Source organism: Cytobacillus oceanisediminis 2691 (assembly GCF_000294775.2).
Classification (GTDB): domain Bacteria; phylum Bacillota; class Bacilli; order Bacillales; family Cytobacillaceae; genus Cytobacillus; species Cytobacillus pseudoceanisediminis.
Genome location: NZ_CP015506.1, coordinates 2,744,010 through 3,666,755, shown reverse-complemented (window position 1 = coordinate 3,666,755; position 922,746 = coordinate 2,744,010). Strand labels below are relative to the sequence as shown.

At 40.8% G+C, this 922,746-nt stretch carries 905 protein-coding genes, 3 rRNA genes, 2 other RNA genes, 21 pseudogenes, 7 riboswitches and 4 other annotated features (1 of these 942 cut by a window edge); of the genes and pseudogenes, 717 read left to right on the top strand and 214 right to left on the bottom strand.

Annotation, left to right across the window (positions count from 1 at the left end):
- Positions 1-397: the 3' portion of a diaminopimelate epimerase gene (dapF, locus tag A361_RS18415; protein ID WP_009332519.1), read on the top strand. Its footprint begins 587 nt before the window's first position; 397 of the gene's 984 nt are visible here — the last part of the coding sequence; the start codon falls outside the window, past its left edge; the stop codon is at positions 395-397.
- Positions 398-412: 15 nt separating this feature from the next.
- On the opposite strand, the gene A361_RS18410 is transcribed toward dapF, so the two are convergent.
- Complete coding sequence (locus A361_RS18410) at positions 413-2,251, bottom strand: DNA ligase D (protein ID WP_019379661.1); 1,839 nt, start codon at positions 2,249-2,251, stop codon at positions 413-415.
- Between the two features lie 144 nt (positions 2,252-2,395).
- Here A361_RS18410 and A361_RS18405 point away from each other — a divergent pair, with 144 nt between their 5' ends.
- From A361_RS18405 to A361_RS18345, 13 genes are all read left to right on the top strand, one after another.
- Positions 2,396-3,250: a Ku protein gene (locus tag A361_RS18405; RefSeq protein ID WP_009332517.1), complete on the top strand. Its 855-nt coding sequence runs from the start codon at positions 2,396-2,398 to the stop codon at positions 3,248-3,250.
- A gap of 132 nt (positions 3,251-3,382) precedes the next feature.
- Positions 3,383-4,042, top strand: coding sequence for a phosphatase PAP2 family protein (locus tag A361_RS18400; RefSeq protein WP_019379660.1), 660 nt, complete (start codon positions 3,383-3,385; stop codon positions 4,040-4,042).
- 65 nt (positions 4,043-4,107) lie between these two features.
- Positions 4,108-4,653 (top strand): glycerol-3-phosphate responsive antiterminator, encoded by a 546-nt coding sequence (locus A361_RS18395; RefSeq protein ID WP_019379659.1) that lies wholly within the window; start codon positions 4,108-4,110, stop codon positions 4,651-4,653.
- A gap of 173 nt (positions 4,654-4,826) precedes the next feature.
- On the top strand, positions 4,827-5,651 hold the full coding sequence (locus A361_RS18390; RefSeq protein WP_019379658.1) for an MIP/aquaporin family protein: 825 nt from the start codon (positions 4,827-4,829) through the stop codon (positions 5,649-5,651).
- A gap of 34 nt (positions 5,652-5,685) precedes the next feature.
- Positions 5,686-7,176: a glycerol kinase GlpK gene (glpK, locus tag A361_RS18385; RefSeq protein WP_019379657.1), complete on the top strand. Its 1,491-nt coding sequence runs from the start codon at positions 5,686-5,688 to the stop codon at positions 7,174-7,176.
- Positions 7,177-7,368: 192 nt separating this feature from the next.
- Positions 7,369-9,033 (top strand): glycerol-3-phosphate dehydrogenase/oxidase, encoded by a 1,665-nt coding sequence (locus A361_RS18380; RefSeq protein ID WP_019379656.1) that lies wholly within the window; start codon positions 7,369-7,371, stop codon positions 9,031-9,033.
- Between the two features lie 102 nt (positions 9,034-9,135).
- Positions 9,136-10,095, top strand: a complete 960-nt coding sequence (locus A361_RS18375; protein WP_019379655.1) for a nucleoside hydrolase — start codon at positions 9,136-9,138, stop codon at positions 10,093-10,095.
- Positions 10,096-10,277: 182 nt separating this feature from the next.
- Positions 10,278-10,766: a hypothetical protein gene (locus A361_RS18370; RefSeq protein ID WP_009332510.1), complete on the top strand. Its 489-nt coding sequence runs from the start codon at positions 10,278-10,280 to the stop codon at positions 10,764-10,766.
- A 574-nt stretch (positions 10,767-11,340) separates the two neighbouring features.
- Positions 11,341-11,423: riboswitch (ZMP/ZTP riboswitch) on the top strand.
- 84 nt (positions 11,424-11,507) lie between these two features.
- Positions 11,508-12,368, top strand: coding sequence for a bifunctional 5,10-methylenetetrahydrofolate dehydrogenase/5,10-methenyltetrahydrofolate cyclohydrolase (locus tag A361_RS18365; protein WP_019379654.1), 861 nt, complete (start codon positions 11,508-11,510; stop codon positions 12,366-12,368).
- 232 nt (positions 12,369-12,600) lie between these two features.
- A complete protein-coding gene (locus A361_RS18360; protein ID WP_009332508.1) occupies positions 12,601-12,801 on the top strand; it encodes a cold-shock protein in 201 nt (66 codons plus the stop codon).
- A gap of 300 nt (positions 12,802-13,101) precedes the next feature.
- Positions 13,102-14,550: a DEAD/DEAH box helicase gene (locus A361_RS18355; RefSeq protein WP_019379653.1), complete on the top strand. Its 1,449-nt coding sequence runs from the start codon at positions 13,102-13,104 to the stop codon at positions 14,548-14,550.
- Positions 14,551-14,702: 152 nt separating this feature from the next.
- Complete coding sequence (locus A361_RS18350) at positions 14,703-14,903, top strand: cold-shock protein (RefSeq protein WP_009332506.1); 201 nt, start codon at positions 14,703-14,705, stop codon at positions 14,901-14,903.
- Between the two features lie 78 nt (positions 14,904-14,981).
- A complete protein-coding gene (locus A361_RS18345; protein ID WP_009332505.1) occupies positions 14,982-15,488 on the top strand; it encodes a metallophosphoesterase family protein in 507 nt (168 codons plus the stop codon).
- An 8-nt stretch (positions 15,489-15,496) separates the two neighbouring features.
- Here the strand turns inward: A361_RS18345 and A361_RS18340 are convergent, their stop codons facing one another.
- Complete coding sequence (locus tag A361_RS18340) at positions 15,497-16,339, bottom strand: GNAT family N-acetyltransferase (RefSeq protein WP_009332504.1); 843 nt, start codon at positions 16,337-16,339, stop codon at positions 15,497-15,499.
- 156 nt (positions 16,340-16,495) lie between these two features.
- Between A361_RS18340 and A361_RS18335 the strand changes: the two genes are divergently transcribed.
- Positions 16,496-16,894 carry a hypothetical protein gene (locus A361_RS18335; RefSeq protein ID WP_019379651.1) on the top strand — a complete coding sequence of 133 codons (399 nt, stop codon included), beginning with the start codon at positions 16,496-16,498 and terminating at the stop codon, positions 16,892-16,894.
- A gap of 28 nt (positions 16,895-16,922) precedes the next feature.
- Here A361_RS18335 and A361_RS18330 read toward each other — a convergent pair whose 3' ends face one another.
- A complete protein-coding gene (locus A361_RS18330; protein WP_019379650.1) occupies positions 16,923-17,252 on the bottom strand; it encodes a DUF6509 family protein in 330 nt (109 codons plus the stop codon).
- 239 nt (positions 17,253-17,491) lie between these two features.
- Here A361_RS18330 and A361_RS18325 point away from each other — a divergent pair, with 239 nt between their 5' ends.
- Positions 17,492-17,701: a cold-shock protein gene (locus A361_RS18325; protein WP_009332501.1), complete on the top strand. Its 210-nt coding sequence runs from the start codon at positions 17,492-17,494 to the stop codon at positions 17,699-17,701.
- On the opposite strand, the gene A361_RS30290 is transcribed toward A361_RS18325, so the two are convergent.
- The 4 genes and pseudogenes from A361_RS30290 to A361_RS31525 all read right to left on the bottom strand — a co-directional run.
- Positions 17,694-17,846, bottom strand: a complete 153-nt coding sequence (locus tag A361_RS30290) for a hypothetical protein (protein ID WP_009332500.1) — start codon at positions 17,844-17,846, stop codon at positions 17,694-17,696. The two genes, A361_RS18325 and A361_RS30290, sit on opposite strands and share 8 nt — an antisense overlap.
- A complete protein-coding gene (locus tag A361_RS31530) occupies positions 17,782-17,931 on the bottom strand; it encodes a DUF3898 domain-containing protein (RefSeq protein WP_157380201.1) in 150 nt (49 codons plus the stop codon). Before A361_RS31530 ends, A361_RS30290 begins: the two co-directional genes overlap by 65 nt.
- Before the next feature lie 21 nt (positions 17,932-17,952).
- Positions 17,953-18,141 carry a hypothetical protein gene (locus tag A361_RS18320; protein ID WP_226280755.1) on the bottom strand — a complete coding sequence of 63 codons (189 nt, stop codon included), beginning with the start codon at positions 18,139-18,141 and terminating at the stop codon, positions 17,953-17,955.
- Positions 18,142-18,145: 4 nt separating this feature from the next.
- A pseudogene (locus A361_RS31525) lies at positions 18,146-18,279 on the bottom strand (DUF3900 domain-containing protein); the annotation flags it as partial.
- A 131-nt stretch (positions 18,280-18,410) separates the two neighbouring features.
- Here A361_RS31525 and A361_RS18315 point away from each other — a divergent pair.
- The 5 genes from A361_RS18315 to A361_RS18295 all read left to right on the top strand — a co-directional run bounded on the left by A361_RS18315 (position 18,411) and on the right by A361_RS18295 (position 26,064).
- A complete protein-coding gene (locus A361_RS18315) occupies positions 18,411-19,238 on the top strand; it encodes a hypothetical protein (protein ID WP_009332498.1) in 828 nt (275 codons plus the stop codon).
- A 304-nt stretch (positions 19,239-19,542) separates the two neighbouring features.
- A 16S ribosomal RNA gene (locus tag A361_RS18310) occupies positions 19,543-21,092 on the top strand.
- Positions 21,093-21,399: 307 nt separating this feature from the next.
- A 23S ribosomal RNA gene (locus tag A361_RS18305) occupies positions 21,400-24,335 on the top strand.
- A gap of 135 nt (positions 24,336-24,470) precedes the next feature.
- A 5S ribosomal RNA gene (gene rrf / locus A361_RS18300) occupies positions 24,471-24,587 on the top strand.
- Together the 16S, 23S and 5S rRNA genes form the textbook arrangement of a ribosomal RNA operon.
- Before the next feature lie 118 nt (positions 24,588-24,705).
- Positions 24,706-26,064, top strand: a complete 1,359-nt coding sequence (locus A361_RS18295) for an IS1182 family transposase (protein WP_009336809.1) — start codon at positions 24,706-24,708, stop codon at positions 26,062-26,064.
- Positions 26,065-26,598: 534 nt separating this feature from the next.
- On the opposite strand, the gene A361_RS18290 is transcribed toward A361_RS18295, so the two are convergent.
- A complete protein-coding gene (locus A361_RS18290) occupies positions 26,599-27,222 on the bottom strand; it encodes a LysE family transporter (protein WP_019380473.1) in 624 nt (207 codons plus the stop codon).
- A 240-nt stretch (positions 27,223-27,462) separates the two neighbouring features.
- Between A361_RS18290 and A361_RS18285 the strand changes: the two genes are divergently transcribed.
- A complete protein-coding gene (locus A361_RS18285; protein ID WP_009336786.1) occupies positions 27,463-27,642 on the top strand; it encodes an H-type small acid-soluble spore protein in 180 nt (59 codons plus the stop codon).
- Between the two features lie 37 nt (positions 27,643-27,679).
- Here A361_RS18285 and A361_RS30555 read toward each other — a convergent pair whose 3' ends face one another.
- Positions 27,680-27,829 carry a hypothetical protein gene (locus tag A361_RS30555; RefSeq protein ID WP_009336785.1) on the bottom strand — a complete coding sequence of 50 codons (150 nt, stop codon included), beginning with the start codon at positions 27,827-27,829 and terminating at the stop codon, positions 27,680-27,682.
- A 166-nt stretch (positions 27,830-27,995) separates the two neighbouring features.
- Between A361_RS30555 and A361_RS18280 the strand changes: the two genes are divergently transcribed.
- The 5 genes from A361_RS18280 to A361_RS18260 all read left to right on the top strand — a co-directional run bounded on the left by A361_RS18280 (position 27,996) and on the right by A361_RS18260 (position 35,094).
- Entirely contained in the window at positions 27,996-28,337 is a 342-nt protein-coding gene (locus tag A361_RS18280; RefSeq protein ID WP_019380472.1) for a metal-sensitive transcriptional regulator, read from the top strand.
- A 17-nt stretch (positions 28,338-28,354) separates the two neighbouring features.
- Positions 28,355-28,561, top strand: a complete 207-nt coding sequence (gene copZ / locus A361_RS18275) for a copper chaperone CopZ (protein ID WP_009336783.1) — start codon at positions 28,355-28,357, stop codon at positions 28,559-28,561.
- Between the two features lie 154 nt (positions 28,562-28,715).
- The gene (locus A361_RS18270; RefSeq protein ID WP_019380471.1) at positions 28,716-31,139 is read left to right on the top strand and encodes a heavy metal translocating P-type ATPase; all 2,424 of its coding nucleotides are present in this window, start codon (positions 28,716-28,718) and stop codon (positions 31,137-31,139) included.
- A 355-nt stretch (positions 31,140-31,494) separates the two neighbouring features.
- Positions 31,495-31,690, top strand: a riboswitch (cobalamin riboswitch).
- Positions 31,691-31,822: 132 nt separating this feature from the next.
- Entirely contained in the window at positions 31,823-34,045 is a 2,223-nt protein-coding gene (locus tag A361_RS18265) for a ribonucleoside-diphosphate reductase subunit alpha (protein WP_009336780.1), read from the top strand.
- 11 nt (positions 34,046-34,056) lie between these two features.
- Entirely contained in the window at positions 34,057-35,094 is a 1,038-nt protein-coding gene (locus tag A361_RS18260; protein ID WP_019380470.1) for a ribonucleotide-diphosphate reductase subunit beta, read from the top strand.
- 53 nt (positions 35,095-35,147) lie between these two features.
- Here the strand turns inward: A361_RS18260 and bioB are convergent, their stop codons facing one another.
- The 3 genes from bioB to A361_RS18245 all read right to left on the bottom strand — a co-directional run bounded on the left by bioB (position 35,148) and on the right by A361_RS18245 (position 38,370).
- A complete protein-coding gene (bioB, locus tag A361_RS18255; protein WP_019380469.1) occupies positions 35,148-36,140 on the bottom strand; it encodes a biotin synthase BioB in 993 nt (330 codons plus the stop codon).
- A 24-nt stretch (positions 36,141-36,164) separates the two neighbouring features.
- Positions 36,165-36,761 (bottom strand): biotin transporter BioY, encoded by a 597-nt coding sequence (locus A361_RS18250; RefSeq protein WP_019380468.1) that lies wholly within the window; start codon positions 36,759-36,761, stop codon positions 36,165-36,167.
- A 232-nt stretch (positions 36,762-36,993) separates the two neighbouring features.
- Positions 36,994-38,370 carry a M28 family metallopeptidase gene (locus tag A361_RS18245; protein ID WP_019380467.1) on the bottom strand — a complete coding sequence of 459 codons (1,377 nt, stop codon included), beginning with the start codon at positions 38,368-38,370 and terminating at the stop codon, positions 36,994-36,996.
- A 269-nt stretch (positions 38,371-38,639) separates the two neighbouring features.
- Here A361_RS18245 and A361_RS18240 point away from each other — a divergent pair, with 269 nt between their 5' ends.
- The 11 genes from A361_RS18240 to A361_RS18200 all read left to right on the top strand — a co-directional run bounded on the left by A361_RS18240 (position 38,640) and on the right by A361_RS18200 (position 48,401).
- Entirely contained in the window at positions 38,640-38,915 is a 276-nt protein-coding gene (locus A361_RS18240; protein WP_019380466.1) for a DUF2188 domain-containing protein, read from the top strand.
- Positions 38,916-39,339: 424 nt separating this feature from the next.
- Positions 39,340-40,092: a DeoR/GlpR family DNA-binding transcription regulator gene (locus A361_RS18235; protein WP_009333455.1), complete on the top strand. Its 753-nt coding sequence runs from the start codon at positions 39,340-39,342 to the stop codon at positions 40,090-40,092.
- On the top strand, positions 40,089-41,018 hold the full coding sequence (pfkB, locus tag A361_RS18230) for a 1-phosphofructokinase (protein WP_019380464.1): 930 nt from the start codon (positions 40,089-40,091) through the stop codon (positions 41,016-41,018). Before A361_RS18235 ends, pfkB begins: the two co-directional genes overlap by 4 nt.
- Position 41,019: 1 nt before the next feature.
- Positions 41,020-42,891: a PTS fructose transporter subunit IIABC gene (locus A361_RS18225; protein WP_019380463.1), complete on the top strand. Its 1,872-nt coding sequence runs from the start codon at positions 41,020-41,022 to the stop codon at positions 42,889-42,891.
- A gap of 125 nt (positions 42,892-43,016) precedes the next feature.
- Positions 43,017-44,375, top strand: coding sequence for an IS1182 family transposase (locus A361_RS18220; protein WP_064328220.1), 1,359 nt, complete (start codon positions 43,017-43,019; stop codon positions 44,373-44,375).
- A gap of 373 nt (positions 44,376-44,748) precedes the next feature.
- Positions 44,749-45,615, top strand: coding sequence for a GNAT family N-acetyltransferase (locus tag A361_RS18215; protein WP_019381154.1), 867 nt, complete (start codon positions 44,749-44,751; stop codon positions 45,613-45,615).
- Between the two features lie 121 nt (positions 45,616-45,736).
- Positions 45,737-46,552 carry a DUF2935 domain-containing protein gene (locus A361_RS18210; RefSeq protein WP_009333459.1) on the top strand — a complete coding sequence of 272 codons (816 nt, stop codon included), beginning with the start codon at positions 45,737-45,739 and terminating at the stop codon, positions 46,550-46,552.
- Positions 46,553-46,666: 114 nt separating this feature from the next.
- Positions 46,667-46,897, top strand: coding sequence for a hypothetical protein (locus A361_RS18205; RefSeq protein ID WP_019381156.1), 231 nt, complete (start codon positions 46,667-46,669; stop codon positions 46,895-46,897).
- Positions 46,898-47,036: 139 nt separating this feature from the next.
- Positions 47,037-47,120 carry a putative holin-like toxin gene (locus tag A361_RS31520; RefSeq protein ID WP_226280784.1) on the top strand — a complete coding sequence of 28 codons (84 nt, stop codon included), beginning with the start codon at positions 47,037-47,039 and terminating at the stop codon, positions 47,118-47,120.
- Positions 47,121-47,401: 281 nt separating this feature from the next.
- Positions 47,402-47,527 (top strand): hypothetical protein, encoded by a 126-nt coding sequence (locus tag A361_RS31290; protein ID WP_019381157.1) that lies wholly within the window; start codon positions 47,402-47,404, stop codon positions 47,525-47,527.
- 94 nt (positions 47,528-47,621) lie between these two features.
- A complete protein-coding gene (locus A361_RS18200; RefSeq protein ID WP_009333461.1) occupies positions 47,622-48,401 on the top strand; it encodes an alpha/beta fold hydrolase in 780 nt (259 codons plus the stop codon).
- A gap of 37 nt (positions 48,402-48,438) precedes the next feature.
- Here the strand turns inward: A361_RS18200 and A361_RS18195 are convergent, their stop codons facing one another.
- Positions 48,439-49,698 (bottom strand): MFS transporter, encoded by a 1,260-nt coding sequence (locus A361_RS18195; protein WP_019381158.1) that lies wholly within the window; start codon positions 49,696-49,698, stop codon positions 48,439-48,441.
- Positions 49,699-49,872: 174 nt separating this feature from the next.
- On the opposite strand from A361_RS18195, the gene A361_RS18190 reads away from it, so the two are divergent.
- The 13 genes from A361_RS18190 to A361_RS18130 all read left to right on the top strand — a co-directional run bounded on the left by A361_RS18190 (position 49,873) and on the right by A361_RS18130 (position 62,649).
- The gene (locus A361_RS18190) at positions 49,873-50,511 is read left to right on the top strand and encodes an MOSC domain-containing protein (protein WP_026041653.1); all 639 of its coding nucleotides are present in this window, start codon (positions 49,873-49,875) and stop codon (positions 50,509-50,511) included.
- Between the two features lie 60 nt (positions 50,512-50,571).
- Positions 50,572-50,823: a binding site (T-box leader), on the top strand.
- Positions 50,824-51,019: 196 nt separating this feature from the next.
- Positions 51,020-51,262, top strand: a binding site (T-box leader).
- A 166-nt stretch (positions 51,263-51,428) separates the two neighbouring features.
- Positions 51,429-52,823 carry an anthranilate synthase component I gene (trpE, locus tag A361_RS18185; RefSeq protein WP_019381160.1) on the top strand — a complete coding sequence of 465 codons (1,395 nt, stop codon included), beginning with the start codon at positions 51,429-51,431 and terminating at the stop codon, positions 52,821-52,823.
- Positions 52,820-53,431 carry an anthranilate synthase component II gene (locus A361_RS18180; RefSeq protein ID WP_019381161.1) on the top strand — a complete coding sequence of 204 codons (612 nt, stop codon included), beginning with the start codon at positions 52,820-52,822 and terminating at the stop codon, positions 53,429-53,431. The genes trpE and A361_RS18180 overlap by 4 nt, the downstream gene beginning before the upstream one ends.
- Positions 53,403-54,428, top strand: coding sequence for an anthranilate phosphoribosyltransferase (gene trpD / locus A361_RS18175; RefSeq protein ID WP_019381162.1), 1,026 nt, complete (start codon positions 53,403-53,405; stop codon positions 54,426-54,428). Before A361_RS18180 ends, trpD begins: the two co-directional genes overlap by 29 nt.
- Position 54,429: 1 nt before the next feature.
- Positions 54,430-55,224: an indole-3-glycerol phosphate synthase TrpC gene (trpC, locus tag A361_RS18170; RefSeq protein WP_009333468.1), complete on the top strand. Its 795-nt coding sequence runs from the start codon at positions 54,430-54,432 to the stop codon at positions 55,222-55,224.
- Positions 55,221-55,841: a phosphoribosylanthranilate isomerase gene (locus tag A361_RS18165; protein WP_019381163.1), complete on the top strand. Its 621-nt coding sequence runs from the start codon at positions 55,221-55,223 to the stop codon at positions 55,839-55,841. The genes trpC and A361_RS18165 overlap by 4 nt, the downstream gene beginning before the upstream one ends.
- A complete protein-coding gene (gene trpB, locus A361_RS18160) occupies positions 55,838-57,043 on the top strand; it encodes a tryptophan synthase subunit beta (RefSeq protein ID WP_009333470.1) in 1,206 nt (401 codons plus the stop codon). Before A361_RS18165 ends, trpB begins: the two co-directional genes overlap by 4 nt.
- Complete coding sequence (gene trpA, locus A361_RS18155; RefSeq protein ID WP_019381164.1) at positions 57,040-57,825, top strand: tryptophan synthase subunit alpha; 786 nt, start codon at positions 57,040-57,042, stop codon at positions 57,823-57,825. Before trpB ends, trpA begins: the two co-directional genes overlap by 4 nt.
- A 156-nt stretch (positions 57,826-57,981) precedes the next feature.
- Complete coding sequence (locus A361_RS18150; protein WP_019381165.1) at positions 57,982-58,770, top strand: ABC transporter ATP-binding protein; 789 nt, start codon at positions 57,982-57,984, stop codon at positions 58,768-58,770.
- Entirely contained in the window at positions 58,754-59,509 is a 756-nt protein-coding gene (locus A361_RS18145; RefSeq protein ID WP_009333473.1) for an ABC transporter permease, read from the top strand. The genes A361_RS18150 and A361_RS18145 overlap by 17 nt, the downstream gene beginning before the upstream one ends.
- A gap of 16 nt (positions 59,510-59,525) precedes the next feature.
- Positions 59,526-60,518 (top strand): aliphatic sulfonate ABC transporter substrate-binding protein, encoded by a 993-nt coding sequence (locus A361_RS18140; protein WP_019381166.1) that lies wholly within the window; start codon positions 59,526-59,528, stop codon positions 60,516-60,518.
- Positions 60,519-61,339: 821 nt separating this feature from the next.
- Entirely contained in the window at positions 61,340-61,918 is a 579-nt protein-coding gene (locus A361_RS18135; protein WP_019381167.1) for a LemA family protein, read from the top strand.
- The gene (locus tag A361_RS18130) at positions 61,915-62,649 is read left to right on the top strand and encodes a TPM domain-containing protein (RefSeq protein WP_019381168.1); all 735 of its coding nucleotides are present in this window, start codon (positions 61,915-61,917) and stop codon (positions 62,647-62,649) included. The genes A361_RS18135 and A361_RS18130 overlap by 4 nt, the downstream gene beginning before the upstream one ends.
- A 47-nt stretch (positions 62,650-62,696) precedes the next feature.
- On the opposite strand, the gene A361_RS18125 is transcribed toward A361_RS18130, so the two are convergent.
- On the bottom strand, positions 62,697-63,293 hold the full coding sequence (locus tag A361_RS18125; protein WP_009333477.1) for a class I SAM-dependent methyltransferase: 597 nt from the start codon (positions 63,291-63,293) through the stop codon (positions 62,697-62,699).
- 129 nt (positions 63,294-63,422) lie between these two features.
- On the opposite strand from A361_RS18125, the gene cdaS reads away from it, so the two are divergent.
- A complete protein-coding gene (gene cdaS, locus A361_RS18120; RefSeq protein WP_019381169.1) occupies positions 63,423-64,022 on the top strand; it encodes a sporulation-specific diadenylate cyclase CdaS in 600 nt (199 codons plus the stop codon).
- A 28-nt stretch (positions 64,023-64,050) separates the two neighbouring features.
- Here cdaS and A361_RS30550 read toward each other — a convergent pair whose 3' ends face one another.
- On the bottom strand, positions 64,051-64,209 hold the full coding sequence (locus A361_RS30550; protein ID WP_009333479.1) for a hypothetical protein: 159 nt from the start codon (positions 64,207-64,209) through the stop codon (positions 64,051-64,053).
- A gap of 101 nt (positions 64,210-64,310) precedes the next feature.
- On the opposite strand from A361_RS30550, the gene A361_RS18115 reads away from it, so the two are divergent.
- Positions 64,311-64,982, top strand: coding sequence for an SOS response-associated peptidase (locus A361_RS18115; protein WP_019381170.1), 672 nt, complete (start codon positions 64,311-64,313; stop codon positions 64,980-64,982).
- A 189-nt stretch (positions 64,983-65,171) separates the two neighbouring features.
- Here the strand turns inward: A361_RS18115 and A361_RS18110 are convergent, their stop codons facing one another.
- The gene (locus A361_RS18110; protein ID WP_009333481.1) at positions 65,172-65,633 is read right to left on the bottom strand and encodes a DinB family protein; all 462 of its coding nucleotides are present in this window, start codon (positions 65,631-65,633) and stop codon (positions 65,172-65,174) included.
- 188 nt (positions 65,634-65,821) lie between these two features.
- Between A361_RS18110 and A361_RS18105 the strand changes: the two genes are divergently transcribed.
- Positions 65,822-67,945, top strand: a complete 2,124-nt coding sequence (locus tag A361_RS18105) for a peptidoglycan D,D-transpeptidase FtsI family protein (RefSeq protein WP_019381171.1) — start codon at positions 65,822-65,824, stop codon at positions 67,943-67,945.
- Positions 67,946-67,991: 46 nt separating this feature from the next.
- Here A361_RS18105 and A361_RS18100 read toward each other — a convergent pair whose 3' ends face one another.
- Positions 67,992-68,171 carry a hypothetical protein gene (locus A361_RS18100; protein ID WP_009333483.1) on the bottom strand — a complete coding sequence of 60 codons (180 nt, stop codon included), beginning with the start codon at positions 68,169-68,171 and terminating at the stop codon, positions 67,992-67,994.
- A gap of 226 nt (positions 68,172-68,397) precedes the next feature.
- Between A361_RS18100 and A361_RS18095 the strand changes: the two genes are divergently transcribed.
- Positions 68,398-68,679 carry a hypothetical protein gene (locus A361_RS18095; RefSeq protein ID WP_019381172.1) on the top strand — a complete coding sequence of 94 codons (282 nt, stop codon included), beginning with the start codon at positions 68,398-68,400 and terminating at the stop codon, positions 68,677-68,679.
- Between the two features lie 67 nt (positions 68,680-68,746).
- Complete coding sequence (locus tag A361_RS31515; RefSeq protein ID WP_019381173.1) at positions 68,747-68,986, top strand: hypothetical protein; 240 nt, start codon at positions 68,747-68,749, stop codon at positions 68,984-68,986.
- Between the two features lie 285 nt (positions 68,987-69,271).
- Here the strand turns inward: A361_RS31515 and A361_RS18080 are convergent, their stop codons facing one another.
- Positions 69,272-69,784 carry a DUF3231 family protein gene (locus A361_RS18080; RefSeq protein ID WP_009333489.1) on the bottom strand — a complete coding sequence of 171 codons (513 nt, stop codon included), beginning with the start codon at positions 69,782-69,784 and terminating at the stop codon, positions 69,272-69,274.
- Between the two features lie 159 nt (positions 69,785-69,943).
- Between A361_RS18080 and A361_RS18075 the strand changes: the two genes are divergently transcribed.
- Positions 69,944-70,258: a hypothetical protein gene (locus tag A361_RS18075; protein WP_019381175.1), complete on the top strand. Its 315-nt coding sequence runs from the start codon at positions 69,944-69,946 to the stop codon at positions 70,256-70,258.
- Between the two features lie 20 nt (positions 70,259-70,278).
- On the opposite strand, the gene A361_RS18070 is transcribed toward A361_RS18075, so the two are convergent.
- Together A361_RS18070 and A361_RS18065 are read right to left on the bottom strand one after the other, a co-directional pair.
- A complete protein-coding gene (locus A361_RS18070; protein WP_009333492.1) occupies positions 70,279-70,509 on the bottom strand; it encodes a hypothetical protein in 231 nt (76 codons plus the stop codon).
- Positions 70,510-70,544: 35 nt separating this feature from the next.
- Positions 70,545-70,853: a hypothetical protein gene (locus A361_RS18065; protein WP_019381176.1), complete on the bottom strand. Its 309-nt coding sequence runs from the start codon at positions 70,851-70,853 to the stop codon at positions 70,545-70,547.
- 259 nt (positions 70,854-71,112) lie between these two features.
- On the opposite strand from A361_RS18065, the gene A361_RS18060 reads away from it, so the two are divergent.
- From A361_RS18060 to A361_RS18005, 12 genes are all read left to right on the top strand, one after another.
- A complete protein-coding gene (locus A361_RS18060) occupies positions 71,113-72,195 on the top strand; it encodes a hypothetical protein (RefSeq protein WP_019381177.1) in 1,083 nt (360 codons plus the stop codon).
- Positions 72,182-74,350 carry a molybdopterin oxidoreductase family protein gene (locus A361_RS18055; protein ID WP_019381178.1) on the top strand — a complete coding sequence of 723 codons (2,169 nt, stop codon included), beginning with the start codon at positions 72,182-72,184 and terminating at the stop codon, positions 74,348-74,350. The genes A361_RS18060 and A361_RS18055 overlap by 14 nt, the downstream gene beginning before the upstream one ends.
- On the top strand, positions 74,351-74,911 hold the full coding sequence (locus A361_RS18050) for a 4Fe-4S dicluster domain-containing protein (RefSeq protein ID WP_009333499.1): 561 nt from the start codon (positions 74,351-74,353) through the stop codon (positions 74,909-74,911). It begins immediately after the preceding gene.
- A 12-nt stretch (positions 74,912-74,923) separates the two neighbouring features.
- Positions 74,924-75,448: a Rieske (2Fe-2S) protein gene (locus tag A361_RS18045; protein WP_009333501.1), complete on the top strand. Its 525-nt coding sequence runs from the start codon at positions 74,924-74,926 to the stop codon at positions 75,446-75,448.
- Positions 75,438-75,629: a hypothetical protein gene (locus A361_RS18040; protein WP_009333503.1), complete on the top strand. Its 192-nt coding sequence runs from the start codon at positions 75,438-75,440 to the stop codon at positions 75,627-75,629. The genes A361_RS18045 and A361_RS18040 overlap by 11 nt, the downstream gene beginning before the upstream one ends.
- 5 nt (positions 75,630-75,634) lie before the next feature.
- Complete coding sequence (locus tag A361_RS18035; protein WP_009333504.1) at positions 75,635-75,946, top strand: hypothetical protein; 312 nt, start codon at positions 75,635-75,637, stop codon at positions 75,944-75,946.
- Positions 75,933-76,208: a hypothetical protein gene (locus A361_RS18030; protein WP_009333505.1), complete on the top strand. Its 276-nt coding sequence runs from the start codon at positions 75,933-75,935 to the stop codon at positions 76,206-76,208. Before A361_RS18035 ends, A361_RS18030 begins: the two co-directional genes overlap by 14 nt.
- Positions 76,209-76,213: 5 nt before the next feature.
- Complete coding sequence (locus A361_RS18025) at positions 76,214-77,722, top strand: MFS transporter (protein ID WP_019381179.1); 1,509 nt, start codon at positions 76,214-76,216, stop codon at positions 77,720-77,722.
- A 34-nt stretch (positions 77,723-77,756) separates the two neighbouring features.
- Positions 77,757-78,407: a sensor histidine kinase gene (locus A361_RS18020; protein ID WP_019381180.1), complete on the top strand. Its 651-nt coding sequence runs from the start codon at positions 77,757-77,759 to the stop codon at positions 78,405-78,407.
- A gap of 177 nt (positions 78,408-78,584) precedes the next feature.
- Complete coding sequence (locus A361_RS18015; RefSeq protein ID WP_009333508.1) at positions 78,585-79,238, top strand: response regulator; 654 nt, start codon at positions 78,585-78,587, stop codon at positions 79,236-79,238.
- Entirely contained in the window at positions 79,228-79,680 is a 453-nt protein-coding gene (locus A361_RS18010; RefSeq protein ID WP_009333509.1) for a GAF domain-containing protein, read from the top strand. Before A361_RS18015 ends, A361_RS18010 begins: the two co-directional genes overlap by 11 nt.
- 23 nt (positions 79,681-79,703) lie before the next feature.
- Complete coding sequence (locus tag A361_RS18005) at positions 79,704-81,431, top strand: PAS domain-containing sensor histidine kinase (protein ID WP_019381181.1); 1,728 nt, start codon at positions 79,704-79,706, stop codon at positions 81,429-81,431.
- Between the two features lie 45 nt (positions 81,432-81,476).
- Here the strand turns inward: A361_RS18005 and A361_RS18000 are convergent, their stop codons facing one another.
- The 4 genes from A361_RS18000 to fbpA form a co-directional block, all read right to left on the bottom strand.
- Complete coding sequence (locus A361_RS18000) at positions 81,477-82,667, bottom strand: chromate transporter (RefSeq protein WP_019381182.1); 1,191 nt, start codon at positions 82,665-82,667, stop codon at positions 81,477-81,479.
- Positions 82,668-82,678: 11 nt separating this feature from the next.
- Positions 82,679-82,987 (bottom strand): PadR family transcriptional regulator, encoded by a 309-nt coding sequence (locus A361_RS17995; RefSeq protein WP_019381183.1) that lies wholly within the window; start codon positions 82,985-82,987, stop codon positions 82,679-82,681.
- A gap of 150 nt (positions 82,988-83,137) precedes the next feature.
- Entirely contained in the window at positions 83,138-83,275 is a 138-nt protein-coding gene (locus A361_RS30540) for a hypothetical protein (protein ID WP_019381184.1), read from the bottom strand.
- Positions 83,276-83,288: 13 nt separating this feature from the next.
- On the bottom strand, positions 83,289-83,453 hold the full coding sequence (gene fbpA, locus A361_RS29500) for a Fur-regulated basic protein FbpA (protein WP_019381185.1): 165 nt from the start codon (positions 83,451-83,453) through the stop codon (positions 83,289-83,291).
- Positions 83,454-83,634: 181 nt separating this feature from the next.
- On the opposite strand from fbpA, the gene A361_RS17990 reads away from it, so the two are divergent.
- The 15 genes from A361_RS17990 (at position 83,635) to A361_RS17925 (ending at position 100,200) form a co-directional block, all read left to right on the top strand.
- Positions 83,635-83,958, top strand: coding sequence for a MerR family transcriptional regulator (locus A361_RS17990; RefSeq protein ID WP_009333514.1), 324 nt, complete (start codon positions 83,635-83,637; stop codon positions 83,956-83,958).
- Between the two features lie 200 nt (positions 83,959-84,158).
- Positions 84,159-84,911, top strand: coding sequence for a threonine/serine exporter family protein (locus A361_RS17985; RefSeq protein ID WP_009333515.1), 753 nt, complete (start codon positions 84,159-84,161; stop codon positions 84,909-84,911).
- 29 nt (positions 84,912-84,940) lie between these two features.
- The gene (locus A361_RS17980) at positions 84,941-85,384 is read left to right on the top strand and encodes a threonine/serine exporter family protein (protein ID WP_009333516.1); all 444 of its coding nucleotides are present in this window, start codon (positions 84,941-84,943) and stop codon (positions 85,382-85,384) included.
- Between the two features lie 172 nt (positions 85,385-85,556).
- Positions 85,557-87,272 carry an ABC transporter ATP-binding protein gene (locus tag A361_RS17975; RefSeq protein ID WP_019381186.1) on the top strand — a complete coding sequence of 572 codons (1,716 nt, stop codon included), beginning with the start codon at positions 85,557-85,559 and terminating at the stop codon, positions 87,270-87,272.
- A gap of 338 nt (positions 87,273-87,610) precedes the next feature.
- On the top strand, positions 87,611-89,350 hold the full coding sequence (locus A361_RS17970; RefSeq protein WP_019381187.1) for a serine hydrolase domain-containing protein: 1,740 nt from the start codon (positions 87,611-87,613) through the stop codon (positions 89,348-89,350).
- A gap of 69 nt (positions 89,351-89,419) precedes the next feature.
- Positions 89,420-91,534, top strand: coding sequence for a glycoside hydrolase family 3 protein (locus A361_RS17965; protein ID WP_019381188.1), 2,115 nt, complete (start codon positions 89,420-89,422; stop codon positions 91,532-91,534).
- 187 nt (positions 91,535-91,721) lie between these two features.
- Positions 91,722-92,981 carry an exo-beta-N-acetylmuramidase NamZ domain-containing protein gene (locus A361_RS17960; RefSeq protein WP_019381189.1) on the top strand — a complete coding sequence of 420 codons (1,260 nt, stop codon included), beginning with the start codon at positions 91,722-91,724 and terminating at the stop codon, positions 92,979-92,981.
- Positions 92,982-93,127: 146 nt separating this feature from the next.
- On the top strand, positions 93,128-94,504 hold the full coding sequence (gene nagE / locus A361_RS17955; protein WP_019381190.1) for an N-acetylglucosamine-specific PTS transporter subunit IIBC: 1,377 nt from the start codon (positions 93,128-93,130) through the stop codon (positions 94,502-94,504).
- Between the two features lie 332 nt (positions 94,505-94,836).
- Entirely contained in the window at positions 94,837-94,977 is a 141-nt protein-coding gene (locus A361_RS30000; protein ID WP_019381191.1) for a hypothetical protein, read from the top strand.
- Positions 94,978-95,119: 142 nt separating this feature from the next.
- Positions 95,120-95,575 (top strand): hypothetical protein, encoded by a 456-nt coding sequence (locus A361_RS17950; RefSeq protein WP_019381192.1) that lies wholly within the window; start codon positions 95,120-95,122, stop codon positions 95,573-95,575.
- 103 nt (positions 95,576-95,678) lie between these two features.
- Positions 95,679-96,029, top strand: a complete 351-nt coding sequence (locus tag A361_RS17945; protein WP_226280783.1) for a nuclear transport factor 2 family protein — start codon at positions 95,679-95,681, stop codon at positions 96,027-96,029.
- 126 nt (positions 96,030-96,155) lie between these two features.
- Entirely contained in the window at positions 96,156-97,031 is an 876-nt protein-coding gene (locus A361_RS17940; protein WP_009333526.1) for a carbon-nitrogen hydrolase family protein, read from the top strand.
- A gap of 3 nt (positions 97,032-97,034) precedes the next feature.
- Positions 97,035-97,703 carry a GNAT family N-acetyltransferase gene (locus A361_RS17935; RefSeq protein ID WP_009333527.1) on the top strand — a complete coding sequence of 223 codons (669 nt, stop codon included), beginning with the start codon at positions 97,035-97,037 and terminating at the stop codon, positions 97,701-97,703.
- 20 nt (positions 97,704-97,723) lie between these two features.
- Positions 97,724-98,395, top strand: coding sequence for a hypothetical protein (locus A361_RS17930; RefSeq protein WP_009333528.1), 672 nt, complete (start codon positions 97,724-97,726; stop codon positions 98,393-98,395).
- 446 nt (positions 98,396-98,841) lie between these two features.
- Positions 98,842-100,200 carry an LVIVD repeat-containing protein gene (locus A361_RS17925; RefSeq protein ID WP_019381195.1) on the top strand — a complete coding sequence of 453 codons (1,359 nt, stop codon included), beginning with the start codon at positions 98,842-98,844 and terminating at the stop codon, positions 100,198-100,200.
- Positions 100,201-100,310: 110 nt separating this feature from the next.
- On the opposite strand, the gene A361_RS17920 is transcribed toward A361_RS17925, so the two are convergent.
- The gene (locus tag A361_RS17920; protein WP_026041657.1) at positions 100,311-100,868 is read right to left on the bottom strand and encodes a membrane protein; all 558 of its coding nucleotides are present in this window, start codon (positions 100,866-100,868) and stop codon (positions 100,311-100,313) included.
- 89 nt (positions 100,869-100,957) lie between these two features.
- On the opposite strand from A361_RS17920, the gene A361_RS17915 reads away from it, so the two are divergent.
- The 5 genes from A361_RS17915 to A361_RS17895 all read left to right on the top strand — a co-directional run bounded on the left by A361_RS17915 (position 100,958) and on the right by A361_RS17895 (position 106,698).
- Complete coding sequence (locus A361_RS17915) at positions 100,958-101,551, top strand: TetR/AcrR family transcriptional regulator (RefSeq protein WP_019381197.1); 594 nt, start codon at positions 100,958-100,960, stop codon at positions 101,549-101,551.
- 158 nt (positions 101,552-101,709) lie between these two features.
- Positions 101,710-104,676: a formate dehydrogenase subunit alpha gene (gene fdhF / locus A361_RS17910; protein WP_009333532.1), complete on the top strand. Its 2,967-nt coding sequence runs from the start codon at positions 101,710-101,712 to the stop codon at positions 104,674-104,676.
- Positions 104,669-105,235 (top strand): DUF1641 domain-containing protein, encoded by a 567-nt coding sequence (locus tag A361_RS17905; protein WP_019381199.1) that lies wholly within the window; start codon positions 104,669-104,671, stop codon positions 105,233-105,235. Before fdhF ends, A361_RS17905 begins: the two co-directional genes overlap by 8 nt.
- 225 nt (positions 105,236-105,460) lie before the next feature.
- On the top strand, positions 105,461-106,357 hold the full coding sequence (locus A361_RS17900; protein WP_019381200.1) for an HD domain-containing phosphohydrolase: 897 nt from the start codon (positions 105,461-105,463) through the stop codon (positions 106,355-106,357).
- 17 nt (positions 106,358-106,374) lie between these two features.
- Positions 106,375-106,698 carry a hypothetical protein gene (locus tag A361_RS17895; RefSeq protein ID WP_019381201.1) on the top strand — a complete coding sequence of 108 codons (324 nt, stop codon included), beginning with the start codon at positions 106,375-106,377 and terminating at the stop codon, positions 106,696-106,698.
- Positions 106,699-106,836: 138 nt separating this feature from the next.
- Here the strand turns inward: A361_RS17895 and fdhD are convergent, their stop codons facing one another.
- The gene (gene fdhD / locus A361_RS17890; protein ID WP_019381202.1) at positions 106,837-107,634 is read right to left on the bottom strand and encodes a formate dehydrogenase accessory sulfurtransferase FdhD; all 798 of its coding nucleotides are present in this window, start codon (positions 107,632-107,634) and stop codon (positions 106,837-106,839) included.
- Between the two features lie 181 nt (positions 107,635-107,815).
- Here fdhD and A361_RS17885 point away from each other — a divergent pair, with 181 nt between their 5' ends.
- From A361_RS17885 to pssA, 20 genes are all read left to right on the top strand, one after another.
- Positions 107,816-108,175, top strand: a complete 360-nt coding sequence (locus A361_RS17885) for a DUF2294 domain-containing protein (RefSeq protein WP_009333537.1) — start codon at positions 107,816-107,818, stop codon at positions 108,173-108,175.
- A gap of 331 nt (positions 108,176-108,506) precedes the next feature.
- Complete coding sequence (locus A361_RS17880; protein ID WP_051005549.1) at positions 108,507-109,832, top strand: C40 family peptidase; 1,326 nt, start codon at positions 108,507-108,509, stop codon at positions 109,830-109,832.
- Between the two features lie 840 nt (positions 109,833-110,672).
- Positions 110,673-111,365 (top strand): FadR/GntR family transcriptional regulator, encoded by a 693-nt coding sequence (locus tag A361_RS17875; protein WP_019382478.1) that lies wholly within the window; start codon positions 110,673-110,675, stop codon positions 111,363-111,365.
- 61 nt (positions 111,366-111,426) lie between these two features.
- Complete coding sequence (locus A361_RS17870; protein ID WP_019382479.1) at positions 111,427-112,749, top strand: FAD-binding oxidoreductase; 1,323 nt, start codon at positions 111,427-111,429, stop codon at positions 112,747-112,749.
- Complete coding sequence (locus tag A361_RS17865) at positions 112,750-114,108, top strand: (Fe-S)-binding protein (RefSeq protein WP_019382480.1); 1,359 nt, start codon at positions 112,750-112,752, stop codon at positions 114,106-114,108. It abuts the gene before it with no gap.
- Positions 114,105-115,565, top strand: coding sequence for an FAD-linked oxidase C-terminal domain-containing protein (locus A361_RS17860; protein ID WP_019382481.1), 1,461 nt, complete (start codon positions 114,105-114,107; stop codon positions 115,563-115,565). Before A361_RS17865 ends, A361_RS17860 begins: the two co-directional genes overlap by 4 nt.
- 235 nt (positions 115,566-115,800) lie before the next feature.
- Positions 115,801-117,978, top strand: coding sequence for a malate synthase G (locus A361_RS17855; RefSeq protein ID WP_019382482.1), 2,178 nt, complete (start codon positions 115,801-115,803; stop codon positions 117,976-117,978).
- An 81-nt stretch (positions 117,979-118,059) separates the two neighbouring features.
- Entirely contained in the window at positions 118,060-118,839 is a 780-nt protein-coding gene (locus A361_RS17850) for a fumarylacetoacetate hydrolase family protein (RefSeq protein ID WP_019382483.1), read from the top strand.
- A gap of 44 nt (positions 118,840-118,883) precedes the next feature.
- Positions 118,884-119,660: an IclR family transcriptional regulator gene (locus A361_RS17845; protein ID WP_009333545.1), complete on the top strand. Its 777-nt coding sequence runs from the start codon at positions 118,884-118,886 to the stop codon at positions 119,658-119,660.
- Positions 119,661-119,915: 255 nt separating this feature from the next.
- Complete coding sequence (locus A361_RS17840; RefSeq protein ID WP_019382484.1) at positions 119,916-121,706, top strand: L-lactate permease; 1,791 nt, start codon at positions 119,916-119,918, stop codon at positions 121,704-121,706.
- A 156-nt stretch (positions 121,707-121,862) separates the two neighbouring features.
- Positions 121,863-122,261, top strand: coding sequence for a GntR family transcriptional regulator (locus A361_RS17835; protein WP_009333547.1), 399 nt, complete (start codon positions 121,863-121,865; stop codon positions 122,259-122,261).
- Positions 122,245-123,141 (top strand): ABC transporter ATP-binding protein, encoded by an 897-nt coding sequence (locus A361_RS17830; protein ID WP_009333548.1) that lies wholly within the window; start codon positions 122,245-122,247, stop codon positions 123,139-123,141. Before A361_RS17835 ends, A361_RS17830 begins: the two co-directional genes overlap by 17 nt.
- Entirely contained in the window at positions 123,095-125,071 is a 1,977-nt protein-coding gene (locus A361_RS17825; protein ID WP_019382485.1) for a DUF6449 domain-containing protein, read from the top strand. Before A361_RS17830 ends, A361_RS17825 begins: the two co-directional genes overlap by 47 nt.
- A gap of 33 nt (positions 125,072-125,104) precedes the next feature.
- A complete protein-coding gene (locus A361_RS17820) occupies positions 125,105-125,626 on the top strand; it encodes an RNA polymerase sigma factor (protein ID WP_019382486.1) in 522 nt (173 codons plus the stop codon).
- A 150-nt stretch (positions 125,627-125,776) separates the two neighbouring features.
- Positions 125,777-126,544, top strand: a complete 768-nt coding sequence (locus A361_RS17815) for a 3-hydroxyacyl-CoA dehydrogenase (RefSeq protein WP_026041760.1) — start codon at positions 125,777-125,779, stop codon at positions 126,542-126,544.
- Between the two features lie 169 nt (positions 126,545-126,713).
- Positions 126,714-127,859 (top strand): acyl-CoA dehydrogenase family protein, encoded by a 1,146-nt coding sequence (locus tag A361_RS17810; protein WP_019382488.1) that lies wholly within the window; start codon positions 126,714-126,716, stop codon positions 127,857-127,859.
- Between the two features lie 12 nt (positions 127,860-127,871).
- A complete protein-coding gene (locus tag A361_RS17805; protein WP_019382489.1) occupies positions 127,872-129,023 on the top strand; it encodes a thiolase family protein in 1,152 nt (383 codons plus the stop codon).
- Positions 129,024-129,042: 19 nt separating this feature from the next.
- Positions 129,043-130,611 carry a fatty acid--CoA ligase gene (locus A361_RS17800; RefSeq protein ID WP_019382490.1) on the top strand — a complete coding sequence of 523 codons (1,569 nt, stop codon included), beginning with the start codon at positions 129,043-129,045 and terminating at the stop codon, positions 130,609-130,611.
- Between the two features lie 20 nt (positions 130,612-130,631).
- Positions 130,632-131,750: a CaiB/BaiF CoA transferase family protein gene (locus tag A361_RS17795; RefSeq protein ID WP_019382491.1), complete on the top strand. Its 1,119-nt coding sequence runs from the start codon at positions 130,632-130,634 to the stop codon at positions 131,748-131,750.
- A 223-nt stretch (positions 131,751-131,973) separates the two neighbouring features.
- Positions 131,974-132,669 carry a CDP-diacylglycerol--serine O-phosphatidyltransferase gene (gene pssA, locus A361_RS17790; RefSeq protein ID WP_009333556.1) on the top strand — a complete coding sequence of 232 codons (696 nt, stop codon included), beginning with the start codon at positions 131,974-131,976 and terminating at the stop codon, positions 132,667-132,669.
- 201 nt (positions 132,670-132,870) lie between these two features.
- On the opposite strand, the gene A361_RS17785 is transcribed toward pssA, so the two are convergent.
- Positions 132,871-133,245, bottom strand: a complete 375-nt coding sequence (locus tag A361_RS17785; RefSeq protein ID WP_019382492.1) for a nucleotide excision repair endonuclease — start codon at positions 133,243-133,245, stop codon at positions 132,871-132,873.
- A gap of 99 nt (positions 133,246-133,344) precedes the next feature.
- Positions 133,345-133,809: a hypothetical protein gene (locus A361_RS17780; RefSeq protein ID WP_019382493.1), complete on the bottom strand. Its 465-nt coding sequence runs from the start codon at positions 133,807-133,809 to the stop codon at positions 133,345-133,347.
- Positions 133,810-134,482: 673 nt separating this feature from the next.
- Here A361_RS17780 and A361_RS17775 point away from each other — a divergent pair.
- The 7 genes from A361_RS17775 (at position 134,483) to A361_RS17745 (ending at position 142,625) form a co-directional block, all read left to right on the top strand.
- A complete protein-coding gene (locus A361_RS17775; protein ID WP_009333559.1) occupies positions 134,483-135,253 on the top strand; it encodes an ABC transporter ATP-binding protein in 771 nt (256 codons plus the stop codon).
- Between the two features lie 60 nt (positions 135,254-135,313).
- On the top strand, positions 135,314-137,215 hold the full coding sequence (locus tag A361_RS17770; protein WP_180321104.1) for an AMP-binding protein: 1,902 nt from the start codon (positions 135,314-135,316) through the stop codon (positions 137,213-137,215).
- The gene (locus tag A361_RS17765) at positions 137,215-138,099 is read left to right on the top strand and encodes a branched-chain amino acid ABC transporter permease (RefSeq protein WP_009333561.1); all 885 of its coding nucleotides are present in this window, start codon (positions 137,215-137,217) and stop codon (positions 138,097-138,099) included. Before A361_RS17770 ends, A361_RS17765 begins: the two co-directional genes overlap by 1 nt.
- A 4-nt stretch (positions 138,100-138,103) precedes the next feature.
- Positions 138,104-139,165, top strand: coding sequence for a branched-chain amino acid ABC transporter permease (locus A361_RS17760; RefSeq protein ID WP_019382495.1), 1,062 nt, complete (start codon positions 138,104-138,106; stop codon positions 139,163-139,165).
- 83 nt (positions 139,166-139,248) lie between these two features.
- Complete coding sequence (locus tag A361_RS17755) at positions 139,249-140,427, top strand: ABC transporter substrate-binding protein (protein WP_019382496.1); 1,179 nt, start codon at positions 139,249-139,251, stop codon at positions 140,425-140,427.
- A gap of 237 nt (positions 140,428-140,664) precedes the next feature.
- On the top strand, positions 140,665-141,453 hold the full coding sequence (locus tag A361_RS17750; RefSeq protein WP_019382497.1) for an ABC transporter ATP-binding protein: 789 nt from the start codon (positions 140,665-140,667) through the stop codon (positions 141,451-141,453).
- Positions 141,453-142,625, top strand: a complete 1,173-nt coding sequence (locus tag A361_RS17745; RefSeq protein WP_019382498.1) for a phenylacetate--CoA ligase family protein — start codon at positions 141,453-141,455, stop codon at positions 142,623-142,625. Before A361_RS17750 ends, A361_RS17745 begins: the two co-directional genes overlap by 1 nt.
- Before the next feature lie 740 nt (positions 142,626-143,365).
- On the opposite strand, the gene A361_RS17740 is transcribed toward A361_RS17745, so the two are convergent.
- Both A361_RS17740 and A361_RS17735 read right to left on the bottom strand, forming a co-directional pair.
- Positions 143,366-143,968, bottom strand: a complete 603-nt coding sequence (locus A361_RS17740) for a class I SAM-dependent methyltransferase (protein ID WP_019382499.1) — start codon at positions 143,966-143,968, stop codon at positions 143,366-143,368.
- A gap of 99 nt (positions 143,969-144,067) precedes the next feature.
- On the bottom strand, positions 144,068-144,868 hold the full coding sequence (locus A361_RS17735) for a DUF169 domain-containing protein (protein WP_033196598.1): 801 nt from the start codon (positions 144,866-144,868) through the stop codon (positions 144,068-144,070).
- A gap of 172 nt (positions 144,869-145,040) precedes the next feature.
- Here A361_RS17735 and A361_RS17730 point away from each other — a divergent pair, with 172 nt between their 5' ends.
- The 9 genes from A361_RS17730 (at position 145,041) to A361_RS30965 (ending at position 151,876) form a co-directional block, all read left to right on the top strand.
- The gene (locus A361_RS17730) at positions 145,041-145,457 is read left to right on the top strand and encodes an SRPBCC family protein (protein ID WP_019382501.1); all 417 of its coding nucleotides are present in this window, start codon (positions 145,041-145,043) and stop codon (positions 145,455-145,457) included.
- Complete coding sequence (locus tag A361_RS17725) at positions 145,457-145,783, top strand: ArsR/SmtB family transcription factor (protein ID WP_019382502.1); 327 nt, start codon at positions 145,457-145,459, stop codon at positions 145,781-145,783. The genes A361_RS17730 and A361_RS17725 overlap by 1 nt, the downstream gene beginning before the upstream one ends.
- Positions 145,784-145,901: 118 nt before the next feature.
- Positions 145,902-147,272 (top strand): MATE family efflux transporter, encoded by a 1,371-nt coding sequence (locus A361_RS17720; RefSeq protein ID WP_009333570.1) that lies wholly within the window; start codon positions 145,902-145,904, stop codon positions 147,270-147,272.
- Between the two features lie 142 nt (positions 147,273-147,414).
- Positions 147,415-147,978 (top strand): hypothetical protein, encoded by a 564-nt coding sequence (locus A361_RS17715; RefSeq protein WP_019382503.1) that lies wholly within the window; start codon positions 147,415-147,417, stop codon positions 147,976-147,978.
- 114 nt (positions 147,979-148,092) lie between these two features.
- Positions 148,093-148,428, top strand: coding sequence for a hypothetical protein (locus tag A361_RS17710; RefSeq protein WP_019382504.1), 336 nt, complete (start codon positions 148,093-148,095; stop codon positions 148,426-148,428).
- Positions 148,429-148,500: 72 nt separating this feature from the next.
- Positions 148,501-149,187 carry a response regulator transcription factor gene (locus A361_RS17705; protein ID WP_019382505.1) on the top strand — a complete coding sequence of 229 codons (687 nt, stop codon included), beginning with the start codon at positions 148,501-148,503 and terminating at the stop codon, positions 149,185-149,187.
- Positions 149,177-150,592 carry a sensor histidine kinase gene (locus A361_RS17700; protein WP_236887907.1) on the top strand — a complete coding sequence of 472 codons (1,416 nt, stop codon included), beginning with the start codon at positions 149,177-149,179 and terminating at the stop codon, positions 150,590-150,592. The genes A361_RS17705 and A361_RS17700 overlap by 11 nt, the downstream gene beginning before the upstream one ends.
- A 254-nt stretch (positions 150,593-150,846) precedes the next feature.
- Positions 150,847-151,203 (top strand): hypothetical protein, encoded by a 357-nt coding sequence (locus A361_RS30970; RefSeq protein WP_236887905.1) that lies wholly within the window; start codon positions 150,847-150,849, stop codon positions 151,201-151,203.
- 58 nt (positions 151,204-151,261) lie between these two features.
- The gene (locus A361_RS30965; protein WP_236887904.1) at positions 151,262-151,876 is read left to right on the top strand and encodes an STAS domain-containing protein; all 615 of its coding nucleotides are present in this window, start codon (positions 151,262-151,264) and stop codon (positions 151,874-151,876) included.
- A gap of 56 nt (positions 151,877-151,932) precedes the next feature.
- Here A361_RS30965 and A361_RS17690 read toward each other — a convergent pair whose 3' ends face one another.
- On the bottom strand, positions 151,933-152,562 hold the full coding sequence (locus tag A361_RS17690; protein WP_009333575.1) for a flavodoxin family protein: 630 nt from the start codon (positions 152,560-152,562) through the stop codon (positions 151,933-151,935).
- A 130-nt stretch (positions 152,563-152,692) separates the two neighbouring features.
- On the opposite strand from A361_RS17690, the gene A361_RS17685 reads away from it, so the two are divergent.
- The 11 genes from A361_RS17685 (at position 152,693) to A361_RS31285 (ending at position 161,151) form a co-directional block, all read left to right on the top strand.
- A complete protein-coding gene (locus A361_RS17685; RefSeq protein WP_019382508.1) occupies positions 152,693-153,094 on the top strand; it encodes a VOC family protein in 402 nt (133 codons plus the stop codon).
- Between the two features lie 5 nt (positions 153,095-153,099).
- On the top strand, positions 153,100-153,954 hold the full coding sequence (locus tag A361_RS17680) for an alpha/beta fold hydrolase (protein ID WP_009333577.1): 855 nt from the start codon (positions 153,100-153,102) through the stop codon (positions 153,952-153,954).
- Complete coding sequence (locus A361_RS17675) at positions 153,954-154,424, top strand: GNAT family N-acetyltransferase (protein ID WP_009333578.1); 471 nt, start codon at positions 153,954-153,956, stop codon at positions 154,422-154,424. Before A361_RS17680 ends, A361_RS17675 begins: the two co-directional genes overlap by 1 nt.
- Positions 154,425-154,528: 104 nt before the next feature.
- Positions 154,529-155,206 (top strand): NAD(P)H-dependent oxidoreductase, encoded by a 678-nt coding sequence (locus A361_RS17670; protein WP_019382509.1) that lies wholly within the window; start codon positions 154,529-154,531, stop codon positions 155,204-155,206.
- A 111-nt stretch (positions 155,207-155,317) separates the two neighbouring features.
- Positions 155,318-156,259 (top strand): hypothetical protein, encoded by a 942-nt coding sequence (locus A361_RS17665; protein WP_019382510.1) that lies wholly within the window; start codon positions 155,318-155,320, stop codon positions 156,257-156,259.
- A gap of 17 nt (positions 156,260-156,276) precedes the next feature.
- On the top strand, positions 156,277-157,086 hold the full coding sequence (locus A361_RS17660) for a GNAT family N-acetyltransferase (RefSeq protein ID WP_019382511.1): 810 nt from the start codon (positions 156,277-156,279) through the stop codon (positions 157,084-157,086).
- 27 nt (positions 157,087-157,113) lie between these two features.
- Positions 157,114-157,557, top strand: coding sequence for a GNAT family N-acetyltransferase (locus A361_RS17655; RefSeq protein ID WP_019382512.1), 444 nt, complete (start codon positions 157,114-157,116; stop codon positions 157,555-157,557).
- Between the two features lie 88 nt (positions 157,558-157,645).
- Positions 157,646-157,886 (bottom strand) — a binding site (T-box leader).
- 262 nt (positions 157,887-158,148) lie between these two features.
- Positions 158,149-159,105, top strand: coding sequence for a magnesium/cobalt transporter CorA (gene corA, locus A361_RS17650; protein WP_009333583.1), 957 nt, complete (start codon positions 158,149-158,151; stop codon positions 159,103-159,105).
- A 158-nt stretch (positions 159,106-159,263) separates the two neighbouring features.
- On the top strand, positions 159,264-159,791 hold the full coding sequence (locus A361_RS17645) for a GNAT family N-acetyltransferase (protein ID WP_009333584.1): 528 nt from the start codon (positions 159,264-159,266) through the stop codon (positions 159,789-159,791).
- A gap of 216 nt (positions 159,792-160,007) precedes the next feature.
- Positions 160,008-160,676 (top strand): molybdate ABC transporter permease subunit, encoded by a 669-nt coding sequence (modB, locus tag A361_RS17640; protein ID WP_009333585.1) that lies wholly within the window; start codon positions 160,008-160,010, stop codon positions 160,674-160,676.
- Positions 160,677-161,016: 340 nt separating this feature from the next.
- The gene (locus A361_RS31285) at positions 161,017-161,151 is read left to right on the top strand and encodes a hypothetical protein (RefSeq protein ID WP_019382515.1); all 135 of its coding nucleotides are present in this window, start codon (positions 161,017-161,019) and stop codon (positions 161,149-161,151) included.
- A gap of 55 nt (positions 161,152-161,206) precedes the next feature.
- Here A361_RS31285 and A361_RS17635 read toward each other — a convergent pair whose 3' ends face one another.
- Positions 161,207-162,406 carry an iron-containing alcohol dehydrogenase gene (locus tag A361_RS17635; protein WP_019382516.1) on the bottom strand — a complete coding sequence of 400 codons (1,200 nt, stop codon included), beginning with the start codon at positions 162,404-162,406 and terminating at the stop codon, positions 161,207-161,209.
- 279 nt (positions 162,407-162,685) lie between these two features.
- Between A361_RS17635 and A361_RS17630 the strand changes: the two genes are divergently transcribed.
- The 8 genes from A361_RS17630 (at position 162,686) to zupT (ending at position 169,503) form a co-directional block, all read left to right on the top strand.
- On the top strand, positions 162,686-163,114 hold the full coding sequence (locus tag A361_RS17630) for a MarR family winged helix-turn-helix transcriptional regulator (RefSeq protein ID WP_019382517.1): 429 nt from the start codon (positions 162,686-162,688) through the stop codon (positions 163,112-163,114).
- Positions 163,115-163,201: 87 nt separating this feature from the next.
- Positions 163,202-164,140, top strand: a complete 939-nt coding sequence (locus A361_RS17625; protein WP_019382518.1) for a ring-cleaving dioxygenase — start codon at positions 163,202-163,204, stop codon at positions 164,138-164,140.
- 20 nt (positions 164,141-164,160) lie between these two features.
- The gene (locus A361_RS17620; protein ID WP_019382519.1) at positions 164,161-164,763 is read left to right on the top strand and encodes an alpha/beta hydrolase; all 603 of its coding nucleotides are present in this window, start codon (positions 164,161-164,163) and stop codon (positions 164,761-164,763) included.
- A gap of 111 nt (positions 164,764-164,874) precedes the next feature.
- Positions 164,875-165,486 carry an NAD(P)H:quinone oxidoreductase gene (gene wrbA, locus A361_RS17615; protein ID WP_019382520.1) on the top strand — a complete coding sequence of 204 codons (612 nt, stop codon included), beginning with the start codon at positions 164,875-164,877 and terminating at the stop codon, positions 165,484-165,486.
- Positions 165,487-165,550: 64 nt separating this feature from the next.
- Positions 165,551-166,396, top strand: coding sequence for a pirin family protein (locus tag A361_RS17610; protein WP_019382521.1), 846 nt, complete (start codon positions 165,551-165,553; stop codon positions 166,394-166,396).
- 121 nt (positions 166,397-166,517) lie between these two features.
- Entirely contained in the window at positions 166,518-166,937 is a 420-nt protein-coding gene (locus A361_RS17605) for a DUF1801 domain-containing protein (protein WP_019382522.1), read from the top strand.
- Positions 166,938-167,083: 146 nt separating this feature from the next.
- Complete coding sequence (locus A361_RS17600; RefSeq protein ID WP_019382523.1) at positions 167,084-168,436, top strand: glycosyltransferase family 2 protein; 1,353 nt, start codon at positions 167,084-167,086, stop codon at positions 168,434-168,436.
- Positions 168,437-168,693: 257 nt separating this feature from the next.
- Complete coding sequence (zupT, locus tag A361_RS17595; RefSeq protein WP_009333594.1) at positions 168,694-169,503, top strand: zinc transporter ZupT; 810 nt, start codon at positions 168,694-168,696, stop codon at positions 169,501-169,503.
- Between the two features lie 51 nt (positions 169,504-169,554).
- Here zupT and A361_RS17590 read toward each other — a convergent pair whose 3' ends face one another.
- A complete protein-coding gene (locus tag A361_RS17590) occupies positions 169,555-170,415 on the bottom strand; it encodes a YitT family protein (protein ID WP_051005566.1) in 861 nt (286 codons plus the stop codon).
- A gap of 156 nt (positions 170,416-170,571) precedes the next feature.
- On the opposite strand from A361_RS17590, the gene A361_RS17585 reads away from it, so the two are divergent.
- Positions 170,572-171,075, top strand: coding sequence for an NUDIX hydrolase (locus A361_RS17585; protein ID WP_009333596.1), 504 nt, complete (start codon positions 170,572-170,574; stop codon positions 171,073-171,075).
- A gap of 37 nt (positions 171,076-171,112) precedes the next feature.
- On the opposite strand, the gene A361_RS17580 is transcribed toward A361_RS17585, so the two are convergent.
- Complete coding sequence (locus A361_RS17580; protein WP_019382526.1) at positions 171,113-172,132, bottom strand: DUF3231 family protein; 1,020 nt, start codon at positions 172,130-172,132, stop codon at positions 171,113-171,115.
- Between the two features lie 116 nt (positions 172,133-172,248).
- Between A361_RS17580 and A361_RS17575 the strand changes: the two genes are divergently transcribed.
- On the top strand, positions 172,249-172,782 hold the full coding sequence (locus tag A361_RS17575) for a DNA topology modulation protein (RefSeq protein ID WP_019382527.1): 534 nt from the start codon (positions 172,249-172,251) through the stop codon (positions 172,780-172,782).
- Positions 172,783-172,812: 30 nt separating this feature from the next.
- Here the strand turns inward: A361_RS17575 and A361_RS17570 are convergent, their stop codons facing one another.
- Entirely contained in the window at positions 172,813-174,861 is a 2,049-nt protein-coding gene (locus A361_RS17570) for a molybdopterin-containing oxidoreductase family protein (RefSeq protein ID WP_019382528.1), read from the bottom strand.
- 189 nt (positions 174,862-175,050) lie between these two features.
- Between A361_RS17570 and A361_RS17565 the strand changes: the two genes are divergently transcribed.
- From A361_RS17565 to A361_RS17555, 3 genes are all read left to right on the top strand, one after another.
- The gene (locus tag A361_RS17565) at positions 175,051-175,257 is read left to right on the top strand and encodes a response regulator (RefSeq protein ID WP_026041764.1); all 207 of its coding nucleotides are present in this window, start codon (positions 175,051-175,053) and stop codon (positions 175,255-175,257) included.
- Between the two features lie 255 nt (positions 175,258-175,512).
- A complete protein-coding gene (locus A361_RS17560; RefSeq protein WP_019382529.1) occupies positions 175,513-176,280 on the top strand; it encodes a hypothetical protein in 768 nt (255 codons plus the stop codon).
- A 145-nt stretch (positions 176,281-176,425) separates the two neighbouring features.
- A complete protein-coding gene (locus tag A361_RS17555; protein ID WP_019382531.1) occupies positions 176,426-177,487 on the top strand; it encodes an SDR family NAD(P)-dependent oxidoreductase in 1,062 nt (353 codons plus the stop codon).
- A gap of 44 nt (positions 177,488-177,531) precedes the next feature.
- On the opposite strand, the gene A361_RS17550 is transcribed toward A361_RS17555, so the two are convergent.
- Positions 177,532-178,635, bottom strand: coding sequence for an aromatic acid exporter family protein (locus A361_RS17550; RefSeq protein WP_019382532.1), 1,104 nt, complete (start codon positions 178,633-178,635; stop codon positions 177,532-177,534).
- A gap of 200 nt (positions 178,636-178,835) precedes the next feature.
- On the opposite strand from A361_RS17550, the gene A361_RS17545 reads away from it, so the two are divergent.
- Both A361_RS17545 and A361_RS17540 read left to right on the top strand, forming a co-directional pair.
- Positions 178,836-179,351, top strand: a complete 516-nt coding sequence (locus A361_RS17545; protein WP_019382533.1) for a YbaK/EbsC family protein — start codon at positions 178,836-178,838, stop codon at positions 179,349-179,351.
- A 97-nt stretch (positions 179,352-179,448) separates the two neighbouring features.
- Positions 179,449-180,627, top strand: a complete 1,179-nt coding sequence (locus A361_RS17540; RefSeq protein ID WP_019382534.1) for a M20 family metallopeptidase — start codon at positions 179,449-179,451, stop codon at positions 180,625-180,627.
- Between the two features lie 53 nt (positions 180,628-180,680).
- Here A361_RS17540 and A361_RS17535 read toward each other — a convergent pair whose 3' ends face one another.
- Positions 180,681-180,908 (bottom strand): methionine aminopeptidase, encoded by a 228-nt coding sequence (locus tag A361_RS17535; protein ID WP_236887902.1) that lies wholly within the window; start codon positions 180,906-180,908, stop codon positions 180,681-180,683.
- Positions 180,909-181,011: 103 nt separating this feature from the next.
- Complete coding sequence (locus A361_RS17530; protein WP_019382535.1) at positions 181,012-181,911, bottom strand: LysR family transcriptional regulator; 900 nt, start codon at positions 181,909-181,911, stop codon at positions 181,012-181,014.
- Between the two features lie 195 nt (positions 181,912-182,106).
- On the opposite strand from A361_RS17530, the gene A361_RS17525 reads away from it, so the two are divergent.
- The 12 genes from A361_RS17525 to A361_RS17475 all read left to right on the top strand — a co-directional run bounded on the left by A361_RS17525 (position 182,107) and on the right by A361_RS17475 (position 192,406).
- The gene (locus A361_RS17525; RefSeq protein WP_019382536.1) at positions 182,107-183,918 is read left to right on the top strand and encodes an assimilatory sulfite reductase (NADPH) flavoprotein subunit; all 1,812 of its coding nucleotides are present in this window, start codon (positions 182,107-182,109) and stop codon (positions 183,916-183,918) included.
- 25 nt (positions 183,919-183,943) lie between these two features.
- Entirely contained in the window at positions 183,944-185,665 is a 1,722-nt protein-coding gene (gene cysI / locus A361_RS17520) for an assimilatory sulfite reductase (NADPH) hemoprotein subunit (protein ID WP_019382537.1), read from the top strand.
- Positions 185,666-185,894: 229 nt separating this feature from the next.
- Entirely contained in the window at positions 185,895-186,899 is a 1,005-nt protein-coding gene (locus A361_RS17515) for a nuclease-related domain-containing protein (protein ID WP_009333611.1), read from the top strand.
- A 53-nt stretch (positions 186,900-186,952) separates the two neighbouring features.
- Positions 186,953-188,113: a pyridoxal-phosphate-dependent aminotransferase family protein gene (locus tag A361_RS17510; protein ID WP_019382538.1), complete on the top strand. Its 1,161-nt coding sequence runs from the start codon at positions 186,953-186,955 to the stop codon at positions 188,111-188,113.
- Between the two features lie 14 nt (positions 188,114-188,127).
- The gene (locus tag A361_RS17505) at positions 188,128-188,601 is read left to right on the top strand and encodes a GyrI-like domain-containing protein (protein WP_019382539.1); all 474 of its coding nucleotides are present in this window, start codon (positions 188,128-188,130) and stop codon (positions 188,599-188,601) included.
- Between the two features lie 62 nt (positions 188,602-188,663).
- Positions 188,664-189,185, top strand: a complete 522-nt coding sequence (locus tag A361_RS17500; protein ID WP_026041765.1) for a DinB family protein — start codon at positions 188,664-188,666, stop codon at positions 189,183-189,185.
- A 90-nt stretch (positions 189,186-189,275) separates the two neighbouring features.
- Positions 189,276-189,428: a hypothetical protein gene (locus A361_RS30535; RefSeq protein WP_019382541.1), complete on the top strand. Its 153-nt coding sequence runs from the start codon at positions 189,276-189,278 to the stop codon at positions 189,426-189,428.
- Positions 189,429-189,441: 13 nt separating this feature from the next.
- The gene (locus A361_RS17495) at positions 189,442-190,101 is read left to right on the top strand and encodes a hypothetical protein (RefSeq protein ID WP_009333615.1); all 660 of its coding nucleotides are present in this window, start codon (positions 189,442-189,444) and stop codon (positions 190,099-190,101) included.
- Between the two features lie 15 nt (positions 190,102-190,116).
- Complete coding sequence (locus A361_RS17490) at positions 190,117-190,593, top strand: GNAT family N-acetyltransferase (RefSeq protein WP_019382542.1); 477 nt, start codon at positions 190,117-190,119, stop codon at positions 190,591-190,593.
- Positions 190,586-191,332 (top strand): class I SAM-dependent methyltransferase, encoded by a 747-nt coding sequence (locus tag A361_RS17485; RefSeq protein WP_019382543.1) that lies wholly within the window; start codon positions 190,586-190,588, stop codon positions 191,330-191,332. The genes A361_RS17490 and A361_RS17485 overlap by 8 nt, the downstream gene beginning before the upstream one ends.
- A gap of 22 nt (positions 191,333-191,354) precedes the next feature.
- Complete coding sequence (locus A361_RS17480; RefSeq protein ID WP_019382544.1) at positions 191,355-191,843, top strand: NUDIX domain-containing protein; 489 nt, start codon at positions 191,355-191,357, stop codon at positions 191,841-191,843.
- On the top strand, positions 191,840-192,406 hold the full coding sequence (locus A361_RS17475) for a GNAT family N-acetyltransferase (RefSeq protein WP_019382545.1): 567 nt from the start codon (positions 191,840-191,842) through the stop codon (positions 192,404-192,406). The genes A361_RS17480 and A361_RS17475 overlap by 4 nt, the downstream gene beginning before the upstream one ends.
- A 57-nt stretch (positions 192,407-192,463) precedes the next feature.
- Here A361_RS17475 and A361_RS30285 read toward each other — a convergent pair whose 3' ends face one another.
- Entirely contained in the window at positions 192,464-192,604 is a 141-nt protein-coding gene (locus A361_RS30285; protein WP_019382546.1) for a hypothetical protein, read from the bottom strand.
- A 66-nt stretch (positions 192,605-192,670) separates the two neighbouring features.
- Between A361_RS30285 and A361_RS17470 the strand changes: the two genes are divergently transcribed.
- From A361_RS17470 to A361_RS17455, 4 genes are all read left to right on the top strand, one after another.
- Positions 192,671-193,234: a histidine phosphatase family protein gene (locus tag A361_RS17470; protein ID WP_019382547.1), complete on the top strand. Its 564-nt coding sequence runs from the start codon at positions 192,671-192,673 to the stop codon at positions 193,232-193,234.
- A gap of 15 nt (positions 193,235-193,249) precedes the next feature.
- Positions 193,250-194,275, top strand: a complete 1,026-nt coding sequence (locus A361_RS17465; RefSeq protein WP_009333623.1) for a DUF2332 domain-containing protein — start codon at positions 193,250-193,252, stop codon at positions 194,273-194,275.
- A gap of 134 nt (positions 194,276-194,409) precedes the next feature.
- Positions 194,410-195,360, top strand: coding sequence for a rhodanese-related sulfurtransferase (locus A361_RS17460; protein ID WP_019382548.1), 951 nt, complete (start codon positions 194,410-194,412; stop codon positions 195,358-195,360).
- A 100-nt stretch (positions 195,361-195,460) separates the two neighbouring features.
- On the top strand, positions 195,461-196,081 hold the full coding sequence (locus A361_RS17455) for a LysE family translocator (protein ID WP_009333625.1): 621 nt from the start codon (positions 195,461-195,463) through the stop codon (positions 196,079-196,081).
- 62 nt (positions 196,082-196,143) lie between these two features.
- Here A361_RS17455 and A361_RS17450 read toward each other — a convergent pair whose 3' ends face one another.
- The gene (locus A361_RS17450) at positions 196,144-196,890 is read right to left on the bottom strand and encodes a uracil-DNA glycosylase family protein (protein ID WP_009333626.1); all 747 of its coding nucleotides are present in this window, start codon (positions 196,888-196,890) and stop codon (positions 196,144-196,146) included.
- A 102-nt stretch (positions 196,891-196,992) separates the two neighbouring features.
- Here A361_RS17450 and A361_RS17445 point away from each other — a divergent pair, with 102 nt between their 5' ends.
- The 4 genes from A361_RS17445 (at position 196,993) to A361_RS17430 (ending at position 201,814) form a co-directional block, all read left to right on the top strand.
- Positions 196,993-197,457 carry a hypothetical protein gene (locus tag A361_RS17445; protein ID WP_009333627.1) on the top strand — a complete coding sequence of 155 codons (465 nt, stop codon included), beginning with the start codon at positions 196,993-196,995 and terminating at the stop codon, positions 197,455-197,457.
- Between the two features lie 119 nt (positions 197,458-197,576).
- Positions 197,577-200,795 carry a DEAD/DEAH box helicase gene (locus A361_RS17440; RefSeq protein WP_019382550.1) on the top strand — a complete coding sequence of 1,073 codons (3,219 nt, stop codon included), beginning with the start codon at positions 197,577-197,579 and terminating at the stop codon, positions 200,793-200,795.
- A gap of 13 nt (positions 200,796-200,808) precedes the next feature.
- Positions 200,809-201,018, top strand: coding sequence for a DNA-binding protein (locus A361_RS17435; RefSeq protein WP_009333629.1), 210 nt, complete (start codon positions 200,809-200,811; stop codon positions 201,016-201,018).
- A 349-nt stretch (positions 201,019-201,367) separates the two neighbouring features.
- Positions 201,368-201,814, top strand: coding sequence for a GyrI-like domain-containing protein (locus A361_RS17430; protein ID WP_009333630.1), 447 nt, complete (start codon positions 201,368-201,370; stop codon positions 201,812-201,814).
- A 28-nt stretch (positions 201,815-201,842) separates the two neighbouring features.
- Here A361_RS17430 and A361_RS17425 read toward each other — a convergent pair whose 3' ends face one another.
- Complete coding sequence (locus tag A361_RS17425) at positions 201,843-202,469, bottom strand: metal-dependent hydrolase (RefSeq protein WP_019382551.1); 627 nt, start codon at positions 202,467-202,469, stop codon at positions 201,843-201,845.
- A 223-nt stretch (positions 202,470-202,692) separates the two neighbouring features.
- On the opposite strand from A361_RS17425, the gene A361_RS17420 reads away from it, so the two are divergent.
- Complete coding sequence (locus tag A361_RS17420) at positions 202,693-203,859, top strand: TraB/GumN family protein (protein ID WP_019382552.1); 1,167 nt, start codon at positions 202,693-202,695, stop codon at positions 203,857-203,859.
- Between the two features lie 125 nt (positions 203,860-203,984).
- Here the strand turns inward: A361_RS17420 and A361_RS17415 are convergent, their stop codons facing one another.
- Positions 203,985-205,082, bottom strand: coding sequence for an ABC transporter permease (locus A361_RS17415; protein ID WP_033196599.1), 1,098 nt, complete (start codon positions 205,080-205,082; stop codon positions 203,985-203,987).
- Positions 205,083-205,107: 25 nt separating this feature from the next.
- On the bottom strand, positions 205,108-206,037 hold the full coding sequence (locus tag A361_RS17410; protein ID WP_009333634.1) for an ABC transporter ATP-binding protein: 930 nt from the start codon (positions 206,035-206,037) through the stop codon (positions 205,108-205,110).
- 224 nt (positions 206,038-206,261) lie between these two features.
- Between A361_RS17410 and A361_RS17405 the strand changes: the two genes are divergently transcribed.
- Positions 206,262-207,050: an aminoglycoside adenylyltransferase domain-containing protein gene (locus tag A361_RS17405; RefSeq protein WP_009333635.1), complete on the top strand. Its 789-nt coding sequence runs from the start codon at positions 206,262-206,264 to the stop codon at positions 207,048-207,050.
- Between the two features lie 37 nt (positions 207,051-207,087).
- On the opposite strand, the gene A361_RS17400 is transcribed toward A361_RS17405, so the two are convergent.
- Positions 207,088-207,429 (bottom strand): hypothetical protein, encoded by a 342-nt coding sequence (locus A361_RS17400; RefSeq protein WP_009333636.1) that lies wholly within the window; start codon positions 207,427-207,429, stop codon positions 207,088-207,090.
- A gap of 159 nt (positions 207,430-207,588) precedes the next feature.
- On the opposite strand from A361_RS17400, the gene A361_RS17395 reads away from it, so the two are divergent.
- The 17 genes and pseudogenes from A361_RS17395 (at position 207,589) to A361_RS17315 (ending at position 220,303) form a co-directional block, all read left to right on the top strand.
- Positions 207,589-208,401: a pentapeptide repeat-containing protein gene (locus A361_RS17395; protein WP_033196601.1), complete on the top strand. Its 813-nt coding sequence runs from the start codon at positions 207,589-207,591 to the stop codon at positions 208,399-208,401.
- 20 nt (positions 208,402-208,421) lie between these two features.
- Positions 208,422-208,577, top strand: a complete 156-nt coding sequence (locus tag A361_RS17390; protein WP_009333638.1) for an NUDIX hydrolase — start codon at positions 208,422-208,424, stop codon at positions 208,575-208,577.
- A 164-nt stretch (positions 208,578-208,741) separates the two neighbouring features.
- Complete coding sequence (locus tag A361_RS30280; RefSeq protein ID WP_162272008.1) at positions 208,742-208,924, top strand: hypothetical protein; 183 nt, start codon at positions 208,742-208,744, stop codon at positions 208,922-208,924.
- Positions 208,925-208,941: 17 nt separating this feature from the next.
- Complete coding sequence (dnaN, locus tag A361_RS17380; protein WP_019382557.1) at positions 208,942-210,069, top strand: DNA polymerase III subunit beta; 1,128 nt, start codon at positions 208,942-208,944, stop codon at positions 210,067-210,069.
- 266 nt (positions 210,070-210,335) lie between these two features.
- Entirely contained in the window at positions 210,336-211,028 is a 693-nt protein-coding gene (locus A361_RS17375; protein ID WP_009333640.1) for a response regulator transcription factor, read from the top strand.
- Positions 211,006-213,225 (top strand): sensor histidine kinase, encoded by a 2,220-nt coding sequence (locus A361_RS17370; protein WP_019382558.1) that lies wholly within the window; start codon positions 211,006-211,008, stop codon positions 213,223-213,225. The genes A361_RS17375 and A361_RS17370 overlap by 23 nt, the downstream gene beginning before the upstream one ends.
- 16 nt (positions 213,226-213,241) lie before the next feature.
- Complete coding sequence (locus A361_RS17365) at positions 213,242-213,742, top strand: RNA polymerase sigma factor (protein WP_019382559.1); 501 nt, start codon at positions 213,242-213,244, stop codon at positions 213,740-213,742.
- Positions 213,743-213,954: 212 nt separating this feature from the next.
- Positions 213,955-214,434 carry a hypothetical protein gene (locus tag A361_RS17360; RefSeq protein ID WP_019382560.1) on the top strand — a complete coding sequence of 160 codons (480 nt, stop codon included), beginning with the start codon at positions 213,955-213,957 and terminating at the stop codon, positions 214,432-214,434.
- Between the two features lie 771 nt (positions 214,435-215,205).
- Positions 215,206-215,571: a DUF805 domain-containing protein gene (locus A361_RS29495; protein WP_082919393.1), complete on the top strand. Its 366-nt coding sequence runs from the start codon at positions 215,206-215,208 to the stop codon at positions 215,569-215,571.
- A 105-nt stretch (positions 215,572-215,676) separates the two neighbouring features.
- Complete coding sequence (locus A361_RS17350; protein WP_050807812.1) at positions 215,677-216,222, top strand: hypothetical protein; 546 nt, start codon at positions 215,677-215,679, stop codon at positions 216,220-216,222.
- 20 nt (positions 216,223-216,242) lie between these two features.
- A pseudogene (locus A361_RS17345) lies at positions 216,243-216,628 on the top strand (cytidine deaminase).
- A 24-nt stretch (positions 216,629-216,652) separates the two neighbouring features.
- Positions 216,653-217,522 carry an aminoglycoside 6-adenylyltransferase gene (locus A361_RS17340; protein WP_009333646.1) on the top strand — a complete coding sequence of 290 codons (870 nt, stop codon included), beginning with the start codon at positions 216,653-216,655 and terminating at the stop codon, positions 217,520-217,522.
- Positions 217,510-217,863, top strand: coding sequence for a VOC family protein (locus tag A361_RS17335; RefSeq protein ID WP_009333647.1), 354 nt, complete (start codon positions 217,510-217,512; stop codon positions 217,861-217,863). Before A361_RS17340 ends, A361_RS17335 begins: the two co-directional genes overlap by 13 nt.
- 25 nt (positions 217,864-217,888) lie before the next feature.
- On the top strand, positions 217,889-218,074 hold the full coding sequence (locus A361_RS17330; RefSeq protein WP_009333648.1) for a hypothetical protein: 186 nt from the start codon (positions 217,889-217,891) through the stop codon (positions 218,072-218,074).
- A gap of 600 nt (positions 218,075-218,674) precedes the next feature.
- Complete coding sequence (locus tag A361_RS17325) at positions 218,675-219,217, top strand: DUF1572 family protein (RefSeq protein ID WP_009333649.1); 543 nt, start codon at positions 218,675-218,677, stop codon at positions 219,215-219,217.
- Between the two features lie 39 nt (positions 219,218-219,256).
- Positions 219,257-219,442, top strand: a complete 186-nt coding sequence (locus A361_RS17320; RefSeq protein WP_019382659.1) for a hypothetical protein — start codon at positions 219,257-219,259, stop codon at positions 219,440-219,442.
- 45 nt (positions 219,443-219,487) lie between these two features.
- Entirely contained in the window at positions 219,488-220,303 is an 816-nt protein-coding gene (locus A361_RS17315; protein WP_019382660.1) for a lipid II flippase Amj family protein, read from the top strand.
- Positions 220,304-220,352: 49 nt separating this feature from the next.
- Here the strand turns inward: A361_RS17315 and A361_RS17310 are convergent, their stop codons facing one another.
- From A361_RS17310 to A361_RS17285, 7 genes are all read right to left on the bottom strand, one after another.
- Positions 220,353-220,958: a DedA family protein gene (locus A361_RS17310; protein ID WP_009333652.1), complete on the bottom strand. Its 606-nt coding sequence runs from the start codon at positions 220,956-220,958 to the stop codon at positions 220,353-220,355.
- A gap of 338 nt (positions 220,959-221,296) precedes the next feature.
- Positions 221,297-222,607: a hemolysin family protein gene (locus tag A361_RS17305; protein ID WP_019382661.1), complete on the bottom strand. Its 1,311-nt coding sequence runs from the start codon at positions 222,605-222,607 to the stop codon at positions 221,297-221,299.
- Positions 222,608-222,741: 134 nt separating this feature from the next.
- A complete protein-coding gene (locus A361_RS17300; protein WP_009333654.1) occupies positions 222,742-223,113 on the bottom strand; it encodes a MerR family transcriptional regulator in 372 nt (123 codons plus the stop codon).
- A gap of 177 nt (positions 223,114-223,290) precedes the next feature.
- Positions 223,291-224,514, bottom strand: coding sequence for a dicarboxylate/amino acid:cation symporter (locus A361_RS17295; RefSeq protein ID WP_019382662.1), 1,224 nt, complete (start codon positions 224,512-224,514; stop codon positions 223,291-223,293).
- Positions 224,515-224,666: 152 nt separating this feature from the next.
- Positions 224,667-224,812: riboswitch (cyclic di-AMP (ydaO/yuaA leader) on the bottom strand.
- 133 nt (positions 224,813-224,945) lie between these two features.
- Complete coding sequence (locus tag A361_RS17290; RefSeq protein ID WP_009333656.1) at positions 224,946-225,131, bottom strand: hypothetical protein; 186 nt, start codon at positions 225,129-225,131, stop codon at positions 224,946-224,948.
- 247 nt (positions 225,132-225,378) lie between these two features.
- Complete coding sequence (locus A361_RS30960; RefSeq protein ID WP_236887901.1) at positions 225,379-225,528, bottom strand: hypothetical protein; 150 nt, start codon at positions 225,526-225,528, stop codon at positions 225,379-225,381.
- Positions 225,529-225,535: 7 nt separating this feature from the next.
- Positions 225,536-225,901: a hypothetical protein gene (locus A361_RS17285; RefSeq protein WP_226280748.1), complete on the bottom strand. Its 366-nt coding sequence runs from the start codon at positions 225,899-225,901 to the stop codon at positions 225,536-225,538.
- A gap of 115 nt (positions 225,902-226,016) precedes the next feature.
- Here A361_RS17285 and A361_RS17280 point away from each other — a divergent pair, with 115 nt between their 5' ends.
- The 9 genes from A361_RS17280 (at position 226,017) to A361_RS17240 (ending at position 234,097) form a co-directional block, all read left to right on the top strand.
- Entirely contained in the window at positions 226,017-226,466 is a 450-nt protein-coding gene (locus tag A361_RS17280) for a GNAT family N-acetyltransferase (RefSeq protein WP_009333659.1), read from the top strand.
- Positions 226,467-226,600: 134 nt separating this feature from the next.
- Positions 226,601-227,620, top strand: coding sequence for a serine hydrolase domain-containing protein (locus tag A361_RS17275; protein WP_019382663.1), 1,020 nt, complete (start codon positions 226,601-226,603; stop codon positions 227,618-227,620).
- Between the two features lie 64 nt (positions 227,621-227,684).
- A complete protein-coding gene (locus A361_RS17270; RefSeq protein ID WP_019382664.1) occupies positions 227,685-228,209 on the top strand; it encodes a DinB family protein in 525 nt (174 codons plus the stop codon).
- A 167-nt stretch (positions 228,210-228,376) separates the two neighbouring features.
- Positions 228,377-229,540, top strand: a complete 1,164-nt coding sequence (locus A361_RS31510; RefSeq protein WP_019382665.1) for an endonuclease — start codon at positions 228,377-228,379, stop codon at positions 229,538-229,540.
- 111 nt (positions 229,541-229,651) lie between these two features.
- A riboswitch (cyclic di-AMP (ydaO/yuaA leader) is annotated at positions 229,652-229,802 on the top strand.
- A gap of 78 nt (positions 229,803-229,880) precedes the next feature.
- Positions 229,881-230,537: a potassium channel family protein gene (locus A361_RS17260; RefSeq protein WP_026041776.1), complete on the top strand. Its 657-nt coding sequence runs from the start codon at positions 229,881-229,883 to the stop codon at positions 230,535-230,537.
- A gap of 42 nt (positions 230,538-230,579) precedes the next feature.
- On the top strand, positions 230,580-231,950 hold the full coding sequence (locus tag A361_RS17255; RefSeq protein ID WP_226280747.1) for a TrkH family potassium uptake protein: 1,371 nt from the start codon (positions 230,580-230,582) through the stop codon (positions 231,948-231,950).
- A gap of 84 nt (positions 231,951-232,034) precedes the next feature.
- A complete protein-coding gene (locus A361_RS17250) occupies positions 232,035-232,466 on the top strand; it encodes a MarR family winged helix-turn-helix transcriptional regulator (protein ID WP_009333665.1) in 432 nt (143 codons plus the stop codon).
- Positions 232,467-232,939: 473 nt separating this feature from the next.
- Positions 232,940-233,791, top strand: a complete 852-nt coding sequence (locus A361_RS17245) for a 2OG-Fe(II) oxygenase (protein ID WP_051005570.1) — start codon at positions 232,940-232,942, stop codon at positions 233,789-233,791.
- A gap of 36 nt (positions 233,792-233,827) precedes the next feature.
- A complete protein-coding gene (locus A361_RS17240; RefSeq protein ID WP_009333667.1) occupies positions 233,828-234,097 on the top strand; it encodes a DUF1450 domain-containing protein in 270 nt (89 codons plus the stop codon).
- A 132-nt stretch (positions 234,098-234,229) separates the two neighbouring features.
- Here the strand turns inward: A361_RS17240 and A361_RS17235 are convergent, their stop codons facing one another.
- Entirely contained in the window at positions 234,230-236,416 is a 2,187-nt protein-coding gene (locus tag A361_RS17235) for an FUSC family protein (RefSeq protein WP_051005571.1), read from the bottom strand.
- 142 nt (positions 236,417-236,558) lie between these two features.
- Here A361_RS17235 and A361_RS17230 point away from each other — a divergent pair, with 142 nt between their 5' ends.
- From A361_RS17230 to clpP, 9 genes are all read left to right on the top strand, one after another.
- A complete protein-coding gene (locus A361_RS17230; protein WP_019382671.1) occupies positions 236,559-236,897 on the top strand; it encodes a YolD-like family protein in 339 nt (112 codons plus the stop codon).
- A gap of 106 nt (positions 236,898-237,003) precedes the next feature.
- Positions 237,004-237,495, top strand: a complete 492-nt coding sequence (locus A361_RS17225; protein WP_019382672.1) for a tetratricopeptide repeat protein — start codon at positions 237,004-237,006, stop codon at positions 237,493-237,495.
- A 103-nt stretch (positions 237,496-237,598) separates the two neighbouring features.
- A complete protein-coding gene (locus A361_RS30275; protein ID WP_019382673.1) occupies positions 237,599-237,841 on the top strand; it encodes a hypothetical protein in 243 nt (80 codons plus the stop codon).
- A gap of 82 nt (positions 237,842-237,923) precedes the next feature.
- Positions 237,924-238,682 (top strand): GNAT family N-acetyltransferase, encoded by a 759-nt coding sequence (locus A361_RS17215; protein WP_019382674.1) that lies wholly within the window; start codon positions 237,924-237,926, stop codon positions 238,680-238,682.
- Positions 238,683-238,881: 199 nt separating this feature from the next.
- A complete protein-coding gene (locus tag A361_RS17210) occupies positions 238,882-239,505 on the top strand; it encodes a YhbD family protein (protein WP_009333673.1) in 624 nt (207 codons plus the stop codon).
- 19 nt (positions 239,506-239,524) lie between these two features.
- Positions 239,525-240,238 (top strand): polymer-forming cytoskeletal protein, encoded by a 714-nt coding sequence (locus A361_RS17205; RefSeq protein WP_026041778.1) that lies wholly within the window; start codon positions 239,525-239,527, stop codon positions 240,236-240,238.
- 282 nt (positions 240,239-240,520) lie between these two features.
- Positions 240,521-240,599, top strand: a riboswitch (ZMP/ZTP riboswitch).
- A gap of 67 nt (positions 240,600-240,666) precedes the next feature.
- Positions 240,667-241,866: a phosphoglycerate dehydrogenase gene (locus tag A361_RS17200; protein ID WP_019382676.1), complete on the top strand. Its 1,200-nt coding sequence runs from the start codon at positions 240,667-240,669 to the stop codon at positions 241,864-241,866.
- A 193-nt stretch (positions 241,867-242,059) separates the two neighbouring features.
- Positions 242,060-242,734, top strand: a complete 675-nt coding sequence (locus tag A361_RS17195) for a sigma-70 family RNA polymerase sigma factor (protein ID WP_019382677.1) — start codon at positions 242,060-242,062, stop codon at positions 242,732-242,734.
- A 26-nt stretch (positions 242,735-242,760) separates the two neighbouring features.
- Positions 242,761-243,342: an ATP-dependent Clp endopeptidase proteolytic subunit ClpP gene (gene clpP / locus A361_RS17190; RefSeq protein ID WP_019382678.1), complete on the top strand. Its 582-nt coding sequence runs from the start codon at positions 242,761-242,763 to the stop codon at positions 243,340-243,342.
- Positions 243,343-243,387: 45 nt separating this feature from the next.
- Here clpP and A361_RS17185 read toward each other — a convergent pair whose 3' ends face one another.
- Positions 243,388-244,047: a GntR family transcriptional regulator gene (locus tag A361_RS17185; protein WP_009333678.1), complete on the bottom strand. Its 660-nt coding sequence runs from the start codon at positions 244,045-244,047 to the stop codon at positions 243,388-243,390.
- Positions 244,048-244,341: 294 nt separating this feature from the next.
- On the opposite strand from A361_RS17185, the gene brnQ reads away from it, so the two are divergent.
- The gene (brnQ, locus tag A361_RS17180) at positions 244,342-245,694 is read left to right on the top strand and encodes a branched-chain amino acid transport system II carrier protein (RefSeq protein ID WP_009333679.1); all 1,353 of its coding nucleotides are present in this window, start codon (positions 244,342-244,344) and stop codon (positions 245,692-245,694) included.
- Positions 245,695-245,833: 139 nt separating this feature from the next.
- A riboswitch (purine riboswitch) is annotated at positions 245,834-245,937 on the top strand.
- Positions 245,938-246,066: 129 nt separating this feature from the next.
- Positions 246,067-246,936: a 5'-methylthioadenosine/S-adenosylhomocysteine nucleosidase gene (locus A361_RS17175; RefSeq protein WP_009333680.1), complete on the top strand. Its 870-nt coding sequence runs from the start codon at positions 246,067-246,069 to the stop codon at positions 246,934-246,936.
- A gap of 579 nt (positions 246,937-247,515) precedes the next feature.
- Here A361_RS17175 and A361_RS17170 read toward each other — a convergent pair.
- Positions 247,516-247,821 (bottom strand): winged helix-turn-helix transcriptional regulator, encoded by a 306-nt coding sequence (locus A361_RS17170; protein ID WP_019382679.1) that lies wholly within the window; start codon positions 247,819-247,821, stop codon positions 247,516-247,518.
- A gap of 147 nt (positions 247,822-247,968) precedes the next feature.
- On the opposite strand from A361_RS17170, the gene A361_RS17165 reads away from it, so the two are divergent.
- The 9 genes and pseudogenes from A361_RS17165 to A361_RS17130 all read left to right on the top strand — a co-directional run bounded on the left by A361_RS17165 (position 247,969) and on the right by A361_RS17130 (position 253,886).
- A complete protein-coding gene (locus A361_RS17165; RefSeq protein WP_019382680.1) occupies positions 247,969-248,373 on the top strand; it encodes a DoxX family protein in 405 nt (134 codons plus the stop codon).
- A gap of 17 nt (positions 248,374-248,390) precedes the next feature.
- On the top strand, positions 248,391-249,239 hold the full coding sequence (locus tag A361_RS17160; protein ID WP_019382681.1) for a VOC family protein: 849 nt from the start codon (positions 248,391-248,393) through the stop codon (positions 249,237-249,239).
- Between the two features lie 23 nt (positions 249,240-249,262).
- Complete coding sequence (locus tag A361_RS17155; RefSeq protein ID WP_019382682.1) at positions 249,263-249,853, top strand: NADPH-dependent FMN reductase; 591 nt, start codon at positions 249,263-249,265, stop codon at positions 249,851-249,853.
- A 119-nt stretch (positions 249,854-249,972) separates the two neighbouring features.
- A complete protein-coding gene (locus A361_RS17150; protein WP_019382683.1) occupies positions 249,973-250,701 on the top strand; it encodes a ZIP family metal transporter in 729 nt (242 codons plus the stop codon).
- Positions 250,702-250,777: 76 nt separating this feature from the next.
- Complete coding sequence (locus A361_RS17145) at positions 250,778-251,062, top strand: YrhK family protein (RefSeq protein ID WP_019382684.1); 285 nt, start codon at positions 250,778-250,780, stop codon at positions 251,060-251,062.
- 103 nt (positions 251,063-251,165) lie between these two features.
- Entirely contained in the window at positions 251,166-251,375 is a 210-nt protein-coding gene (locus A361_RS17140; RefSeq protein WP_009333687.1) for a DUF2187 family protein, read from the top strand.
- Positions 251,376-251,573: 198 nt separating this feature from the next.
- Positions 251,574-252,299 carry an MOSC domain-containing protein gene (locus A361_RS17135; protein WP_019382686.1) on the top strand — a complete coding sequence of 242 codons (726 nt, stop codon included), beginning with the start codon at positions 251,574-251,576 and terminating at the stop codon, positions 252,297-252,299.
- Between the two features lie 55 nt (positions 252,300-252,354).
- A pseudogene (locus tag A361_RS29490) lies at positions 252,355-252,756 on the top strand (hypothetical protein); the annotation flags it as partial.
- A gap of 218 nt (positions 252,757-252,974) precedes the next feature.
- The gene (locus A361_RS17130; protein WP_009333691.1) at positions 252,975-253,886 is read left to right on the top strand and encodes an SDR family oxidoreductase; all 912 of its coding nucleotides are present in this window, start codon (positions 252,975-252,977) and stop codon (positions 253,884-253,886) included.
- Positions 253,887-253,938: 52 nt separating this feature from the next.
- Here A361_RS17130 and A361_RS17125 read toward each other — a convergent pair whose 3' ends face one another.
- Positions 253,939-255,156, bottom strand: a complete 1,218-nt coding sequence (locus tag A361_RS17125) for an MFS transporter (RefSeq protein WP_019382689.1) — start codon at positions 255,154-255,156, stop codon at positions 253,939-253,941.
- Positions 255,157-255,360: 204 nt separating this feature from the next.
- Here A361_RS17125 and A361_RS17120 point away from each other — a divergent pair, with 204 nt between their 5' ends.
- From A361_RS17120 to A361_RS17105, 4 genes are all read left to right on the top strand, one after another.
- The gene (locus A361_RS17120) at positions 255,361-255,819 is read left to right on the top strand and encodes an NUDIX hydrolase (RefSeq protein ID WP_026041779.1); all 459 of its coding nucleotides are present in this window, start codon (positions 255,361-255,363) and stop codon (positions 255,817-255,819) included.
- Positions 255,816-256,556, top strand: coding sequence for a class I SAM-dependent methyltransferase (locus A361_RS17115; protein ID WP_019382691.1), 741 nt, complete (start codon positions 255,816-255,818; stop codon positions 256,554-256,556). The genes A361_RS17120 and A361_RS17115 overlap by 4 nt, the downstream gene beginning before the upstream one ends.
- A gap of 100 nt (positions 256,557-256,656) precedes the next feature.
- Positions 256,657-257,934: a hypothetical protein gene (locus A361_RS17110; RefSeq protein WP_019382692.1), complete on the top strand. Its 1,278-nt coding sequence runs from the start codon at positions 256,657-256,659 to the stop codon at positions 257,932-257,934.
- 51 nt (positions 257,935-257,985) lie between these two features.
- Complete coding sequence (locus tag A361_RS17105) at positions 257,986-258,447, top strand: GNAT family N-acetyltransferase (protein ID WP_026041780.1); 462 nt, start codon at positions 257,986-257,988, stop codon at positions 258,445-258,447.
- Positions 258,448-258,451: 4 nt separating this feature from the next.
- Here the strand turns inward: A361_RS17105 and A361_RS17100 are convergent, their stop codons facing one another.
- The 3 genes from A361_RS17100 to A361_RS29995 all read right to left on the bottom strand — a co-directional run bounded on the left by A361_RS17100 (position 258,452) and on the right by A361_RS29995 (position 259,962).
- Positions 258,452-258,940 carry a J domain-containing protein gene (locus A361_RS17100; protein WP_019382694.1) on the bottom strand — a complete coding sequence of 163 codons (489 nt, stop codon included), beginning with the start codon at positions 258,938-258,940 and terminating at the stop codon, positions 258,452-258,454.
- Positions 258,941-259,425: 485 nt separating this feature from the next.
- Positions 259,426-259,668: a DUF2164 domain-containing protein gene (locus A361_RS17095; RefSeq protein WP_019382696.1), complete on the bottom strand. Its 243-nt coding sequence runs from the start codon at positions 259,666-259,668 to the stop codon at positions 259,426-259,428.
- A 117-nt stretch (positions 259,669-259,785) separates the two neighbouring features.
- The gene (locus A361_RS29995; RefSeq protein WP_019382697.1) at positions 259,786-259,962 is read right to left on the bottom strand and encodes a hypothetical protein; all 177 of its coding nucleotides are present in this window, start codon (positions 259,960-259,962) and stop codon (positions 259,786-259,788) included.
- Between the two features lie 89 nt (positions 259,963-260,051).
- Here A361_RS29995 and A361_RS17090 point away from each other — a divergent pair, with 89 nt between their 5' ends.
- The 5 genes from A361_RS17090 to A361_RS17070 all read left to right on the top strand — a co-directional run bounded on the left by A361_RS17090 (position 260,052) and on the right by A361_RS17070 (position 263,135).
- Positions 260,052-261,014 carry a LacI family DNA-binding transcriptional regulator gene (locus A361_RS17090; RefSeq protein WP_019382698.1) on the top strand — a complete coding sequence of 321 codons (963 nt, stop codon included), beginning with the start codon at positions 260,052-260,054 and terminating at the stop codon, positions 261,012-261,014.
- 526 nt (positions 261,015-261,540) lie between these two features.
- On the top strand, positions 261,541-262,014 hold the full coding sequence (locus A361_RS17085) for a hypothetical protein (RefSeq protein ID WP_019382701.1): 474 nt from the start codon (positions 261,541-261,543) through the stop codon (positions 262,012-262,014).
- Complete coding sequence (locus tag A361_RS17080) at positions 262,011-262,520, top strand: hypothetical protein (protein ID WP_009333701.1); 510 nt, start codon at positions 262,011-262,013, stop codon at positions 262,518-262,520. The genes A361_RS17085 and A361_RS17080 overlap by 4 nt, the downstream gene beginning before the upstream one ends.
- A gap of 4 nt (positions 262,521-262,524) precedes the next feature.
- Positions 262,525-262,710, top strand: a complete 186-nt coding sequence (locus A361_RS30270; protein WP_019382702.1) for a hypothetical protein — start codon at positions 262,525-262,527, stop codon at positions 262,708-262,710.
- A 224-nt stretch (positions 262,711-262,934) separates the two neighbouring features.
- Positions 262,935-263,135 (top strand): hypothetical protein, encoded by a 201-nt coding sequence (locus A361_RS17070; RefSeq protein ID WP_009333702.1) that lies wholly within the window; start codon positions 262,935-262,937, stop codon positions 263,133-263,135.
- Positions 263,136-263,188: 53 nt separating this feature from the next.
- Here A361_RS17070 and A361_RS17065 read toward each other — a convergent pair whose 3' ends face one another.
- Both A361_RS17065 and A361_RS17060 read right to left on the bottom strand, forming a co-directional pair.
- The gene (locus tag A361_RS17065; RefSeq protein WP_009333703.1) at positions 263,189-264,145 is read right to left on the bottom strand and encodes a 3-oxoacyl-ACP synthase III family protein; all 957 of its coding nucleotides are present in this window, start codon (positions 264,143-264,145) and stop codon (positions 263,189-263,191) included.
- Positions 264,146-264,291: 146 nt separating this feature from the next.
- Complete coding sequence (locus tag A361_RS17060; protein ID WP_019382703.1) at positions 264,292-265,719, bottom strand: vWA domain-containing protein; 1,428 nt, start codon at positions 265,717-265,719, stop codon at positions 264,292-264,294.
- A 145-nt stretch (positions 265,720-265,864) separates the two neighbouring features.
- Between A361_RS17060 and A361_RS17055 the strand changes: the two genes are divergently transcribed.
- Both A361_RS17055 and A361_RS17050 read left to right on the top strand, forming a co-directional pair.
- Positions 265,865-266,407 (top strand): GNAT family N-acetyltransferase, encoded by a 543-nt coding sequence (locus A361_RS17055; RefSeq protein WP_009333705.1) that lies wholly within the window; start codon positions 265,865-265,867, stop codon positions 266,405-266,407.
- Positions 266,408-266,475: 68 nt separating this feature from the next.
- Entirely contained in the window at positions 266,476-266,817 is a 342-nt protein-coding gene (locus A361_RS17050; RefSeq protein WP_009333706.1) for a hypothetical protein, read from the top strand.
- Positions 266,818-266,849: 32 nt separating this feature from the next.
- Here the strand turns inward: A361_RS17050 and A361_RS17045 are convergent, their stop codons facing one another.
- The 3 genes from A361_RS17045 to A361_RS17035 all read right to left on the bottom strand — a co-directional run bounded on the left by A361_RS17045 (position 266,850) and on the right by A361_RS17035 (position 269,394).
- On the bottom strand, positions 266,850-268,085 hold the full coding sequence (locus A361_RS17045; RefSeq protein ID WP_019382704.1) for a Bcr/CflA family efflux MFS transporter: 1,236 nt from the start codon (positions 268,083-268,085) through the stop codon (positions 266,850-266,852).
- A 136-nt stretch (positions 268,086-268,221) separates the two neighbouring features.
- Positions 268,222-268,605, bottom strand: a complete 384-nt coding sequence (locus A361_RS17040; RefSeq protein WP_009333708.1) for a VOC family protein — start codon at positions 268,603-268,605, stop codon at positions 268,222-268,224.
- 63 nt (positions 268,606-268,668) lie between these two features.
- A complete protein-coding gene (locus A361_RS17035) occupies positions 268,669-269,394 on the bottom strand; it encodes a MurR/RpiR family transcriptional regulator (protein WP_009333709.1) in 726 nt (241 codons plus the stop codon).
- A gap of 231 nt (positions 269,395-269,625) precedes the next feature.
- Here A361_RS17035 and A361_RS17030 point away from each other — a divergent pair, with 231 nt between their 5' ends.
- From A361_RS17030 to A361_RS17020, 3 genes are all read left to right on the top strand, one after another.
- The gene (locus A361_RS17030; protein ID WP_009333710.1) at positions 269,626-271,062 is read left to right on the top strand and encodes a glycoside hydrolase family 1 protein; all 1,437 of its coding nucleotides are present in this window, start codon (positions 269,626-269,628) and stop codon (positions 271,060-271,062) included.
- Between the two features lie 184 nt (positions 271,063-271,246).
- Complete coding sequence (locus tag A361_RS17025; protein ID WP_009333711.1) at positions 271,247-271,774, top strand: DUF3189 family protein; 528 nt, start codon at positions 271,247-271,249, stop codon at positions 271,772-271,774.
- 270 nt (positions 271,775-272,044) lie between these two features.
- A complete protein-coding gene (locus A361_RS17020) occupies positions 272,045-272,662 on the top strand; it encodes a hypothetical protein (protein WP_009333712.1) in 618 nt (205 codons plus the stop codon).
- A gap of 100 nt (positions 272,663-272,762) precedes the next feature.
- Here the strand turns inward: A361_RS17020 and A361_RS17015 are convergent, their stop codons facing one another.
- Both A361_RS17015 and A361_RS17010 read right to left on the bottom strand, forming a co-directional pair.
- Positions 272,763-276,452, bottom strand: a complete 3,690-nt coding sequence (locus A361_RS17015; protein WP_019382705.1) for a polysaccharide deacetylase family protein — start codon at positions 276,450-276,452, stop codon at positions 272,763-272,765.
- Between the two features lie 230 nt (positions 276,453-276,682).
- Entirely contained in the window at positions 276,683-277,285 is a 603-nt protein-coding gene (locus A361_RS17010) for a TetR/AcrR family transcriptional regulator (protein ID WP_009333715.1), read from the bottom strand.
- Between the two features lie 182 nt (positions 277,286-277,467).
- Here A361_RS17010 and A361_RS17005 point away from each other — a divergent pair, with 182 nt between their 5' ends.
- Both A361_RS17005 and A361_RS17000 read left to right on the top strand, forming a co-directional pair.
- A complete protein-coding gene (locus A361_RS17005; protein ID WP_009333717.1) occupies positions 277,468-278,229 on the top strand; it encodes an SDR family oxidoreductase in 762 nt (253 codons plus the stop codon).
- Between the two features lie 200 nt (positions 278,230-278,429).
- Positions 278,430-279,908 carry a flavin monoamine oxidase family protein gene (locus tag A361_RS17000; RefSeq protein WP_009333719.1) on the top strand — a complete coding sequence of 493 codons (1,479 nt, stop codon included), beginning with the start codon at positions 278,430-278,432 and terminating at the stop codon, positions 279,906-279,908.
- A gap of 169 nt (positions 279,909-280,077) precedes the next feature.
- Here A361_RS17000 and A361_RS16995 read toward each other — a convergent pair whose 3' ends face one another.
- Both A361_RS16995 and A361_RS16990 read right to left on the bottom strand, forming a co-directional pair.
- Positions 280,078-280,353 carry a hypothetical protein gene (locus tag A361_RS16995; protein WP_019382706.1) on the bottom strand — a complete coding sequence of 92 codons (276 nt, stop codon included), beginning with the start codon at positions 280,351-280,353 and terminating at the stop codon, positions 280,078-280,080.
- Positions 280,329-280,973, bottom strand: coding sequence for a 2OG-Fe(II) oxygenase (locus A361_RS16990; RefSeq protein WP_019382707.1), 645 nt, complete (start codon positions 280,971-280,973; stop codon positions 280,329-280,331). Before A361_RS16990 ends, A361_RS16995 begins: the two co-directional genes overlap by 25 nt.
- Before the next feature lie 272 nt (positions 280,974-281,245).
- Here A361_RS16990 and A361_RS16980 point away from each other — a divergent pair, with 272 nt between their 5' ends.
- The 4 genes from A361_RS16980 to A361_RS16965 all read left to right on the top strand — a co-directional run bounded on the left by A361_RS16980 (position 281,246) and on the right by A361_RS16965 (position 283,364).
- On the top strand, positions 281,246-281,866 hold the full coding sequence (locus A361_RS16980) for a YitT family protein (RefSeq protein ID WP_019382709.1): 621 nt from the start codon (positions 281,246-281,248) through the stop codon (positions 281,864-281,866).
- Positions 281,867-281,932: 66 nt separating this feature from the next.
- Entirely contained in the window at positions 281,933-282,169 is a 237-nt protein-coding gene (locus A361_RS16975) for a hypothetical protein (protein ID WP_019382710.1), read from the top strand.
- Between the two features lie 98 nt (positions 282,170-282,267).
- Positions 282,268-282,759: a MarR family transcriptional regulator gene (locus A361_RS16970; RefSeq protein WP_019382711.1), complete on the top strand. Its 492-nt coding sequence runs from the start codon at positions 282,268-282,270 to the stop codon at positions 282,757-282,759.
- A gap of 38 nt (positions 282,760-282,797) precedes the next feature.
- Positions 282,798-283,364 carry a hypothetical protein gene (locus A361_RS16965; RefSeq protein ID WP_009333727.1) on the top strand — a complete coding sequence of 189 codons (567 nt, stop codon included), beginning with the start codon at positions 282,798-282,800 and terminating at the stop codon, positions 283,362-283,364.
- 44 nt (positions 283,365-283,408) lie between these two features.
- Here the strand turns inward: A361_RS16965 and A361_RS16960 are convergent, their stop codons facing one another.
- Entirely contained in the window at positions 283,409-283,861 is a 453-nt protein-coding gene (locus A361_RS16960) for a nucleoside deaminase (protein WP_019382712.1), read from the bottom strand.
- Between the two features lie 212 nt (positions 283,862-284,073).
- Between A361_RS16960 and A361_RS16955 the strand changes: the two genes are divergently transcribed.
- From A361_RS16955 to A361_RS16925, 8 genes are all read left to right on the top strand, one after another.
- A complete protein-coding gene (locus A361_RS16955) occupies positions 284,074-284,799 on the top strand; it encodes a GntR family transcriptional regulator (protein ID WP_009333729.1) in 726 nt (241 codons plus the stop codon).
- A gap of 192 nt (positions 284,800-284,991) precedes the next feature.
- Positions 284,992-286,125 (top strand): alanine dehydrogenase, encoded by a 1,134-nt coding sequence (gene ald, locus A361_RS16950; RefSeq protein WP_009333730.1) that lies wholly within the window; start codon positions 284,992-284,994, stop codon positions 286,123-286,125.
- A 63-nt stretch (positions 286,126-286,188) separates the two neighbouring features.
- Positions 286,189-287,550 carry an aspartate aminotransferase family protein gene (locus A361_RS16945; RefSeq protein ID WP_019382713.1) on the top strand — a complete coding sequence of 454 codons (1,362 nt, stop codon included), beginning with the start codon at positions 286,189-286,191 and terminating at the stop codon, positions 287,548-287,550.
- Positions 287,551-287,644: 94 nt separating this feature from the next.
- Positions 287,645-289,414: a sulfoacetaldehyde acetyltransferase gene (gene xsc, locus A361_RS16940; RefSeq protein WP_009333732.1), complete on the top strand. Its 1,770-nt coding sequence runs from the start codon at positions 287,645-287,647 to the stop codon at positions 289,412-289,414.
- A 277-nt stretch (positions 289,415-289,691) separates the two neighbouring features.
- Complete coding sequence (locus A361_RS16935; protein ID WP_019382714.1) at positions 289,692-291,152, top strand: sodium:solute symporter family protein; 1,461 nt, start codon at positions 289,692-289,694, stop codon at positions 291,150-291,152.
- A gap of 16 nt (positions 291,153-291,168) precedes the next feature.
- Complete coding sequence (locus tag A361_RS30940) at positions 291,169-291,483, top strand: amidohydrolase family protein (RefSeq protein WP_019382715.1); 315 nt, start codon at positions 291,169-291,171, stop codon at positions 291,481-291,483.
- The gene (locus A361_RS16930) at positions 291,410-292,441 is read left to right on the top strand and encodes an amidohydrolase (RefSeq protein ID WP_236887899.1); all 1,032 of its coding nucleotides are present in this window, start codon (positions 291,410-291,412) and stop codon (positions 292,439-292,441) included. The genes A361_RS30940 and A361_RS16930 overlap by 74 nt, the downstream gene beginning before the upstream one ends.
- A 143-nt stretch (positions 292,442-292,584) precedes the next feature.
- Positions 292,585-294,072 (top strand): APC family permease, encoded by a 1,488-nt coding sequence (locus A361_RS16925; RefSeq protein ID WP_019382717.1) that lies wholly within the window; start codon positions 292,585-292,587, stop codon positions 294,070-294,072.
- 656 nt (positions 294,073-294,728) lie between these two features.
- On the opposite strand, the gene A361_RS16920 is transcribed toward A361_RS16925, so the two are convergent.
- The 3 genes from A361_RS16920 to A361_RS16910 form a co-directional block, all read right to left on the bottom strand.
- A complete protein-coding gene (locus A361_RS16920) occupies positions 294,729-295,616 on the bottom strand; it encodes a selenium metabolism-associated LysR family transcriptional regulator (protein WP_019382365.1) in 888 nt (295 codons plus the stop codon).
- Positions 295,617-295,673: 57 nt separating this feature from the next.
- On the bottom strand, positions 295,674-296,717 hold the full coding sequence (locus A361_RS16915) for a YeiH family protein (RefSeq protein ID WP_019382364.1): 1,044 nt from the start codon (positions 296,715-296,717) through the stop codon (positions 295,674-295,676).
- Positions 296,718-296,833: 116 nt separating this feature from the next.
- A complete protein-coding gene (locus A361_RS16910; protein ID WP_009333738.1) occupies positions 296,834-297,763 on the bottom strand; it encodes a DMT family transporter in 930 nt (309 codons plus the stop codon).
- Between the two features lie 101 nt (positions 297,764-297,864).
- Here A361_RS16910 and A361_RS16905 point away from each other — a divergent pair, with 101 nt between their 5' ends.
- The 3 genes from A361_RS16905 (at position 297,865) to A361_RS16895 (ending at position 300,793) form a co-directional block, all read left to right on the top strand.
- Positions 297,865-299,256: a PLP-dependent aminotransferase family protein gene (locus A361_RS16905; RefSeq protein WP_019382363.1), complete on the top strand. Its 1,392-nt coding sequence runs from the start codon at positions 297,865-297,867 to the stop codon at positions 299,254-299,256.
- 183 nt (positions 299,257-299,439) lie between these two features.
- Positions 299,440-300,234, top strand: a complete 795-nt coding sequence (locus A361_RS16900) for an extracellular solute-binding protein (RefSeq protein WP_019382362.1) — start codon at positions 299,440-299,442, stop codon at positions 300,232-300,234.
- A gap of 115 nt (positions 300,235-300,349) precedes the next feature.
- Positions 300,350-300,793 carry a hypothetical protein gene (locus tag A361_RS16895; protein WP_019382361.1) on the top strand — a complete coding sequence of 148 codons (444 nt, stop codon included), beginning with the start codon at positions 300,350-300,352 and terminating at the stop codon, positions 300,791-300,793.
- A 49-nt stretch (positions 300,794-300,842) separates the two neighbouring features.
- Here the strand turns inward: A361_RS16895 and A361_RS16890 are convergent, their stop codons facing one another.
- The 5 genes from A361_RS16890 to A361_RS16870 all read right to left on the bottom strand — a co-directional run bounded on the left by A361_RS16890 (position 300,843) and on the right by A361_RS16870 (position 305,016).
- Entirely contained in the window at positions 300,843-301,592 is a 750-nt protein-coding gene (locus A361_RS16890) for an anti-sigma factor (protein ID WP_009333742.1), read from the bottom strand.
- Complete coding sequence (locus tag A361_RS16885) at positions 301,582-302,166, bottom strand: RNA polymerase sigma factor (protein ID WP_009333743.1); 585 nt, start codon at positions 302,164-302,166, stop codon at positions 301,582-301,584. The genes A361_RS16890 and A361_RS16885 overlap by 11 nt, the downstream gene beginning before the upstream one ends.
- Positions 302,167-302,295: 129 nt before the next feature.
- On the bottom strand, positions 302,296-302,805 hold the full coding sequence (locus A361_RS16880) for a hypothetical protein (RefSeq protein WP_019382360.1): 510 nt from the start codon (positions 302,803-302,805) through the stop codon (positions 302,296-302,298).
- A gap of 269 nt (positions 302,806-303,074) precedes the next feature.
- On the bottom strand, positions 303,075-304,265 hold the full coding sequence (locus A361_RS16875; RefSeq protein WP_051005563.1) for a CynX/NimT family MFS transporter: 1,191 nt from the start codon (positions 304,263-304,265) through the stop codon (positions 303,075-303,077).
- A gap of 244 nt (positions 304,266-304,509) precedes the next feature.
- Positions 304,510-305,016 carry a PadR family transcriptional regulator gene (locus tag A361_RS16870; protein ID WP_019382358.1) on the bottom strand — a complete coding sequence of 169 codons (507 nt, stop codon included), beginning with the start codon at positions 305,014-305,016 and terminating at the stop codon, positions 304,510-304,512.
- A gap of 75 nt (positions 305,017-305,091) precedes the next feature.
- On the opposite strand from A361_RS16870, the gene A361_RS16865 reads away from it, so the two are divergent.
- Positions 305,092-305,841 (top strand): SDR family NAD(P)-dependent oxidoreductase, encoded by a 750-nt coding sequence (locus A361_RS16865; RefSeq protein WP_009333747.1) that lies wholly within the window; start codon positions 305,092-305,094, stop codon positions 305,839-305,841.
- Between the two features lie 97 nt (positions 305,842-305,938).
- Here A361_RS16865 and A361_RS16860 read toward each other — a convergent pair whose 3' ends face one another.
- On the bottom strand, positions 305,939-306,673 hold the full coding sequence (locus A361_RS16860) for an SDR family NAD(P)-dependent oxidoreductase (RefSeq protein ID WP_009333748.1): 735 nt from the start codon (positions 306,671-306,673) through the stop codon (positions 305,939-305,941).
- 191 nt (positions 306,674-306,864) lie between these two features.
- Between A361_RS16860 and A361_RS16855 the strand changes: the two genes are divergently transcribed.
- The 12 genes from A361_RS16855 to A361_RS16800 all read left to right on the top strand — a co-directional run bounded on the left by A361_RS16855 (position 306,865) and on the right by A361_RS16800 (position 316,006).
- Positions 306,865-307,449: a TetR family transcriptional regulator gene (locus A361_RS16855; RefSeq protein WP_009333749.1), complete on the top strand. Its 585-nt coding sequence runs from the start codon at positions 306,865-306,867 to the stop codon at positions 307,447-307,449.
- Between the two features lie 75 nt (positions 307,450-307,524).
- A complete protein-coding gene (locus A361_RS16850) occupies positions 307,525-307,860 on the top strand; it encodes a DMT family transporter (protein WP_019382357.1) in 336 nt (111 codons plus the stop codon).
- Positions 307,860-308,174, top strand: a complete 315-nt coding sequence (locus A361_RS16845; RefSeq protein WP_009333751.1) for a DMT family transporter — start codon at positions 307,860-307,862, stop codon at positions 308,172-308,174. Before A361_RS16850 ends, A361_RS16845 begins: the two co-directional genes overlap by 1 nt.
- A gap of 121 nt (positions 308,175-308,295) precedes the next feature.
- Entirely contained in the window at positions 308,296-308,745 is a 450-nt protein-coding gene (locus tag A361_RS16840) for a MarR family winged helix-turn-helix transcriptional regulator (protein WP_019382356.1), read from the top strand.
- A gap of 72 nt (positions 308,746-308,817) precedes the next feature.
- A complete protein-coding gene (locus A361_RS16835) occupies positions 308,818-310,197 on the top strand; it encodes an FAD-dependent oxidoreductase (protein WP_019382355.1) in 1,380 nt (459 codons plus the stop codon).
- Positions 310,198-310,236: 39 nt separating this feature from the next.
- Positions 310,237-310,446, top strand: coding sequence for a hypothetical protein (locus A361_RS16830; RefSeq protein WP_019382354.1), 210 nt, complete (start codon positions 310,237-310,239; stop codon positions 310,444-310,446).
- Between the two features lie 23 nt (positions 310,447-310,469).
- Entirely contained in the window at positions 310,470-311,720 is a 1,251-nt protein-coding gene (locus A361_RS16825; protein ID WP_019382353.1) for an MFS transporter, read from the top strand.
- Between the two features lie 13 nt (positions 311,721-311,733).
- Positions 311,734-312,231, top strand: a complete 498-nt coding sequence (locus A361_RS16820; RefSeq protein ID WP_026041746.1) for an arsinothricin resistance N-acetyltransferase ArsN1 family A — start codon at positions 311,734-311,736, stop codon at positions 312,229-312,231.
- 368 nt (positions 312,232-312,599) lie between these two features.
- Positions 312,600-312,944 carry an ArsR/SmtB family transcription factor gene (locus A361_RS16815; RefSeq protein WP_019382351.1) on the top strand — a complete coding sequence of 115 codons (345 nt, stop codon included), beginning with the start codon at positions 312,600-312,602 and terminating at the stop codon, positions 312,942-312,944.
- 14 nt (positions 312,945-312,958) lie between these two features.
- A complete protein-coding gene (locus A361_RS16810) occupies positions 312,959-314,254 on the top strand; it encodes an arsenical efflux pump membrane protein ArsB (RefSeq protein ID WP_019382350.1) in 1,296 nt (431 codons plus the stop codon).
- A 28-nt stretch (positions 314,255-314,282) separates the two neighbouring features.
- Positions 314,283-314,702 carry an arsenate reductase (thioredoxin) gene (gene arsC, locus A361_RS16805; protein WP_019382349.1) on the top strand — a complete coding sequence of 140 codons (420 nt, stop codon included), beginning with the start codon at positions 314,283-314,285 and terminating at the stop codon, positions 314,700-314,702.
- 458 nt (positions 314,703-315,160) lie between these two features.
- Complete coding sequence (locus tag A361_RS16800; protein ID WP_019382347.1) at positions 315,161-316,006, top strand: class I SAM-dependent methyltransferase; 846 nt, start codon at positions 315,161-315,163, stop codon at positions 316,004-316,006.
- A gap of 51 nt (positions 316,007-316,057) precedes the next feature.
- On the opposite strand, the gene A361_RS16795 is transcribed toward A361_RS16800, so the two are convergent.
- Genes A361_RS16795 through A361_RS16780 form a run of 4 tightly spaced genes read right to left on the bottom strand, consistent with a single transcriptional unit; the run spans position 316,058 to position 320,694 of the window.
- Complete coding sequence (locus A361_RS16795) at positions 316,058-316,456, bottom strand: hypothetical protein (RefSeq protein ID WP_009333761.1); 399 nt, start codon at positions 316,454-316,456, stop codon at positions 316,058-316,060.
- A gap of 6 nt (positions 316,457-316,462) precedes the next feature.
- Positions 316,463-317,857 (bottom strand): sensor histidine kinase, encoded by a 1,395-nt coding sequence (locus tag A361_RS16790; RefSeq protein WP_019382346.1) that lies wholly within the window; start codon positions 317,855-317,857, stop codon positions 316,463-316,465.
- On the bottom strand, positions 317,854-318,525 hold the full coding sequence (locus tag A361_RS16785; protein WP_019382345.1) for a response regulator transcription factor: 672 nt from the start codon (positions 318,523-318,525) through the stop codon (positions 317,854-317,856). Before A361_RS16785 ends, A361_RS16790 begins: the two co-directional genes overlap by 4 nt.
- A 42-nt stretch (positions 318,526-318,567) precedes the next feature.
- On the bottom strand, positions 318,568-320,694 hold the full coding sequence (locus A361_RS16780) for an MMPL family transporter (protein WP_019382344.1): 2,127 nt from the start codon (positions 320,692-320,694) through the stop codon (positions 318,568-318,570).
- A 195-nt stretch (positions 320,695-320,889) separates the two neighbouring features.
- On the opposite strand from A361_RS16780, the gene A361_RS16775 reads away from it, so the two are divergent.
- From A361_RS16775 to A361_RS16765, 3 genes are all read left to right on the top strand, one after another.
- Complete coding sequence (locus A361_RS16775; protein ID WP_019382343.1) at positions 320,890-321,678, top strand: hypothetical protein; 789 nt, start codon at positions 320,890-320,892, stop codon at positions 321,676-321,678.
- Positions 321,679-322,131: a hypothetical protein gene (locus A361_RS16770; protein ID WP_019382342.1), complete on the top strand. Its 453-nt coding sequence runs from the start codon at positions 321,679-321,681 to the stop codon at positions 322,129-322,131.
- Positions 322,132-322,318: 187 nt separating this feature from the next.
- Positions 322,319-323,008 carry a YetF domain-containing protein gene (locus tag A361_RS16765; RefSeq protein WP_009333767.1) on the top strand — a complete coding sequence of 230 codons (690 nt, stop codon included), beginning with the start codon at positions 322,319-322,321 and terminating at the stop codon, positions 323,006-323,008.
- Between the two features lie 25 nt (positions 323,009-323,033).
- Here A361_RS16765 and A361_RS16760 read toward each other — a convergent pair whose 3' ends face one another.
- Positions 323,034-323,771 carry a YqcI/YcgG family protein gene (locus A361_RS16760; RefSeq protein WP_420480836.1) on the bottom strand — a complete coding sequence of 246 codons (738 nt, stop codon included), beginning with the start codon at positions 323,769-323,771 and terminating at the stop codon, positions 323,034-323,036.
- 965 nt (positions 323,772-324,736) lie between these two features.
- Between A361_RS16760 and A361_RS16750 the strand changes: the two genes are divergently transcribed.
- Positions 324,737-325,579 (top strand): STAS domain-containing protein, encoded by an 843-nt coding sequence (locus tag A361_RS16750; RefSeq protein WP_009333770.1) that lies wholly within the window; start codon positions 324,737-324,739, stop codon positions 325,577-325,579.
- Positions 325,580-326,024: 445 nt separating this feature from the next.
- On the opposite strand, the gene A361_RS29990 is transcribed toward A361_RS16750, so the two are convergent.
- Entirely contained in the window at positions 326,025-326,186 is a 162-nt protein-coding gene (locus A361_RS29990; protein WP_019382338.1) for a hypothetical protein, read from the bottom strand.
- Positions 326,187-326,343: 157 nt separating this feature from the next.
- Between A361_RS29990 and A361_RS16745 the strand changes: the two genes are divergently transcribed.
- Together A361_RS16745 and A361_RS16740 are read left to right on the top strand one after the other, a co-directional pair.
- Positions 326,344-327,060, top strand: a complete 717-nt coding sequence (locus A361_RS16745; protein WP_019382337.1) for a TIGR02206 family membrane protein — start codon at positions 326,344-326,346, stop codon at positions 327,058-327,060.
- Between the two features lie 82 nt (positions 327,061-327,142).
- On the top strand, positions 327,143-328,114 hold the full coding sequence (locus A361_RS16740) for an HD domain-containing protein (RefSeq protein ID WP_019382336.1): 972 nt from the start codon (positions 327,143-327,145) through the stop codon (positions 328,112-328,114).
- 51 nt (positions 328,115-328,165) lie between these two features.
- On the opposite strand, the gene A361_RS30265 is transcribed toward A361_RS16740, so the two are convergent.
- Together A361_RS30265 and A361_RS16730 are read right to left on the bottom strand one after the other, a co-directional pair.
- Entirely contained in the window at positions 328,166-328,324 is a 159-nt protein-coding gene (locus A361_RS30265; RefSeq protein ID WP_009333774.1) for a hypothetical protein, read from the bottom strand.
- Between the two features lie 369 nt (positions 328,325-328,693).
- The gene (locus tag A361_RS16730; protein ID WP_019382333.1) at positions 328,694-329,485 is read right to left on the bottom strand and encodes a DeoR/GlpR family DNA-binding transcription regulator; all 792 of its coding nucleotides are present in this window, start codon (positions 329,483-329,485) and stop codon (positions 328,694-328,696) included.
- Between the two features lie 309 nt (positions 329,486-329,794).
- On the opposite strand from A361_RS16730, the gene A361_RS16725 reads away from it, so the two are divergent.
- From A361_RS16725 to A361_RS16645, 17 genes are all read left to right on the top strand, one after another.
- Positions 329,795-330,997 carry a metallophosphoesterase family protein gene (locus tag A361_RS16725; protein WP_026041745.1) on the top strand — a complete coding sequence of 401 codons (1,203 nt, stop codon included), beginning with the start codon at positions 329,795-329,797 and terminating at the stop codon, positions 330,995-330,997.
- 78 nt (positions 330,998-331,075) lie between these two features.
- Positions 331,076-332,479 carry a metallophosphoesterase gene (locus tag A361_RS16720; RefSeq protein ID WP_019382331.1) on the top strand — a complete coding sequence of 468 codons (1,404 nt, stop codon included), beginning with the start codon at positions 331,076-331,078 and terminating at the stop codon, positions 332,477-332,479.
- A gap of 40 nt (positions 332,480-332,519) precedes the next feature.
- Positions 332,520-332,702, top strand: coding sequence for a twin-arginine translocase TatA/TatE family subunit (locus A361_RS16715; protein WP_009333778.1), 183 nt, complete (start codon positions 332,520-332,522; stop codon positions 332,700-332,702).
- A gap of 307 nt (positions 332,703-333,009) precedes the next feature.
- Positions 333,010-333,876 carry a PHP domain-containing protein gene (locus A361_RS16710; RefSeq protein ID WP_019382330.1) on the top strand — a complete coding sequence of 289 codons (867 nt, stop codon included), beginning with the start codon at positions 333,010-333,012 and terminating at the stop codon, positions 333,874-333,876.
- Positions 333,877-333,908: 32 nt separating this feature from the next.
- Complete coding sequence (locus tag A361_RS16705) at positions 333,909-334,544, top strand: DapH/DapD/GlmU-related protein (protein ID WP_019382329.1); 636 nt, start codon at positions 333,909-333,911, stop codon at positions 334,542-334,544.
- 140 nt (positions 334,545-334,684) lie between these two features.
- Positions 334,685-335,386 (top strand): GntR family transcriptional regulator, encoded by a 702-nt coding sequence (locus A361_RS16700; RefSeq protein WP_019382328.1) that lies wholly within the window; start codon positions 334,685-334,687, stop codon positions 335,384-335,386.
- Between the two features lie 122 nt (positions 335,387-335,508).
- The gene (phnG, locus tag A361_RS16695; RefSeq protein ID WP_009333782.1) at positions 335,509-335,931 is read left to right on the top strand and encodes a phosphonate C-P lyase system protein PhnG; all 423 of its coding nucleotides are present in this window, start codon (positions 335,509-335,511) and stop codon (positions 335,929-335,931) included.
- Between the two features lie 18 nt (positions 335,932-335,949).
- Positions 335,950-336,570: a phosphonate C-P lyase system protein PhnH gene (phnH, locus tag A361_RS16690; RefSeq protein WP_019382327.1), complete on the top strand. Its 621-nt coding sequence runs from the start codon at positions 335,950-335,952 to the stop codon at positions 336,568-336,570.
- Entirely contained in the window at positions 336,558-337,691 is a 1,134-nt protein-coding gene (locus A361_RS16685; protein WP_019382326.1) for a carbon-phosphorus lyase complex subunit PhnI, read from the top strand. The genes phnH and A361_RS16685 overlap by 13 nt, the downstream gene beginning before the upstream one ends.
- The gene (locus A361_RS16680) at positions 337,684-338,538 is read left to right on the top strand and encodes an alpha-D-ribose 1-methylphosphonate 5-phosphate C-P-lyase PhnJ (protein ID WP_019382325.1); all 855 of its coding nucleotides are present in this window, start codon (positions 337,684-337,686) and stop codon (positions 338,536-338,538) included. Before A361_RS16685 ends, A361_RS16680 begins: the two co-directional genes overlap by 8 nt.
- Complete coding sequence (locus A361_RS16675; protein WP_019382324.1) at positions 338,539-339,384, top strand: ATP-binding cassette domain-containing protein; 846 nt, start codon at positions 338,539-338,541, stop codon at positions 339,382-339,384.
- Positions 339,385-339,428: 44 nt separating this feature from the next.
- Entirely contained in the window at positions 339,429-340,607 is a 1,179-nt protein-coding gene (gene phnM / locus A361_RS16670; RefSeq protein WP_019382323.1) for a phosphonate metabolism protein PhnM, read from the top strand.
- A 29-nt stretch (positions 340,608-340,636) separates the two neighbouring features.
- The gene (locus A361_RS16665) at positions 340,637-341,341 is read left to right on the top strand and encodes a phosphonate C-P lyase system protein PhnL (protein ID WP_019382322.1); all 705 of its coding nucleotides are present in this window, start codon (positions 340,637-340,639) and stop codon (positions 341,339-341,341) included.
- Between the two features lie 117 nt (positions 341,342-341,458).
- Positions 341,459-342,493, top strand: a complete 1,035-nt coding sequence (gene phnD, locus A361_RS16660) for a phosphate/phosphite/phosphonate ABC transporter substrate-binding protein (RefSeq protein WP_019382321.1) — start codon at positions 341,459-341,461, stop codon at positions 342,491-342,493.
- A 239-nt stretch (positions 342,494-342,732) separates the two neighbouring features.
- Entirely contained in the window at positions 342,733-343,521 is a 789-nt protein-coding gene (gene phnC, locus A361_RS16655) for a phosphonate ABC transporter ATP-binding protein (protein WP_019382320.1), read from the top strand.
- On the top strand, positions 343,511-344,296 hold the full coding sequence (locus A361_RS16650; protein WP_019382319.1) for a PhnE/PtxC family ABC transporter permease: 786 nt from the start codon (positions 343,511-343,513) through the stop codon (positions 344,294-344,296). The genes phnC and A361_RS16650 overlap by 11 nt, the downstream gene beginning before the upstream one ends.
- Positions 344,296-345,153, top strand: coding sequence for a PhnE/PtxC family ABC transporter permease (locus tag A361_RS16645; RefSeq protein WP_009333793.1), 858 nt, complete (start codon positions 344,296-344,298; stop codon positions 345,151-345,153). The genes A361_RS16650 and A361_RS16645 overlap by 1 nt, the downstream gene beginning before the upstream one ends.
- 294 nt (positions 345,154-345,447) lie before the next feature.
- On the opposite strand, the gene A361_RS16635 is transcribed toward A361_RS16645, so the two are convergent.
- On the bottom strand, positions 345,448-345,951 hold the full coding sequence (locus tag A361_RS16635; protein ID WP_009333794.1) for a spore coat protein: 504 nt from the start codon (positions 345,949-345,951) through the stop codon (positions 345,448-345,450).
- A gap of 386 nt (positions 345,952-346,337) precedes the next feature.
- Here A361_RS16635 and A361_RS16630 point away from each other — a divergent pair, with 386 nt between their 5' ends.
- From A361_RS16630 to A361_RS16580, 11 genes are all read left to right on the top strand, one after another.
- Positions 346,338-347,918 carry a glutathione ABC transporter substrate-binding protein gene (locus A361_RS16630; protein ID WP_019382318.1) on the top strand — a complete coding sequence of 527 codons (1,581 nt, stop codon included), beginning with the start codon at positions 346,338-346,340 and terminating at the stop codon, positions 347,916-347,918.
- Positions 347,919-347,993: 75 nt separating this feature from the next.
- Positions 347,994-348,917, top strand: a complete 924-nt coding sequence (gsiC, locus tag A361_RS16625; RefSeq protein ID WP_019382317.1) for a glutathione ABC transporter permease GsiC — start codon at positions 347,994-347,996, stop codon at positions 348,915-348,917.
- A gap of 12 nt (positions 348,918-348,929) precedes the next feature.
- Complete coding sequence (locus A361_RS16620) at positions 348,930-349,826, top strand: ABC transporter permease (protein ID WP_019382316.1); 897 nt, start codon at positions 348,930-348,932, stop codon at positions 349,824-349,826.
- A gap of 13 nt (positions 349,827-349,839) precedes the next feature.
- Positions 349,840-350,829, top strand: a complete 990-nt coding sequence (locus A361_RS16615; protein ID WP_019382315.1) for an ABC transporter ATP-binding protein — start codon at positions 349,840-349,842, stop codon at positions 350,827-350,829.
- Positions 350,822-351,790, top strand: a complete 969-nt coding sequence (locus A361_RS16610) for an ABC transporter ATP-binding protein (protein ID WP_026041742.1) — start codon at positions 350,822-350,824, stop codon at positions 351,788-351,790. Before A361_RS16615 ends, A361_RS16610 begins: the two co-directional genes overlap by 8 nt.
- 189 nt (positions 351,791-351,979) lie before the next feature.
- Positions 351,980-352,888, top strand: coding sequence for a sugar phosphate isomerase/epimerase family protein (locus tag A361_RS16605; RefSeq protein ID WP_019382313.1), 909 nt, complete (start codon positions 351,980-351,982; stop codon positions 352,886-352,888).
- Between the two features lie 5 nt (positions 352,889-352,893).
- Complete coding sequence (locus A361_RS16600) at positions 352,894-353,955, top strand: Gfo/Idh/MocA family protein (RefSeq protein ID WP_019382312.1); 1,062 nt, start codon at positions 352,894-352,896, stop codon at positions 353,953-353,955.
- 1 nt (position 353,956) lies between these two features.
- Positions 353,957-354,844, top strand: a complete 888-nt coding sequence (locus tag A361_RS16595) for a sugar phosphate isomerase/epimerase family protein (protein WP_026041741.1) — start codon at positions 353,957-353,959, stop codon at positions 354,842-354,844.
- A 233-nt stretch (positions 354,845-355,077) separates the two neighbouring features.
- Positions 355,078-356,232: an ROK family transcriptional regulator gene (locus tag A361_RS16590; RefSeq protein ID WP_019382310.1), complete on the top strand. Its 1,155-nt coding sequence runs from the start codon at positions 355,078-355,080 to the stop codon at positions 356,230-356,232.
- A gap of 28 nt (positions 356,233-356,260) precedes the next feature.
- On the top strand, positions 356,261-357,277 hold the full coding sequence (locus tag A361_RS16585) for an asparaginase (RefSeq protein WP_019382309.1): 1,017 nt from the start codon (positions 356,261-356,263) through the stop codon (positions 357,275-357,277).
- A 32-nt stretch (positions 357,278-357,309) separates the two neighbouring features.
- Positions 357,310-357,996: a copper homeostasis protein CutC gene (locus A361_RS16580; protein ID WP_019382308.1), complete on the top strand. Its 687-nt coding sequence runs from the start codon at positions 357,310-357,312 to the stop codon at positions 357,994-357,996.
- 108 nt (positions 357,997-358,104) lie between these two features.
- Here A361_RS16580 and A361_RS16575 read toward each other — a convergent pair whose 3' ends face one another.
- Both A361_RS16575 and A361_RS16570 read right to left on the bottom strand, forming a co-directional pair.
- Positions 358,105-359,565 carry a serine hydrolase domain-containing protein gene (locus A361_RS16575; RefSeq protein ID WP_019382307.1) on the bottom strand — a complete coding sequence of 487 codons (1,461 nt, stop codon included), beginning with the start codon at positions 359,563-359,565 and terminating at the stop codon, positions 358,105-358,107.
- Between the two features lie 315 nt (positions 359,566-359,880).
- The gene (locus tag A361_RS16570; RefSeq protein WP_019382306.1) at positions 359,881-360,669 is read right to left on the bottom strand and encodes a Cof-type HAD-IIB family hydrolase; all 789 of its coding nucleotides are present in this window, start codon (positions 360,667-360,669) and stop codon (positions 359,881-359,883) included.
- A gap of 131 nt (positions 360,670-360,800) precedes the next feature.
- On the opposite strand from A361_RS16570, the gene A361_RS16565 reads away from it, so the two are divergent.
- The 5 genes from A361_RS16565 to A361_RS16550 all read left to right on the top strand — a co-directional run bounded on the left by A361_RS16565 (position 360,801) and on the right by A361_RS16550 (position 364,947).
- Positions 360,801-361,400 carry a GNAT family N-acetyltransferase gene (locus A361_RS16565; protein WP_009333808.1) on the top strand — a complete coding sequence of 200 codons (600 nt, stop codon included), beginning with the start codon at positions 360,801-360,803 and terminating at the stop codon, positions 361,398-361,400.
- A gap of 191 nt (positions 361,401-361,591) precedes the next feature.
- Entirely contained in the window at positions 361,592-361,729 is a 138-nt protein-coding gene (locus tag A361_RS29985) for a hypothetical protein (RefSeq protein ID WP_019382305.1), read from the top strand.
- A gap of 214 nt (positions 361,730-361,943) precedes the next feature.
- Positions 361,944-362,210: a hypothetical protein gene (locus A361_RS16560; RefSeq protein ID WP_009333810.1), complete on the top strand. Its 267-nt coding sequence runs from the start codon at positions 361,944-361,946 to the stop codon at positions 362,208-362,210.
- A 102-nt stretch (positions 362,211-362,312) separates the two neighbouring features.
- Positions 362,313-362,606 carry a hypothetical protein gene (locus tag A361_RS16555; protein WP_236887896.1) on the top strand — a complete coding sequence of 98 codons (294 nt, stop codon included), beginning with the start codon at positions 362,313-362,315 and terminating at the stop codon, positions 362,604-362,606.
- A 436-nt stretch (positions 362,607-363,042) separates the two neighbouring features.
- The gene (locus A361_RS16550) at positions 363,043-364,947 is read left to right on the top strand and encodes an endonuclease MutS2 (RefSeq protein WP_019382302.1); all 1,905 of its coding nucleotides are present in this window, start codon (positions 363,043-363,045) and stop codon (positions 364,945-364,947) included.
- 158 nt (positions 364,948-365,105) lie between these two features.
- Here the strand turns inward: A361_RS16550 and A361_RS16545 are convergent, their stop codons facing one another.
- Together A361_RS16545 and A361_RS16540 are read right to left on the bottom strand one after the other, a co-directional pair.
- Positions 365,106-366,560: a flavin monoamine oxidase family protein gene (locus A361_RS16545; protein WP_009333813.1), complete on the bottom strand. Its 1,455-nt coding sequence runs from the start codon at positions 366,558-366,560 to the stop codon at positions 365,106-365,108.
- Between the two features lie 111 nt (positions 366,561-366,671).
- The gene (locus A361_RS16540; RefSeq protein WP_019382301.1) at positions 366,672-368,096 is read right to left on the bottom strand and encodes a Na+/H+ antiporter NhaC family protein; all 1,425 of its coding nucleotides are present in this window, start codon (positions 368,094-368,096) and stop codon (positions 366,672-366,674) included.
- A gap of 168 nt (positions 368,097-368,264) precedes the next feature.
- On the opposite strand from A361_RS16540, the gene A361_RS31405 reads away from it, so the two are divergent.
- The 11 genes from A361_RS31405 (at position 368,265) to A361_RS16485 (ending at position 382,052) form a co-directional block, all read left to right on the top strand.
- Positions 368,265-368,645, top strand: coding sequence for a heterocycloanthracin/sonorensin family bacteriocin (locus A361_RS31405; RefSeq protein WP_309486486.1), 381 nt, complete (start codon positions 368,265-368,267; stop codon positions 368,643-368,645).
- A gap of 171 nt (positions 368,646-368,816) precedes the next feature.
- The gene (locus A361_RS16530; protein ID WP_019382299.1) at positions 368,817-370,772 is read left to right on the top strand and encodes a putative thiazole-containing bacteriocin maturation protein; all 1,956 of its coding nucleotides are present in this window, start codon (positions 368,817-368,819) and stop codon (positions 370,770-370,772) included.
- Positions 370,769-372,712: a TOMM precursor leader peptide-binding protein gene (locus tag A361_RS16525; RefSeq protein ID WP_009333816.1), complete on the top strand. Its 1,944-nt coding sequence runs from the start codon at positions 370,769-370,771 to the stop codon at positions 372,710-372,712. Before A361_RS16530 ends, A361_RS16525 begins: the two co-directional genes overlap by 4 nt.
- A 22-nt stretch (positions 372,713-372,734) precedes the next feature.
- On the top strand, positions 372,735-374,309 hold the full coding sequence (locus tag A361_RS16520) for a SagB family peptide dehydrogenase (protein WP_009333817.1): 1,575 nt from the start codon (positions 372,735-372,737) through the stop codon (positions 374,307-374,309).
- 378 nt (positions 374,310-374,687) lie between these two features.
- Complete coding sequence (locus A361_RS16515; RefSeq protein ID WP_009333818.1) at positions 374,688-375,536, top strand: helix-turn-helix domain-containing protein; 849 nt, start codon at positions 374,688-374,690, stop codon at positions 375,534-375,536.
- Between the two features lie 116 nt (positions 375,537-375,652).
- Entirely contained in the window at positions 375,653-376,681 is a 1,029-nt protein-coding gene (locus A361_RS16510) for a TRAP transporter substrate-binding protein (RefSeq protein ID WP_019382298.1), read from the top strand.
- Between the two features lie 64 nt (positions 376,682-376,745).
- Entirely contained in the window at positions 376,746-377,267 is a 522-nt protein-coding gene (locus A361_RS16505; RefSeq protein WP_009333820.1) for a TRAP transporter small permease, read from the top strand.
- Positions 377,264-378,532 carry a TRAP transporter large permease gene (locus tag A361_RS16500; protein WP_009333821.1) on the top strand — a complete coding sequence of 423 codons (1,269 nt, stop codon included), beginning with the start codon at positions 377,264-377,266 and terminating at the stop codon, positions 378,530-378,532. The genes A361_RS16505 and A361_RS16500 overlap by 4 nt, the downstream gene beginning before the upstream one ends.
- Positions 378,533-378,900: 368 nt before the next feature.
- On the top strand, positions 378,901-380,091 hold the full coding sequence (locus A361_RS16495) for a Gfo/Idh/MocA family protein (protein ID WP_019382297.1): 1,191 nt from the start codon (positions 378,901-378,903) through the stop codon (positions 380,089-380,091).
- Complete coding sequence (locus A361_RS16490; protein ID WP_009333823.1) at positions 380,063-381,253, top strand: dihydrodipicolinate synthase family protein; 1,191 nt, start codon at positions 380,063-380,065, stop codon at positions 381,251-381,253. Before A361_RS16495 ends, A361_RS16490 begins: the two co-directional genes overlap by 29 nt.
- Positions 381,240-382,052: a sugar phosphate isomerase/epimerase family protein gene (locus A361_RS16485; RefSeq protein WP_009333824.1), complete on the top strand. Its 813-nt coding sequence runs from the start codon at positions 381,240-381,242 to the stop codon at positions 382,050-382,052. Before A361_RS16490 ends, A361_RS16485 begins: the two co-directional genes overlap by 14 nt.
- 112 nt (positions 382,053-382,164) lie before the next feature.
- Here A361_RS16485 and shc read toward each other — a convergent pair whose 3' ends face one another.
- Entirely contained in the window at positions 382,165-384,036 is a 1,872-nt protein-coding gene (gene shc / locus A361_RS16480; protein WP_019382296.1) for a squalene--hopene cyclase, read from the bottom strand.
- An 80-nt stretch (positions 384,037-384,116) separates the two neighbouring features.
- Between shc and A361_RS16475 the strand changes: the two genes are divergently transcribed.
- From A361_RS16475 to A361_RS16455, 6 genes are all read left to right on the top strand, one after another.
- Complete coding sequence (locus tag A361_RS16475; RefSeq protein ID WP_019382295.1) at positions 384,117-385,244, top strand: DUF2515 family protein; 1,128 nt, start codon at positions 384,117-384,119, stop codon at positions 385,242-385,244.
- On the top strand, positions 385,177-385,626 hold the full coding sequence (locus A361_RS16470; RefSeq protein WP_009333827.1) for a CBO0543 family protein: 450 nt from the start codon (positions 385,177-385,179) through the stop codon (positions 385,624-385,626). Before A361_RS16475 ends, A361_RS16470 begins: the two co-directional genes overlap by 68 nt.
- Before the next feature lie 517 nt (positions 385,627-386,143).
- Positions 386,144-386,311, top strand: a complete 168-nt coding sequence (locus A361_RS30530; RefSeq protein WP_019382292.1) for a hypothetical protein — start codon at positions 386,144-386,146, stop codon at positions 386,309-386,311.
- A 224-nt stretch (positions 386,312-386,535) separates the two neighbouring features.
- Positions 386,536-387,291 (top strand): DUF2087 domain-containing protein, encoded by a 756-nt coding sequence (locus A361_RS16465; RefSeq protein WP_019382291.1) that lies wholly within the window; start codon positions 386,536-386,538, stop codon positions 387,289-387,291.
- 17 nt (positions 387,292-387,308) lie between these two features.
- The gene (locus tag A361_RS16460) at positions 387,309-387,668 is read left to right on the top strand and encodes a GIY-YIG nuclease family protein (RefSeq protein ID WP_019382290.1); all 360 of its coding nucleotides are present in this window, start codon (positions 387,309-387,311) and stop codon (positions 387,666-387,668) included.
- A gap of 360 nt (positions 387,669-388,028) precedes the next feature.
- Entirely contained in the window at positions 388,029-388,340 is a 312-nt protein-coding gene (locus A361_RS16455) for a DUF3574 domain-containing protein (protein WP_139266794.1), read from the top strand.
- A gap of 51 nt (positions 388,341-388,391) precedes the next feature.
- Here A361_RS16455 and A361_RS16450 read toward each other — a convergent pair whose 3' ends face one another.
- A complete protein-coding gene (locus A361_RS16450; protein WP_009333832.1) occupies positions 388,392-389,648 on the bottom strand; it encodes a dicarboxylate/amino acid:cation symporter in 1,257 nt (418 codons plus the stop codon).
- 686 nt (positions 389,649-390,334) lie between these two features.
- Here A361_RS16450 and A361_RS16440 point away from each other — a divergent pair.
- Together A361_RS16440 and A361_RS31280 are read left to right on the top strand one after the other, a co-directional pair.
- The gene (locus A361_RS16440; protein WP_019382286.1) at positions 390,335-391,225 is read left to right on the top strand and encodes a virginiamycin B lyase; all 891 of its coding nucleotides are present in this window, start codon (positions 390,335-390,337) and stop codon (positions 391,223-391,225) included.
- A gap of 209 nt (positions 391,226-391,434) precedes the next feature.
- Positions 391,435-391,623 carry a hypothetical protein gene (locus tag A361_RS31280; protein WP_019382285.1) on the top strand — a complete coding sequence of 63 codons (189 nt, stop codon included), beginning with the start codon at positions 391,435-391,437 and terminating at the stop codon, positions 391,621-391,623.
- 287 nt (positions 391,624-391,910) lie between these two features.
- Here A361_RS31280 and A361_RS16430 read toward each other — a convergent pair whose 3' ends face one another.
- Positions 391,911-392,405: an RrF2 family transcriptional regulator gene (locus tag A361_RS16430; protein ID WP_019382284.1), complete on the bottom strand. Its 495-nt coding sequence runs from the start codon at positions 392,403-392,405 to the stop codon at positions 391,911-391,913.
- 222 nt (positions 392,406-392,627) lie between these two features.
- On the opposite strand from A361_RS16430, the gene A361_RS16425 reads away from it, so the two are divergent.
- Entirely contained in the window at positions 392,628-393,071 is a 444-nt protein-coding gene (locus tag A361_RS16425) for a carboxymuconolactone decarboxylase family protein (protein WP_019382283.1), read from the top strand.
- A gap of 298 nt (positions 393,072-393,369) precedes the next feature.
- A complete protein-coding gene (locus A361_RS16420; protein ID WP_009333850.1) occupies positions 393,370-393,798 on the top strand; it encodes an organic hydroperoxide resistance protein in 429 nt (142 codons plus the stop codon).
- Between the two features lie 68 nt (positions 393,799-393,866).
- Here A361_RS16420 and A361_RS16415 read toward each other — a convergent pair whose 3' ends face one another.
- The 3 genes from A361_RS16415 to A361_RS16405 are packed head-to-tail and all read right to left on the bottom strand — an operon-like array spanning position 393,867 to position 397,560.
- Positions 393,867-394,976 (bottom strand): GerAB/ArcD/ProY family transporter, encoded by a 1,110-nt coding sequence (locus tag A361_RS16415; RefSeq protein WP_009333851.1) that lies wholly within the window; start codon positions 394,974-394,976, stop codon positions 393,867-393,869.
- Positions 394,977-396,056, bottom strand: a complete 1,080-nt coding sequence (locus A361_RS16410; protein WP_019382282.1) for a Ger(x)C family spore germination protein — start codon at positions 396,054-396,056, stop codon at positions 394,977-394,979.
- The gene (locus A361_RS16405) at positions 396,046-397,560 is read right to left on the bottom strand and encodes a spore germination protein (protein ID WP_019382281.1); all 1,515 of its coding nucleotides are present in this window, start codon (positions 397,558-397,560) and stop codon (positions 396,046-396,048) included. The genes A361_RS16410 and A361_RS16405 overlap by 11 nt, the downstream gene beginning before the upstream one ends.
- 189 nt (positions 397,561-397,749) lie before the next feature.
- Here A361_RS16405 and A361_RS16400 point away from each other — a divergent pair, with 189 nt between their 5' ends.
- The 4 genes from A361_RS16400 (at position 397,750) to A361_RS16385 (ending at position 401,381) form a co-directional block, all read left to right on the top strand.
- The gene (locus A361_RS16400) at positions 397,750-398,313 is read left to right on the top strand and encodes a TetR/AcrR family transcriptional regulator (protein ID WP_019382280.1); all 564 of its coding nucleotides are present in this window, start codon (positions 397,750-397,752) and stop codon (positions 398,311-398,313) included.
- A gap of 95 nt (positions 398,314-398,408) precedes the next feature.
- Positions 398,409-399,578 (top strand): MFS transporter, encoded by a 1,170-nt coding sequence (locus tag A361_RS16395; RefSeq protein ID WP_082919442.1) that lies wholly within the window; start codon positions 398,409-398,411, stop codon positions 399,576-399,578.
- Between the two features lie 242 nt (positions 399,579-399,820).
- Positions 399,821-400,285 (top strand): hypothetical protein, encoded by a 465-nt coding sequence (locus tag A361_RS16390; RefSeq protein WP_009333856.1) that lies wholly within the window; start codon positions 399,821-399,823, stop codon positions 400,283-400,285.
- Between the two features lie 133 nt (positions 400,286-400,418).
- Positions 400,419-401,381, top strand: coding sequence for a DUF3231 family protein (locus A361_RS16385; protein ID WP_009333857.1), 963 nt, complete (start codon positions 400,419-400,421; stop codon positions 401,379-401,381).
- Between the two features lie 104 nt (positions 401,382-401,485).
- Here A361_RS16385 and A361_RS16380 read toward each other — a convergent pair whose 3' ends face one another.
- Complete coding sequence (locus A361_RS16380; RefSeq protein WP_009333858.1) at positions 401,486-402,325, bottom strand: isocitrate lyase/PEP mutase family protein; 840 nt, start codon at positions 402,323-402,325, stop codon at positions 401,486-401,488.
- Positions 402,326-402,844: 519 nt separating this feature from the next.
- Between A361_RS16380 and A361_RS16375 the strand changes: the two genes are divergently transcribed.
- Entirely contained in the window at positions 402,845-404,662 is a 1,818-nt protein-coding gene (locus A361_RS16375; RefSeq protein ID WP_019382278.1) for a LysM peptidoglycan-binding domain-containing protein, read from the top strand.
- 316 nt (positions 404,663-404,978) lie between these two features.
- Here A361_RS16375 and A361_RS16370 read toward each other — a convergent pair whose 3' ends face one another.
- A complete protein-coding gene (locus A361_RS16370; RefSeq protein ID WP_019382277.1) occupies positions 404,979-405,482 on the bottom strand; it encodes a DinB family protein in 504 nt (167 codons plus the stop codon).
- A 261-nt stretch (positions 405,483-405,743) separates the two neighbouring features.
- On the opposite strand from A361_RS16370, the gene A361_RS16365 reads away from it, so the two are divergent.
- Positions 405,744-406,808 (top strand): tetratricopeptide repeat protein, encoded by a 1,065-nt coding sequence (locus A361_RS16365; protein ID WP_019382276.1) that lies wholly within the window; start codon positions 405,744-405,746, stop codon positions 406,806-406,808.
- 196 nt (positions 406,809-407,004) lie between these two features.
- Here A361_RS16365 and A361_RS16360 read toward each other — a convergent pair whose 3' ends face one another.
- Positions 407,005-407,964, bottom strand: a complete 960-nt coding sequence (locus A361_RS16360) for a GIY-YIG nuclease family protein (RefSeq protein ID WP_157888548.1) — start codon at positions 407,962-407,964, stop codon at positions 407,005-407,007.
- Between the two features lie 527 nt (positions 407,965-408,491).
- Here A361_RS16360 and A361_RS16355 point away from each other — a divergent pair.
- From A361_RS16355 to A361_RS16340, 4 genes are read left to right on the top strand one after another with little or no spacing between them, the layout of a single operon-like run.
- Positions 408,492-409,970 (top strand): ATP-binding protein, encoded by a 1,479-nt coding sequence (locus A361_RS16355; protein ID WP_019382275.1) that lies wholly within the window; start codon positions 408,492-408,494, stop codon positions 409,968-409,970.
- Positions 409,957-412,602 (top strand): Z1 domain-containing protein, encoded by a 2,646-nt coding sequence (locus A361_RS16350; RefSeq protein WP_019382274.1) that lies wholly within the window; start codon positions 409,957-409,959, stop codon positions 412,600-412,602. Before A361_RS16355 ends, A361_RS16350 begins: the two co-directional genes overlap by 14 nt.
- Before the next feature lie 24 nt (positions 412,603-412,626).
- The gene (locus A361_RS16345) at positions 412,627-413,649 is read left to right on the top strand and encodes a PD-(D/E)XK motif protein (RefSeq protein ID WP_026041736.1); all 1,023 of its coding nucleotides are present in this window, start codon (positions 412,627-412,629) and stop codon (positions 413,647-413,649) included.
- 3 nt (positions 413,650-413,652) lie between these two features.
- Entirely contained in the window at positions 413,653-415,464 is a 1,812-nt protein-coding gene (locus A361_RS16340) for an AIPR family protein (protein WP_019382272.1), read from the top strand.
- A 12-nt stretch (positions 415,465-415,476) separates the two neighbouring features.
- Here the strand turns inward: A361_RS16340 and A361_RS16335 are convergent, their stop codons facing one another.
- The 4 genes from A361_RS16335 to A361_RS16320 all read right to left on the bottom strand — a co-directional run bounded on the left by A361_RS16335 (position 415,477) and on the right by A361_RS16320 (position 417,916).
- The gene (locus A361_RS16335) at positions 415,477-415,923 is read right to left on the bottom strand and encodes a very short patch repair endonuclease (protein WP_019382271.1); all 447 of its coding nucleotides are present in this window, start codon (positions 415,921-415,923) and stop codon (positions 415,477-415,479) included.
- A 169-nt stretch (positions 415,924-416,092) separates the two neighbouring features.
- Positions 416,093-416,278: a hypothetical protein gene (locus A361_RS16330; RefSeq protein WP_019382270.1), complete on the bottom strand. Its 186-nt coding sequence runs from the start codon at positions 416,276-416,278 to the stop codon at positions 416,093-416,095.
- A gap of 781 nt (positions 416,279-417,059) precedes the next feature.
- Positions 417,060-417,533, bottom strand: a complete 474-nt coding sequence (locus A361_RS16325) for a hypothetical protein (RefSeq protein ID WP_019382269.1) — start codon at positions 417,531-417,533, stop codon at positions 417,060-417,062.
- A complete protein-coding gene (locus A361_RS16320) occupies positions 417,533-417,916 on the bottom strand; it encodes a hypothetical protein (RefSeq protein ID WP_019382268.1) in 384 nt (127 codons plus the stop codon). Before A361_RS16320 ends, A361_RS16325 begins: the two co-directional genes overlap by 1 nt.
- A 158-nt stretch (positions 417,917-418,074) precedes the next feature.
- On the opposite strand from A361_RS16320, the gene A361_RS16315 reads away from it, so the two are divergent.
- The 9 genes from A361_RS16315 (at position 418,075) to A361_RS16275 (ending at position 428,319) form a co-directional block, all read left to right on the top strand.
- Positions 418,075-418,548: a hypothetical protein gene (locus tag A361_RS16315; RefSeq protein WP_019382267.1), complete on the top strand. Its 474-nt coding sequence runs from the start codon at positions 418,075-418,077 to the stop codon at positions 418,546-418,548.
- On the top strand, positions 418,541-420,139 hold the full coding sequence (locus A361_RS16310; protein WP_019382266.1) for an AlwI family type II restriction endonuclease: 1,599 nt from the start codon (positions 418,541-418,543) through the stop codon (positions 420,137-420,139). The genes A361_RS16315 and A361_RS16310 overlap by 8 nt, the downstream gene beginning before the upstream one ends.
- Before the next feature lie 105 nt (positions 420,140-420,244).
- The gene (locus A361_RS16305; RefSeq protein ID WP_019382265.1) at positions 420,245-421,402 is read left to right on the top strand and encodes a DNA cytosine methyltransferase; all 1,158 of its coding nucleotides are present in this window, start codon (positions 420,245-420,247) and stop codon (positions 421,400-421,402) included.
- 400 nt (positions 421,403-421,802) lie between these two features.
- A complete protein-coding gene (locus tag A361_RS16300) occupies positions 421,803-422,591 on the top strand; it encodes an HNH endonuclease (protein ID WP_162272006.1) in 789 nt (262 codons plus the stop codon).
- 339 nt (positions 422,592-422,930) lie between these two features.
- Positions 422,931-424,559, top strand: a complete 1,629-nt coding sequence (locus A361_RS16295; RefSeq protein ID WP_019382263.1) for a DUF6119 family protein — start codon at positions 422,931-422,933, stop codon at positions 424,557-424,559.
- A gap of 509 nt (positions 424,560-425,068) precedes the next feature.
- Positions 425,069-425,917 carry a nuclease-related domain-containing protein gene (locus A361_RS16290; RefSeq protein ID WP_019382262.1) on the top strand — a complete coding sequence of 283 codons (849 nt, stop codon included), beginning with the start codon at positions 425,069-425,071 and terminating at the stop codon, positions 425,915-425,917.
- 20 nt (positions 425,918-425,937) lie between these two features.
- A complete protein-coding gene (locus A361_RS16285; RefSeq protein ID WP_019382261.1) occupies positions 425,938-426,261 on the top strand; it encodes a nucleoside triphosphate pyrophosphohydrolase in 324 nt (107 codons plus the stop codon).
- A 35-nt stretch (positions 426,262-426,296) separates the two neighbouring features.
- Positions 426,297-427,301, top strand: coding sequence for an HNH endonuclease (locus tag A361_RS16280; RefSeq protein ID WP_019382260.1), 1,005 nt, complete (start codon positions 426,297-426,299; stop codon positions 427,299-427,301).
- 541 nt (positions 427,302-427,842) lie between these two features.
- Positions 427,843-428,319: a carboxymuconolactone decarboxylase family protein gene (locus A361_RS16275; RefSeq protein WP_019382259.1), complete on the top strand. Its 477-nt coding sequence runs from the start codon at positions 427,843-427,845 to the stop codon at positions 428,317-428,319.
- A gap of 111 nt (positions 428,320-428,430) precedes the next feature.
- Here the strand turns inward: A361_RS16275 and sigJ are convergent, their stop codons facing one another.
- Positions 428,431-429,306: an RNA polymerase sigma factor SigJ gene (sigJ, locus tag A361_RS16270; protein ID WP_019382258.1), complete on the bottom strand. Its 876-nt coding sequence runs from the start codon at positions 429,304-429,306 to the stop codon at positions 428,431-428,433.
- Between the two features lie 386 nt (positions 429,307-429,692).
- Between sigJ and A361_RS16265 the strand changes: the two genes are divergently transcribed.
- The 14 genes and pseudogenes from A361_RS16265 (at position 429,693) to A361_RS16200 (ending at position 446,378) form a co-directional block, all read left to right on the top strand.
- The gene (locus A361_RS16265) at positions 429,693-430,814 is read left to right on the top strand and encodes a sensor histidine kinase (RefSeq protein ID WP_019382257.1); all 1,122 of its coding nucleotides are present in this window, start codon (positions 429,693-429,695) and stop codon (positions 430,812-430,814) included.
- Positions 430,815-431,028: 214 nt separating this feature from the next.
- Positions 431,029-431,661 carry a response regulator transcription factor gene (locus A361_RS16260; RefSeq protein ID WP_019382256.1) on the top strand — a complete coding sequence of 211 codons (633 nt, stop codon included), beginning with the start codon at positions 431,029-431,031 and terminating at the stop codon, positions 431,659-431,661.
- Between the two features lie 117 nt (positions 431,662-431,778).
- Positions 431,779-432,711, top strand: a complete 933-nt coding sequence (locus A361_RS16255; RefSeq protein ID WP_019382255.1) for an ABC transporter ATP-binding protein — start codon at positions 431,779-431,781, stop codon at positions 432,709-432,711.
- A gap of 13 nt (positions 432,712-432,724) precedes the next feature.
- A complete protein-coding gene (locus tag A361_RS16250; RefSeq protein WP_019382254.1) occupies positions 432,725-433,990 on the top strand; it encodes an ABC transporter permease in 1,266 nt (421 codons plus the stop codon).
- The gene (locus A361_RS16245) at positions 433,990-435,093 is read left to right on the top strand and encodes an ABC transporter permease (protein WP_019382253.1); all 1,104 of its coding nucleotides are present in this window, start codon (positions 433,990-433,992) and stop codon (positions 435,091-435,093) included. The genes A361_RS16250 and A361_RS16245 overlap by 1 nt, the downstream gene beginning before the upstream one ends.
- A 1,008-nt stretch (positions 435,094-436,101) precedes the next feature.
- Entirely contained in the window at positions 436,102-437,097 is a 996-nt protein-coding gene (locus A361_RS16235) for a thiamine pyrophosphate-dependent dehydrogenase E1 component subunit alpha (RefSeq protein ID WP_019382251.1), read from the top strand.
- A 64-nt stretch (positions 437,098-437,161) separates the two neighbouring features.
- Positions 437,162-438,190 (top strand): alpha-ketoacid dehydrogenase subunit beta, encoded by a 1,029-nt coding sequence (locus A361_RS16230; RefSeq protein ID WP_019382250.1) that lies wholly within the window; start codon positions 437,162-437,164, stop codon positions 438,188-438,190.
- 18 nt (positions 438,191-438,208) lie between these two features.
- A complete protein-coding gene (locus A361_RS16225) occupies positions 438,209-439,438 on the top strand; it encodes a dihydrolipoamide acetyltransferase family protein (protein WP_019382249.1) in 1,230 nt (409 codons plus the stop codon).
- Positions 439,439-439,453: 15 nt separating this feature from the next.
- Positions 439,454-440,833, top strand: a complete 1,380-nt coding sequence (gene lpdA, locus A361_RS16220) for a dihydrolipoyl dehydrogenase (RefSeq protein WP_019382248.1) — start codon at positions 439,454-439,456, stop codon at positions 440,831-440,833.
- Between the two features lie 14 nt (positions 440,834-440,847).
- Positions 440,848-441,906 (top strand): 2,3-butanediol dehydrogenase, encoded by a 1,059-nt coding sequence (locus A361_RS16215; protein WP_019382247.1) that lies wholly within the window; start codon positions 440,848-440,850, stop codon positions 441,904-441,906.
- Positions 441,907-442,096: 190 nt separating this feature from the next.
- Entirely contained in the window at positions 442,097-443,980 is a 1,884-nt protein-coding gene (locus A361_RS16210) for a sigma-54-dependent Fis family transcriptional regulator (RefSeq protein ID WP_019382246.1), read from the top strand.
- 592 nt (positions 443,981-444,572) lie between these two features.
- Positions 444,573-445,472: a formyltetrahydrofolate deformylase gene (purU, locus tag A361_RS16205; protein ID WP_019382245.1), complete on the top strand. Its 900-nt coding sequence runs from the start codon at positions 444,573-444,575 to the stop codon at positions 445,470-445,472.
- 276 nt (positions 445,473-445,748) lie between these two features.
- Positions 445,749-445,868 (top strand): annotated as a pseudogene (locus A361_RS30930) (DltD domain-containing protein); the annotation flags it as partial.
- A gap of 21 nt (positions 445,869-445,889) precedes the next feature.
- Positions 445,890-446,378 carry a DinB family protein gene (locus tag A361_RS16200; protein ID WP_019382244.1) on the top strand — a complete coding sequence of 163 codons (489 nt, stop codon included), beginning with the start codon at positions 445,890-445,892 and terminating at the stop codon, positions 446,376-446,378.
- 95 nt (positions 446,379-446,473) lie between these two features.
- Here the strand turns inward: A361_RS16200 and A361_RS16195 are convergent, their stop codons facing one another.
- Positions 446,474-446,944: a DinB family protein gene (locus tag A361_RS16195; RefSeq protein WP_019382243.1), complete on the bottom strand. Its 471-nt coding sequence runs from the start codon at positions 446,942-446,944 to the stop codon at positions 446,474-446,476.
- Positions 446,945-447,190: 246 nt separating this feature from the next.
- Between A361_RS16195 and A361_RS31505 the strand changes: the two are divergent.
- Positions 447,191-447,407: pseudogene (locus A361_RS31505) on the top strand (acetyl-CoA C-acyltransferase); the annotation flags it as partial.
- Between the two features lie 134 nt (positions 447,408-447,541).
- On the opposite strand, the gene A361_RS16190 reads toward A361_RS31505, so the two are convergent.
- Complete coding sequence (locus A361_RS16190; protein ID WP_019382242.1) at positions 447,542-448,099, bottom strand: helix-turn-helix domain-containing protein; 558 nt, start codon at positions 448,097-448,099, stop codon at positions 447,542-447,544.
- 113 nt (positions 448,100-448,212) lie between these two features.
- On the opposite strand from A361_RS16190, the gene A361_RS16185 reads away from it, so the two are divergent.
- From A361_RS16185 to A361_RS16145, 9 genes are all read left to right on the top strand, one after another.
- Positions 448,213-448,809 carry a LysE family transporter gene (locus A361_RS16185; protein ID WP_019382241.1) on the top strand — a complete coding sequence of 199 codons (597 nt, stop codon included), beginning with the start codon at positions 448,213-448,215 and terminating at the stop codon, positions 448,807-448,809.
- 166 nt (positions 448,810-448,975) lie between these two features.
- Positions 448,976-450,553: a helix-turn-helix domain-containing protein gene (locus A361_RS16180; RefSeq protein WP_019382240.1), complete on the top strand. Its 1,578-nt coding sequence runs from the start codon at positions 448,976-448,978 to the stop codon at positions 450,551-450,553.
- Positions 450,554-450,664: 111 nt separating this feature from the next.
- Entirely contained in the window at positions 450,665-451,849 is a 1,185-nt protein-coding gene (locus A361_RS16175) for a metal-dependent hydrolase family protein (protein ID WP_019382239.1), read from the top strand.
- A gap of 161 nt (positions 451,850-452,010) precedes the next feature.
- The gene (locus A361_RS16170; protein ID WP_019382238.1) at positions 452,011-453,417 is read left to right on the top strand and encodes a sodium:solute symporter family protein; all 1,407 of its coding nucleotides are present in this window, start codon (positions 452,011-452,013) and stop codon (positions 453,415-453,417) included.
- 26 nt (positions 453,418-453,443) lie between these two features.
- On the top strand, positions 453,444-454,574 hold the full coding sequence (locus A361_RS16165; protein ID WP_019382237.1) for a M24 family metallopeptidase: 1,131 nt from the start codon (positions 453,444-453,446) through the stop codon (positions 454,572-454,574).
- 69 nt (positions 454,575-454,643) lie between these two features.
- Positions 454,644-455,819: a metal-dependent hydrolase family protein gene (locus A361_RS16160; protein WP_019382236.1), complete on the top strand. Its 1,176-nt coding sequence runs from the start codon at positions 454,644-454,646 to the stop codon at positions 455,817-455,819.
- Positions 455,820-455,993: 174 nt separating this feature from the next.
- A complete protein-coding gene (locus tag A361_RS16155; RefSeq protein ID WP_019382235.1) occupies positions 455,994-456,356 on the top strand; it encodes a Na-translocating system protein MpsC family protein in 363 nt (120 codons plus the stop codon).
- 132 nt (positions 456,357-456,488) lie between these two features.
- Positions 456,489-457,511 (top strand): Nif3-like dinuclear metal center hexameric protein, encoded by a 1,023-nt coding sequence (locus tag A361_RS16150; RefSeq protein ID WP_019382234.1) that lies wholly within the window; start codon positions 456,489-456,491, stop codon positions 457,509-457,511.
- A gap of 18 nt (positions 457,512-457,529) precedes the next feature.
- Positions 457,530-458,651, top strand: coding sequence for a hypothetical protein (locus A361_RS16145; protein ID WP_019382233.1), 1,122 nt, complete (start codon positions 457,530-457,532; stop codon positions 458,649-458,651).
- A 45-nt stretch (positions 458,652-458,696) separates the two neighbouring features.
- Here A361_RS16145 and A361_RS16140 read toward each other — a convergent pair whose 3' ends face one another.
- Complete coding sequence (locus A361_RS16140) at positions 458,697-459,161, bottom strand: hypothetical protein (RefSeq protein WP_019382232.1); 465 nt, start codon at positions 459,159-459,161, stop codon at positions 458,697-458,699.
- Positions 459,162-459,365: 204 nt separating this feature from the next.
- Between A361_RS16140 and A361_RS29470 the strand changes: the two are divergent.
- From A361_RS29470 to A361_RS16035, 22 genes and pseudogenes are all read left to right on the top strand, one after another.
- A pseudogene (locus A361_RS29470) lies at positions 459,366-459,515 on the top strand (SAM-dependent methyltransferase); the annotation flags it as partial.
- A gap of 81 nt (positions 459,516-459,596) precedes the next feature.
- Positions 459,597-460,037, top strand: a complete 441-nt coding sequence (locus tag A361_RS16135; RefSeq protein WP_019382230.1) for an Hsp20/alpha crystallin family protein — start codon at positions 459,597-459,599, stop codon at positions 460,035-460,037.
- A 2-nt stretch (positions 460,038-460,039) separates the two neighbouring features.
- Complete coding sequence (locus A361_RS16130) at positions 460,040-460,225, top strand: hypothetical protein (protein WP_019382229.1); 186 nt, start codon at positions 460,040-460,042, stop codon at positions 460,223-460,225.
- A 524-nt stretch (positions 460,226-460,749) separates the two neighbouring features.
- Entirely contained in the window at positions 460,750-462,240 is a 1,491-nt protein-coding gene (locus tag A361_RS16125) for a M81 family metallopeptidase (RefSeq protein WP_019382228.1), read from the top strand.
- A 17-nt stretch (positions 462,241-462,257) separates the two neighbouring features.
- Positions 462,258-463,856: an ABC transporter substrate-binding protein gene (locus A361_RS16120; protein WP_019382227.1), complete on the top strand. Its 1,599-nt coding sequence runs from the start codon at positions 462,258-462,260 to the stop codon at positions 463,854-463,856.
- Between the two features lie 70 nt (positions 463,857-463,926).
- Positions 463,927-464,844: an ABC transporter permease gene (locus A361_RS16115; protein ID WP_019382226.1), complete on the top strand. Its 918-nt coding sequence runs from the start codon at positions 463,927-463,929 to the stop codon at positions 464,842-464,844.
- 17 nt (positions 464,845-464,861) lie between these two features.
- Positions 464,862-465,779, top strand: coding sequence for an ABC transporter permease (locus A361_RS16110; RefSeq protein ID WP_019382225.1), 918 nt, complete (start codon positions 464,862-464,864; stop codon positions 465,777-465,779).
- 19 nt (positions 465,780-465,798) lie between these two features.
- Positions 465,799-466,803, top strand: coding sequence for an ABC transporter ATP-binding protein (locus A361_RS16105; protein WP_019382224.1), 1,005 nt, complete (start codon positions 465,799-465,801; stop codon positions 466,801-466,803).
- Positions 466,800-467,804: an ABC transporter ATP-binding protein gene (locus tag A361_RS16100; protein ID WP_019382223.1), complete on the top strand. Its 1,005-nt coding sequence runs from the start codon at positions 466,800-466,802 to the stop codon at positions 467,802-467,804. The genes A361_RS16105 and A361_RS16100 overlap by 4 nt, the downstream gene beginning before the upstream one ends.
- 18 nt (positions 467,805-467,822) lie before the next feature.
- Complete coding sequence (menC, locus tag A361_RS16095) at positions 467,823-468,953, top strand: o-succinylbenzoate synthase (protein ID WP_019382222.1); 1,131 nt, start codon at positions 467,823-467,825, stop codon at positions 468,951-468,953.
- Between the two features lie 21 nt (positions 468,954-468,974).
- A complete protein-coding gene (locus A361_RS16090; RefSeq protein ID WP_236887894.1) occupies positions 468,975-469,847 on the top strand; it encodes a GNAT family N-acetyltransferase in 873 nt (290 codons plus the stop codon).
- 21 nt (positions 469,848-469,868) lie between these two features.
- Positions 469,869-471,968 (top strand): S9 family peptidase, encoded by a 2,100-nt coding sequence (locus A361_RS16085; RefSeq protein WP_019382220.1) that lies wholly within the window; start codon positions 469,869-469,871, stop codon positions 471,966-471,968.
- A gap of 53 nt (positions 471,969-472,021) precedes the next feature.
- Positions 472,022-473,458, top strand: a complete 1,437-nt coding sequence (locus A361_RS16080) for a serine hydrolase domain-containing protein (protein WP_019382219.1) — start codon at positions 472,022-472,024, stop codon at positions 473,456-473,458.
- Positions 473,459-473,496: 38 nt separating this feature from the next.
- Positions 473,497-474,393 (top strand): serine hydrolase, encoded by an 897-nt coding sequence (locus A361_RS16075; RefSeq protein WP_019382218.1) that lies wholly within the window; start codon positions 473,497-473,499, stop codon positions 474,391-474,393.
- A 202-nt stretch (positions 474,394-474,595) separates the two neighbouring features.
- The gene (locus A361_RS16070) at positions 474,596-475,459 is read left to right on the top strand and encodes a MurR/RpiR family transcriptional regulator (RefSeq protein ID WP_019382217.1); all 864 of its coding nucleotides are present in this window, start codon (positions 474,596-474,598) and stop codon (positions 475,457-475,459) included.
- A gap of 1,013 nt (positions 475,460-476,472) precedes the next feature.
- Positions 476,473-476,676, top strand: coding sequence for a DUF1657 domain-containing protein (locus tag A361_RS16065; RefSeq protein WP_019382215.1), 204 nt, complete (start codon positions 476,473-476,475; stop codon positions 476,674-476,676).
- Positions 476,677-476,757: 81 nt separating this feature from the next.
- Entirely contained in the window at positions 476,758-477,225 is a 468-nt protein-coding gene (locus A361_RS16060; RefSeq protein ID WP_019382214.1) for a YhcN/YlaJ family sporulation lipoprotein, read from the top strand.
- 16 nt (positions 477,226-477,241) lie between these two features.
- Positions 477,242-477,721: a stage V sporulation protein AC gene (spoVAC, locus tag A361_RS16055; RefSeq protein WP_019382213.1), complete on the top strand. Its 480-nt coding sequence runs from the start codon at positions 477,242-477,244 to the stop codon at positions 477,719-477,721.
- Positions 477,721-478,740 carry a stage V sporulation protein AD gene (gene spoVAD, locus A361_RS16050; protein ID WP_019382212.1) on the top strand — a complete coding sequence of 340 codons (1,020 nt, stop codon included), beginning with the start codon at positions 477,721-477,723 and terminating at the stop codon, positions 478,738-478,740. Before spoVAC ends, spoVAD begins: the two co-directional genes overlap by 1 nt.
- A complete protein-coding gene (gene spoVAE / locus A361_RS16045; RefSeq protein WP_019382211.1) occupies positions 478,737-479,087 on the top strand; it encodes a stage V sporulation protein AE in 351 nt (116 codons plus the stop codon). Before spoVAD ends, spoVAE begins: the two co-directional genes overlap by 4 nt.
- A gap of 12 nt (positions 479,088-479,099) precedes the next feature.
- The gene (locus A361_RS16040) at positions 479,100-479,306 is read left to right on the top strand and encodes a DUF1657 domain-containing protein (protein ID WP_019382210.1); all 207 of its coding nucleotides are present in this window, start codon (positions 479,100-479,102) and stop codon (positions 479,304-479,306) included.
- A 31-nt stretch (positions 479,307-479,337) separates the two neighbouring features.
- On the top strand, positions 479,338-480,198 hold the full coding sequence (locus A361_RS16035; RefSeq protein ID WP_019382209.1) for a DUF421 domain-containing protein: 861 nt from the start codon (positions 479,338-479,340) through the stop codon (positions 480,196-480,198).
- 103 nt (positions 480,199-480,301) lie between these two features.
- On the opposite strand, the gene A361_RS16030 is transcribed toward A361_RS16035, so the two are convergent.
- Entirely contained in the window at positions 480,302-481,666 is a 1,365-nt protein-coding gene (locus A361_RS16030; RefSeq protein ID WP_019382208.1) for a D-serine ammonia-lyase, read from the bottom strand.
- A gap of 479 nt (positions 481,667-482,145) precedes the next feature.
- Here A361_RS16030 and A361_RS16020 point away from each other — a divergent pair, with 479 nt between their 5' ends.
- The 13 genes and pseudogenes from A361_RS16020 to cyoE all read left to right on the top strand — a co-directional run bounded on the left by A361_RS16020 (position 482,146) and on the right by cyoE (position 497,624).
- Positions 482,146-482,430, top strand: a complete 285-nt coding sequence (locus A361_RS16020; protein ID WP_019382206.1) for a YhdT family protein — start codon at positions 482,146-482,148, stop codon at positions 482,428-482,430.
- A gap of 11 nt (positions 482,431-482,441) precedes the next feature.
- The gene (panF, locus tag A361_RS16015) at positions 482,442-483,938 is read left to right on the top strand and encodes a sodium/pantothenate symporter (protein WP_019382205.1); all 1,497 of its coding nucleotides are present in this window, start codon (positions 482,442-482,444) and stop codon (positions 483,936-483,938) included.
- A 54-nt stretch (positions 483,939-483,992) separates the two neighbouring features.
- Positions 483,993-485,600 (top strand): N-acyl-D-amino-acid deacylase family protein, encoded by a 1,608-nt coding sequence (locus A361_RS16010; protein WP_019382204.1) that lies wholly within the window; start codon positions 483,993-483,995, stop codon positions 485,598-485,600.
- 784 nt (positions 485,601-486,384) lie between these two features.
- On the top strand, positions 486,385-487,374 hold the full coding sequence (locus tag A361_RS16005; protein ID WP_019382202.1) for a LacI family DNA-binding transcriptional regulator: 990 nt from the start codon (positions 486,385-486,387) through the stop codon (positions 487,372-487,374).
- 220 nt (positions 487,375-487,594) lie between these two features.
- Positions 487,595-489,025 carry a PTS transporter subunit EIIC gene (locus A361_RS16000; protein WP_019382201.1) on the top strand — a complete coding sequence of 477 codons (1,431 nt, stop codon included), beginning with the start codon at positions 487,595-487,597 and terminating at the stop codon, positions 489,023-489,025.
- A gap of 55 nt (positions 489,026-489,080) precedes the next feature.
- Complete coding sequence (locus A361_RS15995) at positions 489,081-490,571, top strand: glycoside hydrolase family 32 protein (RefSeq protein ID WP_019382200.1); 1,491 nt, start codon at positions 489,081-489,083, stop codon at positions 490,569-490,571.
- A gap of 10 nt (positions 490,572-490,581) precedes the next feature.
- A complete protein-coding gene (locus tag A361_RS15990; protein ID WP_019382199.1) occupies positions 490,582-491,559 on the top strand; it encodes a carbohydrate kinase family protein in 978 nt (325 codons plus the stop codon).
- A 385-nt stretch (positions 491,560-491,944) separates the two neighbouring features.
- Complete coding sequence (locus A361_RS15985; RefSeq protein ID WP_236887892.1) at positions 491,945-493,069, top strand: DNA sulfur modification protein DndB; 1,125 nt, start codon at positions 491,945-491,947, stop codon at positions 493,067-493,069.
- Complete coding sequence (locus A361_RS15980; protein WP_019382197.1) at positions 493,066-494,100, top strand: DNA sulfur modification protein DndB; 1,035 nt, start codon at positions 493,066-493,068, stop codon at positions 494,098-494,100. Before A361_RS15985 ends, A361_RS15980 begins: the two co-directional genes overlap by 4 nt.
- A gap of 154 nt (positions 494,101-494,254) precedes the next feature.
- Positions 494,255-494,818, top strand: a pseudogene (locus A361_RS30920) (competence protein ComK).
- A gap of 192 nt (positions 494,819-495,010) precedes the next feature.
- Positions 495,011-495,538, top strand: coding sequence for a hypothetical protein (locus tag A361_RS15965; protein WP_019382194.1), 528 nt, complete (start codon positions 495,011-495,013; stop codon positions 495,536-495,538).
- Positions 495,539-495,734: 196 nt separating this feature from the next.
- Complete coding sequence (locus tag A361_RS15960; RefSeq protein ID WP_019382193.1) at positions 495,735-496,475, top strand: hypothetical protein; 741 nt, start codon at positions 495,735-495,737, stop codon at positions 496,473-496,475.
- Positions 496,476-496,706: 231 nt separating this feature from the next.
- Positions 496,707-497,624 carry a heme o synthase gene (gene cyoE, locus A361_RS15955; protein WP_019382192.1) on the top strand — a complete coding sequence of 306 codons (918 nt, stop codon included), beginning with the start codon at positions 496,707-496,709 and terminating at the stop codon, positions 497,622-497,624.
- Positions 497,625-497,664: 40 nt separating this feature from the next.
- On the opposite strand, the gene A361_RS15950 is transcribed toward cyoE, so the two are convergent.
- Both A361_RS15950 and A361_RS15945 read right to left on the bottom strand, forming a co-directional pair.
- The gene (locus A361_RS15950) at positions 497,665-498,666 is read right to left on the bottom strand and encodes an HAAS signaling domain-containing protein (RefSeq protein WP_019382191.1); all 1,002 of its coding nucleotides are present in this window, start codon (positions 498,664-498,666) and stop codon (positions 497,665-497,667) included.
- Positions 498,653-499,000 (bottom strand): PadR family transcriptional regulator, encoded by a 348-nt coding sequence (locus A361_RS15945; protein WP_019382190.1) that lies wholly within the window; start codon positions 498,998-499,000, stop codon positions 498,653-498,655. The genes A361_RS15950 and A361_RS15945 overlap by 14 nt, the downstream gene beginning before the upstream one ends.
- Before the next feature lie 787 nt (positions 499,001-499,787).
- Between A361_RS15945 and pruA the strand changes: the two genes are divergently transcribed.
- The 22 genes from pruA (at position 499,788) to A361_RS15835 (ending at position 528,811) form a co-directional block, all read left to right on the top strand.
- Positions 499,788-501,356, top strand: coding sequence for an L-glutamate gamma-semialdehyde dehydrogenase (gene pruA / locus A361_RS15940; protein WP_019382189.1), 1,569 nt, complete (start codon positions 499,788-499,790; stop codon positions 501,354-501,356).
- 63 nt (positions 501,357-501,419) lie between these two features.
- Positions 501,420-502,334, top strand: a complete 915-nt coding sequence (locus A361_RS15935; protein WP_019382188.1) for a proline dehydrogenase family protein — start codon at positions 501,420-501,422, stop codon at positions 502,332-502,334.
- A gap of 223 nt (positions 502,335-502,557) precedes the next feature.
- Positions 502,558-503,103 (top strand): helix-turn-helix domain-containing protein, encoded by a 546-nt coding sequence (locus tag A361_RS15930; protein ID WP_019382187.1) that lies wholly within the window; start codon positions 502,558-502,560, stop codon positions 503,101-503,103.
- Positions 503,104-503,152: 49 nt separating this feature from the next.
- On the top strand, positions 503,153-505,195 hold the full coding sequence (locus A361_RS15925) for a hydantoinase/oxoprolinase family protein (RefSeq protein WP_019382186.1): 2,043 nt from the start codon (positions 503,153-503,155) through the stop codon (positions 505,193-505,195).
- A gap of 4 nt (positions 505,196-505,199) precedes the next feature.
- Positions 505,200-506,954 (top strand): hydantoinase B/oxoprolinase family protein, encoded by a 1,755-nt coding sequence (locus A361_RS15920; RefSeq protein WP_019382185.1) that lies wholly within the window; start codon positions 505,200-505,202, stop codon positions 506,952-506,954.
- Complete coding sequence (locus A361_RS15915; RefSeq protein WP_019382184.1) at positions 506,955-507,290, top strand: cupin domain-containing protein; 336 nt, start codon at positions 506,955-506,957, stop codon at positions 507,288-507,290.
- A 227-nt stretch (positions 507,291-507,517) separates the two neighbouring features.
- Positions 507,518-508,627, top strand: coding sequence for a M24 family metallopeptidase (locus A361_RS15910; RefSeq protein WP_019382183.1), 1,110 nt, complete (start codon positions 507,518-507,520; stop codon positions 508,625-508,627).
- Positions 508,628-508,743: 116 nt separating this feature from the next.
- Positions 508,744-510,783 carry a hydantoinase/oxoprolinase family protein gene (locus A361_RS15905; protein ID WP_019382182.1) on the top strand — a complete coding sequence of 680 codons (2,040 nt, stop codon included), beginning with the start codon at positions 508,744-508,746 and terminating at the stop codon, positions 510,781-510,783.
- A gap of 2 nt (positions 510,784-510,785) precedes the next feature.
- Positions 510,786-512,546 carry a hydantoinase B/oxoprolinase family protein gene (locus tag A361_RS15900; protein WP_157888547.1) on the top strand — a complete coding sequence of 587 codons (1,761 nt, stop codon included), beginning with the start codon at positions 510,786-510,788 and terminating at the stop codon, positions 512,544-512,546.
- A gap of 20 nt (positions 512,547-512,566) precedes the next feature.
- Positions 512,567-513,013, top strand: a complete 447-nt coding sequence (locus A361_RS15895) for a DUF3830 family protein (protein ID WP_019382180.1) — start codon at positions 512,567-512,569, stop codon at positions 513,011-513,013.
- Positions 513,014-513,138: 125 nt separating this feature from the next.
- The gene (locus A361_RS15890; RefSeq protein WP_019382179.1) at positions 513,139-513,903 is read left to right on the top strand and encodes an aspartate/glutamate racemase family protein; all 765 of its coding nucleotides are present in this window, start codon (positions 513,139-513,141) and stop codon (positions 513,901-513,903) included.
- Between the two features lie 29 nt (positions 513,904-513,932).
- On the top strand, positions 513,933-515,273 hold the full coding sequence (locus A361_RS15885) for an MFS transporter (protein ID WP_019382178.1): 1,341 nt from the start codon (positions 513,933-513,935) through the stop codon (positions 515,271-515,273).
- A 199-nt stretch (positions 515,274-515,472) separates the two neighbouring features.
- Positions 515,473-517,071, top strand: coding sequence for a hydantoinase/oxoprolinase N-terminal domain-containing protein (locus A361_RS15880; protein WP_019382177.1), 1,599 nt, complete (start codon positions 515,473-515,475; stop codon positions 517,069-517,071).
- A gap of 20 nt (positions 517,072-517,091) precedes the next feature.
- Entirely contained in the window at positions 517,092-518,267 is a 1,176-nt protein-coding gene (locus A361_RS15875; protein WP_019382176.1) for a DUF917 domain-containing protein, read from the top strand.
- A complete protein-coding gene (locus A361_RS15870) occupies positions 518,267-518,542 on the top strand; it encodes a hypothetical protein (protein WP_019382175.1) in 276 nt (91 codons plus the stop codon). Before A361_RS15875 ends, A361_RS15870 begins: the two co-directional genes overlap by 1 nt.
- A gap of 92 nt (positions 518,543-518,634) precedes the next feature.
- The gene (locus A361_RS15865) at positions 518,635-519,732 is read left to right on the top strand and encodes a M24 family metallopeptidase (RefSeq protein ID WP_019382174.1); all 1,098 of its coding nucleotides are present in this window, start codon (positions 518,635-518,637) and stop codon (positions 519,730-519,732) included.
- Between the two features lie 35 nt (positions 519,733-519,767).
- The gene (locus A361_RS15860) at positions 519,768-520,907 is read left to right on the top strand and encodes a DUF917 domain-containing protein (RefSeq protein ID WP_019382173.1); all 1,140 of its coding nucleotides are present in this window, start codon (positions 519,768-519,770) and stop codon (positions 520,905-520,907) included.
- A 350-nt stretch (positions 520,908-521,257) separates the two neighbouring features.
- Complete coding sequence (locus A361_RS15855; RefSeq protein WP_019382171.1) at positions 521,258-523,309, top strand: hydantoinase/oxoprolinase family protein; 2,052 nt, start codon at positions 521,258-521,260, stop codon at positions 523,307-523,309.
- Entirely contained in the window at positions 523,306-525,081 is a 1,776-nt protein-coding gene (locus A361_RS15850; protein WP_019382170.1) for a hydantoinase B/oxoprolinase family protein, read from the top strand. The genes A361_RS15855 and A361_RS15850 overlap by 4 nt, the downstream gene beginning before the upstream one ends.
- A 2-nt stretch (positions 525,082-525,083) precedes the next feature.
- Positions 525,084-526,169 carry a dipeptidase gene (locus A361_RS15845; protein ID WP_026041733.1) on the top strand — a complete coding sequence of 362 codons (1,086 nt, stop codon included), beginning with the start codon at positions 525,084-525,086 and terminating at the stop codon, positions 526,167-526,169.
- A 237-nt stretch (positions 526,170-526,406) separates the two neighbouring features.
- On the top strand, positions 526,407-527,666 hold the full coding sequence (locus tag A361_RS15840; RefSeq protein WP_019382168.1) for an NAD(P)/FAD-dependent oxidoreductase: 1,260 nt from the start codon (positions 526,407-526,409) through the stop codon (positions 527,664-527,666).
- Between the two features lie 155 nt (positions 527,667-527,821).
- Entirely contained in the window at positions 527,822-528,811 is a 990-nt protein-coding gene (locus A361_RS15835) for an ornithine cyclodeaminase family protein (RefSeq protein ID WP_026041732.1), read from the top strand.
- A gap of 543 nt (positions 528,812-529,354) precedes the next feature.
- Here the strand turns inward: A361_RS15835 and A361_RS15830 are convergent.
- Both A361_RS15830 and A361_RS15825 read right to left on the bottom strand, forming a co-directional pair.
- The gene (locus A361_RS15830; RefSeq protein ID WP_019382165.1) at positions 529,355-529,732 is read right to left on the bottom strand and encodes a VOC family protein; all 378 of its coding nucleotides are present in this window, start codon (positions 529,730-529,732) and stop codon (positions 529,355-529,357) included.
- A 52-nt stretch (positions 529,733-529,784) separates the two neighbouring features.
- Entirely contained in the window at positions 529,785-530,648 is an 864-nt protein-coding gene (locus A361_RS15825) for a helix-turn-helix domain-containing protein (protein ID WP_019382164.1), read from the bottom strand.
- Positions 530,649-531,547: 899 nt separating this feature from the next.
- Between A361_RS15825 and A361_RS15820 the strand changes: the two genes are divergently transcribed.
- From A361_RS15820 to A361_RS15810, 3 genes are all read left to right on the top strand, one after another.
- Complete coding sequence (locus tag A361_RS15820) at positions 531,548-532,450, top strand: LysR family transcriptional regulator (protein WP_019382163.1); 903 nt, start codon at positions 531,548-531,550, stop codon at positions 532,448-532,450.
- Positions 532,451-532,672: 222 nt separating this feature from the next.
- Positions 532,673-533,188: an acyl-CoA thioesterase gene (locus tag A361_RS15815; protein WP_019382162.1), complete on the top strand. Its 516-nt coding sequence runs from the start codon at positions 532,673-532,675 to the stop codon at positions 533,186-533,188.
- Between the two features lie 24 nt (positions 533,189-533,212).
- Complete coding sequence (locus A361_RS15810; RefSeq protein WP_019382161.1) at positions 533,213-533,584, top strand: hypothetical protein; 372 nt, start codon at positions 533,213-533,215, stop codon at positions 533,582-533,584.
- Between the two features lie 294 nt (positions 533,585-533,878).
- On the opposite strand, the gene A361_RS15805 is transcribed toward A361_RS15810, so the two are convergent.
- The 3 genes and pseudogenes from A361_RS15805 to A361_RS29460 all read right to left on the bottom strand — a co-directional run.
- Positions 533,879-534,976: an L-dopachrome tautomerase-related protein gene (locus tag A361_RS15805; RefSeq protein WP_019382160.1), complete on the bottom strand. Its 1,098-nt coding sequence runs from the start codon at positions 534,974-534,976 to the stop codon at positions 533,879-533,881.
- A gap of 636 nt (positions 534,977-535,612) precedes the next feature.
- Positions 535,613-535,801: an SDR family oxidoreductase gene (locus A361_RS31500; protein ID WP_350338692.1), complete on the bottom strand. Its 189-nt coding sequence runs from the start codon at positions 535,799-535,801 to the stop codon at positions 535,613-535,615.
- Positions 535,802-535,803: 2 nt separating this feature from the next.
- A pseudogene (locus tag A361_RS29460) lies at positions 535,804-535,938 on the bottom strand (short-chain dehydrogenase); the annotation flags it as partial.
- 158 nt (positions 535,939-536,096) lie between these two features.
- Here A361_RS29460 and A361_RS15800 point away from each other — a divergent pair.
- The 3 genes from A361_RS15800 to A361_RS15790 all read left to right on the top strand — a co-directional run bounded on the left by A361_RS15800 (position 536,097) and on the right by A361_RS15790 (position 537,845).
- Entirely contained in the window at positions 536,097-536,525 is a 429-nt protein-coding gene (locus A361_RS15800) for a hypothetical protein (protein WP_019382159.1), read from the top strand.
- A gap of 328 nt (positions 536,526-536,853) precedes the next feature.
- Positions 536,854-537,336: a hypothetical protein gene (locus A361_RS15795; protein ID WP_019382157.1), complete on the top strand. Its 483-nt coding sequence runs from the start codon at positions 536,854-536,856 to the stop codon at positions 537,334-537,336.
- Positions 537,333-537,845 (top strand): CBO0543 family protein, encoded by a 513-nt coding sequence (locus A361_RS15790; RefSeq protein ID WP_019382156.1) that lies wholly within the window; start codon positions 537,333-537,335, stop codon positions 537,843-537,845. Before A361_RS15795 ends, A361_RS15790 begins: the two co-directional genes overlap by 4 nt.
- A 539-nt stretch (positions 537,846-538,384) precedes the next feature.
- Here A361_RS15790 and hxlB (A361_RS15785) read toward each other — a convergent pair.
- Positions 538,385-538,942 (bottom strand): annotated as a pseudogene (hxlB, locus tag A361_RS15785) (6-phospho-3-hexuloisomerase).
- Between the two features lie 7 nt (positions 538,943-538,949).
- Positions 538,950-539,582 (bottom strand): 3-hexulose-6-phosphate synthase, encoded by a 633-nt coding sequence (gene hxlA, locus A361_RS15780; protein WP_019382153.1) that lies wholly within the window; start codon positions 539,580-539,582, stop codon positions 538,950-538,952.
- A 205-nt stretch (positions 539,583-539,787) separates the two neighbouring features.
- Here hxlA (A361_RS15780) and A361_RS15775 point away from each other — a divergent pair, with 205 nt between their 5' ends.
- Positions 539,788-540,153 carry a winged helix-turn-helix transcriptional regulator gene (locus A361_RS15775; protein WP_019382151.1) on the top strand — a complete coding sequence of 122 codons (366 nt, stop codon included), beginning with the start codon at positions 539,788-539,790 and terminating at the stop codon, positions 540,151-540,153.
- Between the two features lie 527 nt (positions 540,154-540,680).
- Here the strand turns inward: A361_RS15775 and A361_RS15770 are convergent.
- Together A361_RS15770 and A361_RS15765 are read right to left on the bottom strand one after the other, a co-directional pair.
- Positions 540,681-540,980, bottom strand: a complete 300-nt coding sequence (locus A361_RS15770) for a spore coat protein (protein ID WP_019382150.1) — start codon at positions 540,978-540,980, stop codon at positions 540,681-540,683.
- A complete protein-coding gene (locus A361_RS15765; RefSeq protein ID WP_009330592.1) occupies positions 540,973-541,185 on the bottom strand; it encodes a hypothetical protein in 213 nt (70 codons plus the stop codon). The genes A361_RS15770 and A361_RS15765 overlap by 8 nt, the downstream gene beginning before the upstream one ends.
- Positions 541,186-541,329: 144 nt before the next feature.
- Between A361_RS15765 and A361_RS15760 the strand changes: the two genes are divergently transcribed.
- The 10 genes and pseudogenes from A361_RS15760 to A361_RS15715 all read left to right on the top strand — a co-directional run bounded on the left by A361_RS15760 (position 541,330) and on the right by A361_RS15715 (position 549,134).
- On the top strand, positions 541,330-541,545 hold the full coding sequence (locus tag A361_RS15760; RefSeq protein WP_019382149.1) for a hypothetical protein: 216 nt from the start codon (positions 541,330-541,332) through the stop codon (positions 541,543-541,545).
- Between the two features lie 11 nt (positions 541,546-541,556).
- Positions 541,557-541,919: a spore coat protein gene (locus tag A361_RS15755; protein ID WP_019382148.1), complete on the top strand. Its 363-nt coding sequence runs from the start codon at positions 541,557-541,559 to the stop codon at positions 541,917-541,919.
- 16 nt (positions 541,920-541,935) lie between these two features.
- Complete coding sequence (locus A361_RS15750) at positions 541,936-543,072, top strand: zinc-dependent alcohol dehydrogenase (RefSeq protein ID WP_019382147.1); 1,137 nt, start codon at positions 541,936-541,938, stop codon at positions 543,070-543,072.
- 49 nt (positions 543,073-543,121) lie between these two features.
- Entirely contained in the window at positions 543,122-543,268 is a 147-nt protein-coding gene (locus A361_RS29970) for a hypothetical protein (protein ID WP_019382146.1), read from the top strand.
- 723 nt (positions 543,269-543,991) lie between these two features.
- A complete protein-coding gene (locus tag A361_RS15740; RefSeq protein ID WP_019382144.1) occupies positions 543,992-544,852 on the top strand; it encodes a YitT family protein in 861 nt (286 codons plus the stop codon).
- 673 nt (positions 544,853-545,525) lie between these two features.
- Positions 545,526-545,831 (top strand): annotated as a pseudogene (locus A361_RS15735) (6-phosphogluconate dehydrogenase (decarboxylating)); the annotation flags it as partial.
- A 54-nt stretch (positions 545,832-545,885) separates the two neighbouring features.
- Positions 545,886-546,389, top strand: a complete 504-nt coding sequence (locus tag A361_RS15730; protein ID WP_019382142.1) for a hypothetical protein — start codon at positions 545,886-545,888, stop codon at positions 546,387-546,389.
- A 271-nt stretch (positions 546,390-546,660) separates the two neighbouring features.
- The gene (locus A361_RS15725; RefSeq protein WP_019382141.1) at positions 546,661-547,173 is read left to right on the top strand and encodes a type 1 glutamine amidotransferase domain-containing protein; all 513 of its coding nucleotides are present in this window, start codon (positions 546,661-546,663) and stop codon (positions 547,171-547,173) included.
- Positions 547,174-547,273: 100 nt separating this feature from the next.
- Positions 547,274-547,990, top strand: a complete 717-nt coding sequence (locus A361_RS15720; protein ID WP_019382140.1) for an SDR family oxidoreductase — start codon at positions 547,274-547,276, stop codon at positions 547,988-547,990.
- 253 nt (positions 547,991-548,243) lie between these two features.
- Complete coding sequence (locus A361_RS15715; RefSeq protein ID WP_019382139.1) at positions 548,244-549,134, top strand: aldo/keto reductase; 891 nt, start codon at positions 548,244-548,246, stop codon at positions 549,132-549,134.
- A gap of 308 nt (positions 549,135-549,442) precedes the next feature.
- Here A361_RS15715 and A361_RS31495 read toward each other — a convergent pair whose 3' ends face one another.
- Entirely contained in the window at positions 549,443-549,670 is a 228-nt protein-coding gene (locus A361_RS31495; RefSeq protein WP_019382138.1) for a GerAB/ArcD/ProY family transporter, read from the bottom strand.
- 230 nt (positions 549,671-549,900) lie between these two features.
- Here A361_RS31495 and A361_RS15705 point away from each other — a divergent pair, with 230 nt between their 5' ends.
- Entirely contained in the window at positions 549,901-551,439 is a 1,539-nt protein-coding gene (locus A361_RS15705) for an ATP-binding protein (RefSeq protein ID WP_019382137.1), read from the top strand.
- 100 nt (positions 551,440-551,539) lie between these two features.
- Positions 551,540-551,803 carry a hypothetical protein gene (locus A361_RS15700; RefSeq protein WP_026041730.1) on the top strand — a complete coding sequence of 88 codons (264 nt, stop codon included), beginning with the start codon at positions 551,540-551,542 and terminating at the stop codon, positions 551,801-551,803.
- A gap of 59 nt (positions 551,804-551,862) precedes the next feature.
- Here the strand turns inward: A361_RS15700 and A361_RS15695 are convergent, their stop codons facing one another.
- From A361_RS15695 to hxlA (A361_RS15685), 3 genes are all read right to left on the bottom strand, one after another.
- Positions 551,863-552,582 (bottom strand): 3-ketoacyl-ACP reductase, encoded by a 720-nt coding sequence (locus A361_RS15695; RefSeq protein WP_019382135.1) that lies wholly within the window; start codon positions 552,580-552,582, stop codon positions 551,863-551,865.
- Positions 552,583-552,694: 112 nt separating this feature from the next.
- Complete coding sequence (hxlB, locus tag A361_RS15690; protein ID WP_019382134.1) at positions 552,695-553,252, bottom strand: 6-phospho-3-hexuloisomerase; 558 nt, start codon at positions 553,250-553,252, stop codon at positions 552,695-552,697.
- An 8-nt stretch (positions 553,253-553,260) separates the two neighbouring features.
- Positions 553,261-553,893 (bottom strand): 3-hexulose-6-phosphate synthase, encoded by a 633-nt coding sequence (gene hxlA / locus A361_RS15685; RefSeq protein WP_019382133.1) that lies wholly within the window; start codon positions 553,891-553,893, stop codon positions 553,261-553,263.
- Positions 553,894-554,330: 437 nt separating this feature from the next.
- On the opposite strand from hxlA (A361_RS15685), the pseudogene A361_RS30915 reads away from it, so the two are divergent.
- The 6 genes and pseudogenes from A361_RS30915 to A361_RS29960 form a co-directional block, all read left to right on the top strand.
- Positions 554,331-554,853, top strand: a pseudogene (locus tag A361_RS30915) (YitT family protein); the annotation flags it as partial.
- Between the two features lie 531 nt (positions 554,854-555,384).
- The gene (gene zwf, locus A361_RS15680; RefSeq protein ID WP_019382132.1) at positions 555,385-556,839 is read left to right on the top strand and encodes a glucose-6-phosphate dehydrogenase; all 1,455 of its coding nucleotides are present in this window, start codon (positions 555,385-555,387) and stop codon (positions 556,837-556,839) included.
- A 46-nt stretch (positions 556,840-556,885) separates the two neighbouring features.
- The gene (gene gnd / locus A361_RS15675) at positions 556,886-557,779 is read left to right on the top strand and encodes a phosphogluconate dehydrogenase (NAD(+)-dependent, decarboxylating) (RefSeq protein WP_019382131.1); all 894 of its coding nucleotides are present in this window, start codon (positions 556,886-556,888) and stop codon (positions 557,777-557,779) included.
- A gap of 83 nt (positions 557,780-557,862) precedes the next feature.
- The gene (locus A361_RS15670; protein WP_180321082.1) at positions 557,863-558,312 is read left to right on the top strand and encodes a hypothetical protein; all 450 of its coding nucleotides are present in this window, start codon (positions 557,863-557,865) and stop codon (positions 558,310-558,312) included.
- A gap of 250 nt (positions 558,313-558,562) precedes the next feature.
- Positions 558,563-559,570: a DUF3231 family protein gene (locus tag A361_RS15665; protein WP_019382129.1), complete on the top strand. Its 1,008-nt coding sequence runs from the start codon at positions 558,563-558,565 to the stop codon at positions 559,568-559,570.
- Positions 559,571-559,910: 340 nt separating this feature from the next.
- Positions 559,911-560,093: a hypothetical protein gene (locus A361_RS29960; protein WP_019382127.1), complete on the top strand. Its 183-nt coding sequence runs from the start codon at positions 559,911-559,913 to the stop codon at positions 560,091-560,093.
- Between the two features lie 4 nt (positions 560,094-560,097).
- Here the strand turns inward: A361_RS29960 and A361_RS31400 are convergent.
- From A361_RS31400 to A361_RS30525, 4 genes and pseudogenes are all read right to left on the bottom strand, one after another.
- A pseudogene (locus A361_RS31400) lies at positions 560,098-560,223 on the bottom strand (cupin domain-containing protein); the annotation flags it as partial.
- Between the two features lie 104 nt (positions 560,224-560,327).
- On the bottom strand, positions 560,328-560,450 hold the full coding sequence (locus A361_RS31140; RefSeq protein ID WP_335582814.1) for a hypothetical protein: 123 nt from the start codon (positions 560,448-560,450) through the stop codon (positions 560,328-560,330).
- Between the two features lie 89 nt (positions 560,451-560,539).
- A complete protein-coding gene (locus tag A361_RS31135) occupies positions 560,540-560,749 on the bottom strand; it encodes a GlcG/HbpS family heme-binding protein (RefSeq protein ID WP_250637164.1) in 210 nt (69 codons plus the stop codon).
- A 277-nt stretch (positions 560,750-561,026) separates the two neighbouring features.
- On the bottom strand, positions 561,027-561,191 hold the full coding sequence (locus A361_RS30525) for a hypothetical protein (protein WP_019382125.1): 165 nt from the start codon (positions 561,189-561,191) through the stop codon (positions 561,027-561,029).
- 106 nt (positions 561,192-561,297) lie between these two features.
- Between A361_RS30525 and A361_RS29955 the strand changes: the two genes are divergently transcribed.
- Together A361_RS29955 and A361_RS15650 are read left to right on the top strand one after the other, a co-directional pair.
- The gene (locus A361_RS29955; protein ID WP_019382124.1) at positions 561,298-561,609 is read left to right on the top strand and encodes a hypothetical protein; all 312 of its coding nucleotides are present in this window, start codon (positions 561,298-561,300) and stop codon (positions 561,607-561,609) included.
- Positions 561,596-562,600, top strand: a complete 1,005-nt coding sequence (locus tag A361_RS15650; RefSeq protein ID WP_019382123.1) for an SDR family oxidoreductase — start codon at positions 561,596-561,598, stop codon at positions 562,598-562,600. The genes A361_RS29955 and A361_RS15650 overlap by 14 nt, the downstream gene beginning before the upstream one ends.
- Positions 562,601-563,151: 551 nt before the next feature.
- Here A361_RS15650 and A361_RS15645 read toward each other — a convergent pair.
- A pseudogene (locus A361_RS15645) lies at positions 563,152-563,671 on the bottom strand (transposase); the annotation flags it as partial.
- On the opposite strand from A361_RS15645, the gene A361_RS31490 reads away from it, so the two are divergent.
- The 3 genes from A361_RS31490 to A361_RS31480 are packed head-to-tail and all read left to right on the top strand — an operon-like array spanning position 563,668 to position 564,685.
- Complete coding sequence (locus tag A361_RS31490; protein WP_082919384.1) at positions 563,668-563,847, top strand: transposase; 180 nt, start codon at positions 563,668-563,670, stop codon at positions 563,845-563,847. The pseudogene A361_RS15645 and the gene A361_RS31490 sit on opposite strands and share 4 nt — an antisense overlap.
- Positions 563,840-564,253, top strand: coding sequence for a hypothetical protein (locus A361_RS31485; RefSeq protein ID WP_019382121.1), 414 nt, complete (start codon positions 563,840-563,842; stop codon positions 564,251-564,253). The genes A361_RS31490 and A361_RS31485 overlap by 8 nt, the downstream gene beginning before the upstream one ends.
- Positions 564,254-564,685: an IS110 family transposase gene (locus A361_RS31480; RefSeq protein ID WP_019382120.1), complete on the top strand. Its 432-nt coding sequence runs from the start codon at positions 564,254-564,256 to the stop codon at positions 564,683-564,685.
- Between the two features lie 459 nt (positions 564,686-565,144).
- On the opposite strand, the gene A361_RS15630 is transcribed toward A361_RS31480, so the two are convergent.
- A complete protein-coding gene (locus tag A361_RS15630; RefSeq protein ID WP_019382119.1) occupies positions 565,145-565,579 on the bottom strand; it encodes an Rrf2 family transcriptional regulator in 435 nt (144 codons plus the stop codon).
- 201 nt (positions 565,580-565,780) lie between these two features.
- Between A361_RS15630 and A361_RS15625 the strand changes: the two genes are divergently transcribed.
- The gene (locus tag A361_RS15625) at positions 565,781-566,644 is read left to right on the top strand and encodes an SDR family oxidoreductase (protein ID WP_019382118.1); all 864 of its coding nucleotides are present in this window, start codon (positions 565,781-565,783) and stop codon (positions 566,642-566,644) included.
- A 187-nt stretch (positions 566,645-566,831) separates the two neighbouring features.
- Here A361_RS15625 and A361_RS15620 read toward each other — a convergent pair whose 3' ends face one another.
- Positions 566,832-567,791, bottom strand: a complete 960-nt coding sequence (locus A361_RS15620) for an NAD(P)-dependent alcohol dehydrogenase (protein WP_019382117.1) — start codon at positions 567,789-567,791, stop codon at positions 566,832-566,834.
- A 295-nt stretch (positions 567,792-568,086) separates the two neighbouring features.
- Between A361_RS15620 and A361_RS15610 the strand changes: the two genes are divergently transcribed.
- Positions 568,087-568,413 (top strand): ArsR/SmtB family transcription factor, encoded by a 327-nt coding sequence (locus A361_RS15610; protein ID WP_019382114.1) that lies wholly within the window; start codon positions 568,087-568,089, stop codon positions 568,411-568,413.
- 86 nt (positions 568,414-568,499) lie between these two features.
- On the top strand, positions 568,500-569,015 hold the full coding sequence (locus A361_RS15605) for an SRPBCC domain-containing protein (protein ID WP_019382113.1): 516 nt from the start codon (positions 568,500-568,502) through the stop codon (positions 569,013-569,015).
- A gap of 876 nt (positions 569,016-569,891) precedes the next feature.
- On the opposite strand, the gene A361_RS15600 is transcribed toward A361_RS15605, so the two are convergent.
- A complete protein-coding gene (locus tag A361_RS15600; RefSeq protein ID WP_019382111.1) occupies positions 569,892-570,170 on the bottom strand; it encodes a hypothetical protein in 279 nt (92 codons plus the stop codon).
- Between the two features lie 789 nt (positions 570,171-570,959).
- On the opposite strand from A361_RS15600, the gene A361_RS15595 reads away from it, so the two are divergent.
- The 9 genes from A361_RS15595 (at position 570,960) to A361_RS15565 (ending at position 580,510) form a co-directional block, all read left to right on the top strand.
- Complete coding sequence (locus A361_RS15595) at positions 570,960-572,156, top strand: amidohydrolase family protein (RefSeq protein WP_019382110.1); 1,197 nt, start codon at positions 570,960-570,962, stop codon at positions 572,154-572,156.
- Positions 572,157-572,200: 44 nt separating this feature from the next.
- A complete protein-coding gene (locus tag A361_RS31275) occupies positions 572,201-572,323 on the top strand; it encodes a hypothetical protein (RefSeq protein WP_019382109.1) in 123 nt (40 codons plus the stop codon).
- A gap of 1 nt (position 572,324) precedes the next feature.
- Positions 572,325-573,749, top strand: coding sequence for a sodium:solute symporter family protein (locus tag A361_RS15590; RefSeq protein ID WP_019382108.1), 1,425 nt, complete (start codon positions 572,325-572,327; stop codon positions 573,747-573,749).
- A gap of 264 nt (positions 573,750-574,013) precedes the next feature.
- Positions 574,014-574,697, top strand: coding sequence for a FadR/GntR family transcriptional regulator (locus A361_RS15585; protein ID WP_019382107.1), 684 nt, complete (start codon positions 574,014-574,016; stop codon positions 574,695-574,697).
- 119 nt (positions 574,698-574,816) lie between these two features.
- Positions 574,817-575,500: an RraA family protein gene (locus A361_RS15580; RefSeq protein WP_019382106.1), complete on the top strand. Its 684-nt coding sequence runs from the start codon at positions 574,817-574,819 to the stop codon at positions 575,498-575,500.
- Between the two features lie 942 nt (positions 575,501-576,442).
- The gene (locus A361_RS31340) at positions 576,443-577,420 is read left to right on the top strand and encodes a sigma-54 interaction domain-containing protein (protein WP_269465760.1); all 978 of its coding nucleotides are present in this window, start codon (positions 576,443-576,445) and stop codon (positions 577,418-577,420) included.
- An 891-nt stretch (positions 577,421-578,311) separates the two neighbouring features.
- Positions 578,312-578,494 carry a hypothetical protein gene (locus tag A361_RS15570; RefSeq protein ID WP_019382102.1) on the top strand — a complete coding sequence of 61 codons (183 nt, stop codon included), beginning with the start codon at positions 578,312-578,314 and terminating at the stop codon, positions 578,492-578,494.
- Positions 578,491-578,619 carry a hypothetical protein gene (locus tag A361_RS31270; RefSeq protein ID WP_019382101.1) on the top strand — a complete coding sequence of 43 codons (129 nt, stop codon included), beginning with the start codon at positions 578,491-578,493 and terminating at the stop codon, positions 578,617-578,619. Before A361_RS15570 ends, A361_RS31270 begins: the two co-directional genes overlap by 4 nt.
- 127 nt (positions 578,620-578,746) lie before the next feature.
- On the top strand, positions 578,747-580,510 hold the full coding sequence (locus tag A361_RS15565; RefSeq protein ID WP_019382100.1) for a Rieske (2Fe-2S) protein: 1,764 nt from the start codon (positions 578,747-578,749) through the stop codon (positions 580,508-580,510).
- A 300-nt stretch (positions 580,511-580,810) separates the two neighbouring features.
- Here A361_RS15565 and A361_RS30905 read toward each other — a convergent pair.
- Positions 580,811-580,991: pseudogene (locus tag A361_RS30905) on the bottom strand (LysR family transcriptional regulator); the annotation flags it as partial.
- A gap of 702 nt (positions 580,992-581,693) precedes the next feature.
- Here A361_RS30905 and eutB point away from each other — a divergent pair.
- The 13 genes and pseudogenes from eutB to A361_RS15485 all read left to right on the top strand — a co-directional run bounded on the left by eutB (position 581,694) and on the right by A361_RS15485 (position 598,399).
- Positions 581,694-582,695 (top strand): hydroxyectoine utilization dehydratase EutB, encoded by a 1,002-nt coding sequence (gene eutB / locus A361_RS15555; RefSeq protein ID WP_033196584.1) that lies wholly within the window; start codon positions 581,694-581,696, stop codon positions 582,693-582,695.
- 397 nt (positions 582,696-583,092) lie between these two features.
- Positions 583,093-584,805, top strand: a complete 1,713-nt coding sequence (locus A361_RS15550) for a PucR family transcriptional regulator (RefSeq protein WP_019382097.1) — start codon at positions 583,093-583,095, stop codon at positions 584,803-584,805.
- Between the two features lie 371 nt (positions 584,806-585,176).
- On the top strand, positions 585,177-586,364 hold the full coding sequence (locus A361_RS15545; protein WP_009334016.1) for a M24 family metallopeptidase: 1,188 nt from the start codon (positions 585,177-585,179) through the stop codon (positions 586,362-586,364).
- A gap of 16 nt (positions 586,365-586,380) precedes the next feature.
- Positions 586,381-587,385, top strand: coding sequence for a cyclodeaminase (locus A361_RS15540; protein ID WP_019382096.1), 1,005 nt, complete (start codon positions 586,381-586,383; stop codon positions 587,383-587,385).
- Between the two features lie 14 nt (positions 587,386-587,399).
- Positions 587,400-588,602, top strand: a complete 1,203-nt coding sequence (locus A361_RS15535; protein WP_009334019.1) for a cystathionine gamma-synthase family protein — start codon at positions 587,400-587,402, stop codon at positions 588,600-588,602.
- Positions 588,603-588,631: 29 nt separating this feature from the next.
- Positions 588,632-589,879 (top strand): M20 metallopeptidase family protein, encoded by a 1,248-nt coding sequence (locus A361_RS15530; protein WP_019382095.1) that lies wholly within the window; start codon positions 588,632-588,634, stop codon positions 589,877-589,879.
- The gene (locus A361_RS15525) at positions 589,869-590,924 is read left to right on the top strand and encodes a homoserine dehydrogenase (RefSeq protein WP_019382094.1); all 1,056 of its coding nucleotides are present in this window, start codon (positions 589,869-589,871) and stop codon (positions 590,922-590,924) included. The genes A361_RS15530 and A361_RS15525 overlap by 11 nt, the downstream gene beginning before the upstream one ends.
- A gap of 21 nt (positions 590,925-590,945) precedes the next feature.
- The gene (locus A361_RS15520; RefSeq protein WP_019382093.1) at positions 590,946-592,388 is read left to right on the top strand and encodes an aldehyde dehydrogenase family protein; all 1,443 of its coding nucleotides are present in this window, start codon (positions 590,946-590,948) and stop codon (positions 592,386-592,388) included.
- A gap of 278 nt (positions 592,389-592,666) precedes the next feature.
- The gene (locus tag A361_RS15515; protein WP_009334027.1) at positions 592,667-594,211 is read left to right on the top strand and encodes a BCCT family transporter; all 1,545 of its coding nucleotides are present in this window, start codon (positions 592,667-592,669) and stop codon (positions 594,209-594,211) included.
- A 318-nt stretch (positions 594,212-594,529) separates the two neighbouring features.
- Positions 594,530-595,224 (top strand): annotated as a pseudogene (locus A361_RS30720) (TrmB family transcriptional regulator); the annotation flags it as partial.
- Positions 595,225-595,572: 348 nt separating this feature from the next.
- A complete protein-coding gene (locus tag A361_RS15500) occupies positions 595,573-595,911 on the top strand; it encodes a VOC family protein (protein WP_019382090.1) in 339 nt (112 codons plus the stop codon).
- 540 nt (positions 595,912-596,451) lie between these two features.
- Positions 596,452-597,201: an SAM-dependent methyltransferase gene (locus A361_RS15490; RefSeq protein WP_019382088.1), complete on the top strand. Its 750-nt coding sequence runs from the start codon at positions 596,452-596,454 to the stop codon at positions 597,199-597,201.
- 532 nt (positions 597,202-597,733) lie between these two features.
- Positions 597,734-598,399, top strand: a complete 666-nt coding sequence (locus A361_RS15485) for an HAD family hydrolase (protein WP_019382087.1) — start codon at positions 597,734-597,736, stop codon at positions 598,397-598,399.
- 376 nt (positions 598,400-598,775) lie between these two features.
- Here the strand turns inward: A361_RS15485 and A361_RS15480 are convergent, their stop codons facing one another.
- Positions 598,776-599,783 carry a DUF3231 family protein gene (locus A361_RS15480; RefSeq protein ID WP_009334031.1) on the bottom strand — a complete coding sequence of 336 codons (1,008 nt, stop codon included), beginning with the start codon at positions 599,781-599,783 and terminating at the stop codon, positions 598,776-598,778.
- A 335-nt stretch (positions 599,784-600,118) separates the two neighbouring features.
- On the opposite strand from A361_RS15480, the gene A361_RS15475 reads away from it, so the two are divergent.
- Entirely contained in the window at positions 600,119-601,747 is a 1,629-nt protein-coding gene (locus A361_RS15475) for a metal ABC transporter solute-binding protein, Zn/Mn family (RefSeq protein WP_019382086.1), read from the top strand.
- Between the two features lie 545 nt (positions 601,748-602,292).
- On the opposite strand, the gene A361_RS29435 is transcribed toward A361_RS15475, so the two are convergent.
- Complete coding sequence (locus A361_RS29435) at positions 602,293-602,529, bottom strand: LysR substrate-binding domain-containing protein (RefSeq protein WP_420480835.1); 237 nt, start codon at positions 602,527-602,529, stop codon at positions 602,293-602,295.
- A 336-nt stretch (positions 602,530-602,865) separates the two neighbouring features.
- Between A361_RS29435 and A361_RS15470 the strand changes: the two genes are divergently transcribed.
- The 6 genes from A361_RS15470 to A361_RS15445 all read left to right on the top strand — a co-directional run bounded on the left by A361_RS15470 (position 602,866) and on the right by A361_RS15445 (position 610,265).
- Positions 602,866-603,507, top strand: coding sequence for a TetR/AcrR family transcriptional regulator (locus A361_RS15470; RefSeq protein WP_009334034.1), 642 nt, complete (start codon positions 602,866-602,868; stop codon positions 603,505-603,507).
- A gap of 42 nt (positions 603,508-603,549) precedes the next feature.
- On the top strand, positions 603,550-605,859 hold the full coding sequence (locus A361_RS15465) for an ABC transporter permease (protein WP_019382085.1): 2,310 nt from the start codon (positions 603,550-603,552) through the stop codon (positions 605,857-605,859).
- Positions 605,860-605,872: 13 nt separating this feature from the next.
- On the top strand, positions 605,873-606,631 hold the full coding sequence (locus A361_RS15460) for an ABC transporter ATP-binding protein (RefSeq protein ID WP_019382084.1): 759 nt from the start codon (positions 605,873-605,875) through the stop codon (positions 606,629-606,631).
- Between the two features lie 495 nt (positions 606,632-607,126).
- A complete protein-coding gene (locus tag A361_RS15455) occupies positions 607,127-608,479 on the top strand; it encodes a UDP-glucose dehydrogenase family protein (RefSeq protein WP_019382083.1) in 1,353 nt (450 codons plus the stop codon).
- Complete coding sequence (locus A361_RS15450; protein ID WP_019382082.1) at positions 608,457-609,719, top strand: glycosyltransferase family 4 protein; 1,263 nt, start codon at positions 608,457-608,459, stop codon at positions 609,717-609,719. The genes A361_RS15455 and A361_RS15450 overlap by 23 nt, the downstream gene beginning before the upstream one ends.
- Positions 609,720-609,995: 276 nt before the next feature.
- Positions 609,996-610,265 (top strand): hypothetical protein, encoded by a 270-nt coding sequence (locus tag A361_RS15445; RefSeq protein ID WP_019382081.1) that lies wholly within the window; start codon positions 609,996-609,998, stop codon positions 610,263-610,265.
- Positions 610,266-610,425: 160 nt separating this feature from the next.
- Here A361_RS15445 and A361_RS15440 read toward each other — a convergent pair whose 3' ends face one another.
- Positions 610,426-611,295: a LysR family transcriptional regulator gene (locus tag A361_RS15440; protein WP_019382080.1), complete on the bottom strand. Its 870-nt coding sequence runs from the start codon at positions 611,293-611,295 to the stop codon at positions 610,426-610,428.
- 287 nt (positions 611,296-611,582) lie between these two features.
- On the opposite strand from A361_RS15440, the gene A361_RS15435 reads away from it, so the two are divergent.
- The 4 genes from A361_RS15435 (at position 611,583) to A361_RS15420 (ending at position 614,894) form a co-directional block, all read left to right on the top strand.
- Complete coding sequence (locus A361_RS15435; RefSeq protein WP_019382079.1) at positions 611,583-612,470, top strand: DMT family transporter; 888 nt, start codon at positions 611,583-611,585, stop codon at positions 612,468-612,470.
- 287 nt (positions 612,471-612,757) lie between these two features.
- Complete coding sequence (locus A361_RS15430; protein WP_019382078.1) at positions 612,758-613,081, top strand: hypothetical protein; 324 nt, start codon at positions 612,758-612,760, stop codon at positions 613,079-613,081.
- 19 nt (positions 613,082-613,100) lie between these two features.
- On the top strand, positions 613,101-614,048 hold the full coding sequence (locus tag A361_RS15425) for a LacI family DNA-binding transcriptional regulator (RefSeq protein WP_019382077.1): 948 nt from the start codon (positions 613,101-613,103) through the stop codon (positions 614,046-614,048).
- Between the two features lie 75 nt (positions 614,049-614,123).
- Positions 614,124-614,894, top strand: coding sequence for a Cof-type HAD-IIB family hydrolase (locus tag A361_RS15420; RefSeq protein ID WP_019382076.1), 771 nt, complete (start codon positions 614,124-614,126; stop codon positions 614,892-614,894).
- A gap of 554 nt (positions 614,895-615,448) precedes the next feature.
- Here the strand turns inward: A361_RS15420 and A361_RS15415 are convergent.
- Both A361_RS15415 and A361_RS15410 read right to left on the bottom strand, forming a co-directional pair.
- The gene (locus A361_RS15415; protein WP_009334044.1) at positions 615,449-616,696 is read right to left on the bottom strand and encodes a helix-turn-helix domain-containing protein; all 1,248 of its coding nucleotides are present in this window, start codon (positions 616,694-616,696) and stop codon (positions 615,449-615,451) included.
- Positions 616,697-616,926: 230 nt separating this feature from the next.
- Positions 616,927-618,621, bottom strand: a complete 1,695-nt coding sequence (locus tag A361_RS15410; protein WP_157888594.1) for a M4 family metallopeptidase — start codon at positions 618,619-618,621, stop codon at positions 616,927-616,929.
- Positions 618,622-618,892: 271 nt separating this feature from the next.
- On the opposite strand from A361_RS15410, the gene A361_RS15405 reads away from it, so the two are divergent.
- The 10 genes from A361_RS15405 (at position 618,893) to A361_RS15360 (ending at position 630,755) form a co-directional block, all read left to right on the top strand.
- Positions 618,893-619,705: a DUF4047 domain-containing protein gene (locus tag A361_RS15405; protein ID WP_019382074.1), complete on the top strand. Its 813-nt coding sequence runs from the start codon at positions 618,893-618,895 to the stop codon at positions 619,703-619,705.
- The gene (sipW, locus tag A361_RS15400; protein ID WP_009334047.1) at positions 619,674-620,222 is read left to right on the top strand and encodes a signal peptidase I SipW; all 549 of its coding nucleotides are present in this window, start codon (positions 619,674-619,676) and stop codon (positions 620,220-620,222) included. Before A361_RS15405 ends, sipW (A361_RS15400) begins: the two co-directional genes overlap by 32 nt.
- Before the next feature lie 79 nt (positions 620,223-620,301).
- The gene (locus A361_RS15395; protein ID WP_019382073.1) at positions 620,302-620,919 is read left to right on the top strand and encodes a TasA family protein; all 618 of its coding nucleotides are present in this window, start codon (positions 620,302-620,304) and stop codon (positions 620,917-620,919) included.
- Between the two features lie 237 nt (positions 620,920-621,156).
- Positions 621,157-621,393: an aspartyl-phosphate phosphatase Spo0E family protein gene (locus A361_RS15390; protein ID WP_167543173.1), complete on the top strand. Its 237-nt coding sequence runs from the start codon at positions 621,157-621,159 to the stop codon at positions 621,391-621,393.
- A 321-nt stretch (positions 621,394-621,714) separates the two neighbouring features.
- Positions 621,715-625,785, top strand: coding sequence for a S8 family serine peptidase (locus A361_RS15385; protein ID WP_236887890.1), 4,071 nt, complete (start codon positions 621,715-621,717; stop codon positions 625,783-625,785).
- Positions 625,786-626,173: 388 nt separating this feature from the next.
- The gene (locus A361_RS15380) at positions 626,174-626,593 is read left to right on the top strand and encodes a VOC family protein (RefSeq protein WP_009334051.1); all 420 of its coding nucleotides are present in this window, start codon (positions 626,174-626,176) and stop codon (positions 626,591-626,593) included.
- A gap of 495 nt (positions 626,594-627,088) precedes the next feature.
- Positions 627,089-627,586 carry a DinB family protein gene (locus A361_RS15375; RefSeq protein ID WP_009334052.1) on the top strand — a complete coding sequence of 166 codons (498 nt, stop codon included), beginning with the start codon at positions 627,089-627,091 and terminating at the stop codon, positions 627,584-627,586.
- Between the two features lie 422 nt (positions 627,587-628,008).
- A complete protein-coding gene (locus A361_RS15370; RefSeq protein WP_019382070.1) occupies positions 628,009-628,527 on the top strand; it encodes a YfiT family bacillithiol transferase in 519 nt (172 codons plus the stop codon).
- A 172-nt stretch (positions 628,528-628,699) separates the two neighbouring features.
- The gene (locus A361_RS15365; protein WP_019382069.1) at positions 628,700-629,398 is read left to right on the top strand and encodes an MBL fold metallo-hydrolase; all 699 of its coding nucleotides are present in this window, start codon (positions 628,700-628,702) and stop codon (positions 629,396-629,398) included.
- 184 nt (positions 629,399-629,582) lie between these two features.
- The gene (locus tag A361_RS15360; RefSeq protein ID WP_019382068.1) at positions 629,583-630,755 is read left to right on the top strand and encodes a cytochrome P450; all 1,173 of its coding nucleotides are present in this window, start codon (positions 629,583-629,585) and stop codon (positions 630,753-630,755) included.
- Between the two features lie 343 nt (positions 630,756-631,098).
- Here A361_RS15360 and A361_RS15355 read toward each other — a convergent pair whose 3' ends face one another.
- On the bottom strand, positions 631,099-631,878 hold the full coding sequence (locus tag A361_RS15355) for a protein kinase domain-containing protein (RefSeq protein ID WP_019382066.1): 780 nt from the start codon (positions 631,876-631,878) through the stop codon (positions 631,099-631,101).
- Between the two features lie 358 nt (positions 631,879-632,236).
- On the opposite strand from A361_RS15355, the gene A361_RS15350 reads away from it, so the two are divergent.
- The 8 genes and pseudogenes from A361_RS15350 to A361_RS15310 all read left to right on the top strand — a co-directional run bounded on the left by A361_RS15350 (position 632,237) and on the right by A361_RS15310 (position 641,001).
- Positions 632,237-632,908, top strand: coding sequence for a response regulator transcription factor (locus A361_RS15350; protein WP_019382065.1), 672 nt, complete (start codon positions 632,237-632,239; stop codon positions 632,906-632,908).
- Complete coding sequence (locus tag A361_RS15345) at positions 632,896-634,002, top strand: HAMP domain-containing sensor histidine kinase (protein WP_019382064.1); 1,107 nt, start codon at positions 632,896-632,898, stop codon at positions 634,000-634,002. Before A361_RS15350 ends, A361_RS15345 begins: the two co-directional genes overlap by 13 nt.
- Before the next feature lie 51 nt (positions 634,003-634,053).
- The gene (locus A361_RS15340) at positions 634,054-635,538 is read left to right on the top strand and encodes a serine hydrolase domain-containing protein (RefSeq protein WP_019382063.1); all 1,485 of its coding nucleotides are present in this window, start codon (positions 634,054-634,056) and stop codon (positions 635,536-635,538) included.
- A 568-nt stretch (positions 635,539-636,106) separates the two neighbouring features.
- Positions 636,107-636,905, top strand: a pseudogene (locus A361_RS15335) (phosphotransferase).
- Positions 636,906-637,110: 205 nt separating this feature from the next.
- A pseudogene (locus A361_RS15330) lies at positions 637,111-637,448 on the top strand (VOC family protein).
- Positions 637,449-637,840: 392 nt separating this feature from the next.
- The gene (locus tag A361_RS15325) at positions 637,841-638,050 is read left to right on the top strand and encodes a heavy-metal-associated domain-containing protein (RefSeq protein ID WP_009334062.1); all 210 of its coding nucleotides are present in this window, start codon (positions 637,841-637,843) and stop codon (positions 638,048-638,050) included.
- Positions 638,051-638,700: 650 nt separating this feature from the next.
- Positions 638,701-640,008 carry an erythromycin esterase family protein gene (locus tag A361_RS15315; protein WP_019380486.1) on the top strand — a complete coding sequence of 436 codons (1,308 nt, stop codon included), beginning with the start codon at positions 638,701-638,703 and terminating at the stop codon, positions 640,006-640,008.
- 360 nt (positions 640,009-640,368) lie between these two features.
- Positions 640,369-641,001 (top strand): type 1 glutamine amidotransferase family protein, encoded by a 633-nt coding sequence (locus A361_RS15310; RefSeq protein ID WP_019380485.1) that lies wholly within the window; start codon positions 640,369-640,371, stop codon positions 640,999-641,001.
- Positions 641,002-641,551: 550 nt separating this feature from the next.
- Here the strand turns inward: A361_RS15310 and A361_RS15305 are convergent.
- From A361_RS15305 to istA, 3 genes are all read right to left on the bottom strand, one after another.
- Positions 641,552-641,905: a DoxX family protein gene (locus tag A361_RS15305; RefSeq protein WP_009334066.1), complete on the bottom strand. Its 354-nt coding sequence runs from the start codon at positions 641,903-641,905 to the stop codon at positions 641,552-641,554.
- Positions 641,906-641,983: 78 nt separating this feature from the next.
- The gene (gene istB, locus A361_RS15300) at positions 641,984-642,706 is read right to left on the bottom strand and encodes an IS21-like element helper ATPase IstB (protein WP_019380289.1); all 723 of its coding nucleotides are present in this window, start codon (positions 642,704-642,706) and stop codon (positions 641,984-641,986) included.
- A gap of 17 nt (positions 642,707-642,723) precedes the next feature.
- Complete coding sequence (gene istA, locus A361_RS15295; RefSeq protein WP_019380290.1) at positions 642,724-644,232, bottom strand: IS21 family transposase; 1,509 nt, start codon at positions 644,230-644,232, stop codon at positions 642,724-642,726.
- 228 nt (positions 644,233-644,460) lie between these two features.
- Here istA and A361_RS15290 point away from each other — a divergent pair, with 228 nt between their 5' ends.
- Positions 644,461-645,168 carry a Crp/Fnr family transcriptional regulator gene (locus A361_RS15290; protein ID WP_009334067.1) on the top strand — a complete coding sequence of 236 codons (708 nt, stop codon included), beginning with the start codon at positions 644,461-644,463 and terminating at the stop codon, positions 645,166-645,168.
- 605 nt (positions 645,169-645,773) lie between these two features.
- Complete coding sequence (locus A361_RS15285; RefSeq protein WP_019383355.1) at positions 645,774-646,859, top strand: DUF3626 domain-containing protein; 1,086 nt, start codon at positions 645,774-645,776, stop codon at positions 646,857-646,859.
- Between the two features lie 1,160 nt (positions 646,860-648,019).
- On the opposite strand, the gene A361_RS15275 is transcribed toward A361_RS15285, so the two are convergent.
- On the bottom strand, positions 648,020-648,241 hold the full coding sequence (locus A361_RS15275; RefSeq protein WP_019383356.1) for a hypothetical protein: 222 nt from the start codon (positions 648,239-648,241) through the stop codon (positions 648,020-648,022).
- 187 nt (positions 648,242-648,428) lie between these two features.
- Here A361_RS15275 and A361_RS15270 point away from each other — a divergent pair, with 187 nt between their 5' ends.
- From A361_RS15270 to A361_RS15250, 5 genes are all read left to right on the top strand, one after another.
- Entirely contained in the window at positions 648,429-649,124 is a 696-nt protein-coding gene (locus A361_RS15270) for a response regulator transcription factor (RefSeq protein ID WP_009334070.1), read from the top strand.
- A gap of 3 nt (positions 649,125-649,127) precedes the next feature.
- Complete coding sequence (locus tag A361_RS15265; RefSeq protein ID WP_019383357.1) at positions 649,128-650,063, top strand: sensor histidine kinase; 936 nt, start codon at positions 649,128-649,130, stop codon at positions 650,061-650,063.
- A 206-nt stretch (positions 650,064-650,269) separates the two neighbouring features.
- Positions 650,270-651,193 carry an ABC transporter ATP-binding protein gene (locus A361_RS15260; protein WP_019383358.1) on the top strand — a complete coding sequence of 308 codons (924 nt, stop codon included), beginning with the start codon at positions 650,270-650,272 and terminating at the stop codon, positions 651,191-651,193.
- Positions 651,186-651,869, top strand: coding sequence for an ABC transporter permease (locus A361_RS15255; protein ID WP_019383359.1), 684 nt, complete (start codon positions 651,186-651,188; stop codon positions 651,867-651,869). The genes A361_RS15260 and A361_RS15255 overlap by 8 nt, the downstream gene beginning before the upstream one ends.
- A 273-nt stretch (positions 651,870-652,142) precedes the next feature.
- Positions 652,143-652,328 (top strand): hypothetical protein, encoded by a 186-nt coding sequence (locus A361_RS15250; RefSeq protein WP_236887889.1) that lies wholly within the window; start codon positions 652,143-652,145, stop codon positions 652,326-652,328.
- A 17-nt stretch (positions 652,329-652,345) separates the two neighbouring features.
- On the opposite strand, the gene ald (A361_RS15245) is transcribed toward A361_RS15250, so the two are convergent.
- The 5 genes from ald (A361_RS15245) to A361_RS15225 form a co-directional block, all read right to left on the bottom strand.
- Complete coding sequence (gene ald / locus A361_RS15245; protein WP_019383360.1) at positions 652,346-653,479, bottom strand: alanine dehydrogenase; 1,134 nt, start codon at positions 653,477-653,479, stop codon at positions 652,346-652,348.
- Between the two features lie 14 nt (positions 653,480-653,493).
- Positions 653,494-654,927 (bottom strand): aldehyde dehydrogenase family protein, encoded by a 1,434-nt coding sequence (locus A361_RS15240; RefSeq protein WP_019383361.1) that lies wholly within the window; start codon positions 654,925-654,927, stop codon positions 653,494-653,496.
- Between the two features lie 65 nt (positions 654,928-654,992).
- Positions 654,993-656,306, bottom strand: a complete 1,314-nt coding sequence (locus tag A361_RS15235) for an aspartate aminotransferase family protein (protein WP_019383362.1) — start codon at positions 656,304-656,306, stop codon at positions 654,993-654,995.
- A 233-nt stretch (positions 656,307-656,539) separates the two neighbouring features.
- Complete coding sequence (gene aguA / locus A361_RS15230; RefSeq protein WP_019383363.1) at positions 656,540-657,637, bottom strand: agmatine deiminase; 1,098 nt, start codon at positions 657,635-657,637, stop codon at positions 656,540-656,542.
- 253 nt (positions 657,638-657,890) lie between these two features.
- Complete coding sequence (locus tag A361_RS15225) at positions 657,891-659,282, bottom strand: sigma-54 interaction domain-containing protein (RefSeq protein ID WP_019383364.1); 1,392 nt, start codon at positions 659,280-659,282, stop codon at positions 657,891-657,893.
- Positions 659,283-659,466: 184 nt separating this feature from the next.
- Between A361_RS15225 and A361_RS15220 the strand changes: the two genes are divergently transcribed.
- The 6 genes and pseudogenes from A361_RS15220 to A361_RS29430 all read left to right on the top strand — a co-directional run.
- Positions 659,467-660,705, top strand: coding sequence for a M20 family metallo-hydrolase (locus A361_RS15220; RefSeq protein WP_019383365.1), 1,239 nt, complete (start codon positions 659,467-659,469; stop codon positions 660,703-660,705).
- 56 nt (positions 660,706-660,761) lie between these two features.
- The gene (locus A361_RS15215; RefSeq protein WP_019383366.1) at positions 660,762-662,162 is read left to right on the top strand and encodes an aspartate aminotransferase family protein; all 1,401 of its coding nucleotides are present in this window, start codon (positions 660,762-660,764) and stop codon (positions 662,160-662,162) included.
- A gap of 27 nt (positions 662,163-662,189) precedes the next feature.
- A complete protein-coding gene (locus tag A361_RS15210; RefSeq protein ID WP_019383367.1) occupies positions 662,190-663,671 on the top strand; it encodes an aldehyde dehydrogenase family protein in 1,482 nt (493 codons plus the stop codon).
- Between the two features lie 108 nt (positions 663,672-663,779).
- On the top strand, positions 663,780-665,117 hold the full coding sequence (locus A361_RS15205) for an APC family permease (RefSeq protein WP_019383368.1): 1,338 nt from the start codon (positions 663,780-663,782) through the stop codon (positions 665,115-665,117).
- A 69-nt stretch (positions 665,118-665,186) separates the two neighbouring features.
- Positions 665,187-666,998, top strand: a complete 1,812-nt coding sequence (locus tag A361_RS15200) for an amidohydrolase (protein ID WP_019383369.1) — start codon at positions 665,187-665,189, stop codon at positions 666,996-666,998.
- 84 nt (positions 666,999-667,082) lie between these two features.
- A pseudogene (locus A361_RS29430) lies at positions 667,083-667,187 on the top strand (N-acetyltransferase); the annotation flags it as partial.
- Positions 667,188-667,458: 271 nt separating this feature from the next.
- Here A361_RS29430 and A361_RS15195 read toward each other — a convergent pair.
- Positions 667,459-668,190 carry an IclR family transcriptional regulator gene (locus A361_RS15195; RefSeq protein WP_009334088.1) on the bottom strand — a complete coding sequence of 244 codons (732 nt, stop codon included), beginning with the start codon at positions 668,188-668,190 and terminating at the stop codon, positions 667,459-667,461.
- 177 nt (positions 668,191-668,367) lie between these two features.
- Between A361_RS15195 and A361_RS15190 the strand changes: the two genes are divergently transcribed.
- The 4 genes from A361_RS15190 (at position 668,368) to A361_RS15175 (ending at position 673,245) form a co-directional block, all read left to right on the top strand.
- Entirely contained in the window at positions 668,368-669,222 is an 855-nt protein-coding gene (locus tag A361_RS15190; RefSeq protein ID WP_033196637.1) for a dimethylarginine dimethylaminohydrolase family protein, read from the top strand.
- Positions 669,223-669,262: 40 nt separating this feature from the next.
- Entirely contained in the window at positions 669,263-670,066 is an 804-nt protein-coding gene (locus A361_RS15185) for a dimethylarginine dimethylaminohydrolase family protein (protein ID WP_019383371.1), read from the top strand.
- A 51-nt stretch (positions 670,067-670,117) separates the two neighbouring features.
- Positions 670,118-671,752 carry a M20 family metallopeptidase gene (locus A361_RS15180; protein WP_019383372.1) on the top strand — a complete coding sequence of 545 codons (1,635 nt, stop codon included), beginning with the start codon at positions 670,118-670,120 and terminating at the stop codon, positions 671,750-671,752.
- 86 nt (positions 671,753-671,838) lie between these two features.
- A complete protein-coding gene (locus A361_RS15175; protein WP_019383373.1) occupies positions 671,839-673,245 on the top strand; it encodes an amino acid permease in 1,407 nt (468 codons plus the stop codon).
- A gap of 304 nt (positions 673,246-673,549) precedes the next feature.
- Here A361_RS15175 and A361_RS15170 read toward each other — a convergent pair.
- Together A361_RS15170 and fdhA are read right to left on the bottom strand one after the other, a co-directional pair.
- A pseudogene (locus tag A361_RS15170) lies at positions 673,550-673,799 on the bottom strand (GlcG/HbpS family heme-binding protein).
- Positions 673,800-674,011: 212 nt separating this feature from the next.
- Complete coding sequence (fdhA, locus tag A361_RS15165) at positions 674,012-675,229, bottom strand: formaldehyde dehydrogenase, glutathione-independent (protein ID WP_019383375.1); 1,218 nt, start codon at positions 675,227-675,229, stop codon at positions 674,012-674,014.
- Positions 675,230-675,448: 219 nt separating this feature from the next.
- Between fdhA and A361_RS15160 the strand changes: the two genes are divergently transcribed.
- The 21 genes from A361_RS15160 to A361_RS15060 all read left to right on the top strand — a co-directional run bounded on the left by A361_RS15160 (position 675,449) and on the right by A361_RS15060 (position 695,379).
- The gene (locus A361_RS15160) at positions 675,449-675,808 is read left to right on the top strand and encodes a winged helix-turn-helix transcriptional regulator (protein WP_019383376.1); all 360 of its coding nucleotides are present in this window, start codon (positions 675,449-675,451) and stop codon (positions 675,806-675,808) included.
- A 157-nt stretch (positions 675,809-675,965) separates the two neighbouring features.
- The gene (locus tag A361_RS15155; RefSeq protein ID WP_009334104.1) at positions 675,966-677,183 is read left to right on the top strand and encodes an MFS transporter; all 1,218 of its coding nucleotides are present in this window, start codon (positions 675,966-675,968) and stop codon (positions 677,181-677,183) included.
- Positions 677,184-677,374: 191 nt separating this feature from the next.
- Positions 677,375-677,553: riboswitch (cobalamin riboswitch) on the top strand.
- 232 nt (positions 677,554-677,785) lie between these two features.
- Positions 677,786-679,408 carry a precorrin-3B C(17)-methyltransferase gene (gene cobJ / locus A361_RS15150; RefSeq protein WP_019383377.1) on the top strand — a complete coding sequence of 541 codons (1,623 nt, stop codon included), beginning with the start codon at positions 677,786-677,788 and terminating at the stop codon, positions 679,406-679,408.
- Between the two features lie 9 nt (positions 679,409-679,417).
- Positions 679,418-680,188 carry a precorrin-6A reductase gene (gene cobK / locus A361_RS15145; RefSeq protein ID WP_019383378.1) on the top strand — a complete coding sequence of 257 codons (771 nt, stop codon included), beginning with the start codon at positions 679,418-679,420 and terminating at the stop codon, positions 680,186-680,188.
- Positions 680,185-680,850, top strand: coding sequence for a precorrin-8X methylmutase (locus A361_RS15140; RefSeq protein WP_175502202.1), 666 nt, complete (start codon positions 680,185-680,187; stop codon positions 680,848-680,850). The genes cobK and A361_RS15140 overlap by 4 nt, the downstream gene beginning before the upstream one ends.
- Positions 680,825-681,961, top strand: a complete 1,137-nt coding sequence (locus tag A361_RS15135) for a cobalt-precorrin-5B (C(1))-methyltransferase (protein ID WP_019383379.1) — start codon at positions 680,825-680,827, stop codon at positions 681,959-681,961. Before A361_RS15140 ends, A361_RS15135 begins: the two co-directional genes overlap by 26 nt.
- Positions 681,936-683,129 (top strand): bifunctional cobalt-precorrin-7 (C(5))-methyltransferase/cobalt-precorrin-6B (C(15))-methyltransferase, encoded by a 1,194-nt coding sequence (locus A361_RS15130; protein WP_026041843.1) that lies wholly within the window; start codon positions 681,936-681,938, stop codon positions 683,127-683,129. Before A361_RS15135 ends, A361_RS15130 begins: the two co-directional genes overlap by 26 nt.
- Positions 683,130-683,834: a precorrin-2 C(20)-methyltransferase gene (gene cobI, locus A361_RS15125; protein WP_009334115.1), complete on the top strand. Its 705-nt coding sequence runs from the start codon at positions 683,130-683,132 to the stop codon at positions 683,832-683,834.
- On the top strand, positions 683,831-684,613 hold the full coding sequence (cobM, locus tag A361_RS15120; protein ID WP_019383381.1) for a precorrin-4 C(11)-methyltransferase: 783 nt from the start codon (positions 683,831-683,833) through the stop codon (positions 684,611-684,613). Before cobI ends, cobM begins: the two co-directional genes overlap by 4 nt.
- Positions 684,606-685,742 (top strand): cobalt-precorrin 5A hydrolase, encoded by a 1,137-nt coding sequence (locus tag A361_RS15115; RefSeq protein ID WP_019383382.1) that lies wholly within the window; start codon positions 684,606-684,608, stop codon positions 685,740-685,742. The genes cobM and A361_RS15115 overlap by 8 nt, the downstream gene beginning before the upstream one ends.
- Positions 685,739-687,124, top strand: a complete 1,386-nt coding sequence (locus A361_RS15110; protein WP_019383383.1) for a cobyrinate a,c-diamide synthase — start codon at positions 685,739-685,741, stop codon at positions 687,122-687,124. Before A361_RS15115 ends, A361_RS15110 begins: the two co-directional genes overlap by 4 nt.
- Positions 687,093-687,722, top strand: a complete 630-nt coding sequence (locus A361_RS15105) for a precorrin-2 dehydrogenase/sirohydrochlorin ferrochelatase family protein (protein ID WP_009334119.1) — start codon at positions 687,093-687,095, stop codon at positions 687,720-687,722. The genes A361_RS15110 and A361_RS15105 overlap by 32 nt, the downstream gene beginning before the upstream one ends.
- Complete coding sequence (gene cobA / locus A361_RS15100) at positions 687,719-688,480, top strand: uroporphyrinogen-III C-methyltransferase (protein WP_019383384.1); 762 nt, start codon at positions 687,719-687,721, stop codon at positions 688,478-688,480. The genes A361_RS15105 and cobA overlap by 4 nt, the downstream gene beginning before the upstream one ends.
- Positions 688,474-689,028 carry a nitroreductase family protein gene (locus A361_RS15095; protein WP_009334121.1) on the top strand — a complete coding sequence of 185 codons (555 nt, stop codon included), beginning with the start codon at positions 688,474-688,476 and terminating at the stop codon, positions 689,026-689,028. The genes cobA and A361_RS15095 overlap by 7 nt, the downstream gene beginning before the upstream one ends.
- Before the next feature lie 13 nt (positions 689,029-689,041).
- Positions 689,042-689,581, top strand: a complete 540-nt coding sequence (locus A361_RS15090) for a cob(I)yrinic acid a,c-diamide adenosyltransferase (RefSeq protein WP_009334122.1) — start codon at positions 689,042-689,044, stop codon at positions 689,579-689,581.
- Between the two features lie 64 nt (positions 689,582-689,645).
- Positions 689,646-690,482 carry a class I SAM-dependent methyltransferase gene (locus A361_RS15085; protein ID WP_009334123.1) on the top strand — a complete coding sequence of 279 codons (837 nt, stop codon included), beginning with the start codon at positions 689,646-689,648 and terminating at the stop codon, positions 690,480-690,482.
- Positions 690,479-691,519, top strand: coding sequence for a FecCD family ABC transporter permease (locus A361_RS15080; RefSeq protein WP_019383385.1), 1,041 nt, complete (start codon positions 690,479-690,481; stop codon positions 691,517-691,519). The genes A361_RS15085 and A361_RS15080 overlap by 4 nt, the downstream gene beginning before the upstream one ends.
- Before the next feature lie 2 nt (positions 691,520-691,521).
- A complete protein-coding gene (locus tag A361_RS15075) occupies positions 691,522-692,286 on the top strand; it encodes an ABC transporter ATP-binding protein (RefSeq protein WP_019383386.1) in 765 nt (254 codons plus the stop codon).
- A 23-nt stretch (positions 692,287-692,309) separates the two neighbouring features.
- Complete coding sequence (locus A361_RS15070) at positions 692,310-693,296, top strand: ABC transporter substrate-binding protein (protein WP_019383387.1); 987 nt, start codon at positions 692,310-692,312, stop codon at positions 693,294-693,296.
- A 239-nt stretch (positions 693,297-693,535) separates the two neighbouring features.
- The gene (locus A361_RS15065; RefSeq protein ID WP_019383388.1) at positions 693,536-694,738 is read left to right on the top strand and encodes a CbiX/SirB N-terminal domain-containing protein; all 1,203 of its coding nucleotides are present in this window, start codon (positions 693,536-693,538) and stop codon (positions 694,736-694,738) included.
- A gap of 146 nt (positions 694,739-694,884) precedes the next feature.
- Positions 694,885-695,379 (top strand): CBO0543 family protein, encoded by a 495-nt coding sequence (locus tag A361_RS15060; RefSeq protein WP_009334136.1) that lies wholly within the window; start codon positions 694,885-694,887, stop codon positions 695,377-695,379.
- Positions 695,380-695,548: 169 nt separating this feature from the next.
- Here A361_RS15060 and A361_RS15055 read toward each other — a convergent pair whose 3' ends face one another.
- Positions 695,549-696,127 carry a hypothetical protein gene (locus A361_RS15055; protein WP_019383390.1) on the bottom strand — a complete coding sequence of 193 codons (579 nt, stop codon included), beginning with the start codon at positions 696,125-696,127 and terminating at the stop codon, positions 695,549-695,551.
- A 224-nt stretch (positions 696,128-696,351) separates the two neighbouring features.
- Between A361_RS15055 and A361_RS15050 the strand changes: the two genes are divergently transcribed.
- Both A361_RS15050 and A361_RS15045 read left to right on the top strand, forming a co-directional pair.
- Positions 696,352-696,918, top strand: a complete 567-nt coding sequence (locus A361_RS15050) for an MOSC domain-containing protein (protein ID WP_019383391.1) — start codon at positions 696,352-696,354, stop codon at positions 696,916-696,918.
- Positions 696,919-696,970: 52 nt separating this feature from the next.
- Positions 696,971-697,651 carry a lysoplasmalogenase gene (locus A361_RS15045; RefSeq protein WP_019383392.1) on the top strand — a complete coding sequence of 227 codons (681 nt, stop codon included), beginning with the start codon at positions 696,971-696,973 and terminating at the stop codon, positions 697,649-697,651.
- 82 nt (positions 697,652-697,733) lie between these two features.
- On the opposite strand, the gene A361_RS15040 is transcribed toward A361_RS15045, so the two are convergent.
- A complete protein-coding gene (locus A361_RS15040) occupies positions 697,734-698,312 on the bottom strand; it encodes a CBO0543 family protein (protein ID WP_019383393.1) in 579 nt (192 codons plus the stop codon).
- Positions 698,313-698,518: 206 nt separating this feature from the next.
- On the opposite strand from A361_RS15040, the gene A361_RS15035 reads away from it, so the two are divergent.
- From A361_RS15035 to A361_RS15025, 3 genes are all read left to right on the top strand, one after another.
- A complete protein-coding gene (locus tag A361_RS15035; protein WP_009334146.1) occupies positions 698,519-699,073 on the top strand; it encodes a DUF3231 family protein in 555 nt (184 codons plus the stop codon).
- 119 nt (positions 699,074-699,192) lie between these two features.
- The gene (locus A361_RS15030) at positions 699,193-699,393 is read left to right on the top strand and encodes a M20/M25/M40 family metallo-hydrolase (RefSeq protein ID WP_226280733.1); all 201 of its coding nucleotides are present in this window, start codon (positions 699,193-699,195) and stop codon (positions 699,391-699,393) included.
- Between the two features lie 155 nt (positions 699,394-699,548).
- Positions 699,549-700,574, top strand: a complete 1,026-nt coding sequence (locus tag A361_RS15025; protein WP_019383394.1) for a DUF3231 family protein — start codon at positions 699,549-699,551, stop codon at positions 700,572-700,574.
- Positions 700,575-701,003: 429 nt separating this feature from the next.
- Here the strand turns inward: A361_RS15025 and A361_RS15020 are convergent, their stop codons facing one another.
- Positions 701,004-701,330 carry a hypothetical protein gene (locus A361_RS15020; RefSeq protein WP_162272005.1) on the bottom strand — a complete coding sequence of 109 codons (327 nt, stop codon included), beginning with the start codon at positions 701,328-701,330 and terminating at the stop codon, positions 701,004-701,006.
- 687 nt (positions 701,331-702,017) lie between these two features.
- Here A361_RS15020 and A361_RS15015 point away from each other — a divergent pair.
- The 3 genes from A361_RS15015 to A361_RS15005 are packed head-to-tail and all read left to right on the top strand — an operon-like array spanning position 702,018 to position 703,572.
- Positions 702,018-702,500, top strand: a complete 483-nt coding sequence (locus tag A361_RS15015) for a DUF2975 domain-containing protein (RefSeq protein WP_019383396.1) — start codon at positions 702,018-702,020, stop codon at positions 702,498-702,500.
- 9 nt (positions 702,501-702,509) lie between these two features.
- A complete protein-coding gene (locus tag A361_RS15010) occupies positions 702,510-702,725 on the top strand; it encodes a helix-turn-helix domain-containing protein (RefSeq protein ID WP_009334156.1) in 216 nt (71 codons plus the stop codon).
- Positions 702,726-702,783: 58 nt separating this feature from the next.
- Positions 702,784-703,572 (top strand): DUF817 domain-containing protein, encoded by a 789-nt coding sequence (locus A361_RS15005; RefSeq protein ID WP_026041845.1) that lies wholly within the window; start codon positions 702,784-702,786, stop codon positions 703,570-703,572.
- 62 nt (positions 703,573-703,634) lie between these two features.
- On the opposite strand, the gene A361_RS15000 is transcribed toward A361_RS15005, so the two are convergent.
- Positions 703,635-704,126, bottom strand: coding sequence for a CBO0543 family protein (locus A361_RS15000; protein WP_019383397.1), 492 nt, complete (start codon positions 704,124-704,126; stop codon positions 703,635-703,637).
- Between the two features lie 301 nt (positions 704,127-704,427).
- Here A361_RS15000 and A361_RS14995 point away from each other — a divergent pair, with 301 nt between their 5' ends.
- Positions 704,428-705,447 (top strand): DUF3231 family protein, encoded by a 1,020-nt coding sequence (locus tag A361_RS14995; RefSeq protein WP_009334159.1) that lies wholly within the window; start codon positions 704,428-704,430, stop codon positions 705,445-705,447.
- A gap of 70 nt (positions 705,448-705,517) precedes the next feature.
- Here A361_RS14995 and A361_RS14990 read toward each other — a convergent pair whose 3' ends face one another.
- The 3 genes from A361_RS14990 to A361_RS30895 all read right to left on the bottom strand — a co-directional run bounded on the left by A361_RS14990 (position 705,518) and on the right by A361_RS30895 (position 708,285).
- Positions 705,518-706,294, bottom strand: a complete 777-nt coding sequence (locus A361_RS14990) for a YibE/F family protein (RefSeq protein WP_019383398.1) — start codon at positions 706,292-706,294, stop codon at positions 705,518-705,520.
- The gene (locus A361_RS14985) at positions 706,291-707,409 is read right to left on the bottom strand and encodes a YibE/F family protein (RefSeq protein WP_019383399.1); all 1,119 of its coding nucleotides are present in this window, start codon (positions 707,407-707,409) and stop codon (positions 706,291-706,293) included. Before A361_RS14985 ends, A361_RS14990 begins: the two co-directional genes overlap by 4 nt.
- A 597-nt stretch (positions 707,410-708,006) precedes the next feature.
- Complete coding sequence (locus A361_RS30895; protein ID WP_019383401.1) at positions 708,007-708,285, bottom strand: DUF2383 domain-containing protein; 279 nt, start codon at positions 708,283-708,285, stop codon at positions 708,007-708,009.
- Between the two features lie 387 nt (positions 708,286-708,672).
- On the opposite strand from A361_RS30895, the gene A361_RS14975 reads away from it, so the two are divergent.
- Entirely contained in the window at positions 708,673-709,221 is a 549-nt protein-coding gene (locus A361_RS14975) for a DUF3231 family protein (protein WP_019383402.1), read from the top strand.
- Between the two features lie 421 nt (positions 709,222-709,642).
- Here the strand turns inward: A361_RS14975 and A361_RS31265 are convergent, their stop codons facing one another.
- The gene (locus A361_RS31265) at positions 709,643-709,765 is read right to left on the bottom strand and encodes a hypothetical protein (RefSeq protein WP_019383403.1); all 123 of its coding nucleotides are present in this window, start codon (positions 709,763-709,765) and stop codon (positions 709,643-709,645) included.
- A gap of 162 nt (positions 709,766-709,927) precedes the next feature.
- On the opposite strand from A361_RS31265, the gene A361_RS14970 reads away from it, so the two are divergent.
- The 16 genes from A361_RS14970 to A361_RS14895 all read left to right on the top strand — a co-directional run bounded on the left by A361_RS14970 (position 709,928) and on the right by A361_RS14895 (position 724,781).
- Positions 709,928-710,530, top strand: a complete 603-nt coding sequence (locus tag A361_RS14970) for a TetR/AcrR family transcriptional regulator (protein WP_019383404.1) — start codon at positions 709,928-709,930, stop codon at positions 710,528-710,530.
- 2 nt (positions 710,531-710,532) lie between these two features.
- Entirely contained in the window at positions 710,533-711,435 is a 903-nt protein-coding gene (locus A361_RS14965) for an ABC transporter ATP-binding protein (RefSeq protein WP_009334165.1), read from the top strand.
- Complete coding sequence (locus A361_RS14960; protein WP_009334166.1) at positions 711,435-713,036, top strand: ABC transporter permease; 1,602 nt, start codon at positions 711,435-711,437, stop codon at positions 713,034-713,036. The genes A361_RS14965 and A361_RS14960 overlap by 1 nt, the downstream gene beginning before the upstream one ends.
- Positions 713,037-713,203: 167 nt before the next feature.
- Positions 713,204-713,473: a 30S ribosomal protein S14 gene (rpsN, locus tag A361_RS14955; protein WP_019383405.1), complete on the top strand. Its 270-nt coding sequence runs from the start codon at positions 713,204-713,206 to the stop codon at positions 713,471-713,473.
- Positions 713,474-713,496: 23 nt separating this feature from the next.
- Positions 713,497-713,748 carry a type B 50S ribosomal protein L31 gene (locus A361_RS14950; RefSeq protein ID WP_019383406.1) on the top strand — a complete coding sequence of 84 codons (252 nt, stop codon included), beginning with the start codon at positions 713,497-713,499 and terminating at the stop codon, positions 713,746-713,748.
- A 35-nt stretch (positions 713,749-713,783) separates the two neighbouring features.
- Entirely contained in the window at positions 713,784-714,149 is a 366-nt protein-coding gene (locus A361_RS14945) for a hypothetical protein (protein WP_019383407.1), read from the top strand.
- 59 nt (positions 714,150-714,208) lie between these two features.
- The gene (locus tag A361_RS14940) at positions 714,209-715,375 is read left to right on the top strand and encodes an FAD/NAD(P)-binding protein (protein ID WP_019383408.1); all 1,167 of its coding nucleotides are present in this window, start codon (positions 714,209-714,211) and stop codon (positions 715,373-715,375) included.
- Between the two features lie 23 nt (positions 715,376-715,398).
- On the top strand, positions 715,399-715,548 hold the full coding sequence (gene rpmG / locus A361_RS14935; protein ID WP_009334171.1) for a 50S ribosomal protein L33: 150 nt from the start codon (positions 715,399-715,401) through the stop codon (positions 715,546-715,548).
- Between the two features lie 232 nt (positions 715,549-715,780).
- The gene (locus A361_RS14930; RefSeq protein WP_009334172.1) at positions 715,781-717,307 is read left to right on the top strand and encodes a spore germination protein; all 1,527 of its coding nucleotides are present in this window, start codon (positions 715,781-715,783) and stop codon (positions 717,305-717,307) included.
- Positions 717,308-717,343: 36 nt separating this feature from the next.
- Positions 717,344-718,432: a GerAB/ArcD/ProY family transporter gene (locus tag A361_RS14925; RefSeq protein ID WP_019383409.1), complete on the top strand. Its 1,089-nt coding sequence runs from the start codon at positions 717,344-717,346 to the stop codon at positions 718,430-718,432.
- Positions 718,429-719,508, top strand: coding sequence for a Ger(x)C family spore germination protein (locus tag A361_RS14920; RefSeq protein WP_019383410.1), 1,080 nt, complete (start codon positions 718,429-718,431; stop codon positions 719,506-719,508). Before A361_RS14925 ends, A361_RS14920 begins: the two co-directional genes overlap by 4 nt.
- 177 nt (positions 719,509-719,685) lie before the next feature.
- Positions 719,686-720,549, top strand: a complete 864-nt coding sequence (locus tag A361_RS14915) for a MurR/RpiR family transcriptional regulator (RefSeq protein WP_019383411.1) — start codon at positions 719,686-719,688, stop codon at positions 720,547-720,549.
- A complete protein-coding gene (locus A361_RS14910) occupies positions 720,546-721,673 on the top strand; it encodes a M20 peptidase aminoacylase family protein (RefSeq protein ID WP_019383412.1) in 1,128 nt (375 codons plus the stop codon). Before A361_RS14915 ends, A361_RS14910 begins: the two co-directional genes overlap by 4 nt.
- A gap of 2 nt (positions 721,674-721,675) precedes the next feature.
- Positions 721,676-722,494, top strand: coding sequence for a GNAT family N-acetyltransferase (locus A361_RS14905; RefSeq protein WP_019383413.1), 819 nt, complete (start codon positions 721,676-721,678; stop codon positions 722,492-722,494).
- Positions 722,495-722,515: 21 nt separating this feature from the next.
- Positions 722,516-723,622: an o-succinylbenzoate synthase gene (gene menC, locus A361_RS14900; protein WP_009334178.1), complete on the top strand. Its 1,107-nt coding sequence runs from the start codon at positions 722,516-722,518 to the stop codon at positions 723,620-723,622.
- A gap of 73 nt (positions 723,623-723,695) precedes the next feature.
- On the top strand, positions 723,696-724,781 hold the full coding sequence (locus tag A361_RS14895) for a membrane protein (protein ID WP_009334179.1): 1,086 nt from the start codon (positions 723,696-723,698) through the stop codon (positions 724,779-724,781).
- 110 nt (positions 724,782-724,891) lie between these two features.
- Here A361_RS14895 and A361_RS14890 read toward each other — a convergent pair whose 3' ends face one another.
- Positions 724,892-725,392: a hypothetical protein gene (locus A361_RS14890; protein WP_033196634.1), complete on the bottom strand. Its 501-nt coding sequence runs from the start codon at positions 725,390-725,392 to the stop codon at positions 724,892-724,894.
- Positions 725,393-725,474: 82 nt separating this feature from the next.
- Positions 725,475-726,932, bottom strand: coding sequence for a PLP-dependent aminotransferase family protein (locus A361_RS14885; protein WP_019383415.1), 1,458 nt, complete (start codon positions 726,930-726,932; stop codon positions 725,475-725,477).
- Between the two features lie 37 nt (positions 726,933-726,969).
- Here A361_RS14885 and blaOXA point away from each other — a divergent pair, with 37 nt between their 5' ends.
- Positions 726,970-727,767, top strand: a complete 798-nt coding sequence (blaOXA, locus tag A361_RS14880; protein ID WP_026041846.1) for a class D beta-lactamase — start codon at positions 726,970-726,972, stop codon at positions 727,765-727,767.
- A 41-nt stretch (positions 727,768-727,808) separates the two neighbouring features.
- Here the strand turns inward: blaOXA and A361_RS14875 are convergent, their stop codons facing one another.
- Entirely contained in the window at positions 727,809-728,249 is a 441-nt protein-coding gene (locus A361_RS14875; protein WP_236888070.1) for a hypothetical protein, read from the bottom strand.
- Positions 728,250-728,384: 135 nt separating this feature from the next.
- Between A361_RS14875 and A361_RS14870 the strand changes: the two genes are divergently transcribed.
- On the top strand, positions 728,385-728,792 hold the full coding sequence (locus A361_RS14870; RefSeq protein ID WP_019383418.1) for a RidA family protein: 408 nt from the start codon (positions 728,385-728,387) through the stop codon (positions 728,790-728,792).
- A 40-nt stretch (positions 728,793-728,832) separates the two neighbouring features.
- Here A361_RS14870 and A361_RS14865 read toward each other — a convergent pair whose 3' ends face one another.
- From A361_RS14865 to A361_RS31475, 4 genes are all read right to left on the bottom strand, one after another.
- The gene (locus tag A361_RS14865) at positions 728,833-729,834 is read right to left on the bottom strand and encodes a DUF3231 family protein (protein WP_019383419.1); all 1,002 of its coding nucleotides are present in this window, start codon (positions 729,832-729,834) and stop codon (positions 728,833-728,835) included.
- Between the two features lie 133 nt (positions 729,835-729,967).
- Complete coding sequence (locus A361_RS14860; RefSeq protein ID WP_019383420.1) at positions 729,968-731,437, bottom strand: Msr family ABC-F type ribosomal protection protein; 1,470 nt, start codon at positions 731,435-731,437, stop codon at positions 729,968-729,970.
- 16 nt (positions 731,438-731,453) lie between these two features.
- Positions 731,454-732,323: a putative RNA methyltransferase gene (locus A361_RS14855; protein ID WP_019383421.1), complete on the bottom strand. Its 870-nt coding sequence runs from the start codon at positions 732,321-732,323 to the stop codon at positions 731,454-731,456.
- A 314-nt stretch (positions 732,324-732,637) separates the two neighbouring features.
- Complete coding sequence (locus A361_RS31475; protein ID WP_108721263.1) at positions 732,638-732,682, bottom strand: erythromycin resistance leader peptide; 45 nt, start codon at positions 732,680-732,682, stop codon at positions 732,638-732,640.
- Positions 732,683-732,810: 128 nt separating this feature from the next.
- Between A361_RS31475 and A361_RS14845 the strand changes: the two genes are divergently transcribed.
- Entirely contained in the window at positions 732,811-733,302 is a 492-nt protein-coding gene (locus A361_RS14845; RefSeq protein ID WP_009334189.1) for a hypothetical protein, read from the top strand.
- Between the two features lie 71 nt (positions 733,303-733,373).
- Positions 733,374-734,225, top strand: a complete 852-nt coding sequence (locus A361_RS14840; RefSeq protein WP_019383423.1) for a GNAT family N-acetyltransferase — start codon at positions 733,374-733,376, stop codon at positions 734,223-734,225.
- Positions 734,226-734,477: 252 nt separating this feature from the next.
- Here A361_RS14840 and A361_RS14835 read toward each other — a convergent pair whose 3' ends face one another.
- The gene (locus tag A361_RS14835) at positions 734,478-735,347 is read right to left on the bottom strand and encodes an EamA family transporter (protein WP_019383424.1); all 870 of its coding nucleotides are present in this window, start codon (positions 735,345-735,347) and stop codon (positions 734,478-734,480) included.
- Positions 735,348-735,505: 158 nt separating this feature from the next.
- On the opposite strand from A361_RS14835, the gene A361_RS14830 reads away from it, so the two are divergent.
- Complete coding sequence (locus A361_RS14830) at positions 735,506-735,736, top strand: hypothetical protein (protein WP_019383425.1); 231 nt, start codon at positions 735,506-735,508, stop codon at positions 735,734-735,736.
- A 65-nt stretch (positions 735,737-735,801) separates the two neighbouring features.
- On the opposite strand, the gene A361_RS14825 is transcribed toward A361_RS14830, so the two are convergent.
- Entirely contained in the window at positions 735,802-736,173 is a 372-nt protein-coding gene (locus A361_RS14825; RefSeq protein WP_019383426.1) for a VOC family protein, read from the bottom strand.
- A 180-nt stretch (positions 736,174-736,353) separates the two neighbouring features.
- Here A361_RS14825 and A361_RS31395 point away from each other — a divergent pair, with 180 nt between their 5' ends.
- The 5 genes and pseudogenes from A361_RS31395 (at position 736,354) to A361_RS14800 (ending at position 739,617) form a co-directional block, all read left to right on the top strand.
- Positions 736,354-736,542, top strand: coding sequence for a hypothetical protein (locus A361_RS31395; RefSeq protein ID WP_033196635.1), 189 nt, complete (start codon positions 736,354-736,356; stop codon positions 736,540-736,542).
- A gap of 268 nt (positions 736,543-736,810) precedes the next feature.
- Entirely contained in the window at positions 736,811-737,035 is a 225-nt protein-coding gene (locus tag A361_RS14815; RefSeq protein ID WP_175502200.1) for a hypothetical protein, read from the top strand.
- 94 nt (positions 737,036-737,129) lie between these two features.
- Positions 737,130-737,510, top strand: coding sequence for a VOC family protein (locus A361_RS14810; RefSeq protein ID WP_009334195.1), 381 nt, complete (start codon positions 737,130-737,132; stop codon positions 737,508-737,510).
- 42 nt (positions 737,511-737,552) lie between these two features.
- Positions 737,553-738,247: pseudogene (locus A361_RS14805) on the top strand (Type 1 glutamine amidotransferase-like domain-containing protein).
- A 254-nt stretch (positions 738,248-738,501) separates the two neighbouring features.
- Positions 738,502-739,617, top strand: a complete 1,116-nt coding sequence (locus A361_RS14800; RefSeq protein WP_019383429.1) for a cysteine desulfurase family protein — start codon at positions 738,502-738,504, stop codon at positions 739,615-739,617.
- Between the two features lies 1 nt (position 739,618).
- Here the strand turns inward: A361_RS14800 and A361_RS14795 are convergent, their stop codons facing one another.
- On the bottom strand, positions 739,619-740,221 hold the full coding sequence (locus tag A361_RS14795; RefSeq protein ID WP_019383430.1) for a hypothetical protein: 603 nt from the start codon (positions 740,219-740,221) through the stop codon (positions 739,619-739,621).
- Positions 740,222-740,302: 81 nt separating this feature from the next.
- Here A361_RS14795 and A361_RS14790 point away from each other — a divergent pair, with 81 nt between their 5' ends.
- From A361_RS14790 to A361_RS14680, 23 genes are all read left to right on the top strand, one after another.
- On the top strand, positions 740,303-741,310 hold the full coding sequence (locus A361_RS14790) for a DUF3231 family protein (RefSeq protein ID WP_009334199.1): 1,008 nt from the start codon (positions 740,303-740,305) through the stop codon (positions 741,308-741,310).
- 1,320 nt (positions 741,311-742,630) lie between these two features.
- Entirely contained in the window at positions 742,631-743,287 is a 657-nt protein-coding gene (locus A361_RS14785; RefSeq protein WP_257781406.1) for a DsbA family oxidoreductase, read from the top strand.
- A 126-nt stretch (positions 743,288-743,413) separates the two neighbouring features.
- A protein-coding gene (locus tag A361_RS29420) for an IS3 family transposase (RefSeq protein ID WP_099049174.1) occupies positions 743,414-744,747 on the top strand; the annotation gives its coding sequence in 2 pieces (ribosomal slippage) (positions 743,414-743,786 and positions 743,786-744,747; 1,335 coding nt in all).
- Positions 744,748-744,898: 151 nt separating this feature from the next.
- Entirely contained in the window at positions 744,899-745,807 is a 909-nt protein-coding gene (locus A361_RS14770; RefSeq protein WP_019383432.1) for a cupin domain-containing protein, read from the top strand.
- Positions 745,808-745,944: 137 nt separating this feature from the next.
- A complete protein-coding gene (locus tag A361_RS14765; protein ID WP_009334204.1) occupies positions 745,945-747,078 on the top strand; it encodes an endospore germination permease in 1,134 nt (377 codons plus the stop codon).
- A complete protein-coding gene (locus A361_RS14760; protein WP_019383433.1) occupies positions 747,038-748,498 on the top strand; it encodes a spore germination protein in 1,461 nt (486 codons plus the stop codon). The genes A361_RS14765 and A361_RS14760 overlap by 41 nt, the downstream gene beginning before the upstream one ends.
- Positions 748,498-749,640: a Ger(x)C family spore germination protein gene (locus tag A361_RS14755; protein ID WP_019383434.1), complete on the top strand. Its 1,143-nt coding sequence runs from the start codon at positions 748,498-748,500 to the stop codon at positions 749,638-749,640. Before A361_RS14760 ends, A361_RS14755 begins: the two co-directional genes overlap by 1 nt.
- 310 nt (positions 749,641-749,950) lie before the next feature.
- The gene (locus tag A361_RS14750) at positions 749,951-751,864 is read left to right on the top strand and encodes a PTS mannitol transporter subunit IICBA (RefSeq protein WP_019383435.1); all 1,914 of its coding nucleotides are present in this window, start codon (positions 749,951-749,953) and stop codon (positions 751,862-751,864) included.
- An 88-nt stretch (positions 751,865-751,952) separates the two neighbouring features.
- Positions 751,953-754,043: a BglG family transcription antiterminator gene (locus A361_RS14745; protein ID WP_019383436.1), complete on the top strand. Its 2,091-nt coding sequence runs from the start codon at positions 751,953-751,955 to the stop codon at positions 754,041-754,043.
- 12 nt (positions 754,044-754,055) lie between these two features.
- On the top strand, positions 754,056-755,189 hold the full coding sequence (locus A361_RS14740; protein ID WP_009334209.1) for a mannitol-1-phosphate 5-dehydrogenase: 1,134 nt from the start codon (positions 754,056-754,058) through the stop codon (positions 755,187-755,189).
- A gap of 340 nt (positions 755,190-755,529) precedes the next feature.
- Positions 755,530-755,709, top strand: coding sequence for a hypothetical protein (locus A361_RS30245; RefSeq protein WP_019383437.1), 180 nt, complete (start codon positions 755,530-755,532; stop codon positions 755,707-755,709).
- Positions 755,710-756,160: 451 nt separating this feature from the next.
- Entirely contained in the window at positions 756,161-756,877 is a 717-nt protein-coding gene (locus tag A361_RS14730) for a GntR family transcriptional regulator (RefSeq protein ID WP_009334210.1), read from the top strand.
- A gap of 201 nt (positions 756,878-757,078) precedes the next feature.
- On the top strand, positions 757,079-758,164 hold the full coding sequence (locus A361_RS14725; protein WP_009334211.1) for an ABC transporter substrate-binding protein: 1,086 nt from the start codon (positions 757,079-757,081) through the stop codon (positions 758,162-758,164).
- A 16-nt stretch (positions 758,165-758,180) separates the two neighbouring features.
- A complete protein-coding gene (locus tag A361_RS14720; RefSeq protein ID WP_019383438.1) occupies positions 758,181-759,257 on the top strand; it encodes an ABC transporter ATP-binding protein in 1,077 nt (358 codons plus the stop codon).
- A 5-nt stretch (positions 759,258-759,262) separates the two neighbouring features.
- The gene (locus A361_RS14715; protein ID WP_009334213.1) at positions 759,263-760,180 is read left to right on the top strand and encodes an ABC transporter permease; all 918 of its coding nucleotides are present in this window, start codon (positions 759,263-759,265) and stop codon (positions 760,178-760,180) included.
- A complete protein-coding gene (locus A361_RS30885) occupies positions 760,177-760,494 on the top strand; it encodes an ABC transporter permease (protein WP_019383439.1) in 318 nt (105 codons plus the stop codon). The genes A361_RS14715 and A361_RS30885 overlap by 4 nt, the downstream gene beginning before the upstream one ends.
- Before the next feature lie 6 nt (positions 760,495-760,500).
- Entirely contained in the window at positions 760,501-760,977 is a 477-nt protein-coding gene (locus tag A361_RS30880; RefSeq protein ID WP_236887888.1) for an ABC transporter permease, read from the top strand.
- 15 nt (positions 760,978-760,992) lie between these two features.
- The gene (locus A361_RS14705; protein ID WP_019383441.1) at positions 760,993-761,316 is read left to right on the top strand and encodes a (2Fe-2S)-binding protein; all 324 of its coding nucleotides are present in this window, start codon (positions 760,993-760,995) and stop codon (positions 761,314-761,316) included.
- Positions 761,306-762,385: an NAD(P)/FAD-dependent oxidoreductase gene (locus A361_RS14700; RefSeq protein ID WP_019383442.1), complete on the top strand. Its 1,080-nt coding sequence runs from the start codon at positions 761,306-761,308 to the stop codon at positions 762,383-762,385. Before A361_RS14705 ends, A361_RS14700 begins: the two co-directional genes overlap by 11 nt.
- A 29-nt stretch (positions 762,386-762,414) precedes the next feature.
- Entirely contained in the window at positions 762,415-762,744 is a 330-nt protein-coding gene (locus A361_RS14695) for a (2Fe-2S)-binding protein (RefSeq protein ID WP_019383443.1), read from the top strand.
- Positions 762,745-763,818 carry an NAD(P)/FAD-dependent oxidoreductase gene (locus tag A361_RS14690; protein ID WP_019383444.1) on the top strand — a complete coding sequence of 358 codons (1,074 nt, stop codon included), beginning with the start codon at positions 762,745-762,747 and terminating at the stop codon, positions 763,816-763,818.
- Positions 763,819-763,905: 87 nt separating this feature from the next.
- Entirely contained in the window at positions 763,906-764,238 is a 333-nt protein-coding gene (locus tag A361_RS14685; protein WP_019383445.1) for a DUF1904 family protein, read from the top strand.
- A 16-nt stretch (positions 764,239-764,254) separates the two neighbouring features.
- A complete protein-coding gene (locus A361_RS14680; protein ID WP_019383446.1) occupies positions 764,255-765,382 on the top strand; it encodes an NAD(P)/FAD-dependent oxidoreductase in 1,128 nt (375 codons plus the stop codon).
- 53 nt (positions 765,383-765,435) lie between these two features.
- Here the strand turns inward: A361_RS14680 and A361_RS14675 are convergent, their stop codons facing one another.
- The 5 genes from A361_RS14675 to A361_RS14655 form a co-directional block, all read right to left on the bottom strand.
- The gene (locus A361_RS14675) at positions 765,436-765,573 is read right to left on the bottom strand and encodes a YvrJ family protein (RefSeq protein ID WP_019383447.1); all 138 of its coding nucleotides are present in this window, start codon (positions 765,571-765,573) and stop codon (positions 765,436-765,438) included.
- A gap of 78 nt (positions 765,574-765,651) precedes the next feature.
- Positions 765,652-765,870 (bottom strand): DUF2922 domain-containing protein, encoded by a 219-nt coding sequence (locus A361_RS14670; RefSeq protein WP_009334227.1) that lies wholly within the window; start codon positions 765,868-765,870, stop codon positions 765,652-765,654.
- Between the two features lie 43 nt (positions 765,871-765,913).
- The gene (locus tag A361_RS14665; RefSeq protein WP_009334228.1) at positions 765,914-766,132 is read right to left on the bottom strand and encodes a DUF1659 domain-containing protein; all 219 of its coding nucleotides are present in this window, start codon (positions 766,130-766,132) and stop codon (positions 765,914-765,916) included.
- A gap of 65 nt (positions 766,133-766,197) precedes the next feature.
- Positions 766,198-766,701, bottom strand: coding sequence for a sigma-70 family RNA polymerase sigma factor (locus A361_RS14660; RefSeq protein WP_019383448.1), 504 nt, complete (start codon positions 766,699-766,701; stop codon positions 766,198-766,200).
- A gap of 199 nt (positions 766,702-766,900) precedes the next feature.
- Positions 766,901-767,710 carry a hypothetical protein gene (locus A361_RS14655; protein ID WP_019383449.1) on the bottom strand — a complete coding sequence of 270 codons (810 nt, stop codon included), beginning with the start codon at positions 767,708-767,710 and terminating at the stop codon, positions 766,901-766,903.
- Positions 767,711-768,832: 1,122 nt separating this feature from the next.
- Between A361_RS14655 and A361_RS14650 the strand changes: the two genes are divergently transcribed.
- Positions 768,833-769,228, top strand: coding sequence for a hypothetical protein (locus tag A361_RS14650; RefSeq protein ID WP_009334231.1), 396 nt, complete (start codon positions 768,833-768,835; stop codon positions 769,226-769,228).
- 158 nt (positions 769,229-769,386) lie between these two features.
- Here A361_RS14650 and A361_RS14645 read toward each other — a convergent pair whose 3' ends face one another.
- A complete protein-coding gene (locus tag A361_RS14645; protein WP_236887887.1) occupies positions 769,387-770,073 on the bottom strand; it encodes a TIGR02206 family membrane protein in 687 nt (228 codons plus the stop codon).
- A 315-nt stretch (positions 770,074-770,388) separates the two neighbouring features.
- On the opposite strand from A361_RS14645, the gene A361_RS14640 reads away from it, so the two are divergent.
- The 10 genes from A361_RS14640 (at position 770,389) to A361_RS14605 (ending at position 777,912) form a co-directional block, all read left to right on the top strand.
- Positions 770,389-770,856, top strand: a complete 468-nt coding sequence (locus A361_RS14640; RefSeq protein ID WP_019381254.1) for a flavodoxin — start codon at positions 770,389-770,391, stop codon at positions 770,854-770,856.
- Entirely contained in the window at positions 770,849-771,172 is a 324-nt protein-coding gene (locus tag A361_RS14635; RefSeq protein WP_180321081.1) for a hypothetical protein, read from the top strand. Before A361_RS14640 ends, A361_RS14635 begins: the two co-directional genes overlap by 8 nt.
- Positions 771,173-771,359: 187 nt before the next feature.
- Positions 771,360-771,737, top strand: a complete 378-nt coding sequence (locus A361_RS30240; protein ID WP_162271989.1) for a hypothetical protein — start codon at positions 771,360-771,362, stop codon at positions 771,735-771,737.
- A 15-nt stretch (positions 771,738-771,752) separates the two neighbouring features.
- Positions 771,753-772,202: a flavodoxin gene (locus tag A361_RS14630; protein ID WP_019381255.1), complete on the top strand. Its 450-nt coding sequence runs from the start codon at positions 771,753-771,755 to the stop codon at positions 772,200-772,202.
- A gap of 32 nt (positions 772,203-772,234) precedes the next feature.
- Positions 772,235-772,375 carry an FbpB family small basic protein gene (locus A361_RS29415; RefSeq protein WP_157380234.1) on the top strand — a complete coding sequence of 47 codons (141 nt, stop codon included), beginning with the start codon at positions 772,235-772,237 and terminating at the stop codon, positions 772,373-772,375.
- A gap of 531 nt (positions 772,376-772,906) precedes the next feature.
- The gene (locus A361_RS14625; protein WP_009334237.1) at positions 772,907-773,383 is read left to right on the top strand and encodes a small multi-drug export protein; all 477 of its coding nucleotides are present in this window, start codon (positions 772,907-772,909) and stop codon (positions 773,381-773,383) included.
- Positions 773,384-773,510: 127 nt separating this feature from the next.
- A complete protein-coding gene (locus A361_RS14620; protein ID WP_019381258.1) occupies positions 773,511-774,308 on the top strand; it encodes a GNAT family N-acetyltransferase in 798 nt (265 codons plus the stop codon).
- 169 nt (positions 774,309-774,477) lie between these two features.
- Positions 774,478-776,718: an ATP-binding cassette domain-containing protein gene (locus A361_RS14615; RefSeq protein ID WP_019381259.1), complete on the top strand. Its 2,241-nt coding sequence runs from the start codon at positions 774,478-774,480 to the stop codon at positions 776,716-776,718.
- 81 nt (positions 776,719-776,799) lie between these two features.
- Positions 776,800-777,522: a GNAT family N-acetyltransferase gene (locus A361_RS14610; RefSeq protein WP_019381260.1), complete on the top strand. Its 723-nt coding sequence runs from the start codon at positions 776,800-776,802 to the stop codon at positions 777,520-777,522.
- Between the two features lie 6 nt (positions 777,523-777,528).
- Complete coding sequence (locus tag A361_RS14605) at positions 777,529-777,912, top strand: DUF3221 domain-containing protein (RefSeq protein WP_236887885.1); 384 nt, start codon at positions 777,529-777,531, stop codon at positions 777,910-777,912.
- A gap of 444 nt (positions 777,913-778,356) precedes the next feature.
- Here A361_RS14605 and A361_RS29945 read toward each other — a convergent pair whose 3' ends face one another.
- Positions 778,357-778,560 (bottom strand): hypothetical protein, encoded by a 204-nt coding sequence (locus tag A361_RS29945; protein ID WP_157888542.1) that lies wholly within the window; start codon positions 778,558-778,560, stop codon positions 778,357-778,359.
- A 233-nt stretch (positions 778,561-778,793) separates the two neighbouring features.
- On the opposite strand from A361_RS29945, the gene A361_RS14600 reads away from it, so the two are divergent.
- The 10 genes from A361_RS14600 (at position 778,794) to A361_RS14555 (ending at position 789,180) form a co-directional block, all read left to right on the top strand.
- Positions 778,794-779,969 carry an LL-diaminopimelate aminotransferase gene (locus A361_RS14600; RefSeq protein ID WP_019381263.1) on the top strand — a complete coding sequence of 392 codons (1,176 nt, stop codon included), beginning with the start codon at positions 778,794-778,796 and terminating at the stop codon, positions 779,967-779,969.
- Positions 779,970-779,994: 25 nt separating this feature from the next.
- Positions 779,995-781,476: an aldehyde dehydrogenase family protein gene (locus A361_RS14595; protein ID WP_019381264.1), complete on the top strand. Its 1,482-nt coding sequence runs from the start codon at positions 779,995-779,997 to the stop codon at positions 781,474-781,476.
- 114 nt (positions 781,477-781,590) lie between these two features.
- A complete protein-coding gene (locus A361_RS14590) occupies positions 781,591-782,439 on the top strand; it encodes a 3-hydroxyacyl-CoA dehydrogenase (protein WP_019381265.1) in 849 nt (282 codons plus the stop codon).
- A gap of 27 nt (positions 782,440-782,466) precedes the next feature.
- Positions 782,467-783,198, top strand: coding sequence for a CoA transferase subunit A (locus A361_RS14585; RefSeq protein ID WP_019381266.1), 732 nt, complete (start codon positions 782,467-782,469; stop codon positions 783,196-783,198).
- Complete coding sequence (locus tag A361_RS14580) at positions 783,164-783,841, top strand: 3-oxoacid CoA-transferase subunit B (RefSeq protein WP_019381267.1); 678 nt, start codon at positions 783,164-783,166, stop codon at positions 783,839-783,841. The genes A361_RS14585 and A361_RS14580 overlap by 35 nt, the downstream gene beginning before the upstream one ends.
- Before the next feature lie 16 nt (positions 783,842-783,857).
- A complete protein-coding gene (locus tag A361_RS14575) occupies positions 783,858-784,634 on the top strand; it encodes an enoyl-CoA hydratase/isomerase family protein (protein WP_019381268.1) in 777 nt (258 codons plus the stop codon).
- A 28-nt stretch (positions 784,635-784,662) separates the two neighbouring features.
- The gene (locus tag A361_RS14570) at positions 784,663-785,835 is read left to right on the top strand and encodes an acyl-CoA dehydrogenase family protein (protein ID WP_019381269.1); all 1,173 of its coding nucleotides are present in this window, start codon (positions 784,663-784,665) and stop codon (positions 785,833-785,835) included.
- A 45-nt stretch (positions 785,836-785,880) separates the two neighbouring features.
- On the top strand, positions 785,881-787,074 hold the full coding sequence (locus A361_RS14565) for a thiolase family protein (RefSeq protein WP_019381270.1): 1,194 nt from the start codon (positions 785,881-785,883) through the stop codon (positions 787,072-787,074).
- 20 nt (positions 787,075-787,094) lie between these two features.
- On the top strand, positions 787,095-788,090 hold the full coding sequence (locus A361_RS14560; RefSeq protein ID WP_019381271.1) for a hydroxyacid dehydrogenase: 996 nt from the start codon (positions 787,095-787,097) through the stop codon (positions 788,088-788,090).
- A 10-nt stretch (positions 788,091-788,100) separates the two neighbouring features.
- Positions 788,101-789,180: a tartrate dehydrogenase gene (locus A361_RS14555; protein ID WP_019381272.1), complete on the top strand. Its 1,080-nt coding sequence runs from the start codon at positions 788,101-788,103 to the stop codon at positions 789,178-789,180.
- A gap of 87 nt (positions 789,181-789,267) precedes the next feature.
- On the opposite strand, the gene A361_RS14550 is transcribed toward A361_RS14555, so the two are convergent.
- Positions 789,268-790,554, bottom strand: coding sequence for a CdaR family transcriptional regulator (locus tag A361_RS14550; protein WP_420480829.1), 1,287 nt, complete (start codon positions 790,552-790,554; stop codon positions 789,268-789,270).
- Positions 790,555-790,733: 179 nt separating this feature from the next.
- On the opposite strand from A361_RS14550, the gene A361_RS14545 reads away from it, so the two are divergent.
- A complete protein-coding gene (locus A361_RS14545) occupies positions 790,734-791,900 on the top strand; it encodes an NAD(P)/FAD-dependent oxidoreductase (protein ID WP_019381274.1) in 1,167 nt (388 codons plus the stop codon).
- Between the two features lie 54 nt (positions 791,901-791,954).
- Here the strand turns inward: A361_RS14545 and A361_RS14540 are convergent, their stop codons facing one another.
- Both A361_RS14540 and A361_RS14535 read right to left on the bottom strand, forming a co-directional pair.
- Complete coding sequence (locus A361_RS14540) at positions 791,955-793,154, bottom strand: CdaR family transcriptional regulator (protein ID WP_019381275.1); 1,200 nt, start codon at positions 793,152-793,154, stop codon at positions 791,955-791,957.
- Positions 793,155-793,228: 74 nt separating this feature from the next.
- Positions 793,229-793,888, bottom strand: coding sequence for a GntR family transcriptional regulator (locus A361_RS14535; protein WP_236887884.1), 660 nt, complete (start codon positions 793,886-793,888; stop codon positions 793,229-793,231).
- Between the two features lie 249 nt (positions 793,889-794,137).
- On the opposite strand from A361_RS14535, the gene A361_RS14530 reads away from it, so the two are divergent.
- From A361_RS14530 to A361_RS14500, 7 genes are all read left to right on the top strand, one after another.
- Positions 794,138-794,941, top strand: a complete 804-nt coding sequence (locus A361_RS14530; protein ID WP_019381277.1) for a transporter substrate-binding domain-containing protein — start codon at positions 794,138-794,140, stop codon at positions 794,939-794,941.
- A 107-nt stretch (positions 794,942-795,048) separates the two neighbouring features.
- Positions 795,049-796,203: a saccharopine dehydrogenase family protein gene (locus A361_RS14525; RefSeq protein WP_019381278.1), complete on the top strand. Its 1,155-nt coding sequence runs from the start codon at positions 795,049-795,051 to the stop codon at positions 796,201-796,203.
- A 54-nt stretch (positions 796,204-796,257) separates the two neighbouring features.
- Positions 796,258-796,914, top strand: a complete 657-nt coding sequence (locus tag A361_RS14520; RefSeq protein ID WP_019381279.1) for an amino acid ABC transporter permease — start codon at positions 796,258-796,260, stop codon at positions 796,912-796,914.
- Between the two features lie 101 nt (positions 796,915-797,015).
- Positions 797,016-797,768, top strand: a complete 753-nt coding sequence (locus A361_RS14515; RefSeq protein ID WP_019381280.1) for an amino acid ABC transporter ATP-binding protein — start codon at positions 797,016-797,018, stop codon at positions 797,766-797,768.
- Positions 797,769-797,961: 193 nt separating this feature from the next.
- Positions 797,962-799,053: an aromatic ring-hydroxylating oxygenase subunit alpha gene (locus tag A361_RS14510; RefSeq protein ID WP_019381281.1), complete on the top strand. Its 1,092-nt coding sequence runs from the start codon at positions 797,962-797,964 to the stop codon at positions 799,051-799,053.
- Between the two features lie 71 nt (positions 799,054-799,124).
- Positions 799,125-800,540 (top strand): amino acid permease, encoded by a 1,416-nt coding sequence (locus A361_RS14505; protein ID WP_019381282.1) that lies wholly within the window; start codon positions 799,125-799,127, stop codon positions 800,538-800,540.
- 72 nt (positions 800,541-800,612) lie between these two features.
- On the top strand, positions 800,613-801,932 hold the full coding sequence (locus A361_RS14500; RefSeq protein WP_019381283.1) for a flavin monoamine oxidase family protein: 1,320 nt from the start codon (positions 800,613-800,615) through the stop codon (positions 801,930-801,932).
- A 59-nt stretch (positions 801,933-801,991) separates the two neighbouring features.
- Here the strand turns inward: A361_RS14500 and A361_RS29940 are convergent, their stop codons facing one another.
- Together A361_RS29940 and A361_RS14495 are read right to left on the bottom strand one after the other, a co-directional pair.
- Positions 801,992-802,099 (bottom strand): MetS family NSS transporter small subunit, encoded by a 108-nt coding sequence (locus A361_RS29940; protein ID WP_019381284.1) that lies wholly within the window; start codon positions 802,097-802,099, stop codon positions 801,992-801,994.
- Complete coding sequence (locus A361_RS14495) at positions 802,099-803,616, bottom strand: sodium-dependent transporter (RefSeq protein WP_019381285.1); 1,518 nt, start codon at positions 803,614-803,616, stop codon at positions 802,099-802,101. Before A361_RS14495 ends, A361_RS29940 begins: the two co-directional genes overlap by 1 nt.
- Before the next feature lie 423 nt (positions 803,617-804,039).
- On the opposite strand from A361_RS14495, the gene A361_RS14490 reads away from it, so the two are divergent.
- Positions 804,040-805,323 (top strand): NAD(P)/FAD-dependent oxidoreductase, encoded by a 1,284-nt coding sequence (locus tag A361_RS14490; protein WP_019381286.1) that lies wholly within the window; start codon positions 804,040-804,042, stop codon positions 805,321-805,323.
- Between the two features lie 86 nt (positions 805,324-805,409).
- On the top strand, positions 805,410-806,399 hold the full coding sequence (locus A361_RS14485; RefSeq protein ID WP_019381287.1) for an ornithine cyclodeaminase family protein: 990 nt from the start codon (positions 805,410-805,412) through the stop codon (positions 806,397-806,399).
- A gap of 127 nt (positions 806,400-806,526) precedes the next feature.
- Here A361_RS14485 and A361_RS14480 read toward each other — a convergent pair whose 3' ends face one another.
- Complete coding sequence (locus A361_RS14480; protein ID WP_019381288.1) at positions 806,527-807,717, bottom strand: ROK family transcriptional regulator; 1,191 nt, start codon at positions 807,715-807,717, stop codon at positions 806,527-806,529.
- Between the two features lie 181 nt (positions 807,718-807,898).
- Between A361_RS14480 and xylA the strand changes: the two genes are divergently transcribed.
- From xylA to xylE, 4 genes are all read left to right on the top strand, one after another.
- A complete protein-coding gene (xylA, locus tag A361_RS14475) occupies positions 807,899-809,230 on the top strand; it encodes a xylose isomerase (RefSeq protein ID WP_019381289.1) in 1,332 nt (443 codons plus the stop codon).
- Between the two features lie 107 nt (positions 809,231-809,337).
- Positions 809,338-810,840, top strand: coding sequence for a xylulokinase (gene xylB, locus A361_RS14470; RefSeq protein WP_019381290.1), 1,503 nt, complete (start codon positions 809,338-809,340; stop codon positions 810,838-810,840).
- Positions 810,841-810,861: 21 nt separating this feature from the next.
- Positions 810,862-811,899 carry an aldose epimerase family protein gene (locus tag A361_RS14465; protein ID WP_019381291.1) on the top strand — a complete coding sequence of 346 codons (1,038 nt, stop codon included), beginning with the start codon at positions 810,862-810,864 and terminating at the stop codon, positions 811,897-811,899.
- A 93-nt stretch (positions 811,900-811,992) separates the two neighbouring features.
- Entirely contained in the window at positions 811,993-813,393 is a 1,401-nt protein-coding gene (gene xylE, locus A361_RS14460) for a D-xylose transporter XylE (RefSeq protein ID WP_026041671.1), read from the top strand.
- A gap of 246 nt (positions 813,394-813,639) precedes the next feature.
- Here the strand turns inward: xylE and A361_RS14455 are convergent, their stop codons facing one another.
- From A361_RS14455 to A361_RS14440, 4 genes are read right to left on the bottom strand one after another with little or no spacing between them, the layout of a single operon-like run.
- On the bottom strand, positions 813,640-814,014 hold the full coding sequence (locus tag A361_RS14455) for a metal-dependent transcriptional regulator (protein WP_019381293.1): 375 nt from the start codon (positions 814,012-814,014) through the stop codon (positions 813,640-813,642).
- 34 nt (positions 814,015-814,048) lie between these two features.
- Positions 814,049-814,990, bottom strand: coding sequence for a metal ABC transporter substrate-binding protein (locus tag A361_RS14450; protein ID WP_009334250.1), 942 nt, complete (start codon positions 814,988-814,990; stop codon positions 814,049-814,051).
- A gap of 37 nt (positions 814,991-815,027) precedes the next feature.
- Entirely contained in the window at positions 815,028-815,885 is an 858-nt protein-coding gene (locus A361_RS14445; RefSeq protein ID WP_009334251.1) for a metal ABC transporter permease, read from the bottom strand.
- Positions 815,885-816,631 carry a metal ABC transporter ATP-binding protein gene (locus A361_RS14440; RefSeq protein WP_019381294.1) on the bottom strand — a complete coding sequence of 249 codons (747 nt, stop codon included), beginning with the start codon at positions 816,629-816,631 and terminating at the stop codon, positions 815,885-815,887. Before A361_RS14440 ends, A361_RS14445 begins: the two co-directional genes overlap by 1 nt.
- Positions 816,632-816,981: 350 nt before the next feature.
- Between A361_RS14440 and A361_RS14435 the strand changes: the two genes are divergently transcribed.
- From A361_RS14435 to A361_RS14415, 5 genes are read left to right on the top strand one after another with little or no spacing between them, the layout of a single operon-like run.
- Entirely contained in the window at positions 816,982-817,560 is a 579-nt protein-coding gene (locus A361_RS14435) for a glycerol-3-phosphate acyltransferase (protein ID WP_019381295.1), read from the top strand.
- A gap of 3 nt (positions 817,561-817,563) precedes the next feature.
- Positions 817,564-819,174, top strand: a complete 1,611-nt coding sequence (locus A361_RS14430) for an aminotransferase class V-fold PLP-dependent enzyme (protein ID WP_019381296.1) — start codon at positions 817,564-817,566, stop codon at positions 819,172-819,174.
- On the top strand, positions 819,161-820,990 hold the full coding sequence (locus A361_RS14425; protein ID WP_009334255.1) for an LTA synthase family protein: 1,830 nt from the start codon (positions 819,161-819,163) through the stop codon (positions 820,988-820,990). The genes A361_RS14430 and A361_RS14425 overlap by 14 nt, the downstream gene beginning before the upstream one ends.
- A gap of 16 nt (positions 820,991-821,006) precedes the next feature.
- Positions 821,007-821,312: a hypothetical protein gene (locus A361_RS14420; protein WP_009334256.1), complete on the top strand. Its 306-nt coding sequence runs from the start codon at positions 821,007-821,009 to the stop codon at positions 821,310-821,312.
- 17 nt (positions 821,313-821,329) lie between these two features.
- Complete coding sequence (locus tag A361_RS14415) at positions 821,330-821,773, top strand: hypothetical protein (RefSeq protein WP_157888540.1); 444 nt, start codon at positions 821,330-821,332, stop codon at positions 821,771-821,773.
- A gap of 92 nt (positions 821,774-821,865) precedes the next feature.
- Here the strand turns inward: A361_RS14415 and A361_RS14410 are convergent, their stop codons facing one another.
- The gene (locus A361_RS14410; RefSeq protein WP_019381298.1) at positions 821,866-822,336 is read right to left on the bottom strand and encodes a DinB family protein; all 471 of its coding nucleotides are present in this window, start codon (positions 822,334-822,336) and stop codon (positions 821,866-821,868) included.
- A 218-nt stretch (positions 822,337-822,554) separates the two neighbouring features.
- Between A361_RS14410 and A361_RS14405 the strand changes: the two genes are divergently transcribed.
- On the top strand, positions 822,555-823,163 hold the full coding sequence (locus A361_RS14405) for a hypothetical protein (protein ID WP_019381299.1): 609 nt from the start codon (positions 822,555-822,557) through the stop codon (positions 823,161-823,163).
- Positions 823,164-823,173: 10 nt separating this feature from the next.
- Here A361_RS14405 and A361_RS14400 read toward each other — a convergent pair whose 3' ends face one another.
- Positions 823,174-824,052 carry an AraC family transcriptional regulator gene (locus A361_RS14400; protein WP_009334259.1) on the bottom strand — a complete coding sequence of 293 codons (879 nt, stop codon included), beginning with the start codon at positions 824,050-824,052 and terminating at the stop codon, positions 823,174-823,176.
- A 106-nt stretch (positions 824,053-824,158) separates the two neighbouring features.
- Here A361_RS14400 and A361_RS14395 point away from each other — a divergent pair, with 106 nt between their 5' ends.
- The 5 genes from A361_RS14395 to A361_RS14375 all read left to right on the top strand — a co-directional run bounded on the left by A361_RS14395 (position 824,159) and on the right by A361_RS14375 (position 830,631).
- Positions 824,159-825,112, top strand: coding sequence for an EamA family transporter (locus A361_RS14395; protein WP_009334260.1), 954 nt, complete (start codon positions 824,159-824,161; stop codon positions 825,110-825,112).
- A 167-nt stretch (positions 825,113-825,279) separates the two neighbouring features.
- Positions 825,280-826,281, top strand: coding sequence for an LLM class flavin-dependent oxidoreductase (locus A361_RS14390; RefSeq protein WP_009334261.1), 1,002 nt, complete (start codon positions 825,280-825,282; stop codon positions 826,279-826,281).
- A gap of 502 nt (positions 826,282-826,783) precedes the next feature.
- The gene (locus tag A361_RS14385; protein ID WP_009334262.1) at positions 826,784-828,346 is read left to right on the top strand and encodes a spore germination protein; all 1,563 of its coding nucleotides are present in this window, start codon (positions 826,784-826,786) and stop codon (positions 828,344-828,346) included.
- A 24-nt stretch (positions 828,347-828,370) separates the two neighbouring features.
- The gene (locus A361_RS14380) at positions 828,371-829,462 is read left to right on the top strand and encodes a spore germination protein (RefSeq protein WP_019381301.1); all 1,092 of its coding nucleotides are present in this window, start codon (positions 828,371-828,373) and stop codon (positions 829,460-829,462) included.
- Positions 829,459-830,631 (top strand): Ger(x)C family spore germination protein, encoded by a 1,173-nt coding sequence (locus A361_RS14375; protein ID WP_019381302.1) that lies wholly within the window; start codon positions 829,459-829,461, stop codon positions 830,629-830,631. The genes A361_RS14380 and A361_RS14375 overlap by 4 nt, the downstream gene beginning before the upstream one ends.
- A gap of 181 nt (positions 830,632-830,812) precedes the next feature.
- On the opposite strand, the gene A361_RS14370 is transcribed toward A361_RS14375, so the two are convergent.
- Together A361_RS14370 and A361_RS14365 are read right to left on the bottom strand one after the other, a co-directional pair.
- The gene (locus A361_RS14370; RefSeq protein ID WP_019381303.1) at positions 830,813-831,109 is read right to left on the bottom strand and encodes a hypothetical protein; all 297 of its coding nucleotides are present in this window, start codon (positions 831,107-831,109) and stop codon (positions 830,813-830,815) included.
- A complete protein-coding gene (locus tag A361_RS14365; protein WP_019381304.1) occupies positions 831,097-831,381 on the bottom strand; it encodes a hypothetical protein in 285 nt (94 codons plus the stop codon). Before A361_RS14365 ends, A361_RS14370 begins: the two co-directional genes overlap by 13 nt.
- A gap of 141 nt (positions 831,382-831,522) precedes the next feature.
- Here A361_RS14365 and A361_RS14360 point away from each other — a divergent pair, with 141 nt between their 5' ends.
- Positions 831,523-832,527 (top strand): LysM peptidoglycan-binding domain-containing protein, encoded by a 1,005-nt coding sequence (locus A361_RS14360; RefSeq protein ID WP_082919379.1) that lies wholly within the window; start codon positions 831,523-831,525, stop codon positions 832,525-832,527.
- A 32-nt stretch (positions 832,528-832,559) separates the two neighbouring features.
- Here A361_RS14360 and A361_RS14355 read toward each other — a convergent pair whose 3' ends face one another.
- Positions 832,560-832,784, bottom strand: coding sequence for a hypothetical protein (locus A361_RS14355; protein WP_009334268.1), 225 nt, complete (start codon positions 832,782-832,784; stop codon positions 832,560-832,562).
- 194 nt (positions 832,785-832,978) lie between these two features.
- On the opposite strand from A361_RS14355, the gene A361_RS14350 reads away from it, so the two are divergent.
- From A361_RS14350 to A361_RS14330, 5 genes are all read left to right on the top strand, one after another.
- Positions 832,979-833,404 carry a VOC family protein gene (locus A361_RS14350; protein WP_019381306.1) on the top strand — a complete coding sequence of 142 codons (426 nt, stop codon included), beginning with the start codon at positions 832,979-832,981 and terminating at the stop codon, positions 833,402-833,404.
- A gap of 43 nt (positions 833,405-833,447) precedes the next feature.
- Positions 833,448-833,867, top strand: a complete 420-nt coding sequence (locus A361_RS14345; RefSeq protein WP_019381307.1) for a hypothetical protein — start codon at positions 833,448-833,450, stop codon at positions 833,865-833,867.
- 119 nt (positions 833,868-833,986) lie between these two features.
- Positions 833,987-834,544 carry a GNAT family N-acetyltransferase gene (locus A361_RS14340; protein WP_019381308.1) on the top strand — a complete coding sequence of 186 codons (558 nt, stop codon included), beginning with the start codon at positions 833,987-833,989 and terminating at the stop codon, positions 834,542-834,544.
- Between the two features lie 215 nt (positions 834,545-834,759).
- Entirely contained in the window at positions 834,760-835,404 is a 645-nt protein-coding gene (locus A361_RS14335) for a DUF6944 family repetitive protein (RefSeq protein WP_019381309.1), read from the top strand.
- Between the two features lie 12 nt (positions 835,405-835,416).
- Positions 835,417-836,004 carry a DUF6944 family repetitive protein gene (locus tag A361_RS14330; RefSeq protein ID WP_009334272.1) on the top strand — a complete coding sequence of 196 codons (588 nt, stop codon included), beginning with the start codon at positions 835,417-835,419 and terminating at the stop codon, positions 836,002-836,004.
- A gap of 164 nt (positions 836,005-836,168) precedes the next feature.
- Here the strand turns inward: A361_RS14330 and A361_RS14325 are convergent, their stop codons facing one another.
- From A361_RS14325 to A361_RS14315, 3 genes are read right to left on the bottom strand one after another with little or no spacing between them, the layout of a single operon-like run.
- Positions 836,169-837,260: an acetyl-CoA C-acyltransferase gene (locus A361_RS14325; RefSeq protein ID WP_026041672.1), complete on the bottom strand. Its 1,092-nt coding sequence runs from the start codon at positions 837,258-837,260 to the stop codon at positions 836,169-836,171.
- Positions 837,256-838,707 carry an AMP-binding protein gene (locus A361_RS14320; protein WP_019381311.1) on the bottom strand — a complete coding sequence of 484 codons (1,452 nt, stop codon included), beginning with the start codon at positions 838,705-838,707 and terminating at the stop codon, positions 837,256-837,258. The genes A361_RS14325 and A361_RS14320 overlap by 5 nt, the downstream gene beginning before the upstream one ends.
- A 34-nt stretch (positions 838,708-838,741) precedes the next feature.
- Positions 838,742-839,305: a biotin transporter BioY gene (locus tag A361_RS14315; RefSeq protein ID WP_019381312.1), complete on the bottom strand. Its 564-nt coding sequence runs from the start codon at positions 839,303-839,305 to the stop codon at positions 838,742-838,744.
- Between the two features lie 236 nt (positions 839,306-839,541).
- On the opposite strand from A361_RS14315, the gene A361_RS30515 reads away from it, so the two are divergent.
- From A361_RS30515 to A361_RS14220, 20 genes are all read left to right on the top strand, one after another.
- Positions 839,542-839,682 (top strand): hypothetical protein, encoded by a 141-nt coding sequence (locus A361_RS30515; RefSeq protein ID WP_019381313.1) that lies wholly within the window; start codon positions 839,542-839,544, stop codon positions 839,680-839,682.
- 196 nt (positions 839,683-839,878) lie between these two features.
- Entirely contained in the window at positions 839,879-840,697 is an 819-nt protein-coding gene (locus tag A361_RS14310) for an alpha/beta fold hydrolase (RefSeq protein ID WP_009334276.1), read from the top strand.
- Between the two features lie 76 nt (positions 840,698-840,773).
- A complete protein-coding gene (locus A361_RS14305) occupies positions 840,774-841,556 on the top strand; it encodes an IclR family transcriptional regulator (protein WP_009334277.1) in 783 nt (260 codons plus the stop codon).
- A 288-nt stretch (positions 841,557-841,844) separates the two neighbouring features.
- Complete coding sequence (locus tag A361_RS14300) at positions 841,845-843,122, top strand: MFS transporter (protein ID WP_019381314.1); 1,278 nt, start codon at positions 841,845-841,847, stop codon at positions 843,120-843,122.
- Between the two features lie 147 nt (positions 843,123-843,269).
- Positions 843,270-843,806: a cupin domain-containing protein gene (locus A361_RS14295; RefSeq protein WP_019381315.1), complete on the top strand. Its 537-nt coding sequence runs from the start codon at positions 843,270-843,272 to the stop codon at positions 843,804-843,806.
- Between the two features lie 153 nt (positions 843,807-843,959).
- Complete coding sequence (locus A361_RS14290; RefSeq protein ID WP_019381316.1) at positions 843,960-844,874, top strand: VOC family protein; 915 nt, start codon at positions 843,960-843,962, stop codon at positions 844,872-844,874.
- A 23-nt stretch (positions 844,875-844,897) separates the two neighbouring features.
- Positions 844,898-845,689 (top strand): SDR family oxidoreductase, encoded by a 792-nt coding sequence (locus A361_RS14285; RefSeq protein WP_019381317.1) that lies wholly within the window; start codon positions 844,898-844,900, stop codon positions 845,687-845,689.
- A gap of 27 nt (positions 845,690-845,716) precedes the next feature.
- The gene (locus tag A361_RS14280; RefSeq protein WP_019381318.1) at positions 845,717-847,438 is read left to right on the top strand and encodes a thiamine pyrophosphate-binding protein; all 1,722 of its coding nucleotides are present in this window, start codon (positions 845,717-845,719) and stop codon (positions 847,436-847,438) included.
- 14 nt (positions 847,439-847,452) lie between these two features.
- On the top strand, positions 847,453-848,898 hold the full coding sequence (locus A361_RS14275; protein WP_019381319.1) for an aldehyde dehydrogenase family protein: 1,446 nt from the start codon (positions 847,453-847,455) through the stop codon (positions 848,896-848,898).
- A gap of 12 nt (positions 848,899-848,910) precedes the next feature.
- On the top strand, positions 848,911-849,693 hold the full coding sequence (nadX, locus tag A361_RS14270; protein WP_019381320.1) for an aspartate dehydrogenase: 783 nt from the start codon (positions 848,911-848,913) through the stop codon (positions 849,691-849,693).
- A 92-nt stretch (positions 849,694-849,785) separates the two neighbouring features.
- Positions 849,786-851,093: an aromatic ring-hydroxylating dioxygenase subunit alpha gene (locus tag A361_RS14265; protein WP_019381322.1), complete on the top strand. Its 1,308-nt coding sequence runs from the start codon at positions 849,786-849,788 to the stop codon at positions 851,091-851,093.
- A gap of 37 nt (positions 851,094-851,130) precedes the next feature.
- A complete protein-coding gene (locus tag A361_RS14260) occupies positions 851,131-851,640 on the top strand; it encodes an aromatic-ring-hydroxylating dioxygenase subunit beta (RefSeq protein ID WP_019381323.1) in 510 nt (169 codons plus the stop codon).
- Positions 851,641-851,655: 15 nt separating this feature from the next.
- Positions 851,656-852,441: a 3-(cis-5,6-dihydroxycyclohexa-1,3-dien-1-yl)propanoate dehydrogenase gene (locus tag A361_RS14255; RefSeq protein ID WP_009334287.1), complete on the top strand. Its 786-nt coding sequence runs from the start codon at positions 851,656-851,658 to the stop codon at positions 852,439-852,441.
- A gap of 31 nt (positions 852,442-852,472) precedes the next feature.
- Positions 852,473-853,435, top strand: a complete 963-nt coding sequence (locus A361_RS14250; RefSeq protein ID WP_019381324.1) for a VOC family protein — start codon at positions 852,473-852,475, stop codon at positions 853,433-853,435.
- Positions 853,436-853,535: 100 nt separating this feature from the next.
- Positions 853,536-853,862 (top strand): hypothetical protein, encoded by a 327-nt coding sequence (locus tag A361_RS14245; RefSeq protein WP_019381325.1) that lies wholly within the window; start codon positions 853,536-853,538, stop codon positions 853,860-853,862.
- A complete protein-coding gene (locus tag A361_RS14240; protein ID WP_019381326.1) occupies positions 853,859-854,419 on the top strand; it encodes a hypothetical protein in 561 nt (186 codons plus the stop codon). The genes A361_RS14245 and A361_RS14240 overlap by 4 nt, the downstream gene beginning before the upstream one ends.
- A 109-nt stretch (positions 854,420-854,528) precedes the next feature.
- The gene (locus tag A361_RS14235) at positions 854,529-855,293 is read left to right on the top strand and encodes an alpha/beta hydrolase (protein ID WP_019381327.1); all 765 of its coding nucleotides are present in this window, start codon (positions 854,529-854,531) and stop codon (positions 855,291-855,293) included.
- A gap of 148 nt (positions 855,294-855,441) precedes the next feature.
- Positions 855,442-857,031: an ABC1 kinase family protein gene (locus tag A361_RS14230; protein WP_236887881.1), complete on the top strand. Its 1,590-nt coding sequence runs from the start codon at positions 855,442-855,444 to the stop codon at positions 857,029-857,031.
- A 111-nt stretch (positions 857,032-857,142) separates the two neighbouring features.
- On the top strand, positions 857,143-858,105 hold the full coding sequence (locus tag A361_RS14225) for a bile acid:sodium symporter family protein (RefSeq protein ID WP_019381329.1): 963 nt from the start codon (positions 857,143-857,145) through the stop codon (positions 858,103-858,105).
- A gap of 349 nt (positions 858,106-858,454) precedes the next feature.
- Positions 858,455-858,907 carry a S1 domain-containing RNA-binding protein gene (locus tag A361_RS14220; protein WP_009334297.1) on the top strand — a complete coding sequence of 151 codons (453 nt, stop codon included), beginning with the start codon at positions 858,455-858,457 and terminating at the stop codon, positions 858,905-858,907.
- Positions 858,908-859,082: 175 nt separating this feature from the next.
- Here A361_RS14220 and A361_RS14215 read toward each other — a convergent pair whose 3' ends face one another.
- On the bottom strand, positions 859,083-860,756 hold the full coding sequence (locus tag A361_RS14215; RefSeq protein WP_019381330.1) for a ribonuclease J: 1,674 nt from the start codon (positions 860,754-860,756) through the stop codon (positions 859,083-859,085).
- Between the two features lie 176 nt (positions 860,757-860,932).
- Positions 860,933-861,157 (top strand) — a binding site (T-box leader).
- Between the two features lie 45 nt (positions 861,158-861,202).
- Between A361_RS14215 and proB the strand changes: the two genes are divergently transcribed.
- From proB to A361_RS31470, 9 genes are all read left to right on the top strand, one after another.
- The gene (gene proB, locus A361_RS14210) at positions 861,203-862,324 is read left to right on the top strand and encodes a glutamate 5-kinase (protein ID WP_009334300.1); all 1,122 of its coding nucleotides are present in this window, start codon (positions 861,203-861,205) and stop codon (positions 862,322-862,324) included.
- On the top strand, positions 862,324-863,556 hold the full coding sequence (locus A361_RS14205; protein ID WP_019381333.1) for a glutamate-5-semialdehyde dehydrogenase: 1,233 nt from the start codon (positions 862,324-862,326) through the stop codon (positions 863,554-863,556). Before proB ends, A361_RS14205 begins: the two co-directional genes overlap by 1 nt.
- A gap of 93 nt (positions 863,557-863,649) precedes the next feature.
- The gene (locus tag A361_RS14200; RefSeq protein ID WP_019381334.1) at positions 863,650-865,344 is read left to right on the top strand and encodes a sigma-54-dependent Fis family transcriptional regulator; all 1,695 of its coding nucleotides are present in this window, start codon (positions 863,650-863,652) and stop codon (positions 865,342-865,344) included.
- A gap of 186 nt (positions 865,345-865,530) precedes the next feature.
- Positions 865,531-866,523 carry a 2-keto-3-deoxygluconate permease gene (locus A361_RS14195; protein WP_009334303.1) on the top strand — a complete coding sequence of 331 codons (993 nt, stop codon included), beginning with the start codon at positions 865,531-865,533 and terminating at the stop codon, positions 866,521-866,523.
- 14 nt (positions 866,524-866,537) lie between these two features.
- Entirely contained in the window at positions 866,538-867,845 is a 1,308-nt protein-coding gene (locus A361_RS14190; protein WP_019381335.1) for a four-carbon acid sugar kinase family protein, read from the top strand.
- Positions 867,832-868,839: a 4-hydroxythreonine-4-phosphate dehydrogenase PdxA gene (gene pdxA / locus A361_RS14185; protein ID WP_009334305.1), complete on the top strand. Its 1,008-nt coding sequence runs from the start codon at positions 867,832-867,834 to the stop codon at positions 868,837-868,839. The genes A361_RS14190 and pdxA overlap by 14 nt, the downstream gene beginning before the upstream one ends.
- A gap of 133 nt (positions 868,840-868,972) precedes the next feature.
- Positions 868,973-870,232 carry an ATP-binding protein gene (locus tag A361_RS14180; RefSeq protein ID WP_009334306.1) on the top strand — a complete coding sequence of 420 codons (1,260 nt, stop codon included), beginning with the start codon at positions 868,973-868,975 and terminating at the stop codon, positions 870,230-870,232.
- Positions 870,233-870,333: 101 nt separating this feature from the next.
- On the top strand, positions 870,334-871,413 hold the full coding sequence (locus A361_RS14175; RefSeq protein ID WP_009334307.1) for a hypothetical protein: 1,080 nt from the start codon (positions 870,334-870,336) through the stop codon (positions 871,411-871,413).
- 350 nt (positions 871,414-871,763) lie between these two features.
- A complete protein-coding gene (locus tag A361_RS31470) occupies positions 871,764-871,856 on the top strand; it encodes a putative holin-like toxin (protein ID WP_019381338.1) in 93 nt (30 codons plus the stop codon).
- 31 nt (positions 871,857-871,887) lie between these two features.
- On the opposite strand, the gene A361_RS14170 is transcribed toward A361_RS31470, so the two are convergent.
- From A361_RS14170 to A361_RS29410, 3 genes are all read right to left on the bottom strand, one after another.
- Positions 871,888-872,214 (bottom strand): redoxin domain-containing protein, encoded by a 327-nt coding sequence (locus A361_RS14170; RefSeq protein ID WP_226280775.1) that lies wholly within the window; start codon positions 872,212-872,214, stop codon positions 871,888-871,890.
- An 18-nt stretch (positions 872,215-872,232) separates the two neighbouring features.
- Complete coding sequence (locus A361_RS30510) at positions 872,233-872,400, bottom strand: hypothetical protein (protein WP_009334309.1); 168 nt, start codon at positions 872,398-872,400, stop codon at positions 872,233-872,235.
- 192 nt (positions 872,401-872,592) lie between these two features.
- Positions 872,593-872,766 (bottom strand): aspartyl-phosphate phosphatase Spo0E family protein, encoded by a 174-nt coding sequence (locus A361_RS29410; RefSeq protein WP_009334310.1) that lies wholly within the window; start codon positions 872,764-872,766, stop codon positions 872,593-872,595.
- 276 nt (positions 872,767-873,042) lie between these two features.
- On the opposite strand from A361_RS29410, the gene A361_RS14165 reads away from it, so the two are divergent.
- The 5 genes from A361_RS14165 (at position 873,043) to A361_RS14145 (ending at position 880,590) form a co-directional block, all read left to right on the top strand.
- Positions 873,043-873,882, top strand: coding sequence for a glycerophosphodiester phosphodiesterase (locus A361_RS14165; RefSeq protein WP_372675461.1), 840 nt, complete (start codon positions 873,043-873,045; stop codon positions 873,880-873,882).
- Positions 873,883-874,248: 366 nt separating this feature from the next.
- Complete coding sequence (locus A361_RS14160) at positions 874,249-875,511, top strand: OFA family MFS transporter (RefSeq protein ID WP_019381339.1); 1,263 nt, start codon at positions 874,249-874,251, stop codon at positions 875,509-875,511.
- A gap of 260 nt (positions 875,512-875,771) precedes the next feature.
- The gene (locus A361_RS14155) at positions 875,772-878,132 is read left to right on the top strand and encodes an FdhF/YdeP family oxidoreductase (protein WP_009334313.1); all 2,361 of its coding nucleotides are present in this window, start codon (positions 875,772-875,774) and stop codon (positions 878,130-878,132) included.
- 959 nt (positions 878,133-879,091) lie between these two features.
- Positions 879,092-879,973, top strand: a complete 882-nt coding sequence (locus A361_RS14150) for a LysM peptidoglycan-binding domain-containing protein (protein ID WP_009334314.1) — start codon at positions 879,092-879,094, stop codon at positions 879,971-879,973.
- A 107-nt stretch (positions 879,974-880,080) separates the two neighbouring features.
- Positions 880,081-880,590: a hypothetical protein gene (locus A361_RS14145; protein WP_019381340.1), complete on the top strand. Its 510-nt coding sequence runs from the start codon at positions 880,081-880,083 to the stop codon at positions 880,588-880,590.
- Between the two features lie 45 nt (positions 880,591-880,635).
- On the opposite strand, the gene A361_RS14140 is transcribed toward A361_RS14145, so the two are convergent.
- Positions 880,636-881,112, bottom strand: coding sequence for a CBO0543 family protein (locus A361_RS14140; protein ID WP_019381341.1), 477 nt, complete (start codon positions 881,110-881,112; stop codon positions 880,636-880,638).
- Positions 881,113-881,304: 192 nt separating this feature from the next.
- Here A361_RS14140 and ssrS (A361_RS14135) point away from each other — a divergent pair.
- Positions 881,305-881,500: non-coding RNA, 6S RNA (gene ssrS, locus A361_RS14135), on the top strand.
- Between the two features lie 93 nt (positions 881,501-881,593).
- Positions 881,594-882,304, top strand: coding sequence for a polysaccharide deacetylase family protein (locus A361_RS14130; protein WP_019381343.1), 711 nt, complete (start codon positions 881,594-881,596; stop codon positions 882,302-882,304).
- A 30-nt stretch (positions 882,305-882,334) separates the two neighbouring features.
- Here the strand turns inward: A361_RS14130 and A361_RS14125 are convergent, their stop codons facing one another.
- The gene (locus A361_RS14125; RefSeq protein WP_009334318.1) at positions 882,335-882,610 is read right to left on the bottom strand and encodes a YqhV family protein; all 276 of its coding nucleotides are present in this window, start codon (positions 882,608-882,610) and stop codon (positions 882,335-882,337) included.
- Positions 882,611-882,954: 344 nt separating this feature from the next.
- On the opposite strand from A361_RS14125, the gene A361_RS14120 reads away from it, so the two are divergent.
- On the top strand, positions 882,955-883,653 hold the full coding sequence (locus tag A361_RS14120; protein ID WP_019381344.1) for a class I SAM-dependent methyltransferase: 699 nt from the start codon (positions 882,955-882,957) through the stop codon (positions 883,651-883,653).
- A gap of 24 nt (positions 883,654-883,677) precedes the next feature.
- Positions 883,678-884,199 (top strand): GrpB family protein, encoded by a 522-nt coding sequence (locus A361_RS14115; protein ID WP_009334320.1) that lies wholly within the window; start codon positions 883,678-883,680, stop codon positions 884,197-884,199.
- A gap of 9 nt (positions 884,200-884,208) precedes the next feature.
- Here A361_RS14115 and A361_RS30235 read toward each other — a convergent pair whose 3' ends face one another.
- Together A361_RS30235 and A361_RS14110 are read right to left on the bottom strand one after the other, a co-directional pair.
- On the bottom strand, positions 884,209-884,406 hold the full coding sequence (locus A361_RS30235; RefSeq protein WP_162272004.1) for a hypothetical protein: 198 nt from the start codon (positions 884,404-884,406) through the stop codon (positions 884,209-884,211).
- Between the two features lie 102 nt (positions 884,407-884,508).
- On the bottom strand, positions 884,509-885,240 hold the full coding sequence (locus A361_RS14110) for a GntR family transcriptional regulator (RefSeq protein ID WP_019381345.1): 732 nt from the start codon (positions 885,238-885,240) through the stop codon (positions 884,509-884,511).
- 285 nt (positions 885,241-885,525) lie between these two features.
- Between A361_RS14110 and A361_RS14105 the strand changes: the two genes are divergently transcribed.
- The 5 genes from A361_RS14105 to chbG all read left to right on the top strand — a co-directional run bounded on the left by A361_RS14105 (position 885,526) and on the right by chbG (position 890,516).
- Positions 885,526-885,831, top strand: coding sequence for a PTS sugar transporter subunit IIB (locus tag A361_RS14105; RefSeq protein ID WP_009334322.1), 306 nt, complete (start codon positions 885,526-885,528; stop codon positions 885,829-885,831).
- A 2-nt stretch (positions 885,832-885,833) separates the two neighbouring features.
- The gene (locus A361_RS14100; protein ID WP_019381346.1) at positions 885,834-887,168 is read left to right on the top strand and encodes a PTS sugar transporter subunit IIC; all 1,335 of its coding nucleotides are present in this window, start codon (positions 885,834-885,836) and stop codon (positions 887,166-887,168) included.
- A gap of 12 nt (positions 887,169-887,180) precedes the next feature.
- Positions 887,181-887,495, top strand: a complete 315-nt coding sequence (locus A361_RS14095) for a PTS lactose/cellobiose transporter subunit IIA (protein WP_009334324.1) — start codon at positions 887,181-887,183, stop codon at positions 887,493-887,495.
- Between the two features lie 13 nt (positions 887,496-887,508).
- On the top strand, positions 887,509-888,831 hold the full coding sequence (locus tag A361_RS14090; RefSeq protein ID WP_009334325.1) for a 6-phospho-beta-glucosidase: 1,323 nt from the start codon (positions 887,509-887,511) through the stop codon (positions 888,829-888,831).
- 986 nt (positions 888,832-889,817) lie between these two features.
- Entirely contained in the window at positions 889,818-890,516 is a 699-nt protein-coding gene (gene chbG, locus A361_RS14080; protein WP_019383151.1) for a chitin disaccharide deacetylase, read from the top strand.
- A gap of 39 nt (positions 890,517-890,555) precedes the next feature.
- Here the strand turns inward: chbG and nagE (A361_RS14075) are convergent, their stop codons facing one another.
- On the bottom strand, positions 890,556-891,932 hold the full coding sequence (gene nagE, locus A361_RS14075) for an N-acetylglucosamine-specific PTS transporter subunit IIBC (RefSeq protein WP_009334327.1): 1,377 nt from the start codon (positions 891,930-891,932) through the stop codon (positions 890,556-890,558).
- Positions 891,933-892,222: 290 nt separating this feature from the next.
- Between nagE (A361_RS14075) and nagB the strand changes: the two genes are divergently transcribed.
- The 3 genes from nagB to A361_RS14060 are packed head-to-tail and all read left to right on the top strand — an operon-like array spanning position 892,223 to position 893,923.
- On the top strand, positions 892,223-892,960 hold the full coding sequence (gene nagB, locus A361_RS14070; protein WP_026041826.1) for a glucosamine-6-phosphate deaminase: 738 nt from the start codon (positions 892,223-892,225) through the stop codon (positions 892,958-892,960).
- Between the two features lie 14 nt (positions 892,961-892,974).
- Positions 892,975-893,712, top strand: coding sequence for an SIS domain-containing protein (locus A361_RS14065; protein ID WP_009334329.1), 738 nt, complete (start codon positions 892,975-892,977; stop codon positions 893,710-893,712).
- Between the two features lie 4 nt (positions 893,713-893,716).
- A complete protein-coding gene (locus A361_RS14060; protein WP_009334330.1) occupies positions 893,717-893,923 on the top strand; it encodes an aspartyl-phosphate phosphatase Spo0E family protein in 207 nt (68 codons plus the stop codon).
- Between the two features lie 99 nt (positions 893,924-894,022).
- On the opposite strand, the gene A361_RS14055 is transcribed toward A361_RS14060, so the two are convergent.
- From A361_RS14055 to A361_RS14040, 4 genes are all read right to left on the bottom strand, one after another.
- Positions 894,023-895,963: an ABC transporter permease gene (locus A361_RS14055; RefSeq protein ID WP_019383150.1), complete on the bottom strand. Its 1,941-nt coding sequence runs from the start codon at positions 895,961-895,963 to the stop codon at positions 894,023-894,025.
- Positions 895,953-896,714 carry an ABC transporter ATP-binding protein gene (locus A361_RS14050; RefSeq protein ID WP_019383149.1) on the bottom strand — a complete coding sequence of 254 codons (762 nt, stop codon included), beginning with the start codon at positions 896,712-896,714 and terminating at the stop codon, positions 895,953-895,955. Before A361_RS14050 ends, A361_RS14055 begins: the two co-directional genes overlap by 11 nt.
- A 99-nt stretch (positions 896,715-896,813) precedes the next feature.
- The gene (locus tag A361_RS14045; RefSeq protein WP_019383148.1) at positions 896,814-897,818 is read right to left on the bottom strand and encodes a sensor histidine kinase; all 1,005 of its coding nucleotides are present in this window, start codon (positions 897,816-897,818) and stop codon (positions 896,814-896,816) included.
- A complete protein-coding gene (locus A361_RS14040; protein WP_009334335.1) occupies positions 897,811-898,506 on the bottom strand; it encodes a response regulator transcription factor in 696 nt (231 codons plus the stop codon). Before A361_RS14040 ends, A361_RS14045 begins: the two co-directional genes overlap by 8 nt.
- Positions 898,507-898,617: 111 nt before the next feature.
- On the opposite strand from A361_RS14040, the gene A361_RS14035 reads away from it, so the two are divergent.
- Together A361_RS14035 and A361_RS14030 are read left to right on the top strand one after the other, a co-directional pair.
- A complete protein-coding gene (locus tag A361_RS14035) occupies positions 898,618-899,334 on the top strand; it encodes a sulfite exporter TauE/SafE family protein (RefSeq protein ID WP_019383147.1) in 717 nt (238 codons plus the stop codon).
- An 80-nt stretch (positions 899,335-899,414) separates the two neighbouring features.
- A complete protein-coding gene (locus A361_RS14030; protein ID WP_019383146.1) occupies positions 899,415-899,882 on the top strand; it encodes a hypothetical protein in 468 nt (155 codons plus the stop codon).
- A gap of 50 nt (positions 899,883-899,932) precedes the next feature.
- Here A361_RS14030 and A361_RS14025 read toward each other — a convergent pair whose 3' ends face one another.
- Positions 899,933-901,714: a M4 family metallopeptidase gene (locus A361_RS14025; protein WP_019383145.1), complete on the bottom strand. Its 1,782-nt coding sequence runs from the start codon at positions 901,712-901,714 to the stop codon at positions 899,933-899,935.
- Positions 901,715-901,941: 227 nt separating this feature from the next.
- Here A361_RS14025 and A361_RS14020 point away from each other — a divergent pair, with 227 nt between their 5' ends.
- The 3 genes from A361_RS14020 (at position 901,942) to A361_RS14010 (ending at position 903,842) form a co-directional block, all read left to right on the top strand.
- Positions 901,942-902,658 (top strand): DUF4047 domain-containing protein, encoded by a 717-nt coding sequence (locus tag A361_RS14020; RefSeq protein WP_019383143.1) that lies wholly within the window; start codon positions 901,942-901,944, stop codon positions 902,656-902,658.
- Positions 902,630-903,166 carry a signal peptidase I SipW gene (gene sipW / locus A361_RS14015; protein ID WP_009334341.1) on the top strand — a complete coding sequence of 179 codons (537 nt, stop codon included), beginning with the start codon at positions 902,630-902,632 and terminating at the stop codon, positions 903,164-903,166. Before A361_RS14020 ends, sipW (A361_RS14015) begins: the two co-directional genes overlap by 29 nt.
- 76 nt (positions 903,167-903,242) lie before the next feature.
- Positions 903,243-903,842 carry a TasA family protein gene (locus A361_RS14010; protein ID WP_019383142.1) on the top strand — a complete coding sequence of 200 codons (600 nt, stop codon included), beginning with the start codon at positions 903,243-903,245 and terminating at the stop codon, positions 903,840-903,842.
- Between the two features lie 43 nt (positions 903,843-903,885).
- On the opposite strand, the gene A361_RS14005 is transcribed toward A361_RS14010, so the two are convergent.
- Together A361_RS14005 and A361_RS14000 are read right to left on the bottom strand one after the other, a co-directional pair.
- Complete coding sequence (locus tag A361_RS14005; protein ID WP_019383141.1) at positions 903,886-905,145, bottom strand: helix-turn-helix domain-containing protein; 1,260 nt, start codon at positions 905,143-905,145, stop codon at positions 903,886-903,888.
- Between the two features lie 244 nt (positions 905,146-905,389).
- Positions 905,390-906,634, bottom strand: a complete 1,245-nt coding sequence (locus tag A361_RS14000) for a helix-turn-helix domain-containing protein (RefSeq protein WP_009334346.1) — start codon at positions 906,632-906,634, stop codon at positions 905,390-905,392.
- Positions 906,635-907,020: 386 nt separating this feature from the next.
- Between A361_RS14000 and A361_RS13995 the strand changes: the two genes are divergently transcribed.
- Positions 907,021-910,536, top strand: a complete 3,516-nt coding sequence (locus A361_RS13995) for a S8 family serine peptidase (RefSeq protein ID WP_019383140.1) — start codon at positions 907,021-907,023, stop codon at positions 910,534-910,536.
- 63 nt (positions 910,537-910,599) lie between these two features.
- Here the strand turns inward: A361_RS13995 and A361_RS13990 are convergent, their stop codons facing one another.
- Positions 910,600-911,802 (bottom strand): MFS transporter, encoded by a 1,203-nt coding sequence (locus A361_RS13990; protein ID WP_019383139.1) that lies wholly within the window; start codon positions 911,800-911,802, stop codon positions 910,600-910,602.
- Between the two features lies 1 nt (position 911,803).
- Positions 911,804-912,199 (bottom strand): MarR family winged helix-turn-helix transcriptional regulator, encoded by a 396-nt coding sequence (locus A361_RS13985; RefSeq protein WP_009334349.1) that lies wholly within the window; start codon positions 912,197-912,199, stop codon positions 911,804-911,806.
- A gap of 383 nt (positions 912,200-912,582) precedes the next feature.
- On the opposite strand from A361_RS13985, the gene A361_RS13980 reads away from it, so the two are divergent.
- The 4 genes from A361_RS13980 (at position 912,583) to A361_RS13965 (ending at position 915,742) form a co-directional block, all read left to right on the top strand.
- Positions 912,583-913,302, top strand: coding sequence for a GTP pyrophosphokinase (locus A361_RS13980; protein WP_019383137.1), 720 nt, complete (start codon positions 912,583-912,585; stop codon positions 913,300-913,302).
- A 14-nt stretch (positions 913,303-913,316) separates the two neighbouring features.
- On the top strand, positions 913,317-913,745 hold the full coding sequence (locus tag A361_RS13975) for a DUF5392 family protein (RefSeq protein WP_019383136.1): 429 nt from the start codon (positions 913,317-913,319) through the stop codon (positions 913,743-913,745).
- A gap of 13 nt (positions 913,746-913,758) precedes the next feature.
- Positions 913,759-914,367, top strand: coding sequence for a TetR/AcrR family transcriptional regulator (locus A361_RS13970; RefSeq protein WP_019383135.1), 609 nt, complete (start codon positions 913,759-913,761; stop codon positions 914,365-914,367).
- Between the two features lie 106 nt (positions 914,368-914,473).
- Positions 914,474-915,742 carry an OFA family MFS transporter gene (locus A361_RS13965; RefSeq protein WP_019383134.1) on the top strand — a complete coding sequence of 423 codons (1,269 nt, stop codon included), beginning with the start codon at positions 914,474-914,476 and terminating at the stop codon, positions 915,740-915,742.
- 264 nt (positions 915,743-916,006) lie between these two features.
- Here the strand turns inward: A361_RS13965 and A361_RS13960 are convergent, their stop codons facing one another.
- Entirely contained in the window at positions 916,007-916,423 is a 417-nt protein-coding gene (locus A361_RS13960) for a hypothetical protein (protein ID WP_019383133.1), read from the bottom strand.
- Between the two features lie 141 nt (positions 916,424-916,564).
- Between A361_RS13960 and ssrS (A361_RS13955) the strand changes: the two genes are divergently transcribed.
- The 5 genes from ssrS (A361_RS13955) (at position 916,565) to A361_RS13940 (ending at position 919,964) form a co-directional block, all read left to right on the top strand.
- Positions 916,565-916,760, top strand: a non-coding RNA gene (gene ssrS / locus A361_RS13955) — 6S RNA.
- A gap of 106 nt (positions 916,761-916,866) precedes the next feature.
- Positions 916,867-917,007 (top strand): hypothetical protein, encoded by a 141-nt coding sequence (locus A361_RS30505; protein ID WP_019383132.1) that lies wholly within the window; start codon positions 916,867-916,869, stop codon positions 917,005-917,007.
- Between the two features lie 104 nt (positions 917,008-917,111).
- The gene (locus A361_RS13950; RefSeq protein ID WP_009334356.1) at positions 917,112-918,089 is read left to right on the top strand and encodes a ring-cleaving dioxygenase; all 978 of its coding nucleotides are present in this window, start codon (positions 917,112-917,114) and stop codon (positions 918,087-918,089) included.
- Between the two features lie 107 nt (positions 918,090-918,196).
- Complete coding sequence (locus A361_RS13945) at positions 918,197-919,435, top strand: MFS transporter (protein ID WP_009334357.1); 1,239 nt, start codon at positions 918,197-918,199, stop codon at positions 919,433-919,435.
- Positions 919,436-919,484: 49 nt separating this feature from the next.
- Positions 919,485-919,964: an SRPBCC family protein gene (locus tag A361_RS13940; RefSeq protein ID WP_019383131.1), complete on the top strand. Its 480-nt coding sequence runs from the start codon at positions 919,485-919,487 to the stop codon at positions 919,962-919,964.
- A gap of 178 nt (positions 919,965-920,142) precedes the next feature.
- On the opposite strand, the gene A361_RS13935 is transcribed toward A361_RS13940, so the two are convergent.
- Complete coding sequence (locus tag A361_RS13935) at positions 920,143-921,018, bottom strand: AraC family transcriptional regulator (protein WP_019383130.1); 876 nt, start codon at positions 921,016-921,018, stop codon at positions 920,143-920,145.
- A 308-nt stretch (positions 921,019-921,326) separates the two neighbouring features.
- Positions 921,327-922,434: pseudogene (locus tag A361_RS31465) on the bottom strand (M14 family zinc carboxypeptidase).
- Positions 922,435-922,746 lie beyond the last annotated feature (312 nt).

Sequence of the window (922,746 nt, the reverse complement as noted above, 5' to 3'; positions counted from 1 at the left end):
TCCTGATGGAGTAAATGTCAGCTTTGTAAAGCCGCTAAAAAAAGGGCATATTTATGTAAGGACATTTGAGCGGGGAGTAGGATTCACCAATGCCTGCGGTACAGCCATGTCCGCTTCAACACTTGTCACTTGCATGAATGGGCTGAATAAAATCGAAGAGCCTGTTGAAGTATACAATAATGGCGGAAAAGTGCGCTGTGTAGTTCATGAGAAGAATGGCAGGCAGTCCATTGATTTAATTGGGAATGCCAGCTATGTTTACCGCTGTGAAGCGGAAATCAATATGGAAAAACCGCAAGAGTTCACCCTATCCCAGAAAGAAGAACATACTGGAGAAATTAAGCAATATGCTAAACTTCAGGAATATGCCCAAGCGGTACTTAAAGAATGGATGTAGGATAAGGCATTGGCCTTATCCTTTTTTGTTTTCCTGTTTTAAAAAATCGAGCACTGGAGAAAAGGGCTGATTTTCCTTTGTCTGAAAATAAGAACTGAATGGATCGCCATCGCTGTTTACCCTTTTTATAAGATTGGTTATCTGAAACCGCTCCATTGTGAGTTTCTCATTGACTTCCTCCCAAAACAGAGGAGCAGCAACAGTTGCTGCTTTATTTCCTCTTGCTGAATAAGGGGCAATGATCGTCTTGCCTTCTGCATGCTGGATATAATCCACATAAAGCCGGCCTCCGCGATTTTTCTTTAATCTTTCTATTGTAAAAGAATCGGGATCTTTGGAAATTAGATACTGGGCAATAAATTCGGTGAACAGCCGAGTATCATCAAAGCTATAGGTATTTTCCTGCAGCGGGATATAGATTTGCAGACCTTTATTCCCGGATGTTTTGACAAAGCTGATTAATTTCAGCTGATCAAGCACCTCTTTAATCAATATTGCAGCTTTAATGGCAAGATGAAAAGCGTCCCTCGAAGGAGGATCTAAATCAAACACTATTTCGCTGGGATCATTGCTGTAAATGGTCTTAAATGGGATATGATATTCAAATGCAAGCTGGTTGCCAAGCCAGAGCAGTGTTTGAAGATTATTGCAGACAATATAATTGATGCCTTCAGACATTTCAGTTTCTACAAAATCCGGTGCGTAATCCGGGCAATTTTTCTGGTAGAAAGGCTCAGCAAAGATCCCATGCGGGTAGCGGATTACAGTTAAAAGCCTTTTCTTTAAAAATGGCAGCATATATGGAGCAATCTCTCTTAAAAAGTGAATGTAATCAATCTTTTGAATAGCTGGTGTTTCCCATAATGGCTTATCTGGATGGGTGATTTCTATTTCGGGAGGCAGGTTTTTCTGCTGTTGTATAAATTTCTCATAAGTGCAGGCATCAGGCTTCAAATCGAAACGAAACTGGTGAAAATGCGGTTCGCGCATTTGATCCTCATAAATCTCCAGATATTTAACTTCCACACATATTGCTGGTTCTACATAAATGAATTGGCTGTTTTCATCTGTTTTATTATCTTTGATGATTTGGAATAAGGCTTGTTTTTCATCGGGCTTCAACCCAAAAAGAAACTGTCCGATTGCTATGACAGCATCCCCCTGGAATACACCAGCATAAAAATAGCCATTTGATTTTTCATATGCGGTGATAAAGCAGTTAACGTATTTCCAATTCTTGAATTTAAGCCATAAAGATGATCTCTTTCCTTCTTCCCATTTATTCTTCAACTGCTTTGCCACGATTCCTTCACCATCATGCAGGACAATTTGTTCCCAAAGTTCATTAAAGCTGCGGTATGGAGGGATTAATTGTATCAATCTCGGATCCTTCTCATCAGGTTTTAAGGGCATATTACAATCCTTAAACAAAGCTTCCAGTTCTGCTTTTCTGGTAAAGTACTCTTTATCGGTCATTTTTTTGCCTTTTACCATCAAAATGTCAAAAATAAGAAGACGGCATGGCGCAGTTTTTGCCTTCTCTTGAATTTTCTTTTCAGACCTCATCCTGCCCCTGACCTGGATGGACCCAAAATGGGCTTTATAGGCATTCTCCAGAAAGACTAATTCTCCATCTAGTGTAAGTGGAAGGTATGGTTCGAATTTATCTTTGTTTTGCTCCAAAAAATCCTTAATTTCCGGGAAAATATGTAATAAAGGCTTATCATTCCTGCTTGTCAGTCTGGGTTCCTTGTCCAAGTGCAGGATTGCTCTAAAACCATCATACTTCGCTTCAAAGAGCCATTCCTTCTCTTCCGGAACATCAAAAGTTAAGGTTGGAAGCATTGGTCTCATTCAAATTGGCCTCCTTTACAATCGTTACTATAGTTTTGGCCATTGCCGCTAAAACTACTCAGTTTCCAAATGTTTTAGCGTATCTCCCTTTTTGTTAATACACAAGTTATGAGTACTACATCTAATAAGAATGGGAGTTTGACTATGCACACAATGTGGAAAGGAAGCATCAGTTTTGGGCTGGTGAATATACCAATTAAGCTGCACTCGGCTACAGAAGATAAGGATATAAAGCTGAGAAATCTTCATAAAGAATGTCATTCGCCAATTAAATATGAGAAAACATGTCCTGTTTGTGAAGTAGAAATTAAAAACGAAGATATTGTAAAAGCTTATGAATACACAAAAGGAAAGTTTGTCGTTTTAGAGGATGAGGATTTAGAAAAGCTTAAACAGGAAAATGAGGATAAAGCTGTCGAGATTGTGGACTTTGTAAAAATACAGGAGATTGATCCGATTTATTATAATCGCACATATTATATGTCTCCAGGGGACGGAGGAGGAAAAGCCTATTCCCTTTTAAGAAAAGCGCTGGAGACGTCAGAAAAGGTAGGTTTGGCAAAAATCATTATTCGATCCAAAGAACAGCTGGCTGTGGTCCGGGTATATGAAAACACTCTTGTAATGGAGACGATTCATTACCCTGATGAAGTGCGTAAGGCTGCGGATGTGCCAAATGTACCTGCAGAAGACAAAGTGACTGATAAGGAAATCGATACTGCCATTATGCTGATTGATCAATTAACCACTGAATTTAAACCCGAGAAATATAATGATGACTACCGGACAGCTCTTTTGGAGCTTATCGAAGCAAAACGTACTGGCAAAGATATAGTCACACCGGTCGAAAAAGAACCAGCAGCCAATGTAACCGACCTTATGGCTGCCCTGCAGGCATCAATTGATAAAACCAAGCCTGCTGATGCAGAAACAAAGAAAAAACCGGCAGCTAAAAAGAAACGTGCTCCTGCAAAAACAAAAGCAAAAAAGCAGGCTTAATAGAAATAAAACCGACTTTGCTTTTGCAAAATCGGTTTTTTACTGGAGCTATTTTTTTGAAGAAAAGTCTTCAAAAAATGTTCCGTTTATCAAAGTTAGTGGTAATCCTATAAATAAAAAGGATTTGTTTAAATGAAAAGGAAGAATTTAACATCAAAAAATATCATCTACTTAACGTTGGCAGCTGCAATTATTGGCGGATTTGTGCTGCTTTTTATTGAAATAGTGGACGAATTGAAGGAAAATGAGCTAATTCGATTCGATGAAGCTGTGATTCAGTATGTACAGGCCTTTATTTCTCCCCGGCTCACGGAGTATATGAGCGTGATTACTTTTTTGGGGTCGGTAAAATGGCTGGCTTTTTCTGTAATTATGGCGGTCGTGCTTTTGTTTATATTTAAAAAGAGTTCACTTGCATGGTTCATGGTTCTTTCATCCGGTCTTGGAGCACTTTTCAACTTGCTGCTGAAATGGATTTTCAAAAGAGAACGACCGGATATCAGACCTCTGATTGAGGAGCAGGGATTCAGTTTTCCGAGTGGCCATTCAATGGGATCTTTTATTTTTTATGGCTCGCTGGCCTATATGATCATCCATTTGGCAAAAAGAAAACGATGGAAGACTGCATGGACAGTGATGCTAGGCTGTTTTATCATCATGATTGGGTTAAGCCGCATCTATTTAGGCGTTCATTTTCCCAGTGATGTAATAGCTGGATTTGCAGCCGGAGGTGCCTGGCTGACAATAATGATAATTGGATTCCGCTATTATGAGTACCGCAAAAATGTATAATGGGTATTGAGAAATGCGCAGTTTCTTTATAACATAGGGAAATAACAGATACAGGAGTGGGAACAATGAATCAAAAAATTTTGCCGGCATCTTCAAACATGAAAGAATTTGAAAAGTTCCTGAAAAGCCCCTATGACATTGGTGTATTTCTCGATATGCACATTTCGCAGCTGAAGAATGTTTCGCAGATGGCAAAAGCACATAACAAAAAAATGATTTATCATGTTGATCTGATTCATGGCTTGAAAAGCGATGATTATGCCGCAGAATATATATGCCAGGAATTTAAGCCTTACGGGTTAATTTCTACTAAATCCAGCGTCATCCTAAAAGCAAAGCAAAAAGGAGTGATCGCTGTCCAGAGGATTTTCCTCATCGATTCTCACGCGCTTGAAAAAAGTTATAAATTAATCGAGAAAACCAGGCCGGACTACATAGAAGTTTTGCCGGGAGCCATGCCATGGATGATAAAAGAAGTAAATGAACGTTTGAACACCCCCATATTTGCTGGAGGACTCATCCGATCAGAAGAAGAAGTGAAGAATGCGCTTGGTGCAGGAGCAGCTGCCATTACAACTTCGAAAATAGAATTATGGGAAAGGTTTTCATAAAAAATGTTCAAGGAAAGTTTGACAACGTTTTCATAGACTTGTATACTCGGTTTAACAAGTTAATTTATGTGTCGGAGATTAGGAGATTCACACAGTTTAGCCATTAATGGCTTAATCTGTCGTGAATCTCCTTTTTTGTTTCCGATCACCCAAAACGGAAAGGGGATTTTCAGATGTCTGCTTTTATGGGAGAAATAATTGGAACGATGATCTTGATTGTTTTTGGAGGAGGCGTTGTTGCCGGAGCGAATTTAAAAAAGACTTTCTCTTTCAATGGAGGGTGGATTGTTATCACCATCGCCTGGGGACTAGCTGTAACGATGGGGATTTTTGCTGTAGGATCGATTAGCGGGGCACACTTGAATCCTGCTGTAACAATCGGGTTTGCGCTTAGCGGGGATTTCCCTTGGGCAGACGTGCCTGGCTATATTCTGGCTCAAGTCCTGGGAGGTTTTTTGGGAGGGGTTATTGTATTCCTTCACTATCTCCCGCATTGGAAAGAAACAGAAGACCAGGGTGCTAAACTTGCTGTTTTCTCAACCAGTCCTGCGATTCCCCATACATTTTCAAATTTATTAAGTGAAATGATTGGGACGTTTATTCTTGTACTGGGATTGATGTTTATTGGGGCAAATCAATTTACAGAAGGCTTAAATCCGATAGCTGCAGGCCTTCTGATTGTTGTAATCGGAATGTCGCTCGGAGGGACAACTGGCTATGCGATTAATCCGGCTCGAGACCTGGGACCGCGAATTGCTCATTTTCTTCTTCCGATTGCAGGAAAAGGGAAATCGAACTGGGGGTATGCATGGATACCGGTAGCTGGTCCAATCCTAGGGGGATTAATGGGTTCCGCATTCTATCAAGTGATGTTCGATGACAAAGCTTCAGGCATGTTATGGGCAGTGCTCGGTGTTAATATAATAGTATTAATTCTTTCATATATTTTTGGCAAAAAACAGCCAGGGGAAGTTGATTCTTCTAAAGTGGCTGCATAAATAAAATAATGAACAAGATTGGGAGGAGTCATTTGTGGACAAATATATTTTATCATTAGACCAGGGGACTACTAGTTCGCGTGCTATCCTATTTAATAAAAAAGGGGAAATTGTGCACACGGCGCAAAAAGAGTTCACACAGCATTTTCCAAAGCCTGGCTGGGTTGAACATAATGCAAATGAAATATGGGGTTCAATTTTATCGGTGATTGCAGGTGTTTTTTCGGAATCCGGGATTAAACCAGAGCAAATTGCCGGCATTGGCATAACAAATCAGAGGGAAACAACTGTTGTTTGGGATAAAGAAACGGGAGTCCCGATTTATAATGCGATTGTCTGGCAGTCAAGGCAGACAAGCGAAATTTGCGATGAATTGAAGGAAAAAGGCTATAACGATCTATTCAGAGAAAAAACCGGTCTTTTAATAGATGCCTATTTCTCAGGAACAAAAGTTAAGTGGATACTGGATCATGTGGAAGGGGCAAGGGAAAAAGCCCAACAGGGCAAATTATTATTTGGAACCATCGATACATGGCTAATCTGGAAGCTATCGGGAGGAAAAGCGCATGTGACCGATTACTCCAATGCGTCCCGCACTCTAATGTTTAATATCCACGAACTTAAATGGGATGAAGAGCTGCTGAACATACTCGGAATCCCGAAAGCGATGCTGCCTGAAGTGAAGCCATCTTCCGAAGTGTATGCTAAGACAATTGACTATCACTTTTTCGGCAAGGAAGTACCCATTGCCGGAGCAGCGGGTGATCAGCAGGCAGCGCTATTTGGACAGGCATGCTTCGAGAAAGGAATGGCTAAGAATACTTACGGAACCGGCTGTTTCATGCTAATGAATACAGGTGAAAAAGCGGTACAATCTGAACATGGACTTCTAACTACCATTGCCTGGGGACTTGAGGGGAAAATTGAATATGCATTGGAGGGCAGCATTTTTGTTGCGGGCTCTGCCATTCAATGGCTCCGTGATGGAATGAGGATGTTAAAGGATGCAAAGGACAGCGAAAGCTATGCAAAAAAAGTGGACTCGACAGATGGAGTGTATGTGGTTCCGGCTTTTGTAGGTCTAGGGACACCATATTGGGACAGTGATGTAAGGGGTGCAGTATTCGGAGTCACAAGGGGAACGTCCAAAGAGCATTTTATCCGTGCGACACTTGAGTCACTTGCGTATCAGACAAAAGATGTTCTATCTGCCATGGAAGCGGACTCAGGCATTAAGCTTAAGACGCTTAGGGTTGACGGAGGTGCCGTGAAAAATAACTTCTTGATGGAGTTCCAGTCAGATATTTTAGAGGTGCCGGTAGAAAGACCGACAATTAATGAAACTACTGCGCTTGGTGCAGCTTACCTTGCTGGATTGGCTGTCGGGTTCTGGAAATCCCAGGAGGAAATTGCTGAGCAGTGGGCAATTGATCAATCATTTCATCCATCGATGGAAGAAAAAGTCCGTGCAGGTCTTTATCAAGGCTGGAAAAAAGCAGTCAAGGCAGCAATTGCATTTAAATAGTCAGAAGAAAGTTTTATACACAAGTCATATCTTTTTATGTTATAATAAGATTAAGTTAATAGTTCGGCAGGAGATGCGGAGAGACCACAAAATCATTATCGGGTAAGCGATAATGTATTTTGTGGTCTCTTTTTTATTCCCTGCTTTTAAAGGGTAGTTATAACTAGCCCTTTCGACAAGGAGGAGACAACAATGATATTTTCTAATTTAAATCGTACTGAAATGATAAAAACACTGACAAAGGAAGAATTTGATGTTCTGATTATTGGCGGCGGCATAACGGGAGCGGGAATAGCTCTGGATGCAGCAGCACGGGGAATGAAAACAGCACTCGTCGAAATGCAGGATTTTGCAGCCGGAACTTCCAGCCGTTCAACAAAACTGGTTCACGGCGGATTAAGATATCTTAAACAATTTGAAGTTAAGGTGGTAGCGGAAGTCGGCAAGGAGCGGGCAATCGTATATGAAAATGGGCCACATGTGACTACACCGGAGTGGATGCTGCTTCCGATGCATAAAGGAGGCACATTTGGAAAGTTCTCAACTTCTATCGGACTTAGAGTTTACGACTATCTTGCAGGCGTCAGAAAGTCTGAACGCAGAAGTATGCTCAATGCCCAGGAAACATTATCAAAAGAGCCGCTTGTAAAAAAAGATGGACTTAAAGGCGGCGGTTATTATGTAGAATACCGCACAGATGATGCCCGTCTTACAATAGAGGTAATGAAAGCTGCGGCAGAAAAAGGCGCTATGCCTGTTAACTATTTGAAGGTCGAAAAACTTTTATATGATGAACAAGGAAATGTATGCGGAGCTGCAGCTGCAGATCAGCTGACAGGCAGGGTTCATGAAGTTAGAGCAAAAAAAGTCATCAACGCAGCAGGTCCCTGGGTTGATTCCATCCGCGAGAAAGACGGATCAAAGAAAGGAAAGACCCTGCGTTTGACTAAAGGTGTTCATTTGGTAATAGACCAATCCAAGTTTCCGTTAAAACAGGCTGTATACTTTGATACACCTGACAAACGGATGGTATTTGCCATACCGAGAGATGGTAAGACCTATGTAGGAACAACAGATACATTCTATAATTCTAATCCTGTAAATCCCAAAATGACTGCAGGTGACAGAACATACATCATTAATGCCATTAACTTTATGTTTCCTTCTGTGAAGATAGTGGAGGATGACATTGAATCCAGCTGGGCTGGTGTTCGTCCGCTTATTTGGGAAGAAGGAAAAGATCCTTCCGAAATATCACGCAAAGATGAAATTTGGGAGTCGGATACTGGTTTGCTGACGATTGCAGGTGGGAAACTGACCGGGTACCGGAAAATGGCCGAAACCATTGTTGATTTGCTTGCTGAAAAATTCAAACAGGAATCAAATAGAACATTTAGCGGAAGTATTACAAAAACATTGCCTATTTCAGGAGGAAATGTAGGAGGATCATCCAAATTTCAGGAATTCGTCAGGTTTCAGACTGAAAAAGGAACAAGTATTGGTTTATCAGCGGAACAGTCCAGGCACCTTGTTAAAATGTATGGATCTAACGTCGGTATCATTTTTAATATGATTGAGACGAAAAGGAGTGAAGCTGAGAATTATGGCTTGCCGATTGTATTATGGGCAAAGCTGAAATATGCAATTGAACATGAAATGGCTGCCACCCCTGTAGATTTTTTTAACCGCCGAACAGGAGCGCTGCTTTTTGATATTGAAACGGTAAGAAACTATCAAAAGCAAGTAATTTCATATATGGCTGATGCATTTAAGTGGGATATAGCTGCAGGAAATAATTTTGAAAACCAGCTGAACCAGGAACTCAGTTTTGCGGTAAAGCCGGCAGATCAGGACTAAAGCTCCCCAATTGGGGAGTTTTCATTTTTTAGGAGTATTTTCTTTAACAAAAGGGACATTCCATTGGCATATTATAGACTAGATAGGTAGCGGAGGTGGCTTATGTACAATGTTCTCATGTTTGTTGACTCGGGGGTTGATGATTCACTTGCCCTAATGTATGCCCTTCAGCATCCCGAGATTAATCTAGTAGGTGTAGTCAGCGCTTATGGCAACATAACCAAAGAAGAATCCATCAATAATACTGCATATTTACTGAAACTTGCAGGCAGAGAGGACATTCCCATTATAGCAGGGGCGAGCGGGCCATTATCCGGTGAGACCGCTGTCTTTTATCCTGAAATACACGGGGAGGAAGGCCTCGGGCCCATTCAGCCTCAGGAGAATTTCATCAGCAAAATAAAGGTATATGACATAAACAAAATTATAGAAATTGTAAATGAATACAAAAATGACCTTGTGATCGTTGGAGTTGGAAGGCAGACAGATTTGGCATTGCCGCTCATTCTGTATGGAAAGGATGCATATAAAGATGTAAATGCATTCTATTTAATGGGCGGTGCGTTTTTAGTTCCGGGAAATGTAACACCAGAGGCTGAGGCGAATTTTTACGCTGACCCCATTGCAGCGGATTCAGTGCTTGAAAAAGCAAAAAACATCTATATATTTCCCCTAAATGTAACAAATAAAGCGATTATCAGGCCTGAAACGATTGATTTTATTGCAGATAATACTCAATCGCCTTTTAAAGATCTAATCAAACCTGCTTATGATTATTATTATGAGGCTTATCAAAAGCTTGTCCCGGGAATTAAGGGTGCACCTCTTCATGATGTTCTTGTTTTAAGTGTTCTCACAAATCCTGATCTTGCCAAATATGTAAAACGAAGAGTGAGAATAGAGCAGTTTGGAAAGGCAAAGGGTAAAAGCATAGCTGACTTTAGGCCGGTGCCCGAAGTTGATCCGCCCGAAACACTTGATAATATAGCGATGGAGTTTGATCTGGAACGTTTTGTTATTGATTTTATCGAGGTTTTCCTTGCCCAGAAAAATCAGAAATAGCTTTTGACACTCAGTGTTAAAAGCTTTTTTATTTGGTGTTGAAGGGGAAAGGAAAGTTGGCATAGAATGTATTAACATGGAAAACATTTGCAGTCAGGGAAGGTTTCTTCAGACAAGGAAGAATGGCAATAATTCCATTTAGTTTCAGCATACATTATCAAAATCAAATGGAGGCTTTCAAATTGCTAAAAAACAAGAAATTAAACAGGTTTCTTTCAATTCTGGGAATGGTCATAGCTATTGCCATAGCATATAGTGTACTTGTCTTTTTAAATAAGGATGAATCCAAGGTTCAAAAAACCTCGGCAAATGCGGAGACATCTGAACAGGGATTAATGTACGATGATTTAGGGGACTTCATTGCCTCCAATCATACTTTTTATAATGAAACACTTGGATGGGGAAGAGATCGTAAAGTCAGCTGGCCAAAACAAAGAGATCAGGCTGAATTAATCGTAAATTCGCTTAAAAAAATATCAGCTGAGAATGAGGATTTGCAGACTGACCTGGGCACAATAACACGGCTGGCAGAAACTGTGCAGTCGGGCACTAAGGATAAGGAAGTTTTAATTAAATTGCACCGATATTTTCATGATCTGGATATTGGATTTAATGGCTATAAAGACACAACCGATTATTTTGATGTAACAGAGTATAAAGGAGAAGGCTAATAAGCGGGTGACAAGTTATTTTCTTGACACTTTACCGTAAATAAGATAACATAGTGATTGAAGTATTTGAGGTATATTGTTGAAGTCGTTAATTCACTTGGATTGTTCGGCAGCCGAACCTTCTTTTTTTTGTGAAACTGCGGCTTTTTATTATGTTTCATGCTCTTTAGGATTTTGAAAGAGTAAGCATGTGTTTGTAATTAAGAATAATTTGTGTGGACAGCTTAATGCTGAATTTTCTTCTTAATCATCTTCTATAAACCAGACACTTCTCCGTATTTTTACTTCAGTAAGTTTCTTACCATTTAATATTAAAATCTCAGAGAGCATCTAAGTCGGAAAGAATTCCGACCAACCTGATTCCCACTGGCGCGGTCTAGGAGCCGCAAGGATGGAAGAGAGGCAGGGCTTTCATTGTTTTAGGTAATAACTAATTAACTCAAATATATCATTTATAAGGACAGTATTTGCTGTCCTTTTTTATATATCTCGCAAAAAAACACGAACGTTTGAATAAGTTTCAGTTTAATTATTTGTGTTTTTGTGGTATGATGAATTCATTAGAATAGCTTTTCAAAATCGCAGTGACTGACGACAATGCGGAATGAACCGCTGGGGAGCTGCGTCTATGTATAGCCGGTCGTCTGGGCAGAGATAAGGGATACCCTTGTCTCTTTTTTTCATAACAAAATGGAAAAGCCCGTCAGCCGAATAGGTGCTTTTCCTATAGGAGGAATATGCATGAAAAAAAAGATTATTCTTGATGGAATTGTTGTGGCGAAACATGTGAAAGACCAATTAAAGGATCGAATTGAAGAATTGAAGGGGAAGGATATCGTCCCTTGCTTAGCCACAATTTTGGTGGGAGATGACCCTTCCTCTGAAACGTATGTACGGATGAAGGGGAATGCTTGTGAAAAACTTGGCATATTATCAAAACGTATTCATATGTCAAAGGATACAACAACACAAGAACTATTAGAGAAGATTGCAGAATTAAACAATGATCCTTCTGTACATGGAATCCTTCTACAGCATCCCGTACCAGGACATATAGATGAACGAAAAGCTTTCGAAGCTATTGCTATTGAAAAAGATGTAGACGGTGTTACAAGCCTTGGATATGGACAGACCGCATTCGGTTTTGGTGAATATCCGTCCTGTACGCCTGCAGCTATTTTGGAAATTATGGATTTTTATAAATTGAGTGCTGAAGGTATGCATGCTGTAGTCGTAGGCAGAAGCCCAATCCTTGGCAAGCCGGTCTCTGCCCTTTTACTCAATCGAAACGCAACAGTCACTACGTGCCATTCATATACCAAAAATCTGCCCCAAATTGTAAAGCAAGCTGATATTGTAGTAGCAGCTGTAGGGAAACCTAACTTTATCAAGGGTGAATGGATTAAAGAAGGAGCTATTGTCCTTGATGCCGGATATAATGAAGGAAATATTGGGGATGCAGAGTATGAAAGCTGTGCTGAAAAGGCGTTTGCCATTACCCCCGTACCTGGAGGAGTTGGACCTGTTACGATTTCCATGCTTTTGAAACATACTGTTCATGCTGCAGAAAAAATCGCTGAAATACAAGGGAAGCATAAATAGTTCATTTATCCCTAAATAAAAATTGATCTTTAAAAGGATTGACTTATAACTGGGTGTCGTTTATTATTAGGTTAACGCTGTAAAGTTCGTTATATACTTTTTGGATAAGTAGTCGTAGCTGCAAAGAAATGTAGGCGATCGTTCATCCTCATTTCTGCAAGCTGCGACTTTTTTATGTTTAAGTTTATATGGTACATTATAGTGAAAAACAATTTATTGGGAGGCAACACAAATGAACACAGGTAAAGTTAAATGGTTTAATGCAGAAAAAGGTTTCGGATTCATCGAATCTTCAGAAGGTCAAGATGTATTCGTACACTTCTCCGCTATCCAAACTGAAGGTTTCAAAACTTTAGAAGAAGGTCAAGACGTAACTTTCGAAATCGTTGAAGGTAACCGTGGACCTCAAGCTGCTAACGTAACAAAAGCATAATTTTGCTTAAAATGAGGTGATGCATGTCTAATCATGCATCACCTTTTTATGTTTGCTTATCCACTTTGTAGCCTTCAGCATTCCTCAAAACAGATCTTCTGTAATAACTGCTTTTAGGAATATGTATTTTTCATTTCACCCAATTAAAATACTTCACTTACAAAAAGTTTAAAAATAGTGCAAACGGAAATGTAAAAAAGAGATACAAACTGGAAAGCCTAGTAAAGTGTCCATGTCTTTATACAAAAAACAATCTTTCAGTACCTAATAAGATTTGCAATTCAAGGAGGAAATTATATTTTGACAACTTTTTCAGATTTTGGCTTAAGTAATGAAATAGTAAAAGCCCTTTCCAATATGGGCTTCGAGGAACCAACACCAATTCAGGCACAGGCAATTCCAATCGGAATGAAGGGGAAGGACATGATTGGCCAGGCGCAGACTGGAACTGGAAAAACCACTGCTTTTGGTGTGCCGCTGTTAGAGCAGATTGATTTAAACGAAGGTATTCAAGGTCTAGTCCTTGCGCCAACACGGGAGCTTGCTGTACAGGTGGCAGAAGAATTAAACCGTATAGGACAGGTAAAAGGAGTCCGGACACTTCCTGTTTACGGTGGTCAGGATATCACCCGCCAAATCCGTGCGCTTAAAAAGCACCCGCATATTATTGCTGCTACACCGGGAAGGTTAATTGATCACATTGAAAGAAAAACAATCCGTTTAAGCAACATCAAGATGGTAGTTCTGGATGAAGCGGATGAAATGCTTAATATGGGCTTCATCGAGGACATTGAAAGAATTTTAAGTGAAATTAAAGGTGAGCGCCAAACCCTTCTTTTCTCAGCAACAATGCCAAAAAGAATTCAGTCTCTTGCTGAAAAATTCATGCAGGAACCAGAAATGGTTAAAGTCAAAGCGAAAGAAATGACTGTTAAAAATATTGAGCAGTACTATATGGAAGTGCATGAAAAACAAAAATTTGATGTGCTTTGCAATCTGTTGGATATTCAGTCACCTGAACTGGCTATTGTGTTTGGAAGGACTAAAAAGCGTGTAGATGAAGTGGTGGAAGGTCTTATCAAGAGAGGCTATTCTGCTGAAGGAATTCATGGTGATATTCCCCAGGCGAAAAGAGATCAGGTTATCCGCCGTTTTAAAGAGCAGACAATCGACATAATGGTAGCCACTGACGTTGCTGCACGAGGTCTGGATATTTCAGGTGTTTCCCATGTTTATAACTTCGATATCCCGCAGGATCCTGAAAGCTACGTTCACCGGATTGGACGTACTGGGCGTGCCGGAAATAAAGGGCTGGCAATTACGTTCGTTTCTCCAAGAGAAATTGACCACCTAAAAATAATTGAAAGTGTTACAAAAAGCAAAATGGCGAAAAAGCCTGTTCCTTCCTTTAAGGATGTTGTTGCAGGCAATCAGCAGGCGACTATTAATAAACTTATGGAAGTTATTGAAAAAGAAGAACATGCAGACTTCAAGAGAGTGGCGGAAAGCCTTCTTGAAGATACAGATTCTGTTACTTTGCTTGCTGCAGCCATCAAATTGCTGACTAAAGGTCCTGATGTAACACCGGTTAAATTAACTGCGGTGGAACCTATCCGTGTCAGAAAACCTAAAGGCGATCGCGGCGGAAGAAGATTCAACGACAGGTCCAGAGGCGGCAGCCGTGATAGAAGAGATTTTAAAGGCGGCCGGGACAGACGCACTAAAAACCGCAGCAGCAATAAGGGATAATACGATTTAAAATCAAAAAGAGAAAATGGATATATTGATTTTTTTCGGTACTTTTTGAACATTTTATTATAAAATTAGAGGAATTTACCCATATTAGTAAATGCAGGGTAAAAAATCACTCTGTGAGTTATAGATATTAGGAGGAAATTTACATGGCAACAGGCAAAGTAAAATGGTTTAACTCAGAAAAAGGTTTTGGTTTTATCGAAGTTGAAGGCGGAGAAGATGTATTTGTTCATTACTCTGCAATCCAGACAGAAGGTTTCAAAACCCTTGATGAAGGCCAGGAAGTTAACTTTGACATAGAGCAGGGCCAGCGTGGACCTCAAGCTGTAAATGTAACAAAGTTATAATTAATTGATAAGAGGGTCCCTATTAAGGGGCTCTTTTATTTTTGGGGTAAAATAGGGTATAAAAGTAAGAAGGAAGGAATGATAGTGATTAAAATCCTTATTCTGTCTGATACCCACATGCCAAAGAAGTCAAAACAGCTCCCTGATATACTTCTGAATGAACTTCTCAGCTGTGAATTAATTATTCATGCAGGTGATTGGCAGAGCGTCGAACTGTATTATGAATTAAAACAATATGCACCTGTTGAGGGGGTATATGGGAATACCGACAGTGATGAAATTTGCTCCATTCTTAAGAAAAGAGTACTGCTTAAAATAGAAGGTTTTAAAATTGGGGTTGTCCATGGACATGGAAAGGGAAAAACAACTGAAAAAAGAAGTATAGAAGCATTTGATAAGGAAAATGTTGATGCTATTATTTTTGGGCATTCACATATACCGATAAAGAAACTCCATAATGGAATAATACTGTTTAATCCCGGGTCTCCGACAGATAAGCGCAGGCAGCCGAACTATTCGTTCGGCACCCTGGAAATTTCAGATGAGATGACATTCAATCATGTTTATTTTGATTCAAAGGAATAAAACGTGTTTCAAACCTTGAGTGTGTTCAGATCATATTCGTAATAATCTTGTGTGCCGTATGGTTCAAAGCCGCATGATTTGTACAATGAAAGTGCATGGTCATTTTCTGCAGCTACTTCAAGATGCACCCAGCTAACTCCCTTGCTGTGCTGCAGATTAACAACATTTGTAAGAGCGCCCCTGCCGATTCCTTTCCCCTGAAAAGAAGGATCGACAGCAAAGCCGTAAATCCACGCAGCATCTTTTTCTGTTTGAATTCTGATTTTGCCGGCTTTTTGGCTTTTGTATTCAATGATAAAAGTCCTCTCATTTTTGCAGGCAAAGATTTTTTTATTAAAAACCTCTGCTTCGTCTTTGGGGATATCAAAGCATGCAGTATCCAGATGATTAATGAATGCAAGGTCACTGCTGACTGCTTGCCGCATAGTTACTTCAGAATTTGCTGTTCCGATTTTTTTGGTTTTATGGCGCTTCATTTGATACTCGGAGAATGAATAGGTGCAGGGTAATGATTTAATATAACCTTCTGCTGATTGGGAAGAGGCTGGAGCATTAATAAGTAATTTGCGTGCTTGGGCCAATTGTTTTACTGCCTCATTGAACAAGCTGGAAAAGATGCCTTTTCGTCTATGATTAGGATGAACCATTCCGCATAATTCAACCGGACCTCCGAAATTATATAGAGCAAGGTAACCTAATAAATTCCCGCTATTATCATAATGGAAATAGTCATTTTCCTCGTCGGCCCTTGACTTCAAGGTATCCCAATTTAATTTTAATTTGATATTGCCCGTTTCTTCGCAAATTTGCTGTAGAGAATGAATATCGTTTAATTGTTTTTTTGTCAGCACTCAGGCGGCCTCCTAGATAAAAGAAATAATAAACCAATATTATAAGAAAACGGTTCATACGAATAGTCCTAAATTTCAATCTATTAGCTTTGGATTGAAATTATGTAAATAAATATAGCAATATGTTAGGATTGTATGGAAAAAGGGGGAGAATCAATGAAGAATTTCACAGTGATGTTCCATAAGGAAGATAATATACAGCCGATGGCTGTTCAAAAATTAAATGAAAATGACTTTGAAGTATACACAGAAGGCGGCACAAGGCATTTATTTGAATTGAACTCTAATGTTGGCTATTTTATATTTTTTGATGCTATTGATAAGGAAGGTAAGGAGTCTTACCTGGTTCTTCAATATGAAGGGGAGTCGGAAGAACCCAGTGCATGCTTTGCTTTTGAATTAAAAGATTTCTATCAATTCACCGCTCTTTATCTGAATGACCTTGATTTTAATGAAGGAAATAATGTGGATAGGGAAGAAGAAGCTTATACACCGATACAGCATTTGGCACATTTAATGTATCACATTATTGAAGAGGGTAAAAAAATTCAGTGATAAAATAAAAGAGCAGGTTCTCCTGCTCTTACTCTTGTGCTTGAGAAAGGTTCTCTCTGCAGAAAGCAGAAACTTTCTTTTCTTCCACTTCATCCAAAGCGAAATCCAATATGTTTCCTGAATGACTTTCGACAAAATGATAATTAAGAATCCTCTCATCTTCTCCATTTTTATAATAAAGGACCCTTAACTTAATGCCATTCTCTGAATATAATTCATCGTCTTCATCTACATCGATATCTAAAAAGTATTCGTAGCGGTCACCCGTTAAAATGCCGGTAGGATCCTGTATGTACTCAACAGTATAACTTGTAATATCCATGGTCTTCACCCTTTCTTTCGCTGCTGTACATGTCATTATACACTTTTCCCAGATTGGTTTAATAGTATTTATCAATTTTTTGCCGTGTTTCTAAGGCTGCAGTGTAAGTTTAGAACTTTTTGACAGCGCCCTTTAAATATGTTATACTAATTTTAGTTAAAAGAATATAATATTGCCCATAAACACTTGTTATATAGAGCCAGTGGTTCGTCACTTTATATAGCAAGTGATTTTTATTTTGGGTAAGGGTCTTACTCTTTGGGAGGTGCCTGATTATGGCAATGGGATTTGGCAGAAAAAATTTGGAAGAAATCAAGGTTGAAGAAGTGAAAATCTGGGAGTGTACATCTGAGTCTTGCAACTGCTGGGTAAGGGACAATTTCAAAAGCAGCCAGGTACCTATTTGTCCGATTTGCAAAAGTGAAATGGCAGAAACGACTAAAGAATTGCAAGTCGTTAACAATAACAGCATCTTTTCTAAATAATTGTAAGGGCGATGACATCGCCCTTTATTTTTTTGCTGATTTTTTCTATTACGCTTGCAAGCTCATCAGATCTTAGAAATTCAATAGTGGAAAGCTTTTTTAAACTTAATACTTCCAGATTCAATAAGCAGTACATAACGTCCATTTACTTTAGCTATAGGAATCGTTTCCCTGAAATCTGAAGGAGCCCGATCACGGATACGTTGTCCATCCTTTAACTTAAGCTCAATCTATGGAGAATGTTCGATAATTTATACGGAAGCTTCAATTACCTGGTCTGTTGAATCTCCCTTTTTGGACTGGCTGCCCCAATTTCCATGCTGCTTTCCGATTGTTCTCTTCTTCGCTATCAGACTGGAATGCTCTTCTATATGTTCTTGTACCACCGAGTCGTTTGCAATTTTAACAATTTCCGGCAGAGCTCTTTGCAAGCTCACCATCCTAAAAATCCTTTATTGCACTATTCTCATATTTCTCTGAATCGGGAGTCTGAAAGTGTTTAGAGTACTTCTCGGCATTTTCCCCTTTCCCTCGACCTGTACAACAAAAAATGACAAATAACTAATTTCAAAATCCATACATTTCCCCTTTTTCTTCATCTTTAACTTTATAATAAATCTTACATCTAATTGCCCTTCGTTCAATGTTGAGTATATGTTTTTCCATGATGAACAAAATAATGGAAACGCGCTAAACTGGATGTGGAAGAATGTCAAATTTGCTTTGGTTTCTTGGATTAGTGCTTATCAGCATAGGTCTTATTTATATAACTTATATTAGAACTGAATTTCGGCATAATCTGGCGGTTTATTTCTTTGTTATGGGACTTTCTTTTTTAATGGAATACATTGTATTAATTTTAGGTGACGCATACTCCTATTACCCGAAATTATTTTCTATCCAGTGGTATGATGATGTTTTTGGCTCCAGTATATCTCAGGCTTTTTTTATTCCTAGTGTACTAATGGCAATAGCTGCTTTTAGAATTCGCTTCAGATGGATTGCTTTCATAATCGCCGCGATATATGGAATAGAAGAGCTGTTTCTCTGGCTGGGCATCTATCAGCACAATTGGTGGAAATCTTGGTTTACCACGATTATCTTGTTTGCTTCAGTTTTTATTATAAAATGGTGGAGGAATAGAGTTGAAGATCCCACTTTTTTTATACAGTTTATAACCGTGTATATGGCCATCACCACAATTTTTCAGGGTATATCTTTTGGTTTGACGTCTATCCTGGGAACCCATCAGTATAACATTGGGTGGTTTGTATCACCTTATCAGGACCATATAGCTTTCAGTGTTCTGGTTTGGATTATCTATGCACTGCTGCTGACCATTATCATAATAAAATATTTTCGATTTAAATGGATGGCCTTGATATTTTTTGCCGATTTAGCTTTTCAGTGCTTTATGGTGAAAATGGACATTCTAGAAATAAGCACTTTTTGGAATCCTATTTACTTCAGTATGATACTTATGCTATTGCTGATGCTAATCAGGAAATTAAATAACTATATGTTTCCGTCAATCTGAAATCCATACTTTAAGAATTGTTATCTGATGATCCAAAGAAAAAAACTGGAATAAAATACCACGAATAAAGCGTTGACCTGAAGCACTGGCGGTGCTATTATTTAAGAACAGCTTTCACAAAATAACTGATTGAAATTATTTTTAAAATGTTGTTGACGATGAAGGTTGTAAGTGATATGATATAAAAGTTGCTTTAAGAGATGGCAACTTGAAAGATTGATCTTTGAAAACTGAACGAACAAAAACGTCAACGTTAATTCTTTAGTCTTTTTTGAAAAGACAACTTATGAGCTTAATCAACTCTTATATGGAGAGTTTGATCCTGGCTCAGGACGAACGCTGGCGGCGTGCCTAATACATGCAAGTCGAGCGGACAGATGGGAGCTTGCTCCCTGAAGTCAGCGGCGGACGGGTGAGTAACACGTGGGCAACCTGCCTGTAAGACTGGGATAACTCCGGGAAACCGGGGCTAATACCGGATAATTCTTTCCCTCACATGAGGGAAAGCTGAAAGATGGTTTCGGCTATCACTTACAGATGGGCCCGCGGCGCATTAGCTAGTTGGTGAGGTAACGGCTCACCAAGGCAACGATGCGTAGCCGACCTGAGAGGGTGATCGGCCACACTGGGACTGAGACACGGCCCAGACTCCTACGGGAGGCAGCAGTAGGGAATCTTCCGCAATGGACGAAAGTCTGACGGAGCAACGCCGCGTGAGTGATGAAGGTTTTCGGATCGTAAAACTCTGTTGTTAGGGAAGAACAAGTACCGGAGTAACTGCCGGTACCTTGACGGTACCTAATCAGAAAGCCACGGCTAACTACGTGCCAGCAGCCGCGGTAATACGTAGGTGGCAAGCGTTGTCCGGAATTATTGGGCGTAAAGCGCGCGCAGGCGGTTCCTTAAGTCTGATGTGAAAGCCCCCGGCTCAACCGGGGAGGGTCATTGGAAACTGGGGAACTTGAGTGCAGAAGAGAAGAGTGGAATTCCACGTGTAGCGGTGAAATGCGTAGAGATGTGGAGGAACACCAGTGGCGAAGGCGACTCTTTGGTCTGTAACTGACGCTGAGGCGCGAAAGCGTGGGGAGCAAACAGGATTAGATACCCTGGTAGTCCACGCCGTAAACGATGAGTGCTAAGTGTTAGAGGGTTTCCGCCCTTTAGTGCTGCAGCAAACGCATTAAGCACTCCGCCTGGGGAGTACGGCCGCAAGGCTGAAACTCAAAGGAATTGACGGGGGCCCGCACAAGCGGTGGAGCATGTGGTTTAATTCGAAGCAACGCGAAGAACCTTACCAGGTCTTGACATCTCCTGACAACCCTAGAGATAGGGCGTTCCCCTTCGGGGGACAGGATGACAGGTGGTGCATGGTTGTCGTCAGCTCGTGTCGTGAGATGTTGGGTTAAGTCCCGCAACGAGCGCAACCCTTGATCTTAGTTGCCAGCATTCAGTTGGGCACTCTAAGGTGACTGCCGGTGACAAACCGGAGGAAGGTGGGGATGACGTCAAATCATCATGCCCCTTATGACCTGGGCTACACACGTGCTACAATGGATGGTACAAAGGGCTGCGAGACCGCGAGGTTAAGCGAATCCCATAAAACCATTCTCAGTTCGGATTGCAGGCTGCAACTCGCCTGCATGAAGCCGGAATCGCTAGTAATCGCGGATCAGCATGCCGCGGTGAATACGTTCCCGGGCCTTGTACACACCGCCCGTCACACCACGAGAGTTTGTAACACCCGAAGTCGGTGGGGTAACCTTTTGGAGCCAGCCGCCTAAGGTGGGACAGATGATTGGGGTGAAGTCGTAACAAGGTAGCCGTATCGGAAGGTGCGGCTGGATCACCTCCTTTCTAAGGATATTTACATGAAACGTGACGTGTTTTGTTCGTTCAGTTTTGAGAGTTCAATCTCTCAATGAAAGATTCGTTCTTTGAAAACTAGATAATGATAATGAAGAAGCAATAACCGAGTAATCGCCATCTTAGTTTTTTTCTCTTATTTTTGTTTTAAAACGAAGTAAGAGCACAAACCATGAGGACGATGAGCGGCAAGGAGATCAAGGAAGCGACCGAGTGAGCACCGGAGCGTACTTCAGTACGTGAGGAGCGGAGCGAGAGAGCTGACGCAGAGATCCGCAGTCGATCAGCGGCCGAAGTAGGTTAAGTTAGAAAGGGCGCACGGTGAATGCCTTGGCACTAGGAGCCGATGAAGGACGGTACTAACACCGATATGCTTCGGGGAGCTGTAAGTAAGCTTTGATCCGGAGATTTCCGAATGGGGAAACCCCCTATCCGTAATGGGATAGGATCTTTACCTGAATACATAGGGTATAGAAGGCAGACCCGGGGAACTGAAACATCTAAGTACCCGGAGGAAGAGAAAGCAAACGCGATTCCCTGAGTAGCGGCGAGCGAAACGGGATTAGCCCAAACCAAGAGGCTTGCCTCTTGGGGTTGTAGGACACTCTACACGGAGTTACAAAGGAACGAGGTAAATGAACAGGTCTGGAAAGGCCGGCCAGAGAAGGTAAAAGCCCTGTAGTTGAAACTTCGTTCCCTCCAGAGTGGATCCTGAGTACGGCGGGACACGAGAAATCCCGTCGGAAGCAGGGAGGACCATCTCCCAAGGCTAAATACTCCCTAGTGACCGATAGTGAACCAGTACCGTGAGGGAAAGGTGAAAAGCACCCCGGAAGGGGAGTGAAAGAGATCCTGAAACCGTGTGCCTACAAGTAGTTAGAGCCCGTTAATGGGTGATAGCGTGCCTTTTGTAGAATGAACCGGCGAGTTACGATTACATGCGAGGTTAAGTTGATGAGACGGAGCCGCAGCGAAAGCGAGTCTGAATAGGGCGAATGAGTATGTGGTCGTAGACCCGAAACCAGGTGATCTACCCATGTCCAGGGTGAAGTCCAGGTAACACTGGATGGAGGCCCGAACCCACGCACGTTGAAAAGTGCGGGGATGAGGTGTGGGTAGCGGAGAAATTCCAATCGAACTTGGAGATAGCTGGTTCTCTCCGAAATAGCTTTAGGGCTAGCCTCATGTAGTAAGAGTCTTGGAGGTAGAGCACTGTTTGGACTAGGGGCCCCCATCGGGTTACCGAATTCAGACAAACTCCGAATGCCAAAGACTTATCCATGGGAGTCAGACTGCGAGTGATAAGATCCGTAGTCAAGAGGGAAACAGCCCAGACCACCAGCTAAGGTCCCAAAGTATACGTTAAGTGGAAAAGGATGTGGAGTTGCTTAGACAACCAGGATGTTGGCTTAGAAGCAGCCACCATTTAAAGAGTGCGTAATAGCTCACTGGTCGAGTGACTCCGCGCCGAAAATGTACCGGGGCTAAACGTATCACCGAAGCTGTGGATTGACATCTTCCGATGTCAGTGGTAGGAGAGCGTTCTAAGGGCGTTGAAGCGGGATCGCAAGGACCCGTGGAGCGCTTAGAAGTGAGAATGCCGGTATGAGTAGCGAAAGATGGGTGAGAATCCCATCCACCGAATGCCTAAGGTTTCCTGAGGAAGGCTCGTCCGCTCAGGGTTAGTCGGGACCTAAGCCGAGGCTGAAAAGCGTAGGCGATGGACAACAGGTTGATATTCCTGTACCACCTCTTTACCGTTTGAGCAATGGGGGGACGCAGGAGGATAGGGTAAGCGCGCTGCTGGATTAGCGCGTCCAAGCAGTTAGGCCGGTAACGAGGCAAATCCCGTTACCACACAGGCTGAGCTGTGACGGCGAGGGAAATTTAGTACCGAAGTTCCTGATTCCACACTGCCAAGAAAAGCCTCTAGCGAGGGAAAAGGTGCCCGTACCGCAAACCGACACAGGTAGGCGAGGAGAGAATCCTAAGGTGAGCGAGAGAACTCTCGTTAAGGAACTCGGCAAAATGACCCCGTAACTTCGGGAGAAGGGGTGCTCATTAGGGTGAATAGCCCTGATGAGCCGCAGTGAATAGGCCCAGGCGACTGTTTAGCAAAAACACAGGTCTCTGCGAAGCCGCAAGGCGAAGTATAGGGGCTGACGCCTGCCCGGTGCTGGAAGGTTAAGAGGAGAGGTTAGCGCAAGCGAAGCTTTGAATCGAAGCCCCAGTAAACGGCGGCCGTAACTATAACGGTCCTAAGGTAGCGAAATTCCTTGTCGGGTAAGTTCCGACCCGCACGAAAGGCGTAACGATCTGGGCACTGTCTCAACGAGAGACTCGGTGAAATTATAGTACCTGTGAAGATGCAGGTTACCCGCGACAGGACGGAAAGACCCCGTGGAGCTTTACTGTAGCCTGATATTGAATTTTGGTACAGCTTGTACAGGATAGGTAGGAGCCTGAGAAGCCGGAGCGCCAGCTTCGGTGGAGGCGTCGGTGGGATACTACCCTGGCTGTATTGAAATTCTAACCCGCGCCCCTTATCGGGGCGGGAGACAGTGTCAGGTGGGCAGTTTGACTGGGGCGGTCGCCTCCTAAAAAGTAACGGAGGCGCCCAAAGGTTCCCTCAGAATGGTTGGAAATCATTCGCAGAGTGTAAAGGCACAAGGGAGCTTGACTGCGAGACCTACAAGTCGAGCAGGGACGAAAGTCGGGCTTAGTGATCCGGTGGTTCCGCATGGAAGGGCCATCGCTCAACGGATAAAAGCTACCCCGGGGATAACAGGCTTATCTCCCCCAAGAGTCCACATCGACGGGGAGGTTTGGCACCTCGATGTCGGCTCATCGCATCCTGGGGCTGTAGTCGGTCCCAAGGGTTGGGCTGTTCGCCCATTAAAGCGGTACGCGAGCTGGGTTCAGAACGTCGTGAGACAGTTCGGTCCCTATCCGTCGTGGGCGCAGGAAATTTGAGAGGAGCTGTCCTTAGTACGAGAGGACCGGGATGGACGCACCGCTGGTGTACCAGTTGTCTTGCCAAAGGCATCGCTGGGTAGCTATGTGCGGAAGGGATAAGTGCTGAAAGCATCTAAGCATGAAGCCCCCCTCGAGATGAGATTTCCCATAGCGTCAAGCTAGTAAGATCCCTGAAAGATGATCAGGTTGATAGGTCAGAGGTGGAAGCGTGGCGACATGTGGAGCTGACTGATACTAATCGATCGAGGACTTAACCAAAACGAAAAGCGGAGGCGACTGTCAACTTCGAGAGAAGTTAGGAGCCGAAGCTAGACAAGTCATTGGTGAATACTCGGCAAATGCTTCTTCATACATTATCTATTTTGAGGGAACGAAGTTTCTTCAATTACATAGTCCGGTGGCGATAGCGAGAAGGTCACACCCGTTCCCATACCGAACACGGAAGTTAAGCTTCTCAGCGCCGATGGTAGTTGGGGGCTGTCCCCCTGTGAGAGTAGGACGCTGCCGGGCATATGAAAGAGCACCTGAAGGGTGCTCTCAGACTGTCGACAAACTCGATGAAAATCGTGCTTGTCTGCAGTCTTTTTTATTTTAAAATAGAAGTAATACAATGCTTGAGGTGATTTAAATGCTTTCAAAACATAATCCAATTCAACGGGATCAAATTGAAATGGTTGCTTTAGACGAACTTGTACCGGCGGACCATTTGGTCCGCAAAATTGAAGCGGCGATTAATTTCTCATTCATCTATGACTTGGTAAAAGATAAGTATTCAGAAAAAGGCCGCCCAAGTATTGACCCTGTAATATTAATTAAACTCACATTTATTCAATATACCTTCGGTATTCGCTCCATGCGTCAAACAATTGAAGAATTGAAAACGAATATGGCTTATCGATGGTTTTTAGGATATGGCTTTCACGATAAAGTTCCTCACTTCTCAACTTTCGGTAAAAATTATGAGCGCCGATTTAAAGACACCGATCTCTTTGAACAAATATTTTACCGAATCTTAAAAACCGCAGCTGAAAAGAATTTAATTAGTGCTGAACACGTTTTTGTAGATTCTACTCATGTAAAAGCGAGTGCAAATAAACGCAAATTTGAAAAGAAAGTTGTTCGAAAAGAAACCCGTGCTTATCAAGAACGCCTTCAAGAGGAGATTAACCAAGACCGCGAGGATCATGGAAAAAAGCCGTTTCCACCAGATAAGTTTGATAAAGAAGAATACAAAGAAATCAAGGAAAGTACAACAGATCCAGAGAGTGGCTACTATGTAAAAGATGAGCGTACAAAACAGTTCGCTTATTCTTTCCATGCGGCCGCAGACCGCAACGGCTTCGTGTTAGGCGCAATTGTAACCCCTGGTAACACGCATGATAGTCATATTTTAGAGCCATTGGTAGAACAAGTCATTGAGAAAGTTAGTAAACCAAAAGCTGTTGCGGCAGACGCAGCCTATAAAACACCTGCTATCACGAGCTACTTATTGAAAAACGACATCACACCTGCTTTACCTTACACACGACCTCGCACAAAAGAGGGTTTCTTCAGAAAACATGAGTATGTTTATGATGAGCATTTTGACTGTTACATTTGCCCAACTGGTGAGATATTAAAATATACTACAACTACAAAGGAAGGGTATCGTCAATATAAATCAGATCCTCGAATTTGTGCTGGATGCCCTTTCTTGTCTCAATGCACACAGAGTCAAGCACATCAAAAACTGATTCAACGTCATGTGTGGGAGGAACATGTGGAAGAAGCAGATCATCTTCGCCACCATCAAGACGTCAAACCGATCTATGAAAAACGCAAAGAAACAATTGAACGAGTATTCGCAGATGCAAAAGAAAAGCATGGCATGCGTTGGACAACCCTCAGGGGACTTAAAAAAATGTCGATGCAGGCGATGCTTACTTTCGCTGCCATGAATTTGAAGAAAATGGCCAACTGGACTTGGCAAGGTCCAGAAATGGCCTAAATGATAACCTCGGAGAGGTCTGCAATTCTCTGTAATTACTTGAAGTCCTACAAAAAATGACAAAAAGAGTTCGGAATGAGACTATTCCGAACTCTTTTTGTCTACAAACTGAGAGCACCTGAAGGGTGCTCTTTTTTTGTATGTTTGGATGATTTTCAGTTTATGCTTCACTTTGGCACATATATGCGTCACTTTCATTCGTATAAGCGCCAGAAATGAATTATATATGCTTCACTCCTAATTAACTTCCTGTTTTATGTGTTAAATTTGTTCTCAGCAAAGAAGTATTGTCCCAAATGTGAGATAAACACCAAAACATGTAAGATAAAAATGAAAACCAGTTAGGTCAACTCTTAGACATGCTAAATAAAACTTAATTCATGTCAGATAAATCCCCAAACTTGACAGACAACCATATTAACTGTAATGCAGCTTCAAAGAATTCATACCTTTGGCCATCCTGCAGCTCAGATTGATATTTCAGCACGTAATTATCTGTTTTTCTCCCCCTTGTCTGAATGGATGGAATATGTATTACAACAAAAGTTTATAAGCCTGTATCCCAAAATAAAACCCAAAGCCAATCAGCGATAAGCCAGATAATATGGAAATTAAAGCGAGAATTTTTCCGGTTAAAAATCTTCTAAAGCTGCTGGCGACGGCAGCCATCGTTATGTCCCAGAGGAGAAGCCCAGTGAAAATTGCACCGCTGTATAAAATGACATGAGCCTTGTCATACTCGGCTGCTGTTTTGGCCAGAATGGAACCATAGATGCCAAGCCAAAACAGTATAGTTAAAGGATTTGACAAAGACATGAGAAAACCCGACATAAAGGATTTAATTTTAGATTCATCTTTGGTTCTATAGCTTGAAACGACTTTGCCGGCACTTGTCAGGGTTTCAACTCCTGTGTATACAAGGACGAAAAATCCAAAGCACCATAAGAATGCTTTCATGAATGGTATCTCAAGAAAGTGTACAACCCCCAAATAAACAGCCCCCATATATATGGCATCTGCTGTCATAGCTCCCAGCCCCACCAGCCAGGCATGGAAAAATCCATTTTTTATTCCTTTATCCAACTGTGCAGCATTGATTGGACCGATTGGCGCTGCAAGCGACAGACCCAAGAAAACATAGCTTAGAAAAATGCTCATAAGTGTACAGCTCCTAACTCCAAAACCTATTTGTACAAAGTGTATTCAGTGTATTGGAAGGATAGGACAACTTTTAATCCAGAGCAAGTTATGAACAGCAGATTTTAATCAGATGCCATAGTCCATATAGACCTTGATCAAAAATCGAAGGCTTACTCACTTCACTTTTTGACAAAGCAAAGCATAAATTTCTCGACCATGCAAAAAATAAAATGAAAAATGCAGAGGAGAGTGTTACTTATGGATGCAAAACGTGTGAAGCAAATTCTTTCATCATCAGCAGATATCGAAGTAAAATACAATGGTGCTTCTGTGTGGATCGATAAGCTGAATGAGGATGGAAGAACAGCTACGGTACATTTGCGCGGTCCACTTGAAGAAAGATCCGAGGTAGAAATTGGAGAACTGACAGAATTGTAAAGATGATCTTAAGCCGCCATGTTGGCGGCTTTTAACTCTATATTTCCTGATTGGACTCAGTTTGTGTACGTTCATTTAAATATTGATTCTCAGCAGAAGCAAAATTTACTGACTGCAGGCTGATATCTTTATCGATCCCATATAAATCTTTGCCCGTGTCTTCTGGATTTTTATGCTTTCTTTCCACATTAGCTGCCTCCTTTAATAAAGTGTTTCCGTTAGTATAAACAGAGATTTTAAATATCATGAAAGGGAAATTGTACATAAAAATCCGTAATTTATTTCATTTTGAGCACAGGCCTTTACATAGGATACCGGGGTATAATATAATAAATATAAAGGAGGCTGATCAAATGGCTTTTGAATTGGAAAATGAGGATTTATTGTCTGAAAGCTGCTGTTCGATCGAATCGGAACGAAAAAGTCATCACTCAGAAAAAGTTAAAAAGAATTTGACAACCCGTTTAAATCGGATTGAAGGTCAAATACGCGGAATAAAAGGACTAATTGACAGAGACGTGTATTGTGACGATATAATAACACAAATTTCTGCAACCCAGTCCGCTTTGAATAGCGTAGCGAAGCTTTTGCTCGAAGGCCATTTGAAAAGCTGTGTAGTTGAAAGAATCCATGAAGGCGATCAAGAAGTGCTTGATGAATTTTTAGTCACTATTCAAAAACTAATGAAAAAATAATTGGAGGTTTAAATATTATGGAAAATGTCACTTTAAAAGTTAGCGGAATGTCATGCGGACATTGTGTAAAAGCGGTAGAAGGCAGTGTCGGCAAACTAAATGGTGTTGATAAAGTAGCAGTTGACCTTGATAATGGCCAGGTGCAGGTTCAATTTGACTCATCAGCAGTTACACTTGGGCAAATCAAAGAAACAATTGATGATCAAGGCTATGATGTAGAGTAATAGGATCGGGAAAGAACGTGTGAACAAAATACACGTTCTCTTTTTTTAGTAAATAAAATGAGTAATTTGTCTGGATTTATTTGGTTGACATATAGGGTAGATGGGTATAGTATACAAATTGTGAGGAACATCGTTTAATAAAGGAGTGGGAGTTATGGTTGATGCAGCCCTTAAAGAGGTTCACCTTCCAATATCAGGCATGACATGTGCTGCCTGTTCGTCTCGAATTGAGAAAGGATTAAATAAGCTGGACGGCGTCCAAGAAGCAAGTGTCAATCTTGCTTTAGAGAAAGCAGCAATTAAATATAATCCTGAAGTAACTTCTGTCGAAGCTTTTGAGAAAAAAATTGAGGATTTAGGTTATTCGGTCGTATCTGAGAAAGCAGAGTTCGAATTGCTGGGCATGACTTGCGCTGCTTGCTCTGGAAGGATTGAAAAGGGACTTAATAAGCTTCCAGGCGTCAAACAAGCTGTAGTCAATCTGGCTCTTGAAACGGGCACTGTGGAATATAATCCTGAACAAATCTCCATTCAGGACATGATAAAGAAAGTGGAGAATCTAGGGTATCAGGCGAAAGTGAAAATGGATAAAGACCAGGATATCGAGGGATATCGGGAAAAGGAAATTGAGAAACAAAAAGGCAAGTTTATTTTTTCTTTAATTCTTTCCATCCCTTTATTCTGGTCCATGGTTGGACATTTCGAGTTTACATCATTTATTTATGTTCCCGATATGTTTATGAATCCGTGGGTACAGTTGGCTCTTGCAGCACCGATACAATTTTTCATAGGAAAGCAATTTTATGTCGGGGCATATAAGGCATTAAAAAATAAGAGCGCCAATATGGATGTGCTGGTTGCACTCGGAACTTCTGCTGCTTTTTTCTATAGCTTATACCAATCAATTTTATCAATTGGCAGCAATGCACATTTGGTGGAACTTTATTACGAAACAAGTGCTATCCTTATAACATTAATAATCTTAGGCAAGCTGTTTGAAGCCCGGGCTAAGGGACGTTCTTCTGAAGCAATCAAAAAGCTTATGGGGCTGCAGGCAAAAACAGCAACTGTCTTAAGGGAAGGGGAAGAAATTGAAATTTCCCTTGAAGAAGTCATTGCTGGGGAAATCATATATGTAAAGCCAGGTGAAAAAGTTCCAGTTGATGGTGAGATTATCGAAGGACAGTCTGCTTTAGATGAATCCATGCTGACAGGGGAAAGTGTACCTGTTGATAAAACAGCAGGAGATACAGTTATTGGGTCCACCATTAATAAAAATGGCTTCCTGAAAATTAAAGCCACTAAAGTCGGCAAAGATACAGCATTGTCACAGATTATTAAAGTGGTTGAAGAAGCGCAAGGTTCAAAAGCCCCTATACAGCGAATGGCAGACAGAATCTCTGGGATATTCGTTCCCATTGTAGTGGCCATAGCAGTGGTTACATTCCTGGTGTGGTATATATGGGTAAGTCCTGGAAATTTTGCAGAAGCACTCGAAAAATTGATTGCTGTCCTGGTAATTGCATGTCCATGTGCTCTAGGTCTGGCGACGCCAACCTCTATAATGGCCGGCTCAGGCCGGGCAGCGGAATATGGGGTTCTCTTCAAAGGCGGAGAGCACTTGGAGCTCACGCATGAAATCACTGCAGTCGTTCTTGATAAAACTGGAACAGTTACACATGGCAAACCGGTATTAACAGATGTGATTATAGAACACAATGTTGAAGAAAAAACATTTCTCCAGCTTGTAGGGTCAGCGGAGAAACAGTCTGAGCATCCATTGGCTGAAGCGATAGTAAAGGGAATAAAGGATAAAGGAATCATGCTATTTAATCCAGTTGAATTTGAAGCTATTCCGGGGTATGGAATAAAAGCGAGAGTGGATGGAAAAGATCTCCTGATAGGTACAAGAAGATTAATGGACAAATACGACGTTAATGTCCAGTCAGCCAAACTTGATATGGAAACACTGGAGGAAAATGGAAAAACGGCAATGCTTGTCGCGGTTGATGGCAAATATGCAGGTATCGTGGCAGTTGCGGATACAATAAAGGAAACATCCAGAGATGCAATCAAACGCTTAAGGAAACTGGGCATTGAAGTCATTATGATTACGGGAGATAACAAACGTACGGCTCAGGCAATAGCTGATGAAGTGGGCATAGACTCTGCAATTGCAGAGGTTCTACCTGAAGGCAAGGCAGAAGAAGTAAAAAAACTTCAGAACCAGGGAAAAATAGTAGCTATGGTCGGCGATGGCATAAACGATGCACCTGCACTTGCTGTAGCTGATATTGGTATGGCGATCGGAACCGGTACAGACGTTGCGATGGAAGCAGCTGATATTACGCTAATGAGAGGTGATTTAAATAGTATTGCAGACGCCATCCTAATGAGCAAAAAAACCATTAGGAATATAAAACAAAATCTTTTCTGGGCATTTGCATACAATACCCTTGGCATCCCAGTAGCTGCAATAGGGTTCCTTGCACCTTGGCTTGCCGGCGCCGCAATGGCGTTCAGCTCCGTATCTGTCGTTTTAAACGCACTTCGTTTACAAAGAGTAAAAATAAAGTGAAACTTCAATCAGCGGGAATTCTTTTTCTCTGCTGATTGTTAGTTGAACAAATCGGGCCTCAATGGGCAGTTGACCCACTCATCCTCCATGGACTCCTCTGAGCCCTGTAGTGGGGTCATACTGTCCGTTAGACTGCGATAAATGAAAAAACGTTTAATTAAAAGGAGCAGATTTTGGGCTACCCCTGAGCCGGTATCTCATGATATTGAAATGGAAAATCATGAGTGAGAAATAAAGAACAGAGGGAATATCCCCCTGTTCTTTTTCGTCCATTAACGATTAAAAATTTGTAATCTATTTCTCCATATGATAGAATCATCTACAATATATAGTATATATTAAAAAGAATAAAAACTACATATAGATCGTGATTGGTGTCCTATGAGGACTTAATAGGGAATTCGGTGTAGAACCGAAGCTGTCCCCGCAACTGTAAGTGCAGACGAAAAGAGCATGCCACTGTACAAAACGCTTTATGGCGTTTGTATGGGAAGGGCTTTAAGTAGAGTGAAGCACAAGCCAGGAGACCTGCCAGGGCGATCGAAAGTTTCATATCTTCGGGGATTGAGATGATGAAACGATCGCGTAATGGCCGTTTATTCATCTTCTTCCAGCTATTATACTATCGTTTGATCCGCTCATTTTCCGGGCGGATTTTTATTTTGCCTTTAGGAGGAAGTAAGATGGTCCAAACCATACAACCGATAGAAATTTTAGAAGAACTTAAGACAGAATTTCCACAGCTCGGCATAGAGCACCTATTAAAAAGGTATGAAGAAATGAGCCAGCTGGGAGCGGAAGCAATGTATGACCAGTTTATACTGGATTGTTTATCTTTTATAAGTATTGATGAGCCTGATTGGACTTTTGCCGCGTCACGTCTGCTTCTTAAGAAGCTCTATACTGAGTCAGGAAAAAATAGAGAATGCCAGCCGGATGATTGCTACAAACATTTTTATACGTTAATTGAACGGCTGACGGCTTTAGGAATTTATGACCAGGATTTATTAGATGTGTATTCAAAGGATGAGATAAATGAACTTGCCCAATTCATAAAGAAAGAAAATGACCGCTTATTTACATATTTGGGGTTGAAAATGCTGGCTGACCGATATCTTGCCAGGGACAAACAGAAAAATCTTTATGAGCTTCCACAGGAACGGTTCATGATCATCAGCATGGTGCTGATGAAAAGGGAGCCGAAGGGTAAGCGGCTTGAACTCATTAAAGAAGCTTACTGGGCAATGAGTGGTTTGTATATGACTGTTGCCACGCCAACACTCGCTAATGCAGGGAAAAACTGGGGACAGCTTTCAAGCTGTTTCATTGAGACTGTTGATGACAGTCTTGATTCTATATATGACAGCAATACCGATATTGCATCACTGTCTAAAAATGGCGGGGGAATCGGAGTATATTTAGGGAAGATCCGCAGCAGAGGAAGTGATATTAAAGGATTTAAGGGGGCATCTTCAGGTGTGATTCCCTGGATGAAGCAGCTGAATAACACAGCAGTCAGTGTTGATCAGCTTGGACAGAGGCAGGGTGCTATAAGCGTCTATCTGGATGTCTGGCATAAAGATATCTTCTCGTTTCTTGATGCAAAGCTTAATAATGGAGATGAACGGCAACGGACACATGATTTATTCACAGGTGTCTGCATTCCGGATTTGTTTATGGAAAAAGTGGAAAGCCGGGGATATTGGTATTTATTTGATCCCCATGAAGTCCGCAAGGTAATGGGCTTTTCACTGGAGGATTTTTATGATGAAGGTGAAGGCGAAGGTTCATTCCGCCAGAAATATAAAGAGTGTATAGATAACCCGAATCTATCAAGGGAAAAAGTGCCTGCCATCGATATAATGAAATCCATCATGAGAAGCCAGCTTGAAACAGGGACACCATTTATGTTTTACCGGGATGAAGTAAATCGGAAAAATGCCAATTCACATTGCGGAATGATTTATTGTACAAACCTGTGCACTGAGATTGTACAAAACCAAAGTGTTACAAAGAGGGTTGAAGAATATACAAGGGATGGGAGAATTATTATCGAAAAACATCCAGGAGACTTCGTTGTCTGCAATCTTTCATCCATCAATCTTGCAAGGGCCATAAGTGAGGGAGTACTTGAAAGGCTTGTGCCAATTCAGGTGCGAATGCTTGATAATGTCATTGATATTAATAGTATTCCGGTGCCTCAGGGCCAGATCACAAACCAGAAGTACCGTGCGATTGGACTGGGGACTTTTGGATGGCACCACCTTCTTGCACTGAAAAAAATCACATGGGAAAGCGAAGAAGCAGAAAAATTCGCTGACATTCTATATGAGCAAATTGCTTTTTTAGCGATAAAAAGTTCTATGGATCTGGCTAAAGAAAAAGGAAGCTATTCAGCCTTTAAAGGTTCTGATTGGGAAACGGGTGCTTACTTTGAAAAGAGGGGATATCTGGAGGCAGAGTCAGACATGGACTGGGCTGCATTGAGCAAAGAGGTAAGTGAAAACGGTGTTCGAAATGCCTATTTGCTGGCGGTTGCACCTAATGCATCAACTGCTTTAATTGCAGGAAGCACTCCAAGTATTGATCCTATATTCAACAAGCAGTACTCCGAAGAGAAAAAGGATTATCGGATCCCTGTGACAGCTCCCGATATTAACAGTGAGACCATTTGGTATTACAAATCTGCCTATCATATTAACCAGGAGTGGAGCATCAGGCAGAATGCAAACAGACAAAAACATATAGATCAAGCTATTTCATTTAATTTCTATATACCGAACCATATTAAAGCAATCGATCTTTTAAATCTGCATCTTTCAGCATGGAAGAAAAAATTAAAAACAACGTATTATATCCGATCAACTTCATCTGAGATTGAAGACTGTGAATCTTGCTCAAGCTAAAGGAGGACGTTATGAATACTCTAGAAAAACGGCCAATTATTAATCAATCGGCGCCAAACAAATCAACATCAATCATCAATGGGGAATGCTCCAATATTCTTAATTGGGATGATGTACGCTTCTCCTGGGCCTATCCAAAGTATAAAAAAATGCTCGCTAACTTTTGGACGCCTTTTGAAATAAACATGTCACAGGACATTAAGCAATTTCCGGAATTAACGAAAAGTGAACAAGAGGCATTTTTGAAAATTATTGGCCTGCTTGCATTGCTCGACAGTATCCAGACGGATTATGCCGGAAAAGTTGCTGATTATATTACCGACTCAAGCATATCGGCACTCATGATCATACTTGCACAGCAGGAGGTGATTCATAATCACTCATATTCGTATGTTCTATCAAGCCTTGTTCCCAAACAAAAACAGGATGAGGTTTTTGAATTCTGGCGTACAGAACCTATATTAGCTGAAAGAAATGAATTTGTTGTGAACGGATATAAAGATTTTGCTGAGAATCCAAGTGCAGAGAACCTGCTTAAATCTATTGTGTTTGATGTCGTTCTGGAGGGGCTTTTCTTTTATTCAGGCTTTGCATTCTTTTATCACCTGGCCAGAAATCAGAAAATGGTAGCCACCTCAACGATGATTAATTACATCAACCGGGATGAACAAATTCATGTAGATTTGTTTGTTAAAATTTTTAAAGAAATTCTGCAGGAAAATCCGGAACTTAATACTAATGAATTAAGTAAATTCGTCCAGGAGACTTTTAAAAGAGCTGCTGAACTGGAGATTGAATGGGCCCGCGATGTGATCGGCAGCAAAACAGAAGGCATCCTGCTGTCTGACGTTGAAGCTTATATCAAATTTTATGCCAATATCCGCTGCAATCAGCTGGGATATGAACGGCCGTTTGAAGGCTACCGGACCAATCCGCTCCGCTGGATAGTAGCTTATGAGCAGGTTGACCATGGGAAGTCCGATTTCTTTGAACAAAAATCGCGGCAATATACAAAAGTTCAAATTGATAATGGCTTTGATGAATTATAAACCTTATCCGGATATAAAAAAAAAGATTCTGCTGTTGCGCAGAATCTTTTTTTTCATGAGAATACTGGTTCCCCAGATACAAAATCAATCTCAAAACCCAGATCCTTCAGCATTTGGTGATCCGCTGTGCTTTCCTGACCTGCTGTGGTTAAGTAATCTCCTACGAAAATAGAATTAGCAGGATAAAGCCCGAGCGGCTGAAGGCTCCTAAGATTCACCTCTCTGCCTCCGGATATTCTGATTTCCTTTGATGGATTGATAAAACGCATCAGGCAAAGCACCTTCAGACAATAGCGGGGATTCAAATCATCTGTCCCTTCTAAGGGCGTCCCATCAATTGCATGCAAAAAGTTAACCGGGATTGAGTCGGCATCCAGGGCTTTTAGGCTTTTGGCCATCGCTACGACGTCTTCCCTGGTTTCTTTCATGCCAATAATTACCCCGGAACACGGTGAAATACCTGCGTCCTTTATTAATTGGACCGTATTGACTCTGTCACGGTATGTATGGGAGGTAGTGATGCTCTCATGATGATTTTCAGAAGTGTTAATATTGTGATTATAGCGGTCGACCCCAGCCTCCTTGAGCTTTTCAGCCTGATCAGGCTTTAGAAGCCCGAGACAGGCGCAGACCTTCATGTTATAGTTATCCTTAATTTCTTTAACCGCTGAAATTACTTCATTTAGCTCCCTATTGCTCGGACCTCTTCCGCTTGCAACGATGCAATAGGTTCCAACATTTAGCTGATGTGCCTGTTTTGCACCCTGGATGATAGATTCCTTATCCATCATCCTGTATTTTTCAATAGGTGCTGTTGAGATGCTGGATTGTGAGCAATAGCCGCAGTTTTCAGGACATAGGCCTGATTTGGTATTAATAATCATATTTAATTTAACATGATTCCCATAATGATGATGGCGGATTTTATAGGCGCTGTGCAATAGATTCAGCAGCTCTTCATCTGGACAATTTAAAACATCCATTGCCTCCGAGTCTGTAAGTTCATGTCCTTCCAGTACGTCAAGTGCTAACTGTTGGAAATTCATATGTATCCTCCTTAGTAAAATTGTTTATGCTGCTCGGTTCATTTTTCTGAACTGACTGCTTGCAAATACTCTATGCTCCAGACGATGGGCCATTAACCCGGCAAAAACAGAGAGAATTATGTCTTTTGGAAGGGGGACCGCCATCCACAGCCATGCCAAATGATAGGTAAATCCCTCAGGTGCTGTAAACCAAAGTTTATAGGCCATATACATCCAATTCGTCCCAAAAACATAATTGATCACCATTCCGATTAAAGCTGCAGTAATATACACCGGAACAGATTTTTTCTTTTCTATCAATTTGCCGGTGACATAGGCTGTTACTATAAACGATAAGATAAAACCGAAAGTGGGGCTTAATAAGGAAGCAAAACCGCCGCCGAATTTTGAAAATACAGGGGCGCCTGCAAGCCCGGCAAAAGCATAGACAGCCATAGTAATAGCCCCTAATCGGCTACCTAAAATAGCCCCTGCCAGAATGGCAAAAAAAGTCTGCAAAGTAATAGGCACTCCCCCAATAACTAAAAATGGGACAAATGAAGTGATATTTGCTCCAACCGCCATTAGGCCAACAAACATGCCAGCCAATGTTAAATCAATCGTTCTTAAACCTGTCTTCATAAAATGCCTCCTGATAGATTTGTATTTATACAATTTAGAATAATAGCAGCAAACGTTTATTGTCAACTTAATTTTATAATAGGTTAACATATATATTTGGTTAAGGTGTGTAAACGTATGGTATGGCATATTGAATGGAGGTTAGGGAGAGAAGAAATCGGGGTTAGGCATGGAGTTTCTTTTTTGCTAATAAACCAGCCGCCGGCAATTGGCCAGCGGCTGGATAAAAGCATTAATTATTGCCTTGTGTTTTTTTTCGGACAACATCAAAAAGTCCGGAACCGATGATATCAAGTGCTGATTGCATTCTTTCTGCAGAGATATTATCTTCGATAGTATCCTGCGGTGTATGATAGACTTTTTCAATATGGTAAACAAGCGGATCCCAGCTGTCTATGCCCATCCAGATAAAAAGGGCCGCAGGAATGCCGGCATTATGGAAAGGAACATGGTCACTCGATCCGAATTTGCCTGGGAGAATATCCGAATTGCCCAAGCGTGCCCCAGCATGACCAGTTGAAGAAGTTACAATGTTTTGGCTGCCGTCTGGTGTCATGGCATATAGGTTTGTAGCCTTTTCATAATTTGTAGCAACCATATCAGGAACAAAAACAGCTTCTATTTGATCTTTTTGTGTCTCTGTTAACTGATCTACATAATATCTTGCTCCTAAAAGTCCGCGTTCCTCAGATCCAAATGCAATGAATTTAAGGGTTTTGTCTGTATTGTATCCTTTATAAACTCTGGCAAGTTCAAGCATTAACCCTACACCGGAAGCATTATCATTCGCACCTGGAGCACCCACCACACTATCATGATGGGCACCTAGTATAACCTCTTTTGTATCTTCATCTTTTGATTTAGCTTCCTTGGTTGCAATTACATTTACCGATTTAAGATCCTTATAATGTTTTGCTGACAGGGAGAGCTCAACTGCACCTTGCTCCATTTGTTCCTTGAGCCATTCTCCATGAATATAGGAAGCCCCAAAAACCGGGATATCATATTCCGATGTAAGGTTAGGATTAAAAGTTTGTCCGTAATTGCCGCGGCTTCCAACAAGGCTTTGGAGAATCACACCAGCTGCCCCTGCCTCAACTGCTTTGGCTACCTGCTCTCGGTATCCGGCTGTAGTATCTGCTCGAGCCAGAAGAACTATTTTACCTTCGGCTCCCTGGAAATTCTCATTTTCCACAAAGATGACTTCTGCATGAACTGGCGTATCGCTGATTGCTCCGTTTGGTGCAGCGCCCATTTCCCATACCGTCCCATCTTCAAATGCTGCACTGCCTATGAATTGATCTGCTACTGGAAAGTATTGAAATTCAACATCATAGCCATAACTTTTGAGTGTATTGGCAATATACTCTGCCGATTTTTTTTCATTTTCTAATCCGCCGGGTCTTGTCCCGATTTCTTCCGATAGATACCTCACGTGTTCGATAGCACGTTCAGCATTTACTCTGGCAATAATCTTCTGATCTTGCGAGTGGGATGAATTTCCATTTTCATTACTTAGCGGGGCAGCATACCCGATTGTGCCAAAAGCTAAAGAAGCTGCTAGAGCCGCTGCTAATATCTTGGGAGATTTTCGACTATTTCTTGACATAATACCCTCCTGAAATTTAGTGGTTTTTCGATTCCCTAACGATTCCTAGTTTAGTAGAAAATGGTATTTTTTGAATAGAGTACTAATTCCTATGGGGTAAGCCTATTTTTGCGACACTATGTGTCAAATTTATATAATAAAAGACAAAATCTATTGGGAAATTATTACTGTTTATGGCGAGAGACTTTGTGTTTTTTTACTCCCTAAAAGGGTAAAGTGATAGTACTCATCGATAGATGAAAGTTCATTTATATAAAGGAGGTATAAACATGGCAAATCGTAAAAGCAACATTCACAGTGATGAACAGGAACAATATTTTAAGGACAGAGCAGGTACAGATGAAGCAAGATTCCATGTAGTACCGCACGATGAGGAAGGATGGGCAGTCAAAAAGGAAGGGCAAAACGAGCCTGAGTATACTGCAGAGTCACAGTCAGAAGCGGTGGAGAAAGCGAAGAGCATGGCAGAAGAAGCGGGGACAATGGCAATACTGCATAATGAAGATGGAAAAATAGATGATCTCGTAAATTATGAAGATAAATAATCGGTCTTATAGAAGGGCACTGCCATTGAGCAGTGCTCTTTTCCTGTTCTGGAAGGCTAATGGAAAGAGATTCTATTTCCAAAACAAAAAAATTCCGCTTTCAAAAAGAAAGCGGATCAAAAAAGAGACCTTGGAACGAGTTAATTCTTAAATTAAAACAATATATAGTATCTGTGGTTGAACAAGAAACTATATATTGTTATTTTTGATTCTAGCATAATCAGACGGATAGAGCAAACTATTATTTTAATATATTTAAAATAATCCACTATTTTAATAATTATTGAGTTAATAATCGTAAAACAATCAAAAACGTTCGATATTTGAACGCTTTTGATTGTTTTTGAATGAAAATGATTGATTTTTGCAATCGGTTTCAGTATGATGTAATCAAGAGGAGCAACACATTCCAGGGGGTGATGTTTTGTTAACACCAGAGCGCCACAAATTGATTCTGCAGCTTTTAAAAGAAAAAGGTGTAGTGAAAATTCAGGATCTCGTTGATATGACAGAAACATCGGAATCAACAATCAGAAGGGACCTGACTCAGCTTGAGGAAGGAAAATACTTAAAAAGGATACATGGAGGGGCTGCCAGGCTTCAGGGAAAGCTCCAGGAACCCAGCATGTCTGAAAAATCCGCCAGAAACCTTCAGCAAAAGCGCCAAATCGCCCAATATGCTGCAAGTCTTGTTGAAGAAGGTGATTCCATCTATCTGGATGCAGGCTCGACAGTTACTGAAATGATTCCTTTCTTGCCTGCAAAAGAAATTGTAGTTGTAACGAACGGATTAATGCATATCAACGCATTGCTGGAACGAAATATAAAAACGTTTTTAATTGGCGGTTTTGCCAAGAGCCAGACAAAAGCCATCATTGGCAGGGGGGCATTGGAAAGCCTCGAAAATTATCGATTTGATAAATGTTTTATGGGGGTTAATGGCATCCATCCTCAATTCGGATACACCACACCGGATCAGGATGAGGCCATGATTAAGCAAATGGCCATTTCGCTTTCAAGGGAGGCATTCGTGCTTGCCGATGATACGAAGTTTTCAGAAATCGCATTTGCCAAGATTGCCGATTTGCATACAGCAGCAATTATTACTAATGAACTGAATGAGGATCAGCAAGAGCCTTATATCAGCAAAACTACAATAAAGGTCGTGACAGCATGATACACACATTGACGCTAAATCCGTCAGTGGACTACATCTTAGAATTGGATGAGATAATAGTCGGCGGTCTTAACCGCATGCAGCATGATACAAAGTTCCCTGGAGGAAAAGGGATAAATGTTTCCAGAGTGCTGAACAGAATGGATGTTAAAAGCAAGGCCCTTGGCTTTGCAGGCGGATTTACAGGAGAGTATATTGTTGATTGCTTAAACAAGGAGAATATTCAAACTGACTTTGTCCAAGTTGCTGGTGACACAAGAATCAATGTAAAGATCAAGACAAAGACGGAAACAGAAATCAATGCCAAAGGGCCGGCCATTTCAGGAAGGAATTTCGAGGATCTGAAAAATAAGATCCGCAGCCTGTCAGAAGAAGATTTGCTTGTTCTGGCTGGCAGCATTCCATCTACATTGCCGGAATCAACTTATGAAGAGCTGGTAAGAATTTGTTTAGAAAACGGGACGGCTTTTGTGGTGGATGCAGAGGGAGAATTACTGAAAAAGGTCCTTCCATACAAACCGTTTTTAATAAAGCCTAATCACCATGAATTAGGTGATTTATTCAAGACAGAATTTACTTCCGCAAAAGAAGTTATCCCATATGGACAGAAACTTGTAGAAATGGGCGCACAGAATGTAATTGTTTCATTAGCCGGCAAGGGAGCAGTCTTGATTTCTGATGAAGCAGCGTATATTTCAAGCGTTCCAAATGGGGAAGTGAAAAGTTCTGTAGGTGCAGGAGATTCCATGGTAGCCGGATTTCTTGCAGCTTATGAAAAAAACAAAAATATAGAAAAGGCTTTTCAATACAGTGTTGCTTCCGGAAGCGCTACGGCTTTTTCACTTGGTCTTTGCACAAAGGAAAAAGCAGAGGAATTGCTTTCTCAGGTTTCGATTGAAAAGGTCAGCCTAAAAGGGGAGATTTAGGATGAGAATAACAGAATTACTGACAAGAGATACGATTCTGCTCTCATTGAGCGGAACAGGCAAAATGGATGCCATAAATGGATTGGTAAACCAGCTTGATCAAGCAGGAAAGCTTCATGACAGTTCTGCCTTTAAGAATGCAATTTTAAAAAGGGAAGAACAAAGCACAACAGGTATCGGTGACGGAATAGCTATTCCGCATGCAAAAACTGGTGCGGTCAAGGAGCCTGCTATTGCATTCGGCAAATCAGAAGCAGGAGTGGATTATGAATCACTTGACGGTCAGCCCGCACATCTATTCTTTATGATTGCAGCCCCGGAAGGAGCAAACAATACACATCTGGAAGCTCTATCCAGGCTTTCATCAATACTAATGAACGAGGAAGCACGCAAAAAACTCCAAAATGCTGCTTCTGCAGACGAAGTTATTGGAATTATAGACAGCTATGACGAGACAGAAGAAGAGGAAGTCCAAAATATTGCAGACAGTAAACGATTTGTTGTTGCTGTAACAGCCTGCCCAACAGGAATTGCCCATACTTATATGGCGGCTGATTCCCTAAAAGCCAAGGCAGCTGAAATGGGCGTTGATATTAAAGTTGAAACAAATGGCTCCAGCGGTGCTAAAAATGTTCTGACACCAGAAGAAATCGCGAATGCGGCAGCAGTTATAGTCGCAGCAGATACAAAGGTTGAGATGGAGCGATTCAGCGGGAAGCATGTCCTTGAAACGGCAGTTGCTGATGGCATCCGAAAACCTCAGGAACTAATCGAAAAAGCGCTAAAGCAGGATGCGCCGGTATACAAGGGCGGAAGCGCGGACAGCAGCGGAAAAGCAGATAATAAAAAAGAACAAAAAGCAGGAATTTATAAGCATTTGATGAATGGGGTTTCCAACATGCTTCCATTTGTTGTTGGCGGCGGAATACTCATTGCCATTTCCTTTATGTTCGGATATAAAGCAGCAGATCCTAATGATCCGTCGTATCATCCTATCGCAGAAGCACTGATGACCATTGGGGGAGGAAATGCATTTGGATTGATTGTTCCAATACTTGCAGCGTTCATTGCCATGAGTATTGCTGACCGTCCCGGCTTTGCTGCAGGCGCAGTCGGCGGAATGATGGCAGCATCTGGAGGCGCTGGATTCCTTGGCGGCATCATAGCCGGCTTCCTTGCAGGTTATGTAGTAGTTGGGTTGAAAAAAGTCTTTGCTGGTCTGCCTTCATCACTTGAAGGAATTAAAACGATTTTGCTCTATCCGCTCTTTGGAATTGCGTTCACGGGATTGCTGATGCTTTATGTTGTCAACAAACCAGTTGGCGCATTAAATACTGCTATCACCGAGTGGCTTTCAGGTCTTGGTACTGGAAATGCTGTATTGCTTGGAGTAGTCCTTGGGCTGATGATGGCATTTGATATGGGCGGCCCGGTTAATAAATCGGCTTACGTATTTGGTACAGGGCTGCTTGCAAATGGAGTATATGAACCAATGGCAGCCATTATGGCGGCGGGGATGGTTCCGCCTCTTGCCATCGCGCTTGCTACTACTTTATTCAAAAATAGATTTTCAAAACAGGAACAGGATGCAGGAAAAGCAAATTACATCATGGGATTTTCGTTTATCACAGAAGGCGCAATCCCGTTCGCAGCAGCAGATCCATTGCGTGTCATCCCGTCCATCATGGCAGGATCAGCCGTGGCAGGTGCCATCTCAATGATGGCTGGAGTCGGATTAAGGGCACCGCACGGCGGAGTCTTTGTCGTCCCTCTCGTCGATGGCCCATGGGGAATTTACCTTGCAGGAATAATAGCAGGTGCTCTTTTGTCTGCGATCCTTATCGGGTTTCTGAAAAAACCTTTAAATAAATAATGAATAACTAAAGCCGGTACTTAATGTATCGGCTTCAGGCTGTCGACAAACTCGATGAAAATCGTGCTTGTCTGCAGTCTTTTTTATTTTAAAATAGAAGTAATACAATGCTTGAGGTGATTTAAATGCTTTCAAAACATAATCCAATTCAACGGGATCAAATTGAAATGGTTGCTTTAGACGAACTTGTACCGGCGGACCATTTGGTCCGCAAAATTGAAGCGGCGATTAATTTCTCATTCATCTATGACTTGGTAAAAGATAAGTATTCAGAAAAAGGCCGCCCAAGTATTGACCCTGTAATATTAATTAAACTCACATTTATTCAATATACCTTCGGTATTCGCTCCATGCGTCAAACAATTGAAGAATTGAAAACGAATATGGCTTATCGATGGTTTTTAGGATATGGCTTTCACGATAAAGTTCCTCACTTCTCAACTTTCGGTAAAAATTATGAGCGCCGATTTAAAGACAGCGATCTCTTTGAACAAATATTTTACCGAATCTTAAAAACCGCAGCTGAAAAGAATTTAATTAGTGCTGAACACGTTTTTGTAGATTCTACTCATGTAAAAGCGAGTGCAAATAAACGCAAATTTGAAAAGAAAGTTGTTCGAAAAGAAACCCGTGCTTATCAAGAACGCCTTCAAGAGGAGATTAACCAAGACCGCGAGGATCATGGAAAAAAGCCGATTCCACCAGATAAGTTTGATAAAGAAGAATACAAAGAAATCAAGGAAAGTACAACAGATCCAGAGAGTGGCTACTATGTAAAAGATGAGCGTACAAAACAGTTCGCTTATTCTTTCCATGCGGCCGCAGACCGCAACGGCTTCGTGTTAGGCGCAATTGTAACCCCTGGTAACACGCATGATAGTCATATTTTAGAGCCATTGGTAGAACAAGTCATTGAGAAAGTTAGTAAACCAAAAGCTGTTGCGGCAGACGCAGCCTATAAAACACCTGCTATCACGAGCTACTTATTGAAAAACGACATCACACCTGCTTTACCTTACACACGACCTCGCACAAAAGAGGGTTTCTTCAGAAAACATGAGTATGCTTATGATGAGCATTTTGACTGTTACATTTGCCCAACTGGTGAGATATTAAAATATACTACAACTACAAAGGAAGGGTATCGTCAATATAAATCAGATCCTCGAATTTGTGCTGGATGCCCTTTCTTGTCTCAATGCACACAGAGTCAAGCACATCAAAAAATGATTCAACGTCATGTGTGGGAGGAACATGTGGAAGAAGCAGATCATCTTCGCCACCATCAAGACGTCAAACCGATCTATGAAAAACGCAAAGAAACAATTGAACGAGTATTCGCAGATGCAAAAGAAAAGCATGGCATGCGTTGGACAACCCTCAGGGGACTTAAAAAAATGTCGATGCAGGCGATGCTTACTTTCGCTGCCATGAATTTGAAGAAAATGGCCAACTGGACTTGGCAAGGTCCAGAAATGGCCTAAATGATAACCTCGGAGAGGTCTGCAATTCTCTGTAATTACTTGAAGTCCTACAAAAAATCAAAAAAAGAGTTCGGAATGAGACTATTCCGAACTCTTTTTGTCTACAAACTGAAGCCGGTACTTAATGTATCGGCTTTTTTTTTTAGAAAATTCCTTTTAGAAAAGATTGAAAAAACAGAAAATAAATGATTAAATTAAAATAAACTAATCAGTCTATTTTATTATATGAATAAATAAACTACCCAGTCTGTATAATTGGAGGTGTGAAACCATGGCCATTATCATTGTTATTAGAAGAGGGAACAAACATAAATAACCAGCCATTAGATGCACACCAAGTAAAACATCAGAAAACACATGAAGGAGAGCGTTTATGAAAATAAAAAAACTTTCTCAAGTTACCCTGGAGGAGGCGCTGACTGCCTGGAATAAAGGCTTTGAAGGTTATATAGTTCCAATAAAAATGGATACCCAGGCCTTTGTTAATCGAATCGCATCTGAGGGACTTTCGCCTGAAAAATCCATTGTCGTTTTTATGCACGGCGAACCTTGCGGAATCATATTGAATGGGTTCCGTGAGATTAACGGCAGGAAAATTGCCTGGAACGGAGGCACCGGGATCGCACCACAATACAGGGGAAAAGGTCTTTCTGCAGCCATGATGTCAGAGGTGCTTAGCATATATAAAGCTGAAAATGTACACACTGCTGTTCTTGAAGCAATTGAAGAAAATGAGAGAGCGATTAAGCTGTACAAAAAAGCCGGCTATGCAATTACTGATCAATTGCTTTATCTAAACAAGAAGCTAACACATAAAGAAATAGGCTCATTGACGGAAAGCCATTTAGCAATAAAAAAGATATATCCTGAACAGCTTCAGTCAATCAGCTTTTATGACAGCGATGCTGCCTGGCAGTGCCAGTGGCAAAGTGCGAAACAAGGGGAAGCTGCTGTGCTTATGAGTGAAGATGGGAAAGAGGAAGGCTATATTTTATACAAAAGAGTGCTGGAAGCAGCAGGACGTACAGAACGCATTATTATTTATCAGCTAAATTTTACGGATGGCAGTGCATATGAGGCAATGACTGAAAGTATTCTGGGCCAGCTGTTCCTTGATCAGGATGATTCGATTGATTTCACTGCAGTTAATATTTCTGTTTCCAATCCCGCATCGAAAGCTTTGCTTAAAATGGGATTTGAAAAAAAGATTGGCCAGGTAATGATGAAAAAAACACTATAGGATGCATCATTCCTAGTTAAGATTCCCCCTTTCTGCAAAAAATTAAGTTACCAATTAATTTTTGAGATTCGTGCTTATAGGCATAAATTCTAATGGTTACTGATATGTTTTTATGAGTAAGATGGAAAGGGGAGATATTTTGGCTGCTGGATTTGAAAATGCTGCAAAATTTGAACATGGATTTTGGCTTCAGATTTTGGGTGATCATGCACGCTTCATACATGATTCACTATCACCAAAGGAAAAAGACAGCATTGAAAGAGCAAATTACTTTATACAAACCTTCGATCAGCTATTAGGAAGGGTTGAAGTGGATAACCTGGAGCAATTGAGCCGGAGGGCAGAACAGGAAGCTAAAAAGCTCAGGGAATTTAAATTGAACCTACTTGAACGTCATCTGATAGGGAAAATTTCCATTCATCTTGGTCCTGTTTTTATAAACCATATGGTCAATGAACTTGAAGAATATATGCTTGTCCTTCAATATTTAAAAAAAGGGGAAGTCCCGCCTGTATTTCATGAGCTTCACCACCATTTAATCTGGCTTCTGGATGCAGCTGGCCATGCTGGAGCCATATCAGATAATATGGAAAGTGTTGAGAAGAAAATAAAAAAAATCAGTGATGGCTATACTAAGGATTTTGAAGCATTCTATTTAAAGGCGGTTGAAATGTCCGGCTTCCTTCGGACGAATGTTGAGTCATTCCCGGCACTTCAAAAGTTCAACAGCGATGTTGCACTTGAAATATCTTTGTTTATGAACTTTCTCAATGAAATTGAGGAGCTTGAATTGAGCAAAGAGGCATTGGGGACATTTGCAGCTTTAATGGCTGATCACATGTACCGTGAAGAATGCTATTACCTGTCAAAGCTTGCTGAGTCCACTCAGTCTGAAAAACCGAAATGTGATCCGGCAAAGCCGAGGCTTAAAGAATAATTTCAATGCTGCCAATTTGGCAGTTTTTTTTTGCATTAAGAACATGCGTCAGTGTTTTCTGGGTAAAAAGAGTATAAAAAGGCTGATATCATGAAACTGGTAAGATGGAGTTACATGCGGAGAAATCAGGTAAAGGGATTGTTTGACTGTTTTCCTGAAGCGGTCATCATTTTTAAAAGAATAAAGAATTATTATTTTATCCACAGTGCTGAATGGACAGGCAGTCCGCAGTTAATTGCTAAGCAGCAGATGGAGGAAATGGAGTATTTGCTTAATAAAGAAATGGGTTTTCTTCGTGGATATCTACAAAGGAAATCTGCAGGCGATAAAGATAGTGAAACTTGAAAAAATAGGAAAGAAGAATCAATTTTCCTAAAATAGAACACGTGTTCGACTAAATGGACAAGGTTGTGTTATAATAAAGAAGCAATGGGAGTTTCTCAAGGGTGGTCGGCTAGCCCCGTATGAAAGGGGGTGATGCCTTTTGACAGTTTTCGAATCGATCATGATGATGATTTCCTTTTCTAGTCTGATCATTGCTGTCATGACTTTTAACCATAAAAAATAGACCTCCCTTGATCTGACAATTGAGGGAGAGGTCTATGTCTTTGACAGGCCGATCCCCTAAGGGAACGACTATTGCGAATGACCGTGGGTGCGGCAACACCTGCGGTCGTTTTTTTTATTCATATTCTTAATTCAAGAATATCATATACGGTTCAGAAAGTCACGGAAATAAGCATAATCGCATGATTACTTATAGTATATGCAGATTCCAGCTGAAAATCCATAATGATTCGAATCCTAATGTGCCATACTATAATGGCAGTACTTTAAAGGAGGATTAACATGACAAAACGCAATATTAAGACTAAATCCGGATTGCAGAGCACAAACAAGAGCATAAACGATATGGAGTTCTCAAAAGAGTTTGATCAGCAAAGCAAAAAAGCTAAGAAGACAAGACCTAACTGATGTTGGAAATAAAGAATTGACCGAGATGGGGCAGACTAAAACTGTCCCATTTTTATATGGAACAGGAGGCTTTTGAGCCATCTATGTTTTGTGAATGGAAAGGACGATTCTTGTGCCAGCATGTATTTATGAGGATACAAAGATATTTTATGAAACGATGGGAAAAGGGGTACCGATAATCTTTATACATCCGCCTGCCATGGGGAGAAAGGTATTTTATTATCAAGGCCTGCTGGCTGAGCATTTTCAGGTTGTTTTTCCTGATTTAAGCGGGAATGGAGATACCATCGGTCCCGAGAAAACAGTAACCATTCAGGGCTATGCAGAAGAGGTTAAAGCTGTATTAGACCACTTGGAAATTGAAAAAGCCGTTATCCTGGGTTATTCCTCTGGAGGCATAATTGCTCAGGAATTTGCTCTTTCTTTTCCTGAAAGGACACTTGGTGTCATACTATCTGGCGGATTTCCAGAGGTTTTATCAGAAACTTTCAAATATGAGCATATAATGGGAATGTATTTCGTGAAACATTTTCCTGGTTTTCTGCGGTATGTAATAGCAGCAAGTCACACAAATGATCCAAAAGTCAGAAAAGATATTCTGGAACACATGAAAAAGGCGAATCATACTATGTGGTTTCAATTTTACGATAGGTCGCTCCACTATTCATGCACGGATCGCCTGAGGAACTTGAGTGTCCCCCTTCTCCTGATATATGGATCAAGAGATTTTGTTAATCAGCATATTAGGAGCTATAGGAGATATGTCAGCTTTCAGGCGGCAATAATCAAAGGTGTTTCCCACCAGGCGCCAACCAAAAAGTGGCAGCTTTTCAACCAGGTTGTAACTGGTTTTGTACAGCAGCATTTTAAATAAAAAAATCCGTATCGTCATTGCACGATACGGATTTTTTTTAGCCCTCATTTGCGTCAGGTTTGATTGCTATAATGGCTGCTAGGGCAGCAAGAATGGTTATCCCGCTTAATATATAAAAAAGCCCTTGATCAGAATGCTTCATCAGAATGGCAATGGCCGGCGGGCCTCCGGCAACGCCTATAAACCTCATTGAACTGTATAAAGAAGTAATGGTTCCACGTTCTTCTTTTGCAATTCCTTCGGTAATCAGTGCATCCAACGAAGGCAATGCAACGCCTATGCCAATTCCGGCAAACAGGAACATGCTGATCATAAACCACATGTTGTTTGAAAAGCTTAAGATTGCAGTGGCAGCTGCCACAAGCACTGAGCCTAAAAATATGATCCACTTCATCAGTATTTTATTTTCTTTTATTTTTTTTCCTGTCAGATAGGAGGAAAGGCATAGTGCGCCAAGCGGGACAGCTAGGAGAAGCCCTTTTTTAACATCTTTAATATCGTATGTCTTTTCAAGCACATCAGATAAATAAAAAAGTATCCCAAAAAGCACAAACATAAGAATGGCACCTATTAAGAAAATAGCATATAGCCATTTTCCGTTGTTTTTAAAGGTATCCTTGATATTGCTCCAAAATTTCTTTAGAGGAAGCGGCTCTTCTCTTTTATTTGGCGTTTTTACAAGAAAGAAAACCAGCAGGATTGAAATCGTACAAAAAACCGGAAACGAAAAAAACGGTAAAAACCATATAAACCCTGCAAGAAATGCTCCAAGTATAGGCGATAGAACTTTTCCAAAAGTATTGGAAGTTTCAATAAGTCCAAGGGAACTGCTGACATCATCATCATTTTTAAACATATCCCCTACTAAAGGCATAACAATTGGTGCCGCACCAGCTGCCCCAACACCCTGCAATGCCCTCCCAGCTAATATGATCCAATAAGCATCCGCCATTTTCCATGCCGCCCATCCGGAGATCAGCCCGCCAATTCCTGCAATGAACAGACTTGGTATAATGACTTTTTTACGGCCGATATGATCCGATAAAAAGCCTGCGATTGGAATCAAAATAATGGCTACAATACTATAAACGGTAATAATCATGCTGGATTGGAATGCAGAAATATTTAGTTTATTTTCCATCGCCGGCAGTACAGGAATCAGCATGGAATTCCCAAGTGTCATAACGAGAGGAATTGAAGAAAGTGAAAGAATGGCCCATTTTTGGTTATGAACATCATCACCTGACTTCTTTTTAGCTTTGGAATTTACAGATTGTAAATTTTCAACATGCTCCATATTTCTGACCTTCCTTTTCGTTAATCAAACTAGTCTTAATATGAGCTAATTGCAGGAAAACTAACTAGAAAAACCTCTGTCTTTTTATGGGAAAATTCAAATTCTGGAAAAATATGTTTCGATTTACTAAAAGGAAAGCGTTAAAATATATAGAAAAGCGAATCTGGCGGGGGGATAAATGTGAAAGAAATTATTAGTTTAAGCATAGGGAAACCGAAAAAGCACAGCTGGAAAAACCGTGAGGAAATATCGGGAATAGGCAAAGAAAAAATTGAAAGTGCGTTCTTAACGAAGGATGGTTTCCTAGGGGATGGAGTGGCAAACACTGATTTTCATGGCGGCCCCGACCGGGCAGTTTGCCTATACCCGTTCGAACATTACGGGATGTGGGAAAAAGAATTTAAAAAGACATTCTGTCCCCCGGCATTTGGTGAAAATATTTGTGCGGGTAATATGCTGGAAAAGGATGTTTTTATAGGTGATACCTTTTCGCTTGGTGAATCTGTTATCCAAATAACACAGGGCCGCATTCCATGTTCAACCATATCAAAGCATAACGAAGAAGATCGGCTTTTAAGCAGAATTGTTGAAACATGCTTTACAGGCTACTTTTTCAGAGTGCTGAAGGAAGGAACTGTAACAGCAGGCAGCGTTCTTAAGCTCGAAGAAAGAAAGCAGGAAAAGGTATCGGTTCTGCAAGGAAATTTTATCATGTTCCATGACCGCAAAAACCGTAAAGCAATTGAAGAACTCCTGCAGATTGAGGCACTTGCAGCTGTCTGGAGAGAAAAGCTGGAAAAAGCTCTATTATAAAAAAGTGAAAAATATCCTTGACATTTTTCATTTATCGGAATAGTATAATAAGCAATATATCGATCGGCAATGACAAAGAGTAGTAGCTGCAGTGGAAGCTAAAGAGAGCTGATGGTTGGTGCAAATCAGTGTGGAAACAGCAGTGAATGGACTTTCGAGCCTCCAAACCGAACCTTTTTAAGCAGTAGGCTTTGGCGAACGGTCTCATCGTTACAAGGGACAGATATTCAAACGGTTTTTCGTTTTGATATCTGTTAAGTGAGCTGATGTATCAGCTAATGAAGGTGGCACCACGGGTCTCTCGTCCTTTTTAGACGGGAGGCCCTTTTTTATTTAGTTCAGAAAAAATATAGAATTTTTGAACTTAAATAACTGTCTAGCGCAAGCAGCCCACCCCCTCGAGTTCACAAGCCAATCCCCTAAAAAGGCAAAGAACGCCTTTCCGGGAGGCTCGTCTTGTGCTTGTCGGGGGTGGCAAGGCGCTTCCGCTTTTCTTTAACTTTATTACTTTAAATCGCTGAGCAAGAGGAGTAGATTGATGGAGTCCGTTCAAGAGAGCCGGGGTAAGGTGAGAGCCCGGTACGGTAAGTCATTCGAATGGACTTGCGAGAGGCTTCCTGAAAGATAGTAGGGAAGCACGGATTTCCACCGTTAAAAGGATAGGGTATCGATATGTTTCCGTACCCGAAAAAGGGAGCAGCATGCTGCTCTAAAAAGAGGTGGCACCACGTTCACAAGACACGTCCTCTATACCCGCAGATTCTGTCTGTGTGTATAGGGGACTTTTTTATTTATAGTTAAGTAAAAATTCTGAAGTCAGATACCTGTCTGGCTCCATCGCCTGCTCCCTCAAAGTGTCAGGGGTGATCAGGGCGCTTGCGCTTATCTGAATCCGAAAGAACTGGAGGAGAAATATATTGAAAACGATTTTGGAAGGTCCTTATATCATCGAAGAGCTTGAGGGGGACACATTAACACCTATTTTGATCTACCAGAGAATGAGCGGGAGAAAAAAATTTCTGCTTGAAAGCTCGCTAAAGCATGAAAAGTCGGGAAGGTATTCCTTTATTGGGGCGGACCCGGTGATGGAACTAAAAGGGGAAGCATCTCGGACGGCTGTTACTACGGAGGGGAAAATAGAAGTTTTTAATGAAAAGCCGCTTGATGTATTAAGAAGGCTGATGCCCGAGGAAAAGGCTCACCCCATTGAACAGTTCCCATTTTGTGGAGGAGCTGTTGGATATGCAGGCTATGATGTCATCAGGCAATACGAAGATATCGGGGTGATCCCTCATGATGAGCTGAATGTACCAGATGTTCACCTTATGTTTTTTGAGGAAGTGGCCGTTTTTGATCATCTGGAGCAAAAGGTATTTCTGGTAGCCATGTCTTTATTGGCAGCAACCGATGAATCTCAGCTACGTGAAAGATTGCAGAAAAGAAAGGCCGAAATCCAAAAGGGGGCTGCGGCATCCCAATCGGAAGAAGCATCGCTGTCGGCTTTCAAAGCTTCCATATCTAAAGAAGACTTCGTTGAAAAAGTAAAAAGGGCCAAGGCCTATATTGAAGAGGGAGACATTTTTCAGGTAGTGCTTTCTCAGCGGTTAAAAGCAGAATTGACTGGAGATCCTTTCGCATTTTACCGGAAGTTAAGAGTGCAAAATCCCTCCCCATACATGTACTATCTTGATTTTGAAGAATATGCGGTTGCAGGGGCATCGCCTGAAAGTCTTATAAAAGCAACTGGAAACAAAGTAATTACTAACCCTATTGCAGGAACAAGGCCAAGAGGCAAGACAGAAGAGGAAGACTTACAGCTTGAAAGGGACCTGATAGAAGATGAAAAGGAGCTTGCCGAACACAGGATGCTGCTCGATCTAGGCAGAAATGATCTCGGCCGTGTATGCGAATTTGGATCGGTAACTATAGAAAAAAACATGGTCATTGAGAGATATAAGCATGTCATGCACCTTGTATCCGAAGTGGGCGGCAAGCTGAAAAGTCCTCACAAAGCGATTGATGCCTTAATAGCGTGTCTCCCTGCCGGAACGGTTTCAGGTGCACCCAAAATTAGAGCAATGGAAATCATCAATGAACTGGAAGCAGTGAAAAGAGGAATTTACTCAGGGGCAGTCGGCTATTTTTCCGGAAACGGCAATATGGATTTCGCCCTGGCAATCAGAACCATGGTAATAAAAGATGGATTCGCTTATATACAAGCTGGGGCAGGCATCGTGCATGATTCGATTCCAGAAAAAGAGTACGACGAAACACTTCATAAATTAAAAGCATTTTTGGAGGACAAAAAATGATTCTGCTGATTGATAATTATGATTCATTTACATTTAACCTTTATCAGTATCTGGGTGAACTGGGACAAGAAATTAAAGTTGTAAGGAATGATCAAATAACAATCGAAGATATTGAAAAATTAAATCCTGAAGCCATTGTTCTATCACCTGGACCGGGACGGCCTGAACAAGCTGGAGTTATTGTTGATGTTATTCAGCAATTTTACAGGAAGCTCCCTATCCTGGGCATTTGCCTTGGCCATCAGGCAATCGGCTATGCCTTTGGGGCAAAGATTGAAAAAGCCAAGAGAATTATGCATGGCAAGGTGTCTAACCTGAAGCATAACGGATCACAGCTTTTTCAATACATGCCGCAGCCGATCCATATCATGCGTTATCATTCCTTAATAATTAAGTCGGGAACATTGCCTGGCAGTTTTAAGGTTTTGGCAAGATCAATGGATGATAATGAAATAATGGCAATCAAGCATGAAGATTATCCTTTATACGGTTTGCAATTCCATCCGGAGTCTGTAGGAACAGGCCTTGGAAAAAAGATTTTGGAAAACTTTTTACAAACTATCGGGAGGGAGAAAAACGATGAAAACTATACTGCAGAGGTTATCTGATCGCGAGTCATTAACAGAGGCAGAAATGAAGGAAGCGATGGACAATTTATTTGCCAATGATGTGACGGACAGTGAGATTGCGGCATTTATGGTGAGCCTTAAAACAAAAGGGGAAACAGTTGAAGAAATTGCAGGCATCGTAAAAGCAATGCGGGATAAATCCCTTACATTTAGCAAGAAAATTCCTAATGTTTTGGATAATTGCGGTACAGGAGGAGATGGCTCAAGCAGCTTTAATATCAGTTCTACTTCGGCCTTTGTGATTGCAGGAGCAGGAATTTCTGTTGCCAAGCATGGCAATAGAAGTGTATCCAGCAAAACAGGCAGTGCCGATGTACTGGAACATTTGGGAATAAACTTGGATTACTCGCCTGAGCGCACGGAGGAAATTCTGGAGGAAATTGGGATAGCCTTTCTATTCGCACCTCATGTCCATCCGAATATTAAAAGAATCATGAAAGTACGCAGGGACCTGAGAATACCTACAACTTTCAATTTAATAGGACCTTTAACCAATCCGGTTGAACTTGATCATCAGCTTCTCGGGATCTACCGGAGAGATTATATTGAAATGTTTGCAGAGGTGTTAAAAGCTTTGGGAAGAAAACGGGCAGTTGTTTTAAATGGTGCAGGGTTTATGGATGAAGCATCCTTACAGGGGGAAAATCACCTGGCCATTCTTAATAACGGCAAGGTAACGAAAAAGGTTCTTCATCCAGAGGAAGTTGGCCTATCGGTTAGCAGCAATGATGCGATCAGAGGCGGAGATTCCAGGGAAAATGCTGAAATACTCCTAAGTGTCCTAAAGGGGGAGAAGGGAGCAAGAAGAGACACGGTCCTTCTTAACGCCGGGATTGGCATCTTTACAGGAGGCAAGGCAGAAACAATTCATGGCGGGATAAATTTAGCCAAAGAAAGCATAGATTCAGGTGCTGCATTAGAAAAACTGCATAGGTTAATTGAAGCAAGTAAAAGCGTCCATAAAGAGGTGATATAAGATGGGAACAATTCTAGATCAAATACTGGCTGAAAAAAGAAAAGAAGTCATCGTACTGCAGAAGGAAAAGGAATATTTTCAAATAGGAGAAACCATGTATAAACGCTCCTTTATTAACAAGCTTGCATCAGGCAGTGAACTGGCTGTGATTGCGGAATTCAAAAGAGCCTCACCTTCAAAAGGTGATATAAATACCGGACAAAATCCGAAAGATCAGGCATTATTTTATAAAAAGTATGGTGCCGATGCCATTTCCGTTTTAACAGACAATAGGTTTTTTAAAGGCAGCTTCGCTGATCTGTCAGCTGTCAGAGAGACAGTCGACCTGCCTATCCTTTGCAAAGACTTCATTATAGACGAGGTGCAAGTATTAAAAGCAAAAGCATCAGGGGCAAACCTAATTTTACTCATTGCTGCTGCAATGGAAGCTGAACGGCTTCAAGAGCTTTTCGATTTTGCTGAAAGTGAAGGCCTTGAGGTATTAATGGAGGTTCATAATGAAGAAGAACTGGAAATAGCTCTAAGAACCGGTGCACAGCTGATCGGAGTCAACAACCGAAATTTAAAAACTTTCGAAGTAGACCTTGGTGTAACAGAAAAACTTGCCCCGCTAATAAAGAATGCGGGGAAATTCCTGATCAGTGAAAGCGGGATTAAGTCGGAAGACGATGTGCGGCGTGTAATTGCAGCAGGAGCAAACGCCATTCTTGTCGGAGAAGCATTCATGAAAGCAGATAATCTGGAAGGGCTTTTGAAGGCCATGAAGATTCCTTTGCAGGGGGCTGTCAGACAATGAAGGTGAAGATTTGCGGAATCAGGGATATCAGCACGGCACTTTTTGCTATTGAAAACGGGGCTGATGCCCTGGGATTTGTTTTTGCAGAAAGCAAAAGAAAAATTAATCCTGAGGCAGCAGGGGAGATAATCAGAGAGCTTCCCGGAGAAGTTTTAAAAGTCGGAGTGTTTGTAAATGAAACGAAAGCGACCATTGAAGAAATAGCAAATGTTTCAGGGATCAATGTCATTCAGCTGCACGGAGATGAAACGCCGGAATTTTGCAGCTCATTTTCTCTTCCGGTTATAAAAGCTTTGAGTGTAGGTTCACCAGATGATTTATCTCAATTAGATGAATTTTCATGCGAATACATTCTTCTTGATAGTCCGAAAGGAAAATATCGGGGGGGCAACGGGGTATCTTTTGATTGGTCGATTTTAAATAAACCATTGCAGGACAAAAAAATGATCCTTGCTGGGGGGCTCAATCCTGAAAATGTGGGGGAAGGAATTAAAGCAGCCAATCCTTATATGGTTGATGTAAGCAGCGGGGTTGAGACTGAAGGGAAGAAAGATCCGGAGAAAATAAAAAGATTCATAGAAAACGCTAAATGTGTGGAGAGGGAGGAAGTAAAATGAACACAGCTTATACATTGCCTGATGAACGAGGTCATTTCGGGGATTTTGGAGGAAGGTATGTGCCGGAGACACTTATGCAGGCCATTCTTGAATTGGAAGAGGAGTATAAGAAAGCTCAAGCCGATGAAAGTTTTCAGAAAGAACTGAAGGCTTTGCTGAAAGACTATGTCGGACGGGAAACTCCTCTTTATTTTGCTGAGAACCTCACAAATTATGCCGGCGGTGCGAAGGTCTATCTTAAAAGAGAAGATTTGAATCATACAGGTGCCCATAAAATAAACAACTCACTGGGCCAGGCTCTATTGGCGCTGCGAATGGGAAAAAGAAAAATAGTAGCTGAAACGGGTGCAGGGCAGCATGGAGTCGCAACAGCAACTGCATGTGCGCTTTTAAATCTTGAATGCATTATTTTTATGGGTGAAGAGGACATCAGGAGACAGCAGCTGAACGTATTCAGAATGGAACTGCTTGGAGCGAAGGTTGTAGGGGTACAATCGGGAAGTGCCACCTTAAAAGATGCAGTCAACGAAGCACTCCGCTACTGGGTGACAAATGTCGAGGATACACATTACATCCTTGGTTCTGTGATGGGACCACATCCTTTTCCTATGATTGTACGGGATTTTCAGAGTGTTATCGGAAATGAGACGAAGAAGCAATACCTTGAAAAAGAAGGTAAACTCCCTGATGCAGTTGTGGCTTGCATTGGAGGCGGAAGCAATTCAATGGGCATGTTTTATCCTTTCATTAAAGATGATACGGTCCGCATGGTTGGGGTTGAAGCAGCTGGTTTGGGTACAGATACAGATAAGCACGCTGCTTCTTTAACAAAAGGAACTCCTGGAGTTCTTCATGGAGCATTAATGTATTTGCTGCAGGACGAACACGGTCAAATTCAGGAGGCTCATTCCATCTCAGCTGGCCTTGATTATCCAGGAGTTGGGCCGGAACACAGCTATCTGAAAGACAGCGGAAGAGCCGAGTATGAATCCATTACAGACGATGAGGCGCTTGATGCATTAAAGCTTTTATGCAAACTGGAAGGCATTATCCCTGCGCTGGAAAGCTCCCATGCCGTAGCCTATGCATTAAAGCTTGCCCCGCAAATGAAAAAAGACGAAGGCCTTGTCATCTGTTTATCTGGCAGAGGCGATAAAGATGTAGAAACTGTAAGAGCAAGATTAGGAGGGAAAGGACAATGAACCGGGTTGAAAAAGTTTTTCAGAGCCTTAAGCAAAACAAAGAAAAAGCATTTGTGCCATATATAATGGCTGGGGACGGAGGCTTAGAGACACTGGCCGAGAAAATCACATTCCTTGAAAAAGCGGGAGCAACTGCCATTGAAATTGGGATTCCGTTTTCGGATCCGGTTGCAGATGGCCCAGTCATCCAGCAGGCTGGCATTCGAGCATTAGAAGCCGGAACAACCCTTAGAGGGGTCTTAGCTAAAATTGCGGAAATCCGGCCTATTGTTCACATCCCGCTGATCTTTATGACATACATGAATCCGATCATGGCCTATGGCATTGGCAACTTTATTTCTGATGCCTCCAGGTCAGGGGTAGACGGCTTAATAATCCCTGATCTTCCTGCAGAGGAAGAGGAGATCATTGCACCAATTGCAGAAAGATCTGGAATCGAAATTATCCGCCTTGTGACCTTAACCAGTCCATTGGAGCGCATAGAGGCGATTGCAGCTAAAGGGAAAGGCTTCCTATACGCTGTAACGGTTAATGGCATCACTGGGGCAAGAAAAGAATTTAAAGATGAGCTTGGAAAGCATTTGGAGAAGGTTAGAGATGTAAGTCCGATACCAGTATTGGCCGGCTTCGGAATTTCTGAACCAGAGCATGTAAAAGAAATGAATCAGCATTGTGACGGGGTAATCGTTGGAAGCAAGATCATAGAACTTTTTCAAAGCGGTGAGTTAGCAAAGATTGAAGAGCTGATCGCTTCATCTAAAATAGAAGAAATTAAATTGTGAAACAATAGCTTTCTCCTTGATGGAGGAGGCTTTTTATTTGATTAAGCCTAATTTTAAAAATATTTATTGTAATGGTTGACATGCAAGGTGAATACTTTATAATTACAAGTAATCCGAGTAAATTAATGAGATTTATAGGAATAGGTGATTTTTAAAATGTTCATTGAGATAAACGATGTGAATAAACAATATAGCGATAAAGAAAATCGTCCTGTTGACGTCTTGAAAGATATTAATTTATCCATTGAGAAAGGCCAGTTTGTTTCAATTTTAGGCCCTTCAGGATGCGGAAAGTCAACACTTCTTTCAATCGTCGCAGGGCTGACTAAAACAACTTCAGGCCACATTCAAATCGATGGCAAAGCCATAACAAAGCCCGGAAAAGACAGGGGAATGGTGTTCCAGCAGGCAGCCTTATTCCCTTGGCTGACAGTCATGGAAAATGTCACGTTTCCGCTGAAAAAAGAAATGAAGAAGAAAGATGCAGAGGAAACAGCACTTAAGTATCTGCAAATGGTTCAGCTGGGAAAATATATATCCCATTATCCTCATGAACTTTCTGGAGGAATGCAGCAGAGGGTGGCGATCGCGAGAGCACTTGCGATGAACCCGGAAACACTCTTAATGGATGAACCATTCGGAGCTCTTGATGAACAGACCCGTTCGCGTCTGCACGGACAGCTGGAAAACATTTGGACTGAGACGAAGAAAACCATTCTTTTTGTTACTCATAGCATCTCAGAATCTATTAAACTGTCAGATCGAATCATTGTTATGGGAACAAAGCCGGGAATCATTTTACAGGATATAACGGTTGATATACCCAGACCCCGTGAAGAACACAAAAAAGAAATGCTCGAGATTGAAGACCACATTATGAAATACCTGAAGAAGGAAATTGATAAAGTTATAAGTGAGGAACTCCAATATGCAAACAGCCATTAAAAGGATTATATTTTTTGCAGCCATCATTGCATTTTGGGAGATTGGGTCACGGCTTGAACTTTGGCATCCTCTGATTTTCCCTTCCCTTTCCAGTGTATTCAGTGCTCTTGTTGAAGGGTTTCAGGATAAAACTCTCATTTATGATTTAATCGCCAGTTTTAAGAGGCTCGCAGTCGGTCTGGCTATCAGCCTTGTCATTGGCACATTGATTGGCATTCTCCTTGGAAAATCCAAAACAGCTGATGAAACACTGGGTGCAGTCATCCTTGCCTTGCAAAGTGTTCCCAGCATCGTATGGCTGCCGATCGCGATTATGTGGTTTGGATTAAATGAAAAGGCTGTTATTTTTGTAACCATACTTGGCGGTACATTTGTAATGGCTCTGAACATGCGAACAGGCATAAAAAATGTTTCTCCATTATATATCAAGGCAGCTCAGACTATGGGAGCGAATGGAATTGACTTATTCACAAGAGTCATCTTTCCGGCATCCATTCCATACGTTGTCACTGGTTCACGACTTGCCTGGGCATTTGCCTGGCGTGCATTGATGGCGGGTGAGCTTTTAAGCACAGGACCAGGATTGGGCTACACACTTCGATATGCTTCAGACTTTGGAAGAATGGACATCGTAATCGGTGTCATGATTATTATTGGAGCTATCGGAATGATTGTTGACCAGTTTATATTCCAGCGCATTGAAAAATCAGTCATAAAAAAATGGGGACTTGAGTCTTAATTTTGGAGGGGTATAAATGAAAAAGGCTATTTTATGGGTTGCTATATTATTTACTTTCACCGGGCTGCTTGCCGGATGCGGATCATCTGAGAAGAGCAGCGGAGGAGAAGACAAGATTGTCATCGGCTATTTCCCGAATATCAATCATGTGCCAGCAATGGTTGCGAAAGATCAAGGCTATTTTGAGAAACAGCTTGGCGATGGTACTAAGGTAGAATATAAGACGTTTGCTGAAGGCGGTTCATTCATGACTGCCTTGAAAACAGGCGATATTGATGCAGGACTAGTAGGACCCGGACCAGCAATGAACAACTTCTCAACCGGAGCTGATGTTAAAATTATCGCCGGTGCCTCAACTGGCGGAACAGTTGTCCTTGCCAGAGAAGGAGTAAAAATTAACTCACTTGAAGACTTCCAGGGAAAAACGTTTATTACACCTGGCGTGGGCTGTACACATGATGTCCAGTATGAGACATATCTTGAAGAAGCCGGCATCACTTCAGCTCGCATTGGCGGTACCATGAAGCATTTGACAGGCAACCCTGCACAATATGCAAGTATGCTGAAAACAGGTAAAGTCGATATTGCAGTTGCTCCCGAACCATGGGCAGCAGTCATTGAACAGGAAACAAACGCTGAAGTCGTAATTGGCTGGGATGAAGTATCTTTCGGTGAAACACTTCCGGCATCAGTATTGGTTGCTACTGGTGATGCTGTGAAGAACAGCCCGGAAAAAGTACAGAAAATCGTTGATGCACATAAAGATGCAGTTAAATTTATCGAAGAAAATCCTGAAGAAGCAAAAGCAATTACTATCAAAGACATTAAAGAAGTGACTGGCCAGGAACTGGAAAAAGAAGTCGTAAACCGCGCCTGGGAAAGAATCGGGTTCACTTACGATGTAGATGCAGACACTATCCAGGAATTTGCAGATTCATCCTACACTTTAAAATTCCTGAAAGATAAACCTGAATTCAGTGAACTGATTGCGAACAATTTTATTAAATAATCATACTTGAACCGGGGCCCGAATGGGTTCCGGGTTTTTGTTGTATTATAAGGATTGTTTGGCGCAACTGTGATAAGGAGGCAGCGCGAAAAAGAGACACGGAGGCTCGAATAACCTGCTGGATGACGCGATTATGGGAAGTTAGACGCATTAACGTTGTGATAGCGCAAAAAATTAAAAGATCAGTGCAATAACCTGTCCTGAAGACGCAATATAAGTCAGACATGAAGCAATAATGAAAGATATTTACGCGATTACTCTTGATATTGTAAAAAGTCATATGCACGAAACCTACAAGAATTCGCGCTTTAAAGTAATGTATCCGCCCGAACCTGAAGCCTGCCGCGTATAAAACGTGCCCCCCGCGCAGAAAGAGCCTGGCCGCGCGTAAATCATCCAAATCCGCGCACAAAAGTATTAATCCCGCACAAAACAGAAGGAAGCCCGCGCAAAAAAACGTGCCCCCGCGCAGAAAAGGAGCCCACCCGCGCGTAAATCATCCAAATCCGCGCACAAAAGTAATAATCGCGCGCAAAACAGAAGCCAGCCCGCGCAAAAAAACGTGCCCCCGCGCAGAAGGAGCCCGGTCGCGCGTAAATCATGCAAATCCGCGCACAAAAGTAATAATCCCGCGCAAAACAAAAGGAAACCCGCGCAAAAAAACGTGCCCCCCGCGCAGAAGGAGCCCGGCCGCGCGTAAATCATCCAAATCCGCGCGAGCTTAACAACATCAGCAAACCAGTCTCCAGGTTTAACTTTCACCCCAAAAAGGAAAAATACCATGCAAGTGACAAAACAACTTAGAAACAGGAGTGACGCAAATGAAAAAAGGTATGGGAGTTTTAATTGCCGTTATTGCGGCAGTAGTCATAGCAGGCATGATGCTGATGTCCAGTTATAACAGGTTTGTAAGTGCTGAGGAAAATGTGGATCAGGCTTATTCTCAAATTGAGAACCAGCTGCAGAGAAGGCTGGATTTGATTCCCAATCTGGTAAATACAGTAAAGGGATATGCTGCTCACGAGAAGGAGACAATTCAGGCTATATCAGATGCTCGTGCGAGATTGGCGGGAGCGGGGTCCCCTGAAGAGGAAGCAGCTGCAAACGCCGAGCTGTCAAGCGCTTTGAGCCGTCTGCTTGTAGTGGTGGAGAACTATCCAAATTTAAAAGCGGATAAGCAGTTTACCCAATTAATGGACGAGCTTGCGGGCACAGAAAATCGGATTTCGGTTGCCCGAAAGGATTATAACGACCAGGTTGCCGTATATAACAAACAAGTAAAAAGGTTCCCGGGTGCAATTGTTGCAGGGATAACCGGCTTTGATGAAAAAGAGTATTTTAGGGCGGATCCGCTGGCGAACGAAGCACCTGATGTTGACTTTGGAGGCAATGGGGAATGATCATCCGCTGGGTCTCTTTGGCCCTTCTTTTCGCAAATTTAATAATGGGGGCAATCCCAGTCCATGCAGATGAATCCATACCGCAGCCTGCTGGAGATATTTATGTCCAGGATTTTGCGGAGGTTCTGAATGACCAGGAAAAAACTGAATTGAATAACCTGGGGAGGCAATTGGAAGATAAGACATCTGCACAGGTTGCAGTGTTAACTGTTGGAACTACTGGAGACAGACCGATTGAAGAATATGCTAATGAAGCTTTCCGGTCTTATGGCATAGGCAGTGCCGCAGAGAATAATGGTGTCCTCTTGGTTGTGGCCATGGAGGATCGGAAGGTGCGGATTGAGGTTGGTTATGGGCTTGAAGGCCAAATTCCCGATGGAAAAGCAGGCAGGATTCTGGATGACGTCACCCTTCCATATCTCCAGGATGGCCAGCCTAACAGAGCTGTAATTGAAACCTATAAGGTGCTTGTACAGGAAGCTGCCGGGGAAGAAGTGAATTTAGGCGGCGATTATGCTGATGCCGGAACACAGGATAGAGGCATTGGCATACCGTCCTGGCTGATAATTTTAATTGTTGTTGGATTATTATTTCTGGACATTAAATTTTTTGGAGGGGCCTTTTCTTACGCCATCCTTTCCATTCTCTCAAGAGGTGGAAGTGGCGGTGGAGGTCCCCGGGGAGGGGGAGGCGGTTCTTCCGGCGGAGGAGGAGCCAGCCGAGGCTGGTGATAAATTGAAAAAGAGCGGGAGCTGCAATCTCCCGCTCTTTTTTATTATTATTTAATTGCAGTTACACAAACGGTTAATACGGGGCGGGCTTCTTTATAAGAAATGGAAATAGAATGGAAACCTGCCGCTTCCATATCAGTTTTGATCACCTGTCCGAGATTTTTGGCAATGGTGTCATCTGCTCCTTCTTCTCTTGGCTGGACGGTGATGGCAATTATTCCGTCTTCCTCAAGCATCCCATAGAGATGCTGAAGAGACTCTCTTGGTTTTGTCCATAAAGGATAATTGTTTACTGAAAATATCTTATTATACGTTTTATCAGGGAAGTAATCGTGTATATCTTTTACGAACAATCTGACCTTTCCCTGACGAATATACTCATCATTCCGTTTGGCTGCTGAAGCCTTCATATCTTCGGATACATCAACTCCATCCGTTTCTGCATGACGGAAGTGATCCATTATATGCCTGATGCTGTAGCCAGGGCCAAAGCCTACTTCTAAAATAGAGTCCCTGCGATTAATCTTTAATTGCTGTATTGTCCATTTGTTAATCTTGCGGTTCTCAAAATACATGATTTTTCCAGCAAGCTTCCCAAGTAATCCTGCGGGTTTCTGAAATTGTTTTGCTAATATATCGAACATGTCCCTCACCTCGTTGCTTAATACTTATATTTAGTCCCTTTAAAGCGGTCCTAAACCTATTCCGTAAAATGGATAAATAATTTTTAACTGGAAAAGGTACTAATATGAATTAAGATTGGAGGAAGTCCGGTGATTTATGGCGAAGATCAATACCGAAAAGATTTAAACCGGTATATTGACAATATCGACAGTCAGATTCATTCTATTTCCAAAACGCTAGAGGACTTCAGCTGCTGTATTTTATCTGATTTCGAGAACTTGCAGAGGGCGGTAACGGAGGCTCACACAATTGCTTCGACATATTATCTTCAGTCATATTTATCGCCGTATACCAAGGAATTTTCGAGCTTATCATTGGCCGCCCAGCATTTATCGGAAAAAAGGCATGGCGGGCTTATTGTTGTGGAGAGAAGGCTGCCTATAGGCGATTACCTTCATAATGGGACTCCTATTGGAGCAAAAGTAAGCAGCACTTTGCTCGAAACCATTTTTTATCCTGGAAACCCATTGCATGACGGGGGTATTCTAATAAAAGAAGATACCATTATTTCTGCAGGCAACATCCTGCCTCTTGCCAATAAAACCATTGAGGGGAAAAAATTTGGGACAAGGCATAGAGCGGCAATGGGACTTACGGAAAAATCAGATGCTGTTGCTATTGTAGTTTCAGAGGAAACTGGCCGTATTTCTTTTGCAGTGGAAGGACAGCTGTATACAATCAGGACATGAAAATCCCCCTAAAATGGGGGATTTGTCATTATGACTTCTTATTAATTTGCTTTCCGCTTTTTTTCTGGCTTTGAGATTTATCATTTCCTGCCTGAAACTCGCTTCCCAGTTCAACATCGTTTCGTTTATCCTGTTTTTCAATTTGGGCTCTCGTTTGATTTGCATTTTGTCTGCCTTGTTTTGTCATATTTCATTCCTCCCTGTAAAAATAGCTGACAGTTTTAATATGCGCTATATCCGGGAATAGATGAACATTATATTGCTATTGACTTAAAAGAGGTGATTATATTGTGCGGCCGGTTTACACTAACAGAAACCATCGAAAAACTTCAGCTGCTGTTTGAATTTGAATATGCAGAGGGAGAGGTTTTACCCAGATATAATATCGCGCCAAGCCAGAATATCTTAACCATCATTGGAGATGGTAAACAGCGGATCGGCAGACAGATGAAATGGGGACTGGTCCCCTACTGGGCTAAAGACGAAAAAATTGCTTACAAAATGATAAACGCAAGAGCGGAAGGCATCGACTCGAAACCCAGCTTTAAAGCTCCTTTTAAAAGCAAAAGGTGCTTAATCCTTGCAGATGGCTTTTATGAATGGAAGAAAACCGAAGAAGGTAAACAGCCGTACCGGTTCATTATGAAAGATGATAAGCCGTTTGCCTTTGCAGGCATTTGGGATTCATGGCATAAAGGAGAAAATCCTCTAACGAGCTGTACAATTATTACAACGGGGCCAAATGAAGTAACCGAAGATGTTCATGACCGAATGCCGGTGATATTAAAGGAAAGCGATTTTGAGGACTGGCTTAATCCTCGTTTTAATGACACTGAATACCTGAAGTCATTGCTTGAACCTTATCCGGCTGAAAAAATGGATAAGTATCCGGTATCAAATAAAGTGAATTCACCAAAAAATGAGCTGGCAGAATTAATTTCTCCCCTTAATAGTTTTTAAAACGGACGCGGCGACGCGTCCGTTTTTTCAAAATGATAAGAAATTATAACTTTTAACTTTGAGAACTGTCTAGCTAAAGCGCCTACCTTCTCGAGGAGCCGGGGGTGAGCCCCAAGGGAAAGCTTCCTTGGATGTTCTTCGCAGGAACAAGCGCTTTGGCTTGTTTCGAAGGCGCTTCCGCTTTTCTTATCATCTGCTCACAAACATCGGAAGCTCCGTATGGCCCATTTCACGAACGTAGACAAACAAATTTCCTTTATGATGAATTTCATGATCCATTGCAAGCTGCAGCAGCTGGATGCCGGTAAATTCCATTCCAAATATCCGTGACATATCAATCGTTCTTTCTAACTCATCATTTGTTAATGATGAAATGATCTCAATGGTTTTTTCTGTGTAGTTTTCAGCGGCTTCAGAAAGGTTTGGGGCAATTTCTTCGAATTTCTCGCCAAACACTGCAGGGCTGCCTTCTTTTACTGTTTTGGAAAACATATAAAAAGAAGTAAGCATATGTGTTACAAGCTTGCCGGCCGCCATGCTTGTTTCAGTTGGTTTGTAGTCATAGTTATTTTCATCAATCTTCTTGATTAACTCATTAGTCACCTTTCTGTGAGATAAAAAATAGTTCAGAAATTTTTGTGCTCTTTCCATATTAAAGACCTCCTAAAAAAAATTATCAGATTAACATTTCCACTTAACCTCTTTAAATACCTTTATATTTCAAAATATGTTTTGGACTGGCAGGGATTTTACAAAAACCGTGGAATTATTTAACAGGGGAAGATTTGGAAGAATCTCTATTATACAGACATAATGTTCATAAGGGGGGAGATTCGTACATGGGGAAAAAGAAGAAAAAGAAAAGCCATGTGCCTTTTAGGGTCAATTTATTGTTTTTTGCTGTTTTTGTTTTGTTTTCAGTACTAATCTTAAGACTTGGCGTTGTCCAGATTGTAAATGGTGAGACATACAAAAAAGAAGTGGACAGGACGGAAGATGTCATCGTAGCTAATCCGGTTCCAAGGGGAAGGATGCTTGACAGGAACCATCAGGTTATTGTGGATAATATTCCAAAGAGTGCGATTACGTATACAAATCGGAATGCCAAACAGAAAGAAATGCTTCAGGTGGCAGAGCGGCTGGCCATTCTGATTGATAAAAAGACGGATAAAGTGACGGAACGAGATAAGAAGGATCATTGGATTCTAAAAAATCCTGATGCTGTCCGGGATAAAATAACTGATAAGGAATGGAAGCTGTTTAAAGAGAACAAATTGGATGATAAGCAAATTTATGAGATGCAGCTTAAGAGAATTACAGACGAAGATCTGAAACAGCTGAGCAAGCAGGATCTGGAAGTGCGGGCAATCTTCCGGGAATTTACGAGCGGTTATGCCATGACGCCGCAAATAGTCAAAAATGAGGATGTATCAAGTAAAGAATATGCTGCGGTAAGCGAGAACCTTCAATATCTTCCAGGGGTCAATACAACTACTGACTGGGATCGAACTTATGCTTTTGACAGTACGCTCCAGACAGTCCTGGGGAAGGTTACAGATACAAACGAAGGGCTGCCGCAGGAAAGGCTGGATTATTTTCTGGCCAGGGACTACAGCAGAAATGAACGCGTAGGTAAGAGCTATCTCGAAATGCAATATGAGGATGTTCTGCATGGCCAAAAATCAAAGGAAAAGCTTATTACTAAAAAAGGAGAAATTCTCGGAAGTGAACTGGTTTCTCAGGGCCAAAGAGGCAAGGATCTTGTTCTGACGATTGATATGGATCTGCAGAAGGCTGTGGAAAAAATATTGGAAGAGGAAATTTGGGCTGCAAAAAGGACTCGGGGAACATATTTAATGGATCGTGCGTTTGTCGTCCTAATGAATCCGCATACTGGCGAAGTTCTGACGATGGCAGGGAAAATGATAGACAAAGATGATGATGGCAAAACGGTTCTGCAGGATTATGCGCTGGGTACGATTGCCTCTTCTTATAATGTGGGATCCTCTGTAAAAGGGGCAACCGTTTTAACAGGATATAAAACCGGTGCAATTTCACCCGGGACTGCATTTTTAGATGCACCAATGAAAATTGCAGGTACACCACAGGTGAAAAAATCGTGGTTTAACTTTCAGGCAATCATGAACGAAACAAGGGCTTTGCGTATATCCTCAAACGTATATATGTTCAAAACAGCAATTGAAATTGCGGATGCGCGGTATGCATATGATCAGCCTCTGGGATTTAAAAACCCTAATGCATTTGAAGACATGAGAGAGTCATTCGGCCAATTTGGCCTCGGAGTCAGAACTGGCATCGATTTGCCGAATGAGGCGATAGGCTATGAAGGACCGCTTCGCTTGCCGGGATTTCTATTAGACCTTGCAATCGGACAGTATGATACCTACACTCCGATGCAAATGGCGCAATATATATCAACGATTGCAAATGGCGGCTATCGTATCCAGCCGCGCCTTGTAAAAGAAATCCGTGAGCCCGCCACAGAGCAGGAGGAGCTTGGCCGGATCTGGAAGGATATTCAGCCAACTGTCTTAAATACGATAGATGTAAGTGATAGAGAACTAAACACTGTCAAAGAAGGATTAAGACAGGTGATGCAGCATCCTGAAGGGACTGCATATCGAAGGTTCGCAGATGCGCCATATTCTCCAGCAGGAAAAACAGGTACAGCGGAAGCATTTTATGATGGCCCTCTCAAAAAAAAGGGAGATGCATTAATAGATGTTATGAACTTGAGCCTTGTTGCCTATGCACCCCATAATAATCCAGAAATCGCCATGTCTGTCATTGTTCCATGGGCATACCAGGGAAGAAGCGGACATACAGCCAATTATGAAATTGGCAGAAAAGTATTAGATGCCTATTTTGAGCTGAAAAAGAAGCGGATGTCCGGACAGGAACAGTCGGCAGAAGAAGATTCTGAAACAGAAGAATCTAATTAAATATGAGTTTTAGCGGCCAATACTTGCTGGACAAAAAAGCCTTTCCTTATTGGGAATGGCTTTTTTTATACTTGAATTTATTTTTTAAGTGATGCAGTTTTTGTTTAATTAAAACCGGTTTGCCGCTTTTTCCGAAGACCTTACGATTCACCGCAAATTGAATCGTTTCTTCCAAAATAGCGAGGATAATAATAGGGATGAAGATTACCAGAATCCAGAACCACATGCCTCTGCTCCTTTCGTCTGATCGGCATACAATTTATTTATATTCAGGATTGAAATGATAATGATATTTATGGGAAAATCAGCCATGTATTTTTTGGACCGAACAATGTCCTGGTTATTTTCTTAAATAACCTATTATTTCTGAAATAAACTTCTGCTTTTTTAAAGGTTCTGTGTAGTTTAATGAAAAGGCATTCGGGAAAATAGCTTAAAAAGGAGGTCCTGACATGAAAACAATAAATGTAGAGCTTCAGTATGATGATCAGGAAATGAATAATACTCAGACAAAGGTATTTGATCAATTGAAGAACCAGCTCGAAGGAACAGGATTTAAAGTGGTAACGATTATGGAAAATGATCAATATCTAAAGGAGCACTCAGGTCTACCCAATCAAAAGAAAAACAAAGTGCTGCCATCTCAGCCTGAAGGAGCAGAACCTGATATCAATTCCAGCGGTGCCGGCGGTATGGTCTCCCCTGATTCCAGTGAAAGCAAATACTCTGAGTAAGTTACATGAGCCTTAGTCATATTCCGGACTAAGGTTTTTTTATTTTTAAAAAGGAATTAATACGCGTTTGGATAGAATTTACAAAAATAGAGAATTTGTTTGGAGGAGGGGCATTTATGAGTCAAAAGCTCTTAAGAGTGGGAATAGTCACATACCTGTCAGAAATGTAATGGATTCTTTAAACTGGTACACAGAGAAGCTTGGAGCAGCAAAAAGTTATAGGGATGAAAAGGGAAAAATGGCCATAATCAATATGGCAAGCCAAAGCTTTTTCCTTTTGGAAACACCTCAAAGAGGAAAGTCTTAATTTTAGGGTTCTGACGGAAGATTGCGATTTTGTTTAACCTTTGAACTCAATGGAATAACAGAGCTCGAAAACTTGCATCGGGAACTTTCTGAGAAGGAAGTAAATACAGGAGCTATCGAAAATCGCGGGCATCCTGGCAGGAATTTTGTATTTTCTGACCCGGACGGCATCTTGTTTGATGTATGGAGTGAACTGAGCCCAAGTTTTAAGCAATAACTTTTAGGAAAGAGAGCAGACAATGGACTCTGCTCTCTTTTTACATATGGACATCTCTCCAGCAAATCCTTAGCAATTATCCGATTTGTGAAGATGTAGCGGCGGAGGAATAAGCCAGCCTTTTTCTTTATTCATTCGAAGAACCTTAACACCTAAAGCTGCTTTCTGAGTATGAAATTGGCCAAACATGCCTGCGATATCTTCACGGATACATTGGCCCATGATTGTACTGCAGCCAACCAATCCTGCTGCAAGGTCTCCTGCTAATTTTGCAGCTACTTCAGGATCCATGAATCGGGCACCTGGAGGGATATCATTTACACAAGCATCAGGTCTATCAGGTGGTGCGGGGGGAAGACCGATCCCGTTTTCCTTTAACATCGCCTCAATTTGTTCCTCTTCCTGCTTGCAGAGGCGGATGGCTTCTTCAAGCATTTTCTTCAAGTCCCCATCCCCAGAGTGGCTAAGCATCGTTTGGTAGGCAGAGGTCATTCCCTTTCCTGCCAGCAAGTAAGACCATGTGCTATAAACCTCGCCATAATGCAAAGGCTCGTCCTTTGGATTTCCGCTTAAAATACCCATTGTATACCTCCTGAAAAGATTCATTTTTTGTGCCACCTTCCTTATAATGCACAGCTATATCATGCCCAACAAGCGTCTTAAAATGTCATTGAATATTAAATGGTTAAACTTCCTCAGTATGTGGTAAATATCGTATAAAAGATAGAGGAGATGAAAAGCATGGACCAAACAAAAAAAACATATTATATAGATATTGAAAATGCGCAGATTTACACAGAACCAGTTGAAGCAGCCGAATGGCAGTTTAAAATTTTTGCAACAGATGAAGAATTAGCTCAGTTAAATGATTATATTAATGAGAATTATGATGCAGATCTTAAAACATTTGCCCGTGCACATGTCCCTTTCCTGGAATACCACAAAGAATCAAAAAATGATGAATATGATGCATCCATGGAAGGCATATATAAAATGATTTATGATCTGGGTGATGACAAAGCGCGGAGACATATAGAAGGGATGGGAATATTATAATCTAAAAATGCAGCTGGTCTTTAATCGGACTGGCTGCTTTTGAAAAGATAATACATAAAAAAAGAACCGTCTCTTCTGTTTTCATCAGAATAACGGTTCTTATATTTGCTCCTGTATAATTGTTCTTTTTTGGTTTTTGTTTTTCTTGTGCGCATGTCCGCATGTGCAAATGGGCTTCGATTGCATTCAGGGTTTCTTTTTCCCTCACGTACTGCTTTTTCCCTTAACTTTTTCGCAGCTGATTTAGCCATATGACCAACTCCTTTTCAAGATTGTACCATAATGCCTAAATTGGAGGAATAATATTTGTTAACAGTAAGATAAAGAAAACAAGACCAATAAGTAAAAAGATAACCGAACCGAGAACAGCATAATTCGGTCTGAAGCTGAATTCCTCCCTTTTAGATATGAATCCAGTCATGGCACTTGCGGTGCTGTCCATAAACCTTGTAACCATACCGCCGCTGCTCGAAAACCATACAGTTAAAGCTGTAAAAACCATACCTGAAAAAAACATGATTTCGATGAATCGGATTGAAAAGGCACGTGAAGCGAGCAGGGTAATTAAAGTTTCTGCTGCTAGTGTAATGAACATTATAAATATATTTTTTTTTATTATTCCGCCTCCTATTTAGAAATACGCATGAATTTGGAAAAAGTTTCAATATTTTCGCAAGACCTTTGAAAAGGTCTTTTTTTTGTGCATTGTCTTCAGCAACATGCTCATTTAATATCCTTTCTTAAAGATAGGGGAATTTCCCCCCCTCTAATAGGGAAGTTCCCCGATATTGAAAAAGTCCTCCCGCTTTTACAATAAGGTTAAGGTAATTGTTTGTGAATGAGGAGGAGTTAATATGCAGGCAAAAGCTGCAGTCAATCAAAAAACAGGAAACACATTAAACAATGCGTTTGCATCTCATTTTGCCAAGTCGATGTTTTTATCTGTTACAGCATTAGCAATTCTTTCTTTTATTGGCACTAGAATGTTTACACATGTGGATTTAAACCTGTACGGATATATGGTCGGAACGATTGTGTTTATTGGAGGGTTTTTCTATAGGTTTATTGCCTGGGGCGAAAGGCCGCCAACAAAGCTTATCCTGAAAAAAGGATTGAAGCTGCTATTTAGAAAGTCAACGCCAAAAACGTCTGTTGAGCATCTTGCAACCTACAATTTTATCTGGAATAGGGGAATTTACCGATGGACTCAGCACGTGCTTATCGGCTGGGGCTGCATTTTATCCTGCTTCGTTACATTCCCTCTAGTTTTCGGATGGATGTATTTTACGATGGATGACAATGGCCATTACAACATTATTGCAATGGGCATGAAGGTAATGACTGTCCCTGCAGATGGCATCATTGCCACCCTTTCTTATAACGCGCTGAATATTACAGCAGTAATGGTAATCGCTGGAGTTTGCATGGCGCTGTATCGCCGTCTGAAAAATATGCAGGCAAGAGCAGAGCAGAAATTCCTATATGATTTCATGCCTCTTTATATGCTGCTTCTAGTCAGCATCACAGGGTTGGCTTTAACCTTTATGAATCTCTTTTTACACGGTGCAGGACAGCCGGCAATGTCATTGATCCATCAGTGGTCAGTCATCATTACACTGATTTACCTGCCATTTGGAAAGCTTGCACATATTCCTTTCCGCCCAATGAGTGTTTTGGCAAGAAACTACAGAGAACATTATGCCGAACAGGGCATGAAGGAATGCAAGGTGTGCGGAGATCAGTTTGTTTCATCAGAACAATCAAAAGATGTCGTCGATGTACTCGGCGTGAACGATATTGAATTTAAAGCAAAGGAAGGACATCATCTTGCAGAAATGTGCCTCCCTTGCAGAAGGAAATACCGGATTGCACAATTTTCCGGATTCCCCACTCATGAAGTGAAGGTCAAGGAGGCAAACCAGAATGCAAAGGGATAAGTTTTTTAAAGAAATTGAGAATCTAAACCATCCGAATGAAAAATTGATCAAAACACATTGCAGCTATTGCGGCATGCAATGCGGAATGAACTTGAGGGTTAATACACAGACAAATAATATCATTGGGGTCGAGCCCCGGTATGACTGGCCGGTTACGGTCGGGAAAATGTGCCCTAAAGGGGTTACCGCCTACCAGCAGACCAACCACAAGGACCGCCTGCTGAAACCGCTGATCCGGGATGATGCTTCGTTGAAAGGAACCACAGAAGGGTTCCGTGAAGCAAGCTGGGATGAAGCATACGATTTAATTGCAAAAAAATTTAAAGAGCTTCAAACAGAATTCGGAAAAGATTCACTCTCCGTCTTCAGCGGGGTATCAATGACAAATGAAAAATGTTATTTGACAGGTAAATTTGCCCGTGTTGCTCTTGCAACGCGATATATTGACTATAACGGACGTTTCTGTATGTCAAGCGCTGCCGGCGGTTTCCTCCGTTCTTTCGGAGTTGATAGAGGGTCAACATTGCCTTGGACAGATATTCATGAAACAGATTGCCTGTTTATCGCTGGAAGCAATACGGCTGAATGCCATCCAACTTCCATGTTCCGCATTTGGAACGTTCAGGAAAGAGGCGGTTATATCATTGTAGTCGATCCACGGGAAACGCCAATTGCCAGAAGAGCTGACCTTCATCTCGACCTGCAGCCCGGAACAGACCTTGCACTTGCAAACGGAATTGTTAATCAATTGATTGAAATGGGCTATATAGATGAAGAGTTTATTAATAAACATACCAACGGATTTGAAGAAACAAAGGAACTTGTAAAGGATTTCACACCTGAATATACAAGTATGCTGACTGGTGTGGCGGAGGAAAAAATCATTCGTGCTGCAGAAATATACGGAAAAGCTCCAAATGCAGTTGTCATGTTTGCACGAGGTGTTGAACAGCAGCATAAGGGTGTTGATAATGTTTCCGCCTACACCAATATGGCGCTTGTTACTGGAAAGATTGGCCGTCCGAAAGCCGGCGTAGCCACATTCACCGGTCAGGGCAATGGACAGGGCGGAAGAGAGCATGGACAGAAATCGGATTTGCTTCCAGGCTACCGAAAAATTACTAACCCGAAACATGTTGAAGAAGTATGCAGTGTTTGGGGAATTACACCTGAAGAAATGCCGCAGCCTGGTGTATCTGCTTATGAAATGATTGAGCTGATGGAGCAAAAAACGATTCGCGGTTTATACCTTCTATGTTCCAATCCTGCTGTATCTGCACCAAATCAACATTTTGTCAGGAAAGCATTTAAGGCTCTGGATTTCATGGTATGCTCCGATTTCTACCTTTCTGAATCGGCAGAATTTGCAGATGTTGTTCTTCCTGCAGTCACATGGTCAGAAGATGAAGGAACAGTAACGAATATTGAAGGCCGCATTATTAAAATCAATAAAGCCCAGGAACCTGTTGGGGAATCGAAGCCGGACTGGCAAATACAAGTGGAGCTGGCTGAACGTTTAGGAAAAGGAAAATACTTTTCTCACCTAAAAACGGCACGAGATGTTGCAGATGAGTTCAGACTGGCTACCAAGGGCGGCTATGCTGATTACTATGGAGCTACCTGGGATAAAATCGACAAGCAGGATGGAGTTTTCTGGCCATGCAAAAATGAAAAGGATGAAGGGACACCACATATGTTCCTTGATAAGAAATTTTATCATCCGGACGGCAAAGCAAAAATATGCGCACTTCCATACCGTCCGCCAGCGGAAGAACCATGTGAAAAATATCCGCTCCGTTTAACAACTGGCCGGGTGGTTTACCATTACCTATCCGGTAATCAGACTAGAAGAATTCCATTCCTTCATGATATGTGCCCTGAACCATTTGTGGAGATCCATCCGGAAACAGCATCAAAATATAATATGGAACATGAAGAAAGGGTCCGTTTATTTACCAGAAGAGGCGAGGCCATCTATAAAGTCAAAATTACGGAAGCCATCCGCAAGGATACCGTCTTTGTTCCATACCATTTTGGACATGAGGATTCTATTAATCTATTAACAATTGCAGCATTAGATCCTATTTCCCGAATGCCTGAGTTCAAGGCATGTGCTGCACAGCTGGAAAAAGTCGAATTAAAGAAGGTGCAATAAATGAAGAAGAGGCTGTATTTAGAACTTGAAAACTGTATAGGATGCCGTTCTTGTCTGGCAGCATGTACACAATGCGGGGGGCATGAGGAGCGCAACAGAAATTATGTGTATGATGTAAATCCTCTTGTGAACCGGCAGACGATGCCTCTCATGTGCCTTCACTGTGAAAATCCGGCATGTGCCCGAAGCTGTCCGGCCCAGGCTATTCAAATTCATGAGACAGGCGCTGTGTTATCTGCACTGGTGGAAAAGTGTATTGGCTGCCAGAACTGCACAATTGCCTGCCCATATGGCATACCAAAATTTGATCAAGAGCAGAACTTAATGTACAAATGCGACCTATGTATTGACCGTACTAAAGATGGAATTCCTCCTATGTGTGCGAGTGTATGTCCATCCAACACGCTGCAATGGCTGACAGATGAAGAAATTGAAAACAAGAAGAAGCAATTTAACCTTGATAACGGCAAATGGGTAACAAGCATGCCATACCTAGAAGGCGAAACAAACGTTAAGGTAAATCTGCCGGGAATCCTGCAGGGGATTACAAAGCTGTTTTAGGAGGGATTAGGGATGTCTGATAAGAATAACAAGATTCCCTTTAATGAAGATAATTATACGCATAATATCGAACGGAATAACGAAAGAAAACTGGATAGGCGCGGGTTCATGAAAACTTTGGTTGGTGCCGCCGGTGTTTTTGCGGTTTCCTCCCTTCCCTGGGGGGCAGTTGCTGCCAAAGAATTAATGGGGCTTGGCGAAAAAGAATATCCTCATAAGAAAATAACTGAAGTAAGCAAGCTGCCAATCGGTGATGCAGTGGAGTTCAAGTTTCCTGGGGATCATGATGACGCCATTTTAATCCGCTTATCAGAGAACAAATATGTCGCCTATCAGAATGCGTGCACACATTTGCGCTGTCCGGTATTTTGGGTGAAGGAGCAAGGTGAAATGATCTGCCCTTGCCACCACGGCAAGTTCGATGTGGAGACTGGTTCGCCAACTGCGGGACCGCCAAGAAGGCCGCTTCCGGAAATCCAGGTTAAGGTGGAGAATGGAGCAATCTTTGCAGTGAGGGTGAAACGTTATGAAGCGTAGCTACCTGGGTGTCATCATTTTGGCAGCGATATTAATGATGAATATTGTCTTTACCCAATATATGGTCCACCAATACTATTACGAAAACTATGTAAATGTACTGATTTTCGGCGGACTGAATATTGTTCTTTTTCCCTTGGCTGTATTCGCTTATAAAAAGACGATTAACATGAGGGCGTGATTTTTATGAACAGTGAGACATATCTTGATTTTTGTTTTGTAAGAGAACAATCCGGGGATTTTGCTCCAGAAGTGGATCAGCTCCTTTCCGAACTATTCAAGGGAGTCCGCCTGAACTGGTATTTGGATGAGAAATCTCATGACGGCATGAACATTGTTGTAGCAGAGATAAAAGGGATGAGCAAATGGCAATCAGAAGAAGAAACCATTGAATTCATAGAAGAACATGCAAGTGAAACATTCTGGAAATATCTGCAGGGTTATCAAATGTATATTTACCCTGCAAAAAGAGGGTGCGGCAGCTGTGGAACTCATTAAAAAAGAAGATTTGGACCGCTTTGTCCGGCAAAATGTGCAGGTGGCAATTTTAGATGAAAAGGGAAATGACAAAGCCCCTTTTGTTCACAAAGAAATAATAAAAACCGGGCTCTGTCCGGATGGAACACATTTGCGTATTTATTTTGACCACATGAATTTTTTTGCAGTCCCGCTGACTTCCTCTGTGGAAGCATCTGATAGCAGGTGGGCTGCTTTTGATCAGGAAGCCGGATTAAAATATGTAATAAAGAAGAGAGTGTGAACACAATGATCAGAAAAATACAGCTGCCTTTGCAGACGTTAAACTTAGTAGCCGGGTTTATGGTTTGGGTGCTGATATCCTCCCTTATGCCGTTTATTAAGGAAGATATCAGTATTCCAGCCGACAAGCTAGCCCTTGTAACAGCAGTTCCGGTAATCCTTGGATCGCTGCTGCGCATTCCTCTGGGGTATTATGCTAATCAGTTTGGCGCAAGAATAATCTTTATGCTGAGCTTTATTCTATTATTATTTCCAGTCTATTATATCAGTATAGCTGATTCCATTACTGATTTACTGATCGGGGGATTATTCCTCGGTCTTGGAGGAGCGGTGTTTTCTGTCGGTGTTACATCTCTTCCAAAGTATTATCCAAAGGAGCGCCATGGGTTTGTAAATGGAATATACGGGGCAGGTAATCTTGGAACAGCCATAACCGCATTTGCGGCTCCGGTTGTTGCCACAAAGTTTGGATGGTCCCTAACCGTACAAATCTATCTTGTCCTGCTCGGAATCTTCATTGCAGCAAACTTCTTGCTTGGTGATAAAAAAGAAGTTAAAGTGCAGACTCCGCTTCTGGAACAGATTAAAGGCGTATATAAAAATGAAAAGCTGTGGCTCTTGAGCTTATTCTATTTCATTACTTTCGGATCATTTGTTGCGTTTACCATTTATCTTCCAAATTTCTTAGTTGCTCATTTTGAACTCGATAAAGTGGATGCGGGATTAAGGACAGCCGGATTCATCGTCCTTGCAACTGCCATGAGACCGATTGGCGGATGGCTTGCAGACCGTTTCCATTCTTTAATTCTTCTAATGTTTGTCTTTGGAGTATATACCATCTCTGCAGTAATTCTATCATTATCTCCGTCAATTACATGGTATACATTTGGATGCTTAAGCATTGCTCTATCAGCGGGAATTGGGAATGGTGTTATCTTTAAGCTGGTGCCTATGTACTTCCAGCAGCAGGCGGGTATCGTAAACGGAATTGTTTCCGCAATGGGCGGCCTGGGAGGGTTTTTTCCGCCGCTGATCCTGACCCTGTTATTTAATATCACCGGCCATTATGCGATTGGCTTTATGGCATTGTCAGAAGTGGCGCTTGCCAGCCTGATTCTGGTTGTCTGGATGTACTTCCAAGGTAAAATGGAAATTGCGAGCCAGGTGATTGATCATACAATTGAAGGAATTCTGGTAACGGATAAGGGCGGTAAAATAATCTCTGTAAACCCTGCTTTCACAGAAATAACCGGTTACAAGGAAGAAGAAGTAGTCGGCAAAAATCCGAATATCCTTAAATCAGGGAAGCAGACTAAGGGCTTTTACCAGGACTTATGGACTTCAATCGAAAAAAATGGATTCTGGCAAGGGGAAATATGGAATTGCCGCAAAGACGGAGAAGAATATCTCCAATGGCTTACCATTAGTGCTATTAAAAATGATGCTGGAGATGTAGTCCAATATGCGGGCATGTTTAGTGACATTTCCAGCCATCGGGTAAAAAAAGCAAAGTAAAAGCAAAAATAAAGTCGTAAGGAGGAGGGGTGAAATGGAGATCCAGCCAGCAAAGAAAAATATCAGTTCCTATATTATTCAATCTCAGGAAGATGAGATCAAGCGCATCGCCCTGGAGCTTCATGAAGGGGTCGGGCAGACGCTCTACAGCTTATATACAGGCATGCAGTTCATTCAAACTGCGGTCGATCAGCCCGAGATGAGAGGCTATATTGGAGATATGGCGCAAATGATGGAAAAAACGATTCAGGAAATCAGGCTACTGGCTGTGGAATTGCATCCCCCTGCTCTGGGAACCCTCGGCCTGCTGCCGGCGCTGAAAAGTTATCTGAAATTATACACTTCCACATATGGAATAACAGTGGATCTTCAAAATGAGGGGATGGAAGTCCAAATCAATGAAAGAGAAAGCATTACTTTGTTCCGAGTTTGCCAGGAAGCTCTGGCAAACATAGCCAGGTATGCTGACACAATGAGTGCAGCCATCTTCCTGCAATGGAAACCGGGACAGCTTTCTATAAACATTGAAGACAAGGGGAAGGGCTTTGATGTTAATGCTGGAATGCAAAAATCGTCTGGTCTTGCTGCCATGATTGAAAGAATGTGTTTAATCAGCGGCAAGTGCGTCATCAGCTCCAAAATCGGTGAAGGGACTACAATAGATATCAGCCTTCCGTTATACTAAGATTATACTTAACAAGGGGCCTCGCAAAGCGGCTCCCTTGTTGCCTATAAAAGATTTTTAGCACTGGAATTGTTGCTTTGTACTTCGAGAACTGTCCGGCGCAAGCAGCCTGCCCCCTCGGGCAGGCAAGGCGCTTGTGCTTTTCTCGTGCGGACAAATGGTAAAGGGGGAGCAAGGTTGATCAATATTTTACTTTGCGACGACCACGCGGTAGTCAGAATGGGTTTGAAAATGCTTTTAAATAACCATGAAGATATGCAGGTGGTCGGTGAAGCTTCGGAAGGCAACGAGGGGATTCAGCAGGCTCTTGAATTAAAGCCTGATGTGGTAGTAATGGATTTGAGCATGCCCCATGGAAAAGATGGCATGTCGGCAACGTCAGAATTGAAAAAATTAAAACCGGAAATACAGATCCTGATTTTGACCATGCATGATGATGAAGAGTACTTATTCAGAGCGATCCAAGCGGGTGCGTCCGGATGTATTTTAAAAAGTGCTCCTCATGATGAACTGCTCGCAGCAATCCGGTCTGTTGCAAGCGGGAATGCCTATTTGCATCCGTCTGCAACTAAAAGGCTGATGGAAGAATATATCGGAAGTGTAAAGCAGGGGAACACCGATACATTCAACCTGTTGTCTGACAGGGAGAAAGAGGTTCTTACTTTAATAGCCAAAGGGTTTTCCAATAAGGATATTGCTGAACAGCTTGTGATTAGTGTAAAGACAGTTGAAACCCATAAAGGTAATTTAATGGAAAAACTTCAGATGAAAACCAGGCCGGAACTAGTAGCGTATGCTTTAAAGAAAGGGCTGCTTGGTTATGGAATATAAGGGTTGCAGCCCGGGGGGAAGTGCACTTATTGATCAGGCTTGTGAAAAGGTGCTGACAGAGCTGGACTGTGATTTTGTCGGATTGGCACTGCAAAATACAGATGGCCCGGATGTAAGATGGCATTATGCAGCAGGAAATAGCAACGAAAAATATAAGCGGATTACAGTAAGGTACGGCAAAGGCATTGCAGGAAAGGTAATTTCAACCGGCAGGCCGATGTACGTAGAAAACTTCCCGGAATATGTTGCTGGAAAGGCATTGGAATACCCGATTATGCTTGCTGAAGCCCTGAAGTATGCATATGCTGTTCCCATTCATTTTAAAGGAATCCCTAAAGGGGTCTTCTTGATCGGGAACCGGTCAGGTCAGCCTATAAATGAAAACAAGCAAAACACTGCAAGGAATGCAGCGAGGACACTTGAACTCAAGCTGAATGGTTAAAAAATGCAACTGGAGGAACGTAAATGGACAGGAATAATCAGTTGCCGAAAAAGAGAGAGATTGCTCCTGATTCCAGTGATGCAACGATTCTTGTTAATAGATTTGGGGTCATCTCCTATGCGAATGAGCAGGCGCAAGAGCAATTTGGATATAGGGTAAATGAACTGCAGGGGAAGAGCCTGAAGGAACTGCTCCCTGAGATCACTCTGCATGAAACGGAAGAGGGCAAAGTGGTACACCAATATGGCCGGCATCGTAATGGTCAGGTATTTTCAATCTTTTATAGAATTAATTCTTTCATGCAAGGAGAAGAAACCTATTATTTAATCGTCTTTCATTCAGTCAAAGACCGTTCCCGATTAAAAAAGCAGCAATCATATTCATTAAAGGAATTGGTTGATCTGCAATTTGCCCTGGATGAATCAACAATTGTGGCCTTTACAGACAAAAAAGGAAAAATTACGTATGTGAATGAAAAGTTCTGTGAGGTGTCGAAATATTCTGCGTATGAGCTGGTTGGTAAAGATCATAGAATTATCAACTCATCCTACCATTCCAAAGACTTTATGCAGAACCTTTGGGAAACCATTTCGAGCGGTGAAGTCTGGCGCGGGGAAATTAAAAACAAAGCTAAAGACGGAACTTATTATTGGGTGGATACCACCATCGTTCCCTTCATTGATGACAAAGGAAAGCCATATAAATACCTGGCGATCCGGAATGAAATAACTGAATATAAGCGTGTTGTGGAGGAACTGAAAAATTCCGTAAACGAGCTGATTGATTTAAAATTTGCCCTGGATGCTTCATCCATTGTGGCAATTACAGATCAGAAAGGCACCATTACTTATGTAAATGATCAATTCTGCAGCATCTCAAAATATTCACGGGAAGAATTGCTTGGACAGGATCATAAAATTATCAACTCAGGTTACCATTCTAAAGAATATTTCAGAGATTTGTGGAAGACAATTTCTTCCGGACAGGTATGGAAAGGAGAGATCAAGAACAGAGCCAAGGATGGCACACATTATTGGGTGGATACCACCATCGTCCCATTCCTTAATGAAAAAGGGAAACCTTATCAGCATCTTGCCATTCGCCATGAAGTCACGCAAAGAAAAAATGCAGAAGAAGAGCTGCAAAAAATGATGACCAGGATCATAGAGGTTCAAGAGGATGAACGGAAAAGATTGTCTCGTGAGCTTCATGACGGAATAGGACAGAATTTGTACAGCCATCTGATTACCATTAATAGGCTTCAGGCGGAAATAAGCCACCCGCTGCTTGATCAGATGCAGGATGAGGCTGCTGAAGTCATTGAGGAGCTGAGAGACCTTTCATGGGAACTGCGTCCTTCTGTGCTTGATGATCTTGGTCTGATACCAGCGATTCGATCCTACCTGGTCCGATTTTCAGAACATCACAATATCAACGTCCATTTTGATTGCTACTTGGCTACCCGTCTTAGTTCTAATAAAGAAATCACCATCTACAGGATCATTCAGGAAGCCCTGACAAACATAAGGAAATATGCTGAAACAGATGAGGCAGCAGTCACAATCAGGCAGATGGAAGAAGAAATCCGTATAGTCATTGAAGATAAAGGCATAGGGTTCAATGTTAATGAAGTCTCCAGAGGAGTTGGTCTTTTTAGCATGGAAGAACGAGCAAAAGCTGCAGGCGGTTCCATAAATGTTTATTCAGCAGAAGCTAAAGGGACAAGAATTGTACTTGAAATACCGCTATAGAAAAAAGCTGCCTAATCCAGGCAGCTTTTCTCATTAGATGCGTTTCTAAAATATTGATCCTAATATCGTTCCGCCGATGGCACCTGTCACAACAATAATCCATGGCGGCAGCTTCCAATAAACAAGCATGCTGAATAGTACTGCTGCAAAGGCAAAATCAGCCGGCTCCAGGATGCTGCTGGTCCAAATTGGATGATAAAAGGCAGCGATTAAAATGCCGACAACTGCAGCATTTACACCCATTAATGCACCCTTTATGTTAGGATTGCGGCGAAGTGTGTCCCAAAATGGGAGGGTGCCTAATATCAGCAGAAAGGCAGGCAGGAAGATCGCGGCAGTTGCAAGCAAACCGCCTTGCCAGCCATTCATCACTGCCCCAAGATAGGCAGCAAAAGTAAATAACGGCCCTGGCACTGCTTGGGCTGCACCGTAGCCAGCCAGAAAAGCTTCTTCACTTAGCCAGCCTGTTGGGACAAATTCACGTTCCAGCAAAGGAAGGACAACATGGCCGCCCCCGAAAACCAGAGATCCGGAGCGATAAAAGCTGTCAAAAAGAGCAACCCAATCCAATGCGGTTAACTCCCTTAAAATTGGAAGAATTATTAAAAGGGCGAAAAACAACACTAAACAGCCAATCGCAAACCCTTTTGAAATGGGGAAATCCATACGGGCTTCGCTGTTATCTGCATGCTTCTTGTAGAGTAAAAATCCAATAAACCCAGAAATAAGGATGACCGCTATCTGAGTGATGGCTGTCTGCCATAAAAGTGTGACGATAATCGCGAACAGTGCCAGCGTTTTTCGCGGCAGGTCAGGTACAAGTTTTTGTGCCATTCCCAAAACCGCATGAGCCACTACAGCCACCGCGACAATTTTGAGTCCATGGATCCAGCCGGCTTCCGCAGGATTAATGCCTTGTAGAAGAATGGCAAAAATAATCAGAGCAATAACAGATGGCAATGTGAAACCAAGGAAAGCCATAATGCCGCCGGCTACTCCGGCCCTCATGACACCAACGCCAATGCCAACCTGGCTGCTTGCCGGTCCGGGCAGGAACTGACAAAGTGCAACTAAGTCTGCGTAGCTTTTCTCATCCATCCATTTTCTTCTGCGGACATACTCATCGTGAAAATAGCCGAGATGAGCTACAGGTCCCCCGAAAGAGGTAAGTCCAAGCCTTGTTGAAACCATTAATATTTCCAGTAAAGATTTTAAGCCAGTTCTGTTTTTGTTCATATGCATCTCCTTTAGTCTTTAATCTCTTTAAAAAGCTCATAAGCTTTTTTTCTGGCTTCCTCCAGCACCGAAATTCCTTTTTCTGTTGCAGTATAATATTTTCGGATTCGGCCATCTACATTTTTCTTCTCCTGATGAAGCAGCCCGTCTGATTCCATCGAATGCAGGATAGGATACAATGTTCCGGAACTGATGCTATATCCATGCTCTTTCAGCTCTTCCACCATCCAAGCGCCGAAAACAGGATGTTCCTTTGCATGGTGAAGTATATGGATTTGAATAAACCCCAGGAACAGCTTACGCAATATTTTATCTTCCAAGCAAATGCCTCCTTATTAATTTCGAAAACCGATATCGGAATTCGATAATAGGATGATACCAAAATAATGAGGACAAAAAAAGGGGGAATTATAAATTTACAAAACTTTAACATAGACATAAAAAAGAACGCTTTTCCAAGCGTTCCAGTATTAACTATTTTGTTCATTTCTTAAAATTTCATAAGCATAATCACCGGCTGCTGCCGTTAAACTTTCCCATAGCTGATCACGCAGTAAATCGAGTTCAATAATTCTTCTCGCCAAATCTATTGTATTTTTAGTTTCCATACGGGCCCCCTGATTAATAACGGTTTCGATTGCTGTGTTTTTTAAATATTACCTCAAGTTCTGTTAAGGTCAGCTTTTGCAGAGCCGGTTCAGAATGCTGATATTCGCTTCCAGAGTTGACCAGCAGGCCGATTAGATATTGCCGTTTTTTCTCAATCGCCTTCCGTAAATATTGCATTCATTATCTCCCCTTTCCTTTAATGTTTTTTTATTCTAAAAGAAATTTAGCTCATATTCATGTATTATGTTAAGTTTTCTTACATTGTTTTTGCTGTATTGTTAGATTTTCTGACAGGATTGATGAAAATGTTTGAAAGATTAGTATAATGAAAGAAAATGGTTAGATTGAGGTGACATGATTGGAAAGTGAATCATCCTACAAAACCAGAAAAGTCATTTCGATTGGGACGGTCAGCGAACTGACAGGACTTAGTGAACGGCAGATACGGTATTACGAAGAGAGGAAATTGATTTTCCCTGAAAGATCAGAACGCGGGAGCAGGAAGTATTCTTTTAGCGATGTAGAGACGCTCATCGACATAGCCAACAAAAGGGAGGAGGGAGTCCGAACGGAAGAAATCCGCTCGGAATTAAAGAGAAAAAAGAAAAAAGACGATCAGGCATCACGTTCAAAAATGATTCAGGGTCAGCTTAATGCGCAGTTTGGAATCCGGAAGAAATAATGGGAAAGTGATTATTCTGCAAGGGATAATCGCTTTTTTTATTCAGCTTTAATTCTGCCTTTTAGAATATGCTGCCGGAGTTTACGAAACATTTTTATATAAATTTTAGACAAAAGGTCTTTCTTTCGTTTACCATTTCCGTTAAGATGTAACCCTATATATGAAGGTTTTAAATTTTGATCTGTAAAGCAGGTGAAAGAATGGGGAAAGAATTTCCTCCAACAATAGAAGTAATAGAGATCTGCTTGCTTGCCGGGAAAATCATGCTTCAGGGCGGTGCAGAAACCTATCGGGTAGAGGACACAATGACCAGGATTGCAGCCTCCCTGGGTATACCGCACTCCCATAGCTATGTGACTCCAACCGGAATCATATTTTCAACGGATGGAACTGAACCGGCAAAGCTGATTCGGATTTCAGAACGGTCAACGGATTTGTATAAAGTAACATTAGTGAACGGAGTTTCACGCAGGATCAGCAGCGGTGAACTGGATGGAAAGGGAGCCTTGGCAAGGCTGAAGGAAATTGAAAGTGCCGACTATACTTTCCCTGTTTATCAGCAGATTCTTGCAGCCTCCATTGCAAGCGGGTGCTTTTTAATTATGTTCCTTGGAAGCTGGACAGATTTTATTCCAGCCATGATTGCAGGCGGTCTTGGTTTTGTTTCTTTTATATACGTACATAGAGTGGTCCAGATTAAATTTTTCTCTGAATTTATTGCTTCATTACTAATTGGCCTTATCGCCTATTTCTTTGTGTACACAGGAGCGGGAACAGAACTTGATAAGATCATCATCGGTTCAGTCATGCCGCTCGTTCCGGGGCTGCTGATAACAAATGCAGTCAGGGACTTAATGGCCGGGCACCTTGTTTCTGGTCTGTCAAAAGGGGCTGAGGCCTTTTTGACGGCATTTGCCATTGGAGCTGGGATTGCTCTTGTATTCACTTTCTAAATGAAATGCATTAGCGGAGGAATATGCGTATGTTTATGTTGACACATATGATTACAAGCTTTATTGCTTCAGCAGGGTTCGGAGTGCTTTTCAACGCTCCGAAAAAATCACTGTTGAAATGCGGGTTTGTCGGGATGGTCGGCTGGTTTGTTTATATTTGGCTTGTCAATTGGCAGTATGATGCTGTCATTTCATCATTAATCGCTGCTTTTACCATTGCAGTGATCAGCCAGATTTTTGCCAAAATGTATAAAACACCTATTATTATATTCAGTGTTGCCGGCATCATTCCATTGGTCCCAGGGGGGATTGCTTATAATGCAATGCGGAATTTTGTTGAAAATGATTATAATACGGCAATTCAGCTGGCTGCGAAAGCATTCATGATATCAGGGGCAATCGCAGTAGGACTTGTCATTTCAGAGGTAATCAATCAAATGATCCGTAAAGTTCAGTTTAAATCAAGAATCTAAAATAACTGCGAAGTACGATTACATCGGCCTTTCTTAGGAATAAAGCCGTAATATAACCTCTAACTATCAGACTCGTTTCAGGAAATAAATAGGGACGGGTTTTTCTTGTATTATATTCCTGGTGAATTTATAATCCTATTATGTTTGATTTTTTCAGAAAAAGGAGATTATGATGATCCGACGGTTTTTTAGCTACTATAGGCCACATAAGCGCCTATTCATTCTTGATTTTAGTTCGGCGGTATTCGTGGCAATTCTTGAATTGGGCTTTCCGCTTGCGGTTCAGTGGTTTATCGACAGCCTGCTTCCAAGCGGGAATTGGTCCATGATTGTTTCTGTAAGTGCCGGCCTGCTTGCTCTTTATTTGACCAGCACACTTCTGCAGTTTGTTGTTAACTATTGGGGCCACAAGCTGGGCATCAATATCGAAACAGATATGCGGCAGCAGCTTTTTCAGCACGTTCAAAGGCAGTCTTTCCGCTTCTTTGATAATACCAAAACAGGGCATATCATGAGCCGGGTGACAAATGATCTGATGGATATCGGAGAGCTTGCTCATCATGGCCCGGAGGATTTATTTATTGCGGTCATGACGTTTGCGGGTGCATTCTGGATTATGCTGACGATCAATGTAAAGCTCGCTCTTGTAACGATATTTGTTCTTCCTTTTCTTGTATGGCTGATTACATTCTGCAATATTAAAATGAACAAAGCATGGAAAAGGATGTACGGTGAAATTGCCGATGTGAACGCACAGGTTGAGGATAGTGTATCTGGAGTGCGTGTGGTTCAGTCTTTTACAAATGAAAGCTATGAGATTAAAAGATTTAGAGAAAACAATGGCAGATTCCGTCTTGCCAAGCTTGCAGCATATAAGATTATGAGCTTCAGTGCTTCCGGAGTCTATATGCTGACCAGATTAGTTACGCTGATTGTTCTTGTGTACGGTTCCTGGCTGAGCTTCAACGGGCAGCTATCATATGGAGAATTGGTCGGGTTTGTGCTTTATGTAAATGTACTCTTAAAACCGATTGATAAAATTAGCGCCCTGATGGAACTGTACCCAAAAGGAATGGCTGGTTTCAAACGCTTTTTGGAAATTATTGATACTGAGCCGGAGATTGAGGATGCAAAAGATGCCATTGAGGTTGAATCCTTAAGGGGTGATATCCGCTTTCAAGATGTAGCATTTAGTTATGACAAGCATAAATCGGTGCTTCAGGGGATTGACCTTCAAATAAAAGCAGGTGAAACAGTTGCTTTTGTTGGACCTTCAGGTGCAGGAAAGACAACGATTTGTTCTTTGATTCCACGCTTTTATGATGTAAATAGCGGAAGCATTAAGATCGATGGCATGGATATCAGGGACATGACAAAAAAATCACTGAGATCGCAAATCGGCATTGTTCAGCAGGATGTCTTCCTGTTTACCGGTACTCTGAAAGAAAATATAGCTTACGGAATGCTTGGGGCAACAGACAAGCAGATTGCGGACGCAGCTCAAAAAGCTCACCTGCAGGCCTTCATTGCATCTCTTCCGGATGGCTATGAAACTCAAATTGGGGAACGGGGACTAAAGCTGTCTGGCGGACAGAAACAAAGAATTGCCATTGCGAGAATGTTCCTGAAAAATCCGCCGATATTGATTTTGGATGAAGCAACTTCGGCATTGGATACAGAAACCGAACAGATTATTCAAACTGCGTTGAATGAGCTTGCCGTAAACCGCACTACACTTGTGATTGCCCACAGGCTTGCAACCATTCGAAATGCAGACAGAGTGGTGGTTGTTACAGAAGACGGCATAGCCGAAGAAGGTACACATGATGAGTTAATAGAACAGGGCGGGATCTTCGCAGGCCTCCATAATGTGCAATTTCAAAGATAAAGCAGAATCCGTAATGGATTCTGCTTTTTTGTCTAAATGGAGACTTATGCAAAAATACTGTTTCATCAAACAAACCTGGAAAAAATGTAAAGAATAGTAGAAAACTAGCAAACAAGCATTCATTTTTACAAATGAAATTTGGGAAATCTGCAAACAAATCATGGAGTCAATCAATGAAATGCATAATTTTCAGAATAGTCAAAAAGAACTATCGTTTTAATTAAATATATGGAAGTTTTTAACTAGAACAGGACTTATGTGGTATAGACAACTATACTCTAACTCTATTAATCTTACAGTATGTAAACCCTTTCAAACATAAAGGAGGTTATTGGCTGATGAAAGTTCATAAAATTAAAGGAGGCAGTATGAAACATAAAACAAAGCTTATTGCGCTATCAGCAGCACTTAGCACATCACTCTTTATTCCGGCAGCATATCCGGCATCTGCGCAGGGCGCGGAAGGAGTTAAGCCAACAATGGAAAGGAAGAATCATAAAGATGTGAAACACAAAATTCATCCGGTTTTTTCATGGGATCGCCCCGGGCCGATTTCTCCTATTCTTCATCCAGGTTCAGCGGCGGGAGCTGGAATGGTTCAGCAGCCGCTCAATGAAATCGATCCGCTGATGGAAGAGATGATATCAGAAGGTGTCATGCCTGGTGCTGTCACTTTTGTCGCAAGGCGGGGCCATATTGTCAAACATGATTCATACGGATATTCCTACCGCTATACGGATGATAAATTCACTGAAGCGCAGAATCCGATTGAAATGACGGAAGATACAATCTTTGATCTGGCTTCAATCAGTAAGATTTTTACAACGACTGCTGCGATGATATTGTATGATGATGGCCGTTTTCAGCTGGATGATCCTGTTGCGAAATATATCCCAGAGTTTGCTGAAAACGGCAAGGAAAATGTAACAATTCGCCAGCTGATGACACATACTTCAGGATTTACTGCATGGATTCCTTTATATTCACAAGGGAGCAGCAGAGACGATCGCATGCAAATCGTTTTTAAACATCCATTGGCCAATGAACCGGGTGAAGCGTATACATACAGCGATTTGAATATGATTACGCTCGGCGCAATAATCGAACGCCTGTCAGGACAAAGCCTGGATGAGTTTGTGAAAAAACGGATAACCAACCCCCTCGGTATGAAGGATACGATGTATAATCCTCCTGAATCTTTGAAACACCGGATTGCGGCAACGGAATACCAGCCTGCTATCGGCAGGGGAATTGTCTGGGGGGAAGTTCATGATGAAAATGCCTGGTCCCTTGATGGCGTTGCCGGACATGCAGGTGTCTTTTCCACTGCATCCGATCTTGCTAAACTTGCCCATATGTATGTGAATGACGGGCGTTATGGCGGCAAGCGGATTTTAAAGGAAGAGACGGTGAAAATGCTGATTCAAAACCAGATTCCTCAATTTCCTGGTAATGATCATGGCCTTGGCTGGGAGCTTGGTCAGGGATGGTTCATGGATGCCTTATCAGAGGGAACTTCGCTTGGGCATACAGGGTACACTGGTACATCCATTGTAATAAACCGGAATAATGGCACGATTGCGATTCTCTTAACAAATCGCGTCCATCCATCAAGAAATACGGTTACAACGAATATTGCAAGGCGGGCATTTGCAAGACAGGTAGCAGATTCCATTCCTCTTGCAATCCCTGGAAAAGGAGATGCCTGGTTCTCAGGATATGGAGATAAAATTCAGCACAATTTAACGGCTAAAGTGGATCTCACTGAAGAGGCGGTCCTGTCGTTTGATACCTGGTACAGAACTGAAACCAATGCGGATATGGCCTTTGTAGAGGTATCAGAGGATGGCGTCAATTGGACACAGGCGACACAGCCATTAACAGGCAGCAGCATCGATTGGAAAAACGAAAAATTAACGATTCCTGCAGGAACCTCCCACATTCGATTCCGATACCAGACAGACAGTACAGTAAACGGCAGAGGCTGGTATGTAGATAATGTAAAACTCAGACTTTCAGATGGCCAAAAAGTGACGCCTGCCTTCTCAGGAAACGGGTGGAAAAAAAGAAATTACTAGCATTCGATTTTTTAGTGAAAAGTAAGCTTAAGAGCATATGAAATTAATGCAGTAAGGACGGTGGAAGAAATGGTTAAAGCCCGTAAAATAATGTTCATTTCCCTTCTCGCAATTACACTTGCCGTTTCACAGTTATGGATCGGAGGAACCTTGAAACAAGCCTCTGCAGAAAGTGCAGCAAAGGATTTAATCATCCTTCAGAATGTGCCTGATGTCAGTACGGAAATTAGTGGAGAAGCATTTCAATTAAAGGCGCTTCATGTCTATAAAGAAGGCCATTTCATGGGGATTTCAGATGGTGTGAAATGGAAATCTTCAAATAAAAATGTTGCAGCAGTTGATCAGGCGGGGAATATCACCTTAATGGGGAAGCCAGGAAAAACCTTCATCAGTGTAACGGACGGAGTATATAAGGACCGTATTGCACTTCAAATAAAACCTGACGGCAAAAAGCACAGCAAGGGCAAGCCAGCTTTTAAAGTGAAAATCATTAAGGAGCATGGGAAACGGTATGATCTTATTAGCCGAGCAGTGAAAAACATGTCCATTGAAGAAAAGGTCGGCCAGATGCTGATGCCTGATTTCCGCACCTGGAAGGGGAAAAATGTCACTGAAATGCTGCCGGAAATTGAGAAGCTGGTAAAAGATTATCATCTTGGCGGGGTCATATTATTCCGTGAAAATGTGGTGACAACAGAACAGACAGCCTCACTGGTTTCAGACTATCAGAAAGCTGCCGATAAATTCGGCTTATTAATGACGATTGACCAGGAAGGCGGAATTGTTACACGTCTTCAATCAGGAACGGACATGCCTGGCAATATGGCGTTAGGAGCTGCCCGTTCTGAAGAAATTTCCCGAAAGGTCGGCAAGGCGATTGGAGAGGAACTGGCATCACTCGGCATAAATATGAACTTTGCGCCTGTCATGGATGTAAATAATAATCCCGACAATCCGGTAATTGGCGTTCGTTCATTTGGTGAGGACCCGCAGCTTGTCGCTGACATGGGTGTTGCTTATACCGAAGGATTGCAATCAGCAGGTGTTGCCGCTACAGCAAAGCACTTTCCCGGACATGGAGATACAGCAGTAGACTCCCATCTTGGATTGCCTGAAGTCCCACATGACAAAGAACGTCTAAAAGAAGTTGAATTGTATCCTTTCCAAAAGGGAATGGAAGCAGGGATTGATGCGATCATGACAGCACATGTTACCTTCCCTAAGATTGATGATACAAAAGCAATCTCGAAAAAAACTGGTGAGGAAATTGCAGTTCCGGCCACACTTTCCCATAAAGTGCTGACAGAACTTATGAGGGAAGAAATGGGCTATGATGGTGTTATTACAACAGACGCAATGAATATGAATGCCATTGCCGAACATTTTGGACCAGTTGACGCGGCCATTCGAGCAGTAAAAGCTGGAACAGATATTGTGCTAATGCCTGTTGGCCTTCAGGAAGTTGCGGAAGGGCTATTGAATGCTGTGGAGAATGGAGAAATATCAGAAAAACGCATTGAATCATCAGTTGAACGAATTTTAACTCTGAAAATAAAGCGGGGAATTATTAAAGAAGAGACACCACAGCCGATCGATGAAAAAATTGCAAACGCACTTGAGATTGTTGGATCAGAAGAACATAAACAAATAGAAAAAGAAGCAGCTGAACGTTCAGTCACATTGGTTAAAAATGAAAGAGATGCACTGCCGCTGCAATTATCTCCTGAAGATAATATAGTCGTTGTCGGCAATACGTATATTGCAGACTTAAAGAACGCAATCAGTAAGTTTCATGCAAACACAACGGTCATCCAAACCTCAAGCTATGCATTAACGGAAGAGCAGAAGCAGCAAATCAGGAATGCCAGTGCTGTTATTGTGGGCTCCTATACGTTTAATGTATCAGGCCGCTCACCGGACAGCGCTCAGATGAAAATGGTTAATTCCATCATTGCTGAATCAGAAGCTCCAGTCATTTCGGTTGGCATCCGTAACCCATATGACATCATGGCTTATCCGGAAGTTGATGCCTACATTGCGCAATACGGATTCAGGACGGCAAGCTTTGATGCATCTGCAGGTGTTGTTTTTGGCCAGGTTAATCCTTCAGGTAAATTGCCTGTAACAATTCCGGGTCCAGATGGCAGTGTTTTATTTGAATTTGGCCATGGATTGAGCTATTAAGCACACTGCTATTTTTAAATAGGAAGGGGTACAGGCAGCCTAGGGTTTTGCCTGTGCCTTCATTCTTAATATTAGTAGAATTTTTATCGTTGGAATTTTAGAAGCTTTCTAGCTCCACCCCCTTCCCCACCAAGATGTAGGGGATGGGCAAGGAGCTTCCGCTTTTCTGATCAAGGAGGGAAAATATATGAAGAAATGGTTTATGGGATTTTTGACAATGATTCTCGTACTCTCTTCATTGACTGTTGTGCTTGCAGATAACGGCAATGGCAAAGGAAAAGGCAAGAAAAAGAAATTCGAGCTGGGAGTTGAAGTTCTTTTAAATGATAAGAAGGATCTCATAGAAGGGAAAAGAGTGGGCTTAATTACAAACCCGACTGGGGTAGACCAGAATTTGAACAGCATTGTCGATATTCTGCACAATGATCCCGATGTGGAGTTAACAGCTTTATATGGTCCGGAACATGGAGTCCGCGGAAGTGCACAGGCGGGAGAATATGTTGAGTATTATATCGATGAAAAGACAGGGCTTCCTGTTTACAGCTTATACGGAAAAACCAAGAAGCCTACGCCTGAAATGCTGGAAAATATCGATGTGCTCCTGTTTGATATCCAGGATGTAGGAACACGTTTCTACACGTATATATACACAATGGCATATGCAATGGAAGCAGCAAAAGAAAACAATATCCCTTTCATCGTGCTGGACAGGCCAAATCCTCAAGGTGGAACAAAGGTTGAAGGACCTGTGCTTGATATGAAGTATTCCTCATTTGTGGGGAATTATTCGATCCCGCTCCGGCATGGGATGACTGTAGGTGAATTGGCCGAATTATTCAATGAAGAGTTCGAAATTGGTGCAGATTTAACTGTTGTCAAAATGAATGGCTGGAAGCGGGAAATGTATTATGATGACACCAGCCTTCCGTTTGTCATGCCGTCCCCTAATATGCCCACTTTAGAAACTGCTTTAGTATATCCGGGAGCTGCATTGATTGAAGGGACGAATGTTTCTGAGGGACGCGGAACAACGAAGCCGTTTGAATTAATTGGTGCTCCATTTATCAACGCTGATGATTTGGCTGGCCATTTGAACAGTCTTAATCTTCCGGGGGTAACCTTCAGAGCTGCTTCGTTTACACCAAGCTTCTCTAAGCATGCAGGACAGCTTTCACATGGGATTCAAATTCATGTTACACATCGCGATGCATTCAAGCCTGTCGAGACCGGACTTCATATCGTGAAGGCGATCCATGATATGTATCCGGAAGACTTCGAATTCCGTGCCGAGAACAGTGCAGGAATTTCATTCTTTGACAATCTGCTGGGCAATGGCTGGGTCCGTGAAGACATTGAGGAAGGGGAGCCAGTTGAAGAAATCTCCTCCAAATGGCAGAAAGAATTAAAACAATTCAATAAGACACGTGAAGAATATTTACTCTATTAAACTCGCAGGAAAGAACTTGGCGGCAAAATGCCCCGGGTTCTTTTTTTATTATATGGCGGGTCGGCATAATACTGATAGTGCCTGGTACTGAATTATAAAGCCTGTTCATATTATGTAATAATCCATGCAGAAAGAGGTGTGTAAAAATGTTGGGGTTTTTACAAAAGATTGGCAAGTCTTTAATGCTGCCGATTGCAGTCATGCCTGCTGCTGCACTTTTGCTTAGGCTGGGACAGGATGACCTTTTAGGCATTCCGTTTATATCTGCAGCCGGGAATGCTGTGTTTGGCCATTTGGCTCTCTTGTTTGCCATCGGGATTGCCATCGGTTTTTCTAAGGATGGCAGCGGGGCCGCTGCCCTCGCCGGTGCAGTGGGTTATTTTGTGCTGACTGAAGGTGCCGCAGCGATAAACGAAACGGTCAATATGGGTGTTTTTGGGGGAATCATTTCAGGTATTATTGCAGGGCTATTATACAATAAATATCATGATATTAGGCTGCCGGAATGGCTTGGTTTCTTTGGAGGAAAACGGTTCGTGCCCATTATCACATCACTTGTTATGATTGTCATTGCATTTTTGTTCGGGTATGTATGGCCGCCGGTCCAGGCAGGCATTAACGGTGTGGGCGATTGGATTATTGGTGCAGGTGCCGCAGGTGTTGGAGTCTTCGGATTCCTCAACCGATTATTAATTCCGGTTGGGCTCCATCATATATTGAACACGCTTGTCTGGTTTGAGTTTGGTGAGTTTACTAATGCAGCCGGGGATGTCATTAAAGGAGACTTATGGCGCTTCCTTGCAAAAGATCCATCTGCAGGAATTTTCATGACAGGATTCTTCCCGATCATGATGTTTGGTCTGCCGGGCGCTGCTTTTGCCATGGTTGCAGCTGCTAAAAAGGAAAGGAGGAAAGCGGTGGCAGGGGCGATGGCAGGCCTCGCATTTACTTCCTTCCTGACCGGTATTACAGAGCCGATTGAATTCTTATTTATGTTCTTATCACCGGTACTATATTTTATTCATGCTATTTTAACAGGTTTGGCTATGTCCATTTCCTATGCGCTGGATATTCATCATGGGTTCGGGTTCTCAGCAGGCGCCCTGGATTATATTCTAAACTTCGGCATTGCCCAGAAGCCAGTGCTGCTTGCGGGAATAGGGCTCCTTTATGGCCTTCTGTATTTTGTGGTTTTCTATTTCCTCATTAAGAAACTGGATTTGAAAACGCCGGGAAGGGAAGATGAAATTGAAGGTGAATTTGAAGGGAATACCGCTATTAAAGGCAACTATGCTGAAGCGGCAGATGCTTATCTGGAGGCTTTGGGCGGCAGAGAAAATCTTGAAGAAATCGATAATTGTGTAACCCGCCTTCGTTTAAAGGTGAAAGATATAGCTCTGGTTGATGAAGGGCATTTAAAACAGCTGGGGGCAAAAGGGGTAATAAAGCTCAGCAAAACCAGTCTGCAGGTTATTGTTGGAACGGATGTTGAATTTCTGGCAAATGAATTGAAAAAGAAGTAAATGAAAAGCTGGCTCTCTGTCACGGGGGCCAGCTTTTGTTACATATAGTTTTACAAGGGTGCCTTAAATTCCCCTTAGGAACTGATGAAATATATGCTTTCTCATATAGTAATTAAGTTTTAATGATCTCTGCAAATCATAATTTTAATAGCTTTACAGTAAAAAATTAAATTTATAGGATGGACATTTTTTCAAATTTAAGTGTTATCCCCCATGGACAAGCGCCCTTTTTTCTCAGTATAGGAAAGTAGTTTAAGCATGTCCAAATTTTAAACATAACATGTCTACGTAAGGGTTCCCTTGCTAATTGACTTTAAAGGGGGGATATCATCATGGTAGAACCATTAACGGTGTTAATTGTCATTCTTTTAGCCGTTGTATTACTTTTGGCAAGCATTCTTGTACCTTCAGCAGAAGGTGCCATCGTGGAGGCAATTTGCAGCCTTTTGGGATGCTCTGCAAATGACGCTTAAAGAAAAATTACAGAAACCCTGGTATATTTCCAGGGTTTTTCGTATGAAAAAATAAAATCTTTTAATCCTGTATGTTTGTCCATTCCAAATATACTGCAGTTTCATAGAATAGTGAGTGAAAACGAAGAAGGACGGGATAAAAATGGAGGAAAATAAACCAGAACAGCAGAATTCATCTGAAAAACCGGCAAGCAATAAGAATCGGTATAATTCCGAGGCTGTAGAAAAACTGGCAGCAAATTTACTGAAGGATGAAAATAATATCAATTTCGGATCTTTATTTAAAATGGCCAATAAGATATTGAAGGATGACTCCCTAATGGGACTGGTCGGGGAAATCTCTCAAAAGCCGCCTGAAGATAAAGATGGAGCAGCTATCGAAGAGATTCCAGACATCGAAAATAGAGAACTTGTTTCCTTGCAAAAAGAAATGGAGGCAATAAGATCCGAATTAAAAACAACTCGAAAAGAGGTAGCTGAATTAAAGAAACAAAACGCTTCCCTTTTAAGCCTATATTTAAAAGTACTTAATGCAGCAAACAATGATTTTAAAAAAGGTATTGGGCTTATATCAGGATTAAGCAAATTATTAAAATAGAGACTTAAGGCATTACTTTTACGGGTAATGCTTTTTTTATGGCACAAAACTAGACCGGCGTGCTATAAAACCTTAGGATAGAAAGAAAAACGATGGAAAGATGGTGTCCCAATTGGAAGAAAAAACAGGAAGGATTGCTCAGCAGCAGCTTGATGCTTATAACCGGCAGAACATTGATGAATTTTTAGCAGTATATAGTGATGATGTAACAGTTATGACATTCCCTGGGGACGAGGTTATGTATAAAGGAAAAGAAAAAATGAGGGAGAGGTACAGCCAGCTTTTTAAAAACAATCCAAATCAGCATGCTGAGCTGATTTCCAGAATGGCAAAAGGAAATATAGTTATTGATTATGAATATGTTACTGGAAGGGCAAACGGTCAGTCTATTTATGCAATAGCAATGTATGAAATTGAAGAAGATAAAATTCAAAAAGTCTGGTTTGTAAAATAAAATAGTGTTAATTAAAAAATTTCGTATTCCGATTAAAAAAGTATTGTGCTATGCAGGAAAATCATTGATAATTTTTAAAAGATAGAGTGATACTCATCTATACATTTTCTGATGAGGGGGAGTACATTGAAAATTCGTGTATCTGCTGTGCAGTATCATCTGCACACCATTCGTTCGTTTGAAGAGTTTGCCGGGCAATGTGAGCATTACATTAAAACTGCACAGGAGTTCGGATCGGAGTTTGTCTTATTTCCTGAATTTTTTACCACACAGCTTTTGTCCATTGGAAGCGAGCAGGGAACAAGTCTGACGATAAATGAATTGCCTGGTTTTACAGAACAGTATAAAATGCTATTTTCCAATTTTGCTAAAGATACAAAAATGCATATTATTGGCGGTACACACGTTATTAACAGAGATGGCCGCCTTTATAATGTGGCTCATTTATTTTATCCGGATGGGCGGATTGAAGAGCAGGCTAAACTGCATATCACTCCTACTGAAGTCCATGAGTGGAATATGTCACCTGGCGAAGGCCTCCGTGTATTTGATACAGATAAAGGCAGAATAGCCATCCTGACATGCTATGATATTGAGTTTCCGGAAATCGTCCGTATGGCAAAAGCAAAAGGAGCAGATGTTATTTTCTGTCCTTCCTGCACGGACGACCGGCATGGTTTCCACCGTGTCCGCTATACAAGCCATGCAAGAGCTATTGAGAATCAGGTATATGTTGTGGTCACAGGAACAATTGGTTCCCTGCCTACTGTCGACTTTATGCGTGCCAATTTCGGCCAGGCTGCTGTCATTACACCGAATGATATTCCTTTTCCGCCAAAAGGGATTATGGTGGAAGGCGAGTTGAATGACGATATGATTGTGACTGCCGACCTTGACCTTAGCCTTTTATATGAAGTCCGAGAACGCGGTTCTGTTACGACTTGGCGCGACCGCAGAACGGATTTGTATGTCGACTGGGAAAAAGAAAATATCGAAGGATGAAAAATGGCATATAGAAGCGAATTTTATGTGTTTGATGGGGATAAGCCGGTGCCTGCTGTAATCAGGAATTATACTAAAGCGGATTTTGATCAATTAATTGACATTCAGGCTGAATGCTTTCCGCCCCCTTTTCCTTCGGATTTATGGTGGAATAAGGAGCAATTAACTAACCATGTGGAGCTCTTTCAGGATGGTGCACTTTGCATCGAGATTGAAGGAATATTAGCAGGGTCTTTAACTGGGCTGATTGTTGATTTTGATCCTTCCCACCCGGAGCATACATGGGAAGAAATAACCGACAGCGGCTATATTCGCAATCATAATCCTCAAGGCAAAACATTATATATTGTTGATATTAGTGTCCGACCCAAGTTCCGAAAACTTGGGCTGGGCAAATTAATGATGCAGGCTATGTATCAGGTTGTCATTAGATTAGGTCTCGATCGCTTGCTTGGAGGGGGGCGGATGCCTGGCTACCATAAATTCGCCCATGAATTGACTGCCCAGGAATATCTTCAGCAATTGATCGATGGGAAGAAGAAAGATCCGGTTATCACATTTTTGCTGAGGTGCGGCCGAACTCCGCTTACTGTTGCAGAAAATTATTTAGAAGATGAGGAGTCACTTAATTACGGTGCCTTAATGGAGTGGAACAATCCATTTAAGGTATAAGCGGCAAAGGAGATAGTACATTGGAATATATCAGAATTACGAGTATTCATGATCCTCTTTTTGTTAAAATGCATGAGTTGATGAAAGAAGTCTTTCCTCCTGAAGAAGTACTGGAGTTTGAATTGTGGAAGGAACCTCTTGAAGATTCTGGAATTCGTGTGTTTGCGGCTGTTCATGAAGGTGATGTGGTCGGTGCTACCGAATATCGCTACTATCCGCAATGGAATATTGCCATGACTGATTTTACCATCATTGGCCGTCAGGGCCTAAGCCTTGGCCGTTTCCTTGCACGAAATCGATCCAAGGATCTTGACGAGCTTGCCGGCCAAAACGGTAAAGAGCTATTTGGCATGTTTGCAGAAATTTATGATCCTTATGGAATTGAAGACCATGAATTTGGCGGTGCCAAGCCAATGAACCCATTCGTCCGCCGGGAGGTTTTGTCTCATATGGGCTATAAGAAGCTTGATTTCCCATATCTTCATCCTTCTTGGAAAAATGATGGGGAAGCAGTTAAGGGACTTGATTTTTGCTTCATGCCAGCAGATGAAGAAATCACAGAGATTCCTTCTGGCTTGGTTATTAATTTCCTTTCAGAATATTACGCTGTTCTATCGGCTAAACCGCAGGAGTGGTATGGAATGATTGAACAGCTGAAAGAAAAAGAAAAAATATCCCTGCTTCCTTTATAATCAGCAGAAAGCCCTTGCCTCAAGGGCTTTTTTGCATTCAATGTTTAACGGACATACTAAAAAGGTAAAGAATATAAAGTAATGTTCAAACCGAAAAGAGGGATTCTTTCATGGCATTGAAAAGATTAATAAAAGCAGTCATTGTAAAAAACGGTGCTTCATTAGTGAAAAAATATGTTGTTCCGGCTGTAAAAAGAAAGCTGAAAAGCAGGAGATAAATTTATTCAGGCATCTTCCATTGGAAGGTGTTTTCTTTTTTTGGGGGGGGCAAAAGAAATACGCAAAGACTGGTTCAATTAGTGTAAATTCATATATTGTAGAAAATATAGGAAAATTTTCTGATATTAAAAATTCTGAATTTTCTTTAATATAAAAAATGCAGTATTTCGGGACACTTAAACTTAGCGTACCGACTACATAGCTAAATTATATTAGGGGGAATAAATTTGAAGAAGAAAATCTTAATTAAAACTGCTTTAGCCGGAGCTCTTGTCCTATCCGCTGGTGGCCCAACAGCATTTGCACATGATGAATTCAGCGGAGGTATTGAAAAAGGTGATAGTCTGGCAGGTGTTGAATTAGCTGTTCCATTGCTTGATGGCAGCAAAAATACAGGTAATCTTCAAGAAGTAGCGTCTGTTCCACTAAAAGAAGTAAAAGAGGGAGTACAAAATTCATCGGGTGATGTTTATGCGCATAAAGGCTTTGCCTATGTAGGCACACATACCAAAAATGGGGGTGAAGGCGGAGTGCGTGTATTTGATATGAAAAAGCCTTCAAATCCAGTAGAAGTGTCGTCATTTGCTCATATTCCAGGGACATGGCAGGAAAAAGTAATTGTAAAAACTGTTAATACGAAGCACTTTAAAGGTGATTTGGCTGCAGTCAGCGTTCAAAAGGTAGATCGAACCAACCCAAATGCAAAAGGAGGATTTGTATTATACGATGTAACAAACCCTCGGGAACCAAAGGAATTGGGATTTTGGGAAGATACATCGGGGGCACGGGGAACACATGAACTTTACCTAACCGTTCAAGGAAATAATGTTTATGTGCTGACTGCAAATTGCTATGCAGATCTGTATTCTCATGGTGATAAAATGGATGTTAATATTGTAGACGTTACTAATCCCTCAACGCCTGAAACAATTTATGAATTTAATCCGCGCAATTATATATCTGAAGTGAACGATGATAATTATGATGGATATAATTGGACTGATGAAGACGGAATTCAAAGGGCAGCGTTTGCTCATAGCGTCAAAACAGATGGAACTGGGAAAACAGCTTTCCTTTCGTACTGGGATTTAGGAACAATCATACTTGATATTAGCGATGCCAAAAATCCAGTTTATCTGGGCAGGACGGATTTCGCCAATGATGTTCAGGGAGCCGCCCATTCGATGGATTTAGCTAAAGGAGGAAATGTCCTTATAGAGACAAGGGAGGTATTTGGTCCAACCAGAGAAGGCTTTGAGAGTGCCTATGGCTACACAATGATTTATGATATCAAAGATAAGACAGATCCAAAGCTTCTAAGCACTTTTAGAACCGACTTCACTGAGAAGATTCCTGGAGGAGCGACTGTCCATGATCCAAAGGTTCAGGGGAACACATTGTATCTCTCACATTATGCAGGGGGTGTAAGGACAGTTGATATTACAGACCCGTCGAATCCGGAAGAAATTGGTGTCTATATTCCAAGCAAATCTAACATTTGGGGTGTATTCGTAGATCGCAATTATGTACTTGCATCCGATATGGGATCTGGATTGAAAGTCCTGCAGAAAAACGGCAGCCAATAATAATTAAAAAACAGGAGTCCCCGAAGAAGGCTCCTGTTTTTTGATATCTCCTAAAAAAGGACGGTTATAATGATAAACTTTTGACCTGACAAGAAGCAGGTTTTGTGAAACTACAGAGTTATTTTTGAGTTTTCAGCTTTCATTTTTCTCGGCCAAACAGTATAGCTGAAGCTGATGGCAAAATCGATTGCAAGAACCAATGTCCATATTCCTGCTAATCCTTTGAGACTCTCCGTTTGCTGGGGATTGTCAATAAAAAGGATCATAGCCATTAATAAAACCAAACCAATTATCCATGCGAGAAGATGCCTATACCATCCGTTTCTCTCTCTCCTTGCATGTTCTTTGCCGTATTTTGCTGGCTTTTCAGGTTTTGGTCCATTTCCGAACTTAAAGGCAAATCTTTCGTCTGCCCATTGAATCATAGGTTTTCCATAGGCTACGGTTACGCCAATATAAATTGCTGCAAAGCCATGGAAAATGGTTGCCTCTGTTCCACTGTGCAAATCAATGGTCGTTGCTGCAATTAGAATTAAATCAATTAGCGGGGTACAAAGCAGAAGGAAACCACCTAATGATTTTTTCTTTACTATATATCTTGCTGTTAAACCTGCAGCAACAAAAATCCAAAAACCAATTTCACATGCGATAATTAGCCAGCCAATCAGATTTTCCACATCCCTTTTTAACACAGTTGTACTATAAAAATATTGTAATACAACTGTGTTAAAAAAGCAATAGGTGGTATAATATAATTATGCCAAAAAAAGTTAACCATGAAGAGCAAAAGCATATTTTAGGAAAAGCAGCATGGCGGGTGATTAAAAAAGAGGGCATTGAAGGTGCTTCTGTTCGTAAAGTTGCGGAGGAAGCAGGTCTATCTGCTGGGTCTTTGCGCCATTATTTTTCAAATCAAAATGAACTGTTGGCGTATTCAATGAACTTAGTATCAGAAAGGGTGAAAACACGAATTCAGAATGCGGCTTTTACAGATGATCATTTCGAAAATATGATTCTCGTGCTGGGGGAATTACTTCCTCTAGATGAAGAACGGCGATTGGAAATGGAAGTCTGGATAGCATTTAATATAAAGGCTTTAGTAGACCCGCATCTTTCTGAACTTAGCAGCCGTGTATACGAAGAAATGAAGACAGGCATCAGAAACATCATTGAGGGACTAGTTAAATTAGGACTGTCCGGAACTGAAATGAAAATTGAGGAAGAAGCAGGTCGTCTGCATGCCCTTATTGATGGCCTCGCCCTCCATGCAGTAATGAAACCAGATCAATTTAATGAAGAAAAAATGAAAGCGATTCTTAGAAATCATTTGTTGTCATTGCTGGAAAAATAAATGTGTTAAAGGCGGCTGAATTTACAGCCGTTTTTTTTGTGTCCATTAAAATCTATTTTTGTTAGAATGCCTGGAGTTATCTGCCAATATCATTAACTAAACGTTTAACTTTTTCTTGCAAGGGTAGTGAAAACCTAAGAAACCGATTCATTGAAAGGATGATTGAGTTGCCAGCATCTCTCAATATAAAGATAAACGGTATAGAAATGAAGGCAAAGCAGGATCAAACCGTTTTGCAATTATTAAACGATAGTTCGATTGAAATTCCTCAGGTTTGCTTCCATCCGAGCCTTGGAGCAATAGAGACCTGTGATACCTGCATTGTTTCTGTCAATGGAGAACTTGTACGTTCGTGCTCCACAAAAATTAAAGATGGAGACGTAATTGATACTGTGGATCCTGATGTAAAACAGGCGCAGACCATTGCCATGGATAAGATTCTCTTTAATCATGAATTGTATTGTACGGTTTGTGATTATAACAACGGGGGATGTGAAATACATAATACGGTTAAGGCGATGAAAATCAATCACCAAAGCATCCCGTTTGATCAAAAACCTTATGAAAAGGATGAATCTCATCCATTTTACAGATACGATCCCGATCAGTGCATTCTTTGCGGAAGATGTGTGGAAGCCTGTCAGGACGTCCAGGTTACTGAAACCCTTACCATTGATTGGGAGCGGGAGAGACCAAGGGTTATCTGGGATAACGATGTGCCCATTAACGAGTCCTCCTGCGTATCCTGTGGACACTGTTCTACGGTTTGTCCATGTAATGCCATGATGGAAAAAGGAATGGAGGGGGAAGCCGGATTTCTGACTGGAATTGCCAAAGACACTCTTCGTCCAATGATTGAAATCACTAAAAATGTTGAAACAGGATATGGGTCCATTCTGGCTATATCTGATATGGAAGCAGCTATGCGGGAAGAGAAAATTAAAAAGACCAAAACAGTCTGTACATATTGCGGTGTCGGCTGCAGCTTTGATGTATGGACAAAGGGCCGTGAAATACTGAAGGTGGAGCCTCAGGCAGAAGCACCTGCCAATGGAATTTCTACATGTGTAAAAGGGAAATTTGGCTGGGACTTTGTGAATAGTGAGGAACGATTAACGAAGCCGCTAATCAGGGAAGGCGATTCATTCCGTGAAGCAGAATGGGACGAAGCATTGGAACTGATTACACGAAAATTCTCGGAAATTAAAGAACAGCATGGCCCAGATGCATTGAGCTTTATTACATCATCTAAATGTACCAATGAGGAATCGTATTTAATGCAGAAACTTGGCAGGGCAGTCATAGGGACAAATAATATCGATAACTGTTCAAGATATTGCCAGACCCCTGCAACTGTAGGGTTATTTCGAACTGTGGGATATGGAGGGGATGCTGGTTCAATCGAAGATATTAAAAACTCCGAATTAGTGCTGATTATTGGTTCCAATACGTCTGAATCCCATCCGGTTCTTTCTACCAGGGTGAAACGATCCCAGAAGCTTAACGGCCAAAAAGTAATTGTGGCTGACTTAAGGGAACATGAAATGGCAGAGCGGTCTGATCTGTTTGTGCGTCCTCGTGCAGGTACGGATATGGTCTGGCTTTCTGCCATTACCAAATACATTATCGACCAGGGATGGGCGGATGAGAAGTTTCTGCAGGAAAAAGTAAATGGACTTGAAGAATTTGTATCAAACCTGGAGAAATATACGCTGGAATTTGCAGAAGAAACGACCGGGATTTCCAAAGACAATTTAATCAAAATGGCGAAAATGATTCATGAAGCCAATAGTGTTTCTGCTTTATGGGCAATGGGTGTCACACAGCATCTTGGAGGCAGTGATACAAGTACAGCCATATCAAATCTGCTTCTTGTAACAGGAAATTACGCTAAACCTGGTGCAGGTGCGTATCCTTTAAGGGGCCACAACAATGTGCAGGGGGCAGGTGATTTTGGAAGCAGCCCCGATAATTTGCCTGGGTATCAGCAGGTTTCAGACCCTGATGTGAGAAAGAAGTTTGAAGATGCATGGGGAGTAAAGCTTCCGGAAAAGGCCGGACTGAATAATCACGAAATGGTAGAAGGGATTCATGAAGGCCAGCTGAAAGCGATGTATCTGAAGGGTGAAGATATGGGACTTGTGGATTCAAATATTAATTATGTGCAGGCTGCTTTTGAGAAGCTTGATTTCTTTGTGGTACAGGACATTTTCCTTTCCCGTACAGCTGAGTTTGCGGATGTGGTGCTTCCTGCAAGTCCAAGTTTGGAAAAGGAAGGAACATTTACTAACACAGAGAGGAGAATTCAGCGTCTTTACCAGGCGTTCGAGCCGCTTGGGGATTCGAAGCCGGATTGGCAGATTATCATTGAAGTTGCAAATCGGCTGGGAGCAGGCTGGACATATACGCACCCAAGCGAAGTAATGGACGAGGCAGCTGGACTTATGCCATTATACGCAGGAGTTACTTATGATAGATTGGAAGGATACAATAGTCTGCAATGGCCCGTGGCTGAAGATGGAACGGACAGTCCTCTCCTCTATACGGAAGGCTTTCCTTTCCCGGATGGCAAGGCAAGACTTTTTCCGGTAGATTGGACTCCTGCTCTTGAATACCCAATGGAATATGATATTCATGTCAATAATGGGCGTCTTCTGGAGCACTTCCATGAAGGTAATATGACCTACAAGTCAAAAGGAATTAGCTTGAAAACACCGGAAGTTTTCCTGGAGGTATCACCTGAATTAGCCGAAGAACGAGGGTTGAAGGATGGTACACTTGTTCGTTTGACATCGCCATATGGCAATGTGAAAGTAAAGTGCCATATAACGGATAGGGTTAAAGGAAAGGAAGTTTACCTTCCTATGAATGATAGGGGCGATGCCGCCATAAATTTATTAACAAGCAGCTATGCCGACAAGGATACCGATACACCAGCATATAAGGAAACGAAGGTAAAGCTTGAAATCCTGAGTGAAGAAGGAAGCAACCCGCTTCCAAGAATTAATCACCGCTATGGCAATCCGCAGCCGCAGATAGGTGTAAACGTGCAAAAGAAATGGGCAAGAAAAGATTATATTTTCCCGGGAGAAATGGTGAAAAAGGAGCGGAAGCAGCATGGCTAAAGCGATTAATAACATCAAGCGTTTTGAATTAAGCCCAGAGGATAAACGCAAAAAGGACCTGGAAGAAGTGGAGAATGCCCTGATAGATAATAAGGATTCCATTCTTGAGCTACTGAAAGCAGTAGGACATATGCATGATCGGGGAGTTCTTTCATTATTAAATGGCTTATTTGGACAGGGAGATAAAGTATTGAATGTCCTTGTTAAAGCAGTGGATAAACCGGAAGCTACCAATACAATCAAAAACCTGCTTCTCATGGTTGGAACTCTTGGCACCATTAATGTTCAGCAGCTTGAACCCTTGCTGTTAAAATTAAATTCCGGTATTGCCAGGGTGGCGGAACATAAAGAAACGGATGAAAAAACAAGCTACTTTGAACTGGTAAAGGCATTAAAAGATCCAGAAGTCAATCGTGCGGTTACACTTCTGATTACTTTCCTAAAAGGGATGGGAGAAGATACAAGCGCCATGGAAAGGAACACCCAGCTTCCAGAAGACCAGAAAATACACAAAATGGAGAAAAACGAAAGAGATGTTCCTCCTAACAAAAGAGAATGACAACAAGCCGGTGACCCCATTTAAGGTCACTGGTTTTTTATTGGAAATGATAAAATCAGGCAAATAGCCTTAAATATTGTCAATATTCTCTTTAATATCAATTTAATAGCAAAATTTTTGTGGAAAAATGGAAAATCATGTACTAGAATGGCAATATAGGAAAGTTTATTAATTTGCCACCCAATACATACATCATTTGCGAAGTATAAGAAAGAGGGTAATAAAGTGGGCATTATAAATGAAGATAGTTTCATTGAAACAGTCCACATGAAAGGCTTGCAAATCTCCCTGATTGCTTCGGGGGACGGGACAGAGGTTATTTATCATAAGCTTGATCCGGGCATAATGTGGGGGATTGAACCCCAAGAAGGCTGGGAAGCACTAGAATATTTATGTGTACTTTCAGGGGAATTAATTCTTAGAAATGGAAATGAAACCAAGAAAATAAAAACAGGGAGTTCTTTTTTTAGGGCACCAGTAGAAGAACATTATGTTTTTGAAGCAGCAGCTACCACTGAATTTCTTTATGTAACATCAAGGCCAGTTTTTTTTCATTATAGTAAAGTAACAAAGGAAATGATGGAGTTATCAATATCAATTGAAGAAAAAGATGGATATACCAGAGATCACTGCCAAAGAATTAATAAGCTTTCTATGCTGGTTGGAAAAACATTAGAGTTAGATTCTAAGCAACTAGTAAACTTGAATTTAGCTTCTTTTCTTCATGATGTGGGGAAGTTGCGCATACCCCTGGAAATATTGCAAAAGCCGAGTAAACTCACTCCAGAGGAATGGGAAATAATGAAGAAACATTCTGTTTTCGGAAGAGAAATACTTGAGGAAACAGGATTGCCGCTCTTGATAGATGCAGGAAAAGTAGTCGAACAGCACCATGAGAGATTTGATGGAAAAGGTTATCCTCTTGGATTGAAAGGCAGCGAGATTTCTATTGAAGCTTCGATCATTTCGATTATTGATTCTTATGATGCTATTACCACGGATAGAGTGTACAAAAAGGGCAGGAGTAAGGAAGAAGCTAAAAAAGAATTATTGAATTACCGTGGAACCATGTATCATCCTGAAATTCTGGATGTTTTCCTGGGGCTTATAGATCAAATTTAAATTTATGGGGGAAAAAAATGAAAAAGATAGGGTTTATTTTAATGGCAGTAATCTTGACTGCCGCATTAGGAATTAAAACCGCGGAGGCTGCATATTTACCGGAGTATGATAAATATGTCGAAGTTTCCTATGAAGATGCAAGGAAAATTGCTGATTTGCTGGGATTGAAAGATATACCATTAGGAGAGGAAACAGCAAGGTTATCATTTGAAATGCAAGAAAAGTTAATCGCTAAAATTGAAGTGATACTTAAAACAGAGATTGACCATTATTATGTATGGTTAACAGTCGATGGACAGCCTGTATTAGGAATTGATCCTCCCGTTCCATTGTATAATTAAATTATAAATTGATTTCAGTGTGAAAAGCCGATCAGAACTTGATTGGTTTTTTTGTCTGAAAAATTAAAATAAAATTGAAACCAAGGTGTGTACAAACACCTTGGTTTGCTAGCTAATAATAATTAGGTTCCTCTTTTATTAATCTTCCGCCCCTGAAACGATCCTTTCAGGATGAGAATAAACATTAAAAGACTGACCGCGTATAAAGCCAACGGCTGTGATATTAAGATCCTCTGCCAGTTTTATGGCCAGATCAGTCGGAGCTGATTTTGATAGAATTATGCCTACTCCGATTTTGGAGGCTTTTAGAAGAACTTCCGAAGAGATTCTGCCGCTGAATGCAATAACTTTATCTCTTACAGGAATCCTGTTTTCAATGCAATACCCAAGGATTTTATCTAGAGCATTATGCCGGCCAATATCTGTTCTGCTGACAATCACTTCATCTGCAGAAAATAAGGCGGCATTATGTACTCCTCCGGTTTCTTGAAAAGTCAGACTGCCTTCCTGCAGCTGTTTCATAAATGAGATGCATTGGCTGGGAGACAAGGTCAGCTTTGATGTAGAAGTTCTGGCTGTCCTGGCATCATTGTGAAAATAAAATTGCCTGCTTTTCCCGCAGCATGAACCAATAAACCGTTTGGAGTGGAACTCATGGCTTGCTGTTGAAGTTTGGGTATGTAACTCCACATATGCAAATCCTTTGCTTTCATCTATTTGTATATCCTTGATTTCGTCAATACTCCTGATGAAGCCTTCAGAAGCCAAAAAGCCGATTGTTAATTCCCGAATATTCTCTGGGCTGCAGACCATTGTTGCGAACTCTTCTCCATTTAGATGAATTGTGAGAGGGTGTTCGGAAACAATTGAATCTTCTGCATCCTGCAGAACTCCATTCTGAAATCTGACAATTTTTCTGCTGCTTAGAATATCCATAATTCTTCCTCCTAGAACCTTTCAACTAACAAAATAGTAGCATATAATTCAGTTAAACAAGAAATTTAGATTGTTTAGTTTGACAATAATTGTATTAATTGATTAACTTATTAAAGTGAAACCTGCATTGGACATGTATAATTGGGATTATACATGAAAATAGGTTAATGAGGGTTGGAATATGAACAAGTATGAAGCTGAATTCAGTAATTTAGTGCGCTCCTTCCGAAAAAAACATATGGGCAAAGGACCTAGCAAAGTTAGGACAACTTTCTGCAAACATTGGGCTATATGTGAAATGGAAGGTAATTTATCTCCTGTGGAAAAATTCATAGCTAGTGCAGACGAAGGGAAACAAATGCTTCGGGCTGCCAGAACAGAAATGGTCAAGGAGATGTATAAAAAGAACCGGCCGGCTGAAATGGAAGAATTTTTGCAGGCAAGACTAATTGACCTGTTTGTGGATATAGATATCGAACGGGATTTTGGAATGTCGGTATTTGTGTTCGATCAGGATATCCAAAGCAAGTTTATGGATTAAAAGTATTCATTAAAGACTGAAATCTGGAAGATAGAATCCGGATTCCAGTCTTTTTTTATTCTTTCCGGAATACAGCACACAACTGTTGTTGGATATCTTCTCTGAGTAAAATAGGGAATTATGTCATATAAGGATGGCGAAAAAAGGGGTTTAATGTCACGTTTGAAATATTTTTGTAATATTTCTATAACAAGTCTGTCAAATAAGGATGGTATAATCCTCCATGGAAAGACAAATTTACTAGAAACCAAAACTGGAAAATACATAGATAAAAAGTTTTATATATTCTAAGGCCGTTTAACAGACCAAGTACATATTAGAAAGCAGGGTAATGATTTTGAAAAAAAGACTCCTCGTTTTAAATACGACAATTATCCTAGGGCTTGGAAGTGCTTTTTCAATCCCTGGTGTGAATGCAGAATCGATCGATAAACTGGAAAGTCAAAAAAGCCAAATCCAGCAGGAGCGTTCAAGCCTGCAGGCCACACTGGCTGAAGCAGATAATGAATTGGTAAGTGTCCTTAAAGAGGTTGCTGAGCTAAATGCTAAAATCGCTAGAGTTAAAAAAGCAATTGAAGATAATAATAAATTAATAGCAGAAACGGAAACGAGTATTGTTAGCACTAAAGCCGAAGTCGATCAATTGAAGGCAGAAATGGCTATCATTGAGGAAAGAATCGAAAAGAGAAGCGCGATCTTAAAACAGCGTGCACAATCCTTTCAGGAAAGCGGCGGAACAGTGGCATATCTAGATGTTCTTCTTGGTGCATCCAGCTTTAGTGATTTCGTCGACCGTGTCGGAGCAGTAACTACATTTGTTCAGGCAGATAAACAGTTACTGGAAGAACAGGAACAGGATAAAAAGGCATTTGAAGAAAAGAAGGCTGCAGTGGAAGAAGAACTGGCGGGATTGAACAGCATGATGACCGAATTAAAAGGCATGCAAACTGCCATGGAGCAGCAAGAAAAGCAAAATAGTTCATTAATCCAGCAGTTAAAAGAAAAGGAAAATACGATTGCTGATAAAAAGGCGAAGCTGCAAAGTGAAGATGCTAAATACGCTTCTATGATTGCACAAATCGAACAAAGCATTGCGGCGCAGACAGCGCCAGTAGTACAGACAGCTGCATCGACTTCATCATCAGCAGGTTCGGCTTCAGTGACTTCTGCACCAACAGGTTCATCATCTGTCAAAGAGCAAAAAACTGCTGCACAGAAAACCAAAGGATCCAGCAACTCTGATCCTAAGCCAAGCGCCAAGGGCGGAAGCGCAATTAGCATTGTTACAACTGCAGGCAATAAATATATCGGTAATTCTGTTTATGTTTTTGGCGGCGGCAGAAACGCTTATGATATAGCCAATGGAAGATTTGATTGCTCAGGTTTTGTGCATTGGGCATTCTCCCAGGCTGGAATTAGTGTTGGAGCCAGCACAGACTCTCTTAAATTTGCAGGACGACAGGTTTCAGCAAGCGAAATGAGAGCTGGAGATCTAGTTTTCTTTAACACCTATAAAACAGACGGCCATGTAGGCATTTACCTTGGCGGCGGTAAGTTCATCGGTTCTCAAGACTCAACGGGTGTCGCGATTGCTAATATGTCCAGTGGCTATTGGAAAAACAAATTTAGTGGCCGTGTTGTACGCGTTATAGAATAGTAAAATTAACCTGACTTCCATGTTAAAACGTGGAAGTCAGGTTTTTTATGTTGAACTCACTTTTAGATTATTACCAAATCAGAGTTGGGGATTTATATTTTTTTGGGCCGTGCTGCTTGCAATAACTTGACTGGTTCGGACCCAAAATACGGGATAACCTCAACCAGAGTCCGAAGTTGCACTAGGTTCGGACTCAAATTCCAGGATGAGCTCAACCAAAGTCTGAAGTAGGCTCAGGTTTGGACCCAAAATACGTGATATCCTCAACCAGAGTCCGGAAGTTGTACTAGGTTCGGACTCACATTTCAGGATGAGCTCAACCAGATTCTGAAGTAGGCTCGGTTCGGACCCAAAATACGGGATAACCTCAACCAGAGTCCGAAGTTGCACTAGGTTCGGACTCAAATTCCAGGATGAGCTCAACCAAAGTCTGAAGTAGTCTCAGGTTTGGACCCAAAATACGTGATATCCTTAACCAGAGTCCGAAGTTGTACTAGGTTCGGACTCACATTTCAGGATGAGCTCAACCAGAATCTGAAGTAGACTCAGGTTCGGAGCCAAAAAACAGAATCCTCTCTACCAGAGTCCAAAGTGCCATCAAGTCCGGACCCAGTTTACTAAACTACCTCAAACTGAGTTTAAAGATACCTCAAGTTTGAGACTCCATCTCCTCAAAAATCCGAAGTTCTCCAGCAATCAAACTCATCCCGCCCATCAAGATAAAATAATTTTTATTAAATTCTAAATATTTTATTGATTATTACAATTAAGCGTGCTTAAATAGTAAATAACAATTAACTTATCAGATATGTGATGTCTGCAAAGGGAGGAGGCGTAAGAATGAATGTAAAAAAGATCTCAACGCGCAAAATTTCTGAGGTTGCTGCTGAGCAAATTCAAGACATGATTGCAAAAGGTTCCTTTAAACCTGGGGATAAGCTTCCTTCTGTAAGGGAGTTGTGTGAACTATTTGGTGTTGGACGGTCAGCTGTCAGAGACGCGCTAACCTCTTTGCAGGGCAAGGGGATTGTGCAGGTAAAGCAAGGAGAAGGCACTTACATAACCCGCTTTGATTCTTCTAAACTGTTTAATAATCCACATTTGCACCCGGATATAAAAGATATCCACGAGTTATTCCAGGCAAGAAAAATGGTTGAGACAGGTCTCGCTGAAATGGCAGCCGCAAATCGGTCTGAAGCGGATTTGGCGAAGATGAATAAGCTGATTTCCGATGCAGCCATCCATGGATGGGAGGAGGATTATCAGTTTCATATGGCGATTGCCCATGCAGCAGGCAATGATATACTTATCCAATTTGTGCAATTTATATCTGAAACACTGAAAAAATCCATGATCGATTTCCATCATTATCTTCAAACACGGGATGATATCGCAAAAAAGATTGAAGAGCAGCATCTGGGTATCTATTTGTCTATTAAAAATAAGCAGCCGGATCAGGCGCATAAGAATATGATTGAACATTTAGAGCTGGTTGAGAAACTTTTGCAAATGAGTATCCTGCAAGAACGTTAATGTTTTTTTGAAATTTATCAGAAACGTTGTTTGCTATTACGAAACAAACGGGGTGGATATGTTGATTGCAGCAGAATCGATAAGTGCTTTAAAAACTTATTTTAGAGAAGACCAGATAATTAAAAATGAAGTTTCAAGCCCATTTGGCAACTCAGGAGAAATGATTATATTACCGGAAACAGAAGATGAGATTGCAGCGGCAATTAAGCATGCAGATTTGAATGGTCTAACCATCAACATTATGGGCGGTGGCACAAAACGTGGATTCGGAGGGTTAAATGAAAAAGCGGATTTTCTTATATCACTTGAAAAATATACAGGGATTGTGGAACACACACCTGGTGATATGACAGTAACAGTAAGATCCGGAACTCGCTTTAAAGACCTTCAGGATTATCTGGCCAAACATAATCAAAAGATATCTCTCGATCCTTTTTGGCCCGAAAATGCCACAATAGGCGGAATCATTGCAGCAAATGAAAGCGGACCCAAAAGGTTGGGCTACGGTTCAGCCCGTGATGCAGTTATTGGATTAAGGACTGTTTATCCGGATGGAAAGGTAATACGTTCGGGTGGCAGAGTCGTAAAAAATGTTGCCGGCTATGATATGAATAAATTGTTTATAGGATCGATGGGCACACTTGGTGTGATTTCTGAAATTACCTTAAAGCTTCGCCCAATCCCTAAATGTGAGAGTCTGGTTCTCGTTTCGTTTCCAGCCGGAAATCTGGAGGATATAAAGGCGTTTGCAGTGAAGGTTTTGGATTCTATGATTGAACCAGTTTCGCTTGAACTGCTGAATCCGGCACTTTCAGATAGACTCAGCGGAATAAACTCTTACACGATAGCTATGAGTTTTGAAGATGTTGAAAGCTCTGTACGTTATCAGGAAATTTTTGTGGGAAATATGCTGCCGAAAGATGCGAAATTGAGTATAAACTCCAAGGAAAAAGCGGATTTGTTTTGGGATCGCTTTTACAGGCATATTCCGAATGGGGCAGACAAGGAATTGCTAATTCAAACAGAAGCCTCCTTTAAGGTTGGAACTGTTAATCTCGACGCGGTGAGAATATTAAAGGATACTGAACTGCTTCAAGATAAATTCAATGTGAAAGTCGAATCACACGGAGGTCTGGGCCATGGATTGAGCCAAGTGACCATTAGAGGAGCAGAGCCAGATGTCGCCGATGCCGCTTTACATGTAAGGCAGATCGCTGAAAGAGCAGGGGGATATGCGGTTGCAAAGCACCTGCCATTTGAGCTTCGGAAAAAAGTAGATGTTTGGGGAAATAAACCTTCTCATTTCTTTTTGCTTCAGGGGATTAAAACAAAAGTCGACCCAAATAAAACAGTAAGCCCAAACAGATTCATAGGAGGGATATAAATGAGTGTCCGTGAACTCGATTTAAAGCAAGAGCCGCCATGTACCTCGGGATTGGGAAACTATTTATGGAGCGATCCGCCAGATGAAAAGAAATGGGCTGACTGTGTCCATTGCGGCATGTGTCTGGAATCATGCCCGACATATGAACAGACAGGTCAGGAACAGCATTCTCCAAGGGGGCGTGTACACTTGATCAAATCTGTGGCTGAAGGGAAGCTTCAAGTAAATGAGCAATTCATGGACCCGGTATTTCAATGTCTGGATTGCCGTGCCTGTACAACTGCATGCCCAGCTGATGTCGATGTTGGCGGTTTGATTGAGGAAGCACGCGGCCAGATTCGGCAGGCAATGCCATTAACTGGAGTGAAAGGAGCCATCAGCAAGTTTTTTCTTCATGACCTTTTCCCTCACCAGAATCGCTTAAATACGCTGGGCGGCCTTCTGAAATTCTACCAAAAAAGCGGCATGCAAAAAGCAGTCCGGAAAACCAAATTAATCAATATTATGCCGCAGCACCTTGCCGATATGGAATCCATCATGCCTGAAGTGAAAGAGCCTGTAAAAAAGAAATATAAAGACGTAAAAGTAATCAAAGCAAAAGGGGAGACAAAGCAGGAAGTTGCGATGCTGACCGGCTGTGTAATGGATGTCATGTTCAGTGATATTAATGAATCCACCATAAATGTACTGACCCGAAATGGAAATGATGTTGTCATTCCCCAAAACCAAACATGCTGCGGAGCCCTGCATGTTCACGCGGGAGACCGTGATATGGGCAGGAAGCTGGCGAAGCAGAATATGGAAGCATTCAAAGACTTTGATAAAGTAATTGTTAATGCAGCCGGATGCGGGTGCATGATGAAGGAATACGCAGAATTATTTAAGGAAGACCCTGAAATGCATGCAAAAGCGGAAGAGTTCTCTGAAAAGGTAGAGGATATTTCAAAATTTCTTCATGAAACAGGCTATGAAAAACCAAAGGCAGAAATGAAAACCAGAATTACTTACCATGATGCCTGCCATTTAGCACATGGTCAGGGAATCCGGCAGCAGCCGCGTGATATTCTCCTTGATATTCCTGGTGTTGACATGGTACACATGCCTAATTCAGACCGCTGCTGCGGAAGTGCAGGAATATACAATATTACCAATCCGGAAATGGCCAATGCGGTCCTTGAAAGCAAGATGGAAAATGTTCCAGATGATGTGGAAATGATCTCAATGGGAAATCCCGGCTGTATGCTTCAAATGGCCATGGGAGTTCAAAAATACGGCAGGAATCAGAAAATTGTCCATACTGTCCAGCTTCTTGACTGGGCTTACCAAAAGGAAGACCGTGTGAAGGAGGGAAAAGAGTGAGAACGAAAGATCGGGTTAAATCACAGGACCAACACATCTTAAATTTGGCTGAAATTGTGGGAGGTTCCCGTTCCATTCTTTACCAGAAAGAAGATCTTGTTGCTTATGACTGTGACGGCTTTACGATCCATAAGCACTTGCCAAGAGCAGTCGTTTTTCCAAAGAATACACAAGAAGTGTCGGAGATTGTCACGTACTGCTCGGAAAACAATCTTCCCTTCCTGGCCAGGGGGGCAGGTACGGGGCTGAGCGGCGGAGCCATACCTCTTAATGGAGAAATAATAATCAGTATGGTTAGGATGAAAAAACTTATTAGCGTTGATCTTGAAAACCGCCGCGCCGTTGTGGAGCCTGGGTTTGTAAATCTGAAACTCACAAATTCAATATCCGATAAAGGCTATTATTACGCACCGGATCCATCCAGCCAATACTGCTGTACAATTGGCGGAAATGTTGCAGAAAATGCCGGCGGTGCACATTGTCTGAAGTACGGAGTTACTACAAACCACATTCTTGGACTTGAAGTGGTCATGCCTAATGGTAAGATAGTGGAAATTGGCAAGGACGGTATTCCCGATGCTCCCGGATATGATTTACTGGGTCTGATTACTGGTTCTGAAGGGACCCTTGGAATTGTAACAAAAATAACTGTGAGGGTACTGAAAAACCCTGAAGGAAAGCAGACTGTCCTCGCCTACTTCGATCGGGTTGAAGATGGGAGCCAGGCAGTATCAGATATAATATCTGCGGGTATTGTACCAGCAGCTCTTGAAATGATGGATAAGACTGCTATTGAAGGTGTGGAAGCTGCAGCTTTTCCGGTAGGCCATCCAAAAGATATAGAAGCAGTTCTTTTAATTGAAGTGGATGGAATTGCAGCGGGAATTGAGGAACAGATCGACCAAATCCTTGAGGTTTGCAGAAAGAGGAATGTCCGTGAAGTCCGTGCGGCAGGAAGTGAAGAGGAAAGAGCAAGATGGTGGGCGAACCGTAAGACAGGCTTTGGTGCCATGGGAGCCATTTCTCCCGATTATCTGGTTCAGGATGGGGTCATTCCTCGAAGCAAACTGCCTGAAGTTTTAAGCAGAATCAATCAGATTAGCAGTGAATCGGGATTAAGGATTGCTAATATTTTTCATGCGGGAGATGGAAACCTGCATCCTCTTGTCCTATTTGACGCAAGGATACCAGGAGAATCAGAGAAAGCACTTGAAGCTGGAAGCCAGTGCCTAAAAGTCTGCGCCGATGTTGGAGGGACCATAACTGGAGAACATGGAGTCGGCATTGAAAAGCGGGAAGAAATGCGATTTGTTTTCACAGAAGAAGAAATTGCTGCCCAGACAGATATCCGGGAAGTCTTTAATCCTCATAATCTGCTGAATGCTGGAAAACTGTTCCCATCGCCGAGCAGATGTGCTGAAATCAAAAAAGAGATGAAGGCCCAGGCAATTTCATAACAGAATACCCAGCCTTCAATAGAAGGCTGGGCAGTTACCGAATGTTGAAAAACTAAATTCAGCCTTATCAATTAGAAGAATAAAGTTGTGTGAAAATTATTGAAAATCCATTTGGAAACATGCTATTATTTTTTTAAGAGAAAGTTAGAAACGCCGTTTCGTAATAAGAAACAAGGATCGGCAGCCGCATTAAAATTAAAAATGGGAAAAGCAGCAACCAAAGGAGGAAATGAATATGGGAAACTATGTAAAAACAGGAAGCCTGCAAGTTGCAAGAGAGCTTTATGAATTTATCAATTCCGAGGCTCTGCCGGGAAGCGGAGTGGATCAGGAACAATTTTGGCCAGGTTTGGAAGCGCTTATAAATGATCTGACACCTAAAAATAAAGCATTGCTGGCGAAGCGGGATGAAATTCAGCATAAGCTGAACAATTGGCACAGAGAAAATCAAGATTTTGATTTTAATAGCTATAAGTCTTTTTTAGAAGAGATCGGCTATCTTGAGCCAAAGACCGAAGATTTTAAGATTACTACGGAAAACGTGGATGATGAAGTAGCTGTGAAGGCTGGACCGCAATTGGTCGTTCCAGTTAATAACGGGCGTTATGCGATTAATGCAGCAAATGCCCGGTGGGGAAGCTTATATGATGCACTTTACGGCACAGATGCAATCAGTGAAGAAAACGGGGCAAATAGAGATGGCGGATATAATCCTGTAAGGGGAGAAAAGGTTATTGCGTTTGCCAGGGAATTCCTTGATCAAACCGTTCCTTTGTCAAGAGGTTCTCACAAAGACGCTGTTCAATATAAAGTGGAAGACGATAAGCTGTCTGTTGTACTTAACAATGGCGAAACTGCAAATCTAAAAGAAGAAGCAAAGTTTGCCGGATACCAGGGAGAGCAGGATCAGCCTTCTGCGGTACTTCTAAAGAATAATGGCCTTTATTTTGAAATTCAAATTGACAGAAGCCACCCAATTGGAAAAACGGATGATGCCGGAGTAAAGGATGTTTTGCTTGAAGCTGCAATTACCACAATTATGGATTGTGAAGACTCAGTAACAGCAGTTGATGCTGAAGACAAGGTCCTTGTGTACCGCAACTGGCTTGGTTTAATGAAGGGAGACCTTTCCGCCGCCTTTACAAAGGGTGCTAAATCAATGACACGTACATTAAATCCCGACCGTTCGTATGTTTCTCCAGATGGAGAGAAGTTCTCATTATCTGGACGCTCATTAATGTTTGTCAGGAATGTCGGACATTTAATGTCCATTAATGCGATTTTAGATGCGGATGGAAATGAAGTACAGGAAGGTATTCTGGATACGGTAATTACCAGCCTGATTGGCAAGCATACATTGCTTGGAAATGGCCCATACCAAAACTCATCAGAAGGTTCCATTTATATCGTTAAGCCAAAGATGCACGGTTCCAAGGAAGTTGCTTTTGCAAACGAGTTGTTTGACCGGACAGAAGATCTGCTCGGACTTGAGCGGAATACACTTAAAATTGGTGTAATGGATGAAGAGCGCCGTACATCTTTGAACCTGGCAGCCTGCATTCGTGAAGTAAAGGAGCGCATCGTCTTCATAAACACTGGGTTCCTGGACCGGACTGGGGATGAGATGCATACTTCCATGGAAGCTGGCCCAATGATCCGCAAGAATGACATGAAGGCAACAGCTTGGCTAAAAGGCTATGAAAAATCCAATGTCAATACAGGCCTTGAAACAGGCTTCCAAGGCCGTGCGCAGATTGGAAAAGGTATGTGGGCTATGCCTGATATGATGGCTGATATGATGGAGCAGAAAATCGGCCATCTGAACGCTGGAGCCAATACAGCCTGGGTACCTTCTCCAACTGCTGCAACCCTTCATGCTTTACACTATCATCAGGTGGAAGTTCAAAAGGTGCAAAACCAGCTGCTGGAAGAAATTTCGGACCTTCGTGATGAAATCCTGCAGATTCCGGTTGCTGAAAATCCGCAATGGACTCCAGGGGAAGTTCAAGAAGAACTGGATAACAACGCACAGGGTATCCTGGGATATGTTGTCCGCTGGGTTGAGCAGGGCATCGGCTGTTCCAAAGTTCCTGATATCAATAATATTGGTTTAATGGAGGACCGTGCGACATTAAGAATATCAAGCCAGCATGTTGCGAATTGGCTGCACCATGGAATCTGCACGAAGGAGCAAGTGCTTGAGACACTTAAGAAAATGGCTAAAGTTGTGGATGAACAAAATAGTGGAGATCCAGCATACCGCCCAATGGCTGCTGACTTTGATCAATCAGTTGCATTCCAGGCAGCATGTGACCTCGTTTTTGAAGGTTATGATCAGCCAAATGGCTATACAGAACCTATTTTGCACCGCCGCCGTCTTGAAGCTAAGTCCAGGTATGCTGTTAAACAGTAATAGTTTTAGAACAGGGCATGCATGTGCCCTGTTTTTCTAAAGATCTGCAGACTTAAAGTAATTGAGGGGAGAGGGAAAAAGATGAAATTTACTAGATTTGAAGTTAAAGGGGCAGTACATACAGGAGTAGCAGAGGGGGGCATATTTAAAGAAATTAAAGGTGATATTTTCGGAGATTGGGAGTATACTGGCCAGAGCTTTTCGCAGGATGAAGTTAAGCAGCTTGCTCCGCTGGTTCCAAATCAGATTATTGGTATTGGAGCTAACTATGTGTCAGTGAAATCAGATTTGCCTGAGACACTCCCGGAAATCCCTGTATTCTTCTTTAAGCCTGTATCTTCTGTTATAGGGCCTGATGAGGATATTATCATTCCTGAAGGCATTGAAGAGGTGAAATTTGAATCAGAACTGGCAGTGGTCATTGGCAGGGAAGCTAAAAATGTAGCAGAGTCAGATGTGCTTGATTATGTTTTTGGCTACACAGTTGGGAATGATGTTACTGCACCGCAATTCTTCCATAATGATGGACATTGGACAATTGGCAAATCCTTTGACACATTTACTCCGCTTGGTCCGGTTATCGAAACAGACCTGGATCCATTTCAGGTTAAAGTTGAGGCTAAATTAAACGGCTCAGAGAAGCAGAGCAGCAGCACAGAATTAATGATTATCCCAATTCGAAAAATGATTTCCTACCTGACTAATGTCATGACGCTGATGCCAGGTGACGTAATCCTTACAGGAAGCCCTGTCGGGGCTGAAATGGTTAGGTCAGGCGATGTTATCGAATGTGAGATCAAAGAGATTGGAACGCTGCGGAATACCTTTGCAGTGGCACGTGAAAGCGCAAAAACGGTATAATCTATTTGTAATGGATTAAGGTTTTTGCTCCAGAGGTGAGTATTGTGGAAAGAGAAAACATGGTCAAGTCCGTCAGCAGGGCACTGGATATTATTACATTGATCAGCCTGAAAAAAAGCGGTCTTGGCGTAACGGAAATTGCCAATCAGATTGATATCAATAAAAGCTCTGTTTATCGTATCCTCTCTACTCTTGTTCAGTACGGATATATAGAGCAGGATAGCGAAACCGGCAAGTACAAATTAGGGTATAAATTCCTGGAGATCAGTTCAAAACTGCTTGAATCAATCGATTTGCGTGCAGAGGCAAGACCTTTTCTTCAGGAGCTGGAAAATGAAACAAATGAAGTCATTCATTTGGTCGTCTACGACCAGGGAGAGGTTGTGTACATCGAAAAGCTTGAGGGCAATGAGACTTTAAGGATGCATTCTAAAGTTGGCAAACGAGCTCCGATGCATTGCACTTCTGTCGGAAAAGCCATTCTGGCTCATCTGCCTTCAAGCGTTGTTTTTGATATCCTTGAAAGAAAAGGGATGCCGGTTCATACAAATAAAACCATAACGGATAAAGATGAATTTATGAAAGAATTGGGGCAGGTCAGGCAAAATGGATATGCCCTTGATCTGGAAGAAAATGAATATGGGATTACTTGTGTTGCCGTTCCTATTTTTGACCACCTCGGCAAAGTTATTGCTGCAGTCAGTATCTCAGGCCCGACAATGCGGATGACTAGTGATCGACTTGATGCATTAAAGTCTATAATGGTAAAAACCGGACAAGGGATTTCCGCCCGGCTCGGACATGTCAGCCGAATAAGTTAGGATTAGCCCAATATATCTTGATAAAAAGATATATTGGGCTAATTTTTTTGTATATACATACAAATATTTTTGTGTAAATGCATAGATTAAATTTTCCAAATATTATTGAAATTATGAAAAATGTTTGTATAATAAAAATAAGCTTGATTCATTGTTGTATAACAAAACAATTATAGTTATATAACATGTTTCGCAGTCCGCAACAAAGTGCAATTATTGTTCGCTATTACAAAACAAAAGGGGGAAAAGTAAGTAATGAGTACTGGAATGTTAGCTTTATTATCATTATTGCCAATTATTGCAGTTGCAGTATTCCTTGTCGGACTAAGATGGCCGGCAAGTAAGGCCATGCCCATCTCGTACCTTGTAGCTGTTGTCCTGGCGCTATTTGTCTGGAAGGTGTCGGGTGCAAAAGTGGCGGCTGCATCCATTAATGGCCTGGTTGTCGCCGGAACACTCCTATACATTATTTTTGGTGCAATACTGCTTCTGAATACTCTGCAGGAAAGCGGCGGCTTAAAGACCATCCGCCAGGGATTTACCGATATCTCTCCTGACCGCAGAATTCAAGTGATTATCATTGCCTGGCTATTCGGTTCTTTCATTGAAGGCGCATCCGGGTTTGGGACTCCTGCAGCAGTAGCTGTACCGCTATTAGTGGGTCTGGGCTTCCCGGCTATGGCAGCTGTAATTGCCGGGATGGTTATTCAAAGCACACCAGTTTCATTCGGTGCAGTAGGCACTCCGATGCTCGTTGGTGTGCAGTCCGGTTTATCTGGCAATGCGAGCCTTACAGATAATCTGCTTGGCCTGGTAACGCAAATTGCCGGACAAGTAGCTATTCTCCATATGATTGCAGGCACATTAATTCCTTTATTTGTAGTAGCTTTAATGACAAGATTCTTTGGCAAGAACAAATCGTTTACAGAAGGGATAAAGATTTGGAAGTTTGCCCTGTTCGCATCTTTTGCCATGACAATCCCTTATGTAATTGTTGCCAATGTTCTTGGACCTGAATTCCCGTCTATGATTGGAGGATTAACTGGTTTAGCAATTGTTGTTGTTGCGGCAAAAAAAGGATTTCTTATGCCTCCTAAGGATCAGGTTTGGGATTTTGAAGAGAAATCCAAGTGGGATCCGGAGTGGACTGGTAAACTTGAAATCAAAGCAGTTGCCCACAAAAGCGGAAGCATGAGCATGCTGCGTGCCTGGACTCCTTATGTTTTAGTTGGCCTGTTCTTAGTATTGTCCAGATTGAAATCGCTTCCATTCCTGGAGTGGCTCCAGGCCTGGACGGTTAAGTTTGAAAACATTTTCGATTCCGGCATCACCTCAAGTTTCCAGCCGCTGTATTTGCCGGGGACCATTTTTATTCTTGTATCCGTTATCACCTATTTTATTCATGGAATGAATTCTGGTTCATACAAAAAAGCCTGGGCAGATTCAGGAAAAACAACCGTTGCTGCTTCAACCGCATTAATTTTCACTGTTCCGATGGTACAGGTTTTCATCAATACCGGCGGGGGAGAGGCAGGCTATAATCAGATGCCGATCGAACTTGCAAACGGTGCTGCAGCACTTGCAGGGGAATTCTGGCCGTTCTTTGCAACGTTTATAGGAGGCATGGGTGCTTTTATCGCGGGAAGTAATACTGTCAGTAATATGATGTTTTCTCTATTCCAATATGATGTTGGTTCACAGATTGGAGTGGATGCAACCTGGATTGTAGCTCTTCAGGCAGTCGGCGGAGCAGCTGGAAACATGATTTGTGTCCATAACGTAGTTGCTGCATCAGCTGTTGTTGGTCTTGTCGGAAAAGAAGGCACTGTCATTCGGAAAACCCTTTTCCCATTCTTCTATTATGCCTTGCTGGCTGGGTCAGTGGGCTACTCGATTGTATGGTATTCGCAAAAAGGGATCTTCAATCTCGGATCCTTCATTGCGGTTGGCATCGCATTCGCAGCTGTTTATATTATCGCAACAAACAATAGACGTTCCAACATGATTTTGCCTCCGCCTCCGGTGAATGTGAAATCAGCTAAATAATTAATTATAACTGGTTTAGCCCTTTGGCTGAGCCAGTTTTTTCTTTTTATAAAAATTTAAATTTCCTCTTCTCTTTTCCAATTACTTGTAATATAATCTAACTGTATTAACTGTACTATGAATGATAGTACACTACGTACAGATGGGAGGGTAAACATGTTTGAATTGGACGTAAGGAGCCGAAAGCCTATATATGAACAGCTGGTTGAGCGGCTTAAAGAGCTGATCATCACCGAGGTCTTAACAGCAGATGAACAGCTGCCTTCCGTTCGAACGCTGGCCCATCAGCTGACAATCAATCCCAATACGATTCAAAAGGCATACAGGGAACTAGAATCTCAGGGCTATATTTATTCTATAAAGGGGAAGGGCAGTTTTGTCAGTCCAGCAACTCCCAATCTGAACAGAGAAAAAATAGAAAAAGTGAAAAGTGAACTTTCAAAGCTTTTATCAGAAGCTATATATCTTGGAATTACAAAAGATGAATTATTTAATATGATTCAGGAATTAGAAGCAGCTATAGGGGGAGGGATAGAAGATGATCAAAATCCGTAATGTACGTAAATCATTCGAGGAGATGGAGGCTGTTGAAAATGTCTCCATCGAAGTCAATAAAGGGTCCATATACGGCTTGCTTGGTTCCAATGGAGCCGGAAAAACAACGCTCTTGAAGCTTTTGGCAGGCATCTATGTGGAGGATGAGGGGTATGTTGCCATTGACGGCCAGCCGGTCTTCGAAAATCCGGTAATTAAGGAAAGGATCTTTTTTATTCAGGACCATCCCTATTTTCTGCCTCAATATACAGTTAAGCAAATGGCACAATTTTATCAAAATATTTACAGCAGATGGGATGACGGCCGCTTTGAAGAACTTGCTGCTATTTTTGAAATGGACATACATAAAAAGATTCATAGATTTTCAAAAGGCATTCAGAGGCAGGCTGCTTTTATCCTGGCTTTGTCTGCCAGGCCGGAAGTTTTAATTTTGGATGAGCCTATGGATGGGCTGGACCCGGTCATGAGAAAAAAAGTGAAAAGCCTGCTTATAGATGAGGTTGCCGAAAGAGAAATGACCATCCTTATTTCCTCTCATAACCTGCGTGAAGTGGAAGATTTATGTGATTTTATTGGCATCATGCATAAAGGGCGTATGATCCTGGAAAAAGATCTGGATGACCTTAAAACAGATACACATAAGATTCAAGTGGCTTTTAAAGGATCTGTACCAGCCATTTTCGATCCGCTGAAAATCCTTCATAAAGAAAAAAGAGGCAGCATTATGATCTGCATTGTAAAGGGAGATGCGAAGGAAATATCATCATATGTAGAACAATTTAAGCCTGTGATTTTCGATATGCTTCCCCTTACATTAGAGGAGATCTTCATCTATGAAATGGGGGATATTGGATATGCAGTCCAGAACATCCTTGGTTAAAAGGGAAATTTTAAAAACGATTTTCAGAAGTGTAGGCTGGGTTTCCATTGTATATTTTCTCGGTCTGTTCTTCGCTATTCCACTTGATATAATAATGAATTCTTCAGAGGAACAGCGGAAATTTCTGGACATTGACAATCTGTTTCAACACAACTTCCAAATCCAGTTTATTTTTAATATATCAGTGCCGGTGATCTTGTCAGTGTTCTTATTCAGATACACACAGGTAAAACAATATAGCGATTTAATGCACAGTCTCCCAGTCAAGCGGGCATCCATTTTTCATCAGTATGCTTTAACTGGCATCATGCTATTAATTTCGCCGGTTTTACTCATTGCTTTGATAGTTCTGATACTGTACCAGCCCATGAATTTGCAGGAGTTCTATTCAATTGGAGAGATATTCAATTGGGTGGGCATCACCCTTTTGTTTAATATTGTGATTTACCTGGCAGGAGTTTCTGTGGGAATGCTGACGGGATTATCCGCCGTTCAAGGTGCTTTAACGTATATTTTCCTCTTGCTCCCTGTAGGCCTGATCATTTTAGTTTCTATTAATTTGCCATTCTATTTATTTGGCTATCCAGACCAATATTATATGGCAAGCAAATTTGAGAAGTTTTCTCCCTTAATTGCACTAACTCAGATGAACATGCGCACTCCCTCAAGCGCAGAGGCTGTTATTTATCTCTTTCTTATTTTGTCTCTGTATTGTCTTGGTTTGCAGATCTATAAAAGGAGAAGGATGGAGGCTGTCTCCCATGCCCTGGTTTTTCCGATTACAAAACCCATCTTTAAATATGGTGTAACTTTTTGCACGATGCTTTTAGGGGGAGGGTATTTCGGTGAGATGCGCGGCGGCATGAGCTGGCTTATAGCTGGCTACGTGTTTGGAGCATTGATTGGATATGCGGCTGCCGAAATGGTTCTGCAAAAATCATGGCGTGTGACCATTAATATGAAAGGATTGCTTGCATACACAGCTTTAATGGCGGCTTTATTCGCCTTATTCCAATTTGACTTTACTCAATATGAAAAAAGCATACCACGGGGCAATGAGATTGAGCGGGTTCATTTTAGCGAGAGTTTTTACCTTTATAGTGATATCGATACTGAGGAACCCTTATATTTGAAAGAATACGAGAATATTGATTTGGTCAGAAGATTTCATGAGACGATTGTAAAGGATGAAAACAGGCTTGCGGAGATTCCGGGCCGCGATTCAGTTTTTATCGTGTATGAACTGAAGAATGGTGAAAAGCTAATCCGTGATTACAGGATTAATAAAAAGGAATACAAGCCATTTCTTAAGCTGATTTATGAATCAGATGAATATAAAAAGGCAACAAATGAAATTTATCAGGTTTCAGCAGATGCTGCAACGAAATTGACGATTACTCCAACTGGCCCAGTTACGAAGCGGGCGGTCATTACAGACGATAAAGATCTAAAAGAGGCTATTGAGATATTAACTGAAGAAGTTGATTCTGCTTCCTTTGAAGAACTCCAGGGAAGTGACGAGCCATATGCGCACATTGAGATTTTTTATAATGACAGCAATAAAGCTTATATGCCCTGGTATCCTTCTTATTCAAGATTTGAGAAATGGCTGGAAGAAAAGTCACTGCTGAATGAAGCAAGAGTGAACAGCAATGATATCTCTTATGCTTTGGCTGCAAAAGCGAAGGATATCGATATCAACTTTGCAGCAGGGTACTCGTATGAAGAAGTTTTTGAAGAAATGAGAGATAGCAAATCTGCCGTCAAATTAACGGATAAGGAACAAATTGAAAGCAGCTTGAAGAATTCAGAAGGATTCGTGGATGGAGACTATATTATTGCGTTCTATTTTGATGAGCAAAGGACAATTGATATTAAAAGCTTCACGGAAAAAACAGTTCCAGACTTTATAAAAGAACGGCTTCAATAAAAGGTTAGAAACCTATAGGAGAGGGGGATTAAAGTGATTAAACCTTCAATGGATATGAGAGAGATCTGCAGGCTCTACAATAAACGGCTCTATCATATTGCTTATAATATAACTCGGGATCATTATCTTGCACAGGATGTTGTGCAGGAATCCCTGCTCAAAGCATATAAAAAAATGGACAGCATTGATGATCAGGAAAAGCTGGGGGCCTGGTTATCCTCGATTGCAACTAGAACTGCGATTGATTTTGTCCGGAAAGAAAGAAGGACAAATGAGAGAATACAGGATTCTTTTGATTTTGAAAACTGCATGGAAAGTAAATTTATTGATGCTGGGCAGGAAGCAGAAGTTAATTTGCTTGAGGAGCAGATATACGCTTATGTGGATTCCCTCTCCTATGAACAGAAAAGGGTTTTCCTGCTTAAAACAAAGCACGGGCTGAAAGAGAAAGAAATAGCGGACATTCTCCATCTCAACCCAAATACTGTCAAAACTAAATTGTATCGGGTCAGGCAGCACCTTAGAGAAATTCTTGGCGATCGGTATTTGGCATAGAAAAACAGCTTCTGAAAAGGAGCTGTTTTTTTGTGCAATTACAAGGAATTGATAAATAATCAGCAGGGAATTCGGCCAGTCAGCAGGAAAATCTCCATTCTTAATGGAAATGTCTTCATAGAAAACCTGATTAATAAAAGGAGGTTCACTATGGAATTGAAAGATTGCAGGGCCATAATCACTGGCGGCGCCTCAGGGCTTGGCGAGGCGACTGTGAGAAAAATAGCCGGATGCGGCGGAAAAGTTCTTATTGCAGATTTGGCGGAAGATCGGGCAAGCCATCTTATCAAGGAACTGGGAGGGAATGTTTATTTTTTTAAAACGGATGTAACAAAAGAAGAAGACGTGCAGGGAGCAATTGCATTCGCTTCTGAAAAATTTGGCAGCTTTAATACTGCCGTTAACTGCGCCGGCATCGGAATTGCCGCCAAGCTGCTTGGCAGAAAGGGAGTCCACACACTGGATATGTTCCAAAAGGTCATAACGATTAATCTGGTCGGGACTTTTAATGTCATTCGCCTGGCTGCTGAACAAATGGCAAAGAATGATCCGAATGATCAAGATGAAAGAGGCGTCATTATTAACACTGCTTCCGTAGCAGCCTTTGAAGGACAAATTGGCCAGGCTGCATATAGTGCATCGAAAGGCGGTGTGGTTGCCATGACCTTGCCAATTGCCAGAGAGCTGGCGGATTATGGGATTCGTGTTATGACGATTGCCCCTGGATTGTTTAATACACCTATGTTTGATTCACTGCCTGATGAGGCAAGGGATTCATTGGGGAAAATGGTGCCCTTTCCTTCAAGACTGGGATATCCTGAGGAGTATGCCAGGCTGGCTGAGAGTATTTTAGTGAATCCGATGCTGAATGGAGAAACGATCCGTCTGGATGGCGGCATCCGTATGCAGCCTAAGTAAATAGAGAACCTGCCCTTTCTGCATAGAATAGGTTCTTTTTTTGAAAAATTATTTTAATGTTCTAAAAATATCGATAATTATTGTACAATATAAATGTAAGCCTTTTCAAAGGTGAGGAATAGTACTTTGTGTTATGTCAAAAAAAATTTTAGATTCGGAGGATCATAATATGGCTGCTTCATACATACAGGAAGAGCATGAAATTTTTCGGCAATCACTGCGTAAGTTTTTAGAGAAGGAAGCCTATCCGAATTATGACAAATGGGAAGAGGACAGGATCATTCCCCGGGATTTTTGGTGCAAGATGGGGGAGCAGGGTTTTTTATGCCCTGATATTGAAGAAAAATATGGCGGAAGCAGCGTTGATTGGGGCTTCTCAGTAGTCATCAATGAAGAACTTGAACGTGTTGGCTCAGGCATGGTGGGAATTGGGCTTCACAATGATATCGTTGTTCCGTATATTACTGCTTATGGAACAGATGAGCAAAAGGAAAGGTGGCTGCAAAAGTGTGCGGCAGGAGAAATCATTACTGCTATCGCAATGACTGAACCTGGCGCCGGATCTGATTTAGCCGGCATCAGAACGACAGCAAGACTTGAAGGGGACCATTACATAGTGAATGGCGAAAAGACCTTTATAACCAATGGAATTCATTCCGATTTAATCATCATTGCCTGTAAAACCAATCCCAATGCAGTTCCCCGGCATAAAGGAGTAAGCTTGCTTGCGGTCGAGAGGGAAACCAAGGGGTTTACAAGGGGAAGAAAATTAAACAAGGTCGGACTTCACTGTCAGGATACGGCAGAGTTAATTTTTGAAGATTGTAAGGTTCCGAAAGAAAATCTGATTGGAGAAGAAGGGAAAGGTTTTCTTTATTTGATGGAAAAGCTGCAGCAGGAAAGACTTGTCGTAGCAATCGCTGCACAGGTGGCTGCAGAGGAAATGCTTAATTTAACAATGAATTATGTTAAGAATCGCGAGGCATTCGGAAGACCGGTCAGCCAATTTCAAAACACTCAATTTAAGATTGCCGAAATGGCAACAGATATAGAGATGGGAAGGTCGTTCCTTGATCAATTGATCACAGAACATATGGCAGGCAAAGATGTAGTTACAAAAGTCTCCATGGCGAAATGGAAGCTTACAGAAAATGCCCGGAATATTGCCGCAGAATGCATGCAGCTTCATGGCGGCTATGGCTATATGGAAGAATACGAGATTGCAAGGAGATACAGGGATATACCGGTTGCCAGCATATATGCAGGTACAAATGAAATCATGAAAACCATTATTGCGAAGAACATGGGTTTATAAGGAGGAGTAAACATGCGTGAAGCTGTCATCGTCGAAGGTGTCAGAACGCCGGTAGGAAGAAAAAACGGCTTTTTAAAAGATATCAGGGCGGATGATCTGGCTGCTGAAGCACTAATGGCACTTGTCGAACGTGCAGGTATAGATCCGCAAATTATTGATGATGTCATTCTTGGATGTGTCTCGCAAATAGGCGAACAAACAGGGGATATTGCAAGGGTCGCAGCTTTGATCGCAGGGTTTCCGATTGAAGTGCCAGGTACCACCATTGACCGTCAATGCGGCTCCAGCCAGCAGGCTGTCCATTTTGCAGCTCAGGCGGTTTTGGCGGGAGATATGGAAATTGTTATCGCAGGCGGTGTCGAAAGCATGTCCCGTGTCCCAATCGGCTCCAGTTATCAGGGGGTAGGATTCAGTGAAAAACTGACAGACAAACATGAAATCATCCACCAGGGCTTATCAGCTGAACGCATTGCTGAAAAATATGGTTTTACAAGAGAAGAACTTGATCGCTATTCATTAGAGAGCCACCAAAAGGCTTTAAAAGCCCAGGACGAAGGACGTTTTGAGAGAGAGATTGCACCATTAAATGTGAAATTGCCTGATGGACAGCTCATGACGGTTTCGGAGGACTCTGGCCCCAGAAAGGAAACGTCGCTGGAAGCACTTGGAAGTTTAAGGGCTGTTTTTAAGGAGAATGGGGTCATTCATGCAGGAAATTCAAGTCAAATCAGTGATGGAGCCGCAGCACTATTAATTATGTCACGCGATAAAGCAGAGGAGCTTGGAATGAAGCCGAGATTCAGGATACTTTCCCGCACAGCAGTTGGCTCTGATCCTACTTTAATGCTGACTGGACCGATACCTGCAACCGAGAAAGTGTTAAAGAATGCTGGACTGGCTATTGAGGACATCGATGTGTTTGAAGTGAACGAAGCGTTCGCTCCTGTTCCGCTTGCCTGGCTGAAAGAAACTGGAGCCGACCCTGCAAAGCTTAACCCAAACGGCGGAGCCATTGCACTCGGCCATCCTTTGGGAGGCAGCGGTGCACGGCTGATGGTCACCATGATACATGAACTAGAAAGAACAGGGGGGCGCTATGGACTTCAGACCATGTGTGAAGGCCTTGGTATGGCAAATGCGACTATTATTGAACGTTTAGACTGAAGAATGGGGAGGAATGAAAATGACTACTACTATTGGAAGAATTTTCGATCTAACTGCCGGAAAATTTCCGAATAAAGAAGCCCTGTATGATGTCAGAAAAAATCTGCGTCTTACCTATAAGGAATGGAGCCTTGAGATCAATAAATTGGCGAATGCCTTAATGAATGAGGGAGTCAGGAAGGGTGACAGGGTTTCAACCTACCTTTTTAATACTGAGGAGCTTGCAACAGCATTTTTTGCATGTGCAAAAATCGGCGCCATTTTTAATCCGATCAACTTTAGGCTGATGTCAGAAGAAGTTGCTTATATCCTTCAGGATGCAGAGCCAAAAGTAGTGTTATTTGAACAAATGCTGGAATCCGGCATTACCCCAATTGCTAAACGTTTTCCGCATACAGCCTTTTGGTACATTGATGACAAGGCACCCGGATATGCTTCATCCTATCGGGAAAAAGTGGATGCAGCATCACACGATGAAATTGAAATAGAAATGGACGAAAATGACTTATACGCGATCATGTACACAAGCGGTACCACGGGAAGGCCAAAAGGAGTTGTCCACAGGCACCGGGATATGGCTGAACATAGTTTAATCGTAATAGGAGCCACCAAGCTTGAAAGCAGTGACAATGGTCTCGTGACTGCACCAATGTTCCACTGTGCAGAGCTTCACTGTGCCTTTTTGCCAAGGGTGCATGTGGGGGCAAAAAATACCATCCTCCATCACTTTGATGCAAAAGAAGTATTACAGTTAATCTCAGATGAGAAGATTACAAAGTTTTTTGCAGCACCTACCATGTGGAATATGCTGCTGCAGGAAAACTTAAGCCATTATAACCTGGAAAGCCTGAAGCTGGGACTGTATGGAGCAGCTCCAATGGCTCCGGCACTTGTTTATGCCTGCCGGGAAAAATTAGGCATATCCCTCGTACAGGCATATGGAATGACCGAGATGGGGCCAGCGATTACGTTTTTATCTGAAAATGATCAAATCCGGAAAGCAGGGTCTGCCGGGCAGGCATGTTTAAATCATGAGATTAGGATTGTAAGGCCGAATGAAAATGGTCCATCAGATCCTGAGGATGTGGTGCCGACAGGGGAAACAGGTGAAATCATCGTAAAAGGTCCATGCATGATGAGTGGTTATTTTAATCGGGATGAGGCAAACGATCTTGCCATGCATGGGGGCTGGTACCATTCAGGTGACATAGGATATCTGGATGACGAAGGCTACTTGTACGTTAAAGACAGAGTCGATGATATGATCATTAGCGGCGGTGAAAACATTTACCCTAGGGAAGTGGAAGATATTTTATATACGCATAATGGCGTACTGGATGTGGCAGTGATCGGCCAGCCTGATGACCGCTGGGGTGAGACGGTCACAGCATTTGTAGTTAAAAAAGATCCGGCACTATCTGAAAATGAGCTGGATGAACTGTGCAGGAATAGTGATGAACTTGCTAATTATAAGCGGCCGAGAAAATACGTATTCTGTGAAGCTCTGCCAAGGAATGCGAGCGGCAAGATTCAAAAGTTTATGCTCAGAAAGCAGCTGGAGGATCTGTTCGCTGACGGAAAAATTTAGCCGGAAGAAAGGGATGCATGATGTTAAAAGGCATTAGAGTAATTGATTTTTCCAATTATCTCCCCGGTCCGTTTGCTTCCCAGAGACTTGCAGAGCTTGGAGCTGAAGTGATTAAGGTTGAATCCTTGACTGGTGACCCCGCAAGGCAGCTGGATATTAAAATAGAGGGTACAGGAGCCGTGTTTGCCGCCAACAACCGCGGTAAAAAAAGCATTACACTCAATCTGAAGAGTGAGGATGGAAGAAATGCAGCCCTAAAGCTGATTTCTGAAAGTCATGCCGTGCTGGAAAGCTTTCGGCCAGGGGTCATGAAAAAGCTCGGACTTGATTATGAGACTGTAAAAAGACACAAGCCTGCTATCGTTTATTGCTCCCTTACAGGCTACGGGGGCAATGAAGACTATCAATATTTAGGCAGCCATGATTTAAACTATATGGCAGTAAGCGGCGCCCTTTCCCAGCTGAAGGACCCCAGCGGCCGTCCTGTTCACCCGTCCAATACAATAGCGGACTTTATGGGAGGAATGGCCGCGAGTGAAAGGATACTGGCAGCCCTGCTTTCCAGCAGGATTTCCGGAAATGGCGGGCATCACTGCATTTCCATTGCTGAAGTGATGGCTTCCATCATGGGAAACCATTTGCTGATTGAAAACGAAACGGGTTATTCAAATGGGCTATCGGTACTAAGCGGGGAGATCGTCGCCTACTCTATTTATGAAACAAAGGATGCGAGGTTTGCTGCTCTTGCTGCATTAGAGCCGAAGTTTTGGATTAACTTCTGCAAGAGTGCCGGCAGGGAGGATTGGATTGATTCCCATTTCTCCCGTGCTTCTGGCAATAATCCTGTATATTTGGAGATGACCGAATTATTTAAAAGCAGGACATTAAAAGAGTGGACTGAATTCGGGCAAAGAGTTGATTGCTGCCTGACTCCGGTATTGGAGACGGGTGAATTAAAAGACTTTCCACTTTTTAAGGAGATTTATGAACAAGACGGGAATTACCCTTTAGTTAAAATGCATGGAGGAATTGACTCAGCATTGACTGGCCCTCCAAAACTGGGAGAACATAATGAGGAAGTTTTAAGCAATATTGCTGGAATGTCAGCGGAGAATGTTAAAGCTCTGACAGCAAAATAAATATTCTAAATAAAAGTCGGCGAACTTGTCTTTCAGATAGCCGATCTGTAACTTATGAATTCATGAAGAGCCCTAAATCCATATGATGGATTATGGCTCTTTCTTTTTTGGCGGCGAATGTTTCTATGAAAGAGGAGGGCTTTAAAGAAGATTAAATGGTATAATGAAAGGGAATATATAATAAAATAAACTTTTTTCTATTTTTGGAGTGTGATGGTCACTAGTGCGTTTTATTAAAACAATTCCCAATATGGTCACTTTGGGTAACTTATATTGCGGTTTTCTTTCAATCGGAATGGCTGCCAATGGCGAATTTAAAAATGCAGCAATATTAATTTTAATCGGCATGATGCTTGATAGCATGGACGGCAGGCTGGCAAGAATGCTGAAAGCGGATAGTACGCTTGGAAAAGAACTTGATTCACTGGCAGATATTGTTACATTTGGGGTTGCCCCTTCATTTTTGGTCTTTTATACATACTTTTTTCAATTTGGAATCCTTGGATTAATCGTTTCAGGTCTTTTTCCTCTATTCGGGGCATATCGGCTTGCCCGATTCAATATCAGTCCCCCAAAGTCCTCATTAAATTATTTTATAGGAGTTCCAATAACAGCAGCAGGAGGGATAATGGCCATACTGACCCTTTTTGGTGACCGTATTCCCAATATCATTACAACTGTTGTGTTCACAGCACTATGCTTTCTGATGGTAAGCAGAATTCGGATTCCCAGCTTTAAGGAAGTTCCTCTTCCAAAATACGGGACGATTGTTACCATTTTTCTTGGAAGTGTTCTGTACGTTATTTATAAGGGCTCCTATGGACCATTTCCCGATTTAATTTATATTGCGATTCCGCTTTACATAGCGTATTTGACATACCGATTCATTAAAGGTAAAAACAAAAAAGAAATCGATTAATTAGAAATGCGGAAGCGCCTTGCCCGCGAAGGAACGCAGACTTAGACCGCCACCCTCCCAAAAGCTGTTGCTTTCGGTCGTGTGATGTTTATGCTGACGCCCTGGGGCCTCACCTCGAGGAGGCAGGCTGCTTGCGCAAACAGTTATCAGAGTTCAAAGTTATACTTTTTTACAAATAAAAAAAGGCCGGGATGGCCTTTTTTATTTGTAAAATACCTTGTCTATATTAAATTTTGCATGAAGGGTATTAATGATATAAGTTTCATAAATTTCGCGCTCCATGCTGTCTTCCACGTAAATGACCGCAATTTTATAGATATCATCGCGATGATTTTTTATTGGAGAAACATTATCTTCAAAATGTTTTTTCACGCGCTGCCTTAATTTTCGTGCCTTCCCTACAAATAGCAGATCTTCATTCGCATCGAAAAACAGAATCATGCCGCCCTTGTCTCTTGGTATTTTATGATAATCTGTGAAACCATAGACACTGCTAAGGTCACTTTCTCCTGCCTGTCCCGTTTGCCTGCTTCTTGTAATTACGAGATCAGGCTGAGGGATTTCAATTTTTATCAATATCATCACTTCCTATTCTAAGATTAAAGAGTACCATAAATTTCATATGTAATCTACATTAAAAAGTATCATTGGATCCTGCCTTGCCGCAGAAGCTCCTTATATGAAGTGTAATTGTTTTTGTCTTTCTTTTGTCATATTCAGCAGCACTTCATTATTAAGCGAGCGTGCCATTTTAAGGGTAAGATCCAAAATCTTTTTGATTCCTTCCTTCTGGCCGTAATCAATAGCAACCCGATCACATTGAACTTCAGTATCTGTACAAATTATATTCTTTCCAGCAGGATAGGTAATATGTCCAATTTCATGCCAGATTATCGCTTCTTTTATTTCTCTGTCTGAACAGAACTTTTCATAATCATAGACGACAATAAACCAGTCATAATGCGCATCCAGGGATTGATAAAACATAGTCAGGAGTCTGCAGTCAATATTCCACAAGTTCAGCCAGCTTCCATCGTTTAGACCAAAGTTTTTTAAAACAGTATGTTTATCTTCTAAAATGGCTATTTTTCCGTCTAGGCCGCAATAGGATAAGGAAAGCTCTTCACACAAACAGATCAAGTCAGATTCTCCTTTTATTTAACTTCGGTTTACTAGCATTGTTATGTAAGCGGCACTTTTTTAATCACCAGCCAATAAGAAAATAAAGAAATGAATGGATTTGTTTGCAAACTGCCATGCGGCAGTATGATGCAAAAACGTGGCAGCAGATACATTTCAAGAAAATCTGCAAGGTAATTAATTTAGGTGTGATTTAACTAGTAATCCAAAAGCGGGGCCTCAGCAGCCTTCATGGAGGGTAAAGGTTGCTCGAGACCAAACTTTCATATGCACAGCGGCTTTCCAGCACACTTTCAGCTAAGCCTGGTTAACGGCACTTTAAGAAGTTAATCGTGTTTTTTTCCTGATTATAGTAAACCAAAATGGGTATATTCTAATAAAAATTAACATTGAACGGGTGAATTCCTAAGCTGAGCACATCTGTGTTAGCTTTTTTTCGTTCTTTTTACATAAAGAGTTTCCCTCATAATTATTACTTAGCTTATAGTGAAAAATACTTACACATAAGGAAATTGTCATATCAATATTCCATTTCACATAAAAATGAAAAATAGCTAAGGGCTAAAAAATATTTTAAATATAAAAAGGAGAAAATAAATATGTAAAGAATATTAAAACTATTCATAATTTTATAAATAATATTTTGTGTTTCGAAATATAGGGGGTTAGCAAGTTGGGGATATTAGAGATTAAAGATGCTACTTTGAGGTTTGGAGGCGTAGTGGCGCTTGACAACGTCTCATATGAAGTGCAGGAAGGAGAGATTTTTTCACTTATTGGGCCAAATGGCGCAGGGAAGACAAGTATGCTGAATTGCATTAGCGGACTATACAAGCCTTCATCTGGTTCCATCCATTTCAAGGGGGAAGATATCACCCGCTATAAACCTCACAAAAGAGCCAGTATGGGCATTGCCAGGGCATTCCAGAACATCGAACTTTTTCCGCATTTATCTGTTTTGGACAATCTGATGCTTGGCAGGCATGTGAGAATGAAAACCGGACTCCTTGCAGGAGGATTTTATTGGGGAAAGGCGCAAAGAGAGGAAATTGAACATCGGAAAAAAGTTGAGCAGGTGATCGATTTTCTTGAAATTGAGGATATCCGCAATACTCCCGTGGGTACCCTTTCGTATGGATTGCAGAAAAGAGTCGAAACCGGCAGGGCTCTGGCACTGGAACCTGACATCCTTCTTCTGGATGAGCCGATGGCAGGCATGAATAGTGAGGAAAAAGAGGACATGGCCAGATACATTATCGACATTCATGAAGAAATGAATACAACTATTATATTAATTGAACACGACATGGGGGTTGTAATGGATTTATCCGATCACATTGCAGTTCTTGATTTTGGTAAGCTGATTGGTTACGGGACGCCTGAAGAGATTCAGAATAATCCTAGAGTCATAGAAGCTTATCTGGGAGAGGAGAATGCCGTATAAAAGATGATTCGTCTAAACGGTAGATTAATAGTTTTGTAGGGGGGAGAGATTCTTTTGAGCATGACATTTCCGCAGCTGCTTGTTGAAAGGGCTTACATAAATGGGTCACAAGTTGCTTTAAGAGAAAAAGAATTTGGAATTTGGAATGAGATAACGTATGAAGCGTTCTTGGAGAAAGTTAAGAATTTCAGCTTGGGATTGGCCTCTTTAGGACTAAAAAGGGAGGATAAGCTAGCCATTATCGGCGATAACAGACCTGAATGGGTAATCAGTGAGCTTGCTGTGCAAAGCTTGGGCGGCATTTCAGTTGGAATCTATCAGGAATCCTTATCTGCAGAACTTAGTTACATTATTGATAATTGTGACGCAACTATAATAGTTGCGGAAGATCAGGAGCAAGTGGATAAGCTGATGGAGATTAAAGACTCCATTCCTAAAGTCAGAACGATTATTTATTATGATTCACGGGGCATGAGAAGTTATCGGGAGGATTTCCTGTTTGAATTTGAAGAGGTTCTGCAAATGGGACAAAGCTGTCACTCAGAGCAGCCTGATTTATTTTCGCAGGAAGTTGATAAAGGCACTGCAGATGACGTGGCGATTTTATCATATACTTCAGGAACGACAGGCAATCCGAAAGGAACGATGCTTACCTACCGGAATCTGCTGGATATGGCTAAAAATTTGTCAGACATTGATCCGCTGACGGACAAAGATGAATATGTTTCATTCCTTCCGCTTGCCTGGATCGGGGAGCAGATGATGACCCTTGCGATGGGCTTATACAATGGAATGACAATTAATTTCCCTGAAGAGCCTGCAACCGTTTTGGAAGATCTGCGGGAAATTGGGCCACAGGTTATGTTTTCGCCGCCAAGAATCTATGAAGATATGGTGTCGCGCTTTCAGGTCAGAATTCAGGATAGCGGCTGGCTGAAAAGAAAGATATATAACTGGTGCAAGCCGATAGGCGAGAAGGTAGCTAAAGCCCATTTTGGGAATAAACCTGTCAGCGCAGGTACGAAGGCTCTTTATAAAATTGCTGATTATGTGATGTTCAGTGCAATTCGCGATCACTTTGGACTTTTGAAGATCAAGCGTGCTTATACCGGCGGTGCTCCTTTGGGTCCGGATGTATTTGAATTCTTTCACAGTATTGGAGTCAATGTAAAAAGCATTTACGGGCAGACAGAAGTTGCCGGCATATCCATTGTGCACAGGGATGGCGACATTAAGCTTGATAGTGTCGGAATTCCTATTCCGGGAACAGAAGTGAAAATTTCTGATGAAGGGGAAATTCTGATCAGGAGCTCGAGTGTGTGCAAAGGGTACTACAAAAACGAGAAAAGCACAATCGAAACCATACAGGAAGGCTGGCTGCATACAGGGGATGCAGGGAGGCTGGATAAGGAAGGGCATTTGTATATCATTGACAGGATTAAAGATGTCATCCGTCTTGATACAGGTGAGATGTTCTCCCCGCAATTTATCGAGAATAAGCTTAAATTCAGCTCGTTCATACAGGAAGCGGTAGCAATCGGGAAGGATCGCCCATATGTGGTTGCCATGATCAATATTGATATGAAAAATGTAGGGCGCTGGGCCGAGAAAAATCAAATCAGCTATACCACGTATACCGATTTATCTTCCAAACCTGAAGTGCTGGAATTAATCGAAAAACAGGTGCAGGAAATCAACCAGACCCTGCCTGAAAAAGCCCGGGTTAAGAAATTCGTACTTCTATATAAAGAACTGGATGCCGATGATGAAGAGCTTACAAGAACAAAGAAAGTCCGCAGGCAATTTGTTGCTAAAAAATATCAGGCATTGATCGACGGGCTTTATACAGAGGACAAAAAAATACGTGTAAATGGCACGATCAAATATCGTGACGGCATGGAACAAACCATCCAAACAACGCTTCAAGTCATTTTTATGGATGAAGGAGAGGGGGCAGCTTAATGACTTTTTTCTTGCAGATGCTTGTAACAGGAATCGTGGTAGGAAGTGTTTATGCACTTGTGGCATTGGGCTTTGTGCTTATTTATAAATCCAGTGACGCCATCAACTTTGCACAGGGTGAGTTCCTTTTAATTGGAACGTATGTATGTTTAACGCTTATTACAGCCTACAACATCCCGTTTATAGCAGCCCTTTTAATTGCGCTTATGTTCAGTGCCGTTTTGGGATTTGTCATTGAACGGATTGTTCTGAGGCCGTTTATCGGAGAGCCGGTCATATCCATGATAATGGCGACGATCGGTTTATCGAGTGTTCTTGCCGGGATTGTCCATATTATTTGGGGCCATGAAACACGTGTGTTTCCAAAAATCTTCTCAGAGCAGCCTGTTAATCTGGGTGAAATTGTCATTGCGCCCGTCTATTTATGGTCACTTTTAATCGTTGTGGCTATGCTAATCATTTTCACTCTATTTTTCAAATATTCGAAGCTGGGAATTGCGATGAGGGCAACCGCAGATGATCAGCAGGCAGCGATGTCGATGGGAATCAGCGTAAAAATGATTTTCGCAGTTGCCTGGGCGATTGCTGCCATTGTTTCAGCAGTTGGAGGCATCCTTCTCGGGAACATAAATGGTGTTAATGCATCCCTTTCAGCGATCGGGTTAAAGGTACTTCCGGTTGCCATCCTTGGGGGACTTGACAGTATCCCAGGGGCCATCATCGGCGGACTGATTATCGGCATTCTTGAGAGCCTGACCGGGGGATATCTGGATCCATTGGTTGGTGGCGGTCTGAAAGAGGTTATGCCGTTTGTCATCCTCGTATTTATCCTTATGTTCAAGCCATATGGTTTGTTCGGAAAAAAAGAAATCGAGAGGGTGTAGCCGAGTGAGAAATCCTTTTGTAATGGATTGTGGAGAATTCCATGTGAATTATAAACAAGATATGGCTATCTGGAAAATAACCAGAGTAAGGATGCGTGTCTTCATTCTTCTGGCTGTATTTGCAGTATTCCCGATGTTGGCATCCGATTATATTATTGGACTGGCTACGCTTTGCGGAATTGCCGCGATTGGTGCTATTGGTTTGAACATCCTGACGGGTTTTACCGGCCAGATTTCCATAGGGGTAGGCGCCTTTCTGGGGGTAGGCGGTTATACATCGGCCATTCTGACAGCAAAGCTGGGGTTAAGCTTCTGGATTGCTATGCCGACAGCCGGCATTGTGACGGCGATTGTAGGCGGACTATTCGGATTGCCTTCCTTAAGGCTAAAAGGATTATATCTAGCCATTGCCACCCTGGCAGCACAGGTAATCATCCTGTTTGTTATTTCCCGCTGGGATGCGCTGACTGGCGGAACAGCCGGAATGGTCCTATCCAGGCCTGAACTTGGCAGTTTTGTCTTTTACAGTGAGCGGAGCTATTATTATCTGATGTTTACGGTGCTGATTATTACAGCCGCCTTTACCTTAAACCTCTTCCGATCGCGGGTCGGCAGGGCATTCATAGCAGTCCGTGACCGTGATGTCGCTGCAGAAGTTATGGGAATCGATTTGTTTAAGTATAAGGTATTGGCATTTATTGTTAGTTCCTTTTTCGTCGGCATCGCCGGAGCTTTACTGGGTCACTATACGATGGTTGTAAGTCCCGAGCTTTACAGCATCACAGTGTCCATTGAATACTTGGCAATCATACTGGTAGGCGGTTTAGGGAGTGTATTCGGGTCGATTTACGGAGCCGTTTTTATTACACTGCTTCCGGTTGTCCTCAGGTCAGGTGTAGAAATGATGAGCGGGGTTTTCCCAGACTTATCTGCAGTCTTAATAGGAATGAAAGAGGTGGTATTTGGCCTCGTGATTATCTTATTCCTGATTTATGAACCGCAGGGGCTCGCAAAAATATGGAAGAATATTAAAGACTACTTTAAGCTGTGGCCGTTTTCTTATTAATTCCCGGGTAATAATTTCTGAAAATTTTGAAAGCAAAACTTTCAAATTTTTATAAAAAAGAGGTAAAAATGAGGGGGAACATTATGAAGAAGGTGTGGAAAGGTTTATTGGCAGCAACATTAATGGCTGGAATGCTTGCTGGCTGTTCAGGAGGCAGCGAGGGAGCATCCGGTGACAAGAAAGGCACTGTCAAAATCGGCGGTATCTTTGACCTAACGGGCGGTACCGGTGATGTAGGAACACCATATGCAGAAGGTGAAAAAGCATTTTTTGAATCCATTGCAGGTGAGGAGATCAATGGCTATAAGCTCGAATTAATCGGTGATGACTATGCTTATAAAATTCCTGAAGCTCAAAAACTTTATCAGAAATTAAAATCAAAGGATAAAGTATCGGCTATTTTAGGATGGGGAACAGGTGACACAGAAGCTCTTCGCCAGCAGGTGGCAGCCGACAAGCTTCCATTCATCTCGGCTTCATACTCAGAGAATCTAAAAAATATTGACGAAAGTCCATATAATTTCCTGGCCGCCGCTTCTTACTCCGACCAGGCAAGATCTGTACTGAATTGGATAAAAGACAATCACACTGGCGGCACACCTACTGTTGCCTTAATTTACAACGATACGGCTTTTGGAAAATCCCCAATTGAAGATGCCAAAAATTATGCACAGGAAAATGGCATTGAAATTGTTGATGAGCAAATAGTTGACCTGAAAACACTTGATGCAACCTCCCAATTACTGAACATGGAAAAGAAAAATCCTGATTATGCGATTATCAACCAAACTTGGGGGGCAACCGCAACGATTCTCAAAGATGCTAAAAAGCTTGGCCTTGATACAAAATTCATCGGTTTAAACTGGGCTACCGGAGAAGGCTTGCTTCCAATTGCGGGCGATGCGGCTGAAGGATTTATCGGGGTTGTCACACATGCATTCCCTTATGAAGATCTTCCTGGAATGGAAGAAATCAAGAAGTTCGTAGAAAGTAAGGGAGAAAAGCTGGAAGACAAAAACCAGAAATTTATCCAGGGATGGGTTTCCGCAAAAATTATGGTTGAAGGCCTAAAACTTGCTGAAGACCCGACTTCAGGCGAAGGGATCCGATCTGGCCTTGAGAAAATCTCAAATCTTGATCTTGGCGGTCTAGCTGCCCCAGTTACATTTTCACCTGACAATCATGCTGGTACAAACCAAATTCGATTGGCAGAAGTCAAAAACGGCCAGTTTGAAGTGTTCACTGATTATATCGGCTACTAAAATGGTGGGGGCGAGGTTTTATACCCGCCTCCTGTTAACTTTTAAAGGCTTGGATCATTACTAGATTGTGAACTTGGCAAATAAACTCGAAATTTGGCAAACAAACGATTTGAATCCGCAAACAAATCTCAGATTTTGCAAATAAACCGAGAAAACCAGCAAACAACAAATGATTCAGAACTTGACCTTGGGACGAATAAATAGAGAAAGAGTTTATAAAGCTGGGAGGACAGATGAATGCTGACAATAAACAATGTCGAAGTGATGTACGATAAGGTCTTCCTTGTACTAAAGGGGATGTCAATGGTGGTGCCCAAAGGGAAAATAGTTGCGTTGCTCGGCAGTAATGGCGCCGGGAAAACGACTACCCTTAAAGCCATTTCCGGACTGTTGAAAAGTGAGAATGGTGAAGTAACAGACGGATTTATCGAGCTTTATGGGGAGCGCATTGATGTAAGCGATGCTGAAACCATCGTAAAGAAAGGCATTTTTCAGTGCATGGAAGGAAGGCGCGTATTCAAGCACCTATCTGTGGAAGATAACCTGATTGCGGGTGCACATACCAGGAAAGACCGGAAGAATATTAAAAGTGATATTCAAAAAGTCTATCATTATTTTCCAAAGCTTGAAATGCTGAAGCACAGGCAGGCCGGCTATCTGTCAGGAGGAGAGCAGCAAATGCTGGCCATTGGCAGGGGGATCATGGCAAAGCCAAAGGTGCTGCTTCTTGATGAACCTTCATTAGGACTGGCCCCACTATTAGTAAAAGAGATTTTCGGGATCATAAAAAAAATCAATGAAGAAGAGGGGACCACGATATTGGTAGTTGAACAAAATGCCAATGTTGCCTTATCGATTGCCGATTATGGATACATCATGGAAAACGGCCGGATTGTGATGGATGGAACGGTGGACCGGCTCCTTTCCAATCAGGATGTGCGTGAATTTTACCTGGGAATGGGGGATAAGGGACGGAAAAGCTATAAAGATATTAAATCTTATAAAAGAAGAAAGAGGTGGCTGTAGTGGAAAAGCTGAAGGAAGTGATCCAGCATGCCTATGACAATGCAAGAGGCTTTAAAAGTCAGCTTGATGAGGCACATATTTCTCCAAGTGACATTCTATCTCTAAAGGATTTACAAAAAATTCCCGTGCTTAAAAAAGACCAATTGCCGGAACTGCAATCTGCAGATCAGCCCTTCGGAAGCCTTTCAGCTGTAAAGCCTAATGAGATGGCACGAATCTTTATGTCACCAGGACCAATTTATGATCCGCAAACCACCGAGAAGGATTTTTGGCGTTTCTCAGAAGCTCTCAGGGCAGCTGGTTTTAACAGTAATGATATTGTTCAGAATACATTTTCCTATCATCTTTCACCGGCAGGCTTTATGTTTGACTCGGCACTCCGAGAATTAGGAGCAACTGTCATCCCGGCAGGAACCGGGAATCGGGAACTGCAGATTCAGATCATGAAGGATACCAGGGTAACCGGCTATGTGGGAACTCCCAGCTTCTTTAGCCTTTTACTTGATGCCCTTGAAGAAAAGGGATGGAAGATGGGAAATGATGTTGTCTTGAACAAAGCTTTCTTTACTGCTGAAATGCTGACTGAACAAATGCGGAAAAGGTGTGAAGACAATGGAATTTCGGTATATGAAGGCTATGGGACTGCGGATTGCGGATGTATTGCTTTTGAAGACAAGCAGGGCCCGGGGTTGAGAATAACTGATTCTGCCATCGTGCAAATCTGTGACCCGCAGACTGGATGGGAGGTTTCAGATGGAGAAGGGGAAGTGGTTGTCACTCTATTTGATAAGAGCTACCCGCTCATCCGCTTTGGCACGGGCGACCTCTCCCGCTGGGTTAAAGGGTACGAAGGAAAAAGGATTGCAGGAGTGCTGGGGCGTGTTAGTGATGGTGTAAAGGTAAAAGGAATGTTTGTAAGAGAAAAACAGCTTGCAAAGATCTTGAATGAAGCAGGGTATTCGATTTTCCAGGCTGTTGTCACAAATGAGAACGGGCAGGATCAGCTTGCCATTTTCATAGAGTCTGAGGAAGGCTTGGAATCTGAGCTTTCAGCAAAAATTCAGGATGTGATCCGGGTCAAGCCAATCCTGAAATTAACAGCGGCAGGCTCAATTAAAAAGGATGATAAGAAGCTGGTGGATAACCGGAATTACGAATTAAAGAAGGTGTAGTCAAAGGAGGCTGATTGAATCGGCCTTCTTTTTTATAGAGAACTGAAAAGGATTTCTAATTTTGAACTATGAATAAAGGCGAAAGTGGATCATGAATAAGAGAATGGGAGTAAATCTTTCACATTAATGACGAAAATGCGCTAGGGGAGAAGAAAATGGTAGTTAACCAGCCGGATTAACGCCGAAAATGTGGTTGTGAAGAGGAAACTGGTAGTTAATCGACTGGATTAACGCCGAAAATGTGGAGGGGAGGAGGAAAAGGGTAGTTAATCGACTGGATTAACGCCGAAAATGTAGAGGGGAGGAGGAAAATGGTAATTAATCGACTAGATTAACGCCGAAAATGTAGAGGGGAGGAAGAAACAGATAGTTAACCAGCCGGATTAAGGCCGAAAATGTAGAGGGGAGGAAGAAACTGATAGTTAATCAGCCGGATTAAGGCCGAAAATGTGGTAGGGGAGAGGAAACTGGTAGTTAATCGACTGGATTAACGCCGAAAATGTGGAGGGGAGGAGGAAACTGGTAGTTAATCGACTGGATTAAGGCCGAAAATGTGGAGGGGAGGAGGAAACTGGTAGTTAATCGACTGGATTAACGCCGAAAATGTAGAGGGGAGGAAGAAACAGATAGTTAACCAGCCGGATTAAAGCCGAAAATGTTAAGAGGGAAAAAACGGTAGCTACTCAGCTGCCAACAACAAAGATAGAGTAGCAATCCCCAATGATGCCGCTAATTAAACATTAAAGGCTGCCATCGCTATTCTCACACTCCATTACCAGAAACAATCCTTTATAATAGGAAGCCACATTCGTAACCTTCATGCCGGATTTCTGAATAGACAGAAGTGTATCACGGTTTAGGTGGCAGCCGTCACAAATTCGTTTCCATAGAGGATTCAGGGCTTCCTGGGCAAATGCCAGAGCGGGCTGCTCCATTTTAACATGCTCAAAGAATAGTATTTTTGCCTTTGGCTTACATACTCGTCTGATCTCCGCTAGCGCTTTGTCAGGATTTGGTATCGTGCAGAAAACAAGAGTGGCAACTGCTGAATCAAAAGTTTTGTCCGCAAATTCAAGATCTTCAGCTGACTGCCGGTGGATATGGATAGGTACTGCGGCCGCATTTTTGCGAGAAATAGATTTTTCAATCATTGCCTGGTTTGGTTCAATGGCATCGACCTGATCCGCATTTTTGTACAAAGGGAAGTTAATGCCTGTGCCGGCACCAACTTCGAGTACCCGGCCGTCCACCATGGAAAGAATTTCACTTCTGATTTTCCGGAATTTTCTTTTTTCTAGAGGCTGCATGGCCAAATCATATAGGGGTGGGAATAAGCTGCTCAAAAAATTCACTCTTTTCATAATAGCTGTCTTTTTCTATTTTACTCTTATCCTAAAATGAAACAAGCCGGTACCTCTCTTAGGGGCACCAGCATCAAATAATCAGGGGAGGCTGTCGAACATCTCGTTAAGCTTCTCATACGTGTCCGGATACTTTGCCTCATACTGAAGGTAGGTTGGAACTGGGTAGCGCACACCGCCTTTGTGGGTTTGCTGTAATCCCTCAGCAAACTCATCTGCCATGGAAAAAGGAATGGTAAAGGCCATTTCGTGATCATGTGTCTGCCCGAAAACCCGATCTCCATAGCATGGCAGGATCACTTGCGGCTTACCGGTTTTTATGGTCTTAATAACGATATCGGCACAGTCAGCTCTAGCCGTAAAAGTGGATGTAATTTCACCGCCCGTATGATAGAGGGCAGCCGCAACCATTCTCATGACTTGGGCTGAATTACCATAAACAGTGATTACTTCCGGTTCAAATGCTGCTCTCCCCAGAGGAGCCATTAATACAGTTCCGGCTTCCTCTTTTGAAAATTTAGGAACTGCCGCTTCGGTTAAGGCGCCAAGGTCACAGGTTTTAGTATACATGCCATCTGTTAAGCTGCCTTTTGAGTAATAGTCGAGTTCCTCTTCAAATCCAAAAGCGATTTTGGCAATTGGGCATGATAAGTCTTCTTTGCCCATGGCAATGGACCAGCCATATCTTCTAGACATTGTCACACCCTGACAGATGCTGAATGTTTTGCCAAAGTCTCTTGCCGGACGTTTTACCCTGACAGGCAATTCCTCCTCTTTTTTCAAAACTCTTATAGCCAGCGGAAAAGTATCGGGTCTCACATATGTAAGAATCGCAGTTTCCAGATCAGAAAGTTTTTGGGCTTGAATCGTTTCCTGCATCATGATCCCTCCTTTAGATATTAGATTAATTCTGTAAATTATATGGATTAACCTGCATATTTAGGCTTTATTTTAGAAAACATCATAATATTCCAGTTGACATGAAACCAAAAGGTTGTATATGATTTAAATGAAACCAAAAGGTTGTATTTTATAATTAAAGGAGAGTATGTAAATGGAAACACTTCAGGATATTAAACAAACAGTTATACTTAATGCGCCGATTGAAAAAGTTTGGAAGACAGTCTCTACTTCGGAGGGGATCGAAGCGTGGTTTATGCCAAATGATTTTAAGGCTGAGCTGGGCTATGAATTTCATATTCAGTCCCCATTTGGTCCGTCCCCGTGTAAGGTCACAGAACTAGATGAGCCTAACCGGCTTTCTTTTAAATGGGATACAGATGGATGGTTTGTATCTTTCCTATTGAAAGATTTGGGCGGCAAAACTGAATTTACTCTTATACATGGCGGCTGGAAACAGTCAGATGAACTGGTTGAGAAGGCTCAAGCTGAGAGTGCGGTTATCCGTGAAAGAATGTCACATGGATGGACTGGAATTCTTGCGAAGCTTGGCAAGGTTGTTGAGGAATAATGGGTGCTTCTGCCAGGAAACATGATGTGTTTCAGGCAATCGCCGATCCCACTAGGAGAGAAGTATTGAGGCTGCTGGCTGAAAAAGAACGCCCGATCTCAGAGATAAGTGCTCATTTTCCCATAAGCCGGACCGCCATATCAAAACATCTTCAGATCCTTTCTGAAGCTGAGTTAGTAAAAGGGAAAAAGGCAGGCAGAGAAAGAATCTACCATCTCCAGCCTGAGCCGCTGACAGAATTGAAGCAATGGCTGTCCTATTATGAACAATTCTGGAATAATAAGCTGCAAAAACTCAAATATATAGTTGAAGAAGAAAATGAGTGATGTCCTGAAAAAAGAGCTTCTGCAGCTCTTTTTTCTTTTGTCTAAAAATAAGGTCTATATTCTTAAAGATATAATATAATGATATTTATGATTAATATTTTGAGAAGGAGTCCTTAGGATGTATCAGACATTTACTTTACAGGAGAAGATCAGGCAAATTACCATCATGTTAATTCCCATTTTAATCACGCAGCTTGGCATGTTTGCAATGGTCTTTTTTAATACGATCATGTCGGGAAGATATAATGCTTCCGACCTTGCTGGCGTAGCGATAGGCTCCTCCATTTGGAATCCTGTTTTTACCGGGCTAAGCGGAATTTTAATGGCTGTATCTCCAATTGCGGCTCAAGCGTTTGGAGAGAAAAAGAACAAGGAAGTAACTTCTATCGTAAAAAATGGAATATTTCTGGGCTTTGTTATTGCCTTTGCAGTCATTCTGTTGGGTTCATTTTTGCTTGACCCGCTGCTAGATAGCATGAATCTGACTAATGCTGTGGAAGCAACGGCTAGGGGCTATCTTGTGGGACTCAGCTTTGGAATCGTTCCTTTATTCATATTTAATGTTTTAAGATCTTTCATCTATGCACTCGGCAAAACGAGAGTTGTAATGGTGATTTTGTTTTGTTCGCTTCCAATCAATTTCTTTCTGAATTATGTCCTGATATTTGGCTATTGGGGATTTCCTGAACTGGGAGGAGCAGGTGGAGGGTATGCAACTTCTATTACTTATTGGTTCATCCTTGTCATGACTGCTTTTATTATAAAAACGAAGGAGCCTTTTTCAAACTATACGATATTCAGCGGTCTTAATGATTTTTCATGGGATAAATGCAAAGAAATCTTAAAGATTGGAGTACCCATGGGATTGTCAATCTTTTTTGAAACGAGTATGTTTGCAGTGGTGACCATCTTAATCAGTAAATTCAATGTGACAACTATTGCCGCTTATCAGTCTGCATTAAACATTGTTTCCTTCCTTTATATGATCCCGATCAGCATTTCCATGGCGCAGACAGTGTTAGTCGGATTTGAAGTGGGTGCAGGCAGGTATAAGGATGCAAAAGCCTACAGCTGGCTTGGCATCTATTTAGCCGTATTGATTGCCTTGTTTACTGGGCTGCTAGTCGTATTTTTCCGCTATGAAGTTGCAGGTTTTTATTCTACTGATAGTGCCGTTATTGCCTTAACTGCCCATTTTCTGATTTACGCCCTGTTTTTCCAGATTTCTGATGCCATCCAAGCTACTGCACAAGCTGCATTAAGAGGATATAAAGATGTGAATATTTCGTTTGTTATCACATTGATTGCTTATTGGCTGATTTGTCTGCCTGCTGGCTACGTTCTTGCACATCATACCAGCCTCGGGGCTACTGGATATTGGCTTGGCCTTACCTTCGGGCTTCTTGCTGCAGGTGTTTGTCTTTCAATGAGGCTTATCTTTATCCAGAAGAGGAAATTTATCAATGAAGAAATTCGGGAAGCAGGCTAAAAACCGTCTGGCCGTTTATTGCGGCATTGACGGTTTTTTTTATTTGTTAAGTTTTTTTTGACATCTACCTGACATATTGCCCGGATATAGTAAAGTCGAGGTTAAGAATGCTTGGCCTTGAAAATATTCAGGAGGTATAGGAATGAAAAAGACAATCATTGGTTTTAGCCTTGCAGGTTTATTATTGGCAGGTGGATATGCGACAACATCTTTTGCATCTGATACAGTAACTTCTGCAGAAAAAGGCGAGTTAAGCTGGAAATTTAAAAACAAGTGGTTTGGACATTATGGCAGGGGATTTACTAATGACTCTGAATCTGTCCTTCAAAGGGCTGAAGAGCTCGGCATTAAAACAGAAGGAAAAGATGCCGAAACTTTAATTGGTGAAATCAGGGAAGAAGAAATTCTGAAAGTAGCGAAGGAGCTTGGGATTAAAACGGATGGAAAAGATACTGAAGACCTTATGGAGGAAGTAATGCTTGCTAAGCTGAAAAAGGAAGCTGCAGAATTGGGCATCAAGACAGAAGGAAAAGATGCAGAAGCTCTTCATGAAGAAATCGGTACAGCAAAACTGAAAGAGGAGGCCAAAGAACTGGGAGTATCGACTGAAGACAAAGATTTGGATACTCTTAAAAAAGTAATACAGGCTGCTTCCTTAAATAAGAAGGCAAAAGAGCTTGGGATTTCTACTGATGGAAAAGACTAGCAGACCTTATCAGAAGAAATATACACAGCGTCCGTAAAAAAAGAGGCAGAAAAGCTGGGAATCTCCATAGAAGGCAAAGATATCAGGGAAGCTTGGCAAGAGGTGTTTTCCGTGATGGTCAAAATAGAAGCGAAGGAACTGGGCATATCAATAGATGGGAAATTTATTCAGCAAATTGCTCAAGAGGTCAGGGAGAAAAAAGTGACTGACCTCGCTAAGGACTTGGGTATTTCCACCAATAATAAATCAACAGCAGAACTTATCTCGGAAATAGAAGAGAAGGACAGTGCTAAATTACAGGATGTACTCGGAGAAAATTTTATGGATATTAAAGGGTTGGGCATGAAGGAAATGAGAGGCAGTCATGGGCATGGGAAAGATGGCAGCATGAAGCAGCGCGTATCTAAAGAAAGTCTAACTGAAACAGGTACAGACTCAGGCTCTTTGTAATAAGTTTTAAAAATCCCCGTGTACAAATCCGGGGATTTTTCTTGTATAGTTAACATATTGGAGGAAAGTAAAATGAAAAAGATCCTTGTGGCAGAAGATGAATTGGCTATTTCCAGGGTTTTAAGCGCCTATTTGCAGCGAGAAGGGTTTGAAGTTCTAACAGCATATGACGGCACCAGTGCTCTTGAGCAATTTTTCAGTCACTCACCACAGCTTGTGATCCTGGATATTATGATGCCTGGCATGGATGGCTGGAGTGTGCTTGAAAAAATTCGTGAAAAAAGCGCATGTCCTGTTATCATGCTTACAGCGCTGGGGGATATTGATTACAAGCTGAAGGGCTTGAATACAGGTGCAGATGATTATATTTCAAAGCCTTTTATCGGAGATGAGGTTATTGCACGTGTGAATGCCGTATTGAGGCGATCAGCAAATGTGTACACGGATGAACATATAAATCAATATGGAAGTTTAACGATAAATTTTAATGCGCATACCATTTTCCTGAATGGCAAGGAAGTAAGTTTGACTCCGCGAGATTTATCATTGCTTCTGTTTTTGGCTGAACGGCCTAACAGAACTTTCACCAGGGATCAGTTGATTGAACATGTCTGGGGAATGGATTATGACGGAAGCGACCGTGCTGTCGATTTGGCCGTAAAGAGGATACGGCAGGCATTAACAGACTGGCCGGAAACAGAAGGTGAAATAAGGACGCTCAGAGGAATGGGGTACCAATTCCATGTTTATGAAAAATAACAAAAGAACAACACTGCTCCGCTATTGGACAACCCGCTATCTTATTACACTTGTCATCGGACTTATCTTACTGGCAGCGGGATCTATGTGGTGGATCAGGCAGACAACACTTGAAAACCGGCTGAATTTGCTGCAGTACGTTGCTGTTGAAACAGCAGATCGTGTCGTACAGCAGGACGGCGGCATCGAATTTGATCCATTTTTTAATAGAATGCTGGAGGAAAGAGCGAAGCTGCTGGAATTTAAGTTTGATCCCCAGGTTTTTATAAGCGATTTAAATGGACAGATATTATATAAAAAATCTGGACGTATGCAGAGAAATAACCAGGCTGGTCCCAATCTCGGAACTTTGCCTGCAGATTTGCTTGAGAACCAAAAGAACGTCCAAAAACTGGAGACAGAGGATGGTCAGGCAGTGTATGCGGTTAAGTCGGAGATATCATTCGATAATAACCAGGTTGGATGGGTCGTGGTGGTCCAAAGCGCAGATGATTTGACGAATGTAAATCAGGAATATTCCTTGTTATTTATCATGCTCACAGGATTGGGTTTACTCGGATGGAGTGTCATTTATTTTCTTTCCAGGAAAATTTCGAGACCCATTCAGGAAGTGGCTCAAGCTGCCTCGAAGGTCAGCGAAGGTGACTATAAAATCGAACTGAAAGCCAGGGCCAATGAGGAAGAGATTCATAATTTAATCATATCGTTTAAAGAAATGACTGAGCGGCTTATGCACCTTGAAAAACTTAGGGCAGAATTGCTGGCTGGGGTCACACACGATTTGAAAACACCTGTCACATCTATAAGCGGTCTAATTCAGGCAGTGCGTGATGATGTTGTAAGCGGGGAAGAAAAAGAGGAATTTCTTGATATTTCTTTAAAAGAAGTCAGCCGTTTGCAGAAAATGATTGAGGACTTGCTCGATTTTAATTCTCTTTCGTCCGGTGCTTTTTCAATCAGGCCCGAAAACTGTGATATGAATAAGCTCGTGCAGGATATTGTAAGGCAATGGGCACTGGCTCAGAAAGGCCATTTTCACTATCGTGTAGAAGTGCCCTCTGAAACCATCTGCAGATCAACAGACCCGTACCGTCTGCAGCAGATTATGATTAATTTATTGAATAATGCTTATCATGCCATTGATGAAGATGGCAGCATTACTGTTATATTGAGTGAGAAATTTATTGAGGTTCATGATACTGGTTCAGGAGTAGCGGAAGAGGAGCAGCCTTATATTTTTGAGCGATTTTACAGGGGTGAACAGAAAAAGCTGAAAGTAAGAGGGCTTGGCTTGGGGCTTCCATTCAGCAAACTGCTGGCTGGTGCTTTGCACGCAAATTTATTTCTAAAAGAAAGTTCGGCAAAAGGCAGTACATTTACGATTATGTGGGAAGAAGAAGGGTAGGTATAAGCGGGAAGACTTGCTTGCCTATCTTTTTTTTGGAGGTGAATAAAAAGAAAGTGCGAAAAGTTGAATGGATTTTGACTCGCAGGCGGCAAATTTCAGCAGCTATATTTCAAAGGTTTTTTTCATATTTAATAAGGGTTTAACAGAAGCATATACATTTTTGACTCCGAAATAATCTTGAGGGTAGAATAATAATGTTCTTTAAATAGATGACTAGACAGCAACGAAAGTATAAAATGAGGGGGCATTCGATGGAGACTAAATCTTCCAAATATGAAATAAATGTAAATGGATCTTTATTCGATTGGGATTTGGATGATGCAACGTTTAGATTTGAGAACGACGATGTGGTAGTATTTTGGGTAAACACAGCTTTCAAGACACTGCTGGACTCCATTGAAGAAATCTCTGGTGAAGAGTCGGCCAAGCTTGTGCTAGAAACAGCAGGGTACCGTACAGGGAAAATTGTCAGCAAATTTTATTTGGAATCGAATAAAGAAAAAGAAGACATTATCAATCATCTGCCCAATATTTATCTAACTGGGTTGGGGAAAAACAGACATTGTTTCCTTCTGTCTCGAAGAAAAGAAAGCCATTGTACGTGTTAACAGCGGCTGGGAATATAAGATTAATATTGCTCAAAGGAAAAAAACAGAAGGCACTTTTTTGCCTGGACATTGGGCAGGGGTGTTAAGCGGCCTGTTTGAAACAAATATATGGTATAAAGTGAGGCAAAGCCAGGTCCAGGGGGACCAGTATTCCGAATACGAATTTTTCGAATCCGAAATTACACCTTCCCAGAATATTAGCGCAATGATAAAAGAGCGGACACAAAGCGCCCAGAAAGAGCTGGAAAAGGAAATTGCTGAGCAGACCAGAGTATTGTCTGAAATCATTAAAGAGATTTCTTCTCCTATTATACCTGTGATCGATTCCATTTTGGTCATCCCTTTGGTTGGAAGATATGAAGAGCTGCGGGCAGAGGAATTGCTGAACAGAACATTACTGAATCTTCCCCGATATAAAGCTGAGTATCTAATACTGGACTTAACTGCATTAAAAGGGGTAGATCAATATACTCTGGATTTCCTGAAGAAATTTGTCCGAGCCGCTTCCCTATTGGGCAGCAACTGCATATTTGTCGGGATTTCACCAGAACTTAGCCTCCAAATAGTAGAGAGCGGAAATAAAGAAACGCAAATTCCATGTTTCTCCATCCTGCAGCAGGGAATCACCTACGCACTGGATCAATTGGGATTGGAGATTTCTCCTAAGAGATAATGAGGAAAAACCAGCATTTAGGGCCAATGCTGGTTTTTTACTGCTTATTAATGCAACTAGACTTTAACGATATTTCCTTCTGCAGGTATCGGATGAGCTTTCAACATTCTAGCAAAATGGATTAAATTATAGGCCATTATTTTGGCATGCTGTCTTGTGAAGTCATTTTCATAGCCCTTTGCTTCAATGAAGGATGGGCCGGGACCAGCCTCTCCAACCCAATAAGTGTCAACATTTGGCGGTATGGTGAATCCCATATGGGAGAGTGAATATAGCACAGAACGCGAAACATGTTTGGCTCCATCTTCATTGCCAGTCACCACTACGCCGCCAACCTTATTGTAATAAATATACTGCCCTTTTTCATTGGTCAGACTGCTCCCTCCATATAATCTTTCGATCACTTTAGTGGTGATGCTGCTTTGCTCGCCAAGCCAGATGGGAGAACCAAGGATAAGGATATCTGCCTCTTCAACCTTCTTAAAAATATCCGGCCATTCATCCTCCTGATCCACAGCTTCAGAAGTAATGCCATATCCAATCTTAAAGTCTGCAGCTGTAATGACCTCTGTTTCCACTTCCGTTTCATCAAAAAATTTAATAACCTCATCTATAAGTGCATCGGTATTGGAGGGTTCACTGCTCTTTTTTAGCGTACAGTTTAATACTAAAGCATTAATTGTCATGGTTAATCAACTCCCTTTCTATTATCCAATACTCTTAATTCCCTTTACTTTGGTTCAAAAACAATAAAATAAAGGAAATGTGATGATTTTAACGAATTACATAAATTGGAATGGGATGGGAGGACTGAAAATGATCTATGAAATGACGATTCAATTCAGGGTGCTGGACATGAAAAAGGGACTGTGGTGGTACGAAACTTTACTTAATAAACAACCTGATTTCATTCCGCATGAAGGTTTTGCAGAGTGGGAACTCATCACAGGGTGCTGGCTTCAGATAGCTGAGGGAACTCCCAGTATAGGAAGCGGTCCAATTAGGCTGGGTGTGCCTGATCTTGAACAGGAACGTGAAAGGCTGATCACAGAATTAAAAATAACACCATTTGATATCCATTCGAGGAAAGAAGTCCCTGTTAAGTGGGCAACATTCTCGGATCCCTGGGGAAATAGAATTGGATATTTTGAATATATCGATAAGCATGAAAGGGAAACTCAAATAAAAAAGGTAATCAAAAATGAACGGGGGAGATGAAAGCTATGGATCATCATTTTATAGAAAGAGAGGAAGACTTTACCCTTCATTATCTGGAATGGATACCTGCATTCGAGAATGACAGCCTTCCTGTAATATGCATTCATGGGAACCTTTCAAATGGAAGAATGTTCAGGTGGATTGGGGAAAAACTATCTCAAGGAAAATGGGGAAAACCAAGACGGGTCATTTCAATTGATTTAAGAGGGTGCGGGGACAGCGGCCTTCCGAAGACCGGCTTTACAATCCGGCATCTGGCCAGTGATATTGAGGCGGTTCTCCAGCACGCCGGAATTGAGAAAGCACACTTTATTTCATTTTCCAGGGGAGTCCCGAATACTGTGCAGTTTGCAGTAGATTATCCTGGCAAAATTAAGGGCTTTGTGGTAGGGGACTTTCCTGCAAAAAGCTTTGTTATGAAAAAGGAATGGGTTGAAAACATAATCGCCAGATATAAAGTTCATCAGACATGGGAGGAGCTTTATCAGGCTATCTCCCCTAATCAGGAAATCAGCCCGGAAGAATTTGCAGAAAGAAAGGAAGAATTCTATGTGAAAAAAGAAGATGGAATTCACGCAAGGGTTCATAAAGATCTCCCCATGAAACTTCAGATGGATTCAGAGGATTTGGACTTAACCTATGGGCTGGATCAAATTGAAGGGCCGGTCCTTTTATTGCGCGGAGAGGAAAAAGGCACTCTGATAAAGGAAGAAGAGGTGCAGGAATTTAGAAGATATCACCCTTCATTAAAAGAAGAATTGATTGCAGGGGCAGGACATTCCGTTTTTGATCCGAAAGAACAAACAGAAAGTATTTTCAAAGATTATTTTGAAAGCCTTGACATAAAAAGGAGGACATAATGAAGATTCGAAGTATTGGCCATTCAGAGCCCCCTCCTATGAACCTGCTATTATTGGCAGATCCTTCAATTGAATTTATTGAGGATTATCTAAATCGAGGGGAAACATATATTGCTGAACTTAACGGAGCAGCAGTCGGCGTTTATATCCTTCTTGCCACAAGGCCAGGAACCTGTGAGATTGTTAATATTGCCGTTAGTGAAAAATATCAGGGAGAGGGCATCGGCAAAAAACTTCTTCAGCATGCAATAGAGCTTGCTTTTCAAGGTGGAAATAAAACCCTTGAAATTGGTACGGGGAATTCCAGTATCGGGCAGCTGGCTCTTTACCAAAAATGCGGTTTTAGAATCACTGGGGTCGATAGAGATTTTTTTGTGCGGCATTACAAAGAAGATATCCATGAAAATGGAATTCTTTGCCGGGATATGATCAGACTGTCTATGGATTTACAAAGACAGAGCCCAAAATGATTAGGGAGGGCAATGAAAAGGGCAAACTAAAAGCTGATTTCATGAATGTTATGCTGTAATGTGTTACGTTAAAATTAGAACAGTCAGAAAAGGAGTGTTTGGTTTTGCGTGAAAAGGAAAATTTAAAGGAAGACATTCTGAATGCCTATCAATTCAGGCATGCGACAAAGGAATTTGATCCAAATAAAGAAATTCCCGAAGAAGATTTTCGATTTATATTGGAGACAGGCCGTCTGTCACCAAGTTCATTTGGCTTTGAACCATGGCGTTTTGTGGTTGTTCAGAATCAGGAGCTCCGTGAGAAAATTAAGAATGCCTCCTGGGGAGCATTCGGTAAACTGCCTGAAGCAAGTCACTTTGTTTTAGTCCTGGCAAGAACGAAAAAAGATACTAAATATGATTCCCAGTATCTGCAGGATCATTTTAGAAATACTCTGGGGATGCCCGAAGAAATGATGGAAAAATATTTGCAGCGGATAGAGGAATTCCAGAAGTCAGATTTTGATCTTCTGGAAGGAGACCGCCCTCTCTTTGATTGGGCCTGTAAGCAAAGCTACATCGCACTGGGAAATATGATGACCGCTGCTGCACAAATTGGCATAGACTCCTGCCCAATTGAAGGTTTCGATATCGAGAAAATGAATAAGCTGCTGAATGAGGAAGGTTTGCTTGAAGAAGGAAGCTTCGGGCTGTCGGTAATGTGTGCATTTGGGTACAGAGTGAAAGACCCAAGGCCGAAAACACGCAGACCATTCGATGATATTGTAAAGTGGATTGATTAGGAAAAGAGCTTTGACTCTTTTCCTTTTTTATTGCTTAAGAAAGGAAATTGAAATTATAGCTAGAAAACTAATAAGAAATCAAATACGCCTAATTATGAAAGGAAATAATTTATGAAGATAACGAAAGAAAGATTTGAGAATACAGGCAGATGGATTAAAAGAAATGCAAGGCCGCTTGAATCAGCTTTATGGTCATACCATTTTGAGGATCGTAATGATGAAGGGGTAATAAAATGTATTGAAGCTTTTCAGAATGACGATGGAGGATTCGGCCATGGCATTGAACCTGATTTCTGGTCCCCTTACTCTTCCCCGATGGCTTCATGGGCGGCCGGACAAATTTTGATGGACATTGAAGCAAAACCCGAGTTAAATGTTGTACAAAAACTAGTCAATTATTTAGAACACAGCTATATGCATGAGAAGAAAATGTGGCCATCAGTTACGCCTTCAAACAACGAGTACCCACATGCTCCATGGTGGCATTGGACAGAGAATGTCCAGGAAAATTGGTCTTATAACCCAAGTGCGGAGCTTGCCGGGTTCTTATTGCATTGGTCATCGTCTGGAAGCCGTGCTGCTGAAATAGGGTGGAAAACAATTAAGAATGCATCTGATTACTTAATGGAAGCCGATGAGATGGATAGACATGAAATTAACAATTTTCAGCAGCTGGTAAAGCTAATGTCTAAGCAGGAAATTGAATTTGATTCCAGAATTAATTACTCTCTCAAGCATACGGCTGAGAAAGTGAATGCTCTTGCATACAAAGCTGCCGGGAAGAACAAAGGAGATTGGGGATTAGGCTATACAGCCACTCCCTTGGATTTTGCTGAGCATCCAGAAGATTCTCTTTCTATGAAATTTGGAACGTTAATTGATGATAATCTTGATTTCTATATTGAGCAGATCTCAAATGAAGGAACATGGGATATTTCCTGGAGCTGGGGACAATTTGATAATGAATTCCAAATTGCACGCAATCATTGGAAAGGAATACTTGCAGTTAAGCGATATAAAATATTGCATTCTTTTGGAAGGCTTGACGTTTAATAAATGAGGTGAAAATTATGAATCTAGTGATGAAAAGTGACTTAGCTGAGAGGCTGGACCAGGCAGAGACAGATGTGCTGCACTCCAGATTGACAGCTATTAAAAATCGGGATGAAAACCCAATGGGCGTTGAGATTAAAAGAATTGGCCAGACAACCGCTTTTTTTGCCAGGAATATTCCGGGTCCATCATTCAATCTCGTTAAAGGATTTAAGGAAGCCGATACAGAAGTTCTGGATCAAATAGTTGATTTCTACCAGGGAAAAGGAATCCCAATTCGATTGGAGATCACACCATCAAACGGATCATCAGATTTACTGAAGCTGCTTCATCAAAAAGGATTTTATCAATGTGATTTCCATACCACTTTGTTTGCGGAGCCTTCAGATCTTGTGGATCTTCCCATTCATGCTGGCATTGATATACGCAGGATGCAAAGAAAGGAATTTGATCTTTTCGGCGAGGTGTATACAAAGGGATTTGGCATGCCTGTTTTCCTTAGCCAGGGGATAGCTGAAAATAATGAGGTGCTTTATGGCAATGAAAACTGGGCCTTTTACCTAGCATTTGTAAACAACGAACCAGCTGGAATAGGTGTCATTTTTATGGAAGAAGGGGTGGCAAATCTTGCGGCCGCGGCTGTTTTGCCTTCTTTCAGAAACAGGGGAGTCCACAGCGCGCTTATTCAAGCCCGAATCTGCCAAGCGATTACAAATAATGCCGAGCTGCTGACTGGTCAGGCAAGGTTTGGTTCGGTAAGCCAGAATAATATGGAAAAAGCAGGTTTGAAAATTGGATATACAAAAGCAATTTGGATAAGGGAATAAAAGCGCTTGAAGGCAGGAAGGTGCAAAATGAAGCATAAGATACATATCAGGAAAACGGGTGTTGAGGATATTCCCAAGCTTGCCCGTTTAATGGGAGACTTGGGTTATCCTGTATCGCAAGAGCAAATGGAAACAAGGCTTAATAACATCGGCTCACATCCTGATTACTGCACATTAGTGGCATGTCTAATAGATAAGGTTATTGGCATGGCTGGATTCCATACAGGTCTTTTATACAATACTGACGGCATTCATATCCGGGTTATTGCTTTAGTTACTGATAGTAATTACAGAGGGATTGGTGCAGGCAAGAAGCTGATGCTGGCTGTGGAAGATTTTGCAGAACAATTGGGGGCTACCGGAATCGTACTAAATAGCGGAAACAGGACTGAGCGTGAAGACGCTCATCATTTTTATTTAAGTTTAGGGTATCAGGCAAAGAGTACTGGGTTTGTGAAAACTCTCAACTAGGCAGCGGGAATTGAGGTGAAGGAATAGGAAAACCAGGCTGTTTAAGAGCCTGGTTTTTCTTTATAAAGAAGCTTTTGCATCCATCCCAGAAAGGGACGAGTCTATACTCGCGATACCACTCTAATTCTGCAGTTCAAAACTGTAGCACTCAGCTACGTACAATCATACGCGTTCCAATGTAACGGTGGAAAACCCGTCAAAGCTTACTGTATTTCAGCTTTGCATCTCAGAGATGATCTTCGGATCAGGTACTGGACACCGGCTTTCACCATATGCCGGCTCTCTTTGGAAAAGCATTCCTGTCTTACTCTTCTCGTCAGCGACTTATTATTTGAAATTAATTAGTTGACAAGTAAATATTTTTTGTTAATTAAAATTACTTTTTTGGATAAAAGCGTTAAAGTAGACGGATATAGAGGTATTTACCGAATTATTACAGTAGACTGACTAGAATAAGAAAGTATTTTCTTGTTTAACAGTGCAAGGTGAAGAGGTAAATAATAAATATTCAATTGGAAGAGTGCTCATTAGGATATCGTTATCAAAAGTGGAAAAAATACGTTTACAGAATGGAAAGACTAGGAGACAATCATGATTAGAATACAAGCTGTAAATAAGAAAGATGAACTGCAGAAAGATATTACATTTGAGAGGCTGAAAGCAGAGTGGGAAAGTTATAAGTGGTTTTGGGTTGATTTTGATCAGCCAAACGAGGAGGAAACAGCTGAACTCGACAAGACTTTTCATTTTCATCCCCTGGCAATAGAGGATTGTGTTGTTAAACTCCAGCGTCCTAAAATGGATTATTATGAAGACTACAGCTTTTTTGTCACCCATAGCTTAAATCATATTAACGAAGATAAGCAGGAAATCAACTTTTTCATCGGTTCAAATTACATAGTATCGTACCACCATGAGCTCTCCAAAGAAATGAATGATGTTTGGGAAAGGCTGAGCCAGAGTAAGAAAATCAATAAATGGGACCCCTATTTGGTCATGTATCATATCATTGATAAAATAGTGGATAATTACTTTCCCATCGTTTATCACCTGGAAGATCGTTTGAGTCTCATTGAAGATAATCCAAATGATGAAACAATGGAAGAATTATTGGAGAAATTATTTGATATCCGTCATCATTTATTGCAGATAAGATATACAGTCATTCCAATGCGGGATTTAATATACCGTGTCATTAATTCTCATAGGCTTAAAGGCGTAAAGGAAAGATACGAATACTTTGCTGATATTCATGACCATTTGTTGAAATTGACTGAAATGATTGATGAAAACAGGGAATTGACGACCGATATCCGTGACAGTTATTTATCGATCAACTCCCATCAGACAAACCGGGTGATGAGAGTCCTTACCGTGATAACCACCATATTCATGCCATTAACCTTCATAGCGGGCATTTACGGAATGAATTTTGAAAACATGCCGGAATTAACATGGAAATATGGTTACTTTGAAACGCTGTTTTTAATGTTTATTATTGCCTTAGGCATGTTTTGGTGGTTTAAGAAGAAGGGCTGGTTTCGATAAAAGCATAATGAAAGCTTTGCCTGAAATTTTTGGCAGAGCTTTTTTTATTGGTTTTGTTTTGAGGAAGGGAGGAGAACTTTTTACTTATATGGAATGTTAATGTAATAGATTCGCCAGAGGCGGATTGGATAGAAAAATTAAGAAACGGGTGAACGGGTATGGATATTTTCGAGGTTAAATCCATTGAAGGATATAAAAAAGAGCTGTCCAAACTATTAATTGAGGTGGTAAATGAGGGAGCGTCAATAGGGTTTCTGCCTCCGCTTGATCAAGCTAAGGCAGAGGAATATTGGGAGGATTTATTAAAAAACAATGATGTGGTTTTGTTTTTAGCTGTAATGGATGGAAAAGCTGCCGGAACAATCCAGCTCCATTTATGCCAGAAAGAAAATGGAAGCCATCGTGCGGAGATTGCAAAATTAATGACTGACCCCTCCATCCGCAGAAAGGGTTTGGGACGATTGCTATTAAAAGCGGCAGAAGATAAAGCGAAACAGGAGGGCCGAAGCCTGCTTGTACTTGATACAAGAGAAGGTGATGTTTCCAATATCCTTTATCAATCAGCAGGATATGTTAAAGCAGGCATCATACCAGGCTTCGCACAGTCTGAACAAGGCAATCTGGAGGCGACAGTGATTTATTATAAAAATCTAAACGTGACTTATGACACAAAAACTTCAAGTTAATAGAATGCTTCACTAAATTTTTCATTTATAATGATAAGGTATATTATATTTACAGATGTATTTCTATTTACAAAGGAGTTTATATGATTATTTTCAATCAGCTGGGAGTATTAAAAGAGAGTAAAAACCGGGATACGGAACAGCTTTTCTACGTATTTATACAATCTGAACAAGGTATGTCTAAATGGAGCAATACGGTTTTTCTTACCTGCTGAAATGATTCAATCCGAATACTTTTGGTCACCGGTTAAACTCTCACTGGAAATTGCCTCTATATCGCTTCTCGCTGTTTTAGTGATAGGGGTTTTAGCTGCAAAACTGATGGCAAATCGGACGTTTAAAGGCCAGGCAATTATAGATACTTTGCTGCTTTTGCCATTGGTCCTTCCACCTTCCGTTGTAGGATTTCTGCTTATTGTGGTTTTTGGAAAGCAATCTTTCGTCGGACGAGGGATTGAATCGCTGTTTAACGGGCCAGTCATTTTTACGTGGTGGGCTGCTGTCATTGCCGCGGCCGTTGTAGCATTTCCACTGATGTATCAATCTGCCAGGGCTGGTTTTGAATCCATTGACAATGAGATTGAAGACGCCTCAAGAGTCGATGGTGCATCAGATTTAAAGGTTTTTCTGTATGTAACGATGCCGCTGGCTTCTAAAGCCATCATGACAGGAGCAATATTAAGCTTTGCCAGGGCAATAGGGGAATTCGGCGCCACATTAATGTTTGCAGGCAATATTCCCGGAAAGACACAAACACTTCCCACCGCGATCTACGTTGCTATGGATTCAGGGGATATGGAACTGGCTTGGATGTGGGTTTCAATTATATTACTTATTTCAACTTCCATGCTTGTGTTCATGAATTTTATTAAGAAACGTTTCTAGAAAGGCGGAATGCAGTCATGTGCAAACCGCCTTTTTTAGTGTGAGCAATTGGATTAATTCACATCAATAAGCGCCACTCGTTCATGAGTATTCTATCTGAAAAGCACTATTCCTAGTGATAAGCGCCATTGGCTGATGATGATTCAGTCCAAAAGGCATTATTCTCATTCATAAGCGTCATTGACTGCTGTTAATTCGGCCTGAAAGGGCGCTATTGGGAATAGATTAGCGCCATTCACACAAGCTGATTTTGCTTGAAAGGCAATATCTAATCATAAGAGAGCCATTCGTTCTTTATTGTTGAACCTTGAATCGTATAGCCAAGCTAAGGGAGAGAGAAATGCTTGCATACATATACGAAAGCATTATTATCACAGGGATAAGCCTGTTAACAGCCAATGTATTTTTTCAGAGCGAAGGTGCTCCTGGTGAGTGGCAGTTTATAAGAAGGTATATTGAAACTGGTATTTCTTAAATAAACTTTTAACAAATTGATTTTTAAATAAAGAAAGGCACAGGAATTTCCCTTTTTAATCTTTTATCAGCTGGTACAGTCTAAACATATCATCTCTGCTGAAGATTTTCGGAACAGGATACAGGGGATTGGCTTCCTTTAAGGCACGTTCAGCCATGATTGGAATGTCCCTGTCTTGAATTCCGCTTACTTTTGGCGGGATCCCCATTCTGCTGTTTAGGGATTTTATGCTAAGAATAAAATTTTTAGCATTTTCTTCAGCCGAATCTGACGCATTGCCGATACCTGCGGCCACTGCCAGCTCGGCCAAAGGGTCCCATACTGCCTCTCCATATTGCTCCAGGACATATGGAAGGATGACGGCATTTGCCAAACCGTGAGGGACCGAATAAAAACCTCCGAGTGTATGGGCAATAGCATGAACATTGCCAACATAGGCCCTGGTGAAAGCCAATCCTGCAAGATACGCAGCTTTCTGCATATTGGCTCTTGCCGTCAGGTTTTCGCCATTCTGGTATGTTTCATAAAGATTATCATAAATTAGGCGGACTGCATTTATGCTGAATTTTCTAGTCTCTGCTGTATTGCTTCTGCCAATGTAGGCTTCGATGGCATGGGTTAGTGCATCCATACCGGTTGCAGCTGTTATATGAGGAGGCATTTTTAATGTAATCAACGGGTCAAGAACTGCATAATGCGGGATTAAGTTCAAATCAATAATCGCATATTTCTCGTGTGAGCTGCTGTCAGTAATGACCGCTGCAACGGTGGCTTCACTTCCAGTACCTGCCGTGGTCGGGACTGCAAAAATGGGAGGGAGCTCTTTTCTAACCTTAAATTGGCCTTTCATTTGTGAAATGCTTTTCTCTGGCCTCATAACTCTTGCACCAACTCCTTTGGCGCAATCCATCGGAGAACCCCCGCCAAAAGCAATAATCCCCTGGCAGTCATTCTTTTTATATACCTCAAGTGCTTCTTCTATATTCGTAATTGTAGGATTTGGAATGGTTTTATCATATATATAAAACTCAATGTTCTTTTTCTGTAAATTTGAAAGCAAACCATCCATTAGGCCAAGACCACTGATGCCGCTGTCAGTTACAATCAGAGTTCTGCTGATCTCATTCTTCTTAATAACATCAGGAAGCTTGTCCAGGCTATTGGGACCTTCTAATAATTCCGGTTCCCGCCATGGCAGAAAAGGCGATCCCAGCTTGAAGGTTTTTTGAACCATTCGGCAGTATATTTTATACATTCCCTCACCCCTAAACTTATCGGAAAATTCTAATATTATAAATCATATATACCTTTATGTTAAAGAAGAAGTCAATATGCTGAATGATGTAAAATAATCAGTGATTAAAAATGAGTTAAAACACTTGGCTAAATTAATTCAGCTTTCTTCCCTGCCTTTCTCGTTTTCAATGCGGAATGATGAAAGAGTTCAATCCGGATGATTGACACAATCATAAATGTATTTTATAATTATCTCGAAATCGAGATAAATTAATTCGAAGTATTGGCAGGTGATAATATGAAAAGGCCTTGCCCTAACCCGGCATTCCTGATTCTCATGCAGACATCCAAATCCATTCATGAATGCATAAAGGACAGTATCACCAATTATAGCCTTAGCATGACCGAGTTTTCAGTGCTGGAAGCTCTATACCACAATGATATGCAGACGATACACGAAATTGGAAAGAGGATATTAATTACGAGCGGCTCGATGACTTATGTAATTGATAAGCTTGTGGAAAAGGGATATGCCAAAAGAATCGCATGTCCGAATGACCGCCGGGCGATTCATATTGGTTTAACTGACAAAGGAAATAAGTTATTGGAAGAGATTATGCCGAAACACCAGCAAAAGGTGAATACTTTTTTTGAAGAACTGATTTCAGATGAGCTGGATGATTTAATAAATTTACTTGAAAAAGTTAAAAAGCGGACAGAGATTTAAATTAATATCTTGAATTAAAAATATTTGAATTGAAATGAGTTTTATTGGCTGAATTTAGGATACATTAAATAGGAAGAGGTGTTTACAGTGGGCAGAAAAACTAGCGGGATCCATCATATCACTGCCATCGTCGGCCATCCGCAGGATAATGTCGATTTTTATGCAGGTGTACTAGGTTTGAGAATGGTCAAGCAGACCGTAAATTTTGATGACCCCGGCACTTACCATCTGTACTTTGGCAATCAAGAAGGAAAGCCGGGGACAATCATTACTTTCTTTCCATGGGCAAATGCTTTCCAGGGAGTTATAGGGGATGGCCAGGTTGGGGTCACCTCCTATGCCATTCCCAAAGGTGCCCTTGGATTTTGGCAAGACAGATTTAAGAAATTTAATATTTCTTACACAAGGGAAAAAAGATTCGGAGAAGAATTGATAAAGCTTCTTGATCCACATGGCCTTGTATTAGAGTTGGTAGAAAGAGATGAGGGAGAAATAAATACATGGTCTTTTGGAGGCATCACTCCAGATGCTGCAATAAAGGGATTTGCTGGGGCGACTCTTTATTCATCCCAGCCTGAACAAACGGCAAACCTGCTTGAAAGGGTAATGGGCCTTGAACGTATTGGGGAAGAGGAAGAAATGATCCGGTTCCAATCCACTGCCCAAATCGGCAATGTCATAGACCTGAAAAAGGTTTCCGGCAAGCGCGGCCAGATGGGTGTCGGTACAGTCCATCATATCGCCTGGCGGGCAGAAGATGATGAGGATCAATTGGAGTGGCAGGAGTATGTGAGGTCAAATGGATATAGTGTGACGCCAGTCAGGGATCGGAATTATTTTAATGCCATTTATTTTCGGGAGCAAGGGGAAATTCTGTTTGAGATTGCAACCGACCCTCCTGGATTTGCGCATGACGAATCACCTGGGAAAATGGGAGAGAAGCTGATGCTTCCTGAACAATATGAGGATATGAGAAATCGCATCGAGCGGAAATTAATCCCAATTGAAGTTAGGGAACTGGATTAAAACGAAGAGGGGAAGATACTATGAAACATATTTTTCAACAAGGAAAAGATCCTTCTAAACCTGTATTATTGCTGCTTCACGGAACAGGAGGTACAGAAACTGACCTGCTTCCGCTTGCAGGGCATATTGATCCGGAGGCCTCTGTTCTAAGTGTGCGCGGAAATGTGCTGGAAAATGGTATGCCGAGATTTTTCCGCAGACTGGCAGAAGGTGTCTTTGATGAAGAGGATTTGATTTTTCGCACTAAAGAATTAAACGGATATTTAGATGAAGCTGCACAGAAATACAAATTTAAGCGTGAAAACATAGTGGCAATTGGCTATTCCAATGGAGCTAATATTGCAGGAAGCTTATTATTCCATCATGAAAACTCCTTAAGAGCAGCGATTCTGCACCATCCGATGGTTCCAAGGCGTGGTGCTGAATTGCCTGATCTTAGCGGAACATCAGTATTTATCGCTGCAGGAACCAATGACCCGATTTGTCCCGCAGAAGAATCTACTGATTTACAGTCTTTATTGGAAAGTGCAGGAGCGAAAGTCGAGCTTCACTGGGAAAGTTTTGGACACCAATTAACCATGGGTGAGGTTCAAGCTGCAGCCCGCTGGTATAAACAAATATAAAATTAGTTAATGCAATGAATTAATAGGGAAGACTATGAAAGAATAGGCGGTGCTGATATGGGTATCCTATCAAGGTTATTTGGAAATTCAACTAAAAAGGAGACGATTAATATGGAAAATGTGAAATTGGCCGTAATTTTTTACAGCATGGGCGGAACAAACTATCAATTGTCTAAATGGGCGGAGGAAGGCGGCAAAGAAGCTGGTGCGGAAGTTAGGGTTTTTAAGGTTCCAGAATTGGCACCGCAATCTGCAATTGAAGGCAATCCTGTATGGAAAGCAACTGTCGAGGCAACAAAGGATGTGCCTGAAATCAAGCCGGACGATCTTGAATGGGCAGATGCCATTATATTCAGCGTGCCGACCCGTTTCGGCAATATGCCTTCCCAAATGAAGCAGTTCCTTGATACAACTGGCGGTCTTTGGGCGAAAGGAAAGCTTGCGAATAAGGCAGTAAGTGCAATGACATCAGCCCAAAATCCTCATGGGGGGCAGGAAGCAACAATTCTTTCCCTTTATACAACAATGTATCATTGGGGAGCGATTGTCGCTGCTCCTGGATATACAGATCCGGTTCTCTTCGGAGCAGGAGGCAATCCGTATGGAACTAGCGTAACAGTTGACCAGGATGGAAAAATGATTGAAGATGTGAAGGAAGCTGTTAAGCATCAGGCGAAAAGAACCGTCACAGTTGCCGGGTGGATAAAAAAAGGTAATCAGTAAACATAATAGATGGAGCAATTGTTATTCAATTGCTCCCTTTACATGTAAAGGGGAGAAATGGCGTATGGAAAATGAGGAGATTACTAAGCGGGAAATTGCTTCAATCAGGAAAGTATATCTGCAGGAGCATAGCCCCATTCATGCAGCAGGCCCTGTGATAGAACCAGGGAATTGGGAGAAGTTTGACCCATTCCTTCTGATGATGGAGGATAAATTTCAAAAAGGTGCGTTTGACATCCATCCCCATCGCGGTATAGAAACCGTAACTTATGTTATTGAAGGGGCTATTGAACATTTCGATAGTCATTCCGGTGAAGGAGGCGTGTTAGGGCCAGGAGATGTTCAATGGATGACAGCAGGCAGCGGTGTCGTTCATAACGAAGTGCCATCAGAAGGAATAACTGCCCATTCGCTGCAGCTGTGGATCAATCTGCCCAGCGGGAAGAAAATGACAGCGCCTAGATATCAAAATCTTAAAGGCAGTGAAGTTCCTGTCAGAGAGGAAGATGGCGTTATTTTTAAAGTCTTCTCCGGATCCTCAAAGGGGGTTGTATCTCCTGCCTTAAATCATGTGCCTGTAACGATGGTTGAAGCTAACATGAAAAAAGGAGCGGAAGCCTCGCAAGATCTGCCTGGAAGCTACAAGGGCTTCATCTATATTATAGAAGGCAGCGGGGTTTTTGGAGAAAATGAAGCATATGCAGCAAAAGGCCAGGTTCTTGAATTGGGAGATGGCGGGGACGCTGGAAGCGAAATTTTCATCAAAGCCGAAGAGCCTTTGCGCTTTTTACTATATGCAGGCGAGCCAGTCAAAGAACAGGTTGTTGCCCGTGGACCGTTTGTTATGAACACGGAAGAAGAAATACGAACCGCATATAAGGAGTATATGGAAGGTACCTTTCTAAAATAAGAAGAGGGTGAGGAGCAATCATATGGTTGCTCTTTTTTTGCCGGGAGTATTGGTTTTCAGAAGGACATTACCTGTATTTTAGAGAAGTACTAATCAAATCTAAATAAGGAGTTGGCCTATAATGTATGAAGTTAAAACCAAAGAGAACGATAACAGTGTATTTGAATTCATAGAAAAAGTTGAGAGTCCTAAAAAGAGGGAGGATGCATATAGGCTGCTGGATATCTTTACAGAAACGACAGGCTATCAGGCAAAAATGTGGGGACCAAGCATCATTGGCTTTGGTTCGTATCATTATAAATATGCAACTGGTCATGAAGGGGATGCACCACTTGTTGGCTTTTCGCCAAGAAAGGCAAAAATTAGCCTTTATTTTGCACCCGGGGATAGAAAAAGAGATGAATTGCTTGAAAGGTTTGGGAAACATACCACCGGAAAAGCTTGTGTGTACATAAATAAGATTGCAGATATCGATGTAGAAGTGCTAAAGGAATTAATTGTTCAATCAATTGATTTTTTAAGAGAGACTTACCCGGAGTAATAGGAAGTCCAGTATGTAAATACTCTCGGATCCATGAGGCAGAAACACTTATTCATCCGCCCGGAGATCTGGTGTTATTTACCAGGTTACTTGACTCTCAGAATGATATATTTTTTAATTAAGTATATCATTTTGAAGGTGAGCCTATGAAGCCAAGTCTAACACCCATCGAGCCGGCAGCAAGACACGGAAGAAAAAAATTATATGTCTCCATTAATAAAAAGTTTGTACTCAGCCACCTCTCTTCAGCAGTATGGCTGACTTTTTCTATATATCTATCGCTGCCATGGCTGAAGGACTTATCGGAAATTGTCACACTCCCGATCAGTATTCTTATTATTGGCGGTATTGCCTATTTACCTGGCTATATGAATGCCTTTCTGGTGATGAGCCTGCTTTTGGACAGGCAGCCTTCATTTAAAAATCCGGATCCTGATAAGGAAGTGACATTGCTGGTAGCTGCCTTCAATGAAGAGAATACAATCTTTCAGACGTTAAGCTATGTGGCAAGCCAGGATTATAAAGGCAAAATTAAAGCTATTGTCATAGACAATCGTTCCTCAGACAATACCTATTGTGAATTAGTAAGGGCTCAAAAAGAGCTTAACCTTGAAATCAAGGTTTTAAAGGAATCTAAGCCGGGAAAATTCCATGCGTTAAACAAAGGGCTGCAGCATGTGACAACAGAGTATGTTATCTCGCTTGATGCCGATACCCTGCTTCATCCTTCAGCGGTCCGCTTTTTAGTGGCACGCATGGAAAGCAGTCCTGAAGAAGTGTGTGCCGTAGCAGGCTCCATGCTTGTGCGCAATAGCCGTGAAAACCTATTGACTAAAATACAGGAGTGGGATTATTATCTGGGGATTGCTTCAATAAAGAGGCTGCAGGGGTTATATCAGGGAACACTGGTTGCTCAAGGGGCCTTCAGTTTGTACAAAACAAATTCCGTCCGCCAGGTAAATGGCTGGCCCGATGCCATTGGCGAAGATATTGTCTTGACATGGAGACTTCTTCAGAAAGAATGGAAAGTGTATTTTGAGCCGCTGGCTGCAGCATTTACGGATGTTCCTTCCAATCTATCACACTTTGCAAAGCAAAGGTCCAGGTGGGCAAGGGGAATGATTGAAGGCCTGAATGAAATTAAACCATGGAATCAGCCCCAAATTTACACAAAATATTTAACGGGCGTTAACCTTGTTATGCCATATCTGGACATGGTGTATACTTTCTTCTGGATCCCTGGATTAATGCTGGCATTCTTCGGTTATTTCTGGGTAGTTGGTCCAATGACCTTATTTGTCCTGCCGCTTACAATTCTAAGTTACGGTATCTTATATATGTATCAAAAGCATTATGTTTTTAAAAATCTTAATTTGAAAGTAAGAAAAAATATATTAGGTTTTTTTGCATTTATCCTTTTTTATCAAATGATTATGTCGCCCATATCTGTATGCGGATACTTTCAGGAACTTTTCAAGTTAAAGCGTGTCTGGGATTGATCTTCGCTGTGGCAAGTAGCGGAGGTTTTTTTGATTTTTTAATGCACATTTTCCTCAATCATTCTTATAATATTGAAGAAAAAAGAATTGCAGAGTCATTTTTATTGCTTTTGGTTTGCGTTGGAGATAAAATGTTTACCAAAGTAAACTTTTTAAGTTAGGCGCATATACTTTTAGTAATCTAGGATATATATTTTTTTAACGCAAAAGTTGCCCTAGTGAAACTTTTTGGCAACAGTGAAAAAGGAGAGAGTGAAATGTCGCAGGAAGTATTATTTGCATTAGGTCTCACATTGTTTGCCGGCTTAGCGACAGGTATTGGCAGTTTAATGGCTTTTTTTACTTCTAGAACGAATACGAAGTTTTTATCATTGGCACTTGGATTTTCGGCAGGTGTAATGATTTATGTCTCCATGATTGAAATATTTGTAAAAGCAAAAGATGCACTTGTAGGAGCATTAGGTCAAGTAAACGGCAATTGGGCAACAGTTGGAGGTTTTTTTGGGGGGATAGTCCTTATTGCACTAATAGATCGGTTTATTCCTAAAAAGGATAACCCGCATGAAGTAAGAACAGTTGAAGAGATGAATGATGCAGGCAAGGTTGTCGAAGATCCGGCCCTCTTAAAAATGGGGACCTTTGCCGCTTTGGCGATTGCGATTCATAACTTCCCGGAAGGAATTGCAACTTTTACATCTGCACTTCAGGACCCATCGCTTGGAATCGCCATTGCGGCGGCTATCGCGATCCATAATATCCCAGAGGGGATTGCTGTCTCAGTTCCTGTCTATTATGCCACTGGGAGCAAGAAGAAGGCTTTTAAGCTCTCATTTTTATCAGGGCTCTCAGAGCCAATTGGCGCATTTGTCGCATACTTGATTTTAATGCCATATTTAAACGATGTAATGTTTGGAGTCATTTTTGCTGCAGTTGCCGGAATAATGGTGTTCATTTCTCTAGATGAATTATTGCCGGCTGCCAAGAAGTATGATGAAGCCCATACTTCCATTTATGGACTTGTGGCAGGAATGGCCGTCATGGCGCTCAGCTTGCTGCTGTTTTTATAACAAAGAAAGCAGTCTCCTATTGTGCAGGAGGCTGCTTTCTTCATTTCACAATTAATGAGCTGTGCCTTTGTCAAAGTTGCTGCCGCTGACATCGGCAATATTTTCTATAGCCACTAATGCATTCGGATCGATATCTTCCACAATCGAACGGAGCGTAGATAATTCAATCCGTGTTACGATGGTATAAATGATTTTTTTCGGCTCCCCGGTAAAAACACCCTGGCCCTGAATATAGGTCATCCCCCGCCCTAATTGCTTCATAAGCTCTGCAGAGATTTCTTCAGGCATATCGGAAATGATCGTAACCGACTTCAGCTCTTCCATACCTTCCACAACGATATCAATCATTTTATATGCAATATAATAGGTGATAATGGAGTACATGGCAGTTTCCCAGCTGAAAACGAGGAAGGCCGCAAGAATAAATATAAATACGTTGACAATCATGATGAATTGGCCGACAGACACTGGGCGCTTCTTGCTGACTAGGATGGCGATAATTTCTGAACCGTCCAAAGCTCCGCCAGTCCTGATCACAAGGCCGACCCCTGTACCGAGAATGACAGCTCCAATGACCGTCGCTAAAAATAAATCATTGGTTACCGGCTCAAAATGATGCAGATAAGCGGTACTGGCAGATAAAACAATAACACCGTATAACGTATGTATCGTAAATTTCATTCCTATTTTACGGAAGCCAATATAGAGAAATGGCAGATTTAAAACAATCAGGAATATACTCATGGTTAACCCGGTCAGTTCAGCAGCGATAATGGAAAGACCGATAACCCCGCCATCGAGAATATTATTGGGAACAAGGAAAAACTCAAGTCCTGCCGCTGCAATCACCGCACCTAGCGTAATCATGATGAGCTGCCTTATCTCTTTTATTACCCGTTTTTTCTTTGTCATTGCCAATATGATCAAGCCCTTCTTTTTTAAATACTTTCATATTATAGCACTTATATAGAAAAATCTTTAAGCAGGAACCACTTAGCTGCAAAAAAGGAAATAATACGGGAAGCGTTGAATGTAATTAATTGGATTAAAAAAAAGCGAGGTAAATATATGACTGCTGCTTACGTGGATTGGGGCGGAGCAAGGATAAAATTAACCTGGAAGGAGGCAGCCTATCTTCCGGAGAGAGAATTTATTACGAGCGCTCATGGGTTTTGCTTTTTAGAGGGAAAGGTTTTATTAGTGAATTTGCAGAACCGGGGGTGGGATATTCCCGGCGGCCACATAGAAAAGGGTGAAAGCCCGAAGCAATGTTTTAAGAGAGAAGCCATGGAAGAAGGCTATGCCGAAGGGCAGTGCACACAATTGGGATATATTATCGTAGACCATAGCGAGAATCTGCAGTGGACTGAAAGCAGCGTATATCCCAAAATAGGCTATCAGGTTTTTTATCATATGGAAATAGAAAGAATGTATGACTTTGAAGCCCGGTATGAGTCATCAGAAAGGAAGCTGGTCGATCCTCTGCAAATAACTGAGTTTTGCAAGGGATGGCATGAAACACTTGCTGAGGCTTTAAACTCAGCAATGAAAAGGAGCTCCTCCATTTTATGAACCAAAACGAAATAGAGCATGACTGCTCCTTTTTCCATTATGATCCGTTTTTATTCTGGGCCAATTTTTTTCGGTCTTTTGTGCCGGGCGGCTTTTCCATCCAATGATGTTTAATCATAATGTCTGCTCCCGTTTTGGCATATTTGGCAATCTCAATGGACAAGCGTTCATAATTAATGGCCAGGTCGCTGCGCTGGCTGGCAGCTGCTGCCGTAGCATAATTTCCGGTTCCTGCTGCACTTATTAAACTCATATGGAACATGATCAGCTTATCTGAAAAAGTCTGTGTAACCGAATTGCTGACACTGACATCAGGCAGACGGGGTGTTGGAATATCATTTTGCAGCAGAATATCTGAGAAGATTTTAATATGTTTGTTGGCTATTTCTGCACCTCTAAGCATAAAATCTGAGACCTCTTTTGTCGATGAGGTCTGAGCAAAACTGAGGCTTAAGTTTACCCCCATGGCATTGGTCATGACATTCATATACAAATGAGATATTTCTATTGCATTTAACGGCCTTTTATTCGCCAAAGGATTCAGCCCGCTTAAATAATTTTTGCTATCTATATATTCAGTCACATCCGGAGTTTCAATATAAGGGTGCCTTGCAAGCAGGCCTTTGCTGAGGGCAATCCGGGTTGATTTATTATATAAAACGGAAGTTTCATGAAGCCCATTTGTAAAGTATTCACACATGTCTTCCCTTGAACTCATGGAAAGAAAGCCGCCATAAGAAATAAGACCTGTCCGAGCCATATGGTTAATATACGTTAAACAGAACATATCGGAAAAGAGCCATGGGGCAGACATAATGACGTCGTTATCAGAAAAACCATTAGGCACCGGCATCTCATTCTGCTGAAAAAACTTGACAAGTTTTTTTAAATGGGTGGTGGTCAAATTATATGCGTATTGGACCACTCCCTTAATTTCTTTGTCATCGAGATCTTTAAGCATAAACCCTAAAATGCACTTAGCCATGCTGTCATTCATATAGGAAGTCCACAAAGATGCAATTTCAGCGGCTGTGAGACGTGTCTTATTCTTTTGCATTGGATTGCCTCCATTATACGATTATTGACTATGGTTGATATTTTTTCCTTTAAAGTGGTTCTTATTCTTTTTCCGGATTAAGTCATCAATCAGCATTTTGAAAGGGGCCTGATTATTTGAGAAGAATTATGGTGATTGGGATTTCAGCGGGCGCAGGAAAATCAACCTTTGCCAGAAAGTTGGGAGAAAAAACAGGCATTGAGGTACATCATCTGGATGCTGTGTTCTGGAAGCCCGGCTGGGTGGAAAGCCGACTTTCGGAATTTTCGGATGCCCAGCGTGAACTTGTGAAAAAACAGCAGTGGATTATTGAAGGCAATTACAGCAATACTTTTGAAATCAGGGCAGCTGCTTGTGATACAGTTATATATCTGGAACTTCCCCTGTATCTCTGCCTGTACAGGGTATTAAAGAGGTGGCTGACCAATCTTGGTAAAACACGTCCGGATATGGCAGCCGGGTGCAAGGAGAAAATGGACTGGAAATTTATTAAATTCATACTGACAACATACAGAACCCGCAAAAAGAAAATGGCTGAACGGCTTGACAGATTTGCAGCAGAAGGTAAAAAAGTCATTGTACTGAAAAATAAACCGGATATTGATTCATTCATAGAAGATTTTGATGTTAAGACTAACAATGCTTCATAGAAACAAAAACCCCTGCATTTTTTGCAGGGGTTATTCTTTCCTGAATTTCGAAACATTTACCCGGCCTGAAAAGAACACGGCACCGCCGCCCATATCGGAAAGCCGGTCCGGAGTCAGCGAATTGACCAGATGTTTTGTTCCTGGGGCGTCAGCCCATAACCCCTGTGAAACAACTGTACCAGGAAGGACAAGTTCTCCGACAGCCGCTTTGAGTTCGCATTCTCCTCGTTCATTCCAAATACGAACCAAGTCACCATCTTTAATTTCAGCATTTGCAGCATCCCTTGTATTTATGTGAAGACGCGGTTCCTTCTCCATCGCTGCATGTTTTGTATTATTTGAAAAAGTTGAATTCAAAAAGTTATGGTTCGGTGCAGGCACAAACAGAAAAGGGAATTTATTTTCTTCCTTCAGCGGTATGTATGCCGGCAGAGGAGGATACCCATCATCTTTCATTCTCTGCGAGTATAATTCTATTTTTCCACTAGGCGTAGGCAGCCTGCCAGGAAAAAGCGGTTTTACCCTCGCTTTGATAAACTTGTTTTTCTTCAGAGATTCAGCATTGATTTCTTTGATTAGGGGGTTAGCTGGAAAATCTAGTGCGGCATCAATCATTTCTTCTTCTGTTTCTTTAAATACGGCATCATGAAAGCCCATTCCTTCTGCAAGAAGCCGAAACACTTCGACATTGGATTTTGACTCGCCGTATGGTTCTATGACTGGCTCCTGAATTTGCATGTAGTGGTGCCAATAGGATGAATAGATGTCCGTATTCTCAAAAGAAGAAGCTGCCGGCAGAACAATATCGGCATACTTGGCCGTTTCGGTTAAGAACAGATCATGGACAACAAGGAACAAATCCTCCCTCTGCAGCCCTTGACGGACTTTATTCCCCTCTGGTGCAACAACAGCAGGGTTGGTTCCATAGACATACATAGATTTAATCGGTTTTTCCAGTTCAAGGAGTGCCGAACCGATCTGATTCATATTAATGATGCGTGTATCCTTTTTGTGCAGGAGGTCAGGCCTTTGAAGGGCTCCATTATTAAAAGCAAGATAGCCGGAGTTTCCCTTGATGGCACCGCCGCCCTTTAAGAGCCAGTGTCCTGTAATTGCAGGAAGACATGAAATGGTGCGGATGCACATTCCGCCATTGTCGTGATGCTGTGGCCCGTTGCCGATTCGGATAAAAGCAGGGGAAGTCTTTCCATACATACGGGCTAATTTCAAAATATCATCTTTGGGCACACCTGTTATGCCGGCTACTGTTTCAGGATCATACTCCTTCACATGTTCACGAAGTTCCTGGTGGCCAACCGTATACTTTTTCAGAAAGTTCTCGTCCGCCAGATTTTCGGCAAACAAGACATGCATCATGCCAAGGGCCAGAGCAGCATCAGTGCCGGGAGTAATCGGTATAAACCAGTCGGCCATTTTTCCAGTCTGGTTTTTATGGACATCAATCACAACGATTTTCGCACCGCTCTTTCTTGCTTTTTGTGCGAGAATCATTTGATGCATGTTCGTGCTGACTGCATTAATGCCCCATAGAATAATGAGCTTTGAATGGATGGTATCTTCTGGATCTATTCCAAAGCTACCGCCCATTGTGTACGTATATCCAGCTGTACCGGCAGATTGGCAAATCGTCCTCTCAAGGCGTGATGCTCCGACTTTATGGAAGAAACGGCGGTCCATTCCTTCTGCGTTTAATCTGCCCATATTTCCGTAGAAACTATATGGCAGGATGCTTTCAGGGCCATTATTGACAATTAGCTCCTTCCATCTCGAGGTAATTGTGTCTATCGCCTCTTTCCACCCAATCCGTTCAAAATGACCATCACCTTTGGTGCCAGTACGCTTCATTGGATATTTTAGGCGATCCTTATCATAGATCCTTGAAGGCATGCTGCGGACCTTATTGCATATATTCCCCTGTGTTACGGGGTGATTGGGATCTCCTTCAACTTTTACGATTCTTCCTTCTTTTTTATGAATGAGAAGGCCGCATTGATCGGGGCAATCCAGGGAGCAAACGGATGGGAAAACACCATTTAATGTTTTGCTGTAAGAGTTCATGTCCACATACTCCTTCATCATAGTATTTCGATCATAACATAAAATTCAGATTATTTGATGGGTGTCTGGGGGCATCCATCAAATTTTTATAGTGAAACACCAAGCCTCATATTTGAAATTATTCTTTGTAAAAAATTTTATAAAATAGGTTGGTAGATTCAGAATACATCCGGGCAGGTGAACAGAGAAATGGCGATAAAAATTGCGATTGCAGATGATCATAAGCTCTTCAGAGAAGGGGTCAAACGGATACTGGAAATGGAAGAGGACCTTGAAGCAGCTGCTGAAGGGGAAAATGGCCGTGATGCTCTCATAATTGATAAGAATTATAGGCCTGACGTTATGATTATGAATATTCGATATGCCTATTATGAATGGAATCTAAGCAGTGGATAAGCTGAATGAATACAGTCATTAGTTTATTTTTTTATGATGATGAGAATTATGTCACGAGGGTGCCTGGATAAAGAGATGATCTCTCCTTATGAAAAGCAGGATGAGTCATACACATAAGGAGACGTCTTCAAGCTGGAGGTGTTTTTTATTTATTTTATAAAACATATTGATTTTGATAATCATTATCAATTAAAATGAAGATAGGTGATAATCGTTTTCAATCATACATAGTTTTGATTTTAAGGAGGCGAGGAGTTGATCAAAAACCCTCAAGTATCCGTCCGCACAATGACTGACCAGAATTTAACGGATTTTATCCGGTGTCCTTATAAATTTTATTACGCACATATTGAAAAGAAAAAACATCCTCTTGGCTGGCGTCAGGCCATTCAGCATATTATCAATAAAGTTGTTTCATCCTATTTTCAGCTGCCGCAAAGCCATCGTACCCCTGCAAACGTTTTGATGCTGATCGATCAATATTGGGGAAGGCTGGAGCTGCGTATGTTTGATTCCCAGCTCCAATATTATATGGCTGCAGCAGCTATAACTGATGGTTTAATGAGAAACTTAAGCAGTGAATCTGAAATAGCACAGCCGCTGTTTTTGTATGAAAAGTTCAGAATGAATCTTAAAGAACTGAATGCAGATCTTTCTTTAACTTTTGATGTCGCGGAATGGCAGCAGGATTCTTTTATAGTGAAGAAATTCCTGGTAGATGCTGATGAGCAAATGCTTGAGCTTTATTGTCACTTAACAGTGGTTTTTTCAGAAAAGGTATTTGGAATAAGTCCGGCCAGAATTGAGGTCGTGACATTAATGGATGGTGAGAGGCATGTATTCAATCCAAATAAAGAGAGCCTTGAAGCGGGATTAAACTATCTGCAGATGATGAAGACGCTTCTTGAAGACACAAAGCAGTTTTCGGGTTTGTACAATATGAATGAGTGTCCAGCCTGTCCTTTTCAGGGAGTCTGTGACAGGGATGAAAAGAATGAGAGAAAACCAAAATACTTATCTTAAAAAAGGCGCCTGGGGAAAACCAGGCGCTTTTGTTGTTTATGAATATGCAGAACCGATTTAGGGTGAATGTATTTCCATTGCTTTTAATTGAATTTCCCGCTAAAGTTTTTACAGGGATGTTAGATAGAAAGGTTGAGATTCTTCTTTGAATATACTAATTACAGGTGCAAACGGTTTTTTAGGGAAAAAGCTTTCATTAAAGCTTTTGGAACAGGGGCATGAACTTTATTTATTAGTCAGGAGCAGAAAGCGGCTGGATGCCTTCATGCAAGGCAAAGGAAGCGATTTTTCCAGACAGATTCATATATTGGAAGGCGATGTTACAGAAGAACATCTTGGATTAAATAGAGAACTTATGAATTCATTAAAAGGAAAGTTGGATGCCTTATACCATAGTGCAGCACTTCTATCATTTGATGAAAAGGATCGGGATAAGACCTATAAAGTGAATGTGGGAGGAACAGAAAATGTTCTGAATCTTGCTTTGGAAATAAATTGTCCAAAAGTTTTATATATCAGTACCGCCTATACGGTTGGGACAGATACTCAGGGGGCGGAGGCTCTTTACTCTGTGGACAGGCGTTTTGTAAATCCCTATGAAGCTTCCAAGTGCGAGGCAGAACACCTCGTATATACATTCCGGGATAAACTGGATATTGTTATTCTCCGTCCCGGTATTATCATCGGTGATTCCAGAACAGGTGAAGCTGATACAAACTTCGGCTTATATGGATTTCTAAAAGGCATCAAGATCTTGAAAAAACGGGCCATGCGAAGACAAGACGGCCAAACGTGCAGAATCTATTTGGATCCTGAAGTTGCCCAGAATTTTGTGCCGGTGAATTATGTTATAGATACACTGGATGCCGCCCTGATTCATGCAGAAAATGGCGGGATCTTCAACATTACAAACCCTAATCCGCCTCTGCAATCAGATGTATATGAAATAGTAAGAGAGGTACTGAATTTTCCGCAATTGGAGATGTGTATCCCAGGATCATCTGCAGAAATGACTAGTGAGGAAAAGGCTTTTCATAATTCAATGAGCATTTTCCACAGTTATTTCCAGCGGACCATTGATTTTCCATCAGACAATACGGAAAGGATGCTTGCAGATGCAGGAGTTCACATGCTGCAAATGGACCGTGATGTATTAACAAGAATAATAGCAGGATATTTGCTCGATGAAGCGGGTATACCTTCCTGACGAAAGAAAGACCGGGGATTGAATTCCCGGTCTTCCTTTATCATTCATGTCTGTTCCCCGTCTTTTTGGGCACCTGCTTCAAGGGGGGCTTTTAAAAGCTTCCTGTGCTTAATTTCCATAGTCTGAATTTGATTCAATTCCTCAATTAAGTCATGGATGGAGAGAACCTCATATAGAATGGCTGTTTCAGGCTGGACATGGTGGTGTGTGCGCGGTTTTAAGCCCCCCGCAGGGTTCAGCTGTTTTTGGTCAATAAACCACTGTGTTACCTCGCTGATTTTTTTATGATGGCTTTCTGTAATAAGAAAGACCGGGTCATATAGGCTGTTTTTTATATCCTCAAGAACAGCAGCGGCAGCCTTTTTCCTGTCTTCCTCCAGCTCCGGAAGGCCAGTTGGCAGAAAGATCAAGTTCCCCACGTGATAGGTAATCTGCCTTAAAATAGTCAATTTTTTATATTCATAATGAAAGTCGCGCATGTCTTCACGGCTAAATCGGTGATACCTATATTCAGCTTTTTGATAATGGCATAAAGTTTCCGTTTTATCGATATCTTTAATAAGTCTTTGAAAATCAGAACGGACAGTGCCGTCAGATCCCTGTGATTTGAAAATTTCAAGTCCTCTTTTATGTAAAATGTCACCGGATCGTCTGTAAAGGGCATGTATGTTTTTTATGATGGATGTTGAGTAATTGGGCGGCATGACAAAAAAGTTAACTGCTGTGGAAACGACAATTCCGGTAGTGGTAGTCCCCAATCGAATGAAAAAAGAGGACAGATAATGGTCCTGTACCGTTGATATCATAGCGACACCTGTTAATGTAGCCACCAGCATCCCATCATGAAGCTTCAGCTTATGGCAGACTATGATTGTCGCAAGCGAAACGGCAGCATAACTGTATGGGCTGTCCCCGAAAATGAACGTAAATAATACAGCAAAGCCCGCACCAATGGCTGCCGCAGGAAATCTGACATATGCTTTCCGAATGGAGTCCGCAACAGTAGGTTCAATCGTTACGATGGCCGTAATCACAGCAAACATGGCTGGCCAATCCAGCATATGGCAAATAAAAGCTGTTATAAAAACAGCCAGTCCGGTTTTGGCGATTCTTCCTCCAATAAAATTATATGGAATAGTCTGTTTCATACATAATCCTTCTTTAAATCCGTGGTTTCAATAGTAAATTTATATTAGTGCAAGAAACCAATAAGAGCAAATGCGAATCTTCTGATAAAAAGAAATTACCCCGGTGACATCATCTGATAGTATGTTAAAATAGACAACTATAAAGTATAAATACGGAATGTATATAAGATTTTACGGACTTAGAGGAAGGGTGAGTTTGAATGTCAATTGAAAGTGTGAAAGCCCATTTCAAAAAATGGGATCGGGAACAGGATGTAATGGAGTTTGATTCTTTAAGCGCAACAGTGGAACAGGCTGCTGAAACAATCGGTGTCAGCCCTGCACAAATTGCCAAGACTCTTTCCTTCAGGGGTGATGGGGATGAAGCAATTCTTGTGGTGGCAGCAGGCGACGCCAAAGTGGATAACAAGAAGTTCCGGAAAACGTTCGGTCTCAAAGCCCGGTTGCTTTCAGCTGAGGAAGTCCTCGAACAGACGGGCCATGCCGTAGGCGGAGTGTGTCCATTTGGACTGAAAAATAATCTGGATGTATATCTGGATGAATCTATGAAAAGATTCGAGACCCTTTTCCCTGCATGCGGAAGCAGCAATTCCGCCATTGAACTGACACCTGCTGAAATTAATACATATTCAGATGCAAAAGCCTGGGTGGATGTGTGCAAGGACTGGGAAGAGGCGCTGATCATTGAACGGCCACTGGAAAAAATAACGAAATAGAAGTGATATTTACGTGCCGAAATCAAAAATGTGTTGTATGATTATAATTATTAATGAATAAATATATAGATTTGCGGATTAGGAGAGCAGATAGTTCATGGGAAAGAATCTGATTATTAAACATATTGATGAACTTCAGGATGACTTTAATAGAATAAGCACTTATATCGGCGAGAATCCCGAATTGGGCCATGAAGAGTACAAGGCATGCAAAGTATTGACAGAGGAGCTTGAAAAGCATGGCTTTTCTGTAGAAATCGGCATATGCGGTTTACCGACTGCTTTTACCGGAACTTATGACAGCGGAAAAGAAGGTCCTGTGATTGGATACATGTCTGAATACGACGCACTGCCTGAAGTGGGGCATGCATGCGGTCATAATCTAATCGGGACAATGGGGATTGCTGCAGGAATAGGACTAAGTAAAGTGATTCATGAAACTGGAGGAAAGGTTATTGTCTTTGGCACGCCTGCAGAGGAGACGAAGGGCGGTAAGATGACCATGGCTGAAGCTGGTATTTTTGATGTTTTGGATGCAGCGATCATGGTTCATCCCCTTGACAATTTTGTGAAAAGCGGGGCATCACTGGCAATGGATGCTATACAGTTTGAGTTTTTTGGCAAATCAGCACATGCAGCTGCCAGCCCTCATTTAGGAATTAATGCGTTGGACGCTGTCCTGCAAACGTTCAACAGCATAAACGCTCTGCGTCAGCATATCAAACCTGATGCCAGAATCCATGGCATTATTACGGAAGGTGGCAAAGCCGCAAACGTGGTTCCGGACTATGCGGTTGCCCAATTTTATGTTCGTGCATCCAAACGTGAGTATGTGAATGAACTTGTAGAAAAGGTCAAGAAATGTGCAGAAGGGGCAGCTTTGCAGACTGGTGCCGAAATGAAGTGGTCATTTTATGAGTTTTCTTATGATGATATGGTTACGAACAGCCCTTTATCAGAAGCATTCAATAAAGAACTGCTTTCTCTTGGTGTGAATGAGGAGGAAATTCTGGAACAGAAGAATGGGTCAGGTTCTCTTGACATGGGGAATGTCAGCCAGGCAGCCCCTTCCATTCATCCTTATATTAAAATATGCAATGAGGCATATGCTTGCCACACCCATGAATTCAGGGAAGCTGCTATGAGTGAGCAGGCTAAAGAAGCCATGATCCTCGGGGCCAAGGCAATGGCACTTACGGGGTATGAAGTGTTAACCAATCAGGAGCTTTTAAAACAGATTAAAGAAGAATTCGAGTCAAACAAGGCATTAGCTTAAAATCCAAAATAAGGCCATGATCCATAAGAAACATACGGATCATGGCCATTATATTATGATAAACTATCCCATTCTGAATACAGTCCGGTTCCATTGCAGCCCTGGCAGTCAAATTGGTTGGCATGATAAGCGAATTCATTCCCCGGATAGAGTGAAAAACCCCTGCCGTAACAGTCAGGACACTTGTTTTCTTCCTTCATGCGATTGACATGATTTTGATATCTGCTTTCGCGCCATTCATTAAAGGCATTCAATAATCCCATCTTTTTCACCTCAGCCATTTTTTCCTTATTTTGAATAAAATGGGCAGATTTTATACACTTCGGTACTATAGTATATGAATAAAGTGGGACTAGTGTGAAAAAAAGCTTGTTCTAAAAATGACTATTTTCCCTTAGGGTGCTTCCATTTTTCGCCGAGTGCTTCGATAAAAATGCTGACATTCTTTTTTTCCTGCATGATGGGGGATAGAACATAGGAAAGAGTGCGTTTGAATTCCTGATTTTTCACTTTGATTATAGACAGGTTATTTTGTTTAACGTCCCTTTCGACGACGCTTCCGGAAAGAATGCTTATTCCCAGCCCGTTGATGAGTGTTTCTTTTATCCCCTGGTTGCTGCTGATCGTTAAAAGTGATTTCACCTTAAGGCCATTTGATCTGACTACATGGTTAAAATACTCACGTGTCCCTGACCCGTTTTCCCTCATGATCCATTGCTGATTTTGAAGGTCAGCAATGGTTGTTTCCTCTTTTTGTACCAATGGATGCTGGTTGGAAGTCACAATAAATAATTCATCCTCTAAAAAGGGAGTCACGATAAGCTCTCTTTCATTTGTCTGGCCTTCTATTAACCCTATATCCACATGATGGGACCGTGTTGACTGAACAACTTCCTCTGTGTTGGCAATCGTCACCTGGAGATTAAGCTCAGGATACTGATTCTGCAAATCAAGCAGGAGGGGAGGCAGGATGTACTCCCCTATAGTGAAACTGGCCGCAATTTTCAAGTCTCCTTTAATGGTGTTTTGCTGCTCTAAAATTTCCTGCCTGGTTTGCTCGTAAATGGTAATCATCTGCTTGGCCCGGTCATATAATATTTCACCGCTGGGCGTAATTTTCAAGTATTTTGGAGAGCGTTGAAATAGTTTGGTCTGAAATTCCTTTTCCAGATTTTTAATATGCAGGCTGACACTGGGCTGTGACATTAGAAGGAGCTCGGCCGTCTTCGTAAAATTTTTAACTTCAGCCAATGTGACGAATGTTTTTAACGCATCATAGTACAAAATATCACCCTTTCTATAATTAATAATATTAATAGCTGCGATAATTAATATTTATTTTACTAATGGAATATCATTCGGTAAAGTAATAGATATATATTTTTTGTGTATAAAACCGACTTTTTTTATAGGAAAAGAGGAAATTTAAAGAAATACTATAAAACCAGCCTTTTGCGCTGGTTTGCGAGGTGGATCATGTTGCAACTTCAGGTAATGAACAGTCCGTTTAATCAGGAGCAGACAGAGCTCCTTAATCGTCTTCTTCCGACTCTGACAGAGACACAATCTCTCTGGCTGAGCGGGTATCTTGCCGCAATACAGTCTTCATCATTACAGGCTGCCCCGGCAGTGGAAGAACGTCCCGCACCTGCAGCGGTAAGGGCAATTCAAAAAGAAGTGACCATCTTATTTGGATCACAAACCGGGAATGCGCAGAATCTGGCAAAGAAAGCTGGAAAAACGCTTGAGGAGAGAGGTTTTCAAGTAACGGTTTCAGCAATGAGTGACTTTAAGCCCAATAATCTTAAAAAGGTCAAAAACCTGTTAATTGTCGTAAGTACCCATGGTGAGGGAGATCCGCCTGACAACGCTTTGACATTCCATGAATTTGTTCACGGAAAAAGGGCGCCCAAACTGGAAGACTTCCGATACTCAGTTTTGGCACTTGGCGACAGCTCATATGAATTCTTCTGCCAAACGGGAAAAGATTTTGATAAACGTCTGGAGGAACTTGGCGGAACAAGAATAACGCCAAGAGTGGACTGTGATCTTGATTTCGAGGAGCCTGCAGCAGAGTGGACGGAAGCAGTTTTAGCCGGATTGAGCGAAGGGGAAAGCAGCAGTCCTTCTCCTGCAGCAGCAGCTTCAGTTTCAGCCTCAGCACCTGCTGAGTCAGTCTATTCCCGGTCCAATCCTTTCCGGGCAGAAGTTCTGGAAAATCTGAATCTCAATGGACGCGGCTCCAATAAAGAAACCCGCCATCTCGAGATTTCTTTAGAAGGTTCCGGTCTGACTTATCAGCCTGGTGACAGCCTTGGGGTATACCCTGAAAACGATCCTGAATTGGTTGACCTGCTTTTAGCTGAGATGAGCTGGGATCCAGAGGAAACAGTCAGAGTGAAGGAGGAAACAGTAACGTTAAAAGAAGCGCTTACGGCTCACTTTGAGATTACTGTCCTGACTAAACCGCTTGTTGAAAAGGCTGCAAAGTTTTCTGGAAATGAAGAACTGCAACAGCTAGTGTCAGACAGCAATCAACTGAAATCTTATATGGATGGGCGGGACTTAATTGATTTAGTCCGTGACTTTAAACCATGGAACAGTTCGGCACAGGAGTTTGTTTCTATACTGCGTAAGATGCCTGCGCGTCTTTATTCCATTTCCAGCAGCTTCGAGGCGAATCCCGATGAAGTCCATTTAACAATCGGTGCTGTCCGCTATGATGCCCATGGCCGTGAACGCAAAGGTGTCTGCTCCATATTATGCGCAGAGCGTCTCCAGCCTGGCGATACACTGCCAGTATTTATTCAGCACAACGAAAACTTTAAACTGCCTGAGAATCCGGACACACCAATCATTATGGTTGGTCCTGGAACCGGAATTGCACCGTTCCGATCATTTATGCAGGAGCGTGAAGAAAGCGGCGCTGATGGGAAATCATGGCTATTCTTTGGCGACCAGCATTTTGTGACTGATTTTCTTTATCAGACTGAATGGCAAAAGTGGCTCAAGGATGGAGTCTTGACGAAGCTGGATGTCGCTTTTTCCCGTGATGGTGATGAGAAGGTTTATGTTCAGCATAGAATGCAGGAAAATAGCAAGGAATTATTCCAGTGGCTTCAGGAAGGAGCAGCCGTCTATATCTGCGGCGATGAGAAAAACATGGCGCATGATGTCCATAATGCACTTATAGATATTATTGAAAAAGAAGGCGGTATAAGCCGCGACCAGGCTTCTGAATATCTTGCCGACATGCAGAAAAATAAACGCTACCAGCGCGACGTATATTGATTTGGAAGGAAAGGAGTTTTACAGCATGGTAAACCCAAACTTAAAAGCACCGGATGGCCCTCCGAGTGATGTTGAGGGAATTAAGGATCGAAGCAACTATTTGCGCGGAACGCTGGCGGAAGTTATGCAGGACAGGATCAGCGCCGGAATTCCCGATGATGATAATAGATTAATGAAGCACCACGGGAGCTATCTGCAGGATGACCGGGATCTGCGGAATGAACGCCAGAAACAAAAGCTTGAGCCTGCCTACCAGTTTATGCTCCGGCTGCGCCTTCCTGGAGGGGTCGCAACACCTGAACAATGGCTTGTGGTGGATGATTTAGCTGAAAAATATGGGAACGGCACATTAAAACTGACAACACGCCAGACCTTCCAGATGCATGGAATCTTAAAATGGAATATGAAAAAGACAATTCAGGCAATCCATTCGACGATGCTTGATACGATAGCGGCATGCGGCGATGTGAACCGTAATGTAATGTGTATCTCAAATCCCGATCAATCGGAAATTCATTCAGAAGTGTATGAGCTGGCAAAGATGCTAAGTGACGACCTCCTGCCCCGCACACGTGCCTATCATGAAATTTGGCTGGAAGAAGAAAAAGTAGCGGGCTCTCCTGAAGTGGATGAAGAGGTTGAGCCGATGTATGGCCCGCTTTATTTGCCCCGTAAATTTAAAATCGGGATTGCTGTACCGCCTTCCAATGACATAGATGTCTTTTCCCAGGATCTCGGCTTCATTGCCATTGTGGAAAACGGCAAGCTGGCAGGCTTTAACGTGGCAATCGGCGGCGGAATGGGCTTCTCCCATGGAGATAAGGCGACCTATCCGCAGCTTTCGAAAGTGATCGGCTTTGTGACACCTGATAAGATTTACGAAGTGGCTGAGAAGGTCATAACGATTCAGCGTGATTACGGCAACCGCTCAGTCCGGAAAAATGCCCGTTTTAAATATACGGTAGACCGCCTTGGTCTGGAAACAGTTATTGTAGAGCTGGAGAATCGTCTGGGCTGGAAGCTGGATGAAGCTCGGGGATTCAAGTTTGATTCCAACGGAGACCGCTACGGATGGGTAAAGGGTGTCCGCGGAAAATGGCATTTTACGATGTTCATAGAAGGCGGCCGTGTGGCAGACTTCGACGGATATAAATTGAAGACAGCATTGCGTGAGATTGCCAAAGTTCATAAAGGCGATTTCAGGCTGACCGCCAATCAGAACCTCATTATCGGAAGTGTATCAACTAAAGATAAGGCAAAGATCGAGGCGATAATTAATGAGTATGGCTTAACTGACGGAAGCCGCTACAGTGCATTGCGCCGCGGATCCATGGCCTGCGTGGCCCTTCCGACATGCGGTCTGGCGATGGCCGAGGCAGAACGCTATCTTCCTGTATTGGTCGATAAAATTGATGAGATTGTTGACGAAGCAGGATTGCGGAACGAAGAAATCACTATCCGCATGACGGGCTGCCCGAACGGCTGCGCCCGTCACGCGCTCGGCGAAATCGGCTTTATCGGCAAGGCGGTCGGCAAGTACAATATGTATCTCGGGGCAGCATTTGACGGAAGCCGCCTCAGCAAAATGTACCGCGAAAACATTGGCGAAGAAGAAATCCTGAACGAGCTGCGTGCCATTCTGCCGCGCTACGCCCGTGAACGTCAGGACGGCGAGCATTTTGGCGATTTCGTGGTCCGGGCAGGGATTATTGAAGCGACAACGGACGGGACTAATTTTCATGATTGAGCTGAAGAAAGATGGGGCGGGGGCCCTGTCTTTTTTTGTTTGTGTGCGGGGCCGAATGCACGTAAATATTTCTATCCGCACATATTTTCTGTCTATAAGCACACAAAATTGTCTATCCGCACATAAATTTTGGCTATCCGCACATAAACATTCCCTTCGGATTTTTTCTTAGAGGATTTGAAGGAGTATTGCAAAATTTTTTAGTATAAAACAAGAATGGAGTGAAAAAATGATCCTCAAAGAACGAAAAGTTCCTCTTTTAATCCGTAAAACAGAAGCTCTCCTCCGCAGGCTTCCAGCTCATCACCCAAAAATTCCTATCATTAACGAAGAACTGAATAAAAGACTTGCAGGCTATAAAGGAGAAGTTTCATTGGATTTTCCTCTTGATTTTCTAGATAATAAGGTATATTTTATCCTTCATGATCTCCGCCTGCCAGATAATGATCGATTTTTCCAAATCGATACTCTTATACTTACAAAAAAGTTTGCTCTAGTAATTGAAGTGAAAAATATAACAGGTATCCTGCATTTTGATACGGTATATAATCAATTGATTCGTATAAAGAATGGAAAAGAGCAAGTTTTTCCCTGCCCTTTAATTCAGGTGAATAGACAGGCATCGCAGCTTAGAAGTTGGATTAATGCCAATGTCAGTATTGAAAATTTACCGGTCTATTCATTTGTAGTCATAAGTAATCCGCATACAGGAATTAAAGTCATTCCTCCTCATATTGACCTCAGCCATAAAGTTATACACCGAAATACTCTTCCTATAAAAATTGAGCAAATAGAAAAATCCATTAATAGAGAAATCAGTGATAAACTCCTTAAAAAGGTCATTCGTTTATTTAAAAAGCAAAATACAGAACAGGAAAGTTCAATACTATCAAGATTCCAGATTAATCAATCTGAAATTCTTACGGGCGTATTCTGCCCTTCTTGCACCTATCTGCCTCTTGAAAGAGTGATTCGCACCTGGAGATGTCCTAAATGCAAGATAACCAGCAAAGAAGCGCATATCAAAGCATTGCATGACTATAGCCTTCTGCTGGGGGATACCATCACGAACAAGGAGCTCAGAAACTTTCTGCATATTCCTTCTTCCTATACCGCAACCCGACTCCTCCAATCCCTCAACCTCCCGCAAACCGGCGCTCATAAAAATAGAAGATATACACTGATTTTCTCCGAAGGAAACACCAATCAAAAGGTAATTAAAAGAGGTATTTGATAGTAAATGTCGAAACATTTAGATATCTATAAACCTATCAAGGAGGAATATTCATGCCAAACGAGGAAATGCTTTTGATTCCAGGGCCGACGCCTGTTGCGGATTCGATTTATGAAGCAATGGCACAAGAGACACGGGGGCATACGGATCCCAGGTTTGCTGCAATTTATAAAAGTGCGATTGAGAAGACCAGGGAGATGCTGAAGACGGATGGGGAAGTGTTTGTAATCTCTGGCTCAGGAACGATAGCAATGGAAATGGCTCTGGTCAACACGGTTGCAGCTGGAGAAAGGCTTTTGATTATAAGTCAGGGCTTCTTTGGTGATCGTTTTCAGCACTTAGCCAAGGCGTTCGGAATCCAGGCAGATATCATTCAGTCCGAATGGGGAAAGCAGGTGGATCCCGCAGCTGTTGAGGAAAAACTTGCGTCCCATTCCTATAAAGCTGTGACGATTACCCATGCTGATACTTCAACTGGTGTTGCGGCAGATTTGGATACATTAATGCCTATCATTAAAAAGCACGGGGCTCTTGTTATTTTGGATGGGGTCTGTGCGACAGCGGCAATGGAGGAGGATATGAGCAAATCGTATGGCGAAGGGAAAATTGATGTCGTTTTGACAGGTTCACAGAAGGCGATTGGTGTCCCGCCAGGTCTCGCTGTTGTGGCATTCAATGGGACTGCACTGGCTGCAAGGGAACAAATGGAACGGGTTCCTGCCTACTATTGCGATATCTATAATTGGATTCCCATTATGCATGACCCCCAAAAATACTTTGCTACACCGCCTGTTAATCTGATTTATGCCTATGATGAGGGCATGAAACTGGTCTTGGCTGAAGGAATGGACAATCGCTACAAGCGCCATGAAGCATATGGTAAAGCGGTCAGGGCTGCACTTGCTGAATATGGAATGAGGGCAATTGCCGATGAAAATGCAGCAGCAGCAACTCTCAGCTGTATCCTTTACCCTGAAGGAATGGATGATGCTGAATTCCGTGCATCTCTTGCGAAAAAAGGTGTGATTGTTGCGGGAGCACTGGCTCATCTGGCAGGAAAAGCGTTCCGAATTGGCCATATGGGGAATACGTCTGAAGATATGCTTGAAAAAGCCATTGTGCTGATCGGTGAAACAATGAACGAAGCGGGATTTGAAGCAGATATCCAAAAAGCAGTTGATAGGTTTAGAGAACTTGCATTGCCTGTTGCTTGATAAGGAGGGAAAAGATGTCTGATTTGACTTTGCGAGCGGCTGAGACAGAACTTGGAGAATTGAAACTTATAGGGATCCGCGTCTTATGCCCGCCGGATCAGTATCTAGCCGAAATTCCGCAGGCTATAAATCTATTATTGGGCTGCCTTACAGAAATTAAGGGAGCTGTAAATCCAAATCGGCTAGTTGGTGCCTTCAAAGTGGAGGAAGACTCTCCTGAAGAAGACGGATATTGGATTGGCATTGAGGTGAAGGAATTTATAAGTGTACCTGATGGTATGTTCTCATTAGAAATTCCACCGCAAAAATATGCTTCTGTCCGGCACAAAGGACCTAATGATGAGATTGGAAATACCTATAGGGAATTGCACAGCTGGATTGAAGAAAAGGGATACAAGCGGCTGAAAAATAAGTGGCACATAGAAATCCATCATAGCTGGGAGAGTATGGAGGATTTAGATATAGAGCTACTGGACACGATATCATAATGTTAAAAGACTGCCTTCCCGGCAGTCTTTTCCCTGAAAAAAGAAGAATGGAGAATTTAAAAGTGATAGATTATCGAATTAAGCATATGAAGGGCTACGATGAAAAAATAGGAAATCTTGTATCAATGCTTGAACATGCCAGGTCTGTGACTCTCAAAGATGTTGCTGGGTTGACACAGAAAGAGCTGGATTTTCTTCCCGATGAAAACATTAATTCAATAGGAGCACTTCTGAAGCATATTGCTTTTGTTGAATATGTTCACCAAATCATTACTTTTGAAAATAGAGATCTTAACGAAAAAGAACTTTCAAAATGGGCCGCCGCTTATGAATTAGGTGAGAAAGCAAGGAATGAAATTAATAATCATCCTCTTGAATTTTACTTGGAGGAACTGTCAGCAATTAGAGAGAAAACGCTAAAACTTTTAACATCTAAACAGGATAGCTGGCTATACCAAGAAGGAAAGTGGAGCAACGGATTAGCCTTTAATAATTATTGGTTCTGGTATCACGTCATGGAGGATGAAATTAGCCATCGCGGACAAATCCGGGTGATAAAAAGACAGCTGGCAACTCAGAGGTGATAAGCTGACCGTCTGGTTTTTCCAAAAATATGAAACTATAGTTCCTTTTATTCGTATATAAGGTAAAACATTTAAAGGCGGTTAAAAGTTATGAACAAAAAAAATTGGGCCCTTTCAACAAGCGGAATGGCATACGGTCTGTCGCTGGGACTAGTTTTTGGAATGCTATTTGAAAATTGGGCATTGGGTATTGCCGTGGGAGTCGCCTTTGGGGCATCCTTTGGATCCTCAGAAAAGAAGTAAAGGAGGATCTGCCTTGATTAAAAATAAAAAGCTCTTTCTGACTTCAATTGTGTTAATCGTTATTTCCATGGCATTAAACTTTCCTTTTCCACATGAAAATCGACTAGGTAATGCAGGGGTTATGATTTTAAATATTCCAATTAATTCAGCGGATGGATTTCATTATACAGGGATTTTTATTCTCCTTTTACTTCTGCTGGGTATGGTCTTGCTTCATCGTTCACTCGAAAAATATCATTTGCGATCATTTTTTGCCGTTATCATCATCGTTTCCCTTCTTCCTCCTTCTCTGGCAGAGGCTTATCAAAAAACGCTGGCAAATGGCATCAATGCCGTTTCCTATATAAAAGATGAAAGTCAATGTAAGTTTGTAATGATTGGTGAAGATACTTTGCAGGGAACTTGTGAGCTGCCATTTGAAAATTACAGCAATGATGAAGTGTCTTTTACTATCGGCTTTTATGACACATATTTATTTGAAGAGGATGTAAAGATGCTTTCACTGATGAACAGCGGTAAACCTAGTAACGTTAAATTGCTCCCAAACGAAGCTAAGGTTGTCCGGATTGAGAAAGAGATCGATGTGTCAAAAATCAAAAACCACGTTGAAAATGGAGAGGCCGCTTATGTAAGCATCATTATTAAGTCAGGTGATAAAAACAGGAAATTATAAGAAGGTGCTGAAGAAATGAACATAAGATTAAAACCCGTCACAAGAGACAACTGGGAAGAAGCCATTAAGATGAAGGTAAAAGAATCGCAGCGTGACTTCGTTCCTTCAGCGGCTGTTTCACTTGCAAAGGTATATATTAAACCAGATGGGGATGCAATAGAGTATATCCCATTTTCTATATATGACAATGAACAAATGGTCGGTTTTATCATGCATGCCTATGAACCGGACACGGCTAACATGTATTGGATTAACGGTTTTTTTATTGACAAAAATTATCAGGGCAGGGGATATGGACGGCCAGCATTAGCCGAGATGATCGGCTGGATAAAAACTAAATTTCCGCAATGCGAGGAAATCCGCTTGACTGTTCATAAAGATAATCATCACGCAAGGAATCTGTATAAAAACTTCGGATTTTCCCCGACTGGAGAGATTTGGGGAGAGGAAGAAGTTTACTATTTTTCTGTAAAAGGAGATATTTATGATTAATGAAACACTAAAAATAAATAAGCAAAGCTGGGATGAAGCGGCTGAAAGGTTTTATGGGCGCAATCCGCTGCCTGAATATGGACCGCTGGCACCAACTGAAGATGATCTTCAATTGTTCGGAGATGTGCGCAGCTTAAAGATGCTGGAGATTGGGTGCGGAAGCGGGCATTCCCTAAAATATTTGGACCAGCGCGGAGCGGGTGAATTATGGGGATTGGATCTGTCTTCCAGGCAAATCGAATCCGCAAAGGAACTTCTGGTAAATTCATCTTCACGAGTAAAGTTGTTTGAATCCCCGATGGAACAAAATCCGGGAATCCCTGCTGATTACTTCGATTTCGTTTTTTCCATTTATGCGATTGGCTGGACCACGAATTTAGACTGTACGCTTAAAAACATTCATCATTACCTTAAATCAGGCGGGGTGTTTATATTCAGCTGGGAACATCCGATGTATAACCGGATTAAGGCTGAAAATGGAGCATTAATTATGGATAAATCCTATCATGAGGAAGGCTCCTATCAGCATATAGCCTGGAACCAGCCTGCCATTATGCAGCAATATAAACTAAGTACATATATCAATTTATTAATAGAAAACGGGTTTGCGATTGAAAGGGTAATTGAAGATGCCAGCCTTACTGAAGAAGATGTTCAGCGGCATTCCAACCGGTGGTATTCCTATGAAAAAACGAAAGCTATACCCGCTGCTTTTATTATTAAATGCAGAAAGCTATAGAAGAAAAGGCGGATGAGACCGAATGACCTATCATATTAGAGTCAGAGCAGGTGCAGTCATTATAGAAAACAATTCGATTCTGCTGATTGAGTTTCAGGATGAAAGAGGCCTTCATTACAATTTGCCTGCAGGAGGGGTTGAACCCAAAGAATCTGTTATTGATGCAGTGAAAAGGGAAGTGAAAGAAGAGGCATCTGTAGATGTGACGGTCGGCCCATTGGCATTCGTTTATGAATATGCCCCTCACTTAAATGAATTCAGGTATGGGCAGATACATTCACTGGGCTTACTGTTTGAATGTCAGTTAAGGGAAGGCTCATTGCCTAAAATGCCTTCAGCCCCGGATCCTAACCAGACAGGAGTTAGATGGGTGCCGCTTTCTGAACTGGCCAATATAGTATTGTATCCTAATATGAAAGCTCACATCTTGGAATATGTTAAAGATAAAAGAAACATAGATTTGATCCAAGAACACACACTGGATGTGTACGCAATGGAGATGAAAAAATGAACGAAGAAATAATGATCGATTGCGGTGAGGTCATCCTTAGGGAATACAGGATGGAAGATGTGCCAGAGCTCTATGAAATTACTTTACAGCCGGAAGTATATAAGTTTATTCCGGGTGCACAGGCTACGCTTGAACAGCGTATGAACTGGATGGAGGATTATGAAATTCCTGCGAATAAAAAATTCAGGTCCTCGATGCCTGCCCTGAAAGATGCAGGATATTTGAATTTGGGAATCATACTAAAGGAAACTGGAAAGTTTATTGGTTTTTGCAATACAGGAATAAAAGATGAATTGCCTGAGCCGAACAGGGAAATTGGCTATGCCATCTCAAAACACTACCGAAATAAAGGATATTCCACGCTTGCTGCAAAAGGGCTAATGGGATTTCTTTTTGAAAAAACAGTTCTTGAAACACTGAATGCCGTTGCATTAACAAGCAATTCCAGTTCCATTCGCGTTCTGCAAAAGTGCGGATTTCAGCATGCTGGAGAAATGGAAATCGACGGAGAGCGATATTTCCATTACATCATCAGAAAAAAGGATTGGGCATCAAATTCTTAAAACAGCCGTAACTGCAAAGACACCCTCCATCCACTGTGAGGGTGTCCCGTCATTCCATTATCTATCTGATTTAGAGTTTGTATTAAATGTGCCATTTCTGTTTTCCTGTTCATGTCCACGGACCTGGTCTCCGCCATTTCCTTTTTCGTGTACCTTTTTGCCGCCGAGTTTTACGTTTGGATATTCTTGTTCCTGCATGGTATTCACCTCCATGTTAATTAAATTATCCATAAAGGAAAAAAATATAAATTTTGGGGTTTTTAAATGGAAATAACACTTATCAGACATGGCAGGTCATCGCAAATGGATAATCACCGCATGAATAGCCGTGAATTTAAAAAATGGGTTGAAATATACAACCGCTTAGGGATTCTTGAGGGTGAGACTTGTTCTTCTGACGCAATTGAAAAAGGGAGTTCAGCATCTTTTTTACTTACAAGTGATTTAAAAAGGTCAATCGAGTCGGCCAAAAGCATAAATCCTTCTGCAAAGATACAGACAGATCCATTATTCAGGGAAACTGAATTGCCCATACCTGCCGATAAATTTCCGGGTATGAGATTGAAGCCAAATACCTGGGCTGTGGTATTAAGGCTACTATGGTTATGCGGCTATTCACAGGGCTGTGAATCATACAGGGATGCAAAATTACGGGCAAAGCATGCATCATCAACATTAACCTCTATTGCAAAAGAACATCACTTTGCTGTTCTCGTAGGTCACGGTTTTTTCAACCATTTAATTGCGAGGGAACTTCAAGAAGCCGGGTGGATCGGGAAGAGAAAAACAGGTTCAAAGCATTGGAATGCGGATACTTACATCTTTTAACGGAGGGGAAGTAGAATGGTAAAACCTAATCTGGCAACCAGATTCAAAACATTTGGACAATATGAATGTCATGGATCCAGTGGGCTTTATGAGTTCTTGTCTTACAAGATTGCAGAGGATGAAGAATTGCTGGTTTTGGCATCTGAAGCGAGAGAAGGCCAGCCTGTGCCGAATTTATTTCTTGGAGCCATTCATTATCTGCTTTTAAGCGGGAAAGAGCATGAACTTAAGGAATATTATTCAAGCTTAGTGGAGAATCCAAGAAACCCTCTTGAATCTTTCCAAAGCTTTAAAGATTTCTGCAGGCTAAATTCACAGGAAATTAAAGAAATAGTAAAAGCAAAATTAGTCCAGACGAATGAAGTTAGGCGCTGTGCTTACTTATACCCTGTGTTTGCCTGGATCTTTCAGCAAACCGAAAAGCCCCTGGCCTTGATTGAAATAGGAACAAGCGCGGGCCTGCAGCTTCTTTGGGATAAATACTGCTACACATATGGTACAGAAGAAACTTTTGGAAATCCAGCCTCGAATGTTCAATTATCCTCTGAAATTAAAGGAGGCCATGTCCCGATTTTACCGCCAGAAATGCCGCCGGTAGCTTCAAGAACTGGAGTTGATTTGCATATAAATGACCTGAATAATGGGGAAGACTTTCTATGGCTGAAATCACTTATCTGGCCAGAACACCAGGAGAGAAGAACTTTATTCGAAAAAGCTGCCCAATGTGTGAAAGAAAATCCAATCAGCCTGTTTGAAGGAGATGGTGTTGAGCTTTTGCCCAGTCTGATTGAAGGTATACCTGATGAACACACAATCTGTGTTTTCCACACCCATGTGGCGAATCAAATGCCCGCTGATGTAAAGGAGAATCTGCTTGGAAAAATAAAAGCAAGCGGACAAAGCAGGGATATCTTTCATATTTATAACAATATCCAGGACCGGAATTTGCATCTGGATTATTATCTGGATTCCAAAGAATATAAGAAATTGGTCGGCCAAACCGAGGGGCATGGACACTGGTTCACATGGGAATTAAATTAAGCTTCCTTACTATTTCGCACCTCTAAAATTTTGAAACTTGACAGCATCTGTTATACTTATCTAGGTAAGTATATATTGTTTTAACCTATTAACAGATATATCTTGCAAATATTAAGTGATAGGTGGAAATACAAATGAGTCAAAAACCATACAGAGTTTTACTTTACTACATGTATGTTCCGATTGAGGACCCTGAGGAGTTCGCAGAGGAGCATAAAGCTTTTTGCAATGAGCTGGGCCTAAAGGGGCGTATTCTTGTTGCGAATGAAGGCATAAACGGGACTGTTTCCGGACCAGTGGAACAGACCGACAGGTATATGGAAGCAATGAAGCAGGATCCGCGCTTTGCGGAAATGGTTTTCAAAATAGATGAAGCAGATGGACATGCATTTCCTAAGATGAAGGTTCGTGCCCGTCCCGAGCTTGTAACTCTTCGCCTTGAAGACGATGTGAACCCGAACGAGGTTACAGGCAAATATCTGGAGCCAAAAGAGTTCTTCGAAAGACTTCAGGATGAAGACACAATTGTGTTAGATGCACGAAATGATTATGAATATGATCTTGGCCACTTTAGAGGTGCGATCAGGCCGGATATCAAAAATTTCCGCGATCTGCCGGAATGGGTCCGTGAAAATAAAGAATTGCTTGGTGATAAAAAGATCATTACGTATTGCACAGGCGGCATCCGCTGTGAAAAGTTCTCCGGATGGCTTGTAAAAGAAGGATTTGAAGATGTAGCCCAGCTTCACGGAGGAATTGTCACTTATGGAAAAGATCCTGAAGTACAGGGAGAGCTTTGGGACGGCCAGCTATATGTATTCGACGATCGCATTGGCATTCCGGTTAACCAAAAGGAGCATGTAATCGTAGGCAGGGACTACTTCACAGGCGAGCCATGTGAACGCTATGTCAACTGTGCAAATCCTGCATGCAATAAAAAAATCCTATGCTCTGAAGAAAATGAGCATAAATATATGCGCAGCTGTTCTGATGAATGCCGCACGCATCCTCGGAACCGTTATGTTGCTGAACACGGCCTTTCCGAGTCAGAAGTGGAAGAAAGATTAGAAGAAGTAAGAGCATAAATGTTTGGAGCAGATTTTCCTTTATGGAATCTGCTCTTTTTTTATTGGAAATTTCATGAAAACTGATATAATATTCTTAAAATTTTTAGGTGGGTGGGATATGGAGAATTTACTGTTATTTCTGTTTATGTCGTTTCTGCTTGTCATTTTGCCGGGACCTGATACTGGCATCCTAATTCAAAACACGATTTCGAGCGGGAAAAAAAGCGGCATTAAAACGATGTTCGGATCTGTCGCCGGGCTGATGGTCCATACAATGGCCGTTGTATTTGGCTTATCGGCATTAATTGTAAAGTCTGCTTACATTTTTTCTTTTATTAAGTATGCTGGTGCGATATATCTTATTTATTTGGGCATCGTTTCGTTAAAGTCTCTATCAAATAAACAAGAATCAGCGGACATGGTGAGAAAGCATAAGAAGAACAAGTCCCATTTTCTTCAAGGATTTTTCACTTGTGTGTCCAACCCAAAAGTAGCTGTATTCTTTTTAACATTTTTTCCTCAATTTTTAAGTACGGAAGGGAATCACTTTGCGCAGTTTCTTGCGATGGGCTTAATATATAGTCTTATCACAATTATCTGGTTCTTTTTCTACGTATATTTGATTGACTTCTTCAGGGCCTGGCTGAAAAAACCTTCTGTTAATAATGCCATCCAAGGCGTTTCTGGTGTGGTTTTAATGGGCTTTGGCATTAAATTGGCACTTGAGAAACAGCCTTAAGAAAGGGACTGCTTAACCTCTAATATAGGTTAAAGCAGTTTTTTTTATAATTATACCTTTGATTATAGCTGTTCTCCCCATCTTCTAATTAAATCTGTCATAGCATATTTGTTCTGTTCAAACTGCTTAGCCCGGTGCCCATTTGCGCCAGAAGGATGCGGAAAGCCGGATACTATGATATGTCCTGTAAGTTGTTTGGCTGTGTATAGATGACGGATGATCCTTTCGGCGGTTATTCCCAGCGGGATAATGAGTGCATGGCCATTGATTTGAGCCAGCTCTTCTGGGAATACTTCTGTTGCATACTCGGCAAGCATCGCTGTTTTTAAAAGATCAGGCTGGTGTCCGGTATAATTATTGCCACGGAAGAAAACCGGATATTTTAGAACAGATGTGGTGTGAAGGAGCGGTCTATTTCGCTCGAAAAGTGTATCAGAGCCATCAATGTGCAGTGCTTCATATAAACCGCATTGATCTAGCATGCTTATTAAATTTCTCCTCATCCCTCCTGAAAAGCTGGCTGCCTTTTTGGTCTCCTTCAGGATTGCATTAAGCTCTTTTTCAGCAGCCAGTCCTTTCATGAATGATTCAAAGGCAATCCTCATTTGGCTCCATCCAGGAGTAATCCCGACGATCACAATTTTTGCGTCTTTATTGATATATTCGTTGTGCGGAGCATAATATATGTCCAAATCCCCACCCTGACTTATTAAGAACTCTTCAGTCATTAATTGATCCTTTGTCAGCGGCTCGCCTTTTGGGAGCTTTTCAATGGCCGGAAGATACTTTGAAAGTAATGAACACTCCATCAAGATCTCCTTCTAATATGAATTGGTATATGAATAATGTTACCAAATCATGAATAATAAAAGCCATCTAAGAGACATTAACAAATAAAAAGGATTCTGCTCATGATTGGACTGATAATAGCTGCCATTCTTTTTAATTTCATTGCATTTACAACCAAAAAGCGTCTGACTAAAAATCAAATTTTACATATATGGACATTCACAATTTCAGCTCAGCTGATATTTGATGTCATGATTGAGTTTAAATATTGGGGATACTGGTACTTTGACAAGGAGCCAAACTGGGCAGGATTGATGGCGCATATTGTTCTGGTACCCCCGGTTAACATGATGTTTCTGAATTGGTATCCTTTCAGAGGGGATCTCATTAAACGATTTTCTTATATTATCTTTTGGGTAGTTGCCATTTTGCTGTATGAAGTCATCGCTTTATTGCCCGAGCCCTGGGGATATTTTAATTATGGCTGGTGGAGATTATGGCATGCAGCTTTACTTGATCCCATGCTGCTTTTATTGATGGTCAAATTCTATAAGCTGATTACGAGGTTTGAAGGGGAACTTAAATAACAGTATAAAGGATGATCTATAAGGGGGATGTGCTCTCCCTTTTTGTGTTAGATGAAATGATTTATGGCAGATGACTGTGATACAATTTAAGTATACATATTCCCGGAAGGAGAACATTTGTGGATATTAAATTGAGTCACAAATTGATAAAAGAAATGTGCGGTACTGTCTCCTTCAAAAGAGGGGACGCTTTTTTCCGTAATAAGAAGGTAACGATAAAGAAATACAATGATGATATTTGTGAAGCAACAGTATCTGCTGGTGAGGATTTTTTCGTCTCGGTCGAGAAAACATCCGGAAACAGTTTTAAGACATTGTGCAGCTGTCCAAATCTAGCTTCGTTTGATAAAGAATGCCAGCATGCAGCGGCTGTGCTGCTGGAAATTTATGATATGCAGCAGCACAGATCGCCCATGATAAAGGATTCAGCAGGCACCCTTGGGGTTTCTCCCGAACACGCCTTAACGGATGGTCTCATGACACTTTTCAGTGAACAGCCAAGAAGGTCAAGCGGACACCAGCTTCATTTTGAAAACAGGCAGGTGCTACATCCGGAATTCACATGTGTGCCTGTTCATTTGGGGAAGGGGCATTATTTGTTAGCAATAAAATGTACCATCGGCCCAACCGCTGTCCTCGATATCCGGCAATTTCTTCACTCCGTTAAAGAGGGTGAACCAAGCCTATTATCATTATCATTTACCTATGACCCCGCTTTGCATTGTTTCCCGCCAGAATCTGATGCAGTCCTTCACCAGCTGATACAGCTGATACACGATGAATCCATTTATATAAATGCTTTAATGGATGATTTCGATTATACTGCGACCAAGCATATGCTCTTAATCCCTCCATCATCGTGGGAACGTTTGAAGCCTGTTTTGGCGCTCGCTGAGAAAGTAAGGCTTGAGATAATGGGAAAAACATTTGAAAGGATGGCTTTTTCAAAGGAACGGCTGCCTTTAAGGTTTGAGCTTAGCGAAAAAGAAGAGAAATGTTATTTAAATGTTTTTGGCCTGGATCGAATGCTGATTCTGGATTCGTATTATGCTGTTCTATCTGGCGGCAAATTAATCACGCTCAATAAAGAAGATTGCCAGCGTTTATATGATTTAACACAAATGCTGGAGTCAGCCGGGAGAAGCCAGATTCCGGTTGCTGCTGAACAAATGGAACTGTTTCTGGAAAAAGTGGTCCCTGGACTGAGAAAGCTGGGGGATGTCCATATTTCTGAAGACATGTCACAAAAATTTATGAAAACACCTTTGGTTGCCAAGCTATACTTAGATCGCCTGCGGAACCGGCTTCTGGCAGGAATTGAGTTTCACTATGAAAATATCGTGATCAATCCGCTTGAAAGCAGAGAGCCGAAAGGCGGCACGCGGATTATCAGAGATGTGGAATTAGAGGATGAAATACTTCAGCTTATGGAGGAAAGCTCCTTTGCAAAGACGGATGGCGGCTACTTTCTGCAAAATGAAGAGCTGGAATATGAATTCCTTTATCATGTTGTCCCTAAACTGCAAAAACTGGTGCAAATATATGCCACTACGTCTGTCAGAAACCGTATTTTCAGGGAGAATGCCAAACCGAAGATACGGATAAAAATGAAAAAAGAGCGGACGAATTGGCTGGAATTCAAATTTGAATTGACCGGTATAGCTGATCAGGAGATACGGGATGTATTATTTGCACTTGAGGAGAAACGGAAATTCTATCGCCTGAAAAATGGCGCGCTCCTTTCTTTGGAAACAAAAGAATTTGAGGAAATCCAGCGTTTTCTGAATGCTGTGCCTGAACAGGCTGAGGATCTGGAGAGCGGTTTGAACATGCCGATTGTATCTGGTCTTAGAATGCTTGAGGCAGCTAGTGATCAGGAGATGTTCCGTCATGAGGAATCCTTCAGGGAGTTTTTAGAAGAGCTTCAGAATCCATCATGCCTCCAGACTCCTGTGCCGGAAATCCTGAATCCTATTTTGAGGGAATACCAGAAAAACGGCTTTAAATGGTTAAAGACAATGGCGCATTATGGATTTGGCGGCATTTTGGCTGATGATATGGGACTGGGGAAGACGCTGCAAAGCATTGCTTTTATTCAGTCTGACCTTAAGGAAATTCGGGAGTATGCCGGTCCAGCACTTATTGTGTGCCCTTCATCCTTAACATATAACTGGTTAAGCGAACTGACGAAGTTCACACCGGACATCCAGGCTATTGTCATCGATGGAACTCAAAATGAACGGGCTGAGCTTCAAACGGATTTATCTGGCATTGATGTGGTGATTACTTCCTACCCCTTGGTGCTTAAAGATATTAAATGGTATGAAATGCAGGATTTTTACACTGTTTTTTTCGACGAAGCACAGGCGTTTAAAAATCCGGTAACCCAAACAGCGAGGGCAGTAAAGAAAATTAAAGCCAAGTATCGCTTTGCTTTAACAGGCACACCCGTTGAAAATTCTGCGGAAGAACTGTGGTCTATTTTTCATGTTGTCTTCCCTGAATTGTTTGGCGGCTTAAAGGATTATGGAAATTTAACACGGAAGACGATTGCCAGAAGGGTTCGTCCCTTCATGCTCAGGAGGCTGAAAGAAGATGTTCTTTCAGAGCTGCCTGAAAAGATGGAGCTTATTGATTCTGCTGAATTGCTGCCGGATCAGAAGAAGCTTTATGCAGCTTACCTGGCAAAACTGAGAGAAGATACCTTAAAGCATTTAAATAAAGATACACTCAGAAAAAACCGCATAAGAATCCTTGCTGGTTTGACACGGCTCCGTCAAATTTGCTGCCACCCTGCTTTATTTGTGGATGGATATAAAGGGAGTTCAGCAAAATTTGAACAGCTCAAGAGAATTATCGAAGAATCCAGATTGTCTGGAAGAAGAGTACTTATTTTTTCGCAGTTCACTAAAATGCTTGATCTTATTGGCCGAGAACTTGCCCTTCTGGATCTGCCGTTTTTCTACCTTGATGGACAGATACCTTCCGCGGAAAGGGTGGAAATCTGCCGCCGATTTAATGAGGGAGAACGCGATTTTTTCCTGATTTCATTGAAGGCAGGCGGTACGGGACTAAATTTGACTGGTGCAGATACAGTCATCTTATATGATTTGTGGTGGAACCCCGCCGTTGAGGAACAGGCAGCCGATCGGGCTCATCGCATAGGACAGAAAAATACCGTCCAGGTAATAAAATTATTGTCGAGAGGCACCATCGAAGAGAAGATGAATGAACTTCAGGATAAAAAGAAAAATTTAATTGAAGAAATCATCGATTCGAATGAAAGTGCAGCCGGAAGACTGACGGAAGAAGATATACGCGAAATATTAATGATCTAAAAGGAGAGACCCCATGCCAGAAAATAATCTAAAGGGGAGCAGATTCCCTGAAAAGCTGGCAAAGCCAGCAGTACGTGCACTTGAAGGGGCAGGCTATTTTTCACTGGAACAGCTAGCCGCTGCCACTGAAGCAGGATTGCTGGAACTTCACGGAATGGGACCGGATGCCATGGAAAAACTTCGCAAGGCAATGGCGGACAATGGTTTGTCATTTAAAGGTTAGTATGGAAGACGCGACTCTTGAGGCGCGTCTTTTTTTTGGCTGTCGTATATTTGGGTTGTTTTTAATTACTTAGTTTAATTTGCTGAGTTGATCTTCGCTGTGGGCACTTGATCTCGAAAATGCTGATGCATTTCCTTCGTGCGGTGTTGATTCGAGGAGTTTATTCAATGTCCTGCGGGATCACCGCACGCCCTGCGGAAAGCAAGTGCCCCGTGCTGAAATCAACGGGCAGAATTCATAGACAACAACAACAATCTATGAGAAAAAGCCTTCTTAATCTATCAGATTAAAGGAGGAATTTTCCAATAGTTAGAGAAACTCTTAGTATTAAAAGTTTGGAGGGATTCCTATGTGTAAAGTTGTTTCAAAGGAGTTTAAAGCAGTAGTCATAAAGAACAAGGGTCTTTTTAAGGATTATGCCGGCTTGGTGCCTGAAGCAGCTCAGAGCTTCTTGAAGCATGGCCATCTTGTACAGCATAGCAGCGGACTGGAAGTGACCATTTATGAACCTAAAAGAGGGGAAGACCACTTAGAGGGAATATTTTTTGTCGGTTACTTAGTTCATGAGAAACCTGATACGCTGCCAGATGGGATGGAATATATAGAGGTACAGCATACTTATGCATCAATCAGAGGAAAGGGAGCTGACATGGGCGGCCTGTATGCGCGTCTTAACAATTGGATTAAGGAGCAGGGCAATACGCAGGATTCCGCTGATCATTATATTTTGGAAGTTTATTATCCGGTTGAAAATGAGGATGAGGATGTAGAAGTATACATTCCAGTCAAAAACTAACCGCTCAAATTCTGAGCGGTTGTCTGTCTTAGATCTCTTTCGACGAAATCGGGAGAAAGAGCTTTATGCCCCTTTTATTAAATGGAAGCAATTTAAAATCGGCTATCAAATGACTTATATAACCCGCAAGGCATGTATAGAATACACCCTCTATGCCAAGTGATGCTTCAAATTTCGCAGAGATGAATCCAAAAAAAATAACACCCAGGATGGAATGAGTATAACTGCGGTGGGAAACGAAGGAAGCTATTAATATATAAACCCCAAATAATATCAGCCAAAGTTCCTGCAAAGAGATGCCTCCCGCCAGGACGCCAATTCCGGTAATGGTCAGCATATGCTTTTGCCTGATTTTCGCAGAAATGGCAGTCATACTGATCCCTATAGCGATTCCCAGCCATTTCTCTTTCGGCGAGCCTTCATAGAAGCTATAGATGATCATTAAAATTCCTATGATTTGTGCAACTGTCCGAACGACTTCATGTGAAAGTGTAAGCCGGTCACGAAGTTTTCCATCAATGTCGAGGTCCGGAATTAATCCAGAAACGCTGCCGAGTCCTACTAATAATAGAGTTGTGGATGGGCTGGCATGAACAGTGTTCGCAACCACGTATCCTGCTGCTGCTCCAATAGCTGCATGGGCGGTACCATTCAATATAATTTCCACCTTTATAATATATTTGCATTTTTTTCATGCATTCTTATATTATATCAAAACATTTGTTCTGTTTAGGGGTTAATAGATTATTTTGTTATTTAGGGCTAAATTCCCCTCAGAGTTCATTATCCTGGGCATACTTAAAAAAGTTCATGGTATAATGAACAATACATTGAGCTATAAGCATACAAAATAGAATTTGTATCTAAGGAAGGTATTTATGTCAGAGGAAAACATAACGAGGATTCATTTAGACGGCAAGGAATACATACTGATAGGAACAGCACATGTTTCAAAGCACAGTGCGGAACAAGTGAAGGAAGTCATAGAGGCTGAACAGCCTGACTCTGTTTGTGTGGAATTGGATGAACAGAGATATCAATCGATTACAGAAGGCAGCAAGTGGAAGGAAATGGATATCATCCAGGTAATTAAGGAGAAGAAGGCATCACTGCTTTTAATGAATCTGGCGATTTCATCCTTTCAAAACCGCATGGCTGACCAATTCGGCATTAAAGCCGGCCAGGAAATGATTCAGGGAATTGAATCAGCAAAGGCTGCCGGGGCAAAGCTTGTTCTGGCCGACCGGAATATCCAGATTACCTTTGCAAGGATTTGGGGTAACCTCGGATTAAAAGGAAAATCCCTGCTTCTTAGTCAAGTAGTAGCAAGTATTTTCAGCAAGGATACGATAACTGAAGAAGAACTTGAGAAAATGAAAAATCAGGATACGATAAATGCGATTCTAAATGAATTTACAGATAGTTTTCCGCGATTAAAGAAACCGCTCATTGACGAACGGGATCAGTACCTGGCACAAAAAATTAAAGATGCACCAGGAGAAAAAATAGTAGCGGTGCTTGGGGCAGCCCATGTACCGGGGATCAAAGAGGAAATCAAAAAAGAACAGGACATGGCCAAATTGACTGAGCGCCCTCCAAAATCCAATGTTCCAAAGATAATTGGCTGGAGTATTCCGGTGTTCATTTTAGCCATAATCGCCTATACATTCTTCGCAAATCCTTCTGCGGGTCTTGCGCAGACTATCAGCTGGATTATTTGGAATGGCTCCTTGTCGGCGCTGGGGGCTGCCATTGCAATGGGACATCCGCTCACCATTTTAACTGCCTTTGTTGCAGCGCCAATTACATCATTGAATCCCCTTCTTGCAGCAGGCTGGTTTGCCGGACTGACTCAGGCTTATATAAGGCGTCCGAATGTAAGGGATTTTGAAACCTTATCTGAAGATGTCTTCAGTGTTAAAGGATTCTGGAGAAACAAAGTGAGCCGGATTTTATTGATTGTTGTCCTGTCCAATCTGGGCAGTTCGCTGGGAACCTTCATTGGGGGAGCCGATGTAATCAGAGTGTTTTTTGAAAATTTATAAGAAAGCTTTTCTGGGATGAAATCAAAATGATTTCATCCTTTTTCAATTTTAATGAATTTTTTATACTTCCAAAAAAATAATGAAGAAGGCCAGATGGCCGATTTTGGCAGCTGGCACTTCTTTCATTATCTGTCAGCAGCAATCGCTTTTCTCTTATAAAGCAAGGACCCCAAAAGAAAAGTAACGGCTCCCCATATCACCATCACGCCAATTCCTGCCCAAAGTGCTGCTGTAGCAATGCCGGTTTCATACACCATGCTTTCCCTTAAGCCTTCAGCAAAATAGGTTAGCGGCAGGATGCTGGATATTGGCTGGATCCATTCAGGCATCGTTTCAATAGGGAAGAACACTCCGCTTAAAAACATCATGAGAAAACTGCAGATATTGGCTACTCCCATATAAGCTTCTGTTGTTTTGCTGAAAGATGAGAAGAAGTAGCCAAGTGCATTAAAGGATAAAGCACCGATCAGGAATACGATAATCAAGGTAATAGGATTAATATAAAGATTGGCGCCAAATACGAGGACACCTATTAATGAAAGCAGGATGATCTGCACAATACTGAACAACAGCCTCATAACCATATCACTTAATCCGAAGATGCCCATATTGGCCGGTGTCATCCGCAGCCTTTTGATTAATCCCTTTCTGCGCATATCCACCAGGTCCACCATGCCAAACATCCCTCCCTGGGCAATGGATAAAGCAATCATCCCAGTTAATAGGAAATCTGTATAATCCAATTCATTGGTGCCGGAGGTTATCGATTCATATTGCAAATCATATTTCGGAGAAGCACCTGCAGCCATTAAATTGGCCTGCTGGACAAACTTATCCAGAATGCCGGATACTGCCTGGGCTGCGGCACCCTGTTCATTTTCTTTGTTTATTACAAGGAAAACAGAGGAAGCCTCTGCCGACTCCGGCAGGATGATGGCGGCATCCACTTCCTGATCTTTTACCCATTCCTCCGCTTTATCCCTCGTGACAGGCTTTCCTGATTTGACTTCCAAAACGGGAAGTCCGCTGATTTGAGAAAGCATCATCTCTGAAGCTGGATTCGGGCTTGGATCCACAACAGCCACTTCGGTTTTAAACTCTTCATCTGAATTTCCGCTGAAGATGACCATGAAGATAACCATTAGAATAACCGGGAAAAAGATGCCCCAGAACCATGCCTGTTTTTCGCGAAGAGTTAATTTCAGCTGTGCCAAAAACATCATTTTAAATTGATGGTATCTATTAATCTTAATCCCTCCATTCTTTGCCGGTAAACGCAATAAACACATCTTCCAGGCTCATTTCCCGTATAGAGACCTGTTCCACCCCGAATGATTTTTCTTTTGTAAACTTAAATAAGTCCAAAAGGGTTTCTTCAGGCTTTGCTGCCCATATTTTTAGAGTTGCCCCTTCCCGTTCCGTTTTGGATACAGATTCCAGATCCTTCGAGAACATATCAGCATCCTCTGCAGCACTTACGCCATCAAGAAAACTCAACCTTATTTCCCGTTCATCTGTAAGCTTCTCTATGAGTGCGGAAGGGGAGTCAAGTGTGATCACATTCCCCTGATCCACGATGCATACACGATCACTTAATTTCTCTGCTTCTTCCATGTAATGAGTGGTAAGAATGGTTGTTTTGCCTAGTTCTTTAAGGTGAAGAATGATATCCCAAATATTTCTTCTGGCCTGGGGATCAAGGCCGGTAGTCGGTTCATCCAGAAAAATGATTTCAGGGTCACTAATCAGCGCCAGTCCAATGGCAAGTCTTTGCCTCTGACCGCCTGAAAGTTTTTTTACATGATTGTTCCGGTGCTCCGTAAGATTGACTATTTCCAGGATTTCTTTGGCTGGCCGTGCATGGTCGTAAAAGGATGCAAAAAGGTTCAGGTTTTCTTCTGGTGTTAATAAATCAAACATGGCACTTGACTGTGGCTGGACGCCAATTTTCTTCTTTATTGAAACTGCATGCTTATTCCAATCGAGGTCGCCAAAATGGATTTCACCGTTATCGGGTGAAACAAGGCCCTCAATCATTTCCAGTGTAGTTGTTTTGCCAGCTCCGTTTGGACCGATAATAGTGAAGACTTCCCCGGCATTAACCGAGAAACTTATATCCTGGACAGCCTTTATTTGGCCAAAGGACTTTTGCAGATTTCTTACTTCTAACACAGTCATTCGTTTTCCTCGCTTTCATGACAAGTTGGATATCAGCATCATGCAAAATTCTAACCTTTTATTTAATACGTTACTTTTTTTGAAAAAATTCATTTTTTTAGTAAACTTAATAATATCGATACTGGTACCATAATGTGGGACAAACCGATATAGTAAAGATGAATGCTGAGTTTGAAAATGATATGAGAAGGCTTTTTCTATTAGAAGTTAGGGGAGAAGTGTGAATGCGAGAACTTCCAATAGTGGTTAATGATTTATTAAATGAGTACATAGATCTAGTAAATGAATATATGCCCAATCAGCTTGAAGGCCTTTATTTGCACGGGTCGCTTGCACTGAATGCTTTTGTGGAAGGATCAAGCGATATTGATTTTATTGCGGTTACACAAAGCGGTTTAACTGAATCAGAATTAAAAAAAGCTAAGGAAATCCATAGGATACTAGCAGACAAATATCAGTTTCCTGAGATGGATGGGGTTTATTTAACTCAAAATGACCTGGGAACGCTTTGTGAATGTTTCTACTATAATAACGGGATAATGAATTATGGGCATTTTCTGAATCCAGTCACCTGGTGGCTTTTAAAGAAGAATGGTATTGTCATTTATGGGGATGTTCCGGTTATAGAGATAAATGCCAATGATTTGGTTTCGTACACTTATGAGAACATGAATACATATTGGGCAAATCGAATCCAGTCATACGAGGAATCGATTGATGAACTTACACAAACAGCCGACTCTGCGATTGATAAAGAAGTTGAATGGACGGTGCTCGGCATTTTGCGTCAGTTTTACACATTGAGAGAGAAGGATATTATCTCTAAGCAAGGGGCTGGGGAGTACTCCTTAAAGCATTTGCCGGAAAAATGGCACCCAATCATAGTGGATGCCAACAATATTCGCAGAGGTGAGGAAAATAGACATTATACAAGTAAGCGTGATCGAATTGAGGAGACTATTAAACTGTCAAAATATCTTATAAGCCAATCGGCAGCAATTAAAAATAAGTGAGCTTCCCTTGATGTGAAGCTCACTTGACTGAAGGCCGTTACGTTATCCTCATTGGAGTATTCAAGTTATGGGAATCCCGATAAGATCGATAAGAGACAAATCTTTTTCCGTGTGAGGATCCATCCAATTGAAGAATCCTTTCATTAATTGTTTCCATATACAGAAAGTCATCATTCGCATTTAGACGATAGAAAGTGTAGGTGTTTCCAAGGAGTTCTTTCTTTGTTATTTGCGTATCGGGATGCTGCTGGATGAATTCTGACAGCTGCTTAACAGAAACTGAAGGAATCTCTGCCATTTCATAAAGCCTTCCTTTAAGGCTGGCTTTTAGCTTGCCTACGGCACTCATTGCCTTTTCTTTATATTTATTCCTGGACATGAAGTCACTCCTTTATAATGAGATATTAAGAATAATTTCCATTTGCAGAAAGAATAAACATTACCGGCAGGAAAGTCAAGAACAGTAACAACTGAAAAAATATTGCTGAAATCTTTCCTGTACTATGAACGATAGGAAGTGCGCGTTTTGCCTAAACAGATGAGTTATTTAATACCCGATTGTGAAAATTGTTTTGGGCTTTGCTGTGTGGCCCTCCCATATGCAAAATCTGCTGACTTTGCTTTTGATAAGGAAGCAGGTAATCCATGTCCCAATCTGCAAGCTGATTTTCGCTGTCAGATACATGCAGACCTAAGGGGAAAAGGCTTCAGAGGATGCACTTCATTTGAATGCTTTGGAGCAGGCCAAAAAGTATCCCAAAACACTTTTATGAATAGAGACTGGCGCACACATCCCGGACTTAAGAAAGAGATGTTTGATGTGTTTCCCATTATGCATCAGCTTCATGAAATGCTTTTCTACTTAACAGAAATTCTATATTTGGAAGCCGCTAGGCCTATTCATGGTGAAGTCAGAGAAATTTTGGACAAAACAGAGGATTTAACTAATATGGAACCGGGTGTGATTATGGGTACTGATGTCCAGTCACATAGGGGTGAAGTTAATAAGCTGCTTCTGAAAGCCAGTGAGCTTGTCAGGAAGAATTCAGGATTGAATCAAAAATCCGCGAAAAAATATAGCGGCCGGAGAGATTTTATCGGAGCCAGATTAAGCGGTGAGGTGTTGTGCGGAGCAAATTTAAGAGGTTCCCTGTTTATTGCTGCTGACCTGCGCAAAGCTGACTTGAGATATACGGATCTTATTGGTGCAGACTTGAGGGACGCGAATTTAAGCGGAGCTAATCTAATGGGAAGTATTTTTCTTACACAGGCTCAGGTTAATTCAGCAAAAGGGGACATGTATACGAAGCTGCCAAAGGGTTTACAGAGACCTCAGCACTGGGTGAATTAATAGGAAAGAAGAGATACCGAATGACACAGAACGAAATCGTGCTTGCTGCCAGCACATCAATTCTACAGGAAGGCAAAGTGCTGATGATAAAAGAGAATAAACCCATGGTAAAGAATAAATGGAATTTCCCGTCCGGCCGTGTTGAAAAAGGGGAAGATATCCTTGCGGCTGCCTGAAGAGAAGTAAAAGAAGAAACGGGCTTGGACGTAAACCTGACCCATACAACTGGTATCTATAACTTTACCAGCAGTACAAACCATCAGTCATCTTATTCCCTTTTATTGCTCAAATAAGAGGGGGCTTTTTAAACCTTCAGGAAGAGGAAATTGCCGATAGCTTGGTGAACCTGTCAAACCTTAATCGCTTAAAAGACGAGGCACTTCGCGATGCCAAAGTGATAAGGCAAATCCTCCATGCCGTAAAAGCTGATAAACTTATTCCCTTGGAGCTGTTCAAACAAAGTTATGCTGATAAGGTAAAAGGAATTTTCAGGAATTTTGTCGAAAGAATATCCTATCGATAAAATTAGGTGGGGTATGAATGGAGTTTAAAATTAAGAATGAATATTTTAATAAAGCCGTTGGAGAAGTAAGCAGTGCAATTTCTGCCAAGACACCTTTTCCGATTTTAACCGGGATAAAGCTGACTGCTTGTGAGAACCATTTAAGACTCACTGGAAGCAACTCTGATATTGTGATTGAAAAAGTCATTCCTGCTGCTGATGAAGGGGCTGAACTGGAAATAGTAAAGACTGGCAGTGTTGTAGTAACATCCAGATACCTGACAGAGCTAATTAAAAAGCTGCCGGGTGACATACATATCAAAGTGAATGAAAAGCATAACGTGACAATCATATCAGATGAAATTATCACATACATAAATGGTTTTCCAGCCGAACAGTATCCAAAACTTCCTGAATTTGATAATTCGCACGAGATCCAAATTTCTTCTGTAAAATTATCAGCAATAATAAAGCAGACCGTGTTTGCAGCTTCGAAGAATGATACAAGGCCGGTGCTCACAGGAGTGCATATGATTGTTAAAGAAAATCACTTTTCGTGTGCGGCAACTGACTCACATCGTTTAGCGTTTCTGCAGACAAGTATCGCTTCTGCCTCCAAAGGGTCTTTCATTGTTCCAGGCTCGAGCCTAAAGGAACTTTTAAAGCTATTGGCTCATCAGGAAGAAAGTGAAGTACAAATCTTCTCATCAGAGAGCTATTTAGTTTTCAAAACAAAATCGATCATGCTCTGTTCACGGCTTATTGAAGGCAAGTATCCTGATGTAACTGGACTCATCCCGAATGAAGCGAAAACAGTTATAAAACTGGACGCAAAAAAACTATTAAAGGGAATTGACCGTGCCTGCCTGTTTGCCCTCGAATGGAAGAATAACAATGTCCTCCTGGAGATAAAAGAAGGGGCATTAAAAATATCTTCAGTTTCCTCTGCCATTGGAAAAATTGAAGAAACACAGCCTCTGTTAGAAATCACCGGCGAGCGGGAACTATCCATATCACTTGATGGGAACTTTTTAATGGATGCCCTAAAAGCTATTCAGGAAGAGCATGTACTTTTAAGCTTCAGCGGTTCAATGAAGCCGGTTATAATCAAGCCTGTCAGCGGCGAATCTTATATTCAGCTTGTTTCGCCCGTCCGTTCGTATTGAGAGCAGTCTTCTTACAGAATAAATGACATTTCTAAATCACTTTTTGCACCATTCACCAGCTGGGACAGCTGGCGGATGGTGCTTTTTTATGACTTACCATTACAAGTCTATATTTCCATTTCCATCCATTATAAAATAGAAGGGATGTAAAACTTAAGAAATGCAGATTCAATCTTAAGAAATTCTTAAGATTTCTATTACATTAATGTTAAGATTTTGCGTTTAGTATAAAAATATGAAAAGAGCACCTTGAAAGCAGGGGGATTATGGATAACTATTATGTACTCGTTGTAGATGATGAAAAAGAGATAAGAGATGCTATAGAAATTTATCTTAAAAATGAAGGCATTACTGTATTAAAAGCGAAAGATGGAATCGAAGCTCTGGAGATATTGAATGAGAATCAGGTGCATCTGATTATTTTGGATGTCATGATGCCAAAGCTGGATGGCATTTCAGCTACATATAAAATTCGCGAAAAGAAAAACATCCCGATTATTATTCTGAGTGCCAAAACAGAGGATACAGATAAAATCCTGGGGCTGCAGGTTGGAGCTGATGATTATGTGACCAAGCCTTTCAATCCTATGGAATTGGTTGCCCGTGTGAAATCACAGCTGAGAAGATATGTGACATTCGGAACGTTTGAAGGAGTCAAAAAAGTGATTGATCTGAACGGTCTCATGCTGGATAAGGAAGCAAAAGAAGTGAGTGTTAATGGAGAGCCAGTGAAAATGACTCCGATCGAGTATAAAATTGTGGAACTTTTAATGACGAATGCCGGACGCGTTTTTTCCATTAATGAAATTTATGAACGGGTATGGAACGAGCCGTACTATAACGCAGAAAATACGGTGGCAGTCCATATTCGGAAAATCCGTGAAAAGATTGAAATCGACCCGAAAAATCCGAGATATTTAAAGGTGGTATGGGGAATTGGATACAAGATGGAAAAATAAATTCATCATTGCGATGATAACGGTTTTATTTGCTTACGGAGCGAGCGGCGTTTTGTCTGTTCTAATAAACGGAAGGGAATATGCAAACCCGGACTATTTTCACACAAATCAGTTTAGAAGTGATTTGGATCAATATGCCGGATACCTGGAAATGTTCGAACTGAATAACCTTACCCTCGAAAAAGCTAAGGAAGCCATCGAGGTGTCGGAAGAGGACATCCATGAACATCGCTATCGTTATGGGACTCTGCCTGAACAAATAGATAATATTAGAAGCCAATATGAATATAGAATCCAAGAGGCAAAGGACACTGAAAATAATGAATTTGCCAAGGCTTTAACCGATCAGATGAACAAAAGAATCGAGGATATTACGAAGAACTTTGAGAGCGATGAACACGTACGCCCCAAAGTGATAAAAGAAAAAGAAGAAAAAATAGAAGAGTTTTTCAAGGAAAAAGAACAATTGCGGGATCAGTATGACTTTTATGAGGATTCATTTACTTATTATTTTGAGGACACTTCCACTGGTGAAGTATACACCAATTTAACTTTGTCCAAAAATGAGTCTCCGGATGAAGTAATGAAAAAAGAGATGGTTTATCATACCGATTACACCATGGACAAAAATTACTTCCTTCATATTATTATGGGGGGGTATGAGGGGTTTGAACAGTCGCTGGTAGAATCGCAATCAGGCTACTTCAAAGGACAAATTGGCCTGGCTAAAAATCTTCCTGATTCAAATATGTTCATTGACCAAAATAATCTTTTCAAACAAAAGCAGATTGTATTATTAATCTATGGCGGCTCAGCGGTTTTGGCTGTTATCGCTGCATTGATTGCTGGCAGAAGGTCAAAGGCCCTGTCTGCTGAAATCAAAAGGTGGGAGCCTTTATATAATAAGCTCCCTATTGATTTAAGAATAATCTTCTTGGGATTGACAGTAATAGGGAGCAGTTTAGCTCTTTTTCTGATAAATGATTTTCTAATAGACTCCTACAATATCCTGCCGCGTGTTATTGAATTGATTATTGTGCTACTTGGAGCATCTGTTCTATGCGGTCTGACAATTGTTCAGCTCAAATATATCGCGGGTGAATTTAAGGACTTGGAAAACGCAAAGGCAGTTTTGAAAAAGAGTCTGGTTTATAGAACGGCTGGCGGTTTGAAAACCAGCCTGCAGGAAGCCTTTTTAAACCGGAGTACAGGAACGCAGCTGTTTGTTGTTCTAATAATCATCTTTGGAATGGGAATGGGTTCAATTGTCATGTTCTTCCATCCGCTATTTGCCCTGTTTTATGTAATGCTCTTAGCGTTTGCAGGTATTCCGCTGGTTATGGCACTAATCAGGCGCTTAGGCTATTTCAACCGAATTGTTGAGACCGCAAATGAATTGGCAACGGGTCACATGGGCCAGGACTTGCCGGTTAAAGGAAAAGGTGTTCTGGCTTCACTCGCAGGAAATATTAATGTATTGAAGCAGGGCGTCAAAACTTCCCTTAGCGAGCAGGCAAAAAGCGAAAGGCTGAAAACGGAGCTGATAACAAATGTCAGTCACGATCTAAGAACACCATTAACTTCCATTATTACGTACACGGAGCTGCTGAAGTCAGGTGAGGTTTCTGAGGACGATCGCTCTGCCTACCTTGAAATCATTGACCGGAAGTCTAAACGTCTAAAGGTTTTGATTGATGATTTATTCGAAGTCTCGAAAATGGCTAGCGGCAATATTGAGCTCCGGAAGGAAAGAGTGGATCTTATCCAGCTGCTGCAGCAGGCTCTCGCGGAGCATAATAACGCTATTAATGAATCCAATCTGCATTTCAGAGTAACCAAACCTGATCATCCGGCAATCGCATTCGTAGATGGCCAAAAGCTCTGGCGAGTCTTTGATAATTTAATTGGCAATATACTGAAATACTCATTGGAAAACTCAAGGGTCTATATTGCGATAGCGAAAGTGAAAGGCCAGGCAGTTATAACGTTTAAAAATGTTTCTAAATATGAATTGGACGATCAAAGCGAAGAACTGTTCGAGCGTTTCAAACGAGGAGATAAATCAAGGCATACAGATGGTTCAGGCCTGGGGCTTGCCATAGCCAAATCGATTATTGATCTTCATGATGGAAATCTTGAAATAGATACAGATGGTGACTTGTTCAAGGTGAGCATTTCACTGAATATAGAGGAGTAAGGGAAGAGGATGGATTATGGATATTACCGAGCTGTATACGTGTCATTATAAACGCCTTTATCATATATGTTTCTCAATGACAAGAGACGCTTATCTTGCGGAGGATATCGTTCAAGAAACTTTTATTAAAGCCATGAAGAAAGCGGAAACGATTATCGATGAAGAAAAAGCGGGGGCATGGCTGTCTGTCATTGCCCGAAGGACTGCCCTGGACGCTATTCGGAGAGAAAGGCGGAAGGCTGCTGTGCCGATGGAGCAGGACATGCTCGAATGTCTCGGTGTTGCTACAAAACAGAATGTCGAGCAGGAAGTTGAATCCGGCTTTGCTGCTGAGGAAATCACCGGGGCTGTAAAGAAGCTGACAGGCAGCTATAGAGATATTCTTTTGCTGAAAATAGACCGGGGATTAAAGGAAAGGGAAATAGCGGCTATGCTTAATTTAAATCCTTCAACTGTAAAAACCAGAATCTTCAGGGCTCGAAAGCAGCTGAAAATGATGGTGAAAATGGGGGCATAATAACGAAAAAGAGAGCAATTGGCCAATAAGATTGGCCGCTTGCTCTCTTTTACATTTATCCTTCCGGCATGGGTGTCGTAGCAGACTCGAATCCGATGGACTTGTACTTCTTCATATCAGGTCAATTGTCTTCGCCTCCTTTGCATAGCAGACGTCCGAATTAGTAAATAATAATAATATAAACTTTCGAGAAAGAGATATAAGGAATAACTATGATCTTACTTATAGCTTCAATAATCGCCTTTAATATGATTGCCTTCAAAATAAATAAAAAAATGACTCCCAGCCAAGTATTGCAAATCTGGACTTTTACAATAGCTTTTCAGATGTTATTTGATTTAGTTGTTGAATTTAAACATCATCATTATTGGTACTTTTCTCCAGGTGTTGAATGGGCAGGCTTGCTGCCGAGGTTATTTTTAATTCCGCCGGTAAACATCATTTTTTTGAACGGATACCCTTTTTCAAAAGGGATTATTAAAAAAATGGTTTATATGTTTTTCTTTGTTGCGGCAATTATCCTTTATGAAATGGCGGCTCTGCTTCCTGAACCCTGGGGTTACTTTAATTATGGTACATGGAAAATATGGTATTCGATTATGGTAGATCCATTTCTTCTGCTGTCTCTCGTTTTATTTTATAAATTTATGATTTTATTAGAGCAGAAAAGTTCTTTCCATCAAAAGTATTGAAACAATAAAAGGCGGTTCATTGTATGTATTGGTTTCCTTATCTTTCCTTGCCAAATAATCTGATAAAAGCTCTTATCGAAAATAGAAATTTACGTCAGCTGGGTTGTCATTGCTTTAATTAACTTAAGAACGGATGCAATGCTAAGTTTATATTTTCGCCTATATAAGCTAAAAAGCGGGGAAGCGTAGCTGGGAGTCCGTATCATTGAACTGACTCTTGAAAGCATCATTTGGGATTATTTTTTTAAATTTCATGCCAGAAAGCAAGCCTCTTTTTTCTTCTATACAGCAGCCTGGGTCATTTTTTCACTTCTTTTCGACTGGGTTACAGTCAAGAATTATTTCTCCTGTAAAAGTGGTATCATGCCCCCTATTTTTATGTGTTTGATTTGCATATTATTAGGTGAAATTAAAGCTTCCTGCTTGTGCCGGAAGCTCATTATCTGTTTGGGAGCCTATCTTTATGCCTGGCCATTCTGTTATCGAACAATTTTTTTGCCTCGTGCTTTATCAAACCTCGAAGTGTTGTCAGTATTTTCATGTTTATCACCACTATAGAAATATGCCGCAAAAATCATTCAGTGCAAGTCCTTATATCTGCTAAGGTGAGGAACAAAAGACTCCTGCTCCGTTAATTAGAGGCAGGAGTTTTTTATTTCATTTTTGGGGGAGAACATTCAATTTTCGATAAAATCCATATTTTCCCCTGCTGAAAAAGGGTTTTTATTATTGATATAATAGATGGATGTGTACAGCGGAGGTGAAAACAGCATGAATGCATTTATTAATGTGGTTAAAGAATCATTTAATTTCAGCGGAAGATCCAGACGAAGAGAATATTGGATGTTTATTTTGTTTACATTTCTCATCTCAATCATTTTAACTATTATTGAGATGATTTTTGGATGGGAGATTACAGAGGACATTGGAGTCCTTACAACTCTTTTCTCTCTGATTATGTTAATTCCGAGTCTTTCTGTAACTGTCAGAAGGCTGCACGACACCGGGAAAAGCGGCTGGTGGATTCTAATTTCTTTGATTCCTTTAATCAGGGGGATTATAATCCTCATCTTTACTCTAATGGATAGTGAACCTGGATCAAATAAATACGGGCCATATCCTAAAAAAGCAGTATAATAAAAATCTTCAGCCGCCTTGGCTGGAGTTTTTTTTTGAAACCTTTTTTTAGAAAATTCGTATTACTAATAAGTGGTACTCTTTACCCGGAAGTGAGGAATTTTGGTGAGGAATCGAATATTGAAGAGATTTTCCTATCTTTTTACTGGTGAAACAACGAGTCTCATAATGTTTGTTTTTGTTAGTTATATGGTGAATTATGCTTATCCTGATCTCCATTTATATTCACTTTTTTCTTTCTGGTCATCGTTTCTGCTGCTGGAATTTTTACTCCTTCAAGGCTCCATTTATTGGTTTGTAAAATGGAAGAGGTTAAAAAAAGAAAATACAGCTGCTGCACCGATAAGGCTGATTAAACAGTTAAGGGCCATAAAAAAATGGAACATTGCTATCATAATAATTATTCCTGCTGCCTTCATAGCAGATTATTATATGTGGCAACCATCAACACCTCAGGGACTGACTATTGCCGCCTTTATCTATATCTTTGCCATCCTCGAGTATGTTAACTATTTTCATATTCAGTTATCTTATGATAATCGCTCTGACATTAACAGCCTCAAGCAGTCAAAGCGCTTTAAACAATCATGCTTGAGCAAAGACTTTAAAAGACTGAAAAATTTAAAAGCAAAAAGCAGGAATTTAGGGTGAGCATACTGAACACACATGACATGGAAATGATAGAATCAGCAAATAAATTAATGAAGAAATTATACCAGGAAGGAAAACATCATGTTGCCGCACCAGTCAGAACCAATTCCGGCAAGGTCTATACTGCGGTGAATCTTGAAGCTTATGTTGGAAGAGCTGCTGTCTGTGCTGAAGCAATTGTACTTGGAAAAGCCATATCAGAAAGCGATCAGGAATTTGAGACTATTATTGCCGTACTATCAAAAAGTGAAGGGTCTGATTCCCGTGTGGTCTCCCCATGGGAATGTGCAGGGAACTGGTGAGCGATTATGGGGAAGATATACAAGTGATTCTGCCAGGTAAAGGCGATGTTTTTAGGAAATTTGGGGTAATGGAATTGCTGCCGGATAAGTCTAAAAGAATTTAGTATATTGGAGGCGGATTTGTATGAATGGGATTATATGCTAAATACAAAGGAAGAGATTCTGAACTTCCGCGACATAGAGAAAGAATCATGCATTCTATTGAAAAGGATTTGATACTTGATCAAAATGTATTATCTGTTTTTTATGGCGGTTCCATAGGAGAAAACAGTACGGATTTATTTTCAGACATTGATCTGCGGATTATCGTGAATGATAAGGTATTTGAGGAATATAGGCTTAATAAAAAGGAAAGGGCGAAAAAATGGGGAAATGTATTATTCTTCGAAGATAATCCCCGCGCATCACATACAGTTGCACACTATATTAATTTTATTAAAGTAGATGCATTTTATTATCGTTCCCAACAGCTCCAGCCATCTGTATGGCTTCAGAATATAAAGATTGTTCATGATATGGCTGGAGTAATGCTTGCATTATCGGAAAAGTCAAAAGGTTTAACTTACCAGCCCGCTCTTGAGGAAGTAGAAAGCTGGAGAAATAAATTTTTTGCCTATGTACATGAGATATACAGAAGAGTGAGCCGGGGGGAGATATATTATGCTCTGCACTGCCTGGACAATCTCCGGTTATCCATAGTAACAGCATGGCATATGGAAGCAGGGCTGCAGCCAAATACCTTTGGAGACTGGGCCAGATTGCAGGGAACAAGGAGCAAACTGGAAACCTGGCAGCTAAAACTACTGGAGGAATGGTTCAGCAGTCCGGAACCCTCTGAAATTATGAAGGTAATGACAAGCATGTTCCCGGAATTCAGAAGAGTTCATGCATGTCTTTGTCACAAGGTTGGGCTGGAAGAAAATGATGTTTTGGCGGAAAAGGTACTAGGAATGGTAAATTTAGACAAAGAAAGCAGGCGAGACCAATGGCGAAAGTAACCGGATTTGAATTAAACAGCCAGGAACCGGAAAAAGCAGCTGAGTTTTATTCCAATGTTTTCGGATGGGAGATTGAAGAACCGAATTGGGGATATTGGCCAGTCAAGACAGGGAATGACCAAAATCAAGCTGTAAATGGGGGCATCAGTAAAGGGCCAAAAGATTACCCTCATGGAACCCGTATTCAGATAGAAGTGGAATCGATTGACGAATCCATTTCTCTTGCAACGGAAAATGGGGCAACGGTGGTAAGGGACAAAATGGAATTTGATGATTTCTATCTTGCCTATCTGGTGGATCCGGTCGGGCTTGGGTTTGGGCTTATACAGAAAAAGGGATAAGAGTGATGTTTTAGTGGCGTCCCTCTTGCTTTCTGTCATGATAAAGGAGGATTTCAATATTCAGCCGCCTGGTAACGATTCCATGGGAATGGCGGAATACATGATTCAAGAACTAATAACGACGAAAAAGACGAAGGTCGAAGGAAAATGGGAGTTAATCGAGAAGAATAACGACGAAAAAGACGAGTGTCGAAGGAAAAATGGTAGTTAATCGAGAAAAATAACGACGAAAAAGACGAAGGTCGAAGGAAAATGGGAGTTAATCGAGAAGAATAACGACGAAAAAGACGAGTGTTGAAGGAAAATGGGAGTTAATCGAGAAGAATAACGACGAGAAAGACGAAGGTCGAAGGAAAATGGTAATTAATCGAGAGGAATAACGACGAAAAAGACGAAGGTCGGAGGAAAATGGTAGTTAATCGAGAGGAATAACGACGAAAAAGACGAAGGTCGGAGGAAAATGGTAGTTAATCGAGAGGAATAACGACGAAAAAGACGAAGGTCGGAGGAAAATGGGGGTTAATTAAGAATAATAACGACGAAAAAGACAAGGGTAGAAGGAAAATGGTAGTTAGTCGAGATGAATAATGCCCAAAACGACGAGGGCCGAAGGAAAATGGGAGGTAATAAGAAGAATAACGGCGAAAATCCGAGTGTCGAAGGAAAATGTAGTTAATCAAGAAGAATAATGACGAAAAAGACAAGGGTAGAAGGAAATGGTAGTTAATCCTGCGTCTCTTCAAAAAACGATTTCACAGGTATAGGTCCTAATGAGTCCCAATCTTACTGAAGTTAAAAAGGAGGCCATATTATGAGTATAGGTGCAAATTATCTAATGATCGTAAAGAAAAGATTCCAGGCAGTGAAGGAATTAGCGGATATAACCATTCAGCGGCTTTCCAATGAGGAATTGAATTGGGCTTGCAATGAAGAGTCCAATAGTACAGCGGTAATTATCAGGCATATGAGCGGCAATATGGTTTCACGGTGGACCAATTTTTTGACATCAGATGGAGAAAAGCCTTATCGAAACAGGGATGAGGAGTTTTCAACAGCCACAGCCACAAAGGATGAACTATTATTGATTTGGGAAAAAGGGTGGAAGGTACTGTTTTCCGCTTTAGATAGTTTAAAAGAGGAGGATCTGCTTAAAAATATCACTATTCGAGGCGAGAGCCATCTAGTTATGGATGCAATAGAAAGGCAGATGGCCCATTATTCTTACCATGTTGGACAGATTGTTTATATCGGCAAGCTATTAAAAAACGAAGAGTGGGAAAGTCTCAGTATTCCGAGAGGGAAATCCGATGAATTTCTTAAGGAAATGCTCGACAAGCACGATGCCGGAAAATAGGATAGGCAGTGCATTATTTGCAATTGAGGAGGGAAATCATTGAGTAAACTAAGAATATCGCTGGCGGCAGGCAACATTTTAATTTCCCTTTATATGTTAATCACCCAAAGCTTTGATTGGATTCCATTTAGTTCTTTTCTTTTAGGCATGTTAATGCTGGTGATAGGCTGGGAAGAGCTGAAGAAAGGCAAAAGGGGATTCTTTTTCATCAAGCTTCAAACATAATTAGCCTAATGGTATAATAAGGAAAAATCGAAAGAAGTGTTCTTTTTGGATCTTATGACGGGGAAAATCGTGTTTACTTCTTTATTTATTATCCTTATACATAGTATTGAAACACTGGCTTATGCAGTCCGATTATCGGGTGCCAGGGTCAAGCTGATAGCATCAGGGCTTTCTTTGTTCAGTACCATTGTCATTGTTTCACGAATGGCAAACATGGGGCAGCAGCCTTTGCTTGGCAGTATTATTGATACAGCGCCTGAACAAAACTTTCTCGTTTATGTGGAAAGCCAATTCAGGGTGTTAATAGGGGCATCCACAATAGGAACCATAATTGGAATTCTATTGCTCCCAACATTCATAGCCATTTTCTCAAGAGCGATTATCCGTCTTGCCGATGAGGAAGGGTCGGTTCCTTCATTACTGAAAATCGGGTTTAATTGGAAATCGGCAAAGAGAATGGTTAAACATTTTAAAATTCCGAGAATGTCCTATTTAAATGGGCTTAAACTTAGTGAAATTCCAAAACGGCTATTTTTATTCAATATGTTTGTAACAGCCATATATACAATTGGAGTACTGGCAGCCTTATATGCTTCCCTGCTTACAACGGCTAGCTCAAATACTGCTGTAATGGCATCCGGACTCATAAACGGTGTGGCAACGATTCTTCTATCCATTTTTGTGGACCCGAAAATTTCTGTTATGTCAGATAATGTGGTGCACGGGAAGGCCAAGTATTCGAATTTAAAAGGAATTTCGATTATGATGGTTACCTCCAGATTGATTGGAACAGTCCTTGCACAAATCATGTTTATACCCGGTGCATATTACATAGCCTGGGCTTCAAAGTTTTTTGTATAAAACATAAATAGAAACGGCACTGTCCATCCAGTGCCGTTTCCATTTAAATTTATATACTTTGGCTTTTTTTGCGCTTGTTTACATATTTGTAAGTGAACACTATAATGACTGCTGCAATGATGATCAGGGCTAGAGGCAGGGCATAGCTATTAAAAATTTCCTCTGCTTCTTTGTAGTGAGGGCCCAGTTTATATCCTAAATAAACATAGAATGCGGTAATCGGCAGCATTGCGAGGAATGTATAGATAGAGAACTTCCACACATTCATTTTGGCCATCCCGCATGGAATGGAAATCGCAGTACGGACAACTGGCATAAATCGGGCGAAGAAAGCTACCCCTGCGCCATATTTTTCAAAAAACTTGTCCGAAGCATCAATCTGTTTTTGAGAAACCAAGAAATATTTTCCGTATTTTAAAACCATTGGACGGCCGCCATATCTGCCCAATGCATATAAAGTCAGCGGTCCAATCGTTCCTCCCACTGTACCTGCTAATACGACTAAATAATAATTAAAGTCTCCCTGGAAGACCCAAAAGCCCGCCAAAGGAAGAACCACTTCTGCCGGGATAAATTCAAAGCATAATGAAAGCAAAATACCAAAGTAAGAAAACTGTTTTAAGAAATCAATAAAGCTGATGATAATTTCTGACATAGCCACACATCCTGTTGATTAATAAGAAAAGCGCTAGCGCCTTGCCCACGAATGAACGCAGACTAAGAACGCCACGTCCTGTGGCAACGTCTGCATGACCCACATCCTGTGGGCCTCAAGCACAAGACGAGCCTCACGGAAAGGCGTTCGCTTTGCCTTTTGGGGAGGATTGGCTTGTGACCTCGAGGGGGCATGCTGCTTGCGCTGGACAATTCACGAAATTAAAAGATATAAAACGTACATAAGTCAGTCTAACGGGTAATAGGAAAACAATCAAGTATTTATATAGACAGGCAAAAAAGAAACGGCAGCTGCCGTAACCGGAGCCGCCGTTTTTCCTAGCTTAATTGGGGCTTGCTTTTAAAAACTTCCAGATAATGCAGCTGGTGCCCATCTTTTTCGTGGACTTTAAATGTAAATCCATCTGCTTCAATCTCTGTTCCTATCTCTGCTTCCATATGCTGTGTCAGGAACCAGCCGCCGATTGTATCAACGTCTTCATGCTCAAAATCTGTGCCAAGCAGATTATTGACATCGTCTATAAGAAGCTTGGAATCCAGAATATAGTGGTTATCGTTAAGCTTTCTAATTTCAGGAACCTCATCTTCATCAAATTCATCACGGATTTCTCCGACAATTTCTTCAAGAATGTCTTCGACAGTCACCAATCCGGAAGTTCCGCCATATTCATCCATTAAAATGGCAATATGGATGCGTTCTTTTTGCATTTTGACTAGCAGGTCATGAATCGGAATGCTTTCAATTACATGGATAACCGGGTTAATAAACGAGTCAAGCTCAAGATTCTCCGGGGTGATCCTGTTTGTAAGACTGGCCGTCAGAAATTCTTTTACATTAATAAACCCTCGGATATTGTCCTTATCCCCATCTTCCACTGGATATCGTGTGTAATTCTCTCTCTGGATTGTTTGCATAATATCTTCTATTGTGTCATCAGAAGCAATCGTAATCATTTCAGTACGCGGAACCATGATTTCTTTTGCAATTCTTTCATCAAATTCAAAGATATTGTTCACGTACTTTAACTCATTTTTATTGATCTCACCGCTTTTATAACTCTCGGATAAAAGTATTCGCAGTTCTTCTTCGGAATGGGCGATCTCATGCTCAGAAGCCGGTTTTAAACCAAATATGCCAACCAGTACCCGAGCAGATCCGTTTAAGAACCAAATGAAAGGGAACATCAAACGGTAGAACCAAATAATCGGCGATGCGAACGCCATTGTAACAGCCTCAGCTTTTTGAATGGCAACGGTTTTTGGTGCAAGCTCACCTACAACCACATGCAGGAAGGTGACTAAAGCAAAGGCTATGCCGAAGGATAAAATATGGGTAAGCGATTCGGCAATCTCAAATCTTTCAAATACCGGGTGCAATAACTTTTCGACAGTAGGCTCACCAAGCCAGCCCAGCCCTAATGCGGTAATGGTTATTCCCAATTGACAGGCTGATAAATACTCATCAAGGTGAGTGACGACTCTCTTAGCTGAAATAGCCCTTTTATTGCCCTCAGCAATCAGCTGATCAATTCGGGAAACACGTACTTTTACAATCGCAAACTCAGTTGCTACGAAGAAGGCGGTTAATGCTATTAATAGTGCAATCAGTAATAAATTTATGGTTGTCAACGAGCAGTCTTACTAAAGTAAGACATACACCTCCTAAAATGGTTATAATCCTTATAAAGTTCACTACTTAAATTGTGCCCAAATAGATATCCATAATGCTCCAAAAACCCAAAAAAACGTTTTGGGACAGGATATCAGTTGAGCAATAAAAGCAATGTTTGAATTAATGATAAGCTTTCATGTGAAATATTCTTTTTGACATATTCGTATTTTTCGGGATCAGATTTTTTAAGCTGTGAAAGTGCTTTTGTCACATCTTCCTCCAGATCCTGAATTTTGAGCCTTAGTTCAAGAACATCTACCTCTTCAGAAAATCGGCCGATAACTTTTTTCTTTATTTCCTCCAGCGACAAACCATCCGCTTTACATTTTTCGATAAAAGCAATACGTTCGATGGCGGAATAATCATAATAGCGATAATTTGAAGGGGAACGTTCTGCTTTTAGCAGTCCGAGTGAAGTATAGTAATCAATCGTTCTCTTAGTAACCTTTGCTTTTTCAGCCAATTCTCCTATTCTTAACTTCTCAGCCCCATGAGGATTCCTCCAAACTGTTACGTGATGGTTATGAATCTAATTATACTAAAAAATAATAGAAAATCAATGAATTTGAATAATGAAACAAGCAGGGAGGAAGAGATTTCCACAAAAAAATAACACCGGATAACCGGTGCTATTTTGCATTCAGGCTTTAACGGCCTCTTTCTTTGCTTCCGTTTCCGCTACAATTACTGCACAGGCAGCATCACCTGTAATATTAACTGCTGTTCGCGTCATATCAAGCAGACGGTCAATCCCAATGATTAATGCGATACCTTCAACAGGAAGATTGACAGAGTTAAGAACCATCGCTAGCATAATCAAACCGACACCAGGCACACCAGCTGTACCAACGCTGGCAAGAACGGCAGTAAGGACAACCGTGATTAGCTGTGTCAATGTTAAATCAACATTATATACCTGGGCAATGAAAATAGTTGCAACTCCCTGCATGATGGCTGTTCCATCCATGTTGATGGTTGCACCGAGAGGCTGAACAAAGCTGCTGATTGATTCAGGAACTTTCAGATTTTTTTGGGCCGTATTCATGGAAATCGGCAGAGTCGCATTACTGCTTGATGTACTGAAAGCAACCCCCATGGCCGGCGCAAAGCCTTTAAAGAACCATAGCGGGTTTTTCTTTGCAAGTAAAGCAATAGAACCTCCATAGGTTAAAATCGCATGTATAAATAACGCAAGAAGAACTACGATCATATAAAGTCCCATAGCTTTAATGGCACTTAGACCCTGACTTCCTACAGCAGAAACGATAAGTCCAAACGTTCCATAAGGAGCGAACCTCATAACCAGGTTAACAAGGTACATCATCATGTCATTGCCTTGTTCAATAAGGTTTAATATGCCTTTTGTTTTATTGCCGAGCATGGTTAATGCAAATCCGACAAAAATAGAAAAAGTGATAATCTGAAGCATATTGCCTTCCGTGAAGGCTTTTACCGGATTGGTTGGAATAATATTTAATAGTGTCTCTGAGACAGGAGGAGCTTCCTTCGATTCGTACTCCACGTTTGTTACGTCGAATTCACCAACGTTTCCTGGCTGGAAAACAGCTGCCAAAGCAAGACCTATGACGATTGCAATGCTGGTGGTAACCAGGAAGTAGGAGATTGTCTTAATCCCAATTCTTCCCAACTTCTTAGGATCACCGAGGCCTGCTGTTCCAAGGGTGATGGAAAAGAAGACGATCGGAACAACCAGCATATTGATGAGATTTAAAAAGATTTTTCCCAGCGGAGTAAACAAAAACTTGTCAAGCTCGGGGAAAATGCCAGGTGCAAATAAATTAATCAACAGCCCTGTGATTCCCCCGGCGATCAAAGCAAGAATAATTTTAGTAGATAATTTCATACACGTTCCTCCAATGAAATAAATGATGTAAAAAAATGTAAATCTCGCACAAAAAATATTTTGCCTTTCCTATATTACCCCCAAAAAACATAAACCTAACTAAAAAAGGCAACAAAAAAACACAGAGGTAATAACCACTGTGCATTTATGCAGTGTTCCCTCTCAACACGCTTACGAGGTTAGCTGTCGGGTTCGGGTCTTGAGAGTACCCTACCTATAAAAGGATTCACCCCAGGTACTTTTATTAAAAAAGTACAGTTGGTTCCCCCGCTCAATTAAGATTAAGCGAAAATTATTAATGTTTTTTTAATATATTAACAATAATCATAAAAGTTGTAAATCATACGATTTTCTTATCTAGGTTTACTAAGGTTACTATCATTCAAATAGTAATTTAATAGGAAAGGTCAATTTGGTTTTTAGCAATAAGATTAGAAGTTAAGCCAGCTTAAAAGAGGATGTCTTTTTTTGTCTTTCACTTTTAGTTCCTTCTTATTCAGCTTGTCTTCATGTTCGGCCAGCCACTCTTTTAACTCTTCTTTGTCCTTGCATTGCGTATAATAAGTCTCGCCGTTTTTCCCAGTGGCACTTACAACATATCTGCATGTATTTCCCATAAAGCACCCTTTTCAAAGTAATTTCTTTTAGAATTATAACAAGATTTATGACAATGTCCACCATTATTTTTTAGGATTATGAGTATATTGGCTTTGGGGATATTGCTGATGAAAATATGCCTGAAAAAATCCAGCTAAGATATCCGCTGGATTAATGTCGCTTCTGCATTTATCCTATTGGTCCGGCAGCTTATTGATTACTGGGAAAGTTTTTTCCTGTTGTCAGCTCCAGTGGGAATGGCCTTTCTTATCTGCGCAAAACTGTAATAAAGCCGTCGAGAATCTCATGACTAACAGTAACCCCTTTGAGAGTATAAAATTCAAGAGCCTCTGTATTCCTATTTGATACATAGATAAAATAATCTTCCACATCTTTAAATTGGATTAACCATTCCATCGGCATGTTAAAAAGAACTGATCCAATTCCATATTGTCTGTAGCATTTTTATAAAGAATTGAGATAAGCAGCCAACATGCCTTTTCCCGACTGAAGTCAGATCAAAAAAAATGGCGAAATCATTGGAGCAGGCTTCCTTAGGAGAAACATTGGAATAGACATAGCCCGCGATTTCTTCATCGTCCTTAACGATCTCTATATAATTATGTAAAGATGATTTTACGGATGGAATCATTCTAGTTTCAAAATTCATGCTGTCAAAACGCTCAGGTGTTATATGTGCCTTAGATTTCTGAAAAGCCATCAGCTTATTGCATAAATCCCGGCAAAGTCTGATTTTCTCTTCTGTTATCACTTCATATTTTAAATTCATCCTATTCACCCCTAGTTAAATTTTAAATTGGAAGGTCTTCATTCGTCCAAAAAAGAGGGAATTTATCCTTGATAGAGAAGTTTATCTTAAAACTAATATAAAAAGAGGGACCATAATGATTAGGGAAATTGATATTAAAGATCGAAAAGCTGCTGTGCAAGTTCTAAGTGTCCAGCTTCCTGCGTATAAAATTGAGGCTGAAATCATTGGATGTCCTGATTTACCGCCTTTGAAGGATACGGCTGATGACTTGCGAATAACCGGAGAAACCTTCCTTGGGTATTTTATAGGTGAAAAATTATGCGGTGTGATTTCTTTTAAAGAGGAAAATAATGTTTTAGATATTCATAGACTGATTGTGCATCCTGAACATTTTAGAAAGGGAATTGCACAAAAGCTGCTGAACTTCATTGAACTGAGGCCGATGAATGAAAAAATGATTGTCACAACAGGCTCTAAGAATACCCCTGCTGTCACTTTTTATTTAAAGAATGGTTTTAAAGAGCTGAAGAAAATGGAAATAAATGAATCACTGACTATTACTGCTTTTGAAAAATATTTATAAAATACTAAAAGATTAAGCGACTCTTTCATTTGGAGGAATCATCCTCTTTAAATCCGTTATATGTTTTATAGAGTCTGCTATTACTGTCCCGCATTGCTTTAGGTCAATGGAATATTACTTAAAGGGGAATACTCATGTTATTTAGGGATTATGATAAAAGGTTAAGGTCTGTAATTAAAAATGTTGGTTTTTCCGGTGTCGTACTTGTTAAAGAAAAGGAGGAATTGATCCTTCAATTAGCAGAGGGGGATGCTGATCGAGCAAACAAAACCCAAAATAACCCAGGTACCAGGTTTGGCATCGCCTCCGGGTGTAAGATTTTTACGGCGGTTAGCATTTGTCAATTGGCCGAGAATGGATTCATATCATTCGAAACAAGACTTAATGATGTATTGAAGGATGTTTTTCCCTTATTTGATGAGACAATTACCATTCATCACCTGTTAACCCATACATCCGGAGTGCCCGACTATTTTGATGAGTCAATTATGGATGATTTTGAGGAGCTGTGGAAAGAAAGGCCAATGTATCTATTAAATCATCTGAGAGATTTTCTTCCTATGTTCCAGAATAAAAAGATGATGTTTAAGCCCGGGGAGAAATTTCATTATAATAATGCCGGATATATACTTTTGGGTTTAATTATAGAGAAGAAGACAGGACTGAGTTTCCAGGATTATATTCATTCCCAAATTTTTGAACCATGTGGAATGAAGGATTCAGGCTTTTTCCGATTTGACAATCTTCCTGAAAATACAGCAATTGGTTATATAGATAATGTAGAAGATGGGACATGGAGAACCAATATTTATTCATTGCCCATCAGAGGCGGTTCTGACGGAGGAGCCTATGTTACTGCTCAGGATATCATCTTATTTTGGGAAGCATTGTGTAATGATAAGCTCATGAGCGGGGAGTATACTGAAAAGCTGATGTCCCCGCATGCCAAAGCAGATGAGAATGAGTATTACGGCTACGGATTATGGATCAAAAAGAAAAACGAAGCCATCTTCAAATATCACCTCATGGGCTATGACCCGGGAGTCAGCTTTCATTCTGCCTATTACCCTGAAAGCGGGATAACCCTTGTGGTGCCATCAAATAAATCATATGGGCCATTTACTGTAATGAAAGAAATTGAAAAGGACTTTTAGATGAGCTATGTACAGGTGCTTATTTTTTGTATCTAATCGGGTCTGTTTATAAAGGAGCGGTTATATGAATTTTAATTTAAGAGAAGCTATTGAGATTCTTGAACGTACACCCCATACGCTGGATGCATTACTAAGCGGTCTATCTTCGGAATGGCTTAATGGCAATGAAGGGGAAGGCACGTGGAATGCTGCCGAAGTGGTTGATCATTTGATTGATGGCGAGGAGAAAAATTGGATTCCACGGCTGAAATTTATTCTGCAGGAAGGGGAAAGCAAGCCCTTCCCCCCATTTGACCGCTTTGCTCATTTAAATGTGTCAGAGAGTCTATCACTTGAAGAAAAGCTTGAAGTCTTTAAGACCCTTAGAATGAAAAATTTGGCCATGCTTAGGGGTATAACTGATCTGGAAATTCATTTCGAAAAGACAGGGCTTCATCCAGCATTTGGACCAGTCAGAGTCAGGGAATTGATTTCCACTTGGGCTGTGCATGACCTTACGCATATTTCACAGATTTCTCGAGTATTGGCAAATAGATACAGAACTGATGTTGGTCCTTGGATTGAGTATCTGGGCATTTTAAAAAAGTAAGCACTTTAAAAAAATTGCATCAAAGTTAAGTTTGTAAATTCTGTGTGAAAAGTAAACTTTTGGGACCAAAACCTCATGATATGGCCGAAGGTGTTCATTTATACTTGTGTGGAATTGTGACTTTTCAGATTATTTAAGTCCATTCAAAAAAATATGGAGGCGAATGAATGCTGAATCGTAAGAAAAAAGGCCTGCTGTTAACTTTTATTCTGGTTACTGTCATTCTGATCGTGATGCAGCCCATTCAAAATTCTATAACTAGGGCAGCTGCCGGGGATGGCTCCTGGACATCACCTTATTCCGTTTCACAGGGAATCAATACTCAAAACAACTCTTCCAAAACTGTTCAAGGCTATGTGGTTGGACAGCCGACTGCGGCAAATACGGTTATTTCAAGCCAGTTTCCTAATGACTATGCTTTGGCCCTGGCGGATAGTCCATCAGAGACCAGCACAGCTAAGATGCTTTATGTTCAAATTCCTTCCACGTTTCGCTCTGCTTTCGGCTTAAAATCCAATCCATCCTTGATTGGAGAAAAAATTAAGGTAACCGGAACACTTACCGCCTATTTCTCTCATCCCGGGCTAAAAGATGGGACGGCCTTCGAACAAGCTGGTGATGGAACAGTCATTCCCGGCCCTGAACCAGGAGGATATTATGATGCTGCAAACGGAAAAACAGGGGAGGCTTTAAAAACAGCCCTCCACACTATCATTGATGATCACACGGAAATTTCCTATTCGAATGTATGGGAAGCACTGCGTGAGACAGATGAAGATCCTGCCAATCCCAATAACGTCATTCTTTTGTATACTGGCCGCTCTCAGGGGAAATTCACCAATGGTTCTGGCGTCAATGATTGGAACAGGGAGCATGTTTGGGCTAAATCTCACGGGGACTTTGGAACAGCTATGGGTCCGGGAACAGACTTGCATCATTTGCGGCCAACAGATGCTTCAGTAAATAGCTCGAGAGGGAATCTTGACTTTGACGATGGGGGCACCCAGCATTCAGAGGCACTGGGAAACTACTATGATTCAGATTCCTGGGAACCCAGGGATACAGTAAAAGGCGATGTTGCGAGGATGCTTTTTTATATGGCTGTCCGTTATGAAGGAGACAGCGGAGAAGTGGATCTGGAGCTAAACAATCAGGTCAATAATGGCTCTGCTCCTTATCATGGCAAAATGTCTGTCCTGCTTGAGTGGCATAAGGAAGATCCGGTAGACGATAACGAGCGGAGAAGAAACGAAATCATCTATTCTGATTACCAGCATAACCGCAATCCATTTATAGATCATCCCGAGTGGGCATCAGCAATTTGGGAATAATCTTCAGGAAAGCACTTTCCGTTACTGGGAAGTGCTTTTTATTTTACTTACTTTGAAAAAAAGATTGACAAGAGATTTCCATGGGAGTAATTTATATTTATTAATTTCATAGTAACCTTTTTGCTGAATCATTATGAGCGGGGGAACCAATTTTGATAAACCTGGTTTATCTTGGGGTGAATCTTAGCATATTAAGGCTAAGAAGGGATACTCTCAATCCCTAATCCGACAGCTAACTCCGTAAGCCGAATCGAGGGAAGGGTTGATGGAAACCATTGGCCATTCTTTTTTTAAGAGTGGTTTTTTTGTGTTCATTTTCAAAAAGAAGGGAATTTCTTCAATGAAAAAACAGTATGCAGTATTTGGTTTAGGCCGCTTTGGCGGAAGTCTCGTAAAGGAATTTCATGAATTGGGAGTGGAAGTGCTCGCAATTGATGTAGACCAGGAGAAAGTAAATCAATACGCACAGTTTGTGACATATGCAGTTCAAATCAATGGCATTGATGAAGCTGCCATAAAGCAATCAGGGATAAAAAATATCGATCATGCATTTGTTTCATTTGGTGAAAACATTGAGTCCAGTATATTGACATCCTTGTTATTAAAAGAAATGGGGATTCCAAAGGTGTGGGCAAAGGCACATAATGAGTATCATGCCAGGGTGCTCGAAAAAATTGGCGTTGATCGTGTTATCCACCCGGAGCGGGATATGGCTAAGCGGATTGCCCACCATATTGTTTCGGAAAAAATGATTGATTATATTGAGCTGTCTGAAGATTACAGTATGGTTGAGATTGTGGCTACAGATAAAATTGCCGGAAAATCCCTTTCTGAATTGAATATTAGGGCAAAGTATGGCTGTAATATCGTGGGGATTCAGCGCGGGAAGGAAATAATCGTTACTCCATCAGCTGAAGAGGTTATTTTAAAGGGCGACGTCCTGATTGTAATGGGACACAATAAAGGGATTGGCAGATTTGAGAGGCATGGAGTATAAGCCTTGCCGATAAAAAAATACCAATAAGGGGTTAGCCTTATATTGTATAAGGAGCATAAAAGAATGAGGAGAATGGGACGATCCTATAACTGGATAAAAATGAATCCGGCACAAATGCTTTCGGTCGGTTTCTTAATCTTAATTGGTGTAGGCACACTGCTGCTGATGCTGCCTTTTGCTACGAAAGACAGACATCATTTATCGTTTATCGATGCACTTTTTGAGGCGACTTCTGCTGTATGTGTAACAGGTCTCGTGGTAGTGGATACCCAAACCACATTTACTGTTTTTGGCCAGATTGTACTGATGGTCCTCATACAGATTGGCGGCCTTGGATTTATGACATTTGGGGTTCTCATAGCTATCATGCTTGGAAAGAACATTGGTTTGAAAGGAAGGCTGATGATCCAGGAATCTTTAAATCAGCTTTCGATTGAAGGGATGGTCAGGCTGGTTAAATTCGTTGTCGGCTTTACATTAATCGCTGAAATGATCGGTGCATTGATATTGGCTATTCGCTGGTCGTCCGATTTTGGCTTTCCCCGCTCATTGTATTATGGCATTTTCCATTCGGTTTCTGCCTTTAATAATGCCGGATTCGATATAATGGGCCAATTCAGGAGCGTTACTGAATATGCTGGTGATTTTACTGTCATCATGACACTCAGCTTCCTGTTAATAATCGGAGGTATCGGCTATATCGTTGTACTTGATGTAAAAAGAAACAAGAGTTTGAAAAAGCTCTCTTTGCATACAAAATTGGTCCTCCTGATGACGCTGATTCTTAACATTCTCGGAACAGTATTTATCTTTGCGCTTGAATATGATAATCCTGGGACACTTGCCAATTTGCCTTTAAAAGATAAACTATTGGGGGCTTTTTTTCATGGTGTGGTCCCGAGAACGGCTGGATTTAATTCTTTGAATACTGGCGAATTAACTTTAGGTTCGCAGCTGGTAACAATGCTGCTCATGTTCATTGGAGGGGGATCAGGAGGTACCGCCGGCGGCATTAAAGTCACTACCTTTGTCTTGATTTTTCTTGCAGTCAGAGCGCTGATAAAGGAAGAAGATGAAGTGAGCCTGATGGGAAGGCGAATTCCAAAGGATCTTATTGTCAGAGCTTTTACAATAACCGTCTATTCAATAGGATTCATCTTCTTTATCTTATTTATTTTATCCATAACAGAAAATGCTCCATTGAACGTCCTTTTATTCGAGGTGATATCCGCTTTTGGCACGGTAGGCATGTCGATGGGGCTCACACCTGAATTAAGTGCAACAGGAAAAGGGGTAATTGCATTTATGATGTTTGCAGGAAGAGTAGGGCCAATCACAATCGCTTTTGCACTTGCCCGAAGAAAAGGAAAGGCCAAATATAAATTTGCAGAAGAGAAAATCATGATTGGATAAGTGAAGGAAAGTTATCTGGTGTATAGGACAGAATAATTTAGTTTCAATAAAATTTTCCACCATAAATAGGATAGGGGATTTTAAATGAAAACCAGATTTAATGACTATATAAGCATTAAGATCCATCAAATAGACCTGACCTTAACAAGCTATATTAAGACTAAATTAGCCCACTTAAATATTGCCCCGGAGCAGAACCTGATTCTAATGCTTCTCTGGGAAGAAGACGGATTAAGCCAAAATGAAATCGCCAGGCGGCTGGATAAAGATAAATCTAACATTGCCAGAATGCTGAGCAGTCTTGAAAAGAAAGGCTTTATCAAAAAAAGCATGAATAAAGAGGACAGCAGATCTCTGAATGTTTATCTAACCGAAAACGGCAAAAATCTCAGTGAACATGTATATCCCATCACAGAGGAGTTTCACTCGATCGTCACATCGGGTATTACGAAGGAAGAGCTGAGAATTGTTGACGATGTTTTAATGAAAATGAGAAGAAATATGGAGGGTAATTAGCGGTGCAGGATGGAGTGGGATGCTCTATCCTGTTTTTTTTGTGAAGGTCCTGAAGCCCAAAATGAGAACAGCGCTGAGAAACAGTCGCCATGAAGGCTCCATGAAGCCGAAAAGTCGTGAAGCGAGAAGAAAACAGTCGCCATGAAAGCTTCATGAAGCCGAAAAGTCGTGGAGCGAGAAGAAAACGATCGCCATGAGGCAGTCATGAAGCCGAAAAAGAGAGCAGCGGTAAGAAAACGGTCGCCATGAGGCAGTCATGAAGCCGAAAATGGGAGCAGCGCCGAGAAAACTGTTGCCATGAATCTATAAGAATTTAAAACGGCACTCTAAAGAGAATCAGTTTATATGCAAATTTGAACTATCTGAGTTACCAGGTAAATCGATTCAGTTCATTCATTAATAATAGTATAATAAAATACATATATTTCTATATCTGGCTAACGGATGTTTTCATTGAGTCATACAGGGGGAAGATGATGACGAAGATTATGCAGATATCAGATGAACTAAAGGATTGGATTGTGGGTGCGCTAAAAAGTGATGTGAGTCCGATTGCGCTTGCGAACGCTTTGATTAAGAAGGGTTTCGATAACCGGTTTGCATATGAGACTTTATTTAAAATTGTTGGAAATGAAGCAATTAAGACGACAGAAGGGCAGCAGATTCGATATACTTATGAAGTCCCCGAAATAGGCAGGAAGGGGAATATCCTTCATACGAGTGATAAGGACGTAATAGTGCTTTCCAGAAATGAAAAGCCATTTGTGCTCCATTTGGATCAGGTGCTCAGCTCAGAAGAATGTGATGAGCTTATCAGTCTTTCAAGGAGCCGGCTGCAGCCATCCCTGGTGGTGGATAGGGGTTCTGGAGAAGAACGGGCGGGTTCAGGAAGGACAAGCAAGAGCATGGCTTTCCGGCTTAAAGAAAATGAACTGGTCGAAAGAATCGAAACGAGGATTGCTGAATTGACCGGTTATCCTGCAGAAAATGGTGAAGGCCTTCAGATCTTAAACTATGGATTGGGTGAAGAATATAAGCCTCACTTTGATTTCTTTCCCCCCCACATGGCGGATGCCAGCAAAGGCGGACAGAGGGTTGGAACGTTCCTCATCTATTTGAATGATGTGGAGGATGGCGGTGAAACGGTCTTTTCTAAAGCTGGACTTTCATTTGTTCCCAAAAAGGGAGCGGCCATTTACTTCCATTATGGCAATGCTCAGGGTCAGCTGGACCGATTGTCAGTCCATAGCAGTGTGCCTGTAAGAAAGGGAGAAAAATGGGCTGCTACCAAATGGATTAGGGAAAGCAATATATATTGCCATTAGAGTTTTTAAAGAATAATCAGAAGGAAGTTTGATCAGGTGAAACTCATCAACAAACTATTCTCAAAGCAAAAAACGGCTTCGATTGAATTTTGTCAGCGGAATCTGGATGAATTTTTAAAAGAAGAGAGTTTGGCTGCATTTAATCAATTTCTGAGCCAGAAGAATATTAACTATAAAGAATACGAATGCCAGAGCAGATGCAAAGAATGCAGGCAATCACCTTATGCCCTGGTGGACGGGAAGCTGATTGCAGCGGAGAATTCGGATGAATTATTGATAAAATTGAAAGAAGAAGTAAAGAAATAAAAGGAATCGGAGCAATCCGATTCCTTTTTTCATACTCTTTTTTTTGATGTACATTGAGAATGTGAATGTGCAAATTAATCTAGTATTGATCCTGAAATAGCATCTCCCAATTCATATAAAAGAGAAGGAGGATTATTGCTCCTTCCCTGCACCAAGATCTTCTGCCAATTCCATAATCGCTTTATTGATTCTCCAGACGAAATAAAGGTGATGAATCAAATCACGCTGGGATTGCTGCCTTGCTGGTGCCAATCGTTCAATTTGTTCCCTTTCATTTTCAAGACTATACACAAGCATGCCGTCTCCGCTATCTTTAATCAAATCCATTAATGTCTCAATATTTAATTCAAGCTTTTCTTCAATCCTTATGAAAACATCGACCAGCTCATCGGGATAGTCGAATCCTTTTCGGTAGGAGGAAGCCACAAGGTGTCTTGCATAATAGTTGATGGCTGAAAATAGTGTAATCCATCTGTTAACGTCAGCATGGCGCGGGGATCCGGGTTTTTTTATCAGAGATTGTGCTTCAACGTTTATGGTTTTAAGTTTTTGATCCAATAAGAAGCCTTTGCCTGAAAGCTCCTTAACGTTCACATCTTCCCGGAAGCTTCTCACATACTCAGTGACATACGGTTTCAGTTCTTGTAAGTAGTCATTTAAGGTATCCGCCACTTTTTCCTTCGTTTTCTTTGGGAAAATAAATAAGGAAACTCCGAATGCAATGCCGGCACCGGCAATTGTATCGATTACCCTTGCACTGATAAGGGAAAATGTAATTCCTCCAAGTAAAAGGTCATACATAAAAGCAACCAGCATCGTTATAAACATGCTCATTAACGTATAGGAGACCTCAAACAAATAAAAGGCGAAAAAAACCGCTGCAAAAATCAGCGTTATTTCAAGGACGGAATGGCCGCTGACCACTCTTGCAAGTGTAAATCCAATTACTGCTCCAATAATTGTTCCAACCGACCGCTGAAAACCTTTCGTATAAATGCGCCCGATCGATTCGGTACCGAGCAAAACAATAAAAGCTGTTAAAAGAACCCAATAAGGCTGGTCAGGCGAAAGAATCTGGCCGGCAATGATGGAAATGATTGCAGCAGTCAATGCCTGAAAAGCTTTTTTGGTGGAAGGTTTGATGCCCTTATCTTCTTCAGATGGTTCATCTTCACTTTCGCCTTCAGCTGCCTCTTCAGATAATTTAATCTCATTGTCTTTCATTTTATGAAGTGCCTGCTGTATGGTTATGCCGCCCTCGATGACATGGTTCGCAATGGACTCGATCCGCCTGATCAGAAACAGCCATCCTGCAGGTTTGTCTTCCCGGCTGAACAAATCAATAATAAGCAGGCGGAGGGCCTGTACAGCAAGCTCTGCTTCACGCAGATTTTGTTCTTCATATTGTTGGGCAAGAACTTCAGCATCGCGAAGAGAACGGGTTACCCAAACCAGGAGTTTTCTCAGCTCATCAATTTCAAGGGCATTTGCTTTTTTTAAGCTTCTAATTGAGTCTGTCAGTGTTTCAATCAGCATACCTGCATCAAAAATATATAACCTTAGCTGAGTAGAGGTCAGCCCAGGCCATAATTTTTGAACATCTTCATCATTTATATACTCCGAAACCATGACAGCATAATCCCTGAGCTTCAGCACGTTTCTTCCCAATTCCTCCCGCTGCTGAGGAGTCATTTCCTTGGCTTGCATCCCCTCAATTAAGAGATTGAACGTAAAATTACTTTGGAAATGAAAGGAGCGAATGCTTCTTTTCAGGTTTTTCGCGGTGTCCTGAAAAAGGATGAAATTGAACAGGAAAGCATACGCGATCCCAATCCAAATGCCGAAGTAGAAGGATGGAAGCTGACTGCCTGATAGTTTTAAAATAGACGCGAAATAAAGTGTCATGAATGCAATCATGCATAGAGAAAAATACCGCACTCCAAAGCGGGTCAAATAAAAGCTTAAGAAGATTAACAGAACCATTGCAATATCGATAAAGACCGTGCTTTCCGCCAATAGGGAACCGATCGATACCCCTGCCATGGCTGAAAGTCCAAGCAGGCCAGTTGTGAGCATTTTACCTTTTTTGGAGTCATCCATGACAATCATGATGCCAAGCATGCCTGCCATTCCGGACACTATCGCCGGAGTGAGAGCGGCATCAGCATCAGCACCAGCCAATTGCATGATGAACAAAGTCGTAAAGACTGAAGCCATTAAACTTAAAGTGGCCCGTCCTGCTTTTTGAAATCGGATAAGCCCGGGATCGGATGCCAGCAAACGTCCGAGCCACCGGTGTTTTATAGGAAACTGCTTCATTGTTTCACCAATCTTTTCAGAGAGTTAAAGATTATTTTACCACTCGTACTTTTATTATCCAAATGAACCAGCTTGAGATTTTGTGCTTTACAGGTTTAAAAACAGAACAAATGTTCTATAATAGGGGATGGAGGGATTTACTATGCCGCTAAAAGACAGAGGGAAAATAAAATGGCAGCCAGCCCACTTCATGCCGGAACACCGGGCGATGCTAAGAAAATTGGAAACTGAACAAATGGCACAAGACAAGCCGCTTATAGATGAATATGAATTGGAGGACTATGAAAACAAAATTCACTATGCAATGGAATATGCCTTCTTTCTAATAGTAAAAGTCTGGCGGGAGGGATTATTCCACGAATATACAGGGAGGGTAAACAGGCTGGACGGCATCGGCAGAAAAATTTATCTGGAATTGGAAGATGGGTTTCTTGAGAAGGTCATGTTTGATGAAATAGCTTCGGTTGAAGTGAAAGAATAGTGCAGCGAGACATAATTCAATTTTTGCAGAAAAGTTAAAGCTTTACCATACCCATTATTTGCAATTTTTAGATATAATAGAAAGAAAGCGGTGATCGGAGGTACATATGAGCACGGACTTAGAAAAAGCGATTGTACTTCGCAATCTCGGTAAATACAAAGATTCCAGCCTTCTGCTTGTGAAATTGGCTGAAGAGTATCCCTTAAACCCAGTGATTCATTATCATTGTGCCTGGAGTTTTGACGTTCTAGGGGAGGAATCGAAAGCTGTTTCTCATTATGAAAAAGCGATCGAACTTGGGCTGCCTGAATCTGATCTGCCAGGTGCCATTTTGGGTCTTGGGAGCACATACCGGACTCTTGGGGAATATGAAAAATCAAAGATGGTGTTCGAGAAAGGAATCTCCCAGTTTCCGGCTAATCGTGCAATCCAGGTGTTTTATTCCATGACGCTCCATAATTTAGGCCAGCACAGCGAGGCAATGGAGATGCTCCTAAAGTGTGTGGCCGAAACTTCTGATGACCCGGAAGTTTTGCAATATAAAAAAGCAATTACTTTTTATGCAGACAAACTTGATGAAATATTTGATAAAGATTAGAAAAAGGATTTCCCAAAATACATGATATGACGGCGGAGAATAATTCAAACATCTCTGATTTATTAGAGGTAATTTTAATGAATATGGTTAATTGCTATAATAGATGATCTTAAAAGGTCAGACGGCGGCCGTATCCTTTATCCATTCGATGAAAGAGACTGCTATCTTCAAAATGCAGTCTCTTATATATCTGCAGGTGCCAAAAGCGGAAAATGACCGTAGTTTCCTCCAATTTGATAAGTGGAAGAGTATGAAAAGAAGGTTTCCAAGGTTATTTCTCAACATGGCCGGAATTTTCTATGTGCTTATGATAACAGCAGTACCCTTTGAATTAAAGAATAATTAATACGCTGCCATGATGTGCTTATTACAGATAAAGAATATAAATTTTTGCAAAACTAAAGTGTTTGCTATATTAGGAGAAGCCGATGGAAAAAATCACTTTTAATAATATCCATAAACCGGGACACACAGTACTGGAAAATGAACTTTTTATTCACAACCATAACCCTGACATGCTCCTTCAGTATGACAGCAACTTTATTGCTTTTAAAAGAATGCCTTCTGTTCAAGAGTTTGAGGAGGCACATCAATATTTAAGAACTTTTCATCAAAAATATGGCCAAAAGCATGTAAGATTTTATTTTCCTGATGACGAGGAGCTTACCGGAGAACTTCTGGCCAGCTTTGAGAAGGATGATGATTTTACGGTTGGTTATTTAGAGCTATTTGCGATTCATCCAGCTGATTTTCCTGAAGTTCAGGAAAAGGAAGAAATTACAGTCGAAAATGTTACGGATGAAACATGGAATGATTATCTGGAATTTCAGCATGAGCAGGATTCGGTTTACGGGATTAATTATGCCGAGAAAAAGAAAGATCAGCATTTAAGGAATTTTAACGATGAAAGGATTAAGCAGTTCATTGCATATTATAAAGGGAAAGCTGCCGGATCAGTAGATGTAATTATCAAGGAATACACAGCTGAAATTGATGGATTGATGGTCCATGAGGATTTTCAGAAAAAGGGCATCGGCAGGCGCCTGCAGAAATCGGTAATGGATCAGTTTAAGGATAAAACCATCATCCTTGTTGCAGATGGTGAAGATACTCCAAAGGAAATATACCGCAGGCAAAATTATCAGTATATTGGAAAGCAGTATAACCTTTTAAAAATATACGAATGAAGAGAAGCCTGGTTCTATAGAGAGCCAGGTCTTTTTGTTTAAATAGAACACTGTTTTATAAAGGGGAGTTCATCCTGGATTGATTTCATGGTGTAAAATCGGGATTTTGTCGAAAAACCTCGGGAAAAAATGAATAATACAATATTCTTAACGTAACAGTGTTATGTTACAATCATACCATCGGAAAGGAGACCTGGAATTGAGCGATGAATTAATTTCAAAAAAAGAAGTCCTTGATTTAACTGGAATTTCTTATGGGCAGCTTTATCGGTGGAAAAGGAAAAGCCTGATACCGGAGGATTGGTTTGTCAGAAAATCAACTTTTACAGGGCAGGAGACATTTTTCCCAAAGGAGAAAATTCTGGAGCGGGTCGATAAAATACAAAAGATGAAGGATAGCCTTTCACTGGATGAGCTGGCAGATTTGTTTTCATTGAATGCTTCAAATCTGAAGCTGACAAAGGAAAGCCTGATTGCTAAAGGGATAGCTTCTGAACCGGTTATGAATATCTTTCTCGAGACACAGGAAGAGCTTAACGAATTCAATTACCATGAGATTTTGAAGCTTTATATCCTTTCCATCCTGCTTGAATCCGGAGATATTCATATCGAGGAAGGGAAAATGCTTCTTCAGTTATTGAGTGATCATCAAAGTATCCTGCAGCAGCCAAAAGCTGTTATCTGCTTTATTCGCAAACTTGGAATGTCCAGCTGCCTGATTTCGGTAAACGGGGAACAAGTCCTGCTTGAAAAAGGAACAAAAGTGGCCGCCACTTTATCGTTAGAACATTGTGCAGAGGAATTAAAATCCAAATTGGTATAGGGGGAATTTTGCTGTGAATATGAAAACACTAGGGAACTTAATAATTAATGGAGTGGGATCGTCTAATGGAGGTTCTTTTGAAAAGGTTGGATTAAATGGCAAGGGAACGGTAAACAGTGATATTGAGTGCAAGAGATTCCATTGTAACGGTACGGCCACTATCCATGGAAACGTAAAAACTGAAAAGGGAAAGATCAGTGGTGCTGCAAAGATCCATGGAGCTGTTAAAGCTGAATCCTTTGTTATCAATGGCTCTGCCGACATTTCTGAAGCTGTCAGCTGTCAAAACCTTGAAGTCGCCGGAAGATCCACTATCGGAGGCTCTGTAAAATGCGAAGTAATCGTTGTGAATGGGAAAGTAACTATTGAAGGGGACTGTGAAGCGGAGGTCTTCCGTGCTGAAGGGACATTTTCAGTAGATGGTTTACTGAACGCAGAAACGATCGATATTAAGCTTTTTGGAGACAGTAAAGCGAAAGAAATCGGCGGCAGAAAAATTAAAGTGACACAGCATAGAGAAACCCTATTAAAATTAATCAAATCCATCTTTCCCTTGAAACTGGAGGCGGATTTAATAGAAGGCGATGACATCGAACTCGAAGGCACAGCAGCTCTTGTCGTAAGAGGGAAAAATGTAAAAATCGGCAAAAATTGCGAGATCGGACTTGTGGAATACTCTGGTGTTTATGAATGTGCAGCAGAAGCGGAAGTTAAAGAACTTCGCAAAATCTGATAAAAGGAGAGAGGTGCAGGGAAGCAGTTTTTTACATTTTCTTTCGGATAGTCAAATTTTATTTACAGATAAAATGTTATAAGCTGTTTTTATGACTGGATAACAGAAATTATTTGCGCACATTGCAGAAATGAAAATGTTATCCTAATAACTAACTTCGAAAAGCATAGTGTACAAAATAAGAAAAATATACTGTAGAAAAATAAAAAATAATTTTAATAATGTAAGCGCTTTAAAGGGTTGAAGTTTTCAGAAGACTTTGATAAGATTTAAAAAACCGAAAAGGCTATGTGTAACTGGCGAGACGCGGATCACCGCGAGGGAGCACATAGTGTCGAAGCCGTTCGCCTGGGCAGAGGTAAGGGATTCTACCCTTGCCTCTTTCTGTTTTAAAATCTGACAAAGTTAGTTGAAAAGGGGAGAATCCAGTGAGTACCATGACTTTAGACAGAGTGAAGACGATTAAAACGCTGAATGCGATTGCGCCAAGCGGTCTTGAGGTGTTTAACAAGGATCAATTTACAATCGATAATGAAAGCGGCAATCCGGATGCGATTGTCCTTCGGAGCTTTAATATGCATTCAATGGAATTGGGCGATCGATTAAAAGCAATTGCCCGTGCAGGCGCGGGTGTGAATAATATCCCGGTTGAGAAATGCACTGAACAGGGCATTGTTGTTTTTAATACACCTGGTGCCAATGCGAATGCAGTAAAAGAAATGGTGCTTACTTCCTTAATGGCTTCATCCCGCAATCTCTTTGCCGGCATCTCCTGGACCAAAACGCTGAAAGATGAAGGAGACCAAATTCCTAAGCTTGTAGAAGCAGGGAAAAAGCAATTTGTCGGAAAAGAAATTAAGGGGAAAACTCTCGGTGTGATCGGATTGGGGGCAATCGGGGCCCTTGTGGCCAATGATGCACTTGAACTTGATATGGATGTCGTAGGCTTTGACCCATTCATTTCGGTTGACACTGCCTGGAACTTGTCCCGTAATGTTCAGCGCGCCATGACCATTGAGCAGGTGTTTGCAGAATCTGACTATATCACTGTACATGTTCCATTAACCGATGATACAAGGGAAATGTTCAATGAAGATACATTCAGCATGATGAAGAATGGTGTTCATATTCTGAATTTCTCACGCGGGGAGCTAGTGAATGAATCAGATATGGCAGCCGCCCTTGAAAGCGGAAAAGTGGGCAAGTATATTACAGATTTCCCAAATGAAAATATCCTGAAAATGAAAAACGCAGTGGCAATTCCGCACCTTGGCGCTTCAACAAAAGAATCTGAGGAAAACTGCGCTGTCATGGCAGCACGACAGGTGAAGCACTTCCTTGAAACAGGCAATGTCAAAAACTCAGTTAACTTCCCAAATGCTGCTCTTCCTTACACAGGCAAGCGGCGTGTCACTGCTTTTCATAAAAACATTCCTAATATGGTCGGCCAAATCACACTTGCTATTTCAAGCTACCAGCTGAATATTGCGGACATGGTGAACCGCAGCCGCGGTGAATATGCGTATACCATGATCGATATCGATAATAAAGTTAATGGTGATGTCATCCCTGGACTGCTTGAACAGATTAATCAAATTGAAGGCATTATCAAGTCACGAATTATATAAAAATACAGCCTCAATTCCGCAGGGATTGGGGCTTTTTTTAACTGCACGAAGGAATGAAATCAAAAAAGGTATATGACAAGTATAAAATCAGCTATCCTTAGAATAAACTGATAAAAAATATTAATCACCCGTATCTTTTTGTTCTCTTATTCCGTTATAGAAGCAGAGATGTATTAAAGGAGTGAACAGGTTTATGAAGCAAGGGAAAGTTCAGGCTGAATCAAGGGATTCCATAAAGCAGAAGGAAAGCTGTATTGCAGATATCTATCCTTCACTGCAGCGTTATAGCCGGTTTCTTGCACAGAACCGCTGGGACGGGGACGATCTGGCCCATGAGGCAATCATCCGCGCTTATAGAAGCTATTCGCCTGAGAAAATTAATCAGGCTCTTTTAAAGAAGATTGTCTATAATTGCTGGATTGACACTCTTAGAAACAGAAAGCGGGAAAAGCTTCAAGAGGCGCCGGAACGGGAGATGAAGGAGTTCAGCCCTGATGGCACAGAAGCAATCACCCATCTCCTCAATAGGCTGACATTAAAGCAGGCTGTAGTTTTCACGCTGAAGGAAGGGTTTCAATATCAAACAAAAGAGATTGCTGATATACTTCGGACCACTGAGTTTGCAGTGAAGTCCTCGCTGAACCGTGCACGGAAGCAGCTTCAGCACCCAGTGGAAGATGAGGCTGAGGATTCTTTTGCAAATGAGGAAGAAGAAAAGTTATTTCAGCTGCTGCAGCAATCAGTGGCAGCGGAAGACCCGTCCATCCTGATAAAAACCATACCTTTTCTGCGATCCCTTGAAAGTCATGCCCAGAAGCCTGTACTGCGCGTTCCATCTTCTTCTAATACTCTCTGTATGGCGGCATAGATCCGCAATGAACAGGAGGGATACAGGTGACAGCAATACCATATGTCATTGAGCAGTCCAGCAAGGGAGAACGTTCTTATGATATTTATTCACGGCTGTTGAAAGACAGGATTATCATGATAGGAGAAGAGATTAATGATGTGGTTGCCAATAGTGTGATTGCCCAGCTGCTATTTCTTGCAGCTGAATCTCCTGAAAAGGATATCTCCCTTTATATTAATAGTCCAGGCGGTTCGACAACCGCAGGGTTTGCCATCTTTGACACGATTCAATATATAAAGCCTGATGTGAGAACGATTTGTACAGGAATGGCCGCATCATTTGGTGCGATGCTTCTTCTGGCAGGAAAAAAAGGAAAACGCTACAGCCTTCCGAACAGTGAAATCATGATTCATCAGCCTATTGGCGGAGCAAGAGGCCAGGCGACCGAAATCGAGATATCTGCAAAACGGATCATAAAGCTTAGGGAGCATATTAATGGAATTATTGCTGAACGAACTGGCCAGCCTATAGAAAAAGTAGCACGGGACACGGACCGCGATTATTTCATGACTGCCGAAGAAGCAAAGGAATACGGGATTATCGATGAAATTATCTATAAAAGCTAGAAAAAAAGAAAAAGCAGCCGATGAAGGCTGCTTTTTTCAGTTTGATCATTTTTCCTCGGAGTAGTACTCATCAATTGCCCGAAGCCAGTTGACGCGTGCAATGTGTCCGGCTTTTTCTCTGTCTTTTTGTTCAAAAGCTTTTAATATATCTTCATGTTCTTCTATTGAACGTTCTTTCAAAATAATTGTTTTATTGTAGTAAAGCCGCATGACATGAGCCTGAAGCATGGAAGCTGTATTCGAGATATAAGGATTCTGAGCAAGATCTATAATAATATTATGAAACTTCTCGTCCTGCTTCAAAGCTGTGAAGGTATCTCCTGCAATTAGAGCTTTAGCGAATTTATGATTAATATCCCTGAGTATATTAATCGTTTCCTGGCTGATAACAGGAGCAGCCAATTCTGCAGCAAGTGCCTGCAATACGCCTAAAGGGGGCAGGATTTTACTAATATCCTCAGGATTAACTGAAGTGACCTGCGTTCCAACTCCGGGAAACATTTCGACGAACCCCTGAACATTCAGCAGCTGAAGAGCTTCCCTGATGGGAGTTCGGCTGACGCCTAATGCTTTTGCTAGATCGGCATCATTCAATTTTTCTTTCGGCTGGAGTGTGCCGTCAATGATCCACTCCTGGATTTGGGAGAAGGCGCGATCCTTGGCTGACACACGGGTAGGCGATGAATAATTGGAGGGTATCGGCATAGCTGTAACCACCTTTTCATTTCATGCAATTTATCTGTGAAATTATAGTTATTTCCAATAGATTATAAATTTAGTATATAGAAGTATCTTGAAAAATTCAATATATCGCATGATTCGACAAAAAGTTTTGTGCGATATATTGCATAAGTATTTTGGATATGTTATCTTGAGTTATGCAATATATTACTAGCGTACAAAAATAATAATGTTACAGCGCAATAATTTTTCGGAAAATTTAAATTTAACAAAATAAGTAAATCTTTTAAGACAGACAGATTAATAGGAGGAATTGAAATGACAAGCAAAATACCACTCTCATATATTGTAACAGTTGGTTTTATGCTCTTTGCCTTGTTTTTTGGGGCAGGAAACTTAATTTTCCCTGCGATGCTTGGCCAATCGGCAGGAACGAATGTATGGTCAGCGAACGCTGGCTTCATCATCACAGGTGTAGGTTTGCCTCTTCTTGGTATACTGGCATTGGGCTTCTCGGGAAAAAGTGATCTGCAATCACTGGCGAGCCGCGTCAATCCATTGTTCGGACTAGCCTTCACAGTGGCCCTGTACTTATCAATTGGTCCGCTTTTTGCCATTCCGAGAACAGCTACAGTGTCTTACGAAATTGGAATTAAGCCATATCTATCCGAAGGAAGCGGTTCAATCGGCTTAATCGTATGTTCAGTTATTTTCTTTGGAATTACCGCATTTTTCTCTTTAAATTCTTCAAAGATTGTTGATATCGTGGGGAAATATTTAACACCAATTCTTCTAATTGTAATCGCAGTTTTAATCGGTGCTGCATTTTTCAATCCAATGGGGGCATTCCAGGCTCCGACTGAAGCTTATATAAATGGTGCGTTCTTTAAAGGGTTCCAGGAAGGCTACCTGACAATGGATGCACTGGCAGCATTTGTATTCGGTATTATCGTTGTAAATGCTGTGAAGGAAAAAGGCGCAGTAACTAAAAAGGATATCATGTTATCCATTGCGAAAGCAGGTGTGATTGCTTCTGGTCTATTAGCAGTCATTTATACATCGCTTTCCTTTATTGGGGCTTCAAGTGTCAGCGGTCTAGGAACATTGGATAATGGCGGTGCGGTTCTATCTGGTGCATCTTCCCATTACTTTGGCTCATTTGGTGCGCTGCTATTAAGTGTCATTGTTTTTGGAGCATGTTTGACAACCAGCATCGGTTTAATTACAGCTTGTTCTTCATACTTCAATAAACTGATGCCAAGAGTTTCTTACAAAATGTTCGTGATTGTTTTATCTTTATTCAGCGCAGTTTTTGCCAACTTTGGCTTAAGCCAGCTTATCGCCATTTCCGTGCCTGTCTTGGTGGGAATCTATCCATTGGCTATTGCACTGATGGCTCTTACTTTCCTGCACCCAATCTTTAAAGGCAAGAAAGAAGTTTATCAGGGAAGCATGCTTTTCACATTTGTGGTAAGTTTGTTTGATGGTTTGAATGCAGCAGGCATTTCGTTTGCGCCAATCAATGACCTATTCGGTGCGATCCTTCCTTTATATGATGTTGGGTTAGGCTGGATTGTCCCTGCTATCGCGGGCGGTCTGATCGGTCTCGTTGCTTCTGCCATAAAGAATGACAGCCAATCACCTTCGGCTGAAGCAAAAAAAGCAGCATAATGATCGCAGCCTCCAGTTTAATACTGGAGGTTTTTTTATGGATGAATATAGTGGAATTACGAATATTAAATAGTTAATATGAACTAAATGTTCGTATTTTAGTTGAAAACCCACGTGCTATTTGTTATATTGTCATTGTAATCTTACAAATTTCATCACTCGTATATGCTCGGTAATATGGTCTGAGTGTTTCTACCTGGTTCCCAATGAAAGAACCGGACTACGGGTTAAAGTATAGAAAAGGCTGCATTCTTTATGTCAGCTGCTTTAACTCTATGGTCTGGAAGGTAGATCTCATTCTGCTTTTACAGGCCTTTTTCTATGGTTAGAACTTCGGGTGTATCAGACAACAAGAAAAGGGGAGAACGTACAATGAAAAAGAAATTAGCTTCACTCGCTGCGATTGCAGCACTGTCTGCAGCAATGCTTGCAGGATGCTCTTCGGCTGCAAAATTAGAAACCGAGGCTGAAGGTGCCCAAAAGCCAATTCTTATCCAAGGGCCAATGCCGATCGAGGCCGAAAAGTTTGCTGAGCGATTAGATAAAGTTAAAGTAGAAAAATCAGGGAACTTTGTTTTTTATAAAGGAAAGCTGGACAAGTACCCAGTCATCGTTGCTAAAACCGGAAAAGGCATGGAAAATACGGCGGCTGCCACAGCAATAGCCATCGAAAAGTATGATCCAGCCGCAATCATCAATCAGGGGACTTCAGGCGGCCATGACCCAAGCCTGAATGTGTATGATATCGTTTTAGGAGAAAGAACAGTCAATATCGGATCATTGAAGACTGGTCATTTGGAAGAAGGGGAAGGGATTGAACCAACCAATTGGATCCCGATGGACCTGATGGCTTCTGAGGGAAGTGCCGGTGAAGACCCTGATGCAGAAAAGATTCGTTATTATGAGGGAAATGAAGACCTTCTTGCTGCTGCCAAAGCAGTAAAAGATAAGCACAAGAAGGGCAAAGTAGTCGAGGGGACAATCGGTTCAGCGGACCTATGGAATAATGAAGTTGACCGCATCAAATGGTTTCATGAAAACTACGGAACATCGGTTGAAGAAATGGAAGGCGCAGCAGCAGCGCAGATTGCCGGAGCATACGATGTTCCATTCCTGGGAATTCGTATTCTTTCTAATAACAAAACAAACGGAGGCCAATACGACCCCAACACTGCTGCTGCAAACCAGGATTACGTATATGAAGTCGTAAAACAGTATATTTCAGAGATAAAAGGAAAGTAAATTGGCTATTTACTTATTAGGACAGGAGAAGGACGAATCCGAGAGCATGAGTCCGAAGTCGGAACACCTTCGGACAGAATTAAGCAAGAATCCGAGGAATTGAGTCCGAAGTCGAGGCACCTTCGGACAGAAGAAGCAAGAACCCGAGGGAATGAGTCCGAACACGGCCCCCTTCGGACAGGATAAGGATAATTCCGAGGAGTTGAGTCCGAAGTCGGAGCATCTTCGGACAGAAAAAGCAAGAATCCGAGAGAATGAGTCCGAAGTCGGAGCACCTTCGGACAGAAGAAGCAAGAATCCGAGAGAATGAGTCCGAACACGGCCCCCCTTCGGACAGAAGAAGCAAGAATCCGAGGGAATGAGTCCGAACACGGCCCCCCTTCGGACAGAAGAAGCAAGAATCCGAGGGAATGAGTCCGAACACGGCCCACCTTCGGACAGAAGAAGAAAGATTCTGAGAGGATGAGTCCGAACTCGCTCGCCAGTCAAAATAGGAATAAACACGATCAAAGAGATAACACAAAAAAGAGTCTTCCAAATAGGGAAGACTCTTTTTTGATATTCATATATAAATTAAGCCTATAACCAGTTCTGCGACCATTTTTCTATTTCCTTCATCAGCGGCTCCATGGCCAGGCCTTTTTCTGTCAGGGAATATTCGATTCTAACAGGAGTTTCAGGGTAAACCTCGCGTTTTACGACCCCCTCATTCTCCAGGTCCTTTAACCGGTCTGAAAGAACTTTGCCGCTTATCCCGATAGAGGATTCTATACTGCAGAACCGCTGCGGCCCGTTAAGCAATTGATAAATGATCAATCCGGTCCAGCGCTGGCTCAATATGCCAATGGCTTTTTCAAATCTTGGACAAATTAGCGACTTTTCCATAATAATCACTCCTTGTTTCTTATTATAGTCATAAACTAGAAATAATTAAATCACTTTTTATAAAATGATTACTTGACGAAAATAAATATCAATATTATACTAACTTACATAAAGTAAGTAACTAACATATGATTCAAGGAGGAAAACATGAACAAAAACGAATTAGGTCATTTCATTCTGCGTGTGATTTTAGGATTTATTTTCTTTATTCATGGATTTTCAAAATTTCAGGGAGGAATAAGCAATACTGCCGGTTTCTTCGATAGTATCGGTATTCCTGGTTTTATGGCTTATGCCGTTGCTGTAATCGAGCTGGCAGGAGGCATAGCGCTTATTTTGGGCATTGGTACAAAAATGGTTTCTGTACTATTTGCTTTCATCATGCTGGGAGCTATCTTTACTGCTAAGCTGCCCGCTGGCCTGCTTGGGAACGGCCAAATGACAGGATATGAATTAGATTTAATCTTGCTTGCTGCATCGATCTATTTTGTATTAGCAAAGGAATCACCACTGTCTCTTGGGAGCAAATTAACACAATCAAAGGCAAACTAATGAGAGGAGAAATTTACATGAACTTTCATCAAAAACCGATTATCTTTGTAGCTCAGGTCAATCTGAAAGTACAGGATCTGGAACGGTCACTGGCCTTCTATCAAGAAGCAATTGGCTTTAAAGTGTTAACAAAGACTGACAGAACTGCCCAGCTTACTGCAGATGGCAATAGCACCTTACTGACCATCGAACAGCCGGAAAATGTTGAACCTGCATTGGGAAGAACAACAGGTTTGTATCATTTCGCCCTGCTCCTCCCAAAGCGTTCTGATTTGGCTAAGATCGTGCGTCATTTCGTCGAGATTGGGCTGCAATTTGGATCTTCCGACCATCTGGTCAGCGAAGCGCTCTATCTCTCGGATCCTGATGGCAATGGGATAGAAATCTATACTGACCGTAACCCTTCCGAATGGACATGGAAAAACGGGGAAGTAAATATGACTGTTGATCCCCTGGACTTCCCTGATCTGCTGTCAATTGGGCAGCAGCAGTCCTGGAGAGGACTGCCCGGCGGTACGGTCATGGGGCATATCCATTTGCATGTGGCTGAACTGGCGGATACCGAAACGTTTTACACAGAGGGGCTGGGATTTGAAGCAGTCTGCCGATATGGCAAACAGGCACTTTTCATTTCGAGCGGAAAATATCACCACCATATTGGTTTGAATACATGGAATGGAGTAGGAGCCCCGCAGCCTTCATCGAATAGTGTCGGGCTTCAATCCTTCAAACTCATTTTTGAAAATGAAGCAGCCAGGGATCAGGCCGTGGGAAATTTGAAAAAGATAGGTGCGGCTGCAGCAGTTGAAAATAATCAGGTGATTACCGAAGACCCTTCGGGGAATCGAATTGTTTTAGGATTTTAAATTGTCATCAGGTGGTGTGAGTAATGGGTTTTTTAAATCAATTATTTGGAAGAAAATCTAAGGAGGAACAAAAAATGAACGCGAAATTAAACATTGGGATTATCTTAGGAAGCACACGTCAGGGGAGAGTTAGCCCTCAGGTCGGATCATGGGTTAAAGAAATTGCCGATAAACGCGGGGATGCCAATTATGAGATTATAGATATCGCTGATTTCAAATTGCCATTCTTAGGTGAAGCGGATTCACCGGGAATTGCTGCATGGAATGAGAAGCTTAACAGTCTGGATGGATTTATATTCATCGTTCAAGAATACAACCACAGTATTACAGGGGCATTAAAGAATGCACTTGATCTAGCTCGTGAACCTTGGAACAATAAAGCTGCAGGAATTGTAAGCTATGGCTCAACCGGCGGTGCGAGAGCTGCTGAACATCTGCGCGGAATCATGGGTGAATTGATGATAGCTGATGTGCGCGTGCATCCAACATTGTCATTATTTACTGATTTTGAAAATGGCACAGTATTTAAACCTCAAGATCTTCATCTCGATAATGTGAACGCAATGATTGACCAGGTGATATCCTGGAGCGGTGCATTAAAAACCATTAGATAGAGATTATAAGCAGAACCTTCGAGGTTCTGCTTTTTTAATCTTATTCTGAATAGCGGTTTTTAGGAAGGATCAAAAGGAAATAACTAAAGAAACAAGAGAAAATGGAAGGGGTGATCATGATGTGGAATGCTGCACTATGGGGAGGGGTCTCTGGATCAGCTGTCCTTTTAGGCGCATTGGCAGCCATGTATTTGCCCATCCAAAACAAAATGATTGGTTACATTATGGCATTTGGAACAGGTGTCCTGATTGGTGCTGCTTCATATGAGCTTCTTGGGGAGTCAGTCCATAACGGCGGCTTACTGCCGACAGGCATTGGATTTGTGGCTGGAGCCATTGTCTTTACCCTGTTTGATATCATGATTTCAAACAGGGGAGCTAAGAACCGGAAAAGATCCGGCCATAAAGCAGCAGCCAGCAGCGGAATAGTCCTTTTTGCGGGGACCATCATGGATGCCATACCAGAATCAATCATGATCGGGACAAGTCTGCTTGAAGGAGGTAAGGTGAGTTTTCTATTGGTGACAGCCATTTTTATCAGCAACTTTCCAGAAGGCCTTTCCAGTACCTCGGGAATGAAAAAGAGCGGCTATTCAAAAAAGAAAATGATCCTCCTTTGGAGTTCGGTATTTGTCATTGCGGGAATTGCTTCGATGGCTGGATACATATTTTTGGATGGAGCTTCAATAGAGGTCATATCAGGAATTGCAGGATTTGCCGGTGGTGCAATTATTGCCATGGTTGCTTCCACGATGATGCCTGAAGCCTTTGAGGACAGTGGTCCGATGACCGGATTCATTGCAGCTATCGGTTTGCTGGCTTCATTGGTGCTTGATCATTTTTCTTGAAATTTTCCAGAAAACAACACCTATATCATGAATGTTTGACACCTTATGTGGAAAAGACAAAACAGAGGTGTTATTCATGAAGATTAGAAATATTGTAAAGGAACAGCAGGAAGATGTGCATATTGAGATAGGCGCCTACGAAATGATCATTGAAAAGCGATATAGGGTAGTATCATTTATTAATGATCTGCTTCTGGGTGTTTTATATTTTATCGGAAGTATATTATTTTTAACAGATGTCAGCCAGGCGGTTTCGATATCGTTTTTCCTTGCAGGAAGCATTATGATGATCATCAGGGCAGGCTTGAATATATTGAAGGACCTTCATGTTAAAAAGATAACAGGAACAAAGAGAGAGTAAATCCATTTGAACATGAATTGGGTTTTACGGAAGGGCGAAACGGCAATACTAGCGACATAGCGAAAACCAGCTAAAAAATAAAAGTTTTTAAAGGAGAATGGCGATGACTGAAGAAACAGAAAAGGTAAGCAAAGGAAAAAAAGCGGATGTCGGCGATACGATCAGCATTTTAAGCGGTTCTGAAAAAGGAAAAAAAGGCAGGGTAATCGTGGTACGGGATAACTCAGTCATTGTTGAGCTTGGAATTAATCCGAAAAAGGATGAGCCCATAAAAACGGTGATCAGCCACAAGCGCTATAAAGTCGTTAAATAAAAAGGGAGTGTTAAAGATGAAATCTGAGCCAAAAAGAACATCTGCGTCCATACCTCCTGACGTCCGTGAAAAGATTATTCAATCGGACAAGGATGAGAAAGCAAAGCGGCAAACAAAACGGCCGCAGTAAATGATATCCATGACAGCCCAACACGCTGTCATGGGTTTTTCTGTTGGCTGAAGGGAGTGGAGTGGAAGGTGCTAATAGGACATGTTAAAGAGATTGTCCGCTATCCGGTGAAAAGCTTTTACGGGGAAAGTGTGGAAAAAACAAAAGTAATGAATTATGGCCTGTATGGGGATCGCAGCCATGCCTACCTGGATGAATCAAGGCCGGGGAAGTATTTGACGATTACTCAGTTTCCGGAAATGGTCATGTATAAAGCAGGGTTTATGGGAGAGGAAAATGAGAACATGTTTCCTCCAGTAAGAATTACTACTCCGGACGGCAGACGGATTCCCTGGGATAATAAAGAATTGCTAAAAGAAATGGAAGAGCATTCTTCCAGAAAAATCACTCCAGTGAAATATAGTCCTGCCCATGTACCTGATGGGGCAATTGAAGAAGAAAATATTCTATTAGTGACAGACGCGTCTTTGCAAAGAATGAAGGAGCTGTGGGGCAAGGATAAGCTGGACTTCCAGCGGTTTCGCCCGAATTTAGTCATTTCCCTATTAAGAGATGAACCTTTTATTGAGGAAAGCTGGTTTGGGAAGACAATGAAGATTGGCAGCGTTGAGATTCAAGTTAAGCGGCATTGCGAACGGTGTATGATTATTACAGTAGATCCAGAGAGCGGAAAGAGGGATCCCAGTTTGCATAAAAAGGTTATCAGTGAAAGGGATAATCACTTCGGTGTGTATTCCTCAGTCAGGAAAACAGGTGAAATTTCGGCAGGGGATGAGGTTTATCTTTTTGATTAAGTACATGTAAACTGGAAGCAATAAATGTTTCCGGGAATGAAAATATGTACGGGCTGGTTTTGCAGAAATTGGCGGAGGCTATTTAATTTGGGAATGGATATGGGAAGTAAGCTTATTCCTGGTGAATCGGCAAAGCGGGTTCATCTTTGGCATCATAAGGCGATTCCTGGCCTTCCCGTTTTTTGGAAGAGTGTATGCCGCATGTAATGGGGTTTTTATAGTTCTATCCATCCTCAGGGGTAGGGGCATAGACAAGAAGGCACCGGATCTATATGACTGGAATGGTGCATTAGTTTGTCTGGCGGTGGCTTCCATGAACCTCTTCGCACCGAATCATCAAGGCTATTTTTTATACCTTTTTATTTTAAATGACAGGGTAGTATTGCTTATATGTGGGTTGACAATAGAAAGGAGGCCTCATCCCTATCACTGGCAATCGCAGACTCTGAGCATTTGAATTATACATAATCTTCACTTTTTCATCTGACTGGCTGACTAATAAAAATTTTACTTCCGGTGAGTAATAAAACGGCTCCATATCCTTCTCCTCCTCGGCATCTCTCCATTCACTTTATGCACTTCTGCCCGGTTTGATGCAAATTCCCGTATATCGGGAGAACAAATTGGGCATTTTCCGCATATTTTAGTCGGGAGTGGAATATTAGGAGGGTTTCTATGCCTGATCGGAAAAAAGAATATCCCATGCACCCTAATTATGGGAAAATAACCCGTTATGAAGAAGTGGCGATTACAGTACCGGAGCAGCGGCAATTTCGGCAGCCGGGGACAGAAGGACTAATGGTTCCGAGACCAATCATTGAGAATCCCAATTATATTGGTACAGGCAAACTTGCGGGAAAAGTGGCGCTCATCACGGGAGGAGATAGCGGCATTGGTGCTGCGGCGGCAATAGCTTTTGCAAAAGAAGGGGCAAATGTAGCAATTTCGTATTTGGATGAACATGAGGATGCGAATCGGACTAAATCAAGAATCGAAGAAATCGGGCAAAGCTGCTTATTGCTTCCGGGAGATGTGAGGGAAAAAGAGCATTGCGCCGACATTGTGGAAAAAACAATTCAAACCTTCGGGCAACTGGATATCCTTTGCAATCATGTCGGAATTCAGTTCCAGCAATTAAGCCTGCTCGATATTACGGATGAACAATTCGATGATACCTTTAAAGTGAATGTTTATTCTCATTTTTACACAACGCGGGCAGCTCTCAGATACTTAAAAGCCGGAAGTTCAATTATAAATACATCATCAGTAGTCGCATACTATGGGAATGAGCAATTAATCGACTATTCCGCGACAAAAGCAGCTAATGTTGGCTTTACCAGGGCACTTGCCAATAATTTGGCAGCAAAGGGGATTCGCGTAAACGCAGTGGCTCCAGGCCGTTTCTGGACGCCGCTTATTCCGTCCAGTTTCTCCGCGGACGAGGTCACATTAGCCGGCAACCCGATGGACCGGCAGGGACAGCCATTTGAGCTTGCGCCAACTTTTGTATACCTTGCATCAGATGATTCAAGATTTGTAACCGGGCAAACCCTACATGTTAATGGAGGACAGATTACATCCTCATAAAATGGGCCATTCCCCAGGATTAAGGGGAAGGCCCATTCTTAAATTCTCCTTCTTAAACATTTTGACCCATCTGTTCAGCCTTTACCGGCTTTCTCGAAAAGAAAATCACCAGAATGACTGTGGTAATCAGGGACCCATGGAATATCCATACCATCTTAGACAAAGATAAAGACTCCAATAAAACAGGAGCGACAGCGAATCCGAGGGCAAAACCTAGAGATTTTAAGAGCATGCCTACTCCAAAAATTCTCCCTCTAATATGATTATCTGTCTTTTGCAGGATTGTCGCATGCATAGTAGTAAAGCAGGCATCAAAAATACCAGTTAAAAAGGCAAACGGCAGGATAATCCATAAGCTGCTATTTGAGAGGAAGGTGATAAATCCTGCTGACATAAGCATCGCTGTAAAAAAACAAGCATAATATAAACGGCTCCCCTGCAGGCTTTTCAGCTTTGGCAGAATCATGGTTGCCAGTACGGAACCAATCCCCCAAACGCCCCAAATCAACCCGTAATAGAAACTTTGTTTGCTGCTGTCGATGTTTTCAGCGAGCAGCGGAATCCCTAAGTTATGTGAAGCTCCTGCAAATGCGCCTGAGAGGAAGACAATATTCACCAGAAGCAGCATCGGTTTAAGTAATATAAACGAATAAACTTCTTTCATATCCCTGCCAATGCTGGCCAGTTTTTCTTTAAGGCCGCTGCTGATTTTTTTATTCACAGCCGATTCCGACGTTTGCCATTTCATTTTTAATAAAACGAGTGCTGAAATGACGTATGTGGCGGCATCAATGATTAAAGTTATCTGGTATCCGAGGAAATCAGTTATGACTCCAGCCCCGATAAAACCAAACACCAGACTGACAGATGTTAATCGGGAAATTAACGCATTCGTCTCAAGTACCTTATCCTCGCCAAAAATCTGAGGGATTTCTGCGCTGTAGCTAACTGCAAAAAAGCTTGATGTCAATCCGATAAAGAAGCAGACAATGAGAATCATGAGTGGATTTGGAAAAGGTATTAAGCCTAAAATGATGACTGCCCGGAATACATCTGTCCAAATCATAATTTTTCGGCGGTCATAGCGATCGGCCAGAACCCCTGAGAAAAGACTTGATAAAACGCCGCCAAGTGTCCTGATGGCCATTGTCGCTGCAAGCCAGGCAGAGCTTCCGGTGGCCGCATACATGAGCACATTAATGGCAATCAGGTCCATGAACGTACCCAAATCGGAAAAGGCTTTTACATACAGAAAAATTTTACGGTTCATGCGTGTCTCCCTAGTTTTCAATGATGTTTTCTGTTTTATTTTAAAGATTTTGAATTTAATTCGCAATACGAAACTTCAGATCTTTAATTTGCTGATTTGGCATTCTTTATAAAGGATAATCACATAAGAATGTGGAATAAATGATTGGTCAAATTTGAAAGCAAGACTGAATTTAAAAGCACATTATACAAAGAAGGTAAGAGAATGAGCAATATATTCGGGAATCAAAAAAAAGGACTTGATTATAAAATACGCAAGGGTGCTTACGCTGTCATATTCAACCCGGAAAATGAAAAAGTATTAACTGTGCAAACTCAGTCTGGCCATTACTTTCTCCCAGGCGGAGGAATAGAAAAAGGTGAAGGGGAAATCGAATGTCTGAAAAGGGAAGTACTGGAGGAGACCGGCTATGAGATTTCAAATTTATTCTTTATCGGTAATGCAAAGAGCTATTTGCCGCAGACCAAGAAAAAGCCAATGCTAAGTGACGGGTATTTTTATCTGGCTGATCTGGCGGATAAAATACAAGAGCCGACTGAAGAAGACCATGCAATAAAGTGGATTGAAACTGAAAGAATAGCAGAATTGCTGGTTCACAGTCACCACATATGGGCGGTCCAGAAAGGGATAGGATATAAAAAGCAGGAGGGGGAAGATGAATGATTGCCTACTACGGGGAACTCTGCACTAAGATGTATGAAAGTTATAAATCAATGGCAGAGGGTCCAGAGTTGAGCTTTTATCTGTCATATGTAAAAGACAGGAAGATGAAAGTATTGGAGCCGATGTGCGGAAATGGAAGAATGCTCATACCTTTTATTCAGCATGGCATCGAGACTGATGGTTTTGATGTTTCACAAGACATGCTGAAAGTCTGTAAGGAAAAAGCTGAGAAATTAAACTTAAATCCTAATGTTTTTCAGGAAAAGATAGAAGAGTTTAAAAGTACTAACAAATACGATTTAATTATGATCCCGTATGGTTCTTTTTCACTTTTGCCTGACTCCCTGGTAAATATAAGTCTTCAAAATTTAAAGAATGCCCTAAATGAAGGAGGAAAAATGCTTCTTACCATTGTAGAAAAAGATAATGAAGTAGAAGAAGCTGCAGAATGGACAGAAACGAACAGGAAGGAATTAGTGGGGCAGACCATTATTGAAAATAGAAAAATAGCTTATGATAACGAAACGAAAATCCTGCATATCCAGCTGAAGTATGATGCTGTTGGAGAGGGAACCGCAGAAAGAACAGAATTGATGGATTTTCCTATCCGGCTCTATGATCCAGGTGAATTCAATAGAGTACTCAAAGATAACGGGTTTAGGCAAATCGCCGTTCATGAAGTTAGAGATGGGTACGGAGATGGACAATCTTTTCCTGTTTATGAATGTATGAAATAATAAGCTGTCTTCATGACGGCTTTTTTCAGCTTTGTTGGCGGGATAACGGGTTTTTTATCAAATTACTAAGTGCCAGCATTCATCAGAGAGGGGCGCTCATATGGAACTGGAAGAAAAAAGGGAGTCATCTGAACGTTTGAGGCTGAATAAAAAGATCATGTGGGGAATAACGATTATTTCGATCCTCTTAGCGATGTTCTATATAGATAAGCAAAAGGTATACAAGGAAGAAAAACCGCCAATGCCCACTGTACTATTAGGGGAGCAGGAGTTACATCCAATCTTAAGCACTTATACATGGAACGCAGGAAAAATTGAGAAGGAGATAAAAGATCTTACGCAATTGATTGAATATCAGCATGCTGAATTTCGAGAGAATCTTAACATAGAATTTCCTAAAAATCAGCAGCCAATCTTCATTGCAAGAGGAACCTACTATAATGGAGAAATTAAAGCAGAGCCCTATCAAACTCTGTATCTTGGATTTACACTTTTAGGAAACGAATCCCGCAAAGAAATATATTCTATAAAAGCCTACTGGAAGGATGGCAAGCGGGCTGAATATATCATACCTGTTAACATTAAAGAGGTTAGTCCGGAAAAGAACTATCTGGCAAGGAATAAAGGGTATCATTCACTTCTGATTGTTGGAGATACTGATAAAAATGTAATTGATGAACTCTATTCGGAACCATTGCACTTTCTTTTCGAAACAAGCAATTCATTAGGTCTAAAGGATGTAAATGATATTTATCCTGAATTACAAGTAAAGGAAGAGCCATGTTATATTTTATTTGATCATACGAAGGAAGTATTTCGCGCAGCTTCTCTAGAAGAGTTATTGAAATATATGAAAGAAAATACGTATTCTAAAAAAAGCACAATAGAGGGAAAAGTCACAAAGCTGGATCGAAATTTAGGAGTAATCCAAGTGGATGATAAAATTTTTACTGCTGCAGATATGGAAGAGGTTAAAGTTGGACAGAAAATCTCTTTAGAGGTGATTCAGCTAAATAAGGACATCCCTTACTATCGAGCAATCGAAAACATCAATGTGATAAAAGCTCCTGACACGGTCTTTTCCGCTGCTAAATGGCTAGCGAAGGATGCTGAAAAGGTTTCTATTCTTGCTATTGGACCATCTGCCTTTACTGAGCAGTTTAAATCTCCAAATAAGGAAGACTTCAAGCTGGTGGAAAATATAGAGATTCAAGAGACACTAACATTAAAAAATGGAGAGGCAATCACAGATGCTGCTGTTTATGTATTTAATGATAAGGAATTAGTTTTTCAGACGGACGAATTTGACCAGCTCCTGAACTATTTATTTGAGTTTGAAATGTTAATGCCTGCTAGAAAGGAAAGAAACGGTCTTTAGTGCAGCGAAAGGGGAATAAAGGGTGACTGCTCCTATTATCAAAACAGACAGATTAATAGCGATCTGTCTCATTTAATGGAAATTTTCTCTGACCCGGTGGCCATGAGATTTTATCGCTCAACAAAAACAAGAGAACAGGCCGAAGAATGGATCAGCTGGACCTTGCATAATTATCGGACGCATGGTGTGGGCTTTTGGGTTGCGGAAGAAAAAACATCCGGCAGGTTTTTGGGGCAGTGCGGAATTCCCCCCCAGGATACAGGCGGCGTTACAGAAATGGAGATTGGCTATTTGTTTGCCAGGCGTGAATGGGGAAAAGGCTATGCGGCGGAAGCGGCATTAGCCTGTAAGGAATATGGGTTTAAAAGCTTAAAATATAAAAAGCTGGTTTCCATTATAAATGTGAAAAATTTTGCTTCTATCCGTGTTGCGGAAAAAGCTGGCATGAAAAAGGAAAAAACATTTCTCAGAGCGGGAAATAAGATGTATGTATATTCCATATCAAACGGTTAGCATTTTAGATGATGTTTTTATAATGTTCATTAAATACCTTAAAAAGCCTTTCATCACCGCCTCGGTCTGGATGGAGGGCTTTTAGCAGTTTCTTGAATTCTTTACGGATCAATTGCATATCCTCATCAGGTTTCAAGCCCAGAAGCTTTCCAGGCTTGATTTCTTCATCAGCAATCATATTTTGGACTTGTATCATTTTCTTCAATGATCTAACTTTGGATTCCTCTATTTGGACTCTAGTATTCAGGATCTCTATTTGTCCTTTAAGGTCTTTAACTTGCACGAGGATCCCTTCTAGTTTTTGCTGATAAAGCTCTTCATGTTTTTTGATGATGAAATCATTGAGATCCTTCGTCTTAATTGTGTAGCTGATTTGCCTCCTGGGGCTTCGATCCGCTTTCATTTTTCCTTCTTCAATCCAGCGCTCAATGTCGGCCCCATTCGCCTTTATTCCAGCTTTATGTAATTGTGCCACAGCATCAGTAATGTTCATGCTTCATGCTCACTCTCTATAAAATCTATTTAGCATTCAAAAACATCATAACACTGAACACTTTCAGAAAAATAACAAGCAGATAACATAGTATTAAAGTTTATTTACACTGGTAACGCCATCATTTCGAAGAACTGGAATTATTAGAAAATTAGGTGGAATCTTGGTATAATGTAAAAAAATGGATGAGGAAGGATGGGGATAATATTGAAGAAAATGTTTAAATTTGCAGTATGGGTCGCTGCTTTACCGTTTATTCTGCTGTGGACAATCTTTTTTGATTCGAGCGGAAACTCTGCCATGTTTGTGAATGATGTATTAAATGATAAAAAATAGGTTGAAGAAATCCTATGTTTAAGTTTGATTGTTAGCTGAACCAATCGGACCGTATGGGCAGCTGGACTCCCGTACATCCTCAGTTGAACCTTTGAGTGAGGGAGTCTTATGCCCGTTAGACTGCTGTAAAGTGAAACTTCAACAAACAATTACTTTATAGGGCGCTCGAGAGTCAGGATTTCATCCTCCATTGAAGCATATTGCTGCTCCACTACATGCTTAACATCTGAAATTGCTGCATTGTAAAAATGCGGGGCCAATGACTCTTTAACAAAATCCAGCACCCTTTCTGCACCGAACTCAGATATTTCCTCATCTCTTTCTTCAGAGAAAAAAATCTGGATATCCTCGATCATCTTTTGCTGCTGCTCTTTTGTTATTTTTAAAAACATGCCATGCCTTCCTTTCGGTTTTGGATACATGTTACTATACACGGAAATTTTATCAAAAGGGAGGCTGTTATTTTTAAAAGAAATATGTACAGCAGGAAAATGGAGAGCTCCTGCCAACTACTTATGTGATGATTCATCGCCATAGACATCAAAGAGAAGGCTGTAATAATCATTTACATAAATGTCTTTGTTTGCAGCTTTCTTTTTCGGATAGAGAGAAATAGGGATAGATGACAAGGCAAGAATCGAGCTGCATAATAGAACCAGATATAATATTCCAGATAGAATGAACATTTAGGATACCTCCTTGAGTTGTTAAAAAAAGCTTAAATTATGAAACGCATTTCATAGCAAGAAAAAATGAAAAAAAATTAGGTGGTTTTATGGCAAATATAAAAGACATCGCTAAAAAGGCAGGAGTTTCAGTTACGACCGTATCCAGAGTGCTGAATAATCATCCTTATGTAAGTGAGGATAAAAGGGAAGCTGTCTTGCGGGTGATGGAGGAATTCAATTATCAGCGAAATATTAATGCAGTCCATTTAAGTAAAGGGGAAACACTTCTTATAGGGGTCGTAGTTCCTTTTACCAATCATCCTTATTTCGGCCAGCTGGTAGAAGGGATTGCAAATGAGGCCATGAAAAACAACTATAAATTAGTTCTTTTTCAAACAAATTACGAGGAAGACAGGGAGATTGAAGCTCTAAAAATGCTTCAGCATAAACAAATCGACTCTTTAATCATCTGTTCCAGAATCTGCGAATGGGATGTCATCAATCAGTTTACCGAGTATGGCCCCATTGTTCTCTGTGAAGATGCGAGGAATCGTAATGTATCATCTACTTTTATCGACCATTACATGAGTTTCTCTAATGCTTTAGAGTATCTGCATAACAAAGGGCATCAGAAAATCGGGTATTGCATTGGAAGAAAGACTGGTGCCAACAGCAGGCAGCGCGGAAAGGCTTATGCTGATTTTTTAAAACGAATTGACGAACCATATAAGGAAGAATTTATCTTCTATGAATGTCTGCATTTTGAGCATGGCGAAGAAGTGGTCCGGCGATTATCGAACATGGATAATCCCCCATCTGCTCTGCTGGTAACAAATGATTTTGCTGCTGCCGGAATAGTAACTTCCTGCAGGGAAAACGGCATCCATATTCCGGATGATCTGGCAATCATGGGATTTGATAACCAGCCAATAGCCAAAATCATGCACATTACAACACTTGAAATTCCGCTGGTTCAAATGGGAAGGCAGCTGCTTCTTCAAGCGATTGATGGTAAAAAGCACACACATCAGGAGATATCGGTGAAGCTGATCGAACGGCAAACCGTATAGCATTAAGTTGTTTGAAGCGGCTGCCCTCAGCCGTTTTTTTATTTATTTGTTTTTGCAATTTAAAGATATCAGAGGGTGTCCATTCTGACAGCTGAAAGAGAAGTCTTATGAAATGAGTCTGAACAATGCTTATCTTCGGACAGGAGAAGATGTAATCCGAGGGAACGAGTCCGAACATAGCACATCTTCAGACAGAAGGAGATGAAATCCATGGAATGAGTCCGAACAAGGCTCATCTTCGGACAGGAGAAGAAAAAACCCGTGGGAATGAGTCCGAACAAGGCTCATCTTCAGACAGAAGGAGAAGAAATCCGAGGGAGTGAGTCCGAAGATAGCACATCTTCAGACAGATGAAGAAGAAATCCCTGGGAGTGAGTCCGAAGAAGGCTCAATTTCGGACAGGGGAAGAAGAAATCCGAGGGAGAGAGAGAGAAATCCATAGAACGGGTCGAACCACAAAACAACCATCAGAATAATTGTCAATTTCCAAGCCAATACTAACAAAAAAGTATGGGACTGATGTTACATGGGATTTGTACTTATAGTTTTTCTAGCCTGGCTGGTGCTAATGCTGTTTACATCGATGAATAAAAATCTGACATTTATTGAAAATACCTTCGTCTATTTGGTGGCGTTAGTCATTAATATTAATTTTACATGGATTGTGTATGAAGAGTTGAATATGGCGAAGATTTCCCAGCAGATCTTAGATAATTCCGCGTTCTTAATACATAGAAGTATAACCCTTCCGCTCACAGTTGCTATCACACTGAATTTATTCAGGACAGCGCCTTCCTTTGGTTCAAAAATTTTTAAAACCATCCTGTCAGTGTTGTTCCTTGTTTTGGCAGTGGTGATTGCCCTTTATTTTGACATTGTGGATTATAGAAAGTGGAATATCGGTTATGAAATAATATATTTATTCCTCCTGCATTTAGTGGTTCAATCCCTGCTGAAGTATTTTGGACAGCTTAAAACTAAAGGGGTGAACGAAGCATGAAATTATGGGAGGATTTCGGCGGCAATGAGCTCTTTCTCTTATTAACTGCTGCTGCTGCCTATCTTGTATATTTTTTACTTATAAGAAGGCCGGATAAGCTGGCCAAACAAATCAGAATCCTGAGCCTGCTTTGGGGAATGTCCATTGGCATTCTATATGATTTCACAATAGGCGGAGGCAGGACTGATTTTTATAAGATAAACGATTTAAATAATTATGAAGTGACAGATGTTCTTTATTATTTATTATTCGCGCCATTCGGCTACTTCTTTTTTTATTTTTATGAAAAAATGAAGATCGGCAAAAAAACATTCATTATATATGTTTTGGTATGGGCGTTATCAGGTGTTTTCTTTCAATGGGTGTTAACTGCTGCAGGTATCATTACCCTGCAGAAAGAGTATCGGATCGCGCACTCTTTTCCTATCTTTCTGCTGACTCAAACACTGACAGGAGTTTATATCCAGGTGCTCAAATCCAAAGAACAGCTTTCAGCAGGAGAATAGACAAATGAAGGCGGCCACATCAGGGATGGCCGCATTTTCTGTTTTTCATGAAACCTTTTCCGGCTTCTGCTCGTATTTAATATTATCAGTAGCAGAATGGGAGAAAAAAAATGTCCTAAGTGCGGATCTAGTGAATTGGGGAAAGGGAACCATTCGGGTTATGGAGTTATGTTCCCTGTCAACAAGATGAGCATCGGTTCTGATATTGAATATCTTATTTGCACCAGCTGCGGTATTATCATTGAAGGGTACGTGAAGAAGCCGAGAAAATTTATAAGTTCAAAATTTTAAAAAGTCTTTTTAAATTATGAAAAATGCTTACCAGGAAAATTAAAATTCTAAGGTGTATAATAACTATTCTAGAGATTCAATCTCAATTAATCTGAAAAGCTATAGGAGCACCAAGATAAGATCATGAAAAAATATAAATTAAAGAACCATTTTAAAGGATTAAAGAAGGGAACGCACTTTTACCTGATTGCTGAATCTGAATTTATTGGCATTAAAGAGTATGTTTTGCGGACAAAAGACTTAGCGGTCAGGATTTCCATTAATGAAAGCGAGCTGAACAGGCATTTTACTTTAATGCACAGTTATGCATCCAAAGAGGATTAATTCCTCCACTTTATTGTGCTGTAACATAATAAAAAAGCCCCGTATAGGCGGCCTTAAATTAGTACTCTCGATGTTTGACCCCAGCGCATGACAATGGCTCCCCAGCCGAGACCTGCACCATATCCAGCCAGTACAACTACATCCCCGTCTTTTATTTTGCCTTCCTTCACTTCTTCATGAAGCCCAATAGCTATCGTAGGTGCAGAAGAGTTTCCGTAATATTGTATGGTTTTGGTATGAACTTTTTCCATAGGAAAGCCGAGGCGTGCTGTACCTGCTTCAATGATACGCAAGTTGGATTGGTGAGGGATGATGAAATCCACTTCTTGCAGGCTCAGGCCAGAGAGTTCCAAAACTTTATGAACCGCTTTGGGAAATCTGTCTACTGCAAATTCAAAAACGGCTCTTCCGTCCATCTTGATGTGCTTGTTTTCATCAAGATGAAGATATTTTCCCCCGCTTCCATCCATTTGCATATGGATGCCGAGAATACCATTGCTTTTATCCACCTGCCCTAAGACAACAGCAGCAGCTCCATCTGAAAACAGCAGCGCCGTCTTTTTATCCATCGGATTCAAGAGGGAGGAGCATTTGTCGACAGCAATGACTAATACGTTTTTATACAATCCTGTCTGAACAAATTGGGCCCCGGTTGCCAGGGCAGTGATAAAGCTGGAACAGCCTGAATGAAGGTCCAGCCCTGCACAATGTGCAGCACCGATTCTATCCTGAACCAGCGCAGCCGTAATGTGGGTGTCATGTGTGTTTGTTCCAATAATGACCATGTCAATATCCTTCGGGTTGACCCCTGCGTCTTCTATCGCACGTTTTCCAGCAATTTCGCACATATCTGTAAGTGATGAGTCTGGAGATTCGTAGCGTCTTTCCAGTATGCCCGTTTTTCTGCATATTTCTTCTTGTGTAATACCGAAACGTCTGGCAATCATCTCATTTGTTATAATATTTTCTGGAATGTTTACACCGATTCCTAAAACACCTGCACTGAACAAAGCAATGACCTCCTCGGATGAGTTAATTTTTACCATTACATTTTATCACATAATTGGACAAATTTTGCAATATTGAGAGTTTTATAATTTTATAAAAAAATGCTCAGAGCATTTCGCCCTGAGCAATCTTCATTTCATAAGTTCTTTTACCAGATGTCACCGCGCTCTTTTTTTAGAGCCTTCATTTTTTCAACCCATTCGTCGACTCTCAGCTTGATCTCATCACTTTCCGCCTCAGCTGTATTTCGGTTTTTTTCATAGAGTTCTAAATAGAGGTCCTTCATTTGCTCGCTTCGTTCATAGCCCCAATCACGCAGCTCTGATCGCTGCTCATCAGTGATCCAGCCATTGTCTCCCATGACTGTAACAGCATCAAGGATTCGATGTGCTTCACGCCTGCCGATCGTAAATAATTGGCGGGGATAAATTTCTCCGAGTTCATACTCATCCATCATTTCCCATGGGCTTGGCGACAGTGTAAATGCCCAAGCCAGGTCGCCGGCAGAAGGAAGCCACTCGTATTGGATCGTGTTTTTCAATTCATCCGGGTTATCCGCTTTTAAATATTCCCCATTGCCGGCTTCGGCTACTGCTTTTAATTGGTTCTCGGCTTTTCCATCTACACCAAACCCTATGATATTCACACTATTGCTGCTGTTGTTTTTTACAAGGTTTTTACTGGCCGAGACGGGGTCGCCATCACATGTTTCGGCACCGTCACTGACAATGTAGATCGTTGTGGATCCATCATAACCGCTGCTCATTTCTGCAGCCTTTTGAATGGCACCGGCAAGAGGTGTCCAGCCTTTGCTTTCAAATGAATCCACCGCTTCGTGGAACTCTTTCTTGGAATATTTCCCCATCGGGTAGACTTCCTCTACTCCTGAGCAGGAAATTTCTTTATCAGCGTCCGCTTCAGAGCCTTTATGGCCATATACAACTAGGGAAACTTCGCTGCTTTGGCCAATTGTCTGGGCGAAACTCTTTACGGCACTTTTAGCAATATCCATTTTCATTTTGCCGCCTGCCTGCAGCAGCATGCTTGAACTGGCATCAAGAAGAATAATAGCCTGTTCTGATGCCTTTTTTTCTTCCCCAGGTTCTGATTTAGTGGGATCCGGCAGGTAAGGCTCTTCAAAATCTGGTTTGTAGGAATTGGACTTTTCAATGATGTTTTTATAATTCGGACTCGCCAACAGGGAAAGAAGCCCTTTTTTAATCGAGTCTGTATCTTTGGCTTCTTTCGTCAGCTCCTCAAGTTTGGGGGTCATCTTGCTTATAAGCTCAGGATCAGTTTCAGGCACATTGAATTCAATGGCCTCAATGTCCTTCTCGTATGTGAGCCCTTCCATTAGTGTTCCAGGGGTCAATTTCAGCAGGCTTTCTTCTGAAACCTCCAAATTAATATTCTCAGATTCTGCTAAAATGCTTTCCTGCTTTTTTTCTTTCTTGTCTTCTTGTTTTTGTTCTTCTTTACCTGATGAATCAGCTTCCGCTTCCGCTTTCTCTTTGTCATTGCTGCATGCTGAAAGAATCAATGCGGCAAACAGCAGCCATAACGCATAACGTTTCACATAAATTCTCCTCTTTATTTAAGTTTTACTAATAATAGAGTTTAACATGGATAAAGCTGGGTTTGAAGTAATTTCCATATGATAGGATTTTTTTACAGCATTTTGGTATAGTTGAAGGAAGATATAATGCAAAGGAGGCAATCCGTTGGAAACAGTATTTCCGATCCTTGAAACAGAAAGATTAATTTTAAGAGAAGCAACTGAAGAAGATGCAAAAGATATGTTTGTATACCTGTCAGATCAACTGGTTGTAAAGCATATGGGAATCTCGGCCTGTGAATCTGTCGAAGAGGTGCTGGATGAAATAAAGTGGTATAAATCCATTTACAAAAATCGCACTGGAATGCGCTGGGGCATAACCCTAAAGGATTCCGGGAAGGTCATAGGGAGCTGCGGTTTCCTAAACAGGAATCCCAGACATTTCCGAAGTGAAGTCGGTTATGAATTAAGCAGAGAGCATTGGGGAAAAGGGATTGCCAATGAAGCTCTTGAGAGAGTTTTAAAATTCGGATTTGAACACCTTGAGCTTGAAAGGATTGAAGCCCTGATAGAACCTAAAAATCTCTCATCCCAGAAGCTGGTTGAAAGGCAGGGATTCACGAGAGAAGGTTTGCTGAGGCACTATGAATATACAAATGGAAAATTTGATGATTTGTATATGTACTCTATTTTAAAAGGGGATTTGTAGAAGGGCTGGAGTTAGGAATACATATTGAGTTTGAGTGAAAAAACCAATCTGCTGGGAGGATTATTTTTATGAACTACAATGGCCGTACCTTTGTTTCTGTTCAAAATACTGAGAATGGTGAAGTATCATCAAAAACCTTTTTTCAGTATAAACAGGAGGGAAACATTATATCTGCTGTTTATGGCGGGGGAGAGATTATTCAGGGGACACTTATTGGAATTGTAAATGAAGATGGCAGTTTAGAATTTAGATATAACCATGTGAATAACAAATATGAAATACGCGGAGGAAAATGTCATTCAAAACCTGAAAAGCTGCAAGACGGCCGCATCAGGCTATATGAAAAATGGCAGTGGCAGGATGATGAAGGGACGGAAGGTCATTCGATTATCGAGGAAGTAAAAAATTAAAGTTTAATAGGCGGCATGGGAGCCGGAGGGAATTATCCCTCCGCATGCAGCTTCAGGTTCTGTCTGCTTCTTTTTGTTTTTTCTTTCGTTAAAGTGAAGAAGAAAACAAAGCCGATGAATGATGTAATAAACAATATGGCACCCATTGGTACCGCAGTGGTTTCATCAATGCTCACCAAAGGGGAAACAGCAGAACCCAGCACTAAAGGAAGCATTCCAATAACGGCGCTGGCACTGCCGGCACGATGCCCCTGATTTTTCATGGCCAATGTAAACGAGCTGGTAATGATCATTCCCATTGAAGTCATATAGATAAAGATCGGAATGACAAGCATGAATAGCGGACCTTTAATGATGGTCATGATTAAAAGTAACGAAGTGGCACTGACGGCAAGGCAGACGGCTGTCCGGAGCAGGCTTCTTTCCGGAATGACACCTGCCAGGCGGCCAATTAGAAAACTCCCCGTAATGATGGCCAATCCATTAATGCCAAACAGGATGCTGAACACCTGAGGCGATACACCATAAATCCCCTGATAGACAAAAGGTGTCCCCGAAACATAAGCAAAGCTTCCACCATGTATAAATCCTACGATAAGGGCATACCCGATGAAGGAACGGTCCCTGAAAAGGCCCCCCATGCTTTTAACGGAATTTCCAATGGAGCTTGGGACCCTTTTTTCTGGAGGAAGGGTTTCTTTTAATCGGAAATAGATCACAATGGTAATAAATAATCCCAAAAAGCTTAGAAAATAAAATATGGTTTCCCAGCTTGCGAAAGGAATTAGAAGCAGGGCACCGCCTGTCATTGGTGCGTACATCGGAGCTGTTGCATTAATGACCATAAGCAAGGCAAAAAACTTCGTGAGCTCTTTACCGCTGAACACATCACGGACAACTGCCCGGGATAGGACTATTCCAGCAGAGGCGGTTAATCCCTGCAGAAATCGGGCTGCAATAAAGGCTCCGATATTTGGTGAAATGGCGCATAAAAGGGAAGATACGGCAAAGAGTGTGATCCCGATAAGAAGAGGCTTTCTTCTTCCATGGGAATCACTGAGCGGTCCGACAATAACCTGTCCAGCCGCAAGTCCAATCAAGCAGGCTGTTAAACTCATCTGAACAAGTGAAGCCCGGGCACTGAAATCATCAGCGATTTCTGGGAAGCCTGGCAAATACATATCAATATTAAATGGCCCCAATATTCCAAGCATGCTGAGGAGAAATGCCAGCGCAAGCCTCTCTTTTCCAGTAGGGTTGTGAATCATGTTAAACACCTTTCTTTCTATGAAGCTGTTAATCTTTTACATAAATATGGCTAGTATACGCCAGGTGCAGGGGGATGTCCAGCGGAGAATGCTGTAAATAAAAAAATCCATGGCGGAATAGCCACAGATTTAATCATTAACAATTGCAAATCATCAATACATTTCCATCCAAGTCCTGAAAGTTGAAATAGGCAAAATCTCCAATACGCTCAATTTCCTTTACAATGGTGATTCCCTGATCTTTAACAAACGTGTATGCCTCATCAATATCCTGGACGAAGAAATTAAATAAAACGTGACCGGAAGGATTTAAGGTAAAGGCTGGATCAAAGGTGTGGTCATCCAGTGTAAGACCGGTTTCAGAGGTGACAGGAATGTTGTATACCGGGGATTCTACTGAACCCTTATGAAAAGGCAATCCAAGCAGTGTGCTATACCATTCAGCCGACTTTTCCAGGTCGCTGACATGAATAAAAACATTGTTCACTTTGCCTGCAATCGGGGAAGCAATTGATTTCATATACTCACCGCTTTCATTGTGATTATTTTACCAATTCTCCATACACGGGAAAACTCCTTTAATTTAAGGGTTCAGCCTGTGTATTTCCCTGGCGACAGCTTCCAAAATGTACACAACTGGAACTTGAGTCGTAATATTGGACTGCTCAAACGTTTCCTCTGTCACATAATAGGCGATATTCAAATCTGAAACTTTCGCAATTGTTGAAAGCCGGCTGTTTGTGATGCTGATGATTTTACTGCCTTCCTGCTTCAGCTGGTTAAGATGGGTGACTGTAAAAGGAGTTTCCCCTGAGACAGATAAGGCAATCGTGACACTGCTGCTGCGGATGCTGGAATGGATCGGAAAATGGGGATCCTTGATATACAGTGAAAACTTGCCAAGACTCGAGAAATATCTGGCTCCGTATTCAGCCAGTATGCCTGAGCTTCCGATCCCTATAAATATAATGTTATCTGCCGTATTTATAAGTTCTGCTGCCTCGATGATTTTTTCGTCTAAATCACCTCTTAGCGTTCGCTCGAAAAACTCGACGATGGATTGCTTGGAACCTTTTATAGAGGTCTTTTTATTTTCCTGCAAATATAATTTAAACTTTATCTTAAATTCAGTGAAACCCTCACAATTCAGCTTCCTGCAGAACCGCAGGATGGTGGCCGTCGAAACATGGGTTTCATCTGCAAGTTCACGAATCCGCATATAAGGAATCTTTTCTTTGTTTTGACAGATGTAATGATATATGGATGTTTCTAAATCATTGAAAGATGCGATGATTTCATTTGAAAACATGATTCAGTAATCCTCCGTTGAAAAAATAGATAGGCTTATTTTATCACAAGGAGAAACAATACGTTACTTTTATGTAACAAATATCAAAATGCCGTTAAACAAGACTTAATTAACTCTATTTATTTACATACCCTTCGACTCGCTTTAAGCTTCTTCTATATCCCTTTTCGGGTAACATAAAAACTCCATTTAAACAAATATTAAAAAATAGCAGGTATTGGAGGTAATGAAATGAAAAAATACGATTTTCCTAAAGGTTTTTTGTGGGGCGGCGCCACTGCAGCGAACCAAATTGAAGGCGGATATAAGGAAGGGAATAAAGGCTTGAATATTGCGGATGTCCTTCCCGGAGGAAAAGAAAGATACAATATCTTAATGAAGCCTGGGTTTGACTTCGAAATTCATGAGGATCTTTTTTTTTATCCCAATCATGAAGCAATCGATTTCTATCATCGATATGAAGAAGATATTGCCTTATTTGCCGAAATGGGCTTCAAGGCATTCCGATTGTCGATAGCCTGGACCCGCATTTTTCCTAATGGTGATGAGTCGGAGCCAAATGAAGAAGGACTTGCTTTTTATGATCGTGTTTTTGATAAATTGCAGAAATATGGAATTGAGCCGGTTGTAACGATTTCCCATTATGAAATGCCTGTTCATTTAGTAAAAGAGTATGGTGGGTGGAGAAACCGCAAAGTTGTCAGTTTCTTTGAGAGGTATGCTAAAGCGATTTTGGGCCGGTATAAAGATAAAGTAAAGTACTGGATGACTTTTAATGAAATCAATAGCGGATTGGTCATGCCGATTAATGGGCTCGGCTTTTCCTATCAAACTGAAGAAGATAAATACCAGCCGACCTTCCAGGCCTATCACCATCAATTGGTCGCAAGCGCAATCGCGGTTAAGGCATGTCATGAGCTCATTCCTGAGTCAAAAATTGGCTGCATGCTTCTATTTGCGCCTGTGTATGCTTATGACAGCAACCCGGAAAATGTCATGTATGCCCTGCAGGAAGAGCAGCTTTTCAATTACTTTTGTGGTGATGTACAGGTTCGCGGGGAATATCCGGCTTTTATTAAAAGGTACTTTAAGGAACATCATATCAGCCTGGACATACAGGAAGGCGACCTGGATTTGTTGAAGGACGGCACTGTTGATTATATTGGCTTCAGCTATTATATGTCCCGCACCGAAAAGAAGGTTAAATCAGATGCAGACTCATCGGAAGGGAACATCATTGGCGGGGTTAGAAATCCCTTTCTTGAAACAAGTGACTGGGGCTGGGAAATCGACCCTGAAGGTTTGAGGATCAGCTTGAACAAGTTATATGATCGCTATCAGAAACCGCTATTTGTCGTAGAAAACGGACTTGGGGCCTATGACAAGGAAGAAGAGGACGGCAGCATCCATGACGACTATCGGATTGACTATCTTCGCGAGCATATAAAAGCAATGGGTGAAGCTATAGAGGATGGCGTCGAGCTAATGGGCTATACAAGCTGGGGCTGCATCGATATGGTCAGCATGTCAACAGGCGAATTTTCAAAACGCTATGGCTATATTTATGTGGACAAGCATGATGATGGCAGTGGAACATTGGAACGGAAAAAGAAGAAGTCTTTTTATTGGTATAAAGATGTGATCGAGTCAAACGGAGAAAAACTATAGAATATTTAAGCGGGCTGCCTGAGGGCAGTCTTTACTTGTTTAGAAAGTTAAATGTGCAGGTGTTATTATGAGAAATTTACACATGAACTAATGAAAAAATCTTTATGGAGTAAAATATGAATTAAGTCCAGGAAAATGATATTTCAGAGGAGCTAATAAATAATCCTGGTGTTCAGGAAGTCTAATGAATAGGGAGATGAAGCAGGTGATTTATATCTACCATGATTTTGGGGGAACTCATACAACATCTCTGGCAGCGGCATACCATCTAAAAATCATTCGTCACCGCAAACTCGAAAAAGAAGAAATAAGTGAGCTGCCGTATTTTAATAAATTGACAAAGAAAGATGCAGGAAAATTTATTTTTCATGGTGAAGATGAGGAAGGAAATCCGGTGTACACCCTTGGAAGAAGATCTTCTAAGCTGGCAGTTGAAACACTGCATCATTTTTGCCATTTATTAAATAGCCATAAAGGAATTAATGATAAAATCGTCCTCTCTGATACTTCACCTGCAGTACCGCTTTCTCTGACTATAGGTGGATTCATATCCAAAGGCTTAGGACTGGACAGATTAGGGACTCCACTGGTTATTAAAGGAGCACAGAAATGCAGCGGAAATATTCTGGAGCTGGTGAACGAAACGAAAAAAATTGCCGCCGGTTCTAATTCTGCTATAATTAAAATTGATAATAAGGAGTTTCAGGCATAGACAGTAAGAACCACCCTGATATTCAGATGGTTCTTTTCTTTTGCAGGTAACTATCCGGACAGAAAAAGCCTAGTTTCTTAATATAAATATAGTATCAGTCTGTCGGTCTTAAAATTTCCAGCAGTAGCTCTAACAGCTCTTAAAAACTTATGGAATGTTAGTTTTGCAGGAGTAAGCAAATAATAAAAAGTATTATTAAACCCCCATAATATAAAGAATCTCCTTCGTATTCTTTGAATATAATCAATCAAAAGTCTCGAGGGGAAAAATATGAAATCACCAGCTAAGGGGGCCCTTGCCATGGTATTTGCAGGGGCTATAACGTTTTCTGTTGCCAATGGCATGCTGAAAGCTACTAAACTTTTTTCAGAGGAACACTCTTCTGTTTTATCAGGTATTCAACAAAAATCTGAAGTAAACAGACAAATTGATGAAAAGTCAGAAGCAAACATACTGGCTGTGCAAGAGAATGCGAAACAAAAAACGGTTACAGAAGATGCTCCTGATTTTGAAGAATCATTAAAAAAGGAAAAGAATAGCGATAAGATGATTGTTGCTGTTCATACGAATACCGAAAAATCCAATCGGAAACCTGCTGTAAATCCTGTTTCAAAAGCTGTATCTGTCTCAAACGAAAAACCTTCGGCACCGGAGCCTGCCTCTGCACCTGCGGGAAGCAAGACAACAACTGAAGCATCAAAACCTGAGACCAGCACACAAGATCCAAACACACCTGCCTCTGGCACGGGAGGAGGAAGCATAATAAATCCTGCTGCAAAAACACTTAACCATGGCCAGCAGGTTTCCCAAGCCGCAAAAGAAAAAGCTGAGAGTAATCGGGTTAGCAAAGGAAAAGAAGACAAAGAAAACAATGGGAAAAATCATTAAACCTCAGGAAGGATCATCAGGAGACGGTGGTCCTTTTTCCTTTATAGGTATTAGATTATACAGCAAAAAGGCCTTCCCCAAATGGGAAAGGCTCTTGAATTCATTTAATATTCATAATGGAATTATCCTGAGTTACATTGCCTTTTCGTTTAAGTTTATTCCAGCCAACGGCTACTCCTTTTATAGCGGAGAAGATCGATTTTACCACAACATAAGTCATCAGCTGTTTATATAAAATTCGCTGCAGAAACAATGAGACTAGTGGTTTAGGGCTTTCTTTCTCCAGCCTGAACGCATAAAGGGAGGCGAAGAAATCCATCAAGTAGAATAGGACAAATCCAATGGCTGCTTTTTCAGGGTTTGGGCTGAAAAGGGCAAAGATGAACAATATATCTGCAATAGGAGAAATGGTTTGATAAACATATTGAAAAAGCCACATGTTAGGCAAGGCTACATATCCTAATGAATGATGTTTTTTGTTAAATAATGCCGCGCGATGTTTCCAAAGGCATTGGAGAGTGCCATATACCCATCGGTAGCGCTGCTTTGCCAGGCTTTTAATATCTTCAGGCACCTCTGTATAAGCATAAGCCTTTTCTTCGAACTCAATTTTCTTACCTTTGCGCAATAGTGCAAGTGTGATATCCGTATCTTCTGCAAGGGTATCCTCTCTAAAGTAACCAGCCTCTTCAACCGCAGACTTTTTCCATGCACCGATGGCACCTGGTACTACGGTAATGCAATTAAGAGCCGCAAAGGCTCTTCTTTCCAAATTAAAGCCTGTCACATATTCAATATGCTGCCAATTCGTCAGGAGATTCCCCTTATTCCCAACCTTTACATTACCTGAAACAGCAGCCACTTGATTATCTTTAAAATGGCTAACAAGTAAAGAGATGGCGTTTTCAGCAATGAGTGTATCGGCATCTAATGCAATTACTATTTCCCCCTTAGCTTCCTTAAATCCAAGGTTTACAGCCGAGGATTTTCCGCCATTGGGTTTTTTAATTAACCGGACGCAAGGAGTGTCCGCAAAAGTTTCTTCAACTGCACGAGCAGTATGATCCTTTGAGCCATCGTCGATTATCAGTATCTCTAAATCCGGATAGTCACTGGATAAAATAGAATCTACAGTTTTGCAAATTACTTTTTCTTCATTATAAGCTGCAATTACAACACTGACATAAGGAGTAAAGCCAGGGTCAATCCGGGTCTCTTTATACCTTTTGACCTGTTTCCAGGATAGGAAAACAAGAAATAGAATGCGCAAAACACCTAAGAGGATGGCTGAGTAAAACAAAAAGCTAAGTCCAGTGTTCCAGCTTTTAATGACCTTAAATACCGCCATATCATAAACAGAATAAGGGTTTTCCTGATCAGCAAAAGGCATGATTTCGGTATCTCTTTTCCCAATTAAACCGGCAGTTGTCGTAAATGTGTAGCCTCTATTTTTAAGAGTTTCAATAATTACCGGAAGGGCTTCCACTGTTTTGGAGCGGTCACCGCCAGCATCATGAAGCAAAATGACGTTACCTTCGGCCAGCTGATCCAATGTTCGATTTACAAGTTCATCTGCTGAAGATCCTTGCCAATCACCCGAGTCAATGGATTGGCCGACCATGGTATAGCCCAGATTCTGAGCTTCCATAATAGGAAGCTGTTCGTTTCTTGTGCCCAGTTCCGTATCTGCTATGTATGGAGGGCGAAAAAGAGTCATAGAATGACCTGTTATGCCTTGAATTAAGCGCTGTGTTGCATTCAATTCCATTCGTAAACGAGATGGTGTGATGGATGTAATATCAGGGTGTGTAAAGGTATGATTTCCGATTTCATGTCCCTCATCATAAATTCTGTTAACCAGCTGGGGATGCATCAATGCATTTTCTCCAACAATAAAAAAGGTGCCTTTTACCTCATACCTCTTCAATATATCCAATATTTTTGGTGTGTAGGCTGGATCAGGACCGTCATCAAAAGTAAGGACGATTTCTTTTTTGCTGGAGTTTCCATGGCGGATTACTTCAAAAGGCTTTGGATATTTAACATAGCTTTCCTTTTTTATCATTCCATTGGAATCCATCTCAAAGGTTCTTTTTCCTTTTTCAGCTTGTGAAGCGATTTTCAATATCTCTCCGTTACCTGTATGAAGTGCTGAGGAATGACTTTCAAAGGCACTTAGCATTTGAGATGGATTAATGATTTCCTTAGGCTTGTTAATAAAACTCCAGATAGAGGGATCCTCAGAACCGAGCCGCCATATTGCTATTCCGGTAGAGCCGCCATTAATCGCAAGGTTCATCTGGTTATAAAAAGTAGCAGCATCCAAAAACCAGACAGTATGATTTTTTCCATCTTCTTTATAGCGTAAGTAGGGGTTTCCAGCATTCATACTCCAATTAATATTAAGGTTCGCCTCGCTGCCCAGCTTCATGATATCTCCAAAAGTCATGTCAGCTGCGGGCTTATCCGAACCTTCTTCCCAGTCGTAACCGTATGTTCCTAAGCCTGCTACCAATTTTCCGGATGGAATATCAGCTTGATTCAAGTTCTCCTTAACCCAATCGGTTTGAGCGACAGGGCCTGGTGTGCTCATGGAATAATGCTGGTCATAGAGCATGACAATCACTCGGTCAGCGTATTTTGCTAAAGAAGTATAATCGTAGCTTTCGTCATTGGGCGGAACATCCAATGTCACCATAAAGCCTTCTTTGTGGAAGGCTTTATAAACTTTACTCATGAACTGAGTAAAATGATCCCTGTCGGCTGGTTTAATTGCTTCAAAGTCTATATTTATACCATCAAAGCCATTTGTTATCACATAAGAAAGCATTTCTTTAATAAAGAGATCGTCAGCACCTGGGGCAGTGAATAACCGGTGAAGAACATCTGAATCCCATTTGTTGTCTATAAAATTATTCACTAATGGCAGAATCTTAATTTCATGTTTATTTGCTTCTTTTACTATGGACCGGTCAATTGAAGACTTGAGCTTTAGATCTGGAGTAACCTGCATCCACTCAGGGACTAGAGTGGTTATGGACTCTTTATTTTTCTTGAAGGATGTTTTACTATTCTTGTCCCAATTGACATAGAATCCATACACTTCTTGCTTTCGTGCAATTTGTGCCATCTTTGGCTTTTCTGAAATAGCCGCTGAAGAAGTTGTCTTTTGAATCTGTGATGCCAATTCTTCTTCATTGAAGGGCTTATTTATCGGATTGATCCCGGAACTTGATACGCTTTGATCTAGATGCAGTTCAGGAAGCTTTGGAGCTGTATTTAAACTCTGTATGAAAAATGTCGATATAACAGCAATTAATAGGATGAAGCCAGCGCTCATTCGCTTAATCAGGGACCATCGCATTTTAGCAGGATCAAGAAATATATATTCCTGCTTTCCCTCGTTTTTTTTCAGACCCAGGTTATAAAACCAGTGGAAGAAAAAATAGCAGACTAGTCCAACCAAGCCTCCGAAGACTCCTGATGCAATTGATTCCGAGGTTACTATTTTGGTTTTAAGTGATGAAATGAACCAGTACTCTTCAAATGGGCCAAAATCCATGAAAGGCAGCTCGTGTATGTAGGGTATAAAAACAGTAATCAGAGTGCCCAGGAATAAGGCAATAATATTTAGGCGCAGCAGCAGTGAACAAACAAACAATAATGGAATACTAAAACTTTCCAAAGGTAAAAATGCCAGAAAAAACCCTAGAGTGCTTGCAATCGCTCCTGCATTTCCGGAGACAGGTGCAAACAAAGATCTGACAATCCACCTGAAAAAACGATCCACATTCATTCCCCCCAAAAGTAATGTCGAATTATCTATAATAATTTAATAGCTTTTGGAGTGTATGCTCCAAACATCCAATGGGTCAATTTTTCGACAAAAAATGACCATCAACAAAAATTTAGGTTGTGGTTCTATAATTTTGGGGGTGGGATAAAAAAATGTGTTTGCTTTTTTATGGTATTTAACGCGATTTACCATGGTTTAATGTAAGTAAGTGATAATTGTTTCAATTAAGTTAATTTGAACACCTTATCACCTTGTCTGCTCTGTAAGATTTCCAGCAGCTGTTCCGACATATAATTTGAGTCATATTCAAACCCATGATTTATCCATTCCGTAATCATTCCCAGCATGGCATGTACATAGAAGCTTGCCTGCAGTTCACGATTAATTTTGGGGTTAAACTGTACACCTTTAAGGTCTCTCAAAGTTACCTCTTTCAGTACATCGCACAATTTGCTCTGCAATCCAGATAATGCATTGGATTTTACCATTAGGGAATAGAATTCTTTTTTATGACTGACATGTTCAAAGATTTTAATGGCAGAAGAGGTAAGGGTCTTTAACTCGAAGGTTTCTGTGTCCTTATATGGTTCGCGATAGGAAGAGATTAGGTCTGCTATAACATCATCGACAATTTCATCAAGGAGATCTTCTTTGTATTCATAGTGCTTATAAAAGGTCCCCCTGTTGAGATTGGCTGTCTTCACGATATCTGTTACAGTTATTTTCTTGAATTCTTTCGTCTGCATTAAGGATAATAGGGCATCCATTAAGGCTTGTTTAGATTTAGTTATTCTTCGGTCAATAGGGAGATTTTGCTTATTGGACATAAATGGCCTCCATTGTAGAAATTGGATGAAAAAATGATCAAAATACAATGAATGTGTTCAATAGTAGACAAATTGCCGTTCATTTGCTGATTGAATGGAAGGTTTTATTACCATATTATAAAGGTGTAAGAGATAATCAACAAGTGTTCACTAAAACATTCAACCGAACGGAGGAAGTCTTTATGAAGCTTCAGGATAAAGTAGCGATTGTAACAGGTGCAGCATCAGGAATGGGAAAAGCGATTGCGGAGTTGTACGCAAGGGAAGGTGCAAGTGTCATTGCAGCTGACCTGAACCTGGAAGGGGCAGAGGCTGTGGCAAAGGGAATTACTGAGAATGGCGGAAAAGCCAAAGCTGTTCAGGTTAATGTTTCAAAACAAGCAGATATTGAAGGAATGATAGATGCAGCAGTACATGAATTTGGAACGCTGGATATCCTGGTGAATAACGCAGGGATTATGGACGGATTTGAACCCGTTGGAGACATCCAGGACGAACGATGGGATTTAATATTTGATATCAATACGAAGGGCGTCATGCGCGCCATGCGAAAAGCCATCCCGCTCTTTTTAGAAAAAGGGAAAGGGGTAATCATCAATACTGCTTCTACAGGCGGATTGAATGGTGCCCATGCGGGAGCTGCTTATGGGGCTTCAAAGCATGCAGTTATAGGGCTTACGAAAAACACTGCCTATATGTACGCAAACAGCGGCATCCGCTGTAACGCCATTGCACCAGGCGGAGTGGAAACAAACATCGCTGCTTCAATGAAAAACCTGAACGAATTTGGATTCGGCCGTACAAAAGCTGTTCAGGGTGTAATGCCAAGAGTCGGAAAGCCGGAGGAAATTGCACAGGTCGCATTATTCCTGGCATCTGATGATTCCAGCTTTGTTAATGGATCCGTGATTGTTGCTGATGGCGGGTGGACTGCAGCATTCTAAAGGGTAATCATATTTAAAAATGGTGAGGCATCAAATCATGATGATTTGGTGCCTTTTTTCGCGACATATAAGCTAACTGGTTTTGGCCGTGTCTTGATTCATGCATAGCTGCCAAATTCATAAAAGAATCATAATCTGAAGTTGTCCGGCAGTATGATAAAGTAATAACTTTTTGGCAGATCCCCAGGAGGAGAATAGGTATGGTCTTTTATCGGGATCCACAGGTAAATACAGAAGAAATGCTATCCATCATCAGAAACGGTCTCGGCATTTCTAAGGTCCAAAAAAAAATAATCGTTGTCGGAGCCGGTATGTCAGGTCTTGTTGCCGCTTCCCTGCTGAAGGCAGCAGGGCATGATGTGACGGTTTTAGAGGCAACACAAAGGGTTGGCGGCAGAATATTTACAATGAGAGAACCTTTTATGGACGGAATGTATCTGGATGTGGGAGCCATGCGCATTCCTCATACCCACCCTTTAGTTTTGGAATATATAAAAAAATTCCGCTTAAAGGTAAATGAATTCCGGAACACAACTCCCCAGGATCTTATCTTTGCCAATGGCATTAAAATAAATCGCACCATATATCAGCAAAACCCTGATATCCTGCGTTATCCTGTTGCTCCGCATGAAAAGGGGAAGACGGCGGAGGAGCTGCTTACGATGGCCATTAAGCCAGTAGCAGATTTTATTAATCAAAACCCTGCTCAAAATTGGAATATTATAGTAAGAGAATTTGACCGGTATCCGATGAGCTTCTTTCTCAGATACAACCCGGTTGGACCGAGTTTATCACCTGGTGCCCTTGAAAGCATTAAAGTTTTGCTTGGTCTGGAAGGCTTCCCGGAGTTGTCGTTTCCTGCGATTCTGCGGGAACTGCTTCCTTTATTTAGCCCGGACATTCATTTTTATGAAGTAGAAGGAGGGAATGACAAGCTTCCAAATGCATTTTTGCCCCAGTTAAAAGAAGACCTTTATTTCGGTTACCAAATGACAAAAATAGAACAGGATCCTCAGCAGGTTACAATCCATGCCAGACATACCTTGAGTCAAAAACCTTTGACGGTCAGTGGTGATCTTGCCATCTTAACTATACCTTTCTCCTTGCTGTCCTTCGTTGAAATCGTTCCCCGGCAATCATTTTCCCCTAATAAATGGAAAGCCATCAGGGAACTGCATTATGTTTCCTCCACGAAAATTGGGCTGCAGTTTAAACAGCGTTTTTGGGAACGCGAAGGTTTGCAGGGAGGAAAGCTGATGACAGATCTGCCCATTCGGTTCGCTGCCTATCCGAGCCATCTGATTGGATCTTCAGGTTCCGGCATCATTATGGCAAGCTATACATGGGAAGATGATACTTTATCCTGGGATAACCTTAAAGAAGGAGATCGGATTCGGAATGCCCTTGACAACTTGGCTGTCGTTCATGGCAATCAGGTGTACGAGTATTTCTTAACAGGCGCCTCCCATAGCTGGTCACAATATCCGTTTTCTGGCGGAGCCTTCTCCATGTTCAAACCGAACCAGGAAACTGAGCTATTCCCATTTATTCCTGTTCCGGAGGGAAGAGTCCATTTCGCCGGGGATCACACGTCCCTAGCCCCGGGATGGATTGAAGGGGCAATTCAATCAGGAATAAGGGTTGCACGTGAAGTAACCGATTTGCCCCGCAGCTATTAGGGGCGGCAAAAGCTAAAATGCGACAGGAATGTCTGTTTTTGACGTTAAAATGTGCCATTGGATAGGCACTTTTTAACGATTTTCCAACAAATTGTACAAGACAGCTGTAAACGCTTTCAATATAATTGAAATAACAGATAGGAAAGGGGGATGCGTTCAAATGGAACTTTTAATGGAAAAATGTGAACATGGCCAGCAGGAAGAACCTTGTGAAAAGTGTGCCCCTAATCCAGAAGGGGAAGAGAGTTACGATACCTGTGATTATGACTATCATAAGAGACTGTGGTTCTAAGAAAAGCGAAAGCGCCTTGCCCGCCCCCGTTTTGAGACCTCGGGGGGGCAGGCGCTGAAGCTGGGCAATTACAAATTGTTGTATGTTAAAAAACACTTGGAGAAAATTTTCCCCAAGTGTTTTTCTATCTATAATTTCTTTCTCCTCATCCATTGCGTAGCAGCCCATTTATCACCCATGACAACAGGTGCTCCTCCATGAAGTGTCAGGTCGTTTAAGTTCTGATCATTATAAAAGTATTCAAAATAAACAGCCATGCCTTTTTGTGGAGAAACGGAGAAGTTAAGCTTGGGAAAATACGTTTCCCCGCCCTGTTCCACATCATTCAGGTACATGACAAGCGTGCTGATTCTAGGATTGCTTGCTGCTCTGCTGGTCGAAGAGAAGAAGTCAAAATGAGCTTTATATTCCTGGCCTATTTTATAGTTAAGGATCTGCAGCCCTTCACCATGCTCAACTGGAATGTTCATGATTTGAGATATTCTTTTTTCGATTCTGGCGACAATTTCATTTTCCCCTTCATGGAAAAAAGTGCTGCTGCTGGTTCGCAGTTCATCAACTTCAAGGGAGTTGGCAACTTTTGAACGCTGCATGCGATCTTTTGATTGCTGAATCAGCTGGTCACATTCTTCATCGCTCAGCACATTTCCCAGAATCACGATCAATGGCTCTGCTAATTTGGCAATTATATGAATTTCCCGATCTTCTGTAATTATTTTATTTCCAACATGATCAAAAATCGTTTGTTCTTTATTAGATGCATCCATTGCCATGTACATCAACCTCTTTTTATTTAGTTTTCTGAAAATTCGATATATTAAGGGGCTGCTTGAAGTATTCCTATTTGTGCGTTCCTTCCTCCTAAATAAATGGATGTCTGCAGCAGTTTTTCAACTGGCTGAATTTATTTTACACTCTGATATGGAGGAATTCTATCTTTTTTTTACTGGTAAGCTATTAAAATAGAAAGGAGGCTTCTGCATTATATTGATTTTCCGGAATATATTTCAATACATAAGCCAGTCTGAACCAAAGGAGATGGCCAGTGTATAGAAATAGGGTTCAATACTATTTAAGCCAAAGACGAAAGGGCAATTTTTCCACCTTTAAAAATGGACTGATTATCATACTCGGAGCAACACTTGTGGCTGTTTCCCTGCAATTATTCCTTGTGAAAAATTATGTTATTGATGGAGGAGTTGTTGGATTGAGCATCATCCTTTCACATGTCTTTCATGTAGATGTGGGTGCCTTGATCCTGCTGATGAATCTCCCATTTTTAGTGGCAGGCTTTTTCTTTTTAGGGGGAAGATTTTTGGTGTTAAGCCTGTTTGCCAGTTCAGTGCTGGCAGGGGAGACATACATATTGGCCCCATTTGAGGAAGTGACTAACCATCCGCTGCTGATCATAATTCTGGGAGGCCTCTTGCTCGGAATGGGAGTGGGCCTCATTATCCGGTTTGGAGCCTGCCTGGATGGAACAGAAGTTTTGGCGATTTTATTCAGCGAACGTTTGCCCTTAACCATCGGACAATGCATTCTTATAATGAATACCTTTATCTTTGGAAGTTCTGTATTTTTATTCGGCATTACTGAAGCCGCATACTCCCTTGCAACATTTTTTGTTGCTTATAAAACCATAGATACCATTATAATGAAGACTTAAACATTTTCGAATAATTTGATGGGCCAGGTGCATCCTAAGTCGTAAAAAAGCTGAAGGAGATTTCCTGTGAATCCATACGAAATTACCAGCATGATTATTGATGATGAATTTGATGGAGAAGAATATGTCACAACAGAATTTCTCCAGGAAAATAATACTTTTAGCATAACATTTAAAAAAGCAGATCTTGAGGTGATCAACGCCTGGGTATTTAATGATGGCTCATCGATTCCCGCGAATTTGTCTGAGGAGATGATAGAGTCAATCAGAAACTCTGTGAAAAAAAGAATAGGACGAAAATAGAGGCAGGAAATTGAACCTCTATTTTTTTTGCATAAAATAAACCCTCTCTCAAACAATACTTGTAAATACAATTGTATCTGCAAGTGAGGGGGAAAAGGGTGAACATTCTATTGAAACAGCAGACATTGCTTGTCATAAGGGCACTATACTTCTGCAGGGAAAAGAAGTGGGCGGAGCTTGAAAAGAAGTTTAAACTGACGCCCGCTCAGCAGCATATTCTGTTTCTGCTTGGCACTCATAATCAAAAAATAACCCCGACCCAAATAAGTGTTCTGGGATGCTGGCATCCATCGACTGTAACCAGGCTTTTAAAGCCGTTAAAGGAAAAAGGGCTGGTCGAAATCACGGCCAATAAAGAGCATCTCCGCTATAAATTTGTCGCTATTTCTAAAAGCGGAAAGGAAGTATTGGATCAGATTATGGATGAGGTAAAAGAGATGGAACAATTTCCGCTGAATTTGAGTCATTTATCCGAAAACGAGCTTATGTCTTTCCTTGAATATGGTCAGATGATAGCAGGGGTTCAAAAAGGAGATGCCTTTAGAAAAATGCTGATTGATGCACGGGTAGAAAATTATGATTATGCATAATTCTTTTAGGCTGATGATGCATTTTGGGAGGTGATTCTATGAGTTATAGCGAATATTGGGAGCAAATATATTCACGAAGCGAAAAGATGAATGTCCTCATTTCTTCATACTGGAGAGAATATTCAGGTCTTGGAACCTGGCAGTTTTGGGCGGTGTTGGCACTAATGGTGCTGCCTCTTGTTATTGTATATCTATCAGTAGACCGGACCAGGATATTTGAGATTTTCTTTTTTGGATATACCGTGCACATTCTATGGACGTACGCTGATAGCTTTTTGGAGAGGTACAGTTATTTTGTCCACACCTATTTTATATTGCCCATGTTTCCCTATGCCATGAATATGACAGCCTCTGCTTTGCCGGTCGGTTTCCTTCTGATCTATCAGTACTGCACGAACCGCAATAAAAGCTTTCTTCTTTACACCATTTTAGCAAGTGCGGTTTTTGCCTTTGTTTTTGCCACGGTCGAAGAATGGGCTGGTATGGTCCATTTTAACAAAGGAATGAATCAATTTTATATTTTTCTGATTGATATCGCTATTGCTTATACAGCCTATTTTTTAACGATGTTTGTAAAAAGAATGAGTGATAATATCAAAGGGTGAAAAGAAACTAGCCTCCCATCTGCTTAGAGATGGGAGGCTAGTTGTTAAACGTTCTCTTTCCAAAGCTTCATTGGATTGTCTTGATCCTCCTGCAATGGCATTTGCACCAATTTGAGTCCCCTGTCATCTCTTGCGTTTTTCAAATCCTCATAAATCATTTTAGACTTGCCTAAGCCTGCATGAAAAGCGTCGTCTACTGATTGGCAATAGTATACCTTATCGATGCCAGCGAAATACATGGCAGTTAAACACAACGGGCAAGGTTCCCCGCTTGCATACATCGTAAAGCCGGCTAAATCATTCGTTTGAAACTGCTCCTGTGCCCGCCGGATAGCAAGCAGTTCCGCATGACCGCTGACATCATGCTTTTTATGCAATTCATTCACTCCTTCAGCAATGATGTCCTGTTCTTTCACCAGAACTGCACCGAAGGGCTGGCCGCCGTCTTTTACATTATTAATGGCCAGTTCTATAGCCCGTTTCATGAAGTGATCCATTATTAATCATCCTTTTTCAATTAATTGACTCTAATTAAATTAATATCATTTTTTCGTTGGTTATCCAAATAATCTGCTGACTTTACAGCCTGGCAATAGCAAAATTTTCAAATTCGCGCATCAGCATCTGCTGTAAAAGGATGGATATTCATTCAGGTAATCTATATAATTAATTATACATTTTACAGAAAAATAATAAGGAGGCATACATTATGACAGAGTTAGATTCCAATAGTCCTATTCCGCTTCACATACAGCTAAAGAATGAGCTGCAGGAGTTAATAGACAATCGTTCTTTCAATGAAAAAATACCAAGTGAAAGAGAGTTGATGGATACCTATAAAGTGAGCAGAAGCACTGTGAGAGAAGCGGTTTCCCATTTAGTAAACGAAGGTGTGCTAAAGAAAGTCCACGGAAAAGGCACTTTTATATCAAAAAAACCGATTGAGGAGTGGCTTGGGAATATTACCAGTACAACAGAAGTGATAAAAAAAATGGGTATGAAGCCGGATGCAAAATTATTGGATAATGGCATCGTTGTTCCGGCAAAAGAAATTGTGGAAGCCAGCGGACTTACAGAGGCATACTTTATAAAGCGAATTCGCTATGCTAACGATAAGCCATTGGCCCTTGAAAGTCAGTATTACCCTATTGAAATTGGTAAAAGCCTCGCCCAATATGATATTGAAAAGGGAACACTGTATGATCTGCTTGAGCAGAGTCTGAACTTAAAGTTTGCAGAAGCCGAACAGATAATTACAAGCACTTATTTATCTAAAGAAGAAGCCGATTTGCTTGGTGTTCCATGTTCCTTAAGTGTGCTTCACATTGAACGGTTATTATCAGACATTAATGGAAACTTAATAGAATACTATTCTGCTTATTTTCGTTCGGATATGTACTCATTTAGAATAAAACTATCAAAGAATTCTAGTTAAATACAGTGTTATGCAATTTTCCAATGATACCTATTGATAATTCCGATAATATAAAATTTTTAGAAAATATTGAAAAGAAATAATGGTTGTGTTTTAATTACAACTGAGGCTAGTCATACAACAACTGGTACGGACGACATGACGTCATGATGTGATGGGTACTATTTTTAAATTGCAGGATGGAGTGATGACATGATTATAGGTGTGCCAAAGGAAGTAAAGAATAATGAAAACCGGGTTTCTGTTGTACCGGCAAGTGTTTCTGCGTTTGCAGATGCCGGCCATACAGTACTGATTGAGAAAGGTGCAGGTGCAGGATGCGGGATCTCTGACCAGGAATATGAAAAAGCAGGTGCAGCAGTTGTTTCAAGTGCAGAAGAGGCCTGGTCTGCGGATATGGTCATGAAGGTGAAGGAGCCGCAGCCTGATGAATACCAATATTTTCGAAAAGGATTGATTCTCTTTACCTATTTGCATCTGGCTGCCGAACCTGAATTGACAAAGGCTTTGCTCGAAAAAGAAGTTACCTCGGTTGCTTATGAAACCATTCAGCTGGATAACAGATCATTGCCTCTCCTTACTCCTATGAGCGAAGTTGCGGGCAGGATGTCTGTCCAGCTTGGAGCCCAATTTCTTGAAAAGATTCATGGCGGGAAAGGAGTCCTTTTAGGCGGAGTTCCCGGTGTGAAGCCAGGAAAAGTGGTGATTATCGGCGGTGGAGTGGTTGGGACGAATGCCGCAAAAATGGCAGTTGGCCTCGGTGCAGAAGTTAGCATCATTGACATAAGTGCTGAAAGACTCCGCCAGCTGGACGATCTTTTTTCCGGCAGGGTAAGGACGGTCATGTCAAATCCGTTCAATATCGCCCAGGAAGTAAAACATGCCGATTTAGTGATAGGGGCTGTTCTCATCCCCGGTGCAAAAGCACCTCAGTTAGTAACCGAAGAAATGGTTAGGCAAATGGAAAAGAATTCGGTCATTATTGATGTTGCCATTGATCAGGGCGGTTCAATTGAAACCATCGATCATATTACCTCACACGATTCTCCAACATATGTAAAGCATGGTGTTTTGCATTATGCGGTTCCAAACATTCCGGGCGCTGTAGCAAGAACTTCCACTTATGCCCTCGCTAATACTACAGCACCATATGCCTTAATGCTCGCTAATACAGGGATTGAAAATTCTATTGTTAAGTATCCTTTTCTTGAAAAAGGGGTCAATACCATGAATGGAAAGGTCACTCATCAGAGAGTTGCAGAGGCGCATAACTACCCTTATACATCCACCCATGAGTTAATAAACAAAATTCCAGCCGCAACATGATTCCCCATTAGAAGAGACACAATGCATACCTGAATCTTTACTAAATAGAAGGAGGCAAGCAATATGTCTACAGTAGAACTGAATGATAACAAAAAGTTAACTGATAAGGATCAGGAACACTTATGGCATGCGATGAGCCGGCATACAGAAGGAAGCAGTCCGATGATAGCCAAATCAGGTGAAGGCTCATGGTTTACTGATATGGATGGCAATCGATATTTGGATGGTGTTTCCGGTCTTTGGTGTCTGAATCTGGGACACGGACGGAAAGAAATTGCAGAGGCCGCAGCAGAGCAAATGATGCAGCTGTCGTATTTCCCTCTCACATTAAGTCATGCGCCAGCCATTAAGTTATCTGCCAAAATTAGTGAATTGCTGGGGGATTCCTATAAAACATTTTTCTCAAATAGCGGTTCCGAAGCAAATGAAACCGCATTCAAAATAGCGAGGCAATACCATAATCAGAATGGCCATCCGGGTAAATATAAATTTATTTCGCGCTACCGTGCCTATCATGGTTCAACTTTAGGTGCATTAAGTGCTACTGCACAGGCCAACAGGAGAGTGAAATACGATCCTGGCATGCCGGGATTCCTGCATGTTCCGCCTCCTTACAGCTATCGCTGTCCATTTGGCGAAGATGTGAAGGATTGCGATAAAGTCGCAGCTGATATGATTGACCAGGTCATCCAATGGGAAGGGTCCGAAACCGTTGCTGCGGTCATAATGGAGCCATTCATTTCAGGCGGGGGAGTTATTATCCCATCTCCTGAATATCTGCAGAGAGTGGCACAAATCTGCAAAAAACATGATGTCCTCCTGATAATGGATGAGGTTGTATCCGGATTCGGGCGAACGGGTAAAATGTTTGGATTTATGCATTCGGCGGGGGTTCAGCCTGATATCGTAACGATGGCAAAAGGGTTGACAAGCGGCTATCTCCCGCTTGGTGCTACGGCAGTGCATTCCAGAATTTATGAGAAATTTAAAGAGCAAGGTACAGATAACCATTTCCGCCATGTCTCAACATATGGCGGACATCCGGCAAGCTGTGCGGTTGCATTGAAAAATATCGAAATAATCGAAAGAGAGAATATTGTCAGCAGGGTAGAGATTCTGGGTGAAAGCATTTTAGGCAGCTTAAAAGATTTGCAGACTCATAAAAATGTAGGCGAAGTCAGAAGCGCCGGTTTCTTGTATGGAATTGAAATGGTTGAAAATAAGGAAACAAAGCAGCCGGCATCAGATCAATTAATGGCAAAGGTCATTGCACTATGTAAAGAAAAAGGCCTGATCATTGGCAGAAATGGGGATACAGTGCCTGGTTTCAATAATGTCCTTATTATAGCTCCGCCACTTTCATCTACAGAAGAAGATTTAAAATTCGTTGTCAGGACGGTCGAAAGTGCATTTAAGGAGATTTAGACAAAAAGTTGTATCTGGATGAGAGCTCTTTTTTACAGGGCTTCTATCCATTTAAATATATGGAACTTTTAAAACCGGAAAGGGAGTGCTCGTAATGGCAAAAGCAGAAAAAGAATTAGCAGAAATCAAAACAAAAAAGGTGAAAATGACACCAAGTGAGGCTATTGTAGAAACTTTGGTCAAGGAAGGTGTCACACATATTTCCGGGATTTTGGGATCGGCATTTATGGATCTATTAGACTTGCTTCCAACTGCCGGGATCCGCTTCATCGGTGTGCGGCATGAGCAAAGCGCTGCCCACATGGAAGATGCCTATACTCGAGTTAGCGGAATTGCAGGAGTAGTGATTGGCCAAAATGGGCCAGGAATCACCAATATGGTAACATCTGTTGCCGCTGCGAATCAGGCACACACCCCTATGGTCGTTATTTCTCCATCAGCGGGAACACCTACAGTCGGATGGGACGGTTTCCAGGAGTGTGATCAGGTTTCAGTTTTTAAAGCAATTACAAAGGAAACCGTTCGGGTCACACATCCGGGGCGTGTGGCAGATTGCCTGAGGACTGCCTTTAGAATCGCTTACGCAGAGAGAGGTCCAGTGCTCTTTGATATTCCGCGGGACTATTTTTATGGGGAAGTAGAAGATGTCATTCTTGAACCGCATCAATATCGTGTTGATAATAGGGGCTGCGGATCATTAGAGCAGATTGATCAGGCTGTGGATTTGATTGCTTCTGCCAAGAACCCAGTCATCATTTCCGGCAGGGGAGTAGTGGATTCAGATGGAATAGAGGCAGTGAAGGAAATTGCCGATCACTTAACGATTCCTGTAGCTGTTTCATATATGCATAATGATGCTTTCCCGGCAAATGAACCTTTAGCGGTAGGACCTATTGGATATATGGGGTCAAAAGCAGCTATGAACACATTAAAGGATGCAGATGTGGTGCTGGCTATCGGTACTAGATTATCTGTATTTGGAACATTGCCATGCTATGACATTGATTATTTTCCGAAAAACGCAAAGATTATCCAAATTGATATCAATCCACGCAATATCGCCAGGACCCATCCAGTAGAAATTGGGATCATTGGAGATGCAAAAGCAGCTTCTGTTGAAATCGCAAAACGGCTAAAAGAAAAAGTACCAAGTAAGCAATTCAATTCTGAAAGAATGGCAAGAGTCACAAATGAAAAAGAGCAATGGGAAAAAGAACTTGTGGATCTGGCCATGGTGGAAGGAAATCCAATCAATCCGCGCAGGGCGCTCCTGGAGCTTACTAAGGTCCTTCCGGAAAACGCGATTGTTACTACAGATATCGGGAATGTATCTTCTACCGCAAATGCCTATTTAAAATTCAATTCCGGCCGCCAGCATGTGGCAGCCTTAACATTTGGGAATACAGGCTTTGCCTATCCTTCAGCATTAGGCGCTAAGCTTGCAAATCCGAATAGCCCTGTAGTGGCCATCGTAGGGGATGGCGCATGGGGAATGAGCCTGCATGAAGTAAGTACGGCTGTAGAGGAAAACATTCCAGTAGTGGCATGTGTTTTTAATAACAATGCCTGGTGTGCAGAAAAGAAGAACCAAGTAGATTTCTATAATAATCGCTTTGTAGGAGCAGATATCCAGAATCCCGACTTTGCAGAGGTAGCAAGGTCCATGGGGGCACAAGGAATTAGTGTAGATAAACCTGAGGATGTAGGGCCAGCCATTCTCCAGGCTATAAAATCCAATAAACCGACAGTCATTGATATTCAGGTGGATGGCACGCAATTGGCACCTCCATTCCGCAAAGATGCGTTAAAGATGCCGACTCGCCTTCTGCCGAAATATGCTCACCTGGATCATAAAAACTGGTAGGTAAAATGGAAGGAGCTTAATAGATTTTTGATTAAGCTCCTTTTTAAAGGAAAGCTTACGAGTTTGAAGAGATCGTTATTATGCTGATGTTAGAAAGTTCCTATGACGCGGACTGACCGATATATTAGAAAAGATGGCCGATTAAAATAAAAAATGACCGATAAATCCTAAATCTGACCTATAATCATAGGGAAGTGACCAATATAGTGGAATCCAAATAAAAGATATTACTGTCAATAATTTACAGAATATTAAGAAAAAATAAAGGGGGCAGTCGATGGGCTGGTATTTTGGATACATTTTGGCGTATTTCATATTCATGTTTGCAATTGGAATCTATTATTTTACAAAAATAAAAACCTCAGACAGTTATTTAATTGCAGGCTGGAATATGGGTTTTTGGAATATTGTCGGCACAATCATCAGCACGAATTGCGGCGCTGCTGTTTTTATTGGCTGGATTGGAATGGGATTCACAATGGGCGTATCGGGATTTTTTAAATTTGCTTTACCAGCCATGCTTGTCAGTATGCTCTTGATCTTCTTCTTTAGCCGTCCATTAAGAAGACAGAGATTATATACACTGGCGGACCTATTTAGTGAAAGATTTGGATCAAAAACCGGTATCATTCCATCAGTGTTATCTGCTTTCATTTACTCAGTACCCACTACTGCCCTGCAGATTGTAGGGATGAGTACCGTATTCAGCATTGCTTTTAATATGAATGTGAAAACTGGAATTGTGCTGTCTTTTATTTTGATTCTCGGCTTTACGATTTTGGGCGGCTTAGTAGCGACAATTGTAACGGATGCCATTCAAAGCGTAATTCTGATTGCAGGGATTGTTATGCTTGCATATGCCGCCTTGCAATTTGGCGGAGGAATGGAACACATTCTCAGTAACACGCCGAGAGATTTTTTGACTCCGCTTGGTGCGAATGGCCTTGGGGATGTACTGCTTTTTGCTCTTTCTGTGGCTCCGTTCTACTTGGTCTGGCAATCTACATGGCAGCGGATCTTTGCTTCTAAGACAGAAGATATCGCCATTAAAGCAGGCTTAACCGGTTATGCCATTACTTTATGTATTTCTGTGCTTCCTTATAGTATAGGAATTATGGCAAGGCAATTTGTGCCAGCCGATATTCACCCAGATTTAATTTTCTCCTATGTAACCGTGGAAATGCTTCCTCCGTATATTGGCGGCATTATTCTGATCGGACTCCTATCAGCACTTATGACAGGTGCAGACTCCTTCATTTTACAGGGAAGCTCTAATATTACTCAGGATTTGTATCACCGGCTATTAAATCCCAATGCAACAGAAAAGCAAATGATGTTTGTTTCCCGCTTGAGTGTAGTGATTATATCGGTATTATCACTGGCAGTTGCCTTTGCATTAACAGATATAGTCAGTATGTATCAATGGGCACTCAGGCTGTCAGCAACCACTCTGGTGTTTCCGTTTCTGGCTATTATGTTTTGGAAAAGGACAACCAACACCGCTGTCATTTCCAGCATGCTTCTTGCTTGTTTCACGACCATTCTATGGCCTCTTCTCCATACAGGAATAGATCAGACCATACCTGGCTTTATCATCTCTTTTTGTTCGCTTGTCATAATTAGTCTCTGGACAAAACATTCATCATCAGAAAATGTAATAGCTGTTTACTGGGAAGACCTTCCTTCAGCAAATAGAAAGATAGACGCTATCGATTCAGCAGAAAACAAAGCTGTCTAAATAAGGAGGGATAAGGGTGAGTATCCTTATCATAAAAAATGCAAATATCATCACGCTTGATCCACATAATACTAAGGCAAAATCACTGCTTGTCAGAAATGGCATCATCGAAAAAATTTGGAATAAAAACGAGCCGCATCGTACGGAAGTTCCAGACGGTCCTGATATTGAGATCCTGGATTTAAAAGGGGCTGCGCTGCTTCCTGGTTTTATAGACACTCATAGTCATTTATTAATGTACGGCCAAATGCTGAATTATGTTGATTGCAGATCCCCACGGAATAAAATCTCAGGGGATCACCACATGTACAGATGCCGGTGTGGGCCTTGACAGAGGAATAGAGGAATTAAATGCGCATATAGCGGCCATTAATTCAGGAAAGAATCCGATGAATATGCGGCTAATGATCTTGCATCATCTTTTAAGAGAGGGAAGTGCTTTTTCCGGTTATACTGCAGATCAGCTGGATCTTGAATTAAAAAGACGCACTAAAAACAGAGCTTCACTGGATAGTGCCAAATTATTTCAGGATGGATCCATCCAGGGACTTACAGGTGCACTCCGCAAACCCTATCATTGTGATGAATCTGTATATGGTGAGCTGCTGCATGATCAAAACAAATTTGCAGAAGAAATGCTGGATCTCCATAAGAGAGGATTTAGGATTGCGATTCATGGAAATGGAGATCGGGCAATCGGATCTATCCTTGAGGCTTTCGATTATGTTTTGTCAAAAAGTCCGATGGAAGACCACAGGCATCGGATTGAACATGTACAGACTGCCGGCAGTGAAGACCTTGATGCCATGCAAAGATTAGGTGTAGCAGCTTCGTTTTTCATCAATCATGTTTACTATTGGGGAGATCGGCACCGCAGAATATTCCTGGGTGAAAAGAGAGCGGCTAGAATTAATCCTTTGGCTGATGCGGTTGACCGCAATTTGCTGTTCACACTGCATTCTGATTGTCCTATTACCCCAATTTCGCCCCTGTTTTCCATATGGGCGGCTGTGAACCGCATCACTTTAGAAGGTGAAGTGCTTGGAGATGATCAAAAAATTGATGTTCTGGAAGCTTTAAAAGCGATGACATCTTACGGGGCAGCTCTGAACTTTGAAGAAGATTCTGCTGGCACCATTGAAAAAGGAAAAAGAGGAGATTTTGTTGTCCTGGAGGCCGATCCTCTAACTTGTCCAGCAATGGAATTAAAAGATATTCCTATCTTGGCGACGATTATTTCCGGTAAGGTTGTGTGGGAGAATACAGAAAAAGCTTATATTCATTCATAGATAACCACTATTGAAAAACTCCTTAATACTGAAGCAAAAGCCAGGGGTCAGCTTTTGCTCCGTTTAAGGATGAGGCATTAGCTCAACAAGATTACGCAGTCCTTAATAGATTTGAGAGAAGCCTTAATAATGGAGGGGAAAACATGGAAGAAAGGGTACAGCTGGAAAAAACGTTTAAGCCGCAATGGGTGTGGGCTATCGCGCTTGGTTCTGCCATTGGCTGGGGAGCATTTATTCTGCCAACTGAATGGATGGGGAAAGCAGGGCCGATTGGTGCGGTGATCGGGTTAACCATTGGTGCTTTATTAATGATGGTGATTGCTGTCAGTTATGGGGTTTTAATTGAAAAGTATCCTGTTTCCGGCGGAGAATTTGCTTATGCATATATCGGGTTTGGGAGGAATCATGCTTTTATTTGCGGATGGTTTCTGACTCTTGGCTATATTTGTATTGTCGCCCTGAATGCATCTGCATTGGCCTTGCTCGGAAAGTTTATGCTTCCCTCGTTTACAAATATCGGTTTGTTATATGAAATAGGCGGCTGGCAGGTTTATCTGGGTGAAGTAGCAATAGCGACAGCAGCACTCCTGATCTTTGCCTATTTTAATATAAAGGGTGCTTCCATATCTGGTAAACTCCAATATATATTCTGTATTATCCTTGTTGCCGGTGTGTTTCTGCTTACCTTAAGTATGTTATTAAGTCCATCTTCAGATCTGTCAAATCTTCAGCCTTTTTTTAAGCCCGAGATTCCTGCCCTAACTGGAATCATCGCAATCATCGCTATTGCTCCATGGGCATACGTTGGTTTTGATAACATTCCGCAGGCGGCTGAAGAGTTTAATTTTCCTCCTAAGAAGGCATTCATGCTTATCATATATTCGTTAATTGTAGCCTGTATCTTATACTCCTTTATGATTATTGCAACAGCAGTGGCAATGCCATGGCAAAACCTTGTTGCCGGAAAGCCGATTTGGGGGACAGGTGATGTCATCTCTGATACTTTAGGTGCCTTCGGAGTGCTTCTGCTCGCAATCTCCCTTTGTATGGGTGTATTCACAGGGCTTAACGGATTCTATGTATCTTCCAGCCGTTTATTGTTTGCGATGGGGAGAGCTAAAGTAGTTCCTAAAGTATTTTCCAGGCTTCATCCGAAGCATGGCACCCCATATGCAGGAGTTCTGTTCACATGTGCCGTGTGTCTGTTTGCCCCATGGTTTGGGCGTCCCGTCCTATTATGGATTGTTGACATGTCAGCAACAGGAGTAACCATTGCCTACTTTTATACTTGTTTCACAGCCTATAAGCTATTCAGCTGGACAGAAGCAGCCGATGGAAAAATGGTCTCACCCGGCAAAAAACTGGTTGCTCTGATAGGTGCACTAAGCGGTCTTTCATTTCTTGGATTGCTGCTCATTCCTGGGTCTCCATCAGCACTTGGAGCACCTTCACTGATCGCCTTACTTGTTTGGACAGTATTAGGATTAGCTTTCTATCTATATAAAAGGAAAGAATATAATCAAATACCTAAAAGTACACTTGATTATTATATTTTAGGGAGTACAGAGAAAATTGGGAAGGAGGATAAGACTGACACTGATACCCAGGTTAGTATCAAAATAGATGCTTAAGTGCTTAAGGTCAGCCGCTGATAAATCTATTAAACTGCCGTAAATTGGTCTGTCAATTAACAGGGTATGAAGTTTTGGGCAAGAGCTGGATTCCAATTCTAGTGCGAAGACGGGCGGATTAAGACAGGAGAGACCGGAAATAGCCTGTTTGTGTCCGAAGACGGGGCAGGTTCAGACAGGAAGAACGAGAAATAACCTGTTTGTGTCCGAAGACGGGGCAGGTTCAGACAGGAAGAACGAGAAATAGACTGTTTGTGTCCGAAGACGGGGCAGGTTCAGACAGGAAGAACGAGAAATAGACTGTTTGTGTCCGAAGACGGGGCAGGTTCAGACAGGAAGAACGAGAAATAGACTGCTTTTGTCCGAAGAAGAGGCAGGTTCAGACAAGGAGAACCGGAAATAGCCTGTTTGTGTCCGAAGACGGGGAAGGTTCAGACAGGAAGAACGAGAAATAGCCTGCTTTTGTCCGAAGAAGGGGCGAGTTCAGACAGGAAGAACCGGAAATAATCTGTTTGTGTCCGAAGAAAGAACAAGTTCATACAGGAATAAGTATAGCCCCAATCATTAAGTGATTGGGGCAAATTGTTATTTATAAAGTTTAATCACAAAAACTTAACTACCCAGCCTGCAGCTCTACTATAATCCTGCCAATGTCTTTATTGTCTTGATGATATAAATTCCATCAGCTTCCTGCTGGTATGTTTCAGGGCTTCCTCATGATAGATCATGTAAAAGTCCCGCTGCATTGTAATTCCGTCTATATTTAATTGCTTTAAAGTACCGAGCCGAAGTTCTTTTTTTACAGCAGATTTTGAGATGATGGAAATTCCTAATCCTGCTTCTACACAGGATTTTATGGCTTCGGTGTGTTTCAGTTCCATAATGACATTCAATTTAGATGCATCTACATGGCATCTTCTAAAGGAATCCTCCATCACTTGCCTTGTTCCTGATCCTTTTTCACGGATAATAATAGGAACTGAGAGCAGCTCCTCGATGGTTATATTGTCCGTCTTAATGAATTTATTTTCAGGAGAGGCTATGATAATCAACTCATCTTTGGCAAATGGAACTTGTTTAAAGGCTGGGTAGGAGAGCATGGATTCAATGAATCCTAAATTGATTTCATGATTTAACAGCTTCTCAACGATATGCCTGGAGTTGTATACATTTAAATGCAGGCTGACTTTTGGATAAAGACTCGAAAAGTCGGCTAATAAAAAGGGGAGGACATGCTCCCCGATGGTTAAGCTGGCTCCGACCTTTAAGTCCCCATGTACACTTCCCTTTAGTTCTTCAAGTTCATTTTCAGTTTCATTCATTAAAGCTATCAGCTTTTTGACTTTATGATAAAGGATTTCGCCTGCAGGAGTCAGCGAGATTTTTTTGGTTGTCCGTTCAAAGAGCTGACAATCCCACTGTTCTTCGAGTTGTTTGATTTGAAGGCTGACACTTGATTGAGAGAGGTGAAGATCCTTCGCAGTCTGGGAAAAGCTTTTATTATTTGCGGTGACATAAAATACTTTCAAATAGTCGAGGTTCATAAGTATTCTCCTTCAATCCTGTAACTTCCCTCTCTATTGTAATCGATAGAGGGACATTTAAAAAATTTTATATAGCAGGAGCAGCAGAGGGGTTATGGCAAGAAGACCCAGAAAGCCTGCTATGGCAACAGCCACTGGTTTAAAGCCTACTTTCACGAAGTCTTTCCATTTAATATTAAGCCCAAGCCCTGCCATTCCCATTGCGAGGAGGTAGGTGCTAAGCAATAAGAAGATGCTGATGATGCTGCCGGGGATGGAGAAAAGAGTATTGATCAGGCTGGTAAGCAGAAATCCAAAAATAAACCATGGGATTGGCAGCTTCCCTATATTCCGGCTTTTGCCGGTGTTTTTTCTGCTGTAAACAAAACTGATAATAAGGGCAACTGGTATCAGCAATAAGACTCTTCCGAGTTTAACCAGTATGGCAGAGTCACTGCTGGCATCTCCGCCTGGAACACCTGCCGCCACTACATGGGCAAGTTCGTGCAGTGTTGCGCCGGCTAATACACCATATTCCTGCTCGCTAATAGGCAGCAAGGGAAATAAAACAATATACAAAATGGCCCCAATGGTTCCTAAAACCGCTATGCATGAAACTGCAACTGCGGTTTGCTCTTCCTTACTTTTGACAATAGGCGCAATCGCAATAATGGCTGCCGCTCCGCAAATAGCAGTACCTGCAGCAAGCAAAGCTGACAATTTCTTATTGATTCTGAACGCTTTGCCCAAAAGCAGGATGAAACTCATGGTAAAGACGATGACCACAACATCGATGATCATGATTGAAAAACCTGCTGATATAATTTCCTGCAAATTCAGCCTAAAGCCCAGTAAAATAATCCCTGCACGAAGCAGTACCTTGCTTGAAAACTGAATACCTGAATGAGCGTCCGCAGGTACAGATAGCGTATTTCCCCAAATGCCTCCCATCAGAATGGAGAGGATCATGATTCCGAGAATGGAGAAAAAGGGAAGATTGGCAATTTGGCCAGCCAGAACCGCAAGGATGAGGGTCAGCAATAATCCTTTCGCAAACCCGATAGCCTTTTGTTTTTTTTTAGGTTCTTCTATTACATATTCTTGAATTTTTTGTGCTTCCACAGAAAGTTCCCCTTTCGTTCATTTGATACCTTAACCGTATCATAGGAAAGGAAAACCGCTTCACCGATTGTTTAATAAGGCTTATTGGATTTCTTAATGATTCAAAATGGTATCGCTTAAGCCCCTTTTTGCTGCAAAATCATGACTTCCTCTTCTTTTTCTTTCATTGATAGGAAAAGTACTCCAGCAATGATGAAAACACCGCCGAGCAGTTGATAGCTTCCGAAGGTTTCTTTTAGCCACAGGAAGGATATCAAAGCTGCCACAAGCGGCTCAATACTGGATAAAAGACTGGTTTCTGTGGGGGAAAGATACTTCAGACTTCCTATATAGAACAAAAAGGAGAGGGTGCTGATCACAATAATGGCAATCAACATAGATAATGTACCAATATTAAGGGCAACTGCCATGCTGGCAAAGCTGAATGATGGCATCAGTAAATATAGGACGATTCCGCCAAGCAGCATTCCCCAGCCTATGATTGTCATCGTTCCCCAGGTCTTAATGAGGGAAACAGGCTGCAATGTATAAAAGGCAAATCCCAGCGCAGTTAAAAATCCGATCCATAAAGCCTTATCTGTCAAGAGAATTTGGTCCAGAGATCCATTGGTAATAAGCAGAAAAATTCCTGATAAAGCGGTGACAATGGCCAGCAAATGGGTCTTGGATGGCCATCTTCTGGACTCGATTGCCACATAAATCGTGATCAGCACCGGACCAGCAAATTGAAACAGGGTGGCTGTAACGGCATTGCTCACCTGAATGGTTTCAATAAAAGCATATTGCCCTCCAAGCATCCCCAAAACAGCAAAAAGAAGTAGCTGTATCCAGTGGCGGGGATGTTTCCATATCGCAAATACATTTACTTTTCGGCATGATAAGAAAATGAGCGTGAAAATGCCTGCCGCAATCAATCTGATAACTAAATAATCGCTTGATGATAAGTGGGTCTCCTGAAAAAACCACTGGAGCATTGGACCAGATAATCCCCACAAAGAAGCACCGCTTATAATCATGGCCAGTCCCAGCCTGCGTGAATTGCTCATGTTGTATGTCTCCTTACTATATATGTAATTATCATGTATTATAGATAATAACTGGTGTTGTTAGAAGGGTCAGATTTTTATTATAGAAGGGGGCCAGATTAATGTCCGAGTTAACGCCAAATCTAAACTTTACAAGCGGTGAGCCACTATATGTGCAATTATATAAATATATTAAAAACGAAATTAAGACAGGCAATCTGGCGGTAAATGCAAAGCTCCCATCCAAAAGGAAATTTGCCCGTTATCTTCAGGTTAGTGAGAATACAATTGAATCTGCATATGAACAGCTTATGGCTGAAGGATACATCGAATCGAAGGCACGCAAAGGATATTTTGTGTGTGAAGTTGAACAATATCATTTTGCTTCAGAAAATGAAGAGCCTCTCGCTGAAGAAAAGCAGCATATAGAGGGTAAGTTCATGTATCATTTTACTCATTCCGGGGTGGATATCAGGACGTTCCCATTTTCTGTGTTCCGGAAATTAACAAATCAAGTCCTGACAAGGGATAATGGCGAGGTTCTAATGCTTGGCCATCCTCAAGGCGAGCAGGAGCTGCGGAACCAGATCGCGAAGTATCTCTATAAATCCAGGGGTGTAAATTGTTCCCCAAGCCATATCATTCTTGGATCTGGAACACAATATTTAATGAAAACGTTATTACAGCTGCTGGATGGAAGTACTTTTGCTGTTGAAAATCCGGGATATCACCGCAAGCTCATCATCTTTGAAAAAGGAATGGACAATGTGAGGGACATTCCTCTCGATCAAGATGGACTTGTTTTATCAAAGCTGAAAAAGTCAGGAGCAAACATCGTCTTTGTCACTCCATCTCACCAATTCCCTTGCGGAATGATTATGCCTATTGCCAGAAGGATGCAGCTTTTAAAATGGGCAAAGGAAAAACCTGGACGTTATATCATTGAAGATGACTATGACAGTGAATTCCGCTACACGGGCAAGCCGATTCCTGCCCTGCAGGGATTGGATAAGGATGAAAAAGTAATTTATATGGGCACATTCTCGAAAGCCCTGCTTCCCTCTCTAAGGATTAGTTATATGGTCCTTCCAAGACCTTTGCTGAAGATTTATCAGGAAGATTATTTCTTTTATGCGCAAACTGTTTCCCGGACAGATCAGGAGATTTTAATAAAATTTCTTCAGGAGGACTACTGGGATAAGCATATCCAGAAAATGAGGGTCGTTTATCGAAAGAAAAGAGATATCCTAATTGCTGCCATATCGAAGTATTTTCCACCAGGTTCTGAAGTAATCGGACAGGACTCAGGTTTGCACATATTACTTCGGCCGAATAATGAAATGAATGAACAACAGCTGATCAGGAAAGCCTTAGAGGCAGGAATAAAAATTTATCCTGTATCTCAATTTGGAGAAAATGACGGTCACACTGTATTGCTTGGTTTTGCCTTACTATCTGAAGAAGAGTTATTTGAAGCTATAAGGGTATTGGCCAGGGCATGGTTTGAATTGTAAAACCTGAAAAATGGTGATTTAGCATTCGTAGATTATCAAAACCCATAATGTGGAGAACAGTTGCAGGATTTTTAAAGTAGTTATTAATGCTCATTTTACCAAGTAAAGCGAACTGTTTGTCCATTCAGTACGTTTCCATTTATAACAGGCTTAGCCTGAAAAATTAGATGGAGGTTTTCTTGAATGAAAAAGTTTTCTTTCCTGATGGTTTGTCTATTTGTTATGGCAGGTGCAGCGGGTTTTACGGCATTTTCGAATTCCGCAGAGCCGGCAAATTCTTCAGTTGAAGCCGCACAGACTGAAGCTGTTCAAGTTTATGGTCCAGGTGGTCCTTTGGGCCCGATAAAGGAGGCTGCAGAAAAGTTTTCAGCTGAAACAGGTATCAGGGTGAACGTAACGGCTGGACCGGAATCCAATTGGATTCAGCAGGCAAAGGAGGATGCTGACCTGATTTACGGAGGTTCAGAGTATATGATGCAAAGCTTTGTTTTTAACCACCCTGGAATGATAGACGAAAAATCACGAACAGAGCTGTATACTCGTGCTGCTGGCATTCTGGTAAGAAAAGGAAATCCCAAAAAAATAGAATCCCTAGAGGATTTAACAAAGCCAGGAGTTAAAATAGTGGATGTTAACGGTGCAGGCCAGCTTGGTCTTTGGGAAGACCTGGCAGGAAGAAAGGGCCTGATCGCTGGTTTAAATCAAAACAAGGATATTTCAGTCAAAACCAGTGCTGAAGCCATTGATCTTTGGAAGACTAATTCAAAGCTGGATGCATGGATCACATATGAGTCCTGGCATTATCGCTTGAAAGAGGAAACAGAATTAATCCAAATGCCGGAAGATGAAAAGATTTACAGAGGAACACCTATTGCTATTGCCAAAGCTTCGCAGCATAAAAAAGAGGCTAAAAAATTCATAGAGTATCTGCAAACGGAATCAGCCCATAAGATTTTTCAAAAATGGGGATGGAACTAAGTGAGTAAGCTGCTATTAAACATGCCTATTTTTCTATCGAAAAACAACAGGCTGTGACCTCTTATCAAGTTTGATATGAATACAAGAGGGAATGAAATGGGCGAGGAGGGATCAAATGAAAAAAATACTTTCATTTATATCCATTTTGGTGATTATTATATTGGCAGCGGGCTGCAGTTCCAATGGAGAGAATGAGAAGCAGGAAAATGCAAACAGCGAAAAAGCAAACAACGCAGACGGACAAATGGCTGATGAGCTTTTAAATGGCAGTGATGAGGTAATGGCGGTTCTGGATGATTTACAAGCTAATTTGGAAAATAAGGCGGAAAACTCGGAACTGATACAAAAAAAGGGCAAAGACCTTGAGGAAAACTGGGATGAGATTGAGAAGAAAGTGGAGGAGAATTTTCCAGAAGACTACGAAAGTATTGAAAAGAGCTTATATCCGCTAATTAGTGAATCTCAGAAAGATCAGGGTGACTCAGCAAAAATGAAAGATCTGGTTACCGAAACAAAGGAAAAATTAGAGTCATTTAATGAGAAATTAGCTGAAAAATAATGAGTTTAAACCTGCCCTAAATTTTATTGGGCAGGTTTATTTCATTATATTAGGTTCCCAGCACTTTTTGTCCTTGCGGCTGAGTGTTAAACGGATTAGGTTCCAATGTAATCCCAATATCTTCAAACGAATATTCTGGAGGCAGGCGGTAGGTGATAAGTCCGCTGCCGTTTTGATCAGGTATCAAAGTGCCAGCACTTTGCCGGTTTCCGTTTTTTAACAGCCATACTTGGTAAACCTCATTACCCTTCGTAATAGGCATATTATTCAAGGCAATGACAAGACTTGTTTCCGTACCTTCCTGAAGAAGGTATGCGCTGCCGGTTGCAGAAGCAGCTAAGCTTTGCCCTGTTAAGGAATAAGTCGTAACAATTTGTGTCGGATCAGCAGCTTTATTCTCTAATGACTTAATAGTATCTTTCAATTGAAGGCTGTTCCAATAAAACCCAATTAAACAAATGATTAAAATAGCTGTTACAGCAGTGGATAGGGGTGAGAAATGCCTTTTGGTAACTGATAAAATTCGTTCTTTAAAGCTAATCGGTTCGGCTTCTATTTTTTCTTCGTGTTTAAGAAATTTATTTTCTTCAAAGACAAAATCCATCACTTGTGACTTCAATGATTCCGGTACCTCTGTTTCTTCTACATCATAAGAAAGCATTTGCCATGTTTCTTGTATAGATTTCAGTTCCTGCTGGCATTTTGCGCATTTTAGCAGATGGTCTTCGAACTGTTTTTTATCTTGGTTATTAAGTTCATTTATAATATATAAAGATAAATTATCACATTTATTCTCCATGCCGAACACCTCCTATTTTCCCGCTGAAATTATTCCGCAGTTTCTTTAAGGCCTGATGCAGGCGGCTTTTAATCGTACCCAGCGGCTTTTGTTCAAGTTCTGCAATTTCACTTAAGGAGTACCCTTCCCAATATAATAAGTTGATCAGGCGCTGCTGAGGTTCAGAGAGATGTCGTTTTGCTTCTTGAATCTGCTGTTTTAGCTGATTTCTGGTAACTTGCTGCTGTACATCATCAGCTGGTAGACCTTGCATTTGCTGCCAGTCCTCAAGCTCCAATTGGACCGTTCCTTTATATTTTTGTTCTTTACGGATGAGATCTATGGAAATGTTTCGAGTTATGGTGAGAAGCCAGTTCACAAACTGTCCTTGGGATGCATTATAGGTGCTTTTTGTCGTCCAAAGCCGAAGGAACACCTGCTGAACAATTTCTTTCGTTTTTTCCGTATCGCCTTTGGTTATTTTTATGGAGAAGCTATAAATAAGCTTTACATATCGGTCATATAGCTCTTCAAGTGCTGGCCGATGATTTTGAACAATTAATTCTATTAGTTCTTCATCTGACTTAGACTTCATTGACGGAAATCGCTCCCTTGTTAAACGAAATTATTTAGTATAGATGTTAACATAGATTGACGGGAAAATTTGATGGGGGAGGAAAAAAAGAACTGCCGATAAACCAGGCAGTTCCTTCGGCAGTATCCATTATTGTGCAAATGATGTTTCGCTGTTAACAATAAACCAAACATCTTTGACGCCTTGTCCCTTTACATCACCAGATGCTCCGTCCTTTACGAAGTAGTAAAGCGGATAGCCCTTGTAGGTCGTTTGTTTCTCACCAGTGTCAGCGCGAGTAATCGTTCCGAAGTCTTCTTTATTAAATCCTTCCGGAACGGCAAAATCTTCATAGTAGAAAGCAGGCCAGTTTTCAAGGCAATCTCCACTGCAATTTGATGTATTTGGCTGATCTGTTGCAAAGAAGTAAAGTGCCATACCTTTAGCATCTGTAAGATATTTACCAATTTTTTTGTTTTCCATCAGTTGAAGTTTCGCATCCGATTCTGCAAGATCTTTTTCTGACTCGTTGTTAACCGCTGTTGTTGTTTCTTGTGCTTGTTCTTTTGTACCTGTGCTTTCTGGTTTTTCCTGAGAGCTGCATCCTGCAAAAAGTATGCCAGCTAAAAGAATTGTCCAAAAATAAATTTTTGTTTTCATGTTTAATCCCTCCGTTATTTTTTCTTATCAAATACAGGTAACGCAGGGGAGGGGTAAACGGTTTTAAACAAAATTAAAATTTTTTAAGATTCCTTAAAACAGGGCGGAATCAACAACGCGTATTGTGGCATTGATAAATTTAACAATTTTATATTTGTATATAACTTTCTAATCTGACTAGCCTGATTTGAGTGCGCTGATGAATCAGGGGAAATAATACTAATGAAACAGCAGCCGGTCTTATGTGAACCGGCTGCTGTTTTTTTGCATTATGCAATAGTTGATGCAGTTTTATCCTGTTTATTGTGCTTATCCTGCAAAACAAATTGATTACGCCCTGCCCCAATTCCGGAAATAGTAAAGATGGCAGTAATGGCCATAAGGAAGATAAGTGGAACGGTCCAGGAGTGAAACAGGTCATACAGTGAGCCGATGAGTATCGGTCCTGCCGCAGCAAGCAGGTAGCCGACCGATTGTGCCATTCCTGAAAGACTGGCTGCCTGTTTGGCATTTTCAGCACGAAGGCCGATCAGGGTTAAGGAATGACTGATTGCAGCCCCAAGACCAATCCCGAGGAGAACAATACTGATGTTAGAGATGATGGCATTGACATTCATCAGGAGTCCCGTTATGCCGGCAAAAGTGAAAATGCCGATGCCAAGAGCAATCCCCTTTTGGTTAGGCAGCCGATCGGCAAGAACCGGAATAATAAAATTAACAGGGAGTCCTGAAAACTGGAAAACTGTTACCATCCATCCAGCAGCAGCGATTTCCCGCCCCTGGCTATGAAGAATTTCGGGGAGCCAGGTGGTGGTGCTGAAATAGACCATTGATTGCAATCCCATAAACAGTGTGACCTGCCAGGCGATGGGTGAGGACCAGATAGAACCCTTTGGTGCAGAACCTTTAGGTGCTTCCGTTTTTTTCTTTCGCAATCTGATCTGAGGAAGCCAGACAATAATGGCGATAAGGATTAAGATGGTCCATACACCAAGTGAAAGCCTCCATCCCAGGCCAAGATCTTCTGCAATCGGGATACTGAATCCTGGCGCAAGCCCTGCACAAATCCCCATTGAAAATGTATAAATGCCTGTAAGCAGGCCAACCTTCTGAGGAAACTTTTCCTTGACCATTCCAGGAAGAAGCACATTGCAAAGACCTACGCCTAAACCTATTAAAATAGTTCCTATGTACAGAGGCGGAAGCATCCCTACAGAACGTGCAGCAATGCCGGATCCCAAAATAGTCAAACCCAATAGAATGCTCCATTCACTTCCAAGTTTTTGGGCAATCCTCGGAACAAAAGGAGAGAGCAGGGCGAAGGCAACGAGCGGAAGGGTAGTCAGAAGGCCTGCTGCACCATTGGAAATTCCCGTTTCATCCCGGATTGCTCCGATCAATGGCCCAACTGATGTTATCGCAGGGCGTAAATTAAAAGCAACAAAAATAATGCCGGCCATCAGGAAAAAGGTTTTTGAATCAAATTTTGCTGAACTTCTCAACTAAAGACACTCCTTAAAGGTATTTCGAAAATCCTTCGCGTAACGAAAAGACAATATTCAGAATAGTATAATTGCTTTTGAGCTAAAAGTACATAGCTTTTAAGCAAAATGGCAATATTTTTACAGTTTATTAGATGGGGATAAATCTGAGGAAACAGCCGGATATATAAAAAGCAAGGGGAGGTACCCCTTACTTCTATTTTTATACTGATTCTAATGCATCAAGAATTTTAGAAAGCCAATTCATATAAAACTCATTTAACCCTTTATAATGCTCCTGGATCAGGTTCGGAATGACGTCTTGGTAATCATGCTTCACTTCACTTTCTGTCTTCAGATCGGAGATCCAGGATTTAATATGCTCTGCTGCTGCAGGGACTTCGGGTGATTCGATAAATAATAGGGCTGGATAAAGGGAACGAGGTTCAGGCATCCGTTTTTTAAACACCTCAATGATCTCTTCTGAAAGCTGATTTTTTCCTTCTTCAGTAATTTGATAGACAGTGCGGTTTGGCCGGTTATTCACCTGTTCCCGCTTTTCCGCCTGGATCCACTTATGTTTTTCGAGTTTGCGGATGGCATGATATAAATTGCCGTCCGTAACGGGGAATAGCTGATCCCATTTGTGTTCTAAAATAACTTTTTTCATTTCATATGGATGATATTCTTTCTCTTTTAAAAGACCGAGAATCACGATTTGCATGGACATAATAGCAGCTCCTTTTAAATAATTACTTTGTGCAAAGTAGTGAATGATTTATAATAAAGGTGAGGAGGAGATCATATGAATCTAAAGGACAAAGTTGCATTAATTACAGGCGGTGCCGGCGGAATTGGCAAGGGAATAGCTACAGCCATGCTGAAACATGGCGCTAACGTTGTGATTGCAGATATCAACCGGGAAGCCGGAGAAGCGGCTGTAAAGCAATTACGCCAGTTTGGATCGATTCTTTTTATTGAAAAAGACATATCCCGGAAGGAAAATGCCGTAGAGCTTGTGCAGGAGACTATCTCACAGTATGGAAAATTGGATATCCTTGTCAACAACGCGCATGTTTCCAGACAGATGCCATTTGTGAATACAACACTGGAAGACTTTGAATTATCCTTTAATACAGGATTTTACCCTACTGTCCATTTAATGCAAGCCTCATACGAACAGCTTAAGAAAAATAAAGGATTCGTGATTAACTTTGCTTCAGGTGCCGGTATTTCGGGCCAGGTTAACCAGGCTTCCTATGGATCTGCAAAAGAAGCGATTCGCGGTTTGACGCGAACCGTTGCAAATGAGTGGGCTAAGGATCAGATTAATGTGAATTTAATCTCACCAATCGCTTATACTGAAGGCGTGAAAAATTGGAGCGAGAACTTCCCTGATCAATATGAGCAGGTACTCAATGGAATTCCGCTTGGCCGCATGGGGGATCCGGAAAAGGATATTGGGGAAGCGGCTGTATTCTTAAGCAGCGAAAGCAGCTCTTATATTACCGGACAGACAATAATGGTAGACGGCGGAACGCAAAAGTTAACATAAACAAAGAAACTGTCTCCTTGGACAGTTTCTTTGTTTGAGATAGGCTTACCTGCTCTGAAGTTAGTTAATTGTCTGGCTTAAAGACCCTTCCGCTTTTCTATTGTGCAGAAAAGCCGCCGTCAATAACTAATTCTGCTCCTGTAATATATGAAGAATCATCTGAAGCAAGGAACAATACAGCGCGTGCCACGTCATCCGCTTCACCAAGTCTTTGGAGCGGAGTGGCCTGAATTAATCTTTGCAGCACTTCACTGGATTCTGACAGGTTTTCTGTCATTGGCGTTTTAATGACGCCAGGGAAGACGGCGTTAACCCTGATACCGAAACGGCCATACTGTGTGCTTGCCGCTCTGGAGATGGCTCTGACAGCACCTTTTGAAGCAGTGTACGTGTTTGTCCCCATCCCCACCATGGCTGTGTAGCTTGAAATATTCACAACTGCACCGCTTTGCTGTTTGACCATCTGCGGCAATACATGCTTCATTCCTGCAAATGGCCCGAAACCATTTATGCGCATCATAAGATCCCAATCTTCAATGGTCACATCATCCATATGCTTCTCGCTTGAAATGCCGGCATTATTAATAAGAACATCGATTCTTCCATGATCGGCAACGATTTCTTCCACTGCCTTTTTCCAATCATCCTCTGACATGACATTCAGCAATTTGCCTTCCACTGAAACATTTTGGCTGACAGCGTTCAAGAGCTCTTTATTAATGTCCGCTGCAATAACATAAGCGCCTTCTTCGACTAAAAGCTCAGTCATTCGTTTTCCCATTCCAGATGCTCCGCCAGTAACCAATACAATTTTATTATCAAATTTACCCATTACAATTCCCCCTTGATGTATCTTTTTAAAATGCGTTTGCAAATTAAGTATAATCGAAAATATACTTTGCGCAAAGTAATTAGTTCTGGGAAAATAACAAGTTTTAAGGGACATTTCATTATTCTTGATAGAAAGGGAAAGGATTGGTATAATGAATGACAGTCAGTCACTTTAACAAGGAGGATATATACATGCAGGATCGGCCGGATGATAAATACAGTAGAATACTGAACGCTTCTATTGAGGTTATTTCTGAAAAAGGCCTTGAAAAATCCTCGGTATCAGAGATCGTTAAGAAAGCAGGCATTGCTCAGGGAACGTTCTATTTATATTTTTCTTCAAAAAGTGATTTGGTTCCTGCGATCGCCAATTCACTTCTCACCAAAATACTGGATCGGATGAAGAGGAAGGTGCAGGGAGCAGAAAGCTTCTGGAGCACTTTAGATGCCGTCATTGATGAGACCTTTAAGGTTACAGATGAACATAAAGATATCATCGTACTTGTATACTCAGGGCTTGCTGTCAACCATTCCCTGGAAAAATGGGAAGAGGTATACCGGCCATATTACGAATGGCTTGAGGTTGAAATCAGCAAGGCGGTTCAAAAAGAAGAAATTTTACCAGACATTAATGTGAAGTGGACCTCAAGGACCATCATTAACCTTATCGAAAATGCTGCTGAAAGATATTATATTGGCGGCGAGCGGGATGAGTCCCTGACTGTTTATAAGGAAGAGCTTTTTAAATTTATCAGGAAATCATTAATCACGGACTAAAATTATTGGACTGCTTCCAATAATTTTTCTTTAAAGAAAAATGACTGACTGTCATTCATAAGGAGTTGAGAGCAAATGAAATGGATGTTAGTATATACAGCCGGCATCCTTGAAGTGATGTGGGCTTCAGGTTTAAAATATGCAGATTCATTTCTGGAATGGACGATTACCACTGTACTGATAGCAGCAAGCTTTATACTATTGATTCGCTCATATAAAGTAATTCCTGTTGCGGCAGCTTATACCGTATTTGTCGGGATTGGAACTGTAGGCACTTATATTTTAGGTGTGATCATGGGGGAGCCTTTTTCGGTAACTCAAGTATTTTTTCTAGTGATATTATTGGCAGGGATCATTGGCATGAAGACTTTTACGAAACAGGAAAACACTGAAGTGAGAGGTGAATTATAATGGCTTGGGGATTATTGATTCTGGCGGGCATAGAAGAAGTGGTCGCTACAATTGCCATGAAATACATGGATGGAACGAGAAAGAAATGGCCGATCGTTATAATGGCAGTTGGTTTCATTTTCTCTTTCTTCTGTTTATCTATGGCCATGCAAAGGATTCCAGCCGGTGTGGCCTATGCTATTTGGACAGGAGTGGGGAGCATTGGCATTACGCTGGCTGGTTTGTTTTGGTTTAAAGAAAAATTTGGTTATAAGCAATATTTATCCCTGGCATTCATCTTAGTTGGTGTTATTGGACTGGGGATGACATCTTAAGAACTCCTTAGGCTATTAATATCAGAAGCAGACCTTAAAAGTGATGGTCTGTTTTTTTGAAAAAGAAATTAGTTGCAAAATACAACTAAAAGAACTATACTGTAACCAAGAGGTGAAAATAATGGAAAATCTTCGCAGTTTGTTTCAAGTAATGACGCGCCGTTTTGGCTTACTCAATAAAAATTGCTGCAATGTCGGCGGTTGCGATATTTCCCTCATTCAAAGCCATATTCTTTATGAGATTGACAATCAGCATAACCCCTCCATGCAGCAGATTGCAGATACGTTAGGGACGGATATTACTACTTTCAGCAGGCAGGTTCAATCTTTAGTCAAGATGAACTTAGTTAAGAAAACACCGGATCCTGCTGATAAGAGAATCAGTATTCTTTCGCTGACTGCAGAAGGCAAATATATTGCAGGTTCAATAGATCAGGAGATGAATTCATTTTTACATGAGGTTTTTTCACAAATGAATGAGTTTGAAAAAGAAACAGTCATCCGCTCGATTCATTTGTTAAATAATGCAATGGCAAAGTCCAGTGCATGCTGTAAGCCAATACAGGGGTGAATCCCCTGGGTATAATACTTGTATATTGCAAGTAAAAGCAATCAATCCTAATTTGGAGAAAGAGGAGAGAGCATGACGAATCAGAATGATCTTTTTGTTGTCAAAGGGTGCTGCACGTCTAAGAAAGATGTATCAGAAAAGGCGTCGCTAAATAGGGATGATGGAAGAGAGTTGCCTGTGGCTATAATTGGCGCGGGGCCGGTTGGGCTGGCAGCAGCTGCACATCTGGCAAGCAGGGGGCAATCATTTATTTTGCTGGAGTCAGGGAAGCAAGCAGGAGCCAATATTAAAAGCTGGGGTCATATTCGGTTATTCTCACCATGGCGGTACAATATTGATAAAGCGGCTGCCAGGTTATTAAGCGCCAATGGCTGGGTACAGCCGCAGCTGGAAGCTTTGCCTACAGGGGAAGAGCTTGTTGAACACTATCTCAAGCCGCTGTCCAGGTTACCTGAAATAAAGCCTTTCATTCACCTAAATACGAAAGTTTTGTCAGTTGGCAGAAAAGACACCGATAAAATGAAAACCGCAAACCGGGAAAATATTCCCTTTGTTATCCATGCTGAGGAGAATGGAGAGTACAAAACATACGAATCAAAAGCAGTAATAGATGCTGCAGGCACCTGGGGAAATCCTAATCCAGCTTCGTCAAGCGGAATTTGGCTGGCAGAAGAACAGCAGCTGAAGGAGAAAATATATTATGGAATACCCGATATATTAGGGAGTGAGCAGCAGCGCTATAGGAATAAACGGATAGCAGTTGTCGGGGGTGGCCATTCAGCCATTAATGCCTTGCTGGATTTAGCCGAATTGAAAGAGACCTATCCTGAAACAGAGATTCTATGGATTATGAGAAGGAATCAGGTTGAGGATTCCTACGGAGGAGAAGAAAAAGATGCACTTGAAGCACGCGGCCGCCTCGGAAGCAGAATCCGCCAATTGGTTGATAACGGCCAAGTGGAGGCCATTACTCCATTTCGCATCCAGCTGGTCAAAAAGTCAGAAACGGGAATCGGGTTAATAGGCAGCCAAAACGGCAAGCCGGGCAGCCTGGAAGGAATCGATGAAATGATTGTCAATACAGGAAGCCGTCCGGATTTTGCAATGATAAACGAACTCCGTACTTCTATAGATTCTGCAACTGAAAGTGTAGAAGCTTTGGCACCATTAATTGATCCTAATATTCATAGCTGCGGTACAGTTCGCCCCCATGGAGAAAAGGAGTTAAGACAGCCTGAGAAGAATTTTTATATCGTGGGTTCAAAAAGCTATGGCCGTGCTCCAACCTTCTTGATGGCGACAGGCTATGAGCAGGTTAGGTCAGTGGCAGCTTATCTAAGCGGTGATTTCGCCGCTTCTGAAAAAGTGGAACTCGATTTGCCGGAAACGGGTGTTTGCAGCGTTAATCTAAAAAGTTCCTGTGATGAACCTGCTTCTACTTGCTGCAATTAAATAAAGGGGAGAATTAGTTCCCTAATAAAGGTGATGCCAATGACCATCAATCATGCTGGATCGCTCAAAAAAGAATATTTTATTTCATATATGAAATTACTCATGAATGCATTTGGATGTTCTGTTGAGGAAGCCAAAGATAGAACCTTTGAAAGGCTGTTTCGATTGCGCGAAAGTGAAATGGGGCAGGAAACGTATACACAATTTCTTTTGGCTTATCGGGATTTAATGAACCATCCCAATGATTAAGAAAACTCCGGAGAGGATGAATCATGGTGACTATTAAAGATCAATTATCTTCAAAGCCTATTATAATAGTCGCCGTCGTCACAGCTTTAAGTCTATTAGGAGATTCCATGCTTTATATTGCCTTGCCTGTCTATTGGGAAACTGCAGGCCTTGATTCAATTTGGCAAGTGGGTGTGCTCCTATCCATAAACCGTTTCATACGATTGCCTTTTAATCCAATTGCAGGCTGGATATATAAACATATTTCATTAAAGGCTGGCCTGATCGTTGCTGTTCTGTTAGGCGGATTCACAACGATTGGTTATGGTGTTTTCGAAGGATTTGCGGCATGGGTGATCCTCCGTGCATTATGGGGGATTGCCTGGTCATTTTTTCGAATAGGCGGATTATCAGCTGTTGCCGTATATGCGGATAACAATAAGCGGGGAAGTTCCATGGGGTTATATAACGGGCTTTACCGTACAGGAAGCCTGGTTGGAATGCTGATTGGGGGCTTGTTCGTTCCGGTTATAGGTTTGAGCACGGTTTCAATTGCATTTGGGTTTTTGTCCCTATTGGGGCTGCCTTTAATGCTGATTTCTAAAATAAATCAGGATGTGAAAACTCCTGAAAAGAAAGATAGAATGGCTAAAGAGACGCCTTTCATTGGAAAGGCCGGATATAAAGCATCGATAATTGTTTCAGGCTTTCTAATTGCCATGTTATATCAAGGAATAGTGACATCCACACTTAGTTCCTTGATTGAACATTTTTACGGAGAGAATATATCAATATGGAATGTGGTTGTCAGTGTTACATTATTATCAGGCATCATTCAAGCGGTAAGGTGGACATGGGAACCTTTTCTGGGAAGGACAGTGGGGCATTGGTCTGATGGAGCGCGTGGGAGGCTGCCGATTTTTATTGTGTCCCTGATTTTTGCAGGGGTTGTCTTTGGCATGGTATCCATTAGACTTCCATTAGAGCTGTGGATAGCCGTTACTCTTTTAGTAATGGCCGGTGCTACTATTTTATCTACCATTCTGGACACGATTGCACTGGACACAGCAAAGACTGCAAACATTGTATCTTTCCTTACGATATACTCAATCTCTCAAGATATGGGGGCAGCTTTAGGCCCGGCGCTTAGTTACATATTAATACAGTTAGAGGCGGGTTTTACATTTTTATATTGGGGCGGTTCGATCATACTGATTATTTTAGCAGCGATTTGGATGTTGTTAGCAAAGAGGTTAAACACATGTATAAAAAAAGAGATCTATGAATCTTATTAGCGGGGGACCAGAAATGATAAGTGAAACTGTTATTCGTGAAGCCAGAAAGACAGATTTAGAGGATATTCTGGAGATTTATAATCAGGGAATAGAAGATCGCATCGCTACATTGGAAACAGAGGCAAAAGATCTTTCCTATATGACAAACTGGTTTGAACAGCATCAAGGCCGATATAGTGTGCTTGCCGCTGAAGAAGGGGATCAAGTGATTGGCTGGGCTTCCTTGAATCCGTATAGCAGCCGCTGTGCTTATGATGGAGTGGCAGATCTATCAGTCTATATCTCCAGAGCATTCAGGGGCAAGGGAGCAGGCGGGAAGCTGCTTTCTGCTCTCGAAATGAAAGCAAGAGAAAACAAGTTTCATAAGCTGGTTTTGTTTACTTTTCCATTTAATGGACTTGGACAGGGACTGTACAAGAAAATGGGGTATCGTGAAGTAGGCATATTTCAAAACCAGGGTGTTTTGGATGGAGAGTTTGTCGATGTGATGGCTATGGAAAAACTGCTTTAATTAAAGGTGCGGCTATTGGTTTAGCCGTTTTTTTGTGGGCTTTTTCTTAAAAGTTCGGAGGGGGAAGAGGTTCAGACAGGGTTTCCCGGATTTCCTGTTTATCTGTCCGAAGGAACGGAGTGCTATCTATAGTCAGCTCTTCATAGTAAAATCCCCTTGTTCGAAAAAGCCTTAAGTAAGGCAACCGCACAAAAAAACGGCTCTGTTCCAATAAGCTCTTTTGTCAAAACCAGCAAACCAAAATGAATGCAGCTGAAGTAAAAAAAGCCAACTATATGTGTAAAGTTTTTGTAAATAAGAAAAAAAGCATTTACTTATATAAGTAAATTATTATATATTAATATGTGCAAAGCGGGGGTGAAAAGATCGTGAAAGTGTCCACAGTTGAAATCGACAAAGCATCATCCATTTTAAAATTATTAGGCGATAAAACACGGCTCACAATGGTCAAACTTTTAAAAAACCATGATTGCTGTGTGTGTGAGTTTGTGGAAATTTTTAAAATGAGCCAGCCGGCCATTAGCCAGCATCTCAGGAAACTAAAAGATGCAGGTGTGGTAAGGGAAACCAGAAGAGGTCAGTGGATTATTTATTCATTGAATCAGGATAGTGAATACTATACTTTGGTTCAGACTGTGCTCGATCACCTTCCAAGCCAAGATTATTTATTAGAAAAATTGAAAGAACAGGGTTTGCGAATTTCCTGTGAGTAAGAGGGGGGAACACATTGACTCAAATAATTTTAGCGTCGGTGATTTTCTTGGTCACCCTCATATTAGTCATTTGGCAGCCAAAAGGGCTATCCATCGGCTGGTCAGCATGCGGTGGAGCCATCCTGGCCTTAATTGCGGGTGTGGTTGACTTCCATGATGTTATAGATGTTACTTCAATTGTCTGGAATGCGACATTAACTTTTATTGCCATCATCATTATATCTCTTATTTTAGATGAAATCGGGTTTTTCGAGTGGGCCGCTTTACATATGGCGAGAGCGGCAAAGGGCAGCGGAGTGAAGATGTTCATTTACGTGTCCGTTTTGGGAGCGGTTGTCGCAGCATTCTTTGCGAATGATGGAGCGGCACTCATTCTCACGCCAATCGTCCTCGCAATGGTCCGGAACCTTCAATTTGAAGAAAAATTGGTTTTTCCGTTTATCATTGCGAGCGGATTTATTGCGGATACAACGTCCCTGCCATTGGTTGTCAGCAACCTTGTCAATATCGTCTCAGCTGACTTTTTTGGCATCGGCTTTGTGGAATATGCGTCCCGCATGATTATTCCGAACTTCTTTTCGCTGGCAGCCAGCATTTTAGTCTTATTCCTATACTTTAGAAAAAGCATACCAAAAAATTATGATTTATCTCATTTGAAGGAACCGGCGGAAGCAGTTCGGGACAGCAAAATGTTCCGATTGTCCTGGCTTGTTTTAGGCATCTTATTAATTGGTTATTTTGCAAGTGAATGGATTGGTGTCCCCGTTTCATTCATTGCAGGCATTATAACTATTTTCTTCCTGATTATGGCGCGAAGAAGCCCGGCTGTGAATACGCGTACTGTCATCAAGGGTGCTCCATGGGCGATCGTTTTCTTTTCAATTGGCATGTATGTTGTGGTTTACGGATTAAGAAATGCGGGTCTTACAAATATATTGGCAGACTTAATTCAAATGACAGCGGACCAGGGACTATTTGCAGCCACGATCGGAATGGGATTCATTGCGGCCATCCTTTCATCTGTCATGAACAATATGCCAACCGTTATGATTGATGCCCTGGCCATTGCTGATACGAATACAAGCGGACTCATGCGTGAAGCCCTTATTTATGCGAACGTGATTGGATCTGATTTAGGCCCGAAAATCACGCCGATTGGTTCCCTGGCAACCTTGCTATGGCTTCATGTATTGTCCCTAAAGGGAGTAAAAATCTCATGGGGAACGTATTTTAAAACAGGGATTGTATTAACCATTCCAACATTATTTATAACATTAGCCGGTCTATATATTTGGCTGCAGATCCTTTAAAAAACTTACCTAAAAGGAGAAATTCAACATGACTAAAAAAACAATCTACTTCCTATGCACAGGCAACTCATGCCGCAGCCAGATGGCAGAAGGATGGGCCAAGCAGCATCTAGGTGATGAATGGAAGGTTTATAGTGCGGGGATCGAAGCACATGGTTTGAATCCTAACGCTGTAAAAGCAATGAAAGAAGCAGGAATTGATATTTCCAATCAGACTTCTGATATCATAGATCCTGAGATTCTGAATCATGCTGATTTGGTTGTAACGCTTTGCGGAGACGCAGCTGATAAATGCCCGATGACACCTCCTTATGTGAAGCGGGAGCACTGGGGATTTGATGACCCTGCAAAAGCAGAAGGAACAGAAGCAGAAAAATGGGCTTTTTTCCAGCGTGTCCGTGATGAAATTGGCAGCCGCATTAAAACATTTGCCGAAACAGGAAAGTAAATAATATACTAAAAAACATTCAAGGGAGGGAACAAACATGATAATCACAGACAATGCGCGTGATGAATTAAGAAAAATGCTGGAAGAACAAAATGCCAGCAGCATTCGCATCTTTTTTGATGGCTATGGCTGAGGACAGCCAAGAATAGGACTGGCTCTGGATGAGCCGGCAGCAGATGATATTATTGTCACAATCAATGAAATCAAAGTAGCAATTGACCCTATTATTGAACCAAACACCGAAGACCTTGTTTTAGAGCGAAGCGGAAACGGAAGCGGGATTTCGATGATCGGGAATACGGGAAGATGCTGTTAGAAATAGGACCTTTAGGGTCCTTTTTTATTTTCTTTAAGAGATAGGTGAAATCGGATCAAAAACCCAAGCTGCAGGAGGAATTTAGCACATTCTTGCGGAACTTAGTCATAGCATCGAAGTAAAAGAAGGAGCAAATAAACCCATGAATAAAAATGAAATAAAGGCTATTGTTGACTGCATGGCTGCGGGCAAAATGGCATATGAAGTACAGATGGTTCAGACGAGGCATCGCATAAAGCTTGTGGATTTCTGGGGTATAAAAGCTGAAAGCCAAATTCTTGAAATCGGATGCGGACAGGGAGATACAACCGCGGTGCTGGCTGCCTATGCTGGTGAAAAGGGATTTGTACATGGGATTGATTCGGCTTCACCTGAATACGGGAGTCCGGTTTCACTCGGTGAATCGGCTGAATACCTGAACCAATCCAAAGTCGGCAAGCAGATCAAAATAGATTTTAATTTAGATATTTTAGCTGAGAATGTGGAATTTCAGGAAAACTTCTATGATTATATCGTATTCTCCCACTGTTCATGGTACACGAAATCTTCTGCCGAGCTTTTAAGGATCCTCGAAAAGGTGAAAAAATGGGGAAAGCAGCTTTGTTTTGCAGAATGGAACACCGATATAAACACAATCGAACAATATCCGCATTTATTATCGATCCTCATTCAGGCACAATATGAAGCCTTTAAACAAGAAAGTGATTCTAATGTGAGAACCCTGCTGACTCCTGGCGATTTGAGGGATATTGCTGAACAAGCAGGATGGCGAATCATTAAAGATTCTAACATAGATTCCCCTGATTTGCAGGACGGCCTTTGGGAAATAGATAAGGTGCTGACGGACTTTAACGATGAAATAAAGGGGATAAAGAATTTGCCTGAGAAATTAACAGATCTCCTGCAATCCGAGGTTTCGATGCTGAAAACGGTAGCAGAATCAACAGAAGTTAAGCCTCTATCTGTATATAGCTTTATAGCTGAATAGCTGACTAAAAAAGCCATGCAGCCCCAAAGAGGACTGCATGGCTCTTTTAACTCAGCGTTCCGAAGTTTTTTCAGTCAAAAAGGTAATCGCCACAAACAGTGCAAAGGCCAGCAGCAGCAAGGTTCCGCCAACGATGAAGAATACCAGAACAAAGGTATCCCCTAAATTAAACGGATTTAATGTGTACATCCACATTCCGATTGTCAATCCGAGTGCTCCTGCCATTCCAAGTATGCTGTGAATGGCAACGAGCTTTTTATATTTTACTCGGTATACTTTATAAAAGATTCCCCATGCAAATACGGAAAGCCATCCTACGAGCAGGATGTGGGCATGAATAGGCCTTAAAGAATAATCCATTTGCCCGGACATATGCGATCCAAGGTAGGTCCCGATAATGCCAAAGATGGCTGCAAATCTTATTAATCTGATGCTCCATTTTTGTTCCATAGTTTTTTATTCCTCCCGATGTTTCTCCCTGAAAAATGTAATGGTAAAGGTGGTTCCTTTGCCAGCCTGGCTGACTGCCCTGATTTCCCCAGTATGCAGTTCAATAATCTGTTTCACAATCGAAAGCCCGAGTCCTGTGCCATCTTTTTTTCTTGCTGAGTCCACCCGGTAAAATCGGTCGAAAATCTGGCTGATCGCATCCTCGGATATTCCGGTCCCGGTGTCTTTAAAAACAACTTCAATCGATGATTCAGTTTGAGACAGGCTGATTAAAATACTTCCGCCATGAGAGTTATATTTTATCGCATTCGTCAGCAGGTTGTCCCAGATATTCACCAAGAGCTCCGGATCTCCCTTGAAAATGACAGGCGCAAGCTTGTAGGAAACCTCAATCTCTTTTTCTTCCAGCCGCCATTGATGTCTGCGGATGGTTTCCTTGATCTGATCGTCCAATTTCACATCCGAAAGCTTCATCGGATACGATTTCTGGTCAAGAGAAGTCAAAAGCAAAAGCTGTTTGGTCAGATTGGAGAGCCGCTTCGACTCCTGATCGATAATCTGTACATATTCGAAGTGTTCTTCGGCAGACAATTTCTGTGTCTGCAGAAGTTCTGCATACCCTTGAATATTCATAAGAGGGGACTGAAAGTCATGAGATACATTGTTGATGAATGACTTGCGGGCCTCGTCATTGTGCTGCAGCTGTTCCTGCATGCGGCTGAAGCTTTCTGCCAGCTGTCCGATTTCATCCCTGCGGGCAATATTCAGCGGGAAGTTAAAATTCTCCCGTGTGATTTCCCTGGTGGCTTCCGTCAGTTTTGTTATCGGCTTAATGAGATGCTTGGCGAACCAAATTACTCCGGTGATGCTGACAACGGCAATGGCGACAAAGAACCATGCGAATATCATATGAATGTCCGAGAAAAGAAGCTTATTATTCGGGCGAAGGAATAGCCCGTAATTCTGATCGTTCATGGTAAAGGGGACACCGACGGTATTTTCAAGATCGTTTGAAAAATGCCCCATCAGCAGAAATTGGCCTGCAAAACTATCCATCCCATGATAAACTTCCTGATCGGTCAGCACTTTGGCAGCTTCCTCGGGCAATTCGGTCTTATTAAACGACTGCCCGAAGAATTCCCCTTCACCCGATTCCGTCACGATATAGAGCTGATAGCCGAGCTTGCTCATGGAATTTAAGTAAGTTTCATAAGCAGGACCAGAGGAATGCATATTTTCCAGGCCATGAGCAATTTCCTCTGCAATCACAACATTTTGCCGGTCGATTTTCCCCTTTGTCGAAGTCATATAGACCCAATTGGTTAAAATGAAGGAAAGCACGATGCTTATGGCTAGAATCACAATTGTGGCTACAATGAATTTCCGGTATAGGGTTTTCATTTTATTTCCTCAAGCTTATAACCGATACCGCGAACAGTCTGGATTTCAACGGTTGCGCCATATTTTTTCAAACGATCGCGAATTCGGTTGATATGGGTATTTAAAGTTTGTTCGCTGCCCTCGTAATCCGATCCCCAAGCCTGTTCGATCAATGCAGCCCGCTGTGTGATTTTACTTTTTCGTGCCGAAAGTAAGCTCAGCAGCTCAAATTCCTTTAATGGAAAAAGGATGGTCTCCTGATTGATTTCCACTTCAAAGCTTTTTCTGTCCATTAACAGGTTTCCGGCTTTGATGACTGTTTCCATTGCCCGCTCAGCCCTTCTTAACACCACGGCTACCCGGAAAAGGAGCTCCTTCACTTCAAACGGCTTTACAATATAATCTTCAGATCCGGATAAGAAGCCTTGTTCCTTATCACCCAGCTGCCCCTTCGCCGTTAAGAGTATAACAGGGATTCCGAAGTCATTAGTCAGAAGCCTGGTGAGTTCGAAACCGTCCATACCAGGCATCATGACATCGACAACTGCTAAATCTGCGGTTTGTTCTTCTAAAAGTGCTAGTGCTTCTTGTGCATTGTTTGCGCGCAGGACTTGATAGCCTTCACGATTTAGATGGATTGTGACGAGTTTCTGTATATTCACATCATCGTCTACGACAAGTATCTTCATATCAGGGCCACCTCACAGAGGAATAGGGAGGGGACCCTCTCTCTATTCCGATATTTTTTGCCGGGAAGTCTCCTTGTCTTTTTCAAAAAACAGAATTAATGCTGGAAGCAGCATCCCCCTAACAAGGAAGGTATCAATCAATATTCCCATGGCAACAATGAATCCAAAAACGAATAAGTCCGCTATCGGCATGGTCATCAGGGCAGCAAATGTAGCAGCCAGAATGAGGCCGGCAGAAGAAATGACGCCTCCGGTATTCCGGATGGCAATTTCAAGAGCGTTCTTGACTCTATGTGTCTTCCTTTCCTCGATAAACCTTGAAACAAGAATGATGTTATAGTCAATCCCCAATGCTACAAGGAAAATGAATGAATAGACAGGAACACGGGAACTGATGGATTCAAAGCCGAATAATACATCAACAAGGAATATCCCCAGTCCTAAAGCTGAGACAAATGAGAGCAGAATGGTTGCCATCATGTAGATCGGCATCTTTACAGATTTCGTAAGCGCAAATAACAGCGCAAGAATCAGAACCGTCTCAAGCAGAACAATTTTTATTATATCACCGTTGTTGATATCCTGTTCGTCCACTATTTTCGCAGTGACCCCGCTGTAGTAAGATTCAGCTTCCAAACCGGCTTCTTTCAGCAGCTCCGGTGTGTCGTCACGCAAATTTTCCATAAAGGCTATGGCTTCAGTCGAATAGGGATTAATGGATAAAGCGACACTCATTTTAGCTGCCTTGCCGTCTTCAGAAAGTGCTGACAGGCGGACAGAAGCAATTTCATCAAATCCCTGCAGCTTCTCAGTTATCGCACTGGCATCTGTTTCATCCAATTTTTGATTACTGACAACCAGAAGTGTCGAAGGAGCCAGTTCTCCTTTGTCAAATCTGGATTCTACTATTTCATAGCCGACACGGGATGGCAGGTCATCCGGAAATTTTTTAACCATATCAAATTCATAATCAAGGTTAAAGATATTAAGCGCTGTGATGAGCATAAAAATGCCGACCATTCCGCCTGAGAGGCCAGGCTTGTTCACCACGAATCTGGCAAGCGGTCCCCAGACTTTATGTTTAACTTCCGTTTCCGTTCCGTACTGAGGAACTTTCGGCCAAAAAGCCTTACGCCCGAACAGGGTGAATAAAGCAGGAACCAGCGTTACGGACGCGAGCATGATAAAAAACATGGCTGTTCCAAAAATAGGAGCAAAGTTCTGATAATCCCGGAAATCCGCGAAGAACAGAACCAGCATGGCAGCAAGAACGGTTCCGCCCGCAAAGAACACAGGCTCGCCTGTTGCGCGCATCGCATGCTTCATCGCTATATATTTGTTTTCGTAATGGTTGAGCTCCTCCCGATAACGGGAGAATACAAATAATGAATAATCAATGACAGCAGCAAACAGCAAAATACTCATAATCGAGGTTGTCTGGTTATTAACCTCAAGTCCGCCAGCACCCATCAAAGCTATACTCTGGTTTACGACCTGGTAGACAATCGCCGTTGCCAGAAGCGGTATGACTGCAAGCAATGGTGAGCGGTAAATCGCTATAAGCAAAACAAGAATGATAAGAACGGTGGCAATCAGGAGAACAAAGTCCGCCTGTTCAAAAAGTTTAACCGTGTCTCCCGCTATCCCCGCTGGGCCAGTGATATAAAATGCAGTACTCTCGAGATCCTCTGCAATGTTATTGCCAGCTTCAGAAGCAAGGTCGTTAATTTCGGCATACTGGTCATTGCCAAGCCCGTTCTCAAGCTCCATCGGCACAATCATCGTGGACTTATCTTTAGAAATGAAAGAACCTAAGGCTTGAGGGGGAAGCTTGCTGATATCGATAATCGTCTTGATTCCATCGATGTCCTCAAGCGTGATCCCTTCTAATATCTGTTTAGCTTCTTCGATATCAACCTCGCCATTTTCATTATGGAAAACCAGGATGCCCGGAGTTCCTTGTTTGTTTGGAAAATATTCCTCGGTTTTATTTTCGGCAATAATGGATTTCGCCTCATCAGGAAGTGACTGGAAATTATTTGTTTTATAATCGCCAAGCTTTGGACCTGCACTTAAGCCAATCATCAGCACAAGCCAGGCAATAATGGTAATCCACATCCCCCGTTTGGTGGAAACCCAATCTGTAATCGAATGCAGCAGTTTTTTCACATGAATGCCTCCTTAACTTATTTCAATGCCTATCTTACAAAAGGAAAATAAACTTAAGATCAACTTTTGTTTACAGTTGAATGGTGAAGGCACAAGGTGATGATTTAGCATTAACAAGCATATTGGATAAAGTATGAAAAAAATCTTTTTGCAGAAAATAGCCATAATGATTTTCGCTGTCTTGGGAGGAGAATTATGGCTCTTGTATTCAGGAAACAGAAAGAGGCTTCAAAGCTTTCCCATTTAAGTATCTTTGGCACAACACAAATCCATCTGCGGAATCCATATATTATAGCCATGTGGTCTGTGATGTTCCCAGGCTACGGGCATCTCCTGTTAAATAAATATTTAAGAGGGTTTTCATTGGTTATATGGGAATTGTTCATAAACCAATCGATCCATTTAAATTCGGCCATGGTTTACTCTTTTATTGGTGAAATTGAAAAAGCAAAGGAAGTATTGGATGTCAGGTATATGCACCTGTATATCCCTGTTTATATATTCGCAATCTGGGATAGTTACCGGACAACCGTGGATATGAATAAAATATATTTGCTTAATGAAAAGGACGCTTCTGCTGTGGAACGTTTAGTGATAAAGCCTTTTGAAATAAATTATCTTGATAAGAGAAATCCTTTATCCGCCATCATGTGGTCAGTGACTATCCCAAGCCTTGGCCAATTGTACATTCACCGAATATTTGCAGCTTTATTTACTTTGGTCATGACTGTCATACTTGTTCACTTTTCTCACTTTATCGAAGCCTTTCATTACCTCTTGGTGGGTGAACTTAAAAAATCCACTCAGGTATTGAATGCTCAGTGGTTAATGTATTTGCCCTCTTTCTACTTTTTTACGATTTATGATTCCTATATGAATGTGGTTGAAAATAATAAATTATATGATTCAGAGCAGAAAAGGCTATTAAGAAAGTTCTATCAATCCAAATCATTTATAGTAAAGAAAGGCATTAAGGTGAAGTAAATGCAGGTATTTGCAACATTTGATCATTCATCCTATCTGGAACTGGCAATTAAAAAGCTGGAGCAGCATGGAATAAAGGACATATACTCAGTTCCATTGGATAACCGGGCGGAGGATCCCGCGTTGTTTGACACCATTCACCAATCGGATGGAACATCTCTCATAAATAAAGGGATGATTCTGGCAGTAATGTTCTCGGTTGTTGGAGCCAGCAGAGGATTTATATTGGAATGGGGTCCAATTTATTGGGGCCTAATTGGAGCTGTTGCTGGTTTTCTGCTTGGATTTGCGATTGATTTCACTCTTTTAAAGCTAAGGTCCAGAAATAAGCGCCTGTTAAAAGGAGTAAAGTCAGAGGTTATTCTTATTATTGACTGCCAGGAGGAAGAAGGAAAAAAGGTTGAGGCAATCCTCTGGGAGCATCTTGCAAACGGAGTCGCCAGAGTAAATTAAATATCCTTTTTGGAGGACGAGTGATGAATTAATTTCCTAATGCACCAGCATTAATGGTATTAGATATGCAAAAAGGCTTTGATGATCCGTATTGGGGGAAGCGAAATAATCCCCGGGCTGAAAAATGATTTAAGGAGCTGGCAGCTGTTCTGAAGGCGCAGGCCCATAATGTGTAGGGGGAATTTTAATGACGGTAAACGAGACGATCCTTCGTGTAACTATCTCGTTTCTAGTACTTTTCTTATTAGCCAGACTGATGGGACGCAAGGAAATTGGACAAATGACCTTTTTCAACTGGGCTTCAGCCATTGGAATCGGGTCTATCGCCGGTAACCTTGCTGTGAATGAGAGTACCCTCATCAAAGATGGAGTTATATCACTGATTGTTTGGACACTTTTTACCATACTGATGGACATGCTTGACCTCAAGTCGAAACAGGGAAGGACAGTCACAACTGGTGAACCATTAATAGTCATAAAAGCTGGCAGGATAATGGAAAGGGCACTCAAAATATCGAGGGTGGATCTGGATGAGCTGCAGGCATTATTAAGGCAAAAGGACATATTTTCGCTTAACGATGTCGATTACGCAATCCTGGAAACAAACGGAGATCTGTCCGTTTTGAAAAAGGAAAGTCAACAGCCTGTTACGAAAAATGATTTAAATATTATGAGTCCAAAAAAAGATCTCATTCCTTTACCAACAGAAGTCATTGCAGATGGAAAGGTCAATTCAAAAAATCTTTCTAAATTAAAATTAGACAACAACTGGCTTGACAGGGAACTGCAAAAAGCGAAGATCCACTCAGCCGAAGATGTATTTTTTGCTCAAGTCCAGCAGGATGGCACTCTTTATATCGATAGAAAAAACAAATAGAGAACAGAAGCTGCTTCTGTCCTCCTTATTTATTCTTGAAAGTTCCCAGCAGACGATGAAAGGGGCATTTAGAGATCGTGGTGTCATCATCCCGCAGAAAATATTGTTTCCATTCGAAGTTATCATCGGCTCCATAACTGTTCAAATCAGGGTGTATCGCTATGCTGTCATATTTTTGAAGCCGTTTGCGGACCTGACTTTTAATTCGTGATGCTAAAGGTACTTTTTTCATAAACTCTTGCAAAACCCACCTCGGTGTGATGGCGAGCATCGTCGTATCAAAATGCCGGCTCTGCCGATTTTTATGCGCAGGGGTGGCACAATAGACAAAATACTTTTCTCCGTTAAAGCAAAACTCCCAAAGTGGATCATGCGGGTCCTTTGGGATTTCGTTTGGCCACTCAGCATTATCCATCTCAGATAACTCTGTGAGCTGCTCCCAAAAAAGCTGCTCATATTCCTCCACACTCAAATCATCCCTTGTTTTGTAAAAAATGATCAGCGAAGTGTAGCTTCCGAACTCTCTTGAATGTAGAGAGAATTCCCTCAGCATGACTGCGGTTTGCTGAATGGCGGCCGGATCCATTGGGTCGTCAGCAAACCCATAACGGAGCTGATTTTTGGCAAACCCTATAGTTGCTGGTATGCAGGGGAAAGGCCTTTCTTTATCGGTCATCTTTGTCTGGAATCTATCAAAAACAATCTGCTGCCAATCTTCTAAACTATGCATGCCGGAGGAGTTCGCAGTATATAGACTGTTGATCTTAGTCACCCCCTTCAGACTCCTACACTATATTCAAAATGGGATAAGGCAGGTGAGTGTCCATGGTGAAAATGGGCTGACAGAGGAGGTGGCGTTGTGGGTTTTGCAGGGGATGGCGACTAGAAATAGGAGAGTGGGCTGGGAAATGGTACCCATGGTGGGGACAAGGCGACGAAAAGGGGTGGAGAGGTGGGAGAGTGGCAGTCATGGACACAGCGATAAAGACGAAAAATCCAGGGATCAGGAAAAATGGTAGTTAATCAGAGTGAATAACGACGAAAAAGCGGAATGGTCAAGGGAACTGGTAGTTAATCAGAGCGAATAACGACGAAAAAGCGGATGGTCAACGAAACTGGTAGTTAATCAGAGCGAATAACGACGAAAAACGGAATGCTCAAGGAAACTGGTAGTTAATCAGAGCGAATAACGACGAAAAAGCGGAATGCTCAAGGAAACTGGTAGTTAATCAGAGCGAATAACGACGAAAAAGCGGAATGCTCAGCGAAACTGGTAGATAATCAGAGCGAATAACGACGAAAAAGCGGTATTCTCAAGGAAACTGGTAGTTAACCAGAGCGAATAACGACGAAAAAGCGGAATTCTCAAGGAAACTGGTAGTTAATCAGAGTGAATAACGACGAAAAACGGAATGGTCAGCGAAAGTGGAAGTTAATCAGAGTGAATAACGACGAAAAACGGAATTCTCAAGGAAACTGGTAGTTAATCAGAGCGAATAACGACGAAAAAGCGGAATTCTCAACGAAACTGGTAGTTAATCAGAGCGAATAACGACGAAAAACGGAATGGTCAACGAAACTGGCAGGTAATCACCATTCTTCCTCAATTAACTTAAATAATTTTAAATTCAGAGGTTTATTCCAAAACTCGCACGGGTATTGAGATATGTTTAGGATGAAGCGGCCCCATTCTTAATGGATTAAATCTAAGTACTAAAGGGGGAGAACATGAGTAAACAGATGTGTCTTTTAGGGGAAAAGATTTTAAGAGAGAAAGATATGATAGCCAAAAACCTGCATAAGGATCGAATGAGCGGTGTCGAGATGACGGAAATGGAGAGAATGCAGGCTGACAAAATGGAAGCGCAGATTATTCAGATTCGTGCTGAGTTTATTGGATTGTTCGGTGAAGCATTGCTGAACCATGATAATAAAGATAAAACGATGGAAAAGATAGAAAAATGGTGCAAGGAAACAGGGGGAAATTTATTTAAGCTTGGAATCCCTTTGGATGAAGCTTTAAAAGATGCGGGTTATTATCGGAAACATATCTGGAAATCTTTAGAGGAAGCTATGATGGAGCTTGAGATGCCGGCAGCAGAGGTTTTTAAGGTTATCTATTTTATAGATCCCCTGCTGGATCATTCCATCCATTGCTTCAGCATGTCTTATGTCAAATACCATCAGGTAACACTCGAAAATGCAAAGCAGGCTTTTCTTGAGTTATCCGTCCCTGTCGTTCCTCTTTCAAAAGGAGTTGGCATCCTGCCGCTAATTGGAAACATTGATACAGAGAGAGCGCAGCTTCTGATGGAAGAAACATTAAAACAGTCTGCGAACCTGAAGCTGTCGCATTTAATTTTAGACATTTCAGGCGTGATGATTGTTGATACGATGGTGGCAGATCAGCTGTTTAAAGTAATTGAGGCACTCTCGCTGATTGGAGTTAAAACGATTATTACCGGTATCCGTCCGGAAGTGGCCCAGACGATAGTCACGCTCGGCATTAAGCTGAATGGCATTCAGGTTAAAGCCAATGTGTATCAGGCTTTTGAAGAACTGCATGGGTGAGCATAGAAAAATAGCAGAGTAATTCAAAATGAATTTACTCTGCTATTTTTTGGTTTCATAAATTGGGTTTTCGTGCCCAATAATTGATATAAAGGTTTGAAAGAGTAATCTCAACAGTCTCTTCATTTTCGGAATCAACATCTGAAGCGTATAAATAGAAACTGAATTCATCCCCATCCTTGTATCCTTAAAGGGCCTGAGCACGCAGGAAATAGTTCAAATGTTATACCCTGATAAGCTGCACCTGCAGTATATCTGTATCTCCTTTATTTTGTCTGGCGTGTTCAATTCCGGAAACCAGTGTGGCCCCGCTGAAATTATAGCTGCCAATGGAGCTGAAAATCACTTGATAATTTGAATATGTGTCGATAAATACCTCTGAAACATAAATCTTATTGTTTTCTTCCTCATAAATAACTTTTCCCTCAGTTTTTTCAAAATTTATTTATACAACAGGATGAGCTTGAGCAAAAATATCCCCAGCATCTTCCGATATATCCTTTATTTCATGTTTCCAGATTCCGAAGAAGCCGGCTATCCAGAGGAAAAAGATTAAACCAAGTAAAGCAATGAGGTTAATGATAAAAAGAGGAGACTTAAAACTCATTCCATCCCCCTACCCCTTATACTAAAAGGTTAACATAATTTTCCTTTTGAGCGGGCGTAAAATCCGGTTTTTCCGCATATTAACCGTGTTTATTTTCCTCACTGTGAATAGAATGAATCAAACAGCACTTCACTGCCTATTGAGGGGGGATGACATCATGTTTTCGGTATCGGGTATGCAGGGATTTGAAATGTTTTCGGTTATGCACCTTGTTACACTGTTTCTTTTCTTTTTTACCGCCTGGTGGCTTGTGTATTACAGGCAGGCACTTAGGGCCTATCAGAAAATCATAAAATGGTCGCTGTTTGGTGCTTTGCTGGCTTGTGAAGTGACGCATCATATATGGCTGGTTCTTACAAATCAGTGGGATGTGGCAGATCTGCCGCTCCAGCTTTGCTCTTTGAGCACTTTCATTGCTCTTTACCTGTTTTTGAAGCCTGATAAAAAGGCTTTTTGGCTGCTTTATTTTATTGGTGCAATACCTCCAATTTTAAGCATGGTGACACCTGATATGGTTTACCAATTTCCTCATTACCGCTACATCAAATACTTTCTTCATCATTCAGCCATTCCGCTTGCCGTATTATATTTTATTTTGTTTGAAGGGTACAGGGTGCCAAAAAAAGCAGTGCTGAAAGGCTTTTTAACACTCAATGTCATTGCGGTTCCAGTCTTCTTTTTGAATATGATGCTTAGTACAAATTTCTTTTATTTGGCCAGCCCGACAGAAACTAAAACCCTGCTGTCGTTTTTCGGGAACGGTGTCTGGTACTATGCAGCACTTGAAGCTGCTGCGCTGATAGTCTTTGTTATTACCTATTTACCGATGCATTACTTGCAGTCAGCGGAACAAAAAAGGGTCCGCGGAAAATGAAAGCCTTATTCCTGCCGGGATTAAGGCTTTTCTCTTTGAAACATATATAATGTAGGTATAGATTATCTAAGCAGGAGGATTTATGCTGATTAAAGACGAGTTATATGGAGAATACAAGCTTGAACAAGTGCTGGAAGAATTAATCAACAGCAGGCCGGTGGAAAGGTTAAAGGGTGTACACCAGGGCGGAGCGGGCTATCTTGTCAATGAAAAATGGAATGTCACGAGGTACGAACATTCATTAGGCGTGATGCTGTTAATAAGGAAACTGGGCGGTTCTGTGGAAGAGCAGATTGCCGGTTTGCTTCATGATGTTTCTCATACTGCCTTTTCCCATGTGGTTGATGGGGTTTTGGAAAATGAAGCAGAAGATTATCATGAACATATTTATGAGCGTGTTGTCCTTGAATCTGAGATCCCGGCTATATTGAAAAGGCATCATCTTGATTATGAAAGTATTCTTTTTGAGGATTCACAATGGACATTATTAGAACAGCCCGCACCCGAACTTTGTGCGGACCGGCTGGACTACACGTTGAGGGACATGTACCGATACGGTTATATTTCTTTAAATGAGGCACACGGCTTTCTGAAGAATCTGATCGTTGTTGACGGCCAAATTTATATTTCTGACCTGCAGGCAGCTGAGTGGTTCGTAAAAACTTACTATAAAGAAGTCATTGATTTCTTCATGGAACCCTTAAATATTTATGCAAATGATTCTCTTGCAAAGGTCCTGAAAAGATCTCTGGAAAAAGAAATTCTTCATTTGGGTGATCTCCTTGCGAAAGATGAAGAGGTATTAGTTAAAATAAGGGAATCAGGGGATCAGGAAGTGAAGCGTCTGCTTGAGAAAATTGATCATAAGGTCACCGCAGAAGAAAACAGGTTAGACTACGATATTCATTTCAAAGGGAAAATCAGATTGATAGACCCTTCCGTTTTGATTAACAGCAAGCTCATCAGGTCATCCAGCCTGTCAGATGATGTTAAAAACAGTGGACAAAATGCATATGAAAAAGCCATGGAAGGTGTGTACATAAAAATTCAATAATGAAGGAAGCCTTATCACTGCATCCGGGCAGGAATAAGGCTTTTCCTATTTTTATCGTTTATTCTGTTCCTTTTCTTTTTCATACTGCCGCTGCGGAGTCATTTTGGAAATGGCATCTTCAACAACTTCCTGTGCTTTCTGCGCTTCCCGATCCTGCTTTTGAGCTTCTTCCTGAATACGGTTAACATCCTGTGGAGTTTTTTCACTCATATCATTTGCCTCCCTTTTCTCCTGTATGTTACTAATGTTTCCGTTTTAGAAGGAAATAAACAATCCGGATAGAGATGAAACCAACGTAAAATGATAGCGAAGGGGCTGATAAATGGCAGATTTCAATTGATGTTTATCTTATTTATTCCTGTATTCGGGGTGCAGATCTGGAGTTATTTCGATCCGGAAGAAAGCCTGCTGTGGGGAAAGTGGTAGATGTATAAGGAAGAGCCAGAGAAATCGGAAGGGGCCATTCGCTATACAAAAATGATGTGTATGATCGTTCTAACTGTTATCTTTGCATTTGGCCTCTTTTAAGAGAACTCTCAGTCACTCCGTCTAACAGTGGCCTGAGAGTTCTGTTTCATTTTATGTATAGACTTTTACCCATTTTAGCCCATTGAACTTGATTTCCTCCTCCGGCCAATTCTGCGGCAAATCCGCATCAGTAATGACAAAATCAATAGCCGAAAAAGGGCTGATATGGAAAAATGCCCTTTGATTCAGTTTTGAGGAATCGGCTGCCACATAAACCTGTTTAGATCTTTTTATCATGATAGCAGAGGCAGCAGCTTCATCAATATTATAATCGCATATCCCTTCGCGGTTCATTCCTCCACAGGAGATAAAGGCCTTGTCAAAATAAAAGTGTTCCAGCATCTGATTAGTTAGTGAACCTGAGGTTGAGCGCTGCAGAGGATTCACGGTCCCGCCAATCAGAATGACCCTGCCATTGAACAGTTTATTTTCCATTCTTGTATTTAATATTTCTGCGGCAGCCAGTGAATTGGTTACGATCGTTACGTTCTCAACATTTTCAATCGAACCGGCAATATGAAGAGTTGTGGAGCCGACATCCAAAACAATTGTTTCTCCATCGGAAATAAAGCTTGCTGCAGCTTCACCAATTTTCTTTTTGATGGGAAGGCTTACAACAATCCTTTTATTTAATTGCTGCTCCTTCTCTAAGCCAAAATAGCATATGGCTCCTCCATGAATTCTTCGCAATTTGTTTCCCTTCTCAAGCCGTCTCAAGTCACTCCGGATTGTTTCTGGCGTTACACTTAATTTTCTGGAGAGATCCGCTACACTCACTTTATTTTTTAATTCTAATTCCCTGATAATCCTCCTGTGCCTTTCCGCAACGAACCCTTTTTTCATTATTGGTCCCCCCGTTTTCATCTTATGGATCATTATAGGGCTGAAGTTTTAAAAATTGAGGTCAAAAATATTAATTTATATAAAAGTTTAAAAACAGAAATGAAAACAAAAGAATACAAAGAGAGGAAAGTCCCGAATTTCATTCTTCCTTCCTATTAATCTCAGATGAGAATTGAAAATCATATTTTTGTTTATCTTTTTGCCTTTGTTTTCTTTACTAAACAATCTATTGATATTAATACTTCTTTAATAGATTTACTCTAGGATTTTAACCGTAGGGGAATTTTTTATCAATTCATGGAGGTAAGGATGATGAAAGAAAATGAAAGCAAAGGAATGGACAGAAGGGCATTTATTAAAGCGGGAGGAGCAGGGACACTGGCTTTAACTATGGCAGCTGCAGGCTTGCCTGGAGACTTATTCGAAAGCAGGGTTCAAGCGGAAGAGATAAGTGAAAAGCTGGAAGGGCCAAGGCTTTCCTTCAATTCGAATGGGAAATTTAAAGTTGTCCAATTTAATGATACTCAGGATGATGAAAGGATCGACAGACGGACCATACAGCTGATGGAAAAGGTGCTTGATTCAGAGAAGCCTGATTTTGTCGTTTTAAATGGTGACAATATAACAGGCGGCTGTGATACAGAATTAGAAATGAAGCAAGCCATGAATAATGTCGTCCAGCCAATGGAAAAAAGGGGAATCCGCTGGGCGGCTACGTTTGGAAATCATGATGAGGACTCAACTCCAAAGAGCGGCATGGATGAGAGCGGTATGCTCAAGTTCTATATGAAATACAAGCATAATATGAACACACCTGGACAAAAAGGCCTTACAGGAACAGGAAATATGAATCTATTAATCAAAAAATCCAGAGGGAATAAGGCAGCATTTAATCTCTGGCTTTTAGACAGCGGCAGATATGCCCCTCAAACGATCGCCGGCCAGGATTTCAAGGGCTATCCAACATGGGATTGGCTGCGATTTAATCAGGTTAATTGGTATTATGAAAGATCCAAAGCAATAGAAAAGCGTTATGGCTATAAAGTGCCTTCTCTTGTATTCATTCATATTCCTCTATGGGAGCACCGTTTTATGTGGTGGGGCAGTGTGGACGGCAGAACACAGGCCGGGCATGATTTGGCTGTGGCCAGGCATCAAATCAATGGAGAGCGGAATGAAGATGAGTGCCCCGGCCCGATCAACAGCGGCTTGTTTACAGCCATGCTGGATAGAGGGGATGTGAAAGGCGTATTCTGCGGCCATGATCATATTAATACATATTGCGGCAACTATTATGGAATTCTGCTCGGATATGCCGGAAATACCGGCTTTGGCACTTACGGTCTTTCAGGGCCCGACAGAAACAGACTTCGGGGAGCGAGAGTGTTTAATTTAGATGAAAATCATGAAGGTGTTTTAGCAGATACCCATATGGTTTTTGCCAAAGACTTCGGTATTGATTTAACAGCCAACGACCAGAGCATTGATCCGCTGCCGCTGGAGATAGAATAGGCTAAAACAGGCCAACGAAGTTAATAAGGGACGGTGTTAAGAGGAGTATGGAAAAATTGGAGAAGGAGTTTATTAATCATGAATGATAATCGGACTGGACAAAGAGATGGAAATATATTTAAAAAAGAAATGGATCGCCGTGCTTTTTTGCAGAAGACTACCTTAGCTGCCAGTGCAACAATTGGATTATCTCTTGCTAACTCTCTTAATTTAATTACAGCAAGTGCTGCCTCTTCTGCTTCGATTATGAATTCTGCTGGCAAACCGGATTTAGTTTTCCCGGTTATTAGTGACATTCATATCCATAACAGCAGCAATAAAACACTTGAAAAGTTTATAACAACTTTAGAACAGCTAAATAAGGCTGTTCCGGAGCAGGATGCTTTTTTGGTTGTGGGAGATTTAACAGATTATGGATATGAAGCCGAATTCGATAAGTTTATGTCAGCTTATAATGCCCACAAACAGCCGGGTGCCGTCTCCATGTTTGCCATAGGGAATCATGACTATTGGAATGGCTTATCAGCAGCAGATGCACAGAAGCGATTCCTAACAAAAACAGGCATGGAATCTATCTGCTATCACAAGGTAATCAAAGGCTACCATTTTATTATTCTGGGAACAGAAGATGGATTAACAGAGGGCACATTCTCCGTTGAACAAATTAATTGGCTGGGTGAGCAGCTGAAGATTGCTCATGAAGATGATTGGAAAAAGCCAATTTTTGTCTTTCACCATCAGCCGATTAAAGGGACGGTCTATGGAAGCGAATGGGGCTTTACTCAAAATAGAGACCTTTTTTACAACACTTTAAAGGAATATCCGCAAGTCATCTCATTTTCCGGTCATACGCACTATCCTCTTGATGACCCGAGAATCATTCACCAGAAGGATTTTACTTCAATTGGAACCTCAACTGGCGCTTATTTGTGGCTGGATGCCGGCAGAATTCAAGGGGAAGTGCCTGAGGGTGCAGATGTCCTGAATCAGGCATTAATTGTAGAGGTACATAATAATAAGGTGCTGATCAGGCGACGCGATATTCATCATAATGATTGGACAGGTGAGCCATTTGAAATAAACTATCCGGCAAATAAGCGGAAATTTTCATACACAGAAGACAGAGATAAGCAGGCACCTTTTTTTACAAAAGATGCGATGCTTTCCATTAATCATGAAATGACATCAGCCACTGGCATGGCCATTATGTTTACCCAGGCCAAGGATGACCTGCTGGTTCATGACTACAAGGTAGTGGCAAGACATGCAAATTCAGAGAAAGTTGTGAAGGAATTTCTTGCTTTCTCGGAATTCTATAAAGATCCTGTGCCAAACCCCTTGACGTTAACAATTGAAGGATTAGAGGCCAATACAGCCTATCAAATTGAGGTGCATGCACTGGATGCTTATGGGAATGTATGTAAGAGGCCTTTAAAAGCTTTAGGGAAGACGAAAACATTGGCTGCCGCAGAAACCGTTTAATTAAGACGGTTAGTAACAATACTCAGCAGGAGGGATGAACATGCTGCAAAATATAGGTATACCTGGACTAATATTAGTATTAGTTATCGCACTTATCATTTTCGGTCCATCGAAGCTGCCGGAAATTGGCCGAGCATTCGGCTCGACATTGAGGGAATTTAAAAGCTCAACAAAAGAATTGCTGTCAGAGAACCAGGAAGACAGCAGCAAAACGAAATCATAAAGCAGAAATGGGCCGACTTTTTTGGAGTTGGCCCTTTTTCGTGAAGATTTTTATGAAAAAAGCTGTCTTCCAAATGGGAATATCGGCCACTTTCGGTAGATTATCGGTCAGAAATTGAATATATCGGTCACTTTTCCAATATATCGGTCAGTTGCTTTAATGCGGGGCTTTTACTAAGGCAGAAACCACTAAACTGAAAATCATAATAGGAATTACAAACTCTTAACAGAAATTTACATCCCGTTAACCTATCTGGCTTGGCACCAAGTTATTCTAGTAAAAAAGGCTGCAAATGGGAGGAATGGAGATGAAAGCAGAGCTGCATTGCCATACGAATATTTCTGATTGCCCGCTATCAATTGATGAGGTTTTGAATCTGGCCATTGCCAATGAGGTTTCACATTTGGCCATTACGAACCATGACACCACAAAAGGGCTGAGGGAAGCAATTGAGCGAGGTAAGAGGTATGGAGTGGAGGTGATCCCTGGTATTGAAATTTCTGCTTTTGATTTTGACAGGGCACGCCGGGTCCACATTCTGGGCTATTTTATCGAACCTGGGCATAAGTCAATTGAAACGCTGTGCCAGCCGATCATTGAGCGGAGGCATAAGCTTTCGTTCGAAATGGTTCAAAGGCTGATATCAGCAGGCTACAGCATTACATGGGACCGCTGTCTGGAGCTTTCTGCGGGTGGAACGGGAGTTTATAAGCAGCACATCATGGAAGCTCTTATTGAAACTGGATATGCAGATTCTATATATGGTTCCCAATACAAAAAATTATTTGGCCGCGGTCAAAATGGAGAATCGAAAGGAGTGGCTTTTATCCCGATGGAATATGTGGATGCGAGGCTTGCTGTTGAGGCAATTCTTGAAGCAGGCGGTGTGCCGGTACTTGCCCACCCTGGCCAATATGGAAATTTTGAAAAAGTGCCTGAGCTGGTTGAAGCCGGCCTGCAGGGGATAGAAGTCTGGCACCCCCTTCATAATAAACAGCATGAAGAAATGGCAAGGAAACTGGCCATACAATATGGATTAACCATGACTGGAGGCTCCGACTTTCATGGTGCTTATGGTGAGAAAGAGGTTGTGCTGGGCTGCATGTCTCCGGGGGTGGAGAGAGTGCATGAATTAGCTGCAAGACGGCAGAGACTGAAAAGCCAGCGATTATAGTCAGCACATTTAAAAAGGGGTGGGATTTGCACATGTCAATGATTTATAAACCAAAAAAGGATGAAAAGCTCTCTGTTTCACCTGCTGTACATCATTCCAGCTTCATCATTGACAGCTATGCGGGAGAATGGACGTCAATCGGAGAAAGAAACAAAATTATCGAATCAAAATTTGGCGACTACACTTATACAATGGATGATGTGACAGTCAACTATGCTGAAATCGGCAAGTTCTGTTCCATTGCTTCTCATGCATGCATTAATCCCGTTCAGCATCCGATGGACCGGGTGACGCAGCACCATATGACCTATCGGAAAGTCGATTATGGTTTTGACAATCAGGACGATCATGAATTTTTTGATTGGCGCCGAACCAATCGGGTCAAAATTGGCCATGATGTATGGATTGGACACGGTGCCATCATCATGAAGGGCGTTGAAATCGGCACGGGATCGGTCATCGGGTCCGGGGCAGTCGTTACAAAGGATGTTGACCCCTATACGATTGCAGCCGGCGTGCCCGCTAAGCCGTTGAAAAGAAGGTTCACTGAAAAAACAGCTGCAAAGCTGCTTGAGATTGCCTGGTGGGATTGGCCACGAGAAAAGCTGGAAGCCCATTTTGATGAATTAAACGATACGGAAGCTTTCATCAGGAAATTTGGGAGCTAAAATATAGCCTTACAAGACCCAGTCACTAAAAGGATTGGGTCATTTTCATTTTTTATAAAAACATTACATTCATGTAACTCTCCATATAAACTCTTTCTTTAGACTTAAATTGTTTCCGGATTCCGAAAGGGGCTGACTGTATGAGTGAAAAAATGCTGCTGGTAGACGAGCTGATTACCCAAATAAAGGAAGGGGTGTATAAACCAAATGAAAAACTTCCTTCTGAGAATGAGCTTGCAGATCAATATGGGATACCAAGGATGGTTGTACGGAAAGCATATGAACAATTACAGGATCTGGGGTTCATTTTTTCAAAGCAGGGAAGGGGCAGCTATGTCCAAAATAGGAAACAGCAGATTCCGCTGATTTTGACAGGAGATATCAGCTTTAGTGAAAAGATGAATGAGCATGGGTATGACTTCAGGTCGGAGAATGTTTGCTTTGAAAAGATCCCCTATGAATCTGATATCTATCATTCGTTAAAGGTCAATAAGCAGGATGAAGTCTATAAAATTTCCAGATTAAGAATCGTGGACGGCTGCCCGATTGCCTTGCATACATCTTATGCAGCCAAATCAGTTTTTCCGCAAATTGATAGGGATGGACCAGGAATTACCTCTATTTTTTATTATTACAAAACGCATGGCTATAAAGAATTCACTTCGGGCCAAAGTCAGCTGAGTGTGGTTTTCCCGAATGAATCTGAACGGAAAATCCTGCAATGCTCGAGTTTGATTCCGCTTCTGCTTCTGGAGTCCCTCTGTAAGGACAAGGAGACGGGAACAGTACTGGAAGCCTCAAGAATCAAATATAGGAGCGATTGCTTTACTTACTTAATTTAATTTGGCTTTGGAGATAGATCAGGTTAATAAAACTCTTACATAATTTACACTTCTTTAACATCCGCCAGCTTGGCAACAAGATAGATTTAAGATGCAGAACAAAAACAGATGGAGGCCAAAAGGTGAAAAGAAAACAGCGAACAGAAATTTTGATTGAAGGTTCACATGAATTGGCAAAATCTTTAGCGAAAGAAATTGAGCAAAAATATTCAGTTTCTGTTATACAGGAACCGGAAAATGGGCTTGTGATGTTAAAGGTACGGGAGACTTCCAGGAAAAGCCTGTTTTATTTAGGGGAAGTGCTGGTGACAGAATGCAAGGCAAAGGTGGAAGGAAAGATCGGCATAGGAATTGTGAAAGGCGATCACCCAGATCTGGCTTATCATCTTGCCGTGATTGACGCGGCATTTCTCGGGGATCTTCCCGAAACCAAACCATGGACCGGGATATTCGAAATTGAAAAGTATTATATAGAACAGAAAAGAAAAGCAAAGAATGAAGCCATTTTAAGAACAAAAGTCAGCTTTGAGACGATGGATGTTTAATAGAAGGAGGAACAGGCTTTGAAATTGGATGTTGTTCATGACCTGCAATCTGTATATAGAAAATTAGTCGATTCCACTTCAAGGCCAGGACTGATATCAGACCTGGGCAAGGAGGCAGCAATACTGGACGGAGAAAATGCTGCTGGCTGCTCCAGCTCAATTTTACTGCTGGCACTCACGCTGCTTGATCCTGAGGTTACGTTTAAGGTGTATGGCAGTAAGGCTGAAGCAGTTGAAAAAGAAATCAATCAATTAACATTCGCAAAAGCGGTACAAGCGGGTCAGGCAGATTATTTATTTCTCCTGAAGGATGCCGGGGCTGGGTCTCTGGAACATGCCATTGAAATAGCAAATCCGGGGACGTTCATAAACCCGCACAAATCCGCAGTGATTATAGCAGAAACAGGAGCGATCACGGTCGGTAATGACCTGCTTTTGAAAGGACCTGGCATTCAAACAAGCACCGGAATCAGTATAGATCTAACAGGAAATTGGATTGAAAGACGTAGTGAAAAAAATAAAGAGTATCCAACAGGGGTCGACCTGATATTCGTGGACCGATATCATCAGCTTTTATCACTGCCAAGAACGACTCAAATAACTGAAAGCAGGGAGGTGGAGAAAGAATGGGTTATGTAGCGGTAAAAGGCGGGACACAAGCCATTGAAGAATCGATAAAACGCTTGAAATATGAAAGGATTCATAAGGAACAAGTGCTGGAAACCGGACAGATTGAAGCAGGGATGAGAGGGTTAATCGATCAAGTGATGTCAGAAAGCAGCTTATATAATGAAAAGCTTGCAGCATTAGCGATCAAGCAGGCTGAAGGAAATCCGGAAGAAGCAGTATTCCTGCTTCGCGCATACCGCTCGACGATGCCGAGAAAGTACTGCTCGAAAACCATTGAAACCGGGGAAATGAAGGTTGAACGCCGGATTTCAGCAAGCTTCAAAGATATTCCCGGCGGCCAGATTTTAGGGGCGACAACGGATTATACCCACCGGCTCCTCGATTTCAATCTGATGAAGGAAACGGAAAAGACGGTAAAAGAATGGCTGTCATCTTATGCTTCAGAAAATAACCCATTTGGTGAATTGCAGCAGGAGCCCGATCTTATATTACCGAAGGTGCTGGATTATTTGAGGAAAGAAGGCTTAATTCCTTCACTTGAAAACAATGATGCTGAGCCGGATGATGTGACGAGGGAAAGCCTTGACTTTCCCTCAAGCCGCAGCCAGCGCCTGCAAATTCTGACAAGAGGAGAGACAGGAGCTGTTACTTCACTGGCTTATGCGGTTATCAGAGGCTATGGCGCTCTGCATCCGACTGTTGGGGAGCTAAGAGTTGGAAGCCTGCCAATATACGTGGGCCATCCGAATGACGAGGGCAGTGATGAAGATGACTATTACATTGGTGATATCAAAACAACAGAAGCGGAAATGCTGATGCCGTTCATGGCTGAAAAGGAAAAAGGCAAAAAGGAATTGGAGTTTGAAATCGGATACGGATTATGTTTCGGACAGAATGAGACGAAAGCGATCGCTATGGGCATTCTGGATAATTGTCTGGAGCATCCTGATAATAGCTTCCCAAGCCATAATGAGGAATTTGTCCTCTTTCATATTGATTCTGTAGAGTCAACCGGCTTTATATCGCACTTGAAAATGCCGCATTATGTAACGTTCCAGTCGAAGCTTGACAGTGTGAGAAAGACAAAAACTAAAGCAGACGAACGGGAAGAGGTGCAAGCATATGAATAACGCCTATAACTTTGCTTTCTTTGACGAAGGTTCGAAGCGGGAAATTAGAAGAGCTACATTAAAAGCGATTGCCATCCCGGGTTATCAGGTTCCATTTGCGTCAAGGGAAATGCCGATTGGAAGGGGCTGGGGGACAGGCGGCCTGCAGCTGACACTCTCATTGATCGGGAGAGAGGATGTATTGAAGGTAATTGATCAGGGTTCAGATGAATCTGTCAATGCGGTCAGTATTAAAAAGCTTGTATCAGATACAACAGGTGTTCAGATAACGGAATATACTTCTCAGGCGACCATTATTCAATCACGGCACAGAATCCCTGAGGTACCGCTGAAAAAGGAACAAATCCTTGTGCTGCAGGTACCGCTTCCTGAACCGCTCCGTTATTTTGAACCGAGTGAGCATGTGACGAAAAAGCTGCATGCAGAAAAAGAATACAGCGGTGCCTGGCTCATGCTCTTTGAACAGATCATGAAATACGGAAGCATGACAACAGGTGCAGATCATCCGGTCATGGTTCACGGCCGCTATGTAATGGCACCAAGCCCGATCCCTCGCTTTGATAATCCGAAAATGGATGAAAATGAAGCACTCATTTTATTGGGAGCAGGTCGCGAAAAGAAGATATATGCAGTTCCGCCATTTACGAGAATCGTTTCCCTTGATTTTGAAGATTATCCGTTTGAAGGGGAAAGTTTTGATGGGAAATGCTGCAGGTTGTGCGGCTCTGAGGGAGTATTCCTTGACGAACTGATCGATGAGGCAACAGGAGAGACATATTACCAATGCAATGATACAAGCTATTGCTATGAAATATTAAACGAAGTCGAAAAGGCAGGAGTGAATTAAATGACTGAATTTGAGGTTCCGGTCTTATCTATAAAAAACTTAAACAAGCAATTCGGTCCTGGCTGCGATCATTGCAGAAACCCGGAGCCTTTGACCCTGATCAAAAATTACTGCAGTGTGTGCGGAACGGTCTATGCGTGCAGAGATGTATCATTTGATGTCTACCCTGGAGAGGTGCTTGGAATTGTAGGGGAAAGCGGAAGCGGCAAGTCCACCTTAATGCAATGCCTGTACTTTGACCAGGAAACAACTTCAGGGGAAGCGTATATTTCTTCCTACCAGAATGGGCTGAATAATCTTTTTGAGGAGTCTTCCCAGCAAAAACGGTATATCCGCAACCACTTAATGGGGAAAGTCTATCAAAACCCTCTTTTGGGATTAAGAATCGACTTTTCTTCGATTGGAAATATTGCCGAAAAATTGATTGCAGCCGGCAGCAGGAATGTAGGAATGATGGAAGACAGGGGATCAGAGCTGCTCAGTAAGGTGAATATTCCCGTCCATCGCCGGAAAGAAGCACCAAAGAATTTTTCCGGAGGAATGCAGCAGCGTGTGCAAATTGCCAAGGCACTTTCTAATCAGCCTCCGATTCTGCTTTTGGATGAGGTTACGACCGGACTGGATCTATCTGTACAGGCAAGTGTTCTGGATTTAATTAAAAGCCTGCAGAGGGAGATGAATATTAGCATAGTGCTGGTTTCGCATGATTTGGGCGTTATCCGGATGCTTGCGGACAGAACATTGGTCATGCTGGAGGGACAGGTCATTGAACAGGGGCTGACAGATCAAATACTCGAAGATCCTCAAGCTCCATTTACTCAAAGCTTGGTTCATTCGCTTCTTTAAGGCTTAATCGGAATATATTTCATTTCAAATTAGGGGGAAGCACATTGTACGTCATTACGAACGGAAAACTTATTACAGAGGATACTATTCTGCAAGGCTATGACCTTCTGATTGAGAATGATAGGATCAGCAGAATTGCTCCAAAGGGAGAAATGAAATTTGAAGATTCCATGGAAGTGATAGATGCAGCGGGCGGCTATGTCACACCTGGATTTATCGATATCCACTCCGACTATATTGAGCATATGGCGGCACCGAGGCCAACCTCATTAATGAACTTTCATTTAAGTCTAAGGGAAGCAGAGAAGGAGCTCATATCCCATGGAATCACAACGATGTTCCACTCCCTTTCCCTATTTAAAGAAACAGAATATGCATACAAGCCGATCCGGGAACCGGAAAATGTCAGAAAGCTCATCGACCTGATTGATGAGACACACAGTACGAAGCATCTTGTCCGACATCGCTTCCATGCACGAATGGAAATTGATAATGTGGATGAAATCGAAAACCTCAAAAGCTATATAAGCGAAGATAAGGTGCACCTGATTTCGTTTATGGACCATACACCCGGACAAGGGCAATATCGCCATCTGGAAATTTACCGGAACACGGTTAAAAGCTATAACAGCATGAGCGATGCCGCTATAGACGTTTTAATCCGAAATCACCAAACGAAGGAAAAGCTTTCTGTCGAAGATATGAAGGAGATTGCAGAGCACGCACGGGCACATAATATAGCAGTTGCTTCACATGATGATGACAGTTTCGAAAAGCTGGAGCTGGTCAAAAGCTTTGGCACGACCATCAGTGAATTCCCGATTACCCAGGAGGTGGCGTACAAGGCGAAGGAGCTTGGCATGTATACAGTGGCCGGAGCCCCAAATGTGCTGCTCGGAGGCTCCCACAGTGGAAATCTGGGTGCTGCCGACGCGATTCAAAATGATTCAATTGATATCTTGTGCAGTGATTACTATCCGGCTGCCATGCTCCATGCCATTTTTGAACTGGTAAGGAAGTATGGGATGGATCTGGCAGACATGATCAGGCTTGTCACCATTAATCCTGCAAAAGCCGTGAATATGGATGAGGAAATCGGTTCGATCGAGGAAGGAAAAAAAGCAGACCTTTTGATCATTGAAAAATTGGCAGACGATTTTCCGGTAATCACGGGCGTATTCGTTGATGGGAAGCTGATCCAAAAAACGAATTACAGAATTTAATACTACTTTGAGAGAAAGCAGGTGGATTGGTGGAAAATCTATTGGAAATCAGGGAACTGTCCAAATCATTTACCCTTCATAATCTGGGGAAAAATATCCATGCAGTGAGCGGCATTGATATCAGATTAGGGGAAGGAGACTTTGTTGGAATTACTGGAAAAAGCGGAAGCGGAAAATCAACAATCCTGAAATGTATTTTTGGAACATACAGACTTCAACATGGAAGCATTTGGTACAATTCCAAAAAGTTCGGTCCTCTCAATATTGCAGAGGCAACAAATAGACAAATGATTTATTTGCGCAAGCATGAAATAGGCTATGTATCTCAATTTCTGAATGTTATGCCAAGAACCACTGCCAGGCAGCTTGTAATGCAGGCCCTTATTGAAATGGGACGGGACCAGGTTCATGCTGAGAAAGAGACAGAGCAGATCCTTTCGCATTTCGAGCTGGACCCAGAGCTATGGGACAGCTATCCTGCCACCTTTTCTGGCGGGGAAAAACTCAGACTCAACATTGCGCGGGCGATGGTCAAGAAGCCAAGACTGCTTCTTCTGGATGAACCGACCGCAAGCCTGGACTATGAATCTAAAATGAAGGTGAAAGTCTTAATAGAGCAACTAATGCAAGAAGGCACGACGATGCTGGGAATCTTTCATGATCTTGAATTTATGAACAACTTATGTGACAGGGAATACAACATGCAGAATGGTGTATTTACATTATCTCATTAATTCTTTACCAGTGCTTAACGATTTCTCATAATGCCTTATCAGTAGATTAATATTCTTTCGCTATAGTTAGGTCAATGGTATTATAAAAATTTTTCCAAATAAGAGGGGGAAAAAATTATGAAGAAAATGGCGCTATTTCTGCTTTCTATGGCTATGACAGTTGTATTTGCAGGCTGTTCGTTCACTGCAAACTCAGAGAAGGATGATACATTGACGATCGCTTGGCTTCCAAACGAATCAGGCGCTGATTTAGGTGAGGCACGTGACGAAATTGGGAAATTAATAGAAGAGAAAACAGGAAAGAAAGTGGAGCATCAAACAACGACTGACTATATTGTGGCAATTGAAGCGATTGCGAACGGCAATGCAGATATGGCGTTTCTTGGTGCACAAGGATACATAGAAGCCCATAAAAAGAATGAAAAGGTTCTTCCGCTGGTTGTTCCAAGCGGCGAGTCCGGCACTTTGGAGGACGCTGTGTATTACAGCTGGCTGGCTGTTCAGCAGGAAAATGCAGATGAATACAAAAACGGCGGGGAATTTGCCATAGACAATATTCAAGGAAAGAAATTCTCCTTTGTTTCAAACAGTTCCACATCAGGATTCAAGGTTCCATCTACAGGCATTACTGATTATTTCAGCGAAAAAGAAGAGTTTAAGAGTTTGACAGCTGAGGATTTACTTGAGGGCGGAGAGGACAAGTTCTTCAATGAAGTATTATTTGGCGGCTCCCACCAGGGTTCTGCTGTCAATCTATTAACCGGCAAAGCGGATGTAGCGGCATTCTGTGATACATGTGTGAACAATTATGTGGAGCTTGCAGAAGGTGATGCTAACAAGCCAGGCGCAGTTTATAAAGTGAAAGATGATGCTGCTGAACCATTGAACACGGTTGCCGGAAAAGAATTCTCCTTAATCTCAGTAACTCCTGTTTTAAATGCACCATTTGTAATTAATTCCGGTACATTGAGCGAAGAAGACCAAAAACAGCTGCTTGAAATCATGACATCAGATGAAGTGGCAAATAACGAAAAAATCTTTGTTCCGGAGGACTCCGAATTTTCCGGATTATTCAGCAAGAAATCTGGAAATGAGCGTCTGGTTGAAGTAGAGGATGAGTGGTTCAATCCGATCCGCGAGCTTGCAAAATAAAGTTAAGCATTCATCAGTGGGGGCTTCCATTCCCCGCTGATGACTTTTACTTAATTGTCTTTGGGGATAGATTAATTTATTTGCATAGAATAGAGAATTTTTTAGGTATATTTCTGATTTATTTTCGGATAAAATTATTAATTTGCTTACAGTCAAGATTTATTTGCAGTTAGAACAGAGTGATGAAATCTTCTGCCCGTTAAAGCAGGATAAAACAATTGGATAGGAGGGGTTAACTCATGACAGCATTATTGGAAGTTAATCACCTTACAAAGCAATTTGGCAAAGATTCGAAAGCATTAACTGATGTAAGCTTCTCAGTCCAGGAAGGGGAGTTCGTTTCCATTATCGGCCCATCAGGAGCAGGGAAATCAACTCTCCTCCGCTGCATCAACCGCATGATTGATGCGACAGGCGGAGAAATAAGGTTCCAGGATCTCCAGGTAATGGACTTGAAGAAAAAAGAATTAAAGCAGGTCCGCACCAAAATTGGCATGATCTTTCAGCACTATAACTTAGTGAATCGATTATCGGTAATCGAAAACACGCTGCATGGAAAATTGGGAACCAAATCAACACTGGCTGGAGTTCTTGGATATTACAGCAAAGAGGAAAAGCAGCAGGCCGCCCAGATTTTGAATGTGCTTGGACTGAACGAAATGATATATAAGCGTGCAGACCAATTAAGCGGCGGGCAAAAACAGCGAGTTGGCATTGCCCGTGCGCTTATCCAAAATCCGCGGATGCTTTTGTGCGACGAACCCATTGCGTCCCTGGATCCTAATTCGGCAAAAGTGATCATGGATCATTTGAAGAAGGTTTCAACAACAATGGGCATTACCGTTGTTGTCAATCTTCATCAGGTAGATGTAGCAATCAAATATTCAGACAGAATCATCGGCATTAACAAAGGGCAAGTAGTGTATAATGGATCGGCTAAAGGCTTGACTTCAGAAGACATTCAGAGAATATATGGATCGGAAGCAGAAGATTTAATCTTTGACATTGGAGGCATACATGCAGGCTGATATCTTTGCTAAGAAAAAGCGAAACACACTTGCCTTCCTATTACTCCTTGGAGCCGTGACCATCCTTGCCATGATTATTACGGAGTACAATGCTTTAAAGGGCTTTGCTTCAATCCCGAAAGCCATTCAATGGGGAATGGCGAACTTTTATCCAACCGCAAAATCCTTAGAAAAGCTGCCAGTTATTCTGGAAAAGCTGCAGGAAACACTCCTGGTTTCGATTGCGGCTACGACAGCAGCTGCTGTATTTGCCCTATTATTTTCCATTTTCGGTTCGAATACAACAAGAGTAAATCCCTTTTTTGGAGCGATTACAAGAGGAATTGCCACTGTCTTTCGAAACATCGATGTTGCCGCATGGGCGCTGATTTTGCTGTTTTCATTCGGCCAAAGTTCTTTAACTGGCTATTTTGCTTTATTCTTCGGGTCATTTGGCTTTTTAACAAGGGCTTTTACGGAAACGATCGATGAAGTGAGCAGGGGATCAGTAGAGGCGTTAAAAGCGACAGGTGCGGGCTACTTTTCGATCATTTTCCAATCAGTGATCCCATCAAGCATACCGCAATTAATCAGCTGGGTTTTGTTCATGATCGAAACGAATATCCGAAGTGCCACATTAATTGGACTGCTGACAGGATCTGGAATCGGCTTTACATTCAACTTATACTATAAGAGTTTGGCTTATGACACAGCAAGTCTGGTCGTTGTTGTCATCATTGCTGCTATCCTATTGATCGAATATGCATCCAATTATGTAAGGAAGGTGATATTGTAATGGAGGTAAAGGAACAGCTTAGTAATGTAACAGCACCAGCCGATCATCTGCTTGGCAAAAGAATGCCGGCTAAGCCTTTGAACAAAGCGGCCATTGTGACAAGATTAACCCTCTTTATTCTGGCTGCGGTGACAGTCTATGCATTTTACAGCTTTGATTATAAGGAACTGGACTTTATGGATGCGCTTCTTGGCACATTCGCCAATTTAAAAACCATCTTCCTTGAACCGCACTTGAAGCATTTCTCCTTTGGACATGCCCTTTACCAAGTTATGGTCACACTCGGGCTGGCTTTCCTGACAACCTTGTTTGGAGCCATAATTGCAGTACTATTCGGATTGCTGGCCGCTGAGAATCTGTCCTCGAAAAGGGTTTCAATAGTCATTAAAAGCATGGTAGCCTTTATAAGAGCTGTGCCGACCGTCCTGTGGGTGCTGATCTTCGCGGTTGCAGCTGGACTTGGAAGTACAGCTGCAGTTATTGGAATGACCTTCCACTCGATCGGTTATCTAATCAAAGCCTATTCGGAGTCCTTTGAAGAATTGGATAGGGGAGTGATTGAAGCGCTGCAGGCGAGCGGAGCCAATTGGTGGCAAATTGTCTTTCAAGCGGTTATCCCATCTTCCATCACTTATATGATTTCCTGGACATTTCTCCGCTTTGAGATTAACTTTGCAGTAGCTGTTGCCATGGGAGCAGCAGCAGGGGCCGGCGGAATCGGATTTGACATGTTCATGGCAAGCAGCTTTTACCTGGATATGAGGGAAATAGGGGCAATTACTTATTTTATCCTGGCCGTAGCGATTATCCTTGAAGTCTTTGCTGCCAGGATTAAAAGAAAGCTGAAAACAGCTTAATAAGCAAGAATTTGACCAGGTGCTGATATGCCTGGTCTATTAATTTTATAAGAAGAATTTCGAAGGTTATCAAATTTGATGTTTTCAATGGATTTGAGGAAAAGGGACGATTAGCCAGGCAACAAGATTGAAATGAATTGGTCTTATTGGCAAGTTCATTTAACGGGGGCCAAAAATCTGAAGTTAAGCCTGGAATCTGGGACATTGTTCCGATATGCTCATTCAACAGGTGACCCCGACATTGTCAAAAAGAATCAAATATCCATAAGTCAAAGCGGAAGCTGATTTAATGCGTTAAATAGGCTCAGAAAGAGCTTTATTTGCAAGGTTTACATCGTTTTTAAGTAATTTGTTTAAATTGTAAGAAGGATAAAAGCCTCTTTTATACATATACTGGTAAATTTTTGCGTGTAAATCAATTGCTCCCATAAGATGTTTAGTTAATACAAATCTTACTGAAACCGTCGCTGTTTCGGTAATGGCAATTGCATAATTCCTGACAGAAGTTTTGGCCAGGCCTAATAAATCTCCAGAGTAAAATGGCAGTTTATCCACTCTTTCCTCATCAAACCGATCCGATCCTGGAGCCATGGGATAAAACTGAAGAAGCTCGCTGATATTTTTACTTAGCGCATGAATGGACTGTCTGTATATTTCCTTTAATTCCGGGTCAGTTATTTCCCGGTATGCTTTTTTTAGTTTCATAAGTCCAATAGATTGAAAAGCGACTAATTCATGGATTTCCAATGTTTCGTGCCATGCGAGATGCTGCGGGGGACGGTTATAGCTTTGTTCCATTATCAAACCTCCAGTAAAGAATTTATATAACTGTATTCAAAAAAATGAATCTGGGACTTTGTCTATTGAATTTTAAATTTCCGGCTTATAAGTTCGATATTTCTCTGCCTTGTACGAAATTAAAAATAAAAGGGAAGAGATAAGAAGTACACCGTAAAAAATAAAAAAATATAAAATTTTCAGAATTTAATATTGAAATCACGAGAATATCAATCTATAATAAATTTAATTATTTTCATCAGTGGAGAAAATAATATGTAAAACAAACTAAAATACGCTAAAATACATAATTTTTTTGCATATTTATTAACTTGGTGAAATTAATTATCTAAATTGAACTTCCAAGAAAAGCAAAAAAGACAAAATTGTTCGAGGGGGAAAGCAATTTGAGAAGGGTAAACGTGTGGAAAATGCTATTTGTTGTTTTTGTTTCTTTGGTACTAATGGCTGGCTGCTCCAGCAAAGAAAGCGGAACGGATGAGAAAGAAAGCTCTGGAAACTCTTCAAGCTCGAATGAAGAAGAATTAGTGATTGCGGTAAATGAAAACTTTATATCCATGGACCCGCATAATACGGGCGATACGAATTCAAATTCTGTCCAGACGGCCATGTTAGAGGGATTGCTAGGATCGGATGAAGAAGGGCAAATTATTCCGCAGCTGGCTGAGGAATACAGTGTCAGTGACAATGCACTGGAATATTCATTCAAACTCCGGCAGGGTGTTACCTTCCATGATGGAGAGCCGTTCAATGCAGAGGCGGTTAAAACCAGCTTTGAAAGGATTATGAAGGATGAGAGTCTCAGGTTAAATAGCCGCGGTTTCAATCTTATTACCAGCATCGATGTGATTGATGATTATCAAATTAAAGTCACATTAAAGGAACCATATGCAGGTATGCTGACAAGATTTGTTTCCGCTAAAATCTTAAGCCCGAAGCTGATCAATGATTCTTCCGGTGATATCGGCAAAACACCAGTTGGCACCGGTCCATTCAAGTTTGTGGAATGGGTTCAGGGGGATCATCTAACAGTTGAAAGATTCGATGATTATTGGGATAAGGCTGATCGTGTGAAAAAGATTACTTACAAACCTGTTCCAGAAAACGGCTCCCGTGTAGCTATGCTTAAAACAGGCGAAGCACATGTGATCTATCCGGCGCCAGTTCAAAACTTGAAGGAATTGGAGAGCAATTCAGACGTTGAAATTCATAAGATTCCTTCCACGATTGCCCGATATGTATCCATCAATACGATGAAAGAGCCTTATGATGACGTCCGCATTCGCCAGGCCATTAACTATGCAGTGAATAAAGAGGCATTCATAAGTGTCGTAAATTCCGGCTACGGCTTGCCGCTGGATTCGATTATACCTAGCAAAACCCAGTTTTACTCCAAACAGGAAACCTATGATCACAACATTGAGAAAGCAAAAGAATTAATGAAAGAGGCTGGATTTGAAGATGGCTTCAATGCTGAAATTTGGGGTAACACCAATTCAGATACATTGAAGGGAATGCAGTTTATCCAGCAGCAGTTAAAAGAAATTGGCATTACGGTTGAAATTAAATCAATGGAAGAAGGCACGCTGTCAGATGAGATTTATGGAGCTCAGACACCGGAAGAGGCAAAGGTGCAAATGTGGTATGTCAGCTGGTCTGCGTATCCATCCGATACCACCAATGCAACGAAGCCATTGTTCAGCAGCAGCTCATTCCCGCCGGATGGAGCGAATACTGCATACTACAAAAATGATGATGTAGATAAGTGGATTACAGAGGTAAATCAAACAGCAGATCCTGACAAGCAGGCAGAAATCTACAGCAATATTCAATCAGCTATCTACAAAGATGCACCTTGGATCTTCCTTGGGGTAGATGAGATTCTAGCTGGTTCAAGGTCCAATGTCGAGGGCGTCTTCATTTCTCCAACAGGCGGAATTAATGTGACAGACGCGAATCTTAAGTAAAAGCAAGGTAATCAGAAGAGGCAAAGGTTGTGTACCACCTAATGCCTCTTCCTTTCTAAGAAAGGGGTTTTCATTTTGCTTCAATATATCCTGAAGAGAATCCTGGAAATGATCCCAATCCTATTTATTGTTTCAATATTAATCTTTTTCTTCACTCATTTAATTCCTGGAGATCCTGCCAGATTAGTTGCCGGAAAGGATGCAACTCTTGAAGAGGTCAATATCATCAGGGCGGAATTGGGGCTCGATAAACCTATTTGGGATCAATACATTACATACATGAGCAATTTGTTTCAAGGAGATTTGGGGACTTCCTTAAAGACAGGTCTTCCGGTTTCAGAGATGTTTGCAGACCGCTTCATGCCCTCCATCTATTTAACGTTCATGAGTATGGGCTGGGCATTGGTGCTTGGTTTGTTAATAGGCACACTGTCTGCGGTATTCAAAAATAAATGGCCGGATTATCTTGGGATGGTCACAGCCGTTTCTGGAATTTCCATGCCGGGATTCTGGCTTGGGTTGATTCTTATTCAGATTTTTTCTGTCCAGCTTGGCTGGTTTCCAACAGGGGGGGCCGAGAGCTGGAAAGCCTATATATTGCCTTCCCTCACTTTAGGCGCAGGCATCATGTCCATGCTTGCCAGATTTACCCGGTCATCATTGCTTGAAACATTAAGAGCCGATTTTATCCGGACGGGAAGAGCCAAAGGGTTAAAGGAATCAGTAGTCATTCCAAAACATGCATTGAGAAACTCTTTAATTCCTGTAGTCACTATTGCAGGGCTGCAGTTTGGCTTCCTGCTTGGAGGATCAGTTGTAGTAGAAACCGTCTTTAGTTTTCCGGGAATGGGACGATTGCTGATTGATTCCATTGCCTTCAGGGACTATCCAGTCATTCAGGCCGAGCTATTGCTTTTTTCCATTGAATTTATTCTCGTTAATTTAATAGTAGACATCATGTACAGTATGCTGAATCCGAAAATACGCTACGTTTCCTAGAGGAGGGGAATCATGGAAATCATAAAAGAAGTAAATGCCTATACCCCAGTGATTCCAAAGAAAAAATACTCACCTGTTAAAGAATTCTTTAAGAATTGGAAAAAGCAAAAAATGGCATTTGGGGCAAGCATTTTTATCCTGCTGCTAATCATCATTGCCATCATTGGGCCTTATATTGCACCCTATGATCCTTATGAGCCCGATTATAATACGACGCTGCAGGGTCCGAGCAATGAACATTGGGCAGGCACGGATGAATACGGACGCGATATTTTCAGCCGGCTGCTCGTCGGTGCGAGAATTTCGCTTGGTGTCAGTTTTCTGGCTGTTTTTTTGGGGGCGGCTGGAGGAATCATCCTTGGACTAATGAGCGGTTATTTTGGCGGCTGGCTGGATCGTCTTATAATGCGGGGCAGTGATGTCATGTTTGCGTTTCCGGATCTGCTGCTGGCAATCGCCATTGTGGCCATTTTAGGGCCGGGATTAACGAATGTGGTAATTGCAGTATCCGTTTTCAGTATTCCATCTTTTGCAAGACTGGTAAGGGGCTCGACATTGGAGGGGAAAGAGACCGTCTTTGTGGAAGCAGCGAAATCAATGGGAGCCTCGCACCGAAGAATTATGTTCAAGCACATTTTCCCTGAAACTCTTGGAAGCTTAATCGTATTTATTACGATGAGAATTGGCACGGCAATCTTAGCGGCCTCCAGTTTGAGTTTCCTGGGTCTCGGTGCCAGTCCTGAAACACCGGATTGGGGTGCTATGCTCAGCCTTGGCCGTGATTATTTAGGAACAGCTTCCCATGTTGTCATGATGCCGGGATTAGCGATCTTTTTGACAGTGCTTGCTTTCAATCTTGTCGGAGATGGGCTCCGGGATGTCCTGGACCCTAAAACGAAGAATGAGTAAGGGAGATTGAATAATGGAGAAGCTATTGCAGGTTAACGAGCTGGAGACGCAATTTACAAAGGATAAGGAAAAGCTGAAAATTTTGCGGGGTGTCAGTTTTCATATCAATAAAGGAGAGGTACTCGGGCTCGTAGGGGAATCCGGCTGCGGCAAAAGTTTAACCTCCCTGTCAATCATGAAATTATTTAAAGGCACTAGCGGAGAAATATCGGGCGGGAGCATTTCCTTTAAAGGCGAGGATCTTACTCATAAATCAGAGCGGGAAATGAGAAAGATCCGCGGAAAACAAATGGCCATGATCTTTCAGGAGCCGATGACTTCATTAAATCCCGTAATGAAAATAGGGGAACAGCTGCTGGAGCCAATCCGGCTTCATCTTGCTTTAAACGAAAAACAGGCGAAGGAGCATGTGATTTTTATTTTAAAGAAAGTTGGGATTCCCCGGGCAGAAGAAATCGTTTATGAATTTCCCCATCAGCTGTCCGGGGGGATGCGGCAAAGGATTATGATTGCCATGGCCATGTCCTGCAATCCTCAGCTTCTAATAGCAGATGAGCCGACGACTGCACTGGATGTAACCATTCAGGCGCAAATATTGGAATTGATGAAACAGCTGCAGCGAGAGGAAGGCATGTCCGTTCTATTAATTACCCATGATCTGGGTGTAGTGGCGGAAATGTGTGACCGGGTAGCAGTCATGTATGCAGGCCGCGTAGTAGAGGAAGCGAATGTATTCGATTTATTTGAAAGCCCCAAGCATCCTTATACGAAAGGACTGATAGGATCTGTTCCAAAAATCGGGCAGAGGAAGGATAAACTGACATCCATTAAAGGGAATGTGCCTGATCCCAGCAATATGCCAAAGGGCTGCAAATTTGCGCCAAGATGCACTGAGGTCAAGGCCATTTGTTTAGAGGAAGAGCCGAATCCCACTGATTTGGGAAATGGGAGAATGTGCAGCTGCTGGATGATTGAAGAAGGGAGGAAGAATGTATATGCCTGAGACACTGCTGAAAATAAACGGGCTGAGGAAGTCATTCACGCTTCCTGGCGGCATGTTTGCCAAAAAGAGATCATTAAAGGCAGTTCATGATGTGTCGTTCGGTATCGAGCAGGGGACTACATACAGTCTGGTTGGAGAAAGCGGGTGCGGCAAGTCTACAACAGGCCGGCTGATCTCAAGGCTGCTGACTCCAAGCCACGGTGAAATCTGGATTGATGGCGAAGAAATTTCACAAAAGAAAGAATCACAGCTGAAATTGGTAAGAAGAAAGGTGCAGATGATCTTTCAGGACCCTTATGCATCTCTCAATCCAAGAATGAAAGTAAGAGAGATTATTGCCGAACCTCTTGTGATCCATACGAAACTATCAAAAGCCGAACGGAATCACCTGGTGTCAGAAATGCTCGAAGTCGTTGGACTTACAGAACATCATGCAGACCGGTATGCTCATGAATTCAGCGGCGGCCAGCGCCAGCGGATCGGCATAGCCAGGGCGCTGATTATGAAGCCTAAGCTCATTATAGCTGATGAACCCGTGTCCGCTCTTGATGTTTCCATTCAATCTCAAATCCTGAACTTATTAAAGGATTTGCAGACTGAATTTAATCTTACCTATCTATTTATTTCTCATGATCTAAGTGTAGTCGAACATATCAGCGACAGCATCGGGGTCATGTATCTTGGCACCATTGTTGAATCAGGTCCGAAGGATGTCATCTTCTCAAATCCGCAGCATCCTTATACAAAAGCACTGTTATCTTCTGTGCCAGTCCCGGATCCGCGGCTGAGAAGGGAGCGGATTGTCCTGCAGGGAGACTTGCCGAGTCCGGTTAACCCTCCATCCGGTTGCCGCTTTCACACGAGGTGTCCTGCCTGTATGGATATTTGCAGAACAGTGGAACCAGAGGTGAAAAAAGGACTGGCTGATGATCATTTTGTTGCATGTCATTTAATGGATTAGCCAAACGTGCTGATTCAAGGAGATTTATCTTAAGGATTTTACGCACTGCAGGAATTTATCGGTCATTTTCGGAGATATAGTTCAGAATTTAATTTTTTCGATCACATGTTTAAAATATCGGCCACTTGGCGGAATATCTGCATTCCTGCAAATTCACTATAAAAATACTGGAAATAGGAGAGGATTTTCATGAAGGTTGGACTTAGCACGTACAGTTTAGTAAGAGAATTAAGAGATGGCAATATGACGGTTTTGGATGTGATCGACTGGATTGCCGAAAATGGCGGGGAGCACATGGAGATCGTTCCTTATGGCTTCTCGGTTGTGGATAATGCGGAGCTGGCACATCAAATTAAGAAGAGAGCAGAATCAGCAGGAATTGAACTTTCTGCCTATTCCCTGCCGGCTAATTTTGTTCAGCCGACACAGGAAGCATTCGAACAAGAAGTGGAGAGACTGAAGGAGCATGTGGATATCGTTAATCTCATGGGCATTAAGATTATGCGCCATGATGTAACAGCATTTCAGCTGAAGCCGGAAGAAATGACGATTCATTACTTCGAAGAGCATTTTGATAAGCTAGTAGAAGGAAGCCGTCAAATCGCAGATTACGCAGCACAATACGGAATTACGACAACCATTGAAAACCACGGATTCAATGTCCAATCGAGCGACCGGGTACAGCGGGTTATTCATGAGGTGGACCGTCCTAACTTCAAAACAACTCTCGATGTCGGCAACTTCCTTTGCATTGATGAGGATCCGCTCGTTGGGGTAAAAAAGAATCTGAAATACGCGGCAACGGTCCATTTAAAAGATTTCTATATTCGCCCTTATTTTGAAAACCCGGGTGATGGAGTATGGTTCAGAACGGTAAATGAAAACTATTTGCGCGGAGCCATCGTGGGCCACGGAGATTTAAATATACGCGAGATTATCAGATTGATAAAGGGCTCCGGATATGATGGCTATTTAACAGTGGAATTTGAAGGCATGGAAGATTGCAGGACCGGGTCCAAAATTGGCATGGATAATGTAAGAAGATTATGGAATGAAGTGCAAGCAGTGAATGATTCTAAGCCGGTTTTGAAAGGGTGAAGAAAGTGGAGCCTTTAAGAGTCTGTATCATAGGAGCAGGATCCATATCTGATATGCACTTCAAGTCCTTTGCCAGCAATTCTGATGCTGTCCTGTACGGAGTTTTTGATTATTCTGCGGAAAGAGCGGAAGCGAAAGCGCTGGAATATGGAATCAGCCGTGTATATAGGAATATAGAAGAGGTGTATAGTGACCCAAATATCGATGCAGTAAGCATTTGCACCTGGAATAATAGCCATGCGGAAATATCTGTTGGGGCACTACACGCTGGAAAACATGTACTGGTAGAAAAGCCTTTGGCCATGAATGTGGAAGAAGCGTTAAAAGTGGAAGCAGCTGTAAGGAATAGCGGGAAAACCCTGCAGGTAGGCTTCGTCCGAAGGTTTGCTACAAATACAAAAGTGCTGAAAGCTTTTGTTGATAACGGAACTTTAGGCGACATTTACTATGCGAAAGCATCATGCCTGCGCCGTCTCGGAAATCCAGGCGGCTGGTTTGCAGACAAGGATCGGTCTGGGGGAGGCCCTTTAATTGACCTTGGTGTCCATGTCATCGATGTGTGCTGGTATCTTATGGGCCGCCCTAAAGTGAAGTCGATTTCCGGGAATGTGTACAGCAAGCTGGGGAACAGAGGGAATGTCGAGAATTTGCGCTTTTATAAAGCGGCAGATTATCAAAAAGACCGGAATACAGTAGAAGATTTAGCAAATGCCCTTATAACGTTTGAGAACGGTGCCTCTTTATTTGTGGATGTATCCTATACACTTCATGCGAAGCAAGATGAAATTGGAGTCAAATTATATGGCACAAAAGGCGGCGCAGAACTAGAGCCTGAATTGGCCATTGTTAGGGAAGAAAATAACACCATTTTAAATATTCACCCGCAAATGGATCATTTAACATTTGATTTTGCCAATGCCTTTCAGAATCAGATCGATTCCTTTGTTTCAAGCTGCATAACAGGAACAAATCCTTTGGCGCCCGTTGAAGATGGGGTGGAAATGATGAAAATCCTCGCTGGCATTTATGAAGCGGCTGATAAGAAAAGTGAGGTGACATTTGCTTAAAATGGAGACTGTGAAACTTTCAAATAAAATTGGTGTCATGGTGGATAGTCTGCGGCTGCCCTTGTACGAAGGACTTAAAGTCTGCAGGGATATGGGAGCTGATGGTGTACAAATATATGCCGTTGAAGGAGAAATGGCTCCTGAAAATATGGATCAAACTTCCCGAAAAAAACTTAAAAGCTATTTGGATTCCATTGGACTGGAAATATCGGCACTTTGCGGCGACCTTGGAGGGCATGGGTTTCAGGATGCTGAGCAAAATCCAATTAAGATCGAAAAATCCAAACGCATTTTGGATCTCGCTGCAGAATTGGGAACAAATATTGTGACGACGCATATTGGCATTATTCCTGAAGAGCAGGACAGCCCCATATATGAAGCCATGCAGACAGCATGTGAAGAACTGGCTGTTTACGCAAGAAGCATGAATGCCTACTTTGCCATTGAGACAGGTCCTGAACCTTCTGCCAGGCTTAAAGACTTCCTGGATACCCTGAGCACAAATGGAGTGTCAGTTAATTTCGATCCAGCGAATATGGTTATGGTAACCGGAGATGACCCGGCAGCTGGTGTTAGGCTCCTAAAGGATTATATTGTCCATACACATGTGAAGGATGGAAAAAGGCTTAAGCCTGCTGATCCCCGTGATGTCTACGGGTTCCTTGGATATTGCGGCGGTACAGACCATGCGAAAATTGCCGAAATGGTTGCCTCAGGTGAATATTTTAGGGAGCTTCCGCTCGGAAAGGGAAATGTTGACTTCGAGGCTTACTTCAATGCTTTGAACGAAATTAATTATCAAGGGTACTTAACGATTGAAAGAGAAGTGGACCAAAATCCAATCCGTGATATCGCGGAAGCGGTAGGGTTCATTAAAAGCTTTAGGTAAATGGATTCATGCTTTGAACAAAGTGTATAATGAGATAGGGATTTCCAATGAAAGCTTCCAAAATGGAAACGTAAGATTTCTCTTTTGGAAGCTTTAACGAACTTGCACAGAAAAGTGATTTAGTTTTAAAGGATGTTGTTGGTTTTTCCAATGAAGGCGAGAGTCAACACGATTCTTTAAATGCACCTTCAGAGTTGGAAGTCTAAATCTGCAGGCATAAAGAAGGTAGGATAATGGAGAAACACGATCAGCTTTTAATGAAAAGACAAAATAAAAATCTTGTTCTTGATATTTTAAAGACCAAGTCTCCTATATCAAGGATAGATATTGCAAAAATGACGGGGATGAGCCCGACTTCCATAACACGAATTGTCACTGAGCTTCAGCTGCAGGGCTATCTAAGGGAAACGGAGGCAGTTGCATCGGGAGTAGGGAGAAAAGCAACCTTGCTGGAAGTTCGCGGAGATGTGCTTTATACAGTTGGCATTGAAATTGATAAATCCCTGCTGAAGGTTGGAATTGTCAATTATATTGGAGAAATGGTTTCATTACATAAGAGTAAAAGAAATGAATCAGAGAGTTATATGGAAACACTTCATAAAATAGATGCGGTCATTCGAAAGATCATGGATGAAAACGAGATTCCTGCTGCTAAAATAATGGGCCTGGCAGTCGGTTTACCTGGATATATTGATTATAAAAACGGAATTGTAAAGATATCGGATCAGTTAAAGTGGAAAGATGCAAGCCTGGCTGAAGATCTGCAAAAGCTTACCTCTTTTAATGTCATAGTAGATAATGAATTAAAAATGAAGATTGTGGCAGAGAGCTTTACAGGCAAAGCGAAGAATTCGCAGAATTCCATATTAATAGGCATTGGGTCAGGAATAGGCTCTTCTATCATGCTTAATGGAGACATTTACAGAGGGGAAACCAATAATGCAGGGGAAATCGGGCATACCGTGATTGATCCTACTGGCAATGTCTGCAATTGCGGCAAAATAGGCTGTCTTGCAACCTATATTTCTGAAGGGGCGATCCTTGCTGACAGCAGGAAAGTAAAGGATATTTCTTCTATAAAAGATGTGTTCCAATCCTACCGGGACCGGGAGCCCTGGGCACTAAATATTATGGATAGAGCCTCCACTTATATTGCATTGGCCATCAGCAACCTCCTCTGTCTATATAATCCTGAAGTCATTATCTTGAGCGGCAATACGATTGAGAAGCTGCCTGAAATGAAGCAAGCCATTGAGCAAAAATGCGAGTTATATATATGGGAGCCATTGAAGCAATCGGTGAGAATCGTATATTCGGAATTAAGCGAGAACGGAGTTGTTCTTGGGGCGGCCATACAGGCCCAAAATCTCATGCTGGAGCTTGAGTAGATAAGCTAATTTTAAGGAGAGAACTGAATTGAAATACACTGCATTAGTAGAGGAAGTCAGGGGAGGACTGGTTGAGAATATTCATACGGGGATCATTTGCGGTATGAATAATCAATTAGAATCTTTTTATCAGGTTGGTGATGAAGAGCATTACACATACTTTCGCTCTGCTTCTAAGCCAATCCAGGCGCTGCCGGTATTTCTGACTGACATAATTGATAAGTACGGATTAACAGAGCAGGAAGCTGCACTGTTTACAGCTTCCCATCGAGGAGAACCCTACCATATTAAGGCACTGGAATCCATGTTAGCAAAACTCCCTGTAAAGGAAGAAGAACTTTATTGCCCGCCTTCTTATCCTTTAAATATACAGCCAAGAGAAGAGATGATCAGACAAGGGATTCAGAAAAGGAGGCTTTATCACAATTGCGCAGGCAAACATATGGGATTTATTGCAGTATGCCGTGAATGGGGATTTCCAGTGGAGGGATACTGGAAAGAAGACCATCCTTTACAAAAGCACATCATGGATATTCTTTCTCATTTATCGGGCATCCCGGTCTCTGCTATTCATATTGGTATTGATGGCTGCGGGACCCCCGTTTTTGCCATTCCTTTAAAGAGGATGTCAGAAGTATACCTGAAGCTGGCTTGTCCCGATCTGATTCAAGATCCCCAGCTCCAGCTGGCAGTTGTTAAGATGACGGCCATTATGAATAACCAGTTCAATATGGTTGCATCACAGCATTTTATCTGTTCGATTTTATTGGAAGACAAGAATATTGTAGCTAAAGGCGGGGCCCAGGGTGTGTATTGCTTCGGACTAAAAAAAGAACGGGCTGGATTTGCCCTCAAAGTGTTAAATGGATCTGAGGATGTCTGGCCAAACATTGTAGCATCTATTCTTGAACAAATACACTATAGCAATCACGAAACCATAAAAAACCTGAGAAACCTAAGGCCTTCCGTTATTCGAAATGATGCTGGAATGGAAGTGGGATCTATAAAGGAAATATTCCAGTCCGAGAAATTGCCTTTAAATTAAAATTAGAACGCACGATTAAAGGAGATACATACATGTTAATAGAAGTGATCGCAGATACCCTAAGTGATGCGCTAATTGCCCAGGAAGCAGGAGCAGGCAGAATTGAACTGGTAACCGGGCTCGCAGAGGGCGGTCTGACACCAGGCTATGGCGTCATTGAAAGAGTGTGCAAGGAATTAAAGATTCCAGTAAATGTGATGATCCGTCCGCACAGCCGCGGGTTTTTCTATTCGGAAGAAGACCTTGACATTATGATTCAGGATATTAAAGTATGCAATAAATTAGGAGCGGCAGGTGTAGTGCTTGGCGTTCTTACACCTGATCATCAAGTACATAACGATCATTTGAAACGTCTAATCGATGCAGCAGGTGGTTTGGATATAACCTTCCACCGTGCCTTTGATGAGGCCGATGATCAATTTGCAGCATTGGAAAGTCTAAAACAGTATCCGCAAATTTCGAGAATCCTTACTTCCGGTGGCCGGAGAAGTGCTGCTGATGCAGCAGAAAGACTAAAGAGCCTGTATGAACGTACAGCAAATAGTCATTTAAAGATCATGGCGGGTGCAGGTCTTTCCATTGAAAATATCAGTGTGTTTTTGGATGAGGTGCCAGTCACTGAAGTTCATTTTGGTACAGGAGTTCGTGTGGAATCAAGCTATGAGCATGCGATTGATCCTGAGAGAGTGCAAAAGGTAAAGAAAATAATCGGTGCATAATGTGAAAAGGCTTTAGCGGAATGCGACCTGCTGAAGCAATATAAATTACAAGCCAAAACGCTCAGAGTTATTCTGAGCGTTTTTTTTGAGTGTAATTTTCTATAATTCTTAATCTTTATTTAAGGTGAATCGATGATAGATTCTTAAAGCGGTAAGAACCAATCCAATAATGAAAACAATCGCTAATAAGACCATTGCAGCAGGAAAAAGACCAAATGCATCAATTGTGGTTGAACTATTATTTTGTAATGTTGGGACAATAAAGAACAACCATCCGATTAATGATGCTGGAATTAATTGAGGAATTAATCGAAGGATAAATCTCCAAGTTGGTTGATGTTTCCGTTTTTTCGACCATTTTTTACTTCGCAGTATACCTCTTATTCCTAAAAGTAAGTAAATCAATGTGATAACGCCAAGGGATAAATCGATTATTTTAGGTGAAGGAGCTTTTGATTCAGGTTCTTGTCCCTCGGCTAATTGGATAATACCTGAACTAATCTCATAAGCGTGTTCTAAAGTAGGGGTAAAGCTATTTAGTAAAACTGCAACCGCATAGCCACTGCCAGGAACAATATCTTGTTGAGTTTGATACGTTGATACTGCACCGCTATGTGAGATTCGGACTGGTTTGACGCTTGGTGAGCTTAAAGACCAGCCAAGTCCGTATTTATTGCTGCCAGGCTGCTGTGAATAAGATTCTTCCAATAATTCTTTGGATAAAAGCTGTTGCCCAGAACTGTTTTTCCCTTCGTTCGTGTGCATAGCAAGCCATTTCCCCATATCTGATGCAGTTGATATGACACTTCCAGCCCCCATATTCATCGCTTCAAGCTCTGTCCAGGGTATTGCAGTTCCATAAGCTGTTACATATCCTTTAGGCAGTCCTTGTACAAAATCAGTAGAGTTCACTGCTGCAAGTGAATCACCCATTCCTAATGGAGAGAATATCTTTTGTTTAAGATATTGAGAGAATTCTATTCCGCTTACTTCCTCCACTAAGCGGGCTAAGAGCCAGTAGTTTGCATTGCTATAATAGTGTTTCTCTCCTGGATTTGATTGCAGATTCCAATCATATAAACGTTCCACTCCTGCTTTTAAGCTGCTCGATGGCGGAACAATAATCGGATTCGGAATCCCTGATGTGTGACTCATTAGTTGACGTATTGTAACTTCTTTCCATCGTGTGTCGTCAAGTTTTACCTCTGGTAAATATTTTATTACTGGGTCATCCAGTTGGATTTTTCCTTCGTCAACGAGCTGTAAAACAGCAAATGAAGTAAATGATTTGGATGTGGAACCGATTCTCATTAATGACTTTTCATTTATAGACATACCTTCAGAATCGTGACCATATCCTTTCTCATATACTAATTTACCATCTTCTACCACTACGATGGATGCACCGGGTAGTCCGTTACGTTCCATATAGTTAGTAACAAATTTATCAACATCTTCAGTTCTAAACGATTGAGCAGCATGTGCAGAAAAAGGAAGGTGGAACATAGGCATTACAAGAATTATTAAAAGAGGAATAAAAAATAATTTCTTCGTATTAAAAGGTATCAAATAATTTTCCTCCAGTAGATTTGTGTTTATTATGAAAGGCTCGAAGTACAAACATAATCATACAAGATAGTCTTTATTAGGTTAACCTGCTATAGACTAATTATTTTCTAAGCCCTCAGTCGTATTTGAAAATTCTGCTGTTAATGATGGTTATTTTCCATGTCAATTCATTGCAAACATTGTTATGACAATAAAAAAACAGACCAAATTGATATGCTGAATGGTCTGCTTCATATACTAATTCAATTGTTCTCTCCCTTATCGGAACCCGTTAACGACCTGTCTTTTTTATTTCAAAAAGACCTATAAAATACTTTAAATCGCATAAGATTTAAGAAGATAACGTTCAATAAACTCAGCTAATCCATCATTTTCGTGGTGCCCTGTAACAAAATCAGCTGCGTCTTTAACCAGTTTGCCGGCGTTCCCCATTGCCACACCCGTACCGGCATGACGAAGCATCTCTATGTCATTGGGGCCATCTCCAATGGCAGCGACTTCATTTGGGCTGATTCCAAGTTCGTTAAGTAAGCTTTTGATAGCAGCCCATTTGGAAACATCGGGAGCAACCAGCTCAAACCCGTCATTCCAATCGATGACTGCTGCTTCCGTTTTAAACAAAGCAGATATTTCTTGGCTTGGGGAACCAGTTCGAACACTATATTTAAGAACATCCTGATAAGCAGCCTGTCTTAAATCTCCTATATACTGCGGCGGAATTTGCCCAACTTTCGTCCAATAATCGATTTCTTCATTTGTTTCCTTACAATATAGCCCAGTTGATGTATGGATCATAACATTACATGGACTTTCTGCGGTCAGATGGTGAAAGCGTTCCTCGTTCAATCGTACGGTTTTTATTTGCGTAGCCCTTCCTGTCTCTGCATCGTGAATAGAGGCACCATTCAAACAGATCATGGGAGTTTGCAATCCAATTTCTTTATGGTAGGGAGCAGTTACTTCATAGTGCCGGCCAGTGGCTAGAAACACCATGACTCCCTGATCTATGAGCCGATAAATGGCTTCCATGTTTCGGCGGGAAATGCAGTTTGAGGCTTTCAGGAGTGTACCATCCATATCAATAAATACTGCACGCATATTCATTTATATTGCCTCCTCTTTCGTTGATAAACCAATCATATCCTCTTAATATTAAAGCCAGGTAAACTCAGTGTATAGTTTTGTGTTTTTTATTTATCGAGTTGAAACATCCACAAAGAATAGAGGGGCAGACTATGAATATTATTCTTGCTAGTGAAGCAAAAGGAAATATAAGAAATGAGATGAGTGTCATTTTTGTAGACGGCTTTTATCAATGGCTGAATTACTTTTCAAAGGATAAAGCTAAACTTTACAGGACATTTGCCCATATGTTTAATACTGAGGTCTTCTATACGGCTGCAGATGACAATCATATTGCAGCTATAGCCGCCTGTACAAACAATACACCTGCAGTGAGATTAAAATATAGTGAATTTAGAAAGCATCTTGGTTTAATTATGGGAAGTATTGCTTATATCGTTCTCAAAAAAGAATTTGAGAAAAATCAATATCCCTTTCAAATATCTGAAAATATGGGTGCAATAGAGTTTGTGGCAACATCAGTTAATTATAGAGGACAGGGTGTGGCGGCAGAACTGCTAAAATCCATAATGGATTCAAATCCATTTGACGAATATGTTCTAGAGGTAGCAGATACCAATACAAATGCCATCAAGCTTTATGAAAAACTGGGCTTTTCAGAGTTTATGCGTATACCTCAAAAGCATAGTGAAAGAAGCGGTGTCAATAATCTTGTCTATATGAAGCATGTGAAGAAGAAAGAAGTTGAGTAGCTGGGGCCTGTCCTGTGATGTGATGGCTAAATGGACGAACTGAGAAACCCTGATGCTGTATAGTTGATTTGAATCCATTTATCTAAAAATACGTTATTTTCACGAAAAAGAAGTTTAATAGAAGTAAAGTTAAGACATCAATTATACTAGGCTTCGATTATAAAATATTTCTAAGAAGGAGATTAATATCAATGGCATCTGTATTCAAAGAAGAGAAACTGTATCGGATTCAGATTATTAAACCATGCCAGGTAATAGGCATTCTCGATAATGTTTTTGGAGGGTTTTATCCCTTTTTAGACGATATTAAAGCAGAAAACTGGGGATGATCCCGGCAGGCTGTGAAGGGTGGTTAATCAAAAAATGGGGACGAACATACTTTTTGCCTGATGAAAACCAGAATGGAATCGAGCAATTCACACCTACAGACCAGCCATTTGTGTTAATTCCCTATCATAAAATAAAAGACTCTTACAAAAAAATGAGCTAACGGGGACTAAAACTTAATCGGTTATAGAAAAAAAATAAGGAGCGGCGGCTGCGGTGATTAATGACTGGATACTTACAATTATTATCTTGCTGATTATAATCCTTTGTCTTTACTTTATTGCCAGACATAAAAAACAAGCGGTTCAGGTATTTACTTTAGAGAGTTTTTTAAATGCACATCACTGGAATGAAAGTGAAGATACGAATAAAAATATACTGGATTCGATTAAAGGATTTTTTGATGAAGCTGATCATGCCGGGAACGGCGATGAGAGTAATACAGGAGACAGCGATGATGGAGGGGACGACGGTGGAGAATGAGTGCCAGCAGTTACCCTGAAATAAATTAGATCATGAGTTTCAAGGTACCCGTTTGTGAAGGGCTTTTAGTCCCGCTCTTTGAAAAAGCTATGTTTTATTTTCATGAACTTTCTTAAAAGAAGGTTAATGAATGTAAAAAAATGGATTATGACCTTCTATTTCCGTTCGGATTCTTCTATGATTACTACTGTAACAAATATAGCAGCCAAGGAGGAATTGGAAATGAAAAAATGGTTATTAGCTATGATGGCAGTTTTAATGATTACAGGTGTGGCTACAGGCTGCAACAATGAAGATGATACTGACGAGACTAACACAGAAGAAACTGAAGATACGGGAACAGAAGAAGGCACTGAAGAAGGAACAGAAGAAGGAACTGAAGAGGAAACTGAGTAAAGATTCAAATTCAAAGAAAGTGCGCCTTTTGAAGAAGGTGCACTTTCTTTTTATATTAATGCGCAAATATTTCCATATGCAGTTTGACGAGACTGGCAGTTCCGTGCTACATTAATTTCATAATACAAAAAGGTGTGGTGAAGTATGTCGGTAGTAGGTGTCAACTAATTGTTATTAGTTGAATAAGGTGTTTATTTTTCTGGTTTTAACCAGTTTATTAAGAATGCCTTTTTTCAAACATAACTTGTTTGAATACCTACTATAAGACTGCTTCCATTTCTATATTTTCGTGTAGCTTAAGACACTATTCCTGCTTTAGGGTTTAGTTTGTTTATGCCTGTTCGAAATAGAACGCCCGCGGAAGCTTTCTGCCCAATTCAATTTGGCGGTGGGGAAGGCTTTTGCGGGCTATTTTATTTGGAGTGAGGCAGAGAATATGAATAAAATGACTTTTGAAAAATTACAATACCACGAATTGAAGAATAAAGTGAAACAGCATTGCGTCAGCAGTTTAGGGAAGGAGTTAATCGACCGGTTACAGCCGAGCTCGAATATGAAAGCCGTCCGCAATCGCTTAAATGAAACAAGCGAGGCCAGAAGGCTGCTGGACGCCGAAAAGCATTTGCCATTAACAGGCATTTCCAATATCACAAGCCATATTGAAAAATTGGAAAAAGGCATCATATTAACTCCATCCGAGTTAAACGCTGTATCCGATTTTTTAAGAGGCTGCCGGAAAATCAAGAAGTTTATGGCTGATAAAGAATTCTTTGCGCCAGTTCTGTACACTTATGCGCTATCTATGACTGAATTTAGAAATATCGAAGAAGAGATCTTATATGCGATTAAAGGAAACATGGTTGATTCCGGTGCCAGCAAAGAGCTGAAACGAATCAGAAATCACATAGCAAAAACAGAAGGGAAAATCGAAGAACGTTTGAATAAGTTTTTGCGCAGCGGAGCAAATAAGGAGTACATTCAAGAATTCTATATCAGCAAAAAGGATGACCGTTTTACAATTCCGATTAAAGCATCCTTTAAAAATCAAGTAGCCGGAACCGTAATCCAAACATCTTCAAAAGGGTCGACTGTTTTCATAGAGCCTGATGCAGTTTCAAAGCTCAATGTTGAATTGGCGATGCTAAAATCGGAGGAGTCGGTAGAGGAATATCAAATATTAGCCACGCTTTCCGGAGCCATTCTTGAATCCATTCATGAGATCCGCATCAATATTGAATGCATCAGCCAGTACGACATGATTTTTGCGAAAGCGAAGTGCAGCAAAAGTACGGACGCCATTGAACCGGAGATTAATAATCATGGGTATATCAAATTAGTAAGCAGCAAACACCCCTTATTAGAAGGAACCATTGTCCCGCTGGATTTTGAAATCGGGAAAGATTATAGAAGTTTAGTCATAACAGGCCCAAATGCGGGCGGGAAAACCGTCGTCTTAAAGACAATCGGAATCCTCACTCTGGCTGTCATGTCCGGGTTTCATATTATGGCGAAACCGGGAAGTGAAATCGCCATCTTTGATCATGTGTTTGTTGATATTGGCGATAATCAAAGCATAGAGAACGCTCTAAGCACGTTTTCTTCCCATATGAAGAACATATCAGAGGTCATGAGTGCTTCCACGAATAATACACTGCTTTTATTCGATGAGATCGGCAGCGGAACAGAGCCGAATGAAGGTGCCGCTTTAGCCATTGCCATTCTGGAAGAGTTTTATCATATGGGATGCATCACGGTTGCCACTACTCACTATGGTGAGATTAAACGATATTCTGAAATGCATGATGATTTTATGAATGCTGCCATGTTATTCGACAGTGCGGAATTGAAGCCGATGTATAAGCTCTTAATAGGTGAATCAGGAGAGAGCAATGCGCTTTGGATTTCCAGAAAGATGAATATCCGCGAACATGTCCTGAAGCGTGCGCAAATGTATATTGAAAACAAGGATTATAATCTGGAAGCAGTAAGAGAGAACAGAATAAAGAAGCCGGTGATTGAAGTGACGCAGAACATAGAGGAATATCATTATGAAATCGGTGACCGGGTAAAATGGATCAGCCAGGATGATTACGCCATTGTCTATGAGGCAATAGATAAATTTAATAACATCAAGCTGTTCTATAAAGATGAAATTGTGGAAGTGAACAGTAAGCGGGTTGAATTGGACATTAAAGCAAGCGAGCTTTATCCGGAAGGATATGATATGAATACCTTATTTACCAATTACCATCAACGGAAGCTGCAGCATGATCTGGAGAGAGGATCGAAAAAGGCGCTGAGAAAGGTTCAAAAGGAGATCAGAAATAGAAAGCAGGAATAGTGTCTAATGGTATGAAGGCGATCCTCCAGTTTTGGAGAGATCGCTTTTTCTTCTTTGTGTCAATGCGTTTCGGCCCATAATATGAACTAATAGTTAGATAATCCGTTTAAGCAGAAGTAGATTTCTAATCAGCCATTACACCAGTATTTAAAAATTACTTACTTAGGCAAATCATTTACCTCATATGCAGCTCGTATGCCGGATTCGATTGCCCCTTGAATCCATGTCCGGGTTTTGGATGCATGCTCTCCGGCAAAATGGACACGCCCCGCAGGTGAAACAATACCGGGAAACAATTCGGTTTCCTGTCCTGGTTCAAAGAATGAAAATCCGCCAGAAGCAAAAGGATCCAGTGCCCAGCTGTATGAAGCACCTGCAGCAAATTCGCTATAAACGATATTGCCGTAAATATCCGCCAGGTTTTTTAGTGCGTATTGAATACGCATCTCCTCCGGCTGGCTATCCCACGTATGAGCCTCATCCGCCCAGGTATAGCTGGCAATAAGAATGGCAGGGCCGCTTGTGCCAATCCCATGGCTTGGAAGATAGGTAAATCGAATCGGCTGGTCTGTAATGGTTTTGCCGCCCGGCTGGCCTGCTATCTCCCAAAACCGGGACTTAAACTCAATGGCGATTTTGGTTGCTGCCATATAATTAAGTTCGCGAATAGCTCTCCGCTTGAAATAGGAAAATGAATGAAAGGGTTCGATATTGACGAATCTCATAACTGAAAAGGGGATAGTGATAATGGCAAGGTCTCCGGTTATGGTGGAATGCTCATTGGTCTGCTGATGGGTTAATTGAATGGTCACGCTGTTTGTGTCCTGAATGATTCCAGTCATTTTTTGATGAAGATGAATATCATTTTTCAATTGAGGGAGGAAAGCCTTTGGCAATCGGTCCATTCCGCCTGTTATTTCATAGTAAGCTCCTGGAGAAGTGAAAATGACTAACTCACGTAAAACTTCGGTAAAAGACATTCCCATAAATGCTTCCAAATCCAGCAGCACACCGATCATATCAATCGCACCAGCTGAAAAATAAAGGTTTAATATGTAGCCAAAAGAGTATTTTTTATATTGGCTTTCCAAAATGGCCCAATTTCTGGCGGGGTCTGTGCTGACAAAGTCAATAAAAGGCTGTACCGCTGTCAGCAGAAGCGTTTCAGCCGATTTTCCTCTCTCATTAGGATGAATGGGGAAATTTAATATGCCTGGATAGCGTTCAAACACCTCAAGCCGTGTTTTAATGCCATTTGCGTAAAGAAGATCCATAGGAGTGCGGTTTATAAAAACATTTATAGGGAGCTTGAATTTTTTTATATAGGACAAGGTAAGCGAATGGATATGAGGAATCCTCATTGGGCCTGCGTTAAAGAATAATCCTTTGCTGAAAGGGGAGCGCATGGTATATACCCGTCCGCCTATTCTGTCATTTGCTTCAAGAATGGTGATCTTATGCCCCGATTCCTTTAATAAAGAACCTGCCACCAGGCCAGCCATACCTGCACCAACAATGATGATATGCTTTGGCGACTGTGTCTTTGGAAGGCCGTGATGAATCACATTCAGCATTTGATCATTCGTTAATTCCGGCTTTTTCTTCCAAGTCATCTCACCGCCCCTTTGCAATAGGATTCATTGCAGTATATTCATCTGCATGAATCACTATGTGCATAAGTGGAAAAGGGACTGCTGGACACGGCAGAAGTGAATACAAACTTCCTAGGAAATAAAAATCCCGCTTGCAATGAATAACCCCGCTGCAATCACACCGCCAATGGCTGAGACCTTCAATTTATATCGTGCATAATCCACAAGGTCCATATCTAAGATCGAAGCAGTGGTAATGGTCGTATCTCCAAGCGGTGAGGTTAACGCTCCGAATGCCCCGCTTGCGAATACGGCTCCAACGGTAAGCGGAATGGAGGCGCCAGTCGAAACCGCCAGGGTAATTCCAAGCGGCATGAATAATCCCCAGGTTCCCCATGAGCTTCCTATAAAGTAGCCGACCACTGAACCGAGCACGAAGATGGCTGCTGGAGTCAGGAAGGCAGGCAGAAAGCTTCCGAGTGAACTCCCGATGAATTCGGAAAATCCAAGATCCTCTGCAGCTAAGGTCAGTGCCCAAATCAGGATGAGCAGGCTGATCGCCTCCATCATCTGATTGCCTCCATCATAAAAATGATAAAGGATTTCGTTCATCTTCTCCCGTCTTATTATGTAGAAAATAAAGGTTAAAACGAGGGTAATAAAAACAGCAAGCAGCATCACAAAGGTTGCATCTGCCATGGAAAAGGCCTCGAATATTGTATTTGCACCCTGTGCCATGCCATCCTGCCATAACAGGAACAGAGAAAAGGCAAGCAATAAAATCACCGGTAAAATCAAATGCCATGGCTGGGCTTTGACAAGGGATAATTCCTTTTTAATTCCCATCCGATGGAACTCATGCTCTTTTTCCTCCAAATCGGTATGGGCCTCCCCATTTTGCTCTCCCGTCTTTTTCCGGCGCCAAAAGGTTTGAATGATTCCGATCAGCAGCATAATGATCGCGTAAAAGTTAAACAAAATACTTAATAAAAAGATCTCATATGCCGACATATCCAGGTTCAGCCCGCTGATGCCGCCTTCAACCAGGGACACCATGAAGCCCACAAATGCCGTTGCAACCGGCAGGAGCACGATGACTGATTCGGTTGAAATATCCAAGGTCATGCCCACTTTTTGCTTGGACAGGTTCATCTTTTTGATTAAGGATTTAATAATAGGCCCAATCATCATAATCCGGAACATCGGCATCATGAAAGTGAAAGGGAGGGTGATCCAGATGAACACAAGAAGACCCCGCTCAGATCGGATCCGCCTCCCGGCCCATTCGGAAAACCCCTTAATGCCTCCTGAGATATTCATCATCCCGACAAGCCCTCCGAACAAATATAAAAACCCGACAATCTTAATATTTGTTTCATCTGAAAGGGTTGTCACGATATAAGCGACTGATTGCTCCGTACCTGTCAGCAAATCAGCTGAAACAATGATGGAACCAACGAGAATGCCGACTACTAAGCCTGGAAGGATGTTTTTCAGCCAGATGGACATTCCGATTACGATTATAAATGGTATGAGAGATAGCCAGGTATGATTCAAATTTCTGCCCTCCATTAAGAATGCCATTACTTATTTAGTATTGCCCAAAATTGTACTATGTAGAGCTATAAATGCCATGAACCTTATTCCTTTCTGCATGGTTATATGGAACCCGATAAATCTGGGTGTTTGATTCAGTAACAATACCCCAGCCCGGCACATATTTTGATGAGGAGAGTATTCGGAGAATGGATGAATTCAAAGAAATGCCGATTGATTTCTGCTGTTCTTCATGATTGCCCTTTGTTGCAGGCACAGCTTATTAATATTTATGGAGGTATGAACATGAATGATTTTCAGAGAGATCTTCAAATGCTGAATGTTGGTGATTTCCATGCGAACGAGGCGGTTCCATGGGATCAAAGCCAGTATTATAATGATCAATCCCGGCAAATCGGTTTTGGTTTTGGCCGCTGCTTTAGCTGCTTTTTCTTCTTCTGTTTCAACTGCTTTAACTGTTTTAATTGTTTCAACTGTTTCAGATGCTCTAATTGTTTTAGGTGCGGCGGTCGCTGCGGAGGCCGTTGTGGCGGCCGCTGCGGTGGTTGATAACCATGAATCTATAAAACAATCCTTGCTGTATTGCAAAAGGAAGGCCCCTGCATTTTGCAGGGGCTCTTCTCTTGAAGGTAAGACATATGAGACAAAGCCCGGTACATAGGATTATAGAGAAAGTAATGTTTAATAAATAGGAACAGTTTACGGGTAAGGAGGCGCGAAATGAAAAATTTGACCCCTTCTATGCGGCTGAAGGTAAAAAGGGACACGTTTTTTCTCCCAGATCCAACTAAGGGTGTGTATTTCCGCAATAATGTAAGTTCCTTCCAAATGGAAGGAACTATGATCGATCAGTGGGTTCAAAAGCTGATGCCAATGTTTAATGGCGAGCATTCGCTGGGGGAATTGACAGCCGGCTTGCCGGGCCCGCATAGGGATCGGGTGTTTGAAATTGCAGAAGTGCTATACCGTAACGGCTTTGTAAGGGATGTAAGCGGGGACCATCCTCATCAATTGGAAGATCATGTCCTTAAAAAGTATTCTTCTCAAATCGAATTATTGGAAAGCTTCGGTGACTCGGGTGCATACCGATTCCAGGCCTACCGGCAGGAAAAAGTGCTGGCAGCAGGATCTGGCCCTTTTTTGGTTTCGCTGGTTTCTTCGCTGATTGAGTCCGGATTGCCTAAAGTTCATATGGTCATTACAGACCCTGAATCGACGAATACAAGGCGGCTGAATGAGATTGTCGCACATGCCCGGCAAACAGACCCCGAAGTTTCAGTTGAGGACGTAACACACCAGAAGGAAGAAGACTGTCCCTGGGAGGAATTGATACAGCCTTATGATTCCATTTTATATGTTTCGGAAGCAGGGAATGTAGAGGAACTGCAGGTTATACATGCCGCGTGCCGGAAAGAGAAGAAGATATTTCTTCCTGCTATTATCTACAAACAGGCTGGTATGGCAGGGCCTCTCGTGCATCCGGAATCAGAAGGCTGCTGGGAGTCTGCCTGGCATAGAGTCCATCAATCCGCGTTTTGCGAAGACAAGCAATTGCACACCACCTCCCCAACGGCAGGAGCGATGCTGGCTAATTTAATCGTGTTTGAACTGTTTAAAGAGGTCACCGGATTAATCAGTGCTGAACAGAGAAATCAGTTTTTCCTGCTGAATCTGGAGACGCTTGAAGGAAATTGGCATTCCTACCTGCCACATCCGAACCTGACCGGAAATGCTGCTGTGGAATGGATTCAAGATGTTGATCAGAGGATCGGGCAGAGTTCCGAAAGAAATAAGACTGACAGTTTGTTTCTGTTTTTCAGCCAATTGACTTCCAAAGAATCCGGGATTTTTCATACATGGGAGGAGGGGGATTTAAAGCAGCTTCCGCTGGCACAGTGCAGCGTACAGGCAGCAGACCCGTTGTCAAAGGGCCCGGCAGAGCTCCTCCAAAATATAATCTGTACAGATTTGAGGCATGACGAGGCGCGCAGGGAAGCGGGGTTGACCGGGATTGAAGCGTATGTATCGCGGATGGCTGGCCGGCTTGAACTGCCTCCAAATAGCGAAATAAAGGGGAATATTTTAAATTTAAATGAATTTGCTGGAATTGGAGCAGGGGAAACATTTGCGGAGGGTGTTTTACGCGGGCTGGATAGGTGTTTGGAAGAGAAACTGGCTAAGCGTCAAGAGGTTCAGAAAACAGTTTCTCCGCTCCATTTGAATGCAGTAGAAGATGAACGATGCAGGTTCTATTTGGATGCATTGACAACGATGCAGGGAGCACCGAAAATCTGCCGGGGTGAGGGAGTATACGGCTTCCCTGTGGTCTGGGTCGGCACGGACGATCGCTGGTATGGCAGTGTTGGCTTTAATAACACATTAGCTCTGAGGAAAGCGCTGCAGCATGCGATTATACAGATGCAAAACCAATTGGGGACTCATAAGGGGACCGCTGTGGAGGCACCATCTGTGCTTCTCGAAGAAAAGGAGCCTCAAAGTCTAGTCATTCCTCCTTGTGATGAGAAGGAACAAACCCAGCTATTGCTGTCTGCAAGAAGGGTGCTGGAAGAAAACAGCAAGCGGCTCTTAGTCTGTGAATTTTCGTTCGAGCCATTTTTGAAAGAGAGTCTGGCAGGGGTGTTTGGGGTGTTCATAAGAGAGGAGGAATCTCAGTGAGTGCTGTCGTGGTAGTTGTCGGAGAGGGACTGCTGGCGGACAGCGTAAGCAAAGAACTGCCCGCCGAATATAAGGTAGTTCGTCATGTGAACTTTGAGCCTGAACTGCCGGTTGGGACTGATTTGATACTGGTGGTGCACGATAGCTGGATGCCTTCAGTTCATAAAAAGGCGGAGGAGGTGTCACGATCATCAGGTATTCCCTGGCTGCGGGGCTTTGTATCATTTGGAGAGGGTGTGATTGGCCCATTTGTTCACCCGTCCGCGCCGGGATGCTCACAGTGTGCGGACACTCGAAAACTCCTGGCAGGGCGTGACCGGGAAGAGATGTGGGAACTGCAGCAGAGACTCGAAGGGAGCAGCGGATTAGAGCGTGATGCCTGGGCATCGCGCACAGGCCTTTTACAGATGTCCTGCCTGCTTGTGTCAGAGGTAAAAAGGGTACTGGAGGGCAGTTTGGCGGATCTGGAAGGGCGAATGTATTTGGTCAGCCTGAAAACATTTAAAACCTCTTGCCACCTCATTTTGCCGGATTCAATGTGCCCAGTGTGCAGCTCCCTGCCTGAAGATTCACAGGAAGCTGCAAGAATTACCATTAAGCCAAGTCCGAAAATAAGCGCAGCCAGTTACCGCTGCCGATCATTGGAAGATTTAGAACAAACGCTCGCCAAAAATTATCTGGATCCGCGGACTGGTTTAATGAATGGGAAAATGTATGATTTCACGCCGCCTTTTGCGGATGTAGTCGTAAACCTTCCGCTGTTTAGAGGGGACGAAGGCGTGGCTGGCCGCACTCATTCCTATAAGGTGAGCGAGCTGACAGCCATCCTGGAGGGGCTTGAGCGTTCATGCGGCATATCGCCCCGTGGAAAGAGGACAGCAGTCTATGACAGTTTCCGCAACCTGGAAGATCGGGCTCTTAATCCTGTAAAAGTAGGTGTGCATGCGGATGATCAATATGCACGGCCCAACTTTCCATTTAAAAAATTTAATCCAGATAACCCGATGAATTGGGTATGGGGTTATTCGTTTTTGCAGGAGCGCCCGATTTTGGTTCCTGAGCTGCTTGCTTATTACAGCCTGGGCTGCGGGAATGGATTTGTCTATGAAACATCCAACGGATGCGCGCTGGGCGGCAGCCTGGAAGAAGCGATCTTCTACGGTATTTTAGAAGTGGTGGAGCGTGATTCATTCCTGATGACCTGGTATGGGCAGCTGTCCCTGCCGCGTCTTGATCCTTATTCCTCCAATGAACAGGAATTGCAGCTGATGATTGATCGGGTGAGGACAGTGGCGGGATATGATCTGCATCTGTATAACGCCACAATGGAGCATGGAATTCCAAGTGTTTGGGCGATGGCGAAAAACAGGAAGAAAAAAGGATTGAATATCATTTGTGCGGCTGGAGCTCATCCCGACCCGGTCCGGGCGGTAAAAAGCGCTGTTCATGAGTTAGCCGGAATGATGGGGACACTGGATGATAAACTCGAAGAAAACAAGGGGGAATTTTTGCGAATGCTGCAGGATTCTTCCCTCGTCGGCAAAATGGATGACCATGGGATGCTTTACGGCTTGCCGCAAGCGGAGGAGCGCCTGAAGTTTTTGCTGGATGAAAACCGTCCGCTCCGAACGTTTTCCGAGGAGTTCAAGCGGGAGAGAAGACATGCAGACCTGACAGATGATCTGCAGGACCTTCTTCAGGCATTGCACCGGCAAAATCTTGATGTAATAGTGGTGGATCAGACGACACCGGAAATACAGCGGAGCGGATTGCATTGTGTCAAAGTGCTGATTCCGGGTATGCTGTCAATGACATTTGGACACCACCTGACACGTGTAACAGGGCTTGAGAGGGTGCTTGAGGTCCCAATGAAACTGGGATATGCAAAAGAACCCCTTACAGTTGAACAGCTTAATCCACATCCTCACCCATTTCCATGAGCATGACCGGGAGGTAAAAAGGATGAATCTAGATACCTTTCTGCACAATTTGCATTTTGATATTGACCAAATAAGCCCGCCGGATTGGGAAGTGGATTGGGAAGATGCGCCGCTTGCCTATAAGCTTTACCGGGGCTTGCCAGTTGTTCCCCTGTCACTGGAGGTTCCCCTTTCCTGTAAAGAAATGGAGGAACCTGCAAAGCCTGAACTTAGGAGAATGGGTCATTTTCTTTGGTACACATTCGGCCTTAATCAGGTTAGCCAATCCCTCTTTCCAATTGGGTCCAATGAAGAGGCGGATGGGTTTATGCAGTCGTTTCGGCGGTCTGTGCCTTCTGGCGGAGCGCTGTATCCTAACGAACTATACATGTTCCTGAAATTGGATGACTTGCCGGAGGGAATCTACCACTACGATGTGCTGCACCACCGCCTGGTGCTGCTGCGCAAGGGTAATTTCGATTCCTATATAGCCCGTGCTCTTGGCAATCGCTGTGATGTGTCATCTTGTTTTGGGACTGTATTTATGACGACCATGTTCTGGAAAAATTACTTTAAATACAATAACTTTGCTTATCGACTGCAGGGCTTGGATGGAGGTGCAGTGATGGGACAGTTATTAGAGGTTACAAAGAGGTTTGGTTTTGCAGCGGGAGTGTACTTCAACTTTCTTGATCGTGCCCTAAACCATCTCCTTGGACTGTCTGATCAGGAGGAGAGTGTATATGCCGTTATCCCGCTGTCAGTTGAACCGACCAGCTGGGCTGTGAACAGAAGCGGCAGGGATGGAATGGCTTCTGCCTCCGAATTGTGCGAGGAAGTAACATCGGTTCAGAATAATGACTGGGTCAGGTCAATCAGAGTGAAAGAATTTCCGATGTTAACCGGCATCAATAAAGCGTCCATGCAGGAATCAGCTAAATCGTTTCGTCAAATCAGCCCTAGTGAAACCAATTGTGAGGGCCGGCCTTTGACTCTTCCTCATGTAAAAAGGATATCGTATGATTTGGCGTCAGTCTGCCGGGAGCGATTTTCACCGGACATGGATTTTGTTTCAGGAAAGGTTAGCCAGGAGCAGCTTGCTGCACTCCTTCAGGAGGCGACCGCATCCTGCTTGTATCGAAACGACTTAGATATGGCACTTGACAGGCGAGCGTCACGTGTAACTCTATATGTGTGTTTGAATAATGTCGAAGGGATTCCGGATGGGGCTTATTATTACGACAGCGATGCTCATTCACTAAGGGAGCTTAATCCCGGAGACCATCGAACTGCGCTTCAAAACGGAATGCCTGCAGGCAATGTGAATCTGTTTCAAGTCCCGCTCTGCTTTCATATAGCAGGGGATAAAGATTTTCATAAAGCGGAAATGGGCTACAGAGGCTATCGCATCCAGCAAATAGAAGCGGGAATGCTTATGCAGCGGCTGCTTATAGCTGCGACAGCCCTTGGGATGGGCGGGCATCCGCTTCTCGGATTTGATGCGAAAATGTGTGATGAAATTTACAGAATGGAATCACAGGGAAAAACAAGCCTTATCCAAATCCCGATTGGCTTCTACCGGGCACGTCCATGGCTGAGAGGGAATTTAATCAGCTAGGTGAAGAGATGATTTTATGAGAGGCATGCTTGGTAGATTTCCCTGCTAATAATTCAATATAAGACTATTGTAATTCTCATAGGAAACACTTATTAGTATAGTTGTACATTTTTTTAATTTCATAACTTAAATATGTAAGGCCCCTGTTCTTGAATGAAGGATTCATTAACAGGGGCCTTATCTATTTTAGATGCCGCTTTAAACATACAAAATCTAGCTATTTGAGAGAGCCATGTGTGAAAAATATTGGATGGACTGGTGAGCTGAGTATTTATAGCTTTTTACAAATGCCTGCGCAAAATTTATTAAAGGGTAACCTTTGAATATAGAGAATATTAAATATCATCAGAAAATAACCCGTTTTATAAGGAGGCCCTCATGGACAAAAATCTTTACAGAAGATTCGATTTTCCGGAAACAGGAATTAATTTGTATGAAAGCAAGCATCTCAGAGGCAAGTTTGTGGCTGAACATTATCATGATCATTTTCAAATTCTCTATGCGCTTGAAGGTGAAGGGGAGATTACCCTTGATGGCAAGGCTTATAATTTTTCTAAAGACAAGGTAGTGCTGATAACTCCAAACTGTGTTCACTCGATAATAGCGACTACTAAAATGACTGTTCTGGTTCTGGCATTTTCAGTACCTTTGCTGAACATTACCCTGCAAAATGAATTGCTTTCTTTAATTCAGAAAAGCGCCCGCCATTTTGAGCTTGATTTATATACGGCAAGTGAAATTCGGCCGTTAATTAGAAAAATGCTGTACGAACAAAAAAATGGGGACTTATTTGGAAAGCTGTCCATGCCTGTGTATCTGATTGAAATCATCATTCACCTTCTGCGTCAGCAGAATTTTTCATTTGTCCAGGATGCGAATGATATTCGGTCCATACAAATGAAGGAATACATAGAAAGGCATTACTTCAATAATATCACGGCAGAAAGTCTGTCTGCTGTGTTCGGAATTTCAACAAGATACATGAATGATATTTTTAAAAGGAAGTTTAATGATACCCCCCTGCAATATCTCCAGAAAGTAAGGATTAACCATGCAAAGGAATTGCTGCTCCAATCTGATCAGGATATCGTATCCATTTGCTTTGAGGTTGGATATGAAACATTATCAACCTTTTATCGTACTTTCAGAAATCTGGTGGGGATTTCACCGAATAAATTCCGGTTGTCCTCTCAGTCAGCTTCAGATGTTTCAGATACCGTTTCCTGATGGCCTATCTCCAAAATTAAGAATTTTTCTCTCAATCTCATAAGACAATAGTTGAAAGAAAATTCAAAATAGTAAATAAGAGAGAAAATCATTTTACTTAGGAGGGCCAAAGGGACATGAAAAGAAAATGGGGATTATTTTCAATTTGTATTTTGATGCTCGCTATGTTTACAGCTGGCTGTGGAAAATCAGCATCATCAGGGGGAAGCGGCAAGGCTGAAGAAAAAGGGGAATATGTTATAAAATTCGCACATGTTGTAAGCGCTTCAACAGCAAAGGGCAAAGCTGCCGAGAAGTTTAAAGAGCTATTGGAAGAGCGGACAGACGGCCAAATTAAAGTGGAAGTCTTCCCGGATTCCCAATTGGGAGCTGACCGGGAAATCACAGAACAAATGCAGTCTGGAACCATTCAAATGAACGCTCCTTTTACTGGCGTTTTGCCTGCCTTTGTTAAACAATTTGAAGTGTTTGACCTTCCCTATTTATTTAAAGACCGTGACCATGTGAAAAGCGCGGTAAATGGAAAAGTGGGTGAAATTTTCAACCAGCACTTAGAGAAACAGGGTCTTCGTGCCTTGGGATATTGGGACGGTGGATTCAAGCATCTGACGAATTCCAAGCAAACGATTCAAAAGCCGGAGGACCTGGATGGCCTGAAGATGCGTGTTTCCCAAAGCCCGCTCTTAATTTCCCAGTTCCAGGCGATGGGCGCCGGCGGGGTTTCCATTGACTTTGCGGAATTATATACGGCTCTTCAAACCAAAACGGTTGATGGGCAGGAAAATCCTTTAAGCAATATCGTCAGCAAGAAATTTTATGAAGTCCAGGATTATTTAACCTTAAGCAGCCATGGATATATGGCTTATCCATTATTAATCAGCGAGCAATTCTATCAGAAGCTTCCTGCAGATCTTCAGAAAGCTGTTGATGAAGTGTCTGCTGAGGTAACGGATTGGCAATGGGAACAATCTGCTGCTGATGAAGAAGCCTATATGAAAACGTTAGAAGAGTCAGGGATTGAAATTACCGAACTGACAGAATCGGATAAAGAGGCATTTATTAAGGCTACAAGTGAAGTATATGAAGACTTTAAGAAAGTGGAGGGCGGGCAGGAAGTACTGGATGCCATAAAAGAAGCGCAATAGCATTTTTAAAATACAATCAAGGACGGCTGATAGCCGTCTCTTTTTCAAGAAGGAGGGATCTTCATTGCAGAAAATCAATCATATTTTGAACTACCTTGAGGAATATGTCGGAGTTGTTTCCTTAATCCTTACTTCCTTGCTTGTGTTCGTACAGGTGGTGTTAAGATATGTTTTCAATTATTCGCTGTCCTGGTCAGAGGAGGTGGCAAGATACTTAATAGTGTGGTTTGTATTTATAGGAAGCAGTATTGCCGTCAGGGAAAAAGCGCATGCCACGATGGACGCCCTTGTTACGTATTTGCCTGAAAAGGGAAAAAAAATCTTCTCAACGATTGCCAATCTGATTTCCATTGTTTTCTGTGTCTTTTTAATTTGGTCAGGCAGCGGGATCGTTTCCAGTGTTATTGAATTCGGCAGTGTGACTCCGTCCACCGGAATGCCGATGTATATCCCATATCTGGCTCTCCCTGTTGGGGCAAGCCTGATGCTGATTCGCTTTCTGCAGCTATTAGTTCAGGATGTAAAAAGCTTGCGTGCAGTAAACCAAACAATTATTCCTCCAAAAGAGGAGGCACCCAAACTATGATGCTATTAATCATCTTTCTGGTTCTTCTTTTATTGGGGGTTCCAATTGCTATTTCCATTGCGTTAAGTACGATTATCGTCATCTTTCAAAGTAACGTTCCAATGGATACATTGGCGAGAACCATGTTTTCTGGAGTAGATTCCTTTTCACTGATGGCCATCCCTTTCTTTGTATTTGCAGGAGATTTAATGCTGGCAGGGGGGACATCCAAGAGATTAATAGATTTCACGAAGAAATGGGTCGGTTGGACAACCGGAGGCCTGCCAATTGCAGGGGTGCTATCGTCCATGTTTTTTGCTGCCCTTTCAGGATCAAGCCCTGCAACGGTTGCTGCGATTGGGGGCATCATGATTCCATCCTTAAAGGAAGCGCGGTTTTCTGAAAAATTCTCGGTTGGATTAATGTGTGCATCCGGCTCGCTCGGGATCATCATCCCTCCCAGTATAACGTTTCTAGTCTATGGCTCAGTTGCGGAAGTTTCAATCGGCAAATTGTTTATTGCCGGAATCATTCCGGGAATCTTTATCGGACTGATTCTTATGACTGTCGGGTATGTTATTGCAAAGAAACAGGGGCATAAGCCAGATCCAAGACCGACCGGAAAGGAATTATGGAAATCAACGGTTTCTGCCATCTGGGGAATTTTGATGCCAGTCATCGTCCTTGGCGGTATTTACTTTGGCGTTTTCACCCCTACCGAAGCTGCAGCGGTTGCGATTGTATACAGCATGATTGTCGGCTTTTTTATCTATAAGGAACTGACCTTTAAAGAATTATTTGCCGTTACAAAAAGATCGATTGTGACATCTGCCATGATTATGCTTGTCATTTCTGCTTCGAAGGTGTTCAGCTGGTATTTGACCTATGAACAGATCCCGTCTACCGTCGCAGGAACACTGATAGAGTATGCATCAAATCCTATTGTTTTCTTAATTCTGGTCAATATCATCCTGCTGATCGTGGGCATGTTTATGGATTCGAGCGCAGCAGTGCTGATCCTCGTCCCGCTGTTTTTGCCGGTGGTGCTTGAAATGGGAATAGATCCGATTCATTTCGGCGTTATCATGATTATCAATCTGGCAATCGGAATGCTGACTCCTCCTTTTGGATTGAATCTATTTGTGGCATCAGGCATCAGCAAAATGTCGCTGGCTGGTGTAACAAGAGGTACCATGCCGTTTATATTTGTGCTGATTGCAGCGCTAATGGTCATTACGTATGTTCCTCAGCTTTCTCTATATCTAGCAGATTTTGTTTACCAATGATCTCATTAATTACCGTCCTTCTTCTGAGAAGTGACGGTATTTTTTTTGAAGGTTTGTAAAAAAGCTTTTAGCACCCTGCTGATTGGAGTGGAAGGTGCGGGACTCCTGCGGGAGAAGCGTGTCATCGGGAGACCCCGCAGGTGCGAAAGCGCCGAGGAGGCTCCCGGACCGCCCGCGGAAAGCGGGTACCTGCAACGGAAATAAACAGGCAAATTTAACAGAGCCAATTGTAATAGATTTCCCCTCTTATCTCCGATATTGCAAATAGCCTTCCGATATGGATGAGATAATCCTTTCAAAAATTTTTAGAATAAAAGTAAGCTAAACAACAAATTACTTGGCTTTAAAGTCAAAAGGAGGAAGTAGTTATGGCAGTTAAAAATATTGGAATTATCATGAACGGTGTGACCGGTAGGATGGGAACGAATCAGCATCTAGTGAGATCTATCGTGGCAATCCGCGAGCAAGGAGGGGTGGAGCTGGCGAATGGTGATGTTATTATGCCGGACCCCATTCTTGTTGGAAGAAACAAAGATAAACTGCAATTGCTAGCTGAAAAGCACAATATCAGCCGATGGAGCACAGACCTTGATGAGTGCCTGGCAGATCCGCATAATGTAATCTATTTTGATTCTCAAACCACCGTCCGAAGGGCAGATGCGATTCGGAAAGCCATAAAAGCCGGAAAGCACATTTACTGTGAAAAACCAACTGCCACAAGCTTGGAGGAATCTATTGAACTGGCAAAGCTGGCGTATGGGGCTGGGGTGAAAAATGGGGTTGTGCAGGATAAATTATTCCTGCCTGGACTATTAAAATTAAAGAGACTGATAGATTCAGGGTTCTTCGGCAAAATCCTATCCGTTCAGATGGAATTTGGCTATTGGGTATTTGAAGGGGATTGGCAGGCTGGACAGAGGCCATCCTGGAATTACCGCAAGGAAGATGGCGGCGGGATTATTGTTGATATGTTCGCACATTGGCGATATGTTCTCGACAACCTGTTTGGCAATGTAGAGTCTGTTTCCTGCCTGGGTAAAACCCATATTCCAAAACGGGTCGATGAGAATGGAAATACGTACGTGTGCACAGCCGATGATGCAGCATATGCAACCTTTGAACTCGAAGGCGGCATTATTGCACAGGTGAATTCCTCCTGGACTGTCCGGGTTAATCGGGAAGACTTATTAACGATTCAAGTAGATGGCACACACGGAAGCGCTGTAGCTGGTTTAAGAGATTGCAAGATTCAGCATCGCATCAATACACCGAAGCCTGTATGGAATCCTGACATTGAGAATCCTTTTGCATTTACAGAACAATGGCAAACAGTCCCGGATAACCAGGTTTTTGATAATGGCTTCAAGGTCCAGTGGGAGCTGTTTTTAAAGCATATTGCAGTCGACGAGCCATTCCCATGGGATTTGCTAGAGGGTGCCAAAGGAACTCAGCTGGCTGAATTAGGGCTTAAATCGTGGGAGGAGCGGCGCTGGGTTGATGTACCGGAATTAAGCCTGGAGGTGAGAAAGAATGGTGAAGCAGTTAACTCTGCCAGATAAAAACGGCAAGTCATATGAATATCACGCTGGGAATCAGAAAGCTTTCATCCTGCCGGAAGGCCCTTTCAAAAGCAGGATCGCCTTTTCAGCTGCCCATGTGGTTTGTAATCCTCTCGCAGATTCCGATCCCGTTTTAAAGGCAAAGATCGACTGGGAAAACACCTTAGCTTATCGAAGGCATCTATGGTCTATGGGTCTCTCGGTAGCAGAGGCGATGGATACGGCCCAGCGCGGAATGGCTCTTAATTGGGAGCATGCAAAGGAGCTGATTCGCCGGTCGGCGGCGGAGGCAAAAGCAGAAGGCGGCAGGATAGCATGCGGAGCCGGGACAGATCAGCTGCTCCCTGGCCCATCCGTCACCTTAGCGGATGTTCAGGCTGCCTATGAGGAGCAATGCGAATTTGTGGAACAGCATAACTCGCAAATCATCCTGATGGCAAGCAGGGCCCTGGCAGATTGTGCCCAAGGCCCTGAGGATTATGAGAGGATTTATGCCAATACTTTAAGACAGGTCTCTAAGCCGGTTATCCTTCACTGGCTTGGCGACATGTTTGATCCATCCTTAAAAGGATACTGGGGCTATAAGAATCTGGATGATGCGATGGAAGTCTGTCTGAATGTCATTTGGGATAACAAAGACAAAGTCGACGGAATTAAAATCTCTCTTCTTGATGCTTCCCGTGAAATAGAAATGCGCCGGCTTCTTCCACCAGGTGTGAAAATGTATACCGGTGATGATTTCAATTATCCTGAACTGATTAAAGGGGATGAACATGGATACAGCCATGCCCTGCTGGGGATTTTTGACGCCATCGCACCAGCTGCAGCTGCAGCCCTGCATGCTCTGGATGATCGTGACTATGAGTCCTATCATGCATTATTGGATAAAACAGTTCCGCTGTCACGTCATATTTTCCAGGCGCCAACTTATTCCTATAAAACCGGTATCGTCTTCATGGCTTATCTGAACGGGCACCAATCCCATTTCCGCATGATTGGCGGGGCTGAGAGTGCAAGGTCCATCGTGCATCTGTCGGAACTGTTTGTATTGGCAGACCAGGCCGGACTGCTGTCGGACCCTGAGCTTGCTGCAGAAAGAATGAAGCTGGTATTGAATTTAGCCGGGATTCGTCAGGAGGAGTATTCCAGTGGAAAATTATGAGCGTTTAAGTCTAAATCAAATTACGACAGAGCAATGGAATTTAAAAGAAGCCATCGAGGGATGTGCCCGGGCGGAAGTTCCCTGGATCGCCCCCTGGCGGCATAAGGTAGAGGAGTTGGGCTTAAGCACAAGCAAACGGCTGATCAGGGATGCGGGATTAAAGGTTTCCAGTTTGTGCAGAGGCGGCATGTTTCCCGCTGGAACTCCATCTGAGCGGCAAAAAAGAATAGAAGATAATAAAAGAGCGGTGGAAGAAGCGGCCGAGCTGGGTACGGATGTTCTCGTTCTGGTCTGCGGGCCGTCTCCTGACCGGGACATTGTATCTGCCCGGCAAATGGTCGAGGAAGGAATCTCCCAGCTGGTTCCATTCGCGGAATCGCATGGAGTGAAATTAGGCATCGAGCCGCTGCACCCTATGTATGCGGCGGAACGGTCGGTGGTCGTTTCTATGGACCTGGCTAACACTCTTGCGGAAGCATACCGGCCTGAACAGGTAGGTGTCGTTGTCGATGTCTTTCATGTATGGTGGGATCCCGACTTATATAACCAGATAAACCGGTCCAAAGGCCGAATCTTAGGCTTCCATGTTTCCGATTGGCTCGTTCCTACACCTGATATGCTGAAGGGACGGGGCATGATGGGCGACGGAGTAATAGAAATCAGCCGCATTCGCAAGGCTGTAGAGGAAACAGGCTACTCGGGGCCCATTGAAGTGGAAATTTTCAATGATCAAATCTGGAGCCAGCCTGCCGATGATACATTAATTCAAATGAAAGAAAGCTACTTGAAGCATGTGTAGTAAAAAAGAAGCGACAAGAGTTGTCGCTTCTTTTTTGTATGAGGGAATCTGGCGCATTAAGTGCAAGGAGGTAATTAACATCTCTTTCCAGATTGGCTAATGGATCAACGCTTCATCCAAACTTACGATGATAATGAGCCAAAGCCATCAGGGGGAAAATATACCGATAGCTATGATAATGGATGTAAAAGCTTCCTGCCATAGCCTGCCCTTTTGGATAGGCTGTTGTCCAATCCTCTTTATCGATTGAATGGACCAGGCAATGAATTCCTTTCTGGATCTCTTCGGTTGGCTGATCTTCCGCTGTAATTAAGGCATCCAGTGCCCATGCCGTGTCTGTTATGGTACTTGCATGCAAAGGAACATATGATTTCTTGCTGTCACTCAGGCAGGATTCCCCCCAGCCGCCATCCTCGTTTTGAATACCCTTCAGCCAGTCAGCGGCTTTTTGGATGGAAGGATGGTCTTTTGACATGCCTGAAGCAATAAGCCCTGTTACGGCTGCCCACGTGCCATAAATATAGCAAACACCCCATCTGCCATACCAGGAGCCATTCTGTTCCTGGTTGTTCAACAGCCAGTTAATGGCGTTTTGAACTGCAGGGTCATGATCAGGCAGGTTTGTATAATTCCCTAAAAACTCCAGCGTCCTTCCGGTCAGGTCTGCAGATGTGGGGTCTCCAAATATATATTCACCCTTTTCAATTGGCAGGAAGTCAAGCCATGGATTCTCGGTGTTTCTTTCAAAGGAAGGCCAGCCTCCATCATCATTTTGCATGGATAGCAGCCATTGGGTGCCCCGATTCCAGGCCTCCTGATTTTTTGAATTGTCCTCCACACTCCTGGCTATCGCTCTTAACGAAACAGTTGTATCGTCTATATCGGGATTGCGGGTGTTTACGTCGGAAAATCCCCATCCACCCGGCAGAGCATTCGGATTATGAATAACCCAATCTCCAAACTGATCATGCTGACGCTGCAGCAAATAGGTATTTGCTTTCTTTACAGCAGAATCTTCCGGTGAAAGGCCGGCTAACTGGAGAGCTGCATTAATCAGAGAAGTATTCCAGACACCGGCGTTAGCATACTGCATATGGGGGAGACCATCGATGTCAGTCCTGAGCGATTTCAGCCCTGCGACCGCATTTTTTACAATCGGATCATCCTTGGAGTAGCCAAGAGACAGGAGTGCAAAGATCATTAAAAAGGTAGAACTGAAATAACTATAGAATGTTCCATCCGGTTCAATCCGCTCGAGCATATATTTATTGGCCCGGTCCATAGCCAATGAGTGAAACTGTTCAGGCAGTCCTAAAAGATCTTCTACTCCTTCTTTGATGAATGATAATAATGACCGGTATTCCGGCTGGATATCCCATGGGACTTCTCCTGACCTTGTTAAAAGTAAATCTGAAAGGTCGGGGCTGTTTTTCGTTTTGATGCTGAACTTTTTCTCTGCCAGAATCAAAATCGGAGCCAGATTTACACGCCCATACACGGAAAACTGATAAAAGTTAAACGGGAAGGAGAGAGGCAGAAGCATAATCTCTACGGGAACCGGAAAGGATTCAGGCCATTTATACTGTCCTGTAGAGGAAAGCATAATTTTTGTGAAAACATTCACGCTTTCCATACCGCCATGCTCCAGTATGAATTCCCTGGCGGCTTTCATTCGGGGATCTTCCTTCTGAATATAACCCGAATATAATAGCCCGTAATAAGCCTCCAAAGTGGCAGTTGCATTTCCATCCTTTTCATCCTCAAAAATCTTCCAGGCGCCATTTTCCTCCTGTTTGCTTATGATCCTTGCTGCCAGCCCCTGTATTAATTTTTCATCATGTATCTCCAGTGTCTTTAATAAAATGATCATATAAGCATCTGTTGAAATGCCAGTTTCAAATGGATAATTCCAGGAACCATCAGGAGACTGGTCTTTTCTTAACAGGGTGATGAGATTGTTCATGCTAGAAACCGTATCAGTCATTTCATGCACATTCCTCTCAAGTAAAATGGATCCTTTAGATACATATTCATCTGACTGAAAGAGAATTCATGGAGGAGGGGATGCTCATCTTTTTTCAAAAGAAACAAGGGAAGTCCCCAATGGGCTGGTTAAAGGAAGAATTAAAGAAAAGGACACGAACTCAAAAATCGATCCATCTTTCAGAAGAGGAGAAGGGAATCCTCAGCCATATTAAACGGGAGACAATGGGCTGGAATCTGAATAATGTCACCAGGACAAAAGCCTATCTTGATTTCTACCGGCAGCAACCGGAAATCCATTGGGCCTTTTTGGGACATATGGTTTCCCGCAATGGCGGATGGAATATGACCGATTTAAAGGGGGAGATTCTGTCCCGATTATTACCGAATCGCGAAAAACATTCCTTCTTTTCCTTTCTGGAAAGAGGGAATTGGCTCATTTTTCAAGATGCCTATCCGCAATTTTTGATTTACCGGGAAAGCCTGAAAAGAAATAAGCCATTATTTTACCTTTTTCCGCTCCTTAATATTTCCGTCTTCATGGAAACGGTCTGGAGCTGTTTTTGGAGAAAGCCCGATCCTTACCTTCTCACCATTGCCCTTGTCATAAATGAACAAAGCTATTTAGAAAATAGGGTGATTCAAAATCCGCTATATAAACAAGAGGTTTTTCATAAGTTTGAATTTAAGCTGCAGGAGCTTCTGGCCTTGAATCACATCCTTTTTCCTTATGAAAGGAATGGCGTTACCCATATGAAGGGCCAGACATTGAATCATTTTGAATCGCTTCATGAACGGATCCTATTAGGGAAAAAGCTGTATGATATCCTGTTTAAGGACAAAGAGTTGCTTGCCTTAACGGAACAATGGGCATATGCTCACCCCCATACCGGTTCAAGGAAGGATTATTGGCCGCATATTTTCAATGATGTCCATGAAGGACTGCCAGGCGAGCAATATCAGTTTCAATTAAAATCGTGCCAGCTGCGGCCGGGGGGAAGACGGATTTATAGCCCAAGCCTTGAAACGGCCTGGAAAAATAGGAGCCAGCATGATGCCGAATCAGGGGATTGGTTTAGGGATTTTCACGTATTGGAGTATTTTCTGGAGTTAGACGATATGATCAATGGGGAGATCCAGCATGCATACTGTAAAACACTTGAAAGGCTCGAGCTCGCAGCCCTTGCGAAAAAAGCCGTCTGGAATTAGAAGCTATATGCCGGCCATGCTATTGGCATCGCTGTTAGGCACATACTTAGATTTGTATTTTATCGGGAAGGGGATGTACTACTTCCCGAACCGGCCATTCTCAGCCATTTTTTCAATCAATATACTGTTCACCCTGGCAGTCCTTCCTATCTTCATGATTCCATTATTAAAAATCATGAAAAGCCTGAAGGGCTGGTTAAAAGGGATGTTTGTTTTATCCATCAGCTTAGCAATGGCAGCCTTGGAAAAAATGGGAGAGGACATGGGAATGTTTGTCCATGCAGAAAACTGGCATCATCATTATACCTTTGTGGGATACAGCCTATTTATCGGATTGATCACTGCGTTTCATGGATGGATCAATAAAAAGAATAAGGAATGAATTATGTTTAAAAGCCTATTTCGATGGAAAATAGGCTTTTTTCTTTTTTCTGTATCAATTAATACGCATCAACGAAAATAGAAGACTATCTTTCAGTAATAATACAAAGATTAGAATTATTAAAGACAGTTAACACTCTATTTACAAATCGGTAAAGGTGCGATTGTTCGACATATTTTTAAAAAACGCTTGATATAATGACAGTATTTTAAAGGGAGGGAGATGAAACCGCCTAAGTACTTGCATGTTTAATACAATTTGACAATCCTTCGCAGCGAGAATTAACCCATCTATAAAGAAAAATTCACGTCAAAATCATTGGGGGAGGAATCATGACGGAGGTTTTACTTTATGTCGGTACATATATTTCTCTTACTTTTGCCCTCGGCTGGCTGATTACGGTTGCTTTTAATCTGTTTTTAAAATGAACACAACCTCCCACTTCCATACACGATAGAGGGTTCTGCGGATTGTGCTCATTCTTCAAGCATCTTTAAAACCAGGGAGGTTATAAGATTTGTGGATTCTAACACTTTTTTTACATGACAAAGTCAAAATGTTTGAGTATGACAACAAGGATGAAGCCAGAACGGAGTTCGAGAAAGCAAATGGATATAAGATTCTTTCTGAGATCATCCATTACAGGGACTTTGAAAAAGAGGAAGTTAAATCCCTGGGCAAATGAAGCAGAGTCGTAAATGGAGTAATAATGCCAGGCCTTCTTAACCGGAGGTCTTTTTTTTATGAAAAATTTAAACCTTTTTGTTAGGTGTTTGGAAGTATGCAAACATTTAATAGGTGTGTTTGTTATTTCATTGACTAAATTCAAACTTTGTATTATTATGTTTATCATAAAGCAAACAAAGTGATAATTTGTTTATTCATATGGATTAGGATGTGTATTGGCTAATGGAATTATCAAATCTATTCTGGGACGCTTCTTTGGAGGAGCTTAAACAGGGCTATATCGAAGAAAAGGATTCATTTACATGCCTCTTATGCGGGGAAAAGATTGAAAAAGGGATTGTATATCCGTATAAAGATAGATTGTACGAAGCGGAACGGTATATGCGCATTCATATCGAAACGGCACATAACTCGGTGTTTGATTATTTGCTGTCCATGGATAAGAAGCTTACAGGGCTTACCGATCATCAAAAAAGTCTTCTTCAGCTTTTTCATCAGGGTAAAAGCGATAAGGACATTCAGAAAGAACTGGACATGGGGAGCACCTCGACCATCCGCCATCACCGTTTTGCTTTAAAGGAAAAGGAACGGCAGGCGAAGACCTTCCTGGCAATCATGGAATTGCTGAAGGAAAAGGATGAGTACGCACCAGCGTTCCTGCCTGTCCATAAAACAGCCACGATGGTGGATGACCGCTACAACATTACAGAAGAAGAACAGCAGAAAATCCTTAAGAAATACTTCCCTGAAGGCACTGATAAGCCCCTCGTAAAGTTTCCGCCAAAGGAGAAGCAAAGGCTGATTGTGCTGCGGGAGATTGCCGGGCAGCTTCAGCCTGAGCACACATATGGCGAGAAAGAGATAAATCGGGCATTGAAGGGCTTTTATGAGGATTATGCTCTGATCAGACGATATTTGATCGATTATGGATTTTTGGACCGGAAGCTGGATGGCAGCGAGTATTGGCTTAAAAAATAGATAAACGGGGGATTATCATGGAACGCAAAAGAGAATTAAAACAGCAGTTTAAAGAAACGCCCATTGAAGCAGGGGTTTATCAAATAAAGAATACAGTGAACAATAAAATCTTCATTGGCAGCACGAATAATTTAAAAAGCTTGAATGGAGTAAGATTTTCACTCGAAACAAACGGCTACATGCCTAATCGGGAGCTGCAGGACGAGTGGAATCAGTACGGGAAAGAGGCTTTTGAAATCGGCATTCTGGAGAAGCTGAAAAAGAAAAATGATCCGTATTTCAACGAAAAGGAAGCCCTGGAAAAGCTGGAAGAAAAGTGGCTGGAGGAGCTGCAGCCATACGGGGACAATGGATATAACAAAAAACTAAAGGGCTGATAAAAAGGGAATGGCGTGTATAAATCGCGTCATTCCTTTTTTTCTTTTATAGTGGGCGGAGTGATTTAGTTAAAAGGATACACATTTAGAACATCAAAATTATTGAAATTAAGTAAAAATATACCATGTTTTGTTCAAAACCAGAAGCTATAATCATTTAGAGGAAGGCACCGGTGTTTCGTCAGCGAACTTACAAACAAAGGAGTGGCAGTGTTGGAAAGGAAAAGAATTGACTATTGGGTTATCCCTCTCATCCTGTTCATTTGCTATTTGGGGAGTGCTGTCTATACTGCAGGGCAGCCGTAAGCAGCGAGCGGTAAGCACCAATCCGCCTTAAAAGGGCAATATTATCTTGAACACGTGGTAAAAATTTATGTGCCATCCACTTATGATGTTGATCAGCCAATTGATAATACTCCCTATGTGAACAAAACTTTAGAAAAATTTTCGGGAATGTTTGGAGGGGCAACAGCTGTTGATGGAACAGGTGCATGGCTGTCTGATGACGAGCAGCTTGTAAAGGAGAAAGTGACAATCGTGTACAGCTTTGCAGAGGATCTTGACAAGAAAAAGATTAAGGAAGTAGTTGCCTATGCCAAATCTTTAAAGGAAGAAATGAAACAATCATCCGTATCACTTGAAGTCAACGGAAAGATGTATTTTATTGAATAATATATAAAAAAGAGAGGCTGAAGGTATGTATCCTTCCAGCCTCTCTGATTGCTATTTCAAGGCTAATGATTCCTTTAGCCAATTCTTTCCCTCAACAAATCGGCTGACCATCATGGCCGAAACCGTATTGCCGGCTGAATTCAGAAGGGTTGCCGGTGCATCAATGATTGTAGAGATGACCGCGATGATCGGAAGTACTTCAGGCGGGAACCCGAACACGCTTAAGATCAGCATCTCGCCAATCATCCCGCCGCCAGGGATTGCCCCCATAACAGCTCCAACAAGGAATGAAACAGCAAGAATGGTCAGAATGCTTGTCATGCTCGACATGTCTTTTCCAAACAAGCTGAACAGAAAAACAATCTTAAACACTCCGCCAAGAACAGAACCATCTTTATGCGTATTAGCCCCTAGCGGGATCATGGTCTCAGCAATATCCTGCGGAACACCCATCTTTCTGACAGCCGCAAGGTTAATCGGAATACATGCTGCACTCGAGCATGTGGCAATCGCACTGACTGAAGGAGTGATGGCATTCTTCCAGAACACCTTGACCCCATCCTTCCCGCCAGCCGCAAAGGCATACAGTGTAAAGAATCCAAAGAAGTAAATGAGCGTTAATACAAGATAAAGGACAAACACACGTACATATCCCCCAAGAATCTGCGGGCCAAGCTCACCAATGATGGTTGCGAAGTAACAGCCAAGACCAATTGGCGCATAGTACATCACAAATCCAACAATCTTCATCATGACAGCTGAACCAGAAGAAAGAAGATTTGCAATCGGCTTGCCTTTTTCACCAGACATCGCAGTTGCCAGTCCGAATAAAATCGAGAACACAATCAGCTGCAGCATATTATTTTTCGAAAACAGCATCTGGAAATCAGGCACCGTGAACGCCTGAACCAGCTGACCCAGGAACGTGACATCTTCTGCTTCAGGATCAACAGCTGCCTCCGTCATAATGCTCTTAATGGCAGAGATATCTGTGTTTTTCAGCGGATCCACAATAGAAATTCCGATGAAGCCCAGAATAGCGGAAATAACAGCCGTAATGAAAAACACAGTGAAAATTCCGGCCATGATTTTCCCGAGCCTTTTCATACCGCCCATATTCGCCAGGCTTGAAGCGATGCTGAAGAAGACGAGCGGGACAATGATCATAAACAATAAATTTAAGAATAAATCCCCAAACGGCTTCACAACCGCTGTCTTCGGGCCAAAAACCACTCCGGCAATTCCGCCGATCAGGATGGAAAGGAGCAGGAAGATGGTTAGTTTGTAATTTGAAAGAACCTTTTTCATAATGTCTCAACCTTTCTATATATTCCAGCACTCTATTATATTATCAAATACTGTTATAAAAAAGGCTGTAGAATTATTTTTTTAAATTCTGTCTGATTCGCTTTTTCTGGATAAGTATATCCATCTTTGACCAAGCACCATTTGACTTGAATCATTAAATATCTTACAGTTAAAACAACCAATAGTCGAAAGGGTGAAGAAAAGCACATGATCCTATAATCCTAGCTTTAGAGAAAATCGATATTTCAGCCTCTGGTTCAGTTCCGAAAATGTGTTGGAATGGGCTTTATTTATCGATTGTTTTTCTGAGATAGGATTAATGTGTGTGCTTTTTGACTTGAAAAGGGGCTGAACTAATCGAAAAGCCTATTTAAGTCTATTTATGTGCTGCATTGCCTCCTGTCTTGGAAAAACGAGATAGGGGGCTTTTTGTTTTTGAAAAAGGCCGTTTTCTAATTGTTGTTTTGTATATGAATTTAGTCCGTTGATTTCCACTGCGGACACTTGCTTTCCGCGGGGAGGAACAGAGCTCCTCGGCTTCGCCTGCGGGGTCTCCCGCTCCCTCTCCACCCGCAGGAGTCAAGTGCCCTCCGCTCCAATCAACTCAGTAAATTAAACTAAGTTATTATAAAGCAACAACTTTACGAAAACAGCCTTGAAAAATAATAGCAATTGGAGGGAACAGTATGGCATTTAAATTACAGGAAATAGATCTTGCCAGTAAAGATACAGGTCCATACGGAATCGCTGTTTCAGACAAGGGAGAGGTCTGGTTTACACAGCATAAAGCCAATAAGATAAGCTGCATTGGGTTGGATGGGGAATTGACAGAATACCCGCTGCCGACACCCGATGCAAAGGTCATGTGTGTAATAGTGTCGTCAAAAGGAGAGGTCTGGTTTACCGAGAATGCAGCCAACAACATAGGGAGAATAACGAAAGAAGGCACTATTCAAGAATATCCCTTGCCCCATCCAGATTCAGCACCCTATGGAATTACAGAAGGGCCAAACGGAGAGATATGGTTTACTGAAATGAATGGAAACCGTATTGGGCGGATTAAGGATGACGGTTCTATCCATGAATACAATCTTCCTATTCAAGGTTCGTACCCATCATTTATTACGCTGGGAACTGATGATGCCTTATGGTTCACGGAAAACCAAAATAATGTTATTGGAAGAATTACGGAATATGGAGAAGTGACAGAGTTTAAAATCCCTACTCCAGCCTCTGGTCCGGTTGGAATTACAAAAGGTAACGATGGTGCACTCTGGTTTGTCGAGATTATTGGCAATAAAATAGGACGTATCAGCACATCTGGAGAATTAACGGAATATGAAATTCCTACCCCGAACGCACGGCCGCATGCCATTACAGCAGGAGCAGGAAATGATTTATGGTTCACAGAATGGGGAGCCAATAAGATTGGGAGAATTACAGATAATGCGCTGATTGAGGAGTATCCGATTGAAACACCAAACGCTGAACCGCATGGGATTTCAAGCAGAGATGGGAAGACCATATGGTTTGCACTGGAGTGTGACAGGATAGGGAAAATCACTGGAATCGATTAATTAAAGGTCTATTTAGATGGGCAATCAATTAAATCACATTGGTGAACTCACTTGGATTCGTAATGAAATTCACAGGATATGAAATGTTGTGATTTGCACATTGTGATGATAAAAGCAAAAACAAGATAATTTTCCAAAAAGAAGTAAACATAGTATAAAATATAGAAAACAAAAGACATATATTTATTATGAAGAAAGGAATCATAACGATGACAAAATTATATTATAGTGGCTTAAAATATGGAGAAAGTGATGTTGAAATAAAATTATTGGTGGATATACAAAATGATTGGTTTGAGATCACACATACAAAAGAAGTGTCCCAGGTAATGAATAAATCAACAGGTGAATATATCGTAGTAAAGCGGAACACCTTGAAATTTGAGGTTGTTTCATAATACGAACAAAAACTGAAATTAAATGTGAAAAACGCAAGCCCGTTATTTGGCTTGCGTTTTTGTATGCTAATTTATTGTGATATTCGTTGTGAATTCACTTGAGAACTAGTGTTATGCACCTCACAAGTAAACCCGTTAATATATCATGCACAGGTTTTATTTTCGCTTGAGTTCCAGAGCATATTATTTTCAAGTTTTCAATGAAAGGGCAGCGTAATGAGGAGTGGCTCTAGTTATCCATAGACCTAAGAAAAACCTCTCCAAATGTCTCTGAATCAAGATTTGTACTATAGGCTGCTCTTGGTAAAATATTTCCGGGTATCTTCACGTATTTGATTTGGCAAGACACGATCAAGCTCTTCATTTAACCACGAAAGTGTTTTACTGCGCAGGAAATCACGCATTTTTTCTTCGGCTGAGAGCATAACTAAATTGATGGTACAAGAGGAGGGAGCCGAAGAGCAGGTATTATCTCTATACAAATAACCATTATCTTTAATGTTTTTGCATTGAAAAATCGGCTTGGGACCTTCCACTGCTTCAATTACATCCCAAAAAGATATTTCTTCTGGAGATTTAGCGAGTTTATAACCGCCCTTAACTCCAGGAACTGAACTGACTATACCGTTTTTTGATAATTTACTGAAAATCTTTGAAAGATATGTTTCGGAAATCCCTTGGAAAGTGGAGAGTTCCTTTATTCCAATGGAAGAATCCTCTTCATTATCAATTAAATATACAAGGCAGTGAAGTGCATATTCAACCCCAATACTATACTGCATTACAAACACCTCTTCATAAATGAGATTCATTTATCTTAAGAATTTTTTATTTCTTTGTCAAACAGGGTCAGTTGGAATCAATTAACATGAAAAGTTGTTTGACATAATAAAGTGTACAATTTATTATAGATAATATCAATCGCTGATTGATGCTATCCGCAATTTAAATTTCAAAATGCGGTTCAATAATTTATTGAATCAGCTTATAAGGAGGAATTGATATTGGAACAACGAATTGATTATTACAATTTAGCACCAGATGCAATGAAAATAATGATGGAAATGGAGAAGTATACGAAAACGACAGGTTTAGACCGTAAACTTCGTGAACTTATAAAAATTCGGGCTTCTCAAATAAATGGCTGTGCCTATTGCATTAACATGCATACAGCGGATGCGAGAAAAATGGGAGAAACAGAACAGCGTTTATATTGCATCAGTGCATGGAGAGAGTGCACATTTTACACCGAAGCAGAAAAAGCAGCTCTTGAATTAACAGAGCACATAACTTTAATCCCGGCGAAACGTGTGCCAGATGAGCTTTATCAGCGGGTACGTGAACATTATGATGAGAAACAATATATTGACCTTGTTCTAATCATCAATCAAATCAACAGCTGGAATAGAATTTCAATTGCAATGGGGAATGTCGCAACTGAAAAATAATGTCTCCAACAGTTCGTGCCATAATAATATGTCAATTTTAAACCTTGATTGTCTTTATTTCCTTAGATCGTTTTTTTAAAACGAACTTACCTTCTAGTAAGTAAAAAACAGTAAGCGTTCTAGACGAAAGATAAGGGCAAAGTGATATGGCGTGATAACTGCTTAATAGGTGTTGAAACTAGCATTACAGAAAAAGTCATTGCCGAACTCATAAAGGTTACCCTGAATGCAAAAGCTACTTGTGGAAATATTGAAGCCAAAAATATACTAATCCATTATAAAAAGGGGAGTTTTTAAAATGATGAAAATAGAAAAGAAATTGTACACGGCTACTGTAAATGTTCAAGGCGGAAGAGATGGGAAAGCCGTATCTGACGATAACAATCTGAATGTAGACTTGAGATATCCAAAGGAATTAGGCGGGGACGGAGCTGGAACCAATCCGGAGCAGCTGTTCGCTGCAGGGTTTGCCGCATGTTTCCAGGGAGCGATGGGCACTGTCCTTAGGAAAAGGAACATTAAAACAGACGGTATAAATATTGCTTCACAAGTTACGCTTGGCAAGGATGCGAACGATGGCTATGTGCTGGCTATTACAATGGATATCACTGTTAAGGGCGTTGAAACAAGCGTGGCAGAAGAAGTCGTTGCAGAAGCTCATAAGGTTTGTCCTTATGCCAAAGCAACTCAAGGTAATATCGAAGTAATATCAAAAGTTGTTGGTTAAACAGCTTCATGGATCACCTAAAGGGTGCCTATCTTTTAACTAGATAGGCACTCTTTATGCAGTAGGAATTAGATTTTGTTTAACTTATGTTTCATAAAATGGCTCTTTATCCATTTTATAATAAGAAGGAGCGGCAGATACACGTATACAAAACCAATTCCCGCATTAGAAGTAATTTGGACAAGATAATCGATACTCCTAAATTCCTGAAGGTATACAGAAGCTATCATCTCTGCAATAAGCAGGAATAGTAAAGTCGCTTTAGGTGGAATTGAAAAGGTCCTTTTTACGATTCTTGTACATGCCCACAATGAAATACATATAGGGGATATAATCACTAACAGCCATATAAAAATGAATACATATTCAAATCTTTCTATGAAAGAGAATTTAACGATTTTAACCATCATTAAAGTGGGCCAGGGTAAATGTTTCAATACATCCTGATTAAAGTATGAGAAGGATATTAACGTGATAACCAGGTACACAATGAAAGTATATGTATTGCCATAATAGGCCCATTTAGAAATATCTTTGTTATTCGAACTCCTAATGAAGGGATAATACATCAGTATCCACTCGAAGCCAAGAAAAAGCAGGGCATACGCTTTAGAAGAGACAAATAGCTCTTTGAGGGAATGACTGAAGGCCGGGAGCAGATAAATAAAATTCGTATGCTTCAATGGGAAATAGATTAAAAAGAACAGAAAAGAAGGCAGAATCACTCCCCAGAAACTAAAGCCGGCAAGACTGCGGAAGCCGCTTGAGATAATATAATAAAATGTCAGTCCGAAAATGAAACATAGCTGCCATGTTTTTATGGTAGGATACACCCAAATTTGGATGACCTCAATATAAGCACGAAGGACCGTAAAAGAAGCCAGCCAGAAATAAACCAATGCCAGAATAGACATAATGCTGCCAAGTGCTTTTCCAAAGCAATACTGATGAACAGCTACTAAATCATTGGTTTCCCCGCCTAGCAGCTTAAAGATCATGTAGAGTATGATTTGAGTTGTGACCCAAGTAATAATTAAAGAAATCCACGCATCCTGTTCAGCATCTTTGATCACCTGGCTTTGAAAATTCAGTATACCAATTCCCGTTTGAGAAGAGTGAATGAGGAAAAATGTGAAAAAAGCTGAAACCTGAAATTGTTTTTCTACTTTTACGTTCACCTATTTTCCCACCCCGGTTTGCCTAACTGTAATTTTGGTAGTTACATCACATGCCATACTGGGATAAATCCGATCGTAAAAACTCAGTTCAGAATAATTTCTGTGATTGGCTTTATACCTTCTTCCTATACCTAAAGGATCTACCCCATTTGTTTGAAATTTCTTAAGGAGTGATTCAGCCTCTTTTGAAATGGATTTCTGTAAGGCGTTTTTAAACAGTTCAAGGTCTTTTTCATTTTCTAAATTAATCCACTCAGGTAATGCATCAAGCTCTACATCCAAATTCAGACTCACATTTACCTGGTCCCTGAGGTTTTCCCTGGTGATTTTGATCTTATGTTTTCCATTGATCGTTCTGGCCCCAATATTTGCTTTGTGTCCATTCATGTCGAGGTTAAAACTGTAAACCCCTCTTTTATTTGTGTCCGTCATTAATTTTAATAGGAAGGTTTCTTCTTCCGAAATCCTGAGTGCTAATTTGTCATCTTTAAAAATCCCCATTCCATCGACTTTAACATGATCTTTAGAATCAACAGTGAGATTTGGAAAGGACATATCAATTCCGGTTCCAAAATACTGGTCATACATCACATGAAGATCAGATTCAGGAATTCCCTCATTTTCAATACTTTTTTCAATCATATCCATTAGATATAGGGGACTTTCCTTCATGGTTTTACTAAGCAGAAGTTCTGGAGTTCCATCTGTAATGACAATCCTAATTATGCCGATTTTTGGATCCTTGCAGATTGTGTCTAGTATAGGTGCCAACCCCTCTCTGCTTAATTGATCCCCAAATATCATGAGCCTCACCTGACCGATTTCAAAGGGGAATTGAGATTTATGACTAAGCTCTTCCTGCAGGCTGGATGGATTTTTAGCGGCAGCTGTGATCAAAGCAGGTTTATCACTCTCGGCATAATTTGGATAAACAACACTTGCTTTTAACATCTCTTCTTCTTTGTCATATCCGACATTATGCATCAAAGAAACTTCATTAATAATACTGGGTGGTACACATCCAGCCAGAGTTAGAGCAAGAACAACAATACTCACTTTAAGAAATGTGTTATTCGTCATTAAGATCTTCCTTCTTTTTGTTACTCTCTTTAGGTGAATATTTAATTTTATCTTTAGGTCTCAAATAATCCGGCCTTTTGTTTAATTTAGTATAAGGCGGCCTAATGATACTATCCGCAAGACTATTGCTTCGGAACGGATGTAATGGGACCATGTAAGGAGTATTAAATGATTTTAATGTAAACAAATGACTTAGCAGCACAGCAAAGCCTATCATGATACCCAGCCCGCCCAGGAATGATGACATGATGATAAATGGAAATCTTAATATTCTAATGGTGTTGGACATAACGTTAGTGGGTGTTGTGAATGAAGCTAAGGCTGATAAAGCGACAATGATAAGTAAAATATTACTTGTCAGTGCTGCCATAACAGCTGCCTGTCCAATGACAATACCGCCAACAATGCCCAATGTCTGTCCTACTTTAGTAGGCAATCGGGCTCCTGCCTCTCTTAATAATTCAATGGTCATTTCTAAAAAAAGAACTTCCAGCAGCGGCGGAAATGGAACGTTTGCTCTGGACTCGATTAGCGGACCCAGTAAATCCGCGGGCACCACCTCATAATGAAACGTTACAACCGCAACATAAATGGATGAAGAAAAGATGGAAAAGATGATCGCAAGTATTCGGGTAAAACGGAAGAAAGACCCAATAATCCAGTTATAATAATAATCTTCAGATGAGAGAAAAAAATCGAATATGGTAGTAGGTCCGGATACTGCGTAGGGTGAACCATCACTAAAGATAACGACTTGGCCGGAAGTGAGTGTATATGAGATTCGATCAAGCCTCTCTGAAGAAAAGTAAAGTGGAAAGGGAGTATAAGAATTCTCTTTAATTAACTGGATTAAAGCAGAAGTATCCCAAATAATATCAAAATCTATTTCAGAGAGCCTTTTCTTTACAAATTTTATGTGGTCTTCATTTGTAATACCATCTAAATAAACAATAACCACCCTTGTTTTTGACAGCGTGCCCAGCACGATCTCTTCAGTGGTTAATAAAGGAGATTTTAACTTAGTTCGAAGTAGAAGAATATTCGTATCAAGACTCTCAACAAATCCTAATTTTGGACCGATAACATTAAATTCATTTTCTGTTTCATTGGATTCTCTTATCCCTTTAGCTAAATTATTTACATTTACCAAAAGAAAATCATCTAAGTTATTTTTAAATTGAATTAGGACATATCCCTGATGAATTTTCTCTTCGATTTTTTTAGCTTCCTTTGTTCTGATAACGTCTTCAAGCGGCAAGCTGTTTTTAAATTGGTTCATATCAAAGGCTTGGTCAGTCTTTTTTTCGTACTCATTAATATATGGAAGAAATACATGTTCCATCGTCTTGTGATCGATTAGTGAAGTGAAGTATAAAATGAATATCTGAATTCCAGAAAAATTTTTTTTAATCTCTTTAAAATCAGATGACTTTTTGGCTCTTTTCACTATCTCTGCAGGTGTTTGATTTTCTGCAGGATTCAGATTATTTTTTTCCTTTATCATAAAAAAGTGTACTCCCTAAGATGTGTTAATACTTATTATTATTACTAACAAAAATTGTATGCACTTTATCATTTTTATTATTGCTGAAAGACAAGCAGATATAGGAAATATTTAAATTTATGAAATTAACATGTTGGCTCAGAATTTTTCCGATTTGACACTTACCTATTAGTAAGTTACTATTGAGGCATGGAAAACAGAAAAAAACAAATTGTAGACTTAGCCATTAAATTGATCCAGCAAAAAGGGTATGTAGCCTTCAGCTATGATGACATTTCTAAACAGCTTGGGGTGACCAAAGCAAGCATTCACTATCACTTTGAGAAGAAGGAGGATTTAGGAGTCGCGGTTGCAGAACGCATTTTATTGAGACTGCAGGAATCTTTAATGTCAATTCAAAATTCGCCGGCTTCTGCTGAAGAGAAGCTGAAGCAGTTCATCCAGCAGCAGGCTCAAAGATTTGAGTGTACTGAAATTTGTCCTATTTCTTCACTGCAGACGGATTATGAATCTTTGCCATCTGCCGTTCAAGAAAAGATTGGGGAAGTCAGCAGACTGGAGATCAGGGTAATGAAAGAATTAGTTGCAGAGGCACAAACTGAAAATATCATAAATAGCTCTCAAGATGTCCATCAAGTAGCGGTTACGATATTATCAAGTGTTAAAGGAGCATTATTATATAGACGTGTTCTGGGTAATGATGTATTAGCCGAAGTACTAAATCAGTTGGATCGTTTCTTAAAAAAACCGTAGTAACGGTTTTTTTAACATCAAACACTTACCTTCTAGTAAGTAACTTTTTCTTGGAGAATTTATTATAGAAAGTGGGGAATTCCGCAGTGAAAAGAATGCTATTGGTTTCTCTATTGATGTCATGTGGGGCTACCTTTATTACTCCGTTATTCCCTCTATATAGTGAGGCTTACCGGCTGAACAGTCTGCAAATCACGATCTTGTTTGCCATTTATGCTGCATTCCTATTGCCTGCTTTGTTTATTACGGGAGAAAAAGGCAGCACGTGGGGATTAAAAAGGGTTGTTCGCATCAGTATATGGATATCCATCGCATCTACCTTGTTCTTCTTGGCAGGCAATCATTCCTGGATGCTCTATCTCGCCAGATCATTGGAAGGAATCGCATACGGAGCCTTTACAGGTACAGCTGCTGCTTTTCTTATGAAGCAAACTTCTCCCAGCCAAATGAGTGCAGCTCTCAAATTATCAGGTGTTACGATTCTCATTGGTTTCGGTCTGGGACCAGCTATCGCGGGTTTGATTCTGCAATATATACATTACCTGCCACTCCATTTGCCATTTTGGATTTTGCTCGTGCTGCTCATCATCTCACTATGCGTGCTGGAAACAATTCCTAAAGATTCTGTTTCCATTGAACAAAAACGCGTAAAAAGGAAGATATCGCTTGGTGTGCCAAATAATATTCGTTCTCCATTTTTCTCAATGGCCGGATTGCCTATCTTCACAGTTTTCACAATTCAAGGAATCGCGTTTGCTCTTATTCCTAATTTCGTAAAGAATGTCATTCATACGTCTAACCTTGCTGTTTCCGGGTTAATCATTTTCGTGCTTCTCAGTGGAGCAGCTTTGGCTCAGTTCATTCCTTGGCCAAGTCACCCCATAACACGTATGAGATTCGGCATCTTGCTTCTTGCGGTAGGGTCATGGATTATTGTTTCTTCCGGGTTAACTTCAAGCTTGCCGCTGCTCTGGGCAGGCATTTTCATCCAGTCTATCGGAGGCGGGTGGACCTTTCAAATCGCCCTGCGGCTTGCCGGACAGTTGCCGGAACCAAAGGAACGGCCACGAGTCATCTCGGTTTTTTATTTGTGTGCATACTCAGGATTTATCGTTCCCGTGATTGGAGTCGGAGCGCTTACTCAATTTTTCAGTTTGAATCATTCGCTGATCGTGCTGAACCTGTTTGCTGCATTTATTGTTATATATGTCCTGCTGTATTCCGTCAGATATAATCGCACTTATTCGGACATGATAAATCCCTAATCTATTACTAAGCTCTTCGAACCTAATCAAGAGTGCATTAAAATTCAGCTGCCGGTTCGGCAGCTTTTTTTCTCCTATTAAAAGGGAGTTTAGTTTGAGAAGTGTGCTTACATAATAATAAGTGTGATGCTGAGAAATATTAAATGTTATCTTCAGGCAGATGGCAATTAGTTTGCTGTTCTTTAAAAGGGAATTACAGGAAGAGAACACCTATAAGAAACATGGTAAGGGGCTTGAATAGAATGGCGACATCTATAGAAAGGCTATTATGGAGCATTGCACTTCCTGGTTTTGGGCAATTTTTAAATGGAAAACTGATAAAGGGATTGGTAATTGTATTTTTAGAGTTCCTTATCAATGTACAAGCGAATTTCAACGGGGTCATTATTTCAAGTTTTCATGGAGATATTGAGAAGGCAATAGCAGAAACCGATTATTTGTGGCTGATGTTTTATCCTTGTTTGTATTTCTTTGCGATGTGGGATTCCTTTAAGGATGCGGGTGGAGGGAAAAACAGTTATGCTTTTCTTCCGTTTGTGTCTTCAGCTTACTTTGTTACAGTGGGGTGTATATATTCCTCTACCTTTAAGCTTTTTGGGGTATTATTAGGGCCTGTTTGGCTTCCAATATTGTGTGTAATACCAGGTGTCAGTGTGGGTGTTATTTTAATGAAGATAATAAGTAAGAAACACATCGAGCCAATGTAAACAGGACAGACGTTTTATTGTTAAGCAGCTTAATAATAGGCAATGTAAGATGTTTAGAGACTATTTAATGAATAATTACTATTTTCAATTTACAAACTAAGATAAGAAAATAAATTGTGGAGGGGCCTTTTAGATGAATTTAAACGAATTAGGCTTTCTTTGGTTCTTGCATTCAAGTTCCAATATGGTCAATATTTTTTTGGGAAATCTGATGGAGACTGCTGAAGATACTGATTTGAAGGATGTTTTAACGGAAATTAAAACACTTTCTTCATTCCAGGAACAAGAGGCTTTGCAATTCTTAGCTGATAATGGATTACATGTTACACCGTTTTTTAGTGAAAATGATTTACATAGCCCCTCAGAAAAGTTATTTTCTGATCAATTAATGATAGAAATTCTTAAGCATATAACAAGCAACGGATTGGGTGTACTTTCTTTTCAATATACAGACTTGACTATCCCAAAGGTTAAGAATTTTTTTAAAGAAATACTCAATAAGTTAATTCAAATTGACATTTCTATATTAAATTTGCTGGAGCATAAAGGGCTGCTGCAAAACAGGTCTTTTTCATACACAAATGCTGAAGACAGAGAAAACAAATTATTTAAAGTGGCATCCACCCAGCAGAGGCCGCTTAATGCTGTTGAATTAGCAAGTATGTTTGGTTCATTTCAATGTAATAATGTTGGGGTAGCTCTATGTACTGCTTTTTCGGATGTGGCGAAGGATGAAGATACAAAGAGTTTTTTGCAGGATGGGATCAAATTATCCTATCATCAAGTGGATGTTTTATCCGAAATATATAGAGAAAACGGAGTCCCAACAACGACCGGATTAGAGGCTCACGTTCAAAAGGTGAATAAATCCCCATTTTCAGATAAACTAATGGCTAACTTAATCATGTTCTTAAATCCTATCGCAATCGGCAATCTGCAGACTGCTGTCGTTTCCAGTTATAAAAAAAGTCACGTGAAAGCACTAAAGGAATTAATTGATCAAGTGGAAGATTATTCAGAGAAAGGGTTTAAGTTATTGGTAAGGAAAGACTGGTTTAATGAGCCGCCGGTAACCAATAGGTCAATTGATAGTTAATTATTAGATTCCCGGAAATCATAAGAACCAAAGCCGATTTCTTGATTATAAAAAATCGGCTTTTTAAAATAATAAAACCTTAATAATTTGTTTTTGGATTAATTTTATTGAATGAATTCAGTTAACCTTTTATAAGATAGAACATCCCCATTTGTCATTTGATGAAAGGTCTGGCGGTTTACAATCTCTTCACTGATAGTCCGTAAGTATGTTAGGGTAGCTCTGAATGGGACGGATCCACAGCTAAGCCTTTCAATTCTGATCTCAGATAACTCCGTTAAAGAAGGCATCTCTGGGTCAACCAATAAGTTGATCGGACAAGAAACTTCCTCTCTCATTTTTTTAATAATCTTCCTATCAGTTAAACCAGGAATGAAAATGCAATCTGCCCCTGCATCTTGATAGGCCTTTGCCCGCGATACAGCTTCCTGTAAACGAGTTGAAGAATCCCCAATATTTAACCAATATAGATCTGTTCGTGCATTGATAAATAACGGCATATTTCTGGATTCCGAAAGTTCTTTAATCGCTGCTATTTTTTCCTCTTGAGATGAAATATCAAAGATAGGCCGGTTAGGATCACCTGTACCGTCCTCCAGATTTATCCCGATAGCTCCAGCAGCAGCTACTGCTTTTACGGTCTCTAAAACCTCTTCAACCGTCTGTCCATAACCTGCCTCAATGTCTGCGCTCACAGGAACATTCACTGATTTGGCGATATTTTCAATCGTTTCAACCATTTTGTTAAGAGGTATACTTTGCCCATCCAAATACCCCAATGAGGCAGCAATGCCAGCACTTGTTGTTCCAATCGCTTTAAAGCCGCATTCTTCAAACATTTTGGCACTGATTACATCCCATGCATTTGGCAGAACAAATGTTGACGATTGCTGGTGTAAGCGGTGAAAGGTTTTTGCCTTTAATGATTGTTCTTTGCTACTCATAAATTAAGCTCCTTTTCGTGATTTGGATTAAAGTTTCTTTTTGCTTCAAATCTATTATAAGAGCTAAATAATTCGATTTTCATCGAAATATGGAATACATATTGTTTTCTCAAATGAAGTCACAGCGGATGCCATTTTAATGACGATAATCGGAGGATTCGAAACCCTGTATGGTGCCTTTGCAGGAGCAGGATCATCGAATCCTTAAGAAATTATCTTTCAGAGCTCGCGATGACGAAGTGAAGAGGGCTGCTTAGTAAAAGCCCTTCCCATTTGAAGGTTTTTTATCTTTTTATCACAATTTTTTTCGCTAATAATGATTCCTTCAGGCTTTTCCTGAATCGAATCATGCTATACAGATTTGTAATAGAGCTATCAATATAGGTATTAAATTTCTTTTTTATCTAATTCTTCCTCATTTGTACTGAACCTCGCACTTCCTATTGAATAGTATATGGGCAGATAGTGTGTGCGCATTTAATTCCTCAATGGAAATTTATTCTTTGGGAAGTGAAGATCATGCAAATTTTTTATACAGTACGTTCAGGTGATACGCTGTTCGGAATTTCCAGGAGATGGGAAATTCCGGCCGATTCCCTTATTGCGGCAAATAATTTGAAGCCCCCTTACACGATTTATATAGGTCAGCAGCTGTCCGTTCCACCTGGGGTTGATGCTGTGCGTGTTAGGCAAGGAGATTCAGTGTATGGAATTTCACAATTATACAACGTTCCGCCTTCAGTTATCATAGAGGCGAATCAGCTTCAGCCACCCTATGTCATTCAGCCCGGTCAATTATTAAAGGTTCCGCCAGGTGTTCCATATTATACCGTCCAGCCAGGGGATACACTTTATCGGCTTGCCATTCGTTTTAATGTCATGACGAATGGAGAGCCAAATACTGAGCATATTAGGTTTGTAAACCAGCTTTCATCCTCACAGCTATTTCCCGGAATGAAATTAAGGATTCCATACGCCCCTCCTGGTGGCCAAGGCCTGATTGCCTATACTGCTGATCGAGGTGGCCAATATGATATTTGGTTATATAATCCCCGGACAGGAGAGAACGTGCAGCTCACCAGTGGATTGGGTGACTCGTTTTCAAGTCCAGAATGGTCACCTAACAGTAGGAGAATTGCATTTATTGGAAAGAACAGAATTATATATGTTGTGGATGTGGCATCTGGTGCGATCGCTCAAATCGACCAGATGGAAGAAGGTGCTGAATTCAAATTGGATTGGTCGCCTGACAGCAGCCAAATTGCTTATACAAAGCAAGGTCATATTATCTTGTACAACGTCCTGTCTCATCAAGCGGAAAGCATTCAACAACCTGACTCAACAGATTTTCAATGGTTTCCGAGCGGCAGGGAACTGCTTTTTCAAGCACCAGATGCATCAGGAATTAGTCAGCTTTTCCGAATTCAAACCGACGGAACTGGGAAACAGCAAATTACAAGGAACACAGAAGGGCGGCTTAATAATGCCCAGCTATCCCCTAATGGAAGATTTGCACTTTATACAACACCAGGCGTCAGTATCTCCATCATTCACACAGTGGAGCTTTCAACAGGCAATGTGGTTGAAGTAAAAGGCGGGCCCCTTGCAAAAAATTATTATCCGACATGGTCACCTGATTCTTTGAAAATTGCCTATAGCTCTACCGCCTTTGAAGATCGCGGGTATTTTTCACAAGTTCGAACGGTGGGGAGGCGAGGAGAAGAGGATCGAATCTGGGCTATTTCCAATTGTTTTGCATCGCCTGTCACATGGTCAACAGACGGAACAAAAATAGCCTATCTTAGTGGATGCACGGAACAGGAATTTGCAAGTGAAATGTGGGCTATCGACCTCCGTCACCCCGTCCCGATACGGCTAATTGCAGGAGTTAACATTCAGTCACTTCAATGGTCTCCAACTGCCATTATGGATGTTACCCAAAAGACATATACGAACACGACCTACAAGGTTATTTTCCAATATCCGGCGAACTGGCGAAAAGTGAACGAGGAAAGATACGAAGGTGCTGACGGCTTTTTTCAAATATCAGCGATTTCAGCAGGTAAAAACTTAGATGAGGTGTGCCATGGAGAAGCTTTCCATCCATTAATGCCCTATGGATCCAGGCCAAGCATCTTGAAGGCTCGAATTCAAAACCAGGAAGCCTGCTACATTTTTCCCTCTGCGGACCAGCCAGCAGAAATGCTGAATCAATCCGCTTTAATCGTAAGGTATCCAACTCCGATTACAATCCAAGGAGAAACTTACAATTACTTCATCTTATGGGCAGATCAACCGCATTTGAAGGAGATAGCTTTAAGTATAATCTTTTTATAAACATGTGGGCCTGTCCTTCGGTTCGTTGAAGTATTAGCGTACTGTGGAGGCTAGGCTCTTTTTTTGTTCCTATTGATGGCAGCTGCCCTAAAGGACTTATACCATTTTGTAAGATGGACCATTATCTCGGTTTCTTATATATTGTTGCGCTGCTTGGATTTTCTTCTGGTTTAACAGACTTTATTAATAAGGTCATTTGAAAAAAGGGGAGGAAGGAGAAGAAGAACAGGGAAATAGAGAGAGCTGGTTAGGATAGTTCTTTATCTAGAAACGAAGAAAAACGCCCGGCCATCTCCGAGCGTTTCCTCTTTTCCTTTTATAGGGGGGGATTAGTGACACCTAAATTAACCCAATCTTCTTTTGGCGGACCATACACCCCAAAAGGCTTTAATCCTGCCTGACGGATGAGAATGGTCAATTGCCCCCGGTGATGCACAATGTGTTTGATCAATCCCATCATAATTTGAGCATTGGTTTCTTCTCTTCCAAATGCATTCTGTGTCTGGCTCAATGAGTCATCTGACCACTGCTGCTCAATCGCCAGAGCTGCTTCCTCACTCAGCTTTTTAAATGTATCCGCAATTTCTTTTGCCGAAGCGGGGACATTTTCTTCATTTACAGCCTTTTCGATTTTTAACCCGAAATGAGCTAAATAATCTGGAATACTTGCTGTTAAATGCCAGGCAATTCTCCCTAATGTGCGTCCTTCTGGGTAAACCTGCTGCTTTAAAGAGTCATCTGTTAATCCGTCCAAAACCTTTTGCGTCAGCATTGCCTCTCGATTCCATTCATTAATAAAGTCTGAAATGGTTACGTACATCAATCGTTTCCTCCGTTCGTTGGATATTATAGATAAATCATAAAACATTTGTTCTTGTTTTTCAAGCTCAAGTAAATATAGGAGAAGTTAAAAGATCTAAGCCACCTATAATGTATGAGATTCGCAACAAAAAATTCATATTTCATTCGACAATATTCGCGCGCAACGGAGGAATGATTTCTATATAGTTGAAAGTGTTCTTAATTCGTAATAGATGCGGTGTCAATGCCTGGCACTTTTTAATAGAAATGGGGTGTAGGGATGAGGACTTTAAAGATAAAAGACTTAACCCTGGACGAGCTGGGGCTGCTTGAACAGGATCTTCACGAAAACGGAGAAAAAAGCGATTATGGCTATTACATGCAGCTGGTGATCGTCTATGAAACAATGTATAAAAAGCTTAAAAGTTTAGCGAGAAATAATGGACCACAATATGATCATTCCCTTCAGCATACTAAAAATGTTTTTATATCCCATCTTATTAAATTCGGTCCCTACATAAAAATGAATCACTTCAAGAATGACGGTGATGCTGTAGAATCGCTGATCAGGGCCATCGGTTTAGAGCAAAAACTTCCCATTGCCTATTATCGACTTGGTTTTCTGGCTTATAAACATGGCAAGTATGGCTCAGCCGTACGCTATTTTCAGCAAGCCCTGAACAAGCAGCTGATGAATGATCCAAGATACGCCCTTAATCAGCAGCAGGAACTCCATGCCCACATGTATCTGGCCAACAGCGCTTTATACGTTGCCAGCCAGACCTATGAAACGATGGAAAAACTCCCATATTTGCCGGAGGAGCAGCTGCCGAATCCAGAGCTGTCACCATTATTTGAAACATTGTCATCGAATGAAAAATACTTACAGAACCACGCGTTCTACAAAATCACAAAAAATAATACCGAAACCTGTTCAAAGGAAGCATGTGAAGACCTTTACGAAAACAGTGAACCTAATGAACTGGTCCTGTACTTTAATGACCGCGAAAATATTCTCTTATTCAATGGGGAGGAAGCTATCATCACCCCAACCCAGGCCCATATGATCAGACACTTCCTGCTGTCCTCCAGCAAGGAGAATCCTTGTACGAGAATCACCATGCGTGATTTCTTTGGAAGGACTGGCAATGATGGAGAGGTGAAGAAGAACACCTTTATTAAATCTATTGAAAGAGTGAGAGTTACTCTTAGATCAATCGATATACCTGAAATTATTGATGTTACTCAGTATAGGGGGGAGACTGCTTATTATTTTAATGAGTCGGTTCCTTTTACTGTTTTGTTTAGGGTGGATGAGGCTTTTGGGATTGAGTATGTGAACTGAAAATCACGAATGAGGATCCTAATCAGCGGTTTTTTTAGCTGATTAGGCTCATTTGCATGGAATGCCTGTTACAGATCGGTCTTACCTGAAGAGAAGAGTAATAAGAACAGCCCCTTATTCATTATAAATAGGGGGCTGTAAGTGTTGAGGGTTATTTAATAAATTCTTTAGTTCCAGATCCAAGGTGGAATGATTCTCAGGGTCCAGCCAGTTTTCTGGAATGAAGATAAGAGCAGATGCCGCTATGTAAATAGCGGTAAATAATATGCGCTGCATCGATTTCATGTCTGCTAATGTCACCAGCTGCATTTGCTTCATCTTTTTTAAAATAAGCTGAAATGTCCGTTTTTATTTTCTCCTCAATGTTGCCTGCTGCTGCATAGTTGTCGCTGTACAGAATATCCGTCCTTTTAATAAGGAAAAGTTTAATAGTAGAATCTGTTAATCTTTCGATAGCGACGATATTATGATTTTCTTCGGTGAATCCGATCACTTTTTCTTTTTTTAACAGGGAGCTTACTGCTTGTGTGTGATCCCGATAGGCTGACGCCGCTTCAAAATCAAAGGTTTCAGATGCATTCAACATCATTTGATTCAAGTCCTCAAAAATACTCATGTCTGTGCCTTTCAGAAAACCGATAAACCTGTCCAGGATGTCATTGTACGTTTGTTCCGCAGGCCCCCCAAGGCACCGGCCTAGGCATGAGCCTAAGGAATAATTCAGGCAGGCAGAGTTCGTCCCATTGGGATTGCTGCAATCCAATTTAAAGCATTCCTTTAACCCCCGGAGAGCTCTCTCAACATTGCTTCGGCTTGTATAAGGGCCAAAATAAACCTTGCCGTCATATTCAATGGGATTATAGGCAATATCAATCTTACGGTGCTTGCCGGTAAGGCTGATCGAAATATAAATGAATGACTGCGGACTCTTCATCATTCGATTATATAGCGGCTTAATGCTTTTAATTAATTGGCATTCAAGCATAAAAGCCTCGAATTCAGTATCTGTCAGGATATAGTCAAAATCCCTTAAGTGTTTGACCAGCTTTTTAATCTTTGGTGAATGATTATTAGAGTTCCGGAAATAAGACTGAACCCGATTCTTTAGATTTTTCGCCTTCCCCACATACAGAATTTGACCCTGCGAATCCTTCATCAGGTATACGCCTGGAGTTAAGGGCAGGTTTTTCACCTTGTCTGGGAGATTAATGGACATTCATTCCTTTACTAGAGTATATATTTAGTATTTTATCATGGGATGGGATTTTATAGCTGGTTTGTATGATTCATTTAGTGCCGGCAATCCACTGGTAGGCAGTATTCATATTTGTCTTTAGGGTACAACCATTATGGAAGTTGGAGACCATTAAAGTGGCAGTATGTTAACTCCATCAATTAGTTGCGTGATTGTTGATGTTGGTGTCATTTCCATAGTAAAGTAAGGCATTTCAATATCCGTGTCAGATTTTTCATTTTCTATTTCTATTTTCTTAGACCATTTTTATTTTTTGATAGGGTTATCTGATATGGTATTTATATAGTAGTAGGACTCCATTCTGTTAAGATTTTGTCTTAAATTTATTTTCTATATGTAAATATAAGTAAATCCCCATCTCTACCTATTTATATATTAAATTTTTGTTATAATTGTTACAAACCTAGTAATGAAACGGAGTTATTCGAATGGAAACAGTACTGACGAGACCTTCTGCAGCGCCTGTTATTCAAGCGCTTCGTTCGATTGGATATAACGCTAATACAGCGATTGCTGATTTAGTTGACAACAGCCTGGATGCCAGGGCAGTTAAAATACATATTAATTTCGCCTATGGCGAAAGTGATGGAATGATTACAATTTCTGATAATGGCTCGGGCATGGATGAAGAGATGCTCCAGACAGCCATGAATATTGGCTCTAAGGATCCGAGAGCAAAAAGGGGTGCGAATGAACTCGGACGATTTGGAATGGGTTTAAAGACTGCATCCTTTTCGCTGGGGAAACGGTTAAGTGTTCTTTCCAAAAAGGATGGAGTTTATAACGAAAGATGCTGGGACCTGGATCATGTATCAGAATGCAATGAATGGCAGCTTTTCACCAGGATACCGGAAGAAGTAAAAGAAAAAATGGGTGAAATTGAATCCGAAAGCGGAACAATAGTCTGCATTGATAAGCTTGACCGCTTTATGGGTTATGGAGGCAAGCGCAAGCTGAAAGAAACCAGCTTCTATAATAAAGTGGCCCGGATTAATAGACATCTCGAATTCGTATTCCATTCTATTCTCGAAAAGAGTGAAGTCGAGATGTTCATTAACGGAAAGGAAATTGTGCCATGGGATCCTTTCATGCGGTATCATCCAAATACTATGGAAGGCGAAATGCAAATACTTAGGATCAATGAGAACCGAATTAAGGTACAGTACTTTATACTGCCGCATGCGTCTCATTTAACAGAGCCGGAATATAAGAAGGCGGGCGGGTATAAAGGCTGGCGTGATCACCAGGGATTATATATTTACCGTGAAAATCGACTTCTATACTTCGGAGATTGGATGGGTCTATTCCCGAAGGATGCAGCTTCACAGCTTGCCAGGGTGCGCATTGATCTTCCGAATGCTGCGGACTCTGACTGGCAGGTGGATATTAAAAAGTCGGGCATCAACCTGCCGGAAGATGCAAAAAGAAGGCTTGAGGCCATTTCATCCATTGCACGTAAAGTCTCAAGAGATATTTTCTATTTCCGCACCCAGCCAGGGCCAAGGAATCCTTCTGTAAAAGGCAGCCTGAATACATGGGAGCAGTCGGGAAGCGAAGATGGGCCGCAATTTATATTGAACCGAAATCATCCGATCCTTTCTGAACTGCTTAAAAACCTGGATGATGAAAATGCAAAGCTATTAAACTTGTATCTAAAATTTATTCAGCTTGGCTCGCCAAGCAATATTATAGATTCTCCAAAGGTACCGGAAGAGGAAGTGCAGGAAGTGCCGGACAGTCAGAAAGAGCTGGTTATCCAATTTGCTTCTTCCATGCTGAACCTTAATGTGGCGGATAATGAAGAACAGCTGTTTAACATTCTTTTAACCCAGCCGGCCTTTGACGGCCTGAACCGGGCAACCTTAAAAGCAATCACAACGGAGGCGAATTTGATTGTCAGCAATTGATAATAAGAGCCTGTTCGAACAGGCCTTTACGAATAACTATTATATGTTAAAAGCCCACTCTGCAAATTCTGAGGAAGCAGCAGAAAAAGCACTCGAATTAGCGAGAGTATTGGCATCCGGGTTTGGTCCAATTGATGATGCACAATTTCAGAAATGGTCTCTTGAAATGTTCATGAAATACAAAATTGGCTTGGAGGTTCCCAAGGATTATGTCATGAGGAACTCGAAAGAAAAAAGCTGGTTTGAGCCTAAAATGGCAGCAAGCGGATTTTTCTGGACCAGGTACCGCAGATATCTGTCCGAAACAAAAAATTGGCCGCTTGAGGCCGTTACTGCCATTGATGAAACAACCAATCAGATTATGGCTTCGATTGGAAATCCAAAGTCCATGGAGCCATTCGATAAGCGCGGCCTTGTATTGGGTTATGTCCAGTCTGGTAAAACAGCCAATTTCACTGGTTTGATCAACAAAGCTTACGATGTTGGCTATAAACTAATCATCGTTCTGTCTGGAATACATAATGACTTAAGAGCCCAGACACAGATCCGCTTGAATGAAGAGGTAATCGGGAACCGGACAGATAAGGATGGAAATCCAATCGGAGTTGCACAGATTTATGCGAATACAGCAGAGCATATCATTTCATCCTGGACAACAGAAGTAAATGATATTAAGTCCAGCCAGAGAGGAACCAGCAACCTGAACTCGCCAACCTTGATGGTTGTAAAGAAAAATAAAACGGTTCTGGAATCCCTCAGAGACCAGTTAATCAACCACCGAGATTTATATAATCTGGATATCCCAGTTTTAATTGTTGATGATGAGGCTGACCAGGCATCTGTTGACACTTCCAATCCGGATAAAAGTGAAGACCCGAAAACTATCAATCGTCTGATCAGGCAAATCCTTGAGGTATTTAAGCGAAAAGCTTTTGTTGGCTATACAGCAACTCCTTTCGCTAACCTTCTAATCAGCAAAGAAGGAAGAACAGAGGAAGAAGGGGATGACCTATATCCGAAAGATTTCCTTGTCGGCCTGCCAAAGCCGAAGGAATATTGCGGACCTGAAGAATACTTCAATGTGGAAGAGGATGCTGAAGATACTCGCCCAAGTCTGATCCGCCATTTGCGCCAGGAAGACCTTGAAGTATTTACGACAATTAAAAAGAAATCTGATGCAGATAAGTTCGAAGAGGTGCCTCCGCAAATGCGTGAAGCGATGCTGGAATTCCTTCTTGTAATTGCAGTCAGAAATCTGAGAGGGCAAAGAAAGAAGCATAATTCGATGCTCATTCATACATCACGCTTCAAGGACGTTCAGTCAAGCGTAAAAGATGAAGTATCGCGTACCTTTGATGCCATCTCAAAACAGCTTCAGTATAATCCTGAAAGCAGTGTGATTGCAGAGCTTCAGGAGCTTTATGAAAATGATATCCTTCCAACTAGCAGGGATTGGCCAAATGAAAATCATCCAGAATTCAGCTGGGATGAAGTATATGAAGAACTGAGAAAATGCTGTGAGACAATTCAGGTTTTCGAAATTAACGGCAACAGCCGGGATGCTTTGGATTACCACCAATATAAAGAAGATGGCCTGAATGTAATAGCCGTAGGCGGAGACAAATTATCCCGCGGTCTAACACTGGAAGGCTTAAGCATCACCTATTACTTCCGGAACTCGCTTATGTATGACGCGCTCATGCAGATGGGGCGCTGGTTTGGATACAGAAAGGGCTACATGGATCTTTGCCGCATCTATACATCTGATGAGATAGCTTCAAATTTTAAACATCTGGCCATTGCGATGATTCAGCTGCGCCAGGAATTCGACCGTCTTGCTGCAATGAAAAAAACACCTTCTGAATATGCCGTTAAGATGCTGAGCCATCCGACGATGAAGCTGACAAGCCCGCTGAAAATGAGAAATGCAGTATCTTCTAATGTCATTTATGCAGGTACCCTGCAGCAGACAAGGCTTTTTGATCCAAGTGAAGAAGTCATTAAAGGAAATATGGAGGCCACTGTCAAGCTGGCAAATAAGCTTCCTTTAGAAAAGACAACTTACAGAAGAACCAACTTTTATGCTGCATCTGGCGTGAATTCAGACATGATTAAAGAATACCTGTCAGAATATCAGACTGCTGACAGCAATATCGTTAATTCCGTTTTAATAGCCGATTATATTGACCGTGTGAATAAAGAGGGAGAGCTGACGGATTGGACAGTGGCAGTAGTTGAAGGGGATCCTTCAGCATCTTCTGGACTGTCAGATTATCCTGTTGAATTAGGGAAGATCCATTTGAAATCGGCAGCCGCTCTTGGTAAGAAAGTGAGAGCGCCTGAGAGCAAGGATCAAATCAGAGACATTGGGGCCATTGTGTCTCCTAACCACGAATATATGGATCTTGATTATGAAGAAATTAAAGGAATCAAAGACCGTACAGAGAAACGCAGAATACGTGACAAGGAAAAGGGGCTAATGCTAATTTATCCTCTGCATCCAGAAGTGCCGATCTTTAACAGTCTGGATGTTAGATTCTCGTCAAAACTGGTTCCTATTGGAATTGCATTCTCTTTCCCGGGGACTGAAATTGACGATACAAATGTCTACCAGACTAATAAAACGGTCTAATAACTTTATTTAAGGAGAGTAGCTGTGTTGAACCTAAAAATAGAGTTTGAACAAATGATCCAAGAGCTTAAAAGCCAGGATGACAGTGAAGTGTATAAGCTGAATGTCCTGACATACGAGAGCCCTGTCATGTTTGCAGGAATTGATCCTGCGAATCATCACCGCCAGCTGTACATTGATCTGGGAACGGAAGCATGGGACGATAATCAGGAAAAAGCACTCCCGAAATGGCGGGGCATGTCAGTCAAAGTAGAATATTTTGAGAAGCTTTTCCTTCTTAAGCAGCATTACTTCCTCGTGATCAGACAGGAGGACGAACAAAGCTCCGAAATTTTTGATGTTGTTCTCCAGAATCTAGCTGAACATTTAGTAGCTGGAAAGGAAGAATCTCTGTTTTCAACTGTCTATAAAGTACTTGATCGATGGAGGACTTTCTTCCAGCGCGGAGGTTTTAAGCGTCTTTCTGAAGAACAGCAGCGGGGGCTCTTTGGAGAGTTATGGTTTATCAATGAATGGCTCGACAAGCACCCTGGCCAGCCTCCTCTCATTATTGAACAGTGGGAGGGTCCGACAAAGGGAAGAATTGACTTCAAAGGCACCAGATGCGGGCTTGAAATCAAAACCGTCATTGATAAATTATCAAAAACCATTAAAATATCTAATGAGAACCAGCTGAAGCTCAGTGAAGCTGTATCTTCTATTTATCTATATGTCTGCTTCCTTGAACAAAGCCGGACACATGGCATGAGCCTCCAAGAGCTGGCCGGACAGGTCCGGGCCAAGCTTGCGGAAAGGTCTGAACGAATCGCCCTTATTTATAGTGATTTGATGACTGATCTTGGTTTTAGAGAAGAAGAATATGCCGATACCTTGTTTTTCGTGGAAAAAACAGAGGTTTACAAAGCTGGGGATGATTTCCCTCGTCTTTTAAAGGAAAATCTGCCGAAGGGAATTTCCCATGTAAGTTATAATATTGATCTGACTCATTGTTCCGAATATGAGAAAGATCCAGAAACCATATACCAAATGTTTAGAGTGGAAGGATAAAAGATGATAGAAACTAGACAAAGAAAAGAATTTCTCCTCGATTTCATGGAAGAGCTGGAAGAAAAAGCGATAAAAACAGGCAGCTATCAGGTTCCATTCCTGGAAAAAATGATTTCCTTTATGGACAGGCCGGATGATCCGGAAATCCTGATCCCTCCCTATAAAGATACGGGAAAAAACATTGCCGTAAATGCCTATTCTTTTGATGACGAAAATCATGTATTAGATTTGTTTGTGGCTGATTATAATTTTGAGCAGAATGAGGAAGATCTGCTTTCAATCAACATGACTGCTGTTGCAGAAATCGCCAATCGGGCAAAACGTTTTGTCACAAATGCCAAGTCCCTTCTTCAGACAATTGACCATTCTTTAGAAGCTTACGATCTTGCTAAAGTCATTGATGAAGAGATGGACAGCTTAAACGAGATTAATATTTTTGTAGTGACAAACATGTACTATGCTTCAAACAAGCCGGTAGAATTGACAATTCCGGGCATTGAAACCGTAAATGTCCAAGTATGGGATATTGACCGTGTTCAGCAGCTGATCACATCTGAGCAGGCTATTGAGACAGACTACATTGATTTTGAGAGAGATTACGGTGAAACATTTGAAATGATGTTTGTTCCTGACCCTTCAAGCGGTGTAAAGGAATTTGACTGTTATGTAGGCTATATTTCAGCTGAGCTTCTTGCTAAAGCCTATGACGAATGGGGCCAAAAGCTTGTTGAGCGAAATGTCCGTTCATTCCTTCAGGCAAGGGGCGGAACCAACAAAGGCATTCGTGACACGCTAAAAGATCCATTCCAGCGGAAAATGTTTGTTGCCTATAACAACGGCATTTCAACTGTAGCCCGTACAGGCGACTTTGAGCCTGTAAAAGATGGAGTCAATCAATATAAAATAAAAGGTCTAAGCGGATGGCAAATTGTCAACGGCGGCCAAACGACAGCTTCCATCCATAAGGCTTATAAAGAGGGAATCAGCCTAAAGGATGTATACGTCCAGGCAAAACTGACAATCCTTCAGGTAAACGAATTTGTTTCAAAAGACCAGCACCTGCTGGAAGATGAAATGATTTCCCGCATCTCACAATATGCCAATACGCAAAACAAGATCAATAAATCGGATCTATTGGCCAATACACGCTTCATGTCCGACCTGGAAAAATTCTCGCGCAATATCTGGATTCCCGCAAAAGACGGAAGAAGACCAGAAAGCAAATGGTACTTCGAACGTGCCAGAGGCCAGTATATGGTGGATATCAACCGACGCAAGCGAGGAAAAGAACAGACCGATTTCAAGAAGCAGTATCCGAAAGATAAGGTCCTTACAAAAGTCGATTTGGCCAAATATTTCATGTCATGGGAAGGCTACCCTCATGTTTCCAGTAAGGGCGGAGAGGAAGCATTCAAGAAGTTCATGGATCTGAACAAGAGCTTCTGGAGCGGCAGCACACAGGATAAGATTACTCTATCCGTCTATCAGAAATTAATTGCGAGAGCCATCATTAATCAGCGCGTCAAAGAAATCGTTGATGAAATGAAGCTGAGAGGCTACAAGGCAAACGTCATTTACTATACAGTGGCAATGCTTCACCACCTCTACAGCGAGCAAATTGATTTGGTTGGTGTATGGGAAGAACAGGCACTTTCAGATAAATGGGATGATATCGTACGTACGATTGCAGATAAGACTTTGTTCTATCTGAAAGAATCTGCTGGTGAGCGGAACGTTACGCAATGGGCGAAACAGGAAGCTTGCTGGATACAGTTTAAAGAAACCTGCTCCCAGGAACTGAAAAACTTAATTTAACAGAAAAACACCCTAATCTTCTGATAAAGATTCAGGGTGTTTTTCCTTTAAAACTGCATAGGTTTTAATAAAAATCGCGATGGAGTCAACTGCAGCATCAAAGTCCTGCTTGAACTCATGCTCCCAGATGCGCAACACTTTCCAGCCGTTATCCTGATAATACTGATTCACTTCCTGATCTCTGCTGACATTGCGAGCCAGCTTTTTTGTCCAATACTCCTGATTGGATTTTGGCATATTTCCGTGAATCGGGCAGCAATGCCAGAAACAAGAGTCTATAAAGATAACGATTTTATATTTCTTTATGGAGATGTCCGGTTTGCCGAACATTTTTGCATTTTTACGAAACCGAAAGCCTTGCCTCCAGAGAGCCTTTGTAATGTCATTTTCCAGCATTGACTGGGACTTGATAGCTCTCATGTTATGGGATCGCTGTTCTTTTGTTATTTTTTCAGGCATGGAATCACGTCCGATTTAGGGTTTATATTGGAATCTTACCCAGAAGAGCCGGACATTACACTTTTGACATTATTCATAAAAAAAATTATTATGTTATATTTGATAAAAGCGAATAAACTTTGACTATAATCTAGACTGGAGTGGCTTTACTAGAATAAGAAATCGTTTTTTAATGGGTGAATGCTTCTCTTAAGAAATCATATTTCTCCTTGATATTCTTGAATGTATCAACATCTTTTATATATTTCGGATCAAGCTCATAACATCCTCGATGTTTTAAAGTATTAAACTCATCCAATACTAACATGTCATCATCTTTTAATGGAATGTGACATGACCCACAACGGATTTTCATTCTGCCAACCTTCTTTCCAAATTATTGGTTTTTACCATATTTTACCATGTAAATAACTATAAATGTTTGTATATTGAAGCTGTGGAGGGGAATACCCAAACAGAAGTGCTACTAACGGTATTAGATAATACTGGAACCGAATATGGAATTGATTTATTATGATAGATCTAAAGGAAAAGAATCACGGTGCGGCCAGAACACCACCATGATTCTTTATAGACGCCAGGAACATAGGGGTATGCTAGCAAAAAACGAAATGTAGATGCGCGACAAGAAAAGGATAAATAGAATAGAAAAAATAAAAATAAAAAAATTATCAATAACTAAACGTTGATTTTTTGTAGTAAAACAAGCGATTAACTGAAAACTAGTTCTAAGAGGAATGTATTTTGTTTTGGTATCTAGAATTAAATGTGAGTAAGGAAGGAATGTGTCAGCAACCCTGATTAGCTCGAATATTTATGAATAATTTTGCAAAAATTTTCCCAGTCAAGGTTTGTATTTCTTAACCATTTTATTGGAAGCCCATAATTAATTTCGCAATCTAGCGGTCCTCCAATATGTCTATTCCAATTTTCAGGGATATTTTTTATAACATTGTTTAGTAATTTTTGATATTCAGAATGCGATAAATTTCTGTTTCTCGATTTGCATTTTTCTAAGATAGATGGACTATATAGATGGTCTCCCTTTTTATATTCAATCCATCCTCGCTTTGTTTGCGGATCGACAATATCCCTATTTAACGCATACCCCAGTATTCTGACATTCCAACTGTGGTTCAAATATCCATAAGGGTTATTTTCAAAAGCCTTGCCTTCAGGTATGCTGTCCAGCAATCCAACAACATAGATTTTTTATTAAAGTTTACTATTTTATGGCGTTCCACCAGGAGCCATTTAGATGATTTCCTTGTTCCTTTAATATCTGTTTTGAATGTGAATTTCTTAGATTCACCGTTGAAAAAAACAGTTGCTAAATCATTTCCATTGTCATGGATCAGCTGATCCTCCCATATATCGAAGTCCACCTTAAAGCTTATTCCACAATTTATCTCAAGGAATCTTTTGAAGCCTATTTCCACTGATTTCCCTATGACATGATCCGCAATATAATCATTTTTTTCTCGAATGAGCTGTTTTCTTCCAAATTGTTTTAGGCTGGCTGCTTTTTTCTGATATAATTGTTCAGCAAATGAAAAGCACTGTTTAACATCTTCTATAGGAACATTAATCAAATATTGCATGCTGTTCATTATGCTCTTAAAAACTGTAACAAAATAGAATTTTCCCCTGTAAACTCTACCCTTACGATATCCCCTTCTCTTGCATTATGCCGGTCTTTCAACCAATAGCCTAGAGCACGTAAATCACCTTCTTTGTGAAAGTTTTTCCCGTATTCTAGAAGTTTTCCTTGAGATCCAGTTGCTTTGAGCGGTCCGTGGAAAAACCCATCAGCTGAAGTACAATGGAACAATTCTCCTGGTCTGATAGTATATCTCCTGGCGTTATCCATGCTAATCGGAATATAGACTTCATACTCATTTCTTCGATAAACTGATCTAGAGGCGCCTTCAGTTCCCCAATTTAAATGTGCTCTCTTTAATTCAACGTCAAAATATTGTCCAGAACGCGGCATACAATTTCCCCCTCATATTACATATTTTCCTAAATTATAAAACATCGTTAAAATAAAAATGTCATCTTATAAGGTGATATTTTTGTTTTGTTTTGAATTTATACTAGAGTTTATAGGGAAATAATGGAGAAAGGAAGATTTACATCAAAACGAACGTGTTGAAAGGCTTATTTAAGAGAGCCTTGTTATATAGGCTTCTAACAAATTTAGATGTATTAATCTCAAAAGCAAAGCTATCTCATAAGGAAGTAAGCTCTAGAACAGGAAGGAAAGGTAATTGGATTAATGATGCTTACAATCAAAGTGAAGATATTCAAATCTCTTCATTAGCAAAAATTTTCTCTGTTATAAATACAGAGATAGACCTTAATGGGTATTCTTTGTCAGCGGTCTTTGATGATAAGGTATTAGACATCGCACGAGTAATTTCAAACCTATCTGATGAAGAAGAAAACTCAGCTCAGATTGCACAGTTCGTTTCTTCAGAAGAGGAGCTTCTTATAGACCTATTAGGAGATTGGGGATCACTAGAATCAAAAAGAAAGCTTAATAAAGAAGAATTATCATATTTTCGAGAAATAAAAAAATTAATAAATCAGCAAGCCAGCAAGGAGGACTCACCAGATGCCTGAAAGAAAAGTATGGTTTATTACACGCCCGGAACGAGATCCGAAATTTCATGTAGAGGCGCTTCGAGCACTGCAAATAGCAACAAATGATTTCCAAATTGTTTGGTCGAGAAATAGAAGCGCCCATAAACTTTATGAAGAAGTATTGGCCTCGGAAGGACTTAAACGGGATAATATCAGTCATGATGGATCTGGAGGCAGGACATGGGCTGCTATGCTTCGTACTTTTGGATATGTTTACATTACTCCTTCCGGAAACCTATCTCTTACCAAAGTAGGTAAAGCGCTTCTTGAAGGAAATAAGATACGTGAAAATACATCGAAGCAAATACTAACCCTTCAAATTCCTAACGCTTACTTTTTGGAAAGCGGATTTAGACCCAAGTTTGAAAATGATTTTCAAATCCGTCCTGCAAGATTCTTAATCCGGCTCGTGAATCAGCGCCAGCTGGATTACTTCGTCACAAAAGAAGAAATTACTTTCTTTGCACTGACTGCAAAAAAGGATGATGAGCTGTGGAGTGTCACAGAAAAAATACTTAATTATCGTTCTGCTGGTGAAACAGAAAAGAAAAAAATGAAAGAAATAGTTGCCAGTATCTATGACCATAGAGAGCGATCTGATAATGGAGCCCGTGATTTTGCTTCAGCTCATGGTGACGTCGCACATACTTTTATGATGATGTGTGATTACACTGGGTTAGTTGACTACGTAAGAGGGGATGCCCTAAGGATTCCTTCTGAATTGCGCACCAGTACTGCTGAAAAACTAATTAATTTTGATACAAGGTATCCTTTCAATAAACGTTATCTAATTTCATTAGAACGCTTTGCAGAAAATGCTGGATTAGATGTAGATAGTTATAAGGCAAGTGCTTATGGAGGAATTTCTCCATCAACTAATCGAAGTAAAAGTATTAAAAAGGTTCATCGGCTATTATCAAATTATCCGGTGTTGCAGTCGCTTTCTGCAGAAGAGATTACAGTAATTCTTGAGCAGGAGTTTTCCAGGAGAGAGGCACGAAACTATGCTTATGAACTTCACAACTACCAATTTACATCCCTAAATGAGGATTTTGTCGAATCATATTTATTTGAAGAAAATGATTTAGTCTTTGAGGACAAGACAGCAGAAATTCTAAAAGCAATCGGCTTCAAAATTGACCTCAGGCCAAAACCAGTTGTAAGAAAGGTGCAAACAGAGATTGAAATAGTTTTACATGTAGACAATAATAGGATCTGTATAATAGATGCCAAAAACTATAAAAAGAAATTCCCATTGTCTGCCCACCTGGCTTCACATATGGCTTCAGAATATATTCCAAACTACAATGGTTATGAAGGGAAAAAAGTTACTTATTTCGGCTATATAACAGCTAGCGAATGGAGTGGGGAAGGTAATCTAAAGAAGATATCTGAAAAGGTTAATACTTCTCAGGCTTTGGAAGTTGCAGGTGGAATGTTTTCAGCTAAAGCTTTACTTGGATTCTTAGATTACTGTTTAGATAATGACATACCTGAACAAAAGCGAACAGAAATGTTTATGACTTTATTTACTAATAAGGGTTATAGGAGTATTTCAGAAATGATTTAAAGAAAAGTAGCCTTAGAGCTGCTTTTTTATGTTATTAGTGGTAGAATAATAGCATACCAGTATGCAAGAACATATATTCCTATTTAGTGATAAGGAGCGATAATAATGATATTTAAAAAAGGAGAGCTATTTAACGGCCCAGGAGGCTTAAGCTTAGGCGCAAAAAATGCTAAAGTCATTCATCCGTTAACAGGAGAAGAGTGGAAGATAGAGCACTTATGGTCAAATGATTATGATGGCAGTGCTTGTGAAACGTTCGCTCTAAATATATGCGGAGACATAAATGATCCATCTGTACATCATGGTTCGGTAGAAGAGCTGCCAATTGGAAATAAAGAGATACTTGGTGAAATTGATTGCTTTGCATTTGGATTTCCCTGCAATGATTACAGCCAAGTGGGAGAAAAACATGGACTTAATGGCACCTTTGGACCTCTCTATTCATACGGAGTAAAAGTCCTGAAAGAGTATCAGCCAAAGTTCTTTGTTGCAGAGAATGTTGGTGGCCTTCAAAGCGCTAATGAGGGACAAGCCTTTATTCAAATTCTCACAGAACTTGAAGAATGCGGCTATAAATTAACACCCCATCTTTATAAATTTGAAGAATATGGGGTGCCACAAGCAAGACACAGAATAATAATTGTTGGTATTCGCAATGATTTATCAAAAGAGGGAGTTGAGTTTAAAGTTCCTGCACCGACTACTCCTGACAAGTACAAAACCTCATTAGAGGCTATTACTTATCCTGCAATTCCAGAAGGAGCTCCTAATCATGAAATGCCTAAGCATACAAAAAAGGTAAAAGACATGCTGATGCAAATTCCTGCCGGAGAAAATGCATGGTACCCTGGCATAGATGAGCACCTGCGATTGAACGTAAAAGGGGCTCGACTCAGTTCAATTTATAAAAGACTTGATCCTAACAGACCAGCATACACGGTTACTGGAAGCGGCGGGGGCGGAACCCATATGTATCATTGGGAAGAACCTCGTGCTTTGACTAACAGAGAACGCGCCCGCCTTCAGACATTTCCTGATGATTTTATTTTTTGTGGAAGCAAAGAGAAAGTCCGAAAGCAAATTGGAATGGCCGTCCCTCCACAGGGAGCGCAGATAGTATTTGAAGCAATCCTAATGTCCTTTGCAGGAATGAGCTATAAGGCTGTTCGCCCAACACCCAAGCTTCAATTAGAGAATTTGAAGGGCAAAAAGAAGGTCGAAATAGATGATGTTGAAACAACAAAGGTTGAAGTGAATGCCTAGAACATTTCATCCCATCAGTCCCCTGAATAGGGGGCTTTTTTTTTGAATTCGACATTGGAATATAGTCAAAAATCAGAGTAACTATTAGGCGAGTTATTGGATGCCTTCATTGTCAAGACATGTTGTTCTTCTTTTAAAATAAGTTGCACAGTTTCTTTCAATCATCTATGAGGCAGGCTGCTTTTTAGTTGTAAAAGAATGGAGACATTCGAAATTTTAATTAACATTTATTGATCGTACATTGTTTTGTGTATGTCAATATAAAAGGATTATTTGTATTTTTTTGAATTATAATGTCCTTACAAAACACGTTTAAAGACTATAATAGGAAGGTTTTCAGTAGTTATGAATAATATTTCGGGAAATATTAATCGAGAGGATTGAATTTATGCCAATTAGTATGGAAAGTTTAGAAATAGGAAAGAAATATGATCGTGATGCTTTATCATTAGTATGGGGGTATAAAGGGAGACAAGCAATCAGTCGCGGGATTATCACTCCAGCAAATGATCATAAAATTATCCTTTTTGTAACTAAGATTAAGCAAAAATCAGATACTCAGTATAACGATTACTTCATAGAGGAAGGTCTACTTCATATGGAGGGGGAAATTAGTCATTTCAACGATCAAAGGTTAATTAATGCAGAGATAAATAACGAGTCAATTTTTCTTTTTTATCGCGATATCCATCACACTTATTTTACTTATTATGGAAGAGTATTTTTAGTAGATTTTAAAATAAATTCTGATAAACCGAGTATCTTTATTCTATCCACTTCTGTAAGTCTGTTTGTAAGCGCTAGTGCTCTCTCTACAGAGCAGAATAAAACGAGCCTAATAGAAAGAGAATTTATAGCAGACAAAGAAGGGGACAAAAAGGTTAAAATTCATGTCAGTTATGAACGGAGTCTTAAGAATCGGGCCAAAGCGATTGAAATACATGGAACAACCTGTAAAGCTTGCAATTTCAATTTTGATAAATTCTATGGAAAAGATTTAGCCAAGAATTTTATTGAAGTTCATCACGTTATTCCGCTCTCGGATATCAAAGAGGGAACAATTATAGATCCTTCAAAAGATTTAGTTCCTTTATGTTCAAACTGTCATAGTATGATACACCGCAGAAGAGATAGAGTAATGGAAGTGGAAGATCTACAACAAATAATAGAAGTTAATAAGAAAGGATAAGGGAAACAAAATTAGATCATATCTTCAAGATTACTTGGAATTTCATGGAGAAGAAATTTTAGGTCAGTTTATTAATTAGAACCTTGAGCTTAAAGTCTTTTTAAACTCCAATATTAATATTAAATTTTTGAATGGATTGTTAAAGGAAACTGAAAGACAGTAATTTATTGAGCTTATAAAGCTAATGTACACATGGAGTTTAAGATTTGAGTGGTGTTTGCAGTATAGACCTCTTTATGTAAAAAAAAGTAAAACCTTTGCCGTGAGAGTTGAAAATTATGGTATTATATTTTCAGAGAATATACTGATTTCACTCGAATCTTAGGGAGGTGCTATTTATTGAAATTATCATACTATCTCTTTAATGAAAATGTTATTAATTTCAATCAGCTAATATTACCTGAAAAAGTTAACGAACAGAATAACTACTTTGAGTTACAGCCTAGGAATACAGAATTAGGTTTTGAATTTAAAGTATTTATACAAAGAAACAGAACAAAGGAACCAAAATGGATAACATTATTAGAAAATGATCTAGAGATTCCTAACAGGGACGACATAAAGAATACTGTCAATTCATTTGTTATTCTAGTAAAGGTTAATAAGAATCAGACTGATTATTTTTTTGCTATAACGGGAGGCTTTGGATTTACAGCCATTGATAGGAACAATTTGGAGAACAATTTCGGATTAAAAGTTGCACTTAATTCTATTGATTCTACAGAATTAAAGGCATTTGACGTAAGAAATATTGATCTTAAAACAAAGCAAAAAAGAGTCCTAATAAATAAGGGTAGTGAACTAGGCGAATTTGATCTCAATTTTGAACAAGATCTTATTAACTTAGTATCAGGAAAATCAAGGGATGAGGGAATTGGAACATCTATAAAGGGATCTACTTCTTCACTTAGTTTAAACAGTGATGTAACCTTTGCCACACTAGGAGAAAAATGCAACCAATTATTGGATTTGTTTCTCAGTGATGATTACAAAGAAAACTTTGGCTTTATAGATAACGTTAAAATAGTCAAGGACGGGGATGTAACTTCGGATTTAAATAATAATCTATTTCAAGCCCTTAACAGGCGTGAAACTCATAATATCTCTTTAGCATATCCTGATATGATTGAATATGAAAAGTGTTCTAGTTATAAAATAAAAAAGGGTACGAAAACTGTGGAAACTGAAGAAGTTAACTTAATGGATCTCTATTCATTATTAGATAAAGAGGGTGTAGTGTTTGACTCAGCAGACCATATTAAAAAAATTAAAATTATTGGGTTTGATGAAGCAGAACATCCAGTAACTTCACCAGTCACTTTAAATCATTTTATTATTTTCCAAACTGAATTAAACGAGAATACTTACATTTTTTCATTAAACAATTGGTATAAGATTGATAATGATTACTTTTCTAGAATACAGGAAGAAATAATGAGGGTGCCACTTGTTGAGGATCCAACCTTTCTTACACCTATACTAATTGATGAATCAGAGGGAAGTTATAATGATAGACAGAATTCAGATTACTTTTTAAATATGGATAAACAGAATTTCCAAATTCGAAACTCAAGAAGTAAGATTGAGGTTTGCGATTTACTCTCCAAGGATAAGCATTTTGTTTGTGTAAAAAAAGAAACTCGTTCAGCTACATTAAGTCATCTTTTTGCACAGGGGTCAGTTTCAATGCAACTATTGAGAGAATCTAGTGAATATAGACAATCTCTAGTAAATAAGGCTTTAGAAAAATTCCCTAGAGTAAATTTTAACCAACAGAATTTTCCTTTCAATGAATGTACTTTAGTATATGCCATATCTACATCTAAAACCGATGATATTAGGAATGTACTACCTTTCTTTAGTAAAGTAAACTTGTTACATCATGTAAATTTAATAAGGAGATTAGGAATAAAGGTCGAAATATATAAGATACCAGTAAGTCATGAAGTGGTTGCAGTTGTAAATTAACTATTTGATCAATACGTTAAATTGGTCACCTTTTCGGTCACATTCTTAAGGTTAATTAGGGGATACTATAGGTAAAAGTACCTATAAAAATGTTGTTGTAACTCATAGTAATCTTAACCTTGGAGTTAACATAGTACATCAAAGGTTAATTAAAGGATTACCTTGACAGGGTAGAGGTCGCTGGTTCGAACCCAGTCGAAATCACTAATACAGGGACCTTGAGATGCTAGTCATTTCAAGGCCTTTTTTATATATGCTTTTTAATGAAAATAAACAATATTAGGTAAAACACTACTGTTTTTAGTCATAAAATATTCCTATTCTATTTTCAATTATTGCTACGTAGCCTTTATTATTTTTTTCAATGGATGTCCTCCTATACGTAAATAACTATTTGACTTTAGTTTCAAAATTGTAGTTAATTATTTTCTCCAAATAGTACAATTCTTCCATCTAACTGGTATATTAATACTATACTAAATAAGCTATCAATTAGTAAGGAGAGCATAGTGATACCATTAATTAGCTTTTTTAAAAAGAGAAAAGATGAAGAACAGCAAAATCCAAAAATAACATTAGATCAAATAGAAGAGAAAAAGACTGAAAAGGTTGCTACCCGTATAGGTGAGTTAGGAGAATACAAAATCGATATTCAATTACATCAGCTTCCGAAAGATTTTAAGCATCTGAGCGATTTGCTAGTTGAAAACCCAAAAGCAAAGACAGGTTATTCACAGCTTGATCATATAGTGATTACTCCGTTTGGTGTCTTTGTAATAGAAACTAAAAATTATCAAGGAACCATTTATGGAGGAAAAGATAGAAAAACATGGTCCGTAAATGGCAAGTTTAAAATGATGAATCCATTTATTCAAAATTATGGACATATACAAGCATTAAAAAACTTCCTTGATCAAAAATACCATCATCTATTTATTTCAATGGTTTCCTTTACGAAACGCTGCACGTTTAAAATTGATGACCTCGAACTTAGAAAAATTGCTTCTAATGACTTAATTGTATATGACGTGGAATTATTCGATTACATACATAGGAAAGTATCGGTTCTAAAACTGCAGCATAAAGAGCCTTTGCTTAATGATAGTGAGGTTTTAATGATTTATGACGCAATTTATGCAACAAATATAACAGATCCATCAATTAGAGAGAAGCATGTGCAAACGCTAAAAGAAAGTAAGTCCAATAAAAAAGAGACAGTTACGAAGGAAAGTCAGCCGGAAAAATGTTGCGTATGTAACAAAACTGTTTCGGACAAAGTGAAAGCATTTTGTTTGTCGAATAAAAGGTTTAATGGGAAGATCTATTGTTTTGGGCATCAAAAAGATTTATACAAATAATTACTTAAAGGGAGTCGAAAATGCCTATCTACAATAAACTTGTACGAGACCGTATCCCAGAGGTTATTGCTCGAAACGGAAAAAAGTGTTCAACAAGAATATTAGATAATGAAAAATACATAGAGGAATTAAAGAAAAAGAGCTTCGAAGAGCTAGAGGAATACGTTAAAGCACAAACTGATGAAGAAGCAATCGAGGAACTGGCAGATATACTGGAAATCCTTCATGCATTGGCCAAAGTTCATGGTTCTACAATCCGGGATGTGGATGAAATCCGTAAAAGTAAAGCGGAAAAAAGAGGTGGATTTCAAGATAAAGTATTCCTAATTGAGGTTGAAGATTAATCATAAAATTTTAATGGATTGGGGAAAGAGAAAGTATGAGTCATAAACTGCAAGTTGGTGAAATGGAAGCTTCATATTTAACCGACAAAGAAATATGGGGGCACTTTAATTATATCTTTTCATCAAAATCGAGAAACTCAACAACATATAAATTCGTTTTGATTAAGTCTTTAATCGAGAATCTCTACAATGCGAATGAAAAATTGGAGCTGCATTATGATTCTTTATTTAACAGTTTTTCAAAAATTTATTGGAATCTCGTCATTCATCATGATCTTAACCAAATTAATATGGTGGGCAAGAAAGCAGAGGTTCAGAGCATTTTGCTTAACGTGCAATCAAAGCATAAAATCCCGAACACCTTTGTTTTCGATAAGCTATCAAACGAATTGCAAATCTTTATCGTGAATAAGGTAAAAAAGAAATGCAAGGTCAATGTAATGGGAGCGATATATGGAGATACCTCCGGAACTATTTTTGATTTTGATAATGAACAAGAAGTCCTCCGCTTTAATCCTGCTTTCTTTTCTTTTATGCAGCGCTATCAGCGCGTGTTGAAGTATATGTCCAACTATCAATTGGCTATTTTTCTAGAAAAGTTCAATGAACAAGGAGATACTTCTCGGCTTTTACTTAAGGTTGAAAATGTCTCCAAACGTTCATCATTAGATCCTTTTTATCAAGTGCTTGCTTCTTTCTATGGTGGGAAATGCTTTTATTGCGGTAAAACTATCAAGAAGAAGGAACAAGCCCATGTAGATCATTTTATCCCCTGGAGCTTTGTTCAAGCGGATCAGCTATGGAATTTAGTGATTGCCTGTACAGCCTGCAATCTCTCTAAAAATGATAAACTGGCAACAGATGTATTTTTGGAAACCCTGATTGATCGAAATGGAAACTTCCTTACTATGCCTGAGCTTAAAATAAGAGAAGACATGATGGTATACACAAGCAAAAAACTGAAGGATCTATATGAATATTCCATTGATAACGGATATACGGATATATGGGTGCCGAGGAAAAAGCTTGCAGGGGATTAATTTATTTTATGCAATTCATGCTATTGTACTCATCAAAGAATATATTGTAAACATATAGCCTGAGAAATTAGCTGATTATTAATTTGGTAAGTGCCATTGAAGATTTTAATAGAATTATTTTTGTAATGACTCGCACTTATTATTTAGATAAAGAATAGTCGATAGAAAAATCGACTATTCTTTTTTGTTGGTACTATTCCAATATGAATTCTTTCTTATACGCAAATTAGAGCCACATGCTTCATAACTAGATTTGGATTATTTTAAAAAAGTTCGTTCAATATATATCTACCCCATTACTCTTCTCCTTTTATGAACTAAACTGTTTTTTTACAATCATATGTGTCACAAAAGGAATCCCAGCATCGTTATATTTGTGAGCAGGACCAAGAGAGGGTGGTGAAACAAATCAAGGTAGAATGCTAAACAAAAAACGATGACAGTCAGGACATTAAGCTTAAGTTTGGGGATCCAAAGAGTTATAGTCCTAGATTACATGCTATAAGAAAATAAAATTATAAAAGAAAAGGGGTAAACAATAATGACACAACGAATTAACTACATGCAACAATCTCCAGAATTTGTTAACAAGATGATGGAACTAAGCAATACTGAGAAGGAAAGTTCAATTGAGGAGAAAATCATTCATCTCGTTCACATTAGAGCTTCACAAATGAATGGATGTGCATTTTGCGTGGATATGCATATCAAGCAGGCAAAGATCCATGGCGAGGGTGAGCTTCGCCTTTATCATATTCCGATTTGGCGCGAATCCACTCTGTTTACCCCACGCGAACGAGCAGCGCTTGAATGGACTGAGATTTTGACTAAGCTGCCTGCACACGGTGTTCCTGATGATATTTATGACAGTGTTCGTGAGCTGCTATCAGAAAAAGAACTATCAGATCTTACCTTCTCCATCATGGCAATCAATGCCTGGAACCGTATCAGCATAGCTTTCAAAACAGTGCCGGGTTCTGCTGACACAGCTTTTGGATTGACTAAAGCTGGACTATGAGTGGTATAAACCTGAGAATATGATGGGCTTTTATAGATTGAGTCAAACAAAAGGGACCGGTAGGATGGAATTAACCATCTTACCGGTCCCTGTATAAATAGAACCTGAATGCTACCTTAATACTCCTGTATGCTTCAGTTTATCGGGGTTTCGGATAATGTATATGTTGCGGATCAAATTTCCCTCTGCATGAATGATTCCTACTGTATGAATGCCGTCATGGGTTCTTATGATATAAGCAGGTTGTTCGTTAATTTGACTGATTTCCATTTGCAGGGTTCCCTCAACCATTGATGCTTTGCCTAAAACGCCGAGAAGAAAGCGAACAACGCGATCACTCGTTTTAATTGGAAAAATAGCAGCCTTTGCTTTTCCTCCTCCATCAGAGACCAGTATAACATTAGGGTCAAGCATAGAGACCATTCGCTTCATGTTCCCCTGTTTGAGTGCTGCCAGAAAGTCAGTAATCAGTTCATTAGGGGCTGTTTCAGTATGAACAAGCTCTTCAGAGGTAATCCCCATTTTTGCACGTGCACGACTGAACAGTTTACGGCAATTCACCGTGCTTTTTTCCGTAAGCTCTGCAATTTCTTCATAGTCAAAGCCCAGTGCCTCACGCAGGACAAAAACAACACGCTCCGCTGGTGTAAGCCGTTCAAGCAGGACGATCATCGCATAAGACAATAAATCACCCCGCTCGACTGATTCTATAGAATCGTCACTCGAACTCGATTGAAACAGGGGCTCTGGAAGCCATTCCCCCAAATATTGCTCCCGTTTTTTGCGCGCCGATTTTTGTAAATCATAACATCGATTTGTGACCATTTTACAAAGATAAGCTTTAGGCTCAGATAGCTTCTCCTTTGGAACATCATATAATTTCAAAAAAACATCATGCACAACATCCTCTGCATCAGAGACAGATCCTGTCAATTGATAGGCGAGCTTAAACAGCAATCCTTTATATTGCATGTACATTTCTTGCATCTTTTTCACTTCCAATCTTATTGTGCCAAATGCTGATTCTAAGCAAAGGCTACAAAAATAAAACGAGTAAAGGAGGGTTTTTGTGACAAATAGAAGATCTGCTCCTGAAATTGTACATAACTCGTGGTACTTATTATGTGATGGCTTAGGAAGAGTTTGTTTTTTTACTAACTATAAACGGCTGTGGAGTTGAAATACCACTTTCTAGTAAATATATAGCAGTAAATGAAGGGCGACTTTTTCAAAAACAGGTGAATTTACTATAAGACTTGGATTTTATATATATTATATCTGACCCACGTTGCTTGTAAGAACAAAATATGGTTAATTTGGTTATTAAATGATAAAATTTACAGTTGTAAACCCTTAAGAAATGGGGTCATAATATGAAATCCTACTGGCTATGGATCCTATTAAATATGGTTGTTTGGCCTTTTGCGATTGCTTATCTTAACCTTCCTATAAATAAATTGCCAGTTTACATATTTGGAGTGGCATTTTATTTCCTGCTATTTTTTCTCGTTCCTTTGATCGAGAAAAAGCCCATTGTTTTATTTTTCATATTAGGTACTAATACGATTATTGCAGTAGCAACCCTGTTTCCCTACAATGATCATTTTAATCCCTTTCTAATTCTCATCCTTTCCCTTCTAATCGCTGAGGGCTTTTATCGGCTACCGTTTCGATACAGTATAGTGAATGGGGCAATTGCTGCAATCGCATTAGGGTTCACCACTTTACATAGTAATCTGGGCTGGTTCCTTCAGACTTTCATAACTGTATTTATCCTTTTCCTTTTGATTGCTCTCATCCATTATAAAAAAAACAAGGATCATCTCATGGATCTGGAAGCACGCCATGAGGCTATTTTCAGTGAATTTCGCGATTTAAAACGGAGAGCTGTCTCAGAGGAGGAGGTTGCCAGGCAAGAGGAGCGGGTCCTGATTGCCCATGAAATCCATGATTCAGTTGGTCATAAGCTGACCGCCCTTATCATGCAGCTCGAAATGTTTCGTCTGCAAACCTCTACGGACGAAAAGGAAAGAGTGGAATCATTAAAGGAACTGGCTAATGAAAGCCTCAACGAAACACGCAGGGCCGTAAAATCTCTTAAGGCAAATGACACCGGCGGGCTTCCTGGCATCCTGCGGTTAATTCGCAGGCTCGAATTGGAAAATATGATGCACATTCATTTCTCCGTCAAATACGGTGCCTTTTCTGCCCCGTTGACTGGTGAACAATCCTTTGTGATCTACAGATCAGTCCAAGAAGCATTAACCAATATCATGAAGCATAGTGATGCAAAAGAAGCAGAAATCACCTTCGAAGCACCAGGCGGCAGCATATTCCGATTCGAAATTCGGAACCCAGCCACTGGAATGGAGGGCTATCAGGAAGGATTCGGACTAAGCCAAATGAGGCAGCGTTTAGAGAAGCATAATGGTGGTTTGAAGGTGTACCAAACTGAAGGACATTTCATAGTTACCGGATTCATTAAAATAAGGTAGTTCTCGTAAAGGCTTTTGAACGCTTATTTAAGTATAATCTCTGAGTTGATTGAAGCGGAAGGTGCGAGACTCCTGTGGGAGTAGCGAACCAGGGGAGACCCCGCAGACGCGCAGCGGCGAGGAGGCTCCCGGTAGCCCCACGGAAAGCGAGTGCCTGCAGCGGAAATCAACGGGCAAAATTCAAAGAAAATCTATGAGAATAGAGGTGAAAACCATGATTCGAATACTCCTGGCAGAAGACCAGGTAATGGTAAGACAAGGCTTAAAAATGATGATTGAAACCGAACCGGAGTACAAAGTCACAGGCGAAACAGATAACGGCAAAGAAGCCATCGCCCTTTGTGAAAAAAGGCAATTTGACATTGCCATTCTTGATATCCGCATGCCTGTAATGGATGGACTAAAAGCGGCAAAGATCATCCAATCACGCTGGCCCCATACCAAAATCCTAATGCTAACAACCTTCGATGACGATAATTATGTCATGGAGGCCCTTCGAATAGGCGTGAGCGGCTACATCCTAAAAAACGGTGACACGGATTCACTGCTCCGTTCGATCCGCAGTGCACTAAAGGGCGGATTATCCATAGAAGAAGGGGTGGCTGCAAAGGTCGTCCCTCAATTAATGAAACAGCAGGACACAAAGGAACCAGATCCTTCTCTAACACCCAGGGAACGTGCCATCCTAAAATGCATTGGAGAAGGGCTCAGCAATAACGAAATCGCAGAACGGCTCGCCATTTCCACAGGCACCGTAAAAAATAATACAAGCCAGATTTTGACGAAACTGGATTTAAGAGACCGGACACAGCTCGCCATCTATGCCATCCGCCATAACCTTGTCTAATTCAGATAAAATGATGAAAGTAATGGTGAAATACATAACTCGTGACGGGAGACAGTAGTGATGCTGTTTCCTTTTTTATATCTTAAATGTATCAACTAAATAAAGGAGTGTGGAACCATGCTCGAAACAGTAAAACTGACGAAAAGTTTTAAAGATAAAAAAGTGGTGGATGAAATTAACCTATACCTGCATACAGGCGAATCAGTCGGTTTGCTCGGGCCGAACGGCGCAGGTAAATCAACGACGATTTCCATGATTGCATCCCTCATTAAGCCGACTTCCGGGGATGTGAAGCTTGACGGAAAAAGCACGATTCAAAACCCTTCTGATCTCAGAAAAGTGCTGGGGGTAGTCCCGCAGGAAATCGCATTATACGAGGAGCTATCAGCCTATGAAAATCTGAAGTTTTTCGGAAAAGCCTACCGGGTGGAGAAAGAGACCTTAGAAGTCCGAATTCAGGAAGTGCTGGACATGGTTGGCTTAAAGGATCGCCAAAAGGAACTGATTAAAACCTTTTCCGGCGGAATGAAACGAAGAATCAACATCGCTGCTGCACTGCTTCATAATCCGAAAATCCTCATACTCGACGAACCGACTGTCGGCATTGACCCCCAGTCACGAAACCATATATTAGAAACGGTTCGGGAATTAAATCAAACCGAGGGCACTACCGTCCTGTATACGAGCCATTACATGGAGGAAGTCGAGCAATTATGCAATCGGGTCTACATTATGGATCACGGAAAAATTATCGCAACTGGCAGCAAGGAAGAATTGCTGAGTATTTTATCCAGTGAAGATACCATCGGGGTTCAGCTCAGCAAGAGAAGTGAAGCATTCACGGACAAAATTAAAACACTGCCAGATGTCCTTCAAGTAGAACAAACGAGTGAGGGCCTTCGCATTCTGGCAAAAAAGAATCATCATCTTTTGAGCAGCCTTGTGCACACTGCTGAAAAAGAAGGCATTCAAATTATGAACTATCAAGTCGAAATTCCAAGCCTGGAGGACGTCTTTCTGCACCTGACAGGTAAAACATTGCGGGATTAAGGAGAGGTGAAAAATGGGCGCTTTTATTAAAAAAGATCTTCTGGTTTTCTGGAGAGACCGCAAAGAGATCTTAATGGCATTATTGCTCCCCATCCTGATCATTGTGATCTTGAATTTTGCCTTTTCTGGCCTTTTTAAGGATGAAAAAGCGATGCAAATAGATATTTCAGTGGTGCAGGAAGATAATGTGAAGAAGGGGAAGGAACAATTTGCAGCTGCTGTGGAAGCGAAGGGATTATCCTCCGAAGAAAAAAGTGTACTACTTGCAGAAGCAGATAAGCTTGATCCTGTAAAGCTTATTCATGATTTTCTGAACAGCTCTGATTTGAAGGATTGGGTGACTGTAAAAAACTTCAGTGAACAGGAAGCGGCGGAACAAGTGAAAAACGGGGATCTGGATGCGATTATTAAAATTCCAGAAGGGTTTACGTTTGAATCGTTATCCGGTGTTCTATTAGGGGAAACATCTCAAGGGTCCGTAACGATTTTATCCGAGGAGGAATCGTCAGAAGTCAGCACGCTTCAAGAAGTTGTCCATACCTTTGTAAATACGGTAAATACGCAGTTTGCCCTTGGGAGTAAAGGAGTCCAGGCTACGGGAGAACCCATTTTGCCAAAGGGAGGCAAGGAAGTGGTTGAAGGCGATGATGGTGCGGATGCGTATACGATTTCCCAATATTTCTCAATCGCAATTGGTACCCTTTTTGCCTTATTTATGGCTCAAACGGTTTCGTTAAAAACGATGACAGAAAAGCGGGAGCAGGTGTTCAATCGGATTTTATTAACGAATAGCCATCCGCTGTCCTTCTTAATTGGGAAAACGGTATCCGCTTTTATTCTCGCCATTCTGCAAATCGCGATTACCCTGACGGTTGTTCAATTGCTGTTAGATGTATTTCCGGATAAATCATTCACGTTTTGGGCGGGATTAATGGTTGTCCTGATCGCATTTGCCTTAACGGTAGGGGGACTTTCCGCTTTATTTACGGCTCTAACACTCCATCTAAGCGACACCAACGCAGCAAGTGGTATATCTACCCTGGTCATTATGGGGTTTGGCGTTCTGGGCGGAAGCTTCTTCCCGCTGGAAGGACTTCCGGACCCGATTCAAAAAATCGGCGAATGGACACCGAATGGCCTGACACAGACAGCCCTTATTGAATGGGTTCAATATAGTCATTTCAATGACTTGCTTTTCCCGATTATTTTTCTAATGGGTGTATTTATCATTTGTTTTGCCATCAGTGTGTCAATCTTTCCAAAAAGGGGGCGAAGCTGATGTATCCAGTGTTTTACGCGCAATTTCTAAAGGACAAACGAAAACCGCTCCTAATCCTGACATTTATTGGCCTGAGCATCTTAGCTACCCTCATTTTTGGAAACTCAGCCTGGCAGACGAATACCACTGTTTCTGTGTTTGCCTCCGGGCCAAATGCAGAGGAGATTGAACAAAAATGGGTAAAGTTATTAAATAAGGATAATGAAAATACCGAATATGTTATATCAGAAGAAGAGGAAGCACGTGAACAGGTTAGAGAGGGAAAAAGGGATGTTGCCATTCTATTGATGGAAGAGGATTATCGCTTAATAACCGCCTCTGATATGCCCAATATCCAGCTGATCGAGCAGGAGGTCCATAAAGTATTTATGGAGGAAGCACAGCTTCAGGCGATTGCAGGCTCTGCTGATACAGCTGAATTAAGAGAAGAAATCGATCGCTACCTGGAAAAACCGCCCCTGACCGTTAACACCGAAAGCGTGAATGGCGGAGAATTGACTAGCCATAATATGGGGACCCAGCTGCTGTTTGGCTTTACCCTGTTTATTGCCATGTTCACCATTGGATTTAAGGTTAATGGCATAAATGCGGATAAAGTCAGCGGGGTATGGAACCGTCTGAACCTTTCACCAGTAAGTAAAACCAATATGTATACCGGTCATCTGCTGTATAGCTTTTTCATTGGTTTTTTTCAAATGGCCGCTGTTTTTCTGGTATTCGAATATGTCATGAACTATGAAATAGGGCCGCTTTCCCTTATTCTGACGATTGCCGCCGTGTTTACATTTAGCAGTGTAAGCTTGGCTATGCTGGTTGCCGGCTTGACCAAAACGCCGGAAAAGTTCAACATGGTTTATCCATCTGTTATTCCGATTATCCCGATTATCAGCGGTGTGTATGTGCCGCCGGGTGTAATGGATAATCCGGTATTCACCTTTATTGCTGACCTTTTCCCTATGGGTTATGCGCTTGAGGCGATGATGGATGCTGCTCTTTTTGATGCAGGCTGGAGTGATATTCTGCTGCCGGTTTCGTTTATGCTGCTGATTGCCGTTATCTATATGGGGATTGGGATTAATTTAGGGGAACGGGGCAGGAGGTAAGCATGGGATGGGTTCTTTCGCTAACCCTTTAGCTCTCTTCCTTATGAATAGAAATTAAAATAGACAAATCGGGACATTGTCTCGTTTTGTCTATTTTTTGAACGTTTTTTTCACAGAATTGCTAGTATTATTGACTTCTTTTTTTGGCACGAATAAAGGAGATGAAATAAATTTTCCAAGGAGTCTGCATCTTAGCTTTCCCTTTGCACTAATTCATAACTTCAATGACAGAGGGGCCTGGTTTCAGGGAATCCAAGAGGATTACCGTTAAATTAAATTACGACAATTTCCAAGCAGGAATTAATGAGTGGAAGTTAAAAAAGTAACTCATTATGACGTGAATGACAGAATACAAAGCTAATATTGTTATATAGGTAAGAAACCAAATAGGCAAAGGTTTTTTCATAAAAAGATAGAGCAGAAACATCCCAACAGGAAAAGGTATTAAAACAATTAACCAGATGGGGGCACCTAATGCTTCCGTAATGGATCCTAAAGACACTACTGAAGTACCGATTATGAATGCTGCTAGAACAGAAATAGCATTCTTTGTAAGGATACTGCCGAAAAAATAAGACAATGAAGTAAGAGATACAGCTAGAACAAAACTTAAAAAATAGTTCATAGTAACCACCTTTGAATTTATTACTAAATTATACCAAAAACACCAAAGGCGAAATGTTTTATTTTAGTAAATATTTTAAGCAATTTCATTTACTTTTTTTTCTCAGCTCTATAAGCAAAAAGCAACTGCTAAAGCCAAAGAGAAATAAGAACTCGAAACCATGATGGATGCTGCTCTCTTTGGTGCTGGCTGGATTCTTCCGTCTGCAAAATAGAAATCCTTTTTAGTAGGAACATAAGTAGACAAATCGAGACACTGTCTCGTTTTGTCTATTTTTTTCGAGCAAAATTATACAAAAATTGCTGAATTTAGCGGCTTGCTATCTTGGCACGGTTCTTGCAATTAATTTAGTTGAAATCTATTTTTCCAAGGAGGCTGAAAGAATGAAAGCATTGGAAAGCAGTAAAGATGTAGCTTTATCAAAGGAGAAAGCCCAGTGGATGTATCAAAAAATGGTTGAGATCCGTCAGTTTGAGGATCGAGTTCATGAGCTGTTTGCAAAAGGAATCCTGCCGGGATTTGTTCATTTATACGCAGGTGAGGAAGCGGTCGCTGTTGGGGTTTGTGCGCATTTAAATGACAAGGACAGCATAACAAGCACCCATCGCGGACATGGGCACTGTATTGCGAAAGGCTGTGATTTGGATGGCATGATGGCTGAAATTTATGGAAAAGTCACAGGGCTATGTAAAGGCAAGGGAGGTTCCATGCATATTGCCGACTTTGATAAAGGCATGCTTGGAGCCAATGGAATTGTAGGTGGAGGATTTCCGCTCGCCTGTGGTTCAGCACTAACAGCCAAGTTTAAAAAGACTGATAATGTAAGCGTTTGCTTCTTTGGTGACGGTGCCCAGAACCATGGGACTTTCCATGAGGGAATTAATCTGGCTGCGATCTGGAAGCTTCCGGTTGTTTTTGTTGCTGAAAACAATGGATATGCGGAAGCGACGCCATTTTCGTATGCATCGAGCTGTAAGTCCATTGTGGACCGGGCAATTGCCTACAATATTCCTGGCATCAAGGTGGATGGGAAGGATGTTCTGGCTGTTTACCAGGCTGCTGAAGAAGCTGTTCAGCGGGCAAGACGCGGGGAAGGTCCTACACTTATTGAATGTGTGACATACCGGAATTATGGCCATTTTGAGGGAGACGCCCAAACCTACAAAGCAGATCAGGAAAAAGCAGAGCACAAGCAGGATAAAGATGCCATTCTCCTCTTTAGAAATCATTTGTTGAATGAGCAGCTGCTTGCTGAAAGGGAAGTTGAGGCAATTGAAAAATCTGTTGAGGCAGCAGTGAATCAGGCTGTAAAGTTCAGTGAAGAAAGTCCATATCCGAATGCATCCGAGCTGCTAACGGACGTATATGTCTCTTATTAGTTTTAAGAGTATACAAGACAATGTTTTGACTAAAGGACACTTTAAATAAAAGGAGGAGTCTTTCATGACAAGAAAGGTAAGTATGTCAGGGGCCATCAATGAGGCTATGAAACTGGCGATGCGCAAGGATGAGAATGTCATTCTAATGGGTGAGGATGTTGCCGGCGGAGCTCAGGTGGACCATTTGCAGGATGAAGATGCATGGGGCGGTGTGCTTGGGGTTACGAAAGGTCTTGTCCAGGAATTTGGGCGGGAGCGGATTTTAGATACACCGATTACGGAAGCGGGATATATGGGAGCAGCGATGGCTGCTGCATCTACCGGACTGCGTCCCATTGCCGAATTAATGTTTAATGATTTTATCGGCAGCTGCTTGGACGAGGTTTTAAATCAGGGGGCAAAATTCCGTTACATGTTTGGCGGAAAGGCCCAGGTTCCGGTCACGATCAGAACGATGCATGGCGCCGGATTTAGAGCCGCTGCCCAGCATTCTCAAAGTTTATATGCACTATTTACTGCAATCCCTGGTGTGAAAGTGGTCGTTCCATCAACCCCATATGAAGCAAAGGGTTTATTGCTTGCTGCAATCGAAGATAATGACCCTGTCATCTTTTTTGAAGACAAGACCCTCTATAACATGACAGGTGATGTCCCGGAAGGCTATTATACGATTCCAATCGGCAAAGCAGATATTAAAAGGGAAGGTTCAGACGTGACGGTTGTAGCCATAGGGAAGCAGGTTCATACCGCATTGGAGGCTGCGGAACAGCTTTCTCAAAAAGGAATTGAAATTGAAGTTGTCGATCCGCGGAGCCTTTCGCCATTGGATGAAGAAGCGATTCTTTCATCAGTAGAAAAGACAAATAGACTCATTGTGATTGATGAAGCGAATCCTAGGTGCAGTATAGCGACAGATATAGCCGCACTGGTGGCTGACAAAGGATTCGATTACCTTGATGCACCAATCAAACGGATCACAGCTCCTCATACTCCCGTACCATTCTCTCCGCCGCTTGAGGATATTTATCTGCCAAAAGCAGAACGAGTGGTGAAAGTGGTATCGGAGTTATTAGGAACACCTCTTGAAGTGTAATGGGAAGGCGGGATAACCATGTCAGTAGAAGTTGTAATGCCAAAATTGGGAATGGCTATGAAGGAAGGAACGGTATCCATATGGAACAAGCAGGTCGGGGATCGGGTTGGAAAAGGAGAACCGATTGCAAGTGTCAGCTCGGAAAAAATTGAAATTGATGTAGAATCTCCAGCAGAAGGAACATTATTGGAAATTGCCGTTCCTGAAGGGGAAGGAGTCCCGCCGGGAGCTGTTATTTGTTATATCGGCCATCCTGGTGAAAAAATTGCTCCGGTGAGTGCCTCTGTACAAACTGAGGAGACTAAAGCAGCTGCCGAATCTCCAGTAAAAGAAACACCAGAGAAGAGCAAGCAGGTGAAAACCGGTGGAGACCGCGTAAAAATCTCTCCAGTAGCCAGAAAAATGGCAGAAGCGGGCGGCATCAATATTAGTGAAATCCAGGGCACAGGACCTGGAGGAAGAATTACAAAGGAAGATGTCCAGGAAGCTTTGAAACAATCCCGTGTGCAAAAGGTAGAAGAGAAGCAAATGGACAAACCCGCCTTGGAAACAGCTGAAAAGGCCCAGGAAATGAAGGTTTCTGGCATTCGAAAGGTTATTGCAGGCAGAATGCATGATAGCCTGCAGCAGACCGCACAGCTGACGATAAACATGAAGGTGGATGTGACGGAATTAATCTCATTGCAGAAGCAAACAGCCGAAACGGTCCAAAACCGTTATGAGAATAAACTGACGGTGACTGACTTTATCGCTCGGGCAGTGGTGCTTTCGCTTCAGCAGCATCCGCAAATGAATAGTGCCTATATCGATGAAACAATCCATTTATTTAAGCATGTGCATCTTGGAATGGCAGTTGCTATTGATAAGGGCTTAGTTGTTCCAGTTATTCGCCATTCTGAAAAGTGTTCACTCATTGAATTGTCAAGTAGCATTAAAACGTTGGCACAGAAGGCAAGAGTTGGGCAGCTGAGCAGCGAGGAGATGCAGGGATCTACCTTTACGATCAGTAATCTTGGCTCTTACGGTGTGGAACATTTTACCCCAATCTTAAATCCGCCGGAATCAGGGATCCTTGGGGTCGGAGCTGTCTATGATACGCCGGTTTTTAAGGGGGAAACAATAGAAAAAAGAAGCATCCTGCCTCTCAGTCTGACGTTTGACCACCGTGTCCTTGATGGAGCACCGGCAGCAGCGTTTTTACAAACAGTCAAACAGTTTTTGGAAGAGCCGGTTACGATGCTTTTATAGAAAGAAGGGAATGCTTTGGGATCGATCGCCATTATTGGAGGTGGACCTGCTGGATATGTAGCTGCCATTACGGCTGCCCAGCAGGGACAGGAAGTGACCATTATTGACCAAGGGCCTCTTGGAGGAACATGTTTAAATGAGGGCTGTATGCCTACAAAATCTCTGTTAGAAAGTGCTGAAGTGTACAGCCAGCTATATCATGCCAATAAGTTTGGGATTCGTCTGCCATCTGGGCTAATAGAAATTGATTGGAATGCGGTCCAGGATCGTAAAAACAGGATCGTTTCAACTCTTGTTCAAGGGATTCAATATTTAATGAAGAAAAATAAAGTGAAGGTAATTAAAGGAACGGCCTCTTTCAAGACAAGTCAGGTTCTGCAAGTTGTGAGCAATGGAAATCAGCAAGAAATGAAGGCCGATAACATAATCATAGCGGCAGGTTCCGAACCTGCCCCATTGCCCTTCGCCCCCTTTGATGGGGAATGGGTGATTCATAGCGGCCAGGCAATGTCGCTTCAGTCGATTCCATCCTCGCTGCTGATTGTCGGCGGTGGTGTAATAGGCTGTGAGTTTGCCAGTATTTTCAGCAGAATGGGCACAAAAGTGACCATTGTCGAGATGGCGGGTCAGCTCCTTCCAGGCGAAGATGAGGATATCGCTAGGGTCTTACATAAACAGCTTGAAGAAGACGGCGCAGCGATTTACACTTCTGCTGCTCTCAAGCATTTGGAAGCAGCCCGGAAGAAAGCGTTCATTGAAGACGATAAGGGACTCCATGAAATTCAGGCAGACCGGGTTCTCGTTTCCGTTGGCCGCAAGCCTAGAGTCAATCACTTGGGTTTAGAAGGTGCAGGGGTTGACTTTTCCAATCAGGGGATCCATGTTAATGACCATATGCAAACAAACATCCCTTCCATTTATGCATGCGGTGACGTAGTCGGTGGAATTCAGCTTGCCCATATGGCTTTCCATGAAGGAAAAGTGGCGGCTTTAAATGCCTGTGGGATGGATGCTGTAGTTCATGCCAGCGCTGTTCCCCGCTGTATTTACACATCACCTGAAATCGCAAGTGTTGGCTTAACAGAAAAGCAGGCGAGAGAAAAATATGGTGATATCAGAATGGGTGAGTTTCCATTCTCGGCAAATGGCAAGGCGCTAATCGCCAATGAACAGGCTGGAAAAGTAAAGGTTATGATCGATCCGGAATTCGGGGAAATCGTCGGAATTTCCATCGTGGGAGCTCATGCAACAGAGCTTATTGGGCAAGGAGCTGTCATGCTTCATGCAGAATTGACAGCAGACCTGATGGAAAATTTCATCGCCGCCCATCCAACCCTTTCTGAAGCCGTTCATGAAGCGCTGCTAAGTGCTGTTGGTCATGCTGTTCATGTATAAAAGGGGGGATTTGATTGAAAGCTGCTCTTTGGTATAACACAAAAGATATCCGTTTGGAAACAATTCCTGAGCCTTCTCTTGAAAAGGATCAGGTGAAAATAAAGGTTTCTTATTGTGGCATATGCGGGTCAGATTTGCACGAATATTTGGCCGGTCCCATTTTTATCCCAGTAGAAGAACCCCACCCCATATCGAAGGACAAGGCGCCGATTGTCATGGGTCATGAGTTTGCCGGGGTGGTCGCTGCCGTTGGGGAAGATGTAACTGGAATAGAAGTGGGGGACCGCGTGTGCGTAGAACCGATTTACAGCTGCGGAACATGCCGCTCTTGCCGGAAAGGACACTATAATGTTTGTGAACATTTAGGTTTTATCGGTCTTTCCGGCGGATTAGGCGGCTTTTCAGAATACAGTGTGGTGCCATCTAAGATGATTCATAAAATTCCGGACCATATGACATGGGAACAGGCAGCTCTAGTTGAGCCGGCAGCTGTTGCCGTTCACGCTGTCCGCCAAAGTGACATGAAGATTGGGGATTCAGTCGCAGTTATTGGAACAGGGCCAATCGGTTTATTGGTTATTCAAGCAGCTAAGGCAGCGGGTGCAAGTAAAATCGTTGCAGTCGAGGTTTCCCCGGAACGAAGGGATTTTGCAAAACAGGCTGGAGCAGACCTTGTCATGGATCCTTTAGAAAGTGACCCCATTCAAGCCATAAAAGAATTTACTGATGGGCTTGGAGTTGATGTTGCATTTGAGGCAGCTGGCATCGAGGCTGCTATTCATACCGCAATTGAATCGACAAAACCGGAAGGGAATGTAGTGAATATCAGTATATGGGAAAAACCTGCCAGCATTCCGGTAAACCAATTTATTTTAACAGAGAGAAAGATGACTAGTATCATAGCTTATCGAAACATCTTCCCGCAAGTTATTCAATTGCTTGCGAATGGGCAAATGAAAGCAACAGAGTTCATCACGAAAAAAATTTCCCTTGATCAAATCGTTACTGAAGGGTTTGAAGCACTCACGAAAAATAAAAACCAAATTAAAATATTGGTAGATCCATCATTATAAGATCATTTCAGGCTTCGTGCTAATGCGCGAAGTTTATTTTTTGAATATTCATAATAATGAACCGCTGCTTATTGAAAGCGGATACATAATTTAATATAATAAACTTGAAAAATGCCTATTAACACTCAGAGACTCATGTTCAAATGAAATAAATGTATGCCGGAAAATTTTTCTGAATAGAGGGGGCTCCATGGATACTACTTTTTATTTTGATACTTGGAAGCGATTTGTTCATGAAGGTGTTCTTGACCAATCACGATTAGACAAACGAATTTTGGAATCCTGGTACCGATGTAAAAAAGAAAGAGTAAACCCATATTTGAATAAAGGCATGCATTTATTAACTGAAGAGGAATTACATAATAAGAAAGCTCAAAATTCACTGCTTATTGAAATGACTGACCCGTATTTAAAAAAGATGGAACCGATGATAAAAAGTTCTGGCATGATGGCATTATTGGTCGATCCTGATGGATATGTATTATCCCTATTAGGGAATGAAAAAACCTTAATGGATGCCAGCAGAATTAACTTTATGGAAGGCGTAAGCTGGACTGAGGGCGCTGTCGGGACCAATGCAATCGGAACGGCATTGGCAACAAAAGAAGCAGTCATGATTCAGGGCCCTGAGCATTATTCTGTAGCTTCTCATCAATGGAGCTGCTCTGCCACTCCCATTATGGACGACCATGGAAGATTACTTGGACTCATCGATGTTTCATGTCCCGTAGAGCAATCTCACCCTTTTATGATTGGCATGGTTACTTCCATTGCTTATGCGATTGAAAAAGAATTAATTAAGAGATCCCACAGAAAAGAAATCACAATGGTCCGGCAAGCATCTCAATTAGCTGAGTCCCATCACAGCCAGCTCTTCATTGTATGTAATCAGCACAAACAAATCATATCCGCGAGTAAACCCGTCCGTGAGAAAATACCGCAGGTCATTGGAATGAATCTGCAGGAATTACTGCATAACAGATACCGGATCAAGTCTGAAATGCCTTTCTATACAAAGGAAGACAACTGTATGAATGGAATCTGCCTTTTCCTGTCAGAAGTGAATGTGCCTCATCAAAAAGCTTGCTTCCTCCCCTCAAGACCAGAAGACTCCTTTGTATTTAATGGGGAATGTGGAGTAAGTGAGATTTTCCAGAACACTTTAAAGAAAGTAAAACTCGTTGCTCCAACAGATGCTACCGTATTTATCTCAGGGGAAACGGGTACAGGCAAAGAGTTGATTGCAAGGGCCATTCACGATAACAGCCCTCGCAAAAACGGCCCTTTTATCTCGTTGAATTGCGGCGCTATTCCTAAAGACCTGATGGAAAGTGAACTCTTTGGGTATGCAGAAGGGGCTTTTACCGGGGCAAAACGTCAAGGAAATAAAGGGAAATTTGAACAGGCTCAAAGGGGGACGATTTTTCTTGATGAAATTGGTGAAATTCCTCACACGATGCAGGTAGCTTTACTGCGTGTCCTTCAGGAAAGGAAAGTCACCCCTATTGGCGGAACCAAAGAAGTTCCTTTGGATGTCCGGATCATAACGGCGACACATCGTGACATTACTGACCTTGTAAAACGGAGAGAATTCCGTGAGGACCTCTACTACCGGTTAAATGTATATCCAATTGATGTTCCGCCTCTAAGAAATAGAAAAGAAGATATCCCGCATCTCATTAAGCATATTTGCCAAAAGAACAATTGGAGCATAGGCAGCTTAGACATACAAGATCTGATTACCAGATTAAGTGACTATGACTGGCCAGGAAATATAAGGGAATTGACCAATTTGATCGAACGGCTGCACATCATGCTCCCGGAACAACAGTCAGACTACACCATTTTAGAACAGCCTTCAGAGCTATTAAACTTAAATTATTCTTCCGCTTCAGCGAATCCGTTTGAAGAAGACAAAGTGGAAGAAACAAGCTTAAACACACGTGAGAAAATCCAAAGGGATTTAATGCTGGACGCTTTAAAACGGACAAATGGAAATGTAACAGCAGCAGCAAAATTCCTTGGCATCCCACGAAGTACTTTTTATAAAAGGCTGAAGAAGTTTGGAATGTGATTTTGAGAAACTAAGGACGGTTCTTTTGCTTTCGGGAAGAAAGCTAGGGAACCGTTTTTGACATGTATCTGTATGATGGAAGATTCCATTGGACTGCCCAAGAGGTGCAAAACTCTCGGTGTGTTTAAGAATTCACTCACCGTAGTAGGGCACATTTATTATTTAGGATAGACACGGTCCCTTCTCTGTAAGGTCGAATCCAATCATTAACCTATTTAATCTTAAGGCTGTTTTCGCAAAATGGTGAGACCCCACAGGCGCTGCGAGCCGAGGAGGCACACCGCCCGCCCCGTGGTTCGCCGAGCATCCTGGAACGGAAATCAACCTCTCCTCACTATTTGTTTTTTAATCACAAAATCATAAAAAACAACAATCTTTTAGAAAAGAGCCAACTTTAAAAAAGAGCTGCAGCTTATTCGAGTAGCTCTTTCGTAGACATTCCATTGAAAGGGTTGGCACCAAGACGTCAGCTTTACTCCATGTTTACTATCCCATAAACCCAAATAAATAACTTGATAAAAAATAAAAATATGCTTTTAAATCCAAACCAATAAGTCTATTATAGTTATTAAAATTAAAAAAGGAGATTCATATGAATTCATCTATTCAAGAACAACTTCAAGTATTTAGAGAAAGTCAAAAAAACAGGGGGCGGCTGCTTATCAATTGTCCTGATCAACCGGGTATTGTGGCTGCTGTATCCAAGTTTCTGTTCCAGCATGATGCTAATATTATTGAATCGAGTCAATATTCGACAAATCCGGAGGGTGGCACCTTTTTTATACGAATCGAGTTTGAATGTCCTGGTTTACAGTCGAAGGAAGAAGAGTTGAAGAGTCAATTTAAGGAAATCGCAGAAACATTTTCAATGGAATGGAAATTAGCATTTGTTTATGAATTGAAGAAGACAGCTATTTTCGTATCAAAAGAACTTCATTGTTTACGTGAGCTGTTATGGGAATGGCAAAGTGGTGATTTGCTTACCGACATCGCTCTTATTGTGAGCAATCACGAGGAAGCAAGAGAGATTGCAGAATCCTTGCATATTCCATTCTTCTGCATACCAGCAAGTAAAGAAAATAGAGTTGAAGTTGAAGAAAGACAGCTGCAGCTTTTAAAAGAATTTGATATTGACTTAATCATCTTAGCAAGATATATGCAAATTTTGACGCCAGCCTTTGTTGGGGCTCATCCATTCAAGATTATTAATATTCATCACTCTTTCCTTCCTGCATTTGTTGGTGCGAGGCCATATGATCGAGCCCATCAGCGCGGAGTAAAAATAATTGGGGCAACGTCTCATTATGTTACAAACGATCTTGACGAAGGACCAATCATTGAACAAGATATCAAGCGTGTTGACCACCGGGATCATATAGATGATTTAAAAAAGAGCGGACGTTCTATTGAACGAAGTGTTCTTGCCAGAGCGGTTAAATGGCATTTAGAAGACCGGATTATTGTTCATGAAAACAAAACAATTGTTTTTTAAGGAAAAGGAGCAGTAATGAGTGCCTGTCCCTCAGTTTAGTAATGCATTTTCATGTGACCCCCCTGTCAAGTAGACATGGAAATATTAAAAAAGCTTTAGGCAGCTTTAGCTCTATTCCATAGGGCTAAGGCCGTTTAAGTGTTTTTGGTTTCTGCTGAAGGTTTTACCGAAATGAAATGGCAAGATCTTGTACGACGATTAGACGAGGGATCAGCTTAGTGGCAAAATGAGATTGAGGCAGTCACGGAATCAAAATTGCATGAATAAATCCCCCATTTTCCTGTAGACGCGCTTTGGTGGGGGGCGTTATCAAATTTGTGCTCACATAACACTTATCATATTGGACAGATCATCTATATTCGAAAAGTCCAGGGTTCCAGGCAAAGTAAAGAGTAGAAAGAAAAGAGGATGGATACAATGGAGCGGAAGGAATATGAATGGGTCAAAGAGAATCGAGAAGTGCTTTTGGACTTTTGCAGTAAAATGGATCCAAAAGATTTTACGTGTGAAATGGGATTCGGCTGGCAGAGTGTGCGTGACACACTTGTTCATATAGCGAATTGTTATCATGGCTGGCTAGGATCATTTGTTTTATTAAAAACGAAGGAGCCTATCACGCCTGGAGAAAACATTCCGACAATCGGTATCGAGGAAATCAGGACACTGTTTGAACAAGCAGATGCTTATGTGTATGAAGTTCTTGAGTCATTTTCTCAAAAAATGGATGAGTCAATCGTGCAGCCTATTCCTTGGAGAGAATCAACGGAGGAGATTTCAATGACTCCTCGAAAACTGTTCATGCATTCTGTCACTCACGAATACCATCACAAAGGACAGATAATGGCGATGGCCCGCCAGTTAGGGTATGAACCGCCAAATACAGATGTTCTGGGGACGAGAGAGTAGATTTAGATAAGAAAGGATGCCCAATGGTGATATACGTAATATGATGGGCACCCTTTGTCACTTTTAAGACTAAAATTAAAATGATCTTTCCTTTTTTAGTTCTTTACTCCTGTATGATGAATAACCCGTTCCATCGCTTGAATATGCCCCAAATGGTTTGCCTCATGAAATAACGCAAATTCGGCTAATTCACCAAAGGTTTCAAGTCCCAGAAATGGTTTATCCAGCTTTTCATTTAACCGTCCAGCTGGAATTTGCTGGATCCGGGCCAATTGATCCTTCAGCTGGATAATGAGCTCATCTGCTTCAGGTATATCACCTTTCCAATCAGCTGGCTTAGTACCGTTTCCAAATAATTCAATATAGTTTGCAGGGATATGGGTCGTTTTGCGGGGAAAGCCGAACATAAACTGTTCACAGACCGTTAATACATGGCCAATATGCCAATGGATCGTGTTGTTAAAACCGTCTGGCTGTATACTTGCTACATCCTTTGATACGGACTCGATCTTTTTAATAAAATAACCTCTTGTCTTCTCAAACTGTTTAAACACTAGTTCATTCATTCTTTTCTCCCCTTCCAAATATTCTCATCTGTTAATATACCAAAAATCCGGAAAGATTAGGAGTGTTAATGGACTGAAAAATTGATTTTTGTTTTCTTTTATATACGGCGAAGGTTTAGTAAATGGCAGGACCTTATATCCAACCAATTATAATGTCACTTACACAACGTTAAGCAAACCAGTAAGCTTTTCTTTATCAAACCGGTTGATGATATGCTGTGGGGAACATTAACCGATTCCTATATACAATCATTAGCCGTAATCAAAGAATTGAAATTGGATTAGGAAGTCGTCTATGCGAATGGTGGCGCAATCGCTCTGGGACATCCAGTTGGAACGAATGGAGCCCGAATTGGTTATTCTCTGGCGCTGGAGATGAATGAAGGGGAATATGAAATATGGGCTTGGGTCACTTTGTATAGGCGGTGGGCAAGGAATTGCGCTATTACTGGAAAAACCTTAGATTACACACTTTATTGGTTAGATACACAGTATGAGAAAGACAAAAGGAAAGCAGCCCCGGGAGGCTGCTTTTTGTGCGGAAGGGTTTGTCAATTTAAGCTTTCAGCTGGATTTACGCCAATCATAGCAACGCATTTATTCTGCCGGATAAAATAAAATCATACTGACACGTGCCAAAGATTTCCCTGAATTATGATAGGTATGGGGCCGATCCGCTTTGAATCTGATGGAGTCACCGCTTTCTAATGTATATTCATCGTTATTAACCCGTATGGTGATTTTCCCATCAAAGACCACAATCAACTCTTCGGTTCCTTCGATATGTGGTTCAGCGCTAAGGTATCCGCCTTTGTCCATTTCGACGGTGTACACTTCAAATCGCTTATCGTTTTCAAAAGGAAAGTAAGGATATACCCGATACTTGCCATGATCCTCTGATAATGTCTGAATTTCCTTCTTTAAAACAACTTGAGTATCCGGCTGAGGATGATTAATCAGGGAGGTAAAAGAGATCTTTAGACCATTTGCAATCTTCCAGATGGTTGTGATCGTAGGGCTTGATTCGCCCCGTTCAATTTGGCCGATCATCGTTTTGCTTACTCCCGTTAATTCGGCCACCTTCTCTAAACTTAATTTTTTGTTTTCCCGAAATGCTTTTAAATTTTTAGCCAGAATTAAATGAATTTCCTCCATATCTGCATTCCTTTCATCTGTACAATATAACGTCCGTAATATACAATATATAGTAAATCGTTATATTGTCGTTTCTGTACATTATAACATACATGCAGAGGAGGAAAGCAGCTGTGTCTTTATTATCTTTTTTCTTATATGTTTTTGTTACCAGCTTTACACCAGGTCCAAACAATATTATGGCCATGGTATTCGCTAACCGGTTCGGTTTAAGAAATACGATTCGATTTTGTTTGGGCGTAAGCGCAGGGTTCTTTGTCATAATGATCCTTTGCAGCTATTTTAATCTATTGCTTCATCAATTCATTCCAAGGGTTGAATTAATCATGACCATCATTGGGGTCATTTATATGCTGTTTTTGGCTTATAAAATCATGACAAGTAAATCGGATGACCAGAACAATAATGATGATAAGCATAACGGCTTTTTTATCGGGATGCTTTTACAATTTATTAATCCAAAGGGGATCTTATATGGGGTTACAGTGATATCAACCTTTATCCTTCCATACCATACCTCACATACGAGTCTGATATTCTTTTCCATTTTCCTTGCATTTGTTGGTTTCCTGAGCACCTTTTGCTGGAGTGTTTTTGGATCGATTTTTCAATCCTTCCTGGCGAAGTATAGAAGTCAGTTTAATATGATAATGGCTTTATTGCTGGTGTATAGTGCCTGGTCGATTCTTGTGGGGTACTTCATTCGGTAAATGATTGAGCGGTCTTAATAATGGGGTACAGCCAAATGCTGTACCCCATACATGTTCAGTAGGTTTTATCCATTTTATTTATCATAAGTTGCCTTTATAATATTAACAAACTATTGAAAGAAATAAGAAATTCATAGATAAGTATTTATCCAAAGGGGGGAATCTTATGATTACAGTCAAAGACTTTGCTGATGTGTTAGAAAGGGATCATATTTTGCTGGTGAGCGGCGGCAGGCAAAATATGAATAAAGAGATTGCTTACTTAACCAGCATGGAGCTTACGGAAAAAACATCCCGTATGAAAGAAAAAGGGTTTGTTATGACTACGTTTCATGCATTTAAAGATGTGAAGCAAATGATTAGCCATTTAGAATGGATGCAGGAGATCGGAATCAGTGCAATTGGTTTTCATACAGCAGCATTGAAAACAATTCCAAAGGAAGTTATTGATTACTCCCATACCCATTCTTTCCCGCTTTTTGAAATCCCCCAAGAGGTCCCTTACTATGTCATCCACGAAAAATACAATAAGCTAGTCAATCAGAGGGAAAATGAACAGGCTTCAAAAATCCATAAATTAAATGAAAAACTGATGGAAATTGTTCTGCTGGAAAAGGATTTAAATTCAATTGTAAAAGTAATAGGAGAATATATAAACAATGTTGTGTGTGTGTTAGACCCATATTTTGATTTGATGGCGTATTGGAAGACGAAAGAGCAAACCAGAGATGAGATTAAGCACCTGATTAATTTAATCATAAACCAGCATAAAGAGAACGTGTTAAAAGTGCGCTTCACCAATCGTGAAACCAATATAGCAGTGAAAATGGATGGTCTTGCTGAACAGATTTTCAAGGTAGCCCCGTTGTTTTCTAAGATGAACTTTCTTGGTTATCTGATTATTTGTCAAAATGGAACAGTGGATAAGTATTCAGAAGAGGTCATTAAGAATGGTATTCGTGCTTTAAGCTTAGCTGCCTATAATAAAAATACATTGCTCCATTATCAAAAAAGCAAAGATATCGAAATGCTGGAAAGTATTTTTCAAGGTGAGTCCGATGATAAGAGTCTATCTGACTTTTATATGGATCTTAAGAAGGTAAGATGTATTTTCCAGGTGCAATCCTCCTCTCCGGAAACAATTCAGTCAAAACTTCAAATGCTCTCTGAGAGTTTAATAGAAAATGAAACAAACTCCCGATTATGGATTTATAACAGAAAAATTGTCGGGGTGATTGATTCGATTTTAGACAGAGATAGGTTAGCAAAAATGCTGACAGATTATCCAGGAATCCGTATCGGTGTAAGTGCGATAGACGAGGTGAACCATTGCAGTAAATTGAAAGCGATGTATGACCAATCATCAGTTGGATTGCTGCATGGCCAAATCCATGATGAACAATTGGTGTTTTGGGATGAGATGGGGATTGAAAAAATCGCCTATAACTTACAATCCCATCATTTGTTTCAAAACTTTGATGAAGAATTACTGGGTCCATTGTTTGCCTATGATCAGGAAAAAAATGCTTCCTTAACTGAAACGCTGTATACATACTTAAAACACTTTTTCAATCTGCAAAAATCGAGCGGTGAATTATTTGTGCATCCCAATACGGTAAAGTACAGATTGCAGAAAATAAACGAAATAATGCAAGTAGATATTCAAAATCCATCCAATTATTCCATGCTGATGCTGGCATTTTCCATACACAGCTATAAACAGAAGGCAGATCCATTTCAATAGAATTGTTTAAAAGGGACAAATTACTGTCTCTTTTTTGTTTGTAGTGTACAATGATAAAAAATCTTTCTATTGTTATAATTTTGAATAATCAAACAATAGGAGGGCTTTACAATGCCGGCAAACACGAAATGGATCTTAATAAATGGCAGCATTATTGACGGGCTAAATGATGAGGTGGTGGAGAATTCATACATTAAGGTTGAAAATGGGAAAATTACAGAGGTGCAGCGAGGGGAGCCAGGTGAAAAAGAAGGGTTTGAAGTCATTGATTGTACCGGAAAACATATACTTCCCGGCCTGATTGACTGTCATGTACATCTCGTTTGGAATGGCAGTGCAGACCCGCAATCTGTCATAAAAAACGAAGAAAATGACAGAATCGCTTTAGAAGCCTACAAGCATGCATTAGATACACTGAAATTAGGAGTCACTACGGTAAGAGATTTGGGTGCACCGGATCGCACTGTATTACATGTAAGGAATGTCATTGATTCCGGCTTGCTTGCAGGACCTACCATTATTGCTTCTGGAGCACCTATTTGTATGACAGGCGGACATGTTTATTATTTAGGCTATGAATCGGACGGGCCGGACGAAGTCCGCAAGAATACTAGAAGGGTGCTTAAAGAAGGGGCGGACCTGGTGAAGGTGATGGCAACGGGCGGTATTTATACCAAAGGGGAAGAACCTGGTTCCGTCCAATTAACAATTGAAGAACTGAGTGCTGCAAAAGAAGAGGCACTTAAGAAAAATAAGAAGGTCTCCGCCCATGCAGATGGAATTGAAGGAATCATGAATTGTTTAGAGGTCGGGATTGACACAATTGAACATGGAATTTACGCAGATCGTCAGGCTCTTGAAATCATGAAAAATCAGGGAACCTTTTTAGTGCCGACAATGGCTGTCATGAGACAGCTTATTAGCAGCCCGGACATTCCGGCATATGCTCTTGAGAAAGCGAAGCAGGTAGTGGGACCGCATTTCTCGATGCTGCAGGAGGCTGTTCAAATCGGAGTGAAGATTGCGACAGGTACTGACTGTGGCTCTCCATTAACCCCGCCTCGCTATTATTATGATGAATTAGCGATTATGCATGAAGCGGGAATGTCGGAAATGGAAGTCATCAAAGCATCTACGAATGTTGCCGCTGAATGCCTTGGGATTGAAGATCAGCGCGGCAGTATTTCTCCAGGAAAATTTGCCGATCTGCTGATTGTAGACAGCAATCCTTTAAATGATTTAAATAGTTTGCGGGAAGATAAGCTGGTTATGAAAAATGGTGTTTTGGTCAGCTGAAGTCTTCACGATGCTGAAACGGAAACTGCAACGGGGCTCTGCAAGTACGGGGTCTCCCTTGGATACCATTAAATAGGAAACATGGATCACTGTTCCAAGATTAAATCTGCCTTAAGCTTCCACACAGCCTTATATAAAAATAGTAAAAGGGAGTGAGCTTATTGAACATTTATTTAGTTGCAGTTGTTATTTACCTGGTTTTCATGGCGTTGATTGGTGTGTATTTCGCAAAAAAATCGGTGAAAAACAGTGATGATTTCATGGTTGCAGGACGAAGCCTGCCTCTATTCGTCGTAATGGGAACCCTTCTGGCAACGTTTGTAGGTTCTGGAACTGTAGTCGGCGGAGCGAGCTTTATTTACCAATACGGACCGTTTGCCGCTATTTTTAATCTTTCTGGCGGAATTGTTGGAGCGATCATTTTGTATTTTATAGCTTCTAAGATTCGAAAGATTGAGATCTATACAGTGCCAGATCTTTTGGAACGGCGCTTTGGAAAAACAGCTCTTTATATATCATCCGTTATTATCATCTTTGCCTTTGTCGGAATAACAGCCTATCAGTTTACAGGCGGAGCCTATGTGCTGCAATTAACGACTGGGATTCCATTGGAAGTTGGCGCCATCATTATGTGTGCCTTAGTTATCTTCTTAACCGTAAGCGGCGGGCTATTTTCGGTTGCTTATTCAGATGCACTGAGTGCCGTCCTGATTATCATTGGCTTTCTATTCGGGGTTCCCTTTGCATTGAATGCTGTCGGAGGCTTTGAAGGATTAGCTCTATCTTTGCCGGAGGTAAATAAAACCTGGAATGGCGGCCTATCATTCCCTCAGCTTCTCGGTTTCTTCCTGCCATTGTTTTTACTTGTTCTCGGTGATCAAAACATGTATCAGCGATTCTCCGCAGCGAAAGATCCGGACGTAGCCCGGAAATCAACTATTGGATTTTTTGTTGGGAATATTTTTGTCATTAGTTTAACGATCATCTTAGCAACTACCTCCATTGTACTTTTCCCGGAAATCAAGCCCGATACAGCCATTTTATCACTTGCGATAGATGGAGTACCCCTTGTAGTCGGGTTGCTTATTCTCTGTTCAGCCGTTGCCTTTATTATCACAACAGCTACCTCTTATCTTCTATCAGCATCAGGAAATATTGTCAGTGACCTAATCCAGCGTTCAAGTAAGAGCAAGCTGTCAGAAAGTAAACTTCTTTGGTATAACCGCGTGATTGTCGTGATATTAGGAGTCCTTGCGTATGTGTTAGGACAATTCTTCCCAAGCGTCCTGGCCATCCAAATGTATTCCTATACAATGTATGGCGCGTCCTTAACTCCAGCCATTCTTGCAACCGTATTATGGAAGAATGCAACAAAAGCAGGCGTGATCAGCTCCATGATTGTGGGTGGTTCTGCAACGATGATCTGGGAAATCGGTCTTGACCGTCCTTTAGATTGGAATAGTGTGCTGTTTGCCCTTCCATTATCAGTTTTAACACTCATCATTGTCAGTTTGGCAACGAGAAACAAAAGCGTCACAACAGACCTCACTACTGATCATACAAGCTAATATGACTTTAAAAGGAGTTGGAAAGCGTGAATTCAGCGAAACGAATCCATCGATTAAAAGAGTATATGAAAGAACAAGCAATATCTGCCGTGTTTGTATTCAATCCTGACCATCAATTTTATTTAACGAATTTTAAAGCTTTAATTTATTCACGGCCCATCATCTTTCATTTACAGGAAAAGACAGCCATGATTGTTCCTGGCCTTGAAGAGACCCATGCACTGGAACATTCACACGCAGATGAAGTACTCGTCTATTATGAGCATCCTGGGGCCGGTAGGGATGAGACTTCGCATATGGAGCATATACGTGCATTGGTAAAACAAAGTCCTGACTCATCAAAAATTGGTGTGGATTTAGCCTTCATTCCTGGTGAGGTTCTACTCTATCTTCAGGAATCAGGCTATCAGGTGGTTGACATCGGGCAGTTCATTTATCAAATGCGATTTATCAAGGATGAAGAAGAAATTCACATGCTCGAGCAGGCCGGACAATTAGTGAACCTGGCAGTAAGCAAGTCTTTAGCGCAAATTCAAGCGGGAATAACAGAAATGGAAATAGATGCTGCGGGAAATGCGGCACTGTTTGAAGCAACTGCGGCACAATATCCGGATTCGGTGATTGATATTGTGGTTATGTCGCCTTCCGGGTTAAAAAGAAGCATTATGCCGCATGTCTTTTCCAACACAAGAAAAGTTGAAGCTGGAGATGTCATTATTCACAGCAGGCAGGTCGGGCTAAATGGGTATCGTGCTGAATTAGAGAGAACCGTCATTGTCGGGAAGCCAACATCAGAACAGGAAAAGGCGTTTCAAGCTGCTATAGAAGCGCAGCAGCGTGCGATTGATTTTATTAAGCCAGGTGTGAAATTTTCAGAGGTAGATGGTGTTGCCCGTGAAGTGTTTGAAAAGGCGGGACTTGAAAAATATGCGATTCACCGCACTGGACATGGAATAGGTGTATCAGCGCATGAGCAGCCATTTTTGCGTTATGACCATCATGATGTGGTAGAAGAAGGAATGGCATTCTCGATTGAACCTGGCATTTATATACCTGGGGTTGGCGGTTTCAGACACTCTGATACTGTTCTGATTACATCTGATGGATGCCGATTAATCACAGAATATCCGCGTGATATGGAGTCACTGCTTTATTAAGTTAAATATCAAACTTGAAAGGGAGAAGTTTTACACTTCTTCCTTTTAAAATGTTAGGAGGAACATGTGATGGAGTTTGTGATATCGAATGTGCAGCTATTGTATGGGGAAGAGTTGGATTGTAAGAAGGGGTTAGCTCTTTGGATAAAAGATGGTTTGATCAAGGAAATTATCCCTGAACCCAAACTGCCAGCCGGCGTAAAGGTCATTGATGGAAATGGAGGCTTTCTCGCTCCAGGCTTAATAGATTTACATATTCATATGATGTGGGACGGTTCATTAAATCCAGTTCATACCTCTGAAACTGAAGGCTATGAGCAGATGCTGATAAGGGCCGTTGCCAATTGTCAAACCTATCTTCAGCATGGAATAACGACTGTGAGGGACATTGGCTCCATCGATGACATTGCGCTGCACGTTGCAAAAGGGATCAAAAGGGGGCTTATTCCAGGTCCTGATGTCATTGCCAGCGGAAAAACCTTAACCATGACAGGCGGGCATGATCCGTTCTGGGCAAGATTTGTCGATGGGAAGGATGAGGCATTAAAAGGAGTACGCGAACAAATTTTTAAGGGTGCTGAAGTAATTAAAGTAAGTGCAACTGGCGGGGTCTATGGAAGAATAGAAGGGGAACAGGTCGGCCATGCGGAGCTAAGTCTGGAAGAGCAGGAAGTCATCTGTAAAGAGGCACACCGTTTTGGACTCAAAGTGGCGTCCCATGCGATTGGCCGTGATGGAATACTTAATTCGATTCTTGCAGGTGTGGATACAATTGAGCATGGTCACTTTCTGGATGATGAACTGGCTGCCTTAATGGAAGAACGGAATACCGCTTGGATTCCAACCTTGTTCGTCTATAAGCAAATTGCCACACAGGAAGGAATTCCTTCTTATGCACGAAATAAAGCAGAAGAAATCGTCAGCATTCACCGGAATGCATTTGAAACCTATTTTAACCGGAATATTTTAATTGGGGCAGGTTCAGATGCGGGTTCACCATGCACTCCTCACCGGGGGCTGCTGGAAGAATTGTATACCATGAATGAGATTGTTCCTGATGCGAAAAAAGTGCTTAAAACAGCTACAGTAAATGCCGGGAAAATCTTAGGACGTGACGTTGGGCAAATAAAAGAGGGCTACAGGGCAAATCTTATTTTGCTTAAGGGAAATCCGCTTGAGTGCCTGAGTAATTTAGAAAGTATAAAGATGGTTGTAATCAGGGGAGAAGCCGCTTATGAAGCATAACAATAAGAGCCTTGATAAGCAGGCGAAATAAGCAGTGTCCAGGTGACTAGTGTCTGAAGGATAATTTTATCTAGCAAAATATATTTTTAATATAAACACTTTACAGATAGAATTAACTGTGTTAAATTCTACTTATCAAAGGATTCTGAAATTTCAAAAAGATGGTGTGAGTGAATGAGTTGGACTGCTGGCCCATTTAAACAGGAACTGATCAAGGATTATAACAATATCAACCTTCTTTTGTTTAACATTGGTGTCAAAAGTCAAAGAGTCGAGTTTTTGGGGGATAAGATATTAATTTTCGCCAATCATAAGAGAATTCCATCTCTTAAACATTTGGACGAGATTAATCGCTTTGTAACCCGAATGACTGACATTGCCATCATAGATAGTTATAAGGAACATTTAAGGAATGTCCTGGAAGAAAAATATGGGATGAAGGTACTTTCTATTTTAAAGGACTATGATCCCGTAACTGAACTCTCAGGAACGATCATTACCCTGGATCAGGATACAAGTGCCTATATTTCCAGGTAACTAAATAATCGTGACTGGTCCAATGAACTCTTAAGAGTGCATAAAAACCGTCAGTACAAGCTTTCAGACTAGCGTCTGTTTGTTTTGTGCTGACGGTTTTTTTTATAAAAAAATAGAGGAGGCAGCAACATTATGAAAACAATAGAAGATGTATTGATTGCGCTGGATGAACTGACAGGAGGAAGAGTGATTAAATCTCTAAATGACATTACGAGAGGTGAGCATCCCTTTGTCATCATGAAGTCTTCCAACATTCCCGGGAAAGAGATCATTGAAACGCCTGGTCTTGTTTATGGCGATATGAATAAAGAAGTAAAAAAAGTAGCAGTTGCCATGACAATGACAGAAGGAAGTATCGAACTTGCCGGCGCTACTGGTGTCGATGCCATTGTTGCTCATCATCCGATAGCCGAAGCGGCAAATTCGGGCGGAGTTATCTTGAAAAATTATCTGGATTTGTATAATGTAGCTGCATTTGAATTGCATGAAGCCTTCCATGGATTACATCCTGGCATTCCTTTTTTGCACGGCCATCAGGTATACCGTACAGAGGTTTCTTATGGAGGAGTACACGGAAATATTTTATATGCAGGGAAGGTACTCCCTGAGGTGAAAACGCTGGGGGATATTTTAACACGGCTGGACAATTTCATGGGTCTGAGAGATGAAGAGGAATTGTTACATACTGAAAAGGAAATACGCAATAGTTCATCTCTGTCAGAAACAAGTATAGTGACACGCGGGAGAATTGTTCATGGAGAAGAGACAAGCCCCGTGAACAATATTGTGCACATTTTCCCGCATACGGGATTTTCTCCTGAACATTTGCGTCAAGCCATCCAGGAACACCCGGAAGCTGACACAGTTCTCGCTAGCATTAGCCGGGTTTATGATGGACATCCGCTTATTGAAACAGCTAAGGAGTTAGGCCTTAATTTTATTATTGGAAACTGCCATGTGTTAGAAATACTTGAAAATGGTTTACCTTTAGCTTACGCCTTGGACAGACTGCTGCCTGATGTTGAAGTTGTTGTTTTTCGGGAACGCGTGACAAGCATATCCCTAAATGAAATGGGATCTACTCAGTTAAAGAAATATGCAGAAGAAATGGCTGAGGGTTATCTATTGAAAAAAAAGGTTGTCCAAACAGTATAAAAAAAGGAGTGCAGGTAGATGAGCGAGGTTAAATCTTTAGTACAAGAAAATATAGAAATAGAAGAGAATAGTGTCCCGATTCCTTTAACGAGAAAATGGACACGAATTGAAGCAGTCGGTCTCGGTTTAGTCATCCTCTCACTGCTGGTATTGTTAATCACGCCAGGTACATTAGCCGGGTTATTTACTTCCATTGTCGATCAGGTTTTCCCGGTTATCGTAGAGATATTCTTAACCGGCACGGTAGGGGTATCCATAATTGTTAGTGTCATTATAGGCCGGGTACTGGAACGGCTGGGGTTTACGGATGCGTTAATCCGGATATTCATTCCTGTTACAAAGCTGATGAAAGTGAATTCAGCTGTTATCATTCCAAGTATATATAATATTCTTGGTGACATTAATGCTGCCGGAAAAATTGCCGGACCAATCTTAATCCGTTCAGGAGCAACAAAAGCAGAGCAGAAAATAGCGGTAGCCACCATGGTACAATCCCAGCAGTCTTTTGCTACCTTTATGTTAGGCATGGTTGCATTAACGGCTGTAGGGGCCAATGCCTTTGTCGTGGTCGTGCTGGCTGTTTTCATGCCTGTCATTGTTGTCCCGTTCCTGCTTTCTAAAACCATTTACCGGGATACGAAAGCTGTCCAAATTGCAAAGCTGCCTCAATTTACGCCGAAGACTGGCTTTTTGCCCACTTTGTTTAATGGAGCCAGGGAGGGAGCAGAGCTTTTATTCCTTCTCATTATACCGGCTGCCGCCGTCGTGTTTGCTGCTATTGGCGTTCTCGATTATATCGGCATATGGTCAAAATTTGAATCCGGCTTATCAGCCGTTTTGTTAGCTCTAAATATTCATCCGGAGACCGGAATTCTCTCCATATTGGCTAGCCCGGCGCTGGCGATGGCCCAGTTATCGGAAGTAGCGGGTTCTTTGGATCCGCGTTTGGTCATCGGATCATTCGTATTAGCTTCATCCGGCTTGCCTTTGTCTACTGTCTTTGGTCAAATTCCGGTTATATGGGCAGCTAATTCTGATCTAAGTGAAAAGGAAGCAATGGGAGCTGCTGTATTAGGTATCATCATGCGTATTTTGACAGCCTTTTTGATTGTTTATTTCTTAACGCCGATATTAGTTTAATGCTCAGAGCTAAGGTAAAGAAACAATTTTTGCTTGGTATAAGATCTAAATTTTTCCCAGTAAAAAAGAAAGATTGATCAAATATTGATTTGGTGGGATCCTTTCAAATGATTGGGGATCCAGGTGGAGCTCTGTTTTTCTTATAAGATTGTTTTCCTCGTTCCATAAGAAAAGTACGGCCGTTTGATGAATGGGTTCCATAATCCCTTTCATCGGCGCAAGAAGTTCAATTTTAAGATCATCCAGGGGAAAGTCAGGCCGGCAAATAAGCTTACAAGGTGTTGTTTGTAAGGGTTCATAGTGATTTATTGTATGATCAGACAGATAGTGGATCCTCCCGGTAGCTGCAATTCTTTTATCAGGGAGGATCAGTCCAGATTCATGATAGATATCTCTTCCGATGGAGGAAGGGATCTTTTTTTTGTTCCATAAAATGGACATCGAAAAAGTGTTGCCAGGCAAAATCGTCCATGCTCTCTTGGCTATCAGTTCAAATCCGATAAAGGACATGGCTATCCCTCTTTCCTGCTGCTCGATACTGATGTTTATGCTCGAGGAAGAAAAAATATCTGCTATGTATCCATCAATTCATTATGATAGCTGTTACTCACGAACCCTCTTTTTGTTGAGAACTGGCCTGTTAAGAGTTGCCAACTAATCAAAAGCACCAATCCGTTAAAAAACATTAAAAATAGGTTTAACCATGAAGCTAGCTATAATCAGTTAAAGCCAAACGGATATATGATTTTTACTGCGGTTTCAAAAGAAGCCCCCATGTATGGAAAGGGTAAACAATTGGGCAAAGACTATTTTGAGATCATGGAAGGAGTAAAAATGTTTTTCTATGATTCCGACTCAATCAAACCTTATCCCTTAAATGAATAATTACATCGTAAATGTAAAAAATATATTTGTTAAAAATAAATAACTAAGGAGATGATACAAATGGCATTGATACCTTATGATCCATTTAGACAATTAACTAACATTAGGAGAGATTTTGACAGATTATTCAATGATTTCCCTTTTCATTTAGACAATGAAATGAATCAATTGGGGAATATAAGAGTGGATGTTCATGAAACAGATAAAGAGGTAGTAGCAACTTGTGACATTCCAGGCTTACAGAGTAAAGAAGATGTAAACATTGATATTGAAAATAATGTATTGAGAATTAGTGGCTCAATTAACAGAACTAATGAGATTAAAGAAGAGAATTTGCATAGGAGAGAAAGATACACAGGTAGCTTTCAGAGAGCTATTACACTACCAACTCCTGTTTCTGAGGAAGGTATAAAGGCTTCTTATAAGAATGGTGTACTAGAAGTTATCATGCCTAAACAAACTCAAACAAATAAAAAGAAAATTGATGTGGATTTCCATTAAAAATGAACAGTTTGCTACCTGTTATGAAAGAGTTTGGCAGGGATTACTTGCAGGAAATTGCTGAGGAACAACCTGACCTAGTTGATTTGCTAATTTTAAGCTGCCATTTACCTCAGGCAAAGAAAAAAATTATTTTAAATGAGCTGACTAATAATATTAAGAATTCCTACCAGCATTACTTCCTTTGAGGTAATGCTTTTCTTTTGTAAGATACTGATGTTTATGCACGAGGAGGAAAAAATATCTGCTATGTATCCATCAATTCATTATGATAGCTGTTACCCACTAACCCTCTTTTTGTTGAGAACTGGCCTGTTAAGATGTTGTTTGCCAAATAATCAAAAGCACTAATCCCTCAGAAAACAGTCTTCATAAAATATAATTTAGCTTTCTGCAGTATGCAATAAGTATGCGTATGCTGCTTTTTTTCCTACCCACTCGATTATTTGTGCGCCCTCCTTGTTTTGATTGATATGTGCCAGATAAAATTCGGGACTGTTTCCCTTGGATTCAGTGCCGAATTTTTTCTATTCATCGCTAAACCGAAATGCTAGAAAAACCTAGGGCTGTAAAATTAATTCTGAAAATTTATAAAAATATAAATTTATGTATTGAAAAGGTAACAAATTAGTAATATAATTACAAACAATAAAACGTTTACTTCATTTTTGAAAAAAATTAAAGTATCTACTTCAAAAAAGGCGGGATAACAATGAGAATCTTGATAGGTGGAATTGCACACGAGACCAACACATTTTCCAATGTGAAAACAACAGTTGAATCGTTTAAGCAATGGGAATGGATACACGGAGATACAATCATACAGAAACATCGAAAAGTAAGAAATTACTTAGGTGGTATGATTGATCGGGCTGAAGAAATTGGGGTGGAAATTATTCCGAGTTTTTCAGCTTTTGCCATGCCCTCAGGGTTAATAACGAAGGAAACCTACGAGAGGCTGATTTATGAATTAACGGATTCTATTAAAGCAGCGGGTGAATTTGAGGCTGTTTGTCTGGCACTTCATGGTGCTGGAGTTGCGGAGGATGCTGATGATCTTGAAGGTGGTATATTATCTGCTGTTAGAGAAATTATCGGATATAAAATCCCTGTTGTTGTCACACTGGATCTTCATGGCAATATAACTGACCAGATGGTTAAAGAAGCTGATGTCCTATTAGGTGTTAATTTCTACCCTCATGTCGATTGTTATGAAAGAGGAAAAGAAGCCATTGATATTACGAAGCAAATTCTTTTAGAAGAAATACATCCAAAGATGAGCCTCAAAAAACTGCCACTTATGATTCCCACTTCCACCACGAATTTACCTCCTGCGAAGCACATTAATGAATTATGCTGGACACGCGAAAAAAACGAAAAAATTATTGATTGTACATTCTTTCATGGATTTCCTTACACCAATATTCCTGAAGTCGGTGTAACGGTTGTAGCTATTACTAATAATGACCAGGAGCTGGCAGATCAAACAGCAGAAGAAATTGCAATAGAAATTTGGAATACTAGAGAGGACTTTTTTCCAGATATCGATACTCCTGAGGAAGGTATAAATAAAGCGTTGAGGATGGAAGGCAAGCCAATCATAATTAACGAAACCTCCGATAATCCTGGGGGCGGTACACCAGGTGATGGAACTCACTTGCTCTCAGCTATGTTAAAAGCAAAGCTTGAAAATGCTTGTTTCGGCTTTATATATGATCCAGAAGTAGTGGATATTGCACATGAAAGTGGAGTGGGGACGGTAATCGAAGTACTGCTCGGCGGAAAAACGGACGATATGCATGGGGAGCCTATACATGTTAAAGCATACGTAAAAACTCTCACTGATGGGCAGTTTATCCAATCTTCGCCGATGGGAAGAGGTGCAAGCATCAATTATGGCAAGTCTGCGAGAGTCATAGTTGATGGGATCGATATTATAATTTGTTCTAAAAGGTCACAGACACTGGATGAACAAATCTTTTTGCTGCATGGGATTGATATAAAATCCTATAAAATCGTGGCCTTAAAATCAAGCCAGCATTTCAGGGCAGGTTTTGAACCGCTTGCAAAGGAAATCATTTCAGTTGACTCTCCAGGATTAAGCAGCTTTAATCTAATATCCTTTAATCATACAAGACTCAGAAAAAAAGTATATCCATTTTATAAGGAAATAACGCTGTTTCAAAAAGAAAAATTCAAGTGAAAAATGGGGGAAAGAAAGTGAAAAAGAAAGTATTAAACATGTTATCCATCACTTTGATAAGTTTCGCAGTCATTTTAACAGGCTGTAATCCAGCTTCCGAAAAAACTGCTGGATCTGACACAACGGGTTCTGCACCACGGGACACGCTGGTAATATCCTCTGTTCGTGAGCCTGACAGCATTGATGTTCATAAAACAACATGGGTTGATGATACCAATGCCCATATATATGACACTTTACTCAAAAGGGATTTAGATGGAAATTTGGTTCCTGGACTTGCTGAAAAGTATGAGGTTTCAGATGACGGGAAAGTTTGGACAATCGTATTAAATAAAACGGCCAAATTCCATTCCGGAGAACCGGTTACTGCTGAAGCAGTTAAGAAAACATTTGAAAGATTTCTGCAGCATTCTGCAGTTAAATTCATAGCAGGGCCACTGGACAAAATTGACGCTGTGGACGAACAAACATTAAAGATTTATTTCACTGAGCCTTTTGCCCCTTTTGCCAGTGGATTAACTACTGCCTATTTAGCACCGATGGATCCTAAAGCACTTGATGAGTATGGAGATGACTTTGGAGAACAGCCGGCTGCAGCGGGATTATTTAAATTTGGAGAACATAAACGAGGATCCTCCATTACTTACATGAAAAATGGCGATTATAGCTGGGGCCCTTCTTTTGTGGACAACAAGGGTGAACCGGCTTATGACAAATTTGAGTTCCGCTTTATTACTGATGATGATACTAGGGTGCTTGAATTTAAGAAAGGTACCACACAAATAATGACAAAGGTACCGCCAAACTATATTCAAGATCTTAAAGAAACAGAAGGTGTAGAGCTTAATAGCATGTACGAACAAGGCATAACATACTTAGGCTTCAATAATAAGAAACCAATATTCCAGGACAAACGTGTCAGACAAGCAATTGCACTTGGGATTGATAGGGAGCCAATTGTTGAGTTTGCTTTGGAAGGATATGCCAAGCCGCTCTTTGGTCCGCTTCCTCATACAATACCTGGTTATAGTGAAAAAGTTGAAGCAGAAGCAAAACAAAAATATAGCCAGAATATTGATAAGGCTAAGTCGCTGCTGGCAGAAGCCGGGTGGAATGATACAGATGGAGATGGAATTGTAGATAAGGACGGAAAGCCTTTCTCCTTTGAATTATGGTTATCGGATGAACCTGTTATGCAAAGAGTTGTCCAAATTATTCAAGGCCAGTTAAAGGAAATCGGAATTGATGTAAAAATTTCAGTTCAAGAAGCAGCGTCCATTGCTGCAAATACACCAAAAGGCCTGCATGATGCCATCCTTAACATGTACGGATGGTCTGATCCAGATATCTTATACATGCTTATGACCAAAGGAAATTCAACCAGATTGCATTACGAATCTGACCAATTACAAGAGATGCTTACTAAAGGCCGACAAACGATGAATCCTGAAGAGCGCATGAAAATCTATGAAGAAGCACAGCAATTTATTGTGGAAGAATCTCCGTGGGTTCCACTATTTGTTCGTGAGAGTATAACGGCTTACCGTGATATTGATGGATTCAAACAAAATCCATATTCACAAAACATTATATTTAATGATATCACTCCGAAATAAAACCACAGAGAAAGTTAGGGATGTTCAGTCATCCCTAACAATCCTATTAATAAAAGGAGGGATCTGAAATATGTCTAAATATATTGTGAAACGTATCCTATCAATGATTGTTACTCTTATTGGGGTGTCTTTTTTAGTCTTTTTGATGATGCATCTTATCCCTGGTGATCCAGTAACCTATATTCTGGGGGATTTTGCCTCAGAAGAATCAATAGTTGAACTGAGAAGTACTCTAGGACTGGATCAGCCGCTGTATATTCAATATTTCGATTATATAAGGAATGTGCTGCAAGGGGACCTGGGAACCTCGTATATAACAGGACTGACAGTTGGAGAAGAAATTTATGCCCGATTTCCCATAACATTTCAATTAGCGGTCTATAGTTTGATTATTGGATCTTTATTTGGAATCTTAATGGGGATTTTAGCTGCTGTTAAACAAAATACAATTTTTGACCAATTAGCCATGGTCATTTCTTTAATAGGAATCTCTGCACCAGGATTTTGGATTGCCCTATTCTTGATTTGGATTTTTTCCTATCAGCTTAACCTTTTTCCTATTTCAGGATACGAAGGCTTTCATTCATTAATTCTGCCTTCCATTACTCTGGGTTTAGGATCAGCCGGAAATATAGCCAGAATGACAAGGTCAAGTATGCTTGAAGTCATTAAACAGGATTTTATGAGAACAGCTCAAGCTAAAGGGCTTGCCCTGATAAATATGATTTTTCAGCATGCTCTCCAAAATGCCATGATACCGGTTATTACTTTAATTGGTCTGCAGTTTGGTTTTTTATTAGCAGGTGCCGTGGTCATTGAAACCGTATTTTCACTCCCGGGATTAGGCAGTTTTTCAATAGAAGCCATTTCGAAGAGGGATTTGCCAACCGTACAAGGGCTGGTTCTATTTATGGCATTTCTTTTTATCATAACTAACCTAATAGTGGATCTTGTTTATAGTATGGTGGATCCACGTATTAAATATTAGAAAGGGGTGCAGGCTTTTTGAATAGTACAGCACCTAAACTTACAAATTCCGAAACTAATTTAACTCCTCCTCAGAATAATAGAAAGGAAGAAGTAAAATCCAAATCGTACTGGTCTTTAGTTGGGAAAAGGATCATCACGAACAAGAGTGCAGTTATCGGCGCGTCCATTTTATTGTTTTTCGTTTCGGTATCTTTGCTTGCCCCGCTCATTGCCCCACACCCAGTAGATGTAATGAAATTCGAACAGCGGTTCCTGCCTCCAGGGGGAGAAAATTTATTAGGAACAGATGAATTCGGGAGAGATATTTTTTCAAGAATGTTATATGGAGGCCGGGTCTCCTTAATGATGGGGCTTGTTGCAGTACTAATTGCAGGAACAATCGGGGTTATTTTAGGCATCATTTCGGGCTATTACCGACGAATTGATATTTATATTATGCAAGTTATGGATATCTTATTGGCGTTTCCTTCCCTTCTTCTTGCTATTGCCATTATTGCAGTGCTTGGGGTCGGTTTAACTAATGCCATGATTGCGGTTGCAATCTCTGTTATTCCTTCCTATGTAAGGGTGGTCCGGGGAACTGTCTTGTCCATACGGGAGAAAGAATATATTGAGGCAGTAAAGGCACTGGGAGTATCGGATTTTAAAATCATTGTAAAGCATGTTTTTCCTAATATATTATCACCAGTTATTGTTCTATCCAGTTTACAATTTGGGACTAGTATTCTTGTTGCAGCAGCCTTAAGCTTCTTAGGGCTCGGAGCTCAGCCGCCAACTCCAGAGTGGGGGGCTATGGCGTACGTAGGAAAAGGTTTTTTAGGGCAAGCGTGGTGGATGTCACTTTTCCCTGGTCTGGCCATTATGTTAGTCGTACTTGGATTTAATTTATTAGGTGACGGACTGCGTGATGCTCTGGATCCACGACAAAAATAACTGCTTGGGAGTGAATGGGATGGTGACAGAGTTTGCAGAAAAAGAAGCACTTTTAAAAGTGGACAGCCTTTCTATTAAGTTTAAAACAGGGAAAAAAGATTATGTGAATGCAGTTAGTAAGGTGAATTTTACAATTAATAAAGGTGAAACTCTTGCTTTGGTGGGCGAATCAGGGTGCGGTAAAAGTGTTACTTCCCTTTCCATCATGAGACTAATTTCGAATAGTGTTGGGAAAATTGATGGGAAAATCATATTTAAAGACACAGATTTGAATCAATTGTCAGAAAGAAAAATGCGTTCAATTCGCGGGAAAGATATTTCTATGATTTTCCAGGAGCCGATGACCTCCTTAAATCCTGTCCATAGAATTGGAAGACAGATTAGTGAAGTTCTAAAGCTTCATACAGATCTCACAGGGGAAGAACTACATCAGCAGACTGTTGATATGTTAAAAAAGGTAGGGATTCCACGTCCGGAAAAAATTGTAAACGAATTCCCCCACCAACTTTCTGGAGGGATGAGACAGCGGGTGATGATTGCAATGGCTATGGCTTGTAATCCTAGCCTATTAATTGCGGATGAGCCGACAACTGCATTAGATGTGACCATTCAGGCGCAAATTTTGGATTTAATGAATGACCTCAAAACTAATTATGATACAGCCATATTATTAATAACTCATGATTTAGGTGTAGTGGCAGAAATGGCCGATCGGGTTATGGTTATGTATTATGGACAAATCGTTGAAGAAGCTGATGTAAAAACGATATACAAAAATCCAAAACACCCTTATACAATTGGTCTATTAAACTCGATTCCCAGTCTGGAAGAGGATCATGATACCCTTCAGCCAATTGAAGGCAATGTACCTAATTTAGGAGAGGTAACGAAAGGGTGTCCGTTTTATTCCAGATGCACTCATGCTCATGCTAAATGTTCTATAGAAAACCCGCCTTTAATAAAAGCGAATAATGAGCAGGCAGTCAGATGTTGGCTATATATTAAAGAGGAGGCATTAGCATGAGTGAAATACTGCTTGAGGTACATGACCTAAAAACATATTTTCCTATAAGCAAGGGCTTTATTTCTAAAAAAAAGGACTATGTTAAAGCAGTTGATGGTGTAACATTCAACTTGTTTAAAGGAGAAACATTAGGAATTGTTGGGGAAAGCGGATGCGGCAAATCCACAACTGGAAGAAGCATCCTAAGATTAATTGAACCAACTAGCGGCAAAATTAAATTTGAAGGCAGAGATACACTAAGCTTGAAAAAGAATGAGATGAGAAAGCTGCGAAAACAAATGCAAATTGTTTTCCAAGATCCTTTCGCTTCTTTAAATCCCCGTCTCCGAATCTCTTCCATTTTAGAGGAAGCATTGTCAACACATAATATAGGAAAGAACAAGAAAGAACGAAGCGAAAAAGCGATAGAGATATTGGAAATGGTAGGGTTAAACGCTTATCATGCCGATCGCTATCCTCATGAATTTAGCGGTGGACAAAGACAAAGGATTGGAATTGCCCGCGCAATCGCTGTGAACCCGTCACTAATAATAGCTGATGAGCCAGTTTCTGCTTTGGATGTATCAGTACAAGCACAAATACTTAATCTGTTTCAGAGTCTTCAGAAACAGTTGGGCTTAACATATATTTTTATTGCCCATGATTTGAGTGTTGTTAAACACATAAGTGACAGAATAGGAGTAATGTATCTGGGGAGAATGGTAGAGTTTGCAGATAAGAACCAATTGTTTTCAGAACCGCTGCATCCTTATACTAAATCGCTTATGTCATCTGTTCCCGTTCCGAATCCTGAAGTTGAAAAGAAAGACCGGATTATCTTAACTGGTGATGTTCCAAATCCAGCAAGTCCTCCCCAGGGCTGTTCATTCCACCCGCGTTGTTTCGCATGTATGGAAACATGTAAATCCAAAAAGCCTCGTAACATTGAGGTTAATCCAGGCCATTTTGTAGCATGTCACCTGTATGATCCTCAAATAATGGGTAAAGAAAACAATTTTTAATAAAAAGGAAGATACTGAATGGATATAAATCAGATTGCATTACAACGAATAAAATTACCATTAAAATCTCCGTTTGAAACTAGTTTCGGTAAAGTTACTGAAAAAGATATTATTATTGTTAAGGCTTATAGCGGCGATAAAGTGGGTTTTGCTGAAAGTGTCGCTATGCCCTATCCAATATATAACGAAGAGACTACAGGTACTGTATGGCACATGCTTGAAAAATACCTAATCCCTCAACTGTTGGATAAAGGAATTCAAGAGCCAAAAGATGTGTCAGAAATGTTTTCATATATACGCAGAAATAATATGGCAAAAGCTGCTCTTGAAATGGCTGTATGGGATTTGTATAGCAAGCTAAAAGGACAGCCGCTTTCTGCTGTATTGGGAGGTAAGCGTTCAGAGATTGAAGTGGGTGTCAGCATTGGAATAGAAGACAGTATAGAGACTCTTTTAAACAGGGTGGAAGGTTTTTTAGAGAATGGATATAAAAAGATAAAGGTGAAAATTAAGCCAGGCTGGGACCTTGAACCAGTGGAGGCTATTCGCAAAAAATTCGGAGATCAAATTCCGCTGATGGCTGATGCTAATTCTGCTTATAGCCTAAATGATAAACAGCTATTAAAGGAACTGGATCAGTTTAATTTAATGATGGTTGAGCAGCCATTAGCTCATGATGACATTATCGACCATGCCAAACTGCAGGCAGAAATGAAAACACCTATCTGTTTAGATGAAAGCATTCATTCTGCAGAAGACGCAAGAAAGGCAATCGAAATTAATGCATGTAAAATTATCAATATAAAGGTTGGGCGTGTCGGAGGACTAACGGAAGCAATTAAAATGCACGATCTCTGTGAGGAGAATAATATTCCTGTATGGTGCGGCGGTATGCTTGAAGCAGGAATTGGCAGGGCTCATAACATTGCTATTGCTTCATTAAGTAACTTCAGTATTCCAGGTGATACATCCGCTTCCAGCCGTTATTTCGATGAAGATATCATTTTACCGGAAGTGACTCTATCAAAACCAGGCATTATCACTGTTCCAGAACAACCAGGCATTGGTTTTGACATTAATCAGGAACTTATAGATAAACTTACAGTTAATGAACAGGTCTATAAACGGGACACTGTGACCTTTTATTAATTATTTAATATAGCGGGGCTATTGAAAATTATAGGTGGGGGAGGGGGTGATATACCAGTGGTTTTAACAGAACCAATTGTATATAAAAATATCGAAGGTTTAAAGGAAATACAAGACGTAGTTAGTTTTCAAGAAGAGATTTGGGGGAAAGACGCTGTCACACCCCTTCCACAGCTTATTGCTGCTGCTCACCATGGCGGAATCTTAATCGGAGCTTTTAATAAAGGGGAGTTACTCGGCTTTTCATACGGTTTTTCGGGTTATAAAAATGGAGAGGCGTATTTGATTTCTCATATGACTGGCGTCCGCAGCAAGTATCAAAACTATGGCATTGGATTACAGCTAAAACTGAAGCAAAGGAATTGGGCCGTTGATTACGGCTATTCTAAAATTGTATGGACCTTTGATCCTTTAGAAGCTAGAAATGCATATTTTAACCTAAATAAGTTAGGGGCATATGCAAAAACTTACTATCCTTCTTATTACGGAGAAATGACTGATAAACTGAACATAGGTCTCCCTTCTGATCGTTTTTTAGCAGAGTGGGATATTTGTTCCAACAGGGTGAAGAACACATTGGCAGGTGTAATTCAAAATGATATATCAGTTAAAAATTATCGTCACCTTCTTGCATGGCGCAATCTTAGAAATGTACCATATCCCCTTGATGAAGAACCAGTAAAGGGTGAAAAAGGATACCTGATACCTGTCCCAGTGAACTTCCAAAGTTTAAAACAAGAAAATGATGAGGCTGCGAAGGCTTGGAGATATAAGCTGAGAAATGCGGTACGTAATGCTTTATCTGAAGGTTATACAGTAACTGGAGTGCTGAAAAATAGTAACACCCATGTCCATTTTTATATTCTTGAAAATGAGAACCTTTCAACCCATTAAATAAGATAAGGGAGAGTTGAAATGAGTTTCCGAACTACAGTACCTGAAGATATTTATAAATTTGAATGGCCAAGTAATCCCACTATATCGCCTGATGGAAAACAGGTTGTATATGAAAGAACCGTCACATGTGTGAAAGAAAATATTTATGAAACACACCTGTATTTAAGCGATGTGCACGGTAAATCGAGAAAAATTTTGACGTCCTCCGGGACAAGTAATACCAATCCAGTCTGGTCACCAGATGGAAAAACAATTGCATTTATCTCAAACCGTGCTTATGGACGGCAGGTATGGCTACTATCTCTTGACGGCGGAGAGGCCCGGTGTCTGACGAGATTTCTGCGGGGAATCAGTTCGATTGTATGGTCGCCTGACGGCAGTACGATTTACGGGTTGGTTCCCGTAGCAGGAAATTCAAAACTTGAAACTTTTCATGACCAAAAAACGATGAGTGAAGCCGAAAGCGATATAGAGAAAGGAAACATGTCATGGGGAAATGGACCTAAACATTACACTAATCTTTATTATAAATCTGATGGGATTGGTTTCCACAAACCGCAAAAGCGTCAGCTTGTGGCAATTAATATAGAAACCTGTTCGTTTACACAGTTAACACGAGGAACAACTGACGTCCATGAGCCTGTTGTTTCCCCTGACGGTAAGTATATTGCTTTCAGCACAAGCAGTGAGGATGAAAACTTTCTTTTTGGAGGACAGATTTATCGTGTGCCGGCTTCCGGAGGGGAAGTGGAATTGCTCTATAGTAATAAAAAAGCAAGCTTGCCATCTTACTCACCAGATGGAAAATGGATAGCTTTTTTTGGAATCCATGCAGACCAAAAACAATTGTTTGTTATGCCTGCAGCTGGTGGGAAACCAAGGTGTCTAAGCAAACAATACCCTGATACACTCGCTGATATGACTTTTACAGATATGCGATACCTTAGATATTCATTGCGCCCTCAGTGGTCAAATAATAGCAGCTATGTATATGGTCTCGGAACACGGGAAGGACGGAATGAAATTGTAAGATTCCCGATTGATGAAAACGATGATCGAGCAGAAATCATTATAGGTGGGGACCGGACGATATTTCATTATTCCTTCGACGGAGTTGAAACGATTACTATAGCCTATTCGACAGTTAATCACCCTGGAAAAGCAGCAGTAATTAGGATTGATGAAGCTAGTACAGTCGATTGTAAGTATCGGCAGCCAAAGGAAGCTTTTTCTCAAATCCGCATGCCACTCTTTCCTGAAACTGAGATTCGTCTGGATGACTGCAACGACGAGTTGTTATCCGAACTAAAAGTGGTAGAACCGGAGGTCTTTACGTATAGATCTGAAGACAATTGGCATATACAGGGATTTTTACTAAAGCCGGCTAATTTTGATCCTAAGAAGAAATATCCAGTTATACTTGACATTCATGGAGGGCCGCATTCTGCATATGGTTTCTCCTATTTCCACCAATTGCAGCTATTTGCTGCGCAGGGGTACGCCGTTATCTATACAAATCCACGAGGCAGCTCAGGATTTAGTGAAGAATTTACCAATGCAGTACATGGGGATTATGGCGGCAAAGATATGAAGGACATCTTGAATGGTTTAGATTATGCCTTACAAAACTATCACTTTCTTGACGAGAATCGGGTAGCTGTTAATGGTATTAGCTACGGCGGATTTATGGTTAATTGGCTTATCACTCGTACAGATCGATTTTTTGCAGCCGTATCTGAAGGATGTATTTCCAATTGGATTTCTATGTATGGTACAAGCGATATATCCCCCTATTTCGTTGAACAGGAGTTTCTGGGAAAAACAGACCCTGAAACACTTTGGAGGTTTTCGCCACTTGCTTATGCAGATCATGTAAAGACACCGCTTTTGCTGCTGCATAATGAAAGTGATTTGCGATGTCCCATTGAGCAGGCCGAGCAGTTTTATTCCCATATTAAGCGTCATGGAGGTGAGGTTGAATTTGTTCGTATCCCCGATTCCAGCCATGGCCTCCTTCAATATGGAAAACCTGAATTAAGAATAGCTAGGCTGAATGCAATGCTCGATTTTGTCAATGCACATCTGCCTATAAAAAATCTTCAAACCTCAGCTCAATAAATACTGAAAACGGACTGCAAGTCCTTTATAAAAACAATATAGGAGGAAAAGAAATGAAAAAAGCAGAAAATTTTAAAGCATTTGAAGAGACTGTGCAAAAGTTAACGGAAAAACACATGATTCCTGGTACCTCAGTAGCAATAGCCCAAGAAGGAGAAATCGTTTACCATAAAGGATTTGGGTTCCGTAACGTGGAGGATGCATTGCCTGTAACAGAAGATACTGTTTTCGGGATTGGGTCCATCACAAAATCATATTCTTGTGTGGCTATTATGCAGCTGCAGGAAGCAGGAAAATTAAATGTTCATGATCCGGTAATCAAATACCTGCCGGAATTCAACGTTAATAATGAAGAGGCGCTAAAACAAATCACCATTCACCACTTCATGACACACTCATCTGGTTTACCTCCAATGTCCTCTCTAGTTTATGCAATGAAACGATCGATGGATATTGACCCATCTGCACAAAATTATCCAGGTTTAAAGATCGAGCAGGAAAATTACGAACCAATCGACACATATGAACAACTTATGCAGTTTATTGCAGACCAGGATTTTGAATTATTAGGGGACCCTGGTACACAGTTTAGTTATTCAAATGATGCATATGCTTTATTAGGAACCATCATCGAACGTGTTAGCGGGAAAAGCTACGAACAATATGTATATGATCATATCCTTTCTCCTTGTGGTATGAAATACAGCTGCTTCATGATCGAGGAATATGGTGACTATGAAAATATCACCACTTGTTATGCAGAGGACAGTAGTGAAGGAACGAAGCGTATTATTCCTGCTCCGATTTGGTGGGACGCTCCATCTATGCGAGCTGCAGGCTTTCTAAAATCGACTGCTGGGGACATGTTAAGGTACGCCGAAATTTTCCGTAATGCTGGTGTAGTAAACGGTAAGCGAATCTTATCTGAGGAAAGTGTAAAAGAAATGGTTAAACCTCATATTCAAACACAGCCAGGAAGGTTTTATGGCTATGGGTTAATGATTACCCCTGACTATTTTGGTACTACTCTGGTTGAACATGGTGGAGGGTTAAAGGCAATTTCTGCACAATTAAGTATTTTACCTGAAAAAGGAGTTTCTGGTGTGGTCCTGACAAATTTGGCAGGTGTTCCTGCTGCACGTGTTATGCAGCTTGCATTTAATGCCTATGCAGGAAGGGAAGTAGAGGCATCTCACATTTCCTTTGAAGAATACGAGATTGGTGAAGAGCGGCTGGAACAGTACCAAGGAGAATATGAGTCAAATGAAGGAATGAAAGTATCGATTGTAATAAAAGATGGAAAGCCGGTTCTTATTTCACAAAAAGCTGAGATACCTATCATGTTTGTAAAAGAAAATGCTTTTATTGCGTATGTTAACGACTCTACAGAAATAGCTGAAATTTTAGTAGATGATAATAATGAACCATGGGGTATTTCTTATCACTTTAGACAATTCCCTAAAGTTTCAACAAAACAAGTTGTTAAATAAATGAAACCGTATATACAAAAGATGGAGGGGTGTTTGCTATGAGTTTACAGGATCGTCTAGAAGAAGTTTTACGGGATGCCAGTGGTACTTTTGGTGTATATGTTAAACATTTGGAAACCGGAGAGACTGCTGCAATCAATGAGAACCGTTTTTTCCAGGCTGCCAGTGTCTTTAAGATTCCCATTTTGGCCGCTTTATACCGTGATGTTCATTTAGGGAAGGTCAATTTGCAAGAGCGTATCCGGCTTGAAGAAGCAGACTTAGTAAATGGATCCGGTATATTTAAAGAGTTAATTCCAGGAATCGATGTTACCATAAAAAATTTAGCAACAATGATGATCATTGTAAGTGATAATGTTGGAACAGATAAGATATTGCGTATTATAGGTAAAGAAAATGTAAATCAATATATGAAAGAAGTCGGGCTAAACAATACTTACATTCGTTTTAGCTGCTGGGAACTTCTTTGTTCATGTGTTGGACTTCCGCCACAAGGATTTTCACTTGAACTTTATCATGAAATAAACCGTCGATTTAAAAATGGTGAAATTGATTATAATTCGATTGTGTTCCAAGAAAGTATAGATAATAATGTAACAACTGCATTTGATATGGCGTTGTTATTAGAAAAGATTGCAAATAAACAATTAATTTCGGAAAAAGCTTGTGATGATATGTTTGAAATTCTTGAAAAGCAGCAATTCCGAAATAGGATACCTTACTTATTACCTGCGACTACAGTTGTCGCTCATAAAACAGGCACCGTTGCAAGTGTTGTAAATGACGCAGGAATCGTGGAGCTGCCAGATAACAAAGGAAGGTTTATCATTTCCGCATTTTCAATTGGCAACAAATCAGAAGCTGAGGGTGCAAGAAAAATTGCTGAATTATCCAGAGCAGCTTATGGTTATTTTCGAACCGAAGTAACCGTGTAAATGCTTTACTCTTAGAAAAGATGTAAGATTATAAAATTTCTTTATTTTGATAATAAAACCATATATGATAAGAAGGTACCTTTATATTTTTTAATATATTGTCTGAGGGCGTTACAGCGTGTAACGTTCTTTTTTCTCAAAGGTGACTAAGGCAATTCAGATGTAACTTACCAAGATTAACTCATCAGGAAGGGTTCACTTTATGGATAATTATAATGAGAGAATAAGAAAACTATTTAATAAACTAACAAAAAGACAGAAATTAGTAGCAAAATATATCGTTGACTTCCCTAAGGAAGTTGCATTTCAAACAGCAAAAGAGGTAGGTATCGCTAGTCAAACAAGCGATACAACCGTAATTAGATTATCATATGCACTTGGATATTCAGGATATAGCGAACTGCAAAAAGAAATTCAATCTTCCCTAATAGAAGATTCATTACATAAGACAGATCCTATAGAAGATTTTCGATCTACATCCAAGTCTCTAAAAGATATTAACTTAATTCAACACGTTATTGAGCAGGATAGCGCTTATGTTCGATCAACTTTAGAGCAATTAGATTACAGCCAGTATAAAAAAGCTGTGGATTTATTGATAAACTCAGAAATGCGGATAGTTATCGGCTTCCGTTCATCATATGGTCCTGCAAATTGGCTGACATTCAGCCTGAATATTGTAGTTGGAAATACACTTTTATATCGGGGAGAAATAGAGGATGCTAATTATTTCTTATCATTAATCGATGAGAGAACATTAGTGGTTGCCATCTCTTTTCCTCGATATACTAAAGAAACCAATTCGTTTGTTAAAGCAGCAAAGAAAAAAGGAGCAAAGGTACTTGCAATAACAGATGATGAGCTGTCCCCTTTAGGACTGCTTTCCGATATTTTGTTCAAGGTTGTTGCACCTTCTCCTATTCCTTTAAAAGGGATTACCCCCACCTTTGCTTTACTTAATTTACTTGTTACAAGTATAGCCGCTTCACAGGAAACTAAAGTCCAAAAGCGGTTGGAAGAATACGATCAGACAAGTGATGAATTTTCTCCATTTACAAAAATGTAATTGAGAGGGTAATTATATATTTGATGTATTGATGGAACGGGGAACCCATGGACCTCATTAGATATAGGTATAAAAAATGGTAAAATTGAAGAAATAGGCCCTCTTATAGAATCTGATGGAGTAACGTAATTGACGCTGAGGGGCTTCTAGTTGCCCCAGGGATTATGGACGTAAAACCCTCCAGACTGCCCGTTGGAGTTCGTCACGTTCTAGTGAACGGAGAAATAACGGTAAAAGATGACCATTTTTTGAAACGCACCTGTGGAATGGTTATTCGCCGAAACAAATCCTTTTTACTATAAATTGAAGTTTAATCTTGTTTCTTGAGGCTGACTCATTAAATTTGAGTTCAGCTCTTTTTTATTTTTATCTGTAAAAAAAGTGAGCTTAGAATACTCTAAGCTCAAAATATAGGGGGTCAACTGTTTGAATAGTTCGACCAATATTATTATAACGGATTCAAAATATAATTTAAATACAAAAATGCATAAATATTTAATTATTTTTTATAATTATACACACCCTTCATAGGTACGTTACTTTTTGGAATAAGTCTTTGTTAATTTCTTTAACCGCACACTTTCCTCGTTTAGAATCTCATAACTCATGAGTAAAAGTCTGCCTGACCAATTTCTCCATATTTTAGAGATGCTTGGGGGAGTAAAAAATTTCCGCGACAAAAAATTCTTCAGATGGTGGAAGCAGGGATCGAATGCCGGACAATTTTCCCTTTAAAATTTCCCTGGGTTTTTGATGTATCCTGTTTTTTGTTCTTTGAAAAATCGAAAACTACAAAATTCGCTATGACATAGTATCTCATCAAGAATGCATAAGGGTGAAAAGTGGATCTCTTACAAAACGTATCGATTCTCCGTAAAGTACCCCTAATAAAGAATTGACATAAATTCTCGCTTGGTTAGCCAAAGCAGGTTTTATCCGGAAAATTTTAAGCATAAAAATCGTTTTTTAAAGCATTCTAAAAAGGTCCTAAAAAAACAAAGGAGGTGCCATTCATGACAGTCATCAATGACGTTAAAACAGCTCTGGCAGGACTAAAAAGTACTCAGGCGAGCTTTGAAACATTTGCTCTTAGTACAGATAATGAACAAGCGAAGCAGCTGTATCAAGATGCCGCTAAACAAACTCAAGCCGTAGTGGACAGTATTTCACCGCGTGTTCAGCAAATTGAACAAGAAGAACCTCAATACAAACAATAATCATTAACACGATACAAAAGGTTGGTTGGATATCGGCCAACCTTTTTCCCGATTTTGAATGGATAAAATGAGGTGATTTTCATGAAAGTCAACATAGCTAATTTTAAAATTCTTATATTATTGCTAATCATTATCGGACTAAGCTCTGGATGTAATGAAAATCAATTGGATAATAACAATAAAAAGTCTAGTGTTTCGCAAGTACATACAGGGAAGCCATTCGATCAATCTATCGCTAACCACGCTAAAGAAAAGATTAAAACTAAGGACGAAATTACGGATGTTAGGGCTGTGAATACAGATAAGGAGCTTCTAGCGGCGATAAAGGTAGAAAATTTCGACCGTTTTCGCTTAAAAAGTATCGAGAAGACCGTAACATCCGACTTGGAAAAAATGTATCCCAATCACATGGTTGTCGTTTCGTCCGATAAAAAAATGTTATGGGAACTCCAAAAAATTGAAGAAAGACTGCAAAAAAACAAAACGAATAAGAAAAACTTAAAAAAGGATTTGAAAAAACTTAAAAATCTTATTAAGGAACAGACGTAAAGTGGGGGACGAAGCCATGTCAAATAATCAAAAGAAACAGCTTTCACCAGTCCAGCAGGAATACCAGGAACTGCAAAAACAGCGCGAAATCAAAAGGCCGGTTGTGAAAAATTGTATAAAAGCCTTTCTAATAGGCGGTCTCATCTGTCTTATTGGCCAGTTTATTCAGGATTTTTACATTTATTATTTTGATTTTACAGAGCAAACGGCCGGCAACCCGACGGTTGGAACGTTAATTTTTATTACAATGCTTTTTACTGGTTTTGGTGTATATGACCGAATTGCCCAATTTGGGGGGGCTGGGACAGCGGTACCCGTAACTGGTTTTGGCAATGCAGTCATATCACCTGCCATGGAACATCGAACCGAAGGATTTGTCTTGGGCGTAGGCGGTAATATATTTAAATTGGCGGGTTCGGTTATTTTATTCGGTGTTTTTTCTGCCTTTGTCATTGCCTTAATTAAGACAATTTTAATCAGATGGGGTGGTTTATAATGCTTGCAGGCCATCGTACATGGATATTCGAACAAAAGCCCGTCATTATTTCGACTGGAACTATTGGGGGACCCTTTGAAGCCAATGGAGCTATACCGGATGACTTTGATACTCTTCATGCTGATTTATGGCTTGGACAAGATTCCTATGAAAAAGCACATAAAGTCCTTTTTGAAGAAGCTTGTCAGAAAGCGATGGAAAAAGGCGGAATCCAAAAGGATCAAGTACAATTTATCTTTGCCGGTGATTTAATTAATCAAATAACGCCAACCAGTTTCGCTAGCCGGACAATTGGAGCACCGTATTTTGGTTTGTTTGGTGCCTGTTCTACTTCAATGGAGGGGCTTGCATTAGCTGCTTATATCGTTAATACCAATGGAGCTAAATATATACTGACTGGAGCCTCCAGTCATGATACAGCAGTTGAAAAGCAATTTCGTTATCCAACTGAATATGGCGGACAAAAGCCTCCTACTGCCCAATGGACAGTCACAGGTGCTGGCGCGGCCCTTTTAAGTGATTCTGGTGAAGGACCAAGTGTTACATCTGCAACAATTGGCCGTGTAATTGATATGGGCTTAACAGATCCATTTAATATGGGAGGGGCCATGGCTCCTGCTGCGGTAGATACCATTGAGGCGCATTTAACGGAAAGAAACATTGATCCATCTTATTATGATTTAATCGTCACCGGGGATCTTGGCCAAATAGGGCGTGAAGTTTCCCTTGATTTATTTAAAAAGCATGGAATTTCCATCAGTGAAGAGCGATACCAGGATTGCGGTCTTATGATTTATCGGGAGGGTCAGCCAGTCCTGGCAGGTGCAAGTGGTCCAGGTTGTTCAGCAACCGTCGTTTATGGGCATTTATTAAATCGCATGAAGAAAGGAGAATTTAAAAGAATGTTAGTCGTGGCCACAGGTGCCTTATTATCTCCACTTTCTTTTCAGCAAAGCGAATCGATCCCTTGTATCGCCCATGCAGTATCCATTGAATATGGGGGGCAATCATCCATATGACCTATTTTTGGGCTTTTACCGTAGGCGGTTTGATTTGTGTCATTGGGCAGATTATGTTTGATGTGTTTAAATTGACACCCGGACATACATTAAGTTCTCTTGTCGTAGCAGGGGCTATTTTAGATGGATTTGGATTATATGAACCCTTGATTGATTTTGCTGGTGCAGGCGCTACTGTACCTATTACAAGCTTTGGCAATTCCCTTGTGCATGGGGCTATGCAGGAAGCAGAAAAACACGGGATAGTTGGTGTACTCACGGGAATGTTTGAAGTAACCAGTTCAGGTATTTCAGCTGCCATTATTTTTGGAATGCTGGGAGCCCTTATTTTTAAGCCAAAAGGATAAGGAGGATGTTAAATGACGATTGCATCAAATGTAAAACAGACTCTTGCCAGCCTTAAAGGTGCAGAAGCCGATTTATCCAGTTTAGCACTTAGGACTCAAGAATTTGAATCAAAGCGTACACTCCATGAAACCATGATGAGTGTCCATGAGGTAGTAACGGATTTAAAAAAGCGAATAGGTGAAATGGAACGGGAAGAATTTCAGTATAAAGGTTTTTAAGAGATATTATTTTTGCTGGGGGTGTTAATCAGTGCCTGCATGGTTAGATATTGCCGTACGGTCAATTTTATTTGTTGTAATTTTATTCTTTATTACGAAATGGTTAGGAAAGAAACAAATATCAGAGTTATCTTTCTTTGAATATGTCACTGGTATTTCTATTGGGAGTATAGGTGCTGAGGTTGCTATGGGGCTTGAACGGAGCATTTTTCACGGGATCATCGGAGTTATTATCTTTGCAGCGATACCCTTTATCTCTGGTGTACTTTCCTTAAAAAGTAAAAAGTTTCGTGATTTTGTAGAAGGTACAGGAACTATCTTTATAAAAGACGGAAAAATCATGGAAGATAACATGAAAAAGGAAAGATACACGACAGATGAGTTACTGGAGCTGCTTCGCAGGAAGGATGTTTATCAAGTGGCGGATGTAGAATTCGCCGTATTAGAGCCGACTGGAGATTTGTCCGTCATGCTAAAGAAAGAAAATCAGCCATTAACACCAAAGGATCTAAACTTGGCGATTGCTCCAATCAAAGAGCCTCAGACTGTCATTATGGATGGTGTTATAATGGATGAACCGCTTGCCACGATCGGACGAAGCCGGGCCTGGTTATACACTGAATTAGATAAGCTTGGTGTAACGGTCGAAAATGTGTTTCTGGGACAAGTTAACTCCTATGGAGAGTTAACAGTAGACCTGTTTGACGATCAATTACAAGTCCCATCACCTCAGGATCGAGCCCTAATTCTTTCGACCCTGAAAAAATGCCAAGCAGACTTAGAGCTGTTTGCTCTTGGAACCGAAGTAAAAGAAGCTAAGCAGATGTATAGTGAAAATAGTGAAAAACTGCAAAAAGCAATTGATAAAGTGATGCCTATTTTAAAAGGATGATGATGCATTAACAGTAAAGCAGGACCTTTTTATTTTAAAACTAATTAGTTAACCCCTTAGCTTGATTTCAGACTAAGGGGTGTTTTCCTATATTATAGTCAAGTTATCTGCTTCTATTTCCCGATGCTAATTCCAGCCCTTTTTGATAATATTGTGCCATCATTTTTTCAGGAACCATGCTTCCGCCTGTCGCCCACACAATATGTGTACCCTTATTCATTGCTTCCGTTAAACCGTGCATGTGTAAATAATCTTTACCTTCACTGCATAATTTACTTGGTCCAATCAGTCCTGCTAATGCAGAAGGTTCTAACTGGATGCCCTCTGTATCAACTAGTTCCTTTAATAACTTATAAAGCAGTTCATCGCTGACAGTATAAGTTCCACCTAGAAACGGCTCTATAGTTTTACCAACAAATCCCGATGGCCTCCCTACAGCAAGCCCATCAGCGTCTGTAAGATTATCAATGCCAATATCTTGTACAGAAATTTTATCATGAAGGCCAGTCATTAAGCCGAGCAGCATACATGGCGAGTGGGTGGGTTCTGCAAAAAAACAGTGAACATTGTCTTGAAACAATAATTTTAAACCAAAGGCTACGCCTCCAGGACCGCCGCCTACTCCGCATGGAAGGTAAACAAATAAAGGGTGATTTTTATCTATTATGATCCCTGACTCTTCCAATTGCTGCTTCAATCGAGATGCAGCCACTGCATAACCTAAAAATAGGTCTTGAGAATTTTCATCATCCACAAAATAACATGCTGGGTCACTATATGCCTGGGATCGGCCTTCTTCTACCGCTTTACTGTAGTCATCTTCATATTCAATAACTTTGACATTTTTGCTTCTGAGCAATTCTTTTTTCCACTGTTTTGCATCAGCTGACATATGAACAGAAACATTAAAACCTAATTTTACACTTATGATGCCAATACTAAGTCCTAAGTTTCCAGTCGAGCCTACTGCGACTGAGTATTGTGAAAAAAATGTTCGAAATTTTTCACTATCTAAAATCGAATAATCATCTTGAATGGTTAACAATTGATGTTGAAACGCTAATTTTTCTGCATGCTTGAGAATTTCATAAATCCCGCCTCTTGCTTTAATAGATCCGGATATAGGAAGGTGACTATCGCATTTTAATAATAATTCTCCTGGAATAGGCTGCTGATAATTCTGCTCTAAGGATTTTTTCATTGAAGGTATTCTCACTAAAGGAGATTCTATGATACCATTGGATTCTTTTGTTTCAGGAAAAGCTTTAGAGATAAATGGTGCAAAACGTTGCAGCCTTTCCTCTGCATCTTTTACATCTTCTAGAGTAAGGGGAGATTTTTTAATTCCAGTTTGAAACGTTTCCAGATTAGGATTGATCCAAAAAACCTCTTCTGTCGATATGAGCTTATTCAGTAAAGGATATTTGTCTTTCCATGCTTTTATTTCTATTCTTTCAATGTCTTTCATCTTTTTTATCCTCCTGATTTTTTGTGCGAAATATATTTCTGAATTTTTATAAATTTTATCATACTTTCAATTTTTTCTTTTTATTTTACATTATTTTAATGGAGAAAATAGCTGTTAAATTAGCGAGAACATATCTGTATTTGAAGGTTTTATTGATAAGAATGTCTTTCGTAACACTCCGATTGTGATGAGTGCTAATGAGGAGGGCAAAAGAACACTGTGATTAAAGTTTATACCCTTGGATTGGTGGAAATCGTCAAGCAAAAATCAGCAACAAAAGTTTTTTATTGCCTACTTTACAGTTGAAAAAATGAGATTCATGGAAATATTTCTTAACAATCAATTTATTAATAATAATCAAAAAATTAAGATTATTATGTTGACTAATGATATATTGAGTATTTATACTGATAAATGAAGTTGTAACGTCAATTTTTATATTGAAATGAAGTAAAAACATCAAAAGGAGGTATTGTTTAGTGAGTGATCAAGATGATTTTATTGAGGACAGCAGGTATTCCCAATGTACGAGAGAAATGTGGGCTACGGTAGGCTTATTTGTAATAAACATTCTTCTTGTCGGGGGTGTATCGTTATGGCTTGGGCTTAACAAAACCGCAGATTCAATGACTTATATTCTTGGTTTTCCTGCTTGGTTCTTTTGGGGAGGGATTATGGGCACAGCGATTTTTTGTATCCTTCCTTATTTCATGATTAAGTTCTTTTATAAGGATATGTCGATTGAAGCTGAGGATGAAAGGTAGGTGCTCACTCAATGAAATGGGATGTTCTTATACCGATATTTCTTACTTTAATTGCTACGTTTGCAATCGGGATTGTTCTTCACAAGAAAATGAAGGTTAAAAATGCAAACTTTCAGGAGGATTATTTTATTGGAGGCCGATCTCTTGGACCATTTGTATTGACCTTCACTATTTTAGCTTCGGCAGCAAGCGCCGGCACTTTTATCGGTTCTCCAGGGGTGGCATATACATCAGGATTTAGCTGGGTGCTTATTCTCCTTACACAAGTTGGAATGGGTGTATATATATTAGGGATTCTTGGGAAAAAGTTTGCGATAGTGGCAAGGAAAATTAATGCTGTCACTTTAACGGATTTTTTCAAGGAAAGATATGAAAGTAAAGCGGTAGTGCTGGGAAGTTCTATCGGGGTTATCCTTTTTATCAGTGCCTATATGGTAGCTCAATTTGTAGGAGGAGCCCGCATTTTAGAATCAATAACGGGTTTACCCTATAAAACTGGATTACTTATTTTTGGGCTAGCTGTTGTTCTGTATACTGTATACGGTGGTTTTAGAGCAGTTGCATTAACAGATGCTATTCAGGGCATCATTATGATTTTTGGTGGAGTGCTGCTTTGGATTTTCTTTTTAATTAAAACGGACGGATTTAGTGGCCTAATAGGAAAGCTAGTTGCTGAACACCCGGAAATGGTAGAATTACCAGGACCGTCAGGAGCAACACCATTAATGCTTTTTTCCTACTTTATGCTTTTTGGCATCGCAGCCATTGGTTTACCACATGCTTCCGTTAGGGGAATGACCTTCAAAAATACTGATTCAATGCATAAGTCCATAATCTATAGTGGAATGATTATGGCGTTGTTTTCCATATTTTTTGCAACTCTTGGTCCGTTTGTAAGGGTTTTATATCCGGATTTATCAGCACCAGATATGGCATTGCCGACATTAATATTAGATATAATGCCGGGATGGGTTGCTGGACTCGTACTTTCGGCTCCGCTAGCAGCTATTATGTCAACGGTCAACTCAATGCTACTTGTGACGAGTGCTTCTGTTGTAAAAGATATATATTTAAATTACATCAATCCTAAAGCAAGTGAAAGAAAAGTAGCTAAGTTATCTTATTTCTCTACCCTGATTATTGGACTAGGAGTGGTATTGTTTGCTCTAACACCACCAGACTATCTGCAATTTTTAGTAATTTATGCGATAGGTGGACTGGAAGCTACCTTTTTTGCACCCATTGTATTCGGTCTTTATTGGAAAAGAGCTAATGCATGGGGAGCTATTGTCTCAATGTATACAGGGTTAATCAGCTATATCATTCTTGGTGAGCTTTTTCCGAATCCCTTTGGAATGCAAACCATTGTAACTGCAACAGCTCTATCCGTAATTTTGATGATCGCTGTCAGCTGTTTAACTCCTCGGCCATCTGAACAAATTATCATCAAAATGTGGGGAAACAAAAAAGTTGAAAACCCTCACATTAAGAAAACTTCTATAGGGTAAGCATTTATTCCATCCATATAAGAAAAATCAATCTATTATTTTAGGAGGAAAATTATGTTTGATTTAATCATTAAAAATGGACGTATTTATGACGGAACAGAAAATCCTTGGACAAAATCTGATATTGGGATTAAAGATGGTATTATCCGTAAAATTGGCGATTTGAAGAATGAAAGTGCAAATCGAGTTATCGATGCAGAAAAAATGGCTGTCACTCCAGGGTTTATCGATACACATGTACACTCGGACCTTCTATGTACCAAACCAGAGATTCATAAAATTAAGGTTTTGCAAGGGGTAACAACAGAATTATTTGGGCAGGACGGGATATCTGTAGCGCCTGTATCTGAACAAACAAAACCCCTTTGGCAAAAGCAATTAAAGGGGCTAAACGGCGATATTGGAGATTGGCCATGGAATACGATTGAAGAGTACCTTGAATTTTTGGATCAATCTAAAATTTCCGGCAATGCAGCTTATCTAGTTCCTCATGGAGCTGTACGTACATTGGTAATGGGATTTGATGGCCGGCAAGCTACTAAAGAAGAAATGGAGAAAATGAGGGATCTTGTCGAGGAAGGCATGAAACAGGGAGCTGTGGGGTTGTCTTCAGGCCTGGTTTATCCTCCTAATGTATTTTCCTGCAAAGACGAATTAATTGAAATTTGCAAAGGTGCAGCGAAGTACGATGGTTGCTTTGTGGTTCATATTCGCAATGAAAGCAACAAATCACTAGAGGCGCTAGATGAAGTTATTGATGTAGCAAGACAATCGGGGGTACGGCTGCATGTTTCCCACTTTAAGGTTGCTGGGAAAATTAATCGATCAAAGTATGAACAGGCTCTAGTAAGAATGGATGAAGCGAGGTCAGAAGGGATAGAAGTAACATTTGATCAATATCCATATACAGCAGGGTCTACTGTTTTTCATGCTATATTACCACCTTGGATGCATTCTGGCGGTACAGCAGAATTGTTGGAAAAGCTAAAGGAATCTAGCGTACAAGCCCGTATAAAAGAGGACTTAAAACATAATTCCGATTATGAAAATTGGGTATTGAATTGCGGGTGGGAGAATATCACGCTTACATCCGTCTCAACGGATAAAAATCGGTGGGCTGAAGGAAAGAATATGGTGGAAATTGCCAATCTCTTAAATGTTGAACCTGCCGATGCAGCATTCAAACTTCTTCTTGAAGAAAGTGCGGGAATTACTATGCTTGTACACTGGGGTGATGAAGAAGTAATTACTGGTGGAATACAGCATCCATTACAAATTGTAGGATCTGATGGCATTTTTGGAGGAAAACCTCATCCTCGCTTATATGGTACGTATCCGAGAGTATTGGGGCACTTTGTAAGAGACAATAATGCCCTTACGCTTGAACAGGCAATACGTAAAATGACCGGTGCTCCTGCTCAATTGTTACGTCTAAAGAAAAGAGGGTTATTAAAAGAAGGATTTGCGGCTGATATTGTTATTTTTGATCCACTAACCATTCGTGACAATGCTACTTACGAGGATCCGTTACAAGAGCCCTCAGGTATTAACTATGTAATTGTTAACGGACAGCTGGCTGCAGAAAAAGGGAAGTACTTAGGGGTAACCGCTGGTCAAGTGTTAAGGCGGGAACCTGTATATGCCGAGAATGTTTCTGTATAAAGATTTACAGAATTTAACCACTTACCGGAAATCTGCAAATTGAAGAATTCTTGACGATAATGATGTCTTTTTCCCTTTCAATTAAAGTTATTCAAAATGAAATCCTCTGAGATCAGAGCAGAATGAAGAGTGAAGGTAATTGGGAAAAAGACTATTAATATATCCATTAGAAGAAATAGCTGAAGCCGAAATTGTATTTGGAAAAAATTTATGGGAAAATGGTATTAAGAATAATTAATAAATAAAAAGGCTAGAAAAGACTAACGTCAATTTTCTAGCCTTTTAAAAAGCAGGGCAGATTACATCCAGGATCTAGTTAGAAAAAACTACTGAGATTTACGTGGAATCCCGGTAGAGCGTCCACTGCATTAGCCAGACGGGTATAAGGATCCTTCAGAAATCTACTAGGTGCAGCAATATTGCAATGTCAATATCTTGTCCTTTTTCTTGACTTTTTGATAAAGTTTTAGTTAATTTTCACTTCTTCAACAGGACAGGATAGTTAAGCAAGGCATAGAATTATAAAATAACCATCCACTACAGCATAATTTTCCGTTTGAAAACCAGCCATCTTGCAAGTAAAAAAGATTTTGGTAAGGTACAGCGGCAGGTGAGATAGTTAGTCGTAACAGTGATCCCGGTAAGACTGTAATGAAAGCTGAAATATCGTAGAATAAATCTAATCTTACCAGCTGTACGATAGTTCCCACACGCACCTCTCTATAATTACTTCAACTATTCATATATAATATAAGCAATTCTAAATCCAAAAGGTGAACATTCCATGAATACAACGATCAAAGATATAGCAAAGCTTGCCGGAGTTGCCAAGAGTACGGTTTCCAGGTATTTGAATGGCGGCCATGTAAGCGAACAGACAAAAGCCAAAATCAGAAAGGTGGTTGAGGAAACGAAGTATGAACCTAATTCGTTTGCGCAAAGCCTGAAGGCAAAGAAAACAAACTTTATTGGAGTAATTGCCCCAACGCTTGATTCTTATGTTACATCGACGGTGCTTATGGCCATTGATGAAGAGCTGAGAAAGCGGGATTACACCACCTTGATCATTAGCACAAGCAAGCATGTTGACCGTGAAATCGAAAGCCTGATCAGCTTGTCACGCCAAAAAGTGGATGGCATTATTCTGATTGCGACAGGGGTAACGGAAAAGCACATCGAGACGATTAACTCCATACAAATTCCAGTTTTAATCGTCGCCCAGGAGGTCGGTCATGTCACCTGCATTATTAATGACGATTATCAGGCAGGGTTTAAAATGGGCCAGTATGTTGCACAAAAAGGGCATCGCGCTGTGGCATATATCGGAGTGGCGGAAAGTGATATAGCCGTAGGGCAGCGCCGGAAGCAGGGAATAATGGAGGGTTTAAAGTCTGCTGGAGTCTCTGATGTTAAAACCTTTGTGTCCCAGTTTGATTTGCAGGATGCAGCCAGAGTTACACAGGAAGTGCTCGAGGAGAGTTCGCTGACAGCCATTATTTGTGCTACTGACACAATTGCGTTTGGGGCGATGAAGACTATCACGAAACTGGGGAAAAAAGTGCCGAAGGATTTTTCAATCGCTGGGTTTGGCGGATACAATATCTCAGGAGTCATTCATCCTGCCCTAACGACCATTCGCTTTAAAAATGAAGAGACAGGTGTCATGGCTGCCGAAACGATTATTAAATTGACTAATGGCGAAGAGGTCCCGAACTTGCAAGTCTCCGGTTTTGATTTTATTGAAGGTGAGAGCGTGAAAAGTGTAAAAAGCTGATAACGTTTTCAAAAATAGGTTGTTGAAAACTGAAAACTGTACTATAATCAAATTAATGAAACCGGTTCCCGCGCGACGAATCCATATAAGGGTTAAGAGGCGGGTTGTTTTTTGAACTGAAAAGGAACCGGTTCCAAAGAGACAATAAACAAACATGACTATTTTTTTATACAGAAATGGAACCGGTTCCGTTTCTGTATAAAGGGGAGGAAATAGACAAATGGCAAACATAAAATCCAAATACCTGCCAACAGTACAAGTATTACAAAAGTTAATTGGAGGGAAGGAAAACCTTCAAGGTGCAGCCCACTGTGCCACAAGGCTGCGGCTGGTTCTGAAAGATAATTCACTGGCAGACACGAAGGCGATTGGAGAGCTTGATTTTGTGAAAGGTTCGTTCGTAGCTGGAGATCAGCTGCAGATTATCTTTGGGGCAGGTACAGTTAATGATGTGTATGCTGTCTTCACAGAAGAAGCAGGCATCTCAGGAATGTCACTTGGTGACGTAAAAGAGCAATCTGCCCAGAAACAGAATGCTTTCCAAAAAGGGATTAAGGCTTTATCCGATGTGTTTGTTGAAATTATTCCAGGCTTATTGGCTGCTGCACTTTTGATGGGGGTTACAGGACTTCTCAGTCAGGAAGGGATTTTCGGTGAACAGCCGGTGGTTGAAATGTATCCGGCCATTGCTGGCTTTAATCGCTTTATCAGTATCATGTCAACCGGTATCTTTACGATTCTGCCATTGCTTGTTGTGTATTCAGCAACAAAGCGTTTTGGCGGCAACCCGGTTCTAGGGTTAGTGCTTGGTGCGATTATGCTTCACCCCGATCTTGCAAACGCTTATTTAGTTGGAAACGGAACGGTCGAGCCGGAAGTCATCAGTTTATTCGGCTTAAAGATTTCACTTGTTGCCTTCCAGGGCGGGATTATCATTGCATTGTTAATGGGACTTGTTGTGGCTAAGCTTGACCAATTTTTCAGCAGAAAAGTGCCGGATATTATCAAGCTTTTCCTTGCGCCTTTTCTAACGATTGTCGTTTCTGGTTTTCTATTATTCTCGGCTATTGGCCCATTTGGCCGTCTCTTATCCGATGGCATTACCGCGGGTCTGATGTGGAGTGTCGATAACTTAGGCATTGTCGGGTTCATGCTGTTTGCCGGAATCCAGCAGGTGATTGTTATTACCGGCCTTCATCACGTCATTGGAGCAGTTGAAGCACAGCTGATTGCTGACACAGGATCGAACTTTATCATGCCGCTGATGTCGGTTGCTTTAATGGGACAGGGTGGAGCAGTGCTTGGGTATACTTTGGCTCTATGGAAAAATGATAAAGCCAAACAGATTGGCATTTCAGCGTTTGGTTCGACATTGTTCGGAATCTCTGAGCCTGCACTGTTTGGGGTTAACGTGAAATATAGATTTCCGCTCGTTATGGGCTGTATTGGCGGTGCCATCGGAGGAGCGTATGTATATATGACAGGAATCAAGGCATTAGGCTTTGGTGCGACTGCACTGCCTGGTTTCGCGATTGTGGCGGCACAAGGAAACGGACATATCAACTATATTATCGCCAATGTGCTTGCACTGGCGGTAGGAGCGATTTTGACGGTTGTGTACTTTAAAGTGAAAAAACCAAACTTAGATTAATAGAATTGGAGGGAGAAATTCCTCTCTTCTCTATTTTTACAGGAGAGGACTTAGTATGGAGAGATATACAGAAGAGAAGTATAGATCGTTATATGACGCAAAAGAGAATGAACTGGAGAGGCTCCGGGAAAAATCCGCAGAATCCGTATGGAAGCCGGCCTACCATATCCACCCGCTGTACGGTTTAATTAATGACCCTAATGGGCTTGCCTATTACAACGGTGAATTCCACGTGTTTTATCAGTGGTACCCGTTCGGTGCTATGCACGGCATGAAGCATTGGGCCCATGTAAAATCAGCGGACCTTGTGAACTGGGAGCGTCTCCCGGCTGCACTGGTTCCGGTGGAGGATTATGAGTCCCATGGTGCCTATTCCGGAGCTTCCCTTGAGGTGGACGGAATGCTCTATTTGTATTACACAGGCAATATCAAATACAGTGCAGAGGAAAGATCGGCGAATCAGTGCCTGGCAATCATGGATCAGGAAGGGAAGATTCAAAAATATGAAAACAACCCGATTATTGAAGGGGTTCCGCAGGGCTATACCGGGCATGTCCGCGATCCAAAGGTGTTTGAAAAGAACGGTCGCTACTATATGCTGCTTGGTGCACAGTGTGAAAACCTGACTGGTGCCATCATTGTCTATGAATCTGAAAATGCCATTGATTGGTCATTTAAAGGGGAGCTGAATCTGCAGATTGTTTTTCCTGATTCGGTGTATATGCTGGAGTGTCCGGATTATTTCGAGCTCGACGGCAAAGATGTGCTGATTTTCTCACCTCAAGGGTTAAAGCCTGAAGGGTATGATTACCATAATCTGTATAATGTCATGTATGCAGTGGGCCATTTGGATATAGAAGCTCTTTCATTTGAGCCTGAGCATTTCCAGGAGCTTGAAAAAGGATTTGATTTTTACGCTCCGCAAACTTTTGCCGGCAAACATAATGAGCGCCTGTTATTTTCATGGGCCGGAATGGGTGAAATCGATTATCCGAGTGATAAGGAAGACTGGGCGCATTGCCTGTCAATTCCGCGTGAGCTGTGTCTTGTCGATGGGAAGCTTGCTCAAAGACCGGCAGATATGCTGAAGCAGCTTCGCGTAAAGTCGGAAACGAGCAGCGTGTCCATTGAGTCGGGAAGCCTGATAATTGATGAAGGAATCGGGCAGCACGAGCTCGAATTTAATTTTGATACACTAGATGCTGATGTATTTGGGATTGAGCTTTTTGCTTCTGAAAAAGAGGGTTTAGTGCTTGAGTTTGACCGCAGCTCACAAGCTGTGAGTCTGAACCGGGAAAAATTTGCATCCTCATTTGGCGGGGAATACGGTTTTGTAAGGAGCTCAGAACTGAAAATCGATTCTTCTGTAAGAGTTCAAGTATTTGTTGACCACAGTATTGCTGAGATTTTTATCAATGATGGGGAAGCAGTGTTCACGGCAAGAGTCTTTCCTGGAAAAGGGTCTAACGGAATCAGATTGTTCAGCGACAAAAAAGTCAGCTGCACTTATACGAAGCATGAGTTAAAGCAAGGCATTACACGTTAAGGGTGAGAACATGACGAAATTATACTCGATAGGTGAAGTATTAATAGATTTTATCCCGCTCGAGAAGGGGGATGCATTAAAGGATGTCACTGCTTTTGAGCGGGCCCCGGGCGGTGCGCCGGCTAATGTTGCTGCGGCTGTGGCAAAGTTTGGACACAATGCATCGATGATTACAAAGCTCGGTTATGATGCATTTGGCGATTTTCTGATTGAACAGCTTCAAAACGCTGGGGTGGAGACAGACAAGATTCTCCGCACCAGCGAAGCGAACACAGGACTTGCGTTTGTTTCTCTGAAAGAAAACGGTGAGCGGGATTTTTCTTTCTACCGGAAACCCTCTGCAGATTTGCTGTTTGAAGAATCGGAGCTGCAGGAAGAGTGGTTTGGTGAAGGGGATATCCTGCACTTCTGCTCGGTGGACCTGGTCAATAGCCCAATGAAAATAGCCCATAAGAGAGCTGTGGAAGTAATGAAGAAAAAGGGCGGTCTTGTCAGTTTTGATCCGAATGTCAGACTGCCGTTATGGGAGAATCCAGAGGATTGCCGGGCTGCCATTCTTGAATTTGTGCCCCATGCTCATATTTTGAAGGTTTCGGATGAAGAACTGGAATTCATCACCGGAATCAGTGATGAGGATGAAGCGATTGCTTCACTCTTCAAGGGAGATGTTCAGGCTGTGGTCTATACAAAGGGCGCTGATGGAGCCGAATTATATACACAAGCTGATAAATGGGACTCTTCGGGATTCACAGTAGATGCCCAGGATACCACTGGTGCAGGAGATGCATTTATTGGCGGATTTTTATTCAAGCTTCTGGAAGCTAATGCAAACCCTGAAAATGTGTTAAGTATATTAAGAGAAAAGCATGCAGACATTTTGCTGTTTGCTAATGCAAGCGGGGCCTTAACCGCTGCAGGCAAGGGGGCTATACCGGCACTGCCTGTTAAGGAAAAGGTGCTGGCTCTTATAAAAGAACAGGAAAGATGACACCCCATGTTGATATTAAAAGAAGATGCAATGAAGCATAATTTCCGTATGAGGAGATTATGCTTTTTTGATTATGAAAGTGCATTTCTAAGCAGAAGGAAACATCCATTCATGCTGTCACAAAATGTTCGAAATTAGAGGAAAATTTGTTTTCTTTTATATCTGTTTTTTTTTAGAAAGGTTGAAAAGAGTGTTTCAAGAAGGTGTTTGTGACATAAATCACAAATAAAAGTCTCACGCTAGGTTCGAAAATTTAGCTGCATATTTTATCTTGTCTTTCCGCTTCCGTCAATAGTATGAAAGCAGGCTGACTTATTAAAATCAGGCCTTAGAAAGAACGGAGCGAGTGTGATGGTGAAAAATGAATTTACAATAATCAGACAACATGCCTATAATAAATCTCGGGGTGAGAAATATGACAGATATTGGCGTATTAACCAGAATTATGGGATCAGCTTACAATCAATTCGGTAAAAAAGTACTGGCTACTCAGCTGCGGTATGCGACTTTGGAAGCTGTTTTTGAAGTGGATGAGGAAGTTCAGAGAAAGCTGGATCCAAAAAGGCGGGTGGAGATTAGAGAGTTTATCATCCAATCGCTTGAAGAAGGCAGGGATTTTTACTTTTCCCCATTTGTGTTTTCGGCCAGAGGCGCGATTCGCCAAACGGAGGATGGATGGGAACTGACTCCCGGAAGCAAGCTTTACATCATTGATGGACAGCACAGAAGCGCGAGTTTTTCATCCGCCATAAGCCATCTTAAATCCAGAAAAGAATCAGCGGAAGAAACAGGCAGGCTGGATGAAGCAATCAAACTGCAGACTTATATTGAAAGATTGAAAGAATATCCCGTTGCCATGCAGGTATTCCTGGATTTGACAGCCTCTGAGGAGAAACAGCTTTTCACAGACATAAATACTGAAAGAAGAGAAGCTCACATCGGGCAGATCATGCTTTATGATCAGCGTGACCCATATACTGAGCTGACAAGAACTGTTGCAGCGAAGCTTCAGTCAATCTTTGAAATAGAACAAAGCCTTTCCAGAATTTCCATTCACAACTCCGCACTTACATCATTAGCCACCATGAAGAGATGCATCATTGCCTTGTTTGAAGGTATTTTGACTGTAAAAAAAGGTCCCCCATATTACAGATGCAATCCGAAGGAAGCAGAAGAGATTGCAGTCGAATTTTTTCAAGTATGGCAGCAGATTTTCCCGAAGAGAAGCGCTAACAGATTTAAATTTGTTAGCGGTTACTCCGGTGTGCAAATTGCTCTTGCTTATTGTGCCAACCAGCTGACCAGGACTCATAACTTATCCTGCAAAGAAGCTATACACGAACTCAAACACTTAAAATTCGAGTGCAGCTGGAAGCACGATGATCCGATGTTCCGGCATTTGTTAGACCCGGTGTCTTCCAAAATTAAAGGCCATTCTGCCACGAGAAAAATCCAGCAGACCTCATTGGAATTCAAAAAGAAAATCGAACAGGGAGGGCTGAAGCCGTGATTGTTCATGATATTTTCACTAAGCGGCAGACTTTTATAGCGGTGTCTGTTTCCGAACTTGTCAATATGCATAAAGATGAAAGGCTTATTCTGAGAGACACGAATCAGCTTCAGGTCAGACGGATTAAAAAGTATATTTTCTCGAATGCTGCAGGGGGAGAAATATATATGCCGCCGCTGGTTGCCGCAGCAGAAGAGGGGATGTTAGGAGGACAAATTCCAGGCAGATTAAAAATCGTAGATGGATCACACCGGATGAAAGCCCTGCTTCAGCTCGAGGATCAAATTTTTATGAGCATGAAAAGTGAAAAGGACGAAGAGATCCGGAATGCTTATCATCTTCAATATATGCTGGAAAAGACAGAGATTTCCATTCAGGTCCTTGAAGGCCTCTCCATAGATGAGGAAAACCAGCTTTTTATTGATCTAAACACAAAAGGGAAACAGGTGGCATTGTCCAAGCGAATCGCCTATGATTCCAGAGACCGCTTAAACGGGATTACCAACCGGATTCTTCAATCCAATGCAAACTTAATAGAAGCAGGTGTGGAAACCGAAAAAAGGGCTATTATTCGGCCAGCTAATAAAAAGTTCCTCTCACTCTCCCAGCTGCGCTTGCTTGTGGCCACTTTTATGGCAGGCAAGCTGTTAAGCAGATCGGATGAATGGAAGGAGAATACCGGTGTAGAGGATGAATCCTATATGGATATCGTAAATTCCTGGTTCGATAAACTCTTCACCTTTGAATCTCCTAAAAGAATCGGAAACTATCAAGAAACCATGCTGGCGAGCTTTTCGCTTATTCAGGCCGTATCGTTATACTCAATTAAAGACTGGGAAAACCAATCCCTTTCTGCCAAAAAACAAAGTCTGTCTGAGAGAATGGATAGCATAAAGGAAGTGAACTGGAGCAGCACGAATCCGGAGTGGAGAAGATTTGACGGAATGGCAAGAGGAGAATTCTTTTACCTGGATAAAAGCAAGAGAAATATAGAGGAGATGGCCAATTGGCTGGAGACGCAAAGGAGGTGAGCATCATGTAACAGCATAAAAAAACCCTCAGGCGGGTCTTGGACGACGATAGCCTGAGAGTCTCTGTGAGATGGAGTATACCAGCTCATAAGTTAGTATACTCCTTAATTTACATTTTTTAAATAGTGAAGTTTAAGGGAGGGTATTAATTACAATGAATGCATTACTAATAAAGAAGTACATTATCATTCCGGAAACGAAATCAATAAGAGCCCATTTTAACGAAGCAGGAGAATGCTGCAGTTTGGTTTTGGAAGGGAATTATACGTTTATGGTAAAGAGGAAACCGATTGAGATCATAGACGAAAGCATAAATTATTATGGTTTCGATCTGAATGGTGCATCGAGCGGTTCAAAAACCATACTTGGACCCTGCAGAGCTGCACCAGTATGAATTCCAGGCGGCATGGACATGTATTGGTTTCCTCATACTTCCCCTGGCCACGATGAATGTGTGTGGTTTGCGCTTCATCATGTAGATGCCATTATGCCTGAGGGCCATAATACCTCAAACGTTTATGTAAGTGGCGGTCATTGTTTTAAACTGAATGCTGCTGAAAAAGAGGTTTCTATGAGATATGACCGGACAGAGAAGCTGGCATCCAGAATATCCAAGCGCAAGGAAAATACCTTCAGCTTTGTTATGGAAAGAACCACTGATACTTACTCGGTTCAAAAAGGGAAGCGGAATTATATCATTGAAAGGAAGAAAGAGTAGCAGCAGATAGCTTCTTTGCCGGCTTAAGAGTGCCTGTCCAGCATAACAGTATGGGGATAGGCACTTTCTAAAGAGGTGTATTGCTAAGGCAGCCGCACATTTTGACTGCTATCCGGACTAGCTAAGATCCCAAAATTCTTGTCTAATTCGACATAGTTCCTGATATAATGATACGAGAAGGAGGTGAGAAAGGTGGAAAAAGTACTTAATTTAATCCTGAACAAGCTTGAATCATTAGATCATAAGGTTGATTCCATGGACAAAAGACTGGACGCTCTGGATCAAAAAGTCAGCTCGATGGATAAAAGGCTGGACGCTCTGGATCAAAATGTCAGCTCGATGGATAAAAGGCTGAACGTTCTGGACCAAAAGGTCAGCTCGATGGATAAAAGGCTGGACGCTCTGGATCAAAAAGTCAGCTCGATGGATAAAAGGCTGAACGTTCTGGACCAAAAGGTCAGTTCGATGGATAAAAGGCTGACAGCGGACTTAAAACGGCATGAGGACCATATCCAACAATTGATTCATAGTGTCGCTGCTACAAATGTTAAAATGAATGAAATGAATGAAAAATTGTCTGCTATTGATGCGAAAGCAGATCAGGCTATTGAACAGATTGCCGATCTTAAAGAATCAGCTATTTCAAGACATGATCTTGCTTATTATGATCAGAAGATTTCAGAGCACTCCCGGCAGATCTATAAGCTGAACAATCAGTAATCCTCCAGAAGAACACTTCGTACAATCTTCATCTTCACCATTTGTTCCAAATCAGGCACCTGACCTCAAGTACGCTTTGGACTTAGAGGACAGGTGTTTTCATTTTCCTGATCTGCCTATCTGAAAATTTAACAGGGCTGCGTCGTACAATTAATGAAGAAAGATGATGACATAATTCAAAGGGAGATAATCATACATGAAAAACCTGACCATATTCACCGCCTCAGCCGTTAAGCCAAATATCATCGTGAATCCTGCTGATGATTCAGACCGAATGGAACCTCCAGCCGGCTGGAGCATCTCAGCCGATAATCCTGAAGATATTATCCATGGCTTCTCTCAATTAAAGATCAAGAAAGAATTCAAGCTAAGAGGATATCAATACTTCAGCGGAGGAAACGGCAATGGAATGGTCTGGGCGATTCCAGCTGCAATGGAGCTTCCTGATCCTGACCTTTGCGACCAAATGGATGACTTTTTTCTCAGTCCTCCTAAGCCTCAGTTCGCATTGGATGACTTTATGGGTGCGATTGATGGGGATAGGTCACCTTTATCTTATCTGCAGGCAGCTATTGCTTTGCATGAGCTTTATGAATTTGGGGCGATATGGCATGGCTGTTCATGGGGACAGGATCGGATTTTGCCTTATACGGATGATTACAGAGAAGAGATGCGTTCAGATATAGACGAGCGGAATCCGCGAATAGAAGACTACTTAAATTTTATTCACCCGTGGGATGAATTGAAGGAAATTCCAGATATCCTACATCCTCATTTTTTCTATAAAAATGGAAAACCGGTAATCATTTTTTATACGGTTAATGATATCGGCTATTACAAATTAAACCGGTACATCCATACCTTTGAAAAGGAATCCTATATCCAGAAGGTAAAACGTGAAGAAATTGGGTCAGGCCCTGGGGGAATCATTTTCTGATTGAAATGGATACAAAGATGTCACGATTAAAAGCCCCATTACCATGCAAATAATGTTAGAATCAACAAGGAGGACTAAGCGGCAGGCAAGGTTCTCTTTTCTTTTTCCGGGGAGTTTACCAGCATGGGGATTTTTCAGAAATCATTGTGCATCAACTCCTGTTATAATAGGTGTATAATTAGTATTGGCGTATAGAGAAAGAGAGAATAATTAAAAGGGGAAGAAACGATCATGAAAGAGGAAGAAACCCTGAAGATGCAGGGACGGCCTTTATCAAAGATCCTCGCACTGACAGTCAAAACAGGGATTATTAAATCCAACCTGATCCCGATGTTTGCAGGATTAACACTGGCCTTATATACGTATGACTTCGGCCTTCTGGAGAAGCTGCCCGAGATTCTGCTGGCCTTTATTGGCTCAAGCCTTGTAATGGGGGCAGCCGGGGCTTTTAATAATTTATATGACCGTGATATCGATTCGATCATGAAGCGGACCCAAAGCAGACCAACTGTCACAGGGGAAATCAAGCCAAAGCAGGTGTTGTGGCTTGCTGCCTTCATGTCTGTGTTTGGAATCCTCGCTCTTGCCTTTACGACTCCATTAGCGGGGCTGCTTGGATTTTTGGGGCTGTTTTTTTATGTGGTCCCTTACACGATGTGGAGCAAACGAAGAACCATTTATAACACGGAGATCGGCAGCATTTCAGGTGCGATGCCGCCGCTTATCGGCTGGGCTGCCATCCACCCAAATATCACGCATCCTGCGATCCTTGGGCTGTTCATCATCACCATCATTTGGCAAATGCCGCACTTTTATGCGATTGCGATCCGGAAGCATGATGAATATAAAGCGGCGAATGTGCCGATGCTGCCTGTTGTTAAAGGTGTTAGAAGGACGTATATCCAGACGAATGTTTATTTAGTTGTTTTGATTGGGATCAGCTTTCTGTTAGGGTCCTTAAGCATCGGCCTTATGCTCGTAGCCCTGCTCCTCGGGATTGCCTGGCTGGCACTCAGTATCTACGGCTACAAGCGGATGGACCCGGAAAAGTGGGCGAAATCCCTGTTTATCTTTTCGCTTGTCCATATGACAGTTCTTTTTTCGACGGTGATTATTTACTCGATTATGGGGATTATTTTTAATTTGTAAAAAACAGACACACTGGAACCATCAGTGTGTCTGTTTTTGTTTAAGAGGTGATTCTCGATTTGCGGATTCCATCATAAATACTGATTCCTGCATAAATGATGAAAATAATGATGATGCTGCTGAGCAGCCAGCTCTTCAATTGGGCAGCTGATATTGAAAATAAATCAGTCATGTAAATTACAAATTCCTGCTGGAGCAAATTCGGGTTCAGCAGGATGAAGATGAACACGATGGTGGCAAACAGCTCAAGGATGGTATTGAAGATGGCCATTCTTTTCGTCCATTGGCCAATGATGAGTTTGTAGAGAGCGAGTCCCGCTTCGAGCGCAATGATTACCACGACGATCGGCCAGTATCCGAGCAGCACATCCTGGTTGACCGCGGGAATCTTGAACTCCAGTCCTTCACCTCCGCCCATATAGACACCCATAAGCCGGTCGGCATAAAAGTAAAGGGTTGCCCAAATGGCAGTCCACATTAAGCTTCCGAACACCTCAAACTTGGAAATGGCTCTTTTCTTCGGAATATACGTAATGCTTTTCAAATCCTCCGGAGTCCATGGTTTTAAGCTTGGTGATAAAGGATGCTGCTCTTTTCCTTTATCCATCCTCTCAATAACGGCGAATACAATCGTCAGCCAGAAAAACACCTGGACGGCCACTTCAATGAGTCTCCAAATTCCGTAGCCCATTAATTCGAGTATGGCATTGATGATCGTTTCGTCACGGTTAAAATTAAATATAAACTCGGCAGCAATCGAAATCAATGAAATCGCTGCGGCTATCGGCAGGATCATTTTTAACAGTGATACATATACATCGAAATAGCGCGGCCCGATTAAATGCATCGGCTGATCCCGGTATCCTGCCGCCAGGGCTGCGGGACTGCCCAATTTGCTGAGGACATCTTTAACATCTTCCTCATTGTAATCATCCGGAAGCATATCCCCGATTGTTGACTGCAGCTCGAGTGCGATATCCGCACGGCTCTTTTCAGGCAGTCTCCGGGTCACTTCCTGTATATATACTTCAATTAAATTCATCTTCCTCATCCCCCTTTAACAGCCCGAAAAGCTGTTTGGAATTCTTAATCCATTCTTCTCTCAGTTGCAGAAATGTCTCCAGACCCAGTTCGCTTAAAACATAATACTTGCGCGGCCGGCTCTCCGTATGATCCCAGCTGCTCGTGACAAGCTCCTGTTTTTCCAGACGCCGCAGCAATGGATATAACGTGCTCTGATCAATATTAATGCCGGAATCCTCCAATAACTGAACCAGTGAATATCCGTATTGCGGTGTCCGAAGCTGGCTCAGCACTGCCAGCGTCAATGTCCCTCTGCGCAGTTCTGTTGTTAACGAATTCAGCAGCGTGCTCATTCAATCACCTCGCTTGATATACTATATGTCATACACTATATGGTTGATACTATGTATCATACAGTATGGACGTGACAATAATCAACTGCTTATCTTGAGTTTTTTTGACAGGTTTAGGAAAATGCTGGTGGTGTGAACTGCTGCCATCGGAGAAAGCGTCACATCTATATTGAGCTCCATAGATTCATATATTGTGACTCAAATATAGGTCATTGGTATTCGGCTAGCTCAGGCAATTCAAAATAATAAAGTCCTATGATACGTTGGGTGTTAATATACCAGACTTCATGTGAGGACCCAATTCAGTCGTACAAAGAAATGGCTGGATTGAGGTCTTTTTTCATTTTTGGGGGCAACGATTTTTCTTTTTTATAAAAATCGCAGGAAAAGTCAAATATATTTTTAAATTAAAAATATATAGTTAATTTAAAAAAGTATATGGTAATATTGTAATTAATACAGTAATACTTAAAAATATTCATATATATGAAAATAATTTATTTGGCAGGAATAAAATGCAAGAGGGAATTTCTAAAAAGATTAGACAATACCGACAAGAAAGAAAGCTTTAGGTGAAGGAGTTGAGTGAAAAAACAAACTTATCGAAAAGTTTTTTATCACAAGTTGAACGAGGTTCCACTACGATCGCTATTACTTAATTAAAAATACCAGATGCGTTTAATATTCCTATAATCTGTTTTTTCGAAGATTTTTCTAATAGAAATTTAAATTGAACAATGAAATTAACTTCTAATAAAAAGAATTACAAACTAAAGGAGAGATTGGCATGAACACAAATGAGAAGGTTAAAATTCCGGAATACACTCATGAACCTTTCACAGACTTTTCAAGAAGTGAGAACAAATTAGCATTCGAAGAAGCTTTAGCTTCCGTTAATTCACAATTAGGTAAAGATTATCCTCTTGTAATCGGAGGCGAATACATTACAACTCATGAGAAAATTGACTCTATTAATCCAGCTAATAAGAATGAAGTTATCGGAAGTGTTTCAAAAGCTAATAAAGAATTAGCCGAAAAAGCGATGCAAGCAGCACTTACCTCATTTGGAACATGGAAAAATCAGGATCCAGAGTTAAGAGCAGATGTCCTGTTTCGCGCTGCCGCTATTATTCGTGAACGCAAACATGAATTCTCAGGATATCTTGTTAAAGAAGCGGGGAAACCGTGGAAAGAAGCTGATGCGGATACCGCGGAAGCTATTGATTTCCTTGAGTACTATGCACGGCAAATGGTTCAGCTAAAAGAAGGAGCGAAGGTTAAAAGTCGGGAAGGAGAGATTAACAAGTATAATTACATTCCGCTTGGAGTTGGCATTATAATTTCTCCGTTTAATTTTCCATTAGCGATCATGGCGGGGACAGCAGCTGCCGCTATTGTAGCTGGCAATACCATTCTGCTTAAACCTTCTAATAATACACCGGTAGTGGCAGCAAAATTTGTTGAAGTTATGCTGGAAGCGGGTCTTCCTAAAGGTGTACTTAACTACATTCCAGGAAGTGGATCAGAAGTAGGTGATTATCTTGTCGATCACCCTAAAACTCGTTTTGTATCATTCACTGGATCCCGCGAAATTGGTTGCCGAATTTATGAGCGAGCAGCTAAAGTACAAATGGGTCAAATTTGGCTGAAGCGTGTTATTGCTGAGATGGGAGGGAAAGATACAGTCGTTGTAGATAAAGACGCTGACTTAGATCTAGCGGCATCTTCAATAGTTTATTCTGCATTCGGATTTTCCGGACAAAAATGTTCCGCAGGTTCTCGTGCAGTTGTACATAAGGATGTTTATGATGAAGTGCTAAAAATAGTTGCAGCATTAACAAATACACTTAAGGTTGGAAGCCCTGAGGACATGGATACCTATATGGGTCCTGTAATAGATCAGACATCCTACAACAAAATTACAAATTATATTAGCATAGGTAAGGAAGAAGGGAGGTTAGTGACCGGCGGAGTTGGAGACGACTCTAAAGGATACTTCATTCAGCCAACTATTTTTGCTGATGTGGACGAAAAAGCACGTATTATGCAAGAAGAAATCTTTGGTCCTGTACTTGCCATTTGCAAAGGTCGTGATTTTGATCATATGATGGAAATCGCCAATAATACTGACTATGGATTAACAGGAGCGTTAATCACTAATAATAGTAGTCATATTGAACGTGCAAAAAAGGAATTCCATGTGGGGAATCTTTATTTCAATCGTGGATGTACCGGAGCAATAGTTGGATACCAGCCATTTGGAGGCTTCAATATGTCTGGAACGGATTCTAAAGCTGGAGGTCCTGATTACCTCATTTTACATTTACAAGCGAAAACAACAGGGGAGATTATTTAACATAAAGTGGGCAGCTTTCAAAACGCTATCCTTAAATAGATACAATTTATAGGGGGAGTATTCATGCTTGCTGAAGTTTCAAAAAATGTTTTTCTATATGCTTCACAAAACAAATTGTTTAATAAGGGAGCCAAGAAATGGGGTTTGAAATTGGGAGCTTCTCAGGTTGTAGCGGGGGTTACTATTGAGAGCGCCATTAAAAAGGTTCGTGAGTTGAATCAAAAAGGAATAGTTTGTACATTGGATCATCTTGGAGAATTTATCTCTAGCAAGGAAGAGGCTTCGGAAGCAACGGCATATAATATTAAAACGTTAAAAGCAATTGCGGCATCAGGGGTCAATAGTAATTTATCGGTAAAAATGACACAGCTTGGTTTAGATATAGATTTAGACTTTTGTCTTACTAACATGCGTAGAATCCTTGATGTTGCAAAAGAAACAAACAACTTTGTCAGGATTGATATGGAAGATTATGCACATTGCCAAATGACGTTGGATATATTGAGGGAGCTGCGTAAAACGTATGATAATGTAGGCACAGTAATCCAATCCTATTTATTTCGAGCTGAACAAGATGTAAAAGACTTAAGAGGAATACCTCTTCGTTTAGTAAAGGGTGCTTATAAAGAATCTTCTGAAGTAGCTTATCAAGAGAAAGAAAAGATAGACGAAAATTATATGAATATAATTAAAGAGCATCTGCTTAGTGGAAGTTATACGGCTATCGCTTCTCATGATCACAATATAATCGCAAAAGTAAAGGAATTTGCGAAACAGCATAATATTCCTTCAAATCAATTCGAATTTCAGATGTTATATGGTTTTAGAAAGGAAATGCAGCTTAGTTTGGTACAAGAAGGTTACAAAATGCGCGTTTATGTTCCTTTTGGTGATGATTGGTTTGGATACTTTATGCGCCGGCTGGCAGAAAGACCACAAAACGTAACATTTGCCCTTAAAGGATTTTTCTCAAAGTAATATAAATACCAAAGTAATATATAGTATAAATTCTATTAATCCTTTTATAAAAACCTAAAGTAAGAGGATTACTATTAGAAACTATCTATATATTTTAAAAAGACTGTTAATTTGAAAAATAATCTGGTAATATAAAAATAAATACAGTAATACTTAAATATTTTTAAGTGTTTAAAAACCTGTACATCCTAGTAATTACTACAAGCAAGTTGGAGGTATTCGCGTGGAAGAGGAAATTTCTCAAAGAATCAGGCAGTTACGAATGGAAAAAAAGCTAACATTGAAGGAGATGAGTAAAAGAACAGGTTTATCGGTCAGTTTTTTATCACAAGTAGAACGGGCTTCCTCATCAATTGCCATCACATCATTAAAAAAAATAGCAGATGCGGTTGATGTTCCTATATCCAGTTTTTTTGAAGATTATGAAAACAAAAATTATCATGTGAAAGCTGACGAACAAAAACCTTTTCGGATTGAGGGGTCTGGAGCAATTTACACGAGACTCGGTGGAGAATTTATGGGAAGAACAGTCGAACCAATGTTGATAGTTTATCCTCCAGGTCAACCGAATGAAAAGAAGATAAATCATCCAGGAGAAGAATTTTATTACGTACTTAAAGGAGTTATGCTCGTTGAGGTGGATGGTAAGGAGTACATCATAAAAGAAGGAGACTCCATTCACTTTCCTTCCACTACAGCACATAAAATGACTAATCCGCTTGATCAAGATGCTAAAGTTCTTTGTTTTGTAACACCGGTATTATTTTAAAGGCTTAATCAAATTATGTTGAAAAACTTTAAAGATGGGTGGTTAAATCATGAGAGTTGCAACAGATATTGGAGGAACATTTACTGATTTAGTTTTTGTCGATCAACAAGGAAAAATTGGAGTGGCCAAAAGTCATACAACCCCTCCGAATTTTGAAAAAGGGGTGCTGGATGTAATCAACGTAAGCGGGATCAATACTGATCAATTAGAAACGTTTATTCATGGCACCACAGTCATCATTAATGCACTAACTGAGCGAAAGGGCGTAAAGACAGGTCTAATCACAACAAAGGGATTTCGTGATGTGTTAGAGATCGCACGTGGAAATCGTCCGGATCTTTTTAATATTCATTATGAAAAACCGCTGCCTTTTGTTCCGCGTTATTTACGTCAAGAAGTGGAAGAGCGTATGAACTATAAAGGTGAGGTAGTCCAAGCATTACATAAAGAAAGACTAAAAGAAATTATTGAGTACTTTAAAAAGGAAAAAGTGGAAGCGATTGCAATTTCGTTTCTTCATTCTTATAGTAACCCAGTTCATGAAATAGAAACTGTCGAGTATATTAAGGAATTATGGCCAGAAGTGGCTGTTACAGCTTCACATGAAGTCACAAGAGAGTGGCGGGAATACGAGAGGACAAGCACAACTGTTTTAAATTCTTATGTTAAACCTATCGCTTCATCTTATGTAGATCGCCTTGAAAATAAATTAAAAGAAGTTGGGAATAAGTCAAATAAATATATTATGCAATCAAATGGAGGTACAACTACATTTGAACAATCCAAGCAAACACCTATCAATATGGTAGAGTCAGGTCCGGTTGCAGGGATCTATGGTTCAGCCATTCTAGGTAATATTCTTGGTGAAAAGAACATTATTGCTTTTGACATCGGAGGAACAACAGCAAAATGTTCATTAATTGATAACGGTGAAGTAAAAGTAACAACCGAATACAACATTGAACGTACCGACCGAACAGCAGGATATCCGATTAAGGTTCCTGTGGTGGACATTGTGGAAATTGGGAATGGAGGGGGATCTATTGCATGGATTGATGAAGGAGGATCCTTGCGGGTCGGCCCTCAATCTGCAGGTGCATTGCCTGGGCCTATTGCTTACGGAAAAGGTGGAACAGAACCTACTACAACAGATGCAAACCTTGTAGTTGGAAGGCTTTCCCCTAAAAATTTTGACAGTGAAGTAGATATGGAACAGGTGAAAAAAGCTATCGGTGAAAAAATTGCAAAGCATTTTGATACTTCTGTTGATGAAGCTGCACTAGGAATTATCCGTATAGCGAATTCCAATATGCTCAATGCACTTAAGCTTATTTCTGTAAGAAAAGGCTATGATCCGCGTGATTTCGCTTTAGTTGCCTTTGGAGGAGGTGGCTCCATGCATGCTCCTGCGCTTGCTAAGGAGCTTGGGGTTCGAAAGGTTATTGTGCCAGTAGCCACTTCGGTTTTTTCAGCTTGGGGAATGTTGATGACTGACTTGCGTCATGACTATATACAAACATTTATCCGCCGTGTTGAGGGCATTGATTTTGATGAACTTAACAAAACATTAGGTAATCAGGAAGCTAGTGCAATTGATCAGTATAAAAAAGAGGGCGTGAAAGAAGAGAGTGTACTTTTCTCACGTTTTGTGGACTTGCGCTACGTCGGCCAGGAGCACACAGTAAAGGTTCCTGTTCCGAATGGACAAATAAGCAATGAAAACATGAAACAGGTGATCCAGAAATTCCATGAGGCACACGAACAATTATATACATTCAAACTAGAGGAATCACCAACAGAGATTGTGAATTTGCACCTAATCGCGCTAGGTTCGGTTAAGAAGCCCGAGTTGGCAAAGCTTGAGAATGTTGGAGGGACGTTACAGGGTGCTTTGATAGAAGTAAGACCTGTTCTTTTTGAAGAACATGGTTGGATCGATACAAATGTGTATAACAGAAATAATTTAAGCCCTGACGCAGTAATGGAAGGACCAGTTATAGTGGAAGAGCAATCAGCATCGACGGTGGTTTATCCTGGTCAAACAGTAACCGTAGATGCATATGGCAACTTAATCATTGAGACAGGAGTGTAAAATCATGGAAAACACAGTTGTTTCAAAAGTAGATCCATTTACATTAGATATTGTAAAAGATTCCTTGGTAGCTATTGGAGAAGAAATGTTTTATGCTTTGGCACATACATCAATGAGTCCTGTAATTTACGAAGTATTAGATTATGCGAGCGGATTAACGGATTCGAAGGGCCAGTTGCTTACCCAGGGAAATGGAGTGACTGGTTTTATCGGGATGCTTTCCTTTATGGTGCGTCAAACGATTGAAAAGTTTAAAGAGTCTGGTGAATTAAAGCCTGGGGACATTATTCTCATTAATAATCCGTACGGTGGAGGAGGCTCCCATCTTTGTGATGTAGGTTTAGTTATGCCGATTTTCTATGAAGGTGAGCTAATCGCATTTTCTGCTAATAAAGCCCATTGGACTGATGTTGGAGGAAAGGACCCAGGTTCAATGGCGACGGATTCTACAGAAATATTTCAGGAAGGTCTACAATTTCCTTCTATTAAAGTATTTAACGAAGGTAAAGTGAATCAGTCAGTGGTCGATCTTATTGCAGCAAATGTCCGCTTTCCAGATCTCTCATTAGGTGATCTTTGGGCACAGGTAGCGGCTTTGAAAACGGGTGAGAAACGTGTACAGGAATTGTGCAAGAAGTATGGTAAAGATGTTGTAATTGACTCTATCAATCATTTATTAGATCATGGCGAACAACTAGCTCTCAAAGCACTAAAAGAACTACCAAAGGGTACGTTTGAAGCAGTAGATTACATTGACGATGATGGCATTGAAGAAGGCCCATTCAAAGTACAAGTAAAGCTGACTATCACTGATGATGAATTCCTTTGTGACTTCAGAGGAAGTCATCCTCAAGTAACAGGGTCAATTAACAGTTCTTACACGGGGTTAGTCTCAGCAGTACGCACAATTTATCTAGCTGTAACAAACCCTTCTCAAGATGTTAACGACGGTTCATTCCGCCCACTTAGAGTCCTTACGGATGAAGGGTCCATTTTCAATGCTGTAAGACCTGCCCCAGTTTCTATGTATTGGGAGTCAATGCTTTTTGGGACTGACTTGATTTGGAAGGCGTTAGCTCCTCTAGTCCCTAATCGTTTGTCTGCAGGGCACTTCCTATCAGTATGTACGGTTATACTTTCAGGAAAACATCAGGATACAGATGAACGATTCCTGATTGTTGAACCTTCTGTTGGAGGTTGGGGAGGAGCAGAGGGGTTGGATGGAGCATCTGGCCAATTCTGTATCTTAGATGGGGAGACATTTAACATCCCGGTAGAGGTATGTGAAACAAGAAATGGTGTTTTAGTCGATGTGTATAGTTTACATACCGATGGAGCCGGTGCGGGTGAATTCCGCGGAGGACAAGGGGTTGTACGCTCTTATCGTGCTCTGACTGATAACCAAGTCTTCACTGCTTCCTTTGGCCGTCATAAATACAAAGTTTGGGGTGCAAATGGAGGCGAAGATGGTTCTACTAATAAATTTGAGATCAAAAAAGTAAATGGGGAAACAGATGGTCCATTTGGAAAGTATAATCAGTACCCTTTAAATAAAAATGATGTCGCCCGTCTAATAACTGCCACAGGTGGCGGTTATGGTGATCCTTTAAATAGACCTATTGAAAAAGTTGTCTTTGATGTTAAAAACGAATACATCACAGTTGAACAAGCAGAACGCGATTACGGAGTTATTATAGATCCAGATACACTAGAAATAAAAGAAATCTCTAAAGAGCGTCAAGTAAGGGAGGCGGGATAAATGCAGGTGGTTACTGTAAACAAAATTAGAAAAGAAGATCGCCCGGGGATTACAATGAAAACTATTTTTGATGAATCAATCATTGAAGGTGGACGCACTATGATGGGTACTGTCTCGATTCCTGCAGGCGCCAGAATTCCAATTGAAGGATTTGGCGCTCACGAACAAGATGAATATGGACTTGTTTTAAAAGGTTCAATTCTTACAATGAGCGGTGGAAAAGAGTATAGAGTTTCATCTGGTCAGGCTACTTTTATTCCTCGAGGAGAGGAACATTGGGCATATAACGATGGTCAGGAAGATTGCGAAATAGTTTGGATTCTTGTAAATAGATAAATTTATAGTTCCGTAGTTGCTCAACATAAAAACTTACAATAAAACAACTAGAAGAGGTTGACTCAAAGGGGTCTTTCTCCAAAACACACACGGTATATAAAGCAGCGATTATTATTAGTTTGCGTTATAGTGAAAGTGGTCAGGGGTAAGTACTTTTCCTTTTAGTCAGCCTTTTTCTTTCTTATTATGCTATAAAAATATTTACATATTTATAGGGAGGCATTGAATTGATATATCAAAAACGAATTGAAAAAGTTCAAAAACTATTGGAGGAAACAAGGTTAGATGCTGCAGTTATAACCTCTCCACCTAATTTTTTCTATTTTAGCGGAACCTGGCTTGACTCCCATGAGAGGTTACAGGCTATCGTTATTCCTAAGTTCGGAAAAGCAGTAATGGTTGTGCATGAAATGTCTAAAGAAGAAATACCTCCTACTAATTTATTTGACATGGTATTTTGGAAAGACGGAGACTTTTCACTCGAAGTGCTAGCAAAGGTTCTCCCTGAAAATGGGACGATTTCAATTGATAATCATTGGCCAAGCCAAAATTTACTTTTGTTGATGGGGCTTAAAGATCAACTAGAATTCGTCGATAGCAGAAAAACAATTGGAAAGGCGAGGTTAAATAAAGATCCTCAAGAAGTGGAACTACTGACAAGATCAGCTGCTATTGCAGATATGGTAATGAAACAAATTATTAACTTTATTAAGCCGGGACTTAGTGAAAAAGAGGTTGCAGATGAATTAAAACGTCTTTTTGCGTTACATGGGGTAAATGAATTATCTTTTAATCCGATTGTGGGTACAGGCCGAAATGGAGCTATTCCTCATCATCAATCTGATGACACCATTATTGCTGAGGGAGACTTGGTAGTCATCGATATGGGAGGCATTAAAGATCACTATTGTTCTGATATGACAAGAACTGTACTAGCTGGAGGAGAAGCAACCAAAGAAATGAAAAAAGTATTCGACTTAGTAAAGCATGCACATGAAGAAGCGGTGAAGGCTGTTAAACCTGGAGTTTCACTAAAAGAAATTGATCTAACCGCCCGGGAAATTATACGTAAAGAGGGATATGGTCCTAATTTCACGCATCGAACAGGACATGGATTAGGAATTGAGGTTCATGAGGAACCCTTTGTGACTTCCGACAACGACCAACTCCTTGAAGAGGGTATGGTCATTAGTATTGAACCAGGCATTTATTTAAGTGGTCAATTTGGGGTGAGGATTGAAGATATAGTATTAGTGACCGAATCGGGGAGTAAAAGTTTTAACAATGTTACCCGTACCCTTATTAATACTGTAAGCGGAGAAGCTTTAACAGTGTAGCAGTACATTCTAAGTTTGTTAATGACAGATTATATAAAAAACATTCTGAATGTTATGAAATATACAAAAGATACAATGATACTTAGTTAATCTTATAAAAGAAGGGGCCGGTTTTTTTGACACAATACCAAATAGGAATTGATATAGGTGGTACATTTACGGACTTGGTTCTTTATGACAAGCAAGAAGGAAGCTATAGGACTGAAAAAATCCTCACAACGACAAAGAACTTAGCTGACGGGGTATTGGAAGGGATGCAAAATCTAGTTGACGATTTAGAGGACATTGATTATTTTGTCCATGGAACTACCGCTGGACTAAACGCTTTTCTTGAGCGTAAAGGTTCGAATGTAGCTTTAATTGTGACAAAGGGCTTCAGAGATGTATACGAAATCGGACGAGCAAATCGACCGGACATGTATAGTATCAAATACCGGAAACCTGAACCATTAGTAAAACGTCGAAATATATTTGAAATCGAGGAACGGGTTCTTTCTGACGGTTCAGTGGAAACACCCATCAACTTAAAACAATTGGATGAGGTAATAGAGAAGATTATTGAAAAAGGATTTAACTCCGTTTCAATAAGTCTATTACATGCTTATAAAAATCCTGAACACGAGGAAGTAATAAAGAATGTTATGAAGAAAAAGGCCCCGCAAATGTCTGTTTCACTTTCTCATGAAATTGCACGTGAATGGCGTGAATACGAAAGGACCAGTACAACAGTGATCAATGGTTACATTGCTCCTATCGTTGAAAGCTATCTTTCAAGTTTAGAGGATAGAACAGAGTCATCTGGTTTGGAAGGTGACCTATACATCATGCAATCAAATGGTGGTGTTATGACTTCAGGGGTTGCTAAACGGATGCCGATCCAAACATTATTGTCAGGACCTGTTGGCGGTGCAGTAGGAAGCATTACTCTTGGGAATTTAACGGATTATAAAAATTTAATCTGTGTTGACATGGGAGGAACAAGCTTTGATGTAAGTCTTATAATCGATGGTGAGCCTGATGTAACATCTGAAACTAGCCTTGAAGGGTTCCCAATCTTGACCCCCATGGTCAATATTCACACAATTGGGGCAGGTGGTGGTTCCATTGCCTGGATCGAAGGTGGCGGACTAAGAGTAGGACCGAAAAGTGCAGGTTCAGACCCAGGGCCTGCTTGTTATGGAAATGGCGGTACACAAGCGACAGTAACCGATGCAAACCTAGTTCTTGGCCGTCTGGACGAGGACGGATTTCTTGATGGAAAAATGAAGTTAAACAGGGATGCAGCATATAAAGCCATAAAAGATATTGCTGACCGCTTAAATTTAGGTATTCTTGAAACAGCAGAGGGCATATGCGATATTGCCAATGCCAAAATGGCAGATGCAATTCGAACCCTAACTGTTAGTAAGGGAATTGATCCACGAGATTTTGCCCTTGTCGCATTTGGGGGAGCCGGTCCAATGCATGCTGTATTAATAGCCGAACTTCTTGGGATAACGAAAATCCTGGTTCCAACCGTAGCAGGAACTTTCTCAGCATGGGGTATGCTTCAAACAGATATCCGCCATGATGCAGTGCGTACCTTTGTATCCGCATTAAATAGCGAAGACAGAAGAAAAATGGATGTTCTTTATGAAGAAATGGAATTAGAAACGAAGACGATTTTAACTCAACAAAGGGTTAAAGAAGAGAATATGATTCTGCAGCGCACCCTTGATCTTCGCTATGTCGGTCAGGAGTATACCGTAAATGTTCCTCTCCAAGATACCAATGAGAGCGGATCTTTAATCCATATTATTGACCTTTTCCATGAGATGCATGGCAAAATTTACGGTCACAGTAATCCTGACGGAATGGTAGAAGCGGTAAATATACGTATCACAGGATATGGCAAGCTGGAAAAAGAGGATAAAGAGCAAAAACACAGCATATCAAAGGCAGCTGAAGATATCACTGTTAGAACTAAGAAACATGTAACCTGGAATGGTGTAATTAAAAATACACCGGTTATTAAATCTGAACTTTTAAAACATGGTCATTGTTTTTATGGACCTTCTATCATTGAGAACCCAAGTACAACAACAGTTATTCCTGAAGGTTATCGAGTAGAAGTAGACCGACTAGGAAACCTTGAAATAACTAGGGAGGGAAAATGAGGATGGAGACGAAGTCGAGTGTTCAAATCTATCAATTTTTAGAAAACCCCATAACAACAGAAATCATTAGAAATGCATTTTCTTCAGCTGCGGAGGAAATGAATGCAAGTCTGGCTAGAAGCTCTTTCTCTCCTATTATTTACGAAATGAAGGATTGCAGTGTCGGAATCTTCAATAGACACGCAGAATTACTTGGCCAGTCTGCGGGGCTTCCTATCTTTCTTGGAAATTTAGATGACTGTATAAAGATTAACACAAATCATATTGGGGGGATTAATAATTATAAGCCTGGTGATGTGTATATAATGAACGATTCTTATCTAACTGGTACGCACCTTAACGATATTACCGTAATCTCCCCAGTGTTTTATGAGGAAGAACTTGTTGGTTTTACAGCTAATCGTGCACACTGGCTTGATGTTGGTGGACAGGACCCCGGGTTCTCCATGAACGCGACAGAAATTTATCAGGAAGGCATAAGAATCCCTCCTACAAAAATCTATGATGCAGGGGTGCCTCGAAGAGATGTTATTAATCTGCTAACTACTAACAGCCGATTTAGTGATGCTGCATTAGGGGATCTTAATGCACAGATTGCAGCCTGCCGTACTGGGGAAAAAAGATTTCATGAGATTATCAAAAGGTTTGGACTTGAGACAGTAACCCGTTCTATTATCGATATATTTAAGCAGTCAGAACTTTTGGACCGAGAAATGATTGCTAAAATCAAAGATGGTGTATATGAAGCGGAAGGGTGCTTGGATAATGATGGTGTATCAAGTGAACCAGTAAAGGTTAAGGTTAAAGTTATAGTTGAAGGTGAACATATTACTATCGACCTTACAGGTTCGAACGATCAAGTTAGAGGGATGACTAACTGCGGATTGGCCCAAACAGTATCAGCTTGTCGTGTAGCGTTTAAAGAATTGATAAGTCCAGATGCCCCTGTGACAGGAGGGAATTTTAGAACATTAAAAGTTAATGTTCCAAAAAGGTCGATATTCAGTGCAGAACAACCTGCAGCTTGTGTATTCTATTATTCTGCTTTAGGTCTTTTGATTGATCTTGTGGTAAAAGCTTTGTCACCTTCCCTTAAAGATAAGAGTGCGGGTGCTCATTATGGGGACTCTATGATCATAACGTTTGCCGGTAAAGATCCGCGAAGGAATTCTTCCTTCTTAAACGTAGAGGCGACTGCTGGCGGCTGGGGAGGATTCGCTGAGAATGATGGGCAATCAGGATTGATTAATAATGTGAACGGTGACTTTAAGAACTTGCCAATCGAAGTTCTAGAGGATAAATATCCATTTAAAGTGACTACTTATGGATTTCGTCCAAATTCCGGTGGACCAGGCAGTAGTCGCGGAGGTCTTGGTATTATTCGCGGCTATGAGGTTCTTACTGATGAAGCCTTTTTATACCTGTGGTTAGAAAGATCAGTAACACCTGCATGGGGGTTATTTGAAGGTGGAGAAGCATCAAAGCCAGATGTAACCATCTATGATGGCGTAAAGGAAGAAAAAGCCCTGAAAGCTAATGCAAAACCGATAAAAAATGGAAATAAGATAATCGTAAAAACTGGTGGAGGCGGTGGCTTTGGACACCCGTTCGAACGGGAAACAAGTCGCGTTCTTAATGATGTGATCGACGGATATATCGACCGTCAAGCTGCTTTAGAGCAGTATGGTGTGATTATTAAACCTGATAGGCTGGAAGTGAACGAACAGGAAACTGTAAACTATCGGACAACAAACAGGAATTAAACTGGCGGTGGCGGTGAAATATGAAACGTATATTAATTACCTTTGAGAATGGAGAAAGTTTCCCTGCCACATTAAAGGAGGACAAAGCCCCTCAGACTTGTGAAAAAGTTTGGGAGGCTCTCCCTTTATGTAGTGTTGTAAGGCATTCCCGATGGTCTGGCCGGGATTTGAACTTCGCCATTAAATCAAATGGCCTCCCTAAAAGAGAAAATCAAACTATATTTACAAGTATAGGGGAAGTTGTTTATTGGAGGGATTGGCCATTGGAAACTGACTCAAAAGTAAATGAGGTCATAGCAATGTATTACGGGGCGGAACATACTCGCAGCAATAAAGGTGATGAGCTGGTTAATGTATTTGCCCAAATTGATTACACGCATTTTGAACTATTGGAAACTGTAGGTGAGCGTATCTGGTTAAATGGAACTGAAAAAATAAAAATTGAGAAAATGATAGAAAATGAATAGAATATTAAAAATATTTATTTTTTTATGAAATAATTACAGCTATATAAAAACTTTTATGGTAATATTGTAAATAAGTAAAATGTTAGACAATTAAAAATATTTGATTAAAAAGGTGGATGAACAATTTGAAGAAGAAAATTTTATTTATTAATCCTTTACACACAGAGGTCTTTGATGAAGAATTTAGAACACAATTTGAATTTTTTAAAAGTCCAAATACGGAAGTTGATGTAGTTTCTTTTGCTGCTGGTGAAGGACCGATTCATGTTGAATATAACTGCTATGAAGCGATGGTCATTCCTGAGTTAATCAGGACGGTGAAGAAGGCAGAAGAAGATGGGTATGATGCAGCAATTATTGGTTGTTTTTACGATCCTGCTTTAAGAGCATGCCGTGAAGTAGCTGAAAAAATGGTCGTTACCGCACCGGCCGAAGCAGCTTTGCATATTGCGACAACTCTGGGGGAAAATTTTTCGATTCTAGTGGGCAGGAAAAAGTGGATTCCAGAAATGAAAGAAAATGTTCACAAATACGGATTTGCAAACAAACTAGCATCATTTAAATCGCTAGAGCTTGGGGTACATGATTTCCAGAAAGATCCTGAAGAAACAAAGAGGAGAATTAGAGCTGCGGCTAATGATGCCATTGAGAATGATGGGGCAGATGTCATCGTATTAGGCTGCACAGGCGAATTTGGCTTTTTTGAGGAATTACAGGAAGAATTGGGAGTACCAGTTCTTGATGCTAGTGTTGCTCCATTTAAATATGCTGAGTTTTTAGTTGAAGTAAAACAAAAATTATCATGGACCCATAGTAAAAAGGTAGGATATCAGTCGCCGCCGGCTAATGAAGTAAAGGAATTTAAAATATTCGATGGTTTAAAAATATAAAGAATATCTTAAATGGGGGGATGATTTTCATGGAGGCCAGAGCGCATGAAAAAAATAGATCGGTAGAAGTTGGATCAATATTTCAAACTATGCCTTTTACAAAAAGACATAGATTTGTAGGTTTTGCGTTATTCATGGCTTTTGTTATTGAGGCCTGGGAAATGATGATAATCATTATGATAAGTGGAAATATCGCAGCGGATTTTGGTTTAACATCCATTCAAGTGGGTTCACTAATAGGATCTATCTTTCTAGGAATGATACCCGGGACATATGTTTGGGGAATTATAGGAGATAAAATCGGTAGAAAGAAATCAATAATATACAGTTTGTTGCTTTATGGAGTTGTATCCCTCATCAGTTCATTTTCAGCAAATTATGAAATGCTTTACACATTACGTTTATTGTCCGGATTTGCTTTAGGAGGGGTGCTTGCTTGTATATTCCCCTATTTTGAAGAAATGCTCCCAGTGAAACAGCGTGGCAAAGCTGCAGTATATTTATCTGCAGGATGGCCAATTGGTACATTATTAGCCATAGGGTTAACTGCATTGCTTATGGATGTTGAAGGGATATTAGGCGGGTGGAGAGCGATCATATTCATAAGCTCCTTAGCTGGACTTTGGGCATTTGTTATTGCCAAAATTCCTGAATCACCATATTGGCTAGCAGGTAAGGGAAGAGTAGATGAAGCCAAGCAAATCATTGAAGATTTAAGTGAAGGAAAAACAAAAGTGGAATCAGGAACAGAACTGGTAGTTTATGAAGTTAAACAAGGAAGCTTCTTTGAAATATTTAAAGGTAAGCTGTTAACAACTACTGTTCTTCAAACAATCGTAAATTTTGCATTTTCTTTTGGATATTGGGGTTTATACACTTGGATCCCAACTCTGCTGCAGCAAAAAGGGTTATCAATGGGACAAAGTATGGGCTTTGTGGCTTTATCTGCTATTGCACAAATTCCTGGTTATTTGGTATCAGGTCATCTTACAAGTATATACGGGCGCAAAAAGGTTATGTTCGGATTTGTGACATTTGCAGCAATATTTGGTTTTGCGTTTGCCTATTCTTCTAATATGCTCCAGCTTTATATCTTTAACTTTGCTTTAGCTTTTTTCAGCTTAGGAGCGTGGGGTGTTTGGAATACGTGGTTCGGTGAAATTTATCCAACAAATGTAAGAGGAGTTGGATACAGCTGGGGTGTAGCTGGACAACGTTGGGCTAACACTGTGGCACCGTCTCTGATAGGTTTTGTTATTGGATTGGGGTGGGTGTTTGGCGCTACAGTATCATTTATCCAGATATTTATGGTCATCACTCTTATCACAATTCTTTTTATTAGAGAAACAGAAGGTGAAATTTTAAATTAACATCCTTATAGAATAAGGGATATGTTTGCAGATATTGCTTACCCGTAATTTAGTAAAAATCCTTCTTTATGGGTAGGCAATTATAAGATGAGATCATGGTCCTTATTTCAAAAGTCAATATGCGTAAGAAGATACTATGGCGGGTATTGGTTTATAAATTAGTTGGTAGTTAAGTATTGCATAATAAGGAGGAAAACAGATGACAGAACAGATTAGGATTGGTTTCGACGTCGGCGGAACATTTACCGATGGAGTGCTAATGAAAGGGAATCAAGTAATATCCAAGACTAAATCTTTAACAACGGAGGATATTACAACAGGTATCATTAATGCCTTGGATACATTACTTGAGCAGAGTAAGGTTGATCATTCTAAGATTGAAATGGTTTCATTAGGTACTACCCATACCACAAATGCCATTATAGAAAGACGAAATCTTGATAGAGTAGGAGTTTTTCGCATTGGAGCACCTGCAACAACGGCGATTCCCCCTATGACAGGATGGCCGGAAGATTTAATTGCTGCTCTTGGAGGTAAAGAGCATGTGCACATTATTCGCGGCGGATCAGAATATAACGGGAAAGATATTGTTCCTCTGGACGAAAAAGCAATCATGGACGCGGCTAAAGCAATGAAAGGAAAAGTTGGTTCAGTTGCGATCACGGGGGTTTTCTCGCCAATCATTTCAAAACATGAAGACAGAGCACTAGAGATTGCTAGGGAATATCTGGGAGAGGAAGTTTTTATCACTCAATCGCACAAAATTGCTTCCATATCTCTGCTAGAAAGAGAGAATTCAACAATATTAAATGCTTCTGTTAAATCAATAATGAAACGAGCCGTTGAAGCATTCAAATCTGCTGTTGCTGACAGAAATATAAATGCAAAATTATTTGTCGTCCAAAACGATGGAAGCGTTATGAATGCAGATCACGCTGTGGAGTACCCTATATTTACAGTTGCTTCTGGACCAGCTGCATCAGTAAGGGGTGCTGTTTATTTATCGGGTATTGAAAATGGTGCAGTGGTAGATGTTGGCGGAACTTCCACAGATGTAGCCTATATTGTAAACGGTTTTCCTAGAGAATCTTCTATTACGGTTAACATTGGCGGAGTTAAAACCAATGTACGCTGTCCTGACCTATTATCGATTGCTTTAGGTGGCGGTACGATAATAAAGTCACAGCAAAACAATGTAACTGGCCTTGGACCTGAAAGTGTTGGTTACAACCTGGTCAAGCTTGGCAAATCATTTGGAGGGCCAATTTTGACGGTGCATGATATTGCTGTTGCTACAGGTCGCTTAAGCAGCAAACTGGATATCTTTGATACAAACTATGTAACACATCCAGGTGTTATTAAAAATTTATCATCTGCTTTAGTAAAGGAAGCAAACGCCAGAATTAAGGAACGAGTTGAAATTGCTATTGATCAAATGAAAACAGAGTCCGGGTTGATTCCTGCAATTTTTATTGGCGGAGGAGCCTTAGCAGTCCCCCAACAAGACATAGAAGGTACCACAGAAGTAATCTTACCTAATCACTTTGAGGTTGGCGGCGCAATCGGGACAACTATCGCAGAAATTGGAGCATCTGCAGAAATGGCAGTTGACCTTGCTGTGGAAAATCGAAACGAAGCGATTGACCGTGTTGTAGCGCAAGCGAAAATGAATGTGCAAAATGCTGGAGCAATTGCTGGTACTGAAGAAATTATCGATGTTGAAGAGATCCCATTTGCATATATGCCAGGTAAAAAACAAAAAGTCAGGGTACGTGTAAAAGGCAAAGTATTTAGCTAAACAACTGAGGAGGGTATTTCATGAGTGTTTATGACATCTTAAAAGATTGGGGTATCAGTAATTATAGGGTGATAGATAAAAAAGCAATTGAAGAAATTACTTTAGGAGCCTCTATTTTAGCAACTGGAGGAGGCGGAGATCCAGAAATTGGTTTGTTATGGGCCTATAAAGTACTAGATGAAGGAAAAGATATCGTGATGATTGATCCGATGGATATCCCGGACGATATTCTGGTTGCAAGTCCAGCTTGTTTAGGTGCAGCCCTTGTTTTGACTGAAAAACCGCCAAATGAAGATGTATTAAATAAAGCAATCGAAACTCTTGAGACATATATGGGTAAAAAACTCCAAGCGACAAGTCCCTTAGAGTGCGGGGGTGTAAATTCGACCGTTGCGTATGCAGTTGCGGGTGAACTTGGATTACCGGTTATCGATGTAGATGGAATGAACCGCGCATTCCCAGAATTACAAATGACTTCTTGGGCAACTTCTGGGGTTCATGCTTCTCCAACTGTATCTACTGATGATCGGATGAATACAACAGTGATTGATACACAGGATGATGATTTAATGGCAGAATCAATCGCACGGAAAGTAGCTATGTCCTACGGTGGCATTTCATGGGTTGCCACATATACAATGACTGGCGCAGATGTGAAAAGAACATCCATCTTAAACTCACAGAGTATAGCATGGGATGTCGGGAAAGCAGTTTTGGAAGCGAGAAAAGGACACAATGATCCTGTTGAGCAAATCTTGGAAAGTATTAAAAACACGCGAAATATTGAAAGCTTTAGAGTATTCAATGGGAAAATCGTTGATATACAAAGAGAGTTCGGCGGCGAGATGAACAAAGGATTTTCACTTGGAAAAGTAATAATGGAAGGTATCGGTGATTACAAGGGACAAACAGCTGAATTAGATTTTCAAAATGAGTGGTTAAATCTACGGGTCAATAGCGAATTAAAATGTGTGACACCTGACTTGATTGCAATTGTTGATATTGAAACCGGTGAACCCATCCGCACAGATATCATGAAATATGGATATCGCGGATCAATCATTTTGATTTCTGCCCATGAACGGATGAAGACAGAAAAAGGACTTGAAGCGTTTGGCCCTAGATATTTCGGTTATGACTTTGATTATGTCCCTGTTGAAAAGTTAATGGAAAAACAAAAACAGGAGGCTAAATAATGAACAGCGAAATCATTCAATCTAAATTACGAGATGACAATAATAAGCTTGTTGTAAAGGCGATTCTAAATCAACCATATATTGAAAGAAAAGAATTGGCTAGTCAGCTGGGGTTTTCTGCTGAAGAGATAGACGAAATTTGTCAGCCATTAATTGATCATTTAATTGTTCTTGAACTTGCAAGCCAAGCGTCTAACAATATAGAGTCACGTGTTCCTAGAAAAGTTTACCTTTTAAATCCCGAAGTAGAACAAAGTATAAAAGATTCATTGTAAAAGTGATTAAATTAAGTAATAGCTGGTTAATTTTAAAAGCTTGATTTAAATTTAGCCAGCTATTAAAACTCAAAAAAGAACAGGTGAGTAACTTGGAAACCAAAGTTTTTACAGAGAGAATTGAACGAGCAAGAAAGGTAATGGAAAGGAAGGAGCTTGATCTTTGCATCCTGACAAATCGGTCCAGTATAAGGTATTTTAGTGGGCTGCGAATGAATACAGCAGCTTTTAGTATTTTATTAATTTCACAGGACGATATAAAGTATGTGGTTGCCAGATTGGACTTATTAAGGGCAGAAAGAGACTGCTGGATTAATGATATTATTTCTTTCCCCGAGGATACTCCTGATTACCTTAATATCTTAACTGACCATTTCAAGCAATGGAAAAACCCTAGAGTCGGAGTAGAGCTCCCAGAACTTAATTATGAAACATATAGGTATTTTCAAGAAAAACTATCAAATGGACACTTCATCAATATCGCAGCTGAATTGAAGTATTTACGAACAATCAAAAGTGATGAGGAAATAAAAATCATACGCGAGTCCGCTAACATTGCAGATAAAGCAATGAGGGAAGCACTTAAAGTTGCAAAAGCTGGGATAAAGGAATACGAAGTTACAGCAGTTGCTCGTTATACCCTGTTAAAAGAAGGTTCAGAAAATCCTTCATTTGAGCCTTTTCTTGCCTCAGGGGAAAACAGCTGGCTGCCTCAAAGATATTCATCTGAAAAGGTATTGAAACCTTATGAACTAAACTTGTTGGATATGGGCGGGATTTATAGAGGATATTGCTCAGATATTACACGAACTTTTTCTGTCGGTGAAACCACCCCTGAACAATATAGGTTATTTCATGAGATATTAACAGTCCAGCAAAATACAATCAAATCACTGCGTCCAGGCATTAGTGCTGGTGAAGTAGATTACATAGCTAGAAGGGCAATTGAAGAATTAGGATATGGCGAATATTTTCCGCATTTAACTGGCCATGGTTTAGGAATAGATATACATGAAGGCCCAATTATTGATAAGGAAAGGACCGATATATTGCAAAAGAACATGGTTTTAACAATTGAACCTGGCGTATACCTCCCGGGAGTAGGGGCTGTAAGGATTGAGGATATGGTACTTATTACTGATGACGGATACGAAATCTTAACCCAGACAAGGCGTGATCTTATCAATTAGTTTTTTTGGGGTTTTCCCGAGGAGGAGGAATGGACATGAGTGTTTACGAAATCCTGGAAAATTGGGGAGTTCGCGATTATAAAATATTAACGAAACAAGATATTGATGACATTACTTTAGGTGCATCGATCCTTGCAACAGGTGGGGGCGGAGATCCTGAAATCGGCCTATTATGGGCTTATAACGTAATTAATAAAGGAAAAGAAATCGTATTAATCAAACCTGAATCTATACCTAATGATGCAATGATTGCTATGTGCGGATGCTTAGGCGCCCCGGTTGTTTTGACTGAAAAAACCCCAAATGGCAATGAATTAAATACTGCATTCCAAAAGTTAAGTGGATATGTGGGCAAGGATTTTGCTGGGGTAATTCCTCCTGAGGCTGGCGGAGTTAATACAACTGTGCCAATGGCAGTCGCTGGAGAACTGGGCCTTCCTGTCATTGATGGAGATGGTATGGGTCGCGCTTTTCCTGAACTGCAAATGACTTCCTTTCATATAGGGGGAGTATCTGCCAGCCCGGTAGCGACTATCAATGAAAAAGGCTTTGCAGCTATTGTTGATTCTGAAGATGCTTACATGGCTGAAAATATTGTTCGACAAACAGCGATGGCATATGGAGGCATAAGCTGGATTGCCGGTTACCCAATGAATGGGGATCAAGTTAGGAGCACATGTATTCCAAACACGGTAAGTTTGACATTGGAATTGGGCAGAAGAGTAAGAGAAGCACGAGATGTTCATAATGACCCCATTGAAGTAGTTGAACGGATTACCGGAGGCTGGAGTGCTTTTAAAGGTAAGATTGTTGATATTAACAGAGACTTTGGTGCAGAAAGCACAAAAGGTTTTTCTATGGGGCAAATAGTGATGGAGGGTCTTGGTGACCATAAAGGCAATACTGCAGTCATTGATTTTCAAAATGAGTGGCTTAAGCTGACTGTTAATGGCAAATTGATCTGTCTGCCTCCAGATCTTATTACTATATTAGACTCTGAAACTGCTGAACCAATTCGAACCGATATTGTTAAATATGGATATCGCGGAACAGTTGTTGTCGTTCCAGCACATGAAAGAATGAAGACAGAAGAAGCGCTTGAGGTATGCGGTCCGCGGGCTTTTGGTTATGATTTGGACTTTGTTCCTTTGAAAAAGCCACTAGTCATTAAGTAGATGACTGGGGAATGTAAATAAACTTTAAGGAGGTGATTACCCAAGATAAATATATTTTGAGTTGCTTTTAACGATATTAAGCAATGATTAGAATTACTTCAATATACCCACTAGATACCTGCATAACCCACCTTCTAAGAAACTATCATAAAAGAAGCCAACCCCTAGATAAAGCTCTTTATAAAAATGAATACTGCAATTTGATTCTTTGTTAGTTTTCTGGAGATTTTAATCTTAAAAACCAAGGAGAGATGATTAAATGGATTTAAACAAATTAATAGCTGAAGCTTCATTTCCATGTGCTTATCTATCTTTAATATCTATGAATAAGAAGAGGGAGGGAGTGGCGTATGCGGATTTCAGTTGATGTTGGAGGAACATTTACCGATGTAGTAACTCTTGATCCAGATTCCGGAAATTTAAGACTTGAAAAAGTGGAAACTGTACCAAAAAATCCAGCAGGTGGTGTACTTGAAGGGTTTCGAAAGGCTGAAGTTAGTTTCAGTAATATCGATTACTTTGTCCATGGAACAACCCTGGGATTAAATGCATTGTTAACACGTACTGGAGCCGATGTTGCAATTATCACAACTAAAGGCTTTAGGGATGTGTATGAGTTAGGCCGCACTGATAGAGATGAAATGTATAACTTCAAATACCGGAAACCTGAATTATTAGTGCCCCGCCGTCATCGATATGAAGTTTCAGAACGACTGGACTACCAAGGTTCTGTAATTACTCCCTTTGATCGTGAAGAAGCAGTTAATTTGGCACAAAAACTGCGTGAAGAGGGCACTCCTTCTGTGGTTGTATGTTTCTTGCACAGTTACATAAACCCTAGTCATGAGCTGGAGATGGAAGAAGTACTAAAGCAAGAATACCCAGAAGTTTCCGTAACATTATCTCATAGGCTGACTCGGGAATATCGGGAGTACGAACGAACCAGTACAGCAGTCATTGATGCCTATATTAAGCCAATCATGCGTACCTATTTAGACCGACTAGGAAATGATCTACTACAAGAAGGGTACGGTGGTCAATTTTTGCTTACCCGTTCTGGCGGTGGCGCAATGACTGCTAAAGCAGCAAAGGAAGAGCCGGTGCATTCAGTAATGTCAGGACCAGCAGGAGGTGCAATTGGTGCTGCTTATCTGGCTGATCTTACTGGAAATCCCAATCTAATTACTCTCGATATGGGAGGCACTAGCCTTGATACTACAATGGTTGTAGATGGCCAGATATCAGTTGAAAATGAAGCAACAGTTGAAAGTTTGCCTATTTCTACACCGATGATTGATATCCGTACGATTGGATCAGGAGGAGGAAGCATCGCTTGGATTGATGATGGAGGCGCACTTCAAGTGGGTCCCAAAAGTGCAGGAGCCGACCCTGGTCCAGCTTGTTATGGTAAGGGCGGTAAAAATGCGACTTTTACGGATGCAGCTCTAACTTTAGGCTATTTAGATGCGGAAAACTTTCTCGGTGGAGCGATGACAATTGATCCTAATCTTTCTCGCAATTCTATAAACGAGTTAGCCGAGGAGTTGGAGTTAACAGTTGAACAAACTGCGGCTGGAATTGTTCGGATTAGTGAGGCAAAGATAACTGGTGCTATCAGGGAAATCTCAGTAGAACGAGGATTCCATCCGAAGGATTTTGCACTCCTTGGCTTTGGGGGCGGCGGTGGTTTAGTATCCTGCAACGTAGCAAGGGAAATCGGTATTCCAACTGTGGTTATTCCTCCAGGAGCAGGCAATTTTTCTGCATGGGGAATGATGATGGTTGATGTTGTTTACGATTTCGCTCAAACCTTTGTTAAGGGTCTTGAGAATGTAGATGTGGCAGAAATAAACCAGTTGTATGGAAACCTTGAGGCAGATGGACTTGAGTCCCTTGGACAAGACGGATTTTCCTCAAAGGATTGTCATTTTATCCGCTGGGCAGAGATGCGCTATGAAGGACAAGAACACACAGTTAAGATTGAGATTCCTGGTAAAGCTTTGAAACCTTCTGACATTCCAGAGATTGCTGAAAAATTTGGAAATGCCCATGAACAGCAATATGGACACCAAACGAAAGATCCTGTTGAAATTGTTACCCTTCGTGTTCGGGCTGTAGGTATACTATCTAAACCAAGGATTGCCAAACTTGAAGCAGGGAAAGGTGATGCTTCCGCAGCTTATAAAGATAGCAGACCTGTTTTCATAGCGTCCTTGAATAGAACTGTTAAATATGCAGTCTATGACCGCTCTGCCCTGCTTGCAGGTGACGAAATAGCAGGTCCTGCTATTATAGAAGAACCAAGTCATACTACTATTATGCATGCAGGAGATATTTTGACTGTTGGAGAGTATGGAGAACTTTCCATCGCTATTTACAATGATGGAGGAGGTAAATCATGACTAAGGATGCAGGGCTTAAAAATGTCGAAAAAATGAGTAACGGTAATCAGGGAGAACACATTCAGGTTCAGGTCATACACAACTATTTGCTTTCTGCAGCTCGTGAAATGATGCGGAACTTAAAGCGGACTGCCTTTGACACCATCATTTATGAGATTCAAGATTTTGGTCTGGGTATTTATGACCGTGAGTGCAGACTGTTGGCGGAATCACCAGGATTAGCTATTTTTACTCGGGGTAATGACTTTGCTCTCAGAAAAATGGTTGAATTTCTCGGTGAAGAAAACATTCACGAAGGGGATGTAATTCTTTTTAACTATCCATACTGGAGTTCAAACCACACCCTAGATGTTCTAGTCACCTCACCAATTTTCTATGGCGATGAGTTAGTCGGTTACACTGCATGTAAAGCCCACTGGCTTGACCTTAACCAACAAGACCCAGGTTATTGTTTGGATACCACTAGCATTCATAATGAAGGACTCATTCTTCCAGCGTTAAAGATTTACAAGCGCGGTGTCCGGGATCAAGAAGTGGAAAATCTTATTATGTATAATACCCGTATTCCAGATCGGGTAGTTGGAAACATGAACGCACAAATTTCTTGCTGCCATACAGGTGAAAAGCGAGTACAGGAATTGGTAGAAAAGTTTGGCCTTGATGCATTTAAAACGGCATCTCAGGAAATCTTGAATCATGGTGAACGAATTGCCAGGTCTCGGCTTGCCTCACTTCCAAAAGGAACATGGTCTGCTGAAGATTGGGTAGATGATGACGGAGTAGAGAAGGATAAAATGATTAAAATCAAGGTTACAGTCACAGTGACAGATGACGAATTTATTGTAGATTTTACGGGTACTGATCCTGCCGTAAAAGGTCCCGTAAATCTCCCAATTGGTATAACAGAAGGGGTTTCTGCACTAGCCTTTAAAGGTCTTACTACTCCAGATACTCCTGCCAACGACGGCAATTTCCGGCCGCTGCGAGTAATTGCACCTGAAGGGTCTTTAGTGAATGCACAGCATCCCGCTGCAACGTTTACAATCTGGCCATCCATACACATACCTGAGATTATTTGTAAGGCGCTGGCGCCAGCTATGCCAGATATTGTGCCAGCTTGTTCAGGCGGTGAAGTTGTCTCCGTAATGGGAGTTGGGACACACCCTGTTACCGGAAAAGTCTGGCTTGAAGCAACAAATGAGGCAGTGGGATTTGGCGGCCATGCTGGAGGGGATGGCGAAAATGCAATTATGCACTTGTCTGAACCAGGGTGCCGGAATAATCCAATCGAAGTATTGGAAAACAAGGCTCCATTGTTAATTGAAGGATACTTTCTTCGACAGGATTCATGCGGTGCCGGTGAGAACCGAGGAGGAGTTGGCGCCACCCGTGTTTATCGGTTCACAGCACCAGGCAGTGCTGTAACGATCTTAAAGAAAACAAAAACTCGCCCTTGGGCTTTGAATGATGGTTTAGAAGCAGAAGCTAATCATATCATTTTGCGTCCGGGTACGGATCGTGAGGTATTGACAGGTGCTGTAAATGAACCTCTTGAATCTGGTGAAGTCCTGATAAGCAGTGCTGGAGGAGGAGGAGGATGGGGAAATCCGCTGCACCGCAGCCCAGAAAAAGTACTTCAAGATGTTAGAGATGGCTATGTTTCATTGGATTCCGCAAAACGTGATTATGGTGTAATTATTGATACAGGTTCTTGGACTATTGATTATAGCGCCACATCCACTTTTCGGCAGAAACGATTGGGGGATAAGTAAATATGCCATTCATCGATTTGCATAGCGATATATTAGTTGACGTGATATGGCGTCGAAGTCAGGGAGAACGCCGAGTAATAGAGAATAGGCACTTGCCTGTCCTTCGTAAGTCAGGCATTAACGTGCTAGGTCTTACGATATGGATAGAATTAGATCAGGCACATCGCGCAGCCGAAAGAACCCGGGAAATGATGGAGACACTTTCTGCCGAAATTAGTGAATCTTCGGAAAAGTTGGCACTTGTAAGAACGCCGGCAGAGACTAAAGCAGCGATAGAATCAGGGAAGCTTGCAATCTTATTAACTATTGAGGGCATGGCTGCACTTGATGAGGATCCGACTTTATTTTCAGATTTATGTGGTCAAGGTCTAACTTCTGGCCTTATGACTTGGAATGAAGCGAATGCTTTTGCCAGTGGATTCCCAGGATATGATTATGCAGAGGCTAGAGCACTTTCCATAGCTGGAAAAGGATCATGGCTTTCAGGGCTTAATGGTCCGGGAGAAGAAGAAGTTTGTGGTCTTACTTCAAAAGGACGAATACTCCTTAATCAGATGGCAAAGGCAGGGGTCATGCTTGATCTATCCCATTTAAATGAAAAATCTTTCTGGGAAGCGATAAGTGAGTATCCGGGACCAGGAGTTTTTGCTTCTCACTCCAATGCCCGATCAGTGTGTGATATCCCACGGAATCTATCTGATGATCAGATAAAAGCCATTGCTGAACGGGATGGGATCATTGGGTTAAATGCGTTCTCCGCATTTGTAGATTCAAAAAGACCAGGAATTGATCGGTTCATAGATCACGCAGCTTACATTGCTGATTTGGTAGGAGTAAAGCATCTTGGATTCGGATTCGATTTCATAGACTATATGGATAATGAAGCACTAAAAAGCATCGGTGGAAAATTGCCGAGTAACCCTGAGTTGGATGGGGCTGCAGATGTCCCGCGACTTCTTGAGCAGATGGAAAAGCGAGGGTTCTCCTCCTTAGAACTTGAAGGGATAACTTGGGGGAACTTTGAGCGTGTTTGGAATTCAGCCATTACATTCTCATCAATTCTAAAGGGCAATAAAATAAAGAAATAGGCTACATTCAGTATTTTTCTTAACATGATTGATGGCTTAAAGGAGAAGGAAAGGCTTCAGCCTTTCCTTTCAATTTCAGGTTATTATCGTTCAATTTATTGATTTTATTTCGAGAATTTATATCATACAATCCTTTAGTTTTTATTATAAATCCTTATAGGTTAGGAGTCTTGAATCTATTTAGAAAATATCGATACAAATCCCTTTTAAAAATTATACAAAAAGGAGGAGAAGAAAATGACGAAAGCTGTAATTGTAGGTGGCGGCATCATTGGACTTGCTAGCGCGTATTTTCTTAGGAAGAAAGGATTCGATGTTGTGATCATTGATAAAGGGGAGCCTGGTTCCGGATGTTCCAGTGGAAATATGGGGTGGGTTTGCCCGAGTTTATCCGACCCGGTACCAGCTCCAGGTTTGGTGAAAACGTCTCTAAAATGGATGATGAAACGGGATAGCCCACTTTATATTAAACCTTCTGTAGTTCCCTCATTGTCCAATTGGTTATATCAGTTTTGGAAATATTGTAGTGAAGAAGCCTATCAAAAAGGATTTGAGGCGGGATTGGAATTAAGCAAAAATACTTTAAGATTATTCGATGAGCTGGAAGAAGAGGGCGGTTTAGAATTTGAGATGCATCGTAAGGGATTGCTTTTTGTATTTTTAAAAGAAGGTTACATAGAAGAAAAGATTGATAGTTACCGAATCGTTGAGAAAATTGGTTTACCCCTGCCTGTTGTGAAGACAAAGAGAGAAGTGATTGAAATGGAGCCTGCTTTGTCTGATGCTGTTGCGGGAGGAATTTATCTTCCTGCTGAACGTCATGTCCGGCCCGAGTCACTAACTCAAGCACTCACGAAATGGCTTGTTGCTAATGGGGTAGAGGTGAGGTCCCAAACAGAAGTAAAGGACTTAATACGTCAAGGTAACCAGATTATTGCTGCGAATATAGGAGATACGACAATTGAAGGGGACCACTTTCTTGTAACTACTGGTGCTTGGGCTGGTCAGATGTTAAATAAAGTTGGAATTAAAGTTCCTATGACTGCTGGAAAAGGATACAGTCTAACTATTTCTTCTCCATCTATTCAGGTTCAACAGCCTCTTTATTTAGGAGATTCAAGGGTTACCATCAGTCCTTTTAATGGATCCACGAGAATTGGAGGCACGATGGAATTGTCAGGGTTAAATTCTGATCAAGATCAGCGTAGAATCGAAAGCTTAAGACAATCTGTTAATCAGTATATACGGAAGCCAATTAGTGGAAAAGAAAAGGTTTGGAGCGGGATGAGGCCAATGACTCCAGATGGCTTGCCAGTTTTGGGAGCGATTCCGAGTTTTACAAATCTATTCGTTGCTTCCGGCCATGCTATGAGCGGAATATCCATGGCGCTTTCAACAGGCAGTGTAATGTCAGATTTAATTTCTAATGGGAAGTCTGATATCGACCTATCTCCTTTTGCGCCAGACCGATTCAACACAAAACTTCAGAATGATTAGATAAATGAAATAACAAGATAGGTGAGGAGGTTATTTTATTGATTTAGCTGAATTAACTGTTAGTTGGCTTTTAAAAAGTTATTATTTAATATTTCAGGCGGCTGACTAGAATTGAAGCATGGAATACTCCAGGCGCCGTATAGAGGTGAGTTTTTTTGTTGATGTTAAACGCTTTAACTATTAAAGAGCTTTATTCAATGAAAGATTGTATAGAAGATGTAGAAAAAGCTTTTTGTTACGGTTACGCTAATAATACGGTTGCACCAATTAGAGTATCTATTCCACATGAAAAGCTTGGTGCGGAAACCTTGTATATGCCATCTTATATCGAGCCGGAAAACTATACAGCTATAAAAGTTGTCAGCATTTTCCCTAACAATATCAAAGAAGGCAGGCCAGTGCTCCAAGGTGTGATTTTACTGACAAATGCGTTAACCGGAGAACATGTAGCTGTAATGGATGCAAGCTACTTAACGGTATTAAGAACAGGTGCATCGAGCGGTGTAGCAACAAAATATTTAGCTCGAAAAGATTCGAAAGTTTGTACAATTTTGGGCTGTGGTGCTCAAGCCATCGGTCAAATTCAAGCAGTGATGGCAGTGGTTGATCTGGAACACATCATACTTTTTAATCGTACGATAGAAAGAGCTGATGTATTAAAAGAAGAGCTGCATTCTATATATCCTGATTGGAAAGGAACTATTACCATTCAAGCGAATGCGAATAATGCTGTGAGCGAAGCAGACATCATTATTTGCAGTTCGAAAAGTTCAACGCCTCTATTTGATGGTACTTTATTAAAAAAAGGGACTCATATAAATGCAATTGGCTCTTATCAGCCGGAAATGCAAGAGGTTGACGTCCAAACACTTAATAGGAGTAATAAAATTGTTGTTGATACACTGGAAGGTGTTCTACATGAGGCCGGTGATTTCCTTGTCCCACAAAAGGCCGGATTATGGAGTTCTGATTCTATCTACAGTGAAATCGGTGAAATCATTTGCGGTAAGAAAATTGGCCGAGAGACTCAAAGCGAAATTACCTTCTATAAATCGGTGGGTATTGGCTATCTCGATACCATGGTTGCAACTAGTGTTTATAAAAAAGCAATTAGGAATGATAAAGGAGATAGTCTTATTCTTTAAATATTGGAGCCAGTGGTTTAATCGACGAAACCTTAATACCAAGGCAACCATATCACCTTGCCGAATATCTGTATTATAACAAAAAGAGAGCCTGGAATACTCCAAGCTCAAAGGATTGTAGGGGGTCAACTATCTGAATAGTTCGACCAACTTAATTATAATTGATTCTAAATCTAAATTCCATACAATAAAGCATAAACGCACAAAAGCGTTAATACATAATATTTATTATCTTCAATATGGGTACAGCAAACCCAGAAAATCTGTTAATTGTAGACTTTTGAAGAAGTTCCTTTTGCTTAACATACAGGGCAAGCCATGCCTCAAGGAAAATACGTCTGGGAAGCATAAGGGGAAAACCACCATCTCCAAGAGGCCGGAAGAAGTTAAGGGCTCTGATTAGTTTAATATTAATCGTGGAGAACCGTATCACAAATAGTGGTAAAGCAGAGAGTGGAAGTAACTCTGGATAAAGATTTATTAAAGAGGCTAATTTAAATTGAAAGAGACCGTTGGTTATTTAGACGGTCTCCTTTTGGTTTCTTAAACTTGTACTTCACTCATAAATGCATGAGTATTATCTTCTGTATCTTTAAAAAATACCATCCATGTTTCTGTTTGTCCCATTTTCGCTACAACATGTGGTTCATCAATAAAGATAACTTCTTTACCTGCTAAGCTCTCATAAGTATCTTTAATATTAGTTACTTGAAAATAAATAACTGAACTTGAATGAGCGAATTCATCTTTTTCTGGTAGTGATAATATTAGCCGCAAACCATTACATTCAAAGAAAGCCATACTATCAGTGTTAAATAAAAGGGAGAGACCTAATTTCTCTTTATAAAAATCTAATGCTCTATTCAAGTCTTTAACAGGTACACCAATCTGTCCAACCCTTTGAACCATTGTTGTTTCCATAATACATTTCTCCTTTCAAATATCTATTCAAGGTAAGCATAAATAATTTCCTCTAATTTTTCTTATCCAATATCACCTTTTTTCGATATTCTATAGGAGATATACCAACATGTTGTTTAAACATTTTACTAAAGGACACAGGGTTTTGAAATCCAAGTATAAAGGTTATATCAGTCATATTTTTATCTGCTTTTGATAATAGTTGCTTTGCTTTTTGTATTCTAAATTCTGAAATATGCTGATGAGGTGTTCTGCCGTATATTTGATTGTAATTTCTTAATAAATGGTTAGGTGATAAACAAGCAACTCTAGCAACTTCATCTAGTTTTATAGGTTGATTAAAATATGATCTAATATAATCATGTGCAATACTTACCCTTCTATATAATTCTTCACGTGTAGAATTACGAATTGCATGTAATGATTCAATTTCTTTATATGTATTAAAGTGTTCATTTAAAATAGAATACATTATCTTATGAAATTGTTCCTCATAACCAATGGAATCAATCTCAAGACTAGGTAATATCTGCATAAAATTTTCCAGTTGAGAAGATAGAGCATTATTTTTATGATAGGTTTTTTCAAAAAAACCAATAGAACTTGTATCCTTAAACGGATCGCTTAGAAGACGATCATTAGTTTCTTTGAAGGAATGAAGGACTTCTTCTGCAAACCCATCTTTAAAGAAAAGACAAAAGGATTCTACAACTTTAGGTTCATCAATTGATATAGTGTACTCACCCTCATTGAGGAGAAGGTATCTACTCTCTTCAACAGCAAAAAAGCCTTTGTTAGTCTTATAATGGGCTTTACCATTAAAGAATGTTTTAAGAGACAGTTGACCAATCCCTTCCCAGTAAAACTGTTCACTTTTTGCATGCAACACGAAATTGGCAGATTCATTTTTTGTCATAATACAATCTCCATAGTAGATAACTTATTTTTCCATAGTAATATTATACATAATAATAGAATTTTAAGTTGTTCATATATATTACCAACGAATTTGGATGAACCGTACCATAAATAAATGAGGGTTTTTATTCTTGGGAAAATAAAAGCCAAAAATGAAACAAGTTATGAATAAAACTTGCATATTTTTGGCTTCTATTGATTCTTGCTTAAGAAAGAAAATGCTTATCAGTTACGTTTGTTTTCTTTAGATACCGTGTATTTTTGACACTTTATGTATAAAATAATTACATATAAATTAACAAAGCAAGATCCATCAAGTCAATTAATTTTTTGGACACAAAAAATTCCTGAGTTGTCACTCAAGCCAGCGTTACTTTTATGGATAATTTATATTTTGTTCTCTTATAGAACTATTTTTAGTAAACTTCTTTATTTCTTCATCTTCTTAACAGCCCTTGTTTCAAATGAAATTTATTTCGTTCATATTAATTTGGCTTTCGAACTTTGTTGAAAAGAAGCACCCTTACAAATGGACTTCAACTAGTTGATTCAATTAGATCACACTATTTGTCGATGTAGCATTTTATTTATTTGAAATCAATTACAGTTAGGAATCCAAAGGAAACCTATGGATTTAACGGCATTCTTAGAATAGATTTTATGATTGAATTCTGTATGATTATAGATATTAAAGAAAGGGTAGTTATGTAAAAAACTACCTCTCAATAATATAGATAATCCTCATTTAGATACTTTACGGTGAACCGTACCATAAGAAAATGAGGTTTTTTCAAAAATATTGATTTGCCTTTTTGATAAATCACAAGCGAGGTTGCCAAAGTAAAAAGTGTGGTAGAATAAATTATCTTAAAAAAGTATATAAGGTGTTTGATGAAATTGGAAATTAAACATTTGGAGTGTTTTATTGAAGTTACACGTACTGGCAATTTCACTATTGCAGCTGAAAATCTGTTCATTACGCAGCCTGCCCTCAGTAGAATTATCAAATCATTAGAGGTTGAACTTGGTACACAGCTATTTATTCGTACAAGAAAAAAGCTGATATTAACAGATGCAGGATTTATTCTAAAAAAACATGCATTAACAATTGAAAAGCAGTTGCAACTATTGGATGCGGAACTTGGTAAGATGTTCATGCTGAAAAAGAGCCATGTCCGTATTGGGCTCCCTGCGATTACCAATTCCATTTTCTTCTCACAACTGATTGCTTCGTTTCATGAAAAATATCCAGAGGTTACATTTCAATTGGAGGAGCATGGATCTAAGCCGATTGAAGAGAAGGTTATAAATGGCTTGCTAGATTTTGGGGTTGTCGTTCTTCCAGATAAAATTGATGATTTCGACTATTATATGTTTGTTAATGAGGAATTGAAACTAGTTGTACCCTCGTCTCATCGTCTTGCCGGGAAACAGGAAGTGTCATTGGAAGAGCTTAAAGAAGAGAGCTTTATTATGTTCAACCGGGATTTTGAGTTAAGAAACCTTGTCACCACTGCTTGCAGAGAAGCTGGTTTTCAACCGATAATTATTTCGGAAACATCACAATTAGATTTTATTCAAGAATTAGTTGCTTACAATATAGGTATTACATTGCTGCCTGAGAATACATGTTTAGAACTAGCAAATGATTTTCGGACTATAACCGTAACCAATCCGACAATCGAATGGAATCTAGCGATGATCTGGAAAAAAGATGCATATTTATCACAGGTTGCGAAAGAATTTATCCGATTTGCCAAAGTAAAGCTGTCGACAGCTAATCATAACCATGATTCATAATCTAGAATAAGTCAAAAATTAGAAGGCTTCCCCTTGTTTAAGAGGGGAGGTTTTTTTAATTGTATAGGCTAAAGAGCGCTTACATACTGTTTTGTTATGAATTGTATATGGGATTGGCATTGTATCTTCCCACTATAGTCATATTATAATTGTCCTTGTGAAAAAGCTAATGCATATGAGGCGAACGCTTCAATGTATTTTTAAATAGGGTGGTAGTAATTCATGGAAGCTAAAAAAGTTAAAGAAACGCGTGTTGTTCAGACGGATCAAGTACTCATTAATGATTTGAACAACTATCATACATTATTTGGTGGAGTTCTAATGAAGAAGATGGATGCTTGTGCGACGCTTTCCGCTCGCAGGCATTCACGGGTAAAGGAATGTGTTACTGCATCGACCGACTCAGTAAATTTCCTCGAACCGATTCGACAAAGTGATTCGGTCTGTATAGAATCATTTGTCAGCTATACAGGTAAAAAGTCAATGGAGATTTTCTGTAAAGTAATTGCCGAAAATCTTGAAACTGGAAACCGCAGAATCGCAGCTACTGCATTCTTAACTTTTGTACCTCTAGACCAAGATAAAAGACCGATAGAAGTGCCAACTGTTATTCCAGAAACAGAGGAAGAAAAATTTCTCTATGAAACGGGAAAAGAACGTGAAAGAGTTCGCAAGCTAAAAAGACAAAAAAATAAAGAACTCGTGTCCAAACTTTCACTGGATAAACCATGGGACTAATACGAATCAAAAAGGAGAGATATTATGCTGACAACATCGAGTTACGACCAATTGAAAAATGCGCAAATGGCAATCGGAAATTTAAAAGACGCAAAACCATCTATTTATAGAAAATTTATAAATATCATTAAACTGACTCGTCAATTACAGTTTGGATATCAATATATGGGTGCATTAATTATGGATGAAGACCCAGGTAAATTCAATTCAGCGTCAAAAGATGATTATGTTTTGTCTGTCTATTATCGGGAAATCGAAAATTTAAAAACAGATAAAAAATTCCTTGATTTACAACAGTTACTCAAAACGTATAAACAGCTCAGCTATGCTAATATTAGCAAGTTGGCTTTGGGAGAAAAACCAGAAGCATTAGTTGGTCCAACTATTGTCCGTTAATAGCCGAAGGGAACCTTTCAAACCTCACTTAGAACTTTTACGTGAACCGTACAACAAATAGTGGTAAAGCAAAGAGTAGAGGTAATTATTGGGAAAAATATTATAAAAAAGGCTATTATAACGAAGAAAACTGTTAAACCAATTCATTATTGCTAAGTTTTAGTGTTTTATCTGCCCTGCTCATTTTTGAGTGGGGTATTTTATTTTTTTCAAAAATAAAAAGAAAGACTCTATATTTAGAATCTGTCTTTTTCGCCTATTATCATTAAGCTTTATTTACATTTGCAGCATTTATTACGAAAAAGTAGGAGCAGGGAATTCATCAATTTTCATACGTAGTAAACTATAAGGTTTCTGTCGAAGGTCTTTTCCGTAATGAAACCTTGCCTGCCGATGTAATTGGTTCACAATGACATATAAGTATTGATCCGGCCCAATTGAAAAAGTATCTGGCCATAAAATTCTCGGATCATGAGCGATTGTTTCCATTATGCCATTCTGCAATATCTTTCGAATACTGTTGTTTTCATAGTCTCCAGCATAAATGGTTCCTTTTGCCCCAGTGATCATTCCATCAGACGCACCTTTTTCTCCCCGGTACTCCACCTGATAAAATAAATCCATGTCAGGTATCGTTCTGTCTCTTAGAGCTTCTGTTGAGATCGAAAATAAATGCCGACTGGTAAGTGGACAAAAAAATAAAATCTTTCCATCGGGAGAAATCGCTATACCATCAGACGCCAATCTAAATGGAGACGTTGAACCATCTTTGTTTCGGTTCATCAAAATTTTACCTTCTACTTTCGGTAAAAAATAAGGATCGGGTGAAGTTGAATTTGCTCCATTCAACCGTCTAAACGCGTTTCCATTTGCTAAATCTACAACGATAATAGCTCCTGGTCCTTTGGAAGATGAATCCGTTATATATGCATAACCCGCTTTTCCAACACGAAAATCAAATCGGACATCATTCAGATAAGTTGTTGGCAGGACAACATCTTCTGTAAAGGTATATACTTTTCTTATTGTATTAGTTTTTAAATCAATAGCGACTAATTTTGCCCCTCCTTTAATTGGTACAGAAAAATTCGGTGCCGCTGTATCCAATACCCAAAGTGTTCCCCTTCCATCCGCAACTACACTTTGGACACTGATGAAAGACATTGTGATATTACCTTGATTACCAAAATTGGTTTCTAAACTAGGATAAGGCTGCAAAGTATCCCCAACAATTTCCGCCACTGTGAATTTAACGTCGTCTCCCCATTTCGGAAAGCAAATGAAAATACGACCAGTTTCTGATACACTAACGCCTGTCGGCATAGCCCCATAAAATACATAGACTAGTTCTAACTTACCGAAATATTTTTCCATAGGTAACATAGGTTTCATGATATCCTCCTCAAAAATTTCGCACGGGATATCACCTAATATATGATTAAAATTTTTTCTAGTGCCTGGTTCTTAATTGGCTTTCGATAAAAAAATTGTAAATTAAATCCCAACTAATTGAAATTGTTTCCCTAAAGGTACTACTATCACTGGAAATTTCAATCTAAATTATGGGGTTAATCTCCTAAACCTAATTAAGAAAGGAGGTACAGTAGGGTTCACTAATTTGTTTTATGCCTTTCTCCATTCACAATCCCCACAGGAAAGTTTTCTATTTTATTTTCTTATAGTAAAAATAATTGAATCAAAGAGTCTAGCATCTAGTTAACGAGTGCTAGACTTTTTACTCTAATTTAGAAAAACTAATTTAGATGCACCAAGGAGAACCGTATCATAAATAACTGTAAACTCCAAGCATGTTTACTAATTATCCCAAGGACTATTCAAAGGAAAATCAAATACAGTTTTGTGTTATAGAATATAGAAAGGTGACACGAAGCATTTTTTACTATCTCGGGCTGATAAAGCTTTATACATATCTAAAGAAAACGGGCGGAAACAGATTAGTGTAATCTAAACAAAAAAGCGGCTATCGATAAAAGATAGCCTTTTTTGTTTAATTTTTTTTCTTATAAATTAGTTAATTAATATACTCGCAACTGAGCCGCCATCTACACGAATGTTTACACCATTAATAAAGGAAGCCTGTTCAGAAGCGAGATAAACAACAGCAGACGCTGCTTCATCAACTGTTCCAGGCTGTTTTACTTCGACATGTGGACGGTTTTCCTTTAAAAATTGTTGAGTAGCTTCTTCATAGGATATACTCAGCTCTTCGCATTATCTTTTAATAGTTTTTCCAGCATTGTTGTCATGATAAATGCTGGTGACACAGTATTCACCAATATTCCCTGTGCGGCATAGGCCTTTGATAAGCTCTTTGAAAAATTGATAATTGCTGCCTTTGAAGCATTATTGAAACTGCTTTTTTAGCAGCGTCAACTACAGCAAGCGGGAAGGACATACGTTTTTCTAGGGTTCCACCCCCATTTTGCTAATAATATTCTTCTCTACGGACACGATAAGACAAACGAAACTTTATAGATTGGTGGCCGTGAGAATGAAGGTATTATCTATGATTCAGCCTTGGGCAAGTCTTTTTGTCCTTCGAGAGAATGAATTTGAAACAAGGTCATGGAAAACAAATTATCGCGGGCCGCTGGCCATTCATACAAGTAAAAAAATAGACAAGGCTGTCTGCAGGCATGTGGCCATCCGTTCGCTGCTCGGTAAGCATGGATATACAGAAGAGACCCTTCCGACCGGAATGATCATTGCTGTAGGCCGACTTGAAAATTGTCTGAAGATAACTGAAAAAAATCAGACATCAGCAGTCCTGGAAAATGGACAAATCGTATCAGGAAATGATTATTTTTTAGGAGACTTTACTGTGGGAGGATATGCTTGGGAGGTTCAAGACATGAAGATCTTGAATGAACGTATCCCAGCAAAAGGCCAGCTTGGGTTATGGGAAACTGATTTATTATGAAAGGCGATGGAGGTAAGCAGTATTTCACTTGTACATAGGAATAACGGATTAATTTTTATACTGAGGTGACTTTAATCGAGAGGGGATTTAGTGATCTTTGGATTTTACAAAGGCTTTCAGCCTAGTGAAGCGAGAAAGTTCGTGGAAGGCATAAATATCATCATGCATCAGATTTTCTATTCCTCAAAAGTTGACATCCTATTAGCTGGTATATGAATAACAAATATGAATTCAGCTTTGCATTTACTGTTTGTTTTCTTTAGATGCAGTATTTTTTTGACATTATATGTACAAAATAATGCACAAGATAATAAAAATGGTGGCTAATATGAAAACATTGTGGCTTTTTCTAATTTTAGCAATATTATCCTTTGCTTCCTTATACATCTTGATGAAGAAAATGAACGTCACTAACATCTTGGGCTGTTATTTTTTCTCCAATATTTTTATTACAAATACAGGTCTGATCATTAATTTAAATTTAGAACTTACAAAGCAAGATCCAAGTCAGTTAATTTTTTGGACACAAAAAATTCCTGAGTTGTCACTCAAGCCAGCGTTACTTTTATGGGTTATTTATATTTTGTTCTCTAAAAGAACTATTTTTAGTAAACTTATTCATCTCTTCATCTTCTTAACGGCACTCATTTCAATTGAACTATTTTTCGTTCATATTGGATATTTGGAATGGGTAAATTGGAATGTATTTTATTCATATTTGAGATACACTCTGATTATTTTATTATTGGCTATTTACTCTTTTTATTTAGAAAAACTTATTTGTAGAGACAAAGAGGTGAATACTTCATGATGTTACCTCTTCCTGAGAAATTTGATGCAAATGAAATATTTATTATCTTTTCCACAATACTTACTTGGGCCCTCATGTTTATATTACCTAGACGCTTGCCTGCTGCTACCATCACAATTATTTGGACATTTAATGCTTTTCTTGCTTTGTTAGCTGATATTACCCTTAGTGTAAAACCATATGAATTATACTTTACGATTGATCATAAAAAGCATGAATTATTTGATGTATTATTGCACTTTGTAACTTACCCTACTCTTTCTTACTTTGTCGTAAACTTCTATCAATATAAAAAACCAAAAGGCCTAAAGTATCTATTTTATATTATTTTTTGGGCTGGGGTAGCGATTGCTCTAGAATGGATTGCAGTAAAGTTTCAAGTTTTTACATATACAGGTTGGAAATTGTATTTATCTTATATCACTTATTTGGTTGTTTTTGCTGCTACCATTTGGCTTTCGAACTTTATTGAAAAGAAAGACCCTTACAAAAGGACTCCAACTAATTGACTCGATTAAAACACCATTATTTGTCGATGTAACATTTTCCTATAAAATAAGGACATATTTAGAAGGGAAGTTTCACCATAAACGTTAGGATTTGTAGTCAAAAAGATTTTCATAGCACCATCATTGATATGGTGAAGTAGAGGTAATGGACTTATTATTAATCGGAACAAAAGGCAGACCAAGGATAATGTACGGAGTTGGTAATGAAAGCGAGCTCTGTTATGAACAAATTGTTTCTGAAACCATCTGTTCAATTACAGTTAAGACTTCAAAGGGAAACCTACAGGTGGCTTTTTCTTATTGAACAAACAGGGCGGTTAGTGGAAGAAGGATAAGCAGAAAAGAGTAATAATATGATTTAATATACACTTAAACCTAAATACAAGGGATCGTCTTACCTGTCGGTTAATATACAGAAAAGGCCACAAACTTAAAAAATGTGTCCTTTTCTGTATATTTTAGCTATGCTCTATTCTAGATTTATATTTAACTTGTTAATTAAATAATTTAAAGTAGGGTAAAATAAAACTTATATTAATCTATTCGAGATTAGCATGTTTACCATACATTTTATTAGAAACTAAGCCTTTTTTCTCCATAAAACGCAAGATTAAGGCATCATAAAATAACAACATCGTCTGCTCAAATAGAGATCCCATTGGTTGAATGGTCTTGTAATTACCTTCAGACTGGTCTTTCGTTACTCCCGGTAATTTAACAATAATATCAGCTAATTCTCCAATGGTTGATTCTGGGGAAATGGTTATAGCTGCGACTGTACCTCCTAAGCTTTTAGCTTTTTCAGCAATGGCAACTAAGGTTTTGGTTTCACCTGAACCAGAACCAATGATTAATAAATCGTCCTTTTCTAAATTAGCTGTTACTGTTTCACCAACCACATAAGCATCAATCCCCATGTGCATCATTCGCATTCCGAAAGATTTACCCATCAATCCAGATCTGCCAGCACCAGCCACAAAGATTTTCTTGGATTCTAAAATCTGGTTTACTAATTTCTCTGCTTCTTAATCAGAGATTAAGTGTACCGTTTGATTTAATTCTTGAACGACATCGGCTAAATATCGAGTAGTCTTCATAGTTGATTCAACCTTGTTTAATTAATTTTTGCATTTCGCGTGCTGTAGCTTTTTTATCTTCTTTATTCGTGATCCCACCACCTACGATAACTAGATCTGGGTGTTGTTTAATCACTTCAGGAAGTGTTTCTAATTTGATTCCACCTGCAATGGCAGTTTGCGCATTTTTAACAACGCTTTTGATCGTTGTAAGGTCTTCGAAAGAATTCTTTCCAACAGCTTGAAGGTCGTAACCGGTGTGAACACAGATATAATCAACACCAAGTTCATCTAGTTCTTTTGCACGGGCTGCAATATCCTTAACAGCGATCATATCAGCAAGGATTTGTTTCCCTTGTTTTTTAGCTTCTTCTACTGCACCTTTAATTGACTCGTCTTCTGCAGTTCCAAGAATCGTAATGATGTCAGCACCTGCAGCAGATGCTTGACTTACTTCATATCCAGCTGCATCCATAATTTTCAAGTCAGCTAATACGGTTAAGTTAGGAAATGCAGCTTTTACTTCTTTCACTGCTTTAAGACCTTCATTGATCACCACAGGTGTACCAATTTCTACAACATCAATATGCTCTTCTACCTCTTTCACTAATTCAATTGCTCCCGGAATATCGACAAGATCTAATGCTAATTGTAATTTCATTTATATTCGCTCCTTATAGAATGTTTTATATTGTGCTAGGAGGCTGTCATTCGACATGTGCAAATGTTTCCTTTTGAAAAGCTATTTACTAACTAGCACGTTACTTAGTATACTGAGTATATTCCAAAATAAAAAGTACGCACTTTTATCCCATATAGTGATAAAAAGTATACTATTGGATAAAATAAGGGGGGAGGTGAAGTGAGTGCCAAATTTAGGAGAGAAAACCTTCAACTGTGAAAAAGAATTAACACTTTCAGTAATTGGTGGTAAATGGAAATTGTTGATTTTATGGCATCTAGGCAAAGAAGGAACGAAACGATTTGGTGAATTAAAATCCCTTATGCCGGGTATTACCCAAAGAATGCTTGTTAATCAATTACGCGAACTTGAAGATCATTTAATAGTACATCGTGAAGTTTACCCTGTAGTTCCACCAAAAGTTGAATATTCATTGACTGAGCATGGAAAAAGACTTTTACCGATTATAGATGCTATGTATGAATGGGGAAAAGATTATATTGAGAATGTATTGGAAAAGGAGACTGAGGATCAATCAGCAGTTAAGTAGAAAAAAGTTTCTTTTCATACTGTAAGACAATCATAACTTGCCACGGTTAGCCATTTTTAAGAACTATCTAGGAAATGGATTGAACCTATTTTAGAGGCTTCTAAATAAATGGAGTTCCCATCCACTCCCATTCATCTGGATCTATGGGACCGGGAACTGATCATCAATTATTAGAGGAAGATGGGTATAAGTGGTGGTAAAGTTACTCCAAATGTAATTCAACCAGAAAATAATGTAAATCCGCCCGTTCCGTATCTGGAGCCCTTTTTAAGAAAAATACAGTTTTGAAATACTCTCCTGTCGATGCTTGTTTTTGTGTTATGTATTTTTGTTAAAAGTAGGAAACCCACAAAAGTTCATTTTGAATTTTATACAATGATTGCGGTGTGAAAGGTAACAATGACAGGCCACTTTTCTTCTTCAACTGACGGGCAGATTGAAGATCTGCTTGTGTAATATATTGAAGGAAAAAATCAGCTGTTTATTAGCAGCTGATTTTTTATTGCGTAAAACATACATTACTGCCCCTATTGATCTTTAAGGTTTAAAGCGGTATGTGCATCCTGCAGTCTCACATTTATTTGGTCATCTAAATGATTAGGATGATAATATCCATTGGCAATCATAAAATCTGTTATCTTGGCATGTGTATCCAATGCATTTCTTAATTGCTCGCGAAGAGCTGATTTCAGTTCAGGTGTAGCTGTTTCCGTAATAGCAAATGCGAGATTTCTGACGGCAGATTTAGATGAAATCAGAAAATCCGAAGCGATTGCCCGTTCTGTTAATCCTCCCATTCCAGCCATGTTTTGCAGGAGATTAGTCATTGTGAGTCTCCTCCCGGTTTGTAATAAAGGTCTGAAGTTGCTTTAGGCCTTGACTCCCTGATTCTAAATCACCAGAAAGAATCGTTTTAAGATCTCCATCAGGAAGCAATTTGCTCATAGTTACAGCTTTTGTTAAACATACTGTTTTAAATGCAATTAACTCGAGTGTCTCCAGCGTTTCATGAAGTCCTAAATATTTTGTCATGAGTATCTCTCCAATCTTTAAAAACTTCTCTTATCTTGCTTCAGACAGGAGATTTACATTCCACCAAAAATATTCCATAATCAGTAACATTCCATTGAATAATATTCACATATTAAAGGGATTTTAATTTTAGGAGGTGAAGTCATGGAGAAGAAAAGCTTGGCTTATCATGAAACAATGGAAACACATGAGGTATTAAACCTGAAAACTGTATGCTTATTGAAATCAAAGCTTATGCAGGGCCTTTGTTTCGATAATGATTTAAAAGCACTGATGGAAAAAGATGTTCAACAGTCAATCGCAGCGATAAATGAACTTAAAGAATTTTATAAAGGGGCAAGAACCAATTATATAAAGTGAGGTGAAAAAATATGGAAATGGATTATTTGGATCCCCAAGGGGCTGAACATATGCCAGAAATGGCAGATTCAGGCATTGCATTGGAATTTCTTCTTTCAGTTAAAACGGGCATTCATACATATGCCATTGCGTTAACTGAAACAGCGAGCCAGGAGTTAAGGGAAGCATTATATAGGCAAATGGAACAATCCATTGATTTACACACAGAGATATCTGAATTGATGATAAGCAAGGGCTGGTTATATCCGAAAGATGTTGGCAAGCAAGTTGAGTTGGATCTTAAATCTGCCGACAATGCTTTAATGATTGCAGGGATGAACTTATTCCCGAATGATACGGATAGACTTGGAATGTTTGCAACGCCTAATAAATAAGGGAGGTTAGAGAAAAATGAAAGCTGTCACGTACCAGGGGAATAAAAATGTCCAGGTAAAAGAAGTAAAAGACCCAAATATTAAAAATGGTGATGATATCATTGTAAAAATAACTTCTTCTGCTATATGCGGATCCGATTTGCATTTGATTCATCAAATGATTCCCAATATGCCAACTGATTACGTAATAGGCCATGAACCGATGGGGGTAGTCGAAGAAGTAGGACCGGAAGTAACAAAATTGAAAAAAGGGGATCGGGTAATTATTCCCTTTAATGTAAGCTGCGGGCATTGCTGGTACTGTAACCATGACTTAACCAGCCAATGTGATAATTCAAACCCTCATGGTGAAATGGGCGGTTTCTTTGGATATTCAGAAACAACCGGTGGATTTGCTGGCGGACAAGCTGAATATATGCGTGTTCCATATGGAAACTTTACTCCATTCAAATTACCGGAGAACTGCGAAGTAGAAGATGAAAAGTTGGTGTTACTTGCAGATGCAGCCTCAACAGCTTATTGGAGTGTAGATCACTCTGGTGTCAAAGCTGGTGATACTGTCATCGTTTTAGGATGTGGTCCAGTAGGTCTCCTTGCTCAAAAATTTGCCTGGTTTAAAGGTGCTGAGCGTGTAATTGCGGTCGATTATCACAATTACCGGCTTGAGCATGCGAAACGGACCAATAAAGTGGAGACTGTAAATTTTGAAGAACATGAAAACGTTGGCGAATATTTAAGAGAGATAACAAAAGGTGGAGCAGATATAGTTATTGATTGTTCAGGTATGAGCGGCAAAATGACGCCTCTTGAATATCTTGCATCCGGAATGAAGCTTCATGGCGGTGCAATGGGCGGGCTTGTCATTGCGTCACAGGCTGTACGCAAAGCTGGGACCATCCAAATTACCGGTGTTTATGGGGGACGTTATAATGGGTTCCCGTTAGGAGACATTTTCCAAAGAAATGTTGACATTAAAACGGGGCAGGCCCCAGTTATTCCGTATATGCCTTTTCTTTACAATCTTATATCTGAAGGAAAGGTTGATATTGGTGATGTAATTACACATGTTCTTCCATTAGACCAGGCAAAGCATGGATACGAAGTTTTTGACACAAGGACCGATAATTGTATAAAAGTCATTCTAAAACCTTAAATTGAATAAATCCAGGATGAATTCCCCTTTTAGAATGGGAGGTTGTATTTTGAATAACAAGGACTCATTATTTGGGATAGCAGTTTTGAGCATACTATTAACAACGATCTACACGGCAATACTTGCATCACAATTAATGGCCACAAAACATAAGGTTGATTACCTTTATTTCAAAAATAAATTTACAGAAAAATAAAATAATCAATTAAGGCGGTGATCATCCATCGTCTTTTTTGTTGAATCATGATTTAATTACCGAGCACTATAGAGTGCGTAACTTAAAGTTCGGCTGATATTACATAGACTAAGGTTTGATTTAGTTTGATTAAGTAAAGTTGGTTTATAAAGAGTGGGTTCTTATGTGTAAAGGAGCGGTGGGATGTCTGAAAAAATAAAGAAGTTAGAAGATTTTGTGCGTGAAAAGTGGGTTCTTGATTTTAAATTGGTAAAAATGAAGATGTCCCATGGACATCATTTTCGAAACAACTTGATAAAGTTAAAATTACAATTATTTCTACTTGAGGGGGTTTATATTAAAGGGGAACCCCTTTTACCGATCATTATGGTTTGGGTGATCCATCATATCGTGAAATTTCTTCTAATACGCCTATATACAGGCTAGGTCATTTTTGTATGAATGGGGTAAAAACTATATGGAGAATGTGATGGATCCTCCTGCCGATAAAAGTGCGTCTATTTAATAGCAATCGTTCTAAAAAGAGGAGGGGGTTAAAAACCACAAGTAGACTTTTAATAAGTCCAGACTTGTGGTCTTTTTATTTGCAATGATCCAGTGCATAAAGTAAATGTAGGAGTACAATCTGGAAAAAGGTGAATAATATTCCTGTGTTGTAAAGGATTTTAGCTGAACTGTTTTATAGTAAGGAATCAAGAATAATACATATTTAAAGGTGAGATGATGAAAAAATTTGTTGAGTATGTTTTTTTAACTTTGGGGTCGTCAATCGTTGCTATGGGATTAGAAACGATGTTAGCACCAAACGGGCTAGTAGATGGTGGTGTAACAGCGTTATCGATTATGGCCAATGCTTTATGGGGAATCCCAATTTATGTTGTATTTTTGGGCTTGAATATTCCTATCTTAATTTTTACAGCTAAAGAAGTGGGTAAAACCTTTGTCATTAGATCTCTATATGCAAATATCATTACTACCGTTGGTTTAGTACTATTTAAATCAATTCCTCCTATTACTCAATCTGAAGTATTAATTGTGTTATACGGTGGGGTAATCTTAGGAGTTGGGATAGGAATCGTTGTAAAGTTTGGCGGTGCAATAGATGGAACTGAAATGCTGGCGATTTGGTTCAACCAACACTTTCGATATCCGATTGCCTCATTTTTATTAGTCGTGAATGCTTTCATATTTACGATTGCAGCGTTTGTCTATTCATTGGAACAGGCCATGCTTTCTCTGGCGGTTTTTTATATAGTGACGAAAATGATTAATTATGTTTTAGATGGGCTAAATCATGGGAAATCTGTCATGATCATTTCAGAAAAACCGGATGAAGTTGGAGATAGTATTATCAATCAATTAAATATCAGCATCACATTTTTATATGGAGAAGGCGGTTTTTTAGGGGAAAGAAAGAAGGTTATTTATTGTATTACAAACAGGTTTATTTTTTCCAAATTAAAAAGTGTCGTTTTAGCAGCAGATCCATCAGCTATTATGGAGGCATCCTATGTTTGTGAAACATCTGGAATAGATAGGTCGCTTATATTACCGAAAGCCAACCCTTCTAGCAATAAAAAGTAATATTTACTTCCATTAGTTAGCATCCTGTTTGATGCTAGAGAATAGAAAGTTCGTATATTACCTGTTATAATCTAATTCGCAAAGGTTTGATAAATGTCTGTGTAAATGACAAGGTCCAAGAGTCGACATTAAGAATAAATATAAAAAATATAACACCAAGTCTTGAACCCAAGAATACTCCCTTATTTATCATGAGTTGTTAAAACTATTATTTAAATCATGACTCAAAGGCAATTTTGAAAGATCCTTGTACATTTACGGGGATTTTTCTGTTTTAAATCCCCTGATGGAAAAAATCGAATAACTCTCAATAGTGTATAGAAGTATACTAAGTATATTTTTGTTTACTATATAACATAAAAGTGCGTACTTTTAATTGTCTGTTGTAGATATTATACTAATATCAACACCGCAACCAATTCTTCTTAATCGGCGATTGTTAAGGTCAAAAGAGAGATATACCATTAGACATTTTAAGAGGGAATGAATAATTCTCCTTTGTATTTTGTAAATAAAATCTAATTTATGATAAATCATTTTTTTTATTTTAACTGTAATAATATAAATTACAGTTTTTAGGTGGAAGTTATAGATCCTATTCAATATAAATCGTCAATTAATGAACACAGAAAGGAATGAAAAGATTATGTTAAGGCCAAAAGCAAGGCATCGAAAAGTTTGCGAAAACCGCTCAGTCATTCGTTCATGGCTCATGGACTTAACTGAACGTGCATTTTCTAAAGATGCCAACTTAGAACACATCAAAGGAACCATGCATTCTTCAGGAGAAGGAAATTGGAAAGTGGAAACGGCTTTAGATTTGCAGGCAGCCATTCCTGTGATTGCCATGTCTCTTTTGATGCGCTATCGCTCCTTAGATCATGACACCTTTACCGGGAAAGTGGTCGCTGCTCTTCTGAACGAGTTTGGTGGACATGAAGTCAAAAAAGCAATTCCTAATATTGAGTGGATTTTGTAAGCAAGCTACTTAACATATCAAAACAATCCGCAAAGTGAAAAAGGGAGTGAAATCATGAATGTAATGGATGCAAAAATCATTAATACCCAATATGGTTTGGAGACCTATTTAGACGTTGTAAAAAGTGTGGATGTAAGAGATCTTCATTATCCTACAGAGACAGAACTGTTTTATGAAATCACAGTAGGGATAGAGTATTTTCTATTAAAGGAAGGAAGTTATTATGACAGTAGAAAGAATTATTTTCGTATCCGTATGGATTCCGATTTCGGTTCCGTAACGCTCGTAGAAACAAAAACGGAAAGTTTATTTGCTGTCAAAAATGAAGGCGAGAGAGACACAACAAAGGAACTGGTTGGAGAATGGCTCATAAAGACCCATGCTTTCAAACAAGTTATCAATGAACTGATTGTTCAAAAGAGAATGGAAAACGTTCAAACAGAGGGAGATATTCAAGTAGTACTAGGAACTATAAGATTCCTAGAGAAATTACTCGAGATCAAAACAGAAGACATTTTAAGTACCAATGTTGAGAGAGACCTTGAGTATGTTCATTAGTAACTTTTAAGATGATGGGAAACATTTATGTCGTATTCTATTTTAGAAAAATGAATAAGGGAACCTTAAAGTTGTTGAGGTTTACCTAAACAATTCCGTATGGGACAGCCCTCTATCTGCCATATGTTATTGACATAACAAAAAGGCGGAAAAAGTAGAGGATATGAAAAAATCTACATCGCGGCTAACAACGGAGATGAAGATAATCAGAGCATGGCACAGAAATGAATATTTTTACTTCTGTTTTGTCAATGAAAGGAGGTGAATGAGCATGAGTAAAAAAATCGCTGCACTTATAACAAACTTATTTGAAGATGTGGAGTACACTGAACCAGCACAAGCCTTTAAAGAAGCTGGTCATGAAGTTATCACGATTGACAAACAATCAGGTAACCAAGTAACTGGTAAAAAAGGCACAACCGTAAAAATTGATAAATCCATTGATGAAGTTCATCCTGCAGACTTTGATGCGTTGCTTATCCCTGGTGGATTCTCTCCTGATTTATTGCGTGAAGACGATCGTTTTGGTGAATTTGCAAAAGCATTTATCCAAGATGGAAAACCTGTTTTTGCCATTTGTCATGGACCACAAGTGTTAATCGATACAGACCTTTTAATAGGTGTCGACATCACTGGCTATAAATCCATTCGCAACGATTTGAAAAATGCTGGTGCAAATTATAAAGACGAAGAAGTTGTCATCAGCAAAAATATTGTAACAAGTCGAGAACCAAAAGATATTCCAGCATTTAATCGTGAATCACTAAAACTTTTAGCTAAATAATAATGCTGATGTATAAACGTAAATATTTCTAACTTGCGGATTCTTTATTCAGAATCCGCAAGTTGGTTAAACAAATATATGAATAAAGGAGGTTATGACGTTGTCATTAAAAGGAAAAAGAGTGGTTGTTTTAGGAGGTACATCTGGTATTGGTTTAGCCGCTGCTAAGGCGTTTCTCGATGAATCCGCTCAAGTCATTATTGCTAGCCGTTCTGCTTCAAAATTATCTGACGCAAAAGTGAAGCTTGGTGGTAACGTAGAGGGCTATGAAATCGACTTTCGCAGCGAGGAAAATGCTGCAGACTTTTTCAAGAAGGTTGGGAAATTTGATCACCTGGTGGTTACGGCAGGTGAAGGCGCAATGGGTCACTTTAGCGAACTGCCTGTTGCAGCCGTAAGAGAGGCTTTTGATAGCAAGTTCTGGGGGCAGTATATTTCGGTTCGTGCTGCTCTTCCATACTTAAATAATGAAAGTTCTATTACATTAACTTCTGGTGTATATGGTGTGCGTCCTCCTCAAGGTGCAACGACTCTAGCTTCCATTAATTCAGCAATCGATGGATTAGTACGAGGACTTTCAGTAGACCTGGCACCTATCAGAGTAAACGTGGTATCACCTGGTATCGTTGACACTCCTCTTTACGGCGGAATGCCAGAAGATCAAAGACAAGATATGTACCATGGGATTGCTAAGCAATTACCTGTCGGACGTGTAGCTCAACCTAAAGATATAGCTGACACCTATGTTTACCTAGCGAAAAATGGGTTTACAACTGGCACATCGGTTCTTATCGATGGAGGAGCCCATCTTATCTAATACATTGATATCAAAGTCGATTGATAAATTGATTTAGAATAGAAGTGGTGAGGATGACTCAAAGTGTCAAACACTTATAGGCCATCCTCACTTCTTTGTTTTTTTGCATAGTCGGAAGCAGAAATGGCCATATCATCCAACAGAGAATGATTTTGTTGGTTGCGGAAATTCTAAATATATAAGTACATATACGAAGAGTGGTTAAATTTTATTTCTATGATACCCAAATACATAAAAGAAAGGGTCGAGCCTAATGGATGAAAAGAAAAGAGCTGAAATTAAAAATGCATTAGCCAAACACGTGGTAATCCTGCCTGACGGCACTTCTTTACCTAGTTTAGGACAAGGAACATGGTACATGGGGGAAAATCCCCAAGTGAGAGACAAAGAAATAAAAGCCTTGCAGCTCGGCTTAGAATTGGGTATGAAACTTATTGACACTGCTGAAATGTACGGAAATGGCGACTCTGAACGCTTAGTTGGCGAAGCTATTAAAGGACGCAGAAATGAAGTCTTTTTAGTCTCAAAAGTGTATCCCCATCATGCAGGTTTAGATATGATTTCAAAAGCATGTGAAAACAGCTTAAAACGACTCGGAACAGACCACTTGGACTTATATCTTCTCCACTGGAGAGGACGTGTTCCTTTAGAGGAAACAATTGAAGGAATGGAAAAACTACGTGAAGAAGGGAAAATTTTAAGATGGGGCGTCTCTAATTTTGACACGGTTGATATGGAAGAGCTATGGAACACTGCGAATGGAAAAAATTGTGTGACGAACCAAGTGCTATACCATTTAGGTTCAAGAGGAATCGACTTCGATCTCTTACCATGGCAGCGTGAACATAACATGCCAATCATGGCCTACAGTCCCCTTGCTCAAGGAGGCTCTTTAAGAAGACAGCTTTTAAACGATCCAGCTATTCATGATATTGCTGACAAATACAATGTCCAACCATTACAAATCGCTCTTGCTTGGACCATCCGTTCGAATAACGTCATCGCTATTCCAAAAGCGGTTCAATATGAACATGTTTTAGCAAATGCTGAAGCAGCAACCATTGAGTTTACTGAAGAAGATCTCAGTAGAATTGATCAAGTATTTCCTAAACCTACTAGGAAAATGCCATTGGATATTATTTGACATTTGTTGGAATTTCTGACAATCTAATAGGAATTTCAAAAAAACTGTGTAGACTTTATTCCATACAGTTTTTTTATCGGGGCAATTTAATATCCTTACCGAATTATTCTCGCATCAAAAGCCTATTTAGTTAGTTTTTGTTTAATGCTAATCGTTAAAAGAGAAAAGGGACATACAAATATATAAAGTAAAAGCCGACAGATGAGTATAAATCAGCTAATCGTTCTATCTGTTTATGGCTCTCTAATACATTAGAGAACAAAAAGAATAAAAAGAGGCAAATGAATAAGCTGTACGTTGTTTGATATTTACAACTTTTTGAGTCCCCGGCAGATTGCCCATAGATGCAGGCTAATATGAGGCAATACGACAAGGAACCATAAGGAAACTACAATATATTCAACTCTTTCTATGAAAGGCATTTCCGCAATTTTAAGTAATGTTAAGGTCGCCCAAATCGTATGTTTGAGATGCTCTTCATTAAAGAAAACAAAAGTAATGATTGATATGGAAAGGTAGAGGAAGATTGTAAACAAAACCCCGAATTTTCCTCACATTGGCCAAGTCCTGTCCTGATTCTAGTAACATTATACCCTAAAATTAATTTTCCACTTAACTTATCAATATCAATATTGTCTAACCGGAAGACAATGTTTTCTAGATAATTAATTTGTACATGATCAAAATTAACGCTCATTTTCAGGAAGGAAAATACAGGAGTTTTGTCGAATATTGGAAGTTAAAATAATAATTTTAGAGGGATGAAATGAGCAGCCAAAATGAATATATTGGGAAGAAGATTAAAAAATTGCATGGTGGGATATTCAAGGATTCGAAATCTTTAAATGATGAGAAGTATAGATATTGTAATCTACAAAAACAACTGGGTTCTATCCAAACTTCTGAAGTACCCTTATTTATTTATGTAGGGGAGTTGTTTATTAGCAGTAATGAAAAGAATAAAAATAACCTTATTACGTTTGTAGATGATTTCGGGCGGAAATTAATCCATTCTCGGGTTTCACTTGAACAATCTATCAATTTTGTTTATCTTACACGTTGCTCTATTATGGACTTGCTAGAACAGGAATTACGAGAAAAAAGTATTTCTATAAATACATTTTTTGAATCAATTAAGATACTTGAATATTTGTACCAGCTTATCTCCAAAACACTTCTGAATTGCTACAATGAGGAATTATTATACACCAAATTTGCTTTAGATGAGTCCAATCAAGATTTAAAAATTACGCTAAGAGAGCTCGCAGATTTGCAGAAAGCACTAAATGAAGCTACCATTTTTTCAATTACCGATCGAGACGATAGAATTTCCTATGTGAATGAAAAGTTTTGCGATTTATATAAATATACAAGGGAAGAACTAATAGGAAAAAAACATGATATTTTCTGTTCTGACTTTCATCCCCCTTCTTTTTTTAATCATATTTGGGAGACCATTAAATGTGGAGAGGTTTGGAAAGGGGAAATTCTTAATAAAGCGAAGGATGGAACCAAGTACTGGCTTGATACAACTATTGTTCCATTTGTTGATTTAAATGGAGAAAGGTATCAACATATTTGTATACAGTATGACATTACTGAAAAGAAATCAACAGAAGAAACGCTAAGTAAGACCGAGAAGTTATCTATGATTGGTGAATTGGCTGCAGGCATTGCTCATGAAATAAGAAATCCATTAACAACCATTCGTGGATTTGTACAACTCCTTACTGAAAATGGAAAAGTGCCCTATTTTGTCGAAACGATTTTAGATGAAATAGAAAGAATAAGTTTTATTGTAAATGAATTTATGATTTTTGCTAAACCTCACTCGGTTTACTTCAGTGAATTCGATGTAAAAAATATTTTAGGCAGTGTGATTTCCTTTCTCGAGCCCGAAGCCTTATTGAAAAATGTACGAATTAAATATGAATTTCCTTCAGAGGATATCGTTTTTACTGGGGAAAAAAATCAGTTAAAACAGGTTTTTATAAATTTAATTAAAAATTCCATAGAGGCGATGCCAACTGGTGGTAATATCTATGTTTCCATTGATTCGACTGCTCATCATATTTTAATTAAAATCAAGGATGAAGGGGTAGGGATAGGGGAGGAACATGTTAAAAGATTGGGGGAACCTTTTTTCACTACCAAACATAATGGAAATGGATTAGGCCTTATGGTCAGCTATAAAATTATTCAGAACCATAAGGGAACGATAAATGTTAAAAGTAAACTAAATCAAGGAACCTCTTTTATCATCACATTTAATAAAAAAACAAAAAAAGAGGCCATTAATCTTTGATGCTAAGGTATAAATCAAACAATTGAAAAGCCCTCATATTCTTTAAATTTGAGGAGTAAAGATTTATTTAACATATTATGTGGGAAAACTATCCTAGAGGATGTTCGTGAAAGGGAACATTATTGCAGGTGAATTTGATTCGGCTATCAATGAATTTTCCTTACAGAAAGTTATGAATTTCGAAACAGAGTCGGTCCTTAATGAAGACCAGTTAAATAATATTTATCATTATTTAAAAAAACATCAGCATGAAGAGGATGGGCAAATTATTACTTTATACGATCAAATGCTTGTACGCTTAGCACGGAATGAAGTTAACCAGTTAATTGTTGATTTAGAGAAAGTAATGTCCTTGTATCACTGATACGTATAAGAGTATTTTGTACGAACTAACGAAGCAGACCCCACTGGATCTGCTTCGTTTTATGATGGATTTGTTGACCATAATCCAGCTGTTTTAACGAATACTCTTGGATTAAATTTTAAACTAGCCACGGCTAATTCTGCAAGGTCTTCTGGGTGCATCACGTTTTCTTCATTGCCTTTAACAAGATTTGTATCAATGGCTAAATCTGTAACGACCGTACTTGGTGTTAAAGCAGTAACACGGACATTATGTTTTCTTACTTCTAGCATAAGTGATTCTGTTAGCCCTAAAACAGCGAATTTAGAAGCACTGTAAGCACTTGTAACATGAGCACCTTTTTGGCCAGCAGATGAAGAGATATTGATGATATCTCCTGATTTTCTTTCGATCATTCCTGGTAATACTGCTCTAGTTACATTATACACACCCATTAAATTGACTTGGATGATTTTTTCCCATTCTTCTGGTGTTAGATCAAGGAATCCACCAAATTTAGCAACACCAGCATTGTTGATTAGGATATCAATTGGGCCTAAGTCTGATTTGATATGTTCAACAGCATGGATAACGGATTCAAGATCGGTCACATCTGCTGCTGATGCAGAAACCTTTACATCAAATTGTGCTAGTTCAGCAGCTACCTTTTCTAGATTAGACATATTTAAGCCGATTAGGCCTAAATGAACGCCTTCTTTTGCTAAGGCGATAGCAGTAGCACGTCCAATGCCTCTTCCTGCGCCAGTAACTATTGCAGTTTTTCCATTTAAAGAAATCATTTTATCACTCCTAAAATTATTACAAATTGAAGTAGTTCCTTTAACAGAAAGACCACAATCTTGCATGGAAACAGCTTGCGGTCTTTCCTATTTAGAACTCGAGGAATAATGTTTATTCTAAGTTGGCGTGTCTACCGTACATTTTATTAGTATCCAAACCTTTTTTCTCCATGAACCGAAGAATCACAGCGTCGTAAAATAGTAAAAGTGTTTGCTCAAATAATGAGCCCATTGGTTGAATCGTCTTAAAATCACTCTCAGACTGATCTTTAGGTGAGCCAGGCAACTTAATTGTGATATCCGCTAATTGTCCAATAGTGGATTCTGGGAAAATGGTTACAGCTGTAATTGTCCCACCGATACTTTTTGCCTTTTCAGCCATGGAAACTAAACCTTTCGTTTCTCCTGAACCTGATCCAATGATTAAGATGTCATCTTTTTCAAAGTTAGGGGTTACTGTTTCGCCAATCACATAGGCATCTATCCCCATGTGCATCATTCGCATGGCAAATGATTTGGCCATAAATCCAGATCTGCCTGCGCCTGCAACAAAGATTTTTTTTGATTCAAGAATCCCATTAACTAATTTTTCAGCTTCATCATTCGAAATTAAATCTGCGGAGCGATTTAACTCTTTTATGATTTTAGCTAGGTATTGAGTTGTATTCATGATCTGAATTACCCTTGATTAATCATTTGTTGCATTTTGGCAGCAGCAGCTTTTTTATCAGCTTGTCCAGTAATCCCGCCACCTACAATGACAAGGTCTGGTTTGACTTTGATGACTTCAGGAAGTGTGTCTAACTTAATACCACCTGCGATTGCAGTTTTAGCATTTTTTACAACACCTTTGATGGTTTGTAAATCTTCAAAAGAGTTCTTTCCAACTGCTTGAAGATCGTAGCCAGTATGAACACAAATATAATCAACGCCCATAGCGTCCACTTCTTTTGCACGTCCAGCAAGGTCTTTTACAGCAATCATATCAACAAGGATTTTTTTACCTTGTTTTTTCGCTTCTTCAACAGCACCTTTGATTGACATATCTTCAGCAGTTCCAAGAATTGTGACGATATCTGCACCTGCTTCAGAAGCTTTCATTACTTCATAACCAGCTGCATCCATGATTTTTAGGTCTGCTAATACCTTTAAGTTAGGGAATGCTTTTTTAACTGCTTTTACAGCATGAAGACCTTCGTTAATTACAACCGGTGTACCGATTTCAACGATATCAATATGTTCCTCTACTTCTTTTACCAGTTCAATTGCTTCTGGGATATTGACTAAATCTAATGCTAATTGTAATTCCATCTATATTCACTCCTATAATTTTTTTATTGTTGTACAGTGATAATGTCTCCAAAGGGTAATAATACTTTTACAGTAATATTATCCTTAAATTGCATTATCCGTACCTGCCAGCAATAAGGGATATCATGTCCTCTCGCTGAACAATTGCAAGTATACAACGTATGATTAAACATTAAAAGTACGCACTTTTATTTTACATAGTGATAAAAAGTATACTGTAAGACAAACACTTTATATAGTCTTACTATTAACTTTAAAAGAAACAATGCACTTCCGTATTGCCTATTTTCAGTATAAGTGCTTGATAATTGCCCAAATTGTCATTGTTGATGTTGTTTATAAAAATCTCTTATTAATAAACACATTTTTAGCTGGGGGATTGAATGAATAAATTTTTTGATTATATTCTTTTAACAGTATGAGCGGCTATTGTAGCAATGGGATTAGAAATGATATTAGCGCCAAATGGGCTGGTAGATGATGGGGTAACTGCCTTTTCAATTATGGCAAATGCCATGTGGGGCTCACCAATATTTGCACTTTTTTTAGGTTTAAATATCCCTATCTTACTCTTTACAGCTAAATATTAATATTGCCGCTTTTGTCTTTTCACTAGAAAAAGCCATGCTGTCACTTGCCGTGTATTATTTTGTTGCAAAAATGATTAATTATGTTTTGGATGGATTTAATCATGGGAAATCTGTCATGATCATTAAGAAAAACCGGATGAAATTTGTGAAAGGATAAACAAAGAATTAAATATGAGTATTACCTATTTATTTGGTGAAGGTGGATTTTTAAGTGAAAAGAAGAAAATAATCTATTGTATACCAATCCATTTATTTTTTCGAAATTAAAAAGGGTTATATTGTCAGTGATCCTAATGCAATTATGGAGGCTTCTTATGTTTGTGAGACATCCGGTTTAGATAGTTCGCTTATTACGCCAAAAGCTTCAACACATAAAGAATACTGTTCTCAACAAATTTATATCACATATATTTTGTGGCCAGGGAGAGGAGGCTCACCCTGGCTTTTTAATTTATTTAACACAAAAATAGATGAGTTTATTTCCTACAGTATACATTTTGTTATTATGTTATTTTTTTATCACCATTTAAATAAAAAGTGCGTACTTCCATTTAAAAAATGTAGGTATTATACTTACATCTTGTTGCAACATTGGATTCACGAAATACTGTGGTTATTGATCAGTCATCTGATCTTCCGCATTCAGTTTACTACATTGAAAGGGTGAATAGTATGTTTGGGTTACATGCAAAGCATCACAAAGTTTGTTCAAGATGCCTAACCTTCACATCGAATAATGCTTATTGTCCAAAATGTGGTCATTCGCATTTTAGGGACATCATTATTACGGTCCAAGCAGGTTCAAATAATAAGATGGCTAAGCCAGGGATTGGCTATCAAGAGTTATAGTAGTTTTTTAAGAAAGGCATAAGTGGAATTTTTAATTTGGGAGGTATGTAAAATGGAGGCAATGACATTTGTCTTATTTGGGGCGACAGGGGACTTAGCAAAAAGAAAAATCTTCCCGGCTCTATATAATTTATTTTTGGATCAAAAATTACCTCTGCCTATCTCAATTATTGGGGTGGGCAGAGGAGAATTATCAGATACTGATTTCCAAAACCATGTGAAAGATTCCTTAAAAACATTTTCTAGACGATCGCTAAATGACGATTCAAACTTTGAAGTGTTTATCCGTGCCTTTCGGTATAGCCAGGTAGATGCTATCAAGGCTGAAGGATATAAAGGATTACTTGAACTTGTTAAACAACGTGAAGAAGAATTGAATATTCCGAAAAATCGTATGTTCTACCTATCTGTTGCTCCAGAGTTTTTTAATGTGATTGCTTTCAACATTAAAGAGAGTGGTCTAGGTTCTACTAAAGGTTGGAAACGTCTAATTATCGAAAAACCGTTTGGACATGACTTAAAATCAGCTCAAGAATTAAACGATAAACTAAGTAAAGCTTTTGATGAAGAAGAAATTTTTCGCATCGACCACTATCTTGGAAAGCCGATGGTACAAAACCTGGAAGCGTTAGGATTTGCAAATCCAGTGCTTCAAGCATTATGGAACAACCAATACATTGCAAATGTGCAAATTACTGCAAGCGAAATTGTTGGGGTTGAAGAGAGAGCTGGTTATTATGATCAAGCTGGGGCTACTCGCGACATGTTTCAAAATCATATGCTGCAAATGTTGATGATGACAGCAATGCAGCTGCCAAAACAAATTAGTGCAGAAGAGATCCGCAATGAAAAGAGAAAAGTAATAGAATCACTTCGTCCATTAAAGAAAGAGGATGTGGTGAATCATGTGATTCGAGGTCAATATGGTCCTGGTGAAATCCAAGGTAAACCAGTTGTTGGGTATACAGGAGAACCTGAAGTTGCTCCTTCTTCTTTAAATGACACATTTGTGGCTGCCCGTCTATGTGTGGATAATGATTTTTGGAGAGGGGTTCCTTTCTATCTCCGTACAGGAAAAAGAATGACAGAGAAATCCACCCGAATTGTAATTGAATTCAAAAATACTTTAAAGGATTTGTATAGGACTCAAGAAGAAACTGCGCCAAATCTTTTGGTGATTGAAATCAATCCAAACGAAAGTGTTTCATTACAATTAAATAGTAAAAACCCATTAAACAATGGAAAAATCGAACCAGTCAATGTTGATTTTTCTGCTAAGCAAGCAGATGTTCCTGAAGCGTATGAGCTTTTAATTTACGATGCAATGCGTGGCGACTCAACGTTCTTTGCACATTGGAAAGAAGTGGAGTTGTCTTGGAAATTGGTACAGCCTATCTTAGAGGCTTTTGAGGAAAATACAATTCCCCTTCAATTATATCCATCCGGGTCAATGGGACCAGATGCTTCCCATCAATTATTGGCAGAGGAAGGATATAAATGGTGGTAGTAATAAAAGATGAGAATATTTTTAGATTATTAAGGAGGAAATGAACATGAAAGTTGGATTAATTGGTTTAGGAAAAATGGGATTAAATTTAGGTCAAAATTTTATAGATAACAAGCACGAAGTAGTAGCTTTCGATGTAAATGGAAGTGCCGTTGAAGAAATGAAGAAATACGGTGCTCAAGGTACATCTGATTTAAAAGAACTTGTTGAATCATTAGAAAAACCAAGAGTTGTATGGATTATGGTTCCGCATGCTGTGGTAGATTCAGTAATTGATGAAATGACACCATTATTAGGCACTGGAGATATCGTAATTGAAGCTGGAAATTCTCACTATAAGGAATCCATTCGCCGATATAACCAGCTAAAGGAAGTAGGAATTCACTTTATGGATGCCGGTACTTCTGGTGGAATGGAAGGTGCTCGTAATGGAGCATGTTATATGATTGGTGGAGACCCTGAAGCCTGGAGCATCGTGGAACCAATTTTCAAGGATACAGCTGTCGAAAACGGATTTATCTATGCTGGTAAAGCAGGGAGCGGTCATTTCTTAAAAATGGTTCACAATGGAATTGAATACGGTATGATGGCAGCGATTGGTGAAGGATTCGAGGTATTAGAAAAAAGCAAGTTCGATTTTGACTACGAAAAAGTGGCTAGAGTGTGGAATAACGGCTCAGTTATTCGTTCATGGCTCATGGAGTTGACTGAACGAGCATTTACAAAAGATGCAAAGCTAGATGAAATTAAAGGGATTATGCACTCTTCTGGTGAAGGGAAATGGACAGTTGAAACAGCTTTAGATTTACAAGCAGCCACTCCTGTTATCGCAATGTCACTTTTGATGCGTTACCGTTCATTAGACAGCGATACTTTTACAGGTAAAGTGGTAGCTGCATTAAGAAACGAATTTGGGGGACATGTTGTTGAAAAAAACTAACAGAATTACATCTGTCACATTTAATAGAAAAAGAGTCAATAAAAATAGGTGAAGAAAAATAGCTCATTATTTGTGAAATGGTAATGAAAACAATGAATATGATGGTAGAAAAGGATGTGAAGTTCATGAATGTATTGGATGCAAAAATTATAAATACTCAGTATGGTATAGAAACTTATCTAGATCTATTGAAAAATGTTGAAGTGAAAGACATTCAATATGTTACAGAGACAGCTTCTTTTTACGAAAATACTATAGGTTTAGAGTATTTTCGGTTAAGAAATGAAAATTATTATAATAGTGAAAAGAGATATTTTAAGATGCGTATGAATTCTGATTTAAATGCTATTACTATAATAGAAACAAAAGCAGAAAGTTTATTTGCTGTGAAAAATGAATTTGAAAGATCTGCAACAAAGGAACTGATTGGAGAGTGGCTAATAAAAAGCAATGCTTTCAGAAAAGTTCTTAAAGTTAAACATATTTTCTTGATAGGAAGATGCATTACAGAAATAGAAGCAGAAGTTAAATAGGGAATTCATACCGTTTGAAATTCCCTATTTAACTTTTCTAAAAAACATACTCCAAATAAATTTTCTATCATTTTAATGGTTATTTCGGAAACTAGTGAGATCTCTCAACACGAGCACTTCCAATCATATAAGATTCCCTAATAAACATGAGTAAGAAAACGATAATGTATTTATCTTGCCAGGAACATTTAACAAATAAAATTAATGTAAATGGTTATCCTAATCTGTAATAGCTAGGAGGGATGATAAAATGGAACAAGTTAATCACCATACAAAAATTAATGCATCAGAAAATGCTGTCATTTGGTCACAATATGTTAATGACAGTTTGTCACGATGTATTCTTCGCTATATGTTACATGATGTAAAGGATGAAGATATTCGCGATTTACTGAAATTTGCCTTAGAATTATCAGAAACTCATTTAGAAAAAACGAAGCAATTCTTATCCTTGGAAAATCTTCCAATTCCAATAGGTTTTACAGACGAAGATGTCACAGTAGACGCTCCTAGTTTATTTACTGATACATTTAAGATTGTTTATTTACATATTATGACAATTCACGGTTTGACGAGATATGCTGGTGCCACTAGTGTTTGTATCCGAGAGGATGTCAGAAAATACTTTATTGAATGTACTTCGCAATCATTGGAACTATATGATAGGGTAACTAGTGTTTCCTTAAATAAGGGGATTATTAACAAACCTCCTACTTTAAACAATCAACAAAAGATTGATTTTGTTAGGAAACAAAATTATTTAACTGGTTGGTTTGGGAAACGTAGACCTATTAACGCAATTGAAATCAGTGGTGTGCATCTTAATATGCAGAAAACAATGATGAAAATGGTATTGGAGTTAGGATTCAGTCAAGTTTGTCAATCAAAAGAGGTACGAGATTATATGGAACGTGCTCGTAATCTTTGTAGTAAACACTTTGATATTCTAAGTACAATGTTAAAAGAGGAGAATCTTCATGTTCCGAAGTTATTTGAAACAGAAGTAACAGATTCAACAGTTCCACCCTTTTCAGATAAACTTATGCTATTTCATATAGCGACACTGCTTTCCGCAGCAATTGCTTATTATAGTGAGGCATTAACAATGGGACAAAGAAGAGACTTAGCGGCAAATTACGCACGAATGAACACCGAAATAGCCTTAATTGCTGAAGATGGTCTAAATCTATTAATAGAAAAGGGATGGATGGAACAACCTCCCTCTGCCACTGATCACGAAAGTTTGGCAAAGAATTAGATCAATGATAATTATGCTGCTTTATGAAAAAGATAGGACCTAGTTATGATGGGAGTCAAAATGGTTGATAAGAAAATAGTCGGTGAAAAAGCAGCAGAGTTTGTTAAAGATGGCATGTTTGTGGGGCTTGGTAAGGGTTCTAGACTAACCTAGATAAATGAGACACTATTAAAGCACCTACGAAATGGTACACTTAATTAAAGTGTACCATTTCGTAGGTGTTTTTGCGTGAAGAGAAACGAAGTGGGCAGTTGTTAAAGATAAAATGAGCGGTCAGTTTACCAATCAGGAAATCATGGAAAAGTATGGGATCAAAAATGTGTCACAAATCAAAACATGAATGAAATGGTTCCATGAAGTACAAAGATTTAACCACCCGATCGGCAAGCAATATACTAATGGACACGGTCCAGAAAACCAGAGTGATGAGGAAAGAAAAGAACGGCTGCTTACTTATTTAAGGCAGGAGAATGAAATTTTAAAAATGTATTTGGAGCTCGAAAAGGAGTTGAAAAAGAAGTAGTTACTTCACCAGCCTTAAGACTCATCAATGTAACTTGCAGATGATTCCCGGTCCATAGAGCTGTACGAAAGGTATTGTTTTACTTCGGAGCCTGATTGATATTCACTACAAAATGTTTAGGTTCAGAATCTTTTACAAAATTTTTCCCTTTTGCTGACTGAAAAAACCCAATCCATTAGCGTAATTATAAGAGTCCCGAAATCAGGCTGTCTTAAATCATTATACATTGGTTCATTAACATAATAAGGATTTTGATATTGATACGGATACGGATACATCATTCGAAACCGTACTGACACTTACACCTACTGCTCCAACAAGTCTCCCATCGATCACAAATGGGCTTCCGCCACCAATGATAACCAGACGTCCTTGGTTAGTCCTGTTTATGCCATATAATTCCTCGTTTGGGACACTTAATCAGGCTAACTTTTCCTTAGACATCTTCATGCCTTATTTTGGCCGATATCAATACTTGCGACTGGGCCTTCACCCATTCTGTGACAGACGATTAAATTCCCGCCTTCATCTGTAATAGCTATAACCTCTGATATACCAAGTTCTCTTGCTTTCCGTTCTGCACCTTTAATCAGTTTTTTGGCAACATCCAGCGTTATTTCCCTCAATTCATTACTTTCCTTTAAGACTATTTCCATGAATTATGATTTTATTAGGTCAACCTATGTGCTAACACGATAGTTTTTAGTTCGAAATATCCTTCACACATGAAAGAGTTCCTAATTGCAATAACTCATCCGGACCACTTGCAAACAAAGCGCCATTAATTTATCTGAAATCAAAAATACCTGTATTAGAGATTACTCCATAATACAGGCTCTTCGACGTAAGCTTGTGAATCTTTTGAACTTCTGCAAATAGGAGTATGCCCTGACTTTTGATTATCCCTTAACTGTCCTAAAAAATAAAAACTTGCTAAATGATAGGGTAATTAAAACCATAACGAGGGTTTGTATAGAATGGCGGTCTCCATCCTATTTCCGACATTGGCCAGGAATGATTGATATAGTCCATCCTTACTTTTTCATCGGAATAGTTTACCAGCAATAATTTTACTTCCGGATTAAATTCGAATCGCAAAATAGCAGCCTCCTTGATATTTTATCTTACGTTTTACCTTATTCAAAGCCCATCAATGGGGAGCAAGTCTTTATTTCCTAAATAGTCTGGAACAGGTGCCCTTAAAATGATTTGTGGAACGGAAACAGGCACTTCACTTTTCTGCTCATCATACAGTAAACAGAACGTTTACTATCAGGAGGTTTGCCATGAGTCAGGAAAAGAAAGATCGCCAAATGCCACAGATGGATCAAATGCAAGATATGTATTCTGCGGGTCAAATGGATTCCATGGACCAAATGTCGGAAATGCACCAACCGCAAATAAATTATATGCAACAAGCGAATCAGATGCCGTATTACCAGATGCCTCAAATACCTCAATATCACATGTCACAAATGGATCAGTATCCAGGGGGCAACGTGATGGGCCAATATAAAAAAAATCATGTAATGGGTACGAAGAATCAAATGAAGCTGCAGCAGATCCAACAGCTGCAACAAGCGTTTGATGCAAACAAAGTGGAACACCCATACCCGATGTACCCTAACTATGGGAAAATAACCAGGTATGAGGAAATTCCGTTGAATTTACCGGAACAGCGCCAGCTCTTTCACCCAGGTGTAGAAGGGTTAATGGTGCCCCGGCCGATCATTGAAAACCCAAATTACAAAGGCAGCGGAAAATTAAAAGGAAAGGTCGCGCTTATTACAGGTGGTGACAGCGGAATTGGGGCGGCGGTCGCAATTGCATTTGCCAAAGAAGGCGCTGACGTAGCCATCGCTTATTTAAATGAACATGAGGATGCAAACCGAACCAGAACGAGGATCGAACAACTCGGTCAGCGTTGTTTGTTAATGCCGGGTGACTTGCGGGATAAACAGCAGTGTGTCGCAATCGTAGAGCAAACCATAAGGACGTTTGGACGTCTGGATGTCCTCTGCAACCATGTAGGGATCCAGTTCCAGCAAAAGAGCCTAACGGACATTACGGACCAGCAATTCGATGATACATTTAAGGTGAATATCTATTCCCACTTCTATACAACCAGAGCAGCACTTCCATACATGAAACCGGGAAGTTCAATCATTCAAACTTCTTCTGTAGTGACTTATGTTGGAGAAAAACAAATGATTGATTACACTGCCACAAAGGGGGCTAACGTGGGATTCACGCGCGCTTTGGCGAAAAATGTGGTAAATAGAGGGATCCGGGTTAATGCTGTAGCACCTGGGCGGATTTGGACACCTCTTATCGCAGCTAGCTTCTCATCAGACCAGGTTGCTGTATATGGTGCCTTTAACCCGATGCAACGGGTAGCCCATCCATTTGAGCTTGCCCCAACATATGTGTATTTAGCTTCTGATGATTCTCGTTTCGTTACAGGCCAAGTGCTTCATGTTGACGGTGGGGAATCTACTCATTCATAATCAGCAGATTAAATGGGATGAAATGAAAAAGAGGCTGCACTTAAATGGTAAGTTATAAAACATCTCACAAAGGTGATAGGCAACAATTGCATCTGTTTTTACCTTAGGCAGACTTAAACTTTTGGCACGATGAGAGATAAGAGAATTAACACATCCAGGCCAATGACTGGATTCATGCTTTTGTCCTCCTAAAACTCAATTTGTCGATATCCCCTAATGCTTCTTGTAATATCATAGGTTCGCTTGTTAAACGGGATAGTTGTCCCATCCTGCCTGAAACATGTTTACGTTCTACCCCGACTACCGTTATATATTAAGACCCAACATAAAAAGGTCAACCAGAATTATCTGGCTAACCTTATATTACGATCGGGTGCAAGAGTTGAAGATCCAGTGTGGATCGGCAGATCTTTTTTCTTCTTCGACTAAACCAGCTAATAGTTTGTCAATATATTTCAATAAAAACTTAAAATATTACTAAAAATGTGCATGCCAAATAACCTTCCATTATCTGTTGTTGGAAGGTTTTGTGATATTTAGTTAATTTGGTTTTAAGCTATATCTTGGAAAGTTGTTTTGCTTTTTAAAAGGGCAAATATCCAGGGTAGGAGCTTATTTACACAAGCAATTACAGCTACCTTAAAAGGTTTTCCTTCTTCACGTTTTTTATCAAAGAACTCTCGTAATTTCTTATTTCGAGGAATAATTTCATCGCTTTTTTTACTCTTACGACAGTCACGAATTGCACAGTGAACAGCCATATATAAGGCGTGACGAAGCCTGCTGGATCCTCTTTTCGTGATTCGGTTTCTGGCGGCTGTATACTTACCAGATTCGAATACACTAGGATTAACTCCAGCGAAAGCTACAAGCTTTTTAGGATCAATAAATCGATCTATCTCCCCAATTTCTGAAATGATCGTTGCAGCGATCTTTTCACCGACACCAGGGATAGATTTGATAATATTATATTCTTCCTTTAGCGAGGGCATCTATCTCTGACTCTAACTTGGATAGGTGCTCTTTGTATTGAAGAATAATGTTTATATACATACCAAGACTCAAAAATGACTCTCGAAATGGATTCTGTCATTACTGGAATGGAGCCTACAGGGCATTATTGGCTTATTTCAGCTCATATTTTAAAAGAGGAACAGATTAAGTTCGTAACAGTTAACCCCTTACATGTAAAGAATAGTAAGGAGTTAGACGATAACTCTCCGACTAGCGGAACTACGTGTGGCTAAGAAATTACGCGATTTATTAAATGTAGACTTACAAATTGTGCAGGGACAGGTACACAACTGGATTGATCGATACTTTCCAGAGTTCTTTACCGTTTTTAAAAGTTGGGAAGGAAAGGCAGCTCTTCATTTATTAAAGCTTGAAGCATTACCGGATGAATTGGTGAGATATACAGACGTAGAATTACTAGAATACCTTAGGGAAGCAGTGAAACGTAGTATAGGCATAAAGAAGATTCAGGCCTTAAAGGAAGCAGCCAATCGGTCGATTGGCATTCGTCAGGGCGCCATGATGGCTAAAATGGAATTAAGAGCGTTAATACAAAAGTATGAACTCATTCAAGCCAAGTTCGAAGAGCTTGACCATACTCTAGATACACTCCTTCAGGATATTCCAGGCGTTGATTAAATGTTAGACATAACAGGAATTGGACGCGATACAGTGGCGGGTTTCTTCGCTGAAGTAGGAGATTTAAGGGAGTATAATCATCCTCGTCAAATAACCAAGCTGGCAGGACTCAGCTTAAAAGAAAATACATCAGGAAAGCGTAAAGGAAGAACGAAAATTACGAAACGGGGTCGAAAGAAATTACGAGCCTTATTATTTCGGGCATCTATGATTCTAGTAGCGAAGAATAAAGCCTTTAAAGCTCTACATCATTATTACACAACAAGACCTGACAATCCGTCGAAAAAGATGCAGTCTTTAATTGCTTTGTGTAATAAGCTTATACGCATTCTCTTTTCTATTGGGAAGAAACAGTTTGTGTTCCAGGAAGAGAAGATGTTAAAGGATATCCCCCATATGCATGCATTTATTCAAGAGCCAATAGCAGCATAATCACTATCAAACTGACTTTTAACAAATAGATTCAGACAGTTAAACAGACAAGATCAGCATGGGATTAGTCGGCAACGCAACTAACGTAAGGACCTAGATCCTGTAGGGCAGCATGACCGACATCCACCTTATGGAAAGGTTGAACGAAGGAATGTAGGGGCGTAGACTCTGTGAGACTTGGGAGGGTAGACCCCCATAAGATATGTGGATATCCATTGGTGCGTACAAACCCCTAATATCCAACTTTTTGGAAATTAACTGAAGGTTGGCTAGTTTCTTGCGCTCATTTTCTTCTTGAACTGCTTGATTGTGTTCTTTTCGTACGGATCAAATTTATAAAGTTAAACAAGCTGGATAGCGATATTGAGAAAAACCGCGTATTAAAGAGATAAGTGTTTGTTTTTTGAGGGAGGTTAGTTGAATAAGAAAGAGAAAAGACATACCTTTGGAATGTCTTTTCTAACTGATATTTTCTTTATTAGCAATGTCCCTTACAACATCTTCAATTGTAACATTTCTTAAAACCTTCTCCATTGCCAATTGTGCTGTTATGAATAATGGTTCAATTGTATTCTGGATGTTCCTGCCTACGGGACAATCAGGATGTGGACTTTCATGTATGCTAAACAATTCTTTCTCATTTACAACATTTACTGCCTTATAAACGTCGAACAGTGTGATAGAAGATAATTCCTTTGCAAGTTTAGCACCTGCAATTCCTGGGTTTACCTCTATTAAACCAGCTCTTTTAAGCATTCCCATTAGTTTTCTTATAACGGCTGGGTTCGTGTTAACACTTGTAGCTAAAAATTCAGAAGATGTTACTCCTTCCTTATTTAATTCAATTAGAGCCAATATATGAATTCCGACTGCAAATCGGCTGCTGATGGACATGTTTAGTCACCACCCCTATAATCTAATACTTATATAATTTTTCCTTAATCATGTAATTAATTTGATTACAAGTTTATTATACCAAAATACGAACAAAATAATATATATTGTTTCACATGTTGACAAATCGGTTACATGTAATTAAAATAAATACATGTAATCAATATTGTTACAGATAAAACTCAACTGGAGGGGATATTAATGAAAATTTTAGTTACTGGAGCAACAGGGAAATTAGGTTCTAAGGTTGTAGAATCTTTATTGAAATCAGTACCTGCAAGTGATCTGGTGGTGAGTGTCCGAAATCCAGAGAAAGCAGAAGGACTTCGTACTCGTGGAGTGGAAGTTCGTCAAGGGGATTTTGACCATCCAGAAACATTAGATAAGTCTTTTGAAGGGATTGACCGATTATTAATTATTTCTTCCGATGGTGACAATGAAACAAGAATCCAACAACATGCTAATGCTGTCCAAGCAGCTGACCGTGCAGGGATAAAATTTATTGCATACACAAGTTTAGCCAATGCAACAGAAAGCAATAATTTAATGGCTCCACCTCATGTTGCGACAGAAGCAGCCATCATTAAGACGGGTATCCCATATTCTTTCTTGCGTAACAATTGGTATTTGGAAAACGAAATCGGAAGCATTCAAGGTGCTATTGCAGGAGCTCCATGGGTAACTTCTGCTGGAGAAGGTAAAGTAGGCTGGGCACTGCAACAAGATTACGCAGATGCAGCGGCAGCAGTTCTTCTTGGAAACGGTCACGAAAATACTGTATATGAACTTTCTGGTCCTCTTTTAACTCAAGAGGAATTGGCATCTGCTCTTGGAAATGTATTGGGTAAAGAAATACCTGTCCAGCAAGTTAGTGACGAAAAATATGCAGAGATCATGAAAGGCTTAGGTTTACCTGATTTTGTTCTTCCGATTGTAGTAGGAATTCAAGAGAGCATTAGGAACGGTTCATTAGAAGTTAAAAGCAATGATTTTGAGAAAGTTCTTGGTCGTCCAGTTACTCCGATTGACGATGCACTGAACCAACTTGTTAATACAATTTCATAAATAAAATGACCAAAAAAGAACCGACATAAAGTTGGTTCTTTTTGCAGAATAAGCACTTGCTCAATGATAATTAGACTGCTTTGTAGGATTGTCCATAAACTCACTATTTTTAATAAGCGGGGGCGGGGTAAGGGCTACTTCTCCTCCCCCACACGTAAACACACTTAAATCCCAACCGCTAGTGATCTTATACAATCGTAATGATCACTTTTCCTTGAGCATGACCTTCTTCAAAATATCTGAAAGCTTTTTCCGCTTCACTTAATTTAAATGACCGATCAATGACCGACTTTACTTTCCCGGCTTCAAGAAGTTCGCTCAAATAAAATAGATCTTCCTGATTTTGCCTCTGCAACATGCTGCTCATTTTTTTATTCCCTGTTAAAGAAATCCACGGGCCCAGGACCATTGCCTGTGTAAATTGTGCTCCTGAACCTCCGGCAAGCACATAAGTTCCATTCGATTTTAAAGCACGCTTATAAGCTGAAATGGGCTGATATCCGTTAACAGCCAGAATCAGGTCATACTTCTCTGTCCTTTTGGAGAAATCCTCTTTTTTATAATCAATGGCATGATCTGCTCCAAGTGTATGCAAAATGTCTAAATTTCTTGTACTGCATATACCGGTAACCTCAGCACCAAATGATTTGGCAATTTGTACGGCGAACGTTCCTACACCGCCTGAGGCCCCATAAATCAAGACCTTCTGTCCTGCTTGAATGTTCCCTTTATTCCTTAAGGCCTGCAGTGCTGTGACTCCCGCCATAGGTACTGCGGCAGCCTCCTCGAAGGAAATATTTGCTGGTTTTATGGCCAGGCCCTTTTCAGGGACAGATACATATTCAGCAAAACCGCCCCACCCGCAGCCAGAGAGATCTCCGAACACATTATCTCCTGGCTGAAACTGTGTGACGTCTTTGCCCACTGCTTCCACTTGTCCTGCAATGTCACCACCTGGTATTGTATGCTTTGGTTTTAGAAGACCGTAGGCAAAGCGTGCCAGGTATGGTTTTCCTTTTAAAAGGACAAGGTTCCCATAATTCACAGATGCTGCGTGGACCTTGACGAGTACTTCATGATCCTTGGGAACTGGTATATCTATATCTGTCAATCTAAGATTTTCTGGAGATCCGTATTTTTGATACATGATTGCTTTCAGAAAAAATCCCTCCTAATTTTCCAGGTAACGCATAGATTTAAAATTATATCTTTTAATTCTATTCTGGGAGGAAATATTCAAGACTATAATCCTTCTTTTGCAGTTGAAAATGGCCTTCATAGGCCGATATTGCCTATTTTTAAAATTGTTTATAATATTCCTTTACGGGAATATTCCTGATGCTGTATATTATTCTTAAGGAAAGTTACAATAAGGAAGCGGGGGTGGGATCTACAATTGAAATGGGAAAAGTGAACACAATCACACGGGGAGATGATTCAACATGAACGGGCAAATTTTCAGTGCACTGGCTGAGCCCAACCGCCTGTATATCATTGACCTGCTGCTGGAGGGAGCGCTTCCGGTGGGGGATATCGCCAAAAAACTTGATTTGAACCAGCCTCAAACCTCCAAGCATCTTCGCGTTCTTTGTGATGCTGGCCTCGTGGAGGTTCAGCCGATCGCCAACCGCCGGATTTATAAAATCAGGCCTGAACCGTTTCAAGAACTGGATAGGTGGCTTGATTCCTATCGTCGCTTATGGGAAGGCAGGATGGATAGGCTGGATGATTACCTTAACGTATTGCAGGGCAAAAAACCTTTGAATTGATGGCATTAAAATGGAGTAAGCTCAACAAATCTGTCTCTTCAGTTACAAACGGTTTTACAAATACAGCTTCTAATGGAGGAGTAACAATGTCAAATAATGCAATGCTTTCAAGAGTTGAAGATGAACGAGTGCTGGTATTGGAACGCGTATTCGATGCACCGCGTGAGCTTGTCTTTAAAATGTTTAAAGAGCCGGAACACCTGAAACATTGGTGGGGTCCAAGAGGTTGGGAGCTCCCGGTTTGCAGCGTTGACTTCAGACCTGGAGGAGTATGGCATTATTGCATGAAGTGTGTTGATCGGAATCAGGGCCAATTCTATGGCATGGAATCCTGGGGCAAGGGGATATACAAGGAAATTAGCGAGCCGGAGAGCATCAGCTATACGGACTATTTTTCCGATGCTGAAGGGACTATTAATGAGGAAATGCCATCTACAGAAGTGACTCTGGAATTTGTGGATGTGGACGGCAAAACGAAATTAATTAACCGTGGAGAATATGTATCCGCAGAGGCGCTCCAGTCCGTAATGGAAATGGGTATGCTGCAGGGCATTACAGATACTTGGAATCGTCTGGAAGAACATTTGAACGAGATCAAGTAACATAAATTGAACATTTAGAAGGCAAGATTGGCTGAAAATTTATAAATTAACAAGGCGTTGATCCAAGAAGGATTAACGCTTTTTTATGAATTAAGACCCATTTTGCGAAACTTCTTTTTTTAACGGGGTCAGATTTTGGAACGAGCCAAGATCTTACCCTATAGTGGATGGAAATCCACTATAGGGTAAGAATTCGTAATTCGAACCAGGTGGCTTTTTTTTTGAGCAAACGGGGCAGCATTCATGTAATGAAGGAAAATGGAGTTTGAACAAAAAATAACCTCTTGGTTTACCAGCCGCCTTGAGGCAGTTTTGTTCTTAAGAAAAACTGTTCATAATAAGTAGTTCTTATTTCAACATGATGAAATGTAGAAATGATACCTTTGGAAATGTTCATTTAGAGTGGTTCAAAATAGGTACTGTCAACTCCTTCGAAAAAGTACACTCTTACTAACGGGAAATTTTCTATGCAAAAAACACCTATTTCTATGTTCGACTAAGTCCAAAGTTAATTTATGAACGTCTGTCGACTCATCGATACTTTTGCGAACACTTTTGATACCAAGAATTTTTATTGGTCTATTAAAAGCGTTACATTTAAAAATGACTTTTAAATTATGCGCTTTGTCGTTAGAAATGGAGTGAAGCACAATGACTTAGGGACAGTTAGAAAACGCTTTTTGTTTCTTTACTGTCCCTTAGCATACTTGGCTTTGCCCATTTCTTTCGGCTCACCCCAGCCGTTCCGGCTGTCATAATCCAAATCATATTAATGAGGGGAACAAAGAAGGAACTCTTTCCGTCCAAGCGAGGTGGTCGTTCAGGCTGTAAGGCTTGAGACCATCTAATGGTCAAGGGTTCGATGCCGTAGGTCATTTAAAAACTTAGTTCGAGCGCCCCGGTGCGAATGGATTCCGAAGGAAGCAGCACCGGCTGGCAGCGGTTCATGTGCAGCAAGGGAGCGTTGGGCTTTTTGAGGTTCGATGCCCCGATAATCCCTATTACTTTCTGAGCAAAAAAAGAGGGCTTACCCTCTTTCATTTCATTCACTTCAACCACAAAGCCTTTCAACCAATCTACAGCATCACAAGTTAAACTCAAAGAGTCATATATATGTGGACCTATTTTTCGAGCAAATCGAACGGTGATAAGCAATAATAATGCCCTCTTATTGCTTGAATGTAAGGACGTCTCTGGTGGAATCACTATAAAACACGCAAGGACTACGGAGAGCTTAATTATTACTATGTGGAAGGTCCGATGTGAGTGTTACTCGTAAAAGCATAATGCAATATGTACCTAAAAGCGGCTAACTTGTACCAGCTGCTTTACATAGCAAGATAGGAGAACGGTTATGATCTCTTCCCGTTGTTCTAAATAATATTGAACAAAGCATAATCTCAGTGGACATAGGGCTACATAGCGGTACCAAAATAATACTGAAAAAGTCAAACAATTACAGCAACGCCAATTATGCTTATATTTATGAAAATTCACATAGTTTCACAGACAACGAAAATAATTCTATGTAAGAATTAAAAAAGGTTTGACGCCAGGCCACACTAAGTTATTGATACCAGCTTAAATTATTTATACATTTCTTTATCTTCTTACCAAAGCTAACCTTTTGCTGAAGTTTGGCTTTTTTATTGTGTGCACGGCATAGGTGTATACGACAAAATCAGCATGAATTTTGAATATCAATCCATTTTTGAATGAATTTTTTTGATTCTGAGTGAAAATATCTAGAGTTTAATAAAGAATAATTTTTATTTATTACTATTATTCAGAAAATTAAGTTGACTATTTTATATTTAATTCGTATGATGATTATACGTATAATCATCATACGAATTTTTTGATTGGAGGTTTTTTGTGTTGAATTATATATTTAACTCTATAAAACACTGTGAATAAATTTTAAAAAGAGAGGTGTATTTTAACATGAAAATTATTCTTAAAGGCGGAACATTAATTGATGGGAGTGGAAATACTCCAGAAAATAATACTGCCATTCTTTTGAACGGTAAATATATTGAAAAAGTCGGTCGTATGGAAGACATTGAGTTTGATAGTAATGCCATTAAAATCATAGATGTATCCGGAAAAACAATTATGCCGGGTCTGATTAACATGCATGAACATTTAACATATAGAGAAGCGCTAGGAAATCCAATGCACTTTATGGAAAAGGAGAGTATCCAGGGACTTACCATTTTTGGTGTAAAGACACTTTTAAAGGGATTAAGAAGCGGATTTACTACCGTGAGAGAAATGGGTTCAATGCATTCAATCGCTTTATATCTTCGTGATAAAGTTGAGACCGGTGAAATACCAGGTCCCCGTGTTATGGCATGTAATAAACCTATTTCTTGTACGGGGGGACATGCTGCTGTTTTGAATAGTATAGCGGATGGTCCTGATGCTGTTCGTAAAGCTGCAAGAGAACAAATGAACCTTGGTGCGGATTTTGTAAAGGTGATGGCAAGCCATGATCCATGGCCAATGCCAGGAGATCAAAAAACACGGGCAGAGTTTACCTTTGAGGAGCTATCTGCAGCTTTTGAAGAAGCACATAAATGGGGGAAAAGAACTGCCTGCCATTGTATGGGAGAAATTGCTTTACGCAATGTAATAGAAGCTGGAATTGACGTTATTGACCATGGAATTTATCTAAATGATGAACTAGCTAGTTTAATGGTTGAAAAAGGAATTTATCTTACTCCTACATTTAGTGCTTATCATAAGCAAACCCTAAACCCTAAATATAGTAGGGGAACCGAATGGGTAAAAGACCATACTCCGTTGGCAGAAGCACAAGTCAATTCAGTTCGAGCAGCAATTAAAGCTGGAGTGAAAATAGTTAATGGAACGGATAGTGTTGGTAACTATGCAGAGGAGGTAGAACTGCTAAGACGTGAAGGTATGGATCCTATGAAAAGTTTATTGGCTTGTACAAGTTGGGCTGCAGAAGCTCTTGGATGGGAAGATAAAATCGGTACCGTTGAGCCTAATAAAATTGCAGATATTGTTATATTAGGAGGAAATCCATTAGATGATCCATATGCATTAGAAAAAGTGGAAATCGTTATTAAAGAGGGGAAAGTATTTGATCCAAATAATATTCACTTACCTCTATAAATTTACAACTAAAACGATAAGTAATAATGGAAAGGGGAAGTAGAATGGAAGGAAGTATAATTATTGCATTCGGAATATTTTATGGGTTGATTATTACTTCAATAACCCTTGCCCACTACCTCAATTGGAGAGATAGAAGAACCTCTCAAATCAAGGAGGAGAATTAAGATGGAATGGAAATGGCTGGCAGTTTTTGGAGTGTACAGTTTAGTTATGTTGATAATTGGCATTAAAGGATATGACCGCACCGAAGATAGAGCCGGCTTTGCAGTTGCAGGTAGAAGATTATCCACGCCGTATGCAGTGGCAACCTGGTTAGCTACATTTCAATCAGGTGTTGCGGTAGTAGGATTTACAGGATTTACATCTTTATATGGTTACTCTTTTATTACATATTTAACAATCCCAATTGCCATAGTAACTGTAATTTTCACTCTGTTGGCTTCTAAATTATCAAAGCTAAACGTGTATACAGTTCCTGAAATAATTGAGCAGAGGTACGGTGATTATAAACTACGATTGTTTTCAACAATAGCTATTATTTTTTTAAGTGGGGTCGCTGTAACCATTCAACTATATTCAGCAGGACTGGTGTTAGAAGCAGTTACAGGAGTTCCTTTAATTTGGTCCATCATTATGGTTGGGTTAGTGCTTACAGTATATGTAGTATTAGGTGGGATGACCTCAGTTGTTAAAACTGATATGATTCAGGCAATTTGTATGGGAGTTGGAGTTCTTGTTATTACCTTTATGATAATTAATAAGGTAGGTTTAGATTTGTTTGTTGTACCAGAAACAATGGGTGTTTTCTCAGGCCCAGTTGAAGGGGGATGGGTACTGGCTTTTGCTTGGATTTTTGTCTGGGTACCTGGAGTAATGGCGCAATCAATTTATTTACAGCGTTTTTATTCAGTTCCCGATAAATATGTTGCACGAAAAATGGCGGCATATGGGGGGACATTAACAGCACTCTTCTATACTTGTGTCCTTATTATTGGTTTGGGTGCATTTCATTTACTTCCTCCTGGTTCATTAGGTGATTTAGCATACCCTACCCTACTCCAAAGTGAATTAGGAGGAATAATTGGAGCTGTTGGATTAATTCTGCTTATCGCATCCATTCAATCCTCAGTTGACTCATTGTTAAATATTATGGGGACTTATGCTGCAGAAGATATATATGCAAAATTAGGACCAGAAAAGACTTCGGAAAGTATTCTTAGATTTGCACGTTTTGCAACACTAGCTTTTGGTATATTAACTATCATAATGGCTATAGCGATGTCACTGCGTGATTTACCTTTGATAGCACAACTACAATCACTTTCTCAAGGTCTGATGGGAGCTACGATATTATTACCCCTTTATATAGGATTGTTCTGGAAAAAAGCTACTAAGATTGGTACTTATGCGGCTATGCTTGGAGGACTTACAACTACAGTAATATTCTACATTTTGAAGAGTAATAATATAGTTTCAGTATTTCATGAGAGTTTTCCTGGGCTAATTGTAGCAACCATTTTATTTTTCTCTGTATCTCTATTGACGAAAACAAACGATGTTGAAAAAAAGAACTTTCATAATTTTGTATAGGTAAATAATAATTGGTTTTTTTTTATAATCTCCTTTTATTAGATCTTAGTAATAATTAGTATGCGAGTTACCGTAATAGAATAGAAAGATCCTTTAGGAAAATAAAGCTGTTTTAAATTTATCCTCTAAACTGCATTAATAAGACTTGATTAATAATCTGTATCCAATGAAATAAAGGAAATAAAAAAAACATAAAAGAAAGATACTACAATTAAATAACGCGTATAATTATTTTATAAGATAATGAAAAAAGGGGCTACAAAATTGAAAGTTTATAAAAAAGTAAGTAATCAAGCATTATATAAACATATTGCACATCAAATAGAAGAATTAATAATTAGTGGTCAGATTAAAAAAGGCGATAAACTTCCAACTGAAACAGAATTATGTGAGGAATTTGAAGTTAGCAGAACAACAATTCGTGATGCGATAAAGGCTCTACAGGACAAAGGGTTAATCCAAGTAATCCAGGGAAAAGGCACATTTGTCACCAATGATATTCTTGAAAAAAATTATGAAAACATTGAACTTATTCTCAAGCTATACAATGTTGAGAATAGATACTTAATGGAAGCTCGGGAAGTACTTGAAATAACTATTGCAGGTCTTGCTGCTAAAAGAAGAACAGACCGAGATATTGCGTTATTAGAGTCTGCTCTAAAAAACATGAAAAGATATATTAGTGATACCAACTTGTTTCTTGAGAATGATATGAATTTTCACATTTATTTAGCGGAAGCAACTCAAAACATTCTTTTCTCTACCTGGATTAAGCCAATTACATCTATTTTACTTGAGGAGAAAGAGATTGTTAAGGCAAGAAGAGAAAGAGTTATTGAAAGTCATCAAAAGTTGTATGAAGCAATTGTTCAACAAGATAAAACAAGGGCTGAAGAGGCTATGGCCAGTATTTTAAATCAATATCATGATGAAAGTCATACAACTTAATTTTCATAAGGTTTTTTTGAAAAATTAGCGATGGATAAGTAAAAGCATGAGATTCTAATTACTAAAATATTTAGAAGTTACTTTAAAAGCATAGTTTAATCATGGAAGGAGGAAATATTATGTCACTAGGTTTAAGAATTATCGAAAATTTTGAGAGATTACCAGAAAAATTTGTGAAAAATTTCGAAGCACTAGCAACTGCCAATATTGGGGATGTAATGGGGCGACTTCGATCAATGGATTATACTATAAAATCCATGAACAAACTCGGTGTTCATCTGGTTGGAAATGCTATTACTATTCGTGTTCATCCAACTGATAATGTAATGGTTTACAAGGCTATAGAGCTTGCACAGCCAGGAGATGTTCTTGTAATAGACGCATTTGGAGGCCATGAGAATGCTCTTGTAGGCGAATTAATCTGTACCTACGCTAAACTTAAAGGAATTTCAGGTATAGTAACTAGTACACCTATTAGGGATAGCTTAGCAATATATAACATGGATTTTCCTGTTTTTGCTAGGGGTGCAACTCCTAGGGGACCCTTGAAGGAAGGGTCCGGAGAAATCAATACCATTATTAGTTGTGGAAATGTACCTGTTTGCCCTGGAGATATAATTGTTGGGGATGATGATGGGATAGTAGTGATTCCAAAAGAGGATGCTGAGGATGTGCTAAAACAAACCAAACTTGTCATACAGAAGGAACAACAAATAATGAAAGAAATGCAAGATAAAGGCACTTGGAAAAATAAAATGATTGACGAAATTTTAGAACGAAAAGGCCTTTCCAATAAAAATTAGATTCAACTTCTAGGTTAGAACTATTTTAACTATCTTTACCATTATTAAAATGTGTAACATGAGTCTTGCAATACCACTTTTCAAAAATTACTTTAAAATCCCGCTGCCATTAAAGACAGCTCTATTTTTTAGCAAATAGAGCTGTTAATAAATCTATCACTGGCATAGACAAGTGTTAGGAGCTCTAATGGGTAATTGGGAAGACTTCTTACAAGTTACAGACATGTATGGAGAGGAAAGCTTAAACCCCAAGTACATGTCGTATATGCTTTAGAAGAAATAGCAAGTGCTCAAGTGACTTTGGATAATAGAGAGCATTTTGGGAAGATTGTTATTAAAGTAAATTAATACCGCAAAAAGGCTAGAAAAGACATACGTCGATCTTCTAGCCTTTTTTAAATGGATAAGGCGGGCTCTACTATAGCTGACAATATCATTAATTTGTTACCATTAACACACGGAAAAAGTAATACCTAAACATATGAGGCTTTACTTTCCTCTTCGGCAAGCAGTATCTTTGAATCATCATGCACTTTTACAATAATTACATTTTAAAGCCAAATAGGTATCTTTTGGCGGTTTTATGAAATAAAAAAAGCTTTTTAAAAAACAGTGTATTAGAGATGGAAATCGTTCTTTCATTTATCCCTTTACCTACTATTCTAATATGCTTGAAATCTAGATTAAAACCCGTAATCTTTAGGTTAGACATCGCTTCAACAAGTGGAAGAAAAGAATAAAACAAGCGATGAGACAGAAGGAAAGTATGACTACACTAGATGAATCTCTCGGTAAAAAAAGCAAAGATATTGGTTTTTGAAGATAATGACTATGCATTATGTTTTTAGATAGCTAATATTATGAATTAATAGAACTATATTTATTGGATAATCTAACTTTTTTAAAAAGACGGAAGGGGATTAAAAAAGGTTGAACAGTAATATGATTATAGAGGATTTTATAGTTAATATTTTCGATTCTTTATACGATGGAATTTTTGTCACGGATAACAAAGGTGTATGTATATATGTAAATCAGGCCTATGAGAGAATATCTGGTTTACAACCTACTTATCTAATTGGTAAACATGTTGGTAAGTTAGTGAAAGATGGAGTAGTATCACATGCAGTTTCGTTAGATGTACTTAAGGATAAAAAGAGAAAAAGTATAAATCAAAAGTTAAATACTGGAAAAGAATTATTGGTAACCGGAAATCCTGTTTTTGATAATAATGGTAATGTCTACATGGTAGTAACTAATGTACGAGATACTACTGATTTAAATAAGTTAGAGCAACAAATTAATCATTATAAAAAGATGGAAGAAAGATATTCTTTAGAAATGAAGATAAATTTATTAGAAAAAAATAAAGATCATATTTACACTAAAAGTTCAGCAATGAAAAATATATATGAACTTATATATAGAATCTCGAGTGTTGATTCAAACGTTTTAATTACGGGAGAGACGGGAGTAGGTAAGGAATTTATTGCGAATATGGTTCATCAAACAAGCAGAAGGAAAAATCAACCTTTTATTAAGATTAATTGTGGTGCAATTCCTAAGGACCTTTTAGAATCAGAACTTTTTGGTTATGAACAAGGTTCTTTTACTGGTGCAAGAAAAGCAGGAAAACTAGGATTGTTTGAGATGGCTGATAAGGGCACTATTTTACTTGATGAACTTGGAGAGCTTCCAGTTGAACTACAAGTGAAGTTATTGCGTGCAGTGCAACAACAAGAATTTATTCCTATCGGTGGAACTAAGGCTAAAAAAGTGGATACAAGAATTATTGCTGCAACAAATCAAAATTTAATGGAAAAAATAAAAGAGGGAAATTTTAGGCAAGATTTATATTATAGGTTAAATGTTGTTTCTATTAATATTCCCCCTTTAAGGGTAATTTGGTCAACTTCATGACAGATATAAAGAAGGATTAAGAATCATAAATTTTTAGATATTGCTTGCTGACAGGAGCCTCTAGGCTGCTGTTTTTTTATGTGCCCCTAAGTCAACGGCGATAAAAAAGTATGACTGATCTAATATCGGAAATGGTTAACAACCAAGCACCGAATAATCCACATAGCATTTTTATGAATTACTATTCTATGTAGATTTTTTCTTTAAAACATTATATTTTTAACTAAAGACGGGTAACAAGCTTGTCATACAAGTAAAGCTGTAAAAGATATGTATTCAAGATATTCTGGTTTTATATCTTTAACCGATTCGCATTGGACAATACCTTCAGCAATAAGCCAGTTGAAAAAGTCTCTATAATCCCTTACATAATTAAAAAGGGTGAGAGGGGACCGAATGTCTTGTTTAGCGTCAACATATTTAACCACATAGTCGGGCATAAATAATTCGTCTAATTTTTTTCATAATATTCATGCTGCCTTGATATAGACAAATGAAACACCTCACAAGAATAAGTAGTAAAAACGATCTCATTAACATAACTATTGTTCGTATAATACAAATTAACACTTAAATAAACTTGGATAAAAATGTCAAAACCCTTGGTATACTTAGGATTGGGCGTTTTTTAAATTATATCATAGTTAACATTAAGAAGGATTAACGCTAATTTGCTTTCACCTAAGCCCTATTTCTCAGTGGAAAAAATTCAGAATTGGAGATTATGGCTTTAAAAAGGTTTTTACTATTTTTAATGATTATGTTAACAGGTTATCAGTCAAAGTGGTTATGGGAAGAACAAATTCAACAATTTATTCCTTCATCGGTAAGGGACTCCATCCGTTCTTCAGGTTATGATAAGCAAGAAAACAAAAGGTTACGGCCATTCAAGTGATCGATGAAGTATGGAACAAAACAAAAAATACCTTTTATACCAAATCAATTCAGAAGCTAAAAGAAGGCTTTGCATATCAGTTGTTTGATTTAACAAACGCTTCAAGAGATAATCACGGTTTGCGCATTTTAACATTTGATGAACTTGTGAGAGAAACCGCTCGCCATTTGATCGTATGAGGGAAGATAATATTCACTTTATTACGGCTGGTGAAAACCTGGCATACGGTCAGTTCAGCTGCATCTTTGCCTACGACGAAGTTAATCCATCTCTTTTAGGGTTTATCTATCAGCCTTTTGAATGAGAAAAGTCCACACTAATGAAGGATTACTGTATTCCATCCATAATATAAAGTAGTAGATAACATTTTTGTACGCCCTCTATTCTTATCCAGAGGGTCCATTGAAATTTCATTTTGGGGAGTGATACCATTGTCAGAATTGATTTATGCAGGTTCATTAAAGACGCTTGAAGATGAAGGTGCAAAGGTAATTAAAGGTGGAAGTCATGCAATTGCAGTATTTGTTTACGAAAAACAAGTCTATGCGGTGGATAACCGTTGCCCGCATATGGGCTTTCCTCTCCATACAGGTAGCCTATGTGATGGGATTTTGACGTGTCACTGGCATCATGCCCGCTTTGATATAAAAAGCGGCGGAACCTTGGATCCATGGGCAGATGATGTCCCTACTTATCCTGTCGAGATTAATGAAGGTGAGGTTTGGGTTCAACCGGTTCCTTTTAATAAGGTGACAATCGAAAAATTGAGGCTGCGATTACGTGACGGCCTTGAGCAAAATATTAGTCTTGTCATCGCCAAATCGGTTGTCGGATTGATGGAAGCTGGTTTCCCGGCGACAGAGATTGCAAAGATCGGAGTCGACTTCGGAACAACACATCGAAGGAGTGGATGGGGATCTGGGTTAACGATTTTAACAGCCATGACAAATATATTGCCTAAATTGGATAAAACTGGACAGATATTAGCGCTGTTTCAAGGCCTGGTTCATGTTGCACGGGAAAGTTCCGGAATGGGAACACGCTTTTTACTTGGATCCCTTCCTATATCAAATGAAAAGAATACCCAATCATTCGAACAATTATCAGAATGGTATCGTCATTGTGTGGAGGTGCGGGATTCGCAGGGAGCTGAGCGGGTGCTATTGACCGCGATAGAATTGGGATTTTCGGACGAGCAGCTTGCTGACATGATGATGACAGCTGCCACGGATCATTTTTATATTGATACAGGTCATACTCTTGATTTTCATAATAAAGCATTCGAGATCCTAAATCAGATTGGTTTTGAGCACCGGCCCTATGTATTGTCATCCTTGGTACCTGGGATCGGTGATGTATCCCGAAGTGAAGAATCCCATAGCTGGCAATCACCTGTGAACCTGGTCAAACCCTTAATGGAGGCGTTCCAGGAATTACCTGATATCCTTGCTAATGTCTCATCACGAGGCGGCGCTGATATCGATGAAGCAGTATCGGTTGAACAAATTTTATCAGAGGACCCTATAAAAACGGTAAATACGATGTTGGATGCCCTTAAAAACGGCGTCACTCCTTCCCGTTTGGCCAAGATCGTAACCTTAGCGGCTGCTGATCGGATTTCCCGTTTCCATGTACAAAATGATTTCAGGGATTGGATTACTGTACTTCATACTTTTACTCATGCACATGCGGTACATGAATCGTTACGCCGCTCTACTACACCTGAATTGACTCGGGCTGTTTTCCATGGGGCAATGAGTGTGTATCTTGATCGTTTTCTCAATACACCGTCTGCAAGAAGGCCGGAACCAATGAATGTGGAAACTGAACCGCAGAATCCTTCAGAATTATTGGCGATGATGAATCAACAGCAACAGGTTGCAGAATCTGCAAGATGGGTAGTAAATTACCTGGCACGCGGCGGTGATAAACGTGAACTCTTCAATACGCTCGGGCATGCTTTACTAAGAGAAGATGCAGAGTTTCATTCATTTCAAATGTATGAAGCAGCAATGATTGAACATGATCATTGGGAAAAAGAGGATTCCGAGTTTGCTGGGTATGCACAGGAAACATTGATCCTCGCATTAACACGTTATCTGGCAGGCCATGCCCCAACTGCTAGAGAAATGCCGCATACTGCACAAATTGCCATGCGCCTCCACCGAGGAGAAAAATTATTTGAAGATGATTGATCAATCGAGGACAATTCCTGCTTAAGAGAAAGTAATAAGCTGCGTACAATGCCCGGGATAGCAAGCAGGCTATTACCCGGCAAGCTCGCTAAGGCGATGATCAAGATTTTTAAGCAGACCATTATTGTTATTTTTCTTTATGAAGGAATATCCTTACAGTTAGCATTTATATATTTTATGTTGATTTGTTGCTGTTTTTGGCGCATTGATGTACTGGTCAATAACCCAGGTAAACCCTATGAAAGCATCCACAAGGGGGAGATTGTGAATAAATAACAGATAATTTTTTAGTAGATAATCCTATAAATCTGATAATGAACTTGCAAATTTTCCTTGTAATTCTTTTAAAAACATTTCAGCAGCAGCGGAAAAAAACCTGATGCTTTTTCCAAACAATATTTAAGCCAGATTCAAGTCTTGGCTCTAGCGGCCGAAAACAAAGGTTACTATCACTAGACGTATTAACTATTTTATCTAGTGAATGGGAGCATGTGAGAAACACAGTTCATAAGATTTTTAGGAAGGAAAGCCTGGAGATGTAAAGTGCACTATATGGTAAAAGGTGGGGTTCGCTCCTATTTAACTATGTCTTCAAGTAGCCAAATGTCCAAAAGCTGTTCCTTACAGGTCAATTTAATGCAATCATAGGAGGATGAAATCCTGCTAATAAGCGAGTATTCGTGAGAAAATTGTATCGAACTGAGGGAGTCTAAGTACAATTTCTATTAAATCATAGAAAAAAGCCGATTTTAGATAAAACCGGATTTTTTCATTGAAATTATAATTTATTAAACCATTCATCACTGACAGGCTCTAATAATTAGAAAAATGCTGATAAAAAGATGGTGATTGAAATTGAACTATGGAATTTAAATGCAGGAAATGGTATAGATCTTATGGATTTAATGTAAGCGATGTGAGCAAAGACAAAATTGATGATGGAAAGATAACTTACTGCTCTAACAGCGTCCTATTTAAAATGGAGTAAAAATGGAGCTTATTGATAATCACTCCTTAACTATGGTTAAGTTAATAGAGTTTTCAACAGTGTTATAAAATTTGTATGAAAAAATCCCCCCTTTTATAAGCACTTTGGACAATTGAATTATCTGAAATATCGAACTATTATTGATTCAAGAAACTCTTTTATGGAGGGGAACAAACATTGGTGCATTCAAAATGTATGAAGGGAAGAAAAGATATTTCCATCCGCGATATTTGGGAAGCAAAGAAACGAATTTCTTCCATGATATATAAGACTCCATTGATTCAATCAGCAGTCCTGTCCGAAAAAATGGGCAGGAGGGTCTTTTTGAAACTGGAGAATGTTCAAGAAATTGGCGCATTTAAAGTCAGAGGGGCAGCGAATAAAATTTTGAGTTTAAGCACTGAAGCGAGAGGACGGGGCATAGCTACATATTCAACGGGAAACCATGGGCTGGCTGTTGCGTATGTGGCAAAAAAGCTTGGAATTGAGGCAGTTGTATGCTTATCTAACCGTGTCCCTAGAGCTAAGGTCGACTCATTAAAAAGGCTGGGAGCCAAAATAGAAATTTACGGTGACAGCCAGGATGCCGCCGGGGAAAGATGCTATCAGCTGGAGAGGAAGGAAGGACTGACTGTGATTCAGCCGTTCGATGATCCTTATGTGATTGCCGGACAGGGAACGATTGGTTTGGAACTTTTGGAGGAGCTTCCGAATCTAACAGATGTGATTGTCCCCCTTTCAGGCGGCGGGCTTCTTTCAGGGGTTGGGCTTGCGGTAAAATCAAATGACAGGGGGATAAGGGTTTCAGGTGTTTGTATGGAAAAATCTGCTGTAATGTATGAGAGTTTAAAAGCAGGGAAACCGGTATTGCTTGAAGAGAGTGAGACTCTTGCTGACAGCTTGCTGGGCGGAATTGGTCAGGATAACAGCTACACCTTCCGTATAGTTCAAGAATACATGGATAACGCTTATCTGATTTCCGAAGAGGAGATTGCATACAGCATGGCTTTTATGATAGATAAGCACAGAATGATTATGGAGGGAGCGGCAGCTACTGGAGTTGCAGCGGTTTTAGGCGGGAAAATTCCCCGGCAAGAGGGGGACGTTGCTGTAATCATCAGCGGGCATAATGTCGATCTTTCTGTCATTCATCGGGTAATTCAAGAGTATGCCATCTGTAATGAAGATTGGGAATGAATGTCTGAATTGATTGTATTATGTTTATTCGGGTGAAGGAGGTACCGAAAGATGCCAGTTATGGCATTTTAATAATATAAGTGCCAAAGAAGTTATCACTATTTAATGCCGCTGCATTCAAGAAAGCTTAGCCTTAAAGCTTTGGCTTTAGTAAAAAAATCGGTGGCATTAGTATATTTTAAGTCTTTATATAATGACTAATCCAGGTTTCCCCGAGCCATTTTGGCAAAGTAAAGCACTGGTCCCCATGATATGGAAATATACTGAAATTATTATATTAATAGAATATAAACTAGAAAAGTGTAAAATTAATAGTAGACGTTGCTATCTGAATATGGTTTCCTATAATAAAAGTCTTCGATCTTTCTAATCTTAAGGTATTCAGAGGGGAGCCAACATGAGATTAACAGTTAAAGATGTACTAAAATATAAGATTCTCAATAGTGCCAAGATTGTTACGGGAAAGGAATATGCTGAAAAACGGCATATCCAGTGGATTTCAGCCATCGAAATGCCGGTGGAAAACTTTGTCCGAAAAAATGAAGCGGTATTGACGACAGGGATTGGCTGCGGGGATGACTCTGAAGCTTTTAAAGTGTTTGTTCAGGATGTGATCGACTCCGACGCTTCCGCCCTGATGGTGGCTTTGGGAAGATACATTTTCGATATTCCCACTGAGGTAATAGAATTGGCCGAAAAGAATAATTTTATTATTATTGTGATTCCATGGGAAATCCGCTTTTCCAGTATTATCGAATCGGTCATGAAAGAGATTAATGATATCGAATATAAAGAACGTGAAAAATCGGAAAAGGTTCAGCAGGAGCTTCTTAAGCTCATTCTAAAAAACACCGACCTGAAAGAAATCTCAAAATTCGTTGAAAAGCATATTGGTTACCCGATTGCCATTACAGACCGATCCGGCACCCTTCAAAAAAAAAGCATCCACACACAAGCCTTTATAAAGGAGTGGAAAAAATATGTCCTGCAAGGAATTCTTCCATCAAGGACAGAAAGCACTCTATTAAAAGGAGACCCCATGTTTCAAAAGTTCCAAATGGTTAAGATAGGAAACCGGTTTGTTTTTCAGATTCCGGTCCTCCAGGTAGCCGACAATCCACAAGGTTATATTTTTGTATTGGTTCCTGATTCCGAATCAATCGAATCCTTTCTCACTCTTTTTCGAGTTAACGTGTTAGAGCATGCTGCAACTACGATTGCTCTTTGGCTTTCAAGGAGAAATGCCATTGAAGAGACAAAAATGCGCCTTCGCAGCGATTTTGTCCATGAACTTTCTAAAGGTGAATTCTTATCACTTGACCAAGCCGATTCAAGGGCAAAATTGCTGGGATATAATCTTAAACTCCCATATGTGTGTATTGTAGGTTATCCGGAAAATATGAAAATACTATTCCAAAAACGCAAACAGGACTATGATTCATATGAACATTGGCTTGAAAGCATGATTCAATATATCGAGGAAGAAATCTACTATGCTGCCCAGTCCCTTAAAAAGGACATGCTGATGACCTATCAGGGTGAACAGCTTGTCATTTTCCTGGAAACTCCGGGGGTAAAGGAAAATGAAAACGCCACAAATTTCCTTGATCTTGTAGAACGGCGCCTGGGAAATTTGCTTCCTGAAGTTATCATATCCTGGGGTATCGGCAATGCTTTTGAAGGAATTTTAGGATTTGGGGAAAGCTTTCGTCATGCAAGCACTGCTTTAAGCATCGGGCGGCGGAAAAAGGGTTCCGGACAGCGAATGATGTATGAGCAAACAAGAGTGGACAGGGTGCTATTAAATATGGCCGGCAATAATGAGATGAAAGAAATCATTATGTCAACTATTGAGCCTCTTGTACAATATGATGAGCAGCGGCATATGGATTTGATCGGCACTTTCATCGCCTATAATCAGTTTCATGGAAATGTAAGTCAGACAGCGAGATCGCTAAATCTTCACCGGCAGTCCCTGCTGTACCGGCTAAGGAAGATTGAATCTTTGACTGGTTTATCCCTTATTGATCCGGATGATTTATTTCTTTTGGATCTAAGCATAAAAATTTGGAAAATAGGAGAACATGCCGTTATGGCAGGTCAAAATTAATTTTATTGAAAAATGGAGAGCTGTGGGAAAAATCCTTTAGGGATTCTCCCGCAGTTTTTTTTTTGATCTTCATAAACCTCGGATTTCTGTCCTTCCCAGGATCCCTGAAGCTATTGATCTCCCTTTGACCGGAGAATCACGAACCATCCTCTCCTATCATTTAAATGCAACTCATTATAACGATTAGTATATTTTAAGACAATATTTTTACTGACCTTTTAAATCATTTGAATTCTTAATTTTTCGATAACTTGACTAAAATAAAATTTGAATTTTCATACAACTTTACGGATGATAGATTACTTACTCTGACTCTATAATTAACCTATAAACAGAAATTAAATACTGGTTTGGTAGGAGGGAGCGCCACCATGTCATTTGGAACAGCAGAGTATAAAGAGAGAATCTTGAAAACAAGAGAAAGAATGGCAGCAGAGGGGATTGAAGTATTGCTTATTACGGATCCCGCTAATATGAATTATTTATCCGGTTACGACGGATGGTCCTTCTATGTTCATCAAATGCTTGTCATCATCATTGATGAGGAACAGCCGATCTGGATTGGCAGGGGGCAGGATGCAAATGGAGCCAAAGTAACAACATGGCTTTATCATGAAAATATTATTCCCTACCCTGACGATTATGTACAATCTGAAACCAGGCATCCAATGGATTTTGTGGCAGAAATCTTAAAGCAAATCGGACAGCAAAACCGTTTCATTGGTGTTGAGATGGATAACTATTATTTTACTGCAAAATGTTATGAGCAGCTGAAAAAAGGACTTCCAAATGCCAGTTTCCGGGATGCATCCCTGCTGGTAAACTGGGTCCGCATAATAAAGTCCGATACAGAGATCGAGTATATGAAAAGAGCAGCTAAAATTGTGGAGAAAACAATGGCAGCGGGAATTGAACTGGTTAATGAAGGCGTACGTGAATGTGATGTGGCAGCGAAAATCTTTCATACACAAATAACAGGAACGGATGAATTCGGCGGGGACTACCCGGCAATCATGCCGCTTCTCCCATCTGGAGAAAGAACTTCTACTCCGCACTTAACCTGGACGGACCAGCGATATAAATCAGGCGAGCTAGTGATCCTGGAACTGGCCGGATGCTATAAGCGTTACCATTCCCCTCTTGCCAGAACCGTCCATATCGGCCAGCCCTCCGAAAAAATTAAATCACTTTCGGAAGTAGTTGTCGAGGGATTGAACGCTTGTCTGGATATGATTAAGCCAGGGATTGCCTGCGAAGAAATTGAGGAAGCATGGAGAAAATCGATTGAAAAAAGCGGAATTATAAAGGAATCGCGCCTGGGATATTCCATGGGTCTGAACTATCCTCCAGATTGGGGTGAGCATACAGCGAGCATCCGCAAAGGAGACAAAACCATCCTTCAGCCCAATATGACATTCCATTTGATCCCGGGTATCTGGCTTGATCAATACGGTTTCGAAGCAAGTGAATCATTCAGGGTAACCGAAAATGGATGCGAAACATTTGCAGAACTCCCAAGGCACTTATATATAAAAGAAGCATCACTTTCAAAAATTTAGGAGGTGAACCGGAAGGATGCTAATTTTTACAGAGCAGGAACTTAAACAGTATGTGCAACTGAATAATGAAGCGATTGCTATTGTGGAAGCAGGATTTACGAAACTTGCAAATGATGAAGCCGTCATGCCGCAGATTATGCGTGTGGACCTGCACGACCAAAACGGGGAAGTGGATGTCAAAACCGCTTATGTAAAAGGGGAAGACATGTTTGCGATTAAAGTATCTTCCGGATTTTTTAATAATTATAAGCTGGGACTTCCAAGCGGAAATGGACTTATGCTCTTGATCAGCACTCAAACAGGCATCCCACAGGCAATCCTGCTGGATAACGGCTATTTGACCGAGGTACGGACAGCCGCAGCGGGAGCGATTGCTGCAAACTACCTTTCCCGCAAAAACATTGAAACAGTAGGCGTGATAGGAGCAGGAAGCCAGGCGAGATACCAGGCAAGGGCACTCAAACTCGTACGGGATTATAAAAGAATCCTGGTCTATTCCAGGTCAGAGGATCGTTCGAGAAAATATGCCGCCGATATGTCCGCCGAATTGGGGGTTGAGGTCCAAGTGGCTGAGAGTGCCGAAGCCTTAGTCCGTAATAGTGATACGGTCATTACGACGACTCCGGCAAAAGAACCGGTGATCAAAGCGGAATGGCTTCATCCCGGACTTCATATTACGGCTATGGGATCAGATGCTGAGCATAAGCAGGAGCTTGAAGCAGAAGTCCTTGCCCGGGCGGATAAGCTTATATGCGATACAAAAGCACAGTGTGCCAGGCTTGGAGAATTGCATCACGCCCTTGACAAAGGAGTATTAACGAATGAATCGCACGTTATCGAACTGGGTCAATTAACTTCGGGAAGGCTAAGAGGGCGGGTAAGTGACGAGGAGATTACGGTTTGTGATTTAACTGGTACAGGAGTCCAGGATACTGTCATTGCCCTGTTTGCTTACAGTGAATTGGTCAAGCGGGAAATCGGCTTGAAGGCTGAGAACGAAAAACTGGTAATAAAAAACTGAGAAGGAGTGATCGTATGGTAAAAGAAAATGTTCAGGCAGGTACAAAAGCAGTATGGGCTGGGGAAAAGGATTATTTGGTGCATGGAGCCACCCAGGTGCCGGTCGTACTCAGTGTGGCATATGGATATGATGATATGGATGAGTGGTATGATGTAGCGATTGGAAAGAAAAAGGGACATATTTATGGAAGAAATACGAATCCAACCGTACAGGCATTTGAAGATAAAGTGAAAATTCTGGAAGGCGCCGAAGCAGCGACAAGCTTTTCAACAGGTATGGCTGCAATCAGCAATACGTTATCAACGTTCTTGGTGCCGGGTGATCGCATTGTATCGATGAAGGACACATATGGCGGAACGAACAAGATTTTTACGGAATTTCTGCCCCGCCAGCAAATCGATGTGGTTCTTTGCGAAACGGGGAATCACGAGCAAATAGAGGCAGAAGTGGCAAAAGGGTGCAAAATTCTTTACCTCGAAACACCGACGAATCCAACCGTCAAGATTACTGATATTGAGCGCATGGCAAAAGCCGGGCACGATGCCGGAGCGATCGTCATTGTGGATAATACTTTTGCAACGCCAATGAATCAGAACCCCATTTCACTGGGTGTGGATCTGGTTATCCACAGTGCTACAAAATTCCTCGGCGGGCATGCTGATGCACTGGGCGGAGTCGTTTGCGGTCCGCATGAACTTGTGGAAAAAATCTATCATTATCGCGAAATCAATGGTGCCACAATGGATCCGATGGCAGCTTACCTGATGATCCGCGGAATGAAAACACTTCACCTTCGTGTCCGCCAGCAATGTAAAAATGCAATGGAGCTTGCAAAGTACCTGCAGACAAAAGATATGGTGGAATCTGTCTATTATCCAGGGATTGAAACACATCCAAACCATCATATTGCCAAAAAACAAATGAAGGATTTTGGTGGGATGCTCAGCTTTGCTGTTAAAGGCGGAGTAGATACAGTCCGTGATTTGCTACCGAAATTGCAATTTGCCAACCGCGCTGCAAACCTCGGAGCTGTTGAAACAACAGTAGGGCCGGCCCGAACAACGAGCCATGTAGAATGTACGCCTGAGGAGCGTGCAGCTGTTGGCATTCCGGAAGGGTTAATCCGTGTCTCCTGCGGAATTGAAGAAATTGAGGACATCATTGCAGACTTTGAACAGGCATTTAGCCATGCAGAAAGTGTTTTGAAGGTAAAGTAGATTACTAGTTCCGATCGAGGTGAGAGATGATGTCAAATAATCATCCAATCGTTGAGCAAGCGAATAATTTGGCAGGCCGTCTGGTGGAATGGCGCCGTCATTTTCATCAGCATCCCGAACTTAGCTTTCAGGAGTTCGGGACCTCCCGTTTTGTTGCGGATGTGTTAAAGGACATAGATGGAATAGAAGTAGAAACAGGAGTTGGGCTTGAAACAGGAGTAGTAGGCACTTTGACCTCGGGAGATGGACCAGTCATTGCACTGAGGGCTGATATGGATGCCTTGCCGATTACGGAGGAAAATAGAACAGGCTATTCGTCCAAGACTGAAGGTGTGATGCATGCTTGCGGCCATGATGCACACACCTCTATTCTCCTCGGGGCTGCCTTCCTCCTCTCGGACCATTTTAAAAAGGGCGAATTGAAAGGGACGGTTAAATTTATTTTCCAGCCAGCAGAGGAGAGTACTGACGCTAACGGACTTTCCGGTTCATCGTATATGGTCCGTGCAGGGGCTTATGACCAGGCTGAAGCTGCCCTTGCCCTCCATGTCTGTCCATGGCTTCCAGTAGGGAAAGTGCAAATCAGTGATGGCTATAGTATGGCGAATGTGGATGTTTTTGAAGTGAAAATCCATGGATCAGGCGGCCATGGAGCTTATCCGGAGCTTGGCACTGATCCTATTTGGATGCTTGGCCCGGTCATGCAGGCACTGTATGGAATTACAGCCAGGAGAGTTTCAGCGCTGGATGCTACCGTTATCAGTATTGGGCAAATCCATGCAGGTACAGCAAGCAACATCATTCCGACTGAGGCAGTTATTCAGGGCACAATTCGGAGCTATACACCGGAAGTCCGTGATTTTTTGGTATCAGAAATAAAGAAAGCGCTTTCTATCGTGGAGCATTTGGGCGGAACCTTTTCATTGAATATACAAAGAGGGGAGCCAGCTTTAAAAAATCATCCTGCTGTCAATGAATGGATAACGGACGCCATTACAAAGACATATCCAGGCATGGGGATTACCAGGCGCCCATTTGGCCTTGGCGGGGAAGACTTCGGCTATGTGACTGAAAAAATACCAGGATCCATGTTTTTCCTAGGATGTGCACCAATAGAGGGGGTCCAGCGTGATCTTCATACACCGATTTTTGATTTGGATGAAGCCTGTTTGCCGATCGGAACAGCCATTTTGGCACAAACGGCGGGCATGTTTTTAAAAAAGAATCCGAAATTACAAATTGACCAAAACTTGGAGGTGGAAATGCTTGGCACATAAATTGGCGTTTATAGGATTTGGGGTTGTTGGCCAGGGATTGGCGGAAATTCTGCGTGATAAGAAAGAAGCACTTAAACAGAACGAAGGATTTGAAGCTGAAATTGTCGCCATTTCCGATTTAATGAAAGGGTCGATCTACCATCCAGGCGGCCTGGATATCAGTACAGTATTGCAAGTATTGCAAGAAACAGGGAGTTTGGAGAATTATCCGGAAAGACCGGGATTAATCAGGGGATGGGACAGCATCAGAACAATCAAGGACACCAATGCAGATACGATTATTGAGGTTTCCTATACAGATGTCAAAACCGGCCAGCCCGCCATAGACCACTGTAAGGCTGCTTTTGAAAAAGGAAAGAATGTAGTGATGACCAATAAAGGCCCTGTTGCCCTCGCTTACCAGGAGCTATCTGAAATGGCGCAAAGGCATGGAGCCTATTGGGGATTCGAGGGGACGGTCATGAGCGGTACACCAGCGTTGCGGATGCCGGCTGCTGCCTTGGCCGGGAATGATATTACGGAAATCCGCGGCATATTGAATGGGACAACCAATTATATTCTGACCCAAATGGAACAGGATGGAGTTTCTTATGAAGCAGCCCTTAAAGAGGCACAAGAGCTCGGCTATGCAGAGGCGGACCCTGCTAGTGATGTAGAGGGATACGATGCAAGATATAAAATTGTTATCCTCTCTAACCATGTTATGAATGCTCCTTTATCAGTAGGGGAAGTGGAATGCAAGGGCATTACAGGCATCACTTTACAGGATATTGAGAAGGCAAAGGCGGAAGGAAAGTCCTGGAAGCTAATTGCGAAAGCCAAAAAGGAAAACGGCAAGGTTATTGCCTCGATAGCACCTGAAAAATTGGATGCTGAAGATCCTTTGGCTTCCATCAGAGGCTCTGTAAACGCCATTACGTATCAATGCGATCTTTTGGGCACAGTCACATTAAGCGGTGCAGGAGCAGGGAAAATAGAGACAGGATTCTCCCTTTTGATTGACTTAATTTCCATTAATCGTGAAAGGCAGCTTATTTCAATCTAAATCGGAAAGGCGGTAATAAGCATGACCACTCAACTAGCCGGACAAAGAATGTTTATCGCAGGCGAATGGACGACAGGCGAAAGATTAATTGAAGTTCGTGATCCGCAGGATAACAGCATCATTGATACTGTACCAGCAGCTTCGAAGGAAGATATGCTTAATTGTATTGAAGAAGCGAAAGAGGGGGCTAAGATTGCTGCTTCCCTTCCTGTCCATCAGCGAATGGCGATTATTAATCGGGCTGCAGACTACATTGAAGCAAATAAAGAAAAATATGCCAAAACGATTGCAAAGGAAGGAAGTAAAACCATTCGGGAAGCTTCAAAGGAAGTGGAAAGAGCCATTCAGACTTTCCGGATCAGTGCAGAAGAAGCAAGAAGGATTCATGGAGAAACCATTCCGTTTGACCAAATGCCCGGGAGTGAAAACCGTCTGGGATACTACCGCCGCTTCCCGATTGGAATTATAGGCGCCATTACACCCTTTAACGATCCATTAAATCTTGTAGCGCATAAGGTGGGTCCCGCCATTGCTTCCGGGAATGCCATTATCGTAAAACCTGCAACAGTGACTCCTCTCAGCGCCCTTTTAATCGCCGAAGCATTTGAACAAGCCGGATTGCCGCCTAAAGTGTTATCGGTCATCACTGGTTATGGAAGCGAAATTGGGGATGTTCTTGTTACCCATCCTGCTGTAAGGATGATTACCTTTACTGGCGGTCTGGACGCCGGGGAACAAATTACACGGAAAGCGGGATTGAAAAAGATAAGTATGGAGCTGGGGTCCAATTCTCCTGTCATTGTGCTGGAAGATGCTGATTTGGAAGAGGCTGTTGAATCAACGGTTTCCGGGGCATTTTGGGCAGCAGGGCAAAATTGCCTCGGTGTCCAAAGAGTGTATATCCAGGATTCCGTTTATGAGGCATTTCAACAGGCATTCGTAGCCAGGACAAATCAATACTGCGTAGGGGATAAGCAATCAGAATTGACGGATATGGGGCCGCTTATTACGGAAAAAGAGGCTGTCCGGGTAGAAAAAATGGTTAATGAAGCGAAACAAAAAGGAGCAGCCATATTAACAGGCGGGAAAAGGAATGGGTCTTTTTATTCGCCTACTGTTCTCGAAAATGTCCCGGAAGATTGCACCATTGCGAAAGAAGAAATTTTTGGTCCGGTTGTACTTTTGTACCAAGTATCTTGTCTTGATGAAGCAATCAGTAAATCGAATGACATAAATTATGGCTTGCAGGCCGGAATATTTACCAAGGATATCGAAAAAGCACATAAAGCCATTGCCAAAATGGATGTAGGCGGAATAATGATCAATGACAGCAGTGATTACCGGATTGATGCGATGCCATTTGGCGGTGTGAAAAATTCAGGGTTAGGCAGGGAAGGAATCAAATTCTCCATTCAGGAGATGACAGAACCGAAAGTAGTCTGCTTTAAATTATCGAGCTATTAGAAGTTTTTTAATTTAATAATACCAGACAGCTGTCAAGCTGCCTGAATATCGTGTGAGGAAGAACGATCCGGCTGCTCCGGAGGGTCTTCCTTTCCTTTTAGATAGCTGAAGTCATAATTTATGTCATTCAACAACATTCCTAAACCTTTGAAATGCAGACAGGCTTTATATTAAAAGCCCTATCAAACTTGCATTGCAGTTTTCCAGCAGGCACACAGGGTCACTGCTTTGATTGAGCCAAATAAAAGAAAAGAAGGATTAATAAGGAGGATTTTATTTTGAAGAAAAACCGGGACCGCGCTTCATATAACAATCCAGTCTTTAAAATCTCAGCCATAATCGTTGGACTTTTTACCATTTGGGGAGCCTTTTCACCTGATAGTCTTGCAAAAAATGCCTCTATCGTTTTTAACTTTACAAGTAAATCATTTGGATGGCTTTATTTACTCAGTGTAGCTCTTTTTGTTTTCTTCTGTTTATACCTTGCTTTTAGTAAATATGGAAACATAAAACTCGGGCGGGATGGAGAAAAAGCCGAATATTCCTTATTTGCCTGGATCAGTATGCTGTTCAGCGCGGGTTTCGGTGTAGGAATTGTCTTTTGGGGTGTAGCAGAACCGCTGTCTCACTTTTCTTCTCCACCGCTTCCTGGAGTAGAGCCGCAATCAGCAGAAGCCGCACGGGTAGCCATGCGATATTCCTTTTTTAACTGGGGCATTCATCAATGGTCAGTCTTTGCCATTGTCGGACTGGCTCTTGCTTACTATCAATACCGTCATAAAAGGAGGGTTCTTGTAGGCGAAGTATTAAGCGCAAATCACCCAGAAAAAAGAAAAAGGCTGAAGTCAGCGGTCAATATACTTGCTGTCATTGCTACGGTAACGGGAATTGCCACCTCGATGGGAATGGGTGTCCTGCAAATTAATGGCGGCTTGAACTATGTCTTCTCAGTTCCAAACAACCCTTGGGTGCAAATCGGCATTGTAGGCATCATGCTCGCCCTTTATCTTGTTTCAGCTACTACCGGTATTGATAAAGGGATTAAGATTTTGAGTAATACAAACATGATTTTGGTCCTTGCTTTAATGGTGTTCTTCCTGTTCAGAGGTCCCACGGTATTCATATTTGAAAGCTTCGTCCTTGCCATCGGCGATTATATCCAGCATTTTATGGAAATGAGCTTCTACTTGACCCCATACACAGGAGAAACGTGGGTTCAGGATTGGACAGTTTTTTATTGGGCATGGGTGATAGCCTGGTCTCCTTTCGTCGGTTCCTTTGTTGCCCGGATTTCAAAGGGGAGAACGATCAGGGAATTTGTAATAGGTGTAATGGTTGTCCCTCCGGCTATTGGGTTTGTATGGATGGCCATTTTCGGAGGAACGGGATTATACATGGATTTATTCCAGGGTACCGCCATATCCGAAGCGGTTTCGCAAGATGTGACAACTGCCATTTTCGTTCTGTTAAAGGAGTTTCCATTATACACATTGTTATCAGTGCTTATGCTGGTCCTAATCGTCATATTCCTCGTAACTTCAGCTGATTCAGCTGTTTTCGTCCTGGGCATGATGACGTCAGATGGGGATTTGAATCCATCCAACATGGTAAAAGTTATCTGGGGTGTATTAATGGCTGGGATCACTGCCGTGTTAATTGCCAGCAGCGGATTAAAAGGGCTGCAAACTGCTTCCTTGGTCTCAGCTCTTCCTTTTACCATCATATTGGGCATTATTAGCATTTCGCTCTATAAATCATTGTCCAGGGAGAGAAAAGAAGCAAAAGGACAAGCCAAGCCGGTTCCCTTGCAGAAAGCCCAGTAAAAACTCTGGATAAATTCAATTTCTAATCGAAGAGTCAGCTAATAACAGAATAAAACCCCAAACAAGAAGGGTTCACATTATTTGGGACATAAACAAGCAGGAAATGGCATATAATGGATTGTAACTAAGGGAACTTAGAACCCCCTTAGTCCTGGTGATGTCAACCAGGAGCGCGACAATAGGTAAATCTTGGTGTGCGGGTGGATCTTTAGATTGTCCACCCTTTTTTATGTATTAATTCTCAAATTTAGTAACAAGTATAATGCCCTGACCATGAATGGAATAACTTTTAAACTTTGTATATATAACTCTAATAATTCAAGAATATATGAAGTTCTAGATAGTCTCGCTATACGAGGAGACATTCTGGTTAGTCATGGAAACACACCTCAATATACTCCTGTACCTGCAAAGGAGCTAATTAAAAACCGACGAAGGGAAGCAGAAGAAAATTTTGAACTGGCAGAAAAATCATTAGCAGAGTTCGAACGTTCTGCAAATGACCGTGAAAATATCTGGAACATCACTGGACGCAATGAAATACTCGATAAGGTAAAAGAATGTATTTTATTTGCAAAAAAAAGAATTCTTTTAGAGGTTTGGAAAGAGGAATTCAAAGAATTGGAGTCTGATCTAAGACAGGCAGCAAGCAGAGGGGTCAACGTAACAATTATTGCTTATGGGGAAATCGCCTCTGATTTTGCTAATGTTTACCTTCATTATATGGGCCATTAAATTGCAGAAGAGTATGGTGGACGATGGATTGTTATTAGTGCAGATGATTCAGAAGTAGTGGCAGGTATTGTCTCGTTGGGGAAAGATAGCCGTGCAGCATGGACAAGGCAAGTAGGTTTAGTAATGCCAATTACAGAAGTCATGATTCATGATTTGTACCTTATGGAAATTATGCAGAAACATAAGGACCATTTAGAGGAAAGTTTTGGAGAAAACCTCGTGAATTTACCCCGAAAATTCTCTATTTACCCAGATTTAAAAAACACTATATAAAATAAATTTGTATTATTGTCTGTTTATACAACATAAGAAAAGTAGCTTTCTTCATAGCAAATAGGCTGTTCTTATTTAACTAAAGGGTTTTCTTATTCGACTAACGGGTGCTTTTCCTGAATAAGGATAAGTGCCCGTTTGTCATATATGAGCAGACTTTACAGTAAATTACATTGTTACTGTGCTAATCATTCAATAAACCGAAGGCTTAATTTCAATCAAAAGTTGCAGTGAACTTCATTCCATTTGTCGATCCCTGAATTTATTTTATTCACTACAATAGAGGAGGAAGCAAGAAGTCTAAATCAAGCTTGTAAAATTACTTTGAATGCTAAGTAAAGGAAGTGTATCCTGTGAAACTAAACCATATCAATCTTACGGTCACCGATGTTAACGCTGCTCGAGAGTTCTTGGAGAAATATTTCCACTTGCAAACCAAGAGCATCAATAGCGATTCATTTGCTGTAATGACTGACGATAACGGATTGCTGCTAGCTTTGATGAAAGATACTCGGGCCAACTACCCCAAGTCCTTTCATATTGGCTTTTTTCAAGAGAGTAATGAACGAGTAAACGAGATCAATCAACGATTGAAGGATGATGGATTTGATGTGAAGCCGCCTAAGATGGCTCATCGATGGACATTCTATGTTAAAGCCCCAGGAGGATTTACTGTGGAGGTACTTAGTTGAGTAAGATATATTCGATACTTGGGTTACCTAATACTGCAAAGAATCAAGAATGCTTATATTCATGTTCAGCTGCCAATCAGGCAGTTTTTTCTTTTTAAACTACCAGTATTGACACTTCCTATCCATTTTCCCCCTCTGTGGTGAAGCGCTGATTTTTGCGCTTCATGGATGGATAAAGGGGCAGGCTTGTGGAACAGTCTTTGCAGGAGAATAAGGGGTTTTAATTGAATAAGTAATAAAGCCTGGAGCTGCTGCCGAGCTCTATGAAGCATAAACCAGTTAAGGTATAAAACCAAAAGAGGATTAACTCTTTTTCTAAAATCACCATTGAGAAACTCAATAATAAGAATGCTTATTCCCTTTATACAAAATAAAAATACAGAGGCCTGCTGAAAATATAGAAGTGCATGAAAGATTATTAGAATTTCTTTTGATTTAAAGACTCTAGCTGTAATGTTCAAGTAAAAGGCTAGATGATTGAACAGCTGCCCATTTCTTAAAATATGATAGAGAATAATAAAATAAGTTTCTGGAGGTCTTATGGATAGAAATAGATATTCAGCAATAGCCCATCAAAGCCACACTTTTTATAATCCGGTGAATTCATCAAAGATAGACAAAGTTATTGAATTACTTGATTTAAAAGATAATGACAAAGTAATTGATATCGGTGCTGGGAAAGGTGAGATTCTTTTTCGGATTATTGAAAGATACAGAGCTAAATGTATTGCTATCGAAAAATATGCTGGTTTCACAGAACAACTTCAGGTAAATGCTGAAAAAAGAGGGGTTTTAAATAATATTGAAATCATTACAAAAGATGCTAAAGCAGCAATGAAGACAATTAATGAACCGTTTGAGGCAGCAATTTGTATTGGTTCAACTCATGCATTAGGAGGGTTACATGAAACTTTGGATACGCTGAGAAAGTGTGTAAAAAAGGGTGGATATGTGCTCATCGGTGAAGGCTACTGGAAGCAGCAGCCAAGTAAAGAATATTTAGAGGCGCTTGGGGGAGCTGAAGAATCCGAATTACTAACCCACTTCGAGAATGTGAAGGCTGGCGAAAACCTTGGCTTAATTCCACTATGGTCTTACACTGCTAACGAAGATGAATGGGATGAATATGAGTGGCTTTATGCTATGTCCATTGAGAATTATTGCTGCGAACATCCTGAAGATCCAGATCGCGATGCGATGCTGCAAAAAATCCGGACTTGGAGATATACATATCTGAAATGGGGCAGAGATACCCTTGGATTTGGGATATATCTTTTTAGGAATATGTAAAATTCAATTTAAGGATGCACTTGTTGAAAATCATAGGTAGAAAATGATCAAACTTTGTTATAATCCAAACTTAAATTTGCTAAAAAGGAATCCATTTGATTCTTCTTTTTTCAAAATGGCTTCTTCTTATTTATCGTAAAAAATGGTTGAGGTTGGTGAACTAAAGGGGTTATGTTGAACGGAAGCTGCTAATCAGGCAGCTTTTTTCTTTTAAAACTAACTGGGCAGTTTAGTAGAAGAAGGATGACATGAACATACAGGAATATTATACTTAGGCTGTATTAAGTTAAGGTGTTTTACCTTTATTAGATTAATACATAAAGAAGATAAAAGATAAAAGATAAAAGATAAAAGATTAAAATTATTAAACTGATGTTGCAGAGGTACTCAATTGTTTCTGAACAAACACCCTCAACATATATCGCATTAAGACCCGATTTTGTTGACGATTTAAACGGCGTGGAAACTTCTGCCTAAACTTCAAAAAGTTATGTTTAATGATTAGGATATTATAGTTTAAAAGGAGATTATAATGGTTTTAAAATATAAATGTTTAATCTTAGACCACGATGATACAGGGGTAAAAAGTACACCAGGTATACACTATCCATCATTTGTAGAGGCTCTTAAATACTTGCGGCCAAGTGATAAACTTATTACTTTTGAAGATTTTGTTAGATACTGTTTCAATCCAGGTTTTTCTTCTTTATGCAAAGACATTATTAAATTCACAGAGAAAGAGCAAAAATATCAGCAAGCAGTATGGAAAAAATATACCGAATCAACTGTACCAGACTTCTATGAACTGTTTGCAGAAACAATTCAGGAATTTAAAAAACAAGGTGGAATTGTGACGGTTGTTTCTCATTCTGAGAGAAGCCGAATTGAAAGAGATTATTCTATTCATTGTGGTTTTGTGCCAGACGCTATCTTTGGATGGGAACTTCCTGAACATCAGAGAAAACCACATCCATATCCAATTAAGGAGATTTTAAAACGCTTTAATCTTCAAGAAACTGAAGCACTAATGTTAGATGACCTAAAACCTGGATTGGAGATGGCGAGAAGTTGTCATGTTGATTTTGCCGCTGCTGGATGGTCTCACAGTATTCCCGAAATCAAGGAACAAATGAAATTAGAATCTAAATATTACTTTGAAACAGTAGAACAATTTTATCAGTTTATTTTGTGTAAATGACAAAACACTTGGGGAAACCCAAGTGCTTTTATGTGCTGATTCACTTGTTAATACTATAAAATTAGTATGAATTAATGTGTTCATTCGATATCAAATTTAAATTTCCTGCTCCAAAACAAAAACAGCTTAATCGACAACAACGCTCTTTATAAAGGGAAGATTGAGCCAATGAACATATAAAAGCACACTTTGTGAAGAAAAGTACTTACAGCAAATGGTGCTTATGTTCAAGACAGCTAACCAAAAAAAGCAGTTTCTTGTTGGCTAAAGGGGCAGGTCAGTTAAATAAGTATTCTTGCACTTTCAAGAAAATAACCACCTGCTTATAAAAGCGGATGGTTATTTAAGATGTTTACTTTGAAATTTTCCATTTTCTCTATACTTCTTCTGAAATCTCTTTTCTATTAGGAGCAAGTGGAGGCTGTTCTAGCCACCTATTTTGTTCCATAAGGTTAAACCACTTTTTTGTAACCATAAGATTTTTTAAAATTGTTCCTTCATAAGCAGTTACAAGGTCTGTTCGCATTGCTGATGCTAATCCTGCCCCATGATAGTTTTGTGCTGCCTGGAACAAGAAACCAATATGATACAGCATTAACTTATCGGAAAATGGTGAATCCGTTGAAGTTGTCACTTCTGTTTCCCAGGATTTCGGAACGGGTAAATTGTCTGTTTGCATTATTTTTGAAAATTTTTTTATTTGTCCATCTGCTGTTTTCTCTGAATCGCTTAAAAACTTCCTTACTTCTTTTGTTTGAGCGACTTGACTGAATGCAATAGAAAGGGTTTTAGCCATAATGCTTTTTTTAAGGTTGAAAGATATACTAATAATTTCTGTTGCTGCTAATTTTCTGCCCTTGCCGAAATATCCATCTGTGAAATCCTGGCTGGAAACAAATTCAGGGTTTTTAGCAGGATAAAACAAAGGGTCTCTCTGAAAATTTCCTTTCTGCAGTAATAACTCAATTGTTTGGTGGTACATATTTTTTGCATCCGTATTGCAGGAATCGTAAAACTCCCTTAAGTCTTTTCTGACAGAAACACCTAATGAAGTGCTGTGGCCCAGTAAACCGTGTAACGTCATGATATGTAAATAATTCAAGCAAAATATATCCGTAAACAATCTCTGTTTACCATTGAAGAGGTCAGAATCATTAAATCCAATTGGAACTGGAAACCCGTCACTCTGTATAAAGGATACAATTTGTTGCTTTTGTTTTCCGAATGTCTTAATAGCATCCTCAAAAATGGCTTTGATTTGCTCATCCTCAATAATTGAGACCATATATCTATTTACAACATCAGTCATTGTACCATTTATAAATTCTCCCCAAAGAGTGCCTATTTCGGAAGCTGTGAGTTTTAAATTATTTTTATCCTCCACGCTATCACCTCTGTCAAATTATTTACCAATTTAGCAAGCAATATGAAATTGAAAATAATAAGAAAACATTCTGAAGAAATTCATTAATAATAACAAAACTTTGAATAAAAGACCTTTTTAGGTCTGGCTAGTAACAGCAGTACATTTGGCAACCTTCAGAGGCCATTTAGGGTCTGGCTTCAGCCTCAGAGAAAACCACGCGTTCTCACGCGTGGTTTTTATTTAAACTGAAGTGCAGGTTAGTTGAATGGTTATAACTAAAAAATCGTAATGATTACTATTTACAAATCGTAATCATTACGATAAAATATTTACAAAGTAAAGGGGGAGTAAAATTGTTGAAAAAATTTGCAGGCTTACTTAGTTTAGTTATTGTCATCTTTACGCTAGCTGCGTGTGGAGGAAAAGCTACAAACAGCAGTGAAAGTGAAAAGGAACCAAAAGAATCTGGCAAAGAGTTAAAGATTTTTACAACTGTATATCCACTTCAGTTTTTTGCTGAACAAATCGCAGAAGACCAAGCTTCTGTGGAGTCTATTCTGCCACCGGGATCAGATTCGCATACATATGAACCAACCACCAAAGATATGATAAAAATATCTGAATCCGATGCTTTTATTTATAATGGGGCAGGTTTAGAATCATATGCAAACAAAATCTCGGAAACTATTCAATCTGATGACGTCAAGATACTTGAAGCATCAAAAGGAATTAACTTGGAAAAGCATGTACATAACCATGAAGGAGAGGATGGCCACGTGAGTGACCACACTCATGAAGAAGAAGGCAGTCATGAGGACGAGCATGCTGGACATAATCATGGGGATCAAGATCCTCACGTTTGGCTGGATCCTATTCGTTCTATTCAGCTTGCAGAGCATATAAAAGATTTATTAGTTGAATTAAAACCTGATCAAGAAGATTTCTTTAACCAAAACTTTGAGGAGTTGAAAGGAAAGCTCGAAAACTTAGACCAAGACTTCCGTGCACAACTTGAAAATTTACCTGAAAATAAAATTATTGTATCTCATGCTGCTTATGGCTATTGGGAGAAAAGCTATGGGATCGAGCAAATCGCAGTATCTGGATTGAGCCCTGCTAACGAGCCCTCACATAAAGAGGTACAAAACATCATTAAGACCGCTGAAAAACATGGATTGAAACATGTATTTTTTGAACAGAATATAACTCCTAAAGTGGCGGACATAGTTAGGAAGGAAATTGATGCAGAGGCTTTACGCATACACAATTTATCGGTTTTAACAGAAGAAGATATAAAGAATAATGAGGACTACTTTACTCTCATGCAGCACAACTTAGAGGAACTAACAAAAGCTTTATCTGAACCTTCATCAGAGGGGGCAGCTCAGACAAATGAACAGGGTGAACACGATCACGGCCATACTCATGCACATGATGAAGAAACAGCAAAAATTTATGAAGGGTATTTTGAAGACAGTCAGGTGAAGGATCGATCCTTATCCGACTGGGAAGGAGACTGGCAGTCTGTATACCCATATCTTCAAGATGGTACTCTTGACGAAGTATTTACTTATAAAGCAGAACATGAGGGTGAGATGACAGCTAAAGAATATAAGGAATATTATAATGAAGGATACCAAACAAATGTTGGACGAATTCAGATTCAGGGGAACAAGGTAACGTTTTTCAAAAATGGAGAAGAATATACTGGTGAGTATATCTATGATGGGTATGAAATTCTAACATATGATGCGGGGAATAGAGGGGTTAGATATGTATTTAAACTAGAAGCAGAAGCTGAAGGTCTTCCTCAATATATTCAGTTTAGTGATCATAGTATCTATCCGACAGAAGCTGCTCACTATCACCTTTATTGGGGTGATGACCGAGAAAAATTGTTGGAGGAAGTTACCCATTGGCCTACTTACTATCCATCAGAAATGGATGGCCATGACATTGCCAATGAAATGATGGAGCATTAAACTAAGAGTGGCAAGGATTATAACTTTAGTTTCCAGGGTGCATATATTCAATAGCTGCTAATCAGGCAGCTATTTTTCTTTTTAAACTAAAGAGGCAGCGCTCCTGTAATAAAGGAATATGGAGTTTGAAAAAGAAAATAATTCCTTGCTAGAATGAGAGAGTCCTGAAGTCGGGAAGCGAAAACTAGAATGAGGTATAAATGTAAAGGTTATGGTGCTGCACTAGGTGTATTGATGGAAGATGAACAAGTGGTAAAGGTATACTCCTAACAATTGGATGGTTATCTTTCATCCTTACCTTTAATTTAATGCCGCCTATGCTATTGTTTTTTCCTATGAGTTGTAATAATAATGCGAGATTACCAGGGGGATAAGCAGGGGCAGCTATGGTTATTTTAGGTAGAATAAGCGGTATCGCTGTGGCTTTTAGGGATGTTCGTCAGTAATTACTTAATGAAGGGTAATTTGTATACACCTCACTAGACTTGTTTTAATTTCAGATAAGCGTCCATCCACACTGGAAGAGTTGAAAGAGAGGAACCGTTCTAATCTTGAAACACTTCATGCGAAACAAGATCGGGATGAAAGTCTGATTCTATAACGAATGATCCGTCTAACTTATGATTTAATACTTCTTTTAGTGTTTCTGTGACACCAGTAATTAGCGATAGATTTACATTTTTATATTTCTTAATATAGCTGGACAATATTTTTGGTAAATGAATTAGGGTTTTAACTTTTCCAATCTCTAATTTTCCAGACGGTTCTTCATTACTTTGAATGGCTTTTCTCAGTTTTGGAGGAAGTTATTCGTGTAATTTCAGAAGATTTAATGATTGAGGACGGTACTGTGTTAACCTCTCTTGCTTTTAGATACAAGCAGGTATTATCATATTGTGATTTTAACCGTTTATTGACCGGGGAGAAATTAGGTGCGGTGATCCATGAGGGATTATCGCACTTTTTTTTGAACTCAGTTCTTTTTTTGAAAACTCCACTAATACTATTGAGGATAAATTTTGAAATTTTTATAAAATATACAAACACTCCATATAAAATTAAAAATTGTCTGTTACTATTTAATCGACAGACAGTCGGTTCATAAAGGCGGTGAAACAATGAGAAAAGAAGCGGAGGAACGCAGGAACGAAATACTTGATGCAGCCGATGAGCTTTTTGGTCAGAAGGGTTTTGATGGAACGAGTACAAATGATATTCTCGAAAAGGTCGGTATTGCGCGTGGTACACTGTATTATCACTTCAAGTCGAAAGAGGATATTATGGACTCGTTGGTTGACCGGTATAGTGTTCGTCTTTTAGGCTCTGCGCAGGAAATTGCTGCAGATGAGAGTATTCCTGTAGTCGAACGTATTATCCGAGTTGTTATATCAATTAATTTAAGTGGCGGAAGCAGCCAGGAAATTATGGAGCATATTCACAAGCCACAGAATGCCCTTATGCATAAGAAAATAGAAAAGGTCATCATCAATGGAGTTACGCCAATACTGACGGGAATAATCCAAGAGGGCATTGAACAGGGCCTATTTAATACTCCGTACCCGTATGAATGTATGGAAATGATTGTTACATATGCTAATACCGTTTTTGATGATGATATGGTAGAGATGACCTATGAGGAGCGTGCATCACGGATACGAGCAATTATATTCAACGGAGAAAGGCTGCTCGGTGCAAAAAGCGGAAGTCTGATGAATATTATGCAAATGTTTGGTAGCGAAAATGCTGTAAATAATGAATAAATTTGGGAATTCGATTTAAAAGCTTAAAAAAAGAGGTGGCTTATGTATTTCAGAATACTCCGCAATGACATTTTAAAGAGCAAAGCAATAACATTTACAACAATGATATTTGTTGCTGCAGCATCCATGCTTGTTTCACTCGCAGTAATACTGGCGGTCAATCTTTCGGGTGCACTGGACACGTTAATGACAAAATCTGAAACTCCACATTTTATGCAAATGCATTCCGGTGATATTGATAGAGCACGACTTAAATCCTTTGCAGAGCAACATAACAATGTCGAAGAGTATCAGGTAGTTGAATTTCTTGGCATGGACGGTGCTCACATTATTTTAGGTGATAACTCGCTAGCAGATAGTGTTCAGGACAACGGCTTCAGCTTACAGAACGAAAAGTTCGATTATCTTCTTGACCTTAACGGCAAAATCATCAACAACGTATCTGACGGCGAGCTTTATGTTCCAGTAACCTTTATGAAAGATAGCACAGTCCAAGTAGGTGAAAAGGCCGTAATCAGCGGGAAGGAATTTACCGTTGCGGGATTTCTCCGTGACTCGACCATGAATTCCTCGCTCTCCGCGTCAAAACGATTTCTTGTAAGCAACAATGATTTTGCGGAAATAAAAGACTTTGGTAGTATCGAATATCTAATTGAATTTAGATTAAAGGATTTCTCCGCGATAGGCGAATTTGAAACAGCCTATGCTTCCGCAGGCCTTGAAGCGAACGGACCAACCGTTACCTATACGCTTTTCAAAACGATGAACGCTATTTCAGACGGGATGATGATTGCAGTTATTCTTCTTGTAAGCGCACTTGTGGTTACAATCGCATTTATGTGCATACGCTTCACGCTCCTTGCGAAAATAGAGGACGACTACCGCGAAATTGGGGTAATGAAGGCAATTGGGATGCGTATTTCCGACATAAAGCGGATTTATCTTGCGAAATACTTAGGCTTAGCGGCGATAGGCAGTATTCTTGGATTTATTCTTTCGGTTATGTTCCAAGGCGTGCTTCTTGAAAATATCCGACTTTTCATAGGTGAAAGTAAAAATTCTTCTTATGCGAATGTCTTAGGAGTTATCGGTATCCTTCTCGTTTTCCTGGCAATTATTGCTTATGTCAATGGTGTGCTGAAACGATTTCGGAAAATATCCGCTGCGGAAGCTTTACGCTTTGGAACTTCTCAGGTAAAGACAAATGACGCTAAGCGTTTTTCCTTAGTTAGAAACAGACTGTTTAGTACGAATGTTTTTCTGGGAATCAAGGATGTTCTAGCAAGAAAAAAACTTTACGCAACAATACTTATTGTCCTGGTGATTTCGGCATTTATCATTATTGTTCCACAGAACCTGCACAGCACAATTTCCTCAAAAAGCTTCATTCAGTATATGGGGATTGGAAACTACGATATGCGTATTCAGGCCAATTCATCTGATAATACCGATGAAATTGAAAAGACGATAGAAAGCGACGACGCTGTTTCCAAGTATGCTGTTTTGACAACAAAGACCTTTAAAGTAAAAGCGAGAAACGGTTTAGAAGAAAATATAAAAGTTGAACTTGGTGACCATTCTGCATTTCCAATAGAGTATTCTGAGGGAAGAGCACCTTCCCGTGATGACGAAATTGCGCTTTCAGCTATAAATGCCGGTGAACTGAGCACAAAGATAGACGAAATTATAACGCTGGTGATTGAAGGGAAGGAGAAAAAGCTCACGGTTACAGGAATATACTCCGACGTTACGAATGGTGGCAAAACTGCAAAGGCTGTATTCACCGACAATTCGGCGAAAGTCATGTGGACCATCCTTTGTGTTGAACTTTTGGATAAATCCCTTGTCGACAGGAAGGTTGCGGAGTATTCAGACCGATTTGATTTTGCAAAGACTTCAGATATAGATAAATTTGTATCTCAGACCCTCGGCTCGACAATAAGATCCGTTGAAATAGCATCTTACGCTGCAGTTACTGTTGCGCTTGTTATTACAGTACTGGTTACTATATTATTCATGAAAATGCTAGTTGCAAAGGACAGACCTTCTATTGCCATTATGAAGGCGCTCGGTTTTACAAACTCGGATATTAGGGCGCAGTATGTTTCTCGTTCAGTTTTCGTTCTAATTGTCGGAATTATTCTCGGTACCCTACTCGCGAATACTCTCGGAGAGTTCCTTGCGGGCGTGCTAATCTCTTCGTTCGGAGCGTCAACGTTTAATTTTACGGTCAATCCTTTTACGGCATATCTGCTAAGTCCGTTGATGATGATATTCATTGCACTTATTGCAACCATGATCGGTACCTCGAGCGCGGGACAAATAAAAATTTCCGAAAATATAAAGGAGTAGGAGGAGTAGACATATGGAGAAGATTATTATTGGTGAGCATATAGTAAAAACTTTCGGTGAGGGCGATGAAGAGCGCACTGTTCTCGATGGAGTATCTATTGAAATAAACGAGGGTGAGTTCGTAGCAGTTATGGGACCTTCGGGCTCTGGAAAATCTACACTACTGTTTGCTTTAAGCGGAATCGATGGTGTTGATGACGGAAAGATCGTTTTTGACGGCAAGGATTTATCGGCATTCGGGGAGACTGAGCTTTCAGATATACGTAGAACAAAAATGGGGTTAATTTTTCAGCAGCCGACCATGCTAAAAAGTCTGAATATTCTCGACAACATTATTCTTCCGTCAATTCGCGGAAACCGAAAAAACATCGCAAAAGTTTCGGAGAAGGCAAGAACGCTTCTTAAAAGGGTAGGCATTGCGGAGCTTGAAACGCGCGATACTACACAGGTTTCGGGAGGTCAGCTTCAGCGTGCGGGTATATGCAGAGCATTGATGAGCAGTCCGAAAATTATCTTCGGCGACGAACCAACAGGTGCCCTTAACTCAAAATCTGCCCATGAAATAATGGACATTTTTTCTGAAATCAATGCGGATGGTACTGCGATTATGCTTGTAACTCACGATGCGAAGGTTGCAGCGCGGACGGAACGTATTCTGTTTATGCTGGACGGAAAAATTGTAAGTGAGTTGAAGCTTCCAAAGCTGAACGGGTCGGATATAGAACGTAGAGTCGAAGAAGTGACGGCGAAAATGTTGGAAGTAGGAATATGATTATTGTTTCACAGTCTGATAGAAATTACTTATTTAAAAACATATCATCGCCATACTTAGAACAAATACTTTTCCTGCTAAACGTTATACAAATGACCCTGGTATCCATTACTTTGATAAAAAAAGTAAAAACTTTATTGGGCTAAAGGGTGCTTTTGTTCAAGAATTGGCTGCATATTAGGCAACTTCTTTCTTTTTAAACTAAAGGCAGTTTATTAATTAACCAAAACAACATTTTGAAACTTAGAGATGACTATGCATTGGAGGGAAGCGCATGGCTGAATTTTTTATGCACCCATTGCTGTGGCTTTTTGGCTGGCGGGAAAGGATCGGAGAATGAGGAATAGCAAGTACGGACAGCCCAATCAGGGCTGTTTTTTATTGAAAAAAAGGATTGGCAGAAATGCTGAAACATATTTTTTACAATAGTTTAACACGTCCTAAAGAAAGGTTTAAATTTCCATCAGTACAATGTCAGTATAGAGGAGGGATTGCATGAAAATAGCTGTTGCAGGAACAGGTTATGTGGGATTAATTACAGGTGTTTGTTTAGCAGAAATGGGACATCGGGTGATTTGTACAGATATTATGGAAGAAAAAATTCAGCTTCTTAAAACGGGGCGATCGCCTATTTTTGAGCCGGGACTAGAGCAGATGCTGAAGAACAACCTCTTAAGCGGCCGTTTAGCATTCACTGTAAATCCTAAAATTGCCTATAAGGATGCAGAAATAATCTTTATTGCAGTTGGTACACCGGAAAACCATGACGGGACAAGTAACCTGGATTACGTTCATGCAGCAGCTTATTCTATTGGTATATGTATTGAAAATGATGTTATTGTCTGTACAAAGAGCACAGTTCCTGTGGGGACAAATGAAAAAATCAAAGAAATTATTCAAAGTGTAAAGCCTCCGCCTCACCAGGCAGAGGTTGTTTCCAATCCTGAATTTCTGCGAGAAGGTTCGGCAATTATTGATTTTTTCAACGGTGACCGAATAATATTAGGAACCAATTCAAAAAGCGCAGCAGCAAAATTGGAGGAACTTTATCTTCCTTTAAAAATACCTATCATTAAGACTGATATGCGAAGCGCTGAAATGATTAAGTATGCATCAAATGCCTTCCTCGCTGCCAAAATCAGCTTTATTAATGAAATTGCAGCAATATGTGAAAAAACCGGAGCCAACATTGAAGAAGTTGCATATGGGATTGGAAAAGACAAGAGGATTGGGCCGTATTTTCTGCAGGCGGGAATTGGCTATGGAGGTTCCTGCTTTCCAAAAGATACAAAAGCCCTTGTGAAATTAGCGGGTAATGTACAGCACAAATTTGAGCTTCTCGAATCCGTAATCAAAGTGAATAATCGTCAGCAGACCTTGGCCGTCAGCCTAGCCAAAAATATATTAGGTTCATTAGAAGGCAAAAGAGTGGCTCTCCTGGGTCTTGCATTTAAGCCGGATACAGATGATGTTAGGGAAGCGGCGTCATTAATGATTGCCAAAAGACTTCTGGAAAATAACGCATCGGTTATCGCATATGATCCTGCTGCGGTACCCAATGCAAGGAAGGTTTTAGGAGATGCAATCGAATATACGATGAATGTACAAATAGCCTTAGAAAATGCCGACTTGGCTATTATTGCAACTGAATGGGAACAAATCAAACATTTTCCGCTGGAGTTATATACAGAAAGAATGAAATCCCCCGTTATAATTGACGGGAGAAACTGCTACTCTCTTCGAGACATCCGCAGACATTCTATCAGCTATATTTCAATCGGAAGGCCTTATATCATCCAAGATAAAATAATGGAAGGAAGATCATATGAAAATAGCTTTCTTCACTGATACTTTTTACCCTGACATCAACGGAGTCGCGAAAACACTCAAAAGATTTACAGACTATTTAAGCGATCAGAAAATCACCTTGAAAATATTTGCGCCATCCAGCCAATCAGATGAGTATGTTTCTTCCCATATTCGCAGATTCAAAAGTGCCTCTTTTTTCCTATATCCAGAATGCAGGGTGGCTTTTCCAAATTATTTTCATATCAAAGAGGAACTTGAAAAGTTTAATCCTGATTTAATACATGTTGCCACACCTTTTAATCTGGGACTTAGTGGTCTTTACTGCGCTAAAAAGTTAAATATCCCTATAGTGGGGTCGTACCACACTGACTTTGACTATTATCTTGAATTCTATGACCTCAAATTTCTGTCAAACATACTTTGGAAATACATGACCTGGTTTCACAGCACCTTTAAGAAAGTCTTTGTTCCTTCGTCTGAAACACTGCAGCAATTAAGACTGCATGGATTTTCAAATTTGGAATTATGGCCAAGAGGTGTCGACTGCAAGCTGTTCCACCCATACTATGATAAATTATCAGTCCGCAGGCAATACTCCATCAGCAAAAAATACCTTCTCACCTATGCAGGCAGACTGGCACCTGAAAAAAATGTAGATATCCTCCCTGATATAGCGCAATTACTCCCACCTCATTTTGAAGAAGATATTCATTGGCTAATTGTTGGGGACGGACCACTTCGAAAACAATTACAGGAAGCAGCTCCAAAAAACATGACCTTTACGGGTTATTTAGCAGCCCAGCAGCTAGCTGAAGTGTACTCAGCATCAGATTTGTTTGTTTTTCCATCTCCTACAGAAACCTTCGGAAACGTTGTTCTTGAATCAATGGCCAGCGGAACGCCTGTAATTGGTGCGAATGCGGGGGGAGTTAAAAGCATTATTCAGAATGGTGTAACAGGTTATTTGTGTGAACCTGGAAATGCGGAGGATTTCGCTGCTTCGATCATAAATCTGCTCAAGAACCATAAAGTCAGAAGCCGAATGGGGTTTGATGGCAGGGATTATGCGTTAAAGCAGAAGTGGGATGAAATCTTTGATAATCTAATAGGTCAATATAAAGCGGTTATAGGGGAGAGTGGCGAGAAGAAGAAGAATGACCTCAATCCTTTCCAGAGTGAATTTACAGAAGATTACCTTTGCAGAAATAATTACAGGGTGCCGATAATGCAGCAAAAGCTGGAGTTGAACCGCAAAAATATAACCACCTCTAAAAAGTAGTCCCAGACCGGAAAGAAGGAGTTCGCTCTTACCCTATAGAATTTAATACAACAAATGGTTTGTCTAATTCATAATTTCTTTTAGGGAATAACCATGAATATTCTAAAAAACGTGGAAGTAATTTTTTTATTTACTTTCCTTCTTACCTCTTGCAGCAAAAACAGCAGGTGAACTATACCCATTGGGTAAATTAGTGAAAAATATATATTGAAAGTACTGAAGATGAGGTAGAATCCATACTTTCTCACAAACTTTTAAGGAGAATTTCCTAGATGCGTGCTTAATTTAAAATTAGAAGATATAGAAACCCTCAATACTAATGGACAACATGATGGGAGTCGTGTTTTTTTAGAAATTGAACTTAAGAATGGGGTTACTTTTAGAGACGTTTATTGGACTGAATCCAATACATTTCATTCTAGTATAGTTGGAGATAAACATATAAAGGATATTCTCGAATATGAGTTATCAAATTTAAGAAAAAATTTACATGAGTTTGATAAAGCTGCTCTCAAATATGAGGGCAGCTTTCCTTGTAATACTTGAACCTATGGCATTTAAGCTAAAAATGGTGAACCATTACACAATAATCTATAGGGTACATTACTTAAAGAACCAGCTGCAGTCTAAGGCGCTTTCTTATTGTACTAAACGGGCATGTTAATTGAATAAGCTTTCGCTAATCTAAATTTAGAATATAGTATTATCACTCCGTGTTTCTGTATGATAAATATTCTAAAAATCTCTTGGAAGCAAGAGAAAGTGTTTTTTGATCTCTGGCAGCAATACCAATATTTCTAAAAGCAGGAACTTCCAGCTCTTTCGCTATAATTTTGTGAGGTATACGCTGTAAAATCAATTCTGGTAATATACTGATTCCCAGCCCGTTTTCCACCATAGACATAATGGCATAGTCATCCCAAGTTGTAAAATTAACTTGCGGTGAAATATGGTGCATCTCAAAAATCTCTGAAATCTCTGCTTTTGCTCCCTTTTCCAATAGCATAAACGGACTGTTCAGTAAGCCGCTAATTGGAAACTTCTCACAATTAGCAAGCGGATGGTTTTGGGGAATCACTACCAGCAAACGGTCTTGTTCCAAAAAAACCGTTTCAAGATCTGCTTTTGACGGCAGCCGTACAAATCCGAAGTCAACACGTCCATCTAAAACCCATCTTTCAATTTCTGTGTAATCACCAAGCAGAAGTTCAAAATCAATCTTCGGGTAATCCTTCTTAAAAACTCTGATCATGTTAGGGAGCCAATGAGTTGCTACGCTGGAAAATGTCCCAATACGAATAATCCCGGACTGTATATGGTGTAAGTCTTCGATTTGCGTCATTAAGATTTTGTACTCATTGCAGATTCTCTTTACTTGGGGCAGTAATTTTAAGCCATCAGAAGTTAAACTGATACCCGCACGTCCTCTTTCAAAAAGGGAAACCCCCCATTCCGTTTCTAAATCGTTAATCATACGGCTGATCCCAGACTGTGTATAGTCCAGTGATTCGGCAGCTTTTGTGAAGCTGCCGAATTCTGCTGCCCTGACAAATGCCATATATTTTTGGATATTCATATTTCTTTTCCTTCCCCATCTGGTTTTGTCATATATATCATGAGAAACATTCGTTTTTGTAATATCTGACACCATGATATGTTATTAATATCAAAAATTCAAGGCAGGAAAGGGGAGCTATAAAAATTGTTTTTTGTGAGTGAAATAATGAAAAAAGCACCTGTCTTCTTTTAGTTTCCGCCCCAAGAAAGGGTCTGCATTCCGACTGAGATTTGAAAATGAAGTTAAATAAACATAATAAGAATCTGCGAAATACAAGCTGATTCGCAGATGGGCAGGAGCAGAAGATGAAACCTAAAATTCAGTTTATATTATCAATGATTACTTTCGGTACAATTGGTTTGGTGGTCCGATATATTGATTTAGCTTCGAGTGAAAGTGCTTTACTAAGCAGTTTCCTGGGATGCATATTTTTATTGCTGGTATTCTTCATGATGAAGAAAAAAATACCTTGGAATTTAGTAAAAACGAATGCTTTATTTTTGATTCTTTCAGGTATTGCATTGGGAGGAAATTGGATTTTTCTTTATCAATCGTATGACCATACGACAATTGCCAATGCAACGCTAGGTTATTACTTTGCTCCTGTGATTGTAATGATTCTATCTCCCTATGTCCTTAGGGAACATTTATCCGTTAAAAAAATGGTTTGTATTGGTGCAGCAATCATAGGTATGTTAATGATTGTAGGTGAAGGCATGAGTGCATCAGAATCAGATGATATTCTTGGACTTTCCTTTGGATTAATCGCAGCAGCATTTTATGCTGCGTTATTGCTTTTAAATAAATTTATTAAAGATATGGGAAAGTTAGAGCTGACCATCATTCAGCTTGGAACAACCACTTTACTGTTAATGCCATATGTTTTCCTTACCGAAGGATTTGGCATCTTTGAAGTATCAAGTTCTTCTATTCCTTTTATTCTAATATTAGGAGTCGTCAACACAGGGATTGGGTTTTGGTTATTTTTCTCCGGTATGGAAAAATTTAAAGGACAGAGCATAGCTATGCTAAGTTATGTTGACCCATTTGTAGCTATATTGATTTCCGCAATTATCCTGCAAGAACAAATGACAATTATTCAAATGCTTGGTGGTATACTGCTATTAGGCTCTACACTAGTTAGTGAATTGAAATCAGTTAACCATTCCAATAGATTAATGAAAACCAGCTGAATAAACTACAAAAACAGTGGGAGGCAATCGTTTCCTACTGTTTTTTAGTTTGATAACTTTAAATAAGCCGCCAGGACCGAGAGGTGATTGAAGAAAGGTTTTTAAATTTGTCAGTTTTTTTCTAATAAAATCAAGGCGCATGTTAGTTTAATAATGGGTAGCTTTATTAAAAAGTTAATCCGTCTCTTTGTAGCTGTTTTAGCAATTATTGATTTTTCTATTGACTTGAAATGCATTTCATAAATTAGATTGAAAGTAAGCTGATTTTCAACGAAGGGAGAAGAGAGATGAACAGAATGATTAACCTTCAACAAGATGAACATGTACTATATACCCTTACAGGGTTATTGGAAATCTTTGATGGAGTACAAAATATCTGCTATGGTGATTTATTTTTAACTAATAAAAGATTATATGTAATAAGCACCAAGCCAATAAATGTTGAAAAATCTTTTTGGTTTAAAGGAGAAATGAGAAACATTGAACATTCGACACTCATTGTAGGAAAACACAGGATTGCGATAAGATGGGCATACAATGGAAACCTCCTTTACTTTATAAAAAGCTTTTCAGAAATTGGATGTAAATGTGTAGGTTCTCTTGATTCCTGATATATGTGGGAGGTATGTGATGACAAATATTAAAGACATTGCAAGATTAGCAGGTGTATCTGTCTCTACTGTTTCTAGAGTCCTTAACAATTATAAGCACGTTGCCAGAGATAAAAGAGAGTCTGTTCTTAGAGTTATTGAAGAAATGAACTATACGCCAAATAAAAATGCGATTGATTTAATTAGAGGAGAAACCAGAACAATAGGCGTTATTCTCCCATATAACAACAATCCAGCATTTGATCAGATATTAAACGGTATACTGAACAAGGCATTAGAGCATGATTTTTCGATTACGGTACTTCCTTCAATCTATAGTAAAGAGAAAGAAGTGGAGTATTTAAAAAAATTAAAAAGCAAGCTGTATGATGGCATCATTATCACTTCAAGAGCAAATGATTGGGAAACGATCATTCCGTATACTGGGTATGGTTCTATCGTTTCTTGTGAATATACACAGCACAAAGAAATTGGATGTTCTTATATGGACCGTTATTCTTCTTATCTAGATGCCTTTCAATTATTAAAAAACAAAGGGCATTATGCTGTAGCTTTCACAACAGCTAGGATAGAAAGCAATAGCACGAAGCAAATGATTGGTGCTTATAAGGAGATTTTTGGTGAACTTCAACCTAACTATCATATTTCAGGGTGTCTTTGCTTAGAAGACGGATATAAAGCAGCGGAGCATTTCCTGCATTTACCGGAGAGACCCACAGCTGTCTATGCGAATGGAGATGAAGTGGCTGGTGGTATTTATTTATATGCTAAGTCTCAGCAATTAAAAATCCCTGCTGATTTAGCAATCATTGGTCAAGAAAATCAGCCAATTGGTATTGGTATGGGGATTACTACAGTAGATCATCAGTTAACGAAAATTGGTGAGCAAGCTTTTAGCCTAGTTATAAAAAAATCTAGAGAAAAAGTAAAAATACCTTATCATATTGTGGAGAGAGATTCTGTTTAAAAACCCTGCTTTGAAGGTGTTTAACACGGTGGTAAAGATTGAATAAAAAATAGTAGTGGAATGTGGTGAAAGTTAGTGCATAAAAAGTTTATTGTCTTTGATATAGATGGAACATTATTAACGACAGAAATGAAGTTTCTCGACAGTACAAAACAAGCTTTGGTTTCTCTTAAAGAAAAAGGCCATTACATCTGCATTGCGACAGGACGGGACTACGCTTCAGCAAAATCCATCGTTGACGAGCTTGAAATTGAAACATATGTTTTATGCAACGGATCACTTGGATATGTTCGTCATGAATTAGCGCATGAAGTAATGTTATCAAAAGAGTCTATTATGAAACTTATTGAAATTGCAGCGGAAAACAATGATCAGATTGTGTTCCAAACAGTGAACGGAATAAAAAGACATTTCGAAGAACCTGGAGAGTCGTTAATTAAGGCTTACGAAAGTCTAGGATGGTCGATCCCTGACTATGATGGATTGTATTGGGAACGAAACCCAATTGTTCAAGCTATGCTTTTCTGCAAGCAAGAAGATCTTCAAAAATACGCGATCGAAGAATTCAGATATGTGAGTTGGCACAAATTTGGTTTAGATGTCATTCCTAAAGAAGGTTCGAAAGCAAATACCATTTTGAAAATCGCCGAACAAAATGGATTTAAGCGGGAAGATATTGTTTTTTTCGGGGATGGAATGAACGATATTGAACTAATGGAACTATCAGGAATTGGGGTCGCAATGGGAAATGCTGAAACAGAAGTTAAAGAGAAAGCCGATTTAATCACGGATAGTTGTAATGAGCATGGAATTTATAATGCTCTTAAGAGCTTGTCATTAATATAGAAAAGAAGAAATCTTAAAAATCAATCAATAATTTTCAGGGAATTAGTTTTTACCGACAAGATTTTGTGAATGTTCTCACTTAAAGTAAAGCTGCCCTGTACAATGAGGGCAGCTATCCTTGCTTGTTAAAGAAAAAGTTTTAGTGAAGAAAGTGAAAAGGGGAATTACCTGTTTTAGCTTCCTTCCATACCAGATTTATTAATAATCCTCATCATTCGGGAAAGTTTGTTTAATTTTCCTCTGAACGGGGATTACAAATTGTCTATGTAAGAATGTGCTAATTACTGCTTTCTTGCACGAAAAAACCGCATGCACCCAGCAAAGATAGAATAGTGCATGGCGATCAATACTTTTTCAAAAAATAATATTTCGTTCTAAAATCCATATCTTAATGGAAAGTCTGTTGGAAAGATCATACCCCTTTCTAAACTAGCTGAGAGAAGATTTCCCCCAGTCCACTAATGTTCCTAAAACAATATACTTATATTAAATCCCATTAATAAAGGTTTAGCTCAAGAAGTTCGGATCATTTTCCGGCCATCTTCATCGTAAGCCTAATTTGGATCTATAAGTACCTTTGAAATTTGGGCCGCTTTCTGAAAATCTTCGCTTTCCATATAGTGATCATATAGTTCTTTGGCATACTTGTTTATAAAAACCGTATGCTTATTTGTAATAAAATAGGGTAGGGCATCTTTCTCTAAGAAGGTGTAATACTTATTTAATTTATTCTCTGTAAGTAAAATAAAAAGTTTGAATAATAGATGGTAAAATTCGTTTTCCAAGTTTTTTGCCATGGAAAGTCCTTCTTGTGCTTTTCTTAATATTGAGGTTTTACGCATTATCTTTCCCGCAAGACCGCTTTCCAAATAATTGTACAGGCGTTGAAGATATGAAGTGGAATGCTTATTAGTCATAGAAAGTGCTTCTTTATAAAACTTATGTGCATGAGCATAATCTTTTCTTCTAAAATGTTCAAACCCAAGATTGTTTAATAGCATTCCTTTTTTATCAGTGGCTTGCAGTAATTCACTGTGATGAATCAAATTATGATAGGATTCCGTTAGCTCTTCTAGATTGAGGTGTATGTCGTTTCCAATCTGGAGAAGCATCAGCGACTCTGCCGTGATCGCCATAATGGAATTATTGGTTTCTCTAAAATAGCGGAGTGCTTTTTCAGCATGCACATAAGCCATCACTCTGGAATCGATACAGTGATAAGCAACGGCTAAATCATAATTGTATTCAGGATTTCCATATTCATCCTTTTCTATTTCTTTCAAGACTTCTATAGCCTTTTGATGATTTTCGGTTCTGGATGAAATACAATTGCATATGTAGTATATTCCCCATGCATGCTTCAGCAGGTTTCTCTCATAAGGGGGGAGGCTGGGGTGTTCTTTTTGTACAGACTGTAAAATAGAATATGTCTTTTTATAATTCATCTTTATGATATAATACCTTGCCTGTAACAGCTGGTATAATGCGGCATATTTCGAAGATTTAATATAAGGGATTTTCTTCAATTCTATATTGATTTCATCTACTTCTTTTAATCTCCGCATAACAATGGCCTTATGCCACTGATTGAGCTGATTCCCCAGGTTTTCAAATCGAAGGATTTCTTTCTTTATGTCGAGGTGCAAGCGTTCTGATAGTAATTCGATAATCTCTGCAGAACAAGCTGTATGCCCTCGCTCAATCTTGCTGATATAGGAAAGAGTGCAAATTCCAAAACCAAGTTGTTCCTGGGTAAGACCTGCCTTTTTTCTGTAAAATTTAATGATTTCTCCCTCTATCATGTGATACTCTCCTTATGCGACTTAAATGACTTTATGTAATAAGTTATAATATTTTTACAATAGTACCACAATTTTCAACTTTATGACTAGTTACTATTAGCACATAATCATGTTATTGAGTGGGTTGTTAGAATGACCCAGTGTTTTTTGAAAAGTAGAAAAGTGAAAAGGGATGTCAATAAATAAGGCCATGAATGAACTAAATTCATTCATGGCCAAATGTAAGTTTCTTAGTTTACTCCTACAGAAGCATAAGCATCCATAACAGCTTTGGTCTCTGCAGAAGGCTGCCCATTTCTATCTGGATGCAAATCTCGAGCAGCTTGAATAGCTGCTTCACGCATTTCTTTAAATCCGGAAGTTGGCGTTAAGTATAAAGTGAGAGCACGGTAGTAGATTTTTTCCGCTTTTGTCCTGCCAATTCCTGTAATATCTACTCCGTTATTTGTACCGCCTGCAGTAATTAAGTAAGCTGCTTTATTATTAATGCCGCTGTTAATATGAACCCCACCGTTATCTAATTCACCTTGGTAGCGATCTTGATAGGTATCCGGATAACGCCCTGATGGCATATATTTTGTGCTAACACTCTTAGAAGCGGGGTCACTCATCGAACGAAGTCCTCCGTCGCCAGGAATGTTTGGAGTGGTGTTATCCTCTCCTAGATCCCATTCAACCTCTCCTGTTGCGTACATTTCCGCGAAATTACCAAGGATGTCTGCTATTGATTCATTGATCGCTCCCGATTCATTTTCGTAAATTAAGTTTGCCGTATGCTCAATAACACCGTGTGTCATTTCATGCCCAGCTATATCCAAACCACCTGCAAATGAACCAAATTCAATTCCGTCCCCATCTCCATATAGCATTTGTTCTCCATTCCAGCCGGCGTTATTCCACTTTTCCCCAATATGAACTGTATTAATTAATTTCATCCCTTTATCATCTAAGCTGTTACGCTTATGAACGTTTTGATAGTATTTGTTCACTTTATCAGAGTTGAAATGGGCTGAAACGGCTGCTGGGTTGTGAAAAAAGTTACTAGTATTGGTTGTTGAAACTTCCCATCCCGTGAAGCCAAAAATTGCTGAAGAAATTAAGAATAAAGTTTCATCTATACGACGAGCGTCAAAAGACGATATTGGCACAGTATTGCTGTTGGCAACAGAAGTACCATGCAGATAACTTGTTTTAGTTTCCGAATCCTTACCTGCGTTGAAAGATTGCATATCGCCATGTACGTCCAGTCCTCTAGCGGTAACTGGGGAAAGATCCGTTGGTTCAGCACTGTGAATTTTATTGAAGCTGTCGATCACTTCTCCTGTTGCTGCATCCACAAAGTAATGGTAGTACCCGGGTGCCGGGATAGAAGTAGATGCTTTAACTAGGTAGGTTAAATAATACTTGCCTTTATATGGATAGATCGTTAATTCAGAATCTATATCATCATAATTTTTCACTTCACCAATCTCTGATTCTACGTCATTTTTGACAACCTCTATAGCCTTCTCTTCTGAAATGGATGCCTCAGTTGGAATGGTCGTACGAGTCAAAGTTTGGGTGACCTTGCCAAATGATGCAAATACGTTATTGTTCGAATCTAATGCTACAGTTTGTCCAGAACCATATACTGGAATACCATTGTATTGCTCAACAGTTCGTGCATGGTATGTACCTGTCGCACGATCCGTTTTCTCACTTACAATTTTAAATTGCCCTCCTTTGGTTAATGACCTCGCAGCTGGATTTTCCACTTTTGATTGGAGGTAAGCCTTTACAACTTCTTGCTTACTCAATCCTTCAGCTTTAAAGAGAATAGTTGAATTGCTGGTTGAATCTGTTGCAAAAGCTGGTACGGTTGGCATTATTCCCCCGAATGTCACTGAAAGAGCCAATACAGCAGGAATAACCACCTTTTTACTCATCTTATTCTGATTCTTCTTTTTCATAAACACACCCCTTATTGAATTTTTGTTGGAACAATTAGAATTATTCAGAAAAGTTTCGGCAAAATCAATATTAACCAGAGAAATTAAATTTGAGAAAATTTCAGACGGGTTTTGCGGTGTTTTAAGTGTTTTCGGGTCTAATCGACAAATTTCAGCGTTGTTTTGTAATGGAAATTTCTCAATACAATTTTCTGACAAATAAGTAATAATGATTTCTATCAAGTCATTTTGCTTAGGGGGGTGAAAAATGAAAAAAGCTGCTATTCATAAAGCCATCATACTTACTTGTTTATGTTCCATGTCATTTTATTTAGGGCTGCATGTAATAGGAGAAACAGAAGCTTCCTTTTCAAGCCAAGTTTCAACAGAACCTATAACAGTATCTGCAGCAATTATTTTTCCTGAAACTATTAAATTACTAGAAGATAGGGCAGATGAAATTGCAGATCAGATGCACCGCGAGTATGAACGGATTCATACTGTTCAAGCAGAAGGATCGTTACAGGTGTTACATGATAGATTTACTAAAGTTGAATCTATCGAAAAGGAGCTGTATCAGCAATTTACGGCTCTTCAACAGATTTATAATGAACTTTCCGACTATCATAACCAAACTAATGATAATGGTCATACCTTTGATTATGTTTCTGAAGGGCTGCTCAACGTAGAAAACAGGTTAAAGGAAGTACGGGAAAAGATAGATTTTCAAAAACTAGAAATGATCCTCTCCTCTATTTCAGTGGAGATAAAGGAACGAGAAGATAAAGCTTCCCAGGGAAATACTCAAGTGAAACAACATAACGGAAGCACTGAAATTCAGATTGAACCTGAACATGAGGCAACAAAAAAGTTAAATAATAATGAGCAGGCGCCGGAACATACAGAAAAAACTCAGGAATCAAAGGAAGAAAAATCTCAGGAAACTGCACAATTCCAGAAACGTCAAGAAAACTCTAAATCTCTTATTGAAGGGTCATCTAATCAAGAGACATCACAGAGTTCAAATAATAATGAGCAGGTGGTAGAACATGCAGAAAATAATTTTGAGATGCCTAAGTAGTATTTTGGGATTCGCTTTCGTGGTCGTCGTCTGTTTCTTAGCATTTGTTGTTCTTTCTTCAAGGATATCTGGTTCAGAACCGACTTTTTTAGGATATCAAGTCAAAGCAGTCCTATCAGGTTCCATGGAGCCCACTTTTCAAACGGGTTCTATTATTTCAATCAAGTTAGGAACTGATCATTCTAATTATCAGGAAGGTGATATTATTACTTTCCGGTTAGAAGAGAAGATCGTTACCCATAGAATTGCAGATGTGAAACAAGAGGATGGACAAGCATGGTATAAAACCAAAGGCGATAATAATGACGCTCTGGATTTATGGTCTGTTCCCGCACAAGATGTGGTTGGAAAGTACACTGGCTTTACGATTCCGTATATCGGGTATGCATTGAACTTTGCAGCTTCAAAAACGGGGTCAGCTCTTTTGTTGATTATACCGGGTATATTGTTGGTAATTTCTTCATTGCGCACCATCTTGAGTGCGAAAAAAGAGCTGGAAGTAAATAATGCAAGATGATTTAGGTTATATCTCCCATGTATCTACACACATACATAGGAGTTTAATAATAATTTTAATATTTTAAGGGGGATTTACAATGAGTTTTACAAAGAAGGTAAGTCAAGGTGTTATGGGTGCAGCATTAGGATTGTCATTAATCGGCGGAGGAACATTTGCCTATTTTAGTGACTCAGTCGAAACCCAGAACACATTCGCAGCAGGTACATTGGATTTAGGGCTAAATCCTAGTACAGTTGTTAACATTAGCAATATCAAGCCGGGTGATGAAATTTACCGTGAATTTACACTTGAAAACAACGGTACATTAGATATTGGAAAAGTGCTGTTAGATACAAGTTACACCGTTGATGATGCCCAATTGGATGGAAAAGCCAATCAGGATGATTTAGCAAAACACATCAAAGTTACGATCATGTATAACACAAGCAGTTCAACTAACACTGTTGTAGAAACTACATTACATGATTTACAGACTAAACAACCAGACTTAACTCAAATAGATAATCTTGCAGGTCCATATCCAGATGGCATTCCTGCAGGCGAAAAAGAAAAAATATTCGTATTATTTGAATTTGTAGACAATGGAGAAGATCAAAATCAATTCCAAGGTGATAAGTTAAAAGTAGATTGGACATTTAATGCAGAGCAAACAGATCCTGCTTACCATGACGATACAGAGTCAGATAATAACTAATAGTAAAGGTGCTCTGCTATTTTTAAATAGAATCCTAGCTTCAGTTTAATTCTTGGATTTCAAGAAAGCATCGCACCAAAAAATGACGCCATCCTTTCTAAAACCTAATTAGAAAGGATGGCGTTTGCTGATGCAGCCAAATGTAAACTTGAAGTTTCACAGCGATATAGATTAAGTTTTCTTATATTTTTTTAACGTTGTAATTTGTCAAAAGCCGAACTAATTCGTTATTTAATAATGAGCCTTATTTTGCATTCAGACTATAACCAGGAGAAAGCAATGAATATAACTAGACTTGAAATTAAGATTAACTTTAAACGTAATCGCATGATCCGTTCAGGTATAAAAAAAGGTTTAAATCACCCGGATACAATTAGACTTAGTCAACAGTTAGATAAACTGTTGAATGAATATCAAAAAGGTAAGTTCTATAGGAGCATCCACCACATAGCATATTTACAATGTTTAGGCTAAGGCACTTGGATAATTATAAATGATCTAAGCCTTAGTGAGAAAAGTATTAAAAGATTTTATGATAATCCATTTAGATCTTTACCCCAAATCATAACTGCTGCGACCGGGATAAATTTACCAGAAAACGTACTATAAACCTATTTATCGTCTTTTTTTTCGTAGCAAGGAATACTTTCGTCATACAAAAAAACCCCGATTGTAAATAGGAAGGAAGGGAACTAGAATGAAAGTGTTGGAATATTCTAAACACTAAAGAGAGGGTATTTAAGCATAATAAAAATAATAAAGAGAGTGGGGAAACATATGAAAGTCAGTTCTATAATGAAAAAAACAGCAGTGATTACCTTGTCTGCTGGATTGCTAGTTTCACCTGCAACTTCAATTTTCAGCATACCAGAAGCAGGTGCAAGTGAACGAAGTGCTGAAGACATCTTATCCACTTTGAACAGTGAACAAAGAAAAGCCTTAGAACAGCTGCAACTGAACACGGACGGAGGGCTGATAGGCTTCAAAAGCGAAGATCTATCCTCACAGAAAGAAATCTCCGTTATCGTCCAGTTTAAATCAAAGCCTAGTAAAGTAGCGGTTCTGGAAGCTGCCTTAAAAGGCAAGGAATTGAAAAAAGAGAAAGCCGATGCAGAGGTTGAAAAAGAACATAAAACGTTTAAAGCTGACATCCAAAATATCTTACTGAAAGAGAATCCCAAAACAAAAAGCATCTCAAGTTCCATTTCCCATACGTTCAAAAAAGCCTATAACGGTGTAGCCATGACATTGCCAGCCGATCAAGTAGCACTCCTATTGCAATCAGATGTCGTCCATGCAGTATATAAAAATCACACCTTTACGGTTGATCCTATTCAAAAAGAACTGCCTAAAGATATTGAAAAAGAAGTCACCACTTCTGTTGAGAGTATCCCTTATTTAAAAATTGATGAATTACATAAGGAAGGGATTACGGGTAAGGGTGTTAAAGTAGCTGTTCTTGATACGGGGATTGATTATAACCATCCAGATTTAAAGGATGCTTATAAAGGTGGATATGATTTTGTTGATGATGATAAGGATCCAATGGAAACATCCTATAAGGATTGGCAAAATTCGAATCAGCCTGAAATCAATCCCTTTACAGGCTCGACCTATTATACATCCCATGGGACACATGTCTCAGGTACGATCGCAGGTCAAAATAAAAATGACAGTGAAGTGTCTGTTGTAGGGGTAGCACCTGACGCCGACCTATATGTGTACCGTGTGCTGGGGCCTTATGGAAGCGGAACCTCTGAAGATGTTATTGCAGGTATTGAAAAAGCAGTGGAAGACGGAATGGATGTTATGAACCTTTCATTAGGTGCAGCGGTAAATGATCCAAATTATCCAACGAGTACAGCGATTAATTATGCCGTTTTAAACGGTGTAACGGCAGTTGTTTCTGCAGGGAATTCCGGACCAGGCTCTAACACAGTCGGGTCACCAGGTACTGCTGCATTAGCTTTAACGGTTGGAGCGAGTGACGTTCCCGTTGAGCTGACTACGTTTACAGGTAGTGTATCAGAGGATTGGTCCACTGAGCTCGTAAGTATGGGAAGAAGCTTTGCGGATGATTTTTCTAAACTGGATGGTCAATCCCTTGGACTTGTCGATGTAGGTTTAGGTGCACAGGAGGATTATACAGGCAAAAATGTTGAAGGAAAAATTGCTTTCGTCCAACGCGGGAATTTTGCCTTGGCTGACAAAATCAAATTTGCCAAAGAGCATGGTGCTCAAGCTGTGATTATGTATAACAATGTTGACGGCCAGATTGGTCAAAACCTTGGTGAATCGACTGCATTTGTTCCTGCATTCTCTATCACCAAAGCAGCAGGTGAGCAATTAAAAGCGAAGATCACTCAAGGGGATACAACTCTTACATTCTCAAATTTAAAAGAAACCCAATCAGAAGGAGATAAACTGGCAGACTTTAGTTCAAGAGGACCGGTCAATGATAATTATGATATGAAGCCAGAAGTCGTTGCTCCAGGGGTGAGTGTGCTTTCTGCATACCCTTCTTATATGATTGACCCTGAGAATCAGGAAGATTATGAGTATGCCTATGCACGTCTTTCAGGAACATCAATGGCGGCACCCCATACAGCTGGAATCGCGGCTTTATTATTAGATTCGAAACCAGATCTTGACCCTGACGATATTAAAACGATTCTTATGAATACGGCGGATCCTTTAAATGGTGAGTATAGCCTGTATGAAGTGGGGGCTGGCCGAGTGGACCCTTATCAAGCCATTCACGGTGATATGAAAATGCAGGTGACCGATGAAACCCTCATTCCAGATGGTGCTGGTTTTGTAACGGTTAATAATCCATCCGGTGATATCAGCTTTGGTAATCACTTTGGCGCAGAAGGAAGTTATGTCCGTGAAAATCGAAGCATTAGGTTCAAAAATAGCAGTGATGTGAACAAAACGTTTACGGTTTCTGTTGAAGAAAATGCAGCGGAAGGAACGAACAGCCTAAGTAAAAATGGTGTTTCCGTTAGTACAGGCAAAAGTATAAAAGTAAAAGCAAATAAAGAAGTGAAACAGAATGTCTTCTTAACGGTACCGAAAACAGCCAAAGTGGGTCTATATGAAGGATTCATTACACTCACAAATAAAGAAGATTCATCTGATCAGTACCGTATACCATTTAATTTTAGAATTACAAAGGAAGGGTTACACTATTTAGATTTACTGACACCTTCAATAACACCGCCATATTTAAATCAAGAAAGAACGATGATTGATAATCGTTTAGGTGCTCTGGCTAGATTTAATTTAAGCTCACCAGCGGAAACAATGGATGTCATCCTTCAAGATGGCGAAACAGGGAAAGATATAGGTTTCCTTGGAACGGTGAATTTAAAAGGCAGTCCACTAGATCGGGATCTTTCTTTAATAGGACTATTTAACGGAAGATATTACGAATTCACTGGGAACTCCAAACAGCCGATTGCAGAAGAAGAGAGTTATGCACAGCCTGGTCACTATAAATTGTTATTTGTAACAACGGGTACATCCGGGAAAGTGACAAAAGAAACACGTGACATCTTCATAGATATAGATGATCCGAATTTTGAAAGTTCACTCGACGGTCCATCACCATTCCTTGAATACAAACCAGGGCAGGAAACATACCCATTTGAAATTCAGATTACTGATCCACTCGTGGAAAAAATGCAGAATGCAGGAATCGAAATCGATCAATCATCGAATGCGGTCATTTATAAGTGGGGAGAATGGGGATTCCCTTCTAGTCCTGTCGCTATGGATAAAGATGGGAAATGGGCAGAAGAGATAGCTATGGAAGAATCTATACAAGCACTGAGATTTACAATGAATGGACTTGATTCTGCTGGTAATTCACCAGTGCAGAAAGATTATTACTTTGTCAAGGAGGGGACACCTGTTACGTATGTAAAGAGTGATATCAATAAAGTAAAAACAGGTGAAACGGTTCAAGCTCAAGTAATCTTGGATAATGTAAGTGATGCTAAAGAAGTAACTTGGAACTTTAAAGATAGGTTCGGGTCAATGGAATTAATCGATGCCAAGCTTGCCAATGGAATATCCGACAAAGCTGCAATTGCAGTTAATGGTGATGAGGTGAAGGTAACCTTTAATGGGACCAATGAGACATTTGACCACACTGCAGTTGTGGAAGTATCAGTTAAGATTACGGATGAAACCTTCCTTACTGGCACTAGTATTAATCCTACTGCTACTCTAATAAATGGTCAAAATGAAACAAGTACACTATTAAATGCTGGCCAAAAGATAGAGGTCGATCCACAATATAATTCAGCTTATGGCTATGTATTAGCGGAAGGATTCCGTAATCCTGATAACGATCTGCTTGAGAGCAGAGATTGGTCAAAGGTTGGAGGATCTGTGAAATTTATAAAATCCGATAGTACTATAGTGGACGCTACTTCTTTAGTAGAGGATAGATTAAATTACCGGGTAGAAAAACTTCCTTTAAGCAAGGATCCATATACTTTGGAGATTAAGATTCCTGGTCACTTTGAAGTTCACAGTAAACAACATATTGGGTTTGAATACAAAGGTAAGCTTTTTGGTAAAAATCATTATGTTAATCCAATTGATATTACAGCTGGTGATGTCAATCAAGACCAAGTCATTGATGTTTTAGACGCCATTGAAATCCAAAAGGCCTGGAAAACCGATAACCGTTCGGCTGACATCAACTTTGATGGGACGGTTGATGCGAAAGATATCGCCTTTGTTCAAAAGAATTACCAGCTGCAAAACAAATTTGTTGAAAATCCACCGGCTCCAAAAGAAAAGCATGATGGGAAAACATTAGAAAGTATTTTAGAAGAGTTGGGTGTTGAGTAAAGCAGGAAGTATTATTGTTATCAGAATTAAAACAGGAATTAAATGAAAAATATTCGAATCGTATAGGATACCTGATGAATCCCTACTACCGTATCAGGTAGTAGGGGTAACTTAGTTGAGAACACCTTTTTCACAAGTGAATGACCTTCCTGACATCAATAGCAATTTGAAAAAAACAAAAGAATCAGGATGTTAGGAGTAAAACTATGAAAAGAAGTACAATGAAGCTGCTTTCAAAGTAATCGGGTGTATTCTCTTCTTTTATTGAGGAGGTAGCTGAATAACGGTTGCATATATCAGTATAAAATCCTTACTTAATGCAGGAAGTAAGGATTTTTTGTTGAATGATTAAATTTAGAATATTTTGGAATGTGAGAGGAGACAAAAAATGGGTGAGAAATTATTAAGAGTTGGCACAACCTATATACCAGTAACTAATGTAGATCTTTCTTCTGATTGGTATGTAAATAAATTAGGAGCAGAGTTAAGCTACAAAGATCAAGACAAAGCAATTTTAAACATCGCTAATCAAAGCATTTTTCTTGTGAAGTCTAATGAAAATCAAAGCTCTAATTTCTTTGATATTTACGGTGATGAGCGTTTTTCATTAACATTCGAAGTAAATGGATTAAATGCCTTAGAAGCAATACATAAAGACTTTAAGCATAGTGAAATTAGAGTTGGAGAGATCGAGGATAGAGGACACACGGGAAGAAATTTTGTTTTTTATGATTTAGATGGTAATAAATTTGATGTATGGAGTGAGCTTAGTCCAATCTTCAAAGAAAAATATCTCATTTCCGAATAGATAATTTTATGAGGAGGCAATGTTTAATAAAGCATCTTCCGTTAATTGTTCAATAACGGGAAAGTTTGTGAGTGGAAGATCCAATGTACCTTATAGAGCAGACAATTAAAAAGGTCTGCCCTATAGGGTCTTTATTTGTCATGAAGAAGGAATAAAAGCTGGATGAGCCGAATAATTCATAGTGATCATGGGTTTGTTGTATTCTCAAAATAAAAGAGAGTATTTCAATAAGAATATTTTTTCGTTATATGGCCGACAGTCGAAAATGAAGGTTATTTTATGCGTATCAATGGCTTTTTTGAAATTGATTGAGGATTAGTGTTTCGTCACCCGGACAATACCCTGCCGTGTTGAAGAGAATTAGAGGCTGGAGATATAGGTATGTCCAATATGGAAGGGACCATTTGAATTTGGTTTTTACCTTTTTAGGACCGATTAATTTGTACTTTAGTTTAACTTTGAAAGATTACACTAAACAGTGAGGAGAATGTTTGTATGCAAGTTGTAACCAAAATGTTTTTAGAACAACTCGACATGCATTGCCATGAGAATGATTGGTTTGCATCCATGAATCAGGCGCTTCATGGAGTCAGCGCAGCTGAGGCAGCATGGACAAGTTCGGGAATCAGCAATTCGATTTGGCAGATTGTCAACCACTTGATTTTTTGGAATGAAGACGTAATCCATCGAATTAAGGGCACAGAGAATCCGCATAAGGCAGAAGACAATGAAGAAACCTTTGGAAATCCGGGGGATCCAGAAGACGAAATTGGGTGGACCCAGACAGTGCAGCGCCTTAATGAAGTTATGAATAAATTAAAAACGGTCATTGCGGACCTTGACGATGAAAAGTTAAAAACTCCGTATGCAGCTAACAGGTATTCTATTGAACGTTTACTCAGCAATATCATGATGCACGATACGTATCATATCGGCCAAATTGTTCTGTTGCGAAAGTTGCAATCCTCTTGGGGTGGCGTTGATTGGTCCTAAAGCACCATAATTCAGCGACTTCCGTCCAGCCGCAGAAGCAGTATTGACGGTGTGAAGCCCTTTCATTCTCTATGGTGAAGCTGGGAATTCCGAGTCACACATATACAAGGACATCTCGACCAAATTGAAAGAGTCAAAAAAGCCTTTAAGGAGAAGCGAGTTTAAAGATTAATATTTATCTTCTAAACGGGGCAGCCTTCATGCAGAAAAACAAAATTTGTGAATACATGTACTAAAACTTTAGGTGCTTATGTTAACATCGGCTGCCGAACCAGGCGGCTTTTTCATATTGAGCAAAAGGTGCAGTATAGTTATAACTTTCAAGTTGCAAAAAAATTAAGGGAATTGATGGAGAATTACCTGTATTTTATCCTAAATATAGGTAGCTGCAAAAATCAGGGGATCTTTAGGAGGAATAGCAGATGGATTTGAAATATCCAATTGGCCAATTTCAATATAATGGTGAAATTACTCACAGTGTTACAAGTATTTGGATAAATGAGCTAGAAGAGTTACCAAGATTGTTACGAGATGCTGTAAGAGACTTAGATAATAAAAAGCTTGATACAGCTTATCGTACAGGAGGGTGGACTGTTCGACAAGTAATACATCATCTTGCGGATAGTCATATGAATGCCTATGTTCGCTTTAAATTGGCTCTTACGGAAGAAACCCCTGTAATTAAGCCATATGATGAATCGAATTGGGCGGAACTATCTGATTATAAATTGTCGATTGATATTTCACTTTCACTTCTCGAAGCACTCCACGAGCGCTGGACCAATCTTTTACGCAGTCTAAGTTCGGCTGATATGGAAAAAACATTTATTCATCCGGATTCAGGAGAAGTTTCAGTAGGTGAAAATATCGGAATCTACGCCTGGCATGGTAAACATCATCTTGCACATATTACTTCTTTATGCAGTCGTATGGGATGGTAAATGCTTAGTTGGATTAACATACTTTTTTAACGGGTTATTACCTTATGATCTAGCTAGCTGCCAAAACAGGCGGCTTTTTTCTATTTGAACCAACAGGGGAAGTTAAATAAAGAAGGTATTAATAAAAATTGAGCGAAATATACAAAAATATTGCTGATTATGGGGGAGTGAAATGAAAACATATTTGGAACCAGTGGTCAAAAATATATATGCTTTTTTAGTATGGGATGAATCTTGGAACTCTTATAATAACTGCTATTTGTTGCTTGAGAACAATAATATTATTCTTATTGATTCAGGAAAGAAAGAACATTCTCACTTGCTGTTTTCCGCACTAAAAAAGAAAGGAATTTCTAAAAGTGATATAACTCATTTTATTGCCACACACGGTCACAAAGACCATATTGAAGCAATTCAATTTTTAGGTGAAATTGAAGGCTATATTCATAATCAGGATGTTGAGTTAATTCCAGAAAATATTAGAAACAAATTAAATATGAAACTTCCAGACAACGGCCCAACTGTAAGTAATTTAGAATGTGTTCTCCTGGGACACCATACTAAAGGTTCTGTTTTCCTATATCAACGTGAAAGCAAAGTGCTATTTTGCGGAGATCATATCTGTTTTTTTGGAGAACAATTGAGTGGTAATGTTGTAGATACAGGTGTTTGGGATAGGGAAAAATATAAGCAGTTTGTTTCTGAATGGTCTCAAAACGAGGAAATGAGGGAACAGCACAATTTTAGTTTATTTATAGAAGGGTTAAAAAAAATTACCAAATACGATGTTGAGTATTTGTGTACGGGGCACGGTGCAGTTTTAAAAGGTAAAGTAAATGAATTTATTTCTGATTTGCTGGAGTTTGAATAGTTAAATAATATTTTTTTAATTAACGGGAGCTGTTCTTCAAGAGGGAGAATAGCTCTTTCTTGTAACGGAATAGTTTAGTTTAACAAGGATTTTCGTAGAATACAGGAATTTCATTTTTATTTACAGAATATTTAGTAAGGCAGAAGCTTCAATTGGGAGTTTTGAGAGAGAGGGAGAACAACGTATGAACTATGGACTATTAGTGCGCCCAAGGGGATTGGCTGAAACAAACTCACCCTATGATTGGTTTAAAAAAATGCGAAAAAATGCTCCAGTTTCTTTTGACCCAGAACGGAATTGCTGGGACGTATTCTGTTATGAGGATGTCCAAATGGTTTTACAAAATTTCATTCTGTTCAGTTCAAAAAGAAATGGAAATGTTCAAACCTTGCTAGATATGGATCCGCCAACTCATCGAAGGTACCGCAATCTTGTAAGCCAGGCATTTACACCAAAAACTATTCAAGAACTGGAACCTAGGATTACGGCTATAACTCACGAATTATTAGCACCGCTGCTAGGAAAACGAAAAATAGATATGGTTGCGGAAATCGCTTATCCTCTTCCTGTAATCGTGATTTCTGACATGCTCGGAGTACCGAGTCATGACAGAAAGATGTTTAAAGAATGGTCTGATATTCTAGTTGCGGGAACACAAAGCGCATCGCCTAATGTAATGTACAAGTTATTTGCTAAACAAGAAAAGGCTATGCTTGACCTGCAAACATATTTTAAGCGAAAAATTTCAAATCGCCAGATTAACCATACAAACAATATCATATCCACGTTAATGACTGCAGAAGTTGGTGGAGATTCATTATCCATGGATGAGTTATTAAGTTTCTGCTTCCTTCTACTTGTTGCAGGGAATGAAACAACTACAAATTTAATTGCCAATACAATGCTCACTCTTTTTGAACAGCCGGATATACTCAACCAATTATATAGAGATCATTCTCTTATACCTGCAGCCATTAATGAAGTACTAAGATATCGTTCTCCTTTTCACGGTATGAATCGCTTCGTCACTGAAGATATACAATTAAAAGGCATGAATCTGAAAAAAGGGCAGGAAGTAATGGCTTGGATTGGATCTGCAAACCGGGACGAAAGCGTATTTGACAAACCGGATGTGTTTGACATCAACCGCTCTCCAAACAATTATCTATCTTTTGGAGCAGGTGTTCACTATTGTCTGGGATCACAGCTTGCCAAATTAGAAGCGAAAATATGCATTACCGAGATGCTTAAAGCGATACCGACTATGAAATTGGACACTTCTAAACATCTTCGTATAATTTCTAGCACGTTTATGTATGGATATAAAGAGCTTCCTGTCATTTTAGGATCAGAATAATATCCATTATTTCAAAATCTTGCTGTTGGAATATCTTCTGCCCTCGTATTAGTGACTGAATTCAAGTGCTTATGAATATGTTTTAGCTTTAAATTATGTTAGACTAAAAGCCAAAAAAGAAGAGAGGTAAACAATGTTTAAAAAAATAATGAAACAAATTAAGCAACTTTCCCAAGGAAGCAGTGAGCGAAGAAATGGCCATTATCGAAGGGGCAGCAGCAGTGAACGAAGAAACCGTTATTTTAACCGAGGAAGCAGCAGCAACCGGCGATATAAACAATCTCCAATGAGTGGAAGTAACTACTACAAACGAAAGGGTCGAAGCAGCAGTTAATCTTCCTCCTTAATATACTTTTTCCTTCGCTTTATGTGCAGCATGAAGATCAGTTAAAATTTCACTAATATTTAAGTAAGGTTCTTTAATTTGTAGCAGTCTTTTTAGCAAATAAACAGTTTCCTTCTCTAAAGAAAGTTCTTCTGTCCAAGGAAGAGCTTTTTTGTTTTTAGAAGAGTACGTCGTATAAAGCAAATATAAAAGTATTTCTCCTAGATCATAGTAGTCCTGTTGTTTCATCTCCAGAAAATTTCTTTGTTTGTTAGGTGAAGAACTAGATGAAGAGCGGAATGGGTCAGTTCTATGCTTTGACAAACCAAAATCGATTAGAAAAATTTCCGTGTTTTTTATTAAGATGTTTGGAATACGTAAATCTTGATGGTAAATGTCTTTTTTGTGAAGATAATCTACTAATTCAAGTAGGTGAGTAAGAATTAGTAAAGACTCTTCCTCGTTAAAGGTCTTTTTATTAAAAAAAATTTGGTCTTCCAGATTATCCGCTTCAATGAAACTCATTACATAATATAAGTGTCCGTTATTTGAAAAGGCTTCAAATAACATCGGTATATTTTTGTGGTTAAGCATACCCAAAACAGTGATTTCATTTTCAAACATCGCCACCTCTTTTTGGTTGCGTCGCTTACTAGGACGAAGCTGTTTGACTACTCTATTCTCGTTTGTTCTTAACTCTTTGCACAAATAAACAATCCCATAGCTCCCAGCCCCGATAACGTTCAATATCTCGTAATGTTCGTTCAAAACTGTTCCTTTTTTTATAGGCTTGTCCACAAAAAATTGGTAAAGCTTCCTAAATGCTCGAAAAATTGAAACTTTCCTCTCCTCCTTTCTGGATTTTGGTAATTTATAAAGAGATTACTTGACTTTATATCTGTGTTTTCTTATTGGGAAACACTCAATCGTATGGTGCTATTATAACAAGATATCATAAAATACCTAAAATGATATATTGTTCTAAGGGGTACCACCGTTGAAGCAATTGGAAGGACTAAGGCACCTCTTTGTTTTAAGATAAAGGGGCAGTGCTGGTTCTATAAAAAATCGAAGCGATGTTGTGGTTGTAACTTGAGGGTTAAAAAGAAAAGAATTTGAAGGAAGTAAAAATTCGTTAGGGAAGCAGGTAAGATCAATGAAAAAGATATTGATAATTGATGATGAAGCAGACATGCGAAAACTGCTGGCAGATTATTTTGAAGTTAACAGGTATCACATCATGACCGCAAAGGACGGCAATGAGGCGGAAAGGCAAGCAGAAAAACAACCGGATATAATTTTACTGGATATAAACATGCCTGAGATTAACGGTCTTGACGTTTGCAGGAAAATCCGGAGTTATGTTTCCTGCCCCATCTTATTTCTAACCGCACGTGTAGAAGATGCTGATAAAATATCCGGTTTTCAGGCTGGCGGAGATGATTATATTCAAAAGCCGTTCAGCATCCATGAACTTGGCGCAAGAGTGGATGCCCATTTGCGCAGAGAAATGAGAAATCAAAAGAAGACAACGGTTAAGTTTAGTGGCGACCTTGTCATTGATTATTCAGAGCGAGCGCTTTATTGTAACGACATACAAATTTCTTTGGCAAAAAAGGAGTTTGATATTATAGAACTCTTGTCTAAACACCCTGGTATGGTTTTTGACAAAGAACGCATGTATGAAAGAGTATGGGGGACGAACGAAGAGGGTGACAGCTCAGTAATCCCTGAACATATCAGGCGTATTCGGTCTAAATTGAAAGAGCATGGCTGCGAAAGCAAGATAGAGACTGTGTGGGGTGTAGGATATAAATGGAAAAGGTAATGGGCTATCTTCGATTGAATAATATGACCATACTACAAACCTTCATCACGCTAAATTCCTTATATTTAGTTTTCGTTTTAACAGCCATTGTGTTCGAATTCGAGTGGGCCGAAGAGATGACGCGACGCTTTGCCAATCACCCTTATGGGAACGACTGGGTTCTAACTGTTCAAATTGCTGGGATACTTTTGACGATAGGAACCGGATTAGTCTTGATGGCCAGCATTTTTTACAAACTGAAACTGAAAAAACCTTTGGAAATCCTGATGAACGCGTCAGAGAAAATCTCGGCAAATGATTTAGGGTTCCATATTTCCTATGACAGCAGGGATGAAATGAGCGAGCTTTGCCGTGCATTTGAAAAGATGCGTAGCCAATTGGAAAGTAACTTTAAAGCCCAATGGCGCTTGAACGAGGAACGGAAGCAGCTTAATGCGATTTTTGCCCATGACTTGAGAACACCTCTGTCCATCATGAAAGGATATATCGAGGTTGTAACCACCTATCTGCCGCAAAAAAGGATATCCGAGGAAAAACTGCTGGATATCATCAAAACAATGGAAATGCATATTGTTCGTATGGAGCGTTATGTAGAGGCCATGAACTCTATTGAGAAGTTGGATAACTTTCCAATAAACAAACAAATTATCGAAATGGATGCCCTAATCAACTTTCTGGAAGACGGTGCCAGCCGAATTGCAGACCAAAGTGGCAAATCTTTCGACTCATGCAGACCTGCAGATTCCACAAAATTGTTTATCGATAAGGATCTCGTGATGCAGGTTTCTGAAAATCTGGTGGCAAATGGAGTGCGTTATGCTTCCAGCCATATTAAAGTCCATTACTCCGTTCGCAATGGCATTTTTTCCATAACGGTCACTGACGATGGCTCCGGATTTTCCGAAGAAGTGGTACGGAAGGCAGTTCTCCCCTTTTATCGGGGCGAGGCGGCGGAAGCAAATGAGAACAAAGGGTTAGGGCTTTATATTTGTAAAATATTGTGTGAAAAGCATCAGGGCTTCTTACAGGTCGCAAACAGTACCCGCGGTGGTGGAAAAGTAACAGCAAGCTTTTTTTGCAGAATTGATAAATAGTTGAAAATTATACTTTAGTATTTCCTTATCCCAAGAAAAAGGAGTGCTAAAATGATTTTCACTTATAAGAAAATACCCGCTTTCTTAACCAGCTTGCTTCTGGCAGTGCTAATGACTGCATTGCCTTTTGCTGATGCCCGCGCTCAAAGTAAAACAGAGATTGTGAAAGAAATCGATGACTATATTAAGAAAAACATGGAAGTCAACCATATTACAGGTGTATCTCTGGCAATAACCCACGGTGAAGATGTGTTCTACACGCAAGGCTACGGTGCATATTCAGATGGAAGGGAAATAACCTCAAGAACGCCCTTCCCAATCGCCTCATTGAGTAAATCCATGACTGCGCTGGCTGTATTGCAGCTTGCAGATAAGGGACAGATTGACCTTGACGCTCCATATGTCTCATACTTTCCCGACATCTCGCCCACAGACGATCGCATCACTCGCATCACGATCCGGAACTTGCTAAACCATACTAGTGGCCTTAATGATAAAGTAAATCCCGACATGACGAAATCCGTTCAATTTAAAACATTACAAGAGATAAACAAATCTTTGGACAGAGTAAAGCTTGCTAATGATCCTGGTGATACATACAACTATCATAACCCAAACTATCAATATCTAGCATTGTTAGTGGAACAGATCAGCGGTAAACGGTTTTCTGTATACCTTAAAGAACATATTTTTGCTCCATTGGGGATGAATGGCACCTTTAGTGTCAGTTTGACGGAACAAATCAATGAAAATGATGCCATTCCTCGGGGACATTATCTGTTGTTCGGCAACCCGAAAAGTACAGCCGAACCGATATGGTTTATAGAAGGCCCAGCAGGTGTGGTTACCAATGCCGAGGATATGGCAAAATGGATGCGTGCACAATATAATCCGCAGCTTCTTTCCCCTAATCTCATGGAACAGTACCATACTGCAGGGCAGCGCGCTCCTTATGGCATGGGGTGGCTTGCTTCCAATGAAGCCGATTGGGGCAGGTCGATCTCCCACTCGGGAATTTTCTGGACTTACAAGGCTGAAGAAACTGTTTATTTAGACAAGGAACTTGGAATTACCATGATGTTTGACACAGGGATAAACGCATTCCTTGATTATTCCGCCTTTGTTAAAGGCGTTTCCCAAATCATGGTTGGAGGAAAGGCAGAAATTTCAGCCATCAATAGCCGAAACATGGAAAAAGCGATGATTCTTCTTATGGCGGGAACAATCCTCTGGAGCGGGTATTCATTCTACCGGCTGAAGAAGAAAAAGAACAGGCTTACGGCATTTCGCCGAAAGCTGATCTTCGCATCAGTAAGGACTATACTCCCCGTGCTGATCCTTTTATTTCTACCGTCTATTTTGGCCATATTTGCAGGAGGCAGGGTTGTGCCTTGGAATGGAATATGGATGATGATGCCGTCTCTTATTATTTGGCTTGTATTATTAGTTGTGGTTAATCTTGTTAATAACACCTTCCTTTACTTCATTTATTTTAATTCAATAAAAAAGCGTAAAAGCTCGGCAATATCTAAATAACATAAACATCGGCTTTCCAGGGTTCAGCTTGTAGAGACCGCCCAATTTGGAAAATGTTAAATAAAAATAATTAGAAGTATAATAATCTTATGCTTTAAACAGGAGCAAAAAAGAGCGAAGGATTTTCATTCAAGTATTAAATACTTATCTGACAGGTTTTTATTTCAAGATAAGCTGCTAATCTGGCAGCTTTTTTCTTATTAAACTAACGGGGCAGGTTTGTTGAATAAGGTGTGTTGAAAAAATTACAGATAAATTGTGTGAATTCGGTTTTATTTAATTACTAATATTTGGTATTATATAATTTAAAGAGATGTAAAGAAAGGGGAATCTATATTACACATGTGGAATACCTTGAAATGATTATTTAATTGGATAGAGACAGGGTGCGGTCCTTGGTCTTTAAGGATGCGTTTATTTGTCTATCTGAAATCATTCAAGGGATACAAGATGTGGACAATTAAATTCCCATTGCCAAGCAGATATCCTTATATATCTGTTTTTCATTATGGGTAAAAATACATCTCAATTGACACAGTCATAACGTCCCTAAATAGGGGGAATTCTAATGAAAAGTCATTACGAAAACGAAGAAGTGCTAACAGGAGGAAATGTCTCGATAGTATACCGTTCGGGAGATACTGTTCGACGAGAATTAAAACCTGATAGTGTAAAAATTCATAAGTTGTATCAGCATTTAGAAAGTGAAGGATTCGACTATGCACCGAAGTACTTAGGTATTGATGAAAAAGATAGAGAGATATTAACTTTTATTGAAGGAGAAGCTGGTAATTATCCTTTAAAAAAATATATGTGGTCTAATGGTGTTTTAAAAGAGATAGCGAAAATTTCTTCGTCTCTATCATGATGCTGTGAGTAATTTTCCTATCGACGAGAATTGGCAGCCAATAGAAAACACACCTCAGCCAATGGAGGTGCTATGTCACAATGATTTTGCCATCTATAACATCATTTTTAATCACGAAAAGCCAGTAGGGATTATTGATTTTGATCTTGCTGCTCCTGGTCCAAGACTTTGGGATATAGCTTATACTCTATACACTTGCGTTCCTTTAAGCAGACTTTATCATACTGAATCAGGTAAGGCAGTTTATTATGATCCATTAAAGGATGCCAACCGTATAAAACAAAGAGTTAGATTATTTTTTGAATCCTATGGTATTGAGGGGATAGAAAATGGTTTTTTTGAGATGGTGCTGCTGCGAGTAGAAGGTTTATGTAAAACAATGCAAAGGAAAGCAAACGAAGGCAATATGGCGTTTCAAAAAATGATCGATGAAGGACATTTTGAACATTATCAAAAGGAACTTCAATTCATTCGTGAACATGGGAAAGAATGGATTTAATAAAATTTTGAACTAAATGTATAGTATAGCGTTAAGCCACTTGGGTTTAACGCTTTTTTAATGTTGAATATTCCAGGATAAATATAATTGAAAAAAGGCAAGTTTGTGCTATTTTATTCACTACAAAAGAGAGGAAGAAGCAAGAAGTCTAAATCAAGCTTGTAAGATAGTTTTGAAAAGTTATGCTAATAAGGAAGTGTACCCTATGAAACTATACCATATCAATCTTACGGCCACTGACGTTATTGCTGCACGAGAGTTCTTAGAGAAATATTTCTACTTGCAAACCAAGAGGATAAATAGCGATTCATTTGCTGTATTGACTGATGATGACGGATTGCTGCTAGCTTTGATGAAAGATACTCAGGCCAACGACCCCAAGTCCTTTCATATTGGCTTCTTTCAAGAGAGTAATGAACGAGTATACGAGATCAATCAACGATTGAAGGATGATGATTTGATGTGAAGCCGCCTAAGATGGCTCATCGATGGACATTCTATGTTAAAGCCCCAGGAGGATTTACTGTGGAGGTACTTAGTTGAGTAAGATATATTCGATACTTTTGGGTTACCTAATACTGCAAAGAATCAAGAATGCTTATATTCATGTTCAGCTGCTAATCAGGCTGTTTTTTCTTTTTACCATGAAAATAAGTTTCTTCAATTGAATAAGCTCAATATCCTCGTACTTTACTATAAGTCATTTTTCATTGTTTTTTAAATCTTAATGGGTTAATTTTTAAAAATTTACATATTCTATAATTCAGTGGCGAAAAATGGATAATTAAAATAATAAATAAGATGGAATTATGAAAAAATCGTTCAAACTATGAGAAGGTTTAGACGCTGTAATGGTGACGATCCATCACCTTATTTATCTTGAAGGTGCTAACGAGAAGCTCAAAGAATAAATGTTCGGAAGGAAGGATTAAAAATTGAAGCAATTAACTATTTTTATTAAAGAAGCAACAAATGAAGAGCCGATTCAAACATTAGAAACGATTCTCATGAAATTGGATGGCATTGAGAGAGCTTTGGTGGACATCGATGATGGTGAAGTAAAGATTACATACGACGAAAGACAAGTTGACCATGAAAAAATTAAAAATTGGATTCAACAACATGGTTTACATCTTCTTAACTAAAAAATTTCTTATTTCTAGTTCTTAAACTAAAATTTATAAATAAAAGAAGTAAATAAAGTATATCTAGATAATATTCACTTGCTTATTCCATCTACCTTTTGTTAGATAGGTTCAACAATCGGGCGCTTTCTTTTGTAAGAAGACGTCTTTTTTATAAGCTCCTACACAAACAGATTGCTAGGACTTAGAAACAAAGTGTACTGAAAATTGGCATCCATTTACAAATGGATGCTTTTTTTAACTTTACTTTCTATTCTTAAATACGGAATTAAAATTTTTTTGGTGATTAAGCGAGTCGGTGCTTATATTCAAGATCAGCTGCCGAACCAGGCTTCTTTTTCTTATTTAACAAAAGGGGCAGGTTTGTGTAATAAGAATTCTGCGAGATATTATTTAATGAATCTTTTAATAAAATCATACGTACATAATATTAAGGTGGTGTGAGTAATGAATTTTGGTGGGTGGGTTGCAATCGGAATTGCGGTTGCAGTTGCTATGGGGTTATTTGACAAAAAAACTAAGAAAAATAAATAGAAAATAAATAGACTTAGACTTTAATAAGGCTGCCATTACAAAGGTAGCTGCTTTTTTATATAACAAACGGGGCAGGTTAGTTGAAGATCTTTCGGAAAAGAGTCTTTTAGAAACTTATGGTAGTATTTTTAAAAATAAGAGTATTTGAGGGATATAAGATGGTTTTTTTAAAAAAGGATTCTTTATTATTAACAATCATTTCGCTTTTTGTTTTATTAGCAGGCTGCGGGAGTGTCAAAGTAGTGGAAGAAGAAGATCAATACATATCAGCCGTTAAACAAATCGATATTCCAGATGATGTAAAAATAATCGGTTTGGGGGAGGCAACACACGGAAACATTGAATTTCAAGAGTTGAAAAGAGATGTTTTTGAAGTGCTTGTAAAAAACGAGGGTGTTCGTGTTTTTGTCTTAGAAGGTGATTTTGGAGGCGGACAGCGAATTAATCAGTTCATTTTAAATGGAAATGGAACGGCAGAAGAGGCAGTGAACACTCTTGATTATAGTATTTATAAGACGGAACAAATGATTGATCTTGTTCAATGGATGCATGATTATAACGATTCTGTGAGCGAGGATGATAAAGTTTATTTTTATGGAAATGATATGCAGCGTTATGACTACAGTAAGAAAGGAGTGCTTGATTATTATAAAGTGGTAAACGCAGATGAATTCAAAAAGCATGCATTACATTTGAAACATATTTCAAATGATAAAATGCGTGAGTTAACTACGGAGCAATTGAATGAAATCGATGAAACAATAGAAAAAATCATTTTAGACCTGCAATCTAATGAATTGACTTACGTGAAGCAATCTTCTGCTGATGCCTATGCCTTTGCTTTACAAAATGCGAAAAACATGAAACAACGTACGCAGTTATTTTTAAACGAAGGAGATTATACGAAACTTCGTGATCAATATTTAGCGGACAATTTACAATGGATAGCTGAATTTGAAGCAGCACGTGGCCACGATAAGATATTTGTCACCGGACATAATGGGCATATTGAAAAAACGTCGGCATCGTTAGCCGGTTACAAATCGATGGGGCATTATTTAGATGAGGTATATGGTGAAGAGTACTTTGCCATTGGAACTGATTTTATCAGCAGCGAGTTCCAGGCGAAAAAGGGCGATTCTGGTGAACGGAAAATTTATAAACTGGAGAATCACAATGATTTAGTTGATGCATTTAGTGAAGTGGAGTCAAATATTTTCTATGTTAATTTTGAAAAAGCAAGTACGTCTGATGAATTAATGGATATCATCACGAGTGAGCAAAAGATGTCAAATATCGGGGATGATTTTCGTACGTGGTACAAGTTTTCAAAGGTGTTTTACACGATTAAAATGACACCCAGCGAAGCATATGACGGTATTATTATTGTAAAGGAAGCAACGGCAATAAACGTAATAGAATAGCATTCTCCCGAGTATACAATTTTTTGAATAACAAGGCATAAAAGGAGAACATTATCTCATTTTTCACGGGCGCTTATTCTTTCATAAGAGGGCGCCCTTTTTTTAGTGTCGCAACACATTTTAGAGATTAACATTTGAAGTTTTCTGCATAAGCTATAGGGTCCTTGTATTCAAGATTTTCTACTAAATTAGGCAGTTTTTTCTTATTGAACAAATGGGGCAGGTTAGTTGAAAAAGAGATAGACTTTTGGTTAAATATGGTATACAATTATCTCTGAGAGAACGTATGTTCTTTTAGGTGGGATTTCTTTTGATGTGTAAAAAAATAAACTATAAAATTTATGATTGGAGTGTTATTGGATGCAAACAAAAAAAGTTTTTCTATATGTATTTAATACAATGTCGGACTGGGAATATGGATATTTAATTGCTGAACTAAACTCAGGAAGATATTTCAAAAAAGATTTAGAACCTTTAAAAGTAATTACAGTAGGAGCTAATAAAGAAATGATTACAACTAAGGGAGGACTGAGCATAAAACCAGATATTTCCCTTGATGAATGTACTCTTGAGAGTAAAGATCTTTTAATTTTACCAGGAGGGACTACTTGGAATGAAGAAATTCATCAACCTATCTTGGAAAGAATTGGCCAAGCTTTAAAGCTTGGCACTATTGTTGCTGCAATTTGTGGTGCAATTGAGGCCCTTGCGAATATGGGATACTTAGATACTAGAAAGCATACAAGTAATAATTTAGAATACACTAAAATGGTATGTCCAAACTATAAAGGAGAAAAGTTCTATGAGGTGGGATCAGCGGTATCTGATGCGAATTTAGTTACTGCATCAGGAATAGCTCCTCTGGAATTTGCGATGGAAGTACTGAAAAAATTAGATGTATTTGCACCAGATACATTAGATTCTTGGTATAGTTTAAATAAGACTCATAAACCTGAATACTTCTTCCAGTTAATGAACTCGATGAATAAATGAGTTAAAATATCAAATGGCATATTTTTATTTTTTGAAATAAATTTCCATACTTTGTACGATGTCAAAGTATAATTTTTACACATAATCAAAGTTTTTTAGATAAGTTAACAGAGGATGTTGATAATTGTAAACTATCGGGGGTGTTGATCCAAGCAGGATTAATGCCCTTTTATGTTGAACTCCTTATTGTAGAAACGGGCAGTTTTGTTCAAGGAGGATTCCCTATATGAAGGGCGAATAATGGTAACATGGTGATAGATTGTGATAGAAATATTTGTAATACTAAGAGCACTATCTCTGTGAACAGACAAAATACGTTGATTTTTAATATTATTTAATGCCATATCTCAGAAAACACTTATATACAATGGAGGATTAAGAAAAAAGAAAAACTGTACTTTAGTAAAATAGTTGCCTTTTCCCTTCGAGTTAAATAATAGCCCGTTTCTTTATATAGAAGCGGGCTATTTATTTTATGTAAGCCTAAGGCCCCCATAATAAAGCCCGTTTTGTGCATGTAACATATATAATTGGCATAGCTATTCTTAACCTACTTAACAATTTGAATAAAGATGATTACGCTAGCTAAAGTAAGCATCGTTAAAGCATTTAACCCCATAATCGGTCTATGTTTGGCTCTTAAGAAGTGAGCATGTAAAGCACCCAGCATAAGAATTATAATTAGGGATCCCGAAAGCAAAATAAATTTAGGAAGCCAAAATCCAATAATCAATCCGCCTACCCCCAATAATTCTAAGAAAGCAGTTATTTGCATAAACCAAAGGGGGTAGCGATATTCCCTCCAGTGCTTAACCATTGACTTGGTACGCACTAATTTCATCGAAATAGAAATTACGAAAATAAGAATTAGAATAATTTGAATGGTAACCGTTACAGAATCCATACAGTTCCCTCCTTTTGTATGTAAATGTCAACCCAAAAGTTGACCATGTCGCTCATGTAAAAGTTGACCACCCTCTTGTTACTTCGAATATGTTTCTTTGAGACGATAACTCTCTCCGTTCATTGGGATAATGTGGGCCTTGTGAGTCACTCGATCTAACAAGGCGGCGGTCATCTGTTCATCGTGAAAAACTTCTACCCATCGGCTAAACTCCCGATTGCTAGTGATAATCATGCTTCCTCTTTCATAACGAGTAGAAAAAAATTGAAACAGTAATTCGGCTGCTCTCTGGTGGTAGGGGATATAGCCAAGTTCATCAATAATCGTGACATCTGCAGCCAACCATTGTTTCTCCAACTGGAGGAGCCTTTTTTCGTCTTGGGCTTCCATCAGTTCATTCGATAGGCGGGCGGCCGTATAATATTTGACAGTATAGCCTTGATTAATCGCCTCTTCCCCTAACGCAATTGATAAATGCGACTTTCCTGTACCTGAGTTCCCAATAAAAATGACATTCCTTTTCTGCTGAATGTACTCTCCTTGAAAGATGTCCAGAATGCGTCTTTTTGGTACGTGGGGAGCCTCCTCAAATTGAAAAGAGAGGAGGTCCTTATGTACAGGGAATTGCGCCTTTTTTCTGGCTAACTCTTTCTTTTTGATTTCTCGCTCAGCTATTTCAATCGATAATAATTGAAAGAGAAATTCTTCATAGGTAATTTGTTGCTCATTTGCTTCGCGCAAATAAGCGTCAACTTGTTCACGTATAGTCGGCAAGCGCAGCCTTTTTAGATATTCATCCATTTGATAATGGTGTGTATTCAGTGAATATACCTCCCTTTCTGTAATAGTTGGTCATACGGGCTAAATGTAGGAGCCTTGACGGTGACGGACTGCTCCATTTCATATTTTATTGGGGCTGGCTTTGTTGCTTCCGGCTGAGTCATGAGGTAAAGATAATGCCTTACACTATCAGCTGTATATAGCTGCTCTTTTACACAACTTGCCACTGCCCTTTCTACTGTTTCCATCGTAAACTCCCGATGGAGTTTTAATAGTTGAATAAACTCTTTTCCATGCCCATACTTTGAAAGACTTCTCTTATAAAATTCTTGATAACTTGGTGGAAGATTAGCTCTTCGAACTGGGCGCGCATGCTGGATGGCCCTTGGTTTTCTCTCCAGTTCATCCAAGTAATGATCCACTTCAAAAATTTCTTGAAGCTTTTCGTATGAACGCTCATGTTTGGCTACACAGTTTCCGTCAATGTTTATTTCAATGTGATTTACATAAGCATTTATTTGTGCATCTTTCCGACCGGCATACCTAGTAGGTACCGAGTAGGCGTTTGTTTCAAAATTAACAAGCGAAAGACTGTTGACAGAGGCTCTTACCTTCCTTGCGCAAGGATGAGTACCAATAATCGGCAGAAGCTGTTGCTTCTCTAGTAAAAATCGTTCACCCACCTGTTCTTTCGTTTTTGGAACATAGGTTTCTTCATAGGCATCACATTGTTCTAAAAGATAGTGATTAAGTACCTGTAAGTCACTTACCTGTGGAACGGGAACTAAAAATTGAGCTCGTGCTGTTTGAACTAGTTTCTCTACTTGTCCTTTTTCATTTCCTTTTGCGGGTGCACAAAATTGGGCATCAAAAAGATAGTATGATCGAAACTGGATAAAGGCCTCCTGTTCTTCACGCTTGGTCCCTTCTAACACCTTCTTTACCGCTGTTTTCATATTGTCATAGACAATCGTTTTCGGGACACCACCGAAATAATCAAAGGCATCTGCGTGACCTTGAAATAACGCCTCCTGCCGTTGATGCTGAAACACTTTTACAAAAATCTTACGGCTATACAAAAGTCTCATACAAAAAAGCATTACCTTCGTTTCAATCCCATTTAAAAGCACAATGATTTCCCCCCAATCAAATTGGGCAAATTCACCGGGATCGAATTCCAACGGTATAGAGGAATTAGGAGTTTCTTTGAGCTGCTTATATTGGCGTACAAAACGGCGTACAGTGGATTCTCCACCTTTAAAGCCATATTCTTTCACCAAGCGTCTGTGGATTTGAGCAGCACTGTGACGCTGTTTTAGGGGGGCTGTTTCATCGTCCGTTAACCATCGGATAATAATTGGTTTAACGGGGTCGATGACCGGGTTGGTAACCGGCTTTGATCGTTGATAGGTTGGAATTTTATTCTGTTGTAAAGCTTTTCGAATGGTTTGTCTTGATAATGTAAGATCTTTCGCTAATTGTCGTATAGAACGACCTTCTTTAAAGTGCAATTTTCTGATAAGCTCTATATTAGCCATCTTTAACATCCTTTTTTTCCTCCCGAATCATGAAGTTCTCGACAAACTCTATGATAAGGGATTGGGTGTTAAGGGTGGTCAACTTTTTGGTTAGCGAATTGCGCTAAAGTGGTCAACTTTTATTTTAGCGTTTACACTTTTGTATAATAGACGTGCATGCTACACAGAAATTCTAGGTTTTTTAATTTAGTGAGTATGTAGTCTGGACTACATTCCGCAGAATTTTGGGAGGGCTCTATGGATAAGATTAAGTATTTATCGAGAATACAGCTTTTTGGGGATCTAGCCTTGGAAGAATTAAAGAAATATGAACCGGTCACACCAATAAAAGTTATGAAAAAGGGTACCATTATTAGTTCTCCTCATATGAATCAAAAGATATTGTATTTGATCAAATCGGGTAAAGTTCGTTTGTATAGATTAACTGAAAGCGGGAAAGAGTTTACAATTGATATTTTAGAAAGTGGGCATGTGTTTGGAGAGATTGGTACGTTTACAACAGGTTCTGAAAATTTATATGCTGAGACATGGGAAGATTCTGTTATTTGCAGAATAGATAGAGTGCAGTTTGAAAAAATAATATGCGAAAATCCAGGTATTGCATTAAAGCTACTTGAAATAATCTCCAGCCGTTTAAAGGAAGTCGAAGAGTTATTAGAGTATATGGCATATAGCAGTGTAAAGAAACGCCTTTTATTCCTGTTAAATAAACTTACAGAAAAGTTTGGGGATAAATCGTCAGGCAGAAACCCGGGAGATTGGATTGCACTCGATATTCACATCACTCATCAAGAATTAGCAATGATGATGGGCAGTATTCGTGAAACAGTGACAGCCCTTTTAAATGAATTGAATGCGGAAGGAATTGTACGCAAAGCAGGAAGGCGAGGAACAATGGAAGTTCATGGCGCACGTCTAAAATGTGCATTAAAAGAGGATAGATAAAAATCTGGATTTTTTGCAGAGACTGCCATACCAGGTGGATTTTTCTTTTTGAACAAACGGGGCAGCATTCCTGTAATGAAGGAAAATGGAGTTTGAACAAAAAAATAACCTCTTGGTAGAATGAGAGAGTCCTGAAGCCGGCAAGCGAAAAGGACATTACTCAAATACCAGGAGGCATTAAAATGAATTATAACCAGAATAAGAAGATTGCTCAAGTTACTCCTTACACCCTGATTATAGGGGTGGATATCGCGAAATTCAAGCATGTGGCGGAAAGAATATTAGTGAGATAGAAAATGATTGTCAAACGGAACTAACATATGAAGACAAACTTGAAATGGGGTATTTTTATAATGCAGCTTCTGTTATTGACCAAATTGACCCTAAGCTTTTTACAAAAGAATAATCTGTTTCTAATTATAAAGGCTAGACCCGTTGGTTGATATATAAAGCTTTGTACATAAATCAAGAGTTGAAGTTAATGCTGCCAATCCAGGCAGCATTTTTCTTATTGCACAAACGGGGCAGATTTGTTTAAGAAGGAAAATAAGGAATCCTTGCTGAATTATTGATTTAATCCGATGAAAGGAGAGATTCATTAATTTATGGAATTATCAAGGTCACAATCATTAGCTTTGGAAAATATTACAAAATATGCACAGGACTATACCTATGAAGCTAAAAAGACAATAAATCACATATTAAAAATGTCTAATATTTCGGATGAAACATTTAAAAATGCTGTAAATAAATTAAAGGCCCATGCAAGAATAGGATTACATTTTCACCCAGATAGGCCAGATTCATCTATGAAAAGTGTTGCTGAAGCACTGTTAGAGTCTGGAATATATAAGAGCCAGTTTGAAACAGGTTTGTCTAACGGCAGTGTATCTGCTTACCCAGGTGGTGAACGAGACCTTTGGGAGAAGAGAATTTTTGAAGGTGCATATCACCTGCAGGGCATAACCAATAACCATCGTCCTAAATATGGTGCATTGAATTTGATGTTGCACCCAGATGGACCTTCCCCACGTTTTGGTTCATGCTATTTTCTTCTATCCCCTAAGGTTTCATATCGTTCTACCTATACATATTTAGATTCGCATCAAGACCCAAAAGAAAAGGGAACTTATAAAGAGTTTGACATGATTTTGGCTGCTCTTTTAAAAGAGGCGTTCGTAAGAGATTTTGCAATTGGTGAAAGAAATCTGACTCCAGTTAGATTAGTAAATCATTTACTGGTTAATCTAGAACGACCGTTTACAGACCCAGCAACCAAAAAGCCAAATCGAAATCTTAATCACTATATTGAAGCCCAGATTCATGGAGATATCTCACTTAAAGAAGACGTGGATTTGCTTGTTGCAGACCCTTCTTTTAAGAAAACTCATATAGGGAGAATCTTAGAACAACTGTGCTTTAAATATTCCATTCAACTGTATTGGCATAAGGGATTTGCACTTATGATAGAAGAAGTTCCAAAAGATTTTAGAGGCCCATCTATGCCCTCCTTAGCAAAACTCATTGGACAAAAAAATAATGTTATCGATGCGAGCATAATTGGAACTGCTGTAATGGACTTAATACGCAATCCGGCATCTTGGAGGGAACGTGGGGATCATAAGGAGGTACTTCAGGAATTAAAACTATTGTGGCACGTTTTAGTGAGGTATGGAAAGCCATTAGATTAAAGCTGCCTTTTTTGAATTATTACACTTAAAGTAATGGGTGCTTAAAATCAATTGCCAAGCCCAGGCGGCTTCTTGTATATAGACATGTCAGAAATAAATAAAGTTATTCCTAATGTTGAAAAGATGAAAGAAGTAGGGTAGCTCCATACAAAGACACACTGGGTAAAGCACAATAATGAATATATTAAGCAATAGAGAAGTATTCCTATATAAGAGATTCAAACATTGATTTATTAACGATGTATACTTATTCTTTTTTCAAAAAAACCTTATTGTGTACTTTCATTATTGTAATTAGCAATGGAACTGTAATGACTAACATAAGAATCAAAATTACAGCGTTCATATAGTATTGAATATTAGGATTGTATCCATATGTACTGAATAGAAAAAAAGATAAAATGAACAAAGCAGATAAAAACAGCTCAAAAATTAATGTGATAATAAAAAATAATACATAAGGAATAACAATCCCTTTGTGAGAAACATGTTTTAAAGTTAATCCGTCCCAGCATAGGCCGGCTAATTTATTTATTTTCCTCATTGATACCACTCCTAGGAACATACCTAATATATAGTATGTCAAAAACAGCCTTTTTTACTGTTTTTAATACAATTTAATAATAAACTTGTTGGATTTTTTTAATATGCCCAATAACTTTAAGCCAATCCTGCTGCACTAGTTTGACTTTTAGGAAGCATGTATGCCTAGGGATGGGGTGATATCCAATTTGCCGTTATTATCTCGATCTTGTTGCTGTCATTTGTAGATGATACGGCTGCAGGATTAGGTTTACAAGTATGGAAGAAAAGAGTTCTCGCCCTGATTGTCGGGTCCTTTTATCCACAGTTGCCGTTTCCTTTATGGAGACGATCGGATTCAGTGGTTTAAGAATATGGCGAAAATATTTATTCCTGCTTTTCAGATGGAGTTCTTTTTATGACATCTGCTTCACCTGAAACATCAATGTGAGATGTTTCTTTCAAGAGCAGCTGCCAAATCAGGAGACTTTTTATTATTTAACTAAAGGGGCAGGTAGTTAATAATTAAGTTATTCCAGTAATGTTTTTTAAAAAGCGACCAGCCTTAAAAATATGGTCGCTTTCTTTATAAAAAAATATACTTTCTTATTGAAAAACCTTCTGTGAAAAAAGGGTTTTTATTGTAATTGGTTATTTGAATTTAATTTATTTTGTTGGTTGTTTTGCTGATTTTGTTGCATCTGTGTGGCCTGATTACCACCCATTCCTGCTGCCAATGGTATAAATTGTTGAAGGGTTTGCCCCGTACCTTGCCCCCTGGTCATACTATAGAACGCTGCTGCACCGATACCAATTGATGCAACTAATGGAAACCAAATTTGCTGTTGTTGTTGCTGCATTTTTCCACCACCTTTTCTAGCCTTAATGCCTTTTTATTTTTCGTTGTTAATATTAATAAAATGTAAGTAAAACATTTCCAAGCTACTTGGTTTTTGAAAGAAGGAATTTTGTGTATAGTATCGAAATACAGTAATAGAAAAACGTATATGATAGGCTGTGTTAAAAGAAGTGAATGGATGTGGAAGTATGCAAAAACGTATTTTGCTTGTGGAAGACGACCGGGAAATTAATAAATTGATAAAGGATCACTTAGAACAGGAGAATTTTAAAGTACTTACCGCATTTGATGGAGAGGAGGCATTATCTCTCTTTAAGAAAGAAGAGTTCGATTTAATCCTGCTTGATTTAATGCTTCCTAAATTTAGTGGTATGGATATCTTAAAAAAAGTCAGAGAAAAAAGCTTACTTCCTGTTTTGATTATATCAGCAAAAGGAAGTGACCTGGACAAAGCTTTAGGTCTTGGTTTTGGTGCAGATGATTATATCAGTAAACCTATTTCCATGATTGAACTGACTGCCAGAGTGCATGCAGCGATTCGAAGAGCAACGCAATATATTCCCGCTACGAACCATTCCGCTCCCGCAATTATCCAATTTAAAGAACTTTCCCTCGACTTATCCACCTTTTCTGTACAGGTGAAGGATAAGATTGCCCAGCTAACATCCAAAGAATTTCATATTTTAAAGCTTTTTATGACAAATCAGAGCAGAGTGTTTACAAAGGAGCAAATCTACCAGTTTATTTGGCAAGATGATTATTATGGTAATGAAAATGTAATAAATGTTCATATAAGAAGGCTTCGTGAAAAAATTGAAAAGGATCCGTCTAACCCGCAGTATATTCGGACAATTTGGGGGATCGGATATAAATTAGGAGAATAATTTATGATCCTTGCGCTTAGTGTGCTGATTACTTTCTTACTCGTCATGAATATAATCCAGTATGTTTCCCGAAAAAAAATAAATAACCATTTACATGAAATAAGTGAAAAGTTAGCAGAAATCATAGAGCACAAGACAGCTGAAAAAGTGTTATTGCAAACAGACCAGCATTCCATACAGTTTTTACTCATTCAAATAAACCGGCTATTGGCATACAACCAAAAGGTATTTGCGGATTACGCAAGTACAAAAGACAGCTTAAGGAAGATGATATCCAATATGTCACATGATTTGAAGACACCACTAACTGTTATTTTAGGTTATGTGGAGAAACTTAAGCTGGATGATAAGTTAAGTGAGGATGAGAAGGAAAAGGCCATTTTACGGCTTCATGATAAAGTAGTGGGGTTAATCTCATTACTTAATCAATTTTTTGACCTTGTCAAAATAGAATCCAATGATTATATGATTCCATTAAGCAAGATATCTCTTAATGAGATTTGCAGGAAGAATGTTTTGGATTATTATGATTTGCTCCTTTCAAAGGGTCTTCAGGTAGAAATTGATATCCCGGAACGGAATTTTTACATCCTCGGCAATGAACATGCTTTAAATCGAATACTCAGCAATTTAATTTCTAATTCTATTCGGTATGGAAGTGATGGGGGAGTATTTGGTTTAACACTTCGAGAAGATAAAGGGTCCATTGCTGTAGAGATCTGGGATAAAGGAAAAGGGATTGCAGAGGTGCATCAGGATCGTGTATTTGACAGGCTTTATACACTGGATGATGCCAGAAATCCACAATTTCAAGGAAGCGGTCTAGGCTTAAGCATCTCGAAGCGTTTAACAGAAGCAATGAATGGTTCGATACACTTAAGAAGCAAACCCTTTGAGAAAACGGCTTTCATATGTATCTTTAAACAAATGATATATTAAGACTGCTTGAAAGAGGTGTTCTGCTGGAACGGCTCTTTTTTACTTTTGCCTATTTTTTGGTGACATGATTAGATAGCCACGCTATCTTGGTACATATCTGCCTCTGGATGATGTAAAAAATTCCAACTTAAGAAACATGTAAGAAATGAGAAAGAAAAAAGTCAGTATCTCTGATTAAGATAAAAGTAATAAAGGAGGTCTAAATGATGGATTACGTTGTTCAAACAAATGGATTAACGAAAACCGTGAAAGGTATAACACTCGTATCGAATGTAAACCTTCATATCAAAAAAGGGGAGATATATGGATTTCTTGGTCAGAATGGTGCTGGAAAAACAACGATCATGAAAATGCTCACAGGATTGCTTATTCCTTCTAAGGGAGAAATTTTATTGTTTGGAAAAAAACTCACAGAAACCAATAAGTCAGGCTTAAAACGAGTAGGGAGTATAATTGAATATCCCATTTTTTTCGAGCATTTAACAGCAATGGAGAATCTGGAGCTTCACTGTGAATATTTAGGTTATTATGATAAAAAGGCTATTACACAAGCTTTGGAATTGGTCCAATTAAAAGGAATTGAAGATAAAGTGGTTAAGGATTTTTCCCTTGGGATGAAACAGCGCCTTGGGATTGTAAGAGCCATTATCACCAAGCCTGAGCTGATTATTTTGGATGAACCGACAAACGGTCTGGATCCAATTGGCATTAAAGATATGCGTGATTTAATTCGGATGCTGAACAAGGAATATGGGATTACCTTTCTTCTGTCCAGTCATATTTTAGGAGAAATTGAACAGATTGTTGATCGGGTTGGTGTGATTCAAAATGGAAAACTGGTGAATGAAGTGAGCTTAGCAGAGATTAGGAAGCAAAGAGCGGATTATATTGAAATTGTCACACCAGACGCCGATAGAACAGCGTATTTGCTTGTACATGAACTCCGCATATCCAATATAAAGATTGTAGGTGACAGAAGAGTTCGGATTTATGATGTAACCCAGTCTCAAAGTGAGATTACAAAAATCTTAATTCTGCATGATATTGAGCTAGAGGAAATACAAAAACATACAAGCACACTGGAAGACTATTTTTATCGTCAAATTCATGGAGGTGAAATAATTGTTTAAATTGATGGAATTGGAATGGAGAAAATTAAAACAAAAGATGGTTATTGGTGAGATGATTATTTACCTAGGCATTCTTATGTTTTTGCCAGTGTTTTTTATTAAGATGGTAATGGCAGATTTTGGGCAGAATTATTCCGCTGTTATTCAGCTGATCGTGTCGATTCAGCTGGGATTTGTCCTATTTGGAGCATCTCTTATCAATCAGGTTTTCATTGAGGAATATAAGAATAAAACCATATCTCTTTCGTTTGGCTATCCAATAAGCCGGAAAAAGCTGGTTATGGCGAAAATTCTTTTTATCTCGCTGGCTGTTTTCCTTTGTACGCTTGTATCCTTTGTATTGACCGGCTTGGCAACCTATTTGATCGATCAGGTTTTTGATATCATTAATGGGCAGCCAACTGCTGCAGATTTCGCAGCCTATTTTAGTAAAATGATTGTTCATTCATTTATAACTGCCCTAATTAGTTTAATTCCGCTCTTCTTCTTTGGTATTTGGAAAAGGGCAACGATTCCAACCGTTATTTGTGCCATATTCCTAATGCAGTTTCAAAACTTTTCCTCTCTTATTAATATCACTCTTGACCCTGCCCTTGTTAATGCAGTGCTTTGTCTATTAGGATTCGTTAGTGTTTATCTTTCGATTAAAATGATTGATAAAGTGGGGGATATTTAGTTTTAGGCAGCGTTGAAAAATTTTGGGGATGGTTAATAAGCTTTGCACTATAAAAAGTTTTTAATAAGGTTAATTGATGATAAGTTGGTGAAGAAATGGAGCTTAGAATAACAGGTGCAAGAGTTGGAGATTCAGTGTGGATCGGCAGCTCTTTTTTCTTATTCGGCTAAAGGGGCAGGTTTTTTTAAAACTAACGATTGTACTAAAATAAAAACATGAGAAAAAAGAACTTCTTTAGATAGTTTTTAGAAGAGTCCATACTTATTAATGGTGATGGAGCTAATACTGTTTAATAGAAGAGGAAGAGAAGATAGTGTTTCTCCGAGAAAAGGAATATCTTCTAAGATGAAAATGGCGGAAAACGGGAATGCAGACATTTTGTCAGCGTTCATCCGCCAAACATTAAGAGAGCCTGACTTATATGCCAGGCTAATGTTTAAAAAAATGGAACAAATCTAAATGGATTAAGCGGCTTCCTAATTATTAACTTCCTCTTTGGCTAATATTTTCATCGGTTGGACATATTCATAGCCGAGATCGTTTGCTACAGCTTTATAGGTGACTTCACCATTAATGGTGTTCAGTCCTGCTGCAAGAGCTGGATTTTCAATCAATGCTTTCTTTACACCTTTATTGGCAATTTGCAGCGCGTATGGAACTGTCACATTTGTAAGGGCGATAGTTGATGTTTGCGGAACAGCTCCCGGCATGTTTGCCACAGCATAATGGATAACACCATGCTTAATATATGTTGGGTTATCATGAGTAGTGACTCTGTCAGCTGTCTCAATAATACCTCCTTGGTCAACGGCGACATCAACAACTACAGATCCTACCTCCATTGATTTAATCATTTCTTCCGTCACTAGTTTCGGTGCCTTCGAGCCTGGGATGAGTACAGCTCCAATCACTAAATCGGAATCTGCAACCGCCTTGGCAATGTTAAAAGGATTAGACATAAGTGTTTGGATTTGGCTGCCAAAAATATCATCGATTTGGCGCAAGCGATCTGGGCTTAAATCGATGATTGTTACATCAGCACCCAGACCCATTGCGATTTTTGCAGCATTTGTTCCTGCAACGCCACCGCCAATGACGGTAACCTTTCCTCTCTTAACGCCTGGTACACCAGAAAGAAGAATTCCTTTCCCGCCTTTCGTTTTCTCTAGAAGCTGTGCACCAATTTGGGCGGACATTCTTCCAGCTACTTCACTCATTGGAGTAAGCAGCGGCAGCGTATTTCCTGCTTGTACTGTTTCATATGCGATAGCTGTTACTTCATTTTCCACCAGTGCTCTTGTCAGTTCAGGTTCTGCTGCTAAATGCAGGTAAGTAAATAAAATAAGGCCTTTTCGGAAATACTTGTATTCACTTGAAATAGGTTCCTTGACCTTCATAATCATTTCTGCATTTGCCCAAACCTTCGCTGCGGCTGATTCAATAGAGGCACCAACCTCTTGATAGAACTCGTCCCTAAATCCACTCCCAAGTCCCGCTCCACTCTCGATCACTACCGTATGTCCAGCATTAACCAGGCTCATAGCACCGGCTGGGGTTAGAGCTACCCGATTCTCATTATTTTTAATTTCCCTCGGTACTCCAATAATCATTTAAATAACCTCCATTAATCATTATTATTAAAGATTACTAGCTTGAGCTCAGTCATTTCCTCGATGGCATATTTAATCCCTTCACGTCCAATGCCGCTTTCTTTTACACCGCCATAAGGCATGTGGTCAACACGGAAGGTGGGTATATCATTAATGAGGACTCCGCCAACATGCAATTTCTTTGATGCCTGTAAAGCAGTGTGAATATTATCTGTATAAATGCCAGCCTGCAGCCCATAACGGGAATCATTAACAAAATCAATCGCTTCCTCAACAGAGTTGACCTTGTTTATTAAAACAATTGGAGCGAAAACCTCCTGACATGACACCTTAGATGCTGGATTCACACCTAGTAAAACAGTAGGGAGGAGGATATTACCTTCACTGGCTCCGCCTGCAGCAACGATTGCCCCATTTTGTTTTGCCTCTGAAATCCATTCAAGGGTTCTTTCCACTTCCTTAGGATTAATTAAAGCAGAAACATCTGTGTCAGGATTTAAAGGATCGCCAGCTTTCAATTGTTGTGCTGCTTTAACAAATTTTTCAACGAAGCTGGTGTAGCTATCCTTATGGACATAAATTCTCTGAAGGGAAATACAAACCTGACCCTGATAACTGAAGGCTCCTTCTACACAGCGCTTAATGATTTTGTCGATATCAATATTTTTATCTACAATGAGTGCAGCGTTAGATCCCAGTTCTAGTGTGACATGTTTTAATCCCGCTTTATTCCTGATGCCGATTCCGACCTCGGGGCTGCCCGTAAAAGTAATTTTCTTCACTCGATCATCTGATATCAGCTTTTCACCTATGACCGGGCCACTTCCTGTTACTACATTCAAAGCACCTGGCGGCAGCCCGGCTTTTTGCATAAGTTCAGCAAGAAAATAGGCCGAAATGGGCGTCTGGCCTGCTGGCTTTAATACGACTGTATTTCCAGCGGCAATTGCAGGTCCAACCTTATGGGCAACGAGATTCATCGGAAAGTTAAAAGGAGTAATGGCTCCGATAACTCCAAGTGGTTCTTTTACAGTGTAAGCGAATCTCCCTTCACCGCCTGGAGCTGCATCCAGCGGGATTGTTTCTCCGCTAATTCTTTTAGCTTCCTCAGCAGCAAATTTGTAAGTTTGAATCGTTCTTGCCACTTCTCCTTTAGCGGTTTTTAGCGGCTTCGCCGCCTCTAAAGAAAGAATTTCAGCAGCTTGATCAAAGTGCGCTTCAAATAGGCCTGCGAGGTTTTCAAGGATTTTTGCCCGCTGATGGCTTGGCATTTCAGACATAATCGTTCTCGCCTTGTATGCAGCTTCTATAGCGGAATTGACTTCTTCCACTGTTGCACTTGGGATTTCTGCGATCAGTTCTTTGCTATAAGGAGAGAATAGGGGGTTATAATGTTTTGCTTTTGCCCACTCTCCATTGATAAACAGGTGATATTTTTTCATAAGCATATAACCTCCAAATTTTTGAACAAGATTAATTACTTTTTAAAAAAGTCCAGTTCTGAAATAAAAGTCTACAATTTTTGCTCTATTTGATAGATGGCATGATGGATAATTTCTACTAAACGATCAATCTCCTGCTTATTAATTGAAAGAGGGGGGGCAAATACAAGTATATCCATCTTATCGAATACAACAGATCGGCAAATGAGTCCCTGTTTGGCTGCCTCATTGACAATCAGAGGGGCTAGGGGTCCCGCTGCCGATTGTTGGCTATTTAATTCAATAGCTCCCATAAGCCCTAACGCCCTGACATTTTTAACAATCTCTCTCTCTCCTTGGATCCATCTAAAGCCCTTGAGCATTTCTGCACCCATATTTTTGGCGTTCTCAATTAAGTTTTCATTTTCAATTATTTCAATATTCTTCAGTGCTACTGCGCATGCCATTGGATGACCGCTATAAGTATAGCCATGCAGGAGTGTGCCAGTTGATAATCGTTTAAAATCTTCATATATCTTTTCAGAGAGGACCACTCCGCCAAGCTGTGCATATCCACTAGTGACTCCTTTTGCAAAACACATTAAATCGGGGGCAACACCATAATGCTCAATTCCAAAGTATTTTCCTGTCCGCCCAAATCCGGTAATGACTTCATCCGTGATAAAAAGAATATTGTATTTATCACAAATATTTCTTACAATTTTAAAATACTCCTCAGGAGCAATATGAACTCCTCCAGCTCCTTGTACGGGCTCTGCAATAAAGGCAGCAATTGTATCAGGTCCTTCAGATATTACGGCTTCTTCAAACGCTTTTGCCGAAAAATTATCCGTATGATAAAAATCCGGTGCCAAGGAATTAGTGAAATCCCTGAAAGGCTTTAGGCCTGTTGCGCTGGTTGCCCCCATTGCAACCCCATGGTAGGACTTTATTCGGGAAATTATTTTCTTTTTCTCAGGCTGCCCTTTTAAAATCCAATAATGCCTTGCTAACTTATAAGCGGTATCATTGGCCTCTGATCCCCCAGAAGTAAAAAAGGTGGCATTTAAATCCCCAGGTGTGACCTCTGCTATTTTAGCAGCTAATCGAATAGCTGGTTCATTGCTAAATGTCGCGAAGCAGGAGCTAAAAGCCAGCTTATTCATTTGTTCCATGGCAGCAATACCCAGCTCTTTTCGCCCATGTCCAATATTTACATTCCAAAGAGAGGACATTCCATCAATAACCTTTTTCCCATGAACATCTTCGAGATATATGCCGTCTCCTTTTGTAAAAATATAGGCAGGGCCATTTTCCTGCTGTTGTTGAATAGGGGATGTAGGATGCATGAAATGCTTTTTGTCCAATTCCGCCAATTCTTGATAAGTAAGTTCATTTGTGATCATTATCATTCTCACCTCATACTTTAAATTTAAGTTTCTAAAAGGAACATAATGGCTTTCTTCTTACATCTAATTACAATGCAAGGATTGTGCCAAATATTATATGTAAGCCATTTTTTCCGGGGAACACACAAAAAAAGAGCTGAATTAAAATTCAGCTCGAGTTTTTTTAAAAATAAGAGTATAAGTTTTCACGAGTATTAAAAATGCTTAGTTCTATGACGCTTTAGCATTTCTTATGGCCACGGCTGCTGCTGAGTGATGCAATGAATGTTTCCTCCGCCAACTGACACCTCACGAGTGTTAACCGTAACAATTTGCCGGTCCGGGAACATTCTTTGAAAAGCGGCGACAGCATGCTCATCCTGGGGATCATTAAATGTTGGCAAAATAACTCCTCCGTTACATAAATAACAATTAATATAAGTAGAAATAAAGGTCACGTGTGTTGACCGTTCGTAACTATGTCTGGAGTAATCAATTTCAAAACTTTCAGCTTCGCTTAATGTTATTTGTTTCGGCATTTGTATTTTGTGTATTTTTAGTTTTCTGCCTTTTGCATCTGTTGCATCCTTCAGCCGTTCGTATGCATCCTGAAGCACTTCATACTGAGGATGAATCGGGTCATCTGTCCAGCTCATGGCAATTTCACCAGGCTTAACAAAAAATAAAACCTCGTCCACATGCCCATCTGTTTCATCTCCGACCAGCCCATCCTTTAACCAGATGATCTTTTCTACATTCAGGAATTCAGAAAGTCTTTCTTCTACTTCTTCTTTGGTTAAATTTTTATTTCGGTTTTTATTTAGAACACACTGTTCGGTAGTAATAAGCGTGCCTTCACCATCCACGGTTATAGCACCGCCTTCTAAAACAAATTCTGTTGCATCGTATCGGCTTATATGCTCGATCTCTAATACTTTTCGTTTTACTTGGAGATCTAAATCCCAAGGAAAATATAAACCCTCTTCAATTCCGCCCCAGGCATTAAACCCCCAGTCAATCCCGCGCACCTCACCTTGATCATTTTTCACAAAGGTTGGACCAATATCTCTCATCCAGGCATCGTTAGAGGAAATTTCAATTACGCGGATATGTTCAGGTAAAAGGGCGCGGGCATTTTCGAATTGTTCCGGTCTTACACACATGGTAACAGGTTCAAATTCGGCAATCGCTTTTGCAACTTCGACATATACCCTTTGAGCAGGCTTAGCTCCAGCTCTCCACGTATCCGTTCTGACTGGCCAAAGCATCCAGGTCCCCTTATGTTTTTCAAATTCACCCGGCATTCTAAAACCGTCTTTTTTTGGTGTTCCATTCATTGTTAATACCATGTTTTATCCCCCTAAACTCAGTAATTCATCGTAATTATTGACAGAGCCTTTATATAAAGAAAGCAGCGATGCTTTAAAAAACTCCCTCCTTAAACTGTATTTACTAGGTTTCTGTTGCAAGTTCCATGCCAAGAATAAGAAGAGAATTTTAAATGCTTATATCCAATTCTTTTCGTTTTCTAAGCCTTTGGTAAATTTGCTTTTCGAATAAATGAACCGATTTCGAATCAATTCATGTTTTAGTTTATGTAACTTATAAATTATATTTTTGCAGTCTTCTTATGAAGGAGGATTGCGTTATTCCAAGTGCTTTGGCCGCTTTCCTGGTAGAGTTATGTTCTTTTTGGGCATCAATAATCAGCTTTTTTTCAATTTCCTCGATATAACCAGGAAGACTTTGGCCATTTAGTTTGGGAGGAAACTCACTTTCCTTCTTCTGAACCTCTCTTAATACCTTTTCCGATAAGTCGCTTTTATCAATTATCTCTGACTTTGCAGTGACAACTAAACGTTCGATCATGTTCTCTAATTCACGAATATTACCAGGCCAGCTATAATTCTGCAGATAATCAACCAGCTCTTTTCCTAAGACAGTGGACTTTCGATATTTTGTTTTGAAAAGTTCAAGGTAATGAAAAACAAGAGGAATAATATCATCCTTTCTTTCTCTTAGCGCCGGGATTTGAATTGAAACAACGTTCAATCTATAATATAAATCCTCTCTGAATCGCTTTTCTTGGACCATTTCCAGAAGGCTTTGATGGGTAGCGGTAATAATCCGTACATCTACCTGTTTTAATTCGGTGGAACCAATAGGAAAAAATGACTTTTCCTGAACCAATTGAAGAAGCTTGGGCTGCAGAGTTAAAGGCAGTTCCCCGATTTCGTCAAGAAAAAGGGTACCTCCATTTGCCTTCTCAACTAATCCGACTTTCCCGCTATTGTTTGCTCCGGTGAATGCTCCTTTCTTGTATCCAAATAATTCTGATTCCAGCAGAGTTTCAGGAATTGCTCCACAATTTATTTGAATAAACGGTTTATCGGTTCGGTTGCTCCTTCTGTGAATCATTGATGCAATCATGCTTTTCCCGACCCCAGTCTCTCCGGTTAAGAGGATGGTTACGTCTAATGATGCAATTCTCCCGATTAAATCCAAAATTTCCTCATGTTTTTTGCTATTGCCAATAATGATGTGATTGTTTTTCTTTTCTGATTCCTTGACCTTCATTTCCTGGAGTTCATCCCAATACTTTTGGAGAAGTATTTCCGCTTTTTCCAGCTGAAGGGAGGACCTAACAGTATCCGTTATATCCTTAACATTGACCAGGACATACTGGGTCTTATCTTCTTTTATTTCAACAAAATAACCAGTTGCTAAGTATTGTCGCCCTTTAGAGGTTTGAACCTTTGTCACGGTCTCTCTTTTTTCTAACACAATATTTGTAATGGACGGGGTGAATAAGCCGTCTTTTTCAAGATCAGATACACTTCTTCCGATAACCTTAGAGCGCGGTGCTCCCATTTGCTTTGAACTAGTGTCATTAATCCATAGAGCGATGCCATTATGGTCAGCTATAAAAATCCCATCTTTTAAATGATTAAACATATGATGAAAATGTTTATCTTCAAAAAACTTTTTGCTCATATTAAGCCCCCAAAGTATGATCGATAGAGTTTGATTCGTTTTCGATTCAAAATGAACCGGAATTGGTTCGAAATAATTACTATATTATTAATTTTCAGATTAATAGTCAAACAAATATTGATATTTAGGATGATTTTCACTTTGGCATAAAAATTGCATTAAAAATAGTTGAGGAGGTAAGTAAATGGAAACTACGAAACTCATGGTTAATAGAAAACGCCTGCTTGATACGATTAATGTAAGTTCTTCCATTGGAGCGTTAGAAAATGGAGGATTAAATCGGCTGGCTTTAACAGAAGAAGATAAAAAGATGAGAAATATATTTGTTAAATGGCTGCAGGAAGAGAAGCTGGACGTACGAGTTGACGACCTTGGAAATATTTACGGAAGGAGAAAAGGAAAGTTAAATAATAGTCCAGCTGTTGCAATTGGATCTCATTTAGATACACAGCCCTGCGGCGGACGGTTTGACGGAATCCTGGGTGTTTTAACCGCATTGGAGGTCGTCCGTACATTAAACGAAAATAATATTGAAACTGATTATCCAATTGAAATTGTTAATTTTACTAATGAAGAAGGTGCCCGTTTTGAGCCTCCGATGCTTGGATCAGGCGGTGTTGCAGGTGAATTTACAACAGACTTTATCTATAACACAAAGGATAACGAGAACATTTCGTTCCAGGAGGCATTAAAAAAAATTCAATACATGGGAGACGAAAAGCACAGATTAAGAGATATAAAATACTTTATCGAGCTCCATGTGGAACAAGGTCCCATTCTTGAAAAAAACAACAAGTTAATTGGAATTGTCGAAGGAATTCAAGGAATAAGCTGGCTTAATGTAAAGGTAGTAGGAGAGACAAATCACGCTGGGCCTACTCCGATGGAAGACCGAAAGGATGCCTTGGCACCTTCAGCTAAAATGGTTACCAAAGTATATGAAATAACAAATGAAATAGAAGGTTTGAAAACGACAGTAGGAAAACTTAATGTCAAACCGAATATTACGAATGTTATACCTGGTGAAGTAGAGTTCATGATTGACGTGCGGCACAAGGATGATGAGATTAGAGCTGGTACAATTGATAGACTAAGAGAGCAGTTAGGCACAATTGCGGTAATGAATAATGTTGAAGTTACGATTTCAACAGATTGGAATTCGGATGCTGTGCTATTTTCCTCCGAAGTTATGGATGCAATTAGTGAAGCTGCAGGCGTGTTGGGATATTCCACTTTAAGATTATTTAGCGGTCCAGGACATGATGCAAAATATATAAGTAAAATGGCCGACACCGGGATGATTTTTTTACCCAGTATAAACGGGATTAGCCATAATGAAAAAGAATTGACTTTAGAGGACGACATTGAGAAGGGTGCAAATGTCCTTCTGAACACGATTCTAAAGCTTGCAAGGGCTCATTAACTTTTATTTATTTAATTGGCTTTTTAAAACTATTTTAACTGGAGGCATGTTTGAAAATGAACAAAAATCAAACAATTATGAATGGAAAAAACGAATTGCTGGCAAGTGAACTTTCCGCTTTAGATCGCAGGCATCTCCTTCATCCATCTACGAATCCAAAATTACAGGCGCAAACAGGCCCAAAACTTATTTTTACAGGTGGAGAGGGAATTTATCTCCATGACATGAGCGGCAAAAAATATATTGATGGAGTTTCCATGCTGTGGAATGTAAATTTAGGGCATGGAAATAAGGAAATGGCTGAAGCTGCCTATAATCAGATGGTAAATGTTGCGTATGCTTCGGCATTTTATGGCTATGCAAATGAACCAACTGTTCGCTTGGCTGAAAAAATTGCTTCATTAACACCGGGAGATTTAAATACCGTTTTCTTCACTTCCGGTGGATCGGAATCAAATGATACGGCCTTTAAATTATCCAGGTTTTATTGGCAATTGCAGGGATACACCGAAAAAAGAACGATTATTTCATTAAAGAGAGGGTATCACGGTGTAACAGTTTCTGCACAAAGGGCAACTGGTATAGAGGTTTACCGTGAATTCTCGGGATCTACTGACCCGGATATCGTGAATGCAAAAGCTCATTTAACAGAGTGTGAACTTGGTGACAGGAACCATCCAGAGTATGAGGGATGTATTAGAAGCATCATTGAAAAATTAGGAAAAGATAAGGTTGCAGCTGTTATTGTAGAGCCAATCCAAGGAGCTGGCGGAGTCCATATTCCTCCTGATGGCTATCTTCAGGCTGTTAGAAAATTATGTGATGAGTTTGATATCCACCTTATAGCAGACGAGGTTATCTGTGGTTTTGGACGTACAGGAAAAATGTTCGGGGTAGATCATTGGGATGTTGTTCCGGACTTCATGTCAATCGCAAAGGGGATAACCAGCGGGTACATTCAACTTGGCGGTGTGGTCATGAGAGAAAAAATCAGAGATGCCTTTACATCATATGACGGCATGCTTGCGCATGGATTCACTTACAGCGGGCATCCGACAGCTTGTGCAGTGGGATTAAAAAATATTGAAATTTTAGAACGAGATGGTCTTATTGAAAAAGTTCGGATATTGGGAGAACGATTAGAGAAGGGGCTTCTTTATTTAGAAGACAAATATGAATTTGTATCAGGGTCAAGAGTAAAAGGTTTATTGGCTGGATTTGATTTAATGAAGGATCCAGATAAAAATATACCTTTTGATGAATCTGTAAAAGCATCGGTTAGTGTGGTAGATGAAGCATATCAAAGGGGCTTATTGATTAGGCCATTTGATTTTGAACAAGGTATGAACATTATTGCCATTGCTCCTCCTTTTATCACTAGTGATAATGAGTTGGAACGAATTATCCATATTGTAGATGATTCTTTAGCAGCCTTTTCAAAAAAGGTCACAAAATAATTTGAGTAAGCAAGGAGGAAGGTCCGGATGGTTGGCAATACGGTGGAATTGCACCCCAAAGTGATAGAATTCTTAAAAGAACCAAAAAAACTATTTATCAATGGAGAATGGGTTGAGTCCATTGAAGGAGATACAATTCAAACGATAAATCCTGCTACAGGAGAAGAGTTAGCTATTGTATATGCTGCGTCAGAAAAGGATGTTCATTTAGCTGCCGAAGCGGCTTCAAGGGCATTTGAAGAGGGACCCTGGCCGAATATTTCCTCTGCAGAAAGATCTAAGCTGATGCATAAACTGGCTGATTTAATGGAACGGGACATGCAGGTGCTGGCAGAGCTTGATACATTAGACAATGGGAAGCCCATTAAAGAAATGTTAACTGGCGATCTCCCTAATGCAATCGAACAGCTAAGATATTTTGCAGGCTGGACGACAAAGATGACTGGACAGACCATTCCTATTTCAACAACTCATTTAAACTATACTTACCATGAGCCAGTCGGTGTGGTTGGGCAGATTATTCCGTGGAATTTCCCCATTATGATGGCCCTGTGGAAAATAGCTCCCGCTCTTGCAACAGGCTGTACTATTATATTAAAACCTGCAGAACAAACACCTTTATCAGCTTTATATTTAGCTAAGTTAATAGAGGAAGCAGGTTTCCCAAAAGGGGTTGTCAACATTCTTAATGGCTATGGAAAAATAGCCGGAAATGCGCTTGTTAAACATACAAAGGTAAATAAAATTGCTTTCACTGGTTCAACACCTGTTGGTCGAGCCATTATGAAAGAAGCTGCAAACACGATGAAACGAGTAACCTTGGAGCTTGGAGGCAAATCACCAAATATTATTTTGCCTGATGCGGATCTGGATAAAGCGATACCAGGTGTATTTTCCGGGATTATGGCAAATCAAGGTCAAGTATGCTGCGCGGGCTCAAGAGTGTTTATACCAGATCATCTTTATAACCAGGTAATGGATAGACTGGTAGATTATGCAGAAAAGGTAAAACTGGGTAATGGTTTGGATGAGTCAACAGAAATGGGTCCACTCGTCTCTAAAAGACAGCAGGAAATTGTAGCATCCTATATAGAAAAGGGGATAAAAGAAGGTGCAAATCTTCTAATAGGCGGAAAAAGCTTAGACAAAGGCTATTTTGTTCAGCCAACCGTATTTGCTGATGTACAGGATGAAATGTCTATAGCCAGAGAAGAGATTTTCGGTCCAGTTGCAGCTGCGATGCCATATAAGAGTATCGATGAAGTTGTAGAACGCGCCAACTGCAGCCCATACGGATTGGCAGCAGGATTGTGGACGGAAAATTTAAAACATGCCCATACTATTTCAAGAAAATTAAAGGCTGGTACTGTGTGGGTTAATTGCTATAATATCACCAACGCAGCTGCACCTTTTGGAGGATATAAAGAATCCGGATTTGGCCGCGAGATGGGGTCATATGCATTAAATAGCTACACGGAAGTAAAGAGTGTATGGGTTAACTTAGAGTAATTAGCCTTACTTAATGGCCTTCAATAAATAGAATGTTAATCGAAGGCTGTTAGGTAAAATTCTTCTCGAAATGAAAGCGGATTCAATATAGAGGGAAAGGGTGTTTATATGGATGATACGAATCAACTTCAGCGAAGGTTGAAATTAAAGCATGTTGTCGCAATTGGAATTGCTTATATGTCTCCATTTGCTGTATTTGATACTTTCGGAATTGCTTCGGATGTATCCTCAGGGCATGTGCCGGCAGCATATATTATCGTTTTTACTGCAATCCTTTTTACGGCTTTGAGCTATGGAAAGTTAGTTAAGAAATACCCAACGGCAGGTTCAGTTTATACTTATACAAAAAATATTTTGAACCCATATTTGGGAATAATCGCTGGCTGGATCACTTTTCTTGCTTATTTAGCTTTGCCAATGATCAATGCCTTATTGGCCAAAATCTATTTATCTGCTGCCTTGCCAGAGGTTCCCGATTGGATTTGGATTGTGGGGTTAATTCTTGTCATTAGTATTTTAAATATTTTTGGAGTAAAGCTGGCAGCTTCATTAAATATGCTGCTCGTTGCTTTCCAGTTTATTGTCGGAGTCCTCTTCATTTACCTTAATGTAAGATCAATTATTAAAGGACCCGAATCTTTAATTTCTATTAGTGAATTATTTCCGTCCAGTATGGGAATTTCCGGTCTATTTGCCGGTGCTGCACTTCTGGCTTTATCCTTTATCGGTTTTGATGCAATCACTACACTTTCGGAGGAGACGATTGAACCGAAAAAGACAATCCCAAGGGCGATTATTTTAGTAGCTTCAATAGGGGGAATCTTCTTCTTTACGGTAACTTTCTTTATGCAGTCCCTTTTTCCTGATGTATCTGTGTTTAATGATATCGAAGGAGCCTCTCCAGAGATCGCCTATACCATTGGAGGAAACCTTTTCTTATCTATTTTCACAGCTGGCGCATTATTTTCAGTATTTGCTTCCGGCTTAGCAGCTCAAGTAAGTGCATCAAGGCTGTTATATGCTATGGGCAGAGATAACGTTTTGCCTAAAGGGTTCTTTGGGTATCTTCATCCTAATTTAAATACACCGGTCCCAAATATTCTATTTATTGGGCTTCTGGCGCTTTCCTCTCTTTTTCTGGATTTAACAATGGCAACATCACTTATAAATGTAGGGGCATTTACGGCATTTAGCTTTGTTAATATTTGTGTGATTGCAAATTATTTTAAAACCAATACAAAACGTACGATTGGATTCACCTTTGGAAACTTGATCGTCCCCCTGGTTGGACTTGGTTTCATTATATACCTATGGAGCAGCCTTGATTTTATGTCCATTATTGCAGGATTAATATGGACTTTACTCGGTATCGTTTATTTAATTATATCAACCGGCTTCTTTAGTAAAGAACCCCCAAAGATCGACTTTGAAGAGTTAGAGATGTAGCATCAACGTTTTGATTTTTTTATAGTAGTGTGTCTGAAACATCCCTAAACAATAAGGAGTGAAATGTCGATGAATAATAGATTGCGTAACAAGTTGTGGTTTTTGATTTTCATCCTTATTCCATTAATGCTCATACTTGGTGCCTGTACTGAAAAATCAGATGTAACCGCCAAAAAGGACACAAATTCTTCTGATAAAAAGGACGTGGAGGCATCTCATGATCATGCCTCACTTGTACTTAAAAATGGGAAGGTTTACACCATGGAAGAAGATCAGCCGCTTGCTGAAGCAGTTGCAATTAAAGATGGAGAAATCCAGTTTGTAGGAAGCAGTTCTGACGCGGAAAAATATGTGGGGGAGGATACTGAGGTAATTGATCTGGAAGGAAAGATGGTATCTCCTGGTTTTATGGATGGTCATACTCACCCGCCAGGTTTATGGACCTCCAAGCTTTTTGAAGTATATCTAGCAGAGCTTGAAAGCCATGTAGAATATGTCCAAGCAGTCGCTGATTTTAGGGAGAAAAATCCTAAGGCCAAAATCATTACTGGGGATGGATGGGTGAACGGTCCGTATGAACAGGCGGATGGTACCAACCCAGGCCCTAAGAAAGAGGATTTGGATGCAGTTGTTTCGGATATACCTGTTATGCTTTACTCTATCGACAAACACTCAGTATGGGTAAATTCAAAAGCGCTGGAGATTGCCGGAATTACCAAGGATACAGTGGCTCCTAAGGGCGGTATGATTGAGCGTAATCCTGACGGTTCTCCCCGGGGTGTGCTGCGGGAAGGAGCAATGGATTTGCTCGCAGATGTCCAGGCGCTGTCTAACTTAACGGATGAACAATATAAAGAGGCAATATTAGAATTTCAACAAGAAATGCATAGCTTTGGTATGACAGGAGTCATGAATATGTCAGGAGGTGATAGAAGTTTAAAAGTACTGAATGAATTAGAAAAAGAGGGGAAGCTGACCATGCGGGTCGCCAATGCAATTGTATTTGGACCGGAAACTCAACCGGAAGAAGCGGTTGCGAAAATACAGGATGCTGGTAATAAGTACAATTCAGATTGGCTTTCAGTGAACACCGTAAAATTATTTGCTGATGGAGTGACTGAAGGGAAAACAGCCCTCTTTGTTGAACCATATACCAAGAATGCCGGAATGGGATCTCACCACCACGGTGATGCGAATTGGAAAGAGGATACTTTTAATAAGATGGTCTCAAAGCTAGATAAGGAAGATATACAAGTACACATTCACGCAATCGGCGATGGGGCAGTTAAAATGGGCCTTGATGCCCTGGAATTGGCAAAGAAAGAAAATGAAGAGCACAATTCCCGCCACACGATTACTCATATCAGTGCGATTCAGGATAGTGACATCTCCCGTATGGCGAATTTAGGTGTTATTGCGAGCTTGCAGCCTTTTTGGTTTTACAAAGATCAGTACTATGACTTGGAAAAGGCCATGATAGGGGAGAAACGTGCATTAGCCATGTATCCGGCTAGAGAAATGTGGGATGCCGGAGTAACGATTGCCAGCAGCAGCGATTATCCGCCTACCCCTGATTATCGCCCATTGAACGCAATAGAAACAGGAGCTACAAGAAATAGTCCTTATCCGGAAGAGCAAGATACTGATTTAGTTCGTAACATTGATCAAGCTCTTACTGTAAAGGAAATGCTGCAGTCATACACAAAGAATGTTGCGTATCAAATATACCGCGAAAATGACTTAGGCTCACTTAAAGCTGGGAAGAAAGCGGATATGGTTGTTCTAGGAGAGGATCTGACCAATATTGAACCAAAAAAGATATCTGAAACCTCTATTGTTTACACGATAGTTGATGGGAAGATTGTATTTAAAGGGGAATAAAATAGAGGTTCAAATTAAATATAGCTGCCAAACCAGGCGGCTTTTTTCTTGTTGAAATAGATAGAATTGAATAGGATTATAAGCAAATCCGGGTTAAAAAAAGAAGGTATTGCTAAAGAAAATCTAAAGATTAATGGCAAATGGACAGATTATCAAGTATTAGCAATCATCAACGGCTTGGACGTATAAGCTTACTAATTATTATCCAGTTCCCTCTCATTAGTACAACTGGTAAAAACTCAGTTGGCTGACATAAATCCTGGAGAAGAACTGGATATTGGAAAATGCCCTCAAAGGCTCAATAATAATAAAAAAACGCAAGGTTAAAAATTGCCTTGCGTTTTAAATTTATATTAACAAGCAAATTAGTTTCCTATTCATTCCAAAATATTGTCACTAAATAATTTCATAAATTTATATTTAAATAGCTGGAAATGAAACTTTTTTAATTCCCTAAGTATTAACTCCCTAATTTATTGGAGATTCGCAAGCCGTATTCGATTACTTTTTCGATTAAGCAGTTTTGTCTTTCTTCTGTGATATTGAAATTAACATATCCGATGCTTATGGCTCCCAGGAGTTCATTGGCGTGATCGAAAATAGGCGCAGCGACAGAAGAGGTTCCAGGCGTTTGTTCGCCATGACTCTCCCCATAACCCTGCCTTTTCACTTTGCTTAATAGTTTAATAAACGAATCTCTATCCTCAGACGGGACTAAGGAATTAACGACTTTAACAGTCTCTGAGTTTGGCATATTAGCTAACAGCACTTTGTTGGCTGCCCCAATATTCAATGGGATTCGGATCCCCAGCTGATCATTAATTCGAATAGGATTGTTGAGACAATCAATTCTTTCAACCACTAGTGATTCTAATCCAATTGGCTTGCTAAAATACACACTCTCCTCCACCTCATGCATTAATTTTTCCATCTCTGGGCGAATCAGTCCAACAAAATCAAAGGTGTCATACATTTTAAGTCCATATTCTAACCAGGTGTTGCCCATAGAATATAGTTTCAAATCTGGATCCTGCTGAATAAGCCCGTGCTGCTTCATGGATTGCAGGAGCCGATGAAGTGTACTGACAGGCAAGTCGCATTCCTTTGATAAATCTGTAATGGAAATCCACATTCTTGTATCATTTTTAGACAAAACCTTGATTACCTGCATGGCACGATCGATTGTCTGCATCTTTTATCCTTCCATTCCTTTTAATTTGCATAAGTGTATTGAAATAAATTATTCAGTAAATTCGAAATATATTGACACGGGGAATCTATCACTATAATATCATATTATAAGTTTTCCTGTCAGAGGAAACCTATTCCGATATGTGGAAAAAGGAGGTTAAGCCAATTGGTGACTTCGATGTACAAAAAGCTAAACACTGTCATTGTAAAGCATCCAAAAGAAGCCTTTATCAGCCAGGAGCATTTAAGAAGTGAGTGGAAAAAGTTTAACTATATCAGTGAACCGGATTATATGAAAGCCCAGAAGGAATACGAACAATTTCTATCCATAATCAAGAAGCATGTCGGCCATATTAAATTTCTGCCGGTTTCAGAAAAGGTGGGGCTGGATTCGCTTTATGCCCATGATCCCGTTAAATTTACAAAAAAAGGCGCAATGATTTTAAAATCAGGGAAAAAATTACGTCAGCCTGAAGCAGAAATTTATAAAGAATTTTTACAGGAAAAAAATATCCCCATTCTGGGAGAATTAACTGGTGATGCTATAGCTGACGGGGGAGATCTTGTTTGGCTGGATGACCGCACTTTATTAATTGGACGCGGTTATCGAACAAACGATGAGGCGATTCGCCAAATTAAAGAAATGACAAAGGATATAGTTGATGAATGTATAGTTGTCCAGCTCCCGCACGATCAAGGAGAAGAGGAGTGTCTGCACCTTATGTCATTTATAAGCATCGTGGATGTAAATCTTGCAGTGGTATATTCACGGCTTATGCCGGTATTTCTAAGACAGATGCTTCTGGAACGCGGCTTCCAGCTTGTTGAAGTACCGGACGATGAATACCGGCGGCTCGGCTGTAATGTACTGGCTGTTGCACCGCGCATTTGTGTCATTGTTTCCGGAAATCCTCAAACCAAACAGGGACTATTGGATGCAGGAGCGACTGTCTATGAATATGAAGGTAATGAAATTTCATATTTAGGCACTGGCGGGCCAACATGCCTCACATGTCCTGTGGAACGTGTTTAACCAAAGCTTACAAATCAGAGAAATGATGGAGGAATAATACATGTTAAGAGAATCAGCATCAAAATCAGCACAAGCTGCAAAAATGTTTCATAACACAATTGTAAAAAGACCCGGCTCAACTTTTATCAATGGATTAACAACATCTGACCTTGGAACACCTATTTTAGAAAAAGCATTAGAGCAGCATGATGCCTATATTGAAGCACTTAAAGCATGCGGTACAGAAGTAACTGTGCTTCCAAGCAATGATCAATTTCCGGATTCTACCTTTGTAGAAGATACAGCTGTTTTAACTGCAGAGTTCGCAGTTATTTCCAACCCTGGTGCGGAAAAAAGAAATGGCGAAATTCACGAAATAGAGCCGGCAGTCAAATCCTTCTTTGATAAGATCTACTATATTAAAGCGCCTGGAACACTTGACGGAGGCGATGTTTTACAAATCGAAGATCATTTTTACATCGGAATCTCTGCCCGGACGAACCAGGAAGGAGCCGAGCAGCTTAAACAAATATTAGAATCCCAAGACTATAATGCTACCATCGTTCCATTACAGAAATTCTTCCACCTGAAAACTGGAATAGCTTATTTAGGCAACCAAACGATTGTCGCTGCAGGAGAATTTGTCAACCACCCGGATTTCAATACCTATCAAAAAATTGTTGTTCCTCCTGAAGAGGAATATGCAGCAAATTGCATTCGCGTCAATGACTATATCATCGTCCCGTCCGGCTACCCGCAAACAAAGCAAAAAATAAATGAGGCGGGATTCCAGACGATAGAACTTGATACATCTGAGTTCCGTAAACTTGATGGCGGTTTAAGCTGTTTGTCACTGCGTTTTTAAAAAATAGTTAAAAAAGAGTCATTTTATTTCGCATAGAAGGAGCGTTTAGTTATGACACAGCTAAGGTGGGGAACCCCAGATGCATTGCGCAGGTTATTGTGTGAAGTAGTAAGCTGGAAAAGCATGACACTTACGGAGGGAGAGCGTGAATTTTCTTTTAAGGTGACAGCGAAGCTCAAGGAGTTGACCTATTTTCGGGAGAATCCGGATCACTTGGGGCTCCATGATGCCGATTTAGGCCGTCGGTTTGTAACCGCTTTATATAAACACCCTGATGCCACGGAAACGATCGTGTTAATCAGCCATTTTGATACAGTAAATACCGAAGAATATGGCGATCTTCAGGAGTACGCGCATCTCCCGGAGGAATTGACGAAATTGCTTCATTCCAGGGCAGATGAGCTTCCGGAAGAAGCCAGGCAGGATCTTCTCTCGGGAGAGTTCTTATTTGGCAGGGGCACGATGGATATGAAAATGGGGCTTGTCATGCATATGGGATTATTAGAAAAAGCTACTGTTGAACGCTGGCCTATTAATCTAATTTTGCTGACGGTTCCTGACGAAGAAGTGAATTCATCCGGAATGCGGGCAGCTGTTCAGAAACTTTTAGAATTGAAGGAAAAACATCAGCTCACCTATAAGCTTTTCTTGAATGGGGAACCGGTATTTACGCAGGAACCGGGTGACAGAAACTATTATGTGTATTCAGGCTCTATTGGTAAAATCATGCCGGCCGCACTCTTTTATGGAAAAGAAACGCATGTGGGGGAACCGCTCAGCGGTATAACAGCGCCTTATATTGCCTCGTTTTTAACACAAAGAATGGAGTGGAATACAGCGCTGCAGGAATCAGAGAAGGGAGAGCAGACTCCGCTTCCGGTGACACTGCAGCAAAAGGATCTTCGCCTGGAGTATTCCGCGCAAACACCTTATCGTTCAGCGGCTTTGTACAATGTATTTTTAATGAAACGGAATGCCGGTGAAATCTTGGATATATTCGAAAAGGTAGCGCTAAAAGCAGCTCATATCTGCAATGAAGCCTATAAAGAAATCTGCAGTGAACAGAATGTATCTCCCGTAGGTGAGGTGCGTGTGCTGCGCTATGAAGAACTGGAAAAGCATGCTATTCGAAAATTTGGTGCAGCTTTTGTTGCGGGCATCAAAGACTACGTACAGAAAAAAGCGGAATGGGATGACCGGGAGAAATCTATCCGAATTGCTGATGCGTTAATCATTAAGTGTCAGGAGCTGACACCCGCAATCGTTCTGCTTTATGCACCGCCTTATTATCCGGCAGTCAATTCCTCTGAGGATGAGCTGGTCACAGAATGCATCGAATACGTAAAACAACAAGGCTTTGAAAAGTTTGGACTGCCTGTTAACCAAGTACACTATTTTAATGGGATTAGCGATTTGAGCTACGTCAATTATCAGGATGCTGGTGACGGCTGGATCGTATTTAAAGAAAACACGCCGGTTTGGGGCAGCAGCTACAGTATTCCATTCGATGAAATGACAAAGCTCCAGGCACCGGTACTAAACGTAGGCCCATTCGGAAAAGACGCTCACAAACGAACCGAACGACTTCACATCAAAAGCGCGTTCGAAGAAGTACCTGCCCTTGTAGAAGGGATGGTCAAAATGCTGGCAAAAAAGCATCTAATGGTGTCAGGCGCAACTAGTTGACAAAATGGCGATTTTGTCCATTCAGGTGGACAATTCGCGCAAGCTTAATGTGTCTGATGCCAATCTAATAAAGGGATGTGATCTAGATGGTAGAGCAAGAGGGTCAGAAGAATCAATTAAACCGGTCGATGAAGCGCCGTCATTTGTTTATGCTTTCGTTGGGTGGAGTAATCGGGACCGGATTGTTTTTAAACGCCGGCTACACGATCAATCAAGCGGGGGCAGGAGGGGCTTTAATCGGGTATTTATTCGGTGGGGTCATTTTGTATCTTGTCATGGTTTGCCTGGGGGAGCTTGCTGTGTACATGCCAGTTACGGGATCGTTCCAGACCTATGCCAGTAAATTCATTAGTCCTTCGGCTGGTTTCTCATTAGGCTGGATGTATTTCATTGGATCAGCAACCACAGCTGGAGTAGAATTTACGGCTGCCGGAATTTTGATGAAACGCTGGTTTCCGGATATCTCCGTATGGGTATGGTGTGCAATATTCATCCTTCTTTTATTCGCACTCAATGCCTTAACAACAAGGGGCTTTGCTGAGGCGGAATATTGGTTTTCAGGCATTAAAGTTGTAGCTGTGATCTTCTTTATTATTATAGGCTTCAGTGCCATCCTGGGCATCATACCACTGGCGGACAGGCCGGCGCCATATATGGAACATTTAGCTCCTAAAGGCCTTTTCCCTGCTGGAATCGCCATCGTGTTTGTAACGATGATGAATGTTATCTTTTCCTATCAGGGATCTGAATTAATCGGGATTGCGGCCGGAGAGAGCGAGGAGCCTCAAAAGAATATTCCTCGTGCGATTCGAAATGTCATATTTAGAATCATCATTTTTTATATTGCTTCTATTATTATATTATCCGCCATTTTCCCAACAAAAGAGCTCGGAATATTAGAAAGCCCGTTTGTAACCTTAATGGACCTGGCTGGAATTCCATTTGCCCCTGATATCATGAATTTTGTTATCTTAACAGCTATTTTATCTGTAGGAAACTCTTGTATTTATGCTTCGACCCGCTTACTTTGGGCGATGGCTCATGATGGAATGGCACCAAGAGTTTTTGGAAAACTCTCAAAACGGAAGGTGCCGTTCACTGCTCTAGTATTCACCATGATATTTTCACTTTTATCATTACTCACAAGCGTGTTTGCTGCTGAAACCGTGTTTGTATTATTAATGTCCATTGCTGGTATTTCTGTCACCATCTCATGGATGGGAATCGCGCTCTCTCAATTCATGTTCCGGCGTAAATATATAAAAGCAGGCGGAAAGGTAGAGGATCTAAAATACAAAGTCCCATTCTACCCAATCATCCCTCTGATATGTATTATATTCTGTGTCTCTATTCTAGTATTCCTGGCCTTTGATCCAACTCAGCTGGCAGGACTGCTTATCGGAATAGGATTCCTGCTTGTCAGCTATATATTCTATTACTTCAAAAATCGAAAGACAGATAAAGTTCGTTCCAATAATGAGATTGGTGCGTGAAGGCAATCTTAGACATTTGTAAGTTTCTATGTATCTAAATGAATTAACCGGATGACCATGATGGCTGTCCGGTTTATTAGAATTATAGAGGGATATTGTAGTTTTCATAATTACCTATTCAAATAAACACTTACTTTCAAACGTGTTGATTTCATAGCACTCATCTGATAATGAGAATTTGCTGTAAAAAGTAAATACCACATGTTCATTTGGCTAAAAAACATGTGGTATAACTTATTCCCATTAAATGCTTGAAATTAATTTGTCAAAAAGATAACAGAAATAACAATTAACCAGAAAATTATTATTGAGAAAACTTGTTGTTAAATACTTGAACAGCTGCCTCTGCAACCTGGATATCATGGGGAACGGTACTGCCGCTGACTCCCACGGCGCCTGCCACTTTTCCATCATTGACCAGAGGGATTCCTCCGCCAAAAACGACAAGGCGTCCAGGCTTTATTTTGGGCAATTTCGATGCTGGCTAACCAGGCATCATCCATTCGGTGAACAGCAATTAGATTTCCACCCTCATCCACTACGGAGATAACCATGGAAACCCCAATTCTTTTTGCTTATTCTTCAGCACCTGCAATAATTTGCTTAGCTAAATCTAATGTGATTTTGCTCTTCTTAATGAACCTCCTAATCTTTTATGGTTAGATTACCGGTATCATATTTTTTCAAGCGTTTTGTTCACATACAGAATACTTTTTGCCTCAAAATTTGCTCACTCAAATTTTTTAGTGAATGCTTCTGACAGACTTTATTTATTAAATATCCCGTGAGGGTCAATAACAAATTTCTTGGAAGCACCCTGATCAAATTCGGTATATGCTGCTGGTGCCTGGTCTAATGAAATCAACGTTGCATTTACAGCTTTGGCGATTTGTGCTTTTTCGTTTAGAATAGCCATCATTAAGTCACGGTGATAGTTCATAACGGGTGTTTGACCAGTCACAAAGGTATGTGCTTTTGCCCAGCCGAGCCCCAAACGGACCTTCAATGTTCCGCTTTTCGCATCATTATCGATCGCACCCGGATCACCAGTAACATATAGACCTGGTATACCCAGCCGTCCTCCGGCACGTGTTACTTCCATTATCGAGTTTAATACAGCTGCTGGAGCTTCACCTGCTCCAGCACCATGTCCGTGGGCTTCAAAGCCTACACAGTCAATTGCGCAATCCACTTCTGGAAATCCTAAAATTTGTTCAATTTGTTCCCCCAGATTTGGATGTTCTTTTAGGTTAACCGTTTCACAGCCGAAACTTCTGGCTTGGGCAAGTCGCTCGCTATTCAAGTCACCAACGATAACGACAGAGGCACCAAGAAGTTGAGCAGAATGGGCAGCAGCCAAGCCGACTGGTCCAGCTCCAGCAACATATACTGTAGAACCGGGCTTCACGCCAGCGCTTACCGCACCATGATAACCAGTTGGAAAGATATCGGAAAGCATCGTTAAGTCAAGAATTTTCTCCATGGCTTGTTCTTTATCTGGAAATTTCAGTAATTGGAAGTCTGCATAGGGTACCATTACATACTCGGATTGGCCTCCAACCCATCCGCCCATATCTACATAACCATAAGCGGATCCGGGACGATCCGGGTTAACGTTCTCACAAATATGCGTGTTGCGTTCTTTACAACTGCGGCAGCGGCCACAAGCAATATTAAATGGAACGGATACAAGATCTCCTTTTTTGATAAATTCAACATCGCGTCCAACCTCAATGACTTCACCCGTGATTTCATGGCCGAGAACGAGTCCCTCAGGAGCAGTCGTCCGGCCGCGAACCATATGCTGATCGCTTCCGCAAATATTGGTCGTAATGACTTTTAGAATTACCCCATGTTCACACTTACGGCCGACATTTAAAGGATTTACTCCGGGTCCGTCTCTTAGAATCAAATCCGGATAGCTAATATCTTCCACGGCTACCCGTCCTGCACCCCTGTAGATTACTGCTCTGTTTCCTGCCATTCTTGCATCCTCCATTCTATTTAAATAGTGAGTTGGTTATCGTATAGATAGAGTGTTTTTTAGGATGCTCCACCCTAATTTTATAAAAAACCAAAATCTCAATTTTCTCTATCTTGAATATATTCTAAAAAATAATCCTTTTTTATGGAAGAACGCACTTTTTTGTGAGAAGGTTACTAAAAGGATACTTTTAGACTGCAGGGAAGTGGAGGGGATATTATGGATGACTTGCGGAGCGAAGTGAGGAAGAAAATTGAAAATAGAGAATTTAATTGTGAAAAAGAATTGACATTATCCCTTATTAGCGGCAAGTGGAAAATAACGATTATATACTATTTAGGAACTGAAGGGACTTTACGATTCAGTGAAATTAAGCGTCTGTTTCCAAAAATCACCCACAAGGTATTGACAACTCAGATTAGAGAATTAGAGGAAGATGGGATAGTTCATCGGAAAGTTTTCCCGGAAGTCCCGCCTAGAGTGGAATATTCATTAACAGAATTAGGGCAAAGCTTAATGCCGGTTATTTTAATGATGTACGATTGGGGGAAAGAAAATATAAAAACATTCATAAAATAGGTTGACAATGTATGGATTTATTTAAGAGATGCTGACTTTGTGACGTCCTATAGAGAGCAGGTATAACGCAGTTTCATATTGTTGAGAGGATAAAAAAGTTATGTTTCACATTTTCAATATAGCTCCAATACTATGCTTTATTTGAAAGAGGGATATTATGATTCCAGGTTCATGGAGAGCGTTAGGATGGATTGGATTAGCTGAATTATGCGCATTAAGCTTGTGGTTTAGTGCTTCTGTTATAGCCCCTGAACTGATTCAAGTATGGAATCTTAGCTCCAGCTCAGAAGCATGGCTGTCTGCTTCTGTCCCAATTGGCTTTGTAATGGGTGCATTAGTTAGTTCATATTTTGGGATAGCAGATCGTTTTAATCCCCGAAAGGTTCTTGCCGTTTCAGCGTTTCTGGGTGCGCTATTGAATGCCTTGCTTTTATTGGCAGATCAGGCTTTTTTCGGTATTCTGCTTAGGATATTAACCGGTGTATCACTCGCTGGTGTATACCCGACAGCTGTTAAAATTTTATCTCAATGGTTTCCGAAAAAACGCGGGCTTGCAGTTGGTATCTTAATAGCCGCCTTAACTCTAGGGTCCTCTTTGCCACATTTTATTGTTATATTCTCTTCTTCTTTAAATTGGCAATTAGTGATTATTTGCAGTTCAATATTGGCTCTCCTGGCAGCTGTAATTGTCAATTGGGTTTTAACAGATGCTCCAGTAACAACGAAAAAATTACCTTTCTCTTTTAAATTAATAAAAAAGGTAGTTTCGAATAAACCAGTAATGCTTGCGAACTACGGTTATTTTGGGCATATGTGGGAATTGTATGCGATGTGGACGTGGATTCCCATCTTTTTGACTGCTAGTTTTACAAGCTATTCTCCAGGGATTCCTCCCTGGTTCATTGCATTGTCCTCTTTTATTATTATCGGAATTGCAGGGGGGATTGGCTGTGTAGCAGGCGGGCTAGTCTCAGATAAAATTGGAAGAGCAAATCTAACGATTATTTCTATGTGTATCAGTGCCATTTGCTGTATCTTGATTGGCTTTACTTTTGGTCAATATATTTGGTTAACTCTACTCCTTTCTATCATTTGGGGAATGTCTGTCATCGCAGATTCTGCCCAGTTTTCTGCCGCAGTTTCAGAAGTTGCAGAAGTTGAGTATGTAGGAACAGCCCTGACTTTTCAAATGTGCATTGGTTTCCTGATCACTATATTTTCTATAAATTTAATCCCAATTATACAGAGGTTAGTTGGCTGGGAGTGGGTCTTTGCCTGTTTAGCGATTGGACCAATTATTGGCATGGTATCTATGGTCCAGTATAAACGGCATGATTTTAATAATGTCAAAGGGACAATCGGTCATTTTAAATAAATTAAACAACATCTATTTGGTCTAACTTTGTGAATTATATCCCAGCAAAAATTAACTCCTGAATAGCAGAAATAAGGTCTTTTTACCAAATCCTATTTCAAAAAGTCAAAGGCATTTACATAGCATTTAAAAAATTAAGAAAAAAATAATATGTCAAAATTGGTCATTATATGTTATATTAGTAAAAAATTAATATATCAATTTGAATAAGTGCTCACTTTGGTGAGGTAAAAGGGAAACCAGTGAAAGTCTGGTACAGCCCCCGCTACTGTAAAAGCTGATGAAATTACAATGCCACTGAGAAATCGGGAAGGTGTAAGAGTAAGAAGAAGCTTAAGTCAGGAAACCTGCTTATTTAAACGACACTTGCTTTTCGGAGGGAGAAGTATAGGCGGGACAATTATGATCAATTGTTTTTGAGTTTCAGTATGCTAATTTTTATACTGTCATTTCATATGCCTGTATTCCTTTGAAAAGGAGTGCAGGCATTTTTTATTTGGCAAGAAGCAATGAATTTTGAGAATTGTCCGGCGCAGGGCGCCTGCTAAGAGCAGCACGGCAGCAGGCAAGGCGCATATGCTTTTCTTAATTGGAGGTTACCTATGAAGAAGGGAAAAATCTTTGTTGTCGGCTTCGGTCCGGGCGATCGTGAGCATATAACCAAACGGGCTGTGGATGCGCTGCAGCAGAGTGATTGCATTATTGGCTACAAAACTTACGTAGATCTGATCATGCCATTCGTTACAGCAAGTTCCATTGTGAGCACGGGGATGACTGAGGAGGTATCCCGTGCGCAGGATGCAGTGAAAAGAGCGGAAGCCGGCCATATTGTTTCCGTGATATCGAGCGGTGACTCGGGTGTATACGGCATGGCTGGCTTAGTGTATGAAGTGCTGATCGAAATGGGCTGGACGGAAGAAGAAGGAATCGAAGTGGAAATTGTTCCGGGCATCTCTGCGATTAATTCATGTGCGAGTTTACTGGGGGCACCTGTCATGCATGACTCCTGCACCATCAGTCTGAGTGATCATTTAACACCCTGGACTGTGATCGAAAAGCGCATTGAAGCAGCCGGGATGGCGGATTTTGTCATCGCATTATATAACCCGAAAAGCGGCAGAAGGACACGGCAGATTGTCGAGGCACAAAGGATCCTATTAAAATATCGTTCTCCTGATACACCAGTGGGTCTTGTGAAAAGTGCTTACCGCGAGAATCAGAATGTCATTCTGACTACACTGGCGGAAATGCTTGGTCACGATATAGGCATGCTGACAACGGTTGTGATCGGGAATTCCTCCACTTTCTTTTATGACAATAAAATCATTACGCCTCGCGGATATCAAAGAAAGTATACGCTCGGTGAAGAGAAGCAAAGCTTAAAGCCGCATCAGCGTTTAAAAAAGGAAGCGGAGCCATGGGCATTAAATCAGGAAACCGGGGAAGCACAGGCCGGCTACGAGCAGATCCAGAGAAGAAAACAAGAAGCCAGCTCAATGGATATGGCTTTAAAGGCTTTATCGATGGCAACGAAATCGGGGATTGACCAAACACATTTGGTGCAGCAGCCAATCGAAGATATTTTTGAATTTGCAGTAACGCCTGGGGTTGCCAATAAATTTATTACACCAGACCAAATGCGCGTATTGGCAGAAGCTGTTGGCGAGAAAGGCACCATGGAATATACACCGGATCACCGATTTTTAATCAAGATTCCAACTGGACGGCCTCAGTCGATTGTGGAAAAACTCGAACAAAGCCAACTGACAGTCATGCCAGTGGGCGATGTTCTAAATGTAAAAGCCTGCGATTTTTGCTACGGGGAGAAAGCAGAATCCATTCCATATGCAGAGAAAATTGCAGCTGAACTGGGGGGCTTAAAGCTTCCAAAGGAACTGCATATTGGTTTTAACGGCTGCGGTATGGCCTGTTATCGGGCCGTATTTGATGATATCGGCATAGTTTACCGCAAGAAGAAGTTTGATCTATTTATCGGGGCAAAGCCGGTTGGCCGTACAGCCCATGCTGCCCAGCCGGTGGCAGAGGGAATTGAGCCCGATCAGCTGGTGCCGTTATTAAAGGAGATTATCGAAGAATACAAAGAAAATGCGCATCCAAATGAACGGCTTTTTAAATATTTTAAGCGTGTGAAAAAAATTCAGTATTTTACCTATCAGGATATGAGCTCCAAGATCGAAGTCGAGCCGGCACCATGCGGGGATTAGGGGGATCTTATGATTTTATTTTTAGCAGGCACAAGTGATGCGAGAGCATTAGCTATTCAATTGAAAAATCAAGGTTATCCCTTATTGGCAACCGTTGTCACAGAATCGGCAGCTGACAGTTTGAAGGCTGAAGGCATTGCTTATAAAGTGGGACGGCTGTCAGAAAATGACATGATTGAATTAATTCAGATGCAAGAGATGACCACTGTGATTGACGCAAGTCACCCTTATGCGGACGAAGCGTCAAAAACGGCAATGGCAGCAGCCAAAGCATGCAGCATTCCTTACATACGTTACGAAAGGCCAAATGAACAGTTCACCTCACCGCTCATAACTGAAGCCGAAAGTTATGAGGAAGCAGCAAAATTGGCTCAATCGCATAAAGGAACGATTATGCTGACAACCGGCAGCAAAACGCTGGAAATCTTCACAAAATATTTAATGCGTGATGATATCCGGCTTGTATGCAGGATGCTTCCAAACATGGGAAATATGGAAAAATGCCAAAAGCTTGGGGTTAAACAAAAGGATATTATTGCGATTCAGGGGCCATTTTCTGAGTCATTAAACAAAGCTCTTTGTGAGCAATATGAAGTGACCCTGATGATTACAAAAGAAAGCGGCAAAGTGGGATCGGTGGATGAAAAAATGACCGCTGCTCTGGAATTGGGGATTCCTGTTATTTTGATTAAGCGGCCGCCGCTCGTATATGAAAACTTCTGCACTTCTTTCGAAGAAGTGATTCAAAGATTGGGAGGGCTTTACACATGGCAAACATGAACTTTAATACAACATTTGTACCGGTAACGGTAGATCCGGATAAAATTTATGATCACAGCTTCGCAATTATTAAAGAGGAGATGGGCGAGCATCCATTTACAGACGAGCAGTGGCTGGTGGTTCGGCGTGTCATCCATGCCTCGGCAGATTTCGAGCTGGGCAGAAGCATGATTTTTACACGGGATGCTATTGATGCAGGTGTTCAATCCATTTTAGCGGGCCGTCATGTCGTGGCAGATGTACAAATGATTGAAAGCGGGTCAGGACGCAAGCGATTCCAAAAGCATGGCGGGGACCTGCATTGTTATATTGCGGATGAAGATGTTGCAAAGGAAGCGAAGGCCCAGGGAACAACACGTGCGATCATTTCCATGCAAAAAGCTGTGAGTCTGCATGAAGGAGGAATCTATGCCATCGGCAATGCGCCAACAGCGCTCCTGGAATTGATTCGTCTAGTGAAAGAAGGGCTCGCGAAACCAGACTTGATTATTGGCATGCCAGTCGGCTTTGTATCAGCGGCAGAGTCCAAAGCCGAGCTGGCCGTGCTTGAAGGGATCCCATTTATTACGAATGCAGGGAGAAAGGGTGGCAGTACAGTGACGGTCGCTGCGCTGAATGCCATTTCGATAATGGCGGATGAACGGGCAAAAGCAGCGAAATAAAAAAGATCCATCCCAAATGCGGCACGGCTACACGACAGGTGCCTGTGCCGCAGCCATGACAAAGGCAGCACTGCAGGCACTAGTGACCGGAGAGGTGCCAAATGAAGTTACGATTTATCTGCCAGTTGGCCAGTATGCCACTTTTAAAGTGACGGCATTTGATCGGTCAGATGGCCGGGTCATGTGCGAAACGATCAAAGACGCAGGGGACGACCCGGACGCCACACATCAGGCACGAATTCAAAGTACAGTGACTTATGCCAAGGAAGAAGGCATCCATTTAGATGGCGGGATCGGTGTAGGACGAGTCACGAAAGCAGGGTTGCCAGTAGCGGTCGGGCAGGCAGCGATTAACCCTGTGCCGCGAAAAATGATCCATGGTGTCGTCCAGGAAGCAATGGATAAATATAAAGTAAATCGGGGCATTGAAGTAGTCATTTCGGTTCCGGACGGTGTAGAAATTGCAGAAAAAACATTGAATGGCCGATTAGGCATTATTGGAGGAATCTCGATTTTAGGTACACGGGGAACGGTGGTGCCATTTTCCAGTTCCGCCTATATGGCAAGTATCGCTCAGGCGATCAATGTCGCAAAAGAAGCAGGATGTGAGCATTTAGTCATTACAACAGGCGGACGCAGTGAAAAATTTGCCATGAAGCAATATCCGCATTTGCCGGAAGAAGCCTTTATCGAGATGGGCGATTTTGTCGGTTTTACTTTAAAGAATATAGCAAGGAAGAAGTTTCCCAAAGTCTCTCTTGTAGGGATGATGGGGAAATTTTCAAAAGTTGCACAGGGAGTTATGATGGTCCACTCGAAAAGTGCACCAGTCAGTTTCGAATTTTTAGCAGGTATGGCCAATAAAGTGGGTGTCAGTGAGGAAATTCAGCAGGACATTTTACAGGCAAATACGGCATCACAGGTTGGTGAAATCCTTCAGGGAAACGAAGCATTCTTTGAATCCCTTTGCCGAAACTGCTGCTATTATGCACTGAATCATATGAACGCAAGCATCAAAGTATCGACAACTCTGTATGCCATGAATGGAAGCTGTCTAGGAAAGGCTGAGAATATTGACAAATTGGATGAAGATGATTGGTATCGGGGATAATGGCGCAGAAGGATTGCTCCCCCCATACATAGACTGGATTCATGAATGTGATGTCCTGGTCGGCGGGGAACGTCATTTGCAATTCTTCCCGGAATTTACTGGAGAGAAAAAAGTAATCAAAGGCGGCTTGTCGGCATTAACGGCTGACCTGCAGCAAGAAACACGCAATACAGTTATTTTGGTATCAGGAGATCCGCTGTTTTACGGGCTTGGCGGTGTTTTGGCGAAAAAGCTTCCATTGGAGATTTATCCTTATACAAGCTCTGTTCAGCTCGCTTTTTCGAAAATGCAGGAAAGCTGGCAGGATGCGTATATTGTCAGCCTGCATGGCCGTTCTATTAAAGGCTTTGCCCAAAGAATCGACGGGCGGAAAAAGATTGCTATTTTAACAGACGAAAAAAATTCTCCGCAGGCCATTTCAACGTATTTAAAGAAGTTCGGCATGACGGAGTATGATGCCTTTGTTGCTGAAAACCTGCAGGGGGAAGATGAGCGCTGCCGCTTTTTCACTTTGGATGAAATGGAGCAATCGTCATTTTATCCATTAAATGTGGTGATTTTAAAGCAGCGTGTGGCAGTAGAGCGTGCCTCACTGGGAATTCCGGATGATAGGTTCGTACAGAGAAAGCCGGATAAAGGCTTGATTACGAAAAAGGAGATCAGGACTCTTTGTATTCAGGAGCTGAAGCTAAAGGAAAACAGCATCGTCTGGGATATTGGAACCTGTACAGGCTCCGTTGCGATTGAGGCAGCGAAAATAGCCCGGGAAGGGGCCGTGTATGCGATTGAAAAGAATGAGGGCGACCTGGAGAATTGCCTGGAAAATCAATTAAAACATCGGACAGATTTCACGGCCGTCCTTGGAAAGGCGCCTGAGAGGCTGGATGAATTTCCTGATCCGAATGCGATTTTTATTGGCGGAAATGGCGGGAATATGGAGCTTTTATTGCAATCATGCCTTTCAAGGCTGCAGCCGAATGGCCGGCTCGTGATGAATATTGCCACAATCGAAAATCTCGCAGAAGCGATGAAGCATTTGAAAAATATGGGCTGTGAAGTATCCGTATTGCAGGCACAGATTTCAAAAAGCAAGCCAATCCTGCATTTAACACGCTTCGAACCGTTAAATCCCATTTTTATTGTGACTGCAAAGAAAGGAAAGAACTAAATGACAATCGGAACTTTATATGGATTAGGAGTCGGGCCGGGAGATCCGGAATTAATCACGGTAAAAGCATTCCGCAAATTGCAGGAAAGCCCGGTCATTGCTTATCCCAAAAAATTAAGAGGCAGTAAATCCTACGCCCATCGCATTGTAGACATGTATATAAATCCCGAAGAAAAAGAAATGCTTGGTTTGGTTTTTCCAATGACAAAAGACGAAGAGACATTAAGGGCTGAGTGGACAAAATCCGCAAAAGCTATTTATGGCTTTCTGTCTCAGGGAAAAGATGTGGCATTCGTGACGGAAGGGGATCCGATGCTGTTCAGCACATTTATCCATTTAATGAAGCTGATGCAGACAATGCATCCTGAAGTTCCGATTGAAACGGTAGCTGGCATCTCGTCCTTTAATGGTTCTGTTAATCGCTTGGGAATTGCCCTGGCTGATGGCGATGACCATGTCGCGATGATTCCGGCAACAGGGAATATGGAGGAAATGCGGCGGGTGATTGAAACTCATGATGCGATTGTTTTCATAAAAGTAGCGAAAGTATTGGACGATATGCTGAATCTATTGGAAGAAATGGATTTACTGGACAAAACACATGTTGTAACAAAGGTTACATCTGACGAAGAGGTCATATGGAATGTCCATGAGCTCCGAGGAGCTGAGTTAAATTACTTGTCATGTATGGTGGTGCGCAAATGAAAAAAATTTGGATTATCGGAGCGGGACCTGGAGATCCCGATTTAATTACGGTAAAAGGCTTAAAGCTATTAAATAAGGCTGATGTTGTCATGTATACCGACTCTCTTGTCAGCGAGACATTAGTGGCGGAAGCCAAGGAGTCGGCAGAGATTATCCGCACTGCCGGGATGCATCTTGAAGAAATGGTGGATTGCATTGCTGAACGAGTCAATGCTGGTAAAACGGTTGTACGTCTGCATACAGGCGACCCGGCCATGTACGGGGCAACGATGGAGCAAGTGGCGCTATTGAAACAGCACGATATCAGCTGTGAAGTAGTACCAGGCGTCAGTTCTGTTTTTGCCTCCGCAGCGGCAGTAGGGGCAGAGCTGACCATTCCGGATTTAACGCAAACTCTTATATTAACAAGGGCAGAAGGGCGGACACCAGTGCCGGAGCGTGAAAAATTACAGGCATTGGCCAGCCATCACTGTACAATCGCAATGTTTCTAAGTGCGACCCTAACAAAGAAAATCACAAAGGAACTGCAGGCAGCCGGATGGGCAGACAATACACCAGTTGCAGTTGTGCAGCGTGCTTCGTGGCCGGATCAGAAAATTGTCCGCACCACACTGTCTGAGCTGGACGAAGCGATGCGTGTCAACGGCATCCGCAAGCATGCGATGATTCTGGCAGGCTGGGCATTGGACCCGCATATCCATGAAAAAGAATACCGATCGAAGCTATATGACAAAACATTCACACATGGCTTCCGCAAAGGTGTGACGGCGAATGATTAGTTTGCGCGAAGGTGAAATTCCGGTAATCGAAAAGCGCAAACCCTATGCACTTGTTGCCATTACAAAGCATGGGGTTGCGCATGCAAGAAGCTATACGGAAAAATTCCCGTATGCAGACCTTTATTATATGAAAAAATTTGAACAGGGCGATGAAGAAATACGGCAAATTCAGTTATTTGATGGCACGGTCCGCCTATTATTGCCCGCATTATTCCAGCAGTATAAAGGGATTATCTGCATCATTTCCCTTGGTGCTGTCGTCCGCATGATTGCCCCGCTTCTGACCGATAAAAAGAAGGACCCTGCCGTGCTGGTGGTTGATGATAAAGGCCAGTATGTCATCAGCGTTTTATCCGGCCATATTGGCGGTGCCAATGCATTAACACATGAATTTGCCCATGCGATTGAGGCGGCGCCCGTTGTGACCACCGCATCAGATGTTCAAAAAACAATTCCCGTCGATTTATTTGGAGCCCAATTTGGGTGGGGGTGGGATAGCGAAGAAAAATTAACACCTGTCAGTGCATCGGTTGTCAATGAAGAACATGTGGCGATCGTGCAGGAAGCCGGGGAAAAGAACTGGTGGACGTATGATCGGGAATTGCCGGAAAATCTAAAGATATATCCATCAATAGAGGAAGCCATCAAGGCAAAGCCGCAAGCCGCACTGCTTATTACAGATCGCCTTATGGAACCGCATGAAGAGGTGCTGCTTGAAAACGGGGTCCTGTACCGTCCAAAATCAATTGTTCTCGGTATAGGCTGCAATCGCGGAACATCAATGGCTGAGATTGAACAAGTCATTGATGAAACATTGGCAGAAATGAAGTTGAGCAAGAAAAGTGTGAAAGCCGTTGCGTCTATTAATCTAAAGAAAAACGAGGCTGGCCTGCTTGAATTAACATCTAAATATAACTGGCCGTTTGTTACATACACACCTGAAGAGCTGAATGAGACTCCGATGCAGAATCCGTCGGACACCGTCTTCAAATATACAGGCGCGTATGGGGTCAGTGAACCGGCGTCCATGAGGTATGCGAATGCGAAGGAATTGCTGCTGGAGAAAAAGAAAAGCGGCAATGTGACCATCAGCATTGCACGCGTCCACTTTGAGGAGGGAAGAGGATGAATCGATTTGTTCTGGCAGGAACAGGAAGCGGTGTCGGAAAAACAACGTTCACCATCGGTATTATGCGTGCGCTGATGAAGCGCGGGTTAAACGTACAGGGTTTTAAATGCGGTCCTGATTACATTGACCCGGCGTATCATTCAGCTGTCACGAAACGCCCTTCCCGGAATATTGATAGTTTCATGATGGACCATGATACCGTCCGCGCCATTGTCGCAAGAGCGAGCAATGATGCAGATGCAGCGATTATAGAAGGGGTGATGGGATTCTATGATGGCAAATCCCCATTATCAAATGAAGGGTCTGCAGCCCATATTAGCGAGATTACAAGCAGCCCCGTCATTTTAATTGTCAATGCCGCAAGTATGGCAAGAAGTGCGGCGGCGATTGTAAAAGGTTTTCAAATGCTTGATGAAAACTCCCATATCGTCGGTGTCATTGCCAATCAATTAGGAAGCAGAAGCCATTTTGACATTGTCAAAACAGCGATTGAACAAGAATGCGGAATTCCTGTCATTGGCTATCTCCCGAAAGGAGCTGTAGCCAAGATGCCAAGCCGTCATTTGGGGCTGGTGCCGGCCATAGAACGCGGTGATTTAGATTCCTATTTTGACAGTCTGGCAGAAGCGATTGAAGAAACAGTCGATATTGATCAGCTTCTGGAACTAACGAAAGCCCAAGTCCTGGCGGTTTCCTCTTCGATTTTTGATGCACAGCCGGAAAGACAGGAAGTACATATTGCGGTTGCCAGAGATGCGGCCTTTAATTTTTACTATGAAGAAAACTTAGAATTGCTCCGTGCCCATGGTGCCACATTGGATTTCTTCTCTCCATTGCAAAATGAAGAGGTTCCCGAAAAAGCGCAAGGGCTCTATATAGGCGGCGGTTTTCCTGAAGAGTTTGCTGAAACTTTGGCAAAAAATGAAGCAGCGAAGCTTTCCATCAAGGCCGCGCTGGAGCGGGGACTTCCAACATTGGCAGAATGCGGCGGTTTTATGTATTTAACAGAAGAAATTGCGGATCGAAAAGGACAGGCATTCCCGATGATCGGTGTGATTCCGGGCCGGGTGAGGATGCAGGATAAATTGGCTGCACTCGGATATCGGGAAATTACAGGTGTTCCGGGCAACTTCCTGATGAATGAAGGAGAGCAGGCAAAAGGGCATGAATTCCATTACTCATCATATGAAGGAGAGCTTTCATCACCGGCTTACTTTAGCAAAGGCCGCTTCCGCTCTCAGCGGGAAGGCTATTTAACTGATAATCTTGTAGCCGGCTATACACACTTTCATTTTGCATCGAATCCCCAGCTTGTGAAAAATTGGCTGGCAGCTTGTTTGGAGGCAGAACATGAATTATTTCCCGTTATTAATGAATCTTGACTATAAAAAGGTGGTCATTGTCGGTGGTGGACATGTGGCACGCCAGAAGGCAGAAGCACTCCTGCCAACGAAAGCGCAAGTTACTGTGATCAGCCCGGTGGTTACTGAAAAATTAGAGCAGTATATCCATGAAGGACTTGTGACATGGAAAGAAAAATCGTTCGAACCGGCTGATTTAGATGACGCGGCCCTGATCTTTGCCGTAACAAACGACGAAGAAGTAAACAATGCAGTGGAAGAAGCAGCACAGCATTGGCAGCTGCTCAGCCGTGCAGATGCAAAGGGCCGTATTGATTTCATTAATCCCGCAGTTGTCCGACGCGGTGAATTCGTTTTGACCGTATCAACATCTGGCGCAAGCCCCGGTCTGACCCGCAAAGTGAAGTCAGAATTAGCAGAGGAATATGGAGAGCATTATGCGCAGTATGTATCTTTTTTAAAGGAAGCCCGTCAGCGAATCTTAGTGAAGTTTACGGGGGATGAAAAAAAGCAGCTTTTGGCAGAGCTTTTGGATCCTCAAGTTTTGGAGTGGGTGGAGCAAGGCGATATGCAAAAATGTGAAGCCTTGCTGCTTAAGCGTTTAGGAGAAGAGCAATGAGCGGATTTGTCTATATTGTTGGAGCTGGACCAGGTGACCCTAAACTGCTGACGATTCGCGGATTGGAGTGCATTCAGGAGGCTGATGTGATTTTATATGACCGTCTGGTGAATGCGGAAATTTTAACACATGCAAAAGAAGATACAGAGCTGATTTACTGCGGGAAAGAGCCGGGAAGGCATGGATTGATTCAGGAAGAAATTCATCGGGTGCTGGTGGATCAGGCAAACCTGGGGAGGCAGGTGCTGCGCTTAAAGGGCGGTGACCCTTTTGTATTTGGACGCGGTGCTGAAGAAGCGGCCATTTTGCGGGAAGCGGGTATTCCCTTTGAAATTGTTCCTGGTATAACCGCCGGGATTGCTGCGCCTGCATATGCAGGGATTCCTGTGACACACCGTGATCATGCGGCAAGTTTTGCCATTGTGACAGGCCATGGCCGCGCTGAAAAGGAGCAGGACTTTTTAAAGTGGTCTGCGCTTGCTAAAATTGATACGGTCGCCTTTTATATGAGCATTGGCAATATTGCTCACATTACGAAAAGCTTAATTGCCAATGGCAAAAGCCGAACAACCCCTGCCGCTGTGATTGAATGGGGCACAACTGCCAATCAGCGGACGATTACAGGGACACTTGAAACGATTGCAGAGGATATCCAGATTCATGGCATCTCGAATCCATCGATGATATTGGTTGGAGATGTGGTTGGAGTACGGAATCAAATTGCCTGGTTTAGAGAAAAGGAGCATGAATTATGTTAGAAGCCTTGAAAAAACGTCGTGCGATTCGAAACTTTGAATCGCGCGAAGTAGAACGAGACAAAATCGAGACATTATTAGCAGCAGCCACATATGCACCAAATGACCGTATGCGTGAACCATGGCATTTCTATGTATTACAGGGAGAAAGCTTAAAACGCTACGAGCAGGTGGCACTTGATTACTTGCAAAAGCGCTTTCCCGCGAAGCCGAATTTAGTGGAGAGTTCCATGAAAGCCATCACGAACACGCCCTTGATCATAGTCGTGACATCCGCCATTGTTGAAGGAGATGAAGGAGCGACAAAAGATAATGTCTTTGCTGTAAGCAGTGCCATCATGTCGATGTGGCTGATGGCCGAACAGCTGGGGTTAGGCATGGTATGGCGTACAAGAGGCGTTGGTTTGGTGCATGATACCGCACTGCATGATTTTATCGGTGCATCTGACGAGGAGCAATTAGTGGGGACGCTATGCATCGGCTATCCGGCAGAAGAAATTGCCTCCGAGAAAAAGCGTACACCATTTGCTGAAAAGACAACCTGGCTTTAAGGAGGAATGTTGTATGGCACAAAAAGGGATGCTGTTAGTTTATACAGGTGATGGCAAAGGAAAAACAACCGCCTCGCTTGGTGTCGCATTAAGGGCCATTGGCCGCGGCATGAAGGTTAAATACTATCAATTTATTAAATCACCGGAACGTACATATGGTGAACAGCTGGCACTAAGAAAACTTGGTATTGAAACTGTTCAATTAGGAATCGGGTTTACATGGACAAAAACTCCGGAGGAGCATCGACAAGCACTTGCGATCGCATGGCAGACGGTAAAACATGAACTAAAAGATGAAACAACAGATGTATTAGTGCTCGACGAACTGAATAATGCCTTGGCCATCACACGGTTTCCAATTGACGATGTGCTGCCGTTATCCGAGGTGGTAGACGCCATTCAAAACCGTCCAAAAAAGATGCATCTGGTTATCACAGGGCGTTCCGCACATCCTGCCATTCTCGAATTAGCCGATTTAGTGTCAACCATCGATGCCACCAAGCATTATTATGCCGAACAGGATGTTAAAGCCATGAAGGGGCTGGAGTTTTAAGCAGCCAGCCCGAGAATTTAGGACGCTGTATCTATTTAGGTTTTAGAAATTGAGGAGAATTTCAATGATTAAAGAATCCCCTTTGCAATACGATTTTGATAAGCTCTGGAAGGAAGGCATGCTGGACTGGCATGGCAGGATGCCGGAGCGAATGGTTGATGATGAGCTGGAAGAAGCCTTTTGGATGCAGTCCATGAAGAAAAAAAGATACAAGCAGACAGATGAGTATGCCAAAAAGATTTACGAAAAAATGAGGCCGCACATCCCGAAAGACTCTACCTGTATTGAATTAGGTCCGGGATGGGGCAACTATACATTTCCGCTCAGCCAGGATGTCAGAAGCTTAACGCTTGTCGATGGTTCAAAGAGTGTGCTCGCATACTTAAAGCAGTACTTTGAAGAGGATGGGCCTATCCAGTTTGTCCACAGCAAATGGGAAGAAGCACAATTGGAGCCGCACGATGTCGTGGTGGGGGTGAACTGCTTTTATCGGATGTATGAAATGAATGAAGCGCTGAAGAAAATGAACATGCTGGCAAAAAAGCGTGCCATTATCGGCTTAACAACAGGGCCTATTCAGCCTCATTACGTCCTATTGGATGAGCAGTTTGGCTATGACATTAAATACCCGCGCCGGGATTATATCATGATCGTCAACATGCTGTACCAGCTAGACATTTATGCAGATTGTGAAATGATAAAGCTTGAGCGGGAGCATCGTTATGATACATGGCAGCAATTAATTAATGCCCAGAGCAAGAAAATCTTATCTCCCCGGTTTGAGCAAGCACATGTGGAAGCATCCTTGGAACGATTTATTTCCAAAGAGGATGGCCAGTATGTGTACCGTTACCCTTTCCATGCAGCAATCATCAGCTGGGAGCCTGTAAAGCATATATGACTAGTGCACGATTTACATTACTGATGGCTGCACTGGCCGCGGGGCTGCTTGCTTCCATGACTTTTGCCGTGATGGTAGGATCTGTGGATATTACCCCGCGCCTTATTGGGGAAGTGCTATTCTCCAAGCTGGGTGTATTCACAGAAACAGATGCTTCCAAGGCACAAACGGTTATTATTTGGGATATACGATTCCCTCGTATTGTACTTGCGGCCATAGTAGGTGCTTCCCTGGCCATTTGCGGCGCAGCCATTCAAGCATTAGTGAAAAACTCGATAGCAGATCCTTATATTCTCGGAGTATCTTCCGGAGCATCCGTTGGAGCTGCATCTGTCATTTTACTTGGTGCATTCAGCATTTTGGGGGAGTATGCCATATCCTTGGCCGCATTCTTAGGGGCTATCCTTGCGGTCATGATTGTGTTTTTCCTAGCACGTGTCAATGGACGCCTATCGGTCATTCGTCTGCTTTTGGCAGGGATTGCAGTTTCGATGGTGTTATCCGCCATTACCAATTTTATGCTGATGATGTCCAAGCAGCAGGGCGGCATTCAAGCGGTCATGCATTGGATGCTCGGCAGTCTGGCTGGCGCGAAATGGTCCAATCTTGGCATCCCATTTTTTTCAATGGTGCTTGTTTTTATTCTGCTGCTTATGAATTATCGGCAGCTTAATGCTTTATTGCTTGGAGAGGAAACGGCAGCGACACTTGGTGTTAATCTGGACCGGTTTCGTATATTTATCATTCTCTTTGTATCCCTTCTGACCGGTGTGGTCGTCGCGGTCAGCGGAAGCATTGGCTTTGTCGGGCTGATTATCCCTCACATCGTACGGATGATGGCAGGGTCTAATTACAAAATGGTTCTCCCGATAAGCGCCCTAATGGGTGCCATTTTCTTAGTTTGGGCCGATATGGGTGCACGTATAGTGCTGGCGCCTGAAGAAATGCCAATCGGGATTATAACCGCTATTTGCGGAAGCCCATTCTTTATCTGGATGCTTAGGCGAAAGCAATATTCTTTTGGGGACGGTGAATAAGGATGATCCAGGTCAAAAATATGTCCTTTTCAGTGCCGGACAAGCAAATTTTAAATAATATCTCTTTTTCTGTGGAACTGGGGAAATTCGTTGGCATCATTGGGCCGAATGGCAGCGGAAAATCTACGATGCTAAAAATCATTTATCGTCATTTAAAACAAACGAGCGGTTTCGTGACGTTATATGAAAAAGATATTCTCGATATCTCTCAGAAAAAGCTTGCTCAGGAGTTAGCTGTTGTCAGTCAGGAAACACCGGTGCTCTTTGATTTTACGGTAAAAGATTTAGTCATGATGGGACGGACGCCGTACAAAAAATGGCTTGCCGCTGATAACCGGGACGACTTTGCCATTGTGGAAGAAAGCATGATGCTCGCGAATGTGCTTCACCTGGAAAACCGCACATTCAGCCATTTATCCGGCGGCGAGAAAAAAAGGGTGATGCTCGCTCGCGCCCTGGCACAGCAGGCAAACATATTAATTCTGGATGAACCGACCAATCATCTGGATATTGAACATCAATATCAATTAATGGATTTAGTGAAGGATCTGCCTATCACCATTGTGGCTGCCCTTCATGATTTAAATCTGGCAGCCGGGTATTGCGATGAACTCCTTGTCATGAACGATGGAGCTCTTTATATGTCAGGGACACCTGAGCAAGTCCTTACAGAAGAGACATTAAGAGAAGTCTTCCATATGCAGGCTGGTGTTTCGAAAAACCCATTTACCAAAAAGATTCATTTATTTTTTTACACAAACGATTAAATGGAATCGAGGGACCTATAAACATGAAAATCAGCAGAATTTGGGCTTTTCTGGTCTTAGCGGCCGTATTATTATTGTCCGCATGCTCAAGCGAAAAGGCAAATACAGCAAAGGTGAAAAGTGAACAAGCGGAGCAGACGGAGAAAGTGGTTATTGAAAATGAAGGGTTTGTGAATGAATACGAAGAAGCGCCAAAGCGTGCTATATCATTAAATCAGCATGTGACTGAAATCATGCTGGCACTTGGTTTAGAAGATTCAATGGCTGGTACAGCATTTTTAGATAACGAGATTTATGAGCCACTACAGGAGGCATACGACAAAGTTCCAGTATTAGCAGAACAGTATCCATCAAAAGAGCAAGTCATATCAGAAGAAGCAGACTTTCTATATGGCGGCTGGGAAAGTGCATTCAATGAGAAAAACATTGCAACACGTGAAGAACTAAAGAAATTAGGCATTAATAGCTACTTACAATCTTCATCTGTTAAAGTGGCACCCACCCTGGAAGATATCTATGGTGACATCCGCAATATCGCAAACATTTTCCGGGTAGAAGAACGCGGTGAAAAACTAATTGCCCAAATGAACCAAGAGATTGAAGCCATAACATCACAATTGCCCAAAGTAAAAGAGCCGCTGGATGTCCTGGTTTACGACAGCGGCGAAACAGATGTATTCACCGCCACACAAAACTTCATGAACACACTTATCACAATGGCAGGCGGCCACAATGTCTTCGGGGATGTAAAAGGAAATTGGGCGACTGTCTCAAAAGAAGATGCAGTTGAACGCCAGCCTGATGTAATAGTAGTGATAGATTATGGATCAACAACTGCAGAACAAAAAATAGAATTCCTAAAAAAAGATCCGGCCTTAAGCCAGACACCTGCCGTCCAAAACGAACGCTTTGTCATCCTGCCTTTATCAGCAGCATCTGAAGGAGTTCGTGTTGGGGAAGCGCTTGAGGTTTTGGCAAAAGGTTTTTATCCGGAAGCTTTCAAAAATTAGGTTGTCAGTGGGGGTTTAGATTTCAAAATAGATTTATTCGCTGAGTTGATTGGAGCGGAGGGCACTTAACTCCTGTGGGAGCAGCGGGACAGGTGAGACCCCGCAGGCGCATGCGCCGAGGAGACTCACCGCACGCCCCGCGGAAAACAAGTGCCCGCAGCGGAAATCAACGGGCTTAATACTAAGCATATCCAAACTTACAAGATTGAGAAACAAAATAAATAGAGGGAGGTCACCTAATGACAACCTGGAACCTAACACAAATGCAGCGTCACCTGCTCATCTGCAACGGCGCAACCTGTATGGGAGCAGGCGCAGAAGAAGTTACACAGCAAATACGCGATGAAATCCGAAAAAACCGTTTAGACGAGCATATTCATACATCCCGTACACGCTGCAATGGCCGCTGCAAAGACAAATGCGTCGTCATTGATTACCCAAAAGGAACCTGGTATTCAGTCCAGCAGGAAGATACAGCCCGCGGCATTGTTCAAGAAGCAGTGAAAGAAGATGCAATCATTTACTCTATGGAACACGGCGAACGTAAACGCAATGAAAACCGCATAAAAGGAATTGATAAATACAAGAAAGGAAAAGGAAAAGGAACAATGAAAAAAGCTGTCTTATTTGTCGGGCATGGCAGCAGGATGGAGGCAGGGAATAACGAGGTCCGCCAATTCGTCGGGCAAATGAGAGACTGCATTGACCCAGCCCTTCTGGTAGAAACCTGCTTCTTGGAATTTGCATCCCCCAATATTGAAGACGGAATTCAGCTTTGTGTTGAAAAAGGGGCAGATGAAATCCATGTCATTCCCATCATCCTATTGCATGCCGGACACTCCAAACTGCACATTCCGGCAGAAATTGAACATGCCAAAGAGCATTTCCCGGATATTCAGTTCACCTATGGCCAGACGATAGGGGTTCATGAGGAAGTCCTTGAAATATTAAAAACAAGACTTGCCGAAACCGGCTTTGATGTAAATCAAACACATGAAGATACGGCTATTTTATTAATCGGACGGGGCGGCAGCGATCCATATGCCAATGCTGATTTTTATAAGATCAGCAGATTGCTGTGGGAAAAGTTAAATGTATCTGCTGTTGAATGTGCCTTCATGGGGGTTACAACCCCAACCGTCAAGGATGGGATGGAGCGCTGCATTAAACTGGGCGCTAAAAAGATCATCATGCTGCCATATTTCTTATTTACCGGCATTTTAATGGAAAGAATGAACAAAATGGCCGAACAGTTTAAAGCAAGCTATCCTCATATATCCATAGATATTGCTGAATACTTCGGATACCATCCAAAGTTGAGAACAGTGCTGCTAGAGCGTATGAATCAGGCCCTTGACGGCACTTCGACAGGAATGCAGGATCTGGAAAATTTCCGTAAGTATGCAGAAGAACATGGCTATGAGCATCATCACCATCATTAAAATGAATAATTCCTATAAGATAATTGATCCGGCTGCCAAATGGCAGCTTTATTTTTTATAAAATGCTTAGAATTAACAGGTTCAAGAATAAATAAATTCAAAATGGGTGAATTTAGTACTATCTGTAATAGAAAGGCTGATTCTCAATGGAGAAAAAATTATTGAACCTTCTTCTCGGATTGTGCATTTTTTCAGTTCCATTTTTGTTTAAAGGGAAAAAAATGAGGGAGACTTTAGTTGTCTTTTTCTCGAAAGGCGTTCTTGCCACTCTTGTTGATGCCTATGTTGTTGGAACGAAAAGAGTTGAATATCCGGTCCGCCCTTTTTCAAAAATTTTTAAAACCAACGTAATTTATGATATTTTGTTTTTCCCGCTTTTAAGTGTGATTTGGGTTAAGATTTCTTACAATGACAAATTAAGAAATATCTTTCTCAAAAGTTTGATATTCAGTGTCCCAATGAGCATCGCCCAATGGTATTTTGAGAAAAACACCAGACTATTTAAGTGGAGGAAATGGTCCATTTTCCATACCTTTGGCAGTGTGAATTTTACCTTATTCACTATTAGAGGATTTGTTGGGTTTATTAAGATATTGGATCGATTAAAGAATAATCGGAACTTAACTAAGTTAGAAGGTTAATGTTTTTTTGCATACTGCCTTACTATATCCCATAATAAAATTCATGCTGCCATTACGGCAGCATTTTTTATGTATATTGCTGATGTAAATCTTACTCCATGCAAAGTCTCAGAAACGCATCTGGTATTAATACACAACCGGAATTAATAAAAGAACACTATGATTTAAATTATCCATGATGATGGTTAAATTTGCGCTCTGTCCATAAGAAAACGTCCGTAATCACCTTAGCTAATATAATGACGATTAGGTAACATATAAAAAGAAAAAGATAGTTTGTGCTTCCATATAGCTTGAATAGACCGAGACCTATAAGAAGAGGCTTAAAAACAAAGGCTAAAACGGCAGAAGTCAGCACAGTATAAACATAGTAATTTTTTTTATGATTCAATGTCCATTGATAAACAAGCATAAATGTGACAGGAACGAAACTGGAGTCAAGGGAAATACCTGGAACGGCTGGAATCATAGGAAAAGGATAATTCAGCAGTCCGGAGTTTTTATTATACAAGTCGATATAGCCAAATAGCATATGAATTCTATAACCATAAAACCCCATGAAAAATAATTTTCTTTTATCAATTTTGAAAAATAACACTATTAAAGGAACAATAAAAAGCATAACCATAAACCAATATTCAAAGGAATTGTAAATGCTGTATTCCACCCAGTAATCATTTAAAGCTTTTTGTCCCTCTTTACCCATTTTGACAATCTGATCGAAGTCTTTTATCCGGTTTTCCTCCACGGCGAATTAACCCCTTTTAGATACGTGTTATCTACTTCTATATTTCCTAATTTCTTATTTTAATATGTGTGATTTTATAAGGACATTGAGGAAAGACTCATTATTTTTTACTTATCGCTAATCAAACAATGTCGAACATTATGGCCTAGGGGGAAGGACTAAAAAATTCTTTATGGAATAATAAGTAACAGGAGTCTAAAGAAAAGGAAGGCTGTGTGGGATAAATGAAGGATGAAATTAAGAAATATTCACTTGTGGGTACAGTCAAAGCGGTAAGTATAAGCAAAAAGCACACTTTCAGTAAAAAAAATCAAAATATCATAAAACTGGTGAAGGGTTTTGGGATCGAAGGGGATTCCCATTTTGGTTCAACGATTAAACACCGGTCAAGAGTGGCACAAAACCCTGACCAGCCGAATCTAAGACAGGTTCATTTAATCCACAGTGAGTTATTTGAGGAGTTAGCAGACCGTTTCCATATTGAACCTGGCCAAATGGGTGAAAATATTACAACTGCCGGAATCAATCTTCTTGAACTGCCTGCTGACAGTGTTTTATTTATTGGGACATCTGCCGTTATTCAGGTAACTGGATTACGGAATCCTTGTGCTCAGATCGATCATTTTCAACCTGGTCTTTTAAAGGCTGTTATTGACCAGGATGGAGGAGGAAACTTAATAAGAAAAGCTGGAATAATGGGAGTTGTTTTGGAGGGCGGAGAAGTGAAGCCAGGTGATGAAATCCGTGTTGAATTACCGCCAAAGCCTTTTAAAAAGCTAGATCGGGTTTAATACCTGTTAATTAAAGGGCAAATTACATTCGTACACAGGGAGATGAATAGTATTGAAAAATCTGCTGATTCCTATTTTAATAGGACTGATGGCTTTCTTGTATATTTTCATTATTCCTCAAGAGCCCCTGGCAATGAAGGTCGTCTTAAAGCTGATTCCTATGGCACTAATTATTATTTATGCATTCCGTAAGCTCCCTGCCAGTCCTTCGCCGGCATTGCGTTTAGTCGTTATAGGCTTATTTTTCTGCATGCTCGGGGATGGATTCATTGCCGTGTCATTTGTTGCCGGACTTGGAGCTTTCCTGGTTGGCCATCTTTTCTATTTGACTGGATTCCTGAAAATGGCGGATATCACTAAGCTGCGGCTGGCTGCCATAATCCCGATTGGTTTATATTCCTGGCTCATTGGCCGCCAGCTGATTGCATCCATAGCTGCTGAGGGAAATGGGATGCTGATGATGCCGGTTATTGCCTACATGCTGGTCATTTCAATAATGGCTTTATCAGCCATCCTGACCGGCAGCAAATGGGCCATTGCCGGGAGCCTTTTGTTTGTGATCTCGGACTCCATTCTGTCTTGGAATATGTTTGTTTCAGGCGTTTTTTATTCAGATGTTTTCATCATGATAACTTACTACTCTGCCCAATTCCTGATTGCGTGCAGCCTTTCTTCATTTGGGAAAAGAGAGGCGACAATCACAGCAAAATCGGAAGTGATTCGGCCATTCTAAATTGATTTTATGAGATAAAAAGTACACTTTGGATGCAGAAAAGACTTTCCGATAATTAAGAAAGTCTTTTATTTATTTCATTTTACTTTCCTTCCGATTTTATCTCATCCAGCCTATGTAAACTCTCCATTCTCGTTATCCAATATCCGGCATAGTAAAGTGTGAGGAAAATGACAAAATCATATAAAGTAGACCAGCTTTTTGGATTATAAAAATCAATGGCGTTAAAGAAATTCATCCCTCCAAAAGCTGCAATGGCAGAGAAAAGAATTCCTTTTAACAAGCTATTCATTTGAGGCTTTATCTGGAGAGCAAACATTATTCCTACCGGTGCTAAAGAAAAGTGGTACGGCAAAAATAGAAATGGTGCCAGAGGAATAATGATCATAGGATAGGACCATAACCCCAAGGATAATGCTGCCAGATCTATTGTAAGAGATAAAATAATAATTAATAAACCAGCTAAGAGAAGACGCCCGGTGCTGTCTTTTTTCCTGTACTTAAACCACACCAGCCAGGGAATGATAAACAAAGCAAGTCCAAACCACCATTGCCATGTTGTAATAAAATCGTTCTTAACGATATCCGCGAATGCCGCGCTTATCTCCGTAAACTGTTCATATGCTTTTTCAGATTTTGCCAGTCCCTCTTCAAACGCCATATAATTCACCCTATCTTTTTCTAATTATTTTCAAATGGTAAATCAATTATGCCACTCTTTTAAGAATCAGGAGTTACAAATTGCATCTATAGATCCCTCTGTTTGCTGTAAATAGGGAGAGTTTCGCTTAATATATAACAAGTGCATGTAAATCCTTGTATTTTCTTTCCGCCTCTACACAACATATATAATGAGGAGGTAAAAAGATGCCTAACGCGTTAGAAGCAATTTTTAATATGCTCAGAATTTCATTTGATAATACAAATGAACCTAAATCTCTCTTACATGTGATTGAAGTTGGAGACCTATGGAAGTATGTAACTTTAGTTGAAGAATTTATCCGGTACGAAGAAATGGGATTAAACACAACTGCTGATGATGAAGTACGGGAAATGCTGACAGATATAGTAAAGGTATGTGAAGCACAGGTGAAAAGGGTAGGCAATTTTATGAAAAACGAAGGAATTCCTTTACCTGATGTAACTTCTTCAAAGCCAAATTCAAACCCGAAAGATGTTCCCTTAGGTGTTAAGTTAACGGATGATGAAATTGCAAATGGCGTCGCCTTTAAATTAGTTACATGTTCACAAGCATGCGCAAAAGGACAGGCAGACGCTATCCGTAATGATTTAGGCCTCATGTGGACTGAATTCTTTTTAGAATGGACAGCAATAGGGGCAACTGTAAAAACATTGATGAGGAAAAGAGGATGGCTTAAAGTGCCGCCATATTACTATACTCCAGGTTCTCCACAAAGGTAAAAAACCCAACTCAAGGGGTTTGAGTTGGGTTTTTCATTTTTCGGAGGAGGTGTTTAAATAGTATTCTTCCTGAGCAGTTTGGGAAATGAGTGCTTATTAGGGAGTTTTTTAAGCCGGTAGTGAAAATTAACGGCGAGAGGAAAGGTGGAGGTTCGGATGCAGCGTATACATCCACTGAAGGCGTCCCAACTGTGGACGGCATGGGACCGCTCGGAGAATTTTCCCACAGTGAAACAGATGAGTATATCGATTTAAAAACGTTCCCGAAGCGAACGGCTTTACTGGCAAGTACGATCGAGAGGCTGAGCAAGCTTGGATAACAATGTTAACCTCCTGGCCAGGATTTCATATTAAACAAAAAGGAGATCATTTTTATTAGAAATGGTCTCCTTTTATTTTCTTGATCTTCATTATTTTAAATAAATAGCTGACAAAAGGTAACACTAATCCAAGAAAATAACGGGAGGCAATCAAAATGGACAAGGATTCATTTAATCACCATACAAAAATTACGGCACCTGAATTAGCTACCCTCTGGTCACAATATATGAATGACAGCTTATCTCGCTGCATACTGCGTTATTTTGTTCATCATGTCAAGGATGAAAACATCAAGGATGTCCTTATCTATGCACTTGATTTATCTGAACGGCATCTCCAAAAAGTAAAGGTATTTCTGACAGAAGAAAAATATCCAATACCTATTGGATTTACGGATGAAGATGTCAATCTGGAAGCTCCGCCATTGTTTACCGATACATTTATGATCATTTATATTCATATCATGTCCATTCATGGGCTAACAAGATATGCCGGTGCAATGGGAAACGCCATTCGCGAAGACCAGAGGCAATACATGATGCAAGTGATAGGGGAAACTCTTAAACTGGTCGATCGGGCATCTAATGTCTTGCTGAACAAAGGGATTCTGAGTAAGCCGCCGGTTTTTAATAATCATCAGTCTGTTGACTTTTTGGAAGAGAAAAAATATTTAACAGGGTGGCTTGGAAAACGCAGACCAATTAGCGCAGTTGAAATTAGCGGTACATATATGAATATGCAAAAGACAATGGCGAAAATTGTTCTGGAACTGGGCTTTAGTCAAGTGGCTCAATCAAAAGAGGTACGAAAATATATGGAAAGAAGCAGACATCTCTGCCATAAACACTTTGAGATCCTCTCATCAATGTTGGAAGAAGATAATTTAAACATACCGAAAACTCTTGAAACAGAAGTAACCGATTCAACTGTTCCACCCTTTTCTGACAAACTGATAATGACACATATAGCAGCACTGCTTTCATCTGCCATAGGATATTATGGTGAGGCATTGTCCATGTGCCAGAGGAGGGACTTATCAGCGAGCTACGCGCGAATGATTGCTGAGATGGGAGTATTAGCTGAAGATGGCATCAATTTATTAATCAAAAATGAATGGATGGAGCAGCCGCCCATTGCGACCGATCATGAAGAATTGGCAAAGAGACATAAAACAGGATAAAGTCATTGAAAGTCTTTTATGGAGTATCGTTTTGCACAAGTTTTGCATGGCAAGCTTTATAAAAGAACTCTCTTTATTGTCTTGGTAGTACTGACCATATCAATTCCAATTTCAATGAAGTAATTCGTTTAAGCTTTCACGGAAAAATACAGGAAGCAATTGTTCTGACTAATTATCAATGGCTGATGCTCTATCCAGGTTTATACTTTTTTGCCATGTGGGATGCGTTAAAGAGGCAGGCTGAGGAGGAGAAAAAAACTTCTCGTAACTCCCATTTGTCTGATCAGCGGCATTTATAACAGCAGGGCTCTTGGTCCCATCAAAAGTAAAGATTTGGAAATCACTCTTGGGACTATGTGGTTTCCCATGTTATGTGATTTTCCTGGACTTCTTATGGGAATCAGCTTAAAGAGAATTTTGAATGGACAGTTATACCTGCATTTGATTCATTATGGATGAATAGCCGTCAGCCTGAGGAAATTCAAACAGAAGGGTATTGCTGTTAATGATCGTGCAGGTTGTGCCTTCAGGAAGATTCAGCCAAGTGCCGGGGGGAGGAGCATCCCATTTTTGCACCTCATCAAAGCTATATTTGACATTTGCAGCGGAAAGCTGCTGACCATAATGAAAATTAGTTACATGCAAACGGATCTGCATGGTATGTTCATTAAGCCATTTTATTTCTTTCGCAAGTGAAGGAATCAATCCGCCTTCCCGGTCTGCCCTGACTGGTTCTTCCATTGTATTAAACAGCACATATAGCCAATTCAGTTCCGAAAAATCCGCTGCATGAATCGTTCATCTTGGATATTCCAGCGTGTTTTCTCCTTTCATATCCCATCTCCTTTCCCTCATATATCAATATCTATATTTGCCCTTAACTGTATGTATGTGCAGTGAGAATGATATTTGATTTAATGTCAGGAACTATCGGTTTTAATAAATGAACTAATATTTTTATGGGAGAAAGCGGTAAATTTCGTTTTTTAATCTTTTAGACCTTTATCATTCGATGAAAGCTAAATCTTTTCCCATTTCCATTCCAGGGAACTTAAGTGCCTGAACATGCTGTTATCATTTTCATTACGAATGAAAGTTACTTCTTTTCTAATGGGAACTGAAAAAGAAAGGTAGACCAACATTCCATCATTTATCTAGCAAGTTGGCAATGCAACAAATGGCCGCTGGATAATATGAACCTAACCAAACCCGTAATCAATTATAAATTCCATCTGCAGACTACTCTTTCTCAGGACCTGCTGAGCAATCAGAGAATATTGGTAATAGAGCATTTTGAAATAAGAAATGCTCTATTTTAATTTGTTTGATTCAATGAGTAGGTTACATTTCAATAAAAATATAATAAAAAACACTAATTATTTATTGCAAAACGATAAATATTGTATTAAAATCAAACTGAAAATAAGAAGTGAGGTGTTTTTTATGGAAAAAGTAACAACATTGTTCTTAAAAATAGCCGTTTTTCTATTAGGAGTCCCAATTTTAGTTCTATGTATTTTTTTGGTGCCTGAGCTGGGGAAAGTTGCAGGTGAAATGCTGCCGAAGTTTGCTTTCCTTAAATATTGGGTTTACATCGTGTTTTATGCTTCGACGCTTCCTTTTTACTTTGCGCTGTATCAGGCTTTCAAACTTTTGCGCTATATTGACAAAAATAAGGCTTTCTCAGATTTATCTGTCACAGCTTTAAAGAAAATTAAATATTGTGCCATCACCATCGCCGGATTACATGTGCTGGTACTGCCGATTTTCTATATTTTTGCAGAAATAGACGATGCCCCGGGTGTCATCTTCGTTGGCTTGCTGGTTCCTTTTGCTTCAATGGTTATAGCAGTCTTTGCGGCTGTTCTGCAAAAGCTTTTGCAAGAGGCAATTGATATAAAATCAGAAAATGATTTAACGGTCTGAGGTGAGAACATGGCTATTATTATAAATGTTGATGTGATGCTGGCAAAAAGGAAAATGAGTGTAACAGAACTCTCAGAAAGGGTAGGAATCACAATGGCAAACCTCTCTATTTTGAAAAATGGAAAGGCGAAGGCGATAAGGTTTTCAACTCTGGAGGCCATTTGTAAAGCTTTGGACTGCCAGCCTGGTGATATCCTGGAATACCGCAATGATAAGGAAGATTAATGATACAGGTGGGGGATTAAAGATGCATTTGACTATTCGGAAAGAGGAGCCACGTTCGATTCGGTCACTGAAACAGCTCTTTCGTTTTGGCTGGGAGCAGGCATTGTCCTGCTTATTTCCTGTTGTTATTTTTGCTTCTTTAGCTTTAACCAAATTCCTGCCGATGCCCATTCTGCCGAGATATGACTGGCTGCTGATTATTTGTCTCCTGATGCAGTGGTTCATGGTGCGGTCGGGGCTTGAAACGAAGGATGAATTGAAGGTTATCACTTTGTTCCATATTATTGGCCTTGCACTTGAACTATTTAAGGTCCATATGGGCTCATGGGCTTATCCGGAGGATGGCTATACCAAAGTGTTTGGAGTTCCTTTATACAGCGGTTTCATGTATGCCAGTGTAGCAAGTTATCTCTGCCAGGCGTGGAGAAGGCTGAAGGTTGACTTGATTAAGTGGCCGCCATTCCTGGCAGTAGTACCTCTTGCTGCTGCGATTTATTTGAATTTTTTCACTCACCATTATTGGATCGATATCCGATGGTGGCTGTCTGGAATGGTTCTGATTGTTTTTTGGAGATCCTGGGTCAGTTACGAGGTAGGAGGAATCCAATACCGTATGCCGCTTGCACTTTCTTTTGTGCTTATCGGTTTCTTTATATGGATAGCGGAAAATATCGCAACATTCTTTGGGGCCTGGGAATACCCCAATCAGGCCGACGCATGGAGCCTCGTTCATTTGGGGAAGGTGAGTTCATGGCTTTTATTAGTGATCGTCAGCTTTCTTATAGTGGCGACGTTAAAGCAGGTTAAGGGAAAAAATTCCACAGGGGAAGCTGCTGATCACCTTTAAAACGGTTCTGAGAATGTGTTTTTTTAAGGTTGTATGTATTTGGCTGGCATCCCGATGTGTATTTATAGATAATCAAATAAATATAAATAAATAGCTGCAATAATAACCGAAAGAAATAATGCACGAAGTTTATGGACATAGTGTAAATGAATCATTGGAAACATAATGATTACAAATAAAAATGACCACCAAATATTCCATCCATTATGGTAGGATATAAAACTAAATCGGTTTGCCAGCCATTCAGCCGCCCAAAATAAGACAATCCATTTTGCATAATAGAAAATTTGCTTTTTTAGGCTGCTGGGGATATTAGATAAGAACATAAATCCAATTAAAGGGTTAATTAGGATGTTATGCAATAGATGAACACCCATCAGATTTAAAAGGCCTTTTTCAAGTTCCCATAAGTGAAAATGGCTGTGTGATATAAATTCATAAATGAAGGATGCTACGGAAATGTATAGCATGGAAGGATAATATCTTTCCCAATTGTGCCAGTCACCTTTAAAATAAGCAAAGATAATGACCAGGATAACAAGGATGCAGTGCATAAGTTCACCTCATTTTCTCATATTAGTATTGACGATATCCAAAATTAAATACCAATAAATGTAAAATGGGGAAATTATCCTAAAAAGACTTTTTGTAAATTAAGTTAAGATCTGAAGTTTATCATTCAAGGGATTTTCATCTTAGTAACTAAAGAACAAGCTGCAAATTAGCAGCTTGTTTTTTCATGCAAAGGGATTGCTTTTGTTTAACTATGGAATATATTACTTCATGAAAAGATAGATTTTTTTGTTAATCTTTTTGGAATAATAAACCTACTAAAACATGGTGGGGGGTTCATTTGTGGAATACGGGAATAAGAAGGTAAATATTGAACTGACTTGCACAGAAATTGGAGGCCTTTGGGGGGTTTATTTACAAGAAAGCATGGGTTCCTGTTTTCTCCAGTATTTTTTACACCACCTTCAAGATGAGGAAATCATTCCATTAGCAAAAGAGTCATTGCAAATTTCGCAAGGAAGAATAGATAAGATCAAAAAAATTTTTCTCTCAGAAAATTTTCCGGTACCGGCTGCCTTTTCCGAAGGGGATGTCAATTTGTCAGCCCCTCCATTATTCAATGATGTGTTCACCCTGAGCTATATTTATATGATGAATCGATTGGGAATGATTAATTTCAGCTATACTGCTTCAAATAATGTTCGGCTGGATGTACTGGATTTTTTTACAGAGTGTATACATACCTCTACAGAAATGTTTGGCAAAGCAGTCAAGATGATGCTGGGTAAGGGTATTTATGATCGCCCGCCAAAAATGAACTATCCCAAAGAAATTGAATTTGTTCAAAAGGATTCATTTCTGTCGGGAATTATAGGTGCAAAACGTCCCTTGAATGCAATAGAATTATCGGAAATATTTTTTAACATCGAGCGGAATTATTTTTCAGTTCTCATCATGCTTGCGTTTGCTCAAGTAGTAAAAGACAAAGAACTGAAAAAACATATTTTGAAAGGAAAAACGCTCAGCGAAAAACAGATATCCTTTTTCAATAACTTATTAATGGAAGAAGAGCTACTTGGAACCGTGACCGTCGGAATGGAAGTAACAGAATCCATGGTGGCACCTTTTTCAGACAAACTTATTTTTTCAATGATCAATGTTTTAAATTCCGTAGACATTAGTTTAATTTCACATGCCATGTCAGTGTCCATGAGAACTGATCTAACATCTCAATACAGTAAAATTATTGCAGAAGTCATGCTTTATGCAAAGGATACCTTTGATATCGTGGTAAAGGAAAAATGGCTGGAGCAGCCTCCGCTTGTAACTAATAGGAAGATGCTGATACATAAAAAGCAATAGGTATAAGCAATAGAAATAAGTATTAACCATTACTGCAGCCTTTTAAAAGGGCTGCAGTAGTGTTTCAAAGCTATTCAGTGCTATCGGATGTATTTCCTCTTTTCACTAAATACATTGCAGTAATCCACGACGTGACAGGAATGACCATCGTAACACCAATTCCTGCACAGAAGACCGTAATCATCTCACCGCTGAAAATCTTTGAATTGATAATTTCACCTGGTGAATAGGATAGGTCTTTAAACCATATCAGAAGTGCTAAATATCCGCCAAAGAAGGCGAAAAATAATGTGTTGGTGCTTGTTCCGAGAATATCCTTACCGATGCTGATGCCAGCTTGGAACAAGTCTTTTCTGCTAATGTCCGGATGATGATAATGAATTTCCCTCATTGGCGAAGAGATGGCCATGGCAGCATCTGTTATGGCGCCGATTGTACTCATGATGATGACAGATGCAGCCACTTTAACAAAATCAACCCCAATATAAAGGGAAAATATGCTCAACTCTTCTATTTCCTCTTCACCAAATCCCTGAATATTTGCCTTATCTGCAATGATGACAATGAACACAATGAGAACTACTGTAGTAATGATCGAAGACAGAAATGCGGTTATCGTCTTAATGTTCACTTCATTTATAAAAAATAGATTGATACAGCCAATTAGTGCACATGCGAATAATGTAACGATAATTGAATTGATGTTTGGATCGTTCATAAAGAAGAGGACGAAAATAATCACACCGAAATTGAGGAAGATCGCAAAAAATGATCTTGCTCCTTTTTTTCCGCCGATAAGGGTCATCAGAATAAATAATATGGCTGACAGCAATAGGATGGCGTTCATCTTTGGGCCCTCTTTCTATTAATGAAGTATATCGTCGTATACAACCCAATCGGAATCGTGATTACAATCCCAATTCCTCCGGCAAGTGCCCGGGCTAATTCCAGTGAAAGGTTCATGGATAGGCTGAATCCGAGCGGGGAGTCATTTTTTATATACAGAATAAGCATCGGAATGGAGCCGCTGATATAGGCGAAAAACAAGATATTCGTCATGGTGCCCATAATGTCTTTGCCTACTTCCATTCCAGAGCGTTTAAGAGCCTGCACTGGAATGCTGTTATTTTTTTCATACAAGCTAAACAGTGAAGATGACATGGTAATGGCTACATCCATAACCGCCCCCAACGAGCCGATAAATAAACCGGCTAAGAAAACCATCTGATAGGGCCTGGTTATAAACTGGAGCTCTTCGTATCTTAGCCCCTTCCCGCCAGTTAACCATATGACCAGATAAGTGACCAATAATGATAAGAATGTAGCCGCTAGCGTTGCAATAATCGCAGCATATGTTTTTTCGTTGAAGCCATTTACGAGCAGAAGGGAGGTAACGGTAAATAAAATGACTGCCACACTGCAGATCAGCAGCAGGCTTATTTCCGGATTTTTCAGATATACATCCAATGCATAGGAAAGCAGCACGGCATTAACTGCCAGGCTGAATATGGAAAAGAGACCTTGTTTTTTTCCGACAAAGAGCAGTATCAGGATAAAGATCCATCCTGTCAAGATTATGTAATGGTCGCGCTTCAGATCTAGGATATCTCCGCTTAGTTCTGCAGCACCTGCTTTTTTTTCCTTTATGGACACAAATAACTTTTGTCCTGTCTGAATTTCATAATCGTATGCTTGGGATTTAGAAAACTGATTTGATAAGTGGATTTGCTGTCCTTTTTCTTCGCCATTCGTTATTTCTGCCACTATCTGCTGTTCATAAATGCGGTCTTCATTATCGTAAATATCCGTTACTTCTTCAGCTTGATGAGTTTTAACCGCTTTAACTTCAGCGATGGATCGTTCATAGAATGAGTCATTGTTTTGAACAAATAGAACGGAGGCAGCAATGCAAAATGCCAATATGATATATAAATAGAATTTTTTGAGTGGGATGTTTTTCAAAATTAACCTCCAGAGGAAATAAAGACAAATTTTAGTATAAATGAGCGGTTTTCCCGCTGAAAATCCATAATGATGCCATGCAGCTGCCTGCTTCAACGAAAATAGAATAACAGTAATTTTTTCAGATAGTCAAGCTTATCAAAGTGTGTGTGCAATGTCTAATTGTTTTGGTCTGTAAGCATCAATGGCTGCAGATAAGGTCAAAGAGAAATGCCTGCCAGGTTTAACACTTGGCAGGCATTTTTAATTACAAAATTATGAGGAATATCAAGGGATCACTGGTCAGTGAGATCCATAGATCAAACAATTTAACTAATATGAGAACTGCAAAGGAGGTGATTTTAACATGACGACAGGTAAAAACGCGAACAGTTGAAGGGTTTGCAGCAAGACATGAAAAATTGTTTCATCTACAACTTGCATCGTGCTTATTCTATATCATGCATCAGTGCAATTCAGATTTTAAATAATCCACATGCTCTCTTTGATTATCTAATATTTGGTGAACAAGACTCATGCTTTTTTCATCCAGCTTATCCCGGACTAAATTCTCCGTCATTTTAATTCCGTAAAGATTTTCTCCTTTAATGGCATGCTTTAAGATATCTTTTTCACCTTGTGGGTGATCGAATATCTGATGAATTGTTCAATTTTGCCAATAACTCCTTCGCTGGTAGCCGGTGTTCCGTGCAGCTCCTGAATTCGTTCTGATAGCAGCTCTGCATGATGCTTTAGATCCTTTTGGATCATAATGAATCTAGAGCGAAGCGGGGAAGCGTCATCAAGGTTTTTAATAAATTCTTCATAAGAATGTATTCCCATATATTGACCCTGCAGTAACTTATTTAAGGGTTTTGTAACTTTCTGTTCTTCCATCAAAATCAATCCCTTTTATTTTATAGGCTCAGCTGATTGTAGTTTAAACGGAAAAAAATAGTTTCATGCAACTTTTGGAAACCCGAGCTTTTATGGAGATTGGTAACAATGCATAAGCAACTATTCAAGATTTAAACCAGACTTCAGCATAAACCCTAATAATCCAGGGCAAATTATCCTCGTAATCAACATCTCTTCCTGCAATCATCGAGTTTCGTTGCCTTCAGTAAATGTAACAGCGTGGATCCTCCGTGCTGTTAAAAGGCTAGCTGATCTTAAATAAGTGAAAATACTAAAAAATGGTTGAGTCAAACAATAATACACTACCTAAACCATGGCTTTAAGAGGCTTATCTTCAAGCTGATATTACTCAATTGGAGGTACATAATGACTACTATAATCGAAACAATAAAAGATTATTTACAGGTAAATTTAGATTATGAACCAAAAAGCCCTCTTCACGTAGGGGAAGTCATGAGCTGCTGGCTTTACCTCACAATCATGGATGAAGCAAGTGTATATATTCAGACAGGCTTGAATACGACAACAGATAATGATGTGGTCAAAATCCTGAAAGAAAGCTTGAAGCAATGTGATGTTCAAGGACAGAGATTTAAAGACTTTATGAAAAAAGAAGGGATCCATTTGCCTCCAACGAGTGAAGAACGACCGGATTCAGAGCCTAATTCAGTTCCTTTGGGAACCAAACTGACGGATGATGAAATTATGAACGGCTTAAGCATTAAAACTGTGGCTGCCATTGTTCATTGTTCGACAGCAGCCGCTCAGTCTATAAGAAATGATGTAAGTTCGCTGTTTACCCACTGCATGCTGGAGAAAATGAAATTTGGTGCCTCATTAAAGGATTTAATGAGGAAAAGAAGCTGGATTAAGGTTCCTCCTTACTATTATCCGCCAGGGTCTCCTAGGAACTGATATATGAGCATCCCATAAATAAAAGGACTGCGGTTTTTTTCATTATTTGATGGTAATTTCGGTTCATCCTGAAAACAATGCCATCACTAAAATGGTGTGTTTAAAGGATTGCACAGGAAAAACCGGAATGAAGGGGGTTTTACCTTTCGTCCTTGCATACTCCGGTATTTTCTGCGTTCTGTATCGGTGGAAATTATAACTATACCTGAGCGTTAACAAAGGTCTAAAACATCAAAATGAATAGAAGCATTGAGACAAAGCACCATTGAATTCTCTTTAAGTCATATCAGAATTTGATTTACTGACCTGCAGCGTCAATGAATATTTGGATCAAGTCATATTTATTCACATTCATTATGGATTCAAACTTCAAAAAAAATCATCCCTAAAGGATGACAGAGTATGACTGCTGAGCCATGTGTTAATTCTTTTTCTTCAAATTGCAGCTTTCAGTTTGCTGGATCTCTTGTTTCTGCCTTTCTGCGTCCTTCTTGAATGCCTCCATTGCTTTATAGAAAAGCAAAGTCACCTCTATCACCTCCATATAAAATGTATCCCCCCTGTATCATTAGATAAAACGTTAAATAAAGAATTTATTATATGAAAAAACATTGACCAATATGGTCATTTTTTGTTATGTTGAAAATGACCACTTTGGTCATTTTGGTGAAAGGAGTGGAATATAATTAATACTACTTTTTACAGCTTGAAAAGCGAAAAACAGGAACGAATCATCAATGCAGCCATGAAGGAATTTGTAAAGAGCGGCTTTGAGAAGGCATCTACAAATGAAATAGTAAAGGATGCACAAATAAGCAAAGGCTCATTGTTCAACTATTTCAGCAATAAAAAGGATTTGTATTTCTTTTTGATTCAGAATGCAATAAACATCATTGAACAAATCTATGTTGAAATAGATATGAATGAAAGGGACATTTTTGAAAGAATCAGCCAGGTAGGGTTCATTAAATTAAACATTCAAAAGAAGTATCCCCTAGTATTTGATTTCTTAAAATCCCTGCTTGAAGAAGATGCTCAGGAAGTAAAATCTGATATAAATCAACTGCTGGCAAACATTCAAAAAGATGGCATGAAAAGAATCTACGAAAACATCGACTGGTCAAAGCTACGGGAGGATATAGAACCTGAACAGGCGATAAATATCCTTAATTGGACAATGACTGGTTTCGCGGAGCTGCAAATCACGAAAATCAAGTCATTTGAGGATATCGGTATCGAGCTGATTAACGAATGGGACAGTTATAAGGAAATTCTAAAGCGCTGTTTTTATAAAAATGGGGAGGAATGACCATGAGCCTTTTAAAAGTAACCAACCTAACAAAAAAATTCGGCAAGTTTACGGCACTGAATGGGGTAAATCTCGAGTTAAATGCAGGTGAGATACTGGGGTTCATCGGCCCAAATGGGGCAGGAAAATCCACCACCATTCGGGTTTTATTGGGGATACTAAAGGCAACAGGCGGAGAAGTAAAGCTTTTTAACAAGGACGCCTGGCAGGATGCTGTCGACATTCATAAGAGGGTGGCATATGTGCCTGGTGACGTGAATCTTTGGCCAAACTTAACAGGGGGAGAGGTCATTGATTTATTTATAAAATTAAATGGCACTGCGAATAAGGCGAAACGTGAGGAGTTAATAGAGAAATTTGATTTGGATCCATCCAAGAAGTGCAGAACCTACTCTAAAGGAAACAGGCAAAAAGTTGCTCTGGTTGCGGCCTTTTCCTCTGATGCAGACCTGTTCATTCTGGATGAGCCGACATCAGGCCTGGATCCATTGATGGAAAAGGTTTTTCAGGAATGTGTGATGGAAGTTAAGAGACAAGGAAAGAGTGTTCTCCTGTCCAGCCATATTTTATCAGAGGTAGAAAAGCTGTGCGACCGGGTAAGCATTATCCGTCAAGGCAGGATTATTGAGTCGGGAACCTTAAATGAGCTTCGCCACCTTACACGGACACAAGTCCTCGTTGACACAAGCATGCCGATTACAGGATTACTTGATATGCCAGGCATTCATGACATTCAGGAAAGTGAACATGGGATGTCGTTTCAGGTTGATACGATGCAAATGGATGCAGTCATCAGGCATATAAGTCAATTTGGCATCATCAGGCTGGAAAGTGCCCCGCCAACATTAGAGGATTTATTTATGCGTCATTATGAAGGGGAAAAGGATACTGGAGGTGTCCGCTGATGGCAGGCAATCATTTAGCAAAAACCGCTTTCCTTTCAAAATTTATATTCCGGCTGGACCGTTTGCGTATCCCAATATGGGTGCTGGCACTAACCTTTTTTACGATAATCGTTCCAGCAGCCTTTAAGGGATTATACAATTCTCAGCAGGAAAGGGATGCTATGGCACAAACAATGGCCAACCCGGCGATGACTGCCATGACTGGCCCCGCGGATTTAAGCAACTATACGATTGGTGTCATGACAGCCCATCAAATGCTTTTAATGACAGCTGCTGTGACCGGTTTAATGAGCATCCTGCTGGTTGCCCGGCATACCAGGGCTGATGAAGAGGATGGGCGGCTGGAATTGCTCCGTTCGCTGCCTGTAGGGCGTCTATCCTATTTAAATGCATCATTGCTTGTAGTATCGGCCGCTTGCATCGGATTGGCTTTGATTAATGGATTCGGCCTTTATGCCCTGGGAATTGAAAGCATGAATCTGGAAGGGTCATTGCTTTATGGTGCTGCATTAGGGGCGGCGGGTCTATTTTTCGCAGGTGTAACAGCTGTATTTGCTCAGGCTTCAGATAGTTCACGGGGAACAATCGGCTATTCGATAGCAGTGCTTCTTATTTCTTATCTTTTTAGGGCAATCACAGATATCAGCAATGAATCATTATCCTGGCTTTCGCCGCTTGCATGGGTAACCAAAGCAGAAGTCTATGATTCTAATAATTGGTGGCCTATTGTATTAATGATTGCTGCCGCCATGGTTCTTTTTGCCATCGCGAATTATTTGAACGCTATTCGGGATCTTGATCGCGGATTTTTGCCATCCAGGCCGGGAAAAAAATATGCATCCCTTTTTTTGCAGAGTCCAATCGGCCTTGCGTTAAGGTTGCAGCGGACCGGAATCATTTCATGGGCAATAGGCATGTTTGTGCTGGGGGCTTCTTACGGTTCAGTATTAGGGGATCTGGAATCATTTTTCTCAGATAATGAAGCCATGAAGCAGCTCCTTAAGCCAACAGAGGGGGTAACATTAGTAGAACAATTCATTCCAATGCTGATGATTGTCATCTCACTGATGGCAACTATTCCTCCAGTGATGGCCATGAATAAACTTCGAGGTGAAGAGAAAAAGGAACGAATTGTTCATCTTTTGAGCAGAGCCGTTTCACGGACAAAACTGTTAGGGAGTTATTTCGTTATATCTGTCATTAATGGATTTTTCATGATATCGCTGGCAGCACTCGGATTATGGTCTGCCGGGACTGCTGTGGTTGAAGGCGGTTTATCCTTTGGAATGATCTTTGGGGCAGCATTATCTTATTATCCAGCAATGCTGGTCATGATTAGCCTGGCCGTCTTTCTGATTGGATTTCTGCCAAAATTCACGGGTTTTATTTGGCTATATGTTTTATATTCATTTATTGTGCTGTATTTAGGAGGTTTATTTCAATTCTCTGACTGGATCGGCAGTATTTCTCCTTTTGGCCATGTTCCGCAGGCACCGATTGAGGAATTCTCAATTATTCCGCTGCTTCTATTGTGTTTAATTGCTGGGGGACTGGCGTTAGCGGGGTTTATAGGGTTTAATAAGAGGGATATCGAGCAATAAAAATTAAGAAACGCAATCTATATGGGGATTGCGTTTTTTATTCATACTAATAACAGTCCAAAGGGTAATCTGAAGTTACATGTGTTGCAATATCAAAATTTTTGTGATTAAATAACAATATTCAAATCGTAATAATTACGATTTTCATCAGAAAGGAGTGACATACCTTGGCAAAAAAATCTAAGATAGCAAAGGAAATCAAACGGCAGGAGCTTGTATTAAAGTATGCAGAATTACGAAAGGAACTAAAAGAAAAAGGGGATTATGAGGCTCTAAGGAAACTGCCAAGAGACTCATCACCGACACGGCTGAAAAACCGCTGCCAGGTTACGGGCAGACCGCGGGGATATCTTCGCAAATTTAAAATGTCCCGAATTGCTTTCCGGGAATATGCGCACAAAGGGCAAGTTCCGGGAGTAAAGAAATCCAGCTGGTAAAATAAAATGCGGAGGTAATGAAAATGAAGGTAAATATTCATCCGGAATATCATAAAGTAGTATTCATGGATATGAACAGCGGCTTTAAATTTTTGACAGGATCAACAAAGACTGCAAATGAAACAATCGAGTGGGAAGATGAAAACACATACCCATTGATTAAAGTTGAAGTAAGCTCAGATACACATCCGTTTTATACTGGAGTTCAGAAGTTCACGGATCGCGGCGGACGTGCTGAACGATTTATGAAGAGATATAACATGAAGAGCAAGTAAATTGTTTCTCCACTTGGCGAGATGAGGTGAAAGATATGAATTCACATCTTATGGAAATGGTCTCAAGAGAGATTGTAAAGTCACTACCTCCTGAGCAAAAAGAGATTTATGAATTTGTCGTTGGTCTGGAAGAAGAGCTGGCTCAAAAGGCTTCGACTTCTGAAGAATTTATGGCTCTTCTTGTGAAGCATTCACCTCATAGGCAGGCGGCAGCACATTTTAACCTTTCATTTGGACAGCTGATGATGACCATGCATGAAATTGAAGACAAAATTAACAGGCTGCTTGAAAATAAATTGAAACATGTCACATGGGTCGAATTAACAGACAGTGTCCGGGCAAGAAAGAAAAGAAATAAAGTTAAATATTTTTATTTCTCCTTAAACGAAAGTAAGTCGTAAAAAAATTTATTCTTTAAATCGTAATGATTCCGTATTAAAACCTGCATCAGGAGGCTCATATGGTCTATGATTGGATCGTTGTAGGAGGCGGCATTCAGGGCAGTACCATTGCAGCCTTCTTAGTAAAAAATAATAAGGTATCAACTGATAAGCTGCGCATTATTGATCCACATGTAAGGCCATTATTTAAGTGGACTACAAGTACGGATCGGATTGGCATGAAATTTCTGCGCTCACCTTTTGTACATCACCTTGATGTCGATCCATTCAGCTTAAGAAGCTACGCAGCAAAGCACCAATGGAAGAAAAGTGAGTTCTATGGGGTCTATAAAAGACCATCCCTGGAAATGTTTAATGAGCACAGTCAGACTCTTCTCCATGATCTTGGATTAGGGGCCAGCTGGCATCAGGGATATGTAAATGGTCTCGATAGGGAGGGCAATTATTGGATTGTAAATACAGCCGGAGAAGAACGTCTAAAGGCAAAAAGAGTCGTACTCGCATTAAGCATAAACGATCAGCTGCATGTACCCGAATGGGCAGATTCTATTAAGCAAGAATGGCATGGGATGTTTCACATCTTTGATGATTCTGCAGATTTTTCAAAATTGAGGATGCCTGTTGCTGTCATTGGAGGAGGCATTACAGCCGCCCATACAGTCATCAAGCTTTCGGCACTCTATTCAGGTCAAGTCACTTTAATAAAAAGGCATCCCTTTAAGGTTTGTGATTTTGACAGTGATCCGGGCTGGCTGGGACCTAAATATCAAAAAAGCTACCAGCGAATCACCGATTATTCCGAACGCAGAGAAGTTATTAAAAAGGCAAGAAACCGGGGATCGCTGCCCTCAGAGTTATTTCACAAGCTTAGGAAGCTTGAAAATGAACAAACGATCAAGGTGGCAGACGGAGAGGTTACTTCCGTGAAGCAAGGAGAAAACAAGGAACTGATTCTTTCAGTGGACACACAGGAAGTCAAGGTGCAGTCAATTGTTTTTGCAACCGGGTTCAGGCCATCCAGGCCTGGCGGAAGCTGGCTTGAGAAAGCCATTGAAACGTTTGGCCTTCCATGTGCAAAATGCGGATACCCGATTGTGAGTCAATCCCTTGAATGGTGCCGGCATCTATATGTAACAGGGCCTCTTGCAGAACTGGAGATTGGGCCGATTGCCCGAAATATTTCAGGCGCGCGTCAGGCGGCTGAAAGAATTGTTCAAAGCATTTAAGAAGTTAATAGGAGGAAATTAATATGAGAGTAAAGATTACATTAGCTTGTACAGAGTCAGGGGACAGGAATTACATTACCACTAAAAATAAGCGGAACCATCCTGGCCGGATCGAATTAATGAAATATTCTCCCCGTTTAAAGAAGCATACATTGCATCGTGAAACGAAGTAACGGTCAAATGTAATACTTTAACGACTATTTGTCAGCATAATAGCTGCAGAAAGTCTAAAGGTTTAAGGCTTGTAGGCACCTTTAAAAAACGAATTGTAAATCTTTATTAAATGGGATAATTGATTTTCAAAGCGCTAAAAGTAAAAATTGAGCTAACATATTGAAATAGAATAATAAAAACCCGCCCGCACATACTAAAACTACGATTTGTTAAGTTTTGGAGGAGTGCACGGTGGGTTTTTTTAAATCAAAATTAAAAAGGTTTAATAGGGACAATAAACAAAAGAAGAATGAAAATAGTGAGCATGAATTGCGGATTGATGAACTCCTTCATCGCTGTAAAGAATCAACAGATTTTGTTTCCTATAGATATTCAGAATCCAGCCCATTTTATATTCATTATTACCAGACAATTGTAGAAATTAATATTTTGCATCAATATGTCTTGCCTTATATCAATGAAAATAAGAGCAATACCCTTTTTGATCTTCAGCAGGCTATTCCCATTGATAATACTGAAATTATAGATAATGTTCATGAAATAAGGGATAAATTGCTGACAGGCTGTATTGTTATTGAAGTAAAAGGTTCACTGCAGGAGGCTCTGGTTATTTCTGCTGTATCGCTTGAGAAGAGACCCGTCAGTATGCCTGAAGTAGAGTACAGTGTTGTGGGGCCTAAGGAAGCTTTTGTCGAATCAATTGATGCCAATATCAATCTGGTCAGGAAGAGGCTGCCTATTCCTGATCTCATCGTGGAAGAAGTAAAGATTGGAAGCCTGACAAAAACTAGGGTGGCTGTTCTTTATATTAAAGGAGTTACTGACGAAGAAAATGTGAATACGATCCTGCAGCGCCTGAATGATATTCAATTTGATCAAATTGTGGACAGCTCTTTTATTAACCAGATCATATCTGATAATCATAAGTCTCCCTTTCCTCAATTAATTGATACGGAAAGGCCGGACCGGGTAGCGAGTGTGCTCTCTGAAGGGAAAATAACGATTCTTGTTGATGGCTCACCGCATGCATTAACAGGTCCTACAACTCTGGTAGAGTTTTTTTCTGCATTTGAAGATTACTATCTATCCTGGCATATTGCCTCCATTTTTCGGCTGGTCCGCTTGTTTGCGGTATTCTTTTCCGTTTTGTCGACATCTCTTTATGTTGCCGTGCTCACGTATCATTACGAAATGATTCCGGAAAACCTGCTTAATCCGCTCATAGCTTCAAGAAGCGGCATCCCGTTCCCGCCGATACTGGAAGCGATTATTCTGGAATTGACCATTGAGCTATTGCGTGAGGCTGGGGCAAGGCTGCCGACAAAAATCGGTCAGACGATTGGTATCGTAGGCGGTATTGTAATCGGGACTGCTGCTGTACAGGCTGGTCTGACCAGTAATGTGCTGCTGATCATCGTGGCGCTTGCAGCCCTGGCTTCTTTTACAACGCCTGTCTATCAAATGGGCAATACTATCCGCTTAATCCGCTTTCCTTTCTTAATCACTGCCCAGTTATGGGGACTTCTGGGAGTTACCTTTTGTTTCTCATACATTTTGAGCCATTTACTTAAAATGTCTTCTCTGGGACGCCCATATCTGGCACCCGTCTATCCATTACGGCTGGCTGACTTAAGGGATTCACTCTTCCGCCTCCCGTTTTTCATGCAAACGAAGCGGCCATTGCAGGTCAGATCTCCTGTACGAACTCGTTTTCAGCCCAAAAAGCACGAGAAATCCAAAATAGATATAGAAGATTAATTGGTGTAAATATGTTCCGATAAAGGAGGCTAGTTGATGTTTCCATTGCCTAAAGAGGATAAAATGGTATCGCCCTATTTTGTATTTTATTTAATACATGCTATGCAAATAGGCGTTGGTATCCTAGGTTTCGAAAGAGTTATTGTCCAGTCGGCCGGCTATAGTTCCTGGATCGCAATCTTAACATCCGGCGCCTCCATTATTGGATTGATATGGGTTTCCTATCGCATCTTAAACAAGGGAAACAACGACATCGTAGCCATACATGCTGATATTATGGGAAAATGGATCGGCGGTTTTTTCAGCTTTCTATTTTCCTTATACTTCTTTGCTTTTGCATTGGTTGTACTTAGATCATATGTGGAAGTGCTCCAGGTATGGGTATTTCCCGAAGTCTCCGAATGGATATTCGTACTCATTATCATTTTTTTATCCTATTCCTATGTCACAGGAGGTTTTCGGGTTGTAACAGGGGTAAGTTATTTAGGGATTTTATACGGGCTGCCATTATTATTGGTGAAGTTTTATCCTTTACAGTATGCCGATTATGGTAATCTTCTGCCAATCCTGAATGCCTCTCCTGCACAATTATTTAAAGCTTCAAAAGAAATGACCCTTAATTTTCTCGGGTTTGAGACCTTATTTATGTTTTATCCTTTTATAAAAGATGGTCCGAAATCTGAAAAGTGGGCATACTTCGGCGTGCTATTCAGCATATTTATTTATCTGCTGACTGCTTTTGTTACGTTTGTATACTTCAACCAGGAACAGTTGAAAGGCACCATTTGGGCTACACTCACACTATGGAAAATCGTGGACTTAATCATTGTGGAGAGGTTCGAATACATAGGAATTTCCGTATGGTTTTTTACCATTCTGCCGAATATCTGCATCGGCCTCTGGTGTGCCAGCCGGGGGTTGCATCGGCTGTTTCCTGTCACTCAAAGAAATGCCTTAAGGATTTTTTGCCTATTGCTGTTTTTCATCAGCATTCTTCTAACGGATAGACAGCAAATTGATGTGCTGCAGAAAGCTGTTTCCCAAATGGGTTTATATACTATCTACTTTTACTTACCATGCTTGCTGGTCTTACAATATATCATCATGAAGGTGAAAAAAGGATGAATGCTAAAAACTATTTATGCTGTTCCTTGATTACAATCCTCCTTGCAGGCTGTACTCCAAGTCCAAAGGTATTGGAGGATATCCAATTAGTGCAGACCATTGGCTATGATTATGTTAATGGTGAGGAATTTGAAGGAACAGCAGGCTCTTCCAATATACCTCCAGGTGAACAGTCTTTACCGGTGAATGACGTTTTTTCTGCAACAGGGAAGACAAGTAAACGGATCAGGCAAAAGATTCAGGCGGAAGCTGCAAGGCCCATAGTCGTTGGCAGGGTGGGATTAGTCATTTTCAATAAGGAGCTCGCAGAGCATGGGATTGAAAAACAAATAGACAGTCTGCAGAGAAACCCCAGTATTGGCCGGAAATTGCTGCTTGTAGTATCGAAAGAGAAGGCGAAAGACATTATTGATTCAAATTACTCGCAAAGTGATTCTGTATCACAGTATTTAATCGATGTGGTGGAACAGAATCTTGAGGCGACTATTCCTGAAATAAATTTACACCGTTTTCTTGTTCACTATTACAGCAAAGATGCCGACCCATTTTTACCTTTAATTGAGAAACAGGGTAAGCATTTGAAAGTAAGCGGAATGGGAATTTTTAAAGAAGATAAGCTAGTTGATACAATCAGCTTTGGTGATGCCTATATTTTTAAAATCCTTTATGAAAAATTCCGGCGGGGACAATTTGAAGTAGAACTTAGCGGGGGAGAAGATGTAAGTCTCGAAAACCTGTCATCAAAACCTAAAATAAGGGTGGACAAGAGGAATGGGAAATATATAGCCACTTTTAAGGTGAAAGTAAACGGCAGAGCGATGGAAGGGGTTAATTTAGATCTTACAGACAAGAAAACGATTGAGAGAATTGAAAAAGCAGTGGAAAAAGAAATAACTGAGAGAGCAGAGAAAATGATCAAGAGGTTTCAGGAACTGGATACAGATCCCCTTGGCATCGGGGAAAAGGCAAGGCAGCGCTCTGATTTTAATCGTAAGGAATGGAAAGAGCAGTATAGTCAAATGGAAATAAAGATTGAAGCAAAAGTGAATGCTGTTCAATCGGGGATTATAGAATAATCATGTATATAAAAAGAGAAATTGGCATCCGATATAAGGGTGTCATTTTTAATTAAAAAATTTTCAGAATTATTATTGTTTTACAAAGAAATATATGATAGTTTAGTTAAAACGAAGTTCAGACTTCATAAATTTAAAAAATTCAGCTTAAACTTCATAATATTAAGGTGAGTCTAAATGGTATTAAAAGAAGTGATCGAAAAAGAGTTTAATAACCTCTCCAAAGGGCAGCAGAAGGCCGCTAAGTATTTACTGGATCACCCTAAGGATTTTGCTGTGAAGTCAGCGGGTGAGATTGGCAAGAGAATCGGGGTAAGCGAAACGACAGTCATCCGATTCTGCTATTCGATTCAGCTTTCCGGCTATTCGGAGCTGCAGAAGATGGTAAGGGAACAGCTATTGAAGGCGAATAGCACACTTGGTCAGTATTTTACCAGCAAGGTGGAACTGGCAGAAAAGCCGGAGTTCCTTGCGAGTGTGATGGAAAAGGATTGTCTCCATATCAGAGAAACGATTCAGAATATAAGTCAGGACGATTTTGATGTTTTAGTGGAGCGTTTGATCAAAACAAAAAAAATATATGTTACAGGTCTGCGGTCTTCCTTTGCGGCAGCAAGCTGGCTTTCTTTTACCCTTGGGGTGGTAAGGGGAAATGCGAAGCTGATCCGGCCGGATACGGATGATCTGCTGCTGACGATCACTGAAATGGATAAAGAAGCGACGTTTATTGCGATTTCATTCGACCGCTACATGAAAGATACGATTAAAATGGCGGAACTGGCGAAAAAGCAGGGAGCATTTGTAATTGGCATCACGGATTCAGCAATCGCACCGATTAAAGAGCATGCCGACTTGCTTTTTCATATCCATTCATCGGAAAAATCGACGATTGATGCTGTGCCAGCACTCTTTTCCTTTCTGAATGCGGTGATTGCGGGTGTGTCGATTCAAGATGGTGACCGATTTCAAAAAAGGAAAGAGCAATATGAAAAGCTGGATAGTGAACATTTTTTTATTCAGCCGGGAGGGAAGATGGATTGAAGGAAATTATTGACCAGATTAAACCTGCATTGGATATGGTTTTTAATCATTTGCACGAAAACCCGGAAGTAAGCTGGAGGGAATATAAGACCACAGAGTACTTGCGGAAATTCCTGGAAAGCCGGGGTTTTCAGGTTCAGCTGTTTGGGGATTGCCCTGGTTTGGTTGTTGAAGTGGGGGAAGGGAGTCCATGCGTCGCGCTGAGAGCGGATATGGACGCACTTTGGCAGGAAGTGGACGGCAAGTTTCAGGCCAATCATTCGTGCGGACATGATGCCCACATGACAATGGGGGTTGGGGCCATGCTGCTGCTTCAAAAGGCTGGCTTCCCCAAAAAAGGCAAACTGAAATTCATCTTCCAGCCGGCTGAAGAAAAGGGCACTGGTGCCTTGAAAATGATTGAGCATGGCGTGCTGGATGATGTGGATTACCTGTACGGTGTACATCTGAGGCCAATCCAGGAAATAAGAGATGGAGAAGCGTCTGCAGCCATTTACCATGGCGCTGCAAGGTTTCTGACCGGGGAAATTATCGGGGAAGATGCCCATGGAGCCCGCCCGCACCTTGGGCAGAATGCCATCGAGATCGGTGCTTCTTTCATTCATGAAATTAAAAATATTCATTTGGATCCGATGGTTCCGCATACGGCCAAGATGACCAAATTCCATGCCGGCAGTGACTCAGGTAATATCATTCCGGGAAAAGCGTCCTTCAGCCTGGATCTGAGGGCACAAACAAATGAAATCATTACTGCACTGGGAGAAAAAATAGAAACGATCACTGAGTATTTATCCAAGCTGTATGGAGTCAAGATCAGCCTTGAGATGAAAGCGAATGTGGCAGCAGCTGAAGTAGATGAAGAAGCTCAGAAGTATCTGGAGATGGCAATAGTTGATGTCCTGGGAGCTGGCCAATTAAGGGAACCAATCGTGACTTCGGGCGGGGAAGACTTCCATTTTTATACTCTCAAGAAGCCGAATATAAAGGCCACGATGCTTGGATTGGGCTGTGATTTAAAGCCGGGGCTGCATCATCCGGACATGACGTTCAATCGGGAAGCGATTTACTCGGGAATGGAAATACTGGCCAAAGCCGTAATGGCCACTTTGGAAAAGGAGGAGTGAAGATGGCTGCTGTGACAATGGATTTACGGGTATTAAAGACAGCATCCGATATGGATCTTATACAAAGGCTGGAGAAGACAATCTGGAATATGGATCCCCTTCCGGTTCATCAAACCATCACAGCTGCCCAGAACGGAGGGCTGCTGCTCGGGGCATTTATAGAGGATAACCTTGTGGGATTCAGCTACGGATTTCCAGGTTTCCACAAGGGAAAAGGCTATTTATGCTCCCATATGCTGGGCATTCACCCTGACCACCAGGATAAGGGACTGGGGGCATTATTGAAGCAGAAGCAAAAAGAACTGGCTTCAGGTATGGGCTATGACCTGATCACCTGGACTTTTGATCCGCTGGAAAGCCGGAATGCTTACTTGAATCTTTCCAAGCTGAATGCGGTTTGCTCCACTTATGTGGAGAATTGCTACGGAGATATGGATGATAGCCTGAATCATGGGCTGCCGACAGACCGTTTAAAGGCAGAATGGTGGATTACCAGTTCGCATGTGGAGGAGCCAGTAGGCATTGAAACAGCGGACGCACAGAATCCCTACGATTGGGGAGTATCAGAGGACGACTTTCCTGTTTTATTAAATACTGAATGGGATGCTGCGGAAGGTCCAGTGCTTGTTCCGATTCCGGCAAACTTCCAGATGATTAAAAATAAGAATTTCGAGCTTGCGATCGATTGGCGCTTTAAAACAAGAAGGATTTTTCAGGAGTTATTTTCTAAGGGGTACGCTTTGGCAGGATTTCAAAAAGGGCTGGAAGGCCCTGTGCATTACTATGTATTAGTTCAGAGGAATCAGCTTAAACTCAACTAACAGGAAAAGGCGGGAATGAATATGAAAGTGACAGAAGTCGTATTGCGGCATATGAAAATGAGAATGAAAGCTCCATTTACAACAAGCTTCGGCACGTTTCAGGATAAGGAATTTCTCTTGCTGGAAGCCAAGGATGAAAATGGTGTGAGCGGCTGGGGAGAATCTGTTGCCTTTCATTCACCATGGTATAACGAAGAAACGCTGAAAACGAACTGGCATATGCTTGAAGATTTCATCATTCCGAATCTATTAAACAAAGAAATGCAGCATCCGGATGAAGTTTCGGAAACTCTCTCCTACATACGGAAAAACAATATGGCGAAATCAGCATTCGAAGGGGCGGTTTGGGAGTTATATGCCAAGCAAAAGGGAATTCCGCTTGCAAAGGCTCTTGGCGGTACAGCGAATGAGATCGAGGTGGGCATTAGCATCGGGATTCAGGATAGTATTGATGAACTGCTGAACCTCATTGATGAATATGTAAAGGAAGGCTATAAGCGCATCAAAGTCAAAATCAAGCCAGGCTGGGATGTTGAAGTCATGAGGGAAGTGAGAAAGCATTTCCCGGATGTAGCGCTTATGGCTGATGCAAACTCAGCATACACCCTTGAAGATATCAATCTTTTAAAGCAGCTGGATGAATTTGATTTAATGATGATCGAGCAGCCGCTGGCATCAGATGATATTATTGATCATGCCGTTCTGCAGAGAGAACTCATAACGCCTGTCTGCCTCGATGAAAGCATCCATTCCTATGAAGATGCGCGCAAGGCGATTGAGCTGGGAAGCTGCAAAATTATTAATATCAAAATCGGCCGGGTCGGCGGGCTGACAGAATCGAAGAAAATTCATGATCTCTGCCAGGAACGGGGCATTCCAGTATGGTGCGGAGGCATGCTGGAATCCGGGATCGGCAGAGCACACAATATTGCCTTAACCACACTTTCCAATTTTATCATGCCAGGGGACACAGCCGCATCATCCCGCTATTGGGAGAAGGATCTGATTGACCCTGAAGTAACTGTCGAAGATGGAATGATCAAGGTTCCAGGAAAACCTGGCCTTGGATATGAGCCAAGTTATGAAACCATTAAACAGTTTACTGTTTTTGAAAAGAGCTTTTCTTAAGGGAGAGAGAATTCTCTCTTTCTCTTTTAAGAGGAGTTGTCGAAAAATTCAAATATCTAAAAGGGGGATCAGAATGAAAAAGAGTATTCAGATTGCCGGTGCTTTTATCGGGGTCATAGTCGGAGCGGGTTTTGCTTCAGGCCAGGAAATTTTGCAGTTTTTTACCAGCTTTGGCTGGATGGGGATAGGCGGTGCCATTCTGGCGACCATTTTCTTTGCTTTTCTGGGGATGAACTTAACACAGCTTGGAAGCCGTCTGCAGACAGATTCCCATAAAGATGTCATTTACCATATTTGCGGCAGGTATTTAGGGATAGCCGTCGATTTCATTATTACCTTCTTCCTTTTCGGTGTGGCCGCTGTCATGCTTGCCGGATCGGGATCCATTTTTGAAGAGCAGTTCGGAATCCCGAGCATGGCCGGCAATGTCATTATGGCTATATTAACGATCCTGACCGTTTGTCTGAATATCCAAAAAGTGATTTCCATTATCAGCCTGGTTACACCATTTCTCTTAGTAATGGTGATTGTCATTGGCGGTTATGCCCTAAGCACAATGGGGATTAATTTCTCTGAAGTACAGAAACTGGCAGAAAGCCAAACCCCAGCCGCTTCCAACTGGTTTATGGGCGGACTATTATATGTTTCATACAATATTGCGGCCGGTGCTGCAATGCTTGCTGTCATGGGCGGAACCACTAAAGATGAAAAGCAGGCAGGAATGGGGGGCATCCTTGGAGGTGCAGGTTTGGGAATTCTTATCTTAATAATCAATGCAGCCATGCTTGTCAAAATGGATGTTGTGGATGGCTCTGACATGCCGATTCTTGCTCTTGCCAATGAAATTTCACCTGTATTTGGATTATTGATGTTCGTTGTATTGCTGGGCATGATTTACAATACCGCTGTTGGTATGCTGTATGCCTTCACGGCCAGGATCGTGAAAAGGGAAAATCCTAAATTTAATCTTTTTGCTGTATTATTTGGTGCGGCAGCGTTTGGAGCCAGTTTTGCAGGCTTTATTACGCTGGTGGGAACGGTTTATCCTTTGATGGGATATTTAGGGTTTACGCTTATTGCGGCAATTGTGTTTGCCTGGCTGAGGGGGAAACGGAAGGCTGTTGTGAGTATGGATAATGGAGTTGCTTTAAAACAGTAGAAACTTTGCTGATACTTTAGAAAGCTCAGTTCTCCTGAGCTTTCTATACCTTCTCATATTTACCTCATAATGGTATTGCGGCTCTTGACACTGAACTGGTGGAATCCATCTTAATAAAGATTATATTCTCCATTTTCCGGGCCGCTTCCAGCGGAAGGAAAAGTAACACCCATCGTACGCAATGCTGCTTTTGCTTGAGATAGATAATTTTCTGCCTGGTTCTGCCATCTGATGATCAGGCTAATAAACGCCTTATATTCAGGACCTGCATTTTCCTCCATCGTATTTAGCCCTTCACGCACCTTTTTATCCTCATTTTCCGCATTTACGATGCAGGCCGCCAATGTAGCGATTATCGATTGCCGCTGCTCTCCATTCACAAGTCTGCGGGCACAGCCGACAGTGGTCACGCGGTGATACGAAGCCGGAACCAGATGCTTGTGCATTTCTGCATTTCCTTTTAAATCTTTGGTCTCAGGAATATGAAAAAGCTCAGAACTCATGGAACAAACCATTTCTTCAGCATATAAACTTTGCTGCAGCAGTGTTAAAATATCTCCCCAGCTTGTTGTCCGGTAATATGGATAATAATAAGGATTCAATCGAACCATCTCCTTTTATGGATATAGGAACCCCATTATTATAGAAGCGGGTGTCATGTCATCTTGGGTGGCGGGGGTCAGTCCATATCTTTTAGAAATAAGAATGAGCTAACGCACGAATCCCATCCCCGATCTTCTTCACACCAACTGCAATTATCCGGTCCTCCACCTGAGAGACACTCAATCGAATTCTATTTTCCTTTAGATATTCTGGAAGATACATTGGTGCAGCATCCTGAACCAATACATTTTTCTTTTGAAGATGCTTTACAAGATTCTTCGCCTTCATTCTGCCCGGAAGAACAACTGTCGAATAGAATCCCGAATCCCCGCCAGTAAATGAAGTATTGGGAGGCAAATGCTCCAGGTATGCCTTTTGGAGAATGGTACCCTTCTTCTTGTATTGCCGCCGGAGTTTTTCAATATGGGCTTTGAACATACCGCTGCTTAAGTAAATCTCAAGTGCCCCTTGTGTGAGGACGGGTGTATGGACGTCCGCTGCAAATTTGGCCTGTGTAAAACTTTTCATTAAGGCTTCTGGAAGAACTGCCAATCCTAATCGCAGCCCTGGCAGCAAAACTTTCGAAAAGCTTTTTGTGTAAATGACTCTTCCGGAAGGATTATAGGCAAACATGGGATCTGCCTTTTTTCTTGTATCAAGATCACCCATATAGTCATCCTCCACTATGTAGACATCATATTTCTGAGCGAGCTCGACCATATCCTTTTTTTCCTGGTTGGAGTAGCTGCAGCCTGTAGGGTTTTGAAATCTGGAAACAGTGTAGAAAAACTTGATGTTTCTCTCTCTGAATATCTTTTCTAAGTAATTGAGGTCAATGCCTTTCTGATTTACCTCTATGCCAATAGGCTTCAAGCCGCGGGAAGTGATGGAATCTATGAAACTGAAGTGGGTTGGCTGTTCTGTGCAGATCTCTGTTTTATTATTAGGAAAAGGGAGTGAGACCAAGAGATCCAGAGCCTGCTGGGAGCCGGATACCACCGCAATTCTTTCAGCCGGGGCGAAAACCTGCAGATCCTGAAGCTGAGCTGAAAGCTGATGCCGAAGACTCGGCAAACCGAGGGGATGGGAATACTGAAACATTTCCTCTTTATATAGCTCAATTGCCTGATTCATACAATGCTGATAATCACGGTAGGGCATCTTGCTTTTATCCGGTCCTGCTGAGACAAAGTCAATGATCATAGGTTTTTGTTTTTTTGGCATATCAGTACCAACCGCAAAATAGCCGCTTTTTGGCACAGAGTAGATGAGATGTGCCTTTTCCAATTCACTGTAAGCTCTCATTACTGTGTTAATGCTGCAGTTAAATTCTTTGGCAAACCTGCGAATGGAAGGGAGCTTTCCTCCGGCTTTCAAGCGTTCATCATCTAGTCTTGATTGAATTTCTTCTATGAGTTCATCATATTTATTGCCCATAAAAACACTCCGCTCGTTGAATTTGTATGGGTACAGATGGCCAAAACTGTTCTTTTCTGTATCCATCATGCTGTTTATAGTATAAGGGACAAATTCAAGAGCTGACATCATGACAGAAATCCTATTTTATATGAAGGAGGAAGAAAAGATGAAGTGGATGAGAAGAGCGGGTATTGCTGCCCTTTCCGTGTTATTGCTGCTGACGGGTACAGGTGCTGGGGCATTAGGGGGAAAAGAAAACACAAAGGATCTGCACATTGAAGAAGCTTTTGCAGGAACAGAGGGCACTATGGTTCTCAAAAGTCTTAAGAATGACAAGGTTTATGTCTACAACAAGCAGAGGAGCAAAGAGAGACTGACGCCTGAATCAACCTTTAAAGTCGCCAATGCCCTAATCGGACTGGAAACTGCCGCTGTAAGAGATGAATACGAAGTGAAAAGGTGGGATGGAGTTGAACGGGAATTCGAAAGCTGGAACCGGGATCATTCGCTTGCTTCTGCCATGAGGGAATCAGCTATCTGGTTTTATCAGGACCTGGCGAGAACGATTGGTGAAAAGAAGATGCAGGAATACGTATCAAACATCCAGTACGGAAACCAGGACATATCAGGAGGAATCGATGCCTTTTGGCTGGACAGCAGCCTGAAAATTTCCGCAGCAGAGCAAGCTGATTTTATCGAAAAATTGGTTGAAGAAGAATTGCCTTTTTCACAAAAGAACCAAAAGACAGTTAAACGAATGATGATTCAGGACGAGCAGGATCAGTTCATCCTGCATGGTAAAACAGGGTCAAGGCTGTCTGACATGGGACTGGGCTGGTACGTTGGTTTTATTGAAACAGAGAAGGAGACATGGGTGTTTTCGGTGAATATTGATGGAACAGGTACGGAGGCTAAGAATATTGCTGTGGAGGTGCTGAAAGAGAAAAGAATCATGAAAGACTAAGGTCAGCAGATCAGTGAAGGAAGCCATAATAATGGTTTCCCTCACTGGACTTCTGCTGAAAATGTATAAGAGACTTTTCCATTCGGCCATTCTGCTAAGACTTCATAAATATAGCTGCCTTTACTTGAAGGTACAGTAATTTGATGATCCTCAAGCTTTATTTCTTTTTCTTTTCCTGTTTCATTCCATAAGTACACTTTAATAACTGGTTGATCTTCAATCTTAATCCTAACTTTTTGGTCTGGTTTCATCATAATAGGTTTTAGATGATCTGCCATTTGATTCGGTGATGCGTGATCTGTTGTCATAGTTTCCGTCTCTAGCCCTTTTTTTCTAACCCACTGTTCATTTCCTTTTTCCATTTGATAATCTGTCCCGTTCACTTCGGCAACTGCATTCATCGATGGAGGGAATTCTGCTTCTTCCCCAGCGTTAGTTGAGCATCCAATCATTATTATAAAAAGAGAATAGGCTAAAATCATTTTTAACAACCGTTTTAAACCCACATTGCCACCCGCCTTTTTAGAGAAACTATTAAAAACAGTTTAACTGAAAGAGGAAAAAATTGCATAAATGCGGAATTAAAATAGGTACCGTCAATAGAAAGGAATACTGAAATGACTAAAAATATCTCCTTAATCCGTTCATCGAAATTACCGTCAGTTGATTATGCATATGCATCTCATGTTCCTTCCGGAATGGACCTATTTTTTATGGCGGGAGCCTGCCCGCTTGATGCCACTGGAAAAGTGCCTGAGCAAAGCGGATATGAAGAACAGGCCAAGCTTTGTGTCGAGAACTTGAAGTCAGCATTAAAGGAATGCAGGGCAGAATTAAAGAATGTGGCTTATACAAGAGTTCTCGTCGCATCCTCAGACCAGGCAGATTTGGTGACAGCCTGGCAGGCAGTTAGAGAAGAATTCGGCTCACATGATGTTCCAAGTACATTGTCCGGTGTAACCGTTTTAGGTTATAGCGGCCAATTAGTTGAGATAGAAGCGGTTGCAGCTTTATCCAAAGAATAAAAAATTTTTTTTGGTGAAAGTTTTTCGAATTGAAGATCGTTTAGGCGTTTCTATTCACGGATTGCGGCTGTTGTTCAAGCCATCTATGCTTAACCAAAATTTTATAGCAAAGGGCACCTGCCTGAGCAGCATGAAGTGATACTTTTTGATAGGTTACATTGAGATCCGATCTAAGGCTTGAACCTGCACCAGCTCCATAATACGAGAGAGCTGTATTTACTAAAAACGCCGCATGAAACATCATCAATTTGTCAGAAAATGGACTAACTGTTGATTCTGTGATTTCTGCATCCCATTTAAAAGGTACAGGCAGATAATCCTGCCGCAAAATGGTGTCAAGACTATCAGCATCTTTTCCTGCTAATTCAGCGTTTTTTGCCATGAACTTGCGTACGTCATCATACTCTGCCACTTGTGCAAAAGCTAAGCTTAGTGTCCTGACTAATCCTGTTTTCATTGAATTATAGAAAACGCTGCTGATTTCCGAAATGTTAAGTGGTCTTTTTTCACCTGCTAAATTCGAAAGCATGCCTGTTGTATCAGTAAATTCTATCTTCTTTGATGGAGGAACAGCCGGTACGGTTGTGAAGTTTGGGTAGGTCTTGGATAATCCAGTGATTCTCTGATATAACTCTTTGGCACTGACGATACATTCTAAGAAATAGTCCTGCAGGTCTTTTCGGTCAATATTTGTCAGTGCTAAGCTATAAGCTGTTAAGCCATGAGCCGTCATCAATTTAGAGTAAAATAGCAGGCATTGATCTGAAAATAGACGCGGGGCTTCAAGGTTCACATCATTTTCTGTAAAGCCAATGGGGTGTTGAAAATTTGAATTTCTTAAATAAGCTGTGATCTGGCTGGTATGGTTTTCTGATCTTAGCAGTGAGTCCTCCAAAATGGATTTGATTTTTTTATCCGTAACAACATTAATGAAATATTTGTAAACACAAATAGCCATACTATCGCCCATATACTGATGCCAAAGTGCTGAAAGTTCAGCGCTATTTAAACTCCCGTCCAATTTTTTTCCGAAAATGCCCATTCTGGAAACCCCCGCGTCTAATCGCTTTTTCCTTAGTTTGTCTTATTTTTTGACAATTATTATATATTGGAGCCCGAAGGTTGTGAAAATGGACAATGGACCCATCCGCCATAGGCTGATAGGGTCCATTTTTTTATTCGTAATGCTTTAAAACCAGCTGCTGTTCTTCAATGGCATATACACAGTCAGCGACCCGATCCATAAATACTTTATCATGAGATACCAGGAGGACGGTACCCTCATATGCTTTTAAAAATCGTTCAAGGGCTTCAATGCAATAAACGTCCAGAAAATTCGTCGGTTCATCTAATATCAGGACATTATATCTGCCGAGGAACAGCTGGCAAAGCACGAGACGGATCGCTTCCCCGCCGCTTAAGCGGCAGACATCCTTTTTCAGATCATTACCTGTAAAGCTCATAGAATGGAGGACAGAACGAATCTTGCTTTCATCGTAATCGCTTGTTTCTTTCATAAATTCAAAAACAGGCTTACTTTTCTCAAATTGGTAATCCATTTGTTCATAAGCGCCTATAACTGCTTTCGGAGAAAGAATCGTTCCCTCGCCGCGATCGAAGATAGCTTTTAGCAGTGTTGTTTTTCCGGAGCCATTTTTCCCAGTAATTGCGATGATTTTTCCAAGCGGAAATTGGAAGTTCGCTTCCTTAATAAGTGTTCGGTCTCCTGCTTTCAGCGTAATCCTCTCACCCATAATGGGATACTTATTATGCATTTCAAGAGCGGGGTGCTGATGAAAGTGGATGGTCGGATCTTCTTTGGGCGCTTCAACAGCTTCAAGCTTCTGCACCCGCTGCTCAATAGCTTTGGCTGCCCGCTGGACGGCTTTTTGGCTTGTTTCTTTTGACTTCGTCATAAACATTTTGTTTGCTTTCGCCTTTGTTTCTTTTTTTGAGATATGTCCGCTGGCTTGCGTTATTTTGTCTGCCTTTTTCATTTTTTCTTCTGCCGCTTTTAATAGCCGGGACTTCTCTTTCAGATATTTTTCATGCTGTTCCAGCTGCTGTGTTCGCTTAAGCTCTTTTTGAGCCTTGTAGTCCGAATAATTTCCGGTATACTCTGTCACGCATCCATGTTCAATTTCCCAAATCTTTGTGACAAGCTTATCCAATATATATCGGTCATGACTGACAATGACCAGTGCTCCATAATAATAGGTCAATTCTTCAATGAAAAACTTGATCCCTTCTCTGTCGAGATGGGTAGTAGGTTCATCAATCAATAATCCTTCATAGTAGTTTGAAAAGATTCCAGCAAGCTTCAGCTTTGTTTGTTCACCGCCGCTCAGATGATTCATATCGATCTTAGGTATCGATAATTTCCCTGCGAGACCAGGGTCAATATCACTTGCCTCTGGAGCGGCGAGCTGATCGAAATAAGCAAAATCGGCCAAGCGGTTCACAATTCCCTGGTCAGGGTGTATCTGACCGGACATCAGCTTTAGGAGAGTGCTTTTTCCTGCCCCGTTTTTTCCTACAATGCCAATGCGGTCGAATTGATGAATGGCCAGCCGAGGAATATTCAATACCAATCTATCTAAATAAGAGACTTCTATATTTTCTAATTCAAAACATACTTTTTCCATCATAAAACCTCATTTCTTATTTGTTTATACCGATCAGGATATCTGCATCTAACGTTACATGACCGCTGTTCCTGTCAATAAAAGAATGAATGGCAGCCTGATTGGAATCCCAGGAAAGGGGAGACATCCTGACTAAATACGGAAGTTTGCTTTCGTCCATTTTTCTTACATCCGTCACATGAATCGTGTCAGTTAGAGTAAAATGCTTTCTAAAAAGGGAAACGACCTCATCATTTTTATATAAATTATTTTCATTGCTTCCATAAAAGGAATTCCGCATTTCCTTTAAATGCCCACTCCGCGGGACCGCCTTTATGATGATCCCTTTTGAGGTCAAAATTCTCTTGAATTCCCTGTAATTTGAAGGAAAGAAGAGATTCAGAATCATATTGAAGGACTGATCTGCTAAAGGAGGTTTAGCCAGATCCCCTACAAGCCATAGTTCATTTTTGTAATTTTTCGCAGCCTGTTCAATCCCGGCTTTCGAGATATCCACACCAACACCTGTCATCGTTCCAATCCCGGATTTCTCTAATATCTTTTTCAGGTGTGAACCTTCACCGCACCCTGCATCAAGCATTAAGGATGGAGTGCTGGAATGTGCGAAATAGTCATGAATGACGGCTGAAATTTTGTCATGAAGAGGATCAAACAGTTCACTTTCCATGATGATTTTCTCTCTTGCTTTATATAAAGTTTTGCTGTACCTGCTCTTGGCAGAATGATTCAGCATGTTCACATATCCATGCTTTGAAATATCATAGGTATGCCTGTTCGGACATAAGAGGCTTTTATATTGAACAAGATCTAATGATTCCTGACAGAGCGGGCATTTTAGAGAAGTACTGAAAGTCTTAAACTTTGCAGCGATTTTTTGATTTACCATGTTTTCTCTTCCTTTCAACAAAAAAAATCACAGGCATCTGCCTGTGATTCAGAGTAAAGGGAAGAAGACCCATCCTAATTTGGTTTGGGCTGATCAGAGCCGTCAGCAAATAAACCTTCCTGTTTTTTGGAAGAGTTTAACAGAAAAAAAAGAGAAAGGCAGTAAAATCATGCCTTTCTCAAATTGCCAATTTCGTTTGGCAGAATATGAAATAACAAATTGACGCTATTCCATATAAATTGAAGATTATTAAAAAAGGACAGACTGATCCCATTTACTCTGCATACACAAGCAGAGCCTTTGAACGTATTCAATTACTGGTTCAAAGCTGGGAATCGAAGTCTCATTGCGTGTGTCATTTTTTAATAATCCTCCTTAAAGATAAAATACAGTTGTATTATAAATGCTATTATTAGATAAGTAAAGGTTCGTGCGGAATTTTATAAAAGAGGGGAGGGAAGACTTAGTTTGAAATGGAGGGAATAATATGAAAAATAAAATTTTCCTGATTTTATTCATCGCACTTTTTGTATCTTATAGTTCGGCATATGCCCAATCCCTGACTTATCCCTGTAGCATAGTACTTGAGCCGGTAAATGAAGTCCCCAATATTAGCGGCACAGCTTTAATTGCAAAGGTAAAGAAACCATATACGGATCAGCCAGGAAGTCCTGTAAGAGAACGAACCGCTGTCGGTATATACGCTGATTGGATGCCTCAGCCTTCAGCATTTGGGGATTATGATCAATATGAAGGATTTGCTCAAATTCCTGGTGTAATAAGCTGGAGATTTAAAATGTATCCCATTAAGGAAGATCAGCCAAGCTGGTTTGGCGGTTCGCCTTGGGTGGGGAAATTTGATGAAATCTCAGCAGAATTATCTGCTGAAACGATCGTAAGCTTGAGGCTGTCCAATTCCAGGACCAATCGTCTGGGACCGGCCGTTTTACAAAGTACATTAAAGGGATGTGTACAGTAAGAAGGATTTTGTATAAAGGGTATTTAATACTAATTAGGGTGAAAAAACAAAAGACTAAGAGGGAGAAGCGAATGATAGCAGAGTTAGGAGAACTAAATCAATATGATATTCCCGGTCTAATAGATTTATCGGCATCGGTTGGATGGGATTATGATGAAAATGAAGTTAGAACACTTTTGGAATCTGGGAGAGTTTTCGGACATAAGAATTCTGCAGGGAGAATTGTTTCAAGCTCAGCAATAATCCCCTATGATACTAAACTGGCGTCGATTGGCATGGTTATTGTCCATGAAGAATTCAGGGGATTAGGGCTGGCTATGGAAGCAGTCCGGAAATGTGCTGAAAGTATTACTGCGGATAGGACGGTAATGCTGATTGCAACGAAGGAAGGACAGCCCCTTTATGAAAAAATGGGCTTTACAACAGTGGATTATATAAGCAAATTTCTTTGTGATAAATTTGTCCCTGAAAATTTACTGGATCATGATGGAGTTTTCATAGAAGACTTCAATCAGTCTGATTTAACCAAACTTGTTGATTTGGACGGGGCTGCCTTTGGGGATAAGCGAAGTGTTTTTCTCCGCAATCGAATCAGCCAGTCCAAACAATGTCTGGTTGTTAAGAATAATAATGGAGAACTCATTGGATATGGACTATCCATACAGGGGCCAGTCAATTTAATACTCGGACCTATTGCGGCTCCGGATTCAGAAACTGCTGCTCTAATCGTAGAAAAATTGGCTTTACATCATAAAGGGAAGCTGCGAATTGATGTTCCAGAGGGAAGAACTGATTTTATGTCCTATTTGGAGCGAAGCGGTTTTGTTAAATCAAATACTCCACCAGTCATGATAAAAAATTCAGCAGCTATGCCGCAGAGGAACAAATCCTTATATGCTATTGCTTCGCAGGCTTTTGGATAGGAGAATGATGAAATTGGCTATGCGCAAATAAATCGTTTTATCCATAAGTAAAATAGGGTTATGTGCAAATAAAATATTTTATCCGAAAGTAAATTTGGTCTATCCGCACGTAAATTTCACTAGGACGTCAATAATGCTTATATAGCTCTGAAAAACGGCTGCGGAAAGCCCAATCTCCATGCAAAATCATAAAAAAACGGCTTAATCTCAGGATTAAAGCCGTTTTTTTATGTATTTAACTTTAATTATCGCCTAGATAATAAGCAGTGCCGTCCCGATCGTAATCAGAATTGCGCCTGCAATTGTATTTAACGTCGGTTTTTCTTTTAAAATGATGAAACTTAATATCATTGTAAGCACAACACTGAACTTATCAATGGGGTTAACCACACTAACCTTGCCGATGGCCAGAGCGCCGAAATAGCACAGCCAGGATAATCCGGTTGCGGCTCCTGAGAGGAAAAGAAATAGATAAGACTTTTTGGAGATTTTTTTAAGATCCTTAAAGGTCCGCTGAAAAAACACAATCCCCCAGGCGAAAATAATGATGACCACTGTCCGGATGAAAGTAGCCACATTGGAGTCGACGTCTTCAATTCCTATCTTTGCTAAAATATTGGTGGCTGCAGCAAATACCGCAGACATTATCGCCAGGAAAATATACGATTTTGTATTGAATACTTTCTTTTTTGAAGTCTTTTTTCTGTCTTTTCCGATTAAAACAAAGGTTCCAATGGAGATAATGACTCCCCCTGAAACAACTAATGCTGTGGCGGGTTCCCTTAGAATAATAAATGATAACAGGATGGTTAAGACGACACTCGACTTATCAATGGGAACTACTTTTGACACATCGCCGATCTGAATGGCTTTAAAGAAACAAATCCATGATAGGCCGGTTGTCAGGCCTGAAAGAATGAGAAATATGTACGATTTTACAGAAATAGTCAAGATGCTTTCCGTTTCTCCCGTAATAACAACCATAAGATAAGCCATGATGACCACTACAATCGTCCGGACTGCAGTAGCCAGGTTGGAATCTACTTTTTCAATGCCAATTTTTGCGAGGATGGCTGTGAAAGATGCAAATACTGCGGCAAGCAGAGCTAAAATGATGCTCATAGACATGATCTCCATTTCTTCAATGGGTTTATTATATACATTTTATTTTACTGAAGTGCATATAGAATATTCTCTAATCCCTTTAGTGTAAATTTATAAAATTCTGTTTTCCTATTGAGTATTCTATATTATAGTTTGGTTAAGCAAGGAGGCAGAAAATGGATCAAATTGATAAAAGAAATCGTTTGAATGATGAACCATTTCGTTTTCGGCAAAATAAGAATAACACAGTATTTCTTGATTATAATGGAAAACAAGTGAAAATTCTAAAAGGAAAAGATGCAGAGAAGTTTCTAAAAAAAATGAATGATGCTGAAGATGAAAAGAGCAGGCAGTTAATCATGGCGAAGATAACGGGGAACTTTAAACGGGGAAATGAACGGTTGTAATGGTTCTGAGCTAAAACAGCAGTGTCAATTGACACTGCTGTTTCTATCTTTATGTAAGCAGAATTCTACCTGTGCTGGTCGAAAAGAATAGCGTTGCCATCCGGATCTTCGAGTGTGAAACTTGCAGGGCCGGCGCCTGACTCATCTGCTTCGTTAATAATTTGAATCCCTTGTTCCTTCAGCTGCTTTTGTAGCTCCCGAATGTCAGTGAATCCCTCTAAATTTTCTGCGTTTTGGTTCCAGCAAGGGTTAAATGTAAGGATGTTTTTTTCGAACATGCCTTGGAATAGACCTATCACACAGTTTTCATTCTTTAAGATCAGCCAATTTTGCGCAATATCCCCGCCTAATGCCTCAAAACCAAGTTTTTCGTAAAATTCTTTTGACTTATTAATGTCTTTAACAGTTAAACTTACTGAAAATGCTCCTAGTTTCATAGTTCCTCCATGGTTTTAGTTTTTATATAATTCAGATAACACAACTTGAGTTTAATCGAAGCCATTTTATAAAGCAATAAAGTGGCCATTAAAAAAGCGGCTAACGCCGCTTTTTAATAAAGTCTTCTTCTCCGAAACCGGCTGCAGGTAAAATCGGTTTGGATTTTCATATAAATATAAATGATCGTTGCAATTGTTCCTTCTTCGCCGGGCCAGTTTGTCTTTGGCTTAAGGCACTTAAGGAATTCCTGGTCACAGCAGCATTTAGATCTCCCGCTTGCCCAGCATTTATCATGGAGCCTGCAGCAGGCATCCACGCCATTAATAGGGCCGTCTGGTCCGCTGCAGCCGGGACCGCACCATCTGTAGCCGGGAAATAGACAAGGAATTTGTTTTCTTCTAGTCAATAGTATCCCTCTTTTTATATCAATTTAATTATTGATATGGCAGATCATTCATAGAGGTGTGGTTACTTAACTACTAAATGAAGATTGTTTACGCATTAAGGGCAGGGGCCCATACCCCATAGGCATCTGACGCATATCCTTTACTGTAGACAAATACAGAGGAGGAGTTCTGTTTGGATTATCAATATCAGCACATGCCTGCGACACAGGAGTATGTTCCGCAAAATAGCATGTATTTCCCTGAATACCGTATTCGGCCGGGTTTTGGATTCGGGAGACCAGGCTTTGGGTTTGGCCGGCCTGGATTCGGCTTTGGAGGACCAGGATTTGGACTGGGGCTTGGATTTTTAGGGGGGCTGGCGACAGGAGCATTGCTGGCACCTGGACCAGGATTTGGATATCCTTACTATCCATACCCGCCATACCCGTATCCGCCATATCCTTACTATTACTAAAGGAGGAGAGCTTTGTCCTGGGGCAGAGCTCTTTTTTTAATTGATTTAATTTTCAGAATTGTATAATATGAAATAACGATAGGAGGATGAGAACATGATTAAACAAGTCGGACAAATAATGCTATACGTAAACAATCAGGATGATGCAGTGAATTTTTGGACTGAAAAAGCCGGGTTTCAGGTAATAGCCGAAGAAGATAATGGCCAGGGAATGAGATGGATTGAAGTGGCGCCATCAAAGGAGGCGGAAACGAGCATCATTCTCCACAATAAGGAGTGGGTAGAGAAGATGTCTCCGGGATTAAACCTGGGCACCCCTTCACTGATGTTCTTCACGGAAAATATTGAACAACTGTATAGTGACTTTTCAAACAAGAATATTACCGTTGGAGAAATGGTAGACATGCCTGCCGGCCGGGTTTTTAACTTTGCGGATGGAGAAGAAAATTACTTTGCTGTGATGGAGAAAAAGTGATAAAGGGGTTGAAAGCGCTGATAAATTAAGAGGTGTAGAAAGATGAAACAAATTATTGCTCTCGGAGGCGGAGGGTTTTCTATGGAGCCCGACAATCCATTATTAGATGCGTATATACTTAAACAATCTGGCAAACCAGTTCCCAGTATCTGTTTTGTCCCTACTGCAAGCGGTGATTCCGACCAATATACAAACAGATTCTATCATTTTTTTGAAAAAATGCCCTGTCAGCCATCCCATTTATCTTTATTTAAACCGCCAGCCAGAGATATAGAAGGATTTATAATGGAAAAAGATATTATTTATGTTGGCGGAGGCTGCACGAAAAATCTCGTTGCTTTGTGGAAGGAATGGGGATTAGATGCTTTGCTTAAAAAAGCATGGAATCAAGGGATTATTCTGGCTGGCATAAGCGCCGGCTCTTTATGCTGGTTTGAAGAAGGCGTTACAGATTCCTTTGGCGATGAAAAGCTGGATCCCTTAAAATGTTTAGGATTTTAAAAGGCAGCAATTGTCCTCATTATGATGGTGAATTAAATAGAAGGCCTTCCTATCATCGATTAATGTCTGAAAACAAAATCAAAGCTGGTATCGCAGCAGATGATGGAGCCGCCATTCACTAAATAGACCAGGATATTCTGAGGATTGTCAGTTCAAGACCTGATGCAAGGGCGTATAGAGTATATTTTGATGGAGAGGTAAAAGAAGAAGTGCTTGAAGCTGAATTTTTAGGATAACAACTTACGGGAACAGCGTACAAAAAATCGTCAGGACCACTAATCTGAACAGTTTCTCAAGCATTCCGCCAGCTCCTTTCGATTGGTAAGCATAGTTTTATTCTACGTGTCCTTTATTAATAGAATATAATTGGCCTGTAAAGTTTTTGTTAAGTGTATTTAGGGGTTCGCCGGCATCCCTTTTCCCATGTCTGAAACAGCTCTATTTCCTCTATTTTATGATTTTGATATTCTTAAGGAAAGGGGGAGAGGGAATGAACAAAGTCTATCTCGATTACAATGCAAGCACACCTTTGGCACCGGAGGTTTTAGATGTTATGAATCCGCTTCTGACGGGCTATTACGGGAATCCTTCCGCCCATCATTGGGCTGGGCATCCGGTAAAAGAGAAGCTGGTGATTGCCAGGAAACAGGTAGCTGGCTTGTTGTCATGTTTGCCGGAAGAGGTTATTTTTACAAGCGGCGGAAGTGAAGCGAATAATTTGGCATTAAAGGGTTATTATTTCAAGCATCAATATAAAGGCAAACACATCATTACGTCAAAAATCGAGCATCCTGCCATTGTAGAGCCCCTGAAATTTCTGGAGCGCCTGGGTGCTGAAATCACCATGGTGGATGTAGATGCATATGGGATGGTTTCTCCTGAGGCAATTGAAGATGCCATTCGGGAAGATACAATCCTGATCACCGTCATGCATTCAAACAATGAAGTGGGGACCCTTCAGCCGATCGATGAAATAGGGGAAATTGCCAGAAGACACAAGATCGCTTTTCATACCGATGCATCTCAATCCGCAGGCAAGGTACCTATTGATGTCAATCACCTGAATGTGGATATGCTCACTATAGCGGGCCATAAATTGTATGCCCCTAAAGGAATTGGCGCCTTATATATCAGAAAAGGCTTAGAGCTTGAGCCGCTGATTCATGGAGCCGGACACGAGTTTGGATTGCGAGCAGGAACAGAGAACACGATGCTTGCAGCCGGGCTCGGAAAAGCCTGTGAGTTGGCTCAGGAGCAGGCCTGGGACCGGAAGCTCGCTGACTTAACGAATTATTTTTGGGTTCAATTGCAGGAGGCATTTGGTGATGAGGTTGTCCTTAACGGCCACGAAGAAAAACGGCTGCCGAATACCCTGAATGTAAGTTTTGTCAATCGGGTTGGACAGGACATTTTATCCGCCATTCCACAGCTTGCTGCCTCTACAGGGTCAGCCTGCCATTCAGGCATAGTGGAATTGTCCCCTGTTTTGAGGGAAATGAAGGTTCCTGAATATGTTGGAATGGGTGCTGTCAGATTCAGCCTTGGAAGATATACGGCAAAGGAGGAACTTGATCAGGTGATTTCCTGGCTGAAAGAAACATTCTAAATTATTCCACTGAAAAGACATCGGCAATCTGCAGAAGATCATCCGAAAAAATGCAATACATATCCGCATCACCGGCTTCAATGGCCATTTTTGGTACGGCAATTCCATCGTAGCCTTGCTTCGCAAGACTTTTGCGAAATTCTGAATTGGCTTCATCTTTATTCAGTAAGATCGCCTTATCTTTCCAGGTAAGGTGTCTTTTTTTTGCGCTTGCATAGTCACAAAAGGGGTCCCGTTCATCCATAAAATGTTCAAAGGAATCGAAGTCCTTTAATATTGGTTCATCTATATACACTTTATAAACAAATCCCAGCACCTGTTTGTCATATTCAATCACTTTCGGCAAACCATCTTCCCAGAACTCAGTGTCCGATTTTTCGATAACCGTTTCTGTTCCAATGGCAAAGGACTTCGCAGATTCAAAGTCTGATGAAAGCCATATGCCAAGCGTATCGATCTCTTTCATTGCTTTTTGCATAGTCTGCTCTTTATGAAAGTGGTCAAATTTCCTTATGGAACCGTGATAAACGATCAAAAGATACACCTCCCATTCATAGGATGCCCCATCATTTGGTCCGTTATGAATGATGAAAAGATCCAGCATGATGATCCCTATTTTATAAAAAATTCATTTTTATTTCAGCACTTTGGAAATAATAAAATAAAAAAGAGGGACGTGCAGCCAATGAGTGATAAACAAAACACGGAATTAACTGCAGCTGAAATAGCGCAATTATGGTCGGCTTATTTGAACAGCAGCATGTGTAATTGTATTTTCACATACTTTTTAAATGCGATTGAAGATCAGGAACTACAGTCCATGCTTCAGGATAGTATTCAATTGACTGAAACACATTTACAGAAACTGACCGGTTTTTTTGAAAACGAAGGGTTATCCGTGCCACATGGATTTAAAGCTGAAGAGGATGTAAGAGAAGATGCTCCACAGCTGTTTTCGGAAAATTTTTCCCTGCATTTCTTCTACAATATTGCCATGTTTGCTGTTAATTTTTATGCGCTGTCCAAAACACTATCCGTCCGGTCTGATATTCAGGAATACTTTAACAATTGTTTGATGGAAATTAATGAATATGAAACAAAGCTAAAAAAAATGCTGCTGAACAGAGGCTTGTATATGAGATCCCCTCTTGTCATTCCAGTGAAAGAAACCAGCTTTGTTGAAAGCAAAAAATTCATGGGTGGTATGTTTGGAGATAAAAGGCCGCCGAACGTTATTGAAATTACAAATATCTATATGAATTTGAAAAGGAATGCCATGGGAAAAACGATTATGGTGGGATTTAGCCAGGTCGCCCAATCGAAGGAAGTTGGCCAATTCATGGTAAGGGGCAGGGACATAGCTGCCAAACATACAAAAGTATTTGCCGGGATGCTCGAAGAAAGTTATTTGCCTGTTAGTATGTCTTGGGATATGGAAGTAACGGATTCCACTGTCCCGCCCTTTTCAGATAAGCTAATGATGTTTATGACGACATCCCTCATTGCTCTTAGTGCAGGGATTTATGCCACAAGTGCAGCTGCAAGTGCACGAAAAGATATTTCGATTAATTACATTCGCTTGTCTGGTGAAATCGCTAATTTTGCTGAAGATGGTGCAAACATCCTGATAAAAAACGGCTGGTTCGAGGAGCCGCCGCATCCGGCAGACCATGATGAACTGGCAAATAGATAATCGCTGAAGGCTGGGGGAGGAGCGTATTCTTTTCCAGCCTTTTTTGATTTATTGTATTCCACTTGCATGAAGAATTAGAAAAGGGTGGAGAACAGCGAGAACTAGCAATTTGAATGTTTTTTCGATGGAGACAAAAACAATTACGCTGGCAGAACTAGTTGCGCTTATGGTGATGAACGCAAAGGTATTGAGAACCTAAACTGACCCGAAGAGACATACGGAATTAATGAAGAAATTCTACGCAGACGTACGGATCATCCAAAATGAGAAATCGCTGCTGATTACGCCTGGGGATGGGCTGGCGATCTCATGAGTGGAAGGTGAATAACGACGAAAAGGGCAGTGCTCCAAAAGAAATGGTAGTTAATCGTAATGAATAACGACGAAAAAGGCTGTGCCCCATAAGGGATGGTAGTTAATCGTAATGAATAACGACGAAAAGGGCAGTGCTCCAAAAGAAATGGTAGTTAATCGTAATGAATAACGACGAAAAAGGCTATGCCCCATAAGGAACGGTAGTAAATCGTAATGAACAACGACGAAAAAGGCTGTGCCCCATAAGGAATGGTAGTTAATCGTAATGAATAACGACGAAAAGAGTTGAACGCCGTAAGAAATGGTAGTTAATCGTAATGAACAACGACGAAAAGAGTTGAGCGCCGTAAGAAATGGTAGTTAATCGTAATGAACAACGACGAAAAGGGCAGTGCTCCAAAAGAAATGGTAGTTAATCGTATGAATAACGACGAAAAAGGCTGTGCTCCATAAGGAATGGTAGTTAATCGTAATGAATAACGACGAAAAGAGTTGAGCGCCGTAAGAAATGGTAGTTAATCGTAATGAACAACGACGAAAAAGGCTGTGCCCCATAAGGAATGGTAGTTAATCGTAATAAATAACGACGAAAAGAGTTGAGCGCCGTAAGAAATGGTAGTTAATCGTAATGAACAACGACGAAAAGGGCAGTGCTCCAAAAGAAATGGTAGTTAATCGTATGAATAACGACGAAAAAGGCTGTGCTCCATAAGGAATGGTAGTTAATCGTAATGAATAACGACGAAAAAAGCTGTGCTCCAAAAGAAATGGTATTTAATCGTAATGAATAACGACGAAAAGGGCGTTCTGGAAGTTATTCAGAATCAATAACGGGCAAAATGACAATGTACAACTTAATACCGGTGTCAATCCCAAATCGTCCCCTTAAGCTTTTTCCGTGTAAAATAAAATGGCACCTACTATACTAAAGAGGAATATACAGTATTGGAGGAATACAATATGCATATTGAAATGTGGACTGACTTCGCTTGACCGTTTTGCTATATTGGCAAAAGGCATCTGGAGGATGCCATTAAACAGATTAATCATCCAATTGAAGTGACTTATCGCTGCTTTGAACTGGACCCGACTGCTGAACGGGATATAAAGGATAATATGTACGAAAAGTTATCCAAGAAATATGGGATGACGATTGAACAGGCGAAAGCCAACACGCAAAACATGGTGCAGATGGCGAGAAATGCCGGGCTTGAATTCAACATTGATACCGTCGTTCTCACTAACACGTTTGATGCTCACCGTCTGACGATGTTTGCGAAAGCGAAAGGACTAATGAAAGAAATGACTGACAGGCTGCTCCGGGCTTATTTTACAGATTCCATTCATATAGGGGATCATGCTGCTTTAGCAGAATTAGCCGAAGAAGTTGGCCTGAACCGAGAGGAAGCTGAAAAAATGCTTGCTGGCAATGAGTTTGCAAAAGAAGTCCGTGCAGATGAGCAGCTGGCACAGCAATACCGCATCACCGGGGTTCCATTCTTCCTTATTAATAAAAAGTATGCACTTAACGGAGCACAGCCAACTGAGATGTTTGTTCAGGCTCTGCAGAAGATTATTGCAGAGGATGAGATTACTGTTTTAAATGATCATGACGGTATGATCTGTGATGATGACGGTTGTGAAATTCCTAAAAAACAATAAAATCAAAAAGAACCAGTCTCTCCTTATATGAACTATACCCTAGATAGTGGACACTGATAAAAAAGTGCCCCTTTCTGGGGTTTTTTGTGTTTCAATAGTTTTAATGAATAAGGCGGAGGATTTTTTATGAGTAAGAATATCTATAATGAATTCCAAATGAAAGAGCTTGAAAAGAATCCTAATGTTTTGAGGGCTTCTGAGAGGTCAATCTCCTATAGTTCTGAATTTAAGATAAAAGCAGTGGCGGAGTACAAAAGTGGGAAAACACCATCGCAAATCTTTATTGAACAAGGCTTTGATCTCGAGATGATTGGCAAGGAACAGCCAAAACGTTGTCTTAAGCGTTGGAGAGAAACATTCGAAAGGTTCGGGGAGGAAGGTTTCCTTACGGAACGTCGAGGTAAAGGGAGCACTGGACGTCCTTCTTCTAAACAACTTTCCATTGAGGAGAAACTAAGGAAGGCTGAGGCAAGGATTAAATTCCTTGAGGCAGAGAATGACTTCTTAAAAAAGCTGGAAGAACTAGAAAGGCAGGCGTTGATGAAGAAACGATTCTAACGGCAGCTGAGAAGTTTTCTTTAATTGAGAAAACCATCAGAACATATCAGTTGAAAAAATCTGTTTCCTACCTGTGTGAACTGGCAGGCGTAAGTCGAAGTGGCTACTATGATTGGCTGAAGGCAGCACAATTACGGGCACAACGTGACGAGAAGGATCAATTGGATATAGAGTTAATTCGAGAAATATTCATAAGTAAAAAAGAAAAAGTAGGTGTCCTCCAGATCAAAATGATTATGGAGAATGATTATTCATCGGTAATGAACCACAAAAAGATTAGGCGTCTGATGGCAAAATATAATCTTGTAACAAAAGTAAGGAAAGCCAATCCTTATCGTAAAATGGCTAAGGCAACCCATGAGCATCGATCTTGTCCCAACCTCCTTAACCGAGAATTTAATCAAGAAGAACCAGGAAAAGTCCTGCTTACTGACATTACTTATCTCTATTTCGGAAAGGGACAAAAAGCATACTTATCCTGCGTAAAAGATGGAGCTACCAAAGAAATTGTCGCTTATCATCTATCCACTTCGTTAGAAATGGATATTGTATATAAGACGCTTAAAAAGTTAAAACAAGCTGTTGGCGATCATTTTCATCCAGAAGCCATACTGCACTCTGACCAAGGTTTCCACTATACCCATCCCCAATTCCAAAGCAAAGTAAAAGAACTTGGCTTAATACAATCGATGTCCCGAAAGGGAAACTGTTGGGATAACGCACCAATGGAAAGTTTCTTTGGGCACTTTAAGGATTTAGCAGAGTATAAATCATTAGATAATTTAGGAGATGTTAGAATAGAAGTGGATCGAGTGATTGAGGAATATAACCAGCATCGTTATCAATGGGGCTTAAATAAAATGACCCCGGAGCAAAACCGGGGCCATTTACTAGCCGCATAGGCGCTTTTTAAACTGTCCGTAAATCGGGGCACAGTTCAATAAGGAAAAGGCTGGTTCTTTTTAATTAGCCGCCCAACTTGAAAAATCAACGTACCTTCTTTTTTTATGGGCATATGATGTGTTGATAAATCTGTGAAGGGAATGACATGTATTGTATCATCCTAATGCGTATTCCTATCCATATTACCCTTTAGTAAATGCACCTGTATTCCATACTGACAACATGTTAAGAAGCAATCAGGATCATTTTCAGCAGCTTTGTGAAACGGTCCTTGAAGGGGTCAAAAGGGAAGCTTCGGTACTTGAGCTATACACGCAGCTTGCAGAACAAGCCCCTAATGAAGAGCATAAACAAAATATTATTCAGGCTATTGAAGGAAAGAAAGTCCATTTAACCCATTTTTGCAATCTTTATTACAATTTAACAGGAACACAGCCGGAGTATCAAATTGGCGAAGTATCCATTGATCATTATCGGGATGGCCTGCAGAGGGCTTATCAATTGGAAATGGAGGGCTTCCAGGAGAATCAGCGCGGTTCCGCACTTTCTCAGCTTCCTCAGGTTCAAAATGTGTTCATTTGGGCTATGACAGGGGAACAGGAAAATGCAGCACGCCTTGTTACACTAAATGACCGGATTACCGATTATGGCCCTCAGCCATTTGTCGTTGATATTGAAGAAGCGACAAAACAAAATAACACTTTCCGGACGGCGATTTGGACAGGAGAGCATTTGCAGCTGACATTGATGAGCATAAATGCAGGAGAGGATATCGGACTGGAAATTCATCCTGAACTTGATCAATTCTTAAGAATTGAAGAGGGGGAGGGAATCGTCCAGATGGGAGATAGCAAGGATCAATTAGATTTCCAGCGTAAAGTAGCAGACGATTTTGCCATCATCATCCCTGCAGGAAAATACCATAACGTCATCAATACAGGCAGCAAACCTCTTAAGCTATACTCTATCTATTCCCCGCCGCAGCATCCGTTTGGGACGGTGCATCAGACGAAAGCAGATGCCATGGCTGCTGAGGAAGAGCATCAGCAAGGAAATTAAAAGAAAAGGGATAAAACAAAAGCGGTCAGGGCACATTCGCTTTCGTTTCATCCCTCTTTAATTTGGATTAGAATCTCATTACATAAATTACTCTTGTCTGGTAAGTATATTTAATAAATCTAAAGCTGGAGAATTTTATGAAGAATTTAGTAAAGGTTCTAATACCCAAACAACTATATTTATTAATCATCCTGTCAACAGGCTTGCTAAACCATGTAATATTGATTCCTAATTTATTGACAGCTGCCGGAAGAGATAGCTGGCTGAGTGTTATTGCAGCCTATCCGATTTCACTGTTTTTCATATGGCTTATTTACTACATACTAAAAAACTCATCTGATGAAGGTTTCTTTTTCATGGTGAGAAAGCGTCTCGGACGGACATTTTCCGTGCTCTTATCGGTTCCTGTGATTCTTTTTTTAATTACGGGCTCCTATATAACATTCAGGGATTTAATGATTTGGCTGAATGCGTATTTTCTGGCAGATGCTTCTGTCCTTATGATTAATATAATTTTAATACTGGTATGCATGATTATGACACTTTCCGGTGTGAAATATATGGCTATATCAAGCGGCATACTGCTTCCGCTTGTTATGCTTTACGGCGTATTCATTTCCGTTACAAATACTAGATTGAAGGACCCCGGCCTATTGTTCCCGCTGCTTGCAGACGGAGCAGAGCCGCTCATGTATGGTATTCTCTATACTCTTTCGGGATTGTTTGAGGTTTATATCATCATATTACTGCAGCCGTATTCACAACAAGCCTTTAAGTTTAAGCATCTTGTTATTCTTTTGACGCTTCTGGCAGGATTAATTTTAGGGCCGCTCACAGCCTCGATCATGGAATTTGGACCTGAAGAAGCGACTAAATTTCTTTACCCTGCCCATGAACAATGGAGGGTATTAAGCATTGGAGAGTATATCTCTCATCTGGACTTTCTCGCTTTATATCAGTGGCTAAGCGGGGCATTGATCAGAATCGGATTATTTATGTATTTAGCAGGCGCATTTTTTCCAGCTAAAAAGAAACATTATCGATTAAATCCGAAGTTGGTCTTTTCTTTATACCTCATCTTGTTTGGGCTAATGAGTATAAAGATTGAAACTTATACCTTTTATCAGGTTATCTATAAGTATTATCTGCCGGTCAGCATGGTGTTTTTTCTGTTGTATATCCTTTTGTCAGCTTTGATTATATTAGTTTTGAAGAAAAGGGATGAAAACCATGGCAAGAACAAGAATTCCAAAGTCCAATCCTCAACATAAAGAGAATGGCTGCATAAAAGCAGAGAAGTTAAAACAGCAGTTTTCCAAAAGCGGGGATTTTGTAAGCAATGTCCATGCTGCTGAAAAAGATGAGTTGGAAATTTTCTATTTCGATACTTTGGCCGATACCAAATATTTGGATCAATATATCTTGCCAAAGCTTGCTGCTGAAAAGGACGGAACTGCAAAAGATAAGCTCAGGACTTTATTCCAAGCTGACCTGGTAACGGAAAAATCAATTGATGACTTGTCTTTATTGCTTTTTGAGGGGAATTTCCTGTTCCTGGCTGATCAGCACTTGTTGAGTATAAAAGCAGCAAACCTTCCAAAACGGCAGCCTGAAGAGTCTGCACTTGAGACTTCCATTAGAGGCCCAAAGGATGGGTTTGTTGAAGATCTGCAAACAAACATATCTTTAATACGCAGAAGGCTCAATACCAGCACTTTATGTGTTGAAAAATATACCATTGGAAAACGGAGCAAAACGAAAGTGGCACTCATGTATATAGAAGATATTATTGATCAGCGTGTTCTGCAGGAAATCCACAAACGAATGGGGAAGGTTGAGCTCGATATCTTGACCAGTATCCATGAACTCGACTCCTTAATAAGGGACCGCCCTTTTTCGATATTCCCCAGTCTTGATTATACAGGCCGTCCGGATTTTATCGTTCAGGCACTGAATCAGGGCCGGTTTGCCATTCTGGTGGAAGGAAACCCCACCGTTACCTTTGCCCCGGTCAGTTTATTGCTGCAGACTAAATCACCTGAAGACCATTACATCAATTATGCGTTTGTAAGTCTGGAAAGAATCATCAGGATGATTGGGATAACGGTATCCGGTTTCCTTCCAGGGGTATGGATTGCATTTTCCGCCTTTAATATTGAACAGATTCCTTACCTGATGGTTGCCACTATCTCCGTGTCCCGATTTGGCCTGCCTTTGAGTGCGCCGATTGAAATGTTTATCATACTTCTTTTGTTTGAGCTTTTTAATGAAGCTGGAATCAGGCTGCCTAGAGCCATTGGACAGACAGTGGCAGTATTGGGCGGTTTAATTGTCGGTGATGCCGCCATAAGGGCCGGATTAACCTCTCCAACCATGCTCGTTGTTTCGGCCATTACGTATATTTCGTCTTTTACCCTAGTGAATCAGTCCCTTAGTTCCGCCATTACCATTGTTAGATTTATCGTTATCATCGTGAGTACTTTTTTAGGCTTGTTCGGTGTTATCGTATGCTATATTCTCACTGTTTTATATTTATCGACACTATCTTCGTTTGGCGTTCCTTATCTTTCATCCATAGCCCCAATAAGCTGGAGGGAAAGTGTAAAGGCATTTCTGATGCTGCCTGTGCAATTTTATAAATCCCGTGCCTCGGCAACTAGCCCTGAAGATCCAACGAGGGGGGATAAATAATGGCAAGGAACGTAATACTGATGATTGCCGCATCCTGTATTTTGCTTTCAGGTTGTGCCGGCATCAAAAATATACAGGATTTAACCTATATTGTATCAATCGGGATGGATTATGATGAAGAAAAAGATGAATATACAGTCTATCTCCAAGGGCTGAATTTTTTAAATGTCGCTAAGCAGGAAGGCGGAAAGACAGCTGAGCCAGTCCCTATATTTGTGGCTTCAGCGAAAGGGGAAACGTTAAATTTAGCTGTAAGGAAGCTGTACAAATTATCCGAACCTCCCTTATTCTTTGGCCATGTAAAGACTCTAGTCATCTCCAAACGGATCGTTCAGCACAAATTTAAGGAGGTGGTGGAGGAGGTTGGGAGGAATCGTTCTATTCGTCCTACACTTCATATCGTGACAACAGACGAATCCATTGAAGAGGTTTTTAATATTAATGCTCTGTTTAATTATCCAGCTATATATACTGTTTTATTTAAAAAGGATTTTTACGAGGTTGCACAAAATGAAATTCGGCCCGTACCTTTAATGAAGTTTCTGCGGGAATATTATGAACCGATGAATGCAGCGAAACTGCCCTCCGTTAAAATTAATAAATCAGGCTGGAAAGCAGAAAAGGATTACCCGGTATTATATTTTGATGGTTATACCGTTTTTCAAAACAAGAAATATATAAAGGAACTTGCATTTGAGGATTCTTTATTTCTTAACTGGATAATGGAAAATTATATAGCTTTAGATGAAAGAGTCGAAGAAGATGGTAAATTGGCTGCAGCCGTAAAGCTGGAAAGTCCGGAGCTGAAATTTAAGTATGAGGAAAATGCCCCTTCCCCGAAATTCTCCATTGTTTTATCCATACGTGCTGATTTACTGGAAAGAGTAGAGGACATTTCTCCTGATCGATTGAGAAGCTTGGTGGAAGAGAAAATAAAAACAAAACTGCGATCCCTTTATTTGGATGGGGTAGAAAGAAAAATTGACTATCTTAATGCCGGTGAGAAATGGTTTCGTATGCGTCCAGAGAAATTTGCGGAATTAAAAAAACATGGTAATTTTTATTTGGATGAAAACTCTCTTACTGACATTCAGGTGAATGTTCAGATTTTAAATTTCAACAGCTATAAGTTTAATGAATGAAAAATTTCTTCTGGGAAGACGCTGAATACCTCTTCTTTTTTAGCAAATTTTACTCTAAAAAAAGATAAATAATCCTGGACTTTTATGGCACTAGTCGAAGTATCAGCGGCAAACCCGTTATGGCCAGCACGACTATAGATGTGGACCAGTAAGCGAAGGGGCTGGAATCAGGAACAGTCAGCTGCTAAATGAGAAACCGCAGTTTTGTCACCCATGGCGCGACAAAGTTAGGTTTCTCCTTTGTTGAGTATAGCCCATTTGTACTTTACCATTAATAATAAAGTACTATATTGTGAAAGGATGAGTGTACATGGCTCAATCTAATCTAAAAGTAGCTGTACAGAAGTTCGGTAATTTTCTGAGCTCTATGGTTATGCCGAATATCTCTGCTTTTATAGCATGGGGTCTTATTACAGCTTTATTTATACCTACTGGGTTCTTCCCAAATGAAAGCCTTGCCAAAATGGTCGATCCAATGGTTAAGTACTTGCTTCCGCTTCTAATTGGTTATACCGGAGGGAAGCTTGTACATGATCAGCGCGGTGCCGTTGTTGGTGCCATCGCGACTATGGGGGTCATCGCAGGCGCGGAAATTCCTATGTTCCTAGGCGCCATGGTTATTGGTCCTCTTGGCGGCTATGTGATTAAGAAGTTCGACCAGATGATCGAAGGCAGGGTGCGTGCAGGCTTCGAAATGCTCGTGAACAACTTCTCTGCAGGAATTCTTGGTGCAATTGTTGCCATCCTTGCATTCCTGGGAGTGGGTCCTGCTGTTGATGTATTTACCGGCTGGCTTGTAGCTGGAGTTGACTGGCTGATTGGCACAGGACTTCTGCCGCTGACAAGCATCTTAATTGAACCGGCAAAAGTATTATTCTTGAACAATGCCATCAACCATGGTGTTCTTTCGCCAATCGGCGTTGAACAGGTAAAAGAAACAGGACAATCCATCCTGTTCCTGCTTGAAGCAAACCCTGGACCTGGTATTGGTGTCCTGCTTGCTTATATGTTCTTTGGAAAAGGCAATGCAAAGAAATCTGCTCCTGGTGCCGGAATCATTCACTTCTTCGGCGGGATTCATGAAATTTATTTCCCGTACATCTTAATGCGTCCTATGCTCATTATTGCTGTCATCCTGGGCGGAATGAGCGGTGTGTTCACACTGGTTCTTTTAGGCGGCGGATTATTCGCTCCTTCTTCACCGGGCAGCATTATCGCCATCACGGCTGTGACGCCTCATCATGCAAGTGCGTATATTGCAAACTTCGCAGGTGTTCTTGTGGCTGCTGCTGTTTCATTCATCGTGTCTGCATTTATTATGAAAACAGGCAAGCAGGGTGAAGAAGATATTGAAGAAGCTGCGAAAAAGATGCAGGAAATGAAAGGCAAGAAAAGCTCTGTATCCAACGTGTTTGAAGGCGGTCAGGCTGCAATGCCCGATAATGTATCCAAAATCTATTTTGCCTGTGATGCAGGAATGGGCTCAAGTGCCATGGGTGCATCACTTCTCCGCAAAAAGGTGAAGGAGGCGGGCATGGACATTGCTGTTACGAATACAGCGATTTCCAATCTCCCATCAGATGCTGAAATCGTCATTACACAGGAAGAACTGACACCAAGGGCACGCCAGAAAGTGCCGAATGCATTTCATGTATCGGTTGATAACTTCCTGTCAAGTCCGGAGTATGATAAGCTGATCAGCGCACTTCAGTTCCCGGCTAACTCGGAACTGCACGAAATCGTTGAAGATGCTGAAGAAAATGTTCCTGACATCGTGGATGAAGAAATGGCTCATGATGACGATTTATTGCGTCCGGAAAATATTTTCCTGAACAAGGAGTTTGCTGATAAGGAAGAAGCGATCCGCTTTGCAGGAAGAGTGCTTGTCGATGCAGGCTATGTGGAAGAAAGCTATATTGAAGCCATGATTGAACGTGATAATATCACTTCCACATACATGGGAAATGATGTAGCGATCCCGCATGGAACCGAAGAAGCCAAAAAAGCTGTGATCAAATCCGGCTTTACAGTTATCCAGGTGCCAAATGGTGTTGATTTCGATGGCCAAAAGGTCCGTCTGATCTTCGGAATTGCAGGCAAAGACGGCACACATCTTGAAATCCTGTCAGGAATCGCGGTAACATGTTCTGACATGGATAATATCGAAAAATTGGCTGCGGCTGAATCTGTCCAGACCATTATGGATATTATCGGCAAAAAATAAAACTAAAGCTATATCCGAATAGAAAAGCGTCATTCTGCGCTTTTCTATTCAGTGTTTTTGTCACTAATTTTAGAAATGAGCTGATCTCATGTATATTACATCGAGGGAAAAAGCCATTATTGAATTGATTATAAAAACATCGGGTAAACACACGGCATTGTCGATTGCCTCTTCGTTAAATGTCAGTGCGAGGACGATTCAGAGGGATTTAAAGGCAGTTGAGAAAATCGTCAGTGAGTTCGAATTAAAGTTAACCCGCAATATAAACCAGGGCCTTGCGATTGAAGGGAAAAATGAGCAGATTTTCCGGCTGATCCAGCATTTGACCAGCAGTGAACCGATCGACCAGCCTCCTCAGGAAAAGAAGCTGCGCCTTCTTATAGCCATTCTTGAAGAAGACTTATACAAGACTCAGGTTCTGGCAAGCTACCTCGGCATCAGCACGGCAACCCTATCAGCCTATCTGGATGAACTTGCTGAATGGCTATCTGTATTCCAGGTGCAGCTGACGAGAAAACGGGGAGTCGGTGTAGAGCTTCACGGATCAGAAGCCAACAAACGAAGAGCGCTTGCGCATTTTTTCCTTCAATATTTTCATGAAGAATTAATTGAGAAACTATTTTTGCTGGAAAAAGGAAAGCTTGGTGAAGAAAGGTTTCTTCATTACTTTGAACCGGATAATTTTTTCCAAGTGAACAGCATTGTTCAGACTGTTTTTTCTGGTGCACCTGCCCGGTTTGCTGATAGCGGATACCTGGAGGTTGTGCTGCATGTAAGCATTTCTCTGCAGAGGACCCTAAAACAGCTTTTTGTGGATCAGAATGATACCCTTCCTGAAAAGGAAGTTATTGTTGAATACGGTTTGATGCAGCAGATAACAAGCAAGCTGGAACAAAAATTTGACTGCAGTTTTTCAGAAGGGGATATCCTATACCTCGCACGAATACTTAAAGGGACCAAATTAAGCGGAGCCGAGGCTTTTCCATATGACAGCATTCTGCTCGCCCAAATGATCAAGAACGTGATTAAATCTGTTTCGGAACAGCTGCATGTGGATTTGACCAGGGATTTTTCCTTATTTCAGGGACTGCTGGCCCACATGGAGCCATCCATATTCCGCATGAAACAGAATATGGAATCCTATAACCCGCTTAAAGAAGAAATTATGCGTAAATATCCGGTTCTGTTCATGGCTGTTAAAAAAAGTCTTGAAGAGGAATTTACTGATATTGATCAATTTTCCGATGACGAGATCGCGTTCATCGTCCTTCATTTTGGCTCAGCCCTGGTCATGCAGGAAGAGAATCTTTCCATTAAGGCGCTTGTCATTTGTCCGACAGGCATCGGAACATCCAAGATGCTAAAGAGCAGGCTGAAAAAAGAAGCAGCTGAAATTGATGTGATCGAAATCAAGTCGATGAAAGAAATTTCAGAGGGTGCTGATCTGAAAGAATATGATTTAATCCTTTCTACAGTCAGACTTCCTTTTATAAATGCTGAGTACATATTGGTGAATCCGCTCTTAAGCGATGAAAATATTCTTACCTTAAAAAACTACTTGCAAAACAATATTGAAAGCCTGACAAAAGGAAAAGAATATCAGCCGGAGGAAGGGTTTAAACAGGCTGAACAGAGAAACCTTTCATTATCCGCAATGCTTGAGGAAGTAAGAGATATCCAGGAGAGCATCGAGTCTCTTGTTCATAACTTTCGTTTTTACCGGATGGATGGAGGAGAAAGCCAGGAGCAGATTCTTAAGAAAATGCTTGGGAATGCCGAAGGAGATAATTTGCTGACGAATGCTGAGGATGTCCTGCAATCATTAAGGGAGCGGGAACAAAAAGGCGGGCTTGGCATACCTGAAACCAATATGGCACTCTTTCATGCCCGCAGTAAAAATGTCCATAAACTTATTTTTCAGATTGCCCACCTCCCTGAGCCATGCATGGTAAAGGGGATGGACGGGAGAGATGTTATTCTAAAAAACCTTCTGCTCATGCTGGCACCGTTCGAGCTAAGCAGAAGAGAGCAGGAGATATTAAGCTTAATAAGCACAAATATCATTGAGACAGAGGAAGCGATTCTAATTTTTTCTTCAGCCAATGAAGACATGATTTACAAGAAGCTGGAATCGATTTTTACAGAATACCTGCAGTCCCATTTTAAAATAAATCAGTAAAGGAATGATTTGATGAAACAAGCAGTGCATTTTGGAGCAGGGAACATAGGAAGAGGTTTTATCGGAGCCCTATTTTCACAGTCAGGCTACCATGTAACTTTTGTTGATATTGCCGACGAAATCATTAATCAGCTGAACGAAGAAAAGCATTATCAAGTGCTGCTGGCTTCAGATGAACAGGAATCCATGACAATTGAAAATGTTTCAGGATTGAATAATCTGAAACAGGAGAAAGAAGTGATAGAGGCCATTAAGCAGGCTGACTTCTTAACAACAGCGATTGGCCCTAATATCCTTCCGCGGATTGCCCCATTAATTGCAAAAGGCCTGGCTGCAAGAGCAGCTGCAGGAATTAACGAAAAGCTTTATGTCATTGCATGTGAAAACCAGATCTCTGCGACTGACCTATTAAAAGGCTACATTATGGAGCATCTTGACAGAGATGTAAATCTGGCGGGTGTATCTTTCTTAAACTCCGCCGTAGACCGAATTGTCCCAATCCAGAACAATCAGGGATCACTGGATGTTCTTGTTGAACCGTACCATGAATGGGTGGTGGAGGTGACTGAAGATATTCCGCATATCGAAGGAATGAAAATTGTTCAGGAGCTTGCGCCATTTATCGAAAGAAAGCTGTTCACGGTTAACACAGGACATGCCGTTATTGCTTATTTCGGATACCTGGGCGGAAAAGAAACCATCGACCAGACACTTGCAGATGAAGAAATTTATAAGCAGGTTCAGGCAACACTCCGAGAAACAGGTGCCTATTTGATTAATCGATATAATCTGAATCCGGAGGACCATCAGAAGTATATTGATAAAATTATCGGCCGGTTCCAAAATGCCCACCTGAATGACGGTGTCACACGAGTAGGACGCTCGCCGATAAGGAAGCTTGGCCCTGAAGACAGACTGGTTCGTCCGGCCCTGCAGGCACAAAAAGCAGGCTTATCTTACACAAACCTGGCTAAAGCAATTGCTGCGGCACTAATGTTTGATAACAGGGAAGACGAGGAAGCAGTAAAGCTACAGGAGATGATTCAAGAAAACGGAGTGCCAAACGTGCTGAAAGAAGTATGCGGACTTGAAGAATCAAGCGAGCTTGCTATAGAAGTACTGAAACAGTATGAAGCATTGAAATAATAAATTGGATTAGAGGCTGCTGAAATGATTCGGCAGCCTTATTTTTTTGGAGTTCTTCGTTGGTCCGGTGGGGTGCGGCAATGAATTTTACTAAGATTTTACTGGGGTAAAGGTAGCCAGTTTTGGTTGTGCATGACGGGCAAAGTTGGTGGACAGTCAGGAAAATAGGTTTCATGGAGGGCTTATGAAGCCCAAGACGGATGAGGTGCCGAGGAAATGGTAGCCATGTAGTGCTCATGAAGCCCAAAATAGGTGGAGTGATAAGAAAATGGTCGTCATGTAGTGCTCATGAAGCCCAAAACGGATGAGGTGCCGAGGAAATGGTCGCCATAGAGAGCTTATGAAGCCCAAAATTCATAAAGCCCATAAATTCCGTATTCATCAGGTGGCAAAGGAGAAGTCATCTTCTATAATAAAGCCGAAATCCCAGAACCAGCCGTCGAAATGGGAGTTAACCAAAGGGAATAAAGCCGAAATCCCAGAACCAACCATCAAAATGGGAGTTAATCAAAGGGAATAAAGCCGAAATCCCGGAGCAAGCCAACAAAATGGGAGTTAATCAAAGGGAATAAAGACGAAAACTCGAAGCCAGCCACAAAATGGGAGTTAATCAAACGGAATAAAGGCGAAATCCCAGAGGCAGCCAACAAAATGGGAGTTAACCAAAAGGAATAACGACGAATTCCCATAGCAAGCCATCAAAATGGGAGCTAATCCAACGGAATAAAGCCGAAACCCCGGAGCCAGCCATCAGAAGGGGCGTTAATCATAAGGAAGAGCGTCGAAACAAGGAAATTTTTAAAACTGGATTAATCAGATTCCAGTAAGATTGAACTGAACAATGCTGTTTAAATTAAATACTCGTTCTAAACATTTAATTTTCAAAAAATATTGACAACTATCTAAAAAACAGATAAATTATAAAATAATATAAAGTTATAACATTATATTCTTTCAAGGGAGATACATAAATGCAGATAGATAAGAGTCTACATATACCTCTTTATAGACAAGTAGAGCAGATTCTGGAAGAGAAGATCATTTCAGGCCAATGGGAGGTGGGGAGCCAGCTGCCGACTGAGCAGGAGCTGTCCGATCGATTCGATGTCAGCACCATTACTGTTAAAAGAGCTGTGATTGAGCTTGTGAATAAAGGTTATCTCTTCAGACAGCGAGGCAAGGGAACCTTTGTATCCGGATCTGCAAAAGAGCAGGACCTTAATTCCATCATTTCGCTTTCCGGTGCGGAACAGGAACATCCACATGAAATGCTCAGCTTTAAATATGAAACAGCGGGTTCTGAAATTGCCCAGAAGTTAAGGATTGATCCTGAGGATGAGGTGATCAAAATTGAGAGATTAAAAGTGGAAAACAATGATCCTCTTGCATTGGAATATACCTATCTTCCGGCGGATAAATGTCAGGGGCTTACACCTGAAATGATCAATAACGACTTAATTTTTAACATCTTAAAAAATAGATTCCATATAGCACTAAAACGAGCCAGGGTATTTATCCGGCCATATATTCTTCCTGATCATCAGGCTAAGCTGCTTCATGTGGAACCGGGGACCCCAGTATTTGAGTGGGAGCGTACTACATACACAAAGCAAGAAGACATCATTGAGTTCTCCAAATTCTATATCCGCAGTGATAAAGAGGTTTATTATACAGAGGTTCAATTGTAAAAAAATGCTGAAATACAAAAGGACATTTTATAAATATAAAAGATATAAAGTTATAATATTATATCTTTATATTTTATATATAAATCAATCTCTTTAAATAGATTGATCCAAATTTAAAAGGGGGTATCGCTTTTATCAAGTCTTCATCTTAGAACAGCTCCTTAAGTTCACAAAAGCAAAAATAAACGAGGGGGAAATGAGTTGAAAAAGAAAGCTTATTTAATTGTATTGCTTTGTTTATTGCTTGTCACGGCTGCAGGATGCAGCGGCCAAACTGGAAGCTCTGCAGATGAAGGATCAGGAAAAAGTGATGAAAAGACACTTGTATTAGCGGCTTATGGAGGAAGCTATGAGCAAAAAATGAAGGAGGACTTGATCCCAAAGTTTGAGAAAGAGCATGGCGTAAAGGTGAAATATATTACGGGAAGCTCTGTTGATACCTTATCTAAGCTTCAGGCTCAAAAGGATAATCCTCAGATTGATGTAGCTTTCCTTGATGATGGTCCTCAAGCTCAGGCAAAGGCGTTTGGATTGCTGGCGCCATTGGATGAGAGTGTTGTTACGAATCTGGCAAATGTCTATGATATTGCAAAAGACAAGGATAATGTCGGCGTTGGATTCGGAATCATCTCAACCGGCTTGGCTTATAACAAGGATGTCTTCGAACAGAATGGCTGGGAACCGCCGACTTCCTGGAATGATTTGGCCGACCCGAAGTTTAAAGGAAAACTCGTACTCCCTTCCATTGCCAATACGTATGGGGTTCATTTCCTGCTCATGACGGCGATTGCCAATGGCGGAGATGAAGAAAACATTGAACCAGGCTTTGAAAAGATGAAGGAAATTGCCAAAAACGCGATCACTTTTGATAAAACAGCTGACGTTTCAAATTACTTCCTTCAAGGGCAGACAGTCGCAAGTGCATGGGGAAGCAGCCGGGTATTTACCCTTCAGGATAGCGGATTCCCGATTGAGTATGTCATTCCGGAAGAAGGGGCTCCAGCGTTGATGGCAACCGTCAGTGTGGTGAAGGATGCTCCAAACGGGGATCTTGCACAGGAATTTGTCAATTTTGTTCTGGATGAAGAAGCTCAGCTTCTATTTGCGAACTCCTTGTTTGACGGCCCTGTTAATAAGAATGTAAAGCTTGAAGGTGACATTGTCGATAAAGTGGCTTATGGGGAAGAGGAGATTGCCAAATTGATCAAAGTCGACTGGGAAGCTGTAAATGCAAAACGAGCAGAGTGGACAGAACGGGCCAATAAAGAAATCGAAGTAGCCCATTAAAAGAGAGGGGAAACGAATGAGTTACTTAAGCCTGGAAAACGTGGTCAAGACATTTAATAAAACAGAAGTGGTTAAAAAGCTCAGCCTTGGCATCCAAAAAGGGGAACTGGTCTCCTTTTTGGGACCTTCGGGCTGCGGAAAAACGACAACACTGAATATGATCGCCGGATTTCTGGAGGTGGATGGCGGGAAGATTGAGGTGGACGGCAAACCCGTTCACCTGCTTCCTCCCAATAAAAGAGAAATGGGCATGGTGTTCCAAAATTATGCTTTGTTTCCGCACATGACGGTTTTTGATAATGTCGCCTATGGACTTAAGCTGCGTAAAGTGCCAAAAAATGAAATAAACAAAAGGGTTCTGGAAGCATTGGAAATGGTACGTCTGGCTGGCTATGAAAAACGCTATCCAAAGGAATTATCCGGGGGACAGCAGCAGCGTGTTTCATTGGCAAGGGCCCTGGTCATTAAACCGAAGGTGCTACTCCTTGATGAACCACTCAGCAATCTTGATGCAAAGCTGCGCCAGGAAATGCGTGAAGAAATAGTGGATATCCAAAAGCAGGTGGGGATTACAACGATATTTGTCACACATGACCAGGAGGAAGCATTGGCCATATCGGACCGAATCGCGGTCATGTATGAGGGCCGGATTGAACAGGTAGATGATCCGGCATCTATATATAACCATCCAAAGACTGATTTCGTGTCTCAGTTCATAGGGGAAGTCAACCACATTCAGGGGAAAGTCCTGGAAACCTATGAAAATAAGAAATGCAAAATGCACTTTTTTGGGAATGAACAGATCGTTTCAGTTCCATCTGTAAAGAATTCCGAAGTTCACTTTTTCATACGGCCGGAAAAAATCCAAATCGCCTTAGCACAATCAAATGATAGAAATGAGGCTTTTCAAACCAAGGTGGAAAGGAAAATGTTCCTCGGAGCCAAGACACGGTACATTCTGAAGGTACATGACCGGCATCTGATTGCAGATATTTCCAATACTGTTTTAAATCCCACCGAAATTAAAGAAGGAAACAGTGTCTACACGTATTGGAACCCTGAAGACCTGCTGCCTTCCAGAATGGCGAGGTGACTCACATGCAAGCCGGAATCGGAACGGAACATGACTTATTGCTTCAGCAAAAGAAAAAGAATTTGAATAAAAAACGGCTTGATACGTGGCTGCTTTTACTTCCGACGCTGGGGATCTTCATTTTCTTCTTTTTGCTGCCATTGTTTTTCTTATTTATTACAAGCTTTAAAAATTTTGATGCAAGCACCGGAGTGGGAAATGAGTGGACACTTCAGAACTACATCAAGTTCATGTCAGATCCTTTTTACCTTGGAGTGGTCTGGCGCACTGTGAAAATTGCTCTTTTAACGACTTTGATTACCATCATCATTTCTTATCCCGTAGCTTTTCAGATTTCCAGAGCAAAAGGAAGAACCAGGAATTATTTAACCCTTCTTGTGCTTTCCCCGCTTCTGATCAGCATGGTTATACGCTGCTACGGCTGGGTGATTCTTTTATCCAACAATGGTGTTGTTAATAATACTCTATTAAAGCTGGGCTGGATTGATCAGCCTTTAACCCTCTTATATACCGAACTGAGTGTGGTCATCGGGATGGTGCATGTTCTTTTCCCGTACATGGTGCTGAGCATCATGGGATCTCTTGAAAAAATAGACCCTTCTGTCATCAGAGCCTCGCAGAATCTTGGGGCCAGCTCCTTCAGAACTTTCTTTTCCATTTTGCTGCCGTTAACCTTGCCAGGCGTTTTCGCCGGTTCTGTTATGGTGTTCAGCTTAAGTGTCAGCTCATTTGTTACACCGGCTATTCTTGGCGGCCCGCAGGTGAAGGTTATGTCCTATTTAACGTATGAACAGGTAGCTGTCATGCTGAACTGGCCGTATGGAGGCGCAATTGGCTTCCTGCTAATCCTGATTGCCACCATTACCATCATCGCATACAGCAAAATCCTTGCCAGGTCTGAGAAAGGAGTGGCCATACAATGAGCAGGAAGCTGCCCAAGTATTTCTTTAACTTTGCTTGTTTACTGGTGTATATTTTCCTTCTGGCGCCAATCTTGGTTGTATTGCTTTCTTCCTTAACAACTACCGAATACATTGTATTCCCTCCAGAAGGCCTGACCCTCAGATGGTACACAGAATTAATTGAACATCCGGAATTTATGCAGTCCTTTACACTGAGCATTATTGTGGCGTTCGGAACCGCCATTATTTCCACCGCCATTGGCACTTTGGCTTCACTTGCGGTCGTCCGGCGCCAATTTAAAGGGAAGACAGCGATTGTTCAATTAGTGGGTTAGCCTCTCTTGATTCCATCTGTTGTGTTTGGTGTGGCTCTCTTGCAGTTTTACTCATGGATTGGCTTAGCTGCGAGCCCGCTTGCATTGATTTTGGGTCACATCATCTTAACGGTTCCATTTGTGATGCGCCTGGTTGTTGCAAGCCTTGTAGGCTTTGACCGTTCTATCGAACAAGCGGCCCTGAACCTTGGTGCAGGACCGATGAAAGTCTTCTTTCAAATCACACTGCCAATCATTAAATCAGGCGTGATAGCAGGCGCCATTTTTGCCTTTATTACTTCATTTGATGATTTAACAGTTGCTTTATTCATTGTCAGCACCGACGTTGTGACACTGCCAGTGCGGATCTACACATACATGCAATATCAATATGATCCGATTATTACATCCGTATCAAGCATTATGATTCTATTCACTGTTGTATTAATGCTTGTAATTGAAAGAGTGCTTGGTGTAGGGAAAGTGTTTTCCTCGAAAAATTAGATAGGAGAGGTCTTTATGCACATTGAGAAACATCCCGTTCTAAGCAGGCAGCTTCTCAAGCCTGTAACCATTTATTTCAATGATCAGCCATATCAGGCCTATACGCAGCAATCGGTCGCTGCCGCCTTAATGGCAAATGGAATTAAAAAATTGGGTGTCAGCAGAAAGCTGGTCCAATCCAGAGGATTATTCTGCTCGCGCGGGAGATGCTGCAGCTGCTATATGACGATTGATGGTGAGGATCATGTACGGAGCTGCATGACAGAAGTTGAAGAAGGCATGCGAATATACCCGAATATGGATGACCCCGAGGTAAGGAGGGAGTTTGATGAAGACTGATGTACTGATCATTGGAGGCGGTCCTGCAGGTCTATCAGCAGCAATTGAGACGGCATCAAGGGGACTGGATGTAACAATAGTTGACGAAGCTTCCAAACTCGGCGGGCAGCTTAACCAGCAGACTCAAGAGATGCGTCCGCTTCCTTCTGTATATGAACCCATGCGTGGCTTTGAATTGGCAAATAAACTAATCGAGCAGATTAAGGATTTTAATGTGAGGCCGCTCCTGAAACACCGTGTGGTTGGATTTTACGCAGATGGAAGTGCCGGAATTACCGATGAAGAAAATGTATTCCCTATAAAAGCAAAAAAGATTATTGTGGCTTCCGGAGCGGCTGAAAAGGCTGTGGCATTTCCAAAATGGACAATGCCGGGGATTATGACAATCGGTGCTGCACAGATATTGATCAATCGTGATTTTGTGTTGCCTGGGAGAGAAGCTGTTATTGTGGGCTCAAGTGATTTTGCCATGGAAACGGCAATGCAGCTAATGGCTGTCGGCACTCGGGTGAAAGCGATCATAGAAAAACAAAGTGAAGCTTCAGCAAAAGAGCAGGAAAAAGTAAGTGAACTGTTACGGAATGGAATTCCTTTTTATTTTAATAGTTTTATAAAAGAAGCAAGAGGAAATGGGCAGGTGGAACAGATTGATATTGAGATGCCAGACGAAGTCATTACCCTGAATGTGGACCTCATTTGCATGGATGGAGGCAGGATGCCCATACTGGATGTTTTTTACCAGCTGGGGTGTTCCTTTGGCTTTCAAGAGGAGCTGGGCGGCTGGGTCCCGCAATATAGTAATACATTCCAAACCGACAGGGAGGATGTATTCATAGCTGGGAATGCGGCTGGCATTAGCACTCAGGGTGCGTTGCTTTTAACAGGAATGATTGCCGGCATCAGTGTAAGTGAAGAACTGCAAACAATCAGCCCGGCAGAGGCAAATGAGATGAGAGAGGCACTTTGGAAAGAACTCGGATTATTGGAGTACAAAGAAGTGTACAGCGGAAGAGTTAAACATCTCGAGAACTTTACAAGCCCGGTACTGAAAGATCAATTTATCTCCTAGATAGGAAAAGAGAGAAGAAGGTGAATTAGTTGGATAAAACGACGATCATCTGCAGATGTGAAGAAATCAGCTGTGAGGAAGTGGAAGAGGTTATCAGCAATGGAGGAAGGACCTTTGATGATGTTAAGAGGATTACCCGCTGCGGAATGGGTCCTTGCCAGGCTAAAATCTGCACCAGCATGGTGGCAGAAATTATTCACCAGCAGACTGGGCTGTCACCTTCAGAGATTCCCCTGCCGAGGATGAGAATGCCGCTTTCCCCTATTAAGCTTGAAACACTGGGAACGAACAGTACATCCTTTAGTGCCGTCAAGTCTGTTCTGGATGAGGTGGAAATTGAAGAAGGGAAGGTGAGGTAATTGGAAACAAATTATGAAACGATTGTTATTGGAGGGGGTGTAGTGGGCAGCGGAATTGCTTACCACCTTTCTGAGCGATACAAAGAAGGCGTGCTTGTGCTTGATAAAAAATACCCCATGTCAGGCACCTCCGGATCCACCCAGGCCTGGGTATGGGTACATAATAAAACTCCTTCCTGGTATGCGGAATTTAGTATGTACAGTGCGGAACTCTATCCTTATCTGTCTAAAAAGATTGGAGACGTAGAATACAAACGGACAGGCGGACTTTCGCCTTTTTTCAATGAAAGTGATCGTGAAAAAGCACAGAAGCTCGCGGAATCTTATCGAAAAATCGGCATCAAAATCAAAGTCTTATCCAGGGAAGAAGTTCTCGAAAAAGAACCCTATATGAATCCGGAAGTAGCCGGGGCTACCTACAGCTCTATTGATGGCAATGTCAATCCATTCCGCCTTATTGATATGTATATGAGAGCAGCTAAAAGAAATGGCGTCCGCTATTCTGCTTATAATAAGGTAACTGAGATTAAAAAGCAGGATGGAACATATTTAGTAGTCTCAGATAAGGGTGCGTTTAAATGTAAAAACCTTATTCTGGCTGGCGGAACCTGGTCGAGAGAAATCGGTGACATGATTGGAGTTAAGATTCCTGTTAATCAATTAAGGGGGCAGATCCTGGTGTCTGAACCATTGAAGCCTTTCTTAAATTTTACAATCAGCGGATTAAGGCAGGCAAACAATGGGGAAGTTCTGTTGGGCTATTCAATGGAAGAAGCAGGCTTTAATCGGGCAACAACGCTTGATGTGATTCAGGAAACAGCCAATATGGCAGTCCGATATGTACCCGGATTAAGAAAAGCTAAAATTGTCCGCGCCTTTTCCGGAATTCGGGCAATGCCTGAAGACGGCTTTCCGATTCTTGGTAAAGTACCAGGCCATGAAAGCCTTTATGTAGCCGCCACCCATAGCGGAGTAACACTATCTCCTTTAATTGGTACTCTTATAACAGAGTTAATCACAGAAGGGGAAACTTCGATTCCGATCGAAAGGTATTCTTTAAGCAGATTTGGTTAAATAAAATAGTATTAAGTTATAATATTATAACTTTTTTAATAAGGTTGTCAGGAAAAACATTATGTAAACAAGATTGGAGGAAATAGGATGCCGCATTTGTATATAAGAGGAATTTCAGTGGATCAGACGAAGGAAATCAGTACCCAGCTGGTGAAAGACCTGGCTCGGCTTTGTGAGTGTGGAGAAGATAACTTTACATTGGAAGTTTTGAATTCAACTTTTGTGTTTGATAAAAATGAAGTTCCAGCATATCCATTTATAGAAGTTAAGTGGTTTGACAGGGGCAAAGCAGTTCAAAACCAATTTGCCGGGATTATTTCGAAATATGTTCGGTCGCTTGGAGTGCCGGAGGTAGAAGTTGCATTTTCAGCCTTTTTAGAGGCGGATTATTATTTGAATGGGAAAAGTTTTGCGGATTAAAAGGGGGAGTTCAACCATGAAAATAGCAGTCATAGGCTCAGGAATTACAGGTGCAAGTGCAGCCTATCACCTCACAAGGGAAGGTGCAGAGGTAGTTATTATTGATAAGGCACATCAGGGACAGGCAACTGCAGCAGGCGCAGGAATCATTTGCCCGTGGATTTCCCGAGCAGATCACAAAGACTGGTACACCATTGCAAAACGAGGCGCTCTTTATTATCCATCTTTAATAGCGAACCTTAAACAAGATGGCGAAGAGGATTTTGGATATGGAATGGTAGGAGCTCTGGCAGTCAGCAGCAGTTCTGATGAACTGGATGCGATCGAGCAAAGTGTTCGGCAAAAAAAAGCTGAAACCCCTGAGGTTGGAGAGATTACGAGATTAACAGCAGAGGAAGCCCGGGAACTTTATCCGCCGCTCCGTGAGGATCTGCAGGCTATCCATGTTACAGGAGCAGCCAGGCTCGATGGGAGGCTGTTAAGAGACGCCATGCTAAATGGTGCAAAAAAACATGGTGCAGCAATAATTGAAGGTGAAGGTGATCTTGTATTTCAAAATAATAAGGTTACAGGAGTAATAGTGAACGGGGAAGTCATTGCTGCCGATGCAGTTATCGTTACTGCCGGTGCATGGGCTAAAGACTTACTTAACCCGTTAGGCATTGATCTTAAAGTCGAGCCTCAGCGTGGGCAAATTGCCCATCTGGAAATAGGCAGTATGGACACCTCCAGCTGGCCGGTTGTCCTTCCGCAAAGCTCACACTACTTAGTGGCTTTCGATCATTCCAAAGTGGTGGTTGGAGCTACCAGGGAAACGGGATCCGGGTTCGACTATCGACTTACAGCGGCAGGTGTGAAAGAAGTTCTGGATGAAGCATTAACAGTGGCACCAGGATTAGCTGAAAGCACACTAAAAGAGGTAAGAATTGGCTTCCGTCCGGCTGGACCTGATATTTTGCCGCTGCTGGGTACGGTTCCAGCTGCAGAGGGGCTGGTTATCGCAACAGGATTAGGGGCATCAGGGCTTACAATGGGACCTTATGTGGGCACCTTGGCTGCAGATCTTGCTTTGAAAAGGGAGATGGAAATAGATCTAACACCTTATGATCCATTAAGAAAAGGCTTGGAAGCAGGAGTAAAGTGAAATTAATAAGCAGAAGCTGCCATACTGTTTTTGTGGCAGCTTATCTCTTTTTCCTATTCCTTCAATCGATCCGGCAATCCCTGAATGGAAGAAACCACAACATCAAGTTTCGCTTCGATCCGGTTCAGCAAAAAAAACGTGACAACGATCGGGAAGCCGAGTTCGCTGATCAATGTAATCATCTGTTCCATGGCAGCTGCTCCTTTCTTGTGAATTTACAATAAGCATTTTAAAAATGGCCGGGTTCCAAAGAATCCGGCCACTGCACCTTAAATTAATTCATAATCAGTTACATTACGCTCAACCAGCCTGACACTATCCGCTGTAATCAAGTCACCGCCATTGCCGTCAAAAGCGTTGGCAGCAATGATTTGTTCCATAGCTGCCTTCACAGCTGCAGGATCAATCGGCTCGATGGGGTTATCGACGGATAATTTCGTTGGCTTGCCCAGTTCTGACAAAAAGGTCATTTCTAATGTTTTAGCCATTATAATTCCCTCCTTTAATTTTTTTGTATTTTAATAGAATGAATTAGCCCAGGATTTCGAAGCTGTCATTTCTGTTCATTTCAGCCAATGGATAGCTGCATAGTCCAGAAATCGCTTGTCCCACTGAGAAAAGCTGGTCTGCTGTTGCCGATTGTTTTACGCTGCTGTAGGTTTTGGATTTGTGAATTGGCTTGCCCTGCTCGTTAAGTCCTGTTTCAAACACTAGACGAAGTTTAGAATCAGTGATAATTGCTTGTGCCATCTTTGTTCACCTCCTTTCACCCTCTATATACGTATTGCGGGGTGATAAGGACAGGGTAAAATAAATTAATCTTCAAAAAAGCGATTATTTTCCATTATAATTCTTAGCTTCTCACGGGCACCATGCCGCCAGTTTTTGACTGCTGACGGGGTGACTTGTTCTTTTTCAGCTATTTCCTTGACAGACATTTGATCACATAAGGTATACTGCAGCCATTTCAGTTGATTGGCAGATAGGAGTCTGCATCTTTTAAGCATCTCGTGTGTATGATCTATGGCGGGGAATGGGGAGGGGTCTTCAATAAGTTCCCAGAATTCATCTTTCGGATAGAAATATTGCTGGCTTTGTTTATTTTGATTGGTTAATTCGTTCATGATTTTTCCTTTTATCATACTGTAAGCATAGGAAAGCAAGGTCCCTTTTTCAGGGTCATGATTTTTCCACGCCTCCCAGAGTGTAATTAATCCCAGCTGGTAGAATTCCTCTTTGTTTTTATAGATGTTCAGGCTATGCATAATTTTATGAATCATCGTCTCATATTGGGCTGCTAACTGTTCAAAACTCTCCATGAATACGGTCCCTTCAAGGAAAGCGCGCTCTCTAAGTATTCCCGGGTAGCTCAAACATAGCGTGTAAACATTATTTTGGCGAATCTAGAAAAAGTGCCAGATGAGTCAGTTAACCCCTCTAACTCTGGAGTTAAGGGGTCTAAGTCCGTAGTTAAGGGGTCTATCTCACGAAAAACCGGGAGTTAGCCTGTTTTTTTTATTATTTGTAAAAAAAATTCATGAAGAAGTCATTTTCTTCAGCTGAAAATCCCATTTTAAACAAATCCTCAAAGTACATTTCTTCAAATTTCTTAGTCAAGATTCCATAGAAATAAGCGACAGGATTAGTAATTGCGCGGGTTTTCATCTTCCCGATCAGCTGCTTAAACGAATGGATGGCTGTAGCCAAAACAGCGTTCAAATTTTGGTCACAATTGTTTTTATATGCTGCAGTGGATGCCATTCTCCAAAACTCCTCAATTTGCTTTGCTTCCGGAAAAAAGTATTTTACAGTGCTGGTGAATGATTCTGGTACACGATCATTTGTATAGGTGTGATCGAGGACGGTATCGTTACGTTTATTTATCTTTTGATTTTTATTAGCTTTAGAAAGATTAATAGTTTTATTAGGGTGGTTCAATTTTTCTTTTTTAGGTGGTTCACTCTTGGGAAAACGATTAAAAACATACAAATTACTCGACTGGGACCCGTTTTTTCTCTCAGTTTCAAGGACAGTGATAATCCCTAACTCTAAAGCTTTGGCAATCATCCTTTTAAAAGTGGATCGGGAAATGCCACTGCCGTTATATTCGTCGTAAATGGCTTTTAAAACGGTCCCGATTTTAGCATTGGAGACTCCAGGAATTTTCGCAGCAAAACGAACCAGCCTCTTTAAACCAACTAGCTCACCCTTTGAAAAGTTTTTCTTATGGACCGAAAGCCACATCTCCACATGAGCATTAAACTCCTTAAGATTTCTAAATTGGGAATATCCTTCAAAATGCTCAATTCTGCCTGATTTTAAATTCATTTAAATGCACCACCCTTTCACCTTCTAAATACAAATGAAGGGGTGGGGAAGGACAGGGGGTTTTTTGAGGGATTGTGACGGAATCGTGAACGGGGGTGTTTTTTTGAAATGCATGTGGAAAGCATGGAGGCGAAAGAACAAATATTCATAGCGCAAAGTCGCCATATAAGATTATGACGACGCTGCTTCGTTGGTTCAAAGATAAATGTACGTCATTTGAGATTCATGTCTACGAAACCTCGGAGGTCCAAGTGAAAACGGTAGACATAATAAGTCTATGACGACCAAAATACGGAGGTTCAAGTGAAAACGGTCGCCATAAGAGGTCTATGGCTACCAAAATACGGAGGTTCAAGTGAAAACGGTCGCCATAAGAGGTTCATGACGACGAAAAATTGGAGGTCCAAGTAAAAACAGTCGCCATAAGAGGTTCATGACGACGAAAAATTGGAGGTCCAAGTAAAAACAGTCGCCATAAGAGGTTCATGACGACGAAACCTCGGAGGTCCAAGTAAAAACGGTCGCCATAAAAGGTTCATGACGACGAAACCTCGGAGGTCCAAGTAAAACGGTCGTCATAAGAGGTCTATGCCGACCAAAATTCGAAGGTCAAAGTAAAAACGTCGCCATAAGAAGTCTATAACGACCAAAATACGGAGGTTCAAGTGAAAACGGTCGCCATAAGAGGTTCATGACGACGAAAAATTGGAGGTCCAAGTAAAAACAGTCGCCATAAGAGGTTCATGACGACGAAACCTGGAGGTCCAAGTAAAAACGGTCGCCATAAGAGGTCTATGAAGACGAAACCTCGGAGGTCCAAGTAAAAACGGTCGCCAAAAAAACCATAAAACTAAATCATCATAACTTCTCCGATTTCCTTGACAATGATAATCATTTTCACTTAAAATAAATTTTATCAATGATAATCATTATCACTTAATTTGGTTTACATAGTAATAATCTACTCTGAGGGAGGGATATAAGTCGATTAAACATCACATTTGCGGCTGGTGCGGTTTTATTGCGGATAATGAATCTGATGAAAATAATGAAGCCCAATGCCCTTGCTGCGGTTTGGATATTATCGAGGCAGCTGAATATGACATGTAGGAGGGTTGAAAAATGAGTGAGCTTTATATCGCAATAGATCATTTTGATCATCAAATCGATTGCTTTTGTCCGGATGCTGATCATGTGAATATACTACATTTTCAAAAGGGGGATTTAATGGAGGTCACTCCAGAGCGTAAATATACAATGCTGGGATGGTATGCGCTTGTGGTGATTAATGGACAGCAGGCATTTTATATGGCTATAGAGGATATTGAGAGATATTTCATGAGTGAATGCATATCATCACAGTTAGATATAGACCTGAAAATCAATTATCTGCAATATAAAATTGATCAGGATCTTGAAGCGGGGGACAAGGACTCTTTTGCGGAGAATAGCAGAAGGCTGAACGAAACCTGCAGCCTGAAAGAGGAATTGGAATATTACATAGCCAAGGCCATCTAAAATGAGTAAAACAGGAATAAAGCTAACGTATCTGAGCGTTAGCTTTATTTATCTTTATTCCGTTTCTATATCCCAATATGCATATAGAAAATTTCCACGCACGAAAACTGGTCGTTTGTTAATTGCCTTTTCTTTTTGGCTAAAATCAGCCCAGTTTATCAAAAATGAGAACGTCCTTTATGACTATTTTCCCGTTTTCGTAAGATAAACCATGCGATTAAGCTCAGAATTAGCAGTAAGCTCTCCAAAGAGAAGATATACCATGGATAGGGACCCAATACGTCAAAGAAACTTGGGGTTTCAGGTTTATGACGCAAAAACCAATAATTTCCTTTCGTTTGGTTGTTAATCAGGAGGATCACCGGCAAGAGCAAATTGATAAATACAATTAGCTTTATGACCGATTGAAATGATGGATAGTAATTTCTAGCCCACAAAAAATATAAGGCTGCCCATACAACCATCATGTGTGCATAGAAAAAGTGAAAAAAGCGAAAGTGAGGAAAGTCGTATGTTAAAGCTGGAGTAAGTATAGCTTGAGTAGCACCCAATATCGCAATAAAAAATAATAGTTCAAAAATAATCTTTTTCCTGGTCATGAGTAAAAGGATACATAAAATAAGTCCAATATTACACAATTCCAATGGCATGGATCGTCCAAATTTCCAGACTCCATTCTCTAACATCCATACGTGATTCGATATCTCGACCAATATTAAGGAAATGGCTGATCCAACTTCAAACCTTCTCCATCCAGCACCCTTCAGCTTTTTCCGGTATAGAAAAATGGCGGATGATACCAAAAAAAAGATTGCCAATGTAACAAGATGACTGGCTGAAAACATTTCAAAATTGTAATACTTATGACTTTTGCCAAACCACTCCATCCATGCACACCTCATGTCTTTTTAATAAATCAGGCATAAGTTGTGCATCTCTTCTATTTTTTATACAGCTTTTCTGCTCCTTCGAAGATCAAGCTTATTTACAACTGCTAAGTTAACTCATTATGCAGTACATATTTTTTCCCTTTGCTTTTTTTATCACATTAATCAGGAAAAAGGTCACAAAATTAAAATATTCATTTACATTGATAATCATTATCACTTATGATCAATTTAATAATAATTGAAAATCATTATCAATTAGGAGGCTGTGAAATGAAGGCTTTCATTGGATATTTAAGTATGTCAGGAAATACAGAAGATATGGCATCCATTCTGAAAAAAGTTCTTGAATCTAAAGGATGTGAAGTGTATATGGATAGCCTGGATTTGACAGATATTCATAGTATCCTTGCCTATGACTGTATTTTCATTGGTGCTTATACATGGGGGGATGGCGATCTTCCTTATGAAGCTGAGGATTTTTTTGAAGAATTGAATGATCACGATTTAACAGGAATACATGCTGCATGCTTTGGTTCTGGTGATCATGCTTATCCAAAATTTTGTGCAGCAGTGGATACGCTTGCTGACAAATTGAGTGAAAGAGGAGCCAATATTTTTCAGCAAGGGTTAAAAATAGAACTTAACCCTGAAACAGATGAGCAGATTCTTGAGTGTCAGCAATTTGCCGAATCTGCCTATGAATGGATAGTGAAAAAGGAGGAGATGGAACATGTTTGATAAGGGCTCCACAGCAGTGCTATCAACCCCAAATCTTCCTTTCATAGTAGCAGTAAAGCAGGCGGGCATTTATTCCTTTGAAGATGGAGACTGGTTCCTTCAGTATGGGTTAACACAAAATATATACAAACTTGTGCAATTAGGTGATTTCATATTCGGAATCGGTGGACAATGGCACAATTATCCGATACGATCTGCAGCGAAAAAAATGGAAACAGACCTCATTCCCAACCGCCCGGCGGCTGTGGGATATTACAGGAAACCAGATCGGATATATCGTAACGCATGGCGGCAGCAGCTTATACATATCAACTAATTTTGGTTCTGATTGGTCTGTCTTAAGTTCATTTCAAAATATGTCCCAAAAGCCCCTTATCCGATCTCTGCTATATCATCAGGGGAGCATTTATATTGGAACACAAATCAACTCCCAGAATGGAGGGGTATGGAGATATTATGTTGGAAGCGGGGAATTACAGCTCATAAAAAAAGAAAAGCATTCAATGATTTCCTCCATTTATAGAAATGAAAATGACCTTCTCATCATTGCAAAGGGAAACGCTCGGTCCGGTATGGGAACGATTGAGATTCTGAATCCATTTACGAATAGGTGGAGTGTATGCCAGCAGCCTATCTCAGAAAGAGCTTTCCTGGATATTTTTGAGGCGAATGAAAAAGTATATGCCACGACAAGTCAGGATGAAGACGGTTTTTCAAGAATCTACGAAGTCCATAAGAAAAGCATGTCCCTGATTCCCATTGAAACCGTAGCTGGACATGGATTCAGGGGTGCGGGCTTTAAAGACCAGCTTTTTATCTGTTCACATAGAGAAAGTAAATGGATCACCCACAGATATAACCCAACAGCATTAATTTATTGATAGGAGTGAAGAGGAATGAAAATTGGCGTATTTTATGCAAGTATGTCGGGGAACACAGAAGCCATTGCGGACATAATCGCAGGGGAGCTGAAGGATCAAAATCATGATGTGGATTTAGAAGATTTTATGAGTGTTCAAAGTGCTGCTGAACTACTAAACTATGATCTTACTTTTATTGGATTGTATACATGGGGAGATGGGGACTATCCTGATGAATGTCTCGATGTCATTGAAGAAATCGAACAGCTGGATCTCGAAAATCATCCCTTTGCCATCTTTGGATCAGGAGATACCTCCTACCCTGAATTTTGCGGCGCCCTTGATCACCTTCAAAAACTTATAGAAGAACAAGGGGGAACAGTTGTCGGCAGTCCCCTGAGGATAGAGTTCAATCCGGAACCGGAAGACGAAGAGGAAATAAAAAAGTTTGTCTCTGAAGCTTTGATGTTAAAGGAAACCTGCTGAGTATGGCGGCAAGCTTAGAAAGGATGGCATTAATGAAAAAGAAAACATTTCATAAACTAGTAGAAGAAAACATGAAAAATATCCTAAAAGATAAAGATCAATTGGAAGAAATATATCGAAGGGTTGATGAAAATATTTTGATGGAGACAGAAAAAACAAGAGTTAATCACTAGGAATATTCAGGCTGGAAAAGGAAAGAATTATGCGTTTCTGCAATGCAGGGACGCATATTTTAATGTCGGCAGTCCGTTGTTTATCATTTGGGGAAAACTGTATCTGTGTTATATTTCAAAAAAATCCCCCCATGGGGAATGAAAGAGTAACTCATTATTTTGATTTTTTCTCATTCGACTTTTCCTTTTGAAGCTTTTCTTTTTCCAGACGTTCAGCATCCTTCTTAAACGCCTCCATCGCTTTGTAAAAAAGGAGAGTCATCGTTTTTTCACCTCCTTACCTGTTTACTTCGTTATCTGAATTCTTTATACCTCCTTCTATTTTTGGTGAAATCAAAATTTTGACAACGGGCGTCACTTTTAAGTACTAACAGCATTCTTTGAGTAAAAGGAATACTTCGATAAAGTCAGGTGGAATAAAGTGACAAAATTGTCACATCCAAGGGGGGATTGTAAGGTATTGCGATGGTGATTGTATGCTTTTTTTCATAATGTAAGAGTAAGCTGGATTTTTCATGGGAGGGAAGAGATATGCTGGAATGGGCACAAGATGCACCTATATACATGCAATATACAGTATTATTTTTGCTTGCGGCAGCACCCTGGATGGATGTATCAATTATTGTCCCTCTTGGGATTCTTTGGGGACTATCGCCTATCGGAGTCAGTCTCACTGCATTTACGGGAAATCTTCTGTTAATCCTTTTGCTCGGTGCCTTCTTTAAACAGGTTGAAAGCTTGCGGCAGGCAAGGAAATTAAAAAAGGGCATTACAGAACCAACAAGAAAAGAAAGGCGGTCAAAGGAGATTTGGCAAAAATACGGGATCCCGGGATTAGCATTATTAGCTCCAATCATTGTTGGAACCGATATTGCGGCCATTATTGCTCTGGCATTTGGGGCATCAAAATCGGGAGTGATAAGGTGGATGACCATAAGTTTGGCACTCTGGACTATCATTTTTGCTGTGGGTGCAGTGTATGGATTCAGCTTTTTAAATCTTTTATAAATAAAGTGGCAGGAATTTTTTATTTTGGGTTGAATATGAAGTGGTGTCCGGAAGCTGAAAAAGGGTTTTAAAAGGGGTGATTGTTCTGAGAAGTACAGCAAACTTTACGGATAGGATGAAAATAATCATGAAAAATGCCGAACGGGAAGCCAGCTTTTCAGAACAAAAAGTGCTCCATCCAGTTCATCTGTTTATCGCATGCCTGGAAGAAAAGACAGGAGCACTGGGTGAAATTTCTTTGAAAATCAATTTGAATAAACTTTCTTTAAGTGATTTGACTGGGAATATAAATGGCAAAACGCAAAGCGAATTTTTTAGCATGACTGTTACAAAAGAAGTAGTGCAGGTTTTTGAATCTGCCTTTAAGTATATGAAAAGGTATAATCAGGTTTATGTTAACGAAGGTCATCTTCTTAAAGCTTTATTAACAGACTCCTCCATAAAACACCATTTATCTGAAGAAGATAAGCATACCATTTTAACCCTTGGTACAACCTCCAGGGACATGATCGCTCACCTTGGCAGATATACCTTCCCCAGGTTAAACTTCCAGACTATTCGTAAAGCAAAAAAAGATGATCAAATTATACTGGGAAACTTTGTTGAAGAGCATTTCTCCAAGGAATGGTCTTATACGATCCGCAGCGGATTCCAGCAAGAGAAGCCTTCCATTTATATTGCGCTTAATCAAAATGATGAAATAATTGGATTCGCAGCATTTGATGTCTACCGGAACAAAAAGGGATATTTCGGCCCTATGGGTGTAGTAAAAACCAGCAGGGTTAAAGGCGTAGGAAATGCATTGCTTCATCACTGCTTAAGAGATATGAAAGAAATAGGATATGAATATGCAATTATTGGTGGAGCAGGGCCAATTGAGTTTTATGAGAAAGCTTGCAGGGCTGTTGTCATTCCTTCTATATAATCTATCAATTACCGGCAGCAGTGGCCTGAGTTTATGGAAAGGACCGTTTTCCCCAAAAACTTTAAATGAATTAGAGAATATTGTTGCAATTTGATTTTCATTATTGGTATGATTGTTCTCCGCGCATATTTCATACATAAGAAAATTGATTTCAAAAGGAGCTGATTGTGTGAAGCAGGAATTCATCGAAATTTTCAATGCCAGAGTTAACAACCTGAAAAATATTGATCTGAAGATTCCAAAAGGAAAGATCACAATATTTACAGGTGTCTCCGGTTCAGGCAAATCATCTATCGTGTTTGATACGATTGCCCAGGAGGCAGGCCGCCAGTTAAATGAGACGTACAGCAGTTTTCAGCGGCTTTTTCTTCCGAAATATAGCCGTCCGGAAGCAGATGAAATCAACAATCTTTCTACTGCCGTTGTAGTCGATCAAAAACGGCTCGGCGGAAATGCCCGATCCACACTTGGAACCGCTACAGATATTAATCCTCTTCTTCGCCTGTTATTCTCCCGGTTTGCAGAACCTCATTTAGGTTACAGCAACGCATATTCATTTAATGATCCCAGCGGCATGTGCCCGAAATGTGAAGGGATTGGGAGAATTATTACGCTAAATCTTGATGCTGCTCTTGATAAGGAAAAAAGCTTAAATGAAGGAGCTATTCTGCTTCCGGGGTTTGGACCTGGAACATGGCAATGGAAAGCGTATGCGGAATCCGGATTCTTCGATATTGATAAGAAAATTAATGATTATACAGAAGAAGAATTTAATAAGCTTGTCTATGCAGAGCCGCAAAAAGTAACAGTCAGTTATATGAATAATGATATGAATGCAACCTATGAGGGCCTGGCAGTCAAATTTATGCGGCAGCATGTGAAGAGGGACAAAGAGACTTCAAAATCAGGCGAGAAGCTCCTGAAGAACTTCAGCACCATGACGGAATGCCCTTCCTGCGGAGGAAAACGCTACAATGAGAAGGTGCTTTCATCCACAATCAAAGGCTATTCCATTTTTGACTTGACGTCCATGCAATTGGATCAGCTAATCGAAACCCTTCCACAGGTTACATCACCGGAAGCTAAGCCAATCGCTGACGGGATCATGGAACGATTGGAAAACCTTTGTGACATTGGGCTCGGCTATATGGATTTGACAAGGGAAACGCCAACACTATCGGGCGGTGAATCCCAAAGGGTGAAAATGGTCAAATATTTATCCAGTAACTTAACCGGTCTTATGTACATATTTGATGAACCCAGCACCGGCCTGCATCCGCGGGATGTCCACCGGTTAAATGAATTGCTGGTTCGGCTGCGTGACAGGGGCAATACAGTACTAGTTGTGGAGCATGATCCTGATGTCATCCAAATAGCCGATCATATTGTTGATGTTGGGCCTCAAGCCGGAACACACGGGGGAGAGATTATGTATACCGGCAGTTATCAGGATTTCTTATCTTCTGACACATTGACTGCCAATTATTTAAACCGAAGTGCAGAGATCAACGCCAATCCGAGACCGGTTTCCGAGTTTATGGAAAGCAGGAAAAGCACCCTTCACAATTTGAAGAATGTGAGTCTTTCAGTTCCAAAAGGGATTTTTACTGTTATTACAGGTGTAGCTGGTTCCGGGAAAAGCACACTTGTGAACGAAGTGTTTGCGAAAGATTTTCCGGAGGCAATCCGTATTGATCAAAGCCCGGTCCACGCGAACATACGGTCCAATCCGGCAACTTTCACTGGCATTATGAATTCGATTCGCAAGTCTTTTTCAGATGCCAATGGAGTGGAGAGCGGATTATTCAGCTATAATTCGACCGGGGGCTGTCCGTCATGCGGAGGCACTGGAACGGTTGAAATCAATTTATCCTTTATGGATACAATGGAAGTCGAATGCAGCGAATGTTATGGAAGCCGTTTTAGGCAGGACGTGCTCCAATACCTATATAAGGGAAAAAATATTGTTGAAATCATGGAGATGTCTGTAGCGGATGCTGTAGAGTTCTTTGATGCAAAAGATATTCAGAAAAAACTCAAAGCACTGGAAACTGTCGGTCTTGGCTATTTGACATTGGGACAGCCTCTGACCACCTTGTCAGGTGGCGAATGTCAAAGGCTTAAGCTTGCAAAGGAACTGAATACTAAAGGAAACATTTATATACTTGATGAACCAACTACTGGATTGCATATGTCCGATGTCGCTAATATTCTGGAAATCATTAATAAATTGGTGGAAAAGGGCAATACCGTTATAGTCATTGAACATAATCTGGATGTTATCCGCAAAAGTGATTGGATCGTTGACTTGGGTCCGGATGGAGGTGCTGGAGGCGGTGAAGTCCTGTATGAAGGACCGCCAGGAGGAATTTTGGAATGTGAACGTTCGGTTACTGCTCGGCATCTGTAATGGAATAAGGATAAGACACCAAATGGCCTTGGAATTTATTCAATGGCCATTTTCTTTATCTCTTAAGTGGAGGTGATTACTATGGAGGAACTATTAAAAGACCTGAAAGCAGAAGGTGTACACAGTATAAAAAGTGATTCCGAAATTATTTTGGAAATCTTTCAAGATGAACTAAGAAGTCCTAATAAAGTAGATTATTTAATAAATAGGCTTCTTACCCTGGATAAGAGCAGAATTGAAAAAGTAAAGATTGAGTGCCCTCAAGGAATTTTGGATAAATTAGTTGTCACTCGAGGAAAAATGAAAGTGATTGGTGAAAGACTTATTTTTAAAAAGCAGTTTGCAGAATGTGAGAATAAAAAGGTCCCTCCTTATGAAGTTTGGCCGCGCCTTAACAAAAGTTCTATTACTTTCTTATCTGAGGTTATGAATTTTACTTATGAACAAACTGAGATACTTTTAAAGAGCATGAAAACAGAGCTCCCTGAACAAGCAGATAAAATGTTTACGGTTTATACGGTTCATTCTGAACCGGCAGGAGTCGTTTTTCCTCATTTGGAACCTGGCCGGGATCGGGAAGGAAGGATGTTTTGGATCGGCATCCACCCTGATTTTAAGGGTAAAGGGTATGGTAAGAACCTGCATTTAATTGGACTCCATAGATTGCAGCATGATTTTAAAGCTGAAACATATCTCGGGGTAACCCGGGCCAATAATGGTGCCATGAGAAAAGTAATGGAAGCAAATGGATGTCTTCAGGAGAGTAATTCTGTCTTTTCCTTAGAGTATTCTTTTTCTGGATAATCAAGAATGATGTATGAAAACACGGTTGGAGAGAATAGAACAATGAAAAGAGCAGCAGCCATTTTTATCTTAATAATAGTATTGTTATTGCTTTGGCTGATAGGGATATTAAGTCAGCAGGCTCAGGTTAATGAGGGAGCGGCAACTTTGGAAGGAACAATCGTTATGAAAGAAAATATCATACTGCTTATTGAAGATAAAGGATTTACGTTGGCAGATGCAGAAACACAATCCGTCAATGAATTAATAGGAAATTATAAATCTGTGTATAAATTGAATAATGCTGTTTTGAGTGGAATAAAGAGTGGAGATATGGTGAAAATCTGGTACACAGAAATACTGGAATCCTTCCCGGCACAAATAAATGTGTTAAAAATAGAGAAATTATAAATAGAAAGATCGTTTTTGGGGGCTTTTCTAAATGGAACCATACACAGGCTTTTTCATTACACTGCTTCTGATTTTTATTATACTGGTGGGTAAAAAGAGTCATTGTTGCCTACTATATATGGGATGCCTATTATTTTATTACTGTAAAAAACAGTATTGAGAAGGAATTCGAAGGAGTATCACCTGTGCCTGATGCTTATTGGGATCAAAATCAGGATGGGTTGACACAATCACAAATTTCTGTTCCTGCCGCTTGCAACGACCCTGATTTACATTTATTTCAAGTAGTTTACCAAGGTCCAAAGTAAAAAGGCTTTATTTTCTTTTGCTTATGGCTACAAGAGGCAGGATGCTTTACTATCGATATTCATCTTCATAAGCATTTACTTAACGCCTGTTTTAGGAATTATCTTCTGTCTTAATCATAGCGGTTATCAAGAAGGTCTAAAATGAGCGGCTAGCCGTGATGAACACGTTTTTGCAGGCGGTTTCTTTTGCACTAATTGTATGGGGTATACAGCCTCGATTGGCGTTTAAATCGGGGAATCGACGGAAAGATAAAGTTCGAAAATCTTCAGAAGATGAAAGAATGTCCCAGACATTCTTTTTCTTTTTTTCATTTATTTCTTCCACCACTTCAATAATCACAGGAAACTTCCATGTGTGTTTAAAGGTTGAAAGTAAAAAATCCCTTTTATTATAAGATTTTTATTCTTTTAAAAAAGCATAATTTTGTAAAAAACGTACGGAATCTATTGGAAAATAGGATATTTTTTTGTACAAATCAACCATAGTGATTTGTTAATAAATCCTTTAAATTAATAGTATGAATATTTAATTTTCAGAATTTACGAAAATTTATTGGTCAGGATGGTGAGCATTTGAATTTTTCATCAGATAGAATAGGGCAAATACCTCCCTATTTATTTGCAGAGATTAATAAAAAGAAAGAAGCTATGAAAAGAGCGGGTATCGATATCATTGATTTGGGGATAGGAGATCCGGATTTGCCAACTCCAAATCATATTCTTGAGAAATTTATACAAGAGTCACAGGATCCCGCCAATTTAAAGTATCCCAGTTTTGTAGGATGTATGGAGTTCAAGCAGGCGGTAGCTGATTTCTATTGGAGGCAGTATCAAGTAAGGCTGGATCCTGAAACAGAAGTTCTTGCCTTAATCGGATCTAAAGAGGGGATAGCCCATCTGGTCCCAACTCTTGTGGATCCCGGTGAATATGTGCTTATCCCGGATCCAAGTTATCCCGTTTACCGAATGGCCACACTGCTGGCAAATGGACGGTATCATTACATGCCAATGTCCAGGGAAAATAATTTTAAGCCAGATCTGAATGCCATACCTGATGAAATTTTGAAGCAGGCAAGGTTAATGTTTTTGAATTATCCGGGAAACCCGACTTCAGCTACAGTGGATATTGAATTCTTTGAAGAAGCGGTTGAATTTGCGCATAGCCATCAAATTCCGATTGCGCATGATTCTGCCTATAATATGGTCACTTTTGATTCCTATAAAGCACCTAGCATTCTTCAAGCGCAAGGAGCCAGAAACATTGCTGTAGAGTTTGGCTCTTTATCTAAAACCTATAACATGACAGGATTTAGAATAGGCTATGTGGTTGGAAACAAAAACATAATTAAAGCGCTTTCGGTGTATAAAAGCAATACGGATACAGGTCAGCTAACTTCCATCCAAAAGGCAGCAGCCTTTGCTTTAAACAGTGATCAAACGTGTATTGCAAAGCATAACGCTATATATAAAGAGCGGATGAATGCGATGCTCGACGGTCTGAGCCAGATTGGGATTGAAGTAGATCCGCCAAAAGGAAGCTTCTTCATATGGGCTCCAGTGCCTAAGGGATACACTTCTGCCGAATTTGTTTCCAGCGTTATGGAACAGACGGGTGTCATTCTTACTCCTGGCAATGCTTTCGGGCCCTCTGGAGAAGGGTATTTCCGAGTCTCTCTGTCTGTGCCCAATGATCGATTATATGAAGCAGTTAATCGAATTAAAGAGAAATTAAAAATTGTAATAGGATAATTACTAACTAATGGAGGTCTTTTAAATGAAGAAAGTATTAAATTTTATTAATGGTGAATGGTGTGATTCGTCAACTGGGAAAGTTGCTCCTGTATTAAACCCAGCAACAGGTGAAGTTCTTGCTGAAGTAACACAGTCTGCAAAAGAAGATGTTGATAGAGCTGTTGCAGCAGCGAAAACCGCGCAGAAATCCTGGCGATTAGTGCCAGCCCCTGAACGTGCTGAAATTCTCTATCATGTTGCTTTTTTATTGAAAGAAAGAAAGGAAGCCTTGGCCCAAATCCTTACCAGTGAAATGGGAAAAGTGATTGACGAAGGACGAGGAGAAGTACAGGAAGCTATTGATATGGCGTACTACATGGCAGGAGAAGGACGCAGAATGTTTGGAGATACAGTTCCGTCCGAGCTTCGCAATAAATTTGCCATGAGTGTCAGGGTTCCTGTTGGAGTGGCAGGATTGATCACTCCTTGGAATTTCCCGATTGCAATTGCTTCATGGAAGTCGCTTCCTGCTCTTGTAACAGGAAATGCTCTAGTATGGAAGCCGGCAACTGAAACTCCAATCCTTGCAGCTGAATTTGTGAAAATTTATGAAGAGGCAGGTCTTCCGAAAGGCTTAATTAACCTTGTGCATGGGTCGGGAAGTGTTGTTGGAAATGCAATGGTTGAACATCCGGACATCGATTTAATTTCTTTTACAGGATCGAATGAAGTCGGCAGAGATATTAATGGAAAAGCAGGAGCTTTATTAAAGCGAACTTCTCTTGAAATGGGCGGAAAGAATGCCATCACCGTGCTGGAGGATGCAGATCTTGATCTTGCTGTAGAAGGAATTCTTTGGGGGGCTTTTGGTACCAGCGGCCAAAGATGTACCGCTACAAGCCGTGTCCTTGTGCACAACGATGTAAAAGAAAAACTTGAAGGAAAGCTGCTGGATCGCATTGGAGAATTGAAGCTTGGCAATGGGCTGGATGAAACAGTTAAAGTTGGACCGGTCATAAATCGTTCTTCCCTTGAAAGAATAGACGAGTATGTAAAAATAGGCCAGGAAGAGGGAGCAAAGCTGCTTGCGGGCGGAAAAATTGCTGATGATGAGGATCTGAAAGAAGGCAACTACTACCTGCCGACTATTTTTACAGATGTAATGCCAAATATGAGAATCGCCATGGAAGAAATTTTTGGGCCAGTCGTTTCCATAATTCCAATTCAAAGTATGGAAGAAGCCATTGAAATTAATAATATGGTAGAATTCGGTCTTTCCAGCGCTATTTATACACAAAATGTCAATCAGGCTTTTGAAGCTATGAGAGATTTGGATACTGGTATTGTTTACGTGAATGCAGGAACTACCGGAGCAGAAATTCACCTTCCATTTGGAGGAACGAAAGGAACGGGCAATGGCCATCGAGATTCTGGGGTAGCATCACTGGATGTTTATACGGAATGGAAATCGATTTACGTGGATTACAGCGGTAAGCTCCAGAGAGCGCAGATAGATAACTATTAATTTGGTATTAGGAGAGAAGAGGAGTTTAAGAAGTTTTTAAACTCCTTTTTTTAATATAAAACAAAAAGAATAATGAGAGAAACCACCATAATCTTGCAAAAGGAGCAATTTAGTATGGAAACTTTAACAGTTGTCGGTTCCGGTGTTATGGGCAGAGGAATCGCTTATGCAGCAGCTCTTGGAGGATTTCACGTCTTTTTACATGACGTGAGCGAAGAGAATCTGGATAAGGCTAAAAAATATATTGAATCTGAAATGAGTAAAAGTGCTGAAAAAGGCTACTTGAACCATGATCAGGTAACAGCTGCTCTCAGCAGCTTAGAATTTACAACAGATTTAAAATCGGCTGCTGAAAATGCAGATGTAGTTATAGAAGCTGTTTTCGAAATGATGGAGTTAAAGATCGATATTTTTAAACAGCTTGATCAATATTGTCCGGAACGTACGATTCTCGCAACCAACACTTCCACCATGAGCCCAACAGAAATTGCCGCACAAACATCCAGATCGGAAAAATGTATTGCCATGCACTTTTTTAACCCTGTTCACAAAATGAAGCTTATTGAAATTATTAGAGGTCTGCAGACATCGGATGAGACCGTAGAAAAAGCAAAAGAAATAGGCAGGAAGCTTAACAAGGAGACAGTCGAGATAAACGAGTTTCCTGGATTTGTTACCAGCCGGATGAACTGTCTGATCGGCAATGAGGCTATGAATCTTCTGATGGAGGGTGTAGCCTCTGCAGAGGATATTGATAAAGCAATGAAGCTTGGCCTGAATCATCCCATGGGTCCCTTGGCGCTGGCAGATTTGGTTGGATTGGATACGAGACTGAGAAACATGGAGTATTTGCATAAGACATTAGGTGAAAAATATCGTCCATGTCCGCTCCTTATTAAATATGTTAAAGCCGGAAGACTCGGGCGCAAATCAGGACGCGGATTTTACAAATATGAAGTCTAGCGTTGTGCAAGATTGGAGGCCGGTATCATGAACAACACTAAAAACTGTGAAAAACTTGTCACAGCCGAAGAAGCCGTTCAGTTTATTCAGCGGGGAGACAGTGTACTAGTAGGCGGTTTCGGTCTTTGTGGAACTCCGTTTACGCTGATAGACACAATTACCGAAACAGATCACGCCCGTGAATTAACGATCATCAGCAATAACTTAGGAGAAGCAGGAAGAGGCTTAGGAAAACTATTAATCTCTAAGCATATTAAAAAGGCAGTCGGGTCTTATTTTACATCGAATCGCGATGCTGTAAAAGCCTGGAAAAACGGCGAGCTGGAGATTGAACTCATTCCTCAGGGAACTCTTGCTGAAGCAATTCGTGCAGGCGGGGCGGGTATTGCCGGCTTTTATACTAAAACGGCTGTCGGAACCAAGCTGGCAGAGGGGAAAGAAGAACGGACCTTTGATGGGGAAAGATATATCTTCATAAGAGGTTTAAAAGCAAATGCAGCTCTTATTAAAGCTGAAAAAGCGGATACACTTGGAAACCTCATTTATTCAAAAACAGCCCGGAATTTTAACCCAATGATGGCAACAGCTGCCAAGCTTGTAATTGCCGAAGTGGATGAAATAGTCGAAGCAGGTACGCTTGATCCTGAAAAGATAGTTACCCCGCATTCCTTTGTTGATATGGTCGTGCTGAATGATCGCTATGAAAAAATAGGGGGTGAATTTGTTGAGCGTGGCAGGCAAGAAACTGGATACAGATAAAGTGAGGATTGCAAAAAGAATTGCCATGGAGCTCCCGGAAGGCTCTGTTGTCAATCTCGGTGTAGGAATCCCCACCTTAATACAGAACTATTTAAGGCCTGAAAGCAAGGTGTATCTGCAATCAGAAAACGGGTTACTGGGAATGGGGCCTACTCCGCCTAAGGAAGAAATAGATATGGACCTGATCAGTGCCAGCAAACACCCGATCTCATTGGGAATAGGCGCCTCTATCTTTTCAAGTTCCGACTCTTTTGTCATGATTCGCGGCGGGCATATTGATGTTGCAGTTTTAGGTGCACTCCAAGTGAACGGATCGGGAGAAATCGCGAACTGGGCAGTCCCAGGTCAGGATATTCTGGGAGTAGGCGGTGCCATGGATTTAGTGGCGAGTGCAAAAAAAATTATTGTCGCTATTACCCATTTAACCAAAGATCATCTTCCGAAAATTGTTAATACCCTAACTTATCCAACCAGCGGAATTCGTAAAGCGGAAATGATTGTGACAGAAAAAGCTGTATTCAAAGTGAACAATGGAGAACTGTATCTCGAGGAATTATCTGAAAACAGCACTATTGATGAAATAAGAAGAATGACAGATGCAGCTTTCATCATATCAGAAAATCTAAAGAAAATGCCTGTTTAATAGAAAGGTGCTAAATATGGATTTTAATAATATTTTGGTTCGTGAAGAAGAAGGTATTGGTTTTATTATTATTAATCGTCCTGAATTGAGGAATGCCTTAAATACAGATACCCTGCTGGAAATAGAATCAGCACTGGATGTATTTAGAGACGATAAAAACATCCGTGTCATCATTTTTACAGGTGCTGGTGAAAAATCTTTTGCAGCTGGTGCAGACATAAGCCAGTTAAACAAAAGGACCATGATTGATGCTCTCAAGCCTAATATGACAGCAACTTACCGGAAAATTGAGGACTATGAAAAGCCGACTATTGCAGCAATAAATGGTTTTGCTCTGGGAGGTGGAATGGAGCTTGCGCTTGCCTGTGATATTCGTGTAGCTTCTTTAAATGCTAAGCTTGGGCTGCCCGAGGTGGGATTAGGAATTATGCCAGGTGCCGGCGGTACGCAGCGACTGTCCAGAATTATTGGAAGAGGCAAAGCTATGGAATTGATCTTAACTGGTGATGTTATCACTGCAGCAGAAGCTGAAAGATTCAATTTGATCAGCAAAGCCGTTCCGCTAGAGGAACTTATGGATACAGCAAAGGAATATGCCAGAAGAATAAGTTTAAAAGGGCCTCTCGCAGTAAGAATGGCAAAGGCAGCCGTTAATCGCGGGGCAGACATGGAAATGGAAACTGCGCTTTATTTGGAAAAGCTTGCCCAGACCATATTAATCGGATCGGAAGATAAACTGGAAGGAACACAAGCCTTTTTGGAGAAAAGAACACCACAATTTAAAGGTAAATAACCAAGAATGCAATTAGGGGGAAAGAGTGATGGATTTTTCATTTTCAGAGGACATTCAGCTTCTAAAAAAAGCAGTTGGAGACTATGTACAAGGAGAAGTAGAGCGGGTAGCGATGGAAATAGAGGAGAATGATGAAATCCCAAGCCATATCGTTGAGAGTTCCAAGGAAATGGGACTATTTGGATTAAGTATTCCTGAGGAATATGGCGGATTAGGGCTAAACTGGGTTGGGAAATGCGCCATTTATGAAGAACTGGGTAAAACCCATAATGGATACACCACGTTAATCGGCGCCCATACAGGCATCGGTACGGCGGGAATTGTCGAGCTGGGGACGAAAGAACAAAAGGTAAAATATCTTCCTAAAATGGCAAGCGGTGAATGGATTGGTGCATTTGCGCTAACTGAGCCGAGTGCAGGTTCAAATGCGTCGAATTTGAAGACGAAGGGAGAAAAAAAGGGAGATAAATATATATTAAACGGTTCTAAACATTATATTACCAATGCTGTCTGCGGAAATGTTTTTACTGTGATGGCTGTCACCGATCCGAGCAAAGGGGCAAAAGGAATCACTTCATTTATTGTGGAAAAAGACTTTCCCGGATTTATTGTTGGTGCAGTGGAACGGAAGATGGGCCTTCGCGGTTCCCATTCAGCTGAACTGTTCTTTGAAAATTGTGAGGTGCCTGAAGAAAATGTTCTTGGAGAAGAAGGCAGAGGATATGTGAACGCACTTAAAATTCTCGCAAATGGCAGAGCTGGGCTTGCAGCAAGAAACCTTGGCTCATGTGAAAAGCTGCTTGAACTCAGCATGAGCTATGCCATGCAGCGAGAACAGTTCGGCAAACCGATCTTTGAACAGCAAGCTGTTCAGCATATGCTTTCAGACATGGCTTTGGAAATTGAAGTGCTCCGTTCCATGACTTATCGGGTCGCCTGGATGGCTGACCAGGGAAAGCGGGTTGTCAAAGAGGCAGCCATGGCAAAGTTATATGGATCTGAGGTATATAATCGTGTGGCCGATTTAGCTGTTCAAATACACGGCGGCATAGGCTATATGAAGGATTATCCAATTGAACGTTTTTACCGGGACGCGAGAATCACAAAAATTTATGAAGGCACAAGCCAAATTCAAAAAAATATTATTGCCAGCGAACTGGACCGGGAGTTTCATAAAAAATTGCCTGTGAACAGTCGATAAGCCTATTCGTTTAGAGATTACTTCACATCTAACAGGGGGGAAATGATGAGAAACGCAGTTATAATTGATGGTGTTCGAACTGCCATAGGACGAATGGGCGGTACACTGAAGGATATAGAGGTTGATTTTCTTTCAGAAAGAGTTATGAGAGAAGCGCTTCAAAGAAGCCAGCTGGATGGTTCAGAAGTGGATGAAGTGGTTTGGGGGCATGCGAAACAAAGTTCAGATGTCCCCAATTTAGCCAGGCTGGCAGCTTTAAGAGCCGGACTTCCTGTCGAGGTGCCGGGATATACCGTTCACCGCCAGTGCGGCTCAGGATTGCAGGCGATAAATAACGCAGCACAGCAGATTCAGTGCGGATTATCTGACATTGTTCTTGCTGGCGGCGGGGAAAGCATGAGTACTGCTCCATATTATTTAAGAAAAGCAAGATATGGGTATGGTGCAGGAAATGCAGAAATCGTAGACCCGAATACAGAAAGCCAGCCAAGGGCACAGCCGATTGAAGTATACGGTAACCTGACAATGGGACTGACAGCTGAGAACCTCGCTGAAAAATATAATATCAGCAGAGAAGAACAGGATGAATTTGCCCTTGAAAGTCAGCAAAAGGCTACAGCCGCTATTCAGCAAGGGAAGTTTAAAGACGAAATTATTCCATATGAAGTGAAATTGAAAAAAGAAAAGATTATATTTGATACGGATGAGCATCCCCGCTTAACGAGTCTTGAAAAGCTTGGATCTTTAAAGCCTGTGTTTAAGCAGGGCGGCAGTGTCACGGCTGGAAATGCGAGCGGACGCAACGATGGAGCTGCAGCATTGGTGATGATGGCCGAGGACGAAGCATTAAGGAAAGGCCTTAGACCGCGTTTGAGGGTTGCTGCACAAGCGGCTGCCGGAGTCTCACCGGAAATAATGGGGATTGGGCCAGTGCCAGCTGTTATGAAGGCGCTTAAGCTTGCAGGGCTGACTCTTGAGGACATTGACCTAATAGAGCTGAATGAAGCCTTTGCTGCTCAAGCACTGGCTGTTGTCAAGGAACTCAATATAGAAAGAAGTAAATTAAATGTAAATGGCGGTGCTATTGCTTTAGGACATCCTATTGGAGGAACAGGAGCCATTTTGACTGTCAAAATAATGAATGAGCTCGAAAGAAGAGGCGGCCGCTATGGTTTAATCACTGCTTGTATTGGCGGCGGTCAAGGAATTGCCACGATTGTTGAAAATTTACGAGTTTAAATTGCTGGAGGGACAATTACATGGGCAGACCGAGAATTTTGCAAATCCTTCCGATGTATCATTCAGAAGGAGAAAAGCTTCTGCGTGAAGGTGGAGATGTAATTCAAACAGACAATTACAGTCTTGACCATTTATGTGAGATGGTGAAGGAAGTGGAAGGTATTGTTTTGAGAGCCCCTGCTCGAATTACTAAAGAAGTCATTGATGCAAATCCTCACTTAAAAGTCATTTCTGGTGCAGGAGTAGGGCTTGATAACATTGATGTGGATTACGCATCGCAAAAGGGGATCCCTATCCTTCATGCACCGTCTGTCAATAAAGTTTCGACTGCTGAACATGCAGTCATGCTTGTTATGGCACTGGCTAAGTCGGTTATCCCGCTTAATGAGAAGATGAGGCAAGGAGATTACAATTCACGAAATTATCTCATCCCTCAGGAACTGAAAGGCAAAAAAGCGGGTCTGATTGGCTTTGGCAATATTGCGCAGGAAGTCGCTAAACGTTTAAAGCTTGGCTTAGAAATGGATGTAACAGCCTGGGTGAGGGAATATAAACCTGATAAACATGGGCTGGCAGAGAAACTGGGCATTCGAATTCATACAAATATGAAAGAAGTGTTCGAAGAATCAGATTTTGTATCTCTGCATATTCCCTTAAATGAATCAACAAGGCATTCAATTGATCATAAACTGTTCTCGATCATGAAGCCCTCCGCTTATTTAATCAATACAGCCCGGGGTGCGGTTATAAATCAGCATGATCTATATGAAGCATTAAGAGATGGAAGAATCGCCGGCGCTGGATTGGATGTATTTGATCCTGAGCCTCCGTCCAAAGATCTTCCGCTTCTTTCATTGCCAAATGTGGTGCTTACACCGCATGTAGGCGGTACAACGGCTGAGTGCAATTTCATTACATCTGTTACCGTTGCCAAAAATGTAATTAAAGTACTTAATGGAAAGAGACCTGAATATATTGCGAATCCTGAAGTTTTAATTTCAAAAATTATAGAATAGGAGCCTTAGCATGAATCATTATTCAATCGCCCTGATTCCTGGTGATGGCATCGGAGTGGATGTTGTACGGGAAGGGAAGAAAGTGTTAGATGCGATATGCAATCTGCATGGCGGCTTCTCTTTAACTTATAAAGAGTTTGATTGGAGCTGTGAATATTACGCGAACCATGGCAAAATGATGCCGGAAGATGGCCTGGAACAATTGAAAGACTTTGATTCTATTTTCCTGGGAGCAGTCGGTTACCCGGGAGTGCCCGACCATGTATCGCTTTGGGGCTTATTGCTGCCGATCAGGCGTCACTTTGAACAATATATCAACCTGCGTCCGGTGAAGCTCTTAAAGGGCCTTGACTCTCCGTTAGCGGGAAAAACATCTGAACAGCTCGACTTCATTGTCATTAGAGAAAATAATGAAGGAGAATATTCCAGTATCGGAGGCAGGATGTACGAAGGAACAGATCTCGATATGGCGATGCAAACCAGTGTGTTTACGCGCAAGGGAGTAGAAAGGGTTCTGAGATATGCGTTTGATCTTGCTGATAAGAAAGGCAAAAAGAAGCATGTAACAGCAGCTACAAAGTCAAACGGCATAAACCACACGATGCCATTTTGGGACGAATATGTAGAACGGATTAATCATGAGTATCCACAAATTAAAAGCGATACTGTCCATATTGATGCGCTTGCAGCTTTTTTTATCAGCAAGCCAGAGACCATGGATGTTGTGGTTGCGTCCAATTTATTTGGTGATATTTTAACAGATCTGGGGGCAGCCATTGTGGGAGGCTTGGGCATTGCCCCTTCTGCCAATATCAATCCTGAAAAGAAATATCCATCGATGTTTGAACCTGTTCATGGTTCGGCACCGGATATAGCCGGTAAAGGAATAGCAAATCCGCTTGCATCTATCTGGTGTACAAGTATGATGCTTGATCACTTGGGCCAGAAAGAATCAGCAAAAGTCATAGTTGATGCCATGGAAGATGTTTTACAAGAAAAGGAAGTGCTGACTCCGGACCTGGGAGGTACAGCGACGACAGAGCAAGTTGGCGATTATATCTGCAAGAAATTGAAAGAGCGTCTAGCTTAGTCATGCACAAGGTATTTTAAAGTTAATGACAAAGAATGAAAAAAAGCGGCAAAAATTATTTGCTGCTTTTTTGATTTAATAGTGAAACTATTTGGAGGAGAGGGCCGCATCTTCAGCATGCCCCGGTACCAGGGGATTCTTTGTTTCCTGCAGCCTTGCTGCAGATATGCCTGAGTTTTTTATCGCGAAAAATAACAGCATACAGTGATCAAACCTTGAGATATCCAGGCTGGTAAGTTCATTGATTTTTTCCATGCGGTATACAAGTGAGTTTCGATGGAGAAACAGCATTCGTGCAGTTTCGCTCATATTCATGTTGCATTTGCAATAAGCCATGAAGGTTTGAGCGAGGGTGCGAAAATTTACATGATTAATGAAAGCTTCCAATTTTTCCTTTAATCTCTCATTTACATATTGATTTAAGCCATTTCCCAACAGTTCAAATATAATGTTCCAATCATTATAGTAGAAAATTTTTGGAGAGCGGTTTGATTGTTTTCCAGCAGTTAATGCTTGTAAAGCTGCTTGATAGGAAACTTTTATTCCAAGCGCTCCTTTATTGGCGCTGCCGATGGAAATGTTCGCTGTACAATTCTTTTCTTTCTCTAAATAACGAAGTAATCTTTGAATCTTATGTTCTAATCTTTTGATAAAAAGGTCTTGGGGTTCATCTTTATTCATAACTTTAATCAGCAGAAATTGATCAAGTGTCAGAGGCGAAAGGATATCTTCTTTACTATCCATTAAATAATAACTTAGTATTTCGGAAAAATTATTTTGCAGAAAATGCCAGGAATACTTATCGCAGGTCTGTCCGTCTTTGGCTAAATGGCTGGAGTCCATGCCTATTTCGAACTCGATTAATAAGCAGATGCGGCTATGGTCCGGCTCCAAATCAAACCCCAGCATTTTGGCATATCTTATGCTGTATTCCAAATCCTCAGGTTTTTGAGAGTTTAAAAGATAACGTATCAAGTTATCCAAGGTTTTTGACTCAATCGCAGTCATTTCTTTTTTTAGGTACTCATGGCACATTAATTCCACATGGCTTTTTACCAACTGTGCATATTTGCGCACCTCAGCAGGCTCTCCTACAATCCCCAGAACTCCAATAGGTTCATGATTGGTCATGATTGGGGCTGCTACACCCGGCAATACGTTATTGAGTTTTTTTACTTCGTTTATCTCATAAGCAATGGTTGTTTTTCGCTCCACTATCTCAAGAGAAGCCTGATGAAAACTTCCTAATCGGCTGGTATCACTAGAGCCAATAATGATGCCTTTATTGTCGCTGATACTAATAGGATATTCTATTATATTGGAGGTGTTTTCTACAATTAACTGTGAGATTTCTTTTAAAAAACTCAAATGCATCACCCTTTATATGCTAATTATTAATAGATTCTTCTACAATAAGATAAAATCCTTGTTAAAATACACAATTAAAAATTTTCTAAATATTCTTTTTCTGTGAATTTTGCACATAGCATCCCAGACTTCTAATTAGTAACATTATAACTATATAATGCTAGAAAGAAGGGAAGGGAAGCGAATTGTCTAGCCATGCGGATATTATTATTATTGGCGGGGGAGTCATCGGTTCAAGCATTGCTTATAATTTGTTAAACGATGGATTCACAGGTAGGATTGTTGTATTTGAGAAAGATGGGCTATATGAATTTGCTTCGACACCAAGGAGTGCTGGAGGATTCAGGCAGCTGTATACTACCGTCATCAATATGCAGCTCAGCAAATACAGCCTTCAGATTTACAAAGATTTTTCAAAGGACATGTCCATTGACGGTGAAACAGCAGAGATTGATTTTAAGCAAAGGGGCTACTTATTTTTAGCCACTGACAAAATGATGCCCCGTTTTGAAAAACACTTAAAGCTTCAAAATGAACATGGTATACTTTCTCAGCTTCTTGAAGGGGAAAGTCTTTTGAATATTATCCCAGAGCTTAATATAGATGATATCGCAGGAGGATTGTATTGCAGTGAAAGCGGCTATTTAGATCCATATTCTGTGATGCTGGGATATGTGAAATATGCCAAAAAGCTTGGTGCAGAATATATTTACGATGAAGTGGACAATCTGATTACTGAAACAGGGAAAGTGAAGGGCATCAAACTTGCTGATGGCCGGGAATATCATGCTCCCGTGGTGGTGAATTGTGCAGGGGCCTGGGCTTCCATATTGGGAGATAAAGCTGGACTGCCGCTTCCTGTTGTACCGCTTCCCAGACAAATTTTTCAATTCGATATTAAGGAACCGCTTAAAAACTATCTCCCATTAACGATGGACCCGACAGGTGTTTATTTCCGGCATGAAGGGGAAAAATTCATATCCGGCTATGCCGAGGAAATTGAGCCTGGCATCAACTTTAAATGGAGAAGATCTGCTTTTGAGGAACATATCTGGCCGGTGCTGGCAAATCGGATCAAGAATTTCGAGCATGCTAAAATCGAAAGAGGCTGGACAGGACTGTATGATTTTAACACGGAAGACCATAATGCCATTCTTGGTGAATACCCTGCAATGAAAGGCTACTATGTTGCTTTTGGTTTCAGCGGACATGGCATGCAGCAGGCTCCTGCAGTCGGAAAGTGTCTGTCTGAGCTGATCCGGACGGGAAACTTCGAAACTCTGGACTTATCTCCATTAAGAGTGGAACGTTTTGCAGAAAAAGACCTTATTATCGAAGATGCGATTTATTAATAAAACACCTTCGTAGGAGCAAGGCTCTTACTGAAGGTGTTTTTTAGGAATGTATCATCGGGAGGATGCCCGCATTTCTTCATAGCATTTGATGGCAGTAAAGAGAAGCATGCAATGTTCAAAGCTGCTGGTGTTAAGGGAAGTGATTTCGCTGATTTTTTCCAGTCTGTAAATGATGGTGTTCCGGTGGATAAACATGTTTCTTGATGCTTCACTCAAGTTCATATTGTACTTGCAGAATCCAGTAAAGGTAGAGGCTAACACCTCATAATTATCTTGCTCTCTTAAAGAAGATATTAGGTTTAAGAGTTTTTGCTTATAGGCAGGGGAAAGCTCCCTTGGCAAAAGACTTAGCATGGCTTCCCGCTCATTATACAAATGAATATGAGAGTGATCTTGAAACCCCAGTCCGATATCCAATGCTTTCATAGCGTTTTGGTAAGATTCAGAGCACCCCTTGTGGCCATTTTGAACATCTCCTACACCTAGCTTTGCAGAAACACTGTATTTAGCGTCAAGAAATGAATTGATTTTTTCCAGCCTCTCATCCAATTTTCCCAGGAAAGATGCAAATGACTGGGGAAAGGGCATGGATTTAAAAATAATGAAACGTTTGAAGTCCAGTAAAGACACGATATCATTGTCATTTTCCTGAAAAATTAACTTTAAAAAGCTCAGCACTTCTTTTGGGAAATATTGAAACGAAAGATCCCCAAAAAGGTTACGGTCACCTGATGGAGGGTTAGTGATATCAATAATAATACAGGCACGATTGATGGTCAGATCGAAATTGAGCAGTTTCGCATACTGGGAAATATGCTCTTTTTCTTCTTGCTCAGAGTCTATATAGTGAATAAGCTGATGAACCAGCATTTCTGCCATTTTTTCTTCCAGCTCCACTATTTCTTTTCGGAAAGCATCCTGGCACATCATTTCAACTTGATTTTTGACAAGCTGTACATATTTCTCGACCTCAGCGGGATTGCCCACAATACCAAGTACACCAATTACTTTGTTATTAAACTTTAAAGGAGCAGATACACCGGGAAGAATTTTTTTCTCAATTTCATTCCTGCAGACCACCGTGGTATTTTTGTTAATTACGTCAAGAGAAGGACGGTGAAAAATACCGATTCTGCTTTGATCCGTTGAACCAATGATGTATCCCTCATTATCGGTAATGCTTATTGGATACTCCAATATCTCACTGGTTTTTTCCACAATGTCCTGGGCTATATTTTCAAGGATTTTCATTTTTTTGCATTCCTTTCTAAACACAATCCTTTTCTCATTTTACCTGTAAAAACTGCACTATGCTTTTTGATTATCTAAAAAATTTCATCAATCTCTTTATAACGGTAATAATGAGTTTCCAGGCTGTCTATCGCACGTTTAAAATGGTTCTCTAACACTATTTTCAGTTTCTTGGTATCCTTATCTTCGATAAGAGAAAGTATAAAACTGTGCTCATCAGGACTATAGGGTTCTTGTTTAGGGTTTGAGAAAAAATCATCAAATAGGATCAGATAGATATTCGTCTGAGTGATAAGCCTTAAAATAAACTCGTTTAAAAATTTATTGTTGCATTTCTGTGTGATGCTAATATGAAATTCCTTATTATACCTTACATATTCTTCCGGGCTGCGGTTATAAAGTGCAGCTTTTTCTTTTTCAAGATTTTCCTTAATGGCTCTAAAATCTGATTCAGTTAAGAAATACATCGCTTGGCATACTGCAATATACTCTAATTTAGCCCTCAATTCATAAGCTTGTATCATTTCTTCTTTGGTCGGATTCGTAACAAAAGCGCCTCTATTCGGGATGATATCTACTAGACCCTCGATTGATAATCTTTTGATCGCATTCCTAATGGGGGTACGGCTCACACCCAGAGAGTTTGATAGATTATTTTCCACCAGCTGCTTTCCTGGCGCTAATTTCCTTGCAAGTATAGCTTTTTTAATATGGTTATAAACGTTTTCTTCCATGGAAACTTTCTTCATAAATCTACCTCCATAAAACTAATCATCTTTTGAAATAAGGATTCTTATATTAGTATAATAATATTTTTAATATTCAAAAAATATTGACAATTATGTAACCTAAGTTTACACTATTCTTGTAGATTGTTCTACAATTTTGAACAACAATATTTTAGAGTGTTTAAAAATAGACTTACATTTATTTTGCCGCCTGTGTTCGCATTCTGAAATATTGGAAATTAAGGGGGAAATGGAATGAAAAAGGGCTTTTTGATTTCATTGATTGTTCTGATCATTGCTGGAATGCTCGCTGGCTGCGGAGGAAGCAAAACATCGGGTGGAAGCAAAACAGACAGTGTGTTAGCTCGGGTTAAGGAGTCTAAAGTACTGAAAGTCGGCTTTGAGGGTACATATCCACCTTTTAACTTTTTGAATGATGATCAGAAATATGATGGCTTTGATGTTGATATTTCTAATGAGATAGCCGAGCGCTTAGGTGCTGAAACTGAGTTTGTTGCTACTAAATGGGAGAGCCTTATTGGAGGTTTGAAATCGGATAAGTTTGATATTGTGATTGCACAAATGACGGTTACTGAAGAGCGTAAAAAGAGCGTTGATTTTACTGACCCTTATGTTGTGACTGGTTCCGTCCTGATAACAAGAGAAGATACTGATGGAATCTCTAAATTAGAAGATATCAAAGGAAAAAATGTGGGTGTCGGCGGGGGAACTACTTTTGAAGAAGTTGCCAACAGTGTGGACGGTGCGAATGTAAAGACATATAAGGCTGTTAATGATTATATTGCTGATCTAATGAATAAACGTCTGGATGTTATCATTAACGATCAATTATTAATGAGTTATAACATTAAAGAAAATGATCTGCCGCTCAAGATTTCAAGTGACATTGTTAACAAGGATGAAATCGGAATGGCCATTAAAAAGGATAATGACGATTTTGTTAAGGAAGTCAATCAGATATTGACAGATATGAAGGAAGACGGAACCTATTCAGAAATCTATAAGAAGTGGTTTGGAACGGAACCGCTAGAAAATTAAAGAATTTCTCCCTAAAAGACAGGAATTTCTCTTCTCCTGTCTTTACTTTAAAGGGATATATTTAATTGAAGAGCCTATAAAGAGTATTTATAAGAGGAGGGAAAATGATGAGGGCTGTTGTTCTAGGGACTGGAATGATAGGCACGACTGTAGTATGTGAATTGGCAAAGTTTCCTAAGATTGCAGCGGTTACTGCCGTTGACGTAATTGAAAGCAGTGTGGAAAAGTGTGTTGAAATAGCCAATAACCAAAAGGTAGATGGGAAACAGGCTTCTCTTGAAAAAATTGAAGATATACAAAATGTTTTAAAGGATGCGGATGTTGCTGTGGCTTGTTTGCCGCATTCCTTAAGTCCATTAGCTATTGAAGCAGCTATCAGAGAAAAATGTCACTTAGTAGATTTAGTTGGATCCAGGTATGAGGAAAAAGTAAAGCTTGATCAAAAAGCAAAAGAGGCTGGAGTGGTTATTGTACCAGGCTGCGGAGTTGCGCCGGGTATAACTAACTTTTTGGCAGCACAAGGCATCGAAATGCTGGATGAGGCTGACGAAGCAGTTATGACATGCGGAGGCATTCCGCGGTTTCCCCAGCCGCCTTTATGGTACCAAGTGGTGTTCCGGCTCGAAAGCGTACTCGGCCTGTATACAAGACCTGCATTAGCAGCTGAAAATGGCGAATTGGTTGAACTTCCGGCATTATCCGGATTAGAGAAAATGTCATTCCCTGAACCGGTTGGCATGTGTGAAGCGGTCATTACAGATGCACATAGTACCGCCTATACGTTAAAAGATAAAGTGAAGAGACTATATGAAAAAACGGTAAGGTATGAAGGACATTGGGAGAGGATGAAGTTCCTTAGTCAGCTTGGTTTTTTTAATGATGAACCAATTGATATAAATGGAACGAAAATTAGACCTCGTGCATTCTCTGAAAAAATATTAGCTCCAAAGCTTCAAGGCAAAACGAAAGAAGATATCACGGTCTTACGAGTCGAAGTTAACGGACGGAAGTCAGGCGTCCAAACGAAATATACCTGGGAAATGGTTGACTTTTATGACTATGAACGCAATATCACCTCTATGGCAAAAACCACTGCTATTCCTGCTATGCTTTTGGCTAATTGGATTGCAGAAGGAAAAATTACCGAAAAGGGCATTGTTTCAGTAGAAGAGCTAATTATTAAAGACCGCTTTGCTTCATTCATGGAGCAATTGGGAGAATTAGGGATAAACATAAGATTTAAAGAAGAAGTCCTTGTATAAAGATCAATATGTCCATTCCTAGATGAAGAAGATAGTTAAAGGGGAGGAGTGCTTATGGATTTTTTAATTGTAATAGAAGCCTTGCCGCCATTATTATATGCAACCTTGATGACTATATTTTTAGCTGTGATATCCATTGTGATTGCACTTTTTCTTGGTTTTTTTACGGCTTTGGCACGAATTTCAAAAATTACCGTATTAGTTAAAGCCGCTGAAGCATATGTATCTGTCTTTCGGGGAACTCCGCTGCTTGTACAAATTTTTGTCATTTATTATGGTTTGCCGCAAATAAATATTGAACTTGATCCCATTCCATCCGGGATTCTCGCATTAAGCTTAAACGCTGGGGCGTATTTATCTGAATCATTTCGCGCGTCCATCCTATCAATTGACAAGGGACAGATGGAGGCAGCTGTATCACTGGGAATGACCTATAGCCAGGCCATGAGACATACAATTCTGCCGCAGAGCTTACGAGTAGCCATACCGACCATGTCGAATACCTTTATCATTTTAATCAAGGATACTTCCCTGGTATCTGTCATTACTGTTACAGAGTTGCTGCAAATGTCTTCTTTGATAATAGCCAAAACGTTTGAGCCGCTGACAATTTACTTGGTTGCAGCTGCACTTTATTGGGTTTTGATTGCATTCTTTACAGCTATATTGGATCGGTTTGAAAAACGCGCTTCCAAGCATGTAGCCGTATAATTTCATTGGATTTTCAGCAATTAAAGTGCATTTTCTTATAAAAAGAGCAGCCCTTAAGATTTATAATATTATTCTGCCAAATCGGAGGAGTGGGGGCAATCATGGGTGTAATACAATTAGAAAATTTAAAGAAAAGATTCGGAGAAACGGAAGTTCTTCATGGAATAAACCTTTCTGTAAATAAGAGTGAAGTAGTTGTCTTGATGGGACCAAGCGGTTCAGGTAAATCCACTCTCCTCCGCTGTTTAACCTTTTTAGAGGAACCAACTGAAGGTACCATTCAAATTGGATCTCAAATAATAGCTGCAGGAGGTAAGCCAAATCGTTCACGTAAAAATGAAATAAGAGAGCTGCGGAAAAGAACTGGATTTGTATTTCAGCAATTTAATTTGTTTCCTCATAAAACGGCAATTGAAAACGTCATGGAAGGTCCAATAGTTGTACAGGGAATGGAGAGAGAACAAGCAGCGAAATTAGCGCATACTCTCCTTGAAAAAGTCGGACTTGGAGAACGCTGTCACCATTATCCTGCACAGCTATCAGGAGGACAGCAGCAGCGTGTAGCAATAGCCCGAGCGCTGTCAATGAACCCGGATGTAATGCTTTATGATGAACCTACATCGGCATTAGATCCCGAACTTGTCAGGGAGGTTCTCCAGGTAATGAAGGACTTGGCGAATGAAGGCATGACCATGGTAGTTGTCACACATGAAATGAAATTTGCGAAAGAGGTAGCTGACAGAGTCATCTTCATGGATGGCGGTGTAATTGTAGAGGAAGGAAACTCTGAAGACATTTTTAACAACCCGAAGGAAGATCGAACAAAACGGTTTCTAATGCAAGTTAATGATTAGTCAATAATAAGAGTAAGTGAACTGCAGACCTAGTTGCCTGCAGTTTTTTAGATGAAAAAACCAAAAAAAGTTTTTTTATAATCCCTGTTTTTGTTCAATTTAAACATATAATTCAGAATATTTTTAATTTAAAATAAACTTAATACACTGATTTTAGTATTTTTAGATGTATTTGTAAAAGGAGGGAAAAATTATGAAAGAAGTTAGAGTCAGTAATACCTTAAGTGAAGCTCATACACTGCCATCGTGGATTTATACGGATCCAAAAGTTTTGGAGGCGGAAAAAAGAGAAATCTTCAGAAAGACTTGGCAATATGCAGGACATATGAGTCAAGTTAGCAAGCCGGGGGATTATTTTACGGCTGATGTGGCTGACCGACCCATTATTATTAGTCACGGACAGGACGGAGAATTGCGGGCGTTTTATAATGTTTGTTCTCATCGCGCTTCCAAGCTGGCTGAAGGGGAAGGGAATAAGGCCGTTTTTACTTGTCCCTATCATGCCTGGACGTACCGGACAGATGGTTCGCTCCTCAAAGCTCCGAATATGAAGGGGTGCGATCATTTCGATCATCAGGACTTTTGCTTAAAAATGATTAGACTGGAAATTATGCACTCTTTTATTTTTGTCAATCTTAATCCGGATGCTGTTTCAATGAAAGTGCAATACCCTGATCTTTTCAAGCATGTGGCAAAATACGACCTGGAAAGCTTAAAGCGTGTATCCGTAAAAGAGACGATCTGCCGTTCAAATTGGAAAATAGGCATTGATAATTATCTCGAGTGCGATCATTGTTCAATCGTACATAAGACACTCGTTTCAAAACTTGATATGAAGCAATACGAGATGACCATGTCCGATTTTTATTCTTATCAGGGAACACCCTTAAAGGGGAAAAATTTGGACTTTGAGATGGGACAAGGAGGCAGGTATTATTGGCTTTATCCAAATACATGGTTTTCTTTCGATCCGGGTCCAGCTAATCTATCCATTCATCAATCGATACCAATAGACTCTAAAACCACAAAATATGTGTACACAACGTTTTTCTTGGGTGATGAGATTACAGAGGAAGAAAAAGAGTTAATGAAAATGGATGAGCTGGTTAGAAAAGAAGATCTTGATATTTGTGAGATGGTACAAACAGGGATAGAGACAGGGGCTTATTCACAAGGGAGATTCTCGCTCACCGAAAATCTGGTTCATCATTTCCATTTAATGATTCAGAGAGATCTTGAAAGAGTACTGCCGCTTCCTAAAAATACAGCCGCAGCCGTAGACTAAAAAATTTTCACCATTATTGTAAGCGCTTACGAGTGAAATGATTGAATTTAATCTGAAAGCAGGGTGAAAATATGGGTCAATCAACATTAAAAAGGCAAATGAAAAGCCGCCACTTATTTATGATGTCGCTGGGAGGAATTATCGGAACAGGACTATTCCTTGGTTCGGGATATGCAATAGGGGAGGCTGGACCCGCAGGGGCAATAATGGCATACCTTGTTGGCGGTCTTCTAATGTATTTGGCTATGGTCTGTCTGGGAGAATTGTCTGTTGTTATGCCTGTTTCAGGTTCTTTTCAGGCGCATGCGACCAAGTTTATTGGTCCTGCAACCGGCTTTGTTGTCGGCTGGGTCTATTGGCTAAGCTGGGCCATGTATGTCGGACTTGAATTCGTTGCTGCAGGATTGCTGATGAAAAGGTGGTTTCCAGATGTTCAAACATGGATTTGGTGTACAATCTTTATCGTTCTGTTATTTTCAATTAATTCGCTTACAACGAAAGCTTTTGCTGAGACAGAGTATTGGTTCGCTGGAATTAAAGTCCTTACTGTCATCTTATTTATCATTATCGGATTAGGTGCAATATTTGGTGTTATTTCTATGGAAGGCTCCCCAGCCCCTTACTTAACCAATTTCATTGGGGACGGTATATTCCCTGCTGGCTTGGTTGGGGTATTCATTTCAATGATGTCTGTGATCTATGCTTTTCAGGGTTCGGAAATTATGGGTGTGGCTGCAGGAGAGACCGAAGAGCCTGAAAAAAATATTCCCAGAGCCATTCGGACTATCGTTTTTAGAATCCTGCTATTCTATGTTCTGGCTATCTTTGTTTTATCAGCCATTGTTCCATGGCAAGAGGCTGGGGTAATGGAAAGTCCGTTTGTAACAGTCTTTGATATGGTAGGCATTCCATATGCAGCAGATATTATGAACTTTGTTATCTTAACGGCCATCTTATCTGTCGGAAACACGGGTCTCTACGCCTGTACAAGAATCATGTATTCGCTTTCAGAAACAGGGATGGCTCCAAAAGTCTTTGGAAAGCTGAATAAGCGCGGTGTTCCTTCATATGCCCTTTTAGTGACTCTTGGTTTTGCACTGTTATCCCTTTTAACTAGTTATGTAGCAGCAGATACATTATTTGTAGTTCTTCTGGCTGTCAGCGGAATTGGCGGCACACTTACATGGCTGGCCATTGCCGCAGCACAAATAGGGTTTCGCAGACAATATACGAAAAATGGCGGGAAAGTGGAGGATTTAAAATATAAGGTCCCTTTATATCCATTTATTCCGATCTTATGTATTGTCATGTGTCTGTCCATCTTTGCAGTTATGGCTTTTGATCCTACACAGAGAACGTCTCTTTATTGGGGCTTTGGGTTTATAGCCCTTTGCTATGTGTATTATTACTTCATGTATACCCGCAAAAAGATCACATTACCTATTAATGCAGAGAATGTAACCCCAGCTGTGAGGGATGAACTATAAAATTATTTTAACTGCAGTTCGCCTATAAGGCGCTGCAGTTTATTTCATGAAACTGAGAGGAGAATGAAGAAAATGACTATAAAAAATTATGATGTTATTATCATTGGCGCAGGTTTCTCCGGATTGACTGCTGCAAGGGAGTTAAAGATGCTGGGCAAAAAAGTATTAGTCCTGGAGGCGCGTGATAGACTTGGCGGCAGAACATGGGTGGATCACCGTTTAGGGTTAGACCTCGAAATGGGAGGTACATATGTTCATTGGCATCAGCCGCATGTATGGTCTGAAATTACACGATATGGGCTTGAACTGGCTTCAGGGCCAAAAGCAGAAAAAGTGTATTGGATTACAGGCGGAAAAACTTATTCATCAACAGCTGATGAGTTTAAAGCAAGGCTTAGAGCAACTGTTGAAAGGGTCATGAAGGAAAGCAATAAGCATATGCCATATCCATTTGAACCCCTTTATACAGAAAGTTTCCGGAATATGGATCATGTATCTGGAGAGCAATTCTTAAAAGATATCAATTTAACAACAGAAGAATTCGATGTGCTGCATGGCTGGATTGGATCAGATTATTGCGGAGATCCTGCAGAGGGTGCGGTTACACAGATATTTCGCTGGTGGGCTTTTTCCCAAGGAAACTGGGATACTCACAGTGCGATGGTCTCGAGCTTCCGCATAAAACATGGAACCAGAAAGTTAATCGAATCAATTGCTGCGGACAGTGGTGCGGAAATTAAGTTATCTGCTATCGTTGGACGAATTGAACATGAAGATGGATCTGCTAAAGTCTTTACGGCAGAAGGGGAATGTTATGCTTCCAAGGCAGTGATCGTTACAGTACCATTATCGACACTAAATAATATTGAGTTCCAGCCATCGCTTTCAGAAGCAAAAAGGGAATCTTCCAGAGAGGGACAAACCTCAAAAGGCGTTAAAGTGTGGGCAAAAGTGAAAGGAGAATTAGAGCCATTCGATGCATTAGCCCCTGGCAGCTATTCTTTAAATTCAGTTCATTTGGATCGGTATGCTGATGGCAATAGCATCCTTGTCGGTTTTGGTCCAAGTGCAGCAAAGCTGAATCCGAACGACAGGGAAGCGGTAGAAGAGGCATTAAAATACTGGATTCCGGATATACAAGTACTTGAAAGCACAGGACACGATTGGGTCAATGACGAGTTCTCAAAAGAAACCTGGCCAATGCTGAGACCCAAACAGTTAACTGCCTATCATGAAGAGTGGAACACGCCTGAAGGTTCTGTGTTTTTAGCTGGTACGACTTATGCAAATGGCTGGGCAGGCTTCATTGACGGGGCAATAGAGAACGGATTAACTGTAAGCAGAAAAGTAGATAGGTATTTATTAAGCAAACATTATGTTCATACGGAGTAAATAAATAAAAGGTGCCAGGTTAACCATGAAATATGGTACCTGGCACCTTTTTTATTTAATTACTTGTCATGGTAGTCTGTTGTAAGGGTTCTATAAATCATATAGGAAAAGCCCCCCCAGAATAAGCCCAAGGTAAAGATCATCATAATTATTGCAGATGCAGTCATTATAATTCCTCCTTGATGTCTGTATTTGAAGGAATCGGAGTTTCTTGATCGTTTAGTCCTTCTTCTATTACAGAGCTTCTTAATCTTTTATTAAATCGAAGCAGCACGAATGCAAGCAGGAAAGTAATTCCGAGCTGCAGGATTATTGTTCCAACATTAAATTCTTCGAATGGCTTCCACCAAGTGTCAGGATACCATGTCACACCCTGATATAGCCACCATCCAGTTACAATGACAAACAGAGCGGGTATTAAATACTTAATGGAATAAACCCACCATTTGTTTATCTTAATGAAGCTGACTTCATTTATCTCGTCACGCATTTTTTCGACACCATATTTTATCGCAGCGTACGCATATAGGAAGCATGAAAGCAGCAGCGCAACTCCCCAAACCCAATCCTGGTTATTGAACACTTTCATATTAATGGCTGAAGGGATCCCTCCAAGAAAAATCAAAACAACAGTTAGGAGGATTGCTTTGTTTCTGCGGATTCCATAGTCTGACAGGTTTCTAGTAATCAATTCAACCATTGCAACTAATGAAGTAAAAGCTGCAAATGCCAATGCACCAAAAAATGCAACGCCAAAGATATAAGTCTGCGGCATGACGCTAATCAATTCTACCATATAAATAAAGGTTAATCCGGTGTTGCCTGAACTTGTTGCCTGGGTAATATATTCTTGCGAAGGCGCTAAAGCAAAGATAGCTGGAATGATGGTTAAACCGGCAAGTAATTCGACTGAGTTGTTTCCGAGGCCTGCTGTTAACGAATTTTGGGCAATGTCATCACGTTTTTTTGTATAAATGGCATATGTGGCATACAATCCCCAGCCAGCACCGACTGACCATGCAGATTGGGATAAAGCTTGAAGCCAAGTTGATGCTTTCCCTAGATATTCCCACTGAGGTGTAAACATGTATGAAAGCCCTTCTATTGCTCCCGGCAAGGTGATGGAGCGGAAAGCAGTAAAGATGAGTAAGAGGAATAAAAGCGGCAGGAAAATCTTAGATATTCTTTCAATTCCCTTTGTAACCCCTATAAAAACGACAATTCCACAAAGAGCAGCTGCAATAAAGTGATAAATGACTGGTTCTGCCGCATGACCCGTAAAGTTTTCCCACTGGGCAGCTGAGTCAATTTTTTTTGTAAAAGTTCCCTGTAATGCTAAGATGAAGTATTTAAAAGTCCATCCCACTACTACAGAATAATAAAATGTGATTCCGGCTAAAACGATCGTGATAATAGGTCCAAACCAGGCAAATTTTTTGCCGATAAATTCTCCAAAGGATCCCATCGTTCCCATTCTGGTTCTTCTTCCGATGAATATTTCAACCATGATAAGCGGCAATGACCAGACAAATAAAAAAATGGCCCAGCCGATTAAGAAAGAACCTCCGCCATGTTCAGCAACCATTCGCGGGAACCTCCAAATATTTCCGGTACCCACTGCCATACCCATTGCTGCCAATATAAATCCAATCCTTGAACCCCAAACTACCTGGTTTTCTTTCAAATAAAACAACCCCTTTGTTATAAAGCCTCAAAAACATAGGATCTCTAATACATAATTAGGGTGCGTGCTGCATAAATAGATCGAACCACCAAAGTAACCAGCTATATATTATCCCTCCTTCATCGCTAGATTATTCGATTTATTTAAAAAATTCTGTATTTTAAATATATTATCTATGAAAGTCTTTATCTATGTGCAAATTTCACAAAAAATACTGCTAATTCCAGCTAGGATTAGATTATTATTACCATAATCTTATCTATGTATTTTAATTCCTGCATATTAGAATGTAAAATGCCACAAAAAATTTAGCTTACAACCCCTTTTTATCATATATTTTGTACATTTTGTTCAGAATATTCTATCTGTACAATTATAGTATTATCCTATTTTGAAGTATTACTAATAATGGAGGGGAAGGTAATGACGAAATCTATCGTTATTGGCGGAGGAATCATTGGCTTAGCAAGCGCTTTTTTCCTTAGGAAAAAGGGATTGGATGTAGTATTAATTGACAAAGGTGAACCCGGAGCGGAATGTTCGAGCGGAAATATGGGATGGGTGTGCCCCAGTTTATCCGATCCGGTTCCTGCTCCGGGTCTGATTAAGGCAAGTTTGAAGTGGATGTTAAAACGGGATAGCCCTCTATATATTAAGCCATCCATTTTCGCTTCATTGTCCCCCTGGCTACTCCAATTCTGGAGGTATTGCAGTGAAGAGGCCTACCAGAAAGGGTATGCTGCTGGTTTGGAATTGAGCAGAAATACCTTGAGATTATTCGATGAACTGGAGCAAGATGGCAGTCTGGAATTTGAAATGTATCGAAAAGGGCTGCTTTTTGTATTCTTAGACAAAAGTTATATTGATGAAAAGCTAGATAACTATAGTATTGTTGAGAGCTTTGGTTTACCTGCGCCTGCTGCAAAATCTAAAAAAGAAGTACTAGAAATGGAACCTGCCCTTTCTGATGCAGTGGCTGGAGGCATTTATCTCCCTTCTGAACGGCATGTTCGCCCTGAAACGCTTACAAAAGCTCTAAAAGACTGGCTTATCTCGAATGGGGTTGAAGTGCTTTCCCATACGGAAGCAATGGGATTCATCCAAGAAGGGGACAAGATCAGTGGGGTTAAAATCCGAGAGCAAACCATGGAAGGGGATCACTTTCTTGTCACTTCAGGAGCCTGGGCAGGCCTGGTTTTAAGACAAGCTGGATTGCACATCCCCATGACTGCAGGGAAAGGCTACAGCATCACCATTTCAAATCCTTCCATTCAGTTTCAGCAGCCGCTTTACTTAGGGGATTCAAGGGTGACGATTAGCCCGTTTCATGATTCAGTAAGAATCGGGGGAACAATGGAACTTTCGGGCATTAATACTAATCTGGATCAGCGCCGAATTGATAGTTTAAAGAGTTCTGCGGCTCAATATTTACGTACAGCAGTTCGCGGAGATGAGCAGCCATGGTGCGGAATGCGGCCTATGACTCCCGATGGTCTGCCAATAATAGGCAAAGTGCCTTCTCTGAATAATCTATTTATCGCGTCCGGCCATGCGATGAGTGGAATTTCAATGGCACTATCAACAGGCAGTGCTATGAGTGACCTAATTTCAAAGGGCAATTCAGATATTGATTTAACTCCGTTTAGATTGGACAGGTTTTCTTCAAAGAAAACACATGAAAATCAAAATAAAACTGTCAATATGTAGAAAGAAGCCAAAAAACTGAGCTCCGGGGAGAAAATATTTGATTCTATTAACGAATATACGACAAGTTCATATTGGAGTGAATTACTATGTTAGTGATTAGTAAAGAAACGATAAAAGAATTATACTCAATGGAAGAGTGTATTCAGGATGTTGAAAAAGCATTTAGTTATGGCCAACGGAATAAAACGCTGACACCTGTAAGAATGTCGATTCCTCATTCTAAATACGAAGCGGAAACTTTATATATGCCTTCCTATATTGAACCAGAAAATTATACAGCAGTTAAAGTTGTAAGCATTTTTCCCCGCAATTCCGGCGGGGACAAACCAGTTCTACAGGGAGTGATTCTGCTGACTGATACTCGTACAGGCGAGCATGTTGCGTTAATGGATGCCAGCTACTTAACGGTCTTAAGAACAGGTGCTTCAAGCGGTGTGGCAACGAAATATTTAGCTCGGAAGAATTCAAAAGTCTGTTCTGTATTAGGGTGCGGAGCTCAAGCTGCAGGCCAAATTCAAGCTGTCATGTCTGTGATGGAATTAGAACATATCATTTTATATAATCGCACAATAGAACGAGCGGAAGTATTCAAAAATGAAATCCATTCTTTGTATCCAGATTGGAGGGGGACCATTACAATTCAAGCGGTTGCCGATGAGGCTGCTGCCCAATCAGATATTGTCATCTGCAGTACGAAAAGTTCAACACCCATATTTAATGGATCTGTACTGAGGGAAGGAACTCATATTAATGCCATCGGTTCCTATCAGGCGCATATGCAAGAGATTGATTCCCTAACACTTATCAGGAGCAATAAAGTAGTTGTCGATACATTGGAAGGAGCCATGCACGAGGCTGGAGATTTCCTTGTTCCGCATAATAAAGGAGAATGGAATACGCATCTCATTTATGGTGAAATTGGTGAAATAGTATGCGGGGAAAAAGCTGGACGTGAAAAATCAAGTGAAATAACCTTTTATAAATCTGTCGGGGTTGGGTTTCTGGACACTATGGCAGCCTCTAAGATATATAGAAAAGCTTTGAGTGAAGAAAAAGGTTACTCCTTTTCACTATAAAAACATTTATGATACTCTTTTAAGTATGACACCGGATTATTCTAGTATGAATAATCCGGTGTTTTTTTAAAAGAAATTACAATGAAAAAAGGATTTACTTTAGGTCGGCAGGAGTTTGATAGGTCAATCAATTTTCCTGCTTATTTAAATTCTCCTGCAGATCCGAGTTCAGAAAGTTTTCTGTGGCATAAGCTGAAGCCCCAAGTGCTGTTGAGTAGATCGATAAATCTGCAAATGTAATGTTTACGTTTTCCTGATTGAATCTTAAGGAATGAGTCTTGACAACTTCCATTATTGAATCCAGTAATAATTCTTTGGCGATTGCTAAGCGATTTCCGATAATGATTTGCTCGGGGTTGAATGTATTAATGATATTGTTTATGCCAATGCCAAGGCATCGGCCGATTTGATGGAACAGATCCTTTACTTCCTCATCTTCTTCGGCCGTTTCAACTAATGACTCCAGGTTCAAATCATCCCGTTTTAAGTATGATTCAATATTCTTTGCCTGGTTTAGCAATGCCTGTTCAGAAGCGTACAATTCCCAGCAGCCTTTGCTGCCGCATCTGCATTCTTTTCCATCTATATCGATCACCATATGGCCCATTTCACCGGAGAATCCTTCAGCGCCACGGTAAAGGCTGTTTTGTAAAATAAAGCCGACTCCAATGCCAATTCCAGCGCTAACATAGATGAGATTCTCAAAGTTTTTCCCGGCTCCGAAACGCTTTTCCCCGTATGCTCCGGCGTTCGCTTCGTTGTCGATAATAACGGGAAGGTGAAACTCTGTCTCAATTTCTGCCTTTAAATGGATATCTGTCCAGCCCAGATTAGGTGCCAGCAGGATATTGCTGCCTTCCTTATTTACAATTCCCGGCACTCCAATACCGATTCCAATCACGCCATAGGGGCTCTCAGGGGTTGAGTCCAATAAGGATTGGATAACTTCTTTTATGACAAGAATGGTTTCTTCATACCTCATGCTATTCATATGCTTCAAATGTTCGCTCACAATATTCCCCGATAAATCAGTCATGACACCTAAAATATAGTTAACCCCTAAATCAATTCCAATGGCATATCCTGCTTGTTCATTAAAGAGCAGCATCACAGGCCGCCGTCCTCCGCTCGATTTGCCCGGTCCTGTTTCGGAACAGATTTGTTCTTCTATCAGCTCGTTGACTAAAGAGGAAACAGTTCCTTTAGTCAGTCCCAAATGCTGTGAGATATCAGCCCGGGAGATAGGGGATTGGTCGATGATCGTCTGCAGAACGCGTGATTTGTTTTTCATTTTTACCAGCTGCTGATTCCAAGTCATTATCTTTCTCCTCAAATCCTCAATTTCTTTGTCTATTACAATCATATTCCATTTATACCATAATTAAAAATAAAAATAAAACTTAGTTCATTCAATAGACAAACTAAGTTTATGGTGGTAAAATCGATTTGTAATCAAATGAAAGCGATAACAAATGAAAAGAGAAGATGGAGGAATGAAAATGAACTACTTTAATAATGTGAGTGGAGTAAAATACGAAGGTCCAGATTCTAATAATCCATTGGCTTTTAAATATTATAATCCTGAAGAAATGATCAACGGCAGAAAAATGGAAGACCTTCTCCGTTTTGCAGTGTCTTACTGGCATACGTTTACTGCGGAAGGCACAGATCCTTTCGGAAATGGAACGATGATCCGTTCCTATGACAGATTTTCCGGAATGGATTTGGCCAAGGCGCGTGTTGAAGCATCCTTTGAATTCTATGAAAAACTGAATGTTCCGTTTTTCTGTTTCCATGACGCTGATATTTCGCCTGAAGGCGATTCATTAAGCGAAACTTTTAAGAACTTAGATGAGATTACGGCCATGATAAAGGAATACATGAAGTCCAGCAAAACGAAGTTATTATGGAATACCGCTAATATGTTTTCGCATCCGCGCTGGCTGCACGGTGCGGCGACAGCACCTAATGCTGATGTATTTGCCTATGCTGCTGCAAAAGTGAAAAAGGGACTTGAGATCGGCAAGGAGCTGGGTGCTGAGAACTATGTGTTCTGGGGCGGCCGCGAAGGATACGAAACACTGCTGAATACGAACATGAAGCTTGAACTCGATAATCTTGCGCGGTTCTTCCATATGGCAATCGATTATGCAAAGGAAATTGGGTTTGACGCACAATTCCTAATCGAGCCAAAACCGAAGGAGCCCACCAAACATCAATACGATTTTGATGTGGCAACCAGCTTATCATTCTTGCAATCTTACGGCTTAAAAGACTACTTTAAATTCAATATTGAAGCAAACCACGCGACCCTTGCCGGCCATACATTTGAGCATGAACTGCACACAGCACGCATAAATGGAATGCTTGGTTCAGTGGATGCAAACCAGGGTGATACCCTGCTGGGATGGGATACTGACGAATTCCCGACAGACATCTATTCTACAGCACTGGCAATGGTTGAAATTCTAAAAAATGACGGCCTTGGAACAGGCGGCCTTAACTTTGATGCGAAAGTACGAAGAGGATCATTTGACCCTGAGGACCTGTTCTATGCTCATATTGCAGGAATGGACACATTTGCGGTTGGCGCAAAGGTTGCACAGCGTCTAATGGAAGATAAAGTATTAGACAATTTTATTGCTGACAGATATAGCAGCTATACAGAAGGCATCGGCCTTGAAATCGTTGAAGGAAAGGCAGACTTCCGCAAGCTTGAAAAGCATGCCCTTCAGCTTGAAAAGATTGAAAATAAATCAGGAAGACAGGAACAGCTAAAAGCTGTCTTAAATAAATACATTCTCGAAGCTTATGCGAGTATAAAAGCGTAATAGATTAATATAAAAAGATTAAATGTACTGGGAATACAAAAGTGTCCCAGTACATTTTTAAAAACTAAAACTTAGCATACATTTCATTATCTAAAGGATGATCAATCATGAAATATGTAATCGGGATTGACCTTGGCACGAGCTCGGTAAAAGTTTTATTAATGAATCAAAAGGGAGTAGTATGCAGCGAAGTTTCCAGGTCTTATCCGCTCATTCATGAAAAGTCGGGTTATAGTGAACAGGACCCTGGTGAATGGGTTGATAAAACAGTGGCTGCTCTTAAAGAACTTACAGAGCAGTTTGATGGAAGTGCGGAAGACATTCAAGGAATCAGTTTTTCAGGCCAAATGCACGGTCTGGTCCTTCTGGATGAAGAGAATAAGGTTCTGCGTAATGCAATCCTTTGGAATGATACCCGCACGACAGAGCAATGTAAACAGATCTATGACATGGCTGGTGAGAAGCGTCTGCTTGAAATTACAAAGAATCCGGCATTGGAAGGCTTTACTTTACCAAAGCTGCTTTGGGTGAAGCAATACGAGCCGGAAGTTTTTGAAAAAGCGTCTGTATTTATGCTCCCTAAAGATTACCTGCGCTTTAAACTGACTGGCAGGATTCATAGTGAATATAGTGATGCAGCGGGTACTTTGCTGCTGAATGCCGGCCGGAAAATGTGGAGTGAAGAGATTTGCGGGCTAACGGGGATTGATGTGAATATCTGTCCGCCTTTAGTTGAATCCCATGAATGTGTAGGAACGTTAAAGCCTGAGATTTCTGAGAAGACGGGATTATCTCCTTTAACTAAGGTATTTGCAGGAGGAGCTGACAACGCCTGCGGTGCGATCGGTTCCGGCATTCTGTCGGAAGGCAAAACATTATGCAGCATTGGGACATCCGGGGTCGTTTTATCCTATGAAGAACAAAATGACAAGGATTTTCAGGGGAAAGTCCATTATTTTAATCATGGTGAAGAAAATGCCTATTACACAATGGGCGTAACCCTGGCAGCAGGACATAGTTTGAACTGGTTTAAAGATGCGTTTGCAGAAATGGAATCATTCGATTCCCTGTTGGCTGGAATGAGCGAGGTTCCGATTGGGTCGAACGGACTTTTATTTACACCCTATTTAGCGGGTGAGCGCACACCATATGCAGATTCACAAATTCGGGGAAGCTTTATCGGCATGGACTCCTCACATAATCGAAATGATTTTGTACGATCGGTCATTGAAGGTATTACTTTTTCTTTAAATGAATCGATTGAAATATTCAGGGAAAGCGGAAAGCTTGTCGATACCATTATTTCAATCGGCGGAGGAGCTAAAAGTGAGGCCTGGCTGCAAATCCAGGCCGATATCTTCAATTGCACAATTGTAAAGCTTTCAAGTGAACAAGGACCTGCTGTAGGTGCGGCTATGCTAGCAGCATACGGATGTAAATGGTATGAATCTCTGGAAGCCTGTGCCGAAAACTTCATAACATACGAAAAGACATATACTCCAATCCCTGAAAACGTTAAGAAATATCAGGAGCTTTTCCAGTTATACAAAGAAGTTTATGCGCAAACCAAAAAGCTGAATGAGGGTTTGGCCGGGTTTAGAAAAAAGTAAGCTGACTTGAGGGAGATCGACATGAACATAACTGAAAGTATATTTGGCGAATGGAATGGACACAAGATTAAATCCTATACAATCAGCAATGATCATGGAATGGAAGTATCGTGTATCGAATACGGGGGAATCATTACCGGGATATCTGTCCCTGACAGTAAAGGAAATATAGAGAATGTGATCCTGGGGTTTGACACTCTTGAAGAGTATATTAATTATTCACCATTCTTCGGCGCTATTATCGGAAGGGTGGCCGGAAGGATAGCGGGCTCGGCTTTCACTCTTGATGGAACTGCTTACCAGCTGCAAAAAAATGATGGGGAACACCATCTGCATGGAGGTTCAGGCGGCTTTCATCATGTTATTTGGGACTCGGCCGCCGAAAAGAGCATGAATGAGGCGAATATCAGGTTCTCCTATGTAAGCCCGGATGGGGAACACGGGTATCCTGGGACACTTGAGGTAACGGTAAACTATACACTGAACAATGAGAATGAACTGGTCATTAGTTATGAAGCGATATCTGATGAAAAAACGATCATCAATCTGACAAACCATACTTATTTTAACCTAAGCGGGGACTTAAAGAGGGACATTCTGGAGCACGAGGTGACCATGCAAAGCGATCACTTTCTGGAGCTTGATGAAACATTGATTCCTACTGGGAAACTCATACATGTTGAAAATACACCGTTTGATTTCAGAGCAGGGAAGAAAATCAAAGAAGGCGTAAAGTCCGGCCATCAGCAGAACATGCTTGCGGGCGGAGGTTATGATCATCCATTTCTATTAAATACAGGTGAAATGACTGTAGTGGATTCTGCCAGCGGACGAAAACTGACAGTGAAAACGGATAGGCCGAGTGTTGTTTTATATACAGCGAATATGCTCGGAAATGATTTTCAAATTAGAGGTGTTCAGTCAAGAAGCCATTTGGGGCTGTGTCTTGAAACTCAATGTCCGCCTGATGCTGTTCATCATGAAAACTTTCCTTCTATTGTCCTGGAGAAAAATGAGGTCTTCAAAACAAAAACCAGTTTCAAGTTTCTCGTTGTTTAATCATTTCTAATAGAAAGGAGTAAAGATGGATTTGAATTATTAATGTAAAATTGTAAGCGCTCTATTTTGGTTCAAATCTGTCTTTTACAATCTATGAAACAGAATCGGAACTCTCTATATATTGGTTCACTTACATTGGTTGCTGCGATAGGCGGTTTGCTTTTCGGATATGATACGGCTGTTATTTCAGGAGCTGAAAAGTCACTGGAAATCTATCTGATTAATAGTTTGGGATTAGGATCGCTGGCTCACGGGGCGACAACCTCAAGTGCATTGATTGGCTGTATCATTGGCGGTTTAATATCCGGTTATTTTGCGTCGAAATTTGGGCGGAAAAAATCGCTGATAGCCGCGGCTGTACTATTCTTCTTATCTGCATTAGGATCCGCTTTCCCTGAATTTTTATTTTTCACTAAAGGGGAACCGACCATCTCGCTATTATTGACTTTTAATCTTTATCGCATTATTGGCGGAATTGGGGTTGGTCTGGCGTCAGCTATTGTTCCCATGTATATCGGCGAAATTGCACCTGCCGATATCCGCGGACGCCTTGTTTCATTCAATCAGTTTATGATTATCTTCGGGATGCTTGTCGTGTACTTTGTAAACTGGGGCATTGCCAGCGGCCGTCCATTGGAATGGATCAATGATGTTGGCTGGAGGTACATGTTTGCTTCAGAAGCTATTCCGGCCCTTGCCTTTGGTCTTCTGCTGCTCCTGGTTCCGGAGACACCACGTTACCTGGCCATTCATAATCATGATGATAAAGCTTTAGCAGTCCTTGCGAAAATTAATGGTGCAGCAGAGGCTAAAACGATCTTGGGTGAAATCAAAAAATCGGTAGCAGCCTCAGCAAATGTTCCAGCAGAAAAGCTGTTTGCATACGGAAAATTAGTGATTGTTATAGGAATTCTGCTCTCTGTATTCCAGCAATTTGTCGGAATCAACGTTGCTTTGTACTATGCACCGCGAATTTTTGAAAGCATGGGAGCAGCAAAGGATGCCTCGATGCTGCAGACGATTGTTATGGGTGTCATAAATGTCATCTTTACAATTGTGGCAATTTTAACTGTAGATAAATGGGGACGCAAGCCATTATTGATCACAGGTTCCATTGGCATGGCCATCGGGATGTTTGGAGTAGCAGGAATGGCTTTCTCCAATATAATCGGCATGGGCACATTAATTTTTATCATCGTTTACACAGCTTCCTTCATGATGTCATGGGGACCGATATGCTGGGTATTGATCTCTGAAATTTTCCCAAACAAAATCCGAGGACAGGCAGTTGCGGTAGCTGTAGCAGCACAATGGGCGGCAAACTATTTTATTTCATCGACCTATCCGATGATGATGGAATTCAGCGGCGGCTTAACTTACGGCTTCTATGGACTGATGAGTGTTCTTTCAGCCATTTTTGTATGGAAGTTTGTACCTGAAACGAAAGGGAAGACTCTTGAGAACATGGAGAGTATTTGGAAAAGAACTGCCTGATTAGCTTATTCAACCATGAAAAAAGAATGTCCCGATGAATATCACATGCAGAAGGGACATTCTTTTTTCTGTTATCTGCTTGTTTTTATCATTTCCTTCACTAGTTCTTCTATCTCTTCTGCACTCTTATCCAATGAAAGTGACAATTCCTTAAATAAGATTTTTTGAACTGCATTCAGAAGTATCATCAACTCTGAAGGTTCAGTGGGCTGAATAAATCATCAGGACAAAAAAACGCTTGAATATTCAAGCGTTTTTCTTATGATTTTCTATAAAGCTCTTAATTTTAAAAACAACTTCCGTACCGATATGCATTTCAACTTCCCTAACTTTCTTTTTGATCAGTTTCTCTTCAACCCCGATTATTTGATAAAACTCCATTAAAACCTGATGATCTTGGAAGAGTTTTTTGGCAATTTCCAATCCGGCTTTTGTCAAAGTAACTGTTCCATAGGGCTGAAAATGAATGTAACCGTCTGTTTTAAGCTTTCCGGCCATTTTAGATGCAGCTGAGACGGTGACCCTCAATACCTTTGCAATGCCGGAAATGGTCGCATGCCCATGTGCTTCCTGTAATAAATAAATCTCGAGAATATACCTCTTTGAACTAATGGGGATCACATGTTTCACCTGCTTGCTGGAATAGTGACCTTTATTACCGGGTCAAGCCTTTTTTAATGGTTTTAATATTCCATTCCATCATCGAAATATAAGTATCGCCATCTTCACCCGGCTTTGCCAAGGAGTCTGTAAATACCTTTCCCATGATTGGAACATTGGTTTCATCGGATACAGCTTCCATGCTTCTTGCGTCAATGCTTGTTTCCAGGAATAGTCCTGTAATTCCTTTTTCATTAATAATATCTGTAATTCTTGTAATTTGGTCTGGTGTTCCCTGGTTTTCCTGGTTGATTTCCCAGATGTATTCTGCCTGGAATCCGTAGGCTTCGCTGAAATATTTAAAAGCACCTTCACTTGTTACGAGAACACGTTCGTTTTCTGGAATTTCATTAAATTGTTCGACTGCTTCATCATGCAGCTCTTGAAGCTTTGCAATGTATTCTTCAGCGTTTTTTTCGTAAATCTCTTTATTGTCTGGATCTGTTTTGATAAGTCCATCTCTGGCATTTTCCGCGTATTTGATCCCATTTCGGATGTCCAGCCAGGCATGGGGATCTTCTTCACTTTCTTTGCCCTTTGTGGTTAAGTGCATGGCATCAACGCCTCTGCTCATTAGGAAGACAGGCGCATCTTCACCGTCTTTTCCGGCAGTTTCCATCAGCTTATTGAACCATGAGTTGCCGGCTTCCAGGTTCAGCCCGTTGTAAAATACTGCATCTGCATCCGTTGTTTTTTTCACATCCTCAGGAAGGGGGTCATATTCGTGGGGATTGGAGCCAATGGGTGCTAAACTATGAATCTCAACCAAATCCCCGCCTACATTTTTAACAATGTCATACACAATCGAATAGGTAGTCACAACTTGGATTTTCCCATCTGCATTGGACGAGGTGCTGCTTGTTCCGCTGCTGCAGGCTGACAGGAATAACACAGACAGAAGGAATGCAGCTAATAAAAGAAAGCCTTTTTTAATCATCGGTTTTCCCTCCTAAAAAAATTTGTTTTTATTAAAATTAAACTAATGAAGCTCTCTTTTTCTTTACTTTCAGCGTTTTCCATATTAGCCCATGCTTAGGTGAAAATAAAAAAACGAGAATGAAAATAGCAGTGGATGATATGACTATTGTTGCTCCTGAAGCTAAGTTGTAGGTAAAGCTAAAGTATAGTCCCACGATGGATGAAATTACACCAATGCCAGACGCAAGGAAAATCATCATCCACAGCCGCTCGGTTAACAGATAAGCTGCCGCTGCAGGGGTGATCAGCATGGCAACAACCAGGACAATACCTACTGTCTGGAGGGATGCAACGGTTACCATCGTCAAGAGAGTCATTAGGAAATAATGAATGAAACGAACTGGCAGTCCGTAAGCTGCTCCCATCGTTTCGTCAAACGAGGTGACCAATAATTCTTTGTAAAAGAGGTATACAGCCCCCAATACAAACAGGCTGATGCCCAGTGTGATCCACATGTCGGATAATCTTACTGCCAGTACATTGCCAAATAATATATGGTAGAGATCTGTACTGCTTTTAAGCATGGTAATAATAATGATTCCTGAAGCAAATGCCGCTGTAAACATAATTCCAATCGAGGTATCATGCTTTATCCGGCTGTTTTGGGATACAAACCCAATGGCGATAGCTGTAATCACTCCGCTTATGACTGCTCCAAAGAAGAAGTTAACTCCCAGCATATATGAAATAGCGACGCCCGGAAGGACAGCATGTGATATGGCATCTCCCATGAGAGCCATTCCTCTGAGGATGATAAAGCACCCAATGACTCCGCAGATAATTCCTACCATAACCGAGGTTAATAACGCTTTTTGCAGAAAACCATATTGCATGACCGCTTCAATAAAAGCCATTATAGCGACACCCCAATCTCATTCATAAAAGCAAATTGCCCCTTGTATGCTTTTGCAATTACTTCAGGTTTAAACACTTCTTCAACGGTCCCAAAACTGATCAATTCCTTATTTAACAGAATTATCTGATTGAAATAATCATTTGCTTTACTTAAATCATGGTGTACAACAATCACTGTTTTTCCTTGTCTGCAGAGCTCCTTCAAAATGTTCACAATGGTTTCCTCACTGGATACATCTACTCCAACAAATGGCTCATCCAGAAAGAACAAATCCGCTTTTTGAGCAAGTGCTCTCGCAAGAAAAACTCTCTGCTGCTGGCCGCCTGATAGTTCCCCAATCTGCCTTTTGCTGAACTCCTGCATGCCAACTCGCTGAAGACATTCCATGGCCCACTCTTTATCCTTTTTCTTTGGACGGCGGAACAGTTTTAAATGGGGGTAGGTCCCAATAAGAACCGCATCATGCACAGTGATTGGGAAATCCCAGTCTATGGCATTCCGCTGCGGCACATAGGCGATGCTTTTGCGAACTTCAGCAATGGATTTTCCCATCACTCTAACTGCACCTTTATCCTTTGGTATAAGATTTAGCATGGCTTTTAAAAAAGTCGATTTACCTGCGCCGTTCGGCCCGATAATTCCTACCAGATTACCTGTATTAACAGTAAGGCTGACTCCTGTCACCGCTTCATTTCCGAAATAGGAAACATGCAAATCCTCTATGCTAATTGCCGGATCCTTCATCATTTTATCCCCCTTTATTTTCCAAATTTAAATTGATTCAAATTAATTGTTTATATGCAATTATACGTCACACGGACAAGATTTATGGATATATTAAAAAGTTTTGCCTTAATGCAAATTATATGCGATTAATAAACAAAGTCAACACAAAAAAATAATCTTTTCAGAAAGTTTAAGGTTTGCAGTAAAATAGGGGAATTATGAAATCAGGCTCTGGCATTCAATTTGTTTAATGGTAAAATAAGGGGTGTTATACTATCTTTATCAGTTAATAGATTGTAATTTTGTAAATATATGAAACTTTTTACCCTTTTTGATCGTTTAATTAGTAAAGGGCGGGATAGGTGCTTATGATCGATGATGTGTGGACTGCCCTGATGGTTATGATCTTTTCCTACACTTTTGGGAGCGTAGCCGGGGCTTATTATGTGGTTAAATACATAGCAAAAGAGGATATAAGAAAAAAGGGGAGCGGGAATGTCGGGGCTACCAATGCAGGGAGAGCAACCGGCAAGAAGGGGTTCTTGCTGACAATTGCAATTGATGCTGGAAAGGCATGGACAGCTTTATATGTAACTGGACTTATGTTTGAAGGTGATGGTTTATTAATTCTTAGCGCTTTTTGTGTTCTTATTGGCCATTTGTTTCCAATTCAGCTGGGGTTTCATGGTGGAAAAGGAGTGGTTGTCTACTTGGCTTCTGCCTTGTTTTTGGAACCACTAACAATAGCGATAATGGCTATCACGATGGGAATTGCCTATGCAGTTCTCCGGAAGTATACACTATCAGGTTTTATCGCCATGGCTTCCATTCCCATTACAGCCTGGGTGATTGGTGATTCATTCATCATTTCGGCAGGCCTCCTGCTGCTGCTTTTGATTGTTTTCATTTCCCATACCCATTTCATCATGCCTAAACATAGGAGGTAAACTGTGAATATTATCTGCAAAATCGCAACCGAACTTAATGAATTTAAACAAATTCATCAGCTGAACTACCAGACATTTGTGGAAGAAATTCCTCAGCATAAGCAAAATGATGATCAGCATTTAATTGATAAATTTCATGAAGAAAATACATATGTCATTGCCAAGGCTGGCGAGGAAGTTGCCGGAATGATCGCTATCCGTGCCAAAAGGCCATTTTCGCTTGATTATAAGCTTCCTAATCTCGAAGAATACTTGCCTGTTAAGGGAGAATTTTGTGAGATCCGCTTGCTGTCAGTCAAAAAAGAGTTTCGCAGCACCCGTGTTTTTTATCAGCTTTGTGAAAAGCTTGTAGAGCTTTGCCTCGAAAAAAATTATACGATGGCGCTGATATCGGGCACGGTCAGGCAGCTGAAATTGTATAAGCGGATGGGATTTCTGCCTTTTGGTCCTCTGACAGGAGAGGAAGGAGCCCAGTTTCAGCCCATGTATTTAACAAAAGAGAATTTCGAACGTTCAACGAAAGCATTTGAACGCTTAATGGCCAGAAATTCAGTGCCCGCCGATCAGCATTCCTTTTTGCCGGGTCCGGTGCCCATTCATGCAAAAGTGAAAAGGGCTTTTTCAAAAGAAGCCGTATCTCATCGCAATCATGATTTTATCAGCGGTTTGAAAGACTTGCGTTCTCAATTATGCAAGATGACAGATGCCTCACATGCTGAAGTTGTTGTTGGCACGGGAACACTTTCCAATGATCTTGTGGCAGCACAGCTGAAACACCTCGAAGGGGAAGGGCTGATCCTGGCCAATGGCGAATTTGGCTTTCGTCTCATAGATCATGCAAGAAGGTTTCAATTATCTTTTCAAACGATTGAAAGAGAGTGGAATGAACCGATTACCCACGAGGAAATAGCCTGCATGCTGAAAGAAAACCCATCCATAAAATGGGTGTGGACCGTGCATTGTGAAACTTCGACTGGGTATGTATTCGATATCAGCGGTATTCAGGAGATATGCGGGGAGCATGGTGCCGAGCTTTGCGTGGATGCATGCAGCACGGCCGGAATTTTGCCGTTGAATCTTAAGAATATATATTTTGCATCGACCGTCAGCGGAAAGGGATTTGGTTCCTATCCGGGTTTGGCAATCGTATTCCATCGTGACAAAATTAAAGGGAACAGTGCAGTTCCAAGATACTTGGACTTAAAGATGTACGAAGAAAACCAAAGCATTCCATACACCCATTCGTCCAATCTGGTCTACGCATTAAAAGAGAGTATAAAGCTGATAGATTATGAGAAATTAAAGCTTTTGTCTGGAAAAGCAAGGATGAGGCTGAAAGACAGCGGATTTTCTGTTCTGGGAGACGATGATTATTCCCCTGGCATCCTGACTATCAGTTTGCCGCTGAGCATTTCCAGCAGGGAATTTGGCGACACATGCAAACAGAAAGGAATTCTTCTAAGCTATGAAAGCGGGTACCTGCTTGAGAGAAACTGGGTTCAGGTGGCTCTAATGGGGGCACAGGAAGAGCAGAAGGTCATGGCATCACTCGAAATGCTGGCAGGTATTTTAGAAAAACAATATGAAAAGCGGTATGATTATGAAGTTATTTAAAAGGCTTTCACCCATTTGGTTTGCCGTCATTTTAATCTGGATTAAAACGGTCATTGTATCCTTTATCGGATTTAATCTGCATCCGGAGAACTGGACTGATATTTTATTTATGATTTTAAGCCCGATTGGGGCCATAATGGTCATTCTTGGAATTAATATTTATTTTAAGCGAAAGGTGAAACCGGCAGCCATTTTTGCAACGATGGTCATTTTGACCGGCATTCTTTTTGGGGATCTGCTTTATTATCGTTTTTATACTGATTTTGTAACCGTTCCGATTCTTTTTCAGTTTAAAAATGTCGGAGGGATTGGACCGAGTACACTTGAATTGATTAGCCCTTGGGATCTTCTGTTATTTGCTGATCTGGCCGTTTTTTGGCTTTTATATATAAAACGGAAGTCAGTACATGAGCAAATCACAGCAAAATCAAAGGGATTTTACACGGCTGTCAGTGTGTTATTTGTATTCATGACCATCATTCTCGGCATGGTGAAAGTGCCTCATTTATTTTCGGAATCATATAATCGCCAGCAGCTTGTTAAGCATATTGGCTTGTATCAGTATCATCTCTATGATATTGGCATCGCTGCATCATACCCGCTCAATCGCGCTTTTGCCAGTCCATCTGACGCAGAAGCCTCAGCGGAGTATGTCCAATCTCAAGAAGATAAGCCATCAGATTACTTTGGTGCGGCAAAAGGAATGAATGTCGTTCTGATCAGTATGGAGTCCACCCAGAATTTTGTTATCAATCAGAAGGTGAATGGCCAGGAAATAACGCCATTCCTTAATTCTCTGATTGAAGACAGCTTTTATTTCAGCCGTGTCTATGATCAGACAGCACAGGGGAAAACATCCGACTCGGAATTCATGATCGATACAGGCCTTTATCCATTATCCAGCGGATCGGCGTTTGTCAGAAAAACGGAAAACGCTTATCGAAGCCTGCCGCATATTCTATCTGATGAGAAGTATTACTCAGCTGTTTTCCATGGGAATGACGCTTCGTTCTGGAATCGGGAGGCCATGTATGATTCTCTGGGGTATAATCGTTATTTTTCAAAAGCCGATTATGTGGTCACAGAAGAGAACTCAGTGAACTACGGCATAAAAGATATCCCATTCTTCCAGCAGTCCATTCAGCATCTGGAGAAACTGCAAAAGCCTTTCTATGCCAGGTTTATCACATTGACAAACCATTTCCCATTTTTGCTGGAGGAGGAAGATCAGTTCATTCCTGAGGCCAGCACGAGTGAAATGGTTGTCAACCGCTATGTGACAACCGTTAGATATCAGGATGAAGCCATTAAAACATTTTTCCAGGATTTAAAAGCAAGCGGACTTTATGAAAATACGATGTTTGTATTATACGGCGACCATTATGGCATCTCGGACAAATATGAACATGGCGTTCTGGAGCTGCTGGGACAGGAAGATACCATTGTTAATCGCATGCAGCTGCAGAGTGTGCCGCTGATTATCCATGTACCTGGTGTGGAAGGCAAAACGTTTTCGAATATTGGCGGGGAAATCGATATCAGGGCAACGATCCTTCATCTGCTCGGCATTAGTGCTGAGGATAACTTCAGCTTCGGGCATAACCTTTTTACAAGGGATCCCCATCATCCAGTTATTTTTCGGGATGGAAGCTTTATAGCTAAAGACTATTTTTATAAAGCCGGTAAATGCTTCAATAGCAAATCGGAAGAAGAAACAGATATTAATAGCTGTGAACCGTTAATGGATATCTCGAGAAAAGAGCTAAGGCTGTCTGATGACATTGTACATGGGGATTTGATGAGGTTTATGGAATAATTCTTGGAGGATAAGCATGGAAGTATTCGGGTTTATATTCTTGTGGGGAATCCCTTTGCTGCTGCTTTGGAGCTTTATTTTAACACTTGTGGAAGTTAAGAGAGCTGGCAGCGAAGGACAGTTTCTGGGCAGGACGCTGACATTTATCGGCGGAATTTATCATTACACCATTTCTTCATTTGCAGCATGGATTGGTTTGATTGCCATCGCATTCGGAATTGCAGCCCTGGTAGAGGGATCCATTTTAGGAGCATTATTTTTTGGTTTATTTGGTGTTTTTATGGTTTATAACTTTTTTCCGAGATTGAATATGCCGGAATGAGATGGAGGTATGTCCTTTTGGGCATGCCTTTTTTTATTGGCAGCACCGAAAGATTTTTCAATTCAATCAATGTAATCATTGAACCGTTGAGGGGGAAAGTTGATGCGGCATCGGACAGAAGAAGCGAAAAAGGGAGAGAAGGAGTCCGAAGTTGGTGCGAGTTCGGACAGGAAAAGCGAAAAAGGGAGAGAAGGAGTCCGAAGTTGGTGCGACTTCGGACAGAAGAAGCGAAAAAGGGAGAGAAAGAGTCCGAAGTTGGTGCGAGTTCGGACAGAGGAAGCGAAAAAGGGAGAGAAAGAGTCCGAAGTTGGTGCATCTTCGGACAGAAGAAGCGAAAAAGGGAGAGAAAGAGTCCGAAGTTGGTGCGTCTTCGGACAGAAGAAGCGAAAAAGGGAGAGAAAGAGTCTGAAGTTGGTGCGACTTCGGACAGAAGAAGCGGGAGAGAAAGAGTGCGAAGTTAATGCGCCTTCGTGCCGAAAATATAGAAATCCAGCAAACAAGTCCAATCAGTTTGCTGGATTATTGCTATAACGGCAGTCCCATATATATGAATCTACCTTGTAATAGAACGATAAATCTGTTTAATCGTTTCCATGTGCATCGCTTCATGATAAAAGCCGAATAAATAAGCTTCTCCGGTTGTGTAGAAAGTAATGCCGCCGCGGTTTGTAAAGGGACTTGGCAGTTTTTGCTCCATACGCCCACGAAGAAATGTCTTTATTCTTTGTTTTTGTTCATTTAAGACAGATGCAATTTCGTCGAAAGAAGGCGGTGGTTCGGTCCAATCGGCAGGTTTAGTTCCAGCGCCAAATAACATTTCATAGTTCATCGGGACCTTCATTTCTTCACCTGATATTCCAAAGACAAGCTTTTCCTGCACAAATGCAATATGCCCGAAGTTCCAGCGGATACTATTGTTAAACCCTTCTGGAATGATATCAGCCATTTCTTCAGGAATCCGCTTGATCGATTTTTCAGTAATGCCCCGCACTGTTTCCATATGGTCAAAAATAGTCTGTTCCAATACACTCACCCTCCATATTCATGCTCATTGGATAAAGTTCTAGGAATTCACTTCATTTTCCTACATCTATATTTATTTTTATCTAAAAGAGCTATGTATGAAAATTAATAACCTTAAGTCTCAAGTCCTATAAGCATATACAGCGCAGGCTTCTTAATCTAAGGACCGTGTTTCCTTATTATAAAAATATAATCATATTTTTGATAAGGAGATACGTTATGTCTAATCAAAAAATCTATATACTCCTTACGGATACCGGAACGTTATTTACCCGGCTTATTAAGCTTTACACAAAAAAGCCGTATAATCATGCTTCTATCTCACTCGATCCTGAATTAAAAGAAGTTTACAGCTTTGGCAGAAAAACGGCGAAAAATCCATTCATAGGCGGTTTTGTTAAAGAAAATATACGAGGAGAATTTTTTAGTGATTCAAGATGTACAGTCATTAGCTGCTCTGTTACAGATGCACAGCAGAACAAGCTTAAAGCATTCATAAATAAGATGGAATCTGAGAAAGACGATTACAGCTATAATCTGCTTGGGCTTTTTGCAATCATGTTTAATAAACAACTCTCCAGAAATAATGCTTTTTTCTGCTCCCAATTTGTAGCAACTGTCTTACAGAGGTGTGAGATTGTTCATTTTACTAAACCACCCTCGCTGGTTATACCGCATGAGTTTATGGAAATGGAAGATTTCCAGGTTGTTTTTCAGGGAAACCTGAAAGAGTATTTTCTGAATAAAGACAGCCGGACCATAGAAATAAACACATACATTTCAGCCCATGAGCAGGAACAGTTCGGACAATCAATGGCCATTTCCTAATGTGCTGCAATTAATTTCGATTCTTTTTATACGCTAAAGGAGTCATATTCATAGACTTGCGGAATTTTTCAATAAAGTAACTGCTGCTGTTGAATCCTACTTTAAAGGCAACTTCTGTTACATTCGAGTCTCTCTCTTGAAGCAGGGGGAGACTTTTTTGTATGCGATAATGAATCAAATAGTTAATGGGTGTCGTCTTTAAGATTTTTTTAAAGTATCTGCAGCATTCTGAATTGCTCAGTCTGCCGGCTTTGGCAATATCCCCAAGAGTGATTTTTTCTGCGAAATGCTGATGGATCCAATTCAGCATTTCCTTCATCCGCATATGCTTTTCAACTTCAGCCTGGCTGAATTCCAATTGGAAGCCGTTCCTGATTAACTGCTGCCAGATAAATGTCAGCAGACTGGTTATGTTAATCTCATAAAATGGAGAAATCTCATTAATCAATTTCTTAATTTCCATGATGCTGTCTAATATGTTTTTCCCCCATTCCTCTCTGGGGTTCAGGGATATGTAAGAAAGGTTTGTTGCTGATATGTATGGATAAATATAGCTGCTGAATAATTCCTGCGGAAGCAGGAAATGAGGGGAGACATTTAAACAAATATAGACGCAATCTCCGCTAACATCCTCGGCGGAATGAAGACACCCGCTATTGATGAAAATGCCGTCTCCTTCTTTTACCGCCAATTTTTCTTCATTGATATGGACCATAGCTTCACCTTTTACAGTAAGGATAAATTGAATCTCCTCATGCCAGTGTAAAGGGATTTTGCCTTGGATATTATCTCCAATCTTCGTTTCGTAGCAGGCTACCGGCAACACCACCGTCCTGTGTCTCGTCAGTTCTTTCAGGCTTTTATCCACTTTAAAATCTTTAATCTGCAAAAAAGACACCTCAATATCGTTATATTTTTTTATTATATTTAGCTATATTTATCACAGGATTTGGATTATTATAACACTATTATTATATTTAAGGGTGGAATTTAACATGAATGGACGTTCAAGGAGCACGGGTTTATTGCTTGTTATTTTTGGAGCTTCATTTTGGGGTGTTGGCGGAACAGTTGCTCAAAAGCTTTTTCAGGAATTTGGAATCTCTGTTGATTGGCTAGTAACTGCCCGGCTTCTGACAGCGGGCATTCTTCTGTTAGCCGTACAATTTTTAATGAAAGACCGCTCACAGGTATTTGGAGTCTGGAAGAATAAAAGGGCGGCCATCATGCTCTTAATTTTTGGCCTCGCAGGAATGCTGGCTGTGCAGTATACCTATATGGCTTCTATTCATCATGGCAATGCGGCTGTTGCCACATTGCTTCAATATCTGGCACCGGCTATGATTATTATTTACCTGGTTCTGCGGAAACAATCGGTATTTTCGAGACAGGATTTTGTAACGGTTTCCCTTGCCCTGGCAGGATGCTTCTTTCTATTGACTAACAGTTCCGTTTCTCAGCTGTCCGTACCGGCACCTGCTATTGTGTGGGGTGTTCTATCTGGTGTGGCACTCGCGTTTTATACTTTGTATGCCATCCCGCTGCTGAAGGAATATGATTCCCTTGTCGTGGTTGGATGGGCGATGGTCATTGGCGGATCTGCATTGAGTTTAATCCATCCTCCATGGCAAATGGATTTCGGCAGGTTAACGGCTGAAGCTGGACTGTACTTGTTTTTTGTCATTATATTTGGAACGATGCTCGCATTCTGGTTTTATATTGAAAGTCTCCAAACCCTTTCTCCAACGGAAACCAGTCTTCTAAGCAGCCTGGAGCCCCTCGCGGCAGTATTTACTACCGTTATGTGGCTGAATGAACCATTCGGCATGTTCCAATGGGCGGGTACTGCCTGTATCTTTGGCATGATTCTGCTGCTGGCTTTGAATAAACAGAAACCAGCAAAGAACAGTGGTTGTGCTGAAAACGAAGAACCGCTAAAAGTGAGTTGAGAACCAGTCCCTTTAGAAGGAGGCTGGTTTTTTCTTCCTTCTGTTGGGGTAAAAGCTGAGATTGGACATCAAAACGATTTCGCTTATGCTCACACTAAGCATTATATTTTGCTAAATTTATTTCGGTTGTTAAAATAAAATCAATTCTTCATGAAGGAGATTATAAAATGACTAATATACAAATACCTGTTTCTGTTTTGAACCTTGCCCCGATACGAGAAGGGAAGGACAGCAGGCAGGCGATCGAGGATCTTGCCGATCTGGCTCAGGCAACAGAGGAGATGGGCTACAAACGCTATTGGATAGCGGAGCATCATAATACGCCAACACTGGTCAGTTCTGCCACTGCAATTTTAATAAAACATGTATTGGAACATACAAAAACCATTCGCGTTGGCTCTGGCGGAATTATGCTGCCGAACCATGCACCATTAGTTGTTGCTGAGCAATTCGGAACGATGGCGACCATTTATCCGGATCGTGTCGACCTTGGTCTCGGAAGGGCGCCTGGAACGGATATGATGACGGCTAATGCGCTTCGCCGCTCGAAAAATGATTCTGTTTATACATTCCCGGACGATGTTAAGCAGCTGCTGGCATACTTTGGTCCATTAGAGGAGCAAAGCTATGTAAAAGCACATCCGGGAGTGGAAACTAATATTCCGATTTATATTCTTGGCTCTTCGACAGATTCTGCCTATTTGGCTGCTGAGCTGGGGCTTCCTTATGTATTTGCCTCACACTTTGCTCCAAGATGGATGGAGGATGCCATCCGGATCTACCGTGCCAACTTTAAGCCTTCGAAGTACCTCGAAAAACCATATATGATGGTATGCTTAAATGTCATTGCAGCGGAAACCGATGAGGAAGCCGAATTCTTATCAACCACAATGAAGCAGTTCTTCTTGAATGTTGTCAGAGGGACTTCCATGAAATTGAGCCCGCCAGTCAAGGATCTGGATTCGATCTGGAACCCAATGGAGAAGGAAGCGGCAGAGGGAATGTCAAGCGTGACCTTTATGGGGAGCAAAGAAACAGTCAGGGGGCAGCTGGAGCAGTTCCAGGATATGTACAATGTCGACGAAATCATGGCGGTTTCTTATATCTATGATGAAGAAAAACAAAAACGTTCATATGAAATATTTAAAGAAATTACAGACGGCAAATGAGCGGGGAAATTATTCCCCGCTTTTTTTTATTTAAAATTTGTTAAAGTCTTAAACGTCAATAACGGTCTAGCGGAAGCAGCCTGCCCCCTCAAGGTAACAAGTAAATCCTTGCTTTTTGGGAGTGCGAAAGGCGATTCCGCTTTTTGTATTTCTCGGGAAAGCGCAGGATTAGACTTTTCTTGCGCTGAAAGGTCGGAAAATGACTCTTTGTGGCGGAATTGATACGCTTACCTGAAAAAAATAAAAGACTGCATCGGGAACTCTATAAAAATTTCTTTAAATATGGTATTTGAATGGATGTTTGTATGTAAGAAGTGGAAGCCTAATCACAGCAGAAACATGATTTTAGCTTATTTAAAGGGTGAATAAAATGTGGAAAGCCATCGTTTCCCATCTGCCTGATTTGGAAATTTTCTTGCAGAGTTTTGCAGTGATCATTATACCGTTAGGGATTTTTAGGTTTTTTCACAAAATCGGACCCTCAAAGGAGGGTTCCTGAAAAATGAAAATGTCCCAAATAAACAAAAAACCTTTAAAAACCAATACCATGAAACATGTAAATCGGAATGAGGATGAAGGCCCTTATGAACTAACCGGTGAAATTCAAAGGGATATTCAACTATTTAAAAAGGAAATCGGACATAATTCGGACGTTCATTTTAGGGAGTTTAATATTGGGCTAACGAGTATACGGGCAGTACTAATCTATGTTGAGGGCCTTTCGGATAAAGAACTGATTGATAAACATATCATGAAGTCGTTAATGCAGGATTTTACAGGTGCAAAGGGTTATGGAAGACACGAGGCAGAATACAAATTTACAGTCGATTTTATAAAAAATCATATTCTGTCCCTTGGTGAAATCTATACTGCCTCCATGATAAAAGATACGGTGCCGAAAATTTTAAAGGGATCAGCTGTACTGCTCCTCGACGGAGCCTCTGAAATGCTTATATTGGGTATTGCAAATGGGAAAACAAGGAATATTGAAGAGCCTGTTTCCGAGCAGGCTGTCAGAGGACCACGTGAGGGCTTCACAGAAAATATCAGCGATAATACAGCTCTCTTAAGGAGAAACGGCGGAACAGAAAAACTGATATTTTCTAAGTTTATAGTCGGAAAGCGCTCTAAAAAAGACCTTATTGTAGCTTATATTGAAGATATTGCTAATCCTGCAATAGTTGAGGATGTTATGTCCAGAATTCAGAAAATTGACATCGATAATGTGATGGAATCTGGATATGTTGAACAGCTTATCGAGGATAATTATATGAGTCCTTTTCCACAAGCGCAGAATACTGAGCGTCCAGATAGAGTAAATGCTGCTTTAATGGAAGGGCGGGTGGCCATTCTCCTGGATGGCACTCCTTTTGCACTCCTTGTTCCAGTAACATTCAGCATGATGGTGCAAGCATCTGAGGATTATTATGAACGTTGGTATTCAGGCTCGCTTATTCGATTATTGCGTTTTCTTGCAATCTTTATTTCACTTTTTGGTCCAGCGCTCTACATCTCATTTGTTTCGTTCCATCAGGGCTTGATCCCGACGAAATTAGCGATGTCCATTATTGGCACCAGGGACGGGGTACCTTTTCCTTCTATAATAGAAGCTCTGATTATGGAAGTGGCAATTGAAATACTCCGTGAGGCGGGTTTGAGGCTGCCTAAGCCAATTGGACCGGCAATCGGGATTGTCGGAGCTTTAATTATTGGTGAGGCAGCAGTTTCAGCTGGAATAGTCAGTCCAATTATGGTCATAGTTGTTGCGGTTACAGCCATTTCATCTTTTGCTATTCCTGAATATAGCTTGGGGATTTCTCTGCGTTATCTTCGTTTTGCCTGCATGTTTTTTGCTGCTGTTTTTGGATTATATGGAGTTATTTTATTTTTCCTTTTTCTCAGCAGTCATTTAGTCAAGCTTAAAAGCTTTGGCGTACCCTATATTAGCCTGGCAGTCCCATACCGTCTGAGTGACTGGAAAGACTTTATAGTACGGTTCCCTTTAAAGGTCTTGAAACAAAGACCAAGTATGATGCACCCGAAAGATCCCACCCGGAAAGGATAGACTATTTCACAGGAGGTTATCCGCTTGAAAATTGGTTCAAAGGAAAAGCTTTCAAGTCCTCAAGCAGCTGTCATCCTGGTTAATTATATTCTAGCTGCAGGCATACTTACTTTACCGCGATCCTCTGCAGAAAAATTGGAGTCGCCTGATGTTTGGATAACAGTAATTCTTGGTGGTCTATTTGCAATGGGGGCAGGGGTAATAATCGTAAAGCTTAGCCAAAGGTATCCCGGCAGGACTATTTATAAATACAGTCAGGAAATTGCAGGCAAATGGGCAGGCAGTTTCATCGGCTTGATTATTATTATTTATTTCTTTAGCCTTGCTGCCTATGAAATAAGGGTACTTTCAGAAGTAACAAGTCTATTTTTGCTTGAAGGCACCCCTATTTGGGCGATCATTATGCCTTTTATGTGGATAGGCCTTTATCTGATCGGCGGCGGTATTGATCCAATTGCCCGTTTATTTGAATTGATTCTTCCAATTACCGTAATCATCTTTCTGATTGTCATAAGCATGAGTATTGGAATCTTTGAACTTGATAATCTCCGTCCGGTACTGGGCTCGGGAATTACTCCTATAATAAAAGGGGTGAGTACAACCGTTGTCGCTTTTTTAGGAATAGAGATTATGCTTATTATTGTGGCTGTTATGGATAAGCCTGCCCAGGCAGTGAAAGTAGTTTTGATTGGCACAGGAACTTCGATGTGCTTTTATTTGATCACGGTGGTGATGGTTATAGGAGGGCTGTCTGTGGATGGCGTTTTAACGAAAACCTGGCCCACAATTGATTTGATCAGGAGCTTTGAAATTCAAGGGCTCATTTTTGAAAGATTCGAGTCTTTATTGCTGACAATTTGGATTATGCAAATCTTTACTACCTTTACAATCACCTTTTATGCGGCTTCGCTGGGCCTTTCTCAAATTTTTAAAAAGAAGATCGGCCCATTTCAGTTTGGCTTGCTGCCTGTTATCTATCTGATAGGCATGATTCCTGCAAATATGAATGAAGTGTTTGCAATGGGGGACATGATCGGATTTTCAGCATTATTCTTATTTGGTGTTCTGCCCCTGGCATTGCTAATCATTTCAAAAATAAAGGGTGCTAAAGCATGAAACTGACTCAGAATGTCCTAATTATTATACTGGCGGTTATATCTTTATCCGGCTGCTGGAGCAGCAAAGAAATCGAGGAACTTGGACTGATAATAGGAACGGCAATTGATTTGGAAACAGAAGGGGAAGCAGATGATTGGGAAAGCGGAATTGCCAACGGGAATATCTTCAGACTAACGAATCAGCTTATTACGGCAGAGACAGCCAATAATGCAACCAATGGCGGGCAATCACAGGTAAGAGCTTATAAAAATATTACGGAAACAGGAGATGCGGTTCTCCCTGCGCTGAGAAATATGATTCTGCGGATTGACAAGCGTGCTTTTGGTGAACATGCCAAAGTAGTCGTTATAGGGGAGGAACTTGCCCGCGGCTACAATCTTAAACAGGTTTTGGATTTTTTTCGCAGAGAACAGGAGATGCGACCAAGCACGCTAATTGTTATTGCCAAAGGCAGTGCAAGTAAAACTCTGGAATCTGCCGAACCAACTGTAATTCCTGCAATCCAGCTTGTCGAAATGATACAAGGTATGGAACGGACTACGAAAATCCTGACTCCCACGCCAATCGCTAAAATAGAAGGGCAGCTGAATTCAGGAAATAGCTTTTTAATACAGACAGTTGCGACTGATAATAACGATAGAAAACTTACAGGTGCTGCAATGATTGACGGTAATACGAAAACCCTCCGCGCATTCTTAAATGATACGGAAACTGAAGGAGTAACCTGGATAAAAGGAGAAGGGAAAGGCGGGCTAGTAAGGAGCTCTGATGAAGAAGCAAGTCAGCCAATTGTATATGAGAGTTTGTCGATGAAAAGTAAAATAAAACCTTCTGTAAAAGGAGATTCGATTTCTTTCACGGTTAAAATTGAAACTGAAGGGCGTATAGGGGAGCATTGGGATATCGGTGGAAAAGCATTTGACAGCAAATACATGAAAAGGGCGGAAAAAGCTACAGAAAAAGAAATTGAGCGTTTGGTGAAAAGTGTACTGGAGAAAACGCAGGGGGAGTATAAAATGGATGTGCTGGGATTTGGAAGTAGCCTTCAAATCAGCTATCCTCAGGTATGGAATAAGGTTAAAAATAATTGGGATGAAACCTTTAGCGAAATACCGGTTGATTTCAGCATTAACGTCTCAATAAAAGAAATGGGTACATCCGGCTAATTAAGGGAGGCTGCCATTTTAGTGCAGCTGCCCTTTTATGGTTCAATATATTCTTCTTTATAGAGGGCAGGATTGGCTGCAGTATTCAAACTCTGTGCAGACGCCCACAATTTCGCCAGGAATCGCGGCATTATCTGCTGTGAAGGAAGAGTGCCATATCTCGAAAAGTAAACAAACAGTTTTAAATAAGTTCTTGCATTATGGGGGAGGTGAATTTCCCTTGCGTATTAATCATTTTCCGTGATGGTCGCGAAAGACGGGTTTCAAAGCCTGAAATAAACCTTGTACTCTTACCGTTATATTCATTTTGAATATAATGGATTTTTTTAATAATCGTGGGATCATCCGAGCCATCATAATTGGCCAGTCTGGCCTGCCGAAATGCGGGAACAGAAGACAGGTTTTCTGATATACCCAAAGCGTGGGCATATGCTTTATCATGTCCTTCATATAGAGGCTTGATATTTACATTCTCCATGTATCCACTAGCGGAAATTCCTCATTTCTCAAATAGGGCGGCCTGAATATTTGTCTTGAAAGCTTAAGCTCATCGAGTGAATCACAAACTAATGAAGTGAAAAAATACCACTGCCCATTGTCATCATAATCCTGTCCATCTTTTTCAATCTGGAAATCAGTAAAGCGGTCTTCACGGTCGAAAGTAAAATCTAAGTGCTCTTTTTCTGCTTGCCTGAATCCATATGGAATCTGAATCGGCACACAAACCTCTGAGAAGTATTGATTTTTCATGCAATCCACACCTTACATTCTTTTTTTAAATTTTCCCTGCTATCGAAAATACCCTGCAGAATTCTTAGTCATGCCAAAAAGTAAGGATAAATTCCTTTAGTTATATAAAAATAATAAAAACCAATGGAAAGGACACCGAGAATGAAAAAATGCATTTTTCTAGTCATCAGTCTTTCATTAATCTGGCAATTTAATTGGACATCTGTACACGCCGAAAACAATCCCCGCAATATTTATGAGGTAAAGCAGGGGGATACCCTGACAATGATTGCAAAAAAATATGGATCAACAGCAGGGGACTTAAAGCAATATAACGGCTTGCAGTCAGACAGACTTTTAATAGGACAAAAGCTCCGTGTTCCAATCATGTACAAAGTGGCACGCGGGGATACACTCTGGAAGCTGGCGGGAAAATTCGATTCCGCCGTGCCGATTATTAAAGAAGCTAATGGGCTATCTGCCGACGGCTTGAATGCAGGGCAAAAATTAAAAATTTTTCCTAAGAAATTAGCCATGGATGGAAAGTTCGTCCTCATGACGAGAGAGGAATTCCGGGATTGGATTTTCAATCAGAAATTTACGAGAAAAGTGGCCAAAGTTCAGCAGCATCATACCTATCAGCCATCTTACAAACAGTTCAATGGCTCAAATCATTTTGCTTTAATGAAGGGTATGGAGGAGTATCATGTAACCGGGATGAAGTGGAGTATGATCAGCCAGCAGCTGACCACTTTCCCGGATGGAAAGGTGGCTGTGGGAAGGCCGTTCGATATAGCGCCGGAAGGATCATTCGGACTGCAGAATAAAGAAGCTATGCACAAGATCGAAGCGGATGCGATAGCGATTGAAAATCTCGGGAATTTTGATGATAATCATATGACTGCTGAACAAAAAGAAACGATCGTGACAGTCACAGCTCTCCTGATGCTGAAATATGGCCTTGCGCCATCCATTGACAGCATCACCTATCATCATTGGTGGGATATTAACTCCGGAGAACGGGTGCTGGATAGCAGTCATGGACATGCAGTGAAAACGTGTCCCGGCACTGAATTTTTTGGCGGTAATTCTACTGCAAGCGCTAAGAATAATTTATATCCACTAGTTCGGAAAAAAATGCAGGAAATCAGAGGAACATTGCACTAATGAGAAAAACCCGCAGATGGTGCGGGTTTTTCTCATCGTTTTTTCTTTTTCTTTTTATCATCTTCTGCTGCAAGCTTTGCTTTATTTACACTTTCGAGCTCTACTTGCACATGAATTTTACTTTCCGCGACTGCCGTTACGCTGGTCACTTTGCCTTTGCGTCCTTTAATTTTAACCTCTTCCCCTTGATTTGGGACACTTTTGCGAAGCTGATTTAATAAAACATTTCTCCCATCAAGATAATACACCGTAAACATTCTCATCACACCTTTTTTCTATGGAATGTGGTACAAGTTATTGCACCTTTCCTATAAAATATAGGCTTAGTGATAAAAATAGACCGATTATATTTATTTTTTCAAATAATAGTTGCGAACGTATGTTCTTTGTTGTAAAATTAAATTTGTAATAAATGTTAAGAAAAATGAAAAAATTAGGGGAGCTGATTAGAATGACAGTTAAAGTAATTCCTTATTTAGTGATGGACGGAAATGCGAATGAAGCGATTGAATTTTACAGAGAAGCGCTAGAAGCGGAAGTTCTGTATAAGCAAACATTTGAGGAAGGGCCGGAAAACCCTGAATACCCACTTCCTGATGAAGCAAAGAACCGCATTATGCATGCAACGGTAAAGGTTGGGGAGAATGAAATCATGTTTAGTGATACATTCCCTGGCCAGAATCATCAAATAGGCAATCAGGTGACCATTTGCCTCTCTACATCAGATTCTCAAAAATCGAAGAAATTCTTTGAAGCTCTGCAGCAGGGCGGGCAAGTGACGATGCCTCTTCAGGAAACATTTTTCAGCCCTTCATATGGCAGCGTTATCGACAAATTCGGAGTGAATTTTCAAATTTATACTGAAGGCGAGCATTGATTCGGCAAAAATAGAAGCCACTCCATATAATAGGAGTTAGAAAATGAGCATCGTTAATTATCTTGGCTGTAATGTTCTACTGCCAGTCAGTGATTCTGAGAGTGATGATGAGATCATAATAGGTGATTTCTTCTCAGATGAAGAAATGAGGGCAGAGGTACATAAACATCTGTCAGCAAAATATATCTACGAGGTATCCTCTATTCAACACGGCAGCATTTGGTTTAATAAATACTACAAAAAAGACTATCCAAAAGGGCATGAAGAAGGGCAGCAAATTTTCAAATTGCTATGTGCTTTTTTAGATCAGCACCTTGCATCAGGGGATTATTGTGAACTGTATACCTGCTGGGTTGGTGACGAATCGGAAGAACCTGAATACAAGGACTGTATTAACCTTCATGAATTTGATATCGATAAGATTGAAGTATTTGAAAAATCATTGCTTGTTATCAACAAATAAATGTCTGTTTGAGCCATTCCTTTATGGAGGAGGAATAGGCTCTTTTTTGTGGAATTGTTTAATTTTAGCATACTCAAGTTCATGATAGAATTATTTATCAAGTGAGAGAGGGAACTTTTATGATAATAAAATCAAAAGAACACATAGTTAATAATCTGAACTACATTATTAGATCTGCTGTCGAGGAAGATGCAAAGGAACTTTCTAAAGTAAGGGTGCAGATTGATGGCGAAACGGAGAATATGGACCGGGAAGCAGGCGAAGCATTTATAGATGAAACAGGTTTTAAAGAGTTAATTAATAAAGATTCCATGAGTAGCCGGAATATATTCCTGGTTGCTGAAGTGAATGGAAAAATTGCCGGCTTCTCCAGATGTGAAGGCAGCGAACTGAAAAGAAGCGGTCATAAAGTTGAATTTGGTGTATGTGTTCTCAAGGAATTCTGGGGCTTTGCTATTGGAAAAAACCTATTAGCACAGTCTATTCAATGGGCGGACTCTAATCATATTAAGAAGATTACTTTAAATGTTCTTGAAACAAACGAGAAAGCGATAAAGCTGTATGAGCAAAATGGCTTTGAAATAGAAGGAATATTAAAAATGGATAAGCAGCTGTCTGATGGCAACTATTACAGCACCATCGCAATGGGAAGGATTAATGATAATACTCTAAGATGAATAATTTTCCTCTAAAGAAAGAAAAGAACATGAAGGAGCTAAAGCATAAAACACGGAGGAGCCGGCACGAAGCACTTTGGCTCGACGTTTCCTTGGATATCAAATCCCAGTTTACTTACTTGGACCCCGGCACTGCTTCCTGTCATTTCCGCAACTCCGTACCCCTTATTTTTGAATTGAATATAATTTAACATACGTCAGCTAAGGAGTATGTTATGGACAATCAACTAAAAGAGATCGTCGGAGCCACTTTAGCTGCGATCGGAACGATCATTTCAGCTGTCTCAACCATACCCGTAAAGTCGAAAAAAATGGAAAAACTTTTTGATGGGCTTGATATCGTGGGAAACAGCCTCCAAGGAACAGGTAACGCTCTTCAGGCGGATGGGCAAAGCGGGCCATCACTTGAAAAGGTCGGTAATGAGATACAGGCAATCGGAAATAGTATAGTCATTGCCGGATTAACTTTGGATTTAAAGGAAGACAATGAGGATAAATTAGTAATCGCAGGGAATTGGCTTCAGGCTCTTGGCGGCGCCGCAGCACTTGGAGATGAATTTGAAGATCCCACTGCAGCCGGACAGCTTTTTAATATTTATGGAAACTTGCTTCAATCAATTGGCAACTCCCTTCAGGCATATGGAGGCACGATAAATCTCAGGGAAAAAGAGCGGGGAGATTCGGGAGAAAGCGCAAATAACATTATAGCCGTTGGAAGCTGGATTCAGGCAGTCGGCTCTGTTTTATCAGTAATCGGCCAGCTTCAGGAGGAAAATCAGGAGATTTCTTCTGATAGCAGTGAAGAAAACAATGAACCTGACTCAAAAACTTCTGTGTGGCTAAATGAAGAACTTCTTTAGAGAGGGGTAATCATGTATCTAGAAGGAGATGAGCTATTAACAATCGGAGCTTATTTTTTGGTTGCGGGCACATTTATTTCTGCGATTGGTGAAACCATGAAGCCAGATGAAAACAATTTGAACAAAAAATTAATCCGGGACGGTAACGGAGTCCAGGCGGTTGGCAATAGCCTGCAGGGATTTGGAAGGATAAGTGCAGCTGAAGGAAATGAAGAAGCTGCAAATCTATATGGAATTATCGGGAGCTTTACCCAGGCAAGCGGCAATTCCATCAACACTGCCGCAAACAATATCGAAATACAAAATCCATTAGTTTCTGTGGCAGGCTTTAATTCACTGGGCAGTACCATTCAATCGATGGGGGCAGCTTTGGAAGCTGCGGGAGTTGCAAACTCGGAAAATAATATACTCAGCAATCTCGAGACTCTGGGCTACTCATTAATTTCCGTATCGGCCATCCTCGACGCTATAGGAATTCTTATAGAAGATGAAGAGAGTATCCAAAAAAGACTGCTTCTGGCTGCAGGAGGATGGCTGGAATTCATTGGTGCCTCTCTTGGCGCCTATGTAATAATCAAGGCAGCTGAGGAAACAGCATGATTTTACATTAATAGAGAAAATAAACGTTTATCATGATGATATCAGTTGATATATGTCGAATATCAATATGCTAGCAGTCGCTATCTTTGTGCGAATGTGTCAATTTCCGGTGATTATACAAAAAAACCTGGAATAACACTACTCCAGGCAAGCTTACAGTTTTATCATACCCCTTCAAACAATACGGCAGCACCGACGCCGCCTCCGCTTCCAATGGCAGCTAATACATATTTGGAAGGAGGTCTTCTTTGGACTTCATAAAATAATTTTGTAATCATCACAGCTCCTGAAGCTCCATAAGGGTGGCCGATTGTTAGAGCACCTCCTTTAACATTCAGTATTTCATAAGGAATGGAAAGCTCATTGGCGCATGCTGCTATTTTTGATGCAAATGCTTCATTAATTTCGATTAAATCAATATCGTCAATTGTTAAATAATTTCTTTCAAGGATAGCTTGTATGGCTGGGACAGGCGCAGATCCCGGAAAGTTGGGATGTACACCTGCTACTGCACTATCGGCAAAACGCAGAATGGGCCTGTAGCCGTTTTTTATTGCTGTTTCTTCCTCCATCACCAGCACAGCAGCTGCCCCATCATGGATTCCGCAGCTGTTAGCTGCTGTTACAGTGCCATCCTTTTTAAATATAGGCTTTGCACGTTTAAGAAGAGTTTCCATTTTTCTTTTTCTAAAAAACTCTTCATCATGCAGATGTCTTCCAATTGGGATCATTTCTTCGGCCAGCAGTCCCTTTTCGAAAGCTTCCCAGCTCCGTTCATAGCTCAATTGTGCATATGTATCCTGACTTTCCCTTGATATGTTGTATTTCTCGGCTACATTTTCCGCTGCCGCACCCATATCGGGGTCTCCTATTTTTTCCGGGGAGAAGCGGGCCCTTTTGGAAAAGGGCGAGGTGCTGGCACTTTCGGTACCGCCCGCTATATAACAAGTCCCGGCACCTCCCTGGATGTAATAGCATGCCAATCGAATGGCTTCAAGACCCGCACTGCATTGCCTGTCCAGGGTTAAGCCCGGAACAGACAAAGGGAGTCCTGCTTCTAATGCTGACAAGCGGGCTACATTCCCGCCAGGTCCTACGACATTGCCCAAAATAACATCATCAATTTTATCTTCCATTCCTTCAGCAAGATAATTCAGAAGCGGGGCAGCAAGTTCATGGGGCTCATAGTCCTTAAGCATCCCATTTACTTTTCCAATAGGTGTTCTTTTTGCCTGCACAATCACTGCTTTCTTAATGGCTAATCACCTTTCTTTCGAAAGATTCCTTCAGCTGGGCACGGGCAATTTTTCCGCCGGCTGTGTAGGGCATTTCTTCAGTGAAAATCCATCTGCGGGGAACCTTATATGAGGCTAAATGTTTTTTACATAGGCGCTTTAACTCAAGGGCATCTGTTTTGCCTTTGATGACTGCAGCTGCAATTTGCCCCCAATATTGATCTTCCAGTCCTATCACAGCAACCTCCTCGACATCCGGGTGCAGACTGATCACTTTCTCAATTTCTTCAGGAAAGATATTAATAGCTCCATATAATATCATGTTCTTTTCACGTCCGCTGATGTATAAATATCCTTTATCATCAACATAGCCCATATCATCAACGGTGGCCCATCCATCCTGATCCTGTATGGAATGGATTGTTTCATTTGAAAGGTATCCATCGAAAATAAGTTCGCTTCTGACAAATATTTTGCCAATTTCATAAGGAGCGAGTTTCCTGCCGTCTGTTCCTCTAATTTCGATTTCAACACCATGGCAGGGCTTTCCGACTGATCCTGCTATATCCTCATCCGCAAGAAATGTTACATAGCTCAATTCACTGGCTCCATAAAATTCGATCATGGAGAGCTGGGGGAATATTTTGCTGATTTCCAGCTTCGAAGTTTCATCCCATTTCGCACCTGAGGAAAAGATTTTTATAGGCTTCTCTATGATTCTTTTTTCTCTTAAAATAGCTGAAACCATGGTCGGAACTGTATAAAGTGTGCTGATGGGCTGCTCCTCGATACATGAGAGAACCTGGGCTGCACTGAATTTCTCGAGGAGATGAACCGTTCCGCCCGTACAAAGCGTACTTACCGCGCCATACAAAAAATGAGAGTGGATAAGTGCCCCGGGAATCAGGACGTGATCCTTCTCATTCATCTTAAAATCGTGATGGTTCACCTTGAAGCTTGCTGCCCAGGATCTATGGGAGCGGATAAATGCTTTTGGGATGCCGGTCGTGCCTGAAGTAAATCCCATATAAAATGGGCGGTTCCTTTCTGAATCGATGTGAAACGAAGTGCTTTGACCGCAGATTTCCTCCATGGCATCCTCCCAGATATGCACGAAAGGGTGCAGGCTGGCAATCTGATCATAGTATTCTTTACCTGTGATCACGATAGAAGGGTTGGATATTTCAATCCGCTGCTTAAGTTCTTCGGCTTTCCATTTTAAGTCGAAAGGTACAGCTGTCCATCCAGCCATGGAGGCACCTGTGAATAATTGCAGAAAAGGAATTCCATTTGGCAGCAGGATTGCTGCAGTTTTATTGGTTACAGATAAAGAGTGAAGCCAGTTAGCAGTTTTGCAGAGATAAGAGCTCCATTCTTTATAGCTTAAAGTTTGGCTTTTCGAGATGATTGCTGCTTTATTTGGAGATTCTTCGGCGAGTTTTTTAATATTTGCTGTAATATTCGTCAACGGGTTGTCCTCTCCTTATGGAAAAGGAGACACCTTATAGTGTCTCCAGAGATTTAGAAAATTGCTTATTTATAATCGGATGCTTAAGCAGCCGGAATACCAGGAAAGAAGCGAGCGTCGCTTTTAACACATCTCCCGGAATATAAACCAAGCTTAATTTAATCGCATCAGACAAAGGAATATTCATCATAAAGGCCTGTACCGGAATTCCCAAAAGATAGATGAGGAATATGCCGACAGTCAGGTTTATGAGCAGGATATTCTTTAATTTTAACGTTTTGAAGCGTGAGAGTAAATACCCGATAAAAAATGCTGTAAGTGGATAGGAAATCAAATACCCTGCACTAGGCCCGAAGAATACACCAATGCCGCCGCGGCCTCCTGATAATAATGGTGCACCTGCAGCAACCAGGAGTAAAAACACTGCCATGCTGATTCCGCCAAGTCTGGCGCCTAAAATACCGCCGGCCAAAAGGACACCGAGTGTCTGCAAGGTTATCGGAACGGGTGTAAAAGATAGCATGATTGGAGGAACAAGACCAAGTGCTCCCATTACTGCTGCAAATAAAGCCACATAAGTCATCTCTTTAACTTTCATAATACCTCTCCAATTCAAATTAATAGGTTAACTGGTTTCATTTTATGGTTAACACAAATGTTTGTCAACCTAAAAAAAACGAAGTTTACAATCATGAGGATACAAGTTGGTTTAATGCTGTAAGTTTACTAGTATATATGTACTGAGCAGATGCAGCCATTAAATATTCATGTTTATTTTTTCTAAAATAAATCAAACTAAGCGGGTATCAAAATATTTTATAGGGGGTATTTAACGTGTCCAAGAAAACCAATACACCATCTGAACAAGTTGACCAAAAGGCATTATTGGACAATAAAGTGCAAGATGCGAGAAAAAACAACTTCGAAGAGGACCACATACGCAGAGTTACATCAAATGGTGCACAAGGTCAATAATTAGAAGCCCAGTTACAGAAATAAAAACCCGTTCTTAAATGATCGGGTTTTTATTGTTGCTTAAGAGACTGGGGCTATGATATAAAGGACAAGATATTTTTTGACTATTCAGTTGACTATTCCAGAATATGATTTATGATAGGGGTAACCGAAACATTGTTTTACTTACAAAACAAACATGTGTGGAGGTTATACAATGCCATTTATTGAAGTGAATGATTTAACGATTCATTATGAAGTTGAAGGAAATGGTGAGCCGCTTGTTATTCTTCATGGGCTGGGAAACAATTCACAATCCTGGAAAAAGCAGCTGGAAGGGTTAAGTAAGGAATTTACTGTTATTGCCTGGGATGCGCCCGGCTATGGCAAGAGCTCTGATCCAAGGGAGGAATTTACACAGTTCAGCCAATTTGCTGATGTTTTAAAGGGCTTTATTGACGGTTTGCATTATAAAACTGTTAATCTTTTAGGCCATTCAATGGGTTCAGCCATTGCTCTTGATTTCTGCAGCCGTTATCCTGATATGGTGACCAGGCTGATCATAGCCGATGCCACTCGCGGTGCCGCGGGGCAGAGTCAAGAAGAAAACGAAAGAAAGCTGAAGAACCGCTTACATAATATTGACACATTGGATCCAAAGGAGTTGGCTCAATTAAGGGTAAAAGAACTTCTTGCGCCAAACCCGGATCCTGAAGTAAAGAAGGAAGCAGAACGCATCATGTCCCAGGTGAGGCCGATGGGCTATCGCTCTGTGGCCTTTTCACTTTCAAATTTAAATCAAATGGATATTTTGCCTTCCATTCCTGTTCCTGTCCTTGTTATTTGCGGGGCATTGGATAAGGTGACTCCTGTAAGCGAATCTGAAATTTTCCATCAGTATATCCCTAATTCAATTCTGAAAACCATTCCGAAAACAGGGCATTTATGCTATCAGGAGAATGCGGACTATTTTAATGCCCTTATTTTGAATTTCCTGCAGGGAGCATACAAAAAAGAAGAATTAGCTGAAAGGTAACCATAGAGAAATATTTCCTATTTCTCTCCTGGTTTTGTTAATATGTTAGTAAAAATGTAAACAGGGGGTGACTTGCATGGCAAAAGAGGAGAAAGAGCGGTATAATGCCAATGCTCTGGTACGGGGGCTGGAAATCTTAAAGCTCTTTAATGAGGAGCGTCCAACTCTGTCACTGGTTGAAATTGCAAAAGAATTGAATGTTAGCCGAACAGTCCCGTATCGATTATTGTATACTCTCCAATCGCTTGGTTATCTTGACCAGGACGAAAACTCAAAGAGATATAGTTTAACGCCCCAGGTATTAGAATTGGGCTTTTCCTACTTAAGTACGTTAAAACTTCCGGAAATTGCCCAGCCATATTTGGAAACATTAAGAGATGAAACAGGGGCTTCCTGCCATTTATCTATTCTGGATGGGAATGAAGTGGTGTATGTTGGCAGTGCTCCTGTCAGAGGGGTATCTGCTATTAATGTCAATATCGGACTGAGGCTTCCAGCTCATGCAACAGCAAATGGTAAATTGCTGCTTGCCTATCAGCCGCAGGAAAAGCTGAAACAGCTTTTTTATGGATCCGAATTAAAACCGTATACGGATCGGACAAAAACATCCCTGGCTGATTTTCAAAATGAAATTGAAATAATCAGGAGAAATGGATACTCCATTACAAAAGGAGAGCTTCACCATGGGATTCAATCAGTAGCGGCGCCCATATTTGATAAAACCGGCAGCATTATGGCGGCTATTAATGTTGTAGCAACAGAGACAACATTCCATGATGAGTTTATTGAACAAGTAGCGCTGCCTAAAGTGCTTGAGATTTCAAAAAAGTTATCAGGATATATGGGATATCATTTATAAGAATAGAAAGAGTGGTTAAAAGCTTGCAGCTGCTGCAAGCTTTTTTTGTTTAGTATATAAAACTTTTTTTAGTAAATGAAACAAATTATAATTTTTCATTGACTCAATTTTCGAAAAACTTTACACTATTGATAAGTGGTAAACATTGTTTTGTATGTAAAACATAATATGGCTGAAAGGAGGGAAAAAAATACCACCCAAAAAATATTTTCTTATGAAGTATAATATTTGAAAAGTAATTGAAAGCGATTACAAAAAATGAATATGTTTCTTGAAAGGGGATCACAAATGCTGAAAGGGAACAAAAGATGGCTCTATATTGCTGTGCCTATATTCTTTTTCTGGTTTTTTGGACAAATTGATAAACTGGGAATCTCGGTTATTCAAACGGATCCTGGCTTCCTGAGTGATCTGGGGCTTACAGGGGCAGACAAAAATGCCAAAATTGGCTTAATAACATTTATCTTTACTATCTCTTACGCCGTTTCAAATATATTCTGGGGCTTTGTTATTGATAAAGCAGGTCCGCGGAAAACGGCAGTATTCGGGCTGTTCATTTGGACTGCGACCATGATTGCAGGCGGTTTGGCAACTTCCTATGAGATGTTTTTAATCAGCAGGGTAATTCTTGGATTCGGTGAAGGGATGATGATTCCGGTCTGCGGAAAATTCATTTCAAATTGGTTTAACCAGCGGGAACTTGGCCGGGCACAATCTACCTGGCTCGCGGGCAATTATTTCGGACCTGCCTGTGGTGCTGTTATATTGACTTTAGTGCTTGCAACCTTTCATTGGGAAGCTGCGTTTTTCTTCCTCGCTGCTTTTAATCTGTTTTTTGTTATTCCAATGTTTTGGTTCCTTACTCGGGATACTCCTGAAGAACATTATGCAATTGATAAGGAAGAGCTTGCGTATATCCGCAAGTCTGATGGCACTGAAAAACCAAAGAAAAGCTTTGCACAGGACTACCGCTATTGGATCGTTTGGTTTGGCATGTTAATGTCATCGTTTTTGTTTTTCGGAATCAGCATTTGGCTGCCTACTTATCTCGTTGAGGCGAAAAGTTTCTCAAGAGAAGCAATGACGGGGATTACCTCATTATCCTGGCTGTTTGCTCTGGGCTTTGTCTTATCCTGCGGATTTTTGGCTGACAAAACAAGACGTCCAAGCTTGCTGGCCACGATTCTATTCAGTTTAACGGCAGTCTTCTTAACAGCAGCTATTTTTGCACCACATCCGGTTCTGGCTGGTATTTGTATGGGACTCGCAATGGGAACTCAAGGCGGGGTGTTCCATTTAAGCAATTTATTTATCGTAAAATTTTCAACCCCGGAAACAGCAGGGCGCGCTGCCGGTCTTATGGGATTCACTAATATTTTAGGCGGTTTTTCAAGCTATATCATGGGATGGATGAGAGACCTTGCAGGCGGGGACTTTGGCCCATCGATTGTTATGCTTATCATTGCAGCAAGCTTAGGCTTCATCGCTTATATATTTACAATCAAAAAAGAGGCAGCTGAACTTCGAATTGAGCAGATTCCTCCAAATAGAAAAGTAATCGTATGATAGTTTCATATTTGAAACAAGGTTTTAATAATTTAATTTTTCTCAATATTTTTAATTGACATATTAAATATTGGGATTTATTATTAATCTGTAAGTAAAACATTGTTTTGTATATAAAACATAATAAAGATTTAGGAGTGATATTATATGTCAGCTGAAAAATTTGATGTGCAAGCTTTCGAAAAAAAATATGTAGCAAGGCTGCAAGATCGATCACTGGACTGGAATGTTCTTAAATTTCAAGAAGAAATTGATCCAAAGTACAAGAGGGCGCAAATGAGATATATTGGCCGCGGCGCTACAGCGAATAATGATTCAAATGTAATCGCAGCGGAACATTTCACACTCAGCACGATGGTGCTTCCAGCTGGATGTGTTGGACCTCTTCATCTTCACGATGATGTGGAAGAAGTATTCTTTATTCTTAAAGGGAGTGTAAAGGCTCTTATCCAGGAAGTAGGCAAGGATGAAGTACATGAAATTCGTCTGAATGAGCGTGACTGCATCAGTTCTCCTCCGGGAGTGTACCGCGGCATTCATAATGATGGCGATGAAGAAGCATTAATGCTGGTTATGCTTGGAGCAGTAAAACCAAATCTTCCTACATATCCGAAAGGGAGTGCTCTTGAAGAGCTGCGCATTCAGCGTGCGAAAGAAAGAGAAGCTATCATCAACGGAAAATAATAGTTTCTGGCAAACTGGCACTCTAATGAATATAACCGGGATGGTCCGCTAAATTTAACTCTGCCGGGTCATCCCGGTTCCTTTAACAAAAAATGTTTCCTCGGCAGCCAATGATCGGAGGATTGTAAATCTATTATTTTGGAGGTGCATAGGATGTTAGGTATTACTCACTTGAGGCACATTAGTCTCATTACTCCAGTTCTTGAGGAGCAGGCTGAGTTTTACGAGAAGATTTGGGGACTTGATAAGGTATCCGAGGATGGGGATTCTGTCTATTTCAGGGGTGCTGGTTCAGAGAATCATATTTTAAATTTGAAGCGGGGAGAAAAAGCGGGGCTTCACCATATTGCATTTGGAATGGTTGATAAGAACGCCGTTGACAGGGCAGCGGAGATTCTGGCTTCCAAGGGTATCCCGGTTATTTCACCGCCGGGCTATTTAGATGAAGAAGGTAAAGGGTACGGACTTCGCTTTGCTGATCCGGAAAACCGCTGCATTGAACTTTCAGCATGGGTGGAAATGCACACGACTATCTGGAATAAGAAGAATGTGGATCCGGTGAAGCTGAATCATGTTGTCATGAATACGGCAGACCTGGATATGATTACAGATTTTTATACTAATATTTTAGGATTTAAGGTAACTGATTGGAGCGAACACCAAATGTCTTTCCTTCGCTGCAACAGGAAGCATCACTCACTTGCCTTCAATCAGGACCGGCATGCATCTGTCAATCATATTGCCTATGAGGTAGACACGGTGGATGAAGTCATGCGGGGGATTTCAAACGTCAGAAAAGCAGGTTATCAGGAGCTTTGGGGGCCTGGACGCCATGGACCGGGAAATAACATCTTCTGTTACTTTCAGGATCCTGCCAAATTTGTCATGGAATACACGTGTTATTTAGAAACCATTGAAGATGAGGAAGAATGGGTGGCTCGAGTATGGAAAAGGGTTCCACACCTGATGGATCAATGGGGAATAGCCGGACCTCCAAAACCTGAAGCACGTGCAGCCATGGGCGGAAAGCCTGATCCAGGTTGGGTTAACGTGAATGCATTAACCTAAAGCTATTTGAAAGGGGTATCGTTATGGACTTTGGTTTAAAAGGAAAAACAGCAGTCATAATGGGCGGGACTTCGGGAGTAGGCCTCAAAACAGCAGAAATGTTCCTTCAGGAAGGTGCAAAAGTTGCGGTATGCGGCAGAAATGCAGAGAGGAAGGATAAAGCATTTGACCATTTATTGCATTTCGGGCCACGGGAATCAATCTTTGCCGCCACTTGTGATGTAACAAATAAAGAGGATGTTAATCGTTTTGTCGATTCAGCAGCATCCCGGCTTGAAGGAATTGATATTTTAGTTAATGCCGCCGGACAAAGTGTTATGGGGTATTTCTTCGATATTACAGATGAGCAATGGCAGGAACAGATTCAGTTAAAATATTTTGCCATTATCCATGCGGTACGTGCTGTCCATCCATATTTAGTGAGGCGCGGAGGCGGAAGGATCATCAATATTAATGCGACGCTTGCAAAGGAACCTGAAAGACATATGGTTGCTACGGCCGCAACAAGGGCAGGTCTTTTAAACTTAAGTAAAACGCTTTCCCAAGAGCTTGCATCAGACAATATCCTGGTCAACTCCGTAAGTCTTGGATTAATCCGTACTGACCAGTGGGAACGCAGACGATTGAAAAATGCACCTGATATGGATGCCGAGGAATATTACAAAGATCTTGCAGTAAAGCGGGAGATTCCGCTGGGCAGGGTTGGAGAAGCAGAAGAAGTAGCCAGTGTCATTCTCTTTTTAGCCTCAAAGCAGGCAAGTTATGTTTCAGGATCAACCATTGAGACAGCTGGAGCGCTGGGGAAAGCGCTTTAATATTAAGCAAAGGCAGGAATGATTATGATGAGCCAACAGGAACAATTGGAAATTGCACCGGTAAAAGCAAGTGAGCAAATGGAATTTACTGCAGCAGATGCAGTTGTGAAGGAACTCGTCCGTGCTGGTGTTGAGGTGGCATTTGGGATTGTAAGCATTCATAATATGCCGATTTATGATGCCATCCTCCGTGATGGAAGAATTCATCTGGTATGCTCCCGCGGGGAGAGCGGTGCGGCAAATATGGCAGATGGTTATGCCCGTGCGACAGGAAAATTGGGAGTGGTCATCACGAGTACGGGAACTGGTGCAGGAAACGCTGCTGGTTCACTGATTGAGTCATGGGCAGCGGGGGTTCCGCTCCTGCATTTAACAGGTGAGGTTGCATCCCCCTATTTGGGAACTGGAAGAGGCTATATTCACGAGTGTAAAGACCAGCTGTCTATTATGGAGGGTTCATGCAAAAAAGCTATGCGGCTAAGAAGGCCTGAACAGGCAGCTGCGGTTATCAGGCAAGCCATTAAGGAAGCTGCTGCTGTACCTTCAGGACCTGTTTCAGTAGAAATTCCAATCGATTTCCAATCTGCAATTATACCGGATTATTCATTGGAAGAAGTGTATGTTTCAGTACAGGAAAACAGCTCAATATCGTATCTTCCAAAAGAGGCGATAACCAAAGTCAGCCAGGCCCGCCGCCCGGTCATTTGGGCAGGTGGGGGCGTCATTAGCTCCGGGGCTTCCAAAGAATTGCAGGAGCTTGCGGAAAGGATCGGGGCAGCCGTTATTACGAGCCAATCAGGAAAGGGCAGCATTCCGGAGGATCATCCTCAATGTATTGGCCACTTTGCATCATTTGAATTAACAAAAGATTTAGTGAAAAAATCGGATCTCCTGATCAGCATTGGAGTCAGATTTAGAGGGAATGAAACCTCCAACTGGAAAATAGAAATTCCAGAAAATCATATCAGCATTGATGCTGATCTCCAGGCAATGAACAGAAATTATGCCGCGGCCATTGGGCTGGCAGGTGATGCTAAGCTTATATTGAGAAAAGTAAATGAAGAATTGGCTAAGGAATCATTATCACCTTCCAAAGATTATTTGGAAGAAGTGCTATCAGTAAGGAAAGAACTGCGTCTTCAGTTGAGAGCAACACTTGGACCATATGAAAAAATTGCTGATGCTATGCGTAAATTGCTCCCGCGGGATACTGTATTGGTGCGTGACGTTACGGTACAGGCAAATGTCTGGGGCAGCCGATTATTTGAAATATATCAGCCGCGTACATCCATACATGCTTCAGGCGGAGGAATTGGGCAAGGCTTGCCGACTGCAATCGGAGCACAAATGGGATGTAAGGATAGACAAGTTGTTTTATTAGCTGGAGATGGCGGCTTCATGGTCAATGTCGGTGAAATGGCAACTGCAGTACAGGAAAGCCTTCCGATAATCGTCATCCTGTTTGATGATGCAGGATATGGTGTTCTCCGAAATATTCAGGATGCCGCCTATGGACGGCAGGTTGCGGTCGATTTAGTTAGCCCCGATTTCGTTTTGCTGGCTCAGTCCATGGGATTTGCATCTGCAAAAATCGGTTCTCCGGAAGAATTCGCATCCGAGCTGGAGAAGGCAATGGACAAGAGAAAACCATCCATGATCGTAGTGGATATGGAAGCAGTCGGGCCAATGGCGAAACCATTTGGTGGGCCTCCTGGCGCGGCGGAAGCGTTCAAACCGAAAAAGTTGTAAGGGAGTGATTTGGGATGATTTCGACGTATCCATTTGTTTCAGGAAAATATTTAATAGCTGGAGAGTGGATCCAGACAGAAAATACAGCCCATGTTCTTAATCCGGCTGATCATCAGGAAGTTGTGGGCGAAGTTGCCTTGTGTACAGAAGAACAGGTTGAATTGGCCATTTCTGCTGCAGCAAAGGCTTTTGAAACCTGGTCGAAAAGTGAGATTGAGGACCGGGCAAACCGGATGAAGCTCGCTGCCGACGAGATTAAAGCAAGTGTCGAAGAGAACGCCACTTTGCTGATCCGAGAAAATGGAAAAGTGCTGGTGGAAGCGAAAAAAGACCTTCTGCGCTGTGTCGATATTATGAAGGAAGCTGCCGAAGAGCTTTTGGAATGGTGGAAGCCTGAATCCATTCCCGGTTCCCAGAAGGTCCAAATCCGAAAGCGTCCCCGTGGGGTAACGGCAGTGATCTCTCCATGGAACTCACCAATGATCCTTACGTTTAAGCGGGTGATCCCAGCTGTTCTTGCCGGAAACACAGTCGTTGTAAAGCCGGCGACAAGCTGTCCGCTAACAATCATGTCATTCCTCAAGACAGTGGCTTCTTATTTCCCTGATGGAGTCATTAATGTTGTAACTGGTTCAGGAGGGCTGATCGGCAATAAGCTTTGCTCAGATCCGCGAATCCGAACCATTGCATTTGTCGGCAGTACCGAGACTGGGAAAGAAATCATGCGAGCTGCTTCAGGCACGGTGAAAAATGTCTACATGGAGCTTGGCGGAAATGATGCGGCTATTATTCTCGAAGATGCCAATCTGGATGAAAGCGCTATTAAGCGACTGCGTTTCGGAGTTCTTAGGGCAGCAGGCCAGGTGTGCTCAGCCATCAAAAGGATCTATGTCCATGAATCCCGATACGGGGAGCTGGTAGAAAAGCTTAGAAAAGAATTTCAGCATATTAAGGTTGGAAATGGCATTCAGCCTGATGCCGAGATGGGGCCTTTGAACAATAAGGCCCAGTACGAATATGTGAATGGGCTGATCGAACGTGCCAGAAAATCCGGAGCTACCGTCATCACAGGAGGGATTCAGCTTGATCCAGAGTCCTGGGATAAAGGCTATTACATACTGCCTGCAATCATCACCGGTGTGGATCAGAAAAGTGAAATTGTTCGTGCTGAACAGTTTGGACCTGTCATTCCGATCCTTCCATTTAAAGAGGATGAGGAAGTCATCAGCCTGGCAAATGACAGTGAATTTGGTTTAAGGGCTTCTGTTTGGACAGAAGATGAAGCCAAAGCATTTGAATTTGCAGACCGGTTAGAGGCCGGCGCCGTTTTCCATAATAATCATACCGTTTTTCAGGATCTCCATCTGGACTTCCCGGGCCTAAAGGAAAGCGGACTTTCACGAGAAACGCGGCATTGCGGTCTGGAGTTTTTTGCAGATTCCTATGGTTTTGCCAATTAGGGGGATACCGATATGAAATTAGCCTTAATAGGAGGCGGGAATATAGGCAGGTTCCTGCTTCAAAGCATTAATATAGACTGCTTAATACCGAATGCGAAAATTATTGGCCTTCATACTCGCTGCCAGGAACAGGCAAAGGAACTATCACGTGAATTTGAAGCGGAAATCTTTGAAGACGTGGAATCCCTTTTAAAATCCGATGCCGACCTGGTTATTGAAGCAGCAACTGTTGAAGCTGTAGAAGAGTATGCTGCTTCCATTTTGCTTTCAGGCAAAGATCTGGTTGTCAGCAGTGTTGGGGCATTGGCAGACCGGGAATTTTATAAGTGCCTTGAAGAAATCTGCATCTTAAATAATACGAAAATCCACTTGCCATCAGGGGCAATCGGCGGACTGGATATTTTAAAAGCTGCCAAATCGATTGGTGAGCTGGATTCTGTCTCCATTATCACCAGGAAGCCTCCTCAGGCACTTCCTGGTGCCCCGCTTAATGGGGAAAAGGTGCTTTTTGAGGGTTCTGCCGCCGAAGCCATTAGAATATTCCCAAGGAATATCAATGTTTCCATTATCTTGTCTCTCGCGGGATTAGGTGCCGAGAATACCGGAGTTAAAATCATATCCGATCCAGCAGCAAGGAAAAATAGCCATACGATTGAGGCAGCAGGTTCTTTCGGAAAGCTATCGCTTCAAGTCGAAAATGACCCGATGCCTAATAATCCAAAGACAAGCTACCTGGCAGCTCTAAGCATCCTGGCTTCATTGAAGAATAGGGATGAGATGATCCGGGTTGGATAGATGTAAACTGGTGCAACAGCAGGAAGAGAATATTTCATTCTTTTCCTCGCTCCTTGGAGAAGCTTATTTTAAGACGAAGGGGGAATTTACATATGATTAAAACGACAACTAAGAATTTAGAAGAAATGACCCAAAAAGAAACGATCGGCTACTTGAACGAAACAGTCCAGCCTGAGGCTGGATCCATTCCTGCCTTTATCCTCGCAGATCCTAAGATTTACGATATTGAGCATAAAAAGGTGTTTATGAAAACCTGGCTTTTTATTGGCCATGAATCAGAAATCCCGAATAAAAATGATTATATGTTAAGAGATTTAGCAGGCTACTCCATTATTATTACAAGAGATTCAGAGAATGAAATCCGCGGTTTTTACAATATGTGCACACACCGGGGGATGAAATTATGCCGTGCTGACAAAGGAAATAAATCTTCATTTGTATGTCCTTATCATGGATTTAATTTTAAAAACAATGGTGATCTTATTGGAGTACCTCTGCAGAAGGATATTTATGGTGCTGACCTGGATAAGTCCAAACTGGGACTCCACAAAATAAGGATTGAATCATATAAAGGCCTTGTTTTTGGAACCTGGAATGAAGAAGCTGAGTCTCTATCAGATTTCCTCGGCGATTTCAAATGGTATTTGGATATTTTAGCCGGACGTGCTGAAATGGAAGTCGTCGGCCCTCCGCAAAGGTTTATCATCCATTCAAACTGGAAGGTAGGAGCAGATAACTTTGTCGGCGATTCCTACCACACAATGGTCACTCATGGATCCATTGCAAAATTGGGCATGGTGCCCAGTGCGACATATTCCAAAAAGGGATACCAAATCCACACTATGAACGGGCATGGTTTAAATCTGGGTACTCCTAATCCTGACTTCGCATTCCCTGAAGAGCTAAAATCTGAATATAAATCCAATTTAACAGATGAACAATATGATGTGCTGGCCAATTTGAAAAATATGATCGGAAACATCTTTCCAAACCTGAGCTTCCTCATTTCACATACAAAGGTAAAAGGACAGCTGATTTCGAATACAACCGTTCGGATGTGGAGGCCAATTGGGCCAGATAAAATGGAAGTGATTGCCTGGTTCCTGGTAGAGAAAAATGCTGCAGAGGACTGGAAGAAACGTTCAAGGGATTCTTTCATTTTAACGTTCAGCCCTTCAGGCATTTTTGAGCAGGATGATACAGAAGTTTTTACTGACATCACCGCTGCCGCATCAGGGCCAATGCCTGTTATGAAAGAACTTGTTTACAATTATACGATGGGCATGCACCGGGAACCGGTCAGCGATTTCACCGGTCCGGGTGTTGTCTACGATGATAAGTTTTCTGAAGCAAATCAAAGGAATTTCTATCGCTACTGGCTTGATCTCATAAACGCTTAAGTAAACTGGAACGATGCCTGAAATGGGGGAATACGGAATGAGTTTAGAGAAAATGCTCGCAACCTATGAATTTGAACAATGGCTCTACAGAGAAGCTGAGCTGCTTGATCATATTGATTTTGATGGCTGGTTCAGCCTTATGCATCCATCCCTGATTTATCAAATGCCTGTACGTGTCAATAAGGAAGGCACCGAAAGGCCGGATTATGCGGAAGATATGTTTTCTTTTAATGATGATATAGATTTGCTGAGCCTGAGAGTCGAACGGTTAAAAACGGACTATGCTTGGGCGGAAATTCCTCCTTCCCGCACCCGCCGCTTTGTAAGCAATGTAAAACTGGCAGACTATGTCCCGAATGAAAAAGCATCTGTAAATAGTTATCTTCTAATCTATCGCAGCCGGAGTACAGACATTCATCATGACCTGATCTCAGGAGAGCGCCGTGATGAATTTACATATGAAGATGGCATCTGGAAATTATCAAAGAGGGTTTTCATTGTCGATCAAACAACACTCAATACCAGAAATCTCGCTATTTTTGTTTAAGGAGGAACATTCAGTATGGCACAGCTAAGCGGAAAATCAGTCTATTTGACCGGGGGCGCCTCTGGCATTGGCAAGGCTGTTACAGAGACTTTTATACAGGAAGGAGCCTTTGTAACTGTACTGGATAAATCAGCAGCTGGCCTCGAGCAATTGAAACAGGAATACGGGGATCGTGTTCTATGCATGGAAGGGGACGTCACTGAATACGGGGATCACATTAACGCCGTTCGAGCTGCTGTGGAAGCGGCGGGAAAACTCGATGTGTTCGTGGCCAATGCCGGCGTATTTGACGGATTTGCCAAATTTAGTGAAGTAACACCAGAGGCCATGTCAGATGCCTATGACCTGTTATTTACTATTAATGTTAAAGGCTATTTTAATGGTGCAAAAGCTTCTGCGGAAGAATTGAAAAAAACAAATGGAAATATGATTTTCACGGTTTCCGGAGCCGGCTTTTACCCAGACGGGGGCGGAGTCTGGTATACAGCAAGCAAGCACGCGCAAATCGGCTTAATGCGCCAGCTTGCCTTTGAATTAGCCCCGGACATCAGAGTAAACGCGGTGGCACCAGGCGGCACATTGACGGCACTCAATGTCATAGGCCCGCTTAAGCCGTTTGTGACAGCAGTCGATCCGGATACGAAAGCAAAAAGCATTAAATCCCGAAATCCCCTCCGCATAGCTATGACCAGCGAAGACCATGTTGGAGCGTATCTGCTGCTTGCTTCTGATCAATCCCGAGCCATTACAGGCGAAGTGATTTCCAGTGATGGAGGACTTGCTGTACGGGGATTATCTTAAAGGAGAAGCGTCATTTAGGAGGATTTTTTTTATGGCAGAAAGCAAAACTACTAAAGCGCCATTAGCTGGAAATCAGGAAATAAACCAGCTGGCTTTTGTTGTTCAGGATATTGATGAGGCTTGTGAGGCTTTTTCAAGTTTACTGGGAGTTCCGAAGCCCGAGTGGTTTTTAACAGGTGATCAGGAAGTATCACAGGTAATTTACCGTGGAAACCCTACTGCATCAAGAAGTAAATTAGCATTTCTAAATACACCAACTGTTCAATTTGAACTTATTGAACCAAATGAAGAACCAGGCACGATGCGGGAGTTTTTGGATCGGGCTGGAGAGGGCATACACCATATTGCCTTTGATGTGGAATCCATCAGTGAACGAATGCCGCTTTTTGAAGAGAGCGGGTACTCACAACTGCAAAGTGGAGAATTTACATCAAGTGAAGGCAGATATGTTTATGCTGATACCTTGAGAGACTGCAAGATATTGGTTGAACTCCTGGAAAGCTCTGAGGCAAGAAATACTGCAGCTCCCCCTGATTCACTATGCCCCTTGCTTGGAACAAATAAAGTCGAGCAGCTGGCAATCGTGGTAAAAAATCTGGATTTGGCTGCAGAAGCTTACTGTAAGCTTCTCGGTGCCGATAAGCCACCCATTATACAATCAGGTCCAAGTGAAATGACGCAGGTCATTTTCAGAGGCCGGCCAACAGAAGGTAAATCAAGATATATGTTTATCAATACACCTTTCATTCAAATTGAATTAATCGAACCAGGTGATTCACCAAGTACTTGGCAGGAACATCTGGAGAAATACGGGGAAGGTGTCCATCATATTTCGTTCGTTGTCGATAACCTGAATGAAAAAATCAGATTGCTGGAAGAAATGGGATATCCTGTCATACAAACTGGCAACTTTTTTAATGGGAAAGGCAAATATGCTTATATGGACACAACCTCAACATTCAAAGTGATTATTGAATTACTTGAGAGATATTAAAAAACGGCTGCACATAAAAGTGCAGCCGTTTTTTTTAGGGTGGCATCACCTCCTGTTTAATTGTAAAATAATACTATTCTAGAAATTATTAGGGGGATTTATGTACACTTACCAATCTTTTGTAACAGATGGAACCTTTACATTATTGAGGCCAGTGATTTCTAGTTTCCTATTAATTACTGTGGTTCTATTCGTTCTTGTTTGGCTTCCTAAAGCCTTGCAGGGTTTCTTGAACGGATTTACGGTTATGGCGGTTGCCCTCATTTCAATCATTATATCTGGCCAGGTACTATTTTTTGGAGCCATTCTTGCCGATGAGTTAGGGATGGGAGGAGGAAGCGGATTTTGGATGTTCCTTGTGATTGTCATCCTGGGAACCGTGAGCCCCATTATTTATTTCATGAGACATAGGGAGGCGGGATCGTGACCAGTTCTGAAATTAAGAAACTGAGAGTCAGGCAGCTCCTGCTCTTAAATGGCACCCTCCTATTCTTCTTAAGTGCGACTTACATTTTACAAATATTAATAGATATTACTTTTTCGCAAATGTTTATTTTCCTTGGCACGGTAACTCTGATTCAATCAATTTTAGGATGGGCAAAACGTAATTCCACTAAATCTATTCTTCCTGTTATCGAACAAATTGCCATCTATGAAAAAGAAAAGATGGGCAATGAATGGAGTAAGCAGCGGATTGTGGGGAGTATTTGGACATTGCTTTTTAGCAGCATACTATTTATCAATGCTTACTTCCATTCTGATTCCGGGGAAATTCTGAAAATAGAGCCGATGTTTTTATTTTTTCTTACAATTGCGATTCTAATCATGACCAATATCAGTATGGTCATTCACAGCAGGAAGGTGGATGTTGCTCAATCACCTGCAAACTTCACAGGGTACACACGTAACTCTAATGTAAGGGCTATTATCTTTGGTGCTTGTTACGCCATCCTTATCTTTGTGTTAATACTTTCTTTAGTCTAACCGCTCCATATATGTTTAGAGCGGTCTTTTTTCTTCTTAAATACAAGTTGACAGGTCGGAATAGTTGGTTATATAATGTGAGTAATTAATTCTGAGGGAGGAATAGATTATGAATGAACGTTATCCTGTTTTTGACGGTGCAGAATCATTCTACTATGAAGGCAATGAGATCGGGATTCTGATCACACATGGTTTTCTTGGAACTCCCCAGAGTGTACGGTTTTTGGGGGAGTCATTTGCCAAGCTTGGCTATACCGTCTTTGCTCCAAGGCTTAAAGGCCACGGCACACATTATAAAGATATGGAAAAAACCTCTCATGAGGATTGGTTTGCTGAAGCAGAAAAGGGGTATCAATTTCTAAAAGACAGATGCACATCTGTTTATGCTGCAGGTCAATCAATGGGTGGTGCATTGACCCTTTGGCTGGCAAATAAATATCCCGAAATTGCAGGTATTGTGTTAATAAATGCCGCTCTCCGGGTTCCATGTTATGAATATTTAAAGGGGAAAACAAATCCCAGATACCTTGATGAAGGTGCACCAGATATTAAAAAAGAGGATGTAGAGGAAATTACGTACGGGAAAGTTCCGGTTCCCTCCATCTTCGAATTGCAGAAAATCATGGAAAGAACACCAGACTTATTACCTTCCATTAAAACACCTGTATTAGGCTTTAAGTCGGTAGAAGATCATGTGGTGCCTGCAGAGTGTACAGATTTTATTTTGGAGAAGATTGGCTCCGTGAAAAAGAAAGCTATATCGCTCTATAACTCCTATCATGTGGCATCCATGGACAATGATAAAGAAAAGATTGTTAACATAACTCATCAGTATATTCAGCAGAATCAAGCAGGCAGCTTGTCCTTTGTGTAAGGACGGGCTGTTTTTTATGTCATGAAACCTTTTAAACATGATACCGTATAAAAAGAAAAGGGTATTCAGCCTGTAATACAGAATAAGACAGTATATTTTTCTAGGGAAGAAGATGATGGAAATGAAGGCGAGAAGTAAATTGCTCCGTATGTACAAATTGCTTTCTATGGCACTTCGCATTATATTTCAAATTTACTGGTATAAATGGACCCGCAAATCAGAAGCAGAATGGGAAAAATTATGGTCTGGCATCGGGAAAAGATTCCGGACAACACTTTTTGAATTGGAAGGGCTGCTGATTAAGATTGGTCAGTTCATCAGCATTCGTTCTGATTTGCTTCCAAAAGCTTTCATCCAGGAGCTGCAAGACCTGACCGATAAGGTACCGCCATCGGAATGGAGTGAAATCCAGAGGATTTTAAACGAAGAGTGGGGGAGCGAGCTCTCTAAAAAGGTGGTGGCGATTGAAAAAGAAGCCATTGCATCAGCATCGATTGGGGAGGTATATAAAGGCGCTCTCCAGGACGGCTCAATTGTCGCCATTAAAGTACAGCGTCCTGATATTCAATCCATCGTACATACCGACTTCCGGACCCTAAGTATTCTTGTCTGGTTTGCTGATCGGTTTGTCCCTATTCCTAAGGGATTCCTTAATTTAAAGGTCCTATTTCAGGAGCTAAAGCAGGTTATTGAGCGGGAGCTTGACTTTACAAAGGAAAAGGATACCCTGCTTTATTTTAAGGAGCGATTTAAAGATAATGAGTTGGTTAAAATTCCCCGCGTGCATCAGGAGCTTTGCACTTCAAAAGTGCTTGTCATGGAATGGGTGGAGGGAAAAAGACTCAATGATTCAGCAGCGGTTGAAAAGCTTGAGATATCCCGTCACGATCTGGCACGCCGTTTGATGAAGATCTTCCTGCCGCAATGGCTGGAACCTGGGATGTTTCATGCCGATCCCCATCCAGGAAATGTGCTGTTTACAAGGGAGGGGAGGATCATTCTTCTTGATTTCGGCATGGCCGGGGAAATTTCAAAAAAAGATGCAGTCTCTTTTCAGAATTTAATTGAATCCATTCTCGCTAAAAACTACAGTAAAGCAGTCGAATGTCTGTCACAGCTGGGATTTTTGCTGCCGGAAGCTAATGCGGGAACAATGGAGAAGCTGCTGTCAGAATGGATGGCATTTGACCTTTCTCAGGTAAAAGATATGGATCTAGTGGCTCTTAAGCTTGAACTAAATGATATGATTGCTGCTCTTCCGATCCAGGTGCCAACCCGCTTTGTTTTTCTGGGCAGGTCATTTATGACAATAGAAGGGATTGTTCGCCATCTGGCACCAGAAGATGATCTTCTTGACCTTGGCAAACCAGTTTTTACAGAGTGGTTAAGCTCACAGGGGAATAAATGGTCATTCATTTGGAGCATTATTCAATCCCAGCCGCTCTTTAAAATTTTTCATTCAGCAGTGGAATTCCTGGAAACACCGCGTAAATTGGAAAAAATGAAAGAGGCCGGGCAAAGAAGGGATTTTCAGTTTACGATCTATGAAAATCGAAAAAAACAGCTTTTTCAGCTATTCATGCTAGGTTTAACTGGGTCTGGCTTTGGCATTTATTTAGAAGAAATGCTGATCATGCAATTATCCGCAGGCATCGCAGCCATTGCGCTTGCAGGGTTTGGAGTAAACAGTTGGAGGCTGGGAAAATGGCTGAAATATATGCCGGAAAAACGGAGATAATCAAAAGAGCCGAGTTTTGGCTCTTTTTTACTATTTTGATATATAACCCGCCAGATTATGATAAAATAATTAGTTAGGTAAACAATTATTCGGAAAAGGAGAGTACTCAGTGTGCTAATTCAAATCAATAAACAACTGGAGAAAATGATGCCATTGATTACTCCAATAAGCGTGGTTCTAGGTGTTATGCTCGCTGGTTATATTAAGGATTTTGCTTTTATCATCCCTTGGGTTTTTGCGTTTATGACGTTTTCAGGCAGTCTGAACTCCAGTTTTAGCAGTTTAAAAGAAATCCTTCATCATCCAAAGCCGCTTTTCCTCATATTGTTTCTGCTTCATATTTTGATGCCTCTCTTTGCATGGAGCACAGGTAAACTTGCGTTTGGTGATGATTCATTAACTATTACCGGGCTGGTATTGGCTATGGCCATTCCGACCGGCATATCGAGCTTCATCTGGGTTTCCATTTATCGCGGCAATATTCCGCTGACATTGTCCATCATTCTGGTAGATACCTTTTTGTCACCATTTATTGTTCCGCTGACATTGTCGATATTTTTCCAGAAATCTGTACAGATCGATGTTGTGCCGATGATGGCTGGATTATTCGGCATGATTGTTCTGCCTTCTTTTCTTGGTATGCTCTTCAATCAATTTGCAGGAAAAAGCGCTGCAGCCTTGAGCAGCCGGCTCTCTCCTTTTTCTAAGCTAGGAATGGCCATTGTGGTCATGCTGAATGGAGCTGTCGTCGCCCCGTATCTGAAGGAGGTAAATCTTAAATTGGTCCTCATCGGGCTTGCTGTATTTTGTGTGGCGTTTATGGGCTATCTTATCTCTTTCATCATCGCTAATTTACTGAAATACGATCAGGGCACAACTGTGGCCGTTACGTTTAATGGCGGGATGAGGAATATCAGCGTTGGCTCCGTCCTGGCAGTTACTTATTTTCCTGCTCCTGTTGCTGTTCCTGTGGTCATCGGCATGCTCTTTCAGCAGGTATTGGCGTCCCTGTATGGGATTATAATGAAGCGTCATTTCAGCAGGAAGGTTCTTCAGGAAGGTCATACTGTGTAAGGTTTAAGCTCCTGTTTCAGGAGCTTTTTTTGTTTGCCAATATATCATAAAAATAAATTTTTAATTAAATCATCCTTCCGCACATAAAAAAGCGTTATGCGCACATAAAATTTTTATCTGCACATAAAAATATTTTTCAATATAAAAGTGTGCCATCTGCATACAAAATTGGCTGAAATAATGGCCCAACAAGCAATTAAATATATAAATTTTACTAAATTTGAACAAAAAATATGATTTATCCCGAATTTTAACGGGTAGAATATCGTAGGGATATCGCCGGCATTGAAATTATCTTTAAAAAAAGTTATAATAAGACGTTGTTAACACTACCGAGGGGGAAGTTTTTTTGTCAATCGAAATTGGAAGTAAGGTACAAGGAAAAGTAACAGGTATTACAAATTTCGGAGCTTTTGTCGAACTGCCAGGCGGTACGACAGGTCTTGTTCACATTAGTGAGGTAGCGGACAGCTATGTTAAAGATGTGAATGAGCATTTAAAAGTTGGCGATGAGGTAACTGTTAAAGTGCTTAGCGAGAAGGAAGGCAAAATTGCCCTTTCCATCAAAAAAGCAGTGGACAGACCTGAAGGCCAATCTTCTTATTCTCAGCGCCCGCCGCGCCAGGGAAGAGATGATCGCCGCGGCGGTTCCAGAGATTTCCGTTCTAAAGGAAACTTTAAGCCGAAGGAAAGCTTTGAAGACAAAATGGCAAAATTCTTAAAATCGAGTGAAGAAAATATTTCTTCATTAAAGCGCAATACTGAAGGAAAGCGGGGCGGCCGAGGCGGACGCCGCGGTTAAGCAGCCCTTTAGATAGAGTGAAGCTTCAATCAGCGGGTGGTTTCCCAACTGATTGTTAGTTGAACCAATCTGGCCTATATGCTCAGTTAGACCTGAACCTCTGGATCAAAGGGTGGGGCTTACTGAGCATTAGACTGCGATAAAGGCAAGCCGTTTTAGGCTTGCCTCTTTTCGCTTATATTTCAATTATAATCGGCAGGATCATTGGTTTGCGCTTTGTTTTTTCAAATAAATACTGCCCAAGTGATTTCTTAATGCTCTGCTTGATGACATTCCACTGGCTTTTATCCTGTTCTGGAAGATCATTGACGGTTTTCTCCGCAATCCGATTTATTTCTCTCAGCAAATCTTCGGATTCCCGTGCGTAGACGAAACCTCGGGATATCGTATCAGGTCTTGATATCATTTTGCGCTCATTCTTGCTCATGGTCAGTACGATCACAATCATCCCATCCTCGGACAGCTGCTTTCTGTCCCGGAGCACGATGCTGCCAATGTCACCAACCCCCACTCCATCAACATAAGTATCTCCGGCAGGTACCCGCCTGGTCTGGCGTGCTTCTCCGTTCTCGATATCAACGACATCCCCATTTTTAATGATAAATGTATGCCCAGTTTCAACACCGATGGATTCAGCAAGCAATTTATGATGGTGAAGCATTCTATATTCACCGTGAATCGGGATAAAATATTTCGGCTTCATCAATGTGAGCATAAGCTTTAAATCCTCCTGATAGCCGTGGCCGGACACATGCATCCCTGTTGAGCTTCCTGAACCGTATATCACCCGGGCTCCCAGCTTGAACAGGTTGTCGATAATCTTAGAGACATCGCGTTCGTTCCCCGGGATTGGGGATGCTGCAAGAATCACGGTATCCTCAGGATGAATCTCTGCATCACGATAATTTCCGGCAGAGAGCCGTGAAAGGGCAGCCATCGGTTCACCCTGGCTGCCGGTACATAATATGCACACCTTTTCAGGAGCCAGATTCATCGCTTCTCTTGGATTCACAATCATACCCTCAGGAACTGTCAGGTAACCGCGTTCAATAGCTACATCCACGACATTTACCATACTCCTTCCAAGCAGGACCAGCTTTCGGTTTGTTCTAATCGCAGCGGCCACAACCTGCTGAACACGGCTCACATTGGAAGCGAAAGTTGAGATGATGATCTTGCGTGGTGCTTTCATAAATGCTTCCTCAATGTTTTCCCCGACAATATGTTCAGTTGGCGAAAAGCCAGACCGCTCAGCGTTTGTGCTTTCTGATAGCAGGGCCAGCACTCCACTGCGGCCAATTTCAGCCATCCTATGGATATCAGCATGCTCCTGATTTACAGGGGTTAAGTCAAATTTAAAATCGCCGGTATGGACAACATTGCCCTCTGGCGTCTTGAAAACAATGCCCAGACAGTCGGGGATGCTATGATTCACCTTGAAAAAGCTAACGCCTATTTTACCGAAATCTAGGCTAGAGTCAGAATCTATGGTTATAAGCTCTGAATCACCCATCAGGCGATGCTCCGTTAATTTTAATTCAATCAGCCCAAGCGTAAATCGGGTCGCATAAACCGGCATATTGATCTTTTTGAGAAGATAGGCAACTCCGCCAATATGATCCTCATGTCCATGAGTGACAATCAGCCCGCGGATTTTATCCCGGTTTTCCTCAAGGTATGTGATGTTCGGAATGATCAAATCGATCCCCAATAATGTCTCGTCAGGGAATTTCCCTCCGGCATCAATCACGACAATATCGTCATCATATTGGATCACATACATGTTTTTTCCAATTTCATTGATGCCGCCCAGAGAAAATATGGATAGTTGCTTTCCGTTTGACTCCATATGTAAATCCTCCCACTAGTCATTTTTTATTAGCATTCCCGAATGTGCCTGCTTTATCATACTGTATTGCACACAGTTAGAAAGTTTGTCTGGGGATTTTAATCCTTTAAATCAGCGAATTAATTATTGACATAAAATACCGAAGGATGCATAATAATTCTAATTATAAGAAGAATTCAACAGCCATGACAGGGAACCAGTAAGTAGAACTCAGGCTAAAAGAGAGCAGGATTCACCGGCTGAAAGATCCTGCAGCCTGCAAAGCTATTGAACCTAGCCCTTGAGCTGCCAGGCAAACCTGGCCGAATTTCCTGCGTTAAAGGATTTTCAAAGCGGGCACTTGCTGTGTGAAGTGCCAATGAAGGTGGTACCGCGAAAGACAAAGCTCTTCCGTCCTTTTTAAAGGGATGGGAGGGCTTTTTTTATTTGATTGGATGGTGGATAGCGTGAAAAGGAAACGAATTGTCGTCAAAATAGGAAGCAGTTCACTGACAAATACAAATGGAGGACTTTGCATCGAAAAACTTGAGGAGCATGTAGCTGCACTTTCCCGTTTAAAACAGCTTGGCCATGATGTCATCCTGATTTCATCTGGGGCAGTAGCAGCAGGTTTTGCTGATTTGGGCTATCCTTCCCGGCCTGTGACCATCGCCGGAAAACAGGCGGCTGCTGCAGTCGGGCAAGGGCTGCTGATGCAGGGATATACCGAAGAGTGTAAGAAGCATGGGATTGTAGCTGCACAGCTGCTGCTCACACGGCAGAACTTCCTGCACAAAGAGCAATATCAAAATGCACATGCAACTTTAGCGGAGCTTTTAAAGCGAAATATTCTCCCGATCATTAATGAAAACGATTCGGTGTCGGTGGAGGAGCTGGCATTTGGCGATAATGATATGCTTTCTGCTCTCGTAAGCGGACTTGTTCAAGCACAGCATTTAATCATTCTGACAGATATCAACGGCATTTATGATTCAAATCCGAGGACAAACCCCAATGCGAAAAAATATCATTTTATCACAGAAATCACAAAAGAAATGGTGAAAGCTGCTTCTGGTTCGGGCTCCAAGGTAGGGACCGGCGGTATGGTGACAAAGCTGGAGGCGGCACGGACAGCGCTGGCGCTGGGAGTGCAGGTGTTTATTGGAGTTGGCTGCGGACGGGAAAAATTAGTCGATATCCTCAATGGAAAAGGGAACGGCACCTATGTTGGCAACAGTTCAAAGGCGAGCGTTAGGACATCCAAACAGTGGCTGGCTCTGCATTCAGTACCTAATGGGAAAATTGAAGTGGACCAGGGTGCGGCACACGCGATGTTATCGCAAGGAAAAAGCCTTCTGCCTGCTGGGGTTACGAACATAACCGGGCACTTTCTGGTAAATGATGTGGTTGAAGTTGTAGGGCCAAAAGGAGTCATTATCGGCAAAGGCCAGGTTAATTTTTCATCTGAGGAATTGAGCGAAATCAAAGGCCTGCCAAGCTCTGAAGCCATGGTGATCGCCAACAGTGATCGCAGTGTGGTCATTCATCGTGATCATTGGGTAAGCCAAAAAAGAAGGGAGACGAGATAATGGAATTGATTCAAAAAGGGGAAAAAGCAAGGATAGCTGCGGGGAAGATGGCGAAAATGTCGACGGACCAAAAGAACCAGGCATTGGCATTAATTGCAAAACAGCTAATGGCTGAGAAGCACTTTATTTTAGCCGAAAATGAAAAAGACCTTGCTGCGGGAAAAAACAACAGAATGAATGAATCATTGCTCGACCGGCTTCGGCTTAATGAAGCCCGCCTTCAGGATATGGCGGACGCATTAATCCAGCTTACTCACCTGGACGATCCGGTTGGGGAGGTTTTATCCTCATGGGAACGTCCGAACGGACTCGCCATTACACAAGTAAGGGTCCCGCTTGGCGTTGTCGGCATGATATATGAAGCGCGTCCAAATGTCACGGTCGATGCATCCAGCTTATGTTTGAAGACGGGGAATGCTGTTATGCTGCGCGGAAGTTCTACTGCTATCCATTCGAATAAAGCAATTGTGAAAGTGATTCATCATGCATTGGAAAAGAGCGACTTGCCTTCTGATGCTGTGCAGCTTATTGAGGATACGAGCCGGGAAACCGCTTCGGGGATGTTTAAACTGAACGAATACCTGGATGTCCTGATTCCGCGGGGAGGGGCAAAGCTTATTAAGACAGTAGTTGAAAATTCTACAGTCCCAGTACTTGAGACAGGTGCAGGCAATTGTCATGTCTATATTGATGAAAGTGCTGATAAGGAAATGGCGATAAACATTGCCATCAATGCGAAAACACAGCGTCCTTCCGTTTGCAATGCATGTGAAACGATCATTGTGCACAGAGAGTGGGGGGGCCTGAATGATCTTGTGCTTGCTCTGGAGGAAAAAGGGGTTACCATTCACGGCGATGAAGGTGTATGCGGAGAAAAGATCATTCCGGCTGTGGAAGAAGATTGGGCCACAGAATATTTAGGCTTGGAAGTCGCGTTGAAAGTGGCGGAAAGCGTGGATGAGGCAATCGTTCATATTAACCGCTACGGCACTAAACATTCTGAGGCAATTGTTTCTTCAAACCCAGATAATGTGGAAAAATTCCTGAATGAAGTCGATGCAGCGGCAGTTTACCATAATGCATCCACACGCTTCACAGATGGATTCGAGTTTGGGTTCGGCGCTGAAATCGGGATCAGCACACAAAAGCTCCATGCCCGCGGTCCGATGGGACTGCCGGCTCTGACTTCGACAAAATATATTTTGAAAGGGGATGGGCAGATAAAAAAATAAGCTGCCATTCCTTTTAATAAGAACGAATGAGCCATTTTCCTATTTATTGGTGTCGTTTAGAAATGAATGGTAAGATACATTTAGGTGAATGTGATGAAAATAAAGACATTATTTATTGCCCCTTATCCTGCTATGCTTCCATTAATTAAGGAATGCAGGAAAGAGGAAAAAGATTTGGACATTAAAATAGCAACTGGAAACTTGGGGCAGGCACTCCCGCATGTGAAAAATGCCGAATCTGAAGGCATTGATATGATCATCAGCAGGGGTGGAACAGCAAAGCTGGTCCAACAGGAAACAAATATCCCTGTTATTGATATTCAGGTATCCGGGTACGATATGCTTCGGGTGTTAACCCTTGCCAATGATTTTCCAGGGAAGAAAGCGATTGTCGGCTTTTCCAACATAACGCTTGGCGCCAAAACGATTACTGACATATTGGATATTGGTATAGAGGTTTTTACGATTCAAAAGGAAGAGGAAGTAGAAGCCCTTGTTCATGAATTAAGGTCCAAGGGTTTTGAATTGATCATGGGGGATGTTGTAACTGTTGAGGCTGCTGCTAAAGCAGGGCTCGAGGGAATCCTGATACAATCCGGACGTGAAGCCATCTTTGATGCGTTTCAAAAAGCGAAATCCCTGTATGATTCGTTTCGCAGAAAACAGCAGGAAAACGACCTGCTCAGGGCAATTATTAAGGAGAATACTGACAATATAATCCTTTTTAACCGTAATGCTGAATGTGTATTTGAACAATGGAATACTTTTTCTTCCCCTCCCATACTCTTGAGTGATTTACAGAGTCTTGTACACCGGAAGGGAAATGCAGAATCCGTTGTAATGATTGAAGGTATAAAGGGAGATATGCTTAAAGTTCAGGTTTCAAGCCTTGAAATTGCCGGTGAAACTTATACTCAATTTATTATTAAAGAGCTTAATGATATAAAGAGTTCTTCAGAAAATCTTAACGTGGAATCAGTATCTCAGCTGCCGATGATCATCCATGAAAGTGAAGCAATGAAAGATTGTCTGGCTGCCATATCTGCAGGAAAAAACCGAAATCTATGGCTTTTAATTGGTGCTGCAGGCACTGGAAAAGGATTATTAGCACGCTATATCCATTACTTAAAGCACCAGGGGGCCGGTTTGTTTCTTTCTATACATGCAAAGGAAGCAAGAAGAGGCTTAAATCCCTTTGATGACGACATCCGATCCATATATATTTATGACGCTGAGGACATTTCTGCAGAAGAGAAATCCCGGTTGCTCAACCAGTGTCAGAAATGGGCAGAATCGGGGAAAGAAGTGATCCTCTCTCTATCCAGTGAAATTCAAGAGTTGTACTCACTTCTTTTTAAAGAAGAAACAGTTCGCATCTATATCCCCTCTCTGTTAGAACGCAAGGATGATATAAGAGCTTTAACAGCATACTTTATTGCACATTTTCATCAGCAATATGGAACATCCGCAGTAAAAATAAGGGAGGATGCGATGGAGCTGCTGGAGCGTTATAACTGGCCTGGCAATACCGCTGAGCTGAAAGCATTCCTTTTTGATGTCTTGGCAGCTGAGAAAGGCTATATCATCAGTAAAGAAACGGTTTCAAGACAGCTGAATCGGAAGCAGCGTCCTGTCCAAATTGAAGATAGTCTGTTAACCGGAACACTCGATCAAATTGAAAAACGAATTATCGAAGCAGTTATGAAGGAAGAAAACCAAAACCAAACAAAGGTGTCAAAACGGTTAGGTATTAATCGGTCGACATTGTGGAGGAAGCTGAAGGAGTAATATTCAGCTTCTTTTTTTGTTTTATTATATGTTTAAAAATGCAACACAAAATAAAAAACTAGAAAATACCAAACTATTTTTCTGTAAAATGTGTTGAATTTTGCATTGAAAGCGTTTAATATGAAACTGTAATCGTTTTCACTAATTGTTTAAAATTGAAACAGATATAAAGGGGATGTTAAAATTATGAAGATCAAAGCAACTCTTGAGCGTATTCCAGGCGGGATGATGGTAGTTCCGTTGCTAATTGCAGCAGTGCTTAACACTTTTGCACCTGATTTGCTCCGTATCGGGAATTTTACTGAAGCATTGTTTGTTGACGGTGCATCAGCTTTAATCGCTTTATTCCTATTATGTACAGGTGCTCAAATTAATGTAAAATCATTTGGTGTTTCAATTGGGAAAGGGGCTACCCTTTTAGCAACGAAGTGGGTAGTTGGTGCGGCATTCGGGTTAATCGCTTACATGTTTGCAGGTGAAAATGGCCTTTGGCTGGGTTTGGCTCCAATTGCGATTATTGCAGCTATGACAAACAGTAATGGCGGCCTATTCGTCGCACTTGTTGGCCAGTATGGAAGCAAGGAAGACCGTGCAGCTTATTCATTGCTGGCTCTAAATGACGGTCCGTTTTTAACGATGGTTGCCTTATCTATCTTTGGAGCAATGGGCTTTGTTGATGGAATGTTCTCATTGCAGTCATTCATTGCCGTACTGCTTCCAATCCTCGTAGGTATGGTATTAGGGAATTTAGACGAAGAAATGCGTGCATTCCTTGATAATGGCAGCTCCATGCTCATTCCATTTTTCGCTTTCGCCCTTGGAATGGGAATTGACTTCAGTGCTATTGTAGACGGTGGTCTATCAGGTATTATCCTTGGCCTGTTAACAGTATTCGTAACGGGTACAGCTGGATATTTAGTGTTTAAAGCGTTTAAGTGGAATCCAATTGTAGGAGCTGCTGAAGGCTCAACTGCCGGTAATGCTGTAGCAACACCTGCTGCCATTGCAGCAGCAAGTGCAGGGTTTGCACAGTATGCTGAATTGGCTACAGTTCAGGTTGCGGCATCTACAGTGACAACCGCAATCCTGCTTCCGCTGTATATAGCGTTTTTGGTTAAGCGTCTAGAGAGAAAAGGATATGAGTTTAAAGAAGGAAACCTGACGAAAGTTAACGGCTAAAGGATGTGGTTCTTGTGTTTGAAAAATTTGGCATTATTGCGGATGATTTGACTGGTGCTAATGATTCAGGAGTGCAGCTGGCGAAAAAAGGGCTGACTGCCACTGTTATGATGGATTATACCGGGAAAAACATTCAATCTGACCCTGATGTCTTAATTGTTGATACTGATAGCCGTGCAAAAACACAAGAAGAAGCATATGAAGCAGTGGAAAAAGCTGCTTCTCTTCTTTTTGAAAAAGGCTATGCTCATGTCTATAAAAAAGTAGATTCAACTTTAAGAGGAAATATAGCAGCTGAACTGGCAGCGCTTGAAGGGGTATATCGCCCGGAAATCATTGTTATTGCCCCTGCTTTTCCAAAAATGAATCGTACAACGGTATCTGGACATCATTATGTAAATGGTAAACTGATTACAGAAACAGAGTTTGGAAGGGATCCAAAGACACCTGTAACGGAAAGCTTTCTTCCTCGCTTGTTAAATAAGAATGCAGGAAAAGATATTGCATTGCTTGATCTGGAATTGATCCGGGGAGAGAAAGCAGATATTCTTGAATTCATTGAAAGAGCTGTTGCGGCGGGGAAAACCTGGATTGTTTGCGACAGTGAAAGGGAAGAGGATCTGCAGGTAATTGCCGAGATTTTCACAAGCGTTCAGAAAAAAACGATTTGGACTGGCTCTGGTGCTCTAGTTGAATATTTACCAGATGCTCTAAAGCTTAGATCTCATCATGAAAATGATCATGAGGAGAATAACATCAGGAAAACACTCACAGTTTCAGGGAGTCTGTCACAGGTTACAAAAAAACAGCTTACCCGGATTAGAGAACTTGATCAATCTTATTTTGCAGAAATCAATCCTGTCCAATTGGTTAATCAGACAGTGGATCTTGAAGAAGTCATTGAAGAAATTGGACAAAACCAGGATAATAGCCATTTTGTTGTTTATGTGGATTCTTCAGATCAGAACCGGGATGCAGCCCGTATAGCGGGAGAAGCAATAGGATTATCAGGAAAGCAGATTGGTGAAAGGATTGCCATGGGACTAGGGCAAATTGCAAACAGACTTGTAAATAAGTTCCCGGAACTCGACGGCTTGATTTTAACAGGCGGAGACATTGCAAAAGCTGCTTGTTCAGAATTGGGTATTCAGGAAATGGAGCTCCATACAGAAATAGAACCGGGTCTCCCTTTTGGCCGATTGCGCAGCAAAGAAAGAAGCTATTGGGCTGTTACAAAAGCAGGGGGATTCGGAAATGAGCAATCCCTGGCTAACGCAATACATTATATGACAAGAAAGGTTGAGTGCAATGAGTCAAACTAAACCAGTAGTAGGCATTACAATGGGGGATGCAGCGGGTGTAGGGCCGGAAATTATTTTAAAAAGCCTGGCAGAGGCTGAAATGTATGAAATAAGCAACCCGCTTGTCATTGGTGATAGAAAAATTTTAGAACGGGCCAAATCATTTGTTGACAGCGGGCTTATTATTGAAACAGTAACGGCAGAGCAGATAAACGAGATCCCTTTTAAGCATGGAGTAGTACATTGCCTTGATTTGGACCTGTTGCCGGAAGACCTTCCCATTGGCCAGGTATCTCCTGAAGCTGGAGACGCAGCATTTCAATATTTGGCTAAAGCGATCGAAATGGCAAAAGAAAATCGAATTGATGCGATCTGCACTGCACCTTTAAACAAGGAAGCCTTGCAAAAGGGCGGCCATATGTATCCAGGCCATACAGAAATTTTAGCGGATTTGACCGATACAAAAGATTATTCCATGATGCTATCTGCACCAAACTTAAGGGTTATTCATGTGACAACACATGTCGGAATTATTGATGCAGTTAAAATGATCAATCCTGAAAGAGTGTACCACGTGCTGAAGCTAGCCCATGACACATTGAAAAAAGCAGGCATTGAATCACCTAAAATTGCTGTTTGCGGAATCAATCCTCATGCAGGCGAAAATGGATTATTCGGGTATGGCGAAGAGGAAGAAAAAGTCATTCCTGGAGTGGAAAAAGCACAGGCAGAGGGGATTAATGCTGTAGGGCCGCTGCCGGCTGACACATTATTTTTCAGAGCTGTCCGCGGCGATTTTGACATTGTCGTAGCCATGTATCATGATCAGGGTCATGGGCCAGTTAAAGTATTAGGGCTGGATGCCGGGGTTAATATCACCGTCGGCCTTCCCATCATTCGTACAAGCGTTGATCATGGTACAGCCTTCGATATTGCCGGAAAAGGCATAGCTGACGAGAAAAGCTTAATGGAAGCCATGCGTCAGGCAGTAGAGCTTGCACCGAAGAAAAAATAGCCAGATTTTAACCTGCTCGGGTCCCCGGGCGGGTTTTTTTATAGAATTTAATAGATAAATTTTTTTGAAAATGATATCGTTAACCTCACAATTGATGCTAAAATAATAGAAAAAACACAAAAAAGAGGAATATATGAGTAAACGGACAGGTCAAATTTCACTTGTGCTTATTTCGGTTTTATTTACCTCATATCAAACCATTTTCTCGCAGGAAACGTTTTTTACTTTTGATTTTATTCTATTTACCTGTATTGCCTGGTTTGTCGGCTGGCAGTTTGACAAAAGCAGGTACTACGCAGAAAAAGCGCGGGCCAGCGAGAAGAGCCACAAATTGCTTCTGGAATCACTGCCGGTTTCCGTGCTCATACATAAGGACTTTGAAATTTTGTATGCAAACTCGACTGCAGTTGCCGAATTGTCGTCATCAGATAAAGGTGCATTAATTGGCAGGTCGCTGCTTGACTTTATAGAGTTGGACTATATGGGACGTTTGCAGGAGCGTTATCAGTACATTAAGTCAGAGAAGCAGCTTTTAAACAATATAGAATATAAAATAAAACGTTTTGATGGAACCACTAGATTTTTTGAAGTTTCATCACTTTATGTTGAATTTGAAGGGAAAGAGGCCATACTCTCAATTGGAACTGATATTTCTGATAAAAAAGAGGAACAGGAAAAGCTCCTGCAGAAATCAGAAAAGCTGGCACTTCTTGGCCAAATGGCAGCTGGAATCGCTCATGAAATCCGTAATCCTCTTACTTCGATCAAAGGGTTTGTTCAGCTCTTCAAGTCAAATAGCCAGAAAGATGAATACTTTGACATTGTACTTTCAGAATTGGACCGCATAAATGGAATCGTCGGCGAATTTTTAGTGCTTGCAAAGCCGACTGCAGACATTTTCGAAAAGCAGGACCTTACTAAATTAATCAACGAAGTGATTCTTTTGAGCAGCACCCAATCCGTATTAAACAATGTCGAAATAGCAGCAGAAAATAATCTTCACGCCCCAATGATTCATTGTGAAAAGAACCAGCTGAAACAAGTATTCCTCAACATTATTAAGAATGCCATTGAAGCAATGCCAGGCGGAGGAGAGTTAAACATTAAAGTGTTTAAAAAGTCCGGCAACACTATTTCCATTCAATTCATCGATCAGGGTGTTGGCATATCAGAAGACCGGATTTCAAGTCTGGGGGAACCTTTTTATACGACAAAGGAAAAAGGAACAGGGCTGGGACTGATGATTTGCTACAAAATTATCGAAAACCATAATGGCCGCTTAATAGTCGAAAGTAAAGTTGGGGAAGGCACCAAGATTGAGATAGAACTCCCCTATGAAGGGGATTCGATACATGCAGAAGATGATCAAAACGGAAACATCGTTTTAATTTAAATGGTGGAGCGGGACCTGACAGTGCATGAAAATGTGCTGTTTTTTTATTATCCGCAGCGCATGCATAGGATGTTATAATTATAATAAAATCCATTCTAACGGTGATTATAGTGTTTTATTTCATTTTGCTGGGCCTTTTGTTTATAGGGGCTGTTTTCGTTATCATTCGTAAAAAAATAAATATTAATACTGCTGCAATGGCGGCTGTGATGGCGTTTGGCATTGTGACACAGGGTGTTTTACTGAATTTCTTCGGTTTGTCCTTCTTTTTGGGGAGCATCGGCAAGATTATCAGCATAGCAGATATAGCCTTATGGATGGCCATCTTAGTTTCGATCGGCATGACCATTTATAAAGGAGAGTTTAAGAAGCTGCATTACATTAATCCAATTAACCGTTTCGGCATTGGAACCTGGGTGGCCGGCACGTCGATTTGCGGAATCATGTTCTGCAAGCAATTTGGAGCAGGTGCAGAAGTCCAGGCGCTGGCCATTCTGAATGCGGGATTATGGATTATTTATATTGGGATTAGTTTAATAGGCTTCAAAGAGCTCAAGGATACATCTATTGGTCAGCAGACGCATGGAGTTTTGCTGCTGACGGCGGTCAGCACACAATCTCTTGTTCTCCTTTTCAATACTGTCTTTGCAGATGTACCTGGATTTCTGAATGCCGCTCTTATTTTTTTAGGGCTGCTTTTTTACTTCATTAGTGCGTGGTTTATTCTTAAACGTTATGCCATACGCGGCTGGAACATTGCGAAAGATTGGAATAATACCAATTGTATTTTTCACGGTGCCCTGTCCATCAGCGGGCTCGCCATGTTCAAATCCGGCCTTGTAACCCAACAGGCGGCTGCGTGGTTTTGGCTTGCCGTTTTCCTGGTTTTCATTGTGGTGGAGATTATTGAAATAGCAAGGGCGATTTGCCGCAGTCTAATATATGGCTTGAAGGAAGGCATCTTCACATACGATGTGACACAGTGGAGCCGAATCTTCACTTTTGCGATGTTCTTTACGTTTACCTTTTTCATAGAAACCCCGGTACAGGCAGTAATATTGAATACAGGCGTTTGGATCATTTTAATGTTATTGATCATTGAATTATATTTAAGTGTTGATTCAATTAGAAGAAAACATGTCCGGATTCCGTTGACATCCAGAAAGGAAAGGTCGGTATAAGAGCTAAACGCACATAAATTTTTCTATCCGCAAGTAAAAATCGCTTATCCGCAAATAAATTTTTCTATCCGCAAGTAAAAATCCCTTATCCGCACATAAATTTGGAAAGCATATGTAAATTCAAGCTTTTCACAAATAAATCTGATAAAAACGCGCATTAAGATAGGGCAACTTTCGAGGCAAGCATAAGAAAATAGCGGCTTTTCACAAAAAAAGAGCCAGTCACATGCAATTTTGCAATGCGGCTGGCTCTTTTTAGGCCTTTTGGACGGATTTTCAAATGGGCACTTATCCTGAGTATAGGACAAGTTTGGTTCCGGGAAGGCTGAAGATAAGGAGGCGATGTATAAATGGGTACCTTTGAAGTGTTGTCTTTGATGATCAGTTTCGGTATGTTTGTTATCGCCATGCTCCAGTTCACAAATAGAGACAGGGATTCATAAACACGCTCTCAAGCGTGTTTTTTTTTCGTCTTTATTTGGAAAGCCCCTCATATTCTTTCTTAATATCTTCTGCGGTTTTATCGATTTCTTCTCCCCAATGGTCATTGACCTTGTTGAACACAATATTGCCTTTTGTATCCATTAAAGCGTAGCCTCTATAGGCTGATTCGCCATTTTTCATATCAGCCCTTTCAATGAGCTGCATTTCAGGGTCTGACACAAATGGGAGGCTGTGTCCCATTTTTTCTTCAAGAGCATTATACAGCTCAAGCTGCTGCTCAGGCTGATCATTGCTTACGATGTACACGTTGACGTCCAAGCCTTCTAATTTATCCATATTCTGATGCAACTCGACCAGTTGCTGCTGACAGAGTCCTCAGGTGTATGTAGTGATAAAGAAGAAAACACTTGGCTTGTCCTGCGGGAAGGTAACTTCATTACCGGTCTGGTCCTTTAAGGTGATCGCTTCCTGTGCCTGATCTTTACCGCAGGCTGTCAGAACAAGAAGGACGATTCCTAATAAAATCATGAATTTTTTCTTCATAAGATCTCCAATTCCTAATAGTTGTTATCCATATCATTATGGCTATATTTTTAGCTTTTCTCAATAAAAATGCTTAAGTGAACGGATGTTTTTCTACGATTAAGCGTCAATCATAAAACAAACACACCCTTTTTATAAGAGTGTGCGTTTTATGGAATATTTATTACTTTTGAGGTAATAACCGGGGATGTTCTAATGGATGAATTTGCTTCGCTGCACTTTATAAATGAGCTTATCGAGCTCCTCTGAGTACATAAGCGTTTCAGGGTGTGACAATCCCTTTCTTTTTCCAACAGAAATCATCTTTTTGCGCAGGGCATCGATGTCATGATGAAGTTTTTTTATAGCAGTCGAAGGTGTGGTCATTGATTCGGCTCCTAATCAGGGGATGAAATACTATATTCTATTATCGACAAATTAAACCGCAAATAAACAGATTCGACAAAACTTATAAAAAGATTACAAGTTTCTACAATATGGATTTTCTAGTGAAAGAGACCTATTCCGAAATGCTTGTATTAATATTCCTGTAATCTATTATTCTTCCAGATTTTACATCGAATTATCACAGGGTTAATATTTCGTCCCTATTCTTAATATGTAAACCATTATAGATAGGGGACGGAGACTTTGAAGAAGAGAATGATTTCTGTTATTGGTGCAGCAGTTATTGGGCTAAATGCGTTTGGAGGAGGTGCGGCATTGGCAAAAGATATACATAAGGACATTGTAAATGTTTCACATCGCGGAGCTTCTGCTTATGCACCTGAGCATACCATCGCTTCATATGACATGGGCGAGAAATTGCATGGGGATTATATTGAAATTGATTTGCAGATGACAAAGGATGGTCATCTCATTGCGATGCATGATGTGACGCTTGACCGGACGACTAATGGTACAGGGTCCGTAAAGGATTACACTTTAAACGAAATAAAGCAGCTTGATGCAGGCAGCTGGTTCAACGAAAAGTACCCGTATGCATCAAAAGCGGAATACGAAGGCTTAAAGGTGCCGACACTTGAAGAGGTTTTCAAGAAATTTGGAAAAAACAACAGCTACTACATTGAAACAAAATCACCGGATGTTTATCCTGGCATGGAAAAAGAACTGCTTCGACTGGTTGATAAGTATAAGATTAATAAAGAGAAACTGCTTGTCCAATCTTTTAGCTCTCAAAGTCTTAAAGTGATGAATGAATTGGACCCCTCCATTAAGCTGGTTCAATTAATCTCTTATAAAGCAAACGCAGAAATTACCGAGGCAGAGATTAAGGAAATCAAGCAGTATGCAATGGGCATCGGTCCTAATCATACGTATCTAAATGAGGAATATGTGCAAAAGGTTGTGAACAGCGGCCTTGAACTGCACCCGTATACTGTCAACGACAAGGAAAGAATGAAGCAGCTGATTAATTGGGGAGTAACCGGCATGTTCACAAACCATCCGGATCTGCTGCATGATGTAAAAAAAGGGAGATAAATAGAAAGAACTCCGGGAATCGTTTCCGGAGTTATTTTGTATAATAACCAACACTGCCATAGTGAAAAATTGCTAAAAAGGGCTTGAACATGTTATTTCAAAGTGATATGATTTTTAATAGTTCAAAAATCTGTCACATTTTGATTTGAGATAGCGAACCTGTCGTCGGTTAAAATGTCATCAGATTCCATTTTGATTAACAGTTGGTCCTTTAGGCAGCGAATCCTGCTTGATACTAACCGTCAATCCTGCTTCCGCATACCCAAATTCGGGAATGCGGGAGAGATTGACGGTTTTTTTATTTCAAGAAACAATCCTGTAACCGCTTTAAAAAGCAGGATACGAGCATTATGAGGGGGAAAAAGAGTGAAAAAGACAAAAAATCGGTGGCTGATTGCCGCCTCGGCCGTAGGGATTCATATCTCAATCGGTTCGGTTTACGCTTGGAGCAACTTTACCAATCCATTGATTGAGCAGTTTGGCTGGACATCAAAGGAGGTACAGCTGACCTTCAGTTTGGCGATTCTATTTTTGGGGTTGTCAGCCGCATTCCTTGGCCACTTTGTTGAAAAGCATGGTCCCAAAAAGGCTGGCCTTCTGGCAGCAGGATTCTTTGGAGCCGGCATGCTTGGTGCCGGTTTGGCAGTAAATATGGGATCATTGCCATTTTTGTACATAACCTACGGTGTTCTTGGGGGTATTGGTTTGGGAGTCGGCTATATTGCACCGGTCTCTACACTCGTAAAATGGTTCCCGGACCGCCGCGGATTCGCAACCGGCCTTGCCATCATGGGATTTGGCTTCGCTGCAGCGGTAGCGAGCCCGGTCATGGATGGACTGATTAAATCTGTTGGGACAGCTAACACGTTCTTTATTTTAGGAGCAGCTTACTTAATCATCATGACATTATCATCTTTATATTTAGAAAGACCGCCTGCCGATTGGGCACCTGAAGGCATGAAAGAAAAAGCTGCAGCCGGAAAAATCAAAATCAAACAGGATTTGGCACAGTTAACGGCGAATGAAGCAGTAAAGACATCCCGGTTTTATTATTTATGGATCATGCTATTCATTAATGTAACTTGTGGTATTGCGATTCTGTCAGCTGCAAAGCCGCTGGCACAGGAAAGCATAGGCCTGACAACGGCAGAAGCAGCCACGCTTGTCGGCGTACTCGGCATCTTTAATGGACTTGGCCGTCTGGCATGGGCATCCATTTCTGATTATATCGGTCGCCCAAACACGTATACGATTTTCTTTGTATCACAGATTGCCCTATTCCTGCTGCTGCCGATAACAAAAGAAGCCATTCTTTTCCAGATTATGCTGGCCATTGTGTACACCATGTATGGCGGCGGATTCTCATCCATCCCGGCATTTATCGGTGACGTTTTCGGAACAAAGCAGCTTGGCGCCATTCACGGCTACATTCTTACAGCATGGGCTGCCGCAGGACTTGCTGGTCCAATGTTCGCAGCGTGGATGAAGGATTCAACAGGAAGCTATGCTTCAAGTCTAACTAGCTTTGCAGGACTTTTTGTGATTGCACTCATTGTGTCAATCCTGATCCGTTTTGATATTAAAAAATTGCGCAAGCAATATGAAGCAAGTGAGCGTATGGCAGGTTAAATTTAATAAAAACAGCATGGAAAAGCATTCAGCCCCGCTTCCGCTTTTCTATTGGTATGGCACTTGGCAGCGAACCTGCTAAAGACTAACCGCCGCAGAAATCAGCAACTATTAATTAGAGGCTTTTTGCGGTGGTTTTTTATGAAAAAAGGGCAAATTTATTCCATTTACCCATATACAATAATAAATGCTATTTGAACATTGGAAATTAAGAGATTCAGGATCTCTATTAAATAGAAAAAATCAAGGGAGTGTTTCAGGTGGGAAAAACAAAACATCCAGGACCTCAGAATAAAAAGGCAATGCCGGATCCGAAGCATTGGGTGAGCCCAATTCCATTTGGTCTTGGTAAAATAAAGCCGAAACATATGAGGGATACAGCAAAAATCCTATGGGAAAACAAAGATAATATTGGGTATGCCGCAAATATTTTAACGAAAGGTGTGTGTGACGGATGTGCCCTTGGCGTTTCCGGTCTTTATGACCAGACACTTAAGGGGCCGCACGTATGTACAACAAGGTTAAATGTCCTTCGTTTGAATACTGCCGGAGCAATCAAACCGGAAATTCTGCATGCCGATATCGATGAGCTGCGCAAATATGACAGCACCGAGCTTCGTAAATTGGGCCGCATTCCTTATCCAATGATCCGCAGAAAAGGAGAGCGCACATTCTCCCGGATTACTTGGGATGATGCCATGAACATGATTGCTGAAAAAATGAAGGTGCTCGATCCTAAACAGTATGCGTTCTACCTGACTAGCAGGGGAATTACGAATGAATCTTATTATGTGGCCGGCAAAGTTGCCCGCTTCCTTGGAACGAATCACATCGATAATGCGAGCCGCATTTGCCATTCGCCTTCTAAAACCGCTTTAAAGCGTTCCATTGGAGTAGGAGCTTCCACAGCCAACTATCTTGACTGGATCGGAACGGATGTCCTGTTATTCTGGGGCAGTGTGGCATCAAACAGCTCGCCTGTTTCATCCAAATATATGCTTGAAGCGAAGAAGAACGGCACAAAAATTATCGTCGTCAATCCATACAGAGAGCCGGCAATGGACAAATATTGGATTCCGTCAAATCCTGAATCTGCTTTGTTCGGCACAAAAATTGCAGATGATTTTTATCAGGTAAATATCGGCGGAGATATTGCCTTTATGCACGGGATCATGAAACACTGGTTTGAAATGGAGAAAGCGGAGCGCGGTTCTGCCATCAATCATAAGTTTGTGAACGAGCATGTAAATGGATATGAAGATTTGAAAAAGAAAGTAAAAGAGCAGTCATGGGAAGAGATTATTAAATCTTCTGGTGTAAGCAAAGAGCGTATCATCGAGCTTGCTGAACTGCTTGCGAACAGCAAAAATGCCGTCTATGCCTGGGCTCTTGGCCTGACCATGCATTCTTTTGCGACTGATAACATCTCACAGGTTGCCAATCTTGCGCTGCTTCGCGGTCATCTGGGCCGAAAGCATAATGGGCTTATGCCATTCCGCGGACATTCATCTGTGCAGGGAAGCGGTGAAATGGGGGCAGATCCATTCGTATTGCCTGGCGGTGACTTTTACGGAGACAATTTTACCCGCATTCAAAATCTTTGGGGATTCGAGCTTGAGAAATGGCAGGGTGATATTGTCGGGGTGACACTGGAGAATATCCTGCTTCCAGAAGACCATGAACGGAAAATCAAGCTTTACTATCTTTCAGGCGGCAACTTCCTTGAGACAATGCCAGATCCTGATTTTATTGAAAAAGCTCTATCTGAACTGGATATCCGTGTTCACCAGGATATTATTTTAAATACGTCTACACTGGTTGATGCGAAAGAAGCGGTCATCGTTCTTCCTGCTAAAACCAGGTACGAGCAAGAGGGCGGCGGTACGTCCACTTCAACGGAACGCATGGTGTATTTCAGTCCGGAAATTGAAGGGAATAAAAATAAAATTGAAGAGGCACGCGAGGAGTGGAAGATCTACATTGATCTTGCCAAACGTGTAAAGCCTGAAACTGCTCATCTCGTTGAATTTAAAAATGCACAGCAAATCCGTGATGAAATTGCTGTGGCTAACCCTAGTTATGATGGCATCCAGCATCTGAAAAAAGCAGGAGATGTCTTCCAGTGGGGCGGAGCATGGTTATGCGAGGATGGCATCTGCCCTACTCCGGATGGGAAAGGCACACTTATTACTGTGGATATTCCAGACCTTGGAAAGAAGGAAGGGCAATTCATTGTAACGTCACGCCGCGGGAAGCAGTTTAATTCCATGGTCTATAAAGAGGTGGACCCGCTGAATGGAGCCGGACGATATGATGTATTAATGAACGCAGAAGATGGAAAGGACTTAAGCATTGCAGAAGGTGAAGGGATCGTCCTATACAATGGATTCGGTGTATTTCAGGGAAGAGCCAAATTCGTCGACATCGCCCGCGGCAACGTCGAAGTCCACTTCCCGGAAGGAAACTTCCTATTGCCAAGAGGCCGCTACGAAAAATTCGCAGGTATCCCTGACTATAACATCACGGTTACCCTTGAAAAAGCAGACCGCTACAATGCACGCAAAGATGTGGAATATAACGAAAAACACATTGCTGAAGATGAAATAGATGCACCAGCATAAAGGGGAGAGAGATGGCTTAGGGCCATCTCTCTTCTTTGTGTGAAGAGGTGATTTTAAGAGGAGATGGGGATTGAGGGCCAAATTGAATATCTTAATGAAAATGGCAGTTAAACCGAGTGAATAAAGGCGAAAGGGGAAGTGCCTTAGGAAAAATGGTGGTAAATCTGAATGAATAACAACGAAAAGAGAGCTACCTTGAGTAAATGGTAGTTAATCCGGGTGAATAACGACGAAAAGAGAGCTGCCTTAGGAAAAATGGTAGTTAATCCGAGTGAATAAAGCCGAAAAGAGAGCTGTCTTAGGAAAAATGGTAGTTAATCCAGATGAATAACGACCAAAAAGAGAGGCATCAGGAAAAATGGTAGTTAATCCAGATGAATAACGACCAAAAAAGAGAGGCATCAGGAAAAATGGTAGTTAATCCGGGTGAATAACGACGAAAAGAGAGCTGCCATAAAAAAACGGTAGTTAAACCGAATGAATAACGACGAAAGGGAGCTACAATAGGAAAAATGGTAGTTAATCCGAATGAATAACACCGAAAAAAGAGAGGCATCAGGAAAAATGGTAGTTAATCCGGGTGAATAACTACGAAAAGAGAGCTGCCATAGAAAAACGGTACTTAATCCTAATGAATAACGACGAAAAGGGAGCTACCATTGGAAAAATGGTAGTTAATCCTAATGAATGAAGCCGAAAAGAGAGCTGCCATAGGAAAAATGGTAGTTAATCCGAGCGAGTAACGCCTAAAATCGATCGGCCATAGGGAAAATGGTAGTTAATCCGAATGAATAAAGCCGAAAGGAGGCTGCCTTAGAAAAAACGGTAGTTAATCCCAATGATAACGATGAAAAAATGCAGTTAATCTCTAACCACTAATGCTGCCCATTTTCCAAAATAGGCTCGTCATCCTGCGACATCCATTATTTCACTTCGTCATATATAGTGAGGTGAAAATAATGAAGAAAATCAAACAGGCAATTGCAGCAGGAGTCATTTCTCTGGCAGTTATTTTTACAGGGGGAGCAGTATTTGCGGACCACAGCGGAGATAAAGAAATAGCTGTCGTGAAAAAAGGGGACACACTATATTCCCTGGCTAAAAAGCATCATATGAGTGTGGCACAAATTTCGGATCTGAATGATTTAGAAGGTACAACAATCTATCCGGGACAGCGTCTCATTCTATCCGGAGAGGAAGCTGGATATCATAAGATTATTGCCGGTTCTTTCAGCAAAAAAAAGAATGCGGAAAAGCGGGCAGCACTACTAAAGAAAAAAGAGATCCCTGCCGCAATTGGCACCGCTGTCATTGATGGCAAAACCTATTACCGTGTGCAGGCTGGTGCATTTAAAGACAAAAAGAATGCTGTGAAGCAACTGGAGGCAGTCAAAAAGGCAGGAATTAAAGATGCCTTTATTCTTTCGAAAGAAGAACTTCATATTTTTGGCTTAAAACCAGGAGATGCTTTTGCTGAGATAGTATCCAGAATGGGCATGCCAAAAAAGACTGAAACCCAGCTCAATATTAAAAGCCTTTACTATCAGAGTGATGGGGCCGGGCTAAGGGTAACCTTAAATAAGAAAGATGGTACAATAGGCAGTCTAGCTGTATATCCAGAATATTTAAGCCCGCGTATGTTTCCTGCGCTTCCCTTTACCAAGGACGAAGTAGTAAAAATGTACGGTGATTCTGACAAGACAAAAACTGTAACTTGTTACGAATCAGCAAAGTGTGAAGAGTTAACCTACCAGCTTGATCATTTGGAACTCAAAGCCCGGATTGACAGGGATCAAGCCACTGTTCAGTTTCTTGAAATAACCGATCTCAATTATCGATAACCCAATTGGAGGCCTCCTTTAGCCTCCGTTTTTTTTGAAGGAATATTCTTCCTTTTGGAGAATACTTATTTATCTGGGTATTTTTTACCAAATCAGGAGGGAAGGTAATGGAGCAAAAAAAATGGACACCGCTAAAGGAAATGGACGGATCGAATACGCTGGTCTGGGGCGATAAGCCGGAAGTGCTGCCAGAACAGGCATTTATCTCCCTGACAAGAGGGAAAGGACTAAATCTCATTCAACTGTTTATTAATCAGGTGCTGACATTATTGGTAATGAATCAGATGAGAAAAGCGCCTGGTCTTATTTATGCGGAACTAAATGGAGAACTAAAGAAATGGAAGGGAAACGGGCAGACAATGACGGTTTGGGACGGAAAGCTGATGCCTAAATTTCGAAATCGCAATACACATGCTTTTGCGATGAAATTTTTCACATGGATCATCCATCGGAAAAACACTAAAAACTACTATCTTACATACTCTGCAAATGAGACAATCCCTTCCGTTGCTGAAGTGAAAGATATCTTAAGACAGTTCGGCAAGTTTTATGATGGAGGTGTTCTTGCAAGGAAGGCTTCACCACCCGGCTTTGGGGAAGAAAAGAAGTCTTCATAGATAAAATATAAACACAGTTCCCGATTACTTTTTTGGAGCTAGTGTTTATTGGTTTTCCGAAGATTTACGAATTAAACCCATTATTCCTCGTGTCATTAAAAAAGTTGCCATAATGGTTACAAAGCTATAATAGGAATTCCATGATTTCTTATATCTGATAAGCTGTGTATATTTTTCAAGAAAATGTTCAGCCATTGCGGAAGGAGCACTGAAGATCAGGGACTTTAACAAAATCCCCTTAACTCTATTCTTCATGGTTAGCTGATTAAAATAAACACACGTTATCGGGAATATTATATAGCTGAATAGCACGCTGACATCAAAAGTTTTAAACAGATTTACCGGGTATTTTAGATAGCCTTTACGCACTAACAGATTATCTAAAAAGGTGGCAATATAGCTTTTTAAAAAGAATATGATAAGCCATTCCTTCATTGGGGGTTTTCTAATCAAATTAAAGAAAGACATAATTACAAATATAAATAACAAACGCAATAGATTTTTTTCGAATTTTCTTCCCAATTGTTAATCCCCCTTTTACACAACCTATAGTCTTCCTTTATTGTTAAGTTGTTTAACCTGCATTATACGATATTTCCAGAGGTTTCGATTGTAAAAAACCATTATTTTTGTATAGGGGAGTGTTAGCTGGGGTTTTAAAGAGCAGGAAAACATTTCTATTGAAATCATCACTTAATTATTTTATTATAATAAAACAAGCTGCATTGTACGTAATCATACTAAAGTTTTAACCTTTAAGCTGAAATAGGGAGTTTAACATCGGAACAGGAATGACAAGCCTCTGTCTATATGACAAGGAGGACATGCAGGAATGTTTCTGCGGACACCCACTTTGAGGAGTGGTGGTTTAAAACTTTCTTATAACAGTTACGGCAAGAGCGGCTCCATACTTATATTATCAAACCAGTTTCCAATCGGGGGCTGGTTTTTTTATTATATAGAAATTATAATTACCCTGAAACTATAGCTGTCAGGAGGAATTATGAAAAAACTGCTAAAAATCAGCATTTCTATCATTCTGATCTTGGGGATTTGCTTTTTGCTGTTTGAAATTTCCAAGTCAAGGAACTTTCAGTTTTTCGGAGGCCTTGTAAATAAAGCAGAAACAGAGGAAAAAGTGGCAGCATTAACATTTGATGATGGACCAGGCGTCAACACGGAGGAAATATTGGATATTCTGCGGGAAGAAGACATTAAAGCCACTTTTTACCTAACAGGGCAAGAGATTGAGCAACATATGGACGATGCCAAAAGGATTGCGGGAGAAGGGCATGAAATTGGCAATCATTCATATTCTCATACACGGATGGTTCTAAAATCTCCCTCTTTTATTAAAGATGAAATTGAGAAAACAGATGATTTAATCAGGCAGACAGGCTATGAAGGAGAAATTCATTTTCGGCCTCCATACGGAAAAAAACTGTTTTTTCTGCCTTACTACTTATCTAAACATGAGCGTAAGACGATCTTATGGAACGTTGAGCCTGAAAGTCATCCGGAAATAGAAGGGGATGCAAATAAAATCACTGAGCATGTGGCTGAGAATATAGAACCAGGCTCCATCATTCTTCTTCATGTCATGTATGAGAGCCGGGAAGAGTCTTTGAAATCTGTTAAGAAAATTATTTCTTCATTAAAAGAGCAGGGTTACCATATGACTACGGTTTCCGAATTGCTGAAACATCAGAAGTAGAGCTGTCCGTACAGCTCTTTTTTTATTGGATTAGTTGCCTTTTACCCCATAAAGAATGCAGCCGACTCCGCAAAGCACCCATAATATCTTGCTTAGTGAAACTTTATCTGCCATTCCAGTTAATCCGATCACTGTCGTCAAGAGAAGCACAGGCGGTCCAATCAGGGCAAGTGAACTATTCACAACCAGTGCTTTTTCGATATCATTCATTTTTATAATCAATAGTGCAACAAAAATTTCAATACTTCCAGAAATAAGCCGCAGAATCGCCATCCCAAGAATCGCCTTATCAAGAAAAATAAACATCATGTACCTCCTATACCTTCTTGTCAGTCATTATATGTAAGCTGCTCTAAATGAAGGACAGGTTTTGAGAAGAAAGTATTTCATAAATATTACAAAAATGACGAAATAGGAAAGGGTGAAGATCGCCAAATGTGCATAGTGAGCGTTTCCGGGCGTTTTCAAATGTAATAAGACTTAAGTACTTATTAGACTTTTTGTTTTAAAAATACCCCCTTACAGGATCGCTATTTGGAAAAATAATGAAGGGACAGCAGCTCATTTTTGCATAAATAATCTATTTTTAACGGAGCTGTAATCCTTGAATATGAGGGTTTTAGTAAAATAAAGGAAAGGGGGTCATTGCCATGGATAAAGCGATTTTACATATCGACGATTTACTGGAAATGCTGGATGGATTGTTAAGAGAACCAACAGCCTTCTGGGAAAAATTTTATGAAGACCGGGACAAAGAGGTTCCATTTTTCATAGCGAAGGGGCCGGATGAAAACCTATATGAGTATGTTCAAAATGGATTGAGGCCTGGAAAAATCCTTGAGATTGGCTGCGGTCCAGGGAGGAATGCCATTTTTCTGGCGAAGAATGGAGCCCAAGTGGATGCCATTGATTTTTCCAAAAAGGCGATCAAATGGGCCGCTGAAAGAGCAAAGGAAGCACAAGCCGATATAAATTTTAAATGTGTATCTTTTTTTGACTTCCATTTTGAACCTCACACCTATGATCTTATTTATGACAGCGGCATGTTTCATCATCTTCCCCCGCATAGAAGGCTGACATATTTGGAAATAATCAAAGCTGCACTGAAGCCGGGCGGAAAGTTCGGACTTGTTTGCTTTAATACTGATGGCGCGCTTCCTACTCCGGACTGGGAGGTATATCGCAGCGGCAGCTTAAAGGGAGGCATCGGGTATACGGAAGAACGCTTGAAAGCGATCTTTCACAATGACTTTCATTTCATGGAGATTAGAAAAATGAAAAAGATTCTGCAGCCTAGTAATCTATTTGGAGAAGATTTTTTATGGGCCTGCTTAATGAGGCTAAAATAGAACTTTTCAAATTAGGAGGAGATCATGACAAGGATAGTGGCAGTTACTCCATATAATCCCGATTGGCCAACCTTATTTAAAAACGAGGCAGCACTCCTCAAGAAGATTTTTAAAACAGAGATTCTAGACATTCATCATATAGGCAGCACGTCCATTCCAGGTCTGGCAGCAAAGCCGGTCATTGATATAATGCCAATCGTAAATGATATTGAGAAGGTTGATCGCCTTAATACTGAAATGATTTCTCTTGGGTATGAACCACGCGGAGAAAACGGACTGCCTGGCCGGCGGTATTTCGAGAAAGGGGGCAATCAGCGGACCCATCATGTCCATATCTACGAAAAAGGGAATCCTGATATCACCCGGCATCTTGCATTTCGTGATTATTTAAGATTAAACGGCGAAGAAGCAAAACAATATGGAGCTTTAAAAATGGAGTTAGCGAAACAGTACCCCTTTAACATTGAGGCATACATAAAGGGGAAGGAAGCACTGGTGCGGAAAATTGAGATGAAGGCAATAAAGTGGCATGGGGCATTATGCTAAGTGAATCCATTATTCATCTATCAATTTAAAAAAATGAGGACCTATATCTAATCGGACAGCAAAAAGACTAACGGCTGCTTGCTCGTCCGAATCAGGCACACATTCGGACAGCAAAGGCCAAATCGCAGGTGATGGTGTCCGAACAAGGCAGGCATTCGGACAGCAAAGGCCAAAGTCCAGATCACGCTGTCCGAACCAGCTACGCATTCAGACAGCAAAATCCAAATCGCAGATCCCGGTTTCTAAATCAGCTGCGCATTCGGCAGCAACAAGTGTATTCCGGTATTTACAGTATCCTCCGCCAAACTATTATTCATAATTCCGTTCAATAATAAAATGAGCATAGTCCCCGCGGAACATCGTTTTGGAATACTCGATTAAGCTTCCGTCTTCAATATGGGCATATGTTTCAAGAGCGAAACACGGTGTTTCAGGTTTGATTTTTAACAGGTTACTAATTTCCTCTTCCGGAAGTGAAATTTCTAAATGCTCGATTGTCTTTTTGATTTTCAGGTTGTATTGAGTCTGCAGCAAATTGTATAAGGATTTTTCACAGGCCTGCCGGTTCAAGCTGGGGGTCTTTTTCCATGGCAGAAAGGCTTTTTCATATTGAAGCGGCTCGTCATCCGCATATCTGATCCGTTCGAGTACATTAACGGGATCGCCTTCTGACAGCTCAAAGACATCTGCTAAGAAGGGATCGGCAGGGATGACTTCAAGGTTTATTACTTTTATAAGCGGGTTTTTTCCCTGCATCGCCATTTGCTTTGAAAAGTTTTCGACTGTAGAAGTCAGCCGCTGTTTAACTTTATTGCTTGATACAAATGTGCCTCTGCCTTGCTGGCGATAAATATGGCCTTCTGTGCTCAGCTGCTGGAGTGCTGTTCTAATGGTCGTCCGGCTGACCCCATATTTTTCACAAAACTCCGCTTCTGTCGGCAATTTTGTATCCGGTTTGAATGCTCCATTTCGAATAAGTTCAAGAATACTTTCTTTAACCTTCAAGTGCAGGGCACTATCCTCGGTGAAACCGTCTTTCATCCCCGTTCCTCCTACTCTGTTCTTCTTTCTATTATTCCATAAAACATATTGTCATATCAATTCCAAATTAATTTGTAATAACAAATTTTAAAAATGTATTGAAAAATTAATCATTTGTCATTACAATTAATTTCAAGCATAGGATATTGAAGGGGGGTGAGTGACTTCAAAAAAGGAATATTTTTCGATCGAATTAACTGAATAATCTGTTTTATTGATGGTACTATTAGAATAAGCAATCATTCTATTATTTTGAAATCGCTTACACAGAAAAGGGGGTCAATGATGAATATTTTGTTATGCTGTTCGGCAGGAATGTCTACTAGTCTTCTAGTGACTAAAATGCAGGCAAGCGCTGAAAGCCAGGGAATCGACTGTAAAATTTGGGCTGTCGGCAACGGGGAGGTTAGAAATCATATTGATTCGGCAGATGTACTGCTGCTGGGACCGCAGATCCGGTTTATGACCGAGCAATTGAAGAAAGAGGCAGGCGGCAGGATCCCTGTAGCTCCCATAAACCCCATGCATTATGGCTTATGCAATGGAGAGGAAGTATTGAAGCAAGCTATGTCATTAATAAAGGGTGAATAGTGATGATGACGTTTATTGAGAAATATATCATGCCTTATGCTATGAAATTCGGCAATAACAGGCATTTGCTTGCTATCCGGGATGCCTTGATCGGGATGATTGCCATCACGATGGTAGGATCATTTGCTGTTCTGTTTAATAATTTAGGGGAAATCATTAAGCCATATGGAAGACTCATGGAAAGCATTTTCGGCGAATCCTGGAAAACACTGGGCGGAGATATTTGGTGGGGCACGTTTGCTTTCTTGACCATATTCGCCGTTTTTGGCATATCCCACAGGCTTGCCAAATCCTATGGGGATGATGGATTCGAGGCGATGCTGGTTGCCGCAGCCTGCTTCTTCCTCTTAGTCCCTCAGGTAGGCCAGGTGCCGGATACAGAAGGTGTCTGGGGGTTCATTGGCTATGGATACTTTAATGCTACGGCTTTATTTACAGGGATTGTGGTGGCCCTTCTTGCAACAGAAGTATTTATACGTCTGAGTAGGGTAAAAGCCTTTATTATCAGACTCCCGGATGGAGTACCTCCTGCCGTTGCAGGAGCATTTGCCAAATTGGTGCCGGGCATGCTTACGATTTTCATATTTGGAGTGGCAGGCCTTCTGTTCAGAAAAATGACAAATGGGGAATTCTTAAATGACTGGCTAAATGCAACCCTTGTCGCACCTTTGACAAATGCAGCTGATTCCCTGCCATTTGCGATACTTATTGTCTTTTTGGTTCATGGCTTCTGGGCGGTTGGCCTTCATGGGCCTAATATTCTTGGAGGTGTAACAACGCCTTTATTCACATCTCTCGGGACCAAAAATACAGATTTATATGCTCAGGGTGTGGCAGATCTTGATAAATATGCAATTCTGGCAGGTCCATTCCTGGATGCCTTCGTTTATCTCGGCGGGTCTGGAGCAACGCTTGGCCTTATCATTGCCATGTTTATTGCAGGAAGAAAGAGGCACAAGCAAATGCTGGCATTGGGAACACCGCCTGGAATCTTCCAAATCAATGAGCCATTATTATTTGGCCTTCCGATCGTGTTAAATCCAATCTGGCTAATACCGTTTATTTCGGCACCTGTCATTATGACTGTAGTCGCGTATCTGGCGATTAAATGGGGGCTTGTTTATCCGGTCGTTGTGGCAAGCATTCCCTGGGTGACGCCTGCAGGTATTGGCGGCTATCTTGCTACAGGAGGACATATCTCCGGTGCAGTACTGGCACTTGTGAATTTAGCGATTTCCATTGTCATTTATCTTCCATTCGTATATGTAACAGGGAAAATGGATGAAAAGAAACTGAAGCAGGTGCAGCCAGAACAAACACCAACAATTCAAGGTTAGGCGGGTTAATGAATGGATAAAGAAAAGCTTTATCAAATATCATTTCAGCTTATTTTGCACAGCGGGAATGCCAGAAGTCTGGCAATGGAATCCATCCAGAAAGCAAAGGCCGGAAAGTTCGAAGCAGCGGAAGCAAAAATCCGGGAAGCCGAGGAGGAGTTTGTGCTGGCACACAGACATCAAACTGAGTTAATTCAGGGGGAGGCTTCCGGAGCTCAATTCGATCTGCCGATAATTCTTGTCCATGCACAGGATCATTTGATGAATGCACTGACTATTAAAGACATGGCACAGGAATTTATCGACTTATACAAGAAACTTGACTAAGAGAGGTAAACGAATGGCACAGCAACCAGATAGTATAAAAATAGCCGTAATAGGCGGAGGTTCAAGCTATACACCTGAATTGATTGAAGGCTTTATCAAAAGACATCAGGAATTGCCTGTCAGGGAAATTTGGCTTGTAGATGTGGAGGAAGGAAGAAAAAAGCTCGAGATTGTCGGGCAATTAGCGAAGCGGATGGTTGAAAAAGCAGGGGTTCCCATACAGATTGAGCTTACTTTAGATAGAAAAAAAGCACTTATGAATGCCGATTTTGTTACAACCCAATTCCGTGTCGGGCTATTGGATGCAAGAGCAAAGGACGAGAGAATTCCGCTGAAATATGGAGTGCTGGGCCAGGAAACCAATGGCCCGGGAGGATTTTTTAAGGCACTCAGAACCATTCCAGTCATTATGGAGATCTGCCGTGAAATAGAAGAATTGTGCCCAAACGCATGGCTTATCAATTTTACCAATCCGGCAGGAATGATCACAGAAGCAGTCCTGCGATACAGCAAAATCAAAAAAGTGGTTGGTTTATGCAATGTACCCATTGGGATGGAGATGGGGGCAGCCCAATTAATGAATGTGGATCACAGCAGAGTAAGAATTGACTTTGCGGGTCTCAACCACCTTGTATACGGTCTTGACGTCTATGTCGATGGAGTGAGCGTCAAGGAAGATCTGCTGAAAAAGCTTACGGACAAAGAACAATCGATCACGATGAAAAACATCCATGCGATGGGATGGGAACCGGAATTTTTGCAGGCATTGAATGTGCTTCCTTGTCCTTACCACAATTATTACTATAAAACACGTGAAATGGTGGAAGAAGAAGTAAAGGCAGCATCAGAAGGCGGAACTCGGGCTGAAGTAGTTAAAAAGCTGGAGGAAGAGCTCTTCCTGTTATATCAGAATCCAGATCTTGCTGAAAAGCCGCCGCAGCTGGAAAAAAGGGGAGGGGCTTACTACAGTGATGCAGCATGCAGGCTGATTCATTCCATCTATACTGATAAAAGGGATATACAGCCGGTTAACACCCGAAATAATTGCGCCATTGCAGGCATTCCGTCTGAATCAGCTGTTGAGGTCAGCTGCATGATAACGAAAGACGGACCAAAGCCGTTAGCCGTCGGAGAACTCCCAGTTTCAGTCAGGGGACTGGTTCAATCAATTAAATCCTTTGAAAGGGTGACCATAGAAGCCGCCCTGACTGGTGATTACAATACTGCTCTTCTAGCGCTGACAATCAATCCGCTGGTGGGTTCCGACAGGATAGCTAAAAAGATACTGGATGAAATGCTCGAAGCCCATCGTACCTACTTGCCGCAATTTCAATAAATTAGACGCAATCAGGCCCCGAAAGCGCAAAAAAGCAAGGGTCAGACGCAAATGACATAAATATCGGCGCAATAAAGAAACAGAACAGCGCAATTAAAGCAAATCAAGACGCAATCAGATCCCGAAAGCGAAAAAAGCAAGGGTCAGACGCAAATGACATAAATATCGGCGCAATAAAGAAACAGAACAGCGCAATTAAAGCAAAAAAGACGCAATCAGGTCCAGAGAGCGCAAAAATGCAACGGTCAGACGCAAATGACATAAATATCGGCGCAATAAAAAAAAAGAACAGCGCAATTAAAGCAAAAAAAGACGCAATCAGATCCCGAAAGCGCAAAAAAGCAAGGGTCAGACGCAAATGACATAAATATCGGCGCAAAAAAGAAACAGAACAGCGCAATTAAAGCAAAAAAGACGCAATCAGGTCCAGAGAGCGCAAAAATGCAAGGGTCAGACGCAAATGACTTAAATATCGGCGCAATAAAGAAACAGAACAGCGCAATTAAAGCAAATCAAGACGCAATCAGATCCCGAAAGCGAAAAAAGCAAGGGTCAGACGCAAATGACATAAATATCGGCGCAATAAAGAAACAGAACAGCGCAATTAAAGCAAAAAAGACGCAATCAGGTCCAGAGAGCGCAAAAATGCAACGGTCAGACGCAAATGACATAAATATCGGCGCAATAAAAAAAAAGAACAGCGCAATTAAAGCAAAAAAAGACGCAATCAGATCCCGAAAGCGCAAAAAAGCAAGGGTCAGACGCAAATGACTTAAATAAAGGAGCAAAAAAGAAACAGAACAGCGCAATTAAAGCAAAAAAAGACGCAATCAGATCTCGAGAGCGCAAAAAAGCAAGGGTCAGACGCAAAATGACATAAATATCGGCGCAATAAAAAAAGAGAACAGCGCAATTAAAGTGAAAATTGGCAGGGCAGCAGATCGTTTCATGCTGCCTTGCAGCTATGTAACCGGAGGAGAATAACCATGATTAAGCTCATCGTCAATGCTGATGATTTCGGCTATAGTCCCGGAGTTAACTATGGAATTTTGCACAGCCATCTATTTGGAATTGTCAATTCCGCCACCATGATGATGAACATGCCCGGAACCGGGCAAGCCCTGGCAATGGCCAGACAATACCCGGGTTTACGAACTGGCGTCCATTTAGTCCTGACATGCGGGAAGCCGTTATTATCCAATTTAAGAACTTTAACGACTAAAGATGGATACTTCAGATCACAGGCAGATTTGGACGGAATATCCGCACTTGAGATCGAGCTTGAATGGTCTGCACAAATTGACCGTTTTATCGAGGCTGGTATTGTGCCTTCCCATTTGGATAGCCATCATCACGTTCATACACGCGAAGAGTTTCTCCCAGTGATTCAAAGCCTTTCCAATAAATACGATCTCCCTTTCAGAGTCAATGGCGACTTTCCGCTTGAAGGAGTCAAAAGTTATTCTAACAGATGCTTATTCGATTTTTACGGAGATGGCATTCAGGAAGATTATTTCAGCATGCTGGCAGAAAAGGCGGAAGACGGGGAAACAGTGGAAGTCATGTGCCATCCGGCATTCGCAGATCAATTGCTAATGGAGGGGTCATCTTATAATTTAATGCGGTTAAAAGAGCTGGAAATACTGTGCTCCACAAAGCTTCCACCAGATATAAAGCTGCTATAAGAAAAACAGTGTCCGGCAAGGGACACTGTTTTTTAGTCATTACTTCTTAATTTTCTTCATTTCATCTGCTACAAATTCCACATCTGTACCAACAATGATCTGAAGGTTTGTCTTGCTTAATTTCATGATTCCTTTTGCGCCATGTGCTTTCAGTGCACTTTCCTTAACCTTTTCCATATCAGCAATATTTAAGCGGAGGCGTGTTGCACAGTTATCAATGGAAGTGATGTTGTCAGCTCCGCCAATATCTTTGATAAAATGGCTGGCCATAACTTCATACTTATTATTGCCCTGACTGGCAGGTGCCTCTTCTTCTTCAACTACATCTGTTTCATCTTCACGGCCAGGCGTTTTCAGGTTAAACGCTTTTATTAAGGCATAGAAGATAACGAAGTAAACAATGGCGTAGATGACGCCAATTCCTAAAAGCAGCAGCGGCTTTTCAGCGATATTAAAGTTCAGCGCATAATCGAGTGCGCCTGCTGAGAATGTGAAACCATCGCGGATTCCCAACAGAGACGTAACCCACATGGAAACCCCGGTTAAGATGGCGTGAACTCCATATAGAAGCGGTGCAATAAACATAAATGAGAACTCGATTGGCTCTGTAATACCAGTCAGGAATGAAGTTAGTGCAAGACCAATGAACATTCCTGATACAGCTTTCCTATTTTCAGGCTTAGCTGTTGCAATGATTGCAAATGCTGCAGCTGGAAGACCGAACATCATAACAGGGAAGAATCCAGTCATGTAAGCGCCTGCTGACGGGTCTCCGGCGAAGAAGCGGGCAATATCTCCATTAACTCCTTCAAATTCGCCGAACTGGAACCAGAATAAACTGTTCAATACGTGGTGAAGACCCAATGGAATTAGCAGGCGGTTTAAGAATCCAAATAGACCTGACCCTAAAGCACCCAGACCAATGATCCAGTTGCCCAATGAATCGATTGCGCCCTGGATTGGAGGCCAGGCAAAACCTGCAATGGCAGCCAGCAGAATCATCGTTACGGAAGTAATAATCGGAACGAAGCGTCGGCCGCTGAAGAATCCAAGCCAATCCGGAAGTTTGATATCATGGAAGCGGTTATATAATAATCCAGCAATAATACCGGCAATAATACCGCCCAGTACTCCCATATTTATATTTTCATCGATGGCAATTGCTCCTTCTGTTAATACAAGAAAACCGATGGCGCCTGAAAGGGCAGCTGCTCCATTACTGTCTTTCGCGAATCCCATGGCAACCCCGATGGCAAAAATAAGTGCGAGGTTGGCGAAAATGGCATTGCCGGCATTTGCGATAAACGGAATGCCCAATAAATCATCTTGTCCAAAGCGGAGCAAAAGACCTGCGGCAGGCAGGACGGCAATCGGAAGCATTAATGCTTTACCAATTCTTTGTAAGAATCCTAACATATAGATCTCTCCTTAATAAAAAATAATGAATAAGAAAGCGTTTTACTAAACTGTCGTAATCATACCAAAATATAAATATAGTTGTCTATACCATTTTAAAATAAAAAATTCTTAAGATCAGGATTTACGTTCTTATGTTAAGACTTTTCTAACAATGAAATTGGTATAGACAACTATACTTTGGGGTGATACGATATTTATTATAAATGGGTTTATTTAATTACTATATTTTGCATTTAAAAGTGCAAATATATTCTTATTCAGCTTTTTAAGCAAGGAGGAAACTCATGATGGAGATTATTAAAGTAAACAGCTATGAAGAAATGAGTAAAACCGCAGCAGATTATATCATCAGGAAGATACGCCAGCATCCTGAAGCAACACTGGGATTGGCAACCGGAAGCACTCCTGTGGGAACTTATAAAAGGTTGATTGAAGATCACCAGGGCAACAAAACAACATATAAAAAAGTGACAACTTTTAATCTGGATGAGTATATCGGTCTTTCAGGGGAAAATCCGCAAAGCTACCGTTATTTTATGGATTCAGTATTGTTTAATCATCTGGACATCCAGAAGGAAAATACTTTTGTCCCTAATGGTACTGCTGAAGATTTGGGAGAAGAATGCCGTAATTATGAAAGTAAGCTGAAAAACCATGGCGGCATTGATCTGCAAATTTTGGGAATCGGCAATAATGGACATATTGGCTTCAATGAGCCTGGAACGTCTTTTTCATCTAAAACTCATATTGTTGATTTAGCAGATTCTACAATTAAAGCCAATGCCAGGTTTTTTCATACGATCGAAGAGGTGCCGACCCAAGCCATTACAATGGGAATCTCAACGATCATGCAGAGCAGGGAGATCCTTCTTCTCGCTTCAGGTGAAGCAAAAGCAGATGCCATTCAAAAGCTTCTTGGAAATGGAGTTAATGAACATTTCCCGGCATCCATCTTAAAAAATCATCCAAACGTGAAAGTGATTGCCGATGAAGCGGCTCTAAGCGCATCAAAAGTCTCGGTATAAATGGGGTTGTAGCAATGCTTGCGAAATATCTGAATGAAGTAAAAGAATTATTGACCCTTGTGGAAAAAGAAGAAGGTCAAAAAATGAAAAATGCCGCCCGTGCATTGGCTGAGTGTATTCAAAACAATGGGATTATTCATGTATTTGGATGCGGACACTCTCATATGCTCGGGGAAGAGCTGTTTTACCGGGCAGGTGGGCTGGCCCCGATTAAGCCTATTTTTGTAGAGGATTTAATGCTTCATAAAGGAGCGGTCCGTTCCTCTTTAATGGAAAAACAAAATGATCTTGCCGGAAGCTTTATGGAAAATGCTGATATCCGGCCTGGTGATGTGGTCATTGTAGCATCAACATCAGGACGGAATCCAGTCCCAGTCGATGTAGCTGAAATCTCAAAAGAGAGTGGAGCATTCGTCATTGGGATCACATCCCCGCGTTATGCGAATACACAGTCCTCCCGGCACAAAGACGGAAAATACCTGTATTCATCTGTGGATTTAACAATTGACAATCATATAGAACCAGGGGACGCAATGATGGAGCATTCAGCTTTGGGGATCCGGTTTGGCTCCGCTTCATCTATTATTGGCTTTGCAATTGTAAACAGCCTGATGGCGGAAGCAGTGGAAGTGATGATTAAAAACGGTTATGAACCGCCTATCTTTAAAAGCGGCAATGTAGACGGAGCAGAACAGCATAACCGCGAGCTGGTTAAAAAGTATAAATCCCGAATTCCACTGCTGGAAGGATAAAAAAATGGAATTGATAAAGGCAATCGAACAGACCAGACAAGCTATGATTGATTGCATTTATTCAAGGGGACTAACTGATGAAAAGACCTTGAAATTAAGCCGGGAACTGGATAAGTTAATTGTTGAATCACAGCTAATCAAAAGTTATAAAATGAGACAATTTGCAAATAAATGCGAAGAAATTGCAAACAAATCGGAAATTAGGAAATAACCTTAGAAAACCTGCAAAAAAACAGCTGGAACTTGCAAACAAACTCTGCAAAACTGCAAATAAAACCGCTCAGGCCAGCATACCTGAGCGGTTTTTCTATTATAGTGCATCTTTTATCACTTTTTTCGAATAGATTACAGACAAAATTCCGAAAATCGAATAAAGCACTGTGTAAAGCACCATAACCAGGATCATCGGCATCCAAAGCTCGCTTCCGAAGAAGAACCAGCCGGATTGTACGGCAAAGTAGCTGTGCAGAAGGCCGACGATAAGCGGAATTCCAAAGTTGAAAGCCATTTTGGATTGAATTCCGCGCAGCAGGTCTCCCTGTGTAAAGCCAAGTTTCCGCAGGATTGTATAGTTTGGTTTTTCATCCTCACTCTGATCCATTTGTTTGAAATATAGAATACAGCCTGAAGTGACCAAAAAGGTTAAACCGAGAAACCCGACAATAAACATGATCAGTCCCATGTTCATTTTTTGCCTTGTGCTCATCTCTTGCTGGGAATCGGCTCTGCCGCTGAATTCCATTTCTTTGAAGAGTGTATTGGCTTTTTCAATATCGCTGTCACTCTTCATATCCACTCCGATGAAAAGCGAATCTTCATCCTGGAGTTCAGGATTTAGATCAGCTTTCAGGTCTTCATATACCTTCTCATCCACAATAGCAACAGGCAGACCGCCTGATGTAAAATAAAACGGGAGAACAAAATCTTTTTTTAACCCTAAATATTTTTGTTTAATCGTGTTTGTTTTTCCCATGAACTCAAGTTCTCCTGAGTCCTTGAGCGTCATAAATTTCTGCAGTGCATCATTATATCCTGTCAGTACGGTTTCTTTTGGAGAAAGCTTAATGCCATCTATGGATGTTTCGCTTACAACAGGCAAGATCATGTTTGGTGAATCAAAATTCATTTCTTCCAGATTGACATCCAGAATGTCCTCCATATTAGCATCTACATGCAATAACTCAATACTTTTTTCCTTATATTCTAATCCCTCTTTTTGAAGGCTCCCGGTAAACTTCCCTGCATCTTCCTTGTCAGTGAACGAAAAGTGGGAGGGGAGGCTATCCTGGGCTGATTTTTCCGCTGAGTAGTAAGAAATATAGCTTAATGACAGCAGCCCGATCGCAAGGGCGGACACAGTTGTAATAATCGTTAAAAGCAGTGCACTCGACTTCATGCGGAACATGATGGAGGACAATGAAAGCACTTCGTTTACATTCAGGTATCCATCTTTCCTTTTGCGGATCAGGCTGGCGATAAAGCTTACCGATCCTTTATAGAAAAGGTAGGTTCCAATGATAACGGAAGCAAGAATAACCACCATCGCGAGGAACAGCTCGTTCATGGATGTGAAATCCCCGCCGAATAAAAGGGAAGAGATATAATAGCCGGCAATGATCAAGGCTAAACCAAGCACGCCCAATATCATTTCCAAAATGGACAGCTTTTTGACTTTTCCTTCTGCAATCGAAACCACCCTGAATAAAGATAGAATGGTTTGCCTTTTGATAAAAACAAAGTTCATCAGCATGATGAAAATATAAATAACCGTAAAGACGATGACAGTCTGCAAAAGCGCCTCACTTGAAAAGTGCAATGATGCAATTCCTTCAACACCTGTCAATTTAAAAAGGACCATCAGTATTAATTTCGAAACCGAAAAACCGATAAAGATTCCAATGATCAAAGAACCAAAATACAGCAGGAGATTTTCCAGGCTAAGGAGCCTGAAAATTTCATTTTTTGTCATTCCTATCAGCTGAAAAAGCCCGATTTCTTTGCTTCGCCTTTTGATAAAAATAGTGTTGGCGTACAGAAGAAAGATGGAAACGATCGCCACGAGCAGAATAGAGGCTGTTTTGATTGCTGCTGCACCTTTAATCGAGCCTTTTGCTTCGGACATCGATGGGTCATATTGAAGGGTGACAAAGGCGAAATAAAGCGCGACACTGAAAATGAGGGCGAATACATAAAGGTAATAATTTTTCAGATTCTTTTTCAAATTGCGGAGGATGATGGTATTAATGCTCATGCTGTACACCGCCCAAAACGCCCTGTGTTTTCATGATATCTTTGAAAAAAGCCTGTCTTGATTGATCACCCTTATTCAGCTGAGTATAAATCTGGCCATCCTTGATGAAAATAACCCGGCTGCAGAAGCTTGCCGCCACAGGATCATGGGTGACCATGATAATCGTTGCTTTCCTTTTCTGATTTAAATCACTTAACTTATTCAGTAAGTCTGATGCTGATTTCGAATCCAGCGCACCTGTCGGCTCATCCGCGAAAATGATGCTTGGTTCATGAATGAAAGCACGGGCTGCGGAAGTCCGCTGCTTTTGCCCGCCGGAAATTTCATTAGGGTATTTATCCTTTAACTCGAATATTCCGAGCTCACTCGCAACCGCTGCAAACTTTTCATCTGCTTCTTTTTTTGGTGTTTTGCTGACGGAAAGGGGGAGAAGGATATTTTCCTTTACTGTCAATGTATCCAGGAGATTATAATCCTGAAAAATAAACCCGAGGTGCTTCTTGCGGAACTGTGCGAGCTGCTTTTCCTTCAGTCTTGTCATTTCCTTTTCTTCAATCTTGATTTCTCCGCCGCTAACACTGTCAATAGACGAGAGTACATTGAGAAGAGTGGTCTTCCCAGAACCTGAAGCGCCCATAATGCTTACAAATTCACCCGTTTCAATTTTTATATCAATTCCTTTTAATACTTCCTGCCTATTAAATTTATTGCCGTAGCTTTTATGAATTTTTTTGGCTTCTAGTACAAACATGTGTAACCATCCTTTCTTTGATAGCTTTATTATAGAAGGTAACGTATATGTAATTCCTTCGATTGAACGAACAAACAGCAAAAGCATGTGACATTTTTGTCACATGCCTGTTATGCTGACGAAATCATTGCGCGTAGGGAAGACTAGTGTCATGATTGTGCCTTTGCCTAAACAAGACTCTACATGGATTTTTATTTTTAGCTGGTCTGCGGCTTTTTTGGCTAAATATAACCCCATGCCTGTTGCTGCGTTTTCATGATGATTTGCAGTGGAGGTGAACCCCTTCTCAAAGATTCGAGGCAAATCCCTCTGATCGATGCCTCTGCCAAAATCCTGAATCCTCAAGGATATTTTACTGTCTTGCAGGAAACTCGAAATCAAAATGTCTGTTTCCTCACTATACTTCACAGCGTTGGTTAAAAGCTGGCGTATGATAAAACTGAACCATTTTGCGTCGCTTAGAGCTTCTGTTTCTTCCATTTCCATATCAAAGCCAATGCCTTTTTGCATGCACCAGGACTGCAGAGATTTGATTTCGCTGAATAGGATGTCTTCGAGATGAATCATTTCAATATATAAGTCATTTTCCATTGAAGGAATCCGCTTTTGATGCAGCTGCTGATCAAGAAGAAGGTGGATGCGCAGCCATTCATACGTTAGGGCGGATTTCAGATTCTGATCCCCAATCCGGTCAATCATGAGATGCATGGCAGTCAAGGGTGTTTTTACTTCATGAATCCAGGACAGCAGTTCATCTTTTTCCTGCTCGAGAAGTGTCCAGTTCTGGGTGAACTCCTTTTTAAACCGTTCGGTTTGGCTAACCAGGCCCGACTCCATTATTTTTTCAAATGGGCTTTCAGGCTCCGGTATGCTCGATAAATCTAAATTATTTTCCCGCTCGGCTACTTCTCTGTAAAATCGTGTTTCTTTCTGATAACGGAGAAAGATGAATCCTGTGAAAATGATTGCAGATAAAAAGGTGTAATAAAGGAAGGGCTTAAAGGATATGGCCGAGTCCATATATACTACAAAGGCGGCAAGCACCTGAAGGAAACCGAACAGCAGGATCCAGCTTAACCTTTCTCTGATATATTTCCTAAACATGCGAGGCATCCTCTTCAATTGCCATATATCCCTGGCCGACCTTTGTTTCGATCTTTGCGCCAAGCCCGATGTCATCAAGCTTCTTCCTTAGTCTATTAATATTGACCGTAAGAGTATTGTCACTAATGAATCGTTTGTCATCCCATAGGCTATTAATGATATCGTCCCTGCTGACAATTTGATTTTTTCTTTCTATCAAAAGCTTTAATATGTAAATTTCATTTTTCGTTAATTCTATGCAGCCACTCTCATTTGTAACGGTATTCTTTTCGAAATCAACCGCCGCATCGCACCAGGTCTTTAGGTTATTCTGAACGGCACTATAGTTATAGACGCGTCTGAGGATTGCCTGTATTTTGGCAATCAGGACTTCGAAGTGGAAGGGCTTTTGGACGAAATCGTCAGCGCCAAGCTGCATGGACATGACCATATCTGTTGGATGATCCCGGGATGACAGGAAAATAATCGGCACATTCGAATGTGATCGAATCATCCGGCACCAATGAAACCCGTCGAACTTCGGAAGCTGGATATCGATAATGACCAAATCGGGCTGAATGCCGGCAAACTCCTTCATGACTCCACTGAAGTCCTGAATTCCATGGACTTCATAAGACCACTGGGAGAGGCGGTCTTTGATTTCAGAAAAAAGGGAGGCATCATCCTCAATTAATAGCACTTTAAACAATCAACTCACCACACTTTTGCATATTCCTTCCATTATTGTATAGGAAAAGACCAAAGTGTGCCAGATTGTTTCCAGGCTGTGTTAAAATAGGGTAAAAAGCAGGTTTTGTGCATGGAAATCTTTCTTTTCATCTTTATTATTTTAATTGCATCCATTCTGCAGACAAGCACGGGATTTGGTTTCTCGATCCTGGCCACACCGTTTTTGCTGCTTCTTTTTGAACCTAGAGAAGCCATTCAAATTAATTTGATTTTATCTTTAATGATTTCTGCCGCATTATTTTCAAAAATCAAGAAGGATACAGACTTTGGAGTTTTGAAAAGGTTTGCAATTGGAAGTGCAGCCGGGCTGCCTATCGGAATTTCCATTTTTTTATTTTTGGATATTTCCAGGCTGAAGTTAGCTGTCAGTTTCATTATTTTGCTTTTAACGATCCTTTTGATGGCGAATTTCCGTGTGAAAGAAACAAGCCGCAGGGATTATTCATTGGGCGGATTGTCAGGAATAATGACAACCAGCATTGGCATGCCCGGCCCGCCGCTCCTGTTGTATTTTTCAGGAACTGATACCCAAAAAGAGCGGCTTAGGGGAACTACCTTGGCTTTTTACTTGTTTATCTACTCCGCAAGTCTGGTATTTCAGATAATCTTTGCAGGGACCAATAAGACGATTTGGCTTTCAAGTTTGTATGCTTTGCCGCTGGTGCTGCTGGGTCTATACTTGGGACAAATTTTATTTATTAAAATCAATCAGCGTTTTTTCAAGGTTTTTACATACAGTATCTTGATTTTCACAGGGATTTACCTGCTGGTTGATAGTGTGAGGTAGGAAGCCGGCATGAAAAGAAAGGCGGGGCTAATAAAATAGTGCTAATTAGAATTAAGCAAATCACGAAAAGGGGTCTGTTCTTGAGTAAAAAACTGATCTTTTGGATCCTGTCCTTCCTGTTTTCATTCTTTGGTTTTTACCTGATAGAACACCTTTTTACGGTTAATCCGCATGTGACTTCCGGCAATGGAAATTTAGGCATCCTCGTAATCTTTCTTTTTACACCTGTTTTTATTTCCAGCTGGGTCTATACTTTTAAGCTTGTAAAAACAAAGATGGTGAAAGATGGTAAAATAACTGTAGGAATTCTGCTTTTTTCACTTGCCGGCTGTGTTTTGCTGATGATTGAAATGAATGATTACACAAGTGAGCTGATCACTGCTCTAGGCGGGACGCCGGATAACCCGGATTCAAGAATTTACCGTTTTGGCTGGTTCAATCAATACACAAATAGTCTTTACTTTAATGTTTATACCTTTTTCTTATCCCATATCGTAACCGTCATTTTAGGCATCCTTTCAGCTATAAGAAGGACAAAAATATATTAAAAAACTCGCCGAAGCGTGGCGAGTTTCTCTTTATTTTTTTGAAGGCAGTTTTATTGGACGCCAACAGCATCATATGCTGCCATGACTGCGTTTACCTCAGCGGAAGGCTGTCCGTTTCGATCCGGATGCAGGTCTCTTGCTGCCTGGATGGCTGCCTGGCGCATTTGGCTGAAGTCGGAGCTTGCTGTCAGATAATGGGTAAGTGCTCTGTAGAAAATCTTCTCGGCTTTTGTTTTTCCGATGCCTGTAACCGAAACACCGTAATGAGTGCCTCCATCTGTGATCAGGTGGGCTGCTTTGTTGTTGATGCTGCTGTTGATATGGACACCGCCTTTATCAAGTTCTCCAATATAACGTTTGCTGTAATGATCAGGGTAGTAGCCTGATTCTGTATAGCCGCCGATATAGACCGAACCTGGATCACTCATGGAACGGAGACCGTCACCTGGTGTAGTTGGCGTCCAAATATCCTCGCCCAATAACCATAGGTCTTCACCTGTTTTATTTTCAGCAAAAGCCCCTAAAATATCTGCAATGGATTCATTGATCGCACCGGATTCATTTTCATAAATTAAATCGGCTGTATTGGTGATCACTCCATGTGTCATTTCATGCCCGATTACATCCAGGCCCCCGGACAGGGAAATCATCCTGGTTCCGTCTCCATCTCCGTATAGCATTTGCTTGCCATTCCATGCAGCATTATTCCACTTCGAACCGATATGGACAGTTGAAACTAATTTCATTCCTTCGCCATCAAGGGAATCCCGGCCATGTACCTTTTTATAATAATCATAAACTTTTCCTGCGTTCACATGGGCAGACACCGCAGAAGGATCATAGAAGAAGTTGTTTCTGCTTTCCACCTCGAATCCGGTCATTCCAAGCAGGGCTGAAAGGATTATAAACGCGTTTTCAGGCATGCGGTTCGCTTTAAATGTATGGACACCTTCAGATCTTGTCCCATCGAATAAATAGTGCGTTCCTGTTTCCGGGTCTTTAACCGCCTGGAGTGATTGAAGTGTCCCGAAAATATCCATTCCTCTTGCTTGAACAGGTTCTGAAACAGTCGGAAGTGCTTTCGGTTCAGGCTGGGAAGAAGCAGTCTGCTGTGCCTCAGGTTGTTCAGGTAAAGATGGTGTCAGTTCCGTGATGGCATTATAGCTATGAATGATGTTTCCAGTTACAGCATCTACAAAATAATGCCAATACCCTGGTGCCGGCGCTGAGGTGGAAGCTGTTACATAATAAGCCAGATGCTTTTGCCCGTTATGCGGATAAATAACAAGTTCTCCTTCTATACCATCATAACTCTTCACTTCTCCGATCTTATCTTCAATGCTTTCCTTTGCCTTTTCCAATGCTTCATCTTCGCCCAGTTTCGCCTCTGTAGGAATAATGGAACGTGCCAGATTTGGTGTAACTTTACCGAAGAAGGCTGTCACATTGTTTTTGTCGTCCAAAGCAATGGTCTGCTGTGCTCCGTATACTGGTATTCCGTTGTATTGCTCTACTGTTCTGAAATGGTGTGTGTTTGTCTGCTTATCATCGAATTGATCAATGATTTTGAATTGATCCTTGGCCTCGTAGCCGGCGTTTTTGAATAAGTTCGCCTTGGATTGAAGGAATGCATATACAGCTTCTTCCTTGCTCAGTCCTTCAGGAGCTTGCCAGGTCCCAATTATGTAGGAAGGTGTCTTTAATTCCTGATGATACTTAACGATTTCTTCATTTGCCAGCACATTTTTTGCGGGCAGTGATAGTCCCGAGATGGAAAACGAAGCTGCCAGAACTGCAGGGAGTACTTTCTTTTTTAGCTTATTTCTTTTCAAACTGATCACCTCTTAGTTTGGATTGGTATTTCAAGGTCAATTATTCTGAAAATTCCACGAATGGTCAATTGGGTTATAGGGATCAGTGATATGCCTGTCTTTTATGAATTCGGAAATCAAAATAGCCTGTATTTTGCCTTGGAATACCGCAAAATAACCCAATTTACTTTGCACATGACCTCTCGTATGCTTGTTCCACAGACACCTTTTCGGGAGGAGAGCGGGGGATGAAGAAGGGATTGAATAAACTCATTTTGCCGTGTCTTTGCTGCCTGAGTTTTTATACAGGCACTCAGCTTGTCGGGAAAACAGAAGCTGCCTTTACAAGCCAGGCAGAGGCAAAGCCTATTATAATTTCCACTGCTTTTGTTTTCCCATCATATATTCACGGGCTTGAAGAGGAAGCCAGGATAAACAGTGAACAAATACTAAAAGAACACGCCGGTTTAGAAACATTTGTGAAGAACGGGCTGTTAAATGAGACCGCAGATCCGTCCTCCGAATTTTTGAGAAAAAAAGAACAGATAACAGCCAGCTTGAAGAAACTTCATAGAATAAGAGCTGAACTGGAAAAACTGTTTCTAAAAGCAGAAAAAAAGGAAGGATATGAGTTTGTAAGTAAGGGTTTCATTAAAGTAGACAAACTCCTTCTGCGAATAAATGATTCTCTTAACCTTCAGGAGCTGGAACAGCTTTTTTATCAAAAATTGCAGGAGCAAAAGAAGAAGCAGCAGCAGGGAGAGGACATTAAGACAAACGAATTGGAAACGGATGATCAATTAGAAATGCCTATCAGGAAACAGGAAAATCAGGTGATTGAACACAAAGAGCCAGCTGAGGAACAAGCGAATCCTGCGGAAGAACAGACTGACAGCAAGGACAATAAACAGAAGGATGAAGAGGAGGAAATAGCCAATGAAGAGAGCCTTGAAAATACTGAGTAAATGTATCAGTGCAGCAGGATTGATGCTCCTGTGTCTGCTTGCTGTTTGGGTGATATCCTCAAAAGCATCCGGAGGAGAACCGTCCCTTAAAGGTTATCAGGCAAAAGCTGTTTTATCGGGATCCATGGAACCGACTTTCATGACAGGGTCCATCATTGTAGTGAAACAGCCGGACAGAAATTTAAAAAAGGAAGATATTATTACATTTAAATCAGGAGATAAATTAATTACCCATAGAATTGTCGAAGTAAAGAAAACGAAAGCCGGGGTTTTATATCAAACAAAAGGCGACAACAATGACGCTCCGGATATGGAATATGTCCAGCCTAAAAATATAGCCGGTAAATATGTAGGTTTTACCATCCCATATGCAGGCTATGCGGCTGAGTTTGCAGCATCCAAAGAAGGTTCCGCACTCCTGCTGTTTATCCCGGGACTGCTCCTGCTGCTATCTGCTGCGAGGACAATTTTTCTGGCTCTTAAAGAATACGAAACTAAAAACGCTTAATACTCCGGTTATGCCTCTTATTTGCCACAGGTAATAAGAGTTAAATAAATTTATAAGATCCAAAGGAGGAAGAAACATGGGATTTGCAAAAAAGGTAAGTAAAGGACTTTTGACAGCTGCTTTAGGTTTTTCATTAATGGGTGGGGGTACATACGCTTACTTCAGCGATACGGAGATTACGAATAACACGTTTGCAGCAGGTACCCTGGATTTGGCGGTAAACCCTGAAACAATCGTCAATATTGGCGATTTAAAACCAGGTGATGAAGTTTCACGTGAATTTACCATCACAAATAGCGGCACTCTTGATATTTCCAAGATCTTGCTGCATACAAACTACCAGGTAGAAGATGCAAAATTAAATGGAGCTGCAAATGCAGATGATTTCGGGAAGCATATAAAAGTGACCATCCTATATAATCAGGCCAACGCAACCGTACAGGTTGCAGAGACGACTTTGTATGAACTGCAATCACAAACTCCAGATTTAACAGCCATTGATAACTTTGTAGGCGGGGGAACAGTGCCGGATGGCCTGGCCCCTGGGGAAACCGATAAAATTATTGTGCTGTTCGAATTTGTCGATAACGGAGGGGATCAAAACGAATTCCAGGGAGATGCGCTGCAGGTGGAATGGAAATTCAATGCACAACAGGCTGAAGGAACAGTAAAATAGAAATGGACGGAAAATCCCTTGAAAGAATATTCAAGGGATTTTTTTACACATTAATTAATTCATTGCCTTCAAGCAGCCGGTTCAGATGAATGGCTTTTTCATGATGACCTGTCTCGATGTAATATTCATAAAGCTTTTTGCCATACCTGCGCATAAGAATTATATGCTTAATTTTAACAAATTCAGGGAAAGCCTTTTCTTCCAAATACTTAAAATATTTCTCGCGCTGATGATAAAGCTGATACTTAGAAAGTTTAAATAACGACAAGTATAAAGTGCTTTTAAGCTCCTTTGAAACCTGAATCCCTTCGCATGCTTTTTTAAGGAGAGCTGTTTTGCCGGATAATTTGCCTTCTACACAGGAATTAAGGTAAGAGTATAATCGCTGAAGATAAATGATTGTATTCCTGTCAGCTAAACGCAAAGCCTGTTTATAGCAATCCTTTGCCTTAGCATATTGTTCCCTGTTAAAATACTCAAATCCTAAATTATTGTATAGGAGCCCTTTATAGTCATGATATCCAATTCGTTCACAGTCCCAGATTAAATGATGATAACGTTCTGCCAGTTTATCCATGTCGGTTAAGATATCACTGCTGATCTGCAGGAGGATAATGGATTCAGCTTTTATCGCCATCGTATAGTTATTCGTGTTTTTGAAGTGCTGCAAAGATTTTTCTGCAAACATGTAAGCCATGATTTTTGAGTCATTATAATGATAGGCAATTGCCAAGTGATAAAAGTATTCTTCATTGCCATATTCATTTATATCGATATTTTTTAAGACCTGAAGTGCCTTTTGCTGATTCGTGCAATCAGGTTTTATTGCTTGATTAATATAATACATCCCTTGAACATGGTAAAATAAATTTCTCTCAAAAAGGGAGAGGTGATGAAACTCATGGCTAATTTGCTTAATAATCCGGGATACATCCTCTAACTCCTGATGCAGCAAATGGTATCTTGCCTTTAAAAGCAGATAGTGGGCTGCATATTTAGAAGACTGAATAAAAGGTGTACTTTCCAGTTCATTTTTTATTTCCTCAGCCCTGGCTAATCTATACATAATGATGGCTTTATGCCATTCCTGCAGGCGCTTATCCAAATCCCGAAAATATTCAACTTCCTTTTGAATGTCAATATTTAGAACCGCAGAGAAAAGTGAAATAATTTCCGGTGAATAGGCTGTTTTCCCTCTTTCGATTTTGCTTACATGGGTAGGAGTACAAATCCCTTCTCCTAACATAGCTTGTGTAAGACCAGACTTTTCCCGGTAGAATTTAATAATTTCCCCCTCCAGCATGTGATCCTCTCCTTATCTATTAATAATAGGTGAATTATGCCAGGCAGCTGTTCTTAAATACTTAATTATCTTTTATCTAATATTTTCCTTTTTGGGGGAATTTTTAGGGGCATAAGACATAGCGCCTTTTGGGGAGACGAACCATGGATTAGTCCAAAAGGCGGACTGGGAGAGAGCGGAAAAAAAAGTACAAACAGAAAAGTCTTCTATGGGATTATAGAAGACTTTCCTCACTCAATTATATTTAATGAACGTGGGGTTCAAAGTATTTGGCTGCAAGCGCGCTTGCTTTTTCATGCTGTGACGACGTCCTATAATAATGAAACAGTTCTTTTTCATAGAGAGAGATTAATGTGCTATTCCCTAATTCATGAAGGTGGGGAAGGAATGTATTTTCTAAAAAGAGATAGTAATCATTTATGTCTTTATCTTCTAAAAGGATATCGAGCATATAAAAAACATATTGATAGGTTTTATTTTGAAATTGTTCAGCCAGTCTGTGGCCATCGTCCAGCAAGAATCTGAGATTTTGTTTCTTATAATGATCCAGATTAAGGCAGCTATGAACATACCCTCTAATAGCGCTTAATTTTAAAGGTGGGTTTGGATTAACCTCGGATTGTTCCAATAGCTTTTTGTAAACCTCGCTCGCTTCTGAATAAAAGCCTTTTGCAAAGTATTCAACGGCAAGATTATGCCAAAGGTTCATTTCCCTGGCTTCTTCTTTATGAGCCCGGCAGGATTTGATTAATGTATGATACTGCTTAACGGTTTCTTCAAATTGGCAAAGGTCGTATGTACCCATTTGTATCAGTAAAACGGTTTCTGTATCAAGAATTCTTTTAAAATTATTGGTTTCCCGAAAATAGGATAGTGCAAGAGTACCATAGTGATAGGCTTTTACCCTATCATTCATCAAATGAGAAGAGGTTGCGAGGTGAAAATAATATTCATGGTTATTATATTCTTTAGGGTTAATATTCTTTAAATGGGCAATGGCTTCTTTGCAATTATGTAAGTTTAGAAAATAAATGCTCCATGTATGCTCGAGAAGATTCCGTTCAAAACGGTCAAGGGTGACCCAGGCTTTTTGGCAGCTGTCTAAAAGCGATTTGCCTTTTTCCTGCTCTCCTTGCATCAGGTGATAACGAGCCAAAAGGATTGAATGAAAATATTTTGTTTCCGAAAAATGCAGGTAAGGATTTTGGGCTAATTCCTCTTTAATTAATTCTATATCTTCTTTTTGCTGTTTAACCATGGCCTCCAGCCACTCATGAAGTTTTGTCTCCAGCATATTAAACTTTTGAAGCTCTTTAATAAGATCTATATTCAGCCGTTTACAGATCAAATTAGTAACTTCTGACGAATATTGTGAATGGCCCCGCTCTATTTTACTGATATGAGTCACAGAACAAATCCCTTCGCCCAGCTGCGTTTGGGTCAATCCAGCACGTTCCCGGTAATATTTTATAATTAAACCTTCCTTCAAAACAGCATCCCCCCTGTGTTTGTGGCTATTATCGTAGCATACCTTATCGGCTAGAAACAGATAGCCAGGAAATGTCAGATGTCTGTTTTTCCCAAGGGTTAGTGGAATATTATTCCTAAGAGGTATTTTAAGATTTCAATTTGGGGTAATTAAGAAAGCCTTTTTTACCAGAAGGTGAGAAGGTTAATAGAAAATAGATACACAAATGCGCCTTTTATACTGTTTAAATAGAAAGAGATTCTTCGATCTGGATATAAAGTTCTGAAATTAAACGGATCCCTCTTTTTAGATTCCCCCAATTTACTTCTCTCAGACCCGGCACTACAATAAATTTTAAGAAAAGTTAAAAAATATTGAATTTTTCCAGGGGAAAGGGCGGGAGAGAAATGAAATTGAAAAAAGGGGTACCCTATAAAGTGCTGGCTTCTGCATTGGCAGCAGCAATGCTTTTCGGGGGAACAGTCTCAGCACAAGGAGCTCAAGAAGATCAGATCCAGGCTCCAAGTGTCGAAGACATTGTTAAGCAGGGACAGAAAATATTTTTGGACCACCAATATCAGACCAAAGCAAATGCAGTGGACAAGCTGGGATATAAGGATCTGAATGAAAAAGGGTTAACGAAGCCATATAAGCCAAATGAAATTTTACGTGTAATTGTTGAGGTCGAACAGCCAGCAGGTACTGAAAAAACGAAACAAAGCAAAAAAAGTAAAATGAAGGCAAAACAAGACGAGGTTATTTCTAAGCTTACAAAGAAAAAATCTATCAAGAAAGTGAAGCATCGCTTTTTTGAAGGGTTTAATGGTTTCAGTCTGGAAACTGAGTTTCGTAATTTAAAAGAAATTCAGGAGCTTCCTGGTGTCACGAACGTGCATATTGCGAGAACATTTCAGCCATCCATGAGTGCCAGCAAGGAGCTAGTGCAGGCGCAAAAAGTCTGGGAGCAGCATGGCTATGAAGGAGAAGGGCTGCTTGTTGCTGTAGTTGACTCCGGATTGGACTATACGCACCAGGATATGACATTGACGGATGAAGGGAAAGACAAGCAGAAATGGTCTGAGGGAGAAATCAACGCAAAACTCGCTGAAACGGGTATTAATGACATCTGGTATAGTGACAAAGTGCCGACAGGCTATGACTGGGCCGATGAAGATACGGATGTCATTCCCCGCGGACAATATGGAAGTCCGCATGGCATGCAGCTTGCAGGTACTGTAGGTGCCAATGGCGATGAAGAAAATGATGGGGTTAAGGGGATTGCTCCTGGTGTACAGTTATTAGCTGAAAAAGTATTTTCTGATAATGGCGGAGGAGCTTATGAAGATGATATTATTGCTGGAATTGAACACGCTGTGGCAATGGGGGCTGACGTCATTAACATGAGCCTTGGATCAGATGCCGGCTTTGTTGGAGAAGAAAATGATCCGATCCAAAAGTCAATCCGGGAAGCAACTGAACGGGGCACTCTCCTGGTAGCAGCTGGAGGCAACTCATCTTACAGCACAAAAAATAATATTATGGAGGCCTCTGCCAAGCCGTATGCAGAAAATCCGGATATCGGAACAGCAGGAGAACCTTCTGTCAGCCCATTTGCGCTATCAGTAGCATCCTATGAAAATACTAAATTGCATATGAATGCACTTAGTGATGAAAACGGATTGCAGCTTCCATACCAGGATCAGACCCATGTAAACTTCAAGCTTTCAAAAGTTCTATCATCTGGAGAAAGCTATGAAATGGTATATGTAGGGGAAGGGAAGACGGCTGATTTTGCCGGGAAAGATGTTGCCGGCAAGATAGTCGTAGCAAAACCAAATCAAAAATATGGTTTATATTCATATGTACAATCTGAAGCCAGAAAAAATGGTGCCATGGCGGTTATCCTTGTACCGCCTCATGACGAAGCTGATTACCCTTTCTTGTATTTTAGCCCCTACCTAACTCCTGCAGCAACAACCAGCAAGGAGGTTGGGAACGCCTTAATTTCGCAGCTGTCCAAGGGACAAACAGTGAAGATGAAGATGAGCAAAGGTGTTTGGGTGGATAATGCTGAAAAAGATAACATGTCAGACTTTTCATCTTTTGGAACGCCGCACACACTTGACTTCAAACCTGAACTATCAGCACCTGGCGGTGGGATTTATTCCACTGTTCCCGGCAATGAATATGAAATAATGAGCGGTACGTCCATGGCAGCACCTCATGTCGCAGGCGGATCAGCTCTGCTGCTTCAGGCTTTATATGAAAAAGGATTGCCGCAATCCAAAGAAACGGCATTAAAAGCGAAAATCGCCTTAATGAATACGTCAAAAATCATTCAGGATCCGCGGGCAAACAACCAGGTCCCTTACTCACCACGCATACAGGGATCCGGTTTGATGCAAATACAAAATGCGATCAAAACACCTGTACTTGTCACAAATAAAAATGCTCCTTTGGAACAGGCAGGGGCGGTTGCTCTAAAAGAAATGACCGGAAACAAAACACAATTCAAACTGAATGTGGAAGCATTTCAGGATGCAGGCGTGAAAGATTTGGAATATAAAGTGTTCGTTGATGTTTTAACAGACGAAACTGAAACAAAAGAGTTTGACTTGGATAATGACGGTAAATTGGATACCAAAGAATATTTAACGATGACCAGCAAGCGGATTTCAGGTGCTTCTGCCATCGTAAATGGTGAAAAAGTGACCGGCAAAGAAGGAAAATCGCTTAAAATTAAGCCAGGACAAAATAAGAGTTTGGATGTACAGATTCAATTGCCGGATAGCGTAAAAAAGGGCACATTTATCGAAGGATATGTCCGCCTTGTGCCAACAGGTAAAAACAGTGATGCCGCTGTGCCGCTGACAATTCCATATATGGGCTACTTTGGTCAATGGGACAAGCCGCAAAACCTCGACCCTGCTGCTTGGGAGAAAGATGCTTTCTTAGGATATACAGTCTTATGGAACGATGAAGGGGCACAGTTCCCGATGGGATATGATCCGAATACCGGAACATTTAATATGGATCGTATTGTCATTTCTCCCAATGCTATTTTGCCGGGTGTTTTCCCATCCTTTACAGCTCTCCGCAACTTACAAAAAACCGAAATGTTCGTTGAGAATGATAAAGGTGAAATGATCAATTATTTAGGCGACTTCAGTGAATATACCGGCAAGCCATGGAAGTTCCGAAAAAATATTATGGCATTCGGGGATTATTTAATTAACGGATATTTATGGGATGTTAAGAATCAAGATGGGCAATTCGTTGAAGATGGAACCTATCAGTATGTAATCAAAACAACACTTGATTACAAGGATGCCAAACCTCAGGAAGTAAGGCTACCGGTTCAAGTAGACTCAGTCGCGCCATTAGTCTCGGATATTCAGGTACAGCAAAAGGAAGGCCAATATGAGATTTCCTTTAAGTCAGAAGATAACGAAGGGGGAAGCGGCTATAATGGCGCAATCATCTGGTATAACGGGAAGTATATGCCGCTCGAACCTGGAAAAACTTCAGCCCTTGTAAAAGAGGAACCGAAGAGCGTTGTCGTATTAGGTATCGACCATGCATTTAACCAGAGCTATGCTGTATGGGGGGATCCTTCCTATATTAATGAAGGAATGCTCGTAAGCTACTTCAGTGTATATCCTAATAAAAATGTGAATGCAAACACGCCTGCCGGCATCAATTCATTCGCAAACAACCGCGTAAACTGGAGAGTGAACATTAAAGATGAAGCAGGAAAAACCGTTGACACAATTAATGTGGAAAACGAACATGAAATTCACTTGAAGTGGACTCCAGATGCAGATCTTCCGAATGGGACTTATACCATTAGTGCGGATGTATCAAGTAAGCAGGGCTTTACAGTGACTACGAGTCCTAAAACGGTTACAGTAGTTCAGAACTAAAACATCAAAAGCCATGGACGGTTTAGAGGTCCATGGCTGTTCCAATTTTGCAATGCCTCAGGTTCAAGCTGAAACAGATGTGTTCAATTTTTTTAGGGCAGCAGATTCCTTCTTCCCATGGAGGAAAAAATATAAAATGGCTGATAATAAAACAAAGATTGCCATCATTCCATAGAGCTTGCCATAGCCTGTAACCGGAATCATGAATCCCAGCAAATAGGGACCAAATCCCAAGCCTGCATCCAGAAAGATAAAGAACGTTGACGTCGCCAATCCCATCCGATGAGCGGGTGTCAGCTTGACGGCCACTGCCTGGGTGCAGGACTGCATGTTGCCAAAGCCCAGCCCAATTAGCGCTCCAGCCAAAAGCAAGGTAAAACTGCTGTTTGCTGTGCTAAGCACAAACATGCCTGCCGCAAATAAGATAAAAGCGGGGTACATAACATAATTTGCTCCTTTAAGATCCATCAGGCGCCCGGTAAATGGACGTGAAATCAGGACAGCGGCCGAGTAGATGAGAAAGAAAAAGCTCGCAGCCTTAACTAAATCGACTTCGATCGCATAAAAATTGATAAAAGAGAGGACCCCGGAATAACCGAATGCGATTGCCAGTGTGATGAACGCAATCGGGACTGCTTTTGGCTCGATAAAGCTGGAAATTTGGAAGCCCTGCTTTTTCACACCGGAGGTTTCTATTGCAGGAACGTATAAAAAGAAGGATGTAATCAGAGCAATGATGCCAATGGCCAGACAGAAGGCAAAAATCATTTGGAAAGAAACTTTTTGCATCATCAACAAGCCGATAAATGGCCCAACAGCTGTTGCCAGTGTTGTGCTCATGCTGAAGTAGCCAATTCCTTCCCCTTTGCGGGCTGCCGGAATAATTTGTGCAGCGATGGTCCCTGTCGCCGTACTCGCCACACCTAAAGCTATTCCGTGTATAAATCTGGTAAATAGTAAAAAAGCAATTCCGAGGTTAAAGAAATATAAAAGTGTCGTCAGGGTAAATAAGACCAACCCGATATAAAGTGTCTTCTTTCGCCCAATGTTATCAATGGCTCGCCCAATATAAAGCCTGCCAATGAGAGTTCCAATAATAAAGATGCCCGTTACAAGCCCGGCCTGGCTAGTTGAGGCACTATAGTAATCCACTGCAAAGACAGCAATGGTCACCATCAGCAAATAGAAAATCAATGTTAAGAAAAAATTAACGGATGAAACGATAATAAAATCCTTTGTCCAAAGCTTCGGTCTAGGCTGATTCAATTTATAACTCTCCCTGCATTAAATTTTTGCGGATTTCGCTCATCAGACGAATCCCTTCGAGCTGTTCCTCCTCTGAAATTCCTCTTAGAATTTCCTGTTCAAATTCATCAATAGCTGCGCGGACTTCCTGATAAATCTTCCTGCCAGTATCGGTCAGCTGCATTCTTTTTTCCCGTTTGTCTTTAGTCGGAACAGGTTCTAAATAGCCCATCTCCTCCAATTTTGCAATCGTCCTTGTCACTGTTGGTTTTTCAACACCAAGGTAATGTGAAAGTTCCACCAAAGTAACTGAAGCATCATTATTCAAGTAATACATGATGGACCATTGAGCCCTGTATAAATGATGCTTGCTTAACGCATGGTTCAGCCTATTCTCAAATGGACGATACAATAGCACAAGCTGATGAAAAAACTTCTGAAATGTTTCGATCTGAAAAACCTCCCAATTTAGTTACTTTGAGTAATAGTTATCTAGAGTAACTAATTATTCATTATACAGCTCTATTCGTTAACATGTAAATAGGCAAAATAAAGCTACTATCCATTAGATCAAAAGAAGGCAAATTTGTGACATTGTGTCATATTCAGTTGACGTGTGACACGATGTCATATACAATTCAATTGAAAGGATGACACAGTGTCACATCGAGGTGAAAGCATTGTCTAAAATTCAATTGCTTATTTCTAAATTGCAGAAACAGGGAGTAAATGCGGCAATCTGCAAAAAGCCGTCCAGTTTTATGCCACCAAAAAATAAGGCAAAAATTCAAAGGAGTCCCTATGGTCACAAATACGCCTGAACAAATTACTTTAAAGGAGCTTAGGACAGATTTAGTGCGTTTTATGATGTCCCACAAGTTCGCATTGGAAGAAATAAATACGAAAATAAATATCCTTAAAGAAGAATTTCAGTATGTCCATGACTATAATCCGATCGAGCATGTAAAATCTCGAATAAAATCTCCAGAAAGTATATTTAAAAAGCTGCAAAGAAAAAAATTGGAGATTTCCTTAGACTCCATTAAGCAAAATATTAGGGATATTGCGGGCGTCCGTATTACATGTTCCTTTATATCAGACATTTATAAAATCAAAGCCATGCTTGAAGGCCAGAAAGATATAACTGTGATCGAATGCAAGGATTATATTCAGCATCCAAAGCCAAATGGCTACCAGAGCCTTCATCTGATTGTCCAGATCCCCATTTTTATGTCTGACAGGGAAGAACTGGTTCCTGTAGAGATTCAAATCCGGACGATAGCCATGGACTTCTGGGCGAGCCTCGAGCACAAGATTTACTACAAGTACAATAAAGAAATTCCGCAAAGAATAGTGAATGAACTGAAAGAGGCAGCTGACACGGCTTCACACCTCGATCGGAAAATGGAAAACATCCATGAGGAAGTGATTGGCCTCAAACAGCTGGAAGATGATGAAGCCATGATTTTTCCGCCTGAAAGCCTGCAATTTCTGCTGGCCAATAAAGGAATTAAAACTTAAAGGAGACGAAATAGATGCAAGTGTGGACAGAAGATATGCCAAATTTCGTAAAAAGAGAACTGGAACAGCTAGAAGAAAAAATATCCCCCATTATGAAAAAAGCATCCAGATATATTTTTTGGTCAACACCCTTGATTATTCTGTCATTAATCAATCTCATGACCTTGTTTTTCACCGTTCAGGATGAGAAAACATCGCCGTTAACCATCCTGATTTACGCCATAATTGGTGCGCTAGGTTTCGCGCTTTCTAAAGAAGGGAAACATCAGCAGCTGGAAATTCAAAAACTGAGCTCACAGTACATTAAAGCACGAATTACTAAAAGCCAATGGGCTTCTGACCCTATTAAAACGAGATATCAAGCATTAATCAATGAGAATCCCAAAAAGGCAGTCCCTTATTTTATCCAATTTTTAAAGGAGGAAAAAGGAGACTGGCAGTAAGGAGGAACCGGACTTGCCAAAAATTACTTTTTTCAATTTACCTGAAGACAAACGGGAAAACTTAGTCCATGCGGCCAAAAAGGAATTTGCCCGCGTCCCGCTTTATCAGGCATCCATATCCAATATCATAAAAGATGCCAAAATCCCCCGCGGCAGCTTTTATCAGTATTTTGATGACAAAGAAGATGCGTTTTTCTACTTATTGAATAGCCATGTTTCTGCTTATAAGCTACACTTTCTTGAAATGCTGCGCAAAAATAATGGCGATATTTTTGATGCGATGATCGACTTTTATACAACCATCATTACAGAGGAAAAAGAAAATCTGCAGTTTCTGAGGAACTTATTTCTTAATATGACGCATCGAATCGAAAATGTTATGGCAAGAAGCTTCGGTGAAAATGACCTGAATGAGGATTTCAAGAAAATCAGCAATCTGATTAATAAGGAGCGGCTGAATATACAGCACGAGCATGAAATTTTTCATATGATGCAGATCATTTCCTCTGTCACATTCCACAATATCGTGAAAAAATTTGCGGGAGAACTGCCATTCGAGGAAGCTGTAAATAATTACAGAACAGAAATCTATTTATTAAAAAAAGGGTTTGTCTCAGGATGATTTTCGGAAAGCCTGTCTCTAAAAGGATTAGAGGCAGGCTTTTTTGGGAAGGTAAAAAATAGCATGGAGCTTATAAATAAAACAATATTCAGGAAAGGGGTTATTTATGGCGAACAAGAATAGATGGCTGATTGCCCTTTCAGCTGTCGCCATTCATTTATCTATTGGTTCGGTGTATGCGTACAGTGTTTATCAAAACCCATTGAAAGAAACGCTTGGCTGGGAAAAAACCGACGTCTCACTGGCATTTACCATTGCGATTTTTATCCTTGGGATTGCGGCAGCCTTTTTTGGCCGGTTTGTGGAAAAGCGGGGACCAAGAGTTTCAGCCATGATTGCCGCAGTCTTCTTTGGAATTGGGATTATTGGGTCCGGATTCGCCATACAATTGGAGAACTATGTCCTATTCCTCATTTTCTTCGGTGTCATTGGGGGACTGGGCCTCGGCTTCGGCTATATTGCACCTGTCTCCACATTGGTTAAGTGGTTTCCTGACAGAAGGGGACTTGCCACAGGAATGGCAGTTATGGGCTTTGGTGCAGGGGCCCTGATCACAAGCCCCATTGCAAGCAGATTAATGATTGCAACTTCGATTCCGACAACCTTCTATGTCCTGGGAATCAGTTATTTTATTCTAATGATTTTGGGAGCGCTTTATATTGTAAAACCGCCTGAAGGATGGGCACCTGAAGGAATGGAGGAGAACAGGGAAGAGCGGCCGGTAAAGGCAGATCTGGCACAGCTGACTGCCAATGAAGCGATTAAGACGAAGCGTTTCTGGCTTCTATGGATTATGATGTTCATCAATATTTCTGCAGGCATCATGATTCTCTCAGTTGCCGCACCAATGGCCCAGGAAATCACTGGGGCAAGCGCGATCACGGCTGCAGGCATCGTCGGCATAATGGGCCTCTTTAATGGAGGGGGAAGAATTGGCTGGGCATCTGCATCGGATTACCTTGGAAGAGGAAATACATATATGACCTTCTTCCTGATACAGGTTGCTGCATTCTTCATTCTTCCATTCATCACAAACTCTTTTATCTTCTCTGTATTCCTTTATATCATTGTTTCATGCTATGGAGGCGGGTTTGCATCCCTTCCGGCCTTTATTGGAGACCTGTTTGGAACCAAACAGCTTGGCGCGATTCATGGTTATCTGCTTACCTCGTGGTCCATCGCCGGAGTAGTCGGCCCAATGCTCGTATCCAGCATATATGAAAATACGCAAAGCTATACGATTACTTTCTATGTGTTTGGCAGCATGCTTGCCATCGGCTTCATCGTCTCACTGCTGATGAAGCGGGACATCAAGAAAATCAGAACTGCAAAGATGCAAAAAAGAGCAAGCGGGCAGCTGTCACTAAATAATTGAAGGAGTAGCACCGATTTCCTTTCATAAAGGAAAAGGTAAAGTATCTGCGTCTATTCTGAAGCCTATTCTTGAGATGTATTAAAAAGGTAATTGCTAATAATGGTGGATGGATTGCAAATTGGCTGGACTTGCCAAGGGGACGGCTTAAGATCCCCTGCTTGTTGCAGAGCAAAAAAAGCAGTTGTTATAGAAGGGCCTATGACTTCCTAATAAGGAGAGCAAGAGAAAATGGTCGCCGTGATGGTCTCATGGCAGACCTGCTCTCTACTTTTTAATCAGGAGCTCTTTTAATGTTTGAGACTTTTCTTTCCCTAAGGTTCCTAAAGCATTCTTGTCTCTGTCAAAAATCACTGCAGATCCTTCTTCTTTGTTGAACCATATTAAATACTCAGTTAAACTTTCTGGCATATTTTTATCGTATGTAAAGAATAAAGTGGCTATAGCATCTTCATTTTCATCCATTTGGGGCTTTATGTTTTCCTCCCATTCAATTTCCCCAATTATATCTCTTATGGTTTTAATCTTTTCTTTTTCTGTTATTATGATTTCTTCATCACTGTTTCCACTTGTAAAATCAACTCTAGTCAGCTGGCTCAGGTCAAGCTCATTTGGGACATCCTTTGAACATCCGATAAGAAGAAAGATGGAAATTGCGGATACCAGGCTATGGAGTTTTTTCATATAGAATCCCCCGATCGTTTCATTAGTGTAAAATATTCAACAAACAACTTTAAACCCCTGTTAAAGAACTCAAATTATTGTTTATAACAAATGAATGAGCATGCCCATTGAAAAATCCGCCAGAATCCGTTAATATATTAATACAAGCTGCATTGTTCGTAATCATAATAAAGTTTTAACCTTTAAGCTGTAATAGGGAGTTTTACATTGAAACGGGAATGACAGGCCTCCGTCTATACGACAAGGAGGACAGGCAGGAATGTTTCTGCGAACACCCACTTTGAGGAGTGGTGGTTTAAAACTTTCTTATCATTATTTACGGCAATGGCGGCTGTACATACGTAAACTGAATCAGTTCCCAAGGGGAGCTGGTTTTTTTGTGTTTAGAAATCAAAATTCTGGTTAAACCAAGATAAACGACATATTTAACAGGAGATGTAAAAATGAAAGAAATTACGGAAAAGAGATTTTGCGAAGTCTGCGGAAAAGAAACTGTCCACATCGCCAGGGAAGATGCACTGGAAATTGAATACATCTGTAAGGAATGCCATCATGAGGAAGACATCATAAAATCCTTTTTTTAAAGCCCCGGTGATATTGACACCATCAGAAAGCCGTGATAAAGTAAAATTATCTCGAATTAAAGATATTTTATTTTAAGATAAATAACAACGGGGAGGAAGTTCACTTGAATCATTTAAAAGGTATTCACCATGTTACAGCCATTACAAGCAGTGCGGAAAAAAATTATGAGTTTTTCACTTATACATTAGGAATGCGTTTAGTAAAGAAGACCGTAAATCAGGATGACATTCAAACGTATCATTTATTTTTTGCGGATGATACAGGAAGTCCGGGAACGGATATGACATTTTTTGATTTTCCTGGTATTCCACAGGGATCTCACGGAACGGATGAAATATCGAAAACTTCATTCCGGGTTCCGACAGATGAAGCACTCAATTATTGGGTAAAGCGGTTTGACCGCTTAGAGGTTCCACATTCAGGCATCAAAGAGCAGTTCGGCAAAAAAACCCTGTCATTCACGGATTTTGATGATCAGAAATACCAATTGATCTCGGATGAGGACAATAAAGGAGTACCATCAGGCACACCTTGGCAGAACGGGCCCGTTCCGCTAGAATATGCGATCACTGGTCTGGGACCGCTTTTTGTAAGAGTAGCTCAATTTGATTACTTTAAGGAAATGATGGAAAAGGTGCTGCATTTTAAGGAAATTGCTCAAGAAGGAGATTTCCATTTATTCGAAGTGGGTGAAGGGGGAAATGGGGCACAGGTGGTAGTGGAATATAACCCGTCTCTTCCCCAGGCGCGCCAGGGCTATGGAACAGTCCATCACGCAGCATTCCGCGTGGAAGATAAGTCTGTTCTCGAGGAATGGGATCAGCATTTGAGAGGCTTTGGCTTCCAGACTTCAGGATTTGTGGATCGCTTCTTCTTCGGTTCTTTATATTCCCGGGTTGCTCCGCAGATTTTATTTGAATTCGCGACGGATGGCCCTGGATTCATGGGTGACGAGCCATATGAAACACTTGGGGAAAAATTGTCCCTGCCGCCATTCCTGGAGCCGAAAAGGGACCAAATCGAAAGCTATGTCCGTCCGATCGATACAGTAAGAAGCACAAAGAATCTTGTAAAAGAATAATTAGGCCAAAGGCACCTGTCGTTCCATTGCTTTAACGCAGTGGAGGACAGTTGCCTTTTTTTAGCGTATAATGGAGGGTATTCTTTAGAAAATAGGAGCAGAGGGCAGTGGAGAAACATAAAAGCAAATACAGGTGGCTTGTCTTTGGAGCGGTTTTATTTACATACTTTTTAATCGTGAGCCAAAGGACAGCTCCCGGTTTAATTACTGATCAATTAATGAAGGAATTCGGCGTGACAGCTGCGGCCATTGGGCTCCTGACGAGCATCCAATTTTTCGCCTATGCCAGCCTGCAGGTTCCCATTGGAATATTATCCGACCGTTTTGGTCCTAATGTGTTTTTAATCTCCGGGACTCTTCTTAACGGAATCGGGACTTTATTATTCAGTTTTGCTGCGAATGAATACATCCTTTTCGCGGCAAGAATGCTAGTCGGAATAGGTGATGCGACAATCTGGATTAACGTTGTCATCATTTTAGGCAGATGGTTTAAGGTAAATGAATTTGTAAAATTGCTTGGTTTTGCGGGCATGTCGGGGAGCTTTGGATTTTTGCTCGCGACTGTGCCATTTTCCATTTGGATTTCCATATGGGGCTGGCGCATTCCGTTTTTGGCAGTGGGCATTATTTTGACCATCCTCTCCTTATTGCTGTATTTCATTTTAATTTTGCAGCCTTCCCGGATGGGCATAGAACCTAAGAAAACAAAAGGTAAAAAGGAGCCAGCAGAGAAAACAGCAAACATATTAAAGAGAATTTTTTCTGACCGTCAGGCATGGGCCACGTTTTTGTGTCACTTTGGCGTGGTTGGTACTTATGTTGGCTTCATCGGTTCATGGGCAGTGCCATATGGAATGGAAATGTATGATTTGACCCGTTCCGAATCCAGCCAGCTAGTCATGATTGGACTGATTGGGGCAATTATTGGTGCTCCGTTAATGAGCTTCATATCAGGACGGATGGGCAGCATCAAACGCCCTTATCTTTTTGCCCACATAATCGTCGTTCTCGGTTGGGCAGTTTTTCTTGTATTCCAGGGCAAACCTCCATATCTGCTCCTGATTGTTCTTTTCCTGATCATGGGTTATGGGAATGGTGCAAGTACACTGACTTTTGCGATTGTCAGAAAATCATTTGACATTAGAGATGTAGGTGTCGTTTCAGGTTTTGCCAACACCGGCGGCTTTCTGAGCGCAGTTTTGCTGCCATTTATTTTCGGAAAAGTTTTGGATACATTTGAAGCAGGATACCAGTATGGATTTATTATTCCGGTCATCTTTTCATTGATTGGATTGATGGGTGCAGGGTTAATAAAGGAAAAAGGACGCCAATTGGTTAAAGGTTAATTTTATGCAGTATTTTGAGGACAAATCATGCAAAAAAGGAGACGAGAGTATGAAAGCTTTATTAAAAAAAGAAACAAATGGCTATACTGCTGTCTTTGAACGAAACCTGAAACATCCCAGGGAAGAAATCTGGGCGATGCTTACTGACAATAATCAGCTGAAAAAATGGTTTCCGGAGCTGCAGGCTGAGGAATTAAAGAATGGTGGAAAATTCAAATTTGATATGGGTGATGGCAGCTTTGAGGAAATGGAAATCCTCGGGTTTGAAAAGCCTGCGATCCTTGAATACACATGGGGTGATGATATTGTCCGCTTTGAGCTTAATGAATTCATGGGCGGGACAGAGCTGATTTTAATTGAAAAAATCAGTGAAATCACAGATCATACACCAAAGGATCTTGCAGGATGGCATGTGTGTCTAAATGTGATTGGACGTCTGCTTGATGGAGTAATAGATGGCAGCCGGAAAGACGAATGGAAAAATTGGTATGAAGAATATAAAGCAGCAACTGAGGCCATAAAGCACTAATACAGAAAAAGGCTGATAAATAATCCAAAGTAGTTCAGATAATGTGTAGCAAATCCGAAAACACAGGGTAAATAACAGTTGAGATAAAAAAAGGGTGGGGTCAACATTAAAGGAAACCCCAACCTTTTTTATTTTAATGTGAGATATTCGAAAAACATTTCTGTAAATAGAATAATCATCAAGGTGTATCGTTAACTTTTTTCTTTACTGCCATCCAAACCTCGCTATATACATTTTCCGATGTACCGTTGTACTTTGTAAATGAAATCCCAGGTAGTTCTGCTGGTTCATAATCTGATGAAGGCAGCCATTCAGAATAAATTTTTGCGGTAGTTTCTTGAAGTGTAGAAGGAAATGGTCCTTGGTTAGGGAAAATGGCCCATAAACTTTCTTCAATAGTAATTTGCTCTAAATGATCGAATGGATTTTCTTTTGTAGTTGCAAATCCTATCATATGTGTTAAATACCCTTTTTCTTCTAAAAAACCATCATCAAAATCATACGATACATTCAACACTTGATGAGGATATAAATCCGCTAATTGATGCATTTGATTTCTTTGTTGTTCGGTAATTGTCTTCGCTAGTTCTATGATAGCATTATTTTCACCTTCGAATTGAATAGGCACCCTTTTCGATACACCAACAATATTAAACATCTCTTTCTTTTCAATCTTGAATTCCATTGAAATTCCTCCTCTTATATCAATAAAGAATGAGAATTTGGGAAATGATTTTTGAATTTTGTTTTTAGTTACTTCTGAAGGCAAGAATCCGCTCCATTCACGAAAGGCTCTTGAAAAACCTTCAATGGATTGATAACCATATTTGCAGGCAATATCTGTTACTTTTGCTCCGTTAATCAGTTCAACATTTGCAACTGATAATCTCCTATTTTTGATGTACTCATTCAATGACATTCCAGCCATATATGAAAACATTCTTTTGAAATGATAATCAGATAGCCCTACAATTTTTGATATTTGCTTTCCGGAAATTTCTTCGGTTAAATGTGTCTCAATATAATCCATCAAATGATTGAATTCTTGTAACATTCATTTCCCCCCTTCACAAATATATAATAACGATAAAAATCATAATTCACTCGATATTTTCTATACGGAATATATCGGAACGCATTTCCGTTAAATATAAAGTTACAATCCGGCTTCGTTAGTAAAAGTGCATTTTTTTATATAATTTCATTATTTACATTGCTATTTAAATATATTTCCTTATAAAAGTTGATGTACCAATGAAAAAAGCATATCAATTACAAATTGATATGCTAATTTATATACTATTTACAAAGTTTCTTCACACAAACAGAACTAATTATCATGATGCGTCAGTCATTTTTCTTTTATTTCATAAACGGTTTCATGTTTGATTTCTTCGGATCAATGGTGAAGCGGTAAATCGGCAATTCCTGCCCAACTTCAGAAAGGACGTAGCCGAAGGTCGTATAACTGTCTACTGATTCAGGCTCAAGCGACAGGGAAAGCAGATTTGTTTGAGGCTGTGCGGTCAGAAATACATAAGTTCCTTTCGGGAAGGTGATGTCCTTCTTAGTCACCTCAGTCTCAACCTCAACAAGCTCCCTTTGTTCATAATTCCCTGCCGGTTCCTTAGAAGTTACTGTAAAGGCTTCAGCTGGAAGGCTGACATTTTTCGGAAGTCTAAAGCCCTTTAAACCTTGATCCATTAATTTTTCAGCGATTTCCTCATGACCTGGCTTTATTAAATAGGCGGTAGGTCTATCCCTTACCAATGTTGGTTCTGCATCAGTAGCACTTAAGTATTTAACTGGGATATCCTGAACAGTGCCCGTTGCTATGTCTACCATTTCCAGTGTTTCATTCTCCAGTTCTTTATTTTCGCTATCAATGATTATTGGATCATTGTCATTTGGCATTAAGCCTTTTTTGATAAGATTAAGTCTTTCTAATGCTACTAGATTTTTAATTTGTCTTGCATGATTGGCCGTTTGCTTAAGAATGCTTTCATGAGTGGCAATTTAGGCGTTCACTCTGCGCGCAAAATCTTCACGGCCGATGCCAATGCCTCTGCTTTCTACGAGGAATGTTGCCATGGATCTGGCTCTGAACCCATACAATCGGCTTTTTTGATAAATAGCCCGACCTAATATGCTTATCCTTTGTGAAATAAAGGGCAGGTATTTCACGGCCTTCTTGAGAGGTTCCGATTGTTTTAACAGTTAGGTAAGGACTTTTAGCTTTGAGCTGTTTTATGTAGGCCATCATTTCTTCTTGAGAAGTAAAAGCATCACCGTCCCTTGAAAAGGCAGGAGTGTTGTCTATCACCTCAATTTCAGGAAAGAGGTGTCTTACTTGTTCAGGCTGGCTGTATGATTTCCCGTAATAGGGAGTTTCTGCCTGAACTGCAGGTGCAGCCAATAATGCAGCAGACAGGAGTACAGGAATAGTGCGTTTTTTTACTAGTTTTTTCATCGGCTAATTTCCTCCTCTTCTAATTTCAAATCAATAATAGATGAAGAATGTTTTAAGTGTCAAAAAATTTCGAATAGTATAAATTGAGGAGTTTAATGGATGAATTGTTAAAAAGAAGGAATTGTAGGTGCTTAGTTCTAATATTATTCGGAAAACGAAATAGAATGGAGGTAACTAGCGAAAATTCCCTAGCTTTTACTCGATAAAAACAGTGCTTTGGCTGGGAGTGGAAAACAATAAAATTATAAATTTTCTGAAAATAAGTTGAATTTTTTCCGAGATTGTTTATACTAAACTTGTAACATACCGACC

What these genes read in the sequence shown, in the direction of transcription:
- A361_RS18270 (WP_019380471.1), top strand. Translation starts at nt 28,716, where the DNA reads ATGGTTGATGCAGCCCTTAAAGAGGTTCACCTTCCAATATCAGGCATG.
- A361_RS18245 (WP_019380467.1), bottom strand. Translation starts at nt 38,370, where the DNA reads ATGTCAAGAAATAGTCGAAAATCTCCCAAGATATTAGCAGCGGCTCTA.
- A361_RS15870 (WP_019382175.1), top strand. Translation starts at nt 518,267, where the DNA reads ATGAACAGCGAAATCATTCAATCTAAATTACGAGATGACAATAATAAG.
- A361_RS14915 (WP_019383411.1), top strand. Translation starts at nt 719,686, where the DNA reads ATGGTATTAAAAGAAGTGATCGAAAAAGAGTTTAATAACCTCTCCAAA.
- A361_RS14685 (WP_019383445.1), top strand. Translation starts at nt 763,906, where the DNA reads ATGCCGCATTTGTATATAAGAGGAATTTCAGTGGATCAGACGAAGGAA.
- A361_RS14830 (WP_019383425.1), top strand. Translation starts at nt 735,506, where the DNA reads ATGGATCAAATTGATAAAAGAAATCGTTTGAATGATGAACCATTTCGT.
- xsc (WP_009333732.1), top strand. Translation starts at nt 287,645, where the DNA reads ATGGCAAAAGCAGAAAAAGAATTAGCAGAAATCAAAACAAAAAAGGTG.
- A361_RS16080 (WP_019382219.1), top strand. Translation starts at nt 472,022, where the DNA reads ATGAAAAAAGCAGAAAATTTTAAAGCATTTGAAGAGACTGTGCAAAAG.
- modB (WP_009333585.1), top strand. Translation starts at nt 160,008, where the DNA reads ATGATTCAATCCGAATACTTTTGGTCACCGGTTAAACTCTCACTGGAA.
- A361_RS14350 (WP_019381306.1), top strand. Translation starts at nt 832,979, where the DNA reads ATGACAGTTAAAGTAATTCCTTATTTAGTGATGGACGGAAATGCGAAT.
- A361_RS15520 (WP_019382093.1), top strand. Translation starts at nt 590,946, where the DNA reads ATGACCACTCAACTAGCCGGACAAAGAATGTTTATCGCAGGCGAATGG.
- A361_RS17020 (WP_009333712.1), top strand. Translation starts at nt 272,045, where the DNA reads ATGAAATCACCAGCTAAGGGGGCCCTTGCCATGGTATTTGCAGGGGCT.
- A361_RS16375 (WP_019382278.1), top strand. Translation starts at nt 402,845, where the DNA reads ATGCAAATTTTTTATACAGTACGTTCAGGTGATACGCTGTTCGGAATT.
- A361_RS14645 (WP_236887887.1), bottom strand. Translation starts at nt 770,073, where the DNA reads ATGTTTTCAGCCAGTCATCTTGTTACATTGGCAATCTTTTTTTTGGTA.
- A361_RS15935 (WP_019382188.1), top strand. Translation starts at nt 501,420, where the DNA reads ATGCTTGCTGAAGTTTCAAAAAATGTTTTTCTATATGCTTCACAAAAC.
- A361_RS15380 (WP_009334051.1), top strand. Translation starts at nt 626,174, where the DNA reads ATGGGTGAGAAATTATTAAGAGTTGGCACAACCTATATACCAGTAACT.
- A361_RS14115 (WP_009334320.1), top strand. Translation starts at nt 883,678, where the DNA reads ATGACAAGGATAGTGGCAGTTACTCCATATAATCCCGATTGGCCAACC.
- A361_RS15025 (WP_019383394.1), top strand. Translation starts at nt 699,549, where the DNA reads ATGGACAAGGATTCATTTAATCACCATACAAAAATTACGGCACCTGAA.
- A361_RS14490 (WP_019381286.1), top strand. Translation starts at nt 804,040, where the DNA reads ATGACGAAATCTATCGTTATTGGCGGAGGAATCATTGGCTTAGCAAGC.
- A361_RS17570 (WP_019382528.1), bottom strand. Translation starts at nt 174,861, where the DNA reads ATGAACTCTTACAGCAAAACATTAAATGGTGTTTTCCCATCCGTTTGC.
- A361_RS18225 (WP_019380463.1), top strand. Translation starts at nt 41,020, where the DNA reads ATGAGAATAACAGAATTACTGACAAGAGATACGATTCTGCTCTCATTG.
- wrbA (WP_019382520.1), top strand. Translation starts at nt 164,875, where the DNA reads ATGGAAAATGTGAAATTGGCCGTAATTTTTTACAGCATGGGCGGAACA.
- A361_RS17880 (WP_051005549.1), top strand. Translation starts at nt 108,507, where the DNA reads ATGATTTTGAAAAAAAGACTCCTCGTTTTAAATACGACAATTATCCTA.
- A361_RS14145 (WP_019381340.1), top strand. Translation starts at nt 880,081, where the DNA reads ATGGAGCAAAAAAAATGGACACCGCTAAAGGAAATGGACGGATCGAAT.
- A361_RS15695 (WP_019382135.1), bottom strand. Translation starts at nt 552,582, where the DNA reads ATGATTTCTTTAAATGGAAAAACTGCAATAGTTACTGGCGCAGGAAGA.
- A361_RS16040 (WP_019382210.1), top strand. Translation starts at nt 479,100, where the DNA reads ATGACGATTGCATCAAATGTAAAACAGACTCTTGCCAGCCTTAAAGGT.
- A361_RS17590 (WP_051005566.1), bottom strand. Translation starts at nt 170,415, where the DNA reads ATGACAAAGAAAAAACGGGTAATAAAAGAGATAAGGCAGCTCATCATG.
- A361_RS14660 (WP_019383448.1), bottom strand. Translation starts at nt 766,701, where the DNA reads ATGGAGAGTTTTGAACAGTTAGCAGCCCAATATGAGACGATGATTCAT.
- A361_RS17765 (WP_009333561.1), top strand. Translation starts at nt 137,215, where the DNA reads ATGACTTTTTTCTTGCAGATGCTTGTAACAGGAATCGTGGTAGGAAGT.
- A361_RS17150 (WP_019382683.1), top strand. Translation starts at nt 249,973, where the DNA reads ATGTGGAATGCTGCACTATGGGGAGGGGTCTCTGGATCAGCTGTCCTT.
- A361_RS18105 (WP_019381171.1), top strand. Translation starts at nt 65,822, where the DNA reads ATGGGGAAAAAGAAGAAAAAGAAAAGCCATGTGCCTTTTAGGGTCAAT.
- A361_RS16555 (WP_236887896.1), top strand. Translation starts at nt 362,313, where the DNA reads ATGAACTTTCTTAAAAGAAGGTTAATGAATGTAAAAAAATGGATTATG.
- A361_RS14940 (WP_019383408.1), top strand. Translation starts at nt 714,209, where the DNA reads ATGGTCTATGATTGGATCGTTGTAGGAGGCGGCATTCAGGGCAGTACC.
- A361_RS16400 (WP_019382280.1), top strand. Translation starts at nt 397,750, where the DNA reads ATGGAAAACAGAAAAAAACAAATTGTAGACTTAGCCATTAAATTGATC.
- A361_RS18285 (WP_009336786.1), top strand. Translation starts at nt 27,463, where the DNA reads ATGGATGCAAAACGTGTGAAGCAAATTCTTTCATCATCAGCAGATATC.
- A361_RS14245 (WP_019381325.1), top strand. Translation starts at nt 853,536, where the DNA reads ATGTACACTTACCAATCTTTTGTAACAGATGGAACCTTTACATTATTG.
- A361_RS14450 (WP_009334250.1), bottom strand. Translation starts at nt 814,990, where the DNA reads ATGATTAAAAAAGGCTTTCTTTTATTAGCTGCATTCCTTCTGTCTGTG.
- A361_RS14865 (WP_019383419.1), bottom strand. Translation starts at nt 729,834, where the DNA reads ATGGGCATTTTCGGAAAAAAATTGGACGGGAGTTTAAATAGCGCTGAA.
- A361_RS15605 (WP_019382113.1), top strand. Translation starts at nt 568,500, where the DNA reads ATGTCAAATAATGCAATGCTTTCAAGAGTTGAAGATGAACGAGTGCTG.
- A361_RS14855 (WP_019383421.1), bottom strand. Translation starts at nt 732,323, where the DNA reads ATGGTAAATCAAAAAATCGCTGCAAAGTTTAAGACTTTCAGTACTTCT.
- A361_RS17675 (WP_009333578.1), top strand. Translation starts at nt 153,954, where the DNA reads ATGAAGATTCGAAGTATTGGCCATTCAGAGCCCCCTCCTATGAACCTG.
- A361_RS17455 (WP_009333625.1), top strand. Translation starts at nt 195,461, where the DNA reads ATGGAGAATTTACTGTTATTTCTGTTTATGTCGTTTCTGCTTGTCATT.
- A361_RS15840 (WP_019382168.1), top strand. Translation starts at nt 526,407, where the DNA reads ATGACGAAAGCTGTAATTGTAGGTGGCGGCATCATTGGACTTGCTAGC.
- A361_RS17145 (WP_019382684.1), top strand. Translation starts at nt 250,778, where the DNA reads ATGAAGATTAGAAATATTGTAAAGGAACAGCAGGAAGATGTGCATATT.
- A361_RS14200 (WP_019381334.1), top strand. Translation starts at nt 863,650, where the DNA reads ATGAAAATAAAGACATTATTTATTGCCCCTTATCCTGCTATGCTTCCA.
- A361_RS14795 (WP_019383430.1), bottom strand. Translation starts at nt 740,221, where the DNA reads ATGCTGGATCTTTTCATCATTCATAACGGACCAAATGATGGGGCATCC.
- A361_RS18075 (WP_019381175.1), top strand. Translation starts at nt 69,944, where the DNA reads ATGGACCAAACAAAAAAAACATATTATATAGATATTGAAAATGCGCAG.
- A361_RS15285 (WP_019383355.1), top strand. Translation starts at nt 645,774, where the DNA reads ATGGAATTATCAAGGTCACAATCATTAGCTTTGGAAAATATTACAAAA.
- A361_RS14440 (WP_019381294.1), bottom strand. Translation starts at nt 816,631, where the DNA reads ATGAAGGATCCGGCAATTAGCATAGAGGATTTGCATGTTTCCTATTTC.
- A361_RS18280 (WP_019380472.1), top strand. Translation starts at nt 27,996, where the DNA reads ATGGCTTTTGAATTGGAAAATGAGGATTTATTGTCTGAAAGCTGCTGT.
- A361_RS15085 (WP_009334123.1), top strand. Translation starts at nt 689,646, where the DNA reads ATGATTAAAGAATCCCCTTTGCAATACGATTTTGATAAGCTCTGGAAG.
- A361_RS16280 (WP_019382260.1), top strand. Translation starts at nt 426,297, where the DNA reads ATGAGTCATAAACTGCAAGTTGGTGAAATGGAAGCTTCATATTTAACC.
- phnD (WP_019382321.1), top strand. Translation starts at nt 341,459, where the DNA reads ATGAAGAAAATGGCGCTATTTCTGCTTTCTATGGCTATGACAGTTGTA.
- A361_RS14265 (WP_019381322.1), top strand. Translation starts at nt 849,786, where the DNA reads ATGATTAAAACGACAACTAAGAATTTAGAAGAAATGACCCAAAAAGAA.
- A361_RS13960 (WP_019383133.1), bottom strand. Translation starts at nt 916,423, where the DNA reads ATGAAAAAACTCCATAGCCTGGTATCCGCAATTTCCATCTTTCTTCTT.
- A361_RS14125 (WP_009334318.1), bottom strand. Translation starts at nt 882,610, where the DNA reads ATGTTTATTTTTCTTGATAAGGCGATTCTTGGGATGGCGATTCTGCGG.
- A361_RS14605 (WP_236887885.1), top strand. Translation starts at nt 777,529, where the DNA reads ATGATGTATGAAAACACGGTTGGAGAGAATAGAACAATGAAAAGAGCA.
- A361_RS17610 (WP_019382521.1), top strand. Translation starts at nt 165,551, where the DNA reads ATGGAAAATGAGGAGATTACTAAGCGGGAAATTGCTTCAATCAGGAAA.
- A361_RS15040 (WP_019383393.1), bottom strand. Translation starts at nt 698,312, where the DNA reads ATGGCGTTTGAAGAGGGACTGGCAAAATCTGAAAAAGCATATGAACAG.
- A361_RS15340 (WP_019382063.1), top strand. Translation starts at nt 634,054, where the DNA reads ATGATTTTCACTTATAAGAAAATACCCGCTTTCTTAACCAGCTTGCTT.
- A361_RS16885 (WP_009333743.1), bottom strand. Translation starts at nt 302,166, where the DNA reads ATGAAGTCTAAGTCAGATGAAGAACTAATAGAATTAATTGTTCAAAAT.
- A361_RS16405 (WP_019382281.1), bottom strand. Translation starts at nt 397,560, where the DNA reads ATGATAAAGGAAAAAAATAATCTGAATCCTGCAGAAAATCAAACACCT.
- A361_RS16105 (WP_019382224.1), top strand. Translation starts at nt 465,799, where the DNA reads ATGGTGACAGAGTTTGCAGAAAAAGAAGCACTTTTAAAAGTGGACAGC.
- A361_RS15755 (WP_019382148.1), top strand. Translation starts at nt 541,557, where the DNA reads ATGGAAATGGATTATTTGGATCCCCAAGGGGCTGAACATATGCCAGAA.
- A361_RS16075 (WP_019382218.1), top strand. Translation starts at nt 473,497, where the DNA reads ATGAGTTTACAGGATCGTCTAGAAGAAGTTTTACGGGATGCCAGTGGT.
- A361_RS18260 (WP_019380470.1), top strand. Translation starts at nt 34,057, where the DNA reads ATGAATACTCTAGAAAAACGGCCAATTATTAATCAATCGGCGCCAAAC.
- menC (WP_009334178.1), top strand. Translation starts at nt 722,516, where the DNA reads ATGAAAGTGACAGAAGTCGTATTGCGGCATATGAAAATGAGAATGAAA.
- A361_RS14965 (WP_009334165.1), top strand. Translation starts at nt 710,533, where the DNA reads ATGAGCCTTTTAAAAGTAACCAACCTAACAAAAAAATTCGGCAAGTTT.
- A361_RS15540 (WP_019382096.1), top strand. Translation starts at nt 586,381, where the DNA reads ATGCTAATTTTTACAGAGCAGGAACTTAAACAGTATGTGCAACTGAAT.
- pfkB (WP_019380464.1), top strand. Translation starts at nt 40,089, where the DNA reads ATGATACACACATTGACGCTAAATCCGTCAGTGGACTACATCTTAGAA.
- A361_RS16000 (WP_019382201.1), top strand. Translation starts at nt 487,595, where the DNA reads ATGGCAAACATAAAATCCAAATACCTGCCAACAGTACAAGTATTACAA.
- A361_RS16135 (WP_019382230.1), top strand. Translation starts at nt 459,597, where the DNA reads ATGGCATTGATACCTTATGATCCATTTAGACAATTAACTAACATTAGG.
- A361_RS18265 (WP_009336780.1), top strand. Translation starts at nt 31,823, where the DNA reads ATGGTCCAAACCATACAACCGATAGAAATTTTAGAAGAACTTAAGACA.
- A361_RS14610 (WP_019381260.1), top strand. Translation starts at nt 776,800, where the DNA reads ATGGAGGAACTATTAAAAGACCTGAAAGCAGAAGGTGTACACAGTATA.
- dnaN (WP_019382557.1), top strand. Translation starts at nt 208,942, where the DNA reads ATGGAGTTTAAAATTAAGAATGAATATTTTAATAAAGCCGTTGGAGAA.
- A361_RS14630 (WP_019381255.1), top strand. Translation starts at nt 771,753, where the DNA reads ATGAAAATTGGCGTATTTTATGCAAGTATGTCGGGGAACACAGAAGCC.
- A361_RS15065 (WP_019383388.1), top strand. Translation starts at nt 693,536, where the DNA reads ATGACAACCTGGAACCTAACACAAATGCAGCGTCACCTGCTCATCTGC.
- A361_RS18205 (WP_019381156.1), top strand. Translation starts at nt 46,667, where the DNA reads ATGCGGAGAAATCAGGTAAAGGGATTGTTTGACTGTTTTCCTGAAGCG.
- A361_RS14680 (WP_019383446.1), top strand. Translation starts at nt 764,255, where the DNA reads ATGAAAATAGCAGTCATAGGCTCAGGAATTACAGGTGCAAGTGCAGCC.
- A361_RS16190 (WP_019382242.1), bottom strand. Translation starts at nt 448,099, where the DNA reads ATGGAGGAAATTCATTTAATTCTGGCTAAAAATTTAAAAGCATTTCGG.
- A361_RS17165 (WP_019382680.1), top strand. Translation starts at nt 247,969, where the DNA reads ATGAACAAAAACGAATTAGGTCATTTCATTCTGCGTGTGATTTTAGGA.
- A361_RS15850 (WP_019382170.1), top strand. Translation starts at nt 523,306, where the DNA reads ATGACTAAGGATGCAGGGCTTAAAAATGTCGAAAAAATGAGTAACGGT.
- A361_RS17410 (WP_009333634.1), bottom strand. Translation starts at nt 206,037, where the DNA reads ATGACTGTGTTAGAAGTAAGAAATCTGCAAAAGTCCTTTGGCCAAATA.
- A361_RS15235 (WP_019383362.1), bottom strand. Translation starts at nt 656,306, where the DNA reads ATGATCACAAATGAACTTACTTATCAAGAATTGGCGGAATTGGACAAA.
- A361_RS16450 (WP_009333832.1), bottom strand. Translation starts at nt 389,648, where the DNA reads ATGAAAAAGGTTCTTTCAAATTACAAACTAACCATCTTCCTGCTCCTT.
- A361_RS17965 (WP_019381188.1), top strand. Translation starts at nt 89,420, where the DNA reads ATGGTTAAAGCCCGTAAAATAATGTTCATTTCCCTTCTCGCAATTACA.
- A361_RS16965 (WP_009333727.1), top strand. Translation starts at nt 282,798, where the DNA reads ATGAGTTATAGCGAATATTGGGAGCAAATATATTCACGAAGCGAAAAG.
- A361_RS17250 (WP_009333665.1), top strand. Translation starts at nt 232,035, where the DNA reads ATGAAAACCAGATTTAATGACTATATAAGCATTAAGATCCATCAAATA.
- A361_RS17970 (WP_019381187.1), top strand. Translation starts at nt 87,611, where the DNA reads ATGAAAGTTCATAAAATTAAAGGAGGCAGTATGAAACATAAAACAAAG.
- A361_RS14465 (WP_019381291.1), top strand. Translation starts at nt 810,862, where the DNA reads ATGAACATAACTGAAAGTATATTTGGCGAATGGAATGGACACAAGATT.
- A361_RS16650 (WP_019382319.1), top strand. Translation starts at nt 343,511, where the DNA reads ATGCAGGCTGATATCTTTGCTAAGAAAAAGCGAAACACACTTGCCTTC.
- A361_RS16790 (WP_019382346.1), bottom strand. Translation starts at nt 317,857, where the DNA reads ATGAAAACCCTATACCGGAAATTCATTGTAGCCACAATTGTGATTCTA.
- A361_RS14100 (WP_019381346.1), top strand. Translation starts at nt 885,834, where the DNA reads ATGATGACGTTTATTGAGAAATATATCATGCCTTATGCTATGAAATTC.
- A361_RS14035 (WP_019383147.1), top strand. Translation starts at nt 898,618, where the DNA reads ATGGAAATCTTTCTTTTCATCTTTATTATTTTAATTGCATCCATTCTG.
- A361_RS17270 (WP_019382664.1), top strand. Translation starts at nt 227,685, where the DNA reads ATGAATTTTAATTTAAGAGAAGCTATTGAGATTCTTGAACGTACACCC.
- A361_RS30505 (WP_019383132.1), top strand. Translation starts at nt 916,867, where the DNA reads ATGAAAGAAATTACGGAAAAGAGATTTTGCGAAGTCTGCGGAAAAGAA.
- A361_RS15375 (WP_009334052.1), top strand. Translation starts at nt 627,089, where the DNA reads ATGCAAGTTGTAACCAAAATGTTTTTAGAACAACTCGACATGCATTGC.
- A361_RS17895 (WP_019381201.1), top strand. Translation starts at nt 106,375, where the DNA reads ATGAAAAAGATAGGGTTTATTTTAATGGCAGTAATCTTGACTGCCGCA.
- A361_RS17125 (WP_019382689.1), bottom strand. Translation starts at nt 255,156, where the DNA reads ATGAACCGTAAAATTTTTCTGTATGTAAAAGCCTTTTCCGATTTGGGT.
- A361_RS18335 (WP_019379651.1), top strand. Translation starts at nt 16,496, where the DNA reads ATGAAGAATTTCACAGTGATGTTCCATAAGGAAGATAATATACAGCCG.
- A361_RS16880 (WP_019382360.1), bottom strand. Translation starts at nt 302,805, where the DNA reads ATGAAAACAAAAATTTATTTTTGGACAATTCTTTTAGCTGGCATACTT.
- A361_RS17415 (WP_033196599.1), bottom strand. Translation starts at nt 205,082, where the DNA reads ATGATGTTTTTGGCACAGCTGAAATTAACTCTTCGCGAAAAACAGGCA.
- A361_RS15830 (WP_019382165.1), bottom strand. Translation starts at nt 529,732, where the DNA reads ATGGAAACAACAATGGTTCAAAGGGTTGGACAGATTGGTGTACCTGTT.
- panF (WP_019382205.1), top strand. Translation starts at nt 482,442, where the DNA reads ATGAAATGGGATGTTCTTATACCGATATTTCTTACTTTAATTGCTACG.
- A361_RS15760 (WP_019382149.1), top strand. Translation starts at nt 541,330, where the DNA reads ATGGAGAAGAAAAGCTTGGCTTATCATGAAACAATGGAAACACATGAG.
- A361_RS16615 (WP_019382315.1), top strand. Translation starts at nt 349,840, where the DNA reads ATGGAGAAGCTATTGCAGGTTAACGAGCTGGAGACGCAATTTACAAAG.
- A361_RS18095 (WP_019381172.1), top strand. Translation starts at nt 68,398, where the DNA reads ATGAAAACAATAAATGTAGAGCTTCAGTATGATGATCAGGAAATGAAT.
- A361_RS31280 (WP_019382285.1), top strand. Translation starts at nt 391,435, where the DNA reads ATGACAAAATTATATTATAGTGGCTTAAAATATGGAGAAAGTGATGTT.
- A361_RS15390 (WP_167543173.1), top strand. Translation starts at nt 621,157, where the DNA reads ATGAGCCTTATTTTGCATTCAGACTATAACCAGGAGAAAGCAATGAAT.
- A361_RS16335 (WP_019382271.1), bottom strand. Translation starts at nt 415,923, where the DNA reads ATGCCTGAAAAAATAACAAAAGAACAGCGATCCCATAACATGAGAGCT.
- pruA (WP_019382189.1), top strand. Translation starts at nt 499,788, where the DNA reads ATGAACACAAATGAGAAGGTTAAAATTCCGGAATACACTCATGAACCT.
- A361_RS30895 (WP_019383401.1), bottom strand. Translation starts at nt 708,285, where the DNA reads ATGGAAGAACAGAAAGTTACAAAACCCTTAAATAAGTTACTGCAGGGT.
- A361_RS16310 (WP_019382266.1), top strand. Translation starts at nt 418,541, where the DNA reads ATGCCTGAAAGAAAAGTATGGTTTATTACACGCCCGGAACGAGATCCG.
- A361_RS14295 (WP_019381315.1), top strand. Translation starts at nt 843,270, where the DNA reads ATGTCAGCTGAAAAATTTGATGTGCAAGCTTTCGAAAAAAAATATGTA.
- A361_RS17915 (WP_019381197.1), top strand. Translation starts at nt 100,958, where the DNA reads ATGCCAAAAAAAGTTAACCATGAAGAGCAAAAGCATATTTTAGGAAAA.
- A361_RS14905 (WP_019383413.1), top strand. Translation starts at nt 721,676, where the DNA reads ATGGCTGCTGTGACAATGGATTTACGGGTATTAAAGACAGCATCCGAT.
- A361_RS14420 (WP_009334256.1), top strand. Translation starts at nt 821,007, where the DNA reads ATGGAAGTATTCGGGTTTATATTCTTGTGGGGAATCCCTTTGCTGCTG.
- A361_RS17905 (WP_019381199.1), top strand. Translation starts at nt 104,669, where the DNA reads ATGGCTAAAGCGATTAATAACATCAAGCGTTTTGAATTAAGCCCAGAG.
- A361_RS16115 (WP_019382226.1), top strand. Translation starts at nt 463,927, where the DNA reads ATGTCTAAATATATTGTGAAACGTATCCTATCAATGATTGTTACTCTT.
- A361_RS16830 (WP_019382354.1), top strand. Translation starts at nt 310,237, where the DNA reads ATGACCATCAATCATGCTGGATCGCTCAAAAAAGAATATTTTATTTCA.
- A361_RS16360 (WP_157888548.1), bottom strand. Translation starts at nt 407,964, where the DNA reads ATGAAGGATTCGCAGGGTCAAATTCTGTATGTGGGGAAGGCGAAAAAT.
- nagB (WP_026041826.1), top strand. Translation starts at nt 892,223, where the DNA reads ATGGAGATTATTAAAGTAAACAGCTATGAAGAAATGAGTAAAACCGCA.
- A361_RS15315 (WP_019380486.1), top strand. Translation starts at nt 638,701, where the DNA reads ATGGTAGTATTTTTAAAAATAAGAGTATTTGAGGGATATAAGATGGTT.
- A361_RS14825 (WP_019383426.1), bottom strand. Translation starts at nt 736,173, where the DNA reads ATGAAACTAGGAGCATTTTCAGTAAGTTTAACTGTTAAAGACATTAAT.
- A361_RS30240 (WP_162271989.1), top strand. Translation starts at nt 771,360, where the DNA reads ATGATTTCCTCCATTTATAGAAATGAAAATGACCTTCTCATCATTGCA.
- A361_RS16460 (WP_019382290.1), top strand. Translation starts at nt 387,309, where the DNA reads ATGGAACGCAAAAGAGAATTAAAACAGCAGTTTAAAGAAACGCCCATT.
- A361_RS16145 (WP_019382233.1), top strand. Translation starts at nt 457,530, where the DNA reads ATGAGCGAGGTTAAATCTTTAGTACAAGAAAATATAGAAATAGAAGAG.
- A361_RS17835 (WP_009333547.1), top strand. Translation starts at nt 121,863, where the DNA reads ATGTTTGAATTGGACGTAAGGAGCCGAAAGCCTATATATGAACAGCTG.
- hxlA (WP_019382153.1), bottom strand. Translation starts at nt 539,582, where the DNA reads ATGAAATTACAATTAGCATTAGATCTTGTCGATATTCCGGGAGCAATT.
- A361_RS15275 (WP_019383356.1), bottom strand. Translation starts at nt 648,241, where the DNA reads ATGCAGCAACAACAACAGCAAATTTGGTTTCCATTAGTTGCATCAATT.
- A361_RS16160 (WP_019382236.1), top strand. Translation starts at nt 454,644, where the DNA reads ATGGAGTTTGTGATATCGAATGTGCAGCTATTGTATGGGGAAGAGTTG.
- A361_RS15060 (WP_009334136.1), top strand. Translation starts at nt 694,885, where the DNA reads ATGGAGAAAAAATTATTGAACCTTCTTCTCGGATTGTGCATTTTTTCA.
- A361_RS15050 (WP_019383391.1), top strand. Translation starts at nt 696,352, where the DNA reads ATGAAGGATGAAATTAAGAAATATTCACTTGTGGGTACAGTCAAAGCG.
- A361_RS15350 (WP_019382065.1), top strand. Translation starts at nt 632,237, where the DNA reads ATGAAAAAGATATTGATAATTGATGATGAAGCAGACATGCGAAAACTG.
- A361_RS14620 (WP_019381258.1), top strand. Translation starts at nt 773,511, where the DNA reads ATGAAAAATGCCGAACGGGAAGCCAGCTTTTCAGAACAAAAAGTGCTC.
- A361_RS15535 (WP_009334019.1), top strand. Translation starts at nt 587,400, where the DNA reads ATGGTAAAAGAAAATGTTCAGGCAGGTACAAAAGCAGTATGGGCTGGG.
- A361_RS15465 (WP_019382085.1), top strand. Translation starts at nt 603,550, where the DNA reads ATGTATTTCAGAATACTCCGCAATGACATTTTAAAGAGCAAAGCAATA.
- A361_RS14845 (WP_009334189.1), top strand. Translation starts at nt 732,811, where the DNA reads ATGAAAAATAAAATTTTCCTGATTTTATTCATCGCACTTTTTGTATCT.
- A361_RS29995 (WP_019382697.1), bottom strand. Translation starts at nt 259,962, where the DNA reads ATGTTCATTCTATCTGGAATATTATATCTGGTTCTATTATGCAGCTCG.
- A361_RS14050 (WP_019383149.1), bottom strand. Translation starts at nt 896,714, where the DNA reads ATGTTTGTACTAGAAGCCAAAAAAATTCATAAAAGCTACGGCAATAAA.
- A361_RS31275 (WP_019382109.1), top strand. Translation starts at nt 572,201, where the DNA reads ATGGAAGGAAGTATAATTATTGCATTCGGAATATTTTATGGGTTGATT.
- A361_RS17025 (WP_009333711.1), top strand. Translation starts at nt 271,247, where the DNA reads ATGAATAGGGAGATGAAGCAGGTGATTTATATCTACCATGATTTTGGG.
- A361_RS14360 (WP_082919379.1), top strand. Translation starts at nt 831,523, where the DNA reads ATGAAAAAATGCATTTTTCTAGTCATCAGTCTTTCATTAATCTGGCAA.
- A361_RS14425 (WP_009334255.1), top strand. Translation starts at nt 819,161, where the DNA reads ATGAAGTTATTTAAAAGGCTTTCACCCATTTGGTTTGCCGTCATTTTA.
- gnd (WP_019382131.1), top strand. Translation starts at nt 556,886, where the DNA reads ATGAAAGTTGGATTAATTGGTTTAGGAAAAATGGGATTAAATTTAGGT.
- A361_RS18145 (WP_009333473.1), top strand. Translation starts at nt 58,754, where the DNA reads ATGCAAACAGCCATTAAAAGGATTATATTTTTTGCAGCCATCATTGCA.
- A361_RS16565 (WP_009333808.1), top strand. Translation starts at nt 360,801, where the DNA reads ATGAATATTATTCTTGCTAGTGAAGCAAAAGGAAATATAAGAAATGAG.
- A361_RS16520 (WP_009333817.1), top strand. Translation starts at nt 372,735, where the DNA reads ATGAATCTAGATACCTTTCTGCACAATTTGCATTTTGATATTGACCAA.
- A361_RS18150 (WP_019381165.1), top strand. Translation starts at nt 57,982, where the DNA reads ATGTTCATTGAGATAAACGATGTGAATAAACAATATAGCGATAAAGAA.
- A361_RS15430 (WP_019382078.1), top strand. Translation starts at nt 612,758, where the DNA reads ATGAACAGAATGATTAACCTTCAACAAGATGAACATGTACTATATACC.
- A361_RS15195 (WP_009334088.1), bottom strand. Translation starts at nt 668,190, where the DNA reads ATGCAGACAATCGATCGTGCCATGCAGGTAATCAAGGTTTTGTCTAAA.
- A361_RS15620 (WP_019382117.1), bottom strand. Translation starts at nt 567,791, where the DNA reads ATGTATCAAAAATACGGATCTCCAGAAAATCTTAGATTGACAGATATA.
- A361_RS17795 (WP_019382491.1), top strand. Translation starts at nt 130,632, where the DNA reads ATGTTAAAAGGCATTAGAGTAATTGATTTTTCCAATTATCTCCCCGGT.
- A361_RS14550 (WP_420480829.1), bottom strand. Translation starts at nt 790,554, where the DNA reads ATGCATTTGAGTTTTTTAAAAGAAATCTCACAGTTAATTGTAGAAAAC.
- A361_RS31135 (WP_250637164.1), bottom strand. Translation starts at nt 560,749, where the DNA reads ATGGAAATAGTCTTAAAGGAAAGTAATGAATTGAGGGAAATAACGCTG.
- A361_RS16005 (WP_019382202.1), top strand. Translation starts at nt 486,385, where the DNA reads ATGAATACAACGATCAAAGATATAGCAAAGCTTGCCGGAGTTGCCAAG.
- A361_RS15750 (WP_019382147.1), top strand. Translation starts at nt 541,936, where the DNA reads ATGAAAGCTGTCACGTACCAGGGGAATAAAAATGTCCAGGTAAAAGAA.
- A361_RS17295 (WP_019382662.1), bottom strand. Translation starts at nt 224,514, where the DNA reads ATGAAATTATCTACTAAAATTATTCTTGCTTTGATCGCCGGGGGAATC.
- A361_RS14260 (WP_019381323.1), top strand. Translation starts at nt 851,131, where the DNA reads ATGAGTTTAGAGAAAATGCTCGCAACCTATGAATTTGAACAATGGCTC.
- A361_RS18060 (WP_019381177.1), top strand. Translation starts at nt 71,113, where the DNA reads ATGCAGGCAAAAGCTGCAGTCAATCAAAAAACAGGAAACACATTAAAC.
- A361_RS17110 (WP_019382692.1), top strand. Translation starts at nt 256,657, where the DNA reads ATGGAACTGGAAGAAAAAAGGGAGTCATCTGAACGTTTGAGGCTGAAT.
- A361_RS18125 (WP_009333477.1), bottom strand. Translation starts at nt 63,293, where the DNA reads ATGTTCGATATATTAGCAAAACAATTTCAGAAACCCGCAGGATTACTT.
- cyoE (WP_019382192.1), top strand. Translation starts at nt 496,707, where the DNA reads ATGAAAGAGGAAGAAACCCTGAAGATGCAGGGACGGCCTTTATCAAAG.
- A361_RS16060 (WP_019382214.1), top strand. Translation starts at nt 476,758, where the DNA reads ATGAAAGTCAACATAGCTAATTTTAAAATTCTTATATTATTGCTAATC.
- A361_RS15920 (WP_019382185.1), top strand. Translation starts at nt 505,200, where the DNA reads ATGGAAAACACAGTTGTTTCAAAAGTAGATCCATTTACATTAGATATT.
- A361_RS16850 (WP_019382357.1), top strand. Translation starts at nt 307,525, where the DNA reads ATGAAATGGATGTTAGTATATACAGCCGGCATCCTTGAAGTGATGTGG.
- A361_RS18080 (WP_009333489.1), bottom strand. Translation starts at nt 69,784, where the DNA reads ATGGGTATTTTAAGCGGAAATCCAAAGGACGAGCCTTTGCATTATGGC.
- A361_RS15360 (WP_019382068.1), top strand. Translation starts at nt 629,583, where the DNA reads ATGAACTATGGACTATTAGTGCGCCCAAGGGGATTGGCTGAAACAAAC.
- A361_RS14060 (WP_009334330.1), top strand. Translation starts at nt 893,717, where the DNA reads ATGGAATTGATAAAGGCAATCGAACAGACCAGACAAGCTATGATTGAT.
- A361_RS17215 (WP_019382674.1), top strand. Translation starts at nt 237,924, where the DNA reads ATGGAAAAAATCACTTTTAATAATATCCATAAACCGGGACACACAGTA.
- A361_RS14525 (WP_019381278.1), top strand. Translation starts at nt 795,049, where the DNA reads ATGAGGGCTGTTGTTCTAGGGACTGGAATGATAGGCACGACTGTAGTA.
- A361_RS14205 (WP_019381333.1), top strand. Translation starts at nt 862,324, where the DNA reads ATGGAATTGATTCAAAAAGGGGAAAAAGCAAGGATAGCTGCGGGGAAG.
- A361_RS18065 (WP_019381176.1), bottom strand. Translation starts at nt 70,853, where the DNA reads ATGTTCATTACACTAGCAGCAGAAACTTTAATTACCCTGCTCGCTTCA.
- A361_RS16910 (WP_009333738.1), bottom strand. Translation starts at nt 297,763, where the DNA reads ATGAGCAATTCACGCAGGCTGGGACTGGCCATGATTATAAGCGGTGCT.
- A361_RS16740 (WP_019382336.1), top strand. Translation starts at nt 327,143, where the DNA reads ATGCTGATTAAAGACGAGTTATATGGAGAATACAAGCTTGAACAAGTG.
- A361_RS14885 (WP_019383415.1), bottom strand. Translation starts at nt 726,932, where the DNA reads ATGATGTCAGCTCTTGAATTTGTCCCTTATACTATAAACAGCATGATG.
- A361_RS16515 (WP_009333818.1), top strand. Translation starts at nt 374,688, where the DNA reads ATGGACAAAAATCTTTACAGAAGATTCGATTTTCCGGAAACAGGAATT.
- A361_RS31265 (WP_019383403.1), bottom strand. Translation starts at nt 709,765, where the DNA reads ATGGAGGTGATAGAGGTGACTTTGCTTTTCTATAAAGCAATGGAGGCA.
- A361_RS14920 (WP_019383410.1), top strand. Translation starts at nt 718,429, where the DNA reads ATGAATGCTAAAAACTATTTATGCTGTTCCTTGATTACAATCCTCCTT.
- A361_RS15725 (WP_019382141.1), top strand. Translation starts at nt 546,661, where the DNA reads ATGAGTAAAAAAATCGCTGCACTTATAACAAACTTATTTGAAGATGTG.
- sipW (WP_009334047.1), top strand. Translation starts at nt 619,674, where the DNA reads ATGCAGAAAATAATTTTGAGATGCCTAAGTAGTATTTTGGGATTCGCT.
- A361_RS14515 (WP_019381280.1), top strand. Translation starts at nt 797,016, where the DNA reads ATGGGTGTAATACAATTAGAAAATTTAAAGAAAAGATTCGGAGAAACG.
- corA (WP_009333583.1), top strand. Translation starts at nt 158,149, where the DNA reads ATGATTAGAATACAAGCTGTAAATAAGAAAGATGAACTGCAGAAAGAT.
- A361_RS17755 (WP_019382496.1), top strand. Translation starts at nt 139,249, where the DNA reads ATGAAGAAGGTGTGGAAAGGTTTATTGGCAGCAACATTAATGGCTGGA.
- A361_RS18395 (WP_019379659.1), top strand. Translation starts at nt 4,108, where the DNA reads ATGAATCAAAAAATTTTGCCGGCATCTTCAAACATGAAAGAATTTGAA.
- A361_RS17335 (WP_009333647.1), top strand. Translation starts at nt 217,510, where the DNA reads ATGGCGAAAGTAACCGGATTTGAATTAAACAGCCAGGAACCGGAAAAA.
- A361_RS14385 (WP_009334262.1), top strand. Translation starts at nt 826,784, where the DNA reads ATGAAAATGTCCCAAATAAACAAAAAACCTTTAAAAACCAATACCATG.
- A361_RS17195 (WP_019382677.1), top strand. Translation starts at nt 242,060, where the DNA reads ATGAAGCAAGGGAAAGTTCAGGCTGAATCAAGGGATTCCATAAAGCAG.
- A361_RS15160 (WP_019383376.1), top strand. Translation starts at nt 675,449, where the DNA reads ATGGATGACTTGCGGAGCGAAGTGAGGAAGAAAATTGAAAATAGAGAA.
- A361_RS17605 (WP_019382522.1), top strand. Translation starts at nt 166,518, where the DNA reads ATGTATGAAGTTAAAACCAAAGAGAACGATAACAGTGTATTTGAATTC.
- A361_RS14635 (WP_180321081.1), top strand. Translation starts at nt 770,849, where the DNA reads ATGTTTGATAAGGGCTCCACAGCAGTGCTATCAACCCCAAATCTTCCT.
- A361_RS13935 (WP_019383130.1), bottom strand. Translation starts at nt 921,018, where the DNA reads ATGTTACAAGAATTCAATCATTTGATGGATTATATTGAGACACATTTA.
- A361_RS14670 (WP_009334227.1), bottom strand. Translation starts at nt 765,870, where the DNA reads ATGGCTAAAACATTAGAAATGACCTTTTTGTCAGAACTGGGCAAGCCA.
- nadX (WP_019381320.1), top strand. Translation starts at nt 848,911, where the DNA reads ATGAAATTAGCCTTAATAGGAGGCGGGAATATAGGCAGGTTCCTGCTT.
- A361_RS14835 (WP_019383424.1), bottom strand. Translation starts at nt 735,347, where the DNA reads ATGAGCATCATTTTAGCTCTGCTTGCCGCAGTATTTGCATCTTTCACA.
- A361_RS16125 (WP_019382228.1), top strand. Translation starts at nt 460,750, where the DNA reads ATGAGAATCTTGATAGGTGGAATTGCACACGAGACCAACACATTTTCC.
- A361_RS16430 (WP_019382284.1), bottom strand. Translation starts at nt 392,405, where the DNA reads ATGCAGTATAGTATTGGGGTTGAATATGCACTTCACTGCCTTGTATAT.
- A361_RS17230 (WP_019382671.1), top strand. Translation starts at nt 236,559, where the DNA reads ATGCCGCTAAAAGACAGAGGGAAAATAAAATGGCAGCCAGCCCACTTC.
- A361_RS30265 (WP_009333774.1), bottom strand. Translation starts at nt 328,324, where the DNA reads ATGAGTGAAAAAACTCCACAGGATGTTAACCGTATTCAGGAAGAAGCT.
- A361_RS14315 (WP_019381312.1), bottom strand. Translation starts at nt 839,305, where the DNA reads ATGAAAGTTAAAGAGATGACTTATGTGGCTTTATTTGCAGCAGTAATG.
- A361_RS14755 (WP_019383434.1), top strand. Translation starts at nt 748,498, where the DNA reads ATGGCAAGGAACGTAATACTGATGATTGCCGCATCCTGTATTTTGCTT.
- A361_RS15015 (WP_019383396.1), top strand. Translation starts at nt 702,018, where the DNA reads ATGGAAAAAGTAACAACATTGTTCTTAAAAATAGCCGTTTTTCTATTA.
- A361_RS30285 (WP_019382546.1), bottom strand. Translation starts at nt 192,604, where the DNA reads ATGCAGGAACAAGAATATCCAAACGTAAAACTCGGCGGCAAAAAGGTA.
- trpD (WP_019381162.1), top strand. Translation starts at nt 53,403, where the DNA reads ATGAAAACTATACTGCAGAGGTTATCTGATCGCGAGTCATTAACAGAG.
- A361_RS15190 (WP_033196637.1), top strand. Translation starts at nt 668,368, where the DNA reads ATGTACAAAAAGCTAAACACTGTCATTGTAAAGCATCCAAAAGAAGCC.
- A361_RS14815 (WP_175502200.1), top strand. Translation starts at nt 736,811, where the DNA reads ATGTATTTCCCTGAATACCGTATTCGGCCGGGTTTTGGATTCGGGAGA.
- A361_RS15855 (WP_019382171.1), top strand. Translation starts at nt 521,258, where the DNA reads ATGCGGATTTCAGTTGATGTTGGAGGAACATTTACCGATGTAGTAACT.
- A361_RS15770 (WP_019382150.1), bottom strand. Translation starts at nt 540,980, where the DNA reads ATGACTAATCTCCTGCAAAACATGGCTGGAATGGGAGGATTAACAGAA.
- A361_RS14005 (WP_019383141.1), bottom strand. Translation starts at nt 905,145, where the DNA reads ATGCTGGAGGGGGAAATTATTAAATTCTACCGGGAAAAGTCTGGTCTT.
- A361_RS17155 (WP_019382682.1), top strand. Translation starts at nt 249,263, where the DNA reads ATGGGTTTTTTAAATCAATTATTTGGAAGAAAATCTAAGGAGGAACAA.
- A361_RS16510 (WP_019382298.1), top strand. Translation starts at nt 375,653, where the DNA reads ATGAAAAGAAAATGGGGATTATTTTCAATTTGTATTTTGATGCTCGCT.
- A361_RS14960 (WP_009334166.1), top strand. Translation starts at nt 711,435, where the DNA reads ATGGCAGGCAATCATTTAGCAAAAACCGCTTTCCTTTCAAAATTTATA.
- A361_RS30535 (WP_019382541.1), top strand. Translation starts at nt 189,276, where the DNA reads ATGAACAAAAAAAATTGGGCCCTTTCAACAAGCGGAATGGCATACGGT.
- A361_RS14335 (WP_019381309.1), top strand. Translation starts at nt 834,760, where the DNA reads ATGGACAATCAACTAAAAGAGATCGTCGGAGCCACTTTAGCTGCGATC.
- A361_RS30235 (WP_162272004.1), bottom strand. Translation starts at nt 884,406, where the DNA reads ATGCGTAGCTGGTTCGGACAGCGTGATCTGGACTTTGGCCTTTGCTGT.
- A361_RS16245 (WP_019382253.1), top strand. Translation starts at nt 433,990, where the DNA reads ATGTATCCAGTGTTTTACGCGCAATTTCTAAAGGACAAACGAAAACCG.
- cobK (WP_019383378.1), top strand. Translation starts at nt 679,418, where the DNA reads ATGATTTTATTTTTAGCAGGCACAAGTGATGCGAGAGCATTAGCTATT.
- A361_RS16150 (WP_019382234.1), top strand. Translation starts at nt 456,489, where the DNA reads ATGAAAACAATAGAAGATGTATTGATTGCGCTGGATGAACTGACAGGA.
- A361_RS15630 (WP_019382119.1), bottom strand. Translation starts at nt 565,579, where the DNA reads ATGTCCATCAGCAGCCGATTTGCAGTCGGAATTCATATATTGGCTCTA.
- A361_RS17120 (WP_026041779.1), top strand. Translation starts at nt 255,361, where the DNA reads ATGAGCAATATATTCGGGAATCAAAAAAAAGGACTTGATTATAAAATA.
- A361_RS16990 (WP_019382707.1), bottom strand. Translation starts at nt 280,973, where the DNA reads ATGGCAATGGATGCATCTAATAAAGAACAAACGATTTTTGATCATGTT.
- A361_RS17050 (WP_009333706.1), top strand. Translation starts at nt 266,476, where the DNA reads ATGAACTACAATGGCCGTACCTTTGTTTCTGTTCAAAATACTGAGAAT.
- A361_RS29940 (WP_019381284.1), bottom strand. Translation starts at nt 802,099, where the DNA reads ATGACTGCATCTGCAATAATTATGATGATCTTTACCTTGGGCTTATTC.
- A361_RS15210 (WP_019383367.1), top strand. Translation starts at nt 662,190, where the DNA reads ATGGTTGGCAATACGGTGGAATTGCACCCCAAAGTGATAGAATTCTTA.
- A361_RS14715 (WP_009334213.1), top strand. Translation starts at nt 759,263, where the DNA reads ATGCAAGCCGGAATCGGAACGGAACATGACTTATTGCTTCAGCAAAAG.
- A361_RS15995 (WP_019382200.1), top strand. Translation starts at nt 489,081, where the DNA reads ATGGAGAGATATACAGAAGAGAAGTATAGATCGTTATATGACGCAAAA.
- A361_RS14760 (WP_019383433.1), top strand. Translation starts at nt 747,038, where the DNA reads ATGGCAAGAACAAGAATTCCAAAGTCCAATCCTCAACATAAAGAGAAT.
- A361_RS14445 (WP_009334251.1), bottom strand. Translation starts at nt 815,885, where the DNA reads ATGGCTTTTATTGAAGCGGTCATGCAATATGGTTTTCTGCAAAAAGCG.
- A361_RS15220 (WP_019383365.1), top strand. Translation starts at nt 659,467, where the DNA reads ATGGAAACTACGAAACTCATGGTTAATAGAAAACGCCTGCTTGATACG.
- A361_RS16935 (WP_019382714.1), top strand. Translation starts at nt 289,692, where the DNA reads ATGGGCTGGTATTTTGGATACATTTTGGCGTATTTCATATTCATGTTT.
- A361_RS14045 (WP_019383148.1), bottom strand. Translation starts at nt 897,818, where the DNA reads ATGTTTAGGAAATATATCAGAGAAAGGTTAAGCTGGATCCTGCTGTTC.
- A361_RS15405 (WP_019382074.1), top strand. Translation starts at nt 618,893, where the DNA reads ATGAAAAAAGCTGCTATTCATAAAGCCATCATACTTACTTGTTTATGT.
- A361_RS14800 (WP_019383429.1), top strand. Translation starts at nt 738,502, where the DNA reads ATGAACAAAGTCTATCTCGATTACAATGCAAGCACACCTTTGGCACCG.
- A361_RS15365 (WP_019382069.1), top strand. Translation starts at nt 628,700, where the DNA reads ATGAAAACATATTTGGAACCAGTGGTCAAAAATATATATGCTTTTTTA.
- A361_RS14095 (WP_009334324.1), top strand. Translation starts at nt 887,181, where the DNA reads ATGGATAAAGAAAAGCTTTATCAAATATCATTTCAGCTTATTTTGCAC.
- A361_RS14340 (WP_019381308.1), top strand. Translation starts at nt 833,987, where the DNA reads ATGATAATAAAATCAAAAGAACACATAGTTAATAATCTGAACTACATT.
- A361_RS17085 (WP_019382701.1), top strand. Translation starts at nt 261,541, where the DNA reads ATGGGATTTGTACTTATAGTTTTTCTAGCCTGGCTGGTGCTAATGCTG.
- A361_RS18380 (WP_019379656.1), top strand. Translation starts at nt 7,369, where the DNA reads ATGATATTTTCTAATTTAAATCGTACTGAAATGATAAAAACACTGACA.
- A361_RS14765 (WP_009334204.1), top strand. Translation starts at nt 745,945, where the DNA reads ATGAAGAATTTAGTAAAGGTTCTAATACCCAAACAACTATATTTATTA.
- A361_RS15185 (WP_019383371.1), top strand. Translation starts at nt 669,263, where the DNA reads ATGTTAAGAGAATCAGCATCAAAATCAGCACAAGCTGCAAAAATGTTT.
- A361_RS16470 (WP_009333827.1), top strand. Translation starts at nt 385,177, where the DNA reads ATGCATACTGTAAAACACTTGAAAGGCTCGAGCTCGCAGCCCTTGCGA.
- A361_RS16030 (WP_019382208.1), bottom strand. Translation starts at nt 481,666, where the DNA reads ATGAAAGACATTGAAAGAATAGAAATAAAAGCATGGAAAGACAAATAT.
- A361_RS18405 (WP_009332517.1), top strand. Translation starts at nt 2,396, where the DNA reads ATGCACACAATGTGGAAAGGAAGCATCAGTTTTGGGCTGGTGAATATA.
- A361_RS15435 (WP_019382079.1), top strand. Translation starts at nt 611,583, where the DNA reads ATGAAACCTAAAATTCAGTTTATATTATCAATGATTACTTTCGGTACA.
- A361_RS16855 (WP_009333749.1), top strand. Translation starts at nt 306,865, where the DNA reads ATGCAGGATCGGCCGGATGATAAATACAGTAGAATACTGAACGCTTCT.
- A361_RS14720 (WP_019383438.1), top strand. Translation starts at nt 758,181, where the DNA reads ATGAGTTACTTAAGCCTGGAAAACGTGGTCAAGACATTTAATAAAACA.
- A361_RS14585 (WP_019381266.1), top strand. Translation starts at nt 782,467, where the DNA reads ATGAACAACACTAAAAACTGTGAAAAACTTGTCACAGCCGAAGAAGCC.
- A361_RS15075 (WP_019383386.1), top strand. Translation starts at nt 691,522, where the DNA reads ATGATCCAGGTCAAAAATATGTCCTTTTCAGTGCCGGACAAGCAAATT.
- shc (WP_019382296.1), bottom strand. Translation starts at nt 384,036, where the DNA reads ATGACTGATACGGTTTCTAGCATGAACAATCTCATCACCCTGTTAAGA.
- A361_RS14300 (WP_019381314.1), top strand. Translation starts at nt 841,845, where the DNA reads ATGCTGAAAGGGAACAAAAGATGGCTCTATATTGCTGTGCCTATATTC.
- A361_RS17130 (WP_009333691.1), top strand. Translation starts at nt 252,975, where the DNA reads ATGCCTGATCGGAAAAAAGAATATCCCATGCACCCTAATTATGGGAAA.
- A361_RS16420 (WP_009333850.1), top strand. Translation starts at nt 393,370, where the DNA reads ATGATGAAAATAGAAAAGAAATTGTACACGGCTACTGTAAATGTTCAA.
- A361_RS15140 (WP_175502202.1), top strand. Translation starts at nt 680,185, where the DNA reads ATGAACTTTAATACAACATTTGTACCGGTAACGGTAGATCCGGATAAA.
- A361_RS14705 (WP_019383441.1), top strand. Translation starts at nt 760,993, where the DNA reads ATGCACATTGAGAAACATCCCGTTCTAAGCAGGCAGCTTCTCAAGCCT.
- A361_RS15805 (WP_019382160.1), bottom strand. Translation starts at nt 534,976, where the DNA reads ATGAAACCTATGTTACCTATGGAAAAATATTTCGGTAAGTTAGAACTA.
- A361_RS16140 (WP_019382232.1), bottom strand. Translation starts at nt 459,161, where the DNA reads ATGTCCTTTATCGGATTTGAACTGATAGCCAAGAGAGCATGGACGATT.
- eutB (WP_033196584.1), top strand. Translation starts at nt 581,694, where the DNA reads ATGAAGGGAAGAAAAGATATTTCCATCCGCGATATTTGGGAAGCAAAG.
- A361_RS15385 (WP_236887890.1), top strand. Translation starts at nt 621,715, where the DNA reads ATGAAAAAAACAGCAGTGATTACCTTGTCTGCTGGATTGCTAGTTTCA.
- A361_RS14390 (WP_009334261.1), top strand. Translation starts at nt 825,280, where the DNA reads ATGACTAATATACAAATACCTGTTTCTGTTTTGAACCTTGCCCCGATA.
- A361_RS15810 (WP_019382161.1), top strand. Translation starts at nt 533,213, where the DNA reads ATGCTGACAACATCGAGTTACGACCAATTGAAAAATGCGCAAATGGCA.
- A361_RS16475 (WP_019382295.1), top strand. Translation starts at nt 384,117, where the DNA reads ATGCTCATCTTTTTTCAAAAGAAACAAGGGAAGTCCCCAATGGGCTGG.
- fdhD (WP_019381202.1), bottom strand. Translation starts at nt 107,634, where the DNA reads ATGGATATTCTAAGCAGCAGAAAAATTGTCAGATTTCAGAATGGAGTT.
- A361_RS17800 (WP_019382490.1), top strand. Translation starts at nt 129,043, where the DNA reads ATGACTACTACTATTGGAAGAATTTTCGATCTAACTGCCGGAAAATTT.
- A361_RS17100 (WP_019382694.1), bottom strand. Translation starts at nt 258,940, where the DNA reads ATGAACATTACTGATGCTGTGGCACAATTACATAAAGCTGGAATAAAG.
- A361_RS31405 (WP_309486486.1), top strand. Translation starts at nt 368,265, where the DNA reads ATGAGGAGAGTATTCGGAGAATGGATGAATTCAAAGAAATGCCGATTG.
- A361_RS18005 (WP_019381181.1), top strand. Translation starts at nt 79,704, where the DNA reads ATGGACAGGAATAATCAGTTGCCGAAAAAGAGAGAGATTGCTCCTGAT.
- A361_RS18360 (WP_009332508.1), top strand. Translation starts at nt 12,601, where the DNA reads ATGAACACAGGTAAAGTTAAATGGTTTAATGCAGAAAAAGGTTTCGGA.
- A361_RS14590 (WP_019381265.1), top strand. Translation starts at nt 781,591, where the DNA reads ATGGAAACTTTAACAGTTGTCGGTTCCGGTGTTATGGGCAGAGGAATC.
- A361_RS30270 (WP_019382702.1), top strand. Translation starts at nt 262,525, where the DNA reads ATGAAGGCGGCCACATCAGGGATGGCCGCATTTTCTGTTTTTCATGAA.
- A361_RS15070 (WP_019383387.1), top strand. Translation starts at nt 692,310, where the DNA reads ATGAAAATCAGCAGAATTTGGGCTTTTCTGGTCTTAGCGGCCGTATTA.
- A361_RS15545 (WP_009334016.1), top strand. Translation starts at nt 585,177, where the DNA reads ATGTCATTTGGAACAGCAGAGTATAAAGAGAGAATCTTGAAAACAAGA.
- A361_RS14355 (WP_009334268.1), bottom strand. Translation starts at nt 832,784, where the DNA reads ATGTTTACGGTGTATTATCTTGATGGGAGAAATGTTTTATTAAATCAG.
- A361_RS16635 (WP_009333794.1), bottom strand. Translation starts at nt 345,951, where the DNA reads ATGGAACAAAGCTATAACCGTCCCCCGCAGCATCTCGCATGGCACGAA.
- A361_RS16610 (WP_026041742.1), top strand. Translation starts at nt 350,822, where the DNA reads ATGCCTGAGACACTGCTGAAAATAAACGGGCTGAGGAAGTCATTCACG.
- A361_RS17655 (WP_019382512.1), top strand. Translation starts at nt 157,114, where the DNA reads ATGAAGCATAAGATACATATCAGGAAAACGGGTGTTGAGGATATTCCC.
- A361_RS18055 (WP_019381178.1), top strand. Translation starts at nt 72,182, where the DNA reads ATGCAAAGGGATAAGTTTTTTAAAGAAATTGAGAATCTAAACCATCCG.
- A361_RS14230 (WP_236887881.1), top strand. Translation starts at nt 855,442, where the DNA reads ATGTACAAATTGCTTTCTATGGCACTTCGCATTATATTTCAAATTTAC.
- A361_RS14750 (WP_019383435.1), top strand. Translation starts at nt 749,951, where the DNA reads ATGGCTCAATCTAATCTAAAAGTAGCTGTACAGAAGTTCGGTAATTTT.
- A361_RS17280 (WP_009333659.1), top strand. Translation starts at nt 226,017, where the DNA reads ATGATTAGGGAAATTGATATTAAAGATCGAAAAGCTGCTGTGCAAGTT.
- A361_RS14330 (WP_009334272.1), top strand. Translation starts at nt 835,417, where the DNA reads ATGTATCTAGAAGGAGATGAGCTATTAACAATCGGAGCTTATTTTTTG.
- A361_RS16260 (WP_019382256.1), top strand. Translation starts at nt 431,029, where the DNA reads ATGATTCGAATACTCCTGGCAGAAGACCAGGTAATGGTAAGACAAGGC.
- A361_RS14540 (WP_019381275.1), bottom strand. Translation starts at nt 793,154, where the DNA reads ATGAAAATCCTTGAAAATATAGCCCAGGACATTGTGGAAAAAACCAGT.
- A361_RS14950 (WP_019383406.1), top strand. Translation starts at nt 713,497, where the DNA reads ATGAAGGTAAATATTCATCCGGAATATCATAAAGTAGTATTCATGGAT.
- A361_RS16875 (WP_051005563.1), bottom strand. Translation starts at nt 304,265, where the DNA reads ATGGCCGGCATTATTTTTGTTGCTTTTAATTTACGCCCTGCGATAACA.
- A361_RS17715 (WP_019382503.1), top strand. Translation starts at nt 147,415, where the DNA reads ATGAAAAAGACAATCATTGGTTTTAGCCTTGCAGGTTTATTATTGGCA.
- A361_RS16440 (WP_019382286.1), top strand. Translation starts at nt 390,335, where the DNA reads ATGGCATTTAAATTACAGGAAATAGATCTTGCCAGTAAAGATACAGGT.
- A361_RS16100 (WP_019382223.1), top strand. Translation starts at nt 466,800, where the DNA reads ATGAGTGAAATACTGCTTGAGGTACATGACCTAAAAACATATTTTCCT.
- A361_RS13975 (WP_019383136.1), top strand. Translation starts at nt 913,317, where the DNA reads ATGCAAGTGTGGACAGAAGATATGCCAAATTTCGTAAAAAGAGAACTG.
- A361_RS29495 (WP_082919393.1), top strand. Translation starts at nt 215,206, where the DNA reads ATGAATGCATTTATTAATGTGGTTAAAGAATCATTTAATTTCAGCGGA.
- A361_RS15790 (WP_019382156.1), top strand. Translation starts at nt 537,333, where the DNA reads ATGATGTTACCTCTTCCTGAGAAATTTGATGCAAATGAAATATTTATT.
- A361_RS15665 (WP_019382129.1), top strand. Translation starts at nt 558,563, where the DNA reads ATGGAACAAGTTAATCACCATACAAAAATTAATGCATCAGAAAATGCT.
- A361_RS14020 (WP_019383143.1), top strand. Translation starts at nt 901,942, where the DNA reads ATGAAGAAGGGATTGAATAAACTCATTTTGCCGTGTCTTTGCTGCCTG.
- A361_RS16530 (WP_019382299.1), top strand. Translation starts at nt 368,817, where the DNA reads ATGAAAAATTTGACCCCTTCTATGCGGCTGAAGGTAAAAAGGGACACG.
- A361_RS17510 (WP_019382538.1), top strand. Translation starts at nt 186,953, where the DNA reads ATGCCAAACGAGGAAATGCTTTTGATTCCAGGGCCGACGCCTGTTGCG.
- A361_RS14180 (WP_009334306.1), top strand. Translation starts at nt 868,973, where the DNA reads ATGAGTAAACGGACAGGTCAAATTTCACTTGTGCTTATTTCGGTTTTA.
- A361_RS15000 (WP_019383397.1), bottom strand. Translation starts at nt 704,126, where the DNA reads ATGCACTGCATCCTTGTTATCCTGGTCATTATCTTTGCTTATTTTAAA.
- A361_RS15265 (WP_019383357.1), top strand. Translation starts at nt 649,128, where the DNA reads ATGATCCTTGCGCTTAGTGTGCTGATTACTTTCTTACTCGTCATGAAT.
- A361_RS30275 (WP_019382673.1), top strand. Translation starts at nt 237,599, where the DNA reads ATGATCTTAAAAGGTCAGACGGCGGCCGTATCCTTTATCCATTCGATG.
- A361_RS17470 (WP_019382547.1), top strand. Translation starts at nt 192,671, where the DNA reads ATGGAAATAACACTTATCAGACATGGCAGGTCATCGCAAATGGATAAT.
- A361_RS17710 (WP_019382504.1), top strand. Translation starts at nt 148,093, where the DNA reads ATGGTCAAAATAGAAGCGAAGGAACTGGGCATATCAATAGATGGGAAA.
- A361_RS16325 (WP_019382269.1), bottom strand. Translation starts at nt 417,533, where the DNA reads ATGAACAGCATGCAATATTTGATTAATGTTCCTATAGAAGATGTTAAA.
- A361_RS14055 (WP_019383150.1), bottom strand. Translation starts at nt 895,963, where the DNA reads ATGAGCATTAATACCATCATCCTCCGCAATTTGAAAAAGAATCTGAAA.
- A361_RS17960 (WP_019381189.1), top strand. Translation starts at nt 91,722, where the DNA reads ATGAAGAAATGGTTTATGGGATTTTTGACAATGATTCTCGTACTCTCT.
- A361_RS16710 (WP_019382330.1), top strand. Translation starts at nt 333,010, where the DNA reads ATGAAAGCAGAGCTGCATTGCCATACGAATATTTCTGATTGCCCGCTA.
- A361_RS15765 (WP_009330592.1), bottom strand. Translation starts at nt 541,185, where the DNA reads ATGACAAAATATTTAGGACTTCATGAAACGCTGGAGACACTCGAGTTA.
- A361_RS17690 (WP_009333575.1), bottom strand. Translation starts at nt 152,562, where the DNA reads ATGACAATTAATGCTTTAGTATTAAACTGTACGCTAAAAAAGAGCAGT.
- A361_RS18165 (WP_019381163.1), top strand. Translation starts at nt 55,221, where the DNA reads ATGAAGGTGAAGATTTGCGGAATCAGGGATATCAGCACGGCACTTTTT.
- A361_RS17730 (WP_019382501.1), top strand. Translation starts at nt 145,041, where the DNA reads ATGGAAACACTTCAGGATATTAAACAAACAGTTATACTTAATGCGCCG.
- A361_RS16465 (WP_019382291.1), top strand. Translation starts at nt 386,536, where the DNA reads ATGGAATTATCAAATCTATTCTGGGACGCTTCTTTGGAGGAGCTTAAA.
- A361_RS16680 (WP_019382325.1), top strand. Translation starts at nt 337,684, where the DNA reads ATGAATAACGCCTATAACTTTGCTTTCTTTGACGAAGGTTCGAAGCGG.
- A361_RS16235 (WP_019382251.1), top strand. Translation starts at nt 436,102, where the DNA reads ATGAAAGCATTGGAAAGCAGTAAAGATGTAGCTTTATCAAAGGAGAAA.
- A361_RS31395 (WP_033196635.1), top strand. Translation starts at nt 736,354, where the DNA reads ATGATCGTTGCAATTGTTCCTTCTTCGCCGGGCCAGTTTGTCTTTGGC.
- A361_RS14130 (WP_019381343.1), top strand. Translation starts at nt 881,594, where the DNA reads ATGAAAAAACTGCTAAAAATCAGCATTTCTATCATTCTGATCTTGGGG.
- A361_RS17585 (WP_009333596.1), top strand. Translation starts at nt 170,572, where the DNA reads ATGACTGCTGCTTACGTGGATTGGGGCGGAGCAAGGATAAAATTAACC.
- A361_RS14790 (WP_009334199.1), top strand. Translation starts at nt 740,303, where the DNA reads ATGAGTGATAAACAAAACACGGAATTAACTGCAGCTGAAATAGCGCAA.
- A361_RS17160 (WP_019382681.1), top strand. Translation starts at nt 248,391, where the DNA reads ATGAACTTTCATCAAAAACCGATTATCTTTGTAGCTCAGGTCAATCTG.
- sipW (WP_009334341.1), top strand. Translation starts at nt 902,630, where the DNA reads ATGAAGAGAGCCTTGAAAATACTGAGTAAATGTATCAGTGCAGCAGGA.
- aguA (WP_019383363.1), bottom strand. Translation starts at nt 657,637, where the DNA reads ATGGTATTAACAATGAATGGAACACCAAAAAAAGACGGTTTTAGAATG.
- A361_RS14090 (WP_009334325.1), top strand. Translation starts at nt 887,509, where the DNA reads ATGGCACAGCAACCAGATAGTATAAAAATAGCCGTAATAGGCGGAGGT.
- A361_RS14510 (WP_019381281.1), top strand. Translation starts at nt 797,962, where the DNA reads ATGAAAGAAGTTAGAGTCAGTAATACCTTAAGTGAAGCTCATACACTG.
- A361_RS17735 (WP_033196598.1), bottom strand. Translation starts at nt 144,868, where the DNA reads ATGATGCAGGAAACGATTCAAGCCCAAAAACTTTCTGATCTGGAAACT.
- A361_RS18320 (WP_226280755.1), bottom strand. Translation starts at nt 18,141, where the DNA reads ATGGTGAGCTTGCAAAGAGCTCTGCCGGAAATTGTTAAAATTGCAAAC.
- A361_RS14875 (WP_236888070.1), bottom strand. Translation starts at nt 728,249, where the DNA reads ATGATTTTAGCCTATTCTCTTTTTATAATAATGATTGGATGCTCAACT.
- A361_RS16130 (WP_019382229.1), top strand. Translation starts at nt 460,040, where the DNA reads ATGAACAGTTTGCTACCTGTTATGAAAGAGTTTGGCAGGGATTACTTG.
- A361_RS15305 (WP_009334066.1), bottom strand. Translation starts at nt 641,905, where the DNA reads ATGGATTCTGTAACGGTTACCATTCAAATTATTCTAATTCTTATTTTC.
- A361_RS14105 (WP_009334322.1), top strand. Translation starts at nt 885,526, where the DNA reads ATGAATATTTTGTTATGCTGTTCGGCAGGAATGTCTACTAGTCTTCTA.
- A361_RS15395 (WP_019382073.1), top strand. Translation starts at nt 620,302, where the DNA reads ATGAGTTTTACAAAGAAGGTAAGTCAAGGTGTTATGGGTGCAGCATTA.
- A361_RS17435 (WP_009333629.1), top strand. Translation starts at nt 200,809, where the DNA reads ATGCCAGAAAATAATCTAAAGGGGAGCAGATTCCCTGAAAAGCTGGCA.
- A361_RS29955 (WP_019382124.1), top strand. Translation starts at nt 561,298, where the DNA reads ATGATTTGTGGAACGGAAACAGGCACTTCACTTTTCTGCTCATCATAC.
- A361_RS15200 (WP_019383369.1), top strand. Translation starts at nt 665,187, where the DNA reads ATGAATAATAGATTGCGTAACAAGTTGTGGTTTTTGATTTTCATCCTT.
- A361_RS17360 (WP_019382560.1), top strand. Translation starts at nt 213,955, where the DNA reads ATGATCTTACTTATAGCTTCAATAATCGCCTTTAATATGATTGCCTTC.
- A361_RS15250 (WP_236887889.1), top strand. Translation starts at nt 652,143, where the DNA reads ATGGAGCTAATACTGTTTAATAGAAGAGGAAGAGAAGATAGTGTTTCT.
- A361_RS14895 (WP_009334179.1), top strand. Translation starts at nt 723,696, where the DNA reads ATGAAAAAGAGTATTCAGATTGCCGGTGCTTTTATCGGGGTCATAGTC.
- A361_RS30885 (WP_019383439.1), top strand. Translation starts at nt 760,177, where the DNA reads ATGAGCAGGAAGCTGCCCAAGTATTTCTTTAACTTTGCTTGTTTACTG.
- A361_RS14480 (WP_019381288.1), bottom strand. Translation starts at nt 807,717, where the DNA reads ATGACTTGGAATCAGCAGCTGGTAAAAATGAAAAACAAATCACGCGTT.
- A361_RS15595 (WP_019382110.1), top strand. Translation starts at nt 570,960, where the DNA reads ATGAAAATTATTCTTAAAGGCGGAACATTAATTGATGGGAGTGGAAAT.
- A361_RS14290 (WP_019381316.1), top strand. Translation starts at nt 843,960, where the DNA reads ATGTTAGGTATTACTCACTTGAGGCACATTAGTCTCATTACTCCAGTT.
- nagE (WP_009334327.1), bottom strand. Translation starts at nt 891,932, where the DNA reads ATGTTAGGATTCTTACAAAGAATTGGTAAAGCATTAATGCTTCCGATT.
- A361_RS29415 (WP_157380234.1), top strand. Translation starts at nt 772,235, where the DNA reads ATGAAAAAGAAAACATTTCATAAACTAGTAGAAGAAAACATGAAAAAT.
- A361_RS17465 (WP_009333623.1), top strand. Translation starts at nt 193,250, where the DNA reads ATGGTAAAACCTAATCTGGCAACCAGATTCAAAACATTTGGACAATAT.
- sigJ (WP_019382258.1), bottom strand. Translation starts at nt 429,306, where the DNA reads ATGCAAGAAATGTACATGCAATATAAAGGATTGCTGTTTAAGCTCGCC.
- A361_RS17095 (WP_019382696.1), bottom strand. Translation starts at nt 259,668, where the DNA reads ATGTTTTTAAAAATAACAAAAGAGCAGCAGCAAAAGATGATCGAGGAT.
- A361_RS14595 (WP_019381264.1), top strand. Translation starts at nt 779,995, where the DNA reads ATGAAGAAAGTATTAAATTTTATTAATGGTGAATGGTGTGATTCGTCA.
- A361_RS14555 (WP_019381272.1), top strand. Translation starts at nt 788,101, where the DNA reads ATGAATCATTATTCAATCGCCCTGATTCCTGGTGATGGCATCGGAGTG.
- A361_RS29990 (WP_019382338.1), bottom strand. Translation starts at nt 326,186, where the DNA reads ATGAGTTTTAAGTCTCCTCTTTTTATCATTAACCTCATTGCTTTACTT.
- A361_RS18325 (WP_009332501.1), top strand. Translation starts at nt 17,492, where the DNA reads ATGGCAATGGGATTTGGCAGAAAAAATTTGGAAGAAATCAAGGTTGAA.
- A361_RS18140 (WP_019381166.1), top strand. Translation starts at nt 59,526, where the DNA reads ATGAAAAAGGCTATTTTATGGGTTGCTATATTATTTACTTTCACCGGG.
- A361_RS16265 (WP_019382257.1), top strand. Translation starts at nt 429,693, where the DNA reads ATGAAATCCTACTGGCTATGGATCCTATTAAATATGGTTGTTTGGCCT.
- A361_RS16195 (WP_019382243.1), bottom strand. Translation starts at nt 446,944, where the DNA reads ATGAATGAACTAGTGTTTAAACAGTTTGAGAAGACAAGAGGTTATTTT.
- A361_RS30960 (WP_236887901.1), bottom strand. Translation starts at nt 225,528, where the DNA reads ATGGAATGGTTAATCCAATTTAAAGATGTGGAAGATTATTTTATCTAT.
- A361_RS17115 (WP_019382691.1), top strand. Translation starts at nt 255,816, where the DNA reads ATGATTGCCTACTACGGGGAACTCTGCACTAAGATGTATGAAAGTTAT.
- A361_RS17505 (WP_019382539.1), top strand. Translation starts at nt 188,128, where the DNA reads ATGTCTGATTTGACTTTGCGAGCGGCTGAGACAGAACTTGGAGAATTG.
- A361_RS18330 (WP_019379650.1), bottom strand. Translation starts at nt 17,252, where the DNA reads ATGACATGTACAGCAGCGAAAGAAAGGGTGAAGACCATGGATATTACA.
- A361_RS17980 (WP_009333516.1), top strand. Translation starts at nt 84,941, where the DNA reads ATGTTTATGTTGACACATATGATTACAAGCTTTATTGCTTCAGCAGGG.
- A361_RS14840 (WP_019383423.1), top strand. Translation starts at nt 733,374, where the DNA reads ATGATAGCAGAGTTAGGAGAACTAAATCAATATGATATTCCCGGTCTA.
- A361_RS14575 (WP_019381268.1), top strand. Translation starts at nt 783,858, where the DNA reads ATGGATTTTAATAATATTTTGGTTCGTGAAGAAGAAGGTATTGGTTTT.
- A361_RS16490 (WP_009333823.1), top strand. Translation starts at nt 380,063, where the DNA reads ATGGTGAAGCAGTTAACTCTGCCAGATAAAAACGGCAAGTCATATGAA.
- A361_RS14280 (WP_019381318.1), top strand. Translation starts at nt 845,717, where the DNA reads ATGAGCCAACAGGAACAATTGGAAATTGCACCGGTAAAAGCAAGTGAG.
- A361_RS15945 (WP_019382190.1), bottom strand. Translation starts at nt 499,000, where the DNA reads ATGAGCACGCTGCTGAATTCGTTAACAACAGAACTGCGCAGAGGGACA.
- A361_RS29985 (WP_019382305.1), top strand. Translation starts at nt 361,592, where the DNA reads ATGGCATCTGTATTCAAAGAAGAGAAACTGTATCGGATTCAGATTATT.
- rpmG (WP_009334171.1), top strand. Translation starts at nt 715,399, where the DNA reads ATGAGAGTAAAGATTACATTAGCTTGTACAGAGTCAGGGGACAGGAAT.
- A361_RS18195 (WP_019381158.1), bottom strand. Translation starts at nt 49,698, where the DNA reads ATGGAGCATGTTGAAAATTTACAATCTGTAAATTCCAAAGCTAAAAAG.
- A361_RS16255 (WP_019382255.1), top strand. Translation starts at nt 431,779, where the DNA reads ATGCTCGAAACAGTAAAACTGACGAAAAGTTTTAAAGATAAAAAAGTG.
- A361_RS17660 (WP_019382511.1), top strand. Translation starts at nt 156,277, where the DNA reads ATGAATCTAGTGATGAAAAGTGACTTAGCTGAGAGGCTGGACCAGGCA.
- istA (WP_019380290.1), bottom strand. Translation starts at nt 644,232, where the DNA reads ATGTTAAAGATGGCTAATATAGAGCTTATCAGAAAATTGCACTTTAAA.
- A361_RS15010 (WP_009334156.1), top strand. Translation starts at nt 702,510, where the DNA reads ATGGCTATTATTATAAATGTTGATGTGATGCTGGCAAAAAGGAAAATG.
- A361_RS15925 (WP_019382186.1), top strand. Translation starts at nt 503,153, where the DNA reads ATGAGAGTTGCAACAGATATTGGAGGAACATTTACTGATTTAGTTTTT.
- A361_RS15860 (WP_019382173.1), top strand. Translation starts at nt 519,768, where the DNA reads ATGAGTGTTTACGAAATCCTGGAAAATTGGGGAGTTCGCGATTATAAA.
- A361_RS15345 (WP_019382064.1), top strand. Translation starts at nt 632,896, where the DNA reads ATGGAAAAGGTAATGGGCTATCTTCGATTGAATAATATGACCATACTA.
- A361_RS16395 (WP_082919442.1), top strand. Translation starts at nt 398,409, where the DNA reads ATGCTATTGGTTTCTCTATTGATGTCATGTGGGGCTACCTTTATTACT.
- A361_RS18290 (WP_019380473.1), bottom strand. Translation starts at nt 27,222, where the DNA reads ATGAGCATTTTTCTAAGCTATGTTTTCTTGGGTCTGTCGCTTGCAGCG.
- A361_RS16785 (WP_019382345.1), bottom strand. Translation starts at nt 318,525, where the DNA reads ATGAAGATACTTGTCGTAGACGATGATGTGAATATACAGAAACTCGTC.
- A361_RS17565 (WP_026041764.1), top strand. Translation starts at nt 175,051, where the DNA reads ATGGCGATAAAAATTGCGATTGCAGATGATCATAAGCTCTTCAGAGAA.
- A361_RS14870 (WP_019383418.1), top strand. Translation starts at nt 728,385, where the DNA reads ATGACTAAAAATATCTCCTTAATCCGTTCATCGAAATTACCGTCAGTT.
- A361_RS16765 (WP_009333767.1), top strand. Translation starts at nt 322,319, where the DNA reads ATGACGGTAAACGAGACGATCCTTCGTGTAACTATCTCGTTTCTAGTA.
- A361_RS15960 (WP_019382193.1), top strand. Translation starts at nt 495,735, where the DNA reads ATGAAAAACCTGACCATATTCACCGCCTCAGCCGTTAAGCCAAATATC.
- A361_RS17550 (WP_019382532.1), bottom strand. Translation starts at nt 178,635, where the DNA reads ATGAAACAGACTATTCCATATAATTTTATTGGAGGAAGAATCGCCAAA.
- A361_RS13980 (WP_019383137.1), top strand. Translation starts at nt 912,583, where the DNA reads ATGGTCACAAATACGCCTGAACAAATTACTTTAAAGGAGCTTAGGACA.
- A361_RS17045 (WP_019382704.1), bottom strand. Translation starts at nt 268,085, where the DNA reads ATGATTCACAACCCTACTGGAAAAGAGAGGCTTGCGCTGGCATTTCTC.
- A361_RS15845 (WP_026041733.1), top strand. Translation starts at nt 525,084, where the DNA reads ATGCCATTCATCGATTTGCATAGCGATATATTAGTTGACGTGATATGG.
- A361_RS15950 (WP_019382191.1), bottom strand. Translation starts at nt 498,666, where the DNA reads ATGAATTTAATTGAAGTATATATACAGGAAGTGACCCGGAGACTGCCT.
- A361_RS17205 (WP_026041778.1), top strand. Translation starts at nt 239,525, where the DNA reads ATGAAAACACTAGGGAACTTAATAATTAATGGAGTGGGATCGTCTAAT.
- A361_RS15310 (WP_019380485.1), top strand. Translation starts at nt 640,369, where the DNA reads ATGCAAACAAAAAAAGTTTTTCTATATGTATTTAATACAATGTCGGAC.
- A361_RS14310 (WP_009334276.1), top strand. Translation starts at nt 839,879, where the DNA reads ATGCCATTTATTGAAGTGAATGATTTAACGATTCATTATGAAGTTGAA.
- A361_RS30000 (WP_019381191.1), top strand. Translation starts at nt 94,837, where the DNA reads ATGGTAGAACCATTAACGGTGTTAATTGTCATTCTTTTAGCCGTTGTA.
- A361_RS17535 (WP_236887902.1), bottom strand. Translation starts at nt 180,908, where the DNA reads ATGGCTGAGGTGAAAAAGATGGGATTATTGAATGCCTTTAATGAATGG.
- A361_RS16995 (WP_019382706.1), bottom strand. Translation starts at nt 280,353, where the DNA reads ATGGATGAGGAGAAAGAAATTATAGATAGAAAAACACTTGGGGAAAAT.
- A361_RS16845 (WP_009333751.1), top strand. Translation starts at nt 307,860, where the DNA reads ATGGCTTGGGGATTATTGATTCTGGCGGGCATAGAAGAAGTGGTCGCT.
- A361_RS15590 (WP_019382108.1), top strand. Translation starts at nt 572,325, where the DNA reads ATGGAATGGAAATGGCTGGCAGTTTTTGGAGTGTACAGTTTAGTTATG.
- A361_RS18100 (WP_009333483.1), bottom strand. Translation starts at nt 68,171, where the DNA reads ATGTGGTTCTGGATTCTGGTAATCTTCATCCCTATTATTATCCTCGCT.
- A361_RS17935 (WP_009333527.1), top strand. Translation starts at nt 97,035, where the DNA reads ATGGCATATAGAAGCGAATTTTATGTGTTTGATGGGGATAAGCCGGTG.
- A361_RS14365 (WP_019381304.1), bottom strand. Translation starts at nt 831,381, where the DNA reads ATGAAAAATCAATACTTCTCAGAGGTTTGTGTGCCGATTCAGATTCCA.
- A361_RS17850 (WP_019382483.1), top strand. Translation starts at nt 118,060, where the DNA reads ATGAAATTTACTAGATTTGAAGTTAAAGGGGCAGTACATACAGGAGTA.
- fdhA (WP_019383375.1), bottom strand. Translation starts at nt 675,229, where the DNA reads ATGGCAGGAAACAGAGCAGTAATCTACAGGGGTGCAGGACGGGTAGCC.
- A361_RS14165 (WP_372675461.1), top strand. Translation starts at nt 873,043, where the DNA reads ATGATTTCTGTTATTGGTGCAGCAGTTATTGGGCTAAATGCGTTTGGA.
- cobA (WP_019383384.1), top strand. Translation starts at nt 687,719, where the DNA reads ATGAGCGGATTTGTCTATATTGTTGGAGCTGGACCAGGTGACCCTAAA.
- A361_RS16700 (WP_019382328.1), top strand. Translation starts at nt 334,685, where the DNA reads ATGAGTGAAAAAATGCTGCTGGTAGACGAGCTGATTACCCAAATAAAG.
- A361_RS31470 (WP_019381338.1), top strand. Translation starts at nt 871,764, where the DNA reads ATGGGTACCTTTGAAGTGTTGTCTTTGATGATCAGTTTCGGTATGTTT.
- A361_RS18295 (WP_009336809.1), top strand. Translation starts at nt 24,706, where the DNA reads ATGCTTTCAAAACATAATCCAATTCAACGGGATCAAATTGAAATGGTT.
- A361_RS18220 (WP_064328220.1), top strand. Translation starts at nt 43,017, where the DNA reads ATGCTTTCAAAACATAATCCAATTCAACGGGATCAAATTGAAATGGTT.
- A361_RS18350 (WP_009332506.1), top strand. Translation starts at nt 14,703, where the DNA reads ATGGCAACAGGCAAAGTAAAATGGTTTAACTCAGAAAAAGGTTTTGGT.
- A361_RS14945 (WP_019383407.1), top strand. Translation starts at nt 713,784, where the DNA reads ATGAATTCACATCTTATGGAAATGGTCTCAAGAGAGATTGTAAAGTCA.
- A361_RS17450 (WP_009333626.1), bottom strand. Translation starts at nt 196,890, where the DNA reads ATGGAGTGTTCATTACTTTCAAAGTATCTTCCGGCCATTGAAAAGCTC.
- A361_RS30550 (WP_009333479.1), bottom strand. Translation starts at nt 64,209, where the DNA reads ATGACAAAACAAGGCAGACAAAATGCAAATCAAACGAGAGCCCAAATT.
- A361_RS14435 (WP_019381295.1), top strand. Translation starts at nt 816,982, where the DNA reads ATGATCGATGATGTGTGGACTGCCCTGATGGTTATGATCTTTTCCTAC.
- A361_RS17010 (WP_009333715.1), bottom strand. Translation starts at nt 277,285, where the DNA reads ATGTCCAATAAGCAAAATCTCCCTATTGACCGAAGAATAACTAAATCT.
- A361_RS14925 (WP_019383409.1), top strand. Translation starts at nt 717,344, where the DNA reads ATGTTTCCATTGCCTAAAGAGGATAAAATGGTATCGCCCTATTTTGTA.
- A361_RS18040 (WP_009333503.1), top strand. Translation starts at nt 75,438, where the DNA reads ATGAAGCGTAGCTACCTGGGTGTCATCATTTTGGCAGCGATATTAATG.
- A361_RS16230 (WP_019382250.1), top strand. Translation starts at nt 437,162, where the DNA reads ATGACAAGAAAGGTAAGTATGTCAGGGGCCATCAATGAGGCTATGAAA.
- A361_RS31480 (WP_019382120.1), top strand. Translation starts at nt 564,254, where the DNA reads ATGTTAGACATAACAGGAATTGGACGCGATACAGTGGCGGGTTTCTTC.
- A361_RS14990 (WP_019383398.1), bottom strand. Translation starts at nt 706,294, where the DNA reads ATGAACGCCATCCTATTGCTGTCAGCCATATTATTTATTCTGATGACC.
- A361_RS17480 (WP_019382544.1), top strand. Translation starts at nt 191,355, where the DNA reads ATGACCTATCATATTAGAGTCAGAGCAGGTGCAGTCATTATAGAAAAC.
- A361_RS15425 (WP_019382077.1), top strand. Translation starts at nt 613,101, where the DNA reads ATGACAAATATTAAAGACATTGCAAGATTAGCAGGTGTATCTGTCTCT.
- A361_RS29410 (WP_009334310.1), bottom strand. Translation starts at nt 872,766, where the DNA reads ATGACCACACCTTCGACTGCTATAAAAAAACTTCATCATGACATCGAT.
- A361_RS14065 (WP_009334329.1), top strand. Translation starts at nt 892,975, where the DNA reads ATGCTTGCGAAATATCTGAATGAAGTAAAAGAATTATTGACCCTTGTG.
- A361_RS16775 (WP_019382343.1), top strand. Translation starts at nt 320,890, where the DNA reads ATGGCTCTTGTATTCAGGAAACAGAAAGAGGCTTCAAAGCTTTCCCAT.
- A361_RS31285 (WP_019382515.1), top strand. Translation starts at nt 161,017, where the DNA reads ATGCTTGCATACATATACGAAAGCATTATTATCACAGGGATAAGCCTG.
- A361_RS16865 (WP_009333747.1), top strand. Translation starts at nt 305,092, where the DNA reads ATGAATCTAAAGGACAAAGTTGCATTAATTACAGGCGGTGCCGGCGGA.
- blaOXA (WP_026041846.1), top strand. Translation starts at nt 726,970, where the DNA reads ATGAAGTGGATGAGAAGAGCGGGTATTGCTGCCCTTTCCGTGTTATTG.
- A361_RS15370 (WP_019382070.1), top strand. Translation starts at nt 628,009, where the DNA reads ATGGATTTGAAATATCCAATTGGCCAATTTCAATATAATGGTGAAATT.
- A361_RS15625 (WP_019382118.1), top strand. Translation starts at nt 565,781, where the DNA reads ATGAAAATTTTAGTTACTGGAGCAACAGGGAAATTAGGTTCTAAGGTT.
- copZ (WP_009336783.1), top strand. Translation starts at nt 28,355, where the DNA reads ATGGAAAATGTCACTTTAAAAGTTAGCGGAATGTCATGCGGACATTGT.
- bioB (WP_019380469.1), bottom strand. Translation starts at nt 36,140, where the DNA reads ATGAATTTCCAACAGTTAGCACTTGACGTACTGGAAGGACATGAACTT.
- A361_RS17635 (WP_019382516.1), bottom strand. Translation starts at nt 162,406, where the DNA reads ATGTATAAAATATACTGCCGAATGGTTCAAAAAACCTTCAAGCTGGGA.
- A361_RS16380 (WP_009333858.1), bottom strand. Translation starts at nt 402,325, where the DNA reads ATGAGTAGCAAAGAACAATCATTAAAGGCAAAAACCTTTCACCGCTTA.
- A361_RS17685 (WP_019382508.1), top strand. Translation starts at nt 152,693, where the DNA reads ATGATCTATGAAATGACGATTCAATTCAGGGTGCTGGACATGAAAAAG.
- A361_RS15155 (WP_009334104.1), top strand. Translation starts at nt 675,966, where the DNA reads ATGATTCCAGGTTCATGGAGAGCGTTAGGATGGATTGGATTAGCTGAA.
- A361_RS15215 (WP_019383366.1), top strand. Translation starts at nt 660,762, where the DNA reads ATGAACAAAAATCAAACAATTATGAATGGAAAAAACGAATTGCTGGCA.
- A361_RS16250 (WP_019382254.1), top strand. Translation starts at nt 432,725, where the DNA reads ATGGGCGCTTTTATTAAAAAAGATCTTCTGGTTTTCTGGAGAGACCGC.
- A361_RS15095 (WP_009334121.1), top strand. Translation starts at nt 688,474, where the DNA reads ATGTTAGAAGCCTTGAAAAAACGTCGTGCGATTCGAAACTTTGAATCG.
- A361_RS30245 (WP_019383437.1), top strand. Translation starts at nt 755,530, where the DNA reads ATGAAGCCCAAAATTCATAAAGCCCATAAATTCCGTATTCATCAGGTG.
- A361_RS17515 (WP_009333611.1), top strand. Translation starts at nt 185,895, where the DNA reads ATGATCCTCAAAGAACGAAAAGTTCCTCTTTTAATCCGTAAAACAGAA.
- A361_RS16340 (WP_019382272.1), top strand. Translation starts at nt 413,653, where the DNA reads ATGATAGAAACTAGACAAAGAAAAGAATTTCTCCTCGATTTCATGGAA.
- A361_RS17170 (WP_019382679.1), bottom strand. Translation starts at nt 247,821, where the DNA reads ATGGAAAAGTCGCTAATTTGTCCAAGATTTGAAAAAGCCATTGGCATA.
- A361_RS17645 (WP_009333584.1), top strand. Translation starts at nt 159,264, where the DNA reads ATGGATATTTTCGAGGTTAAATCCATTGAAGGATATAAAAAAGAGCTG.
- A361_RS15460 (WP_019382084.1), top strand. Translation starts at nt 605,873, where the DNA reads ATGGAGAAGATTATTATTGGTGAGCATATAGTAAAAACTTTCGGTGAG.
- ald (WP_019383360.1), bottom strand. Translation starts at nt 653,479, where the DNA reads ATGATTATTGGAGTACCGAGGGAAATTAAAAATAATGAGAATCGGGTA.
- A361_RS31270 (WP_019382101.1), top strand. Translation starts at nt 578,491, where the DNA reads ATGAGGGAAGATAATATTCACTTTATTACGGCTGGTGAAAACCTGGCA.
- xylE (WP_026041671.1), top strand. Translation starts at nt 811,993, where the DNA reads ATGAAACAGAATCGGAACTCTCTATATATTGGTTCACTTACATTGGTT.
- A361_RS15895 (WP_019382180.1), top strand. Translation starts at nt 512,567, where the DNA reads ATGAAACGTATATTAATTACCTTTGAGAATGGAGAAAGTTTCCCTGCC.
- xylA (WP_019381289.1), top strand. Translation starts at nt 807,899, where the DNA reads ATGAACTACTTTAATAATGTGAGTGGAGTAAAATACGAAGGTCCAGAT.
- A361_RS14305 (WP_009334277.1), top strand. Translation starts at nt 840,774, where the DNA reads ATGGCAAAAGAGGAGAAAGAGCGGTATAATGCCAATGCTCTGGTACGG.
- A361_RS16210 (WP_019382246.1), top strand. Translation starts at nt 442,097, where the DNA reads ATGGATACTACTTTTTATTTTGATACTTGGAAGCGATTTGTTCATGAA.
- A361_RS17040 (WP_009333708.1), bottom strand. Translation starts at nt 268,605, where the DNA reads ATGAAATCAATTGCTTCCCCGATTGCAGGCAAAGTGAACAATGTTTTT.
- A361_RS18400 (WP_019379660.1), top strand. Translation starts at nt 3,383, where the DNA reads ATGAAAAGGAAGAATTTAACATCAAAAAATATCATCTACTTAACGTTG.
- A361_RS17285 (WP_226280748.1), bottom strand. Translation starts at nt 225,901, where the DNA reads ATGAATTTAAAATATGAAGTGATAACAGAAGAGAAAATCAGACTTTGC.
- A361_RS18000 (WP_019381182.1), bottom strand. Translation starts at nt 82,667, where the DNA reads ATGAACAAAAACAGAACTGGCTTAAAATCTTTACTGGAAATATTAATG.
- A361_RS18130 (WP_019381168.1), top strand. Translation starts at nt 61,915, where the DNA reads ATGATCATCCGCTGGGTCTCTTTGGCCCTTCTTTTCGCAAATTTAATA.
- A361_RS17235 (WP_051005571.1), bottom strand. Translation starts at nt 236,416, where the DNA reads ATGAAGCAGTTTCCTATAAAACACCGGTGGCTCGGACGTTTGCTGGCA.
- A361_RS17140 (WP_009333687.1), top strand. Translation starts at nt 251,166, where the DNA reads ATGACTGAAGAAACAGAAAAGGTAAGCAAAGGAAAAAAAGCGGATGTC.
- A361_RS15175 (WP_019383373.1), top strand. Translation starts at nt 671,839, where the DNA reads ATGGTAGAGCAAGAGGGTCAGAAGAATCAATTAAACCGGTCGATGAAG.
- A361_RS16890 (WP_009333742.1), bottom strand. Translation starts at nt 301,592, where the DNA reads ATGGAGAATAAATGTGATAATTTATCTTTATATATTATAAATGAACTT.
- A361_RS17460 (WP_019382548.1), top strand. Translation starts at nt 194,410, where the DNA reads ATGAGTCAAAAACCATACAGAGTTTTACTTTACTACATGTATGTTCCG.
- A361_RS16840 (WP_019382356.1), top strand. Translation starts at nt 308,296, where the DNA reads ATGGAAAATCTTCGCAGTTTGTTTCAAGTAATGACGCGCCGTTTTGGC.
- A361_RS14395 (WP_009334260.1), top strand. Translation starts at nt 824,159, where the DNA reads ATGAATGGACGTTCAAGGAGCACGGGTTTATTGCTTGTTATTTTTGGA.
- A361_RS17445 (WP_009333627.1), top strand. Translation starts at nt 196,993, where the DNA reads ATGATTGGACTGATAATAGCTGCCATTCTTTTTAATTTCATTGCATTT.
- A361_RS16705 (WP_019382329.1), top strand. Translation starts at nt 333,909, where the DNA reads ATGTCAATGATTTATAAACCAAAAAAGGATGAAAAGCTCTCTGTTTCA.
- A361_RS18050 (WP_009333499.1), top strand. Translation starts at nt 74,351, where the DNA reads ATGAAGAAGAGGCTGTATTTAGAACTTGAAAACTGTATAGGATGCCGT.
- A361_RS16225 (WP_019382249.1), top strand. Translation starts at nt 438,209, where the DNA reads ATGTCAGTAGAAGTTGTAATGCCAAAATTGGGAATGGCTATGAAGGAA.
- A361_RS18110 (WP_009333481.1), bottom strand. Translation starts at nt 65,633, where the DNA reads ATGGAAAGAGCACAAAAATTTCTGAACTATTTTTTATCTCACAGAAAG.
- zwf (WP_019382132.1), top strand. Translation starts at nt 555,385, where the DNA reads ATGGAGGCAATGACATTTGTCTTATTTGGGGCGACAGGGGACTTAGCA.
- A361_RS16330 (WP_019382270.1), bottom strand. Translation starts at nt 416,278, where the DNA reads ATGAAAATCCGTTGTGGGTCATGTCACATTCCATTAAAAGATGATGAC.
- A361_RS16800 (WP_019382347.1), top strand. Translation starts at nt 315,161, where the DNA reads ATGAATAAAAATGAAATAAAGGCTATTGTTGACTGCATGGCTGCGGGC.
- A361_RS30540 (WP_019381184.1), bottom strand. Translation starts at nt 83,275, where the DNA reads ATGGAAACTAAAAATACAATAGATTTGGCGAGAAGAATTATTGAACTC.
- menC (WP_019382222.1), top strand. Translation starts at nt 467,823, where the DNA reads ATGGATATAAATCAGATTGCATTACAACGAATAAAATTACCATTAAAA.
- A361_RS17750 (WP_019382497.1), top strand. Translation starts at nt 140,665, where the DNA reads ATGCTGACAATAAACAATGTCGAAGTGATGTACGATAAGGTCTTCCTT.
- A361_RS29960 (WP_019382127.1), top strand. Translation starts at nt 559,911, where the DNA reads ATGAAATGGTTCCATGAAGTACAAAGATTTAACCACCCGATCGGCAAG.
- spoVAE (WP_019382211.1), top strand. Translation starts at nt 478,737, where the DNA reads ATGACCTATTTTTGGGCTTTTACCGTAGGCGGTTTGATTTGTGTCATT.
- A361_RS18250 (WP_019380468.1), bottom strand. Translation starts at nt 36,761, where the DNA reads ATGAAGACAGGTTTAAGAACGATTGATTTAACATTGGCTGGCATGTTT.
- A361_RS16825 (WP_019382353.1), top strand. Translation starts at nt 310,470, where the DNA reads ATGGTGACTATTAAAGATCAATTATCTTCAAAGCCTATTATAATAGTC.
- A361_RS14345 (WP_019381307.1), top strand. Translation starts at nt 833,448, where the DNA reads ATGAGCATCGTTAATTATCTTGGCTGTAATGTTCTACTGCCAGTCAGT.
- A361_RS18200 (WP_009333461.1), top strand. Translation starts at nt 47,622, where the DNA reads ATGGAAAGGACGATTCTTGTGCCAGCATGTATTTATGAGGATACAAAG.
- A361_RS15670 (WP_180321082.1), top strand. Translation starts at nt 557,863, where the DNA reads ATGAAAACAATGAATATGATGGTAGAAAAGGATGTGAAGTTCATGAAT.
- A361_RS16620 (WP_019382316.1), top strand. Translation starts at nt 348,930, where the DNA reads ATGGAAATCATAAAAGAAGTAAATGCCTATACCCCAGTGATTCCAAAG.
- A361_RS18375 (WP_019379655.1), top strand. Translation starts at nt 9,136, where the DNA reads ATGTACAATGTTCTCATGTTTGTTGACTCGGGGGTTGATGATTCACTT.
- A361_RS16770 (WP_019382342.1), top strand. Translation starts at nt 321,679, where the DNA reads ATGCAGGTATTTGCAACATTTGATCATTCATCCTATCTGGAACTGGCA.
- A361_RS14250 (WP_019381324.1), top strand. Translation starts at nt 852,473, where the DNA reads ATGGCAGAAAGCAAAACTACTAAAGCGCCATTAGCTGGAAATCAGGAA.
- A361_RS16175 (WP_019382239.1), top strand. Translation starts at nt 450,665, where the DNA reads ATGCCGGCAAACACGAAATGGATCTTAATAAATGGCAGCATTATTGAC.
- zupT (WP_009333594.1), top strand. Translation starts at nt 168,694, where the DNA reads ATGTCGCAGGAAGTATTATTTGCATTAGGTCTCACATTGTTTGCCGGC.
- phnC (WP_019382320.1), top strand. Translation starts at nt 342,733, where the DNA reads ATGACAGCATTATTGGAAGTTAATCACCTTACAAAGCAATTTGGCAAA.
- A361_RS16945 (WP_019382713.1), top strand. Translation starts at nt 286,189, where the DNA reads ATGTCTACAGTAGAACTGAATGATAACAAAAAGTTAACTGATAAGGAT.
- spoVAC (WP_019382213.1), top strand. Translation starts at nt 477,242, where the DNA reads ATGTCAAATAATCAAAAGAAACAGCTTTCACCAGTCCAGCAGGAATAC.
- A361_RS16570 (WP_019382306.1), bottom strand. Translation starts at nt 360,669, where the DNA reads ATGAATATGCGTGCAGTATTTATTGATATGGATGGTACACTCCTGAAA.
- A361_RS16275 (WP_019382259.1), top strand. Translation starts at nt 427,843, where the DNA reads ATGACACAACGAATTAACTACATGCAACAATCTCCAGAATTTGTTAAC.
- A361_RS14570 (WP_019381269.1), top strand. Translation starts at nt 784,663, where the DNA reads ATGGATTTTTCATTTTCAGAGGACATTCAGCTTCTAAAAAAAGCAGTT.
- A361_RS16410 (WP_019382282.1), bottom strand. Translation starts at nt 396,056, where the DNA reads ATGACGAATAACACATTTCTTAAAGTGAGTATTGTTGTTCTTGCTCTA.
- A361_RS15130 (WP_026041843.1), top strand. Translation starts at nt 681,936, where the DNA reads ATGAAGATGATTGGTATCGGGGATAATGGCGCAGAAGGATTGCTCCCC.
- A361_RS18210 (WP_009333459.1), top strand. Translation starts at nt 45,737, where the DNA reads ATGGAAAGGGGAGATATTTTGGCTGCTGGATTTGAAAATGCTGCAAAA.
- A361_RS15410 (WP_157888594.1), bottom strand. Translation starts at nt 618,621, where the DNA reads ATGAGTAAAAAGGTGGTTATTCCTGCTGTATTGGCTCTTTCAGTGACA.
- fbpA (WP_019381185.1), bottom strand. Translation starts at nt 83,453, where the DNA reads ATGCAATATTTACGGAAGGCGATTGAGAAAAAACGGCAATATCTAATC.
- A361_RS17700 (WP_236887907.1), top strand. Translation starts at nt 149,177, where the DNA reads ATGAAAAATAACAAAAGAACAACACTGCTCCGCTATTGGACAACCCGC.
- A361_RS18345 (WP_009332505.1), top strand. Translation starts at nt 14,982, where the DNA reads ATGATAGTGATTAAAATCCTTATTCTGTCTGATACCCACATGCCAAAG.
- A361_RS17665 (WP_019382510.1), top strand. Translation starts at nt 155,318, where the DNA reads ATGAAGATAACGAAAGAAAGATTTGAGAATACAGGCAGATGGATTAAA.
- A361_RS15455 (WP_019382083.1), top strand. Translation starts at nt 607,127, where the DNA reads ATGAAAATAGCTGTTGCAGGAACAGGTTATGTGGGATTAATTACAGGT.
- A361_RS17815 (WP_026041760.1), top strand. Translation starts at nt 125,777, where the DNA reads ATGGAATTGAAAGATTGCAGGGCCATAATCACTGGCGGCGCCTCAGGG.
- A361_RS15610 (WP_019382114.1), top strand. Translation starts at nt 568,087, where the DNA reads ATGAACGGGCAAATTTTCAGTGCACTGGCTGAGCCCAACCGCCTGTAT.
- A361_RS17185 (WP_009333678.1), bottom strand. Translation starts at nt 244,047, where the DNA reads ATGCCGATACCCTCCAATTATTCATCGCCTACCCGTGTGTCAGCCAAG.
- A361_RS16300 (WP_162272006.1), top strand. Translation starts at nt 421,803, where the DNA reads ATGGAAAGTTTAGAAATAGGAAAGAAATATGATCGTGATGCTTTATCA.
- A361_RS15450 (WP_019382082.1), top strand. Translation starts at nt 608,457, where the DNA reads ATGAAAATAGCTTTCTTCACTGATACTTTTTACCCTGACATCAACGGA.
- hxlB (WP_019382134.1), bottom strand. Translation starts at nt 553,252, where the DNA reads ATGAATACAACTCAATACCTAGCTAAAATCATAAAAGAGTTAAATCGC.
- A361_RS17080 (WP_009333701.1), top strand. Translation starts at nt 262,011, where the DNA reads ATGAAATTATGGGAGGATTTCGGCGGCAATGAGCTCTTTCTCTTATTA.
- A361_RS14110 (WP_019381345.1), bottom strand. Translation starts at nt 885,240, where the DNA reads ATGAAAGACGGTTTCACCGAGGATAGTGCCCTGCACTTGAAGGTTAAA.
- pdxA (WP_009334305.1), top strand. Translation starts at nt 867,832, where the DNA reads ATGAGTCAAACTAAACCAGTAGTAGGCATTACAATGGGGGATGCAGCG.
- A361_RS15825 (WP_019382164.1), bottom strand. Translation starts at nt 530,648, where the DNA reads ATGACAAAAAATGAATCTGCCAATTTCGTGTTGCATGCAAAAAGTGAA.
- A361_RS16860 (WP_009333748.1), bottom strand. Translation starts at nt 306,673, where the DNA reads ATGGGTAAATTTGATAATAAAATTGTATTGGTTACTGGCGGAGCATCT.
- A361_RS14675 (WP_019383447.1), bottom strand. Translation starts at nt 765,573, where the DNA reads ATGGAACAGATGATTACATTGATCAGCGAACTCGGCTTCCCGATCGTT.
- A361_RS15875 (WP_019382176.1), top strand. Translation starts at nt 517,092, where the DNA reads ATGAGTGTTTATGACATCTTAAAAGATTGGGGTATCAGTAATTATAGG.
- A361_RS17540 (WP_019382534.1), top strand. Translation starts at nt 179,449, where the DNA reads ATGGGAAAGAATCTGATTATTAAACATATTGATGAACTTCAGGATGAC.
- trpA (WP_019381164.1), top strand. Translation starts at nt 57,040, where the DNA reads ATGAACCGGGTTGAAAAAGTTTTTCAGAGCCTTAAGCAAAACAAAGAA.
- A361_RS17855 (WP_019382482.1), top strand. Translation starts at nt 115,801, where the DNA reads ATGGGAAACTATGTAAAAACAGGAAGCCTGCAAGTTGCAAGAGAGCTT.
- A361_RS14530 (WP_019381277.1), top strand. Translation starts at nt 794,138, where the DNA reads ATGAAAAAGGGCTTTTTGATTTCATTGATTGTTCTGATCATTGCTGGA.
- A361_RS16725 (WP_026041745.1), top strand. Translation starts at nt 329,795, where the DNA reads ATGATGAAAGAAAATGAAAGCAAAGGAATGGACAGAAGGGCATTTATT.
- A361_RS16180 (WP_019382240.1), top strand. Translation starts at nt 448,976, where the DNA reads ATGATTACAGTCAAAGACTTTGCTGATGTGTTAGAAAGGGATCATATT.
- A361_RS14665 (WP_009334228.1), bottom strand. Translation starts at nt 766,132, where the DNA reads ATGGCACAAGCAATTATCACTGATTCTAAACTTCGTCTAGTGTTTGAA.
- A361_RS15105 (WP_009334119.1), top strand. Translation starts at nt 687,093, where the DNA reads ATGAATTATTTCCCGTTATTAATGAATCTTGACTATAAAAAGGTGGTC.
- A361_RS15985 (WP_236887892.1), top strand. Translation starts at nt 491,945, where the DNA reads ATGCCTATAATAAATCTCGGGGTGAGAAATATGACAGATATTGGCGTA.
- A361_RS17770 (WP_180321104.1), top strand. Translation starts at nt 135,314, where the DNA reads ATGACATTTCCGCAGCTGCTTGTTGAAAGGGCTTACATAAATGGGTCA.
- A361_RS14010 (WP_019383142.1), top strand. Translation starts at nt 903,243, where the DNA reads ATGGGATTTGCAAAAAAGGTAAGTAAAGGACTTTTGACAGCTGCTTTA.
- cobM (WP_019383381.1), top strand. Translation starts at nt 683,831, where the DNA reads ATGAAAAAAATTTGGATTATCGGAGCGGGACCTGGAGATCCCGATTTA.
- chbG (WP_019383151.1), top strand. Translation starts at nt 889,818, where the DNA reads ATGATTAAGCTCATCGTCAATGCTGATGATTTCGGCTATAGTCCCGGA.
- A361_RS17490 (WP_019382542.1), top strand. Translation starts at nt 190,117, where the DNA reads ATGAACATAAGATTAAAACCCGTCACAAGAGACAACTGGGAAGAAGCC.
- A361_RS16870 (WP_019382358.1), bottom strand. Translation starts at nt 305,016, where the DNA reads ATGTCCATGCAAATCGTGATTCTCGGTCTTTTAAAAGAGAAAGAATAT.
- A361_RS18070 (WP_009333492.1), bottom strand. Translation starts at nt 70,509, where the DNA reads ATGGCTAAATCAGCTGCGAAAAAGTTAAGGGAAAAAGCAGTACGTGAG.
- A361_RS16835 (WP_019382355.1), top strand. Translation starts at nt 308,818, where the DNA reads ATGACGAATCAGAATGATCTTTTTGTTGTCAAAGGGTGCTGCACGTCT.
- A361_RS15795 (WP_019382157.1), top strand. Translation starts at nt 536,854, where the DNA reads ATGAAAACATTGTGGCTTTTTCTAATTTTAGCAATATTATCCTTTGCT.
- A361_RS13995 (WP_019383140.1), top strand. Translation starts at nt 907,021, where the DNA reads ATGAAATTGAAAAAAGGGGTACCCTATAAAGTGCTGGCTTCTGCATTG.
- A361_RS15740 (WP_019382144.1), top strand. Translation starts at nt 543,992, where the DNA reads ATGAAAAAATTTGTTGAGTATGTTTTTTTAACTTTGGGGTCGTCAATC.
- A361_RS16730 (WP_019382333.1), bottom strand. Translation starts at nt 329,485, where the DNA reads ATGAAAAAAGGGTTCGTTGCGGAAAGGCACAGGAGGATTATCAGGGAA.
- A361_RS15080 (WP_019383385.1), top strand. Translation starts at nt 690,479, where the DNA reads ATGACTAGTGCACGATTTACATTACTGATGGCTGCACTGGCCGCGGGG.
- purU (WP_019382245.1), top strand. Translation starts at nt 444,573, where the DNA reads ATGAATTCATCTATTCAAGAACAACTTCAAGTATTTAGAGAAAGTCAA.
- A361_RS17950 (WP_019381192.1), top strand. Translation starts at nt 95,120, where the DNA reads ATGGAGGAAAATAAACCAGAACAGCAGAATTCATCTGAAAAACCGGCA.
- A361_RS16085 (WP_019382220.1), top strand. Translation starts at nt 469,869, where the DNA reads ATGAGTTTCCGAACTACAGTACCTGAAGATATTTATAAATTTGAATGG.
- A361_RS15225 (WP_019383364.1), bottom strand. Translation starts at nt 659,282, where the DNA reads ATGAGCAAAAAGTTTTTTGAAGATAAACATTTTCATCATATGTTTAAT.
- A361_RS16580 (WP_019382308.1), top strand. Translation starts at nt 357,310, where the DNA reads ATGTTAATAGAAGTGATCGCAGATACCCTAAGTGATGCGCTAATTGCC.
- A361_RS16905 (WP_019382363.1), top strand. Translation starts at nt 297,865, where the DNA reads ATGTCCGAGTTAACGCCAAATCTAAACTTTACAAGCGGTGAGCCACTA.
- A361_RS17175 (WP_009333680.1), top strand. Translation starts at nt 246,067, where the DNA reads ATGAAAAAGAAATTAGCTTCACTCGCTGCGATTGCAGCACTGTCTGCA.
- A361_RS17580 (WP_019382526.1), bottom strand. Translation starts at nt 172,132, where the DNA reads ATGCAAAAGAATAAGACACGTCTCACAGCCGCTGAAATTGCATCTTTG.
- A361_RS14235 (WP_019381327.1), top strand. Translation starts at nt 854,529, where the DNA reads ATGAATGAACGTTATCCTGTTTTTGACGGTGCAGAATCATTCTACTAT.
- A361_RS14150 (WP_009334314.1), top strand. Translation starts at nt 879,092, where the DNA reads ATGAAGAAAATCAAACAGGCAATTGCAGCAGGAGTCATTTCTCTGGCA.
- cobI (WP_009334115.1), top strand. Translation starts at nt 683,130, where the DNA reads ATGACAATCGGAACTTTATATGGATTAGGAGTCGGGCCGGGAGATCCG.
- A361_RS16750 (WP_009333770.1), top strand. Translation starts at nt 324,737, where the DNA reads ATGAGTAAACAGATGTGTCTTTTAGGGGAAAAGATTTTAAGAGAGAAA.
- A361_RS14810 (WP_009334195.1), top strand. Translation starts at nt 737,130, where the DNA reads ATGATTAAACAAGTCGGACAAATAATGCTATACGTAAACAATCAGGAT.
- A361_RS17000 (WP_009333719.1), top strand. Translation starts at nt 278,430, where the DNA reads ATGGTCTTTTATCGGGATCCACAGGTAAATACAGAAGAAATGCTATCC.
- A361_RS17245 (WP_051005570.1), top strand. Translation starts at nt 232,940, where the DNA reads ATGATGACGAAGATTATGCAGATATCAGATGAACTAAAGGATTGGATT.
- A361_RS17620 (WP_019382519.1), top strand. Translation starts at nt 164,161, where the DNA reads ATGAAACATATTTTTCAACAAGGAAAAGATCCTTCTAAACCTGTATTA.
- A361_RS16925 (WP_019382717.1), top strand. Translation starts at nt 292,585, where the DNA reads ATGGAAGAAAGGGTACAGCTGGAAAAAACGTTTAAGCCGCAATGGGTG.
- A361_RS15490 (WP_019382088.1), top strand. Translation starts at nt 596,452, where the DNA reads ATGGATAGAAATAGATATTCAGCAATAGCCCATCAAAGCCACACTTTT.
- hxlA (WP_019382133.1), bottom strand. Translation starts at nt 553,893, where the DNA reads ATGGAATTACAATTAGCATTAGATTTAGTCAATATCCCAGAAGCAATT.
- A361_RS14860 (WP_019383420.1), bottom strand. Translation starts at nt 731,437, where the DNA reads ATGGAAAAAGTATGTTTTGAATTAGAAAATATAGAAGTCTCTTATTTA.
- A361_RS14255 (WP_009334287.1), top strand. Translation starts at nt 851,656, where the DNA reads ATGGCACAGCTAAGCGGAAAATCAGTCTATTTGACCGGGGGCGCCTCT.
- A361_RS18020 (WP_019381180.1), top strand. Translation starts at nt 77,757, where the DNA reads ATGGAGATCCAGCCAGCAAAGAAAAATATCAGTTCCTATATTATTCAA.
- A361_RS14890 (WP_033196634.1), bottom strand. Translation starts at nt 725,392, where the DNA reads ATGGTTCGATTGAATCCTTATTATTATCCATATTACCGGACAACAAGC.
- A361_RS16590 (WP_019382310.1), top strand. Translation starts at nt 355,078, where the DNA reads ATGGAGAAACACGATCAGCTTTTAATGAAAAGACAAAATAAAAATCTT.
- A361_RS17070 (WP_009333702.1), top strand. Translation starts at nt 262,935, where the DNA reads ATGAAAAAATATAAATTAAAGAACCATTTTAAAGGATTAAAGAAGGGA.
- A361_RS14370 (WP_019381303.1), bottom strand. Translation starts at nt 831,109, where the DNA reads ATGGAGAATGTAAATATCAAGCCTCTATATGAAGGACATGATAAAGCA.
- A361_RS18365 (WP_019379654.1), top strand. Translation starts at nt 11,508, where the DNA reads ATGAAAAAAAAGATTATTCTTGATGGAATTGTTGTGGCGAAACATGTG.
- A361_RS15485 (WP_019382087.1), top strand. Translation starts at nt 597,734, where the DNA reads ATGGTTTTAAAATATAAATGTTTAATCTTAGACCACGATGATACAGGG.
- A361_RS14405 (WP_019381299.1), top strand. Translation starts at nt 822,555, where the DNA reads ATGTCTAATCAAAAAATCTATATACTCCTTACGGATACCGGAACGTTA.
- cysI (WP_019382537.1), top strand. Translation starts at nt 183,944, where the DNA reads ATGGTAAACCCAAACTTAAAAGCACCGGATGGCCCTCCGAGTGATGTT.
- A361_RS16955 (WP_009333729.1), top strand. Translation starts at nt 284,074, where the DNA reads ATGACAGAGTTAGATTCCAATAGTCCTATTCCGCTTCACATACAGCTA.
- A361_RS18215 (WP_019381154.1), top strand. Translation starts at nt 44,749, where the DNA reads ATGAAAATAAAAAAACTTTCTCAAGTTACCCTGGAGGAGGCGCTGACT.
- A361_RS17310 (WP_009333652.1), bottom strand. Translation starts at nt 220,958, where the DNA reads ATGTCAGAAATTATCATCAGCTTTATTGATTTCTTAAAACAGTTTTCT.
- A361_RS15990 (WP_019382199.1), top strand. Translation starts at nt 490,582, where the DNA reads ATGACGAAATTATACTCGATAGGTGAAGTATTAATAGATTTTATCCCG.
- A361_RS17290 (WP_009333656.1), bottom strand. Translation starts at nt 225,131, where the DNA reads ATGGGAAATACATGCAGATATGTTGTAAGTGCCACTGGGAAAAACGGC.
- A361_RS18045 (WP_009333501.1), top strand. Translation starts at nt 74,924, where the DNA reads ATGTCTGATAAGAATAACAAGATTCCCTTTAATGAAGATAATTATACG.
- A361_RS16960 (WP_019382712.1), bottom strand. Translation starts at nt 283,861, where the DNA reads ATGGATCACTTCATGAAACGGGCTATAGAACTGGCCATTAATAATGTA.
- A361_RS15700 (WP_026041730.1), top strand. Translation starts at nt 551,540, where the DNA reads ATGTTCGTGAAAGGGAACATTATTGCAGGTGAATTTGATTCGGCTATC.
- A361_RS17475 (WP_019382545.1), top strand. Translation starts at nt 191,840, where the DNA reads ATGAACGAAGAAATAATGATCGATTGCGGTGAGGTCATCCTTAGGGAA.
- A361_RS15270 (WP_009334070.1), top strand. Translation starts at nt 648,429, where the DNA reads ATGCAAAAACGTATTTTGCTTGTGGAAGACGACCGGGAAATTAATAAA.
- A361_RS14215 (WP_019381330.1), bottom strand. Translation starts at nt 860,756, where the DNA reads ATGGAGTCAAACGGAAAGCAACTATCCATATTTTCTCTGGGCGGCATC.
- A361_RS16745 (WP_019382337.1), top strand. Translation starts at nt 326,344, where the DNA reads ATGTTTTCGGTATCGGGTATGCAGGGATTTGAAATGTTTTCGGTTATG.
- A361_RS15915 (WP_019382184.1), top strand. Translation starts at nt 506,955, where the DNA reads ATGCAGGTGGTTACTGTAAACAAAATTAGAAAAGAAGATCGCCCGGGG.
- A361_RS17275 (WP_019382663.1), top strand. Translation starts at nt 226,601, where the DNA reads ATGTTATTTAGGGATTATGATAAAAGGTTAAGGTCTGTAATTAAAAAT.
- A361_RS17725 (WP_019382502.1), top strand. Translation starts at nt 145,457, where the DNA reads ATGGGTGCTTCTGCCAGGAAACATGATGTGTTTCAGGCAATCGCCGAT.
- A361_RS15650 (WP_019382123.1), top strand. Translation starts at nt 561,596, where the DNA reads ATGGGCCAATATAAAAAAAATCATGTAATGGGTACGAAGAATCAAATG.
- A361_RS31510 (WP_019382665.1), top strand. Translation starts at nt 228,377, where the DNA reads ATGCTGAATCGTAAGAAAAAAGGCCTGCTGTTAACTTTTATTCTGGTT.
- A361_RS16200 (WP_019382244.1), top strand. Translation starts at nt 445,890, where the DNA reads ATGGAGCGGAAGGAATATGAATGGGTCAAAGAGAATCGAGAAGTGCTT.
- A361_RS17405 (WP_009333635.1), top strand. Translation starts at nt 206,262, where the DNA reads ATGCGAGAACTTCCAATAGTGGTTAATGATTTATTAAATGAGTACATA.
- A361_RS15730 (WP_019382142.1), top strand. Translation starts at nt 545,886, where the DNA reads ATGAATGTAATGGATGCAAAAATCATTAATACCCAATATGGTTTGGAG.
- A361_RS31490 (WP_082919384.1), top strand. Translation starts at nt 563,668, where the DNA reads ATGACTCTCGAAATGGATTCTGTCATTACTGGAATGGAGCCTACAGGG.
- A361_RS18410 (WP_019379661.1), bottom strand. Translation starts at nt 2,251, where the DNA reads ATGAGACCAATGCTTCCAACCTTAACTTTTGATGTTCCGGAAGAGAAG.
- A361_RS15090 (WP_009334122.1), top strand. Translation starts at nt 689,042, where the DNA reads ATGGCACAAAAAGGGATGCTGTTAGTTTATACAGGTGATGGCAAAGGA.
- A361_RS15815 (WP_019382162.1), top strand. Translation starts at nt 532,673, where the DNA reads ATGGAAGCTAAAAAAGTTAAAGAAACGCGTGTTGTTCAGACGGATCAA.
- A361_RS17035 (WP_009333709.1), bottom strand. Translation starts at nt 269,394, where the DNA reads ATGTTTTCAAATGAAATCATCGCATCTTTCAATGATTTAGAAACATCC.
- A361_RS31290 (WP_019381157.1), top strand. Translation starts at nt 47,402, where the DNA reads ATGACAAAACGCAATATTAAGACTAAATCCGGATTGCAGAGCACAAAC.
- A361_RS18135 (WP_019381167.1), top strand. Translation starts at nt 61,340, where the DNA reads ATGAAAAAAGGTATGGGAGTTTTAATTGCCGTTATTGCGGCAGTAGTC.
- A361_RS15470 (WP_009334034.1), top strand. Translation starts at nt 602,866, where the DNA reads ATGAGAAAAGAAGCGGAGGAACGCAGGAACGAAATACTTGATGCAGCC.
- A361_RS18035 (WP_009333504.1), top strand. Translation starts at nt 75,635, where the DNA reads ATGAACAGTGAGACATATCTTGATTTTTGTTTTGTAAGAGAACAATCC.
- A361_RS15260 (WP_019383358.1), top strand. Translation starts at nt 650,270, where the DNA reads ATGGATTACGTTGTTCAAACAAATGGATTAACGAAAACCGTGAAAGGT.
- A361_RS18315 (WP_009332498.1), top strand. Translation starts at nt 18,411, where the DNA reads ATGTCAAATTTGCTTTGGTTTCTTGGATTAGTGCTTATCAGCATAGGT.
- A361_RS31340 (WP_269465760.1), top strand. Translation starts at nt 576,443, where the DNA reads ATGATTATAGAGGATTTTATAGTTAATATTTTCGATTCTTTATACGAT.
- A361_RS14520 (WP_019381279.1), top strand. Translation starts at nt 796,258, where the DNA reads ATGGATTTTTTAATTGTAATAGAAGCCTTGCCGCCATTATTATATGCA.
- A361_RS15550 (WP_019382097.1), top strand. Translation starts at nt 583,093, where the DNA reads ATGAGATTAACAGTTAAAGATGTACTAAAATATAAGATTCTCAATAGT.
- A361_RS15800 (WP_019382159.1), top strand. Translation starts at nt 536,097, where the DNA reads ATGAAGGTATTATCTATGATTCAGCCTTGGGCAAGTCTTTTTGTCCTT.
- A361_RS30290 (WP_009332500.1), bottom strand. Translation starts at nt 17,846, where the DNA reads ATGGACGTTATGTACTGCTTATTGAATCTGGAAGTATTAAGTTTAAAA.
- A361_RS14640 (WP_019381254.1), top strand. Translation starts at nt 770,389, where the DNA reads ATGAAGGCTTTCATTGGATATTTAAGTATGTCAGGAAATACAGAAGAT.
- A361_RS17400 (WP_009333636.1), bottom strand. Translation starts at nt 207,429, where the DNA reads ATGTCCAGGAATAAATATAAAGAAAAGGCAATGAGTGCCGTAGGCAAG.
- A361_RS17260 (WP_026041776.1), top strand. Translation starts at nt 229,881, where the DNA reads ATGAAAAAACAGTATGCAGTATTTGGTTTAGGCCGCTTTGGCGGAAGT.
- A361_RS17225 (WP_019382672.1), top strand. Translation starts at nt 237,004, where the DNA reads ATGAGCACGGACTTAGAAAAAGCGATTGTACTTCGCAATCTCGGTAAA.
- A361_RS14505 (WP_019381282.1), top strand. Translation starts at nt 799,125, where the DNA reads ATGGGTCAATCAACATTAAAAAGGCAAATGAAAAGCCGCCACTTATTT.
- A361_RS17805 (WP_019382489.1), top strand. Translation starts at nt 127,872, where the DNA reads ATGCGTGAAGCTGTCATCGTCGAAGGTGTCAGAACGCCGGTAGGAAGA.
- A361_RS18180 (WP_019381161.1), top strand. Translation starts at nt 52,820, where the DNA reads ATGATTCTGCTGATTGATAATTATGATTCATTTACATTTAACCTTTAT.
- A361_RS17030 (WP_009333710.1), top strand. Translation starts at nt 269,626, where the DNA reads ATGAAAAAATACGATTTTCCTAAAGGTTTTTTGTGGGGCGGCGCCACT.
- A361_RS17720 (WP_009333570.1), top strand. Translation starts at nt 145,902, where the DNA reads ATGTATCAGACATTTACTTTACAGGAGAAGATCAGGCAAATTACCATC.
- A361_RS13940 (WP_019383131.1), top strand. Translation starts at nt 919,485, where the DNA reads ATGAAAGCTTTATTAAAAAAAGAAACAAATGGCTATACTGCTGTCTTT.
- arsC (WP_019382349.1), top strand. Translation starts at nt 314,283, where the DNA reads ATGACTAAAAAAACAATCTACTTCCTATGCACAGGCAACTCATGCCGC.
- A361_RS16390 (WP_009333856.1), top strand. Translation starts at nt 399,821, where the DNA reads ATGGCGACATCTATAGAAAGGCTATTATGGAGCATTGCACTTCCTGGT.
- trpC (WP_009333468.1), top strand. Translation starts at nt 54,430, where the DNA reads ATGGGAACAATTCTAGATCAAATACTGGCTGAAAAAAGAAAAGAAGTC.
- A361_RS17090 (WP_019382698.1), top strand. Translation starts at nt 260,052, where the DNA reads ATGGCAAATATAAAAGACATCGCTAAAAAGGCAGGAGTTTCAGTTACG.
- A361_RS16365 (WP_019382276.1), top strand. Translation starts at nt 405,744, where the DNA reads ATGAGGACTTTAAAGATAAAAGACTTAACCCTGGACGAGCTGGGGCTG.
- A361_RS14730 (WP_009334210.1), top strand. Translation starts at nt 756,161, where the DNA reads ATGCAGATAGATAAGAGTCTACATATACCTCTTTATAGACAAGTAGAG.
- A361_RS17985 (WP_009333515.1), top strand. Translation starts at nt 84,159, where the DNA reads ATGGGGAAAGAATTTCCTCCAACAATAGAAGTAATAGAGATCTGCTTG.
- A361_RS17825 (WP_019382485.1), top strand. Translation starts at nt 123,095, where the DNA reads ATGAAATGGGGGATATTGGATATGCAGTCCAGAACATCCTTGGTTAAA.
- A361_RS18390 (WP_019379658.1), top strand. Translation starts at nt 4,827, where the DNA reads ATGTCTGCTTTTATGGGAGAAATAATTGGAACGATGATCTTGATTGTT.
- A361_RS17420 (WP_019382552.1), top strand. Translation starts at nt 202,693, where the DNA reads ATGTCAGAGGAAAACATAACGAGGATTCATTTAGACGGCAAGGAATAC.
- A361_RS14565 (WP_019381270.1), top strand. Translation starts at nt 785,881, where the DNA reads ATGAGAAACGCAGTTATAATTGATGGTGTTCGAACTGCCATAGGACGA.
- spoVAD (WP_019382212.1), top strand. Translation starts at nt 477,721, where the DNA reads ATGCTTGCAGGCCATCGTACATGGATATTCGAACAAAAGCCCGTCATT.
- A361_RS14975 (WP_019383402.1), top strand. Translation starts at nt 708,673, where the DNA reads ATGACTACTATAATCGAAACAATAAAAGATTATTTACAGGTAAATTTA.
- A361_RS16605 (WP_019382313.1), top strand. Translation starts at nt 351,980, where the DNA reads ATGAAGGTTGGACTTAGCACGTACAGTTTAGTAAGAGAATTAAGAGAT.
- A361_RS17325 (WP_009333649.1), top strand. Translation starts at nt 218,675, where the DNA reads ATGAGTATAGGTGCAAATTATCTAATGATCGTAAAGAAAAGATTCCAG.
- A361_RS16355 (WP_019382275.1), top strand. Translation starts at nt 408,492, where the DNA reads ATGGAAACAGTACTGACGAGACCTTCTGCAGCGCCTGTTATTCAAGCG.
- A361_RS17390 (WP_009333638.1), top strand. Translation starts at nt 208,422, where the DNA reads ATGACACAGAACGAAATCGTGCTTGCTGCCAGCACATCAATTCTACAG.
- A361_RS14655 (WP_019383449.1), bottom strand. Translation starts at nt 767,710, where the DNA reads ATGAATTTAAAATCAGGCAGAATTGAGCATTTTGAAGGATATTCCCAA.
- A361_RS17705 (WP_019382505.1), top strand. Translation starts at nt 148,501, where the DNA reads ATGAAAAAGATCCTTGTGGCAGAAGATGAATTGGCTATTTCCAGGGTT.
- trpB (WP_009333470.1), top strand. Translation starts at nt 55,838, where the DNA reads ATGAACACAGCTTATACATTGCCTGATGAACGAGGTCATTTCGGGGAT.
- A361_RS16305 (WP_019382265.1), top strand. Translation starts at nt 420,245, where the DNA reads ATGATATTTAAAAAAGGAGAGCTATTTAACGGCCCAGGAGGCTTAAGC.
- A361_RS17005 (WP_009333717.1), top strand. Translation starts at nt 277,468, where the DNA reads ATGAAGCTTCAGGATAAAGTAGCGATTGTAACAGGTGCAGCATCAGGA.
- A361_RS14120 (WP_019381344.1), top strand. Translation starts at nt 882,955, where the DNA reads ATGGATAAAGCGATTTTACATATCGACGATTTACTGGAAATGCTGGAT.
- A361_RS15900 (WP_157888547.1), top strand. Translation starts at nt 510,786, where the DNA reads ATGGAGACGAAGTCGAGTGTTCAAATCTATCAATTTTTAGAAAACCCC.
- A361_RS16795 (WP_009333761.1), bottom strand. Translation starts at nt 316,456, where the DNA reads ATGGAACAAAAATGGAGCATCAGATTAATAAGATTTGCAGCCATCTTT.
- A361_RS15290 (WP_009334067.1), top strand. Translation starts at nt 644,461, where the DNA reads ATGGATAAGATTAAGTATTTATCGAGAATACAGCTTTTTGGGGATCTA.
- A361_RS17975 (WP_019381186.1), top strand. Translation starts at nt 85,557, where the DNA reads ATGATCCGACGGTTTTTTAGCTACTATAGGCCACATAAGCGCCTATTC.
- A361_RS17810 (WP_019382488.1), top strand. Translation starts at nt 126,714, where the DNA reads ATGGCTGCTTCATACATACAGGAAGAGCATGAAATTTTTCGGCAATCA.
- A361_RS15580 (WP_019382106.1), top strand. Translation starts at nt 574,817, where the DNA reads ATGTCACTAGGTTTAAGAATTATCGAAAATTTTGAGAGATTACCAGAA.
- A361_RS30970 (WP_236887905.1), top strand. Translation starts at nt 150,847, where the DNA reads ATGGAGACTAAATCTTCCAAATATGAAATAAATGTAAATGGATCTTTA.
- A361_RS17630 (WP_019382517.1), top strand. Translation starts at nt 162,686, where the DNA reads ATGAAAAGGCCTTGCCCTAACCCGGCATTCCTGATTCTCATGCAGACA.
- A361_RS16155 (WP_019382235.1), top strand. Translation starts at nt 455,994, where the DNA reads ATGAGTTGGACTGCTGGCCCATTTAAACAGGAACTGATCAAGGATTAT.
- A361_RS14700 (WP_019383442.1), top strand. Translation starts at nt 761,306, where the DNA reads ATGAAGACTGATGTACTGATCATTGGAGGCGGTCCTGCAGGTCTATCA.
- A361_RS17885 (WP_009333537.1), top strand. Translation starts at nt 107,816, where the DNA reads ATGAACAAGTATGAAGCTGAATTCAGTAATTTAGTGCGCTCCTTCCGA.
- A361_RS14375 (WP_019381302.1), top strand. Translation starts at nt 829,459, where the DNA reads ATGAAACTGACTCAGAATGTCCTAATTATTATACTGGCGGTTATATCT.
- A361_RS16285 (WP_019382261.1), top strand. Translation starts at nt 425,938, where the DNA reads ATGCCTATCTACAATAAACTTGTACGAGACCGTATCCCAGAGGTTATT.
- A361_RS15135 (WP_019383379.1), top strand. Translation starts at nt 680,825, where the DNA reads ATGAACGGGCAAAAGCAGCGAAATAAAAAAGATCCATCCCAAATGCGG.
- A361_RS16715 (WP_009333778.1), top strand. Translation starts at nt 332,520, where the DNA reads ATGCTGCAAAATATAGGTATACCTGGACTAATATTAGTATTAGTTATC.
- A361_RS16320 (WP_019382268.1), bottom strand. Translation starts at nt 417,916, where the DNA reads ATGCCGCGTTCTGGACAATATTTTGACGTTGAATTAAAGAGAGCACAT.
- A361_RS14560 (WP_019381271.1), top strand. Translation starts at nt 787,095, where the DNA reads ATGGGCAGACCGAGAATTTTGCAAATCCTTCCGATGTATCATTCAGAA.
- A361_RS16500 (WP_009333821.1), top strand. Translation starts at nt 377,264, where the DNA reads ATGATGCTATTAATCATCTTTCTGGTTCTTCTTTTATTGGGGGTTCCA.
- A361_RS14275 (WP_019381319.1), top strand. Translation starts at nt 847,453, where the DNA reads ATGATTTCGACGTATCCATTTGTTTCAGGAAAATATTTAATAGCTGGA.
- A361_RS16645 (WP_009333793.1), top strand. Translation starts at nt 344,296, where the DNA reads ATGGAGGTAAAGGAACAGCTTAGTAATGTAACAGCACCAGCCGATCAT.
- A361_RS17875 (WP_019382478.1), top strand. Translation starts at nt 110,673, where the DNA reads ATGAATGTAAAAAAGATCTCAACGCGCAAAATTTCTGAGGTTGCTGCT.
- A361_RS15530 (WP_019382095.1), top strand. Translation starts at nt 588,632, where the DNA reads ATGTCAAATAATCATCCAATCGTTGAGCAAGCGAATAATTTGGCAGGC.
- nagE (WP_019381190.1), top strand. Translation starts at nt 93,128, where the DNA reads ATGTTGGGGTTTTTACAAAAGATTGGCAAGTCTTTAATGCTGCCGATT.
- A361_RS15240 (WP_019383361.1), bottom strand. Translation starts at nt 654,927, where the DNA reads ATGCTTATGAAAAAATATCACCTGTTTATCAATGGAGAGTGGGCAAAA.
- A361_RS18025 (WP_019381179.1), top strand. Translation starts at nt 76,214, where the DNA reads ATGATCAGAAAAATACAGCTGCCTTTGCAGACGTTAAACTTAGTAGCC.
- fdhF (WP_009333532.1), top strand. Translation starts at nt 101,710, where the DNA reads ATGATTGAGTTGCCAGCATCTCTCAATATAAAGATAAACGGTATAGAA.
- A361_RS30510 (WP_009334309.1), bottom strand. Translation starts at nt 872,400, where the DNA reads ATGAAGAAAAAATTCATGATTTTATTAGGAATCGTCCTTCTTGTTCTG.
- A361_RS17395 (WP_033196601.1), top strand. Translation starts at nt 207,589, where the DNA reads ATGAGTTATTTAATACCCGATTGTGAAAATTGTTTTGGGCTTTGCTGT.
- A361_RS17365 (WP_019382559.1), top strand. Translation starts at nt 213,242, where the DNA reads ATGGATATTACCGAGCTGTATACGTGTCATTATAAACGCCTTTATCAT.
- A361_RS13965 (WP_019383134.1), top strand. Translation starts at nt 914,474, where the DNA reads ATGGCGAACAAGAATAGATGGCTGATTGCCCTTTCAGCTGTCGCCATT.
- A361_RS15115 (WP_019383382.1), top strand. Translation starts at nt 684,606, where the DNA reads ATGATTAGTTTGCGCGAAGGTGAAATTCCGGTAATCGAAAAGCGCAAA.
- A361_RS16920 (WP_019382365.1), bottom strand. Translation starts at nt 295,616, where the DNA reads ATGAACCTCGACTATTTGAAAGTATTTTATGTCACCGCAAATAATAAA.
- A361_RS16385 (WP_009333857.1), top strand. Translation starts at nt 400,419, where the DNA reads ATGAATTTAAACGAATTAGGCTTTCTTTGGTTCTTGCATTCAAGTTCC.
- A361_RS15205 (WP_019383368.1), top strand. Translation starts at nt 663,780, where the DNA reads ATGGATGATACGAATCAACTTCAGCGAAGGTTGAAATTAAAGCATGTT.
- A361_RS18240 (WP_019380466.1), top strand. Translation starts at nt 38,640, where the DNA reads ATGGCAAATCGTAAAAGCAACATTCACAGTGATGAACAGGAACAATAT.
- A361_RS15705 (WP_019382137.1), top strand. Translation starts at nt 549,901, where the DNA reads ATGAGCAGCCAAAATGAATATATTGGGAAGAAGATTAAAAAATTGCAT.
- A361_RS17545 (WP_019382533.1), top strand. Translation starts at nt 178,836, where the DNA reads ATGTCAATTGAAAGTGTGAAAGCCCATTTCAAAAAATGGGATCGGGAA.
- A361_RS14285 (WP_019381317.1), top strand. Translation starts at nt 844,898, where the DNA reads ATGGACTTTGGTTTAAAAGGAAAAACAGCAGTCATAATGGGCGGGACT.
- xylB (WP_019381290.1), top strand. Translation starts at nt 809,338, where the DNA reads ATGAAATATGTAATCGGGATTGACCTTGGCACGAGCTCGGTAAAAGTT.
- A361_RS14625 (WP_009334237.1), top strand. Translation starts at nt 772,907, where the DNA reads ATGCTGGAATGGGCACAAGATGCACCTATATACATGCAATATACAGTA.
- A361_RS18010 (WP_009333509.1), top strand. Translation starts at nt 79,228, where the DNA reads ATGGAATATAAGGGTTGCAGCCCGGGGGGAAGTGCACTTATTGATCAG.
- A361_RS14740 (WP_009334209.1), top strand. Translation starts at nt 754,056, where the DNA reads ATGAAACAAGCAGTGCATTTTGGAGCAGGGAACATAGGAAGAGGTTTT.
- istB (WP_019380289.1), bottom strand. Translation starts at nt 642,706, where the DNA reads ATGGATGAATATCTAAAAAGGCTGCGCTTGCCGACTATACGTGAACAA.
- A361_RS17840 (WP_019382484.1), top strand. Translation starts at nt 119,916, where the DNA reads ATGAGTACTGGAATGTTAGCTTTATTATCATTATTGCCAATTATTGCA.
- cobJ (WP_019383377.1), top strand. Translation starts at nt 677,786, where the DNA reads ATGAAGAAGGGAAAAATCTTTGTTGTCGGCTTCGGTCCGGGCGATCGT.
- A361_RS17865 (WP_019382480.1), top strand. Translation starts at nt 112,750, where the DNA reads ATGAGTGTCCGTGAACTCGATTTAAAGCAAGAGCCGCCATGTACCTCG.
- A361_RS17680 (WP_009333577.1), top strand. Translation starts at nt 153,100, where the DNA reads ATGGATCATCATTTTATAGAAAGAGAGGAAGACTTTACCCTTCATTAT.
- A361_RS14535 (WP_236887884.1), bottom strand. Translation starts at nt 793,888, where the DNA reads ATGGAAGAAAACGTTTATAACCATATTAAAAAAGCTATACTTGCAAGG.
- A361_RS16820 (WP_026041746.1), top strand. Translation starts at nt 311,734, where the DNA reads ATGATAAGTGAAACTGTTATTCGTGAAGCCAGAAAGACAGATTTAGAG.
- A361_RS16070 (WP_019382217.1), top strand. Translation starts at nt 474,596, where the DNA reads ATGGATAATTATAATGAGAGAATAAGAAAACTATTTAATAAACTAACA.
- A361_RS16900 (WP_019382362.1), top strand. Translation starts at nt 299,440, where the DNA reads ATGAAAAAGTTTTCTTTCCTGATGGTTTGTCTATTTGTTATGGCAGGT.
- A361_RS14650 (WP_009334231.1), top strand. Translation starts at nt 768,833, where the DNA reads ATGAGTGAGCTTTATATCGCAATAGATCATTTTGATCATCAAATCGAT.
- A361_RS14485 (WP_019381287.1), top strand. Translation starts at nt 805,410, where the DNA reads ATGTTAGTGATTAGTAAAGAAACGATAAAAGAATTATACTCAATGGAA.
- A361_RS15035 (WP_009334146.1), top strand. Translation starts at nt 698,519, where the DNA reads ATGCCTAACGCGTTAGAAGCAATTTTTAATATGCTCAGAATTTCATTT.
- brnQ (WP_009333679.1), top strand. Translation starts at nt 244,342, where the DNA reads ATGACAAGCAAAATACCACTCTCATATATTGTAACAGTTGGTTTTATG.
- A361_RS15415 (WP_009334044.1), bottom strand. Translation starts at nt 616,696, where the DNA reads ATGATAGAGGGAGAAATCATTAAATTTTACAGAAAAAAGGCAGGTCTT.
- A361_RS14195 (WP_009334303.1), top strand. Translation starts at nt 865,531, where the DNA reads ATGAAGATCAAAGCAACTCTTGAGCGTATTCCAGGCGGGATGATGGTA.
- A361_RS16010 (WP_019382204.1), top strand. Translation starts at nt 483,993, where the DNA reads ATGTTTGATTTAATCATTAAAAATGGACGTATTTATGACGGAACAGAA.
- A361_RS16685 (WP_019382326.1), top strand. Translation starts at nt 336,558, where the DNA reads ATGGGTTATGTAGCGGTAAAAGGCGGGACACAAGCCATTGAAGAATCG.
- A361_RS14500 (WP_019381283.1), top strand. Translation starts at nt 800,613, where the DNA reads ATGACTATAAAAAATTATGATGTTATTATCATTGGCGCAGGTTTCTCC.
- A361_RS17375 (WP_009333640.1), top strand. Translation starts at nt 210,336, where the DNA reads ATGGATAACTATTATGTACTCGTTGTAGATGATGAAAAAGAGATAAGA.
- A361_RS17340 (WP_009333646.1), top strand. Translation starts at nt 216,653, where the DNA reads ATGGGATTATATGCTAAATACAAAGGAAGAGATTCTGAACTTCCGCGA.
- A361_RS15885 (WP_019382178.1), top strand. Translation starts at nt 513,933, where the DNA reads ATGGAGGCCAGAGCGCATGAAAAAAATAGATCGGTAGAAGTTGGATCA.
- ald (WP_009333730.1), top strand. Translation starts at nt 284,992, where the DNA reads ATGATTATAGGTGTGCCAAAGGAAGTAAAGAATAATGAAAACCGGGTT.
- A361_RS17830 (WP_009333548.1), top strand. Translation starts at nt 122,245, where the DNA reads ATGATCAAAATCCGTAATGTACGTAAATCATTCGAGGAGATGGAGGCT.
- A361_RS16720 (WP_019382331.1), top strand. Translation starts at nt 331,076, where the DNA reads ATGAATGATAATCGGACTGGACAAAGAGATGGAAATATATTTAAAAAA.
- A361_RS16675 (WP_019382324.1), top strand. Translation starts at nt 338,539, where the DNA reads ATGACTGAATTTGAGGTTCCGGTCTTATCTATAAAAAACTTAAACAAG.
- A361_RS15715 (WP_019382139.1), top strand. Translation starts at nt 548,244, where the DNA reads ATGGATGAAAAGAAAAGAGCTGAAATTAAAAATGCATTAGCCAAACAC.
- A361_RS16065 (WP_019382215.1), top strand. Translation starts at nt 476,473, where the DNA reads ATGACAGTCATCAATGACGTTAAAACAGCTCTGGCAGGACTAAAAAGT.
- A361_RS16370 (WP_019382277.1), bottom strand. Translation starts at nt 405,482, where the DNA reads ATGTACGTAACCATTTCAGACTTTATTAATGAATGGAATCGAGAGGCA.
- A361_RS17600 (WP_019382523.1), top strand. Translation starts at nt 167,084, where the DNA reads ATGAAGCCAAGTCTAACACCCATCGAGCCGGCAGCAAGACACGGAAGA.
- A361_RS16595 (WP_026041741.1), top strand. Translation starts at nt 353,957, where the DNA reads ATGGAGACTGTGAAACTTTCAAATAAAATTGGTGTCATGGTGGATAGT.
- A361_RS15180 (WP_019383372.1), top strand. Translation starts at nt 670,118, where the DNA reads ATGACACAGCTAAGGTGGGGAACCCCAGATGCATTGCGCAGGTTATTG.
- A361_RS16550 (WP_019382302.1), top strand. Translation starts at nt 363,043, where the DNA reads ATGAATAAAATGACTTTTGAAAAATTACAATACCACGAATTGAAGAAT.
- A361_RS17485 (WP_019382543.1), top strand. Translation starts at nt 190,586, where the DNA reads ATGATTAATGAAACACTAAAAATAAATAAGCAAAGCTGGGATGAAGCG.
- A361_RS15880 (WP_019382177.1), top strand. Translation starts at nt 515,473, where the DNA reads ATGACAGAACAGATTAGGATTGGTTTCGACGTCGGCGGAACATTTACC.
- A361_RS16930 (WP_236887899.1), top strand. Translation starts at nt 291,410, where the DNA reads ATGTTGATTGCAGATCCCCACGGAATAAAATCTCAGGGGATCACCACA.
- A361_RS16545 (WP_009333813.1), bottom strand. Translation starts at nt 366,560, where the DNA reads ATGACTTGGAAGAAAAAGCCGGAATTAACGAATGATCAAATGCTGAAT.
- A361_RS15440 (WP_019382080.1), bottom strand. Translation starts at nt 611,295, where the DNA reads ATGAATATCCAAAAATATATGGCATTTGTCAGGGCAGCAGAATTCGGC.
- A361_RS16895 (WP_019382361.1), top strand. Translation starts at nt 300,350, where the DNA reads ATGAAAAAAATACTTTCATTTATATCCATTTTGGTGATTATTATATTG.
- A361_RS17430 (WP_009333630.1), top strand. Translation starts at nt 201,368, where the DNA reads ATGTGTAAAGTTGTTTCAAAGGAGTTTAAAGCAGTAGTCATAAAGAAC.
- A361_RS14745 (WP_019383436.1), top strand. Translation starts at nt 751,953, where the DNA reads ATGTATATTACATCGAGGGAAAAAGCCATTATTGAATTGATTATAAAA.
- A361_RS16495 (WP_019382297.1), top strand. Translation starts at nt 378,901, where the DNA reads ATGGCAGTTAAAAATATTGGAATTATCATGAACGGTGTGACCGGTAGG.
- A361_RS15110 (WP_019383383.1), top strand. Translation starts at nt 685,739, where the DNA reads ATGAATCGATTTGTTCTGGCAGGAACAGGAAGCGGTGTCGGAAAAACA.